General features: G+C 63.0%; 843 protein-coding genes, 6 tRNA genes, 2 rRNA genes, 10 pseudogenes and 1 riboswitch (2 of these 862 running past the window's edge). Of the genes and pseudogenes, 405 read left to right on the top strand and 456 right to left on the bottom strand.

The genetic code is table 11. From position 1 onward, the window contains the following. Positions 1–1,792: the 3' portion of a cyclic di-GMP phosphodiesterase gene (gene pdeR / locus H143_RS0116300; RefSeq protein ID WP_019939333.1), read on the top strand. The gene continues 221 nt to the left of window position 1, outside the view; 1,792 of the gene's 2,013 nt are visible here — the last part of the coding sequence; the start codon falls outside the window, past its left edge; it ends in the stop codon at positions 1,790–1,792. Positions 1,793–1,831: 39 nt separating this feature from the next. Here the strand turns inward: pdeR and H143_RS0116295 are convergent, their stop codons facing one another. Next, positions 1,832–2,698 carry a crotonase/enoyl-CoA hydratase family protein gene (locus H143_RS0116295; protein ID WP_026350158.1) on the bottom strand — a complete coding sequence of 289 codons (867 nt, stop codon included), beginning with the start codon at positions 2,696–2,698 and terminating at the stop codon, positions 1,832–1,834. 237 nt (positions 2,699–2,935) lie between these two features. On the opposite strand from H143_RS0116295, the gene H143_RS0116290 reads away from it, so the two are divergent. Continuing rightward, entirely contained in the window at positions 2,936–4,048 is a 1,113-nt protein-coding gene (locus H143_RS0116290; RefSeq protein ID WP_019939331.1) for an NADH:flavin oxidoreductase/NADH oxidase, read from the top strand. A 6-nt stretch (positions 4,049–4,054) separates the two neighbouring features. Here the strand turns inward: H143_RS0116290 and dut are convergent, their stop codons facing one another. From dut to H143_RS0116260, 6 genes are read right to left on the bottom strand one after another with little or no spacing between them, the layout of a single operon-like run. Then, positions 4,055–4,504, bottom strand: a complete 450-nt coding sequence (gene dut / locus H143_RS0116285; protein ID WP_019939330.1) for a dUTP diphosphatase — start codon at positions 4,502–4,504, stop codon at positions 4,055–4,057. A 3-nt stretch (positions 4,505–4,507) separates the two neighbouring features. Next, positions 4,508–4,774: a hypothetical protein gene (locus tag H143_RS0116280; RefSeq protein WP_019939329.1), complete on the bottom strand. Its 267-nt coding sequence runs from the start codon at positions 4,772–4,774 to the stop codon at positions 4,508–4,510. A 22-nt stretch (positions 4,775–4,796) separates the two neighbouring features. Continuing rightward, entirely contained in the window at positions 4,797–5,987 is a 1,191-nt protein-coding gene (coaBC, locus tag H143_RS0116275; protein ID WP_019939328.1) for a bifunctional phosphopantothenoylcysteine decarboxylase/phosphopantothenate--cysteine ligase CoaBC, read from the bottom strand. Positions 5,988–6,011: 24 nt separating this feature from the next. Beyond that, positions 6,012–6,527, bottom strand: coding sequence for a signal peptidase II (gene lspA, locus H143_RS0116270; protein WP_019939327.1), 516 nt, complete (start codon positions 6,525–6,527; stop codon positions 6,012–6,014). A gap of 16 nt (positions 6,528–6,543) precedes the next feature. Then, the gene (gene ileS / locus H143_RS0116265) at positions 6,544–9,408 is read right to left on the bottom strand and encodes an isoleucine--tRNA ligase (protein WP_033366786.1); all 2,865 of its coding nucleotides are present in this window, start codon (positions 9,406–9,408) and stop codon (positions 6,544–6,546) included. Continuing rightward, entirely contained in the window at positions 9,401–10,363 is a 963-nt protein-coding gene (locus tag H143_RS0116260) for a bifunctional riboflavin kinase/FAD synthetase (protein WP_026350157.1), read from the bottom strand. The genes ileS and H143_RS0116260 overlap by 8 nt, the downstream gene beginning before the upstream one ends. A 157-nt stretch (positions 10,364–10,520) precedes the next feature. On the opposite strand from H143_RS0116260, the gene purN reads away from it, so the two are divergent. Next, complete coding sequence (purN, locus tag H143_RS0116255) at positions 10,521–11,120, top strand: phosphoribosylglycinamide formyltransferase (protein ID WP_231378570.1); 600 nt, start codon at positions 10,521–10,523, stop codon at positions 11,118–11,120. A gap of 143 nt (positions 11,121–11,263) precedes the next feature. Then, positions 11,264–12,565 (top strand): RsmB/NOP family class I SAM-dependent RNA methyltransferase, encoded by a 1,302-nt coding sequence (locus tag H143_RS0116250; protein WP_026350155.1) that lies wholly within the window; start codon positions 11,264–11,266, stop codon positions 12,563–12,565. Here the strand turns inward: H143_RS0116250 and H143_RS20930 are convergent. After that, positions 12,534–12,974: a hypothetical protein gene (locus tag H143_RS20930; protein ID WP_019939322.1), complete on the bottom strand. Its 441-nt coding sequence runs from the start codon at positions 12,972–12,974 to the stop codon at positions 12,534–12,536. The genes H143_RS0116250 and H143_RS20930 overlap by 32 nt on opposite strands. A 130-nt stretch (positions 12,975–13,104) precedes the next feature. Between H143_RS20930 and H143_RS0116240 the strand changes: the two genes are divergently transcribed. Both H143_RS0116240 and H143_RS0116235 read left to right on the top strand, forming a co-directional pair. Further along, a complete protein-coding gene (locus H143_RS0116240; RefSeq protein WP_019939321.1) occupies positions 13,105–14,283 on the top strand; it encodes a fatty acid desaturase in 1,179 nt (392 codons plus the stop codon). 61 nt (positions 14,284–14,344) lie between these two features. Continuing rightward, complete coding sequence (locus tag H143_RS0116235) at positions 14,345–16,666, top strand: UvrD-helicase domain-containing protein (protein WP_026350154.1); 2,322 nt, start codon at positions 14,345–14,347, stop codon at positions 16,664–16,666. A 47-nt stretch (positions 16,667–16,713) separates the two neighbouring features. Here H143_RS0116235 and H143_RS0116230 read toward each other — a convergent pair whose 3' ends face one another. The 11 genes from H143_RS0116230 to dapC all read right to left on the bottom strand — a co-directional run bounded on the left by H143_RS0116230 (position 16,714) and on the right by dapC (position 28,279). Next, positions 16,714–17,172: a GNAT family N-acetyltransferase gene (locus H143_RS0116230; protein ID WP_019939319.1), complete on the bottom strand. Its 459-nt coding sequence runs from the start codon at positions 17,170–17,172 to the stop codon at positions 16,714–16,716. Between the two features lie 5 nt (positions 17,173–17,177). Next, a complete protein-coding gene (locus H143_RS0116225) occupies positions 17,178–17,909 on the bottom strand; it encodes an ABC transporter ATP-binding protein (RefSeq protein ID WP_019939318.1) in 732 nt (243 codons plus the stop codon). Then, positions 17,890–18,648 (bottom strand): ABC transporter ATP-binding protein, encoded by a 759-nt coding sequence (locus tag H143_RS0116220; RefSeq protein ID WP_019939317.1) that lies wholly within the window; start codon positions 18,646–18,648, stop codon positions 17,890–17,892. Before H143_RS0116220 ends, H143_RS0116225 begins: the two co-directional genes overlap by 20 nt. A gap of 67 nt (positions 18,649–18,715) precedes the next feature. Beyond that, entirely contained in the window at positions 18,716–19,654 is a 939-nt protein-coding gene (locus tag H143_RS0116215) for a branched-chain amino acid ABC transporter permease (protein ID WP_019939316.1), read from the bottom strand. Positions 19,655–19,662: 8 nt separating this feature from the next. Further along, positions 19,663–20,535, bottom strand: a complete 873-nt coding sequence (locus H143_RS0116210) for a branched-chain amino acid ABC transporter permease (protein ID WP_019939315.1) — start codon at positions 20,533–20,535, stop codon at positions 19,663–19,665. A gap of 122 nt (positions 20,536–20,657) precedes the next feature. Beyond that, on the bottom strand, positions 20,658–21,917 hold the full coding sequence (locus H143_RS0116205) for an ABC transporter substrate-binding protein (protein ID WP_019939314.1): 1,260 nt from the start codon (positions 21,915–21,917) through the stop codon (positions 20,658–20,660). Between the two features lie 216 nt (positions 21,918–22,133). Next, on the bottom strand, positions 22,134–24,077 hold the full coding sequence (locus H143_RS0116200; protein ID WP_026350153.1) for an ABC-F family ATP-binding cassette domain-containing protein: 1,944 nt from the start codon (positions 24,075–24,077) through the stop codon (positions 22,134–22,136). Continuing rightward, positions 24,074–24,976, bottom strand: a complete 903-nt coding sequence (gene prmB, locus H143_RS0116195; RefSeq protein ID WP_019939312.1) for a 50S ribosomal protein L3 N(5)-glutamine methyltransferase — start codon at positions 24,974–24,976, stop codon at positions 24,074–24,076. Before prmB ends, H143_RS0116200 begins: the two co-directional genes overlap by 4 nt. A gap of 1 nt (position 24,977) precedes the next feature. Further along, the gene (dapE, locus tag H143_RS0116190; protein WP_019939311.1) at positions 24,978–26,111 is read right to left on the bottom strand and encodes a succinyl-diaminopimelate desuccinylase; all 1,134 of its coding nucleotides are present in this window, start codon (positions 26,109–26,111) and stop codon (positions 24,978–24,980) included. A 97-nt stretch (positions 26,112–26,208) separates the two neighbouring features. Continuing rightward, on the bottom strand, positions 26,209–27,030 hold the full coding sequence (dapD, locus tag H143_RS0116185) for a 2,3,4,5-tetrahydropyridine-2,6-dicarboxylate N-succinyltransferase (protein WP_019939310.1): 822 nt from the start codon (positions 27,028–27,030) through the stop codon (positions 26,209–26,211). A 58-nt stretch (positions 27,031–27,088) separates the two neighbouring features. Beyond that, entirely contained in the window at positions 27,089–28,279 is a 1,191-nt protein-coding gene (gene dapC, locus H143_RS0116180) for a succinyldiaminopimelate transaminase (RefSeq protein ID WP_019939309.1), read from the bottom strand. Positions 28,280–28,325: 46 nt separating this feature from the next. Between dapC and H143_RS0116175 the strand changes: the two genes are divergently transcribed. After that, positions 28,326–28,412 (top strand) — tRNA-Leu (locus tag H143_RS0116175). A 33-nt stretch (positions 28,413–28,445) separates the two neighbouring features. Further along, positions 28,446–29,657 carry an EAL and HDOD domain-containing protein gene (locus H143_RS20925; RefSeq protein WP_019939308.1) on the top strand — a complete coding sequence of 404 codons (1,212 nt, stop codon included), beginning with the start codon at positions 28,446–28,448 and terminating at the stop codon, positions 29,655–29,657. Positions 29,658–29,697: 40 nt separating this feature from the next. Here H143_RS20925 and H143_RS21705 read toward each other — a convergent pair whose 3' ends face one another. Further along, the gene (locus H143_RS21705; protein ID WP_196801322.1) at positions 29,698–31,971 is read right to left on the bottom strand and encodes an EAL domain-containing protein; all 2,274 of its coding nucleotides are present in this window, start codon (positions 31,969–31,971) and stop codon (positions 29,698–29,700) included. Positions 31,972–32,113: 142 nt separating this feature from the next. Between H143_RS21705 and H143_RS0116160 the strand changes: the two genes are divergently transcribed. The 7 genes from H143_RS0116160 to H143_RS0116130 all read left to right on the top strand — a co-directional run bounded on the left by H143_RS0116160 (position 32,114) and on the right by H143_RS0116130 (position 39,642). Beyond that, the gene (locus tag H143_RS0116160) at positions 32,114–32,434 is read left to right on the top strand and encodes a hypothetical protein (protein ID WP_019939306.1); all 321 of its coding nucleotides are present in this window, start codon (positions 32,114–32,116) and stop codon (positions 32,432–32,434) included. 162 nt (positions 32,435–32,596) lie between these two features. After that, positions 32,597–32,800, top strand: coding sequence for a cold-shock protein (locus tag H143_RS0116155; protein WP_019939305.1), 204 nt, complete (start codon positions 32,597–32,599; stop codon positions 32,798–32,800). Between the two features lie 165 nt (positions 32,801–32,965). After that, positions 32,966–34,276, top strand: a complete 1,311-nt coding sequence (tig, locus tag H143_RS0116150) for a trigger factor (protein ID WP_019939304.1) — start codon at positions 32,966–32,968, stop codon at positions 34,274–34,276. A 4-nt stretch (positions 34,277–34,280) separates the two neighbouring features. Then, a complete protein-coding gene (clpP, locus tag H143_RS0116145) occupies positions 34,281–34,955 on the top strand; it encodes an ATP-dependent Clp endopeptidase proteolytic subunit ClpP (RefSeq protein ID WP_019939303.1) in 675 nt (224 codons plus the stop codon). A 16-nt stretch (positions 34,956–34,971) separates the two neighbouring features. Then, positions 34,972–36,264 (top strand): ATP-dependent Clp protease ATP-binding subunit ClpX, encoded by a 1,293-nt coding sequence (gene clpX, locus H143_RS0116140; RefSeq protein WP_019939302.1) that lies wholly within the window; start codon positions 34,972–34,974, stop codon positions 36,262–36,264. Positions 36,265–36,522: 258 nt separating this feature from the next. After that, positions 36,523–38,976: an endopeptidase La gene (gene lon / locus H143_RS0116135; protein ID WP_019939301.1), complete on the top strand. Its 2,454-nt coding sequence runs from the start codon at positions 36,523–36,525 to the stop codon at positions 38,974–38,976. 102 nt (positions 38,977–39,078) lie between these two features. Beyond that, positions 39,079–39,642: a carboxymuconolactone decarboxylase family protein gene (locus tag H143_RS0116130; RefSeq protein ID WP_026350152.1), complete on the top strand. Its 564-nt coding sequence runs from the start codon at positions 39,079–39,081 to the stop codon at positions 39,640–39,642. Here H143_RS0116130 and H143_RS23290 read toward each other — a convergent pair. From H143_RS23290 to H143_RS0116120, 3 genes are all read right to left on the bottom strand, one after another. Beyond that, positions 39,637–39,843, bottom strand: coding sequence for a hypothetical protein (locus H143_RS23290; protein WP_155803416.1), 207 nt, complete (start codon positions 39,841–39,843; stop codon positions 39,637–39,639). The genes H143_RS0116130 and H143_RS23290 overlap by 6 nt on opposite strands. A 95-nt stretch (positions 39,844–39,938) precedes the next feature. Next, positions 39,939–40,628 carry a transcriptional repressor LexA gene (gene lexA, locus H143_RS0116125; RefSeq protein WP_026350151.1) on the bottom strand — a complete coding sequence of 230 codons (690 nt, stop codon included), beginning with the start codon at positions 40,626–40,628 and terminating at the stop codon, positions 39,939–39,941. A 291-nt stretch (positions 40,629–40,919) separates the two neighbouring features. Further along, the gene (locus H143_RS0116120) at positions 40,920–42,125 is read right to left on the bottom strand and encodes an amino acid aminotransferase (protein WP_019939299.1); all 1,206 of its coding nucleotides are present in this window, start codon (positions 42,123–42,125) and stop codon (positions 40,920–40,922) included. Between the two features lie 88 nt (positions 42,126–42,213). Here H143_RS0116120 and uvrB point away from each other — a divergent pair, with 88 nt between their 5' ends. The 11 genes from uvrB (at position 42,214) to H143_RS0116065 (ending at position 51,771) form a co-directional block, all read left to right on the top strand. Next, a complete protein-coding gene (uvrB, locus tag H143_RS0116115) occupies positions 42,214–44,289 on the top strand; it encodes an excinuclease ABC subunit UvrB (RefSeq protein WP_019939298.1) in 2,076 nt (691 codons plus the stop codon). A 220-nt stretch (positions 44,290–44,509) separates the two neighbouring features. After that, the gene (locus H143_RS0116110) at positions 44,510–45,001 is read left to right on the top strand and encodes a low molecular weight protein-tyrosine-phosphatase (protein WP_026350150.1); all 492 of its coding nucleotides are present in this window, start codon (positions 44,510–44,512) and stop codon (positions 44,999–45,001) included. A gap of 203 nt (positions 45,002–45,204) precedes the next feature. Next, positions 45,205–45,753 carry a Fe-S cluster assembly transcription factor gene (locus tag H143_RS0116105; RefSeq protein ID WP_019939296.1) on the top strand — a complete coding sequence of 183 codons (549 nt, stop codon included), beginning with the start codon at positions 45,205–45,207 and terminating at the stop codon, positions 45,751–45,753. A 21-nt stretch (positions 45,754–45,774) separates the two neighbouring features. Next, positions 45,775–46,986 (top strand): IscS subfamily cysteine desulfurase, encoded by a 1,212-nt coding sequence (locus H143_RS0116100; RefSeq protein WP_019939295.1) that lies wholly within the window; start codon positions 45,775–45,777, stop codon positions 46,984–46,986. Positions 46,987–47,078: 92 nt separating this feature from the next. Beyond that, the gene (gene iscU / locus H143_RS0116095) at positions 47,079–47,492 is read left to right on the top strand and encodes a Fe-S cluster assembly scaffold IscU (protein ID WP_019939294.1); all 414 of its coding nucleotides are present in this window, start codon (positions 47,079–47,081) and stop codon (positions 47,490–47,492) included. A gap of 1 nt (position 47,493) precedes the next feature. Further along, positions 47,494–47,817, top strand: a complete 324-nt coding sequence (iscA, locus tag H143_RS0116090; protein WP_019939293.1) for an iron-sulfur cluster assembly protein IscA — start codon at positions 47,494–47,496, stop codon at positions 47,815–47,817. Positions 47,818–47,824: 7 nt separating this feature from the next. Further along, complete coding sequence (gene hscB / locus H143_RS0116085; RefSeq protein WP_019939292.1) at positions 47,825–48,334, top strand: Fe-S protein assembly co-chaperone HscB; 510 nt, start codon at positions 47,825–47,827, stop codon at positions 48,332–48,334. Positions 48,335–48,377: 43 nt separating this feature from the next. Next, complete coding sequence (gene hscA / locus H143_RS0116080) at positions 48,378–50,243, top strand: Fe-S protein assembly chaperone HscA (protein ID WP_019939291.1); 1,866 nt, start codon at positions 48,378–48,380, stop codon at positions 50,241–50,243. A 41-nt stretch (positions 50,244–50,284) separates the two neighbouring features. Then, positions 50,285–50,626 carry an ISC system 2Fe-2S type ferredoxin gene (fdx, locus tag H143_RS0116075; protein WP_019939290.1) on the top strand — a complete coding sequence of 114 codons (342 nt, stop codon included), beginning with the start codon at positions 50,285–50,287 and terminating at the stop codon, positions 50,624–50,626. Then, positions 50,626–50,820, top strand: coding sequence for a Fe-S cluster assembly protein IscX (gene iscX / locus H143_RS0116070; protein WP_019939289.1), 195 nt, complete (start codon positions 50,626–50,628; stop codon positions 50,818–50,820). Before fdx ends, iscX begins: the two co-directional genes overlap by 1 nt. Positions 50,821–50,883: 63 nt before the next feature. Continuing rightward, positions 50,884–51,771, top strand: a complete 888-nt coding sequence (locus H143_RS0116065; RefSeq protein WP_019939288.1) for a methylglyoxal synthase — start codon at positions 50,884–50,886, stop codon at positions 51,769–51,771. Between the two features lie 38 nt (positions 51,772–51,809). On the opposite strand, the gene lysS is transcribed toward H143_RS0116065, so the two are convergent. The 3 genes from lysS to prfB form a co-directional block, all read right to left on the bottom strand. Further along, positions 51,810–53,348, bottom strand: a complete 1,539-nt coding sequence (lysS, locus tag H143_RS0116060) for a lysine--tRNA ligase (RefSeq protein WP_019939287.1) — start codon at positions 53,346–53,348, stop codon at positions 51,810–51,812. 9 nt (positions 53,349–53,357) lie between these two features. Then, positions 53,358–54,113, bottom strand: coding sequence for an SDR family oxidoreductase (locus tag H143_RS0116055; protein WP_026350149.1), 756 nt, complete (start codon positions 54,111–54,113; stop codon positions 53,358–53,360). Positions 54,114–54,132: 19 nt separating this feature from the next. Continuing rightward, a protein-coding gene (gene prfB, locus H143_RS0116050; RefSeq protein WP_155803415.1) for a peptide chain release factor 2 occupies positions 54,133–55,237 on the bottom strand; the annotation gives its coding sequence in 2 pieces (ribosomal slippage) (positions 54,133–55,155 and positions 55,157–55,237; 1,104 coding nt in all). Positions 55,238–55,371: 134 nt separating this feature from the next. Here prfB and H143_RS0116045 point away from each other — a divergent pair. Beyond that, complete coding sequence (locus H143_RS0116045; protein ID WP_019939284.1) at positions 55,372–56,661, top strand: MFS transporter; 1,290 nt, start codon at positions 55,372–55,374, stop codon at positions 56,659–56,661. A gap of 106 nt (positions 56,662–56,767) precedes the next feature. On the opposite strand, the gene efeB is transcribed toward H143_RS0116045, so the two are convergent. Genes efeB through H143_RS0116030 form a run of 3 tightly spaced genes read right to left on the bottom strand, consistent with a single transcriptional unit; the run spans position 56,768 to position 60,633 of the window. Beyond that, the gene (efeB, locus tag H143_RS0116040; protein WP_019939283.1) at positions 56,768–58,057 is read right to left on the bottom strand and encodes an iron uptake transporter deferrochelatase/peroxidase subunit; all 1,290 of its coding nucleotides are present in this window, start codon (positions 58,055–58,057) and stop codon (positions 56,768–56,770) included. Then, a complete protein-coding gene (locus tag H143_RS0116035) occupies positions 58,054–59,211 on the bottom strand; it encodes a YncE family protein (RefSeq protein WP_019939282.1) in 1,158 nt (385 codons plus the stop codon). Before H143_RS0116035 ends, efeB begins: the two co-directional genes overlap by 4 nt. Positions 59,212–59,226: 15 nt before the next feature. Further along, positions 59,227–60,633 carry a carbohydrate porin gene (locus tag H143_RS0116030; RefSeq protein ID WP_019939281.1) on the bottom strand — a complete coding sequence of 469 codons (1,407 nt, stop codon included), beginning with the start codon at positions 60,631–60,633 and terminating at the stop codon, positions 59,227–59,229. Between the two features lie 276 nt (positions 60,634–60,909). Between H143_RS0116030 and H143_RS0116025 the strand changes: the two genes are divergently transcribed. The 3 genes from H143_RS0116025 to H143_RS0116015 are packed head-to-tail and all read left to right on the top strand — an operon-like array spanning position 60,910 to position 64,605. Beyond that, positions 60,910–61,959 (top strand): iron ABC transporter substrate-binding protein, encoded by a 1,050-nt coding sequence (locus H143_RS0116025; protein WP_019939280.1) that lies wholly within the window; start codon positions 60,910–60,912, stop codon positions 61,957–61,959. Beyond that, positions 61,959–63,563: an ABC transporter permease subunit gene (locus H143_RS0116020; RefSeq protein ID WP_019939279.1), complete on the top strand. Its 1,605-nt coding sequence runs from the start codon at positions 61,959–61,961 to the stop codon at positions 63,561–63,563. Before H143_RS0116025 ends, H143_RS0116020 begins: the two co-directional genes overlap by 1 nt. Before the next feature lie 4 nt (positions 63,564–63,567). Further along, positions 63,568–64,605: an ABC transporter ATP-binding protein gene (locus H143_RS0116015; protein WP_019939278.1), complete on the top strand. Its 1,038-nt coding sequence runs from the start codon at positions 63,568–63,570 to the stop codon at positions 64,603–64,605. 7 nt (positions 64,606–64,612) lie between these two features. Here H143_RS0116015 and recJ read toward each other — a convergent pair whose 3' ends face one another. After that, positions 64,613–66,316 carry a single-stranded-DNA-specific exonuclease RecJ gene (recJ, locus tag H143_RS0116010; RefSeq protein ID WP_019939277.1) on the bottom strand — a complete coding sequence of 568 codons (1,704 nt, stop codon included), beginning with the start codon at positions 66,314–66,316 and terminating at the stop codon, positions 64,613–64,615. Next, a complete protein-coding gene (locus H143_RS0116005) occupies positions 66,298–67,251 on the bottom strand; it encodes a hypothetical protein (RefSeq protein WP_019939276.1) in 954 nt (317 codons plus the stop codon). Before H143_RS0116005 ends, recJ begins: the two co-directional genes overlap by 19 nt. A 127-nt stretch (positions 67,252–67,378) precedes the next feature. Between H143_RS0116005 and H143_RS0116000 the strand changes: the two genes are divergently transcribed. The 4 genes from H143_RS0116000 to H143_RS0115985 all read left to right on the top strand — a co-directional run bounded on the left by H143_RS0116000 (position 67,379) and on the right by H143_RS0115985 (position 72,782). Further along, entirely contained in the window at positions 67,379–68,617 is a 1,239-nt protein-coding gene (locus H143_RS0116000) for a lipoprotein-releasing ABC transporter permease subunit (RefSeq protein ID WP_051094505.1), read from the top strand. Continuing rightward, entirely contained in the window at positions 68,610–69,308 is a 699-nt protein-coding gene (gene lolD / locus H143_RS0115995; protein WP_019939274.1) for a lipoprotein-releasing ABC transporter ATP-binding protein LolD, read from the top strand. Before H143_RS0116000 ends, lolD begins: the two co-directional genes overlap by 8 nt. 34 nt (positions 69,309–69,342) lie before the next feature. Beyond that, positions 69,343–70,155 carry a TatD family hydrolase gene (locus tag H143_RS0115990; RefSeq protein ID WP_019939273.1) on the top strand — a complete coding sequence of 271 codons (813 nt, stop codon included), beginning with the start codon at positions 69,343–69,345 and terminating at the stop codon, positions 70,153–70,155. Between the two features lie 194 nt (positions 70,156–70,349). Next, positions 70,350–72,782: a DNA internalization-related competence protein ComEC/Rec2 gene (locus H143_RS0115985; RefSeq protein ID WP_196801366.1), complete on the top strand. Its 2,433-nt coding sequence runs from the start codon at positions 70,350–70,352 to the stop codon at positions 72,780–72,782. Here H143_RS0115985 and H143_RS20915 read toward each other — a convergent pair. Genes H143_RS20915 through H143_RS0115970 form a run of 3 tightly spaced genes read right to left on the bottom strand, consistent with a single transcriptional unit; the run spans position 72,779 to position 75,212 of the window. Beyond that, positions 72,779–74,530: a tetratricopeptide repeat protein gene (locus H143_RS20915; RefSeq protein WP_196801321.1), complete on the bottom strand. Its 1,752-nt coding sequence runs from the start codon at positions 74,528–74,530 to the stop codon at positions 72,779–72,781. The genes H143_RS0115985 and H143_RS20915 overlap by 4 nt on opposite strands. A gap of 11 nt (positions 74,531–74,541) precedes the next feature. Next, positions 74,542–74,871 carry a tetratricopeptide repeat protein gene (locus H143_RS0115975; protein WP_196801320.1) on the bottom strand — a complete coding sequence of 110 codons (330 nt, stop codon included), beginning with the start codon at positions 74,869–74,871 and terminating at the stop codon, positions 74,542–74,544. Positions 74,872–74,882: 11 nt separating this feature from the next. After that, the gene (locus tag H143_RS0115970) at positions 74,883–75,212 is read right to left on the bottom strand and encodes a tetratricopeptide repeat protein (protein WP_196801320.1); all 330 of its coding nucleotides are present in this window, start codon (positions 75,210–75,212) and stop codon (positions 74,883–74,885) included. 82 nt (positions 75,213–75,294) lie between these two features. Between H143_RS0115970 and H143_RS0115965 the strand changes: the two genes are divergently transcribed. From H143_RS0115965 to greB, 3 genes are read left to right on the top strand one after another with little or no spacing between them, the layout of a single operon-like run. Next, the gene (locus H143_RS0115965; RefSeq protein WP_019939270.1) at positions 75,295–76,236 is read left to right on the top strand and encodes an alpha/beta fold hydrolase; all 942 of its coding nucleotides are present in this window, start codon (positions 75,295–75,297) and stop codon (positions 76,234–76,236) included. Between the two features lie 12 nt (positions 76,237–76,248). Further along, positions 76,249–77,094: a 3',5'-nucleoside bisphosphate phosphatase gene (locus H143_RS0115960; protein ID WP_019939269.1), complete on the top strand. Its 846-nt coding sequence runs from the start codon at positions 76,249–76,251 to the stop codon at positions 77,092–77,094. A 22-nt stretch (positions 77,095–77,116) separates the two neighbouring features. Continuing rightward, a complete protein-coding gene (gene greB, locus H143_RS0115955; protein WP_019939268.1) occupies positions 77,117–77,680 on the top strand; it encodes a transcription elongation factor GreB in 564 nt (187 codons plus the stop codon). A gap of 24 nt (positions 77,681–77,704) precedes the next feature. Here greB and H143_RS0115950 read toward each other — a convergent pair whose 3' ends face one another. Both H143_RS0115950 and ugpQ read right to left on the bottom strand, forming a co-directional pair. Then, positions 77,705–78,565, bottom strand: a complete 861-nt coding sequence (locus H143_RS0115950; RefSeq protein ID WP_019939267.1) for a 23S rRNA (adenine(2030)-N(6))-methyltransferase RlmJ — start codon at positions 78,563–78,565, stop codon at positions 77,705–77,707. Next, entirely contained in the window at positions 78,565–79,314 is a 750-nt protein-coding gene (gene ugpQ / locus H143_RS0115945) for a glycerophosphodiester phosphodiesterase (RefSeq protein ID WP_019939266.1), read from the bottom strand. Before ugpQ ends, H143_RS0115950 begins: the two co-directional genes overlap by 1 nt. A gap of 106 nt (positions 79,315–79,420) precedes the next feature. Here ugpQ and H143_RS0115940 point away from each other — a divergent pair, with 106 nt between their 5' ends. After that, a complete protein-coding gene (locus H143_RS0115940; protein WP_019939265.1) occupies positions 79,421–81,385 on the top strand; it encodes a SurA N-terminal domain-containing protein in 1,965 nt (654 codons plus the stop codon). 139 nt (positions 81,386–81,524) lie between these two features. On the opposite strand, the gene H143_RS0115935 is transcribed toward H143_RS0115940, so the two are convergent. Beyond that, positions 81,525–82,361, bottom strand: coding sequence for an IclR family transcriptional regulator (locus tag H143_RS0115935; RefSeq protein ID WP_019939264.1), 837 nt, complete (start codon positions 82,359–82,361; stop codon positions 81,525–81,527). Positions 82,362–82,546: 185 nt separating this feature from the next. Here H143_RS0115935 and H143_RS0115930 point away from each other — a divergent pair, with 185 nt between their 5' ends. The 7 genes from H143_RS0115930 to H143_RS0115900 are packed head-to-tail and all read left to right on the top strand — an operon-like array spanning position 82,547 to position 89,226. Beyond that, entirely contained in the window at positions 82,547–83,626 is a 1,080-nt protein-coding gene (locus tag H143_RS0115930) for an ABC transporter ATP-binding protein (protein ID WP_019939263.1), read from the top strand. Beyond that, positions 83,623–84,480, top strand: a complete 858-nt coding sequence (locus tag H143_RS0115925) for an ABC transporter permease (protein ID WP_019939262.1) — start codon at positions 83,623–83,625, stop codon at positions 84,478–84,480. The genes H143_RS0115930 and H143_RS0115925 overlap by 4 nt, the downstream gene beginning before the upstream one ends. Before the next feature lie 11 nt (positions 84,481–84,491). Next, positions 84,492–85,286, top strand: a complete 795-nt coding sequence (locus H143_RS0115920) for an ABC transporter permease (protein WP_019939261.1) — start codon at positions 84,492–84,494, stop codon at positions 85,284–85,286. A 19-nt stretch (positions 85,287–85,305) separates the two neighbouring features. Further along, positions 85,306–85,605: a (2Fe-2S)-binding protein gene (locus H143_RS0115915; RefSeq protein ID WP_019939260.1), complete on the top strand. Its 300-nt coding sequence runs from the start codon at positions 85,306–85,308 to the stop codon at positions 85,603–85,605. Then, the gene (locus H143_RS0115910; RefSeq protein ID WP_019939259.1) at positions 85,602–87,026 is read left to right on the top strand and encodes an NAD(P)/FAD-dependent oxidoreductase; all 1,425 of its coding nucleotides are present in this window, start codon (positions 85,602–85,604) and stop codon (positions 87,024–87,026) included. The genes H143_RS0115915 and H143_RS0115910 overlap by 4 nt, the downstream gene beginning before the upstream one ends. Next, positions 87,019–88,152, top strand: coding sequence for an FAD-binding oxidoreductase (locus H143_RS0115905; protein WP_019939258.1), 1,134 nt, complete (start codon positions 87,019–87,021; stop codon positions 88,150–88,152). The genes H143_RS0115910 and H143_RS0115905 overlap by 8 nt, the downstream gene beginning before the upstream one ends. Before the next feature lie 18 nt (positions 88,153–88,170). Next, positions 88,171–89,226, top strand: coding sequence for an extracellular solute-binding protein (locus tag H143_RS0115900; RefSeq protein WP_019939257.1), 1,056 nt, complete (start codon positions 88,171–88,173; stop codon positions 89,224–89,226). Positions 89,227–89,277: 51 nt separating this feature from the next. Here the strand turns inward: H143_RS0115900 and H143_RS0115895 are convergent, their stop codons facing one another. Continuing rightward, complete coding sequence (locus H143_RS0115895; protein WP_155803413.1) at positions 89,278–89,961, bottom strand: arylesterase; 684 nt, start codon at positions 89,959–89,961, stop codon at positions 89,278–89,280. On the opposite strand from H143_RS0115895, the gene H143_RS0115890 reads away from it, so the two are divergent. The 10 genes from H143_RS0115890 (at position 89,960) to H143_RS0115845 (ending at position 102,472) form a co-directional block, all read left to right on the top strand. Beyond that, positions 89,960–90,646, top strand: coding sequence for an ABC transporter ATP-binding protein (locus tag H143_RS0115890; protein WP_019939255.1), 687 nt, complete (start codon positions 89,960–89,962; stop codon positions 90,644–90,646). The genes H143_RS0115895 and H143_RS0115890 overlap by 2 nt on opposite strands. Positions 90,647–90,675: 29 nt before the next feature. Further along, positions 90,676–91,617 (top strand): LysR family transcriptional regulator, encoded by a 942-nt coding sequence (locus tag H143_RS0115885; protein WP_019939254.1) that lies wholly within the window; start codon positions 90,676–90,678, stop codon positions 91,615–91,617. A 99-nt stretch (positions 91,618–91,716) separates the two neighbouring features. Further along, positions 91,717–92,511 (top strand): putative hydro-lyase, encoded by a 795-nt coding sequence (locus H143_RS0115880; RefSeq protein ID WP_019939253.1) that lies wholly within the window; start codon positions 91,717–91,719, stop codon positions 92,509–92,511. Between the two features lie 41 nt (positions 92,512–92,552). After that, complete coding sequence (locus H143_RS0115875) at positions 92,553–93,809, top strand: ABC transporter substrate-binding protein (RefSeq protein WP_019939252.1); 1,257 nt, start codon at positions 92,553–92,555, stop codon at positions 93,807–93,809. A 95-nt stretch (positions 93,810–93,904) separates the two neighbouring features. Further along, positions 93,905–94,756: a branched-chain amino acid ABC transporter permease gene (locus H143_RS0115870; RefSeq protein ID WP_019939251.1), complete on the top strand. Its 852-nt coding sequence runs from the start codon at positions 93,905–93,907 to the stop codon at positions 94,754–94,756. A 1-nt stretch (position 94,757) separates the two neighbouring features. Further along, on the top strand, positions 94,758–95,741 hold the full coding sequence (locus tag H143_RS0115865) for a branched-chain amino acid ABC transporter permease (protein WP_026350138.1): 984 nt from the start codon (positions 94,758–94,760) through the stop codon (positions 95,739–95,741). Beyond that, complete coding sequence (locus tag H143_RS0115860; protein ID WP_019939249.1) at positions 95,722–96,444, top strand: ABC transporter ATP-binding protein; 723 nt, start codon at positions 95,722–95,724, stop codon at positions 96,442–96,444. Before H143_RS0115865 ends, H143_RS0115860 begins: the two co-directional genes overlap by 20 nt. Positions 96,445–96,448: 4 nt before the next feature. Continuing rightward, the gene (locus tag H143_RS0115855) at positions 96,449–97,156 is read left to right on the top strand and encodes an ABC transporter ATP-binding protein (protein WP_019939248.1); all 708 of its coding nucleotides are present in this window, start codon (positions 96,449–96,451) and stop codon (positions 97,154–97,156) included. A gap of 100 nt (positions 97,157–97,256) precedes the next feature. After that, positions 97,257–100,886, top strand: coding sequence for a hydantoinase B/oxoprolinase family protein (locus H143_RS0115850; protein ID WP_019939247.1), 3,630 nt, complete (start codon positions 97,257–97,259; stop codon positions 100,884–100,886). Beyond that, positions 100,883–102,472, top strand: coding sequence for a methyl-accepting chemotaxis protein (locus tag H143_RS0115845; protein WP_019939246.1), 1,590 nt, complete (start codon positions 100,883–100,885; stop codon positions 102,470–102,472). Before H143_RS0115850 ends, H143_RS0115845 begins: the two co-directional genes overlap by 4 nt. Here the strand turns inward: H143_RS0115845 and H143_RS0115840 are convergent. The 3 genes from H143_RS0115840 to gmk all read right to left on the bottom strand — a co-directional run bounded on the left by H143_RS0115840 (position 102,462) and on the right by gmk (position 105,674). After that, entirely contained in the window at positions 102,462–104,735 is a 2,274-nt protein-coding gene (locus tag H143_RS0115840; RefSeq protein ID WP_019939245.1) for a bifunctional (p)ppGpp synthetase/guanosine-3',5'-bis(diphosphate) 3'-pyrophosphohydrolase, read from the bottom strand. The genes H143_RS0115845 and H143_RS0115840 overlap by 11 nt on opposite strands. Positions 104,736–104,756: 21 nt before the next feature. After that, positions 104,757–104,960 (bottom strand): DNA-directed RNA polymerase subunit omega, encoded by a 204-nt coding sequence (rpoZ, locus tag H143_RS0115835; RefSeq protein WP_019939244.1) that lies wholly within the window; start codon positions 104,958–104,960, stop codon positions 104,757–104,759. Positions 104,961–105,041: 81 nt separating this feature from the next. Beyond that, positions 105,042–105,674, bottom strand: coding sequence for a guanylate kinase (gmk, locus tag H143_RS0115830; RefSeq protein WP_026350137.1), 633 nt, complete (start codon positions 105,672–105,674; stop codon positions 105,042–105,044). Positions 105,675–105,813: 139 nt separating this feature from the next. On the opposite strand from gmk, the gene H143_RS0115825 reads away from it, so the two are divergent. Continuing rightward, entirely contained in the window at positions 105,814–106,584 is a 771-nt protein-coding gene (locus H143_RS0115825) for an SDR family oxidoreductase (protein ID WP_026350136.1), read from the top strand. 83 nt (positions 106,585–106,667) lie between these two features. Here H143_RS0115825 and H143_RS20910 read toward each other — a convergent pair whose 3' ends face one another. Then, positions 106,668–107,375 (bottom strand): C40 family peptidase, encoded by a 708-nt coding sequence (locus H143_RS20910; RefSeq protein ID WP_019939241.1) that lies wholly within the window; start codon positions 107,373–107,375, stop codon positions 106,668–106,670. A 250-nt stretch (positions 107,376–107,625) separates the two neighbouring features. Here H143_RS20910 and H143_RS0115815 point away from each other — a divergent pair, with 250 nt between their 5' ends. After that, positions 107,626–109,113 (top strand): AMP nucleosidase, encoded by a 1,488-nt coding sequence (locus H143_RS0115815; RefSeq protein ID WP_019939240.1) that lies wholly within the window; start codon positions 107,626–107,628, stop codon positions 109,111–109,113. A gap of 158 nt (positions 109,114–109,271) precedes the next feature. On the opposite strand, the gene H143_RS0115810 is transcribed toward H143_RS0115815, so the two are convergent. Then, complete coding sequence (locus H143_RS0115810) at positions 109,272–110,246, bottom strand: LysR substrate-binding domain-containing protein (protein WP_019939239.1); 975 nt, start codon at positions 110,244–110,246, stop codon at positions 109,272–109,274. Between the two features lie 125 nt (positions 110,247–110,371). Here H143_RS0115810 and H143_RS0115805 point away from each other — a divergent pair, with 125 nt between their 5' ends. Beyond that, positions 110,372–112,681: an NADP-dependent malic enzyme gene (locus H143_RS0115805; RefSeq protein ID WP_033366767.1), complete on the top strand. Its 2,310-nt coding sequence runs from the start codon at positions 110,372–110,374 to the stop codon at positions 112,679–112,681. A gap of 193 nt (positions 112,682–112,874) precedes the next feature. Here the strand turns inward: H143_RS0115805 and H143_RS20905 are convergent. Continuing rightward, positions 112,875–113,774: pseudogene (locus tag H143_RS20905) on the bottom strand (methyl-accepting chemotaxis protein); the annotation flags it as partial. A 58-nt stretch (positions 113,775–113,832) separates the two neighbouring features. Here H143_RS20905 and H143_RS0115795 point away from each other — a divergent pair. Then, a complete protein-coding gene (locus tag H143_RS0115795) occupies positions 113,833–114,870 on the top strand; it encodes an IS630 family transposase (protein ID WP_019939236.1) in 1,038 nt (345 codons plus the stop codon). Here H143_RS0115795 and H143_RS20900 read toward each other — a convergent pair. Together H143_RS20900 and H143_RS0115785 are read right to left on the bottom strand one after the other, a co-directional pair. Next, the gene (locus H143_RS20900; RefSeq protein WP_019939235.1) at positions 114,854–115,690 is read right to left on the bottom strand and encodes a cache domain-containing protein; all 837 of its coding nucleotides are present in this window, start codon (positions 115,688–115,690) and stop codon (positions 114,854–114,856) included. The two genes, H143_RS0115795 and H143_RS20900, sit on opposite strands and share 17 nt — an antisense overlap. Positions 115,691–115,873: 183 nt before the next feature. Further along, positions 115,874–116,803, bottom strand: a complete 930-nt coding sequence (locus H143_RS0115785; protein ID WP_019939234.1) for a YicC/YloC family endoribonuclease — start codon at positions 116,801–116,803, stop codon at positions 115,874–115,876. Positions 116,804–116,943: 140 nt separating this feature from the next. Between H143_RS0115785 and rph the strand changes: the two genes are divergently transcribed. Next, positions 116,944–117,702, top strand: a complete 759-nt coding sequence (gene rph / locus H143_RS0115780; RefSeq protein WP_033366762.1) for a ribonuclease PH — start codon at positions 116,944–116,946, stop codon at positions 117,700–117,702. 330 nt (positions 117,703–118,032) lie between these two features. Then, positions 118,033–118,368, top strand: a complete 336-nt coding sequence (locus H143_RS0115775) for a hypothetical protein (protein ID WP_231378514.1) — start codon at positions 118,033–118,035, stop codon at positions 118,366–118,368. Here H143_RS0115775 and H143_RS0115770 read toward each other — a convergent pair. After that, positions 118,341–120,131: an EAL domain-containing protein gene (locus H143_RS0115770; protein WP_019939231.1), complete on the bottom strand. Its 1,791-nt coding sequence runs from the start codon at positions 120,129–120,131 to the stop codon at positions 118,341–118,343. The two genes, H143_RS0115775 and H143_RS0115770, sit on opposite strands and share 28 nt — an antisense overlap. Before the next feature lie 96 nt (positions 120,132–120,227). Here H143_RS0115770 and rdgB point away from each other — a divergent pair, with 96 nt between their 5' ends. From rdgB to H143_RS0115735, 7 genes are all read left to right on the top strand, one after another. Beyond that, positions 120,228–120,848, top strand: coding sequence for an RdgB/HAM1 family non-canonical purine NTP pyrophosphatase (gene rdgB, locus H143_RS0115765; RefSeq protein ID WP_019939230.1), 621 nt, complete (start codon positions 120,228–120,230; stop codon positions 120,846–120,848). Positions 120,849–120,858: 10 nt separating this feature from the next. Further along, entirely contained in the window at positions 120,859–122,067 is a 1,209-nt protein-coding gene (gene hemW / locus H143_RS0115760) for a radical SAM family heme chaperone HemW (protein ID WP_026350132.1), read from the top strand. A 173-nt stretch (positions 122,068–122,240) separates the two neighbouring features. Beyond that, the gene (gene glnA, locus H143_RS0115755) at positions 122,241–123,653 is read left to right on the top strand and encodes a type I glutamate--ammonia ligase (RefSeq protein WP_019939228.1); all 1,413 of its coding nucleotides are present in this window, start codon (positions 122,241–122,243) and stop codon (positions 123,651–123,653) included. 33 nt (positions 123,654–123,686) lie between these two features. Next, complete coding sequence (gene glnL / locus H143_RS0115750; RefSeq protein ID WP_019939227.1) at positions 123,687–124,751, top strand: nitrogen regulation protein NR(II); 1,065 nt, start codon at positions 123,687–123,689, stop codon at positions 124,749–124,751. 79 nt (positions 124,752–124,830) lie between these two features. Next, positions 124,831–126,312 (top strand): nitrogen regulation protein NR(I), encoded by a 1,482-nt coding sequence (gene ntrC / locus H143_RS0115745; RefSeq protein WP_019939226.1) that lies wholly within the window; start codon positions 124,831–124,833, stop codon positions 126,310–126,312. Between the two features lie 321 nt (positions 126,313–126,633). After that, positions 126,634–127,296: a response regulator transcription factor gene (locus H143_RS0115740; protein ID WP_019939225.1), complete on the top strand. Its 663-nt coding sequence runs from the start codon at positions 126,634–126,636 to the stop codon at positions 127,294–127,296. Continuing rightward, positions 127,296–128,645: an ATP-binding protein gene (locus H143_RS0115735; protein WP_019939224.1), complete on the top strand. Its 1,350-nt coding sequence runs from the start codon at positions 127,296–127,298 to the stop codon at positions 128,643–128,645. The genes H143_RS0115740 and H143_RS0115735 overlap by 1 nt, the downstream gene beginning before the upstream one ends. Before the next feature lie 29 nt (positions 128,646–128,674). On the opposite strand, the gene H143_RS0115730 is transcribed toward H143_RS0115735, so the two are convergent. Then, positions 128,675–129,607 carry a LysR family transcriptional regulator gene (locus H143_RS0115730; RefSeq protein WP_033366760.1) on the bottom strand — a complete coding sequence of 311 codons (933 nt, stop codon included), beginning with the start codon at positions 129,605–129,607 and terminating at the stop codon, positions 128,675–128,677. 192 nt (positions 129,608–129,799) lie between these two features. Here H143_RS0115730 and H143_RS0115725 point away from each other — a divergent pair, with 192 nt between their 5' ends. Then, on the top strand, positions 129,800–130,510 hold the full coding sequence (locus H143_RS0115725) for a pirin family protein (RefSeq protein ID WP_019939222.1): 711 nt from the start codon (positions 129,800–129,802) through the stop codon (positions 130,508–130,510). A gap of 71 nt (positions 130,511–130,581) precedes the next feature. Here H143_RS0115725 and H143_RS0115720 read toward each other — a convergent pair whose 3' ends face one another. Genes H143_RS0115720 through H143_RS20890 form a run of 4 tightly spaced genes read right to left on the bottom strand, consistent with a single transcriptional unit; the run spans position 130,582 to position 134,094 of the window. Next, positions 130,582–131,307, bottom strand: coding sequence for a glycosyltransferase family A protein (locus H143_RS0115720; RefSeq protein ID WP_019939221.1), 726 nt, complete (start codon positions 131,305–131,307; stop codon positions 130,582–130,584). Beyond that, positions 131,304–132,524 (bottom strand): glycosyltransferase, encoded by a 1,221-nt coding sequence (locus tag H143_RS21700; RefSeq protein WP_019939220.1) that lies wholly within the window; start codon positions 132,522–132,524, stop codon positions 131,304–131,306. The genes H143_RS0115720 and H143_RS21700 overlap by 4 nt, the downstream gene beginning before the upstream one ends. A 4-nt stretch (positions 132,525–132,528) precedes the next feature. Next, positions 132,529–133,113, bottom strand: a complete 585-nt coding sequence (locus tag H143_RS0115710; protein WP_019939219.1) for a DedA family protein — start codon at positions 133,111–133,113, stop codon at positions 132,529–132,531. A gap of 3 nt (positions 133,114–133,116) precedes the next feature. Further along, complete coding sequence (locus tag H143_RS20890) at positions 133,117–134,094, bottom strand: UDP-2,3-diacylglucosamine diphosphatase (protein WP_019939218.1); 978 nt, start codon at positions 134,092–134,094, stop codon at positions 133,117–133,119. 282 nt (positions 134,095–134,376) lie between these two features. On the opposite strand from H143_RS20890, the gene H143_RS0115700 reads away from it, so the two are divergent. From H143_RS0115700 to H143_RS0115670, 7 genes are all read left to right on the top strand, one after another. Continuing rightward, positions 134,377–135,276 carry a pirin family protein gene (locus H143_RS0115700; protein WP_019939217.1) on the top strand — a complete coding sequence of 300 codons (900 nt, stop codon included), beginning with the start codon at positions 134,377–134,379 and terminating at the stop codon, positions 135,274–135,276. 175 nt (positions 135,277–135,451) lie between these two features. Then, entirely contained in the window at positions 135,452–136,228 is a 777-nt protein-coding gene (locus H143_RS0115695) for a ferredoxin--NADP reductase (protein ID WP_019939216.1), read from the top strand. Between the two features lie 246 nt (positions 136,229–136,474). Continuing rightward, on the top strand, positions 136,475–137,308 hold the full coding sequence (locus H143_RS0115690; RefSeq protein ID WP_026350131.1) for a transporter substrate-binding domain-containing protein: 834 nt from the start codon (positions 136,475–136,477) through the stop codon (positions 137,306–137,308). A gap of 37 nt (positions 137,309–137,345) precedes the next feature. Beyond that, positions 137,346–138,056: an amino acid ABC transporter permease gene (locus tag H143_RS0115685; RefSeq protein ID WP_019939214.1), complete on the top strand. Its 711-nt coding sequence runs from the start codon at positions 137,346–137,348 to the stop codon at positions 138,054–138,056. A 19-nt stretch (positions 138,057–138,075) separates the two neighbouring features. Then, positions 138,076–138,720 carry an amino acid ABC transporter permease gene (locus H143_RS0115680; protein WP_019939213.1) on the top strand — a complete coding sequence of 215 codons (645 nt, stop codon included), beginning with the start codon at positions 138,076–138,078 and terminating at the stop codon, positions 138,718–138,720. Beyond that, the gene (locus H143_RS0115675) at positions 138,717–139,469 is read left to right on the top strand and encodes an amino acid ABC transporter ATP-binding protein (protein ID WP_019939212.1); all 753 of its coding nucleotides are present in this window, start codon (positions 138,717–138,719) and stop codon (positions 139,467–139,469) included. Before H143_RS0115680 ends, H143_RS0115675 begins: the two co-directional genes overlap by 4 nt. A gap of 12 nt (positions 139,470–139,481) precedes the next feature. Next, positions 139,482–140,249, top strand: coding sequence for an IclR family transcriptional regulator (locus H143_RS0115670; protein ID WP_033365541.1), 768 nt, complete (start codon positions 139,482–139,484; stop codon positions 140,247–140,249). A gap of 53 nt (positions 140,250–140,302) precedes the next feature. Here the strand turns inward: H143_RS0115670 and ilvD are convergent, their stop codons facing one another. Beyond that, entirely contained in the window at positions 140,303–142,168 is a 1,866-nt protein-coding gene (ilvD, locus tag H143_RS0115665; protein WP_019939210.1) for a dihydroxy-acid dehydratase, read from the bottom strand. 132 nt (positions 142,169–142,300) lie between these two features. On the opposite strand from ilvD, the gene H143_RS0115660 reads away from it, so the two are divergent. Continuing rightward, entirely contained in the window at positions 142,301–143,212 is a 912-nt protein-coding gene (locus tag H143_RS0115660; protein ID WP_026350129.1) for a LysR family transcriptional regulator, read from the top strand. Positions 143,213–143,236: 24 nt separating this feature from the next. Here the strand turns inward: H143_RS0115660 and H143_RS0115655 are convergent, their stop codons facing one another. Then, positions 143,237–144,061 (bottom strand): pyruvate, water dikinase regulatory protein, encoded by an 825-nt coding sequence (locus H143_RS0115655; protein ID WP_019939208.1) that lies wholly within the window; start codon positions 144,059–144,061, stop codon positions 143,237–143,239. A gap of 237 nt (positions 144,062–144,298) precedes the next feature. On the opposite strand from H143_RS0115655, the gene ppsA reads away from it, so the two are divergent. Beyond that, positions 144,299–146,668: a phosphoenolpyruvate synthase gene (gene ppsA / locus H143_RS0115650; RefSeq protein ID WP_026350128.1), complete on the top strand. Its 2,370-nt coding sequence runs from the start codon at positions 144,299–144,301 to the stop codon at positions 146,666–146,668. Between the two features lie 118 nt (positions 146,669–146,786). Then, positions 146,787–147,770, top strand: a complete 984-nt coding sequence (locus H143_RS0115645; RefSeq protein ID WP_019939206.1) for an alpha/beta fold hydrolase — start codon at positions 146,787–146,789, stop codon at positions 147,768–147,770. Between the two features lie 53 nt (positions 147,771–147,823). On the opposite strand, the gene H143_RS0115640 is transcribed toward H143_RS0115645, so the two are convergent. Further along, on the bottom strand, positions 147,824–148,552 hold the full coding sequence (locus H143_RS0115640) for a glutamine amidotransferase (protein WP_019939205.1): 729 nt from the start codon (positions 148,550–148,552) through the stop codon (positions 147,824–147,826). Between the two features lie 43 nt (positions 148,553–148,595). Here H143_RS0115640 and H143_RS0115635 point away from each other — a divergent pair, with 43 nt between their 5' ends. Together H143_RS0115635 and H143_RS0115630 are read left to right on the top strand one after the other, a co-directional pair. Further along, positions 148,596–149,018, top strand: coding sequence for an NfeD family protein (locus H143_RS0115635; protein WP_019939204.1), 423 nt, complete (start codon positions 148,596–148,598; stop codon positions 149,016–149,018). An 84-nt stretch (positions 149,019–149,102) separates the two neighbouring features. Beyond that, the gene (locus H143_RS0115630) at positions 149,103–150,050 is read left to right on the top strand and encodes an SPFH domain-containing protein (RefSeq protein WP_019939203.1); all 948 of its coding nucleotides are present in this window, start codon (positions 149,103–149,105) and stop codon (positions 150,048–150,050) included. Positions 150,051–150,139: 89 nt separating this feature from the next. On the opposite strand, the gene smpB is transcribed toward H143_RS0115630, so the two are convergent. Further along, positions 150,140–150,607 (bottom strand): SsrA-binding protein SmpB, encoded by a 468-nt coding sequence (gene smpB / locus H143_RS0115625; protein ID WP_019939202.1) that lies wholly within the window; start codon positions 150,605–150,607, stop codon positions 150,140–150,142. Positions 150,608–150,665: 58 nt separating this feature from the next. Between smpB and H143_RS0115620 the strand changes: the two genes are divergently transcribed. Together H143_RS0115620 and H143_RS0115615 are read left to right on the top strand one after the other, a co-directional pair. Continuing rightward, entirely contained in the window at positions 150,666–151,100 is a 435-nt protein-coding gene (locus H143_RS0115620) for a type II toxin-antitoxin system RatA family toxin (RefSeq protein ID WP_019939201.1), read from the top strand. Next, positions 151,090–151,437 (top strand): RnfH family protein, encoded by a 348-nt coding sequence (locus tag H143_RS0115615; protein ID WP_019939200.1) that lies wholly within the window; start codon positions 151,090–151,092, stop codon positions 151,435–151,437. The genes H143_RS0115620 and H143_RS0115615 overlap by 11 nt, the downstream gene beginning before the upstream one ends. Before the next feature lie 79 nt (positions 151,438–151,516). Here the strand turns inward: H143_RS0115615 and H143_RS22535 are convergent, their stop codons facing one another. After that, a complete protein-coding gene (locus tag H143_RS22535; protein WP_155803412.1) occupies positions 151,517–151,681 on the bottom strand; it encodes a hypothetical protein in 165 nt (54 codons plus the stop codon). 271 nt (positions 151,682–151,952) lie between these two features. On the opposite strand from H143_RS22535, the gene H143_RS0115610 reads away from it, so the two are divergent. The 3 genes from H143_RS0115610 (at position 151,953) to H143_RS0115600 (ending at position 155,195) form a co-directional block, all read left to right on the top strand. After that, complete coding sequence (locus tag H143_RS0115610) at positions 151,953–153,107, top strand: acyl-CoA dehydrogenase family protein (protein ID WP_019939199.1); 1,155 nt, start codon at positions 151,953–151,955, stop codon at positions 153,105–153,107. Next, positions 153,104–154,282: an enoyl-CoA hydratase/isomerase family protein gene (locus H143_RS0115605; RefSeq protein ID WP_019939198.1), complete on the top strand. Its 1,179-nt coding sequence runs from the start codon at positions 153,104–153,106 to the stop codon at positions 154,280–154,282. The genes H143_RS0115610 and H143_RS0115605 overlap by 4 nt, the downstream gene beginning before the upstream one ends. A 223-nt stretch (positions 154,283–154,505) precedes the next feature. Beyond that, the gene (locus tag H143_RS0115600) at positions 154,506–155,195 is read left to right on the top strand and encodes a VIT family protein (protein WP_026350127.1); all 690 of its coding nucleotides are present in this window, start codon (positions 154,506–154,508) and stop codon (positions 155,193–155,195) included. Between the two features lie 31 nt (positions 155,196–155,226). Here the strand turns inward: H143_RS0115600 and H143_RS0115595 are convergent, their stop codons facing one another. Beyond that, entirely contained in the window at positions 155,227–156,219 is a 993-nt protein-coding gene (locus tag H143_RS0115595; RefSeq protein WP_019939196.1) for a folate-binding protein YgfZ, read from the bottom strand. Positions 156,220–156,250: 31 nt separating this feature from the next. Further along, positions 156,251–156,397, bottom strand: a complete 147-nt coding sequence (locus H143_RS22530) for a hypothetical protein (protein ID WP_019939195.1) — start codon at positions 156,395–156,397, stop codon at positions 156,251–156,253. Between H143_RS22530 and mltG the strand changes: the two genes are divergently transcribed. The 5 genes from mltG to H143_RS20885 are packed head-to-tail and all read left to right on the top strand — an operon-like array spanning position 156,396 to position 160,792. Then, the gene (mltG, locus tag H143_RS0115585) at positions 156,396–157,466 is read left to right on the top strand and encodes an endolytic transglycosylase MltG (RefSeq protein ID WP_019939194.1); all 1,071 of its coding nucleotides are present in this window, start codon (positions 156,396–156,398) and stop codon (positions 157,464–157,466) included. The two genes, H143_RS22530 and mltG, sit on opposite strands and share 2 nt — an antisense overlap. Further along, positions 157,463–158,086 carry a dTMP kinase gene (gene tmk, locus H143_RS0115580; RefSeq protein WP_019939193.1) on the top strand — a complete coding sequence of 208 codons (624 nt, stop codon included), beginning with the start codon at positions 157,463–157,465 and terminating at the stop codon, positions 158,084–158,086. Before mltG ends, tmk begins: the two co-directional genes overlap by 4 nt. 1 nt (position 158,087) lies before the next feature. After that, entirely contained in the window at positions 158,088–159,128 is a 1,041-nt protein-coding gene (gene holB, locus H143_RS0115575; RefSeq protein ID WP_019939192.1) for a DNA polymerase III subunit delta', read from the top strand. Positions 159,129–159,138: 10 nt separating this feature from the next. Next, positions 159,139–159,909 carry a TatD family hydrolase gene (locus H143_RS0115570; protein WP_019939191.1) on the top strand — a complete coding sequence of 257 codons (771 nt, stop codon included), beginning with the start codon at positions 159,139–159,141 and terminating at the stop codon, positions 159,907–159,909. 40 nt (positions 159,910–159,949) lie between these two features. After that, the gene (locus H143_RS20885) at positions 159,950–160,792 is read left to right on the top strand and encodes an ankyrin repeat domain-containing protein (protein WP_019939190.1); all 843 of its coding nucleotides are present in this window, start codon (positions 159,950–159,952) and stop codon (positions 160,790–160,792) included. An 81-nt stretch (positions 160,793–160,873) separates the two neighbouring features. Here the strand turns inward: H143_RS20885 and H143_RS0115560 are convergent, their stop codons facing one another. Continuing rightward, the gene (locus H143_RS0115560) at positions 160,874–161,185 is read right to left on the bottom strand and encodes a serine hydrolase domain-containing protein (RefSeq protein WP_081627069.1); all 312 of its coding nucleotides are present in this window, start codon (positions 161,183–161,185) and stop codon (positions 160,874–160,876) included. Between the two features lie 303 nt (positions 161,186–161,488). Between H143_RS0115560 and H143_RS0115555 the strand changes: the two genes are divergently transcribed. Next, a complete protein-coding gene (locus tag H143_RS0115555; RefSeq protein WP_019939188.1) occupies positions 161,489–162,778 on the top strand; it encodes a Glu/Leu/Phe/Val dehydrogenase in 1,290 nt (429 codons plus the stop codon). Position 162,779: 1 nt separating this feature from the next. On the opposite strand, the gene H143_RS0115550 is transcribed toward H143_RS0115555, so the two are convergent. The 5 genes from H143_RS0115550 to H143_RS23190 all read right to left on the bottom strand — a co-directional run bounded on the left by H143_RS0115550 (position 162,780) and on the right by H143_RS23190 (position 166,443). Then, on the bottom strand, positions 162,780–163,706 hold the full coding sequence (locus H143_RS0115550; RefSeq protein ID WP_019939187.1) for a DUF3298 domain-containing protein: 927 nt from the start codon (positions 163,704–163,706) through the stop codon (positions 162,780–162,782). Continuing rightward, positions 163,703–164,407: a glutathione binding-like protein gene (locus tag H143_RS0115545; protein WP_019939186.1), complete on the bottom strand. Its 705-nt coding sequence runs from the start codon at positions 164,405–164,407 to the stop codon at positions 163,703–163,705. The genes H143_RS0115550 and H143_RS0115545 overlap by 4 nt, the downstream gene beginning before the upstream one ends. An 86-nt stretch (positions 164,408–164,493) precedes the next feature. Next, positions 164,494–164,991: a glutathione peroxidase gene (locus tag H143_RS0115540; RefSeq protein WP_019939185.1), complete on the bottom strand. Its 498-nt coding sequence runs from the start codon at positions 164,989–164,991 to the stop codon at positions 164,494–164,496. 114 nt (positions 164,992–165,105) lie between these two features. Further along, a complete protein-coding gene (locus H143_RS0115535; RefSeq protein ID WP_019939184.1) occupies positions 165,106–165,510 on the bottom strand; it encodes a DoxX family protein in 405 nt (134 codons plus the stop codon). Positions 165,511–165,627: 117 nt separating this feature from the next. Then, complete coding sequence (locus tag H143_RS23190; RefSeq protein ID WP_019939183.1) at positions 165,628–166,443, bottom strand: DUF2242 domain-containing protein; 816 nt, start codon at positions 166,441–166,443, stop codon at positions 165,628–165,630. A gap of 93 nt (positions 166,444–166,536) precedes the next feature. Between H143_RS23190 and H143_RS20875 the strand changes: the two genes are divergently transcribed. Continuing rightward, positions 166,537–168,633 (top strand): EAL domain-containing protein, encoded by a 2,097-nt coding sequence (locus tag H143_RS20875; protein ID WP_081627068.1) that lies wholly within the window; start codon positions 166,537–166,539, stop codon positions 168,631–168,633. Here H143_RS20875 and H143_RS0115520 read toward each other — a convergent pair. The 5 genes from H143_RS0115520 to H143_RS0115500 form a co-directional block, all read right to left on the bottom strand. Further along, entirely contained in the window at positions 168,623–169,393 is a 771-nt protein-coding gene (locus H143_RS0115520) for an SURF1 family protein (protein ID WP_019939181.1), read from the bottom strand. The two genes, H143_RS20875 and H143_RS0115520, sit on opposite strands and share 11 nt — an antisense overlap. A 2-nt stretch (positions 169,394–169,395) precedes the next feature. Next, on the bottom strand, positions 169,396–170,439 hold the full coding sequence (locus H143_RS20870; RefSeq protein WP_081627067.1) for a cation diffusion facilitator family transporter: 1,044 nt from the start codon (positions 170,437–170,439) through the stop codon (positions 169,396–169,398). A 164-nt stretch (positions 170,440–170,603) separates the two neighbouring features. Beyond that, positions 170,604–171,236 (bottom strand): FABP family protein, encoded by a 633-nt coding sequence (locus H143_RS0115510; RefSeq protein WP_019939178.1) that lies wholly within the window; start codon positions 171,234–171,236, stop codon positions 170,604–170,606. Continuing rightward, positions 171,233–171,955, bottom strand: a complete 723-nt coding sequence (locus tag H143_RS21430; RefSeq protein WP_051094431.1) for a penicillin-binding transpeptidase domain-containing protein — start codon at positions 171,953–171,955, stop codon at positions 171,233–171,235. The genes H143_RS0115510 and H143_RS21430 overlap by 4 nt, the downstream gene beginning before the upstream one ends. Positions 171,956–171,959: 4 nt before the next feature. Then, positions 171,960–172,592: a LysE family translocator gene (locus H143_RS0115500; RefSeq protein WP_019939177.1), complete on the bottom strand. Its 633-nt coding sequence runs from the start codon at positions 172,590–172,592 to the stop codon at positions 171,960–171,962. Positions 172,593–172,708: 116 nt separating this feature from the next. On the opposite strand from H143_RS0115500, the gene H143_RS0115495 reads away from it, so the two are divergent. The 4 genes from H143_RS0115495 to H143_RS20860 all read left to right on the top strand — a co-directional run bounded on the left by H143_RS0115495 (position 172,709) and on the right by H143_RS20860 (position 175,645). Beyond that, positions 172,709–172,909, top strand: a complete 201-nt coding sequence (locus H143_RS0115495) for a hypothetical protein (protein WP_019939176.1) — start codon at positions 172,709–172,711, stop codon at positions 172,907–172,909. 19 nt (positions 172,910–172,928) lie between these two features. Further along, a complete protein-coding gene (arsH, locus tag H143_RS0115490) occupies positions 172,929–173,624 on the top strand; it encodes an arsenical resistance protein ArsH (RefSeq protein ID WP_155803665.1) in 696 nt (231 codons plus the stop codon). 182 nt (positions 173,625–173,806) lie between these two features. Then, positions 173,807–174,229 carry an OsmC family protein gene (locus tag H143_RS0115480; RefSeq protein ID WP_019939173.1) on the top strand — a complete coding sequence of 141 codons (423 nt, stop codon included), beginning with the start codon at positions 173,807–173,809 and terminating at the stop codon, positions 174,227–174,229. Between the two features lie 312 nt (positions 174,230–174,541). Next, positions 174,542–175,645: a site-2 protease family protein gene (locus tag H143_RS20860; RefSeq protein WP_019939172.1), complete on the top strand. Its 1,104-nt coding sequence runs from the start codon at positions 174,542–174,544 to the stop codon at positions 175,643–175,645. 18 nt (positions 175,646–175,663) lie between these two features. Here the strand turns inward: H143_RS20860 and H143_RS20855 are convergent, their stop codons facing one another. Beyond that, positions 175,664–176,623, bottom strand: a complete 960-nt coding sequence (locus H143_RS20855) for an HD domain-containing phosphohydrolase (RefSeq protein ID WP_155803411.1) — start codon at positions 176,621–176,623, stop codon at positions 175,664–175,666. 70 nt (positions 176,624–176,693) lie between these two features. On the opposite strand from H143_RS20855, the pseudogene H143_RS0115465 reads away from it, so the two are divergent. After that, positions 176,694–177,113: pseudogene (locus H143_RS0115465) on the top strand (transposase); the annotation flags it as partial. A gap of 240 nt (positions 177,114–177,353) precedes the next feature. Here the strand turns inward: H143_RS0115465 and H143_RS0115460 are convergent. Next, entirely contained in the window at positions 177,354–180,038 is a 2,685-nt protein-coding gene (locus H143_RS0115460; protein WP_051094427.1) for a cation-transporting P-type ATPase, read from the bottom strand. A gap of 228 nt (positions 180,039–180,266) precedes the next feature. Here H143_RS0115460 and H143_RS0115455 point away from each other — a divergent pair, with 228 nt between their 5' ends. Further along, positions 180,267–180,557 carry a hypothetical protein gene (locus H143_RS0115455; RefSeq protein ID WP_155803410.1) on the top strand — a complete coding sequence of 97 codons (291 nt, stop codon included), beginning with the start codon at positions 180,267–180,269 and terminating at the stop codon, positions 180,555–180,557. A gap of 340 nt (positions 180,558–180,897) precedes the next feature. Here the strand turns inward: H143_RS0115455 and H143_RS0115450 are convergent, their stop codons facing one another. Together H143_RS0115450 and H143_RS0115445 are read right to left on the bottom strand one after the other, a co-directional pair. Then, complete coding sequence (locus H143_RS0115450) at positions 180,898–182,283, bottom strand: sensor histidine kinase (protein WP_019939168.1); 1,386 nt, start codon at positions 182,281–182,283, stop codon at positions 180,898–180,900. After that, the gene (locus H143_RS0115445; protein ID WP_019939167.1) at positions 182,270–182,935 is read right to left on the bottom strand and encodes a response regulator transcription factor; all 666 of its coding nucleotides are present in this window, start codon (positions 182,933–182,935) and stop codon (positions 182,270–182,272) included. Before H143_RS0115445 ends, H143_RS0115450 begins: the two co-directional genes overlap by 14 nt. 146 nt (positions 182,936–183,081) lie before the next feature. Between H143_RS0115445 and H143_RS0115440 the strand changes: the two genes are divergently transcribed. Together H143_RS0115440 and H143_RS0115435 are read left to right on the top strand one after the other, a co-directional pair. Beyond that, complete coding sequence (locus H143_RS0115440; RefSeq protein ID WP_051094502.1) at positions 183,082–184,155, top strand: ABC transporter substrate-binding protein; 1,074 nt, start codon at positions 183,082–183,084, stop codon at positions 184,153–184,155. 218 nt (positions 184,156–184,373) lie between these two features. Next, positions 184,374–185,684 (top strand): MFS transporter, encoded by a 1,311-nt coding sequence (locus H143_RS0115435; RefSeq protein WP_019939165.1) that lies wholly within the window; start codon positions 184,374–184,376, stop codon positions 185,682–185,684. A gap of 81 nt (positions 185,685–185,765) precedes the next feature. Here the strand turns inward: H143_RS0115435 and H143_RS0115430 are convergent, their stop codons facing one another. After that, positions 185,766–186,362 (bottom strand): hypothetical protein, encoded by a 597-nt coding sequence (locus tag H143_RS0115430; protein ID WP_196801319.1) that lies wholly within the window; start codon positions 186,360–186,362, stop codon positions 185,766–185,768. Positions 186,363–186,566: 204 nt separating this feature from the next. Between H143_RS0115430 and H143_RS0115425 the strand changes: the two genes are divergently transcribed. From H143_RS0115425 to H143_RS0115415, 3 genes are all read left to right on the top strand, one after another. Next, complete coding sequence (locus tag H143_RS0115425) at positions 186,567–187,496, top strand: DnaJ C-terminal domain-containing protein (RefSeq protein ID WP_019939163.1); 930 nt, start codon at positions 186,567–186,569, stop codon at positions 187,494–187,496. Between the two features lie 3 nt (positions 187,497–187,499). Beyond that, on the top strand, positions 187,500–187,811 hold the full coding sequence (locus tag H143_RS0115420; RefSeq protein ID WP_019939162.1) for a hypothetical protein: 312 nt from the start codon (positions 187,500–187,502) through the stop codon (positions 187,809–187,811). 88 nt (positions 187,812–187,899) lie between these two features. After that, positions 187,900–189,120, top strand: coding sequence for an alpha-hydroxy acid oxidase (locus H143_RS0115415; protein WP_026350122.1), 1,221 nt, complete (start codon positions 187,900–187,902; stop codon positions 189,118–189,120). Between the two features lie 12 nt (positions 189,121–189,132). On the opposite strand, the gene H143_RS0115410 is transcribed toward H143_RS0115415, so the two are convergent. Then, entirely contained in the window at positions 189,133–190,464 is a 1,332-nt protein-coding gene (locus H143_RS0115410; protein WP_019939160.1) for a PLP-dependent aminotransferase family protein, read from the bottom strand. A 133-nt stretch (positions 190,465–190,597) separates the two neighbouring features. On the opposite strand from H143_RS0115410, the gene H143_RS0115405 reads away from it, so the two are divergent. Both H143_RS0115405 and H143_RS0115400 read left to right on the top strand, forming a co-directional pair. Then, positions 190,598–191,224 (top strand): LysE family translocator, encoded by a 627-nt coding sequence (locus tag H143_RS0115405; RefSeq protein WP_026350121.1) that lies wholly within the window; start codon positions 190,598–190,600, stop codon positions 191,222–191,224. 17 nt (positions 191,225–191,241) lie between these two features. Beyond that, complete coding sequence (locus H143_RS0115400; RefSeq protein WP_019939158.1) at positions 191,242–191,451, top strand: hypothetical protein; 210 nt, start codon at positions 191,242–191,244, stop codon at positions 191,449–191,451. A 37-nt stretch (positions 191,452–191,488) separates the two neighbouring features. On the opposite strand, the gene mnmH is transcribed toward H143_RS0115400, so the two are convergent. The 3 genes from mnmH to H143_RS0115385 form a co-directional block, all read right to left on the bottom strand. Beyond that, positions 191,489–192,544, bottom strand: a complete 1,056-nt coding sequence (gene mnmH / locus H143_RS0115395) for a tRNA 2-selenouridine(34) synthase MnmH (protein ID WP_026350120.1) — start codon at positions 192,542–192,544, stop codon at positions 191,489–191,491. A 46-nt stretch (positions 192,545–192,590) separates the two neighbouring features. Then, positions 192,591–192,746, bottom strand: a complete 156-nt coding sequence (locus H143_RS22525; protein ID WP_019939156.1) for a hypothetical protein — start codon at positions 192,744–192,746, stop codon at positions 192,591–192,593. Positions 192,747–192,888: 142 nt separating this feature from the next. After that, positions 192,889–193,551, bottom strand: a complete 663-nt coding sequence (locus tag H143_RS0115385; RefSeq protein WP_019939155.1) for a hypothetical protein — start codon at positions 193,549–193,551, stop codon at positions 192,889–192,891. 179 nt (positions 193,552–193,730) lie between these two features. Between H143_RS0115385 and H143_RS20850 the strand changes: the two genes are divergently transcribed. Together H143_RS20850 and asd are read left to right on the top strand one after the other, a co-directional pair. Next, entirely contained in the window at positions 193,731–194,306 is a 576-nt protein-coding gene (locus H143_RS20850) for a hypothetical protein (protein ID WP_019939154.1), read from the top strand. Between the two features lie 81 nt (positions 194,307–194,387). Beyond that, positions 194,388–195,254, top strand: coding sequence for an archaetidylserine decarboxylase (asd, locus tag H143_RS0115375; RefSeq protein ID WP_019939153.1), 867 nt, complete (start codon positions 194,388–194,390; stop codon positions 195,252–195,254). Here the strand turns inward: asd and ybaL are convergent. Then, the gene (gene ybaL, locus H143_RS0115370; protein WP_019939152.1) at positions 195,248–196,942 is read right to left on the bottom strand and encodes a YbaL family putative K(+) efflux transporter; all 1,695 of its coding nucleotides are present in this window, start codon (positions 196,940–196,942) and stop codon (positions 195,248–195,250) included. The two genes, asd and ybaL, sit on opposite strands and share 7 nt — an antisense overlap. Positions 196,943–196,999: 57 nt before the next feature. Here ybaL and H143_RS0115365 point away from each other — a divergent pair, with 57 nt between their 5' ends. Together H143_RS0115365 and H143_RS0115360 are read left to right on the top strand one after the other, a co-directional pair. Further along, positions 197,000–197,380 carry a DUF423 domain-containing protein gene (locus tag H143_RS0115365; RefSeq protein ID WP_019939151.1) on the top strand — a complete coding sequence of 127 codons (381 nt, stop codon included), beginning with the start codon at positions 197,000–197,002 and terminating at the stop codon, positions 197,378–197,380. Positions 197,381–197,465: 85 nt separating this feature from the next. Beyond that, entirely contained in the window at positions 197,466–198,080 is a 615-nt protein-coding gene (locus H143_RS0115360; RefSeq protein WP_019939150.1) for a glutathione binding-like protein, read from the top strand. A gap of 66 nt (positions 198,081–198,146) precedes the next feature. Here H143_RS0115360 and H143_RS0115355 read toward each other — a convergent pair whose 3' ends face one another. Both H143_RS0115355 and proC read right to left on the bottom strand, forming a co-directional pair. Beyond that, positions 198,147–198,905 carry a membrane protein gene (locus tag H143_RS0115355; RefSeq protein WP_019939149.1) on the bottom strand — a complete coding sequence of 253 codons (759 nt, stop codon included), beginning with the start codon at positions 198,903–198,905 and terminating at the stop codon, positions 198,147–198,149. Positions 198,906–199,115: 210 nt separating this feature from the next. Then, a complete protein-coding gene (gene proC / locus H143_RS0115350; RefSeq protein WP_019939148.1) occupies positions 199,116–199,946 on the bottom strand; it encodes a pyrroline-5-carboxylate reductase in 831 nt (276 codons plus the stop codon). Positions 199,947–200,254: 308 nt separating this feature from the next. On the opposite strand from proC, the gene ugpB reads away from it, so the two are divergent. The 4 genes from ugpB (at position 200,255) to H143_RS0115330 (ending at position 204,582) form a co-directional block, all read left to right on the top strand. Further along, positions 200,255–201,565, top strand: coding sequence for a sn-glycerol-3-phosphate ABC transporter substrate-binding protein UgpB (gene ugpB / locus H143_RS0115345; RefSeq protein ID WP_019939147.1), 1,311 nt, complete (start codon positions 200,255–200,257; stop codon positions 201,563–201,565). A gap of 135 nt (positions 201,566–201,700) precedes the next feature. Continuing rightward, entirely contained in the window at positions 201,701–202,582 is an 882-nt protein-coding gene (gene ugpA, locus H143_RS0115340; RefSeq protein WP_019939146.1) for a sn-glycerol-3-phosphate ABC transporter permease UgpA, read from the top strand. A 41-nt stretch (positions 202,583–202,623) separates the two neighbouring features. Then, entirely contained in the window at positions 202,624–203,466 is an 843-nt protein-coding gene (gene ugpE, locus H143_RS0115335; RefSeq protein ID WP_019939145.1) for a sn-glycerol-3-phosphate ABC transporter permease UgpE, read from the top strand. A gap of 24 nt (positions 203,467–203,490) precedes the next feature. Continuing rightward, on the top strand, positions 203,491–204,582 hold the full coding sequence (locus H143_RS0115330; RefSeq protein ID WP_019939144.1) for a sn-glycerol-3-phosphate import ATP-binding protein UgpC: 1,092 nt from the start codon (positions 203,491–203,493) through the stop codon (positions 204,580–204,582). Between the two features lie 4 nt (positions 204,583–204,586). On the opposite strand, the gene H143_RS0115325 is transcribed toward H143_RS0115330, so the two are convergent. Both H143_RS0115325 and H143_RS0115320 read right to left on the bottom strand, forming a co-directional pair. Further along, positions 204,587–205,909 (bottom strand): diguanylate cyclase, encoded by a 1,323-nt coding sequence (locus tag H143_RS0115325; RefSeq protein WP_019939143.1) that lies wholly within the window; start codon positions 205,907–205,909, stop codon positions 204,587–204,589. 130 nt (positions 205,910–206,039) lie between these two features. Beyond that, complete coding sequence (locus H143_RS0115320; RefSeq protein ID WP_019939142.1) at positions 206,040–206,954, bottom strand: LysR family transcriptional regulator; 915 nt, start codon at positions 206,952–206,954, stop codon at positions 206,040–206,042. Between the two features lie 99 nt (positions 206,955–207,053). Here H143_RS0115320 and H143_RS0115315 point away from each other — a divergent pair, with 99 nt between their 5' ends. Both H143_RS0115315 and H143_RS0115310 read left to right on the top strand, forming a co-directional pair. Beyond that, positions 207,054–207,404, top strand: coding sequence for an NAD(P)-binding domain-containing protein (locus H143_RS0115315; RefSeq protein ID WP_026350118.1), 351 nt, complete (start codon positions 207,054–207,056; stop codon positions 207,402–207,404). Between the two features lie 82 nt (positions 207,405–207,486). Beyond that, positions 207,487–207,897 carry a DoxX family protein gene (locus tag H143_RS0115310; protein WP_019939140.1) on the top strand — a complete coding sequence of 137 codons (411 nt, stop codon included), beginning with the start codon at positions 207,487–207,489 and terminating at the stop codon, positions 207,895–207,897. Positions 207,898–207,920: 23 nt separating this feature from the next. Here H143_RS0115310 and rfbD read toward each other — a convergent pair whose 3' ends face one another. The 7 genes from rfbD to rnhB form a co-directional block, all read right to left on the bottom strand. Further along, positions 207,921–208,820 carry a dTDP-4-dehydrorhamnose reductase gene (rfbD, locus tag H143_RS0115305; protein ID WP_019939139.1) on the bottom strand — a complete coding sequence of 300 codons (900 nt, stop codon included), beginning with the start codon at positions 208,818–208,820 and terminating at the stop codon, positions 207,921–207,923. A 12-nt stretch (positions 208,821–208,832) separates the two neighbouring features. Further along, positions 208,833–209,894: a dTDP-glucose 4,6-dehydratase gene (gene rfbB / locus H143_RS0115300; protein ID WP_019939138.1), complete on the bottom strand. Its 1,062-nt coding sequence runs from the start codon at positions 209,892–209,894 to the stop codon at positions 208,833–208,835. Positions 209,895–209,978: 84 nt separating this feature from the next. Then, positions 209,979–210,935 carry a LysR substrate-binding domain-containing protein gene (locus H143_RS0115295; RefSeq protein ID WP_019939137.1) on the bottom strand — a complete coding sequence of 319 codons (957 nt, stop codon included), beginning with the start codon at positions 210,933–210,935 and terminating at the stop codon, positions 209,979–209,981. A gap of 32 nt (positions 210,936–210,967) precedes the next feature. Next, a complete protein-coding gene (gene recG, locus H143_RS0115290) occupies positions 210,968–213,040 on the bottom strand; it encodes an ATP-dependent DNA helicase RecG (protein WP_019939136.1) in 2,073 nt (690 codons plus the stop codon). Positions 213,041–213,118: 78 nt separating this feature from the next. Beyond that, positions 213,119–213,505 carry a Rid family detoxifying hydrolase gene (locus H143_RS0115285; protein WP_019939135.1) on the bottom strand — a complete coding sequence of 129 codons (387 nt, stop codon included), beginning with the start codon at positions 213,503–213,505 and terminating at the stop codon, positions 213,119–213,121. A gap of 97 nt (positions 213,506–213,602) precedes the next feature. After that, positions 213,603–214,382, bottom strand: a complete 780-nt coding sequence (locus H143_RS0115280) for an RNA methyltransferase (RefSeq protein ID WP_019939134.1) — start codon at positions 214,380–214,382, stop codon at positions 213,603–213,605. A 12-nt stretch (positions 214,383–214,394) separates the two neighbouring features. Further along, entirely contained in the window at positions 214,395–215,006 is a 612-nt protein-coding gene (gene rnhB / locus H143_RS0115275; RefSeq protein WP_019939133.1) for a ribonuclease HII, read from the bottom strand. A gap of 78 nt (positions 215,007–215,084) precedes the next feature. Here rnhB and H143_RS0115270 point away from each other — a divergent pair, with 78 nt between their 5' ends. Then, entirely contained in the window at positions 215,085–215,600 is a 516-nt protein-coding gene (locus H143_RS0115270; RefSeq protein WP_019939132.1) for a hypothetical protein, read from the top strand. Positions 215,601–215,649: 49 nt separating this feature from the next. Here H143_RS0115270 and lpxB read toward each other — a convergent pair whose 3' ends face one another. The 14 genes from lpxB to rpsB all read right to left on the bottom strand — a co-directional run bounded on the left by lpxB (position 215,650) and on the right by rpsB (position 230,086). After that, positions 215,650–216,852, bottom strand: coding sequence for a lipid-A-disaccharide synthase (gene lpxB, locus H143_RS0115265; protein ID WP_369751152.1), 1,203 nt, complete (start codon positions 216,850–216,852; stop codon positions 215,650–215,652). A 2-nt stretch (positions 216,853–216,854) separates the two neighbouring features. Further along, positions 216,855–217,655: an acyl-ACP--UDP-N-acetylglucosamine O-acyltransferase gene (lpxA, locus tag H143_RS0115260; RefSeq protein ID WP_019939130.1), complete on the bottom strand. Its 801-nt coding sequence runs from the start codon at positions 217,653–217,655 to the stop codon at positions 216,855–216,857. Beyond that, a complete protein-coding gene (fabZ, locus tag H143_RS0115255; protein WP_019939129.1) occupies positions 217,655–218,110 on the bottom strand; it encodes a 3-hydroxyacyl-ACP dehydratase FabZ in 456 nt (151 codons plus the stop codon). The genes lpxA and fabZ overlap by 1 nt, the downstream gene beginning before the upstream one ends. Positions 218,111–218,186: 76 nt before the next feature. Continuing rightward, positions 218,187–219,308 carry a UDP-3-O-(3-hydroxymyristoyl)glucosamine N-acyltransferase gene (lpxD, locus tag H143_RS0115250; RefSeq protein ID WP_019939128.1) on the bottom strand — a complete coding sequence of 374 codons (1,122 nt, stop codon included), beginning with the start codon at positions 219,306–219,308 and terminating at the stop codon, positions 218,187–218,189. Between the two features lie 32 nt (positions 219,309–219,340). Further along, positions 219,341–219,928, bottom strand: a complete 588-nt coding sequence (locus H143_RS0115245; protein WP_033365534.1) for an OmpH family outer membrane protein — start codon at positions 219,926–219,928, stop codon at positions 219,341–219,343. 110 nt (positions 219,929–220,038) lie between these two features. Then, positions 220,039–222,420, bottom strand: coding sequence for an outer membrane protein assembly factor BamA (bamA, locus tag H143_RS0115240; protein ID WP_026350115.1), 2,382 nt, complete (start codon positions 222,418–222,420; stop codon positions 220,039–220,041). Between the two features lie 54 nt (positions 222,421–222,474). Further along, positions 222,475–223,812, bottom strand: coding sequence for an RIP metalloprotease RseP (rseP, locus tag H143_RS0115235; RefSeq protein WP_019939125.1), 1,338 nt, complete (start codon positions 223,810–223,812; stop codon positions 222,475–222,477). Positions 223,813–223,968: 156 nt separating this feature from the next. Beyond that, entirely contained in the window at positions 223,969–225,186 is a 1,218-nt protein-coding gene (locus H143_RS0115230) for a 1-deoxy-D-xylulose-5-phosphate reductoisomerase (RefSeq protein WP_033365531.1), read from the bottom strand. Between the two features lie 2 nt (positions 225,187–225,188). Further along, positions 225,189–226,046 carry a phosphatidate cytidylyltransferase gene (locus H143_RS0115225; RefSeq protein ID WP_019939123.1) on the bottom strand — a complete coding sequence of 286 codons (858 nt, stop codon included), beginning with the start codon at positions 226,044–226,046 and terminating at the stop codon, positions 225,189–225,191. A 57-nt stretch (positions 226,047–226,103) separates the two neighbouring features. Beyond that, on the bottom strand, positions 226,104–226,862 hold the full coding sequence (gene uppS / locus H143_RS0115220; RefSeq protein WP_019939122.1) for a polyprenyl diphosphate synthase: 759 nt from the start codon (positions 226,860–226,862) through the stop codon (positions 226,104–226,106). Between the two features lie 38 nt (positions 226,863–226,900). Next, a complete protein-coding gene (frr, locus tag H143_RS0115215; RefSeq protein ID WP_019939121.1) occupies positions 226,901–227,461 on the bottom strand; it encodes a ribosome recycling factor in 561 nt (186 codons plus the stop codon). A 14-nt stretch (positions 227,462–227,475) separates the two neighbouring features. Next, positions 227,476–228,195 carry a UMP kinase gene (gene pyrH, locus H143_RS0115210; RefSeq protein ID WP_019939120.1) on the bottom strand — a complete coding sequence of 240 codons (720 nt, stop codon included), beginning with the start codon at positions 228,193–228,195 and terminating at the stop codon, positions 227,476–227,478. A gap of 115 nt (positions 228,196–228,310) precedes the next feature. Continuing rightward, positions 228,311–229,201, bottom strand: a complete 891-nt coding sequence (tsf, locus tag H143_RS0115205; protein WP_019939119.1) for a translation elongation factor Ts — start codon at positions 229,199–229,201, stop codon at positions 228,311–228,313. 138 nt (positions 229,202–229,339) lie between these two features. Further along, positions 229,340–230,086 carry a 30S ribosomal protein S2 gene (gene rpsB / locus H143_RS0115200; RefSeq protein ID WP_019939118.1) on the bottom strand — a complete coding sequence of 249 codons (747 nt, stop codon included), beginning with the start codon at positions 230,084–230,086 and terminating at the stop codon, positions 229,340–229,342. 268 nt (positions 230,087–230,354) lie between these two features. Here rpsB and map point away from each other — a divergent pair, with 268 nt between their 5' ends. From map to H143_RS0115180, 4 genes are read left to right on the top strand one after another with little or no spacing between them, the layout of a single operon-like run. Further along, positions 230,355–231,179, top strand: a complete 825-nt coding sequence (map, locus tag H143_RS0115195) for a type I methionyl aminopeptidase (protein ID WP_026350112.1) — start codon at positions 230,355–230,357, stop codon at positions 231,177–231,179. 19 nt (positions 231,180–231,198) lie between these two features. Continuing rightward, positions 231,199–233,802 carry a [protein-PII] uridylyltransferase gene (locus H143_RS0115190; RefSeq protein ID WP_019939116.1) on the top strand — a complete coding sequence of 868 codons (2,604 nt, stop codon included), beginning with the start codon at positions 231,199–231,201 and terminating at the stop codon, positions 233,800–233,802. A gap of 37 nt (positions 233,803–233,839) precedes the next feature. Next, entirely contained in the window at positions 233,840–234,565 is a 726-nt protein-coding gene (locus tag H143_RS0115185; RefSeq protein WP_019939115.1) for a MarC family protein, read from the top strand. Between the two features lie 55 nt (positions 234,566–234,620). Beyond that, positions 234,621–235,097, top strand: a complete 477-nt coding sequence (locus tag H143_RS0115180; protein ID WP_026350111.1) for a disulfide bond formation protein B — start codon at positions 234,621–234,623, stop codon at positions 235,095–235,097. Positions 235,098–235,141: 44 nt separating this feature from the next. On the opposite strand, the gene H143_RS0115175 is transcribed toward H143_RS0115180, so the two are convergent. Genes H143_RS0115175 through folC form a run of 5 tightly spaced genes read right to left on the bottom strand, consistent with a single transcriptional unit; the run spans position 235,142 to position 241,117 of the window. Next, the gene (locus tag H143_RS0115175; protein WP_026350110.1) at positions 235,142–236,866 is read right to left on the bottom strand and encodes a diguanylate cyclase domain-containing protein; all 1,725 of its coding nucleotides are present in this window, start codon (positions 236,864–236,866) and stop codon (positions 235,142–235,144) included. Positions 236,867–236,878: 12 nt separating this feature from the next. Then, positions 236,879–238,402, bottom strand: coding sequence for an amidophosphoribosyltransferase (purF, locus tag H143_RS0115170; RefSeq protein ID WP_019939112.1), 1,524 nt, complete (start codon positions 238,400–238,402; stop codon positions 236,879–236,881). 14 nt (positions 238,403–238,416) lie between these two features. After that, positions 238,417–238,929, bottom strand: coding sequence for a CvpA family protein (locus H143_RS0115165; RefSeq protein WP_019939111.1), 513 nt, complete (start codon positions 238,927–238,929; stop codon positions 238,417–238,419). Then, entirely contained in the window at positions 238,926–239,747 is an 822-nt protein-coding gene (locus H143_RS0115160; protein WP_026350109.1) for an SPOR domain-containing protein, read from the bottom strand. The genes H143_RS0115165 and H143_RS0115160 overlap by 4 nt, the downstream gene beginning before the upstream one ends. Before the next feature lie 59 nt (positions 239,748–239,806). Then, on the bottom strand, positions 239,807–241,117 hold the full coding sequence (gene folC / locus H143_RS0115155) for a bifunctional tetrahydrofolate synthase/dihydrofolate synthase (RefSeq protein ID WP_019939109.1): 1,311 nt from the start codon (positions 241,115–241,117) through the stop codon (positions 239,807–239,809). Between the two features lie 292 nt (positions 241,118–241,409). On the opposite strand from folC, the gene H143_RS0115150 reads away from it, so the two are divergent. The 6 genes from H143_RS0115150 (at position 241,410) to H143_RS0115125 (ending at position 245,927) form a co-directional block, all read left to right on the top strand. Continuing rightward, a complete protein-coding gene (locus H143_RS0115150; protein ID WP_019939108.1) occupies positions 241,410–241,790 on the top strand; it encodes a flagellar protein FlaG in 381 nt (126 codons plus the stop codon). A gap of 127 nt (positions 241,791–241,917) precedes the next feature. Next, a complete protein-coding gene (gene fliD, locus H143_RS0115145; RefSeq protein ID WP_019939107.1) occupies positions 241,918–243,360 on the top strand; it encodes a flagellar filament capping protein FliD in 1,443 nt (480 codons plus the stop codon). Between the two features lie 15 nt (positions 243,361–243,375). Continuing rightward, a complete protein-coding gene (fliS, locus tag H143_RS0115140) occupies positions 243,376–243,831 on the top strand; it encodes a flagellar export chaperone FliS (protein ID WP_026350106.1) in 456 nt (151 codons plus the stop codon). A gap of 25 nt (positions 243,832–243,856) precedes the next feature. Continuing rightward, positions 243,857–244,204 (top strand): flagellar protein FliT, encoded by a 348-nt coding sequence (locus H143_RS0115135; RefSeq protein WP_026350105.1) that lies wholly within the window; start codon positions 243,857–243,859, stop codon positions 244,202–244,204. Beyond that, positions 244,201–245,604: a flagellar hook-length control protein FliK gene (locus H143_RS0115130; RefSeq protein WP_026350104.1), complete on the top strand. Its 1,404-nt coding sequence runs from the start codon at positions 244,201–244,203 to the stop codon at positions 245,602–245,604. The genes H143_RS0115135 and H143_RS0115130 overlap by 4 nt, the downstream gene beginning before the upstream one ends. Beyond that, on the top strand, positions 245,601–245,927 hold the full coding sequence (locus H143_RS0115125) for an EscU/YscU/HrcU family type III secretion system export apparatus switch protein (protein ID WP_019939103.1): 327 nt from the start codon (positions 245,601–245,603) through the stop codon (positions 245,925–245,927). The genes H143_RS0115130 and H143_RS0115125 overlap by 4 nt, the downstream gene beginning before the upstream one ends. On the opposite strand, the gene fliE is transcribed toward H143_RS0115125, so the two are convergent. Beyond that, positions 245,917–246,267, bottom strand: a complete 351-nt coding sequence (gene fliE / locus H143_RS0115120; protein WP_019939102.1) for a flagellar hook-basal body complex protein FliE — start codon at positions 246,265–246,267, stop codon at positions 245,917–245,919. The genes H143_RS0115125 and fliE overlap by 11 nt on opposite strands. Positions 246,268–246,585: 318 nt before the next feature. On the opposite strand from fliE, the gene fliF reads away from it, so the two are divergent. The 13 genes from fliF (at position 246,586) to fliR (ending at position 258,188) form a co-directional block, all read left to right on the top strand. Further along, the gene (fliF, locus tag H143_RS0115115) at positions 246,586–248,253 is read left to right on the top strand and encodes a flagellar basal-body MS-ring/collar protein FliF (RefSeq protein WP_019939101.1); all 1,668 of its coding nucleotides are present in this window, start codon (positions 246,586–246,588) and stop codon (positions 248,251–248,253) included. Next, entirely contained in the window at positions 248,250–249,263 is a 1,014-nt protein-coding gene (gene fliG, locus H143_RS0115110; protein ID WP_019939100.1) for a flagellar motor switch protein FliG, read from the top strand. Before fliF ends, fliG begins: the two co-directional genes overlap by 4 nt. Next, the gene (gene fliH / locus H143_RS0115105) at positions 249,256–250,014 is read left to right on the top strand and encodes a flagellar assembly protein FliH (protein ID WP_019939099.1); all 759 of its coding nucleotides are present in this window, start codon (positions 249,256–249,258) and stop codon (positions 250,012–250,014) included. Before fliG ends, fliH begins: the two co-directional genes overlap by 8 nt. After that, complete coding sequence (gene fliI / locus H143_RS0115100; RefSeq protein ID WP_019939098.1) at positions 250,011–251,498, top strand: flagellar protein export ATPase FliI; 1,488 nt, start codon at positions 250,011–250,013, stop codon at positions 251,496–251,498. Before fliH ends, fliI begins: the two co-directional genes overlap by 4 nt. Then, a complete protein-coding gene (fliJ, locus tag H143_RS0115095; RefSeq protein ID WP_019939097.1) occupies positions 251,491–251,940 on the top strand; it encodes a flagellar export protein FliJ in 450 nt (149 codons plus the stop codon). Before fliI ends, fliJ begins: the two co-directional genes overlap by 8 nt. Before the next feature lie 26 nt (positions 251,941–251,966). Then, a complete protein-coding gene (locus H143_RS20845) occupies positions 251,967–253,514 on the top strand; it encodes a flagellar hook-length control protein FliK (RefSeq protein ID WP_019939096.1) in 1,548 nt (515 codons plus the stop codon). A gap of 141 nt (positions 253,515–253,655) precedes the next feature. Then, a complete protein-coding gene (locus H143_RS0115085) occupies positions 253,656–254,222 on the top strand; it encodes a flagellar basal body-associated FliL family protein (protein WP_026350102.1) in 567 nt (188 codons plus the stop codon). Between the two features lie 2 nt (positions 254,223–254,224). Continuing rightward, positions 254,225–255,238 carry a flagellar motor switch protein FliM gene (fliM, locus tag H143_RS0115080; protein ID WP_019939094.1) on the top strand — a complete coding sequence of 338 codons (1,014 nt, stop codon included), beginning with the start codon at positions 254,225–254,227 and terminating at the stop codon, positions 255,236–255,238. Continuing rightward, a complete protein-coding gene (gene fliN / locus H143_RS0115075) occupies positions 255,231–255,809 on the top strand; it encodes a flagellar motor switch protein FliN (RefSeq protein ID WP_019939093.1) in 579 nt (192 codons plus the stop codon). The genes fliM and fliN overlap by 8 nt, the downstream gene beginning before the upstream one ends. Positions 255,810–255,894: 85 nt before the next feature. Beyond that, positions 255,895–256,236 (top strand): flagellar biosynthetic protein FliO, encoded by a 342-nt coding sequence (gene fliO, locus H143_RS0115070; protein ID WP_019939092.1) that lies wholly within the window; start codon positions 255,895–255,897, stop codon positions 256,234–256,236. 93 nt (positions 256,237–256,329) lie between these two features. Continuing rightward, complete coding sequence (fliP, locus tag H143_RS0115065) at positions 256,330–257,070, top strand: flagellar type III secretion system pore protein FliP (RefSeq protein WP_033366734.1); 741 nt, start codon at positions 256,330–256,332, stop codon at positions 257,068–257,070. 19 nt (positions 257,071–257,089) lie between these two features. Continuing rightward, the gene (gene fliQ / locus H143_RS0115060) at positions 257,090–257,359 is read left to right on the top strand and encodes a flagellar biosynthesis protein FliQ (protein ID WP_019939090.1); all 270 of its coding nucleotides are present in this window, start codon (positions 257,090–257,092) and stop codon (positions 257,357–257,359) included. 40 nt (positions 257,360–257,399) lie between these two features. Next, complete coding sequence (gene fliR / locus H143_RS0115055; protein WP_019939089.1) at positions 257,400–258,188, top strand: flagellar biosynthetic protein FliR; 789 nt, start codon at positions 257,400–257,402, stop codon at positions 258,186–258,188. A 72-nt stretch (positions 258,189–258,260) separates the two neighbouring features. On the opposite strand, the gene H143_RS0115050 is transcribed toward fliR, so the two are convergent. The 13 genes from H143_RS0115050 to flgB form a co-directional block, all read right to left on the bottom strand. Beyond that, on the bottom strand, positions 258,261–259,982 hold the full coding sequence (locus H143_RS0115050) for a methyl-accepting chemotaxis protein (protein ID WP_026350100.1): 1,722 nt from the start codon (positions 259,980–259,982) through the stop codon (positions 258,261–258,263). A gap of 104 nt (positions 259,983–260,086) precedes the next feature. Then, positions 260,087–260,626 carry a hypothetical protein gene (locus H143_RS0115045; protein WP_019939087.1) on the bottom strand — a complete coding sequence of 180 codons (540 nt, stop codon included), beginning with the start codon at positions 260,624–260,626 and terminating at the stop codon, positions 260,087–260,089. 252 nt (positions 260,627–260,878) lie between these two features. Next, on the bottom strand, positions 260,879–262,162 hold the full coding sequence (gene flgL, locus H143_RS0115040; RefSeq protein WP_033366733.1) for a flagellar hook-associated protein FlgL: 1,284 nt from the start codon (positions 262,160–262,162) through the stop codon (positions 260,879–260,881). A gap of 52 nt (positions 262,163–262,214) precedes the next feature. After that, a complete protein-coding gene (flgK, locus tag H143_RS23000; protein ID WP_019939085.1) occupies positions 262,215–264,698 on the bottom strand; it encodes a flagellar hook-associated protein FlgK in 2,484 nt (827 codons plus the stop codon). Positions 264,699–264,788: 90 nt separating this feature from the next. Next, the gene (gene flgJ, locus H143_RS0115030) at positions 264,789–265,802 is read right to left on the bottom strand and encodes a flagellar assembly peptidoglycan hydrolase FlgJ (protein WP_019939084.1); all 1,014 of its coding nucleotides are present in this window, start codon (positions 265,800–265,802) and stop codon (positions 264,789–264,791) included. 9 nt (positions 265,803–265,811) lie between these two features. Then, on the bottom strand, positions 265,812–266,909 hold the full coding sequence (locus H143_RS0115025) for a flagellar basal body P-ring protein FlgI (protein ID WP_196801318.1): 1,098 nt from the start codon (positions 266,907–266,909) through the stop codon (positions 265,812–265,814). Between the two features lie 44 nt (positions 266,910–266,953). Further along, complete coding sequence (locus H143_RS0115020) at positions 266,954–267,682, bottom strand: flagellar basal body L-ring protein FlgH (RefSeq protein ID WP_019939082.1); 729 nt, start codon at positions 267,680–267,682, stop codon at positions 266,954–266,956. Between the two features lie 4 nt (positions 267,683–267,686). After that, the gene (gene flgG, locus H143_RS0115015; RefSeq protein WP_019939081.1) at positions 267,687–268,469 is read right to left on the bottom strand and encodes a flagellar basal-body rod protein FlgG; all 783 of its coding nucleotides are present in this window, start codon (positions 268,467–268,469) and stop codon (positions 267,687–267,689) included. Positions 268,470–268,517: 48 nt separating this feature from the next. Beyond that, positions 268,518–269,279: a flagellar basal-body rod protein FlgF gene (gene flgF, locus H143_RS0115010; RefSeq protein WP_019939080.1), complete on the bottom strand. Its 762-nt coding sequence runs from the start codon at positions 269,277–269,279 to the stop codon at positions 268,518–268,520. A 50-nt stretch (positions 269,280–269,329) separates the two neighbouring features. Beyond that, on the bottom strand, positions 269,330–270,811 hold the full coding sequence (locus H143_RS0115005) for a flagellar hook protein FlgE (RefSeq protein ID WP_019939079.1): 1,482 nt from the start codon (positions 270,809–270,811) through the stop codon (positions 269,330–269,332). A gap of 65 nt (positions 270,812–270,876) precedes the next feature. Continuing rightward, the gene (locus tag H143_RS0115000; RefSeq protein ID WP_019939078.1) at positions 270,877–271,593 is read right to left on the bottom strand and encodes a flagellar hook capping FlgD N-terminal domain-containing protein; all 717 of its coding nucleotides are present in this window, start codon (positions 271,591–271,593) and stop codon (positions 270,877–270,879) included. 32 nt (positions 271,594–271,625) lie between these two features. Then, positions 271,626–272,042, bottom strand: a complete 417-nt coding sequence (flgC, locus tag H143_RS0114995; protein WP_026350096.1) for a flagellar basal body rod protein FlgC — start codon at positions 272,040–272,042, stop codon at positions 271,626–271,628. Positions 272,043–272,059: 17 nt separating this feature from the next. Then, positions 272,060–272,470 (bottom strand): flagellar basal body rod protein FlgB, encoded by a 411-nt coding sequence (gene flgB / locus H143_RS0114990; protein ID WP_019939076.1) that lies wholly within the window; start codon positions 272,468–272,470, stop codon positions 272,060–272,062. Positions 272,471–272,602: 132 nt separating this feature from the next. Between flgB and flgA the strand changes: the two genes are divergently transcribed. The 3 genes from flgA to H143_RS0114975 all read left to right on the top strand — a co-directional run bounded on the left by flgA (position 272,603) and on the right by H143_RS0114975 (position 274,355). Next, positions 272,603–273,364 (top strand): flagellar basal body P-ring formation chaperone FlgA, encoded by a 762-nt coding sequence (gene flgA / locus H143_RS0114985; RefSeq protein ID WP_081627065.1) that lies wholly within the window; start codon positions 272,603–272,605, stop codon positions 273,362–273,364. Positions 273,365–273,539: 175 nt separating this feature from the next. Further along, positions 273,540–273,833 (top strand): flagellar biosynthesis anti-sigma factor FlgM, encoded by a 294-nt coding sequence (gene flgM / locus H143_RS0114980; RefSeq protein ID WP_019939074.1) that lies wholly within the window; start codon positions 273,540–273,542, stop codon positions 273,831–273,833. A 48-nt stretch (positions 273,834–273,881) separates the two neighbouring features. Continuing rightward, a complete protein-coding gene (locus H143_RS0114975; protein WP_019939073.1) occupies positions 273,882–274,355 on the top strand; it encodes a flagella synthesis protein FlgN in 474 nt (157 codons plus the stop codon). Between the two features lie 49 nt (positions 274,356–274,404). Here the strand turns inward: H143_RS0114975 and flhF are convergent, their stop codons facing one another. The 14 genes from flhF to flhD form a co-directional block, all read right to left on the bottom strand. Further along, positions 274,405–277,230, bottom strand: coding sequence for a flagellar biosynthesis protein FlhF (flhF, locus tag H143_RS0114970; protein ID WP_019939072.1), 2,826 nt, complete (start codon positions 277,228–277,230; stop codon positions 274,405–274,407). Further along, positions 277,227–279,344, bottom strand: coding sequence for a flagellar biosynthesis protein FlhA (gene flhA / locus H143_RS0114965; protein WP_019939071.1), 2,118 nt, complete (start codon positions 279,342–279,344; stop codon positions 277,227–277,229). Before flhA ends, flhF begins: the two co-directional genes overlap by 4 nt. 5 nt (positions 279,345–279,349) lie before the next feature. Next, entirely contained in the window at positions 279,350–280,519 is a 1,170-nt protein-coding gene (flhB, locus tag H143_RS0114960; RefSeq protein WP_026350094.1) for a flagellar biosynthesis protein FlhB, read from the bottom strand. Positions 280,520–280,741: 222 nt separating this feature from the next. Then, a complete protein-coding gene (gene cheZ / locus H143_RS0114955) occupies positions 280,742–281,401 on the bottom strand; it encodes a protein phosphatase CheZ (RefSeq protein WP_033366722.1) in 660 nt (219 codons plus the stop codon). A gap of 22 nt (positions 281,402–281,423) precedes the next feature. After that, positions 281,424–281,813 carry a chemotaxis response regulator CheY gene (cheY, locus tag H143_RS0114950; RefSeq protein ID WP_026350093.1) on the bottom strand — a complete coding sequence of 130 codons (390 nt, stop codon included), beginning with the start codon at positions 281,811–281,813 and terminating at the stop codon, positions 281,424–281,426. Positions 281,814–281,871: 58 nt separating this feature from the next. After that, the gene (locus H143_RS0114945; protein ID WP_019939067.1) at positions 281,872–282,927 is read right to left on the bottom strand and encodes a chemotaxis response regulator protein-glutamate methylesterase; all 1,056 of its coding nucleotides are present in this window, start codon (positions 282,925–282,927) and stop codon (positions 281,872–281,874) included. Between the two features lie 21 nt (positions 282,928–282,948). After that, positions 282,949–283,797: a CheR family methyltransferase gene (locus H143_RS0114940; protein ID WP_019939066.1), complete on the bottom strand. Its 849-nt coding sequence runs from the start codon at positions 283,795–283,797 to the stop codon at positions 282,949–282,951. An 18-nt stretch (positions 283,798–283,815) separates the two neighbouring features. After that, positions 283,816–284,316 carry a chemotaxis protein CheW gene (gene cheW / locus H143_RS0114935; RefSeq protein WP_019939065.1) on the bottom strand — a complete coding sequence of 167 codons (501 nt, stop codon included), beginning with the start codon at positions 284,314–284,316 and terminating at the stop codon, positions 283,816–283,818. 15 nt (positions 284,317–284,331) lie between these two features. Then, positions 284,332–286,425, bottom strand: a complete 2,094-nt coding sequence (cheA, locus tag H143_RS0114930; protein ID WP_019939064.1) for a chemotaxis protein CheA — start codon at positions 286,423–286,425, stop codon at positions 284,332–284,334. Between the two features lie 49 nt (positions 286,426–286,474). After that, the gene (locus tag H143_RS0114925) at positions 286,475–286,855 is read right to left on the bottom strand and encodes a response regulator (protein WP_019939063.1); all 381 of its coding nucleotides are present in this window, start codon (positions 286,853–286,855) and stop codon (positions 286,475–286,477) included. A gap of 7 nt (positions 286,856–286,862) precedes the next feature. Then, the gene (gene motB / locus H143_RS0114920) at positions 286,863–287,855 is read right to left on the bottom strand and encodes a flagellar motor protein MotB (RefSeq protein ID WP_019939062.1); all 993 of its coding nucleotides are present in this window, start codon (positions 287,853–287,855) and stop codon (positions 286,863–286,865) included. Positions 287,856–287,867: 12 nt separating this feature from the next. Beyond that, complete coding sequence (gene motA, locus H143_RS0114915; protein ID WP_019939061.1) at positions 287,868–288,740, bottom strand: flagellar motor stator protein MotA; 873 nt, start codon at positions 288,738–288,740, stop codon at positions 287,868–287,870. A 163-nt stretch (positions 288,741–288,903) separates the two neighbouring features. Then, on the bottom strand, positions 288,904–289,479 hold the full coding sequence (gene flhC / locus H143_RS0114910) for a flagellar transcriptional regulator FlhC (RefSeq protein ID WP_019939060.1): 576 nt from the start codon (positions 289,477–289,479) through the stop codon (positions 288,904–288,906). 24 nt (positions 289,480–289,503) lie between these two features. Further along, entirely contained in the window at positions 289,504–289,830 is a 327-nt protein-coding gene (flhD, locus tag H143_RS0114905) for a flagellar transcriptional regulator FlhD (RefSeq protein WP_019939059.1), read from the bottom strand. Between the two features lie 363 nt (positions 289,831–290,193). Here flhD and H143_RS0114900 point away from each other — a divergent pair, with 363 nt between their 5' ends. From H143_RS0114900 to H143_RS0114820, 16 genes are all read left to right on the top strand, one after another. Further along, complete coding sequence (locus H143_RS0114900; RefSeq protein WP_026350092.1) at positions 290,194–290,928, top strand: RNA polymerase sigma factor FliA; 735 nt, start codon at positions 290,194–290,196, stop codon at positions 290,926–290,928. A gap of 155 nt (positions 290,929–291,083) precedes the next feature. Further along, positions 291,084–291,980 (top strand): flagellin, encoded by an 897-nt coding sequence (locus H143_RS0114895; protein ID WP_019939057.1) that lies wholly within the window; start codon positions 291,084–291,086, stop codon positions 291,978–291,980. Between the two features lie 198 nt (positions 291,981–292,178). Then, positions 292,179–296,126, top strand: coding sequence for a glycosyltransferase (locus tag H143_RS20830; protein WP_081627064.1), 3,948 nt, complete (start codon positions 292,179–292,181; stop codon positions 296,124–296,126). Position 296,127: 1 nt separating this feature from the next. Then, positions 296,128–296,901 (top strand): glucose-1-phosphate cytidylyltransferase, encoded by a 774-nt coding sequence (gene rfbF / locus H143_RS0114885; protein ID WP_019939055.1) that lies wholly within the window; start codon positions 296,128–296,130, stop codon positions 296,899–296,901. Continuing rightward, on the top strand, positions 296,892–297,983 hold the full coding sequence (rfbG, locus tag H143_RS0114880; protein WP_019939054.1) for a CDP-glucose 4,6-dehydratase: 1,092 nt from the start codon (positions 296,892–296,894) through the stop codon (positions 297,981–297,983). The genes rfbF and rfbG overlap by 10 nt, the downstream gene beginning before the upstream one ends. Continuing rightward, positions 297,983–299,329, top strand: a complete 1,347-nt coding sequence (gene rfbH / locus H143_RS0114875) for a lipopolysaccharide biosynthesis protein RfbH (protein ID WP_019939053.1) — start codon at positions 297,983–297,985, stop codon at positions 299,327–299,329. The genes rfbG and rfbH overlap by 1 nt, the downstream gene beginning before the upstream one ends. 27 nt (positions 299,330–299,356) lie before the next feature. After that, positions 299,357–300,283 carry a class I SAM-dependent methyltransferase gene (locus tag H143_RS20825; RefSeq protein WP_155803407.1) on the top strand — a complete coding sequence of 309 codons (927 nt, stop codon included), beginning with the start codon at positions 299,357–299,359 and terminating at the stop codon, positions 300,281–300,283. Between the two features lie 2 nt (positions 300,284–300,285). Further along, positions 300,286–301,395, top strand: coding sequence for an N-acetylneuraminate synthase family protein (locus H143_RS0114865; protein ID WP_019939051.1), 1,110 nt, complete (start codon positions 300,286–300,288; stop codon positions 301,393–301,395). A 6-nt stretch (positions 301,396–301,401) separates the two neighbouring features. Continuing rightward, positions 301,402–303,225 (top strand): thiamine pyrophosphate-binding protein, encoded by a 1,824-nt coding sequence (locus tag H143_RS0114860; protein ID WP_019939050.1) that lies wholly within the window; start codon positions 301,402–301,404, stop codon positions 303,223–303,225. Positions 303,226–303,246: 21 nt separating this feature from the next. Then, the gene (locus H143_RS0114855) at positions 303,247–304,023 is read left to right on the top strand and encodes a TylF/MycF/NovP-related O-methyltransferase (RefSeq protein ID WP_019939049.1); all 777 of its coding nucleotides are present in this window, start codon (positions 303,247–303,249) and stop codon (positions 304,021–304,023) included. A gap of 3 nt (positions 304,024–304,026) precedes the next feature. Then, positions 304,027–305,412, top strand: coding sequence for a glycosyltransferase (locus H143_RS0114850; RefSeq protein WP_019939048.1), 1,386 nt, complete (start codon positions 304,027–304,029; stop codon positions 305,410–305,412). Then, a complete protein-coding gene (locus H143_RS0114845) occupies positions 305,409–306,383 on the top strand; it encodes an NAD(P)-dependent oxidoreductase (RefSeq protein ID WP_019939047.1) in 975 nt (324 codons plus the stop codon). The genes H143_RS0114850 and H143_RS0114845 overlap by 4 nt, the downstream gene beginning before the upstream one ends. A 2-nt stretch (positions 306,384–306,385) precedes the next feature. Then, positions 306,386–307,021, top strand: coding sequence for an HAD family hydrolase (locus H143_RS20820; RefSeq protein WP_019939046.1), 636 nt, complete (start codon positions 306,386–306,388; stop codon positions 307,019–307,021). A gap of 18 nt (positions 307,022–307,039) precedes the next feature. Further along, entirely contained in the window at positions 307,040–308,146 is a 1,107-nt protein-coding gene (locus H143_RS0114835; RefSeq protein ID WP_019939045.1) for a hypothetical protein, read from the top strand. Between the two features lie 71 nt (positions 308,147–308,217). Continuing rightward, the gene (locus H143_RS22150; RefSeq protein ID WP_081627063.1) at positions 308,218–309,159 is read left to right on the top strand and encodes a phytanoyl-CoA dioxygenase family protein; all 942 of its coding nucleotides are present in this window, start codon (positions 308,218–308,220) and stop codon (positions 309,157–309,159) included. Between the two features lie 56 nt (positions 309,160–309,215). Beyond that, entirely contained in the window at positions 309,216–310,019 is an 804-nt protein-coding gene (locus H143_RS0114820) for a phytanoyl-CoA dioxygenase family protein (protein WP_155803406.1), read from the top strand. 7 nt (positions 310,020–310,026) lie between these two features. Here the strand turns inward: H143_RS0114820 and H143_RS0114815 are convergent, their stop codons facing one another. The 14 genes from H143_RS0114815 to H143_RS0114750 all read right to left on the bottom strand — a co-directional run bounded on the left by H143_RS0114815 (position 310,027) and on the right by H143_RS0114750 (position 324,373). Then, positions 310,027–310,746 (bottom strand): FkbM family methyltransferase, encoded by a 720-nt coding sequence (locus H143_RS0114815; protein ID WP_019939041.1) that lies wholly within the window; start codon positions 310,744–310,746, stop codon positions 310,027–310,029. A 29-nt stretch (positions 310,747–310,775) separates the two neighbouring features. Continuing rightward, entirely contained in the window at positions 310,776–311,579 is an 804-nt protein-coding gene (locus H143_RS0114810; RefSeq protein WP_026350090.1) for a nucleotidyltransferase family protein, read from the bottom strand. Between the two features lie 2 nt (positions 311,580–311,581). Next, positions 311,582–313,063 carry a PfkB family carbohydrate kinase gene (locus H143_RS0114805; protein WP_196801316.1) on the bottom strand — a complete coding sequence of 494 codons (1,482 nt, stop codon included), beginning with the start codon at positions 313,061–313,063 and terminating at the stop codon, positions 311,582–311,584. Beyond that, positions 313,060–314,148: a zinc-binding dehydrogenase gene (locus H143_RS0114800; protein ID WP_196801315.1), complete on the bottom strand. Its 1,089-nt coding sequence runs from the start codon at positions 314,146–314,148 to the stop codon at positions 313,060–313,062. The genes H143_RS0114805 and H143_RS0114800 overlap by 4 nt, the downstream gene beginning before the upstream one ends. Next, on the bottom strand, positions 314,145–315,002 hold the full coding sequence (locus H143_RS0114795; RefSeq protein WP_155803405.1) for an FkbM family methyltransferase: 858 nt from the start codon (positions 315,000–315,002) through the stop codon (positions 314,145–314,147). The genes H143_RS0114800 and H143_RS0114795 overlap by 4 nt, the downstream gene beginning before the upstream one ends. A gap of 8 nt (positions 315,003–315,010) precedes the next feature. Continuing rightward, the gene (locus H143_RS0114790; protein WP_019939035.1) at positions 315,011–316,777 is read right to left on the bottom strand and encodes a thiamine pyrophosphate-binding protein; all 1,767 of its coding nucleotides are present in this window, start codon (positions 316,775–316,777) and stop codon (positions 315,011–315,013) included. Between the two features lie 21 nt (positions 316,778–316,798). Next, positions 316,799–317,578, bottom strand: a complete 780-nt coding sequence (locus tag H143_RS0114785; protein ID WP_019939034.1) for an SDR family oxidoreductase — start codon at positions 317,576–317,578, stop codon at positions 316,799–316,801. Between the two features lie 17 nt (positions 317,579–317,595). Next, positions 317,596–318,675, bottom strand: a complete 1,080-nt coding sequence (locus tag H143_RS0114780; protein WP_019939033.1) for an alpha-ketoacid dehydrogenase subunit beta — start codon at positions 318,673–318,675, stop codon at positions 317,596–317,598. Then, positions 318,668–319,633 (bottom strand): thiamine pyrophosphate-dependent dehydrogenase E1 component subunit alpha, encoded by a 966-nt coding sequence (locus tag H143_RS0114775; protein ID WP_026350087.1) that lies wholly within the window; start codon positions 319,631–319,633, stop codon positions 318,668–318,670. Before H143_RS0114775 ends, H143_RS0114780 begins: the two co-directional genes overlap by 8 nt. After that, positions 319,630–320,289, bottom strand: coding sequence for a class I SAM-dependent methyltransferase (locus H143_RS0114770; protein WP_019939031.1), 660 nt, complete (start codon positions 320,287–320,289; stop codon positions 319,630–319,632). Before H143_RS0114770 ends, H143_RS0114775 begins: the two co-directional genes overlap by 4 nt. Before the next feature lie 56 nt (positions 320,290–320,345). Further along, positions 320,346–321,290 carry an NAD(P)-dependent oxidoreductase gene (locus tag H143_RS0114765; RefSeq protein ID WP_019939030.1) on the bottom strand — a complete coding sequence of 315 codons (945 nt, stop codon included), beginning with the start codon at positions 321,288–321,290 and terminating at the stop codon, positions 320,346–320,348. Between the two features lie 9 nt (positions 321,291–321,299). Next, a complete protein-coding gene (locus H143_RS0114760) occupies positions 321,300–322,310 on the bottom strand; it encodes a GDP-mannose 4,6-dehydratase (RefSeq protein WP_019939029.1) in 1,011 nt (336 codons plus the stop codon). After that, a complete protein-coding gene (locus tag H143_RS0114755; RefSeq protein ID WP_051094500.1) occupies positions 322,307–322,909 on the bottom strand; it encodes an SIS domain-containing protein in 603 nt (200 codons plus the stop codon). The genes H143_RS0114760 and H143_RS0114755 overlap by 4 nt, the downstream gene beginning before the upstream one ends. Before the next feature lie 486 nt (positions 322,910–323,395). Further along, positions 323,396–324,373, bottom strand: coding sequence for an IS5 family transposase (locus H143_RS0114750; protein ID WP_019939027.1), 978 nt, complete (start codon positions 324,371–324,373; stop codon positions 323,396–323,398). On the opposite strand from H143_RS0114750, the gene H143_RS23285 reads away from it, so the two are divergent. The 9 genes from H143_RS23285 to H143_RS0114705 all read left to right on the top strand — a co-directional run bounded on the left by H143_RS23285 (position 324,327) and on the right by H143_RS0114705 (position 332,436). Continuing rightward, positions 324,327–324,695: an FkbM family methyltransferase gene (locus H143_RS23285; protein WP_369751151.1), complete on the top strand. Its 369-nt coding sequence runs from the start codon at positions 324,327–324,329 to the stop codon at positions 324,693–324,695. The genes H143_RS0114750 and H143_RS23285 overlap by 47 nt on opposite strands. A 77-nt stretch (positions 324,696–324,772) precedes the next feature. Further along, positions 324,773–325,759, top strand: a complete 987-nt coding sequence (gene pdxA, locus H143_RS0114740; protein WP_033365524.1) for a 4-hydroxythreonine-4-phosphate dehydrogenase PdxA — start codon at positions 324,773–324,775, stop codon at positions 325,757–325,759. An 8-nt stretch (positions 325,760–325,767) separates the two neighbouring features. Further along, the gene (locus H143_RS0114735; RefSeq protein WP_019939024.1) at positions 325,768–326,760 is read left to right on the top strand and encodes a bile acid:sodium symporter family protein; all 993 of its coding nucleotides are present in this window, start codon (positions 325,768–325,770) and stop codon (positions 326,758–326,760) included. Between the two features lie 501 nt (positions 326,761–327,261). Then, positions 327,262–328,530, top strand: coding sequence for an amino acid ABC transporter substrate-binding protein (locus tag H143_RS0114730; protein WP_019939023.1), 1,269 nt, complete (start codon positions 327,262–327,264; stop codon positions 328,528–328,530). Positions 328,531–328,610: 80 nt separating this feature from the next. Continuing rightward, positions 328,611–329,492 carry a branched-chain amino acid ABC transporter permease gene (locus H143_RS0114725; RefSeq protein ID WP_019939022.1) on the top strand — a complete coding sequence of 294 codons (882 nt, stop codon included), beginning with the start codon at positions 328,611–328,613 and terminating at the stop codon, positions 329,490–329,492. Next, on the top strand, positions 329,485–330,441 hold the full coding sequence (locus H143_RS0114720; RefSeq protein WP_196801313.1) for a branched-chain amino acid ABC transporter permease: 957 nt from the start codon (positions 329,485–329,487) through the stop codon (positions 330,439–330,441). The genes H143_RS0114725 and H143_RS0114720 overlap by 8 nt, the downstream gene beginning before the upstream one ends. Next, positions 330,431–331,138, top strand: a complete 708-nt coding sequence (locus H143_RS0114715; RefSeq protein ID WP_019939020.1) for an ABC transporter ATP-binding protein — start codon at positions 330,431–330,433, stop codon at positions 331,136–331,138. The genes H143_RS0114720 and H143_RS0114715 overlap by 11 nt, the downstream gene beginning before the upstream one ends. After that, a complete protein-coding gene (locus H143_RS0114710; RefSeq protein WP_019939019.1) occupies positions 331,138–331,842 on the top strand; it encodes an ABC transporter ATP-binding protein in 705 nt (234 codons plus the stop codon). The genes H143_RS0114715 and H143_RS0114710 overlap by 1 nt, the downstream gene beginning before the upstream one ends. Before the next feature lie 312 nt (positions 331,843–332,154). Continuing rightward, positions 332,155–332,436 carry an EAL domain-containing protein gene (locus H143_RS0114705; RefSeq protein ID WP_019939018.1) on the top strand — a complete coding sequence of 94 codons (282 nt, stop codon included), beginning with the start codon at positions 332,155–332,157 and terminating at the stop codon, positions 332,434–332,436. A gap of 113 nt (positions 332,437–332,549) precedes the next feature. Here H143_RS0114705 and H143_RS20815 read toward each other — a convergent pair whose 3' ends face one another. Continuing rightward, positions 332,550–334,247, bottom strand: coding sequence for a bifunctional diguanylate cyclase/phosphodiesterase (locus tag H143_RS20815; protein ID WP_231378511.1), 1,698 nt, complete (start codon positions 334,245–334,247; stop codon positions 332,550–332,552). Between the two features lie 503 nt (positions 334,248–334,750). Here H143_RS20815 and H143_RS0114695 point away from each other — a divergent pair. After that, positions 334,751–335,737: a LysR family transcriptional regulator gene (locus H143_RS0114695; RefSeq protein ID WP_019939016.1), complete on the top strand. Its 987-nt coding sequence runs from the start codon at positions 334,751–334,753 to the stop codon at positions 335,735–335,737. A gap of 24 nt (positions 335,738–335,761) precedes the next feature. On the opposite strand, the gene H143_RS0114690 is transcribed toward H143_RS0114695, so the two are convergent. From H143_RS0114690 to H143_RS0114630, 13 genes are all read right to left on the bottom strand, one after another. Continuing rightward, positions 335,762–336,886: a 3-deoxy-7-phosphoheptulonate synthase gene (locus tag H143_RS0114690; protein WP_019939015.1), complete on the bottom strand. Its 1,125-nt coding sequence runs from the start codon at positions 336,884–336,886 to the stop codon at positions 335,762–335,764. Positions 336,887–336,971: 85 nt separating this feature from the next. Continuing rightward, positions 336,972–338,822: an ATP-binding cassette domain-containing protein gene (locus H143_RS0114685; RefSeq protein WP_019939014.1), complete on the bottom strand. Its 1,851-nt coding sequence runs from the start codon at positions 338,820–338,822 to the stop codon at positions 336,972–336,974. Further along, positions 338,819–339,700: an extracellular solute-binding protein gene (locus H143_RS0114680; protein WP_026350085.1), complete on the bottom strand. Its 882-nt coding sequence runs from the start codon at positions 339,698–339,700 to the stop codon at positions 338,819–338,821. The genes H143_RS0114685 and H143_RS0114680 overlap by 4 nt, the downstream gene beginning before the upstream one ends. Before the next feature lie 82 nt (positions 339,701–339,782). Beyond that, positions 339,783–341,156 carry a replicative DNA helicase gene (locus tag H143_RS0114675; protein WP_019939012.1) on the bottom strand — a complete coding sequence of 458 codons (1,374 nt, stop codon included), beginning with the start codon at positions 341,154–341,156 and terminating at the stop codon, positions 339,783–339,785. 105 nt (positions 341,157–341,261) lie between these two features. Continuing rightward, on the bottom strand, positions 341,262–341,717 hold the full coding sequence (gene rplI / locus H143_RS0114670) for a 50S ribosomal protein L9 (RefSeq protein WP_019939011.1): 456 nt from the start codon (positions 341,715–341,717) through the stop codon (positions 341,262–341,264). Positions 341,718–341,732: 15 nt separating this feature from the next. Then, positions 341,733–342,005, bottom strand: coding sequence for a 30S ribosomal protein S18 (gene rpsR, locus H143_RS0114665; RefSeq protein WP_155803404.1), 273 nt, complete (start codon positions 342,003–342,005; stop codon positions 341,733–341,735). 69 nt (positions 342,006–342,074) lie between these two features. After that, the gene (gene priB / locus H143_RS0114660) at positions 342,075–342,392 is read right to left on the bottom strand and encodes a primosomal replication protein N (protein WP_026350084.1); all 318 of its coding nucleotides are present in this window, start codon (positions 342,390–342,392) and stop codon (positions 342,075–342,077) included. Between the two features lie 55 nt (positions 342,393–342,447). Further along, positions 342,448–342,828, bottom strand: a complete 381-nt coding sequence (gene rpsF, locus H143_RS0114655) for a 30S ribosomal protein S6 (protein ID WP_026350083.1) — start codon at positions 342,826–342,828, stop codon at positions 342,448–342,450. Positions 342,829–343,079: 251 nt separating this feature from the next. Then, positions 343,080–344,513 (bottom strand): hypothetical protein, encoded by a 1,434-nt coding sequence (locus tag H143_RS21690; RefSeq protein ID WP_019939007.1) that lies wholly within the window; start codon positions 344,511–344,513, stop codon positions 343,080–343,082. A gap of 143 nt (positions 344,514–344,656) precedes the next feature. After that, on the bottom strand, positions 344,657–345,454 hold the full coding sequence (gene folE2 / locus H143_RS0114645; protein ID WP_026350082.1) for a GTP cyclohydrolase FolE2: 798 nt from the start codon (positions 345,452–345,454) through the stop codon (positions 344,657–344,659). A 127-nt stretch (positions 345,455–345,581) separates the two neighbouring features. Next, positions 345,582–347,441, bottom strand: coding sequence for a 1-deoxy-D-xylulose-5-phosphate synthase (dxs, locus tag H143_RS0114640; RefSeq protein ID WP_019939005.1), 1,860 nt, complete (start codon positions 347,439–347,441; stop codon positions 345,582–345,584). Between the two features lie 7 nt (positions 347,442–347,448). Further along, positions 347,449–348,369 (bottom strand): polyprenyl synthetase family protein, encoded by a 921-nt coding sequence (locus H143_RS0114635; RefSeq protein WP_019939004.1) that lies wholly within the window; start codon positions 348,367–348,369, stop codon positions 347,449–347,451. 3 nt (positions 348,370–348,372) lie between these two features. Next, on the bottom strand, positions 348,373–348,636 hold the full coding sequence (locus H143_RS0114630) for an exodeoxyribonuclease VII small subunit (RefSeq protein WP_019939003.1): 264 nt from the start codon (positions 348,634–348,636) through the stop codon (positions 348,373–348,375). A 248-nt stretch (positions 348,637–348,884) separates the two neighbouring features. On the opposite strand from H143_RS0114630, the gene H143_RS0114625 reads away from it, so the two are divergent. Next, positions 348,885–350,045, top strand: a complete 1,161-nt coding sequence (locus H143_RS0114625; RefSeq protein WP_019939002.1) for an aromatic ring-hydroxylating dioxygenase subunit alpha — start codon at positions 348,885–348,887, stop codon at positions 350,043–350,045. A gap of 177 nt (positions 350,046–350,222) precedes the next feature. Here H143_RS0114625 and H143_RS0114620 read toward each other — a convergent pair whose 3' ends face one another. Further along, the gene (locus H143_RS0114620; protein WP_019939001.1) at positions 350,223–351,086 is read right to left on the bottom strand and encodes a sulfurtransferase; all 864 of its coding nucleotides are present in this window, start codon (positions 351,084–351,086) and stop codon (positions 350,223–350,225) included. A gap of 80 nt (positions 351,087–351,166) precedes the next feature. After that, positions 351,167–352,024, bottom strand: coding sequence for a DMT family transporter (locus tag H143_RS0114615; RefSeq protein WP_026350080.1), 858 nt, complete (start codon positions 352,022–352,024; stop codon positions 351,167–351,169). A 121-nt stretch (positions 352,025–352,145) separates the two neighbouring features. Here H143_RS0114615 and htpX point away from each other — a divergent pair, with 121 nt between their 5' ends. The 6 genes from htpX to H143_RS0114585 all read left to right on the top strand — a co-directional run bounded on the left by htpX (position 352,146) and on the right by H143_RS0114585 (position 362,812). After that, positions 352,146–353,039: a protease HtpX gene (gene htpX / locus H143_RS0114610; protein WP_019938999.1), complete on the top strand. Its 894-nt coding sequence runs from the start codon at positions 352,146–352,148 to the stop codon at positions 353,037–353,039. Between the two features lie 72 nt (positions 353,040–353,111). Then, a complete protein-coding gene (locus H143_RS20805; protein WP_019938998.1) occupies positions 353,112–354,848 on the top strand; it encodes a DUF2138 family protein in 1,737 nt (578 codons plus the stop codon). A 2-nt stretch (positions 354,849–354,850) separates the two neighbouring features. Further along, positions 354,851–355,534 (top strand): DUF1175 domain-containing protein, encoded by a 684-nt coding sequence (locus H143_RS0114600; protein WP_019938997.1) that lies wholly within the window; start codon positions 354,851–354,853, stop codon positions 355,532–355,534. Further along, positions 355,534–360,294 carry an alpha-2-macroglobulin gene (locus tag H143_RS0114595; RefSeq protein ID WP_019938996.1) on the top strand — a complete coding sequence of 1,587 codons (4,761 nt, stop codon included), beginning with the start codon at positions 355,534–355,536 and terminating at the stop codon, positions 360,292–360,294. Before H143_RS0114600 ends, H143_RS0114595 begins: the two co-directional genes overlap by 1 nt. A 13-nt stretch (positions 360,295–360,307) precedes the next feature. Next, entirely contained in the window at positions 360,308–361,996 is a 1,689-nt protein-coding gene (locus H143_RS0114590) for a DUF2300 domain-containing protein (protein ID WP_026350079.1), read from the top strand. Between the two features lie 33 nt (positions 361,997–362,029). Then, positions 362,030–362,812 carry a YfaP family protein gene (locus tag H143_RS0114585; protein ID WP_026350078.1) on the top strand — a complete coding sequence of 261 codons (783 nt, stop codon included), beginning with the start codon at positions 362,030–362,032 and terminating at the stop codon, positions 362,810–362,812. A 1-nt stretch (position 362,813) separates the two neighbouring features. On the opposite strand, the gene H143_RS0114580 is transcribed toward H143_RS0114585, so the two are convergent. The 3 genes from H143_RS0114580 to H143_RS0114570 are packed head-to-tail and all read right to left on the bottom strand — an operon-like array spanning position 362,814 to position 365,565. Next, the gene (locus tag H143_RS0114580) at positions 362,814–363,452 is read right to left on the bottom strand and encodes a LysE family translocator (RefSeq protein WP_019938993.1); all 639 of its coding nucleotides are present in this window, start codon (positions 363,450–363,452) and stop codon (positions 362,814–362,816) included. A gap of 30 nt (positions 363,453–363,482) precedes the next feature. Beyond that, a complete protein-coding gene (locus H143_RS0114575; RefSeq protein WP_019938992.1) occupies positions 363,483–364,565 on the bottom strand; it encodes a glycosyltransferase family 2 protein in 1,083 nt (360 codons plus the stop codon). A gap of 13 nt (positions 364,566–364,578) precedes the next feature. Continuing rightward, a complete protein-coding gene (locus tag H143_RS0114570) occupies positions 364,579–365,565 on the bottom strand; it encodes a quinone oxidoreductase (protein ID WP_019938991.1) in 987 nt (328 codons plus the stop codon). Positions 365,566–365,698: 133 nt separating this feature from the next. Here H143_RS0114570 and H143_RS20800 point away from each other — a divergent pair, with 133 nt between their 5' ends. The 5 genes from H143_RS20800 to H143_RS0114545 all read left to right on the top strand — a co-directional run bounded on the left by H143_RS20800 (position 365,699) and on the right by H143_RS0114545 (position 371,545). Then, complete coding sequence (locus H143_RS20800; RefSeq protein ID WP_033366688.1) at positions 365,699–366,589, top strand: DMT family transporter; 891 nt, start codon at positions 365,699–365,701, stop codon at positions 366,587–366,589. 43 nt (positions 366,590–366,632) lie between these two features. After that, a complete protein-coding gene (locus tag H143_RS0114560; RefSeq protein ID WP_026350077.1) occupies positions 366,633–367,127 on the top strand; it encodes a MarR family winged helix-turn-helix transcriptional regulator in 495 nt (164 codons plus the stop codon). Between the two features lie 110 nt (positions 367,128–367,237). Continuing rightward, positions 367,238–368,701, top strand: a complete 1,464-nt coding sequence (locus tag H143_RS0114555) for an efflux transporter outer membrane subunit (RefSeq protein WP_019938988.1) — start codon at positions 367,238–367,240, stop codon at positions 368,699–368,701. A 26-nt stretch (positions 368,702–368,727) separates the two neighbouring features. Beyond that, positions 368,728–369,915 carry an HlyD family efflux transporter periplasmic adaptor subunit gene (locus tag H143_RS0114550; protein WP_019938987.1) on the top strand — a complete coding sequence of 396 codons (1,188 nt, stop codon included), beginning with the start codon at positions 368,728–368,730 and terminating at the stop codon, positions 369,913–369,915. 43 nt (positions 369,916–369,958) lie between these two features. Continuing rightward, positions 369,959–371,545, top strand: a complete 1,587-nt coding sequence (locus H143_RS0114545; RefSeq protein ID WP_019938986.1) for a DHA2 family efflux MFS transporter permease subunit — start codon at positions 369,959–369,961, stop codon at positions 371,543–371,545. Between the two features lie 3 nt (positions 371,546–371,548). On the opposite strand, the gene H143_RS0114540 is transcribed toward H143_RS0114545, so the two are convergent. Then, the gene (locus H143_RS0114540; RefSeq protein WP_019938985.1) at positions 371,549–372,481 is read right to left on the bottom strand and encodes a glyoxylate/hydroxypyruvate reductase A; all 933 of its coding nucleotides are present in this window, start codon (positions 372,479–372,481) and stop codon (positions 371,549–371,551) included. A gap of 148 nt (positions 372,482–372,629) precedes the next feature. Here H143_RS0114540 and H143_RS0114535 point away from each other — a divergent pair, with 148 nt between their 5' ends. The 11 genes from H143_RS0114535 to H143_RS0114485 all read left to right on the top strand — a co-directional run bounded on the left by H143_RS0114535 (position 372,630) and on the right by H143_RS0114485 (position 381,574). Next, positions 372,630–373,361, top strand: a complete 732-nt coding sequence (locus H143_RS0114535; protein ID WP_019938984.1) for a YebC/PmpR family DNA-binding transcriptional regulator — start codon at positions 372,630–372,632, stop codon at positions 373,359–373,361. Next, a complete protein-coding gene (gene purD, locus H143_RS0114530; protein WP_019938983.1) occupies positions 373,358–374,653 on the top strand; it encodes a phosphoribosylamine--glycine ligase in 1,296 nt (431 codons plus the stop codon). Before H143_RS0114535 ends, purD begins: the two co-directional genes overlap by 4 nt. Next, positions 374,650–375,573, top strand: coding sequence for an oxygen-dependent coproporphyrinogen oxidase (hemF, locus tag H143_RS0114525; protein WP_019938982.1), 924 nt, complete (start codon positions 374,650–374,652; stop codon positions 375,571–375,573). The genes purD and hemF overlap by 4 nt, the downstream gene beginning before the upstream one ends. Positions 375,574–375,581: 8 nt before the next feature. Then, positions 375,582–376,172 (top strand): nicotinate (nicotinamide) nucleotide adenylyltransferase, encoded by a 591-nt coding sequence (gene nadD / locus H143_RS0114520; RefSeq protein ID WP_019938981.1) that lies wholly within the window; start codon positions 375,582–375,584, stop codon positions 376,170–376,172. Between the two features lie 13 nt (positions 376,173–376,185). Next, positions 376,186–376,590, top strand: coding sequence for a ribosome silencing factor (rsfS, locus tag H143_RS0114515; protein WP_019938980.1), 405 nt, complete (start codon positions 376,186–376,188; stop codon positions 376,588–376,590). A 206-nt stretch (positions 376,591–376,796) separates the two neighbouring features. Beyond that, the gene (gene rlmH / locus H143_RS0114510) at positions 376,797–377,267 is read left to right on the top strand and encodes a 23S rRNA (pseudouridine(1915)-N(3))-methyltransferase RlmH (RefSeq protein ID WP_019938979.1); all 471 of its coding nucleotides are present in this window, start codon (positions 376,797–376,799) and stop codon (positions 377,265–377,267) included. Beyond that, entirely contained in the window at positions 377,264–377,872 is a 609-nt protein-coding gene (locus tag H143_RS0114505; protein ID WP_019938978.1) for a nucleoside triphosphate pyrophosphatase, read from the top strand. The genes rlmH and H143_RS0114505 overlap by 4 nt, the downstream gene beginning before the upstream one ends. A gap of 91 nt (positions 377,873–377,963) precedes the next feature. Next, positions 377,964–379,385 (top strand): GGDEF domain-containing protein, encoded by a 1,422-nt coding sequence (locus H143_RS20795; RefSeq protein WP_231378509.1) that lies wholly within the window; start codon positions 377,964–377,966, stop codon positions 379,383–379,385. Between the two features lie 7 nt (positions 379,386–379,392). Beyond that, entirely contained in the window at positions 379,393–380,346 is a 954-nt protein-coding gene (locus tag H143_RS0114495) for an amino acid ABC transporter substrate-binding protein (RefSeq protein WP_019938976.1), read from the top strand. A 14-nt stretch (positions 380,347–380,360) separates the two neighbouring features. Further along, positions 380,361–381,269, top strand: a complete 909-nt coding sequence (locus tag H143_RS20790) for an amino acid ABC transporter substrate-binding protein (RefSeq protein WP_081627059.1) — start codon at positions 380,361–380,363, stop codon at positions 381,267–381,269. Positions 381,270–381,376: 107 nt separating this feature from the next. Continuing rightward, positions 381,377–381,574, top strand: coding sequence for a putative motility protein (locus H143_RS0114485; RefSeq protein WP_019938974.1), 198 nt, complete (start codon positions 381,377–381,379; stop codon positions 381,572–381,574). Positions 381,575–381,642: 68 nt separating this feature from the next. On the opposite strand, the gene H143_RS0114480 is transcribed toward H143_RS0114485, so the two are convergent. Both H143_RS0114480 and H143_RS0114475 read right to left on the bottom strand, forming a co-directional pair. Next, complete coding sequence (locus H143_RS0114480; protein WP_019938973.1) at positions 381,643–383,400, bottom strand: chloride channel protein; 1,758 nt, start codon at positions 383,398–383,400, stop codon at positions 381,643–381,645. Positions 383,401–383,405: 5 nt separating this feature from the next. After that, positions 383,406–383,843: a MarR family winged helix-turn-helix transcriptional regulator gene (locus H143_RS0114475; protein WP_019938972.1), complete on the bottom strand. Its 438-nt coding sequence runs from the start codon at positions 383,841–383,843 to the stop codon at positions 383,406–383,408. Between the two features lie 196 nt (positions 383,844–384,039). Between H143_RS0114475 and H143_RS23150 the strand changes: the two genes are divergently transcribed. Together H143_RS23150 and H143_RS0114465 are read left to right on the top strand one after the other, a co-directional pair. After that, positions 384,040–384,174 (top strand): hypothetical protein, encoded by a 135-nt coding sequence (locus H143_RS23150; RefSeq protein ID WP_019938971.1) that lies wholly within the window; start codon positions 384,040–384,042, stop codon positions 384,172–384,174. Between the two features lie 207 nt (positions 384,175–384,381). Continuing rightward, the gene (locus H143_RS0114465) at positions 384,382–385,197 is read left to right on the top strand and encodes a transporter substrate-binding domain-containing protein (protein WP_019938970.1); all 816 of its coding nucleotides are present in this window, start codon (positions 384,382–384,384) and stop codon (positions 385,195–385,197) included. A gap of 52 nt (positions 385,198–385,249) precedes the next feature. Here H143_RS0114465 and H143_RS0114460 read toward each other — a convergent pair whose 3' ends face one another. The 3 genes and pseudogenes from H143_RS0114460 to H143_RS0114450 all read right to left on the bottom strand — a co-directional run bounded on the left by H143_RS0114460 (position 385,250) and on the right by H143_RS0114450 (position 389,235). Continuing rightward, the gene (locus tag H143_RS0114460) at positions 385,250–387,106 is read right to left on the bottom strand and encodes a potassium transporter Kup (protein WP_019938969.1); all 1,857 of its coding nucleotides are present in this window, start codon (positions 387,104–387,106) and stop codon (positions 385,250–385,252) included. A gap of 162 nt (positions 387,107–387,268) precedes the next feature. Then, positions 387,269–388,402 (bottom strand): annotated as a pseudogene (locus H143_RS0114455) (DUF3734 domain-containing protein); the annotation flags it as partial. Positions 388,403–388,449: 47 nt separating this feature from the next. Further along, on the bottom strand, positions 388,450–389,235 hold the full coding sequence (locus H143_RS0114450; protein WP_019938967.1) for a 3-hydroxybutyrate dehydrogenase: 786 nt from the start codon (positions 389,233–389,235) through the stop codon (positions 388,450–388,452). A gap of 307 nt (positions 389,236–389,542) precedes the next feature. Between H143_RS0114450 and H143_RS21425 the strand changes: the two genes are divergently transcribed. After that, positions 389,543–391,330, top strand: coding sequence for an alpha/beta hydrolase (locus H143_RS21425; RefSeq protein ID WP_019938966.1), 1,788 nt, complete (start codon positions 389,543–389,545; stop codon positions 391,328–391,330). Positions 391,331–391,481: 151 nt separating this feature from the next. Then, the gene (locus H143_RS0114440) at positions 391,482–391,982 is read left to right on the top strand and encodes a hypothetical protein (RefSeq protein WP_019938965.1); all 501 of its coding nucleotides are present in this window, start codon (positions 391,482–391,484) and stop codon (positions 391,980–391,982) included. Positions 391,983–392,041: 59 nt separating this feature from the next. Here the strand turns inward: H143_RS0114440 and H143_RS21685 are convergent, their stop codons facing one another. After that, entirely contained in the window at positions 392,042–393,058 is a 1,017-nt protein-coding gene (locus H143_RS21685) for a helix-turn-helix transcriptional regulator (RefSeq protein WP_231378508.1), read from the bottom strand. 296 nt (positions 393,059–393,354) lie between these two features. Here H143_RS21685 and H143_RS0114430 point away from each other — a divergent pair, with 296 nt between their 5' ends. Further along, a complete protein-coding gene (locus tag H143_RS0114430; RefSeq protein WP_019938963.1) occupies positions 393,355–394,989 on the top strand; it encodes a methyl-accepting chemotaxis protein in 1,635 nt (544 codons plus the stop codon). 130 nt (positions 394,990–395,119) lie between these two features. On the opposite strand, the gene H143_RS0114420 is transcribed toward H143_RS0114430, so the two are convergent. Beyond that, positions 395,120–395,860: an acetoacetate decarboxylase gene (locus H143_RS0114420; protein WP_019938961.1), complete on the bottom strand. Its 741-nt coding sequence runs from the start codon at positions 395,858–395,860 to the stop codon at positions 395,120–395,122. Positions 395,861–396,070: 210 nt separating this feature from the next. Between H143_RS0114420 and H143_RS0114415 the strand changes: the two genes are divergently transcribed. The 7 genes from H143_RS0114415 (at position 396,071) to H143_RS0114385 (ending at position 402,472) form a co-directional block, all read left to right on the top strand. Next, on the top strand, positions 396,071–396,877 hold the full coding sequence (locus tag H143_RS0114415) for a sulfite exporter TauE/SafE family protein (protein WP_019938960.1): 807 nt from the start codon (positions 396,071–396,073) through the stop codon (positions 396,875–396,877). An 8-nt stretch (positions 396,878–396,885) separates the two neighbouring features. Further along, positions 396,886–397,659 (top strand): phosphoadenylyl-sulfate reductase, encoded by a 774-nt coding sequence (locus H143_RS0114410; protein ID WP_019938959.1) that lies wholly within the window; start codon positions 396,886–396,888, stop codon positions 397,657–397,659. Between the two features lie 13 nt (positions 397,660–397,672). Then, positions 397,673–398,605 (top strand): sulfate adenylyltransferase subunit CysD, encoded by a 933-nt coding sequence (cysD, locus tag H143_RS0114405; RefSeq protein ID WP_019938958.1) that lies wholly within the window; start codon positions 397,673–397,675, stop codon positions 398,603–398,605. Continuing rightward, complete coding sequence (locus tag H143_RS0114400; protein ID WP_019938957.1) at positions 398,605–400,005, top strand: sulfate adenylyltransferase subunit 1; 1,401 nt, start codon at positions 398,605–398,607, stop codon at positions 400,003–400,005. The genes cysD and H143_RS0114400 overlap by 1 nt, the downstream gene beginning before the upstream one ends. A 138-nt stretch (positions 400,006–400,143) precedes the next feature. Continuing rightward, positions 400,144–400,953: a transporter substrate-binding domain-containing protein gene (locus H143_RS20775; protein WP_019938956.1), complete on the top strand. Its 810-nt coding sequence runs from the start codon at positions 400,144–400,146 to the stop codon at positions 400,951–400,953. A gap of 141 nt (positions 400,954–401,094) precedes the next feature. Further along, positions 401,095–401,763 (top strand): amino acid ABC transporter permease, encoded by a 669-nt coding sequence (locus tag H143_RS0114390; RefSeq protein WP_019938955.1) that lies wholly within the window; start codon positions 401,095–401,097, stop codon positions 401,761–401,763. Continuing rightward, on the top strand, positions 401,750–402,472 hold the full coding sequence (locus H143_RS0114385; RefSeq protein WP_019938954.1) for an amino acid ABC transporter ATP-binding protein: 723 nt from the start codon (positions 401,750–401,752) through the stop codon (positions 402,470–402,472). Before H143_RS0114390 ends, H143_RS0114385 begins: the two co-directional genes overlap by 14 nt. Before the next feature lie 47 nt (positions 402,473–402,519). Here H143_RS0114385 and H143_RS0114380 read toward each other — a convergent pair whose 3' ends face one another. Then, positions 402,520–403,410 carry an SDR family oxidoreductase gene (locus H143_RS0114380; RefSeq protein WP_019938953.1) on the bottom strand — a complete coding sequence of 297 codons (891 nt, stop codon included), beginning with the start codon at positions 403,408–403,410 and terminating at the stop codon, positions 402,520–402,522. A gap of 99 nt (positions 403,411–403,509) precedes the next feature. Here H143_RS0114380 and H143_RS0114375 point away from each other — a divergent pair, with 99 nt between their 5' ends. Continuing rightward, a complete protein-coding gene (locus H143_RS0114375; RefSeq protein WP_019938952.1) occupies positions 403,510–404,352 on the top strand; it encodes a helix-turn-helix transcriptional regulator in 843 nt (280 codons plus the stop codon). 56 nt (positions 404,353–404,408) lie between these two features. On the opposite strand, the gene H143_RS0114370 is transcribed toward H143_RS0114375, so the two are convergent. After that, positions 404,409–404,840, bottom strand: a complete 432-nt coding sequence (locus H143_RS0114370; RefSeq protein ID WP_019938951.1) for a PaaI family thioesterase — start codon at positions 404,838–404,840, stop codon at positions 404,409–404,411. Positions 404,841–404,920: 80 nt separating this feature from the next. Here H143_RS0114370 and H143_RS22140 point away from each other — a divergent pair. Further along, a protein-coding gene (locus H143_RS22140; protein WP_196801311.1) for an IS5 family transposase occupies positions 404,921–405,678 on the top strand; the annotation gives its coding sequence in 2 pieces (ribosomal slippage) (positions 404,921–405,242 and positions 405,242–405,678; 759 coding nt in all). Between the two features lie 143 nt (positions 405,679–405,821). On the opposite strand, the gene H143_RS22695 is transcribed toward H143_RS22140, so the two are convergent. Both H143_RS22695 and H143_RS20765 read right to left on the bottom strand, forming a co-directional pair. Further along, a complete protein-coding gene (locus H143_RS22695; RefSeq protein WP_019938948.1) occupies positions 405,822–406,259 on the bottom strand; it encodes an EamA family transporter in 438 nt (145 codons plus the stop codon). Between the two features lie 243 nt (positions 406,260–406,502). Then, complete coding sequence (locus H143_RS20765; protein WP_019938947.1) at positions 406,503–407,327, bottom strand: AraC family transcriptional regulator; 825 nt, start codon at positions 407,325–407,327, stop codon at positions 406,503–406,505. A gap of 146 nt (positions 407,328–407,473) precedes the next feature. On the opposite strand from H143_RS20765, the gene H143_RS0114345 reads away from it, so the two are divergent. The 5 genes from H143_RS0114345 to pstA all read left to right on the top strand — a co-directional run bounded on the left by H143_RS0114345 (position 407,474) and on the right by pstA (position 413,850). Beyond that, positions 407,474–408,385, top strand: a complete 912-nt coding sequence (locus tag H143_RS0114345; protein WP_019938946.1) for a ketopantoate reductase family protein — start codon at positions 407,474–407,476, stop codon at positions 408,383–408,385. A 178-nt stretch (positions 408,386–408,563) separates the two neighbouring features. Beyond that, a complete protein-coding gene (locus H143_RS0114340) occupies positions 408,564–410,762 on the top strand; it encodes a bifunctional diguanylate cyclase/phosphodiesterase (protein ID WP_033365516.1) in 2,199 nt (732 codons plus the stop codon). A 141-nt stretch (positions 410,763–410,903) separates the two neighbouring features. Beyond that, entirely contained in the window at positions 410,904–411,980 is a 1,077-nt protein-coding gene (gene pstS / locus H143_RS0114335; protein WP_155803402.1) for a phosphate ABC transporter substrate-binding protein PstS, read from the top strand. Between the two features lie 72 nt (positions 411,981–412,052). Then, on the top strand, positions 412,053–413,012 hold the full coding sequence (pstC, locus tag H143_RS0114330) for a phosphate ABC transporter permease subunit PstC (protein WP_019938943.1): 960 nt from the start codon (positions 412,053–412,055) through the stop codon (positions 413,010–413,012). Next, positions 412,999–413,850, top strand: a complete 852-nt coding sequence (gene pstA / locus H143_RS0114325) for a phosphate ABC transporter permease PstA (protein WP_026350073.1) — start codon at positions 412,999–413,001, stop codon at positions 413,848–413,850. Before pstC ends, pstA begins: the two co-directional genes overlap by 14 nt. Positions 413,851–413,865: 15 nt before the next feature. Here the strand turns inward: pstA and H143_RS20760 are convergent, their stop codons facing one another. From H143_RS20760 to H143_RS0114295, 7 genes and pseudogenes are all read right to left on the bottom strand, one after another. After that, positions 413,866–417,405 (bottom strand): EAL domain-containing protein, encoded by a 3,540-nt coding sequence (locus H143_RS20760; protein WP_019938941.1) that lies wholly within the window; start codon positions 417,403–417,405, stop codon positions 413,866–413,868. Positions 417,406–417,433: 28 nt separating this feature from the next. After that, positions 417,434–417,799, bottom strand: coding sequence for a response regulator (locus H143_RS0114315; protein ID WP_019938940.1), 366 nt, complete (start codon positions 417,797–417,799; stop codon positions 417,434–417,436). Further along, positions 417,796–420,333: a PAS domain S-box protein gene (locus H143_RS20755; protein ID WP_019938939.1), complete on the bottom strand. Its 2,538-nt coding sequence runs from the start codon at positions 420,331–420,333 to the stop codon at positions 417,796–417,798. The genes H143_RS0114315 and H143_RS20755 overlap by 4 nt, the downstream gene beginning before the upstream one ends. 291 nt (positions 420,334–420,624) lie before the next feature. Then, a complete protein-coding gene (locus tag H143_RS0114305) occupies positions 420,625–421,662 on the bottom strand; it encodes a zinc-dependent alcohol dehydrogenase family protein (RefSeq protein WP_026350072.1) in 1,038 nt (345 codons plus the stop codon). A gap of 111 nt (positions 421,663–421,773) precedes the next feature. Beyond that, positions 421,774–422,082, bottom strand: a pseudogene (locus tag H143_RS22990) (DUF779 domain-containing protein); the annotation flags it as partial. Between the two features lie 62 nt (positions 422,083–422,144). Beyond that, the gene (locus H143_RS0114300; protein ID WP_019938937.1) at positions 422,145–423,677 is read right to left on the bottom strand and encodes an aldehyde dehydrogenase family protein; all 1,533 of its coding nucleotides are present in this window, start codon (positions 423,675–423,677) and stop codon (positions 422,145–422,147) included. Between the two features lie 191 nt (positions 423,678–423,868). After that, positions 423,869–424,561 carry a thioredoxin family protein gene (locus H143_RS0114295; RefSeq protein ID WP_019938936.1) on the bottom strand — a complete coding sequence of 231 codons (693 nt, stop codon included), beginning with the start codon at positions 424,559–424,561 and terminating at the stop codon, positions 423,869–423,871. Between the two features lie 195 nt (positions 424,562–424,756). Between H143_RS0114295 and H143_RS0114290 the strand changes: the two genes are divergently transcribed. From H143_RS0114290 to H143_RS23280, 6 genes are all read left to right on the top strand, one after another. Beyond that, complete coding sequence (locus tag H143_RS0114290; protein ID WP_019938935.1) at positions 424,757–425,068, top strand: DUF2282 domain-containing protein; 312 nt, start codon at positions 424,757–424,759, stop codon at positions 425,066–425,068. Between the two features lie 90 nt (positions 425,069–425,158). Further along, complete coding sequence (locus H143_RS0114285) at positions 425,159–426,049, top strand: DUF692 domain-containing protein (RefSeq protein WP_019938934.1); 891 nt, start codon at positions 425,159–425,161, stop codon at positions 426,047–426,049. After that, positions 426,039–426,812 carry a DNA-binding domain-containing protein gene (locus H143_RS0114280; RefSeq protein ID WP_019938933.1) on the top strand — a complete coding sequence of 258 codons (774 nt, stop codon included), beginning with the start codon at positions 426,039–426,041 and terminating at the stop codon, positions 426,810–426,812. Before H143_RS0114285 ends, H143_RS0114280 begins: the two co-directional genes overlap by 11 nt. 11 nt (positions 426,813–426,823) lie before the next feature. Beyond that, positions 426,824–427,327, top strand: a complete 504-nt coding sequence (locus tag H143_RS0114275) for a DoxX family protein (protein ID WP_019938932.1) — start codon at positions 426,824–426,826, stop codon at positions 427,325–427,327. Then, positions 427,324–427,965 (top strand): DUF1109 domain-containing protein, encoded by a 642-nt coding sequence (locus tag H143_RS0114270; RefSeq protein ID WP_019938931.1) that lies wholly within the window; start codon positions 427,324–427,326, stop codon positions 427,963–427,965. The genes H143_RS0114275 and H143_RS0114270 overlap by 4 nt, the downstream gene beginning before the upstream one ends. 81 nt (positions 427,966–428,046) lie before the next feature. Then, on the top strand, positions 428,047–428,991 hold the full coding sequence (locus H143_RS23280) for a DUF938 domain-containing protein (RefSeq protein ID WP_155803401.1): 945 nt from the start codon (positions 428,047–428,049) through the stop codon (positions 428,989–428,991). Between the two features lie 122 nt (positions 428,992–429,113). On the opposite strand, the gene H143_RS0114260 is transcribed toward H143_RS23280, so the two are convergent. Next, positions 429,114–429,806, bottom strand: coding sequence for a haloacid dehalogenase type II (locus tag H143_RS0114260; protein ID WP_026350069.1), 693 nt, complete (start codon positions 429,804–429,806; stop codon positions 429,114–429,116). A 359-nt stretch (positions 429,807–430,165) separates the two neighbouring features. On the opposite strand from H143_RS0114260, the gene H143_RS21670 reads away from it, so the two are divergent. Then, positions 430,166–430,354: a TetR/AcrR family transcriptional regulator gene (locus tag H143_RS21670; RefSeq protein ID WP_155803658.1), complete on the top strand. Its 189-nt coding sequence runs from the start codon at positions 430,166–430,168 to the stop codon at positions 430,352–430,354. A 62-nt stretch (positions 430,355–430,416) separates the two neighbouring features. Further along, the gene (locus H143_RS21665) at positions 430,417–430,674 is read left to right on the top strand and encodes a hypothetical protein (protein ID WP_019938927.1); all 258 of its coding nucleotides are present in this window, start codon (positions 430,417–430,419) and stop codon (positions 430,672–430,674) included. A gap of 158 nt (positions 430,675–430,832) precedes the next feature. On the opposite strand, the gene H143_RS0114245 is transcribed toward H143_RS21665, so the two are convergent. The 5 genes from H143_RS0114245 to H143_RS0114225 form a co-directional block, all read right to left on the bottom strand. Next, positions 430,833–431,624 carry an EAL domain-containing protein gene (locus H143_RS0114245; protein ID WP_026350068.1) on the bottom strand — a complete coding sequence of 264 codons (792 nt, stop codon included), beginning with the start codon at positions 431,622–431,624 and terminating at the stop codon, positions 430,833–430,835. Between the two features lie 405 nt (positions 431,625–432,029). Next, complete coding sequence (locus tag H143_RS0114240) at positions 432,030–433,145, bottom strand: FAD-dependent oxidoreductase (RefSeq protein WP_019938925.1); 1,116 nt, start codon at positions 433,143–433,145, stop codon at positions 432,030–432,032. Beyond that, positions 433,142–433,804: a cupin domain-containing protein gene (locus H143_RS0114235; RefSeq protein WP_019938924.1), complete on the bottom strand. Its 663-nt coding sequence runs from the start codon at positions 433,802–433,804 to the stop codon at positions 433,142–433,144. Before H143_RS0114235 ends, H143_RS0114240 begins: the two co-directional genes overlap by 4 nt. Positions 433,805–433,842: 38 nt before the next feature. Further along, positions 433,843–434,601, bottom strand: a complete 759-nt coding sequence (locus tag H143_RS0114230) for an SDR family NAD(P)-dependent oxidoreductase (protein WP_019938923.1) — start codon at positions 434,599–434,601, stop codon at positions 433,843–433,845. Between the two features lie 48 nt (positions 434,602–434,649). Then, the gene (locus H143_RS0114225) at positions 434,650–435,021 is read right to left on the bottom strand and encodes a thiol-disulfide oxidoreductase DCC family protein (RefSeq protein WP_026350067.1); all 372 of its coding nucleotides are present in this window, start codon (positions 435,019–435,021) and stop codon (positions 434,650–434,652) included. A 121-nt stretch (positions 435,022–435,142) separates the two neighbouring features. On the opposite strand from H143_RS0114225, the gene H143_RS0114220 reads away from it, so the two are divergent. Both H143_RS0114220 and H143_RS0114215 read left to right on the top strand, forming a co-directional pair. After that, entirely contained in the window at positions 435,143–436,171 is a 1,029-nt protein-coding gene (locus tag H143_RS0114220; protein WP_019938921.1) for a MerR family transcriptional regulator, read from the top strand. Positions 436,172–436,185: 14 nt separating this feature from the next. Further along, a complete protein-coding gene (locus tag H143_RS0114215) occupies positions 436,186–436,647 on the top strand; it encodes a DUF3429 domain-containing protein (protein WP_019938920.1) in 462 nt (153 codons plus the stop codon). Positions 436,648–436,714: 67 nt separating this feature from the next. Here the strand turns inward: H143_RS0114215 and H143_RS0114210 are convergent, their stop codons facing one another. Continuing rightward, complete coding sequence (locus tag H143_RS0114210; RefSeq protein WP_019938919.1) at positions 436,715–437,467, bottom strand: VIT family protein; 753 nt, start codon at positions 437,465–437,467, stop codon at positions 436,715–436,717. A gap of 199 nt (positions 437,468–437,666) precedes the next feature. On the opposite strand from H143_RS0114210, the gene H143_RS22690 reads away from it, so the two are divergent. Together H143_RS22690 and H143_RS0114200 are read left to right on the top strand one after the other, a co-directional pair. Further along, complete coding sequence (locus H143_RS22690; RefSeq protein ID WP_019938918.1) at positions 437,667–438,011, top strand: TraR/DksA C4-type zinc finger protein; 345 nt, start codon at positions 437,667–437,669, stop codon at positions 438,009–438,011. Further along, positions 438,008–438,388 (top strand): hypothetical protein, encoded by a 381-nt coding sequence (locus H143_RS0114200; RefSeq protein WP_019938917.1) that lies wholly within the window; start codon positions 438,008–438,010, stop codon positions 438,386–438,388. Before H143_RS22690 ends, H143_RS0114200 begins: the two co-directional genes overlap by 4 nt. Before the next feature lie 55 nt (positions 438,389–438,443). Here the strand turns inward: H143_RS0114200 and H143_RS0114195 are convergent, their stop codons facing one another. The 8 genes from H143_RS0114195 to H143_RS0114160 form a co-directional block, all read right to left on the bottom strand. Continuing rightward, entirely contained in the window at positions 438,444–439,427 is a 984-nt protein-coding gene (locus tag H143_RS0114195) for a zinc-dependent alcohol dehydrogenase family protein (protein WP_026350065.1), read from the bottom strand. Further along, positions 439,427–440,590: an NAD(P)H-hydrate dehydratase gene (locus H143_RS20740; RefSeq protein WP_019938915.1), complete on the bottom strand. Its 1,164-nt coding sequence runs from the start codon at positions 440,588–440,590 to the stop codon at positions 439,427–439,429. The genes H143_RS0114195 and H143_RS20740 overlap by 1 nt, the downstream gene beginning before the upstream one ends. Before the next feature lie 120 nt (positions 440,591–440,710). Beyond that, positions 440,711–440,881, bottom strand: a complete 171-nt coding sequence (locus H143_RS0114185; protein ID WP_196801310.1) for an SHOCT domain-containing protein — start codon at positions 440,879–440,881, stop codon at positions 440,711–440,713. Between the two features lie 139 nt (positions 440,882–441,020). Beyond that, the gene (locus tag H143_RS0114180; RefSeq protein WP_019938913.1) at positions 441,021–442,055 is read right to left on the bottom strand and encodes a zinc-dependent alcohol dehydrogenase; all 1,035 of its coding nucleotides are present in this window, start codon (positions 442,053–442,055) and stop codon (positions 441,021–441,023) included. Between the two features lie 24 nt (positions 442,056–442,079). Next, the gene (locus tag H143_RS0114175) at positions 442,080–443,525 is read right to left on the bottom strand and encodes an NAD(P)(+) transhydrogenase (Re/Si-specific) subunit beta (RefSeq protein WP_231378507.1); all 1,446 of its coding nucleotides are present in this window, start codon (positions 443,523–443,525) and stop codon (positions 442,080–442,082) included. Positions 443,526–443,540: 15 nt separating this feature from the next. Further along, complete coding sequence (locus H143_RS0114170) at positions 443,541–443,879, bottom strand: NAD(P) transhydrogenase subunit alpha (protein ID WP_019938911.1); 339 nt, start codon at positions 443,877–443,879, stop codon at positions 443,541–443,543. Positions 443,880–443,898: 19 nt separating this feature from the next. Next, entirely contained in the window at positions 443,899–445,038 is a 1,140-nt protein-coding gene (locus tag H143_RS0114165; RefSeq protein ID WP_019938910.1) for an NAD(P) transhydrogenase subunit alpha, read from the bottom strand. A 26-nt stretch (positions 445,039–445,064) separates the two neighbouring features. Then, complete coding sequence (locus H143_RS0114160; RefSeq protein ID WP_019938909.1) at positions 445,065–446,447, bottom strand: NAD-dependent succinate-semialdehyde dehydrogenase; 1,383 nt, start codon at positions 446,445–446,447, stop codon at positions 445,065–445,067. A gap of 409 nt (positions 446,448–446,856) precedes the next feature. Between H143_RS0114160 and H143_RS0114155 the strand changes: the two genes are divergently transcribed. The 3 genes from H143_RS0114155 (at position 446,857) to H143_RS0114145 (ending at position 449,499) form a co-directional block, all read left to right on the top strand. Further along, entirely contained in the window at positions 446,857–447,888 is a 1,032-nt protein-coding gene (locus tag H143_RS0114155; protein WP_019938908.1) for an NADP-dependent oxidoreductase, read from the top strand. A gap of 46 nt (positions 447,889–447,934) precedes the next feature. Further along, positions 447,935–448,618: a type 1 glutamine amidotransferase domain-containing protein gene (locus tag H143_RS0114150; protein WP_019938907.1), complete on the top strand. Its 684-nt coding sequence runs from the start codon at positions 447,935–447,937 to the stop codon at positions 448,616–448,618. A 206-nt stretch (positions 448,619–448,824) separates the two neighbouring features. Continuing rightward, a complete protein-coding gene (locus tag H143_RS0114145; protein WP_019938906.1) occupies positions 448,825–449,499 on the top strand; it encodes a MarC family protein in 675 nt (224 codons plus the stop codon). Positions 449,500–449,857: 358 nt separating this feature from the next. On the opposite strand, the gene H143_RS0114135 is transcribed toward H143_RS0114145, so the two are convergent. Continuing rightward, complete coding sequence (locus tag H143_RS0114135) at positions 449,858–450,727, bottom strand: SDR family oxidoreductase (protein ID WP_019938904.1); 870 nt, start codon at positions 450,725–450,727, stop codon at positions 449,858–449,860. A gap of 143 nt (positions 450,728–450,870) precedes the next feature. After that, complete coding sequence (locus H143_RS0114130) at positions 450,871–451,803, bottom strand: NADP-dependent oxidoreductase (protein WP_019938903.1); 933 nt, start codon at positions 451,801–451,803, stop codon at positions 450,871–450,873. Between the two features lie 121 nt (positions 451,804–451,924). On the opposite strand from H143_RS0114130, the gene H143_RS0114125 reads away from it, so the two are divergent. Beyond that, positions 451,925–452,809 (top strand): LysR family transcriptional regulator, encoded by an 885-nt coding sequence (locus H143_RS0114125; RefSeq protein ID WP_019938902.1) that lies wholly within the window; start codon positions 451,925–451,927, stop codon positions 452,807–452,809. Here the strand turns inward: H143_RS0114125 and H143_RS0114120 are convergent. Next, complete coding sequence (locus tag H143_RS0114120) at positions 452,786–453,433, bottom strand: pyridoxamine 5'-phosphate oxidase family protein (protein WP_019938901.1); 648 nt, start codon at positions 453,431–453,433, stop codon at positions 452,786–452,788. The genes H143_RS0114125 and H143_RS0114120 overlap by 24 nt on opposite strands. A gap of 149 nt (positions 453,434–453,582) precedes the next feature. Here H143_RS0114120 and H143_RS0114115 point away from each other — a divergent pair, with 149 nt between their 5' ends. The 3 genes from H143_RS0114115 to mug all read left to right on the top strand — a co-directional run bounded on the left by H143_RS0114115 (position 453,583) and on the right by mug (position 456,410). After that, positions 453,583–454,515: a LysR family transcriptional regulator gene (locus H143_RS0114115; protein WP_019938900.1), complete on the top strand. Its 933-nt coding sequence runs from the start codon at positions 453,583–453,585 to the stop codon at positions 454,513–454,515. 196 nt (positions 454,516–454,711) lie between these two features. Continuing rightward, complete coding sequence (locus H143_RS0114110; RefSeq protein WP_081627139.1) at positions 454,712–455,887, top strand: MFS transporter; 1,176 nt, start codon at positions 454,712–454,714, stop codon at positions 455,885–455,887. 1 nt (position 455,888) lies between these two features. Continuing rightward, positions 455,889–456,410, top strand: a complete 522-nt coding sequence (gene mug / locus H143_RS0114105; protein WP_019938898.1) for a G/U mismatch-specific DNA glycosylase — start codon at positions 455,889–455,891, stop codon at positions 456,408–456,410. A 37-nt stretch (positions 456,411–456,447) separates the two neighbouring features. Here mug and H143_RS0114100 read toward each other — a convergent pair whose 3' ends face one another. Next, on the bottom strand, positions 456,448–457,725 hold the full coding sequence (locus H143_RS0114100; protein WP_019938897.1) for a type II toxin-antitoxin system HipA family toxin: 1,278 nt from the start codon (positions 457,723–457,725) through the stop codon (positions 456,448–456,450). Next, positions 457,722–458,198, bottom strand: coding sequence for a helix-turn-helix transcriptional regulator (locus H143_RS0114095; protein WP_019938896.1), 477 nt, complete (start codon positions 458,196–458,198; stop codon positions 457,722–457,724). Before H143_RS0114095 ends, H143_RS0114100 begins: the two co-directional genes overlap by 4 nt. A gap of 650 nt (positions 458,199–458,848) precedes the next feature. Here H143_RS0114095 and H143_RS0114085 point away from each other — a divergent pair. From H143_RS0114085 to H143_RS23275, 3 genes and pseudogenes are all read left to right on the top strand, one after another. Continuing rightward, positions 458,849–459,061 carry a ParD-like family protein gene (locus H143_RS0114085; RefSeq protein WP_019938894.1) on the top strand — a complete coding sequence of 71 codons (213 nt, stop codon included), beginning with the start codon at positions 458,849–458,851 and terminating at the stop codon, positions 459,059–459,061. After that, positions 459,058–459,182 (top strand): annotated as a pseudogene (locus H143_RS22980) (type I methionyl aminopeptidase); the annotation flags it as partial. The gene H143_RS0114085 and the pseudogene H143_RS22980, both read left to right, overlap by 4 nt. A 65-nt stretch (positions 459,183–459,247) precedes the next feature. Then, positions 459,248–459,616: a GFA family protein gene (locus H143_RS23275; protein WP_196801362.1), complete on the top strand. Its 369-nt coding sequence runs from the start codon at positions 459,248–459,250 to the stop codon at positions 459,614–459,616. Positions 459,617–459,681: 65 nt separating this feature from the next. Here H143_RS23275 and H143_RS0114080 read toward each other — a convergent pair whose 3' ends face one another. Beyond that, complete coding sequence (locus tag H143_RS0114080; RefSeq protein ID WP_019938893.1) at positions 459,682–460,203, bottom strand: ester cyclase; 522 nt, start codon at positions 460,201–460,203, stop codon at positions 459,682–459,684. A gap of 677 nt (positions 460,204–460,880) precedes the next feature. On the opposite strand from H143_RS0114080, the gene H143_RS0114075 reads away from it, so the two are divergent. Next, entirely contained in the window at positions 460,881–462,488 is a 1,608-nt protein-coding gene (locus H143_RS0114075; protein WP_019938892.1) for a methyl-accepting chemotaxis protein, read from the top strand. 2 nt (positions 462,489–462,490) lie between these two features. Here the strand turns inward: H143_RS0114075 and H143_RS0114070 are convergent, their stop codons facing one another. The 6 genes from H143_RS0114070 to H143_RS0114040 form a co-directional block, all read right to left on the bottom strand. Beyond that, positions 462,491–464,422 carry a bifunctional diguanylate cyclase/phosphodiesterase gene (locus tag H143_RS0114070; RefSeq protein WP_019938891.1) on the bottom strand — a complete coding sequence of 644 codons (1,932 nt, stop codon included), beginning with the start codon at positions 464,420–464,422 and terminating at the stop codon, positions 462,491–462,493. A gap of 12 nt (positions 464,423–464,434) precedes the next feature. Next, on the bottom strand, positions 464,435–464,905 hold the full coding sequence (locus H143_RS0114065; protein WP_019938890.1) for a MaoC family dehydratase: 471 nt from the start codon (positions 464,903–464,905) through the stop codon (positions 464,435–464,437). A gap of 52 nt (positions 464,906–464,957) precedes the next feature. Beyond that, positions 464,958–466,253: an aspartate carbamoyltransferase gene (locus tag H143_RS0114060; protein ID WP_019938889.1), complete on the bottom strand. Its 1,296-nt coding sequence runs from the start codon at positions 466,251–466,253 to the stop codon at positions 464,958–464,960. Positions 466,254–466,358: 105 nt separating this feature from the next. Then, positions 466,359–466,760, bottom strand: coding sequence for a hypothetical protein (locus H143_RS20735; protein ID WP_155803399.1), 402 nt, complete (start codon positions 466,758–466,760; stop codon positions 466,359–466,361). A gap of 33 nt (positions 466,761–466,793) precedes the next feature. Further along, positions 466,794–467,318: a BPTD_2524 family lipoprotein gene (locus H143_RS0114050; RefSeq protein ID WP_081627138.1), complete on the bottom strand. Its 525-nt coding sequence runs from the start codon at positions 467,316–467,318 to the stop codon at positions 466,794–466,796. Between the two features lie 358 nt (positions 467,319–467,676). Next, positions 467,677–468,321, bottom strand: coding sequence for a helix-turn-helix domain-containing protein (locus H143_RS0114040; protein ID WP_019938885.1), 645 nt, complete (start codon positions 468,319–468,321; stop codon positions 467,677–467,679). A 228-nt stretch (positions 468,322–468,549) separates the two neighbouring features. On the opposite strand from H143_RS0114040, the gene H143_RS0114035 reads away from it, so the two are divergent. Together H143_RS0114035 and H143_RS22520 are read left to right on the top strand one after the other, a co-directional pair. Further along, a complete protein-coding gene (locus H143_RS0114035) occupies positions 468,550–469,689 on the top strand; it encodes an FAD-binding oxidoreductase (RefSeq protein ID WP_019938884.1) in 1,140 nt (379 codons plus the stop codon). Between the two features lie 51 nt (positions 469,690–469,740). Then, positions 469,741–469,944 carry a hypothetical protein gene (locus H143_RS22520; protein WP_155803398.1) on the top strand — a complete coding sequence of 68 codons (204 nt, stop codon included), beginning with the start codon at positions 469,741–469,743 and terminating at the stop codon, positions 469,942–469,944. Positions 469,945–470,039: 95 nt separating this feature from the next. Here the strand turns inward: H143_RS22520 and H143_RS0114025 are convergent. Together H143_RS0114025 and H143_RS0114020 are read right to left on the bottom strand one after the other, a co-directional pair. Further along, positions 470,040–470,116 (bottom strand) — tRNA-Met (locus H143_RS0114025). Between the two features lie 206 nt (positions 470,117–470,322). After that, positions 470,323–470,571, bottom strand: a complete 249-nt coding sequence (locus H143_RS0114020) for a hypothetical protein (protein WP_019938882.1) — start codon at positions 470,569–470,571, stop codon at positions 470,323–470,325. 156 nt (positions 470,572–470,727) lie between these two features. On the opposite strand from H143_RS0114020, the gene H143_RS0114015 reads away from it, so the two are divergent. Continuing rightward, positions 470,728–471,015, top strand: coding sequence for a hypothetical protein (locus tag H143_RS0114015; RefSeq protein WP_051094494.1), 288 nt, complete (start codon positions 470,728–470,730; stop codon positions 471,013–471,015). 178 nt (positions 471,016–471,193) lie between these two features. Next, entirely contained in the window at positions 471,194–472,396 is a 1,203-nt protein-coding gene (locus H143_RS0114010; protein WP_019938880.1) for a DUF2325 domain-containing protein, read from the top strand. Between the two features lie 78 nt (positions 472,397–472,474). Here H143_RS0114010 and H143_RS0114005 read toward each other — a convergent pair whose 3' ends face one another. After that, positions 472,475–473,521, bottom strand: a complete 1,047-nt coding sequence (locus tag H143_RS0114005) for a zinc-dependent alcohol dehydrogenase family protein (protein WP_019938879.1) — start codon at positions 473,519–473,521, stop codon at positions 472,475–472,477. A gap of 159 nt (positions 473,522–473,680) precedes the next feature. Between H143_RS0114005 and H143_RS20730 the strand changes: the two genes are divergently transcribed. The 4 genes from H143_RS20730 to H143_RS0113985 are packed head-to-tail and all read left to right on the top strand — an operon-like array spanning position 473,681 to position 480,227. Then, the gene (locus H143_RS20730; protein ID WP_019938878.1) at positions 473,681–474,370 is read left to right on the top strand and encodes a TetR/AcrR family transcriptional regulator; all 690 of its coding nucleotides are present in this window, start codon (positions 473,681–473,683) and stop codon (positions 474,368–474,370) included. Beyond that, complete coding sequence (locus tag H143_RS0113995) at positions 474,367–475,923, top strand: efflux transporter outer membrane subunit (RefSeq protein ID WP_051094417.1); 1,557 nt, start codon at positions 474,367–474,369, stop codon at positions 475,921–475,923. Before H143_RS20730 ends, H143_RS0113995 begins: the two co-directional genes overlap by 4 nt. A gap of 8 nt (positions 475,924–475,931) precedes the next feature. Then, entirely contained in the window at positions 475,932–477,137 is a 1,206-nt protein-coding gene (locus H143_RS0113990) for an efflux RND transporter periplasmic adaptor subunit (RefSeq protein ID WP_019938876.1), read from the top strand. A gap of 9 nt (positions 477,138–477,146) precedes the next feature. Continuing rightward, positions 477,147–480,227, top strand: a complete 3,081-nt coding sequence (locus H143_RS0113985) for an efflux RND transporter permease subunit (RefSeq protein ID WP_019938875.1) — start codon at positions 477,147–477,149, stop codon at positions 480,225–480,227. Positions 480,228–480,422: 195 nt separating this feature from the next. On the opposite strand, the pseudogene H143_RS22115 reads toward H143_RS0113985, so the two are convergent. Then, a pseudogene (locus H143_RS22115) lies at positions 480,423–481,183 on the bottom strand (IS5 family transposase). 238 nt (positions 481,184–481,421) lie between these two features. Between H143_RS22115 and ehuB the strand changes: the two are divergent. From ehuB to ehuA, 4 genes are read left to right on the top strand one after another with little or no spacing between them, the layout of a single operon-like run. Further along, a complete protein-coding gene (gene ehuB, locus H143_RS0113970; RefSeq protein ID WP_019938872.1) occupies positions 481,422–482,291 on the top strand; it encodes an ectoine/hydroxyectoine ABC transporter substrate-binding protein EhuB in 870 nt (289 codons plus the stop codon). A gap of 55 nt (positions 482,292–482,346) precedes the next feature. After that, positions 482,347–483,021: an ectoine/hydroxyectoine ABC transporter permease subunit EhuC gene (gene ehuC / locus H143_RS0113965; protein WP_019938871.1), complete on the top strand. Its 675-nt coding sequence runs from the start codon at positions 482,347–482,349 to the stop codon at positions 483,019–483,021. A 2-nt stretch (positions 483,022–483,023) separates the two neighbouring features. Continuing rightward, on the top strand, positions 483,024–483,716 hold the full coding sequence (gene ehuD / locus H143_RS0113960; RefSeq protein ID WP_026350060.1) for an ectoine/hydroxyectoine ABC transporter permease subunit EhuD: 693 nt from the start codon (positions 483,024–483,026) through the stop codon (positions 483,714–483,716). Further along, positions 483,713–484,501: an ectoine/hydroxyectoine ABC transporter ATP-binding protein EhuA gene (ehuA, locus tag H143_RS0113955; protein ID WP_019938869.1), complete on the top strand. Its 789-nt coding sequence runs from the start codon at positions 483,713–483,715 to the stop codon at positions 484,499–484,501. The genes ehuD and ehuA overlap by 4 nt, the downstream gene beginning before the upstream one ends. Positions 484,502–484,511: 10 nt before the next feature. Here ehuA and thpD read toward each other — a convergent pair whose 3' ends face one another. The 11 genes from thpD to kaiC all read right to left on the bottom strand — a co-directional run bounded on the left by thpD (position 484,512) and on the right by kaiC (position 497,897). Then, the gene (gene thpD / locus H143_RS20725) at positions 484,512–485,489 is read right to left on the bottom strand and encodes an ectoine hydroxylase (RefSeq protein ID WP_081627137.1); all 978 of its coding nucleotides are present in this window, start codon (positions 485,487–485,489) and stop codon (positions 484,512–484,514) included. A 15-nt stretch (positions 485,490–485,504) separates the two neighbouring features. Beyond that, entirely contained in the window at positions 485,505–485,900 is a 396-nt protein-coding gene (locus tag H143_RS0113945; RefSeq protein WP_019938867.1) for an ectoine synthase, read from the bottom strand. Continuing rightward, positions 485,897–487,198, bottom strand: coding sequence for a diaminobutyrate--2-oxoglutarate transaminase (ectB, locus tag H143_RS0113940; protein WP_019938866.1), 1,302 nt, complete (start codon positions 487,196–487,198; stop codon positions 485,897–485,899). The genes H143_RS0113945 and ectB overlap by 4 nt, the downstream gene beginning before the upstream one ends. A 110-nt stretch (positions 487,199–487,308) precedes the next feature. Then, a complete protein-coding gene (gene ectA, locus H143_RS0113935) occupies positions 487,309–487,932 on the bottom strand; it encodes a diaminobutyrate acetyltransferase (RefSeq protein WP_019938865.1) in 624 nt (207 codons plus the stop codon). Beyond that, positions 487,929–488,468, bottom strand: a complete 540-nt coding sequence (locus H143_RS0113930; RefSeq protein ID WP_019938864.1) for a MarR family winged helix-turn-helix transcriptional regulator — start codon at positions 488,466–488,468, stop codon at positions 487,929–487,931. The genes ectA and H143_RS0113930 overlap by 4 nt, the downstream gene beginning before the upstream one ends. Before the next feature lie 395 nt (positions 488,469–488,863). Continuing rightward, a complete protein-coding gene (locus tag H143_RS0113925; RefSeq protein ID WP_019938863.1) occupies positions 488,864–489,136 on the bottom strand; it encodes a cupin domain-containing protein in 273 nt (90 codons plus the stop codon). Between the two features lie 421 nt (positions 489,137–489,557). Beyond that, entirely contained in the window at positions 489,558–489,749 is a 192-nt protein-coding gene (locus H143_RS22685; RefSeq protein WP_019938862.1) for a hypothetical protein, read from the bottom strand. 11 nt (positions 489,750–489,760) lie between these two features. Next, positions 489,761–490,981 carry an EAL domain-containing protein gene (locus tag H143_RS0113915; RefSeq protein WP_019938861.1) on the bottom strand — a complete coding sequence of 407 codons (1,221 nt, stop codon included), beginning with the start codon at positions 490,979–490,981 and terminating at the stop codon, positions 489,761–489,763. A gap of 12 nt (positions 490,982–490,993) precedes the next feature. Continuing rightward, positions 490,994–495,766 carry a PAS domain S-box protein gene (locus H143_RS21660; RefSeq protein WP_081627052.1) on the bottom strand — a complete coding sequence of 1,591 codons (4,773 nt, stop codon included), beginning with the start codon at positions 495,764–495,766 and terminating at the stop codon, positions 490,994–490,996. Then, positions 495,766–496,128: a circadian clock KaiB family protein gene (locus H143_RS0113900; protein ID WP_019938858.1), complete on the bottom strand. Its 363-nt coding sequence runs from the start codon at positions 496,126–496,128 to the stop codon at positions 495,766–495,768. Before H143_RS0113900 ends, H143_RS21660 begins: the two co-directional genes overlap by 1 nt. Then, complete coding sequence (gene kaiC / locus H143_RS0113895; protein WP_081627051.1) at positions 496,125–497,897, bottom strand: circadian clock protein KaiC; 1,773 nt, start codon at positions 497,895–497,897, stop codon at positions 496,125–496,127. The genes H143_RS0113900 and kaiC overlap by 4 nt, the downstream gene beginning before the upstream one ends. A gap of 539 nt (positions 497,898–498,436) precedes the next feature. On the opposite strand from kaiC, the gene H143_RS22110 reads away from it, so the two are divergent. Next, positions 498,437–498,766, top strand: a complete 330-nt coding sequence (locus tag H143_RS22110; RefSeq protein ID WP_155803397.1) for a tyrosine-type recombinase/integrase — start codon at positions 498,437–498,439, stop codon at positions 498,764–498,766. Between the two features lie 23 nt (positions 498,767–498,789). On the opposite strand, the gene H143_RS0113890 is transcribed toward H143_RS22110, so the two are convergent. The 21 genes from H143_RS0113890 to ndk form a co-directional block, all read right to left on the bottom strand. After that, positions 498,790–498,868 (bottom strand) — tRNA-Ile (locus H143_RS0113890). 54 nt (positions 498,869–498,922) lie between these two features. Then, positions 498,923–501,166, bottom strand: a complete 2,244-nt coding sequence (rpoD, locus tag H143_RS0113885; protein ID WP_369751168.1) for an RNA polymerase sigma factor RpoD — start codon at positions 501,164–501,166, stop codon at positions 498,923–498,925. 217 nt (positions 501,167–501,383) lie between these two features. Beyond that, positions 501,384–503,390 carry a DNA primase gene (gene dnaG, locus H143_RS0113880; protein WP_019938855.1) on the bottom strand — a complete coding sequence of 669 codons (2,007 nt, stop codon included), beginning with the start codon at positions 503,388–503,390 and terminating at the stop codon, positions 501,384–501,386. 186 nt (positions 503,391–503,576) lie between these two features. Beyond that, entirely contained in the window at positions 503,577–503,789 is a 213-nt protein-coding gene (rpsU, locus tag H143_RS0113875) for a 30S ribosomal protein S21 (RefSeq protein WP_019938854.1), read from the bottom strand. A gap of 190 nt (positions 503,790–503,979) precedes the next feature. Then, positions 503,980–504,105 (bottom strand): hypothetical protein, encoded by a 126-nt coding sequence (locus H143_RS23145; RefSeq protein WP_019938853.1) that lies wholly within the window; start codon positions 504,103–504,105, stop codon positions 503,980–503,982. 4 nt (positions 504,106–504,109) lie between these two features. After that, positions 504,110–504,652: a phosphoribosyltransferase gene (locus tag H143_RS0113865; RefSeq protein WP_019938852.1), complete on the bottom strand. Its 543-nt coding sequence runs from the start codon at positions 504,650–504,652 to the stop codon at positions 504,110–504,112. Positions 504,653–504,663: 11 nt separating this feature from the next. After that, a complete protein-coding gene (locus H143_RS0113860) occupies positions 504,664–505,959 on the bottom strand; it encodes an adenylosuccinate synthase (protein ID WP_033366632.1) in 1,296 nt (431 codons plus the stop codon). A 63-nt stretch (positions 505,960–506,022) separates the two neighbouring features. After that, a complete protein-coding gene (locus H143_RS0113855) occupies positions 506,023–507,180 on the bottom strand; it encodes an ATP phosphoribosyltransferase regulatory subunit (protein WP_026350058.1) in 1,158 nt (385 codons plus the stop codon). Positions 507,181–507,333: 153 nt separating this feature from the next. Next, positions 507,334–508,239 (bottom strand): protease modulator HflC, encoded by a 906-nt coding sequence (gene hflC / locus H143_RS0113850; RefSeq protein ID WP_019938849.1) that lies wholly within the window; start codon positions 508,237–508,239, stop codon positions 507,334–507,336. A gap of 12 nt (positions 508,240–508,251) precedes the next feature. Beyond that, positions 508,252–509,493: an FtsH protease activity modulator HflK gene (hflK, locus tag H143_RS0113845; RefSeq protein ID WP_019938848.1), complete on the bottom strand. Its 1,242-nt coding sequence runs from the start codon at positions 509,491–509,493 to the stop codon at positions 508,252–508,254. Beyond that, on the bottom strand, positions 509,459–510,646 hold the full coding sequence (gene hflX, locus H143_RS0113840; protein ID WP_019938847.1) for a GTPase HflX: 1,188 nt from the start codon (positions 510,644–510,646) through the stop codon (positions 509,459–509,461). The genes hflK and hflX overlap by 35 nt, the downstream gene beginning before the upstream one ends. Before the next feature lie 242 nt (positions 510,647–510,888). Further along, on the bottom strand, positions 510,889–511,125 hold the full coding sequence (hfq, locus tag H143_RS0113835) for an RNA chaperone Hfq (protein ID WP_019938846.1): 237 nt from the start codon (positions 511,123–511,125) through the stop codon (positions 510,889–510,891). 162 nt (positions 511,126–511,287) lie between these two features. Beyond that, positions 511,288–512,364, bottom strand: a complete 1,077-nt coding sequence (hisC, locus tag H143_RS0113830; RefSeq protein WP_019938845.1) for a histidinol-phosphate transaminase — start codon at positions 512,362–512,364, stop codon at positions 511,288–511,290. Positions 512,365–512,375: 11 nt separating this feature from the next. Then, positions 512,376–513,746: a ribosome biogenesis GTPase Der gene (der, locus tag H143_RS0113825; protein ID WP_019938844.1), complete on the bottom strand. Its 1,371-nt coding sequence runs from the start codon at positions 513,744–513,746 to the stop codon at positions 512,376–512,378. Positions 513,747–513,923: 177 nt separating this feature from the next. Continuing rightward, the gene (gene bamB, locus H143_RS0113820; protein WP_026350057.1) at positions 513,924–515,078 is read right to left on the bottom strand and encodes an outer membrane protein assembly factor BamB; all 1,155 of its coding nucleotides are present in this window, start codon (positions 515,076–515,078) and stop codon (positions 513,924–513,926) included. 2 nt (positions 515,079–515,080) lie between these two features. Next, complete coding sequence (locus H143_RS0113815) at positions 515,081–515,731, bottom strand: tetratricopeptide repeat protein (RefSeq protein ID WP_019938842.1); 651 nt, start codon at positions 515,729–515,731, stop codon at positions 515,081–515,083. A 33-nt stretch (positions 515,732–515,764) separates the two neighbouring features. Then, complete coding sequence (hisS, locus tag H143_RS0113810) at positions 515,765–517,075, bottom strand: histidine--tRNA ligase (RefSeq protein ID WP_019938841.1); 1,311 nt, start codon at positions 517,073–517,075, stop codon at positions 515,765–515,767. Between the two features lie 60 nt (positions 517,076–517,135). Then, a complete protein-coding gene (gene ispG, locus H143_RS0113805; protein WP_026350056.1) occupies positions 517,136–518,425 on the bottom strand; it encodes a flavodoxin-dependent (E)-4-hydroxy-3-methylbut-2-enyl-diphosphate synthase in 1,290 nt (429 codons plus the stop codon). A 13-nt stretch (positions 518,426–518,438) separates the two neighbouring features. Further along, a complete protein-coding gene (locus H143_RS20715; RefSeq protein ID WP_019938839.1) occupies positions 518,439–518,921 on the bottom strand; it encodes a RodZ family helix-turn-helix domain-containing protein in 483 nt (160 codons plus the stop codon). Then, positions 518,918–520,069 carry a 23S rRNA (adenine(2503)-C(2))-methyltransferase RlmN gene (gene rlmN, locus H143_RS0113795; RefSeq protein ID WP_026350055.1) on the bottom strand — a complete coding sequence of 384 codons (1,152 nt, stop codon included), beginning with the start codon at positions 520,067–520,069 and terminating at the stop codon, positions 518,918–518,920. Before rlmN ends, H143_RS20715 begins: the two co-directional genes overlap by 4 nt. 62 nt (positions 520,070–520,131) lie before the next feature. Next, positions 520,132–520,557, bottom strand: coding sequence for a nucleoside-diphosphate kinase (gene ndk, locus H143_RS0113790; RefSeq protein WP_019938837.1), 426 nt, complete (start codon positions 520,555–520,557; stop codon positions 520,132–520,134). A 142-nt stretch (positions 520,558–520,699) separates the two neighbouring features. On the opposite strand from ndk, the gene H143_RS0113785 reads away from it, so the two are divergent. Next, positions 520,700–523,594: a valine--tRNA ligase gene (locus tag H143_RS0113785; protein ID WP_019938836.1), complete on the top strand. Its 2,895-nt coding sequence runs from the start codon at positions 520,700–520,702 to the stop codon at positions 523,592–523,594. A 36-nt stretch (positions 523,595–523,630) separates the two neighbouring features. Here the strand turns inward: H143_RS0113785 and H143_RS20710 are convergent, their stop codons facing one another. Beyond that, positions 523,631–524,788: an alpha-hydroxy acid oxidase gene (locus H143_RS20710; RefSeq protein WP_019938835.1), complete on the bottom strand. Its 1,158-nt coding sequence runs from the start codon at positions 524,786–524,788 to the stop codon at positions 523,631–523,633. Positions 524,789–524,852: 64 nt separating this feature from the next. Between H143_RS20710 and H143_RS0113775 the strand changes: the two genes are divergently transcribed. Then, a complete protein-coding gene (locus H143_RS0113775) occupies positions 524,853–525,689 on the top strand; it encodes an IclR family transcriptional regulator C-terminal domain-containing protein (protein WP_019938834.1) in 837 nt (278 codons plus the stop codon). A gap of 33 nt (positions 525,690–525,722) precedes the next feature. Here the strand turns inward: H143_RS0113775 and dapA are convergent, their stop codons facing one another. From dapA to H143_RS0113745, 6 genes are all read right to left on the bottom strand, one after another. Beyond that, positions 525,723–526,631, bottom strand: coding sequence for a 4-hydroxy-tetrahydrodipicolinate synthase (gene dapA, locus H143_RS0113770; protein WP_019938833.1), 909 nt, complete (start codon positions 526,629–526,631; stop codon positions 525,723–525,725). Between the two features lie 24 nt (positions 526,632–526,655). Further along, a complete protein-coding gene (locus H143_RS0113765; protein ID WP_019938832.1) occupies positions 526,656–528,437 on the bottom strand; it encodes an ABC transporter permease subunit in 1,782 nt (593 codons plus the stop codon). A 3-nt stretch (positions 528,438–528,440) separates the two neighbouring features. Continuing rightward, positions 528,441–529,538 carry an ABC transporter ATP-binding protein gene (locus H143_RS0113760; protein ID WP_026350054.1) on the bottom strand — a complete coding sequence of 366 codons (1,098 nt, stop codon included), beginning with the start codon at positions 529,536–529,538 and terminating at the stop codon, positions 528,441–528,443. Between the two features lie 34 nt (positions 529,539–529,572). Continuing rightward, the gene (locus H143_RS0113755) at positions 529,573–530,673 is read right to left on the bottom strand and encodes an ABC transporter substrate-binding protein (RefSeq protein ID WP_019938830.1); all 1,101 of its coding nucleotides are present in this window, start codon (positions 530,671–530,673) and stop codon (positions 529,573–529,575) included. A 100-nt stretch (positions 530,674–530,773) separates the two neighbouring features. After that, entirely contained in the window at positions 530,774–532,201 is a 1,428-nt protein-coding gene (locus H143_RS0113750; RefSeq protein WP_026350053.1) for an FAD-binding oxidoreductase, read from the bottom strand. A gap of 397 nt (positions 532,202–532,598) precedes the next feature. Continuing rightward, entirely contained in the window at positions 532,599–533,768 is a 1,170-nt protein-coding gene (locus H143_RS0113745) for a citrate synthase (protein ID WP_019938828.1), read from the bottom strand. Between the two features lie 122 nt (positions 533,769–533,890). Here H143_RS0113745 and H143_RS0113740 point away from each other — a divergent pair, with 122 nt between their 5' ends. Together H143_RS0113740 and H143_RS20705 are read left to right on the top strand one after the other, a co-directional pair. Next, positions 533,891–535,282 carry a CoA transferase gene (locus H143_RS0113740; protein WP_019938827.1) on the top strand — a complete coding sequence of 464 codons (1,392 nt, stop codon included), beginning with the start codon at positions 533,891–533,893 and terminating at the stop codon, positions 535,280–535,282. Between the two features lie 219 nt (positions 535,283–535,501). Then, positions 535,502–535,759, top strand: a complete 258-nt coding sequence (locus tag H143_RS20705; RefSeq protein ID WP_033366625.1) for a hypothetical protein — start codon at positions 535,502–535,504, stop codon at positions 535,757–535,759. Positions 535,760–535,784: 25 nt separating this feature from the next. On the opposite strand, the gene trmD is transcribed toward H143_RS20705, so the two are convergent. The 14 genes from trmD to pabB form a co-directional block, all read right to left on the bottom strand. After that, complete coding sequence (gene trmD / locus H143_RS0113730) at positions 535,785–536,555, bottom strand: tRNA (guanosine(37)-N1)-methyltransferase TrmD (protein WP_019938825.1); 771 nt, start codon at positions 536,553–536,555, stop codon at positions 535,785–535,787. A 46-nt stretch (positions 536,556–536,601) separates the two neighbouring features. After that, the gene (gene rimM, locus H143_RS0113725) at positions 536,602–537,210 is read right to left on the bottom strand and encodes a ribosome maturation factor RimM (protein WP_019938824.1); all 609 of its coding nucleotides are present in this window, start codon (positions 537,208–537,210) and stop codon (positions 536,602–536,604) included. Positions 537,211–537,220: 10 nt separating this feature from the next. After that, positions 537,221–537,475, bottom strand: coding sequence for a 30S ribosomal protein S16 (gene rpsP / locus H143_RS0113720; protein ID WP_019938823.1), 255 nt, complete (start codon positions 537,473–537,475; stop codon positions 537,221–537,223). 273 nt (positions 537,476–537,748) lie between these two features. Beyond that, complete coding sequence (locus H143_RS0113715; protein ID WP_019938822.1) at positions 537,749–538,018, bottom strand: sulfurtransferase TusA family protein; 270 nt, start codon at positions 538,016–538,018, stop codon at positions 537,749–537,751. After that, entirely contained in the window at positions 538,005–540,623 is a 2,619-nt protein-coding gene (alaS, locus tag H143_RS0113710) for an alanine--tRNA ligase (RefSeq protein WP_019938821.1), read from the bottom strand. Before alaS ends, H143_RS0113715 begins: the two co-directional genes overlap by 14 nt. Before the next feature lie 58 nt (positions 540,624–540,681). Next, positions 540,682–541,728 (bottom strand): shufflon system plasmid conjugative transfer pilus tip adhesin PilV, encoded by a 1,047-nt coding sequence (pilV, locus tag H143_RS21655; protein ID WP_019938820.1) that lies wholly within the window; start codon positions 541,726–541,728, stop codon positions 540,682–540,684. 3 nt (positions 541,729–541,731) lie between these two features. Further along, a complete protein-coding gene (locus H143_RS0113700; RefSeq protein WP_026350052.1) occupies positions 541,732–542,337 on the bottom strand; it encodes a type 4 pilus major pilin in 606 nt (201 codons plus the stop codon). A gap of 55 nt (positions 542,338–542,392) precedes the next feature. After that, a complete protein-coding gene (locus H143_RS0113695) occupies positions 542,393–543,544 on the bottom strand; it encodes a hypothetical protein (protein WP_369751150.1) in 1,152 nt (383 codons plus the stop codon). Next, on the bottom strand, positions 543,541–545,295 hold the full coding sequence (locus H143_RS0113690; RefSeq protein WP_019938817.1) for a GspE/PulE family protein: 1,755 nt from the start codon (positions 545,293–545,295) through the stop codon (positions 543,541–543,543). The genes H143_RS0113695 and H143_RS0113690 overlap by 4 nt, the downstream gene beginning before the upstream one ends. Then, positions 545,288–545,857, bottom strand: a complete 570-nt coding sequence (locus H143_RS21650) for a hypothetical protein (protein ID WP_019938816.1) — start codon at positions 545,855–545,857, stop codon at positions 545,288–545,290. The genes H143_RS0113690 and H143_RS21650 overlap by 8 nt, the downstream gene beginning before the upstream one ends. Further along, on the bottom strand, positions 545,844–547,127 hold the full coding sequence (pilO2, locus tag H143_RS0113680; protein WP_019938815.1) for a type 4b pilus protein PilO2: 1,284 nt from the start codon (positions 547,125–547,127) through the stop codon (positions 545,844–545,846). The genes H143_RS21650 and pilO2 overlap by 14 nt, the downstream gene beginning before the upstream one ends. Continuing rightward, positions 547,124–548,677: a hypothetical protein gene (locus H143_RS0113675; protein ID WP_051094491.1), complete on the bottom strand. Its 1,554-nt coding sequence runs from the start codon at positions 548,675–548,677 to the stop codon at positions 547,124–547,126. Before H143_RS0113675 ends, pilO2 begins: the two co-directional genes overlap by 4 nt. Before the next feature lie 38 nt (positions 548,678–548,715). Continuing rightward, positions 548,716–549,633 carry a TcpQ domain-containing protein gene (locus H143_RS22975; protein WP_019938813.1) on the bottom strand — a complete coding sequence of 306 codons (918 nt, stop codon included), beginning with the start codon at positions 549,631–549,633 and terminating at the stop codon, positions 548,716–548,718. 99 nt (positions 549,634–549,732) lie between these two features. Beyond that, entirely contained in the window at positions 549,733–551,586 is a 1,854-nt protein-coding gene (pabB, locus tag H143_RS0113665) for an aminodeoxychorismate synthase component I (protein WP_019938812.1), read from the bottom strand. 194 nt (positions 551,587–551,780) lie between these two features. Between pabB and H143_RS0113660 the strand changes: the two genes are divergently transcribed. From H143_RS0113660 to H143_RS0113645, 4 genes are read left to right on the top strand one after another with little or no spacing between them, the layout of a single operon-like run. Beyond that, positions 551,781–552,902 carry a cupin domain-containing protein gene (locus H143_RS0113660; protein ID WP_019938811.1) on the top strand — a complete coding sequence of 374 codons (1,122 nt, stop codon included), beginning with the start codon at positions 551,781–551,783 and terminating at the stop codon, positions 552,900–552,902. Positions 552,903–552,955: 53 nt separating this feature from the next. Beyond that, entirely contained in the window at positions 552,956–553,867 is a 912-nt protein-coding gene (locus H143_RS0113655; protein ID WP_019938810.1) for a fumarylacetoacetate hydrolase family protein, read from the top strand. Between the two features lie 48 nt (positions 553,868–553,915). Then, complete coding sequence (locus H143_RS0113650) at positions 553,916–554,950, top strand: carbon-nitrogen hydrolase family protein (protein WP_019938809.1); 1,035 nt, start codon at positions 553,916–553,918, stop codon at positions 554,948–554,950. Further along, entirely contained in the window at positions 554,947–555,711 is a 765-nt protein-coding gene (locus H143_RS0113645; protein WP_026350049.1) for a GntR family transcriptional regulator, read from the top strand. Before H143_RS0113650 ends, H143_RS0113645 begins: the two co-directional genes overlap by 4 nt. 59 nt (positions 555,712–555,770) lie before the next feature. Here H143_RS0113645 and rnr read toward each other — a convergent pair whose 3' ends face one another. Next, complete coding sequence (gene rnr / locus H143_RS0113640; protein WP_026350048.1) at positions 555,771–558,185, bottom strand: ribonuclease R; 2,415 nt, start codon at positions 558,183–558,185, stop codon at positions 555,771–555,773. Positions 558,186–558,531: 346 nt separating this feature from the next. Here rnr and H143_RS0113635 point away from each other — a divergent pair. Both H143_RS0113635 and H143_RS0113630 read left to right on the top strand, forming a co-directional pair. After that, positions 558,532–558,616, top strand: a tRNA-Leu gene (locus tag H143_RS0113635). A 10-nt stretch (positions 558,617–558,626) separates the two neighbouring features. Then, positions 558,627–558,703 (top strand) — tRNA-Val (locus H143_RS0113630). 197 nt (positions 558,704–558,900) lie between these two features. Here the strand turns inward: H143_RS0113630 and H143_RS0113625 are convergent. Then, positions 558,901–559,881: a tripartite tricarboxylate transporter substrate binding protein gene (locus tag H143_RS0113625; RefSeq protein WP_019938806.1), complete on the bottom strand. Its 981-nt coding sequence runs from the start codon at positions 559,879–559,881 to the stop codon at positions 558,901–558,903. Positions 559,882–560,111: 230 nt separating this feature from the next. Here H143_RS0113625 and H143_RS0113620 point away from each other — a divergent pair, with 230 nt between their 5' ends. From H143_RS0113620 to H143_RS21645, 7 genes are all read left to right on the top strand, one after another. After that, positions 560,112–561,050 carry a LysR family transcriptional regulator gene (locus H143_RS0113620; RefSeq protein ID WP_019938805.1) on the top strand — a complete coding sequence of 313 codons (939 nt, stop codon included), beginning with the start codon at positions 560,112–560,114 and terminating at the stop codon, positions 561,048–561,050. 145 nt (positions 561,051–561,195) lie between these two features. Further along, positions 561,196–564,528, top strand: a complete 3,333-nt coding sequence (locus H143_RS0113615; RefSeq protein WP_019938804.1) for an acetate--CoA ligase family protein — start codon at positions 561,196–561,198, stop codon at positions 564,526–564,528. A gap of 15 nt (positions 564,529–564,543) precedes the next feature. Continuing rightward, positions 564,544–565,728: an acetyl-CoA C-acyltransferase family protein gene (locus tag H143_RS0113610; protein ID WP_019938803.1), complete on the top strand. Its 1,185-nt coding sequence runs from the start codon at positions 564,544–564,546 to the stop codon at positions 565,726–565,728. 39 nt (positions 565,729–565,767) lie between these two features. Next, positions 565,768–566,655: an SDR family NAD(P)-dependent oxidoreductase gene (locus tag H143_RS0113605; RefSeq protein WP_026350047.1), complete on the top strand. Its 888-nt coding sequence runs from the start codon at positions 565,768–565,770 to the stop codon at positions 566,653–566,655. Between the two features lie 130 nt (positions 566,656–566,785). Beyond that, positions 566,786–568,381: a sensor domain-containing diguanylate cyclase gene (locus H143_RS0113600; protein WP_196801309.1), complete on the top strand. Its 1,596-nt coding sequence runs from the start codon at positions 566,786–566,788 to the stop codon at positions 568,379–568,381. Positions 568,382–568,433: 52 nt separating this feature from the next. Further along, a complete protein-coding gene (locus tag H143_RS21410; protein ID WP_051094414.1) occupies positions 568,434–570,716 on the top strand; it encodes a GAF domain-containing protein in 2,283 nt (760 codons plus the stop codon). Continuing rightward, positions 570,680–571,402: an HD-GYP domain-containing protein gene (locus H143_RS21645; protein ID WP_019938799.1), complete on the top strand. Its 723-nt coding sequence runs from the start codon at positions 570,680–570,682 to the stop codon at positions 571,400–571,402. Before H143_RS21410 ends, H143_RS21645 begins: the two co-directional genes overlap by 37 nt. 75 nt (positions 571,403–571,477) lie before the next feature. Here the strand turns inward: H143_RS21645 and H143_RS0113590 are convergent, their stop codons facing one another. The 4 genes from H143_RS0113590 to murI all read right to left on the bottom strand — a co-directional run bounded on the left by H143_RS0113590 (position 571,478) and on the right by murI (position 574,696). Continuing rightward, complete coding sequence (locus H143_RS0113590; RefSeq protein WP_019938798.1) at positions 571,478–571,987, bottom strand: hypothetical protein; 510 nt, start codon at positions 571,985–571,987, stop codon at positions 571,478–571,480. Between the two features lie 78 nt (positions 571,988–572,065). Then, positions 572,066–573,316 (bottom strand): kynureninase, encoded by a 1,251-nt coding sequence (gene kynU, locus H143_RS0113585; RefSeq protein WP_019938797.1) that lies wholly within the window; start codon positions 573,314–573,316, stop codon positions 572,066–572,068. Between the two features lie 5 nt (positions 573,317–573,321). Further along, positions 573,322–573,792 (bottom strand): hypothetical protein, encoded by a 471-nt coding sequence (locus tag H143_RS0113580; protein WP_231378506.1) that lies wholly within the window; start codon positions 573,790–573,792, stop codon positions 573,322–573,324. Between the two features lie 94 nt (positions 573,793–573,886). Continuing rightward, a complete protein-coding gene (gene murI / locus H143_RS0113575; protein WP_019938795.1) occupies positions 573,887–574,696 on the bottom strand; it encodes a glutamate racemase in 810 nt (269 codons plus the stop codon). A 107-nt stretch (positions 574,697–574,803) separates the two neighbouring features. On the opposite strand from murI, the gene H143_RS20685 reads away from it, so the two are divergent. Together H143_RS20685 and H143_RS23140 are read left to right on the top strand one after the other, a co-directional pair. Beyond that, a complete protein-coding gene (locus H143_RS20685) occupies positions 574,804–575,370 on the top strand; it encodes a DNA-3-methyladenine glycosylase I (RefSeq protein WP_019938794.1) in 567 nt (188 codons plus the stop codon). Between the two features lie 4 nt (positions 575,371–575,374). Beyond that, positions 575,375–575,509, top strand: a complete 135-nt coding sequence (locus tag H143_RS23140) for a hypothetical protein (protein ID WP_019938793.1) — start codon at positions 575,375–575,377, stop codon at positions 575,507–575,509. Between the two features lie 166 nt (positions 575,510–575,675). Here the strand turns inward: H143_RS23140 and lpdA (H143_RS0113560) are convergent, their stop codons facing one another. From lpdA (H143_RS0113560) to aceE, 3 genes are all read right to left on the bottom strand, one after another. Beyond that, positions 575,676–577,454 (bottom strand): dihydrolipoyl dehydrogenase, encoded by a 1,779-nt coding sequence (gene lpdA / locus H143_RS0113560; RefSeq protein WP_019938792.1) that lies wholly within the window; start codon positions 577,452–577,454, stop codon positions 575,676–575,678. 91 nt (positions 577,455–577,545) lie between these two features. After that, positions 577,546–579,195 (bottom strand): dihydrolipoyllysine-residue acetyltransferase, encoded by a 1,650-nt coding sequence (gene aceF, locus H143_RS0113555; protein ID WP_019938791.1) that lies wholly within the window; start codon positions 579,193–579,195, stop codon positions 577,546–577,548. A gap of 28 nt (positions 579,196–579,223) precedes the next feature. Next, positions 579,224–581,908 carry a pyruvate dehydrogenase (acetyl-transferring), homodimeric type gene (gene aceE / locus H143_RS0113550; protein WP_019938790.1) on the bottom strand — a complete coding sequence of 895 codons (2,685 nt, stop codon included), beginning with the start codon at positions 581,906–581,908 and terminating at the stop codon, positions 579,224–579,226. A gap of 219 nt (positions 581,909–582,127) precedes the next feature. On the opposite strand from aceE, the gene H143_RS0113545 reads away from it, so the two are divergent. The 5 genes from H143_RS0113545 to H143_RS0113525 all read left to right on the top strand — a co-directional run bounded on the left by H143_RS0113545 (position 582,128) and on the right by H143_RS0113525 (position 588,113). Further along, positions 582,128–583,879, top strand: a complete 1,752-nt coding sequence (locus tag H143_RS0113545; RefSeq protein ID WP_019938789.1) for a PAS domain S-box protein — start codon at positions 582,128–582,130, stop codon at positions 583,877–583,879. Next, positions 583,876–584,499: a response regulator transcription factor gene (locus tag H143_RS0113540; RefSeq protein WP_019938788.1), complete on the top strand. Its 624-nt coding sequence runs from the start codon at positions 583,876–583,878 to the stop codon at positions 584,497–584,499. The genes H143_RS0113545 and H143_RS0113540 overlap by 4 nt, the downstream gene beginning before the upstream one ends. Positions 584,500–584,698: 199 nt before the next feature. Further along, the gene (gene folD, locus H143_RS0113535) at positions 584,699–585,550 is read left to right on the top strand and encodes a bifunctional methylenetetrahydrofolate dehydrogenase/methenyltetrahydrofolate cyclohydrolase FolD (protein WP_019938787.1); all 852 of its coding nucleotides are present in this window, start codon (positions 584,699–584,701) and stop codon (positions 585,548–585,550) included. A gap of 146 nt (positions 585,551–585,696) precedes the next feature. Continuing rightward, positions 585,697–587,760: a M3 family metallopeptidase gene (locus tag H143_RS0113530; RefSeq protein WP_019938786.1), complete on the top strand. Its 2,064-nt coding sequence runs from the start codon at positions 585,697–585,699 to the stop codon at positions 587,758–587,760. Positions 587,761–587,858: 98 nt separating this feature from the next. After that, positions 587,859–588,113: a GlsB/YeaQ/YmgE family stress response membrane protein gene (locus H143_RS0113525; RefSeq protein ID WP_019938785.1), complete on the top strand. Its 255-nt coding sequence runs from the start codon at positions 587,859–587,861 to the stop codon at positions 588,111–588,113. A gap of 104 nt (positions 588,114–588,217) precedes the next feature. On the opposite strand, the gene H143_RS0113520 is transcribed toward H143_RS0113525, so the two are convergent. Genes H143_RS0113520 through H143_RS0113510 form a run of 3 tightly spaced genes read right to left on the bottom strand, consistent with a single transcriptional unit; the run spans position 588,218 to position 594,099 of the window. Beyond that, the gene (locus H143_RS0113520) at positions 588,218–589,693 is read right to left on the bottom strand and encodes an efflux transporter outer membrane subunit (RefSeq protein WP_155803395.1); all 1,476 of its coding nucleotides are present in this window, start codon (positions 589,691–589,693) and stop codon (positions 588,218–588,220) included. Between the two features lie 11 nt (positions 589,694–589,704). Further along, positions 589,705–592,881, bottom strand: coding sequence for an efflux RND transporter permease subunit (locus H143_RS0113515; RefSeq protein ID WP_019938783.1), 3,177 nt, complete (start codon positions 592,879–592,881; stop codon positions 589,705–589,707). 12 nt (positions 592,882–592,893) lie between these two features. Beyond that, a complete protein-coding gene (locus H143_RS0113510; protein ID WP_019938782.1) occupies positions 592,894–594,099 on the bottom strand; it encodes an efflux RND transporter periplasmic adaptor subunit in 1,206 nt (401 codons plus the stop codon). A 167-nt stretch (positions 594,100–594,266) separates the two neighbouring features. On the opposite strand from H143_RS0113510, the gene H143_RS0113505 reads away from it, so the two are divergent. Beyond that, positions 594,267–595,211 carry a LysR family transcriptional regulator gene (locus H143_RS0113505; RefSeq protein WP_019938781.1) on the top strand — a complete coding sequence of 315 codons (945 nt, stop codon included), beginning with the start codon at positions 594,267–594,269 and terminating at the stop codon, positions 595,209–595,211. A 10-nt stretch (positions 595,212–595,221) separates the two neighbouring features. Here the strand turns inward: H143_RS0113505 and H143_RS0113500 are convergent, their stop codons facing one another. Next, positions 595,222–595,953, bottom strand: a complete 732-nt coding sequence (locus H143_RS0113500) for a pseudouridine synthase (RefSeq protein ID WP_019938780.1) — start codon at positions 595,951–595,953, stop codon at positions 595,222–595,224. Between the two features lie 80 nt (positions 595,954–596,033). Here H143_RS0113500 and H143_RS0113495 point away from each other — a divergent pair, with 80 nt between their 5' ends. After that, on the top strand, positions 596,034–596,597 hold the full coding sequence (locus H143_RS0113495; RefSeq protein ID WP_019938779.1) for a chorismate lyase: 564 nt from the start codon (positions 596,034–596,036) through the stop codon (positions 596,595–596,597). A gap of 70 nt (positions 596,598–596,667) precedes the next feature. Here H143_RS0113495 and H143_RS0113490 read toward each other — a convergent pair whose 3' ends face one another. Then, complete coding sequence (locus H143_RS0113490; RefSeq protein ID WP_231378505.1) at positions 596,668–597,201, bottom strand: Lrp/AsnC family transcriptional regulator; 534 nt, start codon at positions 597,199–597,201, stop codon at positions 596,668–596,670. A gap of 94 nt (positions 597,202–597,295) precedes the next feature. Here H143_RS0113490 and H143_RS0113485 point away from each other — a divergent pair, with 94 nt between their 5' ends. Both H143_RS0113485 and mdeB read left to right on the top strand, forming a co-directional pair. Then, positions 597,296–598,492, top strand: coding sequence for a methionine gamma-lyase (locus H143_RS0113485; RefSeq protein WP_019938777.1), 1,197 nt, complete (start codon positions 597,296–597,298; stop codon positions 598,490–598,492). A gap of 207 nt (positions 598,493–598,699) precedes the next feature. Further along, entirely contained in the window at positions 598,700–601,348 is a 2,649-nt protein-coding gene (gene mdeB, locus H143_RS0113480) for an alpha-ketoglutarate dehydrogenase (RefSeq protein WP_019938776.1), read from the top strand. 189 nt (positions 601,349–601,537) lie between these two features. On the opposite strand, the gene H143_RS0113475 is transcribed toward mdeB, so the two are convergent. From H143_RS0113475 to H143_RS0113435, 9 genes are all read right to left on the bottom strand, one after another. Next, positions 601,538–603,208, bottom strand: coding sequence for a methyl-accepting chemotaxis protein (locus H143_RS0113475; protein ID WP_081627135.1), 1,671 nt, complete (start codon positions 603,206–603,208; stop codon positions 601,538–601,540). A 278-nt stretch (positions 603,209–603,486) separates the two neighbouring features. Beyond that, a complete protein-coding gene (locus H143_RS0113470; protein WP_026350042.1) occupies positions 603,487–604,020 on the bottom strand; it encodes a YaeQ family protein in 534 nt (177 codons plus the stop codon). A gap of 183 nt (positions 604,021–604,203) precedes the next feature. Then, positions 604,204–606,906, bottom strand: coding sequence for an EAL domain-containing protein (locus H143_RS21640; RefSeq protein ID WP_196801307.1), 2,703 nt, complete (start codon positions 606,904–606,906; stop codon positions 604,204–604,206). 29 nt (positions 606,907–606,935) lie between these two features. Further along, complete coding sequence (locus tag H143_RS0113460) at positions 606,936–607,949, bottom strand: TRAP transporter substrate-binding protein (protein ID WP_231378504.1); 1,014 nt, start codon at positions 607,947–607,949, stop codon at positions 606,936–606,938. 217 nt (positions 607,950–608,166) lie between these two features. Beyond that, positions 608,167–610,020 (bottom strand): dipeptide ABC transporter ATP-binding protein, encoded by a 1,854-nt coding sequence (locus H143_RS0113455; RefSeq protein WP_026350040.1) that lies wholly within the window; start codon positions 610,018–610,020, stop codon positions 608,167–608,169. Between the two features lie 8 nt (positions 610,021–610,028). Next, a complete protein-coding gene (locus tag H143_RS0113450) occupies positions 610,029–610,907 on the bottom strand; it encodes an ABC transporter permease (RefSeq protein ID WP_019938770.1) in 879 nt (292 codons plus the stop codon). Next, complete coding sequence (locus H143_RS0113445; protein WP_019938769.1) at positions 610,904–611,848, bottom strand: ABC transporter permease; 945 nt, start codon at positions 611,846–611,848, stop codon at positions 610,904–610,906. The genes H143_RS0113450 and H143_RS0113445 overlap by 4 nt, the downstream gene beginning before the upstream one ends. Before the next feature lie 18 nt (positions 611,849–611,866). After that, positions 611,867–613,390: an ABC transporter substrate-binding protein gene (locus H143_RS0113440; RefSeq protein ID WP_019938768.1), complete on the bottom strand. Its 1,524-nt coding sequence runs from the start codon at positions 613,388–613,390 to the stop codon at positions 611,867–611,869. A gap of 42 nt (positions 613,391–613,432) precedes the next feature. Next, entirely contained in the window at positions 613,433–615,061 is a 1,629-nt protein-coding gene (locus H143_RS0113435; protein ID WP_019938767.1) for a gamma-glutamyltransferase family protein, read from the bottom strand. Positions 615,062–615,228: 167 nt separating this feature from the next. Here H143_RS0113435 and H143_RS0113430 point away from each other — a divergent pair, with 167 nt between their 5' ends. Next, positions 615,229–616,137, top strand: coding sequence for a LysR family transcriptional regulator (locus H143_RS0113430; RefSeq protein WP_019938766.1), 909 nt, complete (start codon positions 615,229–615,231; stop codon positions 616,135–616,137). Between the two features lie 70 nt (positions 616,138–616,207). Here H143_RS0113430 and H143_RS0113425 read toward each other — a convergent pair whose 3' ends face one another. Both H143_RS0113425 and H143_RS0113420 read right to left on the bottom strand, forming a co-directional pair. After that, positions 616,208–616,546 carry a P-II family nitrogen regulator gene (locus H143_RS0113425; RefSeq protein ID WP_019938765.1) on the bottom strand — a complete coding sequence of 113 codons (339 nt, stop codon included), beginning with the start codon at positions 616,544–616,546 and terminating at the stop codon, positions 616,208–616,210. A 27-nt stretch (positions 616,547–616,573) separates the two neighbouring features. Further along, positions 616,574–618,220 carry an NAD+ synthase gene (locus H143_RS0113420; protein ID WP_019938764.1) on the bottom strand — a complete coding sequence of 549 codons (1,647 nt, stop codon included), beginning with the start codon at positions 618,218–618,220 and terminating at the stop codon, positions 616,574–616,576. Between the two features lie 142 nt (positions 618,221–618,362). Here H143_RS0113420 and argH point away from each other — a divergent pair, with 142 nt between their 5' ends. Continuing rightward, entirely contained in the window at positions 618,363–619,778 is a 1,416-nt protein-coding gene (argH, locus tag H143_RS0113415) for an argininosuccinate lyase (protein WP_019938763.1), read from the top strand. 90 nt (positions 619,779–619,868) lie between these two features. Here argH and H143_RS0113410 read toward each other — a convergent pair whose 3' ends face one another. Further along, positions 619,869–620,837: a LysR family transcriptional regulator gene (locus H143_RS0113410; RefSeq protein ID WP_019938762.1), complete on the bottom strand. Its 969-nt coding sequence runs from the start codon at positions 620,835–620,837 to the stop codon at positions 619,869–619,871. 144 nt (positions 620,838–620,981) lie between these two features. Between H143_RS0113410 and H143_RS0113405 the strand changes: the two genes are divergently transcribed. The 4 genes from H143_RS0113405 to aldA are packed head-to-tail and all read left to right on the top strand — an operon-like array spanning position 620,982 to position 625,802. Continuing rightward, positions 620,982–622,277: an MFS transporter gene (locus H143_RS0113405; RefSeq protein ID WP_019938761.1), complete on the top strand. Its 1,296-nt coding sequence runs from the start codon at positions 620,982–620,984 to the stop codon at positions 622,275–622,277. Positions 622,278–622,336: 59 nt separating this feature from the next. Then, positions 622,337–623,521, top strand: a complete 1,185-nt coding sequence (gene rhmD / locus H143_RS0113400) for an L-rhamnonate dehydratase (protein ID WP_019938760.1) — start codon at positions 622,337–622,339, stop codon at positions 623,519–623,521. A 20-nt stretch (positions 623,522–623,541) separates the two neighbouring features. Then, the gene (locus tag H143_RS0113395; RefSeq protein ID WP_019938759.1) at positions 623,542–624,345 is read left to right on the top strand and encodes an aldolase/citrate lyase family protein; all 804 of its coding nucleotides are present in this window, start codon (positions 623,542–623,544) and stop codon (positions 624,343–624,345) included. Between the two features lie 23 nt (positions 624,346–624,368). Beyond that, on the top strand, positions 624,369–625,802 hold the full coding sequence (aldA, locus tag H143_RS0113390; RefSeq protein WP_019938758.1) for an aldehyde dehydrogenase: 1,434 nt from the start codon (positions 624,369–624,371) through the stop codon (positions 625,800–625,802). Between the two features lie 100 nt (positions 625,803–625,902). On the opposite strand, the gene H143_RS0113385 is transcribed toward aldA, so the two are convergent. Both H143_RS0113385 and H143_RS0113380 read right to left on the bottom strand, forming a co-directional pair. After that, positions 625,903–626,499: a nitroreductase family protein gene (locus H143_RS0113385; protein WP_019938757.1), complete on the bottom strand. Its 597-nt coding sequence runs from the start codon at positions 626,497–626,499 to the stop codon at positions 625,903–625,905. Positions 626,500–626,527: 28 nt separating this feature from the next. Beyond that, the gene (locus tag H143_RS0113380; RefSeq protein WP_019938756.1) at positions 626,528–627,448 is read right to left on the bottom strand and encodes a LysR family transcriptional regulator; all 921 of its coding nucleotides are present in this window, start codon (positions 627,446–627,448) and stop codon (positions 626,528–626,530) included. Positions 627,449–627,599: 151 nt separating this feature from the next. Between H143_RS0113380 and H143_RS0113375 the strand changes: the two genes are divergently transcribed. After that, positions 627,600–629,048: an MFS transporter gene (locus tag H143_RS0113375; protein WP_019938755.1), complete on the top strand. Its 1,449-nt coding sequence runs from the start codon at positions 627,600–627,602 to the stop codon at positions 629,046–629,048. A 27-nt stretch (positions 629,049–629,075) separates the two neighbouring features. On the opposite strand, the gene H143_RS0113370 is transcribed toward H143_RS0113375, so the two are convergent. The 4 genes from H143_RS0113370 to H143_RS0113355 form a co-directional block, all read right to left on the bottom strand. Beyond that, a complete protein-coding gene (locus H143_RS0113370; protein ID WP_019938754.1) occupies positions 629,076–630,269 on the bottom strand; it encodes a PLP-dependent aminotransferase family protein in 1,194 nt (397 codons plus the stop codon). A 64-nt stretch (positions 630,270–630,333) separates the two neighbouring features. Beyond that, positions 630,334–631,506 (bottom strand): FAD-binding oxidoreductase, encoded by a 1,173-nt coding sequence (locus H143_RS0113365; RefSeq protein ID WP_019938753.1) that lies wholly within the window; start codon positions 631,504–631,506, stop codon positions 630,334–630,336. A gap of 34 nt (positions 631,507–631,540) precedes the next feature. Continuing rightward, positions 631,541–633,040 (bottom strand): aldehyde dehydrogenase family protein, encoded by a 1,500-nt coding sequence (locus H143_RS0113360; RefSeq protein ID WP_019938752.1) that lies wholly within the window; start codon positions 633,038–633,040, stop codon positions 631,541–631,543. Between the two features lie 81 nt (positions 633,041–633,121). After that, on the bottom strand, positions 633,122–634,273 hold the full coding sequence (locus H143_RS0113355) for a branched-chain amino acid ABC transporter substrate-binding protein (protein WP_026350038.1): 1,152 nt from the start codon (positions 634,271–634,273) through the stop codon (positions 633,122–633,124). A gap of 316 nt (positions 634,274–634,589) precedes the next feature. Between H143_RS0113355 and H143_RS0113350 the strand changes: the two genes are divergently transcribed. The 3 genes from H143_RS0113350 to H143_RS0113340 are packed head-to-tail and all read left to right on the top strand — an operon-like array spanning position 634,590 to position 636,833. After that, a complete protein-coding gene (locus tag H143_RS0113350; RefSeq protein ID WP_033365501.1) occupies positions 634,590–635,540 on the top strand; it encodes a LysR family transcriptional regulator in 951 nt (316 codons plus the stop codon). A gap of 58 nt (positions 635,541–635,598) precedes the next feature. After that, a complete protein-coding gene (locus tag H143_RS0113345; protein WP_019938749.1) occupies positions 635,599–636,147 on the top strand; it encodes an RNA polymerase sigma factor in 549 nt (182 codons plus the stop codon). Beyond that, complete coding sequence (locus tag H143_RS0113340; RefSeq protein ID WP_019938748.1) at positions 636,144–636,833, top strand: anti-sigma factor domain-containing protein; 690 nt, start codon at positions 636,144–636,146, stop codon at positions 636,831–636,833. The genes H143_RS0113345 and H143_RS0113340 overlap by 4 nt, the downstream gene beginning before the upstream one ends. 87 nt (positions 636,834–636,920) lie before the next feature. Here the strand turns inward: H143_RS0113340 and H143_RS0113335 are convergent, their stop codons facing one another. The 3 genes from H143_RS0113335 to H143_RS20675 are packed head-to-tail and all read right to left on the bottom strand — an operon-like array spanning position 636,921 to position 638,396. Beyond that, on the bottom strand, positions 636,921–637,481 hold the full coding sequence (locus tag H143_RS0113335) for a lipocalin family protein (protein ID WP_369751149.1): 561 nt from the start codon (positions 637,479–637,481) through the stop codon (positions 636,921–636,923). 7 nt (positions 637,482–637,488) lie between these two features. After that, a complete protein-coding gene (locus tag H143_RS22105) occupies positions 637,489–637,662 on the bottom strand; it encodes a DUF2256 domain-containing protein (RefSeq protein WP_081627049.1) in 174 nt (57 codons plus the stop codon). 11 nt (positions 637,663–637,673) lie between these two features. After that, the gene (locus H143_RS20675) at positions 637,674–638,396 is read right to left on the bottom strand and encodes a cryptochrome/photolyase family protein (protein ID WP_019938746.1); all 723 of its coding nucleotides are present in this window, start codon (positions 638,394–638,396) and stop codon (positions 637,674–637,676) included. A gap of 239 nt (positions 638,397–638,635) precedes the next feature. On the opposite strand from H143_RS20675, the gene H143_RS20670 reads away from it, so the two are divergent. From H143_RS20670 to H143_RS0113265, 13 genes are all read left to right on the top strand, one after another. After that, positions 638,636–639,622 carry a MerR family transcriptional regulator gene (locus tag H143_RS20670; RefSeq protein WP_019938745.1) on the top strand — a complete coding sequence of 329 codons (987 nt, stop codon included), beginning with the start codon at positions 638,636–638,638 and terminating at the stop codon, positions 639,620–639,622. Positions 639,623–639,663: 41 nt separating this feature from the next. Continuing rightward, positions 639,664–640,389, top strand: coding sequence for a GTP cyclohydrolase I (folE, locus tag H143_RS0113320; RefSeq protein ID WP_019938744.1), 726 nt, complete (start codon positions 639,664–639,666; stop codon positions 640,387–640,389). 187 nt (positions 640,390–640,576) lie between these two features. Beyond that, a complete protein-coding gene (locus tag H143_RS0113315) occupies positions 640,577–641,446 on the top strand; it encodes an alpha/beta hydrolase (protein WP_019938743.1) in 870 nt (289 codons plus the stop codon). Next, the gene (locus H143_RS0113310; protein ID WP_019938742.1) at positions 641,443–642,240 is read left to right on the top strand and encodes a hypothetical protein; all 798 of its coding nucleotides are present in this window, start codon (positions 641,443–641,445) and stop codon (positions 642,238–642,240) included. Before H143_RS0113315 ends, H143_RS0113310 begins: the two co-directional genes overlap by 4 nt. 77 nt (positions 642,241–642,317) lie before the next feature. Next, positions 642,318–643,301 (top strand): acyl-CoA desaturase, encoded by a 984-nt coding sequence (locus tag H143_RS0113305; RefSeq protein ID WP_155803393.1) that lies wholly within the window; start codon positions 642,318–642,320, stop codon positions 643,299–643,301. A gap of 2 nt (positions 643,302–643,303) precedes the next feature. Further along, positions 643,304–644,602, top strand: a complete 1,299-nt coding sequence (locus H143_RS0113300; protein ID WP_019938740.1) for an NAD(P)/FAD-dependent oxidoreductase — start codon at positions 643,304–643,306, stop codon at positions 644,600–644,602. Next, the gene (locus H143_RS20665) at positions 644,599–645,405 is read left to right on the top strand and encodes a DUF1365 domain-containing protein (protein WP_019938739.1); all 807 of its coding nucleotides are present in this window, start codon (positions 644,599–644,601) and stop codon (positions 645,403–645,405) included. The genes H143_RS0113300 and H143_RS20665 overlap by 4 nt, the downstream gene beginning before the upstream one ends. Then, complete coding sequence (locus H143_RS0113290; RefSeq protein WP_019938738.1) at positions 645,402–646,718, top strand: cyclopropane-fatty-acyl-phospholipid synthase family protein; 1,317 nt, start codon at positions 645,402–645,404, stop codon at positions 646,716–646,718. Before H143_RS20665 ends, H143_RS0113290 begins: the two co-directional genes overlap by 4 nt. After that, positions 646,715–647,269 (top strand): DUF2878 domain-containing protein, encoded by a 555-nt coding sequence (locus H143_RS0113285; protein ID WP_019938737.1) that lies wholly within the window; start codon positions 646,715–646,717, stop codon positions 647,267–647,269. The genes H143_RS0113290 and H143_RS0113285 overlap by 4 nt, the downstream gene beginning before the upstream one ends. Then, complete coding sequence (locus H143_RS0113280; protein ID WP_019938736.1) at positions 647,266–648,060, top strand: DUF1295 domain-containing protein; 795 nt, start codon at positions 647,266–647,268, stop codon at positions 648,058–648,060. Before H143_RS0113285 ends, H143_RS0113280 begins: the two co-directional genes overlap by 4 nt. After that, positions 648,060–649,163 carry a cyclopropane-fatty-acyl-phospholipid synthase family protein gene (locus H143_RS0113275; RefSeq protein WP_026350035.1) on the top strand — a complete coding sequence of 368 codons (1,104 nt, stop codon included), beginning with the start codon at positions 648,060–648,062 and terminating at the stop codon, positions 649,161–649,163. Before H143_RS0113280 ends, H143_RS0113275 begins: the two co-directional genes overlap by 1 nt. After that, positions 649,160–649,711 carry a lipocalin family protein gene (locus H143_RS0113270; RefSeq protein ID WP_051094409.1) on the top strand — a complete coding sequence of 184 codons (552 nt, stop codon included), beginning with the start codon at positions 649,160–649,162 and terminating at the stop codon, positions 649,709–649,711. Before H143_RS0113275 ends, H143_RS0113270 begins: the two co-directional genes overlap by 4 nt. Before the next feature lie 18 nt (positions 649,712–649,729). Continuing rightward, positions 649,730–650,656, top strand: coding sequence for a TIGR01777 family oxidoreductase (locus H143_RS0113265; RefSeq protein WP_019938733.1), 927 nt, complete (start codon positions 649,730–649,732; stop codon positions 650,654–650,656). Positions 650,657–650,713: 57 nt separating this feature from the next. Here H143_RS0113265 and H143_RS0113260 read toward each other — a convergent pair whose 3' ends face one another. Both H143_RS0113260 and H143_RS0113255 read right to left on the bottom strand, forming a co-directional pair. After that, positions 650,714–651,712, bottom strand: a complete 999-nt coding sequence (locus tag H143_RS0113260) for a tripartite tricarboxylate transporter substrate binding protein (protein WP_019938732.1) — start codon at positions 651,710–651,712, stop codon at positions 650,714–650,716. A 14-nt stretch (positions 651,713–651,726) separates the two neighbouring features. Beyond that, the gene (locus H143_RS0113255; RefSeq protein ID WP_019938731.1) at positions 651,727–652,566 is read right to left on the bottom strand and encodes an amidohydrolase; all 840 of its coding nucleotides are present in this window, start codon (positions 652,564–652,566) and stop codon (positions 651,727–651,729) included. 111 nt (positions 652,567–652,677) lie between these two features. On the opposite strand from H143_RS0113255, the gene H143_RS0113250 reads away from it, so the two are divergent. Then, positions 652,678–653,631, top strand: a complete 954-nt coding sequence (locus H143_RS0113250; protein ID WP_019938730.1) for a LysR family transcriptional regulator — start codon at positions 652,678–652,680, stop codon at positions 653,629–653,631. A 232-nt stretch (positions 653,632–653,863) separates the two neighbouring features. Continuing rightward, on the top strand, positions 653,864–654,760 hold the full coding sequence (locus H143_RS0113245) for a LysR family transcriptional regulator (protein ID WP_019938729.1): 897 nt from the start codon (positions 653,864–653,866) through the stop codon (positions 654,758–654,760). A gap of 28 nt (positions 654,761–654,788) precedes the next feature. Here the strand turns inward: H143_RS0113245 and H143_RS0113240 are convergent, their stop codons facing one another. Together H143_RS0113240 and H143_RS0113235 are read right to left on the bottom strand one after the other, a co-directional pair. Then, positions 654,789–656,126 carry a lyase family protein gene (locus tag H143_RS0113240; RefSeq protein ID WP_019938728.1) on the bottom strand — a complete coding sequence of 446 codons (1,338 nt, stop codon included), beginning with the start codon at positions 656,124–656,126 and terminating at the stop codon, positions 654,789–654,791. Positions 656,127–656,138: 12 nt separating this feature from the next. Then, on the bottom strand, positions 656,139–657,476 hold the full coding sequence (locus H143_RS0113235) for an MFS transporter (protein WP_019938727.1): 1,338 nt from the start codon (positions 657,474–657,476) through the stop codon (positions 656,139–656,141). 544 nt (positions 657,477–658,020) lie between these two features. Here H143_RS0113235 and xth point away from each other — a divergent pair. Continuing rightward, a complete protein-coding gene (xth, locus tag H143_RS0113225; protein WP_019938725.1) occupies positions 658,021–658,803 on the top strand; it encodes an exodeoxyribonuclease III in 783 nt (260 codons plus the stop codon). A 97-nt stretch (positions 658,804–658,900) separates the two neighbouring features. Here the strand turns inward: xth and H143_RS20660 are convergent, their stop codons facing one another. Further along, on the bottom strand, positions 658,901–659,512 hold the full coding sequence (locus tag H143_RS20660) for a methyltransferase domain-containing protein (RefSeq protein ID WP_019938724.1): 612 nt from the start codon (positions 659,510–659,512) through the stop codon (positions 658,901–658,903). Between the two features lie 264 nt (positions 659,513–659,776). Here H143_RS20660 and H143_RS0113215 point away from each other — a divergent pair, with 264 nt between their 5' ends. From H143_RS0113215 to H143_RS0113205, 3 genes are all read left to right on the top strand, one after another. Further along, a complete protein-coding gene (locus H143_RS0113215; protein ID WP_019938723.1) occupies positions 659,777–660,439 on the top strand; it encodes a response regulator in 663 nt (220 codons plus the stop codon). After that, a complete protein-coding gene (locus tag H143_RS0113210) occupies positions 660,436–661,788 on the top strand; it encodes a HAMP domain-containing sensor histidine kinase (RefSeq protein ID WP_026350033.1) in 1,353 nt (450 codons plus the stop codon). The genes H143_RS0113215 and H143_RS0113210 overlap by 4 nt, the downstream gene beginning before the upstream one ends. A gap of 89 nt (positions 661,789–661,877) precedes the next feature. Continuing rightward, on the top strand, positions 661,878–662,387 hold the full coding sequence (locus H143_RS0113205) for a DUF2127 domain-containing protein (RefSeq protein WP_033366568.1): 510 nt from the start codon (positions 661,878–661,880) through the stop codon (positions 662,385–662,387). A 64-nt stretch (positions 662,388–662,451) separates the two neighbouring features. Here the strand turns inward: H143_RS0113205 and H143_RS0113200 are convergent, their stop codons facing one another. Beyond that, the gene (locus H143_RS0113200) at positions 662,452–663,834 is read right to left on the bottom strand and encodes a sensor domain-containing diguanylate cyclase (protein WP_081627048.1); all 1,383 of its coding nucleotides are present in this window, start codon (positions 663,832–663,834) and stop codon (positions 662,452–662,454) included. 231 nt (positions 663,835–664,065) lie between these two features. On the opposite strand from H143_RS0113200, the gene H143_RS0113195 reads away from it, so the two are divergent. After that, positions 664,066–664,141: transfer RNA gene (locus H143_RS0113195), tRNA-Ala, on the top strand. A 242-nt stretch (positions 664,142–664,383) separates the two neighbouring features. On the opposite strand, the gene H143_RS0113190 is transcribed toward H143_RS0113195, so the two are convergent. Next, a complete protein-coding gene (locus tag H143_RS0113190; RefSeq protein WP_019938719.1) occupies positions 664,384–664,704 on the bottom strand; it encodes a PepSY domain-containing protein in 321 nt (106 codons plus the stop codon). Between the two features lie 461 nt (positions 664,705–665,165). Between H143_RS0113190 and H143_RS20655 the strand changes: the two genes are divergently transcribed. After that, positions 665,166–665,774: a hypothetical protein gene (locus H143_RS20655; protein WP_019938718.1), complete on the top strand. Its 609-nt coding sequence runs from the start codon at positions 665,166–665,168 to the stop codon at positions 665,772–665,774. 113 nt (positions 665,775–665,887) lie between these two features. After that, entirely contained in the window at positions 665,888–666,343 is a 456-nt protein-coding gene (locus H143_RS22100) for an isoprenylcysteine carboxylmethyltransferase family protein (RefSeq protein ID WP_026350031.1), read from the top strand. 149 nt (positions 666,344–666,492) lie between these two features. Here H143_RS22100 and H143_RS0113175 read toward each other — a convergent pair whose 3' ends face one another. The 4 genes from H143_RS0113175 to H143_RS0113160 are packed head-to-tail and all read right to left on the bottom strand — an operon-like array spanning position 666,493 to position 668,011. After that, the gene (locus tag H143_RS0113175) at positions 666,493–666,924 is read right to left on the bottom strand and encodes a YeeE/YedE family protein (RefSeq protein ID WP_026350030.1); all 432 of its coding nucleotides are present in this window, start codon (positions 666,922–666,924) and stop codon (positions 666,493–666,495) included. Between the two features lies 1 nt (position 666,925). Then, positions 666,926–667,360 carry a YeeE/YedE family protein gene (locus tag H143_RS0113170; protein ID WP_019938715.1) on the bottom strand — a complete coding sequence of 145 codons (435 nt, stop codon included), beginning with the start codon at positions 667,358–667,360 and terminating at the stop codon, positions 666,926–666,928. 15 nt (positions 667,361–667,375) lie between these two features. Then, entirely contained in the window at positions 667,376–667,693 is a 318-nt protein-coding gene (locus tag H143_RS0113165; protein WP_019938714.1) for a metalloregulator ArsR/SmtB family transcription factor, read from the bottom strand. 27 nt (positions 667,694–667,720) lie between these two features. Continuing rightward, positions 667,721–668,011 (bottom strand): hypothetical protein, encoded by a 291-nt coding sequence (locus tag H143_RS0113160; RefSeq protein ID WP_019938713.1) that lies wholly within the window; start codon positions 668,009–668,011, stop codon positions 667,721–667,723. A gap of 187 nt (positions 668,012–668,198) precedes the next feature. On the opposite strand from H143_RS0113160, the gene H143_RS0113155 reads away from it, so the two are divergent. The 3 genes from H143_RS0113155 to H143_RS0113145 are packed head-to-tail and all read left to right on the top strand — an operon-like array spanning position 668,199 to position 670,557. Beyond that, positions 668,199–668,891: an ATP-binding cassette domain-containing protein gene (locus tag H143_RS0113155; RefSeq protein ID WP_019938712.1), complete on the top strand. Its 693-nt coding sequence runs from the start codon at positions 668,199–668,201 to the stop codon at positions 668,889–668,891. Beyond that, positions 668,888–669,706, top strand: coding sequence for an iron export ABC transporter permease subunit FetB (gene fetB / locus H143_RS0113150; RefSeq protein WP_019938711.1), 819 nt, complete (start codon positions 668,888–668,890; stop codon positions 669,704–669,706). The genes H143_RS0113155 and fetB overlap by 4 nt, the downstream gene beginning before the upstream one ends. Before the next feature lie 50 nt (positions 669,707–669,756). Beyond that, positions 669,757–670,557: an aldolase gene (locus H143_RS0113145; RefSeq protein WP_019938710.1), complete on the top strand. Its 801-nt coding sequence runs from the start codon at positions 669,757–669,759 to the stop codon at positions 670,555–670,557. 16 nt (positions 670,558–670,573) lie between these two features. Here the strand turns inward: H143_RS0113145 and H143_RS0113140 are convergent, their stop codons facing one another. From H143_RS0113140 to H143_RS0113115, 6 genes are read right to left on the bottom strand one after another with little or no spacing between them, the layout of a single operon-like run. Next, positions 670,574–671,374 (bottom strand): ABC transporter permease subunit, encoded by an 801-nt coding sequence (locus H143_RS0113140; protein WP_019938709.1) that lies wholly within the window; start codon positions 671,372–671,374, stop codon positions 670,574–670,576. A 3-nt stretch (positions 671,375–671,377) separates the two neighbouring features. Beyond that, positions 671,378–672,235 (bottom strand): 2-aminoethylphosphonate ABC transporter permease subunit, encoded by an 858-nt coding sequence (locus H143_RS0113135; protein WP_026350029.1) that lies wholly within the window; start codon positions 672,233–672,235, stop codon positions 671,378–671,380. Continuing rightward, positions 672,228–673,454, bottom strand: coding sequence for an ABC transporter ATP-binding protein (locus H143_RS0113130; RefSeq protein WP_019938707.1), 1,227 nt, complete (start codon positions 673,452–673,454; stop codon positions 672,228–672,230). The genes H143_RS0113135 and H143_RS0113130 overlap by 8 nt, the downstream gene beginning before the upstream one ends. Position 673,455: 1 nt before the next feature. Next, a complete protein-coding gene (locus H143_RS0113125) occupies positions 673,456–674,499 on the bottom strand; it encodes a 2-aminoethylphosphonate ABC transporter substrate-binding protein (protein ID WP_019938706.1) in 1,044 nt (347 codons plus the stop codon). A 20-nt stretch (positions 674,500–674,519) separates the two neighbouring features. After that, positions 674,520–675,323, bottom strand: coding sequence for a phosphonoacetaldehyde hydrolase (gene phnX / locus H143_RS0113120; protein ID WP_019938705.1), 804 nt, complete (start codon positions 675,321–675,323; stop codon positions 674,520–674,522). Positions 675,324–675,355: 32 nt separating this feature from the next. Beyond that, the gene (locus H143_RS0113115) at positions 675,356–676,483 is read right to left on the bottom strand and encodes a TIGR03364 family FAD-dependent oxidoreductase (RefSeq protein WP_026350027.1); all 1,128 of its coding nucleotides are present in this window, start codon (positions 676,481–676,483) and stop codon (positions 675,356–675,358) included. Positions 676,484–676,675: 192 nt separating this feature from the next. Here H143_RS0113115 and H143_RS0113110 point away from each other — a divergent pair, with 192 nt between their 5' ends. After that, on the top strand, positions 676,676–677,236 hold the full coding sequence (locus tag H143_RS0113110; protein WP_019938703.1) for a phosphonate degradation HD-domain oxygenase: 561 nt from the start codon (positions 676,676–676,678) through the stop codon (positions 677,234–677,236). 49 nt (positions 677,237–677,285) lie between these two features. Here H143_RS0113110 and phnN read toward each other — a convergent pair whose 3' ends face one another. From phnN to phnF, 4 genes are all read right to left on the bottom strand, one after another. Then, positions 677,286–677,879, bottom strand: a complete 594-nt coding sequence (phnN, locus tag H143_RS0113105) for a phosphonate metabolism protein/1,5-bisphosphokinase (PRPP-forming) PhnN (RefSeq protein ID WP_019938702.1) — start codon at positions 677,877–677,879, stop codon at positions 677,286–677,288. Then, a complete protein-coding gene (locus H143_RS0113100) occupies positions 677,876–678,610 on the bottom strand; it encodes a DUF1045 domain-containing protein (RefSeq protein ID WP_019938701.1) in 735 nt (244 codons plus the stop codon). Before H143_RS0113100 ends, phnN begins: the two co-directional genes overlap by 4 nt. Before the next feature lie 17 nt (positions 678,611–678,627). Beyond that, positions 678,628–679,785 (bottom strand): alpha-D-ribose 1-methylphosphonate 5-triphosphate diphosphatase, encoded by a 1,158-nt coding sequence (locus H143_RS0113095; protein WP_019938700.1) that lies wholly within the window; start codon positions 679,783–679,785, stop codon positions 678,628–678,630. A 67-nt stretch (positions 679,786–679,852) separates the two neighbouring features. Beyond that, a complete protein-coding gene (gene phnF, locus H143_RS0113090) occupies positions 679,853–680,575 on the bottom strand; it encodes a phosphonate metabolism transcriptional regulator PhnF (protein ID WP_026350025.1) in 723 nt (240 codons plus the stop codon). A 199-nt stretch (positions 680,576–680,774) separates the two neighbouring features. Here phnF and phnG point away from each other — a divergent pair, with 199 nt between their 5' ends. The 7 genes from phnG (at position 680,775) to H143_RS0113055 (ending at position 686,631) form a co-directional block, all read left to right on the top strand. Next, positions 680,775–681,251 (top strand): phosphonate C-P lyase system protein PhnG, encoded by a 477-nt coding sequence (gene phnG, locus H143_RS0113085; protein WP_033365497.1) that lies wholly within the window; start codon positions 680,775–680,777, stop codon positions 681,249–681,251. Between the two features lies 1 nt (position 681,252). Continuing rightward, on the top strand, positions 681,253–681,876 hold the full coding sequence (phnH, locus tag H143_RS0113080) for a phosphonate C-P lyase system protein PhnH (protein ID WP_019938697.1): 624 nt from the start codon (positions 681,253–681,255) through the stop codon (positions 681,874–681,876). 1 nt (position 681,877) lies between these two features. Then, on the top strand, positions 681,878–683,002 hold the full coding sequence (locus H143_RS0113075) for a carbon-phosphorus lyase complex subunit PhnI (RefSeq protein ID WP_019938696.1): 1,125 nt from the start codon (positions 681,878–681,880) through the stop codon (positions 683,000–683,002). Between the two features lie 2 nt (positions 683,003–683,004). After that, a complete protein-coding gene (locus tag H143_RS0113070) occupies positions 683,005–683,898 on the top strand; it encodes an alpha-D-ribose 1-methylphosphonate 5-phosphate C-P-lyase PhnJ (RefSeq protein ID WP_033365495.1) in 894 nt (297 codons plus the stop codon). Continuing rightward, positions 683,895–684,671 carry a phosphonate C-P lyase system protein PhnK gene (gene phnK, locus H143_RS0113065; RefSeq protein ID WP_019938694.1) on the top strand — a complete coding sequence of 259 codons (777 nt, stop codon included), beginning with the start codon at positions 683,895–683,897 and terminating at the stop codon, positions 684,669–684,671. Before H143_RS0113070 ends, phnK begins: the two co-directional genes overlap by 4 nt. 79 nt (positions 684,672–684,750) lie before the next feature. Beyond that, positions 684,751–685,467, top strand: a complete 717-nt coding sequence (phnL, locus tag H143_RS0113060) for a phosphonate C-P lyase system protein PhnL (protein ID WP_019938693.1) — start codon at positions 684,751–684,753, stop codon at positions 685,465–685,467. A gap of 15 nt (positions 685,468–685,482) precedes the next feature. Then, entirely contained in the window at positions 685,483–686,631 is a 1,149-nt protein-coding gene (locus H143_RS0113055; protein WP_019938692.1) for an alpha-D-ribose 1-methylphosphonate 5-triphosphate diphosphatase, read from the top strand. Positions 686,632–686,860: 229 nt separating this feature from the next. Here H143_RS0113055 and H143_RS0113050 read toward each other — a convergent pair whose 3' ends face one another. From H143_RS0113050 to H143_RS0113015, 8 genes are all read right to left on the bottom strand, one after another. Next, positions 686,861–687,733, bottom strand: coding sequence for an oxaloacetate decarboxylase (locus H143_RS0113050; protein WP_019938691.1), 873 nt, complete (start codon positions 687,731–687,733; stop codon positions 686,861–686,863). 29 nt (positions 687,734–687,762) lie between these two features. After that, positions 687,763–689,142 carry an extracellular solute-binding protein gene (locus tag H143_RS0113045; RefSeq protein WP_019938690.1) on the bottom strand — a complete coding sequence of 460 codons (1,380 nt, stop codon included), beginning with the start codon at positions 689,140–689,142 and terminating at the stop codon, positions 687,763–687,765. A 5-nt stretch (positions 689,143–689,147) separates the two neighbouring features. Next, positions 689,148–690,404, bottom strand: a complete 1,257-nt coding sequence (locus H143_RS0113040; protein ID WP_019938689.1) for a D-amino acid dehydrogenase — start codon at positions 690,402–690,404, stop codon at positions 689,148–689,150. Positions 690,405–690,459: 55 nt separating this feature from the next. After that, positions 690,460–691,524, bottom strand: coding sequence for a CDP-6-deoxy-delta-3,4-glucoseen reductase (locus tag H143_RS0113035; protein ID WP_019938688.1), 1,065 nt, complete (start codon positions 691,522–691,524; stop codon positions 690,460–690,462). A 144-nt stretch (positions 691,525–691,668) separates the two neighbouring features. Then, positions 691,669–692,544 carry an MOSC domain-containing protein gene (locus H143_RS0113030; protein WP_019938687.1) on the bottom strand — a complete coding sequence of 292 codons (876 nt, stop codon included), beginning with the start codon at positions 692,542–692,544 and terminating at the stop codon, positions 691,669–691,671. 11 nt (positions 692,545–692,555) lie between these two features. Then, positions 692,556–693,320, bottom strand: coding sequence for a hypothetical protein (locus H143_RS0113025; protein WP_026350024.1), 765 nt, complete (start codon positions 693,318–693,320; stop codon positions 692,556–692,558). A gap of 96 nt (positions 693,321–693,416) precedes the next feature. Further along, a complete protein-coding gene (parC, locus tag H143_RS0113020) occupies positions 693,417–695,735 on the bottom strand; it encodes a DNA topoisomerase IV subunit A (protein WP_026350023.1) in 2,319 nt (772 codons plus the stop codon). Positions 695,736–695,771: 36 nt separating this feature from the next. Then, a complete protein-coding gene (locus H143_RS0113015) occupies positions 695,772–697,733 on the bottom strand; it encodes a DNA topoisomerase IV subunit B (RefSeq protein WP_019938685.1) in 1,962 nt (653 codons plus the stop codon). A gap of 155 nt (positions 697,734–697,888) precedes the next feature. Here H143_RS0113015 and trxA point away from each other — a divergent pair, with 155 nt between their 5' ends. Continuing rightward, positions 697,889–698,215, top strand: a complete 327-nt coding sequence (gene trxA / locus H143_RS0113010) for a thioredoxin TrxA (RefSeq protein WP_019938684.1) — start codon at positions 697,889–697,891, stop codon at positions 698,213–698,215. A 201-nt stretch (positions 698,216–698,416) separates the two neighbouring features. Further along, positions 698,417–699,673, top strand: a complete 1,257-nt coding sequence (gene rho / locus H143_RS0113005) for a transcription termination factor Rho (protein ID WP_019938683.1) — start codon at positions 698,417–698,419, stop codon at positions 699,671–699,673. Positions 699,674–699,764: 91 nt separating this feature from the next. Here the strand turns inward: rho and H143_RS20650 are convergent, their stop codons facing one another. After that, on the bottom strand, positions 699,765–703,397 hold the full coding sequence (locus tag H143_RS20650) for a YhdP family protein (RefSeq protein WP_019938682.1): 3,633 nt from the start codon (positions 703,395–703,397) through the stop codon (positions 699,765–699,767). A gap of 97 nt (positions 703,398–703,494) precedes the next feature. Between H143_RS20650 and glnE the strand changes: the two genes are divergently transcribed. The 8 genes from glnE to H143_RS0112955 all read left to right on the top strand — a co-directional run bounded on the left by glnE (position 703,495) and on the right by H143_RS0112955 (position 713,394). Continuing rightward, positions 703,495–706,263, top strand: coding sequence for a bifunctional [glutamate--ammonia ligase]-adenylyl-L-tyrosine phosphorylase/[glutamate--ammonia-ligase] adenylyltransferase (glnE, locus tag H143_RS0112995; protein ID WP_019938681.1), 2,769 nt, complete (start codon positions 703,495–703,497; stop codon positions 706,261–706,263). A gap of 39 nt (positions 706,264–706,302) precedes the next feature. Continuing rightward, the gene (locus H143_RS0112990) at positions 706,303–706,581 is read left to right on the top strand and encodes a peptidylprolyl isomerase (protein ID WP_019938680.1); all 279 of its coding nucleotides are present in this window, start codon (positions 706,303–706,305) and stop codon (positions 706,579–706,581) included. A gap of 71 nt (positions 706,582–706,652) precedes the next feature. After that, on the top strand, positions 706,653–707,327 hold the full coding sequence (locus tag H143_RS0112985) for an epoxyqueuosine reductase QueH (protein WP_019938679.1): 675 nt from the start codon (positions 706,653–706,655) through the stop codon (positions 707,325–707,327). A gap of 413 nt (positions 707,328–707,740) precedes the next feature. Then, a complete protein-coding gene (locus H143_RS0112980; protein ID WP_033366553.1) occupies positions 707,741–708,919 on the top strand; it encodes an ABC transporter substrate-binding protein in 1,179 nt (392 codons plus the stop codon). 75 nt (positions 708,920–708,994) lie between these two features. Then, positions 708,995–709,876 carry an alpha/beta hydrolase gene (locus tag H143_RS0112975; RefSeq protein ID WP_019938677.1) on the top strand — a complete coding sequence of 294 codons (882 nt, stop codon included), beginning with the start codon at positions 708,995–708,997 and terminating at the stop codon, positions 709,874–709,876. Next, positions 709,873–710,793 (top strand): branched-chain amino acid ABC transporter permease, encoded by a 921-nt coding sequence (locus H143_RS0112970; protein ID WP_019938676.1) that lies wholly within the window; start codon positions 709,873–709,875, stop codon positions 710,791–710,793. Before H143_RS0112975 ends, H143_RS0112970 begins: the two co-directional genes overlap by 4 nt. A gap of 8 nt (positions 710,794–710,801) precedes the next feature. Beyond that, positions 710,802–712,616, top strand: a complete 1,815-nt coding sequence (locus H143_RS22970; RefSeq protein WP_019938675.1) for an ATP-binding cassette domain-containing protein — start codon at positions 710,802–710,804, stop codon at positions 712,614–712,616. 67 nt (positions 712,617–712,683) lie between these two features. Further along, the gene (locus H143_RS0112955) at positions 712,684–713,394 is read left to right on the top strand and encodes an ABC transporter ATP-binding protein (protein WP_019938674.1); all 711 of its coding nucleotides are present in this window, start codon (positions 712,684–712,686) and stop codon (positions 713,392–713,394) included. 6 nt (positions 713,395–713,400) lie between these two features. On the opposite strand, the gene H143_RS0112950 is transcribed toward H143_RS0112955, so the two are convergent. The 6 genes from H143_RS0112950 to H143_RS0112925 all read right to left on the bottom strand — a co-directional run bounded on the left by H143_RS0112950 (position 713,401) and on the right by H143_RS0112925 (position 718,482). After that, positions 713,401–714,363: a threo-3-hydroxy-L-aspartate ammonia-lyase gene (locus H143_RS0112950; protein WP_019938673.1), complete on the bottom strand. Its 963-nt coding sequence runs from the start codon at positions 714,361–714,363 to the stop codon at positions 713,401–713,403. A gap of 34 nt (positions 714,364–714,397) precedes the next feature. Further along, positions 714,398–715,369: an ornithine cyclodeaminase family protein gene (locus H143_RS0112945; protein ID WP_019938672.1), complete on the bottom strand. Its 972-nt coding sequence runs from the start codon at positions 715,367–715,369 to the stop codon at positions 714,398–714,400. Then, a complete protein-coding gene (locus H143_RS0112940; protein WP_019938671.1) occupies positions 715,359–715,943 on the bottom strand; it encodes a helix-turn-helix transcriptional regulator in 585 nt (194 codons plus the stop codon). Before H143_RS0112940 ends, H143_RS0112945 begins: the two co-directional genes overlap by 11 nt. A 7-nt stretch (positions 715,944–715,950) precedes the next feature. Further along, positions 715,951–716,331: a hypothetical protein gene (locus H143_RS22680; RefSeq protein WP_196801372.1), complete on the bottom strand. Its 381-nt coding sequence runs from the start codon at positions 716,329–716,331 to the stop codon at positions 715,951–715,953. Between the two features lie 106 nt (positions 716,332–716,437). Continuing rightward, complete coding sequence (locus tag H143_RS0112930) at positions 716,438–717,286, bottom strand: citryl-CoA lyase (RefSeq protein ID WP_019938670.1); 849 nt, start codon at positions 717,284–717,286, stop codon at positions 716,438–716,440. After that, positions 717,283–718,482, bottom strand: a complete 1,200-nt coding sequence (locus tag H143_RS0112925; RefSeq protein ID WP_019938669.1) for a CaiB/BaiF CoA-transferase family protein — start codon at positions 718,480–718,482, stop codon at positions 717,283–717,285. The genes H143_RS0112930 and H143_RS0112925 overlap by 4 nt, the downstream gene beginning before the upstream one ends. Positions 718,483–718,676: 194 nt before the next feature. Between H143_RS0112925 and H143_RS0112920 the strand changes: the two genes are divergently transcribed. Further along, the gene (locus tag H143_RS0112920) at positions 718,677–719,411 is read left to right on the top strand and encodes an IclR family transcriptional regulator (protein WP_019938668.1); all 735 of its coding nucleotides are present in this window, start codon (positions 718,677–718,679) and stop codon (positions 719,409–719,411) included. Positions 719,412–719,448: 37 nt separating this feature from the next. Here the strand turns inward: H143_RS0112920 and H143_RS0112915 are convergent, their stop codons facing one another. The 3 genes from H143_RS0112915 to polA all read right to left on the bottom strand — a co-directional run bounded on the left by H143_RS0112915 (position 719,449) and on the right by polA (position 724,755). Then, a complete protein-coding gene (locus H143_RS0112915; RefSeq protein ID WP_026350020.1) occupies positions 719,449–720,840 on the bottom strand; it encodes an L-serine ammonia-lyase in 1,392 nt (463 codons plus the stop codon). Between the two features lie 27 nt (positions 720,841–720,867). After that, complete coding sequence (locus H143_RS0112910; protein ID WP_019938666.1) at positions 720,868–721,659, bottom strand: dienelactone hydrolase family protein; 792 nt, start codon at positions 721,657–721,659, stop codon at positions 720,868–720,870. Between the two features lie 321 nt (positions 721,660–721,980). Further along, the gene (gene polA / locus H143_RS0112905; protein WP_019938665.1) at positions 721,981–724,755 is read right to left on the bottom strand and encodes a DNA polymerase I; all 2,775 of its coding nucleotides are present in this window, start codon (positions 724,753–724,755) and stop codon (positions 721,981–721,983) included. Between the two features lie 52 nt (positions 724,756–724,807). On the opposite strand from polA, the gene H143_RS0112900 reads away from it, so the two are divergent. Beyond that, the gene (locus H143_RS0112900; RefSeq protein ID WP_019938664.1) at positions 724,808–725,443 is read left to right on the top strand and encodes a TIGR00730 family Rossman fold protein; all 636 of its coding nucleotides are present in this window, start codon (positions 724,808–724,810) and stop codon (positions 725,441–725,443) included. A 44-nt stretch (positions 725,444–725,487) separates the two neighbouring features. On the opposite strand, the gene H143_RS0112895 is transcribed toward H143_RS0112900, so the two are convergent. Further along, positions 725,488–725,988, bottom strand: a complete 501-nt coding sequence (locus H143_RS0112895) for a MarR family winged helix-turn-helix transcriptional regulator (RefSeq protein ID WP_019938663.1) — start codon at positions 725,986–725,988, stop codon at positions 725,488–725,490. A 213-nt stretch (positions 725,989–726,201) separates the two neighbouring features. Here H143_RS0112895 and H143_RS0112890 point away from each other — a divergent pair, with 213 nt between their 5' ends. Genes H143_RS0112890 through H143_RS0112880 form a run of 3 tightly spaced genes read left to right on the top strand, consistent with a single transcriptional unit; the run spans position 726,202 to position 729,559 of the window. Then, positions 726,202–727,359: an amidohydrolase gene (locus H143_RS0112890; RefSeq protein WP_019938662.1), complete on the top strand. Its 1,158-nt coding sequence runs from the start codon at positions 726,202–726,204 to the stop codon at positions 727,357–727,359. A 39-nt stretch (positions 727,360–727,398) separates the two neighbouring features. Beyond that, positions 727,399–728,709 carry an MFS transporter gene (locus H143_RS0112885; protein ID WP_019938661.1) on the top strand — a complete coding sequence of 437 codons (1,311 nt, stop codon included), beginning with the start codon at positions 727,399–727,401 and terminating at the stop codon, positions 728,707–728,709. A gap of 46 nt (positions 728,710–728,755) precedes the next feature. Beyond that, positions 728,756–729,559, top strand: coding sequence for an alpha/beta fold hydrolase (locus H143_RS0112880; protein WP_019938660.1), 804 nt, complete (start codon positions 728,756–728,758; stop codon positions 729,557–729,559). Positions 729,560–729,567: 8 nt separating this feature from the next. Here the strand turns inward: H143_RS0112880 and H143_RS0112875 are convergent, their stop codons facing one another. Next, complete coding sequence (locus tag H143_RS0112875; RefSeq protein ID WP_019938659.1) at positions 729,568–730,263, bottom strand: fumarylacetoacetate hydrolase family protein; 696 nt, start codon at positions 730,261–730,263, stop codon at positions 729,568–729,570. Positions 730,264–730,363: 100 nt separating this feature from the next. Here H143_RS0112875 and H143_RS0112870 point away from each other — a divergent pair, with 100 nt between their 5' ends. Further along, on the top strand, positions 730,364–730,714 hold the full coding sequence (locus H143_RS0112870; RefSeq protein ID WP_019938658.1) for a hypothetical protein: 351 nt from the start codon (positions 730,364–730,366) through the stop codon (positions 730,712–730,714). Positions 730,715–730,771: 57 nt separating this feature from the next. On the opposite strand, the gene ppa is transcribed toward H143_RS0112870, so the two are convergent. The 11 genes from ppa to recA all read right to left on the bottom strand — a co-directional run bounded on the left by ppa (position 730,772) and on the right by recA (position 740,631). After that, complete coding sequence (ppa, locus tag H143_RS0112865; protein ID WP_019938657.1) at positions 730,772–731,302, bottom strand: inorganic diphosphatase; 531 nt, start codon at positions 731,300–731,302, stop codon at positions 730,772–730,774. Next, positions 731,299–732,885, bottom strand: coding sequence for a heme biosynthesis HemY N-terminal domain-containing protein (locus H143_RS0112860; protein WP_019938656.1), 1,587 nt, complete (start codon positions 732,883–732,885; stop codon positions 731,299–731,301). Before H143_RS0112860 ends, ppa begins: the two co-directional genes overlap by 4 nt. A gap of 3 nt (positions 732,886–732,888) precedes the next feature. After that, positions 732,889–734,106 carry a uroporphyrinogen-III C-methyltransferase gene (locus H143_RS20640; RefSeq protein ID WP_019938655.1) on the bottom strand — a complete coding sequence of 406 codons (1,218 nt, stop codon included), beginning with the start codon at positions 734,104–734,106 and terminating at the stop codon, positions 732,889–732,891. 48 nt (positions 734,107–734,154) lie between these two features. Further along, a complete protein-coding gene (locus tag H143_RS0112850) occupies positions 734,155–734,937 on the bottom strand; it encodes a uroporphyrinogen-III synthase (protein ID WP_019938654.1) in 783 nt (260 codons plus the stop codon). 30 nt (positions 734,938–734,967) lie between these two features. Then, entirely contained in the window at positions 734,968–735,102 is a 135-nt protein-coding gene (locus tag H143_RS23135; protein WP_019938653.1) for a hypothetical protein, read from the bottom strand. Further along, entirely contained in the window at positions 735,099–735,809 is a 711-nt protein-coding gene (locus H143_RS0112840; protein ID WP_019938652.1) for a TerC family protein, read from the bottom strand. Before H143_RS0112840 ends, H143_RS23135 begins: the two co-directional genes overlap by 4 nt. A 152-nt stretch (positions 735,810–735,961) precedes the next feature. Then, positions 735,962–736,858 carry a succinate--CoA ligase subunit alpha gene (gene sucD / locus H143_RS0112835; RefSeq protein WP_019938651.1) on the bottom strand — a complete coding sequence of 299 codons (897 nt, stop codon included), beginning with the start codon at positions 736,856–736,858 and terminating at the stop codon, positions 735,962–735,964. Positions 736,859–736,884: 26 nt separating this feature from the next. Then, positions 736,885–738,045 carry an ADP-forming succinate--CoA ligase subunit beta gene (gene sucC, locus H143_RS0112830; RefSeq protein ID WP_019938650.1) on the bottom strand — a complete coding sequence of 387 codons (1,161 nt, stop codon included), beginning with the start codon at positions 738,043–738,045 and terminating at the stop codon, positions 736,885–736,887. 53 nt (positions 738,046–738,098) lie between these two features. Next, positions 738,099–738,704 (bottom strand): DUF2889 domain-containing protein, encoded by a 606-nt coding sequence (locus H143_RS0112825; protein ID WP_019938649.1) that lies wholly within the window; start codon positions 738,702–738,704, stop codon positions 738,099–738,101. Positions 738,705–738,980: 276 nt separating this feature from the next. Further along, positions 738,981–739,559: a recombination regulator RecX gene (gene recX / locus H143_RS20635; protein WP_081627134.1), complete on the bottom strand. Its 579-nt coding sequence runs from the start codon at positions 739,557–739,559 to the stop codon at positions 738,981–738,983. Then, the gene (gene recA, locus H143_RS0112815) at positions 739,543–740,631 is read right to left on the bottom strand and encodes a recombinase RecA (RefSeq protein ID WP_019938647.1); all 1,089 of its coding nucleotides are present in this window, start codon (positions 740,629–740,631) and stop codon (positions 739,543–739,545) included. The genes recX and recA overlap by 17 nt, the downstream gene beginning before the upstream one ends. Positions 740,632–740,784: 153 nt before the next feature. Between recA and H143_RS0112810 the strand changes: the two genes are divergently transcribed. Together H143_RS0112810 and H143_RS0112805 are read left to right on the top strand one after the other, a co-directional pair. Next, positions 740,785–741,462, top strand: a complete 678-nt coding sequence (locus H143_RS0112810) for a response regulator transcription factor (RefSeq protein WP_019938646.1) — start codon at positions 740,785–740,787, stop codon at positions 741,460–741,462. 135 nt (positions 741,463–741,597) lie between these two features. Then, complete coding sequence (locus H143_RS0112805) at positions 741,598–742,953, top strand: sensor histidine kinase (RefSeq protein WP_019938645.1); 1,356 nt, start codon at positions 741,598–741,600, stop codon at positions 742,951–742,953. Here H143_RS0112805 and H143_RS0112800 read toward each other — a convergent pair. Continuing rightward, positions 742,950–744,770 carry a TRAP transporter large permease subunit gene (locus H143_RS0112800; RefSeq protein WP_019938644.1) on the bottom strand — a complete coding sequence of 607 codons (1,821 nt, stop codon included), beginning with the start codon at positions 744,768–744,770 and terminating at the stop codon, positions 742,950–742,952. The genes H143_RS0112805 and H143_RS0112800 overlap by 4 nt on opposite strands. 39 nt (positions 744,771–744,809) lie before the next feature. Beyond that, positions 744,810–745,817, bottom strand: a complete 1,008-nt coding sequence (locus tag H143_RS0112795) for a TRAP transporter substrate-binding protein (RefSeq protein WP_019938643.1) — start codon at positions 745,815–745,817, stop codon at positions 744,810–744,812. A gap of 490 nt (positions 745,818–746,307) precedes the next feature. Here H143_RS0112795 and H143_RS0112790 point away from each other — a divergent pair, with 490 nt between their 5' ends. Continuing rightward, complete coding sequence (locus tag H143_RS0112790) at positions 746,308–747,933, top strand: MFS transporter (RefSeq protein ID WP_019938642.1); 1,626 nt, start codon at positions 746,308–746,310, stop codon at positions 747,931–747,933. A gap of 348 nt (positions 747,934–748,281) precedes the next feature. On the opposite strand, the gene H143_RS0112785 is transcribed toward H143_RS0112790, so the two are convergent. The 3 genes and pseudogenes from H143_RS0112785 to H143_RS0112780 all read right to left on the bottom strand — a co-directional run bounded on the left by H143_RS0112785 (position 748,282) and on the right by H143_RS0112780 (position 750,460). Beyond that, positions 748,282–748,872, bottom strand: coding sequence for a YSC84-related protein (locus H143_RS0112785; RefSeq protein WP_026350018.1), 591 nt, complete (start codon positions 748,870–748,872; stop codon positions 748,282–748,284). Between the two features lie 336 nt (positions 748,873–749,208). Further along, a pseudogene (locus H143_RS23270) lies at positions 749,209–749,354 on the bottom strand (IS3 family transposase); the annotation flags it as partial. A gap of 170 nt (positions 749,355–749,524) precedes the next feature. Beyond that, positions 749,525–750,460: a LysR family transcriptional regulator gene (locus H143_RS0112780; protein WP_033366538.1), complete on the bottom strand. Its 936-nt coding sequence runs from the start codon at positions 750,458–750,460 to the stop codon at positions 749,525–749,527. Between the two features lie 110 nt (positions 750,461–750,570). Here H143_RS0112780 and H143_RS0112775 point away from each other — a divergent pair, with 110 nt between their 5' ends. From H143_RS0112775 to H143_RS0112735, 8 genes are all read left to right on the top strand, one after another. Further along, positions 750,571–751,407, top strand: coding sequence for a fumarylacetoacetate hydrolase family protein (locus tag H143_RS0112775; RefSeq protein ID WP_019938639.1), 837 nt, complete (start codon positions 750,571–750,573; stop codon positions 751,405–751,407). A 78-nt stretch (positions 751,408–751,485) separates the two neighbouring features. Beyond that, complete coding sequence (locus H143_RS0112770; RefSeq protein WP_019938638.1) at positions 751,486–752,235, top strand: SDR family NAD(P)-dependent oxidoreductase; 750 nt, start codon at positions 751,486–751,488, stop codon at positions 752,233–752,235. A gap of 14 nt (positions 752,236–752,249) precedes the next feature. After that, positions 752,250–753,089: an oxaloacetate decarboxylase gene (locus H143_RS0112765; protein WP_019938637.1), complete on the top strand. Its 840-nt coding sequence runs from the start codon at positions 752,250–752,252 to the stop codon at positions 753,087–753,089. A gap of 50 nt (positions 753,090–753,139) precedes the next feature. Next, positions 753,140–754,465: an MFS transporter gene (locus H143_RS0112760; protein ID WP_019938636.1), complete on the top strand. Its 1,326-nt coding sequence runs from the start codon at positions 753,140–753,142 to the stop codon at positions 754,463–754,465. A 559-nt stretch (positions 754,466–755,024) separates the two neighbouring features. Then, a protein-coding gene (locus tag H143_RS22500) for an IS5 family transposase (RefSeq protein ID WP_155803391.1) occupies positions 755,025–755,791 on the top strand; the annotation gives its coding sequence in 2 pieces (ribosomal slippage) (positions 755,025–755,340 and positions 755,340–755,791; 768 coding nt in all). 12 nt (positions 755,792–755,803) lie between these two features. Continuing rightward, a complete protein-coding gene (locus H143_RS0112745; protein ID WP_019938633.1) occupies positions 755,804–756,004 on the top strand; it encodes a hypothetical protein in 201 nt (66 codons plus the stop codon). A 39-nt stretch (positions 756,005–756,043) separates the two neighbouring features. Continuing rightward, a complete protein-coding gene (locus tag H143_RS0112740; RefSeq protein ID WP_019938632.1) occupies positions 756,044–756,502 on the top strand; it encodes a type IV secretion system DNA-binding domain-containing protein in 459 nt (152 codons plus the stop codon). A 318-nt stretch (positions 756,503–756,820) separates the two neighbouring features. Continuing rightward, positions 756,821–757,720 carry a recombination-associated protein RdgC gene (locus H143_RS0112735; RefSeq protein WP_026350016.1) on the top strand — a complete coding sequence of 300 codons (900 nt, stop codon included), beginning with the start codon at positions 756,821–756,823 and terminating at the stop codon, positions 757,718–757,720. A 54-nt stretch (positions 757,721–757,774) separates the two neighbouring features. Here H143_RS0112735 and H143_RS0112730 read toward each other — a convergent pair whose 3' ends face one another. From H143_RS0112730 to H143_RS20630, 3 genes are read right to left on the bottom strand one after another with little or no spacing between them, the layout of a single operon-like run. After that, positions 757,775–758,644 (bottom strand): ABC transporter permease, encoded by an 870-nt coding sequence (locus tag H143_RS0112730; RefSeq protein ID WP_019938630.1) that lies wholly within the window; start codon positions 758,642–758,644, stop codon positions 757,775–757,777. Positions 758,645–758,683: 39 nt separating this feature from the next. After that, positions 758,684–759,490: an ABC transporter ATP-binding protein gene (locus tag H143_RS0112725; RefSeq protein ID WP_019938629.1), complete on the bottom strand. Its 807-nt coding sequence runs from the start codon at positions 759,488–759,490 to the stop codon at positions 758,684–758,686. A 4-nt stretch (positions 759,491–759,494) separates the two neighbouring features. Continuing rightward, positions 759,495–760,526, bottom strand: coding sequence for an ABC transporter substrate-binding protein (locus H143_RS20630; RefSeq protein WP_019938628.1), 1,032 nt, complete (start codon positions 760,524–760,526; stop codon positions 759,495–759,497). A 156-nt stretch (positions 760,527–760,682) separates the two neighbouring features. Between H143_RS20630 and H143_RS0112715 the strand changes: the two genes are divergently transcribed. Then, positions 760,683–761,054, top strand: coding sequence for a winged helix-turn-helix domain-containing protein (locus H143_RS0112715; protein WP_019938627.1), 372 nt, complete (start codon positions 760,683–760,685; stop codon positions 761,052–761,054). Between the two features lie 34 nt (positions 761,055–761,088). Then, positions 761,089–761,943 carry a universal stress protein gene (locus tag H143_RS0112710; RefSeq protein ID WP_019938626.1) on the top strand — a complete coding sequence of 285 codons (855 nt, stop codon included), beginning with the start codon at positions 761,089–761,091 and terminating at the stop codon, positions 761,941–761,943. A gap of 54 nt (positions 761,944–761,997) precedes the next feature. Here the strand turns inward: H143_RS0112710 and H143_RS0112705 are convergent, their stop codons facing one another. The 3 genes from H143_RS0112705 to H143_RS0112695 form a co-directional block, all read right to left on the bottom strand. Beyond that, entirely contained in the window at positions 761,998–764,340 is a 2,343-nt protein-coding gene (locus tag H143_RS0112705) for a TonB-dependent siderophore receptor (RefSeq protein WP_026350013.1), read from the bottom strand. 233 nt (positions 764,341–764,573) lie between these two features. After that, the gene (locus H143_RS0112700; protein ID WP_019938624.1) at positions 764,574–765,857 is read right to left on the bottom strand and encodes a lytic murein transglycosylase; all 1,284 of its coding nucleotides are present in this window, start codon (positions 765,855–765,857) and stop codon (positions 764,574–764,576) included. Positions 765,858–765,899: 42 nt separating this feature from the next. Next, positions 765,900–766,691 carry a ferritin-like domain-containing protein gene (locus tag H143_RS0112695; protein ID WP_019938623.1) on the bottom strand — a complete coding sequence of 264 codons (792 nt, stop codon included), beginning with the start codon at positions 766,689–766,691 and terminating at the stop codon, positions 765,900–765,902. Between the two features lie 143 nt (positions 766,692–766,834). Between H143_RS0112695 and H143_RS0112690 the strand changes: the two genes are divergently transcribed. The 3 genes from H143_RS0112690 (at position 766,835) to H143_RS0112680 (ending at position 770,208) form a co-directional block, all read left to right on the top strand. After that, positions 766,835–767,974 carry a GNAT family N-acetyltransferase gene (locus H143_RS0112690; protein WP_019938622.1) on the top strand — a complete coding sequence of 380 codons (1,140 nt, stop codon included), beginning with the start codon at positions 766,835–766,837 and terminating at the stop codon, positions 767,972–767,974. 193 nt (positions 767,975–768,167) lie between these two features. Then, positions 768,168–768,635 carry a hypothetical protein gene (locus H143_RS0112685; protein ID WP_019938621.1) on the top strand — a complete coding sequence of 156 codons (468 nt, stop codon included), beginning with the start codon at positions 768,168–768,170 and terminating at the stop codon, positions 768,633–768,635. A gap of 67 nt (positions 768,636–768,702) precedes the next feature. Continuing rightward, a riboswitch (glycine riboswitch) is annotated at positions 768,703–768,793 on the top strand. A 152-nt stretch (positions 768,794–768,945) separates the two neighbouring features. Beyond that, positions 768,946–770,208 carry a D-amino acid dehydrogenase gene (locus H143_RS0112680; protein WP_019938620.1) on the top strand — a complete coding sequence of 421 codons (1,263 nt, stop codon included), beginning with the start codon at positions 768,946–768,948 and terminating at the stop codon, positions 770,206–770,208. A gap of 82 nt (positions 770,209–770,290) precedes the next feature. Here H143_RS0112680 and H143_RS0112675 read toward each other — a convergent pair whose 3' ends face one another. The 5 genes from H143_RS0112675 to H143_RS20625 all read right to left on the bottom strand — a co-directional run bounded on the left by H143_RS0112675 (position 770,291) and on the right by H143_RS20625 (position 775,440). Then, positions 770,291–770,860: an acetate uptake transporter family protein gene (locus H143_RS0112675; RefSeq protein ID WP_019938619.1), complete on the bottom strand. Its 570-nt coding sequence runs from the start codon at positions 770,858–770,860 to the stop codon at positions 770,291–770,293. 181 nt (positions 770,861–771,041) lie between these two features. Beyond that, positions 771,042–771,797: an SDR family NAD(P)-dependent oxidoreductase gene (locus H143_RS0112670; RefSeq protein ID WP_155803390.1), complete on the bottom strand. Its 756-nt coding sequence runs from the start codon at positions 771,795–771,797 to the stop codon at positions 771,042–771,044. A gap of 33 nt (positions 771,798–771,830) precedes the next feature. Then, positions 771,831–773,474: an acyl-CoA synthetase gene (locus H143_RS0112665; RefSeq protein ID WP_019938617.1), complete on the bottom strand. Its 1,644-nt coding sequence runs from the start codon at positions 773,472–773,474 to the stop codon at positions 771,831–771,833. Continuing rightward, on the bottom strand, positions 773,471–774,643 hold the full coding sequence (locus tag H143_RS0112660; protein ID WP_019938616.1) for an acetyl-CoA acetyltransferase: 1,173 nt from the start codon (positions 774,641–774,643) through the stop codon (positions 773,471–773,473). The genes H143_RS0112665 and H143_RS0112660 overlap by 4 nt, the downstream gene beginning before the upstream one ends. Continuing rightward, positions 774,640–775,440 (bottom strand): IclR family transcriptional regulator, encoded by an 801-nt coding sequence (locus H143_RS20625; protein WP_033365489.1) that lies wholly within the window; start codon positions 775,438–775,440, stop codon positions 774,640–774,642. Before H143_RS20625 ends, H143_RS0112660 begins: the two co-directional genes overlap by 4 nt. 259 nt (positions 775,441–775,699) lie before the next feature. On the opposite strand from H143_RS20625, the gene H143_RS0112650 reads away from it, so the two are divergent. The 4 genes from H143_RS0112650 (at position 775,700) to H143_RS0112635 (ending at position 779,686) form a co-directional block, all read left to right on the top strand. Beyond that, on the top strand, positions 775,700–776,707 hold the full coding sequence (locus H143_RS0112650; protein WP_026350012.1) for a TRAP transporter substrate-binding protein: 1,008 nt from the start codon (positions 775,700–775,702) through the stop codon (positions 776,705–776,707). A gap of 2 nt (positions 776,708–776,709) precedes the next feature. Beyond that, positions 776,710–778,590 (top strand): TRAP transporter large permease subunit, encoded by a 1,881-nt coding sequence (locus H143_RS0112645; protein ID WP_155803634.1) that lies wholly within the window; start codon positions 776,710–776,712, stop codon positions 778,588–778,590. 144 nt (positions 778,591–778,734) lie between these two features. Then, on the top strand, positions 778,735–779,289 hold the full coding sequence (locus tag H143_RS0112640; protein WP_019938612.1) for a PCC domain-containing protein: 555 nt from the start codon (positions 778,735–778,737) through the stop codon (positions 779,287–779,289). Then, complete coding sequence (locus H143_RS0112635; protein ID WP_019938611.1) at positions 779,282–779,686, top strand: PPC domain-containing DNA-binding protein; 405 nt, start codon at positions 779,282–779,284, stop codon at positions 779,684–779,686. The genes H143_RS0112640 and H143_RS0112635 overlap by 8 nt, the downstream gene beginning before the upstream one ends. A gap of 42 nt (positions 779,687–779,728) precedes the next feature. Here H143_RS0112635 and H143_RS0112630 read toward each other — a convergent pair whose 3' ends face one another. The 10 genes from H143_RS0112630 to H143_RS0112585 all read right to left on the bottom strand — a co-directional run bounded on the left by H143_RS0112630 (position 779,729) and on the right by H143_RS0112585 (position 789,239). Then, entirely contained in the window at positions 779,729–780,595 is an 867-nt protein-coding gene (locus H143_RS0112630; RefSeq protein WP_019938610.1) for a PhzF family phenazine biosynthesis protein, read from the bottom strand. 105 nt (positions 780,596–780,700) lie between these two features. Continuing rightward, positions 780,701–782,098, bottom strand: coding sequence for a 4Fe-4S binding protein (locus H143_RS0112625; RefSeq protein ID WP_019938609.1), 1,398 nt, complete (start codon positions 782,096–782,098; stop codon positions 780,701–780,703). 41 nt (positions 782,099–782,139) lie between these two features. Then, positions 782,140–782,994 (bottom strand): FTR1 family protein, encoded by an 855-nt coding sequence (locus H143_RS0112620; RefSeq protein ID WP_019938608.1) that lies wholly within the window; start codon positions 782,992–782,994, stop codon positions 782,140–782,142. A gap of 17 nt (positions 782,995–783,011) precedes the next feature. After that, positions 783,012–783,347, bottom strand: a complete 336-nt coding sequence (locus H143_RS0112615; RefSeq protein WP_033365484.1) for a cupredoxin domain-containing protein — start codon at positions 783,345–783,347, stop codon at positions 783,012–783,014. Positions 783,348–783,349: 2 nt separating this feature from the next. Then, on the bottom strand, positions 783,350–783,898 hold the full coding sequence (locus H143_RS0112610) for an iron transporter (RefSeq protein ID WP_019938606.1): 549 nt from the start codon (positions 783,896–783,898) through the stop codon (positions 783,350–783,352). A 167-nt stretch (positions 783,899–784,065) separates the two neighbouring features. Then, positions 784,066–784,662: a polyhydroxyalkanoate synthesis repressor PhaR gene (phaR, locus tag H143_RS0112605; RefSeq protein WP_019938605.1), complete on the bottom strand. Its 597-nt coding sequence runs from the start codon at positions 784,660–784,662 to the stop codon at positions 784,066–784,068. A 96-nt stretch (positions 784,663–784,758) separates the two neighbouring features. Beyond that, positions 784,759–785,499: an acetoacetyl-CoA reductase gene (gene phbB / locus H143_RS0112600; protein WP_019938604.1), complete on the bottom strand. Its 741-nt coding sequence runs from the start codon at positions 785,497–785,499 to the stop codon at positions 784,759–784,761. A gap of 89 nt (positions 785,500–785,588) precedes the next feature. Further along, positions 785,589–787,193, bottom strand: a complete 1,605-nt coding sequence (locus H143_RS0112595) for an alpha/beta hydrolase (protein ID WP_019938603.1) — start codon at positions 787,191–787,193, stop codon at positions 785,589–785,591. Between the two features lie 148 nt (positions 787,194–787,341). After that, positions 787,342–788,166 carry a peptidoglycan editing factor PgeF gene (gene pgeF, locus H143_RS0112590; protein WP_019938602.1) on the bottom strand — a complete coding sequence of 275 codons (825 nt, stop codon included), beginning with the start codon at positions 788,164–788,166 and terminating at the stop codon, positions 787,342–787,344. Then, the gene (locus tag H143_RS0112585) at positions 788,154–789,239 is read right to left on the bottom strand and encodes an RluA family pseudouridine synthase (RefSeq protein WP_019938601.1); all 1,086 of its coding nucleotides are present in this window, start codon (positions 789,237–789,239) and stop codon (positions 788,154–788,156) included. The genes pgeF and H143_RS0112585 overlap by 13 nt, the downstream gene beginning before the upstream one ends. Before the next feature lie 157 nt (positions 789,240–789,396). Here H143_RS0112585 and H143_RS0112580 point away from each other — a divergent pair, with 157 nt between their 5' ends. After that, positions 789,397–790,158 carry an outer membrane protein assembly factor BamD gene (locus H143_RS0112580; protein WP_033366535.1) on the top strand — a complete coding sequence of 254 codons (762 nt, stop codon included), beginning with the start codon at positions 789,397–789,399 and terminating at the stop codon, positions 790,156–790,158. A 313-nt stretch (positions 790,159–790,471) separates the two neighbouring features. Here the strand turns inward: H143_RS0112580 and H143_RS20620 are convergent, their stop codons facing one another. Both H143_RS20620 and H143_RS0112565 read right to left on the bottom strand, forming a co-directional pair. After that, positions 790,472–790,978 carry a gluconokinase gene (locus tag H143_RS20620; RefSeq protein ID WP_019938598.1) on the bottom strand — a complete coding sequence of 169 codons (507 nt, stop codon included), beginning with the start codon at positions 790,976–790,978 and terminating at the stop codon, positions 790,472–790,474. 146 nt (positions 790,979–791,124) lie between these two features. Beyond that, positions 791,125–793,236, bottom strand: coding sequence for an ATP-dependent DNA helicase (locus H143_RS0112565; protein WP_019938597.1), 2,112 nt, complete (start codon positions 793,234–793,236; stop codon positions 791,125–791,127). Between the two features lie 87 nt (positions 793,237–793,323). Here H143_RS0112565 and tex point away from each other — a divergent pair, with 87 nt between their 5' ends. Then, on the top strand, positions 793,324–795,690 hold the full coding sequence (gene tex, locus H143_RS0112560) for an RNA-binding transcriptional accessory protein Tex (RefSeq protein WP_026350008.1): 2,367 nt from the start codon (positions 793,324–793,326) through the stop codon (positions 795,688–795,690). Between the two features lie 30 nt (positions 795,691–795,720). Here tex and H143_RS0112555 read toward each other — a convergent pair whose 3' ends face one another. Further along, positions 795,721–797,055 (bottom strand): tryptophan--tRNA ligase, encoded by a 1,335-nt coding sequence (locus tag H143_RS0112555; protein ID WP_019938595.1) that lies wholly within the window; start codon positions 797,053–797,055, stop codon positions 795,721–795,723. Positions 797,056–797,289: 234 nt separating this feature from the next. On the opposite strand from H143_RS0112555, the gene H143_RS0112550 reads away from it, so the two are divergent. Next, entirely contained in the window at positions 797,290–798,639 is a 1,350-nt protein-coding gene (locus H143_RS0112550) for a GGDEF domain-containing protein (RefSeq protein WP_231378502.1), read from the top strand. Positions 798,640–798,672: 33 nt separating this feature from the next. Here the strand turns inward: H143_RS0112550 and zapE are convergent, their stop codons facing one another. The 4 genes from zapE to H143_RS0112530 all read right to left on the bottom strand — a co-directional run bounded on the left by zapE (position 798,673) and on the right by H143_RS0112530 (position 805,752). Next, on the bottom strand, positions 798,673–799,767 hold the full coding sequence (zapE, locus tag H143_RS0112545) for a cell division protein ZapE (RefSeq protein ID WP_019938593.1): 1,095 nt from the start codon (positions 799,765–799,767) through the stop codon (positions 798,673–798,675). Between the two features lie 267 nt (positions 799,768–800,034). After that, positions 800,035–801,462, bottom strand: coding sequence for a dihydrolipoyl dehydrogenase (lpdA, locus tag H143_RS0112540; protein ID WP_019938592.1), 1,428 nt, complete (start codon positions 801,460–801,462; stop codon positions 800,035–800,037). A gap of 15 nt (positions 801,463–801,477) precedes the next feature. Beyond that, positions 801,478–802,725 carry a 2-oxoglutarate dehydrogenase complex dihydrolipoyllysine-residue succinyltransferase gene (odhB, locus tag H143_RS0112535; RefSeq protein WP_019938591.1) on the bottom strand — a complete coding sequence of 416 codons (1,248 nt, stop codon included), beginning with the start codon at positions 802,723–802,725 and terminating at the stop codon, positions 801,478–801,480. Positions 802,726–802,881: 156 nt separating this feature from the next. Next, positions 802,882–805,752 carry a 2-oxoglutarate dehydrogenase E1 component gene (locus H143_RS0112530; RefSeq protein WP_019938590.1) on the bottom strand — a complete coding sequence of 957 codons (2,871 nt, stop codon included), beginning with the start codon at positions 805,750–805,752 and terminating at the stop codon, positions 802,882–802,884. Between the two features lie 381 nt (positions 805,753–806,133). Between H143_RS0112530 and H143_RS20615 the strand changes: the two are divergent. Beyond that, positions 806,134–807,363, top strand: a pseudogene (locus tag H143_RS20615) (malic enzyme-like NAD(P)-binding protein); the annotation flags it as partial. A 365-nt stretch (positions 807,364–807,728) separates the two neighbouring features. On the opposite strand, the gene H143_RS0112520 reads toward H143_RS20615, so the two are convergent. The 7 genes from H143_RS0112520 to H143_RS20610 all read right to left on the bottom strand — a co-directional run bounded on the left by H143_RS0112520 (position 807,729) and on the right by H143_RS20610 (position 813,654). Beyond that, positions 807,729–809,027: a citrate synthase gene (locus tag H143_RS0112520; RefSeq protein WP_019938588.1), complete on the bottom strand. Its 1,299-nt coding sequence runs from the start codon at positions 809,025–809,027 to the stop codon at positions 807,729–807,731. 19 nt (positions 809,028–809,046) lie between these two features. Beyond that, positions 809,047–809,307 (bottom strand): succinate dehydrogenase assembly factor 2, encoded by a 261-nt coding sequence (locus H143_RS0112515; RefSeq protein ID WP_019938587.1) that lies wholly within the window; start codon positions 809,305–809,307, stop codon positions 809,047–809,049. 66 nt (positions 809,308–809,373) lie between these two features. Next, positions 809,374–810,087, bottom strand: coding sequence for a succinate dehydrogenase iron-sulfur subunit (locus H143_RS0112510; RefSeq protein WP_019938586.1), 714 nt, complete (start codon positions 810,085–810,087; stop codon positions 809,374–809,376). Positions 810,088–810,101: 14 nt separating this feature from the next. Continuing rightward, positions 810,102–811,880 carry a succinate dehydrogenase flavoprotein subunit gene (gene sdhA, locus H143_RS0112505; RefSeq protein ID WP_026350007.1) on the bottom strand — a complete coding sequence of 593 codons (1,779 nt, stop codon included), beginning with the start codon at positions 811,878–811,880 and terminating at the stop codon, positions 810,102–810,104. A 3-nt stretch (positions 811,881–811,883) separates the two neighbouring features. Continuing rightward, positions 811,884–812,264 (bottom strand): succinate dehydrogenase, hydrophobic membrane anchor protein, encoded by a 381-nt coding sequence (sdhD, locus tag H143_RS0112500; protein ID WP_019938584.1) that lies wholly within the window; start codon positions 812,262–812,264, stop codon positions 811,884–811,886. Beyond that, complete coding sequence (gene sdhC, locus H143_RS0112495; protein ID WP_019938583.1) at positions 812,265–812,690, bottom strand: succinate dehydrogenase, cytochrome b556 subunit; 426 nt, start codon at positions 812,688–812,690, stop codon at positions 812,265–812,267. It lies immediately after the preceding gene. Positions 812,691–812,832: 142 nt separating this feature from the next. Further along, a complete protein-coding gene (locus H143_RS20610) occupies positions 812,833–813,654 on the bottom strand; it encodes a GntR family transcriptional regulator (protein ID WP_081627132.1) in 822 nt (273 codons plus the stop codon). Between the two features lie 314 nt (positions 813,655–813,968). Between H143_RS20610 and H143_RS0112485 the strand changes: the two genes are divergently transcribed. Next, positions 813,969–814,958: a malate dehydrogenase gene (locus H143_RS0112485; RefSeq protein ID WP_026350006.1), complete on the top strand. Its 990-nt coding sequence runs from the start codon at positions 813,969–813,971 to the stop codon at positions 814,956–814,958. A gap of 235 nt (positions 814,959–815,193) precedes the next feature. Continuing rightward, positions 815,194–816,387: a 2-methylcitrate synthase gene (gene prpC / locus H143_RS0112480; protein ID WP_019938580.1), complete on the top strand. Its 1,194-nt coding sequence runs from the start codon at positions 815,194–815,196 to the stop codon at positions 816,385–816,387. A 119-nt stretch (positions 816,388–816,506) separates the two neighbouring features. Here prpC and H143_RS0112475 read toward each other — a convergent pair whose 3' ends face one another. Then, positions 816,507–817,826 (bottom strand): MFS transporter, encoded by a 1,320-nt coding sequence (locus H143_RS0112475; protein WP_019938579.1) that lies wholly within the window; start codon positions 817,824–817,826, stop codon positions 816,507–816,509. A gap of 142 nt (positions 817,827–817,968) precedes the next feature. After that, complete coding sequence (locus tag H143_RS0112470; protein ID WP_019938578.1) at positions 817,969–818,877, bottom strand: LysR family transcriptional regulator; 909 nt, start codon at positions 818,875–818,877, stop codon at positions 817,969–817,971. Positions 818,878–819,048: 171 nt separating this feature from the next. On the opposite strand from H143_RS0112470, the gene mdcA reads away from it, so the two are divergent. The 7 genes from mdcA to mdcH are packed head-to-tail and all read left to right on the top strand — an operon-like array spanning position 819,049 to position 825,237. After that, positions 819,049–820,719, top strand: coding sequence for a malonate decarboxylase subunit alpha (gene mdcA / locus H143_RS0112465; RefSeq protein WP_019938577.1), 1,671 nt, complete (start codon positions 819,049–819,051; stop codon positions 820,717–820,719). Continuing rightward, positions 820,719–821,654 carry a triphosphoribosyl-dephospho-CoA synthase gene (locus H143_RS0112460; RefSeq protein ID WP_019938576.1) on the top strand — a complete coding sequence of 312 codons (936 nt, stop codon included), beginning with the start codon at positions 820,719–820,721 and terminating at the stop codon, positions 821,652–821,654. Before mdcA ends, H143_RS0112460 begins: the two co-directional genes overlap by 1 nt. Continuing rightward, positions 821,641–821,940 (top strand): malonate decarboxylase subunit delta, encoded by a 300-nt coding sequence (locus tag H143_RS0112455; protein WP_019938575.1) that lies wholly within the window; start codon positions 821,641–821,643, stop codon positions 821,938–821,940. The genes H143_RS0112460 and H143_RS0112455 overlap by 14 nt, the downstream gene beginning before the upstream one ends. A gap of 12 nt (positions 821,941–821,952) precedes the next feature. Further along, the gene (locus H143_RS0112450; protein ID WP_019938574.1) at positions 821,953–822,801 is read left to right on the top strand and encodes a biotin-independent malonate decarboxylase subunit beta; all 849 of its coding nucleotides are present in this window, start codon (positions 821,953–821,955) and stop codon (positions 822,799–822,801) included. Beyond that, complete coding sequence (gene mdcE, locus H143_RS0112445; protein ID WP_019938573.1) at positions 822,798–823,622, top strand: biotin-independent malonate decarboxylase subunit gamma; 825 nt, start codon at positions 822,798–822,800, stop codon at positions 823,620–823,622. Before H143_RS0112450 ends, mdcE begins: the two co-directional genes overlap by 4 nt. A 47-nt stretch (positions 823,623–823,669) precedes the next feature. Next, positions 823,670–824,305, top strand: coding sequence for a malonate decarboxylase holo-ACP synthase (locus H143_RS0112440; RefSeq protein ID WP_019938572.1), 636 nt, complete (start codon positions 823,670–823,672; stop codon positions 824,303–824,305). Then, positions 824,302–825,237, top strand: coding sequence for a malonate decarboxylase subunit epsilon (mdcH, locus tag H143_RS0112435; protein WP_019938571.1), 936 nt, complete (start codon positions 824,302–824,304; stop codon positions 825,235–825,237). Before H143_RS0112440 ends, mdcH begins: the two co-directional genes overlap by 4 nt. Positions 825,238–825,376: 139 nt before the next feature. Here the strand turns inward: mdcH and prpF are convergent, their stop codons facing one another. The 3 genes from prpF to H143_RS0112420 all read right to left on the bottom strand — a co-directional run bounded on the left by prpF (position 825,377) and on the right by H143_RS0112420 (position 830,235). Next, positions 825,377–826,570, bottom strand: a complete 1,194-nt coding sequence (prpF, locus tag H143_RS0112430; RefSeq protein ID WP_019938570.1) for a 2-methylaconitate cis-trans isomerase PrpF — start codon at positions 826,568–826,570, stop codon at positions 825,377–825,379. A gap of 360 nt (positions 826,571–826,930) precedes the next feature. Further along, positions 826,931–829,525: a Fe/S-dependent 2-methylisocitrate dehydratase AcnD gene (gene acnD / locus H143_RS0112425; protein ID WP_019938569.1), complete on the bottom strand. Its 2,595-nt coding sequence runs from the start codon at positions 829,523–829,525 to the stop codon at positions 826,931–826,933. After that, positions 829,525–830,235: a GntR family transcriptional regulator gene (locus tag H143_RS0112420; RefSeq protein WP_026350003.1), complete on the bottom strand. Its 711-nt coding sequence runs from the start codon at positions 830,233–830,235 to the stop codon at positions 829,525–829,527. Before H143_RS0112420 ends, acnD begins: the two co-directional genes overlap by 1 nt. A gap of 136 nt (positions 830,236–830,371) precedes the next feature. Between H143_RS0112420 and H143_RS0112415 the strand changes: the two genes are divergently transcribed. From H143_RS0112415 to H143_RS0112395, 5 genes and pseudogenes are all read left to right on the top strand, one after another. Further along, positions 830,372–830,794, top strand: coding sequence for a CopD family protein (locus H143_RS0112415; RefSeq protein ID WP_019938567.1), 423 nt, complete (start codon positions 830,372–830,374; stop codon positions 830,792–830,794). A 25-nt stretch (positions 830,795–830,819) separates the two neighbouring features. Beyond that, positions 830,820–832,385, top strand: coding sequence for a THUMP domain-containing protein (locus tag H143_RS0112410; protein ID WP_019938566.1), 1,566 nt, complete (start codon positions 830,820–830,822; stop codon positions 832,383–832,385). A gap of 110 nt (positions 832,386–832,495) precedes the next feature. Next, positions 832,496–832,702: a hypothetical protein gene (locus H143_RS20605; protein WP_019938565.1), complete on the top strand. Its 207-nt coding sequence runs from the start codon at positions 832,496–832,498 to the stop codon at positions 832,700–832,702. Positions 832,703–832,963: 261 nt separating this feature from the next. Further along, positions 832,964–834,301 (top strand): annotated as a pseudogene (locus H143_RS0112400) (acyl-CoA synthetase); the annotation flags it as partial. Positions 834,302–834,360: 59 nt separating this feature from the next. Continuing rightward, positions 834,361–834,882: a gamma carbonic anhydrase family protein gene (locus H143_RS0112395; RefSeq protein WP_019938563.1), complete on the top strand. Its 522-nt coding sequence runs from the start codon at positions 834,361–834,363 to the stop codon at positions 834,880–834,882. Positions 834,883–834,922: 40 nt separating this feature from the next. Here the strand turns inward: H143_RS0112395 and H143_RS0112390 are convergent, their stop codons facing one another. The 8 genes from H143_RS0112390 to H143_RS0112355 all read right to left on the bottom strand — a co-directional run bounded on the left by H143_RS0112390 (position 834,923) and on the right by H143_RS0112355 (position 843,795). After that, entirely contained in the window at positions 834,923–837,022 is a 2,100-nt protein-coding gene (locus H143_RS0112390) for an EAL domain-containing protein (RefSeq protein ID WP_019938562.1), read from the bottom strand. Between the two features lie 64 nt (positions 837,023–837,086). Continuing rightward, positions 837,087–837,812, bottom strand: coding sequence for a TadE/TadG family type IV pilus assembly protein (locus tag H143_RS0112385; RefSeq protein WP_026350000.1), 726 nt, complete (start codon positions 837,810–837,812; stop codon positions 837,087–837,089). Between the two features lie 92 nt (positions 837,813–837,904). Beyond that, positions 837,905–838,822, bottom strand: coding sequence for an Hsp33 family molecular chaperone HslO (hslO, locus tag H143_RS0112380; RefSeq protein WP_019938560.1), 918 nt, complete (start codon positions 838,820–838,822; stop codon positions 837,905–837,907). Between the two features lie 27 nt (positions 838,823–838,849). Further along, entirely contained in the window at positions 838,850–839,251 is a 402-nt protein-coding gene (gene ftsB, locus H143_RS0112375; RefSeq protein ID WP_019938559.1) for a cell division protein FtsB, read from the bottom strand. A 77-nt stretch (positions 839,252–839,328) separates the two neighbouring features. Further along, positions 839,329–840,615: a phosphopyruvate hydratase gene (gene eno, locus H143_RS0112370; RefSeq protein ID WP_019938558.1), complete on the bottom strand. Its 1,287-nt coding sequence runs from the start codon at positions 840,613–840,615 to the stop codon at positions 839,329–839,331. Between the two features lie 43 nt (positions 840,616–840,658). Then, the gene (gene kdsA, locus H143_RS0112365) at positions 840,659–841,531 is read right to left on the bottom strand and encodes a 3-deoxy-8-phosphooctulonate synthase (RefSeq protein ID WP_019938557.1); all 873 of its coding nucleotides are present in this window, start codon (positions 841,529–841,531) and stop codon (positions 840,659–840,661) included. A 2-nt stretch (positions 841,532–841,533) separates the two neighbouring features. Further along, entirely contained in the window at positions 841,534–843,186 is a 1,653-nt protein-coding gene (locus H143_RS0112360) for a CTP synthase (protein WP_019938556.1), read from the bottom strand. Positions 843,187–843,285: 99 nt separating this feature from the next. Then, the gene (locus H143_RS0112355; protein ID WP_026349999.1) at positions 843,286–843,795 is read right to left on the bottom strand and encodes an Lrp/AsnC family transcriptional regulator; all 510 of its coding nucleotides are present in this window, start codon (positions 843,793–843,795) and stop codon (positions 843,286–843,288) included. A gap of 182 nt (positions 843,796–843,977) precedes the next feature. Here H143_RS0112355 and H143_RS0112350 point away from each other — a divergent pair, with 182 nt between their 5' ends. Beyond that, the gene (locus H143_RS0112350; RefSeq protein WP_019938554.1) at positions 843,978–844,994 is read left to right on the top strand and encodes a 1-aminocyclopropane-1-carboxylate deaminase; all 1,017 of its coding nucleotides are present in this window, start codon (positions 843,978–843,980) and stop codon (positions 844,992–844,994) included. Positions 844,995–845,007: 13 nt separating this feature from the next. Here the strand turns inward: H143_RS0112350 and H143_RS0112345 are convergent, their stop codons facing one another. Beyond that, a complete protein-coding gene (locus tag H143_RS0112345; protein WP_019938553.1) occupies positions 845,008–845,289 on the bottom strand; it encodes a hypothetical protein in 282 nt (93 codons plus the stop codon). 16 nt (positions 845,290–845,305) lie between these two features. Then, on the bottom strand, positions 845,306–846,481 hold the full coding sequence (locus H143_RS0112340; protein WP_019938552.1) for a M20 aminoacylase family protein: 1,176 nt from the start codon (positions 846,479–846,481) through the stop codon (positions 845,306–845,308). 129 nt (positions 846,482–846,610) lie between these two features. On the opposite strand from H143_RS0112340, the gene H143_RS0112335 reads away from it, so the two are divergent. After that, positions 846,611–847,561 (top strand): LysR substrate-binding domain-containing protein, encoded by a 951-nt coding sequence (locus tag H143_RS0112335; protein WP_019938551.1) that lies wholly within the window; start codon positions 846,611–846,613, stop codon positions 847,559–847,561. A gap of 99 nt (positions 847,562–847,660) precedes the next feature. Here H143_RS0112335 and H143_RS0112330 read toward each other — a convergent pair whose 3' ends face one another. The 9 genes from H143_RS0112330 to H143_RS0112290 form a co-directional block, all read right to left on the bottom strand. After that, positions 847,661–849,466: an aminopeptidase P family protein gene (locus H143_RS0112330; RefSeq protein WP_019938550.1), complete on the bottom strand. Its 1,806-nt coding sequence runs from the start codon at positions 849,464–849,466 to the stop codon at positions 847,661–847,663. A gap of 16 nt (positions 849,467–849,482) precedes the next feature. Then, positions 849,483–850,319 (bottom strand): M55 family metallopeptidase, encoded by an 837-nt coding sequence (locus H143_RS0112325; protein WP_019938549.1) that lies wholly within the window; start codon positions 850,317–850,319, stop codon positions 849,483–849,485. Between the two features lie 98 nt (positions 850,320–850,417). Further along, on the bottom strand, positions 850,418–851,509 hold the full coding sequence (locus tag H143_RS0112320; protein WP_019938548.1) for a P1 family peptidase: 1,092 nt from the start codon (positions 851,507–851,509) through the stop codon (positions 850,418–850,420). A gap of 14 nt (positions 851,510–851,523) precedes the next feature. Further along, the gene (gene gsiD / locus H143_RS0112315; protein WP_019938547.1) at positions 851,524–852,420 is read right to left on the bottom strand and encodes a glutathione ABC transporter permease GsiD; all 897 of its coding nucleotides are present in this window, start codon (positions 852,418–852,420) and stop codon (positions 851,524–851,526) included. A 7-nt stretch (positions 852,421–852,427) separates the two neighbouring features. Then, positions 852,428–853,348: a glutathione ABC transporter permease GsiC gene (gene gsiC, locus H143_RS0112310; protein WP_019938546.1), complete on the bottom strand. Its 921-nt coding sequence runs from the start codon at positions 853,346–853,348 to the stop codon at positions 852,428–852,430. A gap of 105 nt (positions 853,349–853,453) precedes the next feature. Then, complete coding sequence (gsiB, locus tag H143_RS0112305) at positions 853,454–855,013, bottom strand: glutathione ABC transporter substrate-binding protein GsiB (RefSeq protein WP_019938545.1); 1,560 nt, start codon at positions 855,011–855,013, stop codon at positions 853,454–853,456. Between the two features lie 43 nt (positions 855,014–855,056). Then, entirely contained in the window at positions 855,057–856,934 is a 1,878-nt protein-coding gene (locus H143_RS0112300) for a dipeptide ABC transporter ATP-binding protein (protein WP_019938544.1), read from the bottom strand. Between the two features lie 57 nt (positions 856,935–856,991). Next, the gene (locus tag H143_RS0112295) at positions 856,992–857,978 is read right to left on the bottom strand and encodes an isoaspartyl peptidase/L-asparaginase family protein (protein WP_019938543.1); all 987 of its coding nucleotides are present in this window, start codon (positions 857,976–857,978) and stop codon (positions 856,992–856,994) included. Beyond that, a complete protein-coding gene (locus H143_RS0112290) occupies positions 857,975–858,847 on the bottom strand; it encodes a MurR/RpiR family transcriptional regulator (protein WP_019938542.1) in 873 nt (290 codons plus the stop codon). Before H143_RS0112290 ends, H143_RS0112295 begins: the two co-directional genes overlap by 4 nt. Positions 858,848–858,986: 139 nt before the next feature. Between H143_RS0112290 and H143_RS0112285 the strand changes: the two genes are divergently transcribed. Continuing rightward, positions 858,987–859,451 carry a GNAT family N-acetyltransferase gene (locus tag H143_RS0112285; RefSeq protein ID WP_019938541.1) on the top strand — a complete coding sequence of 155 codons (465 nt, stop codon included), beginning with the start codon at positions 858,987–858,989 and terminating at the stop codon, positions 859,449–859,451. A gap of 19 nt (positions 859,452–859,470) precedes the next feature. After that, positions 859,471–860,190, top strand: a complete 720-nt coding sequence (locus H143_RS0112280) for an aspartate/glutamate racemase family protein (protein WP_019938540.1) — start codon at positions 859,471–859,473, stop codon at positions 860,188–860,190. 22 nt (positions 860,191–860,212) lie between these two features. On the opposite strand, the gene H143_RS22495 is transcribed toward H143_RS0112280, so the two are convergent. The 3 genes from H143_RS22495 to H143_RS22095 all read right to left on the bottom strand — a co-directional run bounded on the left by H143_RS22495 (position 860,213) and on the right by H143_RS22095 (position 862,189). Further along, positions 860,213–860,527, bottom strand: a complete 315-nt coding sequence (locus H143_RS22495; protein WP_196801303.1) for a hypothetical protein — start codon at positions 860,525–860,527, stop codon at positions 860,213–860,215. Positions 860,528–860,605: 78 nt separating this feature from the next. After that, entirely contained in the window at positions 860,606–861,640 is a 1,035-nt protein-coding gene (locus H143_RS0112275) for an IS630 family transposase (RefSeq protein ID WP_155803628.1), read from the bottom strand. Positions 861,641–861,679: 39 nt separating this feature from the next. Beyond that, complete coding sequence (locus H143_RS22095) at positions 861,680–862,189, bottom strand: LysR family transcriptional regulator (protein ID WP_231378501.1); 510 nt, start codon at positions 862,187–862,189, stop codon at positions 861,680–861,682. A 96-nt stretch (positions 862,190–862,285) separates the two neighbouring features. Between H143_RS22095 and H143_RS0112265 the strand changes: the two genes are divergently transcribed. Beyond that, positions 862,286–862,693: a hypothetical protein gene (locus H143_RS0112265; RefSeq protein ID WP_019938538.1), complete on the top strand. Its 408-nt coding sequence runs from the start codon at positions 862,286–862,288 to the stop codon at positions 862,691–862,693. Then, the gene (locus H143_RS22490; RefSeq protein WP_019938537.1) at positions 862,690–862,848 is read left to right on the top strand and encodes a hypothetical protein; all 159 of its coding nucleotides are present in this window, start codon (positions 862,690–862,692) and stop codon (positions 862,846–862,848) included. Before H143_RS0112265 ends, H143_RS22490 begins: the two co-directional genes overlap by 4 nt. Before the next feature lie 183 nt (positions 862,849–863,031). Here H143_RS22490 and H143_RS0112255 read toward each other — a convergent pair whose 3' ends face one another. The 3 genes from H143_RS0112255 to H143_RS0112245 all read right to left on the bottom strand — a co-directional run bounded on the left by H143_RS0112255 (position 863,032) and on the right by H143_RS0112245 (position 865,000). Further along, a complete protein-coding gene (locus tag H143_RS0112255) occupies positions 863,032–863,697 on the bottom strand; it encodes a CoA transferase subunit B (RefSeq protein WP_019938536.1) in 666 nt (221 codons plus the stop codon). A gap of 20 nt (positions 863,698–863,717) precedes the next feature. After that, positions 863,718–864,416: a CoA transferase subunit A gene (locus tag H143_RS0112250; protein ID WP_019938535.1), complete on the bottom strand. Its 699-nt coding sequence runs from the start codon at positions 864,414–864,416 to the stop codon at positions 863,718–863,720. 110 nt (positions 864,417–864,526) lie between these two features. Continuing rightward, positions 864,527–865,000, bottom strand: coding sequence for a thioesterase family protein (locus tag H143_RS0112245; RefSeq protein ID WP_019938534.1), 474 nt, complete (start codon positions 864,998–865,000; stop codon positions 864,527–864,529). A gap of 111 nt (positions 865,001–865,111) precedes the next feature. Between H143_RS0112245 and H143_RS0112240 the strand changes: the two genes are divergently transcribed. Together H143_RS0112240 and H143_RS0112235 are read left to right on the top strand one after the other, a co-directional pair. Next, positions 865,112–866,788, top strand: a complete 1,677-nt coding sequence (locus H143_RS0112240) for an electron transfer flavoprotein-ubiquinone oxidoreductase (RefSeq protein ID WP_019938533.1) — start codon at positions 865,112–865,114, stop codon at positions 866,786–866,788. Between the two features lie 62 nt (positions 866,789–866,850). After that, complete coding sequence (locus H143_RS0112235; RefSeq protein ID WP_019938532.1) at positions 866,851–867,687, top strand: SDR family oxidoreductase; 837 nt, start codon at positions 866,851–866,853, stop codon at positions 867,685–867,687. On the opposite strand, the gene ltaE is transcribed toward H143_RS0112235, so the two are convergent. From ltaE to H143_RS0112210, 5 genes are all read right to left on the bottom strand, one after another. After that, positions 867,677–868,693, bottom strand: a complete 1,017-nt coding sequence (gene ltaE, locus H143_RS0112230) for a low-specificity L-threonine aldolase (protein WP_019938531.1) — start codon at positions 868,691–868,693, stop codon at positions 867,677–867,679. The genes H143_RS0112235 and ltaE overlap by 11 nt on opposite strands. Before the next feature lie 121 nt (positions 868,694–868,814). Next, complete coding sequence (gene acs / locus H143_RS0112225) at positions 868,815–870,794, bottom strand: acetate--CoA ligase (protein ID WP_019938530.1); 1,980 nt, start codon at positions 870,792–870,794, stop codon at positions 868,815–868,817. Between the two features lie 115 nt (positions 870,795–870,909). Beyond that, positions 870,910–872,226 (bottom strand): MFS transporter, encoded by a 1,317-nt coding sequence (locus tag H143_RS0112220; protein WP_019938529.1) that lies wholly within the window; start codon positions 872,224–872,226, stop codon positions 870,910–870,912. Next, positions 872,223–872,627 carry a heme-binding protein gene (locus tag H143_RS0112215; protein ID WP_019938528.1) on the bottom strand — a complete coding sequence of 135 codons (405 nt, stop codon included), beginning with the start codon at positions 872,625–872,627 and terminating at the stop codon, positions 872,223–872,225. Before H143_RS0112215 ends, H143_RS0112220 begins: the two co-directional genes overlap by 4 nt. Then, positions 872,624–874,513: a propionate--CoA ligase gene (locus tag H143_RS0112210; RefSeq protein ID WP_026349995.1), complete on the bottom strand. Its 1,890-nt coding sequence runs from the start codon at positions 874,511–874,513 to the stop codon at positions 872,624–872,626. Before H143_RS0112210 ends, H143_RS0112215 begins: the two co-directional genes overlap by 4 nt. A gap of 143 nt (positions 874,514–874,656) precedes the next feature. Between H143_RS0112210 and H143_RS0112205 the strand changes: the two genes are divergently transcribed. Both H143_RS0112205 and H143_RS22485 read left to right on the top strand, forming a co-directional pair. After that, positions 874,657–875,229 (top strand): C40 family peptidase, encoded by a 573-nt coding sequence (locus tag H143_RS0112205; protein ID WP_019938526.1) that lies wholly within the window; start codon positions 874,657–874,659, stop codon positions 875,227–875,229. A 45-nt stretch (positions 875,230–875,274) separates the two neighbouring features. Further along, positions 875,275–875,472 carry a hypothetical protein gene (locus H143_RS22485; protein WP_155803385.1) on the top strand — a complete coding sequence of 66 codons (198 nt, stop codon included), beginning with the start codon at positions 875,275–875,277 and terminating at the stop codon, positions 875,470–875,472. A 93-nt stretch (positions 875,473–875,565) separates the two neighbouring features. Here H143_RS22485 and H143_RS0112200 read toward each other — a convergent pair whose 3' ends face one another. The 3 genes from H143_RS0112200 to lptF form a co-directional block, all read right to left on the bottom strand. Then, entirely contained in the window at positions 875,566–876,531 is a 966-nt protein-coding gene (locus H143_RS0112200; RefSeq protein WP_019938525.1) for a CysB family HTH-type transcriptional regulator, read from the bottom strand. Positions 876,532–876,638: 107 nt separating this feature from the next. Continuing rightward, a complete protein-coding gene (locus tag H143_RS0112195; protein WP_019938524.1) occupies positions 876,639–877,835 on the bottom strand; it encodes an MFS transporter in 1,197 nt (398 codons plus the stop codon). A gap of 3 nt (positions 877,836–877,838) precedes the next feature. Beyond that, positions 877,839–878,945 carry an LPS export ABC transporter permease LptF gene (gene lptF / locus H143_RS0112190; RefSeq protein ID WP_019938523.1) on the bottom strand — a complete coding sequence of 369 codons (1,107 nt, stop codon included), beginning with the start codon at positions 878,943–878,945 and terminating at the stop codon, positions 877,839–877,841. A 174-nt stretch (positions 878,946–879,119) separates the two neighbouring features. Here lptF and H143_RS0112185 point away from each other — a divergent pair, with 174 nt between their 5' ends. From H143_RS0112185 to H143_RS0112170, 4 genes are all read left to right on the top strand, one after another. Beyond that, positions 879,120–880,634 carry a leucyl aminopeptidase gene (locus tag H143_RS0112185; RefSeq protein ID WP_019938522.1) on the top strand — a complete coding sequence of 505 codons (1,515 nt, stop codon included), beginning with the start codon at positions 879,120–879,122 and terminating at the stop codon, positions 880,632–880,634. Between the two features lie 101 nt (positions 880,635–880,735). After that, positions 880,736–881,179: a DNA polymerase III subunit chi gene (locus H143_RS0112180; RefSeq protein WP_019938521.1), complete on the top strand. Its 444-nt coding sequence runs from the start codon at positions 880,736–880,738 to the stop codon at positions 881,177–881,179. 2 nt (positions 881,180–881,181) lie between these two features. Beyond that, the gene (locus H143_RS0112175; RefSeq protein WP_019938520.1) at positions 881,182–881,436 is read left to right on the top strand and encodes a hypothetical protein; all 255 of its coding nucleotides are present in this window, start codon (positions 881,182–881,184) and stop codon (positions 881,434–881,436) included. 138 nt (positions 881,437–881,574) lie between these two features. Continuing rightward, positions 881,575–882,297, top strand: coding sequence for a Bax inhibitor-1/YccA family protein (locus H143_RS0112170; RefSeq protein ID WP_019938519.1), 723 nt, complete (start codon positions 881,575–881,577; stop codon positions 882,295–882,297). A 64-nt stretch (positions 882,298–882,361) separates the two neighbouring features. Here H143_RS0112170 and aceA read toward each other — a convergent pair whose 3' ends face one another. Continuing rightward, the gene (gene aceA, locus H143_RS0112165; RefSeq protein ID WP_019938518.1) at positions 882,362–883,687 is read right to left on the bottom strand and encodes an isocitrate lyase; all 1,326 of its coding nucleotides are present in this window, start codon (positions 883,685–883,687) and stop codon (positions 882,362–882,364) included. Between the two features lie 425 nt (positions 883,688–884,112). Here aceA and queF point away from each other — a divergent pair, with 425 nt between their 5' ends. Beyond that, entirely contained in the window at positions 884,113–884,952 is an 840-nt protein-coding gene (gene queF, locus H143_RS0112160) for an NADPH-dependent 7-cyano-7-deazaguanine reductase QueF (RefSeq protein WP_019938517.1), read from the top strand. A gap of 6 nt (positions 884,953–884,958) precedes the next feature. Here queF and H143_RS0112155 read toward each other — a convergent pair whose 3' ends face one another. Genes H143_RS0112155 through zwf form a run of 3 tightly spaced genes read right to left on the bottom strand, consistent with a single transcriptional unit; the run spans position 884,959 to position 887,954 of the window. Continuing rightward, on the bottom strand, positions 884,959–885,801 hold the full coding sequence (locus tag H143_RS0112155; protein WP_019938516.1) for an SIS domain-containing protein: 843 nt from the start codon (positions 885,799–885,801) through the stop codon (positions 884,959–884,961). 18 nt (positions 885,802–885,819) lie between these two features. After that, positions 885,820–886,497: a 6-phosphogluconolactonase gene (pgl, locus tag H143_RS0112150; protein ID WP_019938515.1), complete on the bottom strand. Its 678-nt coding sequence runs from the start codon at positions 886,495–886,497 to the stop codon at positions 885,820–885,822. After that, positions 886,494–887,954 carry a glucose-6-phosphate dehydrogenase gene (gene zwf / locus H143_RS0112145; RefSeq protein WP_019938514.1) on the bottom strand — a complete coding sequence of 487 codons (1,461 nt, stop codon included), beginning with the start codon at positions 887,952–887,954 and terminating at the stop codon, positions 886,494–886,496. Before zwf ends, pgl begins: the two co-directional genes overlap by 4 nt. A 123-nt stretch (positions 887,955–888,077) precedes the next feature. Between zwf and edd the strand changes: the two genes are divergently transcribed. Both edd and eda read left to right on the top strand, forming a co-directional pair. Next, positions 888,078–889,910: a phosphogluconate dehydratase gene (edd, locus tag H143_RS0112140; protein WP_026349994.1), complete on the top strand. Its 1,833-nt coding sequence runs from the start codon at positions 888,078–888,080 to the stop codon at positions 889,908–889,910. A 6-nt stretch (positions 889,911–889,916) separates the two neighbouring features. Next, positions 889,917–890,537, top strand: coding sequence for a bifunctional 4-hydroxy-2-oxoglutarate aldolase/2-dehydro-3-deoxy-phosphogluconate aldolase (gene eda, locus H143_RS0112135; RefSeq protein ID WP_026349993.1), 621 nt, complete (start codon positions 889,917–889,919; stop codon positions 890,535–890,537). A gap of 52 nt (positions 890,538–890,589) precedes the next feature. Here eda and pgsA read toward each other — a convergent pair whose 3' ends face one another. From pgsA to H143_RS0112090, 9 genes are all read right to left on the bottom strand, one after another. Further along, positions 890,590–891,162, bottom strand: coding sequence for a CDP-diacylglycerol--glycerol-3-phosphate 3-phosphatidyltransferase (pgsA, locus tag H143_RS0112130; protein WP_019938511.1), 573 nt, complete (start codon positions 891,160–891,162; stop codon positions 890,590–890,592). Positions 891,163–891,535: 373 nt separating this feature from the next. Then, a complete protein-coding gene (gene uvrC, locus H143_RS0112125; protein WP_019938510.1) occupies positions 891,536–893,368 on the bottom strand; it encodes an excinuclease ABC subunit UvrC in 1,833 nt (610 codons plus the stop codon). A 46-nt stretch (positions 893,369–893,414) separates the two neighbouring features. Next, positions 893,415–894,491: a beta-N-acetylhexosaminidase gene (gene nagZ / locus H143_RS0112120; protein WP_019938509.1), complete on the bottom strand. Its 1,077-nt coding sequence runs from the start codon at positions 894,489–894,491 to the stop codon at positions 893,415–893,417. A gap of 31 nt (positions 894,492–894,522) precedes the next feature. Further along, entirely contained in the window at positions 894,523–894,957 is a 435-nt protein-coding gene (gene acpS, locus H143_RS0112115; protein WP_019938508.1) for a holo-ACP synthase, read from the bottom strand. Between the two features lie 30 nt (positions 894,958–894,987). Beyond that, a complete protein-coding gene (locus tag H143_RS0112110) occupies positions 894,988–895,734 on the bottom strand; it encodes a pyridoxine 5'-phosphate synthase (protein ID WP_019938507.1) in 747 nt (248 codons plus the stop codon). Then, positions 895,731–896,495, bottom strand: a complete 765-nt coding sequence (locus H143_RS20595) for an ABC transporter substrate-binding protein (protein WP_019938506.1) — start codon at positions 896,493–896,495, stop codon at positions 895,731–895,733. Before H143_RS20595 ends, H143_RS0112110 begins: the two co-directional genes overlap by 4 nt. Positions 896,496–896,502: 7 nt before the next feature. Continuing rightward, positions 896,503–898,038 carry a malonyl-CoA synthase gene (locus H143_RS0112100; protein WP_019938505.1) on the bottom strand — a complete coding sequence of 512 codons (1,536 nt, stop codon included), beginning with the start codon at positions 898,036–898,038 and terminating at the stop codon, positions 896,503–896,505. A 29-nt stretch (positions 898,039–898,067) separates the two neighbouring features. Then, positions 898,068–898,838 carry a spermidine synthase gene (locus H143_RS0112095; RefSeq protein WP_019938504.1) on the bottom strand — a complete coding sequence of 257 codons (771 nt, stop codon included), beginning with the start codon at positions 898,836–898,838 and terminating at the stop codon, positions 898,068–898,070. A 58-nt stretch (positions 898,839–898,896) separates the two neighbouring features. After that, entirely contained in the window at positions 898,897–900,177 is a 1,281-nt protein-coding gene (locus H143_RS0112090; protein ID WP_026349991.1) for a class I SAM-dependent methyltransferase, read from the bottom strand. 171 nt (positions 900,178–900,348) lie between these two features. Here H143_RS0112090 and H143_RS0112085 point away from each other — a divergent pair, with 171 nt between their 5' ends. Then, positions 900,349–901,563, top strand: a complete 1,215-nt coding sequence (locus H143_RS0112085; RefSeq protein WP_019938502.1) for a multidrug effflux MFS transporter — start codon at positions 900,349–900,351, stop codon at positions 901,561–901,563. A gap of 21 nt (positions 901,564–901,584) precedes the next feature. Further along, positions 901,585–903,174, top strand: a complete 1,590-nt coding sequence (gene nadB / locus H143_RS0112080; RefSeq protein ID WP_019938501.1) for an L-aspartate oxidase — start codon at positions 901,585–901,587, stop codon at positions 903,172–903,174. Here nadB and nadC read toward each other — a convergent pair. Both nadC and nadA read right to left on the bottom strand, forming a co-directional pair. Continuing rightward, positions 903,171–904,070 (bottom strand): carboxylating nicotinate-nucleotide diphosphorylase, encoded by a 900-nt coding sequence (nadC, locus tag H143_RS0112075; RefSeq protein ID WP_019938500.1) that lies wholly within the window; start codon positions 904,068–904,070, stop codon positions 903,171–903,173. The genes nadB and nadC overlap by 4 nt on opposite strands. Beyond that, positions 904,070–905,200, bottom strand: a complete 1,131-nt coding sequence (gene nadA, locus H143_RS0112070) for a quinolinate synthase NadA (protein WP_026349989.1) — start codon at positions 905,198–905,200, stop codon at positions 904,070–904,072. The genes nadC and nadA overlap by 1 nt, the downstream gene beginning before the upstream one ends. Here nadA and H143_RS22480 point away from each other — a divergent pair. The 14 genes and pseudogenes from H143_RS22480 to H143_RS0112005 all read left to right on the top strand — a co-directional run bounded on the left by H143_RS22480 (position 905,199) and on the right by H143_RS0112005 (position 916,614). Next, positions 905,199–905,354, top strand: coding sequence for a hypothetical protein (locus tag H143_RS22480; RefSeq protein ID WP_155803384.1), 156 nt, complete (start codon positions 905,199–905,201; stop codon positions 905,352–905,354). The genes nadA and H143_RS22480 overlap by 2 nt on opposite strands. A 345-nt stretch (positions 905,355–905,699) precedes the next feature. Further along, complete coding sequence (rpmB, locus tag H143_RS0112065; RefSeq protein WP_026349988.1) at positions 905,700–905,936, top strand: 50S ribosomal protein L28; 237 nt, start codon at positions 905,700–905,702, stop codon at positions 905,934–905,936. A 56-nt stretch (positions 905,937–905,992) separates the two neighbouring features. Next, the gene (gene rpmG / locus H143_RS0112060; RefSeq protein ID WP_019938497.1) at positions 905,993–906,163 is read left to right on the top strand and encodes a 50S ribosomal protein L33; all 171 of its coding nucleotides are present in this window, start codon (positions 905,993–905,995) and stop codon (positions 906,161–906,163) included. Between the two features lie 104 nt (positions 906,164–906,267). After that, entirely contained in the window at positions 906,268–907,575 is a 1,308-nt protein-coding gene (locus tag H143_RS20590) for an ABC transporter substrate-binding protein (protein ID WP_019938496.1), read from the top strand. Positions 907,576–907,725: 150 nt separating this feature from the next. Continuing rightward, a complete protein-coding gene (locus H143_RS0112050; RefSeq protein ID WP_026349987.1) occupies positions 907,726–908,142 on the top strand; it encodes an HU family DNA-binding protein in 417 nt (138 codons plus the stop codon). Between the two features lie 131 nt (positions 908,143–908,273). After that, positions 908,274–910,931, top strand: coding sequence for a leucine--tRNA ligase (leuS, locus tag H143_RS0112045; RefSeq protein ID WP_019938494.1), 2,658 nt, complete (start codon positions 908,274–908,276; stop codon positions 910,929–910,931). A 10-nt stretch (positions 910,932–910,941) separates the two neighbouring features. Then, the gene (gene lptE, locus H143_RS0112040; RefSeq protein WP_019938493.1) at positions 910,942–911,604 is read left to right on the top strand and encodes an LPS assembly lipoprotein LptE; all 663 of its coding nucleotides are present in this window, start codon (positions 910,942–910,944) and stop codon (positions 911,602–911,604) included. 1 nt (position 911,605) lies between these two features. Further along, positions 911,606–912,661 carry a DNA polymerase III subunit delta gene (gene holA / locus H143_RS0112035; protein WP_019938492.1) on the top strand — a complete coding sequence of 352 codons (1,056 nt, stop codon included), beginning with the start codon at positions 911,606–911,608 and terminating at the stop codon, positions 912,659–912,661. A 54-nt stretch (positions 912,662–912,715) separates the two neighbouring features. Continuing rightward, positions 912,716–914,002: pseudogene (locus H143_RS0112030) on the top strand (glutamate-5-semialdehyde dehydrogenase); the annotation flags it as partial. Positions 914,003–914,005: 3 nt separating this feature from the next. Beyond that, entirely contained in the window at positions 914,006–914,398 is a 393-nt protein-coding gene (locus tag H143_RS0112025) for a hypothetical protein (protein ID WP_019938490.1), read from the top strand. A 37-nt stretch (positions 914,399–914,435) separates the two neighbouring features. Continuing rightward, entirely contained in the window at positions 914,436–914,708 is a 273-nt protein-coding gene (locus tag H143_RS0112020; protein ID WP_019938489.1) for a GNAT family N-acetyltransferase, read from the top strand. After that, positions 914,705–915,109, top strand: coding sequence for a YchJ family protein (locus H143_RS22090; RefSeq protein WP_081627044.1), 405 nt, complete (start codon positions 914,705–914,707; stop codon positions 915,107–915,109). Before H143_RS0112020 ends, H143_RS22090 begins: the two co-directional genes overlap by 4 nt. Positions 915,110–915,181: 72 nt before the next feature. Continuing rightward, positions 915,182–915,886, top strand: coding sequence for a glutathione S-transferase N-terminal domain-containing protein (locus H143_RS0112010; RefSeq protein WP_019938487.1), 705 nt, complete (start codon positions 915,182–915,184; stop codon positions 915,884–915,886). A 173-nt stretch (positions 915,887–916,059) separates the two neighbouring features. Continuing rightward, positions 916,060–916,614 (top strand): flavodoxin family protein, encoded by a 555-nt coding sequence (locus H143_RS0112005; protein WP_019938486.1) that lies wholly within the window; start codon positions 916,060–916,062, stop codon positions 916,612–916,614. A gap of 229 nt (positions 916,615–916,843) precedes the next feature. On the opposite strand, the gene rrf is transcribed toward H143_RS0112005, so the two are convergent. Together rrf and H143_RS0111995 are read right to left on the bottom strand one after the other, a co-directional pair. Beyond that, positions 916,844–916,956: ribosomal RNA gene (gene rrf, locus H143_RS0112000) — 5S ribosomal RNA — on the bottom strand. A 170-nt stretch (positions 916,957–917,126) separates the two neighbouring features. Continuing rightward, positions 917,127–918,579, bottom strand: a 23S ribosomal RNA gene (locus tag H143_RS0111995) (it continues 1,429 nt past the right edge of the window).

The following is a 918,579-nucleotide window of genomic DNA, read 5'->3' as shown; positions in this document are numbered from 1 at the left end:
GCCGTTAAAGCTGCACCTGGTAGGCAGGAAGCTTGACACGCGCAATTGGGCCGGCACTGCGTCCGCCTATACGGATACCCGCGCCGTCGCGCGCGATCTCACGCATGGTTTGGCTTTCGCCGAGTTGGTCGTCTCCGAAGTCAATTCGCTGGTCGTGGTGCTCGATTCCAATGGGATCATCCAGCGTTTCAACCGCCTGTGTGAAGAGGTCCTGGGCAAGCGCGAAGAAGACGTCATCGGCAGGAGCGCTTATGAATTGTTCATGACGCCGGAGCAGGCCGAGCATTCAAGCAAGAACATCACGGGTTTCTTCGAGAACGACGAGCCGTTCGACGTAGAGCGCTACATCAATACGGTCAATGGCCCGCGCCTATATCAGTTCCGCAATAAATTCGTGCAAAGCGGCAGCGGAGTCGAGCAGCGGTTCCTCATTTGTTCTGGCGTGGACATCACAGAGGAGCGCAATGCGCAGCAGCGGCTGACCGAATTGGCCAACACCGATACGCTGACAGGCCTGCCCAACCGGCATGCGATCACCGAGCTGATCCGTGCCGCGCTGGCGACGGGCAAGAACGATGCCTCGCATCAGATCGGCGTTCTGTTTCTTGACCTCGACAACTTCAAGCGCGTGAACGATCATTACGGACACGTCGCAGGTGACGGCTTGCTTACCAAAGTTGCGGCAATCGTCAGCGGCTGTCTGGGGCAAGGCGCGACGCTTGCCCGCCTGGGCGGCGACGAGTTCGTCGTGCTCTCGGAGCGGGTGACCCTTGAATCGCTCGAAACCACCGCGCGTACCATCATCGAGCAGCTATCCGCGGCGGTCCGCCTGGATGAGCTAGTGGAGCTGTACACGAGCTGCTCGGTCGGGATCGCGCTGTATCCGCAGCATGGCGACACCGTGGAGACACTGATCAGAAATGCCGATACGGCGATGTACGCCGCGAAAGAGGCGGGCAAACATACTTATCGGGTTTTCACGCAAGAGATGAACCAGAAGGTCGCGAGGGCGATGTGGCTGGACATCAATCTTCGCAAGGCGCTCGAAGAAGGGCAGTTCGTGCTGCACTACCAGCCGCTGGTCGATGCCGCGACGGGCGATGTGCGCAGCGTCGAGGCGCTGATACGCTGGCAATCTCCTGATCGGGGGATAGTCGGACCGGGTGAATTCATCCGCCACGCCGAGGAGTCCGGGCTTATCGGCCCCATAGGCCGCTGGGTAATGTCCGAGGCCGCGAAGCAGGCCATGATCTGGAAGGAGAAAGGCCTGAATTTGCGCGTGGGGATCAATGTCTCGGCGCTGCAGTTGGCCGATGTGAATTTCGTGGCCCATTTCAGGGGTGTTCCCGGCTGCATCGGACCCGAGGGCAGCTTGCTGGACATTGAGCTGACTGAGAGCTGCCTTATCGAGAACCAGGACCGCGTGCTCACGCTGATGCGGCAGTTGCGTGAAATGGGTTCAAAAATTTACCTCGACGATTTCGGCACGGGATATTCCTCCTTGGCCCAGCTCGCGCGGTTACCCCTGGACGTGATCAAGCTCGATCGCAGCTTCGTGACGGGCATTGATGGCGATGCAAGCGCGCAGGAACTCGTACGTTCGGTGGCGTCGCTTGCCAAGGCCTTGGGGTTTTCGGTGGTGGCCGAAGGCGTAGAGACCAAATCCCAGGACGCATTCATCCGTCAGGTCGGGATCGAGTGCGCGCAGGGCTACATTCATGCAAAGCCGATGCCCGCCCACGATCTCGAGGCCTGGATGCTCAAGAGGAAAAAACTCAGGCTCATCGCTTGAGTTTTTCCCTCTCGCGCCACAGCGCTTTACACCCTTCGATCAGGGGGCGGGCCGCAGTCGGGAAACCCGCCGGTTCTGCAGCATCACCAGCCGCTCCATGTAAGCGAGATCCTTGGTCTCTATCGCGAATGTCGCATTGACCCAGTCTTCGGTGATGTCTATCAATTCCGATCGTGAGAGGGGCTGCACGCGCTGTCGGGCGCGTATAAGTGCCCGGGTGCTGTTGAGCTTGGGGCGTATCACGTCGATGAACGTGCGCGTCGCGAGGAATGCCGCGCCAGGCTCGAAGGTCTGGTCGGCCAGTCCCTGGTCTGCGAACCATTCGCCTGTATGCGATTCCCCGCTGCTGATCAGTTCCTCGGCCAGGCGCATTCCCGACTTGCGCGCGACGAGCGAATAGCCGCCCATGCCGGGGAAGAGGTTGAAAGCGACCTCCGGAAAGCCGAGTTTGACGTCCTTTTGTACAAGTACGTAGTGATGGGCGAGGGCGGCCTCGAGCCCGCCGCCCAGCGCGCTTCCCTCGACCATCGAGATCGAGATCGCGCCGGTGCCGAAGCCTGTATACATTTCCCAGATGCAATCGATGCATGACCGTGCATATGCCATCAGGGTGTCGCGTTGTCCGGAACGTATTGCGTCGACAAAGAAGCTCAGGTCGCCGCCGACATTGAAGAGCTCGGGAACCAGCGAGCCGGTTACCCAGAAATCGAATCGTAGTTTGGATTCCCGCGCGACACGTGCCAGGTGCAGTATGTCGGAAAGCAGCCGCTGGTTGAAGCAGGGGCGGGGCTCGGAACGGAGCATCATCCACATGATATTGCGCTCCTTTTCGTAGAATGCGGCCAGTTGCGACATATCTCCAGCCTCGTGAAATGGGCGGCATGCCGGGTGGTTTTGCAATTGCATGATTTTCCTTGCAGAACTGTGCTTGGGTTTGGTTTGCACCGCCCAAGGCCTTTTCCGCTATTGACTCGCGGGACCGGGCGGCAGCGCTATTGTTCCGTGTACACAGCCGATGGGAAGATCGAAGTGCTATCTTTGTGTGCAAAGGCCTTGCGGGAAGCCGATTCGACGATGCCCCTATGCGGCCCGAATCGCGAGAGGAGGCGATGTTTTTTATGGCGATTTTTCCGGAGTTTTTCCATGAGTCTGCTGTTTTCCCCTATATCCCTGGGTCCCCTTGCCCTGGACAACCGCATCGTCGTTGCGCCGATGTGCGAATACTCCGCCGAGCAAGGCTGCGCCACCGACTGGCACATGATCCATCTGGGACACTTGGCCTTGTCCGGCGCGAGCCTTTTGATCGTCGAGGCCACGGCCGTCGAGGCCATCGGCCGCATCACTCCTTACGATCTGGGCTTGTATGACGATGCTGCCGAAGCCGCCTTGGGCAGGGTGGTTCAGGCCATCCGCCGGTATTCGCCCATCAAGCTGGGCGTGCAGATTGCGCATGCGGGGCGCAAGGCATCAAGCCAGGCGCCCTGGGAGGACGGCCAGCAGATTCCTGTTGCCCAGGGCGGCTGGCACAGCGTGGCGCCGTCCGCATTAGCGCATGCGCCGACCGAAGAGGAACCCCTGGCCCTGGATGCGGCAGGGCTGATCCGCATCAGGCAGGCTTTCGTCGACACGGCGCTGCGTGCCGTCCGGCTTGGTTTTGACTTGATCGAACTGCACAGTGCGCACGGCTACCTGCTGCATCAATTCCTGTCGCCGTTGGCCAACCAGAGAAGCGATGACTATGGCGGTTCCCTGGAGAACCGCATGCGCTTTCCGCTGCAGGTGTTCGAGGCGGTACGCCAGGCGGTGCCGGCGAACGTGGCGGTCGGCATGCGCGTTTCGGCCACCGATTGGGTCGAGGGCGGTCTGGATGTGCCCCAAGTCGTGGCGTTTGCCCAAGCCTTGAAAGAACGCAGCTGCGACTTCGTGCATGTTTCCTCCGCCGGCGTCTCGCCCCTGCAGAAAATTCCGCTGTCGCCGGGATATCAGGTGCCGTTTGCCGAGACTATCAAACGCGAAGCGGGCATGCCCACCATTGCCGTGGGGCTCATCACCGAGGCCGAACATGCCGAGCAGATCCTGCAGAATGGCCAGGCCGACATGGTGGCCTTGGCGCGCGGCATGCTTTACGACCCGCGCTGGCCTTGGCATGCCGCCGCCAAGCTGGGAGGTTCGGTCGATGGGCCTCGCCAGTATTGGCGTAGCCAGCCGCGCGAGCTCAAGACGCTGTTCCGCAATGCGTTCTTCGGCCAGCGCTGAGCGGCATCAGCCCCTGCCCGTGCTACCGAAGCCGCCCGCGCCGCGCTCGGATTCGCCGAATTCCTCGACCACGTTCCAGCGCACCTGCTCGATAGGCACGACCACGAGCTGGGCCAGGCGCTCCATCGGGTTGAGCGTGAAGGATGTGCTGCCGCGGTTCCAGGTCGAGACCAGGAGCTGGCCTTGGTAGTCGGCGTCGATCAGCCCGACCAGATTGCCCAGCACGATGCCGTGCTTGTGGCCCAGGCCCGAGCGCGGCAGGATCAAAGCCGCGTAGCCCGGATCGGCGATGTGGATGGCCAGGCCGGTGGGCACCAGTATCGTGGCCCCCGGGACGATTTCGATGGGCTCGTCCAGGCACGCGCGCAGATCCAGTCCGGCAGAACCAGGCGTGGCGTAGCCGGGAAGGGCGTCGCGCATGCGGGAATCAAGGATTTTGACGTCTACGGATTTCATGGGTCAGGCTGTGGGAGGACCTTCGGGGGGAAGTGTCAGGACGGTGGAAGGACGTCGGACAGCGCGCGAGGCCGCCAGCAGCATCAGGCCGACGATGAGCAGAAAGCCTGGCATGATGAAATCGTCGGCCGTTTGCACTGCCTGTACGAGCGCGGCGTGCAATTGTACGAAAGCGGTAGCCAGAGCCGCGATGGCGCCGATGAAAAGAATCGCGGCCCAGCGTCGCTTGGCAACCGGCGAGGTCGAGGTCTGAACCGCTGGGTCGGTCATGGGAGGCTCGAGCGGGGCCGGCTCAAGGTTTGGGCAGACGCGCTGCGATTTCGGCGACGAGCCTGCGCGCCGCGTCCAGCTTGGTTGCTGCTGGCAGAGAATGCATGCCCCGGTCGTCGAATAACGCCAATTCAGTGGCGTCGGCGTCCATGACGTTCTGTGCCAGATTACCTACCAGTAATGGTAGGTTCTTGCGGCGGCGCTTGTCCTCGGCGTGCTCGGCGAGGTTTTCGGTTTCGGCGGCAAAGCCCACACACCAAGGTCCGCGCGCCAGTCCAGCTACATCGGCCAGGATGTCGGGGTTGGCTTCGAACTCCAGTTGAGGGGGGCCACCCCTGGTCTTCTTGATCTTCTGGGTGCTGGCGTTCTTCACGTACCAGTCTGCCACGGCGGCCACCGCGATAAAAATGTCGGCGCTGGCGGCCTCGGCCATGACGGCCGCGTGCATCTGCCGCGCTGTCGTCACCGATACCCGCATGACCCCGTAAGGCGCCGGCAGGGCCGTGGGGCCGCTTATCAGCGTCACACGGGCGCCGGCCTCCTGCGCGGCGCGAGCCAGGGCGTAGCCCGTCTTGCCTGAAGACCGGTTGCTCAGTACCCGCACCGGGTCTATGGGCTCGGCCGTGGGGCCGGCTGTCATCAGCACATGCTTGCCGGCCAGTACTTTGGGCTGGAAGAATGCGATGACCTCTGAAAGTAGCTGGTGCGCTTCGAGCATGCGGCCATCGCCGACTTCGCCGCAGGCCTGGCTACCCGAGTCCGGGCCGAGTAGGGCAATGCCGTCGGCGCGCAATTGCGTCACGTTGCGTTGCGTAGCCGGATTGGCCCACATCTCGCGGTTCATGGCGGGGGCTGCCAGCAGCGGGCAGGCGCGCGCCAGGCACAGGGTGGAGAGCAGGTCCGACGCTTCGCCGTGGGCCAGCTTGGCCATGAAATCGGCGCTGGCCGGGGCAATCAGCACCACGTCGGCCCCGCGGGTCAGGTCGATGTGCGCCATGTTGTTGGGCACACGGGGATCCCAGGCGTCGAGAAAGACCGGCCGGCCGGACAGGGCCTGCATGGTGACCGGGGTAATGAAGTGGGTGGCGGCCTCGGTCATGACCACGTCGACCGTGGCACCTTGCTCGGTCAGGCGGCGCACGAGTTCGGCGATCTTGTAGCAGGCGATGCCGCCGGTCACGCCCAGGACAATGCGCTTGTTGATGAGATCCATTGCGGGCAACCCCGTAGCAAGAGACTAGCGCTTGGCGCGGCCGCGGAGCAGCTCGTCGACGATCAGCAGCACGGCGCCGCAGGTGATGGCAGTATCGGCCAGATTGAAGGCAGGATAGTACCAGTCGCGCCAGTGGAAAAGCAGGAAGTCAATGACGTGGCCGTAGGCAATGCGATCGATCACATTGCCCAGCGCGCCGCCTAGGATCAAGGCCAAGGCAAAACTCAATAGCGTGCGGCCTGCCGCCGCAGGGCGGGCCTGCCGGCGCAGCAGCCAGACGATCAGGAGCGCGGCGGCCAGGCCCAACAGCGTGAACAGCCAGCGTTGCCATCCCGTTTCCGAAGCCAGGAAGCTGAAGGCCGCACCGTGGTTGTAGACCAGGATCAGGTCGAACACTGGCAACACCTTCACACGCTCGCCATAGGCCAAGAGGTGGTCCATGGTCAGCTTGCTGGCCTGGTCCAGGACAATGACCAGCGCTGCCAGCACCAGCCAGCGCGTCCAGCTTGAGCGGTTCGTGCCCGTCGGCGCGGTGTTCATTTTGGGCCGCCCGGGTTCAGGCGAATTCGCGCGGCTCGCCCGCGCCGAACAGATTGGCCAGGCAGCGGCCGCACAGATCGGGGTGGGCGGCATCGGCGCCCACGTCGGCGCGCCAGTGCCAGCAGCGCTCGCATTTCTCGTGCGTGGTGGGCGTGATCGTGATATCGAGTTCGCCCGTGCTTTCGTGCACGGTGGCGCGCGAGGTGATGAGCACGAAGCGCAGGTCGCCGGCCAGGCTGGCGAGCCAGGCGCGGTCTTGCGCGCTGGCCTTGATATCAACTTCAGCCTGTAGGGACGAACCGATGCTGCCGGCGGTGCGAACTTCCTCGAGTTTGCGTAGCACTTCGCCGCGGATCGCGCGTAGGCGCGACCATTTGGCCGAAAGAGCTTGCGCGTCGTCGTAGGCGGGCAAGGTGTGGTAGACCTGGGTAAATATGGTGGTGCGCGCCGCGTCGTCGGCTTGGTTCCTGAGCGCCGAACCCAGCAGGATTTTCCAGGCTTCCTCGGCCGTGAACGACAGGATGGGCGCCATTACCTTGAGTAGGGTCTGCGTGACGGCGAGCAGCGCGGTTTGTGCCGAACGGCGCGCGTGGCTTGCGGCTGCTGTGGTGTAGAGACGGTCTTTGAGGATGTCCAGGTAGAAGGCGCCTAGGTCTTCCGAGCAGAAAGTCTGCAGGCGCGAGACGGCCGGGTGGAAGTCGTAGGTCTTGTAGTGCCTGGTGACCTCGGTCTGCATCTGCGCGGTCATGTGCAGGGCGTAGCGGTCGATCTCGAACAGCTCTTCGTACGGCACGGCCTGGGCAGCATCGAAGTCGGCCAGGTTGGCCAGCAGGAATCGCAGCGTGTTGCGGATGCGGCGATAGGCCTCGACCACGCGCTTGAGGATCTCATCGGAGATGGCCAGCTCCCCCGAATAGTCGGTGGATGCCACCCACAGGCGCAGGATCTCGGCGCCCAGCGTGTCGGAGATTTTCTGCGGTGCGACGGTGTTGCCCACCGACTTGCTCATCTTGCGGCCTTGGCCGTCGACGGTAAAGCCGTGGGTCAGCAGGGCTTTATAGGGCGCGCGGCCGTATAGCATGCAGCCGGTGAGCAGCGACGAATGGAACCAGCCGCGGTGCTGGTCCGATCCTTCCAGGTAAATGTCGGCGGGCCAGGCCAGGCCTTCGGCGTGCGAGCCGTTGAGATCGTGGTCCTTGCCGCCCAGCACGGTGGCATGGGTCGAACCGGAATCGAACCACACGTCCAGCGTGTCCTTGTTCTTTTCGTACTGATCGGCCTCATCGCCCAGTAGTTCGCGCGGATCGAGCGTCTGCCAGGCTTCGATGCCGTGCTGTTCGACCCGCAGCGCAACCTGCTCGAGCAGCTCCGGCGTGCGCGGGTGCAGTTCGCCGGTCTCCTTGTGCAAGAAGAAGGCCATGGGCGTGCCCCATTGACGCTGGCGCGACAGCGTCCAGTCGGGGCGATTGGCGATCATATTGTGCAGGCGCGCGCGACCCCAGCCGGGGTAGAAGGCGGTCTCATCTATGGCCCTGAGCGCGCTTTCGCGCAGCGTGGGACCGCCGTCCTTGGGTTCGACGTCCATGCCGGCGAACCACTGACTGGTGGCGCGGTAGATGATAGGCGTCTTGTGGCGCCAGCAATGCATATAGCTGTGCGTGATCGGCGCGGTGTGCATCAGCGAGCCGGCTTCGCGCAGCATTTCAATGATTTTGGGATTGGCTTCCCAGATCGTCAGCCCGCCGAACAGCGGCAGGGCGCTGGTGTAGCGGCCATCGCCCATGACGGGGCCGATGATGTCGTCGTCCTTCAGGCCGTGCGCCTTGCACGAGACGAAGTCTTCGATGCCGTAGGCGGGCGACGAGTGCACGATGCCGGTGCCGGTGTCGAGCGTGACATAGTCGCCCAGATAGATCGGCGAGAGGCGGTCGTAGCCCGCGTCCACCTTGGCCAGCGGGTGGTGCATTTTGATGCCGGACAGCGCTTCGCCCTTGGCTGTGGCGATCACCTCGCCCTGCAGCTTCCAGTTCTGCAGGCAGGCTTGTACGCGCTCGGCGGCCAGGAGCAGCAGCGGGCCGTGGGCCGGCGCGGGCGAGACCCGTACCAGCGCGTAGTCGAATTCGGGATGCAGGTTGAGCGCCTGGTTGGCGGGGATGGTCCAGGGCGTGGTGGTCCAGATGACGACGGCGCCATCCTCGATGGAGGGCAGGCCGAAGGCGGACGCCAGCGCTTTCTTGTCCGCGAAGGGGAAGGCTACGTCGACGGTGGGATCGACGCGGTCGGCGTATTCGACCTCTGCTTCAGCCAGGGCCGAACCACAGTCAAAGCACCAGTTCACGGGCTTGAGGCCGCGAAACACGTAGCCCTTTTCCATGATGCGGCCGAGCACGCGGATCTCGTTGGCTTCATTGCTGAAGTTCATCGTGAGATAGGGGTGGTCCCAATCGCCCAGCACGCCCAGGCGCTTGAAGTCCTTGCGCTGGCGTTCGATCTGCTCGTAGGCGTAAGCGCGCGCTTTGGACTGCATTTCGGCTGTCGGCAGGTTCTTGCCGTACTTTTTCTCGATCTGGATTTCGATGGGCATGCCGTGGCAGTCCCATCCGGGCACGTAGTGCGCATCGTACCCAGCCATATTGTGGGTCTTGACGACGATGTCTTTGAGGATCTTGTTGACCGCATGACCCAGGTGCAAGTCGCCGTTGGCATAGGGAGGACCGTCATGCAGCACGAAGCGCGGGCGGCCGGCGCTGGCGGCGCGGACGGCGGCGTAAATGCGCTTTTCTTCCCATTCGGCCACCCAGGCTGGCTCGCGCTTGGCGAGGTCACCGCGCATGGGGAAGGAGGTATCGGGCAGATTGAGGGTGGTTTTGTAGTCAGACATGGACAGCAAAATAGGCACGCGCATTGCGCGCATCTTCGGCAATGGCGGCGGTCAGCGCAGGGAGATCAGGGAATTTTTCTTCGTCCCGCAAATGGCGCAGGAATTCAATCTGCACGAGTTTACCGTATGCGTCAGGCTTGCCATCGAGCACATGCACTTCGAGCAGGACCCGGCCGCCGTCCTCGACGGTCGGGCGCACGCCCAGGCTGGCCACCCCCGGCAGCGGCTTGCCATCCAGGCCCAGCACGCGCACCACATAAATGCCTGAGCGCGCTGCGCAGCGCGGCGCTACGCGCAGGTTCAGGGTGGGATAGCCCAGCGTGCGGCCCAGTTTCTGGCCATGGACGACGTGGCCGCTCAGGCGATAAGGGTGGCCCAGCAGGTCCTGCGCTCGCGGTAGGTCACCCACGGCCAGCGCGGTGCGGACCTCGGAGCTGGAAATGCGGTGGCCGTGGGCGTCTGCCACGTCGGCCAGGGTGCGGACCTCGAATCCGTGAACCAAGCCCGCCTCGCGCAGCAGTTCAATGTCGCCGCTGCGCTTGTGGCCAAAGCGAAAGTCCTCGCCGACCAGCAACCAGCGCACGTTCAGATCGCGCACCAGCAGATCTTCAATGAAACTGTTGGCCGACATGGCGGCCAGGCGCGCGTCGAAGCGCTGCAGGAAGGTTTCCTCGCTGCCGGCCTGGAACAGGGCCGAGAGCTTGTCGCGCAGGCCCGAGATGCGGGTGGGAGCGAGCTCCGGACGTTGGTAAATAGCGGCGAAATACTCGCGCGGATGCGGTTCGAAGGTCATGACCGCCGGCACCAGGCCGCGGGCCTGGGCCTGCTGGCTCACGCAGGCCAGTATGGCCTGATGGCCGCGGTGCACGCCATCGAAATTGCCGATGGTCAGGGCGCACGGGGCGCGCGGGGCGGACGAGGCGGTACAGCGGAAGATGCGCGGCATGGGTTTCACAGGCGAGAGTTTACAATTTCAAGACTTCCCCGATTTTCCGACTCTGAATTTGGAACCCATCTTGCCGGATTCCGACGATTTTTCGTCCGCCACCACCGCCGCATCGGGCACCCGCCCGCGCCGCTTCGTCATTCTCATCTCGGGCCGCGGCAGTAATATGCAGGCGCTGGTCCGGGCCTGCCGCGGCGAGTCCTGGCCGGCTGAAGTCGTCGCCGTGATCTCAAGCCGTCCCGACGCAGCGGGCCTGGACTGGGCGCGCGGGCAGGGCATCCCCGCCCAAGGCCTGAGCCACAAGGACTACCCCAGCCGCGAGGCTTTCGACCAGGCGTTGGCGGCTCAGATCGACCGCTACCGGCCCGACTATGTATTGCTGGCCGGTTTCATGCGTGTGCTCACCGCCGGTTTCGTGAGCCGCTATGCCGGCCGCCTGGTCAATATCCATCCCTCCCTTCTGCCGGTCTTTCCTGGCCTGCATACGCATGCCCAGGCGCTGGCCACCGGAGTGCGCGTGCATGGCTGTACCGTGCATTTCGTCACGCCGGTGCTCGATCACGGACCCATCATCGCCCAGGGCTGCGTGCCGGTGCTGGCCGGCGATACGCCCGAGACGCTGGCCGAGCGCGTGCTGTGCGCCGAGCACACCGCTTACCCGGCTGCAGCCCGTTGGCTGGCCGAGGGCCGCGTCGCGTTGACTGCGGATCAGCGGGTCGAGGTCGCGGGCGACCCGCAACGCCTTTTCATGTTGGAAATACAATGAGCAAATCCCAAGCATCGCGTGTGCGATCCGGCCCTCCGGCCGCAGCCCGCTCCGACCGCGGCCCGCGTTTCGAGAGCGATGCGCCTCGGCCTGCCGGCCTGCGCCTGCCGATGGCCGCCATTCGCGTTGAACAGGTCCAGCGCGTGCTGGGCGAAGTGTTGCAATGGGAGAATCCGGCCGACCTAGTGCTGTCGTACTGGCTGCGCGCCAATCCCAAGCTGGGCGGACGCGACCGCAGCGAACTGGCCGAGGCGGTCTATGACGTGCTGCGCCATCTGCGGCGCTACCGCCGCATGGCCGAGTCGGGCGTGGGGAATGCCGAGCGCCGGCTCGCCATCCTGGGAGTGGCTGCCACACGCGGCGAGACTGCCTTGCAAGACGGTCTGCTCCCCGAGGAGGCCGAATGGCTGAGCCACGTGTTGCGCATCGACCCGGCCACACTGGCGGCCGAGGTGCGCTACAGCATGCCGGATTGGTTGCTGGAGCGCCTGGCGCCCATGCAGGATGCGCATGCGCTGATGCAGGCGCTCAATCAACCCGCGTCGCTGGATCTGCGGGTCAATCCGCTCAAGGCCGAACGCGACCCGATGGTGGCAACGCTGCGTGCGATACCCCAGGCGGCGCGTTTCGAACCTGGCCCCATGATGTATTCGCCCTGGGGCATCCGCGTGCTGGGCCACCCTTCGGTCAACCGCTGGGAACAATTCGCGAATGGTGGCCTGGAAGTGCAGGATGAAGGCAGCCAGCTACTGGCATTGCTGGTCGGCCCCAAGCGGGGCGAGATGATCATCGATTTTTGCGCTGGCGCAGGCGGCAAGACCCTGTTGCTGGGCGCGCTGATGCGTTCTACCGGCCGGTTGTATGCCTTTGATGTGTCGGCGAGCCGGCTGGCGCGTGCCAAGCCGCGCTTTGCCCGCAGCGGCCTGTCCAATGTCGTGCCGGTCGTCATCGACAGCGAGAACGATACGCGGGTCAAGCGCCTGGCCGGCAAGGCCCAGCGCGTGCTGGTCGACGCGCCTTGCAGCGGTGTCGGCACGCTGCGCCGCAATCCCGATTTGAAATGGCGCCAGCATCCGTCGGCCCTGGCCGGACTGACCGATCTGCAGCACCGCATCCTCAAAAGCGCCGCGCGCTGCGTAGCTCCCGGCGGGAGGCTGGTCTATGCCACCTGCAGTCTGCTTGAAGAGGAAAACACCCGCCAGGCCGAACGCTTCCTGGCTGAACACCCGGACTTCGAACGCCTGGATGCGGCGGCTTTGCTGGCCCAGCGCGTGCCGGGCCTGACGCTCGATGGCCCCTATATGCAGTTGCGACCGGATCTGCATGGTACGGACGGTTTTTTCGCCGCTGTGTTCGAACGCAAGAAAGCCCCCTCCCGGAACGAAGCGCAGACCATCGAGGATGGCGAGCCGTCTATTGATGTGGGGGCGGTGGACCCGGATTGATTCTCAACCGCGCGTTGCCATAGTCCATGCGGGGATACTTGCCATGAGGACCCCAGCGTTGCTGAAAGGTGACCGACCACGACATGTAGTCCAGTCCTGGCTTGTTGGCTGTATACAACACCTGGGAAATGGGCAGCACCTTCGAGCGCACGGCGCACTGGGGTGAACTGGTGTTGACCACGCCCAGGATGCGCGCCACGGTGAGCGTACCCAGGGTGGGTTTCTGAGTAATGGTGATAATGGGCGCGCTCAAGGCACTGCAGCCGGTGCCGCTCAGTTCGAAGTAATTGGCCAGCACCATCTGTTGGCCGGGCTTGAGCGGCGCGATTTGGCCCTCGGCCATGGCGGGGGCGGCGCCAACCAGGGCGGTCGCGGCCAGCAGCGCACACGCAAGGCTCGGTTCATACATTCTTAGTCCTTGATTTTGCATGGGAAGTATTTGAAATTTAGCTGTCAAAAGGGGCCTTGGATAGGCTAAACTAGCCCAAATATCTTTTGATACTTTACGTATACCTCTACAGAGGCGGAACCACAGATTTATGGATCTCATTTCTTCTTTCCTGGTGGGCGGACTGACTCAGGCGCATTGGTGGCAAGTCGTCATCTATACGCTGGTAATGACCCACATCACCATCGTTGCCGTCACGGTCTTCCTGCATCGCAGCCAGGCGCACCGGGGGCTGGACTTGCACCCGGCCGTGATGCATTTCTTCAGGCTCTGGCTGTGGATGACCACCGGCATGGTCACCAAGGAATGGGTAGCCATTCACCGCAAGCACCATGCCAAGTGTGAAAAAGAAGGCGATCCGCATTCGCCCATGTTGTTCGGCATCTGGAAAGTGCTGTTTCGCGGTGCCGATCTGTATCGCGTCGAGGCCGCCAACCAGGAAACCGTTGCCAAGTTCGGCCACGGCACGCCCAGCGACTGGATCGAGAACAATCTCTACGCCAAGCACAGCCTGATGGGCGTGCTCATCATGCTGGCCATCGACATCGCCTTGTTCGGCGCCATCGGTCTTACCGTGTGGGCCGTGCAGATGGCCTGGATTCCCTTCTGGGCTGCTGGCGTGGTCAACGGCATAGGTCATTACTGGGGCTATCGCAATTTCAACAGCCCGGACACCAGCACCAACGTGTTTCCGTGGGGCTTCATCATCGGCGGCGAGGAACTGCACAACAATCACCACGCGCATGGCACTTCGGCCAAGTTCTCGACCAAGTGGTTCGAGATCGATGTGGGTTGGGGCTACATCAGCGTGCTGCGCGTTTTGGGCCTGGCCAAGATCAAGAAAGTCGCGCCAAAGCTCAAATTGGATCCTGGTACCCGCGCTATCGATCTGCGCACGTTGCAAGGCGTGATCACCCACCGCTACGAAGTTATGGCCCGCTACGCCGATATCGTTCGCCAGGCTGCCCGCGAAGAGCTATCCAAGCTCCAGAGCCGCTCGGACCGCGTCCGCCTGCGCCGCTCCCTGATCCGCAACGAAGAAGTGCTGCAGCCCGAGCAGATCGCCGAGGTCGACAGCGCCATCGCCCAGCATCCCATGCTCTCCACCCTGGTTCAGATGCGCCGTGAGCTGGGTCGTCTCTGGGAGAGTTCCAGTGCCAGCAGCGAACAATTGTTGGCCGATCTGCAGGCCTGGTGCCAGCGCGCCCAGAAGAGCGGTATTTCCGGGCTGGAGCAGTTCGCCATTCGCCTGCGCCGTTACGCGGCATAATTACCCGTACTGGTTTTAGGTTTCGGCCCCCGGTTGGGGGCCGAATTATTTCTGGGGTTCCATTTTGCTGGACAAACTCAATTCCGAACAGCGGGCCGCGGTCACGCTGCAGGCGCAGCATGCCCTGGTGCTGGCCGGAGCCGGCAGCGGCAAGACACGGGTGCTGACCACCCGCATGGCCTGGCTCATCCAGACCGGACAGTCCAGCCCATTCAGCCTGCTGGCCGTCACCTTTACCAACAAGGCGGCGCGCGAAATGCTTGCGCGCATGACGGGCATTCTGCCGATCGATGCGCGCGGCCTGTGGATAGGCACTTTTCATGGGCTTTGCAATCGCATGCTGCGCGCGCATCATCGCGACGCTGGGCTGCCGCAGACTTTCCAGATCCTGGACACGGCCGACCAGTTGTCGGCAATCAAGCGCCTACTCAAGGCCCACGGCGTGGACGATGAAAAATACCCGCCGCGCGATGTCCAGCGCTTCATCAATAATGCCAAGGAGGGCGGTGAACGCCCTGGCCAGATGCAAGCCTGGGATGCACACAGCCGACGCCTGGTGGAGCTGTATCAGCTTTACGAGGAGCAGTGCCAGCGCGAGGGTGTGGTGGATTTCGCCGAACTGCTCTTGCGCGCCTACGAACTGCTGTCGCGCAACGCGCCGGTGCGCGAGCATTATCAGCGCCGTTTTCGCCACATCCTGGTCGACGAATTTCAGGACACCAACATTCTGCAGTACAAGTGGCTGCGCCTGTTGGCTGGCGGCGGGGCGAACATCTTCGCGGTGGGCGACGACGATCAGTCTATCTACGCCTTTCGCGGTGCGCATGTCGGCAATATGGCTGACTTTGAGCGCGACTACGCGCGCGGCACGGTCATCCGCCTGGAACAGAATTACCGATCCTACGGGCACATCCTGGATTCGGCCAATGCGCTCATCGGTCATAACAGCGGCCGCTTGGGCAAGAATCTGTGGACAGAACAAGGCGAGGGCGAGCAGGTGCGCGTCGTCGAGCAGCCCAGCGACGCCATGGAGGCGCAATGGCTGGTCGACGAAGTGCGTGCCCTGGTGGCCGAGGGGCGTGCGCGTCGAGAGATCGCCGTGCTCTATCGCAGCAATGCGCAGTCGCGCGTTCTGGAACACAACCTGTTTTCAGCCGCCATTCCCTACAAGGTTTATGGCGGCCTGCGCTTTTTCGAAAGACAGGAGATCAAGCATGCGCTGGCCTATTTGCGCCTGATGTCCAATCCGAACGACGACACTTCATGGATGCGAGTGGTCAACTTTCCCGCGCGCGGCATCGGTGCGCGCACGCTGGAGCAACTGGCCGACGCCGCCCGCGCGCACGGCACCAGCCTGCACGGCGCGGTGGCCATGGTGCCGGGCAAGGGCGGTTCCAATCTCGCGCAGTTTGCCCAGCTCGTAGCCCGCCTGGCCCAGGAAACGCGCGAGCTGCCTCTGCCCGAACTGGTCGAGCACATGCTCGATGGCAGCGGCCTGGCTGCGCATTACAAGACTGAGCGCGAGGGCGCCGAGCGGCTGGAAAACCTCAACGAACTCATCACCGCCGCAGCGGTGTTCGCCAACGAAGAAAATTATGACGGCTTGCCGGCTGGCATAGCGCCTGCCGCGAGCGGCGACACGGACACCCCCTTTCCTGCTATCGACGCCGACGGCGTGGTCGCGGTGGGCTTGAACCCGCTGGATGCCTTCCTGTCGCACGCCGCGCTCGAAGCCGGCGACAATCAGGCAGAGGCCGGGCAGGACGCCGTGCAGTTGATGACGGTGCATGCGGCCAAGGGCCTGGAATTCGACGCGGTCTTCATAACCGGCCTGGAAGAAGGTTTGTTTCCGCACGAAAACAGCATCCTCGAACAAGCCGGGTTGGAGGAGGAGCGCCGTCTGATGTACGTGGCTATTACCCGGGCGCGCGAACGGTTGTACCTGACCCTGGCGCAAAGCCGCATGCTGCACGGCCAGACGCGCTATGCCATGCGTTCGCGCTTTCTCGATGAAATTCCCGAACAGCACCTGAAGTGGATCACGCCCAAGGCCGGCCTGGTCCGAGGCGGATCGTGGGGCGACGATTTCAACGGCAACCGCCGTGGCGCATCGGCATCGCCGGGAAGTTGGCGCGCAGACGCCTTCGGTCGAGCGCATGCCAGCGCCGTCGCGCCTCGCGCGCCGCGCGGCGTGTCCAGCGGCGTGCAGGTGGGCGATGCGCACTATCGCATCGGCCAGGGCGTGCGCCATGCGCGGTTCGGCGACGGCATCATCATCGGGTTGAGCGGGGCAGGGCAGGATGCCCAGGCGCAGATCCAGTTTCGGGATGCGGGAGCCAAGACCCTTGCACTGGGGATCGCCAAACTCGAACTGATTACCTGACAATTCGGCGCATTGCGCACGATGCGCCGCAACGGCACCGTGCATCTTTATCGCGGCGCGGCCTTGGCCATTTCGGTCGTGCCCGCCCAACCCTGGCCCTGGTATAGCGGCCGGCCCTTGGCCGTCGCGTGCAGGATTAGATAGCCGACGCCGCGCCGGGCGAACTCCGCCTCGGCCAGGCGCATCAGTTCGCGGGCCAACCCGCGCTTTCTGTGCGCGGGCTCGACAAAGACGTTCAGGACATAGCCGCGTTTGTCCTGCGTCGGGTGCGCAGGGTGCGGCGGCCAGTCGATCAGCATCAGGCCGATTCCGGCAACAGGCACACCGTCCTCCAGCATGGCATAGCCGAAATACGAGCCGTCCAGCAAGCGCGGCCTGACCCATGCGCGGAAATGCTCGGTCATGGGCACAAGCACATCATCGCTCCTGCCCGCATCGCGAAACATGTCTTCGCGATGGCGGCAGACAAGATCGAGGTCGTCTATGTCGAGTGCTCGTATGTCCATGGCGATCAATCGTCGGGGAATTCCCATTTCTGGGCGCTGGCGCCCGCCAGTTCCTGCACACGTTTTTCGTCCTGGCCGAATTCCGCGGCGACCCCGCTATACGTGATCGCCCCCCGGTCCAGTACGTAGGCGCGATCTGCAACCCGGATTGCAGCGCGCACGTTCTGTTCGATCAGCAGCACCGCGGTGCCCTCGTTGCGCGCAGCGACAATGATGTCAAAGACGTGCTGCACGATCAGCGGCGCCAGCCCCTGCGACGGCTCGTCGAGCATCAGCAGCTTGGGGTTGAGCAGCAGGACGCGCGCTATGGACAGCATTTCCTGTTCGCCGCCTGACAGCTGTCCGCCCTTGTGTCCCTTGCGCTCGGCAAGCCGCGGAAAAGCTTCGTATACGCGGGCGATATTCCACGGTCCGGGACGATCCACCGGTACCTTGAGGTTTTCGTCGACGGTCAGGTTGGCGAAGACGCGGCGCCCCTCGGGCACCAAGCCAACGCCCAGGCCGGCGATGCGAAACGGCGGCAGATGGGTGGAGTCCGTGCCGAATATCTTGACGTGGCCGGCGCGCGCCGGCGTCAGCCCCATGATGCTGCGCAGCGTGGTGGACTTGCCCGCCCCGTTGCGGCCCAGCAGCGTCACCAGTTCGCCCTCTCTCACCTCCAGATCGATGCCGTGCAGGATATGGCTCTTGCCGTAGTAGGTGTTGAGCTGATGTATCTCAAGCGCCTTCACGTGCATCCCCCAGATAGGCGACTTGTACTTTCTCGCTGGCTGCGATTTCGTCCGGTGTGCCGCGCTCCAGGACTTCGCCTTCGGTCAATACGGTAATGCGATCGGCCAGGTTGAAAATGACGCGCATGTCGTGTTCGACCAAGACGATGGTCAGCTTCTGCGAGCGATGCAGCCGGCGTATCAACAGGGCCGTATCGTAGGTTTCCTGGTTGCCCATGCCTGCCGCCGGTTCATCAAGCAGCAGCAGCTTGGGTTTCAAGGCAAGCGCCATCATGATTTCCGTCGAGCGCTGGTCGCCGTGCGACAGTTCGCCGACCTGCCGGTCCGCCTTTTCGGTCAAGCCGCTCATGTCGAGTAGCTCGTCGACGCGCTCCTGCGTCTGGCGTGTCTGCTCGCGGGAACGGAAAAGCCTGAGCCTCAGACCTTGTGTCACCTCGACGGCAACACGCAGGTTTTCGCGCACGCTCAATTCGCGAAAGACCTCGGTGATCTGGAAGGTCCTGGCCATGCCCATTGCCACGCGGTTTTGCGGCGGCACGTCCGTGACATCGGCACCATCGAATACGATGCGCCCTTTTGTGGGCCGGTAGAAGCCGCTGATCATGTTGAAGAACGTGGTCTTGCCCGCGCCGTTGGGACCGATGATCGCATGCAGTTCGCCGGGCTCGACTGTGAGCGAGACATCGTTTACCGCCACGAGCTGGCCGAAATGCTGGGAAACGCCTTGGACTTCGAGCAGGCTCATATGCCCCCCTTGGCGCTGCGGGCAGTTCCCACGAGCGGGGATGAGTGCTTGAGGCGGCCCGGCGCGCTCATGACGCTCTCCTTTGGAACAAACCCGCAATGCCGCGGGGAAGCAGCAGCACGACCAGCACGAAAATCAGTCCGATGAAGAACATCCAGTCCTCGGTGATGCCCGAGAGATAGTCCTGCGCCACCACGAAGATGGTAGCTCCGAGCAGAGGGCCCCAGAAAGAACGCATGCCTCCGATGACGGCCATCAGGACGAAGTCGCCCGATTGCGTCCAGTACAAATCGTGGGGGCTGGCGAAATTGTTGAGCAGGGCGTAAAGCGAGCCCGCGATTGATACGAAAAAACACGAAATCGTGTAGGCGATCCAAATATGGCGGTTGACCGGAATGCTCAGAAACTGCGCGCGGCGCTCGTTTTCGCGTATGGCCTGCAGCGTGTGACCGAAAGGCGAGCGCAGGATCGTGGCCATGGCAAACGCGCAGACAGCCAGGATGGCCAGCACGACATAGTAAAAAACCAGGCTGGACGGGATATCGAGTTTCATGAAGCCCAGATCCATGGGCAGGCGTTGGAAGCCCCTCAGGCCATTATCCCCGCCGGTGACCGAGTTCCATCGAAAGGCAATGAAATAGAACACCTGCCCGAAGGCGATGGTAGCCAGGGCGAAGTAGATTCCTCTCAGCCTGACGATCAGGTAGCCGATAAGCATGCCCCCCAGCGTGCCGACCAAGATGCCCACGAGCAGGGCCACGGGAGTGCTTGGCAGCAGGTACTTTAGGGTCAAGCCCGTGGCGTAGGCGCCCAGGCCAAAATAGGCGGCATGGCCAAACGACATCACGCCCGTATGCCCGATCAGCAGATTAGTCGCCAGGGCGGCCAATCCTATGACCAGCAGGCGCGTAGCGAGATCCGTATATCCGCCCATCGGTGTGATCCAGTAGGGCATGGTCAGCAGCACGAGCCACAGCACCCACTGGGCGTTTTTCCGTATATGCATGCAGTAACTCACAGTTTCGTCCCGCCCTTTTCGCCAAACAGACCATACGGCCGGAACAGCAGCACGATGGCCATGATTACGTAGATGGAAGCTTCGGATGCGGACGGGTAGAATACCGTGACGACGCCCGCCGCCACGCCGATCAGCAAACCGCCGAATAGCGTGCCGACCAAGCTGCCCAGGCCGCCCACGATGACCGCCACGAAGCTGGGCATAATCAACCCTTCGCCGATGGTGGGAGTCAACCCCAGCATGCCGGCGGCCAGTACGCCGGCCAGCCCTGCGAAGAAGATGCCCAGTCCAAAATTGAGATTGCGCAGAATGCGCACGTCCACGCCCAACGCGGACACCATTTCAAGGTCGAGGGTTCCGGCGCGGATGCGCATGCCCACGCGGGTTTTCTTCAAGACGTAGAACAATACCGCCACCGCCACGGCGACCAGGGCCACCATGAAGATCCGATAGCCCGTCAGGAAGAACAGAGTAGGGCTGAGCGGCGAGTTCAGGATGTCGGGCGTCTTCAGGGGCAGGCCTTGCGCGCCCCATATGAAGCGCACCGAATCCTGCAGAACGTAGGCAAGGCCGAAGGTGAGCAGCAGGCTGTACAAGGGATCGCGGTTGTACATGGGACGTATGAGCACGCGCTCGACGAGCAGGCCTACCATGGCTGCAAGAAAGGGCGAGACGATCAGCGCGCCCCAGAACCCGATGTAGGGGTCGAGCGTATATGCGAAATAGGCGCCCAGCGCGAGAAATCCTCCATGGGCGAAGTTGATGACATTCGTCAGATTGATGATCAGGGACAGGCCCAAAGCCATGAGCGCATAGAACGCGCCAATGACCAGTCCGTTGAATATGTTGAAAAGGACCAGCTGGGTCACGCCATTCCTCCATTAGAGCAACAGGAAGCGTCTCCCACACGACGTGCCGCGCATGGGGAGATCCGAGTCGGGCCATCGGCGACAAGTGCGCGGATGGCCCGGTTTCCCGATGGCGCAAGCCGTCAGGACGGCCAGACCATCTTGCAGCCGGTTTCCTCGACGGTCGGAGCGATGGTCTTGCTGTCGATAGTGTTGTCGATATGGAACAGATCGTCTTCGCCGCTGCCCTTGGCCTGGGCATGGCCGGCCCACAGCGTACCGATGAGCAAGTGTTGATTGGCCCGATAGACGGCTTGGCCCGGCTGCAGGGCAACCTCCGGCGGAAGCACGAGTCCGTCCAGCGCCCGGGCCATCTTCACTGCTTCGAGCGATTTGGCCTTATTGGCCGCCAGTGCGCAGGCATGGATCGAAGTGTGGCCGAACCAGGTGCGCGCGGTCGGAACTCGGCCAGTCTTTTTCTTGATGGCTTCGGTGAATTCCTTCACATGCGGTACGCCGGGTTGGTTCCAGTACCACTCGATCACCCAGCTGCCGATGCGCGCATTGGCTGGCAGCGCTTCAAGTGTTTCAAGTTCGATGTTCGCGCCGGCGATGTGAAAACGTTTGTCTAGCCCGAACTGCACAGTTTGCTTGAGCACGTTGGTCTGGTCGTCGCCGTTCTGCAGGATGACGATCACGTCAGGGCTGGCCGACTGCGCCTTGATGAGATAGGAGGAGTAGTCGGCGGTGCCCAAGGGAATCAGGTCGGCACCGACGTTGGTGGCGCCGTATTTCTTCAGGTTCGCGTTGTAGGCGTCCAGCAGGCCATGGCCGAACGCATAGTCGGGAACGAGAAAATAGAACTTCTTGCCGAAGTTCTTGATCAGATTCGGCGCGATCGCATTGACCAGCAGTGTGGTGGACGGACATGTCTGGAATACGTTCCAGTGGCATTCCGTGCCGGTGATGGGGTCGGCGTGCCCGCCCGGGTCCATCATGAATACGTTCTTTGCGAAGGCCACCTGGGAAATGGCTTCGGACAGGCCTGAGTTCACGTTGCCAATGAGAAAATCGACCTTGTCCCGGTCGATGAGCTTGTGCGCCTTCTGCACGGCCACGCCGGCATCGCCACTGGTGGAGTCTTCGACGATTAACTGGACGGGGCGGCCCAGGATGCCCCCCTTGGCGTTGATCTCCGCGACGGCAAGTTCCATGCCGTGCAACTCGTTCCTGCCCGTGATCGCATAAGTACCCGTCAGCGGGTTGTCGATGCCGAACTTCACGGGTTGTTCGCCGGCTGCCATGACGATGCGCGGCGATACCACTGCTGCCGCTCCCGTCGTCGCCGCCATTTTCAGGATGGTGCGGCGGCTGATTCCCTTCGGACTGCCTTGATCGTTCATTAGAAGCTCCTCCGTTGTGACGTGCCAGCGTGCGCCGCGTCTGTCAGTGCTTGCTGAACAAATCTTGACGGCGCACTACCTTGGAAAAACAGAAGAAATCGAGAAAATACAATCTCCTGTTTGAAACCTCATTTAAGTTGCTCCGAAGCCTATGCAATGTCAACCCGGAAAAGCGGAAACTGCCGCGCTTTCCCCTCGATCTGCCGGTATAAGTGGTCAGACCAGTGCTTCGAGCTCTTCCTGGACCATCAGCCATTCTTCGTCCAGTTCGCCCGCTCGCTTGCTCAGTTCCCCGTGCTCGGTCATGACCTGCTTGCGCTGAGCGCGGTGCGATTCGTCGGCGTAGAAATCCGGGTCCGCAATCAGCGCATCCAGTTCGGCCAGACGCAAGCGGGTTTTCTCCATGTCGGACTCGACCTTCGCCAGGCGTTTTTCCAGCGGCTTGCGCAAGGCGGCCAAGCGTTGACGCTCCTCGGCTTCCAGGCGTTTTTGCGTCTTACGGTCTACCGCGGGGATATTATCCGCTCCAACCGAAGTAGCGGATGCTGCGGTTTTGGCCGTAGCCGCTTCGGACCGCTCCGCCGCTTTCTGTGCGGTATTGCGTGCGGCGAGCCATTCGCGGTAGTCCTCCAGGTCGCCTTCGAACTCCTGCACACGGCCGTCGGCCACGATCCAGAAGCTGTCGACCGTCGTGCGCAACAAGTGCCGGTCGTGAGAGACCAGCAGCATGCTGCCGGAGAACTCGGCCAGGGCCGCAGCCAGGGCTTCGCGCGTTTCCACGTCTAAGTGGTTGCTGGGCTCGTCCAGCAGCAGCAGGTTGGGTTTTTGCCAGACGATGAGCGACAAGGCCAGGCGGGCCTTCTCACCGCCCGACATGGGGCCGACCTTGCTCAGCACTGTCTCCCCCGAAAAACCGAAGCCGCCCAGATAATTGCGCAGCTCCTGTTCGCGCACGTCGGGTGCCAGGCGCGCCAGATGCAGCAGCGGCGTTGCGTCCAGATCCAGCATGTCGAGTTGGTGCTGGTGAAAGTAGCCAACGGCCAACCCGCGCGAGGCGCGGCGCTCGCCGCCCAGCGGTGCGAGTTCTTGGGCCAGAGTTTTGATCAGCGTGCTCTTGCCCGCGCCGTTCACGCCCAGCACGCCCACGCGGCTGCCGCCGCGCACCATCAGCGTCACGTCGCGCAGGATGGGGGTGTCATAGCCTGCGTCCATATGCTCCATCACCAGCAAAGGATCGGGCATGTTCTCGGGCGAGGGAATGCGGATGTCGATGCCCGCTTCGGCATGCAGCGGCGCCAGGGTCTGCATGCGGGCCAGGGCCTTGACGCGGCTTTGCGCCTGCTTTGCCTTGGAGGCCTTGGCCTTGAAGCGGTCGATGAAGCCCTGCAGCCGGGCCGTCTCGCGGGCCTGGCGTTCGTGCGCAATGCTGACTTGGCGCAGACGTTCGGCGCGCTGCGTGATGAAGTCGTCGTAGCCGCCCTTGTAGCGGTTGAGCTTGCCGTGGTCGAAGTGCAGTATGGCGCGCGCTACCGCGTCGAGGAACTCCGTGTCGTGCGAGATCAGCAGCACGGTGCCGGGATAGGCGACCAGCCACTTTTCCAGCCACAGCATGGCGTCCAGGTCCAGGTGGTTGGTCGGCTCGTCCAGCAGCAGCAGGTCGGAGGGCGCCATCAATGCGCGCGCCAGGGCCAGGCGCATGCGCCAGCCGCCCGAGAAACTCGCCACGGGGTTCATCCATTCGCCGGGCTTAAAGCCCAGGCCGGCCAGCAACTGTTCGGCGCGCGATGCCGCGTCCCAGGCACCGGCGTCGGCCAGTTCGCCTTCCAGTTCGGCAATCTGCGTGCCTTGATTGTCGGTCAAGGCCGAGCGCCGCGCCTGCAAATCGCGTAGTTGGGTATCGCCGTCGATGACAAATTCGCGGGCGGGCCGTTCGTCCGCGGCGATTTCCTGCTGCACGCTGGCGATGCGCCAGCCCGCGGGTAGGTCAAGCGAGCCGGCGTCGGCGTCGATGTCGCGATGCAGCAAGGCAAAGAGCGTGGATTTGCCCGCGCCGTTCTTGCCTACGATACCTACCCGTTCGCCGGGGTGCACCACGAAGTCGGCGCCCTCGAGCAGCACCTTGGTGCCGCGGCGCAGAGTCAATCCCGATGCGCGTATCACGAGACTAGCTGTTCCCGCGTGAGCAGCAGGATCTGGTCGGACGTACCCGCAGTTTCCAGCCACATGGGTTCGAGATGCGGGAAGGCCGCGACGAAGTTCTCGTACTCGTGGCCGATTTCCAGTATCAGCACGCCATGCTGCGCCAGGTGGCGCGGCGCAGCCTCGAGAATGCGCCGCACCAGGTCCATGCCGTCCTCTCCGCCGCGCAAGGCCAATTCGGGCTCGTGGCGATACTCGGGCGGCAGTGCGTCCATGGAAGTTCGGTTCACATACGGCGGATTGCAGACAATCACGTCATAGGCCCGCGAAGGCAGGGCGTCGAACAGATCGCTTTGATGCAAGGTCACCCGATCCTGCAGGTCGTAGTCGTTCACGTTGCGCCGAGCCACTTCCAGCGCATCAGATGAGAGATCGACCGCATCGACATGGGTATTGGGAAAGGCCAGCGCTGCGAGAATGGCCAGGCAGCCCGAGCCGGTGCACATGTCCAGCACGTACTCGACGCCATCGGGGTCTGCCACCCAGGGCGCGAGGCCTTGATCGAGCAATTCGGCAATGGGCGAGCGCGGAACGATGACGCGCTGGTCCACATAGAAGCGGTGCCCGCGCAGCCAAGCCTCGTTGGTGAGATAGGCCGCCGGTACGCGTCCTGTCACGCGCCTGTCGATCAGATCCAGCACCGCCGCGCGTTCGCCGTCGAGCACGCGCGCATCCAGAAAAGGATCGAGCGTATCCAGCGGCAGATGCAGCGCGTGCAGCACCAGATAGACCGCCTCGTCCCAGGCATTGTCCGAGCCGTGGCCCAGGGCCACCCGCTCGGTGTTCAGGCGCGATACGCCGTAGCGCACCAGGTCGCGCACTGTCCGCAGTGCGCTGCGGCTTTCTTCAATGGAAACCACGTCAATCCTTCAGCAGCAGGTTTTCCAGCGTGCGGCGGTAAATGTTCTTGAGCGGCACAAGATCGTCGAGCAGGATGCGCTCGTTGATCTTGTGGATGGTGGCATTGCCTGGGCCGAACTCGATCACCTGCGGGCAGATCTTGGCGATGAAGCGCCCGTCGGAAGTGCCCCCGGTGGTCGAGAGTTCGGCCGACACCCCGGTTTCCTGCGCGATCGCGCGCGTCAAAGCATCGGTCAGCGTGCCGCGCGGCGTGAGGAAGGGCTCGCCGCCTTGCTCCCAGGCCAACTCATATTCCAGGCCGTGCTTGTCCAGTATGGCATGCACGCGGTCCTTTAGTTCCTGCGGTGTGCTGGACGTGGCAAAGCGGAAATTGAAAAGCGCTACGGCCTCGCCCGCCACCACATTGGTGGCGCCCGTGCCCGAATTCAGGTTGGAAACCTGGAAAGTCGTGGGGGGAAAGTATTCATTGCCTTGATCCCACTGCTGGCAGACGAGCTCGGCCAGCGCCGGGGCCAGCAGATGGATGGGGTTGCGCGCCAGGTGCGGATAGGCCACATGGCCCTGCACGCCCTTGACGGTGAGGCGGCCCGACAGCGAACCGCGGCGGCCGTTCTTGCAGGTGTCGCCCAGTTTTTCGCCCGAGGTCGGCTCGCCCACGATGCAATAGTCCAACTGCACGCCGCGGCGCTTGAGCTCGTCGCAAACGATCACGGTACCGTCCACGGCCGGGCCTTCCTCATCGGATGTCAGCAGCAAGGCGATGGAACCCTCATTCCGGGGATGGGCCGCCGTGAATTCTTCGCAGGCTACGATGAACGCGGCGATCGAACTTTTCATGTCGGCCGCGCCACGGCCATATAGATAGCCGTCGCGCTCGGTCGGCGCGAAAGGATCGCTGTCCCATTTCTCGCGCGGACCGGGCGGAACCACGTCGGTGTGGCCGGCGAACACGAGCAGCGGGCCGCTGTCGCCGCGTCGCGCCCACAGGTTGGTAACTCCGCCGCGAACGATGGTCTCGCATACAAAGCCCATGGGCGCCAGGCGTTGGGCGATCAGGCGCTGGCAGTCCAGATCGTCGGGCGTGACCGAAGGACGGGCAATGAGGTCGCGGACCAAGTTAAGTACGTCAGTCATCAGTGCTTCCAGAGCGAGCAGCCAGTCCGCCCCAGGGCGAGCGACATGAATACCCCCTTGAGGGGGGGGCAGGACACGTGGTGCGAGCCGGGGGCATTCAAGCCCGCAGCAGTTCGTTGATGCTGGTCTTGGCGCGGGTCTGGGCATCCACGCGCTTGACGATTACGGCGCAGGCCAGGCTGTGCGAGCCGTCGGCCGCAGGCAGCGAGCCGGGCACTACCACCGAGCCGGAGGGCACACGGCCGTAGGTGACCTTGCCGGTCGCGCGGTCGTATATCTTGGTGCTTTGCGAGATGAAAACACCCATGGCCAGCACGGAATTCTCCTCGACGATCACGCCTTCGACCACTTCCGAGCGGGCACCGATGAAGCAGTTGTCTTCGATGATGGTGGGGTTGGCCTGTAGCGGCTCGAGCACGCCGCCGATACCCACGCCACCCGACAGGTGCACGTTCTTGCCGATTTGCGCACACGAAGCGACGGTGACCCAGGTGTCGACCATGGTGCCTTCGTCGACGTAGGCGCCGATATTGACGTAGGAGGGCATCATCACCACATTCTTGGCGATGTAGCAGCCGCGGCGCGCCACGGCGGGCGGCACAACCCGGTAGCCTCCGGCCTTGAAGGCGTTCTCGCCGTAGCCGTCGAACTTCAGAGGCACCTTGTCCCAGTAGACCTGGGGCGACTGCCCCATCAGCGTGTTTTCCTGCAGACGAAAGGACAGCAGCACCGCCTTCTTGATCCATTGGTGCGTGATCCATTGGCCATTGATCTTTTCGGCCACGCGCAGGCGGCCGCTGTCCAGCGCGTCCAGCGTATGTTCGACAGCCTCGCGGATCGCCGAAGGTGCATCGGTGGGCGTCAGGAAGGCGCGGTTTTCCCAGGCGCCGTCGATGGCGGTTTGTAGATCAAGGGTCATGGTTTTGTTGACTCGATTGGAGTTGAATGGAATTGAACGGGGTTAGAACTGCCGGAAATCAAAGCGCCGCGGTATATCGGGCAATACGTTCGGCTGCCAGCCTGCATTGCTCGGGTTCGGCCACCAAGGCCAGCCGCAGCCGGCCCTGTCCGGGATTGACGCCACCGGCCTCGCGGGCCAGGAAGCTGCCGGGCAGGGCCGTCACGCCGGTCGCCGCATACAGCCCGGCGGCGAATTCGGCATCGGAGCCGGGCACGCGGGCCCACAGGTAGAACGAGGCCTGCGGTGCCTGCACGTCCATCACGGGCTGCAACAGGGGCAGCACGGCGTCGAACTTCTCGCGGTACTGGCGGCGATTGTCGCGCACATGGGCTTCGTCGGACCAGGCGGCGATGCTGGCGGCCGATACCACCGCGCTCATGGCGCTGCCGTGATAGGTGCGGTAGCGCAGAAAGGGCGCGATGAGCGCGGCATCGCCCGCCACGAAGCCCGAGCGCAGGCCGGGCACGTTGGAGCGCTTGGACAGGCTGGAGAACACCATCAGACGGGCATAGTCGCGGCCAAGCTCATGCGCCGCCTGCAGAGCGCCCAGGGGCGGGGTCGCCTCGTCCAGGTAGATCTCGGCGTAGCACTCGTCCGAGGCGATCGTGAAACCGTGGCGCTCGGAAAGCTCGAACAGCTGGCGCCAGTCCTGGAGCGACATGACATTGCCCGCCGGGTTGCCTGGCGAACAGACGAACACCAGCTTCGTCTCGCGCCATACGGCCTCGGGCACGCCCTGCCAGTCGCAGCCGAAATTGCGGGCCGGGTCGGCGTTGATATAGTAAGGCTCGCCTCCGGCCAGAAGCGTGGCGCCTTCGTAGATCTGGTAGAAGGGGTTGGGGCATACCACCTTGCCGCCGCTGGCCGGGTCCAGTACCACCTGTGCGAAGGCGAACAGCGCCTCGCGCGAACCCAGAACCGGCAGCACCTGCGTATCGGGGTCGGGGGCCGGAATGCCGTAGCGGCGCGCCAGCCATTGCGCAATAGTCTGGCGCAGCGCGACGTCACCCTGGGTGGCCGGGTAGATGGACAGGCCTTGCAGATTGTCGCGCAGCGCGCTCAGCACGCACTCGGGCGCAGCATGCCGCGGCTCGCCGATCGACATATTGATGGGCGCGAGATCCTGCGGCGGCGTGCCGGCCGTGCCCAGCAGGGCGCGCAGTTTCTGGAAGGGGTAGGGGTGCAGGAGATCCAGTCGGGAATTCATGGGGCGGGATTTTAACAAGCAAGCTACAATGTTGGGCTTGGCCTTTGCGAGGGTGGCGAAATTGGTAGACGCACCAGGTTTAGGTCCTGACGCCGTAAAAGGTGTAGGGGTTCGAGTCCCCTCCCTCGCACCATAAATCCGTGGCAGCTTCAAAACAGGCCAGTAGATGACCGTTGAAGAAAACGCCGAGGTTCTTCTTGCCCGACAGTCGATCGTGAATCGGCTAGGTATCTGCGTGGGCCATGAATTGCTGTTTCGCGGCCGCCACCTGGACGTGGCCGAGGTTGACGACGATTTTGCTTGCACGCTGACCGTCGTGCAGAACATGCTTGGCCTGATCGGCGTCGATAATGTGCTGGGCGAGGATGACGGCTTTCTGAACTGTTCCAGCGAATTCCTGGTTTCGGATATTGTCGACATCCTGCCGGCGCAGCAGATGGTGCTGGAGGTCCTCGAAAATACCGAGCTGGACGAGGCGCTCGCGCAGCGCTGCCGCGCGCTGCGGGAAAGCGGTTTTCGCATCGCGCTGGACGATGTGCGGGAACTCACGCCGCAAATCCAGGCTTTCCTGTCCTACGTCGATCTGATCAAGATCGATTGGCCCTTTGTCGGGCCGCAGGTGGTGGCTCAGATCACGGCCGCCTCGCATGCGGTGGGCGTCAAGGTGTTGGCCGAGAAGGTCGAGACGCGCGAAGACTACGAACGGGCGATGGAAATCGGCTGCGATCTGTTTCAAGGCTTCTATTTCACTCGGCCGCAGCTGGTCAGAGGCAGTGCCCCACCTGTGAATTCCGCGGCGTTGCTGGGCGTGCTCGATCTTGTCTTGCACGAGGCGGACATGGACGAAATCGAGCGTGCGCTTAAGACCGCGCCCTCCCTGACGGTGCAGATGTTGCGCCTGGCCAACAGCAGCACCCTTTGGCGTACGCGCGTATCCGAGATCGCTTCGATCCGGCAGGCGCTCGTGCTGGTCGGACTCAAGCAATTGGCCCGCTGGTGCTGTTTCATGCTGTACGGCTCCGACTCCGAGAACAAGGTGGATCCGCTTGCGCAGATGGTCATGCACCGCGCGGACTTCATGGAGCGCCTGGCACGCAGGGTCGCCCCCGAGGACGAACGCCTGCAGCAAGAGGCCTATCTTTCCGCGCTGTTGTCGCTCGCGCACATTCCGCAGGGCATGGATTCCGAAAGCTTCATTGCCAGCATTTCCGTGAACTCGGCGATCCGCCAGGCCATACTCGGCCGCCGCGGCTGGCTCGGTTCGCTGCTGCAAGTCGCCGAGTGTGTCGAGCGCGGCGAGTTTCCGGCCCACGAGACATTGCATGCGCTGTTTCCCGGCTGCGATTCGCGGCTGTCGCTCGACGGCCTCTATCTGTGAGCCTTGTCTGACCGGCCGCCGGTAGGCCGGCGTCATCTTTTCAGTCGATCACGCGGGCCTTGGCCCATTGTGCGAAATCGCGTGGCGCCAACGGCGGTGAATACAGGTATCCCTGATAGATCAGGCAACCGTGGCGGCTAAGGAAATCGCGCTGCGCCTGCGTTTCCACGCCTTCCGCCACGATGGTGAGCTTGAGCGCGTTGCCGATGTTCATGACGGTTTGCGCCAAGGACTCGGCCATGCTGCTGATCCCGATATCCTGTACGAAGCTCTTGTCTATCTTCAGCTCCTGGACGGGAAAGCAATGCAGATGGCTCAACGAGGAGTAGCCTGTTCCGAAGTCGTCGATGGACAGGGTGACGCCCAAGGCATGCACCGCGTCTAGCGACCTGAGGATGTCGTCGGTCGAGGCCTCGAGCATCACGCGCTCGGTCATTTCCAGGATCAGGTCGGAGGAACGCAGGCCATGGTCCTGCAGCGTGCGGGCAATGAATTCGGCGTAATCGGCCCGTTTGAAGTCCGCGGAGCAGACGTTGACGGAGATACTCGGGATGTTCACGCCCTCGGCTCGCCAGGCGGCCAGCTGGCTGCAGGCCTGGCACAGGACCCATGTGTCCAGTTCCGCGATCAGGCCGCTTTCTTGCGCGATGGCGACAAAGCGCTCCGGCGCCACGATGCCCAGGCTTTCGTCGCGCCAGCGCACCAGGGCTTCGGCGCCGTGCAATGTCCCCCATGCCCCGATCTTGGGCTGGTAGGCCATTTGCAGGGTCCCCGCGCGCAAGGCATGCTGCAGCGCGATTTCCAACTCGATATGCTCCCTGGCTTCGTGCGCGTATTCTGCGGCGTAGAAATGCATCTGGTTGCGTCCGGAACTCTTGGCCCGGTACATCGCCATGTCCGCATTGCGCAAAAGTACATCGACGCTCTGCCCGTCGTCCGGATATAGTGCGATGCCTACGCTCACCCCCAGTGCGATGTTGACGCCGCGCCCCGTGTTGACGGCAATGGGCTGTTGCATGGCCGCGAGAATGCCGTCGGAGACGTGAGCGGCCTTGTGCACGTCGCAATGCTTGAGCAAGGCCACGAATTCATCGCCGCCCAGGCGGCCGATCGCATCCTCGTCGCGAACGCAATTGCGCAGCCGTTGCGCGACTTCGCTTAGCACCTGGTCGCCGATGCCGTGCCCCTGTGTGTCATTGATGCGCTTGAAACGATCCAGGTCGATGAACAAGACCGCGAAATGCGAGGAATGCCGCCTGGCCTCGGCCAGAATGCGGCGGGCCAGCCTGTTGACTTGCCTGCGATTGGGCAGGCCGGTCAATGTATCGAACCATGCGAGTTTCTGCAGCTGTCGCTCCATGGCCAGCCTGCGTTGCAGCTGGGCACTGAACATTAGGCACAACATGATGGTGAAGATGTCCAGAACGGCAGTGACGCTGCCGATGGCCGCCGCGCGCTTGCGCCATCCCGCATAAATGTCCTGCACCCCCAATCCGACCACCACGACCATCGGGTAGTGCCCGATACGTCTGAAGCTGTACAGGCGCCGCGTGCCGTCCGCCGAAGAACGATGCACAAAGCTGCCGTGATCCGAGTCCACCAGGGACGGGAAGGCGCTGCCTTCGGCCAGCGAACGGCCGACATCCTCCGGCTTGTAAGGCCGCCGCATCAATACGATCCCGTCCGTGCGCATCAGGGTCAAGACGCCGTGATCACCCAGTATCGAACCGTTGAACAAATTATGGAAATATTTCATGCTTAGTGTGCCTGCGACCACGCCCTCGAAGCGGCCGCTGGCTCCGGCAAGACGCCGGCTCATCGCGATGGACGCGTAATCGGATTTTGTTATCGGCATGAAGGGTTTGCTGAAGTACAGGCCGACATCCGGGCTTTGCCGCTGGACCTGAAAGTAATCGCGCTGGCTGATATCCATGCTGGACGGCTGCATCGATCGCGAGTCCAGCACGACCCTGCCGGAAGCATCCGTCGCGATGATCACGCCCAGATCCGAAATGGCGCCGGCGGAGTTGAAAGCCAGGAGCTGGCGCGTTTCGATGGGCAGCTCCGGGCTGGGTGTCTCCAGGCTCGTCAATACGTTGCGCAGCGCTATTTGGTAGATGTCCAGCGTGCGTTCGGTTTCCTTTTCCAGAGAAATAGCCAGGTTGTTCGCCACGTCGCGCGCCTGGGCCATCGCGTCCAGCCGCATTTGGTAGAGCGCGATCGCGACTACGCCGGTGGTGACCAGGGTGATGCAGATGCCGGCAAGCAGGAACAAAGCTGGTTTCTTCAGCAGGGAGGTTCTGGTGCGAGCCATGGTTTTCTGCTTGATCCAACCGAAGCGGGTCAGCGCGATGAGCTTGGGTGTCGAATTGTAAAACGCAAGCCGCCCTTGCGGCGGCACTGGGCCCCAAAGGCATGAGGCTACAATTTCAAAAATTATTTTTTTACTCACGCACATGAACATCCTCAGTACCCGGCTTTCCACGTTCGAGAACGGCATGGGCCTGTCCACGGTGATAGACGGTCAGCCGCTTACGGTGTATGTCGTGGCGGGCGAGCCGGACCTGGAAATCATCCCGCGCATCGTGCCTGAGGCGCTGGTGGAGGCCGGGGCCGAAATCCACGCCGCGCTGGTCGATGCGTTCGACCAGGCCCAGAGCCAGATCGACGACATGCTCGACAACGTCAACCCGGGCGATGTGGTGGTTTTTTTCTGTTCCGACGAAGACTGTTACAACGCTGCGCTCGACCTCTTGGGCCTGCCGGTGGATGATTGATTGTTTTTGTCATAAATTGCATGCTACTATCCGTCCCCTGCGGATTGGGGTCTTGAGTTCGTACAGTGCCAGCCTAGCGGCGGCCGTTTACTGGTTCCCTCATTGCTAGATCCGTGGTTTCGGGCGCAAGCCCTCTATCAGCAATCGTTTAGGAAATTCAGTATGGAAACCGGCGTCGTCAAGTGGTTTAACGCGGAAAAAGGCTATGGCTTCATCACCCCCGAATCGGGCGGTAAGGATCTGTTCGCTCACTTCTCCGAAATTCAATCGCAGGGCTTCAAGACCCTCGAAGAAAATCAGCGCGTCAGCTTCGTGACCGCGATGGGTCCCAAGGGTCCCCAGGCCACCAAGATCCAGGCGCTGTAAGCAGTTCCTGGCGCTAACCTGAAAAGCCCCGCAAGGGGCTTTTTTCATATTGGCGCTGCGTTCCCCTGGCCGTCGGGACGGCGTTCGCGTTTCCGGTAAAATACTTCGTTTCGCCGCTGTGTTTTCCGGCGGTCTCTTCCATCTTTTCGCAAATAGGTCTTTGTAATGCAGCCTGTGGTTCAAACTCTCTCCAGCCTGGAGCGCCGCATCGATCTGGCCGTTTCCCTGGCCGCTGTCGAAAAAGAAGTGCAGGAACAGCTCAAGCGTGTGGCCCGCACTGTCAAGGTCCAGGGCTTTCGTCCCGGCAAGGCTCCCATGGCCATGCTCGAACGCAGCCATGGGCCTGGCATTCGCTACGACGTGATCAACAGCCAGGTCGGACGCGCGTTCGAGCAGGCTGTCGACGGGGCCAAGCTGCGTGTGGCCGGCGCTCCCAGTGTCGAGCCCAAGACCGAGGGCGTGGATGAAAACACCCTGGCCTTCACCGCGACCTTCGAAGTCTATCCGGAAGTGGCCGTCCCTGATCTGGCGACCTTGTCGGTTACCCGCAGCGCCAGCGAAATCTCCGACGCCGAGGTCGACAAGACCATCGACGTGCTGCGCAAGCAGCGCGCTGTCTACGAGGCCCGAGAGGGCCGCGCGGCAGCCGACGGCGACCGCGTCACGCTTGATTTCGCCGGCACGATCGACGGCATACCCTTCGAAGGCGGCAAGGCGGAGAGCTTTCCTTTCGTGCTGGGCCAGGGGCGCATGCTGCCCGAGTTCGAGGCTGCTGCGCAAGGACTGACGGCGGGCGAAACCAAGGTTTTTCCGCTCAAGTTCCCCGACGACTATCAGGGCAAGGACGTGGCTGGAAAAACCGCTGAATTCACCATCACTGTCCGTGAGGTCGCCGAAGGCGTGCTGCCGGTTGTCGACGCCGAATTCGCCAAGCAATTGGGCGAGGCCGACGGCAATATCGACAAGCTACGCGCAGATATCCGCTCGAACATCGAACGCGAAGCCAAAAGCCGCGCCGATGCCCGCACCAAGAATAGCGTCATGGATGCGCTGGTCGAAGCCGCCAAGTTCGAGGTGCCTCGCGCCCTGGTCGATTCCGATGTCGAAAGCCGTGTCGCCGCGGCCCGCGAAGATCTCAAGCAGCGCGGCGTTCCCAATGCCGACACCATGCCCATCCCGCCCGAAGTCTTCGCCGACGAGTCCGCGCGTCGCGTGCGTCTGGGCCTGCTGGTATCGGAACTGGTCAAGCAAGCGCAACTGCAAGCCAAGCCCGAGCAGGTCCGCGCCAAAATCGAAGCCTTTGCGCAGAACTACGAACAACCCGCCCAGGTCGTCAGCTATTACCTGAGCGATCGTCAGCGCCGTGCTGAAATCGAGGCCATCGTGTTGGAAGACAATGTCGTCGAGCACGTCCTGAGCAAGGCCAAGGTTACCGATGAAGCGGTGCCTTTCGATCAACTGATGGGAATGGCTTAACACTATGCAGCGTTTTACCGATTTCTATGCCAGCATGTATGGCGGGGCCTCGCTCTCCAAGACCGAGACGCCGACCGGCCTGGGCTATATACCCATGGTCATCGAGCAGTCCGGGCGCGGCGAGCGTGCCTATGACATCTATTCGCGCCTCTTGCGCGAGCGGGTGATCTTCCTGGTCGGCCCGATCAACGACGCCAGCGCCAACCTGGTGGTCGCCCAGTTGCTGTTCCTGGAATCGGAAAACCCCGACAAGGAAATTTCCTTGTACATCAATTCGCCCGGCGGGTCGGTCTATGCGGGCATGGCCATCTACGACACCATGCAGTTCGTCAGGCCGGACGTGTCCACCCTGTGCACCGGGCTGGCGGCCAGTATGGGTGCATTCCTCCTCGCGGCGGGCAAGAAGGGCAAGCGCTATACCTTGCCCAATTCTCGCATCATGATTCATCAGCCTTCGGGCGGCGCGCAGGGGCAGGCCACCGACATCCAGATTCAGGCTCGCGAGATCCTGGACCTGCGCGAGCGGCTCAACCTCATCCTGGCCGAAAACACCGGCCAGCCTGTCGAACGCATCGCTCTGGATACCGAGCGCGACAACTTCATGTCGGCCGAAGATGCGGTATCTTACGGACTCGTCGACAAGATGCTGAAGTCCCGCGCGGACACATCCGACGCGTAATCGAGGTACGTTATTTATGCCTGACAAAAAGGGTTCGGCAGACACTAAAGTGCTGCACTGTTCTTTCTGCAACAAGAATCAGCACGAAGTACGCAAGCTGATTGCGGGGCCATCGGTATTCATCTGCGATGAATGTATCGATCTGTGCAACGACATCATCCGCGAGGAAGCCCAGGCTTTCGCGCGTGCTGCTATTCGTTCCGAACTGCCCACCCCGGCCGAGATCAAAACCTTCCTCGACCAGTACGTCATCGGCCAGACGGCGCCCAAGCGCATGCTGGCGGTGGCCGTATACAACCACTACAAGCGGATCCGCCACGGCGACATCAAGGGCGACGAGGTCGAGCTTTCCAAGAGCAACATCATGCTCATCGGCCCGACGGGTTCGGGCAAGACGCTCCTGGCTCAGACCCTGGCGCGCATGCTCAACGTACCCTTCGTCATGGCCGACGCCACTACGCTTACGGAAGCGGGCTACGTCGGCGAAGACGTCGAGAACATCATCCAGAAGCTGCTGCAAAGCTGCAACTACGATGTTGAAAAGGCGCAGCGCGCCATCGTCTATATCGACGAAATCGACAAAATCTCGCGCAAATCGGACAATCCGTCCATCACCCGCGACGTGTCGGGTGAGGGCGTGCAGCAGGCGCTGCTCAAACTGATCGAAGGCACGGTGGCCTCGGTTCCGCCGCAGGGGGGGCGCAAGCATCCCAATCAGGACTTCGTCCAGGTCGACACCACCAACATCCTGTTCATCGTGGGCGGCGCCTTCGACGGCCTGGAAAAGGTCATCCGGGACCGTACGGAGAAGTCCGGCATTGGCTTTTCGGCCTCAGTTCGCGCCAAGTCCGAGCGCGGTGTGGGCGAGCTCTTCAGCGAAGTCGAGCCTGAAGACCTCATCAAGTTCGGCCTCATTCCCGAACTGGTGGGGCGTCTGCCTGTGGTGGCTACGCTGGACGAATTGGACGAGGAAGCCCTGGTGCGCATTCTCACCGAGCCCAAGAATTCCTTGCTCAAGCAGTTCCAGAAACTGTTCGCCATGGAAGGCGCCGAGCTCGACGTGCGGCCGGGCGCGCTCAAGGCCATCGCCGAGAAGGCGCTCAAGCGCAAGACCGGCGCCCGAGGTCTGCGCTCCATTCTTGAAGCCGCGTTGCTGGACACCATGTACGAGCTACCCTCCCAGAGCAAGGTCACACGCGTGGTGCTGGATGAAAGCGCTGTCGAAGGTCAGGGGCAGCCGCTGCTCATTTATGCCGAGGATGACGCCCAAAGCGCCCCCAAGGTCGAACGCGGCGAAGCCGCGGCCTGAATCGTCCGTAGCGAGGGAGGGGATTGTCCCTTCCCGCTGCAGGGTCGGCCATCCGGGCGGCAAAACAAGATCCGTGCTGATTTTGGCCTTTTCAATGAAAATCCCGTAGAAATTACGGGTTTTTTCATTTTTATGACCGTGCGCGCCGGCGCTTGAATTTTCGGCTATTGTTCCCATATCAGACATAACCATCGGCCCGCCCGGAATCCGTTTATCCGGGGGTCGCCGCCCTTATACGCAGTCTATCGAGGAATCTCTATGTCTGCCCATCAGACCCTGCCCGCCGAACCCATCGACCTGCCGCTTCTGCCTTTGCGCGACGTCGTGGTGTTTCCGCATATGGTCATTCCGCTGTTCGTCGGCCGGCCTCGTTCGATCCGCGCCCTCGAAGTCGCCATGGAAGCCGGCAAGAGCATCATGCTTGTCGCCCAGAAATCCGCCGGCAAGGACGATCCCACGCCCGAGGATGTCTATGAAATCGGTTGCGTAGCCAGCATCCTGCAGATGCTCAAGCTGCCCGACGGCACCGTGAAGGTTCTGGTCGAGGGCACGCAGCGCGCTCGCATCGACAGTATCGAAGACGCGGAATCGCATTTCACCAGCGTAGTCACGCCCATCGAGCCCGACCTGAGCCAGAGTTCGGAAAGCGAAGCTCTGCGCCGCGCCATCGTGGCCCAGTTCGAGCAATATGTGAAGCTCAACAAGAAGATCCCGCCCGAGATCCTAACCTCGCTGGCCGGCATCGACGATCCAGGCCGCCTGGCCGACACCATTGCCGCGCATCTGCCGCTCAAGCTCGAACAGAAGCAGGCCATGCTCGAAATCACCGGCACGTCCGAGCGCCTGGAAAGCCTGCTGGCCCAACTCGAGGCCGAGATCGATATTCTTCAGGTCGAAAAGCGCATCCGCGGCCGCGTCAAGAAGCAGATGGAAAAGTCGCAGCGCGACTATTACCTGAACGAGCAGGTCAAGGCCATCCAGAAGGAACTGGGCGAAGGCGAAGAGGGCGCGGACCTCGAAGATCTGGAAAAGAAGATCATTGCCGCGCATATGTCCAAGGAAGCGCGCAAGAAGGCCGATGCCGAGTTCAAGAAGCTCAAGCTCATGTCGCCCATGTCGGCTGAGGCTACCGTGGTGCGCAACTATATCGACGCGCTCGTCAACCTGCCCTGGAGAAAAAAGAGCAAGGTCAACAATTCCGTCACCCATGCCGAGAAGGTACTGGATGACGACCATCACGGCCTGGAGAAGGTCAAGGAACGCATCATCGAGTATCTCGCCGTGCAGCAGCGGGTCGACAAGGTGAAGGCGCCGATCCTGTGCCTGGTTGGTCCTCCTGGTGTGGGCAAGACCTCGCTGGGCCAGTCCATCGCCAAGGCCACGAACCGCAAGTTCGTGCGCATGGCGCTGGGCGGCGTGCGCGACGAGGCCGAGATCCGCGGCCATCGCCGCACCTACATCGGCTCCATGCCGGGCAAGATTCTGCAGAACCTGTCCAAGGTAAGCGTACGCAATCCGCTCTTTCTGCTCGACGAGATCGACAAGCTGGGCATGGATTTCCGCGGCGATCCAGCCTCGGCGCTGCTGGAAGTGCTCGATCCCGAGCAGAACCACACCTTCCAGGATCATTATGTCGAGGTCGATTTCGATCTGTCCGACGTGATGTTCGTGGCGACGAGCAATACGCTGAATATCCCGCCGGCATTGCTTGACCGTATGGAAGTCATTCGCTTGTCGGGCTATACCGAAGACGAGAAGATCCATATTGCCCGCGATCATCTGCTGCCCAAGCTGATGCAAAATAACGGGCTGAAGGAAAACGAGATCGAGGTCGACGACAGCGCGCTGCGCGATATCGTGCGTTATTACACGCGCGAGGCCGGCGTGCGGGCGCTCGAGCGTGAAGTGGGCAAGATCTGTCGCAAAGTGGTCAAGAAGCTGCTGGTCGACAAGGACAAGCGGGGCGAGGCCGGGACCGAGTCGCTGTTGCTACCTGTCAAGGTCAATGGTGAGAACCTGAACGACTATCTGGGCGTGCGCCGCTATACCTTCGGCATGGCCGAGAAGGAAAATCAGGTCGGCCAGGTTACCGGTCTGGCCTGGACGGAAGTCGGTGGCGATCTGCTCACCATCGAAGTGGTGGACATGCCCGGCAAGGGCGCAATCCAGCGCACCGGTTCGCTGGGCGACGTCATGAAGGAGTCGGTGGAGGCCGCCCGTACGGTGGTGCGCTCGCGCGCGCGCCGGCTGGGTTTTGCCGACAGCGTGTTCGAGAAGCGCGACATGCACATCCACTTCCCGGAGGGCGCAACGCCCAAGGACGGTCCTTCGGCGGGTATCGCGATCACGACCGCCATGGTTTCGGCCTTGTCGCACATCCCAGTGCGCGCCGATGTCGCCATGACGGGCGAGATTACGCTTCGCGGTGAAGTGCTGCCCATCGGCGGCCTGAAGGAAAAACTTCTGGCGGCTCACCGCGGCGGCATCAAAACCGTGCTCATCCCGGAGGAGAACGTCAAGGACCTGACCGACATTCCCGACAACGTCAAGAATTCGCTGGAGATCGTGCCGGTGCGCTGGATCGACAGGGTTCTGGAACTGGCTCTGGAGCGCCTGCCCGAGCCCTTGGGCGAGGAAGAAGCGCCCAAGGAAGAGGCCGTCGTTGCCGCCTCGACCGCAGGGGCGGCCACCGATCCGGTAGTCAAGCACTAAGCAGGCATGCCGGGCCAAAACCCGGACCTGTCTCCCGCGAGCCGCGCCCCAAGTGTTGGACATGACTCCAGCGCTTGGGGTGTTTTTCATGACTGTGTCGATATGAATCAGGACAGACTTGCACCGATTCCACCCGCGCAATGGACGGATGCGCAGCGCGCCTGCGCCCAGGAAATCATCGATGGACCACGCGGGGCCTTGATATCGCCTTTCTTACCCATGCTGCGCAGCCCGGAGCTTACCGCGCACATGCAGCGGCTGGGGGAGTACCTGCGCTATCGCAGCGCCATCGGATTGCGCTTGTCGGAACTGGCCATTCTGGTGGTGGCCAGGCACTGGAACCAGCCGGTGGAGTGGGCCATTCATGCGCCGATTGCAGCTCGCGAAGGCATTGCCCAGCAGGCCATCGACGATATCGGACATGGCAGAGATCCGGCCGATCTGAAGTCGGATGAGCAGTTGGTCTATATGTTTAGCAAAACGCTACTGAACCGCCAGGATATCGACGATGCGTTATGGCAGGCTGCCATCGACACGCTGGGTGAACCGGGTGTAGTGGACTTGGTGGGTGTCAACGGCTATTACGCCAACCTGGCCATGCTGATGAACGCCGCGCGCACGCCCACACCGGCCGCTTTGGACCAGGCCGTACTGCCGTCGCTATAGCGGGCCGCACCAAAGGTGCCAACGCGCATGAGGCAAGGCATCTGCAAGATAGGTGCAGTTGGCCACACCTTCGGTGACGCCCTTGTCTGCACACCACATGGCAGGCATCTTACCCATCGGATTGACGGCGAGATATTCCGGGGGCTCATGGTGCCGCTTTAGGTCAGTACGACGGGGGCTTAGGGCGCACCGCCACTTCAAGTATCCTGCTCACGATATTGCCGCGCGACTGAGGATTGATATAGAACATCAGTTCACTCTGCATAGCCGTGCTCTTTTTAGTGTTGACAGCCCCCCTAGTGCAGTGGCTGGGTGCGGATCAGTCCCACGGCGATACCTTCCAGCGCGAAGTCTTGCCAAGGCTCGACCACGATGGGTTCGAAATCGGGATTTTCGGGGAGCAGTTCGATGCGCCCGCTCTTGCGCTGCAGTCGCTTGACCGTCACGTCGTCGTCGATGCGGGCGATGACGATCTGGCCGTTGCGCGCATCGGAGGCGCGCTTGACGGCCAGCAGGTCGCCTTCCAAGATGCCGGCATCGCGCATGCTCATGCCTTTTACCTTGAGCAAGTAGTCGGGTGTTTGCGCGAACAGGGCGGAATCGACGCCGATTTCGCGTTCGACATGTTCTGCAGCGAGGATGGGGCTACCCGCAGCCACACGCCCGACCAGAGGCAGCAGCAGGCGAGAGAGTGCGTCGGCCGACTCGGCGAGCAGCGTGCCAATAGGGCCGGGCATCGCGCCCTGGCGAGCCTGGGCGTCATGGGTTTCGCCGGCAAGCAGACGTATGCCACGCGAAGCGCCGGCGGTGAGTTCGATGGCGCCCTTGCGCGCCAGCGCCTTGAGATGATCCTCGGCCGCATTGGGGGATCGGAATCCCAATGCCTGGGCAATTTCGGCGCGGGTAGGCGGAAACCCGGTGCGCGCGACGGCGGCTCGGATCAGATCGAGGATTTCCTGCTGGCGCGCGGTGAGCTTGGTAGCCATGAAGCATCCTGACTGTATGGATATACAGCTATTTTGATGGGCGCCGCGCCAAAAATCAAGTGTGATGCCGCGGCTATGCGGGCGGCATGATGAAGCGCTGCTGCTCGGCTCCATAAGCGCGAACGGTGAGACGCCATTCCTATACGTGCTGGAAGTCGAGTCATGGCGCCATGGCGCTTTATCGCAGCCTGGGCTGAATCGGGCGGCGCGCAAGGGGCTCTTGAAGGCGCTCGAATGAAAAAAGCCGGCGCGGATCGATCCGCGCCGGCTTTCAAGGCCGGAAAGTTGCGTTCAGCTTCTGAGGACGGCCGCGATGGCCTTGGCCACCGTGCCGATGTTGCCGCTGTTGAGCGCGGCTACGCAGATTCGGCCGCTGGACACGGCATAGATGCCGTGCTGTTCGCGCAGGGTGTCGACCTGTGCTGCGGTCAAGCCCGTGTACGAGAACATGCCGCGCTGCTTGACGATGAAGCCAAAATCCTGCGAGGCGCCCGCAGCCTGGACCTTCTCGGCCAATTGCTGGCGCATCAGGCGGATGCGGCTGCGCATGCCGGCCAGTTCCTCTTCCCACATGGCAAAGAGTTCGGGCGTATTGAGCACACTGGAGACGATGGTGCCGCCGTGTGTGGGTGGATTGGAATAATTGGTTCGTATGACGCGCTTGAGCTGGCTCAGCACGCGGCCGGCCTCGTCCTTGTCGCCAGCCACCAGAGTCAGCGCACCCACGCGTTCACCGTACAGCGAGAACGACTTGGAGAACGAGGAACTAATCAGCATGGTGATGTCTTGCGCGGCGAAGATGCGCACGGCTTCGGCATCTTCGTACAGGCCGGCGCCGAAACCCTGGTAGGCAATGTCCAGGAAAGGTACCAGGTCGCGCGCCTTGACCACCTCGGCCACCTGCTTCCATTGGGCGGTGTCCAGGTCCACGCCGGTGGGGTTGTGACAACAGGCGTGCAGCACGACAACGGTCTTGGCCGGGGCAGCCTGCAGCGCGGCCAGCATGCCGGCGAAGTTCAGGCCCCGGGTGGCGGCATCGTAGTAGGCATAGGTTTCGACGGGAAAGCCGGCGCGCTCGAACAGGGCGCGGTGGTTTTCCCAACTAGGATCGCTAATCAGTACCTTGGAGCCGGGCAGGATCTGCTTGAGGAAATCGGCGCCAATCTTGAGTGCGCCGGTGCCACCCAGGGCCTGGGCGGTGAGCACCCGGCCGGCAGCGATCAGCGGCGAGTCGGCGCCCAACAATAGGGTCTGCGCCCCCTTGTTGTAGCCGGCAATGCCTTCGATGGGCAGGTAGCCGCGAGCGGCGGCGGCCTCGATGCGGGCCACTTCGGCCTTGCGTACCGCGGCCAGCAGGGGAATGCGGCCCTCATCGTCGTAGTACACGCCCACGCCCAGATTCACCTTATCGGTACGGGTGTCAGCGTTGAATTGCTCGTTCAGGCCGAGGATGGGGTCGCGGGGGGCTTGTTCGACGGATGCGAAGAGGGTGCTCATGGGCGTGTTTAGCGTCAGTGGTCGAGCCGGGTGGACTCGCCACCAAGGCCTGTGGATAATGAGGGGTTTCCCTCAATTAAAGTCTAGCATGCCCGTCGACTCTGTCGTCCCGGAATCCGAATCCTTCGGCGGGCCTTCTCCCGAGGGCCGCTATGTCGATTATCCCGACAGTCCGTTTCATCTCTACCAGCCGTATCCACCGGCAGGCGATCAGCCCGCGGCCATCGAAGGCCTGGTGCAGGGGCTGCATGACGGCCTGATGTTCCAGACGCTCCTGGGCGTGACCGGCTCGGGCAAGACCTACACCATGGCCAATGTGATCGCCCGTCTGGGCCGTCCGGCCCTGGTGCTGGCGCCCAATAAGACGCTGGCCGCTCAGCTCTACGCCGAGATGCGCGAGTTCTTTCCCAGGAACGCGGTGGAGTATTTCGTTTCGTACTATGACTACTACCAGCCCGAGGCCTACGTGCCCACGCGCGACCTGTTCATCGAGAAGGACTCCTCGATCAACGAGCATATCGAGCAGATGCGCCTGTCGGCCACCAAGAGCCTGCTCGAGCGGCGCGATACAGTGATCGTGGGCACGGTGTCGTGCATCTATGGTATCGGCAACCCTGGCGACTATCATGCCATGGTGCTCATCTTGCGCACCGGCGACCGCATTTCGCGCCGCGAAATTCTGGCGCGCCTGGTGGCCATGCAATACACCCGCAACGATGCCGATTTCTCGCGCGGCGTTTTCCGCGTGCGCGGCGAAACCATCGACATTTTCCCGGCGGAAAGCCCTGAACTGGCCCTGCGCCTGACGCTGTTCGACGACGAAGTGGAAGCGCTGGAGCTGTTCGATCCGCTTACCGGCCGCGTGCGCCAGAAGCTGCCGCGCTACACCGTCTACCCGGGCTCGCACTACGTGACCCCGCGCGAGACCGTGATGCGCGCCATCGAGACCATCAAGGAAGAACTGCGCGAACGTTCCTCGGCATTGGTCAGCGACGGCAAGCTGGTCGAGGCGCAGCGCCTGGACCAGCGCACCCGTTTCGATATCGAGATGCTGCAGGAGCTGGGTTTTTGCAAAGGCATCGAAAATTATTCGCGCCATCTGTCCGGCGCCGCGCCTGGCGATCCGCCGCCCACGCTCATCGATTATCTGCCTGCCGATGCCTTGATGTTCATTGACGAAAGCCACGTGACCATCGGCCAATTAAGCGCCATGTATCGCGGCGACCGCTCGCGCAAGGAAACCCTGGTGCAGTATGGTTTTCGCCTGCCTTCGGCGATGGATAACCGGCCGCTCAAGCTGGAAGAGTTCGAGGCGCGCATGCGCCAGTGCATGTTTGTCTCGGCCACACCCGCCGCCTATGAGCAGCAGCACGCCGACAACGTGGTCGAGCAAGTGGTGCGTCCCACGGGTCTGGTCGATCCGATCGTGGAAGTGCTGCCGGCGCGCGCGCAGGTCGACGACTTGCTGGGGCAGATCAAGGTGCGCACGGCGCGGGGCGAACGCGTACTGGTTACCACGCTGACTAAGCGCATGGCCGAGGACCTGACCGACTTTCTTTCCGAGCACGGCGCCAAGGTGCGCTATCTGCATTCGGACATCGACACGGTGGAACGGGTCGAGATCATCCGCGACCTGCGCCTGGGCGTCTTCGATGTTCTGGTGGGTATCAACCTGCTGCGCGAGGGCCTGGATATTCCCGAGGTGTCGCTGGTCGCCATCCTGGATGCCGACAAAGAAGGCTTTTTGCGTTCCGAGCGTAGCTTGATCCAGACCATAGGCAGAGCGGCGCGCAATCTCAACGGCCATGCCATTCTGTACGCTGACCGTATCACCGACTCGATGCGGCGCGCCATGCAGGAGACCGAGAGGCGTCGCGCTAAACAGATCCTGCACAACCAGGAGCACGGCATTATCGCGCGCGGTGTCAACAAGGCGGTGCGCGAACTGATAGATGGCGTGGTGGCGCCGGCCTCGCACGACACCCTGGAAGCGGCCGTGCCTGCCGAACTGCTGTCGGATGAGAAGGCGCTGGCCCGCGAAATCCGCCGTTTGGAAAAGCTGATGATGGACCATGCGCGCAATCTGGAATTCGAACAGGCGGCAGCCACCCGGGATGCGCTGACGGCGCTAAAAAAACGCGTGCTGTTCGACGGCGCGGTATAGCAGAGCGCATTCACGCAAAGCGGACGCCGTTTCCGCAAAGCATCAAGTCTGGGAAAAGGCCTGCAACCGTGATGGAAATTAATCTAGATTTGAGATGAATATTCAAATATAGCGAGTTGATATAAATGGTATTTTATATTTCAGAAAAAGAAGCATCGCTTTCTTGTGCTACTGCAAAAAAAGCTTGCCTTATTTCGGGTTTTCCCTCACACTTTTACCTATCATGACAAAAGTTCTTTTCGTCTGCATGGGCAACATCTGCCGCTCTCCGAGCGCAGAGGGTGTGTTCCGTCATATGGTGAATGACGCCGGTTTGAGCGATGTCGTGGACATCGATTCGGCCGGCACGCATTCGTATCACATCGGTGAGGCGCCTGACGCGCGTGCTCTGGCCGCCGCCCGTAAACGCGGCTACGACATCACGCACTGCGAGGCCCGTCAGGTCACGGCGGACGACTTTCGTACGTTCGATCTCATCCTGGCAATGGATTGGGACAACCTCTCAGCCCTTCAGCAGCAGTGCCCCAAGGCCTATCAGCACAAGCTGATGCTGCTGATGCGGTTTGCCAACGAGTTCGAGGAGGCTACCGTGCCCGACCCATACTACGGCGGCCCTGAGGGCTTCGGTAGGGTTCTGGATTATCTCGAAGACGCCTGCCAGGGTGTGCTCGAGTTGGTGCGTAAGCGCGCGACCCAATATCAGGCCGCCTGAGCGCGGATTCATCCCATCAAAACCGCGCCTCGGCGCGGTTTTTTGTTGGCTGCACGTCCTGATTAAAATTGAGAATTGTTCTCAATTTCTATGATTCAGACGGCAAAATCGCTTAACCCTAAGGCATGTGGGGATTGGTCTAGTAATTTACTCGGGAATTTGATAAACTTGATGCAATTACTCAGGTATTGAGGAAACCCATCATGCGTCTTACCACCAAAGGGCGTTTCGCCGTGACGGCCATGATCGATCTCGCGATGCGGCAACATAGCGGTCCGGTCACCCTGGCAGCGATCAGTCAGCGCCAGAATATTTCCTTGTCTTATCTCGAACAGCTTTTTGGCAAGCTGCGCCGCCATGAACTGGTCGACAGCGTGCGTGGTCCCGGGGGCGGGTATTCCCTTGCCCGGCTGGCGCGCAACATCACCGTGGCCGACATCATCTTCGCCGTCGACGAACCGCTGGACGCCACCAGTTGTGGCGGCAAGCACGACTGCAGCAGCGGCCTGGATGGCATGAATGGCATGAATGGTCTCAACGGCAAGTGCATGACCCACGAACTGTGGACCACGCTCAACCAGAAGATGGTGGACTACCTCGACTCCGTTTCCCTGCAGGACCTGGTCGATCAGCAGCGCGTGCGCCAGTTGCAGCGCGCGGCCCAGGCTCAGGGGGCGGCGATGCCCGTGCTTCGTCCCGCCAGCGCGGCAAGCAGCGAGTCGTCGGCACTCGAGACCAATGCTGCCCTATAAGCCACAGGAGTCACTTGCATCATGAGCAATCTTCCGATCTATCTGGACAACTCGGCCACCACACCGGTCGACCCCCGCGTGGTCGACAAGATGGTCCCCTGGCTGTACGAGCATTTCGGCAACCCCGCTTCGCGCAGCCATGCCTTCGGCTGGGAGGCCGAAGAGGCCGTGGAAAACGCCCGCGCCGAAGTCGCCAAGCTGGTCAATGCCGATCCGCGCGAAATTGTCTGGACCTCCGGCGCCACCGAGTCCGACAATCTGGCCATCAAGGGCGCCGCCAATTTCTACGCCGAGCGCGGCAAGCACATCATCACGCTCAAGACCGAGCACAAGGCCGTGCTCGATACCTGCCGCGAGCTCGAGCGTCAGGGCTTCGAAGTCACCTACCTCGATGTGCAGGAAGATGGCTTGATCAGCCTGGATGCTTTCAGGGCGGCGTTGCGCCCGGACACCATTCTGGTGTCGGTCATGATGGTCAACAATGAAATCGGCGTGGTGCAGGACATCGAGACCCTAGGCGAGATCTGTCGCGAGAGGGGCATCATTTTCCACGTTGATGCGGCCCAGGCTACCGGCAAGGTCGTGATCGACCTGCAAAAGCTCAAGGTTGATCTGATGGCATTCTCGGCCCACAAGACCTACGGTCCCAAAGGCATCGGCGCGCTGTATGTGCGCCGCAAGCCCCGCGTACGCATCGAGGCGCAGATGCATGGCGGCGGCCACGAACGGGGCTTTCGCTCGGGCACGCTGGCCACGCACCAGATCGTCGGCATGGGCGAGGCCTTCCGCCTGGCCCGCGAGGAAATGGGCACCGAAAACGAGCGCGTGCGCATGCTGCGCGACCGTCTGCACAAGGGCCTGACGCAAATCGACGAAACCTATGTCAACGGCAGCATGGAACACCGCGTGCCGCACAATCTGAACGTCAGTTTCAACTACGTCGAAGGCGAGTCCCTGATCATGGCGATCAAGGAACTGGCCGTTTCCAGCGGTTCGGCCTGTACTTCGGCCAGCCTTGAGCCGTCCTATGTGCTGCGCGCCCTGGGCCGCAACGACGAGCTGGCGCACAGTTCCATCCGCTTCACCATCGGCCGCTTCACCACCGAGCAGGAAATCGACTTCGCCGTCGATCTGCTCAAGAGCCGAGTGGGCAAGCTGCGCGATATGTCGCCGCTCTGGGAAATGGCCAAGGACGGTATAGATTTGAACAGCGTCCAATGGGCTGCACATTGACGCTGCGCGTCAACGCGCAGCCCTATGGGGGGACGGCCCCCCCAACCCCCGTCTCGAGGGCGGGGGACTAAAAAATCAGCAGGAGAGTCATCATGGCTTACAGCGAAAAAGTTCTGGATCACTACGAAAATCCCCGCAATGTGGGTTCCTTCGACAAGGGTGACGAATCGATCGGTACCGGCATGGTCGGTGCGCCGGCCTGCGGCGACGTCATGAAGTTGCAGATCAAGGTGGGTGCCGACGGCCTCATCGAAGACGCGCGTTTCAAGACCTATGGCTGCGGTTCGGCCATCGCGTCCAGCTCGCTGGTCACCGAATGGGTCAAGGGCAAGACGCTGGATCAGGCCATGGCCATCCGCAATACCCAGATCGCCCAGGAACTGGCTCTGCCGCCGGTGAAGATCCACTGTTCCATCTTGGCGGAGGATGCCATCAAGGCAGCCGTCAACGACTATCGCGCCAAGCATGGCGAAGCCGTCGAGGTCGACGCCGTCGCGGCACAATGACATGTCCATCACCCTGACTCAACAGGCGGCCAACCACGTGAGCCGCTATTTGACCAAGCGTGGCAAAGGCGTGGGCCTGCGCCTGGGTGTGCGCACCACTGGCTGCTCCGGCATGGCCTACAAGCTGGAGTACGTCGACGAACCCGCTGCGGGCGACCAGGTGTTCGAGAACTTCGGCGTCAAAGTATTCGTGGACGCCAAAAGCCTGCCGTATATCGATGGCACCGAACTGGACTACGCGCGCGAAGGCTTGAACGAAGGCTTCAAGTTCAGCAATCCCAACGAGAAAGCGACCTGCGGCTGCGGCGAGTCGTTCACGGTGTAGGGCGGCTGTGGCGGTAGACGATTACTTCAGCCTGTTCGGGCTGCCGGCGCGATTCGGGCTGGACCAAGAGGCCCTGGAGCGCGCATGGCGCGAGGTGGCAGCGCAGGTCCATCCCGACCGCTACGCCACGGCCAGTGCGGTCGAGCGCCGTGTGGCCATGCAATGGGCAGCGCGGGCCAACGAGGCTTACCGGCAGTTGCGCGATCCGCTTTTGCGCGCGCGCTACCTGTGCGAGCAGGCCGGCGTGGATCTGCAGACTGAAAGCAATACGGCCATGGCGCCAGCCTTTCTGATGCAGCAGATGCAATGGCGCGAGATGCTGGATGATGCGCGCCGCGATGCTCAGATAGCGGCTTTGCTGCGGACCGAGCTCGATGCGGCGCAGGACGTCATGCGCAAGCACGTATGCGAGTTGCTCGACGGCAGGCGCGATTATGTGGCCGCCGCCGCGTGCGTGCGCGAATGGCTGTTCATTGACAAGATCGAACAGGAGCTGGCCGCGCTGCGGCCGGTATAGCGCAAGCCCCAATGGCGGCTTGTGTCGGGAATATAGAAAAGACATGGCTTTATTGCAGATATCCGAACCCGGTGAATCGCCCGCGCCGCACCAGCGCCGGCTGGCGGTGGGCATAGACCTGGGCACGACCAATTCTCTGGTCGCCGCGGTGCGCAGCAGCGTAGCCGAAGTGCTTCCCGATTCCCACGGACGGGGATTGCTGCCCTCGATCGTGCAATACCTGCCTGATGGACGCACGCCTACCGGCTACGAAGCCCAGGCCCAGCAGACCACCGATTCGCGCAATACCATCGTATCGGTAAAGCGTTTCATGGGTCGCACGCTGACCGAGGCGCAGGCCAGTGGCGCGCCTTACGAATTCATCGACGCGCCCGGCATGGTGCGGTTGCGCACGGTGCAGGGCGACCTGAGTCCGGTGCAGGTCTCGGCGCAGATATTGGCCGTGTTGCGCCAGCGCGCAGAGGATGTGCTGGGCGATGACCTGGTGGGCGCGGTGATCACCGTGCCGGCCTATTTCGACGACGCGCAGCGTCAGGCCACCCGCGATGCGGCCCGCCTGGCGGGTCTGAACGTGCTGCGCCTGTTGAACGAACCGACCGCAGCGGCAATCGCCTACGGCCTGGACAACGCGTCCGAGGGCGTCTATGCGGTATACGACCTGGGTGGGGGCACCTTCGACATTTCCATTCTGCGCTTGTCGCGCGGCGTGTTCGAAGTGATCGCCACGGGCGGTGATACTGCGCTGGGCGGCGATGATTTCGACGCCGTGATCGTCGAGCGCTTGTTGGCGCAATTGCCGGACGGGCACGATCTCACGCCGGGAGACCGGCGGGCGTTGAGGGTGACCGCTCGCGCGGTGCGCGAGGCGCTGAGCGACAAGGAAACCGCGCACTATGCGCTGGTGCTGGCCGATGGCCGCGAGATTGCGCGCGAGATTGCCCGCTCCGAGTTCGAGGCCTGGGCGCAGCCGCTGGTCGATCGCACGCTGGACAGTGCGCGCAATGCGCTGCGCGATGCCAAGTTGGCGCCATCGCAGGTGCAAGGCGTGGTCATGGTAGGCGGTTCGACCCGTATGCCGCTGGTCCGCCGCGCCGTGGGCGCATTGTTCGGCACCGAGCCGCTGGTGGACCTGAACCCCGACGAGGTTGTGGCGCTGGGCGCCGCGCTGCAGGCCAATCTGCTGGCCGGCAACCGCACGCCGGGAGAAGACTGGCTGCTACTGGATGTGATTCCTCTGTCGCTGGGCCTGGAAACCATGGGTGGCTTGGTCGAGCGCGTGATTCCGCGCAACAGCACCATCCCGGTGGCCCGGGCCCAGGAATTCACCACCTTCAAGGACGGCCAGACTGCGATGAGCGTGCTCGTGGTGCAGGGCGAGCGCGAACTGGTGTCCGACTGCCGGTCTCTGGCGCGCTTCGAGCTGCGCGGCATACCGCCCATGGTCGCTGGCGCGGCGCGCATCCGAGTGACTTTCCAGGTGGATGCCGACGGCCTCTTGAGCGTGACCGCGCGCGAGCAGAGTACGGGTGTCGAGGCCGCCGTGACCGTCAAGCCCTCCTATGGTTTGTCCGACGACGAAATCGCCCGCATGTTGTCCGACAGTGTGCGCGAGGCCGACAGCGACGCCAAGGCTCGCATGCTGCGCGAGCAGCAGGTCGAGGCCAAGCAACTGGCCGAATCGGTGCGCGCAGCCCTGGTTGGCGATAGCGACTTGCTGTCGGACCGGGAGCGCGTCGGCGTTGACGCGGCATTGCGAGGCGCCGACGCGGTGGTGGGAAGCGACGATGTGGATGCGGTACGGGCCGCGGTGCAGGCCTTGTCTGCGGCCACCGAAGACTTCGCCGCGCGGCGCATGGATCGCAGCATCCGCAAGGCGCTTGCCGGCCGCAGGCTCGACGAACTCGCCTGATCAGGCGCTACGAACACAATCCATTCAAATACATCGCAGCCATGCCCAGCCTGACCGTATTGCCTCACCCCGAACTCTGTCCTGAAGGCGCGCTGATTGTGGACGTACCGCAGGGCGTGTCGATCTGTCGCGTGCTGCTGGACAACCATATCGAGATCGAGCATGCCTGCGAGCTGTCCTGCGCCTGCACCACCTGTCACGTGATCGTGCGCCAGGGCTATGCATCGCTGGACGAGGCCAGCGACGCGGAAGAGGATATGCTGGACAAGGCCTGGGGCCTGTCTTCGTCCTCGCGCCTGTCTTGCCAGGCCCGAATCGGTACACAGGATCTCACCGTCGAGATTCCCAAGTACACGATCAATCATGCCAAGGAGGATCATTGATGAAATGGACCGATGTCTATGCGATCGCTGAAGCCTTGGCCGACGCCCACCCCGACGTCGATCCCGAAGCGGTGCGATTTACCGAGCTACGCGGTTGGGTATTGGTCTTGCCTGGCTTTGACGACGATCCGGCGCATTGCGGGGAAAAAGTGCTCGAAGCTATCCAGATGGCCTGGATCGACGAGATGCAGTGAGTGCATTGAAATGAGAAAGCCGGGATAATCCGATTTCGTCTTCATCGAGCAGAGTCCCCGGCCATGTTTGCTCCGCTTCGCTTCGGCCTGACGGCCAACCGCCTGCACCACGCGACCCCCGACGCGGCCTTGTTCACCTGGCTGCGTAGTTGCTCGGCCACGATACGCGAGCTGGGCATCGAGCTGCACACCGTGGGCCGGGCCTACGATTCCATCCTGCGCGAAGGCATGCTGCAAGGCTATGGTGGACTGGTGCGCTACCCCTATGGCCGCGACGGCGGCCTGATGAAGGTGGTGGCCCGGGTGACGCCGCCACGCGACGGGCAGGAGTCGCTGGATGGCGCCATCTATTTCATCGATCCGGTCGATCCTTCCTCGATTTTTCCCGAGTTGCTGGCGCTCAAGCGCCAGTGCATTGCGCACGGGCTGCCTTTCATTTCGACGCTGGCTGGTGCCATCGAGTGGATGGAGATCGAACGCATGAGGGCGGGGCTGACGCCGGACCCGCAGGTCGATTCCCTGTTCGATTTCGGCGAGCAGACGCTGGCCCTAATTGCCCACGATGCGCTCAAGCGGGAGATGATCGCTTTCGCAGACCGGCATTTCGATCTGCTTTCGCGTTTTGCGCAGCGCGTGGCCACCGGGACCACGGGCGGACTGCTCAATGAGCTTGCCTGGTCCAAGGGCTGGCCCCAGGAGGTACCCTGGGTGCAGCGCTATCTGAGCGGACCGCTGGGCGGCGATGCGCAGATTGCCGAATTGGTGCTGGAGCGCCGCTGCAGGCGGGTGATCTTCTTCGAAGATCCCCATGTCGCGCGCCAGCATGAGGCGGATATCCAGCTACTCGAGCGCGCCGTGCGCGTCAAGACCGACTATGCCATGTGCGCAACGTCGCCGGAGGTGGCGCAGCGCTGGGCCCAGGCGGTGGGCAGGCGCGGCATTTCGGCGTAGGGCCGAAAACCGACCTTGCGCGCGCCGACCGCGCCGGGTCAGTCTTCTCGCCGCAAATGCGGGAAAAGAATGACGTCGCGGATGCTGGGGCTGTCGGTGATCAGCATGATCAGGCGATCGATGCCCACGCCACAGCCACCGGTGGGCGGCATACCGTATTCCAGCGCACGGATATAGTCCGCGTCGTAGTACATCGCTTCCTCGTCGCCGGCGTCCTTGGCTTCGACCTGGGCGCGAAAGCGAGCGGCCTGCTCCTCGGGATCGTTCAGCTCTGAGAAGCCATTGGCGATCTCTCGGCCGGTGATGAAGAGCTCGAAACGTTCCGTGATGTTGGGACGTGTGTCGGAGGCGCGGGCCAGCGGCGAGACCTCCAACGGGTAGTCGACAATGTAGGTAGGTTCCCACAGCTGCGATTCCGCGGTTTCCTCGAACAGCGCCAGTTGCAGGGCACCCAGGCCGGCGCGCGAAAGCACCGGGCCGTTCACGTCGGCGCCCAGCCTCTTCAGTTCAGCCCGCACGAAGTCGGCATCATCCACTTGTTGCGGCGTGTACTGGTAGCCTTTTTCCGGAGCGTGCTTGAGAATGGCCTCGCAGATGGTCAGGCGATGAAAGGGCTTGGACAGATCCAGTTCGCGACCCTGGTACTGCAGCACGGCGCTTGCGGTGGCGGCGATGGCCGCATGGCGGATGAGCGACTCGGTGAAGTTCATTTGCCAGCGATAGTCCGCATAAGCCGCGTAGAACTCCATCATGGTGAATTCGGGATTGTGCCTCGGACTCACGCCTTCGTTGCGGAAATTGCGGTTGATCTCGAACACGCGATCAAAGCCGCCCACGATCAGGCGCTTCAAATAGAGTTCGGGCGCAATGCGCAGGAACATCTGCATGTCCAGCGCATTGTGGTGTGTGACGAAGGGCTTGGCTGCCGCGCCGCCGGGAATGGGGTGCAGCATGGGCGTTTCGACTTCCAGAAAGCCCGCATCCAGCATGAACTGGCGGATGGCGCCCACGGCCTTGCTGCGCGCCACGAAAGTGCGGCGCGTCTCTTGCGTCATGATGAGGTCGACGTAGCGCTGGCGGTAGCGCAGCTCCTGGTCGGCCACGCCGTGGAATTTATCGGGCAGGGGGCGCAGCGACTTGGCCAGCAGGCGCACCGTGCGGGCATGCACCGACAGTTCGCCCTTGTTGGTCTTGAAGACCGAACCTTCGATCGCGATCAGGTCGCCCATGTCCCACTGTTTGAACGCGGCATAGGCTTCATCACCCAGCGTACCTTTTTCCAGATAGATCTGAATACGGCCGCTTCCATCCTGCAAGGTGGCGAAGCTGGCCTTGCCCATGACGCGCTTGAGCATCATGCGGCCGGCCACTTTCACCTTGATATCGGCGGCCTGCAGGTTCTGTTGTTCCTGGCCGTCGTATTTTTCGTGCAGATCGGCGGCGTGGGCATCGGGCACGAAATCGTTAGGGAAGGCGACACCCGCCTCGCGCAGCTTGGCCAGTTTGGCACGGCGCTCGGCAATCAGGCGGTTTTCGTCTTGCAGAGCGTCTTGCGGGGCGGTCGTTTGTTCGGTCATGGCGGGCTTTTACTTGTAATTACGGATGTCGTCGATTTCAGTGGCGCCGAAATCGTCCCGGCCCAGGTATGCGATCAGACGCCCGGCCACATCGGCGGGCTGGGCCAGTGCGCCGCTGGCCTTGAAGTCTTGAAACTTGGACAGGGCCGGAAAATGGCCGGGATCGCTCGCGCGGATGGTGCCTTGCATGTCGGTGTCGACGATGCCGGGCGCCATAGACACGGCGCGCACGCCGCCCGCACCTTGCTCTTGGTTGAGCACGCGGGTGTACATGTCCAGCGCTGCCTTGGTGGCGCAGTAGGTGCCCCAGCCGGCGGTGGGGTTGCGGCCCGCACCCGAGGAAATGTTCATCACGCGGCGCACGGCATCGAAACCGGCCACGGCTTGCACGAAATGCGCAGTCAGCAGCATGACGGCGGTGACGTTCAGGTTGAAGGCCTGGGCGATCGCGGGCCCGTCGGTCAGGGCGGCCGCGGCTGCCACGGGGTGGACAGTGCCGGCATTGTTGACCAGCAGGTAGCGCTTGGCGCCAGGCGCGAGCAGGGCGGCCACGTGCCTGGCCGCGGTGTCGGCGCCGGCCAGGTCGGACAGGTCAACCTTGATCTGCTCCAGTTCGGCGCCTGCGGCCTTGGCCGCGGCAGCCAGCTCGGCATCGTCGCGCCGGGCCAGGGTGATCAGCTTGACGCCGGGATCCAGAAGGCCGCGCGCCAGTGCCGCGCCGATGCCGCGCGAGGCGCCGGTAATGACTGCAATCGTGTCGCTCATGTTCATTCCCTGGTGATGGTCAGATGCCTTGCTTGAGGCTTTCCTGGATGAAGGGATCCAGGTCGCCGTCGAGCACTTTCTGCGTGTTGGAAATTTCGACGTTGGTGCGCAGATCTTTGATACGGCTCTGGTCGAGCACGTAGGAGCGGATCTGGTGGCCCCAGCCCACGTCGGTCTTGGAGTCTTCCAGCTTCTGCTGCTCGGCCATGCGTTTGCGCATTTCCAACTCATACAGGCGCGACTTGAGCATCTGCATGGCTTCGGCGCGGTTGCGGTGCTGCGAGCGGTCGTTCTGGCACTGGACAACGATGCCGCTGGGCATGTGCGTGATGCGCACGGCCGAGTCGGTCTTGTTGATGTGCTGGCCGCCCGCGCCGCTGGCGCGGTAGGTGTCGATGCGCAGGTCAGCCGGGTTGATCTCGATCTCGAAGGAGTCGTCGATCTCGGGGTAGACGAAGACGCTGGCGAACGAAGTATGGCGTCCGCCCGAAGAGTCGAACGGACTCTTGCGCACCAGCCGGTGCACGCCGGTTTCGGTGCGCAGGTAGCCGAAGGCGTATTCGCCCCCGATCTTGATGGTGGCCGACTTGATGCCGGCGATTTCGCCTTCGGACTCCTCCATGAGCTCGGCTTTGAAGCCCTTGCGCTCGGCGTACTTGAGATACTGGCGCAGCAGCATGGAGGCCCAGTCCTGCGCCTCGGTGCCCCCCGCGCCGGCTTGGATGTCCACGAAGCAGTTCAGCGGATCGGCCGGATTGGAGAACATCCGTCGAAATTCCAGGCCTTCGAGAAGGATTTGAAAGCCGTTGGCATCCTCGTCGACGGCCAGCATCGTGTCGTCGTCGGCATCGGAGGCGGCCAGCTCGAAAAGTTCGCGCGCATCCGTAATGCCCGTGCTCAATCTGCTCAGCGTGTCGACAATGTCTTCGAGGGATTTCTTTTCACGGCCCAGTTCCTGGGCGTGCTTGGGGTCGTCCCATACCTTGGGATCTTCCAGTTCGGCGTTGACTACCTGCAGGCGCTCGGCTTTGGCGTCGTAGTCAAAGATACCCCCGTAGCGCCAGCTCGCGCTGCGCATAGTCGGCCAGCCGGCCGGCGATTTGGTTCTGGCGTTCTGCTTCCATGGGGTTTTCCTGGTCTTTTTTGCGATGCTAAACCTGCTATTTTAGCGCGTTAGCTAAAAGGCTACCGAAGTTCCGGGCTTCGGCTCGCGAGCCTTCCGGGCGCGCGGGGCATTTTCATAATTATGGAGACAGAAATGAATCAACCCTTACAGGGTGCTTCGAGCGGCGAAGAAGACCGCATCTATGCCAAGGTAGGCTGGCGCATTATTCCCTTCCTGGTGTTGTGCTATGTGGTTTCTTATCTGGACCGCGTGAACGTGGGCTTCGCCAAGCTGCAGATGCTCAAGGACCTGAATCTGAGCGATGCGGTTTTCGGCCTGGGCGCGGGCATTTTCTTCATCGGCTATTTCATCTTCGAGGTACCCAGCAACTTGATCCTGCACCGGGTGGGTGCCAGGGTCTGGATCGCCCGCATCATGATCACCTGGGGCATTGTCTCGGCGGCCATGATGTTCACCAACTCGGAGGCGACTTTCTATGTGCTGCGCTTCCTGCTGGGCGCGGCAGAGGCCGGCTTTTTCCCCGGTATCGTGCTCTATCTGACCTACTGGTACCCCAACGCCCGCCGCGGCCGCATGACGACCATGTTCATGTTGGCCATACCTTTGTCTGGCCTGATCGGCGGCCCGGTCTCGGGCTGGATCATGTCTTCGTTCAGCAGCCATGGCCTGGCCGGATGGCAATGGCTCTATTTGCTGGAAGGCATTCCCGCGATCTTCGTCGGCATAATCGTGCTGTTTTACCTGGACGATCGCATCGAGAATGCCCGCTGGCTGACCGACAGCGAGAAGGCGATCCTGATCCGCAACGTCAAGGCTGAAGCGCAGACCAAGGAAGAACCGTCCATCCTGGCGGTCATGAGCATGCCGCGAGTATGGATCATGGCCTTCACTTACTTCGGTTTTGTCATGGGGTTGTATGGCGTCGGGTTCTGGCTGCCTAGCATTATCAAGAGCGCCGGCGTCTCCAGCACGTTCGAGATAGGCATGCTGAGCGCGATACCGAACCTTTTTGCGATTATCGGCATGATCCTGGTCGCGCGCAGCTCGGATCGCATGCGCGAACGCCGCTGGCACCTAGCCATCCCGGCCGTAATCGCCGCGCTGGGACTGATCTGGTCGACGTCGGCCGGCGGAATCGTGACCTCGATGGTTGCCTTGACCATTGCCAACGTCGGCATCATCACGGTGCTGCCGCTGTTCTGGAGTCAGCCCACGGCCATATTGAGCGGTGCGGCTGCAGCGGCCGGCATCGCGCTGATCAACTCGGTGGGCAACCTGGCGGGCTTCTTCAGCCCCTCCTTGGTGGGGTGGCTGCAAAGCACCACGGGCTCGACCACTTCGGGCATGTACCTTCTGGCGGCAAGCCTGGTGGTCGGCGCGCTGTTGGCCCTGTCGCAACCGGCCAGGCTTGTGAATAAGTAATCTGTGTCAGTCACAGAAAAAGCGGCGCATCCTTTTCTCGGATGCGCCGCTTTTTTTACACTGCCTTGGCCCGATTCTAAGGGGCCGGTCCGGCAGGTAGGCGTTTTCAAGCTTCGAACAGCTGCGCCCCGATATACGACCCGGGTTTCACGCCAGGCGGGCAGGCGAATAGGGCGCTGCCCACGTGGGTGGTGAACTGGTTCATCATGTCGAATTTGGACAGCCTGTCGTTGATTGGAATGAAGCCGGTGCGCGGATCGCTCTGGTGCGCGATGAATATCAAGCCGGCGTCGTATTCCGTGTCCTGCCGCCAGGGCGGCCAGCGCTCGATGTAGAAGTCGGTGCCTTCATTGTAGGAATAGGCGCGGCGCAGGATCTGCGCGCCGTTGTTCAGCGCCTGGTTCGACAACCTGACGTGGCAATTGTCCGGAATGATCGAATTGCCGTCCTTGTCCACGGCGTCCAGATCGATCGGGTCCATCTCATGTTTACCGCCGAGCGGCGCGCCACTGTATTTGTGGCGGCCGATGACCGATTCCTGGAATCCGCGCTCCATTTGGTCCCAGTGCTCCAGCGTGATGCGAATGCGGCGCACGACGGTATAGGTGCCCCCGCGCATCCATACCGGGCTTTCCTCGGTGGCCCAGACGAATTTTTTCATCTGGGCCGCATCCTGCGCCCGGGGATTACCGGTGCCGTCCTTGAAACCCATGAGATTGCGCGGCGTCTCGCCTTGGGGGGCGCAGAGAAAGCCCGCCTGCCCCCAGCGCATCTGTGCACAGCCATAGGCGGCGCGGACCAACTGGCGCACGGCATGAAAGGCCACCTGGGCATCGTTGGCGCAGCCCTGGATGAACAGGTCGCCGCCTGTTTTGGCGGGCAGTAGCTGGTCGCCGTTGAAATGCGGCAGGTCCACGAGCTGGGGCGGCCGGTGCCTGGCCAGGCCATAGCGGTCCTTGCCGTTGTTTCCGGTGAATATCCCAGGCCCGAAACCTAAGGTCAGCGTGAGGTTGGACGCACCCAGACCGAGGGCTTCGCCCGAGTCCGCGGCAGGTTTGTCTCCGGGCTCTTTCAGGGCCGCGGCGGGTTCGCCGCGTGTCAGGCGGGCCGCCATGTCGGTCCAGGTCTTGAGCAGGGCGATGATGTCTTCGCGCTTTTCTGTCCTCAGGTCCAGCGCCGCGACGTAGGCGTGGCTTTGCTGCGGCGTGATGATGCCACCTTGATGTTCGCCATAAAAAGGCTCCACGCTCTGGCTCATGCGAGCGGCCGCGGTCGTTTCTCGCGCTTGGACGGCGCGCGCGCCCAGAGCGCCTGCCGAGACAGCCGCCGCGCCGCCCGCTTTCAGAAAGCTGCGGCGGGTAGGGCGCGGGGGCGTTTCGTCGTGTCCTGAACTCATTTGGCCAGCACCAGGGTATTCACGTCGTCCTGGACGTAGTAGAAGCCGTCGCCTGCGGGCGTCATGGCGATGCCGAACAAGTCGCCGCTGCCCGGAGGGGTCTGGGCTTTATCGACATCGATCCAGCGCGCGGAGAGTTGTTTGCCGGTCGCCGGGTCGATCTCGACCACCTGGCCGTTGAGCGCGTTGGTGACCAGCAGGTGCCCGTTTGGCGGCATGGCCATGGCCAAGGGCCGATGCAGCAAACCCTCCTTGGTCAGCGTGCGGCCCATGCCTGCGCTATTGGTACGGGTGAGCGGGTCCTCAATGACGGTGACGCTGTCGCTGATCGCGTCCGAGACATAGAGTTTCTTGCGGTCGGGCGAGAGCGCCAGGCCGGTTGGGCCAATCAGAAACACACCTTTGTCGGCCTGCGCGCCGAAGCCGCTGCCGATGACGGTCTGGCGCTTGACGACGGGCGGCTGGCCAGCGGGAATGTCCAGGTCCATGCGCAGCACAGTGGCCTGTTTGACCACGGGTGGTCGGCCTTGGGCGGAGCCCACGCCAAAGCCCGCGTTGCTCAAGAAGAGCGTCGCGCGCGTACCGTTGTCGACCACGGCCATATTACCCCAGGGGTCATTGATGTCCGGGTTGCTGATGACCGAGTTCACCTTGCCGCTGGCGTCGAGCACAACCAGGCAGCCCGCGCCCTTGGTGTCCGGGGTGCCGTCGTTACTGGGCGTGCTGCCGACGATCACCCAGCCTGACTTGAGCATCACCATGGCGGTGGACAGGCCGATGCCGCCTGGGCAACCCTTGAGTTCGCGGGGGATGGCGGCAAAGAGTGTCATCTTCTTTGTGCCGGGGTGGTAGTCGACGATGGTGCTGCCCGTGCCTTGCAGGTTGGCCGAGTTGTTGAAATTGTCCACCAGCACGTCGTCCTTGCTGATGGTGCCCGCCGAGACCGGCGCCACGACGATCGCGTAGGGATTCTGATCGCCGTTGTCGGGAACCGTGTTGATCAGCGTGGTGTTGCGGCGCAAGGTTTCAAGAAAGCTTTGCGGCGCGGCGTGGGCCGTGCCCGCTGCGGTGGCCAGGCTCAGGAGCAGGGCGGCTGCAGCCTGCCTGCAACCCTGTGCCCGATGCGGGGTTGAGAAAGAAAAAAGGGGTTTCATGAAGGGAGACTCGGTTCAGAACGTGATGTTGGTGCGCACGCCGACGACGAATGTGTTGCGCAGGGATAGCAGCGGATTGTTCGGGTTCTGGCCCGCGCCAGGATGGATCGTGTACTGGAAGTCGGGCTGTATCTGCCACCATGGCGTGACCTGGTACTGATAGGTCAGTTCCACGGCGGTTTCGCTACTGCGTACGGCATTGCCGCCGTCCTGGTCGTAGCCCGCGGCATGGCTGCCGACGCGGATGTAGCTCAGGCCGATGCCCAGACTGTCGTTATCGCGGCCGGGAAAGGGTTTTTTCAACACCAGGCCTGTGTTGGCGGACCAACTGACCAGATTGCGATCGCCCGGCGAACCCATGACGCGGGCAAAGACGTTCAGGGCACGGGAATCTTCGGAGTCCGGCTGCCATATCGTCTGGTCGGCCACAGCGTAGATGCTGTAGTTGCCGCGATGCTGCCGCGCGACGCCGGTCGAGTTGGGGGCGGCCAGCGACAGGCCGGTGTTGTCGTAGCGCTGGTCGGCGAAAGCGCCGGTGTTGTACCAGACGCCAATCTTGTACAGGCCGGGCAGGCCGCCGCTGCCGGGGGCCGCCCTGTCGCCATCGCCGGCGCTGCCGCCGTTGACCGAGTACTGCAGTTCACCGATGAATAGGGCGCCGTTCTGCACGTTGAAGTTCGTGCCGTGCATATTGCTCGGATCGTTGCCCAGCGGGTTGCCGTCGAACACCCCCACCAGTGCGGTAAGCGAGGGTGTGATCTGGGCGCGCAAACGTACGCCCAGGGCCGAAAGCGGGTAAGCCGGCCCCCCGTTGGGCATGTCGTAGGACGGCACGCCGGGCCAACCCATCATGGTGTTGACGAAGAGCCCGGCGTTCTGGCTCGTCATGAACTCCTGGTCCAGACTCTGCTGGCCGATCTTCACATCGAAGTGGTTGCCCGGAAGTTTCTGGTCGTACCAGAGTTCCCACAGGCGTGTCCAATTCCGGGGCTGTTCGATGCCGCTTGCGGTATTGAGCGAGCCGAGATTGGTTTGGCTCAGGTCGCTACCGTGCAGGTTCATGAAGCTGGCGTTGAACGCACCGCCTTGCCAGCCGAAGGCTTTCTGCGTGTCCAGGCCCAGCGTCATGGTGGTCAGGCCGTCGTACGCGCCGCCGGTCTTGATGCCGCCGCTGGTGTTGTGGAGGTATTCGCTGGTTTCCGTCAGCCCCAGCGACAGGCCGTGATTGCCCATCCATGTGCGCAGCCCCCCCATGTCGCCGAGCAGGGTGGAGCGGGTCCATATGTCCGTCCATTGATTTTTAGGCTGGGTCTGGGCGTTCAGGTCGGGATCCTGCGCTGCGGTTGCGGCCCAGACTGGGGCGGCGGCGGCCAGCGTGATGGCCCAGGCGGCTCCGGCGCCCCCAATGATACGTTTACGCAAGATGGAGTCCTCAGATAAAAAGTAAATAAGAATGCGTTTTATTTGTATATAAGCTTAAACGAGATTTCTGACGTGAAGCTAAATAAAAGTCTTACACACGTCAGCATGAACTCCTTAATCCTTGTGTAAGGATTTTGCGGGTAGGCTGTTAACGTTTTAAGAATCAATATCATTTCTAATTTTTATTAGATAGGACTGTTAACTTCTCGGGCAGCCGCCTCTGCGCACGGCGGATGGGCGCTTGGCTTTTTACTTATTCATCTGGAGATTTTATTCATGACCCAGCATTTCATGGTAGGCCGCTGGATGGCGCGCACGCTGCGCGCCGCCACGTTCGGCGCATTGGTGGCGGGCGCGACGTTTGCCTCGCCCGGTGCGGCCTGGGCGGCTTCGGCACCCCTGACGCTTTACAGCGCCCAGCACGGCCAATTGGTGAAACTACTGGTGGCCGATTTCCAGAAGATGACGGACGCCAAAGTGCAAGTGCATAGCGGCGAAGGCCCGGAAGTTGCCGCGCAATTGCTTGCCGAAGGCGTGCATTCGCCTGCTGATGTCTACTTCACCGAGAACTCGCCCGAACTGACGCTGCTCGAAGAGAAGGGGCTGCTCGCCAGGCTCGATGCGTCTACCCTGAAGCAGGTGCCCGCCCGCTATAGCTCGCCCCAGGGCGAATGGGTCGGCGTTGTCGCGCGTGAAAATGTGCTGGCCTACAACCCCTCGATGATGCAGGCGTCGCAACTGCCGGCTTCGCTGATGGATCTGGCCAAGCCCGAGTGGAAAGACAGGGTGGCCATCGCGCCGGCCGACGGCGATTTCCTGCCCCTGGTCAGCGCGCTCGTCGCGATCAAGGGGCACGATCAGACGCTGAACTGGCTCAAGGGCCTCAAGGCCAATGCCAAGATCTATGACGACGATGAAGGCGTTGTCGCGGCGGTGAACAGCGGCGCGGTGGCTACCGGCGTCGTCAACAACTACTACTGGGCCCGCCTGCACGCAGAAATGGGAGACAAGGGCACGCACAGCGCCATCTATCACTTTGGCAACGGCGATGTCGGTGCGCTGGTCAACGTTTCGGGCGCAGCGGTGCTCAAGACGGCCCACGATCGGGCCCTGGCGCAGAAGTTCGTCGCCTATCTGGTCAGCAAGCGCGCCCAGGAGCTGATGGCCAAGAGCAAGATCGATTTCGAATACCCGCTGCATGCCGGTGTCGCGCCTGATCCGCTGCTCAAACCTTTCAAGCAGCTGCAGCCTCCCGCGCTGACCATGCAGCAGCTGGGCGACGATAGCCAGGCCGGCGATTTGCTGCGCGAAGCAGGGCTGCTGTAATGAGCATGGCATCGGGCGGGGGATTCGAGTCGGGTGTCCCTACCGGTTGCGCCACGCGGGCGCGCAGACGCGCGCCGCGCGGCCTGCTTGCCGCGGCCAGCGCGAGCGCGGCGCTCGTGCTGGTTCCCTTGCTCGTCATTGTGGCCCAGGCCCTGCAGGCAGGCCTGGGCCGGGCAGTCACGCTGCTGTGGCGGCCGCTGGTGGGTGAGTTGCTGTTGAACACCTTGCTGATCGTCGGTGCGACGACCTGTCTTTGTGCGGTGCTGGGCACCATGGCGGCATGGTTCGTGGAGCGCACCGATCTGCCTGGCCGTCGCATATGGTCGGTATTGCTGGCCGGCCCGCTGGCCGTGCCGGCGTTCATCACCAGCTATGCGTGGATATCCTTGAGTCCGCAGTTTCAGGGATTTGTCGGCGCCTTGCTGGTGGTGACCAGTTCCTATTATCCGCTGGTCCTGCTCCCGGTCGCCGCATCGCTGCGCGGCCTGGATCCTGCGCTGGAAGAAACGGCGCGGTCTCTGGGCTGTGGCCCCTGGCGCTGCTTCTTGCGCGTCGTGCTGCCGCAATTGCGCCCATCCTTGCTGGGTGGAATGCTAATGGTCGCGCTGGGCGTGCTGGCCGAGTTCGGCGCTTTCTCGCTACTGCGTTTTCGCACGTTCACCACCCAGATCTACGCACAATACCGCACCGGTTTTAATGGCGCGGGCGCGGCGCTGCTGGCCTGCGCACTGCTGGTGCTGTGTCTGGGCTGCCTGGCTGCCGAATGGAAGATACTGGGCACGGCGCGCTACGATCGTGTCGACCGCGGCGTGAAACGCTTTGCCTCGCTTTACGAACTCGGGCGCGCGCGCTGGCCGGCTGTGGCGCTGTGTTTCGCCATCGCGCTGCTGGCATTGGGCATGCCTCTGGGCATGACGGCCTATTGGCTGACGCAGCACGATTCCGCCGCCGTGTCCATGACCGGTTCCGGCTTGCTCGATCTGCTAGATACGGCCTGGGCTTCGGTGCGTCTGGGCGTGGCCGGCGCGGCGCTAACCACCGTTCTGGCGCTGCCCGTGGGTTTTCTGCTGGTGCGCTACCCGGGCCGCTACGCGCTCTTTCTAGAACGGACGGTTTACCTTTCACAGGGCTTGCCCGGCATCGTGCTGGCGCTGGCTATCGTGACGCTGGCAGTGCGCGTGCTGCTGCCGCTTTACCAGAGCACACTGCTGCTGGTCGTCGCCTATGCCATCATGTTCCTGCCGCTGGCACTGGTGAGCGTGCGGGCCGCGCTGGTCCAGGTTCAATCGAAGCTGGAGGACGCCGCCCGTTCGCTCGGTCTGCGCTGGTACGAGGTCATCTGGCGCGTCCTGCTGCCGTTGACAGGCCCCGGCTTCGCGGCGGCGGCAGCGCTGGTGTTCATCTGCGTCGTCACGGAATTGACCGCGACCTTGCTGCTGGCGCCCATAGGTACCGAAACGCTGGCCACTCAGATATGGAATGACACGACCACGCTGGCATTCGCCGCAGCTGCCCCGTACGCGGCGCTGCTGGTGGTGATTTCTCTGGGCGGTTCATGGATACTGACGTCCCTGTTCGGCCGTTCCGCCGCATCGAAAACCTGAATTCATGGCCAAACTGGATATCACGCAATTGAGCAAGGCATTCGGCGGGCGCCCGGTCATTGCCGATTTCAGCCTGCACATTAGCAGCGGCAGCCTGATGGCCATCCTTGGCCCGTCCGGCAGCGGCAAGACCACGCTGCTGCGCCTGCTTTGCGGTTTCGAGCGCGCTCAGGCCGGGACAATACGCATAGGCGAGCGCATCGTGTCCGGCCCGGGCGTGCATGTGCAGCCCGAGCAGCGCCGCATCGGCTACGTGGCGCAGGAAGGCGCGTTGTTCCCGCATCTTTCCGTGGCCGACAACATCGTGTTCGGCCTGTCGCGCGCGCAACGCCGGGCGCATCACCGGGTTGCCGAGCTGCTGGAGCTGGTCGGACTGCCTCAAGCCTACGCCGCGCGGCCTCCGCAGCATCTGTCTGGCGGCGAGCAGCAGCGCGTCGCTTTGGCACGCGCCCTGGCGGCATCACCCTCGGTTGTGCTGCTGGACGAACCCTTCTCCGCATTAGATGCGGCGCTGCGTAACGACACCCGCAACGCCGTCGTCCATGCATTGCAGGCCACTGGGGCCACCGCCGTTCTAGTGACCCACGACCAGGCGGAAGCGCTTTCCATGGGCGATCACGTCGCGGTCCTGTGGCAGGGCCGGCTGGCGCAGGTCGCCACGCCGCAGGAACTGTACCGGGCGCCCGCTACGCGCGAGCTGGCACGTTTCGTCGGCGAAGCCGTGTTGCTCGAAAGCGTCGTTGCTGAGCATCGCGCCCTCTGCTCGCTGGGCTCGCTGCCGCTGTCCGCGCCCACCGCGCCGGGACCTGCCCAGGTGATGTTGCGGCCCGAGCAGATACTCCTGCTGCCCGAGCCGATGCCCGACGCTGTGCCCGCGCAAGTGGAGCGCATCGTATTCATGGGTGCGCATGCCAATGTGCAATTGACGCTGCCGGCCAGCGGCGAACGCATCGCCGCGCGCGTGAGCGGGCAGTCGGCGCTCGTGCCCGGCGCGCGCATGTGGGTGTCGGTCTGCGGCCCGGCGGTCGCCTATCCTTGTTGAGCGCGCCTTACTGCGCGTGCTCGATTACCAATTGAACGTTGATTATGCCGTTCCAGATGTTCTGTTCCAGTCGATAGGCGGCCTGAATGCGCTCGGGCAAGGGCTGGTCGTGGTTGAACCAGATGGCATCGAAGCGCTGGCGGTCGCGCTGCAGGGATAGCTTCATATGCTTGCCACCGACCAGACGCTGCCCTTGCACGCTGAATTCATCCAGGAAAAGCGGCGCGGCGAAGCCTGCTCCCCATACCTGCTGCTGCAGCAGGCCGGCGACTTCGGCGTTGGCGTAGCCGGATTCGAGCGGGCCGTCGGTTTCGATAAGCGGTTCGAAGGCTTCTCGGCCGGTGAGCTCGCGCACGGCGGCATCGAAGGCGCGTGAAAAGTCCGCAAAGTCGGTGCGGCCCAGGGTCAGGCCGGCGGCCATGGCGTGACCGCCGAATTTGCGTATGAGTCCGGGATGGCGCTTGGAAACCAGATCCAGCGCATCGCGCAGATGCACATCGGGAATCGAACGGCCGGAACCGCGCATTTCATCGTCCCCTGCTGGCGCGAAGGCCAAGGTAGGGCGCCAGAATTTTTCTTTCAGTCGCGAAGCAACCAGGCCCACCACGCCTTGGTGCCAGGACTCATCGTAGACGCAGACCGAGGCGCCCGATGCCGCGTCGGGTTCGGCCGCCATGGCCGCCATGGCCTGATCGCGCATTTCGGCCTCGATGCCGCGGCGTTCGCGGTTGATCTGGTCGAGCTGGCGGGCCATGTCCAGGGCCTGAGCCTCGTCGTCGGTGGTCAGGCAGGCGATGCCCAGACTCATGTCGGCCAGGCGGCCGGCCGCGTTGATGCGTGGGCCCAAGGCAAAGCCCAGGTCGAAGCTGCTGGCTTCGCGCGGTTCGCGCGCAGCCACGGCAAAGAGTGCGCGCAGGCCGGGCTGCATACGGCCGCTGCGCATGCGCGCCAGGCCTTGGGTGACGAGCAGGCGGTTGTTGGGATCGAGCCTGACCACGTCGGCCACCGTTCCCAGGGCCACCAGATCGGCCAGGGCGTCCAGGCGCGGGCCGCCGTCGGGCGGGTAGATGCCGCGCGATCGTAGTTCGGCGCGCAGGGCCAGCATCAGATAGAAGATCACACCCACGCCGGCCAGGTTCTTGGAGGCAAAGCCGCAGCCGGGCTGATTCGGGTTGACGATGGCCAGCGCCGCGGGCAACTGGTCGCCGGGCAGGTGGTGGTCGGTGACGACTACGCCGATGCCAGCGGCGTTGGCCGCGGCTACGCCATCGACGCTGGCGATGCCGTTGTCCACGGTGATGATGAGATCAGGTTTGCCATTGGCATGGCGCAAGGCCAGATCGACCACGGCAGGCGACAGGCCGTAGCCGGTTTCGAACCGATTGGGCACGAGAAAGTCGACCTCGGCGCCCATGGCGCCGAGGGCGCGCAGCCCTACGGCGCAGGCCGTGGCGCCATCGCAATCGTAGTCCGCCACGATGAGCATCCGCTTGCCTTGCTGAATGGCATCGGCCAGCAAGGCGGCAGCATGGCCCGCTTGTGTGAGCTGGTTCGGCGGCAACATGGCCGGCCATGCCAGGCGCGTCTGGTCGGGGTGGGTGACGCCGCGGGAGGCCCACAGGCGCGATAGCAGCGGATGGATGCCGGCGGCTTCGAGCGCGCGGCGCGCGTTGGCGTCCGTGGGACGCGAGGTCAGACGGGGCGAGACCACCAGGTATTCCAGTTGGTTTTGGTGGGCGGCAGCCAACGCAGCAGGCCGGCGCGCGGTTTGAAGCGCAGGCGTGCCTGGCGCCTGTCGCCCAGCAGCAGGATTTCGGTATCGGACGCCGGCAGGAGGTATTTGCCTCGCGCCAGCGGTGCCAGGTGATTGCGGTCCAGATCTTCCAAAGCGTTGAGCCAGGTGGCCCAGTCGCCTAGGCGCTGCGGTTCGAGCAGGCTGTCCAAGATCCGAGCCTGGTCAGGCCGCTCGGGCGCAGGCCAAGGGTGGGCACCGCCGTAGAGCCAGAGCGCGTTGACGGGCGCCATGCCGCGGGCGGCGCGCGATTCGTTGACGGGATGCTCGTGCCATGCCATCTGGATTTCGTTCAGCAGCCGGCGCCACGGGCGTGTCGAGGCATCATGCTGCCACCAAGCGTCCAGCGGCTGGCCGGCGACGGCCTGGGGACTGGCGGTTTCCGGGTTCAGGCCTTCGGGCAGAAAGAGGCGCCAGCGCTGCGCGTCCAACGGTTCGGCGGAAAATCCCGTGTCCTGAAAGAGCGGTCGGGCGGCTTCGAGCAGGGCCTGGCTCTCCTCGACGCTCAAATCCATCTGCCCGGCAGGCAGCAGCGCGGCGCGGTCGGTGCCCAAGGCCAGATGGACCAGTTCACCCAGCCACACGGCCCGGCCATCCCGGCAGGCTTGCTTGCCGGCCAGCAACGGTCCCAGTCCGGCGCCCCAGGGCAGTCCGGGTTGAACTGCGTAGCCGGCGTGCTCGAGCTGCCAGGCTTCGAAGGGGGTGCAGCCGCGGGCGTGCGGGTCGTGGTCCTGCAGATTGGCCTGGCCCATCGCCAGCCAGGCGTGCAGGGTCGGTGCCCGCTGGGGCAGATGTCGGGCCAGTTCGCTGGCGATGGGGGCGTCGGGCAGAGCGCCCGCGAGCACGATGAGCATGAAAAGGATTGTAGTCTCCCCGTGCAGGGCGATTCGATCGTTCTCGAAGGCGTGCCGAAATTTGCGTGATAATGCTCGGGTGCTGAAAATACCTTACGAATTTTGGATAGGCGCCCGCTATGCGGGCATGGGCCGCTGGTGGCGGCGCGCGGGCAAGGGGCGGCGCGACCGCTTCGTCTCGTTCATCGCGGCCACGAGCATGGCCGGAATCGCCCTGGGGGTGGCTGCGCTGATCATCGTGCTGTCGGTCATGAACGGCTTCCAGAAGGACGTGCGCGACCGCATGCTGTCGGTGCTGCCGAACATCCAGCTCTACATCGCGGGCGCCTCGCCGGAAGAAGCGCTGCCGCAGTGGCAGCGATATGCCGACATGGCCAAGAAAAACCCAGCAGTGCGCGGCGCCGCGCCTTTCGTTTCGGCCCAGGCCATGGTGGTTCGAGGTCAGACCCTGCGCGGGGTGCAGGTGCAGGGCATCGATCCGGCACTGGAAGGCAATGTGTCTCAGGTCCCCAAGGAAATGGTCGCAGGCAAGCTCGGCGATCTCAAGCCGGGCAGTTTCAGCGTGGTGCTGGGCAGCGACCTGGCCGCCGCGTTGGGCGTGAGGATCGGCGACACGGTGCTGATGCTGGCGCCGCAGGGCAGTATCAGCCCGGCGGGTTTCGCGCCGCGCATGCGCCAGTTCACCGTCGTCGGTGTCTTCTCGTCGGGCAATTACGAGTACGATTCCTCGCTCGCGTTCATCGATACCGAAGACGCGGCAAAAATGTTCCGGGACAGCGGCACGGCGGGGGTGCGCCTGCGGGTGGCCGACATGCAGCGCGCGCCCCAGGTCGCCGCCGAATTGTCGAAGGTGCTGCCGCCTTACGTCATCGCCAGCGACTGGACGCGCAACAATCGCACCTGGTTCGCGGCGGTGCAGACCGAAAAGCGCATGATGTTCCTGATCCTGGCGCTGATCGTGGCGGTCGCCGCTTTCAATCTGCTTTCTTCCCTGGTGATGGCCGTCAAGGATAAACAGTCCGACATCGCCATCTTGCGCACGCTGGGCGCCGGCCCGCGTGAAATCGCGCGGATATTCCTCGTGCAGGGCAGCCTGATCGGCGTGGCGGGCACACTGGGGGGCGTGCTGTTTGGCATGCTCATTGCATACAATATCGAAACCATTGTGCCTTTCATCGAACATCTTTTCGGCGTGCATTTTCTGGCGCCCCAGGTGTATTTCATCAGCGAGTTGCCATCTGATCCGCAGGTTTCGGACATCGTCACCATAGGTGTGACCTCGTTGGTGCTCTCGCTCCTGGCTACCCTGTATCCCAGTTGGCGCGCTTCGCGCCTGCAACCGGCCCAGGTGCTGCGCCATGACTGAAGTCTCCCGTGGCACGACGCCGGCCTTGCGGGCTGAGCATCTGAGCAAGTTCTACGACGAGGGGCCGGAGCGTATCGACGTTCTGTCCGACGTGTCTTTGACGGTGGAGCGCGGGGAGATGGTCTCCATCATCGGCGCCTCGGGCTCGGGCAAGAGCACCCTGCTGCACATCCTGGGTCTTCTGGACGTGCCCGACCACGGCAGCGTAACCATCGACGGCACCTGCGCTTCCGGACTGAGCGAGTCGGCCAAGAGCGCCTTGCGCAACCGCAGCCTGGGTTTCGTCTACCAGTTCCATCATCTGCTGGCGGAGTTCTCCGCGCTGGACAATGTGGCCATGCCCCTGATCGTGCGGCGGCAGGGCCGCGAGGATGCGCGCGCCGCGGCACAGGCCGTGCTGGAGCAGGTTGGGCTGGAAGCGCGCGCGGAACACTTTCCCGGCCAGCTTTCCGGCGGCGAACGCCAGCGCGTTGCGCTGGCGCGCGCCTTGGTCACGCGGCCGGCGTGTGTGCTGGCCGACGAACCCACAGGCAACCTGGACAGGCACACCGCGCACGATATCTACGAACTGCTATCGCGCGTGAACCGAGAGTCGGGTACGGCTTTCGTCATCGTTACGCACGATCAGGAGCTGGCGGCCCGCGCCGATCGCGTGCTACACATGGAGCGCGGCCGGCTCGTTGCCGACTGAGCCCGTGGCTAAAGCTCAGGCGCAGTCCGACGCCATGCTGATCGATACGCACTGCCACCTGGACGCGACCGAGTTCGACGCGGATCGCGAGACGATCATCCAATCCGCTCGCGATGCGGGCGTGCAAGCGATCGTCATTCCTGCCGTGGAACGGGGAAATTTTTCCGTTGTGCGGGATCTGGCGCATTCCTTTCCCGGCGGCGCCTATGCGCTGGGCATCCACCCCATGTACGTGCGTCGGGCCGATGCAAGCGACCTGGACCTGCTGCGCGCCCTGGTGCGCGAGTCTCTGTGCGATCCGCGTTTTGTGGCCATAGGCGAGATTGGCCTGGATTTTTTCGTGCCCGAAATCTCGCAGGGTCAGGAGCGTGAGCGGCAGGAACGCTTCTATGCCGCGCAGCTGGATATCGCCGCCGAATTCGGCCTGCCGGTATTGCTGCACGTGCGGCGTTCGCAGGACGTGCTGCTCAAGTACCTGCGCCGCAAACCCGGCGTGCCGGGCGGCATCGCCCATGCTTTCAACGGCAGCGCGCAGCAGGCGCAGGCTTTCGTCGCGCGCGGTTTTGCCCTGGGCCTGGGAGGCGCCATGACTTATGCGCGAGCGCTGCAGATACGGCGCCATGCCGTGGACGTCGGCCTGTCGGCACTGGTGCTGGAAACCGATGCGCCGGACATTCCGCCGGCCTGGCTGCACGAACCGGCGCGCCGCAACGCTCCGCATGAACTGGCGCGGATCGCCGATGTCCTGGCCCAATTGCGTGGCCTGCGACGCGAGGAAATCGCCCGCGCCACGACCGGGGCGGCGTGCCGCGTGCTGCCCCGACTGCAGAGCCTGGGCCTGGCGTAAATCGCCTCTCGCATCGCCTCGTCTTTTACCCGGGGCGCGCAGGTATGTCCTGCATGGGCTACGTGACAAAAGCGCGTCGTTCCGGTCTGGCGGACGGCTTGCTCGACGGCTAGGCTGGAGCCTTTGCGGAGGTTCCCATCTCTGGCCGCATCTTCCTTCTTTCGTTCATCGCCGGCATCGGACTGCCTCACACGCTGGCCGCTCTGCCCGGAACGCCGGGTCTTGCCGCGCTGGCGTGCGCGGTGGCGGCACTGGCCGCCCTGCAGCGCACATCGCGCGCGCAATCGATACGGTTGGTCTGTCTACTGCTGGCGGGTCTGCTGGCCGGTTCGCTCGATACATGCCTGCAAGGTCGTCTGCGTCTTGCCGATGCACTGGCCGATGCGTATCACGACCAGATAGTACGCCTGCAGGTGCGTGTGCTGACGATGCCGCAAGACGATGACGGCGGCCGCCGCTTCATGGCCGAAGTGGGCAAGTCCCGGCCGCCGGGCATACCCCGCATCATCCGCGTCACCTGGCACGCGCGTCCCGGCGCCGCCGCCGCGTTGCCCGAGGTCATACCCGGCAGCGACTGGCGCATGGCCTTGGTTCTGCGCCGCCCCTACGGCCCGTCCAACCCTTATGCGGCCGACATGGAATTGCGCAGCTTCGCCGCAGGGATACGGGCAGAGGGTACGGTGCGCGGCAATCCGCAGAAGATCGCCGACGAGCCCTGGGCGACGGCGGCCGTGGGCATCGAAACGCTGCGCTACCGTATCCGCGCGGGCATGCGCGCCGCCCTGGAAGGCATGCGCTACGGGCCGGTGCTGATCGCCCTGACCATTGGCGACCAGGCTGGCATAGCAAGGGAGGATTGGCAGGTCTTCAATCGCAGCGGCATCTCGCACTTAGTCGCGATCAGCGGGGCTCATATTACGCTGGTGGCGGCCATGGGCGGCTTGCTCGCGTCCTTTCTATGGCGGCGCTGGCGCTGGCGTGGCGTAGGGCTGGCGGAATATTTGCCTGCGCAGCTGGCGGCCTGTTCGGCCGCTTTGTGCGTGGCCTTGGGGTACTGCCTTCTGGCCGGCTGGGGCGTGCCCGCGCGTCGCACCTTCTTCATGCTGGCTTGCCTGGCGGCCGCCGGGCTTGCGCGCTTGCCACTGAGCGCATCGCGCCTGTTGTTGCTTGCAGGTGCCTGCGTTTTGGCGCTCGATCCCTGGGCCATGCTGTCGGCGGGGTTCTGGCTGTCTTTCGGCGCGGTGGCGATATTGATGCGCCTGGCCGTCTCGCACGCTGAGCCCGCCTTGACCTGGCGCGAACGCGCGCGCCGCGTGCTTGCTGGTTTCTGCAGGACGCAGGGCGCGATCACGCTGGGGCTTGCGCCCTTGCTGGCCTTTCTTGTGCACCAGGTATCGCTGGGATCGCCGCTGGCCAATGCCGTTGCCGTTCCGATCGTGGGTGCGCTGGTGACCCCGCTGGCCTTGCTTTGTGGCGTCCTGTCGGTGATGCCGGGTGGACGGAGTCTGGCGTGGGCCGCGGGTTGGCTCGGCCATGGCCTGTTCGCCGCGGTCATGCAGCCCGTGGGGTGGATAGGTCGCAGCGAATGGGCCGCGGCCTACGTGGCTGCCGCAGCCTGGCCATGGCTGCTGCCTGCGTTCCTGGGCGTGGCCATTGCCTTACAAGGCCGTGGCGGCCGCTGGCGTTTTATGGGCTGGCTGGGCATGCTGCCGCTGCTGCTGTGGCGGCCCGACAGGCCGCAACCCGGCGACTGGCGCATGATCGCGCTGGATGTTGGGCAGGGCAGTGCGCTTATTATTGAGACGGCCACTCGCACATTGCTCTATGACGCCGGTCCGCGCTATTACGGCGGCGGCGATGCCGGCGAAAGGGTGCTGGCACCTTATTTGCATGCGCGCGGCGCGCGCCGCATTGATACCCTGGTCGTATCGCATGCGGATCAGGATCATGCGGGTGGGTTGCGCAGCATATTGCAGGCATTTCCGGTAGACGTTTCTTATGCCTCGTTCGATCTGGCCGCGCATTTGAGGCGCCAAGCAGCCCGATCGTCCGAACCCGAACTGGACGCGGTGCGTTTGCCTGGGAGCCGGCGCGAATGCGAAGCCGGCATGGCGTGGGAGAGCGACGGCGTGCTCTTGCGTTTCGTGCATCCGCAGAAGCAGGCCGCAGCGCACCCGCAAGACAAAATCGGCAGGATCGACACCAATGCCCGCAGCTGCGTGCTCGTGGTGCAGGGCCGGCATCACACCATTTTGCTGCCTGGCGACGCGGGCGTGGCCCAGGAGACCCGCTATGCGGCGGTCTTGCCGCCCATCGATGTCGTGGCGGCGCCGCATCACGGTTCGTCCACGTCGTCGGGGACGGCATTGGTCCGCGCTGTCGGGCCGGCTCAGGTCATTGTTCAGGCTGGCTACCTGAACCGCTTTCGCCATCCCTCGGGGCAAGTCGTCTCACGTTGGCAGGCTTGGGGAGCCTCGGTATGGCGCACGGACCTGCAGGGCGCCGTGACCATCGAATCAAGCGGACAAGGACTCTTGGTGAATGCGCAACGGGAGACGGCTAGGCGCTACTGGCATGCGGTACTACCCTGGAACCGCGGCTCCGACACGGCAGCTTCGGCGAATTAGGAAGCAATTCGCTTGGTCAGCATGGCCTCGAAGCAATCGAGTATGCGCCGCACATAGGCATTCTTGTGCGCATAGGGCCCATCCGCATTCTCGGGATGGACCAGCATGGTGGAGTTGGCCTCGAACACCAGCACACGGCCGTCCGGCAGCAGCGAAAAATCGACGCCTGCGTAATCGAGGTCCAAGCGTGCGCCGATCTCGCGCAGCGTCTGCATGGCCGCGGCCCCGAGCACGGCTTGCGGATCCTGCAGAAATCGCTTTTCTTCTTCCAGTTTCCAGGCATGGCCGCCCATGTCCGCGGTGTAGTAATGCACCATCCAGTTGGGCGAGATGCCCAGATGATAGGGATAGGGTTGTCTATCGATGAAAATGACCCGGTACTTGCGCCAGCAGCCGTCGGCGCAACGGCTGTCGACGAAGGGAAAGACGTAGACCGGGCTCTGCTGCCGTTCGCGTTGCAGCGCCAGGTCTGCCGGCGTGGTCATGCGTTGCATTCCCACGCCGCCTTGCGTGTGGATCGGGCGCAGCAGCAGCGGTAGCTGGGCCTGAAGGTCGGGGTCCCAATCCTGCGCGCTGGCATAGCGCCGCACCGGAGCGATTGCCAGATTGGAAATATCGCCCAGCAACTGCGGCAGTCGATGCCGGGCCGTGCGCGCGACCTTGTCGGGGGGGTTCAGTACGGGCCGGGCGCAATGTTCGACGAAAAGGGCCAGCGGCGCCGTCACGCCGCTTCGGGTCAGGTCGGGGTCGCCCATGGCGTTGAAGACCAGGTCGTAGGGCGGCAGCTGGGCTTGCTGCCCGGGCGTCGCGTATTCGATCATCCAGTCGATCAAATTGGTGGTGCGCGTGTCGAACAGGTGCGTCAGATTCATGTTGCCGGTGCCCACGTCGAACAGGATCAGCACGGTCTTGGCCGCGCCCGGCGTGATTTTCACGAAAACGTTCTGGCGCCGATAGGCCTGGTCGCATTGTTCGCGTGCCTCGGCTTCGAAACCTTCTTCCTGCAGCAGCGCGGACAGGTTGATGCGTGCATGGACGTGTTCGGGGTCGATTTCCAGCACGCGGCGGTAATGGGCCATCGCTTCCGTCGGGCGATGCAAGCGCCGGCTTACCAGTGCCAAGTTGTAGAGCGCCTGAACGAAATCCTCACGGCAGTTCACGGCCTGCGCAAAGCTGTCGCCCGCTTCTTGCAAGCGATCCTGCTGGTAGAGCACGATGCCCAGCCCATAGTGGGCGGCCGCAAGCGCCGGAGCCGCTGCGATGGCCTGGCGGTAGTGCGCTTCGGCTACTTGGTCGGCATCGCCGCTTTCGCGCAGCAGGTCGGCCAAGTTCAAATGCGCCTGCGCGTGGGTGGGCGCCAGCGCCACGGCCATGCGCAGGGCCGCCATGGCTTCCCGCGGGCGCCCCATGCGCTGCAAGGTCGCGCCTTTGCCGTAGAGCGCGAGGCTCGACCTCGGCTGCAGCGCCAATGCCTTTTCATAGCAGGCGAGCGCCTGCTCGTAGGCCTGTGCCGCCCGCTGCATGGTGGCCAGCGACAGCAGGATCTCGACATGGTCCGGCGCCAGCGCATGACCCCTGGACAGGATCGTGATGGCCAAACGCGTATTGCCCAGTTGGCCGGCTGCGCTGCCCAGCCAACGCAGGGCTTCGATATCGTCGGGCGTGGTATCCAGTATCTGTTGGTAGATGGCCATGGCCTCGGCCAGACGGCCGGCCTGATGGTGTGCGAGTGCGGTCTGAAGGCTCATGCGGATCGATTCTACCGGGATCGAATGCATTGCGCGAGGCTCGACCTCGGCTGCAGCGCCAATGCCTTTTCATAGCAGGCGAGCGCCTGCTCGTAGGCCTGTGCCGCCCGCTGCATGGTGGCCAGCGACAGCAGGATCTCGACATGGTCCGGCGCCAGCGCATGACCCCTGGACAGGATCGTGATGGCCAAACGCGTATTGCCCAGTTGGCCGGCTGCGCTGCCCAGCCAACGCAGGGCTTCGATATCGTCGGGCGTGGTATCCAGTATCTGTTGGTAGATGGCCATGGCCTCGGCCAGACGGCCGGCCTGATGGTGTGCGAGTGCGGTCTGAAGGCTCATGCGGATCGATTCTACCGGGATCGAATGCATTGCGCGAGGCTCGACCTCGGCTGCAGCGCCAATGCCTTTTCATAGCAGGCGAGCGCCTGCTCGTAGGCCTGTGCCGCCCGCTGCATGGTGGCCAGCGACAGCAGGATCTCGACATGGTCCGGCGCCAGCGCATGACCCCTGGACAGGATCGTGATGGCCAAACGCGTATTGCCCAGTTGGCCGGCTGCGCTGCCCAGCCAACGCAGGGCTTCGATATCGTCGGGCGTGGTATCCAGTATCTGTTGGTAGATGGCCATGGCCTCGGCCAGACGGCCGGCCTGATGGTGTGCGAGTGCGGTCTGAAGGCTCATGCGGATCGATTCTACCGGGATCGAATGCATTGCTGGGGGTAAGATGGAAAGCCTCGCACTGCATTCGATCCGGAGCTGCTCCATGCCCTCGCAACCCCGTCTGGACTACGTCACCTGCGCCAGCCCCGCGGGCCTGCACCGCATGGCCTATTGGGAATGGGGTGACCCGGGTAATGACCGGGTTCTGCTGTGTGTGCACGGCCTGACGCGGGCCGGGCGCGATTTCGACGAGCTGGCCCAGCACCTGTCCAGCGATTTTCGTGTGGTCTGTCCCGACGTGGTGGGCCGCGGCGCATCCGACTGGCTGCTCAACCCGTCTTTCTATACCGTGCCGCAATATGTCGCCGACATGACGACCTTGTTGGCGCGGCTGCGTCCCGCAATCCTCGACTGGGTGGGCACATCCATGGGCGGCTTGATCGGCCTGGGTCTGGCCGGCACCGTCGCTATGACGGCGGCGATGCGTGCCGCCGATCCGCGCCCCGGGGCATGGTCGCAGGATCTGCCCCGCCATGGCTTGCGGTTTAATCGCATGGTGCTCAACGACATCGGTCCGCGGCTGGAAGTGTCGGCCTTGATGCGCATCGGGGCCTATGTGGGACAGCCTGTGGCGTTTTCCACCCTGGCCGAAGCGGTGCAGGCCACGCGCCAGACAGCCGCGACGTTCGGCCCGCATACCGACGAGCAGTGGGAAACCTTCACGCGCAGAGTCTTTCGCCAACGCGAGGGATGGTGGGTCAAGCATTACGACCAGGGCCTGGCCGCGCCGCTGGCTGGACAGAATGCCGAGGCCTACGCTACGGGCGAAAATCTACTTTGGCAGGCCTACGACGCGCTGGACTGTCCGGTGCTCATCGTGCGCGGCGCCGAGTCCGACCTGCTCTCGGCCGCGACGCTGGCCCAGATGCGAGCACGCAATACGCGGTCGACATCGATCGAATTCGCGGGCGTGGGGCATGCTCCGACCTTGATGACGCCCGAGCAGATTGAACCGATAGCGGCCTTTCTGCGCGGATCTTCTTAAAATAGGCCGATCATGGATACCGCACTACTGAATATCGACCTGCATTGTCATTCCACTGTGTCCGACGGCCAGCTGCTGCCGGCCGATGTGGCTCGCCGCGCCCACGACAACGGTGTGGATGTGTGGGCATTGACCGATCATGACGAAGTCGGGGGCCAGGCCGAGGCTGGGCGGACGGCGCGGGAGGTGGGCATGCGCTTTATCACCGGCGTCGAGATCTCGGTCACTTGGGCCGGTCAGACGGTGCATATCGTCGGCCTGAATTTCGATCCGGCCGACGCGGTCTTGAACGACGGACTGCGCGCGACCCGCGCCGGGCGCGGCGAGCGCGCACGCCGCATGGGCGAACGCCTGGCGGCGCTGGGCATACCGGGCGCCTACGAGGGTGCGCTGACCTTCGTCGGCAACCCCGAACTCATCAGCCGCACGCATTTTGCGCGCTACTTGGTCGCGGCGGGGTACTGTTCCAATGTGCAGACCGTGTTTGACAAATACCTGCACGACGGCGGGCCGGGCCACGAACCCATGCAATGGGCCACGCTGGAGCAGGCGGTGTCATGGATACGCGGTGCGGGTGGACGCGCCGTCGTGGCGCATCCGGGCCGCTACAAATACACCCCGACGCAGTTCTACGCGCTGTTCGACGAATTTATCCAGCTGGGCGGGGAGGGGGTCGAAGTGGTCACCGGCAGCCACAGTCCCGAGGATGCCCGCAAATACGCCGGCGAGGCGCGCCGCTATGGGCTGCTGGCTTCGCGCGGCTCCGATTTCCACAGCGAGCGCGACAGCCGGGTCGACCTGGGCATGTTGCCCATGCTGCCGCCGGACCTGAGGCCGGTCTGGCACGACTGGCTCTGATGTACTCGGATTTACGTAAGAAATGAACAAAGCATTTGTCAAAGAGTCCGATCGCGATGACGAGGACCAGGTACCCGAAGCCCAGGCGCTGCCATCGGGCTCGCGCAATTACATCACGCCGCAAGGCTATGCCCAGTTGCGCGAAGAGTTGGCGCACCTGATGAATGTGGAGCGGCCCTCGGTGGTGCAGATCGTCTCCTGGGCCGCATCCAATGGCGACCGATCCGAGAACGGCGACTATCTATACGGCAAGAAGCGCCTGCGCGAAATCGATCGGCGTATGCGTTTTCTGACCAAGCGCCTGGATATCGCCGAAGTGGTCGACCCGGGCCTGCAGCCCAACCGCGATCAGGTTTTCTTCGGTGCGACGGTGCTGTACATGGATCGCGCCGGCCAGGAACGCATGGTGACCATCGTGGGGGTTGACGAAGCCGAGCCGCTGGCCGGCCGCATCAGCTGGATCTCGCCGGTGGCGCGTGCATTACTGAAGGCCCGCGAAGGCGACACCGTGACGCTGCGCACCCCGGCAGGCATGGACGAACTGGACATACTCGAGGTCCGGTATCCCGAACCGCGGCCGGAGTAGCCCCCGGCCGCCCCGGCCGATGCCTCAGCTGTTCTCGCGGTATTCCAGCGTATAGCCGGCCCGGTCATCCAGGGCCAGTTCCCGCGCCAGATAGGGCATGGCGGTCTTGAGTGCCTCGTGCAGCGTCCAGGGCGGGTTGACCAGGAATATTCCGCTGCCATGTAGGCCGAAGCCGTCGGGGGCGGGTTTCTGCACGGTAAGCGTGGCGTGCAGCCAGCTCTTGACCGCAAGATTGGGTAACTGGCGCGCCAGCTCGCCGGCCTCGACCCGCTGCACCAAGGGGTACCACACGGCATAGGTGCCGGTGGCAAAGCGCTTGACGCCTTCCTTGACGGCAATAAATGCGCGACGATAGTCTCGCTTGTCCTCGTAGGACGGATCGATCAGCACCAGCCCGCGCCGCGCGGGCGGAGGCAGCAGGGATTTGACGCCCTCGAAGCCGTCGGCGGCATATACCGTGGTCTGGCGCAGCGCGCCGCGGCCGCGTTTCTCCAAATTGCGTACCAGCACGTCCGATTCGCTGGGATGCAGTTCAAAAAGGCGCAGACGGTCCTTGTCTCGCAGGGCGTCCAGGGTTAGCCAGGGCGAGCCGGGGTAGTAGCGCAACGGGCCGCCGGTGTTGTATTGCTTGATACGGGCGACATAATCGGCCAGCAATTCGGGCAGGTCGGCCTTGTCCCAGAGGCGGGCGATACCGCCGTCGTGTTCGGCGTTCTTGGCCGACCAGTCGCCGTCGAGTTGGTAGAGTCCCGCGCCGGCGTGCGTATCGATCACCCAATACGGTGCGTCCTTGCGGTTCAGGTAATCCAGTGTATGGATGAGGATGGCGTGCTTGAGTACGTCGGCGTGGTTGCCGGCGTGGAAGGCGTGGCGGTAGCTGAACATCAGGCGGTCGGTGCGATCAGAGCGAGTTGGTCGGTGAAGAGCGCATCCATACCCCAGGAAAACAGCAGGCGCGCGCGATCGGGATCGTTCACCGTCCACGCGGCGATGCGGTAGCCGGCTTCATGCACCGCGCCGATGAGTTCGGGCGAAGCGTCCCGCTGGTTGATGTTCAGGCCGACGCAGTCGTACTTGCGCAGGCGCGCCAGCCAGTCGTCGGAAACGGCCTCGACCAGCAGGGCGCGGGGCAGTTCGGGCGCAGTGGCCTGCGCGGCCGCCAGGGCCTCCTCGGAAAACGAGGACAGCAGGGGTTGCCTGTGCATGCCGGCCCATAATGCCTGCGTGAGCCTGGCTACCGCTTCGCCGGTTTGCGCGTCGCGGCCGGGGCAGGGCTTGATCTCGACATTGCAGGCGATGCCGTTGGCAATTGCATAGCGCGCCGCGGCGGCAAAGGTGGGCACCGGCTCGCCGGCGTAGTCCGGGCTGTGCCAGCTGCCGGCATCGAGCTGCGCCAGTTCGGCATAGGTTTTGTCTCCGGCGGGGCCGTGGCCATCCGTGGTGCGGTCAAGGTCGTCGTCGTGTAGCAGCACCGCCACGCCGTCGCGACTGAGCTTCACGTCGAACTCAAACATGCGGTAGCCGTGCTGCTTGCCGGCGCGCATGGCGGCCAGAGTGTTTTCGGGAGCCAGCTTGCCGCCGCCGCGATGGGCGATGTGAGCGGGATAGGGCCAGGAAGCGAGGGGCGAAGTCATGGTTTCCGGTAGGTATGGGGTGAGAATAACGCGCGGGAAACGCGGTAAACTCGTTGGGTTAAGCAGGTTCCAAGGCGAATTTTCGCCTTTTTTTGATCGGGATTCCATGTTCGAGTTCTTCCGTACCCACAATCGCTGGATGCAGTTCATCCTGATGATCTTGATCGTGCCGTCTTTTGCGCTGGTCGGCATCCAGGGCTATGAAAGCTTCATGCACCGCGAGCCCAAGCTGGCCGAGGTGGGCGGCCAGGCCATCCTGCGCTCTGAATTCGACACGGCGCACCGCAATCAGATCGAGCAGCTGCAGGCCAGCATGGGTTCGCAGTTCGATCCCGCCATGGTCGACACGCCGGCATCGCGCCGCCAACTGCTGGAAGACCTGATCGATCGCCATCTGCTGGCCCTGGTTGCCACCAAGGCGCGTCTCGGGGTGTCGGATGGCATGTTGCGCGACACCATCGCCGCCATCCCCCAGGTGCAGGACAACGGCCGCTTTTCGCCCGAGCGCTATCGCCAGGTACTGGCCGCACAGGGTTTGACGCCTGCTGGTTTCGAGGCCAATCTGCGCGGCCAATTGTCGGTGGGCCTGGTGCTCGATCCCGTCTCATCCAGCGCGCAGGTGCCGTCTTCTGTGGCCGATTCGATCGCCGCCATGCTGACGCAGCAACGCGTGGTGGCATTGCGTGATTTCAAGTCTGCCGACTATCGCGCCAAGGTCCAGGTGTCGCAGCAAGACATCCAGAATTGGTATGACGCCAATAAGCAGCAGCTCGAAGTGTCCGAACAGGTCAGCGCCCAGTACCTGGTGCTCGACGAGGCCGCCGCTACGCAGGGTGTGCAGGTCAAAGACAGTGATATCCAGAGCTACTACAAGCAGAATATCGCCCGCTTCAGCCAACCGGAGCGCCGCCGCATCAGCCACATCCTGATCTCGGTGCCGGCCAATGCCACCGAAGATCAGCGCAAGGCAGCCCGGGCGCGCGCCGAGGAACTGGCTGCCCAGGCACAGGCCAACCCCGACGGTTTTGCCGACCTGGCCAAGAAGTTCTCGCAGGACGCCGGTTCCGCGCAGCAGGGCGGCGACCTGGGCTGGAACGTGCCGCCGGGCCTGGAAAAGGCGGTTTCCACGCTCTCCAAGGGACAAGTATCGGGCGTTGTGGAAAGCCCAGCGGGCTTTCACATCATCAAGGTCACGGATTTTCAGCCCGGCCTCGTCAAGCCTCTGGCCGCGGTGCGTGAGCAGATCGTCGGCGAGATCAGCAAGCAGATGGCCGCCACGCGCTTTTCCGACATGGCCACCCAGCTTACCAAGCTGGTCTATGATCAGCGCGACAGCCTGCAACCCGCGGCCGACGCCCTGGGCATCAGGCTGCGCACGGCCGCCGGCATCACCCGCTCGGGCCTGCTGCCCGCCACGCAGGCGGGCGCAGACGCCGCGGCGGCCAGCCCCGACGCCGTGCTGCTGGACAATCCGCGCGTGCGCCAGGCCTTGTTCTCGCCTGAAGTCCTGCGCGACAAGAACAATTCCGGCGTGATCGAGCTTTCTGCCGACACCATGCTGGCCGTGCGCGTGCTGAAGATGACCCCGGCCCATATTCCTGCGCTGGCCGACGTGCAGGATGTCATCCGTGACCGCCTTATCACCGAACGCGCCGCCGCCGCGGCGCGGCAGGCCGGCCAAGCCGCGCTCAAGGCTTTGCAGGCCCCCGCGCCCGATGCCGGTGCAAGCACGGGTTTTGGCAATGCGCTGACGGTGTCGCGCCAGGCAAGCCAAGGCCTGCCGCGACCCGTGCTGGAGGCCGTGATGCGTATGGCCCCGGAACAGAACGGCAAGCCGGTCTATGCCGGCGTGTCGGTGGGTTCAGATTACACCTTGGTGCGCCTGGACAGCGTACAGGCGGGCAAGGTGAGCGATGCCGATCGCGCAGGTCTGACCGCGCAACTGTCCTCGGCGTGGGGGCAGGCGCAAGATCGGGCCGTGCTGCAGCTGCTGCGCCAACAGTACGGCGTCAAGATCCTGCCGGATGCGCAGAAGGCCATCAAGGGTGACAACCCGACGGACGGTTCGTAGACGCGCGGGCATCGTCCGATCCAGGAAAAATGGCCGCATAGCGGCCATTTTTCATTTCGCCGCAAGCGTTCTGAAGGCCCGTTGATGTCGCGCGCAGCAGATCGCCAAATCGCTGTGAACGGCCCTGGGCGGGCGGCTTTTAGGCTATGGGCTGTACTGTGCCGGCCGTGATGGAATGCATGGGAAAGCGCAGGGTGGGATCGAAGGGATTGACCAGGCAGGACAACTGCTGGGCCTCGCGCGTCAGCATGTCCCGTACGATGGGCAGGCGCTCCTCGCTCAGGCGGCTGTCATGCGTGCCGATCGAAAGCGCCGCCACGACATTGTGATTACGGTCGAACACCGGCACGGCGATGCCGGCCATGCCTTGCAGCAGGCCGCTGTTCTTGGCGTTGTAGCCCAGCGCCAGCGTCTTTTTAATTTCGGTGCGCAGGTAGACCTCGTCATAGACGTTGTAATGCCGGATGCGCGGTAGGTTGTAGTGCAGCACTTCCTCCTGCTCGGCCTGAGGCAGATAGGCCAGGATGACCAGCGCGCCTTGTCCCACGCCCAAGGCAACGCGTCCTCCGACGTCGCCTGTAAAAGTGCGCACCGGATACTGGCCTTCAACGCGGTCCAGGCAGACCGCATCGAAGCCCGAGCGCACCAGCAGCAGCACCGTGTCGCTCAGGCTGGCGTTCAGGCGCAATAGAGCAGGTCGGGCCAGCGAGCGCAGGTCGTTCACGGCACCGGCCTGCGCCGCCAGGCAGAACAAGTCCAGGCTCAGGCGATAGATCTTGCTCTTGTCCTGTTCAACCATGCCTTCCTGCATCAGGCCCTGGAGCAGCCGATGGGTGGTGGCCTGGGTCAATCCCAGCTTTTTTGCCAGATAGGTAACGCGTGCGCCTTCGCGCTGCTGCTCGCCCAGTGCGCGCAGGATCTGGAAGGTGCGATGCATGGCGCTGCGTTGATGAGCATCGTCGGTGAGTTCAGACATATCGATTTAACGGAATTGCAATGAGCTTTTTCGATATTTTATTCCATTAAATAGAATTTTTTAAATAAAAGTTCCATTATTAGGGTTTACATAGAGGTGGTTACGGCCATGCATCTTTGATAATTGAAATAAGTAGATGTATTTCTTCCGCAATGTGAGATCCGTCCGGCCCCGGAGAATGATCGATGAGTTTTTTGCGTCTGAACCATGTTTCCAAGCAGTACGGCAGCCTGCATGTCGTGCGGGACTTCAGCCTGCAAGTGCACAAGGGCGAGTTCGTGTCGCTGCTCGGGCCCTCGGGCTGCGGCAAGACCACGACATTGCAGATGATCGCCGGGTTCGCTGACGTGACCGAGGGTTCGATCGAGCTCGAAGGCGTGGACATCACCCGTGCCAAGGCCAATGCCCGCGGCCTGGGCATCGTGTTCCAGACCTATGCGTTGTTTCCCCACATGACGGCGCGTCAGAACGTCGAATTCGGCCTGGAGATGCGCAAGATTCCCGCTGCTCGGCGCCGCGAGCGATCCGAGCAGGCGCTGGCACTGGTGCACCTGGACAAGTACGCGGACCGATATCCGCGCGAGCTCTCGGGCGGCCAGCGCCAACGTGTGGCGCTGGCGCGCGCGCTGGTGATCGAACCGCCTGTGTTGCTGCTGGACGAGCCGATGTCCAATCTGGACGCCAAGCTACGCGAGGAAATGCAGTTCGAGCTGCGTGAAATTCAGCGCAAGGTGGGCACGACCACCATCATGGTCACGCACGATCAGGCCGAGGCCATGTCCATCAGCGACCGCGTGGTCGTGATGCAGGCCGGGCGCATCACTCAGGTGGATACGCCGCTGTCGGTGTATGAATATCCGCGCAATGCCTTCATCTCGACTTTCGTCGGCAAGACCAATCTGCTGCAGGCGTTGGTGCAGCCGGGTTCGGACGGCGCCACCTGCGCCAGGGTCGGTCCGGTACGCATGGCCTTGCCGGCGGGCGCGCCCGCCGGCGGGCCGGTCGTCCTGGCCCTGCGCCCCGAGAAAATCACCTGCACCGCGCCTGGTGCCGGACGCTGCGAGGGACAGGTGGCCGAGCGCTTTTTCCTGGGCAATCTGTGGATGTACACCGTGCGCAGTCCGCTGGGCGAACTGCTGGTGTCGGTCGTGAACGACGGCGCGCCGGCCCACGACGTCGGACAGGTCGTGGGGCTGGACTGGCAGGATCGCAATGTGCGCGTAATCGGAGCGCAGCAAATTGCGCCACAAGGGGCACAGGCATGACGCCGCGCTCGGTCTGGACGCCCTGGGGCATGGTCGCCCCGGCGCTGCTCTTGTTCACCGTACTGATGCTGGTGCCGCTGGCGATGACGGTGGCGCTGTCCTTCAATGCCTTCGATCCGGACAAGGGAACGATTCCGGGCACTTTCACGCTGGTCCATTACCTGCACGTCATCCAGGACCCGTACTACTACGGCATCTTCTGGCGCACGATACGCCTGTCGGTCATCGTGACCCTCATCTGCATCCTGGTCGGCGCACCCGAGGCCTACATCCTGAGCCGCATGCGCAAGCCCTGGCGGTCCATATTTCTGCTGGTCATATTGGCTCCGCTGCTCGTTTCGGTGGTCGTGCGCGCTTTCGGCTGGAGCATGCTGCTCAGCCCCGACGGCCTGATCAACAACGCGCTGAGGTTCCTTGGCGTGGGCAGGGTCAAACTGCTTTACAACGAGACAGCCATCGTGATCGCGCTGGTGCATGTGATGATGCCCTTCATGGTGATCCCGGTCTGGACGTCGCTGCAAAAGCTCGATCCCTGGGTGGAGAACGCATCGCTGTCGCTGTCGGCTTCGCACTTCACCACCCTGCGTCGCGTCGTGCTGCCGCAGATCATGCCGGGCATTCTTTCCGGCAGCCTGATCGTGTTCGGCCTGTCCGCAAGCTCTTTCGTCATTCCGGGGCTGCTGGGCGGGCGCCGAGTCAAGATGGTCGCCACGCTGGTCTACGACCAGTACCTGACAGAGTTGAATTGGCCGCTGGGTGCGGCGATCGCCTTCATTCTGCTGGCCGCCAATCTGATCATCATGCTGGGCTGGAGCCGAATGATCGAAAGCCGCTACAAGAAGATCCTGGGATAAGGAGCGCGGTCATGCAAAGAAACGGACCGATCGCCTTGGCCTTCAACGCCCTGGTCATCATTTTCATGCTGGCGCCGCTGGTGGTCGTTTGCCTGGTTGCCTTTACGCCGGCCGAAACCTTGCAGATTCCCACGCACCATTTTTCGCTGCGCTGGTTCGAGCAACTGCTGAACTCGCAGCAATTCGTGCAGTCGTTCTGGACCAGCCTGTGGTTGGGCGTCGCGTCGGCCACCATTTCGACCGCGCTGGCTGTGCCCGCGGCCATGGCCATCGTCCGCTGCGAGATACCGGGGCGCAATTTCCTGCAAGGCGTGTTCCTGTCGCCCTTGATCATTCCGCAGCTGGTGCTGGGCGTGGCGCTGCTGCATATGTTGGCCGTGATAGGCGAGCAGGGCAGTTTCACCTGGCTGGTCTTGGCCCACACGCTCGTGGTTACGCCCTATACCCTGCGGCTGATCATGGCGGCGCTGGTCGGCTATGACCGCACGGCGGAGCAGGCGGCCTATTCGCTGGGTGCGAGCAGCGCTACGGTGTTCCTGCGCATGACGCTGCCGATGATCCTGGCGGGCATCACCGGAGGCTGGCTGCTGGCCTTCATCAACAGTTTCGATGAACTGACCATGTCGATCTTCGTGGTGTCGCCCGCGACGGTGACGCTGCCTGTACGCATGTATATGTACGCGACCGAGTCGCTGGATCCGATGATGGCCGCCGTTTCCGCGCTGATCGTCTTTCTCACGCTGGGATTGATGCTGCTGCTGGACAAGGTGTACGGCCTGGATCGGGTCTTGGTCGGCAAGCATTGACAGGATATCTGCGATGACTATGGAACTTCCCCGCGCCCAGCTGGTTCGCCTTAAGGAACGCGATCGTCTCGCCGTGGCTTTCGAACTCGACGGCCGGCCCGCCAGCGCTCTGGCGGGCGATACGGTGCTGACCGCCGTGCTCACGCAGTCGCGCCAGTTGCGCGTCAACGAATTCAGCGGACAGCCGCGCGCCGGCTTCTGCATGATGGGCGCCTGTCAGGATTGCTGGGTGCGATTGGCCGACGGCCGCTCGCTGCGCGCCTGTCAGACCATGATCGAGCCGGGCATGCGGATCCGCACTCTGCAAGGGCAGACATGATGGCGCCGTCCGATTTCACGCTGCAGCGCCAGACCCGGGACGATCTGCCGCCCGTCATCGTGGGCGCCGGACCTGCCGGCGTGCGTGCCGCCGCGACCTTGCTGGCACACGGTCTGGCGCCCATCGTCGTGGACGAGGCGCCGCGGTCCGGCGGCCAGGTATACCGTCGCCAGCCCGACGGCTTCGCGCGCGACGCCAAAGCCCTGTATGGCACCGAGGCCGGCCGTGCGCGTGACCTGCACGCCACGTTCGACCGCCTGCGCCCGTGCCTGGACTACCGCCCTCAGACACTGGTCTGGAACGCCCAACCCGATTGTCTGGACTTGCTGGGCGTGCCCACGCGCGAGGCGAGCACCCTGGCCTGGCGCGATGTGATCGTGGCCACCGGCGCCACCGACCGCGTGCTGCCCATTCCAGGCTGGACGCTGCCGGGTGTCTACACCTTGGGCGGGTCCCAGGTAGCGCTCAAATACCAGGGCTGCGCCATCGGCGATGCAGTCGTCTTCGCCGGCACCGGACCCCTGCTATATCTGGTGGCCTGCCAATATGCCAAGGCCGGCGCGAAGGTGGTCGCCGTGTTGGATACCGCGCCCGCGTCGCAGCGCTACAAGGCTATCCTGGCCATGTCGGGCCAGCCCGCGGTCGCGGCCAAGGGCATGGCGCTGGTCGCCTCGCTCACGCTGCGCGGCATACCCATGCACCACGGTGTGCGTTTGCTGCGCGCCGAAGGCCAGGGCGCGCTGGCGCAAGTGGTATGGCAGGACCGCGCGGGCCGAGAGCGGCGCACCGCGTGCACGGCCCTGGGCCTGGGCCATGCCCTTCGGCCCGAGACGCAACTGGCTGACCTGCTGGATTGCGAGTTCGAGTTTTCGCCTTTGCACCGCTGCCATGTCCCCCGCATCGACGATATGCGGCGCGCCTCGGCGCCCGGCGTGTACCTGGCCGGGGACGGCGCCGGCATCATGGGCGCCGATGCGGCCGAAGTGTCGGGCGAACTGGCGGCGCTGGCGTTGCTGCAGGACCGGCGCATCGGCATCGACCCTGCTCGCGCATCTCTGCTGCGCCGGCGCTTGCGCAAAATTGAGCGATTCCGGCATGCGCTGGAAGTCGCCTTTCCGTTTCCCGAGGACTGGGCCGCGCACGCCCCAGATGATCTAGTGATATGTCGCTGCGAGAACGTCACGGCCGGCACACTGCGCCGCGCCGCGGCCGATTGCGGCGCTCGCGAGCTCAATCGCCTGAAGGCTTTGTGCCGGGTGGGCATGGGCCGCTGCCAGGGCCGCATGTGCGGCTCGGCGGCGGCGGAGATCTTGGCGCAGGCCCAGTCCGTGCCGGTATCGCAGGTGGGGCGGCTGCGCGGTCAAGCGCCTGTCAAGCCGCTGCCGCTGGACCTCGCGGTGCGGGAGGCGGCTCATGGCTGAGCAACTGGCCAGCGACGTGGCCATCATCGGCGGCGGCATCATGGGCAGCGCCGCGGCGCTATTCCTGCGCAAGCGCGGGTTGACGGTGACGCTGCTCGAACGCGATCTGTGCGGTTCGCGGTCGAGCGGCATCAATTTCGGCGGCGTACGTCGGCAGGGACGCGGGCTGGCGCAACTGCCCCTGGCACAGCGCTCGCATCAACTATGGGGCAGGCTGGCCGAGCTGATCGGCACCGAGGCTGAATATGAACGCAGCGGCCACTTCAAGATTGCGCGCAGCGCGGACGACATGCAATCACTGGTCCGCTATGCCGAAATAGCCGGTGAATATGGCCTGCAACTGCAGCTGATCGAAGGCCGGGAGGCGTTGCGCAAATATTTCCCGATGGGAGGCGAACGCCTCGTAGGCGGCTCGCTTTGCCCCGAGGACGGCCAGGCCAATCCGCGCCTGCTTTCGCCTGCCTTCGCCCGGGCTGCGCAGGCCGCGGGCGCCGACGTGCGCGAACGCGCGCCGGTTCTGGCGGTGGAACACGACGGCGCCCGATTTGTCGTGCAGGCGCGCCAGCCCGACCGGGAGTTGAAAATCAAGGCTTGCATGCTGCTCAATTGCGCCGGCGCCTGGGCTGGTCCGTTTGCCGCGCTGTGGGGCGAGTCCGTGCCCCTGCGCGTCGTGCCGCCCGCCATGGGCGTGACCGAACCCTTGCCGTTCTTCCTGCCCTGGAGCCTGGGCGTGGAAGGTGGCGGCATTTATTGCCGCCAGGTGCGGCGCGGCAACGTGGTATTTGGCGGCGGGCGCGGCTACCTGCAGGACGGCGAGCGCGCGCGCTCGCCCCGCTCGGGCATCCTGGATCAGTTGCCCCAGCTGGCAGAGCTGCTGCCGCAACTGAGGACGGCGCATGTCATCCGCACCTGGAGCGGCACCGAGGCCGAGATGCCTGACGACAACCCCGTGCTGGGCGCGAGCGCGAAACGCCCGGGCCTGTTCCATGCTTTCGGTTTTTCCGGCGCCGGATTCCAGCTGGGTCCCGGCGTGGGCGATGTCATGGCCGAACTGATTGCCGAAGGCCGTACCAGCACGCCTATAGAAGCATTTTCCATCCAGCGTTTTTTACAAGCCCAGGTTTGACCCACAAAGGAGATCACGATGTCCAAGCATCACGCGAAGTTCTCACTCACGGCTTTGACGGTAGGCGCCTTGCTGCTCGGGGCGAGTTGCGCACACGCCCAAACCAAAACGCTTTACATCGGTATGAACGGCGGCAATATGGAACGCGTCTACACGCAGTTCGTGTTCCCTCCATTCGAGAAGGCAAATAATGTCAAGGTGGTCGTGGTGCCGGGCACCTCCACCGACATCCTGGCCAAAGCTCAGGCGACCAAGGGGCATGCTCAGATGCATATCATGACGCTGGATGACGGCGTCATGTATCGCGCGATCAAGATGGGGCTGTGCGAAAAGCTCCAGCCCTCGAGCTCGCTTTCGCAGGTGCCCGCGATCGCTCACATGAAGGACGACTATGCGGTCGGCCTGTCGATGGGGCTGACGGGCCTGTCCTATAGCACCAAGATCTTCGCCGACAAGGGCTGGGCGCCGCCCACGTCCTGGGCTGATCTGGCCAATCCCAAGTACAAAGGCAAGGTGGTGGTGGAGTCCATGCCCAGTTCCTCCTTCGGACTTGATGCGTTCCTGATGTTCAACCGCATCAAGGGCGGCTCGGAGAAGAATGTCGAACCCGGCTTCAAGTCCTGGCCGACCACCGTAGGCCCGAATGTGACCGAGTACATCCCCAATTCGTCCAAGGTCATCGAGATGATGCAGGAAGGAGACGCCGCGATCTTTCCCTATACCTTCACCCAGACCGAATTGATGAAGTCCAAAGGCATTCCCATCGGCTTTGTCGCGCCCAAGGAAGGCGCCGTGGTCTTGATGACCGCGCAGTGCGTGCTGGCCGGCAATCCCGACGATGCCCTGGCGCAAAAGCTGGCGGCCTATCTGGTCAGCCCGCAGGCGCAGGCCTTGGCAATGGACAACGGCTCGTTCAATCCGGTCAATCCGGATACCCAGCTCACGGGAGCCGCGGCCGAGCAGCAGAATCGGATGAAAGCGGTGCTTAACAAGGCCGTTGTGCTGGATTGGGATGCGATCAATGCCGATCGCGCCGGTTGGGACAAGCGCTGGAACCGCGAGATCGAACGCTGATCTGCGCGCAAGGGCGCGCAGCCTGCGGGGTCCGGATCCGCAGGCTGCGTGTCAGGGCGCCTGGAGCAAGGGTTCGAGCGCCTTCCACACGTTCTTCATCAAGCGCGGCTGTGCGCTCGCTACGGGGTGCAGTCCGTCGGCCTGGAACAGGTCGCGGTCGGCCGCGATGCCCTCCAGCAGGAAGGGCACCAGCGCGGCATGCTCGCTGCTTGCCACATCGGGGAACACGTGCATAAAACGCTGCGCGTAGTCGCGGCCATAATTGGGCGGAATCTGCATGCCGACGATCAGCACGCGGGCGCCTGCCTGCCTGCAGCGCCGCGTCATGGCGCGCAGGTTCTGTTCGGTGGCGTCCAGCGACAGTCCGCGCAAGGCGTCGTTGGCGCCCAATTCCAGAACGACGACGGCCGGCTTGTCCCGAACCAGGAGGGCGGGCAGGCGCGCAAGCCCGCCGCGGGTGGTGTCGCCGCTGATGCTGGCGTTGACAAGGTGGTAATTGGGGTATCGTTGGGTCAATCTGGCACCCAGCAGCGGCACCCAGCCCGTCCCGCGCGCGATGCCGTATTCGGCGGACAGGCTGTCGCCCACCACGAGCACGGTCTTTGCAGCCGCAGCCGTGGCCGTGGCTGGATCGGCTGCCCAGGCCGGGATCGGCAGCCACAAGGCAGCCAGAAGAGGCAGGGCGCAAAGGGCGAGTCTTGCAAGGCGAGATAGCGTAGGAATCGGCGGACGCATGGATAGCAGCAATTCGATCGAGGTTAAGGGACTGGGCAAGCGCGTGGCCGATGCCGGCGGCGAACTGACCATACTCGATGGTATCGAATTCACGGTGCAGTCTGGTAGCGCGCTCGCCATCACAGGCAACTCCGGCTCGGGCAAGTCGACACTGTTGGGCCTGCTTGCCGGTCTGGACGTGCCGAGCCAAGGCAGTGTGATGCTGGCCGGCCAGAATCTTTTCTCGCTGGATGAGGACGCCCGGGCACGCTTGCGGGCCGCGCGCGTGGGCTTCGTGTTCCAGTCTTTTCAGTTGCTGCCCAACTTGACCGCGCAGGAGAACGTGATGCTGCCGCTGGAACTGGCCGGCAAGCCCGCCACCGAGGCCGCGCGGGCCATGCTCGAGCGCGTGGGCCTGGGGGCGCGCTTGCATCACTATCCGCGCACGCTCTCCGGCGGTGAACAACAGCGCGTCTCGCTGGCCCGCGCCTTCGTCGTGCAGCCCAGCCTGCTTTTTGCGGACGAACCCACAGGCAGCCTGGATGCCGCCAGCGCAGAGAAAATCATCGACCTGATGTTTTCCATGCACAAGGAGCAGGGCACGACCCTGGTGCTTGTGACGCACGATACGCAACTGGCGGCGCGTTGCGAGCAACAAATCGTCCTGCACGCAGGCAAAATCGCCGCGACGGCGGCTCGAGCCTGACCACGAGGACCCTTTCGCATGACTTCGCCATGATCGACCTGCGCAATATAGAGACTTTTTTCTGGGTGGCCACGCTGGGCGGCTTTCGCGCGGCGGCGGAAAAGCTCAATGCTACGCAGCCCGCCATTTCGCAGCGTATCGCCTTGCTTGAATCGGATCTGGGGGTGCGTCTGTTCGAGCGCAATACCCGCGGCATCACGCTCACGCCCAAGGGCAGCGAATTGCTTTCGCATGCCGAACGCATGCTGCAGATGCGCCAGGACATGCAGGTCGCGGCGCGGGCGCGCAAGATCATGGGGGGCACCCTGCGCCTGGGGGTTTCCGAAACCATTGTGCATACTTGGCTGCCACGCCTGATGGAGCGGCTTTCCGATGCCTATCCGGCGCTGATGGTAGAGATCCAGGTCGACACCACGACCTCGCTCAAGGCCCAGCTCGTCGCGCATCAGATAGACCTGGCTTTTCTGCTTGAGACCATGGACGACTCGCGTATCGAAAGCCTGCATCTGTGCCAGTATCCGCTGCACTGGATTGCGGGTCCGGCGCTCAAGGTGGGACGCCAACCGGTGACGCTGCAGCGGCTGTCGCAGTGGCCCGTCATCACCTATTCGTCGACGACCGATCCCTACCGCATGGTACGAGAGTTGATGCTCAAGGCCGGCATCGAGCGCCCGCGCATGTACGGCAGTTCGGCCGTAAGCGTCATCGTGCGCATGGCGCAGGACGGCGTCGGCCCCGGCGTGCTGGCCACCGTATTTCTTGCCAAGGAGATCGAGCGCGGCGAGTTGCGTCTGCTCGATGTCAAGGCCCCGCCTTTGCCGCCGCTGCGTTACGCCGCCTGCTGGATGCAGCGGCCCGACAGTCACGTTGCGCGCACGGTGGCCGAGGTGGCGCAGCGCATCGCGCGCGAAGAAGACGTGAAATACCAGGCCATACACATCAGGCAAAACCCTGATAAGAATTTCTTATAGGAGCCTATCGCAACATATGATTGGACGCCGCGTGTCGATTTCGATGGAATAGTCCCCAGCCGATCAGGGCATCGGAGTTGATTCAAAGGAAATGCCATCATGACATCGAACACACTTGCCGATCTGGCCTACCAGGTTCGCCTGGACGCGCGCAGTGGCAAGCTCGACGCGCCCACGGCCAATCTCGCCCCGGGCTGCGTGCAGGCCAACCTGGCGGTCTTGCCGCGCGCGCTGGCTGCCGATTTCCTGCATTTCTGCCAGCGCAATCCCAAGCCCTGTCCGCTCTTGGCCATGTCGGAGCCGGGCAATCCGGCCCTGCCCGAACTGGGCCGCGACATCGACATCCGCAGCGACATTCCGCGCTATCGGGTCTGGCGCAGCGGCGAACTCGTGGCCGAGCCGCACGACGTTCGCGAATTCTGGCGCGACGACCTGGTGTCCTTTCTTCTCGGCTGCTCCTTTTCCTTTGAAGAGGCCATGCTTGAAAATGGCCTGCCGGTACGGCATATCGAGCAGGGCTGCAATGTTCCTATGTACCGTACCCGCATCCCCACCAATCCGGCCGGGGTGTTCAGCGGTCCGCTCGTGGTGACAATGCGTCCGTTGAAAGCCGCCGATGCCATCCGCGCCATTCAGGTCACCTCACGTTTTCCCTCGGTACACGGCGCACCCGTGCATTTGGGCAATCCGGCCGAAATCGGCATTGCCGATATCGATAAGCCCGACTATGGCGATCCGGTCGAGATCCGCGCGGGTGAAATTCCGGTGTTCTGGGCCTGCGGCGTTACGCCTCAGTCCGTGGTGGCCTCGGTAAAACCCGAATACTGCATTACGCATGCACCGGGCTATATGCTGGTTACCGACCTGCTCAACAGCAGGATGGCAGTTCTTTGATGTCTGTTTTTCCACAATCGCTTTTTTCCAGGAGTCGACGCATGAAAAAGAACATCCTCGCTGGCGTATTGGCCAGCCTGGCCATGGCGGCAGCACTACCCGCCCACGCTGCGGACAAGGTTGTGCGCATCGGCGCGATCTATCCGCTTACCGGCTCGCTGGCCTCGACCGGCCAGGAACTGAAGGAAGCCATCGACCTGGCCGTCGATCTGATCAACAATCCTCACAATGTTCCCGGTCTGGCCGGCATCCCAATTGCTCAGGGCAAGGGCCTGCCCAACCTGGGCGGCGCCAAGATCCAGATCGTGTATGAGGACTCGCAAGGCAAGCCCGAGATCGGTCTGTCCGATGCCCAGCGCCTGATCGACCAGGAACACGTCGTGGCGCTGACCGGCGCCTACCAGTCCGACGTCACCAAGACGGCCAGCCGCGTCGCTGAGCAGCATGGCATTCCCTATCTGAACGCCGAATCGAGCAGCCCCGACCTGACCGGGCGCGGCTACCAGTGGTTCTTCCGCACGACGCCCAACGATGAGACCTTCATCGAGAACATGATGCAGTTTCTCGACACGATCAAGTCCCAGCCTACCAAGAAGATCGCCGTGGTGTATGAGAACACCGATTTCGGCGTGAACACCTACAAGGCCGTCAAGAAGTTCGCCGAGAAGTACCACCGCCAGATCGTGGCCAATATTGCCTACAGCGCCAATTCGCCGTCGGTGACCGCAGAAGTGCAGAAGCTGGCCGCCGCCAAGCCCGATGTGGCCATCTTCGCCAGCTATGTATCCGACGCCATGCTGTTCGTGCGCACGATGCGCGAGATGAAGTATGCGCCGCCCCTGCTGCTGGCCAATGACGCAGGCTTCATCGACACGCGCTTCATCCAGGAAATGGGTCCGCAAGTGCAGGGCGTGCTCACGCGCGATGTATGGGCTACCGATGTGACCGGCGCCAAGCCCGCGCTCAAGGCCATCAATGACCTGTTCAAGGCCAAGTATGGCAAGGACCTCAACGGCAACAACGCCCGTTCGCTGGAAGGCATCCTGGTTCTGGCCGATGCCATCAACCGCGCCGGCTCGACGGATCCGCAGGCAATCCGCAAGGCGCTGATCGCCACCAACCTGAGCGCGAATCAGATCGTCATGCCTTGGGCTGGCGTGAAGTTCGACGCCAATGGGCAGAATACCGAGGGCTCCGGCCTGATTCTGCAGATGGACGGCCCCGGCTACAAAACCGTCTGGCCCGCGTCGTATCGCACCGATGCGAATCTGCCCAAGCTGCCTTTTGCCTGGAAGTAAGTCCGCGCGGCGCGCGTTGCAACGCGCGCCGCAGCCTAAATGAGAGCGAACTGGCCACGCCCGCAGCGTGAGCCGCTCCAAGGGGAAAATTAAAAATGTTGGAAGCGCTTCTGGCCGGTTTGTTCAACGGCCTGATTTACGCCGCGGTGGCGGTGGGGCTGGCGCTGATATGGGGCATCACGGACGTCATCAATTTCGCCCATGGCGAATTCCTGATGCTGGCCATGTATGCCGCCTATTGGCTCTTTACGCTGGGCCACGTGGACCCCACGATGTCGGCGCCGCTGGTCGCCGTGTTGCTGGCCTTCGTCGGTTTCCTGACCTACGCCCTCATCATCAAGCGGCTGCAGAACGGACCGCCGATGACCGTCATCCTAGCCACGTTCGGCCTGAGCCTGGTGTTGCGCCAGTTGGCCTTCATCGCCTTCACGCCCGACTTTCGCACGCTGCCGGACACTTGGCTTTCGGGCAGCGTGTCGCTGGACGGCATCGCGATGGGCCGCCCCTCGGTGGTCACCGGCCTGATCGCGCTGGTGATGGTGATCGCGCTGTTCGTGCTGGTCTACCGTACGCGCTGGGGCCATGCGCTGCAAGCGGTGGCCGAGGATCGCCAGGTCGCCGCCCTGGTGGGCATTCCGCCGGACCGCATCAACGCCCAAGTATGGATGCTGGGCAGCGCCGCGGTTGGGCTTGCGGGCGCCTTGCTCACCACCTTTTTTTACGTATTTCCTTCGGTCGGCACGGTGTTTGCCCTCTTGGCCTTCGTGGCGGTGTGCATGGGCGGCTTCGGCTCGCTGGCAGGAGCCGTCATCGCCGGCATCCTGATCGGCGTGATCGAGTCCATGACAGGGTATTTCGTGGAGCCGGCCGTAAAAACGGTCAGCATCTATCTCCTGTTCATTCTGGTTCTCTGGTATCGGCCGCGCGGCCTGTTCGGGCGGTGGTGACATGACGACGCAAAATTTAGAGTCCGGCAAGAACCGGCATTGGCCGGTGCTTTACGCGGCCGTCATCGCGACGCTCTTGGGGTTGCTGCCCTTCGCAGTCAAGGATTCCTTCACGTTGCAGGTGCTGCTGCTGGCCATTATGTTCGGCGCGCTGGGCGCGAGCTGGAACCTGGTGGGCGGCTTCCTGGGCCGGGTATCCTTCGGCCACGGTGTGTTCATCGGCATGGGGGCCTATACCACCTTGCTGCTGCTGCACTACGCGAAAATCTCGCCACTCGTCGGCATCCCGCTGGGCGGAGCGATTTGCGCCTTACTGGCCTGGGGCGTGGGCGGACCCACGCTGCGCCTGTCGGGCCATTACTTTGCCATGGCTACCATCGCGCTGCTGCAGATCGGCCTGCTGCTCTTTACCAACTGGGGCTGGGCGGGCGGGGCCACGGGGCTGGAAGCGCCCATCCGCGACGCGGGCTGGATGCTGCTGTTTCGCACCAAGGTCCCGTACTACCGCATCGCCGTGCTGCTGGCCTTCGTGACCTTCTGCACCACGTACTTCCTGGTCCATTCGCGCGTCGGTTTCTACTGGCGTGCCATCAACGGCGACGAGGCCGCCGCGCGCAGCCTGGGCGTTCCGGCCGAGCGATACAAGATGCTGGCCTTCGTGATTTCGGCGGGCCTGACGGGCATGTGGGGCGGCTTCTTCGCCATGTATGTAGGCTTCATCGATCCCGATTCCCTGTTCAGCTTGACCACATCCGTGCAGATCGTGCTGGTGGCCATCCTGGGCGGCGTAGGCACGCTGGTCGGGCCGTGGCTGGGTGCCGCGGTGCTGCTGCCTTTGTCCGAAGGCCTGCGCGTAATGATGGGCAGTTCCGGAGCCGGCATGGACCTGCTGGTGTTCGGCCTGACCATTCTGCTGGTCACCCTGTTCCTGCCCGGCGGGCTGGTTACCTTGAGGAGGCGCCGCCGTGGCACTTCTGGACGTTAAGAATCTCACCAAACGCTTTGGCGGCCTGGTGGCCAACAAGGACATCTCGCTGTCGGTCGAAGCCGGCGAAATTATCGCCATCATCGGCCCCAATGGAGCGGGCAAGAGCACGCTGTTCAACGGCTTGGCCGGCCACCACGAACCCACCTCGGGCACGGTGCAATTCAACGGGGCGCCGCTGGCGGGCAAGAAGCCCGAACAGGTCGCCGCCCTGGGCCTGGCGCGCACTTACCAAATCCCGCGCAATTTCGGCCAGATGACGGTGCTGGAGAACGCCATGGTTGGCGCCATGCTGCGCCATGCCCGGTTGGACGTCGCGCGCCGCGAGGCTGCCCGCGTGCTCGATCTGGTGGGGCTGGCCGAGCGCGCCGGCGTGCGGGCCTCGGAGCTGAACGTGGCAGGGCAGAAGCGGGTGGAACTGGCGCGCGCGCTGGCCACTGAACCGCGCATGCTTTTGCTCGACGAAGTAGCGGGCGGCCTGAATCCCACCGAGGCCATTGCCTTGGCCGAAATTCTGCGCGGCATCAACGCCAGGGGTGTGACGCTGGTCATCGTCGAACACGTGCTCGAAGTGGTGATGCGCCTGGCACAGCGCGTGCTGGTGCTGAATTTCGGCCAGATGATCGCCGAGGGTCCGCCGGCCGAGATCGTGCGCAATCCGACCGTGATCGAGGCTTACCTGGGGAGAAAACACCGTGTCTGAGCCCATGCTCAAAGTTGAAGGCCTGCATGTTTCCTACGGTGGCGTGCAGGCCGTGCAGGATGTATCGCTGGAAGTTCGCGCCGGAGAGATCACGGCGCTGCTGGGCGCGAACGGCGCGGGCAAGTCCAGCACGCTCATGGCCATCATCGGCGCGGTCAAGCCCAGGGGCGGACGCGTGGTTTTCGAAGGGCGCGACATCACCGGCACACCGCCGGAAAAGCTGGTCGCGCGGGGCATCGCCATGATTCCCGAGGGCGCGCGCGTATTCGCACGGCAGACGGTGGAGCAAAACCTGCGGCTGGGCGCCTATACGGTGCGCGATGAGTCGGTCAGCCGGCGGCGGCTCGATCATGTGTATCGGCTCTTCCCGCGCTTGCAGGAGCGCCGCGAACAACTGGCCGGGACCATGTCGGGCGGCGAGCGGCAGATGCTGGCAATAGGCCGCGCTTTGATGAGCGGCCCCCGGCTTCTGCTGATCGATGAACCCAGCCTGGGTCTGTCGCCGCTCCTGGTCGAGCAGGTGTTCGACGCGCTGGTCGAGCTGAACCGCGAGAGCGCGGTCACGGTGCTGCTGGTGGAGCAGAACATGGCGCAGGCGCTGGAAGTGGCTTCTCGGGCTTACGTCATGCAAACCGGGCGGATCGCCCTGTCCGGGGACGCCGCCGAGCTGGCGGCCTCCGATGAGGTGCGCAAGGCGTATCTAGGCATGTAGCCGCAGCCCGCCATCGGGCTATTCCAACTGATTTTTCCCGGGGACGACGGCCAAGCCGTCGCCCCAGGCTTCTTGCAACCTTTTTTTGGCGCATAACGTTATGAAATGGCAATTCTGGATCGATCGTGGGGGCACGTTCACGGACATCGTGGCACGCAGGCCCGACGGCAGCACCGCCACGGCCAAGATGCTGTCCGAGAACCCCGAGCAGTACCGAGACGCGGCAGTGGCGGGCATACGCAAGCTGTTGGGTATCGCACCCGGACAGCCTGTGCCGGCCGAGGTCGTCGATTGCGTGAAGATGGGCACCACGGTTGCCACCAATGCGCTGCTCGAACGCAAGGGCGAGCGCACCTTGCTGGTGGCTACGCGCGGCTTTCGCGATGCGCTGCGCATCGCCTATCAGAATCGTCCGCGCCTGTTCGATCGCCGCGTGATGCTGCCCGAGATGCTCTATGAATCGGTGATCGAGGCCGATGAACGGCTGGACGCGTCGGGCAGTGTGGTGAACCCGCTGGACGAAGCCGCGTTGCGCCGCGATCTGCGGGCCGCCCATGAGCGCGGCCTGCGCGCGGTGGCCATCGTCTTCATGCATGCCTGGATCGAACCCGCACACGAGATGCGTGCCGCCGAACTCGCGCGCGAACTCGGCTTTGCGCAGGTTTCCGTCTCGCACGAGGCCAGTCCCCTCATCAAATATGTATCGCGCGGCGACACAACCGTGGTCGATGCCTATCTTTCGCCTATTCTGCGGCGCTACGTGGATCAGGTCGCAGGCGAGCTGCCGGGCATACGCCTGATGTTCATGCAGTCCTCGGGCGGCTTGACCGACGCGCATCGCTTTCGAGGCAAGGACGCCATCCTGTCCGGCCCGGCCGGCGGTATCGTGGGCATGGTGCGCACCAGCGAACAGGCCGGTTTTGACCGCGTGATCGGCTTTGACATGGGCGGTACGTCCACCGACGTCTCGCACTATGCGGGCGAGTTCGAGCGCGAGTTCGAAACCAGCGTGGCCGGCGTGCGCATGCGTGCCCCCATGATGAGCATCCATACTGTGGCGGCCGGAGGTGGGTCCATTCTGCATTTCGACGGTTCGCGCCTGCGCGTGGGGCCGGACTCGGCCGGTGCCAATCCCGGACCGGCCTGTTATCGGCGCGGCGGCCCCTTGGCCGTGACCGACTGCAATGTGCTGCTGGGCAAGATCCAGCCCGACTTCTTTCCACGCGTCTTCGGCCCCGACGCCGATCAATCTCTGGATCGTGAAGCCGTGGTCCGGCGTTTTGCCGAAATGGCCGAGCAGGTGCACCGCGACACGGGCCGCCGGATGACGCCGGAGCAACTGGCCGAGGGCTTTCTGGAAATCGCCGTGGGCAGCATGGCCGAGGCCATCAAGCGCATCTCCGTGCAGCGCGGGCATGACGTGACGGACTACGCTCTCACCGTCTTCGGCGGCGCGGGCGGCCAGCACGCCTGTCTGGTGGCCGATGCCCTGGGCATGGGCACGGTGTATGCGCACCCGCTGGCCGGCGTACTGTCTGCCTACGGCATGGGTTTGGCCATGCAGACCGAGATGCGGCAACGAACGGTTGAGAAAGTGCTGTCGGCCGAACTCGTTCCCGAGCTGGCCGCAGGGCTGGACGAGCTGGCCGCGCAAGCCCAAGGCGAGCTGCTGCGCCAGCAGGTGCAAGCCGCGGACATCCGCGTGCAGCGCCGCGTGCACCTGAAGTACCGAGGCACCGACACAGCGCTGGAAATTCCGTGGAGCACTCCCGATCAAGCGCGCGCCGCATTCGAAGCCGCCTATCGCCAACGCTACTCCTTCCTCATGCCTGGACGCGAGTTGGTGGTGGAGACGCTTTCGGTCGAAGCGAGCGGCGGCGGCCAGACCGGGGCCGAAGCGCCCATCAAGCGCGTGCGCGCGGGCGCCTTGTCGCCGCGCCGGACCGTGGGCATGTTCAGCGGCGGGGCCTGGCACGACACCCCTCTGTATGTACGCGAGGACACCGCACCCGGCGACGTGATGCGCGGGCCTGCCATCATCTCCGAGCCCAACCAGACCACCGTGGTCGAACCCGGCTGGGAGGCCCGGGTCACCGAGCTGGATCATCTGGTGCTCAGGCGCGTGGCGGCGCGCGCACCGCGCCGCGCCATCGGCACTGATGTCGACCCGATCATGCTGGAGGTGTTCAACAATCTCTTCATGTCCATCGCCGAGCAGATGGGCTATCGCCTGCAGAACACCGCCTATTCGGTCACCATCAAGGAGCGCCTGGATTTTTCCTGCGCCATTTTCGACGCGCAGGGCAATCTCATCGCCAATGCGCCGCACATGCCGGTGCACCTGGGTTCCATGGGCGAATCCATCAAGACCGTCATGCGCGAGAACGCAGGCCGCATGCGGCCGGGCGATGCCTATGTGGTCAACGATCCCTATAACGGCGGCACGCACCTGCCCGACCTGACGGTGATCACCCCCGTGTTCGACCGCGACGGACAGGAGATCCTGTTCTACGTGGGCTCGCGCGGCCACCATGCGGACATCGGCGGCACCACGCCGGGTTCGATGCCGCCCGATTCGCGCACGGTCCAGGAGGAGGGGGTGCTTTTCACCAATTTCCAGCTGGTGCGGGACGGCGAGTTCCGCGAAGGTGCCGTACGCGAGGTGCTGGCCTCGGGCCGGTGGCCCGCCCGCAACCCCGACCAGAACATCGGCGACATGCAGGCTCAGATCGCCGCCAATGAAAAGGGCGTGTACGAATTGCTCAAGATGTGCGATCACTTCGGTCTGGACGTCGTGCGCGCCTATATGGGGCACGTGCAGGACAATGCCGAGGAGGCCGTGCGCCGCGTGATTTCGGTGCTCAAGGACGGCCGCTACGAATATCCGCTGGACAACGGCGCGGTCATCAGAGTGGCCGTCCGGGTCGATGCGGCCGCTCGTACCGCGCAAGTGGATTTCACCGGCACATCGAAGCAGTTGGACAACAACTTCAACGCTCCGGGATCGATCTCGGTAGCGGCGGTGCTGTACGTGTTTCGCACGCTGGTCGAGGACGACATCCCCATGAATGCCGGCTGCCTCAAACCCATCGAGATCATCCTGCCGGAAGGCTCCATGCTGCGCCCCCGGGCGCCGGCCTCGGTGGTGGCCGGCAACGTCGAGACCTCAATGTGCGTGGTCAATGCGCTCTATGGCGCACTGGGCGTGCTGGCGGCGAGCCAGGGCACGATGAACAACTTCACCTTCGGCAACGAGCGCTACCAATACTACGAGACGATCTCGGGCGGTACGGGGGCAGGTCCGGTGCGCATTGATGCGACAGGACCCAGGGACGAGGGTTTCGACGGTACCTCTGTCGTCCAGGCGCACATGACCAACTCGCGCTTGACCGATCCCGAAGTGCTGGAACTGCGCTTTCCGGTGCGGCTGGATTCGTACGCGATACGCCAGCACTCGGGTGGAAGGGGCCGCTATCGGGGCGGCGACGGCGGCATCCGGCGCATCCGCTTCCTGCAAGACATGACGGCGGCCATTCTGTCCAACAATCGCCTTTATGCGCCTTTCGGCCTGGCGGGCGGCTCGGCCGCCATGATGGGACGCAACTGTATCGAGCGCGCCGATGGTTCGATTCAGGAACTGGGGCCGCAGGACAGCGCGCAGCTTCATCCCGGCGACGTGTTCGTGATCGAGACGCCGGGAGGCGGCGGATATGGAGAGGAACAGCCGTGAAAAAGCTGACTTTGAAGCAAATGCTGTGGGTGCCCATGCTTTTATGCTGGCTTGCGCTGCTGATCGTGACCGCGGTCAATGCCATCGAGGCGCGCGACGCCTCGATGCAGGCGCGGCGTGCGGCCTTGGCCAATGTCGTGGATATGTCGATGTCCCTCGTCGGCGACTATGCGAAGCAGGCCGAGGCGGGCAAGCTGTCGGCCGAAGAGGCGCAAAAGCAGGCCATTGCCCGCATCGACGCGCAGCGCTACGGCACGTCCGGCTATGTGTCGATCGTGCGCGATGACCAGGTGCTGATCGACAATCCGCTGAGTCCGAAGTTCAACGGCAGGAATATGCGCAAATTCCGCGATGCCAAAGGCGGGGCGCTCTACCAGGAAATCGTCGATGCAGGTAATTCGGCAGGAGGTTCGGGCTACATACACTACTGGTGGCCCAAGCCCGGCGCAACCGTGCCGAGCGAAAAGATCAGCTATGTCAAACACTTTGCGCCATGGCACTGGAATCTCATCGCGGGCGACTACATGGACGATATTCAAGCCCAGTTCTATGCAACGCTTGAACGTTCGGCCGGCCTGCTCGTATTGCTGGGTGGGCTGGCATCGCTGGTCGCCGCCCGCGTCGGGCGCAATGTCCTGCGCTCGATCGGCGGGGAGCCGTCGGACGCAACGGCGCTGGCCAGGCAGATCGCCCGGGGCGATCTCACGACCTCCATCAGGCTGCTGCCGGGCGACCAGTCCAGCCTGATGTGCGCGCTGCGTGAAATGCGCGACCAGCTCGCGATCGCGATCGGGCACATCACGCGGTCGACCGAAACGATCATGGTTGCATCCCAAGAGATCGCGGCCGGCAACTTCGACCTGTCCAGCCGCACCGAGGAGCAGGCCGCAGCTTTGCAGCAGACTGCCGCCAGCCTGGACACGCTGACGCAGATCGTCGCACAGAACGCGGAAAATGCCGTCAAGGCATCAGAGCTTGCGACCGATGCGTCCAACACCGCTGCGCACAGCGGGCAGGTCGTCAACGACGTGGCTGGGAAGATGGCCGAGATTTCCGACAGCTCGAATAAAATGGGCGAAATCATCAACACGATCGAGAGCATCGCGTTCCAGACCAATATCCTGGCCTTGAACGCCGCGGTCGAGGCGGCCCGCGCCGGGGAGCAGGGGCGAGGATTCGCGGTGGTCGCGGGTGAAGTCCGGCAGCTCGCGCAGCGCTGCGCGGGAGCTGCCAAGGAGATCAAGTCGTTGATCGAGCAATCGGTAGCCCACATTGGGGCCGGTTCGCGCCTCACGGACAAGGCCGACGAAACCATGACCGGGGCCGTTGCCGCAGTGCGACGCGTCACATCGATCATGAATGAGATTTCGCAGGCCTCGACGCTGCAAAGCACCGGCATCGGCGAAGTCAATCAGGCGATCCGCCAGATGGACGACGTAACCCAGCACAATGCCGCATTGGTAGAACAGGTGGCGGCCTCGGCCAGTTCGCTCGATGAGCAGACGCAGATGTTGCGGCGGGCCGTTGCGGCGTTCAAGATCGACACGCCCGTCGCGCAGTTGATAAGCGCCGACGTCAGCCCTTGACGCGCACGATCTTCTGCACCTGCGGGACGTGGCGCACCGCGCGGATCACCTGGGCCAGGTGCTTGCGGCTATCGACCTGAATCGTCAGATGCAGGAGCACCGTGGAGACGGCATCGTCGTGCATGGTGACATGGGTGATATTGGAATCGGCAGCGGAAACTTCGGCTGCGATCCGGCCCAGCACGCCGCGCTCGTTGCGCGTGACGATGTCCAGCCGGGTCGAGAAATGCTTACTGGCCTGGCTGTCCCAGGCCACGGGCACCCAGCGCTCCGGCTCGCGCGCCTGGGCGCGCTGCGCGACAGGGCAGTCCGCGGTGTGCACCACCAGCCCCTGGCCCAGCCTCACGCCCGCGACGATCGCATCGCCGGGCAAGGGGCCGCAGCAGGGCGCCAATTGCACCGCCTGGCCTTCGTTTCCCTGGATCAGGATGGGCGCGGCGCGGGCCGCGGTCATCTCGTCCATGGCCGCGGCGGTGGTGGCCATCAGGGCATTCTCCGGGGCGAAGCGGCGCGCCACCACGGCCGCCAAGCGCTTGCCCAGGCCTATGTCCGAGAGGATTTCGTCGCGCGAGCTGGCGCCCGTGCTGCGGGCCAGCTTGTCCCATTGGGGATCGTCGGCCGCCGGCAGGGCCAGGTGCAGTTCTTCCAGCGCCTGCGTCAGCAGCCGCTCGCCGAAACCCACCGATTCTTCATATTTGACCGTGCGCAGGTAGTGCCGGATTTCCGAGCGGGCGCGGCCGGTGCGCACATAATTGAGCCACTGGGCGCTTGGACGCGAGGCGGGCGAGGTGATGATCTCGATGGTATCGCCGCTGCTCAACTCGGTGCGCAGCGGTGCGAATTCGCCGTTGATCTTGGATGCCACGGCCTGGTTGCCCACGTCGGTGTGGATGGCGTAGGCCAGATCCACCGGCGTGGCGCCGCGCGGCAAAGAGATGATTTTGCCGCGCGGCGTAAATACATAAACCGCGTCGGGGAACAGGTCGACCTTGACGTGATCGAGGAATTCGCCCGAGTCGCCTGTCTGGCTCTGGATGTCGAGCAATGACTGCAGCCATTGGTGCGTGCGTTTCTGCAGATCGTTCAGCGTGGTGTCGCTTTCCTTGTACAGCCAGTGCGAGGCTACGCCTTCCTCGGCCACGTGGTGCATGTCGCGGGTGCGGAACTGGAATTCCACGGGTGTGCCATAGGGGCCGACCAGCGTGGTGTGCAAGGACTGATAGCCATTGAGCTTGGGGATGGCGATATAGTCCTTGAATTTGCCGGGCACCGGGCGATAAAGCTGGTGTAGCGTACCCAGGGCCAGGTAGCACTCGGGCAGGGTGTGGACGATGACGCGAAAGCCGTAGATGTCCAGGACCTCGGAGAAGGACTTCTTTTGCTCCAGCATCTTGCGGTAGATGCCGTAGAGCGTTTTCTCTCGGCCGCTGACTTCGGCCTCGATGCCGGCAGCCGGCAGGGCTGCGCGCACGGCATCCTCGATCTTGCCGATGACCTCGCGCCGGTTGCCCCGAGCCGCCAGCACGGCGCGATGCAGCACCTGGTAGCGATTGGGGTACATGGCCGCGAAACAAAGATTCTGAAATTCGCGGTATATGACGTTCAGGCCCAGACGGTGGGCGATGGGGGCATAGATATCGAGGGTTTCGCGGGCCACGCGGCGGCGCTTCTCGGCGCTGACCACGTCCAGCGTGCGCATATTGTGCAGACGATCAGCCAGCTTGATGAGAATGACACGAACGTCGCGCGCCATGGCCAGAAGCATCTTGCGAAAGCTCTCGGCCTGCTGTTGCGCCTTGGAGGCGAAGTCCAAGCGTTCAAGTTTGGTCAGACCGTCGACCAGCTCGGCCACTTCGGGGCCAAACTTCTCGACCAGCTCTTGCTTGCTGACGTCCTGGTCTTCGATGACGTCATGCAATAGGGCCGCCGCCAGTGCGTTGGCATCGAGCTTCCAGCCGGCACAGATTTCGGTGACGGCGATCGGGTGGGATATATAAGGTTCGCCGCTGGCGCGCAATTGCCCCAGGTGCGCCGAGTCAGCAAAGCGATAGGCTTCGCGGACTTTCTCGACATCCGAAGGGGAGAGGTAGCTGCCGATGAGTTCGGTCAGCGGTGCCAGGGAGGCAATAGGAGGAAGCGAAGGAGTGCCTGCATGCGTTGCCGCATGAGGCTTGCCGCTACCGGAGCGCAGCCCAAGACGCGACCCCGCGCGTAGCGCGGCGAGTAAGCCCGAAGAGGCGTGTTTGAGCCCGGGAAATGCCATGCCGCGCCTCCCGGTTATGAATCAGGTCGGAACTTTGCGCAGCATTTCCAGGCCGGTTTGACCGGCGGCGATTTCGCGCAGGGCCGTGACGGTAGGTTTGTCTTTGCTGTCGATGCGTGCGGCATGACCCTGTGCCAGCTCGCGGGCACGATAGGTGGCGGCCAGCGTGAGATTGAAACGATTGGGGATCTTGTTCAGACAGTCTTCGACGGTGATGCGGGCCATGGAAATACCTGAATGGTGAAATGCAAAATTACGGGAAGCGCGGCAAACCGGATGCCAGTCAACGCGGCAAACAATGGCGGATCAATGATCTGCCGGGATGCCCAGTTGCGCGAACAGCGAAGCATGGCGTACGGCCTGCGACGCAAAACGCAGCCGAGCAGCGCTGATGATTTGTATCAACTCTGCAAGGGCCACGCTAAATTCTTGATTAATAATAACATATTCGCATTCCGGCGCATGGGCGATTTCGCTGCCGGCTGCCAGCAGGCGACGCGAGATCACGTCGTCCGAATCCTGTCCGCGGGCGCGCAGACGCTTGGCCAGTTCGTGGATGGACGGGGGCAGGATGAAGATGCCTATGGCCTTGGGAAAGCGCTGCCTGATCTGGCGCGCGCCTTGCCAGTCGATTTCCAGCAGTACGTCGCGGCCGGCGCGCGTGGCCGCATCGATGCGGTCGCGCGGGGTGCCATAGTAGTTGCCGTGGACCTCAGCCCATTCCAGCAGCGCGTTGGCATTGCGCATAGCCAGAAAGTCCTCAAGCGGGGTGAACCGGTATTCGCGGCCGTCCTGCTCGCCCGGACGCGGTGCGCGCGTCGTGCACGAGATCGACAGTTCGATGCAGCAATCTTGATCGAGCAACGCGCGCACCAGGCTGGACTTGCCTGCGCCGCTGGGGGCGATCACCATGAAGACGTTTCCGGGAGAATTGAGCATGGCGCGCCACGAGACTGGGATGCGCAAAAGTATAGCCCGCCGCCGGCCCCGACCGCGCGTCCCTGCACGCCTGCGGCTCTGCTAGCATGCGCGACATCCGCTCATAGCGGCGACAGACACCAGGAGCGACACCATGGACATGATCTCTTCCGAAACGACGGGCGGCAAGGTCGCTCTGGTGACCGGGGCCGGTACCGGGATAGGCCGCGCCGTGGCGCTGGAGCTGCTGGGGCGCGGCTACCAGGTCGTGCTGGCCGGCCGGCGCGGCGAATTGCTGGAAGAAACCAAAGCCGCCGCCGGCGCTGCGTCCAGTCGGGCGCTGGCTGTTCCGACCGATGTATCCCGGGAGGATTCGGTCGACGCGCTGTTCGAACGCCTGCAGGACGCCCATGGCCGCCTCGACGTGCTCTTTAACAATGCGGGCCGGGGCGCGCCGCCGGTGCCCATCGATGAACTGCCGGTCTCGGTATGGCGCGACGTGGTCGACATCAACCTCACGGGTATGTTCCTCTGCGCCCAGGGTGCCGTACGGCTCATGAAGCGGCAGAGCCCGAAGGGCGGGCGCATCATCAACAACGGTTCGATTTCGGCTTATTCGCCGCGGCCCATGTCGATCGCCTATACCGCCACCAAACACGCCGTGACGGGCTTGACCAAGGCCATCTCGCTCGACTGCCGCCAGGACAACATCGCCTGCGGCCAGATCGACATCGGCAACGCCGCCACCGACATGACCGCGCGTATGGCAACCGGCGTGTTGCAGGCGGACGGCAGCACCAGGGTTGAGCCGCGCATGGACGTTGGGCACGTGGCGCGTGCGGTGGCGAATATGGCCGAGCTGCCGCTGGATACCAACGTGCAATTCATGACCATCATGGCCTCCTCCATGCCTTTCGTCGGCCGGGGCTGAGTTCTCTGCGGCGCAAAGCGAAACGGCCATTCATCGAATGGCCGTTTTTGTTCAGCAGGCCCGTAGCCCCCTTCGGGCCGCGCTCAGGGTTTTTTGGCGTCGCCGGCCGGACTATCGGCCGGATCGCTCGCGGCGCCGGCGGGGAGGTCCGGCGTGACAGGCTCGGACGCCTGGGCCACGACCTTGGAGGTCAGGTAGCGCACCGCACCGGCATAATGTTTGGACCAATACGAGGCATCAAGGTTGTCGATGCGCACGCGCTCGCCACTCACCGGGGCGTGGACGAACTGGTTGTCGCCGATATAGATGCCCACATGCGAAATAACGTTGGAGACGATTGTGCGCAGGCTTTTGTGATGGTTGTGCCAGACCACGTGCCGGGTCTGGACGGTGCCCTTGAAAAATACCAGGTCGCCGGGCAGGAGCTGCTGGCGTGCCACGGACTTGCCGGTGGCGTGCTGCTCGCGTGCCGTACGGGGCAGGGTCATGCCCGTCGTTTCCTGGAACACGAAACGTACCAGGCCGCTGCAGTCGAAACCTTCCTGGGGATCGTCGCCACCCCAATGGTACAGCGTGCCGATGGCATTGAGGCCCGTTTCGACCACGCGGTCGCGCAGGCTGAGGGCGATGTTGGTGTTGCCGGCCGGATCGTTTGCAGTGCTCAGACCCTTCAGGGTGGGCAGCGCTTCGGTTTCGACGGCCGCATGAGCGGGGGAGCAGAGCAGGCTGGTCGCCAAAGCGGCGGCGGCCAGTAGGGAGGTATGAAGCTTTTGCGTCGGCGGCGAGGTCATGTGGCGTCGGTAAATAAGGCGTTGATGACAGGGAAACTACCGTAAAACGGCAAAAATAACGGCAGGATGCTAACCTTCAGGCCAGCAAGGAACTGCCGGAGCAATAGGTTCTGAGCGCATTTACGACGACCCCGGAGGCCGGGTTTCACGACTGCGCCTGGGCCGGAGTATACCGAAGAAATATGACATATGATACTAGTTTGTCTTGATTGGTAACATATATATTAAGTCATTGAATCAGAGAGAATTCATGCCCAAGAATGCTGTAGCCGGGGTCGTCGCGCGGCCCGAGTTCCGTCCCTTCGAGCCTTTTCAGGACGCTACCTCCGCGGTAGACCGGCTGATTGAAATCTATGAGCGGAACACGACTTTCCTGCGCGGCGCTTTTCAGGATGCCTTGGACGGCAGGGAGCAGGCGGGACGTACGCGCGCGTGTTATCCGGCCGTGCGGATCACCGTACCCAGCCATCACATTCTTGACAGCCGGATGTCCTATGGTCATGTAGCCGAACCCGGCCGCTACCAGACCACCGTTACCCGCCCCCGGTTGTTTCGCCATTATTTGCAGCAGCAAATTTCTTTGCTGTTGCAAAACCACGGTGGCGTCGTGGAAATAGGCGAGTCGGATCTGCCCATTCCGCTGCATTTTGCTTTCTTCGACGGCGCCAATGTCGAAGGCGAACGCATTGAGAGCCTCAAACGGCCTCTGCGTGACCTGTTCGACGCGCCCGACCTCGGTGTCACGGACGACGCCATCGTCAACGGCACCTGGCGCAATACCAACGGCGGGCCGCTGCCCTTGGCGCCCTTCACCGCGCCGCGCGTGGACTATTCGCTCTTGCGCCTGCAGCACTACACGGCGACTGACCCGGCGCATTTCCAGAATTTCGTACTGTTCACCAACTACCAGTTCTATGTCGACGAATTCCTGGCCTGGGCGCGCGGCCTGATGGCGGACGGGCAGGGCGAGTACGAGCAGTTGGTGGAGCCGGGCAACCGCGTCACGTTCCTGGGCGGACAGGTTCAGGGCGAGGCGGCGGCGCGTATGCCGCAGATGCCGGCCTATCATCTGGTGCGCAAGGGTCATACGGGTATCACGCTGGTCAATATTGGCGTGGGGCCTTCGAACGCCAAAACCATCACCGACCATGTCGCAGTGCTGCGACCGCATGCCTGGCTGATGCTGGGCCATTGCGCGGGCTTGCGCGACACGCAGAGGCTGGGCGATTACGTGCTGGCGCACGGCTATGTGCGCGAAGACCACGTGCTCGATGCGGACCTGCCCACCTGGGTGCCGGTGCCGCCGCTGGCCGAGGTGCAGGTGGCGCTGGAGCAGGCCGTGGCCGAAGTGGCGGGCCTGTCGGGCTGGGAACTCAAGCACATCGTGCGCACCGGCACGGTGGCCACCATCGACGACCGCAACTGGGAACTGCGCGACCAGAGCGAACTGGTGCAGCGTTTTGCCCAGTCGCGCGCTGTTGCACTGGACATGGAGTCGGCCACTATCGCGGCCAACGGCTTTCGGCTGCGGGTGCCCTATGGCACGCTGCTGTGCGTGTCGGACAAGCCCCTGCATGGCGAACTCAAGCTGCCGGGCATGGCCAGCGTCTTCTACCGCACTCAAGTCAACCAGCACCTGAAGATAGGCATCCGCGCGCTGGAGCATCTGCGGGAAATGCCACTGGAACGGCTGCATTCGCGCAAATTGCGCTCGTTCATGGAAACGGCGTTCCAGTAGGAACCACCGTCCATTCGCGCCGCCAGCGCACACGGGCTTGCCGCCTGTTCTGCGTTCGCGGCTTCGTGGTGGCCGACCTGGTGCCGGCCAGACTGCCCATGGAACCGATCCGCGGACGAGAAATGGGCACGGTACCGGCCCGCTGACCGCACTTGCCTTTATGGCGCAGCGGCCTGCCCGACCGGCTTGGCGCTTCTAGCCTTGCGCAAGGCTTCAGCGAACCATTGTTCCGCCATGCGTGGCGTGCCGGCGTTGCGTGTGAAAAAGCCGATAGGCGGCAGGCTCCAGACAAAAGAATAGGGGATGATGGTCACCCCTGCGCCGCGCACGAGTTCCTCGGCGATATCGGCGGGCAGTATGGCCACGGCCCGTTCGTTGGCGGCCAGCATTTCGCCGATCAGGCGCGCCGCGTCGCTTTCCATGACGGGCCGCGGCACGGGCAGGCCGGCCTCGACGAACAGTCCCGCCACCTGCTCGCGCAGGTAGCTGGTGGACGGACTCATGATCCAGTCCAGTCCGGCCAGGCGTCGCCAGTCCAGACGCAGCCGCGTCAGCCGCGCGGCCAGCCGGCGATTGGCGATCAGGCGCGGCGGCTGGCTATAGAGTGCATAAAAGCTCAGACCTTCCTGGCCCAGCGCGGGCGACGCAAGGCCCACCACGATGTCCAGTGTGTGATCGTGCAACTGCGACAACAGCAGTTCGCCCGGCCCGCCATGCACCGTGACGGTGAGTCGTTTGCCGTCGCGTGCTGCCTGCTGCAAGGCGGCAGGCAGCACGCGACTGGGAACGAAGGGCGTCACGCCCACGTGCAGATGCGCCGTGTGGCCGCCGGCCACGGCGTCCATGTCGCGCACCAGGTGATCCAGGTCCTGCACCATGGCCTGGGCGTGATCCAGCACCACCCGGCCCAGCGGGGTTGGCGCCATGCCGCGCGCCGAGCGCTCGAACAAGGGCGCGCCGAACATGCCCTCCAGGTCGTTGAGCGTATTGGTCAGCGCCGGCTGGCTGATGGCCATGCGCTCGGCAGCCCGGGTCAGCGAACCATGCTGGCGTATCTGCAGAAGCAGCGCCAGATGGCGCATTTTGAGGCGGTTGCTCAATTTATGAGCAACGTCGACGGCATCGAAACCCATAATTGCCCATATAAGTAAAAGCTTATGGGATCATATTAAATCCAAATATCATGATTATGTCTTGAAGCGTAATATTGTTGACCTATTCCTGTTTGCCACTGCTTTTCCACGCCTGGGTCACCATCATGAGCACCGATACGTCAAACAACCGCAAGGCCGCGCTCCATTACCACGAGTTTCCCAAGCCCGGAAAACTGTCGGTCAACGCCAGCAAGCCGCTCGTCACCCAGCGCGACCTGGCCCTGGCCTACACGCCCGGCGTGGCTGCGGCCTGCGAAGAAATCGTGGCCAACCCGATGGATGCCTTTCGCTACACCGCCCGCGGCAACCTTGTGGGCGTGATCACCAACGGTACCGCCGTGCTGGGCCTGGGCAATATCGGCCCGCTGGCCTCCAAGCCGGTCATGGAAGGCAAGGCGGTCCTGTTCAAGAAATTCGCCGGCATCGATGTCTTTGACATCGAGATCAACGAGTCCGATCCGGACAAGCTGGTGGACATCATCGCCGGGCTCGAGCCGACCTTCGGCGGCATCAATCTCGAAGACATCAAGGCGCCGGAGTGCTTCACCGTCGAGCGCAAGCTGCGCGAGCGCATGAAGATCCCGGTCTTTCATGACGACCAGCACGGCACCGCCATCACTGTTTGCGCCGCCTTCATCAACGGCCTGAAGGTCGTGGGCAAGAGCATCAAGGACGTCAAGGTCGTCACCTCCGGCGCCGGCGCGGCCGCGCTGGCCTGCCTGGACCTGCTGGTCGATCTGGGACTGCCCATGGAGCACATCTGGGCCACCGACATCGAAGGCGTGGTCTACAAGGGCCGCACTACCTTGATGGACCCAGACAAGGCGCGCTTTGCGCAGGAGACGCCGCTGCGCAAGCTCACGGAAGTGATCGACGGCGCCGATGTGTTCCTGGGCCTGTCGGCCGGCGGCGTGCTCAAACCCGAGATGGTCCAGAAAATGGCTGCCAAGCCGCTCATCCTGGCCCTGGCCAATCCGTCGCCCGAGATCCTGCCCGAGGACGCGCACGCCGTGCGCGACGACGTGGTCATGGCCACCGGCCGGTCGGACTACCCGAACCAGGTCAATAATGTGCTGTGCTTTCCCTATATCTTCCGCGGCGCGCTGGACGTGGGGGCCATCACCATCACGCGCGAAATGGAAAAGGCGGCGGTTTACGCAATCGCCGGCCTGGCCCAGGAAGAGCAGAATGAAATGGTGGCCGAAGCCTACGGCACCTACGGCGTTTCCTTCGGTCCCGAATACTTCATTCCCAAGCCTTTCGATCCGCGCCTGATCACACGCATTGCGCCGGCCGTGGCCAAGGCCGCCATGGACGGCGGCGTGGCCACCCGGCCCATCGCTGATCTGGATGCCTACGTCCAGCAGCTGCAGCAGTTCGTCTATCACTCCGGCACGTTCATGAAGCCGGTATTCGGCGAAGCCAAGCGCTGCACGCGCGAGGGTGGCAAATCGCGCATCGTCTTCACCGAGGGCGAGGACGAGCGCGTGCTGCGCGCGGTGCAGGTGATCGTCGATGAGAAGCTGGCTCGGCCCATCCTGGTGGGCCGTCCGCAGGTGCTGTTGTCGCGCATCGAAAAATACGGCCTGCGCCTGAAGCTGGGCGAGGATGTCGAAGTCACCAACCCCGAATACGACGAGCGCTTTCACCAGTACTGGACCACCTACTGGGAACTGATGTGCCGCCGCGGCATCAGCAAGGAAATGGCGCGCGTCGAAATGCGCCGTCGCAATACGCTGATCGGCGCCGTGATGGTGCGCCTGGGCGAAGCCGACGGCATGGTGTGCGGCGCGGTCGGTGCTTTCCATGACCACTTGCGCTTTGTCGACGAAGTGATAGGCATGAAGCCTGGCGCCAAGACCTATGCGGCCATGAATATCGTCCTGCTGAACGAGCTCACGCTCGCGCTGGTCGACACCCATGTCAACGACAACCCCACGGCCGAGCAGATTGCCGAATACACCATCGCCGCGGCGCGCAAGATGGCCAATCTCTATCTCGTGCCCAAGATTGCGCTGCTGTCGCGCTCGAATTTTGGCACCGGCAACTGGTCTTCGGGCGCAAAGATGCGCGAGGCCCTCGAGCTGATTCGCGCGCAGGCCCCCGATCTGGAAATCGACGGGGAAATGCACGGCGACTGCGCGCTCGACGATGCGCTGCGCTCGCGCATCCTTCCGTCCACGACGCTCAAGGGGACGGCCAATCTGCTGGTCTGTCCCAACGTGGACTCGGGCAACATCGCCTACAACCTGCTCAAGGCCACGGCGGGCGGCAATATCGCCATTGGCCCCTTCCTGCTGGGCGTCAATGCGCCGGTCACCATACTGACCTCCAGCTCCACCGTGCGCCGCATCATCAATATGGCGGCCCTGACGGTGCTGCAGGCCAACTGCATGGAGCAGGTTGGGGCGTAGGTTTCAGGGCGCACGTCCACGCGGGCATCGTCGAACGCCCCGGCCAGGGCGATAAATAGCATCGTCCTGCCCTTTATCGTGGTGGCGATGTAGTTCAGGAGTACCTGGACATGCAGATCATCGCGACGGCTTTGCCGCAGATGGCGCGCTCGTTCCATGTCGGCCCCGACGCGTAAATGCCGCGCCCCCGGAGTTAAAAGCTCTCCCAGTCTTCGGCCTGCTTGGCCGCGGCCTTGGCATGGGGTTCAGAGCGAAGCAGCGCGGGAGCGGGGCTGGCCGGCTGCGTGGCCTGGGCAGGCGCAGCGGGCGTTGTCTTGGCGATGGGCTGGGGGGTGTTGCCCAGCTTGAACGTCGATACGACCTGGGTCAGGTGCTGGGTCTGGTCGCGCAGCGACATGGCGGCGGCGGCGGATTCCTCCACCAGCGCCGCGTTTTGCTGCGTGGTCTCATCCATCTGCGTCACCGCCAGGTTCACCTGGTCAATGCCGCTGGACTGCTCCTGAGATGCCGCCGAAATCTCGCCCATGATGTCAGTCACCCGCTTGACCGAGGCCACAATCTCCTGCATCGTCGCACCCGCGCGCTCGACCTGGTTCGATCCGACCGCCACCTTGCCCACCGAGTCCTCGATCAACTGCTTGATCTCCTTGGCCGCCTGCGCGCTGCGCTGAGCCAGCGTGCGCACCTCGCCCGCCACCACCGCAAAACCCTTGCCCTGCTCGCCCGCGCGCGCCGCCTCCACCGCCGCGTTCAGCGCCAAAATATTGGTCTGGAACGCAATGCCGTCAATCACCGACACAATCTCCGAGATCTTGTTCGAACTGGCCGAGATCGCCTGCATGGTGTCCACCACCTCGGACACCGCCGAACCCCCGCGCACCGCCACTTCCGAGGCGCTGGCCGCCAGTTGATTGGCCTGGCGCGCGTTCTCGGCATTTTGCTTGACCGTCGCAGCCAACTGCTCCATCGAGGCAGCCGTCTGCTCCAGCGAAGCCGCCTGCTCCTCCGTGCGCGAGGACAGGTCCGCGTTGCCCGCGGCGATCTCGCCGGAAGCCGAGGAGATGTGGTGCACGCTTTCATGCACTTCAGACACTATAGATAAGGCCCATAAATAGTCTGAACTATTGTTTGATGTTGTGGTCAGATAGCGCATGGATACCGAAGACGCACGCCGGCTCAGCCCGGCCGAACAACACGAGCGCCGCCGCCAAGTCATTCGGGCGTACAAGCGCAAGGTCAATAAACGGCAGATCGCACGCGATGTGGGACTGAGCTACTCGGCAGCGTGCAAGATCATCGATCGCTTCGAAGCCGACGGCATGGCGGCGTTGGCGCCGCGCACGCGCGGTCGCCGCACCGGGGACAAGCGGGTACTTACGGCCGAGCAGGAGGCGTGCATCCGCCAGACCATCTGCGACAAGCGCCCGGAGCAACTGAAGATGGAATTTGCCCTGTGGAGTCGTGCCGCCGTGAAGGAACTGATCGAGCGCGAGTACCAAGTGAGCTTGCACCTGCGCTCGGTCGGGAAGTATCTGGCGCGCTGGGGCTTCACACCGCAAAAGCCGATCAAGCGCGCCTACGAGCAGTCGCCCGAAGCGGTACGCATGTGGCTGGACGAAACCTATCCGGGCATCGCCGAACGCGCGAAAACAGAGGGCGCAGAGATTCATTGGGGCGATGAAACTGCACTGGTGAACACCGATGTGCGCGGTCGCAGCTTTGCACCGAAGGGCAAGACGCCGGTGGTGATGGCGGTCGGCGGCACGCGTCAGAAGCTGTCGATGCTGGCCAGCGTCACCAACCAGGGCAAGGCGCGCTGGATGATCATCGATGGCAACTTCAACCACGAGAAGCTGATCGAGTTCTTCGAGGCACTGGTCGCTGACTCAAAGCGCAAGGTGTTCCTGATTCTGGACAACCTGGGTGTGCATCACTGCAAGCCGGTCAAGCAGTGGCTGGCTGAGCATCCCGATGACATGGAGGTTTTCTACCTGCCCAGCTACAGCCCTGAGCTCAATCCCGAAGAGCGCTTGAATGCCGACCTCAAGCACGTCATTCGACGCAAGGCACCGGCACGCACCAAAGCCAAGCTGCGTGCTGCCACCGAAGAGCACATGGCATTGATCGGCCGCGAACCCGAGCGCGTCAAAGCCTACTTTCGCGACCCCAAGGTCAAGTATGCCGCTTGAGACTTTTTAAGGGCCCAATTAATAGATGCCGTAGCGACTCGATCATCTGCTGCAGGCCGCCCATGACGCTGCTAGGCGGGACGGACGCAGGCAACGTCACGTCAAGGCGGCCCAGTGCAACGCCCGCGATGGCTTCGCGGGCCATCGAAGGCTCGCCCCCGACCTGCCGCAGCACCGAACGGGCCACGATGCTGCCCAGGCCGCCCACGACAATCAGCGCGACGATCAGGACGATCAGATCGTCGACGATCTGGCGCATCACCAGGCTATCGATGTCGTCGATATACAGGCCCGAACCCACCATCCAGTTCCAGCCGTCGACCTTCATGACGTATTGCAGTTTGGGCGACAAAGTCTTGGCGCCAGGCTTGGGAAATTTGTCCTCGAGGAAAGTCTTGCCGCCGGGGCTGGCTTTGAGCGCATCGGCTAGGCTCATGATCAGGTCGTTGCCGTCGCCGTCCTTGATCTTGCCGGCCATGTTCTGGCCTATCCATTTCGTCATGATGGGATGCATGACGCACACGCCGTCCAGCGTCCAGATATAGAAGTAGTTTTCCTTGCCGTCCGGACCACCGAAACGGGCCGACATCAGAGCGGCGGCGGCTTCCTTCTGCGCCAGCTCGACCGGCATGGCGCCGCTGTCCGCCTTGGCCTTGAAGCCGGCAACGACGCTATAGGCCGACTGCACCGCCGTTGCCAGCACCTGGCGCCGGGACTCGAGAATGAGGCTGCGGGCTTTGTAGGCGCTCAGGCCCACCACCACGGTGATAGCAAGCAACGCCGCAACCACCAACAGGATGATTTTTCTCTTGAAAGTCATTCGATTCAGCATGATGGCTTATGGCCTCGCGCGAAGAATAGGAAGGATTGCCCTGCTGTAGGCAGGGCAAGGACCTATCGTATTGCTTGGCGTGCTGATGAATTTTTGTGAAAAACGCGGCTTTTCCATTGATCTAAGGCCGATTGGCAGGCATATGCCGCACTGCCGCATGGCGATATCGGCTTATTCAATGTTCTGCGCCTGCTCGCGCAACTGCTCGATCAGCAGCTTCAGATCCATGGCTGCGCGCGTGACCTCCAGGCTCGCGGCCTTGGACCCCAGCGTATTGGCTTCGCGGTTCATTTCCTGGAAGAGGAAATCCAGCCGCTTGCCGGCGCTGCCGTTGGCACCTTTGCCGGTCTGCCTGCCTTTGCCGTCGGACAGCAGGTGTTGCAGTTCCTCAAGGTGCGAGCGCAGGCGCGAGAGTTCCTCGGCCACGTCGATACGCAGGGCGAAAAGCGAGGCCTCCTGTGCCAGGCGTTCGGACAGCTCCGGCCCCCCGATGTGGGCGAAACCGCCCGGCGCGGCGGCATTGACCGATTCGCGCAGCTTGGTCGCCAGCTTTTCCTTGTGCTCGGCCAGCAGGCGCGGCAGCAGGGTCTCGACCTCGGCCACGATGCGCGCCACCCCTTCGGCGCATTCGCGCATCATGCCGGCCAGGCGCGCGCCTTCGCGCACGCGGCCTTCCTGCATTTGATCCAGGGCTTGTCTGGCGGCCTGCATGCACGCGGCACTCCATGCCTGGGGATCGAGCGCGTCGTTGCCGCGCTGCCCGGGCCAGTTGTAGAGTTCGACCAGGCGGGGGGCAGCCACATCGGGCATGGCCTGGCGCGCCACCCTGAGCTGTTCGGACAGGCGCTCCAGCCAGGCCGGATCGAGCGGGGCCAACTCGGCGCCTGCATGGCGCGCAAACGATACGCGGACCTCGACCTTGCCGCGTCCCAGGCTCAAGGTCAGCAGCTCGCGCAGCGGCGTCTCGACATGCCGCAGTTCATCGGGCAGGCGAAAGTAAAGATCCAGATAGCGGCTGTTGACACTGCGAAGTTCCAGAGCGATCGAACCCTGGTCGAGATCGGCCCGTGCGTTGCCGAAGGCGGTCATGCTGCGGATCATGAGATGCGTCCTCAAGTAGAAGGTATCTCGTCGAGAATACCACTCCGGTTTTTTTGTTCGCGGGCCGGTTCCGGAGCAAAAGAGGCTGCATGCCGAAGGCGCGCAGCCAGGCCCCGTACAATCCGGGCTATCCGATGCCCATGCATCCCCGCCCATACGGAGTCCTTGCCGTGACGACCACGATTTCCCGCCCTTCGGGCCGCCAAGCCAACGAATTACGTCCTTTTTCGCTCGAGCGCGGCTATACCCGTTACGCCGAGGGGTCGGTCCTGGTCAAGGCCGGCCATACCCACGTGCTGTGCACGGCCAGCGTGCTGGACAAGGTGCCGCCTTTTCTGAAAGGCCAAGGGCAGGGCTGGGTGACGGCTGAATACGGTATGCTGCCGCGCGCCACGCACACCCGCGGCGAGCGCGAGGCGGCAAAGGGCAAGCAGAGCGGCCGCACCCAGGAAATCCAGCGCCTGATCGGTCGCAGCCTGCGCGCCATCATCGATCTTAAGGCCCTGGGCGAACGCACGCTGCATCTGGACTGCGACGTGCTGCAGGCCGATGGTGGCACGCGCTGCGCGAGCATCACCGGCGCCTGGGTCGCCGCCTCCGACGCCGTGGCGCTGCTGATCGAGCGTGGCCAATTGCAGGCCAGCCCCATTCGCGATCATGTCGCGGCCGTATCGGTCGGCCTGGTCGACGGCCAGCCTGTGCTGGACCTGGATTACCAGGAAGACGCGGCTTGCCAGGCCGACGTCAACGTGATCATGACCGGCAGCGGCGCCTTCGTGGAAGTGCAAGGGACAGGCGAAGAGGCCACCTTCACTCGCGCCCAGCTCGATGCGATGCTCACGTTGGCCGAAAACGGCATTGCGCGGCTGCTCGCCGCGCAGCGGGCTGCACTGACCTGAATGCGCGTTCGCGCGCCCCGTGCGCGGCCGATATCGCCGAAGCGGGCAACGATGTGCCGGCACGCAGCGGCCGGCAGGCCAGCGCTCTGCATGAGTCGTCCGCCATTCAGGCGCACCTGACCGACGCCGCGACCAACAATGCGCGCGAGGCCGGCAAAGCCAGCCACACGATGCAGGAGGTCGCTGGCCCTGGCCCGCCAGGGCGGCCAAACGGTCTAGGCATGCCGTGGCCAGCATGCAGCGCATCGCCAAGGCTTCGAGTCGTATCGCCGAAATTGTCGCCGTCGTTGCAGACAAGGTGACGACACCGGCCGGCGCATCGGCGCGGGCGTGCGAGAGGTTGGCCTGGCCGGCTCTACCATTGGCAGCGTTGTGAAGTCGGTCGACGGCATTACGGACATCATGTCCCGCATCTCGCAGGCCAGCCTGAGCCAGGCCCAGGACCTCGCCTCGGTCAATCAGACTGTGGAGGCGCTGGGCCGCAGTACTCAGGAGGACTCGATCATGGTCGAGCGCACAGCCAGCCAGGCTGAAGAACTGGCTGGCCTGGCCCAAAGCCTGCGCAATGCCGTGGCCGCTTTCAAACTCGAAGACAGACACACCGCCGGCCTCGATCTGCCGGCTCCGGAACGCACCGCCTATTTGGCATTGGCCAGCGCTGCGTAGTCGTCCACCAGCAGCGAGGCGCGCTCGCTCTTGACGCGTCGCTTGAGTTCTGCAACGGCGGCCGCAACCGCCTGGGGTTCGACGCCCTGGCATCGCTGCGGCTGCACCACGAGGGCGGCGACTCCCAGGGTGACAAAAGGGAAAAAACGCGTCACGCCGTAGCGATCCTGCAACTCGATGCCGCCCAGACCGCGGTCGTGTTCGTCGTAAAGGTCGATGGCCCGCTGATTGAATTGCGCGACCATGTCTTCCAGACGAGCCTGCCAGTCGCCGCTGCGCATCAGCATCACGAAGTCGTCGCCGCCCACGTGTCCGATGAAGTCCTGCTGTATATCGCAGTACCGTTTGATGACTTCGGCGCACAGCTGAATCACGGCGTCGCCACGCCAGTATCCGTACATATCGTTGAAGGACTTGAAGTGATTCAAATCGCCATAGCAGGCGATGAAGCACTCCGAACCAGCCATGAGTTGCTGCATCTGCCGCTTGATGGGGATGTTGCCGGGCAGCGCGGTCAGCGGGTTGGCGTAGCGCGCAGTCTCCAGGCGCAGCTCGGTCACTGCCCGCACCAGGGATTCGCCCGTGCCCAGGCCCGCATAGCGGCCTTCCCGTGTCATGATGAAGCCGTCGCGCAGGTAACGCTGGTCTTCCGAGGCCAGCACCGGTGCCAGCCTGTCGATGGGTGTCCCGACATCGAGCATCACCGGCCGGTGGCTCATGAAAGTCGCGCAAGGGTCGCGGCCGAAAAGATCGCGCGTATAGCGCATGGCGTACTTTTCGGAAAACGTGTGCCGATTGATCAGGCCTATGGGCCGGTGTTCCCGGTCCAGCACGGCCACCGAATGCAGGTCAGGGAAATCCTGGAACATCTTGTCGATGTCGTCGTTGGTATGGTGCTCCGGCTGCACTGCCATGGCTTCGATGAGCAGGGTGCCGACCGTGCCGCTCTCAGCCTGAACGCGGCGCGACCGGTCCAGCCGCAGCAGCGCAAGCACCGGCTCGGGCAATTCGACCTGGGGCTGGGGTTCGACCAGCCCTAGATGCCAGCCCTGGACATAACGCATGCCCAGCTCGCGCACCGTGGCAAGGTCGGCGGCCGTCTCTATCCCTTCGGCCAGCAGCGGCGTTCCCAGCGCCTGGGCCACCGACATGAGCGCGCGAATCAACTGCTGACCCGATGCGCTGCTGCTGATACCGTAGAAAAAATGGCGGTCGATCTTGACCAGATCGGGCTGCAGCCTCACCCAAAGCTGTAGATTGGTGCTGCCCGCGCCATAGTCGTCCAGCGCCAGTCCAATGCCGTGCTCGCGCAGGCAAAATCGGGCCTGCAGCAGCCCGTGCACGTCGTCGGCCGCGTCCTGCTCGGTCAATTCGATGACGAGCCTGTCGGACGGCAGGCCGCTGTCGTCGAGCAGTTGGCGGGGCAGGTCGGCGCCCCATTGATACCAGCAGGCCAGGACAGTGTTGATCGACAAATTGAGCAAGAGCTTGCCCTGTGCGCCGCTTTGCACGAACCCATGCAGGCCGGCCTTCGCGCAGGCCAGTTCCAGTTCGACCAGGCGCCCCAGTCTGCGCGCTGTGCCGAACAGGCTGGCGGGCAGGTGAAGCGGGCTGTTGCGCGGGCCGCGGATCAGGCTTTCGTAGCCGTGAATGCTGCCGTGGAACAAATCGGCGATGAGCTGGTAATGCGCTTGCAACTGTCCATCGCGGACAATGCGTTCAAATTCGGTTGCCAGGGATAGCGGGGCGTCGACTTCGAACATAGGGGGGGCGAATTTTAGATGCAGCCAGCCATTCTGGGCTGTATATATTGCCGATTTGTGGCAGTCCATTTTGCCGCGCTTATACAATCGCAGTCTATGAACGATTCGAATTCCTCCCTGCGCCAGGTGGTTCTGGCATCCGGCAACCCGGGCAAACTGCGCGAATTCTCCGCCTTGTTCGCGCCCCTGGGCATAGAGCTCATTGCTCAATCCCGGTTCGGCGTCAGCGAGGCCGAGGAGCCGTATGTCACCTTCGTGGAAAACGCGCTGGCCAAGGCCCGCCATGCCAGCCGCCATACCGGGTTGCCGGCCCTGGCCGACGACTCGGGTCTGTGCGTAGCCGCCCTGGGCGGCGCGCCCGGCGTCTACTCCGCACGCTATGCGCAGCGCCGCATGGGCGGCGAGAAAAGCGACGCGGCCAACAATGCGCTGCTGGTGCGGGAACTGGCCGGCCAACCCAACCGCCGCGCCTGGTATGTGGCCCTGCTGGTTCTGGTGCGGTCGCAAGACGATCCCCAGCCGCTAATAGGCGAGGGCATCTGGCACGGCGAAATCGTCGATACGCCGCAGGGCGGCCACGGCTTTGGCTACGACCCGCACTTCTATCTGCCCGAGCAAGAATTGACCGCGGCCGCTATGGCGCCCGAGCAGAAAAATCGCATCAGCCACCGTGCCCGCGCGCTGGAAGAATTACTCGCCAAGCTTCAGGCATTCTAGGCAGCCCGCAGTGTCCAGGACCATTATTCTTCAGCCCGACGGACGTCCGGCCCAGCGACCAGGCACCACGCTCACCAGCCTGCCGCCCTTGTCGGTCTATGTCCACGTACCCTGGTGCGTGCGCAAATGCCCGTATTGCGACTTCAATTCGCACGCGGCCAGCGACATCCCCGAGCGTGCCTACCTGGATGCTTTGCGCCACGATCTCGAACAGGCGCTGCCTTCGATCTGGGGCCGCCAGGTTGTTTCTGTCTTCATCGGCGGCGGCACCCCCAGCCTGCTTTCGGCGGCCGGCCTGGATGAGTTGCTGGCCATGCTGCGCTCGCATCTGCGCCTGCTGCCTGATGCCGAGGTCACCCTGGAAGCCAATCCCGGCACTGCCGAGGCCGGGCGTTTTCGCGACTACGCGGCCAGCGGCGTGACGCGCCTGTCGCTGGGCATTCAGAGCTTCGATGACGCGCAATTGCAAAAACTCGGCCGTATTCACGATGCCGGGCAGGCGAGGGCGGCCATCCGCATGGCGCAACAAGCCGTGGCCCGCGTCAACCTGGATCTGATGTTCGCGCTGCCCGGCCAGACGCTGGACGCCTGCCTGGCCGACGTGCGCCAGGCCCTGTCCTTCGGCACCGAGCATTTGTCGCTCTACCACTTGACGATGGAACCCAATACCGTCTTCGCCAAGTATCCGCCCCGGGATCTTCCCGACGACGATACCGCGGCCGCCATGCAGGATGCCGTGCAGGCCGAGTTGGCGCAGGCAAGCCTGCAGCGCTACGAGGTTTCGGCCTATGCCCGGCCTGGCGCGCGATGCAAGCACAATCTCAATTATTGGGAGTTTGGCGATTACCTGGGCCTGGGGCCGGGCGCGCACGGCAAGATCTCCTTCCACGACCGCATTGTGCGCGAGGCGCGCGCGCGCCAGCCCGAATCCTGGATGGAACGGGCATCACGGGCAGACGGCAGCCACATTGCCGAAACCCGCACGCTGGGTACGCTGGACTTGCCGTTCGAATTCATGCTCAATGCCCTGAGGCTGCGCGACGGCGTGGCCTCCAGCCTCTTTGCCGAGCGCACGGGCCTGTCGCTGGCGGCCATCGCGCACCAACTGGAAGCAGCCGTCTCCCGGGGATTGCTGGACGCGGATCCGACCCGCCTGCAGGCCAGTTCCCTGGGATGGCGCTTCCTAAATGACCTGCAAGAGATGTTCTTATCGAATTGAATGCACTATAACGATGCGTCGCGCACTGTAAATTGCACCAAATTAGATCATTCAATCCCGATTTTTCACCCCGCCTCGGGAATACCCCGAAATTTTGAACTGGCACACATATTGCTTATCTTGTGTCAGCCGGGCGGATATCCCCGCGACACCTAATGACCAATGGAGATGACATGGCAAGCCCCCAAGATGTTCTGAAGATGATTGCTGAGAACGACGTCAAGTTCGTCGACTTCCGTTTTACCGACACCATCGGTAAAGAGCAGCACGTTTCGGTTCCCGTTTCCGTCGTCGATGACGACAAGCTGGTCACCGGCCAGGCCTTTGACGGCTCCTCGATCGCCGGCTGGAAGGGTATCGAAGCTTCGGACATGATGCTCGCTCCCGACCTTGACACCGCCAATCTGGATCCGTTCCGCGAAGAACCCACCCTCATCCTGACCTGCGACGTGATCGAACCGTCCGACGGCAAGGGCTACGAGCGCGATCCCCGCTCTCTGGCGCGGCGCGCCGAAGCCTATCTGAAGTCTTCTGGCCTGGGCGACACCGCCTACTTCGGTCCTGAACCCGAATTCTTTGTCTTCGACAGCGTCAAATGGGGCGAAGACATGTCGGGCTGCTTCCTCAAGGTCAACTCCGAAGAAGCCCCCTGGTCGTCCGGTCTGGATTTCGAGGGCGGCAATCTGGGCCATCGTCCCAAGGTCAAGGGCGGTTATTTCCCCGTGCCCCCGGTCGATTCCTTCCAGGATCTGCGCTCGGAAATGTGTCTGGTGCTCGAAGCCATGGGCGTTCCCGTCGAAGTGCATCACCATGAAGTGGCGGCACCCGGCCAGCTGGAAATCGGCACCAAGTTCAGCACGCTGGTCAAGCGCGCCGACTGGAACCAGGTCCTGAAGTACGTCGTTCATAACGTCGCGCACGCCTACGGCAAGACCGCCACCTTCATGCCCAAGCCCATCGTTGGCGACAACGGCTCGGGTATGCATGTGCACCAGTCCATCTGGAAGGATGGCGAGAACCTGTTCGCCGGCAACGGCTACGCCGGCCTGTCCGAATTCGCGCTGTATTACATCGGCGGCATCATCAAGCACGCCCGCGCCCTGAACGCCATCACCAACCCGACGACCAATTCGTACAAACGCCTGGTCCCGCACTTCGAGGCCCCGGTCAAGCTGGCCTACTCGTCGCGCAACCGTTCGGCCTCGATCCGCATCCCGCACGTGCCCAGCCCCAAGGCCCGCCGCATCGAAGCCCGCTTCCCCGATCCCATGGCCAATCCCTACCTGGCATTCTCGGCCCTGATGATGGCCGGTCTGGACGGCGTGCAGAACAAGATCCACCCGGGTGATCCCGCGACCAAGAACCTGTACGACCTGCCCCCGGAAGAAGACGCGCAGATCCCGACCGTGTGCTCGTCGCTCGACCAGGCCCTGGAAGCGCTGGACAAGGACCGCGAGTTCCTGACCCGCGGCGGCGTGTTCACCAACGGCATGATCGACGCCTACATCGCGCTCAAGGAAGCCGACGTGCAGCGTCTGCGCACGGTGACGCATCCGGTCGAGTTCGATATGTATTACAGCCTGTAATCCGGCTGCACCGGCGGTTTGGTATTTTCGAATATGAACACGGATGCCTATGAACTGCTCGCGACGTCCGTATTTCTTCTGGACGCCCAGGGCCATATCGAATTTGCCAATGCCGCCGCGGAAGATCTGTTCGGCCGGTCCCGCAAGCAATTGCGAGGCCTGCCGGCCGATCGACTCTACGACGATCCGGCATCGCTGCAAACTTCCATAGAACACGCTGCCGCCGGCATCTTCGCCGATGCGCGCCAGCTCTCGTCCCTGCGGCGAGGCCAAGAGTCCGTCGAGGTTTCCGTCACCACGGTGGCCTTGTCGGGTCAACCCTGGCCGGTCTTGATCGAAACCCGCGAAATCGAGCAGCGCACGGTGGCCGACCGCGGCCAGAGATTGGTCGAAGAAATCGAATCCCAGCGCGAACTGCTGCGCAACCTGGCCCACGAAGTGAAGAATCCCCTGGGCGGACTGCGCGGCGCGGCGCAACTGCTGGAGGCCGAGCTGCCCAGTGCGGCTCTGGCCGAATACACGCAAGTCATCATTTCCGAAGCCGACCGCCTACAGGTTCTGGTCGATCGTTTGAGCGGCCCCAAACGCCAGCCGCTGGACGCCAAACCGGTCAATATCCATGAAATCTGCGAGCGCGTCTGCGCCCTGATCCAGGCGGAGTTTCGCGAACGCGTCGCCCTGCAGCGCGACTATGACGCATCGGCGCCCGACCTTCAGGGTGATGCCGCGCGCCTGATGCAGGCGGTGTTGAACGTGGCGCGCAATGCTGCGCAGGAACTGGTGCTGCAAAAAGAGGCGGACGGCGTGCCGCCGCCGCAGATCGTTCTGCGCACCCGCGTCGCCCGCCAGGTCGTGCTGGCGCATCGGCGCCATCGATTGGCGCTGGTGTTGTCCATCATCGACAACGGTCCAGGCGTACCCGAGCATATCCGCGAGCGCATTTTTCACCCGCTGGTCACCGCAAGGCCAGGAGGCACCGGCCTGGGGCTGAGCCTGGCCCAGGATTTCGTGAGGCAGCACGGCGGACTGATCGAATTCGAATCACGTCCGCGCCACACCGAATTCCGCCTGATCCTCCCCATGGAACAAATTCACTGATGTGTACTGCCACGCTCACTTCGTTCGCTGCTCTGCGCGCAGGCAACTGCCCGTCGCGGGCGGCTGCGCGGAGGCCGCAATGAAGCCGGTTTGGATAGTCGACGACGATCAATCCATACGCTGGGTACTGGAAAAGGCCCTGGCGCGGGCCGGCGTCTCCACGCGCAGCTTCTACCAGTCCGCCGACGTGATCCAGGCCCTGGGCCGCGACACGCCCGCGGCGCTGGTGTCCGACATACGCATGCCTGGCGGCAATGGCCTGGACCTGCTGCGCCAGATCAAGGAACGCCATCCCGCCTTGCCGGTGATCGTCATGACGGCCTATGCCGATCTTGACAGCACCGTGGCGGCCTTTCAGGGCGGTGCATTCGACTACCTGGCCAAGCCGTTCGACGTGAACGAGGCGGTGGCGCTGATCCAGCGCGCCTTGAAAGAGGGCGTTGCGCAGGACGATCCGCAGATCGAAAACAGCCTGCTCGACGGCGAGAGAATGATGACGCAGTCGTCCTCGCCCGCCATGCAGGAAGTTTTCCGCGCCATCGGGCGCCTGGCCCAGTCCAGGGTCTCCGTACTCATTACCGGCGATTCGGGCACGGGCAAAGAGCTGGTGGCCCGCGCGCTGCACAGCCACGGATCGCGGTCCAACGGCCCGTTCGTCGCGCTCAACGCGGCGGCCATTCCCCGGGACCTGCTCGAAGCCGAACTCTTTGGCCACGAACGCGGCGCCTTTACCGGCGCCAACACGCTGCGGCGCGGCCGCTTCGAGGAGGCGAACGGCGGCACGCTGTTCCTCGATGAAATCGGCGACATGCCCATCGAGTTGCAGACGCGCCTGTTGCGCGTGCTGGCAGAAGGCAGTTTCTACCGCATAGGTGGTTCGCAGCCGGTGCGTGTGGACGTGCGCATCGTGGCCGCCACCCACCAGCCGCTGGAGCAGCGCGTGGAGCAAGGTCTGTTCCGCGAAGATCTGTTCCACCGCCTGAACGTGATCCGCCTGCGCCTGCCGCCGCTGCGCGAACGCATTGAGGACATTCCGGCGCTGGCCAATCATTTCCTGGCCAGCAGCGCGCGTGCACTGGGCGTGCCGGTCAAGCGGCTTACGCCCGCGGCCATCGCCGTGCTCACGCGCTTTGACTTTCCGGGCAATGTGCGGCAGTTGGAAAATTTCTGCCACTGGCTCACCGTGATGGCGCCCGGCCAGACCATAGACCGCAACGATCTGCCGCCGGAAATCCGGGCGATGGAGCAGGGCGGGGCGGTGGCAGGTGCTCTTGCCAGGCCTGTATCAATGCCGGCAACCCATACTCCCACGCTTGCGGCGGGCGCAGAAGCCGCCGCGCTGGACTCCTGGGAGGATGCCTTGATGCGCGACGCACGGCGACGCCTTGATCGCGGCGAACCCGCCGTCATGACCACGCTCACGCGCCAGTTCGAGAAGATCCTACTGCAGAGCGCGCTGGACGCCAGCCGCGGCCGTCGCGTCGAAGCCGCCTCCAGATTGGGCATAGGCCGCAATACCATCACGCGCAAGCTGCGCGAGCTCGGCATCGAAGACGAATAAGCCGCCGTTCACCGGCATGCTGCCTCGCTTTTGAATTATTCATTTGCGGCTTGCGGGTACCCCTATTTTGGCTTCTGCGGCGCGGGCCGGGCCCCCCGCGGCGAGACGGCGCAGGTATGCGATCGTGCGCTACCGGGTCGGCGTGAAAATCCAGGAATAGAAAAATGTCGCAATGGCGCGCTTAACGCCGCAAACTTTAAGGATCTCGCATTAGCGAAATCTTAAGTATCGGCGGCATTGCACACGCTCTTGATATGCGTCGGATCAAGCGGTTATTGTTGCTGCGATAGTGGCTTTTCGCATTGAACTGGAACCGAAGCGATGCGTGTATTACTCGTCGAGGACGATAGGTTGATAGGCAGTGGGGTCGAGGACGGGCTGGCCGAAGTGGGCATGGCGGTCGACTGGGCGTACGATGGCAGGCAGGCCCAACTGGCGATGGCGACCACGCCATACGATCTGGTCATACTCGATCTCGGCCTGCCCCATATATCCGGCACCGAACTGCTCGACTGGATACGCAAGCGCGGTGACCATACGCCGGTCCTGGTCATGACTGCGCGCGACGCCGTTGCCGACAGGGTGAGTGGCCTGGGCGCCGGAGCGGACGATTATGTCGGCAAGCCGTTCGATCTGACCGAGCTGATCGCACGCTGCCGTGCGCTCGTGCGGCGCTCGCAAGGCCGCGGCACCGACACAATCGAATACGGCGGTCTGATTGTCGACCCGCAGCGTCTTACGGTCATGCGCGGAAGCGAACGCATCGGGCTGACCTCGCGCGAGTGCGCACTGCTGGTCGAGCTTCTGGGAAGCCAGGGCCGGCCGCTCTCCCGCGCCCGACTGCAGGACAGCCTATATGGCTGGAACGAAGAGATCGAAAGCAACGCGATCGAAGTCCATGTGTCGAACCTGCGCAAGAAACTGGGTTCGGCATTGATCCGCACCATCCGCGGCATCGGCTACGTGATCGAGGCGCCAACATAATGGGCTCGATCCGACAGCGTTTGACCTTAATCGTGCTGTCCGGCGTCGCGGCGGTCTGGTTGTATTCGCTTTACTCGAGTTATCGCCAGGCTGCCCATGAGGTCGGGGAGTGGGACAAGGCGCGCGTCGAACAGGTCGCCCGCGCATTGCTCGTGCTGGACCTGGACGATTTGCCGGTCTTCGCAAAAGCAAGCGTCCCTCCGCGGGACGACGACGGGGACAATGATCAGCCGATGCCCCTGCTGTACGAGATCATGGCCACCGATGGCCGCGTGCTGGCTGCCAGCCCGGGCGTTCCGGCATTTGCGCTGCCCGGGCGCGCGGCTGGCGGCCAATCGGCGGAGCGCGCGAGATGGTATGTCTATACGACCGGCGACCCTGCGCGCGGTCGCATCGTGCGCATTTTCGAGCAGTGCTCGCATCGTTCCGCCGTGTCCGCCGTGAGCGCGAAACGCGTTGCGCGTCCGCTCCTGTTTGCGCTACCCGTGCTCGCCGTATTGATCTGGATCGCTATTGGAAGAAGCCTGACGCCCCTGCGCATATTGTCCAAGGCAATCGAGGAGCGCTCCTCCGACAGTCTCGAGACTATCGAGATCAAGAACATTCCCGACGAAGTGGTGCCCCTGGTTTCCGCCCTCAATATGCTGCTGCGGCGTCTGCGCCAGTCGCTCGACCGCGAGCGTGCTTTTACGAGCGATGCGGCGCACGAACTCAAGACGCCGCTTGCCGCAATCAAGGTCCAGGCGCAGGTGGCCCTCACCGCGCGGGACCCGCAACGCCAGCGGCGCGCGATGCAGCGCGTGGTGGACGCAGTCGACCGAAGTGCCCACCTGGCCGATCAGTTGCTGGCGCTGGCCCGGCTTGAAGAAAGCACGCCGCTGCCCAGTTCATGGGTCGACCTCGCCCAGACAGCTCAGGCGTGCCTGGCTGAGCAGCATGCCAATGCCCAGCGCAAGCAGATGTCACTCGTGTTGCGATCCGGCGGGCAGGTCATGGTGCAGGCGCCGCCTGCGCTGGTGCGCATACTGTTCGACAACCTTGTCGACAACGCGATCAAGTACGGCCGCGCGGGAGGCCGCATAGAGATTGCCGCATGCAACGAGGCTGGAGCCTTTGGTCTGGAAGTCAAGGACGACGGTCCGGGTGTAGACCCGCAGGATATGTCGCGCTTGAACGATCGTTTTTTTCGCGGTGCCGACCATACTGAAAAGGGCAGCGGCCTGGGGCTGTCGATCGTCGCGCGTATCGTGACCCAATTGGGTGGAAAGCTGGAATATGCGGCCGGCATCGAAGGTCGGGGACTCGGCGTGCGCATCAGGCTGCCCGCGTCGATCCGTCCGCCGCGATGATGAAGGCGGCTGGCGGTCGCCGCAGTCCTTCAGCGGTGGCCGTCCAGCAGGCTGGCGCACAATCTTGGCGACTTGAGCTTGTCCAGCCACCACGCCAGACCCGCTCCAGGCCGCTTGGCCTGCCAGGCATAGGCCAGGTCCTCGTACATAGCGATGCCTTCTTCAGTGTCGCAAGCCACCAGCAGGCCGTTGGCGATGTAGGTCGAGGCCAGCGACAAAGGAAGATACCCGCAGCCCAGCCCGCGCACCTGTGCTTCGATCTTGTCCTGCATGGTGGGCATGATGATCATGGGTTGCTGCGTGAGCAGGCCGCGCGTGCGCGGGGGGAGGTCGCGCGACGTGTCGGACACGACGACGGCGCAGTGCGCGGCGATGTCCTGGGCTGTCAGCTTGCGCTGGTCGGCCACCGCAACCAGGGGGTGGTGCGGCGCGACGCAGAAGCTAAATCGCGCGCGTCCCATGGCCTGGGACTGAAAAGCGCCGGCCGGAGCGCCGGCCGCATCGGCGCCGATGACCAGATCGGCCCGGCCCGAGACCAGGGCGTCCCAGCTGCCGCTCAATACCTCGGCGGTAAAGCGCAGGGTCGTACTTACGCCTACCTGACGAAACGCTTCGATCAAATCGTAGAACGGCCGCCAGGGCAGCAGTGCGCTGACCGCAATTCGCAGCTCCACCTCCCAGCCCGTGGCCACGCGCCTGACCCGATAAGCCAAGTCATCGAGCGACTGCAGCACGCGGCGGCCGTCGCGCAATAGCGTCTGACCTGCCGGGGTGAGCTGGGCGCGGTGGCCGCTGCGGTCGAACAGCAGCACGTCCAGGCCATCCTCCAGCTTGCGGATCGCGTAAGTGACCGCCGAGGGGACCTTGCCGAGTTCCCGCGCCGCCCGGGCGAAACTGCCGTGCCGGGCAATGGCGTCGACCATGAAAAGCAGTTCGGGCGTGATGGGTTGCCGCTGGGACATGATGAAAGCCTGCAATCGGGGGAGGGCGGAGGAATATGGATCATTCAAATAATTTGAATGATCTCATCAAGATGGTTCGCCATCAAGGCCGCCGCGCATGCGCATAATGCATCACATCAGGCCTGAATTGCGAGAGAAAGCGAGCGCAACCCTCTCATGCAAGGCCATTCACCGACCACTGAGGAAACTGCCATGCTTACCCCACGCCCAGCCCATCATCGCGGCCACGCCAACCACGGCTGGCTCGACAGCTATCACACCTTTTCCTTCGCCAATTACTTCGATGCCAATCACATGGGATTCGGTCCGCTGCGTGTCATCAACGACGACCGCATCGCGGCGGGGCGCGGTTTTGGCACGCACGGGCATCGGGACATGGAGATCATCACCTATGTGCTCGACGGCGCCATCGCCCACAAGGACAGCATGGGCAGCGGCTCGACCATCGAACCGGGAAATGTCCAGCGCATGAGCGCCGGCAGCGGCGTTCTGCACTCGGAATTCAATCCGCGAACCGACAAGCCGACGCATATGCTGCAAATCTGGATCGAACCTGATGTGAGCGGCATCGCGCCCGAGTACGAGGAGAAGAAATTCTCCGACGCGCAAAAGCGCGGACGGCTCTGCCAACTGGTCTCCCCCGACGGCGCCGACGGCTCCATGGTCATACACCAGGATGCGCGCCTGTACGCCGGCCTGTTCGACGGAGCTGAGTCGGCCACGCTGCCGCTGGCCGCTGGCCGCAGTGCCTGGGTCCACCTAGCCCGCGGCAATCTTACGGTCAACGGCCAGAAGCTGGGCGAGGGCGACGCCCTGGCCTTGAGCGAAGAGGCCAAGGTGGTACTGGAAGAAGGCGCGAACGCCGAAGTCCTGGTGTTCGAGCTGCCGTCAAACGATCGTTGACCGGTATTGCGCCGGGCACATCGACATCGATGCGCCCGGCGAATGCCCGGGTCTGCCCGCGCGCCGCGTCTTTAGCGGATATCGCGGTATTGGCGGGTTAGGGGCCGCTTCAGGAGAACTTCCGATCCGAAGTTCAGCGCGTAGCGCACTGCGGTCGTGGCGAACCCTTCGTCTTGCAAGCGCCGCGCCGATGTACGCATCACAAGCCGCAAGTCGAAAACCACCTTGCCCTCCTGCGCCAGACGACGGGCGATGTTCGTGTCCTCGCCGTAAAACGAGATCGTTGTATCGAATCCGCCTATGCGCAGGAGCGCAGCCTTGCTCGCGGCGAAATTTCCGCCGACCGCCATGTAGTGCGTGAAGCGGTACATGGGCATGGCCAGCAGCCGCCAGTAAAGCTGTACGAAAGCGCGCTTGGCCCGCGACAGCTCGTCATAGACATAAGGTCCGCTCACGCACACGACGTCGGCATCGCGTTCGTAGGTATCGAGCACGCGTGCGACCCAGCCCGGCGGCATGCGCGTATCGGCATCCACATAGGCCAGGATTTCTCCGCGAGCCGCCTCCAGGCCGCATTGGCGGGCATGCGTCAACCCTTTGCGTGGTTCGGCCACCACCCGCACCAGGGGAAAGGCCGAAGCGACCTGCGCCGTGCCATCGGTACTCGCATTGTCGACGACGACGATCTCGAAGGCGCCGCGGGCCGCATTCGCTTGCAGCTCGGCCGAGACCGATTCGAGACAGGCATGCAAATAGTCTTCTTCGTTGTAGGCGGGAATGACGACGCTCAACTTCATCCAAACGCTCCTAGCTCGTTGTGTTGTTCGATTCCGTGTGCGGCACCCGCCGCCGCGTAGATCCGTTCCCATGCGGTGACCGTCTCGGCCAGACCGAAGCGGCGGGTTTTCGCCCAGGCGCATTCACCCATACGCGCGCGCATCGCCGGCTCGCGCAGGAGCGACAGCAGGTGCGCGGCAAACTGGTCGGCATCGCCGGGTTCGGCCAGCAACCCCGCGTCGTCGGCAATGTATTCGGGCAAGGCGCGCCAGCGCGCCCCGACGGCGGGCAACCCCGAGCTCATCGCCTGCAGCAACACCATGCTCTGCGTCTCGGACGTGCTGGCGATCGCGAAAACGTCCGCTGCACGATAGGCCTGCGCCAGCGCCGGTTTATCGAGCGTGCCCAAAAACTTTACCCGATGGCCGATACCGAGTTCGGCCGCAAGTTGCTCCAGCCGGGAGCGGGCGGTGCCGTGCCCGGCCAGGGCGAGCATCGCATCGGGTACGTCCCGGGCAACGATCGCAAGTGCCCGCACGAGCACGTCGATGTTCTTCTCGACCGCGAGCCGGCCCGCATAAAGAATGGTCGAATCGGAAAATCCGAGGCAGCGCTTGAGCGCCTGCCGCTCGCCGGCCGCACCCGGCCGAAAAAGCACGGTATCGATCGGGTTAGATACCACTTGCGCGGGCTTGCGCAACCCGGATGCGAGCATTTCATCGAGCACCGAGCGCGACGGACCCGTGACGAGCGCGCAGCGGTTGTAGTATGCCGTCGCAGCCTTGACGCTGTAGCGCGCAAACTGCCGCGCGGCTATCGGTGCGTACATGCTGAATTCGCCGATTGCCCAGTGGTTGGTACCCACGAGCGGTACCCGCAGGTGCCGGACGGCGGCAAGCGCTTCCCAGCCTGCGCCGAGGAAAGTATGGGTATGCAGCACGTCGGGCTGCCAGCGTGCGAGCCCGCGCCAGCGCTGGCCGGTAGGCAGCAACAGTCGCGACTGGCCGGTCGAACTCGGTACCGGCACGGAAAACAGGCGCCGCACCCGGACCCGTTCGCCCAGATCGATCTCCTCGACGGGCAGACCCGCGAGGCGGTAGTCGCGCGGCGAGGCGCTCGGCGCATAGATCACGATGTCATGGCCTCGCTCCCCGAGTGCGCGGGCCGTCAGCAGGATGGAGTCCTGTATGCCGCCGAGTTCGGGGTAGAAGCTGTCGGTGAAGAAGGCGATGCGCATTGGCTCAGGTCTCCGACAGATCGGGCGTGTAGCGGCGGCGCAGCACAACGCCCGCGGCAATGCCGATCAGCGCGATTACCCCGCAGGACGCGAGCCACAGGTAAGTATCGATGCGGTGGTAGGCCGCGCCAGCGAAGTAACCGAGCAGAACGAAGGCTGCCGACTTGAGAAGCGTCCCCAGCAGGTTGTAGCCGAGAAAACGGGGCAGCGGTATCTGCGCCGCGCCGGCCGCGAGCAGCACCAGGAAACCAGCCGCGTGCGTGAGCTTGCCAAACAACAGTGTTTTGCCGGCATGCCGGCTCAGATGCGCCTGCACGGTCTTCAGATGCCGCTGGCGGCGAGCGCTAAGTACGCTGCCCCAACGCCGTCCAGGCATACTGCCGAACCGGCCGGCGTAGTAATAAAGCAAATCCCCGGCCAGATCGCCGAGCACGACGGTCGCGTAGACACCGCTCAGGTCCAGCAGTCCCTGCGAAGCGAGAAAGGCGCCGATAACCGTCGCGATCGGCCCCTCGAGCACGGCGGCGGCAAACAGGGCCACGTAGCCGTAGCTGGCGATGCTTGAGGAAATCCAGTCGAGCGATGACATCGTTCATACCTCCGTCGGCCAGTCCTGCGCTTTGGCCGCAGCGCGGCCAAAGCGGCGCCAGCCCGAGCGGCGCTGGCGCGCGCCGGTTTGGCCGTGCCAGCACAAAAGCTCGAAGCGACCGTCTTCGTGTTCGACGATGCCCGAGCAGGATTCTACCCAATCGCCGGTGTTCAGATAGCGGATTTCTCCGAGAAGATGGTCCGATGGATGATGAATGTGGCCGCATACGATGCCGTGCGCGCCGTATTGCTGCGCCTGGGCAACCAGGCTGTCCTCGAAATGGCTGATGTAGTTGACGACGCGTTTGACCCGGTACTTGGCCCAGGCCGACAGCGACCAATGGCCCAGTCCGATGCGGCGTCGGATCATGTTGAGGCCGGCGTTCAGGGCGAGCAACCCATGGTAGGCGGTATGGCCGGCGCAGGCCAGCCAAGGCATACGATGCAGCACTACGTCGAACTGATCGCCATGCGTGACGAGAAAACGCCGCCCGTCCAGCGTTTCATGGATCGCGTTCAAGGCGATCTCGATACCGCCCAGATGCAGGCCGGCATATTGGCGCAGCAGTTGGTCGTGATTGCCGGGTACGTAGACGATTCGGGTGCCGCCATGCACTTTTGCGAACAATTCGGCCATAACCGCGCGGTGTCTTTCGGCCCATCGGCGCCGCGACTTGAGACGCCGGCCTTCGACGATGTCACCAATCAGAAATATTGTGTCCGCATCGTGCTGCCGCAGAAATTCCAGGAGCAGTTCGGCTTGGCAACCTCGCGTGCCCAGATGCAGGTCTGACAGGAACAAGGCGCGAACGCGCGTCGGCTGGCTGGCCAGGGAGGCGGGCTGCTTGCTATGCGCTGGCCGCTCTCGATGCGGGGGTTCCGTCTGCGCTTCGTTCAGGGATCGCGTATGGGTGCTGCCGAGGGATTCGAAAAGCACGTCTATCCCGCCCAACTCGCGCACTGCGGCGCTGCATGCCTGCATCCTGTCTGTCAACTTTTCTTTACCTGGCCGATTGCGCAAAGAGCTGGTGTCATGGTCGAAATCTCCCGTATTCAAAGCGTGACGTCCTGTGCGATTTATTCATTATCCGCCCCGAAAGGATAGGCCGTCGAAACTTAAGACAAAGTTAAGACGGCTTTGAGGGATCGGCGGTCGCCGGGGACTCGATACTCCAGGACCGCCCCACCCACCGAGGAGTGCATGGCCGCTGCACGCGGGCATTCGGCGATAATCGGCCGTCCTTGACCCACTCTGGAGCGCGCCATGTCCGAATTTAGTCCCGCAAGTGCCCTTGAGACCGTCGTGGTCCCGCGCGCGAGCGATATCGGAAACTTCGAAGTGCGGCGCGCGCTGCCATCGATGCAGAAGCGCACAGTAGGTCCCTTCGTCTTCCTGGACGAAATGGGGCCTGCAGTGCTGCCCGCTGGCGCGGGCATCGATGTGCGGCCGCACCCGCACATCGGCCTGGAGACTGTCACCTATCTTTACGACGGCTCGATCATGCACCGCGACGGCGTGGGCAGTATCCAGCTCATCGAACCTGGCGAGATCAACTGGATGACCGCCGGCCGGGGCATCGTGCATTCTGAACGGTCCACGCCCGAGGACCGCCGCATCGACCAACGCGTCTTCGGCCTGCAGATGTGGGTGGCGCTGCCGCGCGACAGGGAAGAAATGGATCCTGGTTTTTCCCACTATGGCCTGGATGCGCAGCCCGTGATCGAAGGCGAGGGCGTCTGGGTCCGCGTGGTGGCCGGCTCGCTCCTGGGCTGCACTTCCCAGGTGCGTACGCAGTCGCCGCTTTTCTACGGCGACGTCAAGCTTGAAGCCGGCGCTTCGCTGGACCTGCCGGCCGAACACGTCGAACGCGCTGCCTATCTGGTCGAAGGCACGGTCCGGGTGGAAGGACAAGCGCATGAATCGGGCCGCCTGCTCAGCTTCGCGCCTGGCCGTCCGGTCACGCTCACGGCGGCCGGCGGGCCAGCGCGCTTTGCCGTGCTCGGCGGCGAGCCCCTGGACGGTCCGCGTTTCGTATGGTGGAACTTCGTCTCCAGCCGGAAAGAGCGCATCGAACAGGCCCGTGAAGACTGGCGCCGCAATCGCTTCGATCAGGTGGTGCCCGGCGACACGACGGAATTCATCCCATTGCCCGAGAAGCAGTGAAGGCGTGCATGGTGGCCACCTTATTGCCAGAGGTACTTAATCGGCGATGCTTCATAACTCCGCAATGTAAGGGTATAGCGAATAGTTGAGAAAAACAGTCAACTGCCTGCGGTAAAATTGCCGCAGTATCAATGTCTTGCAATTTGGCCGTCCCGGCACTTTTTCCTTCTCGAACATGGCAGCCTTCAATACCGAACGCGTACTTTCCGTACGCCACTGGAACGACACGCTCTTCTCGTTCACCACGACCCGCGATACCGCGCTGCGCTTTCACAACGGCCATTTCGTCATGATAGGCCTGGAAGTCGAGGGCAAGCCGCTGATGCGCGCCTACAGCATCGCCAGTGCCAATTACGAGGAAAACCTCGAGTTCTTCAGCATCAAGGTGCAGGACGGTCCGCTCACGTCGCGTCTGCAGCACCTGAAAGAGGGCGACTCCATCCTCGTCAGCAAGAAACCCGTGGGCACCCTGGTAGCCGACGATCTCAAACCGGGCAAGCACCTGTATCTGTTTGCCACCGGCACGGGCCTGGCACCGTTCCTGAGCATCATCAAGGATCCGGGCGTGTACGAGCGCTTCGAGAAAGTCGTGCTATTGCACGGCGTGCGCCATGCCAATGAGCTGGCCTACGCCGACTTCATCGAGCGCGAGCTGCCCGAGAATGAATTCTTCGGTGAGATGGCGCGCGACAAGCTCGTTTACTACCCTACCGTCACGCGCGAGCCGTTCCGCAATCAAGGGCGTATAACGGCCCTGGTCGAAAGCGGCAAACTCTTCGAGGATATCGGCCTGCCGCCCCTGGACCCGGCTGTGGACCGTGCCATGATCTGCGGTAGCCCGCAGATGCTGTCCGACATCCGCGCCATGCTGGACAGTCGCGGCTTCCACGTTTCGCCCGGCGTGGGCGAACCCGGCGATTACGTATACGAGCGCGCCTTCGCCGAGAAGTAAATCCTCGCGTCGGCCTATTTTCCCAAGTCCCATCGCCCGCTGTCGTTTAGACACGGGCGTTTTTTTTGCCTTGCCACTTCGACAACTTCGCGTAAACCCGATTGTTTCGGTATTTTTTCCATGAAATACTTGAAGTATCCGATATACCAGATATAAATCTGATATATCGGATACAGTAAGGCGCGAGCACGTCACGGGATCGACGCCTAGTTCTTTCCTTATTCAAGAGTCAAGGAAACATCCGTCATGAAACTTGTTAGAGCAAGCGCAAAAATCGCCTGTGCCATCACAATGGCAGGGTTGCTTTCGATCGCCGGCTGCACCAAGACCGCGCCCCGCGCCCAGGATGCGTCGGCCTCCTCGACGTTGCAAAAGGTTCTGCAACGCGGCATGCTGCGTGTCGGCGACTGCCTCTCGTTCGCGCCTTTCGGCTTCATGGACCAGAACGGCAAGCCCGACGGCTACGACGTCGATCTGGCCAAGGAGCTCGCCAAGGAAATGGGAGTCAAGCTCGAGATGGTCGATACGACCAGCGCCAACCGCATTCCCAATCTGCAGACCGGCAAGGTCGACGTCGTATTCTGCAACTTCACGCGCAACCTCGAACGCGCCAAGGAAATCGAGTTCACCTCGCCCTATGTCGTCGCCAGTGAAGCCATGCTCGTGCGCAAGAGCAGCGGCATCCATTCGGCCAAGGACATGGCCAACCGAACCATAGCCACGGTCAAGGGCTCGACCAACGGCGACGAAGTGCGCTCTATGGGTATCCCGGTCAAGATCCAGGAATACGACAGCTCGCAGGCCGCCATCCTGGCGGTCAAGCAGGGCCAGGCCGACGCGATGATCGAGGACAACAACTTCCTGGCCTACCAGGCAAAACTCGATCCGTCGCTGAAGGTGACCGACGATGCGCTGGTTCCGCTTGAATACAATGCATTCGGCGTAAAACAGGGCGATCAAATCTGGCTCAATTATCTGAACCTATTCCTGTTCAACATCAACGCGTCGGGCCTGAACAAGCAGCTGTACAACAAGTGGTTCGGTACCGATCCGAAGTTCCCGCTCAATCCGCAGTTCTGACGCCGCATCCGCATACACGACGGAACTCGGAGGATCTATGAGCTATCAGTGGCTGACGCTGTGGGGATATCTGCCCGATTTCATCCGCGCCGGATGGCTGACGCTGCAGGTAACGCTGCTTGCGTTCTGCCTTGCGCTGGTGCTTGGCCTGATCGCGGCGCTCGCAAGTGCGTCGCGGATCCGCACCTTGCGCATTGCAGCCCGCTGCTACATCGAGTTGATCCGCAATACGCCCATCCTCCTGCAAATCTTCATCGTGTTCTTCGGACTGCCGTCGCTCGGACTGCATATGGACGCATATGCGGCCGGCGTGATCGCCTTCGGCGTGAACGTCGGCGCGTACCTGTCCGAAGTGTTCCGGGCAGGCATTCAGGCAGTACCCAAGGGGCAGCTCGAAGCTGCCTCGATCTTGGGGCTGCAGCGTTCGCAGATATTCATCAGCGTCGTGCTGCCGCAGGCCGCGCGCGCGGTGTATCCGGCTATCGTCAACAACCTGATCCAGCTGCTACTCGGCACCTCGCTGCTGTCGAGCATCGCGCTGCCTGAACTGACTGGCACGGCTACCGTAATCAACTCGCGCACGCTGCTTTATTTGCAGACTTTTACCTTCACGCTGGTCTCATACCTGATATTGAGCAACGCGCTGTCCTGGATTGCCGCACAGATAGGCAAACGCTCGTTCCATCCCCCGCTCGTGCTCAGGCAACGCACGCGCAGCCTGCTTGCGCGCCGCCCATCGCGCGCTTGAACCGCTACGGAGATATCACATGTCTACCGCACTGCTCATGGCCAGTCTGTCGACGCTGCTCCAAGGGCTGCTTGTAACGCTGCTGCTGTCGGTCTGCGCCATCGCCGGTGGCACGCTGATCGGGTTGCTTGCGGCAGTGCTGCGGTCCTTCGGGCCGTGGGGCACCTCGACCATTGCAAAACTGTACACGGAACTGTTCCGTGGCACGCCGATCCTGATCACGCTGATGTTCATCTACTTCGGCGTGTCCTATTTCGGCTATTCCATCAATGAATTTGCGGCCGGTGTCATCGGAATGAGTATCTATCAGGGCGCCTATATCTCCGAAATCTTCCGCTCGGGCATCGAGGCGGTGCCGAAAGGGCAATGGGAGGTGTCGCAGATCCTGGGCCTGACCGGAGTGCAGACCTTCTTTTCCGTCGTGCTGCCGCAAACGCGCAAGATCGTGCTGGCGCCGCTCATCGGCCAATACTTGTCCTTGATCAAGGATACGTCCATCGTCAGCATGATCGGACTGTCCGAACTGATGCGTGGCGGCCAGGGCATCGTCGACCGCATCGGCAAGCCTATCGAGATATACGGACTTGTCGCCCTGCTGTACTTCATTGTCTGCTTCCCGCTGTCGCAGTGGGTGCGCCACCACGACCGCAGGAGTCTTTCATGACCGCCCATACTTCCAGCAAGTCCGTCATCACCTTGTCCGGCGTCAGCAAGGCATTCGGCACGACCAGGGTGCTGCAGCAGATCAATCTGGACGTCAGGCAGAGCGAGGTCCTTGTACTGATCGGCGCTTCCGGCTCTGGCAAGAGCACTGTGCTGCGCATCATGGCTGGTCTCGAAACCTCGGATGCCGGCGAGGTATGGGTCAACGACGTACCGCTGCACGACGCGCGCCGCGCCAAGGAAATCCGCGGCCATGTGGGCATGGTGTTTCAGCAATTCAACCTATTTCCGCACAAGACCGCGCTGGGCAATGTGATGCTCGCGCTAATCAAGGCGCGCAAGTTGACGCCGGATCAAGCCAAGCAGCGCGCAATGTCGGCGCTCGATCGGGTCGGCCTGGCTGATCGCGCCGAGCATTATCCTAGCCAGTTGTCGGGCGGCCAGCAGCAGCGCGTCGCGATCGCGCGGTCGCTCGCCGTCGAACCACACATTATGTTTTTCGATGAAGCGACGTCGGCGCTCGATCCGGAACTCGTGGGCGAGGTGACCGAAGTGATGCGCGGCCTGGCGCGCGATGGCATGACTATGGTCGTCGTCACGCACGAAATGGGTTTCGCGCGCAAGACTGCCGACCGCATCGTATTCATGGACAAGGGGGTGATCGCCGAGCAAGGCGAGCCCGAGAACTTTTTTACCAACCCGCAGCAGGACCGCACGCGCCAGTTCCTGCATCGCGTGCTCGATCATTGACGGACTAGACGGATGGCAGCCATACCTAGCGCAGCAAGAGCAAGAGGCGTCGATCGCGTAGTCGATATACTCGACCAGCTGCATGCCGCGCGCCGGCCGATGACGATGCGCGAGCTGATCGACGCGACGGGTGCGCCGCGATCCAGCATCTATGAACTCGTGACCATTCTTACCGAGGCCGGCTGGCTCGAGACGGCCGCCGACGGCGCCGTGTTCTTCGGCCGCGTCATGCACTACTACGGCGCCGACTATGCCCTGCATAACGATTTGATCCGCCGTGCGCACCAGACCATTCTGGATCTCGTGCGCAAATACGACGAGACCACGCAGCTTTGCATTCTCGAAGGCAATAAATACACCGTGGTGCTGTCTGAAACCAGCGGCACCCGGCCGTTCAATGTCAGCTCCGAGATCGGCGTCAAGGTGCCGATTCCGTGGACCGCAACCGGGCGCTTGCTGCTCGGTCACCTGGGCACAGACGAAATACGTGCGCTGATCCCGGCCGACGACTTCGTGCTCGAGAACGGCCAGCGTGTCGGATTCGACGACTTCCTTCGGGATGTCGAACACGCGGCGGCGCAGGGCTATTGCTGCACCGAGGGCCTGTCGCATGCATTCCGCTATTGCATGGCGGCACCGATCATGGGCCGTGCAGGCCAGAGCGTCGCCGCGCTCTGCTTCATGACGAGCCGCGACATCGATCCGCATAAGCGCTCGGCCATGCTCGAGGACTTGATCGAGTCCTCGAAAGCACTGTCGGAACTGTCCGGCCGTTTTTGAGCCGGAATCCGGTCGACGGGGTGGCGCGCAGCCCGGCCTAATCGCGGCCCGGCCTATCGCGGCCCGGCCAATTGGGCCAGATCGCGCACGGCGCCGCGATCGGCCGAGGTGGCCAGGGCCGCATAGGCCTGCAGCGCCAGGGACACCTCGCGCACGCGGTTCTGCGGCTTCCAGGCCTTCTCGCCGCGCGCCTGCATGACGGCGCGGCGCTTGGCCAGCTCGGCGTCGGATACGGCCAAGTGCATGCGGCGGTTGGGGATGTCGATCTCGATGGTGTCGCCGTCCTCGACCAGGCCGATGGCGCCGCCCTGGGCCGCTTCGGGCGAAGCATGGCCGATCACCAGGCCCGAGGAGCCGCCCGAGAAGCGCCCGTCGGTAAACAGAGCGCAGTGTTTGCCCAGGCCTTTGGACTTCAGGTACGAGGTCGGGTAGAGCATTTCCTGCATGCCCGGACCGCCCTTGGGGCCTTCGTAGCGAATCACCACCACGTCGCCCGGCACGACCTTATCGCCCAGGATGCCTTCGACCGCATCGTCCTGGCTTTCGAACACGCGCGCGCGCCCGGTGAAGGTCCATTGCGATTCATCCACGCCGGCTGTTTTTACGATGCACCCTTTCTCGGCCAGGTTGCCGTACAGCACGGCCAGGCCGCCATCCTTGGAGTAAGCGTGTTCCTGGCTGCGGATGCAGCCGGACTTGCGGTCCGCATCCAGCGTGAGGAAGGTCGCGTCCTGGCTGAACGCCACGGTGGTGGGAATGCCGCCGGGCGCGGCGCGGAAGAACTTGCGCGCTTCTTCGTTGCTTTCGTTCGTCACGTCCCACTTGACGATCGCCTGGCCCAGCGTGCCACTATGCACATTACCGCAGGACAGATCCAGCAGGCCCGCGCGCGCCAGCTCGCCCAGGATGCCGATGATGCCCCCGGCGCGGTGCACGTCCTCGATGTGGTACTTGTCGGTGGAGGGGGCCACCTTGCACAGGCAGGGTACGCGCCGCGAGATCCGGTCGATGTCGGCCATGGTGAAGTCCACGCCCCCTTCCTGGGCCGCGGCCAGCAGATGCAGCACCGTGTTGGTCGAGCCACCCATGGCCACGTCCAGCGTCATGGCGTTGGCGAAGGCGCTCTTGGTGGCAATGTTGCGCGGCAGCACCGAGACGTCGTCCTGCTCGTAGTAGCGCCGGCACAGCTCGACCACCAAGCGACCGGCCTCTTCGAACAGACCGCGGCGCCAGGCGTGCGTGGCCACAATGGTGCCGTTGCCCGGCAGCGACAGGCCGATCGCCTCGGTCAGGCAGTTCATGGAGTTGGCCGTGAACATGCCCGAGCACGAGCCGCAGGTGGGGCAGGCGCTGCGCTCATACTCTTCGGCCTGCGCGTCGGTGATGCCCGGATCGGCCGCCTTGATCATGGCATCGATCAGGTCGATCTTGGCGCTCACCTTGCCGCCGGCCGGCGAGGCGATCTTGCCCGCCTCCATCGGCCCGCCCGAGATGAACACCACCGGAATGTTCAGCCGCATGGCGGCCATGAGCATGCCCGGGGTGATCTTGTCGCAGTTCGAGATGCACACCATGGCGTCGGCGCAGTGCGCGTTGACCATGTACTCCACCGAGTCGGCGATCAGTTCGCGCGAGGGCAGCGAATACAGCATGCCGCCATGGCCCATGGCAATACCATCGTCCACCGCAATGGTGTTGAACTCCTTGGCCACCCCACCGGCTGCCTCGATCTGGCGCGCCACCAACTGCCCCAGGTCCTTCAGGTGCACGTGCCCCGGCACAAACTGCGTGAACGAGTTGACCACCGCGATGATCGGCTTGCCAAAGTCCCCGTCCTGCATGCCTGTCGCGCGCCACAGCGCGCGCGCGCCGGCCATGTTGCGTCCGTGCGTGGTGGTACGGGATCGGTAGTGCGGCATAGCGGGGCTCCTCAGGTCGTTTTATGAGCGGCGGGCGGCTCAATTTTCAATCAGATGCAAAGATAATAGACGCCCAGAGATAAGTAAAATATATTATTTATGCTGCATTAAGTTGTTTAGAGTATTAAAGCCATGGACGTTCGACAACTAAGGCATTTTGCCGCCGTAGCGCGCACGCTCCATTTTGGACGAGCCGCCGACTCGCTCGGCATGACGCAGCCGCCTTTGAGCCAGTCCATCATGGCGCTGGAGCAGGAAATCGGCGCCGCGCTTTTCACCCGGACCAAGCGCAGCGTCGCGCTCACACCCCTGGGCGCGCAATGGCTGAGCCACGTCCATGCAGCGCTGGACCACATGGAGGATCTGCCCAAGGTCGCCAAGGGCCTGCGCGACGGCTCCATGGGACGCCTGGACATCTCCTTCGTCAGCACGGCGGACTACAGCATCTTGCCGAAACTGGTCCGGCGCTACACCGCGCTCTTTCCCGATGTCGCGCTTTCGCTGACCGAGGCGACCAGCGACGTGCAGATCGCCGCGCTACTGGAAGGCAAGCGGCATGCGGGACTTGTCATTCCTCCGCAGAATGCGGGACTGCACAAATCGCTGTCTTATATGCCGCTCATCACGGAGCCCTTGATCGTCGCCGTGCCCAGCCGCTGGGTAGAGGAGGGAAGACTCTCCCTCACGGCCCAGCAGCTTGCCCCGCAAGCGGTGGTGGATGCGCCTCTGATCCTTTTTCCCAGGCAAAGCGCACCGGCCTTTCACGACCTGGTGACTGGTTATTGCACCGCGCATGGCGGGCGGGCGCATATCGTCCAGGAAGCGATCCAGATGCAAACCATCATCAGCCTGGTATCGGCCGAAATGGGCGTCGCGTTCGTCCCTGCGTCGCTGCGCAACCTGACACGCACCGGCGTGCGCTACCTCAACCTGGGCGATACGGCTCCGGTCCTGGAGACGGGTGTGGCCTGGCGCCGCGAAGACATCACGCCGACGATCGAACGTTTCCTGGATATTGCGCGCGAAATCGCATCGGCCGGCTGACCTTGTCGTTGCTGCAGGAGCGAATTACCGGATCAACCCCACTTCCTGGATCACCGTAGTCGCAATCTCCTCGATCGATTTGGTCGTCGTCGACATCCACGCGATCCCATCGCGCCGCATCATCCGCTCGGCTTCGTTCACCTCGTAGCGGCACTGCTCGATCGTCGCATACTGACTGTTGGGCCGGCGCTCATTGCGCACCTGGGACAGGCGGTCCGGATCGATGGACAGGCCGAAAAGCTTGTTGCGGTGGGGTTGCAGAGTCTTGGGCAGCGTGATGCGTTCGAAATCGTCCGGCGTAAGCGGAAAATTCGCGGCCTTGATCGCATATTGCATGGCCAGATAGAGGCTGGTCGGCGTCTTGCCGCAGCGCGACACCCCCACCAGAATCACGTCGGCCTCGCCCAACTGGGTGATGAACTGCCCGTCGTCGTGCGAAAGGCTGAAATTGATGGCCTCGATGCGATGCTGGTATTTCTGCGAGTTTGCCGGCATCCACGCGCGGCCAATGACGTGGCTGGACTTCAAGCCGAGCGACTGCTCTATCGGGCCCACGAAGGTACCGATCAGGTCCAGGAACAGCCCGTTGGCCTGGCGCACCACCGCCTGGATGGCCGGGTTTACCAGGGTGCTGAAGACGATGGGCTTGAGGCCGGCCTCCAGGGCGACCTGATCGATGCGCCGGACCACGTCCTCGGCCTTCTCCAGATTGTCGATGAAGGGCATTCGCACCGTGTGGAACTCGACCTCGTCGAACTGCGCCAATACCGAGTGGCTGAAGGTTTCCGCGGTGATGCCGGTACTATCTGAAACGATGAAAACCGAGCGAGGTGTGAGCTTGTCATTCATATGTAAAAATTTCGACGGGATTTGCGGAGCCTAGGGTTTTACCAGGGGTGAGCGGGTACAATCGGTTCCCTGTAAGCAGGCATCCGACAGTCACGACCGAAGCGGCAATCGTAGCAATACGAGCAGCAACAGCGGCATCGCAAGGCCGGTTTGGCCAGCGCATTTTCCGGGGAAATCATGCAGCTCCCCGGCGTGCTGACCAAACTCGCTTTCTTTCCATTGTAAAAGGTGACTTCAATGTCGTATGTCGTTTCATTCGAGCAGCTCCGCATGACGGACGTGGACTCGGTAGGAGGCAAGAACGCATCGCTAGGTGAGATGATCAGTCAGCTGTCCGGCGCCGGAGTCCGTGTGCCGGGCGGCTTCGCGACCACCGCCGAGGCTTTCCGCGACTTTCTCCAGGCTTCCGGCCTGGACCAGCGCATCGCCGAGCGCCTGTCCACGCTCAATCCCGAAGACGTGCGCGAGCTGGCCACGGTCGGCGCGCAGATCCGCCAATGGGTCGTCGAGGCACCATTCTCGCCTGAGTTCGAAAAGGCCATCCGCGATGCTTTCGCCAAGCTCGACGCCGACGGCCAGGGTTCGTTCGCCGTGCGCTCTTCGGCCACCGCCGAAGACCTGCCCGATGCCTCGTTCGCCGGCCAGCAGGAAACCTTTCTGAACGTGGTCGGCATCGACGATGTGCTCGATAAGATTCGCCACGTCTTCGCCTCGCTCTACAACGACCGCGCCATCTCGTATCGCGTGCACAAGGGCTACGAACACGCCGGCGTGGCGCTTTCAGCCGGCATCCAACGCATGGTGCGCTCGGACAAGGGCAGCGCCGGCGTGATGTTCACCATCGACACTGAGTCGGGCTTTGAGGACGTGGTGTTCATCACCTCGTCCTACGGCCTGGGCGAGACCGTGGTGCAGGGCGCCGTTAACCCCGACGAGTTCTACGTCTTCAAGCCTTCCCTGGCCAACGGCCACTACCCCATCGTCAGCCGCCGCATCGGCTCCAAGCTGATCAAGATGGAATTCAACACCGAACGCAAGCCCGGCGAATCGGCCGTACGCACGGTGGACGTACCCGTGTCCGAACGCAACCGCTATTCGCTCACCGACGACGAAGTCTGCGAACTCGCGCGCTATGCCGTCATCATCGAGAAGCACTACGGTCGTCCCATGGACGTGGAATGGGGCCGCGACGGCGTCGACGGCAAGCTCTACATCCTGCAGGCTCGCCCCGAAACCGTAAAATCGCAGCAGGCCAACAGCGATGTGCAGCAGCGCTACCGCCTGAAAGCCACCGGCCAGGTCATCATCACCGGCCGCGCCATTGGCCAGAAGATCGGTTCGGGTCCCGTGCGCATCGTGGCCGATGTGTCGGAGATGGACAAAGTCCAGCCTGGCGACGTATTGGTCACCGACATGACCGATCCCAACTGGGAACCCGTCATGAAGCGTGCTTCGGCCATCATCACCAACCGAGGTGGTCGCACTTGCCACGCGGCGATCATCGCCCGCGAACTGGGCATCCCGGCCGTGGTGGGCACCGGCGAAGGCACCAGCCTGCTCAAGGAAGGCCAGTCGGTCACCGTGTCCTGCGCCGAAGGCGACGAAGGTCGCATCTACGACGGTCTGATCGAGACCGAAGTGGAAGAAGTGCAGCGCGGCGACATGCCCGCGCTGGACCTGAAGATCATGATGAACGTGGGCAACCCGCAGTTGGCCTTCGATTTCGCGCAAATCCCCAACTGCGGCGTCGGCCTGGCCCGCCTGGAATTCATCATCAACAACAATATCGGCATCCATCCCAAGGCCGTGCTCGACTATCCCAACGTCGACAGCGACCTGAAGAAGGCGGTAGAGTCGGCCGCCCGGGGCTACGCCAGCCCACGCGCATTCTTCGTCGAGAAACTGGCCGAAGGCATTGCCACCATCGGCGCGGCGTTCTATCCCAAGTCGGTGATCGTGCGCCTGTCGGACTTCAAGTCCAACGAATACCGCAAGCTGGTGGGCGGCTCGCGCTATGAGCCCGAGGAAGAGAACCCCATGTTGGGCTTTCGCGGCGCCTCGCGCTACATCGCCGACGACTTCGCCGAGTGCTTCAAGATGGAATGCGAAGCCTTGAAGAAAGTGCGTGACCAGATGGGCCTGACCAACGTCGAGATCATGGTGCCCTTCGTGCGCACCGTGAACCAGGCTAAACGCGTCATCGATCTGCTGGCCGCTCATGGCCTCAAACGCGGCGAGAACGGCCTGCGCGTGGTCATGATGTGCGAAGTGCCGACCAACGCCATTCTGGCCGAGCAGTTCCTTGAGCACTTCGATGGATTCTCGATCGGCTCGAACGACATGACCCAGCTCACCCTGGGTCTGGACCGCGACTCGGGCATGGAACTGCTGGCGGCCGACTTCGACGAGCGTGACGAGGCGGTCAAATTCATGCTGCGCCGGGCGATCCAGGCCTGCCTGAAGGCCGGCAAGTATGTGGGCATCTGCGGCCAGGGCCCCAGCGACCATCCCGATTTTGCGCAGTGGCTCAAGGACGAAGGCATCCTGTCCATGTCGCTGAATCCAGACACGGTGGTCGATACCTGGCAGAAGTTGGCGGCTGGTTAAGACAGCCCGAATCTGTAAAAAGGCCGCGATCCCATGCCTCGGAAGTCCGCTTTGCGCTGGATTTACGGGGCATTAGTCTATCCGGCAATTTTTATCTCATTGTGGCCGATTCCCCTCAATGCACGATACATCCGATAGCCCGATCAGACTGCGCCGGATCCGCGGCTTTCACGTCGGCGGAATGCGGCGACATGTCGATGGCTTTCCGGTCGAAACGCGCGCCCGCACTCCTGGCGATGCACCGGTCACCGTCGACATGAACGGCGATCACATGGTCGGACAGTTGTATGCGACGCATTACCAGCAGACGCGCCGCGCCTACGCTTTACCCTTGCTGTTGTGGCATGGCGGCGGTTTGACCGGCGCTTGCTGGGACGAAACGCCCGACGGCCGCCCCGGCTGGCTCGAATACTTTCTGCGCGCCCGGTACGAGGTGGTGGTTTCCGATGCCTTCGAGCGGGGCAGGGCATCGTTTCCGGCCTGCCCGCAGATACTTGCCGACCCGCCCGAGCATCGTTCGCTCAATGCCGTCTGGCATCACTTTCGCTTCGGCGCCGAGGGCGCTTATCCGAGCGGTGCTTCGGCGCGCGATCTGCGCAATGCGGCGTATCCGGGCAGCGAGTTTCCCGTCGAGGCCATCGAGCAGTTCGGGCGTCAGTTCGTGGGCCGTTGGGCGGGTACGCAAGAATACGCGCTGCAAGCCTACGCCGCGCTTTTGCGCGAAACAGGCCCATGCGTGGTGATCGGGCACAGCCAGGGAGCCGCCTATGCGCTGCAGTGCGCGCGGCGCCATCCCGACCTGGTGCGCGCGGTCGTGGCGATCGAGCCAGCGCTCGCGCTCGGCGAACAGCCTGCCGCCGTGCAAGCGCCGCATCTGTTTGTCTGGGGCGATTTCATAGAAGGCGCAAGCCGGGCCTGGGCACACTACCGGGCTGCAGCTGAACGCTACCGGCTGGCCCTGGGCGCGAGCGGCTGCGTTGCCGACGTGCTGGACTTGCCAGCCCAGGGCATCAAGGGCAACAGCCATATGCTCATCATGGACCGCAACAGCCTGTCGATCGCACAGCGCGTTCATGATTGGCTGGCGCGGATAGCGCGGTAGGCCTCGCGCCCGTCAGACGCCGCATCCCGGACGCGGCGTATGCGGCATGCGTTTCAGGCGGTCGCTCGGGACGCGTACAAATCCAGAAATTTCTTCAGCAAGCCGGTTGCCAGGGGCGTGGATTCGAGCGCATTGGCCAGGGCAGGGACGTCAAGACCTTTTCCGCTCAAAACTTGTGCGTTGCGCAGCAGGTATTCGCGCATGAAGTCGGTGCCGAATTCGGGATGAAACTGGCAGGAATACACGCCTGGCGCGTAGCGCAGCAGTTGATGGGGATCGTGGTCGGCCCGCGCGAGAACCGCGCTGCCTTCGGGCGGGCGCGTAACGATCTGGGAATGCATCATCTGGGCGGAAAATCGGTCGGGCAGGCCCGCGGTGAGCGGATCGGCGCCGGTGCGCTCCACGGCACGAGTGCCCAGGGACCGGCCAGCCGGGTTGTAGTCCACATCGCCGCCCAGGGCGTAGGCCAGCAGTTGGTGGCCATAGCAGACGCCGAAGATCGGCAGGCCAGCCGCCACGGCCTCGCGCAGCCACACCGCGGACGCCTCGCTCCAGGGTTCGTGGTCGGTGACCATGGCCGGCGAGCCGGTGATGAGCACCGCCCGATAGGCCGCGGGCGATAGGGGTATTTCGCCCTGGTAGACGGCCACCACGCTGGCCTGGCCGCAACGCAGGCCGGCAGCACGGCACAACTGCTCGGCGTAGCCGCCGTGATGATCCCGGAGCGTATCTTGTGGATCCCCGGTGTGAAGAATGAGGACGGGCAGTAAGGAAGCAGTCATAATAGGCACAGCCATGTGGCTCTTTTGCGGAAAGCATACAACGATGTGGACATGGTTCGGCTTGGCGGTGCTCGCTTTGATCGGCGAACTCCTGACCGGCACTTTCTATCTGCTCCTGATTGCGCTGGGACTGGCGGCGGCGGGCGCCGCGGCCTGGCTTGCGAGTCGGGTCGAATGGCAGCTGGCGATTTTCGGCGTGGTCGCCCTTGCAGGCCTGCTCGTGCTGCGCAAGACGGGCATACTCAAAAAACGCGAAATCGACGCCCAGTGCAATGCCGACGTCAATCTGGACATCGGCCAGCAAGTTGAGGTCTCGGCCTGGCAGGCCGACGGCGCGGCGCAGGTCTGGTACCGCGGCGCCACCTGGCAGGCAGGCCTGACCGAAGGCGAGACGCCGCAGGCCGGCATGCATGTGATCGCCGCCGTGCGCGGCAGCCGCCTGATCCTCACCCGCAAGCACGACTGATCCGCGCCATGGCTTGAGCATGGCGGCCACGTTTCAGGCGCGACGCACGACCCTTTCTTCATTCATCCAACAGAGGCATCCGCGATGTACTTCGATTCTTCCGTATCGGTTCTGCTCATCATCGCCGTCCTGGCGCTGATCATCATTGTCAAATCCATCGCCATCGTGCCGCAGCAGCATGCCTGGGTCGTCGAGCGCCTGGGCCGCTACGACCGCACGCTGTCGCCGGGCGCGGCGCTGGTCCTGCCTTTCATCGAGCGCGTGGCCTACAAACATTCACTCAAGGAAATCCCGCTGGACGTGCCCAGCCAGGTCTGCATCACGCGCGACAACACCCAGCTGCAGGTCGACGGGGTGCTGTACTTCCAAGTCACCGATGCGATGCGGGCCTCCTACGGTTCGTCGAACTACATCAGCGCCATCACGCAGCTGGCGCAGACCACGCTGCGCTCGGTCATCGGCAAGCTTGAACTCGACCGCACTTTCGAAGAGCGTGACGTGATCAACAGCAGCATCGTGGCGGCGCTGGACGAAGCCGCGCTGAACTGGGGCGTGAAGGTGCTGCGCTACGAAATCAAGGACCTGACCCCGCCAGCCGAAATCCTGCGCGCCATGCAGGCGCAGATCACCGCCGAACGCGAGAAGCGCGCGCTGATCGCCGCCTCAGAAGGACGCAGGCAGGAACAGATCAACATCGCCACCGGCGAACGCGAGGCCGCCATTGCCCGCTCGGAAGGCCATAAGCAGGCGCAGATCAACCAAGCGCAGGGCGAGGCTGCGGCCGTGGTGGCCATTGCCGAGGCCACGTCCAAGGCTATCACCCAGGTGGCGCAGGCCATCGAGCAGCCCGGCGGCATGGAAGCGGTCAATCTGAAAGTGGCTGAACGCTATGTCGAGGCGTTCGGCAACGTCGCCAAGCAGGGCAACACGCTCATCCTGCCGGGCAACCTGGCCGACATGGGCGGTTTGATCGCGGCGGCAATGTCCGTGGTGAAAGCGACCGGTCCGAAGGAGCCAGGCCGGCGTGCGTGAACGGATGTTTTTCCGAGTGCGCGCCTCGCAATCGTGCGGGGTCGCCTCGGTGGGGCTAAAGAACGCCGTTTTTCTCGGCTCGATAAAGCTCAGTCATCCCGCCGACTATTGCGGGTATCGTGCTTCATGACCCGCTCGACCTCTCGCTCGGTGTCCTTATCCCGCGCCGTATCCCGCTTGTCGTACAGCTTCTTGCCGCGGCCCAGCGCAAAATCCAGCTTTACGCGGCCGTTCTTGTAATGCAGGTTCAGTGGCACTAGTGTGTAGCCGCGCTGCTCTACCTTGCCGATGAGCTTGCGGATTTCTTCCGCGTGCAGCAGAAGTTTTCTCGTGCGCGTCGCCTCAGGATGGATATGGGTGGACACGGTGGCCAGCGGGCTGACGTGCATGCCAAGCAGGTACAGTTCGCCCTCGCGCACGATCACGTAGCTTTCCTTGAGTTGCACGCGGCCGGCCCGAATGGATTTGACTTCCCATCCTTGCAATGCAATGCCTGCCTCGTAGCGATCCTCGATGAAGTAATCGTGCGAGGCCTTGCGGTTGTCGATGATGCTCATAAGAAAGGATGGTGCAAAGCCGGTAAAATCTTATGATTCTAGCTATTTACCCTGATCGATGCACACAGTTCAGCGTACCGTCCTCGTTCCCTATTCGGCGGCCCAGATGTTCGACCTCGTCGCCGACGTGGACAAGTACCCGGAATTCATGCCCTGGTGTGGCGGCGCGCAGGTGCAATCGCGCAATGAAAACGGCATGCAGGCCTGCGTGCTGATCAGTTTTGCCGGGCTGAAACAGCGTTTCACCACCCGCAATCTGCACGACTACCCCAAGCGCATAGATCTGGAACTGGTCGACGGCCCATTTTCCAGCCTTGCCGGGCATTGGCAATTCCAGGCCCTGGCCGATGACGCCTGCAAGGTGGTCTTCACCCTGGACTACGCTTTTTCCAGCCGTGCGCTGGAAGCCGTGGTGGGGCCGGTATTCAATCGCATCGCCAGCAGCTTCATCGATTCCTTCACCAAGCGCGCGCAGACCAAGTATGGCGAATGACGTGCGACTCGGCGCGTACGTTCGCGTGCAGGTCTGCTATGCCTTGCGCGATAGCGTCTGGCGGTGCGACCTGGAGCTTGCAACGGGCGCTACGGTGGCCCAAGCGCTGACGGCAAGTGGCTTTGCCCGGCGGTTTCCGGGCATCGACGCAGGGACGCTGGGCGTGGGTATCTATGGCAAGCGCGTCGCGCCCAGCGCGGTGCTGGCCGATGGCGACCGCGTGGAGATCTACCGCGCCTTGAATTTCGACCCCAAGGAGTCGCGGCGGCGCCGCGTCGAGCATCGGCGCGCCAAACAAGCGCAGCAGGGCCGGGAACGGCCGCCTGGGCTGCTATAGCTTCCTTGCTTGTTCAGGCTCTGCGCAGCATGTACGGCAGCCATGTTCCCGTCAGCATCGCTTCGGCATGTTCCGCGGCCTAGTGGGCGCGGTAGGGACTCGACGTTCGGCTCAGCTTGCCGCCGTCATACGAATACGAGGCAAAGCACGCATCGTCGTGCGTGGGGAAGCGGGGTATGGCCTGGGCGATTCGTTCTTCCAGGCCGCCGTGGCTGGACAACGGCACGTCATAAAGCGCATTCACACTTTGCCCCTACTACTCGGCCGGCTTGGCTAGGACTCGGATATGTCCGGAAAGGTCAGCGCGCACACTGCGCGCCAGGTGGCAAGGCGTCAGGCGCGCTCGTCGGCGTGCTGTCGGCAGCACGCCTGCGGCCCGCGCACTGGGAGAAAGCCGGATGGGCAGGCACCCGAACAGAGCGAATAAAATGACGCAAACCAAGCGTAAGATGCTCGAAATAAAATTTACGCTAACGTAAGCGGAATATATCCGCATACCCTTCGAGGAAAACAGCGTGGATTTGCAACTTACCGAAGAGCAACTGGCCTTTGCCCAGGCGGCCCGCGACTACGCTCAGGGCGAGCTGGCACCGAATGCAGCGCACTGGGACCAGGAGGGCATCTTCCCCAGGCAGGCCTTCGCGCGAGCCGGCGAATTGGGATTCTGTGGCATGTACGCCAGCCAGGATATCGCAGGCCTGGGCCTGCCGCGCCTTGATGCCTCCCTGGTCTTTGAGGAAATGGCGGCGGTCGATCCTTCCACCACGGCTTTTCTCACGATTCACAATATGGCGACCTGGATGGTGGGGCAGTGGGGCGGGGCCGAGGTCAAGTCGTTCTGGGGAGAAAAGCTGACCGGCGGCGAAAAGCTGGCTTCCTATTGCCTGACCGAACCGGGTGCCGGATCGGATGCCGGCGCACTCACCACACGCGCCGAGCGCGACGCCCAGGGCTATCTCATTTCCGGCGCCAAGGCCTTCATTTCCGGCGCCGGTGATACCGACCTGCTCGTGGTCATGGCCCGCACCGGCGGGCCGGGTCCCGGCGGCATCAGCGCTTTCGCCGTACCGGCAGACAGCGCCGGCATCAGCTATGGCCGCAAGGAAAACAAGATGGGGTGGAACAGCCAGTCCACCCGTCCCGTCACATTCGAGCGCGTTCGCGTGCCTGCCGCCAATCTGCTGGGCCAGGAAGGCGAAGGTTTTCGCATCGCCATGAAGGGTCTGGACGGCGGGCGCATCAATATCGCCACCTGCTCCGTCGGCGCGGCTCAGGGCGCGCTGGATGCCGCGCGACGCTACATGGACGAACGCAGCCAGTTCGGCCACAAGCTGGCCGAATTTCAGGCGCTGCAATTCAAGCTGGCCGACATGGCCACGAATCTGGTCGCCGCCCGGCAGATGGTGCGCCTGGCCGCCTGCAAGCTCGACACGGGCGATACCCAGGCTACCGCCTATTGCGCCATGGCCAAACGCTTCGCCACCGATATCGGTTTCCAGGTCTGTCTTGATGCTCAACAGATACACGGCGGCTACGGTTACTTGAAAGACTACCCGCTCGAGCGTCTGGTGCGCGATACTCGGGTGCATCAGATCCTGGAGGGCACCAACGAGATCATGCGCGTGATCGTTGCCCGACAGTTGCTGGAGAAAGGAGCCGATATTCGATGAGCAGCACGATCACACCCCAGGCCGCGCCGGTCCTTTTCGAGGAACGGTTCAGCAACAACGGCATGAAACTGGGCGTGGCCACGCTCAACCGGCCGCAGACGCTCAACAGCCTGACGCTCGAAATGGTGGACTTGGTGCAGGAGCGCCTGATCGCATGGGCGGCCGATCCGCAAGTGGCCATGGTGATCCTGCAGGGGGCCGGGGAAAAGGCCTTTTGCGCCGGTGGCGATCTGCAAGGCGTCTATCGCAGCATTCAGGAGCATGCCGGCCAGGGGGCTTGGGGCAACCCCTACGCGCGCGCTTTTTTCGAGCGCGAATACCGCCTGGACTATTGCATCCATACTTATCCCAAACCGCTGCTGTGCTGGGGCCGCGGCATCGTCATGGGTGGAGGAATGGGCCTGCTGATGGGTGCCAGCCACCGCGTCATTAGCAGCGATGCGCGCGTGGCGATGCCCGAGATCACCATTGGCCTGTTTCCCGACGTAGGCGGCAGCTGGCTGCTTAACCGCATGACGGGCCGACTGGGCCTTTTCCTGGCGCTGACCGGCGCGCAGTTGAACGCATCGGACGCCATCTATGCTGGCATGGCCGATCACATGCTAGATCCCACCCGTTGGGACGAGCTCTGCCAGGCGCTGCTGGAACAGCCCTGGGCGGGCAACCCGAGCCAAGGCGGGCCGGCTGCGCGTTCCATCAACGAGGGGTTGCTGCGCCGTGCGATCATTGCCTATGCGATGCCGCCGGACGACGTGCCCGGGCCGCTGCGCCTGCATGCATTCATGATCAACGGCCTTTGCGGCGAGACGCGTCTGGACGACATTTACGACGAGATCACGGCACTCGAGCGCCACGACGATCCGTGGCTGTCCCGCGCCGCCAAGACCCTGCTGGCCGGCTCGCCCGGTTCCGCGCGCCTGTCCTACACGCTGCAGCAGAACACCCGGCTGCTTTCGCTCGAAGATGTGTTCCGCATGGAATACATCGTCGCGCTGCAGTGCTGCGCAATGGGAGATCTGGCCGAAGGCATACGCGCGCTGCTCATTGAAAAGGACAAGCAGCCCCGTTGGCGCCCGTCGACGCTGCGCGAAGCCGACGCCGCGTGGGCGCAGCCGTTTTTCGCCGCGCCCTGGCCGCCGGACGTGGAGCATCCGCTGGTCGATCTAGGCAAGTAAGGGGGCCGCCTGTGGGTTGGCCTCGCCGCCGGGATCCAGGGTGTGGCAGGCTGGACTGCGCCAGCGGCCAACCATGCCCAGCACAGGCGAAAACGGATAGAAACCATTTTCACTGCGGTTTACCATCGATGCGATCATGCCGCTAAATGCGGCGTTCCCGCTCTATACTTGCGGCCAATTTCTCCGGCCTCGCGGCCTTCAAGCGCAAGCGCGCACCGACGTCATGCCCGCAAGAGAACATCACCGCATACATCGCATCGGCTGGTTGCGCGCCGCCGTGCTTGGCGCCAACGACGGCATCGTTTCCACCGCCAGCCTGATTGCCGGCGTGGCCGCCGCCCACGCTGATCATGCCACCATCTGGGTCGCGGGCCTGGCGGCCCTGGTGGCCGGCGCCTTGTCGATGGCGGCAGGTGAATATGTCTCGGTACGCAGCCAGGCCGATACCGAGGCGGCCGACCTCAAGATGGAACTAGGCTCGCTCAATCGCAATGCCCAGCAGGAACTGGACGAACTCACGGGCATCTACGTCGAGCGCGGACTCGCCCCCGGACTGGCCCTGCAAGTTGCTACGGCGCTCACCCGCCATAATGCCCTGGACGCGCATGCGCGCGACGAACTGGGCATCTCGGTACACAATCGCGCCCGACCGGTACAGGCCGCGACCGCGTCGGCATTGTCGTTCGCATCGGGCGCGGTGCTTCCTCTGTTGATCGCCATGTTGACACCGCCGCCGCATCTGGTGGCCGTCGTGCTGGTCGGCTCGGTGATCAGCCTGGGTATCCTCGGAGCCATCGCCGCCCGGGCTGGCGGCGCGCCCGTCGGCAGAGCGGTACTGCGCGTCATGATTCTGGGCGCGGCGGCTATTGCTCTGACTGCGGGTATCGGATCGCTATTTGGCGTGCTGGCGTGAAGCCGAGCCTGCCCGGCCGCCGCTTGCATCATCAAAACGCATAAGGCAAGGGCAGCACCCGGATCCTGGGTCCGTCCGCCGAACCCAGGCGCAAGTCGCCCTCGGGCAGGGAAGCCAGCGTCGTTTCAAACAAAAGCGCGGCTCCTGCCGCATCCACCACGCGTCCGCTGGGTTCGTGTGCGTCCCTGGCGTCGTAAACATCGGCGCCTGGCTGTGCGGCTATGCCAGGTTCATCGAGGTGGCCGTAAGCCATGCGCCGCTTGACTGTACCGCGGTAATGGCTGCGGGCCACGACTTCCTGGCCCGGATAGCAGCCCTTGGTGAAGCTGACGCCACCGGCCAACTCCAGGTTGACAGTCTGAGGAATGAACAAATCCTGCGTAGAACCGGCTATCCAGGGCAGGCCGGCTGCCAGGTCGAGGGCCCGCCACGCTTGTTCGTCGCCGCGGCCCAACAGCCGGGCGAGATCCTGGCTAGCTTCGAGCTGCGCCTGCGATGCGATCCACCACCAGCGCGGACCCGCCGAGCCGGGTGCGGCGATCCAGGTGCCGGTGGGCAAATCGGTGCGCTGCCAATCCTGGTCGGGCAGGGCACCGCCCGCGGCAGCCTGCAAAGCCGCGCTCTGCTCGGACGAAGCCTGGACACCGAATGCATTGAGCGTGGTGCTTAGCGACAGCTTGGCCTTGGCCCGCAATACGAACATCGATAAACGCTTGACCAGGGCTTGGGCCAGATCGGCGCGCACCAGGGCATGCCAACGGGCGTCAGTCTCTGTCGGCTCGAGGGGCGCACGCCACATGACCAATGTGGCCAGCAGCCGACCCTTGGCCGTGCAATAGCCCGCCAGGCTGGCGCGGTCTATCGGCAAGCCGGTGACGTCCTGGGTGAGTTGCCCGTGCAAAAAAGCCATGGCGTCCTCGCCTGCGGCCGAAACGATGCGAAAAGCGTCCAGCCCGGCACAGGTCGGCGCGGCGCCGGCTGGCTGGACGGGCAGGCCGTTGTGGAAAAAGATGGATGCGGACATGAGTGCGGACCTAGAAATCTGTTCAACCCTGTTACGCGCCGGGTGGGCCGGGCTTGCGCGGCATGCGCCCCATGATACCGTGCTGCGCGGCCCCGGCCGGACATGCCCGCGCCACCCGCAGGCAGACGCGCGCCGCCGTCGGCATATAGACATATCCATTAAACTGCGCAGTAGCCATGAAGATCCGCTTGTCCTTACTCTTTCTGTTGTTTCCGCTTCTCATCCTCGCCTTGGCGGCGGGGGCCGTGGGCGGCTTCGTGCTTTGGGCCAGGCAGCCCGTGCACATGCCTGCGGCCAAAGTCGATTTCATCGTCGACCCTGGCAGCACGCCGCGCTCCATCGCCCGCGCGCTGCACGGCGCAGGCATTCCCATCTGGGCGCCCGGCTTCATCCTGCTGGCCCGGGTCACCGAACGCGACAAGATGCTCAAGTCGGGAGGCTACGAAGCCGTCCAGGGCGACTCGCCCTGGACGCTGCTCGAACGCATGGCGCTGGGCGAACGTTCCGAACGACAGATCACCTTCATCGAAGGCTGGACCTTCAAACAGATGCGCGCGGCATTGAACAATGCGCCGGATCTGAAGCACACCCTGGCCGGCATGAGCGACGCGCAGATCATGGCCAAGCTTGGCATCGGCATGAAGGATCCGGAGGGCCTGTTTTTTCCCAATACCTATGTCTACGATGCAGGCAGCACCGATCTGGACCTGCTGCGCCGCGCTTATGCGACCGGCCAGGACATCCTGGAGCAAGCCTGGAAGCAGCGCGCCCCCGATCTGCCCATCGCCACCCCGTACGAGGCCCTGATCCTGGCCTCGCTGATCGAGAAGGAAGTGGCCAAACCCAAGGAACGTGCCCGCGTGGCAGGGGTGTTCGTCAATCGTTTGCGCAAGGACATGCCGCTGCAGACCGACCCCTCTGTCATCTATGGCCTGGGCAGCCGCTACGACGGACACCTGCACAAGCGCGACCTGCGGCAGGACACGCCCTGGAATACCTACACGCGCCCGGGCCTGCCGCCCACGCCTATCGCCATGGCCGGCAGCGCTTCGCTCGAAGCGGCCTTGCATCCCGAGACCAACGACTATCTGTATTTCGTCGCGCGCGGTGACGGCAGCAGCGAGTTTTCCACGACCCTCGACCAGCAGAACCGCAACATCGCGCACTACATTCTGGGCCAGGGCAAGGGCGCAGAACCGCACAAGGCGGCAGCGCCGACCAAGGACCTGGAGCAAGCGAAGAGATGAGCAAGCGCGGACGCTTCATCACCCTCGAAGGCGTGGACGGCGCAGGCAAAAGCACGCACGCAGGCTGGCTGGTCGAGGCCATCCGGGCGGCCGGCCACACCGTGCTGGCCACACGCGAGCCGGGCGGCACACCCATAGGCGAAAAGCTGCGTGAACTAGTGCTGCATGAACCCATGCGGCTGCAGACCGAAACGCTGATCATGTTCGCGGCGCGCTGCGAACATCTGCACACCGTGATCGAGCCTGCCCTGGAGCGCGGCGCGTGGGTGGTCTGCGACCGGTTCACCGATGCCACCTACGCCTATCAAGGCGGCGGCCGCGAACTGGGCGCAGCGCCCGTGGCCGCACTCGAGGCCTGGATCGACGCGCCGCAGCCCGATCGCACCTGGCTGTTCGACGTGCCGCTCGAGGTCGCGCGTGCGCGCCTGGCCTGCAGCCGCGATCCCGACCGCTTCGAGCGCGAGGACGGCATTTTCTTCGAACGCGTGCGGGCGGCTTACCACGCCCGTGCGCAGGCGCATTGCCGGCGCGTGCATGTCGTCGACGGCAGCCAGCCTTTGGCTGTCGTACGTGCCCGACTCGAAGCTGAGTTGGCGGAACTGCTGGCAGGCGCCGCTTGAAATGAACCATTTCCTTCCCTGGCACCTGGACACGGCCCGCGAGTGGCTCGCCCGCCGCGAACGTTTTGCCCACGCCTGGCTGCTGCACGGCGAGGCAGGTATCGGCAAGCTGGACTTCGCCATCGCCGCGGCGGCCAGCCTGCTATGTGAAACACCGCAGGACGGCATGGCTTGCGGCCATTGCATCGCCTGCGGCTGGTTTGCCTCGGGCAACCACCCTGACCTGCGCCGCATCCGCCCCGAAGCCGTGGCGCTAGCCGAAGGCGCGCAAAATGGCGAGTTCGAGGAGACTGAGGCCCCGACGGGCGCAAGCGGCAAGCGCGCCCCGTCCAAAGATATCCGTATAGACCAGATACGTAGTCTCGAATCCTGGTTCAACACGGCCACGCATCGCGGTGGCTGGCGCGTGGCCCTGCTTTATCCCGCCCAGGCGCTCAACACCATTGCCGCTAACGCCCTGCTCAAGGTGCTGGAAGAGCCGCCGGCGCATACGGTGTTTCTGATGGTGGCCGACGCGCCCGACCGGCTGCTGCCGACGCTGGTGTCGCGCTGCCGGCGGCTGCCTCTGGCGGCCCCGTCTTCCGCGACTGCCTTGCAGTGGCTGACCGAGCAGGGCGTGAAGCAGCCGGACCAATGGCTAGCCGCTGCCGGCGGCACGCCGCTGTCGGCCCTGCGTCTTGCGCAAAAGCAGGACGAGCCTTGCCCCGGCTGGCTTGGCCAGTTGCTCGGGCCGCTCGCCCAAGGCCAGCGGCCCGATGTGGGTGCCCTGACCGAAACGCTGGAAAAGATGGCCGCCCCTGAGTGGCTGGACGCGTTGCAGCGTCTTTTTACCGACCTGATGCTGGCGGCCCATGGATTGCCGGTACGGTATTTTCTGGCGCTGGCCGACCCCACTTCCCGCACCGCGGCGCGCGTGCATTCTGCCCGCCTGGCCGATACGGCGCATTGGCTTTGCAGCCAACGTGCGCTGGCCGGCCATACGCTCAACCCCAAGCTCTTCATTCACGCTACGCTGCAACGCGTCGCGCTGGCCTTAGTCTGAACGGTTCCGCATGTACGTCGATTCCCACTGCCATCTCAATTTTCCCGATCTGAAAGACGATCTGCCCGGCGTGCTCGAGCGCATGCGCCAGAACCAGGTCACTCATGCGCTGCTGGCCAGCGTCACCATGCCTTCGTGGCCAGGCCTGATGGAAATCGTCGATGCCACGCCCAATCTCTGGGGCTCGGTTGGCGTGCACCCGGACGAACAAGACACGCCCGAGCCCGACGTGGCTGAACTGGTGAGGCTGGCGCAACACCCCAAGGTGGTGGCTATCGGTGAAACCGGGCTGGACTATTACCGCCTGAGCGAACCCCTGGACTGGCAGCGCGAGCGTTTCCGCCGCCACATCCGGGCCGCTCTCGAGGCCGGCCTGCCGCTGATCATCCATACCCGCAACTCGGCCGCCGACACCGTGCGCATTCTGGCCGAAGAGGGTGCCGAGAAAATCGGCGGCGTGATGCACTGCTTCACGGAGTCTTGGGACATCGCCCAACAGGCCATCGGCCTGAACTTCTACATCTCCATGTCGGGCATCGTCACCTTCAAAAACGCCCAAGTAGTCCACGAGGTGGCCACCCATACGCCGCTTGAGCGCCTGCTGATCGAGACAGATTCACCTTATTTGGCCCCCGTACCGCACCGGGGCAAGCTCAACGACCCGGCCAAGGTCGTGCACGTGGCCGAGAAAATCGCCGATCTCAAGGGCTTACCGCTTGCCCAGATAGCACAGCAGACATCAGAAAATTTCTTCAAATTATTCAATAAGATAAAAAGATAATTTAATCTAATATATTTAAAGTAATTTATTAAAAATTCACATGATTCGTTCTTCCGTCTTTCGCCGCTGCCTGCGCGACTTGCTGGTCACCCTGTGCATGGTCGCGCCTTTCTGGTCTGCCATGGCGGCGCAGGCTCCGCACGCGCCGCCCGATTGGTGGATCGATATCGAGAACGACCGGGTCGATGCCGTCCGCGCCGATCTTGCCCGAGGCGCCGATCCCAATCTTGAGTCCCCCAAGGGGCAGCCCGCACTCCTGGACGCGGTGGCCAGCGGCTCTTGGAAAGCCTTCGACGCGCTACTGGCCGATCCGCGTACCGACGTCAATATCGAGAACGCGCTGGGTGAAACGCCGCTCATGTACGTGGCCATTGCCGGCGACATCGCGCGTGCGCAGGCCCTGCTGGCACGGGGAGCGAGAGTCAACAAACTGGGCTGGACGCCGCTGCATTACGCGGCATCCAAGGGGCAGATCGCCATGATCAAGCTACTTCTGGCTCACGATGCCATGCCCAACGCCCCCTCGCCTGACGGCGTCACGCCGCTGATGATGGCGGCCTATGCCGACAGCCGCCAGGCCGTGCAGTTGCTGCTGACCGCGGGTGCCGATCCACTGGTGCGCGATCTCAAGCACCAGGACGCGGCCGATTGGGCAGCGCGGGGCAAGAACGATGCGCTTGCCCAGGCATTGCGTGCTCGGGTTGCGCAGCGCCTGGCGGCGCGCGCGCAGGCGGCCCAGAACGAAACCCCGCAGAACCTGCCTGCGCAAGCATCCTTGCCGCCGCCTGCGTCCCAGTCCCGGGCACCCGCCCGGGGCTGGGACGCACAGGAAGGCGTGAGGCATCGCGTCCAGGGCACGTCGAACGTGCGATTCGGCGATTGACACGCATCGAAATCCCATGCCACTGGATGGGACCGGTACGCTTGGCCTAGGTTTTGCGCATTAGGCACCATTTGCCCACATTCAGTGTTGGCGAAGGCAGACGATTGTGACCATTGCATTGGTGCCTGGCAGGCCCGAGTTGCGGCTGAGCAGCTGCAGCAAGATGATTTTCCGGTATTCGGGCCCAAGCATAGTGAAGTCGGGCAGATAGGCGGATACCGGTGCGTTCAGCCGCGCCGGTCTACGGTCTTGCAGGATGATCGTCGCCAGGGCGGCGAGCACCTTGCTCACGGAGCCGATATTGAATCGGGTGTTCGTCCCCGGCTTTAGGTTCCCCTGAACAGCCCAGCCAAAGGCCTCACGCCAGGCAGACTCAAACCCTGTGCGGTCAATCCTGCTCGCTCAGCATTTCCCGGCGCGAAATGCCAGACAAAAAACGCCGCATCGCAGCGGGACATCAATCATAGGCATGGATCTTCCTGGGACGATTAGCGGTATTGCCTGTCGGCACTCATGGACCCTTGCTTAACCATGCAGGGCCTCATAGCCGGCAAATAGCGCCGATCTGGCTCCTTCGATTCTCTTCTTTATAAGCGTCCCTATTTTATTTATATTTCCAATAAATAGGGACGCAATTTATTTTTAGGCAATAACAAGCCTAAAATTACGCACTTTTGATCATCGGAGACAACGTTCATGGCCCAAGCGCCCAATCATGCCTTGCCGTCTTACCTGGATGCCGAGCACCTCGGCCCCTGGGGCATCTATCTGCAGCAGGTCGATCGCGTCACCCCCTATCTGGGCAACCTGGCGCGCTGGGTCGAAACGCTCAAGCGGCCGAAACGGGCTCTGATCGTCGATGTGCCCATCGAGATGGATGACGGCCGCATCGCCCATTTCGAGGGCTACCGCGTACAGCACAATGTATCGCGCGGGCCGGGCAAGGGCGGTGTGCGTTTTCACCAGGACGTCACGCTCTCCGAGGTGATGGCCCTGTCGGCCTGGATGTCCATCAAGAACGCGGCGGTGAACCTGCCCTTCGGCGGCGCAAAAGGCGGCATCCGCGTCGATCCGCGCACGCTGTCCAAGTCCGAACTCGAACGCATGACGCGCCGCTACACCTCGGAAATCGGCGTCATCATCGGGCCGTCCAAGGACATTCCCGCACCTGACGTCAACACCAACTCCCAGGTCATGGCCTGGATGATGGACACGTATTCCATGAACAGTGGCTCCACCGCCACAGGCGTGGTCACTGGCAAGCCCATCTCGCTGGGCGGTAGCCTGGGACGCGTCGACGCCACCGGGCGCGGCGTGTTCGTGGTGGGCTGCGAGGCCGCCCGCGATCAGGGCGTGCCCGTGGCCGGCGCCCGCGTCATCGTGCAGGGCTTTGGCAATGTTGGGGGCACCGCGGCGCGCCTGTTCCACGAGGCGGGTGCCAAGGTCATCGCTGTGCAGGACCACACCGGCGCCATCCACAAGCCCGACGGCCTGGATGTTCCGGCCTTGCTGGTGCACGTCGCGACCCATGGTGGCGTAGGCGGTTTTGCCAATGCCCAGCCGTTGGACCCGGCCGATTTCTGGAGCGTGGAAACCGAATTTCTCATCCCCGCCGCGCTGGAAAATCAGATCAACGAAAGCAATGCCGCGAAGATCCGCGCCAAGATCGTTGTCGAAGGCGCCAACGGCCCGACCACGCCGGCCGCCGACGACATCCTGCACGACAAGGGTATCTACCTGGTGCCGGATGTGCTGGCCAATGCCGGCGGCGTCACCGTGAGCTACTTCGAATGGGTGCAGGACTTCTCCAGCTTCTTCTGGAGCGAGGACGAAATCAACCAGCGCCTGGAACGCCTGATGCGCGAGGCTTATGCGGCCATCGCCCACATGGCCCGCGAGCACAAGGTCACCTTGCGCACCGCGGCCTTCATCGTGGCTTGCTCCCGGATCCTGCAGGCACGCGAGGTTCGCGGCTTGTATCCGTAAATCAGCCCGGCAGGAACTCGGGCCGCACGAAAGTGCGGGCCGCGCTCCAGGGCAGCACGATCTCGGGCTGCCCGTAAGAGTACGGCGCGATCGTGTACGCGTCGTACTTGACGACCAACCCTTGCTCGGTCAGCGCCACATTGTCGCTTTCCACGAAAGGCCATACTTTGGCATAGCCGGCCGGGTCCACCCGATAGCCCGGATTGCTCTGCAGCCAGCGCCCATATGCCGTGCGTAAAGCCGCAAGATACCGGGCATGCTGGCCGTCGGCCAAAATATCGCTCAAGCGAATTTGTGTGTCGGCTCCGCGGCGCCACAGCAGGAAGTGGGTCGCCGGTATGGGATGGGCCGCGCCCGCGATCTGTTGCGTGGAATCCAGCTCGATGCTGATCACGCTGCCCTCCAAGCCGCGCAGCCGGGCTCTCAGCCAGGTGTGGTCGCCGTCCTGCGCAGTGCGCCAGAAATACGCCGCATAGCCGGACAGGCTGCCATAGGCACCGCTCAGGTTCTCGTCCACTCCCGTCATGCTTGAGAGCGTTTGATCCACTGCCGCGGTCAACCTGGGGAGTCCGGGAAACTTCAGGCTATCGACCGTGATCGCAGGGCAGCCTTTGCCTTGGCACCCCGGCTTGGACTGTTCCCATCGCACCGGTTCGGCACGCGCATCGCCCGACGGGGCAGGGGAGTCCGCTTCAGGGGCGGTAGCCGGAGCGACTTGGGCTGGCGGCGCCGTCGGTGATGTCGAACTGCCGACCGGTAGGCTGATGTCGTCGGCCGGCGAAGTACCGCAGCCGGCCAGCAGTCCGGCCGCCAGCACAGTCAAGGCGGCCTGGCCGACGATCCGCGCGGCTCTGCCAAACGGCTTGCCCAGATATTTCACCCCGCCTCGGCAATCGCGCGCATTTTGCTGCATGGACACGGGGTTCATCGCTTGGCGGATTGGGCCGTCTGGCCGAACAGGATCCGGCGCGAAGCCTCATCGCTCACCGAGGGCACGGTATTGATTTCCTTGGCCTTCTGATAGGCCCGCACCGTGGCCGGACGTATCGCGATCGCCTCGAACCAGCGCTGCAGATTGGGGAAATCCTCGAGTTTCTGGCCCTGGCGCTCATGCGGCACGATCCAGGGATAGCAGGCCATGTCGGCAATGGAGTAGTCGTTGCCCGCGACGAAGGGCCGGTCCGCCAGGCGATGATCGAGCACTCCGTAAAGGCGATTGGTTTCCTTGACGTAGCGCTCTATGGCGTAGGGAATGGGTTCGGGCGCGTAGCCTGAGAAATGATGGTTTTGCCCGGCCATGGGACCCAAGCCACCTATCTGCCAGAACAGCCACTCCAGCACCTGGACGCGGCCGCGCACATCGGAAGGAATAAACCGGCCAGTCTTCTCGGCAAGATACAGCAGGATGGCGCCCGATTCGAATATCGAAATCGGCTCGCCGCCTGCGTCGGGTGACTGGTCGACGATGGCCGGGATGCGATTGTTGGGGGCTATCTTCAGAAACTCGGGCAGAAATTGCTCACCCTTGCCGATATTGATCGGATAGATGGTGTAGGGCAGTCCGGTTTCTTCGAGAAAGAGGGTGATCTTGTGGCCGTTGGGCGTAGTCCAGTAGTAAAGGTCGATCATTGCTGCGATCCTGCTGCGTGTAAAAGTGGCAAGGGATGGCAAGGCCGTCGAAGCCAGCCCGAAATGGCCTTATGAATAGTCGTACATCATACCGGCTTGTCCTGCCCCAGTACCGATTCGATGTCCGGTCGCAGGGACTGCGGCGTATCGGCGGGCGCATAGCGTCTAATGAGCCGGCCGTCGCGGCCCACCAGAAATTTGGTGAAATTCCATTTGATCGCCTCGGTGCCCAGCACGCCGGGTTTCTGCGACTTGAGCCAGCGATAGAGCGGATGCGCGTTGGCGCCGTTGACCTCGATCTTGGCGAACATGGGGAAGTTCACGCCATATCGGGTCTCGCAGAAGCGGAGTATTTCGGCCTCGTCGCCCGGCTCCTGGCGGCCGAATTGATTGCAGGGAAAGCCCAGCACAGCGAAACCGAGGTCGGCGTAATCGCGCTGCAGTGCTTGCAGTCCTTCGTATTGCGAAGTGAAGCCGCAATGCGAGGCCACGTTAACCACCAGCAGCACCTGTCCGGCATAGTCTGCGAGGCTGCGTTCCTTGCCATCGATGGCAAGGACTGAAAAATCATGGATGGTCTTCAAGATATATTGCTCCCAGCCGTCCTTCGGCCCATGACTTGTATGTGCCTTTATACCGGCAAAAGAAACGGGCCGTCATGTCTGCAATGACGGCCCGTGCGATGCAAAGCTAGCGTTTTAGTTCAGTCGGGACCCGCCAAGCACGAAACGGCCCATGCCCGACACCAGCAGGGACAGGGCGCTGAACAGGTACATGAACTGCAGCTCCAGGGCATAGCCGCCGGTCTGGGGGTTGGCGCTAAAGAGTTGGCTGGTATGCACCAGCATCAAGGCCACCAGCATATTGATGACAATGATCAGCGCGCCGAACCGTCCGAGTATGCCCAGGATGATCATCAGCGGCGCGACGACTTCGCCGATGTAGACCAGATAGCCGATAGCGCCCGGCAGCCCGTGCTTGACCAGCATGTCAGCGACGAAACCGACCCCGTGCTGCAGCTTCCAGGTGCCGTGGAACAGGATGAGCAGGCCCAGGACCAGGCGCAGTATCAGTTTGCCGCCGTCTTCATATTTAGCAAGCATGGTGGATTGCCTCTCGATAGATTGGAAAAGCGCGCATTATGGGCAAACTATCCCTGCGCATATAGCCTCGCGGACGGAACAATCCGTCCCAGGTCCATGCCATGCGCGCCGCGCGGCTTACTTTGTGGACGTGGCCGCCGTGCCATCGGTGGATGGCGCGGCGCTGGTGTCCGTCGCCGCTGCAGCCGAGGAGGCAGGTGCCGCCGACGCGGGAGAGGGGGCCGACGCTGGGGCGGCAGGCGCCGGCTCGTCCTTGGGAACGGGCGTCGGCGCTTGCGTCTGGACCTTGGGGGCGGGAGCGGGCGTGGGAATGCCGGTGTTTTCGGGCGTCAGCGGTACGGTGGGGGTGATCGGCGCCGGCGGTTGGGCCGGCACCGCGGGTTTTTTGCTCGGGGCCTGAGGCTGTTCGAGCTGGGCCACGGCCAGGTATTGGTGCAGCAGGTCAAAGAAGCCGCTGTAGAACTGCGGCCGCGTCACCGTTACCGAGCTGGTTTTGACCAGCGCGTCGTCAGAGGACATGAAAGGCAGCGACACGCTGCCCAGGATGCTTACGCCCACGCTGGCTGCCGTCGTGGACTTCTTGAGCGAAAAGCTGTCCTGAATCGCGTTGGCAAATACCTGCGAATCGTTCGGACCGCTGCTATCGGGCGCGCAGTTGACGTTGAAGGTGATCTGCGTATTGCGCCCTTCGCTATCGACGAAATTCTTGTGGCCGCTGACCGTATCGCCGGTGGATTTGTCGATGCTGTAGCCCTGGCTGAGCAGGGCGCGGCGACCGGCGTCGCAGGCCACCCGGTAGCTGGCTTTGACCGAGCGCGAATAGGTCTGGTTCTGTATGAAATTTTCCTGCTCGTAGGCCGCGTTATTGGGGCTGGACCCGCAAGCGGTGAGAAGAAAAGCCAGCGAGGCGAGCGAAACGGAAACTCGGAACATGTCGATTCGATATAGGGGGATGCACTGCGGCAAGTTGGTTAATTTACCAAGTTTCCATAGCTTGTTGGCCAGGAGCCGTACGCTCTATGTATCATGTTTTCCATGAACGCCCATGGTTCATCTTCCGAGCACTACGATCCAGTTCGACTCTACGGTCCGGACTGCGCTTCGCTATTGGCCCGGCTGCATCAAGCCATGCAGGCGCGCGCCGCGGATATTGCGGCGTTTTTCCATCAACGTACCGGGCAGGATGCGATTTTGCGCGACCTCCTGCCGCAGATGCTGTCCGGGCAGGAACTGGAGCAATTCAAGTCCTGCCGAAGCGGTGCGCTGCTCGAACTGGCCGCGCCCGATCTCACGCCCGAGCGTCACCGCGATGAAGCCTTGCGCCTGGGACACTTGTACACGCGGCTCGGCCTTCCGCAGCTGGACCTGATGCTGGGGCAGGAAATTCTGTACTTGGCTGTCGGACACTGTGTCGATGCGCATGAGCACGCCCAGGCATTGGCCATTGTGACCCAGCGCCTCATGCGCACCCTGGCCTGGCAGGCTGAGGCCTACCAGCGCAAACAGACCCTGCGGCAGAATCTGCTGCAGGACATCACCCGGCTGGTGTGGGAAACTAGCAACTATACCGATCTGATCGCCCAGACCGCCGAAATCCTGATCCGACACGACAGCCTGGCCGGTTGCTCCTTCGTCAAACCCGACGAGCAGGGCATTTTTCATTACGAATATATCGCCGGCACACCCGAGGTCAGGCGATGTCTGATCGAGATCGACGCTCAGAACAGGATGCCCGGCGCCTATGGCGAAGGCCCCCATGAGCTAGGCACGATGGGCCGCGCCTGGTACAGCACCCGCACCGAATGCAGCCTGAATGTCGAACTCGATCCGCACATGCGCCGTTGGCAGCCGTTTTTCGCCCGGCACGCCGCCATCCGCTCGATCATCGCGATTCCGCTCTGCCGTGCCGACGACATCCCCATTGCCGTGCTGTGCTTGTATGGCAGATATCCCGGCGGCCTTATTTCGGCGGACCAGAAAGCGTTCGTCGAACAGTTGCAAACCCTGCTGCTGTTCGCCTGCTCGCGCTTGCTCACGCTGTCCGGCCCGATTCCAGGCATGTCGTACAACGCGCGCCGGCGCTGGGCCGCACTCATCCAGGAAGGCAAGGGATTGCGCATGTACTACCAGCCGGTGGTCGAACTGGCCACGGGGAAACCGCTGGGCATCTATGCCCTGGCCCATCTGCAGGACGGCGATCAACTACTGCCCCCGTCCACGGTTCAGCCGCTGCTGTCCTCCGACGAATTTTTCGCGCTCTATAGCCTGGGCATCAATCAGGCCATGGTCGACCGGGAGTCCTGGCGGCGTGCCGGGCTGGGCGACCGCCGCCTGGGTATCAATCTGCGTTACAAAGCGCTGGCCGATTCGCGTTACTTGCGCGAGATACACGCCGCCATGGCACGGCACGACTGTCCCGCGCACCGGCTGACGCTGCACATTCTCGATCTGGCCGAATCCTCCGACGGACTGGATACGGCCGCCGCCAAGACCCTGACGCAAATCAGGGAGATGGGAATCCACATCACCGCGGACGACCTCGGGGCAGGGCACAGCAGCCTGGACCGCCTGCGCCAGTTGCCGTTCGACACCATCAAGATCGATCACAGCATTGTTTGGCTGGTCGACAAGGATCCGACCAGCGTGCTGTTCTTCATCCATCGCCTGACCCGCCTGGGCCATACCCTGGGCAAGAGGGTCATAGTCGAGGGCGTGGACAGTGTCGACATGCTTGAGGCCGTCGCCATACTCGATGCCGATGCCGTCCAGGGTCGGGCAGTCTGCCCGTTGCTGCCGGCCGAGCAAATGATGGGGTGGCTCGATAAGACGACTGTGCTGGCCTTGCCTTTGCACAAGCGTCCGCGCAGCAAGCTGGCCAAGCTGGCCAGCTTGCTGCTATGGGAGGAACGCCTACATCTCACGCTGGAAAATACGGCCGACATTCCCGCCGTCTCGGCGCAGAACCCGTCATTGGGGCCGCCGCTGCCTTTTCTGGCGGCGCGCTCGCAGCGGCGCCGGCTCTTCATGGCGGCGCGCAATCATGGCTTGCACAGCGACAGCTACCGCGCCGCGCGGCGACACTTCATCGCGCAGTTGTTTCGTGAGGAAAGCCTTATTTCTTGAGCGGGGCAGGTTTGCCCCGGCGCCATTCGTCGCGCCAGAGCAGCCCCCCCCCCACCAGGGTCATCGCCGCCAGCGCGAACCAGGTAAGTAAATAGCTCAAGTGGTTGTTGGGAAAATGCACCCGGGTCAATCCCGGGACCGGCACCGTCTTGGGATCGGGCGGCACACCCGGGCCGCCTTGCATATCGATGAAATAGGGCGCCACGGCCCCTAGTCCGCGCTTGGCGGCTATACCCTGCAGATCGCGGGTATACCAGAAGTCAATGGCAGGTTCGTTGTGGCGCAAGAAAGCGCCCTTGGGTTCATCCATGCGCATCAGCCCGACCACCTTGACCGGACCCGAGGCTTGCTCGGGACTTGCCTGCTTGCGCCATTCGGGCAGAACGAATCCTCGATTGACCATGACCAGCTCGCCGTCGTCGCGCCGCAGCGGCGTCAGCACCCAATAGCCGCTGCCGAAGTCGGTAACGGCCTGCACCAGGGTTTGCTTATCGTACAAAAATGTACCGCTGGCGTACACATGCAGATATTCGTCGGCCGCCGCGTTTACAGCGCGCCACTGTGGCCGCCGTGGCGCCCGAACGGCCGGCTGGTGCACCCGGCTGTGCACCTTGGCGATCAAGTCCAGCTTCCAGGCGCGGCGATGGATCTGCCAGACGCCAAGAGAATAGAACAGGGAGAAGAACAGCAGCGAAATCAGGACGATGACGGCCAGGCGCAGCGGCCGCGGCCGAAGGGAAGAATCGGGAGATGCGTTCAAGGTTAATTCCTAGGAGCGGCAATGGAATGTCGGCTGCCCGGTGATCTGCGTTCCAGGCAGCAGGTAGCCGCGCCATCGTGGTCCGGCGTGTCAAGGCAGATGTCTTCCTCGACCTGCACCGTCGCATGCGCAATGCTAAAGCGCACGGCCAGGCGGCGCTGTACGGCACTGACGGCATCACGCGCCGCTACGCCGGCGACGGGCAGAACATGCAAAGTCACCATGTGCTGCTCGCCCGTGATGGACCAGGCATGGATGTGATGGGCATCGCGGATCTCGGGCACATGGGCTTCGAGATCGGTCTTGATGTCGGCCAGGCTGACACCCACCGGCGTGCCCTCGAGCAGGATGTGGGCCGAGGACTTGACGATGCCCCAGGCGCTCTTGAGGATGATGACCGCCACTACGATGGACAGAATGGGATCGATGGGCGTCCAGCCAGTAAAAAGAATGACCAGCGCAGCCACAATGGCGGCCACCGAGCCCAACATGTCGCCCATCACATGCAGCCAGGCACCCCGCATATTGAGGTTTTCCCGATTGCCGCCATGCAACACCATGAAAGCCACGATATTGGCAGCCAGTCCGGCGCAGGCGACCAAAAGCATGGTCTTGCCGACCACGGGCACAGGCGCGGCGAAACGGCTGATCGCCTCGATCACGATCCAGGCCGCAATGGCGAAGAGGGCGCAGCCGTTGACGAAAGCGGCCAGAACCTCGAGCCGCTTGTAGCCGTATGACAGACGCATGGTGGCCGGCCGCTTACCGTACTGGATCGCCATCCAGCTGAAACCCAGCGCCGCCGTATCGCTGAGCATGTGGCCGGCATCGGCCAGCAGTGCCAGCGACCCGGAGATCAGTCCTCCGGCGATCTCCACCACCATGAACACCGCAATGACGACAAAGGCCCAGCCTATGCGGTACTGGTCCGTCACGCCGTGCAGGTGATCGTGGCCGGCATGGCCGTGATCGTGGGCATGATCATGATGTTCATGGCCATGATGGTCGTGTTCGTCGTGGGCATGATGGTGGTCGTGGCCGGCCATGAAAGTGTCCGCTGAAATGGATTTGTCAGCCCTATCTTACAAAAGGCCGACTATGAAATCATGAATAGGCCCGGCGCCAGCGCGGATACGCGCTGCGCCGACAGGACAATCCCGGCTGCCGCCGTGAGCATCGGCCGCGTCCGGCAGAACGGGTGCAGGCAGGATTATTTTGCCGCCATCGGATTCGGCGTGGGCTCGGCGATCTTGCTGAGCGTGTTGCGGTCGGTGTGATGAAAGGGCTCCGACTGCCCGCGTATCATCATCACGGTGTCCTGCTCGTAGGACCAGGTTCCGTCCGGATTGATCGTCACATGGATGCGGAACTCGACGGTTTTGAAAGCATGTTCGAGAAACGGATTCGAACAGATGCCGAAGGTTTCGGCGCCGCGCGTGGCCACAAGTTCGAATTGCCTGGCATCCGCGGTCGCGGTGCCCCCCGCCATTGCGGTCTGGCCGCGCGGGATGGTCAAGGTATGGATGATCGCGCCGGTCGCCGGCTCCCAGAGCCAGTAGCCGACCTGATCGTGATAGGTCTTGACCTGGTCGGGCTTGACCATATGCGTGTGATAGCGCAGGCCGTAAAAGAGTTGTGGCCCGTTGGTCTGGGGGTCGATGGGCTGCAGCTCGATGCGTTCGACGAAGGCCTGCTTTCTGGGGCCGTCGACCTTGGGCTTGACGTCCAGCCCACGCGTGCCCTCCCATATGCCGGCCATGCCCGACAGCGGGCCGAGATTTTTCAGCGTGTCGAAATCGAGATCGGAAGGTTCGGTGTAGATGTCGGCGGAGAATTCGCTCATGACTTGGTCTCGTGAAGAAGTGGATACGCGTCGCATGCGTCACATGCCGCGCAAAAGCGCGGGCAGTTCAGCATACATGGCGTCGCGGGTGCGGCTGCCGCAGGCACCGGGCATTTTCCTGTCGTCCTAAACCAGCCGTCCTGGATCGTATGCTTTTCCACGATATCCAGCGTCATGTCCATGGCATGCGCGCTGACCGGCGGCCGCCGGTTCACCCGCCGGGACAAAAAAGCGATCTGTTCTTGCGGCGAAATCGTGCGCGACGAGGCGATCCATGCCCGATCCAGGCCGTTGTGCTTTCCCGGGTCGCCGGAGAAATCCGCTTTGCCGTAGCCGAATTTCACCGCGTAGTCGTGCAGCGTCTTGGGGCCGAGCGCATGCGTGATCTGCTGGGAGTACCAGACGACCGAGTACTTGAGCCAGCGCACAGGTTCGGTGGGGTGCCGCCAGGGCGCACCGCCCCAATCCACATAGCCCTGCTTGAAGGGCTGCACAGGATCGTGTTGATTCTTGAGCAAACCCGCGTCGTAGCTCATCACGGCGAGCGCGATCTTGGCGGTCGCGGCGGGCGTCTCGCGCATCGCGCAATCGCCTTGTTCGAGCAGCGTCCTGCCCGTCGCGGCGTCCGCGGCGATGGTGCAGACCGTCCTGGCCTGAGTCTGGTGCGCAAAGCCGATCAAAATTGCCGCGATAACGGGAAAAAACGCGCGCACAGGCATGCCCTCAGGCCTGCATGCCGAGCGTGACCGCTCCCGCGCCGAGCAGCACTGCGCCACCGGTATAGCCAAAGCGCCGCTGCGCCGCCGCGCTGGTCAGACGGCTCGAAAGCCGTCTGGCCGCCAGGGCGTACAGGGCCGCATTGGCGGACGCCAACAAGACGAAGGTCGGCAGCAGAATGGCGCACTGGGATACGAAGCCACGATCCGCCGAGATGAACTGCGGCACGAAGGCCACGAAAAAAACGATGCTCTTGGGATTGAGCGCGGTCACAGTCCAAGCCGAGACGAAGCGCCGGCGTGCGGATTTGCGCTGCACCGCCAATGCGGCTTGCGCCGCATCGCCGCGCAGGCGCCGCGCGCTCAATATGGACTTCGCCCCCAGATAGACCAGATACGTTCCGCCGATGAGCTTGAGCACGGTGAAGGCCGCGGCCGACGCCGCGAGCAGGGCGCCCGCGCCGGCAAGCGAAATCGACATCGAAGTCGTGTCCCCGGCGGCAACGCCCGCGATCGTGCTCCAGGCCGATCGCCCGCGATTGGCAAGCGTATCCCCGATGACCAGTAGTATGGTCGGGCCAGGTATCAACAGCAGGATGATGCTCGCGCCAGCGAAGGCGAGCCAAGTATGAAGAGGCATTCTTGATTTCTGAATAGAGACAAACTTTGCAAGTTATTCATGAAATCCACGGGAGGTCAAATGGCGAGATATCGGAATCCATTTCTATAATTCAATGAACGTTGTATCATTGACTTATGAATGATGCTCAAGCCATTCCCGCTCTCTACGCGCCCGGTCGGTCGGCGCCCACCCAGCAGGAAGAGGTGTATCCGCTCGCTGGCCACGCTGGAGCGAAAGGGCAGGCCGTGCTCAACATTCTGCCCAAGTCTGAGCAGGGCGCGTTCTCCAAGGAAAACGGACCAATCGTGGTGACCGGCGGCGGTCGTCGTGCATAACCGGATCGACTTGCCCAACATCGCCAATACGATCTTTGGCGCTATCAATCCAGTGCGGCTTTGGTTGCCCGAACGGCGGGCAGAACACCGGCCGCGGATCCTGCTTCTTTACGGTTCGGTGCGTAATCGCTCTTATAGCCGGCTGCTGACCCAAGAGGCCGCGCTCCTTCTGGAGGCAATGGGGGGAGAGGCTCGAATTTTTGATCCCTCGGGCCTGCCACTGCCAGATGATGCCCCAGAGACGCACCCCAAGGTGCAGGAACTGCGTGAACTGGTGCAATGGTCCGAAGGTATGGTGTGGACCTCGCCCGAACGCCACGGCGCCATGACCGGCATCATGAAGGCGCAAATCGACTGGATACCCTTGTCGATCGGCGCCATACGGCCCACACAAGGCAAGACGCTGGCGGTCATGGAGGTTTCTGGCGGCTCACAGTCCTTCAATGCAGTCAACCAGATGCGCGTGCTAGGCCGTTGGATGCGCATGCTGACGATCCCCAACCAATCGTCCGTACCCAAGGCTTTTCTGGAATTTGATGAAGCAGGGCGTATGAAACCCTCCAGCTACTATGACCGCCTGGTCGATGTGATGGAGGAGTTGATGAAGTTCACGTTTCTCACGCGTGATATCGGCGCCTATTTGGTCGATCGCTACAGCGAGCGCAAGGAAAGCGCCGAGCAGCTCTCCCAGCGCGTCAATCAGCGTTCGATCTGACTGCGTTGCATCCATTTTGAGAATTGCAACGCATATACAGGTGGCCGGTTGATGTCCGATTTTATGATGTTCCCGCAAGCACATGAATTCCACTTCAGCCTGCGCGTGGCTGATCTCGCAGCGAGCACGAACTTTTACGGTTCCCTGTTGAGCACGTTCGGTTTGCGCACAGGGAGCCGCTGATGTCCGACACACCGACCAGAATGACCTTCGATGTCACTGCGCGCCGTATTGATGGCCACGGCAGCCGTGCGCATTGCAAGAACGCAGACATCGTCCTGGATACTGACCTGTCTGGACGTACGGACGCACTCAATCCGGCCGAGTTGCTTCTGGCTGCGTTGGCGGCCTGCATGATCAAGGGGATTGAACGGGTGACTCCAATCCTGAATTTCAAGCTGCGGGGCGTGCAGGTTCATGTGCAGGGTGTGCGGCAGGACGTGCCGCCTCGGATGGAATCGATCCGCTACGAAATCGTGATCGATACCGACGAGAGCGACCATCGTCTGGACTTGTTGCACGATAATGTGAAGAAATATGGCACGGTGTTCAACACCGTTGCGCCCGGCACGGCGTTGAACGGAGTGTTGCGCCGTCGTAGCTGAACCGCATCGTCCAGCTTGATGGGTTCGATCCCCGGCGTTGCGTCGCCGAGATGGGGTGGGGGAGGACGGTCACAGTCCGATCCCGAGCGCGCAAAGGCTTGACCTGTGGGTTTCTTGCGGCTATTGCTGCACGCCGCAACGACGACGTTGGACAAAATGGCCGCCCCCAGGAGGAGGGGCGCAGCCAAGCGCTTGATCTGCGTCAACGCCCGCTCGAACGATTCCGCCTAATTTCCCGATTGAGCAGTTTTCTCTGCTTCAAGCGGGGGCGCGAGACATATGACCGGACACAACATTCCATTGTGCAAAATCATGGGAATTTCCATTGGCCTGGATTATTCCTGGTTCGTCGTTTTCGCGCTGCTGACCTGGTCGCTGGCGGAAGGCTATTTTCCCGCCGACTATCCGCAATCGACGCCGGTCCTGTATTGGGCGGCCGGGGCGATGACGGCTGTCATGGTCTTCGCGAGCGTGTTGCTGCATGAGCTGGGGCATTCCGCTGTTGCCTTGCGCTACAGGATTTCCGTGCGCAGCATCACGCTGTTTATTTTCGGGGGCGTCGCACAAATCGATGCCCAGCCGCCTAATGCCCTCGCGGAATTCTTCATTGCGATCGCAGGCCCTCTGGTGAGCCTGGCCCTGGCGGTCGTTTTTTTCATCGCGCAGCCTTTGCTCGCAGGGGCGGGGCCGCTGCCCGGCATGGCAGGTTATCTTGCCTACCTCAACCTCTCCTTAGCCCTGTTCAACCTGATTCCCGGTTACCCGCTCGACGGAGGGCGCGTGCTGCGTGCCATCGTCTGGGCAGCGACCCGCAGCTTGCAGCGCGCGACGCTCATCGCCGCAAACGTGGGCCGCTTCTTTGGCCTGTTGTTCATTTTTCTAGGCGTGCTTCAGGTCCTGCACGGCAACGTGGGAACGGGACTGTGGGTCGCCTTCATCGGCTGGTTCCTCGACAGCGCCGCGCATGCGCAAGTCGTGCAGGTGCGTGTGCAGGACATGATGGCAGGCCACAGCGTGGCACAGGCTATGAATACGCATTGCGCCACCATCCCGGCCGATATGGCGCTGCAGGAACTGGTGGACAGGTTTGTTTTGGCCAACGGGCAGCGCAGCTTTCTCGTCGAACGTGACGGCCGGATAGTGGGATTGGCGACTTTGCACCAGATCAAGGCCGTGCCCACGCAGCAATGGGCGGCAACGCGCGTGGATCAGGCAATGCTCTCCTTGGAAAAAGCAAAGTGCATCGAAGCCGAAGCCGAACTCTGCACAGCGCTTCAAGTCATGGATCGCAACGGCGTCAATCAGTTGCCGGTCACCCGCGACCGTCACGTCGTGGGAATGCTCAACCGGGAAGACATCATCACATTCCTGCGCACGGTCTTCGAATTCAAAGCGCGCGGGCCATCGACGCGGTGAAGCAAGAATGCCGCTGCGCTAGGCTGCCCTGGGATTTGCGCCGTCGAAATTGCCGATCAGGTCTGTTGGCAGTTGCGCCACGGCGAAGGCGACCGTCTCCTGGATCAGGTCTGAATCCAGCTCTGGAGTCAGGTCGGCAGGTCTACCCACGCTGCCCGTCGGGGCCGCCTGCAGGCCGTCGGCACTCGCGGTCAATTTGAATTCGGTGCCGCAGTTGCGGCAATAGAGCAACTGGCCGCTGGCGCTGCGCCGGCTCAGCACCAGCGTCGGTCCACATGCGGGGCATTGCTGCAGAGGAATGCCGTCGGCACTATGACCCATCACATGCTGCAATGCGCCGCGCTCTCCCAACCGGATCAACGCGTCGGCGCTTTGCGCGTCGAACTGGGTGCCGCTTTCGCTGCGGATGATGGCCAGCGCTTTTTCAAGCGGCATCCCACTGCGGTAGGGCCGGTGGCTGGTCATGGCGTCAAAGGCGTCGCAGACACCGATAATCCGCGCCATTTGCGGGATATCGCTCCCGCTCAAGCCCAAGGGGTAACCTTTCCCGTCGGGGCGCTCGTGGTGCAGCCGCACGGCGTCAAGCACGAGTTCGGCCAAAGGGTGTCCCGCCAGCATGCGTGCGCCCATGGACGGATGCGTCTTGATGACGGCATACTCCTCCTCGGTCAGCCGATCCGGTTTGCGCAGCACGGCATCCGGGACTCCGATCTTGCCCAGATCGTGCAGAAAACCGCCTAGACCAATGCGCGCGACATGTGCGGGCGCCAGATCGAGCGCCTCGGCCATCATTTGAGCATAGCGTGAAACCCGCCACAAATGCCCGCCGGTATAAGGGTCTCGGGCCTCGACGAACCATGCCATCGCTAGCAGGCTGGCCAGCAACTGGCCCTGTCCGGCCGTATCCGTGGATAGGGCGCGTGGAGCGGCCGCTGAGTGCGCAGCCCGCCATTTGGTGAACCTATCAAAGAGTTGCATGGCGGGACTCCTATCCGATCTTTTGCAGAGATTCAACGCAGGCATCCTACCAAACTCGATTGCCCATGCCAGCGCAAGGCACCAGGCGCTGCACCACTTTGTGGCCAAGGCAGAGTGGTCCACGACGAGATGCTCAGGCGGGTGTGCCAGTGGGTGATCCCGAAGATGGACTTCACGGGCGGGGGCTGGTGGGTCATCGATGACACAGGTTTTCCCAAGAAAAGCCGTCATTCCGTGGGCGTGACCCGCCAGTACTGTGGCGTCCTGGGCAAACAAGACAACTGCCAGGTGGCTGTGAGTATCTCGCTGGCAAGCACCCAGGCCAGCCTGCCCGTGGCTTGGCAGCTTTACCTGCCCGAGGACTGGGCAGCAGCAGGCCTGGCTCGTGGCAGGCGCGCCCAAGCACTGCGTGCTGGCCGATGCGGGTTAGGGCGTGGACAACGCCTTTCGCCAGGCGCTCTTTGACATGGGATTGGCCTATGCCGTGGGGGACCACTGATAGGCTGATGATTCCAGAGGAAGACGCTTGCCCTAATAGAAATACTTAGGCGGATACGAGGCGAGTCAGCAGTGCTCGTGTCCGTATTTTCTCTTGAAAATGCAAGTGTCCGGTGATTCTCTTGAATAGACGGGGAAACACTCCATAAAAAACGCCCGAGTCTTTTACTTTACATAATATACATTATGCGAATATTTAATCTGGCTTGTCTTCGTCGCCATCCTCAAACCGTCATGCAGCACCGCAACTTCGTGAGCGATCCGTGTGCCTTCCCCATGCCGCCATGACGGCATAGCAAAATTGACTGAGCAGCAGCGGAATCAGACTGCATCCAGCGATGATGCCCCACATGGCCCCGGTCGGAGATACAAGATGCAAGGCATTGGCGATCAGCGGCCAGTACAGCGGTATGATGAGCAAAGCACCGCACAGGCCAAGAGCCCCCCAGACCCACGGGTTGCGGGTGACTTCATTGACGAAAACGCCGGAACGGCTGTCGCGCATATCGAAAACATGCCATAGTTGGGCAAAAGCGATGGTCAGAAAGGTGGTGGTGACTACGGCATCGCTTTGCCGGTCGGCCGATAGCGCCAAGCCCAGCGCCACGAAGGTTGCCATCGTCATCAGCGCGCTCTGCAGCACAATGGCCGCCCAGCGCCGAGGACCGAGAATAGGTTCCTTCGGGCTGCGCGGCGGCCGTCCCAGGATATCGCGCACGCCATCGCCCATTGCCAGTGCGAAAGCGGGAAAAACGTCGGTGACGAGATTCAGGTACAGGATCTGCAGCGGCAGGATCGGCAACGGCAACGCAGCAGCTATCGCAATGCCGACGACCAGCACTTCGGACAGATTGCAGGACAGGAGATAGACCGCAACGCGACGAATGTTATCGAAGATGATGCGCCCTTCCCTTATCGCCTTGACGATGGTGGGAAAGGCATCATCAAGCAAAATCATTGCCGCTGCCTGGCGCGCGACGTCGGTACCCCGCAAGCCCATCGCTACGCCGATATCGGCCTTCTTTAGCGCAGGCGCGTCATTCACGCCGTCGCCAGTCATTGCGACGATTTCGCCGGCTTTCTGGTATGCGTCAACAATGGCCAGCTTCTCCGCCGGGCTCACGCGCGCGAAAATGCCGAAGCGCCTGAGTTCGTGCGCGGGCCTGGAGAGAACATGCGCGATATCGAAGCCTTCCGCAACTTCCGTGTCCCCGAGTCCGACCGCGTGACCGATGCTGCGCGCCGTGACCGCATGATCACCCGTCACCATCACGACGCGGATGCCGGCATATCCGCAATCCCGTATCGCCTGGGGAACGTCGGCTCGCGCCGGGTCTTGCAAGCCGATAAGTCCTGTGAAGACAAGATCGCGATAAGGCTTGCTATCTGCCGACGCTTCAGTTTTGAAGGCGCCCGCCAGCACGCGCAGGCCACGCCGCCCCAGCGCGGCGATTCGTTCCGTCCATCTCCGTCGCGCAGCGTCGTCCATCGGGACCATGCCGTCGGCTGAGAGCACATGCGTACATCCGGCCAGCACTTGCTCCGGCGCTCCCTTTATTGCGTAAAAATGGCCGTCTCCGTGCCGATGCACGGTTGCCATCATCTTGCTGGCGTTGTCGAAGGCATGCTTGCATGCGATCGGATATCCCGCGAGCAGCGCCTGACGGGTCAAACCGTTCGCGCTGCCAGCCAGCAATAGCGCAATTTCCATTGGGTCGCCGCTTTGCGCCACCTCGCCGTAGCCAAGCGATGCGTCGTTGCAGAGTACGGCAACCTTCAGCAGACATTGCGCAAGCTCGCCGCGGGCAACCTCCTTGCCCTGCGCCATCTCCATCTCTCCTGACTCAACCCACAACCGGCGTACCGTCATCTTGTTCTCGGTCAGCGTGCCGGTCTTGTCGGTCAGGATCACGGTGGTGGCGCCCAATGTCTCGACCGCCGAGAGGCGCTCTATGAGCGCATTCTGGTGTGCCATGCGCCACATCCCGCGCGCGAGTGCCAAGGTCGCGACGATCGGCAGCCCTTCGGGTATGGCCGCCACGGCTAGCGCCAGCGCAGCTTCCACCACCAGGAATCCGCTTTGGCCCGTTGCCAATCCAATCGCGGCGATAACTGCGGCCAAAGCCACGACCGCCCATATGAGCTGGCTGGACAATCGTGCCAGCTTGCGTTCGAGCGGCGATTTTTCAGGTTTAGCTTCTTGGATTAATCGGGCAATATGGCCGATTTCAGTATGCGAGCCTGTGGCCACGACCGCACCAATGGCACTACCGCGTGTAACGGATCCCCCCTTGAACAGCATCGATCTGCGGTCGGCGATCCGCGCATCCTGCGCCACGGATTCGGGTGATTTCTCCACGGGCATGGATTCGCCTGTGAAGGTCGATTCGTCGGAGGCAATTTGTGCGCTTTCGACGATGCGCAGGTCTGCGGCAATTGCATCCCCGGCCTCCACGAGCACAATGTCGCCCGGCACGAGCTCTTCGCTCGCGAGTATGCGCCTGTGTCCGCCGCGGCGTACCCGGGCGTAATTTCGGCCGAGCGCACGCAAGGCCTCGATCGATCGTGACGCCCTGAATTCAGTTAAGAAGCCGACAAGCGTATTGAGCAGCAGCACAACACCGATCGCCACGCTCTCCTCGGTCTCCCCGAACCAGAGCGCGAGCGCGGCTGCTCCGACGAGTAAATAAATGCAAGGACTCTGCAACTGATGCAGAACCATGACCAGGGCGCTTGTTCCCCTGCGAGTAGCGATCGTGTTCGACCCGAATCGAGCGCGCCGCTCGGCTGCTTCCTGCTCGGAAAGACCGTGCTCCAGATCGACCTGCAGAGCGCGAAGTACGTCTTTCGTTGGCAATGAATGGGCGATCAACGCAATCCGTCCAGCTTCATGCGCGAAATGGTTGCTCGTCGACATGGCAGGGTTCAGCAGGCTCGATAAGAGTTTCTCACGTCAAGTCACGCAAGATGTTCGTAATGCTAAGCGCTTATTCCACTCTCGCATTGATTTGGATCATCAAGACTGCCGAAGGTCGATACGGTGGTGCAACGCGAGCGTTCATGGCCTACAAATAGTTGATAGAAATCAATACTTGGCCGGATCGCCCCACTAATGTCATTCCATGAGCATTCAGGAGCCGCCGTCATGGCCATTCGAGATAACCTTGTGGAAAAGGTTTCAGCCATTGGCTCGGAAAAGTTGGTCCATCTTGGCCGCGGCCCTGCTCATCCTTATCGGCTGCTGGTTAGTCCTGCACCCTTTCATGCCGGCCGTTCTGTATTCGTCCGCCATTGCCATGTCGACGTGGCCGCTGCACCGCCGGCTGCTCCAATGGCTCCAGGGCAGGAAAAATATCGCCAGCCTGACCAGCTCTGCCTGATCATCGCGCTGCTGGTGATTGCGCCAACGGTTTACCTTGGCGATGTCGCTGCGTGACGCGCTGGCATGGCTGCTTGAGCTAATCGAGGCTTGGCGAAATTCTGCGCTGAACGATGCGGCGGCCTGATCTGGGCATATCCCTTTGTTCGGGGAATTGATAAGGCGCTGGCTCGATGGCGCGGCCACCGGCGACAACCATTTTGGTTCGCCCGCCCTCGCAAAGCCTGCTAGACGCGTTGCTCTGGGCGGGCGCCAGAGCGTTTGGAAGCGACCTGCTGCAAATACTGCTTGCGGCGTTCTTGCTGTTGTTCTTCCACCGTGACGGCGAACCCGGCTGGGCGCTATTCATGGCGGTCTATGGCGCATTTGGCATCAGCCTGAGCAGATATTTTTTGATTCAGGGGAACCTCAGCATCACCGCGAATCCCCCGACTCGCGGAAAGGCAAAGCCTATCTGCCCGCCATGGGCCTTCATCACTTCCTGAACAATCGCCAGACCCAGCCCGGAGCCCGTACGACGTTCGGCGCAGTTCTGGCCGAGCCGCTCGAACGGACGAAGCACCGCTTCCCAGTGCTCACGGGGAATTCCCGGGCCGTTATCGCTCACCGTCAGGACGACGCTCTCATCGGTACGCGCGATCTTGACGGAGATTTCATCGGCATTGCCGTGAAGCAGCGCGTTGTGCAACACGTTGGAAAGCGCCTCCTGCAGGCTGATGGGATCGCCCGCGATATAGACATGCGGCGCATCGCTCTGGAAAGCGACCTGCACGTCGCGCTTGTCGGCAAGCGGTATTGTCCGACCGAGCACTTCCTTGACGAGTCCGGTCAATTCCAGCGACTCCAGTCCAACCGCTTGCGTGCGATGTGTCACCATCGCGTGATTGAGCAACTGTCCGGTGAGCCTGCCCACATCCGAGCAGGTCCGGCGCAACGCATCCAGATGCGCCGGATCGCGCGCGCGGTCGATCTCGCCACCAAGCAATTCGATCTGGGCATCGAGCCGGGCCAACGGAGTGCGCATCTGATGCGCGGCGTCGGCAATGAAACGCTGCATCGCCGTCATCCTGTCCGCGAGCCGGCCGATAAGTCCGTTGATCGCGGCGATGATCGCGCTGATCTCCCTGGGCGTGTGGACAGTGACCGGCTTCAGATCGGCCGGATCGCGCCCCGCGATGATCGTCTCGATCTGTGCGAGCGGACGCAAGCCGCGCCGGATGGCAAGGCCGCTCGCGCCGATCGCCAGCAGGCTCATCAAAAGAATCAGCGTCCAGACCTTGACGCTCATGTCGCGCGTCAACTGCTGCCTGGCGCGCGTCGTCTGCGCCACCGTCACGACCGCCCAGCCGGGTTTGCGCTGTTCAGGCATGTAGCGCGCGATGGTCACGGTGCGAATGCGCCTGTGCTGATAGGCGGCGTTGGCGAACACAGCGCCTTGTCGCGCGGCAACAAGCCCCCCCTGCGAACCGGGAAGATCGCCGTAACCGGCCACCAGCACGCCGCGCGAGTCGATCACCTTGTAGTAGACCAGGTCGTAGCGCGATAGGGTCGATAGCGCGGCAACCGGTGGGTCGAGCGCGAGCACCCCGCCCTGCACATAGAGGCTTTCCGCCACGTCGATCGCTGCGCCGGCCAGAAGCTGGTCGTAAGCGTTCTCGGAAGCCACGCCCGCGTAATACCGCGCAATGACCGCGAGCGCCGCGCCTCCCGATACGACGATCAGCGTGATGAACAGCAGGGTTCGGCCGAACAGCGTCTTCGGGAACCAGTCAGAGCGCTGCAATTTGGTATCCCATGCCGTGCGCGGTCCGGATCTCGACCGAACTGCCGTGCAGCTTCTTGCGCACGCGCGTCACGTATTGCTCGACCGCGTTCAAAGTCGGCTCGTCCCCGAAACTGAACAGCTGATTGAGCAACTCCTCTTTCGAGAAGATCCGCAGCGGACGGCTCGAAAGAATTTCCAGGAACGCAAACTCCTGCCGCGACAGCGGTAGCGGCTTGCCGTCAAGTTCGGCAAGCCTGCAGCTGCGGTCGATGGTCAGACCGCCTAGCTTGACCAAGTCGTTCGCATGACCGCTGTTGCGGCGCAGCAAGGCCTGCACGCGCGCTTCGAGTTCACGGTAGTCGAACGGTTTGACGAGATAGTCGTCAGCGCCCAGCCCCAGGCCGCTCACACGATCGTCGATGGCCGAACGCGCGGTCAAGAGCAGCACCGGTGTTGCCAATCCGGCTGCGCGCATAGTGCGCAGGATCGAGAAGCCGTCCATCTCGGGCAGCATGACATCGAGCACGACAAGATCGAAGCGCTCGACACGCAGCAGACCATACGCCGCTGCGCCGTTCATTTCCAGGTCTACCGCATGACCGAGCCGTGCCAGGCGGTGATGGACCGCAGCCCCGATCTCGGCGTCGTCTTCTACAACCAGGATGCGCATGATGTCATTTTTGCCGTCTATTTTCCTCGCACAAGCGCGGGATTTCCCCAGGATCTGATCTCAGAATTTTCTCAGACTCGCTCGATAACATTGTAGGACAGCAAATAAACGGCAAACGCAGCATGAATGCCAAGGGAGACAAAGCGATGCAGCTACGCAGCGACGGCCGCGCGCGCGCGAGGTATTTATTGCGCCGCCGAGCACTCGTCGCCTCCGGTTTGTGCGCCGCCGCGCTGGCCGCCGCGCTGGCCTCCGGGCTGTACGCTGGGCCGATGCTGTCGAAACCTCGTTCTGTACGAATCTCGAAAGGCTACGGCCTGCTGTACCTGCCGCTGCTCGTCATGGAGCACGAACGGCTGTTCGAACAGCAAGCCGCCCTGCATGGACTGCGGGGCGTAAAGGTCGATTGGGTGCTGCTCGATGGGGGGAATTCGGTCGACGACGCCATGATGGCCGGTACGCTCGATTTTGCGGCCGCCGGCGCGCCTGGCTTCATCGAGTTATGGGCGCAGTCGCGCGGCATTCCAAACGTGGAAGTGATCGGCATCAGCGGCTTGTCGACGACTTCGCTCGCGCTCAACACGAACCGGCCGCAAATCGCATCGCTTGGCGACTTCACGCGGTCCGACCGAATTGCGGTGCCCGGTATCCGTACATCGCTGTCGGCCGTAGTCCTGCAGATGGCGGCGAGCCGGCTTCTGGGCGCGGAAAATTTCGCGCGGCTCGATGCAATCACCGTCAACATGCCGCATCCGCAGGCGATGCGGGCATTGATCCGGGACGAAGGCGGCATCACAGCGCATTTCACGTCCCCTCCTTTCTCGATGCTCGAATTGCGGCATCCGAACATTCACCGCGTTGTGAATTCGATCGATATCCTCGGCCCGCTGACGCTGGACGTGGTGTTCGCGCCCAAGCGCATGGTCGATGCCGAACCCGCCCTCGCAGCGGCATTCATCGGCGCCCTCTCCCAGGCAAATCGGCTGATCGAGCAGGATAGGCAGAAGGCGGCGGCGATCTATGCCCGCGTATCCGGCCTGGACGTATCCCGTGAAGATGTGATGCAGATGCTCGCCGCACCGCAGATGAGCTTCTCGGTCGAACCCGTCCAGTTGATGGACTACGTCGAGTTTCTGCACCGGGTCGGAACAATCAAGACCAAACCGCGCACATGGAACGAGATGTTTTGGGCGCGCTCCCCTGGCCTCAGCCCGGCATAGCCGCCGGTTACCCCGCCTGAATTTTTGAACGCCCCGGAGGTGCTCCGCAGAAAGTCGCCGACCATACAGCCAGACACAAGCCCTGCCCGGAAAAGTATTCCAACAGCTTTTCGAAAAATGAACCGACGGGCAAGGCCGCGTCGATTCACCACATTCAAGAAATCGGCGAGAGCGTACGACGGATGCCGTCTCGCCACACAACAGTACGGAGATAAGCAATGCAAGCAAGCATGCAAACGGCGCCCCCCAGCGGGCAGAACATTTTCAAAGTGGCGTTCGCCAGCATCATCGGCTCGGTGATCGAACAATACGATTTTCTAGTCACGGGAATCATTGCCGCCACGGTATGGGGTGGCGTGTTTTTCAAGCTCCCCAATCTGGCCGCGATCGCGGCCGCGATCGGCGTCTACGGGCTGGGCATCATCATTCGTCCGGTCGGTGCATTCATCTTCGGCAACATCGCCGATCGGCACGGGCGCAAGAATGCGATGGTCTATGCGCTTCTGCTAATGGGTATCAGCACACTGTGCATCGGCTTGACGCCAACCTACGACAGCATCGGCACCGCGGCTCCCATCCTGCTTATCGTGTTCCGGCTGCTGCAGGGCATCAGTTTTGGCGCTGAGTTCGGCACCGCCTCGACGTGGGTCGTCGAACAGGCTGCCAATTCCAAGCATCGCGCGTTCTGGGGCGCGTGGGTCGGGTTCGCGATCCCGATCGGCCTGCTGCTCGGCTTCGGTTCGGTCATTTTCGTGCGCTCGATAATGTCGCCCGAGCAATTCACGGCCTGGGGTTGGCGCATCTTCTTCTATGTCGGCTTCGCAGTGGCGATCGTCGGCATTCTGATCCGTACCCGGACGATGGACAGCTTCGTGTTCGAGCGATTTCGCAGCGGGCAGACCACCCTGGCGGCACCGGCCTTGCAGGTCTGGAAGGAAATGCCGCTGCGCATCCTGCGCATGTCGCTCGTTAACGCGATGTTCGGTGGCGCGTTCTTCCTGAGCTTTGTGTTCGGCACGAGCTATATGAAAGCCGTCGGCTACGGTGCCACGCAGGCGGAGACGGTCGGCCTGATCGCCGCAGGATCCATGCTCGTGTTCATGCTGATCGGTTCGTACCTTGCCGATTTGATCAATCGCCGCACCATTCTGCTCATTTCGGCAATCGTGTTCCTGGTCTGGGCGATCCCGTACTTCTACCTGATCAACATAGGCAATTTCTGGCTCGCGGTGCTTGCCGAAGTCATTGGCTTTGGCTTCGTGTTCGGTTTCGGGTACGGCGCGATTCCTACCTTCTACACCGAAAACTTCCCGACGCGCTTTCGCGCATCGGGCGCGAGCGCGGCTTACCAGATATCGCAGGTCTACGGCGGCGGGATCATTCCCATCGTCGCGGGTCTCATTCTGCACGCATACGGCATCCATCGCGCCTACCTCTACATCGGCTTGCTCGTGATGGTGTATGCGCTCCTGGCGATCTTCGCGATCCTTGCCACGCCGGAAACCAAGAACGTCGATCTGGAGTCTTGAACGGCTTGAAGCGGGACTAAATACCCTGCCGCAAGTTGCGTTTCCCGCCTTCGGAGGGGGCTTTCCCCACCGCGGGCGGGATCATAAATAGGCAGCCACGAGGTTGCGGATACCCAGACAGATCAGCAGGTAGGGAACCAAACCATCGATTCGCCAGGCCTGCCATCGCCGAAATAGGCGCCATCGGGCCGTCACGGCCCAATACGCAACGGCGCAAAGCGCGACACTCAAGACCAGAATGACTCCGATGCTCACGGCCGTGACGGGGGCCGCGAAGCCAGAAAAAAGCGCGGAGTAACCTACGATATTGTCGACGCTGCCCGCGGCAAAAACGAGAGAACAATTCCAGAACGACTGGTTGCCGGTCAGGCGCGGCCCTACGCAAGCATCAACGGCACGCCGTGCGCCCAGGCTCCGGGCCAGCTTATAGATGCCCAGGGCGACGGCCGGCCCCCCAATGAAAAGGCCGCCCGCGTTGCCGCCGGCATGCCCGGCGCCCAGCGCAAGCAGCGCGGCAATCGCGACAACAAGCAAGGCATTGACCAGTTTGGCCCGCATCACGGCTTTGGGCCGTGCGCCGATACCCGACAGCATGCAGACGACAAACAGGAAATCATCGATGCTCGTGGCCGCAAACACAGCACAGGCCAGCGTTGTTGCATACCAATAGACCACCACGATTTTCCTGGAAGACGGAACCGGCGCGCGTGGGCACGGCGCCGGCATCATTTTATGCACAGGCCGGCGCAGACGCAGACGTTTTCCACGCGGACATCGGTCGTTAACTGGCAAGCGCACCGATCATTGCACTAGACTAGGGGCGCGAACAGCGAAGAATTTGCCGGCGCGCGGCCCAGTCGATCATCTGAAGGGGAATAAATAGTGGACTTCAAGGACTACTACAAGATTCTCGGCGTAGAAAAGACGGCCTCCGCGGACGATATTCGTACCGCTTACCGCCGGCTTGCGCGCAAATACCATCCCGACGTGAGCAAGGAACCCGACGCCCAGGCGCGCATGCAGGATCTCAATGAAGCGCGCGATGTTCTGAGCGACCCGGAAAAGCGCAGCGCCTACGACCAGTTGGCAAGCCATCCGCACGGCGCCCAGGACTTCCGCCCTCCTCCTGACTGGAACACGGGCTATGAGTTCTCCGGCAGTGGAGCCCAGGACGGCGACTACAGCGACTTTTTCACCAACCTCTTCGGTCGCGGCGCCCCGCGCGGCCAGCCCCGTGGCCGGCACGTTCAGGGCGAGGACCGCCATGCACGGATCCAGATCGATCTGGCCGACAGCTATCAAGGAGCCACGCGCACCATCACCCTGCAACAACCGGCGATCGACGCGCAGGGACAGGTCACGCGCCAAGAACATACGCTCGATGTACGCATACCCAAGGGCATTCGCGAGGGACAACATATCCGTCTGCGTGGCAAGGGAGGCGCGGGAATGGGAGACGGCCCCGCCGGCGACCTGTACCTGGAAGTGCAATTTCGTCCCGACGTCCGCTACCGCGTTGAGGGGGCAGATGTGTACAGCGCCCTGCCCGTGGCTCCATGGGAGGCCGCGCTGGGCGCCTCGATTACCGCGACGACCCCTGCCGGCACCTTTGACGTTCAAGTGCCTTCCGGCAGCCAGAATGCCCGCAAGCTGCGCCTGCGCGGCCGCGGCCTGCCGGGCGAGCCGGCCGGTGACTTCTACCTTGTGCTCGAAGTCGTGCTGCCTCCCGCCGACAGCGACAAAGCACGTCAACTCTACGAGACGATGGCGCGCGAGATGCCTTTCAATCCGCGCCAACGCCAAGGAGCGTGAGCCATGCAACCCCATGACGTCCTCATCGGTCATTTGCTCGACGACGAAACCCTCACGCTTGAAGAGCTGGCCCACGCCTGCGGCGTCGGACCCGACTGGGTGGTTGAACGCATGCAGGCCGGCCTCTTCAGCGATGGCAGCGTGGCCATCAGCACGCAGCGGTTCAGCAGCCTGCACCTGCGCCGGGCCCGCCGCATGATCCACATCGAGCGCGGCTACGACGCGGTACCGGAGCTGGCGGCGCTGGTGGCGGATATGCTCGAGGAAATGGACCGGTTGCGAACCAGACAGCGGGCGATGGATCGGGAAAATTGACGGGTCCGCGGGTCATTCGGCGCGGTCTTTTGCGGATGGACCCGGATGGCGGCATAGAATGTCGGCTCGTTTGGAAGGAACCCAACAGATGCGCATTGCCGACCCTGCTGTCGATCCTCGGCCCCGCCTTGCACCGGCAGGAAAAAAAAAGCCGCGCGTATTGGAAAAAATGCTCAGCCTGCACGATTTCGAGGCTGCAGCACGCGGGGTTCTGCCTCGCCCTATCTTTGGCTATGTGAGCGGCGCGGCGGAAGACAATCGCTCGCGCGACGAAAACCGCGCCGTCTTCGAAGAATACGGTTTCGTGCCCCGCGTGCTGCGCAATGTGTCGGCCCGCAGGCAAACGATCGAAATATTCGGGCAGCAGCTTTCCTCCCCCTTCGGCATCGCGCCCATGGGTATCAACGCATTGTCCGCTTACCGCGGCGATATCGTGCTGGCGTGCGCGGCCCAGGCGGCCGGCATCACCTCCATCATGAGCGGATCGTCGCTGATTCGGCTCGAAGAGGTCGCGCAGGCGGCTCCCGCGACGTGGTTCCAGGCCTATCTTCCGGGCGACGCCGAGCGCCGTGGCGCCCTGATCGAGCGCGTGGCGCAAGCCGGATACCGCACCTTGGTCGTAACCGTGGACCTGCCGGTCTGGGCCAATCGGGAAAACAATGTGCGCAGCGGATTTTCCACGCCGCTGCGTCCCAGCCTGCGCCTGATCTGGGACGGCTTGACGCGGCCGCGCTGGCTGTTCGGCACGTTCGCACGCACGCTGCTCAAACACGGCATGCCGCACTTCGAGAATTCCTACGCGACGCGCGGCGCACCTATCGTATCGTCCAAGGTAACGCGCGACTTCACCGCGCGCGATCATCTTAGCTGGGCCGACTTGCGCGTCATTCGCCGGCAGTGGCAAGGCAATCTGGTGGTCAAGGGCATCCTGAGCGTGGATGACGCCCTGGCCGCGCGCGAGCATGGCGCGGACGGCGTCATACTCTCCAATCACGGCGGACGGCAGCTGGACGGCGCGATCTCGCCGATGCGCGTCTTGAAGACGGCCGTTGAAAATCTGGGCCCGGATTATCCGGTGATGATAGACAGCGGCTTTCGCCGCGGCTCGGATGTGCTGAAAGCGATCTCGCTGGGCGCGCGGATGGTGTTCCTCGGCCGGCCTTTCGGCTATGCGCTGGCAGTGGCCGGCGCGCACGGCGTGGCGCACGCGATCGGCCTGCTGCGCGAGGAGATCGACCGCAATATGGCGATGCTGGGCGCCAATGCCTGCAGCGAACTGGGGCCCGACACGTTGGTGCGCATCCGGTAGCTCGCCGCTCTTTCAGCCCAGTATCTCGCGGCGCACCTTGCGCAGCACGTCTTGCAGCGCGTCCGTCGCGATCCCGCTGAGCACGATGCGCATGGCGTGCGGCACGCGCATGGACGTGGCGAACGGCTCGGACGTGGCCACAAGTATGCCTTGACGCTCCAGGCTGGCCGCGACCTGGTCTATCCGCATGTCCGGCGGCAGGCTCAGCCATTGGAAGTAGGACGATGGATGGCTGTGGACATCGACGCCCTTCAAGACGCGGCGGGCCAGAGTCTGTCGGCGGCGCGCGTCCTTGCGCTTGCCGTCCTCCAGCCGATCGACGGTGCCGTCGTCTATCCACAGGCAGGCCAGTGCGATGCTCAGTGACGAGGCCGTCCAGGTCGAAACCCGGATGGCGTATTGGACATCGGCGATCCATTCGGGCGGCACGGCCATGAATCCGAGCCGCAAGCCCGAGGCCACGCTTTTGGATAGGCCGCAGACGTAGATCGTGCGCTGCGGCGCCAGTGTGAAAATGGGCGGCGGCGCAGGCTCCGCCAGAAAAGCATAGGCGCCGTCCTCGATGATGATGAAGCCGTACTTTTCGGCCATCGCGGCCAGTTGCAGACGGTCGGTCTGCGACATCACCAGGCCCAGGGGATTGTGCAGCGTGGGCATGATGTAGATACCGCGCACCGGGCGCTTGCGGCACAAGGCCTCCAGGCGATCCAGATCCATTCCGCCATGCCTCGGGCGCTGCGGCACCGGGACCATATCCAGGCGGGCTTGCTGGGCTAGGTTCTTCATGCCGGGATAGGTCAACTCGTCGATGGCCAGCACGTCTCCCGGCTGGAACATGGCCATGATCGCCACGGACAGGCCTTGCTGTGCACCGTTGACGATCAGCACCTGACTGCCCGGCACCCGGATGCCGCGATTGCGAAGATGTCGCGCGAACATCTGCCTCTCGTGCGCCCGCCCACCATGCGGTGCCGGATGCAGCAAGGCATCGAGGTCGCCCGCGGCCGCCATGGCCCGCAGGCCGCAGCGCAGCACTTCGTCCTGCCCCGGCAACAAGGCGTGATTCAGGCTCAGGTCGACCACGCCCGAACGCACCGGACGCTGCTCCAGCCCCATGGTACGAGCGAGCGTAGTGTCGCGCACGAAGGTACCGCGCCCCGTCTCGCCCACCACCAGGCCGATTTCGCCCAGCTCGGCATAGACCCTTGATGCGGTGGCCAGTGCAACGCTGTATTGCCGCATCAGTTCGCGCGTGGTGGGCAACTGCGTGCCTGGCGTCAATTTTCCGGAACGGATACGCGCGGTGAAATCATCGACGATGGATTTATAGCGGGGTTCGCGCATGGCAGGCAACCGGTACAGGATAAGAGACTTGTATCTAGAACATTTTGTATTTAGAACAATTTCTTTGTTGTTCTGTATTAAGAGCATACGCTGAAAGCCCGAATTCGGTACGACGCTTTCTGGAGCTGTCATGATGATCTCCGCCTCCACGCTCATCCTGTTTTCCGCTGCCAGCCTGGCATTGCTGTTGTCTCCCGGCCCCAACATGGCCTTTGTCGTCAGCCATGGCGCGGCCCAAGGTTCGCGCGCGGGACTCGCCGCCGCGCTGGGTATCGGTCTGGCGGATCTGATCTATACCGCATTGACGGCGGCCGGTCTTGCCGCGGCCATCGCCGCCTGGCCGCCTGCCTTCGACCTGATCCGCTACGTCGGCGCAATCTACCTGTTGTGGTTGGCCCGCCAGACACTGCGCCAGTGCGCCAAGTCTGAGCCCGGCGGCACGCCGGCCAGCCAACCGGCGTTGCGCATCTTCGTCCGCTCGGCGGTCAACAGTCTGCTCAATCCCAAGGCCATGCTCTTTTACATGGTGTTTCTGCCGCAATTTGTCGAACCGGCGCGCGGCCATGTGCCCTTGCAGATTGTCATTCTCGGCTGCCTGCTCGCTGCGGCCAGCCTGATATTTCACGCGCTGCTCGGTGTGCTCAGCGCCTCGACGAGAAAACTGCTCAATGCCGGCGCGGGCAAACTGGGGTCGCGCGCGCAGGCCGTGGTCTTCGCGCTGCTGGCCCTGCGTCTAGCCCTGCTGTCCAAATCCACTTGAAACGGGAGGTACCCACCATGGCACTGCCGATGTTTTTCAGTTTCTTCTGGAGCCGCATCTCGCCGCGCTGCCAGGCGCACCCGCCGCATGCAGAGAAGGATTTCATGGAGCTTTCCGTCACCCAAGCCCACGATCGGCGCGCCATGCAGTATTTGCGCGATGCGCGCGACATCGCCGCATTCGAGGCCCGCATACGCTCGCTGCATTCGCAGAATGGCTGGTGGTGATGCGATACGGCTACGGGCCGGCCGAATGCCCGGCCGTTCAGACGGCGGCCAAGGCCGCGATCCGGCGCGCAAGGTCTTCGATGCCGGAATCCGTAAGGTCTTGCGCGCGCACCTGCACCGCCTGGTCCAGGCGCTGGTAATTGCGGTTCTGCGAACGCGCATAGAGCGGGTCGTAATGCAAAGCCATCATTTCCCCGAACAAGGCCGGCAGCGCCCGCTCGCGCGACCAAGCCTGCCAGCGGCTCAGCGTCTCGTTAGGCAGCAAACCCTTCAGACCGCCGATCTTGGCGCACAGGCCTTCGGGGTCGTCACCCAGCCAAGCATAATCGCGCAGCAGATAGTCCAGGCGTGCCTCCAGGGAAACCAGGATCTCCACCACGGGGCTGGTCCTCAGACGGGACACCAGGGATTCGGGCAGGCTCAGCCGTCCTATCTTGCGGCTTTCGGCTTCAACCCATACCGGCCGCGCAAGATCGAAAGACGACATAGCCGCGTGCAGCAAAGTCTCGAACCGCTTCTGCGAAGGCTGCTCCACGCCGGGAATGGAGCCCAGCACCGAGCCGCGATGCCCGGCCAGTCCCTCGAGATCCAGCACTTGCTCGTCCAGCCGCGCCAGTTCATGCAGCACGCGCGTCTTGGCGCTTCCCGTCGGACCGCACAGCACCCGTAGCGGCAGCGTCACGGCCAGGCCTGCGCTGCTGGCAATGACATGCCCGCGCCAGGCCTTGTAGCCGCCCTTGAGCTGCTGCGCGTCCCAGCCCACCAGGCGCAACCAAGTCACGAAACTGCCGCTGCGCATGCCGCCGCGCCAGCAGTAGACCAGCGGTCGCCAATTCTTGGGTTTGTCGTGAAATTGTTCGCGCAAGTGGCGGGCGATATTGGCGGCCACCATGGCGCCACCGACACGCCTGGCCTCGAATGCCGATTGCTGAACATAGAGCGTGCCCACGATGCGGCGCTCTTGGTCGTCGAGCACCGGGCAGTTGATGGCGCCCGGCACGTGATCGAGCGCGAATTCAGCGGGAGAGCGCGCATCGATCAGGGCGTCGAACCCCTGCATATCATGCACGGTAATGGGTGTATTGTGGCTCACGCTGGGGATTATAGGGTCCCGTTCCCGCACGGATGTCTGTCAGGGTCTAGGTGCCCGGCGCGGCCGTCGAGGCCACCTGCGCGCCGGCCGTTGCGGACACGGCGGCGTTGGATGCCCCTGCGGCTGGATGCAGGGCGGCCCAGGCGATCACGCAGACCCCGAGAATGCGCATCGCGATGCGCAAGGAGGGAAAAATTTTCATGGAACTGCCCGCATGCGACGAGTGGGGATGCAGACGATTCTAGGCAGAGGCGCGCAGCGCAAGAACGAATCGATGATTAGATCGATATGACCGGCCTGCGAATTTGCTTATGCCATGGAACCTCATCGTACGGCCAAGGTTCCTACATAGGAGGGGCGATGCCGCCTTGGCCAGCGATGACCGAACGGGCGATCAGCACGCCCTTTGCGCCGCGGGTCGCGAACACTAGTACGGCCACGCCGCGCTTGAGCAGGCTGCGTTTGCCCGGCGCCAGGTAGACCACGGGCACGTCGGGCGACACCGCCACTGTCTGCTGGCCGCCCTGGTACTTGACCACCATGGACATCCTGGCGCCCTGCCCTGCGGCGGTGGCACCCACCGTGCCGTTGACCATGCTGCCGTTGGTCATGTATCCCACCGTGCCATTGGTCATCGTGCCCGCCACGCCGCCGGCACTGCGCCAGGGCCTGAAGCCTTCGCCCGAGCCGCGCAGGCTGGGAGCGAAGATGTGTACCTCCAGCGCCTTGAGCGTGCCGTCGGAGCGCTGCGTCGCCGCCGTGCCGATGAAACTGTCAGGTTTGATGTCGGCCAGACTGGCGCGTGACACCGACCGTATCGCTGCATTGGCCGGCACCACCAGCGTGACCGGCCTGCCGTCCTCGGCCTGCCTGAGCGTCAGCGTGTGGACGCCAACCTGAGCAATCGTGCCGCGCACCTTCAGCGCGGGCGTCGCGGACTGGGCCTGTGCCGATACGGCGGCGGCCAGCGTGGCCGCCGCCGCCAGGCTGCGTAAAAGGTAAATCATGGGGTGCTCCCGAGTCATTCCCACGCCGTAAATGAAAAGGATAGTCAGGTGATGTTCCGCTCCCGCACTGACAGCCGCATGACATGCATCCGCAAGGCCATCTTCCGCTGGACGCCAGGAGGACAAAATCCGACAATCCCACTGTATGCAAAATCTGTTGCGTACGAAGCAAAAAAACCATGAATGACGAAATCGCACTTCCCCGCCACACCATCTTTCTCTATACCGAGGGAGATAATGGCGGCCGCCTGATCGAATCCGCCGTCATCGGCCTCGTAAACGATTATTCCGGCGACAGGCTGCTCGTGGTCCGGGATCCGTATAACGACTTGAAATTCGTATACCGGGTCGACTTCGATACCAGCAATATGGAGGCCGTCGGCGTCGTCCACTTGACCGAGGAGCAGTTCGACAGCAAGGCCAGTGTCGAGATCGAGCATCTGTCCTATCGCCTGGGGTCCGCCGAGCAGGCCATCAGGCTGCTGCGCAAACGTACGCAATGGATACAGGACAAGAGTTCCGCCATGTCGGTGCTGCTCAACTACACCGCCTCGCGCCGCCAGAAGCTGTCGACCCCGCGCAGCATCGACCGAGAAAAGGTCGTGCTTATTCCGCCCGACACGCCGGTCCAGACTCTCGAAGAGATCATCAGCATCCGGAACGCCGCAGCGGCCACGGAAGCCTTGAGTGGCCCGGACTTCAACACGCTGGGGCAGGATTTCACACGGCATTTTCAAGAGAAAGGCAACCACTGACGGCGTCTTTCTGACACGTCTTGCGCGCTACACTGCACTTTCGGCGCCCGCATCCGGCAGGCGCGATCTACGTCTGCCGTCATGTCTTTCTCGGACTCCCTTTTTCTCGCTTGCCAGCATCTGGCCCCGCATCATCTGATCTCGCGCCTGGCTGGCCGACTGGCCTCGAACCGCACGCCCTGGGTCAAGAATGCGCTCATCGGCCATTTTGTCCGCCAATACGACGTGAACATGGGCGAAGCGCAGATCGTAGAGCCGTTGGCCTACGACAGTTTCAACGACTTTTTCACCCGCGCCCTCAAGCCCGGGGCACGGCCTTTGGATGCCGAGCCAGGGGCAGTGCTCAGTCCGGCCGACGGCAGCATCAGTCAGGCCGGGCGTATCGTCGCAGGCCGCATCTTTCAGGCCAAGGATCACTACTTTGACCTGATCGATCTGCTGGGCGGCGATGCCGGCCGCGCCGCGCCGTTCGCAAACGGCAACTTCGCCACCATTTATCTTTCGCCGCGAGACTATCATCGCGTGCACATGCCGGTTTGCGGCACCCTGCGCGAAATGATTTACGTGCCCGGAAAACTGTATTCAGTCAACCCGCTCACCTCCCGCAACGTTCCAGGTCTCTTCGCGCGCAACGAGCGCCTGGTCTGTATATTCGATACGCCCGAGCATGGGCCCATGGCGCTAGTGCTGGTAGGCGCCATGATCGTGGGTTCGATGCAAACCGTCTGGGCCGGCCGCATTGCGCCGCATCAGCCCGATGTCATCGCTACCCGCTATGACGGCGAAAAAGCCATGCAATTGGCGCAAGGTGCCGAAATGGGCCGTTTCCTGCTGGGTTCGACCGTGCTTGCCCTGTTCGGACCCGATTGGGTGGACTGGACGGACCTGGCCGCGCCGGGCGGTGGCGTGCGCATGGGCCAGGCATTAGGCCGAGCCCGGTCCTATTGAGCGAAACGCGTCCGCACGTACCCGGCCATGCCTCGGGCCAGTTGTTCGTCGCCCAGGAATACCTCGCCGATGTTTTCGTCGCGCAGCATCCGCATCTCGTCTTCGCTTTGCGCGACCAGAACGATCTCTATTTGCGGGTTGAGCGTGCGCGCCGTATCGACCATCTTGCGCATGCCCACCACATCGGACACGGTCGCCACCAGCATGGCGGCGTGAGCGATATGGGCCTGGATCAGCACGCCCGGCTCGGCTGCATCGCCCAGAACGGCCGCCTGGCCCTGCTGGCGCAGGTCTTCGACCACCTCGCGACTTTGGTCGGCCACCACGATCGGAATGGCATGCGCGGTCAGCTCGGCGGCGATGTGCCGTCCCACCCGGCCATATCCGACGAGTACCACCTGTCCATCCAGATTTTTGCGCGCGGTGCTCTCAGGCAATTCGGCATAAGGATCGCCGCTGGCTTCGAGCTTGCGGGCCAGTGCGCAGCGCGCCAGGATCACTCTGCGTAGCGGTTCGATCACGGCAAAAAGAATGGGGTTGAGCGCGATGGAAAGAATCGCTCCGGCCAGCACCAGGCTCATGCCTTCGGGCGGTAGCAGGCCCAGCGCCACGCCCAGCCCGGCAAGAATGAAAGAGAACTCGCCGATCTGCGCAAGACTTGCCGATACTGTCAGCGCCGTCGTCAGTGGATAGCGCAAGAGCAGCACCAAGGCCAGAGACACGAGCGACTTGCCGAGCATGATGATCAGTAGCACGCCCAGCACATGCAGGGGTTCCCTGATCAGGATGGCCGGGTCGAACAGCATGCCGACCGCAACGAAGAAAAGCACCGAAAAGGCGTCGCGCAGGGGTAGCGACTCCTGGGCCGCGCGATGGCTGAATTCCGATTCGCGCATCACCATACCGGCAAAGAAAGCCCCCAGTGCAAACGACACGTGGAAAAGCTGCGCCGCGCCATAGGCGATGCCGATGGCCACGGCGACGACCGCCAGAGTGAACAGCTCGCGCGAGCCGGTGCGCGCCACCTGCCACAGCAGCCAGGGCAGCGCTCGCCGCCCCACGGCCAGCATCAGTGCGATGAACACGGCCACTTCTAGCAGTGTCTTGCCTAGGGTCAACCACAAGGCCGTGCCGGTCGCGCTCTGCTCCAACACATGGCCGCCCAGCACGCCGGCCAGAGGCGGCAACAGCACCAGCACCAGCACCGTAGCCAAGTCCTCCACCACCAGCCAGCCCACGGCGATGCGGCCGTTCTGTGTCTCCAGCGCGCCGCGTGCCTCCAGCGCCTTGAGCAACACCACGGTGCTGGCGCACGACAGCGACAGGCCGAAAACCAATCCGCCGCCCCAGCTCCAACCCCACCACCAGGCGATCAGCATGCCCATCGCGGTAGCCAGCGTCATCTGCACCACCGCGCCGGGAACGGCCAGACGCTTGACGTCCAGCAGGTCCCGCAACGAAAAATGCAGCCCCACGCCGAACATCAGCAACATCACGCCGATTTCCGACAATTCCGAAGCCAGCTTCACATCGGCCACGACACCCGGCGTAGCCGGACCTATGAGAATGCCTGCGAGCAAATAGCCCACCAGCGCCGGCACCTTGATGCGCTCAGCCACGAATCCCAGAACCAGCGCCATGCCGAAGCCTTCGGCGAGAGTGGTGATCAGGGGAATGCTGTGATCCATTCGGCCTCCGTTGAATTTCCGCATCATAATGGGTTTGTCTTCACTTCCATCCCTGTCATGACCGAACGTCAACTCTGCGTGCTGGCCGCGCTATGCATGATCGTCGCCGTCGCCGCCGGCGCCTTCGGCGCGCATGGCCTCAAGGGCCGCATCGATGCCGACATGCTCGGCGTCTGGCAGACCGGCGTGCAATATCACCTCATCCATGCGTTGGGTCTATTCGCCGTGGCCTGGCTGCGCGCCCGCCATCCGCAGGCCCGTCTGCTCTGGGCCGCGGGGTGGCTGATGTTTGCCGGCATCGTGCTGTTCTCGGGCAGCCTCTACATGCTCGCCCTGACCGGCATCCGCTGGCTCGGTGCGGTTACGCCGCTGGGCGGCCTGGCCTTCCTGCTGGCCTGGGCCATGACGGCCTGGGCGGTATGGCGTGCTCCGCAATGAATCGGTGACATGTGCGCCGTCCTGCAAGCGACCGCCCGAGGGCGTACCATACCGGGCAGCATGTTCATGCCACAGGAGATAGATCATGAAGCTGTATTACTTGCCCGGCGCCTGCTCGCTCACCATTCACATCGCGCTGCAGTGGATAGGCAAGCCCTTTGAAGCCCAGAAAATGGACCGCCAGGCCATCAAGGCCCCGGATTACCTCAAGATCAACCCCATGGGCTCGGTGCCGGCGATCAGCGATGGCGACTTCGACCTGAACCAGAACCTCGCCATCCTTTCCTACTTGTCCGCAAAGCACCCCGAGGCGGGCCTGCTGGGCGACGGAACACCCCAGAGCCTGGCCGAAACCATGCGCTGGCTGGCCTTCATCAACTCCGACCTGCATCGAACCTTCAGCCTGGTTTTCGGTCCCGCGCGCTTCGTGTCCGACGCGGCGGCCCAGCAAGAACTCGCGGCCTCGGCCGCCAAGATTCTGCTCGGCTACTTCACCATGCTCGACGGCCGTCTCGAAGGCCGCGACTATCTGACCGGCGCCAAGCGCACCGCTGCGGACGCCTATCTCTTCGTGGTGCTGCGCTGGGCCCAGGCCATGAAAATCGACCTGTCGGGCCTGGCCAACCTGCCCAAGTTCAACGCGCGCATGAAGGCCGATTCCGGTGTCGCGGCCGCGCTCAAAGCGGAAGGACTGGAATAAAACAGAATCGCCGCGCCTGTGCGGCCAGCCTGTCCTTGAAACGAGGCTGGCCGCATTGCCCTTCGTTCAATGTGCCGTACGGGCTGCCCGCTGCCTGAACAGCAAGACCGCAGCCAGCATGAAAGCAAGCAGCGCGGCCGATGCCCAATAACGGCTCAGCGCTAAACCTCCCGCGTTCAGTGGCTTGTCCAGAAAATCGCCGACCACCGCGCCCAACGGGCGAGTCAAAATAAACGCGGCCCAGAACAGCAATGTCCGGGACACGCGGGTCCAGTAGTAGGCTGCCACGAGCAGCGCAAGCAGTCCGCCGAACACGAGGGCCGCTCCGGTATAGCCAAGGCCAGCCGTATCGGCAGTCCAATCGCCCAGGGCCGTACCCAACGTCTGGGAGAACATGATCGTTACCCAATAAAAGACTTCCGCCTTGGGCGAACTGACGGTGCTCACCGATACAGAGCCGAGGGTGCGATGCCAGACGAACAGCGAGCCCAGCAGCAAGGCAAGCAGAAGGCTTGATCCGCCGGCGTATCCGATTCCAAGCGATCGGTCCGCGAAATCAGCCATGGTCGTGCCGACCGTGGTGGTGGCGATGATGGTGATCCAATAAAGGAAGGGATGGAACTCTTTGGCCCTGACCTGCGCGGTGACTGAGGCCAGAAAGATCGCCGCGAAGATGCCCGTGCTGAGCAGATAGCCCAGATTCATGGACATCGAAACCGCATCGCCGCCGGTTTCGCCGAGCGTGGTGGCGGCGATCTTGATAAGCCAGAAAACCAGCGTAATTTCGGGAACTTTGGCCAGAACTTGTTCAGTGGATGTTTTCATTTTCAGTAAATGTTTTCATTGGAAATAAGTGCGTTCGGGAACCAGTCTGTCCGGCCAAAATTAGCTCAGGCATAGGTTGCCCCCGGCTCTGCCGGGATGCCGGCAGGTGTTTGACATTTACTGAATTAGCCAAGTGTGGGGTTGCGGTGTTAGATGGCTTAATGGCACTGGCCCCAGCATGCGTTATCTTGCGTTTTGCGAGACGGCTGCCTATTTGCCGAAATCTTCGGCCAACTCCCGCGAGCGGTGTGCCGCCGCTTGCACCGCGTTGCGTACGATGTCGGCAAACCCCGCTTGTTTGAAGACCTCCAGGGCCGCCGCCGTCGTACCGCCCTTGGACGTCACTTTCTCGCGCAGGATCGCCGGCGTGTCGGCGGACTGTCCCGCCAGCTTGGCCGCGCCGGCCACCGTAGCCAGGGCCAGCTGCCGCGCCTGCGCCTCGGTCAGCCCCACTGCCTGCCCGGCCGCGGCCAGGGCTTCTAGCAGCAGGAACACATAGGCCGGGCCGCTACCCGAAACAGCCGTAACCGCATCCAGGCCTGCGTCGCCGTCCACCCACACCACGTCTCCCACCGACTTTAGAAGGCGGGCCGCCAGCGAGCGGTCGGCCTCGTTCACGCCCGGCATCGCCGCCAGGCCCGTTATGCCCGCCCCTACCAGCGCGGGTGTGTTGGGCATGCAGCGCACCAGCCGCTGCCACGGTTGGCCCGCCTCGCCGAGCCAGCCGGCCAAGGTGTCGGCACGGATGCCGGCCGCGATACTGATGACCAGGGTATCGGGCGCCAGCCAGGGTCGGCTTTGCAATACCGCCTCGCGCATGTGCTGAGGCTTGACCGCATAGACCCAGGCCTTGCAGCGACGCAGCGCCTCGTCCGGCCGGACCGCCGTGGTCATGCCGCGTGCGCGCCAGGCCTCGTGCCCGGCTTCGTTAATGTCGAGGACGTGGATGTCGCCGGCCGCGCAGATCTTGCCCGCCAGACCGGAAGCCAGAGCCGCGGCCATATTGCCGCCGCCGATGAATGCGAGAGTGAGGTTATCCATAGTGAAAGAATTCTAATACCCGCCCTGTTTATCCAGTAATCCCGAGTTTCCATTCCGTAAACCCGATTTTATTCAAATTAAATTCAGTAAATTTTAAGCATTAAGCCTCAGAATGCCGCTGAAACGCCTGTTGGCGCGGCGAAAAAAGTCCATTGACAGCCCAGCGCCCCGGTGTGAAAGTCACGCCGTTGTCATAAACAATTCATAAAGTGCCAGCCTGCATCGGGACCCGACCGGGCCTAGGCACAAGCTCTCGCCGTTCGCGCCGCAACCCGCGCCGCGCCGGCCATCACAAGGAGGAAGTTGCAATGCGATTCTCACGTCTGGCCACCGCTCTGGCCATCGCCGGCGCGCTCACCGCCACCTCGGCTCAGGCCGTCACCGAAATCTCGTTCTGGCACGCGATGGAAGGCCCGCTTGGCGACCGCGTGAACGCCATTGTCGCCGCCTTCAACAAGGCCAACCCCGAATACGACGTCAAGTCTGTCTATAAAGGCAGCTACAACGAAACCATGAACGCCGGCATCGCCGCGTTCCGCGCGGGCAGCGCCCCCGACATCCTCCAGGTGTTCGAAGTCGGCACCGCAACCATGATGGCCGCCAAGGGCGCTGTCGTGCCGGTACAACAGATGTCCGAGAAGGCCGGCGATCCGATCAACCCCAAGACCTTCATCGGCGCGGTGGCGAGCTACTACTCGACCAACGACGGCAAGCTGGAGTCGATGCCCTTCAACAGCTCGACCGCGGTGTTCTACTACAACAAGGACGCCTTCCAGAAAGCCGGATTGGATCCCAATAAGCCGCCCAAGACCTGGGAAGAACTGGCTGCCGACGGCGCCAAGCTCAAGGCTGCCGGCATGCAGTGCGGCTACACCACCAGCTGGCCCTCGTGGATCCAGCTAGAGACCTTCTCGGCCTGGCACAACATCCCCTACGCCACTGAAAACAACGGCTTTGGCGGCCTGGGCGCGCGCCTGGCCATCGACAATCCGCTGGTCCTGCGCCACATGCAGAACCTGGCCAAATGGGCCAAGGAAGGCATCTTCATGTACGGCGGCCGCGGCGACGATCCCAACGCGCTCTTCGTAAGCGGCAAGTGCGCCATGATCACCGGGTCGTCGGGTCTGCGCGCCAGCCTGGTGCAGAACGCCAAGTTCAAGTTCGGCATCTCGACCCTGCCCTACTACGCCGACGTCAAGGGCGCACCGCAAAATGCCATCATCGGCGGTGCTTCGCTGTGGGTCTTCTCCCACAAGTCGCCCGAGGTCTACAAGGGAATCACCAAGTTCTTCAAGTACCTGTCCAGCCCCGAGGTCGCGGCGCAATGGCACCAGGCCACCGGCTATGTGCCCGTGACCAAGGCTGCCTATGAGCTGACCAAGCAGCAAGGCTTTTACGACAAGAATCCGGGCACCGAGGTGGGCGTGCAGCAGTTGAACGTCAAGACCACCGCGCAATCGCGCGGCGTGCGCCTGGGCTTCCTGCCGCAGATCCGCGACATCGAGGATGCCGACATCGAGAACATCGTGTCGGGCAAAATGACCGCCAAGGCTGGCCTGCAGGACATGACCAAGCGCGGCGACGCGCTGCTCGCGAAGTTCCAGCAAAGCGTGAAGTAAGTGCATCGCGGGCGGGTTTTCCCAACGGGAAGACCCGCTCGTTTTTTAATTCTATTGATCGAATAGGCGGCTTGTTTTTACGGTTATGCTTGCGGCAATCGGGTCGCCGGCCCGCCCTGAAACCCGGCTTATCCCATGGAAAAACGCGTCGTTTTCGGCCACAAGACCTTGCCTTATCTGCTGCTGGCGCCCCAGTTGCTGGTCACGTTCATCTTCTTCTTTCTGCCCGCCGGCGAAGCCATCTGGCAGTCCACGCAGTTGCAGGACGCATTCGGGCTTTCGACGCAATTCGTCGGCCTGGAAAACTTTACCGACCTGTTCTCGCAGTCGGCTTACCTCGATTCATTTGAAACCACCGCGGTCTTCTCCGTGCTGGTGGCCTTCATCGGCCTGTCCCTGGCATTGCTCCTGGCCGTGATGGCCAACCGCGTGATCCGCGGCGCCAGCATCTACAAGACCCTGCTCATCTGGCCCTACGCCGTGGCGCCCGCGGTGGTGGGCGTGCTTTGGCTTTTTCTGTTCTCGCCTTCGGTGGGCATTCTGGCCGTGGCGCTCGAGAGCCTGGGCATTCCCTGGAATCCCCGCCTGGACAGCACGGACGCGATGATCCTGGTGCTCATCTCGGCGGTCTGGAAACAGATCTCCTACAATTTCCTGTTCTTCCTGGCAGGCCTGCAATCGATCCCCAAGTCGCTGCTCGAAGCGGCCGCCATCGACGGGGCCTCGCCCGCGCGCCGCTTCTGGAGCATTGTCTTTCCCCTGCTCTCGCCCACTACCTTCTTCCTGCTGGTGATCAACGTCATCTATGCCTTCTTCGATACCTTTGCGGTGATCGACACCACCACGCAGGGCGGCCCAGGCACGTCCACCGAAATCCTGGTCTACAAGGTATACAACGACGGCTTCAACGGGCTGAACCTGAGTTCGTCGGCGGCGCAATCGGTCGTGCTGATGGTCATCGTCATCCTGCTGACCATCGCGCAGTTCCGCTATATCGATCGCAAGGTCCAATACTGACCTCCTGCTGGCTCCCAGCCCACGAACTAGATTAGCCTCCCATGGTAGAACGCCGCCCCTGGCTCGATTTCCTGGCCCACGCCATCCTGATCATCGGTTTGATCATCGTGGCCTTCCCGCTGTACGTGACCTTCATCGCGTCCACGCAGACCGCGCAGGAGGTCGCCAACGCGCCGATGTCGCTGCTGCCCGGCTCGCACATGGTCGACAACTACGTCACCGCGATCACCGCCAACTCGGCTGGCGCCGCGCCGGTGGGTCGCATGCTGTGGGTGAGCCTGATCATGGCGCTGTCCATCGCCATCGGCAAGATCCTCATTTCCATCGTCTCGGCCTACGCCGTGGTGTACTTCCGCTTTCCCGGCCGCAAGCTGTGCTTCTGGATGATCTTCATCACCTTGATGCTGCCGGTCGAGGTGCGCATCGCGCCCACCTACCAGGTCGTGGCCGATCTGCATCTGCTCAATAGCTATGCCGGCCTGGCCCTGCCGCTGATCGCCTCGGCTACTGCCACTTTCCTGTTCCGCCAGTTCTTTCTCACTGTTCCCGACGAACTGGTCGAGGCGGCGCGCATCGACGGGGCTGGCCCCATGCGCTTTTTCTACGACATTCTGCTGCCGCTATCCAAAACCAGCATCGCGGCGCTGTTCGTCATTCAGTTCATCTATGGCTGGAACCAATACCTCTGGCCGCTGCTTATCACCACCAAGGAAAACATGTATCCCATCGTGGTGGGCATACGGCGCATGGTCGCCGGCGGCGACGACGTTACGCAGTGGAATATCACCATGGCTACCGCCATTCTCGCCATGATCCCGCCCGCGCTGGTCGTGATCCTTATGCAGAAATGGTTCGTGCAGGGCCTGGTCGACGCCGAAAAATAATCATCTGAGCGCTTACCCATACTCATGTCCACCCTGAGCTTCAAGAACGTCAAGAAGACCTACGCCGGCAACATCGCGGTGATTCACGGCATCGACATGGAGATCGCCGATGGCGAATTCATCGTCATCGTCGGTCCTTCCGGCTGCGGCAAGTCCACGCTGATGCGCATGGTCGCCGGCCTGGAAGGCATCACCAGCGGCGAAATCCAGATCGACGGCACCACGGTGAACGATCGGGAGCCCGCCGACCGAGACATCGCCATGGTGTTCCAGAACTACGCGCTTTACCCGCACATGAGCGTGTTCGACAACATGGCCTACGGCCTGAAGCTGCGCAAGCTACCCAAGGAAGAAATCAAGCGGCGCGTTGACACCGCCGCCGAGATCCTGGAGTTGTCAAAGCTGCTCGACCGCCGCCCGCGAGCCCTTTCAGGCGGCCAGCGCCAGCGGGTGGCCATGGGCCGCGCCATCGTGCGCGAACCCAAGGTCTTCCTCTTCGACGAGCCGCTCTCCAACCTGGATGCCAAGCTGCGTGTGGCCATGCGCCTGGAGATCCTCAAGCTGCATCGGCGCCTGAAGACCACCAGCCTGTACGTCACGCACGATCAGGTCGAAGCCATGACGCTGGCCCATCGCATGATCGTCATGAACCAGGGCGTGCCCGAGCAGATCGGCACGCCGATCGAGGTGTTCGAAAAGCCCGCCTCCGTCTTCGTGGCCGGCTTCATCGGCTCGCCGCCCATGAACCTGATGCAGGTCCAGGTGGCCGGCGATGGCACCATGCAGACCGCAGATGGCGGCCTACCGCTGGACATCCCGCCGACCGGCGTGCCGCCCGCCGTGCGCGGCCGCAAGGTGATCCTGGGCCTGCGGCCCGAATACATGATCCTCAATACCCGCGGCATGTCAGCCGAGGTCGAGATGATCGAGACTCTGGGCTCGGAACAATTGGTGCACTGCCGCTACGGCAACGACCAGATGATCGTGCGTTGCACGACCCGACAACTGACCGAAACGCCGCTGCAGGCGGGAGCGCGGCTGGACCTCGGACCCGACGGACGGCATCCCATGCACTGGTTCGAAATCGACAGCGGCAAGCGCGTGGCCAATCTCTGAGCCTTCACGGGGCACAGACCACACGGTTGCGTCCGGCGCGCTTGGCCCGGTACAGGGCCTCGTCGGCCTGTTCAACCAGGCTGTCGCTTCTGCCGCTTCTGTCGCTCAGATCGCTCGGAGCAGCGCAGCTCAGGCCGCAACTTATGGTGACCGTAACCGAGACATGGTCCAGCATCGACAGCGCCGCCTGCACCTGCACCCGCAAACGCTCAGCAAGCGCCTGGGCTTCATCCAGGACAGCCCCTGGTAACAACACGGCAAACTCTTCCCCGCCATAACGGGCGATCAATCTTCCCGGCCCATCTGCGTGCTGAATCAGCAGTTGGGCCAAGGCTTTCAATACTTCATCGCCGTAGGGATGCCCATACGCGTCGTTTATCCGCTTGAAGTTGTCGACATCGATCAAAACAAGAGACAAAGAAGTGTTATCGCGACAGGCTCGCTGCCATTCGCTCTTGAGCGCCTCGTCAAAACGGCGCCGATTGGACAGTCCCGTCAAGGCGTCAGTGATCGCCAACAATTCCAGCCGCAACGAAAGGCGTTCCAGCGCGTCTTGCTGCCGCTTGAACGCAGTGATGTCGACGTGCGTGGAGTATCCCTGGCCATCCGCTCGCGTGCTGATCTGCTCCAAAACGCGCACCCAACGACGACCTGGCAAGGCAAGCTCGTAAGGCGCGCCGGAAAAGCGGCGCCGCTCCCGCAGCACGCGCAAACCCTCCCGATACTCTTTCGAAGGATCGGCATCCTGCCACGCAGCTTCGTACAGTGCCTCGAAACGCCAGCCTTGCACATTCATCGAAAACGGCAGTCCATACAAACTATGAAATCGCTGGTTCGCCCATAGGGCACGGTCTTCCTGGTCTACTGCCAAGGCACCATCGGCTAGATTTTCCAGAACGTCCGCGGCATCGATGGAACTATCGGATCGGGACGGTCTATGTCTCTCGATAGACTCCAGGGGCGCCGTTTTTCGCCATACTCTGATGCGTCCAATGCTGCCCAGCTCCAACGAGGCCACACGCATTCGCAAGCCGCAATGATCGAATTCGAAAGCTTGCTGCTGGGCAAGATGGCGCGCGACGCCTTCTTCGACATAACGCTCCAGCATCGGGGCTTCCTCAGGCGACAGCCGTGTCCGGTAGAAGCGCCTCAAGTTTTCGCGGTAATGCTCCCCCACATAGACATGCCCGGCGTGTTCTGGAAAAAACGTTAGAAAGCTATTGTTCCAAAGCACCGCCTGATCTTGATCATCGAATACGCAGAGGGCGACTTCGATTTGATCGAGTACGTTGGCGATGACTCGCAACGCAATCAAGTGGATTTTCAAATGCGATTCAATGTGAGTTAAGCCGCGCGGGGGGCGAGGACGGGTATTTTCTATTTACTTTTTATTATAGCCAGCATCAACTAGGAAAATTACGTCTTGAGCAAGACGCGGACGGCCCGCATTGCCATCGTTACAGACTCGCACAGGTCGTCTGCCATGGCGGCACACGCAACGCATCGGACAGGAACTCGATCAGGCAGCGCACTTTGAGCGGCAACTGCTTGCGACTTGGATACACCGCATAAATACCGAGTTGGACTGATCGATACTCTGGCAGCAACCTGACCAGCCGGCCTTCCTTTACATCCTGGTCGATCATGAAACTGGGCTGCAATATGATGCCGCCGCCCCGCAGCGCGATCGCGCGACAGGTGTCTCCGTTATTCGAATGCACGCGCACGCGGGTTTTCACCGTGGTCTCGCCGTCCGGCCCGACGAAGCGCCATTCGTCGCGGCCTGCAAGATTCGTATAGGCCAGCACGGGATGCCCGCCTAGCTCGCGCGGATGACTGGGCGCGCCGTGGCGAGCCAGGTAGTCAGGCGAAGCGCATACCAGCATATCCGTGTGGGTCAGCTTGCGGCTGATCATGGACGAATCGGGTAGCGAGCTGATCCGGACCGCCAGGTCATAGCCTTCGTCGACCAGATCGACGGCGCGGTCATTCAGCGTGACATCCAGATCAATCTGCGGATAGGTCGCCATGAAATCGCCCCACAGGGATGCGAGGTGCAATATGCCGAAACTGACCGGCACATTGACCCGTATCAATCCGCTGGGCGTATGGGTACGGGAACTGGCCTCGGCCTCTGCATCGTCAATCGCGCCGAGTATGTCGCGCGCCCTCTGGTAAAACAGGCGCCCCTCCTCCGTCAACGACAGCCGCCGGGTGGTTCGCTGCAGCAGCCGCACCCCGATCCGCTGCTCGAGAGAATCGACATAGCGCGACACAGCTGCCTTGGACACGCGCATGATATCGGCCGCGCCGACGAAGCTTCCGGCATCGACAACAGCCACGAAGGCAGCCATTTCCAGGCTACGATCCATCAATTGTCTCGATAAATGGGATTATTAATCCTATAAATATTAATTTATTAAATAATTCATCGTCAATAGAATGTACGGATCCTTCCAACACGGAACATCATGAAAGTTACTGTCGTCGGTACCGGCAATATGGGTTCGGCATTCGTCAAACAATTGACCAAGGCGGGGCACGAAGTACGCGTCACCGGGCGCAATGCAGCCAAGGCCCAGGCGCTGGACGACGGCCCCGCATTCGCCGATGGCCAGCGCGGCAGCGTCTTTTTCGCCGGCGACAGCGATGCGGCCAAGAGCACGGTCAAATCGCTCATCGACAGCCTCGGATTCCGTGCGGTCGATGCCGGTGGTCTGAGAAATGCGCGCTATCTCGAACCGCTGGCGGGCCTGAATATCTACTTCGGGTATGGCGCAGGCGTGGGTACCTCGATCGCGCCGAGCTGGATCGCCAAATAAGGGTCCGCCGCACAAGCATTACCCGTATCACGACTCACGCCGGCTCAACCGGCAACCGTATCTCGACCAACCAGGAAACATCATGATCGACACCCGCACCGCTCCTTATTCGGCTCTCGTCCTGCGCATCGCGCTGGGCGTCATGTTCATCGCGCACGGTTTGACCAAGCTGCTCGTTTTTACGCCGGCCGGCACCGCAAAGTTCTTCGAATCGGTCGGCTTCGCCGGCTGGTTTGCCTGGCCTATCATCCTGTTCGAAATCGCCGCAGGGGTACTGCTGCTGACTGGCGTTTATACGCGCCTGATCGCCGCGGTCGCCGCCATCGAGCTATTCACGGCCTCGACGGTCCATTTCGGCAATGGCTGGATGTTCACCAACCCGAAGGGCGGCTGGGAGTATCCGGTGTTTCTGGCAATCGCAGCGTTGGTCCTCGCACTGCTCGGCGACGGCGCCTTCGCTTTGAAGCCGACAATACGCAATATCAATACCTGACGCGCAGGTAGATATTCCGGGGCTCAGGCCCCAAGCAGAATCCGCACCACCTGCCTTACGCCGTCTTCCCAAGACGGCAAGGCCAGGCCGAACGTGGAACGCAACTTGCCCGTATCCAGGCGCGAGGATTTCGGGCGACGCGCCGGCAGCGGATACGCCTCGGTTGCAATGCGCTGGATCTGTTCGGGCTGCACTTTCAGCGGTGCGCCGGCATCGCGCGCCAAGCGTCCAATCAGCACGGCATAGTCGTACCAGGTGGTCTCGCCCCGGGCCGCCAGGTGGTATGTGCCGTAAGGAAACGGCCGCTCTCTGGCCGATTCCGACAAATAACGCCCCAGCATCTGCGCCGTCGCATCGGCGATCAAGGCCGCACCCGTGGGTGCGCCTGTCTGGTCGCCCACCACGCGTAGCGCGTCACGTTCGCACATCACGCGCAGCATGGTCTTCAGGAAATTGGCGCCCTGCACACCGTATACCCAGCTGGTGCGCAGGATCAAATGGCGTTCGCAGGCTGTGCGTACCGCTTGCTCGCCCACCAGCTTGCTGTGCCCGTAGGCGCCGGCCGGATCGGTGGCGTCGCTCTCTCGGTAGGGCGTTTCCTGCCCGCCGTCGAACACATAATCGGTGGAGTAATGCACCATCAGGGCACCCTGCGCCTGAGCCTCGGCGGCCATCACGCCCGGCCCCTGGCCGTTGACTTGCAAAGCCAGCTCCGGTTCCTGCTCGGCCTTGTCCACCGCCGTATAGGCGGCCGCATTGACCACGATATCCGGACGCTCGGCGCGTATCGCTGCAGAGACCGATTCCGGATCGGCCAGATCGCAGCGGCTGCGATCCACGGCCGCCACCTCACCCAGCACCGCCAGGCTGCGCTGCAGTTCGAAACCCAATTGTCCGTTGCAACCCGCGAGCAGGATTTTCATCGCGCCGGATCCTCAGGCGCCGTACTGGCGCGAGACCCAATTGCGGTAGGCGCCGCTGGTCACACCCTGCACCCAGGCCTGGTTGTCCAGGTACCACTGCACTGTCTTGCGTATGCCGGTCTCGAAGGTATCGGCCGGACGCCAACCCAGCTCGCGCTCGATCCGGCGCGCATCGATGGCATAGCGGCGATCGTGTCCGGGCCGATCTTTGACGAAGGTGATCAAATCGCTGTGCAGGCTGCCTTGGGGCAGCGGTCGAAATTGATCGAGCAGTCCGCAGATCGTCTTGACCACATCGATGTTGGCGCGCTCGTTCCAGCCTCCGACGTTGTAGGTTTCACCCGGTTTGCCAGCCTCGAGCACGCGTCGTATGGCACTACAGTGGTCTTTTACGTAAAGCCAGTCGCGCACTTGCATGCCATCGCCGTACACCGGCAAGGGCTTGCCCGCCAGGGCATTGTGGATGACCAGCGGAATCAGTTTTTCCGGAAAGTGATAAGGCCCGTAGTTGTTGGAGCAATTGGTGGTGAGCACCGGCAGGCCGTAGGTATGATGCCAGGCCCTCACCAAGTGATCCGAGGCCGCTTTGGAAGCCGAATACGGGCTGTTGGGCGCATAAGGGGTCACTTCGGTGAAAGGCGGATCCTCGGACTCGAGCGTGCCGTATACCTCGTCGGTGGAGACGTGCAGGAAGCGAAAGGCGTCCTGCTCGGCGCCGGACAAGGTCGGCAGATAGGCCCGCACCGACTCCAGCAGATTGAAGGTGCCGATGACATTGGTCTGCATGAATTCAGCCGGGCCGTGGATGGAGCGGTCCACATGCGACTCGGCAGCGAAATTGATAATGGCCCGCGGCCGATATTGGGCCAGCAGGCCATCCACCAGGCGGCTGTCGCCGATGTCGCCCTGCACCAGCGTGTGCCGCGCATCGCTTTGCAGCGAGATCAGGGTATCGGGGTTGCCGGCATAGGTCAGCTTGTCCAGGTTGACGATGGGTTCCTGTGAACCGACCAACCAGTCCAGCACGAAATTCGCGCCGATGAAGCCGGCTCCGCCGGTCACAAGTAGGGTCATGTCTAGAATGTCTTGCAGTCTGGAAGAAGGGTTCAAAGAATACCATTGCCCCACGCCGCGCCTTCGGATGCACAGCAGGGAAAATCAAGCCGGCACAGGCTCCTCATCGAGCATTTTCACGTTGGGCAGGCCACAAGTGCGCACTGCCTTGGTCAGTGCCTCGACCGCCGCCAGGCGCGGAAAACTGCGGCGCCAGGCCAGGACGATACGGCGCTCGGGTACCGGTCCGGCGAAAGGCACGTAGCGCAGCAGGTTCTTGGCTGTCGGGGCCTCGGCTGAGGCATCGGGCACCGCGCTCATGGGCAGCACTGTCACGCCGATGCCGGCCGCCACCATGTGCCGGATGGTTTCCAGCGACGAGCCTTCGAAGGTGCGCTGGATGCCATCGCTGGTAGCCGAAAAACGTGAGAGTTCGGGGCAGACCTCCAGCACTTGGTCGCGAAAGCAGTGCCCGGAACCCAGGAGCAGCATGTTCTGCTTTTTCAGGTCGTGCGCGTCGATGGTCTTGAGCTTGGCCATTTCGTGCGTCTGCGGCACGGCCACGATGAACGGTTCGTCGTACAGCGGCTGCACGGTCAGACCCGATTCGGGCAGGGGCAAAGCCATGATGGCGCAATCGATTTCACCCTGGCGCAGCAGTTCCAACAGGCGCACGGTGAAGTTTTCCTGGAGCACCAGCGGCATCTGCGGCGTCAGTTCAATCTGCGCCGGCACCAGCCGCGGCAGCAGATAGGGGCCGACGGTATGGATCACGCCCACCCGCAGGGCGCCAGCCAGCGGATCATGGCCCTGGCGTGCGATTTGCTTGATATTGGCGCTTTCTTCCAACACTTTCTGCGCCTGGACCACGATGCGCTGGCCGATAGGTGTGACACCCACTTCGGAGCCGCCCCGCTCGAACAGCGTGACGCCCAACTCGTCCTCAAGTTTGCGTATGGCGACCGACAAAGTGGGCTGGCTGACGAAGCACGCCTCGGCAGCCCGCCCAAAGTGGCGTTCTCGCGCGACGGCGACGATGTATTTGAGCTCGGTAAGCGTCATGGCGAAGGCGAAGGCGAAGAGTTGGCGAAATATCAGGTACGCAGAAAATCTTCGCGCCCGCGCATCCAGCGCGCCAGATGCGCAGCCACGGCCTGCGGATCGTGTTTGCGCAGCCATGCAGCGACCTCGCGGGCCTGCTCGGCGATGGCCGCATCCAGCTCGATATCGGCAAAGCGCAAAAGCGCGAGACCCGACTGGCGCGTGCCGAGGAATTCACCCGGACCACGCTGCGCCAGATCGCGCCGCGCGATTTCAAAGCCATCGCTGGTCTCGAACATGGCACGCAGGCGCTCGCGCGCCACCTGCGACAAAGGGTGCTGGTAAAGCAGCACGCACACCGATTCGGTCATGCCCCGTCCCACTCGGCCGCGCAACTGGTGCAATTGGGCCAAGCCGAAGCGCTCGGCGTGCTCGATCACCATGAGCGAGGCATTGGGCACATCCACGCCCACCTCGATGACGGTGGTGGCGACCAGCAGATCGATCTCGCCTTCGCGGAAGGCGCGCATGACCTCGGCTTTTTCGGCCTGCGCCAGGCGGCCATGCACCAGACCTATGCGCAGGTCGGGCAGGTCAGTGCGCATGGCCTCGTACGTATCGACAGCAGTTTGCAGCTGCAGGGCTTCGCTTTCCTCGACCAGGGGACATACCCAATAGGCCTGCTGGCCTTGGCGCGCGGCCTGGGCGATGTGCATGAGCACCTCATCACGGCGCGCATCGGCGACCAGCTTGGTGCGCACCGGGGTGCGGCCGGGCGGCAGCTCGTCGATGACGGACACATCCAGATCGGCGAAGAAAGTCATGGCCAGGGTGCGCGGGATCGGTGTCGCGCTCATGTGCAGTTGGTGCGGCGCGAGCCTGCCCTCCTCGCCCTTGCGGCTCAAGGCCAGCCGCTGACCCACCCCGAAGCGGTGCTGTTCGTCGACGATGGACAAACCCAGATTGTGAAAGGCCACGTGATCCTGCACCAGGGCCTGCGTACCGACCACCAGTTGCACGGTGCCCTCGGCTGCGGCGGTCGTGGCTTCGCGCCGCACCTTGGCAGGCAGGCTGCCGCTCAGCCAGGCAATCCTGACGCCCAGGGGCACGAGCCACGCCGACAGCTTGCGATAGTGCTGTTCGGCCAGGATCTCGGTCGGCGCCATCAGCGCCACCTGCGCACCGTTATCGATGACCTGCGCCGCAGCCATGGCGGCCACCACGGTCTTGCCGCTGCCCACGTCGCCCTGCAGCAGTCGATGCATGGGATAGGTGCGGCCCAGATCTTCGGCGATTTCGCCGCATACGTGCTGCTGTGCCCGAGTCAGATCGAAAGGCAGTGCCTGGCACAGTCGCTGCATCAGGTTGCCGGCTTGCGCGGACAAGGGCATGGGCTTGGCCCGCTTGCTCCGTCTGCCGGCCCTGGCCGCCGCCAGGGATAATTGCTGCGCCAGCAGTTCGTCGAACTTGATGCGCCGCCAGGCCGGATGCGCGCGCTCGATCAGATCGGCTTCAGCCACGCCGGGCGGCGGCGCGTGCAGCAGGCGGATGGACGGCTCGAAAGCCGCAAGATCGTAGCGTTCGCGCAAGCTTTCGGGCAGCGTGTCGGACAGGTCGGTCTGCCTGAGCGCGGTGTCGATGGCCTTGCGCAGCGTGGGCTGCGGTAGTCCCTCGGTGCTGGGGTAGACGGGCGTGAGCGCCAAGGGCAGCGGCGCATCGGCATTGCTCATGCGCGGATGCACCATCTCCAGGCCCCACAGACCGCCGCGCACCTCGCCGCGCGCGCGCAACCTACGCCCCGCGGTGAGCTGCTTGTGCTGACTGCCGTAGAAATTCAACCAGCGCAGCTGGAGCTCGCCGGTGTCATCGACAATGACCGCGGTCAGCTGGCGGCGCGGGCGATACTGGATTTCCGAGCGCAGGATATCGCCCTCAACCTGCGCCGGAAACCCCGGCCGCAGGCGCGCGATGGGCGTGATGCGGGTTTCATCCTCGTAGCGCAGCGGCAAGTGCAGGACAAAATCCTGCTGCTCGCGCAGCCCCAGGGCGTGGAACTTGCGCTCGATGGCGATCGCTCCCGCTTCGGCCGCGCGAGGCTTGCGACTAGCTACCGTTGAGGGCACCATGGGTCTGAGCGCGGTCGCGTGGGGCTGGATTGCCGGTTCGATGGCGGGCCTATGGCCTGCGTCTGGCCCGAACCCGGATCAGATCACCAAGATCGCCTCGACCTCGAACTGCGCGCCCTTGGGTAGGCTGGCCACCCCTATCGTCGAACGTGCCGGGAAAGGCTGTGGAATGAGCTCGGCCATAATGGCGTTGGCAGCGGCGAATTTGCCCAAGTCTGTCAGGAAAAGCGTGAGCTTGACGACGTTATCCAGCGTACCGCCCGAGGCGGCGACCACGGCCTTGAGGTTGGCAAAAGCCTGACGCACTTGGGCCTCGAAGCTTTCGGCTACCAGCTCGCCCGTGGCGGGCTCCAGGCCGATCTGGCCCGACAAGTACACCGTCTTACCGCCCGTGGCCGCAACGGCCTGGGAATAAGGGCCGACCGCAGCGGGCGCGGCGTCGGTATGGATGATCTGCTTGCTCATGGGGTATTCCTCCGGAGGTGCCTGTCGGAGCACGGCACATATGCGTAGCCTATCAGAATTTTAAAAATCATAGCTGCTTGCCGTGCGATCGAGGCCTTCATCGCCCGCGATACACGCGCCGCTGCTCGAACAGGCAAATGGCGGCGGCGACAGCGACATTGAGCGACTCCACGGCTGCGCTGTCGTGAGGAATCCTCAGGCGCAAAGCGGCAGCACAGAGCAGCCCGGATGCCACACCCTGCCCCTCATGGCCGAAGACCCAGGCGCAGGATCGCGGCATATCTTGGGCGTAGAGGTCGGTCGCATCCTCGAGCGCCGTGGCAACCAGAGGCACGTCAAGGCGCGGCAGCAGGGCTTGCAGATCCTGCTGCTCGTGAATGGCCAGCGCGAAGTGCGCACCCTGGCCACTGCGCACCACCTTGGGCGACCATGCGGATGCCGTGCCGTGGGATAGGAACACCCTGCGCACCCCCGCCGCTGCGCAGGTGCGCAGCAAGGTGCCGACATTGCCGGGATCCTGGATGCGGTCGAACAGCACACAATTCTCGGCGATGCGCTCGGGTAGCCCGGGCTCGGGCGGGCGCACCAGAAAGAGCACGCCCTGCCCGCTCTCCACACTGGCCAGTTCGCGCATCAGGCGCGCATCCAACGCGACGCAGACCGATGCGGGCAATTGCCCGGCCAGCGCCTGCAAGTCGGGCCGCTGCCGCTTTTCCTCGTCGAACACGGCGTACTCGGGCGGGCCATGGCGCTGCAGCCAGACCTGGCACAGATGCACTCCGTCAAGCAGCACCGGCTCGCCGCGGCGGCCCGAAGCACCGGCCAATTTGCGCAGTGTCTTGACCAGCGGATTATCGCGAGAGCTTATGGATTTCATGGCCGAACGCCGTCACGCCTGCAGCAAGGCTTTGACCGGCGCGAAGCTGCGGCGGTGCTCGGGACACGGGCCGTGCTCGCGCAGCAGGCTCAAGTGCTGGGCCGTGCCGTAGCCCTTGTGCTTGTCGAACGCGTACTGCGGATACAGCGCGTGCAGACGCATGAGATCGGCGTCGCGCGCCGTCTTGGCCAGGATGGACGCCGCGGAAATGGCGGGCACCTTTGCATCGCCCTTGACGATAGTCTTGACCGCGCACTGCAGCCGGGGCGGCTGATTGCCGTCGACCAGTGCCAGCTGCGGCGCGACGGCCAGGCCTGCGACGGCGCGCTGCATGGCCAGGAGCGTGGCGCGCAGGATATTGAGATCGTCGATTTCCCGAACGCTGGCGTGGGCGATGCACCAGGCTAGCGCCCGCTCGTAAATGGCCTGCGCCAGCTCTTCGCGCCTGGCCGCGGAGAGCGCCTTGGAATCGGCCAGGCCCTCAATAGGGCGAGAAGGATCGAGAATGACGGCGGCAGCGTAGACGGCACCCGCCAGCGGGCCGCGGCCCGCCTCGTCCACACCGGCGGTGGCGAAGGCGTCGATGCCGTCAGTCGGATCGAATAAATCGGGTTGCATGCGCATGCCGCGCAACTTACCATGATTTTCCAGGCTCGCTGTCCCAGTTTAAAAGGGAATACCATGAACAGGATTCATCAGGGTATGGGAATTTTGCTGATCACGCTTGCAAGCCACGCGTCATACGCCGGTGGCGCCAGGCAGAACCGAGGCAGCGATCCCTTCTTCCAGATTTCGCATGCGGTCGCGGATTGCCCCACGCCATTGGGGCCGTTTTACACGAAAAAGGAATGGACCACCCGTGTGCACTACCGCGTCGAGGACGGCAACAGCTGTTGGTGGGAAGGACGCTGCAGATTGTCCAACGCCTACAAATACGATCACGAAATCGTAGAGGCGGTCCAGCGGCGCCTTGCGTTCATCAACCGCACGACAGGCTGGCGCGAGCATACGGCGCTATGGCTGACGCTGCAGCGCCGCTTTATCATCGTGCAGGGCTGCGTATCGGCGAACTTCGACAAGAAGAAGTTCCTGTTCGAACTCGCCAAGACGGCGGACGTGCAAAAGGTGATCGACGAGACCACGAACAATCCTAAGGCCTCGACGCCGCCATACAGGACGCTCGCGCATCCCGACGTATTGCCGCCCGAGCCGCATTAGGAAAATTTTCCCCGACGGCGCCCGATAGCATCACGTCGGCACGGCGACCTTATATCCGGCCGTCTGCAACCGCGGCGATGGCCTCGGCGGCCAAGGCCGGGGTGTCGCGCAGCAGATCCTGATGCAAGGCGGCGAATTTCGCTTCAAGATTCGCCGCGCGGGCGTCGTCGGTCAATGCCGACCAGGTCGCCTCCTCCAAGGCTTGCGGCGTGGCGTCGTCCTGCAGAAGCTCGGGCACGACAAAGTCGCGCAGCAGGATATTGGGCAAGCCCACCCAGGGTAGATAAGGCCGCTCCTGCTTGGACTTCCAGGCCATGATGCGGCGCATCCAGGGCGAGAGCACGTAGGAAATCACCATGGGCCGCTTATAGAGCGCGGTCTCCAGCGTGGCAGTTCCGCTGGCAACCAGGACCGCGTCGGCGGCTTCCATGACAGACCAGGCCACCGGTTGCGCGGCTGCCGCGCCCTGTCCGGCCAGGTCCTGCGCCATGACGCAGCGCAGATTGGGTACGGGATATTGCGCCAGCAGAACCTCGAATTCGGCGCGGCGCGGGGCGTTGACCATGGGCACAATGCATTGCAGCCCGGGATCGCGGCGCACCAGCCCCTGGGCGGCCTGCAAAAAGCGCGGCCCCATGAGGCGGATCTCGGAAGAACGGCTGCCCGGCAGGATGGCCAGCACACGGGCCGACGCGTCCACGTTCAAGCGCGCACGCGCGCCAGCGCGGTCGGGCTTCATGGGAATGGTCTGCGCCAGCGGATGGCCCACGTAGGTGACGGGGATGTTTTCCTTGCGGTAGATATCTTCTTCGAAGGGAAACAGCACCAGCATGTGCGAGACGGACTCGCGGATCTTGTGGATGCGTTCGTAGCGCCAGGCCCAGATCGAAGGCCCCACGAAGTGTACGGTAGGCGTACCGGCCTGGCGCAGCGCGCGTTCCAGGCGCAGGTTGAAGTCGGGCGCGTCGATGCCCACGAACACCGCAGGGGGTTCGTTCAGAAGGCGCCTTCTGGTGTCGCGATAAATGGACAACAGGCTGGGCAAGCGCTTTAAGGCATCGACAAAGCCGAACACCGTCAGCGCATGCATGTCGTGCCAGGATTCGAAGCCCTGCTCGATCATGCGCGGGCCGCCTATGCCACTGATCGCTATGCCGGGAAATCGTTGATGCAGGCCGGCAATGACGCGACCCGCCAGCAGATCGCCGGACGGCTCGCCGGCCACCATGCCGATGGCGCGTGCGGCCGTCATATTCATGGTCGAATGATGCCGCGCCTGGAGCTTTCGACGAATTCCAACAGTGTCTGCAATGCGTCGAACGCCTCGGGCTCGGCCTGCATCTGCGCGCGGAACTGGAGGCACGCTTCATCCAGCGTGAGGCCGCGGCGATAAAGCGATTTGTACGCATCACGCAGGGCCGAGATGGCGATCAGGCTGAAACCGCGCCGCTTCAGACCTTCGACGTTGATGCCAGCCGGACGGCACGCGCCGTCGTTGCCGGAGGCCAGCACGAAGGGAGGAACGTCCTGTACCAACGAGGTGCCGCCGCCCACCATGCTGTGCGCGCCGATCTTGCAAAATTGATGCACGCCCGTCATGCCACCGACAATGGCCCAATCGTGCACTTCGATGTGGCCGGCCAGCTGCACCGAATTGGCCAGAATGGTGTTGTCACCGATACGGCAATCGTGCGCGATGTGCACGTAGGCCATGATCCAGTTGTCGCTGCCGACCACGGTCTTGCCGCCATCCTGCACCGTACCGGTATTGAAGGTGGTGAACTCGCGCACGGTGTTGCGGTCGCCGATGATGAGTTCGGTCGGCTCGCCACCGTATTTCTTGTCCTGCGGCATGCCGCCGATGGAGCAAAAACGGTAGAAGCGGTTGTCGCGGCCGATGGTGGTGACGCCGTCGATGACGCAGTGCGAACCCACATCAGTACCGGCGCCTAGGGTTACGTCGGGTCCGATGATGCTATAGGGTCCCACGCTCACCGTAGGGTCGAGCTTGGCGGCGGGGTCGACGATGGCGGTGGAATGGATGATTCCGGACATTAGCTTTCCAGGCTGCGGATCGCGCACATCAGCGTGGCCTCGGCCACCTCCTGGCCATCCACCAGCGCAAGACCCTTGTATTTGCAAATGGTGCGGCTCAGGCGCTCGGCCTGGACTTCCAGGCGCAGTTGGTCGCCCGGCACGACAGGCCTGCGAAAGCGCGCTCCGTCCACGCCCACCAGGTAGTAGGCCATCTTTTTAGTGTCCAGACACTGGCTGCCGTCTTCGCTGGCGAACGAAAAAATCGCCGCGGCCTGAGCCATGGCCTCGACGATAAGCACGCCCGGCATCACGGGAAGATGCGGGAAATGGCCTTCGAAGAACGGCTCATTGATCGAAACGTTCTTCAGAGCCACGATGGATTTTCCCGGCACCATTTCCAGAACGCGGTCGACGAGCAGCATCGGATAGCGATGCGGCAGTCGCTCCATAATCGCCTTGATGTCGAGTTCCATGCTGAATTTTTTCCTGAGTACGAGTTCGAAGTTGTTGTTGCGCCGCCATGGCGATGGCGGCGATGCGGCGCCGCGGTCAGGTCGCGCCGCTGCCTTTCTTTTCGAGCGCCCGCAAGCGTTTGCGCAAATCCGCCAGATGCGGAATCACCGCAGCGTTGCGCTGCCACTGGGCGTGCTCCGAGTAAGGATACACGGACGTATAGTGACCGGGCTTGGCGATGCTGGAGAAAATGCCTGTCTTGCCCGACACCGTTACATCGTCGGCGATCGTGATGTGGCCTGCTATAGCCGAGGATCCGCCGATGATGCAGCGCTCACCGATGACGGCGGATCCGGCCACCGCCACGCAGCCGGCAATGGCGGTATGCGCCCCGATGCGCACGTTGTGCGCGATCATGATGAGGTTGTCCAGCTTGACGTCGTCGGCGATCTGGGTGTCTTCCAACGCGCCGCGGTCGATGGTGGTATTGGCGCCGACTTCGACATCGTCGCCCAGTGTGACTCCGCCCAATTGGGGAATCTTGCCCCACGCGCCCTTGCCCCGGGTCGGATCCGGCGCAAAGCCGAAGCCGTCGGCTCCCAGCACCACTCCGCTGTGCAAAATGGCACGCGCGCCCACGGTCACACCATGGTAGAGCGTGACGCGGGCATGCAATCGGCAGTCCGGCCCTAGACTGGAGTCCTGCCCGATCACGCAGCCCGGCCCAAGGATGGTGCCTCGGCCGATCTGAACCCCCGACTCGATCACGCAATGCGGCCCCACGCTCACACCATCTTCGATATGCGCATCGCAGGCCACGACTGCGGTGGGATGCACGCCGGGGGGCGGCAGAGGCCGACGCGCTGCATCGAACCACTGCGCCAAGCGGGCATAAAGAAGATACGGCTGATCGCTGACTACTAGAGCGAAAGGCAACGGCGCATAGGACTTGAGCAGATCGACGGCCTGCTCCGGTACGATGACCGCAGTTGCCTTGGTATTCAGTAACTGCGATTGATAGCGCTTATTGGTGAGAAAGCTGATTTCGCTAGAACCAGCGCCCGACAAGGTGCCGATGCCGCATACCTGGGGCAGGCCTTGACCTGCCCTGCCGGCCGAGTCCGTCGATACGATCCGCCAGTTCAGGCCTTGCGTGTCGGCACCCGCCAGAAGTTCGTCAAGAGTGGGCGCGTGCGCTGGATCCAGTAGAGCCGACATGAAAAAACCGCAAGGCGATCGCTGTCAGGCGATCAGTTCAGGGCCTTGATCACCTGGTCGGTGATGTCGACACGCGGATTGACCGTGACGGCGTCCTGGATGATCAGGTCGTAGTTCTGCTGCTCGGCGATCTTCTTGATGGCCGCGTTGGCCTTGGCGACAATGGACGAGAATTCTTCGTTGCGGCGGCGGTTGAAGTCTTCCTGAAATTCCTGGCGCTTGCGCTGCAAGGTCGCGTCCAGATCAGACAGCTGGCGCTGGCGCACGGCACGGTCGGAGTCGGACAGCACCGGGCTGTCTTTCTGGAACTGCTCGACCTTGGCACGCAATTGGGCGGCCATTTTTTGCAGATCGGCGTCGCGCCCCTTGAATTCGGCTTCGATCTTGGCTTGCGCAGCCTTGGCGGGCACCGATTCGCGCAGGATGCGCTCGGTGTTGACGAAACCGATCTTGGTACCTTGGAGCGGAGCGGCAGAAGCCGAGGCCGCAGACGGCGCCGTGATCGTCGTCGCGGCCTGGGCTGCGACCATGGCGGCCGAGCCTGCCATCAGAGCGGCGGCCACAGTCAAGGCACCGCGACGCACGATGCGGGATTGGGTCATGCGGACAAAGTCAGACATTGAAACTCTCACCTGAAAGTACATGCCGCTTCAAGCGGCAAAAAACGAAATCTGCCTGGGGCAGTATTGTGCCATGCCCGAAGGCATGGCCATGAGGTATGAAGCAAAAATCAGAAAGCCGTGCCGATCTGGAACTGGAAGGCTTCTTTGTTGTCGCCTGGCTTGGAATTGAGCGCCTTGCCCATGGATATCTGCAGCGGGCCGATGGGCGACTGCCACGATAACCCGACGCCCGCCGAGAAGCGCCAGGCGCAAGGATCGCTAATGGTGAACCCATAGGAATTCGAGTAGGTACCGCTTGAACAGCCGGTGCTGCCCGGGATCGAACTGGTCGGCGCCACCTGGCCCGCATCGGCGAACAGGAACCAACGCAGCGTGCCTTCGTGGCCCGTTCCCGGCACCGGCAGATACAACTGCACACTGGCCGCCAGCATGCGTTGGCCGCCGAGATAGTCGCCCGTGTTCTGGTCGCGCGGCCCCAACGACGAGGACGAATAGCCGCGCACCGAACCCAGACCACCACCATAGATGTCCTTGATTACCGGGAACGGCTTGCCGCCGTAGGCGAAGCCGTAATTGGCCAGGCCGTTGAAGGCCAGGGTATACGAACGGCTCAGGGGAATGTAGTACTGCTGCTGCGCGCTCAGCATGCCGTACTTCAACCCCACTGTGCCGACGTCGGCGCTCAGCTTGGTGTATGCGCCGCGGGTAGGCGACAGCGCGCTGTCGCGCGTGTCTTTGGACCAGCCTGTGTTGAGGATGAGCGCATTGGTGGTCGTGCCGTAAGTATTGACATAGTTTGTATAGGACAAGGGCGAATTGTTCCCGTACAGACCGATGGTGTTGCGTTCGACGGTGGCGCCCATGAAGATGCGATCGGTGTCGGTGATGGGCACCCCGAAGTTCAAGCCTGCGCCGAGGGTACGGACCATGTACTGGCCCGAGTCGGCGAGCCAGGGACGGGTCAGACGGTAGTAGACCGATACCGTACGACTGATACCGTCCTTGGTGAAGTACGGATCGGTTTCAGACAGCACAGCCGAGGACTGCACGCTGCTGGTACCGACGTTGAACGACACGTTGTGGCCGCTGCCGAAAAGGTTGTCCTGGCTGATACCTGCCTGGAAAATGGCCCGGTCCGCCGAACCGTAGCCCACACCCAGATTCACCATGCCGGTGGGTTTTTCCTTGACGTTGACGTTGACGTCGACCTGATCGGGCGAGCCCGGTACGGGTTCGGTCTTGACACCGACGCTGGTGAAGTAGCCCAGGCGGTCGATGCGGTCGCGCGATTGCCGGATCTGGTTGGAGTCATACCAGGCCGCTTCCTGCTGGAGCATTTCACGGCGGATGACCGTATCGCGGGTACGCGTGTTGCCGGCCATCTGGATACGGCGCACGTACACCCGGCGACTGGGGTCGATGTAGAACGTGAGGTCGGCTTCATGCTTGGCCCGGTCCAGCTGCGGGCTGGGATTGACGTTGGCGAAGGCATAGCCCAGTTCACCCAGATAGTCGGTGATCGCCTTGGCCGTCTTGTTTGTCTGCGAGGCATCGAACACCGTGCCTGGCTTGACCGTCACCAGTTTTTTCAGCTCGGCGTCCAGGCCCAGCATATTGCCAGCCAGCTTGACGCTGCGTACCTTGTAGGGTTTGCCTTCGTGGATGGAAATGGTGATGTAGATGCTGGTGCGGTCGGGCGAAATCGTGACCTGAGGCGGCTCGTTGGAATATTCCAGATAGCCGTGGTTGAGATAGAAGGAGCGGACCCTGTCGACATCGGCCTCGAGCCTTTCGCGCGAGTATTTGTCGGTATCGGTATACCAGGTGAACCAGCCCGGCGTGCTCATGTCGACCTGGTCCATCAACGTGCTGGTGGAAAAGGCCTTGTTACCCACGAAATGGATGCCGCGAATTTTGGCTCGGGCCCCTTCGAAGATGTCGAAGGCGATACCCACCCGGTTGCGCGGCAGCGGCGTCACCGTGGCGTTGACTTCGGTACTGTACAGGCCTTTGCCGAGATATTGCTGCTTGAGTTCAGTCTCGGCCTGATCGAGCGCGGATTGATCGAAAATTCGGCCTTCGGCAAAACCCACCTTGGCCAATTCGGCCACGATGGTCTTGGATTCGAACTCATGCATGCCGGAGAAAGTAATGGACGCGACCGTGGGGCGTTCGGCGACCGTCACGATCACCACGTTGCCTTCGGTGCCGACATTCACATCGTTGAACAAATTGGAGGCATACAGCCGGCGCACGGATTCGTCCGCATCCCGCTGCGTGAATTTCTGGCCCACTTTGAAAGGCAGATAGCCAAATACCGTGCCGGCGTCGACCCGCTGCAGGCCCTGGACGCGGACATCCTTGACGACGAAAGGTTCGAAAGCCTGCGCCCAGGCCGGCATCAAGAGTACGGCCCCGACAAGCAGATACCTCAGCAAATACCTCAGCGACGGGTGGAGCACTCGCTGAAACAGCCGGCGACAAAACATAAGCTGACGTATCCTTAGATGGGCGGTAAACCGAGCATTTTATTCGATTAGCGCCTAGGTGAACAGGCGGGCGAAATCATTGAAAAGCGCCAGCCCCATCAAACAGACCAAAAGGCCCAGGCCAGTCCGCTGTCCGATCTGCATCCAGCGCTCGGGCACGGGGCGTCCACGAACCACTTCAAGCAGGTAATAAAGAAGATGGCCGCCGTCCAGCAAGGGTATGGGTAGCAGATTGAGCACGCCCAGGCTGATGCTGATGAGCGCCAGATAGGCCACATAGGCAGCCAGCCCGATGCGTGCTGACTGGCCCGCATAGTCGGCCATCGTCACTGGGCCGCTGAGATTGCGCCAGGACACGTCGCCCACCGCCATGCGACCCATCATGCGCAATGACATCCAGGCCGTCTCCCCGGTGCGCCGCGCACCATGCCAGACGCTATCGAGCACGCCATAGCGCACAGTGACCATGGGCACGTCCCCGCCCAGCATAATGCCGATGCGCCCTACTTTACGGCCGTCGATCTCCTCGGGCCGCGGCACCACGTGCAGTGAAATCGGAACGCCGCCACGCATGACGGTCATGGGCAGCGAAACCCCCGCGTGCTGCTGGATGTAGGCAACAAGAGCGGACGCATCGAGCGTTCCGGTCAAGTCGCCCACGGCGGTGATCGTATCCCCGACCTGCAATCCAGCCGCCTGGCCCGGGCTGCCGGGGCCGACCTCGCGCACCACCGGAGGCGGCTGCTCCAGACGCAGCCCCGCCCACGCCAGGGGATCGCCCTGGGACGGGTCCAGACGATTGCCTGTCTTGAGCACCAGCGTGCGCCGCTGGACGCCGCCCGCGGTCGGTCGCACATCCAGCACGGCCTGCCCTCCCGAGGACAGCACGTCCAGCAGCCGCCAGCGCGCGTCGTTCCAGGACGCCACGGCATGGCCGTCTATCGCAAGGATCCTATCACCCGCCATGAAGCCTGCCCGCCCGGCCGGACTGCTGGCCTCGGGCTGGCTCAGTATGGGCGCGGGCATCCGCGTACCCGCCATGTCCAGGGCGGCATAGAACACGACCGCCAGCACCAGGTTGAACAGGGGTCCCGCAACCACGATGGCCATGCGTCGCCAAACAGACTGGTTATTGAAGGCACGCCCGGCCTCGGCCCGGGACGCATCCGGCGGCGGATCGTCCTGCATCTTCACGTAGCCGCCCAGCGGGATGGCCGAGACGGCCCATTCCGTGCCATGCCGGTCAGTACGGCGCAGCAACACCCGGCCGAAACCGATCGAAAAGCGCAGGACGCGTACACCGCAAATGCGCGCCACCCAATAATGGCCCAGTTCGTGGAACGTGATGAGAATGCCAAGGGCGACGGCAAAGGCGATTAGCGTCAGGAACATGTTTGGCGAAGCAAGGTTTTGAGACGTCGGAGTTGAGTACGCTTGGGCGGCGATTGTTGGGCTATTGACTCACCGAGCACGCCCACCGGGCAAGCACCGAAACTCCCGCAGTCCTGAGGCCGGCACCTAAAGAAACCAGAAACAAACCCAGAAAGTTCAGGCAAGCCCTAGATTGCCGGAATAAGCGCGCACCGCAGCATCCACCGCCAACACGTCTTCAACAGAACCCAGCGTAGCAGATGGTCGACCCGCCTGCCACTCGAGCGACGCTTCGATGACCCGGGAGATCCAGGTATACGGCAGACGACCCTCGAGAAAGGCCTGCACCGCCACCTCGTTGGCCGCGTTGAGCGCGATGCAGGCGTTCTGGCCGGCCTGAAGTGCGTCGAAGCACAAACGCAGACACGGAAAGCGCGTGAAGTCCGGCGTATCAAAATCCAGCCGCCCTGCGCGGGCCAGATCGAGCATTCCCACACCGCTTTCGAGCCGGTCGGGAAACCCCAGGCCGTACGAAATCGGCGTGCGCATGTCGGGATTGCCGAGCTGGGCCAATACCGAGCCGTCTACATATTCCACCAGCGAATGCACCACGCTCTGCGGATGTATCAGCACCTCGATGCGCTCGGGGGGCATGGCGAACAGCCAGTGCGCCTCGATCACCTCCAGGCCCTTGTTGACCATGGTCGCCGAGTCGACGGAAATCTTGCGGCCCATGCTCCAGTTGGGATGGGCGCAGGCCTGTTCGGGCGTGACGTCGTGCAGATCGTCGGGATGGGTCAGGCGGAACGGCCCGCCCGACGCCGTCAACAGCAGACGACGCACCCCCGCGGCAGGCTGCGCGGGCGCATAGGCTCGGCTTGCCGATGGTCCGTGATGCGGCAAGCACTGAAAAATCGCATTGTGCTCGCTGTCTATGGGCAGCAACTCGGCGCCCTTATCCCGCACCGCCTGCATGAACAGCGTGCCCGCCGCGACCAAGGCCTCCTTATTGGCCAGCAGGATGCGCTTGCCGGCGTGCGCGGCCGCCAGGGCGGAAGGCAGGCCTGCTGCGCCGACAATAGCCGCCACGACCATATCGCATTGCGTATCGGCAGCTGTATCGGACAGCGCCTGCGCGCCCACCCGGACTTCGGGCAGGGTGGCACCGCGCCAGGCCGCGATGAACCGTGTGCGCGCCGCGTCGTCGGGCACCACCACCACGGGAGCGCCGCAAGCCGCGGCCTGCTCGGCCAGCCTTTCCATGCGGCTGTGCGCGGAGAGAGCATGGACCCGCAGCCGATCCGGATGCCGCGCCATGACGTCTAGCGTATTCACGCCTATGGATCCGGTTGAACCCAGTACGACGACGCGCCTGGGCTGCGTTGGCTGCCTCAAGGTCAAAACAGGGCTCCCGAAATCAGCAGCGCGATAGGCACCACCGGCAGAATGGCATCGATGCGGTCGTACACGCCGCCGTGGCCCGGTAGCAGTGCGCTGGAATCCTTGACGCCGGCACGACGCTTGAGCAACGACTCGAACAGGTCGCCCATGATGGATACCGCGCCCAATAGTGCCGCAATGGGGATGGCGCCCCACACCGACCAGCGGTCGACCAGCATGTAGCCGAAAGTGTCCGGCCACCAGGCGCCAACCAGCGTCACCAAGACCGCGCCCAGCAAGCCGCAAAGCGCGCCTTCAACCGTCTTGCCGGGGCTGACCTGGGGAGCCAGCTTATGGCGGCCAAACTTGCGGCCGCCGAAGTAGGCACAGATGTCGGCGGCCCATACCAGCAGCAGCAGCGTCAGCACGAACAAAGGGCCGAATGCCAGATACATCACGGCAAGGACGATCCAGGCCGAAACAGTGGCCAGCACCGCAAATATCGACCACCCCACGCTGGCGGGCGGTACGTCCGCCCGGCCGCGCACCACGGCCGTGGTGGCGCAGACCAGCCAAACCAGGCTGACGACGATGACCAGGGCGCCACTGGCCAGGAGTTCCTGAGGCAGCACGCCGCCCGCAGGCGCACTCCAGACCCAGGCAAGGGCCAGCAGAAAGCAGAAGACGACGATGGCCACCAGGCGCGGCACGATCGCCGGTACGCGCGCGGGCAGCGTCAACCGCAGCCATTCCCAGCAGGCGCAGGAGGCGGTCAACGCAAGCAGCGCCAGTATCCAGATGGGTTGTGGCGCCGCCACGGCCGCGGCCAGGACGGCGAGCAGAACGGCGGCGGTAATAATTCGCTGGCGTAACATCGCTAGGACTCTTGCGGGTGGCTATGAAGGAAGATCACTGAGGGAATCGCCGGACGGTCAACGCGCGGCCAGCACTTGCGCGCTGGTCCGGCCGAAGCGGCGCTCGCGCCCGCCGTACCACGCGACGGCCTCTTCCAGGCAGGCGCGATCGAAATCGGGCCAGTAGGTGTCGGTGAAGTACAGCTCGGTGTAGGCGAGTTGCCAGATCAGGAAATTGGAGACCCGCTGCTCGCCGCCTGTGCGGATGAACAGGTCGGGTTCGGGCGCCCAGGGCATGGACAAATGCGCGGACAACGCGTCCTCGTCGATGTGCTCGGGATGCTCGGCCAAGCCGGGATTGGCGCGCAGCATGCCGCGCATGGCCTGAAGAACGTCCCAGCGGCCACCATAATTGGCCGCAATGGACAGATTTAGCTGATCGTTATGCTCGGTACGCGCTTCCGCCTGATGGATCAGCTCCTGCAAACGCGGCTCGAAAGGCGAAAGATCGCCCACTACGCGCAAACGTACACCCTGTTTTTCGAGCTTGACGACTTCGCGCTCGAGCGATTTGACGAACAGCCGCATCAGGAGCGATACCTCGTCGGCCGGACGGCGCCAGTTCTCGGAGCTGAACGCGAACAGCGTGAGATAACGCACGCCCAGGCGGCCGCAGGCCTCGACCGTGCGGCGCACGGCCTGCACGCCTTTGATGTGGCCGGCCGTGCGCGGCAGATGCCTGCGCGTGGCCCAACGGCCATTGCCATCCATGATGATGGCAATATGCCGGGGTACACCGCTGGTCTGCGGTACGGCGAGAGTGGAGCTGGTGGCCATGGTGTATCAGGGCACGCCGGCGTCGCGGCAGACGCCGCTTACACCGTCATGATTTCGGCTTCTTTCTGCGTGACCAGCTTGTCGATATCGGCCACGAAGCGATCGGTCATTTTCTGCACATCGTCTTGTGCGCGGCGCTCATCGTCTTCGGAAATCGTCTTGTCCTTGACCAGCTTCTTCAAGCTGTCGTTGGCCTCGCGGCGCAGATTACGCACGGCAACCTTGGCGTCCTCGCCTTCGCTGCGCGCCACCTTGCTCAGGTCCCGGCGGCGCTCTTCGGTCAGCGCGGGCATGGGAACGCGGATGGTGTCGCCCAAAGCCATGGGGTTCAGGCCCAGGTCGGATTCACGTATGGCCTTTTCGATGGGCTGCAGCATGGGCTTTTCATAAGGCTGCACGCTGATCGTGCGGGCATCGACCAAGGTCAGGTTGGCCACCTGGCCCACCGGTACCGGCGAGCCGTAGTACTCGACCTGCACGTGATCCAGGATGCTGGGGTGTGCGCGGCCGGTGCGCAGCTTGGCCAGGTTGGACTTGAGGGTTTCCAGCGACTTGGTCATCCGGCTGTCGGCGGATTTGCGAATGTCTGCAACGCTCATGGAGTTTCCTTCTTTTATACGTGTACCAGCGTGCCTTCGTCCTCACCGGCCACGACCCGATTGAGCGCGCCCGGCTTGTTGATCGAAAACACCTTGATGGGAAGTTTCTGGTCGCGACACAGCGCAAACGCGGTGGCATCCATCACTTCGAGGCGGCGCACGATGGCTTCGTCGAAGCTGATGCGTGTATAGCGCGTGGCGGTCGGATCCTTGTTCGGATCGGCGCTGTAGATGCCATCGACCTTGGTAGCCTTGAGCACGATCTCTGCGCCGATCTCGGCGCCGCGCAGCGCCGCCGCGGTATCGGTGGTGAAAAAGGGGTTGCCCGTGCCGGCCGCGAAGATCACGACCTTGCCTTCCTCGAGATAGCGCAGCGCCTTGGGACGGATATAGGGTTCGACCACCTGCTCGATGTTCAGGGCTGATTGTACGCGTGCATCCACGCCCTGATGCTTGAGCGCATCCTGCAAAGCCAGCGAGTTCATGATGGTGGCCATCATGCCCATGTAGTCTGCGGTGGCGCGATCCATGCCCTGCGCGCCCGGGGCAACACCGCGGAAGATGTTGCCCCCGCCGATAACGATGGCCAGTTCGATCCCGGTGGATGCGACCTCGGCGATTTCCTGGGTCATGCGCACGATGGTGCTACGGTTGATGCCGAAGGCATCCTCGCCCATCAGGGCTTCGCCGGAAAGCTTGAGGAGAACCCGGTTGTACGATCTGCTGCTGGTCATAGGCATGCCCCTGGGAACGGTTCCGACGAAAGTGTAAGACAAGAAACGGGCCGGAGCGGGGCACCGGGCCACAAGCCCCTGGCGCCCCCGCGCCGGCCCGCGGTAATGCCGTTTATCAGGCTTGCCCGGCAGCGGCGGCGGCCACTTCGGCAGCGAAGTCGGTGACCTTCTTCTCGATGCCCTCGCCCACCACGAACAGCACGAACTTGCTGATCGATGCCTTCTTTTCCTTGAGCATCTGTTCGACGGTCTGCTTGTCGTTCTTGACGAAGGGCTGCGACAGCAGCGTGACTTCCTTCAGGAATTTGGCGATCGATCCGTCGACCATCTTAGCGACGATATCGGCAGGTTTTCCCGACTCGGCGGCCTTGGCTTCGGCGACCGAACGTTCGGTGGCGATGTCGGCGGCGGGCACGCCGTCGGCATTCAGGGCCTTGGGCTTGGTGGCGGCAATGTGCATGGCCAGGTCCTTGCCCACTTCATTGTCGCCGGCGAACTCGACCAACACGCCAATGCGGCCGCTGTGCACATAGCTGGCCAGCGCGTCGGGCGTCTGGATGCGTTCGAAGCGGCGGATGCTCAAGTTTTCGCCGATCTTGCCGATCAGGGCGGTGCGGGTCGACTCGACCGTACCTTCGCCAGCGGGTCCCACATACGGCAAGGCCGACAAGGCGGCCACATCGGCAGGGTTGCGCTCGGCGACCAGCTTGGCCAGGCCGTTGACGAAAGCAACGAAATCGTCGTTCTTGGCGACGAAGTCGGTTTCGCAATTGACTTCGATCACGGCGCCCTGCTTGGCGTCGGCCGAAATGTACAGACCGATCAGGCCCTCGGCGGTCACACGGGTGGCGGCCTTGCTGGCCTTGTTGCCCAGTTTGACGCGCAGGATCTCTTCAGCCTTGGCCAGGTCGCCGGCGGCCTCGGTCAGGGCCTTCTTGCATTCCATCATGGGCGCGTCGGTCTTTTCGCGCAGTTCCTTGACCAGGGCAGCGGTAATTTCAGCCATGTTTGCTCCAAATTTCGTAAGACATGCCCCGGTCTGGCCGGGGCAGAAATGATACTTCGGGGGTCAAGCGCCAACGGCTGTCGCGGCGCCAGATCCTGGCGGCCTATCCCTCAGGACCGGCCGCCGGACCTGACAGGCTCAGGCCTGGTTGTCCTGCACTTCGACAAACTCTTCCTGGCCTTCGATTTCCTCGACCAGACCGCTCAGGTTCTGCTGGCGGCCTTCGATGACCGCATCGGCGATGCCCTTGGTGTACAGCGCGATGGCCTTGGCCGAGTCGTCGTTGCCGGGGATGATGTAATCCACGCCGTCGGGAGCGTGGTTGGTATCGACCACGGCCACGACCGGGATGCCCAGGGTGCGGGCTTCAGCCACGGCGATCTTGTGATAGCCCACGTCGATCACGAACAAGGCTTCGGGCAGCGTGGTCATGTCCTTGATGCCGCCGATCGACTTGTTCAGCTTATCCAGTTCGCGCTGGAACAGAAGACCTTCCTTCTTGATCATGCGCTCTGCGCCACCCTCGGCAACGATCGCTTCCATGTCCTTCAAACGCTTGATCGAAGCCTTGACCGTCTTGAAGTTGGTCAGCATGCCGCCGAGCCAGCGGGCATCGACGTAAGGCATGCCGGCACGGGCGGCTTCCGAGGCGACCAATTCGCGCGCGGCGCGCTTGGTGCCTACGAACAGGACATTGCCGCCTCGGGCAGACAGCTGCTTCACGAACTTGGTGGCATCAAGGTACTTCTCAACCGTCTTTTCCAGGTTGATGATGTGAATCTTGTTGCGGCTGCCAAAGATGTAGGGGGCCATCTTCGGGTTCCAGTAACGGGTCTGGTGACCAAAGTGGACGCCGGCTTCGAGCATTTCACGCATAAGGGACATAATGTTCTCCTAGGGTTTGGACTTGCACGCTCGCCAGCACCCATACGCCTACTGTTGAATCGGCAACGGGCACCCTGGTTGGCAAGGTGCGGGATTTGGCGCCAGGCTTTAGGGCTTTATCTGAGGGATAAACCTTGGGCCATGCGCCGGAAAGCCTATAATTCTACTATTTTCCAGGGCAATCCCTCAAGTGGATTGCCTACGGGCCTTAAACCCCGTTCCGAAAACCGGGACAAATCGCCAAAATTCAGCTGGACACGCCATGGCAATCGAACTCATCACCGACCCGGCCGACCTGGCCAAGATGCGCGCCGCCTGCCAGGACGCCGCACTCATCCTGGATTACCTCACGCCCTTCGTCAAACCGGGCGTCACCACCGGCGAACTCGACCGCCTGTGCATGGAATACCTCACCGACGAACTCAAGGTGAAGTCGGCCACCGTGGGCTATGCGCCCCCTGGCTACCCGCCCTTCCCGGGCGCGATCTGCACCTCCGTCAACCATGTGATCTGCCACGGCATTCCGGGCGACAAAATCCTCAAGAACGGCGACTCCATCAACCTGGACGTCACCATCATCAAGGATGGCTGGTTCGGCGACACCAGCCGCATGTACGCCGTGGGCGAACAATCGATCCTGTCGCGCCGTCTGATGGAAACCACCTTCGAATGCATGTGGAAGGGCATCCAGCAGGTGCGCCCCGGCGCCACGCTGGGCGACATCGGTCATGCCATCCAGAGACACGGTGAGGCTGCCGGCTTTTCCATCGTGCGCGAATACTGCGGCCACGGCGTGGGCCGGCGCTTTCACCAGGATCCGCAAATTCTGCACTACGGCAAGCCGGGCATGGGTATCAAGCTGGTGCCGGGCATGATCTTCACCATTGAACCCATGGTCAACGCCGGCCGCAAGGAAATTCGCAACCTGTCCGACGGCTGGACGGTGGTCACGCGTGATCACAGCCTGTCGGCGCAATGGGAACACTCCGTCCTGGTGACCGAGACTGGCTACGAAGTGCTGACCGTCTCGCCCGGCGTGCCGCAGCCTCCGGCCTTCATCACCGAGCCTCTGGCCGTTCCCGCCCTCGCCTGATTCCGCCCCCGCCGTTCGCATGAGCTTCACCGAGCTTGCCCAGATCAAGTCCCAGGTACAGGCGGCGCGCGCCGCCGCCATTGCCCGATTCCGCGACCACGGCCGCGCCGACACGCTGCTGGCTGACCTGCGCCGCGCCGTCGACCAGGCCCTGCGCGACCTGCTGACGCTGCGCCCATTGCCTGCAGGGGCTGCCCTGGCTGCCGTAGGCGGATATGGCCGCGGCGAACTCTATCCGCACTCCGATGTCGACTTGCTCATCCTGCTGCCGCAGGCGCCCTCATCCGCCGACGAAGCCGCCGTCGAAGGACTCGTCGCATCGCTCTGGGACCTCGGCCTGGAACCCGGCCACAGCGTGCGCACCATTGAGGACTGTGAACGCGAGGCTCAGGCCGACATCACCGTGGAAACTGCGCTTCTCGAGTCGCGCTGGCTGGCTGGCAGCCGCAGTCTTTTCAGGCGTTTCGGATCGGCCATGGCCGATTGCCTGGATGCACGTACTTTTTTCCTGGCCAAGCGGGTCGAATTGCAGCAACGCCATGCCCGCCATCAGGAAACGCCCTACGCGCTGGAACCGAACTGCAAGGAATCGCCTGGCGGCTTGCGCGATCTGCAGGTGATTCTATGGATGGCGCGCGCCGCCAACTTCGGCCGTGGCTGGGGCCAGATCGCCCAGGCAGGCCTTCTCACGCCGACCGAGGCGCGCACGCTGCGCAGCGCCGAGCAGGCGCTCAAGCGCCTGCGCATCGAGCTGCACCTACTTGCCAGCCGCCGCGAGGACAGGCTGCTGTTCGACCTGCAGCCGGGCTTGGCGCAGGTATACGGCATCGCAGACACGGCCACCCGCCGCGCCAGCGAACTACTCATGCAGCGCTACTACCGCGCCGCGGGCCAGGTGACACAGCTGAACGTAATCCTGGTGCAGAACATTGAAGAGCGCCTCTTCCCGCGGCCCGACAGCGAAGCGATTGTCATCGACACCGATTTTCGCCAATTGCACGAGCGCTTGGACATCGTCAGCGACGATGCCTTCGAGCGCAATCCCAGCCTCATGCTGCGCGCCTTTCTGGTCATGCAGCAGCACCTCACGCTGACCGGCATGTCGGCGCGCACCATGCGGGCCATCTGGCACGCGCGCGGCCGCATCGACGCGGACTTTCGCAAAGATCCGGCCAACCATCGCCTGTTCCTGGAAATCCTGCAGCAGCCTCAAGGCATCGTGCACGAACTGCGTCGCATGGCCATGCTTGGCGTGCTGCCCCGCTATCTTCCCGTGTTCAAGCGCATTGTGGGCCAGATGCAGCATGACCTGTTCCATGTCTACACGGTAGATCAGCATACGTTGCAGGTGCTGCGCAACGTGCGCCGCTTCACCATGCCCGAGCACGCGCAGGAATACCCGCTTGCCAGCCAGTTGGTCGCCGGACTGGAAAAGCATTGGCTGCTCTACGTAGCCGCACTGTTTCACGACATCGCCAAAGGCCGAGGCGGTGATCATTCCCAGCTGGGCGCCGTCGAGGTGCGCCGCTTCGCCAAGCAGCACGGACTGTCTGCCGAGGACGCCGAACTGGTCGAATTCCTGGTGCGCAACCATCTGTTGATGTCGGCCGTGGCGCAAAAGCGCGACCTATCTGACCCGGCCGTCATCGAAGAATTCACCCGCCAGGTGCACGACGAGCGGCACCTGACCGCACTCTATCTTCTGACGGTGGCGGACATTCGCGGCACCAGCCCGAAGGTCTGGAATGCCTGGAAAGGCAAGCTACTCGAAGACCTGTACCGCCTGACGCTGGAAAGGCTGGGCGGCAGGCGCGTGGACACCGGCACCGTCCTGTCACAGCGCCGCGATGAGGCCACGCGACTGACCCGCCTGGCCGGCCTGACCGACACCGAACGCGACCAATTCTGGCAGCAACTGGACGTGGCTTATTTCTTGCGCCACGAGCCTTCGGAGATCGCCTGGCACACGCGTCATCTCTACTATCAGAGCGCCCCGGGCAAACCCGTGGTGCGCGTGCGTCCGACCGAGCACGCGGAAGGCCTGCAGGTCATGGTCTACACGCGCGATGTGCCGCAGCTCTTTGTCAATACCTGCGGGTATTTCGACAGCAAGTCGCTCAGCATCCAGGATGCGCGCGTGCATACCACCCGGCATGGCTGGGCGCTGGACAGTTATATCGTCCTGCCACAGGAGAACGGCAGTGATTTGCGCTCGCTCGCATCCCTGGTGGAACACGAGCTGGCCGAAAGATTGACCCATGCCAACGCGGCGCCGCCCAGCGGCGCGCGTACGCGCCAATCGCGCCGCTCCAAGGCCTTCCCCATCGTGCCCCAGGCCGAACTGCAACCCGACGAACGCAGCCAGTCCTGGCGTTTGATGGTAACGGCCACCGATCGGCCCGGGCTGCTTCACGCGCTGGCCAGGGTCTTCTCCCGGAACGAAATCAGTCTGATCATGGCCAAGGTCATGACGCTGGGGGATCGCGTGGAAGACGTTTTCATCATTTCGGGTCCCACTCTGGATCGGCCGCGCGTCCAGATGCAGTTCGAACGCGATGTGCTGCAAGCGTTGGCCGGCGAAGAAACGCAGCAAGACTTCGCGCCGCTGGCCGGCCCCATGTGAGTACAATGCTTCGCACACTTTCCCGGCCCCTATCCGCATGGCCTTCTACGACTACGCCTCAGCCTTCGGACGCAGCTTCTTTCTGGCCTTCGCCACGTTGCTGCCCATTCTGAACCCACCTGCTGTCGCACCTATTTTCCTGACCTTGACCGACGGCGCCTCGCACGCCACGCGCGTCGACCTGGCTCGCCGCGTAAGCATCAATGCCACCCTGCTGATGATCGGCTCGCTCATCGCGGGCAACGTAGTGCTCGGCTTTTTCGGTATATCTTTGGCCGCCGTTCGCGTGGGCGGCGGGCTATTGGTTATTTACAGCGGCTGGCGGCTGGTGAACTCGGCCGATGCCGACACCGAAGACAAGGCCCGGATGGCCGAGGTCTTCACTCCCGAAATCGCGCGTGCGCGGGCTTTCTATCCGCTGGCCTTTCCCATCTGCGTGGGCCCGGGCTGCATTTCTACGGCCATCACCGTGGGCGCCTCGCTGCGCGGTCAGAACCCGTCGCCGCTGCTGAACGCGATTCAATACGCAGGCGCCCTGCCCGGCCTGCTGGCGGTGGGTTGGGTCCTGTTTCTTTGCCTGCGCTTTGGCGAACCCCTGTTGAGCAAGCTGGGCGCCAACGGTACGGCCATTTTCATGCGCATGTCGGCCTTCGTGCTGCTGTGCCTGGGCGTACAGATATGCTGGGACGGAGCCCACGATCTGTTCCTGGGTCTGATTCAGGATGCGCAGCATATGGCCCTGCACGCATCTTCGGCCTCATAGTGCGGATTCAAATCTCGAACTCATTACTTTCCTCAGCCCCCCATATATGAATGCCATATCGTCTTCCCGCAATCGACTGCCCCTGGTCTTGATTGCGCTGTTCTCCTTCGGCGCCCTGGCCGTGGCGCTGGTGTCGCAATACGTCTTCTTCATGCAGCCTTGCGCATGGTGCGTGTTGCAGCGCCTGATCTACCTGGTGATCGGCTTATTGGCCGTGCTCGGGCTGGTCGGCGGCCGCCTGGCTGCCAAGCTGGCCACCTTGCTGACCGTGTTGCTGTCTGCCGGCGGCATGGTCGCCGGCTGGTATCAATACAGTGTGGCCTCGCACCTGGAAACCTGCGCGCAGACCTTCGCCGACCGCTTCATCAGCGGGCTGGGACTGGATGCATCGGTCCCCACGCTATTCGGCATCTATGCCATGTGCAAAGACGCCATGGTTACGGTGTTGGGCGTGCAGTATGTCGTATGGAGCATGGCGCTCTTTGCGATCATCCTGCTAGTCGCGCTGGCGGCATTTATGAAACGCCGCTGAAGTTTTTGTGGTCAGCCCGCCCGCGGTTGCGGCATACGGGTATTTCAGCTGCGCGCAACGGTATTTTTGCGCCGGTACATTTCCTGATCTGCATGCCGCAGCAAGGTCTGCGGATCATCGCCATCGCGCGGATACAGCGCATATCCGATCGAGGCGCCAATAAATACTTCCTCGCCTGCCGGAATGTCTTCCAGTGTGGTGAGCGCCGGTTCGAGAACGGATTCCAGGCGCCTGCGCTCGCAGACTGCCTTCGCATCGTCGTCCACGTCCGGCAGCACCGCGACGAACTCGTCTCCCCCCCATCGGACGAGCACGCTACGCTTGTGCAGCTCGCCCTTGATACGCTGCGTGACTTCAGTCAGGGCGCGATCGCCATTTTCATGGCCCCATCGATCATTGAGCGGCTTGAAGCGGTTCAGATCGATGAAAAACAAGGCGAAAGGCCGCGCAGAACGCCCGTCCTCGGCCTTGCGCATGAACATGGCGAGGATATGCTGCAAGGCGTCGCGGTTCGCGCAGCCGGTGAGCTTATCGGTAAACAGGCTGTCACGCATATGGTCGAAGTTATGCGCCAATTCACCGATCTCGTCGTTGCGGTCGACGTGGATCCGCGCATTGATTTCTCCCTGGCCTACCTGGCGTACCGCATGAGCGAGCTTGCGCATGTCCTTGGCGATTCCGTTGAATAGGTACAGGCCCATGGCCAGCGCAAGGCCCAGCGCAAGCATGCCCAGCGCAAGCACCAAGATCACGTTCCGGCGAACGGCAGCGAGCATGTTTTCCTCGGGAATCGCCACCACGGCGATCCAGTTCAGGCCGCCCTTGTCCAGGATGTGCGTATACGCGATCTGAATTTTCCCGTCGTGCGCATCGCTTGCCAGGGCCGTACCCGTGGGCGCGCCAGACTGCGCAAAGATCGGCCGCAGTTTCGCATAGACGGCCTCGAACATCGGATCACCGCTTGTGCCGGCGTAAACGCGCTCAAGTCCGCCATTTGAATCGAGCCGGACATTGGATGTGTCCGACGCGGCGATCAAGGCGCCATTCGGTTCCAGGATGAATATCTGTCCGCCACGAATCAAGGGCAGCCGATCCACGAAACGCTGCAACGCATGCAGGAACACATCCGTCGCGACGACGCCTTCAAACTCGCCCGTCTTGGACAGGACACGCCGAGCGAGCGTCATCACCAGGTCGTGTTTGTCGAAATCGATGTACACCGGCGTCCAGACCGGGCCGTCGGCATGGCTTGCGAGCTTGAACCAGAGGCGGGTGCGTGGATCGAAGACCTTGGTATCGGAAAAAATTCGCGTCGGCGTGCCGGTAATGCCGTCGAGCGAGAAACGCTGGCGCGGCTGGCCGGGCTGGGTATTGAGCCGGATCTCGGCGTGGTTCCCGTCCTTGCGCAGCAGACCGATGCTCTGGCCGGCGATATTGCCGTAATACACGGGGGAGTACACCGTTGCACGCAGCGACGCCGCAGTCCATAGCCGCTTTTGCAAGCCGCTCAGATCACTGCCGATGTCAGCGGCTTCGGGCAGCCCTTCGGGGAAGGCCGCCTCGAGCACGGCACCGGAATAGCGGACATCCTGCCCGATCGCCTGGGCGATGCGATCGGTCATTTGCGCCATGAGCTGCTTGGACAGCCCGGAAACGGTCATGCTTTCAGTCCAATACCACAACACGCCAAGCACGCCCGTCAGCACTGAAATCAGCACCACGAAGGGCAGGATCAGCGAGAGTCGCAGTGAGGATCGTCTACGGTCCACGGACTTGGAAACTCAAGCGTCGCTGGTCACATGGCCCATATTGAACTGCAAGCCGCCGCAAGCTTCCTCGTCTCCGGAGCTGCCGCCGCGCGACTGGCTCAGGCGGGCCAGGTATTCGGGCGTGATGTCCCCGGTGACGTACTGGCCGTCGAAGCAGGAGGCCTCTACGCGCTGCAAGGCCGGATTCAGATCGCGGATGGCTTGTTGCAGATCGCTCAGGTCTTGATAGATCAGGCCGTCCACACCGATGGTGCGCGCGATCTCCTCATCGCTGCGCCCCGTGGCGATCAACTCCTGAGGAGTGGGCATGTCGATGCCATACACATTGGGAAAGCGCACCGGCGGCGCAGCGGAGGCGAAATACACTTTGTTCGCGCCGGCGGCGCGCGCCATGTCGACGATTTCGCGGCTGGTCGTGCCGCGCACAATCGAATCGTCAACCAGCAGCACGTTCTTGCCCTTGAACTCCATGCCTATGGTATTGAGCTTCTGGCGCACGGACTTCTTGCGCACGGCCTGGCCCGGCATGATAAAAGTGCGGCCCACGTAGCGGTTCTTGATGAGTCCTTCGCGGTAGTTCAAGTTCAGGCGCGAGGCCAGCTGCATGGCGGCCGGACGCGACGAGTCGGGAATGGGCATGACCACGTCGATATCGCCCAGGCGCATGGTGCGCGCCACCTTGTCGGCCAGGTACTCGCCCATACGCAGGCGGGCGTCATACACCGATACGCCGTCGATCAGGGAATCGGGACGGGCGAAATACACATATTCGAATACACAGGGCGAAAGCTGCGGATTGTCGGCGCACTGGCGGCTGACCACGCGGCCATCCAGATCGATGAACACCGCCTCGCCGGGCAGCACATCGCGCACGAAGCTGAAACCGCTGCCCTCCAGGGCCACGGATTCCGAGGCAGCCATCCACTCCACGCCTTCTTCGGTCTCCAGCTTGCCCAGGCACAACGGACGTATGCCGTACGGATCACGGAAAGTCAGCAGGCCGTAGCCCGAGATCTGTGCCACGACCGCATAGGCGCCACGCGCGCGCTTGTGCACCATGGACACGGCGCGAAAAATCGCATCGTCGTCCAGCGACGTGCCGCCGGCCGCCGACTGCAGCTCGTGCGCCAGCACGTTGAGTAACACCTCGGAATCGGAATTCGTATTGATGTGACGCCGATCCACGCGATAGAGCGATTCGCGCAGTTCGCGCCAATTGGTCAGATTGCCGTTGTGCGCGAACATAATGCCGAACGGCGCATTCACGTAGAAGGGCTGGGCCTCTTCCTCGCTGTCGCTGGAACCGGCCGTGGGATAGCGGACCTGGCCTATACCGCTGCTACCGGGCAGCGAGCGCATGTTGCGAGTGCGGAACACGTCACGTACCAGGCCGTGGGCCTTGAACATGTTGAAGTGGTTACCGTGCGACGTAGCAATACCTGCGGCGTCTTGCCCTCGGTGCTGCAGCAGCAGCAGGCTGTCGTAGAGCAACTGATTGATCGGCCCGCGCCCGATGACCCCGACGATTCCGCACATGGTGAGTTCCTTACTTAATTGATGCTCGAATACTGCGTGTTTGGCGGCAGCAATTGCGCCAGCGAACGAGGCAGCCGCAATGTGATCTGTTGTACCGCCTCAACTGCCAGGGGCGAGAATTTCGCCTCCTGCCACCAAGGCTCCTTAGGCAATGTGGTGTATCCGCATACCACCACCAGAGTCAGGATGATGAGCAGCCCCCTGATCAGGCCAAAAATACCGCCCAGGCCGTGATCGGCGGGGGACAAGCCCGTCACGCGAATCAGCGCGGCCAATGCCATATTGACCAGGCCCACGGCTAGCAATGTCGCGATGAATACCGCAGCATATGCCGTCCCCGCACGCAGCAGCGGATTATCTATCAGATGGACCAGCCAGCCGGAAGCGACGCCCCCCCACCATATCGCGGCAACGAACGCCAGCACATATGCAACCAGCGACAACAATTCCTTTAAAAGGCCTCGCGCCAACCCCAGTACGCCCGAGGCGGCCAGTATGCCCAGAACGGCGAAATCGAACCCGGTCACTGCGTCGCGATGAAGCCGTTGTCATAACCCAAAGCGCGTAGGCGCGCCTGGGCGGCCTGGGCTGCGTCGCGCGAGGGGAACGGACCCACGCGCAGACGATACTGGGATTTGCCGCCCGAGGTAAAAGGCTCGATATACGCGTTGGTAATGCCCGACTGGCGCAGCTTCGCATAGCGTGACTGAGCATCGGACTGCGCGCTGTAGGCCGCGATCTGCAGCACATAGTTGCCGGCGCTCTGAGCCGGCTTGACGGGTGCGGAGACGGGCGGCTTGCGGCCTTCGAGCAGCGCAATGGCGACCGATCCGTCATCGGTGCGCATCACCGGAGCAGGCTTGATTTCCGGCAGCTTGCTTTCGGCGGGTTTGGGCTGTGACTTCGGGTCCTGCTTGGCCTCGGAACGCTGCAGGTCGGCCATGGCAGGCGCTTCGGGTATGAGCGCCGCAGGCGTTGCGGCAGACGAGGCCGGGGAACTGCCTGCAGCGGGCGCAGGGTTAACTACGCCAGATGCGGGCTGAGCTGCGGGTGCAGGCGTTCCGCCCTGGGCGGACTGCTGCGCCTGGGGATCGGATACCGCAGGCTGATAAGGCGCATCCTTGCCGGGAATGCGCACCGAGACATCGTCGGCCACCTGCGCAGGACGTGAGTCCAGCACCATGGGCAAAATAATGACAGCGGCTAGCACCAGGATCACGGAGCCGGCCAGACGCCTGCGGGCGCGGGCGCGCAATTCGGCCGCCTGGATCTCGCTGGACACCGGTGGCCGCCGTACTTCGCCTTTCCTGGTCGTGGCGGATTCTTTGCGTGTGAATAAGCCCATTATGGCGCCCGATGTCTGTCGTTGCTATCCGGTTTACTGCCCGATATCCGGCCAACCGGTCAGGTGGATCGGCCTAGCGCCTGCATGACGGCGGACACGGTGAGAAAGGAGCCGAACACGAGAATTCTATCATTCTCCCCTGCCATTTCTCGCGCTGCCGCATAAGCCGCAGCCGGGTCTCGGCAAGCCTGCACGCTAGGGGCCTCGCCGTCCTCCGGCAGCGTCGCCAGTGCGGCCCGTACCTGTCCGGCCAAGGCATCGCCGGTGACGCCACGCGGCCCCGGCAGCCCTGCGCAATACCAATGGTCGATGCGGCGGCCCAGCTTGGCCACTACCCCGGACAGGTCCTTGTCCGACAACATGCCGAATACGGCATAGGTGTAGGGGTGATAGCCCATATTGTCAAGATTCTGCGCCAGCACGGCCGCCGCGTGCGGATTGTGCGCCACGTCGAGAATGACTAGCGGCTGTCCGGGCAGGATCTGGAAGCGCCCCGGCAGCATGGCCTGCGCCAGGCCCTGGCGCACCGCCTGCTGCGGCACCGACAGCCGGTCGCGCACGGACTCAAGCGCCGCCAGGGCGGCAGAGGCATTGAGCAACTGATTGGCCCCACGCAGGGCGGGATAGGCCAGCGCCGCGCGGCGCTGGCTGCGTCCGCCATAGGCCCACTGCTGACGGTCGCCCGAATAATTGAAATCACGGCCGAACAGCCAAAGGTCTGCGCCGATCTTGCCGGCATAGTCCAGCAAGGACTGGGGTGGCACCGGGTCACTGCAGATGGCTGGCCGGTCGGCGCGATAGATATGGGCCTTCTCGTAGCCTATGGCCTCCCGGGTGTCGCCCAGATAGTCCATGTGATCCAGATCGACGCTGGTAACGATCGCGCAGTCGGCATCGACGATGTTGACGGCATCCAGGCGCCCGCCCAGCCCCACCTCGAGCACCACGGCGTCGAGTCGGCTCTGGGAGAAAAGACGTAGTGCCGCCAGCGTCGTGTACTCGAAATAGGACAGGCTGACCTGGGCGCGGGCCACTTCGATGGCGTGAAACTGCGCAACCAGATCACTATCTGTCACTAATTCCCCGTTGACGCGGATCCGTTCGTTGAAATGAATAAGGTGCGGCGACGTATACAGACCCACCTTGTAGCCCGCGGCCAGCAGCATGGCCTCTAGCATGGCGCAGGTCGACCCCTTGCCATTAGTGCCCCCCACGATGAACTTGACCGCGTCCAGTTGGATATCCAGCCGCCGGGCCACTTCGCTCACCCGTTCCAATCCCATGTCTATCGGCTTGCCGTGCAGAACTTCCAGATAATGCAACCAGCCATCCAGGGAGGTGGCGGCATTGGGGGGGGCGAGGACGGACATGGGCAAGACTGCAAGGGGAGACGATCCACCATTTTATCAGTCAGGCCGACCCCGTCCCGGCCTGGGGTAGCCACGGGAAGCAGGACTTCCGAGGCTGCGCGCAGCGTGCCGTTTCATGGGAAAGGTGCCGTGCACCTTGATAATTACCCTGAATTTTCAATAATTTATGTTTATTGACAATCTCGCCTGAGTATTTGCTTCGATTTCTAAAGTTTACTTAGAACCTGCCGTAAAAAATTCCGAGAAACCGTATCAATAGCTATGCCGCGCCCACCTATATCAGGAGCGAAACATGGACATACTTTCGATCACCCCCCCCGCCGCGACACTCCCCTTGCCGCAGGTAGCCGCCACGATAGCCGCAACGGCTCAGCCCATCGCTCCGACCACTGGCGCTTCTGAAGGGCGCAGCACGGATGGTTCCACATCGCAACAGCAACAGAACAGCTCGGAATCTTCGGTCCACAAAGCCCTACAATCGGTCAACGATCAGTTGCAGGCTTGGTCCACAAAGATGAAGTTCACCATAGATCCGAACACCCATCAGGTCGTGGTTGACATCATCGACCCACAAACCGGCAAGACGATCAGCACCATCCCCTCCGAAACCATGCTGCGCGTTGCCAAGATGATCGCAAAATTCCAGGGCAACGCCGTAAAGACAGTAGCCTGACCAGGCAAACGATTCATTCTCTTGCGAGAAAAAGCGCATCTTATCCCTCTTGCCTGTCCGATCAGATACGCCCAGCATTGAGCAAAATTAACGCCGTACCGCCTGCCAAGGCAGAAGGAGCAGTTCCATGTCCACCAGCGCCATATCGAATACCAGTAACGCGGGTCTGATCACCTCGCTAGGTATCGGCTCCAGCCTGGATCTTGCGGGTCTTCTAAGTTCGCTGCAGACTGCTGAACTGGCACCGACCTCGGTTCTTATCAACCGTATTGGCAGCGTCCAAACACAAATTTCGGCTTACGGCACCTTGCAGAGCGCGATTCAAGCGGTTCAAAGCGCCGCCGCGACCCTAGGCCAGGCAAGCACCTTCGAATCCGTGAAAACCGCCGTCACGGGCAGCGATATCACCGCCACGGCCGCCACCGGCGCCATTGCAGGCTCTTACAAGGTCGTGGTGACTGCGCTGGCCCAGGCCGATCAGCTCCAGTCATCCACCGCCATCTCCAGCACAACGGCGGGCAGCCAGAGCTTTGGCAGCGGCGGATCGATCACCATCAAGCTGGCCAACGGCTCCAGCCAGACCATCAACCTCACCGGCAATAGCGACACCAGCCTTCAAGGCGTGATCAACGCCATCAACAGCGACAGCTCGGCCGGCGTAAATGCCACCGCAGTCAACAACGGCAGCGGCGGCGAATACCTGATGATCAGTGGGTCGCAGACCGGCACGACCAATGCCATCTCGAGCATCAGCGTCAGCGGCAACAGTACGCTATCGAGCGCACTGAACTACACCGCAGGCGGCTCCAGCAACAGTCTGACCGTGACGCAAGCGGCCCAAAATGCCGCCCTCACGGTCAACGGTATCGCCATCTCAAGCGGCACCAACACCGTCCAGGGCGCCATCAACAATGTCACGCTAACGCTCAACAGCGTCACGGCTTCCGGCAGCAGCGACACGCTCAACCTCACTGCAGACCCCACTGTTGCCGAAAACGCGGTAAATGCCTTCGTAACGTCCTACAACGCGTTGCAGACCACGATAGGTAGCCTGACCGCATTCAACACCACCAGCAACACGTCCAGCCCGCTCACCGGTGACAACACCACGAACAGCGCACGATCTGCGATTGCGCAAGCGCTGCAGGTCTATATTGGCACGGGCACGTTGCATTCGCTGGCCGACCTGGGCATCACCACCGATGCCCTGACCGGCAAGCTCAACCTCGATACCACCAAGTTGAATCAGGCAATAACCACGGACCCAACCGATGCTGCCGCCCTGTTCACCAGTACCAACGGCCTGTCCGCCACTATCCAAAGCGCAACCACGAACATCCTGGGCAATGCCTCGACTGGCGTCACGGGCACACTTTCCTATGCAACGAGCGGATTGCAACAGACCATCACCGCGCTGCAAAATCAGTACACATCCCTGTTGAGCACAGTCACGGGCGACATGAACCGGTATCGCTCCGAGTTCACCAACCTGGACACCCTGCTCTCCACGATGAATAGCACCAGCACCTACCTCACCCAACAATTCAACGCGATGAACAAGTCGTCGTAATAACATTTTTTTGTCATGGCTTACGCAGAACGACGGACCTCCTATACCAATCGCTCCACTCGGTCGTACGCCGATGTGGGTCTGGAAACAGCGGTATTGAATGCGTCACCCACCCGACTGGTCACGCTACTTTTCACTGGGGCACGAGCGGCGATCGCCAAGGCCAAAATCCATATGGAGGCGGGCCAGATTCCAGAGCGCGGCAAGGCCATAAGCCACGCTACGCGCATCGTGGACGAAGGTCTCAGGCAAAGCCTGAATCTCTCGGCCGGCGGTGAAGTCGCCGAGAATTTGTCCCGCCTTTACAACTACATCATTCGCAGTCTTTATCTGGCCAACTACAGGGCCGATATCGAGCAACTGAACATAGCCGACCGCCTGTTGGCCGAATTGCAGACTGCCTGGCAACAGGCAACGGATCCTCAATCGCACGCCATGGACGAGCCGCAAGCGGATCCGCCGCAACCCTGACTTGCGCCTGATTCACGAGAGCCTCATGACGTCAACGCCGGCCCCTGTGCTGGACATCTATAGGAACATTGCCCGTATCACGGCGGCGATGCTCACCGCCGCGCAGGCGGACGATTGGGGCAAAGTCGTGGATTACGGCAAGGAATATTGCCAATCCGTCGAACGCCTGCGCAGCATCGAAGCGGGAGAACTCCCCCTCGATAGCGCGGCGCGCGGCGTCAAATACGACCTGCTGGTGCAAATTCTGGACAACGACGCGGCCGTTCGCGACCTGGCCATGCCACAGTTGAAGAATCTGAGTCATATGCTTGGCCGCATACGCCGCCAGCAGTCGCTGATGCTTGCCTACCAGGGCCGGACGCCTAGCCTATGAGCGTAGTTGGGCCGCCAGCCCTGAGCAGCATACTGGTACAACGGTTGGACGCCGTGCTGGGTACCAGCATGTCGGCTTATGCCAACCTACTCAACGGCGCCCGCCCCGATGCCGTCGCGCCGCCTGCTGACCCGGAAAAAAATCCGCAGCTGGACCAGAACGGCCAGCCCATACTTCCCGAAGCCCAAGGCGATACGGCACAACAGATCGCTAACGCCAAGACGGCCGCCACGCTATCGCTGGCAGCCCGAGGACTGATCACCCGCACAGACCTCACACCTTCGGCTCCTACTACCCTGGGCGCAACCGCCCGTACGATCCTGGCGCTGCTGGCGCAATCCCCCGACAAGGCGCCGCCTAGCTTGGGCAAGGCGCCGCTATGGCCGGCCTCGAGTGGCAATCAGGATGAACCCCAGACCACCGCAGGTTCGCGTTCTGGCCAAACGCCCGCAATGCCTGCCCCAATAGGCCAGCAGACCCAATCAGCCGTGCAGCCAGCGGGCCAGCAACCCGAAAACCCGCAAGAGCAGCAGTCCAATACGCCATCGTCCTCGAACCAGCCCGCCTCCCCCGCGTCGGGATCGGCTTCATCCCGCGCCAGCCAGCAGGCATCGCCCCCGCTGGCGGCCGGCCAGACCGCTGGCACACAGTCCGCGACAGCCAGCACGACCCAGGCGGCGCAGCTTACGCAGGCGCTACGCGCAGCCTTGCAGCAAACCGGATTGTTCTACGAATCGCACCTGACGCAAATGGCGTTCGGCCAGCGCAGCGTCCAGGAACTGGCCAAGGAACCGCAGGCCCAGTTGGCTCAGGACGCCGTCATCACCCGAGACACACCCATGCCGGCCAATGCGCAGGCTTCGCAGGCTCCAACGCAGAACAATATCCCGATCGCCCCTAGCCCGTTGGCCCATAATGCAGCTGCAGCGCCACAGAACGGGGCAACCACCGGAGGGGGCGGCAGCTCCACCAGCCTGAGTCTGTCAAGCTCAGCAGCGACTGGCGGGAACCCCCTGGCCGGCATTCACCCCGGTGCCACGACGCTGGTCCACCAGCAGCTGGACGTGCTGGCCAATCAAGCCCTGGTCTGGCAGGGCCAGGCCTGGCCCGGCGCGCACATGGAATGGGAGGTGGCACGCGACCGCACCCAGGGCGGTGAACTCATGGCCGATGACCACTGGGCCACGCGCCTGCAGATCGAACTGCCGAATCTTGGCCTGGTCCAGGCGCGATTGAATCTTGCAGGAAATCAGATCGTAATGAGCCTAGTTGCACCCAGCAGCGCCGGCATACTGAGCCAGAACAGCAATGCGCTGCGGCAGCAGTTTGTCGCCACCGGACTGGCCCTGAGCCAGCTTACTGTCGACACCCAACCGCCCTCACCTTTCGATTTGTCGTGAACACCCGCTATGCCGATCCGCGCCGGGCAGCCGTGGCCGTCTCCTACGACGAAGGCCAAATAGCGCCGCGCGTCGTCGCCAAAGGCTACGGCAAGTTGGCCGACACCATCGTGCGCGTCGCGCGCGAAAACGGCCTATATGTTCATGAATCGTCAGAACTGGTCAGCTTGCTCATGCAGGTCGACCTGGACTCACACATCCCGCCCCAACTCTATATGGCCGTGGCGGAACTGCTGGCCTGGCTGTATCGCCTGGAATCGCGCGACATCGGCACGCAGACGCCGAAAACGGGATTGCCCATGCCCGACGGCACTACATCGTGATCTGCGAAATCGTGTTGTAGGCGCTGACCAGGCGGTCGCGCACCTGCACGGCAGTCTGAAAGCCGATATTGGCCTTCTGGGTGTTGATCATGACGTCGTTGAGCGACACATTGGGATCGCCCAGTTCGAACTTCTCGGCCTGCAGCTTGGCCGCCTGCTGGGCATCGGAAATGCGCTGTACCGACTGCCTCAGTTCATCGGCGAAACTGGTGGCCCCTTGGGTTGACGAAACGGTAGGCGATAATTCCGAGGGATCGGATATGCCCTGCTGCGCAGCCTGAACCAATGCCCGCATTTGCTGCAACATGCTCTCGACGCCAGATATGCCTGAAACCGCCATGGCTACGACTTCCTTGCAGAATTCAATTGAAATTCTTGTCAGAATAACGCCGCCACCGCGCCGGCATTGCGGCCAAAAACCGCCAAAATACCCAATACTTCATATGTAACACCATCGGCGTGTAACATCGCTGTCCTTCATATAGGCAGGGTGAAACAAACAACACCCGAAATACGCTTGTTTTCGTCAATTGGCGGATTCCGGCGGACACCGATAATTCATGCTTCCATACCTGAAGTCACGCTACATGCGTAACAAGTTTTCCTTGCCGCCCATGCCGTATCAAATCTTGCGCCGCGCAGCCTGCGGGAGCCGCCGATGAATCAGCAGGCTGCTCTCGGCACCACGCTCCTGGCAAGGTTTCCGGCACTTGCTCGGATCAAGGCCCTTCCCAAGCCCGTTCTGCTCGGTATTGCTGCCGCTCTGGTCGCGCTGATCGTCGTGGCCGTGCTTTGGAGCAGAGGCCCCGACTACAAAGTCCTGTTCTCCAACCTGGATGATCGCGATGGCGGCGCCATCGTGACGGCCCTGGGCCAAATGAACGTACCCTACCGGTTCAACAGCAACGGCACCGCTCTGCTGGTGCCCGCCAATCGCGTCTACGACATCCGCATGCAGCTGGCCAGCCAGGGGTTGCCGCATGGCGGTTCGGTCGGTTTGGAGATTATGGACAAGACGCCTTTCGGCGCCAGCCAGTTCACCGAACAGGTCAATTACCAGCGTGGCCTGGAAGGCGAACTGGAGCGTACCATCGAGGCCATCAACAGCGTGCAGCGCGCGCGCGTGCATTTGGCTTTGCCGCGGCAGTCCCTCTTCGTGCGCGACCGCCAGCCTCCCACGGCCTCGGTGCTGCTCAGGCTTTATCCCGGCCGCACCCTGAGCCAGGCGCAGGTGTCGGCCATCGCTTACCTGGTGGCCACCAGCGTCCCCGGCCTTAATGCCGACCACGTCTCCATCATCGACCAGAATGGCCACTTGCTCTCCAATTCGCCGGACGACGGCCGCGGCATGGACGCCGACCAGCTGCGCTATACGCGCGAGATCGAACAAAACACCGTCGAACGCATACTGACCATCCTCAATCCGCTGGTCGGTCCGGGCAATGTGCGCGCCCAGGTCAGCGCAGACATCGATTTTTCCCGCCGCGAACAAACCGCCGAGACATACCGCCCCAACCAGGCCCCCGGCCAGGCTGCCATCCGCAGCCAGCAGAGCAGCGATTCGCGCAAGAACGGCCCGGGCGCGGCCGAAGGCGTTCCGGGTGCGCTCAGCAACCAGGCTCCGGCCAACGCCCAGGCGCCCATCATCACACCCTCTGCCCAACCAGGCCAGCCCGGCACGCTGAACAATACGCAGCAAAACAGCACGCAAACCCCGCAGCAGAGTCAACCGGTTGCCCAGCAGCACGATGCGACCGTCAATTACGAGCTCGACCGCACCATCACCCACACCAAAGACCAGGTTGGCGTTGTGCGGCGCCTGTCGGTGGCCGTGGTCGTCAATGACTTGCCTGCCAAGAGCAGCAAGACTCCCAAGGCACTGCCGCCGGAAGAACTGGCCAAGCTGACCGACCTGGTCAAGGAAGCCATGGGGTACAACGCTGCCCGCGGTGATTCGGTTAATGTGGTCAACAGCGCCTTCAACGACGCCGAGCCTTCGATCCCTGTTTGGCGCGATCCCCAGACGATCGCATTGGCCAAGACCATCATCGGCTGGCTGATCTTCGCCGCCGTGCTCTTATGGATGTACCGAAAGATCAAGCCGGCGGCCGTAGACTACTTCTTCCCGCCGGTCGACGAAGAGGCCGAAAACCAGGCTCGCATCGAAGCCGAACGGGCGGCCATGGAAGCGGCCCGCGACCGCGAGACCAACCGCTACCAGGACAATCTCACCCGTGCCCGCGACATGGCGACGAAAGATCCTCGCGCCGTCGCCATGGTGCTGCGTTCCTGGATGGCCAGCCAAGATGAGCAACCTCCCAAATGAACGGCTCTGACAACAAATCCCTTGATGGCCTGACCCGCAGCGCCGTCCTGTTGATGACGCTGGGCGAGGATGCGGCGGCCCAAGTGTTTCGCTACCTGACCGCGCGCGAAGTGCAGCAGGTAGGCGGTGCCATGGCCTCGCTCAAGCAGGTCACCCGCCGCGACGTCGGCAATGTCCTGGAAGAGTTCCGCCAGGAGGCCGACCAGTTCCTGGCCGTCAGCGTGGGATCGGACGACTACATCCGCAGCGTGCTCACCAAGGCACTGGGCAGCGATCGCGCCGCAGGCCTGATCGAAGACATCCTGGAGGCCGGCGAAAGCGGCAACGGCATCGACGCCCTGAACTGGCTCGATGCCACCACCGTCACCGAACTCATCGGCAACGAGCACCCGCAGATCATCGCCACCATCCTGGTGCACCTCGAGCGCGACAAAGCCGCTGGCGTGTTGGCAATGCTCACCGATCGCCTGCGCAACGACGTGATGCTGCGCATCGCCACTTTCGGCGGCGTCCAACCTGCCGCATTGGCCGAACTCACCGACGTGCTCAACTCCATGCTGGCCGGCCAGAGTGCCAAACGCAGCAAGATGGGCGGCGTACGCGCCGCGGCCGAAATTCTCAACATGATGGGCTCGGCGCAGGAAGAGGCCGTGGTCAACAGCCTGCGAGAGCGCGATGCCGATCTGGCCCAGAAGATCGTCGATGAGATGTTTACCTTCGAGAACCTCATCGATGTCGAGGATCGCGGCATCCAGCTCATCCTCAAGGAAATCGACAACGAAGTGCTCATGATCGCACTCAAGGGCGCGCCCGAGGAAATGCGCGATAAATTCCTGCGCAATATGTCCAGCCGCGCCGCCGAAATGCTGCGCGAAGACCTCGATGCCCAAGGGCCGGTGCGCATGTCCAAGGTCGAATCCGAGCAGAAAAAGATCATCACCATTGCCCGGCGCCTGGCAGAAGCAGGCCAGATAACCCTGGGCGGCTCGGGAGACGACGCCTATGTCTGACCGGCCGTCCGTCGATGCGCATCATCTTGTGCCGCGCGGCGCCGACTGGCGCCGCTGGGAGATGGTGTCGTTCGACGAGCCGGAAGTCGAGGTCGAGCCCGATGTGCCCGTCGAGCCAGAACCCGCGGGTCCCAGTTTGGAAGAAATCATCCAGACCGCGCGCGATGAAGCCTATCGTGAAGCTTACCAACTAGGCCAGGCCGACGGCCACAAGCAAGGCTATATGCAAGGCCTGCATGAAGGTCGTCAGGCCGGCCACGCAGAAGGCCATTCCTCCGGACACGCCGAAGGCCTCGTGCGGGGCCGCGAGCAGGGCCAGCAGGAAGCCGCCCATCTGCACGCACTGGTTGGCCGTGTCGCGCAGGCCATGAGCGATATGGAAGAGCAGATGGGGCAAAGCCTCATTACCCTAGCGCTGGATATCGCGGCCCAGGTCTTGCGCGGCGAACTGGCCGAGCACCCGGAATCCATGCTGCACGCCGTGCGCGAAGTGCTGCACCTGAATCCGGCCGCGCCTCAGGGCGTGATGCGCCTGTGGGTACATCCCGAGGACATCGAGCTGGTTCGCCTGCACTTGGCGGACGAACTCAAGGACGCCAACTGGCGCGTGCTGGCTGACGAGTCCATCGAGCGCGGCGGCTGCCGTGCCGAGTCGCCTTACGGCGACATCGATGCGACGTTGAGCACACGCTGGCGCCGCGTCGCCGCCTCGCTGGGCCGCAACGCGAACTGGGATCCGCAGCATCCATGAACACGTCCGTCCATCCCGAAGCCCTGCCCGGTGCCGGCGCACAGCCGTCGTCCTTGGCCGAACGTTGGAGGACGCAGCTGGAGATCGGTTCGATCCGCACCGCCGCCACCGAACCTTGGCTGGTAACCGGCCGGATCACCCGCGCCACGGGACTGGTGCTGCATGCCACGGGGCTGCGCTTGCCCGTCGGCGCCGCCTGCCGCGTCGAGATCGCGCGCGGCCACGATCATTGGGCCGATGCCGAAGTGGTTGGTTTCGACGGCCATACGCTCTATCTCATGCCGCAGGCCGATATTTCCGGCCTGCCGCCCGGTGCCCGTGTCGTTCCGGCCGAGCCTGCCTTGCAGCGGCGCGTCCCCCTGCCCAAGAAGGCCGAACTCAACGGCAACGCCAAGCCGCAATTGGGCCGTCATCTACCTGTAGGTAATGCCCTGCTGGGCCGCGTGGTCGACGGCGCCGGCCGTCCGCTCGATGGACTGGGTCCATTGAGCGGCGCCGATCTCGCCCCGCTTACCGCCCTGCCCATCAACCCGCTCTCGCGGGCACCCATCGACACCGTGCTGGACGTGGGTGTGCGCGCCATCAACGGCCTGCTGACCGTAGGTCGCGGTCAGCGTATGGGCCTGTTCGCGGGCTCCGGCGTAGGCAAAAGCGTACTGCTGGGCATGATGGCCCGTTATACCCGGGCAGACGTCATCGTCGTGGGCCTGATTGGCGAACGCGGCCGAGAAGTCAAGGAATTCATTGAGCACAATCTGGGACCCGAAGGCCTGGCGCGCTCGGTTGTGGTGGCAGCACCGGCCGACGTTTCGCCGCTTTTGCGCTTGCAAGGCGCCAACTACGCCACGCGGCTGGCGGAACATTTCCGCGACCAAGGTCTGGATGTGCTGCTCATCATGGACTCGCTCACCCGTTATGCCATGGCCCAGCGGGAGATCGCCCTGGCCATCGGCGAACCGCCTGCCACCAAGGGCTATCCGCCCTCGGTATTCGCGCGCATGCCGGGCTTGGTAGAGCGTGCGGGCATGGGTGCGCCCGGCCCCGACGGCAAAGCCGGTTCGATAACAGCCTTCTACACCGTACTGGCAGAGGGCGACGATCAGCAAGATCCGATCGCCGACGCCGCGCGCGCCATTCTGGACGGCCACGTAGTGCTTTCCCGTTATCTGGCCGATGCTGGACATTACCCGGCCATCGACATCGAAGCCTCGATCTCCCGCGCCATGACCTCGCTCATTACGCAACAGCAGTTCAACCTGGTGCGGCGTTTCAAGCAGTCCTTCTCGCGCTATCAACGCAATCGCGATCTGATTGCGGTGGGTGCCTATGCGGCCGGCAACGATCCCCAATTGGACGATGCCATCGCGCGCTATCCTCGCCTGGAGACCTTCCTGCAGCAGGACATCGCCGAGAGCGTCGATTATGAAGCGGCGATCCAGCAATTGCGCGCCGTCACAGAAACGCGAGGAGACGCACGTGCCTAGCCATCTGCCCCTGGACACCCTGATCGAACTGGCCAAGGAGCACGCCGATACGGCTGCCCGCGCCCTGGGCCGCCTGAACCAGGAACGCCAGCATGCCGAGAAACAACTCGAGCTGCTGCGCGACTACCGCAACGATTACCTGACGCGCCTGCAGAAAATCATGCTCTCGGGCATGACGGCTTCCGACTGCCATAATTACCAGCGCTTCATCACCACGCTGGACGATGCCATCAGCCAGCAGGTTGTTTCACTTGAAGCGCTAAACGTCAATCTTGAAAAAAGCCGCTTGCATTGGCAGCACCAGCAACGCAAACTGAATGCCTTCGATACGCTGGCTCAGCGTGAGGCCCAGGCGGCGCGCGTCGTCACCGAACGCCACGAACAGCGCATAAACGACGAGCACTCCACACGGCTAGCCGGCCGGCGGCATTCTTTCTACTGAATCGAACTCATTGCCATGGAGCGTCCATGACTGCCGCCCTCAATCTTGCCACTGTGAATGCCCTTTCGGCGCCCACGACCTCACCCCAGGCTCAGGCCGCCTCGCCTGCCGTCGGTGCCGGCCAGAGCAGCAATCCCAGCTTCTCGAAAATCCTGGCCAGCCAGCCTGGCAGCGGCAATACAGCCCAGAGCCAGACTTCGAGCAATACCTCCCCGCAGGCGCAGCAGCAAGCCGACGCTTCCGGCAGCGCTGCTACGGGCAATGAACAGAACCCCCAGGCTGTCGGCAGCCAGAATGGCAACGCCGCCGCCAAATCCTCCGGTAAGGACGGCGCCAAGAGTCACGACAAGAACGACCCGAAGCAGGATGCCACCGGCATTGCAATCAGCATTGTGACCAATGCTGCGGCGCTCCCGTCCCCATCTATGCAGCAAGCCCCGCAGGCGGCGGCTGTCCAGCAGGGGACGCAGACTGCACTCAGCCTGCCGCAGCAGGCACTGGAAATCGCCGCCCAGGTTGCCGCAGTGCAGAGCCAGGTGGCAAACCGCCAGTCCCTCCCCCCTCAGGGCGCCAGCGCCTCGGGCAAAGGGGACGCCGTGTTAGGTACGGCAGCGGCCGCCAAGTCCGCCGTGGCGGCAGCCGAAAAATCCGCTATGGCATCAGCCGCCACGCCGGCTACCGCCCAGGCTCAGACGCCGGTCCTCTCGCCAGGCACCTCGCAGCCGCAGGACATGAGCGGCATGGCAGCGCCTGCCGCCGCACTGCCATCGGCCGCTGCCCAGCCTGCAGCGCCAGTGCAAACGTCCATCCAGGGCCTGCGCCGTACCGCCGCTGCCGACGTCAAACCCATGGCCTCGTCCACCAGACAGTCGCCCAGCGTTACCCGCGGCAGCACGCAAACCAGCGACGCTGCCTCAGCGGCCAATAGCGCGCAGCAACAGCAGGCGCCGCTGGTCGCACAAGCGGCAGCGGCAGCGGCAGCCGTGGCCGTGCCCCAGAACATCGCCGCGATCGCCGCGCAGGCCAGCGCCTCTTTGGCCTCCTCAACGGTTGCCGCCTCGGCACGAACCGGCCAATCGACCACGAACGCTCCATCCGGCATTACCTCCAGCCAGATCCCGGTCGTGCTCAGCCTGACTTCCACGCCGGTCGGTTCGGCCCAATGGAACACCGACCTGAGCCGCCAGATGGTGCTGCTCAGCAACAACGCGAAAAATGGCAACCAGACAGCCGAATTGCGGCTGGACCCCCCTAATCTTGGCCCTCTGCACGTCACGATCAGCCTGACTGACGGTATCGCCAGCGCCTCTTTTGTTTCTGCGCACGCCGTCGTGCGGCAGACACTCGAGTCCGCCATGCCACAACTGCAGACTGCCTTCGAACAGGCCGGACTGTCGCTGGGCCAGACCAGCGTAGGCGATCAAAACGCGCAATCCGGGGAACGACAGGCATCGGGCGGCCAGGCGGGCCGATCCGCTTCGGTGCAGGCGGTTGACAACGGCAATACCACCACGGCCGTGCTTCAAGTTTCCCCCACGCGCAACATCAATGCCTTGGTCGATACCTTTGCGTGACGAAATTCCCGCCGCAATAGACTGAGGTACCCCGCTTTCGACCTGTTTTTCGCGTGCCTTGGAGCCGCGGATTTCGGGCAGAATGCCTACATCCATCCGTATTGGTTCAGTTCTCGCCCGTACCATACGCACTTAAATCCGATGGCCACGACACTAAAATCCCCTCCCAAGATGGCTGATTCCTCCTCCTCAGGTGGCATGGGCCGCATTGTCCGCCCATTGATCTGGCTGCTGGTTCTGCTCATCGTGGCCGCGCTGTGCATTACCGGCACCTGGTTCTACCTGCACTGGCAATCCAGCCGCCAGCTCAATCCCGTCCAGCTGGCGGTGGGCCAGTCTTCGTCCCCAGCCAAGGTCCAGTACACCAAGCCTGCCCAGGTCGCCCAGATCCCCGCGCCCATTTTCATCAAGCTCGATCCGTTCACGGTCATGCTCGAGAGCAAGGACTCGGAACGCATGCTGTTCCTCGGAATCACCCTGAGGCTGGGCGATGATCAATCGCGCGACCGCATCGAAAAATACATGCCTGAAGTACGCAGCCGCATCCTGATGATTCTGTCCTCGTTGACGCCTCAAGACGTCCAGACCCCGGATGGCAAGGCCAAGATAATCAAGGAGATCACCGCCGCCGTCAGTAAGCCCTTCGCGCCTATTCCCGACGGGCAGAATGTTTCCGGCGTTCTCTTCACGGATTTCGTGGTGCAATAAGCATGGCCTATGAGGCGTTTCTTTCCCAGGATGAAGTCGATGCCTTGCTCGCCGGCGTTACTGGCGAGGAGCAGAGCAATGCTCGGGTCGCCGACAGCGATGCGCCGGGAACCCGTGCTTACGACCTGAGTTCGCCCGAGCGCGTCGTGCGTCGGCGCATGCAGACGCTGGAGCTCATCAACGAACGTTTCGCGCGCCATTTGCGTACCGTGCTACTGAATTTCATGCGCCGCAGCGCCGATATAACGGTCAGCTCCATCCGCATCCAGAAGTACGCCGATTTCGAACGCAACATCCCTGTACCCAGCAACCTCAACATGGTTCTGCTGCGACCTTTGCGCGGCACGGCCATGCTGTCCTACGATGCCAGCCTGGTCTTCCTGGTGGTTGACAGCCTGTTCGGCGGCGACGGCCGTTACCACATGCGGGTGGAAGGCCGCGACTTCACGAGCACCGAACAGCGCATCATCCGGCGCCTGCTCAACCTCACGCTCGACAGCTATGGCAGAGCCTGGGAATCGGTTTATCCCGTCGAGTTCGAATACGTCCGTTCCGAGACGCATACCAAGTTCGCCAATATCACAGGCGGCAACGAAGTGGTGGTTATTTCCCATTTTCGCATCGAATTCGGCGCACAAGGCGGTGACCTGAATATCTGCCTGCCTTACTCGATGATCGAGCCCATCCGCGACATTCTCACCCGCCCTATGCAGGAAACCGCACTCGAGGAAGTGGATCAGCGCTGGACCCATCAGCTCACGCGCCAAGTGCGCAGCGCCGATATCGACCTGAGCGCGGAGTTCGTCAGCATTCCTTCCAGCGTACGCGAGCTACTGGCCATGAAGGTCGGTGATGTCCTGCCTATCGAAGTACCCGAGTCCATTATCGTCAACGCCAACGGCATACCGCTCATGGAATGCGGCTATGGTGTCTTCAATGGACAGTACGCCCTGCGCGTTCAGAACACAATCCCACACGACGACTCCGATTACAACGAGGCCTTAAAACATGGCTGATCAAAACGACCAGTCCGATAATCCCGGCGCGACTGCGCCTCCATCATCGGGTACCGACGACTGGGCTGAGGCTTTTGCCGAGCAGGCGGCAGGTTCCGCCGCGCCTGCTCAGTCCGTCGCATCGGCAGAGGACGACTGGTCTGCGGCTCTCGCCGAGCAAGCCCGTTCCGTACCGCCTACGCAGGCCGACGGATTGCGCGCTGGCACAGACGCTGCGCCTTCGCCAGCGGCCGCACCGGCCGCCCAGCCGGCAGCCCAATCCTTGTTCAAGCCGCTCGCCGGCGGCGAAGGCTCCGGCAGCGGTACCGATATAGACTTGATCATGGACGTCCCCGTCCAGCTCACGGTCGAGCTGGGCCGCACACGCCTGACCATCAAGAACCTGCTGCAGCTGGGCCAGGGATCCATCGTCGAACTCGAGGCATTGGCCGGCGAACCCATGGATATCTTCGTCAACGGCTATCTCATCGCACAAGGTGAAGTGGTCGTGGTCGAAGAAAAATACGGTATCCGACTGACTGACATCATTACGCCGTCCGAGCGCCTGAACCGGCTCAACAGCCGGCGCTAAGCATGGCGACTACTCTGCCGTCCGTCGCATTTATCACCCTGCAAAAGGTCCTTAGCCGTTTTCGGACGCCGGGACTCAGACCGGCATGATGCAAGACGCCGTCCTGCGCACCACGCTGGGCCTGATTATGGTCGTAGCGGTGATTCTGGCCATGGCCTGGATGGCACGGCGCACTGGCCTTGTTTCCCGCCAAGGCGGCAGCGCCGGTTTGAAGCTCGTCTCCCGCCTATCGCTGGGTCCTCGCCAGAACGTGATCGTGGTCCAGGCGCAGGACACCTGGCTGGTACTGGGCCAGACCGCAACCAACATTACCGTCCTGCATACCATGCCGGCACAGGCCGCGCCCGAAGCGCCTGGACCTGACTCCCGTTCCGATTTTCCCCAGGCATTGGCCGCGAAACTCGGCAAGGCGCTCAAGCGTCCCTAAGCCGAAACCCGCCCCACCATCTCCATGCTGCCTGTTTTTTCACGCTCCGGCCCGATCGCCTTGCCGCTGAACCCGCGCCGGCGTCCAGCCTGGATGCGCTACGCCCTATTGGCTTTGATCGGCTTGGCTCTGTTTCCCGGCACCACGCTGGCACAGGCTACCCTACCTGCCCTGACAGCCACCCCTGGTCCAGGCGGATCGCAGACGTACTCGCTCAGCATGCAGACGCTGCTGCTGATGACCTCGCTCACGTTCCTACCAGCGGCCTTGCTGATGATGACCAGCTTCACACGCATCATCATCGTGCTGAGTCTGCTGCGCACAGCGATGGGCACGCAGGCCACGCCACCCAACCTGGTGCTGCTGGGCATGGCGCTCTTCCTGACTTACTACACCATGTCGCCGGTGTTCGACAAAATCTACACCGATGCCTATCGTCCCTTGTCGAACAACACCATCACGTTCGAGACCGCGGTGGACCGGGCCAGCGTACCGTTGCGTACCTTCATGCTGCACCAGACGCGCGAAACGGATCTCAGACTCTTTGCCGATCTGGCCAAAACACCCGCGATGAACGATCCCAGCCAGACGCCCATGAGCATTCTGGTCCCGGCCTTTGTTACGAGCGAACTGAAGACCGCGTTCCAGATCGGTTTCACAATCTTCATACCCTTTCTAATTATCGACATGGTGGTGGCCAGTACACTCATGGCCCTGGGCATGATGATGGTGCCGCCCGCCACGGTCGCCCTGCCTTTCAAACTCATGCTATTTGTGCTGGCTGACGGCTGGCATTTATTGATGGGTTCGCTCGCCAAGAGCTTCTATCAGTAATTTCTGGGAGAGAACCGCGATGACCGCCGAAACTGTCATGACCATGGCCTACCAGGCCATGAAGGTCGCGCTGGCCATGGCCGCACCCTTGCTGCTTATCAGCCTGGTGGTGGGCTTGGTGATCAGCGTGTTCCAGGCCGCGACGCAGATCAACGAAATGACTTTGTCGTTCATACCCAAGTTGCTGGCCATCTGCGCCGGCCTGGTTGTGCTGGGTCCGTGGCTGACTGGTCTGATGGTCGATTACCTGCGCCAGATCATCACCCAGATCCCTTCCCTGGTTTCCTGATCCGCCGGGACTGCACGGTCGCCCGCGCACGGCTGCGCCAATGATTTCCTTTACCTCGGATCAGCTCAACGCCTGGGTAGGTCATTTCCTCTGGCCTTTCATGCGCCTGCTGGGGCTTTTCCTCGTTGCGCCGGTATTTTCCCATGCATCGGTCCCCAATCTGGTCAAGATCGGCCTGGCCTTCGTGCTCACGGTAGCCATCGCCCCGGCCATCGGCCACATCCCAAAGATCGACCTCAATTCCTGGGATGCGCTGCTGGTGATCGTGGAGCAGACGGTGATAGGCCTGGCCATGGGGTTCGTCATGCAACTCATCCTCGCCGCGGTGGAAGTCGGCGGCGAGTTCATAGGCCTGCAAATGGGCCTGTCCTTTGCCCAGATATTCGACCCGGTCAATGGCGCCAACACCGCCGTTCTCTCGCAGTTCCTGAGCATCATCACGACCATGCTGTTCCTGGCCTTCGATGGACACCTGCTCTTGCTGTCCGCGCTGGTACACAGCTTCAATAGCCTGCCCATAGGCCTGGGAGCTCTGGATCGCAACGGCTGGGGCGTCATCATCCAGTCGGGAGCGAGCATTTTTGCATCTGGCCTGCTGCTTTCCCTGCCACTGATCTGCGCCCTGCTGGTCATGAACCTGGCTATGGGCATCCTCAATCGCGCCGCGCCGCAACTGACGGTGTTCTCAGTAGGTTTTCCCGTCACCTTGATTTCAGGCCTGGTGCTGCTGACCAGCGTATTGCCGCACTCGGGCGCCTACTTCGAATCTTTGTTCCAGCAAGGATTCGACACCTTGGACCTGCTGCTCTCGAAACTGGGCGGCCATTGAGCAAGCGCAGCCCCGAAGAAAAACGGGCCAGTTGCCAACTGGCCCGCTTTTCGTTAACGCGGCAGAACGGTCCTACGACGCCAAAATCGGCGCACCGCCATGCGGCAACGGCGATCCAGGCATATCTATCACTTCGCCCGTACCAAGCTTGAATATCGCAACGGCTTGGGCCAATTTGCCCGATTGATCCTGCAAAGAGCTGGCCGCCGCGGCCGCCTGCTCCACCAGCGCCGCATTCTGCTGCGTCGTCTCGTCCATCTGCGTCACGGCGCGGTTGACCTGGTCGATTCCACGCGCCTGCTCCTCCGACGCCGCCGAGATTTCGCCCATGATATCGGTCACCCGTTTGACCGAGGCCACGATCTCCTGCATGGTCGCCCCCGCGCGCTCGACCTGGCTCGAGCCCACCGTCACCTTGCCCGCCGAATCTTCGATAAGCTGCTTGATCTCCTTGGCTGCCTGCGCGCTGCGCTGGGCCAGGTTGCGTACTTCGCCGGCTACCACGGCAAAACCCTTGCCCTGCTCGCCCGCGCGCGCCGCCTCCACCGCCGCGTTCAAGGCCAGGATATTGGTCTGAAAGGCAATGCCGTCGATCACCGAGACGATCTCGAAGATTTTCTTCGAGCTGGTCGAAATAGCCTGCATGGTGCCGATCACTTCCGATACGGCCGAGCCGCCACGCACCGCCACCTCCGAAGCGCTGGCCGCCAGCTGGTTGGCCTGGCGCGCGTTCTCGGCGTTCTGGTTCACAGTGGAGGCCAATTCCTGCATCGAGGCCGCAGTTTCCTCCAGCGACGCTGCTTGCTCTTCCGTACGCGAAGACAGGTCGGTATTACCGGAGGCTATCTCCTTGGAACCATTGTCGATCTCTTCCACGCCCCTGCGCACCGACGCCACCGTGCGGATCAGACTTTCCTGCATGCGCTTGAAACCTGCATACAAGACGGTGATCTCGTTACGACCGCGCACCGGGATCTTGCTCGTCAGATCGCCTTCCGCCACCTTGTTGAATAGCTGACCGGCCGATACCAGCGGTTTGACGACCAAGCTGTTGAAAATTCCGCGAGCCAGAATCGCCAGAATCAGCGACAGCAGAATCGCCATACCCACCGCGATCAGCCCTTTGCGCAATTCCTCGGCAGCCTGGTCTGTCAGCGCCTGCTGACGCGCCTCGATATATTTGCTGAAATTGGCGATCGATTGAATGAACGCAGCGCTGCGCGGCGTGCCATAGGTATCGTTCACCATATAGAAAGTGGAGAAATCCTGATGATTCAAGGCATCGACCATGGGATCCACGCCATCGTCGATATAGGCGCGATAGTGACGCATCAGATCGATGGAAAGCCGGTGCCCGGTATTGTCCTGCAGCATGTTCTTCTGGAACTGGCCAAAGCTCTTGCGTACACCGTCCAGCAAAGCAACCGCCTCGGTCATGGCCTTCTTTCCCGACGCCGTGGTGTCGTCCGTGCCGCCCCAGCCCGCCTCCTGCAAGTAGCGTGCCGACACCATCAGTCCGACGCGGGCCTGCAGCATATTGCTGTTGATGGTGGACACCGTGCGCTCGCGCGCAGTTAGGTCACCGATATTTTGCACGGATTTATAGTTCTGCTGCAGGTAATAGGCACCCAGCCCGCCCACACTTACCACCAGCACGAAAAACAGTGCCATGATGATGAGCAGCAAGGTTCCCACGTGCACGTTGCGCAGGCTCAAGCCCTGAGACGTGGGACGCTGGGCTGAAGATTTGACGCGAGGCTTCTTGCTCCCCTTGCTGTTCGACTCGGTAGTCACAACGGCTCCTTTTCAATATCGCGCGGCTCTTGATCCGCTGTCTGCTAAGCATCCGCGTCGGCAAAAACGCTCGCGTAGCGGTTCCAATGGTTAGGTGATGAGATTTACTTGGCGGCGGGCGGCGCTACCGGGACGGGTATGGAGTACGTCTGTAGAGTATCCATGCCCGGCGGCGGTCCGGTGACACCCGAACCCAGGCCAGGACTCGCACCCGTCGCCGCGGTAGCGCCGGCCATGGGTTGGACCTGCGCCGCCACGGGCTGCGCTGCGGGAGCGGGAGCGGCGGGAGGAGGCACTCCGCCTGACAGCTTCTGCTTTGTCGCCGGTGAGATCAACAAATTGGTGCCGTCGACCAGGCGAACGAAGCGTCCATCTGGGCCAAACAGCAGCATGGCCTCCTGAGTGCCGTACGCGCCGTCCGTGAGCAGCGTCAGGTGAAAACGCCAAAAAGCCAGGGTCGTGCCGTCGCTTTGCGGATAGATCCGCTCAGGCGGCGCATTTAGCAGATACACGGCTTGAGCCATGGTGGTCTGCCCCGGCTTGAAATCGGCAAGCGCCGTGGAATCGAAACCGTGCCCTGTAGCGACGCACCCCGCCAGAACCAGCAGCATCGCGGCGGCAAGCGCCGCCAAGCCATGACCCATCGCACCACCTCGATACGCCAAGCGCACCCTAAAAAGATTTCTGATCATCCGTATCCGCGGCAGTAGCCTTGCGCAATGCACTAAGGTTTCGGAATGCGGCCAACAGCCCAGTATGTATTTTCAGATTGGCGAACATCGATTTTTCAGGCCTTGACAGGGCAGTGACTTGGCATTTTTCTAATCTGAAACGCCGACCTCGCAGCAGGCCGGCGGCAGGCTGACATTACAGGCGCAACCAAGCGGCCCAATAGCTTAGCCGGCATTCATGCTAAACAAATTGGCATTCTGAACCACCGAGAACGACTGAATTGCCGCCTGCAGGGCCACCTGGCGCAATTGCAGGCTGCTGGTGGCCGAATACATATTCACATCCAGCAAATTGCCCAGTTGCTGGGTATCGGACAGGCCCAGTTGCGTGCCCGTGTTGCCCAACGCATCGACCTCGTTCATGCGTGCACCGATTGAGGTGATGACCGTCTGCACGTTGTCGTAGTTCAGCTGGATCTGTTTATTAGCCGACGCTAGTGAATTGGTAATCGCCGCCGCGGCAACCGCGTTATTGTTGGACGGCACACTCAGCACATTGATCAGGTTGTTCAGGGTCTGGAACATATCCATGTTCGAACCCACCCCGTTCTTGGGCGTATCCAGCGTAAACGTATCCCCCGCCTGCGGTGCTCCCGAGACTGAGAATGAGACGCCACCACCCGGCATCGAAATCGTGGCGCCACTAGTATAGGCCTGCCAGCTCGTCGTCGTCGCCGGACCGCTGGGATTGCCCGGATCAATCATGCTGACCGTATAGCCCAGTTGGCCGGCATTGGCGCCGGTACCGGCGCTGAACGTGACCGTAAAGTTCTTGCCTACATTGTTGGTCGACGAAGGAACGCTGACCGAGGCCGGCACGAAGATGCCGGTACCCGTGTTGCTGCTACCGGCCTGCGTGATATAGGCCTGCGTGCCAGGTGTAACGCGATTGAATACATCCGTGCCCACATCGCTGCCGGCCACTTGCAATGATTGCGACACCTGAATATTGCGCTGGCCTTGGTCGCCCTGATAGGTCACAACGCCCGTCGCCGAATTCAGTTGATATGGCTGAGTTGCGCCCTGGTATCCCGAGAAGACATACTGACCGTTGCTGTCGGTGGTATTGGCCAAGGAGACCAGTTGGCTGCGCAGGTTGGTCAGCGCGGTCACAATGGACTGGCGATTGGAGTCCCCCAACGTGGAGTCTCCCGCTGCGATGACGTTTTGCAGCACGCTCTGCATAGTCGTCGTCACCGAGTTCAGGGCATTTTCCTCCGCCCCCAGCGAATTGGTGACTTGATCCTGGTTCGACGCAAAGGTGGAATTCATCGTGGCGTCTTGCGACAGAACCACCGCCTGCGCCGCAGCCAGGGGATTGTCGGACGGCGTCTGCACCGCCAAGCCGGACGAAAGCTGGCTTTGCACCTGTGTCAGCTCAGACTGCTGGTTCAGAATGCCGTTCAGAGAGTTCTGGTAGAACTGCGAGGTGCTGATGCGTGTCACCATCATCGTGCTCCGGTAAATATCTGTCTATTCCGCTTGGCTTGATCACAAAGGATCAGCCGACCGCGCCCAGGATCGCGTTAAAAATCGTGCTCGCCACATCCAGGATCTTGGCACTGGCCTGGTATTGCTGCTGGTATTGGGTCAGATTCACATACTCTTCGTTCAGATTCACGCCCGACACCGACGACACCGCAGAGGTTTGCTGTGTGACCAGCGCATTCTGCGCTGTCAAGGACGAATTCAATTGCTGCGTCTGGACACCAACATTGTTGACCAACTGCGCATACAGACCGTTCAGGCTCACGGTGCCGTTGTTCAGCACGGCGGCCGTCTGCAGCTTGGCCATGGCCAAGCCGTTGTTGCCGTTGGTCGTGCCGCCGACTGCATCGGCCAATGCCAGTTGGCTGGGACTACTCAGTGTCGAGGTCAACAGACCGGCAGCGTTACGCGTGGGCTGTAGTTCCCACTTGTCGCCAGCAGCGGGAGTTCCGGTAGTCGAGACACTCAGGCCGTCAAAAACCAGATTGCCTTGCGAATTCGGCGACAGATTCATCAGCGTCCCGTCGGATTCGCGCGTCACCTGGTAACTGGTGCCGCCGCTGTAGACGATGCTGTAATCGCTAGACTGAAGTTTACTGGCATCGACATAGCTGGCTGAAAGACTCGCCGTGCTCGTGTTATGCGTGTTGCTGATGGCTGGAACCTGAGCCATGCCATCAGGATCTATCTGCCAGGAGTCACCGCTGGCGGCATTGCCGCTGACCTTGATCACCATACCGTGAAAGACAATGTCGCCCTGGGCATTAGGGGTGAACGCCGTACCACCCGTCGCATTGGTCACCGCATTGCCGCTAGGGTCGTTTACCGTATAGGCGGTGCCGTTATAGGTGACTTTGTAGTCGCCGTTGCCCAAGACGTTGGCCGTCAATGTCGGAGCGCTGGCGGTTGTCGAGCTGGCGGTCAGCGAAGGATCGGTGGTCGAGTTGGTCGCCGCTGCCGTAATCGACGAGCCTGTACCGCTGGACTGGAAGGTCCAGGAATCGCCCGAGGTGACCGTACCGGCCCCGGCGGTGACCTTGAAGCCGTCGAAAGCCAGCGTGGTCGTGCCGTCGCCGTTCACGGTCGTCGTGGATGCTACCGCACCGGACGGGCCCGTCACCTGCCATGTGCCGCCGGTGTAGGCGATGTTGTAGCTTATGTTTTGCTGACCGTTGGTCGAACTGGCCGTGACCGTGGGCGTGGTCATACCGAAAGGCTGCATGGTCCACGAATCGGGGCTAGTAGCTGTCGCACGCGGATCGTTGCCGCCGGTCACGGTAACGCTGAAGCCGTTGAAGTTCAGCACCGTATTGCCGCTGCTGTCGGTCGTCGTGGCCACCGTTACCGCGCTGCCGCTCGGATCCTTGACGGCGTAGCTGGTCCCGTCGTAGCTGATGCTGTATTTCCCACTCTGAGCCGTCATGTTCAAACTGGCCGAGCCGCTATTGGCGCCGGCGACGATATTGGACGAGCCCAGACTGAAAATATTGGAACCAGGGTTGCCGTTCAAATCCAGGCCCTGCTCCTGCTGGCCGTTCATCGTCATGGCCAGGCCAACCGCGAACTGTCCGAGCTGGTTTTGTATGGCGTTCAGTTGCTGGCGGAAAGCCATCAAGCCGCCTACCGAGCCGCCCGTGACCTGGCTGTCCTTCAGTTCTACTTGAGTCTGACTGCCGTTAGGACCCGGGATGCTGTAGTACAGCGACTGGGCGGTCGGATCGGACGAAGAAGTCGCCGCCGACAGCTTGTATTCGGTCGTACCGGAAAGCAGGGGCTGCCCGCCAGCCAGCGAAATACTGACCGTGTTGGTGTTGCTCTGCGTATAGGTCTGTATCCCGATGAGTTGGCCCAGATCGGATATCGCCTTATCTCGCTCGTCGAGCATGTCGTTGGGCGGCTGCCCCCCAGACTGACCATAGGCCGCGGATATCTGCTGGTTCAACTGATTGATGGTGCCAAGATCGCTGTTGATCTGCTTGACCGTCGTGCCCAACTGCGTGTTGATGCCTTGGCGCTGGTTCTGCATCTGCTGGTCGACCAGATTGACCTGCGCCACCAGGCTGCTAGTCTTGCCCACCATGTCCTGGCGATTTGCCGCGTTGGACGGATCGCTCGCGGCCGCATTCAGGCTGGAGAAGAGATTTGTCAGCGCCGGCTGGATACCGGAAGTCAGCGTCGCCGAAGTGCTGGTCGTGCTCGTAGCCAACAGGCCGTCGATCTGCGAAAGCTGGGTGTACTGGGTGTTGTACTGCGAGGCCAGGCTTTGCGAATTCATCAGCTGGGTGGACAGAAAACTGTCGTACTGGCGCTGGATGGTGGTGATATTCACGCCCATGCCAATATAGCCGGAACCCGTGGCGAGCGCGCCCGCGGTCTGCTGAACCACGACCTGCCGGTCGTAGCCCGGGGTGGCCGAGTTGTCGATATTGTGGCTGGTGACTTCCAGGCCGGTCTGGGCGGTGTTCAGACCGGAAAGTGACAGGCTGTACAGACTCATGCGATGCCTCGCGTATAGACGCTATGGATGACGATAATTACGGCAGGCAATTGGCAAAAATTAAACTGAAAATTAAAATATTTATATTAATCAAGGCCTTGACCCGCCAGAAGGCAAACCCGAAAGTATCGAGGCCCGCATCTGACCCATGATGCGGATGAGCTTGCTGGCATAGTTCGGGTCTGTGGCGTAGCCTGCCCGCTGAATGCGGTGCGCGGCATCGTCGTCGCTGGCTGCCTGCGTTACATGGCGGTAGCGCGGATTGTTGCTGATGAATTGAGCGTAGTCATCGAAGGCTTCCTGGTACGAGTCGTAGGAGCGGAAAGTCTGCACCATTTTCCGCGGTACGCCGTCGACGTACTCGGTGGTGGTAGCCTGAACCACCTTGCCCTTCCAGTTGGGGCCGGCCTTGATTCCAAACAGATTGTGGCTGGACGTACCGTCCGTATTCAAGATATCGCGCTTGCCCCAGCCGGACTCCAGCGCCGCCTGGCCCAGGATCAGACTGGCGGGCACGCCGCTCAGTTGGGAGGCAGCGTTGGCCGCGGACGACATGCGCGCCACGAAACCGGCCACGTCGATCGAGGATCCGTCTTCATCGACCGTCGCGCTCTGATCACCACCCTGGTTTGCGCGCAGCATGGCCAGGATATCGGTAAGCCTGCGACCGGACTGCAGCGGCACCGGCGGCGTCGACGCATTTACCAGCGCCATCGTGCTGGGATCGACGACCTCGTTTGCCGCCTGCGCCGCCGCGGGATTTTGCCGCTGCATCTCGGCCAGAAGCGACTTGGCCAGACCGATACCGCCGGACTGGGCCAGGTTCAAGCCCATCTGCTCGTCGGCCATCGATTGCCACATATCGTCCGCCTGGCTATGAAAGAGCGGATTCTTCGGCGTGGATTGACGCATCTGCTTGATCATCATCTGCAGGAACAGCGCCTCGAACTGCTTGGCCACCTGCTTCTGCTTGGCTTGAAGGTCGCCGGCTCCGGTCTGCTCCACGGCGCGCTTGAGCTGGGCCAGTTGGCCCATGTCGAAGATGGATGTCTGTTGCTGCCCCATGTCCGACGACTGGCGGCTAAAGATGTCTGCCAGACTCATTACCGCTCCTCAGATGATCTCGAGGTCGGCGCGCAGTGCCCCGGCCGCCTTCATGGCCTGCAGGATGGCCAGCAGATCCTGCGGCGTGGCGCCCAGCGTATTGAGCGCGCGCACAACATCGGCCAGATTGGCGCTGGAGTTCAGGCGCCTGATTGGGCCGGTGCCCTGCGATACCTGGATCGACGCGTTCTGCACCGGCGTAGTCTGGCCGCCGGCCAATGCATTAGGTTGCGATACCGCATTTTGCTGGTTGATCGACACCGACAGGTTGCCGTGGGCCACGGCCACCTCGTCTATTGTTACATTTTGGTTCATCACCACCGAACCCGTCCGGGCATTGATGACTACCCTGGCCCGCGCCGGCGCGCGCGTGATCTCCAGGTCTTCCAGGCTCGCCACAAAAACGGGAGTCTGGGAGGGATCGGCCGGCGCGCGCACCCGCACCACCCGACCGTCCACCAGGCTGGCCGAACCCGGATACCGCCGGTTGATGGCCGCCGCCACGTTCTCGGCGGTGCCGAAATTGGTATGGTGCAACTCAAAGTAGATATTGCCGTCCTGCGCGATGCTGGTGGGTACGGCGCGTTCGACGGTCGCACCGTCGTTGATGCGCCCCCCGTTGAGCGTGTTGACCTGCACGCTGGAGCCCGCGGCCGAAGCGCCCGCGCCGCCTATGAGGATATTGCCCTGGGCGATCGCGTACACCTGATTATCCGCGCCCTTCAGAGGCGTCATCAGCAGCGTTCCGCCGCGCAGGCTCTTGGCGTTACCCATGGCCGAAACCACCACGTCTATGCCCTGGCCAGGGCGGGCAAAAGCCGGCAGGGTCGCAGTCACCATCGCAGCCGCCACGTTCTTGAGCTGCATATTGCTGGCTGGCACGGTCACGCCCAGCCGCGACAGCATATTGATCAGGCTTTGCTGGGTGAAAGGCGTTTGGGTAACCTGGTCGCCGGTACCGTCCAGCCCCACCACCAGGCCATATCCCACCAACTGGTTGCCGCGCACACCCTGCAGATTGGCCAGATCCTGCAGGCGTTCGGCATCAACCGTCCCCGACACCAAGACCGTCGCACCCAGGGCAAGCGCGCAGAGACGACGCAGCATGCGCACGAGCAAAAAACGAAAGGCTTGCGGCGTAAGCATCATCATCAATACGGCGAGAACAACAAGAAGAAACGCTGCAACCAGCCCATGGTCTGAACTTCGTCCATCACACCCTTGCTACGGAACTCGAGTCGCACATCGGCCACTTGCGTAGACAAAATGCTATTGGTGGTGCCATTGATCAGACGCGGATCGACTACGCCCGAAAATTTCACGAACTCGCTGCCGCGGTTGATGGCGATATCCTTTTCTCCGGCGACCTGCAGATTGCCATTGGGCAACACACCAATTACCGTCGTGGTAATGGTGCCGTTGACGGTATTGTTGGCACTGCTGTCGCCCTTGCCTTGGAAGGCGTTCGTTCCGGAATTGGAACCCGTCCCGGTGGCCACGCCGGTCGTAAGATTGGCCAGACCGTTCAGAAAGCCGGGCGTGCCGACCGCTCCCTGCGTAACCGAACCGGTGCGGTTGGCATCGGTAACCACGTTCTTGGTCGCCGCCGTGTTCTCTCGCAACACCACCGTCACCACATCGCCCACATTGCGCGGCCTGGAATCCTCGAACAGAGGGTAGCTGCCGTAGACCGTGGGCTGGTAGATCGCACCATCCGTGTCCGTGGACGCCATGGGCCGGGAAGGCGGCAAGGCCGAGGTCGGCCCCGTCACGACAGGTTCGGGAGGAATGGCGCCGCACCCGGCCAGCAACAACAAAACAAGCGCCGCCAGAAAGCGCGCCATCGACACGATCGGACCACCCAACGTCGAACCACCCATCTGTTTACATCTGCGCAAGACGCTGCAGCATCTGGTCGGACGCCGTAACAGCCTTGCTATTCATATCGTAAGCGCGCTGCGTGGTGATCATGTTCACCAATTCTTCGGCCACATTGACATTGGAAGTTTCCAGGTACTGCTGGGAGATCGTGCCGGCGCCGTCGATACCCGGCTGCAGCACATTGGCCGCGCCTGATGCATCGGTGGCCAGATAAAGATTCTGACCCATGCTTTGCAAGCCGGCCGGATTGATGAAGGTGGCCAGTTGAATCTGCCCCACCTGCGCGCTGGTGGTCGAACCGGGCTGGGTGACCGACACGGTGCCGTCGTTGCCGATGGTCATCGTCAGGGCGTTGGCGGGAATGGTTATGGGCGGATTCAGCGGATAGCCTGATGCGGTGGTTAGCTGGCCATTCTGGTCCGGCTCCAGCGTGCCGTCGCGCGTGTAGGCCGTGGTTCCGTCGGGCATGGTCACCTGCAGGAATCCCTTGCCATTGATGGCGATGTTCAGGTCGCTGCCGGTATTGTTCAGATTGCCTTCGGTGAAAATTTTTTCCGTCGCTGCGACCTGAGCGCCGGTACCCAACTGCAGGCCGGTAGGCAATTGGTTCGACGCTCCCACCTGGGCGCCCGGCTGGCGCAACGTCTGGTAGATCAGATCCTGGAAGACTGGCCGCTCTTCCTTGTAGCCGGTGGTCTGGACGTTCGCCAGGTTGTTGGCGATCGTATCCAGGGCAGTTTGCTGCCCCTCCAGACCGGTTTTGGCTATCCACAGTGAACGCATCATGGTGCTGCTCCTGGCGCCGTCGTGAACGACGCATATTACGATTGAAAATCAGGCGATCGAGAGAATACCGTTGGCCTTGTCCGCATCCGTCATCGCGTCGCTGATGACCTGCATCTGCATTTCGAAACGGCGTGAATTCTCGATCATTCCGACCATGGCGGCGGTCGGATTGGCATTGCTACCTTCCAAAGCGCCCGAAACCACGCGCAGCGCCGGATCGGACGGCAACGCCGCGGCGGCCTGGCCGTTGGCCTGCGGCGGCATGCGGAACAGGCCATCGTCGCCGCGCGTCAACTGCTTTTCCGGCGGATTGACCAGCTTCAGGCGGCCTAACGTGATCAGACTGTCGGGCGTGTCCCCCGCCCCCAGCGCGGTGATGGTGCCGTCCGAAGTAATGGTCAGGGAGGCCTGGTCTGGCACATTGATAGGCGCGCCCTGGTCGGACAGCACCGGCTGACCCTGCGACGTCTGCAGCAGGCCATTGGAGCCTACCTGCAAGTCGCCGTTCCGGGTATAGGCCTCCCCCTGCGACGACTGCACGGCCAGCCAGCCTTTTCCGTTCATCGCCACATCCAGCGCGCGGCCCGTCTCGTGGATGGCGCCCAATTGAAAATTGCTGGTCGGCGTGGTCGCCACCGTCGTGACTCGCGTGGGCAGCGACACATTGTCATAGACCGGCACCGACCGGTATACGGACAACTGTTCGCGAAAACCCGGCGTGTTCGCGTTGGCCAGATTGTTGGTGATCGACGCCTCCTGCTCGGTGATCCGATTGGCGCCGCTCATAGCCGTATAGATGATGTGGTCCATCGCTTTCCGTACTTAAGGCTTCGCAGAATCAACCCGGTCCATATCCGCCGTCAGCCCATATTAATGAGTTGCTGCACCACGGTATCCTGCGCCTTGATCGTCTGGGCGTTGGCCTGGTAGGTGCGCTGCGCGATAATCAGATTGACCAGCGCGGTGCTCAGGTTGACGTTGGATTCCTCCAGGGCTTGGCTCTTGAGCGATGCCAGGCCGACGGTGCCGGGGGCGCCCGTCGTGGCTTGACCGGAAGCCTGAGTTTCAGACCAGACGTTACCGCTTCCAGGCGACAATCCTTCAGGATTGTTAAAGCGCGCCAACGCAATTCCGCCTACCACCTGGGTCAAGCCGTTGGAATAGCTGGCCACCAGGTTGCCATTGGAGGCGATCGTGACGCCCGTGTAATCCCCGCTGGCGTTGCCGTCCGCTGTGATGTGAGGGCTGAAGCTGCTGCCGTACTGCGTAACGTTTCCACCACCATAATTGACAGCGATTGCCAGCGGCTGCGCAGGCGAAGTGGTTCCGGCGGGAAAGGTATAACTGACGCCAACTGACGACGTGGGGCTAATGAGCGTGCCCGACGAGTTGAATGTCAGAGCCTGGGCACCACCCGCGACCCCGCCTACGGTCATCGCGTTGCCGTCCAGGTAGTAATAGACGTTGTAGATGCTGTTGCCGCCCGACGCGGCCGATTTCACGTAATACTGAATCATCTGGTGCGAATTACCCAGGGAATCGTACACCGTGGTCGGAATCGCGTTGGTATAGGTCGTTGAATCGTTCGGGCTGAAAGTGCTGGGCACCGCAGACGCCACACTGTTGGGAATCGAGGAGGAAAGCACGCCCCCGGCAGCCGTCGTATAAGTGCCGCCCGCAGAGTCCGTAAACGAGATTCCCGCCGCTGCCGCCGTGGTGGCAGCGGCATCCGTATAGAGCGTGGTGGTGGTTCCGCTGACCTTGTAGTAATAGGCCGTGCTCGTAGTAGGTGTAGGAGCGGTTTCGGTCAACATAACCGAGCCGACGCCGTTGGTGCCAAATGGCGTTGCATTGGCATTCAGGTTGGTCTGCACGCTCACCGACGCGCTCGCCGTGGGCAGCATATTGCCTTGTGGAATCTTAATCGGCTGCAGGTTTGCGCCCACGGAGGCGGCGGTAAATGTGCTGTTCGCCGGATAGCCCATGACCTTCATGCCATTGCTGGCATTGACCAGGTTGAAATTGCTGTCGACGTTCAATTGACCGTTGCGGGTGTAGTACGTATTTCCGCTGGAATTTTGCACGACGAAGAAGCCTTGGCCGACGCCGCTGATGGCGACATCGTAGAGTCCACCGGTGGTGTTGATGTTGCCCGAGGAATAGTCCTGGATAACGTTGGCAACCCCCACCCCCAAGCCAACCTGCGAGGAGGCATAAACGTCGGAAAAGGCAATCGAAGCGCCCTTGTAGCCTACCGTCTGGGAGTTGGCGATGTCATTGCCGATCACGTCCAGGTTTTGCGACGCGGCATTCAGGCCGCTAAGTCCTTGTCCGAAGCCCATGTGTGTCTCGCTGTGAAGATATTCGCAAAGTGACGGCGCGGCTCAGGCCGCAGCCGCGCCAGGTATTAAACCGAAATGCTGTCGTTGATAGTTGAGAAGACCTTGTACACGCCCGATAGGCTAGTCGTGCCGGCCGTACCCAGGTTCAGCACCGGGCCGTTGGAACCATAGGCCACGCTGCCGACTTGGCCGTAGGTCAGCGGATCGGCCGTGACCGCGTTGCCGCTGGCGTCGGTGGCTGTGACGTTAAAGGAATACGAACCGTTAGGGGCCGCGGCGCCACCGCTGGTCTGGCCACTCCAGTCATAGCTGTAGATGCCCGCGTTCATCGAACCCAGGTCCACGGTTTTGACCAAAGCACCGCTGGAATTGGTGATATTGACTTTCACGTCCGCGGCCGCGCCTGACAGGTTGATGCCGAAAGGCGTGGTCACCGCAGTGCCGGTGGTCGAGTCCGTGCCCAGCAGGATCGAATTTCCCTGCACCAGCACACTCTTGCCGATGAAGGAGGTCGCGCTGATCGACTGTGACAGCCCCATCTGCGAGCTGATTGACTTCAGCGTCGTGTTCAGGTTACTGATGCCCTCGACTGTGGAAATCTGTGCCAGCTGCGAGGTCAGCTGCATATTGTCCATCGGGCTGGTGGGATCCTGGTTCTGCAGCTGCGTGGTCAGCAGCGTCAGAAACTGGTTTTGGATGCTTTGGGCACTGGAGACATTGTCCGCCGCATTCAGCGCCGATGTGACGCTGCCGGCGCTGGTCGCCGCTGAAGTGGTCGTCATGAACGCGATCCTCGATTAACTGGGTGAAATCGTCACTGGCCGATGGTCAGTGTCTTGGTCATCAGGGTCTTGGCCGTGTTGAGCACCTCGACGTCGGCCTGATACGAGCGCGAGGCGGACAGCATATTGACTGTCTCGGCCACCGGGTTGACGTTGGGCATGGTGACATAGCCCTGGGCATTGGCCAGGGGATTATTCGGGTCGTAGACGAGTTTCATCGGGGATGGATCCTCCACGACACCTGCCACCTTGACGCCACCGATCTCCTGCCCAAGAGGCTGCCCTGCGGGCGGATCGACCTGGAATACGACCTGCCGGGCGCGATACGGCTTGCCGTCGGGGCCGGCGGCGCTGTCGGCGTTGGCCAGGTTGCTGGCCGCCACGTTCATGCGCTGAGACTGCGCAGTCATCGCCGAACCCGCGATGTCGAAAATACTAAGAAGTGACATGGATCAGGGCTCCGGGATCAGCTGGGCTGGATCGCTTGCAGCATGGTTTTCATGTCGAGAGACAGCAATTGCAGGCTGCTCTCGTAGTGCATGGTATTGTCAGCGAACTGGACGCGCTCCATGTCCATATCGACCGTGTTTCCGTCGATACTGGGCTGATAAGGCAATCGATACATCATATCGATGTCAGATGGCATGGACGCCTTGCCGGGGATATGCCGCGGCGAAGTCAGCGTCAGGCTGGTGTCGGCCAGCCTCATGCGCTGATCCATGGCATTTTCCATGGCCGTCTTGAAGTCGAAGTCCCGGGCCTTGTAGTCGGGCGTATCGGCATTGGCGATATTGGAGGAAAGCACCTCCTGGCGCTGCTCGCGCAATGCGATGGCCTGCTGCAAAAAACCGAAGTCTTGGGATAGTCGGTCGATCATGCCGTTGCACCTCGGCCGTTGACGATGAGAAGATCATAGGTTTCGGCCATCCTTAATAATCAATCAAATAGACCGTTATTTGTCATTCAATTCCGTTCTTGTGCAACGGCATGCGCTTTTACAATTTCCACCATGACTTGCACTCGCGCGCGATCCCGGCCAACCTGGTTTGACCCGCCCCCCGTGTCGGGGTGGCCAGCCCTGATACTTGGCGCCTGCCTGCTCGTATCGATCGCCCTGCCATGCCGCGGCCAAGCCCAGGCGGTCCATGTGCAGCAGGACCCGGCGGCCTTGAGCGCCGCCGCTGAAAAGTACCTGCGTACCCAGCTGGCATCTATCCCGGGCGTACTGACCATCGCCATGGATCCCCCACAGGTCCAGAATTTGACCGCGTGCGCCGAACTCTTCCCCTTCGTGCCTGAACCCATACACGTCCGCGCCAGGATGTCGGTAGGCGTACGCTGTGCCGCGCCGCAGGCCTGGACCACCTACGTCCAGGCCACGGTAAGCATTGCGGGACACTACTACGTGGCGGCGCATCAGCTGGGCATGGGCCAGATCCTGCAGGCGAGCGATCTGGTTGCCCACCAGGCCGATCTGGTCGCCCTGCCCCCCGATGTCGTTCTCGACCCGAGCCAGGCCATCGGGATGAAATTGGCTTCGGCCATGATGACCGGGCAGATGCTGCGCACCGATAATTTGCGCAGCGCTATGTATATACAGCGTGGACAGTCTGTTCAGCTTGTCGTCGATGGCAGGGGGTTCCGGGTCAGCAGTGAAGGCAAGGCCATGAGCAGCGCCGGCCCGGGCGAGCGCATCCAGGTACGCATTGCCAACGGGCAGGTCATAAGCGGAACCGTGGGACGTTCGGGAGAGGTGAACGTGCCGCTATGAAATTAGTCCGGTCAGATATTTACCTGTAATAAAATTATTCGACTTGCAGCGCTATATAACTGCCGGTCCATCACGCTAAAGTTGTCCAGCTAGCCGCCGTTACAATAGGCATGAACGGATGGCGGTTGAAAATTGCTGCCAGCGCAGCACTCACCGCGCAGCCCCGGAGAACGCCTTGAAGATCACGAACACAACTGCCGCTACGCCCGCCGGGGTTGTTACCCGCACTGATGCCGCCCGCACCTCCGGCGGTAATGGCACGGAGTCGGCCACACCCGCCGGTAGCAGTTCCCAAGTCGACCTGAGTCCGGCTTCGCAGCAACTGCTGGCCCTGCAAAACAACCATAACGACATAAATACGCAGCGCGTGCAGACCATTCGCGATGCCATTGCGTCCGGTCAATATACAGTCGACCCCAGCCGCATCACCGACGGCCTGATCGCCAGCATCCAGGAATTGCTGAAGTAGCTCGCCTAGCCTAGACTGGCGGCATACCCATCTTTTGCATGACCCGCCATGATCACATCGCTGCAACAATGTCTTGAACGCGAAGCTGAACTCATAGAAGCGTTCATCGCCGCTCTTGCAGACGAAACGTTGGCCTTGCTCGACCGCAAGGCCAACGAAGCCCTGATAAAGGCCGCCCAGACCAAGGAGGCCTTGGCCCTTGATCTAGTTGAGCTGAACCGACAACGAGACGAAATACAAGCTCAGATGGGCCTACCGGACGGCTATGCCGGCACCGAGCAGGCAGTTGCCCAATTTTCCGAGCTGGCAGAGTTGTGGGTTCGGTTGCTGCGCCTGACCAAAGTCGCCCGCGACAAAAACGAGCACAACGGCATACTCGTGCGAAGCAGCCTTCAGCATACCGAACAGTCGCTCGATGCCCTGCACAACATCACGCTGAAGGTCAACCGCTCCCAGACCTACACCGCACAAGGCCGCAGCGGCCAGGCGGGATACGGCATACGAAGCATCGTCGCCCGCTGAAAGGGGCACGCTTGCGCATTCCCGATTACATCGGGAGGCTGTGGGCGCCCTATTCCGCCATTTCCAGCATGGCGTAGCACTTTAGGAGCGCCGCGGGAAGCAGCGTCGCGAAGGCCTTGCGGCCGCCGTTCAAGGCATGCAGCAGATGGCGTACGCTGGCGGCCTCGGGAGCGTTGAGCAATTGCCAACAGGCCGTGCCCAGCTGACAGGCATACAGCGCCTGGCGCGATAGAGACTGCGCTCCGGACGGGATGGACAGGATTGGCCACGCCTGCACCATACTGCGAAATGCCGGCTTGGCCTGCTCCGCCAACAGCAGCCAACGCGCAATGGTGCCCGCGTCGGCCTGCGATGCCTTTACATTGGTCAGGCCGTACAGATAATGTGCGACCTTTCCGCTGCCAGCGTCGATCAGTTTGGCGCTTACCATGCGCAGCAGCTGCGTATCCTGCCCCCGCACCGGCAGTTCGATCTCGGTGCCACCGGCCCAAAGATCGAAAACGCCCTCCCCGGATTCGAACTGGCGCGCGCTCACCCGTCCGGAAGGGACGTAGCCCAGACTCTTGGCTACCGCCGACAAAGTAGTCGAGGTGTAATCCTGCATCACGCTCGATGTCGCCATGCCGCGGGCCACCCACGACACGCCTTGTTCCGAAAGCATATGGCACAGGCCGGCCGTAATCGCATCAATCAGGTGCACCTGCGGCACACCACTCATCTCGGCGTCCAGGATCCTGACGCGCGCTGCCAGCGCATCGGCGGCATTGTCCGATATCGCGTTTTGCTGCGCATAGGCGGCGTGCGCGCCATGCGGCAGCATTAGCTGCGGTACCGGCGCCGCCAGCGCCACACCGCGATCACTCATCAGCAGCGTGGTGTGCAGCGTGCCGCTGGGCAAGTCGGTTCCTTTCAGCGAAGCCTTGCCATGCACGGCCAGCACATAGCGCTCGCAGCTGCGCGAGTAGACTCCGCGCACCAGTTCCATGCCGGCCTTGGCAATAGCCTCAGGGGCCGGCAAGACATCGCCCGACGCGGCCTGCCGCCAATTGGCGCGCGCCTGGGCACAAGCGGCGTCGGAGTCCAGCCACTCCATCGCTTTTTCCAGTTCGACTTCGGCGCCGGCCTGCTGCGGCAACAATGCGTTGGCCAGCATCTGCCTGCGACGTACAGCATCGCTGTTGCGCGTCTTGCCGGTCGCGCGCAACAGCGATGCCATGTCTGCTTCGCTGGGCGCGTACAAGGCCGAGGACTGGCTGGGCGTTGCCAGGGCGCGATCGACCAGCAGTCGCGCGTCTGCAAGCTCCATGTCCTCGGGCACCTTCTGGCCGATGGAGACGTAATGGATGGGCAGCCGATGACGTATCGCCGTGTCCAGGGACGAACCAATGCGCGTGGCCTCGTCGAGTTTGGTGATGATGCAGCCTGCCACATCGTCGCCAGCGCCGTTGCGATAGGAATGAGCAACCTCGTCCAGCGTGTCGCCCTGGCTGGCGGCATTGAGCACCAGCAAGCGGCGCACCGGCCGGTCAGCCGAAGTCAGGAGCGCCGCCTGCAGCGCCACGTTACGATGCCGCTGGCTGATACCTGTCGTGTCGATCAGGATGAATTTGCGGTTGCCCAGCTGGCCCAGGGCCTGTTTGAGTTCGTCGGCGTCGCTCACCGAATGCGCGGGCACGCCCAGTAGGCGGCCGTAAATCTGCAGTTGCTCGACCGCACCGATACGGAACATGTCCGTGGTCAGCATCGCCACCTGTTCGCGTCCCGCCCGCGCCACGCAGCGCGCAGCCAGCTTGGCCAGCGTAGTGGTCTTGCCCACGCCCGTGGGGCCGACCAGAGCGTAAACACCGCCGTCGCGCAGAAACTCGTCTTCACTGCGCAGCACAGGTAAATGCGTAACCAACTCGTTGCGCGCCCAGGTCAATGACGCCTGACGATCGCAGCCGGCAGGCATGCGTTCGATCAAGGCTCGCACAATGGGCATACTGAATCCGGCTTCGAGCAATACGCGGAACAGCATGGCGTTGACGGGTTCGGCGCCCGGACCATTCGAGCCGCCCCACAGCAGCCCGTCCATGCGCGACTCGAACGAGCCGCGCAAAGCATTGATCGCCGCCTGCACCTGCATGCCTGCCTGATAGCTTGCGTCCAAAGGCGCAGGCTGTGGGTGCACGGCGCCGGGCATCGGCGCGTCGGGCATCCGAGCCATATCCGAGGCCGGCGTGGCGGTATCTTTCTTTGCGGCAGACCGCGACCTGGATTTCTTCGGTACAGGTTTTGGCACCCCCAGCCGCGGCGTAGGTTCCAGTTGACGCATGTGCGGCAGGTCCGCAGCACTAGCGGGTTTCTGCTGCAATGCTTTTTTCGCCTTAGTTTTTGCAGTGGAATCCGGCGCTGTGGCTGGCAACTCTTTGGCATTCTTGCGCGCAACCGTTGGTTCCGAGCTTTCCTGCGCCGCACCCTGGCCTGCATCAGGCTGCACAGACTTTTCGGCTTGTATCTGCTCGTCGTCCGATTCCTGCAGCATCGCAGGCCGCTGTTGTCTTGCCGCAGCCGCGGCGGCCGCATAGGCGGCCGCCATGGCCGGTCGCATCATGAGGCGCGGAGCAGGCGGCGCAAAAGCAGGAGGTTGCGGCAACTGGGGCTGCCGGTAATCGGGCGCCGCCGCGTCAGGCGCCTGGACAGAAGACGCACCGGAAGATGGCCGGCGAGCCATCTCTTGGGCGTGCAGACTGCTCGGCGTATCCAGCGTCGCCACGATTTCCACGTTGCCATCGACTAGGCGATTGGAGACGATGAGTGCGTCCTCTCCAAGCGCTTCGCGGACCTGGCGTAGCGCGTCTCGCGTGGTCGCGCCTACAAATCGGCTCAATTTCATTCGCCCGAACCTCCGATCAGGGCCGTGACACGGACCACACGCTCATCGGGAATTTCCGCATTGGACAAGACGCCCAACTGCGGCAAGTGATGCCGCAGGAAGCGCGACAATGACGCGCGCAGCGGTGGCGGCACCAGCAGCACCGGCGCATTGCCCTGCGCCTCCTGACGCGCCACGCAGGCTTCGGTTTCACGCAGCAGCGTCTCGGCCAGACCGGGTTCGAGCCCGCCGCTGGTGGTCATTGCCTGCATCAGCACACGCTCGAGCTTCACGTCCAAACCGATCACGCGCAAGTCGCCATCTCCCGGGAACCACTGCTGCGTAATGGCGCGGCCCAGCGCGCGGCGCGACAAGGCGATCAATTCGCCCACGTCGGGCTGCCCGCCTGTATTGGCGGCCAAAGCCGTCAAGCGAGGCGCATGTTCGTTGATGGTATCGATGATGGTACGCATATCGCGTATCGGCACCTCTTCGGACAAGAGCCCCTGGAGCACTTTCTGGAACGTGGTGAGGGAGATGGTCTTGGGGACAAAATCCTCCACCAGTTTGGGAGATTCGCGGCCCAGCCGCTCGATCAATTGCTGCACCTCCTGGCGACCGAGCAAGTTGGCGCCATGGCGATGCATCAGATGATTCAGATGGGTGGCCACCACCGTACTGGCATCGACAACGGTGTAACCGGCCACCTGCGCCTGGTCGCGCAAGGCCACATCAATCCACAGCGCCGGCAGGCCAAAGGCCGGATCGGTAGTGGGAGTGCCCTTGATCTGCTGGCTCACGCCCCCCGGATCGATGGCCAGCCATTGGTTGGGAATCGACATGCCGCGGCCGACTTCCACCCCGGACAGCAAGATGCGGTAGTCGTTGGGCTTGAGTTCCAGGTTGTCGCGAATATGCACGACCGGAGGCAGGAAGCCCACGTCCTGCGCGAATTTTTTGCGCAGACTGCGGATGCGATGCAGCAGTTCGCCATTCTGAGCATGATCGACCAGCGGAATCATGCGATAGCCCACTTCCAGGCCGAGCTGATCAACCATGGATACATCGTCCCAGCTGGCCTCCGCCGCCGCAGCCTGAGCCTTGGCCTCGGCTTCCTGCGGCGCCTGGCTCGTGGCGGCAGCCTTGGCCAGATCGCGTTTGTACACGCCCCAGCCTATGCCGCCGAGCACCAAAGCCAGCGTCAGGAAGGCAATGTGCGGCATATTGGGAATCAAGCCCATGATCCCGATAATGCCGGCAGTCAGGAACAACACACTGGGATTGGAGAACAGCTGTCCAAGCAACTGCTCGCCGACATCCTCGTTGGTCGATACCCGCGACACCACTACGCCGGCCGCGGTCGAGATTACCAGCGCCGGGATCTGCGCCACCAGGCCATCGCCGATCGTCAGGAGCGTATAAGTCTTGCCCGCTTCGGCAATGGGCATGCCGTGTTGGGCTACGCCCACGATCAGGCCGCCTAGGATGTTGATCACCATGATGAGCACGCCTGCGATCGCATCGCCGCGCACGAATTTGCTCGCACCGTCCATAGAGCCGAAGAAATCAGCCTCCTGGGCGATTTCCACGCGCCGACGGCGGGCCTCTTCCTCGCCGATCATGCCGGCGTTCAGATCGGCGTCGATGGCCATCTGCTTGCCGGGCATGGCGTCCAGGGTGAAGCGTGCGCCGACTTCAGCGATACGTCCCGCACCTTTGGTGATGACGATGAAGTTGATAATGGTGAGAATGACAAAGACGACGATGCCGACTGCGAAATTGCCGCCCACCAGGAAGTGTCCGAAAGCCCCGATGACCTTGCCCGCCGCGTCCGGGCCGCCATGACCGTGCAGCAATACCACCCGGGTCGAGGCCACGTTCAGCGACAAGCGCAGCAGCGTGGCAAACAGCAGCACCGTAGGGAATGCGGCGAAATCCAGCGGTTTGCGCGTGAACATCGCCACCAGCAGGATCATCACCGCCAGGGAGATATTGAAAGTGAAAAGCAGATCCAGCAGGAACGTGGGCAGAGGCAGCACCATCATGCCCAACACCATCAGGATCAGCGCAGGACCAGCCAGGAACCGCGCGTTCGCGGCACCGTTGGCTCGCAATGCGGCGAGCAATGCGCTCATTCTTACTAGACTCCTTCAGGCGCGGCCGATCGGGCCTGCGCAATGTTCTGCGGATCGAGTTCGTCGGGCACCGCCAACGAGGCCGGCGGCCGGGGTTCGAGTCCCATTCCGACGCGCCAGCTGCGCAGCTGGAAGACCCAGGCCAGAACCTCCGCGACGGCGGAGTATAAAGCGATCGGAATCTCCCGCCCCAAATCGACGTGCTGGTAGAGGGCGCGCGCCAAGGGCGGCGCCTCCAGGATGGGAATGCGGTGCTCGGCCGCCAGTTCGCGGATGCGCTCGGCGATCTGACCGGTGCCTTTGGCTACGACCTTGGGCGCACCCTCCTGCCCGTCGGTGTAGCTCAGTGCCACGGCATAGTGGGTAGGATTGGTCACCACGACATCCGCATTGGGCACCGCCGACATCATGCGCCGGCGCGCCGCGGTCCGCTGCTGCTGACGTATACGGGACTTGATTTGCGGATTGCCTTCTGTGTCCTTGTTCTCCTGCTTGACCTCTTCCTTGGTCATGCGCAGCTTCTTGAAGTAGCTCCACAATTGCCAGGGAACGTCCAAGGCCACGATCAGTATCAAGGATGCCACCACCAGTGCGGTGCACAAGGCCACGAGTGACATGCTCCTGGCGATGGCGGACGCTGGCGAGGCGTTGGTAAGGACGAGGATCTGGCTCATGTGCAGCCAAAGCACCCAAGCCCCCACGCCGCCTATCAGGAAGGCTTTGCCCAAAGCCTTGACCAGTTCCATGACGGTCTGCAGGGAGAACATGCGGCCAAAGCCGCCTACAATATCGAAATGGGTGAGATTGAACTCCAGCGGCTTGCTTGTGAACACCAAACCACCCAGCGCGACGGAACCCAGAATGGCCGCAAAGACCAAGGCGCCGAAAATCGGCAGCATCACCAGCACGGTCTGATAGATGTAGCTCTGAGCTCCTGCAATCATGACGGCAGGATCTCGCGCCACAAGCGGATTAAAACCCAGGCTGTGCCGCAGAATGCCCGTCAGGTCGCGATACAGAACGCCTCCGCTCATCCAGAGTCCTGCAAGCCCTGTCACCAGCAAAAGAAACGTCCCCAATTCCCGGGAACGCACGATCTGGCCTTCCTCTCGCGCCTTTTGAAGACGTTTTCCCGAGGGGGCTTCTGTTTTTTCAAGGTCGCTGTCGTCGGCCATGCTCGCGCTGAAATTCGCGGCCAGTCAAGAAAGTAGGCCATCCGACGAAATTCTAGGCTGGCAAGCGCGCCTACGATCATGCAAGAAGGGGGGGGAAAGCGGGGTTATTTACTACCGCCGCCCCCTCCCCCCAGAGCAAAAGCCCCCCCCTCGAAACCGACAGGTCCAAGGCTCAGCGCAGGGGCATTGCCTGCACGCTGCCCGAAATGGATGCCCAAAACCTTAAAAACCCAGGCTCGCCAGCAGGTCGTCGACCTGATCCTGGCTGGTAACCACGTCGGTCTTGCCCTCGGTGTTGACTTGCGGGCCGTTGAGCAACGAATTGACTTCTTCGCGGCGTTCGCTGGAAATATCGGCGTTATCCAGCAGTACTTGCAGCAGTTCGCGTTCAATCGCGCCCACCACGTCCATCATTCGCATGATCACCTGACCCGTCAGATCCTGAAAATCCTGCGCCATGACGATTTCCATCAGATGCGACTGCGTGGCCTGCGCCTGCACCGGCACGTCGACCAGGAAACTACGGGTGTCTTTCACGAGCTGCCGGGCCGCGTCCATTTCGATGGGCTGCGCAAACCAGGCATCCCAGCGTTCGTCCAGGCTGCGCGCGGTACGTGTCAGGCCATCCTGGATGGGGCCGGCGGCGTCCGTGGCATTGAGTACACGGTTGGCGGCCTTCTCTGTCATCTGGGCGACATAGCGAAGGCGATCGCGCGCATCCGGAATTGCCTCGGCGGCGTTCTTAATTGCCTGGTCCAGACCCAGTTCGCGCATATTTTCGCGCAGCATGCGCGTGAGCGAAGCGATGCGGTGTATCAGGTCAAGAGCCCCGGCTGAACCGACGGACTCTGCTTGGGCAGGCGTATTTCCAGCTTCGGGCATGCTTTCGGCGCTCATAGCTACCTCAACCGGCCATTTTTTCAAAAATCTTGTTCAGCTTTTCTTCCAGCGTAGCGGAAGTAAAAGGCTTAACCACATAGCCGTTGGCGCCTGCTTGAGCCGCCGCGACAATGTTTTCCTTCTTGGCCTCGGCCGTCACCATCAGCACCGGCAGGTCCTTCAAATTCGGATCGACCCGTATCTGCTTGAGCATCTCCAGCCCATCGAGATTGGGCATGTTCCAATCGGAGACCACAAACTGGAAACCGCCGGTACGCAGTTTTTCCAGACCCTGCGCACCATCCTCTGCCTCGTCCACATTCTCGAAACCCAGCTCCTTGAGCAGGTTGCGGACGATACGGCGCATGGTGGGAAAGTCATCCACCACCAGAATCTTCAAACTCTTGTCTACCATCATGGCTCCAAAAAATAATAAGTCGAGGCTCCATCCACAAGCAGGAGCCTCGTAGATATCAAACCCGGTGTCCCCGGTCTTCGAGGCGTTCCAGGAGCCGATCGCTGATCCGCGACAAAGGCAACACCTCGGACGCCCCGCCCATGGCAATCGCCTCGCGCGGCATGCCGAATACAACGCAGCTGGCCTCGTCCTGGGCAATGGTATAGGCCCCCGCCTTGTGCATGGCCAGCAATCCGGCGGCGCCGTCCTTGCCCATGCCCGTGAGGATGACTCCGATAGCATTGCGGCCTGCTGCCTCCGCAGCGGAGTGAAATAGTACGTCAACCGAAGGCCGGTGCCGGTTGACCGGCTCGGACGCAATCAGTTCGATCACGTAGTTGGCGCCGCTGCGGCCCAGCCGCATGTGCGTTTCGCCGCCTGGAGCCAAGTAGACATGCCCAGGCAGGACACGTTCTCCGTGCACGCCCTCGCGCACCGTCACCGAGCACATGCTGTCCAGACGTTGGGCGAAAGACTTGGTGAAACCGGCCGGCATATGCTGCGTGATGAGAATGGCAGGACTGTCCGGCGGCATCGGCGTCAGTACGTCCTTGATCGCCTCGGTACCCCCGGTGGACGCCCCGATGATGACCAGTTTTTCCGAGCTGGCCAGCGGGCCTCGGGAGCGCACCACGGGCGGCGCGGCATTGGCGGGGGCAGGCGGGCGCAGCTTGCTGCGAGAGGCCGCACGAATCTTCTCCGCGATCGTCTCGCTGTATTCCATCAGGCCGTCACGGATACCCAGCTTGGGCTTGGTAACGAAATCAATCGCCCCCAGCTCCAGCGCGCGCAGCGTGGTCTCGCCGCCGCGCTCGGTCAGCGACGAAACCATGATCACCGGCATGGGTCGCAGGCGCATGAGGCGTTCGAGAAAATCCAGGCCGTCCATACGCGGCATTTCCACGTCCAGAGTCAGGACGTCGGGATCATGCTGCTTGATCAGATCGCGCGCGACCAGAGGATCAGGAGCCGTCGCCACGACTTCCATGTCCGGATGGCTGTTGATGATTTCCGTCATCAGGCCGCGTACCAGCGCAGAATCGTCCACGCACAGAACTTTGATTTTTTTCATGTTTTGTCTGCCCGTGCGCCCTTATGGCTGAGACACGCACTCGTACACTGTCTGCCCGCGCAGACGGAAATTCTTGCTGATGTAGGTGAAATTCTCCGAGTGGCCGGCAAACAGCAATCCGCCCGGCTTGAGCAACGGCGCAAAGCGCTGCAGTATCTTGGCCTGAGTAGGCTTGTCGAAATAGATCATCACGTTGCGGCAGAATATCGCGTCGAAACTACCCTGTATCGACCACTTGTCGGCCAGCAGATTCAACGTCTCGAAGCTGACCATGTCCTGCAGCGCGGGCCTGACTTTTACCTGCCCATCATTGCCGCCCTTGCCGCGCAGGAAGTATTTCTTGAGCTGCGCCTCCGGCAACTTGGATACGCGCTCGAACGGATACGTTCCAGCCCGGGCGCGGTTCAGGCAATTGGTGTCGATATCGGTCGCCAGCACTTCGCACCCCGAGGTCTTGCCGCCCAAGGCCTCGGCCATGGTGATTGCGATCGAATACGGCTCTTCGCCCGTCGAGGCTGCGCAGCACCATACCGATACCGACCCCTGCTTCTTGCGTACAAGATCGGCCAGAATGGGGAAATGATGGGCTTCCCGGAAAAACGAAGTCAAGTTAGTGGTCAGCGCGTTGGTGAAATGCTCCCATTCCGGGGAGCCGTTTTCGCCTTCGAGCGTATCCAGGTAGCTGGAAAAATCCTGCACACTGAGCGCGCGCAGCCGCCTGGCCAGGCGGCTGTAGACCATTTCACGCTTGTGTTCACCCAGCGATATCCCTGCGCGCGCATAGATCATCTTTCGCACGCGCGCGAAATCGTTGTCCCGGAAATCGAATTGACGTTCCGGAGAAGAACCCACCGCCTGGGAAGATGCCATCGAACCCCCGCTGCGGAATCAGGCCGCCACTTTTTCCACCAGCGCCATTTCGTCGCTGGTCATCAGTTTCTCGATGTCGACCAGGATCAGCATGCGGTCGTCGATCGTGCCCAGGCCAGTCAGGTATTCGGTCGACAAGGTCTGGCCGAACTCCGGTGCGGGACGAATCTGTGCGGCATTGAGCATGAGTACGTCCGATACGCCGTCAACGACTATGCCTACCACCCGGGTGCTCAAATTGAGAATGATCACCACCGTCTGCTCGGTGTATTCCACCTTGCCCAGGTTGAATTTGATGCGCAGGTCGACGATGGGCACGATGATGCCGCGCAGATTGGTCACACCCTTGATGAAAGGCGGCACATTGGCGATGCGGGTCACCACGTCGGCATCGTAGCCGCGGATTTCCTGCACCTTCAGGATGTCAATGCCGTATTCTTCCTCGCCCAGGGCGAAAACCAGGAATTCGTGTCCCGTGTCTTCGGCGCGCGTGGTATCGATTCGGGGAGAGGCTGCCATATTGCTGAACTCCTGTCAGTTCAAAACGGTTTCGGCCGCGGACGACCATTTTTCACGATTGGCCCGAGCCAACGCAAACACATCGACGATCAGCGCCACGCTGCCGTCGCCCATGATGGTGGCCGCGGAAATGCCGGGCACCTTGCGATAGTTGGCCTCCAGGTTCTTGACCACAACCTGGTGCTGCCCCACCAAATGGTCCACCAGCAAGGCAAAGCGCTTGTCCTCGGCCTGCATGATCACCGCGATGGCCTGCGTGGGATCTTGCTGCGCATGGCCGACAGAAAATGCGCGATGCATCTCCACCAAAGGCAGGTACTCTCCGCGCACATGCAGCACGCGCTCATCGCCCGCCACGGTATAGATCTGGTCCTGCGTGGGCTGCATCGATTCGGTCACGTGATTGAGCGGCAGAATGAACGTCTCGGTGCCCACCCGCACCGACATCCCATCCAAAATGGCCAGCGTCAGCGGCAGCACGATGCGCGTGGTCGTGCCCTGCCCCGCGCGGCTGGAGAGCTGGACATGGCCGCCCATGTCCTGGATATTGCGGCGCACCACGTCCATGCCCACACCGCGCCCGGACACATCGGTGATCTTCTCGGCCGTGGAAAAACCCGGCGCGAAAATCAACTGCCAGACCTCTTCGTCGGGCATGCTCTCGCTGACCGCAATGCCCTGCTCCAGGGCCTTCTTCAGAATGCGCTCGCGGTTCAAGCCCGCGCCATCGTCGGTCACCTGAATGACAATGTTGCCGCCATGGTGCTGGGCCGACAAGGTCAGCTTGCCCACCGGATCCTTGTCGGCGGCAATACGCTTGTCGGGCGTCTCGATGCCGTGATCCAGGCTATTGCGCACCAAATGCGTGAGCGGATCGATGATGCGCTCGATCAGGCTCTTGTCCAGCTCCGTGGCGCGCCCGTGCGTCTCCAGCTCGATCTGCTTGCCCATCTTGCCGGCCAGATCGCGCACCACGCGCGGGAAACGGCTGAATACGTAATCCATCGGCATCATGCGGATGGACATGACCGATTCCTGCAAATCGCGCGCGTTGCGCTCGAGCTGCTCCAGACCGTTGAGCAGGCGATCGTGCACCACCGGGTCCAGCGTCGAGGCCGTCTGCGTCAGCATGGCCTGGGTGATGACCAGTTCGCCCACCAGATTGATGATCTGGTCGACCTTCTCCACGCCGACGCGAATGGAGGTCGACTCCTTGTCCGCATGCGGCGCGGCAGCCGGGGCAGCCGCCTTGGGCGGCGTGGGCGCCGCGGCACGGGCCGGGCTGGCCAGCGCCGTCGCAGACGTGGGCGCCGGCCCGTCCTGAGGCGTAAAGCTCGAAGCGGCCGCCTCAAATTGCGACACCACATCCGGCCCGGCCGACGCCGGCACCGCTTCGTGGGTCACGCGCAACTGATCGGCATTGACGATAAAGCAGCACACCGCTTCAATATCGGCCACCGAACACGTGGTCTGCACCCATACCGCCAGACCACCACCCTTGCTCTGGCTATGCAGCACCTGGCCCAGGTTGCCCATCTCATCGAGCAGCGCTTGCGCATCCTTGCCGCCCACGTCGCGGATGCGCACGCAAGTCGGCTTCTCGCTCGTGCCGCTGGCCGATGCCGCGGGCATGTACATGGGCTGCTGCGCAACAACAGGCGCGGCCACAGCGACAGGCGCGGCCGCAGGCCCTGCGCCGCCAGCGGGCGCGCCGTCCTCCTGGGCCAACTGCCGCAGCACGGCGCAGATACGTTCGTATACAGCCTCCTCAGGCTCCTGCGAGGCGCGGTAGGCATCGAGCTGGCTCTTTAACACGTCCTTGGTTTCCAGAAAAATATCCACCATGTCGGCACGCAGCACCATGTCTTGGCGACGAATGGCATCCAGCAGGTTTTCCAGCAAATGCGTGGTTTCGGCCAGCTTTTGAAACGTGCCGAACGTCGCCGCCCCCCCCTTGATCGAGTGCGCCGCGCGGAAAATGGCATTGAGCTGCTCGATGTCCGGCGCCTGGACATCGAGCTGCAGCAATAGCTGCTCCATCTGAGCCAGCAATTCATCGGCTTCATCGAAGAAGGTCTCGTAAAACTGACTGAGGTCCAGACCAGACATACGGATCGCCTTTTATTTATGAATATTGAGACGGTGTTGTGCAAGCGGCTCAGTTTGGCGGAGCGATGCCAAGCAGCTCGGCCACGAATTCGACCAATCCTTCGGGATCGACAGGCTTGTTCACCCACCCGCTCACATTCAGTTCACGCGCGGCGGCCTTGCTGACGTCGTCTTCCTCGGTCGTCAACACCAGGACCGGCGTCTCCTTGTATTTAGGCTGAGTACGCAAACCCTGGATGAATCCCAAGCCACCCATCACCGGCATATTCCAGTCGCTGAGCACGAGGTCGAAAGAACCGTTCTGGGACTTTTCCAAGGCCTCCTTGCCGTTGCTGGCGAGCACGACTTTCCAGCCGGCGCCCACCATCGCTGCCTGCACGATAAGGCGCATCGTCAATGAATCGTCTACGACGAGGATATTTGGAACCATGACTTTCCTAATGTTTGGAAGGTATGACCGGAGTGGGTGCGGGCGGAACCGCCGCACTGCTTGGCGCCTTGGGCGGCAGCGCCTGCTCGAGCATCTTTACGCTGCCGCTACCAATCATACCCTTGGCCACATCGGCTGCCGTAGCGTTTTCCTCTTCGATGCGCCGCAGCGCTTCGGAATTGAGCAATACTAGACTGATGCGCCGGTTGATCGCCGCGGCAGGGTCGTCCTTGACCAAGCTCATGCTTGAGGCCAAGCCCTGCACGCGGATTATCTTGTTCGGGTCCATGCCCGCCGCCACCAACTCCTGGCGCGAAGCATTGGCCCGGTCCGAGGAAAGCTCCCAATTGCTGTAGCCCGCCTGGTCTCCAGCATAAGGTGTCGAGTCGGTATGGCCAGAGATGCTGATCTTGTTGGGCACTTCATTGAGCAAAGGGGCGAGCTGACGCAGAATGTCGCGCATATAGGGTTCGACTTCAGCGCTGCCCAAGGCAAACATGGGTCGGTTTTTGCTGTCCACGATCTGGATACGCAAACCTTCAGTCGTCACATCCACCAACAACTGCGGGCGGAACTTGTTCAGTACGGGGTTCGACTCCATGGCCTGAACCAAATGCCTGCGCAAATTCTCCAGCCGGCGCCGATCGCGGCGATCGGATTCGGTGCTTGGGTTGGGCGGCACCTCGATGCGCGTGCCATCGCTTTTGCGAACGTCGCCGTCACTCTTGGTCGGATCTTTGCCGCCACCGGGGATGGCGCTGGTCTCGGCCGATTGGTTGGGGCCGCCCGTCAAGGCCACGCGCAAGGGCATGCGGAAATATTCGGCAATGCCCTTGAGTTCTTCCTTGGGAACAATGCTGATAAGCCACATCACCAGGAAAAACGCCATCATGGCAGTCACGAAGTCGGCATAAGCGATCTTCCAGCTGCCGCCATGATGACCGCCACCGCCGCTCTTTTTACGACGGATGACGACCCGGTGAGTATTGGCAGAACTCATTGCGCCACTCCGTCAGGCCTTGCCGCCCGCGGTCTTGGCCTGGCGCACGTGCTCTTCCAACTCGGAGAAGGAAGGACGCACCGCGGCAAACAGCACCTTGCGGCCAAACTCCACCGCCAACTGCGGTGGATAGCCGTTCATGCTGGCCAGCAAGGTCACCTTGACGCACTCGAACACCTTGACGGTCTCCGAGACGCAACGTTCGACACGCGAGGCGAAAGGTCCTATGAAACCGTAGGCCAGCAAAATACCCAAGAAAGTACCTACCATGGCGTGCGCGATCAATTCGCCCAGCACTGCTGGCGGCTGGTCGACGGCTGCGAGCGCCTTGATCACACCCGTCACCGCTGCCACGATGCCGAAGGCAGGCATGCCATCGGCCACACTCTGCAGAGCATGCACCGGAACCTCGCGCTCATGGCGAAAGGTCTCTATTTCCTCGTCCATGAGCGTTTCGATTTCGAATGCGCTCATGTTGCCGCTAATCATGATGCGCAAGTAATCAGTAATGAATTCCATCAGATTTGCGTCGCCCACGATCTTCGGATATTCGGCGAAGATGGGACTGGACGCCGCATCCTCGATATGCGATTCGATGGACATGAGGCCTTCGCGGCGCGCTTTGTTCAGCACCACGTACATCAAGGACATCAGGTCCATGTAGACCTCCTTGCTGTAGGACACCCCCTTGAGCGCCATGGGTATGGCTTTGCGCACGGAGGCCATCGATTTCTTGCTGTTGCCTGCAATGAACGCACCGACTCCCGAGCCGCCGATCATCACGAATTCGAGAGGCTGATAGAGAGCGCCCAGGTGCCCCCCGCCGAAGGCAAAGCTGCCTACGACAGACAGAAGAACAACGATATAACCAATAGCGATCAGCACGACTTGAGCCTCTTAACTACGACAGAGATAGATCTTCCAGGAGATCTACGGCACTCAATGCCCATTTCGAATAGTCCACTGCGGGGCCTCTCATAAAAAGGCAAGTTACAGGGTTTTTTCGGGTTCATTTGCCGCCTTTACATTCATGCACCCACGCGCTTGCTCAGGAACGCGTCGGTTCCAGCCCGGGCCGGCCCTGGACGCCGCGCGCCTTGGCGGCGCGAGTCTTGCCCGCGCGCGGCGGCGGACGGCAGATGGCACAGACAAAATCAGATTGCGGATCATGCGCGTGCGCGATGAAGTGTCCGCCACATTGCCGGCAAGCGGAAAGCTGCAACATGTCGCTGTCGAAGAAGCGCACCAGCATCCAGGCCCGCGTAAAACTGAGCACCGGCTCGCTGGCCTCACCGTTCTCGACGGCAGCATGCTCCAGATACAGTCGGTATGCATCGATAGTGGCGCGGATGCCTTTGCGCTCGGTACGCTGATTCAAGAACGCATACACGTTATAGAACAGCGACGAGTGAATGTTCGGCAGCCAGGTCATGAACCAGTCGACCGAAAAAGGCAGCATTCCCTTGGGTGGCGAGCAGCCTCGAATTTCGCGGTACAGGCGCGCAAGGCGGTCATGACTGAGAGATGTCTCGGCCTCGAGAACCTGCAGACGCGCGCCAAGAGTAATCATGGCGCTGGCCAACAGAATCTCGTCGGCTTCCTGCGATACGCTTTTGCTTGCCATACGAAGTCACCGCCCAAAGAAGAATCAGGCGATTTCTTCGACCGGCTGTTTGGCCAGCAGGATCGTCGCATGGGCCTGCTGCAGCGCGCCGCCCAACACATCCTGAGTCAAAGCCGACAGCAAGTTGTAGTCGTCGAAACGGAACCGGCACAGGAGCGAACTGGAACTGGCCAGTTTGATGAGCTGGGCTGGCGTCAGGCGCAGCAACAGGTCGGCAACCTCTTTGCTGAAGCCCAGACGAAAAGTGGAAGCCGCGTAATCGTCGCGCAGCATGCGTTGAGCCAAAAGCAGGTAAGACAGATTGACCTCACGAATATCCGTGAGCAAGGAAGCATCTGCTGTCGTTTTCATGTTTGACTCCTCTACTGCGAAAATGCTGCGGGAAAAAATCTGTACAGCTCGCCCCGCGCTTGGCGATTTGTATCAAAAGAGTAACTTATTTGGATGAAAATGTATCATTCCATAGTAAGTTAAACGCAATTTAACACGAGCGTCCATAGGGGTTTATTACATCAGCAATACTTTACAATGTTTAAGCTTTGCATTTACATTTCCTTATCCGCCATACAACACCGCTGCGGACCACACGGTGCGGGCCTCTGCCGGATAAAGGCCAAAGCAAGCCCTCAAAACAAAGAGTGCTTAAGGAAATGAACCTCACCCGCCGGCTCAAAATATCGGCCATGGCCCATCGTGGGACCATTGTTCGACCCTATGCCTCCCGCTGACGAAAATCTACTTGAATACGCACCATTAGTGCGCAAGCTTGCCCTGCAGTTGCTTGCACGGCTGCCTGCGAGTGTGCAACTGGACGACCTCATGCAGGCCGGCATGATCGGCCTGTTGGACGCCATACGGCGCTACCAGGAAAGCCCGGAAGCACAGTTCGAAACCTATGCCACGGCGCGGATCCGCGGCGCCATGCTCGATGAGCTGCGTGCCCAGGACTGGCTGCCGCGCAGCGTGCGCAGCAAAAGCCGCAAAATAGAAAGCGCCATCCAGAAGCGGGAACAAGCACTGATGCGCGCGCCCAGCGAGTCGGAAGTCGCCGCTGAACTAGGCGTGCCGCTATCTGAGTACCGGGATATGCTCAAGGATGCCCATGGAGTGCAGATCCTCCACTACGAGGACTTCAGCCGGGACGGCGAGGATGGCTGGCACGATGTCTCGGTCAGCGAGGAGGCGTCTCCGTTGGACACCCTGCTGGCAGGCGACCTGCGCAAGGTCCTCATTGACGCCATTGGCGCCCTGCCCGAGCGCGAAAAGCTGCTGATGTCGCTTTGTTACGAACAAGGCCTCAACCTGAAGGAAATTGGGGTCGTATTAAACGTAACGGAAGCCCGCGTCTGCCAGTTGCGCAGTCAGGCCATTGCCCGCATCCGCAACCACCTACGCGAGAACGCCTGGCAAGATCTGCCCCCGGAAAACCTGTTGGCGCGGGTTGCATGACTTTGCATTTCTTAAAGATGTCAGCAATAAATTTCCCGCTTAAGTTTGGACATACACAGTCGTAACCCAGGACAACGGCGGATCTTCTGCTGTTAAGTTGGGTGGCGCAGCTACCCAGTTTGAAAGAAGTTTTTCTCTCTTGGGAGTTACCCATCATGTCGATGATCATCAATACCAACTATTTGTCGCTGGTTGCCCAAAACAACCTGATGAAGTCCCAGTCGTCTCTGAACACTGCCATCACGCGTCTGTCCTCGGGCCTGCGCATCAACAGCGCCGCCGACGACGCAGCCGGTTCGGGCATCGCCAACCGCATGACGGCTCAGGTCAACGGCCTGGACCAGGCCTCGCGCAATGCCAACGACGGCATCTCCGTCGTGCAGACCGCTCAGGGTGCCTTGAATGAAATCAACGACAACCTGCAGCGCGTGCGCGAACTGACGGTTCAAGCCGCCAACGGCACCAACACCTCCGCGGACCTGAGTTCCATCCAGAACGAAATCAACCAGAACATGTCCGAAATCAACCGCGTCTCGGCTCAGACGCAGTTCAACGGTGTGACCATCCTGGCGACGAGCGGTACCATGAGCCTGCAGGTGGGTGCCAATGACGGACAAAACATCTCCATAAACCTGAAGAAGATGAATGCCAGCGCCATGGGCGTGGCATCTTCGACGACCTCGACCGCCACGCTGGCGACTTCGTCGGTCACCATCAACGTCACGGAATTCAAGACCATCGGCAACACCAGCGGTACGATCTCCGTTACCGGCTCCAGCAACACCTACCTGGCCACCATCGATGCGGCCATCAAGTCGGTCGACTCGCTGCGTGGCCAGTTGGGCGCTGTCCAGAACCGCCTTGACTCCACCATCACCAATCTGAACAACACGGACACCAACCTGTCCAACGCCCGTTCGCGCATCCAGGATGCCAACTACGCCGTGGAAGTTTCGGCCATGACCCAGGCCCAGATCCTGCAGCAAGCCGGCACCTCGGTACTGGCCCAGGCCAACTCCAGCTCGCAAAGCGTGCTGTCGCTGCTGCGTTAATCGCGCGGCTTGATGCGCGCGGCAACGCCCGCGCAAGGCAAGCTCCGAACACCCCGCCCGTTTCGACGCGCGGGGTGTTTTTTTACTTATAGACCGTCGGCTTGCGAAAAGCGCGGGCTTTCTCCCGTTTAACCGGCAATTTCCGTCATGAAGCACTAGGTAGACTGCATCATCGACTTCTTTTTGCGTGCAACTTACATGGCCCATAACCCCGCCCACAGCCTCATCGGGTCCGATGGCAGGAAAACTGCCCCGGCCGGTTTGACAGTGCAAGAAGCGCTGGATCAAACCCGGCGTTTTCCCGATAACCCGCGCGTATGGCTGGAGCTGGCCCAGCTGACCATAGACACGGACGCGGAGTTGGCGCTCGCCGCCGCCCAAAAGCTCGCCCAGCTGCTGCCCAATGACTACGACGTCAGGGTCATCCTGGGGAAACTCGAATCCATGGCCGAGCAGTACGAGCAAGCCCGCAAACACTACGAGCGCGCCCTCGAGATCAAGCCCGACGACTTCGACATGCTGTGCCAGGTGGCCTCATTGCATCTGCAGGTCAACAAGAACAACGAACAGGCGTTGGACCTGATAGACCGCGCATTGGCGCAGCAGCCTCGCAACATACATGCACTGTATCTAAAAGCCTATGGGCTGATCCTGGCTCGCCGCTATGACGAAGCGACTGACCTGCTGCATGAACAGCTCATCCCGCTCGATCCCGCCAACGCGTATTACTGGAATCTACTAGGGCAGACCTACCGCGACACGGGCGAGTTCAAGCGAGCCGAGGCTTCTTACCTCAAATCCATTGCCCTGGCCGAAACGGCCAAGAACCAGGCCGCATACATCGACGCTGTATCCAACCGCCTGACCCTGATGCATTACATGCCCGAGCACAGCGCCGAAGAAATACTGCAGGCCTGCAGGGAATGGGGTGCCCTATTCGCGCCAAACCAAGCGTCCTCGCGCCCGCGTCCGGCCACCCCGAACCCGGGACGCAAAATCCGCCTGGGCCTGTATGCCGACGGCTTTAGCGCTGGGCCCGTCAGCCTCATGATCACTGCGCCGCTGGAACACCTGCGCCGGTTCGGCTTCGATATTTACCTGTACGCCAACAATCCAACCTACGACCATGTCGCGCAGCGCCTGATCGCCGTGGCTGACCGCCATGCGACCATTCTGCAGCTTTCGAACGAACAGTTCGCCCAGCGCATCCGCGACGACGGCATTGACATCCTGGTGGATCTGGCCGGCTACAACACCAGCACACGAATGAGCGCTATGGCGCTGGAACCCGCACCGTTACTGGTCAAATGGGTCGGCGGTCTAATCAATACCACCGGCTTGCCGGCCATCGACTACCTCATTACCGACCGGGTCGAATCACCTCTGGGCAGCGATGCTTTCTTCACGGAAAAGCTGATCCGCATGCCCGACGACTACATATGCTACTTGCCCCCCCCGAACCTGCCGGACGTGGGTCTGCTTCCAGCCAGGAGAAACGGCTACATCACCCTGGGATGCTTCAACAACCCCACCAAAATCAACGAAGTGGTGCTGGAAAAATGGGCCAGCATCATGCGGGCCCTCCCCAACTCGCACCTATTCCTCAAAGGCGGCGCCTACGATAGCGCGGCGTTGCGACGGCGCGTGCAGGATTTCATGCAAGATCACGGCATCGCCGCCGACCGCCTGCGGCTGGAAGGTCAGGCCACGCACTTCGAGCTACTGCGCTGCTACAACGAGGTCGATGTGGCGCTGGATCCCTGGCCCTATTCCGGCGGCCTGACCACCTGTGAAGCCCTGCTCATGGGCGTACCCGTGGTTACGCTACCCGGCCCCACCTTCGCTGGCCGCCATTCGGCAACCCATCTGGCTCATGCCGGAATTCCCGAGCTTGTGGCGCAAGATTGGGATCAGTATCAGTCCTGCGCATTGGCGTTGGCGTCCGACCTGGACAATCTGTCCGCCCTGCGCACCAGTCTGCGCAAAACCCTGCTCGACTCGCCTGTCTGCGACGGTCCGCGCTATGCCCGGCACCTGGCCACGGCCTTGCGCGCCATCTGGCAACGCTATTGTGAGGGAAAACCGCGCGCGTCCCTGGTCTTTACATCCGATGGCAAGCCCTGGTTCGAAGACAGCGACGCTCCCATGCAAGTGGTCGAACCCGATGCGGCCGCGCAGGCGGTCACCGAAGACAGCGGCGATTTTCAATTCCAGTTCCGCGGCAAGATCATCGCCCTGGATCATGGCGGCTCCTTCATCGGCACGAACGCGTCGCGCAATTTGAGCAATCTGGGCAGCCTTATTACCATTGCCATCGATCCAGCGAACACCTTGCAAGGGCGCGAGCAGGAGATGTGGGGCAGATTGATACAGCATCACCACCATCATGTAGCGCTGGGGGACGGCGCGCCTGCCACGCTTTATCTCTGTCGGGACAGCACCTACAGCGGCACGCTCGCCCCCCTGCCCGCTTCGCGGCAATTGCCGGCCTTGCAACAGGCCACGGAAATCGTTGGCACCCATACCATTCCCACGGTGCGTCTGGACGAACTCACAGGGCTGGAGAAAATAGACTGGCTGATCCTGAACGGCGCCAACGACAATGCGGCCATTTTGCAAAGCGCCCAGCGACTGTTGCCCCATACACTGATCGTCCAAGCGCAAACTGCCTTCGTTGACATTTTTGAGAGGCAAACCGACCTGGCGAACCTGAGCAGGCTGCTGGCTGCCTACGGCTTGAGGCTGCTCGCGCCGATCCAGCCGCACACCTTCAGCTATTTTCCGGAAGACCTGGATCTGCTCAAACCTCCTGTCCATTCGCAATGGGTGGCAGCCGATGCCGTGTTCGTGCCGGACGAGAATCGCCTACGCGCCATGGACGACAATCAGCGCTGGAAACTAGCGTATTTGCTGCATTCGGCGTATAACGCGCAGGATCTGGCCTACCAGGTTCTGCAGCAGATAGACCGGGATCTAGCCAGGCGGTATTTGTGCGACGATGGCTGGCTATACAGGCGCCCGCCGATCGCCGAGGCCAAGTTGCCCAGCGCGCAGGCGGCATCCGAGGCAGACCAAGCTTGGCCCGCGGCGCCTGCCGCGCCGGAAGTCAGAAAAGTGGATTTGCCCGCTGACGCCGGAAAGGAACCACGTTCGGGTTCCAGGCGCCCTTTCGTCTCCATTGTCATACCCACCTACAATCGCGCAAACGACCTGCGCCGCTGCCTGCACAGCGCCTTGGCCATCGACTGCGATGACATGGAGATCATCGTCAGCGATAACGCATCGCCGGACAACACCCAGGAAGTCATCCAGGAATTCAACGATCCGCGGATTCGGGCTTTTCGCCAAAAGGAAAACATTTATGGCGACCCGAACTTCCTCTTCATCATCGAAGCGGCTGCAGGCGAATGGATCATTACCCTCACCGACGACGACTGGATACTGCCGCAGGCGGTAAGTGTCATTCGCGCCGCGGTGGCGGCGAACCCCAACGTCGGCTTCATTCTGTCGCCACTTCGGCAGATCGATGCCAACAACCGGCTGATGGGAGACCACCTGGCGCTGTCGGTTCCCCAGGACAACCCGGGGCAGCCCACGCTCTACAACTTCCCTGCCGGCCCGGACTCGCTGTGCACGCTTTTCTGGCATGGCCATATCTTCACGCGCTGGATCATGCGCAAAGATATCATCGATCTGGAGGGCTACAAGAAGCAGATCGGCAAACACGCCTATGCGATCATGTGGATGACCAGCAGGGCCCTGCTGACCACCGACACCATCTACACGTCGCATCATGTGGCCACGCACCGGGTATTTAACGAGACGTTCTGGAGCTACCCGGACGACTATATGTACGGCGGCGTTCTCACCATGATCAAGGAACTGCTTGCAGACCATCCTGCCCATCTGGACACCTTGACGCAAACTACCGCCGACCGAGCGCTAGGTCAGGTGGGATACGTGAAAAGCCATGGGGAAGAAAAACTCGAGCGCTATGTCCGTGCGCTAATGGGATTTCCCGAGTTCACCTCCATACCCAGGTTCATTCCGGCGTTGGTGCAAGCCCTGCGCAACGTCATGTCGGACGAACGAATTGTTCAGATTGCGCTGAATGGGCCGGCCAAGAAACTCCCTTCTCAGCCATAAAATGAAAGCGATAATTCTGGCCGGCGGTCTTGGCACGCGCTTAAGCGAGGAGACCTTGCTCAAGCCCAAACCCATGGTTGAAATCGGAGGAATGCCCATCTTGTGGCATATCCTCAAGATCTACTCGCACCACGGCATCAACGATTTCATCATCTGCTGCGGGTACAAGAGCTACATCATCAAAGAGTACTTCGCGAATTACTTTCTGCACATGTCGGATGTGACGTTCGACATGCGCAACAACGAAATGATCGTGCATCAGAAGCGCGTCGAACCCTGGAAAGTGACGCTCGTCGACACCGGCGAAAACTCGATGACTGGCGGGCGCCTGCGGCGGGTTTCCCATCTGGTGCGGGACGACGAGGCATTCTGCTTTACCTATGGCGACGGCGTTACCGATCTGGACATTTCGGCCACCATTGACTTTCACAAAGGGCACGGAAAATCCGCGACGGTGGTGGGCGTCCATCCCCCTGGGCGTTTTGGCGCGCTGGAGATCGCCAACAATCGCGTCGTGAGTTTCAAGGAAAAACCCCAGGGCGACGGCGCCATGATCAATGGCGGATTTTTCGTGCTTTCGCCCAGGGTCCTGGCGTTGCTTCGCGACGACGCCACCATCTGGGAGCAGGAGCCCATGCAGCAGTTGACCGGCACCGGCGAACTCATGTGCTTCGAGCACAACGGCTTTTGGCAGCCCATGGATACCCTGCGCGACAAGACCTTGTTGGAGAACCTGTGGAACAGCGGCCAGGCTCCCTGGAAAAAATGGAATTGAGCAAGCGGCAGATCGACCCGAACTTCTGGAAGGGGCGGCGGGTACTTCTGACCGGCCATACCGGATTCAAGGGCTCGTGGCTATCCCTCTGGCTGCAGGCCATGGGGGCCAACGTGCATGGACTGGCCCTGCCTCCCCCGACGCATCCGTCGCTGTTCGAGACGATCGATGCCGCGCACGGCATGACCAGCCGCATCGGCGACATTCGCGACTATCAGACCGTGGCCAGCGCGATGTCGGAAGCCGAGCCGGAGATTGTGCTGCACATGGCTGCGCAACCCCTGGTGCGTCTCTCGTACGGACAGCCTGTAGACACATACGCGACCAATGTCATGGGGACTGTCCACGTGCTGGAGGCTGCGCGCCACCAACCCTCGGTGCGCGCCATCGTCAACGTCACGACGGACAAATGCTACGAAAACAGGGAATGGGTCTGGGGCTACCGGGAGAACGAACCCATGGGAGGCGCAGACCCCTACAGCAGCAGCAAAGGGTGTGCCGAACTGGTCAGCGGCGCCTACCGGTCCTCCTTTTTCAACCCTGCAGATTATGGCAAGCGACACCGCGTGGCGTTGGCCACTGCCAGAGCCGGCAATGTGATCGGCGGTGGAGACTGGGCCGCGGACCGGCTCATTCCCGACATTTTGCGCGCTTTCGAAGCCGGGCAAAGTGTTGCGATCCGCAATCCGCTGGCAACGCGCCCGTGGCAGCACGTGCTCGAACCCCTGAGCGGATATCTGCTCCTGGCGCAAGACCTGCACACCCACGGAGCGGCTCTGGCCGAACCGTTCAACTTCGGACCGGACGAGAGCGACGTCCGGCCGGTGCAATGGATCGTCGAACGAATGGTGCAGAGATGGAACGGGCCCGCTGCCTGGCATACCGACCACGACGCGCATCCCCATGAAGCCGGCTACTTGAAGCTCGACTGCGCCAAAGCAAAATCGAAACTGCGCTGGCAACCCCGCTGGTCGCTGGATCAGGCGCTGACCCACGTCGTGCACTGGCACCAAGCCTGGCTGTCGCGGCACGATACGCGCGAGCTTTGTCTACAGCAAATCAGCAGCTATACGAACGCATAATGACCCAAGAAGACCCCATCACGTTGCAGACTCGCACACCCGATGCCATCCGGGCGCAGATTGCCGAATTGGTGCAGGCGTATGCCGATCTGGTCTACACGCCCAAGCCCTTCAAGCCCGGCGAAACGTCCGTGCCCGTATCGGGCAAAGTCCTGGGCGCCGCGGAATTGAAAAATATGGTCGAAGCCAGCCTGGACGGCTGGTTGACCACGGGGCGCTTCAACGCCCGGTTCGAGCAGCGCCTGGCCGAGTACGTCGGGGTCAGATACGCATTGACCGTCAACTCTGGCTCATCGGCCAATCTCGTGGCTTTTTCCACCCTGACCTCGCCCAAGCTCGGCGCGCGGGCCATCCAGAAAGGCGACGAAGTCATCGGGGTAGCGGCGGGTTTTCCCACCACCGTCAACCCCATACTCCAATTCGGCGCTGTGCCGGTGCTGGTGGACGTCGACCTGGCCACCCACAACATCGATGCCACGAGGATCGAAGCGGCCATCACGCCAAAAACCAAGGCCATTATGCTGGCGCACTCGCTTGGCAACCCCTTCAATCTGGATGTCGTCACGGCGCTGTGCAGGAAATACGGGCTGTGGCTGGTCGAAGACTGCTGCGACGCCCTGGGGGCCACCTATAAAGAGCAAAAGGTCGGAACCTTCGGCGATCTGGCCACGCTCAGCTTCTACCCCGCGCATCACATCACCATGGGCGAAGGCGGCGCTGTGCTCACCAACAGCCTCGAACTCAAGCAGATCGCGGAGTCGTTCCGCGACTGGGGCCGAGACTGCTACTGCGCCCCGGGGAAGGACAATACCTGCGGCAAGCGCTTTTGCTGGAAACTGGGCGATATGCCGGAAGGCTACGACCACAAATACACCTACAGCCACCTGGGCTACAACCTCAAGATTTCCGACATGCAGGCCGCATGCGCGCTGGCGCAGATGGACCGGCTCGACGGGTTCATCGAGGCCCGACGCGCGAACTTCGCCTACTTGAAGGATCGCCTCAAGCGCTGCGAGGAATTCCTGCACCTGCCCCAGGCCACGCCGCACTCCGCCCCTTCATGGTTCGGCTTTCCAGTCATCCTGAAGGAAACGGCAAACGCCAGGCGCGTCGACCTGTTGAGCTACCTGGATCAATACAAAATCGGCACACGGCTGCTCTTTGCTGGAAATTTGACGCGACAACCCTATATGGAAGGCAAGACCTTCCGCGTCAGCGGCGATCTGACCAATACGGATATCGTCATGAACCAGACGTTCTGGCTGGGCGTGTTCCCGGGCCTGGACCGCGAAATGCTCGATTTCGTCGTCGATCGCTTGGAAACTTTCTTTGGCGTCAATTTCTAACGGATACCTGATCGGGAAGTGTTTTTTGTGAAAGAGAAGTTTGATTTCATGAGCATGGGCAGAGATAGGATCGCTCGGCAATGTGTTTGCTGCGGCGGCGACGAACTCGCGCGCCTGCCGGCGGTCCTGATGCCATTCGTCGCCTACCGGGCATTCGGATGGCAGGCCCAGAAAATAGACGAATCCTGGGGCTTGAGGACCATTGAATCCGGATATGCCTACCCGCTCTGCAACTCGCTGCACTGCCAGGATTGCGGCCTTTTATTTCTCGACATCCGGTTTTCGGAATCGGAACTCGCCTCGCTATACGATGATTACCGCAAAGAGTCGTACAACGAAATGCGCGAGCGCTTCGAGCCAGGATATCTGGAGCGCGCCAGGCAATTAAGTATTCCCATCAGTTATAGGCCAAGAGTCGAGGAATTCCTTAAGCCATATATCAAACGGCCGTTATCCATACTGGACTGGGGCGGCGATACGGGCCGCAATACCCCTTTCAACGATCAGGCCGATGTTTTCGATATCTACGACATCAGCGGCGCGGCCCCGACCACGGCCCGAGCCAGATGCGTGAACAAAAGCCAGGCCCAGGCCAACACGTATTCGCTCGTGATCTGCAGCCACGTGCTGGAACACACGCCCTATCCGTCCGACATATTGAATGACATCAAGCCGGTGATGGGCACGGATTCCATCCTCTACATAGAGGTGCCGCTGGAGCACGTTGTGCGCGACAACGAAAGCAATTTTCTCGAAAGAAAGCGGTATTGGCACGAGCACGTGAATTTCTATTCGAAAGAATCTCTCATACGTCTGATCAGGAACATAGGCATGACACCGCTGGCTATAGGCGAAATACCGTATTCCACCGAGTCGGAAAAACCGGATGTTTATCAGGTGATATGCAAATTGAACGATGAGACCAGCCTGAAATCAGGCAGTCAAAGGATATAAAAATGAGCGGAATTTCCAATAAAGATCGAGAAATCTTCGAGAACCTTTTCGTTCTCGAGCTTGCCAACAATCATTGGGGCAAGCTCGACCGCGGCCTGAAGATCATCATGGACCACGGCACGGTCGCTCGCTACAACAACGTCAAGGCTGCCATCAAGCTGCAGTTCCGGGACGTCGACGAATTCATTCACCCTGAATTCAAGGGCGATACGGCGCTGCGCTATATCAAGAAAACCGAAGACACCAAGCTCAGCAAGGAAGACTTTACCCGCATGGTGGAGAAGATCAGGTCCATAGGCTGCATCCCCATGGCGACGCCGTTCGACGAGGCCTCGGTCGATTTGTGCATCGACTTCGACATGCCAATCATCAAGATCGCCAGCTCTGACATGAACGACTGGATGCTGATCGAGAAAATCGCATCCACACGCCGCCCCACCATTGCCTCGACCGGCGGCGCCTCGGAAAAGGACCTCGACGATCTCGTTAAGTTTTTCGAAAAACGCAATATCCCGCTCGCAATCAACCATTGCGTATCCCTGTACCCCAGCGAGGATGACGAGCTTTGTCTCGATCAGATCGATTATTTGCGTCAGCGCTACCCCAACCACGTCGTCGGCCTCTCCACGCACGAGTATCACGACTGGTCCTCGTCCATGCTGATCTCGTACGGCAAAGGCGCGCGCACCTGGGAACGCCACATCGACATCGAATATGAAGGCGTTCCGGTTTCCAGCTATTGCTCCCTGCCGGAACAATGCGACACCTGGTTCAAAGCCTTCCACAAAGCCCGGGAAATGTGCGGAGGCGTCGGCAAGAGCCGGCGCATCATCACCCGCAAGGAAACCGAGTACCTGGATGCCCTGGTGCGCGGCGCCTATGCCCGCAAGAACCTGGAACCCGGCTACGTCTTCAGCAAAGAGGCTTTCGAAAGAGACTTTTACCTGGCCATCCCGCTGCACAAGGGGCAATTGTCCTGCCGCGAAGTCATGAATGGAGAGAAACTGCTGCAGCCCATCAAGGCAAACGAACGCCTGACCATCGACCATATCGATGGTCCGTACAGCGAAAACTCGACGCTCAAAAACCTCATCCAGAACCGTGGGCTTTGAACCTGCATGAAACGCGTTTCCGAGCAAATCGCCCAGTGGCTGGTCGATCAAGGCATAACCCAGGTTTTCGCGGTCACCGGCGGCGGGGCCATGTTCCTGAACCAGGCGCTGGGCGGGCACGAAGGGCTGCGCTGCACCTACATGCACCACGAGCAGGCCTGCGCCATGGCGGCCGAAGGCTATGCCAGGATCACGGGCAAGCCCGCGGTCGTCATGGTGACCACCGGGCCGGGCCCCATCAATGCGCTGAACGGCGTCTATGGCGCTTTTACTGACTCGATTCCCATGATTGTCCTGTCGGGCCAGATCAAGCGGGAAACCTGCCTGGACTTTAATGACCTGCCCGGCCTGCGCCAACTCGGCGACCAGGAAGGCCCCACCATCGCCATGGCGAGCCATGTCTGCAAATATGCCCGGGTCGTCCGGTCGGAAACGGACCTGGAAACCATGCTGCCCGAGGCCTACACGCAGGCGGTGTCCGGTCGCCCGGGCCCCGTCTGGCTGGACATTCCGCTGGACGTGCAGCAGTCGACCGCCGCGCTCGTCATCCCCGCGGCGACAGCGCGCCGGCCCGAGCCCAAGTCGGACGACGCGCTGCGCCAGGCCTGCAGGCAGATCGTCGCCAGGCTGCAAACCTCGCATCGGCCCGTGATACTCGGGGGCACCGGCGTGAGGCTGGCGAACGTGGAGCAGCGCCTGCTCGCACTGATCGAAAGGCTGGGCGTCCCGCTTGCCACCGCGTGGACACACGACTTGATCGCTTCGGACCACCCTCTGTTTGCCGGCCGCCCCGGCACGATAGGCACGCGGGCAGGAAATATGTGCGTGCAAGCCGCCGACCTCGTCCTTGTGCTGGGTTCGAGGCTCAATATCCGCCAGGTCAGCTACAACTGGGATGCTTTCGCCAAAAACGCCTGGCTGGCCCAGGTGGACGTGGACCCGGCCGAGCTGAGCAAGCCCACCGTCAAGCCGGACCTGGGCGTGGAAGCCGATTTGTCGAACTTCCTGGACGCCTTGGAAGACGAATTGTCCGGCGCCAGGGTTCCCTCTTTCGAGCCCTGGGCTGCCTGGTGCCGGAAAATAGGCGCCACCTACGGCGCCGCCGCAGAACACCGGCAAAAAGCCGATGCCCCGCTGAACCCCTATGTCATGGTGGACCGTATATTCCAGAACATGCGAGGCGACGATATCGTGGTCTGCGGCAACGCATCAGCCTGCATCCTGCCGTTCCAGGTAGGCCGCCTAAAGCAGGGCCAGCGCCTTTTCAGCAATTCGGGCGCCGCCTCGATGGGGCACGATCTACCTGCGGCCCTGGGGGCCGCGACCGCAGCCCGAGCCGAAGGGCATGGCCGCCGCGTCATCTGCTTCGCGGGTGACGGCAGCCTGCAGATGAATATCCAGGAACTTCAGACGCTGAAGACCACGGGCCTGAACGTCATCCTGGTCATTCTCAACAACAAGGGCTACCTGTCCATCTGGCAGACTCATGAGAATTTCTTCGGCCGCATTGTCGGCGCGACGCCGGCATCCGGCGTGGAGTTCCCCGATTACAACGCGGTCGCGCAAGCCTACGGGCTGCGCGCGGAAACGATAGCGGCGCAAACCGACCTGCCTCGCCTGGATCAACTGCTGCAAACCGACGGCCCGCTGGTGATCGACCTGCATGTGGACCCGCGCCAGGAATTCTCACCCAAACTCAAATCGCGGGTAGATGAAAACGGCAAGTTCGTCACCCCGGAACTCGACGACATGTTCCCCTTCCTGGATCAAGCGGAAATTGGCCGCATTCGCCAGGAAGCGGCGGACATCCGGGCTATCGCGCACATATAGACTGGCAAAAAAGGCAACTCCATGAAAGACACCGGCACCGCATTGAGCAAGATCTCTGGCGAATTCACGCAGCGCACCGCCAGCGAGGTCGAAAAAATCGACCGCCTGCTCGAATTGAACATGGCCATGCTGCCCCAGTACGGCATGCAATGGAATTCGCATAGCCAGAACGTGACCTCGCGGCAAGTGCTCAGCCGAGTTCTTTACTACAACGATCTCTATCAAAAAATCGTCAATGTCCCGGGAGTCATTTGCGAATTCGGCGTGCAGTACGGCGCTACGCTGGCCCGCCTGATCAACCTGCGCGGCATCTACGAGCCGTATAACCACAGCCGCAAGATTTTCGGTTTCGATACGTTCGACGGCTTTTCGCAAGTGGACGCCAAGGACGGCCCGAACTCCAAGGTCGGCGACTACGCCGTTCCCAAGAACTACGAAGAAACGCTCGAGGAAATACTCAGCATCCACGAGTCGCTATCCCCCATTTCCCATATCAAAAAATTCGAACTGATAAAGGGCGATGCGTCGAAGACCATAGATCCATGGCTGCAGAACAATACCCATGCGGTCGTGGCAATGGCGATCTTCGACATGGATGTGTACAAGCCCACCAAGGATGTGCTGGAAAAAATCATCCCAAGGCTGACCAAAGGATCATTGCTGGTCTTTGACGAGCTCAATTCCCCCGTCTTCCCCGGCGAAACGATAGCGATTAACGAGGTTCTGGGCTTGAACAACATTTCCCTGAGACGGCACCCGCATCAGCCCTATTGCGCCTGGGCCGTTTTCGGGGAATGAACCATGTCCATTCCAGTAACGATCGCCCTGCTCACCTATAACCGCTCCAACTATTTGAAGGAAGCGATAGAGGGAGTGCTCAGCCAGACTTACCGGAATTTCGAGTTTCTCATTCTCGACAACGGCAGCACCGACGACACGCCCGATGTCGTCCTGGGCATCACGGACGAGCGCATACGCTACGTCAGGAACCCACCGGGGTACACAGCGCCATTCAACGGCGCTTCGGCGATCAAGATTGCCCGGGGCGAGCGAGTCATCGCCACCCATGATGACGACGTCATGATGCCGACCATGCTGGAAAAGCAGATGGCGCTCATGGATGCGCATCCCGGCATGACCGCGGTATGGACCAACGTCTGCACGATCGACAAAGACGGCGCGGTCATGAGTCCTTATCTCACCCCGCTGGGGCCGGACAGGATTTATGAGCGTGGCGAATACATCGTCAGGTATCCTGCCGAACTGCTGTGGCCTTTGCCCAGCACCTTGATCTTCTGCCGCAAGAAGCTTTCCGCGTCGCTGATCGACTCGATCTACTACGGAAGCATCCAGGGCGGCAAAGCGCCAAAATCGCATGGCGGCCTGGACATTCTCATTCCATCCCTGCTCAATACGCGCGGCTCTATTGGATTCCTGAATGAGCCGCTGCTGAAATATCGCCTGCATGGGCCGCAAGACTCCCATCAGACCAATATTTCGCTGGATCCGCTCAATACCTATTCCACACTGTACAGGCTGTCTCGGAAAATTCCGCAGACCAAGACTGCCACGCCTTTCTTGAGGAATTTTTCCCTACGCTACAAGGCGCAGCACGTCGTCATCAACACGCCGAAGCCCACGCTGGCCAAAAGCAAAATATCGAGCCTGGAAAAAGAATTCATCCTGGCGACGCAGGATCATGACGCTCCGGCAAACGCCATCCAACCGCTTCTACCGCTGAGCATTTTTCTCTCCCAGGCCGGGCGCAAGGCCCCTGTTATTCTCGACACCTACAAGGTGCCGGACAAGGATCAGCCACGTGTCGTGCAAAGCCTGTTCCAATGGATAGGACGAAGAAAGCGCAGCGAGAATCTGTTCCGGGACTTCGGCGGCAAAAGAATCGCGATACTCGGTAGCGCATTGATCTCGGCCATGCTGATCAATGAAGCGCGTGAAGCGGGTATACCCGTAGCCTACTGTCTTGATTCGAATATCCGGCGCCAAGGCCAGACCATGCTCGGCGTTCCGATTTATCCGCCCTCGCACCTGGGCACGGCACAAGCCCAAGTCGATTGCGTGATTCTCAGTTCGGAAAGAGAACACGACAAATATCTCGTCGAAATGATAAGAAAGATAAATGGCAAAGTAGAGGCCATCTCTTGGAAAGACCTGACACAAAGCGCATGAACGCGCTATTGCTGACCGGAGGAACCGGTTTTTTTGGAAAATCCCTGCTGAGGCATTGGATAGAGGAAGCGCGCCGAGGCAACCGCCCTCCCGCCGTTACGGTGCTCAGCCGCGACCCCTCGGCTTTCCTCGGCCGACATCCCGAGTTTTCGAAACAGGAATGGCTACACTTTCACGAGGGCGATATTCTGCAGCCGTCAACCCTGCCGGCCTATTTGGGCTATACGCATATCCTGCACGGCGCCGCCGATTCCACATTCGGGCCCAGGCTGACGCCTCTGGAACGCTATGTCCAGATCATGGACGGCACCCGCAACATGCTCGACTATGCGGTTGCCCACCGCATACCGCGTTTTCTTCTGACCAGCTCCGGCAGCGTCTATGGCCCGCAGCCACCGGATATGCGGACCATGCCGGAGGATTACAACGGCATGCCGAATCCTCTCGATCCCCAGCAGGCCTATAGCGTTGCCAAGCGCTGCGCGGAACATCTCTGCGTCCTTTACCAGGACGCCCACGGCGTCGAAACGGTCATTGCGCGCTGCTTCGCCTTCGTAGGCCAAGACCTGCCTCTGGACGCCCACTTCGCCATCGGCAACTTCATCCGCGACGCGATGCATGCGCCCGAAATTACGGTCAATGGGGATGGAACCCCCGTGCGGTCCTACATGGATCAACGAGACCTGGCCTGCTGGCTGCTTGCGCTGCTCTCCCGTGGGCAGGCAGGCCAGGCCTACAACATAGGCTCGGATACGGCCATTACCATCCAGGAACTCGCCGTGCTGGTCCGCGACACGCTGGCTCCCTCCAAACCCATACAGGTCATGGGCAAGCCCGATAGCCGGAATATCTTTCGCAACCGCTATATTCCATCGATTGCCAGAGCTCGCACCGAACTCGGACTGGATCTTCGCTATCTGCTGACTGAATCTATCAAAGAATCGGTCCGCCATCTATCTGCCCAGGACTGAGCATGCCCTTGCGACACATCGTCTTCGATCTGGACGGCACGCTGATCGACTCGGCTCCGGCGATCCTGGGCACATTGGCGTCGATCTTGGAGCAAGCAGGCCTAGAACCCGTTCGGCCCTTGACCCAGGACATCATCGGCCCGCCTTTGGCGGAAATCGTCGCGTCCCTTGTCCCTGTGGAAAAAGCGGCGCTGATCCCCGTGTTGATCGCGGCATTCAAGAATCAATACGACGGACACGGATACAAGGAAACGCTGTCCTATCCCGGCGTCAGCATCATGCTGGAATCATTGGTGAAAATGAATTTCTCGCTGTTCATCGCGACCAATAAGCGCATATATCCGACTCGCCTGATCGTGAATCATCTGGAATGGGACGGTCTATTCTCGGGGGCCTATGCCCTGGACTCGTTCGATCCCCCGTTCACGGGGAAAGCCGGTCTATTGAGCCGATTACGCAATCAACTCGGTCTGGATAAATCATCCTCGATCTACGTAGGCGATCGCCCTGAAGACGCCGCCGCGGCCGCGCATGCCGATCTCCCTTTCATTCAGGCAGCTTGGGGATATGGCAGCGGATGGGGAAAAATTCGCCTGGACACGCCTTGGCAGTTGATTGAAGAAATTAAGCCGATATAAATTCAAAGTGAAAGCACCATGAACTTTTTAAGAGAAGAACAGTATAAGAATCTCTTGTTGCAAATGCGCGACCCGGACCGTCGTTCGTGGATTCTCCTGAACCCGACGTCGATCGGCGATACGACAATTGTCTGCGCATTCGCGCAAGCCTTCGTCGAGCAGCATGGCCATGAGATAACATTGGTCATTCCACCCGATCATGTAGCCGTTGCACAGATGTATGCGAACCGCTTCCTGAGAGTCCATACGGCGGAACGCAATCTGATGATGCAGATCGCCAATAATTTTCTGGACCCGACGCGCTTCGAAATCGATGTGCCGATCTGCGCGCATCCCTATGATCTAGGTGACTGCCGGATGGATAATTTGATGTATTTGTATAAATACCCGGGGCGCGGAGGCATGACTCTAACTGACATCTTTCGCCACTTGCTTCGACTGCCGTGGGAAGCCAAACTCGAGCGCCCTAATGTGCCCGCAGAGTGGGATGCCGAAGCAGAGCAGATCGCACAAAAAATCGGAATGCCCAAGGGCGAGTCCGTCATACTATTCCCAGCCAATAGTTCGGAACATCCTCAATTTCCTGATATTTTCTGGGAAACAGTTGCTGCTCGCCTGACTCGACGAGGATTCAAAGTATTTTGCAACATGCGGGGAGGAAATTTCCGCCCAAAGATAATGCCTATCATTGGCACGACTCCGATTGAAGTCTATATGCATCAGGCGTTGTCGCTTGTCAATTATGCCGGTCGTACAATATGCAGCGTAAACGGTATGCAGTTTCTGCAGCTCTTGGGTGGCCGCTTTGCACAGATGAGTGTCGCCATGCCACTTACCAAGACGGGCGCTAATCATCATCAGAATGGCCGGCAATATCATTCGACTGGATTTATGAATCAGTATATGTGCCCTGAACTCCTATGCGACGTGACATTTTCGGAATTCAGCGTGCCGTTCGACGGAACCGATCAGGAGCTGTCAGAGGTGGCAATGGCTATTGCGGACGACAACTTCGATCATCCTAATTGCATGAAGCGGATGGGTGAAAGCGGACAAATTTATATAGAAGAACAAAATAGCTGGCTCCGCAAGCTAGTCACACCATTGTCGAGAGCCATCAATTAATGCCATTGCAGTGTGTCTAATAATATATCGTAGACATTTATGTTGATATCCGCCTTTCCTATAGTCATATCATGATCAGTTCAGCCAGAAGATTTTATGAAACGTTCGGATATATTGTTTTCCGGAATGCTTTTGATAAAAGCCTACTACCTGAATTAATAAAAGCTTATGACGATGTCGTCGCTACGCATTCCAGACGCGCCGACATGCCCATTGAAAACCCGGCCTCTCTATTCGGTGCAGTTATCAGTGGTGCCGAACAATCCCAGCCTTTGCTTACCTTTATACAGAACTCCAGAATTCTGCCTCTAGTCGAGGAAATCCTTGGCGAGGATGCGCTTTTTTGGGGGTCGGATTTCTCGATATTCCGACGTGGCTCGGATTTTCATCGCGATATGCTTGGTGATTTCAAGTTTCTAAAAGTCTGCATTTACCTACAAGACTCGACGGAACAGGATGGTGGTCAGTTTGTATGCATTCCTGGCACCCATCACTATGGCGATTCATTTACACGGCTATCTGCACAAGGACTTCGATGGCCCAAAAATGGAGCTGGTTATGAACCAGCGATGACTGGAGAAATTGATCTCTCCACGAATGATTCATTGCCAGCACTTCCAACAGTTAAAATTGATATCGCAGTTGGCGATATCATTTTCTTCGATCAAGCCCTCGTTCATGCTGTTCCAGCGTCGAATCGATTGCGTAGGCAGCTTGCTCTAAACTTCTTCGAAGGAGAAAAATCATTTAATGCGCGAACTAGAGTATCTAGTGAATTTTCAGAATTGAGCTATGAACAGCGATTGGCAGCATACCGGATTGCAAACTATATCTGCTCATCCTCGTTGGGGCGTGAAGTACCGATTAATTACCATCAAACGCTTTTTGATATGAAAATCGAGCGCCTAGTCAAGCACTTATATGTGACCTCGCGCGAGCAACTTCTTGCTGCAAATGCCAATGTAATAAAAGGAAACCGCGACATAGCTCTTCGCCTTATTACAGGCCTATAGTTCTCCAGCCAGCCGAAAAATGAGCATATCCAAGGCTTCCGAAATAAAAAATTTCCATGACTACTCATCCATCCATCCACTCTGGCATCTTGGCCGATATATTCGGCGAGCCGGGCTACAGCACTGCATTCTCGGTCAATGCGGCCGAACTGGACTTTCTGCGCAGTGTCATTTGCGCTCAATGGATCTCGCGAATCGAAGAAAAGCATCCCGAATATGCAAATCAGTTTCGAGAAAACGGAATAGATCAATACCATCGGCTATCGCATCTGGTATCGCATGATGATTTATGGACGAAAAACAATCGGGTATTATCCAAGCAGGCAGTCTCGGACCTGGGCACCTTCGATTTCTCACGCCGCATCAAAGAGGCATTCGGCGAAAGTTGCAAAATCTCTAATGTGTTTTTTTTTGATGGCACGGCCATTCCTGATCATCCCGAACTGACCTGGCGATTGGTACGCCCCGGGGTCACAACGGATATAGGCGGTATTCATGCAGACAAATGGTTCCACGATATCCACGGCAAAGATGAAAAGCTGTTTGCCGATGATGAAGTGACCATCAAGATGTGGCTAGCTATTTATACCGAGCCAGGACTGAACGGCCTGTGCGTGGTGCCGGGATCGCATCGGAAGTCTTGGCAGATCAAGCAAAAAGTCTTGGCAGATGGTTATCCGCGGCCATCCCTGGACGAGCCACTGGATGGTTATGAGAAAAAACTAGCGGCACTTCAGCCTGGACAGGCCATTCTCTTTAATGAAAATCTATTGCATAGTGGTGCGCTTAACAATGGAGTGTCTTGCCGCGTCAGCCTTGAAACCACTCTCGTCATAAAACGCGCGGCCATCGGATTGTGACTTCTCTCTACGGGGACACCGTCAGCAGGCTTCCCGGTATCCAATCCAAATAAGGCTTCTCCGGCCAAACGAAAAAGGCATCCAGTGGCGTCTTGGCGATCAATCTATAACCCATATTCGTCAAATATCGCACGATGTTATTTTCCATAAGCTGGTAGAGTGAGCAGTTTTTTGTTTCCACCGCAATGACACCTGGACACATTGTTGCCAGATCGGCACCAGCCAAGACTTTCAAGTCTTCTCCCTCGACATCCACAGCCAGCAAATGAATCTCATGCGTTGGTAGATAAATATCGCGCAACTGGCGTAAAGTCGATGTCCGCCTCCTCTCGACCTGTACCTCGCTCCGGTTAAAACGTGCCGCATAGCGTCCACTGGTTTCCGGGTCGATTGAACTCATGGTGTGATCTGGAAAAATCAGAAAATCCACATCCCTTTCAGCATCCGAGACCAGACCTTCAACAAAAATATCGTCCGGGCGCACCTGCGCCCAGGCAGAGGAAAAAGAAGCATTTCCGTCCACGGCCAGCCCTCGCCACCCCTTCTGATAAAACGCATAAGTGCTGCTAATGTAGATCGGATGATTCGCTCCGATATCTATGTATGTGCCTCGCTTAACATTTCTCAATAAAGAAGCAAGAATAAGATCGCTTCCCTCCAGCGCGTAGGAACTTGAATGCCAGTCCGATAGTGCGGACTCATCGCCAGTCGTCGGTGTCTTATGCATACACAATCCTATTAAAATCTGGGTCGAATTCAACCGGCCGCATTTTCCGATAACGAGGCAACCAATCGCGAATAGTCATCACCCAAACCTTTAATCACGCTAGACCATGCCTGCTGATTTTCAACCGATAGCGGCGGCATTGAAAAATCGCGCTGTGCTTCCGACCAACTGGCTATCGTACCGATATCTCGGTGATAAATATCATTCATATATGTCGAGATGCGGCCGATATAGTGCGGTATGACTTCGGTGCTGAAATCCACGACCTCTTTGCCAAGCGATGCCATGTAGTCGATGATTTCAGGCTCTATCAGGTAGACCGCGGCGTTGGCCAGATTGCCAGGAGGATTGGGTGCTTTTTCATGAAAGGCATGCACCACACAGGTGCTGTCGATCTCGACAATGCCACATGAAGACGGCACAGCCGCCCGGAATAGCATCATGGTTAACGCTGTACCCGCAGGACGTCTTTGGTGAGCCGAGAGAAAATCACGGCAATCGAAACGCGTCAGGTTATCTGCATGTGCCAATAGAATAGGCTGGCCATCAAAGAAGGCCCGGTTTTCTAACAACGTACCACCAGTGCCCAGCAAACACTCTTCATGAACCAGTTTTACGCGGCCGTGCCAAGTACTGCGCGCGAGATAATTCGCTACCAACGATGCGTGATGATGCGTGTTGATCAGCACTTCGTCGACGCCTTGCGAAAACAAGCGATCAATCCAGAAATCCAGCAAAGGCCGGCCATTGATTGGCACCAGGCATTTGGGCAGAAAATCGGTCAATGGTCTCAACCGGGTGCCTAGTCCAGCGCAAAGCAATAGCGCGCGCATAATCAGTCCGCCAGTTCGCGCATTATGTCCTTCAGAGAGAGCGGAGTATTTCCAACCCTCCCGACCTGGCATGCGGCGGCAACGGAGCCCAAATACATGCTTTGCCAGATATCAGCGCCAACTGCGAGCGCCATGGCACAGCAAGTCAGAAGGCTATCCCCTGCACCTGCTGGATCCTTCGGTGCCATATTGAAAGCCGGCAGGCGATCCGTATGCCAGGTATCGCGTGCCAGCGAATGCACGAGCATGCCTTCGGCGCCAAGCGTCATAAGAACATTTTTCGCACCCGACTTCCTGAGCAGTTTCTCCGCCAGGATCACCAAGCCCGACTCAAAATCACCGACGGCAAGACGCGCTTCTCGTTCGGTCGGAGTCAACAACATCATGCCACTGAACCGCGATACATCGCCCACCTGGGAAGAAGACTGGCTGTCGGCCACCATCATGATGTTTTTATGAACGCACAGCTTGGTCACCTCATCGACGAGGGCCTGCGGCAAGCAGCCGTAATTGAAATCCGAAAAAATCAGCAAATCGATGTCGCTCAGCACATCCTTGACGAAGGCCAGCAACTTTTCCACGAGCTCCTTGCTAATGGCATGCTGACGCAGATGACTCACGCGCAGCAAGGTTTTTCCGCTTGCACGCAGGCGCTGTTTGAGCGTCGTCGGCCGACTATCATCCAAGAGCAGCGTGGTCTTGACTCTATACTGCTCCAACCGTGTCCTGGCATAGGTAGCGGCGTCATCATTGCCTGCCACCGTGAAATACCGGACTTCCGCTCCCAGACTGCTGGCATGGGCAGCGACAATACCGGCACCGCCGATGAAGCGCTCCGTCTGTATTGGCGTAACCACCAAAGTGGGGTCTTCCTGTGACATGCCGATCGGATCGCAATTGACATAGTCATCGACGATAAGGTCGCCCAACACGGCAACCCGCAGGCCGGAGAATTTCTGCATACAGGCATAAATGTCTGCCTTACGAAAGCCATGGCGTTCAGGAAAATCCTGGGGCAGCACTATGGAAGAGAAATTCGGCGCAGCCATCTCGCGCTTGAGCAGATCAATCGACGAAAAGCTCATTTCTCCCGAGCCGAAGAGCATTTTCCCGCCGTAGCTGTCGATCACTACCTGTTCGGGATTGTGCTGCGACTCATGCTCTCGCCCTTTGACCACGATGGGCGGCTGCAGCAACTTGATAAATGCCTCTGCCGGCAGCATCAACCTGAAGCAATAGTCGATCAGACCGATGGAGCGCACGCTTTCGAAGCGAAGCTCCTGAGGAACCATAATCCCTTCTGCCTCATCGCTGCTGATACCAACGACCAGGAAATCTCCGCACTCAGCCGCGAACTGCAATAAGCGCAAATGGCCAGGGTGGATAATATTGAAATTGCCTGCTACAAAAACGATACGCTTCCCGTCGCCGGCAAGTCGGCGGATTTCGTCGGCTTGGCGCTTCATTTCTGAAACCGGACTCATGCGGCTGCTCCCAAGCCACCATCAATTTCGATCAACGGTCTGCCCACTCGCTGGTGTTCCATGTCGTCCAGCGCCTCATTGATCTGGCTCAAAGCATAGCGGTGCGTCAACAGCTTTTCCAGCGGAAGCCTACCTTCCAGATAGAGTTTGGCAAACAGCGGAATATCGCGGTCGGGGTTGCTGCCCCCCCCCCAACTACCGCGAATTTGCTTGCCGCAAATCAACTCATAGGGGTCGATGGAGATGCGAGAACCATGTGCCGGATGGGATGCAAATACACAAACCCCTCCGCCGCGCCTGATGGAAGCGAAGGCCTGTTCAATCACCGAGACTTGCCCCGATGCTTCGATGGCGTAATCGACTCCCATCCCCTGGGTCAATGCTTTAAGCGCCGCCACGGGATCGCTGCTTTTTGCGTTAATGATATCCGTGGCGCCGAAGGAGCGGGACAGCGCAAGCTTCTCGTCGGACACATCGACAGCGATGACCCTGGCACAGTCAAATAGCATAGTCGCTATCAGAGCACTCATGCCTATGCCGCCCAATCCGAATATCGCAACAGTACTCCCAGTATCGGGCTTGAGATCGTTGGTCACGATGCCGGCACCAGTCGGGACTGCGCAACCGAACAGGACGGCAATATCTAAAGGAATGCCTGCAGGCAACAGGACTACGCGATTTTCCGACACCAGGGCGTACTCGTTGAATGTCGTGACGCCGCCAGCGTTGATTGTTTGTCCAAGGCATCCGCATTCATAGCGAACGCTACCGCCGTCAAGACCATTGCCCTTGATCCACCCAAGCACCACCAAATCGCCAGGAGAGACCTTGGTGACGCCTTCGCCGACCGCAATGACCTTGCCAGATCCTTCATGACCCAATAGGTGCGGCAGGTAAGCATCGGGACCACGCAAGCCGCGCACTTCCATTAATTGGCTATGGCAAACGCCGCTATAGGCCAGCTTGACCAGCACTTGCCCACGTTTTGGAGGTGCGAGCGCAATATCCGAAACGATCTCCAGCGGCTGCTCGGTTCGCGTCAATACGGCCGCCGTCATCTGCAATGGTTGGGGCTCCGGACTCACCAGGGCATCTCCGTCTTGGTACTCATGAACACGCCGCCTTCTTTGTAGGAAATAGGCATGTCCGCAAGCGTGGCGACACGTTGCCATCCGAGCTTCTGAGCAAAAATGTTGACATCGGTGTCATCCATTTTCTCGAAAATAGAGCGCGCGTTTTCCGGGGAGCCGATTTCGACAAAGGCGTCGACTTTGCGCCAATCATCCGGAGATATCGCATTCAAGATCACCGCTTCATGTCCTTCAGCATCGATTTTCATCAACTCGACACGCCGCACGATGTTCCTGACATCGACCACATCCACATCGAATTTTTCGAGTTCGCCGTAGGGATTCGCTTTAGCGCCGGCCAAATGGCTGCTGGTGGTATTGCCCAACACTCGCACGAATTGCATAGTGCCGACATGATCCGATACGGCAGCCTTATGGACGGTCGCATCGGCGACGCTGTTCAAGCCGAGATTGCGGATAAGTTTGGTGCAATGAGCAGGATCAGGTTCATAAGCCTCGACCTGAAAACCCGACTTTGTCAACAGAATCGTATGCAGCCCCATGTTGGCGCCAATATCGGCCGCACGTCGATAGCGGTTTTTGTTGCGGTAATAGAACGCAAACATCAACAACTCGTCCAGACCAAACAAGTCGATCGAATCGATGGCCCCCATTTTTTCATAAGGTAGCGTCAATGCACCAAATTCGGCCATCAATATTGCCTGGCTCGCTTCGAAGGTTGGCTTCGCCTCATGGAACGCTTCTTTGACGATGGCATCGACAAAACGGTAGAACGGGGTGCCTCGGGCATGCTGCGACGAGTTGGCGGCGAGGAACTCCAATAGCGAACCTAAGCGGTCTAATAACATATCGATTCTCAGGGTTTCAAAACGCGTAAAGCCGCGAGCTTTTCCCGTGGCATCAAAGGCATTTGATCATCCAGGGGAGCCCCCGACTTAAGCACGGGATAAAGTTTTTGATCGACCCGGATTTGAACGTTGCAAAATACCGGGCCCGGAGTGCTGTAAATTTTTTCCAGCTGTGCAGAGATATCGGAGCTTCTGTCGATGGTCACGACAGGCAATCCCATTGCTCGCACCACCTCCGGATAATCCGAAAGACCTAGGCCAGATGCCGGGTCCACACCGACATAGCGTCCTTCCAGCCAAGTCTCTAGTGTCTGCTTCTGAATCCCGTGCGAATGGTTGTTGAAGAGAATGATCTTGATCGGTAAAGCATGACGCACCACTGTCGCAAGCTCGCCAAGACAAAGCTGCAGACCACCGTCACCGATAATGCAGGTTATCGGCGCATATGATGCCGCCATGGCTCCACCGATGCTGGCTGGCAAGGCATAGCCCATCGGCGTGAAATTCCACGCAGACAAGACTCGCTGCCGCTCTTTGACCTGAAGATTATTGCAGGTCCACGTCAGGTTGCCGCCGGTGTCGATGAAGATGATTTCATCCTCGGCCAGGACATCCGACAATTTACGTACAAAGTGATAGGCGTCGACAAAGCCAGCACTATCTTCCGGCTCGGCAGGACTATCATCGGGTAGCTCACGTCTCCACAGTTCGATTTGTGCCAGCCAACCGGATATATCCGGTGTCGCAAAGCTGCCTGCAGCAGGAATCGCAGCGTCGAGAAAATCGGACATCGAGGCTTCAATCCGCTCTGCGATCTCGATGCCATAACCGTCGAATTTATCCATCTCACCGGCATCGATGTCCACCATCACAATCTTGGAACCAACCGCAAAATCCTTTAGCACGCCACCGGTCAAGTTCTGGGAGAGCCGCGTCCCCAGGCATATCAATAGATCGGCATTCTGAACGACATAATTACCCAACCTGGAGCCATACACACCGAAAGTCCCGATGCGGTGCTTCCAAGTTGAAGGAAGCAAATCCAGTCCGGCCCATGTCTGCACGACAGGCACTTCGATCTGATGCAGGAAACGTCGCAGCTCATCCGATCTGCGAGGTGTGCTTAGTCCGCCGCCAATGATAATTACCGGGCGCTTGGCAGCACTCAAACCGCGCAGAAGATCCGCAATCTGTCCTGGCAACGCCGGAGATGCTTTGGAATCCGAGGCATGCTGCCTCCCTATACCCTCTGGAATAACAGTAGCGCGCTGCAAATCATCGGGAATATCGATCAGAACAGGACCAGGCCGTCCATCCTGGGCAATTCGATAGGCGCTGTCCAGCGCTTGCGCAATTCCGGCAGCATCCCCGATTTGCACGGCAGATTTGGTGACGCTGGCGTAAATCGACGTTGTTTCGGTTTCTTGAAAACCCACCTGGCGTACTTTACGAGATCCTTTCAGTCGATTGGTAGCTACCTGGCCAGTCAGCATCAGGGTCGGTACCGAGTCGTAATAAGAACAGCAGACGCCGGTAAGCAAATTGGTAGCGCCTGGGCCCGAGGTCACGACGCACGCGCCAACCTTGCCGGACACCCGGTAGTAGCCATCGGCAGCCATCGCCGCCGATTGTTCATGCGCCATGAAAATCGGCTGTACGCCGGGATGTTTGGACGCGGAATCGAAGAGGTGTACCGCTGCCCCGCCTGACATGCCGAATACATGCGAGGTTCCTTTCGCATGAAGGTAGGCAATCACATAGTCGGTTAATTTCATAGTTGTCTCATCCTGCCGCCGTCAGGACAGCCGACGCAGCTTGTGGCTGTTCGGATTGCTCTTGAGTCGCTCCAGAAACGCGGGATTACGCCAATCATCATGGACCAGGGAAAAATTCCGGCCTCCCACGGCATCACGTTCAGCCGCAATACACCAGTCTATGCACTGGGCTACATCTTCGACCGTTGCGCCGAGAGCTTGGCTGCTGGTCAGATATTCTTTTGTACGTTCGAAATTGGACCCAGCAGCTGAGCCAGCGGCCAGAGTCTGGCGATGAATCTTTGTATTGACCCAGCCTGTGCCGATAATGGACACTTGCAGATACGGGCACTCGCTGTCCAGCAGCTCGGTCATCTTGATCAAGGAGAGCTTGCCGAGGCAATAGGCTGAATAGTTGTCAAAAGAGCTATTGGTGCCTCCCCCCGCGAAAAAGACAATTTTGGGGCTGCGTCCGCGTAAACCATGCACGGCATGCAGCAGACGCAGTTGCGACGTGGAGTTGATCATCACACTGCGCTCCCACGCATCGAAATCGAGAGAAAAGAAATTCCCGATCGGTGCCAGCAGACCAGGAGCGCTGATCAACACATCCCAGAAAAATTCCGCATTACGCAACCGTGACGCGAACACTTCGATCTGTTCCGCCGAAGAGATATCAAGCACGAACATCTTTGCGCCTAGTCCTTCTAGGCGAGCAATGCGATCATCCCATTGCCGATAGGTGCCGGCGACTTCAGCGCCCTGCCTCAAATAGTGCTCGACCAAATGCGCGCCTATATCACTGCCGGCGGCAACAATCAAGACTCGCATCCCGACCATCAGAAAGGCCCCGTGAACCAAGCGCCGGGCACATCGTGCGGAATGGGCTCGACCAGATGCGCATCGACATCGCCGCGCTCCAAGGCCAGCATGTCCAACACTTTGTGCGCGACATCACCGGCGCGAACATAAAAGCCCTTGGTCATGCCGAAACTCGTTGGCTCCGGCACATCCGGCATCGCAAGGCGCGCAGGCGCGAGTTTCAAGCTTCCCATACGTTCGATAGCGACCCGGGCGACTATCTCGCCTGCGATCGAACCGGTCTCGGCACCGGTATCCAACACCAATAATTTCCCGGTCTTGTCGACAGATTCAAAAATGGCTTGCCAGTCGATGGGATTGACGCAGCGCAGATCCAGGATTTCACAGGAAACGCCCCGTTCCTGCAGGTATTCCGCAGCATGCAAGGCTTCCACCGTCATATAAGACATCGACACAATGGTGATATCGCATCCGCCGCGGGCAACGCGCAACGGTCCGATCGGAATCCTCACGTCCCCTTCCGGCACATCGCCCACCATGTTATGCAGCCACCGATGCTCAATAAACAAGACAGGATTTGGATCAAAGATCGATGACAGCAACAGCCCCTTGGCATCCGCCGGTGAAGTAGGCATGACCACCTTCAGGCCCGGTATGTGTGCAAACCATGCTTGCAGATTCTGCGAGTGCGTGGGCCCCTGCCCCCAGCCACGCCCCAGTATCAACCGGATAGTGATCGGCACGGAACGCTGGCCATCGAACATATAAAACCATTTGGCCGCATTGTTAACCAATTGATCCATGGCAAGCAAAAAGAAATCGAGCCGCTGGTGACACATGACGGGACGTATCCCGTTCAACGAGGCACCGATCGCCACCCCCGTCATCGCATTTTCCGAGAGCGGCATGTCGAAGACGCGAGCACTACCGAACCTCTGCCGCAAGCCCAGCGTAGTACCAAAAATTCCCTTTGGATCGTCAGCGCCCAGGCCGTAGCAAATGACCTTGTCGTCTGCCTCGAGCGCAACATTTAGCGCCTCATTGATTGCCTTTGCGAATGTCAGCTGCCGCGATGCTGTGGAAATAGATTCAGGCATAAAGTCTGGCACGAACGTCCGTGTCGTCCGGAAAAGGGGATTCGATTGCGTAGCAAAAGGCGTCTTCTATTTCGACGCGCAAAGATTCGCCAAATGCCGCGAGCTCTTCCGGCGCAAGCAACTTGGATTGAATCAGTTTGTCATGCTGGCGTTTGATCGGCTCCTGCATGCGGTGCGCCAGGTACTCCTGCTCTGTGCGATATCCAATATCGTTATCGAAATTCGGACCGCAATGTTCACGCCAGCGATAAGTATCAAATTCGAGAAAGCGCGGGCCGCCATTCCTGCGGATATCCGCAACGGCTCGCTTCATCATGGCATACACCGCCTCCACATCATTGCCATCGCCGTGCTCAGCCTCAACACCTATGGCTTGCGCCAAACGGAAAATCTTGCGGCCTTTGGGCTGGCGCACATGCAAAGGGGAATAAACCGAATAGAGGTTATTTTCGCAAACGAACAGCACGGGAATCTCTCGTACCGCGGCGAAATTCATGGACTCGAAGAAAACTCCGGTTTCTGCCGCACCGTCGCCCAGGAAAACACAGCTGACTGCATCGCTTCCGGACAATTGAATCGACAAACCCAGGCCTACTCCAACCGGGATCGTATTGCCAACGATCGCCGTGCTGCCCATAAATCCGACCGACTCGTCGATAAGATGCATCGATCCGCCACGCCCTCCAGCGCAACCGGTCTTTTTGCCATAAATTTCGGCCAGCATGGCCCGCAGATTTCCACCTTTACCCAGGTAATGGCCGTGCGCCCGATGACCGCTCACGGCAAAATCGCTGGGCCGCAATACCAATCCGACGGCTGCGGACACAGCCTCCTGACCAGTACATAGATGGATTGGGCAGCGCATGGCCTGTTCCGAATATCTCGCGGCGATGGTTTCTTCGACATATCGAATCCGCATCATCCGAAACAGAAGCTGCTTCGCGATTTCAGGCGTCATGGAATGAACCAGAAATAGTCGCCGGTATAACCGACCTCATCAAAAAACAACTTCCATTCGTCGACGTGCATGATAGTCTGTGCCGTCAGATTCCATGCATACATACGCTTTTTCTCTTCTTCGGTGCGGTAGGCATCAACCGTAATGTATGAGTGCCCTTTGCTGACGCGTTCGATTTCACGCAGCGCCTGTCCGCAATCCTCGCGGTTCAGGTTGTGCACCGTATTGATCGAGATGACAACATCGAACGCATTATCGGGGAACTCCAGCTTGCGCGCGTCCCCGATCCGAACGTGCGGTTTCATATCGTCTATCGCATTTTCAATCGCGTAGCTGGAGATATCGATGCCCTTAACAGCGATGCCGGGTATCAACTGGGCCAAGTCATGCATCATGAACCCCTTGGCGCAGCCGACATCAAGAACAGAACTTGTTTCAGTCAGACCAAAATATTCGCGAAAGGTCGGAATAACAGGCTGCCAGAAACGCGGGAAATAGCTGAATCCGCCATAGCCATGGCGGCGATCACCGTCGAAGAATTCCTTGCCAAATTGGCGTGCTAGCGCGCGATCCACCTCAGTCTTTTCGTTCCCCCGCTCTTCGACATTGCGCTTGGCCTTGGGATAATTGACCAATAAATCGATTTCTTGCTTCAAGCTTGCCTCTATTCCGGTTTAATTGCGTATCGCCTGGAGAATATATAGGTCGTTCCCTACGCGGCAAGACTCAGGTGCTTCATCCAGCGCACGGTATAGCACTGATCCGTTTCGACGAGCGCGCCCGAAGCATGGCGATCGATGATTTCATCGATCGCGTCGCTGACGCAGTGGCGTTGGACAAAACCGGTCGCGAGCAGCTTGTCGGAATTCTGGCGATAGGAACGCGGATCGTTCGACTCCGAGATCACGAGCTCGGCCGAGACCTTTTCGCTGACGCGCCTGGCAATATCGAGAATGGAGATGTTCTCGAACCCAGCGTTGTAGCAGCCCGAAGCAATCCCGGGATTGGCGAGAAAATGGCGGTAGACATCGACCATGTCCTGGATATGGATGTTCGGACGCGTCTGAGCGCCGCCGAACACGGTGATGCGGCCGCTCTTGACGGCCTGCCAGGCGAACATATTGACGCTGACGTCCAGGCGCATGCGCGGCGAATAGCCGCAGACCGTCGCCGGACGGATGCAGTGCACCTGCATGCGGTCGGCGTAACTAAGCACGACGCGCTCGGCGACCATCTTGGTCTTGTTATAGGCCGAGATGGGCACCAGCGATAGATCCTCGGTGACTTGCGGCTCGTCCTTGACGCCATACACGCTGCCCGAACTCGCGAACAGGAATTGGCGCACCCCGGCGAGCACGGCGCGGTCGGCAAGCTGCTGCGTCGCAAGCACATTGACTTCCCACGACAGCGTCGGGTTCAATTCAACGCCCGGATCGTTCGCGATATTCGCCAGATGGATCACCGCTTCGACGCCATCCAGCGGTATCGCGTCGACCTCGCGCGTGTCCTGCTTGAGTATCGTCAGTTTCGGATGCGGCTTCAGGTGATTGCCGAACCACTGGGTGTCGACGACGGTGACCGTGTGGCCGTCCTCGAGCAGTTTGCCGGTCAGTACGGTGCCGATATAACCGCAGCCGCCTGTGACGAGAATCTTCATGGAAATGCCTTACGGTTTATGAATGTAATCAGCGGGCAGCGATTTGAGCGTGTCGAGATTTGCATCGATCCACGCGAGGGTGTCACGCAAGCCGTCTGCCAGCGCAATCCGGTCCCGCCATCCAAGCTCTGCACGCAGCTTGCCGCTGTCGAGCAGATAAGCCTGGTCCTTGCCCAGTCGCTCGCCTGCGACTTGTGCAAGATCGTCGAAACGCACGTCAACGAGCTCGCACACCATTTCAACGAGTTCGCGTATGGACACGGTATGGTTCGTCGAGATGTGATAGGCATCGCCGGCCGTGCCCGAGGCCGCAATGCGCCAAGTCGCGTCCGCGACGTCGTCGATATGGATGAACGAGCGGATCGAATGTCCGCCGCCATGCAGTTCAAGCTTGCGTCCGAGCCGCGCGAACAGCAGCGTGCGCGGAATGATCCGGTAGAGCTGCTGGCCGGGCCCATAGACATTGGCCGCACGCGTGAAAACGACAGGAAAGTGATAGGCCTTGAAGAAGCTCATCAGATGCAGGTCGCACGCTGCGCGCGACACCGCGTAAGGCGTGCTGGGCGCGAATTCGAAGCGCTCCTTGATCCAGCCGTCGGTGCTGCCGTAGACCTCGGGGGTCGTCACATGCACATAACGCCGAATGAATGCGAGCTTGCGCAACTGGTCATGCAACCTAACCTGGCCGACCACATTCGTCTGATACCAATGCTCTGGTGTTTCCCAACTTTGCGCGACCATGCCCTGAGCAGCAAAGTTGACCACATATTCGGGTTGGAATTCCTTCACCAGCGTAATCAGCTCATCCAGCTGATGGTTGATGTCAATCTGCGCGAAGCGAAAACGATCAGCGCATGAAGGCTCGGCCCGATAGGGCAGATAGACCTCGTGCGGCTCGGGCGAACGACTCACACCGAGAACCTGATGTTCGCGACGCAGCAGATATTTGACGAATTGCGCACCGGAAAAGCAGTTGCTGCCAATGACCAGAAACCGTTGATTATCGACAGCCTTTGTCATTGATCGGCCTCGCTCGACATCTTCGGCGCTATTTCATGAATCGGATTTGCGTAAAGCCATTGCATACAGAGATGGCCGATCGTCAGCTGCAGATCCTCGGCGATCTGCATGTCGTCGATCGGGAAGTGAATCGCATGTTGCGCAAGCGATCGGCATCGGCCTCCGTCAAAGGCAAGAATCGCAAACGTCTTCATGCCGATCTGGTTGCCCATCTCCAGCGCCTTGACGACATTCGCCGAATTGCCGCTGCCCGACAGCACGATCAATACATCGTCGGCTTCCGCCTTGACGCGCAATTGCTCGCTATAGATCCGGTCGTATCCGATATCGTTTGCAAGGCAGGTCAGCACCGCAGCATTGGCGCTCAGCGCCTCGACCTTCAGGCCGCCGCGGCGATTGTTGAGCCCGACGCCGTAAAGCATGTCGTTGGCCAGATGAACCGCATTGCCGGCGCTGCCGCCGTTGCCGCACAGGAAAACAGATCGCTTGGCCTGCCAGGCATCGCGCAATGCAGCGGCCAGCGCCGGCACTCGCTGCATTGCCTTCATGCCCAGAGCCTGCGTGAGCTTGCTCGTATAGTCGCGTATGAGTTGTTCCATGCATTTCATTGCGCTTGACGCGTCAATTTCCTTCGTCTTTTGCACAAATTGCGGAGGCCCGCAAGCATAAGAATTTACGGAAATTTCATGCAAATAAAGCAAGGAACACAGGAAGTTTTCGCTGGTAATTCAAGAACTCTGGCTCACGATGAGCGCATCGAACCAAGTTAAAATTTGCGCGACAAATCCGGCAAAGCTCAGACAATCATCCGGGGAGCGAGGTGCAGTGGTTCATTGCGATGGGCTGGATTTTTCCGGTGACGGCAGCATGGGATCCTCCGCCACCGAGATCGTCGGAAGCGACTGCGGGACCAAGATTATGTTCAAATCCTACATCCTTAGGGAAAGTCTGATCAAAGCGCCGACCGAGCGGATTTGTTCGGGCCGACGCAGTCGATTTTCATAATGTCGAAAGATGACTCGAAAGCGCGGCGTTATCTGGCATCTGCGCACCGGATTCAGGCCTTTCTCGAGCCATCTGGCGCCTCATGGACGCACCTGTCCCATCGCGGTCATCAAACGCCCTCGTGCCATCCACAGATTGGCCAGTGCGAACAGCGTCTTGAGTTGCGCGGTGTTCTTGGACAGCCCTCGGTAGCGCACTTTCGTGAACCCGAACTGGCGCTTGATCACCCGAAACGGGTGTTCCACCTTGGCCCGCAAGCTGGCCTTCATGTGTTCGAACTTGACCTGCGCCTGCACCAAGCCCCGTTTCATCTGCGCGATCTTGCTCGGACGCATCGCAATGAACCACTGCACCTCGCGCCCCTGATGCTCGTCTCGCTTATCCACGCCTTGGTAGCCCGCATCGCCCAACACCAGTTGCTCGTGTCCATGCAGCAGGCCTGCGACCTGCGTTACGTCCGCCACGTTGGCCGCCGTGCCCACCACCGTATGCACCAGCCCCGTGTGCAAGTCCACCCCAATATGCGCCTTCATCCCAAAGCGCCAGTCCTTGCCCTTCTTGGTCTGGTGCATCTCGGGATCTCGCGCACCCGCCTCATTCTTGGTCGAGCTGGGCGCATCGATGATCGTGGCATCGACGATCGTGCCCTGGCGCACCATCAGACCGTAGTCCTGCAGAAACAGCGTCACCCCCTCGAAGATCCCGTCAGCGATGTCGTGCTCTTCGAGCAAGTGCCGGAAATTGAGAATCGTCGTCTCATCGGGCACACGACCTGCGGGCAGCCGGGCAAACTGGCGCATCGAGTTGATGTCGTACAACACCTCTTCCATCGCCGGGTCAGACAGGTTGAACCACTGCTGCATGAAGTGAATCCGGATCATCGTCTCGATCGGATACGGCTGGCGGCCCACCTTACCCGACCGCGGATAATGCTTGGCAATCTCGCCAGCCAGGTAATCCCACGGTATCGTCCTGTCCATCTCGCTCAAGAACTTCTCGCGCCGCGTCTGCTTGCGCTTGCCCGCATACTCCGCTTCGCTAAAACTCAGTTGGCTCATCGACTCTCTCGCTGATCTGGTCCTATCTGCTTTACGGCTGACCGGGGGAATTGTTCAGAGTGTCCTTAGCAGGCTGGCGGATATCCTCGAACTGGAAAAAATCGATTTCATCAAATGTGATATCGAAGGCGGTGAAGCCACGCTGTTCGGAGATGACGCTTTCTTCAGGAAATTCCGGCCGAAAATAGTCATAGAACCGCACGCCGTTAACGGCGTCATAACTACGGATAAATGCACGGAAGCCTTGCTTCGCTATGGGTATAGGTTTGAAAGCATTCCCCAACCCGGTATTTATCTTCCTCTTGTTGCGTGCTCTCCTTGATTTCGCTGGAACGAGAACGGGCCGGGGGGCGACGAGTTCGCGCCCTCGTATAAGATACGGGAAGGTATTAAACCAACATGAGCGCTAAGCCTTCCCCCCCTCCCCTCGGCATCACGATGGGCGATGCCGCCGGCATCGGTCCCGAGATCATAGTCCGATGCTTCACGCAGGGCCTGCCCGCGCCGGCCGTTGTCTACGGCGATGCGGGCACGATGCGCCGCGCCGCCGCCCTGTTGGGCCGGAACATCGAGATCATCGAGATCGCCGGCCCCGAGCATGCGCGCTGCGCTCCCGGCACCATCGAGGTGGTGGCCTGCTCGCCCGCCCTGCCCGCCTCCCTCGCGCCGGGCAAAGTCGATGCCGATGCAGGCCGCGGCGCATACGACTATCTTTGCGCCGCGATCGACGACGCCATGGCAGGTAGCATCCGCGGCATTGTGACAGCCCCCCTGAACAAGCATTCCATGCACCTGGCCGGCATCGACCAGCCAGGGCACACTGAAATTCTGGCCGAACGCTCGGGCACAGCCGACTACGCCATGATGCTGGCCAACGACGAACTGCGCGTGTTGCTGGTGACCATCCACGTCGCGCTGTCGCAAGTGCCGCAGCTGATCACGCCCAAGGCCGAGCTGCGCGCGATACGCCTGGCCGATCGAGCCTGCCGGCAAATGGGCGTGCAGCGGCCGCGCATCGCAGTCGCCGGCCTGAACCCGCATGCCGGCGAGGACGGCAAGTTCGGCCGCGAGGACATCGACGTGATCGCGCCGGCCATCGCCCAGGCTCGGGCCGACGGCCTGGAGGCTTCCGGGCCCTGGCCGGGCGATACGATTTTCATGCGGGCGCGGCGCGGGGAGTTCGACATAGTCGTGGCGCAATATCACGATCAGGGCCTCATTCCCGTCAAATATCTAGGTGTAGACCACGGCGTCAACGTCACCGTGGGACTGCCTTTCATACGAACCAGCGTCGATCACGGCACTGCCTTCGATATCGCGTGGCAGGGAAAGGCCGACCATGCCTCGCTGATGCAAGCTTTCAATCTAGCTCTAAGAATGGTGTAGAGAAACCTATGCAACGTATTACCCGCTTTCTTCCGGACAGATTCGTCTGCCTGATCCTTCTCACCGTTCTTCTCGCCAGCGTGCTGCCGGCGCATGGGGTGGGCATCAAAATCTCCGGCGCCGCCGCGAATCTGGCCGTCGCCCTGCTTTTTTTCCTGCATGGCGCGCGCCTGTCGCGCGAGTCCATCGTCGCCGGCCTCACGCATTGGCGGCTGCATCTGACTATCTTCTCGGCCACGTTCATCATGTTTCCGATACTGGGCCTGTTGCTCAGGCCCGTGCTCGAGCCCTTGGTGACGCCGGATCTTTATGCGGGCATCCTCTTCCTGTGCTGCCTGCCATCCACGGTGCAGTCCTCGATCGCATTCACGGCGGTGGCGCGCGGCAATGTGCCCGCCGCGGTATGCAGCGCGTCGGGATCAAGCCTGCTGGGCATTCTCCTGACGCCGCTGCTGGTCGGCGTGGTGATTACGAGCGGATCGAGCGTGCACATGTCTTTCGGCGTGATCGAGACCATCATGCTGCAGCTGCTGCTGCCCTTCATTCTCGGGCAGGCCTTGCGCGGCTGGATCGGCCGCTGGGTGCACCGGCGCGGGGCCATGCTCAAGTGGGTCGATCAAGGCTCCATCCTGCTGGTGGTGTACACCGCATTTTCCGAAGCCGTAAGCCAGGGCCTTTGGCACAACACGCCCTTCGTGTCCCTGCTGGGCCTGATCGGCTGCAGCCTCATCATCCTGGTGCTGGCCTTGCTGCTTTCCAATGCTGCAGGCAAGGCCCTGGGATTCTCGCTGCCCGATCGCATCACCCTGCTTTTCTGCGGCTCGAAGAAAAGCCTGGCCACGGGCGTACCGATGGCGCAGGTGATATTCGCAGGCCAGGCGGTAGGCGCTATCGTCCTGCCGCTGATGGTCTTTCACCAGATCCAGCTCATGGTCTGCGCCGCACTGGCGAGCCGCTACGCCAAACGTCCGGAAAGCGCGCCAGAACATGTGCACCAATGATCAACTGCTTGAGTAGTAACCCGTATGCGAATCCGCGTAGAACACCCTTGTTTTACATGACACTTAATAGGTGCTTTCCGAAACCTGAATAAGGCGGAAAACATAGGGTTGTTTTTTGCCAAAGCGGTATTGATCGCGTAAATTTCCCGCGGATGCACGCCTTGCTCGGCATGCCGATTTATATCCGGAGGAGAAAGCAGGTTCGACATTGCAAATTCAAGAAAAAATTCTGGAAACCTGGATGAAAATGCCCCACTTTTCCAGAAGTTCAGACCGCGGTGCCAGGCTGAATTTTCAAATTCCTTTTTGAATCAGCAAGTTGAAAAATCACCACAACTGGCATCGATCTTGCGTAAATAAGTACGGGCCTCAAACCCCGCCATGGGTGGAGCCTTTCATTTTCGTTGCTTCCATGGCCAGAGAACCAAGCCGCGTGCGCCGACCAACGGCGCACGACATGAGCCGGTTCCGATGTCATAACGACCTATACAGGAGATAACAATGCAAGCTAAGCGCACCCGCAAGACTTTCACTGCATCGCTAAAGACCGTAGCCGCGGCCTTGGCCTGCGCTACCGCCAGCTTCGCCGCGCACGGCGCGCCGGCGACTCCCAGCGAGATCAAGATCGGAACGCTGTTCGCCAGTTCGGGCCCGTTCGCCGTGGCATCCCTGGGCCAATACGAAGGCCTCAAGTTCTGGGCTGCTCAAGTCAACAAGGACGGCGGCGCCTTCATCAAGGCCTACAACAAGAAGATTCCCGTCAAGATCGTGGCCTACGACGATCAAAGCTCGACCGCGACCGCGACCACGCTCTATAACCAGTTGATCACGCAGGACAAGGTCGACGTGCTCGTGTCCGACTTCGGCTCCGTGCTGACCTCGGTGGCCGTTCCCCTGGCGGCCGAGCACAAGATGCTGCTCATCGACCCGACCGGCTCGGGCGCGAACTTCTTCACGCAGAAGACCGACTACCTGGCCGACGTGAGCATCCCGTCTTCGACGGTGTGGCCGATACCGCTCGCCAATTTCCTGCTGCAACAGAAGATCAAGCGTGTGGCGATCGTCTATGACGCCAACGACTTCGATGCATCGCAAGCCGAAACGATGAAGGCCGAGCTCACCAAGGGCGGCGTCGCACCCGTCTTCTACAAGAGCGTGCCGACCACCGAATCGAACTACAACGTGCTGCTGCACACCGCCAAGGCATCGAATCCGCAGGCATTGCTCGAATTCGGCTACCCGCCCAACGACATCGCGTTCCTGCGCTCGCTGTCGCAAAGCGGCCTGCACTTTGACATGACTTTCACGATCTTCCCGGGCCAGCTGCTGGACCTCCTCAAGAAGAACGTCGGCGTCAAGTCGCTCGCCTACACCTATACCTACCCGACCCCGCCGCTGGTCAAGTACGACAAGGTCACCTACGGCATGAACACCGCCGACTTCGTCAGCGCGTTCAACACCTCGGAAAAGAAGCAACCCAACTTCCTGGACGCCTCGGGCTACAACACGGGTATCGTGGTGCAGAAAATGCTTGAAGATTCGCCCAATTTCACGCAGAAAGATTTCCATCAGGCCCTGATGGACATGTCCGACAAAACGACGACGCTGCTGGGCCTGTTCAAGATCAACGAGAATGGCGCCCAACTCGGCCAGCCGTTCCCGGTCGCCCAACTGGTGCCCAACGCCAAGGGCGACGACCTGAGCGTGAACGTCGTTTATCCGGAAGACCACGCCACGGCCAAGCCGGTTTTCCCGGCGCCCAAGCAGTAATCCTGCGCGTCTTTTTACCTGGACACGGCCGGCGCGCATGACGCACCGGCCGCATCATCCTCGCTTGCGTAAGGACGAACGTGGAACTTCTCGCTTATGCCGTCGTCGGCGGCATTCTTTACGGCATTTTCTTCACGCTGGTCGGACTGGGTCTGAACCTGCTTTTCGGCGTGATGCGCATCATCAACCTGGCGCACGGACAGTTCATCGTGCTGGGCGGCTATCTCGCGTGGATCATCACAACCCGGCTGGGCTTTAACCCGCTATGGTCGATCCCGGTTTCGGTACTGTGCGCCATTGTCATCGGCTGGCCTCTATACCGGGCTGTCGTACCGCGGCTGCAGCGCAGCGATGACCCTGAGATGCTGTCGTTCATTCTCTTTTTTGGCATCGGCCAGATGCTTACGGCAGTAACGATGCTGCTCTTCGGCGCGGATCAGCGGTCCCTGCCTGAAGATGCGCTGGGCAGCGGCAGCCTTGGGGTTCTAGGTCAGCAATTCCCCGATAGCTGGTGGTGGGCTGCAGGTGTTAGCCTGGCCGCGCTCGCGTTGCTATGGCTGTATTTCTCGCGCACACGCCTGGGCTACGCGACGCGCGCCGTGATGGCCGAGCGCGACGAAGCTGTCGCCACCGGTATCGATGTGCGTCGTGTGTCGACGATCGCCTTCGTCGCAGGTCTTGCCCTTGCGGGCATCGCTGGAGTGTTCGTGCCCTATCTGCTCGGCTCGGTATCGCCCGATCTGGGCGATGGCCTGACCACCACAGCGTTCGCCATCGTAATCATCGGCTCGCTCGGCAATCCGCTGGGCACCATCGTGGGCGGACTGGTGTTCGGCCTGGGAACGATGCTGATGCAAACCTATTATTCGTCGTGGTCGAACGTGGTGCCCTATGCGCTGCTCTTGATCATCGTGCTCATTCGTCCTTCGGGTCTGCTCGGAAAGGCGGTGCGTCTTGCCTAATTCAAACTCCATTCGAACCGGATCGGCCGCGCCGAACCGGCTGCGCACGAGCACTATCCTGCTCGTGGTACTTGCCGCGATATTTATCGTCGCCCCGCATCTGTACAGCAATCAATCCCTGATTTTCACGATCATGACTTTCATCGTGCTCGCGCAGGGACTCAATCTGCTGTATGGGTTTACAGGCTACTTGCCTTTCGGCTATGTGGGATTTTTCGGCAGTGGCGCCTACGCGACCTCGCTACTGGTGCTGCACACGCATCTGCCGGTGCTCGCCTGCGTTGCGGGAGGCGGGCTCGCAGCCGCGCTGATAGGAGTCATACTCGGACCGCTGCTGCGGCTGTCGGGCGCGTACTTCTCGATCGCCAACCTTGCGGCCTCGCAGATCCTCTATTTCACCTTCTCCAATCCGGATCTGGCCAACATTACGGGCGGCCCCTATGGATTGAAGATCGAGCAGGTCTACAACCCGAACGCGAGCTATTACTGCATGCTCGTCGTGTTGCTGATCGCATGCGGGCTGGCCGCGTACTTTCGCTCGTCCGGCTTCGGCATGGCGCTACGCGCCATCAAGCAAGACCCGGTAAGCGCGGCGATGGCGGGCCTGAACGTGGTGCGCCACCGCCTGGTCGCGTGGCTGGTATCGGCCCTGATCGCGGGCCTGGCGGGCGGCGTCTACGCATGGGGCATATCGGTGTTCTACCCGGACGCGGTATTCACTCTGGATTTCTCGGTGTTCGCCATCGTGTTCGCGCTCTTTGGCGGCGTCGGTACCGTAATCGGTCCCATCGTCGGCGCCTCGCTGCTTTACATTCTCTACTCGGCAATCGGCATCTCCACGCCGCAATACTTTCAGCTCATCTACGGCGGCCTCATCGTGCTGCTTGTGCTGTTTCTGCCGGGCGGCCTTCTGTCTCTGCTGCAACGCCGGGGGATCAATGTCTTCTGAATTGCTACGTCTGGCCGGAGTCAATAAGCACTTCGGCGCGCAGATCGTTCTGAACAATGTCAACTTCGCGGTCTCGCCCGGCGAAATCGTCGGACTCGTCGGTCCGAACGGCTCGGGCAAGACGACCACCATCAACGTGATCTCGGGCTTGCTGCAGGCAGACGATGGCGAGGTCGAATTCATGGGCCAGAAGATCAATCGCCTGCCCATGTTCCAGCGCTCGCACCTGGGCATCAACCGCACTTTCCAGGTACCCAAGGTGTTTCGCGACATGACCGTGCGCGAAAACATCGAAGTGGCGGCACGCGCCACGCGCCTGCCTTTGGCGCAGATTGATCCCATCCTGCATGACATCGGTCTGCTGGAGCTGGCCTCGCGCAATGCGGGTTCGCTGACCGTGAACCAGCAGAAGCTGCTCGACCTGGGCCGTGCTCTGGCGACCAAGCCCAAGCTGCTGCTCGTCGACGAAATTGGCGCGGGTTTGAGTCCGGCCGAGTTGCATGTGATCGCCGATCTGCTGCAAAAGCTCTCGGCAAGCGGCATCGCCATGATCGTGGTCGAGCACCTGCTCGATTTTCTGAACCGCATTACCGAGCGCGTGATCGTGCTGGGAGCGGGGCGCATGCTGTTCGAAGGGCCGCTCTCGGCCGCGTCTCGCGACCCCGAAGTGATCGCGGCATTTATTGGAGCGGCATGATGTCGGCATCCCTGAAAATCGAAGGTGTCCAGGCCGGCTACGGCGCGATGCAAGTGCTCTGGGGCGTCGACATGCAGGTCGACGCGGGTCAGACGGTACTGCTGCTGGGTGCCAACAGCGCAGGCAAGACCACGCTGCTACGTACGCTGATCGGACTCTTGCCGTGCCGGGGCGGCAGCATCCTGCTCGACGGCGAGCGCATCGACACGCTGCGGCCAGACCAGCGCATCAAGCGCGGAATCGCGTTCATGTCCGAGCTCGGCGTGTTTCCCACGCTGTCGATCGACGAGAACATCGCGCTCGGCGGCTATTTCATGACCGAGGCCAAGATACGTCAGCGCAAGGAGGTGCTGTTCGAACTTTTCCCCGCGCTTGCATCCAAGCGGAGAGCCGCTGCGGCCAGCCTTTCGGGCGGGCAACGCAAGATGCTCGGTATCGCGAAAGTGCTGATTTCCGAACCGCGGCTGCTGCTGATGGACGAACCCTCGTCGGGGCTTGCGCCGGTCTTTGTGAAAAGCGTGATCGATGCGCTGCGCGCGGCCATCGGCGATGGCACTTCGCTTTTGATCGCGGAGCAAAACATCGCCTTCCTGGACTTGGCCGACCGCGGCTATCTGCTCGATCACGGCAAGGTGCGAATATCTGGCACCCGCGCCGAACTTGAAGCCAGTGACGCGGTGCGCGAGACCTACTTCGGACTTTGATCCCGGCGCCCGATGGGCAAAACCCCAGGGGCGATTCCTCGGCCCCTGGGAGGATTCCGAGTCGGAATACGGCACCGCCTCGCCGTAAATTACGCCCAAAAAAGCCCGCGACCGATACCGATCTCGCAAGGATAAGCGCGGCGCAACAATGGACAGAAAACCGACGCATGCTTGCCCGCAGGCCGAACATGATAGCTCGGCGCTGCTCGATGCCGGCGTCAGTGCCCTGCCGGTGGGTCTTTCTGTACAGGACTGCGAAAGCCGCCTGCTTTGGCTCAATGAACAGGCGGCCCTCTGGCCATCGGCGAAGATATGCCACGCCTGCGCGAGTCAGGTGTGCGCATGTCCATCGACGATTTCGGGACGGGCTTTTCCTCGCTGTCGTCGCTTGCGGACATCACGGCCGACGAAATCAAGGTCGATCGCACATTCATCTCATCGATTCACGAACGACCTCGCAGCCAGGGCATTCTCAAGGCCATTGAGCCGCTGTGTCAGGCGCTCAGGATCGAAGTGGTAGCGGAAGGCGTTGAGACCGGGGAGGAACTTGCCTATCTTCGGGAACACACATCGATTCAGTGTGTTCAAGGCTAGCACTTCGGAAAACCGAAATGCATTGGATCACTGCTTGAGGCTCAGCCTGCCGACGCTTGTGTCCGATCAGCCGAGTGTGCCGCTTCCGAGGCCGGCGACGCGTCGCGCGCGGACTATTCCGAGCTGTAATTGCCCGTAATGATGGGCCCGGCTTCAAAAATCGATTCAACGGACTGCGGTCTGCCGAAGTAGTAGCCCTGCACGAACTGGATCGACGTGAATCTTTCCAGATAGGCCAACTCCTCGGCTGTCTCCACTCCCTCCACCACCACTTCAATCCTGAGCGCCTGGCACAGCGACTCAATGGCCTTGAGTATGCATTGATTGCGCGGCTGCTCATGGATCGAGGAGATGAATGTGCGATCGACCTTGATTTCATCGGCGGTGATGTCCGCGAGTTTCGACAGTGAAGAGAAACCCGTGCCGAAATCGTCGATGGATACGCGCACACCCATCTCGCGCAGATGCGGCAAGACGCGATTTTGAAAAATCTGGGCCGCGACAAGCGCGTCTTCCGTCAGTTCCAGAATGACCGAAGCGGCGATACCCTGGGCTTGCAAATAGTCCATCAACGAGGTCATGAACAGTATGTCGCTGGCCTGGCGGGCCGCGATATTAATGCTGATCGATATATTTTCACCGAAACGGCTTTGCAGGCGCGGCAGAAAATCCGCAACGTCCTCAAGAACAAAATGAGTAATGGCGTCTATGAGCCCGATTTCGGTCGCCAGCGCGATGAAATCATCTGGCCCCAGCACCTCCCGGTCGGCTTCTATCCAACGCACCAGCGCTTCGAAGCCGACGATTTTTCCCGTTCTGATCGCAACCTTGGGCTGCAGGTAGGTGCGAAAGTGCCTGCCGCGGACCGCGTTGCGCAGACGCTGCTCCATGTCCAAGCGCACGATCGCATCGCTCATTACGGAATCGAAACCACATGTCGATCCTTTGCGATGGGATTTAGCGTAGTACATCGCCGTGTCGGCGCAGCGCTGCAATGTGTCGTAGGACTGACCATGCAGGGGGAATATGCTGGTGCCGATCGTCGCCGAAGCCAGAACCTGGCGACCTTCGATGAAGAACGGCTCTTTCATTGCGCCCACGATGCGATCCATCAGCAGCGGCAGCGATTGCGGATCTTCAAGCGGATTGATAAGCAGCAGAAACTCGTCGCCGCTGATTCTGGCAAGCGTATCGCAGGCACGCATCTGGCCGGCAATGCGCCCGGCCACTGCGCACAACAACTCGTCGCCGATGGCATGACCGTAGTAGTCGTTGATGTTCTTGAAGTTGTCCAGATCGATGAACGCCAGCGCGAACATGCCCTCGCCGGCGCGCTCAATCAACGCGGCATCGACACGCTTCTGGATCAAGGTGCGGTTCGGCAGCCCGGTAAGCTGGTCGTAAAAAGCCAGGAGCTCGAGTTCCTGTTCGAAGCGCTTGCGCTCGGTGATGTCGATGCTCGTGCAGACCAGAAGTTTTTGTCCACCCACCTGGACAGGCCAGTCGGTCACGAGCAGAGTGCGCGGCTTTCCGTCGATGATGACGGCACGCTCATGCAGGCGCTCCGGGTGGCCGGCCAGTCGCCGCAGAAAGCGCTCGCGCCGCCGCGCAATCCGCTCGGGGCCGGCCTGACGCACGCCAAACGGCATGTTGCCGCGCAGGCGCGCGATGTCTTCGCCAATGGCAAGAGCCGCCTGTTCATTGAGCACGAGCAGGCGGCCCTGCGCGTCCTGGACCGAAAACCCCATCGGCATGGCGTTCACGATGGCATTGATCAGCGCCGAACTGCCATGCTCCGCTTTCCAGTTCATCAGATCATCGTTATCCAGGAAAGAGATGCACATAGCCTGCCTCATTGCCGCTGTCATCGGGAATTGAAGGATGCACACCTTCTTTGCCGATCACGTCTGTGTTGCGCTCGATCGCAGCAGACTAATGGCTAATGAAGCCACGCGCCATCAAGTAATTCTCATCATGATCGTTTAGCTTTATTTAACGAATTCACACTGGTTTCCAATCCCGACAACTGCAATACTTGGCGGTTGCCAAAAACCAGAAAATATCTCGAACACAGGGGTTTACCTGCTTTTTGGCACAGAAGCGCGCATTGGAGCGGACCTGTACTCGAGGTTGGGGCATTCGATGGCGAAGACGCCAGATCATGTGAACGATGCGACCCAGGCGCATTGTCTTGTACGTGGCAAAGAAGAGAGTCTGCGCAAGGCGTCGCAATCCCTGCCGATTGCTCAAATGGACAGATCCACGCAACAAAACGCGGCGCTCGTGGAAAAAACTCTGCCTTCACCGCCACCGCATGAACACTCGCTTTCTCGAAACCTTCGTCACGCTGGCTCGACTCGAGAGCTTTCGAGCAACAGCCCAACTTCTGCATGCGACTCCGGCCACTATCTCGTTGAGAATCCGCTCACTCGAGGACGAACTCAAGTGCACGCTGATTGACCGTTCCGCATCGCAGTTCCGGCTGACCCAATCGGGAAGCGCCTTACTGGGGCTGGCCAAGCGCGTGGTCGATACAGCGCGCGCCTTACGTGAAGCAGCAGGCCAGGGCGTGGCAATCGGCGGAAAACTGCGGCTGGGCGTGATCGAGACCGTCGTGCACAGCTGGCTCGCCCAATACGTCGCATATTTGAACGAAAACTATCCCAAGCTCGAAATCGACATGACGGTCGAATCCAGCGCCATGCTGCAAAAGCGGCTACTCAACAGCGAACTCGATATTGCAATTCGCGCGGAAGGCACGGACAGCCCCCGGATCGTATCGAATGCGATCGCCAGCTATCCGGTCCGCTGGATTGCCAAGCGCGGCTTGATATCGCGGCGCGGACCGGGACTCGCGCAGCGTGTCCTGCAATACCCGATCCTCACCTTCGCACGAAGCACCGCGCCCCAGGTGGCGCTCGAGAGTATCGTCGGATCGCTCGCGAAAGAATGCGCGATGTCGGCCGAGCAGATCAATGTCACCTGCTTGCCGTCGGTGACCTTGATCATGCAGTTGGCACGCAATGGCTACGGCGTCGCAGCCATCCCCAGCCTGTTTGTCGCGGATGCGCTACGCGACGGCAGCCTGATCGAGCTGCCGCTCAAGCCGTTTCCTCCTCCCATCATCGTGTCTGTCTGCAAGCCGGTGCATACGACTCCGATGATCGACGAAGCGGCCAATGCCGCGCGCGTCGTCTGCTCCGTCTATTGCCGATCGTTCATGAACGAGTTTATCGAGGCATTCGACGATACCCGCGAGGAACAGCACAACCGGATTGTGAATCTGCCGGACATTGCCTGAGGCCGGACAGACACCTGTCCCGCCTCAGCGCGCCAAAGTGCGCCGCGCGCGTACAGCATGAGCCAGCGCATCGAGCACCGGTTCGGTCTGTGCCCAGGCAAGGCACGCGTCGGTGATCGACACCCCGTACCTGAGCGGTACACCGGGCGTCTGGTCCTGGCGGCCCTCTTCAAGGTGGCTCTCGATCATCACGCCCATGATGCGCTCCTGGCCGCTGGCAATCTGGCGCGCCAGTTCGGCCGCGACTTCGACCTGGCGTTGATGCGATTTGTTCGAGTTGGCGTGCGAGCAATCGACCATCACCTGCTCGGGGAGCCCGAGCTTGCGCAGTACCTCGCACGTCGATTCGATCGAAGCCGCATCGTAGTTTGGCCCATTTTTCCCCCCGCGCAGGATCACGTGCGCGGCCTCGTTGCCGCGCGTCTCGAAGATCGCGGCCATGCCCATCTTGGTCATACCCATGAAAGCGTGGCTCGCGCGCGCGGCGACGATCGCGTCCGCCGCCACCTGCACGCCGCCGTCAGTCCCATTCTTGAAGCCGATCGGGCACGACAGGCCTGAAGCAAGCTGGCGATGGCTCTGGCTCTCGGTGGTGCGCGCGCCAATTGCTCCCCAGGAGATCAGGTCCGCGATGAACTGCGGGCTCAACAGATCGAGAAATTCGGTGCCGACGGGCAGGCCGAGCTCGCCGATTTCCAGCAGCAGCGTGCGTGCACGGCGTAAGCCTTCGTTGATGCGAAAACTGCCATCCAGCCTGGGGTCATTGATATAGCCCTTCCAGCCCACCGTGGTACGCGGTTTTTCAAAATACACGCGCATCACGATCAGCAGGTCTTGGGAGAGTGTGTCGGTCGCCGTTTTAAGGCGTTTGGCGTACTCCATAGCCTGGTCGTGATCGTGGATCGAGCACGGTCCGACGACCACGACGAGCCGGTCGTCCTGCCCGCGCAGCACCTGGGCAATAGCCGTGCGGCTGGTCTCGACCAGTGACTGGATGCCTGGCGTGACCGGCAGCTCGTCCAGCAGCAGCGCAGGGGAAATCAACGGGCGCACCGCGCCTATGCGCGTATCGTCGATGCGGGTGGTGTCCTGCGTGGAGTCGGCGGCGCCGACCTCCTGGTCGCGGGCGGGATAGTCGATGCGGTTCAAGGTATTCTCCGGCTCCAAGCCTGGCGGGAAAGCCCAACATTATTGCATTGCCGGACTGATGCCCGGCGGCCACGGCAAGCCGGCCCTAAGGCGACCAGACCGAGATCGATACCGGATCGATGTCCAGGCTTACGGCGACGCCGTCGGACGCGGATTCGTCCGCTCGCGTATCGAGCACGATGCCGCCGATCCGTATCTGCATGCGGCGCTCGCCGCGCCGCAATTGCAGACTCTCGATACGACCGGCATAGGCGCCCTGCCCGGCCGCCCGCACACCGTCAGGCGCCACGCGCCACATCACACGCGAGCCCGCCGCGAAGCCGCACGGATCAGGACGCAAGACCAGACCAGCCCCGGTATCGATGCCACCGTTCCCGAGCACCACGCCCTCCCCGATGTTCGGTAGCCCCAGGAGTTCCGCGACACGCACGCTTGCCGGGTGCCTGAACAACTCGTGCACCGGGCCGGCCTGCAACACGCGGCCGTGCTCCAGCACGAGAATCTCGTCGGCAAGCAGCGCTGCTTCATCGGGATCGTGCGTGACGACGATCGTGACCACGTCAATGTCCCGCTGCAACGAGCGCAGCGATGACTGCAGCAGGCGGCGACGCGGCGTATCGAGCGCGCAGAATGGTTCGTCAAACAGCAGCAGCCGGCTTCTCTGCGTCAACGCGCGCGCCAGCGCGACGCGCTGGCGCTGACCGAACGACAGTTGCGCCGGCAGATAGCGAGTCAGCCCGGCCAGGCCGAGGTGATCGAGCCAATAGCGCGCCCCGGCCGCGTCGGCCGCAACCGGGAAAGCCAACTGCTGCGCGACCGTCATATGTGGGAATAGACCATAGTCCTGCGGCATGTAGCCGATACGCCGGCCCTCCGGCGCCAGCGCGCCCAGATCGACATCGCCCAGCATCACGTGGCTGCGCGAACTCTCTCGGCCGCCCGCCTCCAGGCCCGCGATCAGCCGCAGCGTCATCGATTTTCCGGACCCAGAAGGACCGACAATCGCCAGACGCCGGGCGTGCGGTGCCCAGCGCACGGCGAGCTGAAAGGCCCCGATGCTGTGCTCCAGATCAAAGGCCAGGCGCACGCGCTCCTGGCCATGGGTCTGAATAGCCGGCGCGCTATCTGTCTGTGCGCCGGCGTCCTCGTCTCTTGCAGGGGACTCGGCCCGGCCCCGGCGACGGTAGATCGACAGGGCCGCGCACAGGATCGCGATCGCAAGCGTGGGCAGCAGCAGCGGCATCATCGCAGGCAGACCCTGGCTGCCGAACATCACATAGGTATAGACGGGCAGCGAGTAGGGGTGATAGGCGACCATTACCGTCGCGCCGAACTCGCCGAACGCGCGCAGCCACGCGAGCGCAAGCCCAGCGCGTATGGCCGGCCAAGCGATCGGCAGCATGACCCGCAAGAAGCGGCTGCCGCCACGATGGCCGAGCGTGGCCGCGACATCTTCATAGACGCGATCGACGGCCGCGAAGGCCGAACGTGCGGCGACGATCAGGAACGGCGCGGAGACAAAGCTTTCGGCCAGCACGATACCGGCGAACGAATCGGTCAGTGTGCCGCCGAACAAACTACCTATAGCGCTGTACGGGCCAATCAGGAACAGCAGCAGCACACCACTGGTGAGCGGCGGCAGCGCAAGCGGCAATTGCACGACAAAACCCAGGACCGCCATGCGGCGCGAGTTCGAACGGGCCAGGAAATAACCCAACGGGACGCCACCCAGGAGCACGAGCAGGGTTGACACGCTCGCGCTGGCCGCCGACACGCCGACCGCGGACCAGGTCTGACGCCAGTCGACGTTCGCCCAATCGGCCTGGCCGATCTGGGGAATGCTTGCAAGGAACGGCGCGCACAGATAGAGCGCGAGCAGCGCAGCCAGCCACGCGAGCGGCCGGGCCGCGCTAGGCCGGGCCGCCGGCGACCTCATTGGGCAGGCGCCTGCACCACCGCCCGCACCGAAATCGGCATCGTCAGCAGATTACCGGCCACAACGGGCTTGACGCCGTCCACGCCATGCGCCTTGAGCAGCGCCGCGCCTTGCCTGCTCAGGAGAAAGTCGACGAACCTGGCCGCGCCGTCGGCATTGGGCGCATCGGCAAGAATGGTCAGGGTGTAGTCCGCCTGGGCATGCAACGCGGCCTCGGGCGCCACTGCGGGAATCTTCAGTTCCGACGTTTCGGTCGAGTAGAAAAAGCCCGCGTCGAGCTGGCCGGACTGCAGCCGGCCGACGAGCGTTTCCTCAGGCAGCACCTGCGCGGGATTCTCGGGCGCGCCCAGGATTTTTTGCACCAGGTCGGGTTCATGGTAAAGCTCGGCGGCCCTGGTCACCATCTGCACGGTGAACGCCCCCTTGGGATCGAGCTTGGGGTCGGTGCGTCCGATGCGTATGCCCGGCTCCTGCAGCACCTTATCCCAGCGCTTGGTCTTGAAATCCTTGGCGAACTTGCTGCGCGGGTTGTAGCCGATCAGCAGCGGCGACTTGGCGAAGCGCACATACCAGGTTACGTGGCTGCCATTTGCATCGCCCATCAGCGCGTCATTGACCTTGGGACTCGCACTGATGAACACGTCGCCGCGGCGCAGCTTGCCCTTGATCTCGTTGGCGATCTTGTTCGACCCCGCGGCGTAGCCCTGGAAGTCCAGGCCGGTGGCCTTCTTGAACGCGGGACCGACGCTATGCTCCATCAGATTGACGAGCGAACCGGCATATAAGACGCTCACGGTGCCGTTACCAGCGGCAAAAACCGGCGCGCTGGCAACCATGCCCAGGGTGAATCCAACGCTAAGCAGCAATTTGCAAGTCATGGGATGTGTCTTTGTTTCGTTATAAACAGGCGTATATTACGCTGGCCGCACAGAAAATTCGCAAGACGCAGCGCGGGAATCTCTAGTAGCCCGCCGCCGAGAAATTCAGGAAACGAGTACTGGAGCCCTGGAAAGTCAGGCGCACGGTGCCGATGGGGCCGTTACGCTGCTTGCCGATGATGATCTCGGCCGAACCCTTGTCCGGCGAATCCGGGTTGTAGACTTCGTCGCGGTAGATGAACAGGATCACATCCGCGTCCTGTTCGATGGCGCCCGATTCGCGCAGGTCGCTCATTACCGGCCGCTTGTTGGGCCGCTGCTCCAGACTGCGGTTGAGCTGCGACAGCGCGATCAAAGGACAGTTCAGCTCCTTGGCCAAACCCTTGAGCGAACGGCTGATCTCCGAGATCTCGGTCGCGCGGTTCTCACTGCTGCCGCTACTGCCCGACATGAGCTGGATATAGTCGATGATGATCAGACCCAGCTGCCCGCACTCGCGATGCAGCCGACGCGCACGGCTGCGCACGTCCATGGCGGTGAGCGCCGGCGTCTCGTCGATGAAGACCAGAGCGTCCTGCATCTTGGACACCGCATGTGTCACGCGCGGCCAGTCTTCGTTGGTAAGCTTGCCTGTGCGCATGCGGTGCTGGTCCAGCATGCCCACCGAACCGAGCATGCGCATGGCCAGTTGCACGGCGCCCATTTCCATGGAGAACACCGCTACCGGTAACCCTTGCTCGATCGCCACATGCTCGCCGATATTCATCGAAAACGAGGTCTTGCCCATGGAGGGACGGCCCGCCACGATGACCAGGTCGCCCGGCTGCAGCCCTGACGTCATCTTGTCCAGGTCGGAAAAGCCCGTAGGCACGCCAGTGACGTCGGAATCGCCCTCGCGATGGTAGAGCTCGTCGATGCGCTCGACCACTTGCGACAAAAGAGGCTGGATCTGCTGGAAGCCCGCAAGGCCGCGCTGCCCCTCCTGGGATATCTGCAGCACCTTGGCCTCGGCCTCGTCAAGCAACTGCTTGGCTTCCCTGCCCTGCGGATTGAGCGCATTGGCCGAGATCTCGTCGGCAATCGATATCAGGCGGCGCAGCGTGGCCCGCTCGCTGACAATCTCGGCGTAGCGGCGGATATTGGCTGCCGACGGCGTGTTGTGCGCCAAGGCATTGATGTAGGCCAGGCCGCCGACCTCTTCGGACTTGCCCGCGCTGGCCAGCGACTCATGCACCGTGATGACGTCGGCCGGTCGGGACAGCTCGATGAGGCGGGCGATGTGGTGCCAGATCAGCCGATGATCGTGGCGATAGAAGTCCTCTTCGCGCAGCGTATCGCTGACGCGTTCCCAGGCCGCGTTGTCCAGCAGCAGACCGCCCAGGACGGACTGCTCCGCCTCGATGGAATGCGGCGGGACACGCAGGTATTCAAGCTGGGGATCGGCAGGCGTATTCATGCGGCAATAGTACCTTTGATACTGCAAAAGCAAACCGGCCGGGCGTTTCCACCCGGCCGGTTCGTACCAGTCTGGCCGTTGCCGGGCTTGCGCCCGGCTGCGGTCTTAGGCCATGTCGCCTTCGACCAGCACCGACACGTCGACCAGCACATCGGCGTGCAGAGCAACCTGGACCGGATATTCGCCCACAGCCTTGATCTGGCCATTGGGCATACGTACCTGACCCTTGGCCACACCGGCAAAGCCGGCCTTGATCAGACCTTCAGCGATGTCGGCGTTGGTGACCGAGCCGAACAGGCGGCCGTCGACGCCGGCTTTTTGCACGACCTTGAGCTGGTAGCCAGCCAGGCGCTCGCCCAGGGTTTGGGCGCCAGCCAGCTTCTCGGACTGAACCTTTTCCAGTTCGACGCGGCGGGCTTCGAATTCCTTCATGGCGGCGTCGGTCGCACGACGGGCCATTTTCTGGGGAATCAGGAAATTGCGGGCATAGCCGTCGCGCACGCGCACGACTTCGCCCAGATTACCCAGGTTGACGACTTTTTCGAGCAGGATGACTTGCATGTTCATTTCCCCCGATTAGTTGTGGTTATCGGTGTAGGGCAGCAGGGCCAGGAAACGGGCACGCTTGATGGCCGAATCCAGTTGGCGCTGATAGATCGCCCGGGTGCCCGTCAGGCGGGCGGGAATGATCTTGCCGTTTTCCTGGACGAAGTCGCGCAGAGTGTCCAGGTCTTTGTAGTCGATTTCTTCAACGCCGGCGGCGGTGAAGCGGCAGAACTTACGGCGCTTGAACAGCGGGTTCTGCTGAGTGAATTTACGCTTTTCTTTCTTCTTTCCAAAAGCCATGATGTGCCTCTTGAATCTGATCTGTCTGTAGTGAGTCGAGCTTGCGATTGCGTCCGAACCAGCCTCTGGCGATCAGGCCACCAGTGGATCCCTGCCGCCGCCAGTCCGCCCCGCCCGCTGCATATGCAGTTTGAGTTTCACCGAACCTTTGCGCACCGGGGCCAGAAAGCCTTCTATGTGCAGTTCGGCACCCAGGGGGGTGTCGGCCAACAGCATGGCCAGATCACCCAGCGCCACCGCGTCCACCGTAAATGCAAGCTTGCGGGCTTGCCCGGCCTCGATGACTTCCGATTCGTGTTCCAGCAGCATTTCAATTGCCGGGATGCCGGCGGGGGTGTGTCGCAGGGGCTCGCGCTCTAGAACGCGCGCTACCAGCTCAACCTTGTTCATGCTGCGGACCGACTCGGGGTTGTCCGGCTTGTCGAATCTCGCTTCGCTATCCTGTTTAAGCCTGTTCCGCGGTCTGAACGACGGTTTCCGCGGCAGCCTTGCGGGCCTCTTCACGCTCGACCGACTTCATCATGATCGAGGGCGCGGTAACAGCCTTCTTGGTCTTGATAACCAGGTGGCGCAGGACGGCGTCGTTGTAGCGGAACGAGTGCTCGAGTTCGTCCAGCGTGGCTTGGCCACACTCGATGTTCAGGCAAACGTAATGAGCCTTGACCAGCTTCTGGATCGGGTAGGCCAGCTGACGGCGGCCCCAGTCCTCAAAGCGGTGAACCGAACCGCCTTGACCGGTAACCAGGGATTGGTAGCGCTCGACCATGGCGGGCACTTGCTCGCTTTGGTCCGGGTGCACGATAAACACCACTTCGTAGTGGCGCAGGGTTTGCGTCATGAGGTAACTCCTATGGATGTCTCGCAGACCCGACCTCAAATGAGCCTGGTTTGACCCGGACTCAAGGCCTGCAAGGGGCAGCCCGCCGCCCAGATTTCGGGGTAGTCGAGCAAGAAAGCTTTCCATTCTCTCCTGATTGAGCAAAATTTGCAAGTCAAATCAGGTTCTTACGTCTTACAGGGACGCCTGGGCAGCATCCCATAGCACACCATGGCCGTACCGGACCCACTACCAGCGCGTCACAACGGCCGCTTCTTGAGCTGGACCCGCATGGTCTCCACGGCACGGGGCGTACGGGCCAGCTCGAACTCCGATCGCCCTTGGGACCGGAGTTCGTCCCCATAATCCGACAGCTTAAACGCAAAGCCCTGCACATCGAAGCGATGGTTGCGCCAGCCTATCTGTTCGCACCCGTCGCTGTAGTAAAGCCATGAGCGTTCATTGAATGCGCGCACATGACTGGGGTTGTCCCAGGCACCCAGCGAAAGATCGTAGGCCACCTCGATCTCGAGCATGCCGCCGTCCTCGAGCAGATCGAGACAGGTCTGCATGCATTGCGTCAGGTTCCTGACCTGCTCGAAAACGCGCTCCGCCAAAATGTATTCGAACCCCTCCCTGGGCAGCTTGACTTTGCCGAAGCGCCAGCTATCTATGAGGCGCTCATGATCCAGTGGCAGGTTCAAGTCCAAGACCACGTCCGCGCCGCACGTACCCTCTATATCTAGATTGAGAAAATCGAATTTCCAGTTCTTGCCCGAACCGAGATTCAGCTTTCTCGGTATGGGCAGATCGGGCTTGATGCTCTGATAGCCGAAGTTTGCCCGCGACAGGTAGTTTTCGACGGCACGGCGCAGTGGAGTCAGCCAGTCGCGGCCGCGAATAGCGTGGTAGCCCGCCTGCTCCAGGTTCTCCCGACGCGCGACGTCGGCGCACAACGCGGCGCACAGGGCTGGAATGTCCTCCAACGGCGCGGCAGCCAGCCCTTGGAGCACATCGTCATGGGCATAGGTATCTCCGCGGATCTCGGACACCACAGCCTTGCTATTGGCGAGGAGAAAACTGATCCGCACCTCTTCCAGAATGTGAACCTGCTCGTAAAACGACAGATTCAGCACCACCTTCGCCCGGCTTATGTATTGGTCGCGCTGCGCCAGACTCCATTCGTCGTAGCGCCTGGGATACGCCACCGTCAGCCCCATGAGCTCCAGCTTCTTGAGCACCTCGATCCGACGTTGCGACAGCGCACCATAGAACACGACGTCTATGTCCTGCCCGCCCCGGGGCAAACGCTCCCAAAGTGGGCAATACCCAACCGGCACATGTTGCAAGTCGGCGATGCCGTATTGGGGCAATTGTTCGAGATTGCGGGGGCTGTAGTCCCAAACCGGAAATTCCCGTAGCAGCGCAAAGGCGTTCGCCGTAATGGCGACAGGAAGCGACGTGCCGACTTGCTCGAGATTGATGTTGATTGCGTGCTTCAAGCCAGATCGGCGGTATTCGTTCAGTGGCACACCGAACCCGGCGAACAAGAGATTGACACGATCGGGCGACACCGCGCCTTGCGCCAGACTGGCTTCATAACCGAGTTCGCGCAGCGCCCACTGGTACGCCTGACCCATGTCCTCGAGCCATTTCCCGACGAGACAGATATGAAATCCGATTTGATTGCTCATGCACTCATCTCATCATGATTAAAAGCTTTCGCGCTACGACACCGGCTTGCCGGCCGTGGAGATTTTTTCTTTAACAGCGGCCTGGCGACAAAACAAAGGCGCACCCGAAGGTGCGCCTAATTTGCTTGTCGGCTAGTCAGGTGTCAACCCTCGACGACAGCATAGGCCGAGTGATTGTGGATCGATTCGAAATTCTCGGCCTCGACGCGGAAACGCCTGACGCCCGGGTTGGCCTGCATGCGGGCAGCGACGTCGCGAACCAGGTCTTCGACGAACTTGGGGTTGTCGTAGGCGCGTTCGGTGACGAATTTCTCGTCGGGGCGCTTGAGCAATCCCCAGAGTTCGCAGGAACCCTGGCTTTCGATCTCGCGGATGATCTCGTCCATGGAGACATGGCCGTCGAGCACGGCCGAGACGGTGACATGCGAGCGCTGATTGTGGGCGCCGTATTCGGAGATGGCCTTGGAACAGGGACACAGACTGGTGACAGGCACCTGCACCACGAGTTCGAACTCGACACCGGTCGGGGTCGCGCGGGCGATCCACTGGACTTCATAATCGAGCAGGCTCTGCACGCCGGAGACCGGGGCGGACTTGTTGATGAAATACGGGAAGGCTGCCGTGATGTCGCCGCGTTCGGCGTGCAGCAAGACCAGCATTTCCTGAGCCATATCGGTAAACAGGGCCGGCGTCATGGAGGTGGCGCGGAATTTTTCCAGCAGGGCCACGAAGCGGGACATGTGGGTGCCCTTCTCTTCGGCGGGCAGCGCCACGGTGAGGGTCCAGTTGGCCACGGTAGGCTGCGCCGTACCGTCTGACGCCTGCACCAGCATGGGATGGCGCACGCCGCGGATGCCCACGCGCTGGATGGGAATATGCCGGGTGTCGGCCGTGCTTTGCACGTCCGGCATCACAATGGCGCGATCGAAGGGAATATTCATGTCGATATCGAAGGGCGAACGCAAAGGCAGGCCGCCTAGATCAGTCTCGGAAAGACATATTATCCTTTAATCCGAGTAATTTTTTCGGGAAAACCCTCCTGTCCGTAGGACGGATTGTTCCGCCCGCCTAGAGCAGGTCCGCAAAGCGAGCGCGGATAGAAGCCTCGATGCCGGCGGCATCCAGCCCCAGTTGCGCCAGAAGCGCGGCCTGATCGCCATGATCAATGAAGAGATCGGCCAGGCCCAGTTGCAGGAGCGGTTTGACGATGCCGGCCTGGCTCAGGGTTTCGGCCACCGCGCTGCCCGCCCCGCCCATGACGGCGGCCTCTTCCAGCGTGACCAGGGCATCGTGGCGAGCGGCCAGATCGAGCACCAGTTCGGTATCGATGGGTTTGACAAAGCGCATGTCGGCTACGGTGGCGTCGAGATTTTCCGCAGCGTTCACGGCGGATGGCACCAACGTGCCAAAACCCAGGATGGCAATGCGCTTGCCCTCGCGGCGCACCACGCCGCGTCCAAGCGGCACGCCTTCGAGGCCGGCGCTCACCGGCGCGCCAACGCCCGCGCCGCGCGGATAGCGCACCGAGGCCGGGCCGGGATGGTGGTAGCAAGTGGAGAGCAGCAGGCGCGCCTCGTTCTCGTCCGAGGGCGTGGCCACCACCATATTGGGAATACAGCGCAAGAAGGCGATGTCGTAATTGCCGGCATGCGTGGCGCCGTCGGCGCCCACGAGACCGGCGCGATCCAGCGCGAAGGTGACATCCAGGTTCTGCAAGGCCACGTCATGAATCAACTGGTCGTAGCCGCGCTGCAGGAAAGTCGAGTAAATGGCGACTACCGGTTTCTGCCCTTCGCAGGCCAGGCCGGCGGCAAAGGTGACGGCATGCTGCTCGGCGATGCCTACATCGAAATAGCGCTTGGGGCACTGTTTCTCGAACTCGACCAGTCCGCTACCCTCGCGCATGGCGGGCGTGATGCCATACAGGCGCGCATCGGCCTGACCCATGTCACACAGCCACTGGCCGAAGACCTGGGTGAAAGTCTGTTTAGCCGGGCCCTTGGACTTCTGGATGCCCACGCTAGGATCGAATTTTCCGGGGCCGTGATAGAGCACCGGATCGGCCTCTGCCAGCTTGTAGCCTTGCCCCTTCTTGGTCACCACGTGCAGAAACTGCAGCCCCTGCAGCTCCTTGAGGTTCTGCAAGGTGGGGACGAGCGCCTCCAGATCGTGGCCATCGATCGGGCCGACGTAATTAAAGCCGAATTCCTCGAACAGCGTGGCGGGCGTGATCATGCCCTTGGCATGCTCTTCGAAACGGCGCGCCAGCTCGAGCACCGGCGGCACGTGCGACAGCACGGCCTTGCCCACGTTGCGCGCGGCCGCGTAGAAGCGGCCTGACATGAGCCGCGCGAGGTAGCGGTTGAGCGCACCCACCGGCGGCGAGATCGACATGTCGTTGTCGTTCAGGATGACCAGCAGATTCACGTCGGGCGTGACGCCGGCGTTGTTCATGGCCTCGAAGACCATGCCGGCCGTCATGGCGCCATCACCGATTACGGCGATGTGCTGGCGCTGCACGCCGGCGTTGCGCGACGCCACGGCCATGCCCAGCGCAGCGGAGATCGATGTCGATGAATGCGCGGTACCGAAGGCGTCGTATTCGGACTCGCTGCGCTTGGGGAAACCCGAAATGCCGCCTTGCTGGCGCAGTCCGGCCATGGCGGCGCGGCGGCCGGTGAGAATTTTGTGCGGATAGGACTGATGGCCAACGTCCCACACGATGCGGTCGTGCGGCGTGTCAAACACATAGTGCAGGGCGATTGTGAGTTCGACGGTGCCCAGGTTGGACGAAAGGTGGCCGCCGGTGCGCGATACCGAGTCCAGTACGAACTGGCGCAGCTCGGTGGCCACGCGGCGCAGATCGCGGCGATCCAGGCGGCGCAGATCGGCGGGCGCGTTGATGCGATCCAAAAATTCAGTGCTCATACTGCGTTCAACGATCTCGGAAAACGATGAAATCGGCCAGCTGCGCCAGGCGCTCCGCGCCCTCGCCCAGCGGCACGATGGCCTCGTGCGCCGCCTCGCCCAACTGGCGAGCATATGAGCGGGCCTCGTCCAGGCCCAGTAGCGACACGTAAGTGGGTTTGTTGTCGGCGGCGTCCTTGCCCGGCGTCTTGCCCAGGCTGGCCATGTCCGCGGTCACATCGAGAATATCGTCAACGACCTGGAAGGCCAGACCGATGGATCGCCCGTAGGCATCCAGCGCCTGGCGCGTTGCGGAACTGGCACCCGCCACAATGCCGCCCAGCGTGACGCTGGCGGCCAGCATGGCGCCGGTCTTCATGCTGTGCATGGTCTGCAATTGGTCGCGCGTGAGGCTGCGCCCCACGCTGCCCAGGTCTATGGCCTGTCCGCCCGCCATGCCCAGACTGCCCGAGGCATGCGCCAGGATGGTGACAGCCTGCGCCGCCAATGCCGGAGCGGTGGGCATGCCGGCCAACAACTCGAAGGCCAACGGCTGCATGGCATCGCCCGCAAGCATGGCGGTCGCTTCGTCGAACTGCACGTGCACTGTGGGCCGGCCGCGGCGCAGCGTGTCATCGTCCATGCAGGGCAGATCGTCATGTACCAACGAATACGCGTGAATCAGTTCAATGGCGGCCGCGGCGCGGTCCAGCGAGGCCTCAGTGGCCGGCGTGCCGTTGCAGGAAGCGTGCCCAGCCGCGTACACCAGCGCCGCGCGCACCCGCTTGCCGCCGCCCAGCACTGCGTAGCGCATGGCTTCATGCAGCCGCTGCGGCGCCTGGCCCGCGGTGGGCAGCAGTTCTTCAAGTACACGATCGATATGCGCGGCACGGTCGCGCAGCCAGTCCGGAAACGACGGGCCGGCCTTGGATGCAGTCAAGGCAGTCACTCCTTATTCATCTCCCAAGGCCGAAGAATCGAGCGGCCGCAGCAGATCGCCCTCCAGCACTTTGACCTGCTGCTCGGCCTGGGCAAGCCTTTCCTGGCAGACGCGCGTGAGTTCGACGCCCCGGCGATAGGCCGCAAGCGATTGTTCGAGCGGCATAGAACCGCTTTCCATGGCGGCAACCAAGGCTTCAAGCTCGGCCAGGGCCGTTTCGAAATCCTGCGGCAAGGGGCCGGGTTGGGCGGCTGCGTCGGCTTGCTTAGGGGCCAAGCGAGTCTCCGATCAAATGGGGAACGGTAAACCTCGAATTGTAAGGGAAAGAGGAAAAAGCTCCCTATGCCGTGCCTTTTGGCCATGCCCCCGACGGAAATTTGTTCGCTCTAAAGGGAAACCCAATGCGGAGAGCGAAGACCCGGCACAGCCCGATGATCTTGAGGTACACTTGCGCCCCTTACCGCCGGAAACGCGTGCGCCGTGTCCCGTTCCGGCTTTTTTGGTCTTTAGCGGAGCAAACCCTCATGACCGACATTGGTCGGATGGCACACGTAGTGCCGGCTCGCAGTACGCTTGCCGTCGACGCCTACTTCGACGAAGCGCTTTTCGCCCGCGAGCAAGAACGCATTTTCAAGCAGTCTTCCCTGTATGTCGGCCACGAAAAGCTCGTGCCCGAGATCGGTGATTGGCGCGCCCTCGTCCAGGAAAGCAACGGCCGCGCACTAGTGCGCAACGCGGCAGGCCCGGGCGGCGTGGAGTTGATCTCCAATGTGTGCCGCCACCGTCAGGCGCTGATGCTCGGCGGCGCCACCGGCGATGTGGCGGGCAACGTCAACACGCGCGGTAATCTGTCAGGCACGGGCGGCAATATCGTCTGCCCGCTGCATCGCTGGACTTACAACAAGCGCGGCGAGCTCCTGGGCGCGCCGCAGTTCGACTCGACGCCCTGCCTGAATCTCGAACGCTTTCGGCTGCGCGACTGCCATGGCCTGCTCTTCGAGGGTCCGCGCGACCCGGCCGCGGACATGGCCTCGCTCTTCGCCCGGCCCGAGTTCGAGTTCGGCGACTACGTGCTGGACCATGTCGAAGTCCACCAGTGCAACTACAACTGGAAGACTTTCATCGAGGTCTACCTCGAGGACTACCATGTTGGCCCTTTCCATCCAGGCCTGGGGCGCTTTGTCACCTGTGACGACCTGAGCTGGGAGTTCGGCGACCGGTTCAGCGCCCAGCGCGTGGGGGTCCACAAGCAACTGGAGCAGCCCGGCTCCGAGGTCTACCGCATCTGGCACGACAAAGTACTGGAGTTCCGCAACGGTCAGGCGCCGGATTTCGGCGCAGTTTGGGTGACATATTTCCCCACGCACATGATCGAGCTTTATCCGCACGTGCTGGTACTGTCGACGCTTTATCCGAAGAGTCCGCAGGAGACGGTTAACGTGGTGGAGTTCTACTACCCCGAAGAGATCGTCGCCTTCGAGCGAGAGTTCGTCCAGGCGCAGCGCGCAGCGTATATGGAGACCGCGATCGAGGACGATGAGATTGCCGAACGCATGGATGCGGGACGCAAGGCCTTGATGAAGCGCGGGGTCAGCGAGTCTGGCCCCTATCAGTCGCCCATGGAAGACGGGATGCAGCACTTCCATGAGTGGTATCGGACGATGATGGACCCGGCGGGCACTTGACTGAGCTTCCCAGTTGCCTCACCTGAGTTCTTAAAGCGCCGAGGCTGCCTTGCACAATTCCGATGCTCGCTGCTCGCGCGGTTGGGCATCGGATTGCTCTGGGGTCCTCGGCTTGTAGCGGCCTGATGCGGTGTTTTTGCGGGCCCCTTTTAAACGGCTACCCGCTAAGTGGCTGTTTTAGCCTTTGGCGACGGGGCGTGCCGGATCCGAACACCACTCGCTCCACGAACCGGGGTATAGGCGCGAGCCTGCCAGGCCTGCGATCTCCATGGCCAGCAGATTATGGCTGGCAGTGATGCCCGAACCGCACTGGTGCACGACTTCCTGAGGCGTGCGGCCACCGAGCAAGGCCTCGAATTCGGCGCGCAACTGCTCGGGCGGCTTGAAGCGGCCGTCGGCATCGACATTCTGGGTGTTGGGCCGATTGAGCGCGCCGGGGATATGCCCGGCCACCGGATCCATGGGTTCGACCTCGCCGCGGTAGCGGTTGGCCGCACGGGCGTCGACAACGACGAAGACTTGCTCGTCGATGTTGGCGAGCACGCCGGCGGCATCGACGCTGTCTGCCAGGCAGGCTGCGGGCTGGACACCGGGCAGCGGCGCCAGGGACTGCGCCGGCCCTCCCTGCACGGCCTGGCCGTCAGCCGCCCAGGCCGGCCAACCGCCGTCAAGGACGGCCACTTTTTCATGGCCGATCCAGCGCAGCATCCACCATAGATGGGCGGCATATTGCCCGCCGCTGGCATCGTAGGCCACGACCAGGGTATCGGGCGCAACGCCGTGCGCGGCCATCAGGCCCGCCAGGTGTTCGGGTGCAGGCAAAGGATGACGGCCGTTCTTGCCGGTGCGCGGGGCGCTGAGTTCGGTTTCGTGGTCGAGGAAGCGGGCTGCGGGAATGTGGCCTTCGCCGTAGGCGCGCCGTCCCGCGCAATGATCCATCAGATCGTGACGCAGATCGAAGACCCGCAATTTTCCCTGACTCGCTTGGCCGGCAGCCAGGCGGGCGGCTAGATCGGAAACGGTAATCAGCGTGGTCGTCATGGATGGTTTCTCCCTGATTTGCCGCGCTCGGCACGGCATGGCTTTGCATTCTTGATGCACGAATAGGCGATATGGCTATCTTAGGCCGGCGCGGCCTGTCGTGCCGTACTCCAGGCCGAGATCAGGCCGGCCAGGATGATCAGGCCACTGCCCGTCCAGGCCAGCACGTCGGGCGCGTCGTCCCAGAACAAAATCCCCAGCGCCATAGCGAAAATGATCGTGGAATATTGCAAGGCGGCGGTCAGCAGCGGCGCGCCCTTGCCGAAAGCCCGGGTCTGCGCCAATTGCACCAGTAGCCCAATGGCTCCTACGCCGAACAGCAGACTGACGTAGGCCACCCAGTCGGGGTGGCCCCAGCCTTCCAGCAGAATACCCACGATGCTGCTCAGGCAAACCGCGATCGAAAAGAACAGCACCGTGCGCCATTCCGGCTCGCCCACGCAGCCGAGCGCTCGCAGCTGCAGCATAGCCACGGCAGTGGCCATGCCGGCGACCAGTCCGAGCAAGGCGGGTTGCCACTGGTCAGGCGTGACGCTGGGGTGCAGCACCACGACCACGCCCAGGAAACCCAGCGCCACGGCAGCGATGCGCACCGGATCGCGCCGCGCGCCGCCCCAACCCAGCATCCAGCAGCCGATGAAAAGCGGCGAGGTGTAGGTCAGACTGGCGGACGTGGCCAGCGGGAGGTGCTCGACGCTGTAGAACCCCAGCCACATCGAACTCAGGCCGGCCACATTGCGCCATACATGCAGGCGCCAAGTCGGCGTGACAATGGGTTGACGCTTGGCCCGCGCCCAGAAAAGCAGCAGCAGAACCGACGGCAGGCCGCGGAAAACGATGATCGCGGCCAGAGATGCCCCGTGTTCGGAGGCAAGCTTCACGCATGAACCCATGACCGCATACATGGCGCTTGCCAGCAACATCCAGAGAGCCTGCATGGGAGCGACGGAAAGATCGAAACGCATTGAAGGATATAGAAACTATACTCGTGGATTTATATTCAGTTTATGGTAAGAATATGATCTTGCAATCGAACCCACGATGGAATCGTACCCGCACATGAAACGCGTCTTTCTCTTTATCCTTACCAACCTCGGCGTGCTGCTGGTACTGTCGGCCACGCTGCGCATCCTCGGCATCGACCGCTTTCTGTCGGCGCAGGGACTGAACCTGCCGATGCTGCTGGCCTTTTCGGCCGTGGTTGGCTTTGCCGGCGCGCTGATTTCGCTCCTGATGAGCAAACCCATGGCCAAGTGGAGCACCGGCGCGCAGGTCATCGACCCGAATGCCCCGCGCGGCCAGACCGAGGCGTGGCTGGTCGGCACCGTACATCAACTGGCCGATCGTGCCGGCATCGGCCGGCCCGAGGTGGCCATCTATGAGGGCGCGCCCAACGCCTTTGCCACGGGCGCTTTCAAGAACAAAGCGCTGGTGGCGGTATCGACCGGACTGCTCGAAAACATGAACGAGGAAGAAGTCACCGCCGTGCTGGGGCACGAGATCGCGCACGTGGCCAACGGCGACATGGTCACGCTCGCGCTGATCCAGGGCGTGGTCAATACTTTCGTGGTGTTCCTGGCCCGCGTGGTGGGCTATGTGGTGGACCGCACCGTGCTGCGCAACGAACGCAGCGAAAACAACGGCGGCACCGGTATCGGCTACTTCGTCACCGTTATGGTCTGCGAGATCGTGTTCGGCCTGGTCGCCTCGATCATCGTGGCCTGGTTTTCGCGCCAGCGCGAATTCCGCGCCGACGCCGGCTCGGCGCAGTTGCTCGGATCGAGCCAGCCCATGATCCGCGCTCTGTCGCGCCTGGGCGGGCTGCAGGCGGGTGAACTGCCCAAATCATTCGAGTCCTCCGGCATCGCCGGCTCGAATGGCCTGATCGCCCTCTTTGCCTCGCATCCGTCCATCGAGACGCGCATCGCCGCCCTTCAAGGAAAGACGGCCTGATGATAATCTTGCCCGATATCGCGGGATGCGCGCGCATCCCGCCCACATGCCGTCATCATAAGAAACGGGCACATGAATCGGGCACACAAGGTAGCGGGGCTGGCCTTCCTCGTCGCAGCGGCAATATCGCTGCTCATCATCCAGGCCCTGTGGCGACCGTTCGAGTTCCATCACGCGCCTGAAAAACCCCAGGTCTACGATGTCCACATCGACATCGACCGGCCCGACGCCATCATCGACAGCGCGGCCCTGTCGCGCCTGCCGCGAGACATCATCCAGGTGCCCCTGCTGCAATCCCTGCTGACCCAGGACTTCGTCGACTACTACGAAACGCACCCCACGCGACTGTCGGCCGAAGGCGCCTTGCGTCGCCTCGCCTTCGAGCACAATCTGGATTGGCGCGATAGCATCATCCGGCAGATATTCGACGAGCCCGCGCGCGTGCTGCTGTGGCGTTCGCCTGACCGGCGGCTCGGCCGCTGGATGATCTCGATGCGGCGCAACGGCATCGCCAAGCTGGCGCAGGCGATAGGCAACGTCGCCGCGTCGGACTCACAGCTGTCTCGCATCGCCAGGCTGCCCGACGGCACGGCTGTCTACGCCATCCACCTGGCCACCGATCACACGCTGATCTACGCGGCCAAGGGCGACCGGCTAGTCATCATGTCCGAGCCCGGCATGCTGCTGGACAATGCCAACGAGCCGATCCGCGCACGCGTCAAGACCGTGATGCGCATGCTGGACGGCGACGCGGACCAAGCCCTGCGCAGCTACGGCCTGGATCATGTGCCGCCCGTGGGCAACGGCCACAGGCTGGTCGTTTCGGTCAATTATCTTTCCTTCGGCTACCAGGCTTTCTTTACCGGCATCGACGCCCTGCGCTTCGATTTCGCGCCGGCGGCCAACGGTGGCCAGAGCACGTGGAGCACCTGGGCGTTGATCGCGCCCGGCCGCCTGCCGCAGGGCTGGAACAGCGCCGATCTGTGGCATGCCCTGCCCGCCGATCCCGCGGCCTGCGCCAGCCTGCCGGTGGACTGGACCGACGCCACCAAGTTGCTCGCCCAGCTGGGCGCAGCAGGCAAGCAGGCCGCGCCCGTATTGAGCAAGGCCTTTTCCGGCCCGGCCGCCGTCTGCTGGTATGCCAAGTCATCCCTGGTTTCACCGGTATTCGTGGCCCGGCTCTCGCCCGGGGCGCAGCGCGATCCCAAGCAACTGGACGCCCTTCGACAGGCACTGGGAGCGGAACTCTTTGCCCAGGTCATCGGCGCGTACGAAGCCAAGGCCGACAGCCGCGAGGACTACAGCCGCCTGCCGGTGCAGGCCACCCACGACGATGCAGCCGGCGTCTGGTCCTGGATGCGGCCGGTAAGCGCCGTGGCGGGCACGGCCGTCAGTGCCGACGCGCCCTTTGCCAGGCAGCTTTCCACGCCGCGCTACTTCCCGGTCACGCTGGCCTTGACGCCGCGCTATGCGATCTTCTCCCCCGATGCGCGACTGGTGAACGAAACGCTGGCCGTGCTCGGCAAACGCTACCCCGCGCTGGCCGACACCATTGCCCCGGCCCGGCTGGCGGGCACCGTGGCCGTGATCGCGCCGTCCGCGGCGGCGGCCATGGCCGAGCGCGAGATCACCCTCGCCCTGCCTCCCGACCAGGAACCCATCTTCCGCAACGCCGCGCGCACCTACCTTTTTCCCAAGCTGCACGCGTTCGCCCGGTATCCGCCCCTGACCCTGAGCCTGCCCGATGCCCCCCTGCCGTCCAGAGCCGGCTGGGTGAAGGTGGACTGGCATACCGAAAACGGGAAGTGACGATGCGCCGGCGCTTTCTTTCGATTTGCGCGGCGTCCAGCCTGGCGGCAGGGCTGACGGGCGCCTGCGCCGGTCCGGCGCAGGCGCTGCAGGCACCATGGCCGGCCGGGGACGGCGATGGCCTGTCGCCACGGCAATCGACGCTGTTTCGCGCCTGGTTCACGCTGATCGTCGACCAGCAGATACGGCGCGGACCGACACCGCGCTGGACGCAGCGCGACTGCGCGGGGCTGGTGCGTTTCGCCGCGGACAATGCCTTGCGCGAGCATACCGTCGACTGGCTCAAGGCCAACGGCCTGGCCGGCGCCGGCAATCTGCCGCCGGAGATCGCGCTCGACGCGCGCCAGCGCTCGCTGACCCAGCGCTGGATGCGCGCCGACGGCACGCGCGGCCCCTATGCGTCGGCCATTTCGCTGGTCCAGGACAACAGCCGCTTCGTCTCGCGCGACATCAACCAGGCGCTGCCTGTCGACCTGCTGTTCTATGACCAGGGCGACGACCAGCACCTGATGATCTGGCTCGACCGCTATATCGCCTACCACACCGGCACCACCACCCCGACCGACAACGGGCTGCGCGCGGTCTCCGTTTCTCAGTTGATGCACTGGAAAGACTCACGCTGGCGGCCGATCGACGGCAATCCCAATTTCATCGGTCTATTTCGTCTCGGTTTCCTCGCGCCATGATGATGACAGCTGTCAAGAATTTCGCTGGTCTGCCTATGCTGCGTATCGCGGCCCTGCTGCTCGCCCTGTGCGCCGCGATCACGCCCGCGCACGGCCAGGACGCATCCTCGGACGGTGACGATCAGGACCAGGCGTCCAATCCGACGCTGTCCGCGCCTGATCCCAGCAACTTCGACAGCGTCGTCGTCACTGGCCAGCCCTTTTTCCTGCTGACCGATTCGAGTTTCGGCAGCGGCCAGGTGGCCCAGGTGCGACTGGAGGCCCCCGGCGAATCGCGCGACATGCTGTCCGGCTACGGCGGCGCCGATATCGTGGTCTACAAGGTGCCGCATCCGCTGGCCTTTCTCAAGACGCAGAAGAATCTGCATCGCATCGACATCAGGCCCAACTACCGGGGCGAGGGGCTGTCCAACGCCCTGACCTATCTCTGGAGCCGCTGGGTAATGGACGCGCGGCGCGCCTGGGAACGGGTCTTTTCCTATGAAACGCGCAGCCAGGTCACCAGGGCCAGGCCCGAATTCAAGATGCCCGCCGACGGTTACCCGCCGCCCCGCTACGAGCAGACGTCTCGATTCGCGCCCTTGCCGGGTTACCCCATCGTCGCGCGATTCCGCTATCCCATCTGGGACGCCAAGACCATCAAACCGCCCAAAGGGGTGAAGCTCGAAGGCAGCACCCGCTTCATCGGCCCGCAGGACGGCAAGGTGATGATTCCGGTAGGCAGGCTCCCGCCCGGCCTGTACCTGGTCGAAGCCATCATCGGCGATCACAGCGCGCACACCCTGCTCTTTGTCTCGAACACCGTGGCGGTGGTCAAATCCGCCTCGAACAGCCTGCTGGCCTGGACCGCCCGACGCGACTCCGGCAAGCCGGTGGCCGATGCCGAAATCGACTGGACCGACGGGATGGGAGTCCTGCGCAGCGGCAAGACCGGCGCCGACGGCGCACTGGAACTGACCCACATCGCGCCCCAGCGCAGCTACGTGCTCGGCAAGGACCCCGAAGGCGGGGTATTCATCTCCGAAAATTTCTACTACGACAGCGAGATCTACAACACCAAGCTCTACGCCGTCACTGACCGGCCGCTCTACCGCCCCGGCGACACGGTGCATGTGAAATTCATCGGACGCACCTTCCAGAGCGCCACGCAGTCCACGCCGGCCGCCCCCGCCACGCTCAAACTCGACGTGCTGGACCCTAACGGCTCGACCATCGCCAGCCAGGCGGTCGATTTCACCTCAGCCAGCGGCGCAGACACCCGCTTTACACTACCCTCGCGGGCGACCGGCGGCGGCTATACCCTGCGCTTCGACTACCTGGGCGACACCTATGGCGCGGCTTTCCGCGTGGCCCGATACGTCAAGCCGCACTTCGACGTGAACCTGATGATGGACAGGCCGGACTATGCCACCGGCCAGGCGCTCACGGGCAGGATCTCGCTGCGCTATCCGGACGGCAAGCCGGTCAGGAACGGCAAGGTCTCCATCACCCTGCGCGCGCAGAAGGTCACCATGGTCGGCGGCGAGCTGCAATACGCGGGGCTCTTTCCCATCAAGCTGGACCAGCAGGAACTGCGGACCGACGATCAGGGCAACGTCGCGCTCGACCTGCCCGCAGCCAAGGAGCCGAGCCGCTATGCGCTGACGGTGTTCGCGCAGGACGGCGCGTCGTACCGCGTGCGCGTCACGCGCGAAATCCTCATCGCCCGCGGCGCGACATCCTACCGCCTGGCCGCGGACAAGTCCTTTTCGGCGCCGGATGAAGAGGTGCCTTTCACGCTCACGGCCAATATCAACGGCGCGAACGCGTCGGGCAACCCGCCTGCCTCCTGGGAATGGATACGCCTGGAGTCGCAGACCAAATCCAGCGGCACAGTACCCGCCGTGCGCAAGGGCAAGACAGCCTTCGACGTGAAATTCAGCGAGTCGGGCTCGTACATGCTGTCCGTCAGGGACAAGGCCGGCAACCTGCTGGCTGCGACCAGTCATTGGGTCTCGGGCGCGGGATTGAAGGCCTTGCCCGGCAGCGTCGAGATCGAATTCGACAAGCCGCGCTATCGCGTCGGCGACACCGCCCAGGCCCTGATCACCTTTCCCTATCCGGTGGACGACGCGCTGCTCACGCTGGAGCGCGACAAGGTCGAGGCGCGCGCCCTGCTCTCGATCGGCGCAGACTGGCTTACGCTGCAGCGCATCGCGCCAACGCAATGGAAGGCGCGCATCAAGGTGCAGGAGCCGTTCGCGCCGAACATCACCTTCTCCGTGCTCTACGTGCACGACGGCATATACGCCTTCCAGAACGCGGGCATCGTGGTCGAAAAACCGACCATCGCCCTCACCGTGAAAAGCGACAAACCGGTCTATGCGCCGGGCGACATGGTCACGCTGGATCTGAACGATACATTCAAGGGCAAGCCCTTGCCCGCCCATCTGACCGTCAGCGTGGTGGACGAGATGGTGTACCTGCTGCAGCCCGAGATCGCGCCCAACCTGCCCGAGTTCTTCTATCACGTGCGCCGCAACAATGTGCGCACCACGGCCAGCCTGTCCTTCGTCAGCTACGACCTGGCGACCTCGGCCCTGCGCGGCGCGCCGGGCGGGCCGCAGCGCGGCCAATACAACGAGCGCGGGGTGAAGGTGCTGGAGCGGCCGCGCCGCGACGACATCGACACGGCCGCCTGGCAGCCCGATCTGCTTACCGACGCCAACGGCCACGCGGTGATGAAGTTCCGCATGCCTGACGCCTTGACGCGCTGGCGCATTACCGTGCGCGCCGTGTCCGCCGATGGCGAGGTGGGGCAGCGCACCGCCTACATCCGTTCGGATAAGGCGCTGTATTTGAAATGGTCCGGTCCGACGGACTTTCGCAGCGGCGACCGGCCCGCCGTCGACCTGATCGCCTTCAATCAGGACAGCGCCGACGTGCAGGCCCGATGGACCGCCAAGGGCGCAGGCCTGGACCTGGACCAGGCCGTCACGCTCAAGCCGGGCGCCAACTATCTGCGGCTGCCCCAAGCGACGCTGCAGGCCGGTGCCGTCGACACGGCACTGGCCGTCGGCGGCAGGCAGGTGGATCGCCTGCAGACGCCGATACGGCTCGAGCCCATGGGCTGGCCGCAGGATCATCAATTGCTGGTGCCGCTGGCTGCGGCCTCGGACGCCCTGAGCTTCCCGCAGGCCGACGCGTATGACGTGCATCTGCGTTTTGTCGCCAGCGATGCCAGCCAGTTCGCGCGCGTGGCCGACGATCTGATCGCCTACCCTTACGGTTGTACCGAACAGACCTCCAGCCGGCTGATCCCGCTCGCGCTGGCACACGAAACCCTGCTCAGGACCGACCCCTCGGCGTCGAGTTCGAAGGTGGTCCAAAGCATCGAGACGCGCCTGCGCGACCAGCGGCAGCGGCTCGCCCTGCTGGCGGGCTTTAACGGGACCTTCGGCTGGTGGGGCGACGGCGGCGCCAAGGGCGACGCCTTCCTCACGGCCTATGCCTACTACGCAGACAAACTGGCGGCCGACAGCCTGGGCGTGACGCTGCCGACGTCGAACTGGCAGCGCGCGCTGGACATCTACCGCGATGCCAGCGCGGACGATCCCCTGCTGCAACGGGTGTTGACGCTGTGGCTGCTACAGCAGATGGGCCTGCCCGTGGCCACGCCGCTGACCGGCGTGGCCGAGCAGCTCGCGCGCGCGGGGCAGCCGGCCGCCAAGGCCGGCGATGCGGTGCATGTCCCGGCGGACAATGTGGCCTCGAGCGGCGACAGCCTGATCTTTTCCGCGCCGGATTCCGCGCTGGGGCGCGATGCCGCCATCGTGCTGGCGGCCTGGACGGCCCGTTCGACCAGCGCGGTCCTGCCTGCCGGCTTCAATGAGCTGGCCGCGCGCGCCGGCGCCGGACTGGCGGCCAGCAAACTGCCGCTGGCGCAAAGCCTGTTGCTGATGGTCGGCAGCCCCGCCGCGTCCGGACTCGATGCCGGCGACATCCTCGCCCGCAGCGGCGCTGCGCAGGCCACCATCGATCGCTCCCTCACGCTGCTGTGGCTGCGTGCGGCCATGAAACCGCAGACGGCGGCGCTGTCGCCGGTGCCCACGTCCAGCGGCGGCACATGGACCATGGCGCTGTCGCCGACAGGCGCGGCCGACTGGCGCTGGCAAGGCAAAACCCTGCCGCAGGCCGTCGACGTCGGCAACCCGCAGTCGGGATTCACGGCCTGGGTTTCCTATCGCAGCGCGGCGCCCTCGGCCAGCGAGCTGCCGGTCAGGATCGAGCGCGCGCTCTTCCGCCTGGACCCTATCGCTCCCAAGGCCGATCAGGACAAGGAGGCCACGCGCGGCACCTTCGCCGCCCATCTGGTGGCGCCGGGAGAAGCGCTGGACAGCAACGCGCTCTATGTCGATCAGGTGACGCTGACGCCGCAGGACCGGACCGCGCTGCACTACGGCCTGCTGGAAGTGCCGCTGCCTCCGGGCGGCTCGGTCGAGGCAACCAGCTGGGGCGTCGGCATTGCCGGATTGCCCGGTTCGGACAAGCCCGATCCGCAACCCTTCGAACGCGCGGCGACGTATGAGATGGGCGACCTGAGCTATCACCAGCCCGTGCCGCTGCTCGCCAAACCCATGGTGCTGCGCCAGCTCGTGCGCTTCTCCCTGCCCGGTACCTTCCGGCTGCCACCCGCGCGCTACTTCCGCATGTACCAGCCGCAGGATCAGGCCTACGAGGGCGGCCGCAGCGACCATCTTTCGACGCTGACGGTCCGATAGCGCGGGGCGGACAATGCGCAAACCGTGGACCTCGTGCGCAGTGCCGATCGCCCTGGCGATCGCGCTCGCCGCACCGGCGGCGCGCGCGGCGACGCCCACGCGCTACGCATGGCTGAGCGGCGGCGCTGCGCACCTGTGGACGCTGGACGCGCCCGGGAGCCGCGCCGGCGCGCAGGCGGCCCTGCCCGGCACCCTGCAAACGCCGCTGGGCAGCGTCTGGAAGCTTTTCGTCTACGCTTACCTGGTCGACCGCAATATCGAGGCCCCCGACTACCACTGCGGCGGCAACGACACGCAGGAGGTGTACTGCTGCACCGCGGGCGGCAGCATCGATCGCGATCACGCGCTGATCCAGTCCTGCGGCCTGTTCTTCGATCCGGCGCGCCTGCGTCTGGACCCTGCGGGTTGGCGCAAGTACTGGCAGGCGCGCAAGGCGCCGGCGTGGCTGGCCGACCTGCATGGACTGACACCCGACCGCCGGGTGCCGGTCGCCAGCCTGCTGCAGGCCCTGGCCAGCATCCCTGCGCGCACGCGCGACGCGACCGCAAACACGCTGGTGTCGGTCGTCACCAGCGGCCACGGCGAAGGCGCCGTGGCGTATTACGGCAGCCTGCTACGCGTGAAGACCTGGACCATGCCGACCGCCTCGGGCGGCTACCGGGGCGGCGCGGCCGGCTGGCTGGCCGACGGCACGCCGGTATGGCTGGGCGGCCCGGGCGGCAGCCGCAACGTGCTCATCGACGCCGCGCCGCGCCTGGCGCCGAGGATCGCGCATACGCCGGTTCCCGATGACGGAGCCTGCGTGTCGGTGGATTTCTTCGCCCGCTACCCCATACGCAAGGTGCTGGGGCCGGGGATAAGCGGCGGCAAGGCCACCCCCCCCATGCCGCTGCGAGGCGACTACACCGTCGTGTTCGAGAACGGCCACCGACTGCCGATAGTCAGCCGCGGCGAGCTGTGGCTGGATCCCGGCGAAGAGAGCCGGCCGCGGATCACCGGGCGCTTCGGCCTGAACGACTATGTGGCGCGGGTCGTGCAGCGCGAAGGCGATACCCGTCAGCCCGAAGCGGCCCGCGCGCTGGCCGTCGTGGCCCGCAGCTACCTGGTGCAGCAGGCGGGCCGCAAGCGCGGCTGCTATCTCATCGACGACAGCAGCCGCACGCAGCGTGTCCTGCCGCGACCGCCCAGCGCGGCTGCGCGCGCCGCCGCCGACTTTACGGACGGCCTGGTCCTGGCGGGCGCGCCGGTGCAGTTTCGCCTGGACCAGGCCGCGCCCAACCAGATGAGCTGGCTGGCCGCAAAAAGAGCGGCGCAGCGCGGCGCCACGTTCGACACCATCCTCGCGGCCATCTGGCCCAAGGCGACGCTGACCTCGTTCATGAGCCCGCTGGCGGGCGATTGCCTGTCCGTGGTCGGCGCCGACGACTGGTTGCGCCGCGAAGCGCCTGTCTGGGCGCGGCAATTGGCCGGCCAGGCCGGCTACGAAACCCCGCCCCTGCCAGCCGTCTGCGAAGCGACCACCGGGCGCCCCTATGCGGACGCGGGCCGCAACCGCGTCTACATCTATCGCCTGGACACGGAAGAAGACCGCATCGCGCTCACGCACGAATACCTGCACCTGGCGTTCGAGCATCATCCGCGCGGCGTGGACGAGGCCTTCATCGAACGCACGGCGCGCTGGTTGATGCGCACCGAGAACTGAACCGGCGCCTGCCAACGCCAAGAGGAGCCACGCATGAAAACACTCGCCATGATCCTGTGCCTGGCGGCCGCCTGCGCCGCGAGCTGGGCCCGTGCCGAAACCGTCACCTTCGAGGCGCCGCTGAACGGCTGGCGCAACAGCGCCGGCGACAAGGAACGCTATACGCAGGAGGTCCACTACCCCGCGTCGGTGGTCAATACGCCCGAAGACCAATCCCGCCTGGCCATGATCGCAGGCAGCATCAAGGCCAATCCCAAAAGCAAACCGGCCGTCTCGGTCGGCACGCTGGTGGTCAACGGCATCGCCATGCCGCAGCGCATCGAGGAAGACGGCCGATTCTCACGCCCCTACGCCTTCGATTCGGGCAGCAACGGCGTCGAGCTGATCACGCCGGACGGCACTCACAAGCGCGTCCAGTTCTACGACGCCTACGCGGGCAAGATCAAGCCGCGCCTGCGCGTGGTGCTGGGCTGGGATACCGACAACACCGACCTGGATCTGCACATCATTTCTCCCGACGGCACGCACACCTACTACGGCGAGCGCGTGTCGCCCAACGGCGGTGCGCTCGATGTGGACGTGACCACGGGTTTCGGCCCCGAGATCTACTCGAACCCCTCGCCTGAGGCCGGCACTTACCTCATCTACGTGAATTACTTCGCCAACAACGGCAATAGCGACCAATTCCTGACCATGGCGCAGGTCAATGTCATCACCGACGAGGGCACGCCGGACGAAAAGATCGAGACCTTCACGGTGCCCATGCGCAGGCCGGGCGAAACCGTGCTGGTCAAGCGTTTCGTGATGGGCAATTGAGTCAGATGCCGGACTTGCCGGCTGTCAGGATCAGGCGCAGGCCCAGCGCCGCGATGACGCCGGCCGAGAGGCGATCGATCCAGGCCTTGGCCCGAAGATAAAGGCTGCGCGGACGCTGACTGGAAAAGCACAGGGCGACCACTGTATACCACCCGGCTTCGATCGTGAACACGATGGCAGGCAGGGCGGCATAGCACCAGGCCGGCGGATGCTGCGGCAGCAGCGAAACGAAGACGCTGCCGTAGACGATGGCCGTCTTGGGGTTGCTCAGCTGCGTGGCAAGGCCGACCCAGAAGGCAGGCTTGGCACCCGACCTTTGCGCAGGGATGCCCTGGTCGAAGGCAAAAGGCTGGCGGGCGCCGCGCCATATCTTCACGGCCAGGAAGAGCAGGTAGAGGCCGCCCCCGATCTTCAGGGCCGCATACAGCCAAGCAACCATGGAAAGAACGGTGTAGAGCCCCGCAAGAGCCAGGACGCTGAACACCACGCCGCCCACGCCCATGCCCAGCGCCGTGGCCATGCCGTCGCGCCGGGACGTCCCGACAGCCGTACGGGCGACCAGCACGAAACTGGGGCCCGGACTCATGGCCCCCAGGCACAGGGCGCCGGCGATGCTCAAGACTGCGATCAGTGCGCTCATTGGTTTCTCCCGCGCGTGTTCAAGTGCTGGCTACCGCGACCCGGATCCGCCCTGTTGTGCGGCCCGCATCTGCGCGGCCAACTGCGCATAGCGACCGGCCTCGTCCTTGCGGCCCAGCCCTTCGTAGAGCACCGCCAGATTATGCGCGGCGAGAAAACTGCCCCGCCCCGCGACACTACCCTCCAGATCGGGACACTCGCCGAGGGACAGGCAACGCAGCCAGGCCTGCTCGACCATGGGCAGGGATTCGGACGACGCGGTTTGCGGATGCGCGATGGCCCGGTCCAGGAACAAATTGCCCACGATAAAAAAGAAATCGGGCGAACCGCGCCAGCGCTCCATCATGTCCGCGGCCAGGACGAGCGCATCGTCCAGGCGGCCGGACTTGCCCAGGCAATAGAGCAGGCGCACATGCAGGTCGTGGGCGTACGGCGCGCTCTCGGGACAGGCCGCGCCGGCCTTGAGATAATGGTCGCAGGCTGGCGCCAGCTCTCCGGAAACCTCGCAGTCCTTGCCCAATTGGTAGAGGACGTAGGGATGTTCGGGTTGCGACGCGAGTTCCTGCAGCAGCAAGGCCCGATTGCGTCCGCGCTTGGCCAGCATGGCCTGGGGCTGATAGCCTGAATGGCCAACCACCAACGACAGGCGCTGCCTGGGCAGGTCGGCGACGACCTGCTCATGCACGCGCCCCTGGAAGCGGGCGCCGCGCGGAAGCAGCCGGGTCAGCCAGGAACCGGCCTGCTGCACGAGGCCGCCCTGGGTGAAGTCGCTCCTGACCAGGACGGCGCCCAGCCTGGACCCGGACGCCAGCACCGCCTGGGACAGCGACTCGCCGCCGCTTTCTATCCACTCGTCGGCGTCGAGAAAGAGGCTCCAGTCGGCGTCGGCCAATTCGAGCGCCCGGTTGCGCGCCCAGGAAAAATCGTCGCGCCATGGCTCCTGATGCACCTGGGCGCCGCAGGCTCGCGCGATCTCGACGGTGCCGTCGGTGGAACCGGTGTCGAGCACCACCATCCTGCCGACATGGGGCCTGGCGCTTTCCAGGCAACGGGCGATGCCCTGCGCCTCGTTCCTGGCGATGACGAGCAGCGCAAGATCCACGGAGACCGCCATCGCCTCGCTCCGGTCAGTCCAGCGTGAGCACCGTGGCGCCCGTGGTCTTGCGCGCCGCCAGTTCCGCCTGGGCCTGGCCGGCCTGCGCCAGCGGATAGCGCTGCGAAATGGCGATCTTGATCTTTTTCTTCAGGACCAGATCGAACAGCTCGTCCGACGCGGACTTGAGTTTTTCGGGCGTGTTGACGTGCGTGCCCAGGGTCGGGCGCGTCAGGTACAGGCTGCCTTTCTGGCTGAGTATGCCCACGTTCACGCCCGTGACCGGTCCGGAGGCGTTGCCAAAGCTCACCATCAGCCCGCGCGGCTCGATGCAGTCGAGCGAGGATTCCCAGGTGTCCTTGCCCACCCCGTCGTAGACCACCGGCACTTTCTTGCCCTTGGTCAGCTCCATCACGCGCTCGACGATGTTCTCGCGCGAATAGTCGATGGTCTTCCAGGCACCGTTCTTCATGGCCAGCTCGGCCTTCTCGGGGCTGGATACCGTGCCGATGAGCTTGACGCCCAGGGCCTTGGCCCATTGGCAGGCGATCAGGCCCACGCCGCCGGCGGCCGCATGGAACAGGATGGTCTCGCCGCCCTGCAGACGATAGGTCTGGCGAAACAGGTACTGCACCGTCAAACCCTTGAGCATCATGGCCGCGGCATCGTCGAAACCGATGCCCTTGGGCAGCTTGACCAGCACCGATGCCGGCACGTTGCGCGCCTCGGCGTAGGCGCCCAGCGGACTCTGCGCATAGGCCACGCGGTCGCCCACCTTCAGGTGCCTGACCGCGGAGCCGACGGCTTGAACCACGCCGGCGCCCTCGTTGCCCAGGCCGTGCGGCAAGGGATGCGGATACAGGCCGGTGCGGTAATAGATGTCGATGAAGTTCAGGCCCACGGCATGCTGCCGGACGGTGACCTCGTCGGGCGCGGGCGGCGCCAGTTCGACGTCCACGAGCTTGAGTACTTCGGGGCCGCCATGCTGTTCGATCTGGATTGCCTTGACTGTGCGGGCCATGCGGGTCTCCTTTGCCATATCGGCGCTGCAATTCGTGAGATGATTTTAGCTTTGGCTCGCCGATGATGGCGCGCCGGCACATTTTCCTCCGATCGGCATGGCACGCTCGAATCCCCCTATTGCTTCCTCCCCCATCTCGCATGGCCGCGCCCTTTTGTATGTGCATGTCGTCGCCCTGTGCTTTGGCATCGTCGGCGTAATCGGCCACCTGATCACGGCCGATGCATCGGCCATCACGCTGGGACGCGCGCTGTGCGCAGTGCTGACCCTGATCTGCGTCGGTAGGCTGCAGCGCCGCCCATTGCTGGGTGTGCTCACGCCCGCGCAGCTCTTCGTATTGATCATTACCGGCTGCCTGCTGGCCGCCCACTGGGTGACCTTCTTCCAGGGTGTCAAGACGGGCGGCATTGCCGTGGCCACGCTGGGCTTTGCCAGCTTTCCGGCCTTCACCATTCTGCTCGAGGCTGTGCTGCTGCGAGAGCACACCCGCAAGGCCGAATGGCTGACAGTGGCGCTGGTTACCCTGGGCCTGATCCTGGTGACACCCGCCTTCGACTTCGCCAACCAGGGCACCGAGGGCCTGGGCTGGGGCGTGCTGTCGGGCCTGTGCTTTGCCCTGCTGGCCTTGTGCAACCGCCGCAGCACCGTGCGCATGGACCCGATCCAGGTCGCCTGCTGGCAGAACGTGGTGGTCAGCCTGGTCATGCTGCCCGCAGCCTCTCAGCTGGCCGGCGCCACCGCATGGGACTGGTTCTGGCTGGCCATGCTGGGCGTGTTCTGTACCGGCCTGGCGCATTACCTCTTCATTTCCAGCCTGGTCGGACTCAAGGCCAGCACGGCCGGCACGGTGATCGCGCTCGAGCCGGTCTACGGTATCGCTTTCGCCTGGGCACTGTTCGGTCAGCAGCCTACGCTGCGCATGCTGGCCGGCGGCGGGATCGTGATCGCCGCCATCGTCTGGTCGGGGGTGCGGCGCTCCACGGCGCAACCCCGACCGCGGGAAATAGTAAGCCATAGCAAATAGTGACTTGACAGTATTTGCCTAGGCAATTAAATTGGCGCCCATCATGAGCGCCACCAGTCCATCCAGCAACGATACCCACCTTCATTACCGCGGCGGAAAAAGTTGCGTCGGCAAGGATAATGTCGGGTTCCTGGTCAAACTGGTGAACCTGTCGATGAACCGGGCGCTCGACCAGGAAATGGTCGCACTCGATCTGACCGCCATGCAGTGGCGGCCGATGATCGGCATCTACAACGGCAGGGCCGACACGCCCGCCGAACTGGCCCGCCTGGCCGGCGTCGACACCAGTGCCATGACCCGAACGCTGGACCGCCTGGAGGCCAAGGGCCTGCTGCGCCGGACCCGCAGTCATGAAGATCGTCGCACCATCAAGATCGAGCTGACCGAGACCGGCAAGGAAAAAGGCCAGCAGATTCCGCCCTGCGTGGACAGGGTGCTCAACCAACACCTGCGTGGATTCTCCGTCGAGGAAGTCGCCCAACTGCGCCACATGCTGCGCCGCATGCTTGCAAACGGTTCTTTCGATCTGCCCGAATAACGCGGGCCTTTCGTGCCCGCCAGCAGCGGATCGCAACATCGTTTGTCGAAAAAATAACTGCATAGTCAAATATAGATAGCCATATAAATCGCCCTCGAAGCAGAATCAGCATGAAACGCCTACTCCTTACCACCCTCGCGCTGTCGCTAAGCGGCTGCGCCCTGATGGAACCCTCCGCTCCGCCGGCAGCCCAGCTCGACGGCGCCAAGCTGGGTCTAGCCAAACAATCGGTGACCTGGCCCGACGCGCAATGGTGGCGCCGCTATGGTGACCCTCAATTGGACCAACTGGTCCGGGAAGCCCTGGCCGGCAGTCCCACGATGATCGCCGCCCAAGCCCGCCTGGCCCAAGCCAACGCCTCGGTCGGCCGTGCCCGCGCGCCTCTCATGCCCAGACTGGATGCGGGCTACTCACTCGACCGCACGCGCTTTCCCAACGGCTACATCTACCCGCCCCCCTACGGTGGGAACAATTTCAGCGACAACCGCCTGACGCTCAATTTCAGCTACGAGCTCGATTTCTGGGGCAAGAACCGCGATCTGCTCAAAGCCGCAGTCTCTGAACGCGACGCCGCCGCGGCCGATGCTCAGGCCGCCCGCAACCTGCTCGCGCACTCCGTGGTCCAAAGCTACCTGAACCTGCAGAATGCGCTGGCTCAGCACGATGTGCTGCAGGCGATCGCCAAACAGCGCGAGGCGCTCTACGACCTGACGCAGGGCCGCCAAAAGGCCGGACTGGACACGCAGGTCGAAGTCAAGCAGTCCGAATCCGCGCTCGCCTCGGTAAAGGTGGATCTGACCCAGGAGGACACCACCATCGCCCAGTTGCGCAACCAGATCGCCGCGCTGGTGGGCGCGGGTCCGCAGCGCGGCAAGGCCATTATGCAAGCCAAGTTCACCGCACCCAGCGGCGTGCTGCCCGCTTCCGTGCCACTGGCGCTGCTGGGCCGCCGCCCTGACGTGATTGCCGCGCGCTGGCGCGCCGAGGCCGCGCGCAGCCAGGTCGACGTCGCCAAGACCGCGTTCTATCCGGACGTGAACCTGGTGGCCTTCGCCGGCTATGAGGCCCTGGGGCCGCTGAGCACCATGTTCAGCCAAGGCAAGACTTTCGGCTTCGGGCCGGCCATCACACTGCCCCTATTTCATGGCGGCGAACTGAACGCGCAACTGGCCGGCCGCCGCGCCGAAGCGGACTCGGCAGTGGCCGACTACAACCGCACCGTGCTCGATGCAGTGCGCCAGACGGCCGACGCCATCGACGCGCTGCGCCTGATCCAGCGCGAAAAGCAGGAAGAGCACCAGGCACGCTCCGCCATCGACGACGCCTACCAGCTCGCGGTGCAGCGCTACAAGTCCGGACTGGGCAACTACCTGTCCGTGCTCGTCGCGCAGAACGGCGTGCTGGCCGAAGACCGGCGCGACACCGACCTGCGCATGCGCGCCTACCAACTCGATGCCGACCTGGCCTATGCGTTGGGCGGCGGTTACCGGGGTCCGAGCCAGGCCAAGCCGGCACAGACTGACACCCAGACGAACACTGCGGCAGCCCAGTCCGCCGACAAAACTTCCGACTGAATACCACTCCCCTACCAGACGCCATCATGAGTGCAACGCCAACCCCCCTGCCCAATCCCAAACGTACCCGCCTGCTGGTCACGGCGGCGACCGTCTTCGTCCTGCTCGGCATCGCCTATGCCGCGTGGTGGTTCGTATACGGTTCGCACTTTGAAGACACCGACGACGCCTACGTCCACGGCAATCTGGTGCAGATCACGCCGCAGATTGCCGGCACCGTGATCGCCATCGATACCGACGACACCCGCACGGTCAAGGTCGGCCAACCCCTGGTCCGCATCGATCCGGCCGACGCCGATGTGGCCTTGGCCAAGGCCGAAGCCCAACTGGCGCAAACTGTGCGCCAAGTGCGCACCCGCTATGTGCAGAACGACGCCCTGGCCGCCCAGGTCGAAGTGCGCCAAGCCGAGATCGGCCGCGCCCAGGCCGATCTGGCCCGCGCTCAAAGCGATTTCAAGCGCCGCCAGGCCTTGTCCGGCTCGGGCGGCGTGAGCGGTGAGGAACTGTTGCACGCCGACGTGGCTGTCAAGACTGCGACATCCAACCTGGCGCAGGCCAAGGCTACCCTGACCGCCGCGCAGGCTCAGTTGGCGACCAACCTGGCCCTGACCCACGGCACCACCATCGAGCAGCATCCCGATGTGCGCGTGGCCGCGGCGGCCGTGCGTGCCGCCTGGCTGGCCAAATCGCGTACCGTACTGCCCGCGCCCGTCGACGGCGTGGTTGCGCGCCGCAGCGTGCAGGTGGGCCAGCGCGTGGCCCCCGGCTCGGTGCTGATGAACGTCGTGCCGCTCAACCAGGTCTGGGTCGAAGCCAACTTCAAAGAAGGCCAGCTGCGCAAAATGAAGGTCGGCCAACCCGCGACAATCAAATCCGACCTGTATGGCAGCTCGGTCACCTATCACGGCATCGTAGTCGGCATGGACGCAGGTACCGGCAGCGCCTTTGCTCTGCTTCCGGCGCAGAACGCCACCGGCAACTGGATCAAGGTGGTGCAGCGGGTGCCCGTGCGCGTGGCCATCGACCCGGACGAACTGAAGCAGCATCCGCTGCGCGTGGGCCTATCCTTGGACGTCGAGGTCGACACAGCCGCACCCGGCAACGCCGCCAAGGCCGAAAAGAGTCAGGCCGCCCTGAGCACGCCGGTCTTCGATGAATCGAACACCAAGGCCGACGCGCTGATCAGCAGCATCATCAAGGCCAACCTGCAATAAGGTCTGTAAAGCCATGAGCGACACTCTAGATCACACCCCGGACATGCCAGCCGAACCGCCGGTCGGCAGGCCCCCGGCGCCGAAGGTGTATCCGCCGCTGGAAGGCGGCAAGCGCATCCTGGGCGCGATCGCACTGTCGACGGCCGTGTTCATGAACGTGCTCGACACCTCGATCGCCAACGTATCGATTCCGACGATTTCGGGCAACTTGGGCGTGAGCACCAGCCAGGGCACCTGGGTCATCACCTCTTTCGCGGTAGCCAATGCCATCACCGTCCCGCTGACAGGCTGGCTTACCCAGCGTTTCGGCCAGGTGCGGCTATTCCTGCTCTCGACGCTGCTCTTCGTGTTGGCCTCGTGGCTGTGCGGCTTCTCGCCCACGTTCGGAGCGCTGGTGGCCTTCCGCGTGCTGCAGGGCGCCGTGGCCGGCCCCATGATTCCCCTGTCGCAGACCCTTATGCTGGGCAGCTTCCCCAAGGAAAAATCCGGCATGGCACTGGCTATCTGGGCCATGACCACCCTGGTCGCGCCCGTGGCAGGACCGCTACTAGGGGGATGGATCTCCGACAATTACACTTGGCCCTGGATCTTCTACATCAATGTGCCGGTGGGCCTGATCGCCGCCTGGATCAGCTGGAGCATTTACAAAGACCGGGAATCGGTCACACACAAGCTGCCCATCGACAAGATAGGCCTGGCCTTGCTGGTAGTCTGGGTGGGTTCCCTGCAAATCATGCTGGACAAGGGCAAGGAACTGGGCTGGTTCGGGAGTTCGACCATCGTCGTCCTGGCCATCCTGGTCGTCATCGCCTTCGTGTTCTTCATTATCTGGGAACTCACCGATAACCATCCAGTGGTGGATCTGCGGCTATTCAAGGTCCGCAACTTCACCGTTGGTGCGGCTACGCTGGCCGTAGCCTATGGCGTATTTTTCGGCACGGTCGTGCTGCTGCCGCTGTGGCTGCAGACCTACATGGGTTATACCGCCACCTACGCTGGCGTGGTGACCGCGCCCGTGGGCATCCTGGCCATTATTCTCACGCCCGTGGTCGGCAAACTGCTGACCCGCTTCGATCCGCGCGCCATCGTCACGGTGTCCTTTCTCATCTTCGCGACGGTGTCGTGGATGCGGGCGGGTTTCAATACCGAAACCGACGTGGGCACGCTGATGATTCCCACCATCATCCAGGGCGCGGCCATGGCGGGCTTTTTCGTGCCGCTGACCTCAATCACCCTGTCACAGATCGAACCCTGGCGCATCCCCGCCGCCGCAGGTCTGTCGAACTTCGCGCGCCTGCTGGCGGGAGGCTTCGGCACCTCGATCATCACCACGCTCTGGGACAACCGGGCAACGCTGCATCACGCCCGACTTACAGAAATCGCCAAACCCGGACAGCCGGCCTTCGATCACACCATGGGCGTGCTCAAGCATGACGGATTCAGCCAGGGGCAGTCGCTGGGGATACTCAACAACATCATCAACGTTCAGGCCTTCACCATGTCGGCGGTCGATCTTTTCTTCGGTTCGGCGATAATTTTCCTGCTATTGACGGGTATGGTGTGGTTTTCCAAGAACCGCAAGCAAAGCCAGGGCGGCGGCGCGGCCGAAGCGGCGGCCGGCGCGCACTGAAGTTCAGTAGCCGCGTTCGCGCGTCACGACGCCCGTGATGGTCTCGCCGCGCATGAAGGCCAGGATCTTGGTGCCGATCTGCTCGATCGTCTCGCGCCGCAAGGTGATGGCAGCCACGTGCGGCGTGATTCTGATGCGCGGGTGGGTCCAGAAAGGGTGCCCGTCCGGCAGGGGTTCGACGCGGAACACGTCCAGCATGGCGCCGGCCATGCGTCCGCTGTCGAGCAGCGGCACCAGATCCTCCTCCACCAGGTGGGTGCCTCTCCCAAGATTGATAAGGTGTGAATCCGGCAGCAGCTGCGACAGCGTCTCGCGGCAGAGTATGCCCTCGGTATCCTGCGTCAGGGGCAGCAGATTGACCAGCACGCGCGTGCGGGCCAGGAAGGCCGGCAGCGCGTCGCGCCCGGCAAAGGTGCGCACTCCTTCAAGCCTGCGGCCGCTTCGCGACCAGCCGGCCACCGGATAGTCCAGCCCCACCATCGCGCGCGCCACGCTGGTGCCCAGCACGCCAAGCCCCATAATGCCTATCGGCCATTGCCTGCGGTCGATCTCGGGCAGAGGCTGCCAGCGCCCAGCCTTCTGCAAGACTTCGTATTGTTCGAATTGCCGGCTGGCGCGCACGACGTAATGCGCCACGTATTCGGCCATCTGAGCGGCCATGCCCGCGTCTTCCAGACGCACGATGACTACATCGTCCGGCAGGCTGGGCAGCTTGAGCAGGGCATCCACCCCCGCCCCCAGGTTGAATACGACGCGCAGTTCGCGTTCGCGCTTGAACAGGTCGGCCGGCGGCCGCCACACCACGGCGACGTCGGCATCACAGGCCGGGCCGTCGTCCTGCCATGGGAATACATCCGCGTGCGGAAGCGCCGCGGCCAGCAGCTCGCACCAAGTCGCTTGTTCGACCGCTGAAGTGGACGCGCAAATGATCTTCAAACTGGCACCCTCCCTGATCCGGCGGAATCGGCGGATAAGTGGCCGATGATATACCCGTGCCGAAACAAGTCCAGTCTACCCGCCTGGACCGGTTCCCGGCAGGCTAAAATGGTTACTTTGCCGAATCAGAATCACCTACGAGAAAAATATGGCCGGACACAGTAAATGGGCCAACATCCAGCACCGCAAGGGCCGCCAGGACGCCAAGCGGGGCAAGCTCTGGACCAAGATCATCCGTGAAATCACCGTGGCCGCCCGCGCCGGCGGCGCCGACCCGGACAGCAACCCCCGCCTGCGCATGGCCTGGGACAAGGCGACCGACGCCAACATGCCCAAGGACAACATCCAGCGCGCCATCGCCCGCGGGGCCGGGGGCGCCGATGGCGACAACTACGAGGAAGCCCGCTACGAAGGCTACGGCGTGGGTGGCGCGGCCGTGATCGTCGATTGCACCACCGACAACCGCACCCGCACCGCCGCCGAAGTGCGTCACGCCTTTACCAAGAACGGCGGCAACCTGGGCACGCCCGGCTCGGTCGAGTTCATGTTCAAGCATTGCGGCCAGTTCCTGTTCGCTCCCGGCAATTCCGAGGAAAAAATCATGGAGGCTGCGCTCGATGCCGGCGCTGAAGACGTCGTTTCCGACGACGAGGGCGGCATCGAGGTCATCTGCGCGCCCGGCAGCTACCCTGCCGTCAGGCAGGCCCTGGCCGCCGCGGGCCTGAAGGCCGAAGTCGACGGCGTCGTCATGAAGGCGCTCAATGAAACCGAGCTCACCGGCGACGACGCCCTCAAAATGCAAAAGCTGCTCGACGTCCTGGAAGACCTGGACGACGTGCAAGACGTCTATACCAACGTCGTATTCGACGAGGCTCAATGAAAGTTCTGGTTATCGGCTCGGGCGGCCGTGAACATGCCCTGGCTTGGCGCCTTTCCCAATCCTCCCGCGTGCAGCGGGTCTACGTTGCCCCCGGCAACGGCGGCACTGCGCTCGACTCGCTGCTGGATACCGTTCCCTACGGCTCGCTCGAGGAGCTGGCCGATTTCGCCCAGCGCGAGGATATCGGTATCACCGTGGTCGGCCCCGAGGCGCCCCTGGCGGCCGGCGTGGTCGATCTTTTCCGCTCACGCGGCCTGAAAATCTTCGGTCCCACCAAGGCGGCCGCACAGCTGGAAAGCTCGAAGGACTACGCCAAGGCCTTCATGATGCGCCACAAAATTCCGACGGCGCGCTACCAGACCTTCACCGACCCGATCCAGGCTCACGCCTATATCGACCAGGAAGGCGCCCCGATCGTCATCAAGGCCGACGGCCTGGCGGCCGGCAAGGGCGTGGTCGTGGCCATGACGCTGGACGATGCCCACGCCGCGGTCGACGCCATGCTGGGCGACGGGTCATTGGGCGCGGCGGGCGCGCGCGTGGTCATCGAGGAATTCCTCACCGGCGAAGAAGCCAGTTTTATCGTCATGAGCGACGGCCGCAACGTGCTGGCCCTGGCCACCAGCCAAGACCACAAGCGCTTGCGGGACGGCGACGCCGGTCCCAATACGGGTGGCATGGGTGCCTATTCGCCCGCGCCCATCGTCACCCCCGAGCTGCACCACCGCATCCTCAAGGAAGTCATCCTGCCCACCGTCAACGGCATGGCGGCCGACGGCATCGTCTACACCGGCTTCCTGTACGCCGGCCTGATGATAGGCCCGGGCGAGGATGCCACCCGTGCGCTCAAGACGCTGGAATTCAACTGCCGCATGGGAGACCCGGAAACCCAGCCTATCATGATGCGCGTCAAGAGCGACCTGCTCGATGCCATCGAGCACGCCCTCAGCGGCACGCTCGACAAGGCCGACATCGTGTGGGACCGCCGCACGGCGCTGGGCGTGGTCATGGCCGCGCACAACTATCCGGGCACTCCGCGTTCGGGCGACGCCATCACCGGTCTGCCCGCCGCGGCCGAGGACTGCATGGTCTTTCACGCCGGCACCAAACTGGAGAACGGTGTGGTCAGAACGTGCGGCGGCCGCGTGCTATGCGTCACCGCCCTGGGAGACTCGGTGCGCATGGCACAGGACCGCGTGTACAAGACCGTGTCGGCCATCATGTTCGACGGCGCCCAGTACCGCCGCGACATCGGCTGGCGCGCGCTCAAGCCTTCGCAGCAACGCAAATGAGCGCCAAACCCAGCTCCTTGGACACAGCGCCCGTGCGCAGCTACCTGGTGGACTTGCAGTCCCGCATCGTCGCCGCACTGGAAAAAGCCGACGGCGATGCCTTCCGCGCCGACGACTGGCAACGCCCCGAAGGCGGCGCAGGCAGGTCGCGCCTGATCGAAGGCGGCCAGCTCTTCGAGCGCGGCGCGGTACTGTTCTCTCACGTCAGCGGCACGCGCCTGCCTCCCTCGGCTAGCGCCCATCGGCCCGAGCTGGCTGGCCGCGCCTGGGAGGCGATGGGCGTGTCCATGGTGCTGCATCCGCGTAACCCCTACGTGCCCACCACACACATGAACGTGCGCATGTTTCACGCGCTCGCGCGGCCGGAGCACGACGAGAGCGACGCGTTCTGGTTCGGCGGAGGGTTGGATCTCACACCCTACTACGCGTACGAGGACGACGCCCGCCATTTCCACGGCGTTTGCCGCGACGCACTCTCGCCCTTCGGCGCCGACTACTACCCGCGTTACAAGCGCTGGTGCGACGAGTACTTCTTCCTCAAGCACCGCAACGAGGCGCGCGGCATAGGCGGGGTCTTCTACGACGACCTCTGCGAACCCGGCTTCGACACCTCATTCGCCTTGACCCGCGCGGTGGGCGACTGCTTCCTGGACGCCTACCTGCCCATCGTCGAACGGCGATGTAAAACGCCCTATGGCCAGCGCGAGCGCGACTTTCAGGGCTACCGGCGCGGCCGCTATGTCGAATTCAACCTGGTCTACGACCGGGGAACGCTCTTCGGCCTGCAGTCGGGCGGCCGCACCGAGTCCATCCTGTTGTCCATGCCGCCGGTGGCCAACTGGCGCTACGACTGGCAGCCTGAGCCGGATACGCCCGAAGCCCGCCTGCACGGTTTTCTCGCGCCGCGGGACTGGGTATAAGCGCAAGCATGGCTAAACGCATCGGCCTGCTGGGCGGCAGCTTCGACCCCGTTCACCAAGCACACACCGCCCTGGCCCTGACAGCCCTGCAGACCCTCGGACTCGACGAAGTCCAGCTGATTCCGGCCGCCGTCCCTTGGCAGCGCGACAATCTGAAGGCTGCGCCCGAGCATCGTCTGCGCATGCTGGAGATTGTCGCGGCCAAACACCCCGGTCTGACAACCAACCCCATCGAGATCGAACGCGGCGGCGCCACCTACACGGTGGAAACGCTGCGCGCCATGCCCGCCGGGCCGCATTACATCTGGCTGCTGGGCGCCGACCAACTGACCAATTTCTGCACCTGGCGCGAATGGCGGGAAATCGCCGACCGCGTCATCCTGGCCGTCGCAGTGCGCCCCGGCACGCCCCTGCGCGCGCCCGACGAGCTGGCGGCCTGGCTCGCCGAGCGCCACCGCCTCTTGGAACAGCTACCCTTCCAGCCCCTGGATGTCTCCGCCTCCGACATCCGCGTCCGGCTGGCAACCGGCGCCTCGACGCTAGGCCTGCTTGATCCCGACGTGGCCGCTTATATCGCCACGCACCAACTCTACACCTAGACCGGACCGAACCATGGACATACAAAAACTACAACGCGCCGTCATCGACGCCCTTGAGGACGTCAAGGCGCAGGACATCAAAGTCTTCAACACCACCCATCTCACCAGCCTGTTCGACCGCGTCGTCCTGGCCAGCGCCACCTCCAACCGCCAGACGCGGGCGCTCGCGTCCAGCGTCGCCAACTGTGGCCGCGAGCTCAAGCTCACCGGCATCACGATCGAAGGCGAGGCCACCGGTGAATGGGTCGTCGTCGACCTGGGGGACATCGTTGTCCACGTCATGCAGCCCGCCATCCGCCAGTACTACAACCTGGAAGAGATCTGGGGTGACAAGCCAGTGCGCGTGAAGCTGCTGCCGGAATCGACCCGTCCTGGGATGGGGGGGTTGGTTCAGAGCGATAGCGATCCGAGCTCTTAATCCGTTCAAGCAAACTCATGCCACCTCGTCAATAGGAAGTCGGTCGCATGGCGCAGGTGCGGCGGGCACGCGGCCCGCCATTTTTACTCGTGCGATGGCCCAGACCTCGCCCAGGGGCCAATTCAGCCGACCAGGCCGCGTGCCCGCCGCACTGCGCCACGCGACCGACGTTTTAAGAACCCTGCGATCACCTGCACAGAAAGCCCATGAAGCTCATCATCCTCGCCGTGGGCAACCGCATGCCCGAATGGGTGCAGACCGCCTGGGACGACTACGCCAAACGCCTTCCGGCCGACTGCGCCCTGGAATTGCGCGAAATCAAACCCGAACCTCGCACCTCGGGGAAAACCCCCGCCCAGATGATGACCGCCGAAGCCCGGCGGATCGAAGCCGCCCTGCCCGCCAACGCCCTGCGGCTCGCGCTGGACGAACGGGGCCGGGATCTCACCACCATGGCGCTGTCCAAACAACTGGAACAATGGCGCTCGGACGGCCGCGACGTGGCCTTTCTCGTAGGCGGCCCCGACGGCCTTGACGCTGCGCTGAAAACCTCGTGCGACGGCATGCTGCGCCTGTCCTCGCTGACGCTGCCGCATCCCATGGTGCGCGTGCTCCTGGCCGAACAGCTCTACCGCGCCTGGGCCATCATGACCCATCACCCCTATCATCGAGCATGAATCCCCCCGCCCCCCGCCTCTATCTAGCCTCGGCCAGCCCACGCCGTCGGGAGCTGCTGCTGCAGATCGGCCTGATGCATCAAGTCCTGCATACACCGGCTCCTGCGGGCGAAGACGAACCGCAACTGCCCGGCGAAAGTCCCGCCGACTACGTGCTGCGCACCGCCCGCGAAAAAGCCCAACGCGGCCAAGCATGGATGATGCGCCAGTCGCTTGACGTCCTGCCGGTGCTCGCGGCCGACACCACCGTCATTCTCGATGGCGCCGTACTGGGCAAACCGGTCGACCGAGCCGACGCCCTGCGCATACTGCGGTCCCTGTCGGGCACCACGCACGAAGTCCGCACCGCCGTCGCCCTGGCCACGCCCGGACACCTGTTCGAAGCGGTCTGCGTCACCCAGGTCGCCCTGCGTGCCACGACCGCCTTGGAGCGGGAACGCTACTGCGACAGCGGAGAACCCTATGGCAAGGCTGGCGCCTACGGTATCCAGGGCGTGGCCGGTATTTTCATCGAGCGCATCACGGGCAGCTACAGCGGGGTGATGGGCCTGCCTTTGTACGAGACAGCCCAATTGCTTGCCCGGGGCGGCATCGATCTGCCATAAGGTGCCGGGTCGGTCGATTTGTAATAACCTCAACGCTATGGAGCAATTCCGGCCCAACCCGCAAGCATCGCCGCCGCCTGCGCAGCCCAGCTTGCCAGCAAACGGCGCCGCACCGCGCTGGCGCCAGTCGCTTCTGGGCAAGACAGTGCTGTTCCTGCTGGGCGCCGTAATGCTGGCCTACGGTATAGGCGCGAGCATCGGTTTCATCGTGGTCGAGCGCATTTCGCGCGACCAATGGTGGAACCAGGCCACCATCGACACCCAGATCTCCACCACCGCCATACGTGGCATCTACACCTTCGTCACGGTGCAGAACGATCCGAGCGGGCGGGTCACCCGCATCGTTTCGGATACGCCACTGGGCGACGAAGACTCCATCCTGCAAACGGGATTCAGCCCTGTCGACGTCCTGGCGCTGGCGTCGGCGCAAACCCTGAACAATGTATGGCTGCTCCACTACCAGCCGGACAAGACCCCGGGCTATACCCTGGTCAGCGCCGACGCAGGTTCGTCGGAATTCGACAGGAAGCAGGTTTCGTCCAAACTACAGAACCTCAGAGAACCCTACACTGGATTTGCCCGCATCAACGGCCATGAATACTTCGTCAACGCCATTCCCATCGCAACGCGGCTGGGCAAGCAGACTGGCGCCCTGATTTCGAGTATCGGCACGCGAGAGCAGCTCTACCGCACGCGCAACACCCTCATCCACAATGCCTTGCTGGTGCTGCTGATCGTGCTGCTGGCTGCCACATTGGCTATTATCTGGCTCCTGCGTCGCCTGTTCGGCCCCGTACCGACGCTGATCCGCTCGCTCATCGGCATGGCGCAGGGCGATATCCAGACCGTCACGCCGCACCAGGGCAGGCCGGATGAAATCGGCCAGCTCGCCGACGCCATCGAGACGCTGCGCAAAGCTGCAGTCGAACGCGAGCAGTTGCTGTCCATCAGGGAAACCGCCGTACGACTGGAACACATGGCGCATCACGACGCGCTGACGGGCCTGCCCAACCGCGCCTTTCTCAACCGCGTGCTGACGCGCATGATCGCAGCGCTGCCCTCGGGCGACCGCTTCAACCTGATGCTGTTCGACCTGGATCGTTTCAAGCCGGTCAACGACAGCCATGGCCACGCCGCGGGCGACGCGCTGCTCGTAGCCGTCGGCGATCGCCTGAATCTGCTGCTCGGCTCCGAAGATCTTGCTGTAAGGCTGGGCGGCGATGAGTTCGTCGTGGTGCAGACCGTCATGCGCGACGCGAAGCAGGAAGCCAGCAAGCTGGCCGAGCGCATCCTCGAAGCGCTACAGCGCCCCTTCCTGATCAACGGCGTGGCGCTGACTATCGGCACGAGCATAGGCGTCGCGCTGGCCCCCGACGACGGCGACACTGCCCACGATCTGCTCAAGCACGCCGATGCGGCGCTGTACGCAGCCAAGAACGCCGGACGCGGCCGCTATCTCTTCCATGAGCCTCGCGCACCCGGCGAAGGGTGGATCGGCACCTCCACGCATTGAGTCCATCATGTCCAGCGCGATCATGCACATCGTACGCACCCTGCCCCTGAGGCCTCGCGCCGGCCTGTCTTGCTTGCGGCGCTGGCTGGTCCTAGCATGCGCTGCCGCGCTGTGGGCCGCGCCGACTTTGCCGGCGTGGGCGGCGGACACCCTGGCCAAGATCGCCCGCACGCACCGCATCGTCATCGGCTACCGCCACAGCGGGCCACCGTTTTCTTTCTCGGTCAACGGCCAGGTCATGGGCTATACCATCGACATCTGCAAGGAAATAGTCAAGGACATGGCCAAGCGACGCGATCTAGGTCATGTCGAGATCGATTACAAAGCGGTCGACACGGCGACCCGTTTCATCCTGGTCAACAACGGCAGCATCGACATGGAATGCGCCACGACCACCAATACCCCCGCGCGCCGCAAGCAGGCCGAGTTTTCCTACCCTTACTTCTTCACGACGACGAATTTCGTCACCAAAAAGAACGCCGCGATCAACACCATTGCCGATCTGGCCGGACACACGGTCGCGGCCACCTCGGGCACGAGCGACCTGGATCAGCTCAACAGCGTCAACAAAGCGCGCGATTTGCATATTCTCGTGGCGCTGCGCCGCACACACGGCGCGGCTTTCCGCATGGTCGAAACCGGCCAGGCCTCGGCCTTCGTCATGGACCACAGCATCCTGGCCGGCCTGGTCGCCAGTTCCAGCGATCCCGACGACTACGTCATCTCGCAGGAGACGTTCAGCGCGCCCGAACCTTACGGCATAGTCATGCCGGCCGGCGACATCGCCTTCAAGAGCGCAGTCGATCAGGCATTGAGCAGGCTGTTCGCCGGCCATGAAATCGACCGCCTTTACAAGAAGTGGTTCATACAGCCGATTCCGCCCTATGGCCGCAGCCTGAATCTTCCCATGTCTTCCACACTGCGCGACTGGATCGCCGCGCCGCACGAGTACCTGAACTGACTGGAAGCCACACCATGCGCCCGCCTGCGTTTAGAAAATGCCATTACCTGGGCCTGATGGCCGCGCTGTTGGCCTGCGGCACGGCCCTGGCCCAGCCCGCCCTCTCCACCCTGGATCGCATACGCCGCACGCAGGTGCTGCGCATCGGCTACGACGGCCACGAACCGCCGTTCGACTATATCGACGCAAACGGCAAGGTGACGGGCTATTCGATCGAATTGTGCAATCGGCTGGCCGATGTCTTGCGCGCCCAACTCGCCCTGCCCAAGCTCACGGTTCAATACGACCAACTTTCCTACGGCGACCGCATCGACGAGGTCAAAAATGGCGCAGTCGACATCGAGTGCGGCACCAGCACGATCACTGCGCAACGGCTCGCCACTGTGGCCTTCGCCCCCAGCCATTTCATTACCCAGTCGCGCTATGCATCGCTGGCGGCCGATTCGCTGCGAACGATCGAGGACCTGCATGGCAAGAGCGTGGCCGCCGTAAGAGGCACAAGCAACGTGAGCGACATCGCCCGGCTCAATCGCCAGAACCGGCTCAACCTGTCCATCTTCATCGTCTCGACCAATCAGGCGGCATTCGATCTGCTCACACAGGGCAGGGTCAGCGCCTTTCCCATGGACGACGTGCTACTGCGCATGATGATCGACGCCTCGGGGCAGCCGGAACGCTATGCAATTTCCCGCGACACACTGGCGCCGCCCCTGCGCTATGGATTCATGATCCGCCGCGGTGATCCGACGTTCGCCCATGCCGTCGACGCGGCCATGCGCCGGATCTACGCCGGCCCGGACATGCAGGCCATCTACGACCGCTGGTTCGATACTCCGCTACCCGGCCTGGGCGTCGATTTGCACTTGCCCATGAACCCGGCCATGCGCTTCCTGTTTTCGGAAGCGAAGTCGGGGACGCAATAACTGCAAAAAAGCGCAAAGAATGCGCCCAATCGACCAGCTGTTACATACCTCGGCCGCCGGCGCGGCTATGATAGTTTCAGTCAATACGCATCGAAGGAGGAACCCGCATGGATATTTCCGCCAGCGCCATGGTCAATACGGCCTTGAACATGCAGTCGTCCAGCACGAGCGAGGCAGTGGGTACGCTCATGCTGCGCAAGAGCCTGAATACGGCGACCGACGAGATCAACCAACTTATGCAATCCGTTGCGCCACAGGTGGCGACTTCGGGCACTCTGGGTACGCAGGTCAACACCTACGCCTGATTTCCCCCAGCCTGCCAATACAAAAAAAGCGATGCCTGCGGGCATCGCTTTTTCATTGGTCTGGCCGGTTACCTCGACGATGTGGAAAACATTCCCTTGCGCAGGCGTTCGCGATGGAACTCTTCGTCAAATAGCTGCAACGACGGCTTGATCAGATCACTGCGCGCAACCAGGCCTATCAGCCGGCGCGATTGCGCGTCCTGCACCACCGGCAGGCGCTCCACTGCGTGTACAGCCAGACGCGTAGCGACGATGCGACAAGTTTCGTCCGGCAAGGCCACCAGCGGGACATGGGCTCCGAACAGTTCGGCGATCGTGGCCACATTGTTGGCCTGCCCAGCCAGGAGCGCCTCGCGGTCGAGCATGCCAACCAGAATGCCGTCGCGCACCACGGGAAAAGCGCGATGATTCTGCAAGGGGCCGAAATGGTCCTGCAGCACCTGGGCCACCGAATCCGTCGCTTGGATGGTCCGTACCTGCCGCGTCATGACCTCCCGCACGCAATGACGCTCGAGCGGATCGACCGTGTATTCGCGATAGATATGAAAGCCTCGACGCGCAATTTTCTCGGTCAGGATCGAACGCGGCATGGTCAGAACGACAAAGCCATACGACACGATCGAGGCCAGCATGACCGGCAGGAAAGCATTGGCGCTGTGCGTCAGGCCGAAGGCGAAAACGATAGCGGTGAGCGGCGCGCCCAGCACGCCGGACAGCGTGGCAGCCATGCAGACCAGCGGCCACAGGCCCGAGTCTGCGCCCGGCAGAACCGGGCCGAGCACCACGCCCAGGCCCGCGCCCAGCATCAGAAGGGGAGCCAGCACCCCACCCGACGTGCCCGAACCCAACGCCACCACCCAGATGATGGCCTTGACGATCAAGATCGCCAGCACCACGCCTATGGCCAGATGATTGTGCAGCAAATCGCCGATAACATCGTAGCCCACTCCCAGCGCGCGCGGCTGGAGGTAGCCGCCCAGGCCCACCGCCAGGCCGCCGATGGCCGGCCACCACATCCAGTGCACATGCAGGTGCTCGAACATTTCCTCGACTTTGTAAAGCGCCATAGACAGCGAGCGCGCCATCACGCCACACAGCAGGCCCGCCAAAATGCAGGAGATCAGCGCGGGCAAAGTCACAGGGGCTGTATCCACGGGAAACAACGGGCCGGTGCCCATGAACGTGCCGCGCAGAAAGGCAGCCACGGCGCAGGCCACTGCCACGGGCAGCATGCTGCGCGGCCGCCATTCGAAAAGCAGCAATTCGACCGCCAGGAGCAAGGCCGCCACCGGTGTACCGAAAACCGCCGTCATGCCGGCCGCGGCCCCCGCCACCAGCAGCGTCTTGCGTTCGGCTGACGTCAGCTTCACGAACTGGGCCAGCAACGAGCCGATGGCTCCGCCCGTCATGATGATGGGGCCTTCGGCGCCGAACGGCCCGCCGCTGCCGATGACGATGCCCGAGGACAGGGGCTTGAGCACCGCCACCCTGGACGACACCCGGCTCCTGGAGAACAGAATGGCCTCGATGGCTTCCGGAATACCATGACCGCGGATCTTGTCCGAGCCGAAACGCGCCATCAGACCGACGATCAGCCCGCCGACGGCAGGGACGATGATCACCTTCCACCCCAGCGTGTTCTGCGCCGGCGAGTGATTGGCCAGTGAGAAAGTTTGAAAGAAGAACAGGTTGGTGAAAAAGTAGATCAGGTCCAGCAGCAACGCTGCCGCCACCGTGGCCAACACGGCGATGACGCAGGCTATTGCGATGATCCGGAACAAGGTGGTGTCGGTCGCGAAGTCGCGCCGACCGTCTAGGGTACTCATGGGTTTCACTTGGCGCGGGGAGTTTTGAAGGCGCGGCCGAAGGCGGACAGCTCGCTCTGGTGCTGCGCAGCAAGACGCGCCACGAGTTGATCGCCCTGCCCAGTCAGATGGACTTGCACCTGGCGCGCGTCGGCGCCGCTCGGGCGCCGCACCACCAGGCCGGCCGCTTCGCAGCGCGAAACCAGGGCCACTGTACCGTGCGGGGCGGCCTGCAGCCGTACCGCCAATTCGCCTACGGTGGCCCAGTCACGGCCGGGATAGCCCTTGATGTGCAGCATCAGCAGATATTGCAGCGGCGTGATGCCCTGGGCATGGACCAGGTCTTCGGAAACGCGCAGGAAGCGGCGCAGGTGATAGCGGAAATCGGACAAGGTCTCGAAGTCCTGCTTGTCCAGCATGGGAGCGGGCGACTCGTTTTGGGCCGAGTGGTCTGGCGATTTCATTTTTATATCATAACATGATATATTTTCATCATTATTGCACCATCGCTCTGGATGGCGTCGGCAAGGCGGCTTCCTCCCGTTCACCCTGCCGTACTCGTCAGCGCGCAGGCAATTTTCCCCGCACAGCCGATACAGCCTGCCGTTTCCCGGCTGAGCGCCCAGGAAAACGCATACGGGGTATCGAGGCTTTGCCAAGATGTGGATCTCGCCGGACCTGTACCTGGACGAAATGGCGCGGTGGCGGCTGTTCTTTTTCGGCAACGATGGCGGTACGGACAACTGTCGCCGGGCCGCCGGCTGCGAACCGCAGGCCTTCAACCTGGCTTGGTGAATCCTGAAAAACCCGCTGTGGTCTGACGCATACGCTGCGGATTGCGTAGGCTCACCGGCTACGCCGGCTACGCCGGCTACGGCGCGCGGCAAAGACGGCATGATCGAACCCGCCGATGCCAACGCCCCCTATCCGTAAGGACCCTGATACTTTTGAAGGCGGCAAGACCGTAACATCGAGTCCCCTACACCCTACGGAATTCAAGCCATGAAACGCCTTGCCCTTGCTGCCTGCGCCAGCGTCCTGGCGCTATCCCAGTCGCCGGCCATGGCGCAGCCCGCGCCTGCCCCGGCCGCCGCGCCTGTCGCCGCACCCACATCCACGCTGGACAAGGTCATGCAAAGCCACGTGCTGCGCGTGTGCACACCGGGCGACTACAAGCCTTTCAGTTTCATGACCTCCCCCGGACAGTTCGAAGGCCTGGACATCGATCTGATGGGGTCCCTGGCCGCCGCTCTGGGCGCCAAGCCGCAGTTCGTCAAGACCACCTGGGCCAATCTGCTGTCCGACTTCGCCGCAGGCAAGTGCGACGTCGCGGCGGGTGGCATTTCGATCTCGCTGCCGCGCCAGGAGCACGTGTATTTCAGCAAGGGCTACATGGTCAACGGCAAGACGCCCATCACGCTGTGCAAGAACGTCAAGAAATACCAGACCATCGCACAAATCAACAAGCCCATGGTGCGCGTCATCTACAACCCGGGCGGCAGCAACGAGACCTTTGCCAAGACCAAGCTGCCCAACGCCAAGCTCATCCAGAACAAGGACAATCTCACTATATTCGACGAAATCCTCAAAGGCCATGCCGATGTGTTCGTGACCGAAGGCGCCGAGGCCATCGTGCAGAGCAAGCTGCATCCCGGCCTGTGCGCAGTCAATCCGACCAAGCCGCTGCAATACGGCGAAATGGGCTATATGCTGCCCAGCGGCGACGAGGTATTCAAGCGCTTCGTCGATCAATGGCTGCATCTGGCAAAGGCCAGCGGCGAATACGCGCAGATTAGCAGCAAGTGGCTGGGCAAGTAGAAGCAGCCTAGATAGGCGCCGGCGGACTTCATTTCTGAACGCTGGCGCCCGTTCATATCTCGACGCGCGCGCCCAGCTCGATAACGCGATTCGAGTTCAACTTGAAATAAGCCGAGACATTGCCGATATTGTGCGCCATGACGGCATACAGGCGCTCGCGCCAAACCGCCATACCCTTGCATCCCGTCGCCACTACAGTCGCATGGCTGAGGAAATAGGACACCTCGGCCGGCTCGATCATCAGCCCCATCTCTGCACAATCGAGCAAGGCCTGAGGCAGGCTGGTGACGTCCTTGAAACCATAGGCCACGATGACGCGATAGCAGTTGTGCCCGAGCACCGTGATCGCCACGCGATCTTCTTCCGGCACGTAGGGCACATCCAGGCTGGTCACGTGCACGAACAAGGCACGCTCGTGCAGTACATGATTGTGTTCCAGATTATTGACCAGCGCGTGCGGCACCCCGTCGGGGTCGATGTTCAGGAATACCGCGGTGCCGGGGACGCGGATCGTTTTCCTGGCGAACAGATCGTCCAGATACTGCTCCAGCGGTACCGTGCCCGCATGGCTGCGGGCCTCTTGCACCATCAGCTCGCGGCCACGGTGCCATGTGCACATCACGGTGAACATAATCGCGCCAAGCAGCAGCGGAAACCAGCCGCCTTCCAAGAATTTGAGCAGGTTGGCCGAAAAGAACGCCGCATCGATCACGAGGAAGAAACAGGTGGGCAGTACGGACAGCAGCCAGTTGTAGTGCCACGCGTAGCGCACCACATAGAAAGTCAGTACGGTAGTGATCATCATCGTGCCGGTCACGGCGATGCCGTAGGCCGACCCCAGCGCCGTCGACGATCCGAAGCCCAGCACCGCGCCGATCACCGCGATCAACAGCAGCCAGTTGACCGCGGGAATGTAGATCTGGCCGATCTCGCGCTCGGACGTATAGACGATACCCATGCGCGGCATGAAACCCAGCTGCATCGCCTGTTTGGTCATCGAGAACGCGCCGCTGATGACCGCCTGCGAAGCGATCACGGTCGCCACCGTAGCCAGCGCCACCATGGGAAACAGCGCCACGCCGGGGAAAAGATGGAAGAACGGATTGCTCACCGTCTCCGGGTCGACCAGCAGCAGCGCGCCCTGCCCAAGATAATTGAGCGCCAGCGCCGGCAACGCCAGCAGGAACCAGGACAGGCGGATGGGCTGCGCGCCGAAGTGCCCCATATCGGCGTACAGCGCCTCGGCGCCGGTCAAAGCCAGCACCACCGAACCGAGCGAGACAAACGCGAGCCAGCCGTTGCGCTGCAGAAATTCCAGGCCTACGAGCGGATTGAAGGCAAGCAGGATGTCGGGCGAGCGGCCAATATTCATCAGACCCGCCACTGCGATCACCACGAACCAAAGCACCATCACAGGCCCGAATACCGCGCCGATGCCCGCCGTGCCGCGGCGCTGCACGAGAAACAGCGCAATCAGCACCGCGAGCGCAATCGGCACCACGAAGGCCTTGAGTCCCGGGGCCGCCACCTCCAGGCCCTCTACCGCGCCGAGCACCGAAATGGCCGGGGTGATGACACCGTCGCCATAGAAAAGCGCCGCGCCGAACACACCGATCAGCAGCAGGCCGTTGCGCAGCCGCGGCCGCCGCGCCACCGAACTGGCGGCCAGCGCCAGCAAGGCCATGATGCCGCCCTCGCCGTGGTTATGAGCGCGCATGATCAGCGTGACGTATTTGAGCGATACGACGACCACGAGCGCCCAGACGATCAGCGACACGATGCCCAATACATTGGCGCGGTCGGCCGACAGGCCGTGGCTCGGGTCGAACACCGTGCTCATTGTGTAAAGCGGGCTGGTGCCGATGTCGCCGAAAACGATGCCGATGGCGGCCAGCGCGAGCTTGCGCATCGATCCGTGGCAGGCGGGCCGATCGCTCGCGCTGCGGGCTTGCCGACCTGCGTGGGATTTCATATGCGTCCCTTTCTTTGATTGCGCCGCCTCACGGCGACAGCGTACAGAAAAAATGAGACGCTTCTCGATGCGGGTTTACGTGTATTCCCGCCAACATGTTCATTTCGGTTTTCGATGGATGTCGTGCGTGACGAACCCCGAGTCGTTCTCGGGCAGCGCCAGGCCATTCTTGACCGCCAGCGTCTTGCGGATGTCCGCCAGGCCTGCAGCCCAGTGGTCGCGCATCGTCGACAGGCCGAACTGGTAATCCTTGTAGTTCTGTTCGTAGGCCTTTTGCTGGTAGATCAGATGCTGCACATTGTATTTCTTGCTGCACGCCATCTCCTGGGCCTGGTGGCACCACGGGTCGGACTTGCGCCGTGCCTGCGGAATCTGTTCGAGCAGTCGGTGCAGCACTGTGCGGTATTTCTGCTCGCGCTGCATCGTATCGGTGATCTGGCGCGTGCGGCTCGAATACTGGACATCTTTCTGGCGCTCGGCGACTTCGGCCATGGAATGCGGCAGCGGCCCGCGCGCGCTCCACAGATCCACCTGGAAGGCCAGCGTGTCGCGGCGCGGCTGGGCAGTCAGCACTTCCTGCAGCGGCGTGTTCGACACCAGGCCGCCATCCCAGTAGTACTCGCCGTCGATCTCGATGGGCGCAAACGCGGGCGGCAACGCACCGGAGGCCATGAAATGCTCGGGCCGCAGCCGGGTGTCCGCATTGTCGAAACACACCAGGTTGCCGGTGCCGACGTTGACCGCATCGACCGAGACGCGCATCTGGCCCGAATTGATGCGATCGAAATCGCAGAACTCGAGCAGCGTGTCGCGCAGCGGCGTCGTGTCATACCAGCTGACTTTATCCGGATGATTCGCAACGCCCGGCAGGGGCGGCGGAAAGCGCGGCACGAAGAAGCCGTTCTGCCCCTGCAGCATTGCGCTGGCGGCCTGCGTCGCGGTGAACAGCGTGCGGAACTGGTCGATGCTGTTGTCGAACAGCGCCATCTCGAACAGCGCCGGCAAACCCGGAATGGCCGCCGGCTGGCAGATCCGTTCCCAGAACGCACGCAGCCGTTCGACGCGATGCTCCGGCGCATTGCCGGCGATCAACGCGGTATTGAACGCGCCGATGGATATGCCCGCAACCCAGTTCAGGGGAATGCCCGCCTCGTGCAGTCCCTCGAACACGCCGGCCTGGTACGAACCGAGCGCTCCGCCGCCCTGCAACACGAGCGCGATGGTTTCGTAGGGCGGCGCGGCGGGATCGACGACTGCGGCGCTCTTGCGGCGTGCCGTCGTCATTGCATGTACCAGCCGTGGCTGACGACGAAAGACTGTCCGGTCAGCGCGGCGCTGGGGAACGTGGCGAGAAACACCGCGGTCTGCGCGATGTCCTGCACGGTCGTGAAAACGCCGTCGACCGTCTCGCCCAGCATCACTTTCTTGATTACATCTTCCTCGCTGATGCCGAGCTCCTTGGCCTGCTCCGGAATCTGCTTGTCGACCAGCGGCGTTCGCACGAAACCCGGACAAATGACATGCGAACGCACATTGTGCTTGGCACCTTCTTTGGCCAGCACGCGCGCCAGGCCGAGCAATGCGTGCTTGGCGGCCACATAGGCTGACTTGAGCGGCGACGCCTCGTGCGAGTGCACCGAGCCCATGTAGATCACCACGCCGCCGCGATCGCCCTTGTACATGTGCTTGAGCGCGGCCTTGGTCGTCAGGAATGCGCCATCGACGTGGATGGCCTGCATTTTCTTCCAGTCGGCGAAAGCGAAGTTCTCGATCGGGTTGATGATCTGGATGCCCGCGTTCGACACCAGGATGTCGACCGAGCCGAACGCCGCGGCGACCGAATCGATGCCGGCGTTGACCGCGTCTTCGTTGGTCACGTCCATCGCGACGCCCATCGCCTTGCCGCCCGCCTGCTTGATCTGGTCCGCGACGGCGTTGGCCCCGTCAAGGTTCAGGTCCGCGATTGCGACCGCTGCGCCGGCCTTGGCGAATTCAAGGGCGATTTCCTTGCCAATGCCACTTGCGGCGCCTGTAACGATTGCAGTTTTACCGGACAGATTGCTCATTCGGATCTCCTTCATGCGTGAAGGCACTTGGCGGCCCGCTTGGGCCGCCAAGTGCCGTGGGTCTAGAGGTACGCCTACATCCTATGCCAGATTCAAAACCCATGCAGGCACAATGCAATTTTCTGAAATGTTGCGCAACGCAAGTTTTCAGGATGATGACTCTGGACACGAGATCGGACCGACTTGCTCCAGATCAAATTCGCTCAAGCCGCAAGCGCATAGCATGTTCACATGCTTACCCTGCGCTGCACGGCAACCGTGGCGCCCCGGCTCTTTGCGCGCTGCGTCGCGAAGCGGAACCACCGACATGACAACCCCTTCCAAGAAGAAAAAACTCGCGGCGGCGCCTGCCTGCACCTGCGCCACGACCGGCGCACCCAACCTGTTCCGCGCGCTCGACCATGCCAAGGAAGCCTGGATCGCCCAGCTGACGAACGGGCTATCGCCGGCATCGATGGGCCTGGCGTTGGCCGACTGGCTGATCCATCTATCCATGGCGCCCGGCAAACAGCTCGAACTGGGCACGCTTGCGCTGCAGAGCACCTGGGAAATGAGCCGCGATCTTCAGGATGCATTGCAGAACCCCGGCTCGACTCCTCTGTCGGCGCCCTGGCCCGGCGACAGCCGCTTTCGCGACGCGGGATGGCAGGAAGAACCCTACCGCTTCTACCAGCAGGCGTTCATGCATGCCCAGCAGTGGTGGGAAGCGGCCACCAGCGGCGTGCCGGGCACCACACCGCACCATGAAGACGTAGTGGCCTTCTGCGCGCGCCAATGGCTCGACATGTGCGCACCGGCCAACTTTCTTCCCACCAATCCTCAGGTCGTGCGGCGTACCGTGGAAACGCTGGGTATGAATCTGGTGCAGGGCACGATGAACGCGCTCGATGACATGCACCGGCAAAGCGTCGCGGCGCCTGCCGCGGGCGTGGAGAAATTCAAAGTCGGCATCGACGTGGCCGTCACGCCAGGAAAAGTGGTTTTCCGCAACCATCTGATCGAGCTGATCCAGTATGGGCCTTCCACTGCCGAGGTCGCCGCCGAGCCTGTTCTGATCGTCCCGGCCTGGATTATGAAGTACTACATCCTGGATCTGTCGCCCCACAATTCGCTGGTGCGCTATCTGGTCGGGCAAGGCTACACCGTGTTCTGCATTTCGTGGCGCAACGTCACGGCCGAGGACCGCGACCTGGGACTGGACGATTATCGCCGCCTCGGCGTGGTGGCCGCGCTCGACGCGATCGCCGCCATTACGCCCGGGCGCCGCGTGCATGCAAGCGGATATTGCTTGGGCGGCACATTGCTCTCGATCGCCGCCGCCGCGCTGGAAGGCGCAGGCCAAGACCGCTTGGCGTCGATCACGCTTTTTGCCGCACAAACCGATTTCAGCGAACCGGGCGAACTGCAGCTTTTTATCGACGACAGCGAAGTGTATTTCCTGGAAAGCCTGATGTGGGCGCAAGGCTATCTGATGGCCAAACAGATGTCGGGGGCATTCCAGATGCTGCAGTCCAAGGATCTCATCTGGTCCCAGGCAATCCGCAGCTACATGCTGGGCGAGCGCGTACAGCCGTCAGACCTCATGGCCTGGAATGCCGATTCGACCCGCATGCCGTACCGCATGCATTCCGAATACCTGCGCCAGCTGTTCCTGAACAACGATCTGTCCAACGGCCGCTTCAATGTCGAAGGCCGGCCCCTCTCGCTGCGCAATATCGGTGTCCCGCTGTTCGTGGTCGGAACCGAGAGTGATCACATTGCGCCCTGGAAATCGGTCTACAAGATTCACCAGCTGTGCGACACCGACGTCACCTTCGTTCTGACCAGCGGCGGACACAACGCCGGCATCGTCAGCGAGCCCGGCCATCCCGGCCGCCATTTCAGGATCAAGCGTACGGGCTCCGAAGATCTGCGCATCGGTCCCGACGAGTGGGCCGCCGCGGCCAAAATGTGCGACGGCTCGTGGTGGCCCGAATGGATCCGCTGGCTCAAGGCCCACGGCAGCCCGAAGCGGGTCGCCCCACCGCGTCTCGGGCCGCCCGGCTCCGACCCAGCCACGTTCGACGAAGCGCCAGGCCACTATGTACGTCGCTGATACGCACGTCTGGCCACAGCGACAACGTCGGCGCGACTCGCAAGGGCGATAAACATTGATCTGCATCAGACAGTCGGGGCAATCGGCGCCCATACTGAATGAATACGTCGACGCAACAACCCACCCAGAAACGTCCCGAGGAGTCACCATCATGGCAGACGAATACACCGACGGCGGCGCCCGCGACCTGACGTTCGCCCTTGTGCGCCACAACGCCGCGTTGGCGCTCGACATCGCCGGACTCTCATATGAAAATCGCCTGCGCCTGCAGCAGTTGGACGAGCATGCACTGGAAGAGGTGGGCCGCCTGATGCGCGAAACGGCGCAAGGCATACGACAGGCGACCGGCCAGTCCGACATGGCCACGCTGCTCAACTCATTTTCGAGCGCGCAATTTCGCATCACCGCCCAACTCTGGACACACTGGCTCGAAGCGATCGCCAGCAATCAACAAGCACTGGGCACTTACGCGGCCAAGGCCTGTACGGATTGGGCCCACGACCTGCATCAATCCACTCCCAACCCTCTGCCGGGAACCGGCATGGATGCCTATTGGGCAAACGCGTATGCCAATTTCAGCCGGATCTTCCAGACCCTGAGCCAGACCTCGGGCGCATCGCCCGATGGTCGAGAAAAGCCATCTCGTCGCTGAACCAAGTAATGTAAGGCGCAATGGGCTGCCTTAACGACGTATCGTTGACCGATCCAAAATTATCGGCCGCGCGCCACGCTGGGTGATATGCAATACGCTTTGGCAAAGTCTCGCGAAAAAGCGCTCAGACTTGAGTAGCCACACCGAGCGGCGACGGCCGAAATCGATACCGAACGGTCCGCCTCATCCAAGAGTTCCTTGGCGCGCATCAAACGGATTTTTCTGGCGAAATCCATCGGCGTGTACCCACGAAACGCTCTGAAGGTCCGAAACAAAGAACGAACGCTTGCGCCGGAAACTGCGGCGAGGATCTCGTAATCCAAAGCCTCGTCCCAATGGGCTTCGATATATTCCTCAACAGCCCTGACTTGGCGCGGTGCCAACGTCGGCGGTTTCGTCTCAAACAATCGGGTGCTGCCGCGCAGCGGACCATCCAAAAGAAGGGTGATCATCGCCTGCTCGATTTCGCTGCATAGCACAGAGGATGAGGGTAGGTTCGTCGCATCGGCGAAACTTCCTATCAGGTTTCGCAACAAACGCCCTTGCAATGTCGACAGGTCGAATTCGGGACTGAATTTCAGCTTCGCAGTCAACGGGTTTCCGGTCAGTGCGGCTAGCTTTCCCCATATCGCGCTCTGGGGCACCCGCCAGACGAACTGGCAAAAATCCGGCTGGAAGCGAATGCTGGCGGCTGCGCTCGAAATGCAGGCTGCGTCGCCCGTCACGATGCTCTGGGTCTGACCGACCGTGGTCACCGCGGCACCTTTCAGCGGGACTTGAATGCGAAGGTAGTCAGACTCGGGAAAGGAGAGTTCAACCAGAGTGCCGTAGTCACAGAACCAGAGCTCGGATGCCGCCGCTTTTGTCATTCTGGCGCAAGAGGCGATCCCTCCGGCACCGGTGTGGACGTCAAGCAGCTGGGCGCGAAGATGATCGCGAACCGCAATGCCCAGTTCGTCCACAGAACGGGCATCAAACAACGTTGGAATAGCCTTATGCGGCATTGGGCTCAGTTTTTCAGAACTTTGTACCCAACAATGAGCACTACGGCTCCAAATAATGGCACGGAGTGCCAAACGTGGCAATCCTTGTCAAGCCCAGCCCATCAATAAAAGTAAAGTGAGGTCCCTCACCGTTCGGTGGCACCGGGCTTGAAGACCAAAAGTCAATTTAACGGCTTTCGGACAAGCTTCCTTGCTCGAACGGCGAGAGTTAATTTACGCGATGATTCTCTGAGACTCTCTTCGTTTCATTCCCATTGCCAAAGAGCAGAATAGACATGAATTCAAACAGCTGACGCATTAGCCAGGCTGCTTTTAATTACTAATTCATTGGCGGGAATCGAAAAAACAAAAGTACAAATATAAGCAATATGAAAAAAATATTTTCCTTCAAAAACCATTCGATTTCCAACAAATTGGCTAGCTTGACTGTGAGTGCGTTGATCGGCATCGCGTTGATGGCTTTCATGGGTTTGGTATCCGAACACACCATGCTCAAGCGCGAACGCGAACACGCAATTAGCCAGATTACCGATGTTGCCTACAGCCTTGCACAGCACTACAGAAAAATGGCCGAAGATGGCACGCTTACCGACGCCGAGGCACGCAATCGCGCGATCGACGCAATACGGGCATTGCGATACGACAACGGCGCCGGCTACATCTTCATTATCGACGACTCGGCGCATGCCATCATGCACCCGATCGAGCCGAAACTCGATGGAAAAGATCTGTCGGGTATTGCAGATAAAAACGGCGTGCATCCTTTCAGCGCACTAGCTCATGTGGGCCGCACCCAGGGCGAAGGATACGTGGCCTATCTATGGCCCAAGCCGGGGAAAGAGAATCCGGTTGGGAAGGAAAGCTATGCCAAACGCTTTGCGCCGTGGGGATGGGTGATCTGCACCGGGGTGTATTTGGATACGGTCGATACCTTGGTTGAACAGCGCGCGGCCGCAATTGGGACCGCGTCATTGGCGCTGGCTATCATATTGCTATGGTTGGGCGTGCTGATAAGGCGATCGGTGACAATACCTCTCAAACGCGCCCTGGACATCGCCCGTACCGTCGCCTCTGGCGATTTAACCAGTAATTTTGACGCAGATGGCAGCGACGAGACCGCCCAGTTGCTCTGGGCGTTGCAGGAAATGAACGATAGCCTGTCCGGCATTATTGGCAGGGTGCGTGGCAGCACTGAATCGATTGCTGCGGCATCGGAGCAGCTGGCCGCCGGGAATATGAATCTGTCCTCGCGCACCGAGCAACAAGCAAGCGCATTGGAACAGACTGCGGCATCGATGGAACAACTTACCAGCACCGTTGCGCAAAATTCTGAAAATGCGCGGCAAGCCAATCATTTGGCCGACGAAGCATCGGTCGTGGCAAGAAACGGTGGCGTCGTCGTGTCCAAAGTCGTTCAGACCATGAGTGAAATCAACACATCGTCACGGCGGATTTTCGACATTATCAGTGTGATAGATGGCATTGCTTTTCAAACCAATATACTTGCCTTGAATGCTGCTGTCGAAGCCGCCAGGGCTGGCGAGCAAGGACGCGGATTTGCCGTCGTGGCGACCGAAGTGCGGCAACTGGCGCAGCGTTCTGCGTCCGCAGCGAAGGAAATCAAGCAGCTTATCGAAGATTCGGTTTCCAAAGTGGACGCCGGCACGCGTCTTGTCGACGATGCTGGCGTGACCATGGGACAAGTGGTGGAAAGCATTCACCGAGTCTCGGTTCTGATGAAGGACATAAGCCAAGCGGGCGAACAGCAAACCTCGGGTATCCAGCAGGTCAACGTGGCAATCACCCAATTGGATCAATCGACTCAGCAAAACGCTGCGCTGGTCGAAGAAGCGGCGGCGGCAGCCGCGTCGTTGCGCGAGCAGACCGACAAATTGGATGAAGCCGTGAAAATATTCAAATTGGATTTTCAGCCGCGCCATCACGATAGCGCGCGCGCCGCAAGCTGGATTTCCGCTCCGGCTCTTATCGAGGCTGCCTACTGAAACTCGGACAAGCTAATTGAAGTGAAAAAAAAAGGATCAAGGCACTGCTCGCCTTGATCCATTTGCCGGATTGCGCGAAAGCGTTCGAAAAAAGCGCCCTCGATCATCCGGGCATCCAATAAACCAACACCTAACTGGCCAGATAGTCGTGAACGACCTCGCCTAGCCCGAGCGTCAGATCGGCGACCAGATGGCGCGCCTCGACGATTTCCAGCACCGGCAGATCGGCCACGGGCGCCAGCGCATGCGGTTCGAGCTGCAACGAGGCGGGGCCGGCCCACGCACCTTTCATCACGATGTCCTTCAGGTAGTAGCGAACCAGCTCACAGATGCGGGGCGAACCGTCGACGTGCGGGATGATCTTGAGCAGGAAATTCGGCCCCGAAAGCCGCTTCTGCTGCTCGGCGATATCGAGTTCCCGATGCTTGTAGCCCATCGTTCCGGTCGCGACGCGCACCTTGCCATAGTCGAGGGTACCAAGCAGGTGATCGGTGTCGACATGCAGCGTCGGCGAAGCGAGCTTCTTGGGAAAGCCCCATAACTCCCGGCCGCCCGCGATCGGCGGATGATCGTCCAGGTACATGGCCAGCGTATAGCCTCCCGCCTGACCTTCGAACTCGACCGGAATCACCTGACCGGTCTCGGTATAGTCGCCAAAGCCGGTGGAATCGGCCATGCGGATGAACTCATAGTGGACCAGGGGTTCGACAATCTTCAGCGGCTCGGGTACGACCTCGCGCAATCGATCCGGATCCGTCCGGTACGTGATGATCATGAATTCGCGATCGATGAAGCGGTATGGCCCCATCGGAAATGCGGGACTGGTAAGCGGCATGGCAAATGCCTTGGCCCGGACGTCACTCTGCTTCATGCGGAACTCTCCTTTGGACGCGATCATGCGTCGCAGCCTCTATCCTAATACCGCATTCGCGGTCAGCCTCCCATATTGCAATTTCTTGAAACGATATGACCGCCCATCATATGTGGGGACATCATTGCAAAGGCATATATTCCGGCGCGCATGAAGGAATCACGAAACAATCGTTTGCTTTGACTATCGGCTCACCTACAGTTCGAGCCTATGCACAACATCGCGTTCGTTATTGCCGGCTTTGGCGTGGGACTGATCGTGGGCCTGACGGGCGTGGGCGGCGGCTCACTGATGACGCCGGTGCTCGTCGTCGTCTTCGGCATGAAGCCATACCTTGCCGTAGGCACGGACCTGCTTTTTGCCGCTTGCACCAAGCTGGGCGGCACGGTGAGCCTCGCACGCCAGGGCCTGGTGCCATGGCCTGTGGTGGCGCGGTTATGCGCGGGCAGCGTCCCGGCGGCGCTTGTCTCCCTTTGGGTGCTGCATCGCATGGGACCCAATAGCGTCGCCGCGCAACACATCATGACGACCGCGCTGGGTGGCGCGTTGCTGCTGACGGCGATTGCCACCTTCTATAAGGCGATTGCGTTTTCCAGGCATGCAAAGCCGCGCCGGCCCGAACCCGCGACGCCCCAGGAGACCGTATCCGCGATGCGCGCGCGCCACGGGAGTCTGCCCGTGCTGCTGGGCGCCGCGATCGGCACGCTGGTCACCTTCACCTCCGTTGGCGCGGGCGCGATCGGGGTGACGGTGCTGCTGTTGATATTTCCGCTGCTGCCGCTGCCGCGCATCATTGCCGCGGATATCGCCTACGCCGTGCCACTCACATTCGTGGCGGGACTGGGGCACGCAACCCTGGGCACCGTGAACTGGCCCGTGCTGGCTCTGCTCCTTGTGGGCTCGCTACCGGGCATCTGGCTGGGTTCGCGCCTGGTCGCGCGCGCCCACGAACGCTTGATCCGCGCCGGACTGTCGGTACTGCTCGTGCTGGCCGGCGCCAAACTGATTTCAATTTAGGCACCTCCATGGAAACGCAAAGTCTGATTGCACGGCCCCATGCGCCCACCAGGGCGCCGGACTTGTACGCGCGCGCCAGCGCGCACTACGCCGATAAGCTGGCGGCGACCAAGGCGCTGCTGCACCAGGCGGCCGAGCACGGCCAAGCGCCGGGCCAGGTCGTGCAGGCTTCCAGCCTGGGCGCCGAAGACGTGGTCATTACTCATCTCATCAATGCGCTCACGCTCGACATTTCCGTCTTCGTGCTGGAAACCGGGGCGCTACATCACGAGACGCTGGCGCTGCTCGAGCGCACGCAGGCGCGGGCCACTGCGCGCACCCCTGTCCACGTGTACCGCCCAGCCGCCGAATCGGTAGTGCATTTCATCCGCGATCACGGGCAGAACGCCATGTACCGCGACATCGACCTGCGCAAGGCTTGCTGCAACATCCGCAAGATGGAGCCGCTGGCACGTGCGCTGACGGGCAAAAGCGGCTGGATCACCGGATTGCGCCGCGAGCAGTCCAACGCCCGCGCCGACGTGCCCGCCGTCGATGCCAGCGAAGTTCAGACCAAGGGTTTGACCAAGTTCAATCCGCTGGCCGACTGGACCTGGGGCGACGTGTGGCACTACATCGCTGCCCAGAACGTGGACTACAACCCACTGCACGACCGGTTCTTTCCCAGCATAGGCTGCGCGCCCTGCACGCGCGCCATCAGTGTAGGCGAGGATTTCCGCTCGGGACGCTGGTGGTGGGAAAGCGAAGCCGCCAAGGAATGCGGCCTGCACGTCAGAAATTAACAGGAATCGAAACATGAACGCCCGAGTAAGTCTGCCCGTGCTGAGTCGCCTCAGCAACCGCCACCTGGACGCCCTGGAGGAAGAAACCATCTTCATCTTGCGTGAAGTGGCCGCCGCCTTCGAGCGCCCCGCCCTGCTGTTCTCCGGCGGCAAGGATTCCCTGGTCATGCTCAAGTGCGCCGAGAAAGCCTTTGGCGCGGACCGCATCCCCTATCCGCTGCTCATGATCGACACGGGGCACAACTTTGCCGAAGTCACCGCGTTTCGCGATCTGCGCGCCAGGGAACTGGGCGCGCAGCTCATCGTGCGCAGCGTGGAAGATTCGATGGCGCGCGGCACCGTGCGCCTGGCTCACCCCGGCGAGCCGCGCAATGCGCACCAGTCGGTGACCTTGCTTGAGGCCATCGAGGAATTCCGCTTCGATGCCTTGATCGGCGGCGCGCGCCGCGACGAGGAAAAGGCGCGCGCCAAGGAGCGCATCTTCAGCCACCGCGACAATTTCGGCCAATGGCAGCCCAAGGCGCAGCGGCCCGAACTCTGGACACTGTTCAATACCCGCATCGCGCCCGGCGAGCATTTTCGCGTCTTCCCCATCAGCAACTGGACGGAGCTGGACGTGTGGCAATACATAGAGCGCGAGAACATCGTCTTGCCCTCGCTCTACTACACCCATGCGCGACAGGTCGTCGAACGCAAAGGCTTGCTGGTACCTGTGACCGAACTGACGCCGCCGCGTGAAGGCGAGTCCGTCGTCACGCGTGACGTGCGCTTTCGCACGGTGGGCGACATCACCTGCACCTGCCCCGTGCCCAGTCTGGCCGCCACGGCAGGCGACATCGTGATCGAAACACTGGCCGCCGAAGTCAGCGAGCGCGGCGCCACGCGCATGGACGACAAAACCAGCGACGCGTCGATGGAAAAACGCAAGAAAGACGGTTACTTCTGATGAACACAACGAATTCGACTCCAGCCCGCTCGAAGGCCGCACCGGTCGCACCTACGCCGTTCGCGGCCCGGCCGTATGCGGACAGTTCCGATCATGAATCGGCCCTGAGTTTCATCACTTGCGGCAGCGTGGACGACGGCAAAAGCACGCTCATCGGGCGCCTGCTCGTGGACAGCCGCGCCGTCCTGCAGGACCACCTGGCCGGCGTGCAGCGCTCGGGCGAAACCGACCTTGCACTGCTGACCGACGGCCTTTCGGCCGAGCGCGAGCAGGGCATCACCATCGACGTGGCCTATCGCTACTTCGCGACCGAGACACGCAAGTTCATCATCGGCGACGCCCCCGGCCACGAACAATACACACGCAATATGGTCACCGCCGCCTCGCAGGCCGACGCCGCCGTGGTGCTAGTGGACGCGACCAAGCTGGACTGGCGCAACCCCGATCTGACCCTGCTGCCGCAAACGCGCCGCCACAGCCTGCTGGCGCATCTGCTGCGCGTGCATACGCTGGTGTTCGCCGTCAATAAACTGGACGCGGTGCAGGACCCGGCCATTGCCTTCAGCCACATCCGCGAGCGGATCGAAGTTTTTGCGCAGGAGGCAGGCATCCGCGCGCAGGCCATCGTCCCCGTCTCGGCCTTGAAAGGCTGGAACGTGGTGGACGCCCGCCCAGGCTGGTGCGGCTACGAGGGAATGAGCCTGCTGCAGATCCTGGAGCGTCTGCCCAACACGCCGCCCGACGCCGACCTGCCGCCAGCCCTGCCCGTGCAATGGGTGGAAAAGTCGTCGGCCTCGGCCGACACCCGCCAGGGGCGGCGCATCTTCTGGGGCCGGGTCGCCGCGGGCAGCTTCGCACCCGGCACCGCGGTGCAGGTGTTTCCCAGCGGACAGCCCGCCACCGTGGCCCAGGTGCTGGACCATGCGCGCCGCCCAGCGGACGTCACCACAGGCCAGAGCGCGGGCATCGTCCTGGATCGCGAAGTGGACGTCTCGCGTGGAGACTGGCTGGTGGCGGCCCCCTTGGCGGCCACGGCAGGCAAAGACGATTTCGACGCGCCCGCGGCAGAGCCGGCCTGGCCCGGACGGCGCGAGCTGCGCGCCACCGTGGCCTGGATGGACGACGAACCCCTGGTACCCGGCCGCGTGTATTGGGCCTTGCACGGCCACCGCTGGATCAAGGCCAAGGTGCGCCGCGTGGTGCATCACCTGAATATCCACACGCTGGCTGAAGAAGAGGACGCCGCCGAGCTGGCACCCAATGCCATCGGCCGCGTAGAGCTGGTGCTGCAGGAACCCCTGCCGGCCGCGCCGTTCGAACGCTCCCGGGTGCTCGGTTCGCTCATCCTCGTCGATACGGCCAGCCACAAAACCGCGGGCGCCGTCCTGGTCCATGCCTGACGCGCTGCGGGACAATGAATTCAACAAAATGTAATCTACCTTGGTTTACTTTCTGATCTGCCCCCTTGATGACACCCCAGTAAAATAATGGGGACTTATCGTCATGGCAAAGGATTTTTACCGAATGGGAGACTACTCTTGAAGAACAAATCACTTTTCGCCATCGCCGCCCCCCTGGTCGCCGGCCTGGCGCTTTCCATGAATGTCACGGCCGCCTCGGCCGCCGGCAAGACGTCCATCGTCGTCGGCGCCGACACCACCTTCCCGCCGTTCGAGACCGAAGTCGACGGCAAGGTCACCGGCTTTGACATCGACATGATCCGCGCCATCGCCAAGGCCGAGGGCCTGACGCTGACGATCAAGACGCTGCCCTTCAGCGGCCTGATCCCGAGCCTGCAGGCCGGATCGATCGACGCCGCGGTGGCCGGCATCACGATCAAGACCAGCCGCATGCACAGCGTCGACTTCAGCGACGCGTACTACAAGTCGGGCCTGTCGGTCCTGGTCATGAAAGACTCCAAGATCACCGGCTTCGGCGACCTGAAGGGCCACGTGGTTGCCACCAAGAAAGCCACGTCGTCGGTCGACTACATGACCTCCCACGGTATCGATCCCCAGTACATCAAACAGTTCCAAGACATCGACAGCGCCTACCAGGCTCTGGAGACCGACGGCGCCGACGCTGTGGTCTTCGACAACCCGGTCAACGTCAATTTCAAGACGCAGCATCCGAATGTCAAGACCGTCGGCGCTCTGCTGACCGGCGAATACTACGGTATCGCCGTGAGCAAGAAGGATCCCGGCCTGGCCGCCAAGATCAACGACGGCCTGGCCAAGATCAAGAAGAACGGCCAATACCAGCAACTGTTCGTCAAGTACTTCGGCGGCGACAGCAGCGGCGCGGTCAATGGCGTGGAAAAACCGGCGGACGTGGCGGTGAAAGACTGAGCTTTCATTCGTCCACGCAGTCTGGGTAAAGTGGAAAACGCGCGGTGCGGACCAGCATTGCGCGTTTTCTCTTTGCCCGGCGGCCTTCGCGACCGATGGCGTCAATCAAGATAATTACAGAAAGACCATAGGGCAAAGCTCATGCATGTAATCTGGCAAAACCTGCCGGTCATCCTGGACGGCCTGCGCCTGACGATCCAGTACGCGATCGTGGCCATCGTCCTCATGGTGATCATCGGCCTGATCGCGGCGCTGATGCGCCTGTCGCGTTTCAGCCTGCTGAGGTGGCTCTCCTCGGCCTACGTGGAGATCTTCCGCTCCACTCCGCTGCTGGTGCAGCTTTTCTTCATCGTGCTGGGCTTGCCGGCCATCCTGCCGGTCAACGCCTGGTTCGGCCAGCTGATGTACCCGATCCTGGCCGCGGCGTTTACGCTCAGCCTGAACGAAGGGGCATACGTGACCGAAATCGTGCGCGCCGGCATTCTGGGAGTGGACCGCGGCCAGAAAGAAGCGGCCGCGAGCATCGGCATGAACGGCATCCAGACCATGCTCTATATCGTGCTGCCGCAGGCGTTCAAGCGGATGATCCCGCCGCTGGTCAACCAGGCCGCGCAAACCGTCAAGGACACCTCGCTGCTCGCCCCGGTGGGTATCATCGAGCTGGTCTACAAGGGCGAGATCGTGATCGCGGCCACCTTCGAGTCGTTCAAGATCTGGGGCCTGATCGCCGTCCTGTACTTCATCATCATTTTCTCCGTGTCCAAGTGCGCGTCTTATCTGGAGAGGAGGCTGCAAGTTGATAAGCGTTAAAAATCTCCATAAATCCTATGGCGAAAGCGAGATTCTCAAAGGCATCGACAACCACGTCGAGCCGCGTGAAGTCGTCGTCGTCATCGGTCCGTCCGGCAGCGGCAAAAGCACTTTCCTGCGCTGCCTGAACGGCCTGGAAGAAGTCACCAGCGGCGAAATCGAAATCGCCGGCATGAAACTGACCGACCCCAAGACCAACATCCACAAGCTGCGCCAGCACGTGGGCATGGTGTTCCAGCAGTTCAATCTGTTCAAGAACCTGAACATTCTGGAAAACATCACGATCGGCCCGCGCAAGGTCAAGAAGATGCCGGTGCAAGAGGCCAACAAGATCGCGCGCGAACTGCTGGCCAAGGTTGGCCTGTCAAACAAGGAAAGCAGCTTTCCCGACCAGCTTTCCGGCGGGCAGCAGCAGCGCGTGGCGATCGCCCGCGCGCTGGCCATGCAGCCCGACGTGATGCTGTTCGACGAGCCGACTTCCGCGCTCGACCCTGAAATGGTTGGCGAAGTGCTGCAGGTCATGAAGGACCTGGCGCACGAAGGCATGACCATGGTGGTCGTCACCCACGAGATGGGCTTTGCTCGCGAAGTGGGGCACCGCGTCATCTTCATGGACGGCGGCTACATTGTCGAGGAAGGCAAGCCGCAGGACATCTTCTCGAATCCTCAGGCCGATCGCACCAAGAACTTCCTGGCCAAGATCCTGTAAATCAGGCGGGTGCGTCTTCGCGGGAGGCGTGCCCCCCGCGAAGACGTCTATGCGGTGTAGCGGGCCTGGTCGAGGTCGGCGATAAGCGCCGGTCCCGACGGACGCCAGCCCAGGCGGGCCTGGGTCCAAGCGCTGGAGGCCGGCATGTCCAGGCTCGCGAACATCGCCATCCAGCCGAAATGCGCCGCGGCCTGCTCCGGGGCGATTGAGACGACCGGCAGATTCAGGCCCCGGCCCAGCGCCTGCGCAATCTCGCGGCTGCTGATCCCCTCTTCTCCCACCGCGTGAAAGCGCGCGCCCGGTTCGCCCGCTTCGATTGCCAGCCGGTACAGGCGTACGACATCGGAGAGATGACCCGCTGGCCAGAGGTTGGCGCCCTCGCCCACATAGGCGACGACGCCCGTCGTGCGGGCGATCTCCACGAGCGGCGAAATGAGGCCCTGCCGCAAGGTATTGTGGACCTGCGGCAGACGCACCACAGAGACGTTGACGCCCGCTTCGAGCAGGGCATTGCCGGCCTGCTCGGAGGCGATGCGCGGATTGGGATGGCTGGCATCGAAAACCTGTTCGGTCGCCAGCGTACCGTGTCCGCCGCCACCCATTCCGGTTCCTGAGGTGATGACCAGCGGCCGATCCGAACCCGCGAGCACCGACCCGAGCGCGGCGATGGCGCGGCGGTCCTTCTCGCAGTTTTCGATGAATCGGGAGAAATCGTGGTCGAAGGCCGCATGGATGACCGCGTCGGCCTGCGCGGCGCCGCGACGCAGGCTGTCGGGGTCCTCCAGCGTGCCGCAATGTGTCTGGGCGCCCGCGGCGGCAAGCGCCTGGGCGCCGGCCTGCGAGCGGGTCATCCCGACGACCTGATGCCCGGACTCGATGAGTTCGGGAACAAGTGCCGAACCGATGAAACCGGTCGCGCCGGTGAGAAAGATACGCATGGTGAAGACTCCGTGATCGTCAGCCCAACACTATTCACGCTTTTTTTATCCCGTTAAAGTAGTGATCTGATCATAGTAAAAAAACTAACAGGTTCGTCCATGCCCGTCGCGATGGCCAGCTCGCTGGGGGATTTCCTCAGAAGCCGCCGGGAACGTCTGGACCCGGCCAGCTTCGGCTTTTCCGGGCGCAGGCGCACACCCGGATTGCGCCGGGAAGAGGTCGCCCAGCGCGCCCGCATCAGTCCCACCTGGTACACCTGGCTCGAGCAAGGCCGCGGCGGCGCGCCTTCGGCCGTGGTGCTGGAGCGCATCGCCCATGCCCTGATGCTGACCGATACCGAGCGCGAGCACCTTTTCATGCTGGGACTGGGACGACCTCCCGAAGTCCGCTACAGGGTCGCCCAAGGCGTCAACCCGCGGTTGCAGCGCCTGCTCGATTCGCTCGATGCCAGCCCGGCCATCATCAAGACGGCCACATGGGATGTGGTCGCATGGAATCGCGCAGCGGCCGTGGTGCTGACCGACTATGGGGCGTTGCCGGCCAATCAGCGCAACATCCTGCGCTTCCTGTTCCGAGATCCGGACATCCGGGCCAAACAGCACGATTGGGAAAACATCGCCCGCTTCGTCGTAGGCGCGTTCAGGGCAGACGTGGTCCGCGCCGGCCTGACCTCCGAGGTCGGCGATCTGGTCCAGGAACTGCGCGGCGCAAGCGCCGAGTTCGACGCACTATGGCGCGACAACGACGTGCTGAGCCATACGGAAGCGAGCGGCACCAAACGTCTGCGGCATCCCGAGCTAGGATCGATCGAACTGGAATATTCGGCCTTTTCCGTCGACGGCAGGCCGGACCTGGGCATGATTGTCTATGCCCCGCTGGACGACGAAATCGCCCGGCGGATCAGAGAACTCGCCCGGCGCGCAGCACCAGCGCTTCGCTAAGCCAAGTCAACCGGAAAACCGCCGCGAGCATGCCGCCGGCAGGCCAGGGGCGTGGATCAGATAATGGGGTGCTGCACAGTCATCATCGTGGCCTGCATGACCGCGACCACCTTGCAGGAAGGCCCCTCGCCGTAGAACGCCCTGACCTCTCCCGTGCAGATAGTGAGGGACTTGCCGGCGTTATGCACCTTGCCCACGGCCAGGAAGCGATCGCCCAGCGCAGGCCGCAGAAAATTGATCTTGAATTCCACGGAGACGATCTCGCATCCCTGCGGCGCCTTGGTCAGCGCGGCATAGCCGCAGGCGTTGTCGACGATGCTGGTGATGGCGCCGGCATGGATAAAGCCATGCTGCTGCGACAGACGCCTGGAGAAAGGCAGGGCAATATGCACCTCGCCGTCTCCCACCAGGACAAGCTGCGCGCCCAGCGTCTGCATCAACCCTTGTGCTTCAAAGCTGCGCGCAACGCGCTGCTCGACTTCTTCCATAGCTTCTCCAATCCGTGACTAGGGTCTGTCATCAATTGATGGCTTGAGATTTTAGGCCAGGCGTTCCAAACTTCGGCCGTATGTCGAGACGATATGCATTGCGAGATGATCAGTGGGAGCGGATTGAAGGTTTTCTGCCTGGGCGAGCGGGCCATGCTGGCGTGACCGCGCGAGACAATCGCCTATTCGTAGAGGCGGTGCTGTATCGCTATCGCGCAGGTATACCCTGGCGGGATTTGCCGGAGCGCTTCGGGGATTTCCGCGTCGTGCATCTGAGGCACATGCGTTGGAGCCGTAGCGGCGTGTGGCGGCGCGTGTTTGAGGCGCTGGCACAGGATGCGGACAACGAGTACGCGATGATAGATGCCACGATTGTGCGAGCCCACCAGCATGGCACAGGCGGAAAAGGGGGGCTCAGGCGCAAGCCATCGGACGCAGCCGGGGGGGGCTGAGCACAAAGATTCATGCCACGGTCGATGCGCTGGGCAACCCAACGCGTTTTCACCTGACGCCGGGGCAGGCCTCGGATTTGGAAGGGGCCGATGCCCTGTTGCCGCATACGCAAGGGGAAACAGTGATGGCCGACAAAGCCTATGACGCGCAGCAGCGCGTGATCGAACCCCTGTTACGCGCTGGAAAGTCCGTCGTCATCCCCTCTCTACGCACACGCAAGCAGCAGCGAGACTATGACCGGCACTTGTACAAGGCGCGTCACCTGATCGAGAACTTCTTCGCCCGCCTCAAGCAGTACCGCGCCATCGCCACGCGCTACGATAAAACCCGCACCGCGTTCCTTGGCGCCATTCATCTCGCCGCTGCCGTCATTTGGCTCAATTGATGACAGACCCTAGGTGCAATACCCTGCTTTTTCATTGATTTGACCTTCAAGCCACACCCGGTCGGCAGATTCAAGCCTTTCATGTAGACACCGAAAAGACAAGCCCACGCAGCCGAACGGATCGCCATTGGAGGATTTTCTCTTTATTTAACCCTTGGCGCGTCTGTCTTTCCTGGAGCGATGCCGGCCAGCATCGCTTCCGCGACGATCAGTGCGACGGAAACACTGAGCGGGATACTGGCCTGAGCCCGCCCGGCTGCCACGAGCAGCAAGATGGAAATCAACGGTGCGAAATACGATAGCGCGGCCAGCAGCGGCATATTGCCGTGCTTGGTGGCGTGGTCCCATGCCAGGAAAGCGAGTCCGGCGGGACCAATTCCCAGCAAGAGTATCGCCAACCACTGAGAGGGACCAGGCCATGCGCCGCGCTCGAACAGCCAGTGCGCCGCCCCGCCGGCCATTGCCACCGCCCCGCATACGCCGATAAGCATTTCGCTGGGCACATGCGCATCGCGGCGGTTCGCTACCGAGTACCCGGCCCAGATCACCGCACAGCCCAGCGCGGCAAAATAGCCCGCCATGTGGGCATGGCTGCACCGGCTCGCCGCGACGTGCCATGAAAATGAGCGCGGCAAGCGCGAAAAAATAGAGCGCGTGATAGAAATAAATCGCGACGAACGCCAGAATCCAGGCGCCTGGCGGCTGCCTGTGTTTTGCGAGCGCGCTGCGCCCCCGCGAAGCCAGCACCAGCATGCCGCTGACAAATGCCACGCCGAAACTGAGCGCCAGCAATTCGAACGGCGGGATGCCCGACGCCGCCACGCTCAAAAGCGCAAGCGCGGACCAGAGTCCGATTGCGACCAACCCGAAGGCCGTCGCCCTGCCCGTTCCATTGCCGGCCATTTTTCCTCCTTGTCCGTAAGGCGGCACCGGACCTCGGCCGGCGTCGCATCGCGCTCGCGCCGCATGGCGCGGGTCAGCGCGCTCTGGTCGGCATGGCCGCTTCGGAGCGCGATTTCGGCAATGGACAGCGCGGGATCGGCCAGCAGCCGCTCGGCCGCGTCAAGACGCAACACCGTGAGTCGCGTATGGGGCGTGGTTTCGCGCCGTGCGCGAAAGGCTTCATGAAGCCGGCGCGGACTCACACCCGCGGCCTGCGCGAGATCGGCGATGCAGATCGGATCGGCCAATCTGTGCAGCATGAACGAGGTGGCGCGCTGCACCACGAGTTCGGCCCGGTCCGAGCGGCGGCCATTCACAGCGGGGCTGTCCAGCAGCAAGGTCGACCATGCCTGCTGGCACGCCGGCGTGAGCCTCGCCCGCCAATCGAGGGCACGCATGTACTCGAGCAAGCCATGACCTCGCCGATCGATAGCGAAGAACGGCGGCACTTGGCCATTATCCAGGGCGTGTGCGCACCCTCCCGTCTGCACGTCCAGGACGACAAAGGCATTGGGCTGGCGGGCGAGAAACGCATGCTGGCATCCGGCGGGAATAAAGGCGCCTAGGCTGCCGGCGACCCGCCCCGTCTCGCGCCCCACCTCGATCTCGATCGTACCTTCGCATGAGATGACGACTTGATGATACGCATGCCGATGCCGCTCGATCTCGCCGCGATAGCGCCTTATGTCGATACGAGCGTCGTTCATTTACCCGTCCCGGATTGATGCCGGACTGGAGTACCTGCTCATGAGCGTTGTCCACGTAGCGCCCTGGATGAAGTTGGCCGCGCGTCATTTATGATGCACTTCACAAGTCGATGCGCCGCCGCGGCGGCCAACAGGAGAAATACGCTATGAAGATCGCTGTCATGGGTGCGGGCGCGGTGGGCTGCTATTACGGCGCAATGCTTGCGCGCGCGGGACACGAGGTCGTGCTGATCGGCCGCGCCTCGCATGTCCAAGCGGTCGAGCGCGACGGTCTGCGCCTGCAGACGCAGCAATTGGACGAGCATATCGGCCCGCCGCATCTACGAGCCAGCATTGATCCGGCCGCCGTGAGCGGCGCGCGACTTGTCCTGTTTTGCGTGAAATCGCCCGACACCGAAAGCGCTGGCGCCTCCATCGGGCCGCACCTGGCCGCCGACTCGCTGGTGCTTACGCTGCAGAACGGTGTAGACAACGCCGAGCGCCTGCGCGGCGCGATCGCGCAGGAAGTGGCAGCGGCCGTGGTGTACGTCGCCACCGAAATGGCCGGCGCCGGCCACGTGCGCCATCATGGCCGCGGCGAGCTCGTCATCGAACCTTCTTCCCAAAGCGCAGCCATCGCGCAGATGTTCGCCGCTGCGGGCATATCCACCGAGGTATCAGCCAATGTGCGCGCAGCGCTGTGGGCCAAGCTGATCCTGAACTGCGCCTACAACGCGCTTTCGGCGATCTCGCAGCTGCCCTATGGCCGGCTCGCGGCGGGCACCGGCGTATGCGCCTCGATGCGCGACGTGGTGGCCGAATGCATGGCCGTCGCCCAAGCCGACGGGGTAAGCCTGCCGCCGGACGTAGAACTGGCCGTGAGCCGAATCGCTCAGACCATGCCGACTCAATATTCTTCGACGGCGCAGGACCTCGCGCGCGGCAAGCGCAGCGAGATCGACCATCTGAACGGCCTGGTCGTCAGGCGCGGCGAGGCGCTCGGCGTGGCGACCCCGGCAAACCGGCTGCTGCACACGCTGGTCAGGCTGATCGAGGACAAAGCGAGCGGCGCGTTATGAACGAGAGAGTCCGGCTTGCGTTGGCTGGCGGACGAGGCACGGTCTTTTTTGTATTATTACAAGGCTGTAATATCGTATTAATAGCGCCGGAAATCGATCCTGCGCCTGAAAATTGATCGGCACGCCATCCGCGTCCGGGGCCGCCTGACGGACCCCTGACCAGGAAAGGAGACCGTCCATGAAGTGCCCTCAAGCGTCACCGGTGGAAGCGGAACGACTTGTTGCGTTGTCCGAATACGAGCTGGGCGGCGATCGTCAACTAGCCAGTCTGGATCCTGTCGTGCGAATCGCCGCGCGCATGTTCGACATGCCCGTCGCCGCGGTCAATATGATCGGCAACGACCATGTCTTCTTCGCGGCAGTCACGGGTTTCGATGGCGTCGACGTGAACATGGATCGCAATGTCTCTTTCTGCGCGCACGCCATCCTGCAGGACAAGGTGATGATCGTCCCCGACGCGACGCTGGATTCGCGCTTTCACGACAATCCGCTCGTCACCGGGTCGACCCACCTCAGGTTTTATGCTGGAGTGCCGATACTGTCCGCGCAGGGCTATCCGCTCGGCGCCTTGTGCGTGATGGATAGAAAGCCGAATGCCGACTTTTCCGCGGACGATGCCGAGCGCCTGCGCGAACTGGCGAAGATGGCCTCGGACAGGCTGGAATTGCGCCGCATCGAGCTGCTCGCCGAACGTGCCGCCCCGCCGGCGGATCACGCCGAGTGGCAGTCCCCCACCGCCATGATCCGCTTCGATTCGCGCGGCACCATTCTCAACTGGAACGAAAGCGCGGCGGCGCTGTATGGCTACGATTCCGCCGAGGGTCCGGGACGCGCGCTCGAAATGCTCGTGCCCGAACGCAGCCGCGCCAGCATGCGTGAACTGATCGCGCGGGCCGCGGCGGCAGACTCGCTCGATGGAATACGCGTTCCATCGGAAATAGACGGACTGCGGCGCGAAGGTACCGAGTTTCTGCTGGGTTTCTCGCTGTTCTGCTGGCGCGAAGAGGGTGCGCTGGTCTTTAACGCGCATCTGCAGGATCTTTCCGACTTGCGCCACGAGAAGGACCTGCTGCGCGGCCGGGCCAACTTGGACGTGCTCACCGGAGCCGCCAACCGCACCCACTTCTACCGCCTCGTGGAAGGCGCGCTGGCCCACGCGCGCCCTGCCGCCGTGATCATGATCGACCTGGACGGATTCAAGGACATCAACGATACCTTGGGACACGCTGTCGGCGACCACGTCCTGCGCGAGGTGGCACTGCGCCTGCGCAATCTCGTCCGATCCGAGGACGCGGTGGCGCGCATGGGCGCGGACGAGTTCGCGCTCCTGCTGCCCGGCATGGCGGACATCGAAGAGGCGCGGCGTGTCGCCCAGGCCGCCACGCAGACAATCGCCCAGCCCGTCTTAGCCAGGGGCATGGATGCAATGCATGTTTCGGCGTGCTGCGGCGTCGCCCTCGCGCCACGGCACGCGCAGGAGGCCCTGGAACTGATCGGCGACGCGGATCTGGCGCTCATCAAGGCAAAGCGCGCAGGGCGCGGCCAGACCTTCCTCTTCACCATGGCTTTGCGCATGGAGGTGGTGAGGCGCAGGCTGTACGGCATGGAATTGCAGCGGGCCGTCGACGATGGCGAGTTCGTCCTGTTCTATCAACCGCAAGTCGACTTGTCCACGAACGCGCTCGTGGGCGCGGAAGCGCTGATCCGCTGGCGGCATCCGCGGCGCGGGCTAATGTCGCCGGCTACGTTTTTGCCTGCGCTCGAGTGCGGCCCGCTCGCGCCGACCGTCGGCGTATGGATACTCGAGGAAGCCTGCGCCCAGGCTGCGCTCTGGCGCCGCAGCGCAGCGCCCGCTTTCCAGATGGGCGTCAATCTCTTCGGCGCGCAGTTTCGCGTCGGCCACATCGAAGAAACCATCCTGGCCGCGCTCGATCGGCATGGCCTGCCGCCGCAGGCTTTGGAACTCGAAGTGACCGAGAACATCGTCCTGGACGATGATGTGGTTCTGGCCACGATAAAGCGCATGCGCGAACTGGGCATCGGCATTGCCTTCGATGACTTCGGCACCGGGTATGCATCGCTAAGCCTTCTGAAGCGCTACCCCCTGAGCCGCATCAAGATCGACCGTTCCTTCGTCATGGGCATGGTTCAGTCCAACCAGGACGCCTCGGTCGTGCGAGCGATCATCGATATGGCGCGCAGCTTCGATTTGCGCACCATTGCCGAAGGCGTCGAGACGGCGCAACAGCGCGAAAGCCTGCGCCGTCTCGGCTGCAGCGACGGACAAGGTTATCTGTTCGGCAAGCCCATGCCGGCCTGGGAGTTCGGCCAGGTCTTCGGCCTGGACGCATCATGGCTCAGACAGCGCTGCGCCTGACGGCGCCTGAACAACCCTATTTCAGGTATTGAACAAGAAAATTTCAGATATTTGACGAGAAATCTTCATAGCGGGGTCACAGGCGTGTGATGAAGTCTCACCTGCCCGCCGCCGACGTCGTGCGCCGGCTTCCCCATCACCATGAAGAGATCCAAGATGACCAAACCCTCACGGCCGCCTTTCAAATACCTGATCGCCACCGCTGCCATGGCAGCAAGCCTGGGTGCGCACGCCGCGCCGGCAAACCTGGTCGAGACCGGTTCCACGCTGCTGTACCCCCTGTTCAACCTGTGGGTCCCCGACTACACCGCCAACCATCCCGGCGTGAAGATCACCACGCAGGGCACGGGTAGCGGCACCGGGATCGCGCAGGCGATTTCCGGCGTGGCACAGATCGGCGCATCCGACGCCTACATGAGCGATGGGCAGATGAAGCAATCGCCCAACATCGTCAACATTCCGCTGGCCATTTCGGCGCAGACGGTTAACTACAACCTGCCCGGCCTGAACAAGACGCACCTGAAGCTGGACGGTCCCGTGCTGGCCGGCATCTATGACGGCTCGATCAAGAAGTGGGACGACGCCAAGATCAAGGCGCTCAACCCCGGCGTAAAGCTGCCCGACCACGGCATCGTGACAGTCCATCGCACCGACGGCAGCGGCGACACCTTCATCTTCACGCAGTACCTGTCGTTCTCCACGCCGTCGTGGAGCAGCGGCCCGGGCTACGGCACCTCGGTGAGCTGGCCCGCGGTCCAGGGCGGCGTCGGCGCCAACGGCAACCCCGGCATGGTCCAGGCCGCGCACCAGACCCCGTATTCCATCGCCTACATCGGCGTGAGCTTTCACAAGCAGATCGACGAAGCCGGCCTGGGTACCGCGATGCTCAAGAACCGCGCCGGCAAGTTCCTGCTGCCCACGACCGCCACCGTCAATGCCGCGGCCGCCGCCATGGTCGCCAAGACGCCCGCCGACGAGCGTCTGAGCCTGATTTTCGCGCCCGGCGAGAAGTCGTATCCGATCGTCAACTATGAATACGCGATCGTCAATACGCACCAGGCCGACGCCAATACCGGCCACGTGCTGAAGGATTTCCTCACCTGGACCGTCGGCTCGTCCGAAGGCAATTCCGACAAATATCTGAGCGCCGTGCGGTTCGTGCCGCTGCCCGCTAAGATTGTCACCCTGAGCCGCGCGCAAATCTCGAAAATCCAATAACGATCCCGCGTGTGCCGCCATCGCCTCCCGGCCTGCGTGCCGGGGCGCGATGGTGGTGCCCCGGCGCCTTCAATGCGACCATTTCGTATCAGTCTGGCCTGTTTCGCGGCGCTCATCCCCCTGGCGCTGTTGGCGATCGTCGTTTTCCTGACCGTCTATTCCTGGCCCGCCATTCGTTTCAACGGCCTGCATTTCCTGGTTTCCAAGAGCTGGAGCCTGGGCAATCTGTATGCCGATCCCATTTCGCACGACGGGTTTTCCGTGCCGTCGGGCGCTCATTACGGCATTCTGGTTTTCATCGTCGGCACGCTGGCCAGTTCGGCCATCGCGCTGCTGATCGCCGTGCCTCTAGGCATAGGCGTAGGGTTGTTCGTGGGCGAATACACCCCGCCGGCGGCGCGCCATGTCTTCGCGCAGATCGTCGAAGTGCTGGCCATGGTCCCCAGCGTGGTGTATGGCCTTTGGGGACTGGAGGTGCTGTCTCCCCTGGTGTATCGCTACATCGCGCCCGCCCTGGCCAAGGTGTTCTTTTTCGTTCCGTTCATCGGCACCGGCGCCGAATCCGGCTACGGCCTCTTGACCGCAGGACTCGTGCTGGTGCTCATGGTGCTGCCCGTGATATCGAGCACGCTGCTCGAGGCGCTGCAAAGAGTGCCCCGCGAACTGCGTGAATCGACGATGGCGCTGGGCGCGACCCGTACCGAAATGGTGCGCAAGATTCTGCTGCCGTCCGTACGCATACCGCTGATCGGATCGGCCATGCTCGCCATGGGTCGTGCCCTGGGCGAAACCATGGCCGTGCTCATGGTCAGCGGCGGCGCGCTGAACTACCTGCCGCATACCCTTTACAGCCCCATCACCAGCATGGCCGCCTTCATCGCCTCTCAGCTGGACAGCGCGCTGCAGGATCCCAGCGGGATGGCGGTACGCTCCCTGGCCGAAATCGCGGTCGTCCTTTTCATCATCGCCGTCATCGTCAATGTCGTCGCCCGCCTACTTACCCGACAATCGCCCTCTGGTGTTCGAGCCTGAACGCTTTTCCTCGCTGACGGCCTCGCGCCGCAGAGGAGACGCTGTTTTCACCTTGCTCTGCCTGGTGTCCTTCATGTTGGTGGTCACGCCGCTGGCCAGCATATTGTGGGCGGTGTTCGCGCGCGGGGCCGGCGCGCTGAACCTGACGGTCTTCACCGAAGTGACCAACGGAATCAGCGGCGGCCTGCTCAATGCCATCGAAGGTACCCTCGTCCTGAGCGCAGGCGCCTTGCTGTGGGCCGCGCCGGCCGGCGTGGCGGCGGGCATCTACCTGGCGGAATTCGGCAATGGCCGCCTGGCGTCGATAGCGCGTTTCCTGGCCGATGTGCTGGTAGGCGTACCCTCGGTTGTGCTGGGCTACTTCAGCTATGTAACCATGGTGGTCTGGCTGGGCTGGGGCTTTTCAGTACTGTCCGGCATCATCACGCTCGGCGTGCTGGTGATGCCCTACATCGCGCGCTTCACCGAGCTTTCCTTGAGACAGAATCCGTCCACGCTGCGCGAAAGCGCCTATGCGCTGGGCTGCACGGACAGCCAGGCCATCCTGCGCATCTTGCTGCCGGCCGCTCGTTCGGGCGTGACGACGGGCATACTCCTGTCGCTGGCGATATCGGTAGGGGAAACCGCCCCCCTGCTCTTTACGGCGGGCTGGTCCAACTACCTCTGGAACGGCAAGATGACCCAGGAACCCATCGGCTACCTGACCTACGTCATCTGGAGCTTCATCAACCAGCCGTTCGCGTCCGCGCACGCCCTGGCCTACGCGGCGGCGGTGATCGTTGTAGGCCTGGTGCTGGCCATCAACATCGTCGCGCGCCTAATCCTGCGCCGGGAATGATCGGGCGCCGGGGCGTCATTTGCGCAAATACTTCACTTCGAAAGCATCCACGGGCAATGGTTTGCTGAAAAGAAAGCCCTGCATTTCGTCGCACTTGAGCAGCTTGAGCAAGCGATACTGCTCGTCTGTTTCAACGCCCTCGGCAACCACCCGCAAATTCAAGCCGCGCGCGAGATTGATGATCGTCGAGACCAGCACCAGCCCTTGAGAGCTGTCGGTCATATCGGTGATGAAGGAACGGTCGATCTTGAGCGTGTCGACCGGCAGCTTCGCAAGATATCCGAGCGACGAGAACCCGGTGCCGAAATCGTCGATCGCCACCTTGACTCCAAGACCACGGATGGTCTCAAGGCTGGCGATGCTTTGATTGAGATCCTGCATGATCATGCTCTCGGTAAGCTCGAGTTCGAGGCCATGCGCCGCCCCCGGATCCACGGACAATTTCTGCCGGACACCGTCCACGAAAGCCTGATCCCTGAGCTGCAGCGGCGAAACGTTCACGGCGATGCGAACGGCGTCATATCCTTGGGCACGCCAGCGCAGGTAATCGGCGATGGCCTGACCCAGCGCCCAGCTCCCGACCTCATAGATCAGACCGGTCTGCTCCAGCATGGGGATGAACTGCCCGGGAGCCACCAGGCCGGATCGCGGATCGCTCCAGCGTATCAGCGCTTCCGCGCCGACCACCTTGCCGCTCTGCATATCGACTTTCGGCTGGTAATGCAGCACGAATTCTTCATGATCGATGGCATGACGCAGGCGGTTCTCCATTTCCAGCTTGTGCGCCACCAGTTCCGTCATTGCCTTGGTGTGGAAAAGATAGCGGGCGCCAGACTCCTTGGCCCGCTTGAGCGCCGCCTCGGCATTGCGAAATAGCGTCTCGGCATCGTCGCCGTCGTCCGGAAAAATCGCCACGCCCGCCTTGCAGGAAACCCGCAGGCTGATGTTGCCCAGCTTGAATTTCCGCGCCAACAGGGCATCGGTCATCATGCCCAGCAGCTTGGGAAGATGGCCTTCCTCCATGACCTGCGGTATCACGACGGCAAAGCGGTCGCCTGCCACGCGCGCCAGCAGGCTCTGGTCCCTGGCGCGCTCGACGAGCCATTGCGCGATCTGCCTGAGCAGAATGTCGCCGGCGGAACGGCCCAGGCTGTCGTTGACGTTCTTGAAACGATCCAGGTCGATCAGCAGCACCGCCAGGCGCCCCTGCCTGCTCCGGGCGGCCGGGATGAAGTGCTCAACACGGTCGAAAAACAGATTGCGATTGGCAAGACCGGTCAGCTCGTCGTAGTAGGCCAGGTAGGTCAGGCGTTCCTGTTTTTCGATGTGATCGATCGCAAAGGAAATGTCTCCGGCCAGATCGGCCAGCAGCCGCATTTCCTCCTGATGGAAGAACTCGACCTCTCCAGCATATAGGGCAATCAGGCCGACCGCGACGTTTTCGACGATCAAGGGCAGCACCGCGACAGACCCTATGCCGGCTTGGGCATAGTCGGAACCGAAAATCACGTTCGGGTCGCTGGCCGCGTGGTTCGCGACGATCGCATGCCTTTCGGTAATTGCTCGCATGAACATGGAGGTACGCGCCCGCTGCGGCATGCAGAGAATGTTTTCGATCTTGGCGACCAGCGCGTCAGCCTTGCCTATGGAAGCCGCCGGGCGCAGCCGGCCGGCAGCCTTGTCCCATACCGCGATCATGGCCATGCGAAACCCACCGATTTCGCTGGCGATGCGGCAAGTCTCCCGGAACAATTCGTGCTGCTCGCGGGCATGCACGATAAGCGCGTTGATGTCGCTCAACATAGCGTAAACGCGGTTCAGATATCGGATCCTCGCTTCGCTTTCCTTGCGCTGCGTGATGTTCTCGAACACCACCGTGAAATGCTCGCCATTCGTGCTGTATATCGTGGCGTCGAACCAGATGGCCAGTTGCGGAACATAGGACTCGAACTTTTCCGGCATCCTGGTGCGAACCACGCGGCCATAAGCCTCGAAAACCTCGGGGTTCGTCTCGATCAGATCGGGAATGACCTCGGAAACCTTCTTGCCGACGACCTCGTTCAAACCGGTCAGAGCCTGGAAGGCCCTGTTGACCTCGACGTAGACAAAATCGACAAGCCGCCCCGCGTTCAGAACAGCCCGGCAATAGGCGTATCCCTCCAGCATCGTTTCGATCAGCGAGTGATAGCGAATCTCGCTGGCTTTCAGCGCTGCCTCGGAACGCCTGCGCTCGGATATGTCCTGGCAGGTTCCCAGGGCCTTGACTGGCTTGCCGGCATCGTCGAACACAAGCTGCCAGCGCTCTTCCACGTATTTGATCCGCCCGTCGGGGAACAAGATCCGGTGCTCGACGGCACACAGGGTCCTGACGCCCAGCGATGCGAAAAACGCTTGCTCCACGCCTGCGCGGTCCTCGGGATGCACGCGCTCCAGGAACTCGGCATGCGATGGCTGAAAGTGCTCGGGATCGACATCGAAGATCCGATAGGTCTGCGCCGACCAGATCACGCTCAAGGTAGACAGGTCGGTTTCCCAACTGCCTATTTTTGCCACCTCCTGGGCTGAAGTGAGCCGCGACCGTTCGAGTTCGAGCATTTTTACCAGTTGCCGCTGCTCCTGTTCGTTGTTGCGCAGCGACTGCTGGATACGCCTGGCCTCGGAGACGTCGCGAAAATACCAGATACGTCCGTAGTAGGTACCGTCGTCCCCGGCGACCGGCGCCGAATAGCGCTCGATGACCCGGCCGTCGTTCAACTTGAATTCGTCGGTGCTGATTGCCCAGCGGTGTCCATACAGATACCGGACCTGGGCCAGGAATGCAGCGGTATCCGCAACCTGATCGGCGGCAAGCTCCAGAACCTGCCCTTCCCGCCGATCTTCCATGATCGACTCCGGAATTTTCCAGAGATCGTGGAATTTCCGGTTGCGCGTGAGAATCTCACCGTTTTCCCCGACAACCAGGATGGCATCGAGCGCCGTTTCCTGCTCGGTCTGCAGGATCGTGTTTTTCAGCCGGACTTCCTTTTCAATCTCGCGCCGCTCGGTCAATTCCTTTTGCAGCGCGCGGTTCGTCTCTTCCAGCTGCAGGGTTTTTTCTTCGAGCTTTCTGATCAACGTCTGGCTGTAATGTTCCAGCGTGGCGGTTTCTCCCGCGTCGGGTCCCACTGCCTGGACCGGTCTGGCGACTGTGTCGCGCAACTGGACTGCGCGCAGCTTCTCCATGAAAACATCCGGTTCGCAGGGCTTGAGAATGAACTCATCGGCGCCGAGGTCGTAGGCCAGGCGCTCGTCCTCGGCTTCGGTATACGTCGCCGTATAGACAACGAACGGAATCTGCCTGAGACGCTCGTCCGCCCTCCAGTAGCGCAACAGCGTATACCCGTCCATGACTGGCATCAGCAGGTCGGAAATGACCATATCGGGCGGCGCCTGCCGCGCCATCACCAGCGCCTGCGCGCCATGTTGCGCCAACTCCACCTGGTAACCATTCCCTTGCAGGAGCGCACGCAGGTAGTAGGAATTCTCCTCCTTGTCCTCGACGATGAGCACGCGCATGACGGGTAGGCCTTGTAATGAATGACAATCAGCTCAGGAACCGTTCTATTTCGTTGACAAACGTTTCGGGATTGATCGGCTTTTCGATATAACCGTTACAGCCGGCGGCAAGACAGCGCTCGCGGTCGCCGGGCATGGCGTAGGACGTCACCGCAATGATGGGTATTGCGCGCAGCGATGGCAAGGTGCGCAACTCGCGCGCAACATCGTAGCCGTCCATGAGCGGCAGCTGGATGTCCAGCAGAATCAAGTCCGGCGTCCTGGATCGGGCCGCGGCAATTCCCGTCGGGCCGTCGGGAGCCGCAGCGATGCGAAATCCGCGCTTCTCGAGCAGAAAAGTTGCCAGATAGCGATTCTGCTCGTTGTCTTCGATCAGGAGTATGTTCCGGTTCATTGCCTGGGCCCAGTCTCCAATGGAAGCGTGACAATGAATCGGCTACCGACACCGTATTCGCTGTGCGCGACAATCCCGCCTCCCAGCATATCGGCCAGGCGGCGGCAAATTGCCAGTCCCAGACCGGTCCCCTCGTATTTGCGCGTCATGCTCGAGTCGAGCTGCCGAAAGGGTTCGAACAGCTTGCCCATGTCCTCGGACCTGATGCCGATGCCGGTGTCGGCGACTGTGATGCGCATGGCCGCTTCGGTTCCGACCGGCCTGTCCGGGTCGCGATTTTCGAGTTTCTCGGCGGTAACCGAAATGCCGCCTCGATCGGTGAATTTGATGGCATTGTTGGCCAGGTTCAGGACGATCTGCTCGAACTTTCGGCGGTCGCTATACATCTGCTCGAGCGCGGGCGTGACCACAAGATCCAGCGCGATGCCTTTCTTTACAGCCATGGGCCGCACCGACGCCAGAACCCGGTCCAGGCACGCCGGCACGCTGAAGGTCTCCCGGCTGAGGACGACCCGCCCGGCCTCGATCTTGGAGATGTCGAGCACATCGTTGATGAGTTCCAGCAAATGGCGCGCGCTGCTCTGCACCATGCCGAGCTGCTTGACCTGTTCCGGGTTCAAGGGACCCGCCAGGTTCTGCAACAAAATGCCGGTAAACCCGATGATGGAGTTCAGCGGCGTGCGCAGCTCATGCGACATTGTCGCGAGAAATGCCGACTTCATATCGTCGGCCGCCTCGGCTCGGTCCAGCGCCGCCTGCAGATCGATGGTCCGGGCCTTTACCTGGCGTTCCAGATCGTCGCGCGCGCCGCGCAGCGCCTCCTCCGCATGGGTACGGTCGGTGATATCTTGCATTGTCATGAACGCGAGCCGCCTGCTGCCCGCATAGGTCACCTGCGAACCCTGGTAGCAGAATATCCGCTCCCAGTCTGCGCCGACGCGTCGCACGCGGGCCTGATAGTCGATCAGCGTCTCACCCGCCCGGACCCGGGCCAAAGGCCAGCGCTCATCGGCAAGCCGCGTGCCATCCAATTCGTAGACCTCGAAAATCTGGCCGAACTCGCGCTGCCGGCGTATGCCCTCCTGCGGATCGGAAAACCCGAGCATGCGCAGCGACTCGGGGTTCCAGTGCAGGTAGCTCAGGTCGGGATCGGCGATCACCAGGCCTTCCCTCAGACTCTCGACCACTACATTGAGGCGCCCCTGGCTTGCCAAAAGCTCCTGCTCGGCCTTCAGTCTTTCGTTGATATCGATCCCGATGCCCACCAGGCACGGCATATCAAGGTAGTCGACACGCCGGCCAGTAAAGAAATAAGGATGCTTCGAGCCATCCTTGCTCAAAAAAGGCGCTTCGAGCATGGACTCGCCCAGCTCGAACACGTCGGCCACCCGTGATTCCAGCCGCGACCAATCCTGCGGCGGGAAGAAATCGCGGGGATGCATCAGCGCGATTTCGCCAGCCGAGTATCCCGACACCGATTCAAAATTACGATTCCAACGCAGGAATCGCCCATGGTCGTCGTAGAAATACAGGATGCCCGGCATGCTGTCGATCATGGTCTTCGAAAACTGCTGTTCGCTTTCGGCAATGGCCTGGGCGCGACGCCGAGCCTCCTCCCGCAAAAGGTTGTCCAGCGCAAACGAGATATTGCCGGCTGCTTCGGCCAGCAGCGCCACTTCCTTGGCCTGGAAAAAATCCTCGCGCTCCGCGTACACGCTCAATGTACCGGCGGTCAGGGCATTTTCACGGAGGGGAAACACGGCCAGCGCGCGATGTCCACATGCCTGCATCTGCGCGCGCCACGGCAAGGTGGCTGGATCCGTGAACAGGCGATTGCAGATATAAGGCTGTCCGCTGCGATAAGCCAGCCCTATCGGCCCGCAGCCTTCTGGCCGATTGTCCGCGTATATCCGGGTGTTCTTTACGTAGTCCGCGGCGTCGCCCCACACCGCGGCCGGTACAATTTGCTCGGTGTCCGGGTCACGCCATCCGATCCAAGCAATGCCGATCGCGCCCAGTTCGACCAGGATGCGGCATGCGTTCTGGAAAAGCTCGTCCCGGGTATGCGTCCTGACGATGATGTGGTTGATCTGGCTCAGTGCGTTGTACAGCCGGCTCATTCTGAGCATTTCGCGCTCGCGCGCCTTGAGCGCCGTAATATCGCGCACGACCTTCGATATACCGACGATTTGTGCGTTCGAGCCTCGAATCGGGGAGATCGTGATTGAGACATCGATCAGCCGCCCGTCCTTGGTCAGCCTGACTGTTTCAAATTGATAGACGGACTCGTCGCGCAGGATTTTTGCAAGATTGCAATCGTCTTGCGACTGCCCCTCCGCCGCAATGAGCCGCTTGATCGATCGGCCGATCATCTCGTCGGCGCGAAAGCCGAAGATCTTTTCCGCACCGGCATTCCAGCTGGCTACGATGCCCTCCAGGTTCGTGCTGACAATGGCATCTTCCGACGACTCGACGAGCGCCGCCAGTCTGCGGGCCGCCTGTTCAAGCTCATCACGCCCCGGTCCGTCCGGCATCGGTATATTCCTTGTGCCTTCTTGCACCTGCCTGTTTGCGACTCGCTGTGTTGCGCGCAAGCACTGCAGCACAGGAACTCGTCGATAGACATCGTCTTTTACAGCGTTATGCCTAAAAGATGCAGAAAGGATAAATGCCTTTCTCCCGACCAGTCAACGATGCCGGATCGCGCGGTGTCGTGTAAGCGCCTTGTTAGCGCAAGGCGTGGCAAATACCACATCGCGGACTTGGACGGGAATCAAACCCACTTTGATCTTGCCTCGCTGCTTCAAAGCAACATTTCAAAAACCTCAGGTTTCGATGATCACTTTCAGCGCATTGGTCTTGGCCGCCTGGCTGAAGGTGTCATAGGCGTCCATGATCTTGTCGAGCTTGAAGTGATGGGTGATCAGCCTGGCCGGGTCCACCTTGTGCGACGCTACCGTCTTGAGCAGCATCGGCGTCGCGGCAGTGTCCACGAGCCGCGTGGTGATTGCAATATTGCGATCCCACAGTTTCTCCAGGTGAAGATCGACTTTCACCCCATGGACGCCGATATTGGCAATGATTCCGCCAGGCGCGACGATGTCTTCGCAAGTGATGAAGCTCGCTGGCACCCCCACCGCTTCGATGGCCGTATCGACGCCGCGACCTCCGGTCATCCGCATGACCGTCTCGACCGCCTTGCCGTCACTGGCATTGACGACCGCGGTCGCTCCGAATTTCCTGGCAAATTCGAGACGGTTGTCGTCGAAATCGATCATGATGATCTGCGCGGGCGAATAGAACTGCGCCGTCAGCAGCGCGGCCAGGCCGATCGGCCCGGAACCCACGATGGCGACGGTCGAGCCGGGCTGGACCTTGCCGTTGAGCACGCCGCACTCGAAACCCGTGGGCAGGATATCGCTCAACATCACCAGCGCCTCTTCGTCCAAACCGGCGGGAATATGGTACAGGCTGGTATCGGCATGGGGGGTGCGCACGTATTCGGCCTGAGTACCGTCAATTTTGTTGCCGAGTATCCAACCGCCGGTCGTGCAGTGCGAATACATGCCCTTGCGACAATAGTCACACTTTCCGCAGGCCGAGATGCAAGACACGATGACCCGGTCACCAGGCTTGAAGGCGGTGACGGCTGCGCCGACCTCCTCCACGATGCCCACGCCCTCATGACCGAGGATGCGGCCCGGCGTGCACGTGGGCACATCGCCCTTGAGAATGTGCAGATCAGTGCCGCAGATCGTGGTTTTGACAACCTTGACAATGGCGTCGGTCGGCGCCGTGATCCCAGGTTTCGGGCGATCCATAAGGGCCGATTTTCCCGGACCCTGATAAACGAATGCTTTCATGGTCGAACTCCTTGATGTTGATCGCATATTGCAAGCGGCGTCGACCCCTTTGGGTGGCGGCCCCTGGGCATCGAGAACTCGCGCCTCTTGGTCGGTGAATAGCCGCGAGCGCGTGATGAAACGCACGCCTTCGGACGCTTCAAGCGAAAAGCTGTCGCCGCCGCCTTCAGTCAGATCGATGACAAGCTGCGTATTGGAGAAATATCGAAATGTCGCGGCGCCGATATAGAACGGGCAGTCTTCGAGCACGCCCAGAAACACGTCATTGGCGCCGACGCGGAAATCACTTTGCCTGAAGCACATCGGCGCCGTGCCTTCGCAGCATCCCCCGGATTGATGGAAGATCAGCGGGCCGAACTCTTCCCTGATCCGGCGAACGAGCGCCTTTACCTTGGCCGTGGCGATGACGCGTTCGGGCATGAGCGCGCGCCCGGGAACCACCGGACCGGTGCCCTGGTCCGCGCCTGTCCGGTCCTCGTTCATCAAAACAGGCCTTGAGCCTTGGTGCTGTAGCTGACCAGCATGTTCTTGGTCTGCTGGTAGTGTTCGAGAATCATCTTGTGCGTCTCGCGGCCGAAGCCGGAATGCTTATAGCCGCCAAACGCCGCATGGGCCGGATAGGCGTGATAGCAGTTCGTCCACACCCGCCCTGCCTCGATACCCCGGCCGACGCGGTAAAGATTGTTCGCGTTGCGCGACCACACGCCGGCCCCCAGGCCGTACAGCGTGTCGTTGCCGATATCGATCGCATCATCCAGGTCCTTGAAGGTCGTGACCGAGAGGACCGGCCCGAAAATCTCTTCTTGAAAAACGCGCATCTTGTTGTCGCCGGTAAACACGGTCGGCTTGAGGAAGAAGCCCTTGTCGAAATCGCCCCCCAAATGCGCGCGCTCACCGCCGGTAGCCAGCTTGGCGCCTTCGTCCCTGCCTATCTTGATGTATTCGAGGATCTTCTCCATCTGTCCGTGCGAGCACTGCGGACCCATCTGGGTTGCAAGATCGAGCGGGTCGCCCACTTTGATTTTTGCCACCCGGGCAACCGCCCTCTGCATGAACTTGTCGAAGATTGATTCCTGCACCAGGGCGCGCGACGGACAAGTGCAGACCTCGCCCTTATTGAAGGCAAAGAGGGCAAAGCCCTCGAGCGCCTTATCGAAAAATTCGTCATCGCTGTCCATCACATCAGCGAAGAAGATGTTCGGCGACTTGCCGCCCAACTCCATGGTCTGCGGAATGATGGTTTCGGCCGCATACTGCATGATCTGACGGCCGGTCGTCGTCTCGCCGGTAAAGGAGATCTTCGAGATGCGCGGATTGCGCGCCAGCGGCGTTCCGACTTCTGCGCCATGGCCAAGAACCACGTTGAGCACGCCCGGGGGCAGAATGTCGCCGATCAGATCCATCAGCACACACAGGCTGAGCGGTGTGTCGGAGGCCGGCTTGATCACGACGCAGTTGCCGGCGGCCAGCGCAGGCGCGAGCTTCCACGCTGCCATTAGCAGCGGAAAATTCCAAGGGATGATCTGACCCACCACACCCATGGGCTCCTTGAAGTGATAAGCGATGGTGTCATGGTCGATTTCGGAGATCGCGCCTTCCTCGGCGCGGATGCAGCCGGCGAAATAGCGGAAATGATCGGCGGCCAGCGGAACATCGGCATTCAAGGTCTCGCGTATCGGCTTGCCGTTGTCGACGGTCTCGACATTGGCGATGAAATGCAGGTTTTCCTCGATCTTGTCGGCGATCTTGTTGAGCAGGCGCGCGCGTTCAGCCGGCGCGGTATCTGCCCAGCGGTAACGCGCCTTGTGCGCCGCATCGAGCGCCAACTCGACATCCTCGGCACTGGAGCGGGCGATCTGCGCAAGCTCCATCTGGTTGATCGGGCTGGTGTCGGTGAAGTAGCGCCCCCGCACCGGGGCGCTCCACTTGCCGCCGATGAAATTGTCGTAGCGCTTGCGTAGCGCAGAAGGCCTGTATTCGAATTTCGGCGCCGGTTTCGGGGCATTCATGTCCATTTACATCTCCTTGGTTCAATGCCGACCGCATCCCTCGGAAGGCCGGCGTCTAAAAGGAGACTACGCCTGGGCAAAACAGCGGGCTTGACGCAGATCAATAGATCTGCGTTGCGAATTTGCGCAGGAGTGCCGCGATCGAACGCGTGCTGCACGCCACCTGCCTTGATGCGGTCGCCGTCCTGCGGGGCGGCTCAATACGGGCGGGTGACAATGCGCGCCGCCCCGACGATTGCGCCGTCCGGCGATTGGATGATTACCGCAGCCTGTTCTGCGGCCGGCATTGCAGACTCCAGGTCCAGCTTGGTGCCTGTCCAATTTCCGATGGGTTGTATCGAACGAACGACGTTCGACTCCCGGAGCGTGCGCCCCGAGTTTTCACCTCGCCCGACGGCTGTCGCGTGCTCTGGGTCATAGCCGATCAGCAAGACCTGCCCGCTGCCGGACCCTGCCCCCACCCTGATCGACAGCCTCCCGAACCTGCGTACCCCATCGACTTCGACACTCCTGTCGTCGATGCGCTGCGCAGCACGGATCGCGGCCTCGACCGCACTTCGATCCGAACCGACCAGCCCCTTCCTGCCATCGATCACCATCTCCGGCGTATAGGAGCCTTGCCCGAATCGCGCGCTATAGCTTGCCTGACGCTGCGTCGCGGACTCGAAAGAGTAGGGATCCGTCCAGCCTAGGCTGTTCCAGTACGTCACATGAAACGCAAGCGGCAGGACATCCTGGCGGTCGTGGGAAAGCTCCGACAGATAGGCCTCCGCGGGCGGGCACGATGAACACCCTTCCGAAGTAAAGAGCTCAACCACAACGGGTCTGGCAGACGCCATGACAGGTACGGCCAGAAGAAAGACGACAGCGGCGGCAAGGCGTACAAACATGGTCGGTCTCCAGAAACGCAACGCAGGGCTTGCTTCTAATTTCGTCGCCGGTTGTGGTGGGGTTACACCGTCGCAAAATTTTTTTCCCGCGGCGGCAATAAAAAATTCGCCGGCTGTAACCGGTGCCGCGCGACTTGCGAACTAGTCAATGTATCCGCCACGGATACCTTCCATCCCAACCACAGGAGAACATCCATGTCAGCAAAGTTCAACGTCAGTTCCGCCCTTATCGCCGGCGCGGTGGCCAGCCTGCTCGCTTCGGCCGCCCATGCGGCGCCGCTGACGAAGGCCGAAGTGAGCGCCGCCGTCGCGGCTCACAAGGAGAAGTGCTACGGGGTCGCACTGAAAGGGCAAAACGACTGTGCCGCCGGTCCGGGCACGACCTGCCAGGGTACGTCTGCAGTCGATTTCCAAGGCAACTCATGGAAGTTCGTCCAGGGCGGCACCTGCACGAGCATCGTCGTTCCGGGCGGCGGCCATGGGTCGCTCACGCCGATCAAGTCCTGATCGCGGCAGCGACAAGAAAGAAACGGGGCGACCATGGACACTTTCGACCAATCCGCGACAAGCCATGCGCGGGGTCGTCCCGGCTGCGCGATGCCCGGGGCGACCGGACTCGTCGGCACCAGCTTCAAGCACGAACATCTCGCGGCGATTCTCGATGATGGTCTTCAGAGCGGCTTTTTCGAGGTACACGCCGAGAACTACATGGGCGCGGGCGGCGCACCGCATCGCGCGTTGAGCGCCATCCGCGAGCGCTACCCGGTTTCGCTGCATGGGGTGTGCATGTCGATTGGCGGGCCCGATGGCCTTGACGCCGGCCATCTCGCACGCTTTCGCGAGCTGGTCACGCGCTACGAGCCGGCGTTCGTCTCTGAACATCTTGCCTGGTCTTCGCACAACGGCACTTTCTTCAACGATCTGCTGCCGCTGCCCTACACGAAGGCGACGCTGGACAAAGTTTGCGAACACATCGATCAGGTGCAAGAGAGCATCGGCCGCCCGATGCTGCTCGAAAACCCGTCCACCTACGTGGCGTTCTCGTCCTCGACCATGAATGAACCCGAATTCATCCGCACAGTTGCGCAACGCACCGGCTGCGGACTGCTCCTTGACGTCAACAACGTGTTTGTGTCGGCAATTAATCATGGCTATCAGGCCCATGCGTATCTGGCGGATTTTCCGCTTGCACACGTGAGCGAAATTCATCTGGCCGGCCACAGCGAGCAGTTCGACGACGCCTACGCGCCGCTGCTCGTCGACAGCCACGACAGAGCCGTCGCCGATGCCGTGTGGGCACTCTACCGCGATGTGATCGCCCACACCGGCCCGGTGCCCACGCTCATCGAATGGGACAGCCAGCTACCGGTCTGGCCCGAGCTGCGCGCGCAGGCGCTGGCGGCCCGGCGGATCATGGCCCGCCATGTCGTCCAACACCCGCTGGAGCACGAGGCAAAATACGCGGAGCGCGCCGGTCATGAAGTCTGAACGTCGCGCCAGTCACGACGCGGCCGCTTTCGCTGCGGGACTGACGAACCCCAGGCTTGCAGCCCCCGAAGACGTGGCGGTTGCGCGCGGCCAAGGCGTCGTCGCGCGCTACAACGTCTATCGCAACAACGTCACGGTCAGTCTCATCGACGCGCTGGCCGCGATCTATCCGGCCGTGCAGCGCATCACGGGCGTCGATTTCTTCCGCGCGATGGCGCGCTTTCACGTGCGTTCGACGCCGCCGGTTTCCCCGCTGCTGTTCGAGTACGGGCGCGATTTTCCGTCGTTCATCCAAGCATACCAATACGCCCGCGGCATGCCCTGGCTTGCAGATACGGCGCGCATCGAGCGCGCGTGGCTCGATGCGTATCACGCCGCGGATGCCTCGCCTCTCCCGGCCGAGGCATTCGCCGACATCGATCCGGGTTCATTCGCCCAGGTGCGCTTTGTCGCCCATCCAGCCTCGCGCATCGTGCGCTCACGTTACCCAGCCGTCGCAATCTTCGCCATGAACCGGACCGACGGCCCGGTCACCCCGCTGCACTCGAGCGAAGCGCAAGACGCCCTCGTCACCCGGCCTGACGACGAGGTGATTGTCTCGCTCCTGCCCCCGGGCGGCGCAGCCTTTCTCGGCGCACTGCTCGAAGGCGAGCCGCTGGCCACTGCCGCCGAGGCTGCCTTCATGGAATCCGGCGCCTTCGATCTGCCGGCCAATCTTGCCGCAATGATTTCGACCGGCGTGTTCACCGCCATTCAACTGTGAGAGTAATCAATATGTCCACTCAACAAGATTCCACCTTGTCCTTTCCCGGCAACGTCGTGCACGCGATCGGGTGTGCGCGAAGCTTCGTCGAACGGCTCGCCCAACCGTCGTTCGTGCAACTCGTGCTGCGCCTGGCGCTGGCCGTGCCGTTCTGGAAATCCGGCATGCTCAAGTGGCGCGGTTTCCTGCAACTCAATGACACGGCGCTCTACCTCTTTAGCGACGAATTCAAGCTCCATCTGCCCGGAGGCCCCTACCCGTTTCCGGCGCCCGCCGTCTTCGCTTTCCTGTCCGCGTGCGGCGAGGTCTCGTTCCCGGTGCTGCTGGTATTGGGCCTGGGTACGCGCTTCGCCGCCGCCGGCCTGTTGTTGATGACCTGCATCATCGAGCTGACGATACCCGACGGCTGGCCGATCCACATTACCTGGGCGGCCATGGCGCTGGGCATCGCCGGGTGGGGTCCCGGCCGGGTTTCGATCGACTATCTGCTCGGAGACCGCGCGAACCGGTCATGAAAACGCAAGATCTGGTAGCCCGGCTCGCAAGCAACGTTTCACCTGTCGAGCGCAACGCCGTCCCCAGGCGGTTCAATCGTGCATTGGTGCGCGGCCTTGCCGGCAGCACGATCTTGTTGGTCGCCCTGTACGGCGTGCGTAGCGACATGCCCGAACGGATCCTCACAACGATCTTCTGGGTTCGCCTCGTGTTTCCACTGGCGATCATTGTCGCGGCCATGAAGCTCGCGCAGCGGCTCGGCCGCCCCGGCGCGCCGCTCGGAACCGCCTGGTTTGCGGCGGTGCTGCCCATCGCCGCAATGCTGCTCGCCACCGGCGGCATCCTGCTGGCGACGCCGCCAGGCTACCGGCTCGAGCTGATGCTCGGCACGACCTGGCGCACAACGACGGCAAGCATCGTGCTTCTCTCCTTTCCTCCTTTCGTTGCCATGATGTACGCAATGAAGCAGCTCGCGCCGACACGCCTGGCTTTGGCCGGTGTGAGTGTCGGTCTGCTGGCCGGCGCGCAGGGTTTGCTTGTCTACTCGCTGTATTGCTCGGAGATGGCGGTGCCGTTCTGGAGCGTCGGGTATGTACTCGCGATCGCTGTGACAACCGCTATCGGCGCGGCCATCGCGCCGTGTTGCCTGCGCTGGTGAGACTCGCGCCGACGCAAGATATCGCGAATGGCAACAAACCATATCTCGATAGCAACGCTGTGCAAGACTATCTGAAGCGGATTGACCGCCAAACTCCTGGACCCCGTTGGATACCGGAACGCGATGGGACCATGGTGGATGGCGGCATTCACACCAGCGACCGACTCGCCCGAGCTCGATGGCAATCTGACGCGCCAGGCCCTGAGCAGCCCGGTGAATCGGAACATCATCCGATGCGTGAACCGCCTGGATCATTCGCACCGCGCCAAGGTGGTTGCCGAGTATGTCGAGACGACCGAGCAGAAATCCCTGCTCGAAGAGCTGGGGTGCGACGTTTTCCAGGGCTGGCTTACAGCCCGGCCTTGCCGGCCGATCAGGTCACGGCCTATATTGACGGCTGCCAAGGACATTGCGATGCAGCCCAGTACAGATCAACGCCGCCACAGCCCTGCCGCCGAGCGCAACGGCCCGTTCATCCTGACCGAATTGCAACGTCTGCTGCCCGCCACGGGGACCTTGCTGGAGATCGCCAGCGGCACCGGCCAACATGCCGCGTTCTGCGCAGCCGGACTGCCTGGCTGGCAATGGCAGCCCAGCGACTACGAAGCCGCCGCGCTAACCTGCATTGCGGCCTGGTGTGCCGGGAATGGCCGCGTTCTGCCGCCCATCGAACTGGATGTGCTCACACCCGACTGGTTCGATATGACGCGGCAGTTCGACGCCATTTACTGCGCCAACATGATCCACATCTCGCCCTGGGCCTGCACGTTGGCGCTGCTGCGCGGAGCCGCGCGGCACCTGACGCCGCAGGGTGTGCTCATTACCTATGGACCTTATCTGGTCGACGGCCTGGATACCGCCCCCAGCAATCTCGCCTTCGATGCCGATCTGCGCACCCGCAACCCCGCATGGGGCCTGCGCCGCCTGTCTGATATCGCTGCGCAGGCTACCGCGGTCGGCCTGCATCTGCGCGAGAGGTCGAACCTGCCGGCCAACAACCTGCTGCTGGTTTGGGAACGCACATGAAGAACTCGCCGCAGTACACACACCCCGCGACTTTTTGGGGCTAGGCGAAGATCATTTTTGGCCGATATGCGCAAAGCCGTCGCTGAAGATTCTTGATCCTTAATCGGACAAGCGCTGCCCAGTCACCCTGCGTCGCACCGGCCAAGCAGCCTCGGCAACTCCGAGAGACTCCGTATCACATGGTCGGGCGCCCCGGGTAGCCGCTCCGGGCGCTGATCGTAGCGGTTGCACCAGATCACCCGCATGCCAAAAGCCGACGCGGCATAGGCATCCCAGCCATTTGAAGACTGGAACGAGATCTGCTCGGCCTTCAGGCCGAGCTGTTGTAGCGCGTACTCGTATACCCTCGGATGGGTCTTGAAAACCTGCACGGCCTCGGCAGACAGCACTGCATCGAATAGTCCTTCCAGCCCGGATGCGCGTACCGCCGACTGGAGCATCAACGGGGTGCCGTTGGACAGGATCGCCGTTGCAAAGCCGGCCTCACGCAATTGGCGCAAGGTGTCGGCAACCTCAGGAAAGGCCTGCAACGTCCGGTATAGCGCAAGGAGTCGCTCACGCAACGCGGGATTTTCAAGGCTGAAGCTTTCCAGTGCGAAGTCAAGCGCATCGGCGGTAACTTGCTCGAAATCGGCATGACAGCCCTGTAGCGAGCGCAACCAGGTGTACTGCAATTGCTTGTCGCGCCACAGTGCGGTCAGCGCGGCGCGCTTGTCATCGGGAATGTCCGGACAGCGCGCGGTTGCGGTTGCGAAGTCGAAAATCGTGCCGTAGGCGTCGAAAACACAGGCGCGAATTCCCTTCAGCATTTTCATGAACGAGTTCCTCGGATCGGGATTGGCTCTGGAGATACCGGCCAGAGCGATTCGGAAAGTCAGCCGCGTCTTATCCAACATTACCGCCACCGGGTCGGCGGTCCGGAGCGACGATTGGCTCAAATTTTATGCAGGCTTGTAGATTGCGTAACGTTGATCCACGATAATGGAGTGATCAGTACAAATCAACGCCCCCCCCGCCCGAACCCACGCCAGAAGAACGCTCAGGCAAGGCCCCTATCTCGTCAACTGCGCCGACCCAATGCCTGGGAATTACGCACCATGCGTTTCCTACATTGACCTGGCGCCCTAGTGCCTAGACCTCTGTGTTTCGTCGGCACGCCGTCGTGGACGCCACCATGCACGCGTTCTGGATGGGCGGCGTCATTGAAACCAGCGTTGACGACCTGCTGCAAGCGACCGGTTTGTCGCGCTCATCGCTATACAACAGCTTCGGCAACCGGGAAGGCCTGTTGCAGGTGGCAGTCGAACGTTACGCACACGAGCAGGCCGCGAACAATCATAAGCTGTTCGAAAAAAGTCGCTGAATCAGGCACTGCTAGCGCTGTTTCTGGACTCGGCCCCGAGAAACGTCGACGGACGAAGGGGCTTGCTGGTGAACGCCTTCGGTGAGCTGCACTCCCCGCAAACCGAAGGTGCGGATGCCGTGCGCGAAACCTTCGCGAAGGTGGCAGCCGCGCTGGAAAAAGCCATCCGTGATGTGGCGCCGCAACGCGACGACTCTGCCCATTTGAGCATCGCCGCGATGGCGGTAATCGCCGGGCTGCGAACCTTACAGCGCGCCGGCCTACCGCTTGCGTTGCGCCGGCACGCAGCTGAGCGCATGGCGCAGGCTCTGATCAAGTAGTGATTGTCTCGAACTTTCAATACCCGCCGGTCCATGATGCGCACCTTGCACACCCAACGCGCTCGACAGCGCGGTGCATCGGGGCTGCTGAGCCTATGCAGACAATACCGAGCTGCGGGGGAACTCGCACTGCCGATGTATCAGTGCCGATCATGCGTTCATAGCGGCAGAACGATGTCGGCATCCGGCATACAGCCTTCGAACAGCGGCTTTGACAACAAGTACCCTTGTATGAGCTCCACGCCGATGTCCCGCAGGCAAAGCAACTCATCGCGCGTCTCCACGCCTTCGGCGACGACCTTGATTCCGAGTTCGGCGCAAATGCCGACCACGGCGGCTGCGATGACGCGGTTGGTTTTGCGCTTGTCGACATCCCGTATCAGACCCATGTCGAGCTTGATGATGTCCGGCTGAAAATCGGCCAGCAGGTTAAGTCCGGCATAGCCTGCGCCAAAATCGTCTATGGCGGTGCTGAAACCGATTCGCTGATATTCCCGAAATACTTCGGCGAGCCATTTGCCATCGTCGATACGTTCACCTTCCACCGTTTCGAAAATTATTTTTCCGATGGGAAAGCCATAGGCCTGAGCAGCCCGCAGCGTGGTGCTGATACAGACTTCAGGCCGGTAAATGGCGTTGGGCAGGAAGTTGATGGAGAGCCTGCTTTGCATGCCCAGACCAGCCGCGGTCTTTATCGCACGCACTCGGCAAGCCTGGTCGAATTGATAGCGATTGGTCGGCGTTACGCGTTCGAGCACCGACGGCGCGGGTTCTGCGCCGGGACCGCGTATCAGCGCTTCATGAGCAAACACTTGGCGGGTCCGGATGTCGATTATGGGCTGAAAGGCGTAGCTGAAATCGAAGTCCAACTGCGCCCCGTCACCACATATGGCGCAACTTTCGTCGCTCTGAATATGTTGAGCGTGATTTCTAAGGGGGATTCGCGTCATTTCATCCACTCGTTTTCTTCACGATGCGCCTGCAGCTTGTTTTTATTCTTTTTATCATGGATTAAATTCCAGGAAAATCAATGGGCCGCTTGTTCAGGCAGCGCAATTGTCCAGCGTTAAATTCGGATTTTAAAAAAACGACAATTAAAAAAGCACGGACAAGATAAACAGCATAGGTGTGCGCTAAAGGCCGCCGTCACGGGCGCAGGCGCCCTGGACAAAGCCAGGCGAACCTAGGCCGAATCGCCGAAATATTATGGACCGAAGTAGCGCGCACGGATCCGTTTATGCAGGTCTGTGGCAAGTCTGCAGGGACGAAAGGCTCGCGCCTATAGGCCTTGCGGTCAAGGTTGTAGTACCACGGTCTGCTGCAACCGCGCCACGCCCGTCCTTGAGCGCGTCGTATTATTCCTGCAGGGCCTGCACGGCCAGACTGGCAGCCTCGACAGCCCCTGCGACGTACCCAGGAAAATGCGGCGACCACTCGCTGGCAATACCGGTCAGGCGGCCGCGCCATGGCCCGTCGGCGGCATACGCATGCGGGGCTGGCGCATGCGTGTCCTGGGCGAGCTGGTCCGCGGCCGTCGCCGTATAGGGATCCTGCGCCCAATCCTTGAGAAATTCCGCCTTGGGCGTGGCGGCAAGCGGCCCAAACAGGCGCACAAACTGCGCGCGACACAGCGACCGCAGCATCTGTTCGGTCATGCGTCGACGCGCCGTGGCCGGCACACCCAAGAAACCGAATAACGCCGCACTGCCCCCAGGCATGCTGGCATCGTGGATCTCCGTCATCGGGCCGCAAGCGCTGCGACCCTCCCCCGACAGTCCCTGCTCCCGCCAGAAAGGGGCCTCGTAGAGGGCGATGTACTTGGCATGCGGTGCCATCCAGGTCGCCGTCTGCCGCCATGACTGGGCCAGCGTCCAAGGCATGGCCGGCGCGAAGGCGATGGTATGTTCCGCCAGGCGAGGCGGCATTGCCAACAACACCTGATCGGCGCGCCAGGTCGCCGCGCGCCCGGCAACATCCTCACTGTGCAAGGTGATGTGCGAGGGCGCGAGGCTCAACCGGCGCACGGCCTGGCCGGTCACGATGCGCGCCGGGTCCAGCGCACGGTGCAACGCATCTACCAGAGCAGCCATGCCGCCCACCAGGCGGAACGAGGCCGGCGAACTGGCATAGCCCCGCATACGTACAGGCGGCCTGCCTGGCGCGGGTTCCACCACCGTGTCTCCCGTCTCGTATTGCTCGAAACGCCGCAGCCCCAGATCCGTGACCAGGTCATGCAGGACCTGCTGATGATCGGGCCAGAACCACGTCGGCCCCATATCGAAACGATCATCGGTCGGCACCGGAACAAGCGATGACGCATCGACAGACAAGATACGTCCGCCGAGGATGCTGCGCGCCTCAAGCAGTAGGTAGTCGCGCAGCCCCCGGCGCTCGAGCAGCCAGGCGGCATAAAGCCCGCTCAATCCACCACCGACGATCGCGATGCGGGCGTTCCGTGTCGGTTCGCTCATGGGTTCGCATAGCCCAGATGTCCGGTTTTAAGATAGACCGTGGCGCCCTGCGGAGCGCCCGCCACGTCCGTCGTCTCGCCGGGCGGCAGGCGCAACCACGAGCCGCGGCCATAGGACTGGCCGCGGACGGCCACTTCGCCCTCCAGAACCAGCACCTCGGCTCCGTTCACCGGTTGCGCAAGCAGCAACGCTCGAGCGGGCAAACGTTGCAGGCAGACCTGCTCGTAGCCGGCCGAAAACAGCGGGCATATCTCGCGGCCGTTCTCGTTGCGCCAGGCGGCGGGATCGCGGGTATTGATGCGCACGCGGCTGCGCTCGTGCGGCGGCATCTGGCACAGTTTGACGAAGATGACGGCTCCCTCTGCGCTGGCCGGCTGATGACTGGAACCTGGAGGACTGCGCAGATACCAGCCTTCGGGATAGTGCGTCTGGCCTTCGGAAAACACTCCAGACAGCACGAGGACCTCCTCGCCGCCCGGATGATGATGGGCCGGAAAATACGACTCGGGCGCGTAGCGCACGATGCTGGTCGCCCGGGCCTGCTCCTGACCGATGCGATCGAGCATGACGCGTTCAACCCCTCCTTGCGGCGAGGCAACCCATTGATAGTGCTCATGCGCCACAATGGCGCGGCGCGAAAAATCCGCATTGATCAGCATGCGAGCGTCCAGCGTGTTCCGGGAATATCCACAAGCGATTACTTTACCAAGGGCCGTACGGCCGTGAAACCGCCATCCACCGCAAGCACTTGACCCGTAATACGCGTGGCTCCTTCGGACAGCAGCCACGCCATGGCGTCGGCCACCTGGGCCGCGCTCTGCAGGCCACCCAGCGGGTACTGCTTTGCGGCGCCCTCGCGCATCGCATTCATGCGCAGCATGCCAATCGTCATAGGGGTTTCGGTCATGCCCGGTGCCACGGCGTTGATGCGCAAACCCAGCGGCGCATACGTGGCGGCCGCGGCGCGAACCAAGGCATCAACGCCGCCCTTGGCGGCGGCGATAGCCTCGTGGTTGGCCACGCCGATACGGGCAACCACACTGGACACCAGGACGGCGGCGCCCGGCTTGCCTGCGTTGCGCAGGGCGTCGACCCAGGCGTGCAGCATGAAGAGTGCGCTATCCAGGTTCACGCGCAACACGTCGCGGATCTGCGCCGCGCTGCTGCGATGTAGCGGTGCGATCAGCGTATTGCCCACGCAATGCGCCAGCAGCGCGGGCACATCGCCAAGCTGCTCCTGGCATTGGGCCACAGCGGCCAGCGCGCCCTCCTGCGTCGTGGTGTCGGCAACGATGTGAGCCTGCGCCGGCACGCCGGCCAAAGTCTGCGCATCGCGCCCGACCGCGGCAACGCGATGGCCGTCCGCGTGCAGGCGAGCCACCAGTTCACGGCCAATGCCGCCGCGCGCACCGGTCACCAGGGCAATGGCAGGATAGAAAAGAGAAGGGGTCGTCATGGGCGGTACGCGATTTTGCAATTGAACAAAGGCGCTGGCGGGTCGGCGTCACCGCGAAAAGGCGATCTTTTTGCGCCAAATAGGCCTGACTAGAAGAAAGAGACGATAGACGGCCTCGAGCATCCAGACGACGGGGCGGGCACCCAGCAGGCGCCCCAACCAGGCCAGGCGCGGCAAAGACTGCCACAGCGCGGCAAAGGCCATGGCGCCGCTAACCAGGCGGCCGTCGGGTTGGCGCAAATACAGCCTGGCCATGGCGGCATCGCGGGTCAAATCCGGCCCCAAATCAGCCGCGCCGCAGCGGGAAACGTCGACCCAGCACACGTCCTGCGCGCCAGGCTGCCCGCGGTACATGGCCACCTCCCGGGAGCAAACCGGACATCCGCCATCGTAGTAAAGCGTTGGCTTGGAATGCGTCATTGCTGTCCTAAAGAATTAATTTTTTTAGTTTTATTTTAATTTTTCAGATTCATTTTAAACTCATTAATAAGAAAATACGCAAAAAAAGTGATAATATTCGATTCATATTGAACTCAATAAGATGACATCCCGCAATTCCCCTTCGCCGAACACGCCAGTGCCGGCCGACGCGACCAGTCCCGCCTTTCGCAGTGGCGCCGTCGCCCGCATGGCGCGCATGCCGGTCGCGACGCTACGCGTCTGGGAGCAACGCTACCGCGCGGTGCATCCGGCCACGGCGCCGTCGGGACACAGGCTGTATTCCCCCGCCGACCTGCAGCGCGTGATGTTGCTCAGGCAACTGACTGAGCAAGGTCACGCCATAGGGTCCATTGCAGGATTGGATTTTGCGCAGTTGCAGGAAATCGCCCGTATTCCGGCGACCCAGACCGACGGCGGTCCACATACGCCGGTTCGCACCGCCAGAGCGCCCACGTGGGTAGTTGTCGGAACGGCCCTCGCGACGCGCCTGCAGCGCGCCGCCGTCCTGCGGCATCTGGCGTATCCCGTGCCGAGGTTGGCGGTGTTCGATTCGCTGGCCGAGGCAACAGCCGCCGCGTCCGTCAACGCGGCCGAGCTGCTGCTATGGCAAGCGCCGGTCCTGCGGCCTGGCAAGCTGGCCGAACTGCAGCAGGCCGGGCAAGCCTGGCGTACCCGCCATGCGGCCGTCCTGTACCGTTTTGCCCAGGCATCGACCATCAAGACCTTGGCCGATACCGGATCGAGCATGCTTCGCGAGCCGGCCGACGACGACATGCTTGGCGCCTGGCTGGGATCGATCGACCGCGGCCTGCAGTCCGCCCCCCCTGATGCCGATCCCCGGCTGCCGGCCGACCCGGCATCCGCCGCCGCGCCGCGGCGCTTCGACGACGCCATGCTGACGGCAATCGCCGGTCTGTCCTCCACGCTCGCCTGTGAATGCCCGCGCCATATCGCCGAGCTGCTGATGCAACTGACCAGCTTCGAGGCCTATAGCGCAAGCTGCATCCACCGCGACGCGCCCGATGCGAATCTGCACGCTTACTTGCAGCAGGTGGCGGGTACGGCCCGCTCCCTGTTCGAGTCGGCGCTCGATCGCGTGGCGCAGCATGACGGCCTAACGCTGCGCTGACTGGAGCGTTCCCCATGCACGATCCAAACCGTGAATTACCCGCTTGCGTCGTCTGGCTGGGCTACGGCGGCCTGCTGCCTTTTGTGGGCACGGCTGTCCTGACCCGTCTCGATCCGCAAAGCGCGGAACTATGGTTCCGCGCCCTGATTGGCTATGGCGCTGTAATCCTCAGTTTTGTGGGTGCGCTGCACTGGGGGTTCGCAATGGTCGCTGCCGGACTCGATGCGCATCGGCGCGACCGCGCCTACGGCTGGAGCGTCGTCCCCGCCCTGCTCGCCTGGCCTGCGCTGCTGCTGCCTCCCCGCCAAGCCGCGCTGCTGCTGATGCTGGGATTCGTGCTGCACCTGGTACAGGACCACCGGCTTGCGCGCCGGACGGCGCTGCCGGACTGGTATCTGCCACTGCGCTGGCGCCTGACCATCGTGGCCAGTCTCAGCCTGCTGGCCGGCGCGTGGATGGGGATGGCCCACGCGTGAGCAATGGCGGCAAGCGGAAGGGACTGAGATCGACGGTCTTCTGAATTAAAGTCAGTTTTAGAAAAATTCAGCTTACTGCACCAAACAGCGCACCCGCACCTGCCGTGACCGCCATCGCGACAGCCCCCCAAAATGCGACACGCCACGTGCCGGCCCCTACCCGGGCCCCGCCCAACTGCGCCGACAAAGCACCCAGGCTGCCCAGAAAAGCAAGCGACGCAAGGCAGACCCACGGGATCAGACGCGATGGCGATACCGTGGCCACCACGACGATCGGCAACAGCGCGCCGACCGAGAAACTGCCCGCCGAGGCACATGCTGCCTGGATCGGGCGTGCAACCGTCCCATCGGAAAGTCCCAGTTCGTCTCGGGCATGCGCACCCAGCGCGTCATGGGCCATCAGTTTGCCGGCCACCTGATCGGCCAGGGTCGGGTCCAGACCCCGTCCGACATAGATAGCCGCGAGTTCACGTCGCTCGCCCATGGGGTCCTGCTTCAGCTCGGAACGCTCCTGCGCCAGGTCAGCATTTTGAGTGTCCGCTTGCGAATGGACGGAGACAAACTCACCCGCCGCCATCGACATGGCGCCAGCGATCAGACCCGAGACACTGGTCAGCAGAATCGCCTTGTGGTCGGCACCCGCAGCGGCCACGCCCAGCACCAGACTGGCAGTCGACACAATGCCGTCGTTCGCACCGAGGACCGCTGCGCGCAACCACGCGATACGGTTGTTGTGATGGTGTTCCGCGCGGCCCCGCTTGGCCCAGGCAATTCGCGTTCTTTGGTTTGAGTCCTGGCCTGCTTTTGAATCAAGTGTCATGGCGATTCTGCTATGCGAACATGGCTGGCGTTTTTCCGGGGTACTGACAGGGCATGCCAATAGGGCCATAGCTGGTGAACTGCGTCGGTCTGGTGCCGCACAGACTTCAAAGCTGACGCAGGCCATCCTGCTACTCAGTTCACGATTTCGAGTCTGTCTCATGCCATCGCCCCCCCACCTTTCGCGAGAGCAGCGAGCCTTGCTGGCCGACCTGCTGCAATCACGGCTGGCGCGATTCGAGGACGAAAGTGTGTTCCGTCTGAATGGGTTGACGCAGGCAAAATCGGCAAGCCAGACGCTGATGGATGACGCCGATGACGCTCGCCAGCGCGCTGGCGATCACGAGGTTGAAGGTATTGTCTCGGACATCGACAGCCGCGAGTTCAATGCGGTCCGCAATGCCTTGCAACGCATTCACCTCGCGGGCTATGGCCTGTGCCTTGATTGCCACGCCGCCATCCCCTTTGACCGGTTGCGGCGGCAGCCGGAAACCCTGCGCTGCGCCTCCTGCCAGGCCCTTTACGAACGGAAATCCCTGCCATGAGCCTTTTTCACGCTGTCGCCTTCGTCGATCATCAGTCCGCGCAAATCCTGCAATTCCACTCCGAACACGTAGTGGAACGCAAGGTGCAACAGCACCGGAAGTTCACGCGCCAGCATCATAGCGGTGTGCGCACTGAACATGAGTTCTTCGGCGAGGTCTGCGATGCGCTCGAGGGCATCGCCGAAGTGCTGATTGTCGGCGGACACACCAGCCTGGCGGACTTCCGCCACTATGTGGACAAGCACCGGCCACTGACCGCCCCACGCATCGTTGGCTACGAGCTTGCCGACCATCCGACAGAAAACCAACTCATCGCCCTGGCACGCCGATATTTCGTGAAGTTCGACCAGAAGGCCGGCACGCGGACACCGACCTGACGAAGTTCCTCGTGCCATGCTTCATTCTGCCTGAAACACAGCATTGGCGGCATCTTCAGGGCACCAGCACCGCCGCTCCTTCGAATCGGCCGGCGCGTAGATCCGCCAGCGCTTGGTTGGCCTTCTGCAGCGGATAGCGTGTGGTCTTGATCGCAATGCCCATCTGCGGCACCAGGCTCAGGAAATCCAGGCCGTCCTGGCGTGTGAGGTTGGCCACCGACAGCAACTGGCGCTCCTCCCACAGCAAGCTGTAGGGAAAACCCGGGATGGCGCTCATGTGGATGCCGGCGCATACCACCCGGCCGCCCTTGCGCACGGCCTTCAGCGCCAGCGGCACCAGATCGCCCGCGGTTGCGAAGATGATGGCCGCATCGAGTAGCTGCGGCGGCATCTCGTCGGAACCACCGGCCCAGACCGCTCCCAAGGTGCGGGCGAAGTCCTGCGTGGCGTGGTCTGCGGGCCTGGTGAAGGCAAACACCGAGCGGCCCTGCCACGTCGCCACCTGGGCCAGGATATGCGCAGCCGCCCCAAATCCGTACAAGCCCAGCTTCTTGCCGCTTCCCGCGATGGTCAGCGCACGCCAGCCGATCAGTCCGGCGCACAACAAGGGCGCCAGCGACTCGTCGCTGCCCTCATCACCGAGCGGGAAGGCAAAGCGCGCATCCGTGACCGTGGCCGTAGCGAAACCGCCATCTCGCGTATAGCCGGTGAACTGCGGGTGATCGCACAGGTTCTCTCGTTGCATCTTGCAGTAGGGGCAGACACCACAGGTGTGGCCCAGCCACGGAATGCCCACGCGCTGGCCGAGCGCCAGGCCCGCCACGCCCGCTCCAATGGCATCGATGCGGCCGACGATTTCGTGGCCCGGAATGATCGGCACCTTGGGGTGCGCCAAGTCGCCATCGACGACGTGCAAGTCTGTTCGGCACACGCCGCAAGCGGCCACCTTGACGCGAATTTCGCCCAGCCCCGGCTCCCGGTCGGGCAACGCGGTCCACATCAGCGGGGCGCCCACCTTGTTCAGTACCATTGCATGCATCATGGACCGCCAGGATTGAATACCGGATACATGGCCCGGTTAGCCAACTGACGGAACACCGTCGGCAGGCGGTCCGGCAGATCCTCGGCCAGCAGCCCAGGGCCAAAACCGGCGGCTGACTCCCCATGCAGCCACACCGCGGCGGCCGATGCAAGAAAACGGTCCATGCCCTGCGCAAGCAGCCCCAGCACCATGCCGCCGAGCACGTCGCCCGCGCCCGCGGTGGCCAGGGTTGGCGGCGCATTGGCGTTGATGATGGCGCGACCATCGGGCGCGGCGATCACGGTATCGCTCCCCTTGAGCACGACGACGGCCCCACTGGCGCGCGCGGCAGCGCGGGCGCGGGTGAGCTTGTCGCTGGACAGATCCACTACGCCGCCGAACAAGCGGGAAAATTCGCCTTCGTGCGGGGTCAGCACACAAGCGCCCTTGATGGCGTGGAACAAGGACTGCGGGTCGTCTTTGAAGCTCGAGAGCGCGTCGGCATCGAGCACGGTCGCCGGGCCCGCTTCGAGCATGACCCGTACCCTGGCGCGGGTTTCCGGCCCAATCCCCGCCCCCGGACCGATCAACAACCCGGTATAGCGTTTGTCCGCGAGTATCTTTTCAAGGTCTTCGGGCTGGGTGGCCGGCTGCACCATGATGCTGGTCAGCGCCGTCGCATACACCACCAGCGCGACCTCGGGCACAGCCAGCGTGGTCATGCCCGCACCCACCCGGGCCGCCGCGCGTGCCGCCATGCGGGCCGCACCGGTGGTCGGCCAACCGCCCCAGACCAGGGCGTGGCCGCGCGTATATTTATTGCTGTCCGGGTGCTGCATCGGCAGCGCCTGTGCCAGGAGCCGCGCGCAGACCAAGCCGTCACCGCCATTGCTGCCGGGTCCGCATAGAACGAGTACCGGACGCGGCGTCCACCGTTGCATGATGGCGCGTGCAACCGGGCGGCCGGCGTTCTCCATTAGCGCGGTGTCGCAGATACCGGACTCCACCGTCAAACTATCGGCCAGCCTCATCTGCGCCACGTTGAGCAGGGCTGCGCGGCACGCCAGCGCAGGGGATTGAGCGGCGCGCGCCACTACCTTGCCCGCCTGCCTGCCGGAATCTGCACGCACAGCCGCCCGCATCTTCTCGGCCGCATCAAGGTAACCGTCGAACGCAAGCATGAGAACCTCGCTGGCCGCGTCCTCGCCTTGGCATGGCTGGCTCGGGTGTTCATTGGAATTGCTCCTCGTTCAGAAGGGTGCCGCGAGACGCCCAAGCGCTTGATGGCGCAGGCAGATCAATTATGCCGAGATGGCTGCCTTCATGCGGGCGTATTCCTCGTGGCTGATTTCGCCACGCGCATAGCGCTCATTCAGGATGTCCTGCGCGCTCTTGCCATTGGGGCCGCCGTAGTTCCTGTGTACACGGTAGGTGTAGCCCCAATTCCCAGCGCTGGAGAATAAGAGAATCATGATGCCAAACCACAAGAACCAACCCCAACCCGAGTACCATTCATTCCAATATGCGCCCGTCATTTTAAGCTCCTAAGATCAGTTAATCTGCTACGCCACGTACGCTTGCAACGGCTGTTTGAAACTTTCCGTGCCTGTCTCACCGAAGCGAGAAGTCAAGCACCACCCGTGAAGGCACCTCGCCCTTTCCCAGCCGCTCGAAAACCTTGTTGATGGCCGACAGCGGCTGCAACTCGATGTCGGCCTTGACCTTGCCTTCGGCGGCGAATGCAAGCGCCTCGGCCATATCGCGTCGATTTCCGACAAAGGAACCACGGATGGTGATGCAGTTGGCCACCACATCGAACAGTGGCGTCGGAAACTCGCCCGCAGGAATACCCACCAGCACGCAGGTGCCGTGCTTGCGCGTCATTCCGACGCCTTGTTCGAAGGCAGGCAGTGACGGGGCCGTGATCAGCACACCGTGGGCGCCGCCGCTCGTGGCCTTGACCACGGCAGCCACCGGGTCACCGTTCCTGGCATTGACCACCGCATCGGCACCCAGGCGCTTGGCGTGTTCGAGTTTGCCATCGTCGATATCCACCGCGCATACGTGCAGCCCCATCGCCTTGGCGTATTGCACCCCCAAATGTCCCAGCCCGCCGATGCCCGAAATGACAATCCATTCTCCCGGCCGGGCCTGGGTTTCCTTGACGCCCTTGTACGAGGTGATACCTGCGCAGATCAAGGGCGCCGCATCCTTGGCCGCCAGGTGAGCCGGGATGTGCGCGACGTAGTTCGGATCGGCGAGAATGTACTGGGCAAAGCCGCCGTTTTTCGTGTAGCCGCCAAACTGTGCCTGAGCGCAGACCGGCTCCTGCGCCGCCAGGCAGAACTCGCAATGGCCGCAGGCCGAATAAAGCCAGGGCACGCCGACGCGGTCCCCTTCCTTCACCGCCGTCACCCCGAGGCCGAGCGCGGTAACAATGCCGACGCCCTCATGGCCAGGCGTAAATGGCAGCGTCGGTTTGAGCGGCCAGTCGCCGTTGCGCGCATGCAGGTCGGTGTGGCAGACACCGCAAGCTTCGGTTTTCACCAAAATCTGGCCCGGGCCGGGCGTAAGAACGTCAAGCTCCTTGAGCACCAGCGGCTTGCCGAATTGTTCGACCTGGGCGGCTTGCATTTTCTGTGTCATGTGGTTTCCTTGGAAGAGTGCATTTCAAGCCGCCGCGGGCAGCCCCAGGCCGCGAACGGCTTCGATCATCTTGGTCAACACGGTCAGGGCGTCGCCATAGACCATATTGCTGTTGTCGCCATAGAACAGTTCATTGACAATGCCGGCATAACCCTTGCCCTCGCCACGCTTGATCACGAACACCTTCTTGGCCTGATCAGCATTGAGGATAGGCATGCCGAAGATCGGCGACGATTTGTCGGTGCGCGCCGCCGGGTTGACCACGTCGTTGGCACCGATGACGAGCGCAACGTCGGTGGTCTTGAAGTCATCGTTGATGTCTTCGAGCTGGAAAATGAGGTCGTAGGGCACGCCGGCCTCGGCCAGCAGGACATCCATCTGACCCGGCATGCGCCCGGCCACCGGATGGACCGCGAACTTGACGCTGACGCCTCCCGCCTGCAGCAACTTGACGAATTCATAGAGCTTTTGCTGGCCCTGGGCAGCGGCCAGCCCGTACCCCGGCACGATGATCACGGAACGGGCATAACGCATGGCGATACCGGCGTCGCCTGCGGCCATCGGCTTGAGTTCGCCCTTGATGGCACCACGCTTGTGTTTGCCAACGGCGCCGAAGTTAGTAAAGACAATATTGCTCACCGAGCGATTCATGGCTTTGGCCATCAGCAGCGTCAGCAGCAGGCCGGCGGCGCCGACCACCATGCCGGCGATCATCAGCGCGGGGTTCTGCAATACGTAGCCTTCGAGACCGACCGCCAAACCCGTGAAAGCGTTGTAGATCGAGATCACCACCGGCATGTCGGCGCCGCCAATCGGCAGAGTCATCATGACACCGAAAACCAGCGCACAAGCGAAAAACAGGTAGATCAGGTCGGGCATGGCGATCGCAAGGACGCCCCCACCCTGCGCCTCTACGACGATATAGGCGCCAACGGCAAGCGTCGCCAGCATGACCAGGCCATTCATTGTCTGCTGGCCCCGCACCCGAAACGGTTTCTTGATGATCCCATCCAGCTTGGCCCAGGCGATCAATGAGCCGGAGAGTGATACGGCGCCGATTAGCGCGCCGAGCAAAGTTACGACTAGCTCGCCTGCCCCGGCGCTCTTGTTGCCAAACAATTCGATCGCCGCAATGGCACCGGCCGCGCCGCCGCCCATGCCGTTATAGAGGGCCACCATCTGTGGCATGGCGGTCAATGCCACTTTGCGACCGCCCCACCCGGCGATACCGCCGCCAATGGCGATCGCCCCCAGCGCCAGCGCAATATTGACCAACAGATGCGGCTCAGCCGCCGCGCTGACACTGAAGGCGTACAGGAAACTGGCGATGACGGCGCCCAGCATGCCCAGGCCTGCGACGAAAATGCCGGACGATGCGGTCACAGGGGACGCCATGCGCAGCAGGCCATACATGAAGAGAAAGGCGGCCACCAGATCGACCGCGCCAATCGCCAGTTGAGAAATAGTCATCAGCATATCGGTGCCTTAACCCTTCTTGGCGCGCGTGGAGCGCGCGTGTTTGTGGCTGGCGACGCTAGGCTGGAACATAGCGAGCATGCGATCGGTAACGGCATACCCGCCGGCAGCATTGCCCGCTCCGAGCAGCACCGCGAAAAAGCCGATGACCTGCTCCTGCACCGTTACCGCATTGAGCAGCGCAAAAATTCCGCCGACCACGACAATGCCGTGCACAAAGTTGGAGCCCGACATCAGGGGGGTGTGCAAGATGGCCGGCACACCGCCGATAATGACCCAGCCGGCGAAAGCTGCCAGCATGAAGACGTACAACGCGACGAATCCGGTAATGGCGATCTGGAAATCCATGGCTTTTCCCCTTCTTGGTTCACGCTGCTGTCGACTCGCCCTGCTTGGGCGCAACCTTGTTTTCCGCCTTGTTTTCGCCGGCATGAGTGAGCACCGTGCCGGCAAGAATTTCGTCGCCCCAGTCGATCTGGATAACGTTGTCTTTCATGATTAGCGCCAGCAGGTTGTACTGGTTTTTGGCATAGAGCTCGCTGGCATCCTCGCCAAGCAGCGAGGGCATGTTCAGTGGCGCAACGATTGTCACCGGGCCGATCTGCGCTGTCTCACCGGGCCGCGTGTCCTCGCAATTGCCGCCGCCCTCGGCCGAGAGATCGACAATCACGGCGCCGGCTTTCATGCCCGCGACCTGTGCTTGGCTGATGAGCTTGGGGGATGGCTTGCCCGGAACGGCGGCTGTGGTGATGATGAGGTCGGCGGCCTGGATATGCTCGGTCAAGACAGCAGCGACCTTGGCCTTCTCCTGGGCACTGAGCTCGCGTGCATAGCCGCCCTTTCCGCTTGCGTCGACGCCGGTATCGACGAACTTCGCTCCAAGGGACAATGCCTGTTCCTCGGTTTCCGGGCGCACGTCGTAGCCCTCGACCACGGCACCGAGGCGATGCGCCGTGGCGATTGCCTCCAGCCCGGCGACGCCGAGTCCCATGACCAGGACTTTGGCCGGCCCGATGGCGCCGGCCGCCGTCGTGATTTTCGGCAAGATGCGGGCAAGATGGGTCGCGCCCAGTTGCACGGCGTAGTACCCAGCCAAGGCGGACTGGCTCGACAAGGCGTCCATTGACTGCGCCCGCGTGATGCGTGGGATACGATCCATCGCGAAACAGGTGATTTTCCGATCCAGCAAGCGTTGCACCAGAGCCGGCTCTTTGCCTGCATAGATGAAACAAATGAGGATCGCCCCCTCCTTCATTTCACTGACCACGTCCAAGGCTGGAGGCTGCACGGCGAGCACGACATCGGCGTCTTTGACCAGTTCCTTGCGATCGTCCATAAAGACGACATCCGCGAACGCGGCATCATTCAGTTTGATCGCGTCCGCGGCGCCCGACTGCATATGCAGCCGGGCGCCCAGCTTGACCAGTCTGGAGGCCACGGAAGGCACCAGTGCCACCCGTCGTTCATGGGGCCGGGTCTCCTTGAGTATGGCAATATTGATGTACATAAGCGGCTCCCGCCTTGCGGTTCTGTCTACGCTGGCGCGTCGACCGAATTGACGCGAACCAGCTTCTTGTTCACAAACTGCTGGATGCCCATGTCGCCGAGTTCGCGGCCGTAGCCGGAGTCCTTGACGCCACCGAACGGCAGCTCGGCATCGGCCCAGTCGATGTTGTTGATGAACATCATCCCAGTGACCACCTGACTGGCAACACGCTTGCCGCGCGCCGTATTCTTGGTAAACACCGATCCGCCAAGGCCAAAGTCCGAGTCGTTGGCCAGTGCGATGGCGGCCGCCTCGTCCTTGACGCGGAAAAATAGGGCGACAGGCCCGAAGAATTCAGCGCGAAATGCCGGGTTGTCTGGCGCGATGTCAGTCAGTATCGTCGTCTCCATGAACGAGCCGGGACGATCAATGCGTTTGCCGCCCATCAGTAACTTCGCACCGTGCTCCACGGCACCGTCGACCTGCTTGAGCAGGTCAGTCAGCGCGACTTCCTGCGACATCGGACCCTTGGTCGTCTTCTCGTCCATGGGATCACCGGGCTGCTGAAGGGCAAGTGCCGCCTGGAACTTCTCGATGAATTTGTCGGCGATCGAATCGAGCACGATGAAACGCTTGGATGCGCAGCAGGTCTGACCCTGGTTGTACATGCGACCCCACACGGCCCACGGGATCGTCTTGTCGAGATCGGCATCGTCAAGCACGATGAAGGCATCGCTGCCGCCCAGTTCCATCGAGGATGGCTTGAGGATCTGACCTGCGCGAGCGGCAACGCTGCGGCCGGCGGCAACGCTGCCGGTCAGGGCCACGCCCTTGACGCGCGGGTCGTCGATGACCCTGTTCGCCTGCTCATGCGAGATCAGAAGATTTGTGTAGAGCCCCTGCGGGGCACCCGCATCCATCAGCAGCTTCTCGAAGGCGATGGCGCACTGGGGCACGTTACTGGAATGCTTGACCACCAGAACGTTGCCTGCCATCAGATGCGGGCCAGCCACGCGAGCCAGTTGGTAATAAGGAAAGTTCCATGGCTCGACGCAGAAAATTACGCCGATCGGGCTGCTTTCCATATGGGCCTCGCCATGCTCGGGGTTGAGCTTTTCCGGGGCGAGGAATTTTTCTGCGTTCTTTGCGTAGTACTGGAGTATGTCGCCGCTAAATTTTACTTCGCCGCGTGCTTCGTCAATGCGTTTTCCCATCTCCAGCGTAGCGAGTTTGGCAAAGTCATCGACATGGGCGTGCATGAGCTTGGCGGCCTTGGCGACAATGGCGGCGCGCTCCTTGTAGCCAGTGTTCTTCCAAGTCTGAAAGCAAGCATGAGCAGCAGCGAGCTTTTTTTCAAGCTGCGCATCACTGATCTCCTCGAACGTCTTCAGGGTCTTTCCGTTGTTGGGGTTGACGCTTTTGTAGGCCATGATCCAAATCCCTATTTAAAATTCAATAGCACGTGTAGCAGCCGAAAAAGAGATGCTCATCGCTATCCGGTATGCGATGCGATCCGTTGACTAAACTCTGCGTTCATCGTCCGGATGGGTCTGTTCCTTAGCGCACATAACGTTGCGGCAAGATGCAAAGAAGTGTTTCAAAAGCGCCCGCGCGCCTCGCCGCCGAACAACTCGGCAAATACGGTGCAGCGGATGTTGCCGGGCCTGATGGGCCGACTCGCAGCAATACGGCTCGGTATCGCTTGACGCTGCCTGGATACGAGTGTGTGCTAGCGCACAGACAGAGAGCGCTTTTGCGGCTAGGGTGACTTACCTACGTTGAGTGCAACACTGACGAGTAAGCAGCGCCCACCGCCCCTCGAGACCAAGGTCGATCCCCATGTCGCAAAACACCACCGTCAACCGCCGCATCGTTCTAAGCACCAGGCCGCGCGGCGCGCCCACCGCGCAGAACTTCCGTCTCGAACGTGCTCCTGTGCCCGAGCCGCAAACCGGCCAGCTCCTGCTGCGCACGCTCTACCTTTCATTGGACCCTTATATGCGCGGCCGAATGAGCGAGGAGCCGTCGTATGCCGCGCCGGTAGGCATAGGCGATGTCATGGTGGGCGCCACGGTCTGCCGAGTCGAGATGTCCCGACACGATGCCTTCGGCGTTGGCGATCTGGTGCTGGGCTACTCAGGTTGGCAGGACTACGCACTGTCCGACGGCAAGGACTTGACGACGCTGTCGCACAACGATACCCATCCCTCACATGCGCTGGGCGTGCTGGGCATGCCCGGCTTTACAGCCTTCATGGGCCTACTGGACATCGGCCGTCCAGCGGCGGGGGAAACCGTCGTCGTCGCGGCGGCGAGCGGTGCAGTGGGTTCCGTGGTCGGCCAGATCGCCAAGATCAAAGGCTGCAACGTGGTCGGCATCGCGGGGGGAGAAGAAAAGTGCCGGTATGTGGTCAACGAACTGGGCATAGACTTCTGCATCGACCATCGCGCCGCCGACTTTCCAGGCCAGTTGGCTGCAGCGTGTCCCAAAGGCATCGACGTCTACTTCGAGAACGTCGGCGGTGCTGTCTTCGATGCCGTGCTGCCGCTGCTGAACACCAAGGCGCGCGTGCCGGTTTGCGGCCTGATCGCGGCATACAACGCCACCGAGCTGCCGCCGGGTCCGGACAGGCTGGGCCTGCTTGTCGGCACGCTGCTGCGCAAGCGCATCAAGATGCAGGGTTTCATCATCTTCGACGATTACGCCTCGCGCTGGAGCGAGTTCGCCGACACGATGCGCGCGTGGGTGCAGGAACACAAAGTCAAGGTCCGGGAAGACATTGTCTTCGGTCTGGAGAACGCGCCCGCGGCCTTTATCGGTCTGCTCGAAGGCAAAAACTTCGGCAAGCTGGTCATTCAGCTTACGCGATAATAAAACACGCATGAACCCATTTTCCACCTCACCCAGGCGAACTCCCATGAACATCCTGATGGTCCTCACCTCCCACGATCAGCTCGGCAACACGGGCAAGAAAACCGGCTTCTGGCTCGAAGAGTTCGCAGCGCCCTACTATGTGTTTGCGGACGCGGGCGCCACGCTCACATTGGCCTCGCCGTTGGGCGGCCAGCCGCCGCTCGACCCCAAGAGCGACGACGCGGCCTCGCAAACCGATGCCACGCGCCGCTTCAAGGCCGACAAAGACGCGCAGTCGGCGTTGGCCGCGACGGTAAAATTATCGACGTTGCAGGCGAGCCACTTCGACGCCGTGTTCTATCCCGGCGGGCACGGTCCTTTGTGGGACCTGGCCCAAGACGCCGCGTCAATCGCGCTGATCGACGCGATGATCGCCGCGGGCAAGCCGGTCGCGGCCGTATGCCACGCACCCGGCGTGCTGCGACAGGCGCGGTCGCCCGAGGGCAAGCCGCTGGTGAAAGGCAAAAACGTCACCGGCTTTACCAACACCGAGGAAGCGGCCGCCGGACTGTCCAAGGTCGTGCCGTTCCTGGTGGAAGACATGCTCAAGGAGCACGGCGCGCATTTCACCAAGGCGGCCGACTGGCAACCGCATGTGGTGGTCGATGGCCTGCTGATCACGGGCCAGAACCCGGCCTCGTCCGAGCCCGCGGCCAAGGCGCTGCTGGCCGCACTGCGCACCGCGTAGATCAGCCCATGACCGTCGCCAACGCGAATGCACTCGACTGATCAAGGGGGGAGGAATCACCCGCGGCCCGGCCAGCGTATCCGCGGAAAGATCCGCTCCTTTCCCTCATGCAGGCCATCGGCGCCCCAGGTACAGGGGCAGCCGTTTTCTGTCGAAAATTCGCCTCCCCGAAAAAGCGAAGATCCGGTGTCTATTGCCGGAACGCCATGATCTGGCCTGACTTGGTACAACTTAGCGGGGCAGTTCTGCTGATTCTCGGCGCTGTCCTGCCCGTGGTGAATCCATTGGGCGATGCGCCGATATTCCTGAAGATGACGCCCGGCTGCGATGAAGAAACCCGCGCCTTCCTGGCCAAGCGCATCGCGTTCTACTCGTTCATTTTTGTACTCGGGTCGTTGTTGCTCGGCTCTTTCGTGCTTGCCGTATTCGGCATTTCGATACCCGTGGTGCAAGTGGCTGGAGGAGCCATTGTGTGCGCGCTGGCATGGAAGGTTCTAGGCGATATGCCGAAGGCGGGCGAGGTGAAACCTGACCAACATCATGCCAAAATCATCGCGCTTGGACGGGCAATTACCCCGCTGACGCTGCCCATGACAATCGATGCCGGCGTCATCTCCGTTGCGATTACCGTCGGCGCCTTTCACTCGGACACGCTCAAACACACTGTCATCCAGCTGCTTGCAGACATCGTTGGCGCCGCGGTCATTGCACTAACCATTCTGCTGACGTATCGCTATGCTCACCGAGTCAGCAAGTGGATCGGAGACACCGGTACAACGGTGCTGATACGACTTTCCGCGTTCATGATGTTGTGCATCGGCGTGGGGATCTGCTGGAATGGAATCAAGTCTCTGCTGATGGAAGTGGGCGTTCACGGCTAGCTCGGTCCCATTCGTAGGGTCGAACTGGAGCGATTGATATGAGGCCCCGACTCTCCCCTAATGCCAGGCGCAATACGGACAATCACGTTTCGCTCGCCATGCAAGGCCAATTGCCTGGCCACACCGCGCAGGGTGGCATCGCCTCACTTGGCCTCGATGACGGCGGCAGCCTTGCCTTCGACAAGCAACCGGCCAGCCAGGCCTTCGATGGTGTCGGTGGGCAGCGCCCACGCGCCTGCTGGCATCTACATCGGTTTTCGGCAACGGCCCGAGCCGCAGCTTCCTGGTCGGGACGCGTCCTGGGGAGGCAGTCCCGCCGTTTTTGCTCCTTGGAGTGATCAGAGCCGACCCTGTGCAGTCAGGCCGAGGTCGCGATCTCGGAAACGAAGTCGCGGTAGGAGCGAAGTGGGCGCCCCAGGAGCGCGGTCAGCCGCTGCACATCGCCGGTTTCAGGGATCATTCCGTCGGTGAGGAAACGCTCGCTCATCAGGCGCATGTCAAAGGCCATCCAGCTCGGCATGAACTGCCGCAGGTTCTTTTCGAACCCGGCGGTGTCATCGCCCGCATAGGCGATCGGGCGACCCAGGACTTGCGTCCAAATCGAGGCGACATCCGCGCCGGTCAGCGTATCGGGACCGACGAGGTTGATTCGGTCGAGGGCAAGCGGGCCAGCAGCTTGCTCGCGGCCGATGAGCTCGATGGCCGCGATTTCGCCGACGTCGCGCGGGTCGACCATCGCCAGACCCTTGCTGCCGATCGGCATGGGATAGACGCCATATCCGGTCACCACGTCCTTGATCGTTATGTCGTTGGTGATGAAGTAGGCGGGGCGCAGGATGGTAGCGTTGAACCCCATCTTCTCGATCATGCGCTCAACGCCAAACTTGCCCGCGAAGTGCGGTACGTTCACGTAGAGGTCGCTGTGAATCACCGACAGATAGACGATCCGCTCGATGCCGGCCTCACGGGCGACGTTGAGCGCGATCAGCGCTTGGGTGTATTCGTCGGGCACCACCGCGTTGAGCAGGAACAGTGTCGAGACGCCTGAGTAAGCGCTGCGCAAAGAATCGACGTCGAGCAGGTCGCCCTGGACGACGCCGACGCCCACCGGAAAGTTCGCTTTAGAGGGATCGCGGACAAGCGCGCGAACATCGGCGCCGCGCTTGGCGAGTTGTTCGACGACTTGGCCGCCGACAGCGCCGGTAGCGCCAGTAACGAGAATGGTCATGATGATTACTCCTTGGTCCAGGATTGATTTGCTTGTCTAAATTTGAAGGGCGCGATGAAGGTCGCGAATCAGCGCGCCTCTGATCCGTTCACAGATCGCCGGTTCGCGGTGCCCATGCGCTGCCCCCGCTGTGGAAAGTTGATTCAGCGGGAAAAATCCACAATGGTCTTGCCGACCTGCGGCTGGGTCCGATTGAGTTCGATCGCCTCGGAAAGCTCGTCAAAGCGCACAACGGCCGCGACCTTGGACTGCAAGCGCCCATGTACCACGTCGTCGGCGATCGCTTGCAGTCGCGCAGCCTCCGGCGTGTTCACGAACCAGAGGCCGCGGCGCCCCGCAGGGGTGCTTGCCAGAATGGCGGGCGAAGCGGTGCTGACGATGACGCCATCGTCGGCGAGCACGGACCACGAGCGGTTCAGCACTTCGCCGCCGACGTAGTCGAGCACCAGGTCGATGTCGCTCGCCGTGGCCTCGAACTGCTCCTTGTCGTAGGCAATGACGTGATCCGCGCCCAGGCTGCGGACGTAGTCGGCGTGCTTGCTCAGGGCCGTGGCAAACACCACGGCACCGGCCTGATGCGCGTACTGCACCGCGAATCCGCCCAGGCCGCCGGACGCACCCTGGATCAGGATGCGCTGACCGGCATGGATCGGGCCGGCGAGATTCAGGCTTTGCCACGCGGCCACCGAAGCGACCGGCAAGGCGGCCGCCGCCACGAAGTCCAGCGAGTCGGGCACCAAACTGAGATTGGCCGCATTGACCGCCACCAAGTCAGCGTAGGCGCCCATGCCGCCCAGCGGCCCCATCACGCGGTCGCCCTTGCGCAGCCCGCTAACACCCGGGCCTACGGCGTCGACAACGCCGGCCAGTTCAATGCCCAGAACGGTGGGCAGTTGCAGCGGATAGGCGTCGCGGACATAGCCCTCGCGGACCTTCCAGTCCAGCCCATTGACGCCCGCGGCATGGACGCGGACCCGCACCTGGCCTGCACCTGCTGTCGGTGCCGCGACTGAGGAAACCTGGGCGGCGCTCGGGCCGCCAAATTCGGTAAGTACCAATGCGCGAACGTTGTTCATATGAAACTCCTTTGAGGGATAGTTTGGGCGCGACAAATGGCGCACAACCAAACAATACGCAGTTCCATATTCAAAACAAAGACTCTAAAATATAGACGGTTTGGATCAATAATGAGACACCATGGATCTCAATGCCCTCGAAGACTTTCAACTGGTGGCCATGCACGGCGGCTTTGGAAGAGCCAGCCGCGCCAGCGGCCGGCCCAAGGCGACCCTATCGCGTCGCGTCGCCGATCTCGAAGAAGCACTGGGGATTCGACTCATCGAGCGAGGCGCGCATAGCCTGGCATTGACCGAAGCCGGTCAACTATTGCTCAGCAGAACAGAGGGACCGATGCACGAGGTCGCCGACGCGGTAGCCGCGGCACGGGATGGTCTTGCCACGCCGCGAGGCCGTCTGCGTATCGCGGCACCGCTGCTGTTTTCGCAGACGGCACTGGGGCTGCTTGCCGCCAGGTTCCGGGTGATCTATCCCGACGTCGAGATCGAAGCCGTGGCCGAGGATCGCATGGTCAATCTCGTTGACGAACATTTCGATGTCGCCATCCGCATCAATCCGCGCAAGGACAGTGTGCTGGTCGGCAGGTGCTTTGCCAAAGACAGGTTGGTTCTTGCCGCCGCACCATCGGTTCAAATGCCCAAAGGTCGGCGCGACAAGCCATTCAAGGTTCCGGCAGTCGTCATGCCGACCTACCGCGACGGCGATGTATGGACTGTGCGCAATGGGCAATTCACCGTTGAACCGCAACCCGTTCTACGCCTGTCGTCACTCTTGATGGTCCGCGATGCCATCGCTGCCGGCGCAGGGGCGGCCATGGTGCCGCAGTCCATCATCGCAAGCCTGCTGGAAAAGGGCGAACTGGTGACGTGGGGCATTGCCGGCGACGAAGTCGAGCTTTGGGTTCTGCACACGTCTCGCCGTTTGCAGAGCCCCAAGGTTCGGGCCTTCGTGGAGTTCATGTGCAACCAGTACCCGAATGGATCATTCACCATCCCGATCCGGTAAGGTGCGGCGCACAACAAGACGCGCACGCAACTCGGCGTTTTCGGTTTCGAGTCGAGCCAGGCGATCGCGCAGCGGCCGAACCGCCTCGGTGATTTCCTGCTCGGTGAATCGCGGTGTGATGTGCTGCGGGCAATTCCAGTCGAACGTTTCCAGGCGCAACCGAAAGACGCGTTCGAGTGTGGCTTTGTAGTCGGGCACGGTAACAAGCGCGGTCAGCGCCGGGGCGTCATCGAGCGCAAGGATTTCTGCGTGCGCGTAGACCTTGAGCCGGGCGCGGTGGACGTAGTCCATAAGAAACAGGCAGACACGGCCGTCGGCGGCAAGATTGCCGGTGCTGATGTATTGGCGATTGCCGCGATAGTCGGCAAAAGCGAGCGTCCGATCGTCGACCAGCTTGAAAAAACCGCGTGGACCGCCGCGGTGCTGAACGTAGGGCCAGCCCGTTTCCGAAACCGTTGCAAGGTAGAAACTGTCGCGCTCGGCGATGAAAGCGGCTTCGCGCTCGGTGAATCGATCAAAGTCGCGATGCCCTTTGAAGTCCTGCCAGAGGTGATCGACGCCCATCTTGGCCTGCACAGCCCTGACGCTGGGCGTTACGGCGATATCGAGAAAACCATACGACATGATGGGCCTCCATTGCTGACATTGAATCGGAATTGACCAGGGCCTGACAACGCTAAAAAACCCTGGGTCAGACGAATCATGTTCCTTTCCATCCTTATTGATAATTACTTAAAATAAAGAATGTATCCACCAATTATTGGAAGACTGAATTGGACCGTCTGGAAGCCATGTCGATGCTGGTGGCGGTAACGGAGAAAGGCAGCCTGTCCGCGGCGGGACGGGATTTGCAGGTGCCGCTGGCCACCCTCAGCCGCAAGCTTTCCGACCTGGAAGCACTGCTCGGCACCCGGCTGCTGATCCGCACGACACGCAAGCTCACGCTCACGGATGCCGGTATCGCCTACGTTGCGGCGGCGCGCCGCATCCTTGAAGAGGTCGACGAGGCCGAGCGCGAAGCGGCCGGTGAGTTCACCGAGCCCAAGGGTGAATTGGTCGTGACCGCGCCGCTTATGTTCGGGCGCCTGCATGTGTTGCCCGTTGTCGCCGATTTCCTGGCGGCTTTCCCCGAAATCAACATCCGGCTCATTTTGTCCGACCGCAACGTGGATCTCATCGGCGACCACGTGGACATGGCGGTACGCATCGGGGCGCTGCCCGACAGCTCGATGGTGGCAACACAAATCGGCGTGATGCGGACAGTGACGTGCGCCAGCCCCGCGCTCCTTGCCGATCGTGGTACGCCGCAGACCCCCGATGATTTGCTGCGTCTTCCCTGCGTAACCGTGGATACCCCCATGCCTTCGCCATCCTGGCGCTTTCGCAATCCACGATCGGGCACTGCGATCGACGTGCCCATCCTGCCGCGCTTGACCGTCACGACCGCGGAAGCCGCAGCCCAGGCGGCAATCCGCAAGGTCGGCATCGTCCGGTTATTGCATTACCAAGCGGCACAAGCCATCGAGCGCGGTGAGCTGCAAATCTTTTTCGAGGCGTATGAGCCACAACCGGCTCCCGTTCATCTTGTCCACGTAGCGCGTGGGCAGATGCCGTTGAAAATGCGCCGCTTCCTCGATTTTGCCGTGCCACGCCTCAAACAGCTACTCGGTGGTATCAGTTCCACGCAGACCAGCCCTACCAAATAATGGAATAATTATTCTCAATAAAGTCGGATTCTCTTTATAAATGCAAGCGCGTAAGGTTCGTAATCAAGCCCCGAGTCGCAGCATGCCGCTGCAAGTATCGGAGAGATTGAGATAAAAGGAGAATCCCGTGCGCGCCCCCACCACCACACCCGATAGCCCAACCGCGCCCGCGATCGCATCGCGCGGCAAGATCCTCATGATGGCGATCATCGCCGGCGCGGTGATCACCAACATCTATTGCACCCAGCCTATCTTGCCGTTGATCAAGGCAGGCTTGAGGGTCGACGTGACAAAGGTCGATTTTGTCGCCGCGGCAGCGCTGCTCGGTTTTTCGACCGGACTGGCGTTGCTGTTGCCGCTTGGCGACCGCTTCGATCGGCGCAAGCTCGTGCTCGGCCAGATCGCGCTTGCCTTCGTCTTCGCGGCGGCGGCGGCCGTCGCACCCGGCATCTGGACGCTGATCGCGGCTTCTTTCGGTCTTGGCATCGTCAGTTGCGTGCCGCAGCAACTCGTGCCCTTCGCAGCCGTCATGTCACGGCCGACAGAGCGGGGACGTTCGGTCGGAACGGTCGTCAGCGGCATCATGGTCGGCATCCTGCTCGGCCGCACGATCGCCGGCGCAGTCGGCGCGGCATACGGCTGGCGCGCGGTCTACGGCCTCGAAGCGGCATTCATGGTGCCGGTCTTTGTCGCCGCCGCCTTGCTCCTGCCACGGGGCGTGCCCTCCACGACACTCTCCTATGGCCGACTGCTCGCTTCGCTTTGGCCATTGGCGCGGGATCATCGTCCGATTCGCGAATCGATGATCATTCAGGCGCTGCTGTGGGCCTGCTTCAATGCTTTCTGGGTCAACCTGGCGGCGCTCCTTGCCGATGGGCCGTGGCATCTGGGCAGCGCGTGGGCGGGAGGCTTCGGTCTCATCGGCGCGGCGGGTGCGCTTGCCGCGTCACTCGGCGGCCGTGCCTCCGATCGGATCGGGACCCGCGCCGTGGTTGGAGCCAGCATCGGTATCGTCACGCTGGCTTATCTGCTGCTCTACGGCGCGAACGTGTCTCTGGCTTTTCTGGTGCTCGGCGTCATTGTGCTCGACATCGGCGTGCAAGCCGGCCTGGTATCCAACCAGACCCGCGCCTTTGCCGTCGATCCGTCAGCACAGGGCCGCATCAACAGCCTCTACATGACCGCCACGTTCTTTGGCGGCGCCGTCGGCACAATAGCCAGCGGCTGGCTGATGGCCCGCTTCGGCTGGACCGGCATCGTCGTCTTCGGTATCGCACTCGGGCTTGTCGCCTGCGCAATTCACTGGATAGGCGCGCCTGGCCGCACTCGGGGCGCCGCGGGTTGGGATACCGCCGGCTTCAGGCCAGAATAACGTGGACACCTGCCCATCTCTTGCCGACCTGCTCGAACCGGGCCTGTCGGTCGTATTTTGCGGAATCAATCCCGGCCTGCGCGCGGCGTCGACGGGCCATCACTTTGAAGGCAGAAACAACCGGTTCTGGCAAGTCCTGCATCGTGCAGGTTTCACCCCCGAGCAGATCCGTCCCGAAGACGATCACACGGTTCTTCGATATGGCTGCGGTCTTACCACCGCGGCCCCACGACCGACCGCGCGGGCTGCCGAGCTTTCGCGCTCGGAACTCGAACGGGCCGGGGATGCTCTGCGGCGCAAGATCGAGCTGTACGCGCCACGGTACGTCGCTTTCCTCGGAAAGATGGCACTGTCGGCGATTTGCGGCACGCCCGACATCGAGTGGGGACCGCAAGCAAAACCGTTTGGCGGTGCGCGCGCATGGGTCTTGCCCAATCCAAGCGGATTGAATCGGGCATTCGACCTCGATGCGCTGGTGGCTGCTTATCGGCAATTGCGCATTACTGCACTGTGCATGCGCTGAATCCGGCAATCGCTGAAGGTGGGCGATCGTCGAGAACTCAAAAACAGGCAAGACGAAAGGCAGCTTCCATTTGCTGCTGTTCTCTGTGGGAGATTGAAAGAGAATCGGCGATCGTCTGCCACTGCGAAACAACATGAATCTGGTTCGAAATAATTTCTTCGGCCTGCTCAACGGAAACTCTGAAGTAAGGCGCAACGGACTGCGCCAATTCCAGATCCATCGCGTTGTCCGACTCGCTGATATTGAGCTTCAGTCCGTGGGCGCGGGGTGCCGGATTCATATCGAATGCTGGAGAAAGTGCCCACCCCTGTCCCGGTTTCAGCAGAAAACCGTGGTTGCGCAGATGGTCATCGGTATTGGACACGAGTAGATTGAAGACAATGCGCGACCATAGCTCTCGCAAATCGGCATCGGTGCTCGCGCCGTCGGTCATCAACACCTGCGCGATTTCCAGGTAGCTTGCGCCTGTCGAGGCATCATCACCATCCTGATGGCCGGTCAGGTTCATCGCGGAAGCAAAGTGCCGCCGCCGACCCTGCAACGTGCGATCGAACCGTTTAACCAGGAAGGTGTGGTGAGCACTGCCGAACCGCCGGACCAGCGCATCGGGCACGTCAAGCCCACAGGCATTGGCCAAGGTGTACGCCACCATTTCCCAGGCTCCGACGTCATAGTCGTCACGCACACTGGGAAACTTGGCGATCCAGAGGTGTCCTGTTGGATCGACCACGCTGGCCTTGGGACGTGCGCCCCCTAATGAAGCGCCGGGTGCGATCAGCATGCGCAGCCATACGTCGACTTCGCTCGCCGTATTGTCTTCATCGCGCTCGAGGGCCAGGCTTGCGGCCTCTAGCGCGCGCAATTGCACAAACGCAGGCGCTGCAATGTCGTGCTGATCGTCCAGGAACGGGCCTTCGTCGTCACGCCGAAAACGCAGCGCACCGACGCGATATGCGTCATGAGCGCCCATCAGGTAGTCCGATTCATAAAGCCGCGTCTTGGGGTCGGCCCGGCCGGCGCGCTGCGCCCGCTCCAGCCGCCGGCGCATCAACAGGCGCCCCCATCGATCCGGGCTGGCGTCACTGAATGCGCCAAACGTCTCCTGTCCTTGTGGCGGATACTGTCGGCCCGTGAACCAGCCGAGCCGCGGGTCGAGCTTGAGACCAGCCATATCTGGCCGATTCAGCACTTCGTCGTCGAATTCGTATTCGAAGACTTCCTGGGCGGCAGCGAGGTGCGTGTAAAGCCTGCCTAATCTCAGAGGCTCGGCAAGGCCGTCCCAATCTCCATAGACGGCAATAAGCCCGTTGTTCATCTCGCCGGCCCCTTCTTGCCCGGCTTGGGAATCTTGATGAGAGAGGCCAGGCTGTCTGCGCTGACGAACGTGTCATCAGCCGTCCAATTGCCCGCGACGGAGGGTTCGGCCTTTTCGGAGGGAGCAGGCGTAGAGGCCGGACGCTTGGGCGCAGGGGGTGCAATTTGCTTTGTGGCGCGTGATCGCCTTGGCAGAGCTGCATCCTGCAGGTTTCGGCCGAGTAGGTCGTCCTTTAGCAGGAGATCCAGGTCTTTGTCCGCACCCAATACCTGCATGACGGCCAAATAGGCGCCTATCGTGACCCCGGAACTGCCCCGCTCCAAACTCCGCAATGTGACTGGCGTCATGCCCGCCCGTTCCGCGACCTGCTTGCCGGTCAGGCGACGGCGCAGACGTCCCAAGCGTAAACGCTCCCCGAGCTGCTGCAAGCGCAGCTCGGTACCTGGCAGTAAGGGAGCGGTTTTTTTAGCCATAAGGATAATATTATTACTTTAATAGGCAAAAATAGAAAGAATATTATGCTCTTATTCCCACTCAGTGGTTTCCGAGGGCCAAGCTTCTGGCACGCATTCCCGCCTCTGCCGGCGGCTTCGTGCAGGACTCTACCCGCTCCAACCGTCTGGCGACGATGCGATAGAATTTTGACGTGCGTTCGTCGACGCCCGCTGCTCACCATGGCCCACCCGGTTCGCTGGGACGGCGTGAAGACCTTCGACTGAGCTTCCCTTGTTTCGCGGAGCGCGGCAGTGAGCACCATCCCGATCCGGTAAGGTGCGGCGCACATCTTGAGCCGTGGCAAGGGTGACTACAGCATCGCGCTTGGTCGCCATGCGCTGCGCCAGGTGGTTCAACGTGCGTCGCACAGCCGCAACGGGGCCGCATGGGCAAGTCCGATCAAATTGAAATCCGGCTTCTCATCCTCGACGGATTGCAGGAAGGCGCGCAACGGCGCATCCAACCAATGCGTTACGCGCGCCAACAGGCGCTCGCGGCTCTCTAACAAGGCCGCGTTGCCGGATTCAAAGCATGTCAGAAAACCGCTTTGCCGAATCTGCAGCGATCACTTGCACGGCAATCCGATATGAATATATGATCCATATATGAATTATATATAGAGAAAAATATGGGTATCGTGAACATCGACGACGATCTACACGATCAACTGCGCAAAGCGAGCGTCGTGTCTTGCCGGTCGATCAACGCGCAAGCGGCCTTCTGGATCAAGGTTGGCATGCTGTGCGAAATGAATCCGACGCAGAGTTTCAATGAGATTGTTGCGCGAGAATTGCGAGCGGCAGGCGTTGTGACGAAAACCATCAAAGCGACGTCGGCATGAGCAAGCGCCCCGAAGAAATCGCATTACGGGCAGCGTCTGGCTGGTTGCTGGAGGATGTGTCCGGCCACCTGGATCAGATGAACTTGATCGGCCGTCAACCAGTCAGGTCAACAATCCGGTCGGTAGGTGAAAAAAGGAAACAGCGATATGACAGCTCCATTTTCTGGCGGGTGTGCATGAGGAGCGATCCGTTATATCTGCGCGCGTGCGCCAGTTGCGACGCTCAATTGCCATTGCCTGGACTGTCAGCGCTCAAGTGGCGCTCCTTTCGCTTCCGGCTTGCTCGTGCGGGTCTCGGAGATGACGATCAGCGGCACGCCGAAGACATACTCGGTTCGTGCTAGCAGCGGCAGACTCGCGACTCGCAGCTTTTGCTCCGCTTGCGGCTCTCCTCTGTTCACGCGTGGCGAGACTGCTCCAGAAGTTATGTCCATCCGTTTCCCTACGCTGGACAATCCGTCGGGGTTTGAGCCGATGCTGGATATCTGGACATCTAGTGCGCAACCGTGGGTGTGCCTTAGTCAGGCAATTCCTCACTATCCTCAATCGCCCTAATTCGCTCGCAGCCGATTGCACTCTCTGGTCAATTTTGCTCGCGCATCCCCCAATACGGGTGGCGCCTATCGCCCCTCCGCTCCAAGTTGACTAAGGAAGCTCCGATAGTCGGTCCGCACCCACTCCTCGATCAGACGGCCGTCATCGTCGAACCGGAAGATGTTTGACAGATCCCAGACGACACGCTCTGCGTTCGGGGGAAGTGGGCCGACTGGCGACTGTGTGAACTCACGAACAAATCGTCCCTCAATCCACGTCTGGCAAGCGACGTAGCCACCTTCGACGATGATAATGCCCCGACGGATCGAGCGATCGTCGAACGCTGCTCGTATGGACTTGAAGTAGTCGGTAAGCCCGCTGTAGTCCGCCTCGAAGCCGCCGGGACCGTGAAAGCGGAACCGTTCCGTGTCGAAGTAACTGTCCGTCTCAATCTGATCCCCACCTATTACCTCGAGTTCGCCAGCCTTGATCAAACGGGCTACGAGTTCATCGCGCGTGAGATGCATGTCTTTTCCTTTCTGGGCCATCCGTATCTGAATTGACCGCTCGCCGATCGATGACGAGACCGCAGCAATCGCGACGGTCATGCCAAGGCGAAGCGCACTTTACGCCCCACTCAAATTCCGCTAAGTGCGCTTGGCGGCGAAGCCTTGGCGCGGCTGTGGATGCCGTATGAGAGCCGTCACGCAGGCAGCCTCCCAGCCTCTCTTGGGTGTCCTCGCTCATGCACTTGCGCGCACATATTTCGTGTCTGTCGCGGCAGCGACCGTGAGTCTCGCAGAGAAAGATGACGTCGAGCCGCAGGCGAGTAAGGGCTGGTGTTGGACCGGTGCGTGTGTCAGCGCGTACCGGTCCAGCAGAAATACTACCATCCTACTTTGGTGCCTGTTTAGACGACCCATCAGTCGTCGGTGTCAGTTTGTAGCCAAAAAATTCAATCGCAAATCGCGCTAAGGATGATCTGAACAACACACTGGCCGATCGAATTTGATCGAGCTGGCCGGTTTCCCATCTGACACGTTCGCGGCCGCCTTTCGCTCTCTCCCGGCCATTCTTTTCTGCGGCTTCGCTCTGCGCGAATGGCTCGAAGTGCGCAGGGGGTCCGTCTGGCGCCCCCGCGCAAACTAGTGTTTACACGGATTCAAGTACGTCCGATTGCGTCGTAAACAAGCGTGGGCGCGTTGTGCGCCGAGGGCCGCTCGCGTCTGGACGCATCGCATCGCGACCGCCCCACATCCTCTGCGATGGTTTTCGGGAAAAATAAATGTTGATAAGAGGCATTTCCATCAAGGCACGAATCGGAGCGACCATGGCATTCCTGGCGGCGCTGCTGCTGGTGGTGGGCCTGCTGGGCCTGGTTGGCATGAGCCAGACCAACGACGCATTGCGCGACACGGCGACCGTCCAGATGCCGAGTGCCACGGCCCTGAGCAATGCCGAGATCTTCGCAACGCGGGCGCGCCTGGCGCTGGACCGCGCCACACTGGTGATGGGTTCGTCGGAAGCGGACACGATAGTAGGACGATCGCATGGATTTATCAGCCAGTCCGACAAATGGTGGAGCACGTTCCTGGCGATGCCGCGCTCGACGCAAGAAGACCACCTTGCAAGCGTGATCACGGCCAAGCGCACCGCCTACAAGGCGGCCGTGAAGGAATATGAGAGCGCCATCACCAACAGCAACCGGATCGCGCTCGCCGAAACGGCGGGCCATATGCAGACCGCCTATAGCGCACTGTCGGCTGCCGACGGCGAACTGAACAAATACCTGATCAACGAAGCGAACAGCGGCTACACAAAAGCGCAGGCTACGTTCGGCCTGCTGCGCATTGTGACGATCGCCGCGCTGGTGGCCGGCCTGGTGGCCGCTTTCGGCTCATACCTGGTATTGCGCCGTGCCATAGGCACCCCCCTGAAGGAAGCGTTGGGCCATTTCGATGCAATCACCTCGGGCGACCTGCGCCGCGCCATCGTCGTGCGTACGCGCGATGAAATGGGGCAGTTGATGCAAGGCATCGCGAAGATGCAACAGGGTTTGATCAAGACGGTATCCTCGGTGCGCAGCGGCAGCGAGTCCATCGCTACGGCAACACGCGAGATCGCAGCGGGCAATATCGACCTGTCCTCGCGCACTGAAGAGCAGGCGTCGGTGCTTCAGGAAACCGCATCCAGCATGGACGAACTTACCAATACGGTGAAGCAGAACGCGGACAATGCCCGCCAGGCCAGCACGCTGGCGGCCAATGCCTCGGAAATCGCCGGCAAGGGCAACGCCGTTGTCAACCAGGTGGTCGACACCATGGGCGACATCAATAAAAGTTCGGCCAAGATCGCCGAGTTCATCACGATTATCGAAGGCATCACCTTCCAGACCAACATCCTTGCACTCAACGCGGCCGTGGAAGCCGCGCGCGCCGGGGAACAAGGACGCGGGTTTGCAGTGGTAGCCAGCGAAGTGCGCAACCTTGCGCAGCGCTCGGCCGATGCGGCCAAGGAAATCAAGACACTCATCGAAACCTCCGTCGAACGCGTGCAAACCGGCTCGGCGCTCGTGGACCAGGCCGGCCGCACCATGGGCGAGATCATCGCGGCGGTCAGCCGCGTAACCGACATCATGGGCGAAATCGCGGCTGCTTCGCAGAAACAGTCCCATGGCATCGAGCACGTCGCCAAGGCAGTCATACAGATGGACGAAGTAACGCAACAGAACGCCGCGCTGGTCGAGCAGGCCGCAGCCGCCGCCCAATCCCTGGAAGACCAGGCGGCCGGATTGCGCGATGCCGTGTCCATCTTCCGCTTCGAGGCGTCGGCGGCCGGCATTACCTCGGGCGACGGCCAGGGAGCCCGGCCGCGGCTGGCGCTGACGATGTAACCCTATAGGCGCAGATGCGCCAGGGTACTGGCGGGGCCGGGCCTGCCGATAAAGTAGCCTTGCATCTGGTCGCAGCCCAACAACTTGAGATGCTCCAACTGCTCTTCGGTCTCAACGCCTTCGGCCGTCGTCTCTATGCCCAGGCTGCGCGCAACGCCGATGACCAGCGTGATGATCGCCACCGCGTCGCGCCTGCCCGGCACGTCGCGCGTGAAACTCTGGTCGATCTTGATCCGGTTGAACTGGAACCGGCGCAGCGTTCCAAGCGACGAATACCCCGTACCGAAATCGTCCATGGCGATCTGCACCCCGGATTGCTTGAAACTGCTCAAGGCTTCCAGCGTCAGCTCGCCATGGTCGAGCAGCGTGGATTCTGTGATCTCGAGTTCCAGCCGGTTAGGGGCAAGGCCGCTTTCATCCAGCGCCTGCCGCACCGATAGCGGCAGTGCCCGGTTGCGGAACTGGACCGGAGACAGATTGACCGCGATGCGCAACGACTGATTCCATTTCGCGGCCTCTCGGCAAGCGGTACGCAGCACCCAGTCACCGATGGCGTTGATCAGGCCGGTTTCCTCCGCCACGGGAATGAAATCGGACGGCAGCACACGGCCTATGGTCGGATGATTCCAGCGCAGCAATGCCTCGTATCCGCAGATCAAACCTGTGCGCGCATCGATCTGAGCCTGGTAGTGGACTTCGAATTCCTCCTTGATCAAGGCGCGCCGCAGATCGGCCTCGAGGGACTTGCGTCCCAGGAACCGCGTCTGCAACTCCTGGCGGAAAATACAGGCGCGGCCGCGCCCCAGCCGCTTGGCTTCATAAAGGGCGAGGTCCGCCTGCTTGAGCACCGTGTCCGACTCCAGCTCGCCGCGTGTAAGGCAGATGCCGACACTGACGCCTACATTGATCGCCCGTCCACTGATGATGTAGGGGTCGCTCATTTCGGCGATCAGGCCCTGGGCCTGTTCCAGGGCCTGCTCCTGCGAACTGGCCGTGCTCAACACGGAAAATTCGTCGCCGCCCAAACGGCAGACCAGGTCCGCCTCGGTGGTCGAATACTTCAGGCGAGCACCCACCTCCTCCAGCAGGACATCTCCCACATCGTGGCCGAGCGTGTCGTTGACGTCCTTGAATCCATCGAGATCGAGAAAGAAGACGGCAACCGACGCACCGCCGCTCGCGGCGGCCTGCAGGCGATTGTCGAGTTCCAGACGAAAGAGCATGCGGTTCGCCAGGCCCGTCAGGTAGTCGTGATTGGCCAGGTGCGCCATCTGGTTGCTCTGATCGAGCATCTCCGCGGAGGCTACGCGCAGATCGTCGACAAGCTGGTTCATGTCGGATTGGGCCCGCCTGAGCAGACGGTTCTGGCGCAGCAGCATGAGAATCAAGGCAACGCCGCACAGCATAAGGCTGCCGGCCAGCGCGGAATAGAACAGATGCAGTTTCTGCAGGTCTTTTTCCTGAGCGTCGATCTGAGCGGTATTGGCTGCGATGACGCGAGCGGCAAGCCTGGCCATAGGCGCGTCGAGCTTGCCCAGCCGCTCGATCTCGACATGAAAATCGGCAGGAGGCGGCGCGTCCAGCCCTTTGTCCAAGGCCCATAGGGTGTCGTGCAGATCGGCAAGTAGCGTCGCGCGTGCCCTACTCTGCTGCATGAACCGTCCCAGGCTGCCTTCCTTGAGCTGGTCCAGCCGTCCCAGCATGATATCCACGCGCAGCCGCAAGTCATCGGCGTTCACGCCAGGCGTGCCAAGCTGATATTGTGCAAGCTCGTGTTCGAGCCGCATGTATTCCGACAGCGTCTGGCTAACGGACCATGAATCGATATCGCGGGAAACTTCATGCAGCGCAGCCTGCCGCTGCGTGATGACATAGGCCACATAGGCCGTCGCCACCACGGAAAAGCAGATGATGACTGCGATAAGGCGCTTCACGGCGACCTTGCCTCAGAGCGTCTCTGGCTTTGGCCTGCGCAGCACCAGCACCTTGGACGTCGATTGCTGGACCAGCTCGCCATGCTGATTGAGTGTATCGCTCTGACACAGCACAATGCCCCGGTCGGGCTTGGAGCGCGATGGCGTGATGTCGAGCACGGTGGTTTGCACCGTCAGTGTGTCGCCCGGCCGAACGGGGCGGGGCCAGCGCAGTTCGGTACCCGCGCCGATCAGACCGCTGGCTATGGGAAGACCGCCCTCGACCAGCAGGCGCATTGTCACCGCGGCCGTATGCCAGCCGCTGGCCGACAGTCCGCCGAACAAGGTTTCGCGCGCCTGGGCGTCGTCGAGATGAAAAACCTGCGGGTCATATTGCCGGGCGAACTGCCTGATCTCGTCCTCGCCCATGGTGTAGGAGCCGCTGCGAAAATGCGCCCCGATGGCGAGGTCTTCGAGATACAGGCCAAGCTTGGAATTCTGCATAGTCATGGCCGAAGGTTAACATTCGGCCCAGCGCCCTGGCGCCCAGTTCGGCTCAATCCAGGCCGTGGAACGACGAGTCGTCGGGCCCCACATGCGAAGGATGCCTCCAGGTGACGTCGCGCATGGAATGCTGCACCAGATCTTCCACCCCCAGCAGCACGGCGAAAATAGCCATGCGGATGGGGATGCCATTATCGGTCTGGCGGAAGATTGCCAGGCGCGAATCGTCGTTCAGATCGGTGCTCAGGTCGTTGGCCCCCTCACGACTGTCGCGTGGCAACGGGTGCATGACGATGGTATCGGGCGAGCAATAGGCGTTGATGGTGGCTTTGCTGACCTGGAAATCGGGGGTGTAGGCGCTTTCGGCGTCCTCGCCGATAAAGCGCTCCTTCTGTACGCGCGTTGCATAGATCACGTCGGCGCCCGACAGGCCTTCGGCCAGCGAGGACTTTTGCTCGATGACGTTGCCATTGCGCGCCGCCTGCTCAATGACGGCCTCGGGCATTTCCAGGCCGCGCGGAGCCACCAGGGAAAATTTGATGCCTTTGTAGAGCGACAGCAGCTTGATGAGCGAATGCACCGTGCGGCCATACTTGAGATCGCCCACCATGGCGACATGCGCTCCGTCGAGCAACTTGCCCAGGCGCGAGAACTCGGTAAGGATGGTGTAAAGATCGAGCAAGGCCTGACTGGGATGCTCGCCCGGACCGTCACCCGCATTGACCACAGGAATATTGGTCGCCGCCGCGAATTCGGCCACCGAGCCTTTCTCGGGGTGGCGCACCACCAGCGCATCGACGTAGCCACTCATCACGCGACTGGTGTCGTAGATGGATTCGCCCTTGGCCATGGACGAGAAGGTAAAGCCTGTGGTGTCGCACACCGAGCCGCCCAGCCGGCAAAAGGCCGAGCCGAAGCTCACGCGCGTGCGCGTGCTGGCTTCGAAGAACAGATTGCCCAGGACGGCGCCTTCGAGCACGCGCGAAACTTTACGCCGGCGCGCGATGGGCTGCATCATGTCGGCGACGCGGAACAGGTCTTCGGCCGATTCGCGGGTGAACTGGTCGACCGATATCAGTTGATGCTTGCCGCGCCAGGCAATGCGGTCGCGCAAGGGACCAGGCTGTGCGCTTTGCGTATATTTTTCAAGCAAATCACTGTTCTGAACAATCTCGCCGACAAAACGCTCGACCACTTCGGGCATGGTGCGGAACTCCTGCGAGCCTTCAGGCAACAGCCAGGTATCGAGTGCGCGACGCTTGACACCGATACGCGCAGCGAACAGGTCGCGAGTGAGATTGAGGCGGCGCATGGCGTCGCGCAGAAAAGCTTGCTGGGAAATTGACATGGACGGCCTCGCCAAAGGAGTGGAGATGTCGCGCGATCATCTGCCGCAAGCGCGCGACACATTTTTATACGCAATGCGTATATTAAATTGTGCCAAACCTGGCGTCTATCGGTAAAAAGCTACTTTTTTGTCTTCGAAATGTACCGATGGCGTGCCTGCGTACACCGTCAAGGTATTGGAGGCCTGCCCGTTATCGGAGGTATCGATCGAACACGCCGACCAGCAGCCCATGGCAAAGCCGGCCACCCCGCTGGCGAATGCCAGCGCAGCCAGGGTAAGCCCCAGGCGCACGCGGGGCGGACGCGACTCGCGTTCGCCTCGGGCACACCGCAATTGCGTAGCGAACATCAGCAGCAGCGCCAGGCAGCACGCCGCGAGGCCGAACAGAAAACAGCCCAGCGGTTGGGAAAGATCGGGCGAATCCGTATCGCCCCCGACGATGCCCAGGGAGAATGAAGTCAGCAATAGCGCCGCTACGCCGTTGAACGCCGCAACCAGACGCAGCATGGCTGCGAATTGCCTGTACGGCGCCTGCATCGCCTACTCCAGAGAACGGCAAACCGGCGTGGCCGACTCGATCGACTTGCGCGCCGCAGCCAGCTCCGCCTGATCCCAGATGCCTTTGCCCAGCACCGTGACCGTGACACGCGTGGTGACCGGTTCGACCGATTCGCCCTTGGCCTGGATCAGTTCGAGTATCTTGGCCTCTTCGCCGACCTTGAAGATGCGGATGCGACCCAGCGCCGACTGGGTAGGCGGATTCTTTTTCGCGCTGGTATCCGAGAACCCCGAGCCTATGCCGAACATGCCCTCGTCCGGCGACAGATCGTTTTCGCGCGTGATGGCGTAGGTCTGGCCGTACGGGTGCCTGCGGGACGTATCGCAAACGCGCACATATTCCAAGGCGCGGCGATAGGCCGAATCGACATCGGTGTTCACGACAAAGCTGTCGGAGACGCCCTTGGCCTGCATCAGACCGGTGTTGGCGCAACCGGCCAATCCACCGGCCAGCGCCAGCACAGCGCAAGCTTTGGCAAGACCGCGCGTTCCTGAGAAATTTCGCATCATGGTTTCCTGATTGCCCTGCGCGCAATTATGCCCTAACGCCGCCGGCCGCCGGTATCTGCCATTGCAGTGCATGCCGGGCTTTGCGCAATTCCCTGGTCATGCATTCCACGAAAACGCATGTGCGCGACGGCAGCAAACGCGCATGCGAAGACACCATGCTGACCGGCACTGCAAATTCGCGGTCCAGGGGCAAGCGAGACGAGCGCTGGAACCGATGTGTCGCATCGCCGCGACAAGCCAGGATTAGCCCGGGTGCAGCGTCTGTCGCGCTTTTCTTTTTCGCCAGATGGGCGCGTAAGCCCAAGCATTGGCCGTGCCATGGCGGCACAGCGATACGTCGCCATCGCTCGCTCGCTTACGGCGACGCACTCTGCTGGGCGCCGGCGCGGGCAGCAGCCATCAGCGTGCTCTCGCGGGTACAGACGCCCACGATACGCGCCAGCCGGCGGCTGGTGCAGACATAAGCATGGCCGATGCGGCTATCGAAATACAGCGAGTCGCCGGCCGACAACGCGAGGCAATTGCCGTTCTCGAAATAGACCTCGATCGAACCGTTGATCACATAGACGAATTCTTCTCCGTCATGGCGAGCGTAGTCCTGCGCGCCGTTGATGCGGCGCGCATGGACGGTGCTCAGCGTAGGGATCATCTGCTTGCCCACGGCCTGCGTCGCCAGGAAGCGATAGGAGAATGCCAGGCCGCGGTAGGTCATGCCCTCGTCCTTGCGGGTGACGATCGGACCCTGAAGCTGGCCGACTTGGCTGTCGTCCTCCGAGAACATAGCCGCCATATCCATGCCCATGCCCAGCACGCGGGCCAGTGCCGAAAAATTCTCGTAACCCAGCGCAAGCTGGCCGCGCTCGGCACGCGAGATCGTGGTGCTTGACACGCCCGAACGCTGCGCCACCTCGGTCAAGGTCCAACCGAATTGCTTGCGAGCGGTACGCAGGCGCCGACCCAGGGTTGCCCAGTCGAGAGTTTGCGATTTGGATTTCGACACCGTGCGCGCTACGCCTCCAGTTTGCCTTCGATGATGAAGCCGCCTCCGGCGGCGATTATGCCAGGGCCAGACAGTCTGCATTCTCAAAAATTGCGTTAAAGCAATCTGATGGGTGCTTTCCCGTATGAAATATAGGGAAAACACTGAATCCTAATGAATAAATCCATGGCTAATATTTGCGTTAACGCAAATTTGCGCATACGCAATTTTTAATCCGATCGGATCCTTATGAATGAACAGATCGATTTTCTCGTCATCGGAGCCGGCATCGCGGCAGCGTCCGTCGGCTACTGGCTGGCTCCTCACGGCCGCGTGGTGCTGCTCGAGCGCGAAGCCCACCCGGGCTATCACGCAACCGGGCGTTCCGCCGCGCTCTTCATGGAGGGCTACGGCCCCGCTCAGGTACGCGCCCTCACCCTGGCCAGCCGCGCCTTCCTCGATGCGCCGCCCGCCGGCTTCAGCGACACGCCCCTGCTATCGCCGCGCGGCGCGCTGGTCGTTGCCACACCGGAGCAGAAACCCCAACTGGAGCAGGAATGGGAAACGTTGCGCACGGTTTCCAAGACCATGCGCCTGCTGGACGCGGCGCAGGCCTGCGCCTTGGCGCCCTGCCTACGCCCAGAGCAGGTCGGCGGCGGCATCTATGAACCCGACGCCTCCGACCTGGATGTACATGCCATTCATCAAGGTTATCTGCGCGGTCTGCGCAAGGCCGGCGGCGAGATCGCCTGCAATATGGAAGTCACGGCGCTCGAACGCCGTGACGGCCTGTGGCATGCCAAGGCTGGCGGCCGCACCTGGAGTGCCCCCGTGATCGTCAACGCCGCCGGTGCGTGGGGCGACGTCCTTGCAGGCCTGGCCGGCGTAAAGACCATAGGCCTGACGCCCTGCCGGCGTTCGGCCTTCACCTTCACGCCGCCCGACGGAGCCGATATCCGGCATTGGCCCATGGTCATCGGCATAGAGGAGGACTGGTACATCAAGCCCGATGCCGGCATGCTGCTCGGTTCCCCGGCAAACGCCGATCCAGTCGAGCCGCACGATGTGGTGCCCGAGGAGCTGGACATCGCCATCGCCATCGACCGCATCCAGACCATGACCACGCTCTCCATCCGCAGGCCGGCACGCACCTGGGCCGGCCTGCGCTCCTTCGTGGCCGACGGCGGTCTCGTCGGCGGCTACGCGGCCGACGCGCCGGGATTCTTCTGGCTGGTCGCCCAGGGCGGCTACGGCATCCAGACCTCGGCGGCCATGGGCGAGGCCTGCTGCGCGCTGATCCGCGGCCTGCCGCTGCCCGAGCGCATCGCCGCCTACGGCCTCACAGCCCAGGCGCTCGGACCCGCACGTTCCACCTTGGCCCGCGCCTGAACGCTTTCCCGGATACCGCCACCCGGCTGACCGACGACGCTCTGGCGAAAATTGGGTAATCCGGCGCAATTACGGTCCGCCTGCGCGCTGCCGAAGCTGAAAAAGCTCAAAGTCTCTACACCGATGCCCGAAACGTTCTCTAAAGCCGATTTCCAGGCCGCCATCGATGGCTACCACCTTATGCTGGAATCGCTGGAAACCGCGCTGGCCCGATTGGCGTTACCCAAGCACGGAAAATTCAGCGCCCAACTCTAGGCAACCCCCGTTATTGGACAAGACGGAGATGGGCCATATGTGACCCTCAAAAGTACTACGCCCCTCGCCTTGGCGGCGAGGGGCGTAGATGATACTGGTTGCGGGGGCAGGATTTGAACCTACGACCTTCGGGTTATGAGCCCGACGAGCTGCCAGACTGCTCCACCCCGCGTCTGAAGAACTGAACTATAGCACACATCATAAAAACCTGCACGGACAAAATCATCGGAGAGAATTTGGCCGCGTCTGCCCGAAAGCTGAGCAGTCCAATCAAGTGCTTGAACGGCAAGGGCATTTTGCATCTATGCCAAGGCTATCCAAAGAGTTGTCCACAAAAGCTGTGGGCAAATTCGTCCCGGTATGCAGGCGCCCGGTGCGTCAGCCCTTGAGTGCGGCCAGCAACGCATCGCGCATGCTCTCGAAGCCCGCTACGTACTGCGGGTTCTCGGAGCCGGCCAGCAGGCCGGCATATTGCTGTTCCAGTCGGGTTTCGATAGCTTCGCGCAATTGCGGCGTTTCCTTTGCCATGATCAGCACCGAGGCGAGCGCTGCGTGCAGGGCATCGATGCGCCCGCCTTGATGGGAGATGGTATGGACGATGACGGCGATCTGTTCCTGAATTTCCATGGTCTAGCTCTAGAAGGAAAGCGCCGCGAAAAAGCGCGGCGCGCGGCGCGTTGCAAGCGAAATGTGCGCAACGAAAGGCTGGGCGCCGATGCTAGCATGCCCACCGCGCAACCCGCGCTCCGGTACACTGACGGCCTCGCCAACCAGGATAGTGCCGTGAAGTCTCTGCGCCCTCTCGTGCTGCTGCTCCCCGCCCTGCTGCTGACTGCCTGCGCCAGCTACATGACCGAAGTCCAGCCTGTCGCAGGCAAGGACCGCTACCGCGTGTCCTACAACGCGGGCTACCATGCCATGTCCTGGGTGGACGTCAAAAACAAGACGCGCGATCGCGCCAAGGCATTCTGCGCCGAGCAGAGCCGGCGCATGATCGACCCCCAGACCTATTCCAATGGCGCGACCGGCCTGGGTTCCAAAGAAGCCACGCTGGTATTCACCTGCCAGTAGCAGCCCGGGATGCAGCCGCCACGCCTTAGGCGGGACGGCGGGCGCGCGGCGGGCGCTTCAAGCCACTATTTGGCGCGATCGCCCGAAACCGGTGTTTCCTGTTTGAGCCGATCCCTTGAAATGATAATAATTCTCATTTATTATCTGGATCACACTCATCCCTTGCAGGAGACGCCTCGTGTGCGAGCAATGCAAACCCGATGCCAGCGACGTCCCCGGCTCGCGCCGCCGGCGCCTATGGGACCTGCCCCATGCCTGCCATTGCCCGGTGATCGGCGTATGCCTGCCGCTGAACACGCTGCGCACGCTGGTCAACAAGACGCTGGGCGGACAGGCACAGGCCGACGACTACGAAATCCACGTGGGGGCCGTAGCCGAGTGCATGCAGCGCAACCGCTTGTCCAAGCGCCTTCAGGACGAGCTGGATCGGCGCTACGCCCGCGACATTCAGGCCTTGCGTACGGCCAAGACGGCGTTGGACGTTGCGCAGCGGTGGACGGCAGCCATACGCCAGGGCGATGTGGCGGGTACATTCTGGGCCGCTCTGACCCATCCGCGCAGCGACGATGTCCTGCGGGACGTGCTACTGCGTGATATGCACATGTTGCAGCATCAGGCAGGCGCGGCCACCCGTATGGACATCGCCCGCTTCAAGGTGCTGCAGCAGGCCCATGCAGATCTGGAAGCGGAGCTGGAAAAGACCCGATCGCGCCATGCGCGCGCACTCGCCGACAGGCAAGCCGAGAACGAAAGCCTGTCGGCCGAAGTCTTGCAGCTACGCACCGAGGGCGTAGCCAGGCAGAGCCAGTTCGCCGCTCTGGAATACGACATGCAGAGACTGAAGGCGTCGCTGGTCGACTATACCCAGGCCGACAGGCTGCAGAAAAAAATCGAGCTACTGGCCGCCCGCCAGGCTGAGCTCGAAGCGCAGAACCAAGGCCTGCGCCAGCGATTGGCGCAGGCGGGGAAAACGCAGGCCACACCCGTCCCCACGTCGACCCGTGCCGTCGATGCCGCGCACGAGGCGACCGCTGTGCCCCAACTGAAGGACCAGGTCGTGCTTTGCGTGGGCGGGCGCAACGGCAATCTCGCCAACTACCGTGCCGCGATCGAAGACATAGGCGGGCGTTTCGCCCACCACGACGGCGGCCTGCAAGACAAGCACGGCGCGCTGGACGCCAGCCTCGCGGCAGCCGATCTGGTTATCTGCCAGACCGGCTGCATCAGTCACAACGCCTATTGGCGCGTCAAGGACTTCTGCAAACGCACCGGCAAGCGCTGCCTCTTCGTGGAGAACCCCAGCACCTCATCTCTGGTGCGCGAGTTGCGCCAGAGTCTCGCGCCGGAGAAAACCGAAACCGAACTGATCCAGCTCGGGTGATTCCAGCTCGGGTGATGTTAGGACCTGTTGACACTATAAAGAGCCTCGCATCAGCATGCTTTAGTGTTACACCAGACCCTAGGCCGAAAAGTCGGTAATCACCGTCATGCCCACATCCTGGAATTTGTCCATGTCCATCAGCGCCTGGATGGATTGCCCTAGGCTGATGGTCTTGCCCACCAGCTTGGCGGGAGCCAGCTGGCCGGACTGGATCATGCTCAACATGGCGGGGTAGCGGTGCGCCTGCATGCCATGGCTGCCGACGATTTCCAATTCATGCGCGATGATCTGGCTCATCGGCACGACCGGCGCCGCATCGTCGGCCAGCATTAGACCCACTTGTACATGCCGGCCGCGGCGACGCAGATTGCCGATTGAGTTAAAACACGTGCTGGGATGCCCCAGCGCGTCCAGCGAAACGTGGGCGCCGCCTTGCGTGATCTCCTTCACGGCCTGGACGACATCCGCCACGTGCCCTGCGTTGACCGTGGCTGCTGCGCCCAGGGATCGGGCCAACGCCAGGGCCTGCTCGGAGATATCCACCGCGACCACCTGGGCGCCGATGGCCCGGGCGATCATGACGGCCGACAGCCCCACCCCGCCGCAGCCGTGCACAGCGACCCACTGCCCGGCCGATGCCCTGCCCTGGTCGACCACGGCCCGGAACGAAGTCACAAAGCGGCATCCCAGGCTCGCAGCCGTGACGAAGTCCAGCGTATCAGGCAGGCGCACGAGGTTCAAATCGGCGTGATCGATGCCTACATACTCCGCGAAAGAGCCCCAATGCGTAAAGCCAGGCTGGAACTGGCGCTCGCAGACCTGCTGGTTGCCGCAATAGCATTCATGGCAATGACCGCAGGCGGCAATGAAAGGCACGGTAACGCGGTCACCTATTCTCCAACGGCTTACTTCGCGGCCGACCGCCGCGACCACACCGGCCAGTTCATGGCCCGGCACATGCGGCAGGACGATGTCCGGGTCGTGCCCCATCCAGCCGTGCCAGTCGCTGCGGCACACGCCTGTGGCCATCACCCGGATCACGACGCCGTCGGCTGTCGGCGTGGGGTCAGGAACATTTGCTAAGCGCGGCGCGGCGCCGAAGGTTTCGTACAGGACGGCTTTCATGGCTTGACCTTTGATTCGATGAGCTTGGGTTGAGTTTGGCGAACATTACACATGAAGCTGCCTTGGGGGCGTCGAATTCCCCAGCCTCGCCGCACAGGCCCGCCCACCTCTGACAATAGTCTTGCAAATTAATTAATGAATCAGTTAATATTTCGCCCCATGAGTCTTGGATGCCCTTTCCCCCATGTCGGCCGCCGCTCCCGCAAGAGCGACGTCTCCGGCCGGGAAGAACTGCTGAACGCAGCCATTCTGCTATTTGCTGAACGTGGCGTGGCCAATACGACCATCGCACAGATAGCCGGGGCCGTGAAGGTCACACCGGCCATGGTTCACTACTGGTTCGATACCCGTGAAAGGCTCTACGACGCGGTAGCCAGCGAGCGGATCGTACCCCTGATCGAAGCGGTCTGGATTCCGGTCGACTTCGAACGCGACGCCATACTCGATCTCGTGCGCGGCGTCATGCGTCGCATGTTCGCCATGACGATCTCTACGCCCTGGCTGCCGTCGCTGTGGTCCAGGGAAGTCATCCAGATGGGCGGCATGCTGCGCGAGCGCGTGCTCAGCCGCATCTCCCCCGAACCCAGCCGCCTCTTCCGGGAAAAGATCGCCCAAGCCCAGGCCCGAGGGGAAATCAACCCCGACATCGAGCCCGAACTGCTGTTCACCTCGATGGTATCGCTGGCCATGCTGCCGCAGGCCAGCGAAAGCGTCTGGTGCCAGTTGCATTTCAACGGGCGGGTGCTGAGCAGCAGACAGATCGAAGACCACACCATCGCGCTGCTGATGACCGGCCTGACCGGGCCGGTCGTCCCGCGCACAACCCAGCCCCAAGGAGGGCAACCATGACACCCCCAGCCTTGCGGCTGCCTCGAGTCTGGCTTCCCAGCGTGCTTTGCGCCGCGCTGCTGAGCGCTTGCGCGGTCGGGCCGGATTACACCCGTCCCGACTTGACCAAGGGCGCCGGCTACACCCGGCAGCCGCTGCCGACAACCGCGTCCGCCGACGGCAGGACGGGCGGCGCGGCACAGCATTTTGCCAACGGCCAGGACGTACCTGGGCAGTGGTGGCAGTTGTTCCATTCGCCCGAACTGAACACGCTGGTGCAGGAGGCGCTCAAGGCCAACCCCAGCGCGGCTGCCGCCCAGGCATCGCTGCGACAGGCCAATGAGCTGGTATACGCCAGCCAAGCCTCTTTCTTTCCCAGCATAAGCGGCTCGGTATCCGAGACCCGCGAGCGCCAAGGCTTTTTCACCTTTCCGGCTCAGGTGTTCACGGTCGCCTCGGCCTCGCTGAGCGTGTCCTACGCGCCCGACATATTCGGCGGCACGCGTCGCCAGGTCGAGTCCGCCAAGGCCCAGGCCCAATACCAGCGCTTCCAGCTCGAGGCGACCTACCTCACGCTCACCACCAACGTGGTCAACACCGCGGTGACGCTGGCCTCGATACGCGACCAAATCGCCGCCACCGAGTCGCTCATCCAACTGCAAGCCAAGGAGCTGGACATCCTGCAGGAACGCCAGCACCTGGGCGCGGTCTCCAGCGCCGACGTCCTCGCCCAGCAGGCCACGCTCGCGCAAACGCGCGCCGGCCTGCCACCACTGCACAAACAGCTCGCGCAGGCGCGCAACCAGCTTGCGGCCTATCTGGGACGGTTCCCCAACCAGACCCCGATCGAAAACTTCACGCTGTCGTCACTGCACCTGCCCGAGACGCTGCCCCTGAGTCTGCCCTCGGCCATCGTCGAGCAGCGGCCGGACGTGCGCGCCGCCGAAGCGCAGTTGCACCAGACCAGCGCCGAGATCGGCGTGGCCATTGCCAACCAGTTGCCGCAGTTCAGCATCACCGGTTCGCTCGGCTCCAGCGCCTCGAGCCTGAGCAAGCTGTTCACGTCAGGGACCGGGCTGTGGAGCATCGTCGGCTCGGTCGCGCAGACAATCTTCGATGCCGGCGCGCTGGAGCATAAGAAGCGTGCCGCCGTGGCGGCGTTCGACGCCTCGGCCGACCAGTACCGCGGCACGGTGATCGGCGCATTCCAGGATGTGTCCAACTCGCTGCGCGCACTGGAAAGCGACGCCGACGCGCTCCAGCAGCAAAGCGATGCTGAGCGCGCCGCGCAGGACAGCCTGAATCTCGCGCAGGGTCAGTACAAGCTCGGGGCGGTGAGCTATCCGAGCCTGCTCTCGGCGCAGCAAACCTACCAGAATGCCGTGCTGGCGCGCGTGAAGGCGCAAGCGGCACGCTATAGCGATACCGCCGCCCTGTTCCAGGCGCTGGGAGGCGGCTGGTGGAACCGCAGCGATGTGGCCGCCGCCAGCCGCGGCCAGCCGCTCAGTATTGGATTGCCGCTCGTCTCTTCCATGATCCCCTCGTCGGATCACACCGAACAACCGAACCAGTGAGAAGGCTCATGGCCGACGTCCAGACCCGCTCCGTTGCACACAACAACACCCTCCAGTCCACCGACACGCGCAAGCGCCGACTGGGCCGCCCCATCGCCTTGATGATCTTGGTGGTGGTGCTTCTCGTTCTCGTCATCGGCGGGACAAAATTCCTGCAGATCTCCAAGCTGATCGCGCAGTCCAAGCTGCCGCAGCCGCCGGTAGTCGTCTCGGCGCTCAAGGCGCAATACTCCGACTGGCAACCCACCATTTCGGCGGTGGGTTCCATGAAAGCGGTGCGCGGCGTCGACGTCACCACGGAAGTCGGTGGCATCGTGCGCAGCATCGGCTTCAAGCCCGGCCAGCACGTGGCCGACGGCGCCATGCTGGTCCAGCTCAACGCCGACTCCGACGTCGCGCAGCTGCAATCGCTCGAGGCCACCGCCAACCTGGCCGCCATCGTGCTCAAACGCGACCGGGCCCAATTGGCGATCAAGGCCGTCTCGCAGGCTCAGGTCGATGCCGACGAGGCCGACTGGAAGTCCAAGCAGGCTGCGGCGGCGCAGCAGCGCGCCCTGGTCGCCAAGAAGACCATTCGCGCGCCTTTCGCCGGACGCATCGGCATCACCAGCGTCAACCCCGGCCAGTACCTCAACCCCGGCGACAAGATCGCATCGCTGCAGACGTTCAACCCCATCTACGTCGACTTCAGCGTGCCGCAAGAGCAGCTCACGTCGATCGAACCCGGGCAGCCGGTTTCGGTCAGCGCGTCTGGACTGGCCGGCCAGACCTTCCAGGGCAAGGTGACAGCCATCGACTCCAAGGTCGATCCGACCACGCGCAACGCAACGGTCGAAGCCACCATCGCCAATCCGCAGCAGAAGCTGGTGCCGGGCATGTTCGCCCGCGCCGCGGTCACCTATGGCTCCATGCAGCGCTACCTCACGCTGCCGCAGACCGCCGTCACCTACAACCCCTATGGCACCACGGTCTACCTGGCCGTCGAGAAGAAGGACGCGAAGGGTGCGAAGGGTGCGCAAACGCTCGTCGCGCAGCAGACTTTCGTCAAGGCGGGCCCGACACGCGGCGACCAGGTCGCCATCCTGTCCGGCGTGAAGGAAGGCGACATGGTCGTCACCAGCGGCCAGATGAAACTCAAGAACGGCTCGCCGATCCGGATCGACAACAGCGCCGCCCCGCTGGACAACCCGGCGCCCACGCCGCAGGAACACTAAGGTCCAGTCATGAAGCTCACCGACACTTTCATCAGGCGGCCAGTCTGGGCCGTCGTCATCTCGGCGCTGATCCTGATATTGGGACTGCGGTCCATTTTCAACCTGCCCGTCAACCAGTGGCCGCACACCGAGAACACCGTAGTCACCATTACGACTAGCTACTATGGCGCGGACGCCGCCACCGTGGCCGGCTTCATCACGCAGCCGCTCGAATCGGCCATCGCGCAGGCGCAGGGCATTGACTACTTGTCCTCGTCCAGCGTTACGGGCACCTCGACCATCACGGCCACCCTGCGTCTGAACTACGACTCCAGCAAAGCGCTTACCGAGATCAACACGCAGATCAACTCGGTCAAGAACCAGTTGCCGGCGCAGGCCCAGCAACCTGTGCTGTCGGTCGCAGTGGGCCAGACCACCGACGCCATGTACCTGGGCTTCTACAGCGACGTGCTGCCCACCAACAACATCACCGACTACCTGCTGCGGGTGGTCAAGCCCAAGCTCGATTCGCTCAACGGCGTGCAGACTGCCGAAATACTGGGCGGGCGCCAGTTCGCCATGCGCGCCTGGCTGGATCCGGCCAAGCTGGCCGCGCACAGCGTGACGGCGCAGGACGTCTATACCGCCCTGGCAAACAACAACTACCTGTCCGCGGTCGGCGCAACCAAGGGGCAGATGGTCACGGTAGACCTGGCCGCCGGCACCGACCTGCACAGCGTCGACGAGTTCAAGCAGCTCGTGGTCAAGCAAAATGGCGACGACCTGGTGCGCCTGCAGGACGTGGCCACGGTCACCCTGGGCGCGGAAGACTACGGCACCAGCGTGGCCTTCTCGGGCAAGCGGTCGGTGTTCATCGGCATCAAGGTGGCGCCCAGCGCCAACATCCTCACCGTCGCCAGCGAAGTGCGCAAGGCCTTCCCCGACCTGGCATCGCAGTTGCCGTCGGGCGTGACCGGCAAGATCGTCTACGACTCGACCGACTTCATCAACACCTCGATCGACGAAGTCGTCAAGACGCTGGTCGAAGCCATGCTCATCGTCACGGTGGTCATTTATCTCTTCCTGGGTTCCTTGCGCGCGGTGATCGTGCCGCTGGTAGCCATACCGCTTTCGCTCGTCGGAACCTTCTTCATCATGTTCCTGCTGGGCTACTCCATCAATCTGCTGACCCTGCTGGCGCTGGTGCTGGCCATCGGCCTGGTGGTGGATGACGCCATCATCGTGGTCGAGAACGTTGACCGGCACATCAAGGAAGAAGGCAAGAGCGTACTCGAGGCTGCGCTGGTCGCGGCGCGCGAGCTGGGCGGCCCGATCCTGGCCATGACGGTCGTGCTCATCGCCGCTTACGTGCCCATCGGCCTGCGCAGCGGCCTGACCGGTGCGCTGTTCAAGGAATTCTGCTTCTCGCTGGCGGGCGCTGTGACGGTGTCGGCGGTAATCGCCCTGACCCTGTCGCCGATGATGACCTCGCGCCTGTTCAAGTCCGGACAGGAAGAAGGCCGCTTCGCGCGCAAGCTCGATCAGGCCTTCGACTGGTTGCGCTCGCGCTACCACCGCTTGCTCGACGGGGCGCTCAGCGCCTGGCCGGTGCTGGTGGCCTTCGGGCTCATCCTTTTCGTTCTGGCCGGCCTGTGCGGCATGACCGCCAAGAGCGAGTTGGCGCCCACCGAAGACCAGGGGCTGGTGTTCATGCAGCTCAAGGGCGCGCCCACCGCGGCGCCGCAGCAGATGGACATGCTGGCCGACCAGGCCTACAAGATCGCCAGCAAGGAACCCGAATACGCGCAGATGTTCCAGCTGACCGGTTTGCCGGTGTCCAATCAGGGACTGGGCGGCGTCCTGCTCAAGCCATGGGACCAACGCAGCCGCTCGCAGGCCCAACTGATCATGGACTTGCAGCAGAAGTGGAACGCCGTCGCGGGAGCGCAGATCGCCGCCTTCCCGCTGCCTTCGCTGCCGGGCTCGCAGGGCCTGCCGGTGCAGTTCGTCATCACCACCACCGAACCTATCGAGAACCTCAACGAGGTCGCCCACGCCGTCCTGCAGGAAGCCCAGAAAGAGCGGCTCTTCTATTATTCCGACCTTGACCTGCGCCTGGACAAACCGCAGGCCAAACTGGTGGTCGACCGCGACAAGATCGCCGCCCTGGGCATGACCGAGGCCGACGTCGGCGCAGCGCTGTCGGCCGCGCTGGGCGGCAATTACGTCAACTACTTCTCGACCGCGGGCCGCTCGTACAAAGTTATCCCGCAGGTGCTGCAGGTCGACCGCCTCAACCCGAGCCAAGTACTGGACTACTACATCCGTACGCCGTCCGGTGCGATGATCCAGGTTCGCACCATCGCACACATCGAAACGTCGGTGCAACCGGAGTCGATCAACCACTTCCAGCAGCTGAACTCGGCTACCATCTCCGGCGTGAGCGGGTTGTCGCAAGGCCAGTTGCTGCCCAAGCTGCAAGCCATACTGCACAAAGTGGCGCCGTCGGGCTACACCGCCGACTACTCCGGCGAGTCGCGCCAGTTCATCCAGGAATCGGGCGGCTTCGTCGGCTTGTTGCTGTTCTCCATCCTGATCGTCTACCTGGCCCTGGCCTTCCAGTTCGAAAGCTACCGCGATCCGGTCGTCATCCTGTTCTCCGTGCCACCGGCGCTCTTCGGCGCCCTGGCCTTCATCACCACCGGCTTCGCCAGCCTGAACGTCTACACACAGGTGGGCCTGGTGACGCTGCTGGGCCTGATCACCAAGCACGGCATCCTGATGGTGCAGTTCGCCAACGAGCTGCAGCGCGCGGGACACAGCAAGCGCGAAGCCATCGAAGAAGCCGCTTCGGTCCGCCTGCGGCCCATTCTGATGACGACCGCGGCCATGGTGCTGGGTGTGGTGCCGCTGGTCATGGCCTCTGGCGCCGGCGCGGCCGGCCGCCACGATATGGGCCTGGTCATCTTTACCGGCCTGAGCATCGGCACGCTTGTCACGCTCTTCGTGGTCCCCGCGATGTATCTGTTCCTCGGGTCCACGCACAAGCACGAGACGGCCGACGAAACCGGGACCGAGCCGCAACAGCCCGCTCCCACAGGCCAGGCGTAGACAACGCTCCCCCGGGGCCTCACCCTGGGGGAGCTGCCGGTAAAAGCGCGGCAGACTCCCTTCCCCCAAAAGTATCGATGAATCCGCCTATCGCCCCACCGGGTGCCGATAGGACGGACGTGCGGACGCCCGTGAGCAAGCGCCCGGCATCCATTCAATGCCGTGGCGGCCCGTGGCGCTAGGCTGAATCGACATTCAAGGCATCCAGAAGGCCAGGGATGCGAGGTGAATGAAGGCGAGGAAGTTGTCGGGCTTTCGGTCGTAGCGTGTTGCGATGCGCCGGTATTGCTTGAGCCGTGCGAAGCAGCGCTCGATCCGATTGCGCAAGCGATACCGGGCCTTGTCGTAAAAGCGAGGTTGCTGGCAAGTTCTCGGTGGGATGACCGGTTCGCAGCCCTGTGCCCGCAGGTGCTCGACGAACTCGCGACTGTCGTAGCCTTTGTCGGCCAGCACGTAGCGACACTTCAGACCGGCCAGCAGGGCACTTGCCTGGGTGATGTCGTTGCGCTGGCCGCCGGTCAGGATGATGCGCACCGGCCGCCCCTGCCCATCGACAGCCAGGTGGATCTTGGTGCTCAGACCTCCTCGGGAACGCCCCAGAGCCGAGTCCGGCGCCCCCCTTTTCCGGTCGCCGCCTGTGCATGCGCCCGGACAATGCTGCTGTCGATCATCAGGTACTCATTGTCCCGATCCCGCGTCAGCGCCTGGAATATGCGCTCCCACACCCCGTTGCTGGCCCAACGGGTGAAGCGCTTGTGCACACTCTTGTACTGCCCGTAACGGCTAGGCAGATCACTCCACCGTGCCCCCGAACGCAGCACCCACAGCACGCCATTGACGAACAGTCGGTTATCTTGGGCCGTGCGCCCCGGGTCGCCTACCTTGCCTGGCAGCAGCAATTCGATGCGCTCCCACTGGGCTTGGCTAAGTTCGTAACGACTGGGGCGGGGATGCATTTGCTTGGACATCCCTTCATTTTAAAAATGAATGTCGATTCAGCCTAGAGCCTTGCCAGATCCCCGCTTCCCAGATTGATACCCCCGAAATTCATTGGGATTTTATTTTCCAACCAATTAATTTGAGTTGAAATAATTTTATAGTGTAATATTTGCTCAGATATCTTTTTTCTAGAAATGGCATGGCGATGGCCTTTTCCAAAGAAAAGCCCGCCTGGCCGCATCCGAGGAAATAGCCATGAAACAGACATTTCGCTCAACCTCCCTGCACGGCGTGCTGGCCGCCGCCGTAATCGTCCTGCAGGCTGCTTGCGGCCCGGCTCATGCCGCCACACTGGCCCAGATTCAGAAAAGCGGCCAGGTCCGTATTGCCGTGGCCAATGAAATCCCCTACGGCTACATCGACATGAAGGGCGCGGCGCGCGGCGCCGGTCCGGATGTGGCCGCGCAGATCATGAAACAGCTGGGCGTCAAGCGGATAAAATGGGTGACCGCCAGCTTCGGTTCGCTGATTCCCGGCCTGCAGGCCGGCCGCTATGACATGGTCGCCGCCGAAATGGCCATCCTGCCCCAGCGCTGCCAGCAAGTACTGTTCTCCGAGCCCAATAGCTCCTACGGCGAAGGCCTGCTCGTACCCAAGGGCAACCCCAAGCATCTGAGTTCCTATACGGCCTTCGCCAAATCAAACGCCAAGGTCGCAATCATGGCCGGCGCCGACCAGTTGGAGATGATGCATGCGCTCGGCGTCCCCGATTCCCGCATCGTCACGATCTCCAACAACGCCGATGCGATCTCCGCCGTGGCCGCGGGCCGCGCCGATGCTTATGCCGCCACCGGATTGACCGTGGCCCAACTGGCGAGCAAGAGCGGCAAGGTTCAGGCTGCCAAGCCCTTCACCGACCCTGTGATCAAGGGCTCGCCTGCCCGCAGCTGGGGCGGCTTCGCATTCGCCACGAACTCCGCCGACCTGCGCGACGCGGTCAACGCCAAGCTCGCGGCTTTCAAGAAGACGCCCGCATGGCGCAAGATCATGAGCCACTACGGCTTCACGGCCAACGACGACAAGCAATCGTTTACCAAGACTACGGAAGCGCTTTGCAAGGGCTGAGCGCGAAGGTCTACCGTGGGCGCCGACAGATTCCGCGTCCGACAGAGAGGGGCCGATGCACTGGCTGAGCTATAGCACACCCTTGCTGCAGGGGGCGTGGATCACCGTGCAGCTGACCGTGATGTCGACGCTGCTGGGCGCGGTCGTCTCGTTCACGCTCGGCCTGGGCAAACTGGCGGGTAGCCGCCTGCTGCGCCTGCCCAGTATCGTGATTATCGAACTGTTCCGCGGCACCTCGCTATTGGTACAGCTTTTCTGGCTGTATTTCGCCTTGCCCGTATTGGGCCAGACGATCGGACTTGATCTGCGCCTGCCACCCGTGACGGCCGGCGTGCTGGCTCTGGGTCTGAACATCGGTGCCTATGGGGCGGAGGTCGTGCGCGGCGCGGTCCAGGCCGTGCCCAAATCGCAGCACGAAGCGGCCAAGGCCCTGGACTTCACGCCATGGCAGATCCTGTGGCGCATCGCCCTGCCCCAGGCCATACCCGAGATGATGCCCAGCTTCTGCAATCTCGCAGTGCAGAACCTAAAAGACACCGCCCTGGTGTCGCTGATCAGCCTGGGCGACCTGGCATTTCGCGCAGAGCAGATCCGCAACTACACCCAGGACAGCACCACCATCTATACCCTGCTGCTGTTCATGTACTTCGGCATGGCCCTGGTGCTCACTGCGATCATGAAAACGCTGGAGCACTGTGTCGGGCAATGGCGCCCCACCGTGAGGCTCTGACCATGCTCTTTGGCATCCACTGGAACACCAGCAGCGACGGGGCCTTTGCCGCGTCCATACTGCCCATCCTGCTGCACGGCATGCTGGCGACCGTGCAGGCCAGCATCGTGGGCTTTGCCATCGCACTCGCGCTGGGCCTGGCACTGGCCACCCTGAAATCGAGCCGGCTGCGCCTGGTGTCATGGCCGGCGCGCCTGTTGGCCGAATTCATCCGCGACACGCCTCTGCTGGTGCAACTGTTCTTTCTGTATTACGTGCTGCCTGACTACGGCATCGTGCTGCCAGCCTTTCTCACCGGCGCGCTGGCGCTGGGCGTGCAGTACAGCGCCTACACGTCGGAGGTCTACCGGGCAGGGCTGGAATCGGTACCGCGAGGGCAGATCGAAGCCGCGCGCGCCCTTGACCTGATGCCCGCACGAATATTCAGCGTGATCGTGCTGCCGCAGGCGGTGCCGCGCATCATTCCGGCGCTCGGCAATTACCTGGTCTCCATCATGAAGGATGTGCCGGTGCTGTCGGTCGTTTCGGTGCTGGAGATGCTCAATGTCGCCAAGATCATCGGCGACCGGACCTTCAACTACCTGATCCCCCTATCCATGGTGGGTGGACTGTACCTGGTGCTGACCATCGCCGCCTCGGCGGGCGTGCGCTATCTGGACACCCGCCTGCCCAAAAGAGGATTGCCATTACGATGAACGATACCCCGGCCATCATTCGCTTCGAAAAAGTTGTCAAGCGCTTCGGCGACACGACGGTGCTTGACGGGCTGGACTTCGACGTCCAGCCGGGCGAGAAAGTCTCCATCATCGGCCCCTCGGGCTCGGGTAAGTCCACGGTGTTGCGCATACTCATGACCCTGGAGGGCATCGATAGCGGCCTGATCCACGTGGCCGGCAAGCCCCTCTGGCATCAATACCGGCACGACCGTCTGGTGCCGGCCGGCGAGGCCCACCTGCGCGAAATGCGCAAGGAGATGGGCATGGTTTTCCAACAGTTCAACCTGTTTCCGCACATGACAGTGCGGCGCAATATCACCGAGGCACCGAGGCATGTCCTGGGACTGTCGCGCAAAGAGGCCCGTGAGCGCGCCCAGGAATACCTGGAACTGGTGGGCCTGGCCGATCAGGCCGGCAAATTCCCCGGTCAGCTTTCGGGCGGCCAGCAGCAGCGCGTGGCCATCGCCCGCGCCCTGGCCATGCATCCGAACATCATGCTGTTCGACGAACCCACCTCGGCGCTGGACCCGGAACTGGTGGACGAAGTGCTCCACGTCATCCAGCGCCTGTCGCAGGAGCACGACCTGACCATGCTACTGGTGACGCACGAGATGCAGTTCGCCAAGCAGATCTCGGACCGTGTGTGCTTCTTCGACCAAGGCCGCATCGTCGAGCAGGCACCTCCCGAAGAGCTCTTTACCGAGCCTCGGGAGGAGCGCACACGCACGTTCCTCAAGGGGTTCCTGGAAGCGAACCCAGCCTGAAAAAGGACGCTCAGCGGCCGACGGCCGGCAGCCCGGCGCCCGGCAGCCCGGCGCCCGGCAGCCCGGCGCCCGGCTTGATGAACGCGTCCAGCGCGGCGAGCGCAGCGTCGTTGTGCCTGGCCGCGATGTGTTCGGGCCGGGGCGACAGGCCGTACTTGGGCGGGTCCAGGCGGTTTTCCACGCTGTTGTAGACCATGAAGACATTGGCCCGCGGCCAGGGAGAGATATTGCCGTTGGAGCCGTGCATGGTGTTGCAGTCGAAGAACACCACCGAGCCCGCGCCGGCCGTCATGGCGCGTATGCCGCCCCGCTCGGCCAATAGCTGCAGGCTGACCTGATCGGGCACACCGTATTCCTGTTTCCTGAGCGAACTACGGTAATGATTCTGCGGCGTCTTGCCCCGGCACGAGATGAAATGCCGGTGCGAACCGGGCATCAGCATCAGGGGGCCATTGCAGGCATTGTTCTGGGAAAGCAGCAGCGAGCAGCTCAAGGCCCGCATGGCAGGCATGCCGTCCTCGACGTGCCAGGTCTCGAAATCGGAGTGCCAATAGAACGGCTCGCCCTTGAAGCCAGGCTTCATATTGACCCGCGACTGGTGGATGTAGACCTCCGATCCCAGTATCTGGCGCGCCACATCGACCAGGCGCCGGTCGCGAGCCAGACGGCCCATCAGCGCACTGAGCTCGTGCACCCTGAACACTGATCGCAGGGCGTCGCTGCTGGGTTCGGTGATGGCCTCTTCGCGGCTCAGGACGGCGCGGTCCCGGCCCATGCGCCGAATCTCGCCCAGCAGCACCTGCACCTCCGCGGCCGAAAACAGGTCCTCGACCAGCAGGAATCCGTCGCTTGCGTAGGCTGCCAATTGCCGCTCCGACAACGCCTGGGCATAGTCGCCGCCGCCATACACCACCGGCTCCTGCCGCGCGATGATCGCCGCGTCGCGGTCTGTGCGCGAATCGTAAAGATCGCTCATCGTCGTTGTCATCATGCGCCTCCCACATCAAGCCGCATCAGCCATGGCTGGATACACGCCCTGTCCATCATGCACCTCCAGCCCCGTGAGCGGCGGATTGAAGACGCAGATCACGCGCAGCGGCTCCTTGCCCCCGCGCAGCCAATGCTCGTCGTGTTGGTCCAGTGCATAGACCACACCCGGACCGAGCGCGTATTTCCTGCCGTCGGCGATGGTCTCTATCTCACCGTCGCCCTCAATGCACCAGACCGCCTCGAGGTGATGGCGATAGTGGATATGGGTTTCGCTGCCCGGGAAGATCACCGTCTCATGGAAGGAAAAACCCATGCCATCCTTCTTGAGCAGCACCCGTCGGCTCAGCCAAGTATCGGTCTTGACCTCGTGCTCGGTGCCGATCACATCTTTGACGTTTCTTACTATCATCCTCGTTGCCCTCCAAATTTGAGTACTTTGCCCTGGCGCCCCAGCACCTCTGCTGTGCTGCGCTCCAGGACCTCCAGCCCGCGCTCGAGCAACTCGTCCTCGATGGTCAGCGCCGGCAATACCTTGAGCACCTCGTCGTATGCGCCCGACGTCTCGATGACGACGCCGTACTCGAAGGCCTTCGCGGCGATGCGGTTGGCCAGGTTGCCTGCCTCGGCCGGCAGCGCCAAACCCTGTATCAGTCCGCGTCCACGCACGCTCAAGCCTGCCTGCGGGTAGCTATAGGCCAGGTTCTCGAGCCAGTTGCGCAGCAGGTCTTCCTTATGCCGCGTCTGGCCGGCGAAAGCATCGCTCACCCAGTAGCTGTCCAGCGCCTGGGCGGCCGTGACGAAAGCCAGGTTGTTGCCGCGGAAGGTACCGCTGTGCGCTCCAGGCTTCCAGATATCGAGCTCGGGCTTGATCAAGACCAGCGACATGGGCAGACCGAAGCCGGACAGCGACTTGGATAGCGTCACGATGTCCGGCTCGATGCCGGCCTGCTCGAAACTGAAGAAGCTGCCGGTGCGTCCGCATCCCACCTGAATGTCGTCGATGATCAGCAACATGTCGTGGCGGCGGCAAAGCGTGACCAGTTGGCGCAGCCACCGCCAAGTGGCGACGTTCACTCCCCCTTCGCCCTGCACGGTCTCGACAATCACCGCGGCCGGATGATCCAGCCCGCTGCTCGGATCGTCCAGCAGGCGCTCGAGATAGGCCGCAGTATCGACATCGGGTCCCAGATAGCCGTCATAAGGCACGAAGGTAGTGTTGCCCAGGGCCATGCCCGCGGCCTGTCGGAATTTCACGTTGGCCGTCGCCGCCAGGGATCCTCCACTGACACCGTGAAAGCCGTGCGTAAAAGAAATGATGTTCTGCCTGCCCTTGACCTGGCGGGCCAGCTTGAGCGCAGCCTCCACCGCGTTGGTTCCGGTCGGGCCGGTGAACTGCAGCTTGTACTGCCAGCCGCGCGGCTTGAGCAAGACGCGCTCGAAGGTCTCGATAAAATATTTCTTGGCGCTGGTGGCCATGTCCAGGCCATGCACCACGCCATCGGAGCCCAAGTAGTCGATCAAGCGCTGCTTGAGTACAGGGTTGTTGTGCCCATAGTTGAGCGTGCCCGCGCCACTGAAGAAATCGATGTACTGGCGCCCTGTTTCATCGAACAGCAAGGAGCCCTTGGCTTTTTCGAAAACGACTGGGAAAGACCGGACGTAGCCGCGCACCTCCGACTCCATCCGGTCAAATATGCTCAAGTCCATGGCGTTCTCCTTTTGGTTGTGAGGCCTTGCAGAAAAGCGCGCCATCGAGGCTGATGCCCGCGCAAGCCTGCTGGCTGAAATCCCCTGATGGGGCTTGAGACCTGCTCACGCTAGAAAAGGCGCCGCACCTCTGGCATGAACAGACTCGGGCGGCCGCGCTCCTTGCAGCCGCGATTTCGGGAAACTTGGAAAGGCCCGATGCGCAACAGCCTTTCTTCTTCGTGTTCTTCCTGCCCGAACAGCTCGGGTCCGAACAAGGCGGTGTCGGAACAGCCTGCGTCAAGCTTCCGGGCAAGGCCGGCGAACACGGCGCGAGACGCGGCATTGCCGGGGCTGACGGTAGTCTCGATGTAGCGGATCGCGCTTGCGGCAGGACGCTCGAGCAGATGCCACAGCATGCGCCGGCCCAGGCCAGATCCACGCGCGCGCGGATGCACGGCAACCTGCCAGACGAACAGAACATCGGGATGCCGCGGCGGTATGTATGCCGACACAAAGCCGACCACCTGCCGGGCATCGTCCTCAGCCAGCGCACAGGTCTGGGCGTGATGCTCGCTCAGCAGCAGATAGGCATACAGGGAATTGAGATCCAGCGGCGGACACTGTGCGACTAGGCGATGCACGAACTGGCCGTCGGTTTTGCTTGGGGCGCGCAGGCACAGGGCCTGCGGCGGCGTGGCGCGTTGCTCGCGTAGTGATGAAGACGAATGGGGAGCGTCCGCCTTGACACTCATACCACCAGGCCTGACTCGGGAGGCGCTCCACCGACGGCGACATCCAGGATGGGCGAGCCGGACTCGTCCGGCGATTCGGGGGGCAGCACGCCCTGCGGCTCCATTAGATTGACAATGCGTTCGAGCGAAAGGGTGATGGTCACCTGCTCCAGTTCGGGCAGCGCCTTGAGCGCATCGGCCAGCTTCTGCTGCAGCGGCGAAGGCGTGCTCTTGGCCAGGGCGATGCCGGCCTCGGTAGCGGCCACGAAAACGATACGGCGGTCTTCGCGGCTGCGCTCGCGCCGCACCAGCCCCTTGTCTTCTAGACGATCGAGTATGCCGACGACCGTGCTGGGGCTGACGTGGATCTCGCGGCTGATGGCAGTGGCCGTCAACGGCCCCAGATCGATGACCGCGCGCAGGCAGACCAACTGCGGCGCCGTGATATGGCTGCAGGCGGCAAGCTGGCGCGAATGCAGCGCAATGGACCGCGTGATGCGACGCAAAGCGCGCAGGATGCGCAGGTCATAGTGCGGATTGGCTACGGTGTCGTTCATGATGCGAGGAGCATCCTTTAATTTCACTAAGATTAATTTCTACTCAAATGATATGCCCGCAAAAAATCAAAGTCAACCCTTCTGAGAGAACGCTACCGGCGAGCGAGAAACCAGGAAACGCAGAAGAAGTCAACGTGCGACTCAGCCGTCTGACGGCATGAGTCTGTCGCGGACAAGCCGCCCCAACGCACGCCATTTCGATGTATGACGCCCCGCTTCAGGCCGCGCTCAGGCGCAGGTAATTTCGAAAGCCCCGGCTGGCCGAAAAAAAACCTCGCCGGGCACGAAGCAGATATCCCGAACCCATTTACAGTCGCGCCGCCAGCACGCCTCGATGCTCGGGCAGTTGATATGCCTGTAGCGCGCAGTCGGCCTCCCGCATGATAAGAAGTGAATCAATTTCTTCTTGCCGCCCAGAAGACGGCGCCTTCGGAACCATACTTCTCGCTATGCAAAACTGCGCGAGGAACGCTGAAGGTGTCACCCACCTTCAGGTGCCTGACCTGTTGACCCATGGTCAGCCAGTACTCGCCTTTGACGACGACGGCGTCTGTGTCAAACGGATGCGTATGCATCTCGTTCTGGAAGTTCGGCTCCCAGTTGCGCACCAGCACCTCATCAAATCCCTCTGTGATTTTGCGATCTTTGAACGCTTCAAAGTCATGCATCTTTATTCCCCGAAAGAGCACGGTCTGATGGCATCGCCGTGCTGTGAGTTGCGTCCTCGAAAGTGACTATAACTCGCCGATATGATGCCCAGATATCGTCAAAGATACCCTGACGTGTACGACCATGCATATACCCAGAAGGGCTTTGCTCAACAGTTTGGCCGCACCGAATCTGCGGCTCGTCAGGCATGCGTTGACTATTGTTCGTCGATAAGAGACGAAAATGCCGGACGGTTTGCCAAGGCAATCAAAGCGAACAACCGAAATGGGGTTCTTATTGGCCGCATGCCCAGGAAATCCCCAACCCCGCCGATGGCTTGGCTCATCTCGAAAGCCATGGCCAGGTGCGCCAAAGCCTCGGCCAGATGCTGCTTCTTTTCTGGGCCTTCTGATGATCACCTGCCGAATTGAAATAGCGGCGTTACCGCGCTTTGCTCATGAAGAACAGCAAGTCTGGGAGAATTTTGTCAAAGTATTCCGCCGCAGGATCCGGATCGATGGAAATTACAATTTGGTCATATTCCAGTGCAGGCAGATACTTGACCAGGGCCGCGCCGCTGGAATCTTCCGTGACAACTAGAGTCGTCAATTGAGCGGCGGTAGCTCTGGGCATGGCGCGCGCCCCTACGATAATGTTTCCGCTTGCAAGCGTTGCATGCGCTCGCGCCACGACTCCATCCAGACGGGCAGATCGGCAGCCGGCATTGGGCGGGCAATAAAATAGCCTTGCGCGAGATCGCATCGGGTACGCCGCAGGAAGTTCCAATCGTCAAGATCTTCCACCCCTTCGGCTACGACTTCCATACCGAGCTGTTTTCCGAGGCCAAGGCTGGCGTCAACCATTGCGCGTAAAGTCTCGTTTTTCCACGCACCGTGCACGAAACTCTGGTCGATCTTGAGTTCGCCGAATGGCATGTCGCGCAGCTGCGCCAGAGAAGAATGGCCGGTACCGAAGTCATCGATCGAAAGCTGAAAGCGTTTCAGCCGCAGTCTGGTCAGTATATCGAGAGGCACACGCTGATCCCGAACCAGACGACTTTCCGTAACCTCCAATACCACGTGCTCTGGAGCGACATTTGCTGAGGCCGCGAGTTGGGCGACGAAATCCGGAAAATCCAGGAACGTCAAGTCGTCCATCGAAATGTTGACCGCCACGACCAGTGCCAGCCCTGTTTGCTGCCAGTGCTTGGCTTGAAAGAGCGCCGATGCCAATACCACGTGCGTGAGCTCGTTGATCAAACCATGCTCCTCTGCAATACCGATAAACTGATCGGGCAATACGATGCCATTCTCAGGGTGTTGCCAGCGCACCAGCGTTTCAACGCCTGCCACGCGACCCGTGGCGAGTGCCACCTTGGGTTGGTAGTAATTGACTAACTCGCCATTCTGGATTGCTGCACGCACTTCGTCGACACGGTACGGCTGCCTCAGTTTGAGCAGGGTGCCTTGCTGTGGCAACACCCAGGTTGCCAGCAAGGCCATCAACCTTTCTGGCGTGACAGGTTTGCGCAGGTGTCCCAGCACGGAAATTTGATGTGCACGTATCAGTTTCTCTGCCGTCTGCAGTACGCGCTCATCCTCACCGCTGACCAAGATCAGACTACCCTCGTATTCATGCTGGACCAGCTCGCGCACGAATTCGACGCCGTCCATTTTTGGCATGTTCAGATCCATCACAATCAGACCCGGTACGTTCGCGTAGGCATCGACCCATTTCAGCGCTTCGCTTCCGTTGTCGCAGGTAGTAACCTGGGTAAATCCCAGCGTGGCCAGCATCTGGGCGAGTAGCTTGAGCATGAAGGCTTCATCGTCGAGGACAAGAATCCGGATGGTTGATTTGTACATGTTCAATGTCCGTCATTTATTTGTCGTTCGACGATCGGTGCGATGCGCCAGCAAAGAATCGAGAGAGATATTTACGACATCGAATTCGCGCTGAAATCTGGGATATAACGTCGTCAGCGTTTCTGTGTTGCCGGCATCGCCGGCAGCCTCTATCTCTTCGCACAGGTCGCCAAGCGCCAGCGCACCCACTGCTCGCGCCGAAGACTTGAGTTTGTGTGCTTGCTCGCTCGCCGGCAGCGCCAGACCTTTGACACATGCCGATTTCAATTCTAGCGAGATCTTTGCTGCACTGATTTGAAAGTCATTGAGGAATTCGGAAATCATTGCCGGGTCGCTACCAATCAAGTGTTCGAGAACGCTCACGTCCACCGGCTCAGCGGGCGCAGGTACCGCAATGGTTGAGGCGCCTGCATGGGGAATTTTTTCGGCGTGCGACTGGGGACTGGATGTTGCAGGCAACCATTTTTCCAGTATCGCCTGCAGATCTACCATGTGAAGCGGCTTGTTCAGGAAATCGTCCATACCAGCCAATCGGCAGCGATCAGCTTCGCCTTGGAGCCTGTTAGCGGTCATCGCCACGATTGGGATACGGCTCTTGCGACGCTGAGTCTGCTCGTGAGCATTCTCATGCGCACGAATTGCGGCAGCCAATTCATAGCCGTCCATCTCTGGCATATGCAAGTCACTTAGCAGCAGCGCATAGTTCCCGCTTTGCCAGCGTTTCAGTGCCAGTTTTCCGTTATCGGCGACCTCTCCGACAAAACCAAGTAGCGCGAGCTGCCTCAGGATGACCTTCTGGTTGGTCTCATTATCCTCAGCCACCAAAATCAGCCCGCCGGCGTGCACCGCAGCTTCGCGCGACGGCGCCATGATTCCCGCTATGAGTTTGACTGATGGAAATGCCCGCTCTACCTCGGCTTCCCGTCCTGCGGCGATCGCGACTGCTTTCAACAATCTACGGCGCGTCATAATGTTGCCGCCGACCAGCACCACATCGGGGTATTTCGCGTGAGGTTCCTTATGCGATCCGCGCCGAACAATGACCAGGCGAATTTCCTGGTCCGGCAGGCTATGGACAAAAGCACGCAGTTCATCGATCGGCGTTGAAATTTCGGCACAGTCGATGATCCAGATCCATAATCCCGGCGCCAATCCAAGCATTATGGTGCGTGCTTGAGCCATATCCAATGCGGATTGGACCTGTGCGCCGTCGTGGATCAGATACGCGGCAATATGTTCGACCACTCCGTTGCGGGCACCGACTGCAACACAGGACAGCCCAGCCACGTCGGAAAGCGGTTCAACCACGCCCGCCATGTCTTGCCTTAGCGCAAATCGCAAGTGCACGGTAAATGTCGCGCCCATTCCCGGCGTGCTTTGTAGCGTGAAATAGCCGCCCATCAGTTCGACCAGATGACGTGAAATGACCAGCCCCAGCCCAGTACCGCCAAAGCGTCGCGTCGTCGACGTGTCGGCCTGGGTGAATGCAGTGAATAGCCGCGACTTGGTCTCTTCATCCATGCCGATGCCATTGTCGATCACCTGGAATTCGACGCCGATTTCCTCCAAGCCGTGCTCGATCGCTACCACACGTATCGATACACGACCGGCCTGCTCGCGGCCACTGGAAAACTTGATGGCGTTGCTCACCAGATTCAACAGCACCTGGCGAATGCGTAATGCATCACCCATGACCACCTCAGGAATCGTGGGATCGACAAACAAGTTGAGTGCCACCATTTTCTTGTCGGCCCAATGATCCAACATGTCGCAGGCACTCTCCACCACGTTGGCCACCGAAATGGGCGCACTTTCGATTTCCAGCCGACCGGCCTCAATCTTGGAAAAATCGAGAATGTCGTCGATGATATTCAGTAGCGATAATGCAGAATCGTGGGCCAGATCGACCATCTCCACCTGATGCCGGTTGAGGCTGGTTTGTCGCAACACGTCGACCATGCCGATCACGCCGTTCATCGGCGTGCGGATCTCGTGGCTCATGGCGGCGAGAAAACTGGACTTGGCCTGGTTGGCCGTGTTTGCGTCGTTGCGGGCTCGCTCGAGATCGACCGTGCGTGCCGCAACCTTGCTTTCCAGTTCCTGATTGAGACTGCGCAGCGCGTCTTGAGCTTCCAAATATTCCATGGCAAACGAAATGTCGCCGGTCAATTCCGACAGCAGTTTTAACTCTTCATCATGAAAGAAATTGCGTTCGCTCGCGTAAATGGCAAGCACGCCAAAGACCTCATCGGCAAGTATCAACGGCAAAACGACGATTGAGTTGATGCCGGATTCGGCAAATAGCTTGCCAAACAGAACCTGCGGATCGCATGGCGAATCGTTGGAAACGATAATTTTATTTTCATTGACCGCTCGTTCGACCATGGTGTTTGATGCGATATGAACTGATGAATAAATATCTTTTATCGCCTTGAGCAGAGTCTCGTCCTTACCAATGGAAGCCACCGGGACAATCTTCATTTCGGTGCGATTCAGAATGCCTATCATGGCCATGCTGAATCCGCCAACATCGACAGCAACCCGGCACGCCTCCTTGAACAATTCCTTGCGGTCGCGCACGTGCACAATCAGCGCATTGATACTGCTCTGCATGGCGTAGAGGCGGTTGAGATATGTGATTCTGGCTTCCGCTTTCTTGCGCTCGGTGATGTCCTCGGCCATTCCTATAATGTCTTGAGGAAGGCCATTTTCATCACGGAGCATTGTGACTGAAAGATTAGCCCAGATCAGATTCCCATTTTTATGGACATATCTTTTTTCCATGCTGTAAGCGGATATTTTTCCTTCCATCAAATCCGTGAATTGATCCCAATCTTTAGTAGTATCTTCGGGGTATGAAAATTCGCTAAACGTCATTTTCGACAGTTCATCGTTGGTATAGCCAACCATTTTTGACAAGGGTAAATTGGAAATGATTGGATGGCCTTGCCTATCAAGCAGCGCCATTGCAACGGGAGCTTGATCAAAAATGGCTCTAAACCGTTTTTCACTATCCAGTAAAAGGCGCTCGCCTCGTCTGCTTTCTGTGATGTCTTCGCCGATGCTTGCCGAACCGACCACCTCACCGGCTCCAGAGCGCAGCACCGAATTGTTCCAGCGTATCAACCGACGTTCGCCCAGACGGGTAAGGATTTCGTTCTCGCCATGCCGTGCTTCGGGTAGATTGACGAGCAGTTTCGCGAAAACAGCGTCATTCAAGTCGTTCAGTTCGGGCGGCACGAATATATCCCGCCAGTTTCTCCCGATGACTTCCTCGCGCTTCCATCCAGTCAGGCGCAACAGGTAATCATTGCAATAGGTGATCCGCGCTTCGCGATCCAGCATCACCGAAACCAGTTCCACATTTTCCAGCAGGTCGCCCAAGCGCCGTTCGCTCTCTCGCAGTTCTGCGTTAGTGCGGGCGATTTCCAAACCCGCCACCTTCAGGTCATGGATGTCCGTGCAGGTGCCAAACCATTTAAGGATGTTGCCTTCAGCACCGAGTAGCGGCATGCCGCGGACTAGCCACCAGCGGTACACCCCGTCGGCACGGCGTAAGCGGCTTTCGATGGAGTAAATGCCGGCTGTCGCAACCGCCTTCTGCCAGGCATCCCATGCACGCAGCTGATCGTCGGGATGAAGCGGCTTGTTCCATCCATGGCCTCGGCTTTCCTCAGTGGTGAGCCCGGTGTACTCCATCCAATGCTGGTTGAAATAAATATTCCAGCCATCGGCGCGTGCAATCCACACAATTTGCGGCATCGCTTCGGCCAGCGTATGAAATTCGTCTTCGCTGTCGCGCAGCGCATTCTCGGCAGTCTTTCTCGCGGTGATATTCAAGTGCATGACCACCACGCCCTTTGAGGCGGGGTCGACCAGGGGCGTCGACGTCATCAGGAACCAACGCTGTTCTGTGGGGGAATGACAGGGATATTCAAGCGAAAAAGTATCTGCCGTGCCGTCCAGCACCGCACGAATTCCGGCAGCGGCTTGATTGGCCTGGGCAGCGTCGTCGCCCTGCACCTCGTCGCATACCGTCAGGTAATTGACGCCCACGTCATGCCGCGGGACATGAGCCGAATTGGCACAGCCGAATTGTTGCCACGTTTCATTCACCGAAATGATTTCTCCCTGGCTATCGAGCAGCGCAATGCTCAAGGGCAGCGCGTTGAGTATTGCGACCTGCCTGGCGGCTGCGTCAAGGCGAACCTGATTCGCGTCGGCAGCCTGTTCCAGGACGACGTTCGACCGTTTTTCCGCGGCGATAATCGCTTCATTGCATTTCTGCTCAGTCAGGTCGGTCACGATCATGGAGAATGAATCGTGAATTTCGTCCAGGATTAGATGACTGACCGAAAGATTGACGGGTACCTGCAATCCGTCGGCGGCAGTGAGAGCCAGCTCCTCACGGTGGTTGACCACATCCGTTCGCAGCAGTGTCTGAAGGACCTGGCGACTTTCACGTGAAACCCAGGTGTGAATCTCTGAGCCGATCACTCTTTCGAGAGGCACTTTAAGCATCTGTGCAAAGCGCCGATTGGCATACAGAATCAGGCCAGCTGGCGTCAGCGTAAGCGCCCCTTCGCTCATGTTCTCGATCAATGTCCGGTAGGATTGATCGGCACCCTTGAGCGTAAATATTTGCGCGCCGCCCGTGCCGCTGACGTATAGCGCATCTGACTCACCGCTGAGGACCTCCCTTAGTGTCGCCTCGGCCGTTGCGAGCCGGGCGCGTAGGTCTCGATTTTCTGCATCTAACTGTTGGGCGGCGGATTTCTTGGGCATCACGAACTCTGGCGAATATCCAGCCCCACCAGCACGCGTTCGGTATTCGACAGATCGCCAATGATGCGCCGCGACGGAGACGGAATCCGTCTTATCAGAGTTGGTAACGCGATGATCTGTTCGCCCTGAGCGAGTTGTGGATGCTGGTATAGATCAACCACGTCGAGTTGGTAGCGTCCATGCAGGTTTTCTTCGCAGATCTTGTTGAGGTTGGCGATAGCGTTGACAGATTTTGGCGATTGCCCGGCAACATATAGTGTCAAGCAATACTGGCTGGGAAGCATGTCGACATGCAAGATCTCTGCCTTGCGCGATGCCGTTGTGGCTTTCGGGTGCGGGGGATGGATCGGATCAGATTTCATCTCGATCCCCCCTTTTGCTGGTTCGGCTTTGCATCTACTTTGCGGCTCAGCCTCATGTCCGCGCGTGCCTGCACCACTTGCGCTTTATCGGCTTTTTCCTGGCCGATGATTTTTGATGAGACAACTTCTTGAACCGCAAATTCGGCCCGCAGCATGGCGATCTGCGCCTCCAGTGTGGTGCGCTTGCGCTCCAGTTCGATCCGCCGCAGTTCGACCTCCTGATTGCGAATCAAGAATGTGGCACGGTTTTCTGCCTCTTTGGTAAGTCGCGCCGAACCGGTCAATACACCCTCGGGTCCGACGTATACGTCGCGCAATTCCACGCCGTGATCGGTCAGCATGAACTCGCGTATCTGGTTTGAGTGCTCCATGCCGCGCGATTTCAGGATGGACAGGCAGCGGTTGCGTTCGCCGCCGCTATCGATATCACGCAGCAACAGCCAGGTGTCGATCACAGATGAAATGGCGACGTCGGTGAGCTCGACCGGGCTGCCGCTTTGCGCCAGATTGGTGAACAATCCGGTGATCTGCTTTTTCTTGAGAAAATCCACTAGCCGCATCAACATCGATTTGACTTCGATCTGGTTGTCCCCGACGACAAAACTGTTCAGCGGATCCAGGATCACTACTTGTGGCTTGAATTCAGCGATCAATTTTTGCTTGATCGCAAGATGGGTTTCCAGGCCTGCGGACAAGGTTCGGGCCGCATCAATTCTCAGTTGATCTGTGCTTATCCACTGTTGCAGATCGATCCCGATGGAGCGCATATTGCGAATGATTTGATCGGGAGATTCTTCAAACGAGAAGTAAAGCACGCGTTCTGCGCGACGGCAGGCCGCATCGGCAAAGTGTGCAGCAAGGCTGCTCTTACCAGTTCCCGCAGTGCCGGAGACCAACACGCTGCTGCCGCAGAAATAGCCCTTGCCACCGAGCATCGCGTCCAGACGGGCGACGCCACTGGAGATACGTTCGCTGGAAGCGACGTGCTTCAATTCAAGCGAAGTGACCGGCAGCACCGAAATTCCATCTTCGTCGATCAGAAACGGGTACTCGTTGGTGCCGTGGACCGATCCGCGATACTTGACCACCCGCAAGCGCCGCGAGGAAGCCTGCTCGGTTACGCGATGATCGAGCACGATAACGCAGTCGGAAACATACTCTTCCAATCCCTGGCGCGTCAGCGTGCCATCGCCACGTTCTCCAGTGATGATGGCTGTCACGCCTTTATCCTTCAGCCAGCGGAACAGGCGGCGCAATTCGGCGCGCAGGATCGCCTGGCTGGGCAAGTCGGCAAACAACGATTCGACCGTATCGAGCACCACACGCTTGGCACCGATCGAATCGATGGCTGAGCCCAGGCGAATGAACAAGCCCTCCAGGTCGTATTCGCCGCTCTCTTTGATTTCGCTGCGCTCGACAAATACATAGTCCAGAACGATCTTTTTGCGAGCGATCAGGTCTTTCAAATCGAAATCGAGGGAGGCGACATTCTCGGTCAGGTCTTGGGCGGTTTCTTCGAACGCCATAAACACGCCAGGTTCATCAAAATTTGTGGCACCGTGCACGACAAACTCCATGGCGAGCAGAGTCTTGCCGCAGCCTGCGCCACCGCATATCAGGGTTGGGCGGCCTTTCGGCAATCCCCCTCCGGTGATTTCGTCCAGCCCTTGAATTCCAGTCGGGGCTTTTGCCAGCTGCGGCCTGGCTTTTCCTTCTGGACTGGCTTTGCGCTTGGTCGGTAATTCTGGGCGAAATCTAGGGTTGACCATGATCTATTCCCCTGTCGGTGTTGTGACACCAAACGCCAGAAAGGCAATTGATTTCTGACACCGGTCTGCTTCAGAAATGTTCAACTGCCCCTGAAGCGGAGTAAAAATAATTGGCCAGGAAAAGAGTTGAAGGAAACTGTTTGGACCAGGTTGACCGAAATGGCAGTTTTTTGTGGCCTAATCGGGTTACTTTTATCTATATCAAGAGCCAATGTCTGTGCGGTAGGCAACAGACCGTTCCTTTTCCTCGGATAGTTGAGCGCGCGCCAGTGCAGCGCCGCCAGATCTGACTGCTATATCGGGACTCGCCAAAGGCAAACTGGAACTAGAAAGCCGACGGTCGTTGGCCGGTTGCTGGCTAGCAATAAGCCACCATTTTCACTAATCAGCAACTCCGAGAATTTTTCTGGTCGCGCTAAATCGAATTGAGGATATTGAAAAAATCCGTCAAAGCGCACTGTTTCAGCTCCAGCAAACGAGCCGACACACAATTGATCGATCGCGATGAGCCGCAACCATGAAACGGCCTACCGTACGCCGTGACCTATGTCGTTGAGCGCAAGCCCAGGGTTGGTGACATTTCTCGACGAGTTACCCAGATTGACGATCCACATTTCAAACGGGCATGTGAGAAGGTCGGGATTGCAGACTTTCACTTTCATGATTTGCGCCATACCTGGGCAAGTTGGCATGCCCACGCGGGTACACCACTAAAAGCGCTGCAGCAGTTGATGGGATGGGAAACATTGGAGATGGTGCACAAGTATGCTCGCCTAGCACCGTCTCATCTGGCAGCCCATGCAAATACGGTCAAGATTTGGACAAAGTCTTCCGACAAAGAAAAAACGCCGCTATCTCTAGCGGCGTAAGAACCTGATAAATCAGGCATTTTTGGTAGCCCCCCTCGGAGTCGAACCGAGCACCAACGGATTATGAGTCCGCTGCTCTAACCAAGCATGAGCTAGAGGGCCGTAAGCGGTAGCCGATCCGGAAAGCTTGCGCCTTTCAGATCGGCCTTATGTACATCACTGGCCTTCCAGAAAGCTCTTGAGCTTGTCGGCGCGGCTGGGGTGGCGCAGCTTGCGCAGCGCCTTGGCCTCTATCTGACGGATGCGCTCGCGGGTGACGTCGAACTGCTTGCCGACTTCTTCCAGCGTTTGGTCGGTGCTCATTTCGATGCCGAAGCGCATGCGCAGCACCTTGGCTTCGCGCGGAGTGAGCGAATCCAGCACTTCCTTGACGACATCGCGCATGGAGCCGTGCAAGGCGGCGTCCGAAGGCGCCAGCGTGGACGAGTCCTCGATGAAATCGCCCAGGTGGGAATCGTCGTCGTCGCCGATGGGGGTTTCCATCGAGATCGGTTCCTTGGCGATCTTCAAGATCTTGCGGATCTTGTCCTCGGGCATGTCCATCTTTTGCGCCAGAGTCGCGGGATCGGGTTCGGCGCCGGTTTCCTGCAGGATCTGGCGGCTGATCCGGTTCATCTTGTTGATCGTCTCGATCATGTGGACCGGGATGCGGATGGTGCGGGCCTGGTCGGCGATCGAGCGGGTGATGGCCTGGCGAATCCACCACGTGGCATAGGTGGAGAACTTGTAGCCGCGACGGTATTCGAACTTATCCACGGCCTTCATCAGGCCGATATTGCCTTCCTGGATCAGATCGAGGAACTGCAGACCGCGGTTGGTGTACTTCTTGGCGATGGAGATCACCAGGCGCAGGTTGGCCTCGGTCATTTCGCGCTTGGCCTTGCGGGCCTTGGCCTCGCCGGTAGCCATGCGCTTGTTCACGTCCTTGAGATCCTTGAGCGGCAACACGACGCGGGTCTGCAGATCGATAAGCTTTTGCTGCAATTCCTGCACGGCGGGGATGTGGCGCTCGAGCGTCACGGCGTAAGGCGGCCTGGCGGCCACCTGGTCGATGATCCACTGCAGATCGGTCTCGTGACCGGGGAATTCCTTGAGAAAGTGCGGACGCGGCATGCCGGCACGGTCCACGCAAATGTGGAGCACGGCGCGCTCGAGCTTGCGTACTTCTTCGACCTGGCTGCGCAGCGTATCGGCCAATTTCTCGACCATCTTGGCCGTGAAGCGGATGCCCATCAGCTCGTTCTGGATGGCTTCCTGGGCCTTGGTATAGGCATCGGACTTGTAGCCGTCGCGCTCGTACGACTGGCGCATCTTGTCGAACTGCTTGACGACGGTGTCGAATTTTTCGAGCGACTGCACACGCAGGTCTTCGAGCTGCTTGCTCGACATGCCGCCGGCCGGGCCGTCGTCGTTCTCGTCCTCGTCGCCGCCACCCACGCCGGCACCGGCGTATTCCTCGCCGTCCTCGGGGTCGACCAGCCCGTCGACGACTTCGTCGATCTGCGCCTGGCCTTCGCGCACGCGGGTGGCGTGGGCGATGATTTCATTGATGGTGGTCGGGCAGGCCGAAATGGCCATGACCATGTGCTTGAGGCCATCCTCGATGCGCTTGGCGATTTCGATTTCGCCTTCGCGGGTGAGTAGTTCGACCGAGCCCATTTCGCGCATGTACATGCGAACAGGGTCGGTCGTGCGGCCGAAATCGGAATCGACGGTGGTGAGCGCGGCTTCGGCTTCGTCTTCGACATCATCGTCGTTGGAAGCGACAGGCGCGTTCTCGCTCATCAACAGGGTGTCGGCGTCGGGGGCCTGATCGTAGACCGCGATGCCCATGTCGCTGAACGTGCTGATGATGCCGTCAATGGCTTCGGCATCGACCAAGTCGTCGGGCAGATGGTCGTTGATTTCGCCGTAGGTAAGGTAGCCGCGGTCCTTGCCCAGCTTGATAAGCTGCTTGAGGCGGTTGCGGCGGGCTTCGTGTTCTTCGGGCGTGAGCGGACCGCGCGACAGCAGTTCCTTGGCGTCGCCCTTGCCGCGCTTGCCCCCGCGCTTGACGGGCTTGAGCTCGGGCACGACTTCGCCCTCGCCGTCCATCGAATCTTCGAAACTGTCGGATTCGGCGTTGGGATTCTTGGAGGGGCGGCCAGGCCGGCGACCCGTGCCGCCCGACTTGGGCGCGGCGACCAGTTCGGCCAGCTTGTCTTCGGCCTGGGCGACGCTTGCCTTTTTAGCGCGCGGCGCCTTCTCGGCCTTTTCGGCAGCGGGGGCTGCCTTCTTCACTACCGGCTTCTTTGCCTGCGCGACATCCTTGACAGCCTTGGCGGCCGGGGCTGCCTTCTTAGCCGCAAGTTCGGTCACGGCCTTGGAAGCCACGGCCTTGGTGGTCTTCGTGGCCGCCATGCTGCCACCCTGCCTGGTCTTTTCTGCGTCGCTCGCCGAGGTGGTTTTACCAATAGATTTGCTCATGAACTCGTTTCCGTCGTCGCACCCAGGACAAGGACGCACAATGCGCCTTGAATCGAGAGACCATTTACCCAAATATCCCGCCGCCTTGCACACCGCGCCAGAAATGGCCCGGCAATCAAAAGCGATTAGGAAACCCTAAATTTTACCGCAATCAGCGTATTCCCGCACTCTTTAGAATAGCCATCCGACCCTGTAATTCCCGAAACCGCTGCTGTGCCTCGTCCGTTTGCAGGCCATTTTGGGCCAGGCGCTCCAACTCGGCCCCAACCCAGTCGCGCTCGATACGCCTGAGGGCGTCGTTCCATTCCTCCTGGGGATTGGGCAGGTCTTCCATGACCAGCACCACCGCCCCCAGGCCCTGCAAGGCCACGCTGAGATCGGAATCTGACTCGCAGGCCTGCAGCAGCGCCCCCAGATGGCGAGCGCCGCTGGACTGCGCCAGCATGATCAGATCCCTGACCAGACCTAATTGGGGGTCATGATCCAGAACTTCAAGCTGCTGGTCACCCATGCCGTCCACCAGATCCAGATTGGCCAGCAACAGACACAGCAGACGCTTGGCCAGGGAAGGCATGATGCGGCGGCCAACGAAACCGGCGGGTTTTTCCTCGCGACGGCCGCGCCAGGGGCGTTTCTGGCCGGCTTGCGCGGGAAAATTGCCATTATGTGTGCCCTGCCCCGCCCCCTGCCAACCGCCCTCGCCTTGCCAGGACTCGTAGTGACCCGCATCCGCCGGTACGTCGGACGGCTCCCACGCAGGCGCCGCCGCGTCGAAGTCCTGCCCGGCGCCGTAATCGGCGGCCTGCGCCGGAGCCTGGCCGCCCTGCACCGGCGTGGGTAAGGACCCGCGCTGGGCCTGCCGGGCCAGGGCCTGGGCAAGAACCCGGGCCATCTCTTCGGGTGTGAGCAGCACCTGGCGGGCCAGCTCGCGCTCGATCTGCACCTTAAGGGCGCATTCGGGTAGGGTGGCCAGCAAGGGCGCTGCCTCGTGCAGACAACTGGCCCTGCCCTCGGCCTCGCCCAGGTCGTGACGCGAGGCCAGTTCGTCGAGAAGGAAGCGCGACAGGGCACAGGCTTGCGCCAATGCGGCACGAAAGGCCTCGGCACCGAATTGGCGCACGTAGGAATCCGGATCGTGCTCGGCCGGCAGAAAGAGAAAACGGATATTGATGTCATCGCGCAGCGCTGGCAAGCAGGCCAGCAGAGCGCGCCAGGCCGCCCGCCGCCCGGCGGCGTCGCCGTCGAAGCTGAACACCACCCGGTCACTGGCGCGCAGCAGCTTCTTGACGTGATCCGGCGTGGTTGCCGTGCCCAGGGCGGCCACGGCATTGGAAATGCCCAGCTGCGCCAGGCCCACCACATCCATATAGCCTTCGACCACGATCACCATGCCGGCTTCGCGTATGGCTTGGCGCGCCTCCCACAGGCCATAGAGTTCCTGGCCCTTGGAGAAGATCGGCGTCTCGGGGGAATTGAGGTATTTGGGTTTGCCGTCGCCGATGATGCGCCCGCCAAAGCCGATCAGGCTGCCCTTGGCATTTCGGATGGGAAACATCACCCGCTCACGAAAGCGGTCGTAGCGCCGCCCGTCCTCGGACTCGATCACCAGACCGGACTCGACCAGCACGGGATCGGCATAGTCCTCGAACACCTTGGACAGGCCATGCCGATCGGTCCCCGACCAACCCAGGCCGAAATGCGCAGCGATCTCGCCAGTGAGGCCGCGCTGCTTGAGATAGGCGATGGCCTGTGGCGAGGCGCGCAACTGCTTCAGGTAATAAGCCTGGGCCTGGTCCAGCACCTGGGTGTGTCGCGACACCTCGGCCTTGCGGCGCACGGTTTCGGCCTGCTGCCGCGGACTGCGGGACTCTTCCGGCACAGCCATGCCGACCTGGCCGGCCAATGTACGGACGGCCTCGGGAAAGCTGGCGCCGGTGTGCTCCATCAGGAAGCTGATGGCCGTGCCGTGCGCGCCGCAGCCGAAGCAATGATAGAACTGCTTGGTTGGGCTGACGGTAAAGGACGGGCTTTTTTCGTTATGGAAGGGGCACAGGCCGAGCAGATTGGCCCCGCCCTTGCGCAGCTGCACATAGCGTCCGACTACGTCGACGACGTCGACGCGGGCCAGCAGGTCCTGGATAAATGACTCGGGGATCAAATGATTTAACTGATTGGTTTTCTGGCTGCCTCGCACCGTCGCAGGCGGCCCACAGGCCGGTCCATGCCATGCAGCGCAAGGCTAACGATATCTCAATTGACCGTAAAAACAATCGCGCCTGGCTGGGCCAGGCGCGATTGGAGCATGCTGCATGTCGCAACTGCGGCCGGTTGGGCCGCCCGCTTTTTAGTACATGCGGGGGGGCAGTTGCTGGCTGCGGATGCGCTTGTAATGGCGCTTGACGGCGGCGGCCAGCTTGCGCTTGCGCTCGGCGGTGGGCTTTTCGTAGAACTCGCGGGCACGCAGCTCGGTGAGCAGGCCGGTTTTTTCAATGGTGCGTTTGAAGCGGCGCAAGGCGGCTTCGAAGGGTTCGTTTTCTTTCAGGCGAACGATAGGCATGTAGGTACCAATAAAAATGTCGGGATTACAAGCGCGCGGGAGGCCAAACCCTCAACCGCGCGCGGCGAAAACTCAAAAACAGGCAACTGCGCTTGTACTGCTCGGGGGGCCGGCCTGCCCTTGGGTTATCACCACCTAGATATTGGCCGCAAATCAATTAGCCTTAGATTCTACCATTTCTTGGGTATTGTTACCACATACGGAAAAATTCGAAGCCGGCGACGAGAAAACCGATCATTCCGAGCACCAGCGCCACACCCAGGATCGCCAGACCGAGAAGTGCCAGGGGGCTTCTGCGAGGCTGCAGCTTATCCATGGCCTTAACCCTGTGAACCCTTGCGGATCCACGACTCGAGCTGATGCGGCCGCAGGCTGTCGTAATCCTCGAAGGGCTGGTGGATCCAGGGGTTGGTGGGCAGCTTGTCCACATAGTAGTCGGGCTGCACCTTGGAATGCCCCTTCCACCACAGCACCGCGCTGCGCATCTCGGTAATGGCCGGGAACTCGGACAACAGGTGCTCGTAAACTTTGGAGAAGGTCAGGCCCGAATCGACCATGTCGTCGGCCAGCAGCACCTTGCCCTGCGGCGCGCCGCGGGTGATAGTGATGAATCTGGCAATGTCCAGATTACCTTGCTTGGTGCCCGCCGCCTCGCGGTAGCTGCTCGTGGCCAGGATGCCCAGCGGCACGTCGAAAATGCGCGACAGCACGTCGCCTACCCGCACGCCGCCGCGCGCCAGGCACAGGATGACGTCGAACTTCCAGCCCGACTGATACACCTGCAAGGCCAGGCGCTCGATCAGGCGGTTGTAGTCTTCCCAACTGACCCAGAGGTCGCTATCGGTGCCGGAAGGCTGACTCATGAGGGCGCTCCTTAACCTTTGAGAGGATGACGCAGGACGATGGTCTCGTTGCGATCAGGGCCCGTGGAGACCATGTCGATGGGCACGCCGCAGACCTCGGCCACGCGCTCCAGGTACAGACGCGCATTGTCCGGCAGTTTGGCGTATTCGGTGATGCCAACGGTCGATTCGCTCCAGCCCGGCAGGGTTTCAAATACGGGTTCAGCCTGGGCCACGGCATGTGCGCCGTAGGGCAGCACGTCGCGGAACTCGCCGTTGACGCGGTAGCCCACGCCCAGGCGGATTTCTTCCAGGCCGTCGAGCACGTCGAGTTTGGTGATGCACAGACCCGACACGCCGTTCAGGCGCACCGAGCGCTTGAGCGCCGCACCGTCGAACCAGCCGCAGCGGCGCGGACGGCCCGTGACCGAACCGAACTCCTTGCCGATGGTGGCCAGGCGGGTGCCGATCTCGTCGACCAGCTCGGTTGGGAACGGACCCGAACCCACGCGCGTGGTGTAGGCCTTGGTAATGCCCAGCACGTAGTGCAGCGACTGGGGCGGCACGCCGGCACCGGCCGAGGCCGTGCCCGCCACGCAATTGCTGCTGGTGACGAACGGATAAGTGCCATGATCGACGTCCAGCAACGCACCCTGGGCGCCTTCGAACAGCAGACTTTCGCCACGCTGCTGCACACCCCAGAGCAGGCTGGACACGTCGGCCACCATGGGCGCGATGGCCGGGGCCAGCTCCATGGCTTGGTCGCGCACCTGATCTGCCGAGATGGCCTCGCCACCCAGGTATTGGGTCAGGACGAAGTTGTGGTAGTCGAGAAGTTCGGCGAGCTTTTCATCGAACAGCTTGGGATTGAAGAGATCCTGCACGCGGATGGCGCGGCGTGCGATTTTGTCTTCGTAGGCCGGACCGATGCCGCGCCCGGTGGTGCCGATCTTGCCCTCGCCCTTCTTGGCTTCGCGCGCCTTGTCCACCGCCACGTGGTAAGGCAGGATGAGCGGGCAGATCTCGGAGATCTTCAGGCGGCTGCGCACGTCCAGGCCTGCGGCTTCGAGTTCCTCGATTTCCTTGAGCAGAGCTTCGGGCGAGAGCACCACGCCGTTGCCGATGTAGCAGGTGGCGTGGGGATGCATGATGCCCGAGGGGATCAGGCGCAGGATGGTCTTCTTGCCGTTGATCCAAAGAGTATGGCCTGCATTGTGGCCGCCCTGGAACCGCACGACTCCGTGCACGGACTCGGCCAGCCAGTCGACGATCTTGCCCTTGCCTTCGTCACCCCATTGGGTGCCGATCACCACGACATTCTTGCTCATGATCAAACCAGATATAAGTTGAATTTCGGTCGGACGACGGATTGCAAGCCCGCCAATTAATCTTCAAAACGCCTTGACTGCCCAAGCGCCCTTTTCCAGAATCAGCTCGCGATCGCAGACGAACTCGTCCTGATCGTGCTCGTGTCCGGGCAGCACCTGGACCACGATCTCGCCCCCGCGTCGCAAGGCGCGCACGGCATCGGCCAGGGAGGGATCCGCGCTCCATGGCGCGCGTACGGCGCGCGCGCGCGCGGCCGGCTCCAGGCCGGCGGCCAGCTTGCGCAGGTCGAGGCTAAAACCGGTGGCCGGACGATGCCGGCCGAACGCATGGCTGACATGATCGTAGCGGCCGCCGCGCACCAGCGCGTCGTGCCAGCCTTCGGCGTATAGCGCGAAGGTGATGCCGGAGTGATAGCCGTAGCCGCTCACGTCGGCCAGATCCACGCTCATGGCGACCTGCGGCAGCGCATCAACCAGCGCCTGCAGCGTGTCGAGCGATTCGGCCAGGCCCGGCACGGCGGGCAGCACGCGACGTGCTTGCTCCAGCACCTCGGAACCGCCGTACAGATTGGCCAGCGTCTTCAGGGCTTGCACGGTATGCGGCAACAGGCCCTCGCACGCCAGCGCGCCCAGGCCGGGCACGTCTTTTTCGCGCAGCAGCAGCGTGATGGCGCCGCCCAGAGCCGGCCCAGCCGGATCGGACAGTAGCAAGGCATGCAGCACGCCGGGATGGCACAGGTCCAGGCGGGGTTCGCGCACGCCGGCAACTTCGACGCTTTCCAGCACCAGGCGAATGATTTCCAGGTCGGCCTCGAAGCCTGAATGGCCGTAGATCTCGGCGCCGATCTGGAGCAGTTCGCGGCTGGCGAGCAGGTCGGCCGGGCGCGCATGCAACACGTTGCCGCAATAGCACAGGCGGGTGACGCCTGCCCGATTGAGCAGATGGGCATCGATGCGGGTGACCTGAGGCGTCATATCGGCCCGCACACCCATGGTGCGGCCGGACAGCTGGTCTACCAGTTTGCAGGTGGACAAGCGAAGATCGTCGCCGCCGGCGGCGCCTGACAACAGGGAGTCGAGGTATTCCACCAGCGGCGGCGCAACCAGCTCGAAACCGTAAGTGCGATACAGGTCGAGCAACGCGCGGCGTAATTCCTCGATGCGCCGGGCTTCGGCCGGCAGGACATCGGCGAAACCTTCGGGCAGCAGCCAGTTACCCATGAATGAAATGTCGTGATCCAAAAGCAAAAGCGGCTGGGGGCGTAAGCCCGCTCAGCCGCTTGCGGAATTAATTGAAAAGCTTACGCGGTATTATACACGCATCGGAATCGATGCAATACCGCCGGAAGGCCGCGCCGGGCGGCCGCGCCTCTTCTATTTGCCCATTGCCTTGGCAGGCACCGCAGGCATTGCGGGCTGCGGATTCTTGAAATAGCTGAAGAAATCCGAGCTGGGATCGACCACCAGCATGTCCGAGGGCTTGGAGAACGCCGTGCGATAGGCCTGCAGGCTCTTGTAGAACTTGAAGAACTCGGGGTTCTGGCCGTAGGCTCGGTCATAGATGCGGCTGGCCTGGGCATCGCCCGCGCCCCGGATGGCCTGCGCCTTGGCGTAGGCCTGCGCCAGGATGACTTCGCGCTGGCGATCGGCATCGGCGCGGATCTTTTCGCCCTCGGCCGCGCCGATGGAACGCAGCTCGTTGGCGACCCGGGTGCGCTCGGCCTGCATGCGACGATAGACCGAATCGGAAATCTCAGGCGCAAACTCGATGCGGCGCAGGCGCACGTCGACGATCTGCACGCCCAGCGGTTTGGCGCGCTTGGCCACGTTGGCCAGGATCTCGGCCATGACCTTGTCGCGATCGGTCGAGATCACGTCGCGCACGGTGCGCACATTGACGGCCGCATTCAGCGCGTCGCGGATCTGCGCCTGCAGTCGTTCCTGGGCGGCGCGCTCGTTGCCGCCAAAGGTGACGTAAAACAGCTTCGGATCGGCAATGCGCCACTTGACGTAGGAGTCGATGAGCAGGTTCTTCTTCTCGGACGTCTGGATGCGCTCGGCATCGGGAGATTCGATGGTGAGAATACGCTTGTCGAGATAGACGACATTCTGGAAAGGCGGCGGCAGCTTGAAATACAGGCCGGGTTCGCTGATGACCTGCTTGACCTCGCCCAGCGAAAACAGCAGGGCGTAATGGCGCATGCCGACGACGAAGACAGAGGAAAACAGCAACCCGACGGCGATGAGCAGGCCGACCAGAAGGGGCAATAAGCGTTGCATGAAACAGGGCTCCTAGCGGGACAGGCGGTCGCGGCTCAAGGTATTGGAACCGGCGGCCGGCGGCGGCAGGCGCAACGCGGACCCGGACGATGCGCCGCCTGCCGCAGGCAGGCCGGGCGTGCCCGCCTCGGGCTTGCCGGCGGCGCCGCGGGCGACTTGTTCGATGATCTTGTCCAGCGGCAGGTAGATCATGTTGTTGGCGCCGCGGGTGTCGATCAGGACCTTGCTGGCGTTGCCGTAGACATCCTGCATCGCATCCAAGTAGAGGCGATCGCGCATGATCTGCGGCGCCTTCTCGTATTCGGCGAGCACGGCATTGAAGCGCGCGGTATCGCCCTGGGCATCGCCGATCACCTTGGCCTTGTAGCCCTCGGCCTGTTCGATCATGCGCGAAGCCTGGCCGGACGCCATGGGGACGACCTGATTGGCGTAGGCCTGGCCCTCGTTGATCTGCCGCTCGCGGTCCTGGCCCGCCTTCACGGCGTCGTCGAACGCAGCCTGCACCTGTTCGGGCGGCTGTACGTTTTGGATGGCCACGGTGCTGATCTGGATCCCGGAATGATAGCGGTCGAGAATCTGCTGCATGAGCGTCTGCACCTCGGCTGCGACCTCGGTGCGCCCTTCGTACAGCACGAAGTCCATGGTCTTCTTGCCCACCACCTCGCGCATGGCGGTTTCGGCTGCCTGGCGCACGGCATCGTCGGGATCGCGCATGCTGAAGAGGTAATCGGGTGCGCCGTCGGCGCGCAGGCGATACTGCACCACAAACTGCATGTCGACGATGTTCTCGTCGTTGGTGAGCATCAGCGCTTCAGGCAGCACCTTGTTGCGCGCGCTGCCACGAAAACCCACTTCGAAGGTGCGCAGCTGCGAAATGTTGACCAAGGTGTGGCTCTGGATCGGATAGGGCAGGCGCCACTGGAAGCCGGGCGCCGTCGTCTCCTTGTACTTGCCGAACTGCGTCACCACGCCCACCTGGCCTTCCTGCACGATGTAGAAGCCGCTGGACAACCACAAGGCGATCAGGACGACGATCACCACCCCCAGCCCGATGCGAAAACGGCGCGGCGAAGGCGGCGCGGCCGGCGTCGGATTAGGACGGCCGCTGCCATTGCCACGGCGGCCGAACAGCGAACCCAACTTGTTGTTGAAATCGCGCCAGACCTCGTCCAGATCGGGAGGACCGTCGTTACCCTTGGGACGGCGGCCCTCGCCAGGGTCATTCAGATTGAAGAGTTTGGAAATTCGGATCATTGCTTCCTGCAATCTGGCCGACCTCGACAATGGCGCCACGCAAGGCATCCAGGCCGGCGCGCTCAACGGCGCTGACAAATACGCGGGCAATCGTACCATGGGCGTCGCGCTCGGCCCGCGCCTGCAACCCAATCTTGTCGATCTTGTTATAGACCATCAGCGTGGGAACCTGCGACGCGCCGATTTCAGCCAGCACTTTGTTCACCTCGGCGATCTGCTCGTCGCGCTGCGCGCTGGCAGCGTCGACCACGTGAAGCAGCAGGTCGGCATGGACGGTCTCCTCGAGCGTGGCGCGAAAGGCCGCGATAAGGTTGGGCGGCAGGTCGCGGATAAAACCCACGGTGTCCGACAGCACGACTGAGTACCCCCAGGGCCGGGCTGCGCCCGACCCGCCCCCCGAGGGGGTCAAGAAATCTTGAGGCGGCTCGGCGCTTTCTTGCGGACCCGCCCCTTCGATCCAGATGCGCCGGGTGGTGGTGTCCAGGGTGGCGAACAACTGGTCGGCTGCGTAGGCGCCGGCCCGCGTCAGGGCATTGAACAAGGTGGACTTGCCGGCGTTGGTATAGCCCACCAGCGACACCGACAAGACGCCGCCGCGCGCGCGGGCGCGGCGCTGGGTGATGCGCTGGCGTTCAACGCGCGCCAGGCGTTCGCGCAGCATCTTGATCTTGGCGCCGATCATGCGCTTGTCCATTTCGAGCTGGGATTCGCCCGGGCCGCGCATACCGATGCCGCCGCGCTGGCGCTCCAGGTGAGTCCACAAACGCGTGAGCCGTGTGGTCAGGTGCTGCAACTGCGCCAGCTCGACCTGCAGCTTGCCTTCGTGGCTCTTGGCGCGCAGGGCGAAGATATCCAGAATCAGGGCCACGCGGTCGACCACGCGCAGGTTGAATTCGCGCTCCAGGTTGCGTTGCTGCGCGGGCGAGAGAGGCTGATCGAAGAGGATGACGTCGGCCAAGACGGCCTGGGCCATGGCCACGCCCTCCTGCGCCTTGCCCGAGCCGATGAAAAATTTGGCGTCGGGACGTTCGCGACGAGCCGTCAGCGTACCGACGATTTCGGCGCCAGCCCCGCGGGCCAGCATGATGAATTCTTCGGCGTGAGCCTGGTGATCGGGATTGCCCAGGTCGACACTGATGATCAGTGCGCGCATTGAGTTGTCATTGTTGTTTGAAATGATGATGCCTTGGGTTTGTTTGAATTCTTAATCCGTACGTGGTGTCGATAATTGCCATGACGATCAACAGCGCGCCCCTGCCCGACGCGATCGACGGCTTAAAAACTCAGAAAGCACTCGCTAAAACTTCTACACATAAGCCTCACATTATCCTCCAATGAAAATGCCCGCCGGATCACGGCGGGCAATCAAAGGGAAATGCGGCTTGCCGAGTGAGCTTATTCGGCGGCCTCATCCACCTGGAAATTGACGGCGCGTGCGGGAACGACCGTGGAAATGGCGTGCTTGTACACCATCTGGGTAACGGTGTTGCGCAACAGAACCACATACTGGTCGAACGATTCGATCTGCCCTTGAAGCTTGATGCCGTTCACCAAATAAATGGACACGGGCACATGCTCTTTGCGCAGCGTGTTCAGGAACGGATCTTGCAGAGTTTGCCCTTTATTGCTCATTGGCCAGGCTCCTTTTGTTATGAGTTGCGACGCCCGAAATAATCAGGCGTCGGTTTCTTACTCTACAGGGTTTTCCCGAGCCGTGCCACTCGCAACAACCATCAAACTGCCACTAGACTTTTCAGGCCGTTCCAAGGACAACGAAGCTTTGGAGCACCCCGGTCACGCAAGCAACTCGGACAAAGCCTTGACCAGCAGCGCGCATTCCTCGTCGGTGCCGATGCTGATGCGCAGGTATTGGTCGATGCGCGGTCGGCGGAAATGGCGCACCAGAATGCCGTGCTCGCGCAGGCCGGCCGCCAGCTTGGCGGCGTCGTGATCCGGATGGCGGGCGAAGATGAAATTGGTCAGGGATCTGGGCGCCTCAAAGCCCAGCTTGCGCAGCGCCGCATCCAGCTCGTCGCGGGTCTTCATGACGGCCCGGCGGGTCTGCTCGAAGTGGTCGGTATCCTCGATCGCCGCGGCGGCGCCGATCTCGGCCAGGCTATCCACGGGGTAGGAATTGAAGCTGTCCTTGACACGGTTCAGGCCTTCGATCAGCTCGGGGCTGCCGATGGCGAAACCCACACGCAGGCCCGCCAGGGCGCGCGACTTGGACAAGGTCTGGACGACCAGCAGATTGTCGTACTTGGAGGTCAGCGGCACGGCCGATTCGGCGCCGAAATCCACATAGGCCTCGTCGATGACAACCGCGCACTGCGGGTTGCCGGCCACGATGCGCTCGATTTCGGCCAGACTCAAGGCCCGGCCGGTGGGCGCATTGGGATTGGGCACGATGATGCCGCCCGCCGGGCCATGCGCGGCACCGGGCAGGAAGTCGGCCGGCTCGATGCGAAAGTCTTGCGTGACCGGAACGGGGGTGAAAGCAATGCCGTACAAGCCGCAATAAGTCGGATAGAAGCTGTACGAAATGTCCGGAAACAGCAGCGGTCGGGACTGGTGGAAAAAAGCGTTGAACGTATGCGCCAGCACCTCGTCCGATCCGTTGCCCACGAATACCTGTTCGAACGACACATCCAGCCTGGCCGAGACTGCGCGGCGCACGCGGTCGGACGTGAACGAGGGGTATAGCCGCAGATTGTCGTTGCACGCCTCGCGCATGGCCTGAAGCGCCTTGGGCGACGGGCCGTAGGGACTTTCGTTGGTGTTGAGCTTGATGACGTTCTGTTTCTTGGGCTGCTCGCCCGGCTTGTAGGGGTCGAGCTCGCTGACGAGCGGGCTCCAGTATTTACTCGTCATAATTCACTCGTCTACTTCTTGCCTTCATCATCGGCATAGGGGTTGCGCGATGACTTGAATTCGATCCGCAACGGCGTACCGGCCAGATCGAAGGCATTGCGAAAGCGCGTTTCGAGATAGCGCCGGTAGGTATCGGGTATGGCATCCAGGGCGTTGCCATGGATGATGACCAGCGGAGGGTTCTGCCCGCCCTGGTGAGCGTACCGCATCTTGGGCCGGAACATACCCTTTCTGGGCGGCTGCTGCTGCTCGATGGCAGCCTGCAGTTCGCGCGTGAGCCTGGGCGTGGACAACTTGGCGAAGGCCGCCGCATGCGCGGCGTGCACGGATTTGAGCAGCGGCTTGATGCCCTGCCCCTTCAACGCCGAGATGGTGTGCACCTTGGCAAACGACAGAAAACGCAGCTTGCGCTGGAATTCGCGTTCGATCCATTCGCGCTTCTCGGCGTCCAGACCGTCCCATTTATTGATGGCCACCACTACCGCGCGCCCGGTTTCGAGCACGAAGCCGGCGATGTGCGCATCCTGCTCGGACACCTCGGTCTGCGCGTCCAGCACCAACACCACGACGTTGCAAGCCTCAATGGCCTGCAGGGTCTTGATAACCGAGAATTTCTCGATGGCCTCGAAGACCTTGCCGCGCTTGCGCAGGCCCGCGGTATCGATCAGGGTGTAGCGTTTGCCGTCGCGTTCGAAATCGATCTCGATGGCGTCGCGCGTAGTACCGGGCAAGTCGAAGGCGATGACGCGTTCTTCGCCCATGAGGGTATTGATGAGCGTGGACTTGCCGACGTTGGGCCGGCCCACGATGGCCAGCTTGATGCGATGGTCGTGTCCGTCGCCCTCGCCTTCGGTCGCCTCCGGCTCGGCCTGTGCGGGCGCGACCAGACCTTCGAGCGCACGCTCGACCAGGTCGGCGATGCCGTCGCCGTGCGCGGCCGAGATGGGATGCGGCTCGCCCAGGCCCAGTTCGTAGAACTGCGCCTCGGCTTTGCCCGACATCATGCCCTCGGCCTTGTTCACCGCCAGCAACACGCGCTGCTGGCCCGACTTGCGCAGCAGGCTGGCGATTTCGTGGTCATGACCGTTGATGCCGGCCCGGGCGTCGACCAGGAAGACCACCACATCGGCCTCGGCGATGGCCTGCCGTGTCTGGCGTGCCATCTCGACCATGATGCCGCTCTTGGCCACTGGCTCAAAGCCGCCGGTGTCGATGACGATGAAAGGCGTCTCGCCCACCCGGCCCTCGCCATAGTGGCGATCGCGCGTGAGGCCCGAATAGTCGGCCACGATCGCCGCGCGCGAGCGCGTCAGGCGGTTAAATAGGGTCGACTTGCCCACATTGGGGCGTCCGACCAGGGCGATGACAGGCTTGAACGACACAAGTATTCCGATAAAACGATCAATTTTCCGCCGGGCCGCCCCAAGGCAAATACGGCCGTCTTGGGGGATGAGCCTGGGTACGGCAAAGTCCGCAAGAACGGCGCCGTGCCTGACGAATCCCAGCGGCATGCAGGCCGCGAGGTGGACAGCAAGCCCAAAACGCGGCCTGAAGACTCATCACTTAGCGTTGATGAGGACGAGATTGCCGCTGCCCGTCTGCACCAGCACGCCCTGGGGTACGGCCTGCGGCGTGGACAGCACAGCATCGCCACCTACCGACAGACGCGCCAGCAGATGGCCGTCGGCCGTGGACAGGAAGTGCACATAACCCTGATAGTCACCCATCGCGATGGCGTTGCCCACGACGGCGGGCGCGGTCAGGCCGCGATTCTTCAGGGCCGACTGCGTCCAGAGCGGTGCGCCGGTTTGCAGCGAGAAAGCCTGGACCGTGGAATGGATGCTGGGCGCGTAGATCGCGTTCGCATCCAGGGTCAGGCCGGTGGAACCATCGAAATCCTTGGCCCAGACCAAGCGCATGCCTTCGCTCACGTTAAAGCAGGCAACCCGGCCCTGATAGGCCACGGCGCACAGCAAGGGGCCCGACACCACCGGGCGGCCCACCACGTCGGTCAGGCGCTCGAGGTCGGTCGTGCCCTTGGGCGTGGCGACAGAGCCTTCCCAATGGACCAGGCCGTTCTTGGTGTCGATGATCATCAGTTTGCCACCAGGCATACCGGCGATGACCCAGCGATCTGTCACGATCATCTGTGAGGTGGTGCGCAAGGACAGCGCCGGGCCGGGGCGTTGCACGCTCCAGATGCGCTCGCCCGTGTTCTCGTCGAATGCCTGGATGCGATAGTCGCCGCTGCGCACCACGACGATACCCGCGCCCACCACCGGCGGAATGTTCACATTGCTGGTGGCCTGAGCTTTCCACTTGATTTTGCCCGTGTCGTCCAAAGCGATCACCTGGCCCGATTCGGTCGCCACGACGGAAACGGAACCGTCGCTGCCGACACCTGCCGTCAGCTTGGCGCCGGCCGATCCGCGCCACACCACGCGGCCAGTGGAGACATCCACCTTGGCGACCGAGCCATCGGGCGTGGCCGCATAGACGGAATCGCCCACTACCGCGGGGGTGAAGCCCAGACCCGATCCGCTGCCGATCGAGACCTGCCAGGCCTGGCGCACCGCCAGGCCTGGCGCGTATTGGGTTAGCGGCGCGGGATCGTAGCGATGATCCTGTGAAGAAAACAGCGAACAGCCGGCCAGGGCGGCCAGGCAGGCAATCATGGCGCCGCGCAACACGCGGCTACGGAAAAGGCGCATCACTATCAGGCTCCGCTCAAGGCATCAAGTTTCAGTTGAATGATCTGCTTTAACGCATCACCGGCCGGCATGGCCGCCAATGCGCTTTGCCAGGCCGCGCGCGCATCGTCGCGCTTGCCCTGTGCAGCCAGGATATCGCCGCGGCGATCAGCGAACAGGGCGGCAAAAGCCGCCGGCGGATCGGCCAGTTGGGCAAGCGCCTGGTCGTATTGTTTCTGGTCGAGCAGCAGGCCGGCCAGACGCAGCCGCGCCACCGGCTGCAGCGCGGAATGGCTCTTGCTGGCGGCAAGCCATTGGAGCTCGCGCTGCGCGCTGGCGTAGTCCTTCTTCTCTTGCAGGGCTTGCGCGGCGATCAGCACGCCGCGGGAAGCGTAGGCCGTGCTGCCGTAGTCGTGGCGCAGCGTGTCGGATGCCGCCTTGATGCGCGTGGTGGCATCCGCACCGTCCGGGCCATTCACGCCGCGCGCGGCGTCTTCGAGCGCCTCGAAATAGCCCATGGCCTGGTTGGCGCGGTAGCCCTGGTAGCCGCGCCAGCCAGACCAACCGGCCACCGCCAGCGCGACGACCACCACCAGCGCCGTGACCAGGGTGCCATAGCGCTCCCACCAAGCCTTGAGCGCTTCGAGTTTTTCCTGCTCTTCGAGATCGTATGCCATTGCTGCTGCCTATCCGTTACTGACTTTGCGTCTTTATTTCGTACTCAATGCTGCGCCGACAACCTCGGCCAGACGATCCAGCGCAATCTGCTGCTGAGCGCTTTCCTGCTCGATTGCGCCGCGCAGGAACTTGACGCCGGCCGTCCGGTTCGCGACTTCGTCGCTGCCAAGGATAACCGCAACCCGTGCGCCACTCGCATCGGCCCGTTTGAACTGCGACTTGAAACCGCTCGATCCCGCATGCACCACGACGGAAAAACCGGCATCGCGCAAGGTCTCGGCGGCCTGGGCCGCCAGGCGCTGCGCCTGGTCGCCCTGATGCACCACGTAGACGTCGCACTCGGGCTCGCACGCCGGCTGCCGGCCTTCGTCGGCCAGGGTCTGCTCCCACAGGTCAAGCAGGCGCTCCATGCCGATGGCAAAACCGACTGCCGGCGCGGCCTTGCCGCCCAGCAGTTCGATCAGTCCGTCGTAGCGGCCGCCGCCGCAGACCGTGCCCTGCGAACCCAGGCGGTCGGTCACCCACTCGAACACCGTGAGGTTGTAGTAGTCCAAGCCCCGCACCAGACGGGGATTGAGGCGGTAGTCAACGCCGGCATCGACCAATCGCTGGCAAACACCGTCGAAATGCGCGCGCGACGCCTCGCCTAAAAAGTCGAACAGGCGCGGCGCGCTGTCGGCCATCTCCTGCATGGCGGCATTCTTGGTATCCAGTACCCGCAGGGGGTTGGTGTAAAGGCGGCGCTTGCCGTCCTCATCAAGGATGTCCCGGTGCTTTTCCAGGTGTGCGATCAAGGCGGCGCGATGCGCGGCGCGCTCGACCGGCTGGCCCAGCGAGTTCAGTTCCAGGCGCACGTCGGTCAAACCCAGGCGCTTCCAAAGACGCGCCAGCATGACGATGAGTTCGGCGTCAATGTCAGGGCCGGCCAGACCCAGCGCTTCGACGTCGATCTGGTGGAACTGGCGGTAGCGGCCGCGCTGCGGACGCTCGTGGCGGAACACCGGGCCGATGGAATAAACACGATGTGGGCGGTCGTAGAGCAGATTGTGCTCGATGCTGGCGCGCACGATACCGGCCGTCATCTCGGGGCGTAGCGTAAGCGACTCGCCGTTGAGCGAATCGGTGAAGGTGTACATCTCCTTTTCGACAATATCGGTGACTTCGCCGATGCCGCGCGTGAACAGGCGAGTGTGCTCAAGCACAGGCGTGCGCACATTGCGATAACCGTAGCCTCGCAGCCAGTCGCGCACGAGATCCTCGAACCGCTCCCAGCGCGCGCTGTCGCCGGGCAGAAGATCGTTCATGCCGCGTATGGCGGCGATTTTCTGAAAAGCTTGCGTCATTTCTCATGCGGCCCGGGCTGCGCGCCATGACGCACCGCCCGAGCCTGATCCTGGTTTCTTTTAATGATGGGCCTGTACGCCGCCATAGCGGCGCGCCACGTAATCTTCGACAATGGCCTGGAATTCTTCGGCGATATGGTCGCCCTTGAGCGTGACCGTGCGCTCGCCGTCGATGAACACGGGCGCGGCCGGCACTTCGCCCGTACCGGGCAGGCTGATGCCGATATCGGCATGACGGCTCTCGCCGGGGCCGTTGACCACGCAGCCCATGACGGCCACATTCATGCTCTCGACGCCCGGGTATAGCAGGCGCCACACCTGCATCTGGCGGCGCAAATAGCTCTGAATGCTGTCGGCCAGCTCCTGGAAGAAGGTGCTGCTGGTACGACCGCAACCGGGGCAGGCCACCACCATCGGTGTGAACGCGCGCAAGCCCATGGTCTGGAGGATTTCCTGCGCCACCACAACCTCGCGGCTGCGATCGCCGCCCGGCTCGGGCGTAAGCGAGATTCGAATGGTATCGCCGATACCCTCCTGCAGCAGCACGGCCAGCGCGGCGGTGGAAGCCACGATGCCCTTGCTGCCCATACCGGCCTCAGTCAGGCCCAAGTGCAGCGGATAGTCGCAGCGCGAGGACAGGTCGCGGTAGACGGCAATGAGGTCCTGCACGTGGCTGACCTTGCACGAGAGGATGATGGCATCGCCGCGCAGGCCGAGTTCTTGCGCGCGGCGGGCATTGCTGATCGCCGACACCACCAAGGCCTCGCGCATCACGGCCTGTGCTTCCCAGGGCTGGGCGCGGCGGCCGTTTTCGTCCATCATGCGGGCCATCAGCTCGTGGTCTAGGCTGCCCCAGTTCACGCCGATGCGCACCGGCTTGTCATAGCGGCAGGCGACCTCGATCATCTGCGAGAAATTGTCGTCGCGGCGCTTGCCCCCGCCCATATTGCCGGGGTTGATGCGATATTTGGACAGCGCCTGCGCGCACTCGGGAAATTGCGTGAGCAGCTTGTGGCCGTTGTAGTGAAAGTCGCCCACCAGCGGTACGGACATGCCCATGCGGTCGAGCTGCTCGCGGATGGCGGGCACCTCGCGCGCCGCTTCGGGCGTATTGACGGTGATACGCACCACTTCGGATCCGGCCAGGGCAAGTTCTTTGACCTGGACCGCCGTGGCGATGGCGTCGGCCGTATCGGTATTGGTCATGGACTGCACCACCACCGGTGCCCCCCCTCCTACCGGGACCACGCGATCGCCCCAGCGGATATTGACAGCGCGCGTGACGCGCCGCGCAGCCGCCCCGACGGGGGGCGGTATGTCCTGACAAGCGAGGGAAGAGGCGTCTTGCATAGTCGGCGCTGGCCTAGCGATGGAAATAGTGCTTGATGCCGCTCAGGGTCAGCAGTTCCCTGGGCAGCCAGCCGCGCCAAAAAGCATAGGCCGCCACGGCGATGACGACCGCCAGGATGGTCAGCAGCCAGCCCCAGGGCATGGTCGACGGCGCGCTGGGCGAGTTTTCGCCGCCCACGGCCGCGCTGGCGCCCAGCTCGCGCCCGGTGTGCCGGTCCGCAACGGCCGCGTGTCCAGCCAGGGCGGCGATGATGGAATCGACATCGGTGCCGATCAGCTTGGCGTAGTTGCGGATCATGCCGCGCAAGGACACCCCGGTGGGCAGTTGCTCCCAGCGTTCTTCCTCGAGCGCCTGGAGCTGCCGGACCGAATACTTCAGGCGGGCCGAAACGTCTTCGAGCGAAATGCCGCGCGCAGTACGCGCATCGCGCAAGGAGCGGCCAACGTCCATGGCCTGCGGCGCCGCTTCGACGGTCGTGGGATCCTGCTGATTCATGCACTCACCTGTGTAATGGGTATGGTGCGCGCGCGGCGTTCAGCCACCCGGGTCCGGTCCTGGACCTCGCCGGCCAGCTGGCCGCAGGCGGCGGCGATATCATCGCCGCGCGTCTTGCGTACCGTAGTGATGATGCCGGCATCCATCAGCCGTTGGGCAAATACCCGCACGCGCACTTGAGGCGAGCGCTTCAGGCCGGATTCCGGGAAGGGATTGAACGGGATCAGATTGAGCTTGCAGCGCACCTGCCGCGCAATCTGGATAAGCTCCCGGGCATGCTGGTCGGTATCGTTGATGCCGTCGAGCATGCAGTACTCGAAGGTAATGAAATCGCGCGGAGCGAACTCGAGATAACGGTTGCAGGCCGCGAGTAGAACGTCCAGGGGGTACTTTTTATTGAGCGGGACGAGCTCGTCGCGCAGGCCATCGTTAGGCGCGTGCAGCGACACGGCCAGCGCTACGGGGCAGTCCTGAGAAAGACGATCCATCATGGGCACCACGCCCGAGGTGGACACCGTGACGCGCCGGCGCGACAGGCCGTAGGCGTTGTCGTCGAGCATGAGGCGCAGCGCCGGCAACAACTGGTCGTAGTTGAGCAGGGGCTCGCCCATGCCCATCATGACCACGTTGCTGATGACGCGCGGGTCCTCGACAGCGGCCTTGCCGGTGGCGGCGGGCAGGCGCGCCGAGCCTGCGTCGGCTTCGAGCACGCGGCGCGCCCACCAAAGCTGACCGACGATCTCGGCCGTGCTCAGGTTGCGGTTAAAACCCTGGTGCCCGGTGGAACAGAAACGGCAGTTGACCGCGCAGCCTGCCTGGCTGGACACGCACAGCGTGCCGCGATCGTCCTCGGGAATGAAGACCGTCTCGATGGCATTGCCCTGCCCCACGTCGAACAGCCACTTGCGCGTGCCGTCCGACGATCGCTGCTCGGTGCCGACCGGCAGCGCCTGGACGCTGCATCGCTCGGACAACTGGACACGGAAATCTCGTGCCAGGTCGGTCATGTTGTCGAACGCATCGACGCCGCGCTGGTGCACCCAGCGCTGCAGCTGCCGGGCACGAAACGGCTTGCCGCCCCATTGCCCGATCAGATCGGACAAGGCAGCGGCATCCAGGCCCAGCAGATTGATGCGTTCGTTTTCCATGGCGCATTCGTTTCCATGGTGCGTGGCCGCGCCGGCGGGCGGCGCATCCATACCCTGGAAAATCAACGGCTGCAGATGTTGATTTCGGGGAAGAAAAAGGCGATTTCGACAGCGGCGGTTTCAGGCGCGTCCGAACCGTGAACGGCGTTGGCGTCGATGCTGTCGGCAAAGTCGGCGCGGATGGTGCCCTTCTCGGCCTTCTTGGGATCGGTGGCGCCCATCAGGTCGCGGTTCTTCTGAATGGCGCTCTCGCCTTCGAGCACTTGCACGAACACCGGACCCGAGACCATGAAGTCGACCAGGTCCTTGAAGAACGGGCGGGCGCTATGCACGGCATAAAAGCGCTCGGCGTCGCCGCGCGAGAGCTGACGCATTTGGGCAGCGATGACCTTGAGGTCGGCGCTTTCGAAGCGCGCGACGATCTGGCCGATGACGTTCTTGGCGACGGCGTCGGGCTTGATGATCGAGAGGGTACGTTGGATGGCCATGGAAACTCCAATAAAAACAGGCACTTCTAAGCGGTTACAGTAACCCAGCATTCTAACATGCTGGAAAGAATCCAATACATCTTAAAATCACCGGTTTGCCCGAGCGCATATTCGGGCCCTGTTTTGCCGGAAACCTATCGCAATGACCCAAGCTGCCGAGTCCAACCACACTGACTACGCCCCTGAAAGCCCTGAGCTGGCCAAGAGCTTCGAGCCCGCACAGATCGAATCCCGCTGGTACGACCTGTGGGAAAAGCGCGGCTATTTCCAGGCAGGCCGCCACGTGGAAACCGGTGCTGGGGACAATTCCTATTGCATTCAGTTTCCTCCACCCAACGTCACCGGCACCCTGCACATGGGCCACGCGTTCAACCAGACCATCATGGACGGCCTGGTGCGCTACCACCGCATGTCGGGCGACGACACGGTGTTCGTTCCGGGCACCGACCATGCCGGCATTGCCACGCAGATCGTGGTCGAGCGCCAGCTCGACGCCCAGAAAATCTCCCGCCACGACCTGGGCCGCGAGAAGTTCGTGGAAAAAATCTGGCAGTGGAAGGAGCAGTCCGGCAGCACTATTACCGGCCAGGTGCGGCGCCTGGGCGCCTCGGCCGACTGGCCGCGCGAATATTTCACCATGGACGAGCGCATGTCGCGCGGCGTGGTCGAGACCTTCGTCAATCTCTACCAGCAAGGCCTGATCTACCGCGGCAAGCGACTGGTCAATTGGGACCCCAAGCTGCTGACCGCCGTGAGCGACCTGGAAGTGGTGTCCGAGGAAGTCGACGGCTTCCTCTGGCACATCGAATACCCCTTCGTCGACGGGCCGCAGACCATCGTCGATAAAGAAGGCAACACCGTCACCCTGCGCGGCATGACCATCGCCACCACGCGCCCCGAGACCATGCTGGCCGACGGCGCCCTGTGCGTGCATCCCGACGACGAGCGCTACAAGCATCTGGTGGGCAAGCGGGTCGAGCTGCCGCTGTGCGACCGCAATATTCCCCTCATCGCCGACGACTTCGTCGACATGAACTTCGGCACCGGCTGCCTGAAGATCACTGGCGCGCACGACTTCAACGACTACGCCTGCTCGCAGCGCCACGGTCTGCCCCTGATCACCATCTTCACGCTCGATGCGCATATCAACGAAAACGGCCCCAGACGCTTCCAGGGCCTGGACCGCGATGAGGCCCGCAAGGCCGTGGTGACGGCGCTGGAACAGGAAGGCTTTCTGGTCAGGACCGTGCCGCACAAGATGATGCAGCCCAAGGGCGACCGCACCGGCGTCGTGATCGAGCCCATGCTGACTGACCAATGGTTCGTCGCCATGAGCAAGCCGGCGCCCGAAGGCACCCTTAACCCGGGCAAGAGCATCACCCAGGTGGCGCTGGACGCCGTGGCCGGCGGCCGCATCGCCTTCTACCCCGAGAACTGGACGAACATTTACAACCAGTGGCTGGAAAACATCCAGGACTGGTGCATCTCGCGCCAATTGTGGTGGGGCCACCAGATCCCGGCCTGGTATTCGGAGGACGGCCGCATATTCGTGGCCATAAACGAGGAGCAGGCCATCGAGCAGGCCCGCGCCGCCGGCGTGACGGGTCCGCTCAAGCGGGATGAGGACGTGCTCGACACGTGGTTCTCGTCGGCGATGGTGCCCTTCACCACCCTGGGCTGGCCCGAGAACACGCCCGATTACCAGAAGTACCTTCCCTCCAGCGTGCTGGTCACCGGTTTTGACATCATTTTCTTCTGGGTCGCGCGCATGGTGATGATGACCCTGCACATGACCGGCCAGATTCCGTTCAAGCACGTCTACGTGCACGGCCTGATCCGCGATGCCGACGGCCAGAAGATGAGCAAGTCCAAGGGCAACACGCTGGATCCGGTGGACCTGATCGACGGCATCGACCTGGACTCGCTGGTGCAAAAGCGCACCTTCGGACTGATGAACCCCAAGCAGGCCGGCGCGATCGAAAAGGCCACGCGCCGCCAGTACCCCGACGGCATACCGGCCTTCGGCACCGACGCGCTGCGCTTCACCATGGCGGCCTATGCCACGCTGGGCCGCAATATCAATTTCGACTTGAAGCGTTGCGAGGGCTACCGCAACTTCTGCAACAAGCTGTGGAACGCCACGCGCTTCGTGCTGATGAACACCGAAGGTCATGATCTGCAAGACGCAAGCCAGACTTCCGAGCTGTCTTTCGCCGACAAGTGGATCGTGAGCCTGCTGCAGCGCCTGGAAGCCGAAGTCGCCAAGGGCTTTGCCGATTACCGCTTCGACAACGTGGCCAACGCGCTCTACCGCTTCGTGTGGGACGAGTACTGCGACTGGTATCTGGAACTGGCCAAGGTGCAGATCCAGTCGGGCACCCCGGCGCAGCAGCTGGGCACGCGCCGCACGCTGATCCGCGTGCTGGAAGTGGTGTTGCGCCTGGCGCACCCCATCATTCCCTTCATCACCGAAGAACTGTGGCAGAAGGTGTCGGTGGCGGCGGGCAAGCGCAAGGCGAGCGAGGCGGGCAGCGTGAGCGTGCAGCCCTACCCCGTGGCCAATCCGCAGGCCATCGATACCGAGGCGGAAGCCGCCGTGGCCGAACTGAAGGCGCAGATCGAGGCCGTGCGCGCGCTGCGCGGCGAGATGAGCCTGTCGCCGGCGCAGAAGGTGCCCTTGTTCGCCGAAGGCGACGCGCCGCTGCTCAAGCGCAATGCGCCCTACCTGGCCGCGTTGGCCAAGCTGAGCCAGGTCGATATTGTGGCGACACTGCCCGATGCCGGCGCCCCGGTGCAGGTGGTGGGCAAGGCGCGGCTGATGCTGCACGTCGAGATCGACGTGGCGGCCGAGCGCGCGCGCCTGGACAAGGAAATCGCCCGCCTCGAAGGCGAAATCGCCAAAGCCCAGGGCAAGCTGGGCAACGCCAGCTTTGTCGAGCGCGCGCCGGCCGCGGTGGTCGAGCAGGAAAAGCAACGCATGGCGGCATTCGGCGAGACGCTGGAGAAGGTGCGGACTCAGCGCGCGAAGCTGGCTTGATCGCTTGAGCTCTTTTTGAGGCAGGCGGGGCGGTCGTCAGACTGGCCGCTTCGCACTCACGGCGTGGCGGGCCTCTGCCGGCGTGCGCAGGCCGAGCATGGCCAGGGTCAGGTCGATTTCGTCCTTCAGCATGCCCAGCAAATCGACGGCGCCGGCTTCGCCGCCGGCCGCCAACCCCCACAAGGACAAGCGGCCCGTCATGACGGCCTTGGCGCCCAGACCGATGTATTTCAAGGCGTCGCTGCCGCGCATGACGCCGCTGTCGGCCAGGACTTCGAGGCCCTGCCCCACGGCTTGAACGATAGGCGCGAGGACGTCGGCCGGCGCCGGCGCGGCATCCAGATTGCGCGCGCCGTGCGAGGAGACGACGATGCCGTCGGCGCCAGCCTCGTGGGATTTGAGGGCGTCGGACACGCTGAGCACGCCCTTGATGACCAGCTTGCCTGGCCACCACTGCCTGAGCCGGCGTATGTCTTCCCAATCGAGCCGGTTTTCCAGACGGACCGCTTCGGCCACGGCGGGACGCGTCACGGCCGTGCGGAACGCTTCGGGATAGTGGCCGTAAGTGGGCATGCCCGCGGCAAGCACATAACGCAGCAGCACGCCGAACAGCCAGCGCGGATGCATCGCCACGTCCAGGCAGGCCCGCGCCGAGTAGCGCAGCGGAATCGAAAAGCCATTGCGGTCGTTGTATTCGCGCTTGGGCCCGAGCGGCGTATCGGCCGTCACCACGAGGGTGGTGGCGCCGGCTTGCTTCACACGCTGCAACAGGGCATGCGTCAGCTTGTGGTCCTTCCATACATAAAGCTGGAACCACAGCTGGGCATCCGGCGCGCCGGCGCGCACGGCTTCGATGGTCGTGACGGACTGCGTGGAAATGCAGACGGGAATGCCCAGGCGGGCAGCCGCCCTGGCCAGCTTGATTTCGCCGTCGTGCGACACCAGACCGGCCAGGGCGGTGGGTGCGACAACGAGCGGCATGCCGATTTCCTGCCCGAGCACCGTCGTCTTCAAATCGCGCTCGGCATGGCCGGTCAGTATCCGCGGCACCAGATCGATGGCCTCGAGGCTGCGCCGCAGCTTGTCCAGCCCAAGCTCGTCTTCCGTGCCGCGGTCGATGTATTCGAACAGGGCGCGAGGCAGGTACCTGCGCGCGGCCGCGCGATAGTCCCGCGCGTTCAGCAACTGAGCCATGTCGGTTTCCCTCGCCTATCGGCGATTAGATAAATTACATTACGATTAATTCGATCAGCATCTGATGACGTCCAATCCCGCCATGCCCAAAGCCAGCGCCGAATCGCCCCGCACGCCCAAGTCCGAGCAGTCCTCTCTCTTCATCGGCTCCACCGAAAAAACCTTCCGCGTCCTGCACGCGTTCGACGGCCAAAGCCGGCACATGACGATGATCGACATCGCGCGCGCGGCCGGCCTGGACCGCAGCGCCACGCAACGCGCCGTCTACACCCTCGAAGTGCTGGGATATCTGCAGCGCGTTCCCGAGACGCGCAACTACGCCCTCACGTCCAAAGTCCTGCAGTTTTCCTACAACTACATCCGCGCCAACGAGCTGATCGACAAAGCCTCTCCGTACCTGCTCGATCTGAGCCGCGAGCTGGGCGAAACCACGAACATCCAGGAAATGGACGGCCACGAGATCGTGTTCGTCGCCCGCTTCCCGGGCCGCCATCTGGTCAATATCGACATCGTCGTCGGCGCGCGCCTGCCCGCGATGTTCACGGCATCCGGCACCGCGATGCTGTCGCGCCTGCCTGAGCAGCAAGTCCAGGAGGTGCTGGCGCGAACCCGGCTCGAGCCCATGACCCATTTCACGGAGATCAATCCGCAGAAGCTGATGGAGCGCATCCGCGTCACCGCGCGCCGGGGTTACGCGGCCGTCGAGAACGAGACCGTGCTGGGAGACATCTCGATCGCGGCGCCGATCACCGATCACAACGGCCTGGCGGTCGCCGCGATCAACATCTCCGTCCCGACCACCCGCTGGACGATGGACCGCGTCGAGGCGGAACTGGCCAAGCACGTCCAGGTCGTCGCGACTTCCATTTCGAAATCGCGGTTCTCTTCGCTACGCTACTGACGGCCGGGCGGCCCGCGATCGGGCGGCCCGCGATCAGGCCCGCTGCTCGAATACAGCGAGCTGCTTTTTCAACTCGTCGCGCAGCCGCCGCGCCAGATCGGGATCGGGCCGCACCAGCGGCGCGAGCATATCCGGCGCGTCGACGCCGATCAGATCCATCACCGACTTCATCGGCCCCGGGTTCGTTTCGGCGAAGGCCATGGTCATCAGCGGGATCAGCTGCCGGTGGAGTTCGAGCGCTTGGGCGGTTTTTCCCTTGGAGGCCAATTGATGAATCTTGCGCCACGCGGTGGGCAGCAAGGTCGCCGTCACGACGATGCCGCCGCGGGCGCCCGCGGCGACGTGCAGCGGGAACAGGGTGTCTTCGCCGCTCAACACCGTGAACGATGCCGCGTCGACGCCGGCGATCGTGCGCAGGAAATGCCACATATCGGTATTGCAAGCCTTCATGCCGATGATGCGCTCGTGGCGCGACAGCTCATGCAGCACTTCGGGGTCGATCGCAATGCGGGTGCGATAGGGAATCTCGTAGATGAGGACGGGCAGCGGCGACTCGTCCGCATAGCGCATGAAATAGTCGCGGATGCCCTTCTGGGTCGGGTTCGTATAGTACGGCGTGAGCACCAGCAGGCCGTCCGCGCCCGCGTCGGCGAAGTCCCTGCCCGCCTGGATGGCGTCGTGATAGCCCGGATCGAGCACGCCGGCCAGGACGGGAATGCGTCCGTCCGCCTCTTCGGCCGTGACCGCGATCATCTTGCTGCGCTCGGCGCCCGACAACGCGCCGTATTCGCCCGTGCCTCCGAGCGGCAGGATGCCGTCTATGCCCTGTTTGAGCAGATAGCGCATCAGGGCGCGCGTCGCCTCGACGTTGATGGTGTCGTCGGAATGAACCGGCGTCGGGATGGCAGGAAAAATGCCCTGCAGGTTTTGCGAAGTCAGCATACGAATCTCTAGCGATGGGATGTTTCAGGAAGCCAGGCTGCGCCGGCGCAAGCGGTCCGCGACCGAAATCAGGATGAAGATGAAGAGGAACAGGCCGGTCGAGACCGCCGCGATGACGGGCGAAAGCTCCTGGGTGACCGTGTCCCAGAACTGCTTGGGCAGCGTCGTGCTCACGCCGCCCGACGAAAACAGCGCGATGGTCAGGTCGTCGAACGAGGTGGCGAACGCGAACAGGAAGGCCGACAGCAGGCCGGCGCTCAGGATCGGGAAAGTGATGCGCCTGAGCGTCGTGAACGGACGCGCGCCCATGCTCTGCGCGGCGAAATCGAGCCTGATGTCGTAGTTGCGCAAGACTGCCATCATGGTGATGACCACATAAGGCACTGCCACGACGGTATGCCCGAGCACCAGTCCGAGCGAAGTACCCACCAGGCCGATCCTGGCGAAGAAATAAAAGAGGCCGACGGCGAGAATCATGCGCGGCACGATGATGGGCGCCAGGATGAACGCCAGGATCGCGGCATTGCCGCGCAGGCCACCCCGCACCAGCAGAAAGGCTGCGGGCGTGCCGATCAGCATCGACAATACGCCCGTTCCGACGCCGACCACCATGGACCGCGCGATCGCGGACATCCACAGCGGCGAGTCGACGACCTGTTGGTACCACTGCCACGACACGCCGTGCGGCGGCCATGCGAGGCCCGGAACGGAGTCGAACGACAGCGGGATCATCAGGAACGCCGGGGCGCTGAGAAATACCACCACGACCAGCGCCACGACGCGCAGCGGCAGGCCGCCGCCTTGCGCGGCAAGCTTGCGCGATCTGGGCAGAAAGCGCACGACCAGGTCGGTCAGATTGCCCAGCCAGGCGAGCGTCAACTCGCCGAGCTTGCGGCTGGCACGCCGGTTGCCGCGCGCCGCGGTGGTGCCCGCGCTGCCGCCTGCCATCGTCGACAGGCCGATCAGGCGGTCGTAGACCACGAACACCGCCAGCACGACGACGAGCAGCAAGACCGAAATGGCGCCGGCAAAGCCCCAGTTGAGCGACTGCATGACCTGATCGATGATCAGCTGCGTGATCATCGTGTCGTGCCGCCCGCCGAGCAGAGCCGGAGTAATGAAGAAGCCGATCGCGGTCACGAAGACCATGAGGGCGGCGGACGCAACGCCCGGCAGCGAAAGCGGGAAATAGACCCGCCAGAAGACTGTTCCCGGCCGAGCTCCCAGGGTGGAGGCTGCGCTGGGCAGGCGCTGATCGATATTCTCCATCACCGAAAGCATGGTTAGTATGGCCAGCGGCATGAGTGCATGCACCATGCCGATGAGCACAGCGGGCAGGTTGTACAGCAGGTTCAGAGGCTGATCGACCAGGCCCAGCCGCGTCAGTATCCAATTGATCACACCGTGACGCTCGAGCAGAATCATCCAGGCGAACGTGCGCACCAGAAAGCTCGTCCAGAACGACAGCAGGACCCAGTACAGCACCCTGTTCTTGCGCTTGCCGGTCAGCTTGGAGATCAGCAGTGCGACCGGATATCCGATCAGCACGGAAAAAAACGTCGTCAGCAGCGAGATCTTCAGCGTGATCAGCAGAACCTCGACATAGACCGAGGAGGCGAACAGGCGCTTGTACTCGACAAGCGTGAAGCCGGTCTTGTCATGAATGCTCAAAGTCAGCAATTGGCCGACCGGATAGATCAGAAAAACCAGCAGCAGAATCACGATGGGCGCGGCCATCGCGATGTTCTTGCCGTTACGCGGGTAGAGGCGCGGCTTGGCCGGCGCGGTATCGGAAGAGGGTTTCATCGTCTACTCCGCGATGGCGACCGCATCCGCTTGCGCCCAGGACAGCCTCAGGGTCTGGCCGATCTCGTATCGGGCTCCGAGCCGATTGGTCGGAAAAGCGACGACGAGCGGTTGCGCCTTCGCCGCCGCCGACCGGAGATACAGCTTGGTCATGCCGCCCGTCACCATGACGTCGGTCAAGGTCGCGGGGATCTGCGCATTGCCCTGGACGGCATCGGGCCCGGCGGCATCGATCCGCATGTTCTGCGGGCGCAGCATGAGCTTCACGCTTGCGCCGGCCTTTACCTGAGGGTCGTAAACCATGGCGCGTCCGATGTCGGCGCCGTGCATGCTCACCTGCACCTCATCGCCTTCGCGCGCCGTCACCACCGCGTCCAGCAGATTGGATTCGCCCAGGAAATCGGCCACGAAGACGCTATTGGGCCGAAAATAGAGATCGGCCGGCGCGCCAAGCTGCGCGATCTCGCCCGCGTTCATCAGGCAGATGCGATCCGACATGGTCATCGCCTCTTCCTGGTCGTGCGTCACGTAGATGACCGTGGTGCCGAGATCGCGGTGGATGCGCTTGATCTCGATCTGCATGTGATCGCGCAGTTTCTTGTCCAGCGCGCCCAGCGGCTCGTCCATCAGAATGATGGCCGGCCGGTAGACGATGCATCGAGCCAGGGCGATACGCTGCTGCTGCCCGCCCGACAGCTCTCTGGGATAACGCCCTGCGACGTGCGGCAGGTGAACCATCTCCAGAGCCTGCGCCACTCGCTTGCGCGTCGACTCGGCGTCCACCTTGCGCATCTGCAGCGGAAACGCGATGTTCTCGGCGACGGTCATGTGCGGAAACAGCGCGTAATTCTGGAACACCATCCCCATGTCCCGTTCGCAGGGCGCGCCGTAGGTCACGTCGGCACCGTTCAGATGGATGCATCCCTCATCGGGCTGGGCCAGGCCGGCGATCAAACTTAGCAGCGTCGTTTTGCCCGATCCGCTGGGCCCCAGCAAGGTGAGAAATTCACCCTGCGCGACATCCAGGTCGGTCGGCGCAAGCGCCACGAAATCGCCATAGCGCTTGCACAGGCCGGTTATCTGAAGATTGGTGGCAGTCATGGAGATGGTGTCCGTCAAATGCAAGAAGCGCCGATCAGGTCAGAATCCAGCTATTGAACCGCTCCAGCGCTTCGCTCTGGTGATCCAGCCAGTATTTCGCGTCGATGTGCAGCCCGGTCTTGATGTTCTCGGGGAATGTCGGGCAGTTCCTGGCGATCTCGGGCTTGACGTAGTTGAACGCCTCGGGCTGCGTCAATCCGGCCGGGAAGTACTCGGTCAGTTCGGCCTGGCGCTTGGGATCGCTGGCGAACTTGATGAACTGGCGGCAGGCGTCCGCGTTCGGTGTGCCCTTGAGGATCGACCAGTTGTCGCAACCGTAAAGGTTTTGATCCCATACGATGGCGACTGGCGCGCCGTTGGCCATCGCCGATTGCGCGCGCGAAACCCAGGTCGTCACCATCGCCACTTCGCCGGAGGTAAGCATCTGTTCGACCTGCGCGCCCGTCGTCCACCAGACGTCGATGTGCTTGGAAACCTTGTCCAGGCTCTTGAACGCGCGGTTCAGGTCGCAGGGGTAGACCTGCGAAGTCGGAACGCCATCGGCCATCAGGGCTTCTTCGATCGTGTCAAAGGGATACTTGCGCATCGAACGCCGGCCGGGAAACTCCTCGACATTCCAGAGCGCCTTCCACGAATCGGGCGCCTTGCGGCCCTTGAACGCATCGGTACGATAGGCGAGCACGGTGGAATAGACGTTCGTGCCGACGCCGAACGGCGACATGTACTGCTTGGGAATCTTGGCGATATTCGCATCCGACTCCAGGCCGTGACGCTCCAGGTATTCCTTGCCGCCCGAAGTCAGCAGCAGGATCGCCGGCTGGCTGATCTTGGCCATGTCCCAGGTGTAGCTGCCCGCTTCGACCATGCTCTTGATCTGCGCGGTCGGTTCGGCGTTGGCTTGCACGCCGATCACCTCGATGCCGGTCGCCTTGGTAAAAGGCCGGTAGTACACGGCACCGTAGGCCTTGGTGTAGATGCCGCCGTCGTCGCGCACGACGATGCGCTTGCCGGCGGCGCGCGACGACGTCCAAACGAACGGCAGCGACGCCGCGGCAAGGCCGCCCGCCATGGCCTTGATCGCGGTGCGGCGGCTCGGATTATGCAGCGATATGCTCGCGGTCTGCTTCGACTTCATCATGATCTCCTTCAATGTGCAGGATCAGGTGCGGTAATCAATCGTGCCGAAAGATCGGCGATAACGAGGGAACAGCGGCAACAGGCACAGCTAAAAAATCTTAAGGAATGAGACGGCCGGGATTCATCAGATTCTTCGGGTCCAGCGCGCGCTTGATCGCGCGCATCAGGGTCAGTTCGACGTCGGATTTGTAGTGCGCCATCTCGGGCAACCCCGTCTGCCCGATGCCGTGCTCGGCGCTGAATGTGCCGCCGAGCTCGTACGCCACCTCGTTGACGCAATGGCGCAAAGCGGCGCCCTGGGTCGCGGCATCCGGCCGGGTTTTCCATTCGTCGAACGAGAACATCGGGATGAAGTGCACATTGCCGTCGCCCATATGCCCCACGATCACGATGTCCATGCCCGGCTCGACGGCATGGACGGCGCGGGTGGCCCGTTCGATGAAAGCGGGCACCGCCGACACGGGGACCGCGCAATCGGTCGTAAAGCCGACGCCCTCTTTTTTGTTCGCCTCGGTGACGCTGTGACGGATCTCCCACAGCGCGTGACGCTGCATGTCGCTGGTCGCCAGGACCGCGTCTTCGACCAGATCTTCCTGCGTCGCCTGCTCGAGCGTGCGCAGCAGCGCCTCGTCCAGTCCCGCGGCGTCGCGAATGTCCGACAACTCGACGAGCACGTGCCATGCATGCGCGGCGCTCAGCGGATCGCGCCGATCGCGCACATTCTTGATCACCAGTTCGAGCTGGCGCGCGTTCATGAGTTCGTACGCCGACAAAGACGACCCGCAGCCGGCCTGGAACATGCCGAGTATGCGCAAGGCGGCGGCTGGGTCCACCGGCGCGAACCACGCAACCGAGCGATGCGTCGGCAAGGGATGCAGTTTCAAGGTCGCCGCCGTGACGATGCCCAGCACTCCCTCGGCCCCGATGAAAACCTGCTTCAGATCGATGCCGGTGTTGTCCTTGCGCAGTCCGCGCAGTCCGTTCCAGATGGAGCCGTCGGGCAGGACCACTTCGAGTCCGAGCACGTTCTCGCGGGTATTGCCGTAGCGCAGCACGCCGGTGCCGCCCGCGTTCGTCGAAATCGTGCCGCCGATCTGGCACGAGCCCTCGGCGCCGAGGCTGACCGGATACAGGCGCTGCACTTGAGCCGCGGCATCCTGGACCGTCTTCAGCACGCAGCCGGCCTCCACTTCGATCGAGCCGTTGGCCACGTCGATATTCCGGATGCGCCGCATGCGCGCGAGGCTGACGATGACGGGTCTCGCGCCCTCGGCGGCCGGCACCGCACCGCCGCACAGGCTCGTATTTCCGCCCTGCGGCAGCACCGGTGTACCGGACTCGGCGCAGGCGCGCACGACGAAGGACACCTGCTGCGTCGTGGCCGGCTGCGCGACGCACAGCGCGTCCGCCTTGTAGCGGCCGCGGAAGTCTTCGATGAAGCCGTCGACGTCCGACGCCGCCGTCAGCACGGCATCGGCCCCAAGCTCCATGCTCAGACGACTAATCAGTGCAGCACCCGTATCCATTCAGTCCTCGATTGGTTCAGCCAGGAGACGCCGTCGGCGCGATGGCGATCGCTCGTTATCGCCCCACTACGCGACAAAGAATACGAACAAAAAGCTCTTATTAAAATCGAAACGATTGATATACGATTATTTATGATCAAAACTAGGGTTTGTCATGACTCCGGGGAGAACAGAGACATCGGCGCGCCAGGTTCACTCCGGCCCTCGGCACGCGGGAACGGAAGCGGGCGACACAGCGGAACTGTTCGAGACGCCGGTGGGCTGACTGCGAGGAAATGATCAGGGCGCTGGAGTCACGCGACGACGCTGCACCGGCACCCGCGCGAAAAGCGCGGCGCCGTACTGCGACAGTTGCTGGCCAGGCAAAAAAGCCCGGGGGTGATGCGCGAATGCCCGATCAGGGATGCTGCGAAATGCCGATCGCCGGCACCGGAACACCCGTATACCGAGCCCTGGGGCGGATCAGATGCCCGGTCTCGATCTGTTCCAGCGCGTGGGCTATCCAGCCGACAGAGCGCGCCAAGGCAAAAACGACGAATGGCGCTTCGGGCGGCAGCCCGAAAGCATCGGAAAGCGACGCCAACGCAAAATCGATGTTGGGCTGCTCGCCCGTGAGCGCAATGCCTTCGTCGCGTAGCGCCGCGTAGATCTTGCCGACTTTGAAGCGCGCCAGCAGCGCCGCGGCCCTGGGGTCCCCGTCGGGATACAGGGGATGCCCGAACGCGGGCAGCGAATAGCCTCGCGCCAAGTGTTCGCGCAGGCTGGCGGCAGCTCCATCGCGCCGCGCAGCTGCGCACATTTCCCGGATGCTCAAGGTGGAGCCGCCATGCAGCGGGCCGGCCAAGGTGGCAAGCCCCGCCATCAGGCCGGCCGACAGCGAAGTGCCTGTGGAAACCGCCACACGGGTAGCGAACGTCGAAGCATTGAGTTCGTGATCGGCCAAAAGCACCAAGGCGCGGCGCAGAAAATCCTGGGCCTTGGGCGTACGCCAGCATAGCGCCATGCGCCGATGCACAGGGATGCCAGGCTCGGGTGCGGGGCCCAGCATCGCGGCCATGAGGTCTTCCAGCAGGCGCATCGCTTCCAGGACCAACACCTGGCGCGCGCGGCCACGCGACGGGGGATCGACGTCGACTCGCGCGGCCAATACGGACAGCGCCCTGGACAAGAGCGAGGCATTGCGTGCCTGCGCTTTCTTGCGGACTGGCCCGAAAGCGATGCCTTCGGCATGCCACAGCAGACCGGCCACCTGCTCCAGCGTCCACGTCTCGGAAAGTTCGACCGCGTCGCGCCCCCGATACCAGAGGCGCCCGCGCTCCACGGTGGAAATGCCGGAGGCCAGCACCGGATCGCCCCACTCCATGGCCTGCTGGGCCACCGCGGCCGCGCTCCGACGCCCCGTTCTGCGGCCGACCATGCGCCCGACATCGGCGCGATGATAGAGACTGCGGCGCGGATCGCGCGGATCCGGCTTGGCGCGTATGCGGCCGCGGCTGACATTGGCGTACAGCGTCTGGGGTTGCACGCCGAGCAAGGCGAGCGCCGCCCGGGCCGGGATCCATGACATCGCGTTCTCCTGATGCATTGAAAGTTTGCATCAACATTGATGATTGACATCAAGATTGACGTCAATTTCAGCGGAAGTATCGTAGCGCCTGGCTCATCCATTCATCAATGTAGGAGAAGCACATGGACGACACATCGAAACTGCTCGAGACGATATGGACCTCGCTGGGCGGCAAGGCAGACCAGGCGCGGCAGGTCGAATTCACCGCGCAAGGCGCCCTGCCCTCGGCCTTTCCGGTCACCGACCTGGCGGCCTCGTCCATGGCGGCTGCGGGCCTGGCCTTGGACGAACTCAGGCAGGCGGCAGGCCATGGCGCCTGCCGCTTCGTGGTGGACCGGCGCCTGGCTTCGTTCTGGTTCTCGAGTTCGCTGCGCCCCCTGGGCTGGCAGGTGCCGCCGCTATGGGACCCCGTCGCCGGCAACTATGCGACGCGCGACGGATGGATACGCCTGCACACCAACGCGCCGCATCATCGCGCCGCGGCCGAGCGGGTGCTGGGCGGCCACGAGGATCGCGCCGGCATGGCCGCATCGGTTGCAGCGTGGGACGCGCTGGAGCTGGAGACGGCCATCGTCCAAGCCGGCGGTTGCGCGGCGCAAATGCGCAGCGCCCAGGACTGGGCCGGCCATCCGCAGGGCCTGGCCGTGGCCGCCGAACCGCTGATCCATATGCAAACGCACGCGTCGCCCGAACGCGCGCGAAACGCGGCGGCCTTCGATCCGGCCAGGCCGCTGCGCGGATTGAAAGTGCTCGATCTCACGCGGGTGCTGGCCGGCCCCACGGCCACCCGCTTTCTGGCCGCCTACGGCGCACAAGTGCTGCGCGTCGATCCGCCCACCTGGGACGAACCCGGCGTCGTGCCCGAGATGACGCTGGGCAAGCGCTGCGCGCGTCTGGACCTGCATAAGCCGCAGCATCGCACCGTGTTCGAGCAACTGCTGGCCGGCGCGGACATCATGCTGCACGGCTATCGTTCGGATGCGCTCGAACGCCTGGGATATGGCGCCGAATGGCGGCGCGTCCGCAATCCCGGCCTCATCGACGTGAGCCTGGATGCCTACGGCTGGAGCGGCCCCTGGGCCACGCGCCGCGGCTTCGACAGCCTGGTGCAGATGAGCTGCGGCATCGCGCACGCGGGCATGCTGTGGCAGCAGACCGACAAGCCTTTTCCGCTGCCGGTGCAGGCGCTGGATTACGCCGCGGGCTATCTGCTGGCCGCCGCCGCGGTGCGCGGGGTTGCGATGCGCCTGACCGGAGCGGGCGCGCTGCAGGCGCGCACCTCATTGGCCCGCACCGCCAAGCTCCTGCTCGATCAAGGCGCGGACAAGGTCCAGGAACCCGCCCTCGCCTCCGAATCGGCCGAGGATCTGGCGGCAATGATTGAACACACGGCATGGGGCGAGGCGCGGCGCATCGCCTGGCCCATTGCCCTCCCGGATTGCCCGGCGAGCTGGCCGCATCCGGCAAGCGCACTTGGTTCGGCCCCGGCGCGGTGGGAATCGGAAGCGCGTTGAGCGCTGCGCGGCTCGGCGATGCTGCTTGCGCAAATGGCGCAACCGCTCTCCCTGCCAGAGATCTACCAGGCTTTTGACATGTACAGGTGCGGGATTCGCCGTCGGCACAATGAAAATTTCATAAATATGGCATTTTCAATCCCCGGATTCGAGCGCGACGCAGCAACAAGCTGGGAGATTCCCTAGAATGTCGAAATAATGTTGCTGGAACCTGCTGCCATGAAGTCCCTCTGTTTTGCCGCGTTTTTCGCCGTGCTTCTCGCCGGCTGCGCGTCCACGTCGACGCCTCACGCCGGCATGCCGGCGAGCCAGACCATGGCGGCCAATGCTTTCGGCCCGGATCTGGTCGACGGCGTCAAATCTCAAAGCTCCGCCTCGCAGGGGCCGCGGATTGCCGTCGGCACCCGTTATTCCGACGAGCGCTTGAATCTGCCCTGGTTTCTGAACGACGCCATCGACGCCGCGAACGGCCATTGAAGCCTCTGCCCCCACGAGGGCAGATTCAGGAACGCTTGGGCAACGAGGCCAGAAAGCGTTCGTCTTCGCGCGTAAGGCGCCCGGTCGCACGCGCCTGTTCGATCAGATCGGGACGGCGCTCGGCGGTGAGCGAGAGGGACTGCTCGCGCCGCCAGCGGGCAATGCGGGCATGGTGGCCGCTGAGCAGCGGCTCGGGAACGGACGCCCCCTCGTAGACTTCGGGGCGCGTGTAGTGCGGGCTGTCGAGCAGGCCGTCCAGGGCGGAATTGAACGAGTCCTGCAAGGCGGAATCGCCGTCGTTGAGCACGCCGGGCAGAAGGCGCACTGCGGCGTCGATCATGGCCAGCGCCGCGATTTCGCCGCCGGACAGCACGAAATCGCCCAACGACCATTCCTGCGTGACACGCCGGTCGATGAAGCGCTGATCCACGCCCTCATAGCGGCCGCAAATGAAAATGGCGCCCTGCCGGGCAGAAGCCAGTTCCTGCGCTTCGCGCTGACCGTAGCGCCGGCCCGTAGGCGCGAGCAGCACGACGGGCGCTTGACCCAGCCCCTGCGCGGCGCGTTCGGCCTGGGCGGCATCGACCGCGGCTTCGAGCGGCGCGGCCAGCATCACCATGCCGGGGCCGCCGCCATAAGGCCGGTCGTCCACGGTGCGGTGCGCATCGTAAGTGAAATCGCGCGGATTCCAGGCCTTGAGTGACCAGATGCCTTGCGCGTGCGCGCGGCCGGTCACCCCCTGGTCGCGAACCAGACCGAACATCTCGGGAAACAGGGTGACGGCGTCAAAGCGCATGATCGCGGACCTCGGATCTGGAAGCCGACCGGCGGCCGGCACGGCCTCAGTAATCTGCGGGCCAGTCGCTGTCGATACGGCGCGCGGCCAGATCGACATTCTGGATATGAGCCTGGACGAAGGGCACCAGCAGCTCCAGTGAGCGCCCCTTGGCGTCGAGCATGGGCTGCAGGGCGCCCGAGGCATCGGCCGCTTTGCGCTGCACGCGCAGGATGGCATGCGCCCCGTTGTCCAATACCTCGACCACCGGGCCCAATAGTTCAGGCTCGGCGTCTTGATCGGTGGTGTAGAGGTCGCAGCCTATCAGGTCGACCCAGTAGTACTCGCCTTCGGCGGCGGCGGAAAAGGCGCTGCGCGCGGCCATGACCACGCAACCGCGCATGGACTCGGCCTGGTCGCGGTCGTCTACGCCCTGCAGTTGCGCCACGATGGTGGTGCCCTGGGCGCGTGCTTGAACGACGGGGTAGGCGATCGGCGCGGGGGCGGCAGTCTTGCCGCTCTGCAGAGGCGGCGCAGGACGCGCCAGCCACCATTCCTTGGTCGAACGCAGCACTTCGGCCTGCGCCGAGTGTGGCTGCACCTTGACCCAGCCCTTGATGCCATAGGCCGCAGTGATGCGGCCCAACTCGACCAGGTCGGCCGGTGCGCAAGTCATCGTGCCTGGATCAGGCAGCGACCTTGGCCGAGTATTCCTTGACCAGGCGTTCCACGGAGGGCGACAGCTGGGCGCCGTTGCCAGTCCAGTATTGCACGCGGTCCAGGGAGATGCGCAGGTTCTCGGCGCCCTCATTGCCCACAGGGTTGTAAAAGCCCACGCGTTCGATGAAACGGCCATCGCGGCGATTGCGCGAGTCGGCAGCAACCAGATTGTAGAACGGGCGCTTCTTGGAGCCGCCGCGAGCCAGACGAATGACCACCATGGTTGGTAATCCTCTATGAATTAGTTTCGGAAAAGCCTTTGATTATATAGCAAAAAACCATCAAAAGGCAATATGAAGACAATCAACACAACCCATAAGGAATGACGCTGAAAAACCTCGATTCTCTCGCCGCCGAGGCTGTCCCAAGCAATTGCGCCGCGCACGACGGGCTGCGGTTGGCCGCCCCGCACTTCGGATTGCTCCGAGGCCCTCGGCCCGCAGCGGGCCTATTACGGGGGGGTTTATCCCCCGACCTGGGTCGCAGCCGCCCTTTTACCGCCGCTTAAGGACGTGGCGGGTGCTGCCCTCTTGCTGCTGTTGGGCCAGGAGCTCGTTTCCGGTCTGCCGGCAAAACGCTTGAAAATCCCGCACTGCGCTGGGATCGGTCGTGATCACACAGAGCACTTCGCCGCTGACCATCTGGGCCAGGGTTTTCTTGGCGCGCAGGATCGGCAACGGACAGTTCAGCCCGGTGGCGTCCACTTCGTGCTGCCAGGCCGGCAAGCCGGCCTGGGGGGTATCGGAAAGATCAGAGGCGCTCATCGACCCACTTGTGCACACTGGCGATGGCGGCCGGCAGCGCCTTGGCGTCGGTGCCCCCGCCCATGGCCATGTCGGGGCGGCCGCCGCCCTTGCCGCCCACCTGGCTGGCCACGAAACCCAGCAGGTCGCCGGCCTTGATCTTGCCCGTCAGGTCGTTGGTGACGCCCGCGGCCAGACTGATCTTGCCTTCGCCGCCCGCGGCAAGCAGCACCACGGCGGACTTGAGCTTGTCCTTGAGGCTGTCGATCATGCCGCGCAGGGCCTTGGGGTCAACCTCGCCCAGACTGGCGGCCACGAGCTTGACGCCCTTGACGTCTGCGGCATTGCCGGCCAGGTCGCTGCCGGCGCTGGCAGCCAGCTTGGCGCGGGCCTGTTCCAGGTCTTTTTCCAGGGTCTTGATCTGGTCCTGTACCTGCGCGACGCGCTCGGATAGTTCATGGACGGGAGTGCGCAACTGGCCTGCGACCTTGGCCAGCAGCGCGTTCTGCCCCTGGGCCCAGTGCAAGGCATTGTCGCCCGTGATGGCCTCGACGCGGCGCACGCCGGCAGCGACACCCGATTCGGACAGGATCTTGAACAAGCCGATGTCGCCGGTACGCTGGACGTGCGTGCCGCCGCACAGTTCGCGCGAGAAGCCGATGTCGAGCACACGCACGGTGTCGCCGTACTTTTCGCCGAACAGCGCCATGGCGCCTTCCTGCACCGCGTCGTCGAAGGCCATGACGCGGGCCTGGGTGGCCTGGTTGGCCAGGACTTCGGCGTTGACGATTTCCTCGACCCGGGCGACCTGCTCGGCCGTCATGGGCGCGTCGTGCGCAAAATCGAAACGGGTCTTGTCGGGATCGACCAGCGAGCCGCGCTGCTGCACATGGCCGCCCAGCACCTGGCGCAGCGCCTTGTGCATGAGGTGGGTGGCCGAGTGGTTGCGCACCGTGCGCGCGCGGCGCACGGCATCGACCTTGGCCAGCAGGGTATCGCCCACTTTCAGGGCGCCCGATTCGAGCGTGCCGTGGTGGCCGAACACGCCGGCCTGGATCTTCAGCGTATCGGCAACGGCAAAGCGCACATTGCCGCTTTCCAGCAGGCCCGTATCGCCCACCTGGCCGCCGGACTCGGCATAGAACGGCGTGGCATCGAGCACCACCACCGCCCCCTGGCCGGCCGCAACCGTATCGACCCGCGTGCCGTCCACGTACAGCGCCGTGACCTTGAGGCCGGAAAGCTCCAGATGGTCGTAGCCATCAAAGCGCGTCTGCGCGCCTTCATAGGACAGGCCTTCGGCCATCTTGAACTTGCCGGCTGCGCGGGCCTGCCTGCGCTGGTTCTGCATGGCGGCCTCGAAACCGGGCATGTCCACTTCAACCTCGCGCTCTCGGCAGATATCGGCCGTCAGGTCGACCGGGAAACCGTAGGTGTCATAAAGCGTGAACAGGGTATTGCCGTCGAGCTGGCTGCCCTTGGCAATGTGTGCCAGGGCCACGTCGAGAATCCTCATGCCGTTTTCCAGCGTTTCGCCGAAACGCTCCTCTTCCTGCTTGAGCACCTGGGCCACGCGTTCGGCATTCTGAGCCAGCTCGGGATAGGCCGGACCCATTTCCCTGACCAGATCGGCCACTAGCCGGTGGAAGAAAGGCTTGGTCTGCCCCAGCTTGTAGCCGTGGCGCAGGGCGCGGCGCACGATCCGGCGCAACACATAGCCACGACCCTCATTGCTGGGGATGACCCCGTCAACGACCAGGAACGAGCAGGCTCGGATGTGGTCGGCGATGACCTTGAGCGAATTTTCGTTCAGATCCTTGGTATGGGTTTCACGGGCCGCAGCCTGGATCAGACTCTGGAAGAGATCGATCTCGTAGTTGGAATGCACGTGCTGCAGCACGGCAGCGATGCGCTCCAGACCCATGCCGGTATCGACGCAGGGCCTGGGCAGGCGCGGCATGTTGCCGGCCGCGTCGCGCTCGAACTGCATGAACACCAGGTTCCAGATCTCGATGTAGCGGTCGCCGTCTTCCTCGGGAGACCCCGGGGGGCCGCCCCAGATTTCCGGGCCGTGGTCGTAAAAAATTTCCGAACAAGGTCCGCAGGGGCCGGTGTCGGCCATTTGCCAGAAATTGTCGGATGCGTAGCGCGCCCCCTTGTTGTCGCCGATGCGGATGATGCGCTCGGGCGGCACGCCGATTTCCTTGGCCCAGATATCGTAGGCCTCGTCATCCTCCTGGTAGACGGTGACCCACAGCTTGTCCTTGGGCAGCCCGTAGACCTCGGTCAACAGTTCCCAGGCGTAATGGATGGCATCTTTCTTGAAGTAGTCGCCGAAGCTGAAGTTGCCCAGCATCTCGAAGAAAGTGTGATGGCGCGCGGTATAGCCGACGTTTTCCAGGTCGTTGTGCTTGCCGCCGGCGCGCACGCTGCGCTGGGCCGTGGTGGCGCGCGAATAGCCGCGCGATTCCTTGCCGGTGAAGACGTCCTTGAACTGCACCATGCCCGAGTTGGTAAAGAGCAAGGTGGGATCGTTGCCCGGCACCAGCGACGAGGACGGCACAATGGTGTGGCCCTTGGACTGGAAGTATTGCAGGAATTTCTGGCGGATCTCGGAGACTTTCATCGTCGACGAAGGAAAGAGAATTTAAGCGAATCTTTCATTTTAGCAGTGTGCCACCCCTTCAAGGAATGCACGCATAGATACTGCGGTCGAATGAATAGCCATTGGACGAAGCCTGGCCGGAAAGGCTGACATAACGGGTTCTTGGCGGACAGGAACAGGATCCTGTGATCACATTGGAGGAAACACATGCACCGCCGAATGTCTGGACCATATAGAACGTCGTCGAGTCCGCGAAACCGGCCCACGTCCCCGCCTGGCAGGAAAGCAGCGCCCCCTCGGGGGTGCGCCCCACCAGGCCGTTGGGACTGCAGGCGCCGCCCGGGACGGCCTGGCCCGCTATCTGCAGGTATTCGTCGGCTTTCAGGCGCCTGCCCGTGACCGCCCCGGCTACGGTCAGCCCCGCCTTGAGCTGTGGGTCGCGCTCATCGAAGCGCCGCACATACTGGGCGGCCGTGGCCATGTCCATGCCGGCCCACAGGACCGGCGTACCGGCAGGCAGGGCCTGCGCCCCCGATGCATAGGGATTGGGAAAATCGAATGCCTTGCCGCGCAGCCTGCTCTGGGCCCCCGCGGTGGCCTGGCCGCCGTAGCCTGCGGCTGCCTCGACCAACACGGCCATGCGCATCATGTCGGGCCGGCCCTGACTGTCTGACAAGGGCATCGAGGCATAGACCAGTGCGTCGACCCGGCATGCTTGCCCTGGGCAGGCGGCAGGCGCGGCCAGACGTATCCAGGCGGTGCCGCCCGTCGGCGCCGATTCCGCGAAACCCTGCGGCAACAAACCCTGAGTCTTGAATTCGGCCAATGTCGGGGCGTACATGTCGGCATAAAGAGGCACGCCCGCCGGGCTGACGGGCGGCCTGCCCTCGGACAGGGTGTCGAAGTGGCGCTCGAGCATGCGGTAGGCCGCATTGCGTATTTCCAGCATCCATGTTCCCGCCGCGCGGGCCGCCGCGTCATCGGCCTGGCGCATCAGTGCGGCCGTGCTCCACACCAGAAGCAAGGTTGCGATGAGCAGGGCGACGGACAGCTCGAGCAAGGCGAAGCCATGCTGGCGCGACGACCACGGCGCGCATCGACGGCCATGCAAAACCGAGGCGCTCATGCCTTAGCGCACCGTGAAAACGAAGGTGTTGCTGTCGCCCTGGGCGCACTGCACCTCCGCGCGCGCCGCCACGTAGACCAGGGGCGGCGTAGCCGTGCTGTCCTTGACCAGGATGGAGCCGCCCTGCCCCTGCACGGCAATGATCTCGGCAGAGCGCTGCATAACCGATGCCAGGCTGGGACAAGCGGCGTGGCTGACCCGGTTGAGCGTGACGGCAAACCCCGAACCTGCGCCGCCCGACGCGAAGGACACCGGCTCGACGGTAACCACGCCGTTGCCGGAAGTTCCCGCGCCGCCCAGGCCGTGCGCCACCACCGCGGCGGCCCCCGATCCGCTGACCGACAACACGCTGGAATCGCGCACGGCGTTGGCCAGCGTACCAGTATCGACCTCGGCATAAGGCATAGTCCCCGCTCCTTGCGCATTGGTCTTGGTGCGGGCCACGAACCGCTGCAACTCCCTGCCGACTTCGGGAACCTTGTTCTCGATCACATAATTGCCTATGGAAGGGATGCCGATGATCGCGGCCAGCAAAATGATGGCCGCGACGATGGATACTTCGATCAGGGAAAAACCGCGCTGGCGTGAAGCACGGCGGGAAATTGAGATGAGCATGAAGAACTCCTGGCAACTGCAATAAAAAGCAAAGGGTTTCCCGCAGGCCCTAGCCGGTAGCGTGAAACTGCATCAGGGCGCGTCTGAGTTCGTCGATGGCCGCGTAGTGCCAGAGGGTCAGCCCGATCACCGCGCCGGCCGAGGCCAGCAAGCACGTCCAGCGCAGAGCCTGAGCCTGCCGGCGCAGGCGCGCAGCGGCATGGAATTCAGCGCGCAACCGAGCCTGATGCAAGCCTTCGACCAGGCCGTGCGCGGTACTCATGTCGGCAAGAAACCACCAAAGCTCACGATCGAGCAGTCCCGTATTCAGGCTGTCCACCCCCACAATGCCTGTGTCGATGTGCGCCAGCATGGCCGCGACGTGCGCGGCCAGCCATGGACGCGCGTTCCAGGCAAGGCTGGACAAGGCCTCGCGCAGCCGGGTGTCGATATTGCCGCGCCGACGCAGCAGCACTGCGAGCATGGCCAGGAAACGAATGGCGTGAAAATCGCGATACATCCGCCAGAACAGAAGCTGATCCAGCCGTCCGCGCAGACGCCCCGTCAGATTGGGCAGGCTCCAGAAGATCAGCGCCATGCCGGCCGGCAAGCCGAACGCCCAGGCGGCAAGCATGCGCCGCACGCCGTCGGCCAGGGAGTACAGGCCACGAGTCACAGGCCCCAGATAGTCTTGCGGCAGGCTCTGGAATACCTGTTGCAGCCGCGGCACCGTGAAATACGGCACAGCGCAAAGCAGCGCGCAGGCCACGCACGCACCCGCCAGGCCCGCAGCCGTGGTAGCGAGCAATTCGGCGCGTAGGCTGTGTATCAATCGGGCCACGTGGGCCAGATCCCGCAGCACCTCGGTCAAGGCGCCGCCTCCGGCCTGCTGGCCCGCGGCAATCAATAGGCATTCGTCGGCCGGCAGCACATCCGCCCACGCAGCCGCCAGATCGCCGCCAGACTCCTGATAGCGGCGCGCCCAGCGCCTGGACAAACGGCCGCGCACCGATGTCGGTCCGTAGCGTCTGGCATCGTCTTCGAAGTGATCCAGCAAGGTCTTGCGCCCCTGCATGGCCCGCAGCATTTCGGCCAGATAGGCGTAGTAATCCGCCCGCACCGCCCTGAACCTCAGGGCATCGAGCTGCAACTGTTTCTGCCGCATCCAGTACGACCAGGCCGTGGCCGATACGCCCCGCCGTGCACCGGACAGGACTCTCATGGCGCCACCCGTCTGCGTGCCCAGCCGCACAAACCGAACTGACGGGCCAGCACCCGCGCATCGATCTCGCCCTGCAATGCCTTGTAGACGGCACACAGGCTGACGGGTTTGCCTGACATGTCGGCGTCGCATGCGGGTGCGCGCGGCAAGCCGGCAAGATGGCGCATCAAGGCTGGGTTGTCGCGGCGGCGTATGCAGTCGAGCAGGGCAGAGTCATGCGCCGGCTCGAACATCTCGGCCACAACCGTGCGGCCGGCGCGGCCAGACAAAGCCATTCGCTCCAGACCCGGACGAACGCATGCCGGACAGCCTGCCGGATTGCGCACGCGCAGGCGGCCAGGGTCGGCATCGAATATGCGGCCGAACTCATCGGCCCAGGCAAGCCAGGCCGGACGTTCGTGATTGGTATGTTCATCGCGCGGCCCGGTTTCGTGCCACAAGGCATCGATAGGCAGGGCGCAAGCGGAACAAAGGCGCGGCAGGAGCATCTGGTAGACCAGCAACTTGAGCACGCCAGGCGTGGCCAGAAAATCCCGCGATACGCCAATGAAGTCCGATGCCAGACGCTCCGGGATCATCAGCGCCGACCCGGTATGGGTGGTGGTGTAGACGCTGGCGCCGCTGCCGGCCAGGTCCATGAACGCCCGGCCGGTCTCATGGTCGCGCACTTCGCCGATCAGCAGATCGTTCATGGCCGAACGCTTGATGGTACGCAGCTTGGCGTCGAAAGGATGCTGCGGCTCGGCCTCCAGCGAGCGGCCGACCGTATTCTGCAGCGCGTTGCCTATCAGGTATTCGACCGGGTCTTCCAGCGTGATGACCTTGCGCGACGGATCGATGCCGCGCATCAGGGTGGCCAGCGTCGTCGATTTGCCCGAACCCACGATGCCGGCGATGACAATGGCCCCGCCTTCGCGCTCGCGCGCGGCTTGCAGCGCCCCTTCCTGCGAAGGCAGATAGCCCAGCTGCGAGAGCGTGGCTCCGCCTTCCGGCGTATCGAGCCGCAGCAGCCGCAGGCAAACCGACGGCCCCGTATCGGCAGCCAGCGAGGCCCAGCGCAGCGTGAAAGGCGCACCGTCCACCTGCATGGCGATGCGCCCCTGCTGCTCGATGCGCGGGTCGAACACGGCGCCGTTGCCGCCGCGCACGTCCATCCAGGCAACGGCCAGCACTTCATGCAGGGTCGAGGCCGCGATGCCTTCGAAGCAATCGGGCGCCACATAGGCGCCATTGATGGTGTAGCGCACCTGCGAGCGCCCTCCTCGCTCGTCGACATTGATGTGCAGGTCGCTCGCGCCCGCGCGCACGCCCCAGCGCACGAATTCCGAGAACATCGAGGCCAGCGCCGAACGCCTCGCCCCGGGAGCCGGCATGCCCGCGCGATCGGCCCTCGCCCCGAGAATCTGGCCGCGCGCCACCATGAGCAACAACGAAGGCGCAACGACATAGCGCTGCGGCTGCGCCATATGCAAGCCCCGACGCAGCAGCATGCGCGCAAGTTCGTCGGCCTGATCGCCGTCGACATAGTCGGCCAGGGCGAACAAGGCGGTGCGGCCATCCTCCAGAAGAATCGGACAGACCCGGCCGGCCAGGGCGGCCAGGTCGAAATCGGCGCCCAGGGAACGCACGAAGCGCGGCGCCAGGGTCGCCAGGTCGTCTGGCGACTCCAGTACAGGCCAGGCCGGTGCCGCCGATTGCGACACCGCATAGAGCCGGCCATCGGCCGATTCGGCAATGCGCGGCTCAATCATTCCTTGCTCCCTCTCTGCGCAGACATGCCGTGCGCTGCGTTTTCCGCCAACTCAGACGCACGCACGGCTGCTCGATGCGCACCAGGCTGTAGCGCGGTTCGCCGGTCGCATCGTCGACGCCTTGCGGCCAATGCCGGCCCTGGCGATAGCGCCACAACGCTCCGTTGATCGCGATGTCGGCGTAGAGTGACCGCCCAACGCCGTAGATGGCCAACACATCCAGACGATCGCCCGCGTCGCCGGAAGGGTCGGAGCGCACGACCGGCGCGGCCTGGAGCGATGCATGAGGCGGCACGAAACTCTGCGGCGTGGCAAGCCAGTCCTGGGCACGCTCGAGGCGCTTGCCAACCGTCGCCGCCCGTGCATCGGCCCGCAGCAGATCCAGCACGGTGTCGGATTCCGGCCAAGGCGACTGCGCCAGAGCGGCATCGGCCGCCCCTGTCTTTTCCGCCGCCGTCCCGGCCCCCTGTTCAAGCGCATGCGCCAGTCCCGGCCAAATTGCGAAAAAGAACGCGACTGCGCAGCTGCGCTGCGCGTTCCGGAAATATTCAATGCAGCTCATAGACAGTCCCTTGAAGTTGGGCAAGCAGTACGCTGCCCGCCAGCACGGAGGGTCGGCCCGCGTCCAGACGTAGCGTGAAGGACGACCAGGAAGCCACCGTGCTGTGCAAGGCCAGCACGCCAAAGGAGCGCAAGGGCCCCGAAACTGACAATGCGCGCGTGCGCAGACCAGGCAGGCCGGACTTGATTGCGCCAGGTCGCGTCCGATCCGCAGCAACGGCGGGTTCCACCGGCAGGCCCAGCCTGACCTCTGAAAAAGCGGGATAGATGCGTTGCAGATTGCCCAGGAATGCCTGCGGAGGGCGCCTGGGCAAGGCCACCTTGGCCAGCGTCGTGCTTGCGCCCTGCACCCGCCAGCGCAGGATGCTGCGGTCCAAGGCATCGAACTCGGCCTTCAAGCCTTGCGGCGCCGCGGCCGCGAAAGACTCGAAAGTCGCCTGAGATTGCGTGCGCGCATAATGGGCCGTGCACTGCCAATCCTGGCTTCGCGGTTCACAGGCGATGTGCTGCAAGGCCCAGCCACGCAATGCCAGCGGAATACGATGCAGCGACTCGGTAAGGCGCCTGAGGTCCTCCGGCGTATGGATGCGCACGCTGTCGCGCCAGGCATCGAGCGCTGCTTGCCGCGCGGCCGCCGGGTCCGGAGCAGACGACATCGGTGCACGGTAGGCGCGCCAGCGCTCCCAGGCCTGCGGCACCAGCAGCGACAAGGCGGCTCCCAGGATGCAGGCGCGCACGGGCCACGGCAGGCCGCCCCAGCGCGTGTCCACAGGCAGCAGACGCGACTGGGCGTCGAGCGTCTGAAGCATGCGTTCCAGCAGAGCGGCGTCGTCGACCAGGCGCAGCGCCGGCCGCTGCGCCTGCAATGCGTGCATTGCCTGCTGCGCCGCTTCGCGGCTGGCGTAGAGGTGGTCGCCACGCGACATGACCGCGCCATCCTGGGCGGCAACCAGCCAGTGCCGGCCGTCCGGCAAGGCCAGCACGCTGCAAACCGGTCCGTCGGCATGCAACTGAGCATACGCCTGGGCCGCGGCGTGCAACTGCCCGCGCCGCATGCCGCGGGCCAGGCGCACGCATCCTCCCGCCGCGGCGCGCAAGCCTCCGGCCACGTAATGGGTGGCGTTGAGCTGTCGCGCGCGGGCGCGGGCCATGGCCCCAACATGGCTGCCCACCAGGGCGAACCAGGTCAGACCGAAAACCAGCGACGGCTCCGAGTCCTCGTGCCGCAGAATGCAGGTATGGCTGGAAACTTGTTTGATGATGCGCTTCACAGGCCGTCCTCGACTTGAGCTGTAATGAGCACCAACGTGGTCAGGCGCTGCCTGCCGCCTTTGTCCAGGCCGCCCGCAAGCAAAGGCGCATCCGGCGTCAGACGGCGGCGCTCGAATTCATCCTCGCGGCGATCGAAACCCGAGAGGATGACCGGCACACCGGGCCGCAACTCGACCTGCTGCACTACGCCGTTGCCGTCCACGTTGAGCTGTTGGACCTGCAACTGATTGCCCTTCTCGCCGAATGAAACCGACTTGAGCGGCTGCGCCACGGTATTGTCGTAAGACACCGAAAGCAGGATGCTGCCATCGTCTTGGGCATCGGGCACCAGCGTCAACAAGGTGCCGACCGTCTCCTGTTTCTGCGAAATCGAAACCGAAGGCAAGGCTGCGGTCACTGTGCTGGATGCCGAAGCCAAGGCTACGCTCTGCACCTGGTCGATATAGGTAAAGGTCGAGCGGACGGCATGCGTGACGGGGCGGCGGTTCAGCGTCAGTAGCGGAATACTGGCATGCCGCAGCACGGCGCCGCGCTCGCTCAGCGCGGACACAATCGCGCGCGATCCCTGGAACGGCCCCGCGGCAACGCCGGCCTGCACGGACCCGGCCGTCGCGATCGCCCCCGCGCCCGACGCCATGCCACCCTCGGCCATACCGCGCAGGCTGGCGTAGATGGCGGACCAGTCCAGACCGGCTTGCGACGTGTCCTTGGAGGCCAGGGTGATTTCCTCGAACACCAGGCGTACCCGACGCGTCAGCACACGATTCTCGCGCTCGATGAATTTGGCGATGCGATCCAGCACGTCGGGTATGTCGGTCACCACCAGAGAAGTCCCCCCTTTGTCGAGCTCGGCGATGACGCCCGATCGCGTCAGGAAAGGTTCCAGTCTGTTGCGCACGGCCTGCAATGCCTGGTGCTCGCCCGAACTGAGCGCCGTGCTGGAACTGCTCTCGAACCCGCCGCTCTGCGGGTTGGCCGTACGTCCCAGGCGGGCATCGACCCGGGTGGACAGCGTCATGGCGCGCACGTCGAAAACACGAGTCTGTGTCCGGTAGAACTCGATGGCACCCTGGCGATAGCGCCAGTGCAGATAGAGTTGTGCAGCCAGCGCATCGAGCGTATCGGCCAACGGACGCGGGCCGCTCTGAACCTCGATACGCGTGGCGCCGGACACCACCAGCGCAGTCTTCTCGGCCAATCTGGGAAGAAACATCTCGTGCGGCAGCAAGGCATCGGGATGGACCCGCACCGCGATGCCCGTGGCACGGTACAGGCGCTCGGCAATGCCGGGAAGATCCATGCGTCCAGCAAAAAGCAGAGTAATGTCAACGTTGGCACGCAAAGCGGGAGGCAGCAACACCTCCCGCGCCAGGGGCTGCGCCGGCCCGGCCAGCCACGGCTTGGCCACCTCCTGTGCGGCCTTGCGCGCTTCGGTGTCGACCAGCCTCTGCTTGAAGCGGCGCTGCTGCGTCTCGATCAACTGCCCAGCGTCGCCGGTCCTGCCCTGCAAAGCCGCGATTTTCTGCGGCAGCGCGCAGCCGTTCAGCATGCAGGCGATGCCCAGCACCGCGCATGCGGGACGGCGGTTCACGATGCGGCTCCGGCGGGCACAGTGGAGCGGTCGCATACCTGGGTATAGGCCACGACACGCAAGACCTGGTTGGCGTAGAAGCAGGGCTGCACCGGCCGTTCGGACAACTCAGTGGCGGCCAACAGCGCCCGCACCGCCTGCTTGAAATCGCCTGAAAACTGCGCTGCTCCCGCCAACGGAATGTCGACATCGACCGCCCAATGCTGGGGTTCGAAAGTCCAGCCGGACGAGGCTGCCCAACGCGCCAGAACGCCGCGCAGCGTTGCATCGGGCGGCCCGGCGCGCAGCGCCTGCTGCGCGGGAGCGAGACGCGCTTTCACGGGCTCGGCCTGCGCGGGCGACGCTTGCCGAACCGGGGCAGGCGATGCCTGGGAAGGGGATGCCGCCGGCGCCATGGCGATCTGGGTCAAAGGCGCATGCTGGCCCAGGATCGGCCTGGATTGCAGCGCGCCTTGCTGTCCGGCCAGCGCAGCGGCGGACTGATCCTGCGGCACATTGCGCTCGGTCTTCGGCGCCACTTGATGCGCCTGCGCCGCCGCGCTTGTGGCGGCGTCCTGGCGCACGGCGCGCGCCGCATAGCGGCCGCCTCGCAAGACCAGGGATTGCCATGCGCCGTCGATGACCACGTATGGATCCTGGCGCCGATAGGCGACGGGGGCATCTCCTTGCGCGGTACTGGCGAATATCGCAGGCACCTGCTGCCCGGCCGCGAACTGCAGCCATATTTGCCGCCCGGTCCCGAATACCTGCAACGGCGCGACGGCCCGATCGCCCGACAGGCGCCAATTGAAATCGTATTGCCCGGCAGCGCTCGGCTCGAACGCCGCGCCGCCCTGAAAAGCGCAGCCAGCGGGCAAGGCCAGGCACAGCAGACTGATGATGCGCACCATGCAAACCTCGATCGGAAATGACATCGAGGCGCATGATCGGACGCGCGAAGGCTAAGGGCTAGACGTACATGTGCGCATGGACGGTTTGGTCACGCCAGGCAGACGCCCAGCCTGAGTGCGCGCTCAAGGCGTTCCTGTCAGATAGGCGCGCGACACACCGCGCAGCGAACTGCACACAAGCATGTCATCGGCCGCCGACAGATCGTCGCGCGACAGCAACCGTTCGGCTGCGCCGAGCCGGCGCACGAGCCGCGCGCGCATCACACCCGGCAGCAGGCCGCTTGCGAGCGGCGGTGTCCACCACCGGCCGCCGCGCTTGACGAACACATTGCTTCTGGCCCCTTCGGTCAGTTCTGCGCGCTCGTTCAAGAACAGGGTATCGAACGCACCCTGCGCTTCGGCCTCACGTATGGCGGCATCGTAATGAGTGCGCAGAGAAGTCTTGTGATGCGATAGCACAGCCTCTTCGCGCGGCACAGGCGCATGAGACAGCATGAGTCCGACGCGGCCGCCGCGCGTGAATGCACGCGTCGGCGACGAAGCCACGCGGCAGCGGCCATCGTGCGCCAAGTCCAGGCGGATCCGGTACGTGCCGTCGGCCGGCAGATTCAGCACATGCTCGCTCACCTGCTGCCGGATGGCTGTCTTGTCGCAGAGAAAGCCGAGCGAAGCGGCGCTGTTTTCCAGACGCGCGAGATGCGCATCGAGCCGCAACAGCCGGCCTCCCGGCCGCAGCCGCAAGGTTTCGAACAGCGTGAAGCCCGGGTCCATGCCTTCAACGAAATGCGCCTTCAGGCGGGTCTCCTCGTATTCGGATTGCGGCGACGAATCAATCACGATGCCGCCCCCCACACCCAGTTCGACCGAGCGCAGGCCGCCGCGCGAAGGGCCGATCGCGAGCGTGCGTATGGCCACCGACAGGCTGAAGTCGCCGCAGCGGCGCCCCGGCGCCGGCGCGTCCAGCCAACCGATAGCCCCGGTGTAGATTCCGCGCGGCGTAGTCTCCAGACCGGCGATCAGCTGCATGGTCCGCAATTTCGGCGCGCCCGTGATGGAGCCGCAGGGAAACAGCGCGCGCAGAATGTCCGGGAGCGTGGTCCGCGGATCGATTTCTGACTCGATCGTCGAGGTCATCTGGTGCACCGTGCTGTAGGTTTCCACCGCGAAGAGTTTCGATACCTTGACTGAACCCGCGACTGACACGACGTTCAGGTCGTTGCGCAGCAGATCGACGATCATGAGGTTTTCGCAACGGTTCTTCTCGTCGCGCGACAGCCAGGCCGCCGCCTGCGCGTCGCGCGCGGGATCGGCCTCGCGCCGGACGGTCCCCTTCATGGGGCGAGCGGCCAGACTGCCGTCCCGGTGGGCGAGGAACAGTTCCGGCGAACACGAGAGCACCCAGCGATCGGTGCCCTCGTCGTCGGGCAGCGCCAGCAGCGCGCCGAACGGCACCGGTTGGCGCGCGCGCAGGCGGCGATATAGCGCAATAGGCGAGCCGATCGCCTCGCCAGCCAGCCGGTAGGTGTAATTGACCTGGTAGGTTTCCCCGGCCCGTATCAGTTCACGCACGCGGTCGATCGCGCAGCCGAATGCCGCGCGGTCGACCGAAGGCCGCATCGGCAGCACGCCGGCGGGCGCCGGGTCGACACGGCCTTCCTGCCCGGCCAGCCAGGTCGAGACTTCGTCACGCGACAGACGCGCCAGGCTGCGAAAGAAAAGCAGGCGCAGCGCGCTGCCGTCGTCGGCCGCGAGATTGTGATGGCCGGCCCGCATCAGCTTGGCTCCCCACTCGTAGTCGGCCGTGACCACGCAGTGCAAGCCTGCCCGCATCGCCCGCTCGGCCTGCAGCCAGACCGCTTCGAGGGTCGCGGGTTCGCAGCAGCGCAGTTCCCTGGCAAAGCCGGTGTACAGCCGGCTGCTCGGAGTCTGCCCGGCCGACGAGGCGTCATCGAGCAGCACGAAGGGCGGGTTCACCATGTCGCCCGCTCCAGGCACGCGCAGGTCTTTATGGTGCAGTTCTCTCGCTTGTCCATGCCGTATTTTGCAGCAAAGCACTGTGCTCGGCAGCACACTCGTAGCGGGTAAACCCTTATTAATTCTTACTTGTCCTCGGTATTGAGCCTGACTAATATTTCGAAAACTAATCGTATTTTATAAAATATGAGGTTGAAATGAGCCGGCACGATGCTTATCGGGAAGAGGTCATGGGGCGCGCCAATGTGGGCGATACACCGGAACGGGTGGCCTACTACCAGGAACTCGAGCGGTTCGACACCGCGGCGCTCTGGACAGTAGCCAACAAGATCGAGCCCTGGGAACCGAGGTCCGAGTCGGTCCCCGTCGTCTGGCGCTACCAGGATTTGCGCGAGCACGTGCTGCGTTCGATCGACCTGGTCACGCCGGAAGAGGCGGGCCGCCGCGTCATCTATCTGAACAACCCGGGCAGGCGCGAAGTCGCCGCGGCGGTAGGCTGGCTGTACTCGGGCCTGCAAGTCATGCGGCCTGGCGAAGCGGCATCGGCCCATCGGCATTCCGCCTGCGCCCTGCGCTTCATCATGGAGGGCCGCGGCGCCTACACCATCGTCGACGGCCACAAGATGACCCTGGGCGCCAATGACTTCGTCCTGACGCCCAACGGCACATGGCACGAACACGGCGTCAGCGCGGACGGCACGCCCTGCATCTGGCAGGATGGACTGGACATCCCCTTGGTCAATGCGCTGGAAGCCGGTTTCTATCAGGTGCATCCCGAGCTGCGGCAAGCCGTGACACACCCGGTAGACGACGCCACGCTTACCTGGGGCAATGCGGCGCTGCTGCCTGCCGGAGACGCATGGTCCAAGCCCTACTCGCCACTGCTCAAATACGAATGGGCGCCGACCTACGAAGCACTGCAGCGCCATGCCAGGGCGACCGAAGGCAGCCCTTTCGATGGCGTGCTCATGAACTACATCAATCCTGCCACCGGCGGCGCGGTCATGCCCACGATCGGCGCCAGCATGCAGATGCTGCGCCCGGGCGAGCACACCAAGGCGCACCGCCAGGTAGGCAGCTTTCTCTACCAGGTGGCCAAGGGCAGCGGCCATTCCATCATCAACGGCAAGCGCTACGACTGGAGCGAACGCGACATTTTCTGCGTGCCGTCGTGGGCCTTCCACGAACATGTCAACGGATCCGCCACGGACGATGCCTGCCTGTTCTGCTTTCACGACCTGCCGGTAATGCGGGCGCTCAAGCTCTATCGCGAAGAGGCGCTGGCGGACAACGGCGGCCACCAACCGATCATTGCCTAGGCGCACGGCGCACAGGCTTTTTGTCGCCCTCGCGGCGATCTTAAGGAGAAGAAATGCGTCTCGTGACGTACCGTACAACGCCCGCCGGACAAGCCCGCCTGGGAGCCGTGGCGGGAGATCGGGTCGTAGACCTGGCCCGCCTGGGTTCCGTAGCCGGGGTGCCGCTGCCCGACGATATGCTGGCCTTCATCGATCTGGGTCCGGACGCCGTATCCGCCGCGACACAGATGCTCGAATCCCACGCCGGCAGGTGGCCGGTAGGCACGGCCATCCCGTTCGAAAACGCCCGCCTGCTGGCGCCCATTCCCCGTCCGCGCAAGAACATCTTCGGCATCGGCCTGAACTACGTCGAGCACGTGGCCGAATCCAGCCGCACGCTAGACACCTCCAAGGACCTGCCCACCAAGCCGGTGATCTTCTCCAAGCCGCCCACCTGCGTGATCGGCCCGGGCGAGGCGATCGAGCACAACAAGGACATCACCCAGCAGTTGGACTGGGAGGTGGAGCTGGCCGTGATCATGGGCCGGCGCACGCACCGCGTGGCCGAGGCCGACGCGTTGGACTACGTATTCGGCTACAGCGTGATGATCGACGTCAGCGCGCGCGACTGCCGGCGCGCCGGGCAATGGATCTACTCCAAGGGACAGGACACCTACGGCCCGTTCGGCCCGTGCATCGTCACGGCGGACGAAATCCCCGATCCGCACGTACTGGACCTGTCGCTGACCGTCAACGGCGTGACTAAGCAAAGCTCCAACACCCGCTACATGCTGTTCAAGGTGCCGCACCTGATCGCCGACATCAGCGCCGCGATGACGATGGAAGCGGGCGACATCATCGCCACTGGCACGCCCGCGGGCGTAGGCGCGGGCCGCACGCCGCAGGAATGGCTCTGGCCGGGCGACGTGGTGGTGGCCACCGTGGAAAAAATAGGCGATCTGCGCCATCCCGTCGTCGCAGCCTGAAAACCCACCTCCAGGAACTCTGATCCCTTCTTGCCAGGAGCCTCGACCATGTTGAACCTTCCCCGCTTCAAGGCGGCCGCGGTACAGGCCGCGCCCGTCTTTCTGGACACCGATGCCACCGTCGACAAAGTGTGCGCGCTGATTGAGCAGGCCGCCGCCAACGGCGCCGAACTCATCGCGTTCCCCGAGGTCTTTGTGGCGGGATACCCGTATTGGAACTGGATCATGAATCCCGTCGAAGGGAGTCCCTGGTTCGAAAAGCTCTGCCGCAGCGCCATCGAGATACCGGGCCCCGAAATCCGGCGAATCGCGGCCGCTGCGCGGACTCACGCAGTTCATGTCGTGGTGGGCGTGAACGAGCGTTCCCCGATTGGCATAGGCACCCTCTACAACACCCTCGTCACCCTCGGCCCGGACGGCCGGCTGTTGGGCAGGCACCGCAAACTGGTGCCCACCTGGGCGGAAAAACTGACGTGGGCCAACGGCGACGGCTCTTCGCTGCGCGTGCATGATACGGCGATCGGCCCGCTGGGCGCCTTGGCGTGCGGCGAGAACACCAATACGCTTGCGCGCTTCGCGCTGCTGGCGCAGGGCGAACTCGTCCACGTAGCCAGCTACATCTCGCTTCCCGTGGCCCCGGCGGATTACGACATGACCGAAGCCATACGGGTGCGTTCGGCGGCTCATTCTTTTGAAGGCAAGGTCTACACCGTCGTGTCGTGCTCCACGATATCGGACGAGATCGTGCAGGCAATGAGCGCCACGCATCCGCAGGCCCGTGAAATGCTGCGCCGCCCCAATAGCGCGTTCTCAGGCATTCTCGGCCCGGACGGCCGGGTGATCGGCGATCCGCTCATCGATCGGGAGGGCATCGTCTACGCGGACATCGATCTGGGACGCTGCATACAGCCCCGCCAGATGCACGACATCACCGGGCACTACAACCGCTTCGACGTGTTCGATCTGCGGATCAACCGACGCAAGCTGAATCCGGCCCGCTTCCTGGATGATGAACCCGCGGCCCAAGACGAGTTCGATACACTGCTTGCCGCGCCCAACCCGAAAGAGGAGCAGCAGGTTTGAAACCCCGATTGAAGGTTGCTCGACAAGACGCCGGGCTGCCTTACGAAGCCGCTGGCGACCAGGTCGAGAACATTACCTTCGCCGAGCGCGTCTACCGGCTATTGCGGCGCGACCTCATCGCGGGGGAGATCGCGCCAGGCCAATCGCTACGCCTGGAGTTTCTCAAGCAGCGCTACGGGAGCAGCTTTTCACCCATACGCGAGGCGCTCAATCGCTTGCAAAGCGAACGGATGGTGGCATCGACCACGTCGCGTGGCTTTCGCGCGGCGCCGTTTTCGCGCGCCGAAATGCATGATGCCGCCGAGACCCGCATACTGATCGACTGCGAAGCCATGCGTCGTTCGCTCAGCAATGGGGACGACGCCTGGGAAACCGCGCTGGTGACGGCATTTCATGCGCTGACCCTGGCGGCAAGGCGGCGCCAAGCCCTCCCGCAAGAAGACGGGTCGATGGAACAGGGCGATGAACGGCTCGAACAGTGCCATCTGGGATTTCATCGGGCGCTGATCAGCGCCTGCGATTCGCGCTGGCTGATGGAGTTGTCCATGCAGATGTACACCCATACCGAGCGCTATCGCCGCCCCATGCTGCGCATCCGCCCGGCTCTTGGCGGCATGGACCGCGACGTGGGCAAGGAGCATCAGGCGTTGATGGATGCCGCGCTGACGCGCGACGCCGAACGGGCGGTCCGCCTGCTGACCGAGCACTACCGCAAGACCGTCGAATTGATCGAGAAGATTGCGTCTTTCGACGACAAATAAAAGCCAGGACCGAACCGCAGCCTGCGCGATGCCGGCATGGCGGTCCGGCGGTCCGGCGCTCAGCGCGGCCGCGCTGCCTTCTTCCCTGCCCTGACCGGTTTCTTCACCGGCTGGACAGGTTTGCTGGCCTTCTTGGCCTCGGCCCGGCGCTGCTTGGCAGTCTGGCCTTTCAGAGCCAGCGGCTTAGGCGCGGCGGCGCGCTTGATCTTGCGCGGTTCGTCGGCGCGGCGCGTGGACTCCTTGCGCAAGGTCTCGAAACTGGTGCCTTTGACTAGGCGGAACTCGATGCGGCGCGCTTCCAAATCCACGCGCGCGACCTGCACCTGCACCTTGTCGGTCAAGCGATAACGCATGCCGGTGCGCTCGCCGCGCAATTCGTGAAGGGCCTCGTTGAACTGGAAGTACTCGCCTCCCAGTTCCGACACATGCACCAAGCCTTCGACGTGCAGTGTGTCCAGCGTGACGAAGATGCCGAAACTCGCCACGCCCGTGACCGTGCCGCTGAAGTCCTCGCCCACGCGTTCCTTGACGAACCAGCATTTGAGCCAGGCCTCCACATCGCGCGAAGCCTCGTCGGCGCGGCGCTCGGTGGCCGAAAGGATGAGGCCGAGTTTTTCCCAGACCGCGTGCTCGTGCTCGCCCTGCGACTCCCCCTTGATGACGGGCTGGCCTTCGAGCCGCGGCACATAGCGCTGGCCTTCGATCAAGGCCTTGATGACGCGATGCGTCAACAGGTCGGGATAGCGCCGGATGGGTGAAGTGAAATGCGAGTAACCCGGGTAGGCCAGGCCGAAGTGGCCGACGTTGTCGGGGCTGTAGATGGCCTGCTGCATGGAACGCAGGCACATGGTCTGCAGCAGCGGGAAATCGGGCCGACCGCGCACCGAGTCGATGAATTTTCCGTAGTCGGCCGCAGTGGGTTCGTCGCCCCCCCCCATGGACAGCCCCACGGTGCGCAGGAATTCGCGCAGCGACTGCAGGCGTTCCGGCGTGGGGCCTTCGTGTACGCGATACAGGCCGGGATGCTTGCTGCGCGACATGAAGTCCGCCGCACAGGTATTGGCCGCCAGCATGCACTCCTCGATGAGCTTGTGCGCCTCGTTGCGCACCACGCCCACGATCTGTTCGATGCGGCCCAACTGGTTGCAGACGATCTTGGTCTCGACCGTCTCGAAATCGATGGCGCCGCGCTTCTTGCGCGCTTGGGCCAGCTGCAGGTAGATCTCGTGCAGATTGCGGATCTGCGGCAGCACGCCCTGCAGCGCATTGGCCGCCGGCCCTCCCGGCTGCTGCAGCGCAGCCCATACATTGGTATAGGTCGTGCGCGCATGCGAGTACATGACCGCGTTGTAGAACTGGTAGGCCGTGACCGTGCCGGCTTTGGCGCCGCTGGCCGGGATGATCATGTCGCACACCAGCACCAGCCGATCCACCTGCGGGTTCAATGAACACAGGCCGTTGGACAGCGACTCAGGCAGCATGGGTATGACCCGGCGCGGGAAGTACACGCTAGTGCCACGCTCGAGTGCGTCTTCATCCAGCGGCTCGTCGGGTTGCACATAGTGGCTGACGTCGGCGATAGCCACCAGCAGGCGCCAGCCCGGGCGCTTGCGCTGGCCCGTGCCCAGGTCCACGGGTTCGCAATAGACCGCGTCGTCGAAATCGCGCGCGTCTTCACCATCGATGGTGATGAGCGGCACGTCGCGCAGGTCCACCCTGCCCTTCAGATCCGGCTTGCGCACCACGTCGGGCAGGCGTCCGGCCTGCTTGTGCGCCGCCTCGGAAAAATCGACCGGCACGTCGAACTTGCGCACCGCGATCTCGATCTCCATGCCGGGATCGTCGATCTCGCCCAGCACCTCGGAGACGCGGCCCAGGGGCTGAGTGTGCCGGGTGGGCTGCTCGATGATCTGCACCGACACCACTTGGCCGTGCTGCGCGCCGTTGGTATCTCCGGGAGGAATGAGGATGTCGTGCTTGATGCGCTGATCTTCCGGCACCACGATGGACAGACCATGCTCGTGCAGAAAGCGGCCCACCAGCTTGTTGGTGCGCCGCTCGATGACTTCGACGATCGTGCCTTCCGGCTTGCCGCGGTAGTCGCCCGAAGGCTTGGCCAGCACGCGGTCGCCGTGCAGCACCTTGAGCATCTCGCGCGGCGCCAGGAAGAGGTCCGGCCCGCCATCGTCGCGCAGCAGAAAGCCGAAGCCGTCGCGGTGCCCCTGCACCTTGCCCGCCACGAAATCGAGCTTGTTGGCAAGCAGCAGCAAGCCCTTGCGGTTGGGCATCAGCTGGCCGTCCCGCTCCATGGCGGAGAGCCGGCGGTCAAAGCCCACGCGCGTGGCCTCGCGCTCGACGCTCATGCGCTGAGCCAGGTCATCGGCCGACAAGGGCGCGGGAGCCGAGCGCAAGGCGTTCAATATGGCCTCACGCGAAGGAACGTCCGGGTCGAACTCGGGCGGCGTTTGCGGCACGACCTTGGCCGGCCCGGACGTCCTTGCGGCGCGCGGCGCGGCGGCTTTGGGCGATTCGTCCGCTTGGGTGGAACGCGCTTGCGGCTTGGCCTGTTCGGCCATGCCACTCGGTTCGGCGAGCGGGTCCTCCTGCGGATTCTTCAGGCCTCCCAGGAGAACGGATGGTTTGTGCGTGCCGCTGTTCGGTCGTTTTGCCAAAGCTAAAAATCCTGTTTATAATGCGCAGCTTCTGTGGCCAGCCCAAGGCTAGACACTGAATAGAATGTACCGCTGAAAAGCCTGCTTTTTGCAGGTCGTGAATGTGCTGCGAAGCGTATCACAACCCCCAGCGTGACGCGCTAACAGTGCCCAGGTGGCGGAATTGGTAGACGCGCATGGTTCAGGTCCATGTGCCGCAAGGTGTGGAGGTTCGAGTCCTCTCCTGGGCACCACAGAATTTCTAGGCGGTTAGCTCAGATGGTTAGAGCGCCACGTTGACATCGTGGAGGTCGTTGGTTCGATTCCAATACCGCCTACCAATAGCAAAGACGTCCGTAGTTTTGGATGGACGTTGATAAAAAAGCCCTAGATTTCACTGGTCTGGGGCTTTTTGTTGCCTACGGAAGTCTCGCGCAGATGCGCAAGGCCATATGGCGGCATGGACCGCGAAGACAGGAAACCGCCATGCAGGCGGCCCTGCGTCCCGCATCCCCAAACCCGTATCGGGCGACACAAGTCAATCTCCCTTTATGTGCGCGTTGCGGATGACATCGCCCCATTTGACCATTTCGGAATCGATAAACTTGCCGAATTCGGCGGCGCTGGTGCCGTGGGGTTCCATACCCTGCAATATGAACTTGCTGCGCACGTCCTTGTCGCGCAGAGCGCGGTTGACCTCTTTATCCATGCGGCCGACGATGGCATCGGGCACGCCGGACGGCGCCATGAAGCCGTACCAGGCGGAGGCGACCACGCTGGACAGCCCCTGCTCGCGCAACGTGGGAGCCTGGGGATAGATCCTGCTGCGCTCGGATGAAGCAACGCCCAGCACCCGCAGCTTGCCAGACTGAATGTAAGGCAGCGCGACGGTGATGGCCGTGAGCGTCGCGTCAAGCCTGCCTGCAAGCAGATCGGTATAGGCCATGGCATCGCCCCGGTACTGGACCACGACCCCTTTCACGCCGGCTTCGCGCAGAAACAGCTCCGCAGCCAGGTGTGGCAGCGAGCCGTTGCCAGGCGACCCGAAAGTCAATCCGTCGGGGCGCGACTTGCCGTAAGCGGCCAGATCCTGCGCCGTTTTCACCGGCAGCTTCGCGTTGACGACCAGAAATAGCGGAACCGTTGCGGTCATGGCGACCGGTTTCAGATCTTTCCTGGGGTCGTAGCCCAGCTTGCCGTACAGCGCCTCCAGCGTCGCATAGGGCGCAGCAGCGTACAGAAAAGTGTATCCGTCGGCGGACGCATGAGCCACGTACTCGTTGGCTACGCGGGTGCCCGCGCCCGCCCTGTTCTCGACAATGAAAGACTGGCCCAGGCGATGTCCGACATATTGCCCGATGATTCGTGCCGAGATGTCATTGGGTCCGCCGGCCCCATAAGGGGAGATGATTCTTACGGTATGGGAGGGCCAGCGTCCCTGCGCAAACACACGCGGCACGATGCCGCAAAAAAGACCTGCAGTGGCTGCGCGCAGCAGCGCCCTTCGGTTCACGCTCATGGTTTTGTCTCCTGATTTATTCGAATATGCGTCGGTGCCGGCCGGCGCACCTGAACATCGGCGCACACGCCCGTCCCACTCTGTTTGGGCTTGACGATTCCCGTCGAGCCCAAAGTAGGACGCCCCATGATAGGAGGCGTTATATATCAAATCAAATTTCAATTTATTTATAATTAATAGGATTATCTAATATATAAATTTTCCTTCTCCGATCACCAGCGAGGGCTTGCATGCCACTGGACATTACACTGAGACAACTGCGCGCCTTCATTGCCGTGCTTGATTCCGGCAGCTTCTCGGAAGCGGCTCAAACCATGCACCTTTCGCAGGCGGCACTCAGCGGGTTGATCAAGGAACTGGAAGGCCGGCTCGGTGTACGCCTGCTGGACCGCAACACACGCAGCGTCGGCGTGTCCGTAGTCGGATCCGCATTCGAGCCCATGGCCCGCCGCGTGCTCGCCGCGACAGAAGACGCAGTACAAAGCGTGACCAATCTGAAAGACCTGCGCCGCGGCCTGATCCGGGTAGCCGCCCCCGAACCGCTATCGTGCACCTTGCTGCCCGAACTGATCGCCGGCTACGTCGAGCGCTATCCGGGTGTCGATGTCCGATTCGACGATGTGCCGATCGAGCAAGTGTTGTCCAATCTGCATAGCGGCAGCTCGGATCTGGGCTTTGGTCCGGCCGGCGTTCTGGCGGACGACGCGGTGGAGGCCCACATGATCCGGGTCGACCCGCTCTGGGCCGCGTTGCGCCGGGACGACCCGCTGGCGGCCAGTGATTCGGTGAGTTGGCAGGACCTGCGTGAACGAGCGCTCATCAACTATATGCCCAACCTGGCGCTCAACGTCCTGAGCCACGTTCCGCAGCGCCACCACCCCGGGAACGTTGTGCCGGTGCACCGCGTCAATACGGCACTCGCCCTGCTGAAATTCAGGCCGGGCTATGTCATCTGCCCTTCCATGTCACGGTCGCTGGTAGAAGGCTTCGGTCTGGCCTTCCTGCCTCTGCGCCAGCCTGCGGTCACCTGGCGCATTGCGATCTTCGCGCGCCAAAGGGACGCGCTGTCGCCCGCCGTGGAAAGCTTCCTAGACTACGCGCTCGACATGGCGGCGACCTGGGATGGCAGCCGACCGACACCCAAGACGAAACAGCATCACAATAAATAAGATAAACCTATAAAACATTCTAAAATTGCGTCTTGTCTGATAAAAGCCAGGCCGGTATCTTGAACGATCGTACCCGGCGACCGCGAGCAATGCGGACGTCCGCGGTGTCTACGGGCAGTAGCCCCGAATCCCGCCAAGCCGCCTCATGACTTTGCCAGAAGACCTCGACTCATTCCTCTCTCCCGCATCGATCGCCGTCGTCGGCGCCTCCGCCACACCCGGCAAGATCGGCGCCGTCCCAGTGCGCTATCTCATCGAACAGGGCTATCCCGGCGAGATTTATCCCATCAACGCGCGCGCCGGGGAAATCCAGGGCCGGCGCGCCTATGCCACCCTGCGGGCGGTGGGCCGGCCGATCGACCTGGCGATTTTTGCGATCCCAGCCGCAGGTACGCACGCCGCTCTCGAAGATGCGATCCAGGCGGGCGTGAAGAACCTCGTCGTGTTCTCCGCCGGATTCGCGGAAATGGATGAACAGGGCGAGCAAGCCCAGCGCCGATTCGCCGGAAAAGCGCGCGAGGCCGGCATCCGGGTGCTGGGTCCGAACTGCCTGGGCTTCATGAATGTGGCCCGGTCGGTGTACGCGACTTTTTCTCCGGTGGTCTCGACCGGCCTGGCCAGGCCCGGCGGCGTCGGACTGGTGAGCCAGAGCGGCGCCTTCGGTGCCTATGCGTATGCCATGGCGCGCCAGCGCGACGTGGGACTTTCAATGTGGGTAACCACGGGCAACGAATCGGACATCAGCGTGGCGGACTGCATCGCCTGGATGGCGCACGATCCGGCCACGAAAATCATCATGGCCTATCTGGAAGGCTGCCGCGACGGCGCCAGTCTGCGCCGGGCCCTGGATCTGGCGCGTGCCGCCGGCAAGCCTGTGGTGGCGGTCAAGGTCGGCCGCACCGCCCTGGGCGCCAGCGCCGCCGCCTCGCACACCGCCGCGCTGGCCGGTGACGACGCGGCTTTCGATGCACTGCTGCGCCAGCACGGAGCCTGGCGCGCGCGCAGCATCGAGGAATTCTTCGACATCGCCCATAGCCTGGCCGTGGCGGGCCTGCCGGCAAACCCGCAGGTCGGCCTGCTGACCGTCTCCGGCGGCGTCGGCGTCATGATGGCCGATGACGCTGCCGAGGCGGGCCTGGACGTTCCGGCGCTACCGCCCGCCGCACAAGCGAAGATCCGTGCCCGCATACCTCTGGCTGCCACGCGCAACCCAGTCGATATCACCGGACAGGTCACTGCGGAGCCCGGTCTGCTGGAGACGACCGCCCGCATCATGCTCGGTGACGCCGGCCACGGCAGTCTGCTCATTTTCCTGGCGGCGTTCGGCGCCATGCCCGCCATGCAGGAAATCCAGCGGAACATGGCACGTAACCTGCACCGCGATTTCCCGGGAAGACTGGTGATCTTCAGCGCGCTGACCGGTTCCGAGCAGCAGCAGGCTCTGGAAGCATCCGGCTGCCTGAGCTTTGCGGATCCCGCCCGCGCGATCCGCGTCCTGGCCGCGATGAATTTTTTCCGGACGCGCACAAGCCAGCCGGCGATCGCCGCCGCGCCTGTGGCCGCCCTGGTCTTGCAGCCCGGTCCGTATAACGAAGCCGACGCCATGGCGCTGCTGCGCGAATCGGGCATCCCGGCGGTGCCGACGCGCCGCGCGGCATCCCGCGACGAGGCAGTCGTCCATGCGCGCGCGCTGGGCTTTCCGGTGGCCATGAAGGTGCTGTCGGCGGACATCCCGCACAAGAGCGATGTCGGCGGCGTAATCCTGAACATACGTGATGAGAACGAAGCGGGCGCGGCACACGACCGGATACTGCAGTCCGCAGGCCGTGCGGCGCCTGCCGCGCATCTGGACGGCGTGCTGGTCGCACCGATGATCCGAGGTGGCGTGGAATGCATTCTCGGGGCGCGGCGGGACCCCGCGTTGGGCGTGGTGGTGATGCTGGGATCGGGCGGCGTGAACGTCGAACTGCTGGGTGACGTCGCTCTGCGCCTGGCGCCGGTGGACCTCGCACAAGCACACGCGATGATCGATGAGCTCAAGACCGCGCCTATGCTGCGCGGGTTCCGTGGCGCGCCGATGGCCGACGAACCCGCCCTGGCCGAGGCGATCGTGCGCCTTTCCCATTTTGCCATCGCAGCCGGCGATGCACTGGAGTCGGTGGAACTGAATCCCTTCGCGGTGCTGCCGCGCGGCCAGGGCGCCCTGGCGCTGGACGCCTTCCTGCAGTTCAGAGCCGACCCGGACGACATGCGACAGACGGTGATCACGACGCTGCCGTTGTTCGAGATGGCGCGCATGCGTGCCGTGAACACCCCACGCAAGCACGCCGTGCGAGGCTTTGCTGGCGAGAGTCCGGCCTCGCGCATGCGCTGGGTCAACCTGTTCACCCACACCCGGCGCCTGCGCGGCCCGCAGGACAGGGAAGTCGTCACGCCCAACAACGACACCTTGTTCACCAATGCCTGGCTGGACCTTTCGACGGGTCCGCTGGTCATCGATGTTCCGGCCATGGGCGAGCGTTACTGGGTGCTGGGCTTTCTGGACGCCTGGACCAACCCGTGGGCCTATGCCGGGCGCCGCACCACCGGCGGCGATGCGCAGCGCCTGTTCGTGCACGGCCCCGCCTGGACGGGCGACGCGCCGGCGGACATGCACTGCATCAGCGCACCGAGCGACGACGTCTGGGTCATCGGCCGCATTCTGGCCGACCACGACGACGAGGATCTGACGCGGGTCCACACCCTGCAAGACTGCTTCGCCATTCGCAGGCCCGACGGCACACCGGCGCTCGCGCGCATCGACACCTTGATCGACGACCCCGGCACCGGCACGCCCACCGCCGCGGAATACCTGCGCGTGCTGCAATCCATGCTGGCCCGCAACCCGTCGCCGCGGCCCCTGCCGGGTTGGCCGCCGGCACCGCAGGACCTGCAGCCGGCCCTGGCGCAGGTCTACGCGGAGCTGCGCGACGTGGCTCACCCCTCGGAACTGGGCGGCGGCTGGACCACGGCAGTCTCGGTACGCAGAAACTTCGGCGACGACATCCTCGCGCGCGCGCGGGTGGCGCGCAACTGGATTGGCACGCTCGGCACCGAGGAGGCCATGTACATCATGGCCGAAGTGGACGCTGACGGCCAGGCGCTCACCGGCGCAAGGCGCTATGTCCTGCGCTTCGCGCCGCAGGCCGAGCCGCAGGTCGGCGCGTTCTGGTCGATCACGCTCTACCGGCGCAGCGACTGTCTCCTGGTGGTCAATCCCATGGGTCGGCATTCCATCGGCGATCGGACCCACGGCCTGCGGCGCGACGCCGACGGCGGACTGAGCATTTACATACAGACCGAAGATCCCGGCCCGGAAAAGAATTGGCTGCCCGCGCCAGCGGGCGCGGGTTTCTATCTGACCCTGCGCCTGTACCAGCCTGGACGCGCGCACCTGGACAGCACGTTCGAATACCCACCGGTGCGCCGGGCGGACTGACGCGAAGGACTTTGCATGGAACAGGACATCTACGTCGTCGGCGCCCTGCGCACCGCCATCGGCAGCTTCGGCGGCACGCTGAAGGACATGCCCCTGGCCGACCTGGCAGCCACGGTCGTGCGCGAGGCCGTGGCCCGCAGCGGCGCGGCGCCGGACACCGTGGGACACGTCTCGATGGGTACGGTCATCGCCACGGAACCCCGCGACATCTATCTGAGCCGCATCGCCGCGATCGAGGCGGGCCTGCCGCATTCGGTATCGGCATTCAACGTCAATCGTCTGTGCGGATCGGGCCTGCAGGCCATCGTGTCCTCCGCGCAGGCCATCGCGGCCGGAGACTGCGATGTCGCCGTGGGCGCCGGCGCCGAATCCATGTCGCGGGCAGGTTACCTGACGCCCGCCGCGCGCTGGGGCGCCCGCATGGGCGATGCGGTCATGCTCGACCTGATGCTCAACGCCTTGCATGACCCCTTCCACGGCATCCATATGGGCATGACAGCCGAGAACGTGGCGCAGCGCTTTGGCATCACGCGCCGCATGATGGACGAATTGGCTGTCGCCAGTCATCAGCGCGCCGCAGCAGCGATTCGAGCCGGCCGATTCAAGGAACAAATCGTCCCGCTGCGGATTGTCGCCCGCAAGGGCACCATCCTGTTTGACACGGACGAACATGTCAGACCGGACACCGACCTGCAAACACTGGCCGCCATGAAGCCCATCTTCAAGCGCGAAGGCGGCAGCGTCACCGCGGGCAATTCATCAGGCATCAATGACGGCGCGGCCGCTCTGGTTCTGGCTGGCGCATCGGCCGTAAAGGCCCAGGGCCTCACGCCTCTGGCCCGCCTTGTAGGACACGCCTACGCGGGCGTGGATCCGGCGCTCATGGGCATGGGTCCCATCCCCGCCACGCAAAAGCTTCTTGCGCGCACCGGATTGAAGGTGTCGGATCTGGACGTTATTGAATCGAACGAGGCCTTCGCGGCACAGGCCTGCGCGGTGAGCCGCGAACTGGAGTTTGATCCAGCAAAAGTCAATCCAAACGGCTCCGGCATCTCGCTGGGTCATCCGGTGGGCGCCACCGGAGCGATCATCGCCACTAAAGCGATCCACGAGCTGCAGCGCATTGGCGGACGCTACGCCCTCGTGACAATGTGCATCGGCGGCGGCCAGGGAATAGCCGCCATTTTCGAAAGAACATGATTGACCCGGGAATCGGCCGATCTGCGAAGGAATACATTCATGCTGAAACGACTGCAAGGCAGAGTGGCCATAGTCACCGGTGCGGGAGGTGGATTAGGCCGCGCCCACGCTCTGGAACTGGCGCGCCAGGGAGCCCGGGTCGTGGTCAACGACATAAGCGAGACCGCCCACGCGGTTGCCCAGGAAATACGTCAAATGGGCGGCGCGGCCGCAGGCTATGCAGGCAGCGTAGCGCGGTATGACGAGATGCAGTGCATGGTTGCCCAGACCATGGCCGCTTTCGGCCGCATCGATATTCTGGTGAACAATGCCGGCATCCTGCGCGACCGAACCTTTGCCAAGATGCCGCTGGACGACTTTCGCCTGGTGCTGGAAACACACGTCATGGGATCGGTCAACGCCACCAAGGCTGTCTGGCCCCACATGCAATCGCAGCGCCACGGCCGTATTGTCATGACCACCTCTTCGTCGGGGTTATACGGCAGCTTTGGCCAGTCGAACTATGCCAGCGCCAAGATGGCCTTGGTCGGCTTGATGCAGACGCTGGCGCTGGAGGGTGCCAAGCACAATATACGCGTGAACTGCCTTGCGCCCAGCGCAGTCACTGCCATGACCTCGGATCTGCTGCCGCCACAAGCTGCGCAAATCCTCACTCCTGAGCGCGTCAGTCCTGGACTGGTCGCGCTGGTGGACGATGACGCCCCCACCCGCACGATTCTCCTGGCCGGTGGCGGCAGCTTCGAATGCGCCCACATTACGATGACGCGAGGAATCCACATCGCCGACACAGAAGATGCCACGCAAGCACTGCACGACCGCTTTGAGCAAGCGTGGGAGCAGGCCGGACAGACCATTCCCGAGTCGGGCTGGGACCAACCGAGGCACGAGCTGGCCAAGGCGTTGGGCAGGCCAAGCGACATAAAGTAGTCGATTTCTCTCGAATAAGCTTTCATCCCCTTCCCCATCACATCGGGCCGGGCCTTGGGGCTGCCGGTACTGCGGCGATGCCGGCGAACATTGACAATGGATGGGCACATGGAAGACCATTGAGCGAGAAATGCGGCTGCCACCTATGCCTCACAGTCGAGAAAAATCTTCACTCGGGAGGAACGATAAGGTGATGCTAAAAAAACCGGCTGACCTATCGAGACTAACGCTCAACTGGCGTATCGTTCTCCCCGTCTTTCCGATATGTGCCGCCTTGATAGGCCTGAGTGCGTGGTACAGCTGGAATGCCTACAAGCACCAGAATCAGACACTGGCGCAGACCACCCGCAGCGCGGCGGATATCGTTGCGCAGCAATTGCAGGACACGATGCAAGTGGCCGGCATGCTATTGCAGACACTACGCAGTCAGACTGCTCGTCATGCCATGGACGCCGCGTCGATAGCGGAAATCACCGGTGAGATGCGTCTTGCAGAAGCCGATCTGCCGCAACTGGACAACCTGATTCTTTTCGATGAACAGGGCAATCTGGTGGCGACGTCCGGCAACTCCTCGCCTGCCGGGATAAATGTCGCCGATCGGGGATACTTCGTCTATCACCGTACGCATGCCGGCCAGCGCATCCGCATCAACCCTCCGTTGATCAGCCGCATATCGCACCGCTGGGTCCTGCCCCTGACGATACGCACCGACCATCCGGACGGCAGCTTCGCCGGCGTTGCGGCAGTCAATATAAATTTCGACTCCCTGGCGGAGTTCTACAGCCGGATGAATCTCGGAGCCGACAGCGTCGTCGACATCATTCTCGAGGACGGAACATTGTTGATGCACTGGCCGACAACGGACGACGCCTTAGGCAGGAATTTCTCCCAGTCGAGCCTGTTTCAGGCTGTCCTGCAGGAAGGCGATCAGGGATCCCGCACGATAAGCTCACCGATGGACGGAACCGTCCGGCATTTCAGCTTCCGCAAGCTCGATCACTACCCGGTATTTGTCCTAGTTGGAATGTCGGTGCATGAGGCGTACCTGTCCTGGTGGCGCGATACGATTGCGCACGCGATCGCCTGCATCGCCGTTGCCGTGCTGATCAGCTGGTTCAGCGTACGGCTGATGCAGCAGATCGCGCTGCGCGACCATGTCGAAAACGAATTGTTCCAGGCCAATCAGGCTCTGCAAAACATGGCAATGCACGACGGCCTGACCGGCGTCGCGAACCGCCGGTATTTCGATATCGCCCTTGCCGAGAAATTCAGCCTGGCGAAACGTCACGCCTATCCGCTGGCGACCATCATGTTCGACATCGATTTCTTCAAACAATACAACGACCGGTATGGCCACCAGGCCGGAGACGAGTGCCTCAAGCGCGTCGCGCGCGCAATCGGCTCGGTTGCGGCAAAGCGGCCTGGCGATATACTCGCCCGCTATGGCGGGGAAGAATTCGTGGTGCTGCTTCCCGGCGCCGACACGGGCGGTGCCGTGATGGTGGCCGAGCGCATCCTCGCCGCGGTGCAGTCGCTGGGCATACCGCACACAGGCAGTCCTGCCGGCATCGTTACACTCAGCGCCGGAGTCGGCGCCTTCCAGGCCGTGCAAGAAACCGACGACCCCGATCGGCTGCTGACGCAGGCGGACGAGGCGCTTTACCAAGCAAAGAAGGACGGCCGTAATCGCGTATGTAGCGCAGCGGATCTGGCCGCGCAGTTCTGAACCGGCCCATGCCACCGGATGACCGGCATGACAACCTCAAGCAGGGCATCTGATGGCGATGATCAAGAAGCTTGCTTCGATGTGCAGGCCCGAGAGCTTGGCGGCACATCTGACCTTGGCGTTCGGCTTGACGGTGCTGGCCGCCATGCTGGGCATCGTCTTCTACGTCAACCACCAGGCAATCGGCATCGTCCAGGATGCGTCACGCACGCTGTTCGACCATATCGCGACCGAAAGCCGCAACCAGATTGACAACAATGTCAGCAAGGTCGACGGGCTGCTGAGCCTTTATGCGACCAACCCCCAGGCCAACGATTTCGCAAGCGCATCCCGGCATGCATTTATCCGCCGCATGAGCCTCTCGCTGCAGGCCTCTCCCATGGTGTCGGCCCTCTATGTGGGTTACGAGGACGGCAGCTTCGTACTGCTGCGCCGGCTCACTTCGCCAGTCGCCCGGGAACAGCTCAAGGCGCCCGATGCGGCGAGCTATTACCTGGAAACCGTACGCGCCGGAACCGGGGCTGCTGCGGCCGGGACCGCGACGATGGCGCTTACGTTTCTGGACGACGCGCTGCAGCCCGTGGGCGCCGCGCTTGCGCCGGCCGACCCGCCCTATGATCCGCGCACACGCAACTGGTATCGCATGGGAATCGGCAGCGAAAACGCCGTCATTACGAATCCCTACTGGTTTTTTCTGACGCAGGAGCGCGGTATCACCATGGCCCGGCGCCTGGCGTCGGGCCATGGCGTGGTGGGCGTGGATCTGGGCCTGGCCGATTTGTCGCAGGCGCTCAGACAGATGAAAAGCACCAAGTCGTCGATACTGATGATCGTCAATGCCCAAAACGAGGTCGTCGCCAGCAGCGTGCCGATAGGACCGGACACGCCGAACGCCGGATCGCCATGGCCGGCCTCGTCCATGGCGACGCACCTGCTGCGGGTGGCATCGGACTCGGACGGCGGACAGGCGACGACCCGCACGGTAAACAACAGCAATGTCACCTGGGTGATGCGCACGGTGCCGCTGCATTCGGGCCCCTGGACTTTTCGCATGGCCGTGGCCACGCCGGACAACGAAATGCTGGCAGGCGCCCGCAGGCTGACCTCGACGCTGCTCTGGCTGGGCGTGGCGATGGCGCTTGCCGCCATGGCCGTGGTCCAGGTCGTGGCCCGGGCGGTCAGCCGGCCCCTGACGCAACTGGCCCAGGACGCAGAACGCATCCAGCGTTTCCAGTTCGAACCCGGATTCGCCCAAGTCGATTCGTCCGTTCGGGAAATCCGGACCTTGTCGCAGTCCATGCGCCAGGCCGGACTGACCATCCAGCGCTTCACCGAAGTCGGCCAGGCACTTTCGGCCGAGCGCGACCCCACAAAACTGATGGTTCGGCTGCTGCGCGAGGCCGTCAATATCGCCGAAGCGGAGGGCGGCCTTCTGTTGATGAGCGAAGACGAAGGCGAAAAACTGTCGGTCATCGATCGCGACACATCGGCCGAAGACGCGGAACCCCGGACGGTGGACCGGCTCGACGTCGACGCACAAGTGCTTGCGGCCATTCAAGGCAAGACGGTTGCGCATTTCGACCATGCCAGAACTCCATTGCCGCCGTTCCTGGCCGGATTGGTCGAGGCGACGCCGCTGCCGGCCGACCAGGTATTCCGGTTCTCGGTCGTTCCCCTGCTCAACCGGGCCGGCGACGTGGTGGGCGGATTGCTGCTGGCAGCGCGCGGCAAAGCCGGCATGCAGGCGTCGGATGCCAGCCTCGACCTGATCCAGGTCCTGTCGGCGACGGCGGCGATGACCATCGAGATGACCCTGCTGCTCAAGGCGCGCAAGTCGCTGCTCGATGCCGTGGTGCGCATGATCGCCAATTCCATCGACGCCAAGTCCCCCTATACCGGCGGACATTGCCAACGTGTGCCCATGCTGGCAATGTCGCTGGTGCGGGCCGCAAGCCGGTCGCGCAGCGGCCCTTTCGCGGATTTCACGCTCACGCCGGACGACTGGGAGGCGGTCAAGGTTGCGAGCTGGCTGCATGACTGCGGCAAACTGACCACCCCCGAATACATCGTCGACAAGGCCACCAAGCTCGAAAGCCTCTATAACCGGCTGCACGAAATCCGCATGCGGTTCGAATTGCTCAAGTCCGGCGCCTGGGTGGCTTATTGGCGCGGCGTGGCCGCAGGCGCACAGCCGCAGGCGCACAGCCGCAGGCGCTGGCCGCCATCCGCGACGCGGAGCTGGCCGCGCTGGATGCCGATTTTGCATTCGTGGCCCGTTGCAATGAAGGCGGCGAAGAGATGGCCTCCCAGGATATCGAGCGCCTGCACGCCATAGGCGAGCGAACCTGGATACGCACGCTCGATGACCGCATCGGAATTTCGCGCGAAGAAAATCGGCGCAAGCGCCGCACGCCCGCTCCGGCGCTGCCAACCGAGGAAAAACTGCTGGAAGACCGCGCCGACCATCTCATCGAACACCATGCCAGTTACCTGAACACACAGGAAAGCCAGGCAGGATTCAACATGAAACCGCCGCAATACCGCATGAACCTGGGCGAGCGCCACAACCTCCGCATCCGCCGGGGCACGCTGACGGACGAGGAACGGTACGAGATCAACAAGCACATCAACCACACCATTCTCATGCTGCGCGACCTGCCGCTGACAGGCGCCTTGCGGCAGGTTCCCGAGTTCGCCGGCGGGCATCACGAGAAAATGGACGGCACGGGATATCCCAAGGGACTGCGGCGCGACGATATGAGCGTGGTGGCGCGCGCCATGGCCATCGCCGATGTCTTCGAGGCGCTGACCGCGGGCGACCGGCCCTACAAGAAGGCCAAGAGGCTAAGCGAGGCGGTGCACATCATGGAATCGATGAAGCGCGACAGGCACCTCGATCCCGATCTGCTGGATCTCTTCCTGACCGAGGGCATCTGGCGCGAGTATGCGCGGCAGTTCATGGAACCGGAGCAGATCGACGAGCCGGACATCGACGCCGTCCTGGGAACAAGGCCGGCCTGAGCCAGCATTCGATTGCGCGGGCATTTCCCGCGTATCCGGTCTTGAATTCAAGTCGACCGCCCCGTCGGCGTCGCGTCATTGCGCCGCCCGCGTCACGCGCGGCGGCCATATCGCCAGCGTATAAACGGTGGGATACACCAAGTTCGGGGAAATGGCCCCGAAATGCGCCAGGCAGGATTCGATCAATGCCTGCATACCGGCCGGCGACGGGCTGGCCGTTGCGATGGCGCCCTGGGCCTTGGTCACTTTCCATTTTCCGTCGCCCTGCCGCACCGCCTGGAAGACGTCCTGCCCATAGGGCGTGTCGTAGGGCAAGTAGGCCAGGATCGCGCCAGGCTGGGTGGCGTAGGGAAAATCGACCAGGCCGGGCCATGCCTGCAACGCCGAGGGCGAGACGTAGGCCTCGCAGGCATGCAGCGCGGCGACCCCGTCGGTGTTGTCCAACCACAGGGCGTTAAAGCTCGAGGGCATCATGCGGTCCAGGAGTGCGCCGCCCTGCTGGGCGACAGCGGGATCGGGGGCCTGGTCCGCAGGGGCCGCGTCAGCCGCTGCGGCGCCGCGGCACAGGCTCAGTACCGCTAACAAACCTAAAGTCCATGCGATTCTTTTAAACATGATGCGGCTGCCAATTTTGGCTTCGTTCACGACACAGAATACGGCGATCTACGTTACCCGAGCGCGTCGATGAAAGGCAGGCCGGTCCCAGCTGCCGGTATCGAGTATGTCTTTCAGGATTTCGACGGCATCCCATATATCGGCATAGCCCAGGTAGAGAGGCGTGACCCCGAAACGCAGCACACCCGGTTCGCGGTAGTCGCCGATCACCCCGCGCGCGATCAGGGCCTGCATCACGGCAAAGCCTTGCGGATGGCGCAAGCTGACATGGCTGCCGCGGATGGCGTGATCGCGGGGCGTGATCAGGATGAGCGGATGGCCGTGGCAACGCGCCTGCACCAGCGAGATGAACAGGTCTGTCAGCGCCAGCGACTTTTCACGCACCTGGGACATGTCGGCTTCAAGCGCGATATCCAGGCCGCACTCGACCAGCGCCATCGAAACGACAGGCTGGGTGCCGCAGAGATAGCGGCGGATGCCGTCGGCTGGCTGGTAGTCGGCGGCCATGTCAAAGGGGTGGCTGTGCCCCCACCAGCCCGACAGGGGCTGCCAGAATCGATCCCGGTGCCGCGCGGCAACCCATATAAAGGCGGGCGCGCCAGGGCCGCCATTCAGGTATTTATAGGTGCAACCCACGGCGAAATCGGCCTGCGCGCGGGCAAGATCGACCGGCACCGCGCCGGCCGAGTGCGCCAGATCCCATATCGTCAGCACGTCGCACCGGTGAGCCATCGCGGTGGTCACCGCCATGTCGTGCATATAGCCGGTGCGGTAATTGACGTGGGACAGCAGCAGCACGGCGACGTCCTCGTCGATCGCCTGCTCCAGCCCGTCTGGCGCGTCGATCAGCCGCAGCGTATAGCCTTGCTGCAGCAGATCGATCATGCCCTGGATCATGTAGAGATCGGTCGGGAAATTGTCGCGCTCGGAGACGATCACGCGGCGCGCGGGATGGGCTTGGCGCTGGATCCGCAAGGCGGCCGCCAGCGACTTGAAGATATTGAGCGAGGTCGTGTCGGTGACGACCACTTCGTCGTCGCCCGCGCCGATCAGGCGGCCCAGCTTGTTGCCCAGGCGGGAAGGCAGCTCGAACCAGTCGGCGCTGTTCCAGCTGCGTATCAGGCCCACGCCCCACTCCTGCTCGATGACCCGGGCGCTTCGGGCATGGGCGCTTCTGGGCATCGCGCCCAGCGAGTTGCCATCCAAATAGATCACGCCCGGCGGCAACGCGAAATGCGATTTGAGCCGCGCCAGGGGATCTTGCCCATCGGCTTGCAGGCAGGACTCGCGGGTTTGCATCGCTTTCAATGGCGTGGCCAGAGATAGCAGTAGGTTCGGCTGGCCTCAAGATTCGGGCCGGCACGGCCGTCGGCCTGGACCAACTTGATCCAGCCGTTCGGGTCCGAGCGGGTGGGCGTGTCGCCGCAGTTGTCGTGGACCCAGTGGATGCCGCCGCGAAAGGGGATGCCGCAAGCCTGGACTTTAGCGCCTACCGCGATGGCATTGAGCGGCGCGGGCACGGTTTTCATGCCCGGCCGGTAGCCCGATGCGAAAACATTGTCGATCGCCACCTTGTACACGCGGCCGTCCTGGCCCCGAATTTTCAAATGCGTGTGCGACAGCTCGATGCCCTTGCGGTACCTGCCATGGCTGAATCTGGGTTGAGCTATCACCTGGCCATCGCGCAGCGTACCGCCGGACGCCCGGCATTGCCGCGCGTCGCCGGAATAAGCGTTAGCGCACTGGACCGCCAGCGCCAGGGAAGTGCCGATCAATACGCGCAAACCCAACCCGGCAAGGCGACTTCGATGTCTATGCAAAAACGGCATGGTCATATCCGAGTTCGTTATCGGCCGGCAAACGCGACCGTCACATGTCCACACTGACGCTGGCGACCTCGCTTCCGACAAGGCAAAGCGCGTGCGCCAGCCGCTGCAGCGGCCGGGTCTCGGAAGCGGTCGAATAAAGATGCAAGGCCGGATTGGCAACGCTTGCATCGGCTCGCAGCCCGTGCTCGGTCAGCCTGTCTTCGACCCGGCGGGCGATGGCGCTGCCGGTCTCGACCAAATGGAACTGGTCGCCGAACGCCCGCGTGATGCTCGGCATGAGAAACGCATAGTGGGTCGAACCCAGCACGAGGGTATCCACGCCCGCCTCGGCCATGGGCGCCAGGTATTTATCGAGCAGCGCATCGACGCACGCCCCGGCAACGGTTCCCTGCTCAATGAGTTCCACCAGGCCATGCCCGGCCTGGCATACGAAACGGCAGTCCCGGCCATGGCTGGACAGCAGCTCCTGCAGCCTGCCGCTACGCAGCGTCGCCGCCGTGGCCAGCACGCCGACGACTTTTGCAGCCGAGGACTGGACCGCCGGTTTGATGCCGGGTTCGACGCCGATGACAGGAATGGCGAACTCGCTGCGCAGCAGCGATATGGCTTGGGTCGTCGCCGTATTGCATGCGACGACCAGCGCCTTCGCTCCGCGCCGGATCAGCCACTGCGCCAGCGTCCGGCTGCGCGTCTTGATGAACGCATCGGTCTTTTCGCCATAGGGCGCGAATCCGGAATCGGCGACGTAGACGATGGCCTCGCCGGGCAGCCGCCGGTGGATGGCGGCGGCGACGGACATGCCTCCCAAGCCTGAATCGAAAACGCCGATGGGCGCAATCCCGTTGGACATGACTGTGTACTGGCGTTGGATGGTCAGCGATTGAAAAGCCGGGGATGCCTACCGGCGGGATTCTATTATGTTCCAATATCCCGAGCATCGCTTACATGGAGACGGGCATGACCGAACGACATCGCTGCGACTGGGCCGGTGACGATCCGCTTATGCGCGACTATCACGACGGCGAATGGGGGGTACCCCTGCGCGACAGCCGTGCGCTGTGGGAATGCCTGATGCTCGAGAGCTTCCAGGCGGGCCTGTCCTGGCGGGTCGTGCTGCATAAACGCGAGGCGCTACGGGCGGCCTTCGCCGATTTCGACCCTGTCGTGGTGTCCGGATATGGCGAGGAGGAGGTGCTGCGCCTGATGGCCGACCCTGGCATTATCCGCTCCCGCGCCAAGATCGAAGCAACCCTAGGCGGCGCCCGGATTTACTGCGATATGCAGGCGAACGGCCTGCAATTCAGCGATTTTTGCTGGTCGTTCACCCAAGGCAAGACCTTGCCCAGCGATGGCGGCACCCGCGTCGCCAGCACGCCGCTGTCTGAGCAGATATCAAAAGAACTCAAACGCCGCGGCTTCAAGTTCGTCGGCCCGACCATCGCCTATGCCTGGATGCAGGCGATAGGCATGGTCAACGACCATGCCGCGCACTGCTTTCGCCGCGATGCCTGCGCATCGGCCTGATTTCATGAAAATACGCCGCAACCTTATCCGCGCCGCCGCCCTTCTGCTCGCCGGTTTGGCCGGCTGCACGCAATACAACGTCTACGGCACCGTGGATACGGGGCTGGTGGGCAGCCATGTTTCCACGCCGCGGAAATAGCGCCCAGCGTATTTTCAGCTCGGATGCCTATGCTCCTGGGAGTCCTGTGTGCTGGGCCTATCAGGGCAAGCTCGGGCGACTAAAGAGCTCAAAAAAACAAGCGAGCGCTAGTTAAAGATCCAGCGATAAAAAGCGGCCCGAAGGCCGCTTTTTATCCACTGCACGCCTACTTCTTCTTGCGCACGGGCGGCAGATCGGTACACACGCCTTCGGCCACTTCGGCAGCCATGCCGACCGATTCTCCCAGCGTGGGATGCGGGTGGATGGTCTTGGCGATGTCGACCATGTCCGCGCCCATTTCGATGGCCAGCACCACTTCGCTGATCATGTCGCCGGCATGGGTGCCGACGATCCCGCCACCCAGGATGCGATGCGTCTGGGCGTCGAAGATAAGCTTGGTGAAGCCCTCGTCGCGGCCATTGGCGATCGCGCGGCCCGAGGCGGCCCAGGGGAACACGCCCTTCTCTATTTTGATGCCCTGCTTGCCGGCCTCGTCCTCGGTCAGGCCCACCCAAGCCACCTCGGGGTCGGTATAGGCCACGCCCGGGATGACGCGCGCGTCAAAGTAGGATTTCTCGCCGGCGATGGCCTCGGCGGCCACATGTCCCTCGTGCACGGCCTTGTGCGCCAGCATGGGCTGGCCCACGACGTCGCCGATGGCGTAGATGTGCGGCACGTTGGTACGCATCTGCTTGTCCACCGCGATGAAGCCGCGGTCGGACACGGACACGCCGGCCTTGTCGGCGCCGATCTTCTTGCCGTTGGGCGTGCGGCCCACAGCCTGCAGGACCAGGTCGTAGCGCTGCGGCTCCTTCGGCGCGCCTTCGCCCTCGAAGGTGACGTAGATGCCGTCCGGCTTGGCCTGGGCAGCCACCGTCTTGGTGTTGAGCATGATGTTGTCGAAGCGGTGGGCATTGACCTTCTGCCACACCTTCACCAGGTCGCGGTCGGCGCCCTGCATCAGGCCGTCCAGCATCTCGACCACGTCAAGACGGGCTCCCAGCGTGGAATACACCGTACCCATTTCCAGGCCGATGATGCCGCCGCCCACGAGCAGCATCTTCTTGGGCACGCTCTTGAGTTCCAGCGCGCCGGTGGAATCAACGATGCGGTCGTCCTCAGGCAGGAACGGCAGTCTGGCCGACTGACTGCCGGCGGCGATGATGGCATTGTTGAAGCGGATGGTTTGCGTCTTGCCGTCGGCGGACTTGACCGCCATGTGATGCGGATCGGCGAATTCGCCCACGCCGGTCACCACGGTGACCTTGCGCGCCTTGGCCATGCCGGCCAGGCCGCCGGTGAGCTTGCCCACCACGCTGTCCTTGTAGCCGCGCAGCGTGTCCAGGTCGATCTTGGGCGTGCCGAAATCCACGCCGTGCGCGGCCAGGGCCTTGACTTCATCGATCACCGCGGCATTGTGCAGGAGCGCCTTGGACGGGATGCAGCCCACGTTCAGGCACACGCCGCCCAGCGTCGAGTAGCGCTCGACCAACACGGTGTTCAAGCCCAGGTCGGCAGCGCGAAAGGCGGCCGAATAGCCGCCAGGACCTGCGCCCAGGACCAGCACGTCGCATTCAAGATCGGCCGAACCCGAGTAGCTGGCAGCCTGGGGGGCCGGCGCTGCGGCCGGTGCCGGCGTGACAGCCGCGGCGGCAGGCGCCGCGGCGGGCGCCGTTGCTGCGCCCACGGGCGCGGCAGCCCCAGCGTCCGCGGCATCCACCTCGAGTATGGCGCTGCCTTCGGCCACCTTGTCGCCCACCTTGACCGAAATGGACTTGACCACGCCGCCCTGCGAGGCCGGAATCTCCATCGAGGCCTTGTCGGACTCGACCGTGATCAGGCTTTGCTCGGCCTTGATCGTCTCGCCGACCTTGACCAGCACTTCGATGACCTCGACTTCCTTGAAGTCGCCGATATCGGGAACCTTGATTTGCACATTGCTCATATCAGCCTCCGCACGGCTGCCCGAAGGGAGCGCAAGCCCCCTGGGAAGGCAGCGAACGTAATGGGTGTGGGGGTCGTCATTTTTCTCCCTTTTACAGCGCGACGCGGCGGAAATCGGCCAGCAGCGAGGCCAGGTAGGCATTAAAGCGCGCGGCCGCGGCACCGTCGATGACGCGGTGGTCATACGACAGCGACATCGGCATGGTCAGGCGCGGCACGAATTGCTTGCCGTCCCACACGGGCTTCTGGAACGAGCGCGACAGCCCCAGGATGGCCACTTCGGGCGCGTTGATGATGGGCGTGAAATGCGTGCCGCCGATGCCGCCCAAGGACGAGATCGAAAAGCAACCGCCCTGCATTTCGGCAGGCGAGAGCTTGCCGTCGCGGGCCTTCTTGGCCAGCTCGCCCATTTCCTTGGCGATGTCGATGATGCCCTTCTTGTCGGCGTCCTTCAGTACCGGCACCATCAGCCCGTTGGGCGTATCGGCCGCGAAGCCGATGTGGTAGTACTGCTTCAGAACCAGGTTATCGCCGTCGAGCGATGCGTTGAACTCGGGGAATTTCTTCAGGGCAGCGACCACGGCCTTGATGACGAAGGCAAGCATGGTGAACTTGACACCCGCCTTCTCGTGCTCCTTGTTGAGCGTGACGCGCAGGGCTTCCAGGTCGGTGATGTCCGCTTCGTCGTTGTTGGTGACGTGCGGGATCATGACCCAGTTGCGGTGCAGGTTGGCGCCCGATATCTTCTTGATGCGCGACAGCGGCTTGGGATCGATCGGCCCGAACTTGGCGAAGTCGACCTTGGGCCAAGGCAGCAGACCCAGCGCGGCGCCGTCGGCCGAGCCAGACGAGGCCGCGGCCGACCCCGAGCCGCCCGCCAGGGCCTGCTTGACAAAATTGCGCACGTCGTCGAACAGGATGCGACCCTTGGGGCCGGTGCCCCCGACGCGGCTCAGGTTCACCCCCAGCTCGCGCGCGAACTTGCGCACCGAAGGCGAGGCATGCGGCAGCTTGCCGGGAGCCAGGCCCGGATCTTCCACCACGGGGGAAGCGGGAGTCGCCTTGGGTGCGGGAGCCGCAGCATCCACGGCCACCGGCGTAAAAGCGGCCGCAGCCGGTGCGGCAGCGGAGGAGGCAGCAGCAGGCGCCGGCGCGGCGCCGGCAGCTTGCACCACAGCCAGCAAAGAGCCCTTGGACACCTTGTCGCCCACCTTGACCTTGAGCGCCGTGATGACGCCGGCCTGCGAGGCGGGAATCTCCATCGAGGCCTTGTCGGATTCGACCGTGATCAGGCTTTGCTCGGCCTTGACGGTATCGCCCACGGCGACCATCACCTCAATGATTTCGACTTCCTTGAAGTCGCCGATGTCGGGCACGACCAGATCGACCGAGCCGCCACCGGAGACCGGGGCGGCGGGAGCTGGCGCAGCGGCGGGAGCTGGCGCGACGGGAGCCGGCGCAGAGGGAGCCGCCGCGGCAGGCGCCGGAGCCGGGGCAGCCCCGGAGTCTTCGACCGCCAGGACCACGCTGCCTTCGGCCACCTTGTCGCCCACCTTGACCGAAATGGACTTGACTACGCCGCCCTGCGAGGCCGGAATCTCCATCGAGGCCTTGTCGGACTCGACCGTGATCAGGCTTTGCTCGGCCTTGATCGTCTCGCCGACCTTGACCAGCACTTCGATGACCTCGACCTCCTTGAAGTCGCCGATATCGGGAACCTTGATTTCCACAGTATTGCTCATCGTCTCACCATCCTATGCTGTGCTGGGCTCAAGCGTGTTGGGGGTTGGCCTTGGCCGGATTGATGCCATACTTCTTGATCGCTTCAGCCACCTTGGACAGGGGCAGCTTGCCCTCGTCGGCCAGGGCGCGCAGCGCGCCCAGGACCACGAAATGGCGATTGATCTCGAAGTGCTCGCGCAGCTTGCTGCGAAAGTCCGAGCGGCCGAAGCCGTCGGTACCCAGCACCTTGTAGGTGCGGCCGGCCGGCATATAAGGACGAATCTGGTCGGCCAGCAGCTTCATGTAGTCGGTCGATGCGACGATGGGGCCTTGCGTGCCCGCCAACAGCTGGGTGACATAGGCCACCTGCTGCTTGGCCTCGGGATTGAGCATGTTGTAACGCTCGACATCCAGGCCTTCGCGGCGCAGTTCGGTAAAACTGGTCACGCTCCAGATGTCGGACGCCACGCCCCAGTCAGCCTCGAGCAACTCCTGGGCGGCCATGACTTCGCGCAGGATGGTGCCCGAACCCATGAGCTGCACGCGCAGCTTGCCCGTGCCGTGCGACTTGAGCTTGTACATGCCCTTGATGATGCCTTCCTCGTCGCCGGCGGTCAGGCCGGGCTGGGGATAGTTCTCGTTCATCAGGGTCAGGTAGTAATAGACGTTCTCCTGGTTCTCGACCATGCGCTTCATGCCGTGCTGGATGATGACCGCCACTTCGTGGGCGAAGGTCGGGTCGTAGGCCACGCAATTCGGGATGGTCGCGGCCAGGATGTGGCTGTGGCCGTCTTCGTGCTGCAGGCCTTCGCCGTTGAGCGTCGTGCGCCCTGCGGTGCCCCCCAGCAGGAAGCCGCGCGCCTGCATGTCGCCGGCGGCCCAGGCCAGGTCGCCGATGCGCTGGAAGCCGAACATCGAATAGTAGACGTAGAACGGCACCATGATGCGGTTATTGCTCGAATACGACGTGGCCGCCGCGATCCAGGAGCTCATGCCGCCCGCCTCGTTGATGCCTTCCTGCAGCAGCTGGCCGTCGACCGTTTCGCGGTAATACATCACCTGGTCCTTATCGACCGGAATGTACTTCTGTCCTTCGGGCGCGTAGATGCCGATCTGGCGGAACAGGCCTTCCATGCCGAAGGTGCGCGACTCGTCGACCAGGATGGGCACCACGCGCGGACCGATTTCCTTATCGCGCAGCAACTGGTTGAGCACGCGCACGAAGGACTGGGTGGTCGAGATCTCGCGGCCTTCAGCCGTGGGATCGAGCACGGCCTTGAAAGCGTCCAGTTTGGGCACCGTGAGCTTCTCGTCGGCTTTCATGCGACGGCGGGGGAGATAACCGCCCAGGGCCTTGCGGCGCTCGTGCAGATACCTCATCTCGGGCGAATCCTCGGCCGGCTTGAAGTACGGGATCTTTTCGAGCTGGTCGTCCGAAATGGGAATGCCAAAGCGGTCGCGGAATTCGCGGATGGAATCGAACTCCAGCTTCTTTTGCTGATGGGTGGGGTTCTTGGCCTGGCCCACCTGGCCCATGCCGTAACCCTTGATGGTCTTGGCCAGGATGACGGTAGGCCGCCCCACGTGCTTGCTGGCCGCGTCGAAGGCGGCAAAGACCTTGTGGGGATCGTGGCCGCCACGGTTCAGGCGCCAGATGTCCTCGTCGCTCATGCGGGCGACCATTTCCAGCAGCTTGGGATGCTTGCCGAAGAAGTGGTCGCGCACGAACTTGCCGTCGTTGGCCTTGTAGGCCTGGTATTCGCCGTCGACGGTCTCTTCCATGACCTTGCGCAAGATGCCTTCCTTGTCGGCGGCCAGCAGCGGATCCCAGTAGCCGCCCCAGATCAGCTTGATGACGTTCCAGCCCGAACCGCGGAAGTCGCCTTCCAGCTCCTGGATGATCTTGCCGTTGCCGCGCACCGGGCCGTCCAGGCGCTGCAGATTGCAGTTGACGACGAAGATCAGATTGTCGAGCTTTTCGCGCGCGGCCAGAGCGATGGCCCCCAGGGATTCAGGCTCGTCCATCTCGCCGTCGCCGCAGAAGACCCAGACCTTGCGTCCGGCGGTCTTGGCAATGCCGCGGGCCTCTAGGTATTTGAGAAAACGCGCCTGGTAGATAGCCATCAGCGGGCCCAGGCCCATGGACACGGTGGGGAATTGCCAGAAGTCCGGCATCAGCTTGGGATGCGGGTAGGAGGACAGGCCCTTGCCGTCGACTTCCTGGCGGAAATGGTCGAGTTGCTCGGCGGTGAAGCGCCCTTCCATGAAGCCGCGCGCATACATGCCGGGCGAGGTGTGGCCCTGGAAATAAACCAGGTCGCCGCCGTGCTCGTCGGTCTCGGCATGCCAGAAATGGTTCTGGCCGACGGAGATCATGGTGGCCAGCGAGGCGAAGGAAGCGATGTGTCCGCCCAGGTCGCCGCCGTCCGCCGGGTTGTGCTTGTTCGCCTTGACGACCATGGCCATGGCGTTCCAACGGATGTAGGCGCGGATGCGGGCCTCGAGTTCGAGATTGCCCGGATGCGGCGGCTCCATTGCGGTCGGAATGGTATTGACGTAGGCCGTGTTGGGCGAATACGGAATGTGGGTCCCGGAGCGACGCGCCTGGTCGATCAGCTTTTCGATGATCAAATGGGCCTTCTGGGGACCTTCGCGATCGAGGACCGCCGCCAGTGCCTCAAGCCATTCCTGAGTTTCTAAGGTATCGTCGTCTTGGGGAAGCGAAGCGGACATGTGCTGTCTCCGTTATAAAGTAGTTGCCACGCCCGATACAGCGCGGACGTGACGGCTTGAGCTTACATGGGGCGCAAGCTTACCGCGCCGCACAGAAAATTTCATGTTGCGGTACGGCATTTTGTAATGTGAAATTCAACGTCAAATCATGATCTCCTTCCTTGCGCGCCTGCGGGAATCCGGCACGCATTAAAATCACGCGATTGCCGCCCAGAAGTCATGTCCAACCCCAAGTCCCTCATCCCCACGCCGTTCCACGACCAGGCCCGCATGCGCCGCCGCGGCCTGTACTGGCTGACGCCGGCGATCGTGCTCGTGCTGTACCTGTGCGTGATGGGCGCGTTCTTCTGGCTGCAGCGCATCCGCGACGACAGCGTCATGTTCGTCACCATCGACCAGGAGATGCGCCAGCAGCGGCTGATGTGGGTGGTGATCGCGCTGTCCTGCGTGATCGTGGTGAGCCTGCTGATGCTGTGGCGCTACACCCGCTTTCGCTCCACGGCCGAGGCCGCGCTGATCGCCGAGACCGCCTTTCGCCGCGCAATGGAAAACTCCATGTCCACCGGCATGCGCGTGCTCGACATGGAAGGCCGCATCGCCTATGTCAATCCGGCCTTCTGCCGCATGATCGGCTGGAACGAGGCAGACCTGGTGGGCCGCTCCGCGCCCTACCCCTACTGGGTGCCCGGCCGCCACGACCAACACCAGCACACGCTGGAAGTACTGATGTCGGGCAAGGCGCCCAACAGCGGCCTGGAACTGCAAGCCCAGCGCCGCGACGGTTCGCGCTTTGCCGCACGCCTGTATGTATCGCCGCTGCTGGACCCGAACGGCAACCAGATCGGCTGGATGACCTCCATGACCGACATTACCGAACCCAAACGCATCCGCGAGGCATTGACGGCTGCGCACGAGCGCTTCATGACGGTGCTCGAAGGCCTGGACGATGCCATTTCGGTAACGGCCGACACACACGACAGCCTGGAACTGCTCTTTGCCAACCGCACCTACCGGCGCATCTTCGGTGCGCAGACGGGCGGCCACGACGAGTTGCTGGCCGGGCGCCGCGGCCGCTTCACCGACGAGTCGGTGGAAGTGTTCGCCCCCTCGGTGCAGCGCTGGTTCGAGGTGCATCACCGCATGCTGGCCTGGACCGACGGGCGCCGCGTACGCATGCAAGTGGCGCGCGACATCACCGAGCGCCGCAAGCACGAGGAAGCCTCGCGCGTCCAGCAGGAAAAGATTCAAATCACCAGCCGCCTGACCACCATGGGCGAGATGGCCTCCTCGCTGGCGCACGAACTGAACCAGCCGCTAACGGCCATCTACAACTACAGCATGGGTGCGGTAGCCCTGGTCAAGGCCGGCCACACCAGCCCGAATATGCTGTTGCCCGCGCTGGAGAAGGCGGCCGCCCAGGCCGAGCGAGCGGGCAAAATCATCAGCCGCATCCGCGAGTTCGTCAAACGCAGCGAACCGCGCCGCCAGGCCGTGCCCATCCGCCGCATCGTCGACAACGCCATCGGTTTCGCCGAGATCGACGCACGCAAGCGCCGCATCCGCATCGACAACTTCATCCCTTCTGATGCCCCCGACGTGCTGGCCGACCCGATACTCATCGAACAAGTGCTGCTCAACCTGATCAAGAACGGCATGGAGGCCATGGAAAAGCGCGAGCCGGACGAGCTCAAGGTCGTCGTGATCCCGCACGAGCAGCAGCTGGAAGTGGCCGTGGTCGACCGCGGCCACGGCATCACCGATCCCGAGCGCCTGTTCGAGCCTTTCTTCAGCACCAAAACCCAGGGCCTGGGCATGGGCTTGAATATTTGCCGTACCATTATCGAATCCCACCATGGCCGCCTCTGGGCGGACCCGAACCCGGCCGGCGGCACGATCTTCAGGTTCACCCTGCCGACCGTCGATCCCAAAAACCCACTGCAGCACGATCAGTCCGAGGAGTTGCACGCATGACCTCCCCCTCCACGCCCAGCACCGTCTTCATCGTCGACGACGATGAAGCCGTGCGCGATTCGCTGCGCTGGCTGCTCGAAGCCAACGGCTACCGGGTGCGCCCCTACGCCAGCGCCGAGACCTTTCTGGACGAGTACGACCCTGGACAGATCGGCGTACTGATCGTCGACGTGCGCATGCCGGGCATGAGCGGCCTGGAGCTGCAGGAGCAGTTGATCGCACGCAAGGCGCCGCTGCCCATCGTCTTCATCACCGGTCACGGCGACGTGCCCATGGCGGTGTCCACGATCAAGAAGGGCGCGGTCGATTTTCTCGAGAAGCCTTTCAACGAGGCCGATCTGCGCGATACCGTGGCCCGCATGCTCGAACAGGCGGCGCAGCGCATCAGCCAATACCAGGCGCAACGCGACCATGAAGCCATGCTGGCCCGCCTGACGGCGCGCGAGCAGCAAGTGCTCGGACGCATCGTGGCGGGCCGCCTTAACAAGCAGATCGCCGACGATCTGGGCATCAGCATCAAGACCGTCGAAGCGCACCGGGCCAACATCATGGAAAAGCTCGAGGTGACGACGGTGGCCGATTTGATGAAGGTGGCGTTGGCCAAGCCCGAGACGGCTTGATCGGTGGCTTGAGTTCTTGAGCCGCATCGGCGCCGCGGGCATAAAGTGCTCCGGCTTCGAAGTGCCGGGTTCGGCCGCCGCCTTAGGCGGCCGAAGTCCCTGCGGGACTGCCCCGTCACTTAGGCGCCTGCGCTTTACGCCCGCGGCGCCGATGCTTAAAGCATCTCCATCCAATTCATACCAAGACAAGAGAAATACGATGTCTGCACACATCATCGATGGGAAAGCCCTGTCCGCGAAAATCCGCGAAGAAGTCGCCGAGCGCGTCGCGGCCCTGAAGGCCAAGGGCGTCACGCCCGGCTTGGCTGTGGTGCTGGTAGGAGAAGATCCGGCGTCCCAGGTCTATGTCCGCAATAAGGTAGAGGCCTGCCAGAAGGCCGGGCTGCATTCGGTCAAGGAACAGTATCCGGCCGACATGAGCGAAGCCCAGTTGCTGGCCCGCATCGACGCGCTCAATGCCGACCCTTCCATACACGGCATTCTGGTGCAATTGCCCCTGCCCAAGCACATGGACGCGCACAAAGTCATCGAGGCCATCGCGCCCGAGAAGGATGTGGACGGTTTTCACGTCAGCAACGCAGGCATGCTCATGACCGGCCAGCCGCTGTTTCGGCCCTGCACACCCTACGGCGTGATGAAGATGCTGGAAGCCGACGGCGTGACGCTGCGCGGCGCCGAGGCCGTGATCGTAGGCGCCAGCAATATCGTGGGCAAGCCCATGGCCATGCTGCTGCTGCAGGCCGGCGCCACGGTGACGATCTGCAATTCCAAGACCCGCGACCTGGGCGCCCAGACGCGCCGCGCCGACGTGCTGGTGGTCGCCACCGGCAAGCGCGGCATGGTCACCGGCGACATGATCAAACCGGGCGCGGCGGTGATCGACGTGGGCATCAACCGCGGCCCGGACGGCAAGCTGTGCGGCGACGTGGACTTCGCCTCGGCGGTGGAAGTGGCCGGTTCGATCACGCCCGTGCCGGGTGGCGTGGGACCCATGACCATCGCGATGCTGCTGGTCAATACCGTCGAGGCTGCCGAGCGCACCGCGGCATAGCCGCATGGCTGAGGAGCGCTCAGAGAACCGGGAACCGCCGGGCACCTTGACGCAACCGGAATCAGCCCCCATATGAAGGGTGCCGATATGGACCATAATCACGCCTCGTTCACGCGGCCTCGCCGCTCTTGCCTGCCTTCACGATCATGACTGCCTCCAATCCCCTGCTCGCTCCCGTAGCCGACCTGATCGACTATGCCGCCGTCCGCCCCGAGCACATCGCCCCCGCCGTGGACGAATTGCTGGAACTGGCCCGCAAGGCGGTGGATCATGCGGCCGACCCCGCGCTGCCTGCCAGCTGGGAAGCCGTGGTCGAGCCGCTGGATAGCGCCTCAGAGCGGCTGTGGCGGGCCTGGTCGGTGGCGGGCCACCTCAACGCCGTGGTCAATACGCCCGAGTTGCGCCAGGCCTACAACGCCGCGCTGCCCAGGATCACCGAGTTCTCTACATGGGTGGGGCTGCACGAAGGTTTGTACCGCCAATACCGTCGCCTGCACGAGGCCCCGGGCTACGCTGCCTGGCCGGCAGTGCGACGGCGCGTGGTCGATCTAGCCCTGCGCGATTTTCGATTGAGCGGCGTCGAGCTGCAAGGGGCCGATCGCGAACGCTATGCCGAGATTTCAGAGCGCCAAGCGCAAACTTCGCAGAAATTCTCCGAAAACACGCTGGACGCGGTCGATGCCTGGTCGCTGCTCATCGAAGATGCCGACCGTCTTGAAGGCTTACCCGCCGACGTGCTTGCCTCCGCCCGCGAGACGGCGCAGGCGCAAGACAAATCCGGCCACATGCTCACGCTGAAGATGCCCTGCTACATCCCGGTGATGCAGTATGCGCGCGACCGGGCATTGCGCGAGAAGTTGTACCGCGCCTACGGCACCATCGCTTCTGAACAGGGCGACCCGCAATACGATAATTCCCCGCTCATCGAGGAGCTGCTGGCCCTGCGCAGCGAGGAGGCCCGACTGCTGGGCTACCGCGATTTCGCCGACCTGAGCCTGCAGACCCGCATGGCGCGGTCTTCCGAGGAAGTGATCAGGTTCCTGCGCGACCTGGCGCGCCGCGCCAAGCCCTATGCCCAGCGCGACCTGGCCCAACTGCGCGAATACGCCGCTCGCGAACTGGGCATGGATGATCTGCAGCCCTGGGATATCCCCTATGCCTGCGAGCGGCTGCGCGAATCGCGCTACGCCTACTCCGAAGACGAGCTCAAGCAGTACTTCACCGAGCCGCGCGTACTGGCGGGCCTGTTCGAAGTGATCGAATCGCTATTCGGAGTACGGCTGCGCGAAACCGAGGTATCGGCCTGGCATCCCGATGTGCGCGGCGTACGCGTCGAGAACACGTCCGGCGATCTGGTGGGGCATTTGTATCTGGACCTGTACGCGCGCGCTGGAAAGCAGGGCGGCGCCTGGGTCGACGGCGAGCGCAATCGCCGCAAGGTCGCCGGTCGGCTGCAAACGCCGGTCGCGTACCTGAACTGCAATTACGCCAAACCCGCCGCCGGCAACCCCGCCCTGCTGACCCACGACGACGTCATCACCCTCTTTCACGAAACCGGCCATGCCTTGCATGCCCTGCTCAGCGAAGTGGACGAACCGGGCGCCGCGGCCTTCGCCAGCGTCGAATGGGATGCCATCGAGCTGCCTTCGCAATTCATGGAGAACTTCTGCTGGGAGTGGCCGGTGCTGCAGAAGCTGTCGGCCCATGTGGGCGACGGCCGCGGGCTGCCCCGCGCGCTGTACGACAAACTCCTGGCCGCGCGCAATTTCCAGAGCGGCATGCAGACCGTGCGGCAGGTTGAATTCGCGCTCTTCGACATGCTCATGCACGCCCGCGACCAGGCGCCGACCACGCCCCAAGTGCTGGACCTGCTAGAGCAGGTGCGCGCGGAAGTGGCCGTGCTCTTTCCGCCCGCCTGGCATCGCATGCCGCACAACTTCTCGCATCTGTTCGCAGGCGGCTACGGCGCGGGCTACTACAGCTACAAATGGGCCGAGGTGCTTTCGGCCGATGCCTATGCCGCCTTCGAAGAGGCCGCCCAGACGTCAGGTCAGGGTCCGCTGGATGCGCAGACCGGACAGCGCTTTCGCCGGGAGATCCTGGCCGTGGGCGGTGCCCGGCCGGCTGCCGAATCCTTCCAGGCCTTCCGCGGCCGGCAACCCAGCATCGATGCTCTGCTGCGCCACAGCGGCATGGTCGTCCAGGCCTGACTCCACCCAGAGGCTGTTACATCTCGGACGGGGTTATGCTCGGCGGCTTGGGTATCATCCTTGCACCCTTTCACTCCTCTTCTATCAGGAGCATACGCATGCACATTATCATCATGATCGTCGTCGGCTTTATTGTCGGCCTGATCGCGCGCGCCATCATGCCGGGCAACCAGAGCATGGGCATCATCATGACCACGATCCTGGGCATCATCGGATCCGTGGTCGCGAACTATCTGGGCCAAGCCATGCACTGGTATGGCCCTGGCCAGGCTGCCGGATTCATAGGCTCGGTAATCGGCGCGATCATCGTCCTGTTGGTGGTGGGCCTGATTCACAGGTCGATGCGCCGCTAGGGTCTGTCAACAGCCCCCAGACCATGCCAATTTCCCCAAGCAGGAAAACGGCCGGTGGAGCGATCCACCGGCCGTTTGGTTTTCGCCCTGCGCCCCGGTTCAGCCTATGAGCGCGGTGCGGCTGGCGGCGGCGCGGCGACCGACTTCCCGGTCCAGCCGCCGCCCAGCGCCTTGTACAGGTTGATCTGATTGTCCAGCCGCGCCAGACGCGTGGCGATCAGGCCTTGCTGGGCCGCATAGAGCGAGCGCTGCGAATCCAGCACACTGAGGTAGTTGTCCACCCCGGAGTCGAAGCGCTGCTGCGACAGCTTGAGCGCCAGTTGGCTGGCATCGACCAGCTTGCGCTGCGCGCGGATCTCATCGTCCAGCGTGCCGCGCCCGGCCAGCGCGTCGGCCACCTCGCGAAAACCAGTCTGGATGGCTTTTTCGTAGGTTGCGACCTGGATTTTCTTGCGCACATGGGCCAGGTCCAGATTGGCAAGGAGCGAACCGCCCTGGAAAATGGGCAGGTTGATCTTGGGCACCAGACTCCAGGCTTCCGATCCCGGCATGAACAGGCCCGTCAGGCTATTGCTGGCCGTACCCGCGAAACCCGTGAGCGAAATCGAAGGAAAGAAGGCCGCGCGCGCCGCGCCGATATTGGCATTGGCTGCAAGCAGCTGATGCTCGGCCGCGCGGATGTCGGGTCGGCGCTCGAGCAGATCCGAAGGCAGTCCGGCGGGCAGTTCCAGCGGCAAGGCATCGTCGGGCAGGCGGCGCGCCCGGTTCAGTTGGGCCGCGATATCGGCCGGCAAAGGCTCGCCCACCAGCAGCGCCAGGGCATTGCGGTCCTGCGCCACCCGCCTCAGGTACTGGGCCTGATTGCTCTGGGCCGTACGCAGCGTGGTTTCGGCCTGGGTCAAGTCGAGCGCGCTGTCCACGCCCTGGTCATAGCTTTGCTTGATCAGATCGTAGGAAGCCTGCTGGGCCTTGAGCGTGCCCGTCGTCAGGTCCAGCAGTTCCTGGTCGGCGCGCAGTGTGAAGTAGGCCGTGGCCGTCTGGGAGATCAGGCTGAGCTGGGCGGCGACACGCGTGTCGTCCTGCGCCAGGTAGTTTTCCAGGGCGGCCTTGGTCAGGCTCCGGACCTGGCCGAACAGGTCGATCTGCCAGGAAATGCTCGGACCCACCTGCCAATCCTGAGTACTGGCTTTGTTGCCGGACGCGGTCAGGCTGGCCGGAATGCGCTGCGCCGTTTCCGTGCCTGAGACGGCCGCCGAAGGCATCAGGCTGGCGCGCTGGATGCGGTACTGCGCCTGCAACGCCTGGACGTTGAGCACGGCCACGCGCAGGTCGCGATTGTCTTTCAGCGACAGCGCGATCAGGTGCTGCAGCAGCGGATCCTGGAAGAAGTCGCGCCAGCCCACATCGGCGGCCGGCCCCCGGACAGGCTTGCCCTGGTCCTTGGACGCATGCGTGTAGCCTGGGCCGCTAGGGTAGCTGGCATCCACCGGCGCAGCGGGCCGGTGATAGACAGGCGCCAGGGTGCAACCGGCCAGCATGCCGGCCAGGGCGAGGAACAGGGACAGATTCGCCTTTCTCATCGAAAACCTCATCACGAATGGTCTCCGGAGGTCGTATCGGTTGACGGCTCGGAAGTGCCGGGCTTGGCGTGCTTGTCGACCCTTTCGCTGATGCGCGTGACCTTGAACCACTTGAGCACCGTGACGAAGAAAGTGGGCACAAAGAAGATCACCAGCAAGGTACCCGTCAACATGCCGCCAATCACCCCGGTGCCGATGGCATTCTGGCTGCCCGAGCCCGCACCGTTAGCCAGCGCCAGCGGCAGCACGCCCAGAATAAAGGCCATGGACGTCATGAGAATGGGGCGAAGTCGCTGCCGCGCCGCGTGGATGGCCGACTCGGCCAGACTGCCGCCCTGCTCGAAATGCTCCTTGGCGAACTCCACGATCAGGATGGCATTCTTGGCTGCCAGACCCACCGTGGTAAGCAGACCCACCTGGAAGTAGACATCGTTGGACAGGCCCCGCAACAGCGTGGCCAGCAGCGCGCCGACCACGCCCAGCGGCACCACCAGCATCACCGCCGTGGGGATGCTCCAGCTTTCGTACAGCGCGGCCAGACACAGGAACACCACGAGCAGGGAAATGGCGTAGAGCGCCGGCGCTTGCTGGCCGGCCGCCTTTTCTTCATACGACAGGCCGGTCCATTCGTAGCCTATGCCCTTGGGCAGTTTGGCGGCGATGCGCTCCATCTCGGACATGGCTTCGCCCGAGCTGTACCCAGGCGCGGGCATGCCCTGGATCTCGAAGGCCGGCACGCCGTTGTAGCGGTTGAGCTTTTCCGGGCCGAACTGCCAGGTGCCACTGGAAAACGCCGAGAACGGCACCATGGCGCCGCTGGCGTTGCGCACATACCATTTGTCCAGGTCCTGCGGCAGCATCCGGCCGCTGGCATCGCCCATGAGAAAGACTTTCTTGACCCGGCCGCGGTCGATGAAGTCGTTCACGTAGGACGACCCCCAGGCGATGGACAGCACGTTGTCCAGGTCGGCCACCGACACGCCCAGAGCCTTGGCCTTTTCGCGATCGATGTTCAGCTTGTACTGCGCCGCGTCCTCGATACCATTGGGCCGCACGGCCATCAGCTTGGGATCGCGCATGGCCTCGGCAAGCAACTGGTTGCGCGCCGCCAGCAGCGCCTGGTGTCCCAGGCCGGCCTGGTCTTCGAGCATGAAGTCAAAGCCCGTGGCGTTGCCCAGTTCCATCACGGCGGGCGGGGCAAACACGGCGATCTGGGCATCGTGGATGTCGCGGGCGAACACGGCATTGAGCCGGGCCGCGATCGCGGCGGCGTGCATGCTGGACGCCCTGCGCTGCTTCCAGTCCTTGAGCTTGATGAATATGATGGCCGCGTTCTGGCCGCGTCCGCCAAAATTAAAGCCCGTCACCAGGAAGGCGGCATCCACGGCGTCCTTCTCCTGGTTGAGCAGGTAATTGATGGCCTGGTTGGCCGAACTGCGCGTGCGCTCGGTGGTGGCGCCGGGTGGCGCCGAGACCTGGGCAAATAGAATGCCCTGGTCTTCGTTGGGCAGGAACGACGTGGGGATGTGCGCGAACAGATAGGCCATACCCAGCACGATCAGCGCATAGATCAGGTATACCCGCTTGACCTTGCCCAGCACCCGAGACACGGTGGCGCCGTAGTTGTTGCTGGCCCGTTCGAAACTGCGGTTGAACCAGCCGAAGAAACCCCTGCGCGGCGCATGCGAAGGCGGCTGCAGGATCGTGGCGCACAATGCCGGCGTGAACACGATGGCCACCAGCACCGACAACGCCATCGAGGACACGATGGTGATGGAGAATTGTCGATAGATCACGCCGGTGGCGCCGCCGAAGAAGGCCATGGGAATGAACACCGCCGCCAGCACCATGGCGATGCCGACCAGCGCACCGGTGATCTGCTCCATGGACTTGCGCGTGGCCTGCAACGGCGTGAGGTGTTCCTCGTGCATGACGCGTTCGACGTTTTCGACCACCACAATGGCGTCGTCGACCAGCAGGCCGATGGCCAGCACCATGCCGAACATGGTGAGCGTATTGATAGTGAAGCCGAACGCATTGAGCACGGCGAAGGCACCGAGCAGCACCACCGGCACCGCCAGCGTCGGCACCAGCGTGGCGCGGATGTTCTGCAGGAACAGATACATCACCAGAAACACCAGGATGATGGCTTCGATCAGCGTCTGGACCACGTCGTCGATGGACAGCTTTACGAAGGGCGTGGTGTCGTAGGGATAGACCACGTCCATGCCTGGCGGGAAGAAAGGCTTGAGGCGGTCGATGGTCTTATGCACGTTCTGCACGGTATCGAGCGCATTGGCGCCCGGCGCCAGCTTGATGGCCAGGCCCGCGGCCGGCTGGCCGTTATAGGCGGTATCGATGCTGTAGATCTGCGCCCCAAGCTCGATGCGCGCCACATCGCGCAGCAGCACCCGCGAACCGTCAGGGTTGACCTTGAGCAAGATCTTGCCGAACTCCTGGGGCGTGTTCAGGCGCGAAGGGCCGACCACCGTAGCGGTGAGCTGCTGGCCGGGCAAGGCAGGCTGCTGGCCCAGTTGGCCCGCGGCGATCTGGACGTTCTGGTCCTTGATGGCGTTGGATACGTCGATGGCCGTGAGCTTGTAGCCCGCCAGCTTGGTCGGGTCGAGCCAGATGCGCATGGCATAGGGCGAGCCGAACAGCTGGAAGTCGCCCACGCCCTCGGTGCGGCTGATCGGATCCTGCACGTACGAGGCCACGTAGTCAGCCAGGTCGGCCCGGTCCATGGAGCCGTTGCGCGAGATGAAGGCCGCCACGGTCAGGAAGTTCTTGGTGGCCTTGTTGACCCGCAGGCCCTGCTGCTGCACTTCCTGCGGCAGCAGGGGCTGCGCCAGCGACAACTTGTTCTGCACCTGCACCTGCGCGATGTCAGGGTTGGTACCCTGCGCGAAGGTCAGCGTAATGGTCATGCTGCCATCGCCGTTGCTCTCGGAATACATGTACTCGAGGTGATCCAGGCCGCTCATCTGCTGCTCGATCACCTGCACCACCGCATCCTGCACGGTCTGGGCCGAGGCGCCCGGATAGGTCGCCTGGATGGCGATGGACGGCGGCGCGATACTGGGATACTGCGCCACCGACATGGTGTGGATGGATAGCAGGCCCGCCAGCATCAGCACAATGGCGATGACCCAGGCGAAGACCGGCCGGTCGATGAAAAACTTGGCCATGGTCGGCTCCTCTTACTTCGCTTGCTGCGCGGCTTGGCCCTGGACCTGGCCCTGGATCTCGACCTGCACGGGAGCGGACGGCTTCCACTCTTGCGGATTGACAACGACACCCGGATGCACGCGCTGCACGCCTTCGACAATGACCCGGTCGCCGGCCTTCAAGCCGCCGGTCACCAGCCATTGGTCGCCGATGGCGCGGTCGGTCTTGATGACGCGCAGCTCGACCTTGTTCTCGGGCGTAAGCATCAGCACAGTGGGTTCGCCGCGCTGGTCGCGCGTGACGCCGCGCTGCGGCACCAGAAGCCCCTGGGGCGCCACGCCGTCGCTCAGGGTGGCGCGCACGAACATACCGGGCAGGAGCATGTGGTCGGGATTGGGGAACCGAGCCCGGACGATGACCGAGCCTGTCGTCGGATCGACCGTGACTTCCGAAAACTCCATCTTGCCAGGCAGTGGATACGGCGTGCCGTCTTCGAGCGTCAGCCTGACCTCGGCCTGCTTGCCGTTGCTGCTCTTGATCCGGCCGTCGGCCAGGGCCTGCTTCAGACGCAGCAACTGCATGCTGGACTGGGCCACATCGACGTACATGGGGTCGATCTGCTGAACCGTGGCGATGGGATCGGCCTGGTTGGCGGTGACCAGCGCGCCTTCGGTCACGCTCGATCGGCCAATGATGCCGCTAATGGGCGAAAGCACCTTGGTATAGACCAGGTTGACGTGCGCGGTTTCAACCGCGGCCTTGGCCGACAGCACGTCGGCCGCGGCCTGCTGGGCGGCGGCCACGGCGTCGTCGTAGGCCTGGCGGCTTACGGCGTGGCTCTGGACCAGGGGCTTGTAGCGCTGGGCCAGCGCAGCGGCCGAACGCTGCGTCGCGATGGCCTTGGCCAGGGCGGCCTTGCTGCTGTCGTACTGGGCCTGGTAGAGGGCTGGATCGATCTGGTAGAGCTGCTGGTTCGCCTTGACCTCGCCGCCCTCGATGAACAGGCGCTTTTGCACGATGCCGTTGACCTGGGGCCGCACTTGGGCCTCGCGGTAGGCCGACGTGCGGCCCGGCAGTTCCGTGGTGAGATTGACCGCCTGCGGCTTGAGCGTGACCACCCAGACCTCGGGCTTGGCTCCCGCCTGGGCGCTTGCTTGCTTCTTGCCACAAGCCGTCAAACCCATGGACAAAGAAAGCGCCAGCGCCAACACGCGCAGAATCAGACTCGATTTTTTCATGCTAGAAATATCCTGAAAACAGCCGCACACCCCGGCCCTTAAAGGGGCATATTGCGATGCAAAACGGGCATTTTGCGACATCTCGATACGCAAGCATAGGGATAAAAACGAAAACATTATTCCGCATATGGGACAATCAGGCGATTCATCCGTCGCCCCCTATTGCGATGCACCCGCTGCAAGGCATCTATCTGTTCGTCGAAGTCGCCAAGACCCGCAACTTCAGCCGGGCCGCCGAATTGCTGGGCATACCCAAGTCCACGCTGTCGCGCCAGATCGCCGAGCTCGAGCGGGCCGTCGGTGTGCAGTTGCTCAGCCGGACCACCCGCAAGGTCGAGCTGACCGATGCCGGTCAACTCTACTTCGAGCGCTGCCGGCGCATTATCGCGGCAGCGCAGGTGGCCCACGAAGAGTTGCAGAATCTGGCTGAAACACCTTCCGGCCTGCTGCGAGTGAACATGCCGTCCGATTTCGGCACCGGACTGCTCACCGAAGTCTTCACCGACTTCTCAGATCGGTATTCCGAGGTTTGCTTCCACCTGGACCAGGCCAACCCCGAGCACGCCAGCCGCGTCTTCCAGAGCTGCGACATCGCCATCGAAATCGGCGAACGCCCCGACTCGACCCGCATCGCCCGGCAATTGGGCGTGCTGTACGGCTATCTGTACGCATCGCCCGCTTACCTGGCTCGCCACGGCGAGCCCAGGCATCCCAGCGACCTGGCCCGCCACCAGTGCCTGACGTATCGCGCGGAAAACAGCCGCATTGCGCGCTGGCCTCTGAGCAACGGCGATGCCCTGATCGAATTCGCGCCCCGCAGCCGATTCTCGATCAACACGATGACGATGATGCACAGCCTGACCGTGCAAGGCGCAGGGATAGGCATCATGGCGCGCGTCAGCAGCTTGCAGGCCGACCTGGCTGCGCACCGGCTACAGCGCGTGCTGCCCGAATGGCATGCCGGCCCCTATCCGGTCTACGCGGTGACCGAAAGCCGGCTACTGCCGGCCAAGACCCGGATCTTCATCGAATTCCTGATGCAGCGCCTGGACAGCGGCGCGGCGGTCCCGGGCGTGTTCGAAACCGTTGAGGACCTGGCTCGGGACGGCTGAGAGCCGACGCTCAGAACCGCTCTTCATCGCGCAGGTAGCGCCACTGTCCCACCGGCAGGTCGCCCAGCGAGACACGGCCAATGCGCACGCGCTTCAATCCCACCACCTTCAACCCCACCATCTCGCACATGCGGCGGATCTGCCGCTTCTTGCCTTCGCGCAGCACAAAGCGCAACTGGTCGGCGTTCTGCCATTGCACCTGAGCGGGCCGCAAGGCCTTGCCGTCCAGCGACAGGCCGTGGTTGAGTAGCGCCAGGCCGCCTTCGCTCAGGCGGCCCTGGACGCGCACCAGATATTCCTTGTCGACGTCGGAGTCTTCACCGATGAGATGGCGCGCAATGCGCCCGTCCTGGGTCAGGACCAGCAACCCCTGCGAGTCGATGTCCAGCCTGCCGGCCACGGCCAGGCCCTGCAGGTGCGAACGCTCGAAACGGCGCGCCACGCGGTCGCCGGCATAGCGCGAGCGCGCCTCGATGAGCGCCACGGCCGGGGTGTAGCCCTTCTCGGCCTGGCCCGAGACATAGCCCACAGGCTTATTGACCAGGATGGTGACGCGCGCCGTCTGGCGCGCCTGGGCGGCACGTTCCAGCGTGATCTGCTGGTCGGGATAAGCCTTGGCGCCGAGCTCGGCGACCACCATGCCGTCGACCTTGACCCAGCCGCGCTCGATGTAGGCGTCCGCTTCGCGGCGCGAGCACAGGCCGCGCTCGGACATCAATTTGGAGATGCGCACTTTTTCCATGGGCGGCATTTTACGGCGGTAGGAGCGGGAACCGAAGGTCCGGCAACACGCTGACCCTGCCTGGGCCATAATACGCAGCCATGACGTACCGCTCCCTGCCTCCCGTCAGCGCCCTGGGCTGGCGTCCCGCGCTGCCCCCGTCCCTGCCCGTTGGCCACAAGACCTGGCTGTTGCGCCCTGGGGCGCTGACCGCGGGCTTGCGCGCCCTGGGCAAGATGGAACTGCGGGTGCTGGCCGAATACGCCTCGGGCGCGCCGGCCGACGAGGCCCACGGCATGCGGCTCGCGCCGGGTACGCCGGTCTGGGTGCGCGAGATCGCCATGGCGATCGACGGCCGCGATGCCGTGGTGGCGCGCAGCCTCACCCCTCTGCCTGCCTCGCACGGCGTCTGGCAGAACATGCGCCGCCTGCGCACGCGGCCGCTGGCCGACATGCTCTATCACGACCGGACCATACGGCGCTCGCCCTTCGCCTGCGCGCGCCTGGCGCATCCGCTGGCGCTGCACAGCACGGTGCTGGGCGTGCACGCCGATTACGCACGCGCGCCGCTGTGGGCGCGCCGCTCGGTGTTCTGGCGCCACGGCCTACCGCTCCTGGTGGCCGAATGTTTCGTGCCGGGGTTCTGGCGCGGCATCTCAGGCTGAATCGACATCCATCCCGCAATTTTGGGGGGGATGGAAAAGCCACGAAGGCAGACGGCCGCCCTGGGCCGCTTCAATCTAAATTCGCGCCCGCAGTCACCGGAAGCACCCGGTCGTCCTTGAGTACCTTCATCGAAAAGCTGGAGTAAATCTCTTTGACGCCCGGCAGCGCCTGCAATACATCGCGCGTGAATTCGCCGAAGGCCTGCAGATCGACCGCCACCACTTCCAGCAGGAAGTCGTACTTGCCCGAGACGTGATGGCAGGAAATGATTTCGGGGATCTCGGTCAGGCGCTGCTCGAAGCGCGTGGACGTGTCCTTGTCGTGGCTGCCCATCATGATATTGACGAATGCTGTTACGCCATAACCCAGCCCTTCGGATGAAAGGATGGCCCGATAGGCTCGCACCAGCCCCGAATCTTCCAGGCGTTTGATTCTGCGCCAGCACGGCGACGGCGTGAGGGACACCCGATCGGCCAGTTCGGCGACCGTCAGCCGGGCGTTGCCTTGAAGCGCCTGCAGCAACGCGCAATCGGTCCGATCCAGAGCAAGCCGAAAGCCCATAGGCATAAACATCCATAAAGAAAACATTTTTTGCTCGAACAATGCTCAAAAATGGCTTGTTGCAGCAAAATTTGGAATAAATTTTCTCACAAAGGAAAAGACAATTCCATAGTCATAAAAAATTACGGAGACCGGAATGTCCAAGCTGAAAGCCAAAGGCTTCGCCACGCGAGCCATCCATCACGGCTACGATCCTTTGAACAACCAGGGTGCCCTGATCCCGCCGATCTACCTGTCAGCAACCTTTGCCTTTCCGACGGTGGAGTATGGAGCCCAGTGCTTTTCGGGCGAAGAAAAAGGGCATTTCTACACTCGCATCTCGAATCCGACGCTGCAGCTGCTGGAAGCGCGCATGGCCTCGCTGGAAGGCGGCGAAGCGGCGGTGGCCTTCTCCTCGGGCATGGGGGCTATTACGTCCACAATCTGGCCGCTGGTGCGGCCCGGCGACGAAATCCTGGCGGACAAGACGCTGTACGGGTGCACCTTCGCCTTTCTGGAGCACGGGGTGGGCCAGTTCGGCGTGCGTGTGCGATACGTCGACATGTCGGATCTTGATGCCGTGGCTGCGGCGCTCACGCCTCAAACCAAGATCGCCTATTTCGAATCGCCCGCCAACCCTTCCATGAGCCTGGTCGATATTGCCGCCATCGCCCAGTTGGCCCGGCGCGTCGGCGCCAAGGTGGTCGTCGACAACACCTATTGCACGCCTTATCTGCAACGCCCCCTGGAACTGGGGGCCGACATCGTGGTGCATTCGGCGACGAAATACCTGAGCGGCCATGGCGACATCACCGCCGGCATCGCCATTTCCAGCCGGGAAATCATCGACCCGATACGCCTGAAGGGCCTCAAGGACATGACCGGCGCCGTCATGTCGCCGCAGGACGCTTTTCTGCTGCTGCGCGGACTCAAGACCTTGGCGATCCGCATGGAACGGCATTGCGACAGCGCCGCCGAGCTGGCGGCGATGCTGGACGAGCATCCCGCGGTGTCCAAGGTGTATTTTCCCGGCTTGCCTTCGTTTGCGCAGCACGAGCTTGCGACGCGGCAAATGCGCCGCTACGGCGGCATGATCGCCTTCGAACTCACGCAAGGCGTGCAAGCCGGCAGGCGCTTCATGAATGCCCTCACGCTGTTCGCGCGAGCCGTGAGCCTCGGAGACTGCGAGTCTCTCGCCCAGCATCCGGCTACCATGACGCACTCCACCTATACGCCGCAAGAACGGGCCGCGCACGGCATCTCGGACGGTCTGGTGCGTCTCTCGGTGGGACTGGAAGATTGCGCCGATCTCATCCAGGACATCGGTCAGGCACTGGAAAGGTGCTCCCTGTAAATCGCCGACCACCGGAAAAATCCGGAGCAACCATCGGGTTGGGAGAAAATGGCCGCATTGCGCGAAACGCACGCTCAATGTGAAACTCGGGTAAAAACCGCAGACCCGCGTACTTCCTTTGCAGAGTTGTCCGGATAGCCCATAAACTCCCGGCCTACCGCTTTTGAAGTATCTCCGAACCGATACGCAGATCCAGTCCCTTCCCTTATGAACGCGCCCGAGCAGTTTCTCTCGAATACGAACGAATCCGGCCTTGCCGACTCCGATCCGCAAGAAACCGCGGAATGGCGCGAAGCCCTGCTCGCGCTGCTGGCCTGCGAAGGCCCCGAACGGGTCAGACAGATGCTCGATCTCTTGCAGCAGCTTTCCCAACAAAGAAACGTTGGCTGGAAGGCGCGCGCGTCCACCCCCTATGTAAACACCATTCCGGTGCAGGAGCAGCCCGCCTTTCCCGGCGACCTGGACATGGAGGAGCGGCTGGGCGCCATCATTCGCTGGAATGCGTTGACGATGGTGGTGCGGGCCAATTCCGCCTACGGTGAACTGGGCGGGCACATTGCCAGCTACGCCAGCGCCGCCGACCTGTTCGAAGTCGGTTTCAACCATTTCTTCCATGCCCGGGATGCGCGGCACGGCGGCGACCTGGTTTTCTTCCAGCCGCACAGTTCTCCGGGCGTCTACGCCCGCGCCTTCCTGGAAGGCCGTTTGAGCGAACACGACCTGCGGCACTACCGGCAAGAGATCACAGCGGCGGCGCAAGGCGCGCGTGGCTTGTCGAGCTACCCGCATCCGTACCTGATGCCGGACTTCTGGCAATTTCCCACGGGTTCCATGGGCATAGGCCCGATCAGCTCGATCTATCAGGCGCGCTTCATGCGTTACCTCACGCATCGCAATCTACTCGATTGCGGCGGCCGCAAAGTCTGGGGCGTGTTCGGCGACGGCGAGATGGACGAGCCCGAATCGATGAGCGCTCTGACCCTGGCCGCGCGCGAAAAGCTCGACAACCTCATCTGGGTGGTCAACTGCAATCTGCAGCGCCTGGACGGCCCGGTGCGCGGCAACGGACGCATCATCGACGAACTGGAGCTGCTGTTCTCCGGCGCGGGCTGGAACGTCATCAAGCTGGTGTGGGGTTCCGACTGGGACAGCCTCTTCGCCCAGGACGAAGACGGCTCGCTCATCAAGGCCCTGGCCGCGACGGTAGATGGGCAGATGCAGACTTTCGCGGCCAAGGACGGGCGCTTCAACCGCGAACGCTTCTTCGGCCAGAACGAACAGCTCGCGCGGCTGGTGCAGAACATGGGCGACGAGCAGATCGACCGGCTCAAGCGCGGCGGGCACGATCTAGTCAAGATCTATGCCGCCTACGCGGCGGCGGCCAGCCACCGCGGCCAACCCACCGTAATCCTGGCCCACACCAAAAAGGGCTACGGCATGGGCAGCGCCGGCCAGGGTCGCATGACCACGCACTCGCAAAAGAAGTTCGAAGCCTCGGACCTGCTGGGCTTTCGCGATCGCTTCAACCTGCCGCTGAACGACGCGCAGGCCACGGCGCTGGAATTCATCAAGCCCGAGGAGAACGGCCCCGAGGTCACCTACCTGAAAGCCCGCCGCGCGGCGCTCGGCGGCTTCATGCCCCGGCGCGAAACCGCCGCGGCCGTGGTGCAAAAGCCGGCGCTCGAGGCCTACGCGCAATTCGCGGTCCAGGCCGGCGGCAAGCCCATGAGCACCACCATGGCCTTTGTCCGGATGCTGGGCGCCCTGCTCAAGGACCCGGCGCTCGGGCCGCGCATCGTGCCCATCGTCGCCGACGAGGCGCGCACTTTCGGCATGGCCAACCTCTTCAAGCAGGCGGGCATCTATTCCAGCGTGGGCCAGCGCTATTCGCCCGAAGACATCGACTCCATCCTCAGTTACCGCGAGGCCATGGACGGGCAGATCCTGGAAGAAGGCATCAGCGAAGCCGGCGCCATCGCCAGTTGGACCGCCGCCGCGACCAGCTACAGCGTGCATGGCCTGGCCATGCTGCCCTTCTACATCTATTACTCGATGTTCGGCTTCCAGCGCGTGGGCGACCAGATCTGGGCAGCCGCCGACCAGCGCCCGCGCGGCTTCCTGCTCGGTGCCACGTCGGGACGCACGACCCTGGGCGGCGAAGGCCTGCAGCATCAGGACGGCACCAGCCACCTCGTTGCCGCCACGATTCCCAATTGCAAGTCCTATGATCCGGCCTTCGCGGGCGAGATGGCGGTGATCGTGGACGCGGGCATCCGCGAGATGATGGTGGAACAGAAGGACGTGTTCTATTACATCACCCTGATGAACGAGAACTACGCGCAGCCGGACGTGGACGCGTCTTTGCACGAGCAGATCCTGAAAGGCTGCTATCGCCATCTGCGCCTGCCTGCCGGCGCCGCCTCGGCGCAGGTGGTATTGATGGGATCGGGCGCCATCCTCACCGAGGTCGTCAAGGCGGCCGAACAGCTGCATGCGCAAGGCATCAGCGTGGACGTCTACAGCGTCACCAGCTGGAGCGAGCTGGCACGCGACGGCGCGGCGTGCGAGGCGGCCGCGCTCGACGGCAAACCGGGAGACCCCGCTGAGATGCCATTCCTGCGACAGCAGCTCGGTTCGTTCGCGGGGCCGGTGATCGCGGCCAGCGATTACGTGCGGGCGGTGCCTGAAACGGTGCGCGCCTATCTGCCTGCGGGCGCCCGCTATCTGACGCTGGGCACCGATGGCTTCGGCCGCAGCGATACGCGGGCGATGCTGCGCCAGTTCTTCCACGTCGATGCCGACAGCATCGTCAAGGCCGCCCGTCGGATGCTGGACGGACCGGTTTGCGGGCGTTGAGCGTGTCGAGGTTTTTAAGCTGAAAGGGCTTTACGCTCTTTTAAGCCGACGAACCAAGGACCAACGCCAGCTTTGCGGCGCACCCGTCGGCTCGCCCTTTTCGCTCGATGCATAAGCTTCGCTGTCCTGGCTATAACCATGCATCGCGGGCGCCGGCTCACGAGTCCGCGCTCAACCCGATGCGTACTCTCATCCCGAAGTATGAGACATAAGCACTACAGGGGAAGTGGATTCGTAAACTGTGTTCCAAGAGCCTGACGAAAGACGCAGGTCCTCTCCCTGCGCATCGCGCGTTCGTTCGTCAGCCTGACCAATTCTAAAGAACGCTACTGCGTCACGCAGTGCGGAAGCCTGTTCGGCCATTGCCTGCGCGGCAGCCGATGCTTGCTCGACCAATGCCGCATTCTGTTGCGTGGCCGTATCCATCTGCCCTACTGCCGTGTTCACCTGTTCGATTCCAGTCCCCTGCTCATCGGATGCCGACGCAATTTCGCCCATGATTTGGGTCACTTGCCGCACTGACTTAACGATTTCAGACATGGTAGCCCCTGCTTGTTCGACCTGTTCTGAGCCAGCCGCCACGCGCTCAACCGAACTCATAACAAGATCCCTGATTTCTTTGGCGGCGCTGGCGCTACGTTGTGCAAGCGTGCGGACCTCGCCAGCGACGACCGCAAAGCCACGTCCCTGTTCGCCGGCGCGCGCAGCCTCGACCGCAGCATTCAACGCAAGAATATTCGTCTGGAACGCAATGCCTTCGATCACAGTAATGATCTGCGTCACCTTACCCGAGCTCTCCGAAATTGCCTGCATCGACTCCACGACCTGGTTTACGACTGTTCCACCCCGTAAGGCTACGTCGCAGGCATTAGTTACGAGCATGTTGGCCTGCTTTGCGCTTTCGGCGTTATGACGAACCGTCGTCGTCAACTGTTCCATGCTCGCCGCGGTCTCTTCCAACGAAGCGGCCTGTTCTTCGGTCCGTTGCGACAGATCCTGGTTCCCCTGGGCGATTTCCCCAGCCGAAGCCCTTATTGCTTCAGCGGAAACCTGGATTCCAGAAACGATACCTCTGAGTTGCCGCCTCATCGACTCCAAAGAAGCCATCAGGCTGGTTCGATCCTTGGGGGACACTGACACTGACACTGCGAGATTACCCTGCGCTATACGGCTGGCCACGCTTGCCGCTTCGGTCGGTTCACCGCCCAGCGATCGAATAATTCCTCGAGTAATTACCGTGCCCAACACGATCGAAAGAACAACCGTCAAAAAGCCGGCAATGGCCAAAGAAAATTTCGTTGAGGCGGCCATCGTAACCACCTCCTTGGAACGCTGATCGAGCAAAACCTGCTCGGCGTCGGCGATCTTGGAAGACACAGCACGAAAGCGGTCCATGAAAACTTTTTGCGTGCCTTGCTTCACGTAAGCATTCAATACATTTTGCTTCTGCGCATCGGTATTGACGTCGTGTCTCAGCTTAATCAACGTATCGTTGACTTCACCCACCTTTTGTCGCATCTCTTGCAGCGTTGCCAGCCGGTTTTGTTGCGCTGCATTATCGGAAGTGAGCGACCGAATGAGGTCAAACGATTTGGTGAACTGGCTTTGGCCTTCGCGATAAGGCTCCAGAAAATTGTCGTCGCCTGTGATCACATATCCGCGCACGCCCGTCTCCATGTTTACCATGCTGGTCAACATGCTGTCGTTCGCGCGCAGTACGTTATAGCTGTGAATATTCCAGCCGTTGGCCTCGTTCAGCTTAAGAAAATTGAGAATAGAAACTGCGCTTCCAAGCAACGATATCAACACGACGATCCCGAACGCGCCACCGAGCTTCTGACCTATTCTCATCGATTTCATCATGATTTTTTGCGTGAATTTTTACAAAAAGAATCTTAAATATACAGCCCAAAACAGCATTACCTTGGACAAGTAAAAAATAAACTGTATAACTAAGTAAGAACCCTTATTTTTTAAAAATATTAAGATAAGTGCAAGCCCAATGTAGGCGACACCTTGATGGCCGAACCCGCAAAATCGCGTAGACAACCTCAGAGTCCGCGGCTTTAGCTGGCCTTCACTGGACTCTTATTTCGCAGCCTTAGCAGGCGCTTTTTCTTAAGCCAATCAACCGAGGATCAACGCCAGCTTTCCGGCCGCACCGTCACCTGGCCCTTGTCGCTCGAGACATAGGCCTCGCCGTCCTGGATGTTGACGTGGACCTGCATGGTGCGCTCGGCCAGGGCGCCCAGCGCCTGGGCCTGCTCCGAAGGGAAATGAACCACGTGCAGGTTGCGGGCGCGCTCCAGCTTGTTCCTGATGCTGTTCCACCAGATATTGCTGGCATGGTTGTAGCAATAGACCCGCACGTTTTCGGCGCGGCCGCAGGCCTTCAGTATGCGGCGCTCCTCGGGCTGGCCGATCTCGATCCAGTCCGCGATGTCGCCGTGCAATTCCTTGCGCCAGATATCGGGTTCGTCGGTGTCGCTCAGGCCCTTGGTGAAAACCAGGTCTTCCCGAGCGTTCAAGGCGTAGGCCAGTAGCCGCACCATCATGCGTTCGTCGGTCTCGGACGGATGCCGAGCGATAGTCAGCGAGTGGCTGCCGTAATAATGGCGGTCGCCGTCGGCGATGTGTAGTTCGGCTTTGTAGATGATTGCGCGCAGGGCCATAGTGGGCGCAATCATACCTTGGTGCCGGCACGCCGCCCCCTGCGCTGCTGGCTTGCCGCTCCATTACCGACCAGTGTCTGGCTCTTTTTCGTGTCAACGGGCGCTGTGCCTGCGCGGTCTTCACATCAGCAACATGCGATTTGCGATTTGCTTGGATGCCAATCGCTGCGGCGGACCGGCCCGCTATGGCGCAGGGACAACGTTCTGCCCCGGCCCGGAGCCGCCTGACGCATCGAAGTACGGCGCAAAGCCGGTTTGCCCAAGCGGCCTCGGTTTTCCCAGCAGATAGCCTTGGACTTCCGTGCAGCCCGCCCGCCGCACCGCATCGAGCTGATCCAGCGTTTCGACACCCTCCGCCGTGGTCGTCATGCCCAGTTCGGTTGCGAGCGCTGCGATGGAAGCGACAATCGCGGCGCAATCCGGACGGACCGTCATGTCGTGCACGAACGAGCGATCGATCTTGATCTTGTCCAGGGGAACGATGCGCAGATGGCTCAGGCTGGAATAGCCCGTGCCGAAGTCGTCGAGCACGATGCGCACGCCCAGACTCTTGAGGCTCTTGAGCGTTTCCAGCGTCAGGTTGTCGTTGGCCAGCAGCGCGGTCTCGGTGATCTCGAACTCAAGCCTGCCGGGGTTCAGTCCTGATTCGCCCAGAATGCCACGCAAGATCGCAGCCGTATCGCCGTAGACCAATTGCACAGGCGACAGATTGATGGCGACTCGCGCCAACTCGGGAAACCGCATAGCGTCCGCGCAGGCCTGGCGGATGACCCATTCGCCGATTTCGACGATCAGCCGGGTTTCTTCCGCCAGCGGAACAAAGTCCGCCGGTCCGATCAGGCCGTGTACCGGATGATGCCAGCGCAGCAGCGCTTCGACCCCGCATAACTTATGCGACTTCAATTCGTAGACCGGCTGGTACGACAGTTTGAACTGCCGCTGCGGGATAGCCCTGCGCAGATCCGCTTCCATGGCCAGGCGGGTGCGCAGCCTCTGGTCCATCTCGGCGGTGAAGACGCAGCTCACGCCCCGCCCCTGGGCCTTGGCCTGATAGAGCGCGAGGTCGGCCTGTTTGAGCAGCAAGTCGGCATCGACGTCCGGACTCTTGGCGACGGCGATGCCGATGCTGGTCGAAATGGAGATCGTCCGCTCCTGGACGAAATAAGGCTGGCCGACGGCGTCGATGATGCGGGCGGCCAATGCCTGAGCCTGCTCCGGCTGACTGCGATCAAGGCAGAGTATCGCGAACTCGTCCCCGCCAAGACGGGCGACGCACTCCTTGTCCTGCACGCAGCCCAGCAGGCGCTCTGCGACCGAAAGCAGCAGCAGATCCCCGACCGGATGCCCAAGCGTGTCGTTGACGTCCTTGAAGCGGTCCAGGTCGAGAAACAGCAGGGCGACCGGGTCGCGGCCATACCCCGTGCGCGGCAGCGCCTGCGCGATTTGGCCGCGGAAGGCTAGGCGATTCTGCAGGCCCGTCAGATCGTCGTGCAGCGCCCGGTAGCGGATGCGGCTTTCCTGCTCAAGCAAAGCCACATTCTGCCGCTGTGCTTTGCCAACCGCCTCGTTCGCGCGCTCGTTGGCGTCGGCCAATTCGGCCAAAGCCGCCTTGAGCGCGGTAATGTCGGTGCGGATGCCGACGATGCCACCGTCCGCCGTGCGCCGCTCCGTGATGAGCAGCCACCGGCCATCGGGCAGCAGGCGCTCGATAATGCCGCTGCTCTGCCGATGCCAGGTGACGATATCCTTGGTGAACTGGTCGATGCTCCCGGTGGCCTGCGGGTACTGTCCCAGTTCGGCGCCGCCGCGGACGATGTCTTCGAAACGCGCGCCGACGGTCATGAAGCGCGCACTCAAGGCATAGAGGTCGCGATAGCGCTGATTGCAAGTGACCAGCCGGTCGTCTTTGTCCCACATGACGAAGCCGTCGGACATGGCCTCGATCGCGTTGTGCAGGATGACGGCAGCCCGTCTGCGCTCGGCGTCCGCGCGCTCGCGTTGGCGGATGACCAGATACATCGCCGCGGAGAAAGCCGTCATGAGCAGGACGGCGATCGCGCTCGCCAGGATCGTCCTGTCGCGGTCCTTGCGCCAGTCCGCGAGAGCGGTCGCGCTGCTCGTGGACAGAACGACCCGGATATTGCCGTAAAGCGAGGTGCGGACCACATTCAGGTGGGTTGCGCCGTTCTGCGCCTCATGCACGAAGGCCATGCCGTTTTCCAGATTGCCGGGCGGCCCGAAGGCCATGGGTTTGCCGATCCGCATTTCGTCATAGGGCCACGTGGCGACGATCCTGCCGTCGGCGCGCTCCAGAAATATCCGCGTGCCGGGCCGGACGCCGGTCTGCGCCAGCAGGTTCATGAGCGAGGACAGAGGAATCTCGGCAACCGGCACGATACCGTTCCAACCCGGGACGCTGCGCGCGAGATAGAGCGACCAATCGCCGGTAATGGCGTTGCGCAGCGGACCGATAAGGTGCGTGGGCGTGCGTCCGGCCGTCGCCACTTGCGGCGCCAGCGCATGGCGCATGCCGTTCGGCCTGGCAGAGGCAATGATGTTGCCCTGCGGCCCGACCAGCAACAGATCGCGAAATGCCATGGTCTGAAAGTTCAGACCGCGCAGCAACGTGCTGGCGGGCCCGCTCTGGCTGGGCGAAATCCGCGCCACGTCGAACAAGGTGGCAAAGCTGGCCAGGGCTCCGTCGACCTGCAGCAATTGCCGGTCGAGCGCATTGTCGACGGCCACCGCGGAGCTTTCCAGCGACTGCTGCGCGGCATGCCATGCCATCTGTTTTCTCTGCTCGATGAGGTGCGCGGTCCCCGCAACGACGGCCAGCAATATGGCCACCATCCCGACTCCGACCATGAGCTTAAACCGGTTGAGCATTGACACTCGCAGCAGGCGCAGCAGACGCATCAAGGCGCATTGGCCTGGATGGCGTAGATCGGTCTCAAATAGGTATTCCAGGACGAAACACAGTCCTGGCCGCAGCGCTCGAACCAGCGTGGCAGGACGACCTCGGTCAGCAGGCGCCGGCGCCGCTCTTGGTCGGCAGGCGAAGTCGGCACGATGGTCATCGGTCGCTCAGGCTTGCCGGAGCAGGCCGCCGTACCGGCATCGCATGCCAGCCCCCGCTGCGTATCGGCCTGCGCCTGCGACCAGATTTCATTCTCGAGCTGGCTCACGCCACGCCGGATGACTGCGCGCGCGTATGCCGGCAGCGAATGCCAATAGTCTTGGTTGGCGCCGAAGATCGATACCCCCCAGCTTATGGCAAAGGTATGGACGGCGGTGGTCACGTTCGGCAGTCCGATTTCGTAGCCACTGAGCGTTCCGGTAATGGCGCAGTCGGCAATGCCGTCGCGCAAGGCCGCGGTGGTCTGGGAAAAAGGCAGAATCATGGGCAAGGCGCCCAGCGCAGCCATCAATTCAGACTGTCCCACCGAGGAGGTGCGCACCTTGCGCCCAGCAAGGTCATCGAGCCCCTTGAAGGGTTTGGCGCAGAACAGTACCTGCGCCGGGTATGCGTAGACGCCCAGGAGTTCGATGCCGTAGCGATCCCGCAGCAGTTGGCGCATATGTCCGCGAAATGCGTCGACGGACCGGCGCAACGTCGCCACGTCGGGATTGAGTGCGGGCAGGTCGACGGCATTGAGTTCCGGCGCATCATCCCCGACTTCGGACACGATGGCGGTGCCGAACGACACCACGCCCAGCCGCAGCAGCTGCAGCATCTCCTGGCTGCGCAACCCTCCGGCATCGAGCGGCCGGATCGTGGCGCTGATCCTGCCCTTTGACAGCTTGTCTATCCCAGACTGCCAGAAAGGCCGTTCGATCTTCGTATATTGGGTCACCCCGGCAAGCCCGCCGATGATCTGCAGCCTGATCGGCTCGTCGGGACCGGTTTGGGCATGAGCGGCGCAGCTCATGAGGAGGGCGAACGCCGCAAAGGAAATCTTCTTTTCCCGCTTGATAAAACGACGCGAAGTCTTGCAAGGCTGGTCCACGGCTTTGGCAGCGGTATAGGTGGGCGGCATATCGAGTGTGCCGAATAAGCCGACGATTCGGTATAGCGCCAAGACTACCGTCAGCGGGTAGGAATGGCAATGGATCAGCCCCCGCGTCTTGCGCGCGGCGAATCGTACCTCAGGCGTAAACGCCTATCGGGTGGCGCGCCACGAAGTGGTCCTGGCCGACCTGCGTCAAAGGCCGCACCACCGGGTCATCCCCCACCCTGCGCACCGGGCTGGGAATCTCGTCGACCAGCAGCGAGCGCTGGCGATGGCGGCGCGTCGGGTCGGCGATGGGCACGGCGGCCATCAGCTTGCGGGTATAGGGATGCTGCGGATGCTCGAAGATGGCCTGGCGCGGGCCGATTTCGACGATCTGGCCCAGGTACATGACGGCCACCCGGTGGCTGATGCGTTCGACCACAGCCATGTCGTGCGAAATGAACAGGAAGGACACGCCCAGTTCGCGCTGCAGGTCCAGTAACAGATTGACGATCTGCGCCTGGATGGAGACGTCCAGCGCCGACACCGATTCGTCGGCCACGACCACCTTGGGATTGAGAGCCAGGGCCCGCGCAATGCTGATGCGCTGGCGCTGGCCGCCGGAAAACTCGTGCGGGTAGCGATCGGCCATCTCGGGCAGGAGGCCGCATTTGTCCATCAGCCAGCGCACCCGCTCGCGCGCCTGGCGCCCGCGGGCCGCACGGTGGATGAGCAGCGGCTCCATGATCGAGTCGCCCACCGTCATGCGCGGATCGAGCGAGGCGAAGGGATCCTGGAAGATGAACTGGATATGCCGGCGCATGGCCTGCATGGCCGGGCCGCGCAGGGCGCCTATATCCTGGCCATCGAACTCGATGCGGCCGCCCTGGCTCTTGACCAGATGCAGCAGGGAGCGGCCCGTGGTGGTCTTGCCGCAGCCCGACTCGCCCACCAGGGCAAGGGTCTCGCCGGGATACAGATCGAAGCTGACCTTCTCCACGGCGTGCACCCGCTTCTGGACGCGGCCCAGAATGCCACCGGCGACGTCAAAGCGCGTGATGAGGTCGCGCACGCTCAGGATGGGCCCGTGTTCGCGGCGCACCGTATCGACCTTGCCGGCGTCCGGCGTTTCGGGCACCTTGCTGCCGTCCACGCGCAGCAGGGGAAACGGCGCGGGCAGCGTGGTGCCCTGCATCGCGCCCAGGCGCGGCACGGCCGACAGCAGCGCACGGGTATAGCCGTGCGCGGGCCGGGCGAAGACCTCGTCCGTGCCCCCCTCTTCCACCGTCTGGCCTCGGTACATCACCAGCACACGGTCGGCCACCTCGGCCACCACGCCCATGTCATGGGTGATGAAGATCACGCCCATGTCCATCTCTTCCTGCAACTGGCGGATAAGCTGCAGGATCTGCGCCTGGATCGTCACATCCAGCGCGGTGGTGGGTTCGTCAGCGATCAGCAGCTGCGGCTTGCACGACAGGGCCATGGCGATCATGACGCGCTGGCGCATGCCGCCCGACAACTGGTGCGGATAGCGGTCCAGGATGGCGCGCGCTTCGGGAATGCGCACGCGCTCGAGCATGCGCAGAGTCTGGGCGCGGGCGGCACCGGCATCCAGTCCCTGGTGCAGCTGCAGCGCCTCGGCGATCTGCGCCCCGGCCGTGAAACTGGGGTTCAGCGATGTCATGGGTTCCTGGAAGATCATGGCGATGTCGGCGCCGCGCACGCGGGCAAGCACCGATTCGTCGGCACGGGCCAGGTCCAGCACCTGGCCGTTGCGGCGGCGCAGGTGCATGTCGCCCGCTGCGATCGCCCCACCGCCGTATTCGACCAGGCGCATCAGGGAAAGCGAAGTCACCGACTTGCCCGACCCGGATTCCCCCACGATGGCCAGTGTCTCGCCCCGGTCGACGTGAAAGGAAACGTCGCTGACCGCCTCGACCACGCGCGAGGGCGTCGCAAAACGCACCGTCAGGCCGTTCACCTGCGCGACCCGCTTGGCATCCATGTCCATGTTCATTTCTCCTGGCGCGGATCGAGCGCGTCGCGCAGCCCATCGCCCAGCAAGTTAAAGCCCAGCACGGCCAGGAAGATGGCCGCGCCCGGGAAGACCGACATCCACGGAGCCTGATTCATGAAATCCTTGGCCGTGTTCAGCATCGTGCCCCACGAGGGATCGGGCGGCTGCAGACCCAGCCCGAGAAAGGACAGGCTGGCCTCGGCGATGATGGAGGTGGCGATGGTGATGGTGGCCTGAACGATAAGAGGCGGCATGACGTTGGGCAGGATGTGACGCACGATGATGCGCAGATCCGACGCCCCCAGCGCGCGTGCGCCCTGCACATAGTCCTCGCTCTTGACCGCCAGCACCTGCCCACGCGTGAGCCGCGTGAACTTGGGCGCGGCCGATACGCCGATGGCGATCATGGCGTTGACCAGGCTGGGTCCCAGGAAAGCCGCCAGCGCAATGGCCAGGATGAGAAAAGGGATGGCCATGAGCGCCTCGGTGATGCGCGAGATCACGCCGTCGATCCAGCCCTCGAAATACCCCGCCATCAGGCCCAAGGGCACGCCCGCCGCTATGGCGATAAGGACCGAGACCAGGCCGACCATGAGCGAGGCGCGCGCACCGAACAGCATGCGGCTGTATATATCGCGGCCCAGCTCGTCGGTGCCCAGCCAGTACAGAGGCGAGGGTGGCTTGCGAACAGCCAGGAAATTGACCTTGAGCGGATCGTAGTTGGCCAGCACCGAAGCGAGCACGGCCAGGACCACGAACACCAGCACGATGACCGCGCCCAGCATGGCGGAGCGGTTGCGCCGGAACTTGGCCCAGGCCCGGCTGCCGCCGCGCGGCGGCGCGACGGACGCGGCTGCGGAAAAAGCGCTGCTCATGAATGCCTCAGCCGGGGATTGACGACGATGTAGAGCACGTCGGCCAGCAGGTTGAGCGCGATGAAGCCCACCGCCACGCACAGGACCACGCCCTGCACCACGGCGTAGTCGCGGTTGAACACGGCATCGACGATGAGCTTGCCGAAACCCGGAATGGTAAATACCTGTTCGGTCAGCACCGCACCGGCCAGCAGTTCCCCCAGCAGCAGCGTGACCAGCGTGACAATGGGCATGAGCGCGTTGCGCAGCGCGTGGCGCAGCACCACTTTGTAGGCCGGCACGCCCTTGGCGCGCGCCGTGCGTACGTAATCTGCGCTCAGCGCCTCGAGCATGGCAGAGCGGGTATGCCGCATCAAATAGGCCGCGATGGCCAGGGACAGGACGAAGGCCGGCATCAGCAGCGTCTTGAGCGACAGCCAGAAGTTTTCCGAGAGCGGCACATACCCCGAGGCTGGCAGCAATTGCCAATGGACCGACACCACCAGAATGAGGATGATGCCCAGCCAGAAGCTGGGGATCGACATGCCCGACAGCGCCGCCATATTGGCCCCCATCTCCACCGCCGAACCCTTGCGCACGGCGGCGATGATGCCCGAGGGTATGCCCAGGATGAGCGCGAAGATCATGGCCATGACCGACAGTTGCGCGGTGACGGGCAGCTTTTCCTCGATCAGCTTGTTGACGGGCACGTCGGTGCGCAGCGACTTGCCCAGGTCGCCGTGCAGAACCTGCCTGACCCAGGCGGCGTATTGCACCGGCAGCGGATCGTTGAGATGGTATTTCTCGCGCAGGTAGTTCATCACAGCGGGATCGCGGTCTTCACCGGCCATGGCCAGCACCGGATCGCCGGGCAGGATTTTCTGGAGCAGGAAGACCATCATCGACACCAGGATCAATGTCGGGATGGCCACCAGCACGCGTCGCAATATCAGTCGGAGCATGGCGCCTTGTTCAGCAGCTTATTGGGCGAAGTGCACGCCTTTGAGGCGGATCATGCCGTCGGGAGACGGTGTGAAGCCCACAACCTTCTTTTGCAGGGCGAAGGGCCAGGGCTGGTAGTAGAGATAGAAGTTGGGTTCGTCCTGGTGCAGGATGGTCTCGGCCTGTTCGTACAGCGCCTTGCGCTGCGCCATGTCGGGGACTTCGCGCGCCTGTGTAAGCAGCTTGTCGACCTGAGGATTGCAGTAATGGCCGTCGTTGAACGAGGCCTTGCAAGCCACGAAAAGCGTCAGGTTGCCGTCCGGATCCACGCGTCCCGACCATCCCTGCAATGCCATCTCGAAATTGCCTTGCCGCGTCTGGCTCAACAAGGCCGCATATTCGACCGGCTGCAGCGTCAGGTTGAAACCTGCCTCGGCCGCCATGGCCTGGATCATCTGTGCCATGGCCGAGGTCGTGGTGTTGTTGCCGAAAGACAGCGTACCCTTGACCGGCAGGGCCACGCCGGCCTGCTTGAGCAGCGCCTTGGCCTGGGCCACGTCGCGCGCCGGCGGCGCAAACTTGGCGCTGAAATAAGGACTGGCGGGCGGGAAAGGCTGCCCGGCCGGCGGGAAAATGCCGTTGCCCACCACCTGGTCGATGGCATTGCGGTCAATCGACAGCTCCAGCGCCTTGCGCACGCGCGGATCCTTGAAGGGCGTCTTCTGCGCCATCGGTCCGTTGCCTACATTGAAGTACAGCTCCTGGAAGCCCAGGCCGTTGACCGGCGCGAAGATCAGGCTGGAGTCCTGCTTGACCTGCGGCACATCGGCCGGGTTCAAGCGCTCGAGCATGTTCAGGCTACCGGCGCGCAGGTTCGACAGACGCACCGTGGAATCGGGGATGGGCATGAACACCACGCGGTCGAAGTGGTAGTCCTTGGCGTCGTAGTAGCGCTTGAATTTCTGCAGCACGATGCGATCGTTCTGCACGCGCTCGACAAACTTGTACGGACCCGAGCAGACCGGATGCTGAGCCACCGCATCGACTGGCTTGCCCTGGAAGGACGCGGGCGAGAGCATCATGCCCGCCCGATCGGAAAGCGCGGCCAGCAGCGTGGCGTCGGGGTGCTTCAACGTCAGCACCAGCGTGGTCGGATCGGGCGCGGCCACGCTGGCGATCGACTTGATCTCGCTCTTGCGCATGCTCTCGGGCATGGTCATTTCGCGGTCGAAGTTGGCCTTGGCGGCGGCCGCGTCGAACTTGGTGCCGTCCTGGAACAGCACGTCGCCGCGCAGCTTGAAGGTCAGCGTCTTGTTGCCGTCGCTCCAAGACCAGGACTTGGCCAGCTGGGGCACGAACTGCAGCTTATTGTCGACGTCGATGAGCTTGTCGCACAACGAAGTGAACACGATGCGGCTGACGTAGGTGCGCGCGCGTTGCGGATCGAGCGTGTCGGGGTCTTCCTGCAGGCCTATGCGCAGTGTCTGCGCCAGGGCCGATGCACAGGCCAGGCCCAGAAGCAGGCCCAGCAGTACCCGGCCCATGCGTATCGATTTGATCATCGCCATTTCCCTTGAGGTGATTTTTATGCCAGTTTGTTGACTTCAGAAACCCGCTGCCAGGCCATCGCGGCGCGGATCGCTCGCCGCCACATAGCCCTTTTCGTTATCGTCCGGCGACATGCGCCAGATGAACTGCCCCGCGCCGAAATCCATGTACGGATCGTCGATGGACTTGAGCCGGTGCCCCATCTTCGCCAGCCCTTGGACCACATTGCGCTCCATGGAGGATTCGACATCCAGCGTCTGGTCGCGGTTGAGCTTCCAGCGCGGCGCGTCGCACGCGGCCTGGGGCTGCTGGTCGTAGTCGATCATGCGGATGGCGGTCTGCAGGTGGCCCTGCGGCTGCATGTCCCCACCCATCACGCCGAAACTCATCACCGGGCGCCCGCCCTGGGTGAGAAAGCCCGGAATGATGGTGTGGAAGGGCCGCTTGCCGCCCTCGACCATGTTGGCCGACTTCGGATCCATCGAAAAACCCAGACCGCGATTCTGCAGGCTGATGCCGGTGCCCGGCACCACGATGCCCGAGCCGAAACCCATGTAGTTGGACTGGATGAACGAGATCATCATGCCGCTTTCATCGGCGGCGCTCATATAGATGGTGCCGCCGGCGGCCGGCCGGCCGGCCGTGGGATACGAGGCCTTGTCCAGGTCGATGAGCTTGGCGCGCGAGGCCAGGTAGGCCGGATCGAGCATCTGCCCGGGCGTGACTTCCATGCTGTGCGGATCGGCCACGTATCGGTACAGATCGGAGAAAGCCAGTTTCATGGCTTCGATCTGCACGTGCTGCGATTGCACTGTGTCCACGCCCATGCCCTTCAGATCGAAATGCTCGCAGATGCCCAGCGCGATCAACGCGGCAATGCCCTGCCCGTTTGGCGGGATCTCGTGCAATTCGTAGCCGCGATAGGACTGCGAGATGGGGTCAACCCAGGTAGGCTGGTAGCCGCGCAGGTCTTGCAGGGTCATGGCGCCGCCGCACTCCTTGCTGAAGGCGGCGATACGCTCGGCGATCTCGCCCTCGTAGTAGTCGCGGCCGCGGCTGGCGGCAATGCGGCGCAGGGTCCATGCCGCATCGGGGATGCGGAAATGCTCTCCGACCTGCGGCGCGCGGCCATGGGGCATGAATGCCTGGGCATAACCCGGCTGCGAGTGCAGTTCGTCGGCCGCCAGCTGCCACTTGTGAGCGACCACCGGCGGCACGGCATAGCCGCGCTCGGCGATCTCGATGGCAGGCTCCATAAGCGCATCGAAGGGCAATTTGCCGAACTTCTCATGCAGGGCGGCCCAGCCGGCCACCGCCCCAGGGACCGTCACGGCATCCCAGCCGCGCTTGGGTTGAGCGGCCAAGCCGTCGGGACCGGTGCCGTACTTCTTCTTGAAGTAGTCCACGCTCCAGGCAGCCGGTGCCGTGCCCGAGGAGTTCAGGCCGTGCAGTTGCGTGCCGTCCCAGACGATGGCAAAGCAGTCGCTGCCCAAGCCGTTGGATACGGGCTCGGTCAACATCATGACGGCCGCCGCCGCGATGGCCGCGTCCACCGCGCACCCGCCTTTGAGCAGCATGCGCAGCCCAGCCTGGGCGGCCAGGGGATGCGAAGTGGAGACGACGTTGCGCGCAAAGACCGGAATGCGGCGCGAGGGATAGGGGTTGGTCCAGTCGAAAGCCTTCATTGCGCGTTCCTGCGTCGGAGTGAATCGTAGAAGAGCGGTCAGCAACGACACTGCCGCAAGTTTTTGAAATTACTCTCGTGCTTTAATTAGATCAATTTGATTTTTTGTTTTCTTATTCAAAAAAATTTTATGAATGCCCAGCTGCGCCCGATTGCCGGGCCGAAACCATGAGCACGCTGAGATTCCTGCGTACCTTCCTGGCGGTGGCGCAGCACGGTTCGTTTTCCGAAGCCGCCGAACAGGTGGCGCTGACCCAGGCTGCGGTCAGCTTCCAGATGCGCACGCTGGAAAACGAACTGGGGCGCGAGCTTTTCGATCGCAGCGGCCGGCTGGCCATCCTGAACGCCGCCGGCCGCGGACTCATACCCGAGGCCAGGCATCTGCTGGAACTCTACGACCGGATGCGGCAGCCGCCCGGCGCACCGGACACGCTGGCCGGTTCGGTTTCGGTCGGTGCCATCGTCTCGTGCATGGGCACGCTGGCCAAGGTCGTGTCGACCATGAAGCGCGAACACCCTGCCCTGGAAATACGCATTTTCTCGGGCAAGTCCGGCGAACTGGCCAGCAAGGTCGAGGCCGGCGAGCTGGATGCCGCCCTGGTGGTCGAGTTCGGCCGGCCCATGGCCAGCACGCGCTGGACCGGGCTGTACGAGGAACCCCTGGTAGTGCTGGCCCCGGCCTCGGCCCCGGGCAGAAACGTACGCGAAGTGTTGACCCAGTCGCCCTTTCTGCGCTTTGACCGCACGCAGCGCACCGGCCGGCAGATCGAGCGCACGCTGCGTCGGCTGGGCGTTTCCATCGACGAATTCCTGGAACTGAACGCCATCGAGCAATTGGTCGCGCTGGTGCGCCAGGAAGTGGGCGTGACGCTGCTGCCGCTGCTCAACGGTGCGCATTGGCGGCGCGCGCCGGACCTGCGGGTCCTGTCCCTGCCGGCCGACCTGGGGTCGATCGCGCGGCCCATAGGCATGCTGGAGCGGCGGGATCCCATGCGCCAGGCCATCACCGGCGTCATCCGCGCGCGCTGTACCAGCGCTTTTTGCAAGCAGGCGGCCGACGCGCCGGCCGCGCGCTAACGCCGGCACGGCGCATCAAAGAGAAACGGCCGGCATCGATGCCGGCCGTTTCAGCGCAAACTTGCGGGAACTACAGCGCGGCGTCGCCGCTCTCGCCGGTGCGGATGCGTATGGCTTGCTCGACCGGCGTGACGAAGATCTTGCCGTCGCCGATCTTGCCGGTGCGGGCAGCCTTCAGGATTGCCTCGATGGCGCCTTCGATGCGATCATCGGGCAGCACGACCTCGACGCGGATCTTGGGCAGGAAGTCCACCACGTATTCGGCCCCGCGATACAGTTCCGTGTGGCCCTTCTGGCGGCCGAAGCCCTTGACCTCAATGACTGTCAGACCGCTCACGCCGGCCTCGGCCAGCGCCTCGCGCACCTCGTCCAGCTTGAAGGGTTTGATGATGGCGGTGACTTGTTTCATGAATGTCCCTGTCGTAATCGCAATGGCCTAGATCGTTTCGCGGAAACCGTTGGTAAGAGGATAGCGCCAATCCCGGCCGAACGCGCGCAGCGTGATGCGCGGCCCAGGCGGCGCCTGACGGCGCTTGTACTCGTTGACGCGGATCAGTCGCACCACCTGCTCCACCGCGGCACGCGGGTAACCGGCCGCGACGATGCGCTGCGGCGGTTCGTTGTGCTCCATGTAGCGGCTCATGATGCCGTCCAGCACGTCGTAGGGCGGCAGGCTGTCCTGGTCGGTCTGGTCGGGGCGAAGTTCGGCCGAAGGCGGCCGCGTGATGATGCGCTCGGGAATAACCTCGCCGTCTTTGCCGCATGTATTGCGCCAGGCTGCAAGACGATAGACCAACGTTTTGGGCACGTCCTTGATGACGGCAAAGCCGCCCGCCATATCGCCATACAGCGTGCAGTAGCCCGTGGTCATCTCGGACTTATTGCCCGTGGTCAGCACCAGCCGGCCCGTCTTGTTCGACAGCGCCATGAGCAGCGTACCGCGCACGCGGGCCTGAATGTTTTCCTCGGTCGCGTCCAACGGCAGCCCGGCGAACTGCCCGGCCAGCATGGATTCGAACGCCTGGAAAGCCGGCGCGATAGCGATGCTGTCGTAGCGCACGCCCAGGCGGCGCGCCATGTCAGCGGCGTCGATCTCGGAAATGTCAGCGGTATAGCGCGAGGGCATCATCACCGCACGCACATTGTCCGCGCCGAGCGCATCGACCGCAATGGCCAGCACCACGGCCGAGTCAATGCCGCCCGACAGGCCGATAATGGCGCCGGGAAAACCGTTCTTGCCCAGATAGTCGCGCACGCCCAGGACCAGGGCGTTCCAGACCTCCTCTTGCTCGCTGGTCTGCACGGCCGCCGGCAGATCGCCCACGCCAGTCACCTTGCCAGATGCATCGACCTCGACCAGGCCCATGCCTTCGGCGAACCCGGGCAACTGGGCTACCTGGCGGCCTTGCGCGTCGAGCACGAAGGACAGGCCGTCGAATACCAGCTCGTCCTGCCCGCCCACCAGATTGGCGTAGACCAGGGCGCAGCCCGTGCCCTGCAGACTGCGGCGGGCCACCTGGACGCGCTCGGCCTGCTTGCCCCGGTTGTAGGGCGAGGCGTTGGGTACCAACAGCACGCGGGCGCCGGCGGCGGCCGCGGCACGTGGCGCGCGCTCGAACCAAATGTCTTCGCAGATATTCACCCCGAAAGGCACGCCCTTGACTACGAACACTAGCGGAGCGCCGCCCGCAACGAAGTACCGGTCCTCGTCGAATACGGAGTAGTTGGGCAGCTCCAACTTGGAATAGGTGCCCAGCACGCGGCCCTGGCACAGCACGCTGGCGGCGTTGCACAGCTTGCCGTCAGGCCGGCGCGCCGCGTGGCCGACCACGACGTGCAGGCCGGCCAGGCCGGCCATATCCGCGCACAGCTGCGTCAGCGCCTGCGTCTGCGCGTCGATGAAGGACGGCCGCAGCAACAGGTCCTCGGGCGGATAGCCGGTAAGCGAAAGCTCGGGCGTGACCAGCACGTCGGCGTCCCGCGCATGGGCCTCGTGAGCCGCCTGCAGGATCTTCGCGGCATTGCCGGCCAAACCTCCGACGACGGTGTTGATTTGCGCGAAGGCGACACGGGCGGCGCTCATGGCAATACGGTTCCAAACAGGGGAAAAGGGACAGTGCAAATTATCGCATGCGTCATGGCTGCCCTGCCGGGTGGGGCCGGACGGCTGCCGCCGACCCGCCTGCGGCCTACGCCTATAATTCACCCGTTATCGACGAGGCATCATGGCAAACACCGCACACACTCCTCAAGACCAGTTCGCCAACAAGGCTCAGGCTTGGTCCGCCCGGTTCTCCGAGCCCGTTTCCGACCTGGTCAAGCGCTACACCGCCTCGGTGGATTTCGACAAACGCCTGGCCCGACACGACATCCGCGGCTCGCTGGCCCACGCCGAAATGCTGTCCGCCCAGGGCATCATCAGCGCTCAGGACTACGCCGACATCCAGCGCGGCATGCTGCAGATCCTGGCCGAGATCGATGCTGGCAACTTCCAGTGGCTGCTGGACCTGGAAGACGTGCACCTGAATATCGAAAAGCGCCTGGTGGAACTGGTGGGCGACGCAGGCAAGCGCCTGCACACCGGCCGTTCGCGCAACGACCAGGTCGCCACCGACGTGCGCCTGTGGCTGCGCGACGAGATCGACGGCCTGGTCGACCTGCTGCGCCAGTTGCGCCGCGCGCTGGCCACGGTGGCGCTGGAAAACGCCGCCACCATCCTGCCCGGCTTCACCCATTTGCAGGTGGCCCAGCCCGTCACCTTCGGCCATCATCTGCTGGCCTATGCCGAAATGTTCGGCCGCGACGCCGAGCGCCTGCTTGACGCGCGCCGCCGCGTCAACCGCCTGCCGCTGGGCGCGGCGGCCCTGGCCGGCACCACCTACCCCATCGACCGCGAACGCGTGGCGCGCACCCTGCATTTTGACGGCGTGTGCCGCAACTCGCTGGATGCCGTGTCCGACCGCGACTTCGCCATCGAGTTCTGCGCGGCCGGCGCGCTCATCATGACGCACATCTCGCGCCTGTCGGAAGAACTGGTGATCTGGATGAGCCCGCGCGTGGGCTTCATCGACCTGGCCGACCGCTTCTGCACCGGCAGCAGCATCATGCCGCAGAAAAAGAACCCCGACGTGCCCGAACTGGCCCGCGGCAAGACCGGCCGCGTCAACGGCCACCTGATGGCCCTGCTGACGCTGATGAAGGGCCAGCCCCTGGCCTACAACAAGGATAACCAGGAAGACAAGGAAGGGTTGTTCGATACTGTCGACACCTTGCGGGACACGCTGACGATCTTTGCCGACATGGCGGGCGGCATCAAGGTCAAGGCCGCCAATATGCGCGCCGCGGCCCTGCAGGGTTTCGCCACCGCGACCGATCTGGCCGACTACCTGGTCAAGCGCGGCCTGCCCTTTCGCGACGCCCATGAAGTCGTGGCGCATGCCGTGCGTGACTGCGAACAGCGCGGCATCGACCTGGCAGACCTGACGCTGGCCGAACTGCAGGCCTACAACCCGGCCATCGAGGCCGACGTGCATCAGGTGCTGACGCTGGAAGGCTCGGTTGCGGCGCGCAAGCACATCGGCGGCACGGCGCCCGAGCGTGTGCGCGAGGAAGCGCAGCGCGTGCTGGACGAGACGGACTGAAGCCTCTCGATTGCACAGTTGCCAGGCAAGAGAGTATCTTGCCCGGCACATGATCCGGCCGCACATGCGGCCGGATCTGTTTGAAGGCCCTTACCGATTTGTGATACCTGCCTGCTCGCGCAGCAGCGCGATAAAAGTTCGCTGCTCCTGCGTCAGCGGCTCATTGCGGCGCATCAAGATGCCGAACGGGGCGAGGGTTTCGGCGACTAACTCGGCAAACCCTAACGGCAGCGCCTTCACCAACCCCATCCTCAAATAGTCGCGCAACGCCGACTCCGACAGCACCATGATCGCATCGGTAAGCTGCACCAATTGTTGCATCGAATACACCGAACTGCATTCGATAATGTCGGCCGGCGCCGGCAGCGCCAGACGCTGCACGGCCTGATCCAGTGCGATGCGCGCGGGACTGGTGGGCGGCTGCAAAATCCACGGCCAGTCGTGCACCAGTTCATCCAGGCTCAGCTTGCGGCGGCGCGACAGGGGGTGGCCATTACGCACCACAATCAGCAGTTGCTCGTTACCCAGCGGTTCGAAAACATATCGATCACTGTGAGTCTCCGGATTGCGCCGCGCGATGGCGATGTCGATCCGGCCCTGTTCCAGCAGACGGATCACCTGGTCGCTCGTGTCCCCCATGATGCGCAGGCGCAGTTGCGGGTGCTGCGTCTTCATGCGCGCCACCGCATCCATGACCAGGTCAGGCGCCGCGCCCATGATGGTGCCGATCGCCAGATAGCCGTAGCCGCCCTGCCGGCGCACGGCCAGGTCCTCGGCGCAACGATCCAGACCGTTGAGCGTCGCTTCGGCAAAACGCACCATCTGGCGCCCCAGCGCCGTGGGCCGCATGCCGCGCGGCAGGCGCTCGAAAAGCTGGCAACCGAACATGTCCTCGATCTCGTGCAGCATGCGCGTGGCGGCCGGCTGCGACATGTTCAGGCTCAGCGCGGCGCGATGCAGGTTCTGACTGGAACCCAACACCACCAGCATGTGCAAATGCTTGTAGCGCAGCCGATTAAATAGGCCGCGATGCTGGGCGGATATCGGGTTGCGAACCATGAGAGAGGAAATATGCGAGAAATTAAGTGATACCTAAAAGGTATTGATTATTACTGAAATTCGATTTGTGGGCATAGCACGGGCACCGTACAGTCGTCGCCCATAACAACAAGCCATACACAAAACATAATTCTGGAGACAATCTTGAAGACGCTTTCCCCCTCGTTAATCGCCAAGGTTTCCTGGCGCCTGCTTCCCTTCCTGCTGCTGATGTATATCCTGGCCTTCCTGGACCGCGTCAACGTGGGTTTTGCCAAACAGGCTTTTCAGGCCGACACCGGCGTCAGCGACGCAGCCTTTGCTCTTGGCGCCGGCATTTTCTTCGTGGGCTATGCATTGCTGGAAGTGCCCAGCAACCTCATCCTGCACAAGGTGGGCGCGCGCCTATGGATGTGCCGCATCATGGTGACCTGGGGCCTGGTATCGGCTGCGCTGGTGTTCGCGCACGGCGAAACCAGCTTCTACCTCCTACGCTTTCTGCTCGGCGTGACCGAAGCCGGCTTCTTCCCCGGCATCATCTACTACCTGACATGCTGGTTCCCCTCGGCCGCGCGGGGCCGGGCCATGGGATTTTTCTACTTCGGCGCGCCGCTGGCCTTCATCTTCGGCAGTCCGCTATCGGGCCTGCTGCTAGAGTTGCACGGCGTAGGCGGCTGGAACGGCTGGCAATGGATGTTCGCAATCGAAGGCCTGATGGCCAGCGTTGTGGGCGTCTGGGCGTATTTCTATCTCGACAACCGTCCTGCCGAGGCCACGTGGCTGACGCAGGAAGAACGCACGCAACTGCAAGATGTGCTGGACCAGGAAAACCGCGGCAAGACCTCGCATAGCCACAACCTGTTCGCCGCGATCTGCCAACCCGCCGTGCTGTTCATGAGCCTGATCTATGCGCTGATCCAGGCCAGCGTCTATGGGGTGGTGTTCTATCTGCCTACCCAGGTTGCCGGCCTGATGGACACCAAGGTCGGCTTGGCCGTAGGCTTGGTTTCGGCCATTCCCTGGGTGTGCGCGGTCCTGGCGGCCTGGCTCATCCCCGCGTTCGCCGATCGCACGGGCAACCGACGCGGCACAGCTTGTCTGACACTGTTGATGTCGGCGGCCGGCATCGCGGTATCCGTCAGCGTGTCGAGTCCTCTGGCGGGCGTACTAGCACTGTGCTTCGCCGCTGCGGGCTTCATCGCCGTCCAGCCGATTTTCTGGACCTTCCCGTCGCGCTTTGTGGCGGGCAGCGTCGCGGCCGGCGGCATTGCGCTCATCAACTCGATAGGCGGAGTTGGCGGCTTTCTGGCGCCCATGGTCAAGAACTGGGCCGATTCCGCTTTTCATTCCTCCGCCGCCGGCCTGTATGTGCTGGCGACGACGACCGTGCTGGCCGCGCTGCTTATGCTGGGCTTGCACGACAACGCATCGTCCGCGACACGCGCACGCGCCACCACCTGAACACCGACGGCAAAACGATACATCAACACATAGAGCGATCAAGACGCAAAGAGTTTTTCATGACGATACCCACCATCAAGCAAGTCCGCGCCTACACCCTAAAAGGCGGTGGCGCCGACTACCATGACCAGGCGGACGGGCACTGGATCGATGATCACATCGCCACGCCCATGAGCAAGTATCCCCAATACCGGCAAAGCCGCCGCAGTTTCGGCATTAATGTGCTCGGAACGCTGGTCGTGCAGATCGAGGCCTGCGACGGATCGGTGGGCTTTGCGGTGACGACCGGCGGCGAACCGGCGGCCTACATCGTGGAAAAGCACTTGGCGCGCTTCCTGGAAGGCGCCCGCGTCACCGATATCGAACGCATCTGGGACCAGATGTACCACTCCACGCTCTACTACGGCCGCAAGGGGCTGGTCATCAACACCATCTCCGGCGTCGACCTAGCGCTGTGGGACCTGCTGGGCAAGGTGCGCGGCGAACCCGTGCACCAATTGCTGGGCGGCGCGGTGCGCGAGGAGTTGCAGTTCTACGCCACTGGCGCCCGTCCCGATCTAGCCCGCAAGATGGGCTTCATCGGCGGTAAATTGGCCTTGCAGCACGGCCCGGCCGAAGGCGAAGAAGGCCTGCGCAAGAACATCGAGACACTGGCCACCATGCGCGAACGCGTCGGCCCGGATTTCTGGCTGATGTTCGATTGCTGGATGAGCCTGGATCTGAACTATGCCACACGCCTGGCGCAGGCCGCTCGCGAATACGGACTCAAGTGGATCGAGGAGGCCTTGCCGCCAGACGATTACTGGGGCTACGCGGCGCTGCGCAAGAACGTGCCCACCGGCATGATGGTCACCACCGGCGAGCACGAGGCTACGCGGTGGGGCTTCAGAATGTTGCTGGAAATGGGCTGCTGCGACATCATCCAGCCCGACGTGGGCTGGTGCGGCGGCGTCACTGAACTGATCAAGATCTCCGCGCTGGCCGATGCGCATCAGACGCTGGTGATCCCGCATGGTTCGTCCGTCTACAGCTATCACTTTGTCGCGACACGTCAAAACAGCCCCTTCGCGGAATTTTTGATGATGGCACCCAAGGCCGATAAGGTCGTGCCGATGTTCCACCCGCAATTACTGGGCGAACCCGTACCGGTCAACGGCCGCATGCGGGTGTCCGAGCTGGACAAGCCGGGCTTTGGCGTGACGCTGAACCCCGACTGTGCGCTGCATCGGCCGTACACGCACTAATACTCGCAAAGGAACGCATCATGCACTTGCCCATCAACCCCTTCAAGGCAGCCTTGGCCCGAAACGAGCCGCAATATGGCATCTGGGCCGGTTTCGCCACGTCCTATGCCGCCGAGATCGTGGCTGGCACCGGCTACGACTGGATGCTGATCGACGGCGAACACGCGCCAAACACGGTGCCCAGCTTGCTGGGCCAGTTGCAGTCCGTGGCGCCCTATGTCACGCATCCGGTCGTTCGGCCCGTCAGCGGCGACCCTATTCTCATCAAGCAATTACTGGATGTGGGCACGCAGACCTTGATGGTGCCCATGGTCGAGACGGCCGAGCAGGCGCGCGCGCTGGTGCGCGCCATGCGCTACCCGCCGCATGGCATCCGCGGCGTGGGCGGCGGCCTGATCCGCGCGACGCGCTGGGATGCCGTACCCAACTACATTAAGCGCGCGCATGAGCAGTTGTGCCTAATCGTGCAAGTGGAGTCGCGCCTGGGCGCGGAGAATGTGACCGAGATCGCCGCGGTGGATGGCGTGGACGCGGTTTTCATCGGCCCGGCGGACCTGTCCACTGGCATGGGCTACGCGGGCGACGCCAGCCAGCCTGAAGTGCAAGCCAGCATCCGCGGCGCCATCGAAGCCACGCGCGCCTCGGACAAAGCCTGCGGCATCCTGGCACCGCGCGAGGAAGATGCGCGCCGCTATGCCGAATGGGGCTGCACCTTCATCGCGGTGGCCATCGATGTCAGCCTGCTGCGCCAGGCGGCCATCGACAATCTGGCGCGTTACCGCGAACCCGCTGTAGCAGCGATTTCACATTCGCGAACGTATTGAATAAAACCTGTAGGAGACCTTTCATGAGCACGCTACCCGTACTGCGGAATTACATCGGCGGCCAATTTAGCCGCAGCGCCGAACTGCATGACGTATTGAACCCCGCCACGGGCGAATGCCTGGCCCAGGCCCCCATCTCGTCCCGGCAGGAAGTCGACCACGCCATCGCCGCCGCGCGTGGCGCGCAAAAGGCCTGGGCGCGAAAGACAGCCATCGAACGCGCGGGCCACCTGCGCCGGATCGCGGCCAAGCTGCGCGAAAATGCGCCGCGCCTGGCGCGCACCATCACGCAGGAACAGGGCAAGACCCTGGGCCTGGCCGAAGTCGAAGTGCATTTTACCGCCGACTACATGGATTACATGGCCGAATGGGCACGCCGCATCGAAGGCGAAGTCATCTCAAGCGACCGCCCCAATGAAAGCATCTTTCTGCTGCGCAAGCCTCTGGGCGTGGTGGCCGGCATTTTGCCATGGAACTTCCCGTTCTTCCTGATCGCGCGCAAGATGGCACCGGCGCTGCTCACGGGCAACGCCATCGTTATCAAGCCCAGCGAAGAGACACCCATCAACTGTCATGAGTTCACGCAATTGCTGGCGCAGACCGATCTGCCGGCCGGCGTGTTTAACGTGGTGTACGGCACAGGCGCCGTGGGCGGCGCGCTGTCGGCCCATGCGGGCGTGGACATGATCAGCTTCACCGGCAGTGTGGCCACCGGCTCGCGCATCATGGCCGCAGCCGCAGACAACATCACCAAGCTCAATCTGGAGCTGGGAGGCAAGGCGCCTGCCATCGTGCTTGCCGATGCCGACCTTGACCTGGCGGCTAAGGCCATCCGCGATTCGCGCATCATCAACACCGGCCAGGTCTGCAACTGCGCCGAGCGCGTCTATGTCGAGCGCAAGGTGGCCGATGAATTCATTACCCGCATCACCAAGTCCATGACGGCCACGCGCTACGGCGATCCCCTCGCCCAGCCCGACGTCGAGATGGGCCCGCTCATCAACCAGAAAGGCCTGAACAATGTCGAGGCCAAGGTGCGCACAGCCATCGCCGACGGCGCCCAACTCATCACGGGCGGCAAGGTCGCCGACCTGGGCCAGGGCTTTCACTACGAACCCACGGTGCTGACCGGATGCCGTGCCGATATGGAGATTATGCGCAAGGAAATCTTTGGGCCAGTGCTGCCCATCCAGATCATCGACGACCTGGACGAGGCGATCGCCCTGGCCAACGACTGCGAGTACGGCCTGACTTCATCGGTGTACACGCGCGACCTCGCCAAGGCCATGCATGCCATGCGCGAGATCGATTTCGGCGAGACCTACATCAACCGCGAGAACTTCGAGGCCATGCAGGGTTTTCATGCCGGAGTGCGCAAATCCGGCATGGGTGGCGCGGATGGCAAACATGGCTTGTATGAGTACACGCATACTCAGGTGGTGTACCTGCAAGGATAAGGATTCTTGCGCAGCCGGGGCAGCCCTGCAAAGTCCCGATGCCCGGCCGCACCGCGCCCGCGCAGCGGACTCTCTGCGGGATCCTCGGCTCTTTTCAGCCTCACATGTGAGGCTTACCTCCCGTCCATTCCGTGACAAATTCGTGGAAGTCCGGACGCTGCATCGTGGGCAAATCCACGGCTGGCGTGCCGATGGCCACAAAACCCAGGAAGCGATATTCCAGGGGATCAAAGCCCAGCGCTTCCTGCACGTCGGGAACGTTGGTGCCTAGACCGGTGCTCCAGAAAGCCGCATAGCCCAGCATGTGGACGGCGTTGAGCACGTTCATCACCGAGGCGCCCACGGCCAGCATCTGTTCGTGTTCCGGGATCTTGCCGTCGAAGAAACTCTTCTGCGCCACGCCCAGCACCAGCGGCACCTGCGCCAGCCAGGTGCGGTTGTTCTTCTCTTTTTCCGGCGTCATGCGCGGGTCGCCTGTGCGCTTGACGGCAGCGATGGCCATGTCGGCCAGCCTGCCCACGGCCTCGTCGCGGATGACTACGTAGCGCCACGGACGCAGCGCGCCGTGATCGGGCGCGCTCATGCCGGCCTGCAGGATCTGGGCCAGTTCTTGATCGGAAGGTCCCGGGCCGCGCACGAGTTTGGTCGAGCGGCGGGACATCAGCAGTTGCACGGGGGTTGCGCTTGTCGTCATCATGGATCTATTTAATTGAGAAACGTTCTCATTATATGTTTTCCCGGCACACCTCAAGCACCAGCTGCCGCAGCCACTGGTGTCCGGGATCCGCGCCCAGGCGAGGATGCCACATCTGCGACACCGTGATTTTTTCGGTCTGGACAGGCAGTTCGAAAGCAAAAATGCCGGTACGGGCCGGCTCGACATGCTCTTGCTGCGCGCCCAGGAAGAACGCAGGCACGAGCGCAATCAAGTCGGAGCCGCGCGCCACGGCCAGCGCGGCGGAAAAATTGGGCACTACGGCGGCGACCGTCCGTTCCAGCCCCATGTCGGCCAAGGCGACGTCCACCGGGCCGTCCGCGCGTCCGCGGCGCGAGGCGACCACGTGGCCGAAGGCGACATACTGCCCGGCGGTCACCGCGGGTTCCGCTTCGAGCGGATGCCCTTTCCTGGCGACACCGATGAAGCGGTCCCGAAAGAGCGCCTGCACCCGGACCTCCGGGCCCATCTGACTCAGGACGCCGATTTCCAGGTCGACCACCCCTTCGCGCAGCGGGGCCGCCGTCTTCTCGGACTTGGGCGCGAAGCGCAGGCGCACACCCGGCGCCACCGCCGCGGCCGCCGTGATGAGCTGGGCGCCGAAAGCCTCGACAAAGCCATCGTTGGACCGGATCGTGAAGGTTCGCCGCAACGCGCTAATATCGAAATCGTTCGCCGGGGGATTCAGAACGGCGCGCGCCTCCCGGGCCGCATCCCGCACGCGCTGGCGCAGTGCCTGGGCATGCGGAGTCGGCACCATGCGGCGCCCCGCCCGAACCAGCAAAGGGTCGCCGGTCGCCTCGCGCAGCCGGGTCACGGCCCGGCTCATCGCCGAGGCACTAAGCCCAAGGCGCAGTGCGGCGCCGGCCACGCTGCCTTCGGCCAGCAAGGCATCGAAGGCGATAAGCAGGTTCAGGTCGGGATCGGACATGCCTGATCCTAGCATGGGCAGACATGGCGTCCGGCGCACTTTATCCGTGCAGGCGGCGCGTCTTCCGCCATGCCGGGCGCGCCGATACATTGACGGCTGTACCTGCGCCGCCGACGGCCCCGCTGCCCGCCTAAATAAAGGATTTTGCAATATGGAATTGTTTTCTGACCGACCGGGAGACGAGGGCCTGCCGGGCCGCGAGCGTTGCCTGGCCATGATTTCGGTGATGATCGCTACGACCATGGCGGTATTTGACGGATCCATCGTGAACATCGCCCTGCCCCAGATCGCCCAGTCGCTGGATGTCCCCACGGGCGAGGCAGTTTGGGTAGCCAACGGCTACCTTCTGTCTGTGGCCGTCACGCTGGCGGCGTTTTCGGCACTGGCAAGGCGAACCGGCTTTCGCGCCCTGTTCACGGGCGGTATCGCCGTGTTCACGCTGGCTTCGCTGGGCTGCGCCTTGTCCGCTTCGCTGCCGTGGCTGATCGCGATGCGCGTGTTGCAAGGAGTGGGCGGAGCCGCGACCTTGAGTATCGCCCCGGCTATCCATCGCTCGATTTTCCCGACCCGCCTGCTGGGGCGGATCCTCGGCCTGAACGCGCTGCTCGTAGCCGCGAGCACAGCCATCGCACCCATGCTGGGCGGAACCCTGCTGGCAGCCCTGAGCTGGCAATGGCTGTTCGCGATCAACGTCCCGCTGGGCATCGTCGGCACGCTCCTGGCGCGTCGCACCCTTCCCAAGGCGCGCTTGCGCGGCCTGCCCTTCGACACCGCCGGCGCCCTGTTGTCGGGCGCGGCGATGGCCGCACTGATCATGGCCGCCGATGCCTGCGCGCAATTGGGCAACGGCGGCCAGGCCTATCTACCCCTTGCCTACGCGGCAGCGGCCATCGCGTCGGGTATGGCCTTCGTACGCCGCCAGCGCCGCGCCCCGGAACCGCTGCTGCCGCTGGACATCTTCGCCTCCACGCGCTTTTCCATGGCGGCAATGACGTCCATGGCCTCGTTCGTCGGCCAGGGCATCGCGTTCATCGCGCTGCCCATCCTGCTGCAAAGCGCCTATGGCTACAGCCCCTTCGCCTCGGCGCTGCTCTTTACGCCCTGGCCCGTCGCCATCGTGCTCATCGCCCCGCATGCCGGGCGGCTGGCCGACCGGCATCGGCCGGCCACACTGGCCACAGCCGGCCTGGCCGTCTTCGCGTTCGGCCTCGCGCTATTGGCGCTGCTGCCCTATGACGCGCCTGCGTGGGATATCGCCTGGCGCGAACTGGTGTGCGGTGCGGGCTTCGGTTTTTTCCAGAGCCCCAACAACCGCGAGATGCTGGCCAACGCCTCGCGCGAGCGCAGCAGCAATGCCTCGGGGGTACTGGCCATCGCGCGCACCTTCGGGCAGTGCCTGGGGACCGCGCTGGTGGGCGTCATCCTGTCGGCGTACGCCACACACGCCGCGGCCGGCGGCGGCAGGCTGACGGGCATCGCGCTGGCCCAGGCGATCAAATGGGCGCTCTGGCTGGCGGTGGCGGCGACGGTCTCGGCGCTGGTCATCAGCTCGCGCCGCCTCGGGGGCAAACAAACCGTGCCCGGACAGCAGCCTTCTTGACGAAATGCGGCGCGCGGCAGAGACCTATCAGGCAAGCGCCTGATAAGCCTGCTGCAGGCGCCGCGCGCCTTCCTGGATCGCGTCCACACCTGGGGCCGCAAACGAAAGACGCAGCGCGGCCGCATCGGGCTGCTCGGCGAAGAACGCCTTGCCGGGAACGAACATGACTTTGCGCTCGATGGCAGATGCCAGCAGTTGCGCGGCATCGACGCCCGGCATGCGCGCCCAGACGAACATGCCGCCCTCGGGCTGATGAAACGCGATGGCATCGCCCAGCCCCGCGCGCAGCGCCCGGCAAAGCGCGCCGCTCTTGTGGCCATAGGCGGTCGTGATGCGCGGCAGATGACGTTCCAGCGAGCCGTCCGCCAGGTATTGGGCGGCGATGGCCTGGGACCATGGCGTGGTACATAGATCGACCGTCTGCTTGGCGACAATGCAGCGGCGCGCGATTTCCACGGGGGCCACCGTCCAGCCGATGCGCAGGCCCGGCGCGACCACCTTGGAGAGGCTGGAAAAATGCACCACCCAGTCGCGCGAGCCATCAACCTGGTCGGCCAGTGCAAGAATCGAAGGGACCCCCTCGCCCGCGAATCTCAAGTCGCCATAGGGGTCGTCCTCGACGATGAGAAATTTGTACTGGACCGCAAGCCGCAGCAACGCGATGCGGCGCTCGCGCGCAAGCGTCGCGCCCGTCGGGTTGGCGAAGGTCGGCACCGTATACAGCAGCTTGGGCCGCGCCACGACGCCCGAGGCCAGCAGGCTCGCGAGCCTGCCGACGTCCAGGCCGTCGCCGTCGACCGGCACGGTACCTATCCGGGCCTGCTGCAGCCGCAGCGCCTGCAGCGTCGCCGGATAGGCCGGCTGTTCCGTGAGCACCGCGTCTCCGGGCTCGACCAGCACGCGCAGCAACAGGTCCAGGCCTTGCTGCGAACCGGTCGTGATCAGCATCTGCTCGGGGCTGCATGAAGCGCCGCGCCTGGCCATGAGCGCAGCGATCTGTTCCTTGAGCATGGGCAGCCCGTCGGTCGGACCGTATTGCAGGCAGAGGATCGAATCCTGGTAGGCACGCGCCTGCGCGACCCGCAACCCCTCGATGTCGAACAGGTCGCTCGCGGGATAGCCGCCCGCGAAGGAGATCATCCCCGGTTCGCTCAGATACTTGAACAGCTCGCGTATCGGCGAACCCGCGGGATTCTGAAAAGGCGCTGTATATGCGTACATTGATCGCCGGCCCGGCCAGGGCCGCAGGTAAGCCGCAGCGGAAAACCGCCGCGGCAAGTCTGAACTAAACGACGTTTTTCTCGACGATGGGCCGGTTGTTCAACACCCGGTCCCAATTCAGGGATGAAAGATCCAAGGTGGTATATCTGCCGCTGATGATGAGCTCGCTCACCCCGCGGCCGGTCGCCGGCCCCTGCTGCAAGCCGTGGCCGCTGAAGCCGTTGGCGAAAATACAGTTCTCGATATCGGGATGATGGCCGATGATGGCATTGTGGTCGAACACGTTGTACTCGTAGTAGCCAGACCAGCAATTCTCCACGCGCAGCGCCTCGAACTGCGGAACGCGGTGCGCCAGCGTCGGCCAGATGACGTCGTCGAACAGCTCGTGATCGACCTCGTCCAGCGGCAGATCGTCCGGATCGTTCTGCGGATTCGGCGAGGTGCCGGTGATGTAGGTCCGGCCTTCCGGCCGGAAATACACACCCGTGGGGTCGATGAGCAGCGGACTGTCCGTCAGCCGCGCCGGCGATGACACGTTGAAGATGCTGCGCCGGCGCGCGTACACAGGAATATCGATACCCATCATCGTCGCAATGCGGCGCGCCCAGGCGCCCGTTGCATTGACCAGCATGTCGCAGGCATGGCGTTCGCCGTCGCCGGTCCGCACGTGGGTAAGCCTGCGGCCCTCGCGCTCGATGCCGGTCACTTCCGCGGCGACATAGCGCGCGCCCAGCGCCTGCGCTTTCTTGCGCAGCGCCTGGACCAGGCCGTAGCCGTCGAACCAGCCCTCGCCGCTGACCCCGTAGGTTCCCGCGGCAATGTCCTGGACATTGAGCCACGGGAATTTTTCCTTCAAGGCATCGGGCCCGAGCAGGGCGATGTTCGCCCCCAGCCGCGTCTGCAGCGCGTGGTTCTCGCGCAGCGTCGCCTGGCCGCCGGGCGTTGCCAGGAACAGGTAGCCGCCCTCGTGCAGGTCGATGGACGGCCGATGGCTGTCGACCTCGAGCAGCTCGCCGATGTGGCGCAGGAATTCAATGCCGTAGAGCGACATCTGAACCGACAGCGGGGTCGAGAACTGCTGCCGGATGGACGCGGCCGACAGCGCCGAAGACGATTTCGCGTAGGTCGGATCGCGCTCGATGACCGTAACGCAGATCGTCGGATCCGACTCTCGCAGGAAATAGGCGATCGAACTGCCGATCACCCCGCCGCCGGCAATGACAACTTGAGAGCTCACCGCTTGCGCTCCAGAGGACAGATGGCCGTATGCCTTATTCGACGCTGAAATCGATGCCTTGCGCCAACGGCAGCGCCGACGAAAAATTCACCGTGTTCGTCGAGCGCCGCATATAGGCCTTCCAGGCATCCGAGCCGGACTCCCGGCCGCCGCCGGTTTCCTTCTCGCCCCCGAACGCGCCACCGATTTCCGCGCCGCTCGGACCGAGGTTGACGTTGGCAATGCCGCAGTCGCTGCCCGATGCCGACAGGAACCGTTCGCTTTCGCGCATGTCCGTGGTGAAGACGCACGAGGACAATCCGTGGTGCGCGGCATTGTTGGCCTCGATCGCGTCCTCGAATTTGCCATACTTGAGCACGTACAGGATGGGCGCGAACGTCTCGGTCAGCACGATCCCGGTTTGCGCGGGCATCTGGACGATAGCCGGGCGCACATAGAAGCCCTTTTCGTTGCCCGCGACGACATGGCGTTCGCCGCCGAAGACCTTGCCGCCTTCCTTCCTGGCTTGCTCCAGCGCGGCCTGCATGCGATGGAACGATGGCTCGTCGATGAGCGGCCCCATCAGCGTGCCCTGCTCAAGCGGATTGCCGATCTTGACCTTGCCGTAGAGAGCCTTGAGCCGCTCGACAGCCTTGTCGTAAATGCTTTCTTGCACGAACAGGCGGCGCAGCGTCGTGCAGCGCTGGCCGGCGGTGCCCACGGCGGAGAACAGAATGCCGCGCAGGGCCAGCTCCATGTCGGCCGTATCGGACACGATGCCCGCGTTATTGCCGCCCAGCTCCAGGATGGAGCGGCCGAAGCGGCGGGCGACTTCAACGCCGACCGCACGGCCCATTTCGGTGCTGCCCGTGGCGCTGACGATGCTCGATCGCGGGTCGGAAACCAACTTGGCGCCGACATCGCGTCCGCCGATGACCACGCTCGTCAGGCCCTCGGGCGCATCGCCGAACTCCTTGAGCGCGTCCTGCAGAATTCTGTCCACGGCCAGCGCGGTCAGGGTCGCTTTTTCCGAAGGCTTCCAAACCACGGCATTGCCGCATACAAGTGCCAGCGCGGCATTCCACGACCACACCGCGGCCGGAAAGTTGAACGCCGAGATGATGGTGCAGACACCCATGGGATGCCAAGTCTCGGCCATGCGGTGGCCGGGCCGCTCCGATGCGATGGTCAGACCGTACAGCTGCCGCGAAAGACCGACCGCGAAATCGCAGATATCGATCATTTCCTGCACTTCGCCCATGCCTTCCTGAAGGATCTTGCCGGTTTCCAGGGTAATGATGCTGCCCAGCGCGGCCTTGCGCTCGCGCAGCTTATTGCCCAGCACGCGGACCAGTTCCCCGCGCCGCGGCGCCGGCACGTTACGCCAGGCCTTGAACGCGGCCTGGGCTTTCGCCAGCGCGGCGTCGGCGTCCTCGACCGACTGGCTGGCGACGCGGCCGATGAGTTCGCCATCGATCGGCGAATGGACGGCGATGTCGCCCGACTGGGCGAGCTGGGAAATGCCGAGTTCAGAAAGAATGGTTGCCGCTTTCACTGTAAAACCTCTTGAATATCGTCGATATGAAACCGGGCGCCTGCCGCGCGGCGAGCGCCCCTGCTGCCTGGTGCGGAAAAGTCAATCCCCCGTCTTGGTCGTCACGGCCACCCATTTGCCATTCTGGACCTGATACAAGGTGGAACTCGAGTTTTTCAGGTCGCCATTCTTGTTGAACGCGATCGTGCCCGTGACGCCCTGGTAGTCTGTCGCCTTCAGATCGGCGTTGAATTTGGCCGGATCGGTGGAATTGGCCTTCTCCATCGCCTTGATGGCGATCCACGCGGCATCATAGGCGAACGGCGCATAGGCCAGCATGTCCTTGCCGAATTTCTGCTTGTACTTGGCCTCGAAGTCCTTGCCCTTGGGCAGGACGTTCATGGGCTGGCCGTATTCCCAGGCCTGCGCGCCATTGGCGTCCGGCCCGGCGATCTTGATGAAGTCCGCATCCTTCACGCCGCCACCGCCGACGAACTGAGCCTTGATGTCCAGCTGGCGCATGCGCTTGACCACTTGGGCCGCCTGCGCGTCCAGGCCGCCGAAAAAGAGCAGGTCGGGTTGATGGCTCTTGATGGCCGTCAGTTGCGCGGAGAAATCCACCGCCTTGTCGTTGGTGAACTCCCGATCGACGATGGCCGCGCCGTGCGCCTTGGCCGCCTTGATGAATTCATCGGCCTCGCCCTGGCCGAAAGCCGTGCGGTCGTCCATGACGGCGATGCGCTTGGCTTTGGTGACCGTTGCCGCATACGCCCCGGCATTGCCCGCGTTCTGCGCGTCCGTGGCAATGACCCGGTAGAGGGTGTCGAACCCGGCCTGGGTAATGACCGGATTGGTCGCCGACGGCGTGATCATGGGAATGCCGGCCTTGGCGTAGATCTGCGATGCCGGGATGGTGGTGCCGGAGTTGAAGTGGCCGACCACGAACGCGACCTTGTCATCGACCAGCTTCTGCGCGGCCTGGACGCCCGCACGCGGGTCGGCCTGATCGTCCTGGGAGTCGATGACGAACTTGACCTTGCGCCCGCCGATGGTCGGATTGGCCGCGTTGGCCTCGTCCAGGGCCAGCCGCACGCCGTCCTCGATGTCCTTGCCGTACGCCGCATCGGCGCCCGTGAGCGGACTGGCCACGCCGACTTTCACCTCGGTCGTCTGGGCGCAAACGGAGCCTGCCATCAGCATGAGGGACACCGCGACGAAAGCGGGACGCGGAGAAATGCGAAAACGAGAAACCATGGTGAAGATTCCTTTGTTATCCATCGTAGACACCAGGGCACGCCAGAACTGCTGTGGCGGCTCTGGCGCGCGCAATCCATCTCCCATCCGACGACGCAGCATCACAAGCACCTGTGACGAGGATTTGGGTCGATTGTGGGTAGCCCGCAGGCCCGCATCAACCGATATCTATGCACAACCTGATGAGTTTTAATCATCACGCTTATAAAATCGGGATAAATCGGCGATACCTACCCCCTGCGCAAGGCATAGGGAGATACCCCAGTGCCCGCCGGGCGGCGCCGGGCCGGCCATTCGATGAATACACGGACGCACCATGAGGAAATTCAAAATCCCCAATATGGGAGCCTTGACGGCTTTCGAGGCGGCCGCGCGCCACGAAAGCTTCACCCATGCCGCCAAGGAACTGTTCCTTACGGAAAGCGCCGTCTCGCGCCAGATCGCCACGCTGGAATCGAACCTGGGCGTGCGGCTGTTCGTGCGCGCCAAGCAGCGCGTCGTGCTCACGCGCGCAGGCCGCCTGTACGGCACCCAGGTGCGGCGCACGCTCGAAGCGCTCGACCGCGATACGCTTTCCATCATCGCCCACGGCAGCAGCGGCGGCTACCTGGAGCTGGCGGTCCTGCCCGCCTTCGCCTCGCAATGGCTCATCCCGCGCATGAAGGACTTCAACGACCGCACGCCCGATGTGCGCGTCAACATGGGCGTGCGCACCAGCATATTCTCGTTCGAAGAATCGCACTTCGATGCGGCGATCCACTACGGCAAGCCGACCTGGCCGGGAACCTCCTGCGACTACCTCTTTGGCGAGGAGGTCGTACCGATCTGCGCTCGCTCGCTACTGGCCCGCCCCGTCACGAAAGCCCGCGACCTGCTGGACTACCCCCTGCTGCATTCGACGACCCGCCCGAATGCGTGGGCCACCTGGTTCGCGCACCACGGCGTCCAGGACAACTCGACGATGCATGGCGTGCGCTACGAACTGCACACCATGCTGATCGCCGGCGCGGCCAGCGGCCTGGGTGTCGCCCTGGTGCCGAAATTCTTCGTCGATGGCCAGTTGGAACAGCTCGGCATCATGATCCCCATTCAGGCCAGTGCGCCGGTCGATTCGGCCTACTATCTGGTCTACCCCACGGAATTGAGCCACGGCAAGCCGCTGGAGCTCTTTCGCTCTTGGCTGCTCGGACAGGCGCAGGCGTACGACGCCGCGACCCGGCGATCACAGGCGACGCAACGCGAACCCGATTGGGGCAAACTACGATAGCCCTGCCGCAATGCAAGCCGGTCACGCCGCCCTACTTTAGCCAGACTAGGAATCTTCAATGCCCGAAAATCCCCGGCGCCTGGATGAACTGATCCGGCAGTGCGCTCAAAGACAGGAAACAGCCCTCGAAGAGCTGTATCGGCTAAGCGCACCGCATCTATTCGCGCTTGCCACTCGTATAGTGAGGCGTAAAGACCTGGCCGAAGAAGTGCTGCAGGAGAGCTTTCTCAGCATTTGGCGCAATGCTGGCCGCTTTTCGGCCGAGCAGAGCCAGGCCATGACCTGGATGACCCATATCGTGCGCAATCGATGTATCGACCTGCTGCGCCGCCCGGACTGCGAACGGCCAGATCCGGACGGCGCGATTCTGGACGCCTGGGCCGACGAGGCCGCGGGTCCCCTGGAGCGGCTGCGCAGCCGTCAAGACAGCCAGCGCCTGGCCGACTGCATGGCGCAACTGGAGTCCAAGCAGCGCATGGCGATCGCCTTGTCATTTTTCGATGATCTGAGCCACGGCGAGATCGCCAGCCGGTTGAATTCGCCGCTGGGAACGATCAAGAGCTGGGTACGTCGAGGCATGGAGCGCCTCAAGAGGTGTCTGTCATGAAAACCTACGACGATCCGCAACTGCGCGCCCGGCTGGCGGCAGATTACGTATCCGGCGCGATGCGCGGTGGTGCCCGGCGCCGTTTCGAAGGACTCATGGCCGCCGATGCGTCGCTGCGCCGCCAGGTGCGGTCATGGGAGGACGACCTGTACGCGCTGGTCTGGGCCATGCCTGCGATCACGCCTTCGGATCGCGTCTGGCGTGCCATACGTGGGCAGATCCGCCAGAAAGCGCCCGATCGGATGAGGAACTGGGGCTGGCATGGCGCATACCTCTGGCGCTGGTGCTCGGCGACGCTGGCCGTGGCGCTGATCGCCATGGCGGTGATCCAGCCCTTGTGGCTGAACCGGACCCAGCCGGTCCAGCAGGTGGCTGTACTACAGAGCGAGCAGGGCCAGGCCTTTCTCGTGATACGCGCGGACGCGTCGGGGGGCATGTACGCGACCACACTGGGCAACCTGACCAAAATGGCGGACGGCCACGCATTGCAATTGTGGTCGATGCCGCCTGGCGGCAAGCCTGTATCGCTAGGCCTGGTGGCTGCAAACGGGCTGACCAGGCTGACGCTGCCCCGGGGCGCCGGGAGTATCCGCAAGCTGGGCATCAGCCTGGAGCCTGAAGGCGGGTCACCCACCGGCCAGCCGACCGGCCCGGTGGTCATGACCGGCGATGTGCTTCTGAGCTGATTTCGCCGCGGGCCGTATCCAGGGCGCACGCGTGCATCCAAAAGGTAGGAAGGCCTGCCTTGTGGATGCGCCGGCGCCGCAGCGCGTTCACTGAGCCGCCCGCGTCTGGGGCACCCAGACCAATTTTCCGGTATCGAACCCAAGGCGGTCTGCCTGCGCCACGAGGCTGGCCTTGACGGACTCGGAAAGCTGCGGGGTGCGCGACAGTATCCACAAATAGCTGCGGTCGTTGCCAACGACCATTGCCCATTGATAGTCCGTATCCAGCGCCACCACGTGATAGCCGCCGAAAAATGGCCCAAAGAAAGATACCTTCAGCGATGCGACATCGGTCGGACCGTTGAAATAGGCACGGCCGCGGGCCGATTTCCAGGTTGCGGTCGATGCGTCGTAGCCCCGGTTTATGACAGTCAGCCCTGAGTCGCCTCGGGCTTCGTAGGTGGCGCTGACGTCGGTCAGCCCACGCTCGAAGGCGTGATCGAGCCGCGCGATTTCATACCAGCGGCCCAGGTATCGCTGCGCGTCAAAGCCACGCACGGGCTGGATGCCCGCAGGCGCCTGCGTCGTGCAGGCAGTCAGCAGGCCGCACATCCATACCAGCGCGATGGCGCGGACCCGATCGCGCATCGGAGCAAGAAAGCATTTCATCATGGCCTTACCCTCGCGGTGTGTTCACCTCTGACCGCTGGCGCCGGCAGCGTTCCGAGCAATACTTGACCTGGTCCCAATGGCGAGCCCACTTGTGCCGCCATTGCATCGGGCGGCCGCATCGTTCGCAGGGCTTTTCCGGCAAAAAGCCTTTTTTGAATTTGGTTGCCGCGCACGACATGATTGCAGGCCTTAGAGTACATCGATCCGATCGAGCCAAATCCCGGCCTGCTGGCGCAGCGCCGCGCGGGCATCGCCGGACAAGGACGCGAGCTGCCCCTGTGCCTGAAGTGTGCGCCAAAGCGGACTGTGATCGTGCAAGGGCAGTGCCGCCTGCGGAACGGGCGGATCGCCGCGCCAGGACTTGCGGTTGTCGTGATCGAAAGTCCAGCGCCCGCCCCGCGGCTTGCCGTCAGACCCGACCAGCACACCGGTGCATTGGCGCATGTGGCGGTAGAACGATTCCATGAGCCAGGTTTCACGCGCACCGAAGAACTGGGCCAATTCGACGCGCGAGGTATAGAAATGCTCGCTGTCGACCTGCGTTACCTGCAGGCAAGAGCCGCGCGACAAGGCCGCCAGCTCCTGGTCCACCCGCCATTCGTCCGGAGCCTGGTAATCCAGCAACCGCGCTTGGTATTGCACCACCAGTTGCCGAAGATTGGCGGCAAGAGACTGGCGGTTGCGCGGATCGTCCAGCGCGACGTAGTGAACCCGATGTCCCGCATCCAGCAGCGTCCGGGCGAATTCGCGCATAGCGGCAAAAATGGCAATGATTTTTTGCGCATGATGCACCACATAGTCGGTCTCCTGGCGCACTTCCATCAAGATGTAGACGACGTCGGTGTCACGCCGGGAGAACCAGCTGTGCAGCGGGTTCAATTGATCGCCCAGTACGAGGCGCAAGGCAGTCATGGCTTATTTCTCGATAGGCGCCCTGCGCCGCAGCGCGCCCGAAATTAAACGAGTCAATATGAAGTCGACAATATACTATTCGAATTCATTTATAGCGTTATTTCCGCGTCAATTTTGCCAATTCCCATTAGAATTTACAATATAGATTCATTTTGAATCTAATTTTTCTTGATATTTGGATTCAAATTGAATATATTTTGCATCATACTCGCGACCTCGATTCGTCCAGCAAACCCACAATGACACGCAGCAAAGCCACAGATACCGAAACCCACCACGGATACCGCAGCGGTCAGGCGGCCCGCCTGGTCGGCATGCCCGTGACCACCTTGCGCATCTGGGAGCGCAGGTACGGCATCGTCGCGCCGCCGACCACCGCTTCGGGCCAGAGGCTCTACTCGGAGCAGGACGTTCAGCGCCTGACGCTTTTGAAGTCGCTGGTCGACAGCGGCTATGCCATCGGTTCGATTGCCCGGTTCGACGATGCGCAGTTGGCTTCGCTTGACCGGGGGCATCCGGCGCCCCAGCATCACGCCGCCCCGACCCACACAAAACAAGCACGGCAAGACCTGCATCTGGCCATCGTAGGCGAGGCTCTGGCCGAGCGCATCCGGGACGATGGCTCGGAGCTCAAGCTGCGCGGATTGCAGATCGGCGCCACGATCGCCGGCCTGCAAGAACTGGAAACGCTCGGGCAGCGGGCCGGCGACATCCTGATCATCGAAATTTCCGGCCTGCAAGACGACACAGCCGAAAAAATCGTCCAAGCCATCCGCGGCGCGGCCTACCGCGCCGTTGCCGTGGTGTACGCCTTTGGCGCCAACAGCGCGGCGGACAGCTTGCAGCTGGCCGGCGTGCGTCTGTACCGCCGCCCCGCCAACCGGTCCGAAATGCGCCAAATGCTGCGCGACCTGGCCCGCGACGCGATCGATGATCTACCGCTTGCTCCCGGGGGTGGCCGGCGCCAGAGGCGCTTTGACGAGCGCGAACTGAAGGCCATGACGGGGCTGGCGCAGGCGGTGACCTGCGAGTGCCCCCGGCACATCGTCGAATTGATCCTGCAACTCGATGCATTCGAGACCTACAGCGACAACTGTTCGATAGCAACGCCTGCCGACCGCATGCTTCACCGGTTGCTGGGCGATATTTCCAACCAAGCACGCCATGCCTTTGAAACGGCATTGGAGCGCGTGGCGGCGGGCCATCTGGACTCAAGGCCGTCGTGATCTGCGAGGCCCGCCACGGGCCTCGACAATGGAGACATCAAATGGATGCAATCGTCAAAACCATGCCTGCCATGACCGCCGCGACGGAGGATGTGCCGCTTTCGCAGCGAATTCGGCAGCGTTTGCTGAGCGCGGGCGTACGCTTTCACGCCAACGACAACATTTCCGATTACCTGCGGGAAGGCGAAATCGATCAACTGCAGGAGGAGGTCGCCGCCCGCCTGCAATCGGTGCTTCGGTCCCTGGTGATCGACGTCGACAACGATCACAACTCGCACGAAACCGCAAAGCGCGTCGCCAAGATGTTCCTGCGCGAGACGTTCGCCGGACGCTACGAACCCGTGCCGGGCGTGACCGAGTTCCCCAATGTGGAGCAACTCGACGAATTGATGATCGTCGGACCGATCACCGTGCGCAGCGCCTGCTCGCATCATCTGTGCCCGATCATGGGGCGCCTGTGGATCGGCGTGCTGCCCGACCAGGACTCCAACCTCATCGGCCTGTCCAAGTACGCGCGCCTGGCGCACTGGATCATGTCGCGTCCGCAGATTCAGGAAGAGGCCATCAAGCAGCTTGCCGATCTGCTGGAGACCCGGCTTGCTCCCAAGGGGGTTGCCCTCGTGCTTGAAGCCGACCATTTCTGCATGCACTGGCGCGGCGTCAAGGACGATCAGTCGAAAATGGTCAACAGCGTGATGCGCGGCGCATTTCTCCAAGACAAGAGCCTGCGCTCCGAGTTTTTCTCGCTGTTGCCCAAACGAACCTGACCGGTCGCCAGCCCATGCGCCCTCGTCACGCCGGGCCGCTGGCGAGACTGGCGGTCCTGACCTGCGAGACGGATTCGGGACAATTTCGCCGCCGACCGCATCCAAACCGGATCCCCGTCCGTAAATAGTACTGTCGATTCATATACGGACATCATGAGCCCGACTTTCAATTTACCCGGGAATCCACATGCGTAGCGTCTGGCTCGGGGCAGCCCTGCAGGCATTGACCACGCGCTCGCCGCTGGCGTTGATCAATGGCGTCATCCCTGCAGACGCCTGCCAGGTCGTCCAGGGCGTTTCCTATGGCCGCGGACCGCGTCAGCAGCTGGACATCTATATCCCGTGGCGTGCCGCCGGGGCGCCGGTCGTGGTGTTCTTCTACGGCGGAAGCTGGCGCAGCGGCGCACGCGCCGACTACAAGTTCGTGGGCGACGCGCTCGCCTCGCGCGGCTATGTCACGGTCATCGCCGATTACCAACTCTATCCCCAGGCGGCTTATCCCGACTTTCTCCATGACTGCGCCCAGGCCGTGGCGTGGGCTGCGCAGCATTGCGCCCCCTACGGCGGCGATCCTGCGAGGCTCTATCTCGTGGGCCACAGCGCGGGCGCGTACAACGCGGCGATGCTCGCCCTGGACCGACGCTGGTTACAGGCCCATGGCGGGTCGCCCGCCATGCTGGCCGGGTGGGTGGGCATGGCGGGTCCTTACGACTTCCTGCCCATCCAGACCCGCACGGTCCGGCCGGTCTTTCATTACCCGCGCACGCCCGCTGACTCCCAACCCGTCGTCCATGCGCATATCGGCGCGCCACCGGCGCTTCTGATGGCGGGCTCGGCCGACAGCATGGTGGATCCACGGCGCAATACCGACGGCCTTGCCCAGGCATTGTCGGCTGCGAAAGCCGATGTCCAGTCGATCCGCTATCGCGGGCTGGGTCACGAGATGCTCGTGGGTGCCCTGGCCCGCCCGCTGCGCTGGCGCGCTCCCGTGCTGCAGGACCTCTGCGCTTTCCTGGGCAAGCGTCGCGGGGCCGCAATCGGGCTGGCGCAATCATGAGAATCACGCATTGGCCCATCGCGCTACTGCTGGCCGCCCATTTTCTGCCGGCGGCGCACGCGGCACCGGCAGCGGCCGCGCAGCACTACGTGGGGCTGGCCTACGCCCGCGACGGCGGCAAGCTGGTCTATAGCGAAGAACATTGGGTTGTGCGCAATCGCGGCGCGCAGCAACACATCGTGCTGTATCGCTGCCCCAACGGCAAGCCGTTTGCCCGAGAACGCCTGGACGGCGGGATCGAGGACGCCGCGCCGGACTTCGAATTCGAGGACAGCCGCAGCGGCTACATCGAGGGCGTGACCGGCCGTGGCGATGAGCGCCAGGTTTATGTGCGAAGCAGCCTCGGCGCGCCGCGCCGGACCGCGCAACTTCCGACCCCGCGCAACGCTGTGATCGATGCGGGATTCGATGCCTACCTGCGCAGCCATTGGAAGGCGCTCGGCGCCGGGCAGGACACCGAAGTCGCGTTCCTTGTTCCCAGCCGGCTGAAATACCTGCATCTGGCTATACGCACCTCCGATGCAACGTACCAGGGTCAGCCCGCGCGCCGCTTCAAGCTGAGCCTGAATGCGTGGTATGGCTTCGTGCTCCCCTCGATCGAGGTGACCTACTCGATAAAAGAGCGCCGCCTGCTTCGCTTCGAGGGCATCGGCAACATCCACAGCGATCAAGGCGACACGCAGCAAGTGCGCATCGAATTTCCAGCCAACAGACGATATGGTCCGCCCTCGGCGCTGCAGATCGACCATGCAGAGACCGAACCGCTGGTGTCCCGGTGCGGCATCGAAAAATAAGGGTTTACACCAGCGCATCCATTCCGGACTGCGGTGCGTATTAGAAAGCACAAGAACGAGCACAGACAGGATCTGAAATGAAAAATCGCTGCGAAGCTCCAGCGCCACAGAATCGTGCCGCCACACAAGCCCAGGCGTCGTGGACCACACCATTACGGCGCTGGTTCGATACCCAGGGAGCGGACCAATACCCGGCGATGGACGACGCCAGCCGGGACCGTATCGATTGGCCGCGGGCAATTCCCTTCTTTTTGATCCATGCTGGATGCCTGGGCGTGCTGTGGGTAGGCGCTTCGCCCGTCGCCGTGGCGACGGCGCTGACGATGTACGTCATGCGCATGTTCTTTCTGACCGCCTTTTATCACCGCTATTTCTCGCATCGTGCGTTTCGCACCTCGCGCGCGGCGCAGTTCGTTTTCGCGATACTGGGCGCGTCGTGCGTGCAGCGCGGCCCGCTGTGGTGGGCGGCGCATCATCGCAGCCATCACGCCCATGCCGACACACACGCCGATTTGCACTCGCCAGTCCGGCGTGGCTTTTGGCGCAGCCACACCGGCTGGTTCCTCACCCGGCGCGCCTTTTCCACGAACTGGGACCGGGTTCCAGACTTGCGCAGCTATCCCGAACTGCGCTGGCTGGACCGCTATGACATAACCGTTCCCCTGGCCGTCCTGGCCTCGATGTATGGACTTGGCGCCATGCTGCGGTGGCTGGCACCCGGCTGGGGGACCAGCGGCATGCAAATGGCCGTATGGGGATTCTGCATTTCCACCGTTGCGGTCTATCACGCGACTTTCTGCATCAATTCCCTGGCGCACCAACTGGGCAAAGCCCGCTTCCATACCGGGGACGACAGCCGCAACAATCTCTGGCTGGCCTTGCTGACGCTGGGCGAAGGCTGGCACAACAACCACCACTTCTATCCCGGCTCGGCGCGCCAGGGGTTTCGCCGCCGCGAAGTAGACCTGACCTGGTACGGACTGTGGCTGCTGGGCAAGACCGGCCTGATCTGGGATCTCAAGCCCATCCCCGTCTGGGTACTGAACAAAGGCAAGGATTGACTATGCGCATCGCCGTCATCGGATCGGGCATCTCAGGCCTGGCCAGCGCCTACTGGCTGTCTGGCCAGCACCAGGTCACTCTGTACGAGGCCGGCGGGCGTCTGGGCGGCCACACCCATACCCATCAGATCGAACAGGAAGGCCGTCACTACGCGATCGATACCGGATTCATCGTGTTCAATCCGGAAAACTATCCGCTGTTCACGCAACTGCTCGACGAGCTGGGCGTACCGTCACAGCCCACGTCGATGAGTTTTTCCGTGCAAAACGCGGCGAGCGGCCTGGAGTACTCGGCGACCAATCTGGACACCCTGTTCTGCCAGCGGCGCAATCTGGTATCGCCGCGTTTTCTGGGCATGCTCAAGGACCTGCGGCGCTTCTATCGCGAATCGCCGGATCTGCTGCGACAGCCAGGGCCAGGACCGTCCCTGGGCGACTATCTGGCCGGGAACCGCTACGGCGACGCGTTCCGGCAAGACCATCTGCTCCCCATGGGTGCCGCGCTGTGGTCTGCCCCGGCGCAGCGCATCATGGATTTTCCCGCCCGCTACCTGGTGCAGTTCATGGCCAATCACCAGATGCTGCAAGTGGCCGGCCGGCCGCAGTGGCGCGTCGTGCAGGGCGGATCGTCGCGCTACATCGGCGCATTGCGCCGATGCTGGTCGGTGCGTGAGATGCCGTCCCATCCGGTGCTGTCGCTGCGGCGCATGCCCGATCACGTCCTGGTTGCAACCGCAGAAGGAACCGACACCTACGACCAGGTCGTACTGGCTTGCCACAGCGACCAGGCATTGCGCCTGCTCGAGGACGCGAGCCCGGCCGAGCGGGACATCCTGGGGGCCATCGCGTACCGCTCGAATGACGTCGTGTTGCACACCGACGCCTCGGTGCTGCCGCGCAACCGCAAGGCATGGGCCGCCTGGAATGCCTACGTACCCGCGCATCCGGCGGGCGATTGCACCGTGAGCTATTGCATGAACATCCTGCAAGGCATCGACTCGCGCCATCCGTTCATCGTCACGCTGAACCGCACCGAAGACATCGATCCTGGCACCGTCCTGGCCAGAATGCATTACGAGCATCCCGTCTACACCTCGGCCTGCGTGGCGGCCCAGGCGCGCAAACACGAAATATCGGGCCATCGACACACCTGGTACGCCGGTGCCTACTGGGGCTGGGGCTTTCATGAAGATGGCATGCGAAGCGCGCTGGACGTCGCGCAAGGACTGGGCTGCGGACCGCAAGGAAAGTCAGTCGCGGCGCCGGCACCCGGTGCCGGCGTGCGGGAGACCGCGGCATGAACCGTGCCCCGTCGTCACCGGACGCCTTGCACAGTGCGGTCTACGAAGGCCGCGTGATCCATGCGCGCCATGGGCCAGCCCCCCACGCCTTTACGTACCGGATCGCCCAGCTGATGCTCGATCTGGACGAACTGGACCATGTTTTCCGGCACCGCTGGCTGTGGTCGGTGAACCGGCGCAATCTGGCCCAGTGGCGGCGCAGCGATTACTTCGGCGACAGCGCAAGGCCGCTGGCCGACGCGATACGCGAACGCGTGCGCGAGTCTGCCGGCCTAGATGTTGAAGGACCCGTCCGCATGCTGACGCACTTGCGCTATGGCGGATACGTGTTCAACCCGGTGACTTTCTACTACTGCTACGCCAGCGACGGCTCGACACTGCAGGCGATCGTGGCCGATATCACCAATACCCCTTGGGCGCAAAGACACAGTTATGTGCTGCCGGTAGCCACCGCGGAACACCAAGGTTCGTCGATGCGCTGGCAGTTTTCCAAGAACTTCCACGTTTCGCCTTTCATGGCCATGGACCGCGGGTACGACTGGTCCTTTACCGCCCCCGACGATGCGCTGCGGGTACACATGAAAGTGATGAACGCCGGAACGTGCGAATTCGACGCAGACCTGTCCATGACGCGGCATCCGCTGAACGGCAGGACCCTGGCGCGCGTGCTATGGCGCTATCCGCTCATGACGACCCAGGTCATCGGCGCCATTTACTGGCAGGCGCTGCGCCTTTGGCTCAAACGCAATCCCGTACACAAGCACACGAGGCAAGACACAACGGAATCAGGAGTCCGTAAATGACGCAGGCAAGTCTTCACAAGAACCTGGACGCCTATGCGTCCACGCGCAGCGATGCCCGCTTCGCAAGCTGGCTGGATCAGTTGCTGCGCCGCCAGGTCCTGAAAAACCTGGCTGATCTTCAGGCCGGCTGCTTGATCATCGACGATCCGCTGGCGCGCACTGAATTGGGCGTGCGCAGCGCCGACGCCCCCGACCTATGCATCCATGTCGTGGTCCACAACCTCGTGTTCTACCGCCAGCTGGCGCTGGGCGGCAGCGTCGGCGCCGGCGAGTCCTACGGCGACGGCATCTGGGAATGCGACGATCTCGTGGGGCTGGTGCGCCTGCTCGTACGCAACCGTGACCGGCTCGATCAAATGGAATCCGGACTGGCACGCTACAGCGGCCTGGCCATGCGTTGCTGGCACGCCTTGCGACGCAACACGCGCGCCGGCAGCCGCCGCAATATCGCGGAGCACTACGATCTGGGCAACGATTTCTTCCGTCTTTTTCTCTCCGACGACCTGATGTACTCGTCGGCCATGTGGGACGGTCCGCGCGATACGCTGGAACAAGCATCGACACGCAAGCTGGACACCATCTGCCGCAAGCTGGATCTACAACCCCAGGACACGGTGGTGGAGATCGGCAGCGGCTGGGGCGGCTTCGCCCTGCATGCCGCCGGCCACTATGGCTGCCGGGTGGTCACCACCACGATTTCGAAGGAGCAGCATGCGCTGGCAACAGCGCGCATTGCGGCGGCTGGTTTACAGGACAAAGTGCAGGTCCTGTGCCAGGACTACCGTGATCTGCAGGGGCAGTACGACAAGCTGGTCTCCATCGAGATGGTCGAGGCCATCGGCGCCCCATATCTGGAGAACTATTTCGCAAAAATCGGCGAGCTGCTCAAACCGGATGGGCTGGCGCTGGTGCAGGCCATCACCATCGAGGACCATCGCTACCGGCAGGCGCTGCGTTCGGTCGATTTCATCAAGCGCCACATCTTCCCGGGCAGCTTCATTCCCTCGGTGCAGAGCATGCTGTCGGCCAAAACCCAGGCTTCGGACATGGCCCTGGTGCACCAGGAAGATTTCGGCATTTCCTACGCACATACTTTGCAAGCCTGGCGCGAGCGCTTCCTGGTTCGACTGGACGCTGTGCTCGCCCAGGGATTCGACCACCGGTTCGCGCGCATGTGGGAGTTCTATCTGGCCTACTGCGAGGGCGGTTTTCGCGAACGGTCGATCGGCGTTTCCCACCTTCTGTTCGCACGTCCCGGCGCACAGCCCGCTGCCAGCGGGTGGGCCGCGCGCAAAGCGGAGTCTACGGCATGAAGTCCCTGGCCAATTTCCTCGGCTATGAAGCCGTCTGGTTCGCTGCCGTCATTGGCGCGGGCCGTGGCGATGCACTGCCGGGCTGCATAAGCGCCGCAGTATTCCTGGCGTGGCAGATCATGGCCTCGGACCAGCGTGCCGCGGACCTGCGCCTGTCGGGCATCGCCCTGCTCTGCGGACTGCTGATCGACGGCGGACTGTCGTCGCTGGGCTGGCTGCGCTATGCCGCCTCGGGCCTGTCGGTTCCACCGGGCGCTCCGTTATGGATATTGGCCTTGTGGGTGGCATTTGCCATGACCTTGAACCATTCCATGGCCTGGCTGCGCGGGCGTCCGGCTTGGGCCTGCGCACTGGGCCTGGCAGGCGGACCTCTAGCCTATTGGGGCGCATCGCGCGGCTGGCAGTCCGTGGTCTTCGAAGCGCCGGTGGGCCGTGCCGTGGTCTGGTTGGCTGCCGGATGGGGGATCGCACTGCCCCTGCTGGCCAGCCTGGCCGCGCGGTGGTCTGCCGGCGATGCCGCGCCCCGGATATCCCACGGAGGTGCGCAATGACCGCATGGCAGCAACTGGGTTTGCTGGCGATCCTGACCTGGGCGGCGATGTCCGCTGCCTGGGCCTGGCAACGCCTGAAACACAACATCGGCATCGTCGACATCGTATGGTCGGCATGCCTGGGATTGGGAGCGCTGCTGATCGCGGCGACAGGAACCGGCGCTGCCACGCCGCGCGCACTGCTTGCCATCCTGGGCGGCATCTGGTCGCTGAGGCTGGCATGGCATCTTTGGCTACGCCTGGACGAAGGCGAAGACGGACGCTACGGGGCCTTGCGCGCCCGCTGGGAAGGGCACCAGGGAAAAATCTACGGTCTGTTCGCCTTTCAAGCCGGCCTGGTGGTGCTGTTCGCCATTCCCTTTACCGCCGTGGCGGCCAATCCCGTCACCCCGGCAATGCCCTGGCTCATTGTCGCGATAGCGATCTGGATCGTCTCGGTAATGGGCGAAGCGCTCGCCGACAGGCAGCTGGCAAGCTTTCGCCGCGACCCGCGCAACAAGGGCCGCGCCTGCCGGAATGGGTTGTGGCGCTACAGCCGGCATCCGAATTATTTCTTCGAATGGTGCCACTGGTTCGCCTATGCCGCGCTGGCCGCCGGGTCGCCCATTCAAGCGGCCAGCTGGCTCGGTCCGGTGACGATGTACATCTTCCTGCGCTGGATCAGCGGCATTCCCTACACCGAAATGCAGGCGCTGCGCACCCGGGGGGACGATTACCGCCAATACCAGCGTACGACCGCACGTTTCTTTCCCTGGTTCCCCCACTCCGACGACTCAGAACGAGGCCAATGATGAGCACCGCGACCATGATGGACTCCCCGCTATCCGCCGACCTTCCCGCACCCGGCCTGCTTGGACTTGCAGAGAAGGGATGGCTACCCGACGCGCTGGTGCGCCATGGCATCCGGCGCCTTTGCAGACAGCGCCTGCGCCAAGAACGGATCGGAGGCGCATCCGACACGGCAACCCGCTATCAGGACCTGATCCAGGAACTGAACCGCAGCCCGCTGGCCATCCACACGCAGCAGGCCAATGCGCAGCACTACGAACTGCCGCCCGAGTTCTTCCATCTGTGCCTGGGCGCGCGCCTGAAGTACTCGGGGTGCTACTACCCCACCGGCGGGGAGACGCTGGAAGAGGCGGAAAACGCAATGCTGGCGCTCTACGCCGAGCGCGCCGAGCTGCAGGACGGCCAGCGCATCCTGGAGCTCGGTTGCGGCTGGGGATCGCTGACGCTCTGGATGGCCCAGCATTTCCCGAATGCCCGCATCACGGCGGTCTCGAACTCTTCGTCGCAGCGACAGTTCATCCAGGCCCGTAGCCGAGACCTGGGCCTGGACAATATCGAAGTGATCACCTGCGACGTCAACGTACTGTCCCTGACCGCGGACACCTACGACCGCTGCGTCTCGGTGGAAATGTTCGAGCACATGCGCAACTACACCGCGCTGATGTCGCGCATCGGCGATTGGCTCAAGCCGCAGGGCAAGCTGTTCGTCCACGTATTCGCGCACCGCAGCCTCATGTATCCGTTCGAGACCGACGGCGCCGACAACTGGCTGGGCCGGCATTTCTTCACGGGCGGCATCATGCCGGCCGCCGATACGCTGCTATGGTTCCAGCAGCATCTGCGCATCGAGGCGCGCTGGATCGTCGACGGCACGCACTATCAGCGTACCGCCAACGATTGGCTGGCCAATCAGGACCGGCACCGGACCCAGGTACTGCAGACGCTGGCGAGCGTCTACGGCAGCGCACTGGCGCCGCTGTGGTTCCAGCGCTGGCGCATATTCTGGATGGCCTGCGCCGAACTCTTCGGCTATGACAAGGGCCAGCAGTGGCTGGTCGCTCATTACCGGTTCGCCAAGCACAGCCTTCTGGGACAAGCCTCATGAAAGGCGCACTCCCCCTTCACAGACTCGCGGCGCTGGTTCTGGGATGCGCCGCGTTGACCGGGTGCTCCTCCAACCCGCCGATGCCGGCCGTAAACAACGTGGATCTGCCGCGTTTCATGGGAGACTGGTATGTGATCGCGGACATTCCCGCCTGGCCCGAGCGCAATGCATGCAACGAAGTGGAATCGTATGCAATGCGCCCGGACGGCAGGGTCCAGACCACGCTGCGGTTTCGCGACGGCAGCTGCGAGGGCAAGCTCAAGACCATGCACCCTGTGGGCACCGTGATCCCGCAGACGGGCAATGCCAGATGGAATATGCAATTCATTTGGCCGTTCCAGGCCGAATACGTCATCGCCTATCTGGACGGCGACTACCGCAGCACCATCATCGCTCGGTCCAAGCGCGACTACGTGTGGATCATGGCCAGGACGCCGCAGCTGCCGCAGGCCGAATATGGCAAGCTGGTCTCACAGGTGCGCAAGCTGGGCTACGATCCCAGCCTGCTGCGCGAGGTACCACAGCACTGGCCCGAAGCGTCCCGATAGGAATCCGAAGCGATGGGAATGAAAATTTTGCTCACCGGCGGCACGGGCCTGATCGGGCGCGCGCTGTGCCGCCGCTGGGCCGGCGATGGCCACCACCTGATCGTCTGGAGCCGGCGGCCGAAAGAGGTGCCGGCGCTATGCAGCGGCGCGCGAGGCGTCGCGAGGCTCGAGGAGATCGATGATGTCGACACGCCCGACGCCGTTGTGAACCTGGCCGGCGCGCCGATCGCCGACCGGCCATGGAGCGCCGCCCGCAAGAAGCTGCTGTGGGATAGCCGCGTCGCCCTGACGCGGGAATTGGTGCAATGGCTCGGCTGCCTGCCGCTGCCGCCTCGGGTTCTGCTATCCGGCTCGGCAGCCGGCTGGTACGGCGACAGGGGCGAGCAGTCGATCGACGAGACCGACACGACGGGGGGCAGTCCCGGCGATTTCGGCAGCCGCCTTTGCGCTGCCTGGGAAGACGAGGCTCGGCGGGCCCAGACCGCCCACACGCGGGTGGTGCTGCTGCGCACGGCGTCGGTGCTGGCCGCCCAAGGCGGCATGCTCGCGCGTCTGCGCCTGCCTTTCCGGCTCGGTCTGGGTGGACGGCTGGGAAGCGGCCGGCAATGGCTACCCTGGATACATCTGGACGATGCGACGGGCTTGATCGACTTCCTGCTCGAACACGAGGATTGCCGCGGCCCCTACAACATCTGCGCGCCACGGTCGGTGCGCAACGCCGATTTCACGCGCGCCCTGGCGGCCTCATTGCGCCGCCCCGCGTGCCTGCCCGTGCCCGCCTGGGCGCTGCGCCTGGGCCTGGGTGAAATGTCGGGGCTTCTGCTCGGTGGCCAGCGCCTGCTGGCGCGCCGTGCCGACGAGGCGGGATACCGCTTTCAATTCCCGGACCTGGATGCGGCCTTGCGCGATCTGGCCGGACGGTCGCTGCACCCCCCTTGTGCATAGGCGGCTTGGGCAACCGCGGCGACGCGGCGCCCAAGCGCGCACGCCGCCGCACAGGCCTCAATCCAGTGAAATGTGCGCTTTCTTGGCCAGTTTCTGCCACTTTTTGATTTCAGCACGCCGGAACTTATCCAGATCGGCGGGCGATGAAGCGATGATCTCGGCGCCGAAACCGGTCAGTGCTGCCGCGACCGAAGGGGTCTTGAGCGTCTGGGCCAAGGCCCGGGACAACTGGTTCACGATGGGCGCGGGAGTGCCGGCTGGCGCAAAGACGGCATTCCACTCATAGCTTGCAAAGCCGGGAACACCCGATTGCGCTATGGTTGGCAGGTCGGGCATCGTGGGCGAACGCGTGGTGCCGCCCACGGCGATGGCGCGCAGTGTTCCGTCCTTGATATGCGGCCAGGCCGATCCCAGGCTGGCGAACATCACCGGGACCTGCCCGCCCATCACGTCGATCATGGCCGGGCCGCCGCCTTTGTAGGCAATATGCTGCAGATGGGTGCCCGCCAGTTGGTTGAACAATTCGCCGGCCAGGTGCTGCGCCGAACCCGGACCGGCCGAGGCGAAGGAGATCGGCTTGTCTGGATTTTCCTTGTCCAGCTTGATGAGGTCGGCGACCGTGTGCACCTTATCGAAGCTGGGCGTGACGACCAGCACGTTGGGCACGCGGATCAGCAGCGAAACCGGCGTGAAATCGGCCAGGGTATCGAAGGGCATCTTGCTGTGCAGGGCCGGATTCTGCGCATAGTTTGAAGCGTCCAGCATAAGCGTGTAACCGTCGGGCTTGGAGTGCGCCACGACCGAGCCGCCTATCATGCCGCCGGCGCCGCCGCGATTTTCCACCACAATGGGCTGGCCCAGCTTGGCCGACAGCGTGGGGGCGATAATGCGCGCGACCGCGTCGACGGTGCCCCCGGGCGGATAGGTCACGACCAGGGTGATGGGATGATCGGGATAGCCGGCGTGCGCGGCGCCCGAGCCCAGCGCCAGCGCGCCCAGGGCCAGGGCCGCGCAGCGGCGCACTGCAGTCGAACTCAATCGGGTGAACAGGGTCATGGCAAGTCTCCTCATTATTGAAATTTGAAAAAAACGCAAGGCGTGTCTGCCAACACACGCCGCAGCAGGACGGGGTCGTCCAGCCATTCGGTAAACCACTCGGCCAACCATGCAAGGGTGGCGGCATAGCAGGTCCGATCCTTGTGCTCGGTGTGCGGCCAGTCGCTACCCCACATGAGCCGTTCGGCACCAAAGACGTTCAGCAACTCACGCGCAGCCTGCAGCGCGGCCGCGTGACCGGAACCGTCGTCGGCCCAGTTGCGATAAGGGGCCGAGAGCTTCACCCAGACCCGGCCCGTGTCGGCATAGCGCAACAAGGGCGTCATATCGTTGACTGCGGCGGGACGTCCGAAATGGTCGACCACGATCCGGCATCCCGCATCGAGCAGGGCCGGCAGAATTGCAGGCAGGCGTTCTGCCTGGGCATGGACTTCAACGTGCCAGTCCAGCGCATTGACGCGCTCGAGCAGACCGCGCCAGGGTTGCCGGGTCAGCGCCGGATTGGACAGCCCGAACAGATTCAAGCGCATGCCCGTGACGCCGGCCCGCGCCATGTCACGCAATTGCGTTTCGTCGATCAGCGGATCCACCACCGCCACGCCGCGCAACCGCTCGGGATGCTCCCCCAGGACTTGCATCAGGTAGCGATTGTCGGTGCCCAGAAAGCTAGGCTGCACCAGCACCCCGCGGCTCAGGCCGTGGGCATCCAGCAGGGCCAGGTAGTCCCATGGCAAGGCGTCGCAGTCAGGCGTGTAGCGCCGCAGGTCTGCCAAGGGAAGATCGCGCGTGAAGACATGGGCGTGCGTGTCGATACAGCGGATGCCGGATCGGCCGAAGTCGGCAGTCGGAAACAAGCGGTGCGCTCCTATAGGGAAGCCAAAGCGGATGCGTTACCGAGCGCATTCTAGGCAAGACTATCTATCACACCCTATAGTCTCAAAATCATTTATTCATATCGATTCAATATGGAAACCAGACACTTACGGCATTTCCTGGCGGTGATCGACCATGGCAGCGTCAGCCGCGCGGCGGCCTGGCTGGGCATGGCCCAGCCCGCGCTCAGCCAGTCCCTGACCCGCATGGAACAGGAGCTGGGCGTGAAACTGTTCGATCGCTCGCGCCGAGGCGCGCAGCCTACGCCGGCGGCCCTGTCCATACTGGAGGATGTGCGCGTCAGCGTGACCCGCATCGATGCCGCCGCCCAGCGGGCCCGCGACATCGCGCGCGGCAGCGCCGGGCGCCTGACCATAGGCCTGGTGTCCTCGGCTTTATTCGATATGCTGCCGCGCGCCCTGCGAGCACTGCGCCGCACAGCGCCGGGCGTGCAAGTGGTGTTGCGCGAGATGAGCAATGCCGAGCAGGCCGAGGCCCTGGCCGCCGGCGCCATCGACATCGGCCTGATGCACACGCCGGTGGCCGTGGCCGGCCGCATGCGCGAACGCCTGCTGCTGCGCGACCGGCTGGTGGCGGCGGTGCCGAGCGATTTCGAGGTCGATGACGACGGCTGCATAACGCTGGCGCGGATCGCCGAGGCGGGCTTGGTGCTTTATCCGCGCAGCCAGCTACCGGTGCTGTATGCCGGCATTCTCGACGCCCTGCGCAAGGCAGGCCTGGAGCCCGTGGTGTCGCAAGAGGCCAACCGCACGCTGACCGTCCTGGCCTGCGTTGCCGCAGGCTGCGGGGTGGCCTTGTTGCCCAGCTGGATACGCTCGCTGGATTTTCGCGGAGTGCGCTTTTGCGAGGTGCGAGACGGCAAAGACCTGCCCAATTTCAATCTGAGCGCGATCTGGCCCGCCCGGTCAGTACCTACCCTGGCCGACCTGTTCGCCGGTCTGGACCTGGACGGCACTCAGGAGCTGGCACCTTGGGATGCAGAAAATCATAGGCGTCCAGCTATGGCATTTAATCAGGCGAATTAGCTTAGACATCGCATTTCAGCTTGCCCGCTGCCCGCATGATAAGTGCACCTATTTGCCCGCATGCACTATATGATGACTGCGGCTAATTTCCGGCATATCAACTGTTGCCCGCTTTGTCCCGACGGGCAGGACTGCTCCCATCTTGCTCCCAAAGACGATTCCAGGCATCCCACGGCCCGCCGCGGCAGAGCAGCTCTTTGCGAAGCTGATCCGAACGACGAAACTGCGCAATTTGCAGATCGCCGTATCCGTTGCGGAATTAGGCAGCCTGCAAAAAGCCGCGCAGGTGCTGCGTTTATCCCAGCCCGCGGCGACAAAGGCGATAGCCGATCTCGAAACGCAGCTTGGCATGCCGCTGTTCGAACGGCATGCGCGCGGCATGCGTCCAACTCGCGCAGGATACGAAATCATCCCGTTCATCCGGCGGGTCATCGACGACACGCGCAGTTGTGCGGAGCGTGCGATCCACCACCGCCTAGGCGCCACATCGACGCTGCGCATCGCCTCCGTAGGCGCGGGTATCTCGGGACTGCTTGCCAGCGCTCTCGGGAAGTTCAATCTTCAATATCCCGATATTGCCGTGGAGGTGCATGAAATCGACGTCTACGGAGTCGCCAAACTGACGGCCGAAGACGGAGCCGACCTAATCATTTGCCGCCATCCCGGCGAAATCGCGCAGGGCCATGTTTTTGAAGCCCTTCTGGATGACACGCATGTATTGGTGGCGCCCAGAAATCACGCGTTGGCAGGCGCTCGGAACATCACGCTGGAACAACTGGCCGGTTTCACATGGCTATTGCCGCCCGGCGGCGTTCCTGCACGCGGGATTTTCGAATCTCTGTGGTCTGACGCAGGCATGGCACAACCGCATTTATGCACGATGCAGACCCGCTCGCCGTTGCTGACAGCATCCCTGGTCAATCAACTCGGACTGATCGCCATCGTTCCTTTCACCATTGCGCGGCCATCGTTCGAATCCGGCAACCTGATTGAACTTGGCTTCAAAGGATTGGGCGGAATCGGCCCCATGGGAGCGTTGTGGCGTAGCGCCAACATGGCCGCCTGCGTTGCGCCGATGCTTGAAGTGCTGCGCGGCGGCGACGGTTCAACTCGCTTGCGGCCCGTATAACCAACAAACAAGCACGCGGATGCTTTGCTCAGCCCGGCCGCTGCACAACGATGCCGAGTGATTCCAGCGTCCGATCCACGATCAGCGCAGCCTGACCGACATCTGTCTGGACACTTGCCAGGTCCATGCCTTCGAACAGGCCGCATGCCTGGGGATCGTGCGCAATGGCCTCGAACAGGCTCTGGCCGTTCTGTAAGGCCTGCTGCGTCAGCCGGTGCAACACGGCATGCGCGCTGCGTCGGCCAATTTTCGGCGCGAGCCTCAGCGTCAATGCTTCGGCATAAACAAGACCTCGAGTACGGGAAATGTTGTGCAGCATGTTCTCAGGAAAGACCTGCAAACGCCCCAGCAACGCGGCCATACACGACACGAGTTGCCCAAATTCGATGCAAATGCGAGCTAGTTCTGAATCGTGATGCGAAGAATCGCGCTCGTATATGACAACCATCCAATCCAACAGTACAGGAAGCATGGCGGCAACCTCCCGCGATTTGGCCATAACCTCGATACACAGGTTCGGGTTGCTCTTGTGCGGCATGGTGGAGGAGCCGACCGAGCTCGCAGCCTCCCCGAGCTCGCGGATGTCGTCGCCCTGCAGGATGAAGATTTCCTGACTGATTTTTCCATAGGTCTTTGCGCAGATCGCGAGGATTGCGCCCAGCTCGGCATAGCGGTCAAAAGAACCCTTGATGTCGATGGCTTCGCAAGCGCCGAGTCCCAACTCTTGGAGTACCGCCGCTTCGATTTCCGGCCCTGCGCCGCCGAGAATCGAATAGGTCCCCACCGCCCCGCTCACTACCCCTCCTTTAGTGATGGCACGCCAGGCACGCAGTCGCTGCAGGTTGCGCCGATTTTCGTTCAGCCAAACCGCGACCTTGAAACCGAAGGTGATAGGCATGGCGTGGCGCCCAAGGGTTCTTCCTATCATTGGCGTGGCCCGATATCGATGCGCCAGGCTCGCCAAGTCCTGCTCGATGCGCAGCATGGCTTCGTCCAGGACATCAACCACATCGCGCAATTGCATGAATTGAATGGTGCGCAGGACGTCCGCGGTTGTGGTGCCGTAATGGATCCACTCGGCGGCGTCGGCGGGCAACTGCTCAGACCATGCATCGAGTATCGCCACCATGGGATGGCCTGCCTTCTGCAGCGCTTGCTCGGCTGCTTCCGGGCGAACCCATTGCGCCGAGACCCGAGCGCAGATCGCCTCAGCCGCGCTTGATGGAATGACGCCATGATGTGCCTGGACTCGAGCCAGGGCGCCCTCGAATTGCAATACCCGCTCTATGGTGGCGCGCTGCGAGAAATTTTGCGCGATACGCGCACGCACGCCGCAAGGGTCCAAAATATCGCGATGTTCAAACATGGGAAAACTCGATCAAGCGTTTGGCTGGCGATATTCGGGTAACTCACCGCCAGTCTCCGGCATTGCCATAGCCGCCAGGGCGGCGACCAGGCTGATGCCCGCGACGTACCAGGCAGGCGCGGCTGGCGAACCGGTGAAATGAATCAGCCATGTCGTGGCAAATTGCACCGTACCACCGAATACGGCCACGCCGATCGCATAGATCGTTCCCATCCCCAGTGCGCGCGACTCAGGCCTGAACAGTTCCGGAACGGCGATCAGGGAAGCACCGCCGGCCAGGGCATTGATGATCGCAAGGCAAGCGCATACGACCATGAGAGACAGGACACTAGGAAAAGCGACCAGAAACTTAAAAAGAGGAACCAGCACTACGACTGCGACGACTCTCGGGTAGATCATGAGCGGGCGTCGGCCGAACCTGTCGCACAGCATCCCTCCCAACAGTGCGAAAACGAATTGGAAAATCCCGATGATAACGGTGGCCACGAGCGCCACTCGAACCGGCATTTTCAGCGTGTGGATCGCGTAGGTCGTCATGTACAGCCCGAGGTAGGCGGTCACCGCCCCGCCTGCTATGACTACCGTAGCGGCAACAAACAGCTTGATTCCTATGCCGTGACGCGCTCGCGTTGCGTGCGAGACCTCTCTACGTTCGGATTTATGAAGCACCGTCTCTGGCATCCTACGCCGTAGAAAGACCGTCAGCGGCACCAGCAAAGCGCTAAAGAGAAAGGGAATGCGCCAGCCCCAGGACTGCAGTTGCCCGGATGTGAGGACCAGACTGGTCGAAAGTCCCAACACTCCTGCCAGCAATACTCCAATGCCTTGACTGGCCATCTGCCAGCCCTGGTAAAGCCCGCGCCTATTTTTGGGCGCGATCTCGATGAGAAATGCGCTGGCGGGGCCGACTTCGCCGCCCAAGGCCAAACCTTGTAGCAGCCTGCAGACCACGACGATGATCGGAGCGGCGATACCTATCGAAGCATAGGTGGGCGTGAGCGCGATCCCCAGGGACCCCAGTGTAATGAACCCTATGGTCCAGAGCAGCGCGGCGCGCCGGCCGATCGTGTCACCCAAGTAGCCGAAAAGAATGCCGCCCAAAGGACGGGTGACGAAGCCGACACCGAACACCGCCAGAGAAACAAGAAGACTCGTCAGCGGATGATCGGCAGGGAAGAATGCCTCCCCGATGAAGATCGCGAAAATGGCATAGACCAGAAAATCGAAAAATTCCAGTGCGTTTCCGGCCGCGACCGCCGCGATGACTCCCGGCGTGACGCGCGGATTGGTCTGTTGTCCGGCCAGAAACTTGCTCGTGTCGTCCGTTTTTTGTGCTTGCGTCATATCCATGCGCTGTCTCCTCTCATATGTGCAACTCCCTTTTCCCTATCCAAGGCATGGAGTCTGCACGCAAGATAGCAAGCGCGATTTCACGCGTCTAATATCAATATCGTGCAACTCATTCCATTTTCAAATAGCTCGGAAAATCGAAAGGCGCCAGGGGTAGCCGAAAGGGTGGTGAACTATTTGCCCAAGCGCGAGCGACACTCGACTGCCAGGGATGGATTTTTAAGGATGGTCTGAGTAACACACCAGCCGAACGAAACTCATCGATCCGGCGCGCCTGATTTTCATCAGACAGAAATAATGCTCAAAGTGCATGTCGACTTGAAAATTACTCAGACCTTCCTTATGGTTCCCCAGCCCTCCCTCTTGGAATCTGCCTTTCTCAATATCTTCATCAACAAATAGAGTTGAAAACTGCTACTTTTATGCAACACATGAAACAGCAATGACACTGAACAAAAAACTGGGTAGCTCGGAGGGTAGCTAGACGCTAAATCAGATCACCCATGAAAATTAAATTATTGAAAACAAACAAATTATTTTTTAAATGAAACTCGCCACCTGGAACGTCAACTCCCTGAACGTGCGCCTGCCCCAAGTACTGGACTGGCTGGCCGCCAATCCCGTCGAAGCGCTGTGCCTGCAGGAGCTCAAGCTCGCCGACGACAAATTCCCGCTGCAGGCCTTCACCGACATCGGCTATCACGCCGCCTGGGCCGGGCAAAAGACCTACAACGGCGTGGCCGTGCTGTCGCGCCAGCCGGGCCAGGCCGCGGTGCGCAACATCCCGGGCTTCGACGATCCGCAGCAGCGCGTGATCGCGGTGACCCTGCCCAGCTCCGCGGGCGATGTGCGCGTGATCTGCGCCTACTGCCCCAACGGCCAGGCCCTGGACTCGGAGAAATACCCCTACAAGCTCGAATGGTTCGCCGCCCTGCGCCGCTGGCTGCGGGAAGAAATGGCCGCGCATCCGCGCCTGGCCGTCCTGGGCGACTACAACATCGCCCCGGCCGACGAGGACGTGCACAATCCCGATAAATGGGTCGGCCAGGTGCTGGTCTCCGAGCCTGAGCGCGCCGCCTTACGCGGCCTGCTGGACCTGGGCCTGACCGACGCCTTCCGTCTCTTCGAGCAACCCGCCAAGTCCTTCAGCTGGTGGGACTACCGCCAGTTCGCATTCAAGCGCAACGCGGGTTTGCGCATCGATCACATCCTGCTCTCGGACCCGCTCAAGTCGGTCTGCACCGGGTGCCTCATCGACAAGGGCCCCCGCGGCAACGAACAGCCTTCGGACCATGCGCCGGTGATCGCCACGCTGGCCCTGGACTGAGGCACCAAACTGCCGCTCAACGCCAGGAACCCGGCGACGTTCGTGCGCCTAATGATGCGGCTGGCCGAAAGCAACAATCTGTACGGCCAGACTTCGATCACACACTTCGATTTGTGATTTCGCGCGCGGATGCGAGTCCGGGCGCGCGCAGCTGCATCGTCACAATCCGGGCCGGCGGCAGGTTCGCCCAGACCAGCCGGCTCGACAGCAGGACGAAATCGTCGCCCGCGCCAGCCATGCCGCGGGTCGGCCGGATGTCGTAGGAAAACTGGATGACCACGCCTCCCGGGCGCAGGACCTGGCGCCACTGGCCGACGACGGCCTCGGCCTCCTGGCTCGGCAGCGACCGCAAGGGCAGGCACGAGACGATGGCATCGACGCGCAAGTCCAGCGGCAGGCTGCGCGACAAATCGGCGGCGTCGGCATGCATCACCGGCACGTCGGGAAAGCGTTCGCGCAGATGCCGGACAAAGGCGGCGGAACGCTCGACCACGATCAGCCGGTCGGACGACACGCCGTTTGCGAGCAGCGCGTGCGTAACCGAACCGGTCCCGCCCCCCAGCTCAATGACCGCGCCGTCGCCCGCAGGCACCTCGTGCGCCAGCCGGGCTGCGAGCCGCCGCGAACTGGGGCAAATGGCGCCGACCGATCGGGGCGCGCTCGCCCATTCCTGCGCGAACAAGCGGGATGTCTGCACGAAGGTTTCCATTATTGCACCGCCTTGAGACTGGAGACCTTGGCCATCGAAGCGGCGGCAGACGCATCGGCCAGGCAGGCGATAATTTGTTCTTTCATCGGTTCTCCTTCGAAACCAGCGGCTCGATGGCCGCGATGCAGAGCAGTCTACCAACTGGACACTAAAGCCAGCGTGAAGGCGGCGCGGCGCGGCCGGCGCCCCTCTTAACCTTGTGTTAACGGTCCGGCAGGTAAGCTCAGAAGCCTTGCCGCAGCATGATTGGAACAGGAAGACGGAATGCGAATATTGCTGATTGAAGACGATTCGCTGATCGGCGACGGCCTGCGCCTGGGTCTGCGCCGGGAAGGCTTCGCGGTGGACTGGGTGCAGGACGGCGAGGCCGGCGCGCTGGCATTGCGCACGACTTCCTACGGATTGGTGCTGCTCGATCTGGGTTTGCCCAGTCAGGGCGGCATGACGCTGCTGGCCGCGCTGCGCCAGCGCAACGACGCGACGCCCGTGATCATCATTACGGCGCGAGACGGCGTTCCGGACCGCGTCGCCGGACTGGATGGCGGCGCCGACGACTATCTGGTCAAGCCCTTCGCGCTCGAGGAACTGCTGGCGCGCATACGCGTCGTAAACCGCCGGCAGGCAGGACGGGCACAGGCCCTGCTCGTGGTCGGCGCATTGCGCCTGGATCCGGTCCAGCACCGCTGCTGGCTGCATGACGAGGAAATTGCCCTCACGGCCCGCGAGTTCGCGCTGATCGAAGAGCTGATGCGCGACCCCGGCGCAATCGCCACGCGCGAGCAGCTGGAGGAACGCCTGTACGGCTGGAACGAGGAAATCGAAAGCAACGCGATTCCGGTGCACATCTACAACCTGCGCCGCAAACTAGGAACAGAGGCGATCCGCAATGTGCGCGGCGTGGGCTACCGCATCGGGGAAATCGCATGAGCTCCGTGAGAATGCGCCTTTCGCGCTGGTTCATGTCGTCGCTGCGCCGGCGCTTGCTGCTGTGGCTGCTGCCGGCCACACTGCTGGCCGGCGCCGTGGGGAGCGTGGCGACATGGTGGGGCTCGCTCGATGACCTGGACGATCTGTTGAACGACCAGATGAAAGCCATTGCGCAGCACGTCGTGGTCGAAGCCGACGGGCGCCTGTCGCTCACGGGCGTAGACCGTGAGGGCCGGCTTTCCGGCCAGCAGCCGAACGGCGTGCTGCTGCAGGTCTGGCGGGGCAAAAGCCTGGTTTTCAGCAGCGACCCATATTCGACGCTGCCGCCGCCGCAAGGGCCGGGCCTGGCCGACGAAACCGTCGACGGCCATGTCTGGCACACCTTCGTCAGCCGCAGCGGCGACACGCTGGTGCGCGTGGCACAGGTGCGGCTGGCACGCTGGGAGACGCTCGCGGAAATCTCCGTGCAACAGTTCTGGCCGGTGCTTTCGCTCACGCCCCTGATTGCCTTGTCCTTGTGGTTCGGAATCGGCTATGGCCTGAAGCCGCTGAGCAGGATCGCCTCGGGGCTGAAATGGCGCGACGCGAACAATATGCAGGCCATCGAGACCGCCGCCATGCCGACCGAGGTCAAACCGCTCGTGGATGCGCTGAACGACCTGCTTGAACGGCTCGACCACGCCTTTACGCTGCAAAAGCAATTTATCGCCGACGCGGCGCACGAACTGCGCACGCCGATCATGGGACTGGGCCTGCAGGCCGAACTGCTGCCGCAGGCGGCAAGCAGCCAAGAACGCGACGAAATCGTCGCGCGGATCCGGACGGGCGCGGTGCAGCTTACCCACCTGGCCGGACAATTGCTCACGCTGGCGCGGCTCGATCCGGATGCGGGCCATGCGCACTGGCATGTCGTGGATCTGACGCAGCTTGCCCGCTCAGTCGTCACGGACCGGGAGCGCCTGGCCGCTGCCAACCGGATCGACCTGGGCGTGACCAGCACGCAATCCGTGTTCGTCCAGGGAAACGCCGACAATTTGCGCGTACTGCTGAACAACCTGGTCGACAATGCCATCCGCTATGCTGGCGTTCAGGCGCGCGTCGACGTAACGGTGCGCCGGAACGATCCCTATGTGGTGTTGGAGGTCAGCGACAACGGCCCAGGCATACCCAAACCGGAGCGCGAGCGCGCCTGGGAACGCTTCTACCGCGGCAGCGGACACACCGGAAACGGCAGCGGACTGGGGCTGTCCATCGTGCGGCGCGTCGCCGAACAGCATCATGCAACGGTGGCGCTCGATACCGGGCTGGACGGCAAGGGCTTGACGGTCAGCATACGCTTTGCGGCATGAGCGCCGGCGGCGCATTCTATGCCGATGCCTGTCCGCGCAGGAAACAGAAAAGGCAATGCCTGCGATACAGGCAAGGGGAAGAAAAATCCGTGACCGACTTGAACAACTCGACCTATGGAAAGCGGCTGCACCTGGTTTTCGAATGGACGCTCTGGCTCAAGGCGGTTTTCGCGCTGTCGGAAATCCTTGCCGGCATCGCGGCGTATTTCGTGCCGCAGTCGTTTTTGCTGAATTGGGTGCTTTGGGTCACGAAGGACGAGTTCGCCGAGGATCCGCATGACCTTGTCGCCAATTTCCTACTTCATGCCGTGCAGCACATGTCTGTCGGCACCCAGAAGTTCGCTGCCGTCTACCTTCTCGGGCACGGCGCGGTAAAGCTGTGGCTCATCGTAGGCCTGCTGCGGGAGAGGCTTTGGTTCTTTCCCGTATCGATCGCAGTCTTCGGTTTGTTCATCGCATACCAGCTCTACCGCTATTCGTTCACGCATTCCATCTGGCTGCTGCTCATCACCGTGCTGGACGTCGCGGTCATCGCCATCACCAGGCAGGAGTACCGGTACCTGCTGAACAAGCGCAGGCTGCGCGCGCTTACCGGGTGACATCGCGCGGCTACTAGAGTCCAGAACCTTGCAATGCCAACGACTGAAGGGAAACCTCTCTCGATCAGACGCACTCGATGCGGTTGCGTCCTTTCTTCTTGGCGCGATAGAGCGCCTGGTCGCTGCGCGAGAGCGCGGCTTCGGCGGCCACGTCATCCATGCGCATTTGCGTGACCCCGATGCTCACCGACAGCGGAATCGTCTCCTGCCCGCAGGACAACGACTGGGTCGCAAGGCGCCGCTGGATACGTTGCCCGACCACGCGCGCGTCATCCAGATCGGCCAGCGTCAGCAGCACGGCAAACTCCTCGCCCCCCAGGCGTCCCGCCATGTCGACGCTTCTGAGCTCCATCCGCAGAATGTCGGCGAAATGCCGCAGCGCTTCGTCGCCGACCGCATGCCCCCACCGGTCATTGATGGCCTTGAAGTGGTCGAGATCGAACATCAATATGGCCGCGGGCAGGCCATTGGTCCGGCGCAAATAGGCGAAATGGGCTTCGAGGCAACCCATGAAATGGCGGCGGTTGGCGAGCCGGGTAAGCCCGTCCGTGGTCGCCAGCTCCTGCAGTTCGGACTCGATACGCTTGCGTTCGGTGATATCGGTAATGAACCCGTGCCATACCGTGGCGCCTTCCGACAGTCTTTGCGGCTTCGCATCGCCCAGCCGCCAGCGCAACCCCTGGGCCGGCAGGCACACCCGGTATTCGAGGTGCCACGACGCAAGACTGGCGGCCGACTCATCGAACGAAGCGCGATAAGCCGCCAGATCGTCCGGATGGATGAGCGCCTCGATACAGGTGGCGTCGCGCGCGACCGCCTCAGGCGCCAGTTCATAAATATCCGAAATACCGGCGCTCACGTAAGGAAACGCCATGCGGCCGTCGGGTCCGCGGCTGCACTGGAACACCAGGCCAGGAACCTGGTCGGTGAGATTGGTGATCAGATCGACCGTCTCGCGCAGTTGCTCGGCCATCTCCCGTATCGAGGTGATGTCTGTGCTCGTGCCCACCATGCGCAGGGCGCGCCCCGCGCTGTCGCGGCTCGTCACCTTGCCGCGGCTGCATATCCACTTGTAGCGGCCGTCCTTGCAACGGATGCGGTGCTCGACTTCGTAGCTTTCGGTGCGGCCCTCGAAATGATCCTGCATCGCTGCCTGTACATAGGGCAGATCGTCGGGATGCAGGCGCTGGTAGCTGTCTTCGATGCGATCCGTCAGCTCGTTTTCGGTATAGCCGAGTATGGCTTTCCAGGCCGCCGAGTAGCGGATCTCCCCCGTGACGACATTGCGGTCCCAGATTCCCGTGCCGCTGCCCGCGACGGCAAGGGCAAGCCACTGCGCACGCTCGCGCACGGCATCGAGGTCCTCGCTATTTGTGGACCCAGCTGCCGGTGAACCCGCATCCGGTGTGTCGGCTCGAGGGTCGGCCCATCGTGAAGTAGTAGGCATAGGCATATTGCAACCCAATGGCTCTGCTCCAGGACAATACCATTACCTGTCAGCAGACGCTTCGCTTTCGGTCACCGCGGATCGATGCGACGCCAGCACCGCCGGCACAGCGAGGCCGGCATATTGCCTCGCGTTCGCATACCGTCACGGCCTCGGCCGTCCAGGCCACCTTTGCACAAAAGGGTATTGAGCTGCAGCGCAAAAAATACGGTATAGTTACGGACTTGATTTGGGGCGGTAGCTCAGCTGGGAGAGCGTCGCGTTCGCAATGCGAAGGTCGGGAGTTCGATCCTCCTCCGCTCCACCAAAGATCTTGTATCAATTAGTGCGGATCATGTAGCGTTAAACATAAATTTGCCGCTTGGCAAAGATATGCTTGATTTTACGGCGGGCAGATTATTTTTTATCGGAAACCATTGATAGGTTCGCCGGTTTTGCTGAAGTGGCTGTGCTTTTAGTGTAAAAAACCGACCGACAGGGTCGGTTTTTTCTTTGGTGGCAAGCCCTAATGGCTTGTAAACACCAGGGAAAATGCGGCAACCCGTACCGTTAGTCTGGATTCTTGCCTTCTTTCTTATTCTCCAGCACCTTGCCCGTTTTGGCATCCACGCCTACCTCGTGTGTCACTTTATTATCCTTGATATTCTTGATATCAAAGGAATAGCGCAAACCGCTGCCCCCTGGTTCCTGCTCTAATTCTTCATCGGCAATTATTCCTGGCTGCGCTTTGAGTGCGATAGCCTGCGCCTGTTCAATGCTGATCTTAGCGTCTACAGCCAGCTTTTCACCCGTGTAAGCTTGTGCGCAAGTCCCACCCGCGTAGAAAGCCAGACCGAGTAGAGTAACGAGAGATTTTTCAAAAAATGTCATGACATTAATCCAATCGATATAACAAAAAAATCAGTGAAAACCGCATCCGCTGCTGCCTGATGCAGTTCTGCCGTTCACAAACGAACATTGGCGGATAAGTTTTATCACCATAATCTTGCTGGATTTATAAATCTGTGCGTTAGCAGACATAGCTGAAAATAATCAAAGACAAGGCGTGACTAAATATCTGCAACCACACGATACGGCTGTGAGAATTCGGGCGGCCGGACGAGTGGATCGGCCATATCGGGGCGTTCGTGATTGTAGAAACACATCCATTGCATGACCGCCCATGCCCGATGAGCGGGATCCCGAGATCGCCTTGACACGGCGATGAGTTCGAATCGCAATTGCATAGGGGCCGCGGCCGTGGCGTACGCGGACTGGCAGCGCCCTAAGTTTTCGGTAAGCGAAATAAATGTAAGTTTACAAATCCACATCAGTTCGAAGGATTCAACAGGATGCCCAAGTCCGACTCCAACAAAGTCGCTGCCATCACGATAACGTTCTGGATCGTGAAGACTGCCGTAACGACCGTCGGTGACCTCGCAGGCGACGCTCTCTCGATCGCATTGGGCCTCGGTTACGTTCCCGCGCTAGTCATTGCGCTTGTTATAACGGCGGCGCTGTTTTTAGGGCAGCTTCACCTCGAGCGCCACCGCCCCGTCCTTTATTGGGCATTGGTTCTGAGCACGGCGGCCTCCGGCGCAGAAATTTCAGATAGCATTGATCGATTCTTGCACTTCGGAACCGCAGCCGGGGCAGGAATATTTTTGGTTTGTTTGCTGGTGACTCAAGCGCTCTGGCGTGTTCGCTGTGGCAGGATTGGTTTCTATCCTATATCAAGGCGCACGGACGAAGTCTTCTACTGGATGTCGGCCATTCTGGCGAACTGTCTCGGCTCGGTGCTCGGTGACTTATTTGGCGACAAATGGGGATTCGGCACCGCCGGTAGCGTTGCGATTAACATCGCTGTGCTCGCCCTGCTCGCCCTAGTCAATGGCAAGACTCGAATCAGCAAGAGTTCGCTGTTTTGGACCGCTTTCGTGTTCACGCGAATCCCGTTGTGACGCTTTGAAGGACAGACCGACGTCCGGCTAACCGGACTCGATTTCCAAACGATCGGCCAAGAAATAATTCGATCGCCTCCTAACGCCTCCTGTGAGCGACCAATTTAATCATCATGAAAAATCGATACGCTTACGGATATCTACTGGTGGGTTTACAGTTTTTCTTACTTTTCGCTCTGATTTTTTTTAGCTCGCTACTGCCAGCATTGCGTTCTGAAAATCTGTTGCCTTGGATAGCTGTTCTAAGTTCAATTGCTGTCGGATTTGCTGCGGTATTTAGCAACCGGCCTGGTAACTTCAATATTCACCCCAGCCCGAAGTCCGGTGGTTCACTTGTTGTTCACGGGGTATATCGCCATATCCGTCACCCGATGTATACCTCGATCCTGATCTTCGGAATTGCGTGCTTTTTTTCCAAGCCAAGCGCGATTATTTTCGGATTATTTTCTATTCTGCTGTGCGTATTATTCGTGAAGGCTAGGCTGGAAGAGCATTGGTTGTGCGAAAAATTTCCCAGCTATGACGCCTATATGAAAACGACGGGCCGCTTTCTACCTATTATCTTCTGAAGAAGATACCCGTATTTCTCTCGTTCAAGCAGTCATTGACCAGCCCGCAGCGCCACATCGATTACTAAGGCTGCGGGCAAGGGCAAGGGCAAGCACAGAAAAACCGACTAAGGCAAGGATTTGGGCCACCGCTACGATAAGGCACAAAGTCAGGCATGTTGACGGTTCTGCTTCACACGCTCAAGGATTTCGAACACGACCATCCCCGCGACCATTGCGGCCACAAAACACCACGCCTTGGGAAAGCCAGCGCCCATTGCGACCAGTGCGGGCCCCGGACAAAACCCTGCAAGCCCCCAGCCGACGCCGAATACCGCGCTCCCCAGTACAAGCCTCACGGTCACATTGGTGCTGACCGGAATCTGCATGGGCAGACCCAGCAGGGATTTTTTACGACGTTTTGCAAACAGGAATGCGATAGAGCCAATGGCTATTGCCCCGGCCATGACAAATGCCAGTGACGGATCCCATCGTCCCGAAATATCGAGAAAACCCAGCACCTTTGCTGGATTGGCCATGCCCGAGATCATCAGGCCGACGCCAAATATAAGTCCGGAAATTAAAGCAGCGATCAAACCCATTTCAACCTCCCAGCAGATGTCTGGACACGAACACAGTCAGAAAACCGCTTGCCATAAACGTTGCCGTCGCAACAAGCGACCGGATGGCACCCCGTGAAATGCCGCAGACGCCATGACCGCTCGTGCAACCACCCGCGTAGCGCGTACCGATGCCGACCAGAAAGCCGGCGATAGTTAGTTCGCCCCATCCCGCCTGGACATCAAGCGCCACCGTGTTACCGAGCAGACTTGCCAGCACAGGCGCTCCAATCAACCCTGCAAGAAAAGCGACACGCCAGCCGGCATCTTTCCGTGGCGTGCCCAGCAGACCTCCCAGGATGCCGCTGATGCCAGCAATACGCCCGTTAAATAAAACAAGCACTGCTGCCGCGGCGCCGATCAGCAGACCGCCAATCAGCGACAGTCTCGGGGTGAAACTCACGATATCAATAGACATGGCTGCTCCTTATCTTCATTGGGTGCAAAACTGGTCGTAAAGCACGTTCATGACCGCAATCGCTTCCTTGCTCACGATGGAATAGAAGATGCTCTTTCCCTCTCGCCGTGTCGCAACGAGCCCGTGTTCGCGAAGTACCCCGAGCTGTTGCGAGAGCGTAGGCTGGCGTATTTCCAACTGCTTTTCCAGGTCGCTGACACACCACTCGCCCTGAGACAACTGGCACATCAGAAGCAACCTGTCGGGATTGGCCAGCACCTTCAGCAGCATGCAGGCTTTCTCTGCCGACAAGTGCATCAGCGAAAGATCGATGGGGACGGACTTTTTGCGCATCTCATATTTTTAATTTATGAAAATATATTATATCAGATTATATATTTTATACGCGAAATGCGCAAGTGCCGGGCAAGTCGGCATGCAATCCATCACTTCGCCGTTCTTTGAACCGGATACACCCCGATAAGGTACGGCTATGCCCGTGGTAAGCGCTTGGCGCACGCGCTCCGATTCAATGCTCGGCGCATAGAACTCGGGGCTGAGGATCAGATTTACGGGGGTCGGCCGCCCGCAGAGCGAGGCTGCGGGAAGCGCGTCGCGCTTGGATGCCGGATCCGTGCCGGCCCGCGGCACGGTCTTGCCGTCTTCAGCCAAGCGAAGGGCTGCTGCACCGGCAAATGATATCTTTCCAGCGTTGCCTTTCCGACCAAGAAAAGATGGCCAATGTCAGCTGTAGCCAGCAGGCTCGGGCGCCATGCTTAAAGCACACGACAATGCCGCCAGCGTCATCGTTCATACTGCAAATCAACGACAATTTCCCATTATTTCCATAACGAGTGATATGACCGACACATTGTTGATCGAGACCCGGGCGATCACCCGCCGCGATCCGCGCAGCGGGCAGGTTCTGTTGCATCCCACGGACTTCTCGCTGCGCCGGGGCGAGCGCGTCACGCTGGTCGGCCCGTCGGGTTCGGGCAAAAGCGTGTTCATGCGGGCGCTGGCGCTGCTCGATCCGCTGGACGGCGGCGCGGTGCACTGGCGGGGCAAGTCGATCTCCCACAAGGCGGTTCCCGCCTATCGGCGGCATGCCGCCTATCTGCGCCAGCGGCCCGCGCTGCTCGACGGAACGGTCGAGGAGAACCTGCGCTACCCCTACAGCCTGCGTGTGTACCGCGGCTTGAAATACGACCCCGGCAAGGCGCGCGATCTGCTCGTTGCGGCAGGCCGGGACGCCGACGCGCTCCTGGGCCGCCAGGCCAGCGAGCTGTCGGGCGGCGAAGCCCAGGTCGTTGCATTGGCCCGTACATTGCAGCTGGACCCGCAGGCCCTGCTGCTGGACGAGCCCACCGCGTCGCTCGATCCGGACTCCGCCCTGGCGATCGAGGCGCTGATCGCACGCTGGCTGCAGGCCGATCCGGCTGGCCGCGCCACGCTCTGGATTTCGCACGACCCGGCACAGGCCTTGCGCGTGGGTACCCGCCACGTGGCCATGAGTGCCGGCGGCAGAATGAATAGGGAGTCGGCGCAATGAGTCCTGCCCTGCAGGACCTGAGCCTGGGCGATCTGGCCATCGCCGCCTTGCTGGTACTGGTCAACGGCGCCATTTCGATGCTGCTGCGCCTGGACCTGGAGCGCAGGCTGCTCTGGGCGGCGCTGCGCACAGTGCTGCAGTTGCTGGCCGTAGGCTATGTGCTGGGCTGGGTCTTCGCCTACGACCGCTGGTACGCGGTGCTGGCTCTCATGACCGCCATGACCCTGATCGCAGGCCTGTCCGGCTCGCAGCGCGGCGCCTGGCGCTACACCGGCCAGACCCTGGACAGCATTGTGTCGATCTGGATAGGCTCGTGGCTAGTGGCCGCCGTGGGCCTGCTGGTCGTGATCCGCATCCACCCCTGGTATACGCCGCAATACGCCATCCCCATCCTGGGCATGATCCTGGGCAACACGCTCACCGGCGCCTCCCTGGGCGTGGAGCGCATGACGCACGAGCTGACCGCGCGGCGCGACCGCGTGGAGTCCGCGCTGGCCATGGGCGCCACGCGCTGGGAGGCGGCGCGCGAGCCGGCGCGCCAGGCCTTGCGCGCCGGCATGCTGCCCACCCTGAACCAGATGACGGTGGTCGGCATCGTCAGCCTGCCCGGCATGATGACGGGCCAGGTGCTGGCCGGCCAATCGCCGCTGCAGGCCGTACGCTACCAGATCGTCATCATGTTCCTGATCGCTGCCGGTTCGTCGCTGGGCACGCTGGGCGCGGTGCTGCTGACCTATCGGCGTCTGTTTTCCGCCGACCATTGCTATCTGGCCGCACGCCTGCTGCCGCGCGCCACGTCGAGCTCGCGCCGATGACACTAAACTAAGCCCCATCGGCCTTGCGCCGCAATACGAAGGAACGGGATATGGCCCACGCCATGAACGCAGTGCAGGGCTTGACCGATGCCGCCGTCGCCAGGCTGGCGGCCTTGGATGCGCATGCGGTGCGCGAGGCACGGCTTGACTTGGCCGCGAGCTTTCGCATGGCCGCGCGCCTGGGCATGGGCGAAGGCATCTGCAACCACTTCTCGGCCATGCTGCCGGGCAGCGACGAGTTCTTTCTCGTCAATGCCTACGGCCTGGCTTTCGACGAGATCACGGCGGGCAGCCTGTTGGTATGCGACCTGCACGGCAACGTCGTGCACGGCCAGGGCAGACCGGAGGCCACGGCCTTCTACATTCATGCGCGCGTACACCTGCGCCATCGGCGCGCCCGCGCGGTGTTCCATACCCATATGCCCAACGCCACGGCGCTGTGCCTGGTCGAGGGCGACCCACTGCTGTGGGTCGGCCAGACCGCGCTGAAATTCTGGGGCCGCGTCGCGGTGGACGAGAACTACAACGGCCTGGCGCTGGACGAATCCGAGGGCGACCGCATCGCGGCCACCCTGGACGATCAGGCCGATATCGTCTTCATGAAGAACCATGGCGTGATGGTTCTGGGCGACTCGATCGCCCGGGCCTGGGACGATCTGTACTACCTGGAACGCGCCGCCCAGGCGCAACGCCTGGCTGCATCCATGAATCGCAAGCTCAAGCCTGTTGCGCCCGACATCGCGGCCAAGACTGCCGCGCAGATGATGGCTGAGGATCCCGCCAGCGCCCGTGCCCACCTGGACAGCGTACGCCGGCGCCTGATGCGCAGCGAACCGGAGTTCTGCCACTAAGAGCCGCTTTGCCGCGCTAGCGCGCGGGCGAGGCCTTGACCGAGATGCGCTCCAGCGCAAGCAGCAGCAGCAGCGTCGTGGCGATCAGCACGATCGTCAGCGCGGCACCGGAAAAGACGGCGCCGCGATCGGTCAGGCTGAAGATCGTGACAGGCGAGGTCACCCAGCCAGGCGGATAGACCATGACAGTCGCCCCGAGTTCCCCCATCGACATCGCAAAACTCAGACCGAACGCGGCGAGCAGATAAGGCGCGATCATCGGCAGCGTCACATGGCGCAGACGGTAGCCGGGGCGAGCCCCCAGACTGGAGGCGATCTGCTCGAAATCGGGAGGCAGGCGCGACAGGCCCGCCGATACATTGCCGAAAGTGAAGGCCGATATCAACACGAAGTGCGCAATTATCACGATTGCGACCGTGCCGTTCAGCAGGACGGGACGCTGACTGAACGCCACCAGCAAGCCCAGGCCGACCGAAACCGACGGCACCGCGCTGGGTACGAAAAACAGCCACCCCAGCCGCTTCTGCCAACGCTCGCCCTGCAGGCGCAGCGCCAACGCAGCCCACGTGCCCATGACCAGCGCCGCCGAACTGGCAATGAGCCCCGTCGCCAGGCTCGCCCTGATGGCATTGCCGTTGTCGCCGGTGAAGACATCGCGGTAGTGGGTCAGCGTCGGGATGCTCGGCAATGCGCCGTTCCATTGACCGGCAAAGCTCGCCATCACAATGACGGCCAGCGGAGCGAAGAACAGCACGCCCAGCAGCAACGCGGCGAGCGACCAGATGGCGATGCGTCCCGAACGCGACCAGACCAGCATGGCTCAGGCTCCCAGGCGGCGCGCGGCGGCGCGGTAAAGGCCGAACAATCCGAGCGAAAGCACAATATTGACCACGGCAATGACGCAGGCGGACTGGTAATCCGATTCCTGGATTGCCTTGCTGTAGATCAACAACGGCAGCGTCGTCACACCCTTGGCGCCGATGAACAGCACGACGCCGAACTCGTTGATCGTGAGCAGCAGGCAGAGGCTGCCACCGGCGATCAGCGCCGGAAATGCCGCGGGCAGGATGACCTGGCGGATGATCTGCCACGGCCGCGCACCCAGGGTGCTCGCCACCTCGATCTGGCCCGGGTCCATCAGTGAAAGACTGGCGAGCAGGGGCCGCAGCACGAAAGGCAGGTAGACCGTGATTTCGGCGAGCACCACACCCCACGCCGAATAGAGAAACTGCACGGGAGGCTGAGCGAAGCCGAAATGCTGCTGCAGCAGGCTGTTCAGGATGCCCGCCGATCCGTAGATGAAGGTAAAGGCCAGGGTGACCAGAAAAGTGGGCAAGGCAATGAAGGTGTCGATCAGGCGCGCGACCAGGACGCATCCGGGAAAAGGCACGAAGGTCAGGATCAGCGCAAGCGCCAGGCCGAGCACGAGGCACCCGGCGGTCGCCGATGTGGCGATCTCGATCGTGTTCAGAAGCGCATGCCCGAAGTACCTGGAATGCAGCACATCGAAGAACGGCCGGATCGCCACCGCTCCCGAATCGTCGGTAAAAGCCTGACGCGCGATCAGCGCCAAGGGATAGAAAAACAGGCATGCAATGACCAGTATGGGCACCGCGACCCATCCGGCGTTGCGCAGGTGGGGCGTTGCGCGCAGGCGCATAGCCAGGATTTCAGGCATGCGCCTCATCCGGAATCAGGCTCGCGTCGTCGGCGGAAAAGTGGATGTCCATGCGACCGCCTGTCTGCGGCAGCGCGATCGGCCGCGTCAGCACCACGCGCACCGGGATGTCCTCGACATCCAGCGCGATGTGCGTGAGTTCCCCCTGCCAGTGCACCGACCGCAGGATGCCGGTCAGGGTATTGTGGTCGGAGTCGCCGCGTTGCAGCGTCATATTCTGCGGACGCACACACAGCAGGCGCCGCGCGCCCGGTGCGACCTCGCCGCTGCTGGCCTGTATCGAGAACGAGCCGACCCGCACCCGGGCGACCCCGGTCGCATTGACCGGCGCCTCGACCACGGCCGGCATCAGATTTGCGCGGCCCAGGAATTCGGCGGCGAAGCGGTTCGGCGGACGGTGGTAGAGCTGCATGGTCTGGCCGTGCGCGCTCACCTGGCCGTCGCGCATGATCGCAATCCGGTCGGCCAGCGTCAGCGCCTCGCTCTGGTCGTGCGTCACATACAGCACGGTCAGGTGCGGCAACTCGCGGTGCAGGCGGGCCAGTTCCTCGACCATGCTGCGGCGGATCTGGGCGTCCAGCGCCGAGAGCGGCTCGTCCAGCAGCAGCACGCGCGGGCGCACCGCCAGCGCGCGCGCGATGGCCACGCGCTGCTGCTGGCCGCCGGAGAGCTCGCGCGGATAGCGACCGGCGTATTGCGTCATGCCGACGATGCGCAGCGCTTCCTTCACGCGTTCGGCGATCAGCGGCTTCTCGACGCGCTGCGCCTTCAGGCCGAAGGCCACGTTCTGTTCCACGCGCATGTGCGGGAACAGGGCGTAATTTTGCACGGCCATACCCAGGCCGCGCTCGTAGGGAGGCAGGTCGGTGACATCGACCTCGCCGATGCGTATGCGTCCGCTGGCCGGCCGCACGAATCCGGCGACGGCCCGCAGCGCGGTCGTCTTGCCCGATCCGGACGGCCCGATCAGCGCGAGGAACTCGCCGGCCTCAATCTTCAGGTCCAGCGGCTTGAGCACCACGTTGCCGCGATAAGCCACGCTCACCTGCTCGAAGGAAACGGACGAACCGCCGATCGCGTCGCGCGAGGCCTGCGCACCCTTGAGGGAACCGGCAGAAACGACGGCCGAATCGGCCGCGTCGATGCCGCCGGACAGCGTCCAGGGCGCCGACGCGCTTTCCTGGCAAGGCGCGAAGCGGGCAAGCGTGGGGCTCGTCACATCAGCTCCCCGTGACCTGGCGCCAGCGCGCAACGTCAGCGGTGAGGTCCTGCAGCACACTGTTCCAGTCCGGCGTCCAGATCTTCACACCCTGCATTGCGGCGTGAAAGCTCTTGTAGTTGGCATCGGTCGGAGTCACGTCCTTGCGCACCGGCAGGCCGTAGGCAACCGACGAAACCGTGGACTGCGCTTTCTTGGAAAGCAGAAACTCGATCAGCTTTTTGCCGTTGTTCGAATCAGGCGCGCCGTTCACCAGGCCGACGTAGTACGGCAGGGACATGGCCGTGCGCACGCCGTCCGGACCCGCGGGCCAGAACACGCGGATGTTCGGGTTGTCTTTCATCTGCACCATGTTCATCTGCAGATCGCCATTGGCCACGTACAGCTCCGACTTGTTGACCAGCGCGGTCAGCTTTCCGGTGGAAGCGGACGGACCGACATTGTTGTCCTGCAGCTTCTTGAGGTATTCAAAGCCGGCGTCCTTGCCGCCGAATGCGTGGTTGACCAGCAGCATCACGGCAGTGCCGTCGCCGGCCTGTCCGGGTGTCGAGTACTGGATCTTGCCCTTGAATTTGGGATCGAGCAGATCGGCAAAGGTCTTGGGCGCTTGCTTGATCGCAGAGGCGTTGTAGATGAAATTTGTGTAGTTGTTGACCAGCGGCTGGTAGCTATCGGTGCCGCCTTCGATGCGCGCCGCGTCCGTGGGACGGAACTTCTGCAGCAGGCCCTGGGCCTGCGCGCGCTGGATGAATGGCGGCAAGGTCACCAGGACATCGGCCTGCGGGTTGGATTTTTCCTTGATCAAGCGCTCGACCACGACGCCCGAACCGCCTTCGACGTATTGAACCTTGATGCCGGTTTCTTTCGTGAATTGGGCGAATTCGGTTTCGTACCAGCTGCCCTTGCCGTCGTGCAGGCCGTCGGCCGAATAGACCGTGACGACGCCCGCGTCGGCCCAGGCCGGCAGGGCCGCCATCGAAGCGAGCGCACAGAACACGCCCGCCGCCAATACTTTTATCTTGCCCTGCATGCGATCGGTTTTCATGTAATACCTCGTTGAGTAATTCATGGACGCAGACCCTGCGCCAATTTGCGTTCAATATCGTCGATGACGGGCATCAGATCCGCCACCGTGTCGATCACGTAATGCGCGCCGTGCGCCTGCAGGGCCAGCGCCGCCCTGCGGCGCACCGCGTCCAGCGCGGCCGGATCGGCCTGCCGAACCTCGTCCGCGGTCAGGCCGGCCTCGTTGCCGCTCAATGCCACGCCCACGGTCCAGCATCCGGCGCGCGCACCCTCTTCGATGCCCACGCCGGTATCGTCGACCTTGACCACCGCGTGGGCAGGCCACACACCCAGATCGAGAAAGCACTTGTACATATTCATCGGCGTCGGCCGGCCTTCGGGCAGATCGCCGGCGCACACGAGGTTGTCGACCTCGTAGCCCTGCTCTTTGGCAAGCGGCAGCACGCGCGCCATGATCGAGCGCGTATAGCCTGTGGTCGAGCCGATCTTCAGACCGCGGGCGCGCAGCGCCTGGGCGGTCTCACGCGCGCCGGGAATCAGATTCGCGTAGCGGTGCACGACTTCTTCATTCATGGGCACGAAGACGCGATAGATGTCGTCGACGTCGGCCGGCTGGGGCTGCCTGCCATGCCGCGCCGTCCAGGCCTCGCGGATGCGTGGGATTTTGAGCATGGCATCGATGTGGTCCCACTTGGGCCGGCCCATCGGTTCGCGGGCCTCGGCTATCGAGGCGTCGACACCGAATTGCCTGAAGGCCTCGACAAAGACGCCCATGGGCGCGAAGGAACCGAAATCCATCACGGTCCCGGCCCAGTCGAAGACGACCGCACTTAGCTTTTCCATGCCTGCCTGAGCCTTTTTCTCTTGCAGTGATTTCACGAATACAACTCGGCCACGACTTGCTCGCCCAGCGCGAAGCCAGTCGAGGCACCGGTTCCTCCCGTCACCATGACGAGACGGATGTGATCGGCCGGCTGGTCCACGAGCACCGTGCGGTCGCTGGCCGAAACGTAGGAGCCGACCCAGCGCTGCACGACCTTACGCCGCGGCAGATCGAAAACCCGGTCAAACTCGTCAAGTATCAGTTCGTCGAAACGGGTTTGCGCGAACGGCTCCTGGCTCGCGCCATAGACATGGCTGTCGCCCACGACCAGCGAGCCGTCCGCCGACTGGACTACGATCAAATGAATGCCTGCTTCGCGGCTCTCGCGCTCTTGTTCATCCAGCTTGCGGGCCAACGCGCGGGCCTCGGGCAAGGCATCGAAGCCTTCGTAGCGCGCCAGGCTCATGTCGGACATCACCGCGGCGCCCAGCCGCACCTGCGCGCCGTCGACCGCGAGCCGCAGCATCTGCAGCGTGCATATCTTCAGCCCGTACAGCCCGATCCGCTCGGGAAAGAGCGTGGACAGGTCGTCTCCCGGGCACACCACGATGGAATCGGCCTGGACGGCGCCGCGGCTGGTATGAACGCAATGGTCCTCGATCGCATGGACGGCCGTGCTCCATTGAAACGAGACCCCGTGCCTTTCGGCGAGCCACGCGGCGATCCTGGGGATCGCCTGGACGGACTCCACGCGGATTTCATGCGGGCTGTAGAGAATTTCTCGCACGCCGTCCGTGCGCAGTGCAGGCACCATCTGTGCCGCTTCCTCGCGAGTCACCATCCGGCAGGCCTGCCCCATGGGCGTAGCGTGAAACGCATGCAGCACCTGCGCGGCTTCGCTGCGCCGGGCAGGCAGCAACAGGCCGCGGTGGACCACATCGATGCCGGTCTGCTCGACCACCTGCAGCCAGATGTCGCGGCTGCGCAGGGCGCGCGCCCAGTGTTCGCCGGCCTGCTGACCCGTTATCGTGACGAAGCCGAAATTGCGGATGGACGCGCCGGTGGCCCGGGCGCTGCGGTCCAGCACGGCGACGCGCTTGCCCTTCTTCGCCGCGGCGAGCGCCGTCGAAAGCCCGACGATTCCCGCTCCGACAACAACGACATCAAACTTGCTTTCCACACACGCCTCCGGCTTGACGCTCATCGGTATCGATGCCATATATCGACACGCAATGAATCGCTGGGCGGAACTTTATATGCGTTATATGTAGCTTCAATGACACGCGTCTTTCGGTTCGATGACAGCGCCTCTTCACGGCCTGGTCATCTCGTCCCTGCATACTGGAGCTTGGAAACTAGGATCGGAGGGACTATGAACGAGGTCATCGACATGCAAGACCAGGCCATCACCCTGGATCGGATCAAGGCGCTTTTCGACGGTTACGGCACGGCCTTCTACGGATCGGAAGACGTTACCCAGACGCAGCACGCGCTGCAGTGCGCCCACCTTGCCGAACAGGCCGGCGAAGAACCCGCGCTCATCGCCGCCGCCCTGCTGCACGACCTGGGCCACCTGCTGCAGGCGTCGAGCCAGACGCAGGACATGAGGCACCAGGAAGTCGGCGCCTCGGCGCTGGCCACGCTGATGGGGCCCGAGGTCACCGAGCCCATACGCCTGCATGTGGCGGCCAAGCGCTATCTATGCGCCGTGGACGCTGCCTATTACGACACCTTGTCGCAGGCCTCGAAAAACAGCCTGGCATTGCAAGGCGGTTCTTTCGACGACGCTGGCGCCGAGGCATTCATTGCGCAGCCGCATGCCGAGGCGGCCTTGCGCCTGCGCCGCTACGACGATCTGGCCAAGGACGTGCAGGCCGCAACGCCACCGCTGTCGCACTACCTGCCCATGGTGGAAAGGCTGCGCAGGGCTTGAATGGACATGGGCGGCCAGAGGCCGCCCATGCACGGCCAATCGGCGCATCCTAGTCGACGTGATTGCGCAGGGAGGGGTTCAGCAAGGCATGCGCGATATCCAGCAGGCGTTGCGCCGCCGCGTCGGGCGCCGCATTGTTGTCCAGCCCGTGCAGCGTGCCCGGCGGCGGCACGTTCAGTTCGCCATCCGGCACCGCCTGCGCCAGGCGTCGGGATATTTGCTCCGGCGTCTCACGGCCACGAGACGCCAGGCGCTGCGCCAGCACATTGCGGTCGACATGGATTTGCACGGCCGATATGGCCGGATAGCGTGCCAGCGCCTGCGGCAGATAGCCGCGCGAGCCGTTGACGATCACCACCTGCCCCTGGGCAAGCCACGCGTCGATTTCGACGCCGATGCCGTAACGCAGTCCATGACTGCTCCACTGCATGGCGAAGCGGCCTGCCTGGTTCATCTGCTCGAACTGCGCTTCGGTCACTTCCAGGCTGGCTTCATGGACGCTGCCGGGCCGGGTTATGACCCGCCGCGCCACCGCGATGCGATCCGCACCGGTTAGCCTCGTCTGCGCCAGACTCAGCAAAGTGTCCTTGCCGCTGCCCGAAGCGCCCATCAGATAGACCAGACCAGCGCCCAGACCGCTCACCCGCTTTCGTCCAGATAAACGGCGCCGGCGCCGTCGGCCGTCGTGCCGTCGAAACCGTAGTGGCGCGCCACCAGGAAAGGCGCCTGTGCCTGGGGCTGCACGTACAGACTCACGGAGCTTACCGGCATGGGTTCGCGCAGCAGCGGCTCGCTCATGAGCCGGATCTGCCGTCCGGCGTCTTCGAGCTGCGACCCTTGCAGCTTGTTCGACAAGGTGATGTGGAACACGAATTGATCGAAGACATAAGGGTAGCCCCAGCGCCGCAGCATGGCTTCGTGTTCCGGACCGAGCGGCGCCTTGCGGCGGCGTTCCAGCTCGGCCGCGCAAGGCGGTGCGCGCCAATCGTCCAGCGACCGCACCGCCTGGCCTGCCAGCGCCCGCATGCTGGCCTGCGCTTGCGCGTCGTCAGCCAGGCACCATGCCAGAAAACCGCGCAGCTCGCAGCACCGCAGGAACGCCTCGAAGGGCCGTGTGCGCGCGGCCAATGCGCGCACGGCAAGATCCAGACCCTGCACGCCGGTGCCAGCCTTCAGGCGAAACGGCGGCTTGAGCGTGGCATGCAAGCCATAGCGGCGCGGATCGCGGGTCCAGTCCGGCTGGCGCGGGTCGGCGCCGGCGGCCGGCGCGATTGCCGCGCCGGTCTGCGGGCAGCGGCCCAGCCATGCGTTGCCCGCCTCGCGCCAAGGCGCGGGCGGCGCGAAATAGAGCGCGTAGCGATAGGCAAGCGGCATATTCCGGACCGCCCGCCTCAGGCCGCTCGCGCAAGGATGGGGAACTGGCGGCTGGCGTAGCACAGGATGCCGTTCACGATCGCCGCGCACACGCGCGGCAGCGCGGGATTGCTGTCGTCGACCAAGATAAGATCGGCCGCCATGCCTTCGGCCAGCACGCCGCGGTCATCCAGTCCGGCGGCCAGCGCCGGATTGCGCGATACCAGGTTCCAGGCCTGCTCCAACGCAAGCACGCCGTCACGCACCAGGCGCATGGCGGCAGCCAGCGGCGCGCAGTAGTAGTAGTCGGAAGTAAGAATGTCGCACAGGCCGGCGCGGATCATCTCGGTGGCGTCGGGCGCGTTCGTATGACTGCGGCCGCGCACGACGTTCGGTCCGCCGAACACGATGCGATCGCCCAGTTCGCGGGCCACCTGCGCAGCCTCGCGCGTAAGCGGAAACTCGGCTACCCGGCAGTCCATGGCATGGTAATAGCGCCGGGTGGCACCGTCCGGATCGTCGTGCGAGGCGGTGCGCAGCCCGGCCTCGCGCGCCGTCGCGGCCAATTCGCGCATGGCGTCGGCCACCTGATCGCAAGCCTGCATGGCCTGGCGGATGCGCGCCTGGAAAGTGTCGAGGTCGCACTCAGCACGCTCGGCGTATTGCAGCAGCTTGCGATCGTCGCCCAGACGTTTGACCATGCTCGGCAGGTGGTCGTTGAAGGCCAGAAAGCGCACCAAGCCCTGGCGTATCCATTCCTGGGCCGTGGCCACCGCGTCGACATTGTGGGTTTCGAAGCGCAGGTGAACATGGTGGTGCGCCCCCAGCTCGGGCTGCATGCCCGCCAGAACGTCGAACATGCGCTGGGCATAGGGCACGCCGCGCAGCCCGCCCTCCCAGGAAAGGGTCACACCGTGAAACTCGGTGGTGATGCCATGGGCCAGCAGTTGACGGTCCACGTCGTGCAAGGCCACGTCATAGGGAAAGGTAACCCCGGGGCGCGGCATCACGGCGCGTTCGAAAGCATCGCCATGCAAATCGACGATGCCGGGCAAGACCAGCAGATCGCCCGCGTCGAGCATCGCGCCCGAACCCGCCGCCGCCAGGCGGCCCCGTTCGAAGGCCAGGGCGCCGGCCTGCAGGCCGCTGCCGGTGAGTATGCGTCCGCCTGCGATGCCGGCCAGAGTGTGATGCATGGCTGAGTTCCTTCCCATGGATTGAGGATGCTAGACAAAGTCCGTGACAAGCAGATGTATAGATGTATCAGTCCGAATCGCCGACGAGCAACTGCACCCAATCGCCGCCGAAACGGGTGATGCCGTACTGCAGGGGTGTGCCGCGCGCGTCGACGTTCAAGGCCTCGACCTGCAGCACCGGCCGGGTCTTGGGCTGGCCCAGCAGGCGGGCCGTTTCGGCATCTGTCAGGGTCGCGGTGATACGCGACCATTTTCGCGTGTAGTCGCTCACGCCGTACTGCTCATAGGCCTTGGAAATCGAATGCAGCGTCTCGAACTGTTCGGCGAAACCGGGAAAGCGCTGCGCATCCAGATAATGCTCGGCCAGGCTGATGGCGCGCTTGCCCGAGCGCCCCAGCGTGCGTATGCGCAGCAGTTCGGCGTTGCGTGCCAGTCCCAGGTGGACGGCGGCCTCTGCGTTGCGCAGCTTCTGCTTGCCCAGCAACTCGCCATGCGCCGGCAGCCCTTGACGCTGCAGGTTCTCGGAAAAACGCGTGCGCTTGCCTAGAGCGTAGGTAATGGCGTGCTCGTGCACGAAAGTGCCGCGGCCCTGCTCGATGCGCACCAGCCCCTCCTGCTCGATTTCGGCCATCGCGCGGCGAACGGTATGGCGATTGACGCCGTAGCGCTGCGCCAGTTCGGATTCGGTGGGCAACTGCTCCCCTGGGGAGTAAATCTTCTTGCGTATGTCCGCCGCCAGCAATTGGCTGATCTGACGCCACACCGCGATGCCTGATCCTCTTTCAACCATGTTCCTTACCTTCTCGATTCCTATCGGGTCCGCATCGGGCTCTCCCCGCCTGCCCGTGCCGGGCGTCATATTGCCACCCTATGTCACCGTTGTGCTCGATTATCTGAGCAGTCTGTCATCTTAAATTCATGCACTTGCGCTTGAATACCCAGGTCTGCGAAAATACATTCAACTAATCATCTAGACGTTTAGAGGATAAATGGAAAGCATCGGAAAATCCCCGACCCACGCCCAGCCCATGACAGCGCGCCAGGGATGGATGCGCGTGCTTGCTCAGGCCGACCCTGCCGAACTGGACCATGCCTTGCGCGCCCTGGATGCCCTGCCCGCGCATCAGTGGCTGCGCAAGCCAGAAACCGGCATGGCCATGGTGCGCGCCCGCAGCGGCGGAACCGGCTCGCAGTTCAACCTGGGGGAACTCACCGTGACGCGCTGCGCCCTGCTGCTGGCCGACGGCACCATGGGGGTGGCCTACGTGCGCGGCCGCTCGCAGCGCCACGCCGAACAGGCCGCGCTGGCCGATGCGCTGCTGCAGACCGGGCAATGGCATGACCGCGTGCAGGACGCGCTGATCGAACCGCTGGCCCGGGCCGCGGATGAGCGCCGCGACCGCACGGCGCGCATCGCCGCGCAGTCCAAGGTGGATTTCTTCACGCTGGCGCGGGGAGAAGACTGAGATGGCAGCCGCCACTTCCAACTGCGCAGCGGGCGCGGCCATCCTGCCCGGTTTCGCCAATGCTCCCGCCGATACGCAGATCGTCTTTCGACTGTTGCTCGACGCCCTCGCCCGCCCCGGCCGCGTGCATGAGTTGGATGTGCAAAGCGGCGTGCCGGCTGGCCTGTCGCAGGCCATGACCGCCACCCTGCTCACCTTGATCGACGTCGATGCGCCCCTGTGGCTGCCGCGCGGCATGGGCACCGGCGTGGAGCAGTTCCTGCGCTTTCATTGCAGCAGCCGCATCACGCCCAAACTGGATCTTGCCGCCTTCGTGGCGGTTCCCGCCGGACATGCCCTCCCTGCAATCGCCGAGTGCGACCTAGGCGACCCGGCCTACCCGGATCGCTCGGCCACGCTGATCATCGAAGTCGAATCACTGCAAGGCGGCCCCCCCCTGCGTCTGACCGGCCCCGGCATCAAGGACGAACAGATCTTGCGCGTACGGGGCCTGCCCAGCGATTTCCTCGCGCAATGGCGGGCCAACAACCAGCGCTTTCCGCTGGGCGTGGACGCCATCCTTACCCACGGCAGCCTGCTGTGCGGCCTGCCCCGCACCTGCCGCATCGGCCTCCAGGAAAGCTGACATGTACGTTGCCGTCAAAGGAGGCGAGCGCGCCATCCTCAATTCCTACAAGCTGCTCGACCAGTATCGCCGCGGCGACACCGCCGTGCCCGAACTCGCGCTGGAGCAAATTCGCGAGCAGATGCCGCTGGCCGTGTCGCGCGTGATGAGCGAAGGCTCGCTGTACGACCCGCATCTGGCGGCACTTGCCATCAAGCAGGCCGGCGGCGACCTGATCGAGGCCATCTTCCTGCTGCGCGCCTACCGCACGACGCTGCCGCGCTTCGGCTATACGTGCCCCATCGATACTGGCCGCATGGTCCTGCAGCGCCGCATATCGTCCACCTTCAAGGACCTGCCCGGCGGCCAGATGCTGGGGCCAACCTACGACTACACGCAGCGCCTTCTGGACTTTAGCCTGGAGGCCGAGCGCCAGGCCGATGCGCTGCCGCCGGTACCGCATGGCGCGCAACGCGTGACCTCGCGCGTGACCGATCTGCTGCTGCAGGAGGCGCTTATCGATCCCGAGGAGCCCGCGCCAGGCGACCCGGCGCCGCGAACCGACCTGACGCGCCAGCCGCTGAGCTTTCCTGCCGAGCGCGGCGCGCGCCTGCAGAACCTGGCCAGGGGCGATGAGGGATTTCTCCTGTCCATGGGCTATTCCACGCAGCGCGGCTATGGCAACACCCACCCCTTCGTGGCCGAGATCCGCTACGGCACACTGGAAGTCGAGATGCACGTCGAAGAACTGGGGTTCGACGTTTGCCTGGGCGAAATCGAGATCACGGAATGCCAGATGGTCGGCCAGTTCGGCGGCGCCGACAAGCAATGCCCCAAGCTCACCCGAGGCTATGGCCTGTCCTTCGGCTACGGCGAACGCAAGGCCATGGCCATGTCCCTGGTCGACCGCTCACTGCGCGCACAGGAGTTGGGCGAACCCGGCGGCAGTCCGGCCAACGACATCGAGTTCGTGCTCTACCACAGCGACAACGTCGAGGCCTCGGGCTTCGTGCAGCACCTGAAGCTGCCGCACTACGTCGACTTTCAGGCCGAACTCGCGCTGCTGCGCCGCATACACGCCGAGCACGCCGGCAAGGCGAATGAAGGGGCCGCGGCAGCCCGCCATGAAACCGCCGACGAGGCCTGAGCATGAAAGAACCCCCCCCTATGCAAATCGATCGGGACGAACACTACAACTTCGGCTATCTGGACGAATCGACCAAGCGCATGGTGCGCCGCGCCCTGCTCAAGGCCGTCGCCATCCCCGGCTGCCAGGTGCCCTTCGGCAGCCGCGAGATGCCTTTGCCCTATGGCTGGGGCACGGGCGGCATCCAGATCACCGCATCGATCATTGGTCCGGACGACGTGCTCAAGGTCATAGACCAGGGCTCGGACGACACGACCAACGCCATCAATATCCGCCGTTTCTTCGGCCGCGTGACCGGCGTGCGCACGACCGAGTCCACCCGCCAGGCAACCCTCATCCAGACGCGGCACCGCATCCCCGAGACGCCGCTGGCCGAAGGCCAGGTGATGGTGTTCCAGGTGCCTATCTCGGAACCGCTGCGCTGGCTCGAACCCAGCGAGGCCGAGACCCGCACCATGCACGCGCTGGCCGAATACGGCGCCATGCACGTCAAGCTGTACGAGGACATCGCGCGCTACGGCCACATTGCCACCGCGTACGACTACCCGGTGATCGTCAACGAGCGCTACATGATGCGGCCATCGCCCATACCCAAGTTCGACAACCCCAAGCTCGATCGCAGTCCAGCACTGATGCTCTTTGGCGCCGGCCGCGAAAAACGCGTGTACGCCGTGCCTCCCTACACCCGCGTCAAGAGCCTGGACTTCGAGGACTACCCTTTCACCATCGAAAAATGGTCGGAATGCTGCAGCCTGTGCGGCTCGGGCGACAGCTTTCTCGATGAAATCATCGTCGACGACCAGGGCACGCGCCACTTCGTGTGCTCAGACACCGAGTACTGCGCCGGAAGGCAGACCGGGCAGGCCACGGCAAAAACCAGGGAAGACCGGGCATGAACGCCACGCCACTGCTTTCGGCGCGCGATCTCACCCACACCTGGGACGGCATACACGGCTGTCGCGACGTGAGCTTCGATCTCTATCCCGGCGAGGTCCTGTGTGTGGTGGGCGAGTCCGGCTCGGGCAAATCCACCTTGCTTTCAGCCGTGTCGTGCCAGGTGCGGCCCGAAGCGGGCAGCGTCTGGTACGACACCCGCGAAGACGGCCTGGTCGACTTGCAGACGCTGTCGGCCGCGCGTCGCCGCGTGCTGTCGCGCACCGACTGGGGCTTCGTGCGCCAGCACGCCCGCGATGGCCTGCGCATGCAGGTCAGCGCCGGTGCCAATATCGCCGAGCGCCTGATGGCCATCGGCAACCGCAACTATGGCGATCTGCGCGCCACTGCCGGCGAGTGGCTGGACAAGATGGAAATCGATCGGGGCCGACTGGACGACGCCCCCGATTCGTTCTCGGGCGGCATGCAGCAGCGCCTGCAGATCGCGCGCAACCTGGTCACGCATCCGCGCATGGTGTTCATGGACGAACCCACCGCCTCGCTGGACGTGTCGGTACAGGCACGCCTGCTGGACTTGCTGCGCCAACTGGTCACCGACCTGCACCTGGCCGCGATCGTCGTCACGCATGATCTGGCGGTGGCGCGCCTGCTGGCGCAGCGCACGCTGGTCATGAAGGATGGAGGGGTGGTCGAGAGCGGCCTTACCGACCAGATACTGGATGATCCGCAGCATCCCTATACTCAATTGCTGGTGTCTTCGATTCTGCAGCGCTGACATGACGAACCCACACGCTCCACGCCCCTGCCTACGCAGTGCGCTTGCGCCTCTTTCAGGCGGCCGGGCGCAGACTGACATGACCAACACATCCATGATTGAAGTGCGCGGACTGCGCAAACTGTTCACCCTGCACAATCAGGGCGGCATCCGCCTGCCTGTGCTCGAAGCCGTGAACTTCGATGCCGGCCCCGGCGACTGCCTGGTGCTGGCCGGCCCCTCGGGCGCGGGCAAGAGCACGCTGCTGCGCTGCCTCTATGGCAACTACCTGGCGACCGAAGGCAGCATTGGAATCCGCCAGGGTACGCAGTGGACGGATATCGCCCAGGCCACGGAACAGCAGATCCTGGCCCTGCGCCGCCATACCGTCGCCTACGTCAGCCAGTTCCTGCACGTGATTCCACGCGTGCCAACACTGGACGTGGTAGCCGAACCGCTACGCCAGCGCGGCGCGCCCGCCGAGTCGGCGCGCGACCAGGCCGCCGAACTGCTCGCCCGCCTGAACGTACCCGAACGCCTCTGGAGCCTGGCGCCCGCCACGTTCTCGGGCGGCGAGCAGCAGCGCGTGAACATCGCGCGCGGCCTGATAGGCGGCCACCCCATCCTGCTGCTGGACGAGCCCACCGCTTCGCTGGACGCAGACAACCGCGCCGTGGTGATCGAGCTCATCCGCGACGCCAAGGCAGACGGCCGCTGCCTGATCGGCATCTTCCATGACCAAGCCACGCGCGACGCAGTCGCCACCCGGCTCCTACCACTGCAAGCCGCCGCGCCGACAGCGGCCGCGGCGCGCTGACACGCAGTCGCACCCATGACCGCCACCTACATCACCCGCGCCCGCGTCGTTCTGCCCAATGCCACCCTGGAAAACAGCGCCGTCCTGATCGAGGACGGCGTCATCGCCGCAATCGAACCGGCCGGCAGCCACCGCGCACAGGTCGTGGATCTGCAGGACCAGTGGCTCATGCCCGGCCTGGTCGACTTGCATTGCGACGCCATCGAGAAGGAAGCCGAGCCACGCGCGAACGTGCTATTCCCGCTGGACTTCGCCCTGGCCCAGGTCGACCGCCGCAACGCCATGTCGGGCATCACCACGCCCTACCACGCCTTGTCCTTCTCCAACAAGGAATGGGGGGTGCGCAACAACGAGACAGCGGCCGAACTGGCGCGCGCCATCCACGCCTTTGGCAAGCAGGGCCTGGTCGATAACCGCGTGCATCTGCGCTATGAAATCACCGATCCCAAGGCGCTGCCGCTGATCGAAACCCTGATCGACGCAGGCGCGGTGGACATGGTGTCGGTCATGGACCATTCGCCCGGCCAGGGGCAATTCAAGTCGCGCGAGTCCTATCTGCAATACATGATGGGCAATCACGGCATGGACCGGGTCCAGGCCGAGGACGCCGCGCAGATCAAGATGAAGGGCGCCCAGGGCGCCATCGAGCGCGTCGAACGCCTGATCGCCCATGCGCAGCGCGCCGGCGTGACCACGGCCAGCCACGACGACGATTCGGTACAGCGCATCGCCACCATCCGCAACCTGGGCGTGGCCATCAGCGAATTCCCCATCAACCTGGACACGGCCAAGGCCGCCGCCTCCTGTGGCCTGGCCACCATCCTGGGCGCGCCCAATGTGCTGCGCGGCGGCAGCCAGAGCGGATCGATGCGCGCCATCGACGGCATACGCGCCGGCGTGACGCACTGCCTATGCTCGGACTACCAGCCGTCCACGCTGATTGCCGCGGTGTTCACCGTGCTGGAACAGTCGGACCTGACCCTGCCTCAGGCCGCGGCCCTGGTCACGTGCAATCCCGCGCAGGCCGCAGGCTTGGCCGACCGCGGACGCATCCAGGCGGGACTGCGCGCCGATCTGACCGCCGTGAGCAGACAGGGGCGACTGCCGCAACCAAGCCATGTCTGGTCGGCGGGCCGGCTGGTGTGCGCCACCCGTTATCGGTAGAGGCAGGCGCGGGCGTTGGCGGCTTGAAGTGAACGGTGATCGTTGATTTTCTAAACCGTTGGGCCAGTGCTGAGAGGCCCAACTACCAGGCTCTCAAGGCATCGACGCAGACTTGCCTGGGCCATCGGCAGCGCATGATATGCGGCAGTCTTGATTGATTGTGCGTCTGCCGCGCAGACGCGGCGGACGGCTCAAGAACGCAAAAGCCGCGATCAAAGCAAAACGCCGATCAACGCTGCGCGTAGCGCTGTTCCAGCTCGTCGTAGAGATCCTTGCTGACCAGGCGCTGGCGTTCGTTGAAAGGCGCCAACAGGCCGGGATCCTCGTCGAGCTTGCCGTCGCGGCGCAAGGTCGAGAGCGCCTTCTGCATGCCCAGCACCGCCCCCTGCAGGGCCGCATTGGCGTACAGCACCAGACTGTAGCCCTGCTTGCCCAGTTCTTCGGCGGTCAGAGTGGGCGTCTTGCCGCCGACCACGATATTGATGAGCAGCGGATGGCTCAGACGCTTGGGAATCTCGCGGATCTCCTCGGCCGTTGTCATGGCCTCGACAAAGAGAATGTCGGCGCCCGCTTCCGCAAAGCGCGCGGCCCGCTCGATGGCGCCCTCGAACCCCTCCACCGCCCGCGCATCGGTACGCGCAATGATCTGGAAGTCCGCATCGCGTCGCGCATCGGCGGCGGCGCGGATCTTGTCGAGCATTTCCGCGAGCGGCGCCACCGCCTTGCCGGCGAAGTGGCCGCAGCGCTTGGGAAAGACCTGGTCTTCGAGCTGAATGGCGTCGGCACCGGCGCGCTCGAGCGTGCGCACGGTATGCCACACGTTGACCGCGTTGCCAAAGCCGGTGTCGGCATCGACGATGAGCGGCAGGTCGACCGCATCGCGGATTCGCGAGGTGGCGTCGGCCACATCGCGCAGGCCGATGATGCCCAGGTCGGGCACGCCGTAATGCATATTGGTCAGACCGGCCCCCGTGAGGTAGACGGCCTCGAAACCCTGGTCCGCGACAACCTTGGCGCTCATGGCGTTGAACGCCCCGGCCACGATCATGCCGTTGCGCCGCGCCACCTGCTCGCGCAGCGCTTTTTTCGTCGACTTGCTCATTGCGATGTCTCCTTTTGCCTGGGCCGGAATTACTTCTTCTTGACCACCGGCTTTCTAGCCACCAGGTGGTGAACAGGCGCGTGATGGGGCGCGGCCGACACACCGCCAGCCAAGGAGTGCGCCTGCATGGCGGCCAGTTCCAGCGCGGCCACCGGCGTCATCTTGTCAGCGAAGGCATCATCCAGCGCATTGGCGAACACGGCCTGGATGCGGTCGTAGTGGTTGAGGCGGAAACCGCGGTTGGTCGCCGATTCAGGCCCGCTCATGGACGCGATCACGGCCTGAGCGCCCGGTATACGGTTGTAGTACGACACGTCCGAAGCGCGGAAGGCGGCTTCGGTCAGCGGCAGATAGCCCGTATGCTGGGTCCATTGGGCGGCGATCACCGGCTTGGACAACCAGGCCAGGAAATCGGCCGTGGCCTTATCCTGGCCGGCCGGATGGCCTTCGGTGGCCCACAGAGCCGCGCCGCTTACGAAGGGGCGGCCCGGCGAGGAGGTGGCCTGCGGGTAATAAGGCAGGGGCGCCACGCCGAAATTCAGGCCGCGTGTGGACTGGAACCCGCCCATCGCGCCCGAGCCGCTCAACAGGATGCCGCACTCGCCGCTGGCGAAAGCAGCGTCCGAGCTGCGGTCGTTGCTGTGCTTGGGATACATCTGCGAGTCGACCCAGCTCACCATCAGCGACAGATGGCGCATGTAAAGCATGTCGAACTCCATGGTCGGCGCAACCTTGCTGGCGGCCAGCCCGTTTTCATTGCTAGTGAGCGCCTGGTTGTTCACCGGAGCCAGGTTCTCGATGTGCACCATCACGTCCTGGCTGGTGGCGAAGGGGCAGTCCATCCTGGCCTGGTCGCGGATCTTGAGGACCTGGTTCTGCAGGTCGGCCCAGGTGCGCGCGGGCTGGTTCGGATCCAGGCCGGCTTTCTTGTAGTCGTCGATGTTGTAGTACATCAGCGGAATCTCGGCCATCCAGGGGAAGGCCAGCAGATGGCCCCTGCTGTCATGCACGAAGCTCGTCGTGGCGGGCAGGTACCACTTGGCATCCTTGATGGGATACTTGGCCAGCAGTTCGTACAGCGGCTTGATGGCGGCATGCTCGGCAACCACTTCGGGCGAATGGTTGTCGGCCAGCTCCATAAGATTGGGGGCCTGCTTGGCGCGAATGGCCACCCCGGCCGCCTGCTTGAGTTCGGCTTCCGAGACAAAGGCGCGCAGATTCACCTCGACCCCGCTCTGCTCTTTGTTGTATTGCTTGACGAGCTTCTCGAACTCGGACTTGTTTGTGCCGGTGAGCGTGTGCCAGACCTGGATCTGAGTGCTCGCCTGGGCGGCGGCGGGAGCCAGGGCAGCCAGCGCGGCGCCGGCCAGCCATGCGCGCAAAACGCGGGGGAACTGCGATTTCTTCATGATACCTACAGACCTATGAAGGGAAAATCAGGTTCGGGCGTGCGACCGCTGATCAGGTCCGCCAGAACCCGTCCGGAACCGGCGCCCATCGTCCAGCCCAGCGTACCGTGGCCCGTATTGAGGAACAGGTTGGGTATGTGGGTACGACCGATGATGGGCACGTTGGAGGGGGTGGACGGGCGCAGGCCCGACCAGTAGCTGACGTTCTCGAAATCGAGCGCGTCGGGGAAAAGTTCGCGTGCAAGCCGGGTCATAGCCTCGCAGCGCGTGGTGTTGAGATCGCGGCTGTAGCCCGCCAGCTCGGCGGTGCCCGCCATGCGCAGGCGCTCGCCAAGGCGCGAGAATACCACCTTGTAGCTGCTGTCGGTCAGACTGACCATGGGCGTGCGCTGCGGGTCCCGCACCGGGAAGGTGGCCGAATAGCCCTTGGCCGGATACACATTGCACGCCACGCCCAGCGGCCGCACCAGGTGCGGCGTGTGGCTGCCCAGGGCCGCAACGTAGGCATCGGCCTTGATCTGCCCATAGAGGCCATCGGCGTCGATGATTTCCGCCGCCTGCACCTGTCCGCCGGAGGCGAGCAGGCGCGTGACCTGGGTGTCGAAACGGAACTGCACGCCGGCGGCCTCGCAGCGCTTGGCCAGTTCGACGGTAAAGAGATGAACGTCGCCGGTTTCGTCATCGGGTGTGTAATCGCCGCCCACAATCCGGGCGCGATGCGCCGCCAGGGCCGGTTCGATGGCAACGACTTCGTCGGCGCTGACGATGCGGCGCTCCACGCCGAAATCGCGCATCAGGCCGGCGGCGCGCTGCGAGCCCTCGAACTCCTGCGGATCGCGGTAGAAGTTGAGGATGCCGCGCTCGAGATGGTTGTATTCGATACCCAGCTCGCGGCGCATGCCTTGCAAGGTGGTGCGGCTGTACTCGGCCAGCCGCACCATGGCGCGGATGTTGGGAGCCAGCCGCGAAGGCAGGCACTCGCGCAGGAAGGCCAGGCCCCAGGCCCATTGGCGCCAGTCCAGCTGCGGGCGAAACAGCAGCGGCGAATCGTCGTGGAACATCCACTTGAGCAACTTGAGCGGCGCCTGGGGATTGGCCCAGGGTTCGGCATAGGACACGGAAATCTGCGCACCGTTGGCCAGGCTGGTCTCGCGCGCCGGACCGCTGCAGCGATCGATTACCACCACGTCGTGGCCCGCCTGCCTGAGCCACCAGGCGCTTGCCACGCCGATGATGCCACTACCGAAAATCGCGACTTTCATATTGGCTTGTCCTTTTGCGCTTATACGAATTGGATAGGCCGATGCTCGCCCCAGTTCAGGCCCCGGGGGCCTGGGCGCCGGCCATCCTGGCCAGATCCGCCTGCGAGGTGAAGGAATCGGCATGGAACTCTTCGGCCGGCAGACCGCATTTCGCGGTGAAGTCGCGGCGGGCCGAGTCGATCACGATGGGCGCGCCGCAGGCATAGACCTGGTGTCCGGACAGATCGGGGAAATCCTGCATGACGGCCTGGTGCACGAAGCCCGTGCGACCCTGCCAGGCATCTTCGGGCAAGGCATCGGATACCACGGGCACATAGCGCAAACCGGGAAGCGCCGCCTCCCAGGACCTGGCCAGTTCGTCCATGTAGAAATCCTGTGGGCGGCGACCGCCCCAGTACAGCACGGCGGGACGCCTGATGTTCTTGAAGATCATGTGTTCGACGATGGCCTTGATCGGTGCGAAACCCGTGCCGCTGGCCAACAGCACGATGGGCTTGTCGCTTTCCTCGCGCAGAAAGAAGGAACCGAAAGGGCCTTCCAGGCGCAGGATTTCACGCTCTTTCATTTGCGTCTGGCCGGCACCGAACACATGGTCGGTGAACTTGCCGCCGGGCGTGTGCCGGATGTGCAGTTCGAGCTGCGCGGCCGCGTGCGGCGCGTTGGCCATGGAGTAGCTGCGCCGATCGCCGTTCTTCATGAGGACTTCGACGTACTGGCCGGCGTAGTAGCGGAATTGTTCGGAGGCCGGCAGTTGCAGCTTGAGCAGCATCACGTCGGGCGCGGCGCGCTCGATCGCGATCACACGCACCGGCAGCTTGCGTATCTGGATGTCGGAGGCCATGCGCACCTCGGCGACGGAGATCACCAGATCGGACTTGGCATGGGCCTGGCAGAACAGCGTATAGCCTTCGGACAAATCCTCGGGCGAGAGGATCTGCGCGGGGTACGGTCCCGCGTCCACCTCGCCGGACACGACCTTGCCCTTGCAGGTGGAACATGCACCGGTGCGGCAGCTGTAGGGCAGCACCAATCCGGCGGCGAGCGCCGCGTCCAGCACGGACTGATCGGGCTGGGCAGGGAACTGATGGTTGGTGGACTGTATGGTGACCTGAAAACTCATGAGCGCTTTGATGGAAAAGACCTGTGCCCACCGGGCAAAACCGGGATTTTACCTTCCTTGACGCAGGCCGTCGCGCGCAGGTCCGACCCGGTCCCAGGCCGCGCGCTGCTTTGCAACCGTCCGGAACGGATATCCGGGCTTTTCTCAGAAATCCAGGGAAATCTCGACCGGATCGCCGATGTTGAGCGTGAGGGACCGCTGCTGCGCCACGATGGCGTTCATGCCGAAGATCACGCCCGTTTCCCGCGTGTGCAGGGCAGCCAATGTCACGCCGGGTTCGTCGCCGGTATCGGCGGTGACCGGGTCCACGTTGGGAATCGGACAGCGCGCGCAGGGCTTGACCAGCGCCAGCCCCGCGGCGCCAGCCTGCAGGAACGCGGTGTGATCTTCGTCCCAGGCCATCCAGTCCTCGCCCCGCACCACAATATTGGGGCGAAAGCGGCTCATGGACACCGGCGGCTTGCCTTGCGCGTCCAGTCTGGCATTGAGCTCGTCCAGCGACGCCTGGTTGGTCACCAGCAGCGGATAGCCATCGGCAAAGCCGAACACATGGTCGCCCTCGAACTGCCTGGCCAGATCGGGGTGCGCCGCGAGCCAGCGCGCCACCCATTCGGGATTGGGCGTGCGGCGCGCCTCGATATCCACCTTGAACAGGCGGCACGGACGGTTCAGGAAGCGGCTGAACCAGGCATTGACGCGCGTGCTCTCGGCCCTGGCCGGCACCGTGGCGCTCCAGACGACGACGTTCTCTACGGCGTCGGCAAGCTGGGAACCGTCCAGCGGCACGCGCAGCGGCTCCATCAGCGGTGCGGTCAACAACAGCGACTGCGCGTCGAGCGCCGTACGGATCAGCGCCATGCGCGGCAGCTGCCGCTGCGTCATGAAATGTCCGGTGGCATCGACCAGCATCCAGCGCCTGTCGTGCGTCAGGCCGGCGCGCGTCAGTTCGACCGATTGCAGGTCGATGCCGGCGCAGGATTTGATGGGATAACAGTGCAAACTGCGGATGTGTGCAGCCATGGATTCAGAATTTACTGGGATCCGCCGTGCCAGCCTCGATTCGCACATTGCCCCCAGTTTTTCTTGCACAAAGACGGATCATAGTCCGGGGAAAGGGTGGGGTATTGGCTGCCGGCCGCGGGAACGGTGTCGGTGTTCGGATCGGTAGGTATTGTAGGCAAACCGAAGACCGACACCGATACCAACACCGCCGCCAACAGCGCCAGCCACAGCCACAGCCACCAGCGCCGCCACCACGGCACGGAATCGCCGGAACGGGCCCGCACGGCATGATGCACCGCCGACCCGGCAAAATCGGGGTAGTACGTGGCGGAAAAATCCAGCGGATCCAGGCCGAGCCTGGCCTCTTTGTGCAGAAAGCCCCAGAAAGCGAGCACCGGTCTGTCGTTGATCAGGAAGCGGTGGCTGGCGTCCGGGTGATGAAACACCCAGGTCAGCATATCGCGGCACAGGCGCTCCTCCTGGTCGCCGCCGGTAAGGGACTTCTGCAGCTTGTTGATTTGATGACGAACGCCGACTAAGCGCGCCCTGGCCTCCTCCTGCTCGGACGCCATGATCTCGCCCCAGGAGGCGACCACACCCGGCTCCGGCGCATACCAGTCTATCCAGCTGCCGTCGTCGCTGAGCTGGGGCACGGCAAAGCTGGAGACCAGATCGGGGCGTTCTCTTTCTATCAGCGCCAGTATCTCGTGGGCAAACGTATAGAGCGGCCGTCCTTTTTCCCCCAGGGCCTTGTATTGGTCGACTCGTGCGCTGCGCAGTTTGGGGCCTAGCATTTGAGTGTCGAAAACCCGCTATTTCGGTTAATAGATACTACAGAAACCGCACATCTCTATCCATTGATTTGCGGAGATATTCGCTCTCGCTTCAATTTATGAAATGACCGGCGACAGCACCGGGTCCTTGGGCCGCACGTCCAGCAGCCGGCCCTTGCGGGCGCGCTTGCTCAGATACGGGTCCAGGTCTCTGCCGGCCAGGATATCTTCGACGGGCTTGTTGCGGTAGACGCCCGCCACGCGCAGGCCGCCCGCACCGATAGGCACGGCCTGAGCCAGGCCGTCCTTGTCGTCCAGGCCCATGAGAATGGTGCCGCGCCCGCCCCCGGGCTGGACCTTGACCTCGCCCAGGCCGAAGACCAGGAACTTGCCCTTGGCCGACAGCAGCGCCAGCTTGTCGGCTCCGGCGAAAAGCGGCACCGGACGCAGGATGGCATCGCCCGTTTCCAGCGTGATGAACTGCTTGCCGGCCTTGTTGCGGCTAAAGAGTTCGCCAAGAGCAGCGGCAAAGCCGTAACCGCCGCGCGTGGCGAAAAGCCAGCGCGTGTCGGGCGCCGCCGCGATCATGTGCACGATGCGCGAGCCGGCCTCCAGGTCGATCATGGCAGTGACGGGCAGGCCGTCACCGCGCGCCGAAGGCAGCCCCGCCACGGCCACCGAATACACGCGGCCATTGCTGGCCAAGGCCACGAGCGTGTCAGTGGTGCGGCATTCGAAGGCGCCGTAGATTTCGTCGCCCTGCTTGAAGGCGAATTGCGTCGCGTCATGTCCATGACCCTGGCGGGCGCGCAGCCAGCCTTTCTGCGACACGATCACTGTGACCGGCTCATCGAGTACGCGGGTCTCAAGTACGGCACGATCGGCGGTTTCGATAAGTGTGCGGCGCGCGTCGCCATATTGCTTGGCGTCGGATTCGATCTCCTTGACGATGAGGCGCTTCATCAACGACGGATTGTCCAGTAACTCCTGCAGGCGGCCCTGCTCCGCGCGCTTGTCGGACAGCTCCTGCTCGATCTTGATGCCTTCCAGGCGCGCCAGCTGACGCAGGCGCATCTCCAGGATGTCCTCGGCCTGACGCTCGGAAAGACGAAAGCGCGCCATGAGCGCCGCCTTGGGTTCGTCCGATTCGCGTATGGTCTGGATGACTTCGTCGACGTTCAGGTAGACCAGCATGCGGCCTTCGAGCACATGGATGCGGTCGATGACCTTGTCCAGGCGATGGCGTGTGCGGCGCGTGACGGTATCGGTGCGAAAGGCCAGCCATTGGACGAGGATGTCGCGCAGGCCCTGCTGCCGCGGCCGGCCATCGATGCCTATGCACACCAGGTTGACCGGGACGTTGCTTTCCATGCTGGTCTGCGCCAGCAGCGTATTGACGAACTCGTCGCGATCGACCTTGGAAGTCTTGGGCTCGAAGACCAGGCGCACGGCGGCGTCCTTGCCCGACTCGTCGCGCACTGCGTCCAGCAGATTGAGCATCATGGCCTTGACCTGCTGCTGCTCGGGCGTCAGGCTCTTCTTGCCGGCCTTGATCTTAGGATTGGTGAGTTCCTCGATCTCTTCCAGCACTTTCTGGCACGAGGCGCCGGGCGGCAGTTCATGCACCACCAACTGCCATTGACCACGCGCCATCTCCTCGAATTGCCAGCGTGCACGCGCCTTGAGCGAGCCGCGGCCGGTGGCGTAGATCTGCCTGATGTCCGCCGCGGGGGTGATGATCTGGCCGCCGCCGGCGAAGTCGGGCCCCGGCACCAGGGCATGGAGTTCCTCGTCAGGCAGCCTGGGATTGCGCAGCAAAGCCACGCAGGCTCCAGCGACTTCGCCCAGGTTGTGCGAGGGCATTTCGGTGGCCATGCCCACGGCGATGCCGGAGGCGCCATTGAGCAGCGCGATGGGCAGGCGGGCGGGCAACTGCTGCGGCTCCTGCTGGCTGCCGTCGTAGTTGGGGATGAAGTCGACGGTGCCTTCGTCCAGTTCGTCGAGCAACAGCTTGGAGAAGGGCGTCAGGCGCGCTTCGGTGTAGCGCATGGCGGCGGCGTTGTCGCCGTCGCGCGAGCCGAAGTTGCCGTGGCCGTCGACGAGCGGATAGCGCAGGGAGAAGTTCTGCGCCATGCGGACCATGGCGTCGTAGGCGGCCTGGTCGCCGTGGGGATGGTATTTACCCAGGACGTCGCCGACGACGCGCGCGGATTTGACCGGCTTGGCGCCGGCGGCCAGGCCCATGGCCTGCATGGCGTACAGGATGCGGCGCTGGACCGGCTTCTGGCCGTCGCCCACGTCGGGCAGCGCACGGCCGCGCACGACGGAGACGGCGTAGTCGAGATAGGCTTGTTCGGCGTAGCGGCCCAGGGTGATGGCTTGGTCTTCGTCGGGTTGTTGCTGGGCGAAGAGGTCGGTTTGGTTGGTGTCGGTCATTTGATCTTTCGAATCTTTGAATTCTTTAGTCGTCAATCAGATGTCCAACTCGGCCAGATTGCCTTTTTCCTCGATCCAGGCGCGGCGCTGGGCGGATTCGCCCTTGCCCATCAGCATGTCGAACATGGCCAGGGTTTGCGTGGGCGAGAGGCTGCCGTAAGCCACGGGCAGCAGGCGCCGGGTGTCGGGGTTGAGGGTAGTGTCCCAAAGCTGTTCGGGGTTCATCTCGCCCAGGCCCTTGAAGCGGCTGATACTCCAGGCGCCGTCGCGCACGCCCTCCTTGCGCAGCTTGTCCTGCGCGGCGTTGAGTTCCTCATCGTCCAGGCAGTAGAGCTTGCGCGGCGGACGCTTGCCGGCGGCGGGGACGTCCAGACGGAACAGGGGCGGGCGGGCGACGTAGATATTGCCGGCCTCGACCAGCTTGGGAAAATGCCTGTAGAAGAGCGTGAGCAGCAGGACCTGGATGTGCGAGCCGTCGACGTCGGCGTCGGACAGGATGCAGATGCGGCCGTAGCGCAGTCCGGACAGGTCGGGGGTGTCGTCGGGACCGTGCGGATCGACGCCGATGGCGACCGAGATGTCGTGGATTTCGTTGTTGGCGAAGAGGCGGTCGCGTTCGACTTCCCAGGAATTGAGCACCTTGCCGCGCAGCGGCAGAATGGCCTGGAATTCCTTGTCGCGGCCCATCTTGGCCGAGCCGCCGGCCGAGTCACCCTCGACCAGAAAAACCTCGGTGCGAGCGGCGTCCGAGCTTTCGCAGTCGGTGAGCTTGCCGGGCAGCACGGCCACGCCCGAGCTCTTGCGCTTTTCCACCTTCTGCGCCGAGCGGGCGCGGGCCTGGGCCTGGCGGATGGCCAGTTCCGCAAGCTTCTTGCCGTATTCGACGTGGCTGTTGAGCCACAGGTCGAGCGCACCCTTGCAGAAGCCGCCGACCAGGCGCACGGCGTCCCGGCTGTTCAGGCGCTCCTTGATCTGCCCCTGGAACTGCGGGTCCAGCACCTTGGCCGAAAGTACGAAGCTGGCGCGGGCAAAGACGTCTTCAGGCAGCAGCTTCACGCCCTTGGGCAGCAGTCCATGCAGTTCGGCGAAGCTCTTGACCGCGCCGAACAGGCCTTCGCGCAGGCCCGATTCGTGCGTGCCACCGGCCGGCGTCGGAATCAGGTTGACATAGGACTCGCGCGTCACGTTGCCGTCCTCGGTCCAGGCCACGGCCCACTGGGCGCCCTCGCCTTCGGCGAAGGTCTCGTGGTCGGCATCGGCGTACTGCTCGCCCTCGAAGAAGGGAATCATCAATTCGGCGCCGGCCAGGGCTTCGGCCAGGTAGCCGCGCAGGCCGTCGGCATACTGCCAGGTCTTGCTGTCGCCCGTTTTTTCGTTCCTGAGCGCAACCTTCACGCCGGGCAACAGCACGGCCTTGCTGCGCAGCAGGTGAGTCAGTTCGCTCAGCGGAATGGCCGGGCTGTCGAAGTACTTGGCGTCGGGCCACACCTGCACGCGGGTACCGGTCTTTTTCCTGGCCACGGACTCGAGCGCGACCAAGGGTTCAGCCACGTCGCCGTTGCGAAACACCAGGCGATGCGCGCCGCCTTCGCGCCAGACCGTCACTTCCATCCTGGTCGCCAGGGCATTGGTCACCGATACGCCCACGCCGTGCAGGCCACCGGAGAAGGCATAGGCTCCCCCCGCGGCCTTGTCGAACTTGCCCCCCGCGTGCAACCGCGTGAACACGATCTCGACCACCGGAACCTGCTCTTCGGGGTGTAGGCCGACCGGAATGCCGCGGCCGTCGTCCTCCACGGACACGCTGCCGTCTACGTGCAGGGTGACCAGGATCTGTTTGCCGTAGCCCGCCAGGGCTTCGTCGGCCGCGTTGTCGATGACCTCCTGCACGATGTGCAGGGGGTTCTCGGTGCGGGTGTACATGCCCGGACGCTGGCGCACGGGCTCCAAACCCTTGAGTACGCGAATGGACGCTTCGGTGTAACGCGGTGTGGCCAAGTTGCCCTCAGATTCCGTGGAAAAGCAGCCATTTTACGAGAACATGGAAATGCCGTGCTCCGGCAAGGGGCAACCCTGCCATGGGGTTATGGACGGTGCTATGCTTGGGAGAAGTCGTAATTCTCCCTCTCAAAACCGCTTTGCCGAGAACTGCCATGAGCGACCAAATCAAACACGTCAGCGACGCCAGCTTCGACACCGACGTGCTCCAATCCGCCCAGCCCGTGCTGGTCGATTACTGGGCCACCTGGTGCGGCCCCTGCAAAATGATCGCCCCCATCCTCGAAGAGGTTGCCGGCGAATATGCTGGCCGTCTCACCGTGGCCAAGGTCGATGTCGATGCCAACCCCGACACGGCCGCCAAGTACGGCATCCGCGGCATTCCCACCCTGATGCTGTTCAAGAACGGCCAGGCCGCCGCCACCAAGGTGGGCGCCCTGTCCAAATCGCAGCTCACCGCCTTCCTGAACGGCGCGTTGTAAAATAGCATCACCGTGGGCCGGCCCCGGGAGTACACTTGCCTGGGTAGTGAGGCCTTGCGGCCTCGCCGGCACATGTCCGGTCTGGGCCTTGGCGATTAGCGCGGCCCGGCCTGCGAATCCCAAAACAAACGAAGCAAGACAAGCACCGCGCAGGCGCGTCCGCAGCCTGCCAACCTATCTCCTGATCATCCCCCCATCGCAATGCATCTGAACGAACTAAAGGCGCAGCACGTCTCGCAGCTCCTGGAAATGGCCGCAGGCCTGGAAATCGAAAACGCCAACCGCCTGCGCAAGCAGGAACTGATGTTCGCCATCATGAAGCGGCGCGCCAAGCAAGGCGAGCAGATCTTCGGCGACGGCGTGCTCGAAGTGCTGCCCGACGGCTTCGGCTTCCTGCGCTCACCCGACACCTCGTACCTGGCCAGCACCGACGACATCTACATCTCGCCCTCCCAGATCCGCCGCTTCAACCTGCATACCGGCGATTCGATCGAAGGCGAAGTGCGCGTACCCAAGGACGGCGAACGCTACTTCGCCCTGGTCAAAGTCGACAAGATCAACGGCGTGCTGCCCGAGGCGGCCAAGCACCGCATCATGTTCGAGAACCTGACGCCGCTGCACCCTGACCGCGTGATGCGCCTGGAGCGCGACATCAAGAGCGAGGAAAACCTCACCGGCCGCATCATGGACATCTTCGCCCCGCTCGGCCACGGCCAGCGCGGCCTGATCGTGTCCCCCCCCAAGTCCGGCAAGACGGTGATGATGCAGCACATTGCGCACGCCATCACCACCAACTACCCTGAAGCGGTGATGATCGTCCTGCTGGTAGACGAGCGCCCCGAGGAAGTCACCGAAATGCAGCGCACCGTGCGCGGCGAAGTGGTGGCCTCGACCTTCGACGAGCCCGCCACGCGCCACGTGCAGGTGGCCGAGATGGTCATCGAGAAAGCCAAACGCCTGGTCGAGATGAAGAAGGATGTGGTCATCCTGCTGGACTCCATCACCCGCCTGGCGCGCGCCTACAACACGGTGGTGCCGGCCTCGGGCAAAGTGCTGACCGGCGGCGTGGACGCCAACGCCCTGCAGCGCCCCAAGCGCTTTTTCGGCGCGGCGCGCAACCTGGAAGAAGGCGGTTCGCTCACGATCCTGGGCACGGCGCTGGTCGAGACCGGCAGCCGCATGGACGAAGTGATCTACGAAGAATTCAAGGGCACCGGCAACTCGGAAGTGCACCTGGAGCGCCGCCTGGCCGAAAAGCGCGTCTACCCGGCCATCAACCTGAACAAGTCGGGCACGCGCCGCGAAGAGCTGCTGATCAAGCCCGAACTGCTGCAGAAGGTGTGGGTGCTGCGCAAGTTCATCCACGACATGGACGAGATCCAGTCCATGGAATTCATCCTCGACAAGATGAAGGCGACCAAGACCAACGCCGAATTCTTCGACATGATGAAGCGCTGAGCGAACCCGCACCGCATGAAAAAACCGCCTCGCGAGGCGGTTTTTTCATGCGCGCGCAATTGCCCCGGCCGCGGCATCGACGCCCGGGCGGTCAGTGACCGATTTGCGACGCGGTCTCCGCGAGCGGCGCTTTCGTTTCCACGGCGTCGATCTTGGGGGCATCCCAGCTGCCGGTGACGTGATACTCCGAAGCCAGGGCGCGTGCCAGCGGCTTATTGAGCAGCCACTGCGTGATGAACGCACCGATGCCGATCACCGGATTGACCAGGGTCGCCGCGATGGCCGCGCCGCTGGCATCCAGGTTGGGCACGACGATGGCGTGCAGATCCCAGGTCTCGTTGACGATGTCGGTCTTGCCTTCCAACGCGACGGCGGCGGACGGGCCGTTGATCTTGTAGGTCTCCAGGTTCATCACCCCCTTGGACAGACGCATGTCGCCTGTGATCGTGTCGAAGGGAAAGCCCTGGCGCAGCAGGTTGACCGGGTTGGTGTTGAGCGTGGCCAGACGCTGAATCGATTGCAGCGACAGCAGCTCCAGCAGGCGCGCGGCGTGCGAGCTGACGTTGATGAAGCGGCCTTTTTCGAAATTGACGTGAAAGCTGCCATCGACGTCGGACATGTCGTGGCGCCAGGGCAGGTCGCGCCAGAAGAACTTGCCCTGGAGCGTGCCATGGCCGCCGCCGATCGGGTGCAGGTCCAGCCGATCCAACATGGCACCCAGGTCCTTGAAATTGATGTCGGCATTGGCGGTCAGGCCCCGATCCGGGCCGCTCATGCGCAGCGTGCCGGTGGCATTGAGCGTGGCCAGATCGTTGGCAATATCCAGCTTGTCGAGCCGCCACAGGTTGCCGCGTTCGAGATTGGTGCCCGACACGCTCAAGCTGCCTAGGTCGTGTCCGTAGAACACGAACTGCTTGGCTTGCAGATCAATCCCCGGAAAGTCAGACAGGTCGCCGCGCCTGTCCTTGCCGGAGCGCTCGCCCTGGCCGCTATTGTCAGTCTCGCCCGCCTTGCCCAGCGACAGACGGGTGAAACGCGCCGTGATCTTGCCCGCCGTCGTGTCCGAAGCCTGGGCCCATTCCAGCGTGCCGGCGCTCTGCCTGGAGTCGATCGATACCCGCCATTGCCGGGGTGCCGGCTGCTGGGCATCGAGCGTCAGGTCGTCAAAATCCTGGCCTGCCGCGACCAAGTGCCGGGCCGACAGGCTGACCGATGACAGTTCCGGCAGAATCGGGGGTTCCGGGCGCGAGCGCGCCTTGCCCTTGGCCTCGCTTGGGGGCGCAAAACTTTTCAGGGTGTCGTTCCACGCGTCGACATCCAGCGTATCGAGCTTGCCCGACAAGCTTAGGCCGCGGGCAGGCAAGGACGCCGCCCGCCCAAATCCGATCGCGCCGCGCGCGAAATAGGCGGCGCGGCGATCCGACGGGTCGTACTCGAGCAGCAGGTTGATGTCGCGGCCCACCTCGCCCGAAAGCCAGCGCCGGCCGGCGCGGCCGCCATCGGCGGCGGGGCCCCATTTCAGGCTCAAGGGCAGACTGCCGGATGCCGCCTTGCCCAGGGGGGCAGGTAGGTCGATGGCCAGGCCGGCCAGGTCGCTGCGCACCGTCGCGTCCACTTCGCCGCCCTTGGCATAGGACAGGCGGCCCTGATAGGCTGTCCTGCCCGATAAGCGTTTCCAGGCCGGCAGCTTGCCCAGTTCGTCCAGAGCGGCGGCGGCCAGAGTGCCGGAGAAGGCCAGGGAGTCCCCGTGTCCCAGCTTGCCCGACACCTGCATCGGTCCGCCCAGGAAGGTGCCACGCAGCGACTTGGTCTGCATGCCCTGGTCGGAGAACGCCAGATCGCCCTGCAGATCGCCTAGTGCGGGCAGCTGCGGCATGAACCGCAAGGTATTTCCCTGGAACAGGATATGGCCGTCCACCCGCGTATCCTGGGTATGCAGGAGCGGTACGTACAGGTTCAAGGAAACCTGCCAGTCGCCCGAGCCTTGGGCATGATCCAGCATACCGTCGAGCAGCTTGCCCAGAGGGGAGTTGGCGGCGACGGCCAGGTAGGCTGGCACGGGCGCTGCGCTCGTGCCCGAGACTTCCAGCTGCGCGTCGTGCTCCATGTTGGCAATGGTGGCATGCAAGTGCTGCAAGGCCACCGACTGGTCAGGGCCGGTTTGCACCGAGCCGCCGGCGCTGTCGAGCGTCAGGCTGGACTTGTCCACCTCAAAGGTGCCCGACATGTCCGCAAGCAGGGGCCAGCCTTTACGATCGCCGTGCGCGGGCGCGTAATCGAGCCGAGCTCCCTGAAAGCGGCCCGCGACGCGGAATGTGCCGGCACTGCCCGCCCCGGTAAACGGGAATTCGTCCAGCCGTCCCTTGAGCTTGACCGCGGCATCGCTCACTTGGCCCGCCAGCAAACCGTCGCGCATCCAGCGTCGCACATCCGGGTTGACGGCCTGAGGCAGATAGCTGGCTATGGCCGAGACGGACGCACGCACGATCCGGCCCTGCAGGTCGGCGGTACCGGCGCCGCCGTCATTGCGCCAGCGGCCCTGCGCGGACAGGTCGATATCGTCGTTTTTAAGCTGCAATTGCCGCAACTCGAGCGTCAAGGGCTTCCCGGATGGGTGTACCAGGCTGGCATCGACGTTCAGAGTATCGGCCTTCAGGCTGGGGGTGTCGAACACCCGCGGCAGGCGGGCCTGCACGCCCTGCGCCTGGATCTGCAGCAGCACGCCTTGCCCGGCCCTGCCGTGCGCCAGCGGCACAGGCAAAGCGTCTCGCGGCACCAAGCCCAGGTTTCCCGGCATGCCGTCCAGGTGCAGACGCACCTGCCGCGCCGCCAGGCTGCCCGCCTGGCCGGGCAAGGCGGTATCTAGCCCACGTGCCACCGCATCCAGGGTCACCTCGCCGATCTGGCCATGCGTCAGCTTGACCCAGGCGCGCGCGGCGAACCGGCCCTTTACCGGCGGCACGGCCACCCACGGCGACCATGAGGCGGGTTCGGTATCGTCGATCTGCAGGTAGAAATCGCCGTTCCAGCTCGACGGCCCGGAGCGATGCAGCGTGAAAAAGCGCCGCTTGAGCTCTCCGCGCACGGTTATGCCGGCCGACAGGGCTTGCGGCGGCGTCAAGTGCAAAGCGAAACGGTGCGACAGCAAGCCGTTGCGCAACAGCGCATCGATGTGCCTGAACACCAGCTCCGGCGCCTGACGCTTTTCGTCGAGCCAGTGCACGGTGGTGTCGGTCAGCGCCAGTTGGCGCTGCTGGGACAGCCAGACCAGCAAGGGCGAATCGACCTCGGACGACGCATCGGCCGGATCGAAAGACATGCCGGCCACCCACAAAAGGCCGGCGGCGTCACGCCGCACGGTCAGGTCGGCCCCCTTGATGCTCAGCGACAGCAGACGCGGCGCCAGGCGAAACACGCTGCGCCAGCCCACGACGGCGTCGACAGAAGGCAGGCTGACGGTGGGCTGGGACTTGTCCGGCCCGCCGTAGAACTGGACTGCCGACAAGTGCAGCCGCGGATCCAGCCCACTCCAATCGGCCGCGATGGCGCCAATGTGCACCGGAGCACCTACAGCCCGCGAAGCGTAGTGCTCGATCTGCGGGCGCCACTGATCGATCTTGGGCAGCACCAGATAGCGCAGTCCGAGGCAGGTCATCAGGAAAATCGCGACAACCGCCAGAACGCCCCAAAACAGGAACCGCAGGACTTGGGTGGTCGGAATCACGAGTAGGCGCGGGCAAAAGCGGAGTTAGATGAAGTATCGTGACCTTATCAGGAAACGGGTAACCCCGTCTTTGCATCCGCTTTTAAACGAAACAAGCATGCCAACCCACGATCCGCTTGAATCTGCGCTGGCCTGGTCCGGCTACCTGCGCCGCCGTATCACGGCGCGCCCCGAGTTGCCCGAATGGCTGGCCGGACAGGCGCAGCACCCCGTCACTGCCGATGTCCTGTCGGCCTGGTTCGCCGAATTCGCCGGGCCAACGGCGGAGCCCCTGCCCGAGGCGGGATGCCGGCGCGTTCTGCGGCGGCTGCGCGAGCGCGTTCTGTGCCTGCTGGCGGTGCGCGACCTGGCCGGCCTGGCCGACCTGGAAGAAGTCGGCGGCGCGATGACGGCCCTTGCCGACCTGGCCGTCGCCACCGCTTACCGCAGCGCCGCCCACGACCTGTCCGGGACGCACGGCGCTGCGCGCGACCCCGCCACCGGCAGGCCCCAGGAAATGCTGATCGTCGGCATGGGCAAGCTGGGCGGAGGGGAACTGAACGTATCCTCCGATATCGATCTGGTCATGCTCTACGGCGAGGAAGGCGAGACCGACGGGCCGCGTCCCATCAGCCACCATGAGTTCTACGGCCGGCTGACGCGCCGCATGATGCCCATGCTGTCCGAGATCGACGCCGACGGCCAGGTGTTTCGCACCGACCTGCGCCTGCGGCCGGACGGCGACTCGGGCCCCTTGGCCTGGAGCCTGGACGCCTTCGAGCAATACCTGGTCGACCAGGGCCGCGAATGGGAGCGCTATGCCTGGCTCAAGGCGCGCCTGATGCCGGCTCAAGCCTGGGCCGACAGCCAGTCCGAAGCCCAGGCGCAGCAATTCGAGAACCTGCGCAGACCCTTCGTCTATCGCAAATATTTCGACTTCGACGCACTGGCGGCGCTGCGCACGCTGCGCGAACGCATCCGCCAGGACTGGAACCGCCGCGCGCTGGCGCGCAGCGGCCAGGACAACGCCAACAACATCAAACTGGGCGACGGCGGCATCCGCGAGATCGAGTTCGTGGTGCAGCTGTCGCAGCTGATCCGCGGCGGACGCATGCCGACCTTGCAGCAGCGCGGCCTGATCCCCGCCCTGTACGCCGAGCGCGACGCGGGCCTGCTGGATGCCGACAAGGCCGAAAAACTGGAAGCGGCCTACCGGTTCCTGCGCCGCACCGAGCATGCCCTGCAATACCGCGAGGACGAACAGACCCATCTGCTGCCCGTCGAACCCGAGCGGCGCGCCGGCCTGGCGGCGGCGCTGGGCTACTCGCCCGAGGTCTTCGAAAGCACCCTGGCAGGGCATCGCGCCGTGGTTTCCGAAGCTTTTCGCGACGCCTTCCATGCCGCGGGCATGGACGACCTGGACGGCCAGGTGCAAGCCAGCACGGGCCGGCCAGTCGCGCACGCGGACGCCAGCGACCAGAGTCTGGCCGATCTGGTGCGCTTGCAGTTCGGCGCCCAAGCCGACGAGATCCTGCGCCGCACCGAGGCCATGCTGGCAGGCCATCGCATACAGAGCCTGCCCGAAACCAGCCGGCGCCGCGTCGACACCCTGCTGCCGGCAGCCCTGTACGCCGCCGCGCAGACCCGCGCGCCCGTCGCCAGCGCCGTCGGCCTCATAGACCTGATCGAGGCCATCGCCCAGCGCAGCGCCTATCTGGCGCTGCTGGCCGAATACCCCAAGACGCTGGCGCGCGTGGCGCGCATCACGGCCGCCAGTCCCTGGGCCGCGCAATACCTGCGCCAGCATCCCTTGCTGCTGGACGGCCTGATCGACTGGACCACCTTGCTCACCCCGCCCGACTGGACGCAGATCGGCCGCCAACTGACCGCCGATCTGGACGCCAGCATGCTCACCGACGGCACGCCCGACATCGAGCGGCAGATGAACCTGATGCGCGACGTGCAGCGTCAGGTGAGCTTCCAGCTGCTGGCGCAGGACCTGGAAGGCACGATCACCGTCGAGCAGTTGGCCGACCAGCTTTCGGCACTGGCCGACCTGCTGCTGGACGAAGCCCTGCGCCGGGTCTGGCCCCTGGTCAACAAGGAGGAAGGCGCCGCGCCGCATTTCGCGGCTATCGCCTACGGCAAGCTGGGCGGCAAGGAACTGGGCTACGTATCCGACCTGGACCTGGTCTTCGTCTTCGACGATCCGCGCAAGGATGCCACCGAGGTCTACGCCAAGCTCGGCCAGCGCATGAACTCCTGGCTCTCGACCATGACCTCCTCGGGCCGCATGTACGAAGTAGACCTGCGCCTGCGGCCCGACGGCGACTCGGGCCTGCTGGCCGTGTCGATCGAGGGCTTCGAACGCTATCAGCGCGACCATGCCTGGATGTGGGAGCATCAGGCGCTGACCCGGGCGCGCTTTGCGGCCGGCGACCCCGCGGTGGGTCAACGCTTCGAGCGCATCCGCCGCGAAATCCTGGTGCTGCCGCGCGACCCGGCCACGCTGCGCGGGGAGGTGCTGGCCATGCGCGGGCGCATGAGCCAAGGACATGCCCATGCCGACCCTCTGTTCGACCTCAAGCACGACCGCGGCGGCATGGTCGACGTGGAGTTCGTCACGCAGTACCTGGTGCTCAGCCAGGCGGCCGCGTATCCGGCGCTGCTGGAAAATCTAGGCAATATCGCGCTGCTGCGCATTGCAGGAGAGGCCGGCCTGATTCCCACCGACCTGGCCCTGCGGGCCGGCGATGCCTATCGCACCCTGCGGGCCGCGCAGCACAAGCTGCGGCTGCAGGGCATCGAGGACGCCCGTCTGCCCAAGGATGAACTGGTTGCCGAGCGCAATGGTGTAAAAGCACTGTGGCACGCCGTTTTCGCCTGACCTTAAGCGGCGCCTTTTCCTTCTTTTCAGGAGTCCGACATGTCTCTGGCCACCGCCCGCCATATCCTGGTTTCGACCGAAGCCCAGGCCAATGAACTTAAAACCGCCATCGAGAAAGGCGCCAGCTTCGCCGAACTTGCCCAGCAGCACTCCAGTTGCCCTTCCGGCCAGCAAGGCGGCGACCTGGGCAGCTTCGGCCCGGGCGAGATGGTGCCCGAGTTCGACAGCGTGGTGTTCAGCGCGCCGGTCAACGAAGTGCAGGGCCCGGTGCGCACGCAGTTCGGCTATCACTTGATCGAAGTGACCAGCCGCGCGTAAACGCCCTCGGATCGAGGCCAAGGGATCGCGTAAAATACTGATATCCCTGACGTTTTACGCTTTCCTCCATCATGACCGAATTCATCCGCCCCACCCTCGATCTGCCCGAAGGCAGCAGGAAAGTGCTGCTGCATTCCTGCTGCGCGCCCTGCTCGGGCGAGGTCATGGAGGCCATGACGGCCTCGGGCATTGATTACGCCATTTTCTTCTATAACCCCAACATCCATCCCGTGCGCGAGTACGAGATCCGCAAGAACGAGAACATCCGCTTCGCCGAGCAGCACGGCATCCCGTTCATCGACGCGGACTACGACGTGGACAACTGGTTCGACCGCATCAAGGGCCTGGAGCACGAACCCGAGCGCGGCGAGCGCTGCACCCAGTGCTTCGACATGCGTTTCGAGCGCACCGCCCTGTACGCGCACGAGCACGGCTACGACACCATCACCAGCTCGCTGGGCATTTCGCGCTGGAAGGACATGAACCAGATCAACGGCGCAGGCGTTCGCGCCGCTGCCCGCTACGACGACCTGGTCTACTGGACCTACAACTGGCGCAAGGGCGGCGGTTCGCAGCGCATGATCGAAATCAGCAAGCGCGAGAACTTCTACCAGCAGGAATACTGCGGCTGCGTCTACAGCCTGCGCGACAGCAACCGCCACCGCCGCGACCAGGGCCGCGAGCGCATCCAGATCGGCGTGAAGTTCTACGGCAGGCAAGACCTCGTCAACGAGGAAACGCTGTAGCGGGCAGCCCGGACAGCCCCGGGCGCGCTTACCTATTCAGAGGGCTGTGGCGGTGATCGCCAGAGCGGTCACGCACTGGTCGCTACTCACCCAGCCATTCCTGGATGACCGACGTTCGCATGAAGCGGACGCCGGCGTCAAAGCCTGCATACTGACCGGCAATGCGCTCGCGTTTTTCGGACTCGGTTCATGCCGCGCAAGGCGGCCCCGGGCTTACCCGAAGTGCTCTCGAAATTGCTTGCATGAGAAAAATGCGTCGACTACGCTTTCTGAAAAATAGTTGATACTTAAACTATATATATCGCGCCTGGCCACGTTCAACCCAAAACCGACCGACGTCTAGAAGCGGTCTGGCGTTGCCCGGCGTTTTCAAAGCAGCGCCTCTGGAGACCATGATGACGGGGACCAAGACCATGCGACGTACAACCCTTGCCGTGCTCGGCGCGCTGGCCGCGGCGGCGGCAATCGCCTCGGGCGGCGCCCAGGCGCAATCGGCCGCGCCAGTAAAGATCGGCTTCATCGGCACGCTGTCCGGCCCGGGCGGCGCGCTGGGCCAGGACCAGTACGACGCGTTCATGCTCGCCATCGAGCAAAAGGGCGGCAAGCTCGGCGGCGTGCCGGTCCAGGTCATCAAGGAAGACGACCAGCTCAGGCCGGACGTCGGCGTGCAGGCCGCGCAGAAGCTGATCGAGCGCGACAAGGTGTCCATCATCACCGGCATTACCTTCTCGAACGTGATGATGGCCATACACAAGAGCGTGACCGGCGCCGGCGTGATCATGGTGGGGTCCAACGCCGGTCCCGCGCCAATCGCCGGCGCGCAATGCTCGCCCAATTACTTCTCCACCTCGTGGGACAACGACGAGCTGCATGAGGCCGGCGGCCAGCTCTCGAGCGACCTGGGCTACAAGAATATGTACGTGATGGCGCCCAACTACCAGGCCGGGCGCGATGCGGTGAACGGCTTCAAGCGGGACTACACGGGCCACATCCTCGACGAGGTCTATACCCAGGTCAACCAGCCCGACTACTCGGCCGAGATCGCGCAATTGCAAGCCTCCAAGCCCGATGCCGTCTATGTGTTCTATCCCGGCGGCATGGGCGTGAACTTCGTCAAACAGTACCGCCAGGCGGGCCTGCTGGGCAAGATTCCGCTGATCTCGGTCGCGACCATCGACGGCTCGACGCTGCCGGCGCTCAAGGATCTGGCTGTCGGCGCGGTGACCAGCGCGCCGTATTCGCCCGACCTGGACAACCCCGAGAACAAGCAGTTCGTGGCCGCGTTCGAAAAGAAGTACCACCGCTCGCCTTCGATGTACGCGGCGCAGTCGTATGACGCGGCCAATCTGATCGATTCGGCGCTCGCCAAGACGCACGGCAGCGTGGCCGACCGCGCCGCCTTGCGCGCCGCGCTCAGGGCGGCCGACTTCCAATCGGTGCGCGGTTCGTTCAAGTTCGCCAGCAACCAGTTCCCCGAGGCGCCCTTCTATCGCGTCGACGTCGTCAAGGGCCCCGACGGCGCCCAGTTTGCAACCAAGGGCGAGATCCACATCAAGACGCGCGGCGACCTCGCCGCGCAGTGCAAGATGTAATGCCCGGCACCGCGGCTCTGCTCGCGCCCATGGCGGCGCGTCGGCAGGGCCGTAGCCTTGAAAATCCGAGACCCCATGAAGCAATACCGAAATTTCGACACGACAGAACTGGACGTGCAATACAACGCGCGTGCGACCACGCCCAACGTCCTCGACATCCTCGCGCAGTACGCCGAGGAAAGCGCCAGGGCGCGGGCCATCCTGCCCTGCGAACTGGACGTCGCCTACGGCGATCATCCTGACGAAGCGCTGGACATATTCCCCGCGGCCAGGCCCGGCGCGCCCGTCTTCGTCTTCATCCACGGCGGCTACTGGCGCGCGCTCAACAAGAGCGATTCGAGCAATATGGCCCCAACCTTCACCCAGGCCGGTGCCACCGTCGTGGCGGTGAACTACTCGCTGGCGCCCGGCGCCTCGCTCGACGCCATCGTCGACCAGTGCCGCCGCGCGCTGGCCTGGATCCATCGCAACATCGCGCGGCATAATGGCGACGCGCGCCGCATCCACGTCTGCGGCAGCTCGGCCGGCGGACATCTGGTCGGCATGATGGTCGCCCAGGGCTGGCACGCCGAATACGGCGTGCCGCAAACCGTGGTGGCCGGGGCGATCCCCCTTTCCGGCCTGTTCGATCTGGCACCCATCCCACTCACGCAGATCAATGCGTGGATGAAGCTGTCCGACGCCGATGCCCAGCGCAATAGCCCGATGTCGCACCTGCCGATGCAGGGCTGTCCGATGATCGTCTCCTACGGCGAGACCGAAACCGCCGAATTCAAGCGCCAGACCAATGACTACCTTGCGGCCTGGCGCGCCCGGGGCTTTGCGGGCGCCTACGTGCCCATGCCCGGCACCAACCATTTCGACATCGTGCTGACGCTGAGCGACCCCAGAAGCCCGCTTACCCAGGCGATCCTGCATCAGATGGGCCTGGCCGGCGCGGGCGAGGACGGCGCATGAGCCTTGCGCTCTTTGTCATGCAGTGCCTGAACGGCCTGCAACTGGGCGTACTGCTGTTCCTGATGGCCGCGGGCCTGACGCTGGTGTTCGGCATCATGAACTTCGTCAACCTGGCGCACGGCTCACTGTACATGATGGGCGCCTTCATCGCGGCCAGCGTGTACAACCACACTGGGTCCTTCGGCCTGGCCGCGCTCGCGCTCGTGCCGGCCATGCTCGTGCTGGGCCTGGCCGTCGAAGCCATCGCGCTCAAGAAACTCTACGACCGCAACCACCTGGACCAGGTGCTCGCGACCTTCGGCCTGATCCTGTTCTTCAACGAACTGGCGCGCATGATCTGGGGCGCCTCACCCTATTACATGGAAGTGCCCGACTGGCTCTCGGGCACCGTCAATCTGTTCGGCGTCACCTATCCGGCCTATCGCTTTCTCATTATCGTGGTCGGCCTGGCCGTGGCCGGCGGCTGCTATCTGCTGATCCACAAGACGCGCCTGGGCATGCTGATCCGCGCCGGCGCTACGCATCGGCAGATGGTCGAGGCCCTGGGCGTGAACATCGCGCTGCTCAATTCCCTGCTGTTCGGCCTGGGCGCGGTCCTGGCGGGCGTGGCCGGACTGATGGCCGGCCCCATTCTGTCCGTGCAGCCGGGCATGGGCGAACCCATCCTGATCCTGACAATGGTGGTGATCGTCATCGGCGGCATAGGTTCGGTGCGCGGCGCATTCCTGGCGGCGCTCATCGTGGGCGTAGTCGACACGCTGGGCCGCACGCTGCTGCCCGCGCTGCTGCGCAGCCTGTTCGACCGCAGCACTGCCGATACCGTTGGCCCGGCGCTGGCCTCAATGCTCATCTATCTGGTCATGGCCGTCGTGCTGGCGCTGCGCCCGCAAGGCCTGTTCCCGGTCAAACACGGCTGAAGAACGAAATGAAATTCAACTTGCGCATCGCCGTGCCGCTCGCGCTGCTCGCTGCCCTGGCCCTGGTGCCGGCCTACGCACAGTTCGCGCAGCAGCCGTTCTATCTGATTCTCTTCGGCCGCATCGTGATCTTCGCCATCGCGGCCCTGTCGCTGGACCTCATCATCGGCTACGGCGGGATGGTCAGCTTCGGCCACGCGCTGTTTCTGGGTTTGGGCGCGTATACCGTGGCCATTCTCTCGTATCACGGCATCGACAACGGCTTCGCGCATCTGGCCGTGACGCTGCTCTTGTGTGCCGGCGTGGGCATGGTCACGGGCGTGATCTCGCTGCGCACCACCGGCATCGCCTTCATCATGATCACGCTGGCCTTTGCACAGATGTTCTATTTCCTCGCCGTCAGCCTCAGGCAGTATGGCGGCGACGACGGTTTGCCGGTAAACGCGGGCAGCCGCTTCGGCGGCGTCACGCTCGACAACCCCACGACGCTCTACTACACCGCCTTCGTCGTACTCTGCCTGTGCCTGTGGGCCGGCCGCCGGCTGGTTCAGGCACGCTTGGGCATGGTGGTGCGCGGCGCGCGCCAAAATAATCGCCGCATGCGCGCGCTGGGCTTTCCGACGCTGCGTTACAAGCTCGTCGCCTACGTCGTCAGCGCCATGGTCTGCGGCGTGGCCGGCATGCTCTATGCCAATCTCACGCACTTCGTGTCGCCGGCCTACATGGCCTGGACGTCCTCGGGCGAAATGATTGTAATGGTGGTGCTAGGCGGACTGGGTTCCTTCTACGGGCCGCTGCTGGGCACCACCGCGATGCTGCTCACCGAAGAAGGCCTGAAGGCGCTGACCGAACACTGGATGATCATCTTCGGTCCGCTCATCCTCGTGTCGGTGCTGCTGTCGCGGCGCGGGCTCTACGGTTTGATCGACGACATCCAGACGCGCTTTTCGCGCCGCGATAAGGTCCAGCACGGGGAAGACCCCCACGCCGCGCCCTGCGGACTTGCTGCCCTCCAAGACCGTTCTTGCCCCGGGCAGGCCCGGCGGCAAAGCATGAGCCTCTTGCGCGCGGACCGCCTGGTCAAACGCTACGGCGGCCTACTGGCCACCGACCACTTCAGCTTCGAGGTCGCCCCCGGCGAACTGCACGCCATCATCGGCCCCAACGGCGCCGGCAAAAGCACGCTGATCGCCCAGTTGGCCGGCGAGTTGCATCCGGACGAGGGCGCGATTTATTTCGACGAACACGACATCACTGCTCTGCCCATCGAAAAGCGCGCCCAAGCCGGACTCGCGCGTTCGTACCAGATCACTTCGATCTTCCCCGAGTTCACCGCGCTGCAGAACGTGCTTGTGGCCGTGCAGGCCATGCAAGGTCACAGCTTTGGCTTCTGGAAACCCGCCCTGCGCGAAGCCGCGCTGGTCGAACCGGCGCGTGAACTCCTGGTCCGCGTGGGCCTGGGCACGCGCATGCAGGTGCCGGCGGCAGCGCTTGCGCACGGCGAACATCGCCAGCTCGAACTCGCCATGGCGCTGGCCGGCAAGCCCAGGCTGCTGCTACTGGACGAGCCGATGGCGGGCATGAGCCAGGCGGAATCGGAGCAGATGACGCGCCTGCTGGCCGAACTCAAGGGCGACTACGCCATGGTGCTGGTCGAACACGATATGGATGCCGTGTTCGCGCTGGCCGACCGCATCACGGTGCTGGTCTACGGCCGCGCCATCGCATGCGGCAATGCCCACGCCATCCGCAATGACGCGGCGGTGCGCGAAGCCTATCTGGGCGACGAGACGCCCAACGAAATGATGGGCGCCGCGGGATGAACGCGCCGAGCCGCCCCGGTCACTCGCTCCCCCTTGAGCGGAGCGCGCGCAGCGCCAGGGAGAATCCATGAATGCATTGCTTTCGCTGTCCGGCGTCGAATCTTTCTACGGCGCGAGCCAGGCCCTCTTCGGCATGAGCCTGGAAATCGAACGAGGCGCCTTCGTCACGCTGCTCGGCCGCAACGGCATGGGCAAGTCGACCACCGTCAAGTCGATTACAGGACTCATGCGGCCGGCGCGCGGCGAGATCGCGTTCGACGGCAAACCCATCCACCACGCCGCCTCGCACCGCATCGCCCGCGCCGGCGTGGGCCTGGTCCCCGAAGGCCGCCAGATCTTTCCGACGTTGACGGTGCGCGAGAACCTTGTCGCCACGGCCCGCAACCGCCGCGGCGCCGATTTCCCCTGGACGCTGGAGCGCATCTACGGCCTGTTCCCGCGCCTGCGCGAGCGCGAGAGGAATCTGGGCGGCAATCTATCCGGCGGCGAGCAGCAGATGCTGGCGATCGGCCGCGCGCTGATGACCAACCCCACGCTGCTGATCCTGGACGAAGCCACCGAAGGCCTGGCGCCGCTGATACGCGGGGAGATCTGGCAATGCCTCAAGGATCTCAAGCGCAGCGGCCTGTCCATCCTCTGCATCGACAAGAACCTGGCCCCGATGCTGGAACTGGGCGATCACCATTACATCGTCGACAAGGGCCGCGTGGCCTGGCAAGGTGATTCGGCCAGCCTGCGGCGCGACATGGCGCAGCTGCACGCTTATCTGGGCGTCTGACGTCCCTCAGGCGGCGACCAGACTCGCGAACCGGGCGAGATCGACATTGCCGCCGCTGATCAAAACGCCGATGCGCTTGCCCTTGAACTGGGCCTTGCGCTGCCGGGCCGCAGCAAAGCCCAGGCATCCGGTGGGTTCGACTAAGGTCTTCATGCGGCTGGCCATGAACGCCATGCAGTCCACCAGTTCGGCATCGGACACGGTGAGCACGTCGTTCACGTCGCGCAGGATGATGGGGAACGTGTAGCTGCCCAGGTGCTGCGTCTGCGCGCCGTCCGCGATGGTCTTGGGCGTGTCGATGTGGATGATGCTGCCGCCGCGCAAGGACTGCTGCCCGTCGTTGCCGGCCTCGGGTTCCACGCCGAACAGTTGGCAGTCGCGCGACAGCGCCCGGACGCTGAGGGCGGTCCCAGACAACAGTCCGCCGCCGCCCAGGGGCACGAAGAGCGCATCGAGCGCGCCGACTTCCTCGAACAATTCCTTGGCGGCGGTGCCCTGCCCGCTCAGGACGTCGGGATGGTCGTACGGCGGAATCAAGGTCAAGCCGTGCCTCTCGGCCAGCGAGCGGCCGATCTGCTCGCGGTCTTCCTTGTAGCGGTCGTAGATGATCACATTGCCGCCATAGCCCTTGGTCGCGGCCACCTTGGCGGCCGGCGCGTCGTGCGGCATGACGATGGTGGCGGGAATGCCCAGGAGCTTGGCAGACAGCGCGATGGCCTGCGCGTGGTTGCCCGACGAGAACGTCACCACCCCGGCATTGCGCTGCGCCGCGGAGAACTTCGACAGTGCATTGAACGCGCCGCGAAACTTGAACGCCCCCATGCGCTGATAGTTCTCGCACTTGAAGAAAACCTGCGCGTCGAACTCCTCATTGACGGTGCGCGAGGTGAGCACCGGCGTCTTATGAGCGTGACCCTCGATGCGGGCCGCGGCGGCGATGACGTCATCGTAGGTGGGAAGATTCAACATGGGGGAAAGTCCTGTAAATCCGGGGGAGAAATAGTCACCAAGGCCAGGCCACGGAGGTTCCGAGATCCTGCTCGACGGCCTTGCGATAAACGAGTCGAGCGACCGTCAGGTCTTGAAGTGCCAGACCGGTCATGTCAAAGACGGTGATGTCACCGGGATCGCGCCGCAACGGGATTTTGCCGGTCAGAAGGTCGCCTATCTCCACGGCCGGCGTTTGCGGCATCCACTGCAGTTCGCCGAGCCCGCGCGCCTGATCGAGATCGTCGGCGACGACTCTGGCCGTATCCAGCGCGCCGTCCGGCAGTTCGCGCTTGCCGCGGGTATCTGCGCCGACGCAGTTCAGGTGCGTTCCCGCGCGCAGCGCGCCCGCCTCGAACAGCGGCTTGCCGCCGGTGGTAGCAGTGATGACCAGATCGCTCTGCCTTACCGCGGCATTCGCATCCTCAGTACATATCAGCTCGATCCGTCCGGCCAAGCCGGCCTCGAATTCGAGGCGGGGAGCGCGATCGGACGATACGTAATGGACTTTCCTGAGCGCAGGACGCGCCTGCAACGCGAATTCGAGCTGGGCCCGGGCCTGATTGCCCGTGCCGAACACCGTAGCCACGGCGCTGTCCTGGCGCGAGAGCAGTGACAGCCCGATGGCGCCGGCCGCTGCAGTGCGGGCGGTGGTGATGGCGTTGCCGTCGATCACGCAGAGCGGCCGGCCGCTCGCCGGATCGAACAACAGCACAGTAGCCTGATGCGCTTCGCCTCCGGCCGACCGGTTGCCGGGCCAGAAGCCGGCGGCCTTGAACCCCAGCAGCCCCTGGCTGCCGACGTCGCCGGACTTGATGCCGAAAACGCCGCCGGTGCTCAATTTTTCGCGCACCACCGGAAACACGCGGCCATGGCGCCGGCTGTGCAGTTCGAAAGCCTCACGCACCGCGGCGATGACGTCGTCCGGGACGAGCAGGCGCTCGACGACGTTCTTGTCGACGAGCAGGAGCCGGGCGTCACTTCGCATCGGAGTACACCGTCGCGCGCGAGACACCCAGATGGGCGGCGATGGTGTCCATGGCCCGCCGCACTTCGAGCAAACCGGCGGCTTTCAGCTCTTTCATGAGTGCGCGGCGGCTCTCCGGCTTGAGCGAGCGTGGCGTCGCGGCCCTCTTCGCGGCAAACGCGTCGATACGGGCGCGAATGGCTTCGATGCCGGACGGGTCGAGCGATTCCTGCACCGGCGTCGAACCCTCGACCGCGGTGAAGCGGTTCATCGCGTTCTGAAAACCTTGGAACAAGGTCAGGTCGATGTTCATGCAAAGGGCCGCGACATAGCGCCCCTGCGTATCCTTGATGCCGATGGAAGTGCTCTTGGCCTGCCGACCGTCGGCGAACTGGTTCGGATAGTTCGCGATGATCTGCTCGTAGGCCGGATCCATGATCCGAGCCAAGCCCAGTTCGGTGGCCGGATGGCCGACCTGGCGGCCGGACAGATTGTTGTGGACCGCCAGTACCGCGTGGGCTGGATCCAGCAGATCGTGCACCACGACCTCGGTGAAAGGCGCGAAAGTCCGCGCCAACCCCTCGGCGATCTGCATGATCTGCTCAAGGAACTGCTGCTGCTCGGGCGTTTTCCGGGGTAATGTTTTTTTTGGCATATTGGAAATTTTGACTAATTTTATACATTTCGTCAAAACCATGGATAGATAATCCAGGAAAACGCATGCCCCAGTTCTCGACCTGAACATCCCCACCGCCGTGGGGAATGTGCGGCGCATGCCGCGCCAGATCCAACGAATGCAGGCACGCGCCGACGTGCTCAGGTTGAAACGCCCGCCGCACGTGAAGACGACCCAATGCCTGGATGTCGTGGCGGCCCAGGCAGCGGCTGGCGCCCGGGGCATCACCCTCTCGATCCTGAAAGAAGCCGAACTGTTCTTCGCCGTCGGCGTGAAGCGCATCCTCTACACAGTCGGCATCCTGCACGCCAGGCTGCCGCGGGCTGGCCCTGCGCCGGCAAGGCTGTGACTTCAAAGCTCATCGAAGCAATGAACGCATGGCATGGACGCAGTATGCCCAGCCTGCCGCGAGGCTAGGGCCTCTTGGCCCACGCCGGCAGATCCCGCGGCGCCTGGCCTTCGTATTGCGGCAGGTATTGTCGCGGGATCGGCCCTTTGTTGCGACCGCCCTGCTGGGTCTGCTCCCAGGCATGGGCCAAGATGCCCACCGAGCGCGACAGGCAGAACAGACCGCGCGCCAGCGGCGCGGGAAAGCCCAGCTCGGCATAGATCACCGCAGTGGCACCATCGATGTTCATGGGTATGGGCCGGCCCTTCTGCGCCGCCAGCTCGGCCTCGACGGCGCGGGCGATCTGCGCATAACGGCCGGACACCTGGCCCTGCGCGGCCGCCTGGTCCACCAGTTGCAAGAGGCGAGGCGAGCGCGGATCGCGCGGATGGAAGCGATGGCCGAAACCCGAGACGAACTTGCCGTTCAGTTCGACGTACTCCTGCAGCGCCGCGCGCACCGCGTCTTCCAACGATGCGCCGAGGTCCATGCGCTCGGCCGCGTCGAGATAGAGCGCCACGGCCTGCTCGCCCGCGCCGCCGTGCACGTCGCCCAGCACATTGACGGCCGAGGCCATGGCGTTGTTCAAGCCCACGCCGCAGGTGGCCGCCATGCGGGCGATTGCAATACTGGGGGCTTGCGGCCCGTGATCCACCGCTGACATCAGCGCAGCCTCTAGCAAGGCCCCCTGCCCCGGCGTGGGCAGATCGCCGCGCAGCATCAGCCAGATCATCTGCGCAAAACCGACATTGCCGATCAGATCCTGGATGGCGTAGCCGCGATAGCGGATGACGCCGGGACTCATGTCGATGACGCCTGTGCGCCACCAGGCGCTGCTGGCGTTTTCCACGTCGCTGGATACGGTCGTACTCATAAGGCTTGCTCCTCGCGCAGCGCGCGGATGTCGTTGTCGTCGTAGCCCAGTTCGCGCAGCAGGACATCGGTGTGCTGGCCCAGCGTGGGCGGCGGCATGTCGACTGCGGGCGTGGCGCCGTCGAGCTTGTAGCCCGCCCGCACCACGCGTATGTCGCGGCCCACGCCCGGCACATCGTCGAACTGCGCGATCATGCCGCGCCCGGCCACCTGCGGATGCGCCAACGCCTGGGGCACGGAATACACCGGACCGGTGGGCACGCCCGCGTCGGTCAGAAGCGGCCACCAATGCTCGGCGCCGTGCGCGGCCAATGCCGCTTCGATCTCGGCGGTGAGTTCGGCGCGATGCGCGAGGCGCGCCTGACGTTCTGCGAATCGCGCGTCGCCAGTCAATTCCGGACGGCCGATCACGCGGCACAGGGCCTCGAACTGCTCCTGCTTGTTGGCCGCGATGTTCAACAGGCCATTGCCCGTGCGGAAGGTGCCCGAAGGACTGGCGGTGACGTTCTCGTTGCCCATGGGCCGCGGCTCGCGCCCGGCGATCAGATAGTTCGACACCGCCCAGCCCATGGTGGCCAGGGTGGCCTCCAGCATCGACACGTCGATAAAGCGTGCCGTGCCGCGGTTGGGTTCGGCCAGCGCGGCGGCCACGGCGAAGGCGGCCGTCATCCCGCCCACGGTATCGGCGATGGGATAGCCCACGCGCAAGGGGGCACCATCCGAATCGCCGGTAACGCTCATCACGCCCGACATGCCCTGGATGATCTGGTCGTAGGCCGGCAGATTGCGCAGCGGCCCGCTCTGGCCGAAGCCGGAAATGGCGCAATACACCAGACTGGGCTGGTGTTGCTTGAGCACCTCGAAGCCCAGCCCCAGGCGATCCATGACGCCGGGGCGGAAGTTCTCCACCAGCACATCGGCGCTCTTGACCAGGCGCAGCAGCACTTGCCTGCCACGCGGATGCTTGAGGTTGACCGTGATGGAGCGCTTGCCGGCGTTCTGCGCCAGAAAGGACACGCCCATCAGCGCCTTGTTCAACCCCGCGTCGGCGCCCAACTGCCGCGCCAGGTCGCCGGTGCCGGGTGTCTCGACCTTGATGACGTCGGCCCCCATATGGGCGAGCTGATGGCAACAGAACGGACCGGCCAGCACATTGGTGAGATCGAGCACGCGCACATGCTGCAGGGGTTTGGACATGCGGACTCCTTGCCGGGTCAATCGCGATGCGCGCCGCACACGCCAGGACCACCGGGCGAAAGCGCATGGGCAAGCTCTTAAAATGCCCCTTATTGCTTGTTTCATTAGATAGAACTTATTTCCATCTAATGATACTATGAAAAAGATAGCGATAGCCTGTCAAGACTGACCCAGCTTCCCTGTTTTTCGGCCCTATGCCCCGCAAATCCTCCACGCTCTCGCTGGCCGACCGCAACGCCGCGCAGGGCGGCGTCGCCGCCGTCGACCGCGCGCTGTCGCTGCTCGATGCCTTTTCCCCGGCCCGGCCCCTGCTGACACTGGCCGAACTGGCGCAACACACGCAACTGCACAAAAGCACTGTGCTGCGCATGTTGGCCTCGCTCGAACACGCTCATCTTGTTCAGCGCCGCGAAGATGGCCGCTATGCGCTCGGCGCAGGCCTCGAGCGATTGCAGCGCGTGTACGCGTTGTCTTTTTCGATGCAAGCCGTGGTCATGCCGGTGCTGCATGAACTGGTACGGCAGACGCAGGAGAGCGCGGCCTTTCACGTACGCCAGGGCGAACAACGGCTGTGCCTGCACCGCGTGGATTCGCCGCGCCCGGTGCGCGATCACATGCAGGCCGGCGCCCTGCTGCCCATGAATCGCGGCGCGGGCGGCCGTGTGCTCAGCGCCTGGCCCGAAGCCGGCGACCCGCTGTCGCGGCGCATACGCCGTGAACGGGTGGTGACGATGGTGGGCGACCGCCTGCCGGAGCTGGCCGGCGTGGCCTCGCCCGTATTCGGCGCCGATGGCGGCATCGTGGGCGCGCTAACCCTCACCATGCCGGCCGAACGCCTGGAAAGCGGCTTCGAACCCATCGTGCTGGCGCAGGCGCGGCATCTCACCGAGATGCTGGGCGGGCGCTATCCGCAGTCCACGTCGGACTAGCGAATCGCGCCGGCGGCCCGCGAGAGGCCCGCCGCGCTCAACACTCGACGATATTGACCGCCAGGCCGCCGCGCGACGTTTCCTTGTACTTGGTCTTCATGTCGGCACCGGTCTCGCGCATGGTCTTGATGACCGAATCCAGCGACACGTAATGCTGCCCGTCGCCGCGCAGCGCCATGCGCGCCGCATTTACCGCCTTGACCGAAGCCATGGCGTTGCGTTCGATGCAGGGAATCTGCACCAGGCCACCCACCGGATCGCAGGTAAGCCCCAGATTGTGTTCCATGCCGATCTCGGCGGCGTTCTCGACTTGGTCGATGTCGCCGCCCTGCACCGCTGCCAGCGCGCCCGCGGCCATGGAACAGGCCACGCCCACTTCGCCCTGGCAGCCCACCTCGGCCCCGGAGATCGAAGCGTTGTACTTGTACAAGAGGCCGATGGCCGCCGCCGTCAGCAGGAATTCCCGCACCCCGGCCTGATTAGCGCCCGGCACGAAGCGGTCGTAGTAATGCAGCACCGCCGGGATGATGCCGGCCGCGCCATTGGTCGGCGCCGTCACCACGCGTCCGCCCGCAGCATTTTCCTCGTTGACGGCCATGGCGTAGAGATTGACCCAGTCCATGACCGATAAGGGATCGGACAAGGTGCGCTCGGCCTGGCGCGTCAGGCGGCGATACAGCTCGGGGGCGCGGCGGCGCACCTTCAACGGCCCGGGCAGTTCGCTGTGCATATCGGCCAGGCCGATGCCGCAGCCGCGACTCACGCATTCCTGCATGACGGCCCAGATGCGGTCCAGGCCTGCGTCGATCTCATCGCACGGGCGCCATGTCTGTTCATTGCGCAGCATCAGGCCGGCCACGCTCAGGCCGCTCTCGCGGCACATGCGCATCAGGTCGGCAGACGTGCGAAAGGGAAAGGGCAACTGGTCGTGCGCGGCGATGACCTGGCTGTTGGAGGCGCCGGGCGTAACCACGAAGCCCCCGCCCACCGACAGATAGCGCGACTCCCGCAGCGGCTGCCCGTCCGCGTCGAAAGCATGGAACTTCATGCCGTTGGGATGCTCGGCCATGGCCTCGCGCCGATAGAAAAGCACGTGTTCTTTCTCGACGAAAGGCACCGCGTGCTCGCCCAGCAGGCACAGCGAGCGGGCCGCGCGCACCTGCTGCAGCATGCCGGGAATGCCCGCGGGGTCGACGGTGTCGGGCGCCTGGCCCATAAGACCGAGCATCACGCCCTTGTCGGTGCCGTGCCCCTTGCCGGTGGCGCCCAGCGAGCCATAAAGCTCGACGCGCACCTGGGCCGTGCGCGCAAGCAGGCCATCGCGCGCCAGCCCCTGGGCGAACAGCAGTGCCGCCCGCATCGGTCCCACCGTGTGGGAGCTGGATGGGCCTATGCCTATCTTGAACAGGTCGAATACCGAGACGGCCACAGTGCCCTCGCCGAGAATGTCTTGGGTTTACAGGTACGTACCGAACCAGGCCAACATGCGCTTCCAGCCGTCTTCAGCGGCCTGCTTGTTGTACAGGGTCCGATAGTCGGCCAGGAAGCCGTGCTGCACGCCGGGATACACCACGATCTCGCTGGCCTTGGAAGCGGCGTTGTCGGAGGCGGCCAGGCGTTTTTTCATTTCCTCGACGGAGTCGAGCGGAATGCTGGCGTCTTCCCCGGCATACAGGCCCAGCACCGGGCCGTGGATCTTGTCGGCAATGTCCACCGCCATGGTGTCGATGAGCGGGCCGTGGCCGGTCGTCAGCTTGCCATACCAGGCCGCGCCGGCCTTGACCGCCGGATTGTGTGCGGCATACATCCACGTCAGGCGGCCACCCCAGCAGAAGCCGGTCACGCCCACGCGCTTGATATCGCCGCCGTTCTGGCCGGCCCAGGCCAGGCTGGCATCCAGGTCCGAGAGCACTTGCTCGTCGCTGACCTTGCCGACCACCTCGGAAATCAGCTTGGAAATATCGGTATAGGCCGAGGCGTCGCCCTGGCGCTCGTAGAGGTTGGCGGCCACGGCCAGGTAGCCGGCCTTGGCCACGCGGCGGCAGATGTCCTTGATGTGTTCGTGTATGCCGAAGATTTCCTGCACCACCAGCACCACGGGCAGGTCTTTCTTGCCCGCAGGCGCGGCGTAATAGGCGCCGATCGTGCCTGCCTGCACGGACAGACGAAAATCGCCATGGGCCAGGCCCTGGTCGTCGGTATGGATGACAGTGGCGGCAACAGGGCCGGCTGCGGGGGCAGTGCTCATTGGAAAACTCCTGGAATCGGATTCGTTCCGGCGATGATACGACGGTTGCCTGAATTGTTTATGAGGGGGCCAACCGGATGTAGGGGCTTTGGGTCTTCAGGCCGTTCGCCGTGTTGCGCCGGCCTGGGCCGCCGCGGCCTGTTGGAGTCTGCCGAGCTTGAGCAAAAATGGCAGGGGAAGTCCGGATGCGCTGTCTGAGCGCAGCGAGTTCGCATCCGGCCCCCCGATTTTACTCGGGCGATGGCCCAGGCCCCATCCAGGGGCCGAGTCAGCCGACCAGTCCGGCGCAACACGGCCGACGGATCAAGAACCCAAAAGCCTTTAATGCGCCTGTTCCCAGTTCTTGCCCACGCCCACTGCCGCCACCAACGGCACGCGCAGCTGTGCCACGCCGCACATCAATTTGGGCAATTGCACGCGCACGAGTTCGACTTCCTCGTCGGGCGCCTCCAGTACCAGTTCATCGTGCACCTGCATAATCATGCGCGACTGCAGTTTCTCCGCATCCAGCCAGTCCTGCACGGCCACCATCGCCATCTTGATGAGATCGGCCGCCGTGCCCTGCATGGGCGCGTTGATCGCAGCGCGTTCGGCACCCTGGCGGCGCGGGCCCGACGCGCGGATATCGGGCAGTTGCAGGCGCCGGCCGAAAACGGTTTCGACATAACCCTGCTCGTGCGCCAGCTGCCGGATCTGATCCATATAGCGCGCCACATTGGGGTAGCGCGCGAAATAGCGGTCGATATAGGCCTGGGCTGCGTCGCGCGTGATGCCCAGATTGGATGCCAGGCCGAACACGCCCATCCCGTAGATCAGGCCGAAATTGATCGCCTTGGCAGCGCGACGCTGCTCGCTCGTGACCTGGGCCAGCGCCGTACCGAATACCTCCGCCGCCGTGGCGCGATGAATGTCCTCGCCCGCGGCAAAAGCCCTTTGCAGATTGGCGTCATCGGATACATGGGCCATGATGCGCAGTTCGATCTGCGAATAGTCGGCCGACAGCAGCATGCCGCGCTCGGCGATGAAGGCTTCGCGCACGCGCCGGCCCGCCGGGGTGCGCACCGGGATGTTCTGCAGATTGGGATCGGACGAGGCCAGCCGCCCCGTGATGACCGCGGCCTGCGAGTAATGCGTATGCACCCGTCCGGTGGCAGGCAGGATCATGCGCGGCAGCTTGTCGGTATAGGTGGACTTGAGCTTGGACAGGCTGCGATACTCCAGCAGCGTCTGCGGCAAGGGATAGTCCTGCGCCAGCTTGGTCAGCACTTCTTCGTCGGTGGAAGGCGCGCCGCTGGGGGTCTTGCGCACCACGGGCAGCCCCATGCGCTCGAACAGGATCTCGCCCAGCTGCTTGGGCGAATTCAGATTGAAGGGCTGCCCGGCCTGGCCGTAGGCGCGCTGCTCCAGCACCTGCATTTCCTGGCCCAGTTGATGACTCTGGCGGCCCAGCTCCTGGGCGTCGATCTTGACGCCGTTGCGTTCGATCACGCTCAGCACGCGCGAGACCTGCATTTCCAGCTTGTAGATGCGCTCCAGCCCCGGATCGGCCGCCACGCGCGGACGCAGCAACTGGTGCAGTTGAAGGGTGAAATCGGAATCCTCGGCCGAATAGAAAGCGGCCTTGTCGACCGCCACCTCGTCAAAACCGATCTGCTTGGCGCCCTTGCCACACAGTTCTTCATAGGTCACGCCGCCGCGGCCCAGGTAGCGCTGGGCCAGATCGGAAAGCCCCACGCTGCGATGCGATTCCAGCACATAGGCCTGCAGCATGGTGTCGTCGGCAATGCCGGCCAGGGCGATGCCTTCGTTGGCCAGCACGTGCGCGTCGTACTTCGCGTGATGCAGCAGCTTGGCTGCGCCCGCATCCTCGAACCAGCCGCGCAACCGCGCCAACACTTCGTCCTTGGGTAGCTGCACCACGGCCGATGCATCCAGGCCCAAGCCGCAAGCGACGTCCGGGCCGCGGTGCGCCACCGGAATGTAGCAGGCCACACCGGGCCTGAGCGCCATCGAGATGCCGACCACGCGCGCCTGCATCTCTTCCAGCGAAGTGGTCTCGGTATCCAGCGCGACCAGGGGTGCCTGCCGCACCTGTTCCATCCAGGCCTCGAAAGCGGGCCAGTCGGTGATGACGCGGTAGTCGGCCTGGACGGGCGCCGGCGGCGGCGCGATGGCCTGCCCATCGGAGGCGGCAGGCGCGCGCGCGATGCGCGCATCGCCCGCCGGCACGCGCTGCGCGTCGCCGGTCTGCTCGCGCAGCCAAGTGCGAAAGCCGTAGCGGTCATACATCTCGGTCAGGACAGCCGAATCGGATTGGCCGAAAGCCAGGTCCTGCAGGCTGCCGATATGTCCGGCAAGATCGCAATCGCACTTGACCGTCAGCAGTTCCCGCGTGAGCCCGAACTGAGCGATGGCCGCGCGCAGGTTCTCGCCCGCGACACCTTTGAGTCCGTCGGCCGCGGCCACCAGCTGTTCGACCGAACCGTGCTCGGATAGCCATTTGACCGCCGTCTTGGGGCCGACCTTGGTCACGCCCGGCACATTATCCACGGCATCACCCACCAGCATCAGATAATCGACGATGCGTTCGGGCGGCACGCCGAACTTGGCCAGCACGCCGGCCGGGTCGAGCACTTCGCCACTCATGGTGTTGACCAGGGTCACGTGTCCGTCAACCAGTTGGGCCAGATCCTTGTCGCCAGTGGAAACAAGGGTATCGACGCCCTCGGCCGAAGCCTTGCAGGCCAGGGTGCCGATGATGTCGTCGGCCTCCACGCCTTCTATCGCCAGCACCGGCCAGCCCAGCGCACGCACCAGGCGGTGTATGGGTTCGATCTGTGCCGCCAGGTCGGGCGGCATCGGCGGGCGATGCGATTTGTAGTCCGGATACAGCTCGTCGCGGAAAGTCTTGCCGCGGGCATCGAAGATGCAAGCCGCGTAGTCTGCTTTATGATCTTGAACCAGCTTGCGCAGCATGTTCACCACGCCGTACAGTGCTCCCGTAGGTTCACCCTGCGCATTGCGCAAATCGGGCATGGCATGGAAGGCGCGATACAAATAGCTGGAGCCGTCCACCAGCAACAGGGTTTTATTCATGACAATAAGCTTTATTCCTGAACTCCCGCCCCGGGAGCATGTCCAGGAGATTATGGCAGAGCTGCAGACTGCCATCGAGCAGATGGCCGATGTCGGCCCTGCCGTCAGCGTCTTCGGCAGCGCCCGCATTCGGCCCGCGTCGCCCTACTACGCCAAGAGCACGGCCATTACGTCGGCGCTGGCCAAGGCCGGCTTTGCCATCATTTCAGGCGGCGGACCCGGCATCATGGAGGCCGCCAGCAAAGGCGCTTTCGAGGCGGGCGGTCAGAGCGTTGGGCTGAACATCAAGCTGCCGCACGAATCCACCCACAACGCCCATCAGACGCACAGCCTGGATTTTCGCCATTTTTCGCCGCGCAAGTCCGTCTTCTTCATGTACAGCATGGCCTATGTGGTCCTGCCCGGCGGCTTCGGCACGCTCGACGAGCTGTTCGAAGCCCTGACTCTGGTGCAGACCCGCAAGCTGCGGCCCGCGCCCATCATCCTGGTGGGCGGGGAGTTCTGGGGCGGCCTGATCGACTGGATGCGCGAGCAACTGCTGCCTCACGGCACCATAGGCCCCGGCGATCTGGATCTGATGGTCATCGAAGACGATCCGGCCCGCGTCGTCGAGCGCGTGATCGCCTTTCATGGCCAGCATCCCATCGCTGCGCTGCGCCCGCCGCAGGCGCAGGCCGCCACGAAATAAAGGCGCATCGTCCCGCGCCCGCCCGCCTGCGCGGCGCATGACGTTCAGGAACGCCGCTTGGCCGGCGGCCCGTCCTGCGCCGCATCCTGCACGAACATCACCATCAGCTTGTCCACGAGGTGGCCGAGCAATCTGCGCTCGTCCGGCGTCAGCAGCGCAGACAGCATTTCGTCTTCCAGTTTTTTACCCAACTCGTGGGCCTGGTCGCGCACGCGCAGCCCGGCCGGCGTGGGCCAGAGCTGGAAGTGGCGCGCGTCGTCGGGATGGACCGTGCGCCGCACCAGCTTGCGCCGCATGAGCTCGGCCAGCAGCTTGGACAGCAGCGTCTTCTCGATCAAGGACTGACGCGCCACGCTCGAAGCTGTCACACCCGGCACGGCGCAGATGATGCGCAGCACGCGCAGCTTGCGCACATCCAGGCCGCAAAGCGCCTCGTAGGCCGCATCGGCCCGGTTGATCATGTCGGTCTTGATCAAATCCAGCTTGAAGGTGAGAAACGTGAATTCGCCCTCGCTGCCTTGCTCTTGCTGTTTGGAGGACGGCATAAATACCTCGCAAAAAATGCCCCTACATTGCGCCCTTCGGGCTTAACGCCCCCAAGGGGCGTTTTGGCCTTGGGACGACCCGGCGGCCAGAAATCCGTGGAAACCATTAGTTGAAATATTCAACTATTGAATTACGCTACTAAAAATATACCCGCGCCCCTGCTGCTACAGGCAGGCGCAAACCATCGTGCTTTTGCCAACAAGGCCTGAATTATGCAAGAAGAAACCTACCTCGGCGCGCTTGCCGACGAGATGCGCACCTGGCGCCGCGACATACACCGGCACCCCGAGCTCGGCTTCGAGGAGCACCGCACCTGCGGCATGGTGGCCAGGCTGCTGCAGGCCTGGGACATCGAGGTCACCGAAGGCGTGGGCGGCACCGGCGTGGTCGGCACGCTGCGCGGCATCAAGGGACCGGGCAGATCGCTGGGCCTGCGCGCCGACATGGACGCCCTGCCGATGGACGAACTAGGTGCGGTCGCCCACCGTTCGGTCAACCCCGGCGTATTCCACGGCTGCGGCCACGACGGCCACACCGCCATCATGCTGGGGGTAGCCAAGACTCTGGCCACCGGAAAACGCGATTTCCGCGGCACGGTCCATCTGATCTTCCAGCCGGCCGAGGAAACACTGGGCGGCGGCGCGGCCATGCTCAAAGACGGCCTGTTCGAACGCTTCCCCTGCGACGAGATCTACGCGCTGCACAACATCAACCAACTGCCGGCTGGCATGGTGGGGGTGCGCAACGGCGCCATTCTGTCGGCCTGCGATGTCTTTCGCATCCGAATCCAGGGCGTGGGCACCCATGCGGCCATGCCGCACCTGGGTATAGACCCCATCCTTGTAGGCACGTCGCTGGTGCAGGCGCTGCAAAGCATCGTCAGCCGCAACGTCGATCCGCTCGAGACCTCGGTGATCAGCGTCTGCACCTTCAATGCCGGAACGGCGCGCAACGTCATTGCCGACCACGCCGAGCTCACGGGCACGGTGCGCACGCTGTCGGTCCAGACGCAGCAGCTCACGATCAAGCGCATGCAGGAAATCTGCGGCGCCGCCGCGGCCATGTACCAGTGCGGCATCACCCTCGAATGGCTGGTCAGCGGCCCGCCTACCGTCAACGCTCCCGAACAGGCCGACGTGGTGCGCCGCGCCGTGGCCAACACCCTGGGCGCCGACAAGCTCGAGCCGGACATGCGCCCTCTCATGGCCTCGGAAGACTTCGCCTTCATGCTGCAGGCGCGGCCAGGCGCTTACTTCTTCCTAGGCCACGACGGCCAGATGTGCCACCACCCGCAGTTCGACTTCGACGACGAAACCTCGCCGCTGGGCGTGTCCGTCTTCCTGGACATCATCAGGCAGCGGCTGGGCTGAGTCACCCTTCCCTTCCTTTTTCCTTCACCCGAGAAACCCATGAACGCCAAACCCGCGCCATCGCCCGCCATGTTGCGCAGAGTGCTGATTTCTTCCGTGCTCGGCAATGCCTTCGAATGGTTCGACTTCGCCATCTACGGGATGTTCGCCGTGATTATTGCCAAGCTGTTCTTTCCCGCCGGCACTCCCGCTGTCTCGCTGATGCTGACATTGGCCACTTTCGGCATGGGCTTCGTGGTGCGTCCCATCGGCGGCGTGCTGTTGGGCCTGTATGGCGATCGCGTCGGTCGCAAGAAGGCCTTGACGCTCACGATCGCGCTGATGGCGGTGGCCACCGGGCTGATCGGCATCCTTCCGACTTATTCCGCCATCGGCGTGGCAGCGCCCATCCTCGTGGTGCTGGCGCGCATGCTGCAAGGCCTGTCGGCCGGCGGCGAGTTCAGCAGCGCCACCACTATGCTGGTCGAATTCGCCCCCGAGGACAGGCGCGGCCTGTACGGCAGCCTGCAGATGTGTTCGCAGGCCCTGGCTTTCTCGCTGGGTGCGGGGGTGGCGTATCTGCTCGCGTCCCATCTCACGCACGCGCAACTCGAATCCTGGGGCTGGCGCCTGCCCTTCCTGGTGGGCATCCTGGTCGGGCCCGTAGGCTGGATGATCCGCTCGTCCGTGGACGAATCGCCCGAATTCGCGGCCTACGCCGAACGCAGCGCGAAGGCCGGACAACCTCCCCGCACGCCGCTGGCCACGGTATTGCGCGATTATCCGCGCGCCATGTTCGCCAGCATCGGCCTGTGCGTGGTGGGCACCGTGTCGGCCTATGTGTTCGTGATCTTTGTGCCGATCTTCGCACGCACGCAACTGGGCATACCCCTGCCCGACGCCAACCTGACCACCTTTGCCGGCACGCTGGTCATCCTGGTCATTTGTCCGCTGGCCGGCTGGCTGTCGGACAAGATCGGACGCAAGGCCGTGATCATTCCGTCGATCATCGCCTACGCCATCGTCGGCCTGCTCTGCTTTCGGCATCTCATCGCCGCCCCGTCCTTCGCGTCGCTGATGCTGCTGGAAATCGGGGTGTCCTTGTTCATGAGTTTTTTCTGGGGAACCATCCCGGTCGTGATGACCGAAGTCTTTCCGGTGTCCATCCGTTCCACCGGCGCGGCCTTTACCTACAACATCGCGGTAATGGTGTTCGGCGGCCTGGCCCCCTTCATCAACACCTGGCTGGTGCAGGCCACCGGCAGCAAGCTCGCACCCATCTACTACGTGATGTTCAGCGCGTTGCTGGGACTGATCGGCGCGCTGCTATTGCCCCGCAGGCAAGCCATGCAGTTGAGCGCAGCGGCATAGTGGCGCAAAATCGCGGCTGTTTTGCCTTGCCGGGACACAAGTCCAGATGACAGCCCCCCTCGCCAGCCGCGACCAATGGATAGACCACCCCCGAGGACGCATCTTCGCCCGCCGCTGGCGCGCGCAAGATGCATCCGACGCCGCCCCTCCCATCGTACTGCTGCACGATTCGCTGGGCAGCGTGGAGCTATGGCGCGATTTTCCCGCCGCGCTGAGCCAGGCCGCAGGCCGCGAAGTCATCGCCTACGATAGGCTGGGCTTCGGGCGTTCCGAGGCCCGCCACCCGTGGCCGTCACTGGATTTCGTGCGTGAAGAAGCGACAGAGGTTTTTCCTGTTCTTCTCGCGCAGTTGGGCGCGCGCAAATGCGTGGTCATGGGCCACAGCGTGGGCGGCGGCATGGCGATAGAGTGCGCCGCGCAGTTCCCGGATCGTTGCAGTGGGCTGGTGACCATCGCGGCACAGGTCTTTCCGGAAGACCGCACGCTGGCGGGCATCCGTGCCGCCCGCGAACAATTCCGCGAGCCAGGCCAGATGGAACGCCTGGCCCGCTACCACGGCGACAAGGCGCAGTGGGTGCTCGATGCCTGGACCGAGATTTGGCTGGATCCCGCTTTCGCGTCCTGGTCGCTGGCGACCGTGCTGGCGCGCGTGCGCTGCCCCGCCCTGGCCATACACGGACAAGACGACGAATACGGCTCCACGATACACACCGACCTGATGGCCCGGCACAGCGGCGGCCCGGTCAGGCGTGCGATCCTGCCGGGCGTGGGCCATATGCCGCACCGGGAGCAGCCCGATCAGGTACTGCGCCTGGTGGCGGACTTCCTGGCGGCGGAAAAAAGCGCCTGAGCCGCCGATCAGGCGATCTTGACGCGAAGTTCGCCCAGGCCGTCGATGCCGCCCACGATCAGGTCGCCCTCGGCCACTGCAGCCACGCCTTCGGGCGTGCCCGTGAAGATCAGGTCGCCCGCCTTGAGCTCGAACAGGCCCGACAGGAAGGCAATGGACTCGGCCACGTTCCAGATCAGCTTATCCAGGGTGCTGGACTGCCTGCGCTGGCCATTGACGTCCAGCCAGATCGCATTCTTGTCCAGGCTACCCGTGGCGCTGCGAGGGTGGATGGGCCCGATGGGGGCCGACTGTTCGAAGCTCTTGCCCACCTCCCAAGGACGGCCTAGCTTCTTGGCTTCGCTCTGCAGGTCGCGGCGGGTCATGTCCAGGCCCACCGCATAGCCCCAGACGCAATCGGCGGCCTGCTCCAACGACAGATCGACGCCGCCCTTGCCCAATGCCACCACCAGTTCGATCTCGTGGTGCAGGTTGGACGTCTTGGACGGGTAGGCCATGGAGCCGGTCTGCCCTTGGGCAACCGGGACCAGGGCATCATTGGGCTTGAAGAAAAAGAAAGGATCCTCGCGGCCCGAAAAACCCATTTCCTTGGCGTGCTCGACATAATTGCGGCCGACGCAGTAGACGCGGTGCACGGGAAAGAGCGCCGCGCTTGCGGCAACGGGCAATGCGATAGCCGCAGGCTGCGGGACGACATAATCCATGTTCGTGAAACCTCGTTGATCAATACTGTAACCAATCGAACCATCGTTTCAGGCCGTAAGGCGATACGATTTGTCCGACACTCTACAAAAGGATAGTCATATGAAAAAAGCTTGCCAAGTCACCCTTCTCGCACTGACCCTCTCGACGCTCGGCGCCACGGCCTATGCCCAGGACAAGGCCGCCAATACCGGCCAGGGCTTCACGGCGGACGCCAAGGCGGCAGGACACGACGTCGCCCAAGGCGCAAAAAAGGTCGGACATGCGACCAAGGACGCGGCGATCGACATCGGCCACGGCGCCAAGAACGTCGGACGCAACATCGGGCATGGCGCCAAGGAGGTCGGCCACGACATCGGCCAAGGCGCGAAGAAAGGCTGGCATGCCACCAAGAATACGGTCAAGCGCGTCTTTCACAAGGACGATGCCGGCACCGGCGGCAGCAAGCAGTAGCAATGCAAGCGGTGCGCGCCCCCAGCCGCGCTGGCCGCGCCGCACCAAGGAAGGGGGTCAGCCCTGGCTGTAACGCTGGGCGCTGCGCACGATCTCCTCGCGCGCAGCGTCCACGCCCTTCCAGCCCTTGACCTTGACCCACTTGCCCTTTTCTAGGTCCTTGTAGTGCTCGAAGAAGTGCTGTATGCGGGCAATATCGTTGGCCGGCAGGTCTTCGTGCGACTTGATATTGTCGTAGACGGGATAGAGCTTGCTCACCGGCACGGCCAGCAGCTTGGCATCGCCACCCGATTCGTCGTCCATTTCCAGCACGCCCAGGGGGCGGCAGCGCACCACTGCGCCCACGGTGATGGGGAACGGGGTGATGACCAGCACGTCGGCCGGATCGCCGTCTTCCGACAAGGTCTGAGGTATATAGCCGTAGTTGCAGGGATAGTGCATGGCCGTCAGCATGAAGCGGTCGACGAACACGGCGCCCGTCTCCTTGTCGACTTCATACTTGATGGGTTCGGCATTAGCCGGGATTTCGATGACGACGTTGAAATCATCCGGCAGGCTTTTGCCGGCCGGCACGCGATCAAGACTCATGGTTCAACCTTTTTCTCGGTATTGGGATGATGGCCTGGGCCCGCATCGGACGGCGGCATCGCGCCGGCCTCGCCGACCTGGGTTATGGGAGCTTCGAAAGCCGTCGCCGGAATGGGCGCGCTATCGAAAAAATCTTCGATATTGATGGCCGAGCGTGGCGGCACGGCGGCCGGCGGTTCGTCGACCGGCCGGGCGCGATCGAGGCGTTCGCGCGCATCGGGTTCGATCACATAATCGACCGCGGGCGGAACCGGCAAGGGCGCGGGTTCGGCCGGCAGGGTGCGCGGCCCGACCGGCGGCAGGTCGTACACGCCGTCTGCGCGGTAGGGATCCGGATCGGCCTGCGTCTGGGCGGGCGGCAGCACCGTGTCCGCCGCCAGCACCGGCAGGACAACCCGCGCCTCGGTCGCCAGGCGCCAATGCCGCATGGCGTCCTGGGGACGGCCGAGCCGATCGTACAAACGCCCCAGCAGGGCGTGGCACTGCGGGTCGTCGCGCCGCGCAAGGCTGCGCAGCAGATAGCGTTCGGCCTGGCCCCACAGTTGCCCGTTCAGACATAAAAGACCCAGGGCCATGAGCAGGCCGGCATCGGCCGGGCGCTGCTGCAGCCATGTTTCGGCCCGGGCCAGACGGCGCGACACCTGATCGGCCTGGCAATGCGCATAGACCGACATCAGCGTCGGGTTGAACTTGTCACCGATGGCGGCTTCGAGCACTCGGCCGGCCTCGCTGCCCTCGTCTGCCTGATCCAGCGCGGCCGCGGCGGCCAGCGCGATATTGGGCAGCACGCGCTCCTCCGACTTGAGTTCCTTCCATACGCCGCGCCAACCGTCGTTGCCGTCGCCCGTGCCGGCGCGCAGGCGCGCGGCGCCCGACAGGTCGATCAACTGCTGCGCCTCGGCTTTATCGATGGCGTGGCGGCGCAGCAGACTGCGCGTCAAGGCGAACACCCGATCGTGATGATCCAGCGCTTTCTCGGCGCGCAACAAAAGACGCAGGGTATGCACGTGGCGGGCGCCGCCATCCTGCAAGGGTTCCAGCGCATCGAGCGCCTTCTGGGCCTGCCCCTGCTCGAGCCACAGATCGGCCGTCACCGCAGCCACGGCCTCCTGCAGGTGAGCATCCACGCCGGCGCCGGCCCGCGCCGCCTCGAGCATCTGATCGCGTCGGACAGGCTCGCCCATATGATGCGCCGCGCGGGCCGCCGAGAGCCCAGCCAGGACCCGGCGGGTAGCCGAGCGGGTCTGCCCTTGCAACTTGACGAAATCCTTCTCGGCCTGAGCATAGCGGCCTTCGAGCAAGCCGATCCAGCCCTGCTCGACCAGTTCCTGGTCGCGAGCCTGCGCGCGACGTCCGCTCCAAGCCCGCACCCGGTCGGGAATGGCCAGCAGCCAGCCCAGAATACGCAGCACGAGATAAAGCGCCACGAACAGGGCCACCAGCGTCAGGAGCGCCATGGTGAGCGACATCTCGACGCGCCACGGCGCGATCATCAGCAGCACGTTGCCGGGATGCTGGCGTAGCACCACGGCCACGCAAACCGCGACAACGACCAGAAGCAAAGTCCAAAGCCAGGTACGCATGCGTCAATCCTGTCCGTTCTTGGGCGCGGCGTCCTGCCCGCCCGTATCCTGCCCGCTCCTTGAGGCCGCGGAGCGCAGCGCCGCAAGCGCGTTCAGACTGTCGGAAATGTCGGGCAAGCGCACGGATATTTCGGTCTGGTCTAGTTTGTGCGCCAGGTCCAGCGCAGACATGACATCTGGCGTGCGCGTGTCGTAGTAGTGCGCCAGCGTGTCCTGGACATTGTCGAGTTCGGCCTTCCAGACCGGCTGCTGGCGCATCATCAGCGCCAGTTGGGCCGTCATCAGGCGCTCGCGCAAGGTGGCCCGCACCATACCGGTCTGCTCGGACGACAGCAGGATGGCGTCCGGCCGCGCCACGCGCTGCACCCGGATGAGGTCGCCGAATTCACGCACTATGACCGCTGCGGCGCGAGCTGGCCAGGTCGCCATCTCGGCGCGCCAGCGCATCCACCAGGACGCGTCCGCCGGCAGGTTGGCGGCGGCTTGCTCTGCCGGCCACACGGATGCAGCCACCTCGGGCGCAGCCTGCGCCGACGCGGCATCGGGCACCAGCATGGGGGCGCGACCGACCAGGTCCATCAGGCGCTCGATGTGCGCGGTCTGGGTGGGCACATCGACCGTGCTGACGGAGCGCAGGCGATCCAGGTCGCCGTTGATGCTCTGCTGCAGGCCGGCCAGGCTGGGCCGGTTGACCTGCGCCAGGCGCGACTGGGCCGTCTCCAGGGCCACGATGGCGTTGCTCACACTGCCGGCCAGGCGCAGCTGCTGATTGGCCAAGTCGACGCTGCGTTCGACATCGTTGAGCAGCATTTCATCGCTTCCGCCGCTCGAAAAATTCTGCCAGGCCTGCTGCAGCGCACTGTTCTGTGTCTGCACTTCACGTATGCGGTTTTCCAGATCGGCCACCTGGCCGGTCTGCGACCGGGCCAGCGCCAAGGCTTGCGCGCCAGTCTGGCGCGCCTGCGCCAGATCGCGGCCGAGCTGGCCTATTTGGCTGGCAAATGCCTGGTCGGATGCCAGGGATACGCGATATTGCATCCAAAGGGCCGCTGCCAGCGCGGCTGCCACGACCAGCAGCAGGAGAAAGGCCTTGAACAGGCCAGAACTCTTACGCGGCTTGCGTTCGGCCGGCTTGGCGCCGCCCGTCGCGGAAGGCGCCGGCTGCGTGTTCTGGTCGTTGTTCGACGCCTGCCGGGAAAGATCGGAAGATGTTTCTGTCATAGGACGCGATTGTACGTGGCGATTGTCATATTGCAGGCAACGGCGGTTTCAGTCAGCGGTAATCGCCTGAAAAATCGACTCGTCGGCAGGCATGCAGGTTTTTACCATTGGAGTCTGCCCCGCTCCCTGCGCGATCGCAAGCAGATGTTCGCCCTGCCGCGGATGCGTGACGACGAAGCTGCCGCCCGCCCACCATTCGAACAGGTCCGCCCCCCGAACCGACTGCGCCACCGCGTCGATGCTGGCAATGCTTGTCAGCAACCAGACGGGACGCCGCGCATGGGGATCGGCGGCCAAGCGGCGCAGTTGCTCCGCCGACTCGTATGGCCAGACGGCAGGCCTGCGCCGGTACAGGGCATGAATGTGCACGTCCACTCCCGCCTCGGCCAGACGCTCGGCCAGCCAGTCGCGCCCCGTCTCGCCGCGCACCAGCAGTGCCCGTCGCGGCAAGGCCCGGTCCGACAGCAGTTGCCATAGCGCTTCGGAATCATGCGTGGGCGCCTCGACAGGCGGATGAACGATGCACCCCTGCGTGCCGAACTGCGCGGCTTCGCGCAGCGCTCGGGCACTGGATGGCCCCACCGTGGCGGCCAACGTTCCAACCGGCCAGCCGTCGGCCAGGCCCACTTGGGCAAGATAGAGCCGCACGGCATTGCCACTGACGAAAACGACCAGATCGAAGTCGCCCGGCGCGGGAACCGGGCCGGCGTGATGCAGGGGTTCGATGACCAGCGCCGGCAGCGTCAAGGCTTGCCAGCCGGCTGCGGACAGCCGGCTGGCAAGCTCCTCGTTGCGGCCTACCGGCCTGGTGAGGACGACTGTCGGCCGCATGCCCGCGCCCTATGGAAGCAAAAACGCCGCTCAGGCGAAGTGCATGACGGCCAGGACGATCACGATACCCAGCGCGGCCAGCAGGCCCAGGCCTTGCAGCAGGCTCAGGCCCGAGTTGAACGATTCAGGCGTGGCGGTCGGCTGGGCGGTTTTACGTAGACTCATGAGGTAGCATCCTTGGAAACGACGGCGCGGCAGCGGGCCAGCCAGCGCCCCAGCAGGACGACGAGCATGGCGCCGCAGATTTCGACTCCGATTTTAACCGCCTCCGGCGCCTCGCCAATGCGCGAGATCAAGAAAGCGTCATCCACCATCATTCCGCCTGCGATCCAGCCCAGCAACGCCGCCCCCAGCAGGATCACGACCGGGAGGCGGTCGATGAGCCGCAACACCAGGGTGCTGCCCCACACGATGATGGGAATGCTGATCAGCAGACCGAAGACCACCAGGCCCAATTGGTGGGCGGGATGCGCGCTTTCTGCAGCCCCGGAAATGGCGACGACATTATCCAGGCTCATGACGAAGTCGGCCACGATGATGGTCTTGACCGCCGAGACGACCGAGGCGCCGGAGCGCACCTCATGGGCGCCGTCTTCGGGCAGCATCAGCTTGACGCCGATCCACAGCAGCAGCAGGCCGCCGACGAGCTTGAGCAAGGGCAGGTCCAGGAGCGTGAGCGCGAAGGCCACCAGCACGACTCGCAGCACGATCGCGCCCGCCGTACCCCACAGTATCCCCTGTAAGCGCTTGGCCGGCTCCAGATGGCGACAGGCCAGCGCGATCACCACGGCATTGTCGCCTCCTAGCAGGAGGTCGATGGCGATGATCTGTAAAACCGCGGCCCAGCTCATCGTCTGGAAAAATTCGAGCACGTTCAGCTTCCTATATGTTCGTCATTCTTCTGAATTTTACTTTCAATATCCGATATTGACAGCTTTTTGTCAGGATTTATTGCCGGACGAAGAAAAACCCCGCCGGGTAGCGCCCGCGGCGGGGCTTTCCGGGCCGTACGGCCCAAAAGCGATTATTTAAGCAGCGCCTTGAGCAGCTTGCCCATTTCCGACGGGTTGCGGGTCACCTTGAAACCGCACTCTTCCATGACAGCCAGCTTGGCTTCGGCCGTGTCGGCTCCGCCCGAGATCAGCGCGCCAGCGTGGCCCATGCGCTTGCCGGCAGGCGCGGTGACGCCCGCGATGAAGCCGACGACGGGTTTCTTCATATTGGCTTTGCACCAACGGGCAGCATCGGCCTCGTCGGGGCCGCCGATTTCACCGATCATGATGACGGCGTCGGTATCGGGATCGTCGTTGAAAGCCTTCATCACGTCGATGTGCTTGAGGCCGTTGATCGGGTCGCCGCCGATGCCAACGGCCGAGGACTGGCCGATGCCCAGTTCGCTGAGCTGCGCCACCGCTTCATAGGTCAGCGTGCCGGAGCGCGAGACCACGCCGACGCGACCCTTTTTGTGGATGTGGCCGGGCATGATGCCGATCTTGATTTCGTCGGGGGTGATCAGACCCGGGCAGTTGGGACCCAGCAGCAGCGTCTTCTTGCCGCCGGCGGCTTCCTTGGCCTTCATCTTGTTGCGCACTTCGAGCATGTCGCGCACCGGGATGCCCTCGGTGATGCAGATCGCCAGGTCCAGGTCGGCCTCGACGGCTTCCCAGATGGCGGCGGCGGCGCCCGCGGGCGGCACGTAGATCACCGACACGCTGGCGCCGGTCTGCTGCGCGGCCTCCTTGACGGAGCCGTAGATGGGGATATTGAAAATCGACTCGCCGGCCTTCTTGGGGTTCACGCCCGCCACGAAGCAGTTCTTGCCGTTGGCGTATTCCTGACACTTCTCGGTGTGGAACTGGCCGGTCTTGCCCGTGATGCCCTGGGTGATGACCTTGGTGTCTTTATTGATGTAAATCGACATGTTGGATTCCTTCTCGGCAGTGTGGCTTACTTGACGGCGGCGACGATCTTGGTCGCGGCTTCGGCCATGGTGTCGGCGCTGATGATCGGCAGGCCGGACTCGGCGAGCATCTTCTTGCCCAGTTCTTCGTTGGTGCCCTTCATGCGCACGACCAGCGGCACGCTCAGGTTCACAGCCTTGCAGGCGGTGATCACGCCGGTGGCAATGGTGTCGCACTTCATGATGCCGCCGAAGATGTTGACCAGGATGCCTTCGACCTTGGGGTTCTTGAGCATGATCTTGAAGGCCTCGGTCACTTTCTCGGGGGTGGCGCCGCCGCCCACGTCAAGGAAGTTGGCCGGTTCGCCGCCGAACAGCTTGATGGTGTCCATGGTGGCCATGGCCAGTCCGGCGCCGTTCACCAAGCAGCCGATATTGCCGTCCAGGCTGATGTAGGCGAGGTCGAACTTGGAGGCTTCGATTTCGGCGGGATCCTCTTCGTCCAGGTCGCGGTAAGCCACGATTTCGGGGTGACGGAACAGCGCATTGGGGTCGAAGTTGAACTTGGCGTCCAGAGCGATAATGTTGCCCTTGCTGTCGCAGTTCAGCGGGTTGATCTCGACCAGCGAGGCATCGGTTTCCATATAGCACTGGTACAGCTTCTGGAACACATCCACGGCCTGGTCGACCGAATGGCCGGTCAGGCCGATGGCCTTGGCGATCTTCTCGCCCTGGGCGCGGGTCAGGCCTGCCAGCGGATCGACGTATTCGGTGATGATCTTCTCGGGCGTGGAGTGAGCCACTTCCTCGATGTCCATGCCGCCTTCGCTCGAAGCGATGATGGCGATTTTCTGCGTGGCACGGTCTGTCACGACGGAAACGTACAGTTCTTTCTTTATGTCCGCGCCTTCTTCGATGTAGAGGCGGCGGACCTTCTGGCCTTCGGGACCGGTCTGGTGCGTCTTGAGCTGCATGCCCAGGATCTGACTGGCCAGCGTCTTGACATCATCGAGCGACTTGCCCAGCTTCACGCCGCCGCCCTTGCCGCGGCCACCCGCGTGGATCTGCGCCTTGACCACCCAGACCGGCCCGCCCAGCTTCTCGGCGGCAGCCACGGCCTCTTCAACGGAAAACGCGGGAATGCCGCGGGGCACGGGCACGCCAAATTTCTTCAGCAATTCCTTGCCTTGATATTCGTGGATTTTCATGTGTTACCTGTCGGAACGTGTGTGTAATGAGGGAAAGGCGCCAGGCCGCGGGATCAGGGCGAAGGGTCGGGCGATACGGCCGCGACGGATTCGTTCTGTTCACCGTCATGGCGCCCGGTGTACCACCGGGGGTAATACTTAAGAGCAATGGACCCGTCGGTGCTCAGCGCATGGCAGCCGTCAAGCTGAAAGGGGCGCTTGGGGACATCCTGCGCCGTCTGTTTGCGGCGCGCGCCGGCATTGGCCTGAACCGCCGCGGTGGGTAGCACCTGCGAAAGTTCGGTCATGTGGGTACAGCCCGCGGTGCGCGCAAAGCGCTCCTTGACCTGGCGCCGGAAATTCTTCAGCAGGTTCATGCCCACCAGATCGCGATAGGCTGGCGTGATGGCCATGCAGGAAGCCCCATAGGGCGCCGCGGCATAGCTGGCCTGGGCATCGACGATGGTGTAGTCCGCGTCGATGGTGACGCGCAGGGTCATGTCGTGGACGTGTTCACCGGCTTTGTTGATCATGCCATCAATGCGGTGAAAGTCGTAGCCCTTGAAATCGACGAGCTCGGCTTCCAGATCCATCAGCCCATCTTCTCGTTCATAGGCCTGCACGCGTATGGAACGCGTATGCAGGAGTTTGCGGGGGGTTTCCGGCTTGGACAGGGACATGGCGCGCGCTGTAATGACGCATAGCAGCAAAACCCTGGGAGTATAGCGCAGCGGTCGCTACTGGGTGTAACCGAAGGAGCCTACCTGGGATGACGGTGTTTGAACGCTCAAGCCTTGGCTGCCGTGTGCAATTCCGATGCGCTCCGCCGGGGGGCTGTGGTCGCAGGTCCCGTGGCTCGGATTGCTCCGGAACCCTCGATTTGGGCTGCCTCGGGCCTGCCGCCTCAGCTTGCGCTGCCAATGCACGGGAATTTTCTTACCGCGGGGCACAGCGGCTCACGCGTCCTCGCAGCCCCTCCCCAGGACACGGTGTATGGCTTCCTGGGAGAAGCCTCGACTGGCCAGGAACCGGGCCTGGCGGGCGTAGTCGATGCGGTCTATGGGTTTGGCGGTGTAGCGCTTGGCCCAGACGGCCTGGGCCCGTTCGTGCTCGGTGGCCTTGAGCTGGACGCTGGCTTGGGCAAGCACGGCATCGTCCAAGCCGTGCTGCCGCAGTTCCTGGACGATGCGGGCCGTACCGCGCAGCGGCGCGCGGCGATGCACCAGGCTTCGCGCGAAACGTTCGTTGCTTTGCCAGCCTTCGCGTTGGAGCGCGTCGAGGACGGACTCGATTTCGGCCGGGTCTTCGGCGTAGGGACGCAGTTTGCGGGCCAGCTCTTGCCGGGCGTATTCGCGCCGTGAGAGATAGCCGACGGCGCGCGCCTTCAAAGATAGGCCTCGCCGAGGGGCAGCCTGGGTAGGCTGATCGGCTGGCGCCTGCGCGGGAGAAGCCAGTGTTTCAAAGCCGCCGTCGTCGCAAGCCGTGTCCCCAGCGACGGTGCGGGCCGTGGGATTGGGTTTATTCCTCGGCGGCATCGGCATCGGCGACTTCCTCGGCCGAGGCCGTGAAGGCGGCCGCACGGCCTACCACGCCCTGGTTCTCGCGAACTTTGTTCTCAATCTCGATGGCGATGGCGGGGTTTTCCTTCAGGTATTCGCGGACATTGTCCTTGCCCTGGCCAATGCGGTTGCCGTTGTAGCTGTACCAGGAACCGGATTTCTCGACGATATTGGCCTGCACGCCCAGGTCGATGATTTCGCCTTCGCGCGAGATGCCCGCACCGTACATGATGTCGAACTCGACCTGCTTGAAGGGCGGCGAGACTTTGTTCTTGACGACCTTGACGCGGGTTTCGTTGCCGACGACTTCCTCGCCCTTCTTGATCGAGCCGATGCGGCGGATGTCCAGGCGCACCGAAGAATAAAACTTGAGCGCATTGCCGCCCGTGGTGGTTTCGGGGTTGCCGAACATCACGCCGATCTTCATGCGGATCTGGTTGATGAAGATGACCATGCAGTTGGTCTTCTTGATGGTGGCCGTAAGCTTGCGCAAGGCCTGGCTCATAAGGCGGGCCTGCAGACCCGGCAGGGAATCGCCCATTTCGCCTTCGATTTCGGCCTTGGGCACCAGGGCGGCCACTGAGTCGATCACGATGAGGTCGACCGAGCCGGAACGCACTAGCGCATCGGTGATTTCCAGGGCCTGTTCGCCGGTATCGGGCTGGGAAATGAGCAGATCGGCGAGATTGACGCCCAGCTTGGAGGCGTACTGCACATCCAGTGCGTGCTCGGCGTCGATGAAGGCGCAGGTACCGCCGATCTTCTGCATTTCGGCAATGACCTGCAGGGTGAGCGTCGTCTTGCCTGAAGACTCGGGACCGTAGACTTCGACGACGCGGCCGCGCGGCAGGCCGCCCACGCCCAGGGCGATGTCCAGGCCCAGGGATCCGGTGGACACCACCTGGATGTCATGCTCGACCTCGTTGTCGCCGTAGCGCATGATCGACCCCTTGCCGAATTGCTTTTCGATTTGGGAGATGGCCGCGGCCAGCGCCTTGGCCTTATCCGAGTTGGCCGAGGCGGCCGATTTTGCGGTCTTGTCGTTCATGGGATGTCCTGGAGTTCCGTCTGGGAGGGATCGATTGCGGGTGGATCGGGCGGCCAATTATGCACCGAATAATACTGTATATAAAAACAGTGTGCCAGTTTTTCGCCGCTCCGTGCAAGAATTCGAGTCAGGAAAACGTCAACCTTATTTCCCATGCGCATCCTGATCGCCGAAGACGACAGCATCCTGGCCGACGGGCTGTCTCGTTCCCTGCGGCGCAGCGGCTATGCGGTGGACGTGGTCGGCGACGGTTCGGCAGCCGATCTCGCACTGTCTTCCCAGACTTTCGATCTGCTGATTCTAGACCTGGGACTGCCCCGGCTCGCAGGCCTGGAAGTGCTGCGCCGGTTGCGGTCGCGCCGGTCGCTGCTGCCCGTGCTCATCCTGACCGCCGCCGACAGTATCGAGCGGCGCGTCCAGGGTCTGGACCTGGGTGCGGACGATTACATGGCCAAGCCCTTCGTCCTGACCGAACTGCAGGCGCGGGTACGCGCCCTGACGCGGCGCGGCGCGGGCGGCGGCAGCACGCTGGTGCGCCATGGCAAGCTGGTGTTCGACCAGACCGGGCGCGTGGCCAGCGTCGAAGGCCAGGCACTGGACCTTTCCGCCCGCGAGGTCAGCCTGCTGGAAATCCTGTTGGCACGCACGGGCCGCATGGTCAGCAAGACCCAGCTCGTCGACCATCTGTGCGAATGGGGCGAGGAAGTCACCCCCAACGCTATCGAGGTCTATGTGCATCGCCTGCGCAGGAAACTCGATCCCAGCGGCGTGAAGATCCTCACCGTGCGCGGCCTGGGCTATTGCATCGTGCGTGAACAAAGTGTTGCATAGGCCGCGCCCTGACGATGCGCGCGGGCCGGCCGCGCCCCCCCCAATCCGGAAGCCCTGGCTGCGCTGCACGCGGGTGCCAGGGGCCCCAGCCTGGCGCCGCCTCAACGCTCGCTGCTGGGCGAGATCCTGGACTGGATGCTGGCACCGCTGTTCCTGCTGTGGCCGATGAGCGTAGCCATCACCTACGTGGTCGCGCAGCATATCGCCAACGTGCCTTACGACCGAGGGCTGGTCCATGACCTGCGTCTACTGGCCGGCCAGGTGCGCCTGGAAGAGGGCCGCGCCACCCTGCACCTGAGCGATAGCGCACGCGGGGCGCTGCGCACCGACGAGACCGGCAACATTTCCTGGCTTGCGCTGGACGGAAACGGCCAATATTTGGGCGGCGACCGTTCTCTGCCCTTACCCGACGAACTGGGCGTCCCCCAGCCGGGCACGGTGCTCTATGCCGACGGCACCGTAGGCGGCTTCAGTCTGCGCCTGGCCTATACCTGGATGGAGCCAGGACCGGCCGGATCACCCCCCGTGCTGCTGGCCGTGGCCCAGACCATGGAAAAACGCACACAACTGGCCAACGACATCATCAAGGGCGTAATCATTCCGCAGTTCGCGGTGCTGCCTGTCGCGGTGCTGCTGGTGTGGTTCGGTCTGAGCCGAGGCGTGGCGCCGCTCAACGCCCTGCAGCAGCGCCTGCGGGCCCGCCGGCCCAGCGATCTCTCGCCCATCGATGCGCGCGCCGCCCCCACCGAGATCGCCCCCCTGGTGGGCGCCATGAACGAACTGCTCGACCGGCTCTCGGCCAACTCGGCGGCGCAGCGCCGCTTCGTGGCCGATGCGGCGCATCAACTCAAAACGCCGCTGGCTGGCCTGCGTACCCAGGCCGAACTGGCCCTGCTCGACGCCAGCCCCGACGAAATGCAGTCCAGCCTGCGCCAACTCCTGGCAGGGTCCGAGCGCGCCACCCGGCTGGTCAACCAGTTACTTCTGCTGGCCCGCGCCGAACACCAGGACCCGGACGGGCTGGTTGCCTGCGATCTGAACATGCTTGCCTCGCAGCAGACTGCGCTCTGGGTGACGCATGCCCTGTCCCGGCATATCGACCTGGGCTTCGAGCCAGCACCGCAGGCGGCGCCGATACACGGCAGCCCCCTACAGCTGGCAGAACTGCTCAACAACCTTATCGACAACGCCCTGCGCTACACCCCGAACGGTGGTCGCGTAACGGTACGCATCGCGTGCGACGGCTCGCAGGCTCGACTGGAGGTCGAAGATTCCGGCCCGGGCATCCCCGTTTGCGAACGCGAGCGTGTTTTCGACCGCTTTTACCGCGTGCTGGGCACCCGGACCGATGGCAGTGGCCTAGGCCTGGCGATCGTGCGCGAAATCGCGCAGAAGCACCACGCGGATGTCGACATCGCCGATCCTGCTGTCACCACCCCGGATCGCACCGGCACGCTGATCCGGGTGGTGTTTCCTGCCGCCCTCTCTTAAAGAAAGCCGGTCGAGAGCCAGGGTACGCTGGCGACGATAATCAGCGCCACGACCAGGACAGCCAGGTAGGGCCAGATGCGGCCCAGCGCCTCGTCACTCGATACCTTGCCGATCAGGCAGGTCTGGTAGAAGCCCACGCCGAAGGGCGGCGAGAACAAGCCGATGCCCATAGCCAAGATGGCGACGATGCCGTACTGCACCTGGTGAATGCCCATCTGCTGGGCCACCGGGAACAGGAGCGGCCCGAACAGCACCATTGCCGGCAGCCCTTCCAGCACGCTGCCTAGAACGAGGAACAACACCACCGAGACGGCCATGAAGCCGGCGCGCCCGCCCGGCAGACTGGTCATCAACGCGGTCAGCGACTGCGCGAAGCCGGCCTGGGTAAGCGACCATGCCATGGCGCTGGCCGAGCCGATAATGAGCAGGATGGCTCCCGATAATGCTGCCGTCTCGACCAGAATCGGCAGCAGGCGGCGCCAGTCGAAGCAGCGGTAGATAAAGAGGCCGACCAGAACCGAATAGACCACGCCGACCGTCGCCACTTCCGTTGCCGTGGTGATGCCGGCCAGCACGACATAGCGGATCAAGAAAGGCAGGATGAGCGCTGGCAGCGCCACCACGAACAGGCGGCCGATTTCGCGCGCATTGGCCTGCTCGCCCTGCGGCTTGTCCTTGCGGGTGCGAAAGAACACCAGCAACGCCAGCCCGACCGCAGCCAGGCCGGCCGGCAACAGGCCGCCGGTAAAGAGCGCGGAGATCGACACGCCGGTGACGGCGCCGACGATGATGAGCACCAGGCTGGGCGGAATCGTCTCCGACATGGCGGCCGACGAAGCCAGCAGCGCCGCCAGTTCACCGGGGGCCACGCCGCGCCGGCGCATCTCGGGCAGCAGAACAGGCCCGACGGCCGCCTGGTCGGCGGCCTTCGAACCCGAGATGCCCGAGATCAGGTACATGGCCGCGATCAGCACGTAATGCAGCCCGCCGCGCCTATGACCGACCAGGGCGGCAAGGAAATTGATCATGGCCCGGGCAATGCCGGTCATCTCCAGCAACAGGCCCAGCACGACGAACATCGGCACAGCCAGCAATTCGAGGGAAGACATGCCCTGGTCCATCTGGCTGATGATGACCGAGAGCGGAATGGTGCTGGTGAAATGGATGTAGGCAAAGGTCGAGATGGCGAAACTGAAGGCGATCGGCACGCCCAGGAAGATGCAGGTGCCGGCCATCCCGAGGAAATAGAGCAGCAGTTCGGCATTGCCCAGGTCGAACGCACTCTCGATGCGATCGAGCGCGAACCAGATGATGGCGCAGAAAATCAGTACGGACGCGATCTCGGTCCAATGCGCCTGGCCCAGCAATTGCCGCAAGGCCACGTAAAGCAACAGCGCCAGGGCCAGGAGCTGCCCGTAGGTTTCCCACGAGCCCGGCATCTGCAGTACGGGCGTCAGGATCGCCGCCTGCTGCTGGGCATAGCCCAGTCCCGGTATGAGCAGACCCAGCGCCACGACCACGACGAGCGTGGCCGCCAGGCATTTGGCCAGGCGCTGGGCGCGGGAACCAAGACGGCCCAGCACCACGGTCATGCGCATGTGCTCGGTGCGGCGCAGCGCGACCACCGCGCCCAGACTTACAAGCCAGAGAAACAGAATCTCCGCGACCTCGTCTGTCCAGACCAGGGGATGATCGAAGACATAGCGCCCGACCACCCCCGCGAACAGAAGAACGACCTCGACAGCGACAAGGCAACCCGCCAGACCCTGGCTGACCCAGTCAACGGCCCGGTCCAGGCCGCGGAAAAGACTATTCACTCACTATCCCCTTGGATTCTGTTCTCTGGCTGACGCACATCAGGCGAGCGGGCCGGTGGTGCTTTCAAGAGCCGCCCAGAGCGGAGCGCCGAACTTGCCCTTCCACGTCTTGTAGAAGCCGGACTGCGCCAGCGCCTTCTGGAACGCCGCGGGGTCGGGCTTGGCGAACTCCAGGCCTTGCTTTTTCAGAGTCGCCTCAAGCGAGGATTCCAGCTTCTGGTTGTCCTTGCGCTGCTGCAGCGCCTGCGCATCGAGCACCTCGGAGACCACCTTCTTGTGGGCATCGGGCAGGCTCGCCCAGAACGGGCCGTTCATCAGCAGCCAGTAGCCGACCCACATGTGATTGGTCAGCGAGCAGTACTTCTGCACCTGGTAGAACTTCTGCGTCTCGATGTTGCCGAAGGGGTTTTCCTGGCCGTCGACCACGTGGGTCTGCAGCGCGGTATAGAGTTCGGCGATGTTGATCGTGGTCGCAGCCGCGCCCAGCGACTGGAAGAGCGAGAGCGAGATCGGGCTGGGCGGGACGCGGATCTTGAAGCCGTGCAGGTCTTCGGGGGTGTTGATCTGCTTGGTGCTGGACGTGATCTGGCGAAAGCCCTCGTCCCAGATGCGGGGCATCGCATGCAGCCCGGCCTTGTCGATATCGGCGCGAACCATCTCGCCCACCTTGCCGTCGACCGCACTCCACGCCATTTCCGGCGACTTGAAGGCGAAACCGACGTTATTGATCGCGGCATTGGGCACCAGCGACGCGAGAATGTTGTCGCCGATAGCCATCATCTGCATGGCCCCCGAGCGCACGTTCGACAGCATGTGCGTGTCGTCGCCGAGCTGACTGCTCGGGAACACCTGCAGCGTGACCTCGCCCTTGGTCGCGTCCTTGATCTTGGCCGCGGCGGCGTTCAGGTTCACGGTCGTCGGGTGATCGCTCGCCAGGTCCAGGCCGAGCTTGATCACCGTTTTGCGCATGGCGAAAGCCGGTTGAAACGCGGCGCTGGCGGCCAGCGCCGTGGCACCTGTCAGGATTTGTCTGCGCGTAATTGTCATGGTCATTCCTCCTACTCGTCTTGAGTGGCTAAAAGCTATCGTAAATCCGGTGCATAGGCACCCTGGATGTGATGCCAGGATGGCATCTTCGCCCCGACCAAGCGCCACCGCCGGCCGAATCGTCCCAGCGACCTCCATGCCCCAGCATGGCTAGCTCGTACCCGGCGCGATTGCTTGTTCTTCATTTTTTAAACGAGGACGACAAATCCGGACGATGGACGATTGTGATGCCCGCCTGAATCCGGATCAATCCCGCAATGCAAGGGTTTTCCCTGATTAATAAGGTCATACTGGGCCGACATATTCGCACGCAAATTTGACGTTCAGTTGAAAAACGTCAGTTCCTAGTCAGTCTTGCCTCCTAACTTACGGTCCAGCCGCCGGGCGCCGCCCGAGCAGGCGAGATCGAGCACGGCGCACGAGCGCCGGCCACACAGAGGAGACATCATGCGCACCCCCCCCCCTGAAGTCGGACACACAACCGCGTCCCATGACGCGCGAGGAACGCCGCGTCATCTTCGCCTCGTCACTGGGCACCGTGTTCGAGTGGTACGACTTCTATCTGTACGGCTCGCTGGCGGCCATCATCGCCGGGCACTTCTTCTCCGGCGTCAACCCCACGGCAGGATTCATCTTCGCGCTGCTGGCCTTCGCCGCCGGCTTTGCCGTGCGGCCCTTCGGCGCCCTGGTCTTCGGCCGGCTGGGCGACCTGGTCGGCCGCAAGCACACCTTTCTCATCACCATCCTGATCATGGGCGCGTCCACCTTCATCGTCGGCCTGCTGCCCAGCTACAGCAGCATCGGCATGGCGGCCCCGGTCCTGCTGATTGCCCTGCGCCTGCTGCAAGGCCTGGCGCTGGGCGGCGAGTACGGCGGCGCGGCCACCTACGTGGCCGAGCACGCGCCGCATGAGCGCCGCGGCTACTTCACCAGCTGGATCCAGACTACCGCCACGCTGGGCCTGTTCCTGTCGCTGCTGGTCATCCTGGGCGTACGCATGTCCATCGGCGAAAAGGATTTCGCCGCTTGGGGCTGGCGCATTCCCTTCCTGCTCTCCCTCATCCTGCTGGCCATCTCCGTCTGGATCAGGCTGCAGCTCAACGAGTCGCCCACGTTCCTGCGCATGAAGGAAGAAGGCAGAGGATCCAAGGCGCCGCTGACCGAATCCTTCGGTGAATGGAAGAACTGCAAGGTGGTGATCCTGGCCCTGCTGGGCCTGACCGCCGGCCAGGCCGTCGTCTGGTACACGGGCCAGTTCTACGCGCTCTTTTTCCTGACGCAGACGCTCAAGGTCGATGCCGGCGCAGCCAACATCATGATCGCCGTGGCTCTGCTCATCGGCACGCCCTTCTTCGTCGTCTTCGGCGCCCTGTCCGACCGCATAGGCCGCAAGCCCGTCATCATGGCCGGCTGCCTGATCGCGGCGCTGGCGTACTTCCCCATCTTCAAGGGCATCACGCACTACGCCAATCCGGCGCTGGAGCAGGCCCAGGCCTCCGCCCCGGTCACCGTGATCGCCGATCCGGCCACCTGCTCGTTCCAGTTCAACCCCGTGGGCACCTCGTCCTTCAAGAGTTCATGCGACATCGTCAAGTCGTTCATGGCACGCAACTCGGTCAACTACCGCAATCAGGCCGCGCCTGCCGGCACAGTGGCCCGTGTCAAGATCGGCGACGCCCAGTTCCCGTCATTTGAAGGCTCGAGCCTTAACGCCACCGAATTCAAGGCCAAGTCGGCCGAGCTGGACAAGGCGCTGACCGCGGCCATCCGCGGCCACGGCTATCCGGCCAAGGCCGATCCCGCGCAAAGCAACAACGTGATGGTGGTCGCGCTGCTGACCCTCCTGGTGGTGTTCGTGACCATGGTCTACGGTCCCATCGCCGCCATGCTGGTCGAGATGTTCCCCACCCGCATCCGCTATACCTCGATGAGTTTGCCGTATCACATCGGCAACGGTTGGTTCGGCGGATTCCTGCCGCCCGCAGCCTTCGCCATCGTGGCCGCCACGGGCAATATTTACGACGGCCTCTGGTACCCCATCATCATCGCCGCGGTGACGCTGGTGATCGGCACGCTCTTCATCCGGGAAACCAAGGACGTCGACATCAACGCCTAAGAGCTCTCCCAGCCGGCCCGCCCACTGGACCGGGTCGCCACCTCAATCGCCCCCAAGGGGGCTTTTTGCCGATTGCCGACGCCATCGCTGAAACAGCCCGAAATTTCTCGGGCGATCTCAGGTCGAATAGTTCAGACCTCTGTCAGTGCCCAAAATCTAGACTGCGTCCATCAGTTCTTGGCCTTGGCACACTTTTCCTGCATACAGATCCCCTGCCGGAAAAAACCAGGATCGGGAACTGACACCGATGCCGTGTCCCCCGCGAGCCTTTTTGACGCGGCATTGTGTGCCTTATGAGGGCCAGCACCATGTGCTGGCCTCTTTTTTTGATCCTGGCTTGAATGCGTGTCAGAGATGCAGCCTGGTCACCTTCGTACCGTTGACCGACACATCGCCCATCAAGCCCGCATTGGTCAGCACGAACACCTCGACCGGTGATGTGGCCGTCGTCGTGTCGACCGCGCCATTCGCCCCGATCTTCAGGACAGCGACCGATGCGTCGGCGCCGGCCGCCCAGCCGTCGGAATTGCGGAATTTATTCAGCGCATCCTGCGTCATAAACAGGAATATGACCGCCTTCGATTGCGCGCCGGCCTGCAGGCCGAACGACAGCGACGACGTGTTGTAGTAGCCCACTGTCGCTCCACCCACGCGCAGCGCGCCATTGCCGGTCTGCCCTCCCACGAAGAAGCCTGCCTGGATCACATTCGGAAACACGAGTACGCCCCGCGACTTGGCAACCAGCTCGCGCGAGCCAGGCACATTCGAATAAAGGCGCGACAGCGTCGCGTTGACCGAGGCGTCGATCGAGGCGCGCGTCGATGCATTCGTCGAGGCGCTGTCGGGGGTGTTCTGCGTCGTCGTGCAACCGGTCAGCGTCAGGCTGCCGGCCACGATGGCGATGGCTGCGGCTTTGAATACGGGATTGCGTTTTTGCATTGTTTGCTCCTTATCCTTATTCAATTCGGAGTGCATCTCGGCCGGTGCGCGCTGCGCATGCCGAAATGCCAAGCCCAGTTTTTCAAAGACTCCTCCGGGAAACTGTACACATATGTAGCAACACATGACCTCGCGCAAAAGCGCGCGTCTTATAGAATCGCTGCTTATGTCGAGGTAACCGACTGCGGGCGTAAAAATCGTGGGATTTCAAAAAACTGCGGGAAACCAAAGGATTCCGACGATTTAGCTTCTACACAGGGTTCTACACAACAGCAACCGACCTATACGGGCTTTCAAATGGCTGGGGGAGCTATTGATACCCGTTCTGCCTACTGGCAGTCTTTTGCGCGGCTTGCGCGCAGGTTCAGCTCCAGCTCTTTGTAGATGCGGTACACACGCTTGTGGTTTCAGCCAAAACCGCGCACGTCGCGCAGGTACAGAAAGCACAGCATGAAGCCCCACGTGCGATGGTTATCTGTCAGGCTGAAAGTGAAATTGTAGGGCGAGGGAAAAAATTTCGTTCTACAAGCTGTCACCTTGTGCCGAGAGCTGCCAATACCGCATCCGCCCTGCATGAGTAGGGCCTCAGTGGCCTGGCCGGCCGCCTAGCCTATCCGATCGCCGAAGCCTACTATCGCGAAGAACTGCAAACTCACCGCATCTCGCGACGCAGTTCTTCCACTAATAGTCGCATCGGTGGAGTGAGCGGATAGCCCTTACGCATGACCAGTTCGTAGGGTTCAGTACGGGCTTTGATCTCAATGGGCAAAATGACCAGCATCCCACGTCGGGCAAAGAATTCAGCCGTCTCGCGCGATACCAGGCCGACAAGACAAGGATCCTCGTCGAGCATCAAGACGGTAACGAAGGTCGAAGCCGTCTCGATGGGGTAGAGCGGCATGTCCAGCCCCTCTTCCATCAGTTCACGTTCGAGCAATCGGCGCAGCGGCATAGAGCTCGGAAAGACGATCCAACGATACGCGGCGAGTTCTGCCAATTGAGTCACCGGACGTTTGGTCAACGGTGAATTGGGGCCAGCGACCACCGTGACATATTCCTCCCCCAACGGCGTACTGTCGAAAATGTCTCGGTGGGCCGAGACTGAGGTACGACAGATAGCCAGATCCAGCGCCCCCTGGCCCAGATCGGCCAGAAGAGCCTCGCTAGTGCCTTCCTTAACGCAAACCATAAGCCGATGATGGGCCTGACGTACGCGCGTCACGGCCCGCACCACGATGCCTGGCATCGCGCCGGCCACGGCGCCTAAGGACACAACACTGCCCTGACCAGCCTCGACCGCTCGGATCTCGGCCGACATCTGGTTCAGTTCCGCGTACAGAATGTGGGCGTAGCGCACAACACGCTGGCCGATGGCGGTAGCTTGCACTCCGCGTGTCGAACGCTCGAACAGCGTAGCCCCCAACGCCGACTCAATCTCGTGCAGCGTCTTGGTAACGCCAGGCTGGGTCATGGACAAATCATCGGCCGCCCGATGCATGGAGCCCGCCTCGTGCAGGGCAATCAACACCCGCATGTGCCTGAAACGCAAGCGGGAAACAATAGATTCGATATTGCCAAGCTGTGTCATACGGATGATAACCAATCGTTATCGACAGATGGCCTATTGTCACTATCCGGCGGCCTACTGTCTAGCTAATGTTGTCGAACACACTGAACAAAAAATAGGATGGAGACACTATGAAACTGCTGCGATACGGTCCTCAAGGCCAAGAAAAACCGGGTCTGCTGGACATCGGCGGAAACATCCGCGACCTCTCCGGCATCATCGACGATCTGGCCGGTACGGTACTGGAACCGGAGTCGCTGCAGCACCTCCGTGATATCGATCCTACGTCACTGCCGATTGTCCCTGGCAAACCACGTATTGGTCCCTGCGTAGGCCACATCGGCAAGTTCATCTGTATCGGCCTGAACTATGCCGACCACGCCGCCGAATCGGGGCTGGCGATCCCGACCGAGCCGGTGGTCTTCGGCAAGTGGACCTCGGCGGTCTGCGGACCGAACGACGATGTCATTATCCCGCGTGAGTCAGCCAAAACCGACTGGGAAGTGGAGCTGGGGGTGGTCATCGGCAAGCCAGGAGCCTACATCAACGAGAAGGATGCACTGGAGCACCTGGCCGGCTATTGCGTGGTCAACGACGTTTCCGAGCGCGAATACCAGATCGAACGCGGCGGCACTTGGGACAAGGGCAAAGGTTGCGACACCTTCGGCCCCATTGGCCCCTGGCTGGTTACCCGCGATGAGATTGCCGACCCGCACGACCTGCAGATGTGGCTGGAGGTGGACGGTAAGCGTTACCAGGACGGCAATACATGCACCATGATCTTCAAGGTGCCTTACTTGATCAGTTACCTGAGCCGTTTCATGAGCCTGCAAGCAGGCGATGTCATCTCCACCGGCACGCCACCCGGCGTCGGTCTGGGCCAGAAACCACCGCTATATCTGCACCGCGGCCAGACCATGCGTCTGGGCATTGCCGGTCTGGGCGAGCAGACCCAGCGCACCGTCTGATCCAACGCGCCGTTCCGAGCATCCGTCCGGCTCTGACCAGCCAGTCACCTTTTTTCTTTCTTTTGCGAGACTACACGCATGAACCACTACGACTTTGAAAATCGCACCGCCATCGTAACCGGCGGCGCGCAAGGCATCGGCTTGGCTATTACCGAAGCGCTGCTGCAAGGCGGTGCCCGTGTCGCACTGTGGGATGTCAGCCAGCGAGACCTGGATGCCGCTGTCGCACGCCTGGGCGCCGATCGCGTGCTGGGGGTCCGTACCGACGTGGCCGACCCCGATAGCGTGCACGAGGCGGCCGCCCGCACCAAACGCGAATTCGGCGGATTTGACATTGCCGTCAACAGCGCCGGGGTGGCCGGCATGAACGCCACCGCGGCCGACTACCCTGAGGATGAGTGGCGCCGGGTGATCGACATAAATCTCAACGGCACTTTCTACGTCTGCAAGGCCGTGCTGCCGGAAATGATCGCCCGCAATTATGGACGCATCGTCAACATCGCCTCGATCGCGGGCAAGGAAGGCAACCCCAATGCCAGCGCCTACAGCGCATCCAAAGCTGGGGTTATCGGTCTGACCAAATCCATCGGCAAGGAAACGGCCAACCACAACATCAGCGTCAATGCCATCACGCCAGCGGCCGCGCGCACGCGCATCTTCGATCAGATTACGCAGGAGCACATCGACTATATGCTGTCCAAGATCCCGCGCAACCGCTTCGTACGCACCGACGAGATCGCTGCCATGGTGGCCTGGCTGGTGTCCGAAGCAAACTCTTTCACGACCGGCGCTGTATTCGATCTATCTGGCGGCCGCGCCACGTACTGACGCCGATCTCACTCATGCCTCATACATCCACCTCGTCCGGGCTGCGCGAACGAATTGAGCGCGGCGAGTTCATCATCGCACCAGGCTGCCACGACGCCCTGGGCGCACGCATCTTGGCGTGCCAGGGTTTCGAGGCTGTCTACCTATCTGGCAATGCTCTGTCAGCTGGTCTGCTCGGCTCGCCCGACATCGGTCTGCTGACCCAGACCGAAATGGCCGAACGCGCCCGTGCCGTGGCCGCGGCTGTGACGGTTCCCTTGATCGCCGATGCCGATACAGGCTATGGCAACGCCAACAATGTGGCCCGTACCGTACGTCTATACGAGCAGGCCGGCGTGGCCGCCCTACATCTGGAAGATCAGGTCACACCCAAGAAATGCGGTGCCATGGATGCGCTGGCATTGATCGACGCCGACGAGCATGCCGAGAAGATCCGCGCCGCACTGGCAGCCCGCAGCGACCCGAATTTGCTGATTATCGGCCGCAGCGACGCGCGCCTGCCGCTCGGACTGGACGAGGCCATCCGGCGCGGCCAGGCCTATGCGGGGGCAGGCGCCGACCTGGTGCTACTGGAGATGCTGCAATCCGAAGAGGAAATGCGCCGCGCGTTGCGCGAGATCGATGCGCCACTGATGTTCAACTGGGTCGACGGCAAGACACCCGCCCTACCCCAGCAGCGCTTTCGTGAATTGGGATTTCGCATCCTGTGCTTTCCGATATCGGCCACACTGACCTACGCCCGGGCCATGCAGGACTTTGCCCAAGCCCTGCGTAGCGGCGATATGCCTGCATCGCACCACGCCCTGACGCTGGCGCAATACCAGGACATCCTGGGACTGAACGACTATCACTGATACGCCGCCGAACGAGCGGCAATATAAAAAACTCAACAGGAGACAAATCTGTGAACGCTTCCTCCATCACCCTGGGTAAAAAACCCAAAGACCGGCAAGATGAACACGACATTGCCGTTAGCATCTCCCGCAAGCTCAATCTGCGCATTGTACTGTTCTGCTTTCTGCTGTTTATCGTCAACTACCTGGACCGCGTCAACGTAGGCTTCGCAGCCCTGACGATGAATGCAGACCTAGGCTTCACTGCAAAGGAGTTCGGCTTTGGCGCTGGGGTGTTCTTCTTTGGCTATATCCTGTTCGAGATCCCCAGCAACATGATCCTGTTCAAGGTCGGCCCTCGCGTATGGCTAGCCCGCATCATGGTGACCTGGGGTGTCGTGAGCTGCCTAATGGCCACCATCAACAGCCCCACGTCTTTTTATATCTACCGATTTCTGCTCGGGTTGGCCGAGGCCGGTTTCGCGCCTGGCGTCATTCTGTACATGACACATTGGTTCCCACGCAAAGAACGTGGCAAAGCCGTGGCCGGCTTCATGCTGGCTACTGTGCTGTCCTCGGTGATCGGCGCACCGTTGTCGGGTTGGATTTTAACCGCCAGCCACGGTTGGTTGAACCTTGCCGGCTGGCGGTGGATGTTCATCCTGGAAGGCGTACCGTCCATTCTGCTAGGCCTCTACACCGTCTTTCACCTTGTCGACAGCCCCGAGAAAGATACCCGCTGGCTCTCCGAGCAGGAACGGTGTTGGCTGATGACCCGCCTGGCCGAAGAAAAGGCCGACCTGGCGCAGACCGCCAATCACAACTTTCGCGCCATTTTTTCCGACCCGAAGATGTGGGTGCTAACTTTGATCTACATGTTCAATGCCATTGCCGTCTACGGCGTGGTGCTGTGGCTGCCGCAAATCGTCAAGACTATGGGTGGGTTGACCAACTTCCAGACTGGTCTGGTCTCAGCCATCCCGTTCATTTTTGCCTCTGCCGGTCTGGTGCTGGTCAGTCGCAGCTCCGACCGAACCGGCGAACGCAAATGGCATACCGCTGGTTGCCTTCTGGTCGGCGGCGTATTTCTGTTTGCCAGCGCCCTGGCCAGCTCGCCTCTCCTAGCTTTCGTGCTGCTATGCATCGCCGCTGCCGGGATCTGGGCGACGTTAGGCGTGTTCTGGACTCTGCCCAATCAGCTTATTGTTGGAGCGGCCGCCGCCGGTGGCATCGCCATGATCAATGGCCTGGCCCAGGTCGGCGGCTTTCTGGGACCCTACATGGTAGGTCTGATTAAGTCGGCCACTAACAGCTTTCCAATGGCGTTGTTAGCCTTGGCTGCCGGGCCCGTGATTGCCTTCTTGCTGTGTATGACATTACGCATTCCGCGTGACTGAGCCAAGAGGCATGAGTATGACATGCCCCCTTACGGAGGCATGTCCCTCATCAGTCCAACGGCCAACGGCGAATTTCTCGGTTCGGCCAGAATCGGCCGATCGACATCGCTGGCTGATTCGCTGACAATCCAGCGTCGGTAAATTTTGGAAGGAATCCGATTAATGCGGTCGACTTGCCAGTTCCGAGTAATTACAGAACGCCCATCGCTGGATGGTACTGCCTATGTCGAAGTCATGGCAGGCGCATAGAGCCTGCTGGACTTGCGCTAACGCTCCCAGACCTCATACTTTCTGCGCCCAGCCGTCTTCGGACTCTTCCATCATCCCACCCGTCTTGGCGGGCTTGTGATGGATGCGAAAGCCTCGCTTGTACGACCGTTGCAAGCCGAGATGCAAGCCGCCGGGCACGAGACCGATCTATTGCCTATCGGTCCAGTCAGACCCGCCACGTGGAATCCACTTCACGCGCCCGAAGTCCACCGTCCGCGCTGGCCGAGCGGCTGTTAGGGCGTGTTAACACTAATTGAATTAATGCCTCGGATGCGTGATAGTGTTGTTCATGGAGATCACACCTGAGCAATTTGCCCTTGTCGAACATTGTCTGCCCAAGCAGCGAGGCAACGTCAGCATGACCAATTTGCAAGTGGTCAACGCGATGCTGTACGTTGCAGAACATGGTTGCAAGTGGCGGGGCCTGCCAAAGCGGTTCGGCAACTGGCACACGATCTACACGCGCATGCGTCGCTGGACCCAGTCGGGTGTACTGGACAAGATGTTCGAGCAACTGCAGCGCGAGCAGGTTGTGCGCATCAAGATCGAGGCGGTGTCGCTGGACAGCACCAGCATCAAGGTGCATCCCGATGGGACAGGTGCGCTAAAAAAAACGGCCCCCAGGCTATCGGCAAGTCCCGAGGCGGATGGAACACCAAGATTGATATGGTTGCCGCGGATGCTCGAACGGCCATAACGTTTGGCTTGTCCCCCGGGCAGGCGCACGATGCGCCAGAAGGTAGGCGGTTGCTCGCGAGCCTGGGCGCAACGAGTCGTCCCATTCACTTGCTGATGGACCGGGCCTATGAAGGCAACCAGACGCGTCAGCTCGCTCTGGACCTCGGTTTTATCCCAGTGGTCCCACCGATCAGCACCCGCATCGAACCCTGGGAATACGACCGAGAGATGTACAAGCGCCGCAACGAAGTCGAGCGCTTGTTTCGCCGCTTAAAAGGGTTTCGGAGGATATTTTCTCGCTTCGAAAAACTCGATGCGATGTTCCTCGGCTTTCTCAGCTTCGTGCTGGTTGTCGATGGTCTTCGTGGTTTGTGTTAACAATCCCTAGTCATGCCGAGCTGGCCGCAAATCATCAACGATGGCCGTGTTGTCGTACTGGACGCTAACGTGCAGGATGTTCCCGGTCTGGCCGTCATCCTCGGGACCTTCCTGAAACTCGACTTTCAGCACGCCATGTTGGCACGTCCAGCATGGATCGGCCGCGGCGAGTGCAATGCCGAGCGATACATGGCGCTCATCATTGATGAGTGACAACAGTTCGTCAGCATCAGCGACAGCGAATATCTGAGCATGGCTCGGGAGTCGCGCGTGATCACTGTTTTCGCCACCCAGAGCTTCGACGCCATCAAGGCAGCGCTCGGCGAGGACCAGACGCGGAACATCCTCCACAACTTGCGCACCAGGTTGATTCTCGGCCAGACCGATCCGACCTTCGCCGCCTACCTCATCAGCCAAGTCGACATCGAGCAGGTCGATGCCAACGTGACTGAAAGCACACAAGGCGCGGCCCTGGCGTCATCCGGACGCTCCGCGGGAGACACCACGGTCGCACAGAGCTACAGCATTCGGCACGCCCGCGAACATGTGGTCAAGCCAGAACTCATCAAGGCTCTGCCAGTTTGCCAGGCCTTTATCGAGCTTTTGGATGGTATACGGGTCCACCCAGTCCAGCGGCTCTACGGGATGCTCCCGCAAGGGGCCACTCCAGCAGGCGCGCGATACGCGGACCTACCGCAAGGGGCACTCTAATGCTGAATATGCTTTTTCCCGACCGGTCCTGGGCCTACTAGTTTTGGCCGTCGTCATCACTGGCCTGTCCTACTCTTGGCCGCGCCGATCATGGCCTGGGCAACGGCTCAACCGCCTGCGGTGTGGCAGGTCGCCCTGATCGTCTTTGGGTTTTGGGCGGCGTGGCATGTCTATCGGCTGGCACTGAAGCAGTGACGTAATACAGTCTCGGCAGTTCCACACAACAGATCATGAGTAGTTGTGTAGAACTGCAAAATCCTCCCCGTAAAAGCCGAATTTTTGCTGCTTGTGAGAGAATCGCTGCTTTTGCTCGAAGCCATGTGGTTCAAGAATCTCAAGATCTATCGCCTTTGCGCCCCCTGGACTCTCTTTGGGGAAGCGCTTGAAACGGCCTTGAGCCGGCACGCCTATCAAACCGGCAACAACTTGGAAATGCAGAGCCTGGGCTGGGTGGCGCCGCGCGAAGGCGGACCGCTGGCACACGTCGGCAACAAGCAGATCCTGCTGGCCCTGCGCGCGGAGAAAAAGCTGCTGCCCGCCACCGTCGTCAATCAGACGGCGCGCTCGCGCGCGCAGGAAATCGAAGAGCAGCAGGGCTACAAGCCCGGCCGCAAGCAGATGAAAGAAATCAAGGAGCGTGTCACCGATGAACTCCTGCCCCGCGCCTTCAGCATCTATCGCGACACCCACATCTGGATCGACACGGCCAATCACTGGCTGGTGATCGACGCGGCTGCCTCGGCCAAGGCCGACGAAGCCATAGGCCTGCTGGTCAAGACGCTCGACCCCCTGCCCCTGGAAAACCTCTTCGTGGCCACCTCCCCGGCCTCGGCCATGACAGGCTGGCTCGCCGCGGACGAGGTTCCCGGCAATTTCACCATCGATCGCGATGCCGAACTGCGCGCCTCAGGCGAAAGCCGCGCGACAATACGCTACGTCAAGCATGCCCTGGAAGCCGATGAAGTGCGCCGTCACATCCAGTCGGGCAAGCAGTGCACCCGCCTGGCCCTGACTTGGGCCGACCGCGTCTCCTTCGTGCTGACCGAATCGCTGGACGTCAAGCGCGTGGCGCCCCTGGATGTGATCAAGGAAAACGCCGATGCCGCGCTGCAGAACGACGACGAAAAATTCGAATCCGACTTCATGCTCATGACCGGCGAACTGGCCAAGCTCATGGCCGAGTTGGTCGACTTGCTGGGCGGAGAAAAGCGCGGCTGAAAATACGTCGGGCCGCACAAGCGGCCCGATGTCGCTGCCTGGATCAGGCCCGGTTCAGAACTGCTGAGGCCGCCACTTGAGCATGCGATGTTCGGTGGTGGTGAGGATGAAGTCCACGGCCAGTGCGACCACGGCCAGCACGATCATGGCGGCGAACACGCCGCTGGCGTTGAAGGTGCCTTGCGCTGCCGAGATCAACAGGCCCAGGCCCTGTTTGGCGCCCAGGAACTCGCCGACCACCGCGCCCACCAGCGCGAAGCCGAAACTCACATGCAGACTGGCCAGGATCCAGCTCATGGCCGAGGGAATGACCACCGAGGTGGTGATCTGGCGCTGCGAGGCGCCCAGGATGCGGGCGTTGGCGATCATGTAGCGGTCGGCCTCGCGCACGCCCTGAAAGGCATTGCCGAAGACCACGAAGAACACCATCACCACCGCCAGCGCCACCTTGGAGGCCATGCCCAGGCCCAGGGCAATCACGAAGATCGAGCCGAGCACCACGCGCGGGATCGAGTTGGCGATCTTGATGTAAAGGCTGAACACGTCGGCCAGCAGGCGGTTGCGCCCCAGAACGATGCCGCACACCACACCGCCGACCGCGCCGATGAAAAAGCCGATCAGGGTTTCTTCCATTGTGACCCACACCTGCAGCCACAGAGGCCCTTGCGCCGTGCCTTCTTTGATCCAGGTGGCCAGTTGGGCGTAGATGGCCGAGGGCTGGGAGTAGAAGAAGGGATCGATCCAGCCGCGGCGCGCGCCGATCTCCCAGCCGCCCAGTATCGCCACCAGGAACAGCACCCGCAGGCCGATCACCAGCGTGTGCCGCGCCCGCAGGCGCCGGCGAGCCGCAGCCTCTTCGCGCGCCAGCGCCTCGGCCGAAAGCGGCGCGTGGCGGGAGGACCCCGCCGCCTCGATATTGCTCATTGTCGTCATGAAAAGTTTCCGTTGTATGGTGCGTCGACGTCAGCCGATATGCACTTCTTGGCGCAGATCCGACCAGATCTGGCGCGACAATTCGATAAATTGCGGCTGGTAGCGCACCTGCTCCATCACGCGCGGGCGCGGCAGATCGACTTCGTAGACACGCTTGAGCGTGGCCGGGCGCGCCGTGAGCACCAGGACGCGATCGGCCAGGGCGATGGCCTCCTCCAGGTCGTGCGTGACGAACACCACCGAACCGGACTGCTCGGACCACAGCTTGAGCAACTCGTCCTGCATCAAGGTGCGCGTCTGCATATCGAGCGCAGAGAAGGGTTCGTCCATGAGCAGGATCTCGGGCTTGTTGATGAAGGTCTGCGCCAGCGCCACGCGCTTGCGCATGCCGCCCGAGAGCTGGTGCGGGTAGTGCTGGCCGAACTTGTCCAGGCCCACCCGCGCAAGCCAGCTCTGGGCCAGATCGAGCGCCGCGTTGCGCGCCATGCCTCGGAACAGCGGCCCGGCAGCCACGTTATCGAGCACCCGACGCCAGGGGAAGACCGCATCGCTCTGGAACACGAAGCCGATACGCGGGTCGGTGTCCTGAACCGTCTGGCCCATGACCTTGACCGAACCCAGCGTGGGCCGGATCAGCCCGGTGATCAGACCCAGCGTGGTGGACTTGCCGCAGCCAGTCGGGCCGACCACGGCAACGAACTCGCCGTGCCGGACCGTCATGGAAAAGTCCCGCAAGGCCACCGTGGCGCGGCCGTCGGGCGAGATGAAGCGGATCGACACATTGTCCAGTTCGATGGCTGGCGCGTCCTTTTTCTCGTTGCTATGGGTCATATTCATTGGATTACTTGATTCCGAGCGCTTTGTCGGCCTGCTGGGCAAACTCATTGGTGTAGGTCCTGCTCAGATCGATCGATTTGCCCTTGAGATTGGGGCTGAAGGTCGCCAGTACCTTCAGCGCGTTTTCCGGGCCGCCCGCGGGCATCAGGCCGTCAGGCGAGAACATGGGAATGGACGCCTTCATGGCCTGCACGTACAGCGCCTTGTTGTTGCCGTAATAGTCCGCCGGCATTTTGTCGGCGATTTCCTCGGGCGTATGGGTCTGGATGAAATGCAGCGTGCGCACGAAGGCATGCGCCAGCTTGGCGGCCACATCCTTGTGCGTCTTGAGCCAGTCGCTCTGCACATACAGGCTTGCCGCAGGATAGATGCCGCCCAGCGCCTTGGTGGCGCCGGCGACGGTGACCATGTCGACGATCGGCTTGGCCTGCCCCGAGGACAGCAGCGCCGAGGTAGTGGGTTCGGTCGTCCAGGCCACGTCCACCCGCTTTTGCTTCATGGCCGCGATCAGCGTGCTGCCCGCCCCCACCGGCAGCAGCGCGTAGTCGCCGCTGGACAGGCCGCCCTCCTTGGCCAGGTATTGCGCCAGAAAGCCCGAGGACGAACCCAGGGCGGTCACGCCCACGGTCTTGCCCTTCAGATCGGCAAAACTCTTGATGGTGCCGGCCTCTTCGCTGCGCACCATCATCATGGCCCCGGGCACCCGCCCGAACTGCACGATCGATTCGATGAACTTGCCCTTGCTCTGCAGGTCGATGGCGTGGTCGTAGAACCCAACCACCGCCTGCACCGCGCCGGCCACCAGTTGGTTCTCGGCGCTCACGCCCGCCTGCTGCGACTGCAGCTCGACATCCAGGCCCTCGTCCTTGAAGTAGCCCAGCCTCTCAGTCAGCTTGGGCGCCAGGTAGATGATCTTGTCGATGCCCCCCACCATGATGGTGATCTTGCCGCTGTCGGCCGCACGCACGCCGCTCGAGGCAAGCAGGGCGCCGACCAGAGCGCCGACAATACAGGCATGACGGAACCGTGTACGCATTGTGAGTCTCCCATTAGTTTCTTAATAAAACGCAATATTTTGGTAATCAATTGAAATATATCAATGGATTCAAGTGCGAATTCTATGTATTTTTAAGCTTCTTGTGCGATTTTATTAAGTTTATTTTAAGAAAAATCCTCCAGCATAGTCCTTAGCATGAACAAACTCCGGAACGAACCTCCCCTGCATCGCGTACAGCTGCGCATGCGCGCATATCGTGGCGAGGACATCGCGGTTGGGCCCGGCAAGATCGCCCTGCTGCAGGCCATAGCGCACACGCATTCCATCAGCGCGGCAGCACGCGAGTTGGGCATGTCGTATCGCCGCGCGTGGCTGCTGGTCGACGCGCTGAACCGCTCGCTGCGCGAACCGGCCGTTGCGACCTCAACCGGAGGCGCGCGCGGCGGCGGCTCCGTGGTCACGCCCAGCGGCCTGGCCTTGATTCAGTGCTATCGCGCCATCGAAACCACCGCCGCTACGGCCGCGGCAGCGCATATCGAGGCGCTCAAGCGTATGCTGGCGCCATAGCATCACCCTCCCATCCCACTTGCAGGAGGCCGCCATGAAACAAGTCATCGCCTGCATCGACGGCGCCACCCGAACGCCGGGCATTTGCGACTACGCCATCTGGGCAGCCGGTCGGCTCGACGCCGACCTGGATTTCCTGCACGTCACCGAAAAAACGCCCGACTATCTTCCGCTTGCGGAATTAACCGGCAACGTCTGGCTCGGCACACACGAATCCCTGCGCAGCGATCTGACGGACCTGGAGCGCCAACGCGAGGACCTGCTGCAGGAGCAGGGCCGGCAATGCCTGCAGATGGCCCTGGAGCGGGCGCGCAGCCTGGGGGCCACCCGCATCGCGGCCAAACAGCGTCAGGGCAATCTGCTCGACGTCCTGCTCGATATCGAAGCCGACGCGCGCCTTCTCGTGCTGGGCCACCACGAACACCCCGTCAAGGCTTCACGGCTCCTGCCCGACCATAGGCTGGAGAGTGCCGTGCGCGGACTGCACCGGCCCATCATGGTGGCCGGCGCCGTCTTCAAGGAACCGGTCAATTTCATGGTGGCCTACGACGGCAGTCCCACGGCGGACAAGACGGCGGACATGGTCAGCCGCAGCCCTTTGCTGGCCGGCCTGCCGGCGCACCTGGTCATGGTCGGCCGCACCTGCGCGGCGGCGCAGGCGGCGCTGGAGCGCACCCGCGTGCAATTGACGCGCGCGGGGTTCGCCGTCCAGGCAGTGCCGATTCCCGGCGAACCCGCGCAGGCGCTGGCCGATTACGCCGAAGAACATGGCATCGATCTGCTGGTCATGGGTGCCTACGGCCACGGCCGCATCCGCCATCTGATGCTGGGCAGCACAACCACGGCCATACTCGGACAGCTGCGGATGCCCCTTTTGATACTGCGTTAGCGCCTGTCAACACTAGAAGGAGCCACGCATCGACAGGCCCCCTGGGCTTGAGGCTCACATGGACAAACTCATCGTCAACACGGCGGAACGGCCCGGCGCCCAGGTCGCGTTGTTGGGATAAGCGGCCTGGTAATACGGTTTGTCGAAGATATTGTTGATGTTCAGCTGCAGATCCATGTTCCGGGCCGCACGCCATGTCACCGCTGCATCGAATTTCGCGTAGCCCGGCGTCCAGGTGCGCTTGGCTGTCGTGACCGATGCATAGACCAGGCTCGATAGTGTCACGCCCGCGCCGACATTGACCTTGGGCAATATGTCGTAACTCGTCCAAAGCGTGAAACTGTGCTTGGGAACCAAGGTCATGGGCGTGCCGGCAAGGCCGGCACCCGCCAGGGAAGGCCCCCCGCTGGTCGTGATCGCATTGAGATAGGAATAGCCGCCGAACACCTTCCACTTTTTGGTCGGACTACCGGCAAAGCCGAACTCAAAACCCCGCACCCGCTGCGAACCCGCGTTGACATAAGCGCCCAGGCCGTCGCTCACGATCGCGTTGGTCCGCTCAGTCTGAAACAGCGCCGTCGTGAGCGAAAGGCGCCTGTCGATCGCGTCCCACTTCGCACCGATTTCGATATTGCGCGAACGCTCTGGAGAAAGATTCTGGGTGGCAGTCGTCAGCTGATTGTTGCTACCGCTTTGGCTGGCACCGCCCAGGCCCGAGTTCGCGCCCGGCGGATTCGACGAGGTGCCATAGGAAGCATAGAGGCTCAACGCCGGAACAGGTTTGAACACCGGTCCGACTTGGTAGCTCAACAGAGTCGAATTGTTGCCAAGATTAGCGGCGGGAATCGATACGTTCGACGGCGCGGACACATATGGGTCCTGCTGCGCACGCACCCGGTAGTTGTCCAGGCGTACGCCCGAGTTAAAGAGCCAATGCTCGGAAATCTTCATGCTGTCGAACAAATACGCCGAGGCGATATTCGTGGTCGTGTACGTCGCGGGCCCTGGAAAGTTCATATCGCCGTTGAGCAGGACGCTTCCCGTCCACGGATTGTCCGGATTCCAGCTTCCGACAGGGGTGCAGTTGTCGATGACCGCACAGGTTGCGAAGCCCCGCGAGCCGTTCAAGCGCATATTGACTCCCGTCGAATCGCTCACCAAGTAGCCCGAATAGACGTCGCGCTCGTGGCTGAACTCCAGGCCTGTCGTCACGGTGTGGCGCATGCCGGCGAAATCGAACTTGCCGCTCAGCTCGGTCTGGTTGGCCAGGCTGTTGGTCGCGTATTTGCCGCTCTTGGCCTGCAAGGCAAGCATGCCTGCATACGGCCCGGAACTGATGAGCTGCGGATTGGTGGCGATGTAGTCAAGCGTCGAGCGGCCATACACAGTCGTGTTTCTGACCTTCCAGTCGTCGTTGAAACGATGCTCGACCTTCATCTGGCCCGTGTCGGACTGACCGTGCCGATAGTCGCGCGTGTTCAGACCGTAGAACTGACTGCGGTTGGTCGCGATCGGCGTGCCGCCATTGAGCCCGAACGGCACACTGAAATCCGGCATATCGTCGTTGTTCATGTGGTAGAAGCTGAACGTGACCGTGGTGGGCCTGTTCAGGCCGAACGCAATCGAGGGCGCCACGCCCCAGCGCTTGCTATAGATGTCCGTGCGGCCCGCCTGATCGGCGTCATGCCCCATCAGGTTCAGGCGAAACGCGCTGCTCTGGTCCAGCATCTGGTTCCAGTCGATGGTCGAGCGCCGATAGCTGTCGGTGCCCAGCCCCACGCTGCTGTTGAAGAAGTTATCGGCCCGCGGCGCCTTGGTTTCGATGTCGATGCTGCCGCCTACCGCGCCACGCCCCGCATAGACCGAATCCGGGCCTTTGATGACGCTGACGCTCTGGACATCGAAAGTCTCGCGGTTCTGCACGCCCGAATCGCGCATGCCATCCACGAAGATCGAATTGCGCGATTCAAAGCCGCGCAGCACCGGCCGGTCCGCGGAAGGATTGGCCGCCGCGTCGCCGCCCATAAAAGTGACGCCAGGCACCGTGCGCAATGCTTCCTCGAAGGTGGAAGCGTTCTTTTCCTTGATTATCTCCTGGGGAATCACGGTGATCGAGCGCGGCGTGTCGATCAGCGGCGCCGTGAACTTGTACGATGGCAGCGACCGCGTCTGCAGCTCGGAGATGGCCGACGCATTGACCTGCACGGCAGGCAAAGTCGCCGCGGCATCGCCCCCCGCGCCGGCTTCAAGCGCAGTGGGGCCGGCCTGCGACGCGAAAGCGCCTGTCGAGGTCGAGGAAGTCACCTGCGCCACCGCAGGCATTGCGCAAAAAAACCCATAAGGGAACGCAAGAAGCGTAGCGATTGCGCCTTTCTTGAACAGCAAGGAAGTAGTCATGGTGTGTAGCGGCGGTTGGTCCATCCTGCCTTTGATCCCCGGCAGATTTGTTAATAGAAATACGAATGATTTTTATTTACTATTTTGGGGAAATATACAGCAATAAATTCGAATCCGGTAGATAGGCGGCGCAAAAGCGCACCGCGCCTTATGCGAGGCGCGGTGCGTGCGGTACGACTTATTCGATCAGGTCGCTCGGCGTGTCATGCCGGATGGCCAGGCGCGGGGCAGCGTCAATTCGAGGACGGCACGGCCCCGGACGGGAGTGCGGGAGAATACGCCGGCGCTTTCGCCGGCATGGCTCGCAAGGCCTGCAGTGTCTTCAGGCCGGCGCGGCCATCGGCCGGCAGGCCCAACTGCTGCTGCACGGTCTGCAGCGCCTGGTGCGTGCGCGTGCCAATGATGCCGTCAGGCTGGCCAATATCGTAGCCCTGCTGTATCAGCAGGGTCTGGAGTTCGCGCCGCTCGATGCGCGACAGGCCTGGGTCGTCCGTCGGCCAGGGAACGACGAAGGAGCCGCCGCCCTTCAGACGATCGGACAGGTGCGCAATGGCCAGCGCGTAGTTTTCGGACGCATTGTAGGAATAGATGGCATCGAAATTACGCGTCACCAGGAACGCCGGCCCCTGGGGGCCGGCCGGCAGCAGCAGGCCTGCCATGGGATCGCCCGCCGGCAGAGGCTGGCCGTCGGCCCGCTTGACGCCGCGCGCCGTCCAGTACGACACGGGACGCTTGTTGCGGCGTCCTGCGCTGGCTGTACTCATACCCCCCGGCAGGATCACCTCAAAGCCCCAGGGCAGGCCGGGCTGCCAGCCTGCTTTCCTGAGGTAATTGGCCGTCGAGGCCAGGGCATCGGGCACACTGTCGATTAGATCGGGGCGGCCAGTGCCGTTGAAATCGACCGCCAGGCGCAGATAGGTCGAAGGCATAAACTGCGTTTGGCCGAAGGCGCCAGCCCATGAGCCGACTAGTTTTTCGGGCGCGATGCCGTCGTCCTGCACGATTTTGAGCGCATCCAGAAATTCGCCGCGGAAGTAGCCCTGCCGACGGCCGAAGCACGACAGGGTAGACAGCGAAACAAGCAAGGGCCTGCCGCCCTGGATCTGGCCGTAGTTGCTTTCAATACCCCATACCGCGGCAACGACAGCCGCATCCACGCCGAATTGCGCCTGGACGCGGTCGAGTTCGGCGCGCCACTTCGCCATGGCGGCAAGGCCGTCATTCACGCGCTCCTGGTCCACCAGGCCCGCCATGTAGTCCCATACGGGTTGTACGAATTCGGGCTGTGCGTCCAGAAGCGGCAATACCGTCATATCGGGTGAGAGCCGCGCTGTCTGGGTGTCGTAGGTCGATGCCGATACGCCGCGCTTGAGCGCCTCGGGCTTGAGCGCGGCCAGGCAGTTGCGAAAGGCGCCGGGGTCCTGCGCCGGGAAGGGTTCTTGTGCGCCGGCCGTGGCGCAATACAGGCTTGCCGCGAAAGTCAGTATGAGTACAGGGGTAAGGGATCGAAGCATCATGCGACCGATTCTAGCGCCCGAATGGCCTCTTGCTGGTTTTGACTAGAGCGCCTGCAGTTCCGCTTCGCTAAAGCCTGCGGCGCGGCGCGCCTCCAGGTTGAACGGGCCGCGCAATTTGGGGGCGCCATGGCGTTGCGCCAATTCGGCATACGCGGCGATGGGATCGAGGCCGCGCCGGTCGCACGCATGCCGGTACCAATGATTGCCTATTGCCACATGCCCTATCTCGTCTCTCAGAATGATGTCGAGTATGGCGGCTGCCTTCATGTCGCCCGCGCCAGCCAGTTTGCGCCGTATCGGCGGCGAGGCATCCAGGCCGCGCGCTTCCAGCGTGCGCGGCACCAGGGCCAGGCGGGCCAGTAGGTCGCCGCGCGTTTTTTCGGCCATTTCCCACAGACCGTTATGCGCTGGAAAGTCGCCGTAGGCGTGGCCCAGCGTGGCCAGGTGCCGGTTGAGCAGGTCGAAGTGATGGGCCTCTTCGCGCGCCACGCGCAGCCAGTCGCGGTAATACGCCTCGGGCTGGCCGTCAAAGCGCCAGATGGCATCCAGCGCCAGGTTGATGGCGTTGAACTCGATGTGCGCCAAGGCGTGCAGCATGGCGGCCCGGCCTTCGGGCGTGTGAACCGGACGCGGCGCCAGTTGCTCGGGCAACACCAGCTCGGGCCGGACCGGGCGGCCAGGCAGGCCTGCCGGTTCCGCCAGCAGCGCGCAAGGATCGACGAACGCGGCGTCATCGATGGCGGCCACCGCCGCCAGCTTGTCGGGCCAGTCCTGGACCTGCAGGGCCCGCAGCGCCTGCTCACGCAGGTCCGGGCCGGGGCAAAGGGAACGCATAAAAACCGAGAAAAAAATCGATATCCGCAATTTAGCATCCCCTCCTTTCGGACGCCGGATCGCCGGATCGCTCAAACGTAAAACGCCAGGTCGGGCGGCAGCCAGACGTGGGCGCAGCGCAAAGCCTCCTTTATCATTGCCGCATGCCACTCTCGGATTCGTTCCATCTGGAAACATCGCTGCAAGCCTTCGAGCCCTCGCAATGGAACGCATTGGCGGGCGACCAGCCTTTCGTGCGGCACGAATTCCTGTCCGCCCTGCACGAAACGGGCTGCGCCGCGCCGGACACCGGCTGGACGCCCTACTTTCTGGCGCTGCGGCGAAGCGGCACGCTGGCTGGCGCCGTGCCGCTCTATCTCAAGACCCATTCGCGCGGCGAGTACGTATTCGACTACGCCTGGGCCGAGGCCTATGCGCGCCATGGGTTGACCTACTATCCCAAGTTGCTGTCGGCCGTGCCCTTCACTCCCGTGACCGGCGCTCGGCTACTCGCCTGCAACCACGACGATCGCCTCGCCCTGGCTCGCGGCCTGATTGATATGGCGCGCCAGCTCGGACTCTCGTCCCTGCATCTACTCTTTCCTCGCGACCAAGATATGGCGGCCCTGCGCGAGGCCGGTTATCTGCTGCGTGAAGGCGTGCAGTTTCATTGGCGCAACGCGGGCTATTCGGGCATGGACGACTTTCTTGCCGCCTTGAATCACGACAAGCGCAAGAAAATCAGGCAGGACCGCAAGAAAGTGGCGCAGGCCGGCATCCGCTATCGCTGGTTGCGCGGCCGGGATATCGATGCGGCTGCGCTAGATTTCTTCTATGACTGCTACTGCCGCACTTATTACGAGCATGGCAACCCCCCCTATCTGAACGCCGCGTTCTTCCAGCGACTGCACGAACAGATGCCCGATACCATGGTGCTCGTCCTGGCGGTAAAGGACGACGCGCCCGTGGCCTCGGCGCTGAATCTGCAAGGCGGGGACGCGCTTTATGGCCGCTATTGGGGCAGCACGGTCTTTGTTCCTGGCCTGCATTTCGAGACCTGCTATATGCAGGCCGTCGAGTACTGCATCGCCAACCAGCTGGCGCGCTTCGAAGGCGGCGCGCAGGGCGAGCACAAGATCGCCCGCGGCCTGCTGCCCACACCCACCTGGTCGGCGCATTGGATTGCCGATCCGCGCTTTGCCGATGCGATAGAGGACTTCCTGCACCGTGAAACCGCAGCCATACAGAACTATCTGTGCGAGCTCGACATGCATGCGCCATTCAAACGCGCTGTCGCCACATGATGCGTTGACTGCGATGCGGTGCGCTTGCCCGCCGCCCCACCCTCTGCAGAACCGACCCGAGCGCATACCGCGGTATAAACAAGACCTGAAAATCAGTGAGTTTTAGTAATGACCCGGGTTCATGACGATATTTTCACGTTGTATAGTGCCCGCCAGATTACGTATGCGGTAGCCCCAAAAAGCACGGTGAAAGATGGAGCCCTCAGATTTTTTTTTGCTGTATGTTGTGCTGTTCCTGTTTCTGGCCGCTCTGACCGTGGCAGCGCTGATCATCATTGCGCTCAAGAAAGAGCAAAAAGAAAACCCGATCCCCAACATCGTCGCAGAACCCTCCGGCAACATGGTTGCGCCCCCTGGCAACAGGGTTACGCCCCCTGGCAAGCACAAGCCGGAAGATCAATACCAGGAAAAGCGCGCCGCGGTCGCGGCACTGCGCGCGGACATCGACCTGGCACTCAATACCATGGAACGGCAGGGCAGCATGTCTCCGCAGCAATGTCTGACCGCGGTCGAGCAGGTATATCAGGGCTGGCTCAAAAAAAATTCGACCCTGTTCCCCGAAACGCAAGGCAAGGTCTCCTTACTGGGCAAGAAGGCCGGGCTATGGAGCTACCGGCTTCCCAGTGAGCTGGAAAGCCTGGTGGCGAAGCTGTCTGGGTGACCCGGCCCGTTATTCGGCGACACAGCTTGTGGCCTCGATCGCGTATTGCTAAGCTAAGCGCGTTCTTGCACGCTACTTGGAAGAGATCGCCCGGCCCGGGCGGCGCCGACGGAGCAACCACCCCGGAAACTCTCAGGCAAAAGGACCTCGCAGCGGGAACATCTGGAGAGCGGCGCGCCCGTTAAGGCAGCGTCCACCGAAGGGGAGCCCGTGCGGCAAGCGCCGGGCGAAACTCTCAGGTACATGGACAGATGGGGTAGCGATGCCGGCGTACATCCGCCGGCGACCTCAACCTACTCTGGATCATGCCATGTCGCGAATTGCCGTCATCGGCGCCGGTATCACCGGCGTCACAACCGCCTACGCCCTCGCCCGGCGCGGGCACCATGTCACCGTCCTAGAACGCCATCGATATGCGGCGATGGAAACGTCGTTTGCGAACGGCGGACAGCTGTCGGCGAGCAACGCCGAAGTCTGGAACAGCCGCGCGACCGTATTCAAGGGCCTGCGCTGGATGTTCACGCGCTCAGCCCCGCTCCTGCTGAATCCTCGCCCCAGTTGGCACAAATACAGCTGGATCGGCCAATTCCTGTGCCAGATTCCGAACTATCGCCGCAATACGATCGACACAGTCCGCCTGGCCATTGCCGCGCGCGAGCATCTGTTCTCGATCGCGCAGCGCGAGGGCATCGCCTTCGATCACGAACAGCGCGGCATCCTGCATTTCTATGCAACGCGACACGAGTTCGAGGCCGCGACGAAGGTCAATACCTTGCTGCGCGAAGGCGGACTCGAACGCCGCCCGGTAACCCCAGACGAGATCCGCGCCATCGAACCCACTTTACATGGGCGGTTCTACGGCGGCTTCTTCACCGAATCCGATTCGACCGGCGATATCCATAAATTCACGCAGGGCCTGGCCCAGGCCTGTGAACGCCTGGGCGTCGAATTGCGCTACGACGCACCCGTCATCTGCGTGCGGCAGACGACCGACGAAAAAATCGCCGTCACGGCACAATGCGACGCGCTGCCGGAGACGTCGACCTTCGATCGCCTGGTCGTCTGCGCAGGCGTCGGCAGCCGCGCGCTCGCCGCGCAGGTCGGCGATCAGGTTAATGTTTACCCGGTCAAGGGCTATTCGATCACCGTGCATCTGGACGATGCACAAAGCCGGGCCGCCGCGCCCTGGGTCAGCCTGCTCGATGACAAGGCCAAGATCGTCACCAGCCGCCTCGGAGCGGAACGGTTCCGCATCGCCGGCACCGCGGAATTGAACGGGGAAAATCGCGATATCCGCGCCGACCGCATCGAACCGCTGGTGCGCTGGGCGCGCAGCCACTTCCCGGGCATATCGACCTCGCGCGTCGTGCCTTGGGCGGGACTGCGGCCAATGCTGCCGGACATGGTGCCCAGAGTCGGCCGCGGCCGGCGCCGCCATGTCTTCTACAACACGGGGCATGGACACCTGGGCTGGACGCTCTCGGCGGCGACCGCCGAGGCGGTGGCGCAACTCGTGTCCGACGACGCCGCTTCCGGCACTTGCTCGATGCAGGCGGCGCGCGGACCCGGCTAGGAAAGCACAACGCCGTGTCCGTCGGCATGAACGGGCACGGCGTTGCCGGATCAGGCGCGGACTAAACGCGCCTGGGCCAGGGTCAGGTCTTGGCGCCAATCGGCAGCACGGTGCGGCCGTACGCCTCGTTGACCACGTCGGCGGCAGACAGGTAGAACGCCAGGAACGCGGTGATCAGGCCCATGTAGCCCCCCAGATGCCCCGCGGCGGGCATGCCCAGGCCGTCGCCCGCCGCAAGCAGGAAAAACGTGATCCACAGCGCCAGAAAGATCAGCTGCAGAACCCGCGGCGAGCGGAAGGTGGCCAGCCACATGTAAAACGTGAAAACACCCCAAAGCAGCAGATACCAGCCCACGAACGTTCCCGGCACCTTGCCGTGGAAGAACACCACGAACAGCGCGAACGACCACCAGAACGCGCCGTAGCTCATGAAGGCGGTGAAACCGAAGGTGTTGCCGCGAGGCACCTCCATTAGACCGGCGATCATCTGCGCCGTGCCGCCGAAGGCGAACGCGCAGGCCAGCACCAGGCCAAGCGACGCGCCGTCGAACCAGCCCGCGTTGATCATGCTCAACAGCCAGGTGGTCAGCGCGAAGCCAGCCAGGCCCAGCGGCGCGGGATTTGGAAATTTAAACGAGGAAGCAGTGCTCATGCGGGTGTCTCCGTAATTTATGTTTTAGTTACCACGTGGCTGGCGCATGTCCGTGATACGGACACGAGTCACCGCATTTCACATTACTCAAATTGGCTTACAAATCAGTGAATTCGACCCAAATGGATTGCCCCCGAACGGGCTGTCCGCAAAACCGGGAAGAAAGTGTGGCGCGGCCCCCTCAATTCCTGAGTATGCCCCCGGCAGTGAACCCGCCGTCGACGCAGATCACCTGTCCGGTCACATAGCTCGAGCGCGTCGGGTCCAGCAGCCAGTCTATGGTGCCGCTCAGTTCTTCCGGCCTGGCGTAGCGTCGCTGCGGCAGCATGCGCATCCACGATTCGCGCGAGGCCGCGCTGTGCATCTTGGCGACCAGGGGCGTATCGACCGGACCCGGCGCGACGACATTGACGCGGATGCCGTACTCGGCCAGCTCCACCGCCATCACGCGTGTCATGGTGATGACGCCGCCCTTGGACGCGCCGTAGGCCGTGCGGTCCACATTGCCGCGTATGCCCGAAACTGAAGCGATATTGACGATGGAGCCCTGCCCACGCTCGCGCATGCGCAATGCCGCCTGCTTGGCCACATTGAACGTGCCGATCAGATTGACCTCGAGCATGCGTCGCATGAGTGCGGCGTCGGTGTCGAAGAAAGAGGCCTCCTTGCCTATGCCGGCCGAACTTACCAGGCCGGCCAGCGGTCCGAAGTCCGCGTTGGCGGACAGCACGTCGCCGATCTGATTTTCGTCGCACACGTCCATGCGCACACAGCGCACGCGTTCTGCCGGCAGTTCCCGGGCTGCGGCATCCAGCGCCTCTTGCGAGATATCAGCCGCCAGCACCTTCCACCCTTCCTGGACCAGGCCGCGCGCGACGGACAGCCCGATGCCTGATGCACCGCCTGTCACCAGCACGGCTTGCTGCTTGTTTTGCATCGCCTCCTCCATTTTTTAGGGCTTCCGAGGCCGCTAGGACGCGGCCTGCAGGGGCAGGCAGCCGCGTTCGGCCAGCGCATCGCGCACCAGTTTCTTGGTGATCTTGCCGTAACCCGAGCGCGGCAGGGCATCCCAGAAGAAGATTCGACGCGGCAGCTTGTAGCGGGCCAGCTTGTCTTGCAGCCAGCCCTGCAGCTGGGCCTCTTCCAGGCGGTGCCCTTCGCGCAGTACGCAGACCATCACGCCCACTTCGCCCCAGACGGGATCAGGCACGCCCAGCACCGCGACCTCGGCGATGGCCGGGTGCGTCAAGGTCTTTTCTTCGATCTCGCGCGGATAAATATTGGAGCCGCCGCAGATGTACATGTCCGACTCGCGCCCGGTGATGTAGACGTAGCCTTCGTCGTCCATATGCCCCAGATCGCCGGTGCGGAACCAGCCGTTGCGGAAAGACTTGGCGTTGGCCTGCGGGTTGTTGTAGTAGCCTGCGAACACGGCGGGACCGCAGACGCATATCTCGCCGGTGGCGCCCGGCGCGACTTCGCGGCCTTCGCCGTCCTGGATCTGGACCTGCATGCCCGTGCGCTCGTAGCCGCACGTGCCGATGCGCGCGTCGGGGCCATCCTGCACCTGATGCAGACGCGGCGGAAATACGGTGATGTTGCCCGTGACTTCACCCAGGCCGAAGTATTGCACCAGCACCTTGCCCAGCTTGTCCAGGGCACGCTTCTGGTCTTCGCGGTACATGGGCGCGCCCGCGTAGATCACATAGCGCAGGCTGGAGTGATCCCAGGCGTCGACCGACGGATGTTCGACCAGCATCTTGACGATGGTGGGCACGGTGAACATATTGCTCACCTTCCAGTGCTGCACCAGGCGCCAGATGTCGTCCGGATCGAAGCGGCTGCCCTCGGGCAGGATGCTCACCGCAGCGCGCGCCACCTGCGTGATCAAGTGTATGCCCGCGCCGTGCGAAAGCGGCGCCACTACCAGGCTCGCGTCGTCTTCGGTCGTACCGGGCATCAGGTCGCACAGGTGGTTGGTCATCACGAAGGCCATCTGCCCGTGCGTGAGTACCGCCGCCTTGGGGCGGCCGGTAGTGCCCGAGGTGAAGAAGAACCAGCAAGGATCGTCGCGCTGCACGTCGGCCGTGGGCAGGGGCTGGCCGAGGCGACTGTCGATCAGAGCATTGACCTCCACTGAGCCGAAGTCGCCCTGGCCGATGCGCACCAGCAGGCGCAGATCGGGCACGGCTTGCGCCACGGCACGCGCATGCTCGGCGAATTCGCCCTGACACAAGAACGCCACAGCCCCGGAGGCCTCGGCCAGATAAGCGGCTTCGTCCGGCGCAATGCGAAAGTTGGTGGGTACCCACACCGCGCCCAGGCGGAACACCGCGAACATGATGACGATCAGCTCGACGTTGTTGCGCGAGTGCATCAGCACCCGGTCGCCCTTGCCGATGCCCAGCTGCGACAAGGCGCGCGCCAGCGCGGCGGTGCGGTCTTCGAGTTCGCGCCAGCTCACGGTGGCATCGCCGCAGACCAGCCCGGGCTGGTCGGGATGGCGGCGAGCCGCCTGCGTGAGGAACGTCGCGAGGTTCATGACGCGCAGCGAGACCGGCGCCAGACCGCCCAGCGGGGTCTGCTGCTGACTTGCCGTGGCCACCTCGCTCATTTGCGGCGCTCCAGGATGCTGACGTAGTTAGTCACGGCTGCCCCGCCCATATTGAACACGCCCGCCAGCTTGGCGCCGGGCACCTGCATGGCGCCGGCTTCGTTCATGAGCTGCATGCAAGCCAGCACGTGCATGGACACGCCCGTGGCGCCGATGGGATGCCCCTTGGCCTTCAGGCCGCCCGACGCGTTGACCGGCAGCCGTCCCGTCTTCTCGGCGATGCCTTCGCGCACCACCTTGTAGCCCTCGCCCGGCGCGGCCAAGCCCATGGCTTCGTATTCGAGCAATTCGGCGATGGTGAAGCAATCGTGGGTTTCGACCAGGCTCAAGTCATCCAGGCCGATCCCTGCCTCGTCCAGGGCCTGACGCCAGGCGCGCCGAGCGCCTTCCAGAGTGGTGGGGTCGCGCCGCGACAGCGGCATGAGGTCGTTGACGTGGCTGCGCGCGCGAAAGCCCACGGCGCGCGCCAGATCGCGCGCGGTTTCTTCGTCGGCGATCACCATGGCCGCAGCGCCGTCGGACACCAGCGAACAATCGGTGCGGCGCAAAGGCGCGGCCACATAAGGGTTCTTGTCCGACACTTCGTTGCAGAATTCAAAGCCCAGATCCTTGCGGATCTGCGCATAGGGGTTGTCCACGCCGTTCTTGTGATTCTTGGCGGCGATGCGCGCCAGCTCCTCGCTGCGGTCGCCATAGCGCGCGAAGTACGACTTGGCGATCTGGGCAAACACCCCGGCAAATCCGCCCGTGACATTGGCCTCTTCCTTGCGATAGCTAGCGCTGAGCAGGATGTCGCCGACGACGGGATTGGGCTGCGAACTCATTTTCTCGGCGCCCACCACCAGCGCGATGCGGCCGCGGCCGGCCTCGATGAAATCCATTGCTGCATGAATGGCCGCCGAACCGGTGGCGCACGCATTTTCCAGCCGAGTGGCGGGCGTATAGGCCAGGGCCGGTTCGGACAGGGCGACCAGCGCCCCCTGGAAGTCCTGTTTGTCGAAGCCGTTGTTGTAGACGCCGACGTAGATGCCGTCGACGTCTTCGCGCGACACGCCGGCATGGTCCAGCGCGGCGCCTGACACGCGGGCCATCAGGCTTTCGGTGTCGGGTTCGATGAGTTTGCCGAAGGGAATGTGGGACCAACCCACGATGACTGCTCGCTTGGTCATGCTGCTCTCCTGGTCGTTGTCTTGGAATCGATAGTTTGCAGGCGCTGCGCTTCGCGCCACAACAGGCGCGCCAGCTGCGGCTGGCGTTCCTCGCCGAGACGACTCTCGACCGCAGCGATGCTCAGTGCGCCCAACACGCGGCCGCCGCCGTCCAACAAGGGCACGCCCAATCCCCACGAACCCGCGACGACGACGCCGCGGTTGAGCGAGTAGCCGCGCTCGCGCGATTGCGCCACCTGTTCGCGCAGGAAATCGGCCGAGTACTGTGGGTAGCGGGCCGCAAGCAACTGCGCATTGACCTGCAAGCATTGCTCGACCCCTTCGTCGGACAAGGCCGAGAGCATGGCCAGGCTGCCCGCCCCCACCCCCAGCGGATGCCTGTCGCCCGGCATCAGCACATGCGTCTTGAGGGGGTAGTCACCGTCCTCGCGCAGCATGCAGACGGCAAACACGTCGCTGCGCAGCGAAAAGAAGGCCGAATCGCCGCACTGGCGCGCCAGGCGCGCGACCGAATCGGCCGCGGCGCGATTCATGCCATGGCGCTCGCCGGCCAGATTGCCCAGCACGTGGCACTCGGGCCCGAGAAAGTATTTGCGCGTGTCCGGATCCTGCTCGACCATGCCTTCAGCCATGAGCGCAGTCAGCAGTCGATGCACCGTGGGTTTGCTCATGTCGGCCTCCCGCGTGAGCGCCAGTAGGCCCGCGCCCTCGTCGCGCATGCGCGCCACGGCGCGCAGCACGCGCAGGGCACGCGAAATGGCCTGCGCCCCCACTACCCGGCTTACCCCATTCGACATGCGTTCTTCCCCACCTCGGTTCACCGAGAGCCTTGTTCACAGGTCCATCTTGTAGACCACATATTAAACTTCTGTTTTGATTAATACCTCAAAAAATTCACCGAAGCCCTAATTTAAAAGGGTAAACCATAAGATTCCAGCAGTCCAAAAAATCGCGTCGCAGGTCTATCATATAGACCATCCTGCGATACGCATCGCATGGCTATCATGCAGTTCATTCAAAACAGCCCGATAACAGGGCACACACTCAGGAGACAGCATGAACCCGACTCGACGCAAGCTCATGGCAGGCGGCAGCGCCATTCTGGCCCTCGCCCCATTCCAGCGTGCCCTGGCGGCCCCTGAATTCCGCTACAAATACGCCAACAACCTGCCGCCCTCGCACCCCATGAACATGCGGGCCAAGCAGGCCGCGGCCAACATACTGCGTGACACCAAGGGACGTTTCCAGCTCGACATCTTCCCCAGCAGCCAGCTCGGTTCCGACACCGATACTCTGAGCCAGCTGCGCGCGGGCGCCGTAGAGTTCTTCACCCTGTCGGGCCTGATCCTCTCCACGCTGGTGCCGGCCGCTTCGATCAGCGGCATCGGCTTTGCCTTCCCCAACTATGACACGGTCTGGAAGGCCTTGGATGGCGATCTGGGCGCCTATATCCGCTCCGAAATCCAGGGTAAAGGCCTGGTGGTGATGGACAAAATCTGGGACAACGGCTTTCGCCAGGTCACCACCAGCACCAAACCCATCGACGGCCCGGACGATTTTCACGACCTGAAGATCCGCGTGCCGGTGAGTCCGCTGTGGACGTCCATGTTCAAGGCGTTGGGCGCGGCGCCCGCCAGCATCAACTTCAACGAGGTCTACTCCTCGCTGCAGACCAAGGTCGTGGACGCTCAGGAAAACCCGCTGGCCATCATCGACACGGCCAAGCTCTACGAAGTGCAGAAGTACTGCTCGATGACCAACCACATGTGGGATGGGTTCTGGTTCCTGGGCAACCGCCGGGCCTGGGAAAAACTGCCCAAGGACATCCAGGCCGTCGTGGCCAAGCACATCAATGCGGCCGGCATCGCCGAGCGCACGGACGTGGCTGCGTTGGACAAGCAACTGCAGTCCAAGCTGGCCGGCAAAGGCATGATCTTCAACACGCCCGCGCCCGGCCCTATCCGCGACGCCCTGCGCAAGGCCGGCTTCTACACCGAATGGCAGAAGAAGTACGGCGACAAGGCCTGGGCCCTGCTTGAAAAATCCGTCGGGAAGCTCGCGTGAGCATTGCCGCCGACACCGACGCGGCGGGCCTGCCCCAGGCCCTGCCCGTTGGCTACCGCAATTGGACGACAGCGGCCGACAGGCTGCTGGGCCGTCTGGTCGAAATTCCGGCGGCCATACTGGTGGTTGCCGAGATCGTCATCCTGTTCGCCGGCATTCTTGCGCGCTACGTTTTCCGTTCGCCGCTGATCTGGTCAGACGAAATCGCCTCCATCCTCTTTCTGTGGCTGGCCATGCTGGGTTCGGTCGTGGCCTTCAGGCGCGGCGAACACATGCGCATGACGGCCTTCGTCAACCGCGCATCGCCGCGAACGCGCGCCTTCTTAGACCTGGTCGCCATCGCGGCGGCCCTGGCCTTCCTGGTGCTCATCCTGCTACCCAGCTGGGATTACGCCTCGGAAGAGCAATTCGTCACCACGCCCGCCCTGGGTATCCCCGACATCTGGCGCGCGGCGGCCATGCCGGTCGGGGCCGTGCTGATGCTCGCCCTGACCCTGCTGCGCCTGCTGGACCAGGCCGACTGGCGCGCCACGCTCAAGGCGCTGGCGCTGGTCGCGGCAATCGTGGCGGCGCTGGCCGCCCTGCAGCCCGTGCTGGCCGGACTGGGCAACATCAACCTGCTCATCTTCTTCGTCGGCGTTGTAGCGGCCACCGTCTTTACCGGCGTACCCATCGCCTTCGCCTTCGGCCTGGCCACCTTCGGCTACCTCGCGCTGACCACGACCGTACCGATGATGATCGTGGTCAATCGCATGGACGAGGGCATGTCGCACCTGATCCTGCTGGCCGTGCCGCTGTTCGTCTTCCTGGGCCTTCTGATCGAGATGACGGACATGGCCCGGCGCATGGTGGCCTTCCTGGCCAGCCTGCTGGGCCACGTGCGCGGCGGCATGTCCTACGTGCTGGTTGCCGCCATGTACCTGGTATCGGGCATTTCGGGCGCCAAGGCCGCTGACATGGCCGCAGTGGCTCCGGTGCTCTTTCCCGAGATGAAAAAGCGCGGTGCCGACGAAGGCGAGCTGGTCGCGCTGCTTGCGGCCACCGGCGCGCAGACCGAGACCATCCCGCCCAGCCTGGTGCTCATCACTATCGGCTCGGTCACGGGCGTGTCAATCACGGCGCTCTTTACAGGCGGCATGCTACCGGGCCTGGTACTGGGCCTGATGCTGTGTGCCCTGGTTTACCGCCGCTGCAGGAAGGAAGACCTCTCCGGCGTGCAACGTCCCGACGGCCGGACCATCGCCCGCGCCTTCTTCGTGGCGCTGCCGGCGCTGGCCCTGCCCTTTGTCATACGCGCCGCCGTCGTCGAAGGCGTGGCCACGGCCACCGAGGTCTCGACCATCGGCATCGTCTACGCCACGTTCATCGGCCTTTTCGTCTACCGCCACTTCGACTTCAAGCGGCTGGGGCCCATGCTGGTGTATACGGCATCGCTGTCGGGCTGCATCCTGCTCATCATCGGCGCGGCCACCGGCATGGCCTGGGCGCTGACGCAATCGGGCTTCTCGCATCAGCTGGCAAATAGGATGGAAAGCCTGCCGGGCGGCGCCTTCTCCTTCATGGCAGTGTCCATCCTGGCCTTCATCGTGCTGGGCAGCGTGCTCGAGGGCATTCCCGCCATCGTGCTCTTCGGCCCACTGCTGTTTCCCATCGCCCGGGCCATGGGTGTGAACGAAGTGCATTATGCGGTGGTGGTGATCCTCTCGATGGGCCTGGGCCTTTTCGCTCCGCCTTTCGGCGTGGGGTACTACGCGGCGTGTGCAATCAGCCGCGTCACGCCCGACAAGGGCATCAAGCCGATCATGGGCTATCTGGCATCCATCGCCGTCGGCATCGTGATCGTCGCCGCCGTGCCCTGGCTGTCGACCGGTTTCTTGAAGTAGCGATTCAAAACGGTCCGCAAAGCGGGGCACCACCCCTCGCCCCGCTTTGCGGATCATGCAGCGATTCCACCGTCGGACGGCGACCCTGTCCGATGCGGAAATTCCCGGGCCTCCAAAAGAGATCCCGTCCAGGAGACAACCCCGATGACCGCGCAACGCTCATCCGTTTTTCCACGCTCACGCACGCTGATCCATCCCGGCGCTTTCAATCCGGTTCGCATCCAGAGCAAACTGTCCCAGCGTGCCCGCCACGTCAGGCTGGCACTGCAACCGGGCGCGAGTCTCTTCGAAGGCCTGGTGGCGCCGCTTCTATCTCTGGGCATCCAGAACGCGTCGATGACCATTCTGGGCGGCTATTTCCACGCGCTGCAATACTGCGTCGCGCCACCCGACCCCACGCACGAAGCGGTGATCCGCTACAGCGAACCCATCGACGCCGGCCCCGCCTACATGGTCTTCGGCAACGCCACGATGGGCAAGGGCACCGACGGCCGACCGATCGTCCACTGCCATGCCGCCCTACGCACCGCGCAAGGCGCCGCCAAGGGCGGTCATATCATCACGCAGAACGCCATTGTGGGGCTGCAGCCCATTTCGGTGCTGGTGACCTCGCTCGATGGATTCGACCTGCGCGTCGCCTTCGACCCCGAAACCAATATTGCGCTGATCCAACCCCTGCAGGAGAACCATCATGACTGAAGCGGCGGTCGTCGAATCCGGCGCCATGGGCCGCATAGCCTATGCGCGCATCGCCCCCAACGAGGATCTGGTCCAAGGCGTCGAAAAGCTCTGCCTGGCCGAAGGCTTTCGCAATGCCTTCGTGCGCGGCGCTCTGGGCAGCCTGGTCGACGGCTGCCTGGGCACCCTCGACGGCAAATTCATCCAGGTCAAAGGTCCCGCGGTAGAGATCGTCAGCCTCGCGGGCGAGGTCCGATCCCAGCCGGACGGATCGCTGCGCGCCTCGCTGACCGGCGTCATTGCCGACCCCGAGGGCAATGTCTACGGCGGACCGTTCATCGCGGGCGGCAACAATGTGTGCATGACGTTCGAGGTCACCCTGGAAGAGTGGCTGCCCGAAGAAAAAACCGCGGCCTGAGACGCGCCCGCGATCACGCAAGGCATCGCGGGCGCATCCGCATCAGGGCAGATGAATCTCGCCCTTGCCCAGCGCAATGACCCGCCCGCCCACGCGTATTGTCCCGTCGACGTCCAGATACAGTGTGCACGGCCGTCCGGCCTGCTCGCCCTGGCGCACCAGCACGCGGGCCGGCAGTTCCTGGCCGCGCGCCAGCAGCCAGCCGCCCAGATTGGCGCAGGCCGAACCCGTGCCCGGATCCTCGTCCACCCCGCCGCCCGTCTTGGTGAAGAAATAGCGCGACAGCACCACGTCGCGCCCTTCCTGTTTTTCGCCGGTGAAGGCGAACACATAGGCCGTCTTGCGCTCCAGGCTGCTGACCGGCCACTCTTCCATCCGCGCCGTATCCGGCCGCGCGCGGCGTACCGCATCGACGGTCTTGACCGGCACCAGCAACTGGTCCGCCCCGGTATCGACCCATAGCGGCTCGTCCAGCAGATCGTCCGCCGACAAACCCAGCAGCCCCGCGATATCGGCAGGCGATTGCCCGGGCACTTGCGTGCGCGGCGCGCCATCGACGGGCGGCACCAGAGTCCAGATATCGCCCTGCGACCGCACCGGTACCAGACCCGCGGCAAATTGCAGCGTCAACGCATCGCCCGAACCGCGAACCCCGCGCACGACATGCGCCGTGCCCAGCGTGGGATGCCCCGCGAAGCGCATCTCGTAGCCGGGCGTAAAAACGCGCACGCGCGCATCGGCCTGATCGGACGGCAGCACGAACGTCGTCTCGGAAAGATTGAACTGCACCGCCAGATTCTGCATGGCCGCATCGTCCATGCCGCGCGCGTCGTCGAACACGCATAGAGGATTGCCGCCGAAGGTCGATTCGGCGAAAACGTTGACCAGATGAAAGGTGTAGGACGGCATGGCGCTTCTTGATAAATCGATAGGGACTTGATTTATACAAGATGCCCGCACCCAGGACGCCACCGGAATTGCGCAGGGCAGCCGCGGCGGCCTTAAGAACTCAACTCACCACACCGCGAAAAACAAAACCCAAGCCGCCACAAACGGCCCCAACCCCGCCGCAAACACCAGCCAGGCCAAGCCGCGACGACCAAGCCCCACGGCCCGCTTGCCCAACACCCGCCAGGCCAGACGCAAAGACCAGGCAATCGCCAGCGCCAGCAAGACAAACCGCGCGGGATTCACCCACCCCGTTCCCATGCCTTCGTGCTTGAGCAGCGTGATCGTGGTGGCTGACAGCCCCAGGAACACACCGATGCCGGCGGCGGGAATGAGCGCCTGGGCCAGCGTGTGCAGCCCCAGGTGGCGGTTCGCCGTATCCCGCAAAGGCGCCACCCACGACGCGATCCACAACGCCAGATAAAGCGAACCGCCCACCGCCGCCGCGGCGCCCAGGGCAAAGGCCAGGATCAAGCCGCCGTCCAGCCAGGAGAAGACATCGTTGACGTCGGGGTAATGCGTCAGGATGAACCACGGCGCGTTCTCGGCCAAAGGCCACATGATGTTCCTGTCGATGAGCCACGTGGCGATGATCTGCTTCAGATCCACATACCAGGGGCTCGCGCTCCACAAGAAGGCGCCCACGGCGATGCCCATCATCCCCAGGCAGATCAGCGCCGTCTGCCAGGCATCGGCCTGGGCCACGTCGACGATCTCGGCTTCCGGCGAACGCGGCGACAGCGCGATGGCGTCGCGGTAGCCGCTGCAGCGGCCGCACATGTGGCAGGCGCTGCCGCCCTTCATGTGGCGCAGCGGCACCAGCGGCGCACAGTTGATGGGCTGGATGCGGATCACCCGCTGCCCCGAGGACAGCGAATCACGCCAGGCCTCTTCGCTGACCTTGTAGTGCCAGGGTGCCAGCTTGGCCAGGAGCGAGAACACGCCGTTGACCGGACACAGATATTTGCACCAGACGCGCTTGCCGCGGCCGTAGTACCAGCCTATGCCGATCGCCGCGGCCGTCGACCCGCCCAGCACGGCCAGCACGGCCCAGGGATATTGATAGACGCTGACGAGCTGCCCATACACCGTGGTGAGCACAAAAGCCACGAAAGGCCAGCCGCCCCAGCGCAACCACTTGGGGATGGCATGGCCGCGGCCGCGTTCGCTGGCCCATTCGGTGAGCATGCCTTCCGGGCAGAGCCAGCCGCACCAGGCGCGTCCCAGCAGCGGCATGGACACCAGCACGAAAGGCCACCAGATGCCCCAGAAGGCGAACTGCGCGGCGATGGTCAAATTGTTGAACATCGACGCCGCATTGCCCGGCAAGGGCAAAACCGCCGGAACGATCAGCAGGAAAAAATAGACAGCGACGATGCCCCACTGCAGCTTGCGCAGCAGCGCAGCATGATCGCGCAAAAAATCGGCGAAGCGGGCGCTGGCGCGCCCGATCACGGCAGACATGGATTCAACCCTCGCAGCCTGTGCCACATGCGGCCAACGAACTATTGCACCACCCGCGCTGCCGGCACCCGCGAAGGGCGGCCTGCACGTCGCAGCAGCGTCCAGACCACCAGCCAATAGGCAATCCAGCAAAGCAGCGAGCTCAAGGCCGGATAGGCGCGGTAGCCCGCAAAATCGGCCAGTATCTTGCCCAGGCCGGCACTGTCGCTCAGCAGCCAGGAGCTATCCCAGACCGGGTCCATCAGCGTGGGCATCACGCCCAGCGAGATGAGGTGATCCAGACCGCCTACCAGCAGGGAGCCCGCCAGGAGCAGCAACAGGATTTCGGTCAGTTTGAAAAAACGCCGCCAGGTGATGAGCTTGCCGCCCAGCTGCAGCAGCCAGAAGGTCAGTAACGCAGCGGCAAAGCCGGCCACGCCGCCAAGGACCAGCCTCGCCACGGATTCCGGACCATTGCCGGCGCTGGCCGCCGAAACCGTGCCGTACAGGAAGACCACCGTCTCGCTGCCCTCGCGTGACACCGCGATCGCCACCAGGGCGAACAAGCCCCACCAATTGTCGTTCGCAATCGAGGTCTTGGCGCCGCTCTCCAATTCGCTTTTGAGCGTGCGGCCGTGGCTTTTCATCCACAGCACCATCTGGACAACGAGCAGGCAGGCCGCCAGCGACATGATGCCCTGGAACCACTCCTGTCCCGTATCGCTCAACCATTCGGAGATGCCTAGCAGCACCAGCGCCAGGGCGCCGGCCAGGGCCAGGCCGCCCGCCACGCCGCCCCAGAGATACGGCAGGCCGCGGCGGCCTTCAGGGCTGGTCTTGAGCCAGGAGTAAAGAATGCCCACGACCAACAGGGCTTCGACGCATTCGCGCCAGACGATGAAAAGGACCTGTTCCATAAATGCGACCGCCTGTGTTACTTGACCACCAAAGTGCCTTTCACATTGGAATGAAAATCATCGAAGAAGGGATATTCGCCAGGACGCGAGATGGTGATGACGACGAAGGACTGCACCCCCGGACCCAGCACCTTCTCTTTGCGCAGCGGAATGCTTTCGAATTCCACCGGCTCTTTGCTGGCGTTGATCAGGTTGATCTTGAAACGGCCGGCCGGCACCTGCAGGCGCGCCGGCTCGAATGTGCCGTCGGGCTTGAAAGTGAGCGTGAACGTAGGCAGATCCTCGGCCTGGGCCGCCCCCATGCCCAGGAGGAACCCTACCGCCAGCAGCAACCCTGCAAGCCCGCGACGCATGATCAATACCCGCCCTTCTTGCCGACGCCCGCGTAGGCAAAGTCGTATTCGAGATGGAGGGGAGCGAACCATGGACCCACGCCGGTTTCCTTATCGACATGGCGGCCGAAATGGTTCATAGGGTCGGCGGTGGGCGGCTGCACGTCCACCTTGAGGTGGTACTTGCCCGGACCTTCAAGCTTGACGTTGTCGCCGTAGTGCGGACCGTCGTTGGCCACCATGGGCATGAGCATGCCCTTGATCGCCTTGCTGCTGCCGATCTTCTGCAGTTCGTAGTGGACCACCAGGTAGGGCATCCATTCGCCTTCGGGGAAACCGGTCGGGTTGTTGGCGGTGGCGTGGATGTCGGCCTCAAGATGGATGTCGGAATCCTTGGCCGGGCGCATGACATTGGGCGGATCCATCTCGATGGGCTGCAGATAGACCGCACCGATTTCCATGCCGCCTTGCTGGACCGGCTTGCCGATCGGATATTCGGCCGCACCGGCGGCGCCAGCAATACTCAGGCTCAACCCCAACAGGCCCGCCAGGGCCAGATTACGTTTGCTCATCTAGGACTTCCTTGTCTACGGAAACGAATTTGGTAGTTGTATTTTATATTAAAAATAAGAACCGTTTTCATTGCGTATTGAGAAAAGGCGGCATCTTCAAGGCGGCATCCAAAAAGAAAGGGGCTGAACGCCCCTTTGCGACTGCGGAAGAACCGGCCACAGCCCTGCTATTTACGGCCCCCTTGCGAGCCGCCCGGGGTAGGGCCGCCCGGGGTAGGGCCGCCCGGGTTGAAGGGAAAGCCTGAGAACATGCTGCGGGTCTGGTCCTGCATCTGGTCCTGCATCTGCGTGAACAAGTTCTTGCTCTGGTCGATGTAGTTGTTGAGCATGTTCTGCAGCGCAGGGGTCTGACCGCTCATAAGTTGCGCCCAGGCCTCGGGTCCCAGGTTGCTGCCGTACAGACCCTTGGATTGATCGGCAAAGCGCTCCTGGATTTCCATGAAGGCCTGGATGTTGCGCTCGAGATAGGACCCCATGACGCCCTGCATGGCATGGCCGTAGAAACGGATGATCTGGGCCAGCATGACCGAAGAGAACATCGGCATGCCGCCGCTTTCCTCTTCGAGGATGATCTGCAGCAGAATACTGCGGGTCAGGTCCTCACCGCTCTTGGCGTCGATTACCTGGAAATCTTCGTTGGCAAGTACAAGCTGCTTGACATCAGTCAGCGTGATGTAGGTGCTGGTCTGCGTGTCGTACAGCCGACGGTTGGGATATTTTTTGATGAGGCGCTGAGAAGTAGCGTCTTTGGCTGCTTGCGTCATTCGTAATCCCCGACAGTGACTCGGTCTCTTGGATGGGAGCACTTCAGTTTACGCCCAGGATCTGTCTGGACTGAAACCAATCCTGGGCGCCCCGGCTCAGCCCATGTGCAGGCCGCCGTTGAGCGAAAAATCGGCGCCGGTGGAGAAGCCGGACTCGTCCGAGGCCAGCCAGGCAGTGATGGAAGCGATTTCTTCAGGCGTGCCCAGGCGCTTGACCGGGATGGTGGCCACGATTTTCTCGAGTACCTCGGGGCGGATGGCACGGACCATGTCGGTGCCGATATAGCCCGGAGAGATCGTGTTGACCGTAACCCCCTTGCCGGCGACTTCCTGCGCCAGGGCCATAGTGAAACCGTGGATGCCCGCCTTGGCGGTGGAATAGTTGGTCTGACCGAACTGGCCCTTTTGCCCATTCACCGAACTGATATTGATGATGCGCCCCCACAGCTTCTCGACCATGCCGTCGATGACCTGCTTGGTAACGTTGAAAAGGCTGTTGAGGTTGGTGTCGATGACAGCGCGCCAGTCGTCCGCCGTCATCTTGCGGAACAATCCGTCGCGCGTGATACCGGCGTTATTCACCAGCACGTCCACTTGGCCGTGATCCGCCTTGATTTTCTCGAAGGCCTCCACAGTAGACTCCCAGTCAGCCACGTTACCGGCCGAAGCGTAGAAGACATAACCCAGCGCAGCCTGCTCGTCGATCCATTGCTTGTAATTGCGGCTGGGGCCGCAACCTGCCACGACGCGGAACCCATCCGTGGCCAAGCGCTGGCAGATCGCGGTGCCGATACCGCCCATGCCGCCCGTTACGTATGCCAGTTTGCCGCTACTCATGTGATGTCTCCTAGTTGTTCAGGCTGGGCGCGCCATACCCGGGGTGTGATTGCTTATAATTGCGGACTAGCCAGCCCTGCTGCTTGCCTCTATACGGCGCGCACCTTCACATATCGTCCTGGCGCCGGCTCGATGGGCTTGTAGTCGGCGCTGCCCTGGCTGCGCGGCGCCTTCACCCGCTTGCCGCCGTGCTGCGCCAGCCATTGAGCCCAGTCCGCCCACCAGCTACCGGGGTGCTCTTCGGCTTTTTCCAGCCATGCGTTCGGGTCGCCGGGCATCTTGCCCCCGTCCGTCGGGCGGACCCAGTAGCAGCGTTTATTGCGCGATGCCGGGTTGACCACGCCAGCAATATGCCCCGAGGCTCCCAGCACGAAATGCACCGGGCCGCGCAACAACTGCGTGGACGCGTAGGCCGAGGGCCAGGGCACGATATGGTCTTCGCGCGAACCGTACAGATAGGCCGGCATGTCCAGCCGGGTAAGGTCCAGCGGCAGGCCCGCGGCCTGCGCCTTACCCGGCACCTTCAGGTTGTTCTCGAGATAGGTATTGCGAAAGTACCAGGTGAAAAAAGGACCTGGCAGGTTGGTGCTATCGGAGTTCCAGAACAGCAGATCGAAGGGGGCAGGCGTCTGGCCCTTGAGATAGTTGCCCACGACATAGTTCCACACCAGCTCGTTGGGACGCAGGAAAGAAAACGTGGTGGACAGGTCGCGCGCGGACATCAGCCCGCCGCGGCCCAACTGCTGGTCGCGGAACAAGGCATGGTTCTCGTCGACGAACACGCTCAAGATGCCCGTGTCGTGGAAATCGAGCATCGAAGTCAGCAGAGTGAGCGAAGCCACGGGCTTCTCGCCGCGCGCCTGGGCCAGCGCCAGGGCCGAAGCCAGCATGGTGCCGCCCACGCAGAAGCCCAATGCGTTGACCTGTTCCTGGCCGGTGATACTGGCGGCAACCGCAAGGGCCCTGAGCACGGCGCTATCCAGGTAGTCGGTCCAGGTGGATTTGTCGACGCCGTCGACATCGGTCTCCAACGGATTACGCCAGGACACGATGAAGACCGTATGACCCTGCTCCACCGCATAACGCACGAAGGAATTGTCGGGCTGCAGATCCAGGATGTAGAACTTGTTGATGTTGGGCGGGATGATCACCAGTGGCCGCTGGTGCACCGTATCGGTCTGCGGGGCGTACTGGAGCAGTTGCATCAGGCGGTTTTCGAACACGACCTGGCCGGGCGTGCATGCCAGGTTGCGGCCCACCTCGAAATGCGATTCGTCGGTCTGGCTGATGCGACCTTTCTTCAGATCGTGCAGCAGGTTGGCCATTCCCATGGAAAGCGTCTTGCCGGCGCTTTCGACAATGGATTGTTGGGCCTCCGGATTGAAAGCCAGGAAGTTGGCCGGCGAAAGCGCATCGACCCACTGCATCGCGGAAAAGCGCAGGCGCTCGCGCAGGGAATCACTGATCTGGGCCGCGTCGACCATGCGGTTCATGATTCGAGACAGGAGCAGATAGGCATGGGCCACCAGCACGTGCTGCCCGTTGGAGGCCCAGGCTGCGCTGGAAAACCGCCTATCCTTGGGGGGCGCCAGGACGCCGTTCTCGGCCTCTCTGCAAAGACGCTGCCATTCGCACGAAAAATCGGCCTGGATCTGGGCCAGGACTTCCGGGGCTACGCTGATTGCACCCGGCATTGCGCTGAATTGAGGATTACCCACACCACACCAGTCTGACTATTGTTATAAAACACTTTAAGTCGATGTTGCTGGCCCCGAGCATGACTGTCAAGTCAGGGTATACGGAAGGATCCCGATGTGCGGCAAGCAACTTGTCTGCTGAATTTCAGCGGGTTCCAAGCCAGGCAAGAAGCGCCATCCGACCGGTAATGCGATCGCGGCGATACGAGAAAAATCGGTCTGGGTCGCCCACGGTACACAGGCCGCTCAGGGCCGGCTGGGCGATGCCCGCGCGCTGCAGGCGCAGACGCGCCAGGGCCGGAAGGTCGGCCAGCCATTTCCCGGGCAGGCCGGGCCGCGTTAGGCCGGGCCGCGTCAGGCCGGGCTGCGGCAGGCCGGGCCGCGGTACAAATAGCGCCAAGGCCTCGGGGCCGTCGGGCGCAAAAGCCTGCAGCACGTCCTCGCCCACCTCGAAAGCCGCGGGACCGATGCCCGGCCCCACCCAGGCACGCCAGCCCTGCGCCGCGGGCTGCTTGGCCTGCATGGCGCGCAGCGTGTTCTCGAGTACGCCGCCCGCCAGGCCGCGCCATCCCGCGTGCGCCACGCCCAGGACACTGCCGTGCGCATCGCTGATGACCACGGGCAGACAGTCGGCCACCATGATAGCCAGCACCCGGCCGGGCTGGATGGTCACGCTGGCGTCGGCCGGCGGCTCGACCGGCCCGCACGGCGCATCGGCATCCACCACATCTGCGCCATGCACCTGGCGCAGCCACAGGGGTTCGCCCGGCGCCGCCGCGCACACGCGGCGGCGGTTCTCGGCTACAGCCTCGGGCCGGTCGTTGGCGCGCAGACCCAGATTGAGCGTATCGTGCGGTGCGGTGCCCACGCCGCCGGCACGCGTGGTGCAGAAGTAGCGCACCCCCGGCCAATCGGCGCCTGTCACGACCGGCAGATCGCCGATTCGCTTTTCGACACTTATGAATTCCATCGTATGGATTCCTGGACTGCGAGCATGTCCTCCGGCAAGCAGGACTGGAAGGTCAAGAGCACCCCGTCGGCGGGGTTGTCAAAGCGCAGGGTTCGCGCATGCAGCATCTGCCGCGCAGCACCGGCCAGCGGGCGACCACCGTACAGAACATCGCCCAACAGGGGATGCCCGAGACTGGCCATGTGCACACGGATCTGATGTGTGCGGCCCGTTTCCAGGCGGCAGACCACCTGCGTGACCGGCGCAGCCGCCGCATGCGACCCACCGCACTGCGCCTCACCCTGGCGCTCGGCCCGATAATGCGTCATGGCGGGCTTGGGCGCGATGGGCCGTTCGACGCTCATGCGCACCGGCACACGCGGATCTCGTCCCAGGGGCCGGTCTACCGTGCCGCCGGCGCCCAGGCGGCCGTGCACCAGCGCGAGGTACTCCCGCCCCACCGTACGGGCCTGCAGTTGCCTCACCAGATGCGTCTGCGCGGTCTCGTGGCGCGCCACCACCATCAGGCCCGATGTGTCCTTATCCAGGCGGTGCACAATGCCGGCGCGGGCCACGCGGACCAATTCCGGATATCGATGCAAAAGGCCGTTGAGCAAAGTACCGTGCCAGTTGCCGGCGCCGGGATGGGTCACCAGGCCAGCGGGTTTGTCGACCACGATCCAGTCGGCACTGTCGGCCACCACGGTGAAATCAATAGGTTCCGGCGCGAAGGCCTGGCTTTCCGGACTGGGCTGCACCCGGACTTCGATCCGGTCGGTGGGTCCGACGAGGGTACGCACCTTGGCAATCGCCCCATTGACCCGTACATGGCCGGCCTCGATCCAGCCTTGCAGGCGGCTGCGGGAATGCTGCGCAAGCAGCGCCGCCAGCACCTTGTCGAGGCGGTCGGCGCGTTGCCCGGAAGGCACCGTGATGAGAATCGGCTCGCCCGCCGCCCCCCCCCCGAGGACATCGTCCAGGTTTTCGTCCGAAGGGTCGTCCAGAAGCCCGTCGCCAGAGACGGCCCCCGTAGGGACGGGCCCCGTTTTTGAGGCGGCCTGTTTGAGGGAACGGCCGGAGGCTATATCAGACATGGAGACAAATCATATAATCCTCCCACATCCTACCATCAAGGAAATACGTCTCGTGATGTCCCTCCCGGCTGCTCCTTCGTTCTCAGGCCCGGTTTCCGGCCTCCTGCGCCGCCCGGCGCTGCGCCTTGCCACGGCCTTGACGGCCCTGACGGCCCTGATGTTGATCAGCGGCTGTGCCGGCAACGCCGACAAGCCCGACCCAACCGCCACATGGACTGTCGAGCAGCTCTACTCCACGGCCAAGGACGACATGAACAACGATCGCTGGAGTGAGGCCCGCACCCATCTCACAGCCATCGAAAGTCGCTTCCCCTTCGGCGTTTATGCACAACAGGCCGATCTGAACCTGGCCTACGTCAACTGGAAGGACGGCGAACGCGATCAGGCACTGGCCGACGTCGACCGGTTCATGCGGCTCTATCCCAACCATCCCGGCACCGACTATGCACTCTACCTGAAGGGGCTGATCACCTTCTCGCAGGCCGGCGCACTGGGCACCTGGATCTCCGGCCAGGACCCGGCCGAGCGTGACCCCAAGGGCTTGCACGCTTCCTATGACGCCTTTTCCGAGTTGGTCAAGCGCTTTCCCGAAAGCCGCTACGCCAAAGACGCCAAACTGCGCATGGTCTGGCTGGTCAACGCGCTGGCCATGGGCAATGTCTATGTCGCGAACTATTACTACCAACACGGCTCCTACCTGGCTGCGGCCGATCGCGCCCAGACCGTCATCACCGACTTCTCGGGCGTGCCGGCGGCGGAGCCCGCGCTCTACATCATGACGCTGGCCTACGGCAAGCTCGGCATGACCAAGCTGCAGCAGGATTCCGAACGCGTGCTGGACGAGAACTATCCCAATAGCAAGTACAAGAAGGACGGACTGGCCCTGCTCACGAAAAAGGCCTGGTGGCAGGTATTCTGACGCCAGCATCCGGCAGCCATCAAAAACGAGAGCCTGCTTGCGCAGGCTCTTTTTTGTGTAACGGCAAAGCCGTCCGAGCGTGCGGCCCACGATTCAGTCGCGCTCGGCCATCGCCTCGATCGGCTCAGGCCCTGCGACAGAGATGTTGATGCGATCGAAATCCTTGATAAGTACGCCCATACCCAGCAAGAAAATCGCTCACCCCGCGTCCTTTCGGTATTGCATTTTCTGACATTGTGGTCATGGCCCCTCCTGAAATCGAGGTTTGACCCGCTCCTTCATTCACGCCACCCCGGGACGGCGCTTGTTGCCCTCAATCGGATTTGTTCCCGCCGGACTGAATCCGGGCATACCAGTGCGCCACCTGCTCGGCGATGGCCTGCACCGGCAGCGTGGCGTCGACCGTCAGCACAAGCGCCTCAGCCGACGGCGGCTCCAGGTCGGCGAACTGGCTGGCCACCAGGGAGTCCGGCATGAAATGGCCGACACGCTGCGCCACGCGACTGAGGGCTTCAGCTTCGGGCAACTGCAGAAAAACGAAGCCCAGGCACGCCCCCCCGGCGCGCAGGCGGTCCCGGTAGCGGCGCTTGAGCGCCGAACAGGCCAGTACAGCGTGATCGCCGCCCTGCTGTGCAGCCGCCAATTCCTGGACCAGCCGGTCGAGCCAGCCGCGCCTGTCCTGGTCGGTTAGTGCTATACCGCGGCGCATTTTGTCCACATTGACCTGCGGATGAAACGCGTCGCCTTCGATCAGACATCCGCCCAGACGGGCCACGATGGCCTGCGCAACGCTGGTTTTGCCGCACCCGGCGACCCCCATCACCACCAACGCTGAAATATTTCCGCTTTTCACATTGGGTCTCAAAAAAAAGATGGGGCTATCCTAAAAAAGATCGCCCCCCCGCAAGGATCGCTATTTCGCCAAGAAAAATACCCGATTACGAAGCAAAAACGTTGTATCGCGCACTACGCCGGTTGCGCTCGGCGCGCATAGAAAGCCAGCGCCTCGTCCAGGCTGCGCGTGCGCGCGAACGGCGGCAAACCGCGCCATAGGCGCTTGCCATAGGGTTTTTCCACCAGGCGCGCATCACCCACCATCAGCACCCCCCAGTCCTGCTCGGTACGAATCAGGCGGCCGGCGCCTTGCTTCAAGGCCAGGGCTGCTTCGGGCAGTTGATATTCCGCGAAGGGATTGCCGCCCTGCGCCCGGCAGGCGCGCAAGCGCGCCTCGATCACAGGGTCGTCGGGCGGGGCGAAGGGCAGTTTGTCGATGGCCACCAGCGTGAGGATTTCTCCGGGCAGGTCTATGCCTTCCCAGAAGCTTGCGCTGCCCACCAGCACCGGATGATCCAGCCTGGCGAAGCGATCGAGCAGTTCGCGCCTGGTGGCATCACCCTGACGCAGCAGCGGCCAGTCGTGGCCTGCCTGTTCGAAGGCATCGGCCAGGCCTTGCGCCACGCGCTCGACCGCGCGCAGCGTCGTGCACAAGACCAATGCGCCGCCGGGGCTGGCCTCGAGCAGCGGCATCAATGCCTGCACGAAACGCTCGGTGAACTGCGGCGACTGCGGCTCGGGCATGCCCTGAGGAACGAACAGCAAAGCCTGCGAGGCATAGTCGAAGGGCGACTCCCAGCGCGCCGTGCGAGCTTCCTGCAGGCCCAGTTGCGCGATGAAGTGATGAAAATCGCCATGCACCGATAAAGTGGCCGAGGTCAGCACCCAGGCCTGTTCCGGCTTGCGATAGCGCGAGAAAGCCTGCGCCACCGACAGCGGTGCGGCATGCAGGCGCACATGATGCAGGCCTTGCTCGACCCATCTGACCATCGGACCCTGCGCCGCCACGCCGAAGACTGCGGACACGTCGACGGATGGGCTATGCAAAGCCGTATCCGCCGCTGAGCCGGTCGTGTGTGCGGACTCCTGCGCGGGCAAGTTGGCATCGGTGCCCCACCCTGCCTCCAGGGCTTGCGGCGACGACTTGCCGTCGCGCCCGGGCAGCGCCCAGCGCGCCAGGCGAGCACTCAATTCGGCGCCCTGGCGTCCGGCGGTCATCAGATCGGGATGCTTCTCGGCCACGCCCAGCAAGGCGCGCGCCGCGGCATCCAGGACTTCGTGCAAATGCGCCAACGCCGCGTCGAAGACGTCAGGCTCGGGCATGGCCTCGAAGGTCGCCTTGCGTCCCGGCATGCGCTCCAGCGGCGCGCAGGCCAGGCGTAATTCGCGCGCGGCGGTCTCCAGTTGGCGCGATACCTCGCCCCAGTTGGCCGCCTCGCGCGCATAGGCCAGGCCTGCCGCCTCCATGGCGCGGCCGAAATCCATCAACTGGTGCGTGGACACGCTGCTGCCCAGAAAGCGCGTGGCGGTGTCGGGCAACTGATGCGCCTCATCGAAGATCACCGTGTCGGCCTCGGGCAAAAGATCGGTCACGCCTTCATCGCGCAGCACCAGATCGGCCATGAACAAGGCGTGGTTGACCACCACCACATCGGCCTCCTGCGCCTGGCGGCGCGCCTTGACCACGAAGCAGTCGCGGATGCGCGGACAGTCCTGACCCAGACAGTTCTCGCGCGTGGAAGTTACGCGCTGCCAGATGTCGGCATCTTCCGGCACGTCGCCCAGGTCGGCGCGGTCGCCGGTCTTGGATATGCCGGCAAAGCGCTGGATTTTGCGCAGTTGTGCCCCTTCGGACCGCGACTTCAGTGCGCGGTCGTCGCCTTGCAGGCGGTCCAGGTGGTAATGGCATACGTAGTTGCCCCGCCCCTTGAGCAGGGCCACCGACACCGGCGCAGCCAGGGCCTCGCGCACACGCGGCAGGTCGCGGCCGTAAAGCTGGTCCTGTAGGGTGCGTGTGCCGGTGGAGATCAGGACTTTGCCGCCTTGGACGATGGCTGGCACCAGATAGGCCCAGGTCTTGCCTATGCCCGTACCGGCCTCGGCCACCAGCGTGCCGCGCTCGCGCATGGTCTGGCCTATGGCCTCGGCCAGCTCAACCTGCGCCTGCCGGGAACGGTAGCCGGGCAACGCGCGCGCCAGCGGGCCATGCTCGGAGAAATAGTCGGCGATATCGGAATCGAACATGTGGATCATGATACCCGCACGGGTCCGCGGCCTGCGCCCCGGGGTATGGCAAAATCCTCCTTTCTCCGCATTTTTCCCGCATTTCCGATGTCTCTTGCTTCCTCTGCCGTTACCGCCCCCGCTGTCGATCCCGCCCGCATCATTGCCCAGCTTGCCAGCGAGCTGAACTCACGCCCCGCCCAGGTGGCCGCCGCCGTGGATCTGCTGGACGACGGCGCCACGGTGCCTTTCATCGCGCGCTACCGCAAGGAAGCCACCGGCGGCCTGGACGACACCGTACTGCGCGAACTGGAAGTGCGCCTGGTCTACTTGCGCGAACTCGAGACACGCCGCCTGGCCATCCTGGAGTCCATCACGCAGCAGGGCAAGCTCACTGCCGAGCTGAAGCAGGAAATCGCCACGGCCGACACCAAGCAGCGGCTTGAGGATCTCTACGCCCCCTACAAGCCCAAGCGTCGCACCCGTGCCCAGATCGCGCGCGAGGCAGGCCTGGAGCCGCTGGCCGATGCCATCTTGGCCGATGCCTCATGCGACCCGGCCGCCCTGGCCGCGCGGTACCTGAACCCCGAGGCCTCGATCACCGACGCCAAGGCGGCGCTGGACGGCGCGCGCGACATTCTGGCCGAACGCTATGCCGAGAACGCCGACTTGCTGGCCGACATGCGCGAGCATCTATGGCATACCGGTGTGCTGTATTCCAAGGTATCCGAAGGCAAGCAAGCCGAGGGCGCGAACTTTCGCGACTGGTTCGACTTCAGCGAATCTTTGCGCACGCTGCCTTCGCACCGCGTGCTCGCGCTCCTGCGCGGCCGCCAGCAGGGCGTGCTGGAACTGCGCGTGGGCCTGCAGACCGAGCTGGAAGCCGAGAAACCGCACCCGTGCGTGACGCGCATCGCCGCGTTCCTCAAACTCGGCAAAAGCCTGTTTGCACTAGACGCCACGCCGCGTTCGCTCTGGCTGGGCGAAGTCTGCCGCTGGACCTGGCGGGTGAAACTGCTCACGGCTTTCGAGAGCGAGTTTTTCGGCAAACTACGAGAGCAGGCCGAAGCGGAAGCCATCCGCGTCTTCGCCGCCAACCTAAAGGACCTGCTGCTGGCCGCCCCCGCCGGTCCCAAGGCGGTACTGGGCCTGGACCCGGGCATACGCACCGGCTGCAAGATCGCCGTCATCGATCCCACCGGCAAGGTGGTCGAGACCACCACCGTCTATCCTTTCGAGCCGCGCCGCGATGTCGAAGGCACCATCAATACACTGGCTGCGCTGTGCGCCCGCCACAAGGTGGACCTGGTCGCCATCGGCAATGGCACCGCCTCGCGAGAAAGCGAAAAGCTGGTGGGTGAAATGATGGCGCGCTTCAAAGACCTGACACTCACGCGCGTGGTGGTGTCCGAGGCCGGCGCATCGGTGTATTCGGCTTCGGAAGCCGCGGCCGCGGAATTCCCCGACCTGGATGTGACCCTGCGCGGCGCCGTGTCCATCGCCCGGCGCCTGCAGGATCCGCTGGCCGAGCTGGTCAAGATTGACCCCAAGGCCATCGGCGTGGGACAGTATCAGCACGATCTGAACCAGCGCGAGCTGGCCCGCTCGCTGGACGCGGTGGTCGAAGACTGCGTGAACGCCGTGGGCGTGGACGTGAACACCGCCTCAGCCGCCCTGCTGGCGCGCGTCTCGGGCCTGAACACGCTGCTGGCCAAGAATATCGTGTCCTGGCGCGACGAGCGCGGCGCATTTGCCACGCGCGCGGCGCTGCGCGACGTGCCGCGCTTTGGCGACAAGGCCTTCGAACAGGCCGCGGGTTTCCTGCGGATACCCAACGGCGCCAATCCGCTCGACGCCTCGTCCGTGCATCCCGAAGCCTATCCGGTGGTCGAACGCATCCTGGCCCGGGTGCGCAAGGACATGAAGGAGATCATCGGCCAGCGCGAAGCGCTCAAGGGCGTGTCGCCTGCCGACTTCACCGACGAACGCTTCGGCCTGCCCACCGTGCGCGACATCTTCGGCGAACTGGAAAAGCCAGGCCGCGATCCACGCCCCGAGTTCAAGACCGCGCAGTTCAAGGACGGCGTCGAGACGCTCAAGGACCTCGTGCCCGGCATGGTGCTGGAAGGCGTGGTGACCAACGTGGCCAATTTCGGTGCCTTCGTCGACGTGGGTGTGCACCAGGACGGCCTGGTGCATATCTCGGCCCTATCCGAAAAATTCGTCAAGGATCCGCGCGACGTGGTGCGCGTCGGACAGACCGTGACCGTGAAAGTGCTCGAAGTCGACGTGGCGCGTCAGCGCGTGGCCTTGACCATGCGCCTGAACGATGCCGCCGAGCCTGCGCGCCGCGGCCAGGACGGCGGCTCCCCCGCGTCCACGCGTGGCGGCCAGCGTCGGCCTCAAGTCGATGCCGGCCGAGGCTCTCCCGCCAATAGTGCAATGGCCAACGCCTTCGCCAAGCTCAAGCGCTGATACGCAATCGTGCGCTCGCGCATGATTGCCTCAGCCCTGCGCGAGTGAAGCCAGCGCGGTGCGCGCCTGATCCAAGGTCGCGCCGGCCGCCGACTGCGCCACCGCAGCGCCGTCCAGCAACGCTGCGAAGCCTTCCCCTTGCGCCTGCAATGCGGCATCGGACGGCAGCCGCTTGAGGACAGCGCCCGCCTGCCTGGCGTCGGCATACGGGATCGAAGTCAGCAATTCACTTCCGTCGGCCGACATCAAGCGAAAACGAAAGCTGCCGTCTTTCTCGCGAAAGCTCACAAAGCGTGCGCCCTTGGCGGCCTTCTCGGCGGGTTTGCCGGACCCGGTCGTCTTCTTGAGCGCCTCGGCGTTCAAATTGCGCAGGCCCACCGCCTCGCGCAGGCGCTCGATGGCCGGCGTGGCCAGCCTGCGCGCCTTGGCCGCGCCAGCCAGCAGGACCTCTTCCAGCCTGGCTGGATTTGCGATCAGGGTGTCGTAGCGTTCGCGCATGGGCGCAATCTCGCCTTCCAATTTCTCGTACAGCGCCTGCTTGGCCTGGCCCCACCCCATGCCCTCTTCCAATTGCTTGCGAAAAACGTCGCTCTGGGTCGTGGTCGCAAACGCGCGGTACAGCGTATATAGGTGCGAACCCTCCGCGTCCTTGGGCTCGCCCGGTTGTTTCGAATCCGTCACGATGCGCATGATGGCCGCGCGCAGCGCCGGGGCGCCGCCCTCGAACAACGGAACGGTGTTGTTGTAGCTCTTGGACATTTTGCGCCCGTCCAGGCCCGGCAACGTGGCCACCTCTTCTTCGATCTGCACTTCGGGCAGGACGAAGAAATCATCGCCATACAGGCGATTGAAGCGATCGGCGATATCGCGCGCCATTTCCAGATGCTGCACCTGGTCGCGGCCCACGGGCACCTTGTGCGCGTTGAACATCACAATGTCGGCAGCCATCAGGACGGGATACGAGAACAAGCCCATGGTGATGCCGTCGTCCGGATCGACGCCTTTTTCCGCGTTGGCGTCCACCGAAGCCTTGTAGGCGTGCGCGCGGTTCATCAGGCCCTTGGGGGCGACGCAGGTCAGCAGCCAGGTAAGTTCGGGGATCTCCGGGATGTCCGACTGCCGGTAGAAGGTCACGCGCTCCGGATCCAGGCCGCAGGCCAGCCAGGTCGCCGCCAATTCCAGGCGCGAACGCGCCACGCGGGCGGGATCGTCGCACTTGATGAGTGCGTGATAGTCGGCCAGGAAGAAGAAGGCATCGACGCCGGGCTGAGTGCTGGCCCGCACGGCAGGGCGGATGGCGCCGGCATAGTTGCCCAGATGGGGCGTGCCGGTGGTGGTGATGCCGGTGAGAACGCGGGTATTCATGAAGGCATGGGGATCAGGAAACAATGCGCGCAAGTTTAACTCGGCCGGGTAAACCCGGGCGGGAACCGAGCCGGCACGGCCGAGCCGAGAACCGATTACGCTAAGATAGACGGCTAAGCCATAAACCAGCAATACAGCGCGAATACACGAGAAATCCGGCTCCCCGACATGCAACAACGCTTTCTCCCCTTGAAAGAAAGTTCTCGCTATTGGCCCTATCTTCTCATTTTTGTAGTGGCATTCGTGCTAGGCCTGCTGGGTACCTATACCCACATATCGGCCTTGAGCCTGTCGGTGTTCTGGCCCGCCAACGTCACTTGTGCGGCGCTGATTCACCGCTATGGCCTGGCCCGCAAGCCCGCAAGCTACATCATTGCTTATGCGGGCCTGGCCCTTCAGGACTGCACACATTGGGGCTGGAGCCTTCCGCCCTTCCTGTTCAATGCGGCCGATCTCGTCTTTGTCCTCGTCCTGGCCTTGTGGCTGTCCCGCTCCCGGATCATCAGACAAGGGCAGAACGACGTCGCGGCATTCTTTCATCTGATCCTGGCCTGCCTGGCCGCTTCGGCCGCTTGCGCCGCGGTGGGCGGGCCGATGCAGCAGGCCACGCCTTACGCTTATGCGTCCCTGACGCAAGCCGTGTTCGGCTGGTTCACCGAGCAGTTCTACACCTCGATACTGTGCCTGCCCTTCTTGCTAAGCCTGTTCGGCGGCAAGGTCCACATCGAGCACCCGATCAGTCTCACCTGGCGCAGCACGCTACCGCTATTGTCCTTGCTGGTCTCGATAGGCCTGAGCCTGTCGATCGGGCCTTTCCTGATTCTGATGCTGGTGCTGCCGGCGCTGACATGGTGCGCCATTTCCTATCCGGTTTGGCTGGTGCAGCTCATCACCCTGGGCACCGGCTGCGTGCAGCTGATCATCGCGTCGATCCACGTCCCCGGCCTGGTCGACATGTGGGGCCGCAGCGTACCCTACATGCTCTCGGTGCTGCGACTGGGGATCGCCGCGGCGATCTTCGGCCCCCTGCTCATCGCCATCAACATGAGCACCATACGCAGGCTCAACCTGAAGCTGCGCCAGCAGGCCAGCTACGATTTCCTGACCAGCACCCTGTCCCGCTTCGGCCTGGCCGATGCCTTGAGCCGCTACACCACGCTGCGCGAATACCGCGACACCCGCATGAACATCATGCTGATCGATGTCGATCATTTCAAGCGGATCAACGACAGCCTGGGGCACGCTTGCGGCGACCTGGTTCTCAAGCACATCGCCGCCGTCGTCCACGACACGGTTCCCGAGCCACGGCTCATCAGCCGCATCGGTGGCGAGGAATTCATGGTGGTTTGCTTCGGCTACGAGCCGCCGGTCTTTTACGCCTTGGCCGACACGGTGCGTCGAGCGATTGCCGATACCCCGCTCAAGCACGAGCGGCGGGATGTATTGGTCACCATCAGCATCGGCATCGCTTATTCCGAGCAAGCCGGCATTAATCTGGAAAAAACGCTGTGGAGCCTGTTTCCCCACGCCGACCACAACCTCTATACGGCCAAGCGCGAAGGCCGCAACCGCACCGTGCAGTGATCCGGCACACGGATCGGGCGCATTCGCAGCCCGCTACAAATCCACGGTGTGCCGCCGCTCCGATTCCAGGTATTGCTTGGACTGCATCTCCAGAATGCGCGACACCGTCCGCTGAAACTCGTTGGCAAAGGCTCCGTCGGTATAAAGCTCCTCGGGCGGACATTGCGCCGACATAATGAGCTTGACCTTGTGGTCGTAGAACACGTCCACCAGCCAGGTGAAGCGGCGCGCCTCGGACTGGTGCCTGGGTCCCATGCGCGGCACCCCCGAGAGAATCACCGCATTGAAGCGGCTGGCCAGTTCCAGATAGTCGTTCTGCGAGCGCGGCCCGCCGCACAACGTGGCGAAATCGAACCACACCACTGTGCCGGCCAGTGCCAGCGCCTTGATCTGGCGGTGCTCGATATGCAGCAGCGGAACCTTCTCGGGCGGCGTATCGGCCAGCTTGTCGAAGGCATCCTGCAAGGCCGCGTTCGCCTCTTCGTCGAGCGGACAGTGATAGCTGCGCACCTGCTCCAGACTGCGGCGCCGGTAGTCGACGCCGGCGTCCACATTGAGCACGTCCATACGCTTCTGGATCAGCTCGATGGCCGGCAGGATGCGGTCGCGGTGCAGACCGTCGGGGTAAAGCGTGGACGGCTCGTAGTTGGAGGTCATGATGAATGAGGTGCCGTACTCGAACAGTTTGAGCAGCAGGCGGTACAGGATCATGGCATCGGCGATGTCCGACACATGGAACTCGTCGAAGCAGATGAGCCGGCACCGGCGCGCGATACGACGCGCGACTTCGTCCAGCGGATCCTGCATGCCCTTCACTTCTTCCAGCTCGCGATGCACGCTGCGCATGAATTCGTGAAAATGCAGCCGTGTCTTGCGCACCACGGGAACGGTGGCGTAGAAAGCGTCCATCAGGAAGCTCTTGCCGCGCCCAACGCCGCCCCACAGGTAGACGCCGCGCGGCACTTCGGGGCGGTTGAGCAGCTTCTTCAGGGCATTGCTGCGCAGGGCCTTGTAGTGCACCCAGTCGTCGTAGTAGCGCTGCAGGCGATTGATGGCGCGCTTCTGGGCCTGGTCGGACTGGTAGCCGCGTTCGGCTAGGGCCTGTTCGTAGTATTCCTGGACGTTCATCGCTGGTGCGGATATGCAATGGGCGGCCCCCTGATTAAGGAGAACCGCCCAATGTTGGGTTTTTAGCTTGCTGCGTTGCGAATCGAACTGCTGCATTGAGTTCTTTAACCGCCCAGGCCCCCGGAGCAATTCCGATGCTCGGCGCTGCTGGCGCCTGTGCTTCGAATTGTCCCTGGGGCCTGGGTGCGCTGAATCGCAGTGCGGTCAACTCACCGCATTGTGCGCAGCTCGCGCGGTAGACGAATGACCGCCCACTGCGCTCATGCCTCAGAAATTCAGCGCGCGCTTATCCACAGCCAGGGCGGCTTCCTTCACCGACTCCGACAACGTGGGATGGGCGTGGCAGATGCGGGCGATGTCTTCGGCGGCGCCCTTGAATTCCATGATGGTCACGGCTTCGGCGATCAGCTCGGAGGCCATGGGTCCGATGATGTGCACGCCCAGGACCTCGTCGGTCTTGGCATCGGCGATCACCTTGGCAAAGCCGGTGGTGTCGCCCAACGCGCGGGCGCGGCCGTTGGCCAGAAAGGGAAAGGAGCCGGCCTTGTATTCGCGGCCTTCTTTCTTGAGCTGCTGCTCGTTCTTGCCGACCCAGGCGATTTCCGGCGAGGTATAAATCACCGACGGAATCGTGTCGAAGTTGACATGGCCGTGCTGGCCGGCGATGCACTCGGCAACCGCAACGCCTTCTTCCTCGGCCTTGTGCGCCAGCATGGGACCGCGCACCACGTCGCCGATGGCCCAGACATTGGGCAGGTTGGTCTTGCAGTCGCCGTCCACCGACACGAAACCGCGCTCATCGAGCTGCAGGCCCACGGCCTCGGGATTTAGCCCACCGGTATAGGGAATGCGGCCGATCGAGACGATCAGCTTGTCCACCACCAGCTTCTGCTCTTCGCCCTTGGCGTTGGCGTAAGGTACGGTGACGCTCTTGGCGGATGCCTTCACGTCTCCGAGCTTGATGCCGGTCTCGATAGCCAGGCCCTGCTTGGTGAATATCTTCTGAGCTTCCTTGGCCACCTGCTGGTCGACCAAGGCCAGGAATTCCGGCATGGCCTCCAGGACGGTAACCTCAGCGCCCAGGCGTCGCCACACGCTGCCCATTTCCAGGCCGATCACGCCGCCGCCGATCACGCCCAGCTTCTTGGGTACGATGTCCAGGCTCAGGGCGCCGTCATTGGACAGCACGACCTTTTCATCGAAAGGCAGGCCGGGCAGCGCGCGCGGCGACGAACCCGTGGCCACGACGACGTGCTTGCCCACCAGGTCTTCGCTGGTGGTGCCGGTCACCTTGACGGCATAGCCGCCATCGGCCTTGCCGGCGAAGGCGCCTTTGCCGTGGAAGAAAGCGACCTTGTTCTTCTTGAACAGATACAGGATGCCATCGTTGTTCTGCTTGACCACGCTGTTCTTGCGGCCAATCATGGTGTCCAGCTTGAGCTCCAGGCCCTTGACCTCGATGCCGTGCTCGGCAAAGTGATGGCCGGCGGCCTGGTAGTGCTCGGACGACTGCAGCAGCGCCTTCGAGGGAATGCAACCCACGTTGGTGCAGGTGCCGCCGGGAGCCGGGCCGCCCTGGCCGTTCTGCCAGGCGTCGACGCAGGCCACGGACATGCCCAGCTGAGCCGCTCGGATGGCGGCGATATAGCCGCCGGGGCCGGCACCGATAACGATCACGTCGAATTGTTTAGCCATGTCGATACGCTCCGATTACAGGTCCAGCAGCATGCGCTGCGGGTCTTCCAGCGCTTCCTTCATGGCCACCAGGCCCAGCACGGCTTCGCGGCCGTCGATGATGCGGTGATCGTAGGACATGGCCAGGTAATTGATCGGACGGATCACGACTTGTCCGTTCTCGACCACGGGCCGGTCCTTGGTGGCATGGATGCCCAGGATGGCTGATTGCGGCGGGTTGATGATGGGAGTGGACAGCATCGAACCGAACACGCCGCCGTTGGAGATGGAGAAGGTGCCGCCGGTCATCTCCTCGATGCCCAGCTTGCCGTCGGCAGCGCGCTTGCCGAAATCGCCAATGGCTTTTTCGATGTCGGCGATCGAGAGCTGATCGGCGTTGCGCAGAATGGGCACCACCAGGCCGCGCGGGCTGCCCACGGCGATGCCGATGTCGAAGTAGCCGTGGTAGATGATGTCCTTGCCATCGACCGAAGCGTTGATGATCGGATACTTCTTGAGCGCGGCGACGGCAGCCTTGACGAAGAAGGACATGAAGCCGAGCTTGACACCGTGGTCCTTCTCGAATTTTTCCTTGTACTTGTTGCGCAGATCGATGACGGCCTTCATGTTGACTTCGTTGAAGGTCGTCAGGATGGCGTTTTCCTGCTGCGATTGCAGTAGTCGCTCGGCGACGCGCGCGCGCAGACGGCTCATGGGCACGCGCTGCTCCGGGCGCCCGTCCAGCGACAGGGTCGGGGGAACGGCCGCAACCGCGGCCTTCGGCGCGGCGGCGCTGGCAGCCAGGGCATCGCCCTTGGTTACGCGGCCGTCGCGGCCGCTGCCGGACACGGAAGCGGCGTCCACGCCCTTCTCGGCCAGGATCTTCGAGGCGGCGGGCGAGGCGATGCCGGCGGCGGCATTGCCGGCGGGCACGGCGGCGGCATTGCCGGCGGGCACGGCGGCGACAGCCGCCGCGGCGATGGCGGCGGGGACCGCGGCAGGCGTGGGTGCGGCGACGGCGGCGGGCGCGGCGGCAGCCTTGGCAGCGGTGTCGATCTTGGCCAGCAACTGACCCGAAGTGACGGTGGCGCCGTCGGCTTCTATGATTTCAGCCAGCACGCCCGAGGCGGGCGCGGGCACTTCGAGCACGACCTTGTCGGTCTCGATTTCGATGAGAGTTTCGTCGGCGGAGACGGCTTCGCCGGCCTTCTTCTTCCAGTTCAGCAGAGTCGCTTCCGAGATGGATTCGGATAGTTGGGGAACGACGACGTCGGTAATGGCCATGATGGATATCCCGTTTGTTTGATTGTTCGATGTTCTGATAATAAAGCCCACACGCCGCGCCTTCGGCTTGGCTACCCCGCCAGGGGGCCGCTTTTGCCTCGGGGCGAGCCGGCGGCAAAAACCAGGCGGACCCGATCGGCGCCCGCCTGGATACGCTTACTTGGTCAGCATGAAACCCTTGTACTTGGGCGCGTAGGCCTGCTCCAGCAGGGACTTGAGCTGCTCCATGTGCTTGGCCATATAGCCCACGGCTGGCGAGGCCGAGGCCGGACGGCCGGCGTAGCCCAGCTTCTGGCCTTCGGCCATGTTCTCGTACAGGTGGTGCTGCACGTAGAACCAGGGGCCTTGGTTCTGCGGCTCGTCCTGCACCCAGATGACCTCGGTGGCTTTGCTGTACTTTTTCAGCTCGGTTTCGAAAGCCTTGTGGGCGAAGGGATAGAGCTGCTCGACGCGGACAATGGCGACATGATCGGCGCCGCGCTCCTTGCGGGCGTGGACCAGGTCGTAGTAGATCTTGCCCGAGCACGCCAGCACCCGCTTGACCGAAGTGGCCTTGATGGACTCGTCCACCTCGCCGATCACCGGATGGAAATGCCCCTTGGCCAAATCGGCCAGCGGCGAGCTGGCGTCCTTGTTGCGCAACAGCGACTTGGGCGTGAAGACGACCAGCGGCTTGCGGAAAGGGCGAATCATCTGGCGGCGCAGCAGATGGAAGATCTGCGCGCCCGAGGTCGGCTGCACGGCCTGGATATTGTTGTCGGCGCACAGCTGCAGGTAGCGCTCGATACGGGCCGACGAGTGTTCCGGTCCCTGGCCTTCGTAACCGTGCGGCAGCAGCAGCGTCAGGCCGCACTGGCGGCCCCACTTAGCTTCGCCGGCGCTGATGAACTGGTCAATGACGACCTGGGCGCCGTTGGCGAAGTCGCCGAACTGGGCTTCCCAGAGGGTCAGCGTATTGGGTTCGGCGCAAGCATAGCCGTATTCGAAACCGAGCACCGCCTCTTCGGACAGCACGGAATCGATCACGGTGAAGGGCGCCTGACCGTCCGAGACGTTCTGCAGCGGGATGTAGGTGCCGTCGTTCCAGCGCTCGCGGTTCTGGTCGTGCAGTACGGCGTGACGGTGCGTGAAGGTGCCGCGGCCGGCGTCCTGGCCGGTCAGACGCACGGCGTAGCCCGAGGCCACCAGCGTGGCATAGGCCATGTGCTCGCCCATGCCCCAGTCCAGATTCAATTCGCCCTTGGCCATCTGGGCGCGGTCGCCCAGCAGTTTCTTGACCAGCGGGTGAACCGTGAAGCCTTCGGGCACGGTGGTGATGCGCTCGCCGATACGCTTGAGTTCGGCCAGCGGCACGGCCGTGTCGCCCGCGTCGGTCCATTTGGCGCCCAGAAAGGGCGACCAGTCGATGGCATGCTTGCTGCGATAGTCGGTGAGCACGGGCTCGACCGTCTTCTGCCCGTCTTCCATCAGTTGGCGGTAGTCCTTGACCATCTGGTCGGCCTCGCCTTCGGCCAGCACACCCTGGGCGGTGAGCTTGTCGGCGTAGAGCTTACGGGTACCGGGGTGATGGCCAATGCTCTTGTACATCAGCGGCTGGGTCAGCGCGGGCGTGTCCTGCTCGTTGTGGCCCAGCTTGCGAAAGCAGATGATGTCGACCACGACGTCGCGCTTGAACTCGGTGCGAAAGTCCAGCGCCAGTTGGGTGGCGAACACCACGGCATCGGGATCGTCGGCGTTGACGTGGAACACCGGGGCTTCGATCATCTTGACCACATCGGTGCAGTACAGCGTGGAACGCGAATCGCGCGGGTCGGACGTGGTGAAGCCGATCTGATTGTTAATGACGATGTGCAGCGTGCCGCCTGTGCCGTAGCCGCGCGTCTGCGCCAGGTTGAGCGTTTCCATCACGACGCCCTGGCCGGCGATGGCTGCGTCGCCATGCACCAGCACCGGCAGCACCTGCTTGCCTTCGTGGTCGCCACGGCGCTCCTGGCGGGCACGCACGCTGCCCTCGACCACCGGATTGACAATTTCCAGGTGGGAGGGGTTGAAGGCCAGTGACAGGTGCACCGGGCCTCCACGGCCCGATATGTCGCTGGAGAAGCCGTTGTGGTACTTGACATCGCCGTCGGTCAGACCTTCGGCATGCTTGCCTTCGAACTCTGCGAACAGTTCGCCGGGCATCTTGCCCAAGGTGTTCACGAGCAGGTTCAGGCGGCCGCGGTGAGCCATGCCGACCACGATTTCCTGTACGCCCAGTTCGGTGCCATGGTTGACGACTTCATCCATGGCAACGATGAAGCTTTCACCGCCTTCGAGCGAGAAGCGCTTCTGGCCGACGTACTTGGTGTGCAGGAAACGTTCCAGGCCTTCCGCGTCGGTCAGCTGCTGCAGGATGCGGCGCTGCTGCTCCTCGGTGTAGCTGGGCGTGGCGCGGGTGGTTTCGAGACGTTCGCGGATCCAGCGCTTGGCGGCGGGGTCGGACACGTACATGAACTCGGCGCCGATGCTGCGGCAGTAGGTATCGCGCAACGCCTTGATGATCTCGCGCAGCGTCATGGTGCTGGCGGTCGTGAAATAGCTGTTGGTCGCGGCGTATTCCTGGTCGAGATCGGCTTCGGTCAGACCGTAGAAAGCCGGATCGAGTTCGGGAATGTTGGGCCGTTCCTGGCGCTTGAGCGGATCGAGGTCGGCCCAGCGCGAACCCAGGGTGCGGTAGGCGCCGATCAACGACTGCACCGCCACCTGCTTGCTGGCCACCGACATATCGGGTTCGGCGGCACGCACCGCGAACGCATTGGCGCGGGCGCGCTCGGCGAACGACTGAATGATGGGCGCGTGGGCCTGATCGCGTGTAGAAGCCTGGCCGTCCGTGGCGGGAGCGTGCTGGAGCTGGTCGAAATAGGTGCGCCAGTTGTCGGACACCGAACCAGGATTGTCGAGATAGGCTTCGTAGAGCTCTTCGACGTAAGGGGCGTTGCCCCCAAATAGATAGGAATTGGAAAGGGAATCTTGTTCCGAAGACATATGTGCTTCACCTTGACGGGCGTTTCACCCGATACGATGCAGGAAAACCTTCCGCGACACGGGCTTCCCGTTTAGCGGATAGCGGATAGCGGAGCAGAAGGCGCCGTACAGATATTTGAACCTTGTGCAAAGAGAGCCTTTTTACAGCTACCGCGTGGGAGTATACCCCTTTGCCAGTCCGGCTTCGGCTTTTTATCGGCCCCTGAAACGCAGGGATACCGGTGCCGCGCAAGCTGCTGCGCCGCGTCATGTATCCCTTGCGCCACTTCGCTACACTGCGCCCCTATCCAAGGCAACCCTGGGGCCATTTCGCCACGGCTTCGCGTCAGGATCAACTCTGTTTTCCTTGCTTAATTCTCTTTTATTTTCAAGCAGCTCTTCATGGATCAAACCTTCATCAAACAAGCCCTGGACTATCACCAGTACCCCACTCCTGGCAAAATTTCGGTCAAGCCCACCAAGCCGCTCAACGGCAAGGACGACCTGTCCCTGGCGTACTCCCCAGGTGTTGCGGCCGCCTGCATGGCCATCCATGAGCAAGGCGAGGAAGCCGCCTCGCGCTACACCTCGCGCGGCAATCTGGTGGGCGTGATTTCCAACGGCACGGCCGTGCTGGGCTTGGGCAATATCGGCCCCATGGCTTCCAAGCCGGTCATGGAGGGCAAGGGCTGCCTGTTCCAGAAATTCGCCGGCATTGATGTCTTTGACATCGAACTGGCCGAGACTGATCCCGAAAAGCTCGTGGACATCATCGCCGCGCTCGAACCCACGCTGGGCGGCGTCAATCTCGAGGACATCAAGGCCCCCGAGTGCTTCTACATCGAGAAGAAACTGCGCGAACGCATGAAGATACCCGTCTTCCATGACGACCAGCACGGCACGGCCATCATCTCCTCGGCCGCGGTTCTTAACGGCCTGAAGGTCGTGAACAAGGAGATCGGCAAGGTCAAGGTTGCCGTCTCCGGCGCCGGCGCCGCGGCCATCGCCTGCCTGGACCTGATGGTCGACCTGGGCATCAAGCGTGAGCACATCTACGTGGTCGATTCGCGCGGCGTGATCTGGGAAGGCCGCGACGCCAATATGGAACCCAACAAGAAACGCTACGCGCAAAATACCGACGCCCGCACCCTGGCCGACGTCGTCAAGGACGCCGACATTTTCCTGGGCTGCTCGGCCGCCGGCGCGCTAACACCGGAGATGGTCAAGACCATGGCCGACAAGCCCATCATTTTGGCCCTGGCCAACCCCACGCCCGAGATCCTGCCCGAGGCCGCCCGCGCCGCCCGCCCCGACTGCATCATCGCCACCGGCCGTTCGGACTACCCGAATCAGGTCAACAATGTGCTGTGCTTTCCCTTCATTTTCCGCGGCGCGCTGGACTGCGGCGCCACCACCATCAATGAAGCGATGAAGCTGGCCAGCGTGAAGGCGATCGCGGAACTGGCGCACGATGAAGCCGAGTTCGGTGCCGACTACATCATCCCCACGCCCTTCGATCCGCGTCTGATCTCGGCGGTCGCTCCGGCGGTTGCGCAGGCTGCGGCAGAATCGGGCGTGGCTCGCCGCCCTATCGCGGACATCGAGGCATATCGCAAGAAGCTGGTGGCGTGGCACGCGGCGAACAACTGATGATGCATTGCCACTTCGTTGGTTCTTAAGGCCGTTCAGTGTTCGGCGGGCATGCCCGCCGAACACTGAACTACGCAAGAGTCCGAAGGAAGGAATCAATGCCACGAGTTGAGACTCCATAGCATCGTCGCCGCGGGCGTACAGCGCGCAGGCGCCTAAGTGACGGGGCTGTCCCGACGGGACTTCGGCCGCCCAAGGCGGCGGCCGAACCCGGCACTTCGAAGCCGGAGCGCTTTACGCCCGCGGCGACGATGCGGTTCAAGAACTCAAGTCCAATAAAAAGGCTGCTCATACGAGCAGCCTTTTTGATTAGGGCGGAGACAGAATCCGCCAGGCGCGAGTAACGCTTAGCGCTTGACCTGGCGCACGGTCTCGCCGGTGTACAGCTGGCGCGGACGGCCGATCTTGTATTCGGGGTCGGCGATCATTTCGGCCCACTGCGCAATCCAGCCCGTGGTGCGGGCCAGCGCGAAGATGCCGGTGAACAGCGAGGTCGGGATGCCGATGGCGCGCTGGACGATGCCCGAGTAGAAGTCCACGTTCGGGTAGAGTTTGCGCTGCACGAAGTAATCGTCTTCCAGGGCAATCTTTTCCAGCGCCATGGCCAGTTTGAGCAGGGGATCGTTTTCCAGGCCCAGGGCGGACAGCACTTCCTTGCAGGTTTCCTGCATCAGCTTGGCGCGCGGGTCGTAGTTCTTGTAGACACGGTGGCCAAAGCCCATCAGGCGCACACCCGAGTTCTTGTCCTTGACCTGCTCCATGAACTTGCCAACAGTGGCCAAGCCGCCGTTTGCCTGGATCTGCTCGAGCATGTGCAGGCAAGCCTCGTTGGCGCCGCCGTGGGCCGGCCCCCACAGGCAGGCCACGCCGGAGGCGATGGCGGCGAAAGGGTTGGTGCCCGACGAGCCGCACAGACGCACCGTCGAGGTCGAAGCGTTCTGCTCGTGGTCGGCATGCAGGATGAAGATGCGGTCGAGCGCGCGCTCGACGACTTCGTTCACCTGATAGTCCTCGCACGGATTGGCGAACATCATGCGCAGGAAGTTGCCGGTGTAGGACAGGTCGTTCTTGGGGAAGATGGTAGGTTCGCCGCGCGAATACTTGTACGCCATGGACACCAGGGTGGGCATCTTGGCGATCAGGCGGATAGCCGAGATGTAGCGGTGCTGCGGATTGGTGATGTCGGTCGAGTCATGGTAGAAGGCCGACAGCGCGCCCACCAGACCGGTCAGCACGGCCATGGGGTGGGCATCGCGACGAAAGCCGCGCAGGAAGAAATTCATCTGCTCGTTCACCATCGTATGGCGGGTGACCTGAGTGTCGAACTCCTTCTTTTGCTCGACATTGGGCAGATCGCCGTTCAGGATTAGGTAGCAGGTGTCCAGATAGTCGCAATTGACCGCGAGTTGCTCGATGGGGTAACCGCGGTACAGCAGTTCACCCTTGTCGCCGTCGATGTAGGTGATGCCCGACGCCGTGGCGGCAGTCGACAGAAAGCCGGGATCGTACGTGAACATGCCCGTCTGTCCATACAGCTTGCGGATGTCGATCACATCGGGGCCGATGGTGCCCTGGTAGATCGGCAGTTCGATGGCGGGGCTACCGTCAGTGAAGGATAGAGTGGCTTTGTTGTCGGACAATTTCATGGTCATTTCCTCGTAGATATCAGAGCGCTCGCATCAGGCCGACGATATCGCGCAGCCTGGGGGTGTCGAGCGCGCCGTGGAGTTCGGCACGCGCCAGCAGTATGTCCAGCAGCTCGTTGTCGCCAAGCTCGAACAACTGCGTCAGCGCGCTTACATCCTCATCGGTAAGCAGGTGCTCGTACGCATCAAGATACCGCGTAATGATAAGGTCATTTTCGAGCAGGCCTCGTCGCGCGCGCCAGCGCAGGCGCGCACGTTCCAACTCGGTCAGGCTGCTCATGGGCAGAAACCCTTTCAATCGAATACAACAGAAAGACCAAGCCCCGACTTGCGTCAGGGCTACGGATCACACAGTACGGCGAACCATCAGTTCTTTGATCTTGCCGATGGCTTTGGTGGGGTTTAGGCCCTTGGGACAGACATCGACGCAGTTCATGATGGTGTGGCAGCGGAACAGGCGATACGGATCGTCCAGGTTATCCAGGCGCGAACCAGTGGCTTCATCGCGGCTGTCGGCGATGAAGCGATAAGCCTGCAGCAGACCGGCGGGGCCGACGAACTTGTCCGGGTTCCACCAGAACGACGGGCAGGATGTCGAACAGCAGGCGCACAAGATGCACTCGTACAGGCCATCGAGTTCTTCGCGCGCCTCGGGCGACTGCAAGCGCTCGCGCTCGGGCGGCGGCGTGTCGTTGATGAGGTATGGACGAATCGAGTGGTACTGGTTGTAAAAGTGCGTCATGTCCACGATCAGATCGCGGATCACGGGCAGGCCGGGCAGCGGACGCAGCACGATGGGCTGGGTCAGATCGTTCAGGTTGGTGGTGCAGGCCAGGCCGTTCTTGCCATTGATGTTCATGGCGTCCGAGCCGCACACGCCTTCACGGCAGGAGCGGCGGATCGCCAGACTGTCGTCCATGTCGTTCTTGATGCGCAGGATGGCGTCCAGCAGCATCTTGTCGTGGGGCTGGAGTTCGACTTCCAGTTTCTGCATGTAGGGACGCTCGTCCTTGTCCGGGTCGTAGCGGTAGATTTCGAACTTGACTATACGCTGGGTCATTGCGTGCATCCTGCTTAGAAAGTACGGGCCTTGGGCGGGAAGGACTCAACCGTAAGGGGCTTCATGTGGACAGGCTTGTATTCCAGGCGTCCGCCCGGCGAATACCACAAGGTGTGCTTGAGCCAGTTCTCGTCGTCGCGGTGCGGGTGGTCGTCCAGCGCATGGGCGCCGCGACTTTCGGTTCGGCTGGCCGCCGACTTGATCGTGGCGCGGGCCACTTCGACCATGTTGGCGATTTCCAGCGCCTCGATGCGCGCGGTGTTGAACACCTTGGACTTATCCTTGAAGTAGATGCTGCCGGCCATGCCCGCCAGCTCGTCGATCTTGTCCACGCCCTTTTGCAGCAGGTCGATGGTGCGAAACACGCCGCAGTGGGCCTGCATGGCCGCGCGAATGCCGTTGCCGACGTCCTGAGGCTTCTCGCCGGAGGTACGCGACTCCAGCGCATCGATGCGGCCGAGCGAATAGTCGACCGCTTCCTTGGGCACCGGCTGGTGCTGGTGCTGGCGCTCGGGGTGCGAGGTAACGATGTGGTTGCCCGCAGCACGGCCGAACACGATGAGGTCCAGCAGCGAGTTGGTGCCCAGGCGGTTGGCGCCATGCACCGACACGGCCGCGCATTCCCCGATGGCGTACAGGCCGTTGACAACCTTGCTCTGTCCATCGGCCCAGCTCATGACCTGGCCGTTGTAGTTGGTGGGGATGCCGCCCATCATGTAGTGAATGGTGGGCACCACGGGGATAGGTTCCTTGATCGGATCGACATTGCCGAACTTGATGGCGATCTCGCGGATCGAAGGCAGGCGCTTGTTGATCGTGTCGGCACCCAGGTGGTCGAGCTTGAGGACCACGTAGCTGCCGTCCGGGCCGCAGCCGCGGCCTTCCTTGATTTCCTGGTCCATCGAGCGCGACACGAAGTCGCGCGGCGCCAGATCCTTGAGCGTAGGCGCGTAGCGCTCCATGAAGCGTTCGCCATCCTTGTTGAGCAGGATGCCCCCCTCGCCGCGCACGCCTTCGGTGATCAGCACACCCGCGCCGGCCACGCCGGTGGGGTGGAACTGCCAGAACTCCATGTCCTGCAGCGCGATGCCGGCCCGCGCCGCCATGCCCAGACCGTCGCCCGTATTGATGAAGGCGTTGGTGGACGCGGCCCAGATGCGGCCGGCGCCGCCCGTGGCCAGCACGGTAGTCTTGGCTTCGAGGATGTAGATCTCGCCCGTTTCCATTTCCAGCGCGGTCACGCCGAGCACATCGCCGGCGTCGTTGCGCAGCAGGTCCAGCGCCATCCATTCGACGAAGAACTGGGTGCGGGCCGAGACGTTGCGCTGATAGAGCGTGTGCAGGAGGGCGTGGCCGGTACGGTCGGCGGCGGCGCAGGCGCGCTGCACCGGCTTCTCGCCGAAGTTGGCCGTATGGCCGCCGAAAGGACGCTGGTAGATGGTGCCGTCGGGATTGCGGTCGAACGGCATGCCGAAATGCTCCATTTCGTACACGGCGCTGGGCGCCTCGCGGCACATGAACTCGATGGCATCCTGGTCGCCCAGCCAGTCCGACCCCTTGACGGTGTCGTACATGTGCCAGTACCAGTTGTCTTCGCTCATATTGCCCAGCGAGGCGCTCACGCCACCTTGCGCCGCAACGGTATGCGAACGGGTGGGAAACACCTTGGACAGCACGGCGACCGACAGGCCCGCCTGGGCCAATTGCAGGGAACAACGCATGCCGGCACCGCCGGCGCCTACGACCACCACATCAAACTGGCGGCGCGGCAGGGAATTCATGACAGCGACCACGGCTTATATTCTCCAGAGGATTTGCGCGAAATAGATGAGCGAGCCGATCAGCCACAGCAGGGTCAGAACCTGCAGCAGCAGGCGCACGCCCACGGACCTGACGTAGTCCATCCAAATGTCGCGCACGCCGATCCAGGCATGCCAGGCCAGCGCGATGAAGGCGAGCGAGGCCAGAATCTGGCCCACCGGCAGGGTATAGACGTGGAAGGTGAATAGGGACTTCCAGCCCTCGTAGGTGAGCGGTTCGACCAGCAGGCCGATGACCAGGATCACGGTGTACACCGCCATGATGACGGCGGTGACGCGCTGGGCGATGAAGTCAGCAATGCCGTAATGCGCGCCGACGACCAGGCGCTTGGGGCCGTAATTGTTGCTGGCTGCCATTTACAGTGCTCCGAACAGTTTGAGGGCGAAAATCAGCGTCAGCAACAGGCTGACCACGAACACCACACCGGCGCTCTTGCGCGCCGAGGCTTTGTCCACGCCGTAATGCAGATCCAGGAGCAGAAAGCGGATGCCGGCGCAGAAATGATGCAGGAAGCCCCACATCAGAACCAGCAGGACAATCTTGACGGGCACATAGCCCACGCATTTGGCCACGCTGGCATAGCCCGCGGCCGAACTCACGCTGGCGCCCCACAGCGGGATGAGAACCAGGGGCAGGCACAGGAACAGCAGCGCGCCGCTGACCCGGTGCAGAATGGACAGGCGACCTGGCAGGGGCAGGCGGTATTTGCTGATATCGGACAAGCCGATATTGCGAAATTCGGGACGCGCTGGCTTGACGTTCTGGGCAACTGAGTCGGACATGACGACCTCGGTATTTCTGGGTTTATGGCTAGGTTTTGGGGTAAAGCATATTTTCGTGGCGTAAACACCTGCTCCCCCTAAGGGAAACCACCGTATTGTCCCTCAGGTAGCAGTTCGTTTCAAACGACAATAAAAATTTCCATCAATTCAAGCTATTGCGATAGTGATAGTGATTAGTCAGGCAGGTGCCGCGCCGCACTTCCATGGGACGGCCGGCGTAGGTGTAGGAGACCCGGTCGACCTGCAACAGCGGCGTGCCGCCGACAATGCCCAGCAGGTCGGCGATTTCGCCGCTGGCAGCGACAGCGCGCAGCTTTTCGTCCGCATGCACCATGCTCACACCGAACTGCGTTTCGAACAGGCCGTAGAGCGGTCCGCGATTGGCGGCCAGCAAGTCCAGGGTCAGCCCGCGAAAGACCGAGCCGGGCAGCCAAATGTCGTCCACCACCGTGGGAGCGCCGTCGAAAGAAAGCACACGGCGTATCGTGACCGCGGTTTCGCCGGCACGCAGTTCGAGGATGCGGGCAATCTCGGCCGCAGGGCGCGCGCGGCGGCATTCGAGTATGCGACTTTCGGTGCGGGCGCCCTCGCCGTCTTGGTCGGGAGCCAAGCGCAGGAACCGGTAGCGCACGCGCGCCTCGTGGTGCGTGGCGACGAACGTGCCCTTGCCCTGGCGGCGCAGCAACATGTGCTCGGCGGCAAGCTCGTCAATGGCCTTGCGCACCGTGCCCTGGCTGACCTGGAAGCGCGCCGCCAGATCGATTTCGCTGGGTATGAGTTCGCCCGGTTTCCATTCACCGCGTTCCAGGCTCTGCACCAGCAGCGTCTTGATCTGGCGATAGAGCGGGCTGAACGCAGCGCCCTCGTTTCGTCCCGCGGGCTTGCCGGACGCCGCAGGCGCAGCCTCGTCGGCCGCCGGCCTGGCGGCGCGCGCCAAGGGATCGGGGCGGGCTTCAGCAGTCATGAAATGCAGGGAATGCGCGTCGGCTTGGAACCCGTTGGCAGCAGGTGCGAACGGGCTGAGTAGGAAGCCGCATTGTCGCATGCACGCAGGACGACTGTCCAATATCTTATGTCTTATATAAGATATAAGATGAATTGACGCAAAGCATCAATTCGATCTAGGATGCGAGCGCGGGGCCGTCAGAGCCAGCGCGAACACCGGTGCAACAGTTTTCGCCACGCGCGCCCAAATCGGAGACCCCACGCACCGATTACACTGGAAAGCCCAAGATCTTTCCATTCCTTTCTTTCTTCTTTCTTTACGGAGAAATGTTCATGTCCAAGCCCGCCATGCGCGTCGCCGTCACCGGCGCCGCCGGCCAGATCGGTTACGCTCTGCTGTTCCGCATCGCCTCCGGCGAAATGCTCGGCAAAGACCAGCCGGTGATCCTGCAACTGCTCGAGATTCCCGACGAAAAAGCGCAGAAGGCCCTCAAGGGCGTCATGATGGAATTGGACGACTGCGCCTTCCCGCTGCTGCAGGAAATGACCGCCCACAGCGACCCCATGACCGCCTTCAAGGACATCGACATCGCCCTGCTGGTGGGCGCGCGTCCCCGCGGTCCCGGCATGGAACGCAAGGACCTGCTCAGCGCCAACGCCCAGATCTTCACGGCCCAGGGCAAGGCGCTGAACGCCGTGGCCAAGCGCGATGTCAAGGTGCTGGTCGTGGGCAACCCCGCCAACACCAACGCCTACATCGCCATGAAGTCGGCGCCGGATCTTCCCGCCAAAAACTTCACCGCCATGCTGCGCCTGGATCACAACCGCGCCCTGTCGCAGCTGTCGACCAAGTCCGGCAAGCCCGTGACCGACATCGAGAACCTGATCGTGTGGGGCAACCACTCGCCCACGATGTACCCCGACACCCGCTTCACCACCGTCAAGGGCGAGAAGATCGACGCGATCATCAACGACCAGGCTTGGAACCGCGACGTGTTCATTCCCACCGTGGGCAAGCGCGGCGCGGCCATCATCGACGCTCGCGGCCTGTCCTCGGCCGCCTCGGCCGCCAACGCCGCCATCGACCACGTGCACGACTGGGTTCTGGGCAGCAACGGCAAGTGGGTCACCATGGGCGTGCCTTCGGACGGCTCCTACGGCATCCCCGAAGGCATCGTCTACGGCGTTCCCGTGACCACCGCCAATGGCGAATACAAGCGGGTCGAAGGCCTGGAAATCGACGCGTTCTCGCGCGAGAAGATGGACTTCACGCTCAAGGAACTGCTCGAAGAGCGCGAAGGCGTGAAAGATCTGCTGAAGTAAGCAGACCGGAAAAGGCCAGGGGATTCCTGGCCTTATTTCTTGCAAGACTCGATATAAGTACGATGCCGACGGACTGAGCCGTCCCAGCCCTTCAGACGCAGGCAAGCCCGCTCAGCGGGCCTAGAGCGCCTGAATGGGTCCTAGCCGACCGAATTGGGCGGGGACGGCTCAGGCCGTCAGCATCGCACGACTTAAAAACTCAAACACACCCAGCTAAGCAAGGAGTAGAGAGACCATGAGCACGGCTCCCAAAAAGAAAACCGCCGCTGCGGCCCCCGCCCCCGAAGCCACACCCGGCTTCAAGCCCAAGAAATCGGTTGCCCTGTCTGGCGTCGTGGCCGGCAACACGGCGTTATGCACTGTGGGCCGCACCGGCAACGACCTGCACTACCGCGGCTACGACATTCTCGATTTCGCCAGTACCGCGGAGTTCGAGGAAATCGCTCACCTGCTGGTCCACGGCAAACTGCCCAACAAGGCCGAGCTCAAGGCCTACAAGGAAAAACTACGCGCCCTGCGCGGCCTGCCGGCCGCGCTGCAGGCCGCGCTGGAGGCCCTGCCCGCCTCAAGCCACCCCATGGATGTAATGCGCACCGCCGTGTCGGTGCTGGGCTGCGTGCTGCCCGAGAAAGACGACCACAACATGCCCGGCGCGCGCGACATCGCCGACCGCCTCATGGCCAATCTGGGCTCGGCCCTGCTGTACTGGTACCACTACAGCCACAACGGCCGCGTGATCGACGTGCAGACCGACGACGACAGCATCGGCGGCCACTTCCTGCACCTGCTGCACGGCAAGCGCCCCTCGGACGATTGGGTCCGCGCCATGCACACCTCGCTCATCCTCTACGCTGAGCACGAATTCAATGCCTCGACCTTTACCTGCCGCGTCGTGGCCGGCACGGGTTCCGACATGTACTCGGCCATCACGGGCGGCATCGGCGCGCTGCGCGGCCCCAAGCACGGCGGCGCCAACGAAGTCGCCTTCGAAGTGCAAAAGCGCTACGACACGCCCGATGAGGCCGAGGCCGACATCCGCCAGCGCGTGCAGAACAAGGAAGTCATCATCGGCTTCGGCCACCCGGTCTACACCCTCTCCGACCCGCGCAACAAGGTCATCAAGGAAGTAGCCCACAAACTCTCCAAGCAGGCAGGCAGCACCAAAATGTTCGACATCGCCGAGCGGCTGGAGACGGTGATGTGGGACATCAAGAAGATGTTCCCCAACCTGGACTGGTTCTCGGCCGTGAGCTATCACATGATGGGCGTGCCGACCGCCATGTTCACGCCGCTGTTCGTGATCGCCCGCACGGCGGGCTGGTCGGCGCACATCATCGAACAGCGCGTCGACAACAAGATCATCCGTCCCACCGCGAACTATGTGGGACCCGAAGACCAGAAATGGGTGGCGCTGGACAAGCGCAAATAAACGCGCAGGGCGGTGCCCAATGCAAACGCCCGCTCACGCGGGCGTTTGTGCATCTTGCAGGCCGCGGATGCGGTCCACCGCCGCGCGCGGACCTGGCCAGCGGCGGATGGAAATGACGCTTACTGAGGCAGGACCTCGCCGCGCGTCTCGGGTGCAAGCGGGATGACGAACAGGCCTGCGATGAACACCAGGGCGGTCAGGGCGACCGGCACGCCCAGCGTGCCCATGTGCAGCACCGCGGCGCCGAGCAGGAAGTTCACGCCGGCGCCGACGAAGCGCCCGACCGAGGTGCAGAAGGCGAATGCCGTCGCACGCACCCGGGTCTCGAACTGCTCCGGCAGCCAGAGGCTGAACATCGTGAAATTACCGCCGAAAAAACCCAGCACGAAAAGCAGCGTGATGAACGGCGTCAGCCCGTTGGGCAAGTAGAACGCCCAGCCGAACGAGGCGGCGATGGTGACCGCCATGCCCGCGAAATAGATTGCCAGGGTCTTGCGGCGCCCGATCGCCTCGGCCATGGGCGGCAGCGCCAGGCAGCCCAGGATCGTGCCGATCGAAAGCACGCCCGTGGCGATCGAGGCCATGCGTATCGCGTCCGGCTTGCTCATGCCGTTCTTGAGCGCGAGCTGGATGACTGCCGCCGGCTCGTAGACCGCGCCGGCCCACAGGCCGATGATGGCGACCGTGAGCAGCACCGCCGCCACGGTCGTACGCTTGACGTAGCGCGGGCTGAAGATTTCCGACAGCGGCCCCCTGCTTCGCGCGGCAGCCGGCTCGGTGCGGCTCTCGGCCTGGCGCCATTTGTCGGACTCCTTGACGCGCAGCAGCACGACGATGGAGACGATGACCGGCACGGCGCCGGTCAGGAACATGGCGCGCCAGCCGTAATGGGCTCCGATGGTGTAGTTCAGTGCCGCGGCAAGGAAGAAGCCCGTGTAATAGCCGGTCTGCAGGTAACCTGCCCCCATCTTGCGGCGATCCTCCGGCCATGCCTCGGCGACGTAGGTACCGGCCAGCGCCCACTCGCCGCCGATGCCCACTCCCGCCAGGAAGCGATACAGGCCGAGTTCCCAGATCGTGTGCGAGGTTGCCGCCAGCCCGGTGAATATCGCGAACATGAAAATCGTGGCCGCGAGCACCTTGGTGCGTCCGAATCGATCCGCGAGCGGACCCCATATGAAAGACAGGCCCCAGCCGACGAGGAACAGGGCGAACAGGATCGAACCGACCAGGCCGATCGTGGCGGGAGTCGCCTTATAACCCGAATTGGGTAGCAATTCGGTCAGCGCCGGTGCCATCACGAGCGCGTAGATCACCGAATCCATGCCATCGAGCGTCCATCCCGCCCAGGCCCCCCAGAAACCGGTGATCTGGGCCCGGGTAAGCGGTGTACGCCTGGCGCGCGCGCCAGGCGCGCCGGCATTGTCTACTGTCTCCATCATTCCTCCTTAGGGGTCTTTCGAATGCGCCGATGCATCGTCGTGCGCGTGAATCGAAACCAGGGCACAAGGCCCTAGCATGCCCGAAATTTACGAATCGGCGCCCTGCGCATCAATCAAGCAAAGCGTGCGTACATTACTATCAGAGTAACGATCCGAGCAGCCTGCATTCGGCCGAGAGCGCCAGCAGATTGGGATCGCGTTCGCGGTTGCGCTGCATGACAAGCACGATGTGCTGGTCGATGGCATAGCGCTCGGCCAGGGGAATCAATTGCACCTTGGGGCTGAAATCCGCCACGCGGCGCGGCAGCAGCGCATAGCCGACGCCACCGCTCACCAGATTCATGAGCGAGAAGATGTCGCCCACGCGCAGCGCGATCTCTGGCGCGAAGCCGGCCTTGCCAAAAGCCACCATGAAGTCGTGGTAGGTCGCGAAATCGTCGCCGAGCGCGACGAACTTCTCGCCGCGCACCGCCTGCAGGTCGATCTGGGCCGATGAGGCGTAGGGCGAATCGAGCGGCGCGGCAAAGAAAATCCGGTCGTCGAACATCGGCACGGTGAGCAGGTCCGGATTGCGCAGCGGCTCACCCAGCGCGATGATGATGGCATCGAGCTGGCCGTCCTCCAGCTTGGTCAGCAGGCTGCCGTTCGAGCCCAGCGTCAGTTCGATGTCGAGCGCGGAGCGGCGCGTCTTCAGGCCCACCAGCAGGTGCGGCAGCGTGCCCACCGTCATCGAGTAGAGGCAGCCTATCTTGAGCACCGTCGAAGAAAAGCCCGCCGCTTCACGGGTGCGGCGCACGCCGGCTTCGCATTCGTCCAGGATGCGTTCCACATGCTCGGCGAATACATAGGCGGCAGGCAGCGGGATCAGCTTGCGTCCGTCGCGCTTGAACAAAGGACAGCGCAGCCCTTCTTCCAGCGTGTGCAGCGCGCGGTGCACGCTGACCGTACTTTGTCCCATCGCTTCCGATACCCGCGCCAGATTGCCCAGCGTCATGAAGGATTGGAATACCTCCAGCTTCTTGAGCGTAATGTCTTCGTCGATTGCCATGGTTCACGTCTCCACCGCCGTGTTGGCTGCCTTCTTGCGCCGCGCCGTCCAGTCCGCGCATTGTTTCATTAACCTGGGATTAATAAAACCGCGGCTAGCTTGATTGAAGTGCCGCGACTCCCGGCATAGAGTGCAAAAGACCAAATCACTCACGGCTGGAGCTGCCCATCCATGCAAGCGATGTCCACCAACCCGGCCGTCCCGGCCCAATGGCGGCGGCGGCGCGACGAGAAGGAGCGCCGTCTGGCGGCGGTCCGGCGGATTGCGCGCGACAAGATCATCCCGAGCGGCGATATCGTCGCCGCCCTTGAAGTGCTGATCGCTCCGGGCGACCGCGTCGTGCTGGAAGGCAACAACCAGAAGCAGGCCGACTTCCTGTCGCGTTCCCTGGCCAAGGCCAGCCCCGAACGGCTGCACGACCTGCACATGATCATGCCCAGCGTGAGCCGCGCCGAGCACCTGGATCTGTTCGAGGCCGGCATCGCGCGCAAGCTCGACTTTTCCTTTGCCGGACCGCAAAGCCTGCGCATCAGCCAGTTGCTGGCAGACGGACTGCTGGAAGTGGGCGCCATCCACACCTATATCGAACTCTACGCGCGGCTGGTGGTGGATCTGATCCCCAATGTGGCGCTGGTGGCCGGCTTCAAGGCCGACCGCGAAGGCAACCTCTACACCGGTCCCAGCACCGAGGACACGCCCGCGCTGGTGGAACCGGCCGCGTTTTCCAACGGCATCGTGATCGCGCAGGTCAACGAGATCGTCGACGACCCATCCGATTTGCCGCGCGTCGACATACCCGGTTCGTGGGTCGATTTCATCGTGCAGGCCGACAGGCCCTTCTACATCGAGCCGCTGTTCACGCGCGATCCGCGCCTGATCAAGCCGGTGCATGTGCTGATGGCGATGATGGCCATACGCGGCATCTACCAGCGGCACAATGTGCAATCGCTCAACCACGGCATCGGCTTCAACACCGCGGCCATCGAATTGATCCTGCCGACCTACGGCGAGCGCCTAGGCCTGAAAGGCAAGATCTGTCGCAATTGGACGCTCAATCCGCACCCGACACTGATTCCCGCGATTGAATCGGGCTGGGTGCAAAGTGTGCACTCCTTCGGGACCGAGCTGGGCATGGAGCGCTATATGGCGGCTCGCCCGGATGTGTTCTTCACCGGCCACGACGGATCAATGCGCTCGAATCGCATGCTGTGCCAGTTGGCCGGCCAATACGCGGTGGATCTATTCATCGGCGCCACGCTGCAGGTGGACGGTGACGGGCACTCGTCCACCGTCACCCGCGGCCGCCTGGCGGGCTTCGGCGGCGCGCCCAATATGGGCCACGATCCGCGCGGCCGCCGGCACGCCACGCCCGCCTGGCTGGACATGACCGAGCCGGTGACGATGCTCGAGCGCGGCAAGAAGCTGGTCGTACAAATGGTCGAAACATTCCAGGAAGGCGGCAAGCCCACCTTTGTCGATACGCTGGATGCGGTGGCCGTGGCCAAGCAGAGCGGCATGCCGCTGGCCCCGATCATGATCTATGGCGATGACGTCACCCATTTGTTGACCGAGGACGGCATCGCCTATCTGTACAAGGCGCGCTCGCTGCAAGAGCGGCGCGCCATGATCGCAGCCGTGGCGGGGGTGACGAGCGTCGGCCTGCGGCACGACCCGGCCCGGACCGGGCAGATGCGGCGCGACGGCCTGATCGCGCTGCCCGAAGACCTGGACGTGCGCCGCACCGACGCCAGCCGCGAACTGCTCGCGGCAAAGAGCATCGCCGATCTGGTCGAATGGTCCGGCGGCCTGTACGAGCCGCCCGCGCGTTTCCGGAGCTGGTGATGCAGACACTGTCGAATTCGGCTGACCGATCTCCCCATACGCTGCCAGCCGATCCCGCGGTGCTTGCGCGCCGGTTCGCGGCACTGGTGGAGTCCGCCTTGATCGACGAGGCCACGCTCTCGCCCAAGCCCGGCCTAGTAGACATGCGAGGCAGCGGCGCGCATCACGACCTGAATTGGGCGCTGATGACGCATTCGGCGCAAACGCTGCGCCCGACATTCGAAGCCATGGCGCTGGCCGGCGCGCAGAACCAAGCGCCTTTGGCGCTGCGCGAGCGCATCGGACTGCTGGGCCGCCAAGGCGAGACCGCCATGCTGCAAGCCACGGGCGGCGTCAACACACATCGCGGCGCCATCTGGGCATTAGGCCTGCTGGTGACCGCCGCCGCGCAGATGCCGAACGAACCGGGCGCGGCATTCGTCGCCGCACGCGCGGCGCGGCTGGCCCGGATCGAGGATCGCCATGCACCTGCGCGCAGCGGACACAAGGGCGAGCGCGCCTGCATGGAATACGGCGTAGGGGGTGCCAGGGGCCAGGCCCGCGCCGGCTTCCCGCACGTTGTCGAGGCGGCGCTGCCCGCGCTGCGCCGGGCGCGGGCAGCTGGCATGCGCGAAGACCACGCGCGCATCGACGCGCTGCTCGCCGTCATGGCCACGCTGGACGACACCTGCGTGCTTGCGCGCGGGGGGATCCAGGCCTTGCGCGCCGTGCAGGCCGGCGCCGCCGACGTGCGCGCCGCGGGCGGCCTGGCGACGCCAGCGGGCCGCATTGCTTTGCGCCAGCTCGAGAAAACCATGCTGGCGCGGCATGTCTCATCCGGCGGCGCGGCCGACCTGCTGGCCGCGGCCCTGTTCCTGGACCGCCTGCCCGTCTATGCGAGCGAGGCGACCGGTTTCCAATCCGCCCACAAGGAAAGCGCATATGGAGAAGCTTGAGTTTCAGTTTGACGGCGGCGCACCCGCCGACCGGAGAGCGCACGCCGGCGTAGTCGGCTCGGGCGACCTGGAGGTGCTGCTCTTGCCCGCCGTCCACGGCCGCATCGAGGTGGCCATCACGACTTCCGTCAAAGGCATGGCGGCCACCTGGCAGGCGCAGCTTGCGCGCCTGTTCGGCTCGCGCACCTGGCCGGCGGCCCGCCTCATCATCAACGATTTCGGCGCCACGCCCGCGGTGGTATGCCTGCGGCTGGAGCAGGCATACGAAACCGCCGAGCAGGCCTGAGAGGAAACAGACATGGCGCGCAATCCGTTAGAACGAGACAGCTTCATCGAGCGCGATGCCCGCAGGCGGGCCATCGCCCTGCTCGATCCGGGCAGTTTTCGAGAACTGATCGACCCGTTCGAACAATTGACCTCGCCGTGGCTGCCGCGCCAGGGCATCGTGCCCCAGGCAGACGACGGCGTCGTGGTGGCGCGCGGCACACTCGACGGCCAGAGCGCCGTGGTGCTCGCCATCGAAGGCGCGTTCCAGGGAGGCAGCATGGGCGAGGTGTCCGGCGCGAAAATCGCGGGCTCGCTGGAACTGACGGTACAGGACAACCTTGCAGGCGTTCCGACGCGCGCCGTGATCGTCTTCGAGACCGGCGGCGTGCGGCTTCAGGAAGCCAACCTCGGCCTGGCCGCGATTGCCGAGATCCACGCGGCCATTCGTGCGCTGCGACAGCATGGCCCCGTCGTTGGCATCACGGCGGGAGTGGTCGGTTGCTTCGGCGGCATGAGCATCGCGGCCGGTCTTTGCAGCCATCTGCTGATGACGCGCGAGGCGCGCCTGGGCCTGAACGGCCCCCAAGTCATAGAACAGGAAGCCGGCATCGAGGAGTACGACTCGGGCGACCGGCCCTTCATCTGGAGCCTGACCGGCGGCGAGCAGCGCGCGGCCACCGGACTGGCCGACGTCTGCATCGAGGACGACTCCGTCGCCATCCGCGCGCAGGTTCTGGCATGGCTGCGTGCGGGCTCGCCCGCGCAGGCGCGCAGCGAGCGGATCGGCTACTACCTCGAACGGCTTGCCCAGGTTGATGCCGTGCGCCAGGCCACGGCCACGGATGTGCGCACGCTCTACGCAGCAGGGACCCCAGCATGAGCCGAACCGAACTTTCCACCCGCGGCACGACCTGGATGCGAGTCCTGGCCGGCGACGCGCCCAGTGCCGACTACGGCAGCACCGTGCAAGTGCTCGATGCCGCGCTGGCCGGCCGGCCAGCGCGCTACATCGCGGTCGTTCCCGACGCCGACAACCGCTTCGCGCGCGCGCGAAGCGGCGAGGTCGGCCTGGTCGAAGGCTGGCAGCTGGCACGCGCGGTGCATGACGCCGCGACGGCGGACGCGGGATGCGAGACCAAGCGCGCCATCGTCGCCGTCATCGACGTGGCCAGCCAGGCGTATGGCCGCCGCGAAGAGGCCTACGGCATCCATCTCGCATTGGCCGCGGCGGCCGATGCCTATGCCGCCGCGCGCCTGGCCGGACATCCGGTGATCGGGCTGATCGTCGGCCGCGCGATGTCGGGCGCGCTGCTGGCACACGGCTACCAGGCCAACCGCCTGCTCGCGCTCGACGATGCTCAGGTGATGGTGCACGCCATGGGCAAGGCGGCGGCGGCGCGCGTGACGCTGCGCTCGGTCGCCGACCTGGAGCGGCTTGCGCAGGATATCCCGCCCATGGCCTATGACATTGCCAGCTTTGCCTCACTCGGGCTGCTTTGGCGACTGCTCAAGGTCAGTTCGGCTGATGCTCCCGAGGCGAACGACGTTCAGGTCGTGCAGGCCGCGCTTGCGGCAGCACTGGCAGATATTGCCGCGGACCCGTCGCGCGGCCTGGAAAGCAGACTGGGCGCACCGCTACGCGAGGCTTCGTCGCAGGTGCGCGAACGCCTGCGCGCGCAATGGAACGCGTCGGCGCAATAATCGCCCGAGCCCCCCCAGTCCCCGATGCGGCAAAGGAAAACGGCGCCATGACACACGGGTTGCTGCGCGCGCACGATTTGCTGTATGCGGCCGGGATGCCCCGGACCCTGAATGACGCGCCCCTGCCGGATTGGGCGCTTCAGGCATGCCACAAAGAGGCTCCCATGGTCGTGCGCCGGGCGCCGCGTGGCGCCGACGGCGCCATCGCGGTGGGCCTGCGCGGCCAGGTGCGACATGAACGCCTGGCGGCATTCCTTGCACGCAATGCCATTACTCGCGTGGCAACACCCGAAATGCTGGCCGCCAGGGCGAGCGCCCTGCCGCACGACGCGCCATTCGCGGCACTGCGCACGCTGCGCGCACTCGCGCCTGGACTCGATGCGCTCGGCTGGGCCTGGGGGCCGACCGGCGGCGTCGGATTCTTGCTCGCCAGCGGTCTGCCCGTACTGTGCACGGACAGCGACCTGGATCTCGTCGTGCGCATGGCGCACGCGCCATGCGCCGCACAGCGTGAACAGCTTGTGCGGATGCTGGAGCAAACCGAGTGCCGCATCGACCTGCAGATCGATACCGGCCGCGGCGGCTTCGCGCTGCGCGACTGGCTGGCCTGGCCCCACCGGACCCTGCTCAAGACCGATTCCGGCCCGAGGCTGGTCGCGGACCCGTGGAACGACCAGGCATGAGCGTACTGTTCATGTTTCCCGGCCAAGGCAGCCAGCGCGCAGGCATGCTGCACGCGCTGCCGCAAGATCCCGCGGTGGCGCAAACGCTTGCCGAAGCGGGCGATGCGCTGGATGTTGATCCGCTCGATCTCGACACCGAGCGATCCCTGCGCTCGACCGTCGCCACACAACTCTGCCTGGCGATCGCCGGTGTGGCGACCGCGCGTGCGCTGATCCGGCAGGACGCCGCGCCGGACATAGTCGCCGGACTGTCGATCGGCGCATGGCCCGCGGCCGTGATCGCGGGCGTGATGGACTTGCACGATTCGCTTCGGCTGGTGCGCCTGCGCGGACAGCTCATGGAAGCGGCCTATCCCAGCGGCTACGGCATGGCGGCCATCGTCGGCCTGGCCGAACCCGAAGTGAGCGCCGTCGTCTCGCAGGTCCATCAGGCGGCGAGTCCGGCCTACGTGGCCAATCTGAACGCCGAGCGGCAGATCGTCGTGGCCGGCAGCGACGCCGCGCTGGCACAGGTGATGGCGCTCGCCCTGGCCCGGGGCGCATCCGCGGCAACCCGGCTATGCATGGCAGTGCCTTCGCACTGCCCACTGCTGCAGGCGCAGGCACAGGAACTGGCGACAGCCGCGGAAATGGTCGCATCGCAGGCACCGAGGCTCGTGTATGTCAGCAGCAGCCGCGCGCGGGCCTTGCTGCGCGCCGACCTCATCGTCCTGGATCTGGCCTGGAACATGGCGCGGCCCGTGCTGTGGCACGACACGCTCAGGCATGCGTTCGAGCGCGGCGCGCGCCTTGCTGTGGAGATATCGGGAAACGGCTCTTTGACGCGCCTGGCCCGCGATGTCTTTGCGCAAGGCATGGTACTCGATGCGGGCAGCGGACTCGATGCGGTGCGTGTACGCATACAACGCGAGCAGCGCGACGATCCCGCGTGAGTTCAAGCCGATGAATCCGGGCCGGCCGGCCCACATGGCTCGGCAGATACCGCAGTTTGTGCGCATCCGGCCCAGGCGGGAAGAAGGCTACGAATAGAGCTGGTCATGCATGCGAACCTGCATCGCGCATCGGAAAAGATCAGATCAAGGTCTGCAGCGGCACCCTCACCCATCCTTCCATCAGCACGCGCGCGCTGCGGCTCATCAGGGCCTTGCCGACCCCCCACTGCCCGTCGATCAGTCTGGCTTGGGCTCCTACGCGCAGCGTGCCCGAAGGATGGCCGAAGCGCACCGCATTGCGCTCGCCTCCACCCGCGGCCAGGTTGACCAGCGTGCCGGGGATCGCAGCGGCCGTGGCGATGGCAACCGAGGCCGTACCCATCATGGCGTGATGCAACATGCCCATGGACATGGCGCGCGCGAGCACGTCGACGTCCTGGGCGGCGATCTTCTTGCCGCTGGAGGCCGTATAGGCGGCCGGCGGCGCGACGAAGGCGACCTTGGGCGTATGCTGGCGGCTGGCGATCTCGTCCAGCGACTTGATAAGGCCCATCTTCAATGCGCCATAGGCGCGGATCGTTTCGAACCGCTTGAGCGCTTGCGGGTCGCCGTTGATGTCGCCCTGCAGCTCGGTGCCGGTATAGCCCAGGTCCTTGGCATTGAGGAAGATGGTGGGAATGCCGGAATTGATCAGGGTGGCCTTGAAAGTGCCTACGCCGGGCACCTCCAGGTCGTCCACCAGATTGCCGGTGGGAAACATGGCACCCCCGCCCTCGCCCTCGTCGGCCGGATCCATGAATTCGAGCGGCACTTCGGCGGCCGGAAAGGTCACACCGTCCAGCTCGAAATCACCGGTCTCCTGCACCGCACCCTCGGTAATGGGCACATGGGCGACGATGGTCTTGCCGATATTGGCCTGCCAGATGCGGATCACCGCCGTGCCGTTCCTGGGCACGCGCGAGGCGTCGACCAGGCCGTTGGTGATCGCAAATGGACCCACCGCGGCAGTGAGGTTGCCGCAGTTACCGCTCCAGTCGACAAAGGCCCTATCGATGGCGACCTGGCCGAACAGGTAGTCGACGTCGTGATCGGGGCGCTTGCTCTTGCCGATGATGACTGTCTTGCTGGTGCTGGACGTGGCCGCGCCCATGCCGTCGATCTGCTTGCCGTAAGGATCGGGGCTGCCGATCACGCGCATCAGCAATGCATCGCGCGCGAGGCCGGGCACTTGCGCGGCCTCTGGCAAATCGGTGAGCTTGAAGAAGACGCCTTTGCTGGTGCCGCCGCGCATATAGGTAGCGGGGATTTTGATCTGGGGTGCGTGGGGGGGCATGGAATTTCCTGGTTTGGGTTCTTGAACCGTTTGTTTTGTCGGGGTGGGGAGTGGGGAGCAGGCCTGCTCCCCACTCCCCACCCCGACAAAACGAACTCCATCGAGAATTGCAGTTGCATAAAAAACCACTCGTATATCGTGTGACAGCCTTGATGGGCTGAACTGCTGGAAGTCGGACGGGGCGCGCTGCCTGAACCCCGCAGGGGCGAGTTCGCACCCGGCCCGCCTTTTTACTCGGACGATGGTCGCGGCCCCGTCCAGGGGCCGCGTCAGCCGACCAGGCCGCAACGCACTCGCCTCAGCGCGACCCCTCCGACGTTTCAAGAACCCAAACAACAGCCCTTACGCAAACACAGCAAACTAAGTCCGCGCAGCCTCGAGGAAGTCCTGCGCAAAGCGCTGCAAGACCCCTCCCGCCGCGTAGATCGACACTTCCTCGGCCGTATCGAGGCGACAGGTGACGGGCACCTGCACCGTCTGGCCACTGCGCCGATGCACAACCAGCGTCAGGTCCGCGCGCGGCTGGGGTTCGCCCACGACATCGTAGGTTTCGGTGCCGTCCAACTCCAGCGACCTGCGATTGACCCCCGGCTTGAACTCCAGCGGCAGCACGCCCATGCCCAGCAAATTGGTGCGATGGATGCGCTCGAAACCCTCGGCCAGAATGGCCTGCACGCCGGCCAGCCGCACGCCCTTGGCGGCCCAATCGCGCGAAGATCCCTGGCCGTAGTCGGCCCCCGCCACGATGATGAGCGGCTGCTTGCGGTCCATATAGGTTTCGATGGCTTCCCACATGCGCATGACCTTACCCTGCGGCTCGACGCGCGCGAACGAGCCCTTGATCACGTTGCCCTGAGCGTCGATCGCCATCTCGTTGAGCAGCGTAGGGTTGGCGAAAGTTGCACGCTGAGCCGTAAGGTGATCGCCGCGGTGCGTGGCGTAGGAGTTGAAGTCCTCTTCCGGCAGGCCCATCCTGGCCAGGTATTCGCCGGCGGCGCTGTCGGCCAGAATGGCGTTCGATGGCGAGAGGTGATCGGTGGTGATGTTGTCGCCCAGAACCGCCAGGGGCCGCATGCCGCGCAGTGCGCGCTCGGCGGCCAGTGCGCCTTCCCAGTATGGCGGGCGGCGAATGTAGGTGCTTTGCGGGCGCCAGGCGTACAGCGGATCGGTCGCCACGCTGCGCGGGTCATGTACGGCGAACATGGGTTCGTAGACCTTGCGAAAGTGCTCGGGCTTGACGGACTTGGCCACCACTGCATCGATCTCCTCGTCGGTGGGCCAGATGTCCTTGAGGCGGATGTCCTTGCCCGAGGCATCCTTGCCCAGCACGTCCTGCTCGATGTCAAAGCGAATGGTGCCGGCGATGGCGTAGGCCACCACCAGCGGCGGCGAGGCCAGGAAGGCCTGCTTGGCGTAAGGGTGGATGCGCCCGTCGAAATTGCGGTTGCCCGAGAGCACGGCGGTGGCGTAGAGATCGCGCTCGATGATCTCTTGCTGGATCTTCGTATCCAGCGCGCCCGACATGCCGTTGCAGGTGGTGCATGCAAAGCCCACCACGCCAAAGCCCAGTTGTTCCAGCTCTTGAGTCAGATCGGCTTCGTCGAGATACAGCGCAACGGCCTTGGAACCCGGCGCCAGTGAGCTCTTGACCCAGGGCTTGCGCGTCAGGCCCGCACGATTGGCATTGCGCGCCAGCAGGCCCGCCGCGATCACGTTGCGAGGGTTGCTGGTATTGGTGCAGCTGGTGATGGCGGCGATGATGACCGCGCCGTCGGGCATCTGGCCCGGCACGTTCTCGACCTTGCCGCTGATGCCGCGCTCGGCCAGCGCCGATACCGGCAAGCGACGATGCGGGTTGGACGGGCCGGCCAGCGTGCGCACCACCGCCGACAAGTCAAAGCGCAGCACGCGCTCGTATTGGGCATTCTTGAGCGTATCGGCCCACAGTCCCGCCGTCTTGGCATAGGTCTCGACCAGCCTGACCTGCGCGTCCTCGCGGCCGGTGAGCTTCAAGTATTCGATGGTCTGCGGATCGATGGCGAACATGGCCGCCGTAGCGCCGTATTCCGGCGCCATATTGGAGATGGTGGCCCGGTCGCCCAGCGTGAGACTGGACGCGCCTTCGCCGTAGAACTCGAGATAGGCGCCCACGACTTTTTCGCGGCGCAGGAATTCGGTCAGGGTCAGCACAATGTCGGTGGCGGTGATGCCGGGCTGGCGGCGGCCGGTGAGTTCCACGCCAACGATGTCGGGCAGGCGCATCCACGAGGCGCGGCCGAGCATGACATTCTCGGCTTCCAGGCCGCCTACGCCCACGGCGATCACGCCCAGCGCATCCACATGCGGTGTGTGGCTGTCGGTGCCGACCAGCGTGTCGGGATAAGCCAGGCCGTCCTGCGCATGCACCACCGGCGACATGCGCTCGAGGTTGATCTGATGCATGATGCCGTTGCCCGGCGGCACCACTTCAATATTGCGAAAGGCCTGCTTGGTCCAGTCGATGAAGTGAAAGCGGTCCTCGTTGCGGCGGTCCTCCACCGCGCGGTTCTTGGCGAAGGCGTCGGGATCGAAACCGCCGTATTCCACGGCCAGTGAATGGTCGACGATCAGTTGCACCGGCACCACCGGATTGACCTGCGACGGATCGCCTCCCTGCTCGGCGATGGCATCGCGCAGACCGGCCAAGTCCACCAGCGCCGTCTGGCCCAGGATGTCGTGGCACACCACGCGGGTCGGAAACCAGGGAAAATCCAGGTCGCGCCGGCGCTCGATGAGCTGCCCGAGCGCATCGCGCAGCAGCGCGGGATCGCAGCGCCGCACCAGGTTCTCGGCCAGCACGCGCGAGGTGTAGGGCAGACCGTCATAGGCGCCCGGCGAGATCGCGTCCACGGCCTCGCGCGCATCGAAATAGTCCAGCTTGGTGCCCGGCAGGGGCTTGCGGTATTGGGTGTTCATCATGCCTCGGTACGCTGCAGGTCGGCCTGCGCGATTTCACGTTCGATGTTGAGATAGGACGCACGGATATGCCGGCTCATCAGCAGTTGCGCAAGTTCGCCGTCGCCGTCGGCGATGGCATCGAGTATGCGGTGATGCTCGGCATAGACCTGGGGCGGCCGGTTGGGTGTGCTCGAATACTGGATGCGGTACATGCGAGCCAATTGATAGAGGTCTTCGCACAGCAGGCGGAACAGCATCTGGTTGCCGCTGCCCTGCACGATGCGGTAGTGGAAATCGTAGCCGCCCTCCTGTTGATAGTAGCCGCGCCCGGCCTGAAAATCCGCGTCGCGCTCATGGGCCAGGAGTACCTGGCGCAACGCGTCGATGGCTTGCGGCGACATATTCTGCGCCGCCAGCCGGCAGGCCATGCCTTCGAGCGATTCGCGGATCTGGTAGAGCTCGTTGAGCTCCTGGCGGCTGAGCGCCACCACCCGCACGCCCGCATGCGGCACACGCACCAGCAGCCGCTGGCCTTCCAGCCGATGCAGCGCCTCGCGCAGCGGGCCGCGACTGATGCCATAGGCGCGCACCAGCTCGGGTTCGGAAATCCGGCTGCCCGGCGGGATATCGCCTTTGACGATGGCCGACTGGATTTGCCGAAACGCATGGTCCGACAAGGTCTCGCCTTCGGGGGCCGGGGAAAGCGGCAACGTAATCACTTTACTCATTTTGTCGACGATTTTTTGTTTTTTATGAAAAAACAATAGATCAATGCGAATTTTTTTGCAATATCGTCGACGATTTTCCGGAAGCCAACCCGCCTACAATTGCGCAAATCCACTTCTAGAGGTGCGCTTCATGCTTATGCTCTGGGTCAAGGCCCTGCACATCGTCTTCATCGCCTCGTGGTTCGCCGGGCTGTTCTACCTGCCCCGCATCTACGTCAATCTGGCACAACAGACCGACCCCGGCGTTCAAGCCTGCCTGCTGGGCATGGCGCGCCGCCTGTACCGCTTCACCACCATCCTGGCTTTTCCCGCCGTCCTGCTGGGCCTGTGGCTGTTCCTGGGCTACGGCATAGGCATGGGGCCGGGCAACGGCTGGATGCACGCCAAGCTGCTGATGGTCGTGCTCGTCATCGGCTACCATCATGCCTGCGGCGTCATGCTGCGCAAGTTCGAGCAGGGCCGCAACACCCGCTCGCACACCTTTTACCGCTGGTTCAACGAGATCCCCGTCGTGCTGCTGCTCATCGTGGTGGTACTGGTCGTCGTCAAACCTTTCTGAAGCCGCCACGGCTGTACACACCTTCATGTCCGACGACACCGACCGTCCGCGCAAGACGCTGACCCTGACCCGCCCCAGCCGACCCGCCGTCGAGGATGAAGGCCCGCGCCGCAAGCGCAGCGGCGCCCGCGCGAAAAATGCCGCGCAAATGGAGCGCGGCCGAGAAAAAGCCGAATCTCGGCAAGAAGCGGAACGCACGCGCGACGGCGGCATGAGTCAGGGCCGCGCCGAGCACCTGCCCAGCCCTTTAGAGGGAGGGCGGCCCGCGCAGCGGGTCCAGGGCGCCCCTGTGCGCCCGAGCCGACCGAATTGGGCGGGGCAGGCGCTCGGCGCAGCCTCGGTGGCAGAAGAACTCAACAACGATCCCGACAACCAGGAGTCCATCGCAGAAGCGTTCAGCGAGACTCGCGTAGAACGCCGGAAACGCCCTCTGAGCGCCAAGCAGGCCGAAGTCTTCAAGGTCTTCGCCCCCTGCCCTCAAGGCCTGGAAGACGCCCTGGCCGCCGAAATGCAGGCCCTGGACTTCGATGACGCCCAGCCCGGCCGCGCCGGCTGCAGCTTCACCGCCGACTGGAGCGGCATCCAGCGCGCCAATCTGTACTCGCGCCTGGCCACACGCATCCTAGCCCAGGTCGCTCAAGATGAAATCGGCCACGAGGACGACATCCTCGATCTGGCCTACAGTGTGCCCTGGGAACGCTGGTTCGGAGCCGAACAGACCTTGCGCGTGGATACCTCCGCCATCAAGAGCCCCGTGCGCAGCCTGCAATATTGCAACCTGCGCGCCAAGGATGGCATCTGCGACCGTCTGCGCGACCGCGAAGGCGCCCGCCCCGACATCGATACCGTGCGTCCCGATGCGCGCGTGCACCTATTCATCCACGGCACTCTCGCCACGCTTTATCTGGACACCTCGGGCGAATCGCTTTTCAAGCGCGGCTGGCGCCTGGACAAGGGCGAGGCGCCCTTGCGCGAAAACCTGGCCGCAGGCCTGCTGGCCCTGGCCGGCTGGGACCCTTGTGCCCCTCTGCTCGATCCTTTCTGCGGTAGCGGCACCATCCTCATCGAAGCGGCCGGCATCGCGCTGGGCGTGCCGGCGGGCATCTGGCGCCCTTTCGGCTTCGAGCGCATGCGCGGCTTCGACAACCGCCACTGGCGCGACCTCAAAGACGACGCCCGCGCCCGCATCCGTAGCCAGCTCGACACGCCGCTCGTGGGCTACGACCTCGACCCTCAGGCCGTGGAGCATGCGCATGCCAACGCCGGGCGCGCCTGGCTCACACCGCAGGCCATCCGATTTGAAGTGGGCGATGCACGCACCGTGGAACCGCCCTGCGCACCCGGCTGGATTGTGACCAATCCGCCCTACGGCGACCGTATGGACCAGATCGACGACGGCCTCTGGCGCGATTGGGCCTCCAACCTGAAGAAGCACTACGCCGGCTGGCGCCTGCACACCATCAGCAGCGACATGGCCTTGCCCCAGCATCTGCGCCTGAAGCCGCAGCGCCGCATTCCCATCTACAACGGGGCGCTGGACTGCCGCCTGTTCGGTTTTGAGCTGGTGGCCAGCAGCTATCGGGACGTGTAGTTTTCCGGAAACACCAGACTTGCAACGATCCAGGGTTTACCCTAAAATAGGGTTTACCCTGTAAGAACCGGAAAGCAAAAACGGTTCACACGCATTCTGGAGCCTCTGCAATGCCCTCCTACATTTTCTCGAACGATCGCCTGGCCGACGATCTGGATTATCTGTCCGACGAACTCGAGCGCCAATTGGTGCTGATGGCGATCGAAGAACAATTCCGCCCGCACCCGCTGCGTGCGCTGAGGGCTTGGGCCGGCAAAATGATGCAGGCGCTGCACCGCACGTCCAGCCGCCCCCAGATGGCCCGCGCTGGCGTGTAAACCCGCAAATTTTCCCCTTGGGGGCTGCTCTCTAGCCCCTTTCAAACCCGCCTAAATGGCGGGTTTTTTTATCGTCGCCCCCCACGAAGGCAAGGCCAGATTTTTTTGCTTCGTGAAAACCCTTGTATGTCCCTAATAGGAGCATGGAACATATTGCAGTCCCGGTCCCGCTAGGTCATGCTTAGCGTCTGGCCCACCCGGCATTTCGCCGCGATATTCGGGCCGGTTCCCGCAGCCGTGTGCGCTACACACCATAGGGCCATGAACGACCAATATCAGGCGCTCCACCAAACCTTCCGCTGGCTGGTTCCCGCTCAATTCAATATTGCGCAGTCATGCTGCCACCAATGGGCCGCCACGCCCGCGCACGCGCGCAGCATTGCCGTCTTCTATGAAGACGAAGACGGCCAGCGCGAGGTGTGGACGTACGGCCGACTGGCCGAAGCCGTCAATCAACTGGCCAACGGGCTGGTCAAGCTGGGCATCAGTCCGGGCGATCGCGTGGCCGTGGCCATGGGCCAGCGGCCTGAAACCGTGGTGGCTTACATGGCCATCTATACCGTGGGCGCCGTATCCGTACCCCTGTCCACCCAGTTGGGCTTTGATGCCATGGAAAACCGCCTGAGGGATTGCGGCGCCCAGGTGGCGGTAATCGATTCGACATCCCGCGCTGCCCTACTCGTCGCGGCGGACCGCTGCCCGCAGCTGCAGCAGATCGTCGGCGTCGATCTGGCCAGCGAGCGCATTCTTCCCTGGCGCAGCCTGCTGGCGCGCCAGCCTGCCAACTTCAAGCCCGTGATCACCCGCGCCAGCGACCCGGCCATTCTGCTCTACACTCCGGATGCCGCAGGCGCCGCAAAGGGCATCTTGCTGCCGCATAGCGCGCTGATAGGCATCCTGCCCGGCTTTGTCGCCTCGCAAAACTGGTTTCCCAAGCCAGGCGACGTGTTCTGGTCGCCGGCCGACTGGGCACGGGCCGACGGCTTGATGCAGGCCTTGCTGCCCACGCTCTATTTCGGCCGTCCCATTGTCGGCACACCCGGTGGCTTCTCGGCCGAGCGCGCCTTCGACTTGTTGCAGCGCTATCAAATCACCAACACCCGTTTCTCAGCAGCCGAACTACGGACGATGATGCAAAGCCAAAGCACGTCCGGTGCGCGCGAGCAACACAAGCTGGCGCTGCGCGCCGTGGTGAGCACCGGCGCGGACATGGACCCGGCCGTGCGCGCGTGGTGCGAATCGGCGCTGGGCGTGGCGTCGAACCAGATGTACGGCCAGGCAGAGATGAACTACGTGGTCGGCGACAGCAACAAGCGCTGGCCTTCCAGGCCCGGCAGCATGGGACGGCCCTACCCCGGCCATCGCATGGCGGTCATCGACGAGCAAGGCAGGATCTGTTCAGTCGGCCAGATGGGCGAACTGGCCCTGAACCGCTACGACATCCACGGCCATCCCGACCCGGCCCTGTTCCTGGGCTACTGGAGCGACGAGGCCGCCGCGCGCGCGAAGTTCAGCGGCGACTGGTGCCGTACAGGCGAGCGCGCCAGCGTCGATTCTGAAGGCTATCTATGGCGCGCGGCAAGCGCCGATGACATCTTCGCGCCGGAACCCGCACGGCCGGAGCACGTGCAACCCGCGGACATTTCAAAATAAACCTTATGGCCATCTACCAACTCGACACGCTGACTCCGGACATCGCCTCCAGCGCCTATATCGCGGACAGCGCCGACATCATCGGCCAGGTCATATTGCGCGAAAACGTCAGCATCTGGTCGCACGTGTCCGTACGCGGCGACAACGAACCCATCACCATAGGCCGCGGCAGCAACGTGCAGGAATCCAGCGTGCTGCACGTGGACGCGGGCTGCCCGTTGGTCGTGGGAGAGAACGTTACCGTCGGCCACCAGGCTATGCTGCACGGCTGCACCATCCAGGACGGCGCGCTGATCGGCATGCAGGCCATCGTCCTGAATCGGGCCGTGGTCGGCCGCAACTGCCTGGTGGGCGCGGGCGCCATTGTGCCCGAAGGGCGCGTGATCCCCGACAACTCTCTGGTGATCGGTATCGGCAAAGTGGTACGCGAACTCACGCCCGAAGAAATCGCCACCATGCACGCCAATACGCGCCACTACGTCGAACGCGGCCAGCAGTACAAGACCGAACTCAAGCGCATTGGATGACAGCGGTCTGGGATAAGGCGCATGTGGGCATGTTCGTGTTTCAGATGGTCCGGTCGGACAGGGCCTGCATGAGCTTCTCGCGGATCCGGCGATATTCGGGGCTGCTCGGCCCCTGATTGATGGCCGCCAGCATGAAGACGCGCGAAAGGCCCGGATCGATGATGTCCAGGGGCAGCGCCGGCGGGGTGACGTCGCTGGCCAGGCCCATAACCGAAGCCTCGTCGCGCAAGAGGTAGAGACACTCTTCCCAGATGAGCAGCCGGGCCATCTGTCCCAGAACACTGTGCTTGCGGACCGGCTCGGGATAGGTCGGATGCGCGGCCAGCCAGGCAGTGATCTCGTCGGCCGGCAAGGGTGGCGTCAGCACATAGCCCTGTATGGCATCAGCACCCAATATGGTCACGGCCTCGAGCAGCCCCTCGTCCTCGACCCCTTCCACGATCACGTTTTTACCCAGGGAATGGCCCAGGCGAGTGAGCTGAAAAATGAAATGCAGCACGTCGGCGGAGTTCTCGCTGCCAATTACCACCAAGCTGCGGTCGATCTTGACCGCGTCAAAGGGCAGCTCGCGCATGCGCTTTAAACTGCTGTGTCCCGAGCCCAAGTCGTCCTCGGCCAAACTGACGCCCAGCTCCCGATAGCGGTCCAGCGCCGTGACAACGTCGATGCCCACCGACATGTCGTCGGTTTCGAGAATTTCCAGCGTGAGCATGGAGGGCGGACAGCCGTTGCGCGTCAAGGCCTGCACGGTGGCATCGTAGTATCGGATGTCGCCCAGGGCGTCCGCGGGCATGTTGATCGAGACGGCCAGATCCGGATTCAGTCCACTGCGTTGCCAGAGGCCCCACTGGCGCAAGGTCTGGTCTAGACCTCGGGCATACAACACCAGGAAATCCTCCGAGGTCAGGGCCGCAAAGAACTCGCCGGGCGACAGCAGTCGGTCGCCGTCGCGCAGGCGGGCCAACGCCTCGACCTTGACGATGCGGCGCGTCTTCAGATCGAGCAGCGGCTGATAGTGCATGCACAACGCTTCGGTCTTGAGCAGATCGGCCCAGCGGCGGCGCTGCTGATAGGGCACCGGATGGACGACGTTTTCCTGGGCATCCAGGCGCAGGATGGCATAGGTCAGCAGCGACTGCAGCTGCTTGAGAAAGGCGATCTGGTCGTCCGAACTGAATCCGCCGGGATAATTGCTGTACAGGCCCAGCATGGCCGTCGGTCCGATGCCGGACTGGCTGGCCAGCGGCACCGCCACGATGGAGTGAAACCCGTATTCCAGCGCCAGCCCGCGCCAGATCGGCATGTCGGCATCGGTGGCGACATTGATGCAATGTTCGATGCGATTGCTGCGCCAGGCCTTCTCCGCGGGGCTGCGCTCCAGCCACGGCTCGCCGGCATCGATCCGGGACGAACGGATCGCCTGGGCGCGCGCAAGATAGGTTTCCAGTCCAATGCCTTCCAGCGCTTCGAAGCAGAGCGTCTTCATATTGCCGGGACGGCCGATCAGGCAGGCGCATATGCCGGGATGGCCTGCCAGCAGCTCGGCGGTCTTGGCGATGAGATCGACATAGCTGCCCGCCTCCCACGCCAGGCGCGTGATGCTGAGCAGTAGCCGGGTGCGCTGGGCGTGGATTTCCTGGTAGACCGTCAGGTGCCAGGCCAGGTCGCGCATCATGCGGGCCGACAGTACCGGCAGGGTCCGATCATGCTTGTTGCGGCCCACGTGTTCGATGATCAGGGCGTAGAGCAGATCCTTGGTGAAGGCCAGTTCTTCTTTGCCGACGCAAGACAGCGCAAGCCGGCGCCCCACGGCGCGAGCCATGGCTTCGTGGGTTTGCGCGGTCAGCCCTGGCTCCAGCAGGCCGAGCAGATTGGCGACCTGCCAACGCTTGATCTCGACGCGTTCTTCGTCCGATAGGGCCTTCAGGAGATGGCGAGACCGGGGCATGCCCTCCAACCTGAGGTTGTAGGCATCGATGATCCGGGCGGCCAGGGGCGCGATATCCAGCAAAAGGCTGGACAGGCCCGGTTCGCAGGCCGGCCCATACAGTTGTGCCTCATCCTGCGCTATGACAATAGCCGTTTCAGCGGGGTTGTCTCGTGTGGCAGGCGTTTCGGGCAACGCAGTCCTGAGCGGCATAGGGGTGGGCGCTTGAAGGTCCGGCGTCCTGTTTGGCAGAGTCTGCATCATATATGACCTGGATTCAACATGTACGCTCGGCGGGTGAAACACCCTGGTCCGCCGGCCAGGTCAAGGCGTGCGATTGCATGTCCATTGTCATTTCCAGCCTCAGGGGCAAGGCGCCGGCGGCCAGGATGCGTCGCGCGCAAGCGTCGGCCGCACCCGCCGCCAGCGTGCGCAACAACGGCCGCAAGGCCGGCACCAGGGGTTCGACCACGTAGACCAGACGCAGGCGCAAGGAATTGGCCTCGAAAATCGTCAGCCCGGAACGGGGGCCGCGGCCCTGCGGCCATCTGGCCGTGTAGCCCGCATGCTGTTCAGCCTGGTAATCGTTGCGGATGGCTCGCTGTTCGCGTGCGTCTTCGGGCAGCAGCAGGCCGCGCTGGCCGAAATCGGCATACGCCGCCCGGTCCGGCTGAAGCACCCATAGGCGCCAGGCGGGCAAGCCGCTGCGTGCCTGTGTGCGCTTCCAGGCCGCACGCAGCCGCTGCCGCGAGCCGCCATCCGGCGCGGCATAGCGCGGCGCCATGCCGGCCTCGAAGGCCTGCGCCATCAAACCAGGGCGCAAGTGCCCGGCGGCCCCGGCCCGGGCCGCCTCGGTCAATGCCACCTGAGCCAGATGGCGCATCAACTGCCAGTGGGCGAACTCCAGCGCCGCCAGGCCGGCGAAAAGAACGATCCCCAGCGCCACGGCCGATTCGACCAAGGCGCTGCCGCACTGAGCAGAAGTGGCGGAACGACGATACATGACGCAGCAGTGTGCGGGTCGCGCACGGCCGCGTCGATTGTGGAAACTACGCTCAGGAAACTACGCTGTGACCGAATGGTCCCGGGCGCTCGTCAATGCACCGTGGGCGGATGCTGCGAACCGGGGATCGGCGCGTCCGCCGCGAACAGGCTGGCGCAATCGACCGCGTCGAACAAGTAGGGCTTGCCGCAGAAATCGCACAGAACCTCTACGTGCCCCTGTTCGGCCAGAATCGAGTCGACCTCGTCACGGCCCAGCATGCGCAACATCTCGGCTACGCGTTCGCGCCCGCAGGGGCAGTGCCAGCGCACGTCCATGGGATCGAAGGCAAGCAGGGTTTCCTCCCAATACAGCCGATGTATCAGCGTATCGGTGTCCACCGACAACAGTTCGCCAGCGCCCAGGGTCGAGGCCAAATGCGTGGCGCGGTTCCAGGCTTCGTCCGGCGCCTCGCCGGGCTGTCCGCCGTGATCGGGCAGTCGCTGCACCAGCAGGCCCGCCGCCTGCTGGTCGTCAGCCGCCAGCCACAAGCGGGTATCGAGCTGCTCGGACGACTTCATATAGTGTTCCAGCGCCTGTGCCACGGTTTCGCCTTCCAGCGGAACGATGCCCTGGTACGTCTGATGTCCCGGCGTCTTGCGCTTGGGATCGAGCAGCACCGTAAAGCGCCCTGCGCCGTGCACGTTCAGCAGGGACTGCAGGGTGCCGTCTTCGGGCACCGTTTGGCCTTCGCGCACTTTGACCGTGGCGCGCAGGCTCAGGTCGGACCGGCATTCCACCACCACCAGCGAAATAGGTCCGTCGCCCTGGATCTGCAGCAGCAGCGACCCGTCGAACTTGATGTTGGCCGCGAGCAGGGTCGACGCCGCGACCAACTCTCCCAACAGCCTGCGCACCACGGGCGTATAGGCATGGTGGGCCAGCGCGTCGCGCCAGGTATCGGAAAGCCGCACGGCCTGCACGCGTACGGAACGGTTTTCGAAAAGATATTTTTTTAGCTGGTCAGTCATATCGTCACATCGCGCTGTCGCAGCGCATCAACGTCCAGGCGCCGGCCTAGGCTTGCCGGACACGGGTCTGGCGGCCGGCTTGGCGCGCGCGGCCCGGGCCTGGGCCTCCTGCGTCGCCGTGGCATTGGCCACCGCCGCCGTATTGGGGACGGGGGTCCCGGCAGGCAGCATTTCCACGAACACCTCGCCCGGGCGTATCATGCCCAACTCGGTGCGGGCGCGTTCTTCGATCGCGTCGGTGCCATTCTGCAAGCTTTGCACCTCGGCTTGCATGGCCGCATTGCGGGCCCGCATGCTGTCGTTGGCCGCGTGCTGCTGGGCGACCTGCTTTTGCATGTCCCAAACATTGCGCCACCCGCCCTTGCCGAACCAGAGCGGGTACTGGATCAATGCAGTCAGCACGAACAGCAGCAGGAACAACAGACGCATGAACGCGCACCCTCGCAGCAGCTGCGGCAAACTCCCCGATAATCCGGCCGCATCGCAACAGCCGGAGCACGCGGAAATCAGCGCAGGTTGTAGAAAGCCTCGATACCCGGGTAGGAAGCCACTTCGGCCAGTTCCTCTTCGATGCGCAGCAACTGGTTGTACTTGGCCATGCGGTCCGAGCGCGACAGCGATCCGGTCTTGATCTGCATGGCGTTGGTGGCCACCGCGATGTCGGCGATGGTCGAGTCTTCGGTTTCGCCCGAGCGGTGCGACACCACAGCGGTATAGCCGGCGCGCTTGGCCATCTCGATGGCGGCGAAGGTTTCGGTGAGCGTGCCGATTTGGTTGATCTTGATGAGGATCGAGTTGGCCACGCCCTTCTGGATGCCCTCGCGCAGGATCCGGGTATTGGTGACGAAGATGTCGTCGCCCACCAACTGCACCTTCTTGCCCAGTTGGTCGGTCAGGAGCTTCCAGCCGTCCCAGTCGTTTTCGGCCATGCCGTCTTCGATGGAGATGATGGGGTACTTGTCGCACCAGGCAGCCAGCAGGTTGGCGAACTCCTGCGAGGACAGCGAAACGCCGCCCTCGCCCTCCAGCACGTACTTGCCGTTCTTGTAGAACTCGGAGCTGGCGCAGTCCAGGCCCAGGGCGATCTGCCTTCCGGGCTCGTAGCCGGCCTCGTCGATGGCATTGAGTATGAGCTGGATGGCCGCTTCGTGGTTGGCCACGTTGGGCGCGAAGCCGCCCTCATCGCCCACGGCGGTGGACATGCCCTGCTTGCTGATCAGCTTCTTGAGATGGTGGAAAACCTCGGCGCCCCAGCGCAGGGCCTCGCGGAAGCTGCCCGCGCCCACCGGCAGGATCATGAACTCCTGCATGTCCAGCGTATTGTTGGCGTGCGCGCCGCCGTTGATGACGTTCATCATCGGCACCGGCATGGAGAGCGGGCCACTGCCGCCGAAGTAACGGTACAGCGACAAGCCGGATTCGTCGGCGGCGGCGCGGGCCACGGCCATGGAGGCGGCCAGGATGGCATTGGCGCCCAGGCGTCCTTTCGAGTCGGTGCCGTCCAGCTCGATCAGGGTGCGGTCGATGAAGGTCTGCTCCTGCGCATCCAGGCCCATGAGGGCTTCGCAGATCTCGGTATTGAGGTTCTCGACGGCGCGCAGCACGCCCTTGCCCAGATAGCGGCCCTTGTCGCCGTCGCGCAACTCGATGGCTTCGCGGCTGCCGGTGGAGGCCCCCGAAGGCACCGCGGCGCGGCCCATGGAGCCGGACTCCAGCAGCACGTCACATTCGACGGTGGGGTTGCCGCGCGAATCGAGGATTTCGCGGCCGATGATGTCGACGATAGCACTCATGAGTTCACTTTCCTGAAATGATGAAAATCCGGTTGGCCCGAGCTCAGCCCGCGCAGGCCCAGTCGGCGCGGCTTTCGATGAAGCCGTTGCGCTTGGTGACGCCGTCCAGCGCGATGAGCGTTTCCAGCAGCGCCGCCATATGGTTCAGCGGCACGGCGTTGGGGCCGTCCGACAAAGCGTGCGCCGGATCGGGGTGCGTTTCCATGAACAGGCCCGCCACGCCCACGGCCACCGCCGCGCGCGCCAGCACCGGAACGAATTCGCGCTGGCCGCCCGACGAAGTGCCCTGCCCGCCAGGCAGTTGCACCGAATGCGTGGCGTCGAACACCACCGGGCAGCCGGTCTCGCGCAGGATGGCCAGCGAGCGCATGTCCGACACCAGGTTGTTGTAGCCGAACGAGGCGCCGCGCTCGCACACCAGGATGTTGCCGCCGTCGCCGCCCGCTTCCCGGGCCGCATCGCGCGCCTTGTTGACCACCTGCACCATGTCGTGCGGCGCGAGGAACTGGCCCTTCTTGATGTTGACCGGCTTCTTCGTCGCAGCGCAGGCGCGGATGAAGTCGGTCTGGCGGCAGAGGAAGGCCGGCGTCTGAAGCACGTCGACGACCGCGGCCACGGCCTCGATCTGCGGCGTATCGTGCACGTCGGTCAGCACCGGCACGCCCAGATCCTTCTTCACGTCGGCCAGGATCTTCAAGCCTTCGTCCATGCCGGGACCGCGATAGGAATTGCCCGAACTGCGGTTGGCCTTGTCGAAGGAGCTCTTGTAGATAAAAGGAATGCCCAGCTTGCCGGTGATTTCTTTGAGCAGCCCCGCCGTGTCGAAGGCCATCTGGCGCGATTCGATCACGCAAGGGCCGGCGATGAGGAAAAAGGGCTGATCCAGGCCGACATCGAAACCGCAGAGCTGCTTCATGTTCAGTCTCCTTTGGTGCGCTGCGCTTTATGCTCGAGCGCGGCGCGGATAAAGCTGGAGAACAGCGGATGGCCGTCGCGCGGCGTAGAGGTGAATTCGGGGTGGAACTGTACGCCTACGAACCAGGGGTGCGAGGGCAGCTCCATCATCTCGGGCAGGTTCTCGGCGGGCGTGAGCGAACTGATCGTCATGCCCGCCGCTTCCAGGCGCGGCACGTAGTTGTTGTTGACTTCATAGCGGTGGCGGTGGCGCTCGTTGACCTCGGCGCCGTAGATGCGCGAGGCCAGCGTGCCCGGCTTGATGGGGCAGCGCTGCGCGCCCTTGCGCATGGTGCCCCCCAGGTCGGAAGCGGCGTTGCGCTTCTCGACGCGGCCTTCGCGGTCCATCCACTCGGTGATGAGAGCCACCACCGGATGCGGCGTATCGGCGTCGAACTCCGTGCTGCTGGCACCCTCCAGGCCCACCACGTGGCGGGCGTATTCGATCACCGCCAGCTGCATGCCCAGGCAGATGCCCAGGTAGGGAATGGCGTTCTCGCGGGCGTAGCGTATGGCCTTGATCTTGCCCTCGGTGCCGCGCTTGCCGAAACCGCCCGGCACCAGGATGGCGTCCAAGCCCCGCAGCGCGTCGGTGCCGTTGGCGTCGATATCCTCGGAGTCGAGGTACTCGATGCGCACGCGCGAGCGCGTGTGAATGCCGGCGTGTACCAGGGCCTCGGACAGCGATTTGTACGACTCGGTCAGGTCGACGTACTTGCCGACCATGCCGATGGTGACTTCATGCAGCGGATGTTCCAGCGCGTCGACCAGCTTGTCCCACATGGACAGGTCGGCGGGCGGCGGCGTCAGGCCCAGGGCTTCGCAGACGATGTTGTCCACGCCCTGGTCGTGCAGCATGGTGGGGATCTTGTAGATGGAATCGGCGTCCCACACCGAGATCACGGCGTCCAGCGGCACGTTGGAGAACATCGAGATCTTGGCGCGCTCATCGTCGGGCACCCGGCGGTCGGCACGGCACAGCAGCACATTGGGATAGATGCCGATTTCACGCAGCTTTTGCACCGAATGCTGAGTGGGCTTGGTCTTGAGCTCGCCGGCCGAGGCGATGAAGGGCACCAGCGTCAGATGCACGAAGGCGGCGCTGTTGCGGCCCAGGCGCAGGCTCATCTGACGCGCCGCTTCGAGGAAGGGCAGCGACTCGATATCGCCCACCGTACCGCCGATCTCGACGATGGCCACATCGGTCGCGCCGTTCCAGGAGGCATCCGCGCCGCGGGCGATGAAGTCCTGAATCTCGTTGGTGATGTGGGGAATGACCTGGACGGTCTTACCCAGGTAGTCGCCGTGGCGCTCCTTGCGCAGCACGGACTCGTAGATCTGGCCGGTGGTGAAGTTGTTCACCTTGCGCATCTTGGCCGAGATGAAGCGTTCGTAATGGCCCAGATCCAGGTCGGTCTCGGCGCCGTCTTCCGTGACGAACACCTCGCCATGCTGGAAGGGACTCATGGTGCCCGGATCGACGTTGATGTAGGGGTCTAGCTTGAGGAGGGTGACTTGCAGGCCGCGCGATTCGAGAATTGCGGCCAGAGACGCGGCGGCTATCCCCTTGCCCAGGGAAGAGACGACGCCGCCGGTGACAAATACGTATTTGGTCATCGTAGGTGGCACCTTGAGGGTTTGCATCCCCTCAGGTGCATGCGGGAAATTTGGATTATAGCGGCGTCAATGGGTACGCGCGCCAACTCCCGGTGAAATCTAGATCGGAATGCGCGTGGTCGAGAGAATTTCCTTGATCACCACGAAAGTGCGGATCTGGCGCACGCCCGGCAGGTAGAGCAGTTGCTCGGCGTGGAGCCGGCTGAAGCTGTCCCCGTCTTTTGTGCGCACCAGCATGAAGTAGTCGAATTCGCCCGTCACGACATGGCACTCCATGCAGCCGGAGACTTTCTGCGCCGCTTTTTCAAAATCCGCGAAGGACTCGGGTGTGGAACGGTCGAGCACGACACCGATCATCACCAGCATGCCCAGCTCGAGCGCCCTGGCATCGAGCAGCGCCACCGTGCCGCGAATCAGCCCCATCTGCTTGAGCCGTTCGACGCGGCGCAGGCAGGCCGGCGCGCTCAGGTTCACCTTGGCTGCGAGCGCCACGTTCGAGATCGACGCATCGCGCTGCAGCTGGCGCAGGATGGCCCGGTCGACCCGGTCGATTTCAGGATTTGCCGGGCGGGCCTGGACGGAGTCATCTTGCAATTTTATTGCTTTCATAAAATGAATGAAGAAATTATTTAATAATAATATCCAAATAAATAGATTTTAGATAAGCATATACATCTATTTTTGCAACCCTATTTCTCGGCAATTTCTCTACCATTGACTGCATCACGGCATCGGCGCGGCCCCCTTCGAGTCCCCGACGCCGAAGATTCCCTTTTCCACCGGAGCCCCGCATGAATCTGAAGAAATTCCCCCGCCATTCGCTCACCTTCGGCCCGACCCCGATCCAGCCTCTGCCCCGGCTAAGCAAGCACCTGGGCGGAAAGGTCGAGCTATACGCCAAGCGCGACGACTGCAATAGCGGCCTGGCATTCGGCGGCAACAAGACCCGCAAGCTCGAATACCTGATCCCCGAAGCGCTGGCCCAGGGCTGCGATACGCTGGTTTCCATCGGCGGCATCCAGTCGAACCAGACCCGGCAGGTCGCCGCGGTCGCCGCGCACCTGGGCATGAAATGCGTGCTGGTTCAGGAAAATTGGGTCAATTACTACGACGCGGTGTATGACCGCGTCGGCAATATCCAAATGTCGCGCATCATGGGCGCGGACGTGCGTCTGGTCGCCGACGGCTTTGACATCGGCATTCGCAAAAGCTGGGAAGATGCGCTCGAAAGCGTGCGCATGGCCGGCGGAAAGCCGTATGCCATTCCGGCCGGCTGTTCGGACCACCCCCTGGGCGGCCTGGGTTTCGTCGGCTTCGCCGAGGAAGTGCGCCAGCAGGAAGCCGAACTGGGCTTGAAGTTCGACTACATCGTGGTGTGCTCGGTCACGGGCAGCACGCAGGCGGGCATGGTGGTCGGCTTTGCCGCCGACGGCCGGGCCGATCGCGTGATCGGCATCGACGCATCGGCCAAGCCTGCGCAAACGCGCGAGCAGATCCTGCGTATCGCGCGCCAGACGGCGGACAAGGTCGAGCTGGGCCGCGATATCGCCGCCGCCGATGTCGTTCTGGACGAACGCTACGGCGGCCCCGAATATGGCTTGCCCAATGATGGCACCCTCGAGGCGATCCGCTTGTGCGCCAGGCTGGAAGGCGTGATGACCGACCCGGTCTACGAAGGCAAGTCGATGCACGGCATGATCGACAAGGTACGCCTGGGCGAATTTCCCGCCGGGTCGAAAGTGCTCTACGCCCATCTGGGCGGCGTGCCTGCGCTGAGCGCCTACAGTTTCCTGTTCCGCGAGGGTTGAGCGCGCTGGCGGGTCAGCCCGGCGGCTGGCCCGCGGGTTCGCGTATCCAGGCAACGATCAACAGGGAAACGATGCCGCGTCCAAACAGGCGCCAGGCCGGCGCCATCGGGTCATCGAGCCGCTTGATCCGCAGCGATGCGAAGCGATAGAGGGTGAAGTCGGGGAACGCCAGTCCGTTGCCCGGCGTGATGGCGGCAATGGCTTTGGCGCGTCGCGCCGGGCGCGCGGATGCAAGGGGCGCGATGGTACCGGCCGGCATCGAAATGACGCGCCATCCTTGATGCCTGCGGATCATCGTCGAAGCAGGCGCTTCAGGCGCGCAGGAAGCGCTCGGTGAGCTTGACCCAGTAGGCCGCGCCAAGCGCGAGGCAGCCGTCGTTAAAGTCGTACCCTGGGTTATGGACCATGCAACCGCCCTCCCCGTCGCCGTTGCCGATGATGAGATAGCTGCCCGCGCAGTGCTCGAGCATAAACGCGAAGTCTTCGCTGCCCGTGAGCGGATCGAGATTGGAAATCAGTCCGTCCTCGCCGACCCAATCGCGCGCGACGCTTTCGGCGAACTCGGTCATGGCAGCGTCGTTGACCAACACCGGGTAGCGCCGCTGGTAATCGATGCGCGCCGTGGCGCCGTAGGCGCCGGCTTGCGCCTGCGCCAATGCCGTGATGCGCTCCTGCAACAGGTCCCGAACCTCGGGTCTCAGGGAGCGCACCGAAAGCCGCATCTGCGCGGTCTGCGCAATCACGTTGGGCGCCTCGCCCGCGTGGATCGCCCCGACCGTGATGATGGCCATGTCCAGGGGTGCCACATTGCGCGACACAATGGTCTGCAGCGCCAGCACCACGTTCGCGCAAACCACGATGGGATCCACTGCCTTGTGCGGCACCGCGCCGTGGCCGCCGCGGCCGTCGATATCGATGATGACCGTATCCGACGAGGCCATGAAAGCGCCGGGACGGAACCCGAATTTGCCGGTCGGATGGCCCGGCATATTGTGCATGGCGAACACCGCGTCGCAAGGGAAGAGATCGAACAACCCGTCCTCGATCATGCGCCGGGCGCCTGCCAGGCCTTCCTCCGCAGGCTGGAAGATCAGGTGCAAGGTTCCGTCGAAAGCGCGCGTCTGCGCCAGATGCCGGGCAGCGGTCAGCAGCATCGCCGTGTGGCCGTCATGGCCGCAGGCATGCATCTTGCCTGGATTGCGGCTGGCGTAATCGAGTCCGGTCGTCTCGTGGATGGGCAACGCATCCATGTCGGCGCGCAGGCCCAGACGCCGGGCGCCGCCGCCCACCTTCAACGTACCGATCACGCCGGTGCCGCCCAGGCCGCGATGCACGTCGTAGCCCCACTCCTGCAGCCTCTGCGCCACCAGGTCGCTGGTGACGAACTCTTCGTACGCCAGCTCGGGATGAGCGTGGATCGCATGACGCAGCGCAATCATCTCTTTTTCGATCGCGGCAATTTCGGAAGGAATGACCGGGGCGTTCATCGTCGTCTCCTGCGGCAGCGGGGCCTGTGGTTGCTAGATAGCTCGCCAGCATAGCGACAGCGGTCTGGCCTGGACAGCCCCTACAATGGTTGGCCTGCCAATCATAGGTTGCCTCCTGGGTTATCGCTTGTGAAATTCCACCAGTTCCGCACCCTCGTCGCCATGGCCGACACCGGCAGCATCCGGGCTGCGGCACGCGCGCTGAGCATCTCGCCCGCGGCCGCGACCAAGGCGGTGCGGGAACTAGAAGCCGAACAGCAGATCGCGCTGGTGACGCGCAGCGCAAGCGGCATCGCCTTCACCGAAGCCGGCCAGGCCCTGCTGGAGCATGCCCGAGCCATCCTGCACCAGATGGCTCGGGCGCAGGAAGACCTCGATCGGCGGCGCGGCCAAAACCGCGGCACCCTGTCTATCGGTGTCACGCCCTGGCTGGCCCTGTCCTTTCTGCCCGACGCCGTCAACCTGTTTCGCGCGCGCATGCCGCAGATGCGGCTGGAGTTCTACGAAGGCCTGCTCAATATCGCGATGCCGCGCCTGCGCGACGGTACGCTGGATTTTTCGTTGGGCAAGCCGGTGCAGGCCTCCTTGCACGCGGAGTTCACCCAGACGCCGATCATGGCGACCGAATCGGCCGTGGTGGTGCGCAAGGGGCACCCACTGGAACATGCCCAGTCGCTGCGGGAGTTCCAGGACAGCGAATGGCTGCTCAACTGGGACCCGGCCAGCAAGGAGATGATCGCCGACACGGTCTTTCACCGGCACGGACTGCCGCTGCCCCAAAAGGCGCACCTGGCGCACTCCTGGGCCGTGGCGATGGGCCTGCTGATGCACACCGACATGGTGAGCATCTTTCCGTGGCCGCTGATCGAGACGCGCCTGGCCCGCGAGAACCTGAGCGCGCTCACGCTGCAGGAGGACGTGGACCGCACCATGGTGAGCATCATCGCGCGGCGCGGCGTGCCGCTCTCGGCGGCGGCGGAATGCTTCCTGGACTGCCTAAAGACCTCGGTACGTGCCGGCGCGACCTCGCCGGACTCCGAACGGCGACGCCTGTACCGCTCGCTGGAACTGCTGATCTGACGCGGGTTCTCAAGCCGTCTGCGGGGTATCGGGCTGTCCCTGCCCAGCCCGGCAACCTAGGACGCCTCAAGAACTCAAAAAATAAGCACCTCCAGGAAATCAGGCAGCGGCCTGCAGCGGCTCGGTGCGCGCGATCAGCCAAGCCTGGGCCGCCCCCGACACCAAGGACGAGAGGCGCTGGCGCACGGTGGCGTGATAGTCGTCGAGCCAGGCGATTTCATCGGGACGCATCAGTTCGCGATCGATGCAGCGCGTGTCGATGGGACAGAGCGTGAGCGTCTCAAAACCCAGGAACTCGCCCAGCTCGCCCGACAGCCAGGGCCGGCAGGCAGTCAGGTTTTCGATGCGCACGCCCCAGCGGCCGGGCCGATAGATGCCGGGTTCGTTGGAGGTGATCATGCCCGGCTCCATGGCGGTGTGCGGCAGCGGCGCGGCACGGTAGGAAATGACCTGCGGCCCTTCGTGCACGTTCAGGAAATAGCCCACGCCGTGGCCCGTGCCGTGGCCGTATTCCGCGCCGCCCGCCCAGATCGGCGCGCGCGCGATGGCATCGAGCATGGGGCCGGGCGTGCCGCGGGGAAAGGCCGCGCGCGACAGCGCGATCATGCCCTTGAGCACCAGGGTGTAGTCCACTTTCTGGTCGGCGCTGGGCGCGCCCACCGGTACGACGCGGGTGATGTCGGTCGTGCCGCCCGAATACTGGCCGCCCGAATCGATCAGGAGCAGGCCGTCGCCCTCGATGACGGCGTGCGACTCGGGCGTGGCGCGGTAATGGGGCATGGCGCCGTTGGCGTTATAGGCGGCGATGGTGGCAAAGCTCGCGCTGACGTAATTAGGCTGGCGCGCGCGCGCGGCGGCGAGCCGCGTATCGATGTCCAACTCGGTCACGGTCTGGCCCGCCGCCATGGCGGCCTCGAACCAGGCGAAGAATTCGCACAGGGCCGCGCCGTCGTTCGCCATGGCTTCGCGCACGTGGGCCAGTTCCGCATCGCTCTTTCTGGATTTGAAGAACGTCGAAGGATTGACGGCCTCGATGCGCGCCACGGCTGGATCCATCAGGTGGAACACGCCGCAGGTCACGCGCGTCGGATCGATCAGCAGCGTCTGGTCCGCTTCGATCGAGCCCAGGGCTTGGGCGGCCTGCTCGTAGGGCGCGACGTCCACGCCGTCTTCGGCCAGCCGCGCGCGCAATGCCGCCGATACCTTGCCCTCGCCCACGAAGAGCGTGGCGTGGTCCGCGCCGATCAGGGCATGGGCCAGGAAGACCGGGTTGTATTCGACATCGGATCCGCGCAGGTTGAACACCCAGGCAATATCGTCCAGCGTGCACAGCAGATGCACATCGGCCTTGCGCGCCGCCATGGCCTGACGCACGCGCGCCAGGCGCTGCGCGCGGGACTCCACGGCATGGGGCGGAAGATGTTCGAAGACCGGGGAATCGGGCAGCGGCGCGCGGTCCCGCCAGATCTCGCCCAGCGGATCGGCCATGATGTCCAGCGCCACACCCACCGGCGCCAGCGCCTGCGTCAAGGCGCGAAAGGCCGACAGGCCCAGTACCCGGCCATCCACGCCCACGCGCGAACCCGGGTGCAGATTGGCGGCCAGCCAATCGACGTGGCCGGGCGAACCCTGCACGAACAGTTTCATCAATGTGATGCCACTGCCGGCCAACTGCTTCTCGGCCTGCACCCAATAGCGGCTATCGGCCCACAGGCCGGCGAAATCGTGCGTGACGACCAGGGTGGCCATCGAACCGGTGAAGCCCGACAACCAGCGGCGGCCTTGCCAGTATTGCGGCAGGTATTCGGAAAGATGCGGATCCGAGGACGGCACGATGCAGGCATCAAGATCGAGGCGGCGCATGGCCTGCCGCAGGGAGACAATGCGGGCGGGAATGGTGGACATGGATTTCCTGTTCGGACTAGCGCAGCATGGAGGACATGGCCGACAAGCTGTTGAGCGTACGTACGGCTGCCTGCACGGTATCGACCGTCAAGCGCAGCGTCACGCCATCGACGCGTTCCAGCGTGGGCCAGGTGCAGAACAGGTCGGCCAACGCCGTGCTCTGGGTCTGCAAGCGGCATTCTATCGGACCGGGAATGCGGAACGGGCCGGCCTTGTCCGCCGTCTTGCCCGACAAGGCGGTACGCACGACCCGCTCGGCCGCCTGGGCAATGGCCTTGCGCGCGGCTTGCGGCGACAGCGTCACGCCGCTGCCCTGCCCGTGCGCCACCTTGGTCTGTACCCACTCGGCATGCGGAAAGAGGGGGCGCGTCTCGGCGATGAACACGTCGTCGCCGCTGGCCATCAGCACCGGCACGCCCAGCTCTCCGGCCAGGGCGCCGTACAAGCCGGCCTCGCCCAGTTCCATGCCGTTGAGGTGCACGCGTGCAAAAGCGAAGCTATTGATGGTGTGGGCCAGCACGCCGCGGCCCTGCGCGCGGCTGTGGTAACCCACCATCAGCACGGCGTCGCAGCCCTCCTCCAGGCCGCTCATCATGCCCAGGTAGCGCGGCTTGCCCAGCACCAGGCGGGCGCGCTCGTCGAGCTGGTCGGGCTGCAGATTGCGAAAGCCGCCGTGCGAATCGTTGACCAGCACCTCGGTGGCTCCGCCCGCGAACGCCCCTTGCGCCGCGGCGTTGGCCTCGGCCGTCATCCAGGCGCGGGCGCGCTCGTATTCGCCGTTGCCGGCGCGCGTCTGCTCGGCATGGAACACGCCTGCCACGCCCTCGATATCGGTGGAAATAAGTATCTTCATGATGGAAATCCGTGAATAAAATGCCCCCACGCCGCGCCTACGGCTTGCTGCCCCCCCAAGGGGGCGTTTTTACCTTGGGGCGGCCCGACGGTAAAAAATCACAATACCGTGCGGGCCAGCCAGTCGCGCCATTCGGGAATCAGTTCGCGCACAGCCAGGCGCACGTGGTTGTCGCGTCCGAGCACCATCTCGGCGCGCCAGAGCGCGGCGATGATGGACTGCTCGACCGCTTCGGCCGCCGCATCGAACAGCGGGTCCAGCCGGGACTCGTGCAGCATGGGCACGGCCGGCATGCTGCGCTCGGCCAGATGCGGCACGGTATAGGCCGTGGAGAAAGCCAGCGCGATGTCGCCGCTGCCGTGGCCGAAGTTCGATCCCGTGCGCGCCAACCCCGCGCCCGCTCGCAGCGACAGGCGGCGCAGCTGGCGCGCGTCCAGCGGCGCATCGGTGGCGACCAACAGGATGACCGAACCCTTGTCGACCTGGTCCGCGCGCCTGCGTCCGACAGCCACGCCGCGGTCCAGCCTCTCGGACAGCAGGCGGCCGAAAGGCCGGCCGGCCACGGTCAAGGCGGGCAGTTTGCCGAAGTTCGACAGCACCAGCGCGCCCACCTGGTAGTGGCGCGCGGATACCGTAGCTACGCGCGAGGCCGAGCCTATGCCGCCCTTGAGCCCAAAGCTGGACATACCCCGCCCCGCCCCGACCGCGCCCTGCGCAAAATCCGGGCCGGCCGCGTCATAAGCGCGCAGGTAGTGCGCCTCCGCCACCGGCAGCGACTGCATGTCGTTCAGATAACCGTCGTTGCACTCGAACACCAGCGGATTGACCGTGGCCAGCTCGCGGCCCACCTCGGGATTGGCCTGTATGGCCTGCAACACCTGGGCGTTGAAAACGGCCCCCACACCAAAGGTGCCCGTGAGCGCGATGGGCGTTTCGAGCACGCCCAGTTCCTGGACCTGCATCAGGCCGGTGCTCTTGCCAAAGCCGTTGAGCACCGTCAGGCCGGCCGGCACCTTGTCGCGATACGGATCCCCGCCGTGCGGTCGAATCACCGTCACCCCGGTCTGCACCGAATCATGGTCGAGCGTGCAATGCCCGACCGTCACGCCGTCTACGTCGCAAATCGAATCGCGCCGCCCCGAAGGCAAAGTACCGATGCGCGGCACACTGCCTTCATTGATGGATTGCATCGCAAAACCCTTCTTCAGCGGCGGTCGATCTTGGGATCGAGCGCATCGCGCAGCGCATCGCCCAGCAGATTGAACGCCAGCACCGTCAGGAAAATGGCCAGGCTGGGAAAGAGCGCCTCGTGCGGCGCGTTGACCATGTCGGCCCGCGCGTCATTGAGCATGGCGCCCCACTCCGGCGTGGGCGGCTGCGCACCCATGCCCAGAAAGGACAGGCTGGCCGCCGTGATGATGGATGTGCCCACACGCATGGTGAAGTAGACCACGATGGAGGAGATCGTGCCCGGCAGGATGTGCCGCACGATGATGGTCCAGTCGGACGCGCCGATGCTCCTGGCCGACTCGATGTAAGTCAGGTTCTTGAGCACCAGGGTATTGCCGCGCACCAGGCGGGCGAAGGCCGGCACGCTGAACACCGATACGGCCACCACGACATTGGTCATGCTGCTGCCCAGGATGGCCACCACGCCCAAGGCCAGCAGAATGCCGGGAAAGGCGAACAGCACGTCGGAAATGCGCATGGTGACGCGGTCCCACCAGCCTTCGTAGTAGCCGGCCATCAGGCCCATCGCCGTGCCGATGACGCCCCCCAGGAACACGGAGAAAAAGCCGGTGGCCAACGAAATGCGCGCGCCCGCCAGGACGCGACTGAAGATGTCGCGCCCCAGGGAATCGACGCCGAACCAGTGCGCCAGCGACGGGCCGCTGTTGAGCATGTCGTAGTCGAAGTAGTTCTCGGGATCGAACGGCGTAATCCAGGGCGACAAGATGGCGACCACGATCAGAAAGATCACGAAAGCCAAGGCGATCATGCCCAGCTTCTGCTTCTTGAACTTGCGCCAGAACTCGCTCCAGGGCGTACGCACGCGGGTGCCGGCAGTGGGCGCGGCGGCCGTGGCGGAAACTTGCGTCATACCGGGCTCACTTGTAGCGAATGGTGGGATTGATGAAACCGTAGAGCACGTCCACCACCAGGTTGATCAGGATGAATTCCAGGGAGAACATCAGCACCAGGGCCTGGATGACCGGGTAGTCGCGCACGTTGACCGCATCGACCAGCAGCCGGCCCACGCCCGGCCAGTTGAAAACGGCCTCGACCACGATGGAGCCGCCCAGCAGGAAGCCAAACTGCAGTCCCATCATGGTCACCACCGGGATCAGCGCATTGCGCAGACAGTGCTTGACGATAACGATCCATTCGCGCAAGCCCTTGGCGCGGGCCGTGCGCACGAAGTCCTCGCCGATGACATCGACGAAGGAAGCGCGGGTAAAGCGCGCCATCACCGCCGCCACGCCGGCGCCCAGCGTGAACGAGGGCAGGACGTAGTTGCGCCAGGTGTCGGCGCCCACAGTGGGCAGCCATCCCAGGTCCACGGAAAATATCTGCATCAGCACCATGCCCAGCGCGAAGGCCGGGAATGAAATGCCGGATACGGCCAAGGTCATGCCCAGTTGATCGGGCCATCGATTGCGGAACACGGCCGAAACGATGCCGATGACCATGCCCAACAGCACCGACCAGACCATGCTGGTCAGCGTCAGCCAGAAAGTTGGCATGAAGCGCTCGCCGATCACATCGATGACGGGCCGCCGGGTACGGATAGACGTGCCCAGGTCGCCATGCAGCAGGCGCACGAAATAGTTGGCGAACTGCACCGGCAGGGGCTTGTCCAGTCCCAGCTCCTCGCGCACCAACTGAACCGTGTGCGCGTCGGCGTCCTGGCCCGCGGCCAGGCGCGCGGGGTCGCCCGGCAGCATGTGCACAAAAAGGAACACCAGCACCGCCACGATCAGCAGTGTCGGGATCAGACCCAGCAGGCGTTTCAAAAAATAACTCAGCATCTTGCTATCCAGGGCATGAGGCCGCGGGCCGGGCCGTTCCAGACTGGCACGATCCGGCTCGCGGCGCGCCGGCACGCAGGCGCCGGCGCGGGTACATCAGTCGTCTTACTTGATGGCGATGTCGGAGATGTCGATATTGCCGTCAGGCATCACGTACACGCCGGACAGACGCTTGCTGGTGCCGAAGATGAGCTTGTCCGTGGTCAGCGTCGCCCACGGGGCATCGTTCCAGACCTGTTCCTGGGCATTCTTGTACAGCTCGGTCTTCTGCTTCTCGTCGACCGACTTGAGCGCGTCGGCAACGTCCTTCTCGACCACCGGGTTGGTGTAGTAGGCGGTGTTGTACAGCACCGGCGGGAAGGCTTCCTTGGTCAGCAGCGGGCGCAGGGCCCAATCGGCCTCGCCGGTGGACGCCGACCAGCCCGAATAGAACATGCGCACGGGCGCCTTGGCAGGATCTTTCTGGTTCTGGATCAGGTCCGTACGTTCGGCCGGTTCGAGGCCGCGCACCTGCACCTTGATGCCGACCTGAGCCAGCTGCTGCTGCAGGAACTGCAGCACCTTCAGCGTGGTGGTGTCGTTATAGGCGCCCCACAGCGTGGTTTCAAAGCCGTTGGGGTAGCCAGCTTCTTTCAGCAATTCCTTGGCCTTCTTCAGATCGTAGGGCCAGGGCTGCATCTTGTAGGCATAGGCCACGCCCTGCGGCACGATGCCTTCGGCCGGGAAGGCGTAGCCGCTGAAAGCCACCTTGGCCAGCGCCTGGCGGTTAATGGCGTAGGCGACGGCCTGGCGTACCTTCACGTTGTCGAACGGCTTGTGCTGCACGTTCATGCTGATGTAGCGCTCGATGATCGAATTGCGCGTGATCACGTCCAGCTTTTTCGACTTGGACAACGTCGCGGCCTGCTCGTAGGGCAGCGGATAGGCGAAGTCGGTCTCTCCCGTCTGCAGCATGGCGGCGCGCGTGCTGTTCTCCGGCACGGGCTTCCAGGTCACCGAGTCGATCTTGGGATAGCCCTTGTGCCAGTAGCCCGTGAATTTGACGCCCTTGATGTCGTCGGCGTGCTTCCACTCCACGAACGTGAAGGGACCGGTGCCCACCGGATGCAGGGCGATGTCCTTGCCCCACTTTTTGAGCGCGGCCGGCGAGATCATCGCAGCCGAGGGGTGGGCCAGGGAGTTGATGAAAGGTGCGAACGGCTCTTTGAGCGTGAAGCGCACGGTGTAGGGATCGACCGCCTCGACCTTGTCGATGCGGTTGAACTGGGCATAGCGCGTCAGGTGGTTGTTCTGGTCGAGCACGCGATCGATGTTGGCCTTGACCGCATCGGCGTTGAAATCGGTGCCGTCCTGGAACTTCACGCCATGACGCAGCTTGAAGGTATAGACCAGGCCGTCGGGCGAGACCGTGTAGCTTTCGGCCAGCACGGGTACGATCTTCAGGTCCTTGTCGAATTTGAACAGGCCTTCATAGAAGGTCTTGGTGACCGCCATGCTCAGCGTGCTATTGGTGTTGTAGGGATCCAGGCTATCGGGCTCGGAGTTGATGGCCAGGATGGCGTCCTTGGATGCCCAGGCGCTGCCGGCGGCGGTGAGCGAGGCGAACGCCAGCAGGCACGTGGCCAGGGCCTTGCGCTTGGAAAGCAGATCAAAGCGGGTTTTCATGAAGACTCCAAGATACTTTCACGTGAAAAGGAACAGCAAAAAATCAGTACGGGCCGGCGACCGGATGCCGCGCCACGAAATGGCCGGGCGCCACCTGCACTAGCGGCTGGACCACCGGCTCGTCGCCCACGGCCCGGATCGGGCTGGGGATTTCGTCGGACAGCAGTTGGCGCTTGAGGTGGCGGCGCGCCGGGTCGGCGATGGGCACGGCGGACATCAGCTTCTTCGTGTACGGGTGCTGCGGGTTCTCGAAAATGGCGCGGCGCGGGCCAATCTCGACGATCTGGCCCAGGAACATCACGGCCACGCGGTGGCTGATGCGCTCGACCACGGCCATGTCGTGCGAGATAAAGAGAAACGCGACGCCCAACTCGCGCTGCAGGTCCAGCATGAGGTTGACGATCTGCGCCTGGACGGACACGTCCAGCGCCGAAACGGACTCGTCGGCCACCACCACTTTGGGGTTGAGCGCCAGCGCGCGCGCGATGGCGATGCGTTGGCGCTGCCCACCCGAGAATTCGTGCGGATATCGGTCGGCGTAGCTGGCGGGCAGACTTACCTTGTCGAGCAGCCAGGCCACGCGCTTGCGCGCCTCTTCGCCCACGGCCACGCCATGAACCAGCAGCGGCTCCATGATGGAAAAACCCACCGTGACGCGCGGGTCGAGCGAGGCGAAGGGGTCCTGGAAGATGAACTGAATATTGCGCCGCAGCTCGCGCAGCTCCCCGGCGGGAATGTCGCGGATATTGCGTCCGCCAAATTCGATGGCACCGCTCTGGCTTTCCACCAGGCGCAGCAGCGAACGGCCCGTGGTGGACTTGCCGCAGCCGGACTCGCCCACCAGGGCCAGGGTTTCGCCGGGGTGCAGATCGAAGCTGACTTTCTCGACCGCATGCACCCTGCGGCGTACCCGGCCGAACACACCGCCGCGCACGTCAAAGCGCGTGATCAGATCCTTGACGCGCAGGATGGGCTGCGCGTGCGCGGGCACCGTATCCTGCGGCATCGGCACCTGGCCAGCGGCCTCTTGCCGCGGCTGATCCAGGCGCAGCAGCGTGAACTTGGCCGGCAGGTCGGTGCCCTGCATAGCGCCCAGGCGCGGTACGGCCGACAGCAGCGCCTGGGTATAGGCATGGCTGGGCTGTGCAAACACGCAGACGGACGCGCCCTCCTCGACCTTGTCGCCGCGGTACATCACCAGCACACGGTCGGCCACCTCGGCCACCACGCCCATGTCGTGCGTGATGAAGATCACGCCCATATTCATTTCTTCCTGCAGCTGGCGGATGAGCTGCAAGATCTGCGCCTGGATCGTCACGTCCAGCGCGGTGGTGGGTTCGTCGGCGATCAACAGCGAGGGCTTGCACGACAATGCCATGGCGATCATGACGCGCTGGCGCATGCCGCCGGACAACTGGTGCGGGAAGCGGTCCAGCACCTGCCGGGCCTCGGGAATGCGTACCAGGTCGAGCATGCGCAGGGCTTCGGCGCGGGACGCCGAGCGGCCCATGCCCTGGTGCACGCGGATCGATTCGGCGATCTGATCGCCGGCCGTAAACACCGGGTTGAGCGATGTCATGGGTTCCTGGAAGATCATGGCCATGTCGGCGCCGCGCACATTGCGCATCTCGCGCTGGCTGGCACCGACTAGATCGATGATCCGGCCGTCGCGTCGACGCAGCGCCATCGCGCCTTGCACGATCTTGCCCCCGCCATGGTCGACCAGGCGCATGAGGGAAAGTGAAGTCACCGACTTGCCCGAGCCCGACTCGCCGACGATGGCCAGCGTCTCACCGCGATCCACGTAAAAGGACAAATCGCGCACCGCCTCGACCGTACGCTCGGACGTCTCGAAGCGCACGGTCAAGCCCTGCACCTGGACCACGCGACGCTCCTGCATCGTCTTGATGAGATCAGTCATAAAGCGGCTTTCCTGAAACTTGCGTATTGGTGTGGAAATGTCGGACCCGCAGGCCCGTCAGCGGTAGATCGCCACGGCCGGCGCCTGTCCGACGCGGCCATAGCCGCGGTACATGCCTTCGGTGTTGAAAGGCAGCGTCACATTGCCCTGCGCGTCGACGGCGATCAGGCCGCCCTTGCCTTCTATGCTGGGCAGCTTCTCGAGCATCACCTTGGCCGCCGCGGCCTCCAGCGTGGCGCCGGCGTATTCCATCAGCGCCGACACGTCGTAGGCCGCCACCATGCGGATATACATTTCCCCGGTGCCGGTGGTCGAGACCGCGCAGGTGCGGTTATTGGCGTAGCAGCCGGCGCCGATGATGGGCGCATCGCCCACGCGGCCCACCTGCTTGTTGGTGATGCCGCCCGTGGAGGTGGCCGCGGCCAGGTTGCCGTGCGCGTCCACCGCGACGGCGCCGACAGTGCCGAATTTCTTGTCGGCATCCAGCGGATCCGCCGGCCGGGCCAGTGCCGGCTGGCTGCGCGCCACCGCGGCCTGGCCGTCGTGGTCCAGCACGGCCGCATCGGGGTTGTCGCGCTGCACGCGCAGCAACTGTTCGCGCCGCGCTTCGGTCGAAAAATAGGAAGGGTCGACGATCTCCAGCCCCTGCTCGCGGGCGAAGGCCACGGCCCCCTCGCCGACGAAGAACACGTGCTTGCTCGCTTCCATGACCTTGCGCGCCGCCAGCACCGGATTGCGTACGCAATCCACATTGGCGATGGCGCCCGTGCGCAGCGTGGCGCCGTCCATGATGGAGGCGTCCAGTTCGTGCGTGCCGGCGCTGGTGAACACGGCGCCATGCCCGGCGTTGAACAGCGGGCAGTCCTCCAGCATGCGCACCGCCGTGGTGACGGCATCGAGTGCGCTGCCGCCTTCGGCCAGTACGGTCTGGCCGGCTGCGACGATGCGCGTCAGGGCATCGAGGTATTCGCGCTCTTTCTCGGCGCTCATGGCTTCGCGCGCGATGGCGCCGGCGCCACCGTGAATGACAATGACAGGTTTCATGAATGGATGTCGTGGAAAAGCCAGGGCATGACGGACTCGGTCACGTTGGCCACGGCTGCGATGGAATTTTTGGCCCGATAGGCCACGGCGGCCGACAAGGCCTCGATCAGACTCAGGACTGCCGTTTCGGAATTGACGGTGAGCTGGCGCGCGCTGTTGGCATACAGGGCGATGGACGCCTGGGGCGCCAACGGAGAGGTGGGCTTGTCGGTCAGCGCCAGCACCGTCACGCCGGCCCGGCGGGCCGCCTTGGCCAGGGTGATGGTATCGGCGAGATAGCGCGGAAACGCAATGGCGATGACCAGGTCCGACGCGGTCATGCGCGACATCTGGCGCGCGGCCTGCGACACGCCGCCCGGCCCGGCCATGGATTCGACCGAACGCAGGTACATGCACAGATTGCGCTGTAGAAGGCCCGCCAGAAAGCCACTGGAGCCGAAGCCGATGATGAAGACGCGCTCGGCCTTGAGCACCGCGTCGACCGCCCGTTCGCAGGCCCCGGCGTCCAGTGCCTGCAGATTGTGGCGGGAGTTGGCGATGTCCTCTTCGAATACGGCGGCAAAGATCTGCGCCGCGCTGGCGTGCTGGGCCAGTTCAGTGCGCAATTTTTCGACCGGTTCGAGCGCAGCCTCGAAACCGCGGGCCAATTCGGCCCGAAACTGCGGATAGCCCGGCAGTTCCAGGGCGCGTGCGAAACGGTTGGCCGTCGCCACGGACACGCCCACGGCCGTGGCGAACTCGTCGATGGTCATGGTGGCCACACGGAACGGGTGGGCCAGAACGTATTCGGCCATTTTGTGCTGGGTACGGCTCAGACCGGGCTGGGCTCGGGCGATTCGTTCGGCAATGGCAGGGGTGGCCGCAGGCATGGACGGGGCTGATCTCGGTCTGTAAAATTATTTACATCAAAATTTTACACATGAAAATTAGTTTTCATATTCGGGTATATCCCAGGCGGGCATGCCCCAGGCGTATGCTCCACGCCTTGAACCAAGGAAGATCGCACGCATGCTCAGCTGGACCTGCAAAAACCATACCGACCTGACTCTGGCCGAGCTCTACGGCCTGCTGCAACTGCGCGCCGCCGTGTTCGTGATCGAGCAGCATTGCCTCTTCCACGACCTGGACAGTCAGGACCTGCGCGGTCAGACCGCGCATCTGATGGCCTGGGAAGACGACCGGCTGGCGGCCTATTGCCGGCTGCTGGATCCGGCTTACGACGAGAACGGCGAAGCCGTCATCGGGCGGGTCGTCGTGGCCCCCGCATGGCGCGGCAGCGCGCTGGGGCACGAACTGATGCGACGCGCAGTGGCTCAGGTGCAATCGCGCTGGCCCGGGGTCGGGATGTACCTGGGCGCGCAAGCCCACCTGCGCGAGTTCTATGGCGCACATGGATTCGCGGTCGCGACGGACGAGTACATGGAAGACGGAATACCGCATGTGGGAATGCGGTACGCCCCCATCGCCTGTTAACCAAACACCGCAACTTCACATGGACAACAACACGAATACCAACGGCATGCTGGGCGTCCTGGGCGGCATGGGACCCATGGCGGGCGCAGCGTTCGCCATGCGCCTGGCGGCGCTGACGCCGGCCGACAGGGACCAGGAGCACATTCCAACACTGCTCCTGAACGATCCGCGCATCCCGGATCGCAGCACCGCCCGCGTGGCGGGCGGCGAAGATCCGCTGCCCTATATGAAGTCCGGGATCGAGTTTCTGAACGCATCGGGCGCCAGGCTCATCGCCATTCCCTGCAATACTGCGCATCTCTGGTACGACCAACTGGCGGCTGCATCGCGGTGTCCGGTGCTGCACATCGTCGAGTCCGTCGTTCAGGACCTCAAGCGCCAGGGCATCGCGCGCGGCCGCATCGGCCTGATGGGCACCACGGCCACGCTGGCGCTGGGTCTGTATCAGCAAACGCTGGAACAACACGGCTACGAATGTGTGCTGCCCGAAGCCGACGAGGTCGAATCGCTGTGCATGCAGTCCATTCGCGCCGTGAAGGCCAACCGCCTGGACGATGCGCTGGCGCCGGCCGTGCAGTGCGTGCGCCGCCTGCAGACGCGCGGCGCCGATGCCGTGGCGCTGGGCTGCACCGAACTGCCGCTGGCCATCCCGCATGCCGTCAGGCCGGGCCTGGGCATCGTGCTGACCGACTCCATTGATGCTCTGGCGCTGGCGGCCATTGAACGCTATCGGAGCTGACGCGGCTCGTCCCGCGTCGGCCTCATCGAAATTGCGCGACGAGCATCTCCCTCACCTGCGAAACCAAAGGCAGTTCCCCCGGACGCGGAGGAACAAAGCTGAATTCAACTTCAGGAAGCGCAGGCAGTGCAGGCGTACCCGTAAAAGGAACAACCCCCTCGGGTAAAGCACACGCATTCAGGCACGAGACGCCGAGCCCCGCCGACAACGCGAGATGCAGGCCGCTGACGCCCGATGCGGAATGGGCTATTTGGTAAGGAACACGGCCCTTCTCAAGCTTGCTGATGGCAAACTGCTGTAAGGAGCATGTGTTTGGCAAAACGACAAGCGGCAGCATTCCCGAGTCTGGCGGAACAAATGATTTGTCCGCAACCCAAGACAAGGACTCTCGATGTAAGCGGATACGCTGATTTACTCATAGGTCAGAAATATAGGCGACACTTGGATGCCGGAAGAACGATCGAACCAAGTCGGGCCGCTTGGCGATGTCAGACAATTGCGCATGCACGAGGTCGGCCAGCTTTTCGCCTGCCCGCAGCGGGCGGCGCGCCACGCCAGTGCGCTTGGCGTAGCTCCAGACCAATTCGTCGGGATTCAAGTCCGGCGCGTAGCCGGGAAGGAAGTGCAGTGTCAGCTTGCCCTTGAGGCTGTCTACATACGCGCGCACGCCCTTGGTCTTGTGCGCGGGCAAACCATCGACGACCAGATGGATGGGCCGCCGCCGCCCCTTCATCATCTGCCTCAGCAAGTTGATGAACCCTTCGCCATTCAGGCCGCCGCGGTAGAGGGCAAACCAGAAGCCGCCCTTGCTGTTGACCGCCGAGGCCGCACTGATGCCCTGCCGCTGCCCAGGCACCGCGACCACCGGCGTGTGCCCCTTGGCCGCCCACGTCCGGCCCTGAACCGCATCCGCGCGGAAGCCCGATTCGTCCCAGAAATAGATCTCGGCCTTTTCCCGCTTGGCTTGGCGCACGATCGCCGGATAGGTGTTCTGCTGCCAGTGCGCTACCGCCACCGGGTCGCGCTGGTAGGCCTGCTGCAGCGGCTTCTGCGGCGTCAGTCCGATCCGGGCCAGCAAGGTGCCCACGCTGGCCAAACTCAATCGAGCACCGAACCTCGTTTCGATCAGTTCGCGCACGATCTGCCGTGTCCACAGCCCGAAGTCGAAGCCGTATTGCCGCGGGTTCTTGCCGTTGACCCAGCCGAAGACCTGCCTCTCCTGCGCCGCCGTCAGCGTCCGCGGGCGACCCGTGCCTTTGCTCGAAAGCAGTGCACGTTTGCCATGACCGCGACCACGAGCCTTGGCCAGCACCTTGTAAGCCCAACCACGATGCAGGCCGAACGAGGCGGCCACCGTCGCCGGCGACTCGCCTTCCTTCATTCGTTCAAGCGCCACCAGGCGCATCTCTTCCAGCGCCGCCCGGGACACCGTGCGTCCGTCTCTGATCATGTCGGCTTGGACAGCGCAGAAGGACATTTGTTCCCTAAATTACTGACTTATGAGTAACTTGGCGCCTGGAAAAACGCGCTTGTCCAATATGGTCATCGACAAGCCGATGTCGTAATCGCTGTTGCCGGCTTGCGCTTCGATAGCGGCACTCTTTCGTACCGACACATGCAGGTGCAGGCGGGGAAATTGATCACGCACGCGTTTGATAATGCCCGGCAAGGCCCTGGGCCGAAAGTAATCGGTGATCGCCAGGTGCAAATCGCCTGTCAATTGCGTGCCTTGCATATCCCTATAGGCGGCATCACTCATCGCCAGCATCTGCCGAGCATGGACAAGCAATCGCTCGCCCGCAGGTGTAAGACTCACACCCATTTTTCCTCGTGTAAAAAGCGGCAATCCACAAATGAATTCAAGCTTGCGGACTTGCTCGCTTACAGCCGACTGCGATCGGCAAAGTCGCGGCGCAGCGGCCGATAGGCTCCCGCAATCGGCGATGACCACGAATGCGTTCAGGAGATCGAGATCTAAAAGACGAGGCATTTTATCCATCCGATTTTCAGATAGATGATTTCATATATTCCCGCTTTTCCGCAACAAAGCGATGCCGCATAGTGAAACCTCCTTCACTTCTCGACAGGCCACAAGATGCCCGGCATCGTCCTCACCGTATCCGGAGAGTCAAACAAAACTCTCACGAACCGTCTCGCCAACGAACTGCCACGACTCACGTGCCGGATTCTGAAGAAGGAACCCGAACGCACCATGATGATGGTTCGCTATGTTCCGAAGGATCAATGGTTCATTGCGGGAAGATCGCTGGCCGAGAGCGGCCAAAGCTCCTTCCGCCTGGAAATAACCATTACTGATGAAACCAACACGAAATCCGAGAAAGCGGCGTATCACAAGGCCGCCTTCGAACTCTTGTCGGACATCATTGGAAATCTACATCCGCACTCCAACATCCATATCATGGACTGCCGAGCAACCGCCTATGGCTACGGCGGCGTGACCCAAGACGCCCGCCACCATCCAACCTGGGAAGGCGTCCGATGATCACGGAGATTGTGTTCTTCGATCTGCCACAGGGCACAGACCGGGATGCGATCACGGCCTTGTATCGCCAGTCTGCCCAGGTATGGCGCACCAATCCGGACTTGATCGAAAAATACTATTTCTTCGACGAGGATCCGGTCCCTATACGGCTCTGATCCGCGCATTGAAATATTCGATACCCTCTTACGCGTTCTCCCCCAATACGGCGAGGTCGTCGAGATCTAACTCGAAAAGCCCCTCCGCAAGTGAAAGTACGGTATTTGAGGGGATTGAATGCGCAACCCAGCGGACCGTCCTCTTAAGACAGGACCGCTGGCGTTGACCAAGGCCGGCTTTATCTACACCGCGCCTTGCTTGACCGCCGAGACATCCAACGTGGCGGCCGTCTTGGACTTGATTTCATCGACCGTCACGCCGGGCGCCACTTCGAGCAGCTTCAGGCCGTTGGGCGTGACTTCCATCACGCCCAAGTCGGTGATGATGATATTGACCACGCCCACGCCCGTCAGCGGCAGCGTGCAGGCGGGCAGCAGCTTCAGGTCTTCGGAGCCGTCCTTCTTCTTGGCAACGTGCTCCATCAGCACCACGACGCGGCCGACGCCGGCGACCAGGTCCATGGCGCCGCCCATGCCCTTGATCATCTTGCCCGGGATCATCCAGTTGGCCAGATCGCCCGTCTCGGAAACCTGCATGGCGCCCAGGATGGCCAGGTTGATCTTGCCGCCGCGAATCATCGCGAACGAATCGGCGGACGAAAAGATGCTCGATCCGGGCAGCGTGGTGACCGTCTGCTTGCCGGCGTTGATCATGTCGGCATCCACCTCGGCGTCGGTGGGGAACGGGCCGATGCCCAAAAGGCCGTTTTCCGATTGCAGCCATACTTCCATGCCCTCAGGCACGTGGTTGGCCACCAGGGTGGGCAGGCCTATGCCCAGGTTGACGTAGAAACCGTCTTGTAGCTCGCGCGCGGCGCGCGCCGCCATTTCATCGCGGGACCATGCCATGTCTTGTACTCCTTTTGCCTTTATGCGGGGCGCGTGGTGCGTTGTTCGATGCGCTTTTCGGGGGTCGCGTTGAGCACGATCCGGTGCACATAGATGCCGGGCAGGTGGACCTGGTCGGGATCGAGCGCGCCGGTTTCGACGATCTTCTCGACTTCAACGACGGTGATCTTGCCGGCCATGGCCGCATTGGGGTTGAAGTTGCGCGCCGTCTTGCGGAACACCAGGTTGCCGCTGCGGTCGGCCACATAAGCCTTGACCAGGGCCACGTCGGGTGCCAGCGAGCGCTCCATGACGTATTTGTGGCCGTCGAACTCGCGGATTTCCTTGCCGTCGGCCACGATGGTGCCCACGCCGGTCTTGGTGAAGAAGGCGGGGATGCCGGCGCCACCTGCGCGCAGCTTCTCGGCCAGGGTGCCCTGGGGCGTGAATTCGAGTTCGAGTTCGCCGGACAGGTACTGGCGCTCGAACTCCTTGTTCTCGCCCACGTAGGAAGCGATCATCTTGCGGATCTGGCGCGTGGTCAGCAGTTGGCCCAGGCCGAAACCGTCGACGCCGGCATTATTGCTAATGCAAGTCAGGTTCTTGACGCCCGAATCACGCAGCGCGCCGATCAATGCCTCGGGAATACCGCACAGGCCGAAGCCGCCTACGGCGATCATCTGGCCGTCCTTGACGACCCCTGCCAGCGCGTCGGCCGCGCTCGCATAGATTTTGTTCATTGCTCCTGCTCCTTGGTTATGTGTTGCCGGCGCCGGCCGGGACCGACCCAGAGTTCTTGCTTGGAAATCGAAAAGATTGTAGCGGCAGCCTCCCGCGGGCCGCATCGACGCTACCCCCCGGACATGAAGGCCGCGCCCAGCCGGCACAACACGTCGGCAGGCCAGGGCTCAGAGCGATTGTTGATGTAGTCCATCCATACCAGCACATTGCGTCCGCGGGCATAGGAACCCGACTCGTCGCCCACTTTATCGAGCGTGAGTTCGAACGCCAGGCTGGAGCGGCCGATGCGGCCGACTCGGTGCGTGACCCGCACGCTGGCCGGATAGGTCAGCGGGCGCAGGAAATCGCAGGAGGCATGCGCCAGGATGGCACCGTGATCGTCCGGCAGCTTCAGGCCGGCGCCGTACAGGATCTGCATCCGCGCCTCTTCCATGAGGCGGAAATACAGGGTGTTGTTCAGATGGTCCAGCGCATCGGAGTCGCCCCAACGCAGGGGCACTTCCAGGGTGTGCGTATCGCCCACGCTCAACGTGCGCCCGGTTGCCGGACTCGCGCCGCCGTGTTCGTCCATCACCAGATTCATGCTGCAGTCTCCCTACTCTATACTTCATCCAATGATAAACCGCCTTGCGGCAGGCCCGATCCAGGGTCCGGCAGCCGGGAGGTCGAGTCGCACATAAAAGGGGATAAAAGCATGTCCGAACGCGAGTCGATGGAATACGACGTGGTTGTCGTGGGCGGTGGGCCTGGCGGCCTGGCCGCAGCCATACGCTTAAAGCAGCTTGCCAGCGAGCGCAACCACGAGGTCAGCGTTTGCGTGCTGGAGAAGGCTGCGGAACTGGGCGCCCACACGCTGTCGGGCGCAGTGATGGACCCGCAGGCGCTCACCGAACTCATCCCCGACTGGAAAGAAAAAGGCGCCCCGCTCACCGTGGCGGTCACGCAAGACCAGTTCCTGTTCCTCACGCAATCCGGCGCGCGCCGCACGCCCGACTGGCTGCTGCCCCAGTGCTTCCAGAACCACGGCAACTACATCGTGCGGCTGGGCGAGTGCGTCAAATGGCTGGGCGAGCAGGCTGAGGCCCTGGGCGTGGACGTGTTCCCCGGCTTTGCCGCCGTGCAGGTGCTCTACGATGAGGGCGGCGCGGTGCATACCGGCGCGGTGCATACCGGCGCGGTGCGCGGCGTGGTCACCGGCGACATGGGCGTGGCGCGCGACGGCTCGCACACCGACCACTACCAGCCCGGCATGGAACTGCTGGCGCGCTACACCATCTTCGCCGAAGGCGCGCGCGGCCAACTGGGCCGCCAGTTGATCGAGCGCTATGCGCTGGACGCCGGCCGCGACCCGCAAAGCTATGGCATCGGCATCAAGGAGCTTTGGGAAGTCGACCCGGCGCAGTCCAGCCCCGGCCTGGTGATACACACCGCAGGCTGGCCGCTGGATTCCGACACCTACGGCGGTTCCTTCCTCTATCACCTGGACAATAACCAGGTGGCGGTGGGCATGGTGGTGGGCCTGGACTACGCCAACCCCTGGCTCTCGCCGTACGACGAATTCCAGCGCTACAAGACACACCCGGCCATACGCCCCACTTTCGAGGGCGGCAAGCGCATCGCCTACGGCGCGCGCGCCATCACCGCCGGCGGCCTGCTGTCGCTGCCCAAGCTGGTGTTTCCGGGCGGCGCCATGGTGGGCTGCGAAGCGGGTTTTCTCAACGCTTCGCGCATCAAGGGCAGCCACGCCGCCCTCAAAACCGGCAAGCTGGCCGCCGAAGCCGCGTTCGACGCCCTCTTGGCCGACCGCAGGCAGGACGAGCTCGCGGCCTACCCCGCGGCGTTCGAATCGTCATGGCTGCACACCGAACTCAACAAAGCGCGCAATTTCAAGCAGTGGTTCAAGAAAGGCCGCACCGTGGCCACGGTGATGACGGGCATAGAGCAATGGCTGCTCAAGGGCAAGATGCCCTGGACCATTCATCGCACCAAGCCCGACCACGCCTGCCTGCAGCCCGCCTCGCAGTGCGCGCGGATCGACTATCCCAAGCCGGACGGCACGCTCACCTTCGACAAGCCCAGTTCGGTGTTCATCTCGAACACCAACCACGAAGAGAACCAGCCCATCCACCTCACGCTTAAGGATGCCTCGGTGCCCGTGGCCATCAACCTGGCGCAATACGGCGGGCCGGAAGCGCGCTACTGCCCGGCCGGCGTGTATGAGTTCATCAAGGACGACCACGGCGGCGACAAGCTGCAAATCAACGCGCAGAACTGCGTGCACTGCAAGACTTGCGACATCAAGGACCCGACGCAGAACATCGTATGGACGGCACCCCAAGGGGGCGAAGGGCCGGTTTACAACGGCATGTAGCTTTGCGCCGGCCGCGCGCCCGCCAGCCGGGTGCCACCAGCGCTTATTCACGAGCGGCAAACATGAATGGCAGACGCATATTGCTGGTCGGAGCGGGCGACCTGGGCATGCGCGCGGCAGGAGCGCTGCTGGCGCAGGCAGACGAGGTCTGGACCCTGCGCCGGCATCCGGCGGCAGCGGCGCATGAGCGCCTGCATAATCTCGCGGCCGATGTCGGCCGGCCCGACACCCTGCTCGGCCTGCCGCGCGGCATCACGCACGTAGCCTGGGTCACCGCGCCGGACGGACGCAACCCGCAGGACTATGCCAGAGTTTTCACAGACGGCGTCAAGCATGTGTTCGCTGCGCTAGACCGCAGCGCCCTGCGGCGCGTGGTATTTGTTTCTTCGTCCGCGGTCTACGGCGAGCATGCCGGCGGCTGGGTCGACGAGGACACGCCGCCCGCTCCGACAGGCTACAACGGCCGCATCCTGCTTGAAACGGAACGCTGGCTGGCGGATCAAGGATTGCCCGCCGTGGCGCTGCGCCTGGCTGGAATCTATGGCCCGGGCCGCACGCAATTGTTGGATCGCCTGCGCGCCGGACAGGCCCGCGCGCCAATGGATCCGCCGCATTGGGCCAACCGCATCCACGTGGACGACGCGGCGGCGGCCATCGTGCATCTGCTGGCCCTGGCCCAGGCGCAGCCGGTCTACATCGGCTGTGACGACACGCCGCTGCCCTTGCACGAACTGTACGCACACCTGGCCGACCTGCTGGGCGCGGCCGCGCCGGCATCCGGTCCGGCGCCAGCGGGTATAGGCAGCAAGCGACTGAGCAATGCCCGCCTGAAATCGAGCGGCTACTCGCCGCGTTGGCCCGACGCGCGGGCCGGCTATGCCGCCTTGATCAAGGCCTAGAAAGATACGCCTTGGCAACCGAGACCACGCGGTCCACGTCCGCCTGGGACACGTCCATATGCGTGACCAGGCGGGTAGGGCCGCCGTAGGCGCCCAGAACCAGGATGTCCTGCGCCTTCAATTGCGCAAACAGACCTTCGCAGACCGAAGGCTCGAAATCGACCATCACCATATTGGTCGAGTGCGATACCGACCTCACGCCCGGCAGGCTCTGCAGCCCGGCGGCCAGGCGCCCTGCATTGGCATGGTCCTGCGCCAGGCGTTCGACATTGTGGTCCAGCGCGTACAGGCACGCCGCGGCCAGAATACCTCCCTGCCGCAGGCCGCCGCCCAGCACCTTGCGCCAGCGGTAGGCCTTGTCGATCAGGGCCTGGCTGCCCACCAGCACGGAACCGACCGGTGTGCCCAGGCCCTTGGAAAAACAGATCGACGCGCTATCGAACGTCTCGCACAGCGCCTTCAAGGACAATCCGCTGGCAACCGACGCGTTGAACACCCGGGCCCCGTCCAGGTGGGTCGATAAGCCAATGGAATGCGCCCAATCGGTGGCTTCGCGCACATAGTCCTGCGGTATCACCTTGCCGCCGAATGTGTTTTCCAGGGCCAGCAGCTTGGTGTTGGCAAAATGCGGATTGCCTTTCACCTTGACCGCGGCCTTGAGCTTTTCCAGCGGCAGCGTACCGTCCGCGGCATGTTCGATGGGCTGGGGCTGGATGCTGCCCAGCACGGCGGCGCCGCCGCCTTCGTACTTATAGGTGTGCGCGAGCTGGCCCACCAGGTACTCGTCGCCCCGATCGCAGTGCGCCATGAGGGCGCCCAGATTGCTCTGGGTGCCGGAGGGGAAGAACAGTCCGGCCTGCTTGCCTGCACGTTCGGCGGCAACCGCCTGCAAACGCATAATCGTGGGATCGTCTCCCAATACGTCATCGCCCACCGGGGCCTGCATCATGGCCTGGAGCATGGCCTGGGTGGGACGGGTGACGGTGTCGCTGCGCAAATCGATCATCGGATACTCCAGGAAAACGCCGAACCGCCCCGAGTGCTCTGCTCCCCCGCAGGGATCGGGCTGGGCACAGCCCAGCCCTGGAGGCACTCGAGGCAACCGCGGGAACCCGAGGACTGTAGCACTACAGCGATTTGGACAACTGATCGAGGATGGCGGGATTTTCCAACGTGGAGACGTCCTGCGTGATGGCCTCGCCCTTGGCAACCACCCGCAGCAGGCGGCGCATGATCTTGCCCGATCGGGTCTTGGGCAGGTTGTCGCCAAAGCGAATGTCCCTGGGCTTGGCGATGGGGCCGATTTCCTTGGCGACCCAGTCGCGCAGTTGCTGGGCGATGGCCTGGGCCTCCGCACCCTCGGGCCGGGAGCGTTTGAGCACGACGAAGGCCACCACGGCCTCGCCGGTGGTGTCGTCGGGACGCCCCACCACGGCGGCCTCGGCCACCATTTCGTGCGCCACCAGTGCGGACTCCACTTCCATGGTGCCCAGACGGTGCCCCGAGACATTGAGCACATCGTCGATGCGGCCCATGATCCAGAAGTAGCCATCGGTATCGCACTGCGCCCCGTCGCCCGCCAGGTAATAGCCCTTGAGCTCGGGTGGGAAGTAGCTCTTGACGAAGCGGTCCGGGTCGCCCCAGATCGTGCGGATCATCGAAGGCCACGGGCGCTTGATCACCAGGAAGCCGCCGTTGCCCGCGGGCACGTCCTCGCCGGTCTCGTCGACGATGGCGGCGGTAATGCCGGGCAGCGGCAGCGTGCACGAACCCGGCTTGAGCGGCGTGGCGCCGGGCAACGGCGTGATCATGTGGCCGCCGGTCTCGGTCTGCCACCAGGTATCGACGATGGGGCAGCGCTCGCGCCCGACATTCTTGTAATACCACATCCAGGCTTCAGGGTTGATGGGCTCGCCCACCGAACCGATGATGCGCAGCGAATCGAGTGCGTATTGGGAGGGATGCGTCTTGGGATTGCCTTCGCAGGCCTTGATGAGCGAGCGGATGGCGGTAGGCGCGGTGTAGAAGATCGTGGCCTTGTGGCGCGCGATCATGTCCCAGAAGCGGCCCGAATCCGGATAGGTGGGCACGCCTTCGAACATGATCTGCGTCAGCCCGCATGCCAGCGGACCATAAGCGATATACGTGTGGCCCGTGATCCAGCCCACGTCGGCGGTACACCAGAAGACATCGTCGGGGCGCGCGTCGAAGGTCCACTTCATGGTCAGTATGGCCCACAGCAGGTATCCCGCCGAGGCGTGCTGAACCCCCTTGGGCTTGCCGGTGGAACCCGAGGTGTAGAGGATGAAGAGGGGATGCTCGGCGTTGACCGGAACCGGCGCGCAGGCGTCGGGCTGGCCGGCCTCGACATCGTGCATCCACACGTCGCGGCCCTCGGTCCAGTCGACCTTGCCGCCCGTGCGCTTGTAGACGACGACTTTGCGCACGGCCTCGCAGCCTCCCATGGTCAGCGACTCGTCGACCGCGGGCTTGAGCGGGATCTGCTTGCCGCCGCGTATCTGCTCGTCGGCGGTGAGGACGAGCGAGGCGCCCACGTCGACGATGCGCTCCTGCAGGCTCTTGGCCGAAAAGCCGCCGAAGACCACCGAGTGCGTCACGCCCAGGCGCACGCAGGCCTGCATGGCCACCACGGCCTCGATGGACATGGGCATGTAGATGATGGCACGGTCGCCCGACTTGTAGCCCAGGCTCTTCAGACCGTTGGCAAAACGGCTCACGCGCGCCAGCAACTGGCTGTAGGTGATCTTGTCGACTTTGCCGTCATCGGCCTCGAAGATGATGGCGACCTTGTCGCCATTACCCTTGGCGACTTGGGCGTCCAGGCAATTGGCCGAGACGTTGAGTTCGCCATCGCCGAACCAGCGGTAGAACGGAGCCTTCGATTCGTCCAGAACCTGGGTGAAAGGCTTGGTCCATTGCAGGTTTTCACGCGCCATGCGAGCCCAGAAGGCGTCGGGATCGCGCTCGGCCTGGGCGGCCAGGGCTCGGTAGGCGTCCATGCCTGAAATGGTCGCGCCTTGCACCGCGCTCGCAGGCGGCGGGAACACTCGCGTCTCGACCAGGACCGATTCGATGGAATTGGACATGCTAAGTCTCCGTTTAGGGTTTTTTTCAATACCGTTATTTGGGTTATACAACTTTGCCACCGTATCGCTTCGCTCTTACTTGCACCTGACTGACCAAGATCAAGGAATTGCCGCTTCAGTTGCGGCGCGGCACCTGCACGCGCGCCAGCAAGGCCAGGCCTCCCACGAAGAACAGGCCGGTGACCAGGATGGCCAGGCGTTGATTGCCGTGGGTGACCCAGGTGACCAGGCCGTAGGTCAACGGCCCCACCACCGCGGCCAACTGCACCGCGAAGGTCCACAAGGCGAAGAACTCGGCCAGGCGGCCGGCCGGCGCGAACACGCCCACCATGGCCCGCCCCGCGCTCTGGCTGGTGCCCATGCACAGGCCGGCGAGAAAGGCCGCGGCCCAGAACACCGGCACGGTGACTGCGGCATAGGCCGTCAGCACCATGGCGATCCAGCCGCACAGCGTGATCGCCAGGGCGCGCTTGTGGCCGATGCGGTCCTGCGCATAGCCGAAGGCGAAGGCGCCTGCCGCGGCGGCGATATTCACGGTGAACACCATCAGCATGGTCTGCGCCATGCCGAATCCCATGACTTGCTGGGCATAGACCGCGGCCAGCGTGATGACCACCGAGATGCCGGCCTGATAACAGGCGCAGCACATCAGCAGGCGGCGGTACTGGGGATGGTCGGCGCCGGTCTCGCGCCAAAGCCGGGCCAGGCGTGCCAACATGTCGCGCATATCCCGCCACAGGCTCTGCAGGGGCAGGTCGCGCGGGCGCGACCGCTCGCGCAGCATAAGAAAGGACGGCAGCGCCGCCAATACGAACACCGCGGCCGTGACCATGACGACCCAGGGCACGTAGCGCGGCGCCTGCAGGCCGTGGGCCTGGCTGGCAAGCACCACCGCCAGCGACAGTCCCAGGCTGAGCATGCCGCCACAATAGCCGAAGCTCCAACCCCAGCCCGACACGCGCCCCAATGCATGGGGCCGCGCCAGCTCGGGCAGGAAGGCCGCCACCACGGACTCGCCCATGCAATAGCAGTAGTTGGAACAGGCCACCCCCACCAGCGCCAGCCAGACATCGCCCGGTCCGGCCCAGATGAGCAGCAGCATGAAAGCCACGTGGCCCACGGTGCTGCTATAGAGCAGACGGCGCTTGCCCGCGCGCGCGTCGGCGCGCGCCCCCAGCGTGGGCATGGTGAGCATGAGGCAGAGATAGGACAGCGACAGCCCCGATGTCCAGGCCAACGTGGCCCAGGGGGCCCCGCCGCCCACCACGCCGACGAAATAGGCGGAAAAAACCGTGGTGATGATGACGGTGGAATAGCCCGAATTGGCGAAGTCGTACATCGCCCAGGCCCATACCTCGCGCCGCGTCACGCCGGGATTGAGCGCCCCGCCGGCATCGGCGGCCGCGGCATCGGCGGACAGGACTTGGCTCACAGACCGAGTGCGGCGATGCCGGCGCGGGCGATCTCGGCATCCTCGTTGGACTTCACGCCGGAGACGCCCACCGCGCCGATCACCTGGCCGTCGACCACCACGGGCACGCCACCTTCGAGCATGCCTTCAAGCGGTGCCGAGAGAAAGGAATAACGCCCCTGGTTGATGATGTCTTCATAGCCCTTGGACTCGCGCCGGCCGATCGCCGCGGTACGCGCCTTGGCCGGCGCGATGTGCGACGAAACGGGCGGCGCGCCGTCGCCGCGCAGCAGGCCAAGCAGATGCCCGCCGTCGTCGGCCACCGCGATGGTCACCGCCCAGTTGTTCTCGAGGGCGTGCGCCTCGGCGGCGGCCAGGATGTTCTTCACGTCTTGCGCGCCCAGTACGGCTTTGGTCTTCATTGCAGGGATTCCTTGATCTGTTCGAGTGCTGAGGGATCTTCGATGGTGGTGAGATCGCCCGGATCGCGCTTTTCGCACACGGCCACGATAGCCCGTCGCAGCACCTTGCCCGATCGGGTCTTGGGCAGGGCGCCGACAAAACGGATGCGCGCGGGACGCGCCACGGCGCCGAGCTGCTGTTCCACCAGGCGCATGATATCGCCTTCCAGCGCGCGGGCCGCGTCGGCGTCCTGCGCCTGCGCGGCTTGCCTGAGCACGACGAAAGCCGTGGCGACCTGACCTTTGAGTTCGTCGGCCACCCCGACCACCGCGCACTCGGCCACGGCGGCGTGGCTGCTGACCGATTCCTCGATTTCGCGCGTGCCCAGGCGATGCCCGGCTACGTTGATCACATCGTCGGTGCGACCCAGAATGAACCAGTAGCCGTCCGCGTCCACCCTGCCCCAATCGAAGCTCGAGTAATACTGCCTGCCCGGAATGGAGGTGAAATAGGTCTGCACGAAGCGTTCATCGTCGCCCCAGATAGTGGACATGGCGCCCGGCGGCAGCGGCGGTACGATAGCCACCACGCCTTTCTGGCCCACTTGCAGGTCCTGGCCGGTGGTTTCGCTGACTACGCGCACGTCAAAACCGTAGGTCGGAAAGGACGGGCTGCCCAGACGCACTGGTGTGCGCTCCACGCCGGGCTGTGCCGACAGGATGGGCCAGCCCGACTCGGTCTGCCAATAGTTGTCGATGACGGGCTTGCCCAGTCCTTCCGACAGCCAGCGCGCCGTGGGTTCGTCCAGCGGCTCGCCCGCCAGGTACACGGTCCGCAGCGAGGAAAGATCGTGCCGCTTGAGCAGGGCCGGATCCTGGCGCTTGAGCACGCGCACCGCCGTGGGCGAGGAAAAAAGCGCATTGACGCGAAAGCGCTCGACCAGCCGCCACAGGATCGCGCCGTCGGGACGCACCGGCGTGCCTTCATAGAGGATGGTGGTCTGCCCGCCGATGAGCGGGCCGTAGACAATGTAGGAATGCCCCACCACCCAACCTATATCGCTGGTGCAGAAATAAGTGTCTCCCGGCTTGCCATCGAAGATGTATTCCATGGAGGCGGCCAGCGCCACGGCATAGCCGCCGGTGTCGCGCTGCACGCCCTTGGGCCTGCCGGTGGTGCCCGAGGTGTACAGCACGTAGCTGGGCTCGGACGACTCCAGCCACGTTATGGGCACATGCTGCCCCCAATGCTCGCGGCGCAGTTGCGCATAGTCCAGGTCGCGTCCGGCCACGGTCTCCCAGGGCGCCAGCCCACGATCGAGGATCACCACCGATTCAGGCGGCTTGGCACACAGGCCCAAGGCCCTGTCCAGCAAGGGCTTGTAGGCCTGCACCTTGCCGGCGCGCGAGCCGCCGTCGGCGCTCATCACCACCTTGGGCGCCGCATCGTCGATGCGCTGCGCCAGGTTCACCGAGGCGAAGCCGCCGAACACCACCGAATGCACCGCGCCGATGCGCGCGCAGGCCAGCATGGCGAACACCGCCTCGGGCACCATGGGCATATAGAGCAGCACCCGGTCGCCGCACTCGACACCCAGCGCGCGCAGCATGGCAGCCACGGCGTTGACTTCGTCGTAGAGCTGACGGCGGGTGTAGACGCGCTCCTGATCGACCTCGGTCGACACCCAGACCAAGGCCGGACGGTCGGCGTACTGGGGCAGCCAGCGGTCGACCGCGTTGTAGCAGAGGTTGGTGCGTCCGCCCACGAACCAGCGCGCGAAAGGCGGGCGGCTGTCGTCCAGTACCCGGGCAAAGGGCGCATCCCAGTGTATGCGCTCTGCCTCCCGGCGCCAGAACTCCTCGCGATTCGCTATAGATTCACGATGGAAATCCATGATTTTATTCACTTTTGTCTCCTGCTTTGATATAGTTCCGGGCAGTTCCCAGACGCACTCCTTTCGCTACGCAAGTTTCCACGACGCCGCGCATGCAAGCAACCCGGACCGCAGACCGACCCACCCTTGCCCCCGCAGCCTGGCTGCGCAGGGCCATGGCCGTCGCCGCGCTGGCCACGCTAGCCGGCTGCGCGGGCATGAACGGGGGTTCGGATGCCGCGATCAACGCCGAGGAGATGGCCGCGCATTCGAACGACCCCATTGGTGCGCTGATTGCCGCCCAGTACGCGCGGGACGCGCTGCACGGCCATTCGCACTATCCGATTCTCAGCGAAGCCCTGGAGCAGTTGGGAACACCCTATCGCTACGGCGGCGATTCGCCGGCCACGGGTTTCGATTGCAGTGGACTGATCCAGTATGCTGCCGAGCGTTCCCTGGGCATGAAGCTGCCGCGCAACGCCGCGGAACAGGCCGCCTTCGGCATCCCGATCCCGCGCAGCCAACTGCGCCCCGGCGACCTGGTGTTCTTCAACACCATGGGCGCACGCTATTCGCACGTGGGCATCTATCTGGGCGCGGACCGCTTCGTCGACGCGCCCAGCACCGGCGGCGTGGTGCGCATCGATGACATGACCATCGCCTACTGGAACAGCCGCTATACCGGCGCGCGCCGCATTCCCATGCGGGTGGCGTACAACAACGCGCGGCTGCGCACTTCGCAGCGCTAACGCGCCGCGACTGAAAAACGACGCTCCCATCGCCACGCAAGCGGCATGATCGATTCAAGCCCATTAAACGGCTGTCGGCCGCCTCGGGCGCTCGGCCATGCATTTGGTGTCGGCTTCACCCCGGGCATTCAAGTGCGCGAAGGCGAGTTCGGCGTCCCAGGCCTGGAGGGCATCGAGGCCGAGAAGAATGGGTTTGGGGTTTGTCGCAATATGGACCCTATTGCGATATCAGCCGGCAATTAAACGGAATTACATCTTTATCTTCATATTAAATATGAAGATAAAGATTACAGAACAATCGAGCACCTATCATCGCGCAGCTTCGGAGAGCCGACTCTAGGCCGCGGCGGCCTGTTGCTCGGGTTCGACACCCAGCATCGCCTCGGCCACCACCTCGCGCTCGAGCCCAGGGGCCAGCATTTCCAGGAAGGTATAGACGTAGTCGCGCAGGAAGACACCCGCCTTCAGGCCGACGCGCGTGGTGTGCGTGCCGAACAAGTGCCCCGCCGGCAGGCCCACCAGGTTGGTATCGCGCCGCGGATCATAGGCCACGCCCGCGATGATGCCGATGCCCATGCCCACATCCACATAGGTCTTGATCACGTCGGCGTCGATGGCCTCGAGCACGATGTCCGGATGCATGCCCTGGCTGGAGAACACTTCGTCGATCGTGGTGCGGCCTGTGAAGGCGCGGTCGTAGGTCACGATAGGATAGGCTGCCAGCTGCGCCAGCGTGATGTTGCGCGCCTCGCTGGAAGTCAGGTCGCCCAGGGGATGGTCGCGGCGTATCACCACCACGTGCTCCCAGGAATACACGGGCATGGTCACCAGGCCAGGCGTGAGCGCCAGCGACTCAGTGGCAAGCGCCATATCGGCCTGCTCGTGCAGCACCATCTCGGCCAGTTGGCCCGGGCTGCCTTCGGCCAGCGAAAGACGCACCTTGGGAAACTGCTTGCGAAATTCGGGGATGACTCGCGGCAGCAGATAGCGCGCCTGGGTGTGCGTGCAGGCGATCACCAGCCCGCCCTCGTCGCGCCGCGCGTATTCGTCGCTGACCTTCTTGAGATTGTCGACCTCGCGCATGATGCGATCGATGACTTGCGCCACGGCCTGGCCGGGCTTGGTCAGACCCTTGATGCGCTTGCCGTGGCGTTCGAATATCTTCAGGCCCAACTCGTCCTCGAACTCGATGATGGCCTTGGACACGCCGGGCTGCGAGGTGTAGAGCGTGCGGGCGGCCTCGGTGAGGTTGTAGTCGCGCCGGATGGTTTCGCGTACGAAGCGAAATTGCTGAAGATTCATGGCAGGGCCCGCAATGATGACGCCCTGATTATAAGTAATAAAGAAATAAATTTATATTACTTATGTTTATATATTTAGTGCATCGAGCCGCAGCAGACTGACCTGCATCAAGCCTGCCCGGAACGGCGTCTCTCAACGAAGAAGTTGACCAGCGCCCCGGCGGCCATCAACACGGCGGTGCCGAGAAAAACCGAGCGCATGCCGATGTGACCGGCGACAAAGCCCGCGCTCAGCGGTCCGAGCACCTGGCCGGCATATTGCGCCGACACGCTATAGCCCAGGACGCCGCCGACTAGGGTCTGCGGCACGTTGTGGCGGATGACGCTGGCGATGCAGGGCAGCAACCCGCCCAGCGCCAGTCCCATCAGAAAGCGCAGGGCGATGAGCTGCCAGCTTCGGGTGACGAACGCCTGCGGAACCAGGAGCAACGCGGCGACGAACAGGCAGGCGATGATGATCCGCCAATGCCCGACGCGATCGGCGAGCTTGCCCAGGTGCGACGAGGACAGGATGCTGCCCAGGGCCGCCGCCGACATCACCAACCCTGCGACGAAGGTCACCCGCGCCGGATCGACCAATTGCGCGACATAGACCGTGATGATCGGCTCGATCGACATCGTGGCGAACATCAGCAGCAGGCCCGTCGCAAGCATCGCGACAATCGGCTGCTTGTCCGGAATACGCGCCCAGCCGCCTGCCTTGCGGGCCTGCGCCGTGGATGAATGCGCCTCTTCGCGGATCAGGAAGGTCGTACCCAGGAAAGTAACGAAAATGACGCCGCCCGCCATCAGGAAGGTGTTGCGAATGCCGATGAGCGGCGGCAGCAGCCCGCCGATCAGAGGACCGACCAGATTGCCCGTCATGATGCCTGCCGACAGAACGCCGAGCGCCCAGCCGGTGCGCTCCTTGGGCGTCTGGGAAGCGACCAGCACGGTGGAGCCCGAGGCATAACCGCCGAGCAGGCCCGCCAGCAGCCTGAGCAGCACCAGTTGCCCGATGCTGTGCGCCATGCCAAGCAGCGACATGGCGATCGCCATGCCCAGACTTGCCCGGATCAGCATGAGCTTGCGGCCGTAGCGGTCGGCCAGCCTGCCCCACAGGGGCGCGGTCAGGGCTGCGGAGAAGAAGGTCGCGCCGTAGGCGATACCCGACCATTGCACGATGGCTGCATGGCCCCGCACGCCCAACTGCTCGACATACAAAGGCAGAAACGGCAGCAGCAGCGTCATCGCCACGATCGTGGTGAAGGAGCCGAAGACGCAGACGATCAGATTGCGTTTCCAGTGGGCGCTGCCGCCGTTCATGGCCTAGGGCTTGTCCGGCTTGGGCGCCTTCACGCGCAGCCTGTGCAGCAGCAGCAGTGCGAACAGCCCTAGCACGAGCGCGTGTATCGCCCATACGCCCAAGCCGAAGCTGAGCTTGCCGTCGCCGATCCATGCACGCGACAGATTGATCAGGTTCATGTACAGCATGGCCACCAGGGCGGCGATCAGCAGGTCGCCCGAGCGGCCCAGGCGCGGATTGACCGCGCCCAATGGAATCGCCAGAAGGGCCAGGTTGAGCGCCGCCAGCGGCATGGAAATGCGCCACATCACCTGCGACCAGCTCTCGGCCGTGTTGTCGACCACGAGCTGACGCGTAGTGCGCGCCTTGCTGGAACTGTCGGCCTTTTCCTTAGCCTCGGCGATGGGGTCTTTCGAGGAGCGGCTTTCCAGGCGCAATCCATAGTGCTCGAAATTCACCAGGCGAATTTCCGGCGTCCCGAGCTTGAGGTCGTAGCGATGCCCCCTGTCGAGCACCACGAAACGGTCGCCGTTGGGCATAACCTCGGTATGCGCGCTGTGCGCGGTGATGATGCTGTGCCACTGCGGATCGATGAGACGCGCGAAAACGACGCCCAGATCCTGGTTCGGCTGAGCCGGATCCTCGGCAAAGAACACACGCCGCCCACCCTCGGACTCGACAAATTGCCCAGCCGTGACCTTGGACAAATCGGAACGCTGTTCGTAGCGGTCCCGGTATTCGCCGATCTGCCGGTACGACCAGGGCGCAGCGACCATGGTGAACCAGGCGGCGACCACCGCCACGGGCACCGCCACGGTCAGCACCGGCTTGAGCCAGTCGGTCAACGACAGTCCGCTGGCGAACCACACCACCATTTCGGATTCGCGATAGTTGCGCGTCACCGTGGTCAGCACCGCAATAAAAAGCGACACCAGAAGAATGATGGGCATCGCCGTGATGGTCGACAGCGCAGCCAGTCCCATGACCACGTTGGCGCCGATGTTGCCGGCGGCAGCCTCGCCCAGAAGGCGCACCAAAAGCACGCTGACCCACACGATCAACAGGGTGGAAAACACCACGCCGCCGTGGCTCGTGATCTCGCTGACGACGGACCGTTTGAATAAAGACATGAGTGAATTTTGGGGGATAATCCCGTAGAACGACGTGGCCCGTCGCTGGTTCTAACCATCCGGCCGAACCTTACGATCGGCCCGCCTGACCGAGCCGGCGATCAAGCAAGCCGGCCGGCAACCTCGCAAGCCAACCACGTCGGCCGACCTCGGTCCATCCCGGAAAACAGAGTCATGGAATTTAGCACACAGACCACCGCATCCCCGCATCAAATCAAGACAGCCGCGCTGGCGGCGGGCGTCTACGCCGACGGCCAATTGAGTCCGGCCGCCGACGTGCTCGACCGCGCCGCGGGCGGCCGCCTGCGCGCCATCGCCAAAGGCGAGTTCCGCGGCCGCCTCGGCAGCACGCTGGTGCTGCGCGATCTGCAGGGCGTGGCGACCCAGCGCCTGGTTCTGGTGGGCCTGGGCAAGCGCGAGGAATACGACGCCCGCGCGCACGCCAGCGCCGAGCAGGCCTTTGCGGCTTACTGCGTCTCGGCCCGTCTGACCGAAGGCGTCTCAACCCTGGCCTCCAACGAAGTCAAAGGGGCCGCGTCGATGCGCGATCGCGCCCGCGCGGCGGCCATCGCGGCCGGCAACGCGACCTACCACTACGACGCCACGCTCGGCAAACCCGACGCCGACGCCCGCCCCAAACTCAGGAAGATCGTCCAGATCGTCGAGCGGGCCGACGCTTCGGCTGCGCAGCAGGGCCTGAAAGAGGGCGCGGCCATCGCGCAGGGCATGATGCTGGCCAAGACCCTGGGCAACCTGCCGGCCAACGTCTGCACGCCGGCCTACCTGGGCGAACAGGCCAAAAAGCTCGCCCGCGAATTCAAGTCCATCAAGGTCCAGGTGCTCGAGCAAAAGCAGATCGAAGCGCTGGGCATGGGTTCCTTCCTTTCGGTGGCGCGCGGTTCCTACGAACCGCCGCGTTTCATCGTGCTGCGCCACGCCGGCAAGGCACCCGCCGCCAAGACCAAGGCCAAGACCCCGGCCGGTCCCGTGGTGCTGGTGGGCAAGGGCATCACTTTCGACTCGGGCGGCATCTCGATCAAGCCGGCCGCCAACATGGACGAAATGAAATTCGACATGTGCGGCGCGGCCAGCGTGCTGGGCACTTTCCGCGCGCTCGCCGAACTCGACCTGCCTTATGAAGTCATCGGCCTGGTAGCCAGTTGCGAGAACATGCCCAGCGGCCGCGCCAACCGGCCGGGCGACGTGGTCACCAGCATGTCGGGCCAGACCATCGAGATCCTCAACACCGACGCCGAAGGCCGGCTGGTTCTGTGCGATGCCCTCACCTATGCCGAGCGCTTCAAGCCGGCGGCCGTGATCGATATCGCCACGCTCACCGGCGCCTGCGTGGTGGCCCTGGGCAGCGTCAACACCGGCCTGTTCGCGTCCGACGACGAACTGGCCGACGCCCTGCTGGCCGCCGGCAAGCAGACGCTGGACCCGGCCTGGCGCATGCCGTTGGATGACGCCTACCAGGAGCAGCTCAAGTCCAATTTTGCCGACATCGCCAACATCGGCGGTCCCAAGGCCGGCGCCGTCACGGCCGCCTGCTTCCTGTCGCGCTTTACCAAGGCCTACCCCTGGGCGCACCTGGACATCGCCGGCACGGCTTGGAAGAGTGGCAACGACAAGGGCTCCACGGGCCGGCCGGTGCCGCTCCTGGCGCAGTATCTGCTCAACCGCGCCTGACGATGGCTCCCCGACTCGCATCGCGTGCCCGCGCCCTCAGTGGGGCAAGCGTGCCGTCCGACTTGGGGCGGCCCTGCGGCTCGCTAGGGCAGCGCCGATAAATGCGCATCGACTTCGCCTTCGGCGCGCCGGACCGACTGCGCTCGGCCTGCCAGACCGCCTACAAGCAGCATCAGGCGGGCAGGCGCCTGGTGGTCTACTGCAGCGACGGCGCTCGACTCTCGGCTTTCGACCGCATGTTGTGGGACCTGGACGACATTTCCTTCGTGCCGCACGTGCTGGCCACCGATCCGCTGGCATCCGAGACGCCCGTGCTGCTCACGGCGGCCGACCCTGCCGGCGCCCTGCCGGCCGACCAGGCCGCCCAGGCCTGGCTCATGAACCTGGACGACGGCTGCCCGCCCGGCTACGACGGCTACGCGCGCCTGCTGGAGTTCGTCTCCGGCGAGACCGGCGACCGCCACGCGGCGCGCCAGCGCTGGCGCGTCTACCAGACAGCCGGCCATGACCTGCGCAGCCACGACCTGGCCCAACCCGGAAGTTGACCATGCCCCAATATATTGCCGACGGCATCCCCACCCTGACGCAGCGCGCCGAAGCCGATATTCCCGTCCTGGACATCCCGGCCGCGCCCGCGACCGGCGCCTTCCCCGAAGCTGTCCTGCGCGCCGCCCTGCAGGCCGACCTCGAGCAGGCGATCCAGAGGGCCACGGACGAGGCGGCCGCGATGCTGCGCGAACGGCTCGAGGCCGAGCTTCCCGCCATACTGGCCCGGGCCATGTCCCGGATACGGCCGGGTTGAAATCGGGCGTAATACCCTCATTCTCCTTGCAACGGGATTCAGTGGAATTTAAGGGTCCTGTCAGGCATACTGGTACACTAAAGCAGGCGGGCATTATGCCTACCCCGCTTTCATCCGCACCCTCCTAGAGGAACCACCATGAACGATTACCGTCCTTCCCCCTTAAACCGTTCCGGTACCGACGCGTACGCTGGCGCGCCGGGCGAGGTGGTCCGCAACCGCGTGCTGCGCAACACCTACTGGCTGCTTGCCCTGTCCATGATTCCGACCGTACTGGGCGCCGCCCTGGCACTGTCCCTGGGATTGAACCAGGCCATGGCCGCAAGCCCCGGCACCACTGCCATCATCTTTCTGATCGGCGCATTCGGGCTGATGTTCGGCATCCAGCGCAACAAGAACAGCGCCCTGGGCGTGGCGCTGCTGCTGGTCTTCACCTTTTTCATGGGCGTCATGCTGTCGCAACTGCTGGGCTTCGTCCTGAGCGGAAACAACGGCCCCCAACTGATCATGACGGCCTTCGGCGGCACCGCCATCGTGTTCGGCGCCATGGCCTCGTTGGCCAGCACCGTCAAGCGCGACCTCTCCAACAGCCTGGGAAAATGGCTGTTCGCCGGCCTCATGGTCATCATCGTGGCCAGCCTGGCCAATATCTTCCTGCACCTGCCGGCGCTCATGCTCACCGTGTCGGTGTTGGCCATCGTCATCTTCTCGGCTTTCATGCTGGTCGATCTGCAGCGCATCATCAACGGTGGCGAAACCAACTACGTCACAGCCACCCTGGCGGTCTACCTGGATGTCTACAACGTCTTTGCCAACCTGCTGATGCTGTTGAGCGCCTTCACCGGCAATAACCGCAACTAAAAATCACGGTAAAAAAAATGGCCGCGCCGGTACGCGGCCATTTTTACTTCTGCCGGTAAGCCGACTACGCCACCTGGGCCAATGGCTCGCGGTGCTGCTCGAATTGCGCTTCTTCGGTCGAGCCGGTCAAGGCCGTCGTCGACGAGCGGCCCGCCTCGATGGTCTGCGTCACGGCGTCGAAGTAGCCCGTACCCACTTCGCGCTGGTGCTTGACCGCGGTAAAGCCCATATCGGCAGCAGCGAATTCCTTTTGCTGCAGTTCAACGAAGGCGCTCATCTGGCGGCGTGCATAGCCGTGCGCCAGTTCGAACATGCCGTAGTTCAGCGCGTGAAAGCCAGCCAGCGTGATGAACTGGAACTTGTAGCCCATGGCGCCCAATTCGCGCTGGAACTTGGCGATGGTGGCATCGTCCAGGTTCTTCTTCCAGTTGAAGGAAGGCGAGCAGTTATAGGCCAGCAGCTTGCCCGGGAAGCGCTGGTGGATGGCTTCGGCGAACTTGCGCGCGTAGTCCAGATTCGGGGTGGACGTTTCGCACCAGATCAGATCGGCGTACGGCGCATAGGCCAGTCCGCGCGAGATGGCTTGGTCGATGCCGGCACGCGTGCGGAAGAACCCTTCCATCGTGCGCTCTCCGGTAAGGAAGGGACGGTCGTTCTCGTCCACATCACTGGTCACCAGATCCGCGGCGTCGGCATCGGTACGAGCCAGCAGCAGCGTAGGCACGCCCATCACGTCTGCGGCCAGACGCGCGGACACGAGCTTGGATACGGCTTCCCGGGTGGGCACCAGCACCTTGCCGCCCATGTGGCCGCACTTCTTCACCGAGGCGAGCTGATCCTCGAAATGCACACCCGCCGCGCCCGCCTCGATCATGGCCTTCATGAGTTCATAAGCATTGAGTACGCCGCCGAAGCCGGCTTCGGCGTCGGCCACGATGGGCGCAAAATAATCCACGTAGCCCTCGCTGTCGGGATCGACGCCTTCCATCCACTGGATCTGGTCGCAGCGGGTCAGGCTGTTGTTGATGCGGCGCACGACCACGGGCACGGAATTGACCGGATAGAGCGACTGGTCAGGATACATCTCGCCCGCGGAATTAGCGTCGCCCGCAACCTGCCAACCCGACAGGTAGATCGCCTTCAACCCCGCCTTGACCTGCTGCATGGCCTGGTTGCCGCTCATGGCGCCCAGCGAATTGACGAAGGGTTCCTGGTGCAACAGATGCCACAAACGCTGCGCGCCGCGGCGGGCCAGCGTGTGTTCGATGGGCACGGACCCGCGAAGTTTCACGACATCGGCCGCACTGTAGACGCGGGCAATGCCTTTCCAGCGTTGATTTCCAGCCCAATCCTGCTCCAGGTGGCTGATTTCCGCTTGACGATGGCTCATCACAAAGCTCCTCTTGGTTGGTAAAAAATGCATTGAAAAAGCACGATTCATTCTGGCATCGCAGCAAGCATTTTTTTGACCCAAAGTGGAAATATTTTTATTATACAAATCAAGTAATTAAGAAGTTAATTTCATATTATGAAATCATTTTCAGCCTCGTAAAAATCGCAAATGGTGCATGGCACCACGAATTTTCGGATGCCGCTTTAGGGTTTTCACAATCTGAAATTTTGGTCGTTTTCCGCCACACAGAAAACGCCTTTCAGGAATTTCGCGCGTTGTCCCCTGCTGCTGCGGCAGTCCGATGTCGCTTTGATCAGACACAATCCCAATCCGCCTCGATGCCGCCCTCGTGGGAGCAACCGAATCGCCAGGCCAGGCGGGACTCTTACAATGCAAAGCCTATCCGCTTGCGTATTCTTCCCATGTCATTGACCGACGCCCCTCTGGGCCACCACGTCGCCTATCCGGATCAATACGATCCCACGCTGCTCTTTCCCATCGAGCGCGCGGCCAACCGCGCCGCATTGGGCCTGGGCGCGGCGGCGCACCTGCCGTTTCACGGCGCCGACATCTGGACGGCCTACGAACTCTCTTGGCTGAACGCCAAGGGCAAGCCGCAGGTCGCCATGGCCGTTGTCACCATCCCGGCTGACAGCCCTCGGCTGGTCGAGTCAAAATCGTTCAAGCTCTATCTGAACTCCTTGAACCAGACTCGACTGGACGACGAAGCCCTTCTGCGAGAACGGCTTGCCCAAGACATCGGTGCCGCCGTCGGCGCCGATGTCGAGCTGGATCTCATCATGCCCCGCGACTTCGCAGCGCAGGGCATCGCGGAACTTGGCGGCACGGACCTGGACGCGCTCGATATCGCCATCGACACCTATCAGCCCGCCCCCGGACTGCTGCGCCACGCGCCAGACTCGCGCGACGGCGACATCGTCGAGGAAACGCTGGTTTCGCGCCTGCTCAAATCCAATTGCCCGGTAACCGGCCAGCCCGACTGGGGCAGCGTGCAAATCCGCTACCGGGGCCGTGCCATCGATCGCGTAGCGCTGCTCAAGTACATCGTGTCCTTGCGCCAGCATGCGGGTTTTCATGAGCATTGTGTCGAACAGATCCACACCGATATCATGCGCGCCTGCGCACCGGCGGAGCTGACCGTCTACGCCCGCTACACGCGGCGCGGCGGGCTGGACATCAATCCCTGGCGCAGCAATGCGCCGGGCGTGCGGGTCGACGCCACCCGCACCGCGCGGCAGTAGGCAACCTCAAGCGTCAGCGCGATGGCGCCGGCGCTTGAGGCTGCGCTTGGTCTTTTCCAGCGTGGCGCTCAGACCCGGACCGTGCTTGAGCGCTACGCCGACGGCCAGCACGTCGATCATCACCAGATGGACGATGCGCGAGAGCATCGGACTGTAGATCTCGGTATCTTCCTGGGTGTCGGCCAACAGCGGCACTGTGGCCAGGCGCGCCAGCGGCGTGCCGGATGACGTGATCGCCACCACCGGACAGCGATTCGATCGCGCGATTTCCACCGCGTCCAGCAACTCGCTGGAACGCCCGGAGGTGGAAATCGCCACCAGCACGTCACGCGGCCCCAGAAGCGATGCGGCCATGGCTTGCACGTGAGGATCGGCGTAGGAGACGGCCGGGATGTCAAAGCGGAAAAACTTGTGCTGGGCGTCGGCCGCGATGATCCCCGAGTTGCCCAGGCCGTAGAACTCGATGCGGCGCGCCTTGGCCAGCAGTGCGATCGCGGCATCGAGCATGGCCGGGCTGACATCGTTGCGGCACTTGAGCAATGCGGATACGGCGTTGTCGAACACCTTGGCCGATATCTCCGAAGTCGGATCGCCCGGCCTGACGCTCGAATGCACATACGGCACTCCCGCCACCAGGCTTCCGGCCAGTTTGAGCTTGAAATCGGGCAGGCCCGTGCAACCCAGCGAACGGCAGAACCGGATCACCGTCGGCTGGCTCACGCCGGCCCGCATGGCGATGTCGGCCACGGTGGCCTGAATCACCTGATTGGGCTGGCCCAGCACCAGCTGCGACACCTTGCGTTCGGCGGCCGACAGAGAGTCGTGCTGGCTTTTGATGCGATCGAGCATGGTTGGATCCCGTCAGGTTCAGGGGGTCCAATACACGTCCAGCGGCGCCTGGGTCTGATGAATCAGGGCGCTGATCGGCAGATCGGGCGAGAACGCGGCGCACGCGGCGTCGAAAACGCGCCGCTTGGCCTGGCCGGCGATGGCGAGCACCAGCCGGCGCGCCTGCAGCAGGGCCGACAGGTTCAGGCTGATGCGCGCGTACGGCGCGGCCGGCGGCGTCACCGCGATGTAGCGGGCCGGACAGTTCGGATCGAGCCCGGCCGCCAACTCCGGCGCCCCCGGAAACAGCGAAGCCGTATGCCCGTCTTCGCCCATGCCCAGCAACGCCACCGTGATCGGCCGCGCTGCGCCGTTGGCGGCCGTCAAGGAACCGAGGATATCCGCCGGGTCGCGCACCAGGCCGGCAAAGCACGCCGCCGCGGCCTGCCCAGCCAGCAGGTGTTCGCGCACCAGGCGCTCGTTGCTGTCTGTATGATCTGGCGCCACACAGCGTTCGTCCACCAGCGTAATCCATACGCGCGACCAGTCCAGGTCGGCATTGCGCAGCGCATGAAACAAGGGCACGGGCGAACGCCCGCCCGATACGGCCAGTACCGCGCTGCCGTCGGCATCGAGCGCCGCGGCCAGCGGCTGACGGACGGCCTGGACCAGCGCCGCCACCTGCGCGGCGTTGTCAGGGCATTCGAACCGTTTCATGCTTCCTCGTTCCAGGCGGCGCCGGCGCGCGACAGCAGGCCGGTCGAGGCCGCCGGCCCCCAGGTTCCCGCGGTGTAAGACTTGGGCGGCACGGTGCTGTGCTCCCAGCTATCGATGATAGGTTCGACCCAGCGCCATGCCTCGACCAATTCGTCACGCCGCATGAAGAGCGCCAGCCGACCGCGGATCACATCCAGCAGCAGGCGCTCATAGGCGTCGGCGCGGCGCACCTTGTACATGGACTGGAAATCCAGGTCAAGGTGGGTGGACTGCAGGCGCATGGCATCGCCCGGCTCCTTGGCCAGGAAATACAGGCGGATGCTTTCCTCCGGCTGCAGCCGGATCACCAGGCGGTTGGCGGTATGCTGGCCAGCCGGATTTTCGAACAGCGAATGCGGCACGCCGCGGAAATTGATCACGATTTCGGCCAGGCGCTCCTGCATGCGTTTGCCGGTGCGCAAGAAAAATGGCACACCGGCCCAGCGCCAGTTGGCGATCTCGGCCCGCAGCGCGACGAAAGTCTCGGTGTGGCTATCGGCCGGGATGTTCGCTTCGTCGTGAAAGCCCGCCACCGGCTTGCCGCTCACCGCGCCGGCCTTGTACTGGCCGCGCACGGCCTTGACCGCCACATCTTCGGCGCTGAAGGGCTTGAGCGCCTTGAGCGCCTTGAGCTTCTCGTCGCGGATCGCGTTGGCCTCCAGGCTGGCCGGGGGCTCCATCGCCACGATGCACAGCAACTGCAGCAGGTGGTTCTGCACCATGTCGCGCAAGGCGCCGGTCTTGTCGTAGAACTCACCGCGGCCTTCCACGCCGATGTCCTCGGCGATGGTGATCTGGACGTTGTCGACCCACTCGCGCCGCCATAGCGGCTCGAACAGCGCATTGCCAAAGCGGATCGCCATCAGATTCTGCACCGACTCCTTGCCCAGATAATGGTCGATGCGATAGATCTGGTCTTCCTGGAAAAAGCGCGCCACTGCGGCATTGATGTCGCAAGAGGACTCCAGGTCGTGGCCGAGCGGCTTTTCCAGCACCACGCGTACCGTTGGACGATTCAGCCCGACCGCCGCAAGATGCTCGCAGATCGTGGTGAACAGATCCGGCGTGGTGGCCAGATAGCAGACCGTGACGCGCTGGGCGTCCGAGCCGAGCCGCTGCGCGAGGCCCGCGTAGTCGTCCGATGCGGATGCCTCCAGCTTGTGAAAGTCGATGCGCTCGACAAAGGCGGTCCAGGCCGCCGGGTCGAAGCCCTGCTCCATGTGAGGACGCGCTTTTTCCTCCACCTGGGCCAGATAGCCTGCGCGCCCGAGGTTCTTGCGCCCCAGAGCGACAATGCGCCCGTCCTGGTGCAGCAGTCCGGCCTTGTGCGCCTGATAAAGCGCGGGCAGGAGCTTTCTCATGACCAGATCTCCGGTACCACCGAACAACACCATATCGAAAGCCGGCGTGGTCGCCATGCAATGCCTCCATCGTTGCTGAAGAGTGCAGATGTTTTGTGTAGCAATACTACTTCTTCTTTACGATAAATGTGTAGTAAAACTACAATACAGATTCTGCTTTCCGATTACAGGATGACCATCATGGCGCTACACCCCGTTCTGGCGGCCGTCACGGACCGCATCGTCGAGCGCAGCCGCGGCACCCGCGCCGCCTATCTGGCGCGCCATCGGGCGGCCTATCGCCAGAAGGTCGAGCGCAGCCAGCTCGGCTGCACCAATCTCGCCCATGCCTTCGCCGCCATGCCGGCGCAAGACAAGATCCTGCTCAAGGAGGCGTCGCGCCCCAATCTGGCCATCGTTTCGGCCTACAACGACATGCTGTCGGCGCACCAACCGCTGGCCGCCTTTCCAGCCTGGATCAAGCAAGCCGCGCAATCGGCCGGGGCTACCGCGCAGTTCGCCGGCGGCGTGCCGGCCATGTGCGACGGCGTGACCCAGGGCCAGGACGGAATGGAGTTGTCGCTGTTTTCGCGCGACGTGATCGCCATGGCCACCGCCGTGGCGCTGTCGCATCAGATGTTCGACGCGGCGCTGTACCTGGGCGTGTGCGACAAGATCGTGCCGGGCCTGTTGATCGGCGCGCTCACCTTTGGCCATCTACCGGCCGTATTCGTGCCGGCGGGTCCCATGACCACCGGCATGTCCAATGACGAGAAGGCCAAGACGCGCCAGCTTTTCGCCCAGGGCAAGATCGGCCGCGCGCAGCTGCTGGAAGCCGAGTCCAAGTCCTACCACGGTCCCGGCACCTGCACCTTCTACGGCACCGCCAACTCCAACCAGATGCTGATGGAGATCATGGGTCTGCATCTGCCAGGCTCGGCCTTCATCAACCCCAACACGCCGCTGCGCGAAGCGCTCACCTATGAGGCCGCGCTGCGCGCCGTGGCGATCTCGGCCCAAGGCGAGCGCTTCACGCCGATCGCCGAGGTGATCGACGAGAAAGCCATCGTCAACGGCATCGTCGGCCTGCTCGCCACCGGCGGCTCGACCAACCACACGCTGCATCTGGTGGCGATCGCGCGCGCAGCCGGCATCCATATCAACTGGGACGATTTCTCCGAACTGTCCGCCGTGGTGCCGCTACTGGCGCGCGTCTATCCGAACGGCAAAGCCGACGTGAACCACTTTCATGCCGCGGGCGGCATGGCCTTGGTGATCCGCGAACTGCTCGGCGCCGGCCTGTTGCACGGGGACGTCAACACCGTTATGGGACCGGGTCTGGAGCAATACACCCAGGAACCCTTCCTGGACGACGGCGCGCTGGTCTGGCGCGATGCGGCATCCGCCTCGCACGACCCGGACGTGCTGCGCCCAGCCGCGGACCCGTTCAGCGCCGACGGCGGCCTAAAGCTCATGACCGGCAATCTGGGCCGCGCGATCATCAAAGTGTCGGCGGTCAAACCCGAGCATCGCGTGATCGAGGCGCCCGCCCTGGTCTTCGACGACCAGAACGCAGTACTCGATGCGTTCAAACGCGGCGAACTGACGCGCGACTTCGTCGCGGTGATCCGCTTCCAGGGGCCGCGCGCCAACGGCATGCCCGAACTGCACAAGCTCACTCCGGCGCTGTCGGTGCTGCAGGATCAGGGCTTGCGCGTCGCGCTGGTGACCGACGGACGCATGTCCGGTGCATCCGGCAAGGTGCCAGCGGCGATCCACGTAAGCCCCGAGGCCGTCTCGGGCGGCGCGATCGCGCGCGTGCGCAATGGCGACCTGATGCGTGTCGATGCCGACACGGGCGAGCTTGCAGTATTGGTGCCGGCCGCCGAATGGGCCGCACGCGAAGCCGCCAGCATCGACCTTTCCCACAAGCAGCATGGTGTCGGCCGCGAGCTGTTCGCCGTGTTCCGCCAGAATGCCGACGCCGCTGAAGCCGGCGCGGCTTCGTTCCGCCTTCCCGATTGGCAGGAGTAGACATCGATGGATGCATTGAGCTTGTTGCAGCAAAGCCCGGTAATGCCGGTGATCGTTATCAAGGAACTGGACAGCGCGGTAGACCTGGCACGCGCGCTGGTGGCGGGCGGCATCCGCTCGCTGGAAGTGACGCTCCGCTCGGATGCCGCGCTCGAAGCGATCCGCGCGATCGCCGCCGAGGTTCCGGATGCCATCGTCGGCGTGGGCACGGTGCGCAACGCCGCCCAACTGGAAGCCGCGCTCAAGGCGGGCGCCCGTTTCGCGATCAGCCCGGGACTTACACCCGACCTGGCCGCCGCAGCGCGCGCATTGCCGGTGCCGTTCCTACCCGGCGTTGCCACGCCAGCCGAGGCCATGTGGGCGGCCGACTGCGGCTTTGCCGTGCAAAAGCTGTTCCCGGCCGAGGCAGTCGGCGGCCGCGCGCTGCTCAAGGCGCTCGCCGGCCCGTTGCCCGATCTCAAGTATTGTCCGACCGGCGGCATCAGCTTGGCCAATGCCGCCGATTATCTGGCGCTGCCGAACGTGCTGTGTGTGGGTGGCTCATGGCTTACGCCGGAGGCCGCCGTGGCGGCGCGCGACTGGCCGGCCATCACGGCACTGGCGCGCGCGGCCAGCGCACTGGCCTGAGCAGGAATTCCTCGAGGGCAAGAGCGGGCTCAGCCCGCTGCTTGCGATGCCGCTAGCGCGAGCTTTCCCGTATCACCGGCCAAGCCCGCTGCATGTAGTACAGCATCGACCATACCGTCAGCACGGCGGCAACGATGATGAGCCAGCCGCCCAGCCGGCCCAGATCCACGCCATACAGCCCGCGGCCGTACAGCAGGCAGGGAATCGCGATCATCTGCGCGGCCGCCTTGAGTTTGCCCAGTCGATGCACCGCCACGCTGGCGCGCGCGCCCAGGGTGGCCATCCATTCGCGCAGTGCCGAAATCGTCAGTTCGCGGCCGATGATGATGAGCGCGATGAAGATGTTCACCCGATTGATGTCCAGCAACACCAGAAGCGCGGCGCAAACCATGAGCTTGTCGGCCACCGGGTCAAGAAAGGCGCCGAAAGCCGAGGTCTGGTTCCAGCGACGGGCAAGCCAGCCGTCGAACCAGTCCGTCAGGGCTGCGATGATAAAGGCCCACGCGGCAAATCCATCGCGCATGGGCATGGGAAACCAGCTATCGGGCAGATAGAACAATCCCACCACCAGCGGAATCATGGCAATGCGCAGCCAGGTAAGAATGATCGGTACGTTTAACGGCATAGTGGATGTAATGCTACATCAGGCCGGCGGTGAAAATGGCCCCCACGCCGCGCCTTCGGCTTGCTGCCCCCCAAGGGGGCGCTTTTCGTCTTGGGGCGGCCCGGCGGCGAAAAGGCCCCCACGCCGCGCCTTCGGCTTGCTGCCCCCCAAGGGGGCGCTTTTCGTCTTGGGGCGGCCCGGCGGCGAAAAGGCCCCCACGCCGCGCCTTCGGCTTGCTGCCCCCCAAGGGGGCGCTTTTCGTCTTGGGGCGGCCCGGCGGCGAAAAGGCCCCCACGCCGCGCCTTCGGCTTGCTGCCCCCCAAGGGGGCGCTTTTCGCCTTGGGGCGGCCCGGCGGCGAAAAAGACCCCCACCGCGACCTTACCCAGCGTCGCGTCAACCGTGCAGGGCGTTGTAGATGCGCTCGGCCAGCTCGTCCGATATGCCGTCCACCGAGGCCAGGTCCGCCACGCTGGCGGCGGACACGCCCGACAGGCCGCCAAAGCGCGCCAACAGCCGCTGCCGGCGCCGCGCACCCACGCCCTCGATCTCTTCCAGGCGCGATACGTTGCGGGTCTTGGCGCGCTTGGCGCGCATGCCCGTGATGGCAAAGCGGTGTGCCTCGTCGCGGACCTGAGCGATCAGCATCAGCGCGGCGGACTCCTTGCCCAGGGCCACGGGCTCGCGGTCGTCGGCGAACACCAGGGTCTCCAGCCCGACCTTGCGGCCCTCGCCCTTGGCCACGCCCACCAGCGACTGGATGTCCAGCCCCAGTTCGACAAAGACCTGCCGCGCCACCTCGACTTGCCCCTTGCCGCCGTCGATCAGCACCAGGCCCGGCATCTGCGCTTCGCCGTCGGCGACCTTGGCGAAGCGGCGCGTCAGCACCTGGCGCATGGCCGCATAGTCGTCGCCTGGCGTGATGCCGACGATGTTGTAGCGTCGGTACAACGAAGGCTGCATATCGTGATGCTCGAACACCACGCACGAAGCTTGAGTGGCCTCGCCCGCCGTATGGCTGATGTCAAAGCACTCGATGCGCAGGGCATCGAGCATAGCCTCGTCGGTGTCCAGGTCCAGCGCTTGCGCCAAGGCGACGGTGCGCGCGGCCTTGGCGCCGGATTCGCTCAAGGCCCTCGCGAGGGCCAGTTCGGCATTCTTCTGCGCCTGCTCCAGCCAGGCACGCCGCATACCCTGCGGGCGTGTCAGCAGGCGCGGCGCCTTCGCACCCGACTGCTCGGCCAGCAGGCCCAGCAAGTCTTTGTCAGGCAGGGCGTGCGTCGTCACCAGGACCGGCGGCATCAGACCGTCGACGTAGTGCTGAGCCATGAAGGCCGCCAGCACATCCTCGGCCGGCTCGCCCTCGGCGTGAGTCGGAAAAAACGGCTTGTCGCCCAGGTGCCTTCCGCCGCGCACCATGGCCAGGTTCACGCAGGCCTTGCCGCCCGCGCTGGCCACCGCGATCACATCGGCATCCTCTGCGCTATCGGTGTCCTCCATGGTCTGCTGGTGCAATACCCGCGCCAGCGACCCCATCTGGTCGCGCAGGGCAGCAGCTTCTTCGAAGCGCAGCTCGCTCGATGCCTGCTGCATGCGCGCCTCGATCTCGCCCATCACGTCCTGCGCCTGGCCATTGAGAAAGCGTACGGCGCGCTGCACGTCGGCCGCGTATGCCTGCGGACTCAGGGCCTGCACGCACGGCGCCGAGCAGCGCCCGATCTGGTGCAGCAGGCAAGGCCGCGAACGGTTGGCGAACACCGTATCTTCGCAGGTCCGCAGGCGAAAGACCTTCTGCAGTATCTGGATCGTCTCGCGCACCGCCCAGGAATTGGGATAGGGGCCGAAGTACTGGCCGCGGCCCGAAGTGGATCCGCGGTAGTAAGCAATGCGCGGCCAGTCGTGCGCGGTCACCTGCAAATAGGGGTAGGACTTGTCGTCGCGGAAAAGAATGTTGTAGCGCGGGTGCAGACGCTTGATCAGGTTGTTTTCCAGGATCAGCGCCTCGGCCTCAGACCGCGTCACCGTCACATCGACCCGGGCCACCTTGGCGACCATCTGCGCAATGCGCGGGCTGGACAGGGTCTTCTGGAAATACGAGGACACACGCTTTTTCAAGTCGCGCGCCTTGCCCACGTACATGACCTCGCCCGCTTCGTCCAGATGCCGGTATACGCCCGGCAGATGCGGAAGATCGGCCAGGAACTGCTTGAGATCGAAGACGTCGGACATAAGAGAGGCTGCGACCAAGGATGGGACCTGCTAGGGCTAAAAGGCCCTAGGAAAGCCGGGCCAGGATGCCGCGGGCACCCCGGTACCGGCGCTCGTCCTGCAAGGCATTCCACGGCGTCGCCGGCAAGCGCGGCGCCAGGCGGCGTATGCGGGCGACGCAAGCTGCCGGATGCACATAAGGCTTTTCTTGCTGCAGGTTCGCCAACAACTCGTCGGCCAGATCGGGCCGGTTGCACACCAGCACCATATCGCATCCCGCACCCAGCGCCGCGCGCGCGCGCGCCGTGATGTCGCCGGCCACCGTGGCGCCCTCCATCGTCAAATCATCGGAGAAAACCACGCCATCGTAGCCCAACCGTTCGCGCAGAATCTCCTGCACCCAACGCCGCGAGAAACCCGCCGGCTGGGTATCAACCTTGGGATAGATAACGTGCGCGGGCATCACCGCCGGCAGCACGCCGTCGCCCAGCCAGCCGTAGGGCGCCGCGTCATCCTTGAGCACGCGGGTCAGGGAACGGGGGTCGACCGGGATCTCGCGATGCGAGTCCGCCTGCACGAAGCCATGGCCGGGAAAGTGCTTGCCGCACGCGGCCATGCCGGCCTGGGCCAGGCCTTGAATCAGGGCGCGGGCCAACATCGCCACCACGCGCGGATCGCGGTGCAAGGCGCGCGTGCCTATGACCTTGCTCACGCCATAATCCAGGTCGAGCACCGGCGCGAAACTCATGTCCACGCCGCAGGCGCGCAATTCGGCCGCCAACACATAGCCCACCTCGCAGGCCATGTGCATGGCCGCCAGCGGATCGACATCCCAGGCCCGGCCCAAGGCCTGCATGGGCGGCAGCACTGTAAAACCGTCCTCGCGAAAACGCTGCACGCGCCCGCCTTCGTGGTCCACGGCGATCAGGAGCGGTTCCTCGCGCGCCTCGTGGATCTTGCGCGTCAGCAGGCACAGCTGTGCGCGGCTCTCGAAATTGCGGGCGAACAGGATCACGCCGCCCACCAGGGGATGGCGCAGGCGCTGCTTCTCCTGCGTGGTAAGCCTGGTGCCTGCCACGTCGACCACCACGGGTCCAGGCGGCAGGGCATGCCTGGCCTTGCGGCCCATGTCTTTGCTGCCCATGCGGGCCCCCTTGCTTTTGCTGCAAGCCCTGCTAGGGCTTGCGCTCGACCACCACATATGCGGCGGCCATATCGGTTTCATCGGTCAATGACACGTGTGCCGCGCCAAAACGGGCGTCATACCAGTCCCGCAACTCGGGCCCGAGCACCAGCAACGGCCGCCCGCCTGGCGCATTGAGCACCTGCACGCGGTTCCAGAACATCGGCATGCGCATGCCCAGGCCTATGGCCTTGGAGAAAGCCTCCTTGGCTGCGAAGCGCGTAGCGAGAAACCGCACCCCGCGCCCCTCTGAACGCAGGCGGCGAGCCTGGAATTTCTGCAACTCCTGGGCACCCAGGATTTTTTGCGCGAAACGGTCGCCGTGGCGCGCCAAGGCGCGCTCGATGCGGTCTACGCGTATCAGGTCCAGGCCGATGCCGGCTATGCAGCCGGTCACTGCGCAAGAGGAAATGGAAGGTACGGGCATGGCAGGATCATACGCGAGGCCGCGAACGCATCATGCACCGCCGCGTCGGCTCCGCAGCTGCGCCTGGACCATCACGGCCTTCATGTCGCGCACGGCCTTTTCCCAACCATCGAACACCGCTTGCGCCACGATGGCATGGCCGATATTCAGTTCGGAAACCCCGGCCATGGCCGCCACCGGCGCCACATTGCCATAGTGCAGGCCGTGCCCCGCGTTCACGCGCAGCCCCAGCCGAAGACTATGGGCCACGGCCGCACGCACCCGCTCGAGCTCGGCATGCGCCGCCTCGGACGAGCGCGCCTGGGCATAAGCGCCGGTATGCAGTTCGACGACCGTGGCACCGGCTTGCGCCGCTGCGTCGATCTGACTGGGCTCGGGGTCGATGAAGAGCGAGACGCGTATGCCCACGGCCTGCAGCTGGGCCACGGCCGCAACGACAGCGGCGTGCCCGCCGATCACGTCCAGGCCGCCTTCGGTGGTCAATTCGGCGCGCTTTTCCGGCACCAGACACACGTCGTCTGGTCCGACATCGCAGGCGATGTCCAGCATCTCCTTGGTCACGGCGCACTCCAGGTTCATGCGGGTGCGCAGCCTGCCACGGATCGCGCGCACGTCGGCGTCCTGGATATGGCGCCGATCCTCGCGCAGGTGCAAGGTGATGAGATCGGCTCCCGCGTCCTCGGCGCGCACTGCCGCCTCGATGGGATCGGGATAAATGGTACGGCGCTGCTGCCGCAGCGTGGCCACGTGATCGATATTGACGCCCAGCTCTATCATGGTTTGACTCCATCCGCCTTGGGCGGATCGCTTTTTGTGTGTCTGGCATTTGCGGCGCTCACCTGGCTGACGAGCACCGCGGATTTGAGAACGTCGCCGGGCACCGTAACGCCCTGCCGCTTGGCGGCGTCCAGGTTCAGGTAAAGCCAATCTCCGGAAATCATTCGCTCGGGCCTGACCTGCCTGCCGGCCGGCGCCCGCCCGGCAGCCTGAGCCGCCTGCTGCGCCTTGCCCGGCAACCCCAGCGCAGCCATAGCGCCCAGCCGGACCTGGCTGGGATCGGCCGTGAACAAGGGGATGCGCGCCTGGTCGCAAGTCTGGGCCAGCACCTGGTATTGGGGCGCCACCTTGTCGTCGAATATCGTATAGACGAGATCGACCCGGCCGATAAGATTGCGCGCCGCCGGCCCCACGTCCCACTCGTGCGGCACCATGACCTCCACCGGACTCATGCCCGCCTTGGACAGCAGATCGAGTAGTTGCTTGATCGCAGCGACTGACACCGGGTCGCCCGGATCGTAGATCAGGCCCACACGCTTGGCTTGAGGCAGGATCTTTCGGAACATGTCGACCTGCTTGTCCAGCGGCGCCTGCGCGGGCAGATCCACCATCTGGGCCGGCATGGGCGCCGGCGCCTGCGCTGCGGGCGAACGAGTCGGGACCCGTCGCTGAACCTGAGCCGCCGGCGCGGCGGTCCAGGCAAGCGCCAGCGCCATGATCAGCGGGCGCCCGATAAGCAGAATTGCAGACGAGCGGCTCATGGCTGCGTCACAATGTCTGGTAGGTCTCGCGCAGGACGTTCTTCTGCACTTTGCCCATGGTGTTGCGCGGCAGCTCCTGGGCAATGTGGATACGCTTGGGCACCTTGAAATTGGCGATATTTTGTTTCAGTCCCGCCAGCATGGCCTGCGTGTCGAGGCTGACATGCGGCTTGGGCACCACCACGGCCACCACCGCCTCGCCGAAATCGGGATGCGGCACCCCGATCACGGCCGATTCGGCCACGCCCGGTATATCGTCGATGAAACCCTCGATCTCTTTGGGATAAACGTTGTAGCCGCCCGAAATGATCAGGTCCTTGCTGCGGCCAACGATGGAGACATAGCCTTCTGGCACCTGCCTGCCCACTGACGCGCCGCCGTATCGACCCACGTCGCCGGTCTTGAACCAGCCATCGGCAGTGAACTCCTCGCGCGTCTTCTCGGGCATGCGCCAGTAGCCGGAAAACACATTGGGGCCGCGCACCTGGATATGGCCAATATCCCCCGCAGCCAAGGCGTGTCCGGCGTCATCGACGACGCGCAGTTGCACGCCCGGCAAGGGCTTGCCCACCGTACCGCCCAAACGTTCGCCATCCGCGCAGTGGTATGGGTTGGAGGTCAGCATCACGGTCTCGCTCATGCCGTAGCGCTCGAGTATGGTGTGGCCGCTGCGCTCGCGAAAGGCATTGAAGGTTTCCATCAAGAGCGGCGCCGAGCCCGAAATGAACAGGCGCATATTGCGGCACGCCTCCCGGTCGAAACGCGCGTCGGCCAGAAGACGTACGTAGTAGGTCGGCACGCCCATCATCACCGTGCTGCGCGGCAGGTAATGCAAAGCCTGGTTCACGTCCAGCCTGGGAAGCCAGATCATGCGCGCGCCCGCCAGCAGGGCGCCGTGCGATGCCACGAACAGGCCATGGATGTGGAATATGGGCAGCATGTGCAACAGCACATCGTCACTGCGCCACCCCCAATATTGGCCAAGCGTCAGCGCGTTCGACGCCATATTGCCGTGCGTCAGCATGGCGCCCTTGCTGCGTCCGGTAGTGCCCGAGGTATAGAGGATGACCGCCAGGTCGTCCAGCTTGCGCTCCACGGTGCAAAAGGTCTGCGGGAAACTTGCCGCAGCATCCAGCAGCGTACCCGTGCGTTGGTCGCCCAGCGTATAGACGTGTCCCACGCCAGCGGCGCGGGCGATGCGTCCGACCCAGGCCGCGTTCTCCGGCGCGCACACCACCACATCCGGTTCGGCGTTGCCCAGGAAATACCCGATCTCCGATTCGCGGTAGGCGGTGTTCAGCGGCAGGTAGACCAGTCCGGCGCGCAAAGTCGCCAGGTAAAGCAGCAGCGCTTCGGGCGATTTTTCCACCTGCACAGCCACACGCGCACCGGCAGGCAACGCCAGCGAAGCCAGCAAATTGGCCAGGCAGGCACTGGCGCGATCCATGTCATCCCAGGTGTAGCAACGTTCGGGAGTTTCGATGGCTACGGTTTTGCGATCGACGGGAAAACCGCTCTCGAGCACGGCGTATAGATTGGACATGGGTTTTTCCCTGCAAAGTATTGCTATTTTCAGAGATACAGTACGCCTTGCACAGCGTGGCCCAGCAAAGCCCGCGCCCAGCGCCGCGCAGGCAGGCCGTATTCGGCTTCTATCTGTTCGGCGCGCTCGAGTAGCTGCGCCGGCGTCACGGCCAGCGGCGGGCCGCTAAATGCCAGCACGATCTGGTTGCCCTGGTCGATCTCGGGCAGCAAAATCACGCGATCATCGAACGCTGTGCAAAGATTGTCGATATTGCGGCTGAAGCTCTCATGCCGGCCGAACAGATTCACCGCCAGCACGCCCGCTTCGCCCAGTACCCGCCTGCAGGCCCGGTAAAAAGCAACCGAGTCGCGCACCGGCCCTCGCGCCTGCGCGTCATACAGATCCGCCATGAGCACCGGGCACTTGCCCGCGTTCAGCGGGTCCGCCACCCAGAGTCCCGCGTCCGTGTGGTGGATGCGCATCCGCGGCGAGGGCGGCAGGCGAAAGAAAGACTGGCAAACGGCCGTGACCCGGGGATTCCATTCGACGACTTCCAAATCGCTGCGCGTTTGCTTCAGGCAAAAGCGCGCCAGCGATCCCGCCCCCAGGCCCAGCAGTCCAATGGATGCTTCGCGGGGCGGGGCCAGGAACAGCAGCCAGGCCATCATTTGCGCCGTGTATTCCAGCACCAGGGCGCTGGGATCGGCGATGCGCATCGCCCCCTGCACCCACTCGGTGTTGAAATGCAGATAGCGCACGCCGTCCGCCTCGGACAACGTGGGCTGGTCTTGTTCGGTAGGTGTGCGTCGACTGGGCATGAACGAATTGTAGCCAGCGGCCAGCCGGTGTGAATCAATCTGCGTGCGCGACGACGGATCAGGCCTTCTGCCGCCCGTCGTACATATAGTCGCGGCGCCAGGCATAGCCAAGGTCGGCCGGATTGTCGAGCTCGTCCGAACGCCCGGTGGCCAGGGGCGCCAGCAGGAACTGGTGCAGCGAGATCCAGCCATGCTCGAAGCCCATGGCGCAGCCGGCCAGGTAAAGCCGGTAGGCGCGCAACGATTTCATGCCCTGCTCGCCCCTGTCCTGAGTGAGGATCTCGGCGGCCCGGTCCAGCTGTGCCTCCAGCCCATCGCTCCAGGCCCACAGCGTGCGGGCATAGTGCGGGCGCAGGTTTTCCATGTCGACCGTCTCCAGGCCACCCAGGGCCACGGCCTCCAGCACATTGCTCGCGTGCGTCAGCTCGCCGCCCGGGAATATGTACTTGTCGATGAACTCGCCCATGCCGCTGCCCAGTTCAGCGTTGTAGACGCCTCCGGCGGTGATGCCATGGTTCAGAATGAGGCCACCGGGCTTGAGCAGGCGGCGCAGCTTGGCGAAGTATTCGGGCAGGAGGGCTCGGCCGACATGTTCGAACATGCCCACCGAGGAAATCTTGTCGAATGGCTGCGACTCGTCGAGTTTTCGATAATCCAGCAGCTCCATGCGCACACGGCCCGACAGGCCTTTTTCCTCGATCAGGCGGGTGACGTGCGCATGCTGGTTGCGCGACAGCGTGATGCCGGTGGCGTCGACGCCGTAGTTCTCAGCGGCCCACAGCAGCAGCCCCCCCCAGCCGGCACCGATGTCCAGGAACCGCTCGCCCGGCCGCAGAAGCAGCTTGCGGCAGATGTGGTCAAGTTTGGCTTCCTGGGCCTGCGCCAAGCTCATGCCCGGCTCGCGGTAGTACGCACAGGAATAGACCCGGCGGGGGTCCTGCCAAAGGGAATAGAAGGCCTCGGAGAGGTCGTAGTGAAACTCGATCTGCCTGGCGTCGCGCTCGACGGAGTGGCGCCAGATGGAAATGAGCTTGCGCACCAGTTCGGTCAGCCGGCCGGTACGCGCCGCCTCGATGGGCGAATCCGGCAACATCTGCGCCGCAGCCGCCATGACGTCGCGCATGGTGCCATCGATATCGATCAGGCCTTCGACGTAATCCTGGCCGAGCACGCCGGCCGAGCCTTCCGCCAGATGAACCAGCGACTTCTTGTCGCGCACGGTGAACTTGACGCGCGGATCGGACGCCCCCAGAGCCGTGCCATCGGGCATAACCAATTGGACCGGCATCTGCGTCATGGCCTTCAGTTTCCGATCCACGGCGGACAACAACGGGTTCACGAACTTACTCCCCTAATGATCGAACCTTGGAAATGTATCGGAATTTACTTGCGAGCGCATGTATTTCCCCACGTGATACATTGCACAGTTCGTTCTCGGCTGGCCCGTCTCACGGTGTTTTTTCCGGGTTCCGTCCTTCTCGGCGCAAACTGCGTCCGCACGCTTGCTCTCATGTCGTTGTCCGAATTCCCGTCTCGCAGGCTGCCCGGCTGGTTGATCCTGATGGGCGCGTTGACCGCGATCGGCCCGTTTTCCACCGACATGTATCTCCCGGCCTTTCCGGCCATGGCCCTGGGGCTGCACGCGCAGTTGGGGGAAATTGAACGCACCTTGTCCGCCTATTTCGTCGGACTGGCCCTCTCCCAACTGATCTACGGCCCACTGGCCGACCGCTACGGTCGAAAACCGCCCCTGCTGTGCGGACTGGTGCTCTACACCGTTTCCGCCATGGGCTGCGCCCTGACCGGCAGTGTCCAGGCTCTGATCGTCTGGCGCGTACTGCAAGCGCTGGGCGCGTCAGCCGGCATGGTGGTACCCCGCGCCGTGGTGCGCGACCATTACGCGACGCAGGACGCCGCCCGCGCCTTGTCGCTGATGATGCTGATCATGGGCCTGGCTCCCATGCTCGCCCCCCTGGCCGGGGGACAGCTCGTGGCATTGGGCTGGCGCAGCCTGTTTTGGGCCATGGCTGGCGTGGGGCTGGTCCTGCTTGTGATGGTGGCCCTGCGCATGCGCGAATCTCTGCCGTCCGAAAAAGCCCTGCCGCTGCATTGGCGCACCATCTTCACCAACTACCGCGGCCTGCTCGGGCACCGCGGATTCATGGCGCACACCCTCACCGGCGGCATGAGCCAGGCCGGAATGTTCGCCTATATCGCGGGTTCGCCGCACCTGTTCATCGAGGTCTACGGGGTCCCGGCCCGATACTACGGCCTGTTCTTCGGCGGCAATGCCATGGCGCTGATCGTCGGGGCCCAGATAAGCGCCTTCCTGCTGCGCCGCCACCCTTCACTGCGGCTGCAGCGCCGCGCCTTGATCGCCCTGTCCCTGGCCGCCTTGATGGGTCTGTCCATGGCTCTGTCCGGCGCCATCACCTTGTGGCTGGCCACGGCTTACATCGCGGTGTATATGTTCAGCAACGGTTTCGTGAACCCCAACTCGGCCGCCCTGGCCCTGTCCGAACAGGGACGCCGCCTGGGCGCGGCCTCAGCCCTGCTGGGCGCGATCCAATACTCGTGCAGCGCACTGGCCAGCACGGCCATCAGCCTCTGGCAGGCGGACAGCGCCCTGCCGCTAACCACCGTCATGGCCGCCTGTGCCTGCCTGTCCTGGCTCTTCGGCCGGATGGCTCGCGGCAGCGCGACCGCCCACGCCGCGACCGCCTGAGAAAAACGGAGAAGCAGAATCATGAATTTCGATGCGGCAATCGTCGGCAGCGGCCTGGCGGGACTGAGCGTCGCGCTGAACCTGGCCGAAACGCACCGCGTGGCGGTCGTCGCCAAACGCGCGATGGACGAAGGCGCGAGCGACTATGCCCAGGGCGGCATCGCTGCGGTGCTGGACTCGGCCGACAGCGTGGAAAGCCACGTCGATGACACACTCGTTGCGGGCGGCGGCCTGTGTGACCAAGCGGCGACGCGCCATATCGTCGAGCACGGCCGCCAGGCCATCGAATGGCTGATCGCCCAGGGCGTTCCGTTCACCAAGGACTCCGCCGCCGAGCTCGGCTTTCACCTCACGCGCGAGGGCGGCCACAGTCATCGCCGCATCATCCACGCCGCCGACGCCACCGGCCACGCGGTGCTGCAAACGCTGCTCGCTCGCGCGCGTGCGCACCCGAACATCACGATCCTCGAAGACCATCACGCGATCGATGTCATCACATCCGACCGCCTCGGGCTGCCCGGGCGGCGCTGCCACGGCCTTTATGCACTCGACCTGAAGAACGACCGCACGGTGACGATCCAGGCGCCGCACACGGTGCTCGCCACGGGCGGCGCGGGCAAGGTGTACCTCTACACGACCAACCCCGATACCGCCACAGGCGACGGCATCGCCATGGCGTGGCGCGCCGGCTGCCGCGTGGCGAACATGGAGTTCATCCAGTTCCATCCCACCTGCCTCTTTCATCCGCACGCCAAGTCATTCCTGATTTCCGAGGCAGTGCGCGGCGAAGGCGGCATCCTGCGCCTGCCCGACGGCACGCGCTTCATGCCCGCGCACGACGCACGCGCCGAGCTCGCGCCGCGCGACATTGTTGCCCGTGCGATCGACTTCGAGATCAAGAAGCACGGCATCGACTGCGTCCACCTGGACATCAGCCACCAGCCGCCGCAATTCCTGCAAGAGCACTTCCCGACGATTCTTGCGCGCTGCCGCGAATTCGGCATCGATATCGCTCGAGAACCGATTCCCGTCGTGCCCGCGGCGCACTATACCTGCGGCGGTGTCGTCACCGACCTTGCCGGCCGAACCGACCTCGCAGGCCTCTATGCAGTCGGCGAAACTGCCTGCACGGGCCTGCACGGCGCCAACCGGCTTGCGAGCAACTCGCTGCTGGAGTGTCTCGTGATCGGTCGTTCGGCCGCCGAGGCGATTGAAGCGGCAGGTCCCGGCGCGGGTGTGCAGGCGCCGCTGCCCAACTGGGATGAAAGCCGCGTATCGGATTCTGACGAAGAGGTCGTCGTAGCGCACAACTGGGACGAACTGCGCCGCTTGATGTGGAACTACGTCGGCATCGTGCGCACCGACAAGCGGCTGGAGCGGGCGCAGCACCGCCTTGCGCTCCTGCACGACGAAATCCTCGAGTACTACGCGAATTTCCGCATCACCCGCGATCTGCTGGAACTGCGCAACCTCGTGGATGTCGCCACGCTGATCGTGCAAAGCGCGCGCTCGCGCCGCGAAAGCCGCGGCCTGCACTACAGCCGCGACTGGCCGGATGTCCTGCCCAAAGCCCTGCCGACCGTTCTTGCGCCCGGCCAGATGCGCTTTTAGACGATACGCATGGAAAAATCCGTCGCGCGCACGTCTTTGGTCAGCGCGCCGATGGAAACCCGGTCCACGCCCGTTTCCGCAATCGTACGCACGGTCTCGAAATTCACCCCGCCCGAGACTTCGAGCACCGCACGGCCTGCGGCGCACTTGACCGCGTCGCGCATCATGTCGAAAGAGAAGTTGTCCAGCAGCACCGACTTCGCGCCGTGCGCAAGCGCCGTTTCGAGCTGATCCAGCGTTTCAACCTCGATCTGGATCGGTACGCCCGCATCGAGCGCGAGCGCCGCGTCCAAGGCAGGCCCGACGCCGCCGGCCGCGGCAATGTGGTTTTCCTTGATCAGGATGCCATCGTAGAGCGCCAAACGCTGATTCGCGCCGCCGCCCACGCGCACCGCGTACTTCTGCGCAAGACGCAGGCCCGGCAGCGTCTTGCGCGTGTCCAGGATGCGGGTGGCCGTATGCGCGATCAGGTCGACGTAGCGGCGCGTCACGCTCGCCACGCCCGACAGCAGTTGCAGGAAATTCATGGCATTGCGCTCGGCGGTCAGCAACGCACGCGCCGGACCGCGCAACGAGCACACAACCGTGCCCGCCGCCATCCGGTCGCCTTCGCGATAGCCCCATCGCACCTCGATGCGCGGGTCCACGCGCCTTGCCACTGCATCGAACCAGAGCACGCCGCACAGCACGGCATCCTCGCGCACGACGATGCGCGCATCGCGCGTCTGGCCGGCGGGAACCAGACGGCCTGTCTGATCGCCCGAGCCGACATCCTCCTCGAGGGCATCGGCCACGTTGCGGGCGATCGCCGCGTCCAAGGCCGCGCCGTACTGCGCGCGCACCTCGCCGACGACGGGGGAAACGGCATCGGCCGCGAGCAATTCGAGCGCGCCCATCAGGCCGGCCCCACTTGCGAGAACAGCGCGCCGTCGCGCGCGAGATCGCCGCTTGCCTGCACGCGACGCTTACGCTCGGCCGCGAACGCAAGCATACGGTCGATCGGCAGGCGGGCGCGCTCGCCGATCGAAGCGTCCATGCGGATCTCGTTATGGCCGCGCTCGAGCACGTCGGCAAGATTTGCGAGGCCGTTCATGGCCATCCACGGGCAGTGCGCGCAGCTCTTGCAGGTGGCGCTGTTGCCCGCCGTGGGCGCTTCAATAAAGGTCTTGCCCGGCGCGGCCAGGCGCATCTTGTGCAAAATACCCAGGTCGGTCGCGACGATAAAGCGTTGCGCGTCGAGCCGGACAGCCGCTTCGATCAATTGCGTCGTCGAGCCGACCACGTCGGCCAAAGCGACCACGCTTTCCGGCGACTCAGGGTGTACCAGAATCTTGGCATCGGGATACTCGGCGCGCAGCAAATCGAGCTCGATACCCTTGAACTCGTCGTGCACCAGGCACGACCCCTGCCAGAGCAGCATGTCCGCGCCGGTCTGTTTCTGGATGTAGCCGCCCAGGTGCCGATCCGGCGCCCAGAGAATCTTCTCTCCCCTCGCATGCAGGTCGGCAACGATCTCCAGGCCAATCGAGGACGTCACCATCCAGTCGGCGCGCGCCTTCACCGCTGCGCTCGTATTCGCGTAGACGACTACGGTGCGATCCGGGTGTTCGTCGCAAAACGCCGAGAATTCGTCGGCCGGACAACCCAGGTCGAGCGAACAGGTCGCGTCCAGATCGGGCATGAGGATGCGCTTGCCCGGACTCAGTATCTTGGCGGTCTCGCCCATGAAGCGCACACCCGCCACCACCAGCGTGTGCGCCGGGTGATCGCGGCCGAAGCGCGCCATTTCGAGCGAGTCAGCCACGCAACCGCCGGTTTCGTCAGCGAGTTCCTGCAGTTCGGGATCGACGTAATAGTGCGCGACGAGCACCGCCCTCTCGCGTTCGAGCAGCGCGCGGATGCGCTCCTTCAGTGCGGCGCGTTGCGCGCCGCAAGTCACATCGGGAACCCGCGCCCACGCTTGCCCAACGCCGCAAGCGGCCCCTTGCGGCCGGTCGTATTCGACCTTTCTGATCGCCTGACCCATGATTTCCTCTCGTACTGCCTGCCACCACGGCGCGAAAACCGGCATCGCGCTGCTGCCGAAAAATAAAAACCCCGTCAGCGCGGGGTTCTTGTCCATTTTAATGGATTTTCCGCTCCCGGACCGCAGAAATGGCCGCCGCTCCAGGCTGGACTGAATCCCCCCGAAGATCGGCCCAGGGCACAGGCGCAATCCGGGCCTCCCGGTAGATATTTGACTAGCCATAGCGATTCATACTAGAATCGAAATCTTATTGCAGTTTCCTGTTGCGTGGTTCGCTATGCTTTGCGGGCGCGTAATCCGAATTACCTGGCTTTCCGAACAAGGGGCCTGGGCAAATCGGCGGGGTATAAGCACGCATTGCCATCTTTGGGTCTTTTTGCCCAGACGGCCCGAACCAACGGCGCATTGCAGCGGCCGCACATGTTCGGCCTGCGCGCTTACCGCCTTTTCATCCTGCCCTGCCCCGACCCTCGGAACGACAACAACCGAGAGGTGCATCATGGCACGCGTTTGCCAAGTTACCGGCAAGGGCCCGATGGTGGGCAACAATGTTTCACACGCTAACAACAAGACCAAGCGTCGCTTTCTCCCCAACCTGCAATCGCGCCGGTTCTGGGTCGAAAGCGAAAACCGCTGGGTCCGCCTGCGCGTGACGACCAAGGCCATCCGCACGATCGACAAGAACGGCATCGACGCCGTCCTGGCCGACCTGCGCGCTCGCGGCGAAGCGGTCTGAAAGCCTGCGCGCTTTCGATCCCGCCAGCCTAACCCCATATATTCCAGGAGCACGACATGGCCGCCAAAGGCAACCGTGAAAAGATCAAGCTCGAGTCCACCGCGGGCACGGGCCACTTCTACACCACCACCAAGAACAAACGCAATACGCCCGACAAAATGCTGTTCAAGAAATACGACCCCGTCGCGCGCAAGCACGTCGAGTACAAGGAAACCAAGCTGAAGTAATTCAGCCCAAAACCAGGCACCTGCGCGGCGTCGCGTAGTATTCGTCGCGTAGTATTGTCAGGCCCTGCTCATGCAGGGCCTTTTCACATCCGCGATCCGACTCCATGCCACGCCCGACCGGATTTCCAAGCCTGCTCCCACGCCTTGCCGCCTGCCTGCTGGCCGGACTCTGCACGCTGCCCACCTGCGCCGCCGAGAGGCAGGCCGGGCCGCGTCAGGCCGGGCCGCGCCAGGCCGGGCATGCCGCGAATGCGGTCAAATCCGCGAAACCGGCCCAGCCGCCCATCCTCATCGGCGATATCAATAGCTACAAACTGCGCCCCGACCTTCTCGATCCCTACCGCAAGGGCTGGCAGATGGCGCTAGACGAAATCAACCGGCACGGCGGCGTGCTGGGCCGCAAACTGCGGGTTATCTCAAGCGATGACGGCGGCACGGCCCACGGCGCCGTCGCCGCGGCACAAAAGCTGGCCGACCGGGATCATGTCACGCTATTTTTCGGCGGCTTCAACTCGGACGCCGGCCTGGCCTTATCCGACTACGCCGGCATCAATCAGGATTTCTATCTAGCCACCTTCCCCATGTCCAGCCGGCTCACGTGGCAGCAAGGCAATGCCTACACCTACCAGTTGGCCCCATCGGGATGGATGCAGATGGCCGCTCTGGTGCCCAGGGCATTCGGCCTACGCAAAAGACGCTGGGCAGTGGTCTACTCCGACGACGCCTATGGCCGCCCGACCGTCGCGACGTTCACGGACATGATCACCCACTTCCAGTCTCACACGACCATCGTCTCGAACCAGGCGGCCGAGCCGGGCAAGTTCGAAGCAAGCAAGATTGTGCGCCAGTTGCTGCAGGACAAGCCCGATGCCCTCTTCATCCTGCTCGACGGTCCGGACCTTGTGCGCTTCGTGCATGACGGCAAAGCGCAGGGCCTGCTGCAAAACATGCCCGTGGTTGCCCCGACGGCGGGCGAACCCGAAACTCTGCAAGCCCTGGGAACCGATGCCCAAGCGGGCTGGCTTGTCAGCGGCTACCCCTGCGTGCCCATCGGTGACCAGGCCAATATGCAGCGCTTCAACCAGGACTACCAGGCACGCTACGGCACCGCGCCCGGCTCGGCCTCGGCGCTGGGCTACATGGCATTGCGCGCCATCGCCGCAGGCCTGCTCAAGGCGTCCGACGACGACCCGCATGCCGTGGCCGCCGCCTTCGCCGGCCTCAAGCTGGACACGCCCTACGGTCCCGTGCGTTTTCGCCCAATCGATCATCAATCCACGCTGGGTGTCTGCCTGGCTGTCACTGCCGAGCAGGACGGCCGCATGATCGCGCAGCCCACCGGCTATCTGGACGGTTCGCGGCTTCAGCCACCCGACAAGGCCGTGCGTGCACTGCGCGGAAAACAACAATAAATACGCGCCAGGAGCGCGCAAATGCACGCTTTCACCGCGAGTTCCGCTATCATCGGGCGCTAGGCAGCCCGTGCTGGCAAAGACCCATTGACAAGTGGTTCCTTGCAAGCGCTGTGCGGTCTCATCCTCACCCTTTTCATGGATTGGATCATGGCAACCAAAAAAGCCCCCGCCAAAAAAGTCAGCAAGACAGTCAAGAAAGCTGCGAAGCCCGTAGCCAAGAAAGCCGCTCCCGCCGCCAAGAAGGCCGCCGGTCCCATCAAGACCGCCCTGAACAAGTCGCAGCTGGTCGCGCACCTGGTTGAGAACACCGGCGTTGAAGCCAAGGCGGTCAAGGCCGTGCTGGCTGGTCTCGAAACTGCCGTGCTGGGTTCGGTCGACAAGAAGGGCGCTGGCTCCTTCACGCTGCCCGGCCTGTTCAAGGCCGTCGTGCAGAAGGTCCCCGCCAAGCCCAAGCGCTTTGGCAAGGACCCCTTCACCGGACAGGAGCGCTGGTTCCCGGCCAAGCCCGCTTCGGTCAAGGTCAAAATCCGCCCGCTCAAGAAAATGAAAGACGCCGCGCAGTAAACCGCGCAGCGTTCCCGCCCAGTCGAAACCCGCCCTCGTGGCGGGTTTTTTTGTTTAGAGGATACGGACTGACCATGCGGGCAACCCCTCTATAATCTAAGGTTTACCGAATCAAACACGATACAGATTCCATGCAGGATCGCTACCAGCCCACCACCGTCGAAGCCGTCGCCCAGCAAGACTGGCAGGCCCGCAATGCCTACCTCGTCACCGAACACGCCAAGAACCCCGACGGCTCCGAGAAGCCCAAGTTCTACGCGTGCTCGATGCTGCCCTACCCCAGCGGCAAGCTGCACATGGGCCATGTACGCAACTACACCATCAACGACATGATGACGCGCCAGTTGCGCATGCGTGGCTACAACGTGCTCATGCCCATGGGCTGGGACGCCTTCGGCATGCCCGCCGAGAACGCCGCCATCAAGTCCAAGGTGCCGCCCGCCCAGTGGACCTACGACAACATCGCCTACATGAAAAAGCAGATGCTGGCGATGGGCCTGGCGATCGATTGGTCGCGCGAGATGTGCGCATGCGATCCCAAGTACTACAAGTGGAACCAGTGGTTGTTTCTCAAAATGCTCGAAAAGGGCATCGCCTACCGCAAGACCCAGACCGTCAACTGGGATCCAGTCGACCAGACCGTGCTCGCCAACGAACAGGTCATCGACGGCCGCGGCTGGCGCTCCGGCGCTCTGGTCGAAAAGCGCGAAATCCCGGGCTATTACCTGCGCATCACCGACTATGCCGAAGAACTGCTACGCGAGGTACGGACGGGCCTGACCGGATGGCCCGAGCGCGTGCGCATCATGCAGGAAAACTGGATCGGCAAGTCCGAAGGACTGCGCTTCGCTTTTCCCCATCAGATCAAGGATGCGCACGGCAATCTCATCCAGGACGGCAGGCTTTACGTCTTCACCACTCGCGCCGACACCATCATGGGTGTTACCTTCTGCGCCGTGGCGCCGGAACATCCACTGGCCACGCATGCCGCGCAGTCCGACGCCAAGATTGCCAACTTCATCGAGGAATGCAAGCAAGGCGGCACCACCGAAGCCGAGTTGGCCACCCGCGAGAAAACCGGCCTGCCCATCGGGCTGTCGGTCACCCATCCCATCACCGGCGAACAGATCCCGGTGTGGGTAGGCAACTACGTGCTCATCAGCTACGGCGACGGTGCGGTGATGGGCGTGCCGGCGCACGACGAGCGCGACTTCGCCTTCGCCCGCAAATATGCGCTGCCCATCAAGCAGGTCGTGGCCGTCGAAGGCAAGACCTATTCCGATGATGCCTGGCAGGAATGGTACGGCGACAAACAGGTCTGCACGACCATCCACTCCGGCAAGTACGACGGCCTCACGCACAAGCTGGCGGTCGATTCCGTGGCGGCCGATTTGTCGGCCATGGGCCTGGGCGAAAAGCAGACCACCTGGCGCCTGCGAGACTGGGGCATCTCGCGCCAGCGCTATTGGGGCACGCCCATTCCCATCATCCACTGCGCCGACTGCGGCCCTGTGCCGGTACCCGAAAAAGACCTTCCTGTGGTCCTGCCCGAAGACCTCATCCCCGACGGCAGCGGCAACCCGCTTGCCAAGAACGAAGCCTTCCTGTCGTGCGCCTGCCCCAAGTGCGGCAAGCCTTCGCGCCGTGAAACCGACACCATGGACACCTTCGTGGATTCGTCTTGGTACTTCATGCGCTATACCTCGCCCACCAACGACGGCGCCATGGTCGATGCCCGCAACGACTACTGGATGCCCATGGACCAGTACATCGGCGGCATCGAGCACGCAGTGCTGCATCTGCTATACGCGCGCTTCTGGACCAAGGTCATGCGCGACATGGGCATGATCAAGTTCGACGAACCCTTCACCAAGCTGCTGTGTCAGGGCATGGTGCTCAACCATATTTATTCGCGCCGCAATGCCAAGGGCGGCATCGAGTATTTCTGGCCCGAGGAGGTCGAGAACGTCTACGACGCCAAGGGCGTCATCCTGGGCGCCAAGCTCAAGGCCGACGGCTCGACGGTGGACTATGGCGGCGTGGGCACGATGTCCAAGTCCAAGAACAACGGCGTCGATCCGCAATCCTTGATCGACACCCAGGGCGCGGACACGGCCCGTCTGTTCGTCATGTTCGCCAGCCCCCCTGAGCAGACCCTGGAATGGTCCGACTCTGGTGTGGAAGGCGCTCACCGCTTCCTGCGCCGCCTGTGGTCGCTGGCCCACGCCCAGCGCGAAGCCGTGGCCCGCGGCATGGCCGTCGGCTACGACTGGCCCCAGGCCCACGCCTCGGTCAAGAATCTGCGGCGCGAGATTTACGGCCTGCTCAAGCAAGCCGACTACGACTACCAACGCATCCAGTACAACACCGTGGTGTCGGCCTGCATGAAAATGCTCAACGCCATCGAGTCGGCCAAGCTGCCCGAAGGTACGGCGGCGGACGCAGCCCTGGCCGAAACCCTCGGCATCCTGCTGCGTGTGCTCTATCCGGTGGTACCGCACATCACTTGGCAACTCTGGCGCGACCTGGGCTATGCCCACGAACTGGGCGATCTGCTCGATGCCCCCTGGCCGCATGTCGACGAAGCCGCGCTAGTGTCCGACGAGATCGAGCTCATGCTGCAGGTCAACGGCAAACTGCGCGGTTCGCTGCGCGTGTCGGCCAAGGCATCCAAAGAAGACATCGAGCAGCAGGCGGCAGCCCATCCCGACGCAGCCCGCTTCCTCGATGGCCGTCCGGCCAAACGGGTCATCGTGGTGCCGGGCAAACTGGTCAACGTCGTCGCTTGAGGATCACGCAATGAATCATGTCTGGCTGAGCTTGCGCACGCGCTCCTGCTGGTTTCTATCCGCCGCGGGCCTGGCGCTACTCGCCCTGCTGGGCGGCTGTGGCTTTCACCTGCGCGGCGAAACCCCCCTGCCGTTCAACACGCTGTATGTCGGGGTGCCCCACAACACCCACTTCGGCGCCAATCTACGGCGCGCCCTGCGGGCCGCATCGCCCAATACGCAACTGGTCGAGACACCCAAGCAAGCCCAGGTCCTGATGCAGCAGGTCGCCAACCAGCGCCTGATCAACGATACGACTCTCAATGCCCAAGGGCAGGTCGAGGAATACGAACTGGGCATACGCTTTACCTTCCGCGTGATCGATTCCAAGGGCAATACCATCCTGCCCGACACCACGTTCACCACCTATCGCGAGCTGCCCTACAACACCAGCGCCTCCCAGGCCTTGAACAGCCTGATCAACTCGCTTTACGACTCAATGGAGCAATCGCTTATCAACCGCATCCTGCGCCGTCTTGCTGCCCCGGATGTACGCGAAAGCTATGCGCGTCTGGAGCGTGGCGAGATCAACCCCAATCATCCCGTGTACGACGTGAACAAAGTTCCGCCTGTCCAAAGCATGCCTCCCGGTTGGGCCAATCCCCCCACCCTGCTGGACGGCGCGCCCCGCTGACATGGCGACAGCCCTGGACGCCAACAGTCTGGCCGGTCATCTGACACGCGCCGGTCAGACTCTGGCGCCGCTGTATATGGTATCGGGAGACGAGCCGCTCCTAGTCATCGAAGCCATCGACGCCTTACGCGCCGCCGCCCGCCAGGCCGGCTATTCGGAACGCACCTCGCTGGTCATGGACGCGCGCAGCGACTGGAGCGCGGCGCTGGCCGCGACGCAGACCATCTCGCTGTTCGGCGATCGCAGCCTGCTGGAGATCAAGCTCGATAGCGGCAAGCCGGGCAGAACCGGCGCCGAAACCCTGATGCGCCTGGCCGAGCAAGCCCGCGCCCAACCCAACCCCGACGTCCTGGTCATCATCGCACTGCCCCGGCTGGACAAGGAAACCCGCAACAGTAAATGGGCCCTGGCCCTGACCGCAAGCAGCGTCATGGTCGACGTCGCCACCATAGACCGCCCGCGGTTGCCTGCGTGGATAGGCGCTCGCCTGGCGCGCCAGAACCAGCGCGCCGACAAGGCCGTGCTGGAATGGATGGCCGACAAGGTCGAAGGCAATCTTCTGGCCGCGCACCAGGAAATCCAGAAGCTCGGCCTGCTCTATCCGGAGGGCGAACTTTCGTCCGAAGACGTGGAACGCGCCGTGCTCAACGTGGCTCGCTACGATGTCTTCGGTCTGCGCGACGCCATGCTGGCCGGTGACAGCGTGCGCACCCTGCGCATGATCGAAGGTCTGCGCGCCGAGGGCGAGGCCGAACCGCTGGTGCTGTGGGCCGTCGGCGAGGAAATCCGCCTGCTGTCGCGCCTGGCCGATGCCCGCCAGCAGGGGCAGGACCTGGGCGGACTCATGCGCCGCCTGCGCATCTTCGGCAATCACGAGCGCCTGGCGATGCAGGCGCTTGCGCGCGTGCCGCCAAAGTCCTGGCCTGCAGCCGTCCAGCATGCCCACGACGTGGACCGCCTCATCAAGGGTCTGCCCACCGCAGGCAGGCTGTCGAACGCGTGGGAAGAAATGGCCCGCCTGGCCTTGCGCGTCGCCGCGGCAGGCAACCGCGGCTGATTCGCATCTGCTTGTGTTTCGGTTCTCAAGGCCTCGGCGGCTCGGAAACTCGACGCCGTAACACCAGCTAAACTCACGCCCATGAGTACCATCGAACAATCCATGCTAGCCATGGGCCAGCGGGCGCGAACCGCGTCGCGCCGCACCATGCTCGCCCGCACCGACCAGAAGAACAGCGCCTTGCTGGCCATGGCCGACGCCATTGCCGAGCACCGCGACGCCTTGTACGCAGCTAACGCCGAAGACGTGGCCGACGCCAAGCGCGACGGCCTCGATGCCGCCCTGCTCGACCGCCTAGCGCTGTCCGATCGCCACATCGGTCAGATGCAGGAAGGCCTGCGCCAGATTGCTGCGCTGCCCGACCCCGTAGGCAGCATCACGGCCTCGACGCTGCGTCCCAACGGGATGCGCGTGGCGCAGATGCGCGTACCGCTGGGCGTCATCGGCATCATCTACGAATCGCGTCCCAACGTCACCATCGATGCCGCGGCCCTATGCCTAAAATCGGGCAACGCGGCGATCCTGCGCGGCGGCCGCGAAGCGCTGCGCTCCAACCTGGTCCTGGCCAAGGCGGTCAGACTGGGCCTGGCCAAGGCCGACCTGCCGCCCGAATCCGTCCAGGTTGTGGAAACCAGCGACCGCGCCGCAGTCGGAGCACTGGTCACCATGACCGAGCATGTCGACGTGATCGTCCCGCGCGGCGGCAAGGGTCTCATCGCCAGGCTGGCCCAGGAAGCCCGCGTGCCTCTGATCAAGCACCTGGACGGCAACTGCCACGTCTATATCGACGAGGCGGCCGACTGCGACAAGGCGCATGAAGTTGCCTTCAACGCCAAGACCTACCGCTACGGCATCTGCGGCGCTATGGAAACCCTGCTGGTGCACGCTGGCGCGGCAGCGGCCATATTGCCCAGGCTTGGCAAGGCCCTGCACGATCGTGGCGTCCAGTTGCGCGGCTGCGCGCGCACGCAGGCTCTTCTACCTTACGCCATTGCCGCTACCGAAGAAGACTGGGGCGCCGAATACCTGGCCCCCATACTTGCCATCAAAGTGGTCGACGACATAGACCAGGCCATGGCGCACATCGCACGATGGGGTTCGGGCCACACGGATTCCATCGTCACCGAAAACCTGGCAGCGGCCCGGCGCTTCCAACGCGAGGTCGATTCCAGTTCGGTCTATGTCAACCTGCCCACCTGCTTTGCCGACGGCTTCGAATACGGCCTGGGCGCGGAAATCGGCATTTCCACCAACCGGCTGCACGCGCGCGGCCCTGTGGGCCTCGAAGGACTCACCACGCTGAAGTGGGTGCTCGACGGTGACGGCCAGACCCGGGAATGAGCCATGCACAATCCGGCCTTCGTCCCTCTCTTTCAGTTCACCTTCGGCATCTTCGTACTGTGCTTTGCCGTCCTGTTAATCAGCGGCCTGCTCCTGTTCTACGTCAGACACGAGCAGGTGAACGCCGTCATGCAGCACCCGTACCTGCAGTACAAACCGTTCCGGCAGTTGCCCCTTACCATCCGCGCCACCATCATCCTCGACTACTACCTGCACCTGGCGGCTCCCAAAAGCCGTTTCTGGGTGATTGGGCAAGCGAACTATCTGCTTTCCCACATCGACCCTGCCCAGGTTCCCAGGGGCGTTAAATGGCTAATCTACAGTTTTTGGACCGCCTGCTGGCTGGGTCTGGTCGACATGATCGCGCTCTGGAGCGTGTTGTCGCTGGGACAGTAAACCGGACGAAAACTCGCAACCCACGTGAGGCCAGAGCATGACCGACATCAGCCATGACCAGACCCAAGGACGATTCACCTGCACCGTCGACGGCTATTGCTGTGAGCTCGACTACCGCGTAGACGGCCTGCGCATGACCATTCTGCACACCGGCGTTCCGCCCCAGGTCGGCGGTCGCGGCATCGCCGCCGATCTTACCCGCATCGCGCTCGACACCGCACGCGGTCGCGGCTGGCAGGTGCTACCGCACTGTTCCTACGCCCAAGCCTACATCCGGCGCCATCCCGAATACGCCGACCTGCTCGGATGAGCCATCGTGCCGGAACTGCCGCCGCATGTCCTTGCGGCACTGGCGTGGCGTACTCCGCCTGCTGCAGCCGCTGGCACGAGGGCAAGCAGTCTCTGCAGGCCCCGACTGCCGAAGCGCTAATGCGCTCACGCTATGCCGCTTTCGTACAAGACAGGCTCGACTACCTGCTGCAGACCTGGCATCCCGATACCCGGCCTCTCGCGCTCGATCCCAATCCGCGGGGCATAAAATGGCTGGGCTTGCGTGTCGTCAGCCATATCCAGCAAGACCCCGATCACGTCACAGTCGAATTCGTAGCGCGCAGACGTGACGCCGGCCGGGCGGCACGACTGCATGAAGTCAGCCGCTTCGTGCGCCTGAACGGGCGCTGGTTCTATGTCGACGGCGAATTCCCGGCATAAGATGATTCGCCACACGAGCCGCTTGTACAGGCTCGCCCCTCGCATCCATTCCACTTACGGACGCCCGATCCCATGAAAGACCTGTCCCGCTTCGCCATCACCCGCAAATGGCCCGCGCGCCATCTCGATCGCATTCAGCTCTATTCGCTGCCCACGCCCAACGGCGTAAAGGTTTCCATCATGCTGGAAGAAACCGGGCTGCCCTACGAGGCGCATCGCGTGGATTTCGCCGCCAACGAGCAGATGTCTCCCGAATTCCTGTCTCTGAACCCTAACAACAAGATCCCCGCCATCCTCGACCCCAATGGCCCCCACGGCAAACCATTCGGCTTATTCGAGTCGGGTGCGATCTTGCTTTATCTCGCGAGCAAGGCCGGACAATTCATCCCTGCCGATACCGCAGGTCGGTATGAAACCCTGCAATGGCTTATGTTCCAGATGGGTGGCATCGGCCCCATGTTCGGCCAACTGGGTTTTTTCAACAAGTTCGCAGGCAAGGAATTCGAAGACAAGCGGCCACGCGACCGCTATGTCGCCGAGTCCAGGCGCCTGCTGATCGTACTAAACCAACATCTGGAAAACCGGGATTGGATCATGGGCAAGACCTATACCATCGCCGATATGGCCACTTTCCCTTGGGTGCGCAATCTCGTCGGCTTTTACGACGCGGGCGAGCTTGTCGGCATTGACGATTTTGCCAATGTGAAACGCGTGCTTCAGGCATTCCTGGCCCGTCCTGCTGTAACCCGTGGTCTGGTCATCCCCGCCGCAGCCTGATCGGGGCCTTCCTGTCTTCAGAGCCCCGCTGGACGCTGTTTTCGTTTTTTTTGCGCGTATCGTTGCTGAACAAACTGTTCTATCCGCGCTCATTGTTGGCCACCGGCAAGACGCGTAGAGTCCTGGGCATGGTCGATTTTCTTCTCGGCTTCCCAACACTCTAGGAGTTTCTCATGACGAAAACCGTCGTCGTTTATTTTTCCGGCTACGGCCATACCAAACGCGCTGCAGAAATCGTTGCTCAAGGCGCTGATGCCGAGCTGCTCGCCATCGACGCGGAAGGCAACCTGGGCGATGAAGGCTGGGCCTCACTGGATGGCGCCGATGCCATCATCTTCGGTTCACCGACCTATATGGGTTCGGTGCCGTGGCAGTTCAAGAAGTTCGCCGACGCCACCTCAAAGAAATGGTTCGTGCGCGCCTGGCAGGACAAAGTCTTCGGTGGATTCACCAACAGCGCAAGCCTCAATGGCGACAAGCAGGTCACTCTGATCACGCTTCAAACGCTGGCTTCGCAGCACGGCGGCATCTGGGTCAGCCTGGGCTTGCCCCCGGCGAATACGCAAGCAGCCACACGCAGCGACATCAATAATCTGGGCGCTTCGGTCGGCGCACTGATCCAGTCTCCTTCGGATGCCGGCGCCGATGCCATGTCTTCCGGCGACCTCGAGACCGCCAGGCAATACGGCGCCCGTGTGGCCGCCATCGCCAAGCGTCTGGCCAAATAAGCGCATAGCACGTAATCACGCGGCACGCTTTTCCTGTTTTTGCGGGTTAGGCGTGGCGATAAGAAGGCCCCTTGCCGATGTATTCGGTGGAGGGGTTTTTTTATGGAATAAGCGTGTGAGGGGGTATTAGGGCGCGGGGTGGTGGGCTGCTGGGGGGGCAGCTCAAAGGATCTTACCGCACAAAGACAAACGCCCCAGCGTGAGTAGCTGGGGCGTTTGAGGGATAAGAGCCTGACGATGACCTACTTTCACAGATGTACATCCACTATCATCGGCGCGGTCTCGTTTCACGGTCCTGTTCGGGAAGGGAAGGGGTGGTACCGAGACGCTATGGTCGTCAGGCGAAGGGGGTAGGACGGTTGGAGGTCAGTCCAACGGTCCGAATGGGGGAAGAAGCACACGTTGAGGGGATTAGCCTCGGGGATGTGATGCACAGAGTATGTTCTGTGTGGAACGGTAGCTGCGCGATGCAGCACCGATCAGATCGTAGGATCTGTAAAGGTAAGGGTTATAGGATCAAGCCGCACGGGCAATTAGTATCGGTTAGCTCAATGCATTACTGCACTTGCACACCCGACCTATCAACGTCCTGGTCTTGAACGACCCTTTAGGAGGATCGAGTCCTCAGGGATACCTAATCTTCAGACGAGTTTCCCGCTTAGATGCCTTCAGCGGTTATCTCTTCCGTACTTAGCTACCCGGCAATGCCATTGGCATGACAACCGGTACACCAGAGGTACGTCCACTCCGGTCCTCTCGTACTAGGAGCAGGCTCCGTCAAGTATCCAACGCCCACGGCAGATAGGGACCAAACTGTCTCACGACGTTTTAAACCCAGCTCACGTACCTCTTTAAATGGCGAACAGCCATACCCTTGGGACCGGCTACAGCCCCAGGATGAGATGAGCCGACATCGAGGTGCCAAACACCGCCGTCGATATGAACTCTTGGGCGGTATCAGCCTGTTATCCCCAGAGTACCTTTTATCCGTTGAGCGATGGCCCTTCCATTCAGAACCACCGGATCACTATGTCCTGCTTTCGCACCTGTTCGACTTGTCAGTCTCACAGTCAAGCACGCTTATGCCATTGCACTATCAGCACGATTTCCGACCGTACCTAGCGTACCTTCGAACTCCTCCGTTACGCTTTGGGAGGAGACCGCCCCAGTCAAACTGCCCACCATGCACTGTCCCCGATCCGGGTAACGGACCTAGGTTAGAACCGCAAACAAACCAGGGTGGTATTTCAAGGTTGGCTCCAACTGATCTGGCGACCAATTTTCAGCGCCTCCCACCTATCCTACACAGGCCGGTTCACAATCCAATGCAAAGCTACAGTAAAGGTTCATGGGGTCTTTCCGTCTAGCCGCGGGTAGATTGCATCATCACAAACACTTCAACTTCGCTGAGTCTCGGGAGGAGACAGTGTGGCCATCGTTACGCCATTCGTGCAGGTCGGAACTTACCCGACAAGGAATTTCGCTACCTTAGGACCGTTATAGTTACGGCCGCCGTTTACCGGGGCTTCGATCAAGAGCTTGCACCCCATCACTTAACCTTCCGGCACCGGGCAGGCGTCACACCCTATACGTCGACTTTCGTCTTAGCAGAGTGCTGTGTTTTTAATAAACAGTCGCAGCCACCGATTCTCTGCGACCCTCTCAGGCTCGACGCGCAGGCGTCTCACCCTAACAGGGCATACCTTCTCCCGAAGTTACGGTATCAATTTGCCGAGTTCCTTCTCCCGAGTTCTCTCAAGCGCCTTGGAATATTCATCCCGTCCACCTGTGTCGGTTTGCGGTACGGTCTCGTACAGCTGAAGCTTAGAGGCTTTTCCTGGAACCACTTCCTATCACTTCGGCCCACATGGGGCCTCGCGCCACACCCTTGAGTTACGCGCCCGGATTTACCTAAGCGCCCTCTTCAATGCAGCAACAGGGACTTCCAACACCCTGATGATGATC

This window comes from Bordetella sp. FB-8 (genome assembly GCF_000382185.1).
Classification (GTDB): Bacteria; Pseudomonadota; Gammaproteobacteria; order Burkholderiales; family Burkholderiaceae_B; genus Bordetella.
The sequence above is the reverse complement of the archived record's forward strand: the minus strand, read 5'-3'. Positions and strand labels throughout refer to the sequence as shown.

Excerpts from the sequence above, each read along its gene's own strand:
- H143_RS0116295 (WP_026350158.1), bottom strand. The coding sequence starts at position 2,698 with ATGCAATTGCAAAACCACCCGGCATGCCGCCCATTTCACGAGGCTGGA.
- H143_RS0116290 (WP_019939331.1), top strand. The coding sequence starts at position 2,936 with ATGAGTCTGCTGTTTTCCCCTATATCCCTGGGTCCCCTTGCCCTGGAC.
- dut (WP_019939330.1), bottom strand. The coding sequence starts at position 4,504 with ATGAAATCCGTAGACGTCAAAATCCTTGATTCCCGCATGCGCGACGCC.
- H143_RS0116280 (WP_019939329.1), bottom strand. The coding sequence starts at position 4,774 with ATGACCGACCCAGCGGTTCAGACCTCGACCTCGCCGGTTGCCAAGCGA.
- coaBC (WP_019939328.1), bottom strand. The coding sequence starts at position 5,987 with ATGGATCTCATCAACAAGCGCATTGTCCTGGGCGTGACCGGCGGCATC.
- lspA (WP_019939327.1), bottom strand. The coding sequence starts at position 6,527 with ATGAACACCGCGCCGACGGGCACGAACCGCTCAAGCTGGACGCGCTGG.
- ileS (WP_033366786.1), bottom strand. The coding sequence starts at position 9,408 with ATGTCTGACTACAAAACCACCCTCAATCTGCCCGATACCTCCTTCCCC.
- purN (WP_231378570.1), top strand. The coding sequence starts at position 10,521 with ATGCAGGCGCTGGTCCGGGCCTGCCGCGGCGAGTCCTGGCCGGCTGAA.
- H143_RS20930 (WP_019939322.1), bottom strand. The coding sequence starts at position 12,974 with ATGTATGAACCGAGCCTTGCGTGTGCGCTGCTGGCCGCGACCGCCCTG.
- H143_RS0116240 (WP_019939321.1), top strand. The coding sequence starts at position 13,105 with ATGGATCTCATTTCTTCTTTCCTGGTGGGCGGACTGACTCAGGCGCAT.
- H143_RS0116230 (WP_019939319.1), bottom strand. The coding sequence starts at position 17,172 with ATGGACATACGAGCACTCGACATAGACGACCTCGATCTTGTCTGCCGC.
- H143_RS0116225 (WP_019939318.1), bottom strand. The coding sequence starts at position 17,909 with ATGCACGTGAAGGCGCTTGAGATACATCAGCTCAACACCTACTACGGC.
- H143_RS0116220 (WP_019939317.1), bottom strand. The coding sequence starts at position 18,648 with ATGAGCCTGCTCGAAGTCCAAGGCGTTTCCCAGCATTTCGGCCAGCTC.
- H143_RS0116215 (WP_019939316.1), bottom strand. The coding sequence starts at position 19,654 with ATGCATATACGGAAAAACGCCCAGTGGGTGCTGTGGCTCGTGCTGCTG.
- H143_RS0116205 (WP_019939314.1), bottom strand. The coding sequence starts at position 21,917 with ATGAACGATCAAGGCAGTCCGAAGGGAATCAGCCGCCGCACCATCCTG.
- dapE (WP_019939311.1), bottom strand. The coding sequence starts at position 26,111 with ATGACTGACGTACTTAACTTGGTCCGCGACCTCATTGCCCGTCCTTCG.
- dapD (WP_019939310.1), bottom strand. The coding sequence starts at position 27,030 with ATGACCCTTGATCTACAAACCGCCATCGACGGCGCCTGGGAAAACCGC.
- dapC (WP_019939309.1), bottom strand. The coding sequence starts at position 28,279 with ATGAATTCCCGACTGGATCTCCTGCACCCCTACCCCTTCCAGAAACTG.
- H143_RS20925 (WP_019939308.1), top strand. The coding sequence starts at position 28,446 with ATGACCGTTGAAGAAAACGCCGAGGTTCTTCTTGCCCGACAGTCGATC.
- H143_RS21705 (WP_196801322.1), bottom strand. The coding sequence starts at position 31,971 with ATGGCTCGCACCAGAACCTCCCTGCTGAAGAAACCAGCTTTGTTCCTG.
- H143_RS0116160 (WP_019939306.1), top strand. The coding sequence starts at position 32,114 with ATGAACATCCTCAGTACCCGGCTTTCCACGTTCGAGAACGGCATGGGC.
- H143_RS0116155 (WP_019939305.1), top strand. The coding sequence starts at position 32,597 with ATGGAAACCGGCGTCGTCAAGTGGTTTAACGCGGAAAAAGGCTATGGC.
- tig (WP_019939304.1), top strand. The coding sequence starts at position 32,966 with ATGCAGCCTGTGGTTCAAACTCTCTCCAGCCTGGAGCGCCGCATCGAT.
- clpP (WP_019939303.1), top strand. The coding sequence starts at position 34,281 with ATGCAGCGTTTTACCGATTTCTATGCCAGCATGTATGGCGGGGCCTCG.
- clpX (WP_019939302.1), top strand. The coding sequence starts at position 34,972 with ATGCCTGACAAAAAGGGTTCGGCAGACACTAAAGTGCTGCACTGTTCT.
- lon (WP_019939301.1), top strand. The coding sequence starts at position 36,523 with ATGTCTGCCCATCAGACCCTGCCCGCCGAACCCATCGACCTGCCGCTT.
- H143_RS0116130 (WP_026350152.1), top strand. The coding sequence starts at position 39,079 with ATGAATCAGGACAGACTTGCACCGATTCCACCCGCGCAATGGACGGAT.
- lexA (WP_026350151.1), bottom strand. The coding sequence starts at position 40,628 with ATGGCTACCAAGCTCACCGCGCGCCAGCAGGAAATCCTCGATCTGATC.
- H143_RS0116120 (WP_019939299.1), bottom strand. The coding sequence starts at position 42,125 with ATGAGCACCCTCTTCGCATCCGTCGAACAAGCCCCCCGCGACCCCATC.
- uvrB (WP_019939298.1), top strand. The coding sequence starts at position 42,214 with ATGCCCGTCGACTCTGTCGTCCCGGAATCCGAATCCTTCGGCGGGCCT.
- H143_RS0116105 (WP_019939296.1), top strand. The coding sequence starts at position 45,205 with ATGCGTCTTACCACCAAAGGGCGTTTCGCCGTGACGGCCATGATCGAT.
- H143_RS0116100 (WP_019939295.1), top strand. The coding sequence starts at position 45,775 with ATGAGCAATCTTCCGATCTATCTGGACAACTCGGCCACCACACCGGTC.
- iscU (WP_019939294.1), top strand. The coding sequence starts at position 47,079 with ATGGCTTACAGCGAAAAAGTTCTGGATCACTACGAAAATCCCCGCAAT.
- iscA (WP_019939293.1), top strand. The coding sequence starts at position 47,494 with ATGTCCATCACCCTGACTCAACAGGCGGCCAACCACGTGAGCCGCTAT.
- hscA (WP_019939291.1), top strand. The coding sequence starts at position 48,378 with ATGGCTTTATTGCAGATATCCGAACCCGGTGAATCGCCCGCGCCGCAC.
- fdx (WP_019939290.1), top strand. The coding sequence starts at position 50,285 with ATGCCCAGCCTGACCGTATTGCCTCACCCCGAACTCTGTCCTGAAGGC.
- iscX (WP_019939289.1), top strand. The coding sequence starts at position 50,626 with ATGAAATGGACCGATGTCTATGCGATCGCTGAAGCCTTGGCCGACGCC.
- H143_RS0116065 (WP_019939288.1), top strand. The coding sequence starts at position 50,884 with ATGTTTGCTCCGCTTCGCTTCGGCCTGACGGCCAACCGCCTGCACCAC.
- lysS (WP_019939287.1), bottom strand. The coding sequence starts at position 53,348 with ATGACCGAACAAACGACCGCCCCGCAAGACGCTCTGCAAGACGAAAAC.
- H143_RS0116055 (WP_026350149.1), bottom strand. The coding sequence starts at position 54,113 with ATGAGCGACACGATTGCAGTCATTACCGGCGCCTCGCGCGGCATCGGC.
- H143_RS0116045 (WP_019939284.1), top strand. The coding sequence starts at position 55,372 with ATGAATCAACCCTTACAGGGTGCTTCGAGCGGCGAAGAAGACCGCATC.
- efeB (WP_019939283.1), bottom strand. The coding sequence starts at position 58,057 with ATGAGTTCAGGACACGACGAAACGCCCCCGCGCCCTACCCGCCGCAGC.
- H143_RS0116035 (WP_019939282.1), bottom strand. The coding sequence starts at position 59,211 with ATGAAACCCCTTTTTTCTTTCTCAACCCCGCATCGGGCACAGGGTTGC.
- H143_RS0116025 (WP_019939280.1), top strand. The coding sequence starts at position 60,910 with ATGACCCAGCATTTCATGGTAGGCCGCTGGATGGCGCGCACGCTGCGC.
- H143_RS0116020 (WP_019939279.1), top strand. The coding sequence starts at position 61,959 with ATGAGCATGGCATCGGGCGGGGGATTCGAGTCGGGTGTCCCTACCGGT.
- H143_RS0116015 (WP_019939278.1), top strand. The coding sequence starts at position 63,568 with ATGGCCAAACTGGATATCACGCAATTGAGCAAGGCATTCGGCGGGCGC.
- H143_RS0116005 (WP_019939276.1), bottom strand. The coding sequence starts at position 67,251 with ATGCTCATCGTGCTCGCGGGCGCTCTGCCCGACGCCCCCATCGCCAGC.
- H143_RS0116000 (WP_051094505.1), top strand. The coding sequence starts at position 67,379 with ATGGGCCGCTGGTGGCGGCGCGCGGGCAAGGGGCGGCGCGACCGCTTC.
- lolD (WP_019939274.1), top strand. The coding sequence starts at position 68,610 with ATGACTGAAGTCTCCCGTGGCACGACGCCGGCCTTGCGGGCTGAGCAT.
- H143_RS0115990 (WP_019939273.1), top strand. The coding sequence starts at position 69,343 with ATGCTGATCGATACGCACTGCCACCTGGACGCGACCGAGTTCGACGCG.
- H143_RS20915 (WP_196801321.1), bottom strand. The coding sequence starts at position 74,530 with ATGAGCCTTCAGACCGCACTCGCACACCATCAGGCCGGCCGTCTGGCC.
- H143_RS0115975 (WP_196801320.1), bottom strand. The coding sequence starts at position 74,871 with ATGAGCCTTCAGACCGCACTCGCACACCATCAGGCCGGCCGTCTGGCC.
- H143_RS0115970 (WP_196801320.1), bottom strand. The coding sequence starts at position 75,212 with ATGAGCCTTCAGACCGCACTCGCACACCATCAGGCCGGCCGTCTGGCC.
- H143_RS0115965 (WP_019939270.1), top strand. The coding sequence starts at position 75,295 with ATGCCCTCGCAACCCCGTCTGGACTACGTCACCTGCGCCAGCCCCGCG.
- H143_RS0115960 (WP_019939269.1), top strand. The coding sequence starts at position 76,249 with ATGGATACCGCACTACTGAATATCGACCTGCATTGTCATTCCACTGTG.
- greB (WP_019939268.1), top strand. The coding sequence starts at position 77,117 with ATGAACAAAGCATTTGTCAAAGAGTCCGATCGCGATGACGAGGACCAG.
- H143_RS0115950 (WP_019939267.1), bottom strand. The coding sequence starts at position 78,565 with ATGTTCAGCTACCGCCACGCCTTCCACGCCGGCAACCACGCCGACGTA.
- ugpQ (WP_019939266.1), bottom strand. The coding sequence starts at position 79,314 with ATGACTTCGCCCCTCGCTTCCTGGCCCTATCCCGCTCACATCGCCCAT.
- H143_RS0115940 (WP_019939265.1), top strand. The coding sequence starts at position 79,421 with ATGTTCGAGTTCTTCCGTACCCACAATCGCTGGATGCAGTTCATCCTG.
- H143_RS0115935 (WP_019939264.1), bottom strand. The coding sequence starts at position 82,361 with ATGTCTGAACTCACCGACGATGCTCATCAACGCAGCGCCATGCATCGC.
- H143_RS0115930 (WP_019939263.1), top strand. The coding sequence starts at position 82,547 with ATGAGTTTTTTGCGTCTGAACCATGTTTCCAAGCAGTACGGCAGCCTG.
- H143_RS0115925 (WP_019939262.1), top strand. The coding sequence starts at position 83,623 with ATGACGCCGCGCTCGGTCTGGACGCCCTGGGGCATGGTCGCCCCGGCG.
- H143_RS0115920 (WP_019939261.1), top strand. The coding sequence starts at position 84,492 with ATGCAAAGAAACGGACCGATCGCCTTGGCCTTCAACGCCCTGGTCATC.
- H143_RS0115915 (WP_019939260.1), top strand. The coding sequence starts at position 85,306 with ATGGAACTTCCCCGCGCCCAGCTGGTTCGCCTTAAGGAACGCGATCGT.
- H143_RS0115910 (WP_019939259.1), top strand. The coding sequence starts at position 85,602 with ATGATGGCGCCGTCCGATTTCACGCTGCAGCGCCAGACCCGGGACGAT.
- H143_RS0115905 (WP_019939258.1), top strand. The coding sequence starts at position 87,019 with ATGGCTGAGCAACTGGCCAGCGACGTGGCCATCATCGGCGGCGGCATC.
- H143_RS0115900 (WP_019939257.1), top strand. The coding sequence starts at position 88,171 with ATGTCCAAGCATCACGCGAAGTTCTCACTCACGGCTTTGACGGTAGGC.
- H143_RS0115890 (WP_019939255.1), top strand. The coding sequence starts at position 89,960 with ATGGATAGCAGCAATTCGATCGAGGTTAAGGGACTGGGCAAGCGCGTG.
- H143_RS0115895 (WP_155803413.1), bottom strand. The coding sequence starts at position 89,961 with ATGCGTCCGCCGATTCCTACGCTATCTCGCCTTGCAAGACTCGCCCTT.
- H143_RS0115885 (WP_019939254.1), top strand. The coding sequence starts at position 90,676 with ATGATCGACCTGCGCAATATAGAGACTTTTTTCTGGGTGGCCACGCTG.
- H143_RS0115880 (WP_019939253.1), top strand. The coding sequence starts at position 91,717 with ATGACATCGAACACACTTGCCGATCTGGCCTACCAGGTTCGCCTGGAC.
- H143_RS0115875 (WP_019939252.1), top strand. The coding sequence starts at position 92,553 with ATGAAAAAGAACATCCTCGCTGGCGTATTGGCCAGCCTGGCCATGGCG.
- H143_RS0115870 (WP_019939251.1), top strand. The coding sequence starts at position 93,905 with ATGTTGGAAGCGCTTCTGGCCGGTTTGTTCAACGGCCTGATTTACGCC.
- H143_RS0115865 (WP_026350138.1), top strand. The coding sequence starts at position 94,758 with ATGACGACGCAAAATTTAGAGTCCGGCAAGAACCGGCATTGGCCGGTG.
- H143_RS0115855 (WP_019939248.1), top strand. The coding sequence starts at position 96,449 with ATGCTCAAAGTTGAAGGCCTGCATGTTTCCTACGGTGGCGTGCAGGCC.
- H143_RS0115850 (WP_019939247.1), top strand. The coding sequence starts at position 97,257 with ATGAAATGGCAATTCTGGATCGATCGTGGGGGCACGTTCACGGACATC.
- H143_RS0115840 (WP_019939245.1), bottom strand. The coding sequence starts at position 104,735 with ATGGCATTTCCCGGGCTCAAACACGCCTCTTCGGGCTTACTCGCCGCG.
- rpoZ (WP_019939244.1), bottom strand. The coding sequence starts at position 104,960 with ATGGCCCGCATCACCGTCGAAGACTGTCTGAACAAGATCCCCAATCGT.
- gmk (WP_026350137.1), bottom strand. The coding sequence starts at position 105,674 with ATGCTCAATTCTCCCGGAAACGTCTTCATGGTGATCGCCCCCAGCGGC.
- H143_RS0115825 (WP_026350136.1), top strand. The coding sequence starts at position 105,814 with ATGATCTCTTCCGAAACGACGGGCGGCAAGGTCGCTCTGGTGACCGGG.
- H143_RS20910 (WP_019939241.1), bottom strand. The coding sequence starts at position 107,375 with ATGACCTCGCCGCCGACGCAAAAGCTTCATACCTCCCTACTGGCCGCC.
- H143_RS0115815 (WP_019939240.1), top strand. The coding sequence starts at position 107,626 with ATGCCCAAGAATGCTGTAGCCGGGGTCGTCGCGCGGCCCGAGTTCCGT.
- H143_RS0115810 (WP_019939239.1), bottom strand. The coding sequence starts at position 110,246 with ATGGGTTTCGATGCCGTCGACGTTGCTCATAAATTGAGCAACCGCCTC.
- H143_RS0115805 (WP_033366767.1), top strand. The coding sequence starts at position 110,372 with ATGAGCACCGATACGTCAAACAACCGCAAGGCCGCGCTCCATTACCAC.
- H143_RS0115795 (WP_019939236.1), top strand. The coding sequence starts at position 113,833 with ATGGATACCGAAGACGCACGCCGGCTCAGCCCGGCCGAACAACACGAG.
- H143_RS20900 (WP_019939235.1), bottom strand. The coding sequence starts at position 115,690 with ATGACTTTCAAGAGAAAAATCATCCTGTTGGTGGTTGCGGCGTTGCTT.
- H143_RS0115785 (WP_019939234.1), bottom strand. The coding sequence starts at position 116,803 with ATGATCCGCAGCATGACCGCCTTCGGCAACGCACGGGCCGATCTCGAC.
- rph (WP_033366762.1), top strand. The coding sequence starts at position 116,944 with ATGCATCCCCGCCCATACGGAGTCCTTGCCGTGACGACCACGATTTCC.
- H143_RS0115770 (WP_019939231.1), bottom strand. The coding sequence starts at position 120,131 with ATGTTCGAAGTCGACGCCCCGCTATCCCTGGCAACCGAATTTGAACGC.
- rdgB (WP_019939230.1), top strand. The coding sequence starts at position 120,228 with ATGAACGATTCGAATTCCTCCCTGCGCCAGGTGGTTCTGGCATCCGGC.
- glnA (WP_019939228.1), top strand. The coding sequence starts at position 122,241 with ATGGCAAGCCCCCAAGATGTTCTGAAGATGATTGCTGAGAACGACGTC.
- glnL (WP_019939227.1), top strand. The coding sequence starts at position 123,687 with ATGAACACGGATGCCTATGAACTGCTCGCGACGTCCGTATTTCTTCTG.
- ntrC (WP_019939226.1), top strand. The coding sequence starts at position 124,831 with ATGAAGCCGGTTTGGATAGTCGACGACGATCAATCCATACGCTGGGTA.
- H143_RS0115740 (WP_019939225.1), top strand. The coding sequence starts at position 126,634 with ATGCGTGTATTACTCGTCGAGGACGATAGGTTGATAGGCAGTGGGGTC.
- H143_RS0115735 (WP_019939224.1), top strand. The coding sequence starts at position 127,296 with ATGGGCTCGATCCGACAGCGTTTGACCTTAATCGTGCTGTCCGGCGTC.
- H143_RS0115730 (WP_033366760.1), bottom strand. The coding sequence starts at position 129,607 with ATGTCCCAGCGGCAACCCATCACGCCCGAACTGCTTTTCATGGTCGAC.
- H143_RS0115725 (WP_019939222.1), top strand. The coding sequence starts at position 129,800 with ATGCTTACCCCACGCCCAGCCCATCATCGCGGCCACGCCAACCACGGC.
- H143_RS0115720 (WP_019939221.1), bottom strand. The coding sequence starts at position 131,307 with ATGAAGTTGAGCGTCGTCATTCCCGCCTACAACGAAGAAGACTATTTG.
- H143_RS21700 (WP_019939220.1), bottom strand. The coding sequence starts at position 132,524 with ATGCGCATCGCCTTCTTCACCGACAGCTTCTACCCCGAACTCGGCGGC.
- H143_RS0115710 (WP_019939219.1), bottom strand. The coding sequence starts at position 133,113 with ATGTCATCGCTCGACTGGATTTCCTCAAGCATCGCCAGCTACGGCTAC.
- H143_RS20890 (WP_019939218.1), bottom strand. The coding sequence starts at position 134,094 with ATGCAGGCATGCAGCGCCGCAGTGCGCGAGTTGGGCGGGATAGACGTG.
- H143_RS0115700 (WP_019939217.1), top strand. The coding sequence starts at position 134,377 with ATGTCCGAATTTAGTCCCGCAAGTGCCCTTGAGACCGTCGTGGTCCCG.
- H143_RS0115695 (WP_019939216.1), top strand. The coding sequence starts at position 135,452 with ATGGCAGCCTTCAATACCGAACGCGTACTTTCCGTACGCCACTGGAAC.
- H143_RS0115690 (WP_026350131.1), top strand. The coding sequence starts at position 136,475 with ATGAAACTTGTTAGAGCAAGCGCAAAAATCGCCTGTGCCATCACAATG.
- H143_RS0115685 (WP_019939214.1), top strand. The coding sequence starts at position 137,346 with ATGAGCTATCAGTGGCTGACGCTGTGGGGATATCTGCCCGATTTCATC.
- H143_RS0115680 (WP_019939213.1), top strand. The coding sequence starts at position 138,076 with ATGTCTACCGCACTGCTCATGGCCAGTCTGTCGACGCTGCTCCAAGGG.
- H143_RS0115675 (WP_019939212.1), top strand. The coding sequence starts at position 138,717 with ATGACCGCCCATACTTCCAGCAAGTCCGTCATCACCTTGTCCGGCGTC.
- H143_RS0115670 (WP_033365541.1), top strand. The coding sequence starts at position 139,482 with ATGGCAGCCATACCTAGCGCAGCAAGAGCAAGAGGCGTCGATCGCGTA.
- ilvD (WP_019939210.1), bottom strand. The coding sequence starts at position 142,168 with ATGCCGCACTACCGATCCCGTACCACCACGCACGGACGCAACATGGCC.
- H143_RS0115660 (WP_026350129.1), top strand. The coding sequence starts at position 142,301 with ATGGACGTTCGACAACTAAGGCATTTTGCCGCCGTAGCGCGCACGCTC.
- H143_RS0115655 (WP_019939208.1), bottom strand. The coding sequence starts at position 144,061 with ATGAATGACAAGCTCACACCTCGCTCGGTTTTCATCGTTTCAGATAGT.
- ppsA (WP_026350128.1), top strand. The coding sequence starts at position 144,299 with ATGTCGTATGTCGTTTCATTCGAGCAGCTCCGCATGACGGACGTGGAC.
- H143_RS0115645 (WP_019939206.1), top strand. The coding sequence starts at position 146,787 with ATGCACGATACATCCGATAGCCCGATCAGACTGCGCCGGATCCGCGGC.
- H143_RS0115640 (WP_019939205.1), bottom strand. The coding sequence starts at position 148,552 with ATGACTGCTTCCTTACTGCCCGTCCTCATTCTTCACACCGGGGATCCA.
- H143_RS0115635 (WP_019939204.1), top strand. The coding sequence starts at position 148,596 with ATGTGGACATGGTTCGGCTTGGCGGTGCTCGCTTTGATCGGCGAACTC.
- H143_RS0115630 (WP_019939203.1), top strand. The coding sequence starts at position 149,103 with ATGTACTTCGATTCTTCCGTATCGGTTCTGCTCATCATCGCCGTCCTG.
- smpB (WP_019939202.1), bottom strand. The coding sequence starts at position 150,607 with ATGAGCATCATCGACAACCGCAAGGCCTCGCACGATTACTTCATCGAG.
- H143_RS0115620 (WP_019939201.1), top strand. The coding sequence starts at position 150,666 with ATGCACACAGTTCAGCGTACCGTCCTCGTTCCCTATTCGGCGGCCCAG.
- H143_RS0115615 (WP_019939200.1), top strand. The coding sequence starts at position 151,090 with ATGGCGAATGACGTGCGACTCGGCGCGTACGTTCGCGTGCAGGTCTGC.
- H143_RS0115605 (WP_019939198.1), top strand. The coding sequence starts at position 153,104 with ATGAGCAGCACGATCACACCCCAGGCCGCGCCGGTCCTTTTCGAGGAA.
- H143_RS0115600 (WP_026350127.1), top strand. The coding sequence starts at position 154,506 with ATGCCCGCAAGAGAACATCACCGCATACATCGCATCGGCTGGTTGCGC.
- H143_RS0115595 (WP_019939196.1), bottom strand. The coding sequence starts at position 156,219 with ATGTCCGCATCCATCTTTTTCCACAACGGCCTGCCCGTCCAGCCAGCC.
- mltG (WP_019939194.1), top strand. The coding sequence starts at position 156,396 with ATGAAGATCCGCTTGTCCTTACTCTTTCTGTTGTTTCCGCTTCTCATC.
- H143_RS22530 (WP_019939195.1), bottom strand. The coding sequence starts at position 156,397 with ATGGCTACTGCGCAGTTTAATGGATATGTCTATATGCCGACGGCGGCG.
- tmk (WP_019939193.1), top strand. The coding sequence starts at position 157,463 with ATGAGCAAGCGCGGACGCTTCATCACCCTCGAAGGCGTGGACGGCGCA.
- holB (WP_019939192.1), top strand. The coding sequence starts at position 158,088 with ATGAACCATTTCCTTCCCTGGCACCTGGACACGGCCCGCGAGTGGCTC.
- H143_RS0115570 (WP_019939191.1), top strand. The coding sequence starts at position 159,139 with ATGTACGTCGATTCCCACTGCCATCTCAATTTTCCCGATCTGAAAGAC.
- H143_RS20885 (WP_019939190.1), top strand. The coding sequence starts at position 159,950 with ATGATTCGTTCTTCCGTCTTTCGCCGCTGCCTGCGCGACTTGCTGGTC.
- H143_RS0115555 (WP_019939188.1), top strand. The coding sequence starts at position 161,489 with ATGGCCCAAGCGCCCAATCATGCCTTGCCGTCTTACCTGGATGCCGAG.
- H143_RS0115550 (WP_019939187.1), bottom strand. The coding sequence starts at position 163,706 with ATGAACCCCGTGTCCATGCAGCAAAATGCGCGCGATTGCCGAGGCGGG.
- H143_RS0115545 (WP_019939186.1), bottom strand. The coding sequence starts at position 164,407 with ATGATCGACCTTTACTACTGGACTACGCCCAACGGCCACAAGATCACC.
- H143_RS0115535 (WP_019939184.1), bottom strand. The coding sequence starts at position 165,510 with ATGCTTGCTAAATATGAAGACGGCGGCAAACTGATACTGCGCCTGGTC.
- H143_RS23190 (WP_019939183.1), bottom strand. The coding sequence starts at position 166,443 with ATGTTCCGAGTTTCCGTTTCGCTCGCCTCGCTGGCTTTTCTTCTCACC.
- H143_RS20875 (WP_081627068.1), top strand. The coding sequence starts at position 166,537 with ATGTTTTCCATGAACGCCCATGGTTCATCTTCCGAGCACTACGATCCA.
- H143_RS20870 (WP_081627067.1), bottom strand. The coding sequence starts at position 170,439 with ATGGCCGGCCACGACCACCATCATGCCCACGACGAACACGACCATCAT.
- H143_RS0115510 (WP_019939178.1), bottom strand. The coding sequence starts at position 171,236 with ATGAGCGAATTCTCCGCCGACATCTACACCGAACCTTCCGATCTCGAT.
- H143_RS21430 (WP_051094431.1), bottom strand. The coding sequence starts at position 171,955 with ATGCCTGTGCGCGCGTTTTTTCCCGTTATCGCGGCAATTTTGATCGGC.
- H143_RS0115500 (WP_019939177.1), bottom strand. The coding sequence starts at position 172,592 with ATGCCTCTTCATACTTGGCTCGCCTTCGCTGGCGCGAGCATCATCCTG.
- H143_RS0115495 (WP_019939176.1), top strand. The coding sequence starts at position 172,709 with ATGAATGATGCTCAAGCCATTCCCGCTCTCTACGCGCCCGGTCGGTCG.
- H143_RS0115480 (WP_019939173.1), top strand. The coding sequence starts at position 173,807 with ATGTCCGACACACCGACCAGAATGACCTTCGATGTCACTGCGCGCCGT.
- H143_RS20860 (WP_019939172.1), top strand. The coding sequence starts at position 174,542 with ATGGGAATTTCCATTGGCCTGGATTATTCCTGGTTCGTCGTTTTCGCG.
- H143_RS20855 (WP_155803411.1), bottom strand. The coding sequence starts at position 176,623 with ATGCAACTCTTTGATAGGTTCACCAAATGGCGGGCTGCGCACTCAGCG.
- H143_RS0115460 (WP_051094427.1), bottom strand. The coding sequence starts at position 180,038 with ATGTCGACGAGCAACCATTTCGCGCATGAAGCTGGACGGATTGCGTTG.
- H143_RS0115455 (WP_155803410.1), top strand. The coding sequence starts at position 180,267 with ATGGCCATTCGAGATAACCTTGTGGAAAAGGTTTCAGCCATTGGCTCG.
- H143_RS0115445 (WP_019939167.1), bottom strand. The coding sequence starts at position 182,935 with ATGCGCATCCTGGTTGTAGAAGACGACGCCGAGATCGGGGCTGCGGTC.
- H143_RS0115440 (WP_051094502.1), top strand. The coding sequence starts at position 183,082 with ATGCAGCTACGCAGCGACGGCCGCGCGCGCGCGAGGTATTTATTGCGC.
- H143_RS0115435 (WP_019939165.1), top strand. The coding sequence starts at position 184,374 with ATGCAAGCAAGCATGCAAACGGCGCCCCCCAGCGGGCAGAACATTTTC.
- H143_RS0115420 (WP_019939162.1), top strand. The coding sequence starts at position 187,500 with ATGCAACCCCATGACGTCCTCATCGGTCATTTGCTCGACGACGAAACC.
- H143_RS0115415 (WP_026350122.1), top strand. The coding sequence starts at position 187,900 with ATGCGCATTGCCGACCCTGCTGTCGATCCTCGGCCCCGCCTTGCACCG.
- H143_RS0115410 (WP_019939160.1), bottom strand. The coding sequence starts at position 190,464 with ATGCGCGAACCCCGCTATAAATCCATCGTCGATGATTTCACCGCGCGT.
- H143_RS0115405 (WP_026350121.1), top strand. The coding sequence starts at position 190,598 with ATGATCTCCGCCTCCACGCTCATCCTGTTTTCCGCTGCCAGCCTGGCA.
- H143_RS0115400 (WP_019939158.1), top strand. The coding sequence starts at position 191,242 with ATGGCACTGCCGATGTTTTTCAGTTTCTTCTGGAGCCGCATCTCGCCG.
- H143_RS22525 (WP_019939156.1), bottom strand. The coding sequence starts at position 192,746 with ATGAAAATTTTTCCCTCCTTGCGCATCGCGATGCGCATTCTCGGGGTC.
- H143_RS0115385 (WP_019939155.1), bottom strand. The coding sequence starts at position 193,551 with ATGATTTACCTTTTACGCAGCCTGGCGGCGGCGGCCACGCTGGCCGCC.
- H143_RS20850 (WP_019939154.1), top strand. The coding sequence starts at position 193,731 with ATGAATGACGAAATCGCACTTCCCCGCCACACCATCTTTCTCTATACC.
- asd (WP_019939153.1), top strand. The coding sequence starts at position 194,388 with ATGTCTTTCTCGGACTCCCTTTTTCTCGCTTGCCAGCATCTGGCCCCG.
- ybaL (WP_019939152.1), bottom strand. The coding sequence starts at position 196,942 with ATGGATCACAGCATTCCCCTGATCACCACTCTCGCCGAAGGCTTCGGC.
- H143_RS0115365 (WP_019939151.1), top strand. The coding sequence starts at position 197,000 with ATGACCGAACGTCAACTCTGCGTGCTGGCCGCGCTATGCATGATCGTC.
- H143_RS0115360 (WP_019939150.1), top strand. The coding sequence starts at position 197,466 with ATGAAGCTGTATTACTTGCCCGGCGCCTGCTCGCTCACCATTCACATC.
- H143_RS0115355 (WP_019939149.1), bottom strand. The coding sequence starts at position 198,905 with ATGAAAACATCCACTGAACAAGTTCTGGCCAAAGTTCCCGAAATTACG.
- proC (WP_019939148.1), bottom strand. The coding sequence starts at position 199,946 with ATGGATAACCTCACTCTCGCATTCATCGGCGGCGGCAATATGGCCGCG.
- ugpB (WP_019939147.1), top strand. The coding sequence starts at position 200,255 with ATGCGATTCTCACGTCTGGCCACCGCTCTGGCCATCGCCGGCGCGCTC.
- ugpA (WP_019939146.1), top strand. The coding sequence starts at position 201,701 with ATGGAAAAACGCGTCGTTTTCGGCCACAAGACCTTGCCTTATCTGCTG.
- ugpE (WP_019939145.1), top strand. The coding sequence starts at position 202,624 with ATGGTAGAACGCCGCCCCTGGCTCGATTTCCTGGCCCACGCCATCCTG.
- H143_RS0115330 (WP_019939144.1), top strand. The coding sequence starts at position 203,491 with ATGTCCACCCTGAGCTTCAAGAACGTCAAGAAGACCTACGCCGGCAAC.
- H143_RS0115320 (WP_019939142.1), bottom strand. The coding sequence starts at position 206,954 with ATGGATCGTAGCCTGGAAATGGCTGCCTTCGTGGCTGTTGTCGATGCC.
- H143_RS0115315 (WP_026350118.1), top strand. The coding sequence starts at position 207,054 with ATGAAAGTTACTGTCGTCGGTACCGGCAATATGGGTTCGGCATTCGTC.
- H143_RS0115310 (WP_019939140.1), top strand. The coding sequence starts at position 207,487 with ATGATCGACACCCGCACCGCTCCTTATTCGGCTCTCGTCCTGCGCATC.
- rfbD (WP_019939139.1), bottom strand. The coding sequence starts at position 208,820 with ATGAAAATCCTGCTCGCGGGTTGCAACGGACAATTGGGTTTCGAACTG.
- rfbB (WP_019939138.1), bottom strand. The coding sequence starts at position 209,894 with ATGACCCTACTTGTGACCGGCGGAGCCGGCTTCATCGGCGCGAATTTC.
- H143_RS0115295 (WP_019939137.1), bottom strand. The coding sequence starts at position 210,935 with ATGACGCTTACCGAGCTCAAATACATCGTCGCCGTCGCGCGAGAACGC.
- recG (WP_019939136.1), bottom strand. The coding sequence starts at position 213,040 with ATGGTGCCCTCAACGGTAGCTAGTCGCAAGCCTCGCGCGGCCGAAGCG.
- H143_RS0115285 (WP_019939135.1), bottom strand. The coding sequence starts at position 213,505 with ATGAGCAAGCAGATCATCCATACCGACGCCGCGCCCGCTGCGGTCGGC.
- H143_RS0115280 (WP_019939134.1), bottom strand. The coding sequence starts at position 214,382 with ATGAAATCCATAAGCTCTCGCGATAATCCGCTGGTCAAGACACTGCGC.
- rnhB (WP_019939133.1), bottom strand. The coding sequence starts at position 215,006 with ATGCGCATGCAACCCGATTTATTCGATCCGACTGACGGCATCGACGCC.
- H143_RS0115270 (WP_019939132.1), top strand. The coding sequence starts at position 215,085 with ATGGGAATTTTGCTGATCACGCTTGCAAGCCACGCGTCATACGCCGGT.
- lpxB (WP_369751152.1), bottom strand. The coding sequence starts at position 216,852 with ATGACGGCCGCACGCGCCATCGGCATGGTGGCCGGCGAGCCGTCCGGC.
- lpxA (WP_019939130.1), bottom strand. The coding sequence starts at position 217,655 with ATGTCCGGAATCATCCATTCCACCGCCATCGTCGACCCCGCCGCCAAG.
- fabZ (WP_019939129.1), bottom strand. The coding sequence starts at position 218,110 with ATGGAACTCGACATCAAGGCGATTATGGAGCGACTGCCGCATCGCTAT.
- lpxD (WP_019939128.1), bottom strand. The coding sequence starts at position 219,308 with ATGTCGGCTCTACTGGATCCAGCGCACGCGCCCACTCTTGACGAACTT.
- H143_RS0115245 (WP_033365534.1), bottom strand. The coding sequence starts at position 219,928 with ATGTCTGACTTTGTCCGCATGACCCAATCCCGCATCGTGCGTCGCGGT.
- bamA (WP_026350115.1), bottom strand. The coding sequence starts at position 222,420 with ATGTTTTGTCGCCGGCTGTTTCAGCGAGTGCTCCACCCGTCGCTGAGG.
- rseP (WP_019939125.1), bottom strand. The coding sequence starts at position 223,812 with ATGTTCCTGACGCTAATCGCCTTTGCCGTCGCCCTTGGCATTCTCATC.
- H143_RS0115225 (WP_019939123.1), bottom strand. The coding sequence starts at position 226,046 with ATGTTACGCCAGCGAATTATTACCGCCGCCGTTCTGCTCGCCGTCCTG.
- uppS (WP_019939122.1), bottom strand. The coding sequence starts at position 226,862 with ATGGCCACCAGCTCCACTCTCGCCGTACCGCAGACCAGCGGTGTACCC.
- frr (WP_019939121.1), bottom strand. The coding sequence starts at position 227,461 with ATGAGCGTTGCAGACATTCGCAAATCCGCCGACAGCCGGATGACCAAG.
- pyrH (WP_019939120.1), bottom strand. The coding sequence starts at position 228,195 with ATGACCAGCAGCAGATCGTACAACCGGGTTCTCCTCAAGCTTTCCGGC.
- tsf (WP_019939119.1), bottom strand. The coding sequence starts at position 229,201 with ATGGCTGAAATTACCGCTGCCCTGGTCAAGGAACTGCGCGAAAAGACC.
- rpsB (WP_019939118.1), bottom strand. The coding sequence starts at position 230,086 with ATGTCCCTTATGCGTGAAATGCTCGAAGCCGGCGTCCACTTTGGTCAC.
- H143_RS0115190 (WP_019939116.1), top strand. The coding sequence starts at position 231,199 with ATGAGCTTCACCGAGCTTGCCCAGATCAAGTCCCAGGTACAGGCGGCG.
- H143_RS0115185 (WP_019939115.1), top strand. The coding sequence starts at position 233,840 with ATGGCCTTCTACGACTACGCCTCAGCCTTCGGACGCAGCTTCTTTCTG.
- purF (WP_019939112.1), bottom strand. The coding sequence starts at position 238,402 with ATGTGCGGAATCGTCGGGGTCATCGGGCGCGGGCCGATCAATCAGTTG.
- H143_RS0115160 (WP_026350109.1), bottom strand. The coding sequence starts at position 239,747 with ATGGGCTTATTCACACGCAAAGAATCCGCCACGACCAGGAAAGGCGAA.
- folC (WP_019939109.1), bottom strand. The coding sequence starts at position 241,117 with ATGTCCGTCCTCGCCCCCCCCAATGCCGCCACCTCCCTGGATGGCTGG.
- H143_RS0115150 (WP_019939108.1), top strand. The coding sequence starts at position 241,410 with ATGGACATACTTTCGATCACCCCCCCCGCCGCGACACTCCCCTTGCCG.
- fliD (WP_019939107.1), top strand. The coding sequence starts at position 241,918 with ATGTCCACCAGCGCCATATCGAATACCAGTAACGCGGGTCTGATCACC.
- fliS (WP_026350106.1), top strand. The coding sequence starts at position 243,376 with ATGGCTTACGCAGAACGACGGACCTCCTATACCAATCGCTCCACTCGG.
- H143_RS0115135 (WP_026350105.1), top strand. The coding sequence starts at position 243,857 with ATGACGTCAACGCCGGCCCCTGTGCTGGACATCTATAGGAACATTGCC.
- H143_RS0115130 (WP_026350104.1), top strand. The coding sequence starts at position 244,201 with ATGAGCGTAGTTGGGCCGCCAGCCCTGAGCAGCATACTGGTACAACGG.
- fliE (WP_019939102.1), bottom strand. The coding sequence starts at position 246,267 with ATGGCGGTTTCAGGCATATCTGGCGTCGAGAGCATGTTGCAGCAAATG.
- fliF (WP_019939101.1), top strand. The coding sequence starts at position 246,586 with ATGAATCAGCAGGCTGCTCTCGGCACCACGCTCCTGGCAAGGTTTCCG.
- fliG (WP_019939100.1), top strand. The coding sequence starts at position 248,250 with ATGAACGGCTCTGACAACAAATCCCTTGATGGCCTGACCCGCAGCGCC.
- fliH (WP_019939099.1), top strand. The coding sequence starts at position 249,256 with ATGTCTGACCGGCCGTCCGTCGATGCGCATCATCTTGTGCCGCGCGGC.
- fliI (WP_019939098.1), top strand. The coding sequence starts at position 250,011 with ATGAACACGTCCGTCCATCCCGAAGCCCTGCCCGGTGCCGGCGCACAG.
- H143_RS20845 (WP_019939096.1), top strand. The coding sequence starts at position 251,967 with ATGACTGCCGCCCTCAATCTTGCCACTGTGAATGCCCTTTCGGCGCCC.
- H143_RS0115085 (WP_026350102.1), top strand. The coding sequence starts at position 253,656 with ATGGCCACGACACTAAAATCCCCTCCCAAGATGGCTGATTCCTCCTCC.
- fliM (WP_019939094.1), top strand. The coding sequence starts at position 254,225 with ATGGCCTATGAGGCGTTTCTTTCCCAGGATGAAGTCGATGCCTTGCTC.
- fliN (WP_019939093.1), top strand. The coding sequence starts at position 255,231 with ATGGCTGATCAAAACGACCAGTCCGATAATCCCGGCGCGACTGCGCCT.
- fliO (WP_019939092.1), top strand. The coding sequence starts at position 255,895 with ATGATGCAAGACGCCGTCCTGCGCACCACGCTGGGCCTGATTATGGTC.
- fliP (WP_033366734.1), top strand. The coding sequence starts at position 256,330 with ATGCGCTACGCCCTATTGGCTTTGATCGGCTTGGCTCTGTTTCCCGGC.
- fliQ (WP_019939090.1), top strand. The coding sequence starts at position 257,090 with ATGACCGCCGAAACTGTCATGACCATGGCCTACCAGGCCATGAAGGTC.
- fliR (WP_019939089.1), top strand. The coding sequence starts at position 257,400 with ATGATTTCCTTTACCTCGGATCAGCTCAACGCCTGGGTAGGTCATTTC.
- H143_RS0115045 (WP_019939087.1), bottom strand. The coding sequence starts at position 260,626 with ATGGGTCATGGCTTGGCGGCGCTTGCCGCCGCGATGCTGCTGGTTCTG.
- flgL (WP_033366733.1), bottom strand. The coding sequence starts at position 262,162 with ATGGTGACACGCATCAGCACCTCGCAGTTCTACCAGAACTCTCTGAAC.
- flgK (WP_019939085.1), bottom strand. The coding sequence starts at position 264,698 with ATGAGTCTGTACAGCCTGTCACTTTCCGGTCTGAACACCGCCCAGACC.
- flgJ (WP_019939084.1), bottom strand. The coding sequence starts at position 265,802 with ATGAGTCTGGCAGACATCTTTAGCCGCCAGTCGTCGGACATGGGGCAG.
- H143_RS0115025 (WP_196801318.1), bottom strand. The coding sequence starts at position 266,909 with ATGCTGCGTCGTCTCTGCGCGCTTGCCCTGGGTGCGACGGTCTTGGTG.
- H143_RS0115020 (WP_019939082.1), bottom strand. The coding sequence starts at position 267,682 with ATGGGTGGTTCGACGTTGGGTGGTCCGATCGTGTCGATGGCGCGCTTT.
- flgG (WP_019939081.1), bottom strand. The coding sequence starts at position 268,469 with ATGATGCGTTCACTGTGGATAGCCAAAACCGGTCTGGAGGGGCAGCAA.
- flgF (WP_019939080.1), bottom strand. The coding sequence starts at position 269,279 with ATGGACCACATCATCTATACGGCTATGAGCGGCGCCAATCGGATCACC.
- H143_RS0115005 (WP_019939079.1), bottom strand. The coding sequence starts at position 270,811 with ATGGGCTTCGGACAAGGACTTAGCGGCCTGAATGCCGCGTCGCAAAAC.
- H143_RS0115000 (WP_019939078.1), bottom strand. The coding sequence starts at position 271,593 with ATGACGACCACTTCAGCGGCGACCAGCGCCGGCAGCGTCACATCGGCG.
- flgC (WP_026350096.1), bottom strand. The coding sequence starts at position 272,042 with ATGTCACTTCTTAGTATTTTCGACATCGCGGGTTCGGCGATGACTGCG.
- flgB (WP_019939076.1), bottom strand. The coding sequence starts at position 272,470 with ATGATCGACCGACTATCCCAAGACTTCGGTTTTTTGCAGCAGGCCATC.
- flgA (WP_081627065.1), top strand. The coding sequence starts at position 272,603 with ATGACTTGCACTCGCGCGCGATCCCGGCCAACCTGGTTTGACCCGCCC.
- H143_RS0114975 (WP_019939073.1), top strand. The coding sequence starts at position 273,882 with ATGATCACATCGCTGCAACAATGTCTTGAACGCGAAGCTGAACTCATA.
- flhF (WP_019939072.1), bottom strand. The coding sequence starts at position 277,230 with ATGAAATTGAGCCGATTTGTAGGCGCGACCACGCGAGACGCGCTACGC.
- flhA (WP_019939071.1), bottom strand. The coding sequence starts at position 279,344 with ATGAGCGCATTGCTCGCCGCATTGCGAGCCAACGGTGCCGCGAACGCG.
- flhB (WP_026350094.1), bottom strand. The coding sequence starts at position 280,519 with ATGGCCGACGACAGCGACCTTGAAAAAACAGAAGCCCCCTCGGGAAAA.
- cheZ (WP_033366722.1), bottom strand. The coding sequence starts at position 281,401 with ATGCCCGAAGCTGGAAATACGCCTGCCCAAGCAGAGTCCGTCGGTTCA.
- cheY (WP_026350093.1), bottom strand. The coding sequence starts at position 281,813 with ATGGTAGACAAGAGTTTGAAGATTCTGGTGGTGGATGACTTTCCCACC.
- H143_RS0114945 (WP_019939067.1), bottom strand. The coding sequence starts at position 282,927 with ATGAAAAAAATCAAAGTTCTGTGCGTGGACGATTCTGCGCTGGTACGC.
- H143_RS0114940 (WP_019939066.1), bottom strand. The coding sequence starts at position 283,797 with ATGGCATCTTCCCAGGCGGTGGGTTCTTCTCCGGAACGTCAATTCGAT.
- cheW (WP_019939065.1), bottom strand. The coding sequence starts at position 284,316 with ATGGCAGCCTCTCCCCGAATCGATACCACGCGCGCCGAAGACACGGGA.
- cheA (WP_019939064.1), bottom strand. The coding sequence starts at position 286,425 with ATGTCTGGTCTGGACCTCAGTCAGTTTTACGAGACCTTCTTCGATGAA.
- H143_RS0114925 (WP_019939063.1), bottom strand. The coding sequence starts at position 286,855 with ATGGTTCCAAATATCCTCGTCGTAGACGATTCATTGACGATGCGCCTT.
- motB (WP_019939062.1), bottom strand. The coding sequence starts at position 287,855 with ATGAGTTCTGCCAATACTCACCGGGTCGTCATCCGTCGTAAAAAGAGC.
- flhC (WP_019939060.1), bottom strand. The coding sequence starts at position 289,479 with ATGGCAAGCAAAAGCGTATCGCAGGAAGCCGACGAGATTCTGTTGGCC.
- flhD (WP_019939059.1), bottom strand. The coding sequence starts at position 289,830 with ATGAAAACGACAGCAGATGCTTCCTTGCTCACGGATATTCGTGAGGTC.
- H143_RS0114900 (WP_026350092.1), top strand. The coding sequence starts at position 290,194 with ATGCCTCCCGCTGACGAAAATCTACTTGAATACGCACCATTAGTGCGC.
- H143_RS0114895 (WP_019939057.1), top strand. The coding sequence starts at position 291,084 with ATGTCGATGATCATCAATACCAACTATTTGTCGCTGGTTGCCCAAAAC.
- H143_RS20830 (WP_081627064.1), top strand. The coding sequence starts at position 292,179 with ATGGCCCATAACCCCGCCCACAGCCTCATCGGGTCCGATGGCAGGAAA.
- rfbF (WP_019939055.1), top strand. The coding sequence starts at position 296,128 with ATGAAAGCGATAATTCTGGCCGGCGGTCTTGGCACGCGCTTAAGCGAG.
- rfbG (WP_019939054.1), top strand. The coding sequence starts at position 296,892 with ATGGAATTGAGCAAGCGGCAGATCGACCCGAACTTCTGGAAGGGGCGG.
- rfbH (WP_019939053.1), top strand. The coding sequence starts at position 297,983 with ATGACCCAAGAAGACCCCATCACGTTGCAGACTCGCACACCCGATGCC.
- H143_RS0114865 (WP_019939051.1), top strand. The coding sequence starts at position 300,286 with ATGAGCGGAATTTCCAATAAAGATCGAGAAATCTTCGAGAACCTTTTC.
- H143_RS0114860 (WP_019939050.1), top strand. The coding sequence starts at position 301,402 with ATGAAACGCGTTTCCGAGCAAATCGCCCAGTGGCTGGTCGATCAAGGC.
- H143_RS0114855 (WP_019939049.1), top strand. The coding sequence starts at position 303,247 with ATGAAAGACACCGGCACCGCATTGAGCAAGATCTCTGGCGAATTCACG.
- H143_RS0114850 (WP_019939048.1), top strand. The coding sequence starts at position 304,027 with ATGTCCATTCCAGTAACGATCGCCCTGCTCACCTATAACCGCTCCAAC.
- H143_RS0114845 (WP_019939047.1), top strand. The coding sequence starts at position 305,409 with ATGAACGCGCTATTGCTGACCGGAGGAACCGGTTTTTTTGGAAAATCC.
- H143_RS20820 (WP_019939046.1), top strand. The coding sequence starts at position 306,386 with ATGCCCTTGCGACACATCGTCTTCGATCTGGACGGCACGCTGATCGAC.
- H143_RS0114835 (WP_019939045.1), top strand. The coding sequence starts at position 307,040 with ATGAACTTTTTAAGAGAAGAACAGTATAAGAATCTCTTGTTGCAAATG.
- H143_RS22150 (WP_081627063.1), top strand. The coding sequence starts at position 308,218 with ATGATCAGTTCAGCCAGAAGATTTTATGAAACGTTCGGATATATTGTT.
- H143_RS0114820 (WP_155803406.1), top strand. The coding sequence starts at position 309,216 with ATGACTACTCATCCATCCATCCACTCTGGCATCTTGGCCGATATATTC.
- H143_RS0114815 (WP_019939041.1), bottom strand. The coding sequence starts at position 310,746 with ATGCATAAGACACCGACGACTGGCGATGAGTCCGCACTATCGGACTGG.
- H143_RS0114810 (WP_026350090.1), bottom strand. The coding sequence starts at position 311,579 with ATGCGCGCGCTATTGCTTTGCGCTGGACTAGGCACCCGGTTGAGACCA.
- H143_RS0114805 (WP_196801316.1), bottom strand. The coding sequence starts at position 313,063 with ATGAGTCCGGTTTCAGAAATGAAGCGCCAAGCCGACGAAATCCGCCGA.
- H143_RS0114795 (WP_155803405.1), bottom strand. The coding sequence starts at position 315,002 with ATGTTATTAGACCGCTTAGGTTCGCTATTGGAGTTCCTCGCCGCCAAC.
- H143_RS0114790 (WP_019939035.1), bottom strand. The coding sequence starts at position 316,777 with ATGAAATTAACCGACTATGTGATTGCCTACCTTCATGCGAAAGGAACC.
- H143_RS0114780 (WP_019939033.1), bottom strand. The coding sequence starts at position 318,675 with ATGCCTGAATCTATTTCCACAGCATCGCGGCAGCTGACATTCGCAAAG.
- H143_RS0114775 (WP_026350087.1), bottom strand. The coding sequence starts at position 319,633 with ATGACGCCTGAAATCGCGAAGCAGCTTCTGTTTCGGATGATGCGGATT.
- H143_RS0114765 (WP_019939030.1), bottom strand. The coding sequence starts at position 321,290 with ATGAAGATTCTCGTCACAGGCGGCTGCGGTTATATCGGCACCGTACTG.
- H143_RS0114760 (WP_019939029.1), bottom strand. The coding sequence starts at position 322,310 with ATGACAAAGGCTGTCGATAATCAACGGTTTCTGGTCATTGGCAGCAAC.
- H143_RS0114755 (WP_051094500.1), bottom strand. The coding sequence starts at position 322,909 with ATGGAACAACTCATACGCGACTATACGAGCAAGCTCACGCAGGCTCTG.
- H143_RS0114750 (WP_019939027.1), bottom strand. The coding sequence starts at position 324,373 with ATGAGCCAACTGAGTTTTAGCGAAGCGGAGTATGCGGGCAAGCGCAAG.
- pdxA (WP_033365524.1), top strand. The coding sequence starts at position 324,773 with ATGAGCGCTAAGCCTTCCCCCCCTCCCCTCGGCATCACGATGGGCGAT.
- H143_RS0114735 (WP_019939024.1), top strand. The coding sequence starts at position 325,768 with ATGCAACGTATTACCCGCTTTCTTCCGGACAGATTCGTCTGCCTGATC.
- H143_RS0114730 (WP_019939023.1), top strand. The coding sequence starts at position 327,262 with ATGCAAGCTAAGCGCACCCGCAAGACTTTCACTGCATCGCTAAAGACC.
- H143_RS0114715 (WP_019939020.1), top strand. The coding sequence starts at position 330,431 with ATGTCTTCTGAATTGCTACGTCTGGCCGGAGTCAATAAGCACTTCGGC.
- H143_RS0114710 (WP_019939019.1), top strand. The coding sequence starts at position 331,138 with ATGTCGGCATCCCTGAAAATCGAAGGTGTCCAGGCCGGCTACGGCGCG.
- H143_RS0114705 (WP_019939018.1), top strand. The coding sequence starts at position 332,155 with ATGCCACGCCTGCGCGAGTCAGGTGTGCGCATGTCCATCGACGATTTC.
- H143_RS20815 (WP_231378511.1), bottom strand. The coding sequence starts at position 334,247 with ATGAACTGGAAAGCGGAGCATGGCAGTTCGGCGCTGATCAATGCCATC.
- H143_RS0114695 (WP_019939016.1), top strand. The coding sequence starts at position 334,751 with ATGAACACTCGCTTTCTCGAAACCTTCGTCACGCTGGCTCGACTCGAG.
- H143_RS0114685 (WP_019939014.1), bottom strand. The coding sequence starts at position 338,822 with ATGAGGTCGCCGGCGGCCCGGCCTAGCGCGGCCCGGCCGCTCGCGTGG.
- H143_RS0114680 (WP_026350085.1), bottom strand. The coding sequence starts at position 339,700 with ATGACTTGCAAATTGCTGCTTAGCGTTGGATTCACCCTGGGCATGGTT.
- H143_RS0114675 (WP_019939012.1), bottom strand. The coding sequence starts at position 341,156 with ATGAATACGCCTGCCGATCCCCAGCTTGAATACCTGCGTGTCCCGCCG.
- rplI (WP_019939011.1), bottom strand. The coding sequence starts at position 341,717 with ATGCAAGTCATCCTGCTCGAAAAAGTCGTCAACCTGGGTAATCTGGGC.
- priB (WP_026350084.1), bottom strand. The coding sequence starts at position 342,392 with ATGAACAAGGTTGAGCTGGTAGCGCGCGTTCTAGAGCGCGAGCCCCTG.
- H143_RS21690 (WP_019939007.1), bottom strand. The coding sequence starts at position 344,513 with ATGAGCAATCAAATCGGATTTCATATCTGTCTCGTCGGGAAATGGCTC.
- folE2 (WP_026350082.1), bottom strand. The coding sequence starts at position 345,454 with ATGAATATTCCCTTCGATCGCGCCATTGTGATGCCGGACGTGCAAAGC.
- dxs (WP_019939005.1), bottom strand. The coding sequence starts at position 347,441 with ATGAGCACTGAATTTTTGGATCGCATCAACGCGCCCGCCGATCTGCGC.
- H143_RS0114625 (WP_019939002.1), top strand. The coding sequence starts at position 348,885 with ATGACCGACATTGGTCGGATGGCACACGTAGTGCCGGCTCGCAGTACG.
- H143_RS0114620 (WP_019939001.1), bottom strand. The coding sequence starts at position 351,086 with ATGACGACCACGCTGATTACCGTTTCCGATCTAGCCGCCCGCCTGGCT.
- H143_RS0114615 (WP_026350080.1), bottom strand. The coding sequence starts at position 352,024 with ATGCAGGCTCTCTGGATGTTGCTGGCAAGCGCCATGTATGCGGTCATG.
- htpX (WP_019938999.1), top strand. The coding sequence starts at position 352,146 with ATGAAACGCGTCTTTCTCTTTATCCTTACCAACCTCGGCGTGCTGCTG.
- H143_RS20805 (WP_019938998.1), top strand. The coding sequence starts at position 353,112 with ATGAATCGGGCACACAAGGTAGCGGGGCTGGCCTTCCTCGTCGCAGCG.
- H143_RS0114600 (WP_019938997.1), top strand. The coding sequence starts at position 354,851 with ATGCGCCGGCGCTTTCTTTCGATTTGCGCGGCGTCCAGCCTGGCGGCA.
- H143_RS0114595 (WP_019938996.1), top strand. The coding sequence starts at position 355,534 with ATGATGACAGCTGTCAAGAATTTCGCTGGTCTGCCTATGCTGCGTATC.
- H143_RS0114590 (WP_026350079.1), top strand. The coding sequence starts at position 360,308 with ATGCGCAAACCGTGGACCTCGTGCGCAGTGCCGATCGCCCTGGCGATC.
- H143_RS0114585 (WP_026350078.1), top strand. The coding sequence starts at position 362,030 with ATGAAAACACTCGCCATGATCCTGTGCCTGGCGGCCGCCTGCGCCGCG.
- H143_RS0114580 (WP_019938993.1), bottom strand. The coding sequence starts at position 363,452 with ATGAGCGCACTGATCGCAGTCTTGAGCATCGCCGGCGCCCTGTGCCTG.
- H143_RS0114575 (WP_019938992.1), bottom strand. The coding sequence starts at position 364,565 with ATGGCGGTCTCCGTGGATCTTGCGCTGCTCGTCATCGCCAGGAACGAG.
- H143_RS0114570 (WP_019938991.1), bottom strand. The coding sequence starts at position 365,565 with ATGGCCCGCACAGTCAAGGCAATCCAGATCGAACAGCATGGCGGCCCC.
- H143_RS0114560 (WP_026350077.1), top strand. The coding sequence starts at position 366,633 with ATGAGCGCCACCAGTCCATCCAGCAACGATACCCACCTTCATTACCGC.
- H143_RS0114555 (WP_019938988.1), top strand. The coding sequence starts at position 367,238 with ATGAAACGCCTACTCCTTACCACCCTCGCGCTGTCGCTAAGCGGCTGC.
- H143_RS0114550 (WP_019938987.1), top strand. The coding sequence starts at position 368,728 with ATGAGTGCAACGCCAACCCCCCTGCCCAATCCCAAACGTACCCGCCTG.
- H143_RS0114545 (WP_019938986.1), top strand. The coding sequence starts at position 369,959 with ATGCCAGCCGAACCGCCGGTCGGCAGGCCCCCGGCGCCGAAGGTGTAT.
- H143_RS0114535 (WP_019938984.1), top strand. The coding sequence starts at position 372,630 with ATGGCCGGACACAGTAAATGGGCCAACATCCAGCACCGCAAGGGCCGC.
- purD (WP_019938983.1), top strand. The coding sequence starts at position 373,358 with ATGAAAGTTCTGGTTATCGGCTCGGGCGGCCGTGAACATGCCCTGGCT.
- hemF (WP_019938982.1), top strand. The coding sequence starts at position 374,650 with ATGAGCGCCAAACCCAGCTCCTTGGACACAGCGCCCGTGCGCAGCTAC.
- nadD (WP_019938981.1), top strand. The coding sequence starts at position 375,582 with ATGGCTAAACGCATCGGCCTGCTGGGCGGCAGCTTCGACCCCGTTCAC.
- rsfS (WP_019938980.1), top strand. The coding sequence starts at position 376,186 with ATGGACATACAAAAACTACAACGCGCCGTCATCGACGCCCTTGAGGAC.
- rlmH (WP_019938979.1), top strand. The coding sequence starts at position 376,797 with ATGAAGCTCATCATCCTCGCCGTGGGCAACCGCATGCCCGAATGGGTG.
- H143_RS0114505 (WP_019938978.1), top strand. The coding sequence starts at position 377,264 with ATGAATCCCCCCGCCCCCCGCCTCTATCTAGCCTCGGCCAGCCCACGC.
- H143_RS0114495 (WP_019938976.1), top strand. The coding sequence starts at position 379,393 with ATGTCCAGCGCGATCATGCACATCGTACGCACCCTGCCCCTGAGGCCT.
- H143_RS20790 (WP_081627059.1), top strand. The coding sequence starts at position 380,361 with ATGCGCCCGCCTGCGTTTAGAAAATGCCATTACCTGGGCCTGATGGCC.
- H143_RS0114485 (WP_019938974.1), top strand. The coding sequence starts at position 381,377 with ATGGATATTTCCGCCAGCGCCATGGTCAATACGGCCTTGAACATGCAG.
- H143_RS0114480 (WP_019938973.1), bottom strand. The coding sequence starts at position 383,400 with ATGAGTACCCTAGACGGTCGGCGCGACTTCGCGACCGACACCACCTTG.
- H143_RS0114475 (WP_019938972.1), bottom strand. The coding sequence starts at position 383,843 with ATGAAATCGCCAGACCACTCGGCCCAAAACGAGTCGCCCGCTCCCATG.
- H143_RS23150 (WP_019938971.1), top strand. The coding sequence starts at position 384,040 with ATGTGGATCTCGCCGGACCTGTACCTGGACGAAATGGCGCGGTGGCGG.
- H143_RS0114465 (WP_019938970.1), top strand. The coding sequence starts at position 384,382 with ATGAAACGCCTTGCCCTTGCTGCCTGCGCCAGCGTCCTGGCGCTATCC.
- H143_RS0114460 (WP_019938969.1), bottom strand. The coding sequence starts at position 387,106 with ATGCGCAAGCTCGCGCTGGCCGCCATCGGCATCGTTTTCGGCGACATC.
- H143_RS0114450 (WP_019938967.1), bottom strand. The coding sequence starts at position 389,235 with ATGAGCAATCTGTCCGGTAAAACTGCAATCGTTACAGGCGCCGCAAGT.
- H143_RS21425 (WP_019938966.1), top strand. The coding sequence starts at position 389,543 with ATGACAACCCCTTCCAAGAAGAAAAAACTCGCGGCGGCGCCTGCCTGC.
- H143_RS0114440 (WP_019938965.1), top strand. The coding sequence starts at position 391,482 with ATGGCAGACGAATACACCGACGGCGGCGCCCGCGACCTGACGTTCGCC.
- H143_RS0114430 (WP_019938963.1), top strand. The coding sequence starts at position 393,355 with ATGAAAAAAATATTTTCCTTCAAAAACCATTCGATTTCCAACAAATTG.
- H143_RS0114420 (WP_019938961.1), bottom strand. The coding sequence starts at position 395,860 with ATGAAGCAGAGTGACGTCCGGGCCAAGGCATTTGCCATGCCGCTTACC.
- H143_RS0114415 (WP_019938960.1), top strand. The coding sequence starts at position 396,071 with ATGCACAACATCGCGTTCGTTATTGCCGGCTTTGGCGTGGGACTGATC.
- H143_RS0114410 (WP_019938959.1), top strand. The coding sequence starts at position 396,886 with ATGGAAACGCAAAGTCTGATTGCACGGCCCCATGCGCCCACCAGGGCG.
- cysD (WP_019938958.1), top strand. The coding sequence starts at position 397,673 with ATGAACGCCCGAGTAAGTCTGCCCGTGCTGAGTCGCCTCAGCAACCGC.
- H143_RS0114400 (WP_019938957.1), top strand. The coding sequence starts at position 398,605 with ATGAACACAACGAATTCGACTCCAGCCCGCTCGAAGGCCGCACCGGTC.
- H143_RS0114390 (WP_019938955.1), top strand. The coding sequence starts at position 401,095 with ATGCATGTAATCTGGCAAAACCTGCCGGTCATCCTGGACGGCCTGCGC.
- H143_RS0114380 (WP_019938953.1), bottom strand. The coding sequence starts at position 403,410 with ATGCGTATCTTTCTCACCGGCGCGACCGGTTTCATCGGTTCGGCACTT.
- H143_RS0114375 (WP_019938952.1), top strand. The coding sequence starts at position 403,510 with ATGCCCGTCGCGATGGCCAGCTCGCTGGGGGATTTCCTCAGAAGCCGC.
- H143_RS0114370 (WP_019938951.1), bottom strand. The coding sequence starts at position 404,840 with ATGGAAGAAGTCGAGCAGCGCGTTGCGCGCAGCTTTGAAGCACAAGGG.
- H143_RS22695 (WP_019938948.1), bottom strand. The coding sequence starts at position 406,259 with ATGGCGGGCTATTTTGCCGCGCTGGGCTGTGCGGTGATCTGGGCCGGG.
- H143_RS20765 (WP_019938947.1), bottom strand. The coding sequence starts at position 407,327 with ATGAACGACGCTCGTATCGACATAAGGCGCTATCGCGGCGAGATCGAG.
- H143_RS0114345 (WP_019938946.1), top strand. The coding sequence starts at position 407,474 with ATGAAGATCGCTGTCATGGGTGCGGGCGCGGTGGGCTGCTATTACGGC.
- H143_RS0114340 (WP_033365516.1), top strand. The coding sequence starts at position 408,564 with ATGAAGTGCCCTCAAGCGTCACCGGTGGAAGCGGAACGACTTGTTGCG.
- pstS (WP_155803402.1), top strand. The coding sequence starts at position 410,904 with ATGAAGAGATCCAAGATGACCAAACCCTCACGGCCGCCTTTCAAATAC.
- pstC (WP_019938943.1), top strand. The coding sequence starts at position 412,053 with ATGCGACCATTTCGTATCAGTCTGGCCTGTTTCGCGGCGCTCATCCCC.
- H143_RS20760 (WP_019938941.1), bottom strand. The coding sequence starts at position 417,405 with ATGCGCGTGCTCATCGTCGAGGACAAGGAGGAGAATTCCTACTACCTG.
- H143_RS0114315 (WP_019938940.1), bottom strand. The coding sequence starts at position 417,799 with ATGAACCGGAACATACTCCTGATCGAAGACAACGAGCAGAATCGCTAT.
- H143_RS20755 (WP_019938939.1), bottom strand. The coding sequence starts at position 420,333 with ATGCCGGACGGACCGGGGCGTGATGAGCTTGAACAGGCGGCCCGCAGA.
- H143_RS0114305 (WP_026350072.1), bottom strand. The coding sequence starts at position 421,662 with ATGAAAGCATTCGTTTATCAGGGTCCGGGAAAATCGGCCCTTATGGAT.
- H143_RS0114300 (WP_019938937.1), bottom strand. The coding sequence starts at position 423,677 with ATGGACATGAATGCCCCGAAACCGGCGCCGAAATTCGAATACAGGCCT.
- H143_RS0114295 (WP_019938936.1), bottom strand. The coding sequence starts at position 424,561 with ATGTTTGTACGCCTTGCCGCCGCTGTCGTCTTTCTTCTGGCCGTACCT.
- H143_RS0114290 (WP_019938935.1), top strand. The coding sequence starts at position 424,757 with ATGTCAGCAAAGTTCAACGTCAGTTCCGCCCTTATCGCCGGCGCGGTG.
- H143_RS0114285 (WP_019938934.1), top strand. The coding sequence starts at position 425,159 with ATGCCCGGGGCGACCGGACTCGTCGGCACCAGCTTCAAGCACGAACAT.
- H143_RS0114280 (WP_019938933.1), top strand. The coding sequence starts at position 426,039 with ATGAAGTCTGAACGTCGCGCCAGTCACGACGCGGCCGCTTTCGCTGCG.
- H143_RS0114275 (WP_019938932.1), top strand. The coding sequence starts at position 426,824 with ATGTCCACTCAACAAGATTCCACCTTGTCCTTTCCCGGCAACGTCGTG.
- H143_RS0114270 (WP_019938931.1), top strand. The coding sequence starts at position 427,324 with ATGAAAACGCAAGATCTGGTAGCCCGGCTCGCAAGCAACGTTTCACCT.
- H143_RS0114260 (WP_026350069.1), bottom strand. The coding sequence starts at position 429,806 with ATGAAAATGCTGAAGGGAATTCGCGCCTGTGTTTTCGACGCCTACGGC.
- H143_RS21670 (WP_155803658.1), top strand. The coding sequence starts at position 430,166 with ATGCACGCGTTCTGGATGGGCGGCGTCATTGAAACCAGCGTTGACGAC.
- H143_RS0114245 (WP_026350068.1), bottom strand. The coding sequence starts at position 431,624 with ATGACGCGAATCCCCCTTAGAAATCACGCTCAACATATTCAGAGCGAC.
- H143_RS0114240 (WP_019938925.1), bottom strand. The coding sequence starts at position 433,145 with ATGAGCGAACCGACACGGAACGCCCGCATCGCGATCGTCGGTGGTGGA.
- H143_RS0114235 (WP_019938924.1), bottom strand. The coding sequence starts at position 433,804 with ATGCTGATCAATGCGGATTTTTCGCGCCGCGCCATTGTGGCGCATGAG.
- H143_RS0114230 (WP_019938923.1), bottom strand. The coding sequence starts at position 434,601 with ATGACGACCCCTTCTCTTTTCTATCCTGCCATTGCCCTGGTGACCGGT.
- H143_RS0114225 (WP_026350067.1), bottom strand. The coding sequence starts at position 435,021 with ATGACGCATTCCAAGCCAACGCTTTACTACGATGGCGGATGTCCGGTT.
- H143_RS0114220 (WP_019938921.1), top strand. The coding sequence starts at position 435,143 with ATGACATCCCGCAATTCCCCTTCGCCGAACACGCCAGTGCCGGCCGAC.
- H143_RS0114215 (WP_019938920.1), top strand. The coding sequence starts at position 436,186 with ATGCACGATCCAAACCGTGAATTACCCGCTTGCGTCGTCTGGCTGGGC.
- H143_RS0114210 (WP_019938919.1), bottom strand. The coding sequence starts at position 437,467 with ATGACACTTGATTCAAAAGCAGGCCAGGACTCAAACCAAAGAACGCGA.
- H143_RS0114200 (WP_019938917.1), top strand. The coding sequence starts at position 438,008 with ATGAGCCTTTTTCACGCTGTCGCCTTCGTCGATCATCAGTCCGCGCAA.
- H143_RS0114195 (WP_026350065.1), bottom strand. The coding sequence starts at position 439,427 with ATGCATGCAATGGTACTGAACAAGGTGGGCGCCCCGCTGATGTGGACC.
- H143_RS20740 (WP_019938915.1), bottom strand. The coding sequence starts at position 440,590 with ATGCTTGCGTTCGACGGTTACCTTGATGCGGCCGAGAAGATGCGGGCG.
- H143_RS0114185 (WP_196801310.1), bottom strand. The coding sequence starts at position 440,881 with ATGATTCTCTTATTCTCCAGCGCTGGGAATTGGGGCTACACCTACCGT.
- H143_RS0114180 (WP_019938913.1), bottom strand. The coding sequence starts at position 442,055 with ATGACACAGAAAATGCAAGCCGCCCAGGTCGAACAATTCGGCAAGCCG.
- H143_RS0114175 (WP_231378507.1), bottom strand. The coding sequence starts at position 443,525 with ATGACTATTTCTCAACTGGCGATTGGCGCGGTCGATCTGGTGGCCGCC.
- H143_RS0114170 (WP_019938911.1), bottom strand. The coding sequence starts at position 443,879 with ATGGATTTCCAGATCGCCATTACCGGATTCGTCGCGTTGTACGTCTTC.
- H143_RS0114165 (WP_019938910.1), bottom strand. The coding sequence starts at position 445,038 with ATGTACATCAATATTGCCATACTCAAGGAGACCCGGCCCCATGAACGA.
- H143_RS0114160 (WP_019938909.1), bottom strand. The coding sequence starts at position 446,447 with ATGGCCTACAAAAGCGTCAACCCCAACAACGGAAAGACCCTGAAGACG.
- H143_RS0114155 (WP_019938908.1), top strand. The coding sequence starts at position 446,857 with ATGTCGCAAAACACCACCGTCAACCGCCGCATCGTTCTAAGCACCAGG.
- H143_RS0114150 (WP_019938907.1), top strand. The coding sequence starts at position 447,935 with ATGAACATCCTGATGGTCCTCACCTCCCACGATCAGCTCGGCAACACG.
- H143_RS0114145 (WP_019938906.1), top strand. The coding sequence starts at position 448,825 with ATGATCTGGCCTGACTTGGTACAACTTAGCGGGGCAGTTCTGCTGATT.
- H143_RS0114135 (WP_019938904.1), bottom strand. The coding sequence starts at position 450,727 with ATGACCATTCTCGTTACTGGCGCTACCGGCGCTGTCGGCGGCCAAGTC.
- H143_RS0114130 (WP_019938903.1), bottom strand. The coding sequence starts at position 451,803 with ATGAACAACGTTCGCGCATTGGTACTTACCGAATTTGGCGGCCCGAGC.
- H143_RS0114125 (WP_019938902.1), top strand. The coding sequence starts at position 451,925 with ATGGATCTCAATGCCCTCGAAGACTTTCAACTGGTGGCCATGCACGGC.
- H143_RS0114120 (WP_019938901.1), bottom strand. The coding sequence starts at position 453,433 with ATGTCGTATGGTTTTCTCGATATCGCCGTAACGCCCAGCGTCAGGGCT.
- H143_RS0114110 (WP_081627139.1), top strand. The coding sequence starts at position 454,712 with ATGATGGCGATCATCGCCGGCGCGGTGATCACCAACATCTATTGCACC.
- H143_RS0114100 (WP_019938897.1), bottom strand. The coding sequence starts at position 457,725 with ATGAACAACGGGCTTATTGCCGTCTATGGAGATTGGGACGGCCTTGCC.
- H143_RS0114095 (WP_019938896.1), bottom strand. The coding sequence starts at position 458,198 with ATGGCTAAAAAAACCGCTCCCTTACTGCCAGGTACCGAGCTGCGCTTG.
- H143_RS0114085 (WP_019938894.1), top strand. The coding sequence starts at position 458,849 with ATGGGTATCGTGAACATCGACGACGATCTACACGATCAACTGCGCAAA.
- H143_RS0114080 (WP_019938893.1), bottom strand. The coding sequence starts at position 460,203 with ATGACCGTCGCGATTGCTGCGGTCTCGTCATCGATCGGCGAGCGGTCA.
- H143_RS0114075 (WP_019938892.1), top strand. The coding sequence starts at position 460,881 with ATGTTGATAAGAGGCATTTCCATCAAGGCACGAATCGGAGCGACCATG.
- H143_RS0114065 (WP_019938890.1), bottom strand. The coding sequence starts at position 464,905 with ATGCAGAATTCCAAGCTTGGCCTGTATCTCGAAGACCTCGCCATCGGG.
- H143_RS0114060 (WP_019938889.1), bottom strand. The coding sequence starts at position 466,253 with ATGTCAATTTCCCAGCAAGCTTTTCTGCGCGACGCCATGCGCCGCCTC.
- H143_RS20735 (WP_155803399.1), bottom strand. The coding sequence starts at position 466,760 with ATGCTGCGTCTGGTTGCGGCGTTCAACGGCGTAGCGGCGCTATTGCTG.
- H143_RS0114050 (WP_081627138.1), bottom strand. The coding sequence starts at position 467,318 with ATGCGAAATTTCTCAGGAACGCGCGGTCTTGCCAAAGCTTGCGCTGTG.
- H143_RS0114035 (WP_019938884.1), top strand. The coding sequence starts at position 468,550 with ATGAATGAACAGATCGATTTTCTCGTCATCGGAGCCGGCATCGCGGCA.
- H143_RS0114020 (WP_019938882.1), bottom strand. The coding sequence starts at position 470,571 with ATGGAAATTCAGGAACAGATCGCCGTCATCGTCCATACCATCTCCCAT.
- H143_RS0114005 (WP_019938879.1), bottom strand. The coding sequence starts at position 473,521 with ATGAAAGCCGTCCTGTACGAAACCTTCGGCGCCGCGCCGCGCTTAGCA.
- H143_RS20730 (WP_019938878.1), top strand. The coding sequence starts at position 473,681 with ATGAGTCTTGGATGCCCTTTCCCCCATGTCGGCCGCCGCTCCCGCAAG.
- H143_RS0113995 (WP_051094417.1), top strand. The coding sequence starts at position 474,367 with ATGACACCCCCAGCCTTGCGGCTGCCTCGAGTCTGGCTTCCCAGCGTG.
- H143_RS0113990 (WP_019938876.1), top strand. The coding sequence starts at position 475,932 with ATGGCCGACGTCCAGACCCGCTCCGTTGCACACAACAACACCCTCCAG.
- H143_RS0113985 (WP_019938875.1), top strand. The coding sequence starts at position 477,147 with ATGAAGCTCACCGACACTTTCATCAGGCGGCCAGTCTGGGCCGTCGTC.
- ehuB (WP_019938872.1), top strand. The coding sequence starts at position 481,422 with ATGAAACAGACATTTCGCTCAACCTCCCTGCACGGCGTGCTGGCCGCC.
- ehuC (WP_019938871.1), top strand. The coding sequence starts at position 482,347 with ATGCACTGGCTGAGCTATAGCACACCCTTGCTGCAGGGGGCGTGGATC.
- ehuD (WP_026350060.1), top strand. The coding sequence starts at position 483,024 with ATGCTCTTTGGCATCCACTGGAACACCAGCAGCGACGGGGCCTTTGCC.
- ehuA (WP_019938869.1), top strand. The coding sequence starts at position 483,713 with ATGAACGATACCCCGGCCATCATTCGCTTCGAAAAAGTTGTCAAGCGC.
- thpD (WP_081627137.1), bottom strand. The coding sequence starts at position 485,489 with ATGACAACGACGATGAGCGATCTTTACGATTCGCGCACAGACCGCGAC.
- H143_RS0113945 (WP_019938867.1), bottom strand. The coding sequence starts at position 485,900 with ATGATAGTAAGAAACGTCAAAGATGTGATCGGCACCGAGCACGAGGTC.
- ectB (WP_019938866.1), bottom strand. The coding sequence starts at position 487,198 with ATGGACTTGAGCATATTTGACCGGATGGAGTCGGAGGTGCGCGGCTAC.
- ectA (WP_019938865.1), bottom strand. The coding sequence starts at position 487,932 with ATGAGTGTCAAGGCGGACGCTCCCCATTCGTCTTCATCACTACGCGAG.
- H143_RS0113930 (WP_019938864.1), bottom strand. The coding sequence starts at position 488,468 with ATGAACGACACCGTAGCCAATCCGCACTATGACCTGCGCATCCTGCGC.
- H143_RS0113925 (WP_019938863.1), bottom strand. The coding sequence starts at position 489,136 with ATGCATGACTTTGAAGCGTTCAAAGATCGCAAAATCACAGAGGGATTT.
- H143_RS22685 (WP_019938862.1), bottom strand. The coding sequence starts at position 489,749 with ATGCCCAGAGCTACCGCCGCTCAATTGACGACTCTAGTTGTCACGGAA.
- H143_RS0113915 (WP_019938861.1), bottom strand. The coding sequence starts at position 490,981 with ATGTACAAATCAACCATCCGGATTCTTGTCCTCGACGATGAAGCCTTC.
- H143_RS21660 (WP_081627052.1), bottom strand. The coding sequence starts at position 495,766 with ATGCCCAAGAAATCCGCCGCCCAACAGTTAGATGCAGAAAATCGAGAC.
- H143_RS0113900 (WP_019938858.1), bottom strand. The coding sequence starts at position 496,128 with ATGAAATCTGATCCGATCCATCCCCCGCACCCGAAAGCCACAACGGCA.
- kaiC (WP_081627051.1), bottom strand. The coding sequence starts at position 497,897 with ATGGTCAACCCTAGATTTCGCCCAGAATTACCGACCAAGCGCAAAGCC.
- rpoD (WP_369751168.1), bottom strand. The coding sequence starts at position 501,166 with ATGGCGGCCACGAAGACCACCAAGGCCGTGGCTTCCAAGGCCGTGACC.
- rpsU (WP_019938854.1), bottom strand. The coding sequence starts at position 503,789 with ATGCCTATCGTTCGCCTGAAAGAAAACGAACCCTTCGAAGCCGCCTTG.
- H143_RS23145 (WP_019938853.1), bottom strand. The coding sequence starts at position 504,105 with ATGGATAAGCTGCAGCCTCGCAGAAGCCCCCTGGCACTTCTCGGTCTG.
- H143_RS0113865 (WP_019938852.1), bottom strand. The coding sequence starts at position 504,652 with ATGAGTCAGCCTTCCGGCACCGATAGCGACCTCTGGGTCAGTTGGGAA.
- H143_RS0113860 (WP_033366632.1), bottom strand. The coding sequence starts at position 505,959 with ATGAGCAAGAATGTCGTGGTGATCGGCACCCAATGGGGTGACGAAGGC.
- H143_RS0113855 (WP_026350058.1), bottom strand. The coding sequence starts at position 507,180 with ATGGGTAACTGGCTGCTGCCCGAAGGTTTCGCCGATGTCCTGCCGGCC.
- hflC (WP_019938849.1), bottom strand. The coding sequence starts at position 508,239 with ATGCAACGCTTATTGCCCCTTCTGGTCGGCCTGCTCATCGCCGTCGGG.
- hflK (WP_019938848.1), bottom strand. The coding sequence starts at position 509,493 with ATGATCCGAATTTCCAAACTCTTCAATCTGAATGACCCTGGCGAGGGC.
- hflX (WP_019938847.1), bottom strand. The coding sequence starts at position 510,646 with ATGCGCGCACTGATCATCAGTGTCGACCTGGGCAATCCCGATCACCAG.
- hfq (WP_019938846.1), bottom strand. The coding sequence starts at position 511,125 with ATGAGCAATAAAGGGCAAACTCTGCAAGATCCGTTCCTGAACACGCTG.
- hisC (WP_019938845.1), bottom strand. The coding sequence starts at position 512,364 with ATGACGAGTAAATACTGGAGCCCGCTCGTCAGCGAGCTCGACCCCTAC.
- H143_RS0113815 (WP_019938842.1), bottom strand. The coding sequence starts at position 515,731 with ATGGCATACGATCTCGAAGAGCAGGAAAAACTCGAAGCGCTCAAGGCT.
- hisS (WP_019938841.1), bottom strand. The coding sequence starts at position 517,075 with ATGACGCAAGCTTTTCAGAAAATCGCCGCCATACGCGGCATGAACGAT.
- ispG (WP_026350056.1), bottom strand. The coding sequence starts at position 518,425 with ATGCAAGACGCCTCTTCCCTCGCTTGTCAGGACATACCGCCCCCCGTC.
- H143_RS20715 (WP_019938839.1), bottom strand. The coding sequence starts at position 518,921 with ATGAATCAGCAGGATCCCACGACCGTCGAAGCGGCGCCGCAGGCCATG.
- rlmN (WP_026350055.1), bottom strand. The coding sequence starts at position 520,069 with ATGGAAAACGAACGCATCAATCTGCTGGGCCTGGATGCCGCTGCCTTG.
- ndk (WP_019938837.1), bottom strand. The coding sequence starts at position 520,557 with ATGGCCATCCAACGTACCCTCTCGATCATCAAGCCCGACGCCGTCGCC.
- H143_RS0113785 (WP_019938836.1), top strand. The coding sequence starts at position 520,700 with ATGACCCAAGCTGCCGAGTCCAACCACACTGACTACGCCCCTGAAAGC.
- H143_RS20710 (WP_019938835.1), bottom strand. The coding sequence starts at position 524,788 with ATGGCTCAGTTGCTGAACGCGCGGGACTATCGCGCGGCCGCGCGCAGG.
- H143_RS0113775 (WP_019938834.1), top strand. The coding sequence starts at position 524,853 with ATGACGTCCAATCCCGCCATGCCCAAAGCCAGCGCCGAATCGCCCCGC.
- dapA (WP_019938833.1), bottom strand. The coding sequence starts at position 526,631 with ATGCTGACTTCGCAAAACCTGCAGGGCATTTTTCCTGCCATCCCGACG.
- H143_RS0113765 (WP_019938832.1), bottom strand. The coding sequence starts at position 528,437 with ATGAAACCCTCTTCCGATACCGCGCCGGCCAAGCCGCGCCTCTACCCG.
- H143_RS0113760 (WP_026350054.1), bottom strand. The coding sequence starts at position 529,538 with ATGACTGCCACCAATCTTCAGATAACCGGCCTGTGCAAGCGCTATGGC.
- H143_RS0113755 (WP_019938830.1), bottom strand. The coding sequence starts at position 530,673 with ATGAAGTCGAAGCAGACCGCGAGCATATCGCTGCATAATCCGAGCCGC.
- H143_RS0113750 (WP_026350053.1), bottom strand. The coding sequence starts at position 532,201 with ATGGATACGGGTGCTGCACTGATTAGTCGTCTGAGCATGGAGCTTGGG.
- H143_RS0113745 (WP_019938828.1), bottom strand. The coding sequence starts at position 533,768 with ATGTCATGGATCCCGGCCCGGGCGGCGCTCGCCTTGCTCGGCGTGCAA.
- H143_RS0113740 (WP_019938827.1), top strand. The coding sequence starts at position 533,891 with ATGGACGACACATCGAAACTGCTCGAGACGATATGGACCTCGCTGGGC.
- H143_RS20705 (WP_033366625.1), top strand. The coding sequence starts at position 535,502 with ATGAAGTCCCTCTGTTTTGCCGCGTTTTTCGCCGTGCTTCTCGCCGGC.
- trmD (WP_019938825.1), bottom strand. The coding sequence starts at position 536,555 with ATGCGCTTTGACGCCGTCACCCTGTTTCCCGAGATGTTCGGTCTGGTT.
- rimM (WP_019938824.1), bottom strand. The coding sequence starts at position 537,210 with ATGACTTGCGCACCGGCCGACCTGGTCGAGTTGGGCCGCATCACTGCG.
- rpsP (WP_019938823.1), bottom strand. The coding sequence starts at position 537,475 with ATGGTGGTCATTCGTCTGGCTCGCGGCGGCTCCAAGAAGCGCCCGTTC.
- H143_RS0113715 (WP_019938822.1), bottom strand. The coding sequence starts at position 538,018 with ATGAGCGCCTCTGATCTTTCCGATACCCCCCAGGCCGGCTTGCCGGCC.
- alaS (WP_019938821.1), bottom strand. The coding sequence starts at position 540,623 with ATGAAAGTCTCCGAGATCCGCCAGAAATTCCTGCAATACTTCCAGTCC.
- pilV (WP_019938820.1), bottom strand. The coding sequence starts at position 541,728 with ATGAGCGCCTCGGTTTTGCATGGCCGTCGATGCGCGCCGTGGTCGTCG.
- H143_RS0113695 (WP_369751150.1), bottom strand. The coding sequence starts at position 543,544 with ATGAGAGTCCTGTCCGGTGCACGGCGGGGCGTATCGGCCACGGCCTGG.
- H143_RS0113690 (WP_019938817.1), bottom strand. The coding sequence starts at position 545,295 with ATGATTGAGCCGCGCATTGCCGAATCGGCCGATGGCCGGCTCTATGCG.
- H143_RS21650 (WP_019938816.1), bottom strand. The coding sequence starts at position 545,857 with ATGAGCTGCATTGAATATTTCCGGAACGCGCAGCGCAGCTGCGCAGTC.
- H143_RS0113675 (WP_051094491.1), bottom strand. The coding sequence starts at position 548,677 with ATGCTGAACGGCTGCGCGCTGCCGCAGAAAATCGCGGCTTTGCAGGGC.
- H143_RS22975 (WP_019938813.1), bottom strand. The coding sequence starts at position 549,633 with ATGTCATTTCCGATCGAGGTTTGCATGGTGCGCATCATCAGTCTGCTG.
- pabB (WP_019938812.1), bottom strand. The coding sequence starts at position 551,586 with ATGGTGAACCCGCCCTTCGTGCTGCTCGATGACGCCTCGTCGGCCGGG.
- H143_RS0113660 (WP_019938811.1), top strand. The coding sequence starts at position 551,781 with ATGAGCCGGCACGATGCTTATCGGGAAGAGGTCATGGGGCGCGCCAAT.
- H143_RS0113655 (WP_019938810.1), top strand. The coding sequence starts at position 552,956 with ATGCGTCTCGTGACGTACCGTACAACGCCCGCCGGACAAGCCCGCCTG.
- H143_RS0113650 (WP_019938809.1), top strand. The coding sequence starts at position 553,916 with ATGTTGAACCTTCCCCGCTTCAAGGCGGCCGCGGTACAGGCCGCGCCC.
- H143_RS0113625 (WP_019938806.1), bottom strand. The coding sequence starts at position 559,881 with ATGAGCGTGAACCGAAGGGCGCTGCTGCGCGCAGCCACTGCAGGTCTT.
- H143_RS0113620 (WP_019938805.1), top strand. The coding sequence starts at position 560,112 with ATGCCACTGGACATTACACTGAGACAACTGCGCGCCTTCATTGCCGTG.
- H143_RS0113615 (WP_019938804.1), top strand. The coding sequence starts at position 561,196 with ATGACTTTGCCAGAAGACCTCGACTCATTCCTCTCTCCCGCATCGATC.
- H143_RS0113610 (WP_019938803.1), top strand. The coding sequence starts at position 564,544 with ATGGAACAGGACATCTACGTCGTCGGCGCCCTGCGCACCGCCATCGGC.
- H143_RS0113605 (WP_026350047.1), top strand. The coding sequence starts at position 565,768 with ATGCTGAAACGACTGCAAGGCAGAGTGGCCATAGTCACCGGTGCGGGA.
- H143_RS0113600 (WP_196801309.1), top strand. The coding sequence starts at position 566,786 with ATGCGGCTGCCACCTATGCCTCACAGTCGAGAAAAATCTTCACTCGGG.
- H143_RS21410 (WP_051094414.1), top strand. The coding sequence starts at position 568,434 with ATGGCGATGATCAAGAAGCTTGCTTCGATGTGCAGGCCCGAGAGCTTG.
- H143_RS21645 (WP_019938799.1), top strand. The coding sequence starts at position 570,680 with ATGGCCTCCCAGGATATCGAGCGCCTGCACGCCATAGGCGAGCGAACC.
- kynU (WP_019938797.1), bottom strand. The coding sequence starts at position 573,316 with ATGCAAACCCGCGAGTCCTGCCTGCAAGCCGATGGGCAAGATCCCCTG.
- murI (WP_019938795.1), bottom strand. The coding sequence starts at position 574,696 with ATGTCCAACGGGATTGCGCCCATCGGCGTTTTCGATTCAGGCTTGGGA.
- H143_RS20685 (WP_019938794.1), top strand. The coding sequence starts at position 574,804 with ATGACCGAACGACATCGCTGCGACTGGGCCGGTGACGATCCGCTTATG.
- H143_RS23140 (WP_019938793.1), top strand. The coding sequence starts at position 575,375 with ATGAAAATACGCCGCAACCTTATCCGCGCCGCCGCCCTTCTGCTCGCC.
- lpdA (WP_019938792.1), bottom strand. The coding sequence starts at position 577,454 with ATGAGCAATGTGCAAATCAAGGTTCCCGATATCGGCGACTTCAAGGAA.
- aceF (WP_019938791.1), bottom strand. The coding sequence starts at position 579,195 with ATGAGCAATACTGTGGAAATCAAGGTTCCCGATATCGGCGACTTCAAG.
- aceE (WP_019938790.1), bottom strand. The coding sequence starts at position 581,908 with ATGTCCGCTTCGCTTCCCCAAGACGACGATACCTTAGAAACTCAGGAA.
- H143_RS0113545 (WP_019938789.1), top strand. The coding sequence starts at position 582,128 with ATGTCCAACCCCAAGTCCCTCATCCCCACGCCGTTCCACGACCAGGCC.
- H143_RS0113540 (WP_019938788.1), top strand. The coding sequence starts at position 583,876 with ATGACCTCCCCCTCCACGCCCAGCACCGTCTTCATCGTCGACGACGAT.
- folD (WP_019938787.1), top strand. The coding sequence starts at position 584,699 with ATGTCTGCACACATCATCGATGGGAAAGCCCTGTCCGCGAAAATCCGC.
- H143_RS0113530 (WP_019938786.1), top strand. The coding sequence starts at position 585,697 with ATGACTGCCTCCAATCCCCTGCTCGCTCCCGTAGCCGACCTGATCGAC.
- H143_RS0113525 (WP_019938785.1), top strand. The coding sequence starts at position 587,859 with ATGCACATTATCATCATGATCGTCGTCGGCTTTATTGTCGGCCTGATC.
- H143_RS0113520 (WP_155803395.1), bottom strand. The coding sequence starts at position 589,693 with ATGAGAAAGGCGAATCTGTCCCTGTTCCTCGCCCTGGCCGGCATGCTG.
- H143_RS0113515 (WP_019938783.1), bottom strand. The coding sequence starts at position 592,881 with ATGGCCAAGTTTTTCATCGACCGGCCGGTCTTCGCCTGGGTCATCGCC.
- H143_RS0113510 (WP_019938782.1), bottom strand. The coding sequence starts at position 594,099 with ATGAAAAAATCGAGTCTGATTCTGCGCGTGTTGGCGCTGGCGCTTTCT.
- H143_RS0113505 (WP_019938781.1), top strand. The coding sequence starts at position 594,267 with ATGCACCCGCTGCAAGGCATCTATCTGTTCGTCGAAGTCGCCAAGACC.
- H143_RS0113500 (WP_019938780.1), bottom strand. The coding sequence starts at position 595,953 with ATGGAAAAAGTGCGCATCTCCAAATTGATGTCCGAGCGCGGCCTGTGC.
- H143_RS0113495 (WP_019938779.1), top strand. The coding sequence starts at position 596,034 with ATGACGTACCGCTCCCTGCCTCCCGTCAGCGCCCTGGGCTGGCGTCCC.
- H143_RS0113485 (WP_019938777.1), top strand. The coding sequence starts at position 597,296 with ATGTCCAAGCTGAAAGCCAAAGGCTTCGCCACGCGAGCCATCCATCAC.
- mdeB (WP_019938776.1), top strand. The coding sequence starts at position 598,700 with ATGAACGCGCCCGAGCAGTTTCTCTCGAATACGAACGAATCCGGCCTT.
- H143_RS0113475 (WP_081627135.1), bottom strand. The coding sequence starts at position 603,208 with ATGAAATCGATGAGAATAGGTCAGAAGCTCGGTGGCGCGTTCGGGATC.
- H143_RS0113470 (WP_026350042.1), bottom strand. The coding sequence starts at position 604,020 with ATGGCCCTGCGCGCAATCATCTACAAAGCCGAACTACACATCGCCGAC.
- H143_RS21640 (WP_196801307.1), bottom strand. The coding sequence starts at position 606,906 with ATGCTCAACCGGTTTAAGCTCATGGTCGGAGTCGGGATGGTGGCCATA.
- H143_RS0113460 (WP_231378504.1), bottom strand. The coding sequence starts at position 607,949 with ATGAGCTGCGCCGCTCATGCCCAAACCGGTCCCGACGAGCCGATCAGG.
- H143_RS0113455 (WP_026350040.1), bottom strand. The coding sequence starts at position 610,020 with ATGGATGCCAAGCGGGTCGCGCAGGTGAACGGCCTGACGGTGCGTTTT.
- H143_RS0113450 (WP_019938770.1), bottom strand. The coding sequence starts at position 610,907 with ATGAGCAGCGCTTTTTCCGCAGCCGCGTCCGTCGCGCCGCCGCGCGGC.
- H143_RS0113445 (WP_019938769.1), bottom strand. The coding sequence starts at position 611,848 with ATGCTCCGACTGATATTGCGACGCGTGCTGGTGGCCATCCCGACATTG.
- H143_RS0113440 (WP_019938768.1), bottom strand. The coding sequence starts at position 613,390 with ATGATCAAATCGATACGCATGGGCCGGGTACTGCTGGGCCTGCTTCTG.
- H143_RS0113435 (WP_019938767.1), bottom strand. The coding sequence starts at position 615,061 with ATGAAGGCTTTCGACTGGACCAACCCCTATCCCTCGCGCCGCATTCCG.
- H143_RS0113430 (WP_019938766.1), top strand. The coding sequence starts at position 615,229 with ATGAGCACGCTGAGATTCCTGCGTACCTTCCTGGCGGTGGCGCAGCAC.
- H143_RS0113425 (WP_019938765.1), bottom strand. The coding sequence starts at position 616,546 with ATGAAACAAGTCACCGCCATCATCAAACCCTTCAAGCTGGACGAGGTG.
- H143_RS0113420 (WP_019938764.1), bottom strand. The coding sequence starts at position 618,220 with ATGAGCGCCGCCCGTGTCGCCTTCGCGCAAATCAACACCGTCGTCGGA.
- argH (WP_019938763.1), top strand. The coding sequence starts at position 618,363 with ATGGCAAACACCGCACACACTCCTCAAGACCAGTTCGCCAACAAGGCT.
- H143_RS0113410 (WP_019938762.1), bottom strand. The coding sequence starts at position 620,837 with ATGGTTCGCAACCCGATATCCGCCCAGCATCGCGGCCTATTTAATCGG.
- rhmD (WP_019938760.1), top strand. The coding sequence starts at position 622,337 with ATGACGATACCCACCATCAAGCAAGTCCGCGCCTACACCCTAAAAGGC.
- H143_RS0113395 (WP_019938759.1), top strand. The coding sequence starts at position 623,542 with ATGCACTTGCCCATCAACCCCTTCAAGGCAGCCTTGGCCCGAAACGAG.
- aldA (WP_019938758.1), top strand. The coding sequence starts at position 624,369 with ATGAGCACGCTACCCGTACTGCGGAATTACATCGGCGGCCAATTTAGC.
- H143_RS0113385 (WP_019938757.1), bottom strand. The coding sequence starts at position 626,499 with ATGATGACGACAAGCGCAACCCCCGTGCAACTGCTGATGTCCCGCCGC.
- H143_RS0113380 (WP_019938756.1), bottom strand. The coding sequence starts at position 627,448 with ATGTCCGATCCCGACCTGAACCTGCTTATCGCCTTCGATGCCTTGCTG.
- H143_RS0113375 (WP_019938755.1), top strand. The coding sequence starts at position 627,600 with ATGGAATTGTTTTCTGACCGACCGGGAGACGAGGGCCTGCCGGGCCGC.
- H143_RS0113370 (WP_019938754.1), bottom strand. The coding sequence starts at position 630,269 with ATGTACGCATATACAGCGCCTTTTCAGAATCCCGCGGGTTCGCCGATA.
- H143_RS0113355 (WP_026350038.1), bottom strand. The coding sequence starts at position 634,273 with ATGGTTTCTCGTTTTCGCATTTCTCCGCGTCCCGCTTTCGTCGCGGTG.
- H143_RS0113350 (WP_033365501.1), top strand. The coding sequence starts at position 634,590 with ATGAGGAAATTCAAAATCCCCAATATGGGAGCCTTGACGGCTTTCGAG.
- H143_RS0113345 (WP_019938749.1), top strand. The coding sequence starts at position 635,599 with ATGCCCGAAAATCCCCGGCGCCTGGATGAACTGATCCGGCAGTGCGCT.
- H143_RS0113340 (WP_019938748.1), top strand. The coding sequence starts at position 636,144 with ATGAAAACCTACGACGATCCGCAACTGCGCGCCCGGCTGGCGGCAGAT.
- H143_RS0113335 (WP_369751149.1), bottom strand. The coding sequence starts at position 637,481 with ATGAAATGCTTTCTTGCTCCGATGCGCGATCGGGTCCGCGCCATCGCG.
- H143_RS22105 (WP_081627049.1), bottom strand. The coding sequence starts at position 637,662 with ATGTCGTGCGCGGCAACCAAATTCAAAAAAGGCTTTTTGCCGGAAAAG.
- H143_RS20675 (WP_019938746.1), bottom strand. The coding sequence starts at position 638,396 with ATGACTGCCTTGCGCCTCGTACTGGGCGATCAATTGAACCCGCTGCAC.
- H143_RS20670 (WP_019938745.1), top strand. The coding sequence starts at position 638,636 with ATGACACGCAGCAAAGCCACAGATACCGAAACCCACCACGGATACCGC.
- folE (WP_019938744.1), top strand. The coding sequence starts at position 639,664 with ATGGATGCAATCGTCAAAACCATGCCTGCCATGACCGCCGCGACGGAG.
- H143_RS0113315 (WP_019938743.1), top strand. The coding sequence starts at position 640,577 with ATGCGTAGCGTCTGGCTCGGGGCAGCCCTGCAGGCATTGACCACGCGC.
- H143_RS0113310 (WP_019938742.1), top strand. The coding sequence starts at position 641,443 with ATGAGAATCACGCATTGGCCCATCGCGCTACTGCTGGCCGCCCATTTT.
- H143_RS0113305 (WP_155803393.1), top strand. The coding sequence starts at position 642,318 with ATGAAAAATCGCTGCGAAGCTCCAGCGCCACAGAATCGTGCCGCCACA.
- H143_RS0113300 (WP_019938740.1), top strand. The coding sequence starts at position 643,304 with ATGCGCATCGCCGTCATCGGATCGGGCATCTCAGGCCTGGCCAGCGCC.
- H143_RS20665 (WP_019938739.1), top strand. The coding sequence starts at position 644,599 with ATGAACCGTGCCCCGTCGTCACCGGACGCCTTGCACAGTGCGGTCTAC.
- H143_RS0113290 (WP_019938738.1), top strand. The coding sequence starts at position 645,402 with ATGACGCAGGCAAGTCTTCACAAGAACCTGGACGCCTATGCGTCCACG.
- H143_RS0113285 (WP_019938737.1), top strand. The coding sequence starts at position 646,715 with ATGAAGTCCCTGGCCAATTTCCTCGGCTATGAAGCCGTCTGGTTCGCT.
- H143_RS0113280 (WP_019938736.1), top strand. The coding sequence starts at position 647,266 with ATGACCGCATGGCAGCAACTGGGTTTGCTGGCGATCCTGACCTGGGCG.
- H143_RS0113275 (WP_026350035.1), top strand. The coding sequence starts at position 648,060 with ATGAGCACCGCGACCATGATGGACTCCCCGCTATCCGCCGACCTTCCC.
- H143_RS0113270 (WP_051094409.1), top strand. The coding sequence starts at position 649,160 with ATGAAAGGCGCACTCCCCCTTCACAGACTCGCGGCGCTGGTTCTGGGA.
- H143_RS0113265 (WP_019938733.1), top strand. The coding sequence starts at position 649,730 with ATGAAAATTTTGCTCACCGGCGGCACGGGCCTGATCGGGCGCGCGCTG.
- H143_RS0113260 (WP_019938732.1), bottom strand. The coding sequence starts at position 651,712 with ATGACCCTGTTCACCCGATTGAGTTCGACTGCAGTGCGCCGCTGCGCG.
- H143_RS0113250 (WP_019938730.1), top strand. The coding sequence starts at position 652,678 with ATGGAAACCAGACACTTACGGCATTTCCTGGCGGTGATCGACCATGGC.
- H143_RS0113240 (WP_019938728.1), bottom strand. The coding sequence starts at position 656,126 with ATGTTTGAACATCGCGATATTTTGGACCCTTGCGGCGTGCGTGCGCGT.
- H143_RS0113235 (WP_019938727.1), bottom strand. The coding sequence starts at position 657,476 with ATGGATATGACGCAAGCACAAAAAACGGACGACACGAGCAAGTTTCTG.
- xth (WP_019938725.1), top strand. The coding sequence starts at position 658,021 with ATGAAACTCGCCACCTGGAACGTCAACTCCCTGAACGTGCGCCTGCCC.
- H143_RS20660 (WP_019938724.1), bottom strand. The coding sequence starts at position 659,512 with ATGGAAACCTTCGTGCAGACATCCCGCTTGTTCGCGCAGGAATGGGCG.
- H143_RS0113215 (WP_019938723.1), top strand. The coding sequence starts at position 659,777 with ATGCGAATATTGCTGATTGAAGACGATTCGCTGATCGGCGACGGCCTG.
- H143_RS0113210 (WP_026350033.1), top strand. The coding sequence starts at position 660,436 with ATGAGCTCCGTGAGAATGCGCCTTTCGCGCTGGTTCATGTCGTCGCTG.
- H143_RS0113200 (WP_081627048.1), bottom strand. The coding sequence starts at position 663,834 with ATGCCTACTACTTCACGATGGGCCGACCCTCGAGCCGACACACCGGAT.
- H143_RS0113190 (WP_019938719.1), bottom strand. The coding sequence starts at position 664,704 with ATGACATTTTTTGAAAAATCTCTCGTTACTCTACTCGGTCTGGCTTTC.
- H143_RS20655 (WP_019938718.1), top strand. The coding sequence starts at position 665,166 with ATGCCCAAGTCCGACTCCAACAAAGTCGCTGCCATCACGATAACGTTC.
- H143_RS22100 (WP_026350031.1), top strand. The coding sequence starts at position 665,888 with ATGAAAAATCGATACGCTTACGGATATCTACTGGTGGGTTTACAGTTT.
- H143_RS0113175 (WP_026350030.1), bottom strand. The coding sequence starts at position 666,924 with ATGGGTTTGATCGCTGCTTTAATTTCCGGACTTATATTTGGCGTCGGC.
- H143_RS0113170 (WP_019938715.1), bottom strand. The coding sequence starts at position 667,360 with ATGTCTATTGATATCGTGAGTTTCACCCCGAGACTGTCGCTGATTGGC.
- H143_RS0113165 (WP_019938714.1), bottom strand. The coding sequence starts at position 667,693 with ATGCGCAAAAAGTCCGTCCCCATCGATCTTTCGCTGATGCACTTGTCG.
- H143_RS0113155 (WP_019938712.1), top strand. The coding sequence starts at position 668,199 with ATGACCGACACATTGTTGATCGAGACCCGGGCGATCACCCGCCGCGAT.
- fetB (WP_019938711.1), top strand. The coding sequence starts at position 668,888 with ATGAGTCCTGCCCTGCAGGACCTGAGCCTGGGCGATCTGGCCATCGCC.
- H143_RS0113145 (WP_019938710.1), top strand. The coding sequence starts at position 669,757 with ATGGCCCACGCCATGAACGCAGTGCAGGGCTTGACCGATGCCGCCGTC.
- H143_RS0113140 (WP_019938709.1), bottom strand. The coding sequence starts at position 671,374 with ATGCTGGTCTGGTCGCGTTCGGGACGCATCGCCATCTGGTCGCTCGCC.
- H143_RS0113135 (WP_026350029.1), bottom strand. The coding sequence starts at position 672,235 with ATGCCTGAAATCCTGGCTATGCGCCTGCGCGCAACGCCCCACCTGCGC.
- H143_RS0113125 (WP_019938706.1), bottom strand. The coding sequence starts at position 674,499 with ATGAAAACCGATCGCATGCAGGGCAAGATAAAAGTATTGGCGGCGGGC.
- phnX (WP_019938705.1), bottom strand. The coding sequence starts at position 675,323 with ATGGAAAAGCTAAGTGCGGTCGTCTTCGACTGGGCCGGGACCGTGATG.
- H143_RS0113110 (WP_019938703.1), top strand. The coding sequence starts at position 676,676 with ATGAACGAGGTCATCGACATGCAAGACCAGGCCATCACCCTGGATCGG.
- H143_RS0113100 (WP_019938701.1), bottom strand. The coding sequence starts at position 678,610 with ATGCCGCTTGCCTATCGCTACGCGCTCTATTTCGCGCCGCCCGCGCCT.
- H143_RS0113095 (WP_019938700.1), bottom strand. The coding sequence starts at position 679,785 with ATGCATCACACTCTGGCCGGCATCGCAGGCGGACGCATACTCACCGGC.
- phnF (WP_026350025.1), bottom strand. The coding sequence starts at position 680,575 with ATGGTTGAAAGAGGATCAGGCATCGCGGTGTGGCGTCAGATCAGCCAA.
- phnG (WP_033365497.1), top strand. The coding sequence starts at position 680,775 with ATGGAAAGCATCGGAAAATCCCCGACCCACGCCCAGCCCATGACAGCG.
- phnH (WP_019938697.1), top strand. The coding sequence starts at position 681,253 with ATGGCAGCCGCCACTTCCAACTGCGCAGCGGGCGCGGCCATCCTGCCC.
- H143_RS0113075 (WP_019938696.1), top strand. The coding sequence starts at position 681,878 with ATGTACGTTGCCGTCAAAGGAGGCGAGCGCGCCATCCTCAATTCCTAC.
- H143_RS0113070 (WP_033365495.1), top strand. The coding sequence starts at position 683,005 with ATGAAAGAACCCCCCCCTATGCAAATCGATCGGGACGAACACTACAAC.
- phnK (WP_019938694.1), top strand. The coding sequence starts at position 683,895 with ATGAACGCCACGCCACTGCTTTCGGCGCGCGATCTCACCCACACCTGG.
- phnL (WP_019938693.1), top strand. The coding sequence starts at position 684,751 with ATGACCAACACATCCATGATTGAAGTGCGCGGACTGCGCAAACTGTTC.
- H143_RS0113055 (WP_019938692.1), top strand. The coding sequence starts at position 685,483 with ATGACCGCCACCTACATCACCCGCGCCCGCGTCGTTCTGCCCAATGCC.
- H143_RS0113050 (WP_019938691.1), bottom strand. The coding sequence starts at position 687,733 with ATGAGCAAGTCGACGAAAAAAGCGCTGCGCGAGCAGGTGGCGCGGCGC.
- H143_RS0113045 (WP_019938690.1), bottom strand. The coding sequence starts at position 689,142 with ATGAAGAAATCGCAGTTCCCCCGCGTTTTGCGCGCATGGCTGGCCGGC.
- H143_RS0113040 (WP_019938689.1), bottom strand. The coding sequence starts at position 690,404 with ATGAAAGTCGCGATTTTCGGTAGTGGCATCATCGGCGTGGCAAGCGCC.
- H143_RS0113035 (WP_019938688.1), bottom strand. The coding sequence starts at position 691,524 with ATGAGTTTTCAGGTCACCATACAGTCCACCAACCATCAGTTCCCTGCC.
- H143_RS0113030 (WP_019938687.1), bottom strand. The coding sequence starts at position 692,544 with ATGGCTGCACACATCCGCAGTTTGCACTGTTATCCCATCAAATCCTGC.
- H143_RS0113025 (WP_026350024.1), bottom strand. The coding sequence starts at position 693,320 with ATGCTAGGCCCCAAACTGCGCAGCGCACGAGTCGACCAATACAAGGCC.
- parC (WP_026350023.1), bottom strand. The coding sequence starts at position 695,735 with ATGACCGACACCAACCAAACCGACCTCTTCGCCCAGCAACAACCCGAC.
- trxA (WP_019938684.1), top strand. The coding sequence starts at position 697,889 with ATGAGCGACCAAATCAAACACGTCAGCGACGCCAGCTTCGACACCGAC.
- rho (WP_019938683.1), top strand. The coding sequence starts at position 698,417 with ATGCATCTGAACGAACTAAAGGCGCAGCACGTCTCGCAGCTCCTGGAA.
- glnE (WP_019938681.1), top strand. The coding sequence starts at position 703,495 with ATGCCAACCCACGATCCGCTTGAATCTGCGCTGGCCTGGTCCGGCTAC.
- H143_RS0112990 (WP_019938680.1), top strand. The coding sequence starts at position 706,303 with ATGTCTCTGGCCACCGCCCGCCATATCCTGGTTTCGACCGAAGCCCAG.
- H143_RS0112985 (WP_019938679.1), top strand. The coding sequence starts at position 706,653 with ATGACCGAATTCATCCGCCCCACCCTCGATCTGCCCGAAGGCAGCAGG.
- H143_RS0112980 (WP_033366553.1), top strand. The coding sequence starts at position 707,741 with ATGCGACGTACAACCCTTGCCGTGCTCGGCGCGCTGGCCGCGGCGGCG.
- H143_RS0112975 (WP_019938677.1), top strand. The coding sequence starts at position 708,995 with ATGAAGCAATACCGAAATTTCGACACGACAGAACTGGACGTGCAATAC.
- H143_RS0112970 (WP_019938676.1), top strand. The coding sequence starts at position 709,873 with ATGAGCCTTGCGCTCTTTGTCATGCAGTGCCTGAACGGCCTGCAACTG.
- H143_RS22970 (WP_019938675.1), top strand. The coding sequence starts at position 710,802 with ATGAAATTCAACTTGCGCATCGCCGTGCCGCTCGCGCTGCTCGCTGCC.
- H143_RS0112955 (WP_019938674.1), top strand. The coding sequence starts at position 712,684 with ATGAATGCATTGCTTTCGCTGTCCGGCGTCGAATCTTTCTACGGCGCG.
- H143_RS0112950 (WP_019938673.1), bottom strand. The coding sequence starts at position 714,363 with ATGTTGAATCTTCCCACCTACGATGACGTCATCGCCGCCGCGGCCCGC.
- H143_RS0112945 (WP_019938672.1), bottom strand. The coding sequence starts at position 715,369 with ATGCGAAGTGACGCCCGGCTCCTGCTCGTCGACAAGAACGTCGTCGAG.
- H143_RS0112940 (WP_019938671.1), bottom strand. The coding sequence starts at position 715,943 with ATGCAGATCGCCGAGGGGTTGGCGCGGACTTTCGCGCCTTTCACCGAG.
- H143_RS0112930 (WP_019938670.1), bottom strand. The coding sequence starts at position 717,286 with ATGAGTACGACCGTATCCAGCGACGTGGAAAACGCCAGCAGCGCCTGG.
- H143_RS0112925 (WP_019938669.1), bottom strand. The coding sequence starts at position 718,482 with ATGTCCAAACCCCTGCAGCATGTGCGCGTGCTCGATCTCACCAATGTG.
- H143_RS0112920 (WP_019938668.1), top strand. The coding sequence starts at position 718,677 with ATGCCCCGCAAATCCTCCACGCTCTCGCTGGCCGACCGCAACGCCGCG.
- H143_RS0112910 (WP_019938666.1), bottom strand. The coding sequence starts at position 721,659 with ATGAGCACTGCCCCCGCAGCCGGCCCTGTTGCCGCCACTGTCATCCAT.
- polA (WP_019938665.1), bottom strand. The coding sequence starts at position 724,755 with ATGAATAAAACCCTGTTGCTGGTGGACGGCTCCAGCTATTTGTATCGC.
- H143_RS0112900 (WP_019938664.1), top strand. The coding sequence starts at position 724,808 with ATGGCAGAGCTGCAGACTGCCATCGAGCAGATGGCCGATGTCGGCCCT.
- H143_RS0112895 (WP_019938663.1), bottom strand. The coding sequence starts at position 725,988 with ATGCCGTCCTCCAAACAGCAAGAGCAAGGCAGCGAGGGCGAATTCACG.
- H143_RS0112890 (WP_019938662.1), top strand. The coding sequence starts at position 726,202 with ATGCAAGAAGAAACCTACCTCGGCGCGCTTGCCGACGAGATGCGCACC.
- H143_RS0112885 (WP_019938661.1), top strand. The coding sequence starts at position 727,399 with ATGAACGCCAAACCCGCGCCATCGCCCGCCATGTTGCGCAGAGTGCTG.
- H143_RS0112880 (WP_019938660.1), top strand. The coding sequence starts at position 728,756 with ATGACAGCCCCCCTCGCCAGCCGCGACCAATGGATAGACCACCCCCGA.
- H143_RS0112875 (WP_019938659.1), bottom strand. The coding sequence starts at position 730,263 with ATGGATTATGTCGTCCCGCAGCCTGCGGCTATCGCATTGCCCGTTGCC.
- H143_RS0112870 (WP_019938658.1), top strand. The coding sequence starts at position 730,364 with ATGAAAAAAGCTTGCCAAGTCACCCTTCTCGCACTGACCCTCTCGACG.
- ppa (WP_019938657.1), bottom strand. The coding sequence starts at position 731,302 with ATGAGTCTTGATCGCGTGCCGGCCGGCAAAAGCCTGCCGGATGATTTC.
- H143_RS0112860 (WP_019938656.1), bottom strand. The coding sequence starts at position 732,885 with ATGCGTACCTGGCTTTGGACTTTGCTTCTGGTCGTTGTCGCGGTTTGC.
- H143_RS20640 (WP_019938655.1), bottom strand. The coding sequence starts at position 734,106 with ATGACAGAAACATCTTCCGATCTTTCCCGGCAGGCGTCGAACAACGAC.
- H143_RS0112850 (WP_019938654.1), bottom strand. The coding sequence starts at position 734,937 with ATGCGGCCGACAGTCGTCCTCACCAGGCCGGTAGGCCGCAACGAGGAG.
- H143_RS23135 (WP_019938653.1), bottom strand. The coding sequence starts at position 735,102 with ATGAGTCTACGTAAAACCGCCCAGCCGACCGCCACGCCTGAATCGTTC.
- sucD (WP_019938651.1), bottom strand. The coding sequence starts at position 736,858 with ATGTCGATTTACATCAATAAAGACACCAAGGTCATCACCCAGGGCATC.
- sucC (WP_019938650.1), bottom strand. The coding sequence starts at position 738,045 with ATGAAAATCCACGAATATCAAGGCAAGGAATTGCTGAAGAAATTTGGC.
- H143_RS0112825 (WP_019938649.1), bottom strand. The coding sequence starts at position 738,704 with ATGTCCCTGTCCAAGCCGGAAACCCCCCGCAAACTCCTGCATACGCGT.
- recX (WP_081627134.1), bottom strand. The coding sequence starts at position 739,559 with ATGCCGCCGAGGAATAAACCCAATCCCACGGCCCGCACCGTCGCTGGG.
- recA (WP_019938647.1), bottom strand. The coding sequence starts at position 740,631 with ATGAACGACAAGACCGCAAAATCGGCCGCCTCGGCCAACTCGGATAAG.
- H143_RS0112810 (WP_019938646.1), top strand. The coding sequence starts at position 740,785 with ATGCGCATCCTGATCGCCGAAGACGACAGCATCCTGGCCGACGGGCTG.
- H143_RS0112805 (WP_019938645.1), top strand. The coding sequence starts at position 741,598 with ATGCTGGCACCGCTGTTCCTGCTGTGGCCGATGAGCGTAGCCATCACC.
- H143_RS0112795 (WP_019938643.1), bottom strand. The coding sequence starts at position 745,817 with ATGACAATTACGCGCAGACAAATCCTGACAGGTGCCACGGCGCTGGCC.
- H143_RS0112790 (WP_019938642.1), top strand. The coding sequence starts at position 746,308 with ATGACGCGCGAGGAACGCCGCGTCATCTTCGCCTCGTCACTGGGCACC.
- H143_RS0112785 (WP_026350018.1), bottom strand. The coding sequence starts at position 748,872 with ATGCAAAAACGCAATCCCGTATTCAAAGCCGCAGCCATCGCCATCGTG.
- H143_RS0112780 (WP_033366538.1), bottom strand. The coding sequence starts at position 750,460 with ATGACACAGCTTGGCAATATCGAATCTATTGTTTCCCGCTTGCGTTTC.
- H143_RS0112775 (WP_019938639.1), top strand. The coding sequence starts at position 750,571 with ATGAAACTGCTGCGATACGGTCCTCAAGGCCAAGAAAAACCGGGTCTG.
- H143_RS0112770 (WP_019938638.1), top strand. The coding sequence starts at position 751,486 with ATGAACCACTACGACTTTGAAAATCGCACCGCCATCGTAACCGGCGGC.
- H143_RS0112765 (WP_019938637.1), top strand. The coding sequence starts at position 752,250 with ATGCCTCATACATCCACCTCGTCCGGGCTGCGCGAACGAATTGAGCGC.
- H143_RS0112745 (WP_019938633.1), top strand. The coding sequence starts at position 755,804 with ATGCCGAGCTGGCCGCAAATCATCAACGATGGCCGTGTTGTCGTACTG.
- H143_RS0112740 (WP_019938632.1), top strand. The coding sequence starts at position 756,044 with ATGGCTCGGGAGTCGCGCGTGATCACTGTTTTCGCCACCCAGAGCTTC.
- H143_RS0112735 (WP_026350016.1), top strand. The coding sequence starts at position 756,821 with ATGTGGTTCAAGAATCTCAAGATCTATCGCCTTTGCGCCCCCTGGACT.
- H143_RS0112730 (WP_019938630.1), bottom strand. The coding sequence starts at position 758,644 with ATGAGCAATATCGAGGCGGCGGGGTCCTCCCGCCACGCGCCGCTTTCG.
- H143_RS0112725 (WP_019938629.1), bottom strand. The coding sequence starts at position 759,490 with ATGAATATGACCCATAGCAACGAGAAAAAGGACGCGCCAGCCATCGAA.
- H143_RS20630 (WP_019938628.1), bottom strand. The coding sequence starts at position 760,526 with ATGCGTACACGGTTCCGTCATGCCTGTATTGTCGGCGCTCTGGTCGGC.
- H143_RS0112715 (WP_019938627.1), top strand. The coding sequence starts at position 760,683 with ATGAACAAACTCCGGAACGAACCTCCCCTGCATCGCGTACAGCTGCGC.
- H143_RS0112710 (WP_019938626.1), top strand. The coding sequence starts at position 761,089 with ATGAAACAAGTCATCGCCTGCATCGACGGCGCCACCCGAACGCCGGGC.
- H143_RS0112705 (WP_026350013.1), bottom strand. The coding sequence starts at position 764,340 with ATGACTACTTCCTTGCTGTTCAAGAAAGGCGCAATCGCTACGCTTCTT.
- H143_RS0112700 (WP_019938624.1), bottom strand. The coding sequence starts at position 765,857 with ATGATGCTTCGATCCCTTACCCCTGTACTCATACTGACTTTCGCGGCA.
- H143_RS0112695 (WP_019938623.1), bottom strand. The coding sequence starts at position 766,691 with ATGCGTTCCCTTTGCCCCGGCCCGGACCTGCGTGAGCAGGCGCTGCGG.
- H143_RS0112690 (WP_019938622.1), top strand. The coding sequence starts at position 766,835 with ATGCCACTCTCGGATTCGTTCCATCTGGAAACATCGCTGCAAGCCTTC.
- H143_RS0112685 (WP_019938621.1), top strand. The coding sequence starts at position 768,168 with ATGGAGCCCTCAGATTTTTTTTTGCTGTATGTTGTGCTGTTCCTGTTT.
- H143_RS0112680 (WP_019938620.1), top strand. The coding sequence starts at position 768,946 with ATGTCGCGAATTGCCGTCATCGGCGCCGGTATCACCGGCGTCACAACC.
- H143_RS0112675 (WP_019938619.1), bottom strand. The coding sequence starts at position 770,860 with ATGAGCACTGCTTCCTCGTTTAAATTTCCAAATCCCGCGCCGCTGGGC.
- H143_RS0112670 (WP_155803390.1), bottom strand. The coding sequence starts at position 771,797 with ATGCAAAACAAGCAGCAAGCCGTGCTGGTGACAGGCGGTGCATCAGGC.
- H143_RS0112665 (WP_019938617.1), bottom strand. The coding sequence starts at position 773,474 with ATGAGCGAGGTGGCCACGGCAAGTCAGCAGCAGACCCCGCTGGGCGGT.
- H143_RS0112660 (WP_019938616.1), bottom strand. The coding sequence starts at position 774,643 with ATGACCAAGCGAGCAGTCATCGTGGGTTGGTCCCACATTCCCTTCGGC.
- H143_RS20625 (WP_033365489.1), bottom strand. The coding sequence starts at position 775,440 with ATGTCGAATGGGGTAAGCCGGGTAGTGGGGGCGCAGGCCATTTCGCGT.
- H143_RS0112650 (WP_026350012.1), top strand. The coding sequence starts at position 775,700 with ATGAACCCGACTCGACGCAAGCTCATGGCAGGCGGCAGCGCCATTCTG.
- H143_RS0112640 (WP_019938612.1), top strand. The coding sequence starts at position 778,735 with ATGACCGCGCAACGCTCATCCGTTTTTCCACGCTCACGCACGCTGATC.
- H143_RS0112635 (WP_019938611.1), top strand. The coding sequence starts at position 779,282 with ATGACTGAAGCGGCGGTCGTCGAATCCGGCGCCATGGGCCGCATAGCC.
- H143_RS0112630 (WP_019938610.1), bottom strand. The coding sequence starts at position 780,595 with ATGCCGTCCTACACCTTTCATCTGGTCAACGTTTTCGCCGAATCGACC.
- H143_RS0112625 (WP_019938609.1), bottom strand. The coding sequence starts at position 782,098 with ATGTCTGCCGTGATCGGGCGCGCCAGCGCCCGCTTCGCCGATTTTTTG.
- H143_RS0112620 (WP_019938608.1), bottom strand. The coding sequence starts at position 782,994 with ATGGAACAGGTCCTTTTCATCGTCTGGCGCGAATGCGTCGAAGCCCTG.
- H143_RS0112615 (WP_033365484.1), bottom strand. The coding sequence starts at position 783,347 with ATGCGTCGCGGGCTTGCAGGGTTGCTGCTGGCGGTAGGGTTCCTCCTG.
- H143_RS0112610 (WP_019938606.1), bottom strand. The coding sequence starts at position 783,898 with ATGAGCAAACGTAATCTGGCCCTGGCGGGCCTGTTGGGGTTGAGCCTG.
- phaR (WP_019938605.1), bottom strand. The coding sequence starts at position 784,662 with ATGACGCAAGCAGCCAAAGACGCTACTTCTCAGCGCCTCATCAAAAAA.
- phbB (WP_019938604.1), bottom strand. The coding sequence starts at position 785,499 with ATGAGTAGCGGCAAACTGGCATACGTAACGGGCGGCATGGGCGGTATC.
- H143_RS0112595 (WP_019938603.1), bottom strand. The coding sequence starts at position 787,193 with ATGCCGGGTGCAATCAGCGTAGCCCCGGAAGTCCTGGCCCAGATCCAG.
- pgeF (WP_019938602.1), bottom strand. The coding sequence starts at position 788,166 with ATGGAATTCATAAGTGTCGAAAAGCGAATCGGCGATCTGCCGGTCGTG.
- H143_RS0112585 (WP_019938601.1), bottom strand. The coding sequence starts at position 789,239 with ATGTCTGATATAGCCTCCGGCCGTTCCCTCAAACAGGCCGCCTCAAAA.
- H143_RS0112580 (WP_033366535.1), top strand. The coding sequence starts at position 789,397 with ATGTTGATCAGCGGCTGTGCCGGCAACGCCGACAAGCCCGACCCAACC.
- H143_RS20620 (WP_019938598.1), bottom strand. The coding sequence starts at position 790,978 with ATGGGGGTCGCCGGGTGCGGCAAAACCAGCGTTGCGCAGGCCATCGTG.
- H143_RS0112565 (WP_019938597.1), bottom strand. The coding sequence starts at position 793,236 with ATGTTCGATTCCGATATCGCCGACTATTTCTCCGAGCATGGCCCGCTG.
- tex (WP_026350008.1), top strand. The coding sequence starts at position 793,324 with ATGTCTCTTGCTTCCTCTGCCGTTACCGCCCCCGCTGTCGATCCCGCC.
- H143_RS0112555 (WP_019938595.1), bottom strand. The coding sequence starts at position 797,055 with ATGAATACCCGCGTTCTCACCGGCATCACCACCACCGGCACGCCCCAT.
- zapE (WP_019938593.1), bottom strand. The coding sequence starts at position 799,767 with ATGAACGTCCAGGAATACTACGAACAGGCCCTAGCCGAACGCGGCTAC.
- lpdA (WP_019938592.1), bottom strand. The coding sequence starts at position 801,462 with ATGGCTAAACAATTCGACGTGATCGTTATCGGTGCCGGCCCCGGCGGC.
- odhB (WP_019938591.1), bottom strand. The coding sequence starts at position 802,725 with ATGGCCATTACCGACGTCGTCGTTCCCCAACTATCCGAATCCATCTCG.
- H143_RS0112530 (WP_019938590.1), bottom strand. The coding sequence starts at position 805,752 with ATGTCTTCGGAACAAGATTCCCTTTCCAATTCCTATCTATTTGGGGGC.
- H143_RS0112520 (WP_019938588.1), bottom strand. The coding sequence starts at position 809,027 with ATGAAATTGTCCGACAACAAAGCCACTCTATCCTTCACTGACGGTAGC.
- H143_RS0112515 (WP_019938587.1), bottom strand. The coding sequence starts at position 809,307 with ATGAGCAGCCTGACCGAGTTGGAACGTGCGCGCCTGCGCTGGCGCGCG.
- H143_RS0112510 (WP_019938586.1), bottom strand. The coding sequence starts at position 810,087 with ATGACCCAGCGTATAGTCAAGTTCGAAATCTACCGCTACGACCCGGAC.
- sdhD (WP_019938584.1), bottom strand. The coding sequence starts at position 812,264 with ATGGCAGCCAGCAACAATTACGGCCCCAAGCGCCTGGTCGTCGGCGCG.
- sdhC (WP_019938583.1), bottom strand. The coding sequence starts at position 812,690 with ATGTCCGACTCAGTTGCCCAGAACGTCAAGCCAGCGCGTCCCGAATTT.
- H143_RS20610 (WP_081627132.1), bottom strand. The coding sequence starts at position 813,654 with ATGACTGCTGAAGCCCGCCCCGATCCCTTGGCGCGCGCCGCCAGGCCG.
- H143_RS0112485 (WP_026350006.1), top strand. The coding sequence starts at position 813,969 with ATGTCCAAGCCCGCCATGCGCGTCGCCGTCACCGGCGCCGCCGGCCAG.
- prpC (WP_019938580.1), top strand. The coding sequence starts at position 815,194 with ATGAGCACGGCTCCCAAAAAGAAAACCGCCGCTGCGGCCCCCGCCCCC.
- H143_RS0112475 (WP_019938579.1), bottom strand. The coding sequence starts at position 817,826 with ATGGAGACAGTAGACAATGCCGGCGCGCCTGGCGCGCGCGCCAGGCGT.
- H143_RS0112470 (WP_019938578.1), bottom strand. The coding sequence starts at position 818,877 with ATGGCAATCGACGAAGACATTACGCTCAAGAAGCTGGAGGTATTCCAA.
- mdcA (WP_019938577.1), top strand. The coding sequence starts at position 819,049 with ATGCAAGCGATGTCCACCAACCCGGCCGTCCCGGCCCAATGGCGGCGG.
- H143_RS0112460 (WP_019938576.1), top strand. The coding sequence starts at position 820,719 with ATGCAGACACTGTCGAATTCGGCTGACCGATCTCCCCATACGCTGCCA.
- H143_RS0112455 (WP_019938575.1), top strand. The coding sequence starts at position 821,641 with ATGGAGAAGCTTGAGTTTCAGTTTGACGGCGGCGCACCCGCCGACCGG.
- H143_RS0112450 (WP_019938574.1), top strand. The coding sequence starts at position 821,953 with ATGGCGCGCAATCCGTTAGAACGAGACAGCTTCATCGAGCGCGATGCC.
- mdcE (WP_019938573.1), top strand. The coding sequence starts at position 822,798 with ATGAGCCGAACCGAACTTTCCACCCGCGGCACGACCTGGATGCGAGTC.
- H143_RS0112440 (WP_019938572.1), top strand. The coding sequence starts at position 823,670 with ATGACACACGGGTTGCTGCGCGCGCACGATTTGCTGTATGCGGCCGGG.
- mdcH (WP_019938571.1), top strand. The coding sequence starts at position 824,302 with ATGAGCGTACTGTTCATGTTTCCCGGCCAAGGCAGCCAGCGCGCAGGC.
- prpF (WP_019938570.1), bottom strand. The coding sequence starts at position 826,570 with ATGCCCCCCCACGCACCCCAGATCAAAATCCCCGCTACCTATATGCGC.
- acnD (WP_019938569.1), bottom strand. The coding sequence starts at position 829,525 with ATGAACACCCAATACCGCAAGCCCCTGCCGGGCACCAAGCTGGACTAT.
- H143_RS0112420 (WP_026350003.1), bottom strand. The coding sequence starts at position 830,235 with ATGAGTAAAGTGATTACGTTGCCGCTTTCCCCGGCCCCCGAAGGCGAG.
- H143_RS0112415 (WP_019938567.1), top strand. The coding sequence starts at position 830,372 with ATGCTCTGGGTCAAGGCCCTGCACATCGTCTTCATCGCCTCGTGGTTC.
- H143_RS0112410 (WP_019938566.1), top strand. The coding sequence starts at position 830,820 with ATGTCCGACGACACCGACCGTCCGCGCAAGACGCTGACCCTGACCCGC.
- H143_RS20605 (WP_019938565.1), top strand. The coding sequence starts at position 832,496 with ATGCCCTCCTACATTTTCTCGAACGATCGCCTGGCCGACGATCTGGAT.
- H143_RS0112395 (WP_019938563.1), top strand. The coding sequence starts at position 834,361 with ATGGCCATCTACCAACTCGACACGCTGACTCCGGACATCGCCTCCAGC.
- H143_RS0112390 (WP_019938562.1), bottom strand. The coding sequence starts at position 837,022 with ATGCCGCTCAGGACTGCGTTGCCCGAAACGCCTGCCACACGAGACAAC.
- H143_RS0112385 (WP_026350000.1), bottom strand. The coding sequence starts at position 837,812 with ATGTATCGTCGTTCCGCCACTTCTGCTCAGTGCGGCAGCGCCTTGGTC.
- hslO (WP_019938560.1), bottom strand. The coding sequence starts at position 838,822 with ATGACTGACCAGCTAAAAAAATATCTTTTCGAAAACCGTTCCGTACGC.
- ftsB (WP_019938559.1), bottom strand. The coding sequence starts at position 839,251 with ATGCGTCTGTTGTTCCTGCTGCTGTTCGTGCTGACTGCATTGATCCAG.
- eno (WP_019938558.1), bottom strand. The coding sequence starts at position 840,615 with ATGAGTGCTATCGTCGACATCATCGGCCGCGAAATCCTCGATTCGCGC.
- kdsA (WP_019938557.1), bottom strand. The coding sequence starts at position 841,531 with ATGAAGCAGCTCTGCGGTTTCGATGTCGGCCTGGATCAGCCCTTTTTC.
- H143_RS0112360 (WP_019938556.1), bottom strand. The coding sequence starts at position 843,186 with ATGACCAAATACGTATTTGTCACCGGCGGCGTCGTCTCTTCCCTGGGC.
- H143_RS0112355 (WP_026349999.1), bottom strand. The coding sequence starts at position 843,795 with ATGAAAGCAATAAAATTGCAAGATGACTCCGTCCAGGCCCGCCCGGCA.
- H143_RS0112350 (WP_019938554.1), top strand. The coding sequence starts at position 843,978 with ATGAATCTGAAGAAATTCCCCCGCCATTCGCTCACCTTCGGCCCGACC.
- H143_RS0112345 (WP_019938553.1), bottom strand. The coding sequence starts at position 845,289 with ATGATCCGCAGGCATCAAGGATGGCGCGTCATTTCGATGCCGGCCGGT.
- H143_RS0112340 (WP_019938552.1), bottom strand. The coding sequence starts at position 846,481 with ATGAACGCCCCGGTCATTCCTTCCGAAATTGCCGCGATCGAAAAAGAG.
- H143_RS0112330 (WP_019938550.1), bottom strand. The coding sequence starts at position 849,466 with ATGTCCACCATTCCCGCCCGCATTGTCTCCCTGCGGCAGGCCATGCGC.
- H143_RS0112325 (WP_019938549.1), bottom strand. The coding sequence starts at position 850,319 with ATGAAGATACTTATTTCCACCGATATCGAGGGCGTGGCAGGCGTGTTC.
- H143_RS0112320 (WP_019938548.1), bottom strand. The coding sequence starts at position 851,509 with ATGCAATCCATCAATGAAGGCAGTGTGCCGCGCATCGGTACTTTGCCT.
- gsiD (WP_019938547.1), bottom strand. The coding sequence starts at position 852,420 with ATGACGCAAGTTTCCGCCACGGCCGCCGCGCCCACTGCCGGCACCCGC.
- gsiC (WP_019938546.1), bottom strand. The coding sequence starts at position 853,348 with ATGCTGAGTTATTTTTTGAAACGCCTGCTGGGTCTGATCCCGACACTG.
- gsiB (WP_019938545.1), bottom strand. The coding sequence starts at position 855,013 with ATGAAAACCCGCTTTGATCTGCTTTCCAAGCGCAAGGCCCTGGCCACG.
- H143_RS0112300 (WP_019938544.1), bottom strand. The coding sequence starts at position 856,934 with ATGACTGATCTCATCAAGACGATGCAGGAGCGTCGCGTGGTCCAGGTG.
- H143_RS0112295 (WP_019938543.1), bottom strand. The coding sequence starts at position 857,978 with ATGAAACCTGTCATTGTCATTCACGGTGGCGCCGGCGCCATCGCGCGC.
- H143_RS0112290 (WP_019938542.1), bottom strand. The coding sequence starts at position 858,847 with ATGCCTGCGGCCACCCCTGCCATTGCCGAACGAATCGCCCGAGCCCAG.
- H143_RS0112285 (WP_019938541.1), top strand. The coding sequence starts at position 858,987 with ATGCTCAGCTGGACCTGCAAAAACCATACCGACCTGACTCTGGCCGAG.
- H143_RS0112280 (WP_019938540.1), top strand. The coding sequence starts at position 859,471 with ATGGACAACAACACGAATACCAACGGCATGCTGGGCGTCCTGGGCGGC.
- H143_RS22495 (WP_196801303.1), bottom strand. The coding sequence starts at position 860,527 with ATGCTGCCGCTTGTCGTTTTGCCAAACACATGCTCCTTACAGCAGTTT.
- H143_RS0112275 (WP_155803628.1), bottom strand. The coding sequence starts at position 861,640 with ATGATCAGAGACGGACGCACGGTGTCCCGGGCGGCGCTGGAAGAGATG.
- H143_RS22095 (WP_231378501.1), bottom strand. The coding sequence starts at position 862,189 with ATGGATAAAATGCCTCGTCTTTTAGATCTCGATCTCCTGAACGCATTC.
- H143_RS0112265 (WP_019938538.1), top strand. The coding sequence starts at position 862,286 with ATGCCCGGCATCGTCCTCACCGTATCCGGAGAGTCAAACAAAACTCTC.
- H143_RS22490 (WP_019938537.1), top strand. The coding sequence starts at position 862,690 with ATGATCACGGAGATTGTGTTCTTCGATCTGCCACAGGGCACAGACCGG.
- H143_RS0112255 (WP_019938536.1), bottom strand. The coding sequence starts at position 863,697 with ATGGCATGGTCCCGCGATGAAATGGCGGCGCGCGCCGCGCGCGAGCTA.
- H143_RS0112250 (WP_019938535.1), bottom strand. The coding sequence starts at position 864,416 with ATGAACAAAATCTATGCGAGCGCGGCCGACGCGCTGGCAGGGGTCGTC.
- H143_RS0112245 (WP_019938534.1), bottom strand. The coding sequence starts at position 865,000 with ATGAATCTGGTGATGGACGAACACGGCGGCGCGAGTCCGGCAACCGGG.
- H143_RS0112240 (WP_019938533.1), top strand. The coding sequence starts at position 865,112 with ATGTCCGAACGCGAGTCGATGGAATACGACGTGGTTGTCGTGGGCGGT.
- H143_RS0112235 (WP_019938532.1), top strand. The coding sequence starts at position 866,851 with ATGAATGGCAGACGCATATTGCTGGTCGGAGCGGGCGACCTGGGCATG.
- ltaE (WP_019938531.1), bottom strand. The coding sequence starts at position 868,693 with ATGATCGATTTGCGCAGCGACACCGTCACCCGTCCCACCCAGGCCATG.
- acs (WP_019938530.1), bottom strand. The coding sequence starts at position 870,794 with ATGTCCAATTCCATCGAATCGGTCCTGGTCGAGACGCGAGTGTTCCCG.
- H143_RS0112215 (WP_019938528.1), bottom strand. The coding sequence starts at position 872,627 with ATGAAGACCAAAGCCGTACTGGGCGCGCAAGACGTGAAGAACATCCTG.
- H143_RS0112205 (WP_019938526.1), top strand. The coding sequence starts at position 874,657 with ATGGCCGTCGCCGCGCTGGCCACGCTAGCCGGCTGCGCGGGCATGAAC.
- H143_RS22485 (WP_155803385.1), top strand. The coding sequence starts at position 875,275 with ATGATCGATTCAAGCCCATTAAACGGCTGTCGGCCGCCTCGGGCGCTC.
- H143_RS0112200 (WP_019938525.1), bottom strand. The coding sequence starts at position 876,531 with ATGAATCTTCAGCAATTTCGCTTCGTACGCGAAACCATCCGGCGCGAC.
- H143_RS0112195 (WP_019938524.1), bottom strand. The coding sequence starts at position 877,835 with ATGAACGGCGGCAGCGCCCACTGGAAACGCAATCTGATCGTCTGCGTC.
- lptF (WP_019938523.1), bottom strand. The coding sequence starts at position 878,945 with ATGTCTTTATTCAAACGGTCCGTCGTCAGCGAGATCACGAGCCACGGC.
- H143_RS0112185 (WP_019938522.1), top strand. The coding sequence starts at position 879,120 with ATGGAATTTAGCACACAGACCACCGCATCCCCGCATCAAATCAAGACA.
- H143_RS0112180 (WP_019938521.1), top strand. The coding sequence starts at position 880,736 with ATGCGCATCGACTTCGCCTTCGGCGCGCCGGACCGACTGCGCTCGGCC.
- H143_RS0112175 (WP_019938520.1), top strand. The coding sequence starts at position 881,182 with ATGCCCCAATATATTGCCGACGGCATCCCCACCCTGACGCAGCGCGCC.
- H143_RS0112170 (WP_019938519.1), top strand. The coding sequence starts at position 881,575 with ATGAACGATTACCGTCCTTCCCCCTTAAACCGTTCCGGTACCGACGCG.
- aceA (WP_019938518.1), bottom strand. The coding sequence starts at position 883,687 with ATGAGCCATCGTCAAGCGGAAATCAGCCACCTGGAGCAGGATTGGGCT.
- queF (WP_019938517.1), top strand. The coding sequence starts at position 884,113 with ATGTCATTGACCGACGCCCCTCTGGGCCACCACGTCGCCTATCCGGAT.
- H143_RS0112155 (WP_019938516.1), bottom strand. The coding sequence starts at position 885,801 with ATGCTCGATCGCATCAAAAGCCAGCACGACTCTCTGTCGGCCGCCGAA.
- pgl (WP_019938515.1), bottom strand. The coding sequence starts at position 886,497 with ATGAAACGGTTCGAATGCCCTGACAACGCCGCGCAGGTGGCGGCGCTG.
- zwf (WP_019938514.1), bottom strand. The coding sequence starts at position 887,954 with ATGGCGACCACGCCGGCTTTCGATATGGTGTTGTTCGGTGGTACCGGA.
- edd (WP_026349994.1), top strand. The coding sequence starts at position 888,078 with ATGGCGCTACACCCCGTTCTGGCGGCCGTCACGGACCGCATCGTCGAG.
- eda (WP_026349993.1), top strand. The coding sequence starts at position 889,917 with ATGGATGCATTGAGCTTGTTGCAGCAAAGCCCGGTAATGCCGGTGATC.
- pgsA (WP_019938511.1), bottom strand. The coding sequence starts at position 891,162 with ATGCCGTTAAACGTACCGATCATTCTTACCTGGCTGCGCATTGCCATG.
- uvrC (WP_019938510.1), bottom strand. The coding sequence starts at position 893,368 with ATGTCCGACGTCTTCGATCTCAAGCAGTTCCTGGCCGATCTTCCGCAT.
- nagZ (WP_019938509.1), bottom strand. The coding sequence starts at position 894,491 with ATGGGCAGCAAAGACATGGGCCGCAAGGCCAGGCATGCCCTGCCGCCT.
- acpS (WP_019938508.1), bottom strand. The coding sequence starts at position 894,957 with ATGCCCGTACCTTCCATTTCCTCTTGCGCAGTGACCGGCTGCATAGCC.
- H143_RS0112110 (WP_019938507.1), bottom strand. The coding sequence starts at position 895,734 with ATGATAGAGCTGGGCGTCAATATCGATCACGTGGCCACGCTGCGGCAG.
- H143_RS20595 (WP_019938506.1), bottom strand. The coding sequence starts at position 896,495 with ATGAGCCGCTCGTCTGCAATTCTGCTTATCGGGCGCCCGCTGATCATG.
- H143_RS0112100 (WP_019938505.1), bottom strand. The coding sequence starts at position 898,038 with ATGTCCAATCTATACGCCGTGCTCGAGAGCGGTTTTCCCGTCGATCGC.
- H143_RS0112095 (WP_019938504.1), bottom strand. The coding sequence starts at position 898,838 with ATGCCCAGTCGACGCACACCTACCGAACAAGACCAGCCCACGTTGTCC.
- H143_RS0112085 (WP_019938502.1), top strand. The coding sequence starts at position 900,349 with ATGTCGTTGTCCGAATTCCCGTCTCGCAGGCTGCCCGGCTGGTTGATC.
- nadB (WP_019938501.1), top strand. The coding sequence starts at position 901,585 with ATGAATTTCGATGCGGCAATCGTCGGCAGCGGCCTGGCGGGACTGAGC.
- nadC (WP_019938500.1), bottom strand. The coding sequence starts at position 904,070 with ATGGGCGCGCTCGAATTGCTCGCGGCCGATGCCGTTTCCCCCGTCGTC.
- H143_RS22480 (WP_155803384.1), top strand. The coding sequence starts at position 905,199 with ATGATTTCCTCTCGTACTGCCTGCCACCACGGCGCGAAAACCGGCATC.
- nadA (WP_026349989.1), bottom strand. The coding sequence starts at position 905,200 with ATGGGTCAGGCGATCAGAAAGGTCGAATACGACCGGCCGCAAGGGGCC.
- rpmB (WP_026349988.1), top strand. The coding sequence starts at position 905,700 with ATGGCACGCGTTTGCCAAGTTACCGGCAAGGGCCCGATGGTGGGCAAC.
- rpmG (WP_019938497.1), top strand. The coding sequence starts at position 905,993 with ATGGCCGCCAAAGGCAACCGTGAAAAGATCAAGCTCGAGTCCACCGCG.
- H143_RS20590 (WP_019938496.1), top strand. The coding sequence starts at position 906,268 with ATGCCACGCCCGACCGGATTTCCAAGCCTGCTCCCACGCCTTGCCGCC.
- H143_RS0112050 (WP_026349987.1), top strand. The coding sequence starts at position 907,726 with ATGGCAACCAAAAAAGCCCCCGCCAAAAAAGTCAGCAAGACAGTCAAG.
- leuS (WP_019938494.1), top strand. The coding sequence starts at position 908,274 with ATGCAGGATCGCTACCAGCCCACCACCGTCGAAGCCGTCGCCCAGCAA.
- lptE (WP_019938493.1), top strand. The coding sequence starts at position 910,942 with ATGAATCATGTCTGGCTGAGCTTGCGCACGCGCTCCTGCTGGTTTCTA.
- holA (WP_019938492.1), top strand. The coding sequence starts at position 911,606 with ATGGCGACAGCCCTGGACGCCAACAGTCTGGCCGGTCATCTGACACGC.
- H143_RS0112025 (WP_019938490.1), top strand. The coding sequence starts at position 914,006 with ATGCACAATCCGGCCTTCGTCCCTCTCTTTCAGTTCACCTTCGGCATC.
- H143_RS0112020 (WP_019938489.1), top strand. The coding sequence starts at position 914,436 with ATGACCGACATCAGCCATGACCAGACCCAAGGACGATTCACCTGCACC.
- H143_RS22090 (WP_081627044.1), top strand. The coding sequence starts at position 914,705 with ATGAGCCATCGTGCCGGAACTGCCGCCGCATGTCCTTGCGGCACTGGC.
- H143_RS0112010 (WP_019938487.1), top strand. The coding sequence starts at position 915,182 with ATGAAAGACCTGTCCCGCTTCGCCATCACCCGCAAATGGCCCGCGCGC.
- H143_RS0112005 (WP_019938486.1), top strand. The coding sequence starts at position 916,060 with ATGACGAAAACCGTCGTCGTTTATTTTTCCGGCTACGGCCATACCAAA.